The sequence below is a fragment of the Enterobacter sp. JS8-1 genome (genome assembly GCF_049187015.1).
GTDB lineage: Bacteria > Pseudomonadota > Gammaproteobacteria > Enterobacterales > Enterobacteriaceae > Enterobacter > Enterobacter mori.
On sequence record NZ_CP185805.1, the window covers coordinates 1,032,849 to 1,940,337 of the forward strand.

The window sequence follows — 907,489 nt, forward strand, 5'->3', positions numbered from 1 at the left end:
CGGCGGCGAGAAATTATGCCGAAGGGGCGGGCGGCTATTTTAAAGGCATCGATGCGCTGCCTCTGACGGGACAATATACCCATTACTCGCTGGATAAAAAAACCGGTAAACCGGATTACGTCACGGATTCAGCCGCATCAGCAACGGCGTGGGCAACCGGTGTGAAAACCTATAATGGTGCGCTGGGCGTCGATATTCACGAGAAAGATCATCAAACCATTCTGGAAATGGCGAAAGCGGCGGGGCTGGCAACCGGCAACGTCTCTACCGCTGAGCTTCAGGATGCCACCCCGGCCGCGTTGATGTCGCACGTGACCTCGCGTAAATGCTATGGCCCGTCGGTGACCCGCGAAAAATGTCCGACCAATGCGCTGGAAAACGGCGGTAAAGGCTCGATTACAGAACAGATGCTGAACGCGCGCCCTGACGTGACGCTGGGCGGTGGGGCGAAAACCTTTGCCGAAACGGCGACGGCCGGTGAGTGGCAGGGTAAAACGCTGCGCGAGCAGGCGCAGGCGCGCGGCTATCAGCTGGTAAGCGATGCGGCTTCTCTGGCGGTGATTACCGAAGCAAACCAGGACAAACCGCTGCTGGGACTTTTCTCTGACGGCAACATGCCGGTGCGCTGGGAAGGGCCAAAAGCCTCTTACCACGGCAATATCGATAAGCCAGCGGTGACCTGTACGCCAAACCCGAAACGGAATGACAGCGTTCCTACGCTGGCGGCGATGACGGACAAAGCCATCTCTCTTCTGAGCAAGAGCGAAAAAGGCTTCTTCCTGCAGGTAGAAGGGGCGTCAATCGATAAGCAAGACCACGCGGCGAACCCGTGCGGGCAGATTGGCGAAACGGTGGATCTCGACGAAGCGGTGCAAAAAGCGCTCGAGTTTGCGAAGAAAGACGGTAACACGCTGGTGGTGGTCACCGCTGACCACGCGCATTCCAGCCAGATTATCCCTCCCGATACCAAAGCACCGGGTCTGACGCAGGCGCTGACGACCAAAGACGGTGCCGTGATGGTGATGAGCTATGGCAATTCTGAAGAAGAGTCTATGGAACATACCGGCACACAGCTGCGCATCACGGCGTACGGCCCACATGCTGCGAACGTGGTGGGTTTGACTGACCAGACCGATCTGTTCTACACCATGAAGGCCGCTCTGGGGCTGAAATAAGTTCGTCACCCGGCGGAAATCGTGGCTGCCGGGTGGTATTTTCCCCGTCACGAACCAGACTTAGAGTGGAAATTCACATAAAGGATAGTGCAATGAAAACGACAATACTGGTTACCTTACTCTCAGGCGTGTTCTTGATGGCTTCTGCGCATGCGGAAGAAAAGACTTTAACGCCCCAACAGCAGCGTATGACAACCTGTAATCAACAGGCGACCTCGCAATCTCTGAAGGGAGATGCCCGTAAGACCTACATGAGCGACTGCCTTAAAAACGGTGCCTCGAAACCGGATGAAAAAAGCCTGACGCCGCAGCAGCAAAAAATGCGCGAGTGTAATGCGAAGGCAACCGAGCAGTCCCTGAAAGGGGATGACCGCAGTAAGTTCATGAGCGCCTGTCTGAAGAAAAAAGTGTAGTTCTAACGGGTGAGTTGCCGTCGCGGCTCACCCGAAATTTCATACTTTCCCCGAAATCCCCCTCTCTATAATTTGGGAAAATGTTTCAGAATATTCCCAAAAATGATGAATGATGAAATCTATTACAACAAAGAGAGCATTCAGGAAGAGTGGAATAAACATCTTTCTCAGGATGACTCACACCGCTCCGGGATACGATTCTGCCGGCGGATCCGGCTGGCGCGCGTGGTGGGGCTGGCAGCCATGTTTTTCCCGATTGCGGGTGTGCTGGTTACCCATTTTCTCCCAGGAGGCTGGTGGTTATTGTTGGTGGGGTGGGCCTTCGTCTGGCCACATCTCGCCTGGCAACTTGCCTGCCGCTCATCCAAACCGTTTTGCAGTGAAATCGTTAACCTGAAGGTAGATGCAATCATCGCCGGTGTCTGGATTGGCCTGATGGGCCTGAATGCGCTGCCCACGGCGGCGCTGATCATGATGATCGGCATGAATATGATGGGATCAGGCGGTTTTCGGCTGTTTATTGCCGGTATTATCATTACCTTGTTTTCCGCTATGGTCACGCTGCAGCTGAACGGCAGCATGATTACGCTTTATTCTGAGCCGCTGGAGTGGTGGCTGACGCTACCGGTTCTGATGCTGTACCCGATGCTGTTTGCATGGGTCAGTCATCGGACGGCGGTTCGGCTGGCTGAGCATAAACGGCGGCTTGAGCTAATGAGCACGCGCGACGGGATGACGGGGGTGTTCAATCGCCGCCACTGGGAAACGCTTTTGCGCAATGAATATGAGCAATGCCGTCGCAGCCATCAAACGGCGACAATATTGCTCATCGACATTGATCACTTTAAGAGCATTAACGATACATGGGGCCATGACGTCGGCGATGAAGCGATAGTGGCTATCACCCGCCAGCTGCAGTTGACGCTACGCTCGTGTGATTTTATTGGCCGTTTTGGTGGCGATGAATTTGCCGTGATTATGTCCGGTACGCCTGCGGAAAGTGCTATTGCCGCGATGTCCCGCGTACACGAACGTCTGGTCAACATGCCGCTACCCGGAGCCCCTTCAGAAAGGATCCGTATTAGCGTCGGGGTTGCCCCCTGGGGACCGCAATTCGGACACTACCGCGAATGGTTAAAAGCAGCAGATATTGCCCTCTATAAAGCGAAAAATGCCGGACGAAGCCGCACCGAAGTGGCAGCCTGACGCCCGGCTCTGTTTATCAGGATTTACTCAGCTTCTCTGATTTTTCCATGCATTTTGCCATTGCCTCGATGACGGCAGCACGGAATCCGCGCTCTTCCAGCACGCGCACGGCTTCAATCGTTGTGCCGCCCGGAGAGCAGACCATATCCTTCAGTTCACCCGGATGTTTACCCGTCTCCAGCACCATTTTGGCTGAGCCCATGACGGCCTGCGCGGCAAATTTATACGCCTGCGCGCGCGGCATACCGCCCAGCACCGCAGCATCCGCCATCGCTTCAATAAACATAAAGACATACGCGGGGGCCGAACCGCTTACGCCGACAACCGGATGGATCATCGCTTCAGAAATGACTTCTGCCTCACCGAAGCAGCGGAAAATGTTCAGGACATCCGCCACGTCTTCGGCGGTGACCAGCGCGTTAGGGGTGATAGATGTCATCCCGGCGTTGACCAGAGAAGGGGTATTTGGCATTGCGCGGACGATTTTACGGTCGTGACCGAGCGCGCGAGCCAGCTGGTCGAGCGTCACACCGGCGGCAATGGACACCACCAGCGTCTCTTTATTCAGGCTGGAGGTGATATCGCTCAGCACTTTGATCATGATATTCGGCTTCACGGCACCAAAGACGATATCCGCGACCTGGGCGACGTCCTGTGCGCTTTCGGCGGCGTTGATACCGTACTCATCATGCAACGCCGCGACTTTATCCGGTGATGGGGTATAGACCCAAATCTGTCCCGGCAGTACCTGCCCGCTGGCGATCAGGCCACCCAGGATGGCTTTGCCCATGTTACCGCAGCCGATAAACCCGATTTTCTTGTCCATCACGTCTCTCCGTTATTATGCGTTGTTATCTCTGATTGATAGGCTTATAGCTTAACAACGAAAAGCAGGCGACAATAGCCGTCAATGCGATACAAGGGTGACAATATGGCGATTTGGGTTGATGCGGATGCCTGTCCGAATGTGATTAAAGAGATTTTGTTCCGCGCCGCCGAGCGCGTGCAGATGCCATTAACGTTGGTGGCGAACCAGAATATCCGCGTGCCGCCTTCCCGGTTCATCCGCTCTTTGCGCGTACCGGCCGGGTTCGATGTGGCGGATAACGAGATTGTGCGTCTGTGCAGCGCCGAGGATTTAGTGATCACGGCGGATATCCCCCTGGCCGCAGAAGTGCTGGAGAAAGGGGCGGCAGCGCTGAACCCGCGTGGTGAACGTTATTCGCCGTCGACCATTCGCGAAAAGCTCACCATGCGCGATTTTATGGACACCATGCGCGCCAGCGGCGTGCAGACTGGCGGGCCTGATAGCCTGTCTCAGCGTGACCGTCAGCAGTTTGCTGCCGAGCTGGATAAATGGCTGCTGGAAGTGAAGCGCCGCACGGCGTAATGATAACCATTGTCAAAATGTGGTACAGTGTGGCCTCCACAGGGTTGTCATCCCGTACCGCTTTGCAGTAAAGTAAACGCAACATCTTCTGCAATCATTTCTTTACAGTCTTCAGCCTTCCGGCATCAAGGGGAAACACCTGGTTATGAACCCACCCATCTTTTTAGTTGGCCCTCGTGGCTGTGGGAAAACCACCGTTGGCCTGGAACTGGCGCGCGTGTGCCAGAGTCAATTTGTTGATACCGATCACTGGCTTCAGGAACATGCGGCTCAAACCATCGCAGAGATTGTCGAAAAAGAGGGCTGGGAGAGCTTTCGCGCGCGTGAAACCGCCGCGCTGGAAGCGGTAACGTCACCTGCGACTATCATTGCAACCGGCGGGGGCATTATCCTGGCGGAGTACAACCGGCAGTTTATGCGCGAAAAAGGGATTGTGATTTATCTCTGCGCGGCGGTCTCTACCCTGGTTGGACGTCTTGAAGCGTTTCCGGAAGAGGGGCAGCGTCCTGCGCTGACCGCGAAGCCGCTCAGCGAAGAAGTGAGTGAGGTGCTTGCGGAACGCGATGCGTTATACCGCGAGGCGGCACACCACGTTGTGGATGCCTCGGCTTCACCTGAAGAGGTTGTTATTCAGATTATTACCGCCCTTCGTTTGGCCTGCGCCAGCTAACTGCCGTCTATACTCATAGCTCAGATATAAAAAAAGGATGAGCTATGCCAACCAGACCTCCCTATCCGCGTGAAGCACGCATTGTTACCGTTGAAAAAGGTCATGCCGACCACACCGTAACCTGGTATCAGCTGCGTGCCGATCACCCCAAACCCGATTCGCTGATCAGCGAACATGAAACCGAACAAGAAGCGCTGGATGCGAAACGGCGTTACGAAGATCCCGATAAGTCCTGATTAAATTCCTAAACCACGCAAAACCGTGCCTGAATCACACTTTTAACGCATCGTGAATGTTAAGCACGGGTTAATATTTAGTTATTACAGGGTGATTCGGCATGGGCCTGGGATCTTTACATTTCGGTGCAGAGATCCCCTGCTACGCTTGGTGCTGTTTTGTTGAAAAAACGAACGGTGCAGCGTAGTGAGCCTGTACCTGTGTAACGGTTGTGGTAGTAATGGAAGGCGATCAAAATGAAGGCGACATTGGCGATCCTCACTATTGGTGTGGTCCCTGTAAGCGAAGTATTACCGCTCTTAACCGAGCATGTCTCTGAGCAACAGATCGCTCATCTTAGCCTGTTGGGTAAGATGAGTCGTGAAGAGGTCATGGAAGACTACGCGGTGGATGAAGGGGAAGATCCCCTCGCGACGTTATTAAGTGACGGTAAACTGGCGCATGTGTCACGCCAGAAAATCGAGCGCGCGCTTCAGGGTGTTATTGAAGTGCTCGATAATCAGGGTTATGACGTCATTTTATTAATGAGCACCGCACCGATAACAGGACTGGTTGCGCGTAATGCGATTTTGCTGGAACCGATGAGAATTATTCCGCCGCTGGTGGCCTCGATTGTCGACGGTCATCAGGTGGGAGTCATTGTTCCCATCGAGGAACTGATGGATAACCAGGAGGCAAAATGGCAGGTGCTGGAAAAAGTCCCGCTTTATGCGCTGGCTAATCCGTTCTGGGACAGTGAAGCGGCGCTCATTGCCGCAGGACGGGAGCTGATGGAGAGAGGTGCGGATGTGTTGATTCTGGACTGCCTCGGCTTCCATCAGCACCATCGCGATTTACTGCAAAAAGCACTCGATATACCGGTGCTGTTGTCCAATGTTCTGATGGCGCGTCTGGCGTCTGAATTACTGGTGTAATGATTTTGCGTGACAGGCCATGAGCATGGCCCCTATAGTGGATTTTTATCTATAAATATAAGGGCCAGTTCATGCTTCAAAGTAACGAATACTTTTCCGGTAAAGTGAAATCCATCGGTTTTACCAGCAGCAGCACTGGCCGCGCCAGTGTCGGCGTTATGGCGGAAGGGGAATATACCTTTGGCACTGCGGAAGCAGAAGAGATGACGGTTGTTAGCGGCGCGCTGAACGTCTTACTGCCGGGTGAAACGGAATGGAAAGTTTACGCTGCCGGGCAAGTATTCAACGTCCCTGCCCACAGTGAATTCCATCTGCAGGTTGCTGAGCCTACCTCTTATCTGTGCCGCTATCTGAAATAAAAAATAAGCCGGGTGGCGCTAACGCTTACCCGGCCTACGTTTTGTCTGTTATCTCTGCGCTTCGCCGCCGAGACCTTCCACAAGATTCTGAATCAACGCGGCCAGCTCGCCGGTCATCAGGATGAAGTCCGCGTCAAAACGCTGGGCATAATCTTCCCGGTCGATATCTTCGTTCTGATCGCGCAGCTCGTCGCAGAATTTCAAACGCTTCACCGAGCCGTCATCGCACATCATGAACTGAATGCGCTGCTGCCAGTCGAGTGCCAGCTTGGTCACGACTTTACCCGCTTCAATGTGTACGGCGATCTCGTCGCTCACCAGATCCTGCTTTTTCGCGCGGATCACACCCCCATCTTCCAGCAGGGCTTTCAGCTCTGCTTCATCCAGGATCTGGAAACCTTGCGCGGCAGTCCCGCTGCGTACCCACTCGGTCAGGGTCAGCTCAATCGGCGTTTCCAGCGCCAGCGGAACGACCGGTAAAGAGCCGATGCTTTTGCGCAGCAGGGCCAGCGTGTCTTCTGCTTTCTTGGCGCTGGCGCAGTCCACCATGATCAGCCCGTTTACGGTGTCGATCCACATCATGGTCTGGCTGAAGCGGCTGAACGCGCGAGGCAGCAGGGAGTGCAGCACTTCGTCTTTCAGCGAATCTTTTTCGGTCTTTTTCAGCTTGCGGCCCTGTTCGGCTTCCAGCTTGAAAATTTTCGCTTCGAGCGCCTGCTTGACGACCGGCGTAGGGAGGATTTTTTCCTCTTTACGCGCACAAACGATGATTTGACCGGTGCTGCTGGCGTGGGTCAGGGCATCGCTTTGTGAACCCATTGGCGGAACCCAACCGGTTTTTGCCATATCCTGGCTACCGCAAGGGGAAAAGGTGTAAGCGGCTAACTGTTTTTCCATCTCTTCTGCACGCAGCGAAACGTCGCGGCTGAGACGGTAAACCATCAAATTTTTGAACCACAGCATGATAATTTCCACGGCCTTGTCGTTAAATCAGCGGGCATGATAACGAATTGTCGCATCGCTTGCATTGCTAATCGGGTAGGCGGCTTCTACTCTGTTGATAATCAAAATAATGAGGAGTCTCTTGTGCGTATTGGGATCGATTTAGGCGGCACCAAAACTGAAGTGATTGCGTTGAGCGAGCAGGGGGAACAGCTGTTTCGCCACCGCTTGCCTACGCCGCGTGATGATTATCACCAGACTATCGAGACGATTGCCCGGCTGGTCGAGATGGCCGAGCAGGCAACAGGGCAGACGGGCAGCGTTGGAATGGGGATCCCCGGGTCGATCTCGCCGTACACCGGCGTGGTGAAAAACGCCAACTCTACGTGGCTCAACGGCCAGCCGTTTGATAAAGATTTGAGTGCGCGTCTTAAACGCGATGTGCGTCTGGCTAACGATGCCAACTGTCTGGCGGTATCGGAAGCTATCGACGGTGCAGCTGCAGGCGCCCAGACCGTTTTTGCGGTCATTATCGGTACCGGCTGCGGCGCGGGTGTGGCCTTCGGCGGTCGCGCCCACATTGGTGGCAACGGCACGGCGGGCGAGTGGGGGCATAATCCATTGCCGTGGATGGACGAAGACGAACTTAACTATCGCGCGGAAGTGCCGTGCTACTGCGGAAAGCAGGGCTGTATCGAGACCTTTATTTCCGGTACGGGGTTTGCTACGGACTACCATCGCCTGAGCGGGCAGCCGCTGAAAGGGAATGAGATTATGCGTCTGGTTGAAGAACAGGATCCGATCGCAGAACTGGCGCTTAGCCGGTATGAAATGCGGCTGGCGAAATCGCTGGCGCACGTGGTTAACATTCTCGACCCGGATGTGATCGTGCTTGGCGGTGGGATGAGCAACGTTGACCGGCTGTATGCCACGGTGCCGAACCTGGTCAGGCAATGGGTCTTCGGCGGCGAGTGTGAAACCCCGATCCGCAAAGCGGTGCACGGGGATTCCAGCGGCGTGCGCGGCGCGGCGTGGCTGTGGCCAGAATAAACGTTTTTTCCCTCTCCCCGTGGGAGAGGGCCAGGGTGAGGGCACCAGACCGCACCGCCCCCCATTTATTCCACCGCAAACACCTTATCCAGCCTGCTATACCCCAGCCCGTTTATCTTCTTCACCTTGATCTGCACCGGAATGCGCTCTTTCATCGCTTCAACGTGGCTGATCACGCCGATGGTTTTGCCGGTGGCGTTCAGCGCGTCGAGCGCATCCAGCGCGGTATCCAGCGTTTCGCTGTCCAGCGTGCCGAATCCTTCGTCGAGGAACAGGGAATCGATCCGCGTCTTGTGACTCACTAAATCCGACAGCGCCAGGGCCAGCGCCAGGCTCACCAGGAAGCTTTCGCCGCCCGAAAGCGTACGGGTATCGCGCACCGCGTCCGCCTGCCAGGTATCGACCACTTCCAGCTCCAGCGCATCGCTGACTTTCCGCTGAAGCAGATAGCGTCCGTGCAGGCGATTAAGCTGCTGATTAGCGAGCCAGACCAGATTATCCAGCGTCAGCCCCTGAGCGAATTTACGGAATCGGTCGCCGGTGCTGGAGCCAATCAGGGAATTCAGATAGCCCCAGTCGTCCGCCAGGCGCGCGGCCTCTTCTATTTGCTGCATAAGCGCCTGCTGGTGCAGACGGTTATCGCTGTCCTGCTTGAGCTGCTGGCGGATCTCACCCTGATGCGTGGTGTTCTCACGAAGTTGATGTGCCAGTTGCTGCAATTGCGTTTGTAATGTTTGAACATCGGCGTCCAGCCCTTCCGGGCGCAGCGCCTGATGGTCCTCTCGCTGCCGGGTCGCTTGCGCGGAGAGCGCTGTCGCCTGCTGTACCTGGTTTTCCAGCGTCTGCTTTAGCTGCTCCAGGCGACGAACGGTGTCGGCATCCAGCAGCGCAGAAAGGAACGCGTCTTGATCCTCAAAACAACTTGCCGCCAGTGCCGTGGCGAATTGCGCCTGTGACTGCTGCAAACGTTCGTTCTCCAGCGCCTCCTGCTGTTGCTGCGCGGTAAGCTGACTTTGCAGCGACACGCATTCGTCGTGAGTTTCGCGCCAGTTCGCGGGGATCGCCGTTTCTGCTTCAGTGGCCTCCGTTGCCGGAAGGGTATCGAGCAGCGGCGTCAGGGCGTTAATACGTTCCAGCGTCGCGCCATGCTGGGTCTGTTTCTCCTGCCACTGCGCGTATTCGCTTTCACGTGAGGCGAGCCAGACGGATTCAGTGCCTGCATCCGGAATACCCAGCGACAGCGTATGCAGGGACGTTTCCACTGCCTGACGCGTCGCCGCCAGCTGTTGCTGGTACTGACGTTCCTGTTCTTCCTGCTCGCTAAGCTGGGTTTGTAGGGTCAAACGCTGGCTGAGCTGATAAAGCTGCTGCTCGTAGTGCTCCTGCTCGCTCATCCACGGGGCAATATCCTCCTGAATATTCAGCGTAATATTCAGAGAAGCACACACTTCCAGCCACTCTTTAGTGAGCGCTTGCTCTTCCTGAGAGAGCGCCTGCGCTTCGTCTGTCTCGCGTTGGATCTGCTGTGACAGGGCGTTAACCTGGCCGAGAACTAACAAACCTTCGTCTTTAAGTGCGGCGACCTCTTTAGCTAACTGATCGCGGCGGCGTTGATTTTCACTGAGTTCCAGCGCCTGGTATGCCGTCACGGCCGGATGGGTCGTGGAGCCGCACAGCGGGCAAGGTAGACCGGCCTGGAGTTGAGCACGCTCCGCCTCAAGGCTTTTGATTTTCTCTTCCTGCCTGCAGAGTGTTTCAACGTCCAGATAGTGCTGGTTTTTTTCTTTATACTGCTGGCGGCGCTGTGCCAGCGTTTCATTAAGCGCGACCAGCCCGGTCTGTGCTTTTTGCACGCTTTCGGCGTGCTGGCGCTGACGTTTTTGCAGCGGTTGATAGCGGGCATGGAGAGCGGTCAGGCGCTGGCGCGCAGACCGGGTTTGCGCCCGTTGCTCCATCGCCATTGCGACCTCGTCAGCCGTTAGCGTGAGGGAACTTTCTGGCAGACCCGTCAGCTTATGGCGTAATTCCGTGATGCGCGCAGCAAGCGTAGTGAGCTGATTTTTATCGCGATTTAGCTGAGAGAAGTGAGCCCGCCAGCCTGCAATCTCCTGGCCCCACAGGCGGTACCGATCATGGTCTGTCAGCCACTGTGCCAGTGCCGCCAGTTCTGTCTGTAGCTGTGTATGAGTATGTAAAGCGCCGTTGCGGATCCGCGAGCGCAAGGCAGTTTTTTCCAGTAAGCGAGTATTTACTTCAACAATACGCTGCTTCGTTTGCGCCAGCCGTGATGCCTGTTCTTGCTGATGTTCCCACAGCGGGCGGAGCTGGGACGCGGGTTGCGCGAGCTGGAGCTTTGCCAGATCGGGGGCTGCATCCGTCAGCGCCTGTTGCGTCTGCTGCTGTAAGGTCGTAGTGCGCTGCTGTTCGCGGATAAGCTCCTCGCTGCGCGTAAGCCACTGAAATTCTTTCTGGTGGCTCTGCTGCTGCGCTAGCAGGGTTTTCTCTTCGTCAGTAAGTGCCTGCAAACCTTGTTGCAACTGCTGCTGCTGTTCTTCACTCAACAGGACAACGCCCGCCGCTTGCGCTTCGCACATCTCAAGCGCATTGCGCGCGGCTTTGTGTTTTTCAAACACCATGGCGGAAATCTGGCCGTAGATCTCGGTGCCGGTAAGTTCCTCGAGTAGCTCCGCGCGATCGCTCGGTTTGGCATTCAGGAAGGCGGCAAACTGTCCCTGAGAGAGCAGCATCGAGCGGGTAAAACGGCCGTAGTCCAGCCCGGTAAGTGCTGCCGTTTGTTCCAGTTTATCCGTCACTTTGTCGGCGAGGATTTTTCCGTCCTCGCAGCGTGCCAGCTCCACGCGCGGGGCCTGCAGGTTCCCGTCAGGCTGATTGCGCGCACGGTTCTGGCTCCAGAACGCGCGATAGGCGATGCCCTTTACCTCGAACTCCACTTCAGCCAGGCACTCGGCGGTGTCGCGCGTCATCAGGTCGTTTTGCGCCTGAGAGACCTTTTGCAGTCGTGGCGTTTCGTGGTAAAGCGCCAGACAGATGGCGTCGAGCAGGGTGGTTTTCCCGGCACCGGTGGCACCGGTAATGGCAAATAGCCCGTTGCTGGCAAACGGCTCAGCGGTAAAGTCGATTTTCCACTCGCCCTTGAGCGAGTTCAGGTTTTTCAGGCGCAGGCTGAGAATTTTCATGCGTTTTCTCCCTCATCGCTAAGCGCATGCAGGGTATGCGTGAACAGCTCGTTGAGCCTTACTCGCTTCGCGTCGTCAATCTCTTCCTGAGACAACCGGCGCTCAAACACCTCTTCGACGCGCAGTTCACTGAGCGTTTCACGCTGCGCACCTGACAGAATTTTCTCGCGCTGCTCCCGGCTGCGGCGAACCAGTAAGACCTCGACGGGCAAATCCTCCGTCAGCACCTGAATTTTTCTTTGCATATCATGTAGGTAGTCATCGGTGGTGATTTCGATATCCAGCCAGACGGGCGGAACCTGCTCGACACCACGCCACTGCTCAAGCTGTTCAGTGATGGCCGCCAGATCGCCTTTTAGCACTGCCAGCGGCTGGGTGACGGGTACGTCCAGCGTCTCGACAGCGCTCAGTTTTCCGTCGGTAAAACTGACCAGATGCACGGATTTGGCTTTGCCTGTTTCATCGAAGCTGAGCGAAATGGGCGAGCCGCAATAGCGGATATGCTCGCAGCCGCCGATGATCTGCGCGCGGTGAATGTGTCCGAGCGCGATGTAGTCGGCAGGCGGGAAATTCTGCGCCGGGAAGGCATCCAGCGTGCCGATATAGATGTCACGTACGGCGTCACTTTTACTGGCACCAACGGTGGTGAGATGCCCGGTCGCAATCACCGGGATTGCCGCTTCGCCGCGCAGGGCGCAGGCATCGGTATGCTGCTGGTGATAATAATCAGTGATAGCCTGTAATAAATGCTGTTGCTTTTCGCCGCCGGAAAGTCCCGCCTGGCTTTGTACGATATCGCGCGGGCGCAAAAACGGAATGGGGCACAGCACCGCACCCGGCGTGCCGTCACGTTTTTTCAGGATCTGCGGGGCATGTCCGGCGCTGGCCACCACGGTGGTATTGAGAAACGCCAGAATATCGCGGGATTCATTCAGCGTGGCCACAGAATCGTGGTTTCCGGCGACAATCACCAGATGACAGCCGGTCTGCTGCAGATTCACCACGAAACGGTTATAGAGCTCACGCGCATAGCTCGGTGGGGAACCGGTATCGAAGATGTCACCCGCGACAATAATCGCATCGACGTCATGCGATTGCGCCGTCTCCAGCAGCCAGTTCAGGAAGGCTTCGTGTTCCGCCGCCCGGCTTTTGCTGTAAAAGTTTTGACCCAGATGCCAGTCTGAAGTGTGAAGTATGCGCATAGCTGATCCGTGGCGAAAAGAGTTGATGGCGATTATAAACTCTCAGGGGATGGAAAATAACCGCTGTAATAAAACAACAGTTTGCCATTTATGGTGGTAATGTTTTTCATAAATCTGTCATAAATCTGACGCATAATGACGCCGCATTACAAACTTGTAACTTAAATAAGATAAGACAGGGCAAAGTATGGCGAGACGTATTCTGGTCGTAGAAGATGAAGCTCCAATTCGTGAAATGGTGTGCTTCGTGCTCGAACAAAATGGCTTCCAGCCGGTTGAAGCGGAAGATTATGACAGCGCGGTGAACCAGCTGAATGAACCCTGGCCCGATCTGATTCTGCTTGACTGGATGTTGCCTGGCGGCTCTGGACTGCAGTTTATCAAACATCTTAAACGTGAAGCGATGACCCGCGATATTCCGGTGGTCATGCTGACTGCGCGCGGTGAAGAAGAGGATCGCGTGCGCGGTCTGGAAACCGGCGCGGACGATTACATCACCAAGCCGTTCTCTCCCAAAGAACTGGTTGCTCGTATCAAAGCCGTTATGCGCCGCATTTCGCCGATGGCGGTAGAAGAGGTGATTGAGATGCAGGGCCTGAGCCTTGATCCCACCTCACACCGCGTGATGACGGGCGAAAATCCCCTCGACATGGGGCCTACCGAATTCAAACTCCTGCACTTCTTTATGACCCACCCGGAACGTGTCTACAGCCGCGAGCAGTTGCTGAATAACGTCTGGGGAACTAACGTGTATGTGGAAGACCGGACGGTTGATGTGCATATTCGCCGCCTGCGTAAAGCGCTGGAGCTGAGCGGTCACGATCGCATGGTGCAGACGGTCCGCGGTACGGGTTATCGTTTTTCGACCCGTTTCTGAACAGTGACAGGAGTGTGACGCGTGCTGGAACGTCTGTCATGGAAAAGGCTCGTCTTTGAACTGATCTTATGCTGTATTCCGGCCTTCATTCTGGGGGCCATCGTTGGGCATCTGCCGTGGTTTTTGCTGGCGGCAGTGACCGGGTTACTCGTCTGGCATTTCTGGAACTTACTGCGCCTCTCCTGGTGGCTGTGGGTGGACAGAAGCATGACCCCTCCGCCGGGAAGCGGTAGCTGGGAACCGCTGCTGTATGGCCTGCACCAGATGCAGATGCGTAATAAAAAACGTCGTCGCGAGCTGGGAAGCTTAATCAAACGCTTTCGCAGCGGCGCAGAGTCGCTGCCGGATGCCGTCATTCTGACCACTGAAGAAGGCACAATTTTCTGGTGTAACGGCCTGGCGCAACAGCTGCTGGGCCTGCGCTGGCCGGACGATAATGGGCAAAATATCCTTAACCTGCTGCGTTATCCGGAGTTCACGCTGTATCTGAAAAAGCGTGATTTTACGGGGCCGCACAATCTGAGGCTCAACAACGGGCGTCATCTGGAAATCCGCGTGATGCCATACAGCGATCGGCAGTGGCTGATGGTGGCGCGGGATGTCACCCAGATGCACCAGCTGGAAGGGGCGAGACGCAACTTCTTCGCGAACGTGAGCCACGAATTACGCACCCCGTTGACCGTGCTTCAGGGCTACCTGGAGATGATGCAGGAGCAAACGCTCGAAGGTGCGCCGCGTGAAAAAGCGCTGCACACCATGCGCGAGCAAACGCACCGTATGGAAGGCCTGGTCAAGCAGCTGCTGACGCTCTCGAAGATTGAAGCCGCGCCTTCACTGGCACTGAATGACACCATCGATGTGCCGATGATGCTGCGGGTGGTGGAGCGGGAAGCGCAAACGTTAAGCCATAAAAAACATCACATTAGCTTTGAGGTCGACAGCACCCTGAAGGTGCTCGGCAGTGAAGATGAACTGCGCAGCGCCATCTCCAACCTGGTGTATAACGCGGTGAATCATACGCCGGAAGGGACCCATATCGTGGTGCGCTGGCAGCGTGTTAGCGCGGGCGCTGAGTTTAGCGTTGAGGATAACGGGCCGGGGATTGCCCCTGAGCACATACCGCGTCTGACCGAGCGATTCTACCGTGTGGATAAGGCGCGCTCGCGGCAGACCGGGGGAAGCGGCCTGGGGCTGGCGATTGTGAAACACGCGGTGAATCATCATGAAAGCCGTCTTGATATTCAGAGTAAGCTGGGTAAAGGAACCCGCTTCAGCTTTGTTATTCCGGAACGATTAATTGCCAAAAAGATCGCCTGACGGCAGGCGTGTCATTTTACCTTTCCACGGGCCAGCATTTGCTGGCCCGTTTGCTTTGCAGTCAAGCGAAACGCGTGTGAATATTATACGGTTGATGCTTTTTTGTTCGCATGATTAGCCATGGGTTTTTCTTATAATTAGTGCATTGTGCTGGTCTGTTTTTTCATGCTGGTATATTGTTCTGGTTTTGCGATCCCTCCTTGCCTTTAAACGTTATAAGCGTTTAAATTGCCCCCCAGATACTGTCAGACCGACTGTATTTGCGTGGTAAATCGAAAAACTATTCTTCTCCACGCCAGGACGGGAGCATTTCCCGCTGAAATTGAGCAAATTTTCCGCTGTATCGTCCCGTCAGGGATAGCGAAAATCTCAACGTTTTCAACACCACATCCACAGGCAGTAAGGTTTTATGACCCATCACTTAAAATCGCGTGACATCATCGCGCTGGGCTTTATGACATTTGCGCTGTTCGTTGGCGCAGGTAACATCATTTTCCCTCCAATGGTTGGCTTACAGGCGGGTGAACACGTCTGGACAGCTGCGTTTGGTTTCCTGATTACTGCCGTGGGTCTACCGGTCCTCACCGTTGTCGCGCTGGCGAAAGTCGGTGGCGGCGTGGACAGCCTCAGCACCCCGATTGGCAAAGTGGCTGGCGTTCTGCTGGCGACCGTCTGCTATCTGGCCGTTGGTCCGCTGTTTGCGACCCCGCGTACGGCGACCGTTTCCTTTGAGGTGGGGATTGCTCCGCTGACGGGTGACGGCGCGATGCCGCTGTTTATCTACAGCCTGATCTACTTCGCGATTGTGATTCTGGTTTCCCTCTATCCGGGCAAATTGCTGGATACCGTGGGTAACTTCCTGGCGCCGCTGAAAATTGTGGCCCTGATCGTGCTGGCGGTAGCCGCTATCGTCTGGCCTGCAGGCCCGATTAGCGACGCGATGGACGCCTATAAAAATGCTGCGTTCTCCAACGGCTTTGTGAACGGCTATCTGACGATGGATACGCTGGGCGCGATGGTGTTTGGTATCGTTATCGTCAATGCCGCGCGTTCCCGTGGCGTGACTGAAGCGCGCCTGCTGACTCGCTATACCATCTGGGCTGGCCTGATGGCGGGTGTGGGTCTGACGCTGCTGTATCTGGCACTGTTCCGCCTGGGTTCCGACAGCGCCATGCTGGTCGATCAGAACGCCAACGGTGCAGCTATCCTGCACGCTTACGTTCAGCACACCTTCGGTGGTGCGGGCAGCATGCTGCTGGCGGCGCTGATTTTCCTGGCGTGTCTGGTGACGGCGGTTGGCCTGACCTGTGCCTGCGCAGAGTTCTTTGCACAGTATCTGCCGCTCTCTTACCGCACCCTGGTGTTTATCCTCGGCATCTTCTCTATGGCGGTGTCCAACCTCGGTCTGAGCCACCTGATTCAGGTCTCTATTCCGGTACTGACGGCGATTTATCCGCCGTGTATCGTGCTGGTGGTGCTGAGCTTTACTCGCCCGTGGTGGAACAACTCGTCGCGAATTATCGCGCCAGCCATGTTTATCAGCCTGATTTTTGGTATCCTTGACGGGATTAAAGCATCAGCTTTCGCAGACATTCTGCCAGCGTGGACACAGCGTCTGCCGCTGTCTGAGCAAGGCCTGGCCTGGCTGATGCCTACCGTTGTTGCACTGGTTCTGGCGATTATCTGGGACCGTGCTGCAGGGCGTCAGGTCGCATCGAACGCCCATTAATCAACGGCAACAAACTGTTTAACCACGGGGCTTAAGGCCCCGTGGTTTTTTGTTTTTTTCGTGTTGAATGGCAAGATTTAAATGGAAAGCACTAACAAACTTAAACGTGGATTGAGCACGCGCCACATCCGCTTTATGGCGCTGGGCTCGGCTATCGGCACCGGTCTTTTTTATGGCTCGGCAGATGCCATTAAAATGGCCGGTCCCAGCGTTCTGCTGGCGTACATCATCGGCGGCGTGGCGGCCTATATCATCATGCGCGCGCTGGGTGAGATGTCAGTTCACAACCCCTCTGCCAGCTCCTTCTCGCGCTACGCGCAGGAAAACTTAGGCCCGCTGGCCGGGTTTATCACCGGCTGGACCTACTGCTTTGAAATCCTGATAGTGGCGATTGCCGACGTGACCGCGTTTGGCATTTATATGGGCGTCTGGTTCCCGGCGGTGCCGCACTGGATATGGGTGCTGAGCGTGGTGCTGATCATCTGCGCCGTCAACCTGATGAGCGTGAAGGTGTTTGGTGAGCTGGAGTTCTGGTTCTCCTTCTTTAAAGTCGCGACCATTATCATCATGATCCTTGCCGGTTTCGGCATCATCATCTGGGGTATTGGTAACGGCGGCCAGCCGACCGGTATCCATAACCTGTGGAGCAACGGCGGCTTCTTCAGTAACGGCTGGCTCGGCATGGTGATGTCGCTCCAGATGGTCATGTTTGCCTACGGCGGTATCGAGATTATCGGTATTACCGCTGGTGAAGCGAAAGACCCGGAGAAATCCATTCCGCGCGCCATCAACTCGGTGCCGATGCGTATTCTGGTGTTCTATGTGGGTACGCTGTTCGTGATCATGTCCATCTACCCGTGGAACCAGGTAGGCACCAACGGCAGCCCATTTGTACTGACCTTCCAGCACATGGGCATCGCCTTTGCCGCCAGCATTCTCAACTTTGTAGTGCTGACCGCGTCGCTGTCGGCAATCAACAGTGACGTCTTTGGTGTGGGCCGTATGCTTCACGGCATGGCGGAGCAGGGCAGCGCGCCGAAGGTGTTCGCCAAAACCTCACGCTGCGGCACGCCGTGGGTGACCGTTGTGGTCATGACCGTGGCGCTGCTGTTCTCGGTTTACCTGAACTACATCATGCCGGAAAACGTCTTCCTGGTGATTGCATCGCTGGCGACCTTCGCGACGGTGTGGGTGTGGATCATGATCCTGCTGTCGCAGATTGCGTTCCGCCGCCGTCTGTCACCGGATGAGGCGAAAGCGCTGAAGTTTAAAGTACCGGGCGGCGTCGCAACCACCGTCGTCGGGCTGATCTTCCTGGTGTTCATTATTGCCCTGATTGGCTACCACCCGGATACCCGTATTTCCCTCTACGTGGGCTGTGCGTGGATCGTGCTGCTGCTGGTGGGCTGGATGTTTAAATGCCGCCGTGACCGTCAGCTGGCGGAAGCACAGTAAGGTAAAAATGCCGGGTGGCGCTGCGCTTACCCGGCCTACACTCCCTTTTGCCCCGGAAAAAAAGCTCCTCCTCCTTTCTCCTCCCCCAATAATCCCGATCGTGATGAGCTATCCTTAACCACCCTGTGGCAAGGTGACGTCAATTTCATCAAAGGGGATTCGTGATGTTAAACGCCTGGCACCTACCGGTTGCCCCATTTGTTAAGCAAAACAAAGACAACCTTGTGATTACGCTCTGGCTGGCGGGGGAAAACCAGCCTGAACGCGTGACGCTCCGCGCTGAAATAGATAACGAAGAGACCGGGCTGAAAATGCACAAGCTGCGCAGCCAGCCGCAGCCGGGGATCACGGCGTGGCGGGCGAATATCGACCTGAATACTGGGCAGCCGCGTCGCCGTTACAGCTTCAAGCTGCTGTGGAACAACCGTCAGCTGTGGTTTACCCCGCAGGGGTTTAGCCGTTTCCCGCCCGCACGGCTGGAGCAGTTTGCGGTCGATTATCCGGATAACGGCCCGCAGTGGGTTAACGATCAGGTCTTTTACCAGATTTTCCCGGACCGCTTTGCGCGCAGCGAAAAGCGCACCACACAGCAGGATAAGGTTTATTACCACCACGCGGCGGGTCACGATGTCATTATGAAAGCGTGGGATGACCCGGTGACGGCGCAGGCTGGCGGCTCGACCTTTTACGGCGGCGATCTCGACGGTATCAGCGAAAAACTGCCGTACCTGAAAAAGCTTGGCGTGACGGCGCTCTACCTGAACCCGGTGTTTAAAGCCCCAAGCGTGCACAAATACGATACGCAGGATTATCGCCACGTTGACGAACAGTTTGGCGGTGACGAGGCGCTGCTGCGCCTGCGTAAGAACACCCAAAATGAAGGCATGCGCCTGATCCTGGACGGCGTGTTCAACCACAGCGGAGATTCGCACGCCTGGTTTGACCGCCATAATCAGTCGATGGGCGGGGCATGCCATAACCCGGACTCGCCGCAGCGCGACTGGTACAGCTTTAGCGAAGATGGACGCGCCCTGGACTGGCTGGGTTACGCCAGCCTGCCGAAGCTGGATTTCCAGTCGCCAACTCTCGTGAATGAAATCTACGGCGGTGAAGACAGCATCGTGCGCCACTGGCTGAAAGCGCCGTGGAACATGGACGGCTGGCGTCTGGATGTGGTGCATATGCTCGGTGAAGCGGGCGGGGCACGGAACAACCTTCAGCACGTCGCCGGGATCACGCGCTCGGCAAAAGCGGCCCAGCCTGAAGCGTTTGTCTTCGGCGAGCACTTTGGCGACGCGCGCCAGTGGCTGCAGAACGATGCGGAAGATGCGGCGATGAACTATCGCGGCTTTACCTTCCCGCTGTGGGGATTTCTCGCTAACACCGATATCTCCTACGATCCGAACCATATCGATGCTGAAACCTGCATGGCGTGGATGGAGAACTATCGCGCCGGTCTGTCTCATCAGCAGCAGCTGCGGATGTTTAACCAGCTCGATAGCCACGACACCGCGCGCTTTAAATCCCTGCTCGGCAAGGATGTGGCGCGTCTGCCGCTGGCGGTGACCTGGCTCTTTACCTGGCCGGGTGTACCCTGTATTTATTACGGCGACGAAGTGGGGCTGGACGGCAACAACGATCCGTTCTGCCGCAAAACCTTCCAGTGGGAGCCGGCGAAACAGGACAAGGTGCTGTTCAGCCTGTATCAGCGGCTGGCGAAGCTGCGTAAACAGAATCAGGCTCTGCGCTACGGTGGCTGTCAGGTGGTTTATGCGCACGATAACGTGGTGGTGTTTGCCCGCGTCTATAACCAGCAACGCGTGCTGATCGCCATCAACCGGGGCGAGGCCTGCGAAGTGGTGCTCGATGATTCACCGCTGCTGAAGGTGGCGACGTGGAAAATTAAAGAGGGCAAGGCGACGATACAGGACGGCGTGCTGGCGCTGCCTGCGGTATCCGCGACGATCTGGTTCGGCAGCTAAGAGCTGTTAATGTTTCCACCTTTTAAGATGGCGCAAATGCAACTATTTGTGTCAATCTTAACGGATCGTTTACGGTGAAGGTGGAAACATGGACGAGCTTTACATCCTTGGCTGTTTGTTCCTGGTTTTTGCGCTGGTGGTGGCACCCGTGCTGGCCGTTATAGGCTTTAATCGCAGCACGGCGGCGCGGCAGGAGATCGCCCGGCTACGCCAGCGCATTGAGGCGCTTGAGCAGCGCGGCGTGCCTGAAAGCGCGCCGGAGCCGGTGCAAGCCACCGCACCGGTGGCTGTGACCGCGCCGGTGGTTGAGGACGCGCCCGCGGCTGTCGACCCCTGGCGCCCCGATACTCCCGCTGCCGTGGCAAAACCCGCTCCAGCCCCGGCGCCTGCGGCAAAACAGCCTTCTGCCTTTGGCGGCATACTGACGTCGCTGGTGCGCTGGTTCATGCAGGGTAATCCGCTGGCGAAGCTTGGGATCCTGCTGCTTTTCCTCGGTCTTTCATTCCTGCTGCGCTATACCGTTGAACATTCCCTGTTCCCGCTTGAGCTGCGCCTCGTGGCAACGGCGCTGTTTGCCATCGTTCTGCTGGCGGTTGGGTGGCGGCTGCGGCACAGGCAGCGTGTCTATGCGCTGATCCTCCAGGGCGGGGCAACCGGCGTGCTCTACCTGACGGTGTTTGGCGCATTCCGGCTCTGGCAAATGCTGCCGATGACGCTGGCCTTTGCGCTTCTGGTGGTGATATGCGCCGCGAGCGTCGGGCTGGCGGTGCTGCAGAAGGCGCTGAGCCTCGCCATGCTGGCGAGCCTCGGCGGGTATCTTGCGCCGCTGCTGTTGTCCACCGGGGGCGGCAGCTTTGTCGCGCTGTTCTCTTTCTATCTTCTGCTTTCTATCGGCATTCTCGTTATCAGCATCTGGCAGCACTGGCGCGAGCTGAATCTGCTCGGGCTGCTGTTTACGTTCGGCGTGGGCGGCCTGTGGGGGCTGAATGACTACCAGCCTGAAAACTACTGGGTCTGCCAGCTGTTCCTGATTGCCAATACGCTGATATTCGGCGTCCTGAGCGTGGCGCTGTCGCTGCGGGCGCAGGAGAAAGGGAAGCAAATTATTGACGGCGTGCTGCTGTTTGCCCCGCCGCTGATCGGTTTTGGAATGCAGTACGGCATGACCCGGCACTGGGAATATGGCCCGGCCATGAGCGCGCTGGGATACGGCGCATTTTATCTTACCCTCGCGTTCCTTGCGCTGCGGCGCTATCCCGCCATCGGACGACCGCTGGTGATGGCGGCGCTGGCCATCGGCGGCGGGTTCGCGACGCTCGCGATTCCGCTGGCGCTGTCGGCGCGCTGGACGGCGATGGCCTGGGCGCTGGAAGGGCTGGGTATCCTCTGGCTGGGCGTGCAGCAGCATCAGCGTCGCATGAGCTATAGCGGGACGGCGCTGCTGGTACTGGCGCTCGGCAGCGCGCTGTGGGCGCAAACGGACGGCGTTTCGTCGCTGAGCCTGCTGCTGATCTTCACCATCCTCAGCCTTTGCTGGCTGGCTGCGGCCTGGCTGTGGCGGACTCTCTTTATGCCGGTCAGTTGGGCGCTGCTGGCCGGTGGGCTGCTGTTCTGGCTCGTGGCGCTCCTGGGCGCATCGGGGCTGGTGATGACGCAGGAATTACCGATTCTGGCGGGCGTGCTGGCGCTGACGGCGGCGTCGGTCTGGGGATGGCGGCAGGTGGCTGCGCGTTTAGCGTGGCGGGAGCTGGATGCCAGCAAATGGCTGCTGTGGCCGGTTATGCTGCTGATGGTGGGGTATCAGCTCTGGCACCAGCAGATCGTTGCCGCCGGTTGGTCGAATCTCGCCTGGTGCGTTGCGCTTCCTGCCGCGCTGATGCTGTTGCGGCGCGACGGAGAAAGACTCCTGCCGCGCATCGCGATAGGGCTGCATTTGTCGCTGTTCTGGATGATTTTGCTGGCGCTGGCCGCTGAGCTTTTCTGGTTTGCCCGGTCGTTGCCGTGGGGCATGGCGGCCTGGGGCAGCGGATTAGCGATGGCTGCAGGCGGCGGGGTGATTATGGGGCTCTCTGCAGCCGTAAGGCGTCGCGGGTGGCCGTTCCGGGAGTGGCCTGCACTCTATGCCTGCCTGGCACCGATCCCCGTGGTTGTGGCGCTGCTGGTATTGCTGGTGGTGACCAATTTCCAGGACGGTGTGGTCTATCGTCAAACCTGGCTGCCGCTAGTAAACCCGCTTGAGGAAGGCGCGGCGTTCGCGTTGCTGGGGCTGGTGGTCTTTTATCGGGCTGTGGATCGCTACTACCCGGCGTGGCTCTCGCAGGCCCGCCCGTGGCCCGCCGTCGCGATGATGGCGTTTGGCTTCTGGTGGCTGAACGGTGCGCTGATGCGCGCGCTGGCCTGGTACGGTGATGTGGCCTGGAATATGGCATCGCTGTGGGATTCGCGGCTTATCCAGACCAGTTTTGCCCTGTTCTGGATGCTGAGCGCGCTGGTGGTCATGATCCATGCCACCCGTCGGGCTTCCCGGCAGGAGTGGCTTAGCGGTGCCGCGCTGCTGGGTGTGGTAATGGTTAAACTGATGCTGGTGGACAGCGCGGGCGGAGGCGGTTTGTCGCGTGCGGTGGCGTTTATCGGCGTGGCGATACTGGTTCTGATCGTGGGGTATTTCTCACCGCTACCGCCCAAAACAGGAGATGAAAAATGAAATGGATGAAAGCGGTAGCCTGTACCGCGCTGCTGGCGCTTTCCGGCCCGGCGTTCTGCGACGAAGGACAAACGGAAGCGCCCCGGGACTATGCCTTTGGTCTTTCACTCGATACGTCTGTTCCTTCCCGGTGGTATCGGGTGATGCTGCCGCTGGCCGTCTATGAGCAAAGCACGTCGCCGGATCTGCACGATGTCCGCGTCTTTAATCAGTCGGGCGAGCCGGTTCCCTTCAGCCTGGTCACCGCGACGCGTCCACAGGCGCCTGTGCAATCTACGGCGCTGCGCCTCTTTCCCCTGGACGCCTCGCCGCTTGCGCCTGCGCGAGACGGTAGTGATAGCGATAAGATCCTGCTTCGTTCCGGAAGCGGCGTTGAGATTGTGCTGGAGGGGCAAAAAGCCGCCGCAGCCGGGCAACATTATCTGCTGGCCCTGCCGGAGCAGGCGACGGGGGAGATGGCCCTATCCCAGCTGCAGCTGCTCTGGAATTCCCCTCAGACGCCGTGGCAGGGAACGGCGTCGGTCTATTACAGCGAGGATCTTAAGCGCTGGTATACCCTGCGCGAGGATATGCCCTTGCTGGACGTCGTCAGCGGTCAGGATCGTCTTAAGCTCGATCGGATTGATACCGATACGGTTTTATCTCCCGATGCGAATCGCTATCTCATGGTGGTGCTGAACGCGCAGAGCCAGGGGATAACCCTGACCGGCGTAAACGCAATTAGCGCACCTGCTCAGGCGGTCCCGGAAGCGGTCAATCTTGAGGGGGAAGGGAAGATGCTATCGACAAGTGAAGCGCAGTGGCGCTGGGTGCGCCCGCAGCCCCTGAGTGCTGTCAGCATCTCACTGAATGGCGATGGCGTCCTTCCCGTGGAAATCGCGTGGCGGAGTACGGAAAAAGACACATGGCACCCCCTGAAGAAAGAGGTCCTGTACCGTCTGGAGGGGAAAACGTCGCCACCGGTTTCGCTTCACGGGGGGCTTGTGCAGGCAGTGAAAATCACGACGCTGAACGCGCGTCTGCCAGAATACCTGCCGAGCGTGACGGGACATCGTGACCGCTACGATCTGGTGTTCAACGCGCAGGGGAAAGCGCCGTACGTCCTCGCCTGGGGCAACGGCGCCGCGAAGCCTGCCAGCGTGGAGCCCGGCATGCTGATCCCAGCCGATCTGCGCAAGACCTACGATATGGCGAACCTGCCGCAGGCCGACATTCGTGATGATGTCGCGTTAGGCGGCGAGGGGCGTCTGACCGCCACCTCTGCGGCCGAGCGGGAGAGCAGGATGAACACGCTGCTGGTATGGGGCGTGCTGATTGCGGGGGTGATTCTGCTGGCGGGCATGGCCTGGCGCATCTGGCGAGAGACGCAGCGTAAGGCATAAAAAAGGCCCGCATAAGCGGGCCTTCGTCGTAAACCGTGCCGATTACAGGCTGGATACGTTCTCGGACAGGTATTTAGCCACGCCGTCTGGAGACGCGTTCATGCCTTCTTTACCTTTTTCCCACTGAGCCGGGCACACTTCACCGTGCTCTTCGTGGAACTGCAGCGCGTCAACCATGCGCAGCATTTCGTCGATGTTACGACCCAGCGGCAGATCGTTCACAACCTGGTGACGAACGATGCCGTTTGCGTCGATCAGGAAAGAACCACGCAGGGCAACGCCAGCGTCCGGATGTTCGATACCGTAAGCCTGCTGGATTTCGCGTTTGATGTCCGCAACCATTGCGTATTTCACCGCACCGATGCCGCCATTTTCGACAGGGGTGTTACGCCATGCGTTGTGTACAAATTCAGAGTCGAAGGAGACGCCAACCACTTCCACGCCACGCTTCTGGAATTCTTCATAACGTTTGTCGAACGCGATCAGCTCAGACGGGCAAACGAAAGTGAAGTCCATTGGCCAGAAGAACAGAACGGTCGCTTTACCGTTGGTGTGCTGTTTGAAGTTGAAGTTTTCAACGATTTCACCGTTGCCCAGAACTGCTGCAGCTGTAAAATCCGGAGCCGGACGAGTTACCAGAACCATATGATTCTCCTGTAGATACTAAGGTTATTTGGAACGCAACGCGGGCCAGTATAGAGAGTGTTCGAGAATAAGACAAAGAGGTGGTGACAATCGTTCCGCCAGCTTTTACCTATCAATGTCATTTTTATACACAAAATCATTCAAGTTGTATCAAGGCGGCAAGTCTGGGAATCCCCGGGAGCTTACTGAAGTAAGTGACTGGGGTGAGCAGATGTAGCCAACGCAGAGGTAGCTTGAAGGATGAAGTGTATTTAGAGCTGTTTGTTTTTCGCCTGCGCCATCATGCGCGGGTAAAACTGCCAGAAACGCGTTTCCAGCGCATCGTAATGTTCGTCCAGGTCATACCATGAGTCGCGGAGCGCATCCAGACGCGGGCGGCGGCTCGCCATCCCGTTCAGCACATTCTGGATGAAATCCATCTCGCGATAGCGCTCCAGCCAGCGTTCCGACCACAGATAGTTATTCAGATTCACAAAGCGCGGCGGTGAGTCCGGTAAAATAATCGACACCTGCTGGTGGGCATAGCGCACAAATTCGGGCAGCGGCATCTCCGGCGAAAGCTGTTCCCAGTGGCGCGACAGAAAGTGATCCCACATCACATCAAGCGTGATCGGCGCAACGCGGCGCGTCTCAGGGCGAAACCACGCTTTGGCTTCCGTCACTTCCGGCAGGTTATCGGTCAGTACGTCGATGCGGCGGTGCATAAAAATTCCGTCGACAACCTCAGGGGAATACGCTTCTGCGGGGTTGCCGCGTACAAAATCGGCCAGCAAATTGCCGGAAAGGGAGCTGTCAGCGAGGTGTGCGAGATGCAGGTGAGCGAGAAAATTCATGCGTTTTATTTGTCCGGGGGCGGCTAGTTGTTGCAGCAAAAGGGTGTGAGCACTAGACTATGCCGCCTGTTTTTAAGTCACGAGTATACGTCATGCGCGTCGCCGATTTCTCCTTTGAACTACCTGAATCCCTGATTGCTCACTATCCCATGCCTGAGCGCAGCAGCTGTCGTTTGCTGTCACTGGATGGGCCAACGGGCGAGCTGACGCACGGTACTTTCACCGATTTGCTCGACAAGCTCAACCCTGGCGATCTGCTGGTCTTTAACAATACCCGCGTGATCCCGGCACGCCTGTTTGGCCGTAAAGCCAGCGGCGGCAAGATTGAAGTGCTGGTCGAACGTATGCTCGATGATAAACGTATTCTGGCACATATTCGCGCCTCCAAAGCGCCGAAGCCGGGCGCTGAACTGCTGCTGGGCGATGACGAGAGCATCAAAGCGACCATGACCGCGCGTCACGATGCGTTGTTTGAGGTAGCGTTTGACGACGAGCGCACGGTGCTCGATATCCTGAACGCCATCGGCCATATGCCGCTGCCGCCGTACATTGAGCGTCCGGACGAAGAGGCCGACCGCGAGCTGTATCAGACCGTCTACAGTCAGAAGCCGGGTGCCGTAGCCGCACCAACCGCGGGCCTGCACTTTGATGAGCCGCTGCTGGAGAAACTGCGCGCGAAGGGCGTAGAGATGGCGTTCGTGACGCTGCACGTCGGTGCAGGCACCTTCCAGCCAGTGCGCGTGGACAGCATTGAAGACCACATCATGCACTCTGAATACGCCGAAGTACCGCAAGAGGTTGTGGATGCGGTGCTGGCGGCGAAAGGCCGCGGTAGCCGCGTGATTGCTGTGGGCACAACTTCCGTGCGTTCCCTTGAGAGCGCCGCGCAGGCCGCGAAAAGCGATCTTATCGAGCCGTTCTTTGGCGATACGCAGATCTTTATCTACCCGGGCTATCAGTACAAAGTGATCGATGCGCTGGTGACCAACTTCCATCTGCCTGAATCGACGCTGATTATGCTGGTTTCCGCGTTTGCCGGTTATCAGCATACGATGAACGCCTACAAGTCTGCGGTAGAACAAAAATATCGCTTTTTTAGCTACGGGGACGCGATGTTTATCACGTACAATCCGCTGGCTTTGAATGAGCGTGTCGGGGAATAAGTCCGCGGCACCAGAATAATGTGTTGGACTGTTTTTCTGGCACAGAGGAATAAAAATGAAATTTGAACTCGATACCACCGATGGCCGCGCGCGTCGCGGTCGCCTGGTGTTTGATCGCGGCGTGGTGGAAACCCCCGCGTTTATGCCTGTGGGCACGTACGGCACCGTAAAAGGGATGACGCCGGAAGAAGTTGAAGCCACTGGCGCACAGATTATCCTCGGTAACACCTTCCACCTGTGGCTGCGTCCGGGTCAGGAGATCATGAAGCTGCACGGCGACCTGCATGACTTCATGCAATGGAAAGGCCCAATCCTGACCGACTCCGGCGGCTTCCAGGTATTCAGCCTGGGCGATATCCGCAAGATCACCGAAAAGGGCGTTCACTTCCGTAACCCAATCAACGGCGATCCGATTTTCCTGGATCCCGAAAAATCGATGGAGATTCAGTACGATCTCGGCTCCGACATCGTAATGATCTTCGACGAATGTACGCCGTACCCGGCGGACTGGGACTACGCCAAGCGCTCCATGGAAATGTCTCTGCGCTGGGCGCAGCGCAGCCGCGACCGTTTTGACTCCTTACAGAACAAAAATGCGCTGTTCGGCATCATCCAGGGCAGCGTTTACGAAGATTTACGCGATATCTCCGTTAAAGGTCTGGTAGAGATAGGTTTTGATGGCTACGCTGTCGGCGGTTTGGCTGTGGGTGAGCCGAAGGAAGACATGCACCGCATTCTGGAGCATGTCTGCCCGCAAATCCCGGCGGATAAACCACGATACCTGATGGGTGTGGGTAAACCAGAAGACCTGGTTGAAGGCGTTCGTCGCGGCATTGATATGTTCGACTGCGTCATGCCAACCCGCAACGCGCGTAACGGCCATCTGTTCGTGACCGATGGCGTGGTGAAAATCCGTAACGCGAAGCATAAGAGTGACACCAGCCCGCTCGATTCCGAGTGCGATTGCTATACCTGTCGCAATTATTCTCGCGCGTATCTGCATCATCTCGATCGTTGTAACGAGATTTTGGGCGCGCGTCTCAATACCATTCATAATCTTCGTTATTATCAGCGCTTAATGGCTGGTTTACGTAAGGCTATCGAAGAGGGTAAATTAGAGAGCTTCGTGACCGATTTCTACCAACGTCAGGGCCGGGATGTCCCACCTTTGAACGTTGATTAATTTTAATAATGAGGGAATTTGAATGAGCTTTTTTATTTCTGATGCGGTAGCAGCAACAGGTGCTCCAGCGCAGGGCAGCCCGATGTCTCTGATTCTGATGCTGGTTGTGTTTGGTCTGATCTTCTACTTTATGATCCTGCGTCCACAGCAGAAGCGCACCAAAGAGCACAAAAATCTGATGAACTCCATTGCGAAAGGCGATGAAGTGCTTACCAACGGTGGCCTGGTTGGTCGTGTGACCAAAGTAGCGGAAAGCGGCTACATTGCAATCGCGCTGAACGACACCACTGAAGTGGTTATCAAACGTGACTTCGTAGCTGCCGTTCTGCCGAAAGGCACCATGAAGGCGCTGTAATCCCAACTTTTCCCAAAGGGAACTGCCGTGTTAAACCGTTATCCTTTGTGGAAGTACATCATGCTGGTCGTCGTGATTATCGTCGGCCTGCTGTACGCGCTTCCCAACCTGTATGGTGAGGATCCGGCCGTTCAAATCACTGGCGCGCGCGGTGTCGCCGCCAGTGAGCAAACGCTGATCCAGGTCCAGAAAACGTTACAAGAAGAAAAAATTACCGCTAAGTCTGTGGCACTGGAAGAGGGCGCAATTCTTGCTCGCTTCGACACCACCGACACGCAGCTCCGCGCCCGTGAAGCGCTGATGGGCGTGCTGGGTGATAAGTATGTCGTGGCGCTTAACCTTGCTCCTGCAACCCCGCGTTGGCTGGCTGCGCTGAACGCAGAGCCAATGAAACTCGGTCTTGACCTGCGTGGCGGCGTTCACTTCCTGATGGAAGTGGATATGGATACCGCGCTTGGCAAGCTGCAGGAACAGAACATCGACAGCCTGCGCAGCGATCTGCGTGAGAAAGGCATTGCGTACACTACCGTGCGTAAAGAAGATAACTACGGCATGAGCATCACGTTCCGCGACAGCGCGGCACGCGACCAGGCTGTAACTTACCTGTCTCAACGTCACCGCGATCTGGTCATCACCTCTCAGGGCAGCAACCAGCTGCGTGCGGTAATGACGGATGCGCGTCTGAGCGAAGCGCGTGAATATGCCGTTCAGCAGAACATCAACATTCTGCGTAACCGTGTAAACCAACTGGGCGTGGCCGAGCCGCTGGTACAGCGTCAGGGTGCTGACCGTATCGTGGTGGAACTGCCGGGTATCCAGGATACCGCGCGTGCGAAAGAGATTCTGGGTGCGACTGCAACCCTGGAATTCCGCCTGGTTAACTCCAACGTCGATCAGTCTGCTGCTGCCTCTGGCCGTATCCCTGGCGACTCCGAAGTGAAAGAGACCCGCGAAGGTCAGCCGGTTGTGCTGTACAAACGCGTGATCCTGACCGGTGACCATATCACCGACTCCACTTCAAGCCAGGATGAATACAACCAGCCGCAGGTTAACATCTCGCTGGATAGCGCGGGTGGTAATATCATGTCTAACTTCACCAAGGACAACATCGGTAAACCGATGGCGACCCTGTTCGTGGAGTACAAAGACAGCGGTAAGAAAGACGCCAACGGTCGTGCCGTGCTGGTGAAAGAGGAAGAGGTGATTAACATCGCCAACATCCAGTCTCGCCTGGGTAACAGCTTCCGTATCACCGGTATCAACAACCCGAACGAAGCTCGCCAGCTGTCACTGCTGCTGCGTGCCGGTGCGCTGATTGCGCCAATTCAGATTGTTGAAGAGCGTACCATTGGTCCAACCCTGGGTATGCAGAACATCAAACAGGGTCTGGAAGCGTGTCTGGCCGGTCTGGTGGTCTCTATTCTCTTCATGATCTTCTTCTACAAGAAGTTTGGTCTGATCGCGACGTCCGCGCTGCTGGCAAACCTGGTGATGATCATCGGCATTATGTCTCTGCTCCCTGGGGCAACGCTGACCATGCCGGGTATTGCGGGTATCGTTCTGACTCTTGCGGTGGCGGTCGACGCCAACGTACTGATAAACGAACGTATCAAAGAAGAGTTGAGCAACGGTCGTTCTGTGCAGCAGGCGATTGAAGAAGGCTATAAAGGGGCGTTCAGCTCCATCTTCGATGCGAACGTAACAACACTGATTAAGGTTCTTATCCTGTATGCAGTGGGTACTGGCGCGATCAAAGGCTTTGCAATTACAACCGGTATCGGTGTTGCAACGTCGATGTTTACCGCTATTGTCGGCACCCGTGCCATCGTGAACCTGCTGTACGGCGGCAAGCGCGTCAAAAAGCTGTCTATCTGAGGAGTGCGTTGTGGCACAGGAATATACTGTTGAACAATTGAACCACGGCCGTAAAGTCTGGGACTTTATGCGCTGGGACTACTGGGCCTTCGGCATTTCAGGTTTTCTGCTGATTCTGTCCATCGTCATTATGGGCGTGAAAGGCTTTAACTGGGGTCTCGATTTTACCGGTGGTACGGTAATTGAGATTTCCCTGGAAAAACCGGTCGATATGGACCAGATGCGCGAATCGCTGCAGAAAGCAGGCTTTGAAGAGCCGCTGCTGCAGAACTTCGGCAGCAGCCGCGACATCATGGTGCGTATGCCTCCGGTACACGACGCCAACGGCAGCCAGGAACTGGGTAGCAAGGTTCTGAACGTTATCAACGAATCGACCAGCCAGAATGCGGCGGTGAAGCGTATTGAGTTCGTTGGCCCGAGCGTGGGTGCGGACCTGGCGCAAACCGGCGCGATGGCGCTGATGGTGGCGCTGATTTCCATCCTGATCTACGTTGGCTTCCGCTTCGAGTGGCGACTGGCGGCAGGTGTGGTTATCGCGCTGGCGCACGACGTGGTGATCACCATGGGCGTACTGTCTCTGTTCCATATTGAGATTGACCTGACGATTGTGGCATCCCTGATGTCCGTTATCGGTTACTCACTGAACGACAGTATCGTGGTATCTGACCGTATTCGTGAAAACTTCCGTAAGATCCGTCGCGGTACGCCGTACGAAATCTTCAACGTGTCGTTGACCCAGACGCTGCACCGTACCTTGATCACCTCCGGAACGACCTTAATGGTTATCCTGATGCTGTATCTCTTCGGTGGTCCGGTGCTGGAAGGCTTCTCGCTGACCATGCTGATCGGTGTGTCTATCGGTACGGCGTCGTCTATCTACGTCGCGTCCGCACTGGCACTGAAACTCGGCATGAAGCGCGAGCACCTGCTCCAGCAGAAAGTCGAAAAAGAAGGGGCGGATCAGCCGTCAATTCTGCCGTAAGACAGTGTCTTAGGCGTTATCGAAATCCCGGTCTGTTGGCCGGGATTTTTTTTATCTGCTCCTGACAAACACTCCTGACAGTATGCTGTCAGGAGCCCTGTCGTAGACTCCTTCTGAACCCAACAACAGGCAGGAGGAAGTATGAAAAGTGTGATTAACTGGTTTGAAATTCCGGTCGCCGATATGGATCGCGCCATCAAATTTTATGAACCGGTAATGCAGGTTACGCTGAAGCGCGAGAAAATGGACGTGGCAGAGCTGGCGATTTTCCCGCACGAAGACCCGGCAACCGGCGGCGCGCTGGCGAAATTTGACGGCATTACGCCGTCGCAGCAGGGCGCTATTATTTATCTGCATACTGACAATCTGGCAGCCACGCTCGATCGCATTGCCTCTGCGGGCGGTGCGTGCGTCTTTGGTCCGCTGGAATTGCCGCGAGGCATTGGCACCATTGCCTTGTTCACCGACAGCGAAGGTAATCGCGTCGGCCTTCATCAACCGGCCTGAGAGCAAAAGAGACGATGACCCGACGCGCTGACCGTTTGTTTCAGATTGTGCAGATCCTGCGGGGCAGGCGTCTGACAACGGCAGCGCATCTGGCGGAAAGGCTCGGCGTCTCCGAGCGCACGGTTTATCGCGATATCCGCGACCTGTCGCTCTCTGGCGTGCCGGTAGAGGGAGAGGCGGGAAGCGGATACCGGCTTCTGTCGGGCTTTGACCTGCCTCCGCTGATGCTGACCAATAAAGAGTCCGAGGCGCTGATGGTGGCAATTCGCCTGCTGAAAACCTGGGGCGGAGAGTCGTTGTCTCGCGAGCTGGAGTCGGCTCAGGAGAAGGTGCTGGCGATCCTGCCCGAGGAGAGCCGACGCAAGGCGGAGCAGACGCGTATATATGCGCCGGATATTGCGCTTCAGCCCCATTCCCGCAGCGGATTTGATGTGATTCATCAGGCGATATCTGCGCAGCGCGTGCTGGCGCTGCATTACCGTGATGAGGCCGGGCAGTTAACCTGGCGTGAGGTGCAGCCGCTTGGGCTGTTCTTCTGGGGGGAGCACTGGCTGTTGGCTGCGTGGTGCGAGCGGCGCGATGACTACCGCTGTTTCCGGCTCGACCGATGCCTCAATATTGTGCAGACGGAGAGGCGGTTTAGCGAGAGTGCTGACAGGTCATTGGCGGATTTTTTGCGGAAGGTGAAGCAGTAAAAAGCCAGGTGGCGAGGTAAAAGCAAAACGGCAACGATGTTGCCGTTTTTTGTGTTTGCGCCCTCTCCCGTGGGAGAGGGAAGGGGTGAGGGCACCAGCCCGCACAATCTCGCACAGGTTAGAAGTTGTAACCCACAACCAGGTAACCACCCCAACCGGTAGAACGGACGCTGAAATCGCCGTTACCGAAGTTCAGGCTCGCGTCGTCGTTCCACTGACCACCGTTATGCCAGTAACGCGCAACAACAGAGTAGTGCCAGTGATCGTAGTTCAGCGCCAGGATGTGGCTGGAAGCGATGGAGTCGTTGGTGCGCGCTTTCTTACCGTTCAGATCGCGGAAGTCGTTGTCGCCCAGGTCTGAGCCCCAGTCAAAGTTGGTGAAGCCGATGTAGCTCAGGTTGCCGCCCCACAGCTGGGTGATTGGCACAAAGTATTTCACTTTGAAACGGTAGCCGTCCCACTCGTTTTCGTTCGCGGCGCCGTAGTTCTGCCACTGGTACTTCGCGTACACGTTCATGGACAGGCTCATTGGCAGACCGGTATCGATGTCCGTACCCAGACCCATGTACCAGGTGCTCTGACGACCGGACTTGTTACGGCCCATGTCGTAGATATAGTTGTTTGCGAAGTACCACTCTTTGAACGGGCCAAACGCCAGGCTGGTGCCAGTCAGCTTATCAATAGAGAAGCGTGGTTCGATCTCCATGAACAGCGGGGAACCGTGGTTCCAGATACCTTTCGCGTCGGTGTTACCACCGAAGAAGACCGGTGCATCCATATAACCATAGAAATCAAACCAGTCTTTCTTGGCGAACGCTTCGTATTCCAGGTAGGTATCGTTGCGGATCTGAGGTCCGAAACGGGTGTGGTAGCTGCCAACCACGTTAACGCTCTGGTGCCACCAGTCGGAAAGGTATTGTGGTTTATCGTTTTCCGCTGCGTTAACAGTGAAAGAGGAGGAGAGTGCCAGTACAGCACCGGCTGCGAGTAATGTTTTTTTCATAATCATGCCACTGATTGAAATTCCCTTCCGGGAGTGAAAAATGCGCGATTTGCGTATCAAAATATTTCGTGTTTCTGCGGAGCCTATTATAGGAATCCTTGCTCACAAAAATATGTGTTGTTTCACATATCTCTCACATGCGTAATCGATTGCGTTCACGTTTGCGTACTTTAAACGGCCGGGATTGTAACGGCAAACATTTATGTTGCCAATCCATACGAAATGTAAATGTTAGCGGAGTGACATTTCACTCCGCTAAAAGAGGAGGTTATTGCGCGGCAGGTTGAATGTCGTGAATGCGGATAAAGCCCAGCTGTTCTGGGGTGAGCCCACTCAGCTGTAGCGGGATATCAACATCGCTCGGGGCCAGCGTGCTGGCGGGGGCGGTGAAGAGCTGGTTCTTCACGTTCACTTCCTGGTAGCTTTCCGTGGTGCCCTGAATCTGGCCCCACTCTACGGTGCCGCTGAACGCGGGAAGCGGATCGTTGGATTCACCCTGAATGCGTAATGTTGCGCGAGTACCATCGGCATTCGCTGCAACATTCACCAGAGACATCTTTAACGTGCCAATCTGGCTGTTCAGGCGGGCAGGCGTGTTGGCACCCGGCAGCAGATAAACGCCGCTGCTGGACTTCGCATTCAGCGCATTTTGCTGGGTGATTTTCACGGTCTCTTTGTTCAGCTTGTCCATGGCCGCATTGAGCGTGTTCACGCTTTGTTTCATTTCGCGGACTTCAGTTTGCTGTGCACAGGCGCTAAGGGTAAAGAGGCTCCCCACCAGCAGAATTCTCAGGTAACGTCTTGTCATTGCGTTTATTTCCTTGAAATAACGGATTGCCCTTATGGTAGCCAGCTTCATTGTGTCTGACATAGATCCTTTGTCTCAAAAAGCTCTTCCTTTGTTGTCAGGCCAGATCAGGGTAAAATGAAAATCAGTTAACCGGATTACAGGGATACCGTATGCATTGCCCATTCTGCTCCGCTGTGGATACCAAAGTCATCGACTCTCGCCTGGTGGGCGAAGGGTCTTCCGTACGCCGTCGCCGACAGTGTCTGGTGTGCAACGAGCGTTTCACGACCTTTGAAGTTGCAGAGCTGGTAATGCCGCGCGTGGTGAAAAGTAACGACGTGCGCGAGCCGTTCAATGAAGAAAAGCTGCGCAGCGGAATGCTGAAAGCCCTCGAAAAACGGCCCGTCAGCGCAGACGATGTCGAAATGGCGTTAAACCACATCAAGTCTCATCTTCGTGGCTTAGGTGAGCGCGAGGTGCCGAGCAAAATGATCGGTAACCTGGTGATGGAACAGCTGAAAAAGCTCGATAAAGTCGCCTATATCCGCTTCGCCTCTGTCTACCGCAGTTTCGAAGATATCAAAGAGTTCGGCGAAGAGATCGCCCGCCTACAGGATTAAGCCCATGCAGGACGAGATGTACATGGCACGAGCCATGAAGCTGGCGCAGCGTGGTCGTTTTACTACCCACCCGAACCCGAACGTGGGGTGCGTTATTGTCAAAGAGGGCGAGATCGTGGGCGAAGGCTATCACCTTCGTGCGGGCGAGCCCCACGCCGAGGTGCATGCCTTGCGCATGGCGGGCGAGAAGGCGCGCGGTGCCACGGCCTACGTTACGCTGGAGCCCTGCAGCCATCACGGGCGTACGCCGCCGTGCTGTGAGGCGCTGATTGCAGCGGGTGTGTCGCGCGTTGTTGCATCAATGCAGGATCCGAATCCGCAGGTGGCTGGACGCGGTCTGTATCGACTTCAGCAGGAAGGCATTGACGTCAGCCATGGGCTGATGATGCAGGACGCGGAAGCGATTAACAAAGGCTTCCTGAAGCGTATGCGTACCGGGTTCCCGTACATTCAGCTCAAGCTGGGCGCCTCGCTGGACGGTCGTACGGCGATGGCAAACGGCGAAAGCCAGTGGATCACCTCGCCGCAGGCAAGGCGCGATGTGCAACGTCTGCGTGCGCAAAGCCATGCTATCCTCACCAGCAGTGAAACCGTTTTGGCTGACGATCCGGCCATGACCGTGCGCTGGGACGAACTGAGTGCCGATACCCAGGCGCTTTACCCGCAGGAGAACCTGCGTCAGCCGCTGCGCATTATTATTGATAGCCAGAACCGCGTGACGCCGGATCACCGCATCGTGCAGCAGCCAGGTGAAACCTGGATTGCCCGCACGAAGGAAGATACACGTGAATGGCCAGAAGGCGTGCGCAGCATCATGGTGCCGGAGCATAACGGTCATCTGGATTTAGTCGTGCTGATGATGTTGCTCGGCAAGCAGCAGGTGAACAGTATCTGGGTAGAAGCGGGACCAACGCTTGCCGGTGCGCTCTTACAGGCCGGACTGGTGGATGAATTGATTGTCTACGTTGCGCCTAAACTGTTAGGGCACGACGCGCGCGGCCTGTTTGTGCTGCCTGGCCTTGAAAAACTGGCCGACGCACCACAACTCAGATTCAGCGAGATTCGTCCGGTGGGTCCGGATGTCTGCCTCCATTTAACGACAGCGTAATTGCTCCCGAAATAGGGAAGCAGTGTGCAAAGTATTATGATAAAATCCGCCCCCCTGCGGGGCCAAATGAACCCGTAAAGGAAGAGTATGAACATTATTGAAGCTGCTGTAGCTACCCCGGACGCTCGCGTCGCCATCACCATTGCGCGTTTCAACAACTTCATCAACGACAGCCTGCTGGAAGGTGCGATTGACGCCCTGAAACGTATCGGCCAGGTTAAAGATGACAACATTACCGTTGTTTGGGTTCCAGGCGCTTACGAACTGCCACTGGCGGCGGGCGCGCTGGCGAAAACCGGTAAATACGATGCGGTGATTGCGCTGGGTACTGTTATTCGTGGCGGCACTGCGCACTTCGAATACGTTGCAGGCGGTGCAAGCAATGGTCTGGCTCACGTTGCACAGGATGCTGAAATTCCTGTCGCATTCGGCGTGCTGACTACCGAAAGTATTGAACAAGCCATCGAACGTGCTGGCACCAAAGCCGGTAACAAAGGTGCAGAAGCTGCACTGACCGCGCTTGAAATGATCAATGTATTGAAAGCCATCAAGGCCTGATTTTTTTGTAAGGGGAATTCCGTGAAACCTGCTGCTCGTCGCCGCGCCCGTGAATGTGCCGTTCAGGCGCTTTACTCCTGGCAGTTGTCCCAGAACGACATCGCTGATGTTGAATACCAGTTCCTGTCAGAACAGGACGTGAAAGATGTTGACGTTCTGTACTTCCGTGAACTGCTGTCGGGAGTGGCGACTAATAGCGCGTATCTCGATGGCCTGATGAAGCCATACCTGTCTCGCCTGCTCGAAGAGCTGGGCCAGGTGGAAAAAGCAGTGTTGCGTATCGCGCTGTTTGAGCTGTCTAAACGTGATGATGTGCCGTACAAAGTGGCCATCAACGAAGCGATCGAACTGGCGAAAACCTTCGGCGCTGAAGACAGCCACAAGTTTGTAAACGGCGTACTTGATAAAGCAGCACCTGCGATCCGTCCCCACAAAAAGTGATCCGCAAACCGGAGTTCTGCATTGCCTGACGGGCAGTGCGGCTCCGGTTTTTTCTTTTATTTGCTGAGGCATAACGTATGGCATGCGGCGAATTCTCCCTGATTGCCCGTTATTTCGACCGTGTCAGAACCTCTCGTCTTGATGTTGAAACCGGCATTGGCGATGACTGTGCACTTCTCAATATTCCCGAAAAACAGACGCTGGCAATCAGCACCGACACCCTGGTGTGCGGGCGTCATTTCCTGCCCGATATCGATCCTGCCGATCTGGCGTATAAAGCGCTGGCGGTGAACGTTAGCGATCTGGCGGCAATGGGTGCCGATCCTGCCTGGCTGACGCTGGCTCTGACGCTGCCAGAGGTGGATGAAGCCTGGCTGGAAGCGTTTAGCGACACGCTGTTTGAACAGCTGAATTATTACGATATGCAGTTGATTGGCGGTGATACCACTGCCGGGCCGCTGTCGATGACGCTGGCGATCCACGGCTATGTGCCGCTCGGCCGCGCGCTGAAGCGCTCGGGTGCAAAACCAGGCGACTGGATCTACGTGACCGGTACGCCGGGTGACAGCGCGGCAGGGCTGGCGATCCTTCAGAGCCGTTTAACGGTTGGAGATGCTGATGATGCGGCGTATCTGGTGAAGCGCCATCTGCGGCCAACGCCGCGTATTCTGCACGGCCAGGCGCTGCGCGAGCGGGCAAGCTCGGCTATCGATCTCTCTGACGGGCTGATCTCCGATCTCGGGCATATCCTGAAGGCCAGCGGCGTGGGCGCACGCGTTGACCTGGATCTGTTCCCGCTGTCGGAGCAACTGCTTCGCCATGTCGAACCTGAGCAGGCGCTGCGCTGGGCGCTGTCCGGGGGTGAAGACTACGAGCTGTGCTTCACCGTACCGGAGCTGAACCGCGGAACGCTGGACGTGGCGTTAGCGCATCTCGGCGCGAAATTTACCTGCATCGGGCAGATTATGCCGGAGAGCGAAGGGCTGAAGTTTGTCCGTGAAGGTGCGCCGGTGACGCTAGACTGGAAAGGGTACGATCACTTCGCGTAAGTTTGTGCGCTCTGTATTGTCGGGTGGCGCTGCGCTTACCCGGCCTACAAATAGGGTGCGATCGTAAGCCGGGTAAGGCGAAGCCGCCACCCGGCAAGTGTTTACTTAAACCCCACCACCGGATGCTGCTGATACGGCGTCTCAAGCTCGGCAATCTGCTCCGGCGTCAGCGTAATGTCCACCGCATTCAGCAGCTCATCCAGCTGTTCTTCCCGCGACGTGCCGATAATCGGTGCCGCAACCCCGCGTTTGCTCAGCAGCCAGGCCAGCGCCACCTGGGCGCGGGTTGCACCGGTATCGTCGGCAATGCCTGCCAGACGCTCGGCAATCAGCGCATCGCTGGCTTCTGTACCGCCATAGAGATTTTTTCCCACTTCATCCGATACCAGGCGAGCTGTGGTTTCGCCCCACGGACGGGTCAGTCGACCGCGCGCCAGCGGGCTCCACGGGATCACCGCCACGCCCTCCTGATGGCACAGCGGCAGCATCTCGCGCTCTTCTTCACGATAGATCAGGTTGTAGTGATCCTGCATGGTGACAAAGCGTGCCCAGCCGTGCTGTGCCTGGAGATCCAGCGCCTGGGCAAACTGCGACGCGTGCATAGACGACGCGCCGATGTAGCGTGCTTTACCGGCTTTCACCACGTCGTTCAGCGCTTCAAGGGTTTCTTCAATGGGGGTGTTGTAATCCCAGCGGTGGATCTGCAGCAGGTCGACGTAATCCATGTTCAGGCGTCTGAGACTGTCATCAATGGAGCGAAGGATTTGCGCGCGAGAAAGGCCTTCGGGCAGATCGCCCGTCTGGTGATAAACCTTGGTAGCGACGACGATCTCATCCCGCCGGGAAAAGTCGCGCAGAGCGCGGCCAACGATCTCCTCGCTGCTGCCGTCGGAGTAGCTGTTGGCGGTGTCAAAGAAGTTAATGCCGCCTTCAATGGCGCGTTTGATAATCGGACGACTGCTCTCTTCCGGCAGCGTCCAGGCGTGGTTTCCCCGATCCGGCTCGCCAAAGGTCATGCAGCCCAGGCAAAGTCGGGAAACCTTAAGGTCCGTTTTTCCTAACGTAGTGTATTGCACGGTTCCGCTCCTGCTGTTTTAAACATGAGGTTTAAGCATAGCAGGAGCAGAAAAGGGGAAAGGGTTATGCCAGCCAGCTGCGGATTTTGGCTTCGATACCTGCGGCATCCAGACCAATCGCCGCGCGGGCTTCGTCCTGGGTACCTTGCGGAATGAAATGATCCGGCAGGCCGAGGTTCAGCACCGGAACGGCTTTACGGTTTGCCATCAGCACCTCGTTTACGCCGCTGCCCGCGCCGCCCATGATGGCGTTTTCTTCCAGCGTCACCAGCACGTCGTGGTTTTCCGCCATGCTCAGGATCAGGGACTCATCGAGCGGCTTAACGAAGCGCATATCCACCAGCGTGGCATTCAGCGTTTCGGCTACTTTTGACGCTTCCGGCATCAGTGTGCCGAAGTTCAGGATCGCCACTTTCTCACCGCGACGCTTCACCAGGCCTTTACCGATAGCCAGTTTTTCCAGCGGCTGAAGTTCAACGCCCAGGGCATTGCCGCGCGGGTAGCGAACCGCGCTCGGACCGTCCTGATAGTGGTAACCGGTAAACAGCATCTGGCGACATTCGTTCTCGTCGCTCGGCGTCATGATCACCATGTCCGGGATGCAGCGCAGGAAAGAGAGATCAAATGCGCCCTGGTGCGTCTGACCGTCGGCACCCACGATGCCCGCGCGGTCGATAGCAAACAGCACCGGCAGCTTCTGGATGGCAACGTCGTGAATAACCTGATCGTAGGCGCGTTGCAGGAAGGTGGAGTAAATTGCCACCACCGGCTTGTAGCCACCGATCGCCAGACCCGCCGCAAACGTCACCGCATGTTGCTCGGCGATGGCGACGTCAAAATACTGGTCAGGGTATTTTTTGGAAAACTCGACCATGCCGGAGCCTTCACGCATGGCGGGCGTCACAGCCATCAGCTTGTTGTCTTTGGCCGCGGTTTCACACAGCCAGTCGCCGAAGATTTTCGAATAGCTCGGCATACCGCCGCTGCTTTTTGGCAGACAGCCGCTGGTATGGTCAAACTTCGGCACCGCGTGGAAGGTGATCGGATCTTTTTCCGCCGGTTCGTAGCCACGCCCTTTTTTGGTCATGATGTGCAGGAACTGCGGGCCTTTCAGGTCGCGCATGTTCTTGAGCGTGGTCACCAGCCCCAGTACGTCGTGGCCGTCAACCGGGCCGATGTAGTTAAAGCCCAGCTCTTCGAACAGCGTGCCCGGCACCACCATGCCTTTGATGTGTTCTTCGGTACGCTTGAGCAGCTCTTTAATCGGCGGTACGCCGGAAAAGACTTTTTTGCCGCCTTCGCGCAGCGAGGAGTAAAGCTTGCCGGAAAGCAGCTGTGCCAGATGGTTATTCAGCGCACCCACGTTCTCGGAGATCGACATTTCGTTATCGTTAAGGATAACCAACATGTCCGGCTTGATATCACCCGCGTGGTTCATTGCCTCGAAGGCCATACCCGCAGTGATCGCCCCGTCGCCAATCACGCAGACGGTACGGCGCTGTTTGTTCTCTTTTTCTGCGGCAACGGCAATACCGATACCCGCTGAAATGGAGGTAGAGGAGTGACCGACGCTCAGCACGTCATACTCGCTCTCGCCGCGCCACGGGAACGGGTGCAGGCCGCCTTTCTGGCGAATAGTGCCAATTTTATCACGACGACCGGTCAGAATTTTGTGCGGATAGGCCTGGTGGCCTACATCCCAGATGAGCTGATCGAACGGCGTGTTATAGACGTAATGCAGCGCCACGGTCAGCTCAACCGTGCCAAGCCCGGAGGCGAAATGGCCGCTGGAGCGGCTAACGCTGTCGAGCAGGTAGCGACGCAGTTCGTCGCACAGCTTCGGCAGGCTCTCTTTCGGCAACAGGCGTAACTCCTGGGTGGAGTCAACTAACGCCAGTGTCGGGTATTTGGCAATATCAAAACTCATCAAAGGCTCATCGAGATAGGTTGTTTATTTATCACGCTGGATTATGTAGTCCGCTAGCGCTTCCAGTGCCGAGGTATCCAGCGATTGCGCGGCCAGCTGATTCAGCGACTGGCGGGCATCCTCTATCAGGTCCCGGGCTTTACGTTGGGCTTGCTCAAGACCCAGCAGGGCGGGGTAGGTACTTTTGCCAAGCTGCTGGTCCGCACCCTGACGTTTACCCAATGTTGCAGTATCGCCCACCACATCCAGAATGTCATCCTGAACCTGGAATGCCAGACCGATACTTTCTGCGTATCTGTCCAGAATCGGCAGGGCTTTGCGCCCGTGTTCACCCGCGCTCAGCGCGCCCAGGCGAACGGCTGCACGAATGAGCGCACCCGTCTTATGGCGATGAATGCGCTCCAGCTGTTCCAGATTAACCTGACGACCTTCCGCCTCTAAATCCAGTGCCTGACCGCCGCACATCCCGGCGACGCCGCTGGCCATTGCCAGTTCGGAGACCATCGCCAGACGGTCGCGATCGGCCACTTCCGCCATCGGTGCATCGCTTAAAATCGAGAATGCCAGCGTTTGAAGAGCATCCCCCGCCAGAATGGCATTCGCCTCGCCAAACTTAATGTGGCAGGTTGGCTGACCGCGACGCAGATCGTCGTCGTCCATGGCCGGGAGATCGTCGTGGATCAGCGAATAGGCGTGGATGCACTCCACGGCGGCTGCCGGGGCGTCCAGCGTGTTATCGCTGATACCGAACATATTCCCCGTGGCGTACACCAGGAACGGGCGCAGGCGCTTTCCACCCAAGAGTGCGCCATAGTGCATGGCTTCAACCAGTGGAGTGTTCTGAAAAGGCTGCGGTTCAATGAAACGGCGCAGGGCATCATTGGCGCGAACAACGCGCGCCTGAAGCGCGTTAGCAAAATCCATTTACTCGGCGTCCGGTGTGAAAGGCGTGGTTTTCGCGTCTTCGCTGTCGGAAAGCAGGATCTGCACGCGCTGCTCGGCCTGCTGCAGTTTAACCTGCCCCTGGCGCGCCAGCTGCACGCCACGTTCGAATTCGTTGAGCGCGTCTTCCAGCGGGAGATCGCCGCTCTCAAGACGGGTAACTATCTGCTCCAGCTCACTCAGCGCAGTTTCAAAACTGGCCGGTGCGTCGTTCTTCTTCGGCATAGTGAATTGACTCTTATATTCTTCGCCCCATCATGGTAACGGACTCGGGGCAATTATCAAATAACGCGAGCGGCGCGATGGTGGTATACTTGCGCGCCTGGATGCAGCCACGGGTGTGGGCTGCTGTATCATTTTCCATTACAAGCCTTAATACGCTTGCCTAAGAAACATTGCCGCCATGAAGTTTATCATTAAATTGTTCCCTGAAATCACCATCAAAAGCCAATCTGTGCGTTTGCGCTTTATTAAAATTCTCACCGGGAACATTCGTAACGTATTAAAGCACTACGACGAAACCCTCGCCGTGGTGCGTCACTGGGACCACGTGGAAGTGCGCGCCAAAGACGAAAACAAACGTCTTGATATCCGCGACGCGCTGACCCGTATTCCGGGTATTCACCATATTCTGGAAGTGGAAGACGTCCCTTTCACCTCTATGCACGACATCTTCGAAAAAGCGCTGGTGCAGTATCGCGATCAGATCGAAGGCAAAACCTTCTGCGTGCGCGTGAAGCGTCGCGGCAAGCACGAGTTTAGCTCTATTGAAGTTGAACGCTACGTGGGCGGCGGTCTGAACCAGCACGTCGAAACGGCGCGCGTGCGTCTGACCAACCCAGACGTGACCGTGAACCTGGAGATCGAAAACGATCGCCTGCTGCTGGTAAAAGGGCGCTATGAAGGCATCGGTGGCTTCCCAATCGGCACTCAGGAAGACGTATTGTCGCTGATCTCCGGCGGCTTCGACTCCGGCGTCTCCAGCTATATGCTGATGCGTCGCGGCTGTCGCGTACACTATTGTTTCTTCAACCTGGGCGGCGCGGCGCACGAAATCGGCGTTCGTCAGGTGGCGCATTACCTGTGGAACCGCTTCGGCAGCTCCCACCGCGTGCGTTTTGTGGCGATCAACTTCGAACCCGTGGTCGGCGAAATCCTCGAAAAAGTGGACGACGGCCAGATGGGCGTGGTGCTGAAGCGCATGATGGTACGTGCGGCGTCTAAAGTGGCTGAACGCTACGGCGTGCAGGCGCTGGTGACCGGTGAAGCGCTGGGCCAGGTTTCCAGCCAGACGCTGACCAACCTGCGCCTGATCGACAACGTGTCTGATACGCTGATCCTGCGTCCGCTGATCTCCCACGACAAAGAGCACATCATCGATCTGGCGCGCGAAATCGGCACCGAAGATTTTGCCCGCACCATGCCGGAATACTGCGGCGTGATCTCAAAAAGCCCAACCGTGAAAGCGGTGAAGGCGAAGATCGAAGCGGAAGAAGAGCACTTCGATTTCGGCATTCTGGAAAAAGTGGTGGCGGAAGCGTCCAACATTGATATCCGCGAGATTGCCCAGCAGACCGAGCAGGAAGTGGTTGAAGTTGAAACCGTGAGCGGTTTCGGTGCTAACGATGCGATTCTGGATATCCGCTCTATCGACGAGCAGGATGACAAGCCGCTGAAAGTTGAAGGCGTGGACGTGGTTTCTCTGCCGTTCTACAAGCTGAGCACCAAGTTTGGCGATCTCGACCAGAGCAAAACGTATCTGCTGTGGTGTGAGCGCGGGGTGATGAGCCGCCTGCAGGCGCTGTATCTGCGCGAGCAGGGCTTTGCCAATGTGAAGGTGTATCGCCCGTAGTTTCTCGCCGGGGAGTGCGGCCTGATGCCCTCACCCCGACCCTCTCCCACAGGGAGAGGGAGAACACCTATTCGTAATAATTATAAATCCCCGCCGGCATCACCAGCGACGATGCCACTTCGTACGCTTTCTCGCGTCCGACAAGCAGGTCAATAATCTTCAGCGCAAAATCAATCGCGGTGCCTGGCCCCTGGCTGGTGAGCAGGTTGACGCGCGGATCCCAGACCACGCGTTTATCCACCCAATGCTCTTCCGGGATCGTATCCTTAAGCCCCGGGAAGCCGGTCATGTTGCCGATGGGAAAGATATCGTGCGGCACCAGAACCGTTCCTGCTGCGGCACAGATAGCCGCGACGATGCGGCCGGATAAATGAAACTGACGCACGGTTTCAACCAGCAGCGGGCTGTCGCGAAAACATTCCGCGCCTTTCAGGCCGCCGGGCAGGACGATGATGTCGTACTCTCCGTCAGCCACCTGTACCAGCGGTGCATCCGCCAGGATTTTCACCCCGCGTGAACAGGTGATTGCCAGATTACCGTCGCTGGCGACACTGGCGGTGGTGACCTTAATGCCGCCACGCACCATCAAATCGATAGTGGTGACGGCTTCCATCTCTTCGCTACCAGGGGCGAGGCAAATCAGTGCCGACGCGCTCATATTCACTCTCCTTACGTTTAACCAGGTCATACAGTCGGGCGTTTTCCGGCACGGCGATGCCGTGCGCGCGGGCGCGTTTTAGCAGATAGCCAGTGATGTAGTCGATCTCCGTGTGGCGTAACGCCCGAACGTCCTGCAGCATCGAGGAGATATTTTCTGCCGTACTATCAATAACCTGCTCGACATAATAGCGTAAATCATCCGCCGAGGTATGCAGGCCTTCACGTTCAATCACCGAGGCGACTTCTTCACACAGCGCGGCAATCTCCTGAGGATGGTTTTTCAGCTCACCGTTCGGGCAGTCCCACAGCGCCGTCAGCGGGTTGATCACGCAATTCACCGCCAGTTTGCGCCACAGCTGAGGGCGGATGTTGTTGTGCCAGGCGACGTCTGGCAGCACTTTCTGTAACACGTCCGCCAGATAACTGTAGTCGCCGTCCTGCTCGCGGGCCGGACCGATATGGGTCACGCCGCTCGCAACATGCACGATGATATTGCCATCGCGCCGCGCCGCCTGAGTCGTGGTGGCCATTAGCAGCGGCTGCGTGATGCTCATGAGTTCATCAATGGTTCCCATGCCATTATGCAGCAGCAAAATGGGTGCTGTGGGGGGGAGCTGCGCGGCCAGCGCTTTTACCGCATCGGAAACCTGCCACGCCTTGAGCGTCACCAGCAGCAGGTCGCTTTGCGCAAGGAAATCAGGATCATTGGCGGTAAGGGATTCGTTAAAGATACTTCCGTCTTCATCAATCAGGTTTACACTGCAATAGGGCTGAGGTACGCGCAGCCAGCCCTGTACCTCATGTCCGTGCTTACATAGCGCGGTCAGCCATAGCTGACCCAGGGCTCCGCAACCGAGCACTGTAATTTTCATTGTTCCTCCTCACCTGCAACTGCGCCAGGTGCTACGGCCTAAGTATAGCGCCGTCGACTATGCTTTTGAGTTATGCCTTGTTGCGGGTATTATGCAACGCAACAAAAATGAAGGGAGAAGAAAAGATGCCATCTTTCGATATTGTTTCCGAAGTTGATATCCAGGAAGTGCGTAACGGCGTGGATAACGCAAGCCGTGAAGTTGAGTCACGTTTCGATTTCCGTGGCGTTGAGGCGACGTTTGAACTGAACGACGCAAATAAGACCATTAAGGTGCTGAGCGAGTCTGATTTCCAGGTCAATCAGCTGCTCGACATTCTGCGCGCCAAGCTGTTAAAGCGCGGCATTGAAGGTACCTCGCTGGACGTGCCGGAAGAGTTTGTCCACAGCGGCAAAACCTGGTTCGTGGAAGCGAAGCTGAAGCAGGGCATTGAGAGCGCGGTGCAGAAGAAGATCGTGAAGCTCATCAAAGACAGCAAGCTGAAGGTGCAGGCGCAAATCCAGGGCGAAGAGATTCGCGTGACCGGGAAATCTCGCGACGACCTGCAGGGCGTGATGGCGCTGATCCGCGGCGGCGATCTGGGACAGCCGTTCCAGTTCAAAAACTTCCGCGATTAAGACAAAAATGCCCGGTTCAACCGGGCATTTTTTTAAGCTTTCAGGGCCTGCTCCACCTCGAAGCGGTTGGTCACCTTGCTGTCTATTTTAACGTAAGCGCTACGTTCCTCCGGAACTATCAGCACTTCAGTCACGCCTTCTTTTGCTTCCAGACGCTGTTTGAGCGCATCACCGACGTCGACCTCTTCCGGAATTTCCACGCGCAGGCTGCTCACGTAGCGCGGCTCTTTCATGGTACTGGCAACCAGCAGCCAGACCATCGCCAGCAGCGCACCGGCGAGAAACACGGTTTGCGAATCAAACAGGCCGTCCACCCAGCCGCCGAGCGAGCCGCCAATGGCCACCCCGAGGAACTGGCTGGTGGAGTAAATGCCCATTGCCGTACCCTTATAGCCCGCCGGAGATTCTTTACTGATAAGCGACGGCAGCAGCGCTTCCATCAGGTTAAACGCCAGGAAGAACAGCTGTACGCCAGCAACCAGTTCCCAGAAGTGCGGGCCGGAGCCCCAGAGCACGATCTCGGCAATCAGCAGCAACGCCACGCAGCCCACGAAAACGCGCTTCATCTTGCGCTTCACTTCGGCGTAGATGATAAACGGCACCACGGAGACAAATGAGATCAGCATCGTCACCAGATAGATTTTCCAGTGCTCGGCGGCAGGGAAGCCCGCAGCGGCAAGCTGGCCGGGCAGGGCGACGAAGGTGGACATCAGCAGAATGTGCAGGCACATAATACCGAAGTTCAGCTTGAGCAGGCGCGGCTCGACAATCACCTTGCTGAAGCAGCCTTTCACCATTCCGGATTCACGGTTCAGAACGTGGTTTTTGCTGTCCGGCACCACCCACAGGGTAAGCGCGATCCCGATGGTCGCCAGCACGGCAATCATCCAGAACAGGGCGTGCAGCCCCAGTTTGTGGGTGATGACAGGGCCGAGCACCATCGCAATCGCAAACGTCACGCCAAAGCTGACGCCGATAAAGGCCATTGCCTTGGTGCGGTTCTGCTCGCGGGTGAGATCTGACAGCAGCGCCATCACGGCGGCGGCAATCGCGCCGGAGCCCTGCAGGGCGCGGCCAAGAATAATTCCCCAGATAGAGTGGGAGAGGGCGGCAATTACGCTACCGAGTACAAAGACTAGCAGACCGCCGACAATCAGTGGTTTACGACCCACCCGGTCAGAGAGCAGGCCAAAGGGGATCTGGAATACCGCCTGCGCCAGTCCGTAGATGCCAATGGCCAGACCAATCAGCGCTTCGCTGGCTCCCTGTAGCGCCATGCCGTACGTGGTCAGAACAGGCAGGACCATAAACATGCCAAGCATCCGTAGCGAGAAAACAGTCCCTAAACCCCAGGTCGCGCGTAGCTCGCCCGGCGTCATTTTATAATCGTTCATTGCCACCTCAATTCAAAAGCAGGCACTAGTTTAGGCGGGGTGTTAATTGCGGTAAATAGGTGTTTGTTTAAGAGATATTACCATCGTGCAAAACCGCGTCAGGTGGCGGCGATGCCTTACCCGACCTACCGATCCCGTAGGCCCGTGCAAGCGTAGCGCCGCCGGGCAAAAAAAAAAGCCAGGTGATTAACCTGGCTTTTTCAATTCAGCACACTTACCAGACGTAAGTGAGCAGGTTGTGTGAATCCGGCACCATAAAATCTACGGACATCATCACGGACAGCGAGGTGATGGCGACAATCGAGAACACAAACAGCTTGCGCGCCCAGACTTTGTCATCTTCCACTTTGTAACCGCGCAGCGCCATGCCGAGCCACCAGACGCTCACTGCAGCCGCCACCACCAGATATTTATACCCGGCGTAGCCGCCCAGAGAGAGCATCAGCGTTGCCACAGCAAAGGCGATGATGTAGAGCGTGATGTGGTTCTTGGCAACGGAAATGCCCTTCACGACCGGCAGAACCGGAATGTTCGCTGCCTGATAATCCTTAAAGCGGAAAATCGCGATGGCATAGGAGTGCGGCATCTGCCACAGGCTAAAGATAGCCAGCAGGATCAGCGCACCGCTGTCGAACTCGTTCGTGACTGCGCAGTAGCCAATCACCGGCGGCGCAGCGCCGGAGAGAGAACCAATCAGCGTGCCGTAGACGGAGTGACGCTTCATATACAGGCTGTAGACGCCCACATAGACCACGAACCCCATCACCCCCAGCCAGCAGGCCAGCGGGTTAGCACCAAACCACAGCAGCATAAAGCCAGCAATACCCAGCAAGGTGGCGTACACCAGCGAGACGGAAGGGGCGATCAGGCCTTTCACCAGCACCCGATTTTTGGTCCTTTCCATCTTCTTGTCGATATCCATGTCGATGTAGTTGTTAAATACACAACCGGACGCAACAACCAGTGACACACCGACCAGCGTGTAGATAAAGAGGGTGTAATCAATGCTGCCCTTAGAGGCCAGCAGGAACCCTCCGATCACGGAGATCAGGTTGCCAAAGATGATGCCTGGTTTCGTTACTTGCAGGTATTGCTTAAACATACTCGCCGCTCTTAGTGAACCATCATGTTGTAGTTAAGGTTCCACATAATCCAGATGGAACCGACTACCAGGATAGCGATGATAATCACGGTAAAGATAAAGGCCGTCATATTCCAGCCTTCATCGGACTTGGTGTTCATGTGCAGGAAGCAAACCAGATGCACCAGAATCTGAATCACAGCGGTTACCAGGATTGCGCCCAGGATAACCGGCTTAGACGCAGAACCGTTCATCACCATCCAGAACGGGATCACCGTCAGGATGATCGACAGGATGAAACCTGTCATGTAGGTTTTTACGCTGCCGTGGGAAGCGCCATGATCGTTTGAATGACTCATTACATCGCCCCCATCAGATAGACAACAGAGAACACACAGATCCATACCACGTCCAGGAAGTGCCAGAACAGGCTCAGGCACATGATACGGGTACGGTTAGTGCTGGTCAGGCCGCGACGGGATACCTGGAACATCAGTACCGCCATCCAGATCAGACCAGAGGTTACGTGCAGACCATGAGTACCGACCAGCGCGAAGAACGCGGACAGGAAGCCACTGCGATCCGGACCGAAACCTTCCATGATCAGGTGATGGAATTCATAGATTTCCATCCCGATAAATCCAGCACCAAACAACCAGGTCAACGCCAGCCAGGAGACAACCTGGCTCTTGTTGTTTTTGTACATGGCGATAGCCGCCATGCCGTAGGTGATGGAGCTGAATAACAGCAGTGCGGTTTCAACCAGAACGAACGGCAGTTCAAAGATGTCCTTACCGGTCGGGCCGCCCGCTGTGCCGTTCACCAGAACGGCATAGGTTGCGAACAGACAGCAGAACAGAATGCAGTCGCTCATCAGGTAGATCCAGAAACCGAAGACTTTCATCGGTCCTGTATCGTGGTGCGCATGTTCATGCGCGTGGGCAGTTGAGTGCGCCAGAGTATCAGTTGCCATTTTTCAGCCCCGCTTTAGAAATCTCGTCGAAATGCTGATTTTCCAGCTTTTCAACTTCACGGACTGGTACGTAGTAGTCCACGTCCTCGTCAAAGCTCTTCACAATCCAGCTGATTACGATGCCGGCGAAGCCAACAATCGCCATCCACCAGATGTGCCAGATCATTGCGAAACCAAATACCGTTGCGAATGCGGCAATCACGATGCCCGCGCCGCTGTTTTTCGGCATGTGGATCTCTTCGTAATGAGCAGGTTGCTTGTACGCTTCACCTTTTTCTTTCATTTCCCAGAATGCGTCGCGTTCATGGATCTGCGGCACAACGGCAAAGTTATAGAACGGCGGTGGAGAAGAGGTCGCCCACTCCAGCGTACGGCCACCCCATGGGTCACCGGTCAGGTCACGGTTCTGGTCGCGGTCGCGAATAGACACGTAGAACTGAATCAGCTGAGACGCGATACCACAGGCAATCAGCACTGCGCCGCCCGCTGCAACCATCAGCATTGGGTGGAACTGCGGATCGATCTGCTGGCTCAGACGACGGGTCATACCCATGAAGCCCAGCACGTACAGCGGCATAAATGCTACGAAGAAGCCGATGATCCAGAACCAGAACGCGCGTTTACCCCATTTTTCGTTCAGCGTGAAGCCGAACGCTTTTGGCCACCAGTAGGTTACGCCAGCGAAGCAGCCGAAGACCACGCCACCGATGATAACGTTATGGAAGTGCGCAATCAGGAACAGACTGTTGTGCAGCACGAAGTCAGCACCCGGTACCGCCAGCAGTACGCCGGTCATCCCACCTACGGAGAAGGTCACGATGAAGCCGATGGTCCACAGCATTGCTGAGTGGAACACGATACGGCCCTGGTACATGGTGAACAGCCAGTTGAAGATCTTCACCCCGGTAGGGATGGCGATAATCATGGTCGTAATACCGAAGAAGGCGTTTACGTTCGCGCCCGCACCCATGGTGAAGAAGTGGTGCAGCCAAACGATGAACGACAGAACGGTAATACAGACGGTTGCCCACACCAGAGAGGTGTAACCAAACAGACGTTTACGCGAGAAGGTTGCAGCGATTTCGGAGAACACACCGAAGACCGGCAGAACCAGGATGTACACTTCCGGGTGACCCCAGGCCCAAATCAGGTTGATGTACATCATCATGTTGCCACCCATATCATTCGTGAAGAAATGGGTGCCCAGGTAGCGGTCCAGGGTCAGCAGCGCGATGGTGACGGTCAGGATTGGGAAGGACGCAATAATCAGGATGTTGGCGCACAGAGATGCCCAGGTAAATACCGGCATCTTGAACATGGTCATGCCAGGGGCACGCATCTTGATAATGGTCACGAAGAAGTTGATACCGGTCAGGGTCGTACCGACACCGGAGAGCTGAAGCGCCCAAATCCAGTAGTCGACGCCAACGCCCGGACTGTACTCAATTCCCGACAGCGGCGGGTACGCCAGCCAGCCGGTCTGAGCAAATTCGCCCACACCCAGTGACAGGTTAACCAGGATAACGCCGACAACCGTGAACCAGAAGCTCAGGTTGTTCAGGAACGGGAACGCCACGTCGCGCGCGCCGATTTGCAGCGGAACGACAACGTTCATCAGACCGATAACCAGCGGCATCGCCACGAAGAAGATCATGATAACGCCGTGGGCGGTAAAGATCTGATCGTAGTGGTGCGGCGGCAGGAAGCCGGCTTCACCCGCCGAGGCGAGTGCCTGCTGGCTACGCATCATGATCGCATCCGCAAAGCCACGAATTAACATGACGATACCGACGATGCAGTACATGATGCCGAGTTTTTTGTGGTCAACCGAAGTCAGCCACTCATTCCACAGGTAGCTCCACTTACCGAAGTAAGTGATCAAGCCCAGTAAGGCTGCGCCACCGATGATAATTGCAGCCACCGTAACCACGATAATGGGTTCGTGGTAGGGCACTGCATCCAGTGTCAATTTTCCGAACATTTTCTTCCTCGGCCCCTTAGTGAGCGGTTTCCGCGTGGCTCATGTCCATGCCTTCCATACCTTCGTGCGCGCTGTGCTCGCCTTCAGGCTGGGTCATGTCCATGCTCTTGCCGTGATCCATAAATTTGCCAATGACGTCTTTAAACAAATCAGGTTTCACGTTAGAGAAGTACTCCACCTTGTTGTATTCGCTAGGCGTAGCCACTTTTTCGAACGCCGCCATGTCAGACATGGTGTTAGTAGACTGCTTCGCTTTTTCAACCCACTGGTCGAAAGCGGCACGGTCTGGCGTTGCGATAGCTTTGAACTTCATACCTGAGAAGCCCGGGCCGCTATAGCTGGCGGAGATACCATCATAGGTGCCTGCTTCATTCGCGATCAGGTGCAGGTTAGTCTGCATACCGGCCATCGCGTAAATCTGGCTACCCAGACGCGGGATGAAGAAGGAGTTCATTACGGAGTTGGAGGTCACTTTGAACTGAACCGGAGTGTTCGCCGGGAAGGCGATTTCATTCACGGTAGCAATGCCCTGCTCTGGATAGATGAAGAACCATTTCCAGTCCATGGAGACCACTTCAATGGTAATAGGTTTCTCATCGTGAACCAGCGGTTTGCTTGGCTCAAGTGCGTGAGTGGTTTTCCAGGTCAGAACGGCAAGGAACAGGATGATCAGAATAGGTACCGTCCAGACCACAGCTTCCACTTTATTGGAGTGTGACCAGTTAGGGCTATACTTCGCATCTTTATTGCTCGCACGATACTTCCAGGCGAAACCAACTGCCATCAAAATGGCTGGAATAACCACAATCATCATCAGGCCAAATGCCGTCAGAATCAGTGAACGTTGTTCCAGTCCAATCTGTCCTTTGGGGTCTAGTAGTGCAGAATCGCAGCCACTGAGTAATACAGTGCCCGCGAATAATGACAACCATCCCAAACTTTTATTGTATTTCCCGAGTCTCATTTAACGACCTCAATTCCACGGAGTCTGGTGGCGTTTAAAGTGTGGGGGCATTTTACGGGAAGGTTACATTACTGTAAACATCATTAGGCCTGTGTCAGGAAGGTGTTACTGGGTTCTGCCGCACATGTCACAAGTGTTGCAAATTATGTCGCTTTTTAAGACATAAGCCGCATGGCGCGGGCTTTATAACGAAAGGACCCCCAAGCATACCCTAAAAGGGGCAATTGGTATAACCATTGTTAAAAATACACAAAAAATTAACAATTAATTATCAATAAAAAGACAACTAAAAAACGAAAATTCAATGTTTCAAATGCTGAATCGTTTAATGAGAAAATAGAGTTTGGAATTGACTCCAATAATTTCCAGAAGCTATCCCGCACAAAACAACAAATATTTTTTTTCGCGATTGTCGGTTATTTCACCGTTATAATTTCACTTCGTGATTACAACGGGAAATAACCTTTCGTTTTTTTCTTCAGCTCATCTGCGTTTTGCGCAATGCCAGAAAATCGAGAAGTCCCCCGATCAGGATCCCGGCGATGGCGAGCAGGGCACCCACGTCCAGCAGGAGCGTTTCGAGCGGGAGCGTCAGAGAGGTGGTTGCATTAATGATGAGTACGACAAGCCACAATCCCAGCGCAAGGCACCCCACCGTTAACAACCGTAAGGCAAAACGGTAGGCGCGGTGATACTCGGTACGCGGCATAAAGTGTTCAGTACGCTGGGTATATTCCAGCGTCTGACGACACACCAGCAGCAATAAAATCCCCGGCACGGCGGCAACCACCGAGAAGAGATAAAATGTCGGCCAGCCGTGGGCTTCAACGAACCAGCCTGCAATGGGGCCGACGTATACGCGGCCCACGGCGGAAAGTGCTGAAAGCAGGGCAAACTGCGTGGCGGAAAATGATTTGTTGCACAGGGTCATCAGCAGGGCGACAAAGGCTGCCGTCCCCATTCCGCCGCAGAGGTTTTCAAAGAACACGGCTGCCGCCATGCTGATCATATGCTTATCGGTAATCGACAGCAGCCAGTAGCCCGCGTTCGATGCCCCTTGCAGGATGCCGAAGATCAGCAGGGCGCGAAACAGCGTCAGCCGCTGCATCAACACGCCGCCGTACAAGGCGCCGACGATAGTTGCAAACAGTCCCAGCGTTTTATTCACCACGCCAACTTCCCCGGCATCAAAACCGACGCCGCGTATGAGGAAGGTCGTGGTCAGACTCATAGCAAAGGCGTCGCCGAGCTTATACAGGACAATCAGCAGCAAAATCAGCCAGGCATTGTTGCGGCCAAAAAAATCACGCAATGGTTCAGCGACGGCCTGCTCCAGCGAGCGTGGAACCGGGATCACATCGCTCGGTTCAGGCGCGAACAAGGTGGCAATAATGCAGGGGATCAGCAGTGCGGCCATCAGCCAGTACATGCCCTGCCAGCCGAGATAGCGGTCAGCAAGCCACAGTGCGAGTCCACCGGAAACCAGCATGCCCAGTCGATAGCCCAGCACGCTGATGGCGGCACCCGCACCACGCTCTTCCGCTGGCAACACGTCCGTTTTCCAGGCATCGAACACGATATCCTGCGACGCGGAACAGAAGGCAATCACCACCGCAAGCGCCGCCATCCAGCGCAATTGCGTGGAAGGTTCGAGGAAGCCCATGGCGGCAATGGCCAGCAGTAACAACACCTGCGTCATGACCAGCCAACCGCGACGCCGCCCGAGGAACGGCGGCGTATAACGGTCCATCACCGGAGACCAGAGGAACTTAAAGACGTAAGCCTGGCCGACAAGCGAGAAGAAGCCGATGGTTTTGAGATCGATATTCTCGACGGTCATCCACGCCTGTAAGGTGCCGGAGGTGAGCGCGAGGGGTAAACCGGAGGCGAAACCGAGGATCAGCAGAATGGCTGATTTCGGTTTCTGGAAAATGCGTAAGTAGTGACTGGACATGTTTTTATTGAAACTGACCCGGCTAAGCGCCGGGTCAGTGCGCAGAATTAACGAGCGTTCTGCTTGATGAAGTCATGAATGCTGGTGTCCTGCGCCATATCGGCGATGGTATCAGTCAGCACGCTGTTTACCGCGTTAGCAATGTTCTGGTTGGATGCCTGGAACGCACCTTCAACAGAGTAGCTGGCGCGGTAATTTTTGGTCATCTTGTTGCCGTTTTTCGCGGTAGCAATGATGGCGATATCCGCTTTGGTCGCGATGTTGTAGCGCACGTTACCCTGGGAGACGTCAGCGTACAGGTTGTTCACGATGATCTGCAGATCAACCGCGCCGCTTGGCCCAATCATATAACCGCGAGAGGTCATCTGCTTCTCGAGCACTTCCTGCAGCAGGAAGCGCAGGTCGCGGGAGGCGGTCAGCGTAACCTGCTGGTTATCGCGGGTCACTTTTGCCAGCGCCTGGTCCTGACGCTGATCGGCACCGTTAATGCTCACGGTCACACCCATCAGGCTTGGATCCTGCTGAGGCAGGGTAATTTTTGGTGACACATCAATAGTCGTTGGCGGGGTTGCGCAGCCTGCCAGCATAAAAAGTGCTACCAACGGAAAGAAGAGTTTTTTTAACATTTTCAGGTTCTCAACGAATCGTAAGCATATAAAGAGAAAAATTGTCGCCATCATAACATCGCTAACGGCGAGGGGAAGTGGTCAACGCATGTAAATTCATCGCCTTGTCCGAAAACTGACCAGTTCACCGTTTTTCTCAATCCGTGTATGACAAAACGTATGAGCCTCACAGTGAACTTCATTCGTTTGAATGAGAAAATCAGACGAAAGCTAAATATTTGTTGTCAAGGTGTAATGGAAACGGTAAAAGCGGCTAACATTTAAAGGGATGGGTGACATCCTGGCGTTGTCGGAGGAGTAATTTCATGATGATACGTGAGCAGATAGAAGATAAATTAAGGGCAGCTTTTAACCCTGTGTTTCTCGAAGTTGTCGACGAAAGCTATCGTCATAACGTACCGGCGGGTTCTGAAAGCCACTTTAAAGTGGTTCTGGTCAGCGATCGTTTCCTGGGAGAGCGTTTCCTGAACCGACATCGCTTGATCTACAGTACCCTGACGGAAGAACTCTCCACAACCGTACATGCGCTGGCGCTGCATACCTACACCATTAAGGAATGGGAAGGCTTGCAGGATACGGTATTCGCATCACCGCCTTGTCGCGGCGCAGGCACCATAGCCTGATAAATCGGATTTGCAACCGCTGGAGCTTTTCCAGTATGTTGCTTGCAGATTTCCTCAAAACGGCCTCCGGGCCGTTTTGTTTTGTCTGAGTTTTGAGCGGATGGTGCGATTTTAAGGCTAAAAATAGCCTTAAAGTGTGAAAAAAGCCGCAGCAACATGCCCCAACCGTTCTCGACTCACCTAAGTGATGCCGCTATAATGCCGCGTCTTATTGAATGTCTTCGGGATGATTCTGGCGACAGGGAATGTGAATCTGCACTAAGAGAGCATCCCGGTAAAACAGACAGATTCAGAGTTGACCGAGCACTGTGATTTTTTTGAGGTAACAAGATGCAAGTTTCAGTTGAAACCACTCAAGGCCTTGGCCGCCGTGTAACGATTACTATCGCTGCTGACAGCATCGAAACTGCTGTGAAAAGCGAGCTGGTCAACGTAGCAAAAAAAGTACGTATTGACGGCTTCCGCAAGGGCAAAGTACCAATGAATGTTGTTGCTCAGCGTTATGGCGCTTCCGTGCGTCAGGATGTGCTGGGTGAACTGATGAGCCGTAACTTTATTGATGCGATCATCAAAGAAAAAATCAATCCAGCCGGCGCGCCGAACTACGTTCCAGGCGAATACAAACAGGGCGAAGACTTCACCTACTCCATAGAGTTCGAAGTGTACCCAGAAGTTGAGCTGAAAGGTCTGGAGTCTATCGAAGTTGAGAAACCTGTTGTTTCCGTGACTGACGAAGACGTTGACGGCATGCTGGACACCCTGCGCAAGCAGCAGGCGAACTGGAAAGAGAAAGAAGGCGCTGTTGACGCTGAAGACCGCGTTACCATCGACTTCACCGGTTCTGTAGACGGCGAAGAGTTCGAAGGCGGCAAAGCGTCTGACTTCGTACTGGCAATGGGCCAGGGCCGTATGATCCCAGGCTTCGAAGACGGTATCAAAGGCCACAAGGCTGGCGAAGAGTTCACTATCGACGTGACCTTCCCGGAAGAATACCACGCTGAAAACCTGAAAGGTAAAGCAGCGAAGTTCGTCATCAACCTGAAGAAAGTGGAAGAGCGCGAACTGCCAGAACTGACTGAAGAATTCATCAAGCGTTTCGGCGTGGAAGATGGTTCTGTTGCTGGCCTGCGTACCGAAGTGCGTAAGAACATGGAGCGCGAGCTGAACGGCGCTGTGCGTAACCGTGTGAAATCTCAGGCGATTGACGGTCTGGTGAAAGCGAACGACATCGACGTTCCTGCTGCCCTGATCGACAGCGAAATCGACGTACTGCGCCGTCAGGCTGCACAGCGTTTCGGTGGCAACCAGCAGCAAGCGATGGAACTGCCACGCGAGCTGTTCGAAGAGCAAGCGAAACGTCGCGTTGTTGTTGGCCTGCTGCTGGGCGAAGTCATTCGTACCCACGAGCTGAAAGCTGACGAAGAGCGTGTGAAAGGCCTGATCGAAGAGATGGCTTCTGCATACGAAGATCCATCAGAAGTGATCGAGTTCTACGGTAAGAACAAAGAGCTGATGGACAACATGCGCAACGTCGCACTGGAAGAACAGGCTGTTGAAGCGGTACTGGCGAAAGCTAAAGTGTCCGAAAAAGCGACCTCTTTCAACGAACTGATGAACCAGCAGGCGTAATTTCGCCCCAACGGTTTAAAGTTTGAACAAAAACCCGTTGCCTTTTGGCGACGGGTTTTTTTTATCACACCAATAGCCCAGGAAGAGTGCTAAAACGCCCTTTCAGTGTTAGCGTAACAACAAAAGGTTGTTATGCTTGAAATAGGGCAATGTGAACCCCATAAGTATGGAATCACGATGAATGAGACTGGCTGATAATCCGTCCATAAGGTTACAATCAGTACAGCAGGTGTTTTCAATTTAGATCCAGGAGACGGAAATGTCATACAGTGGCGAACGAGATAACTTTGCACCCCATATGGCTCTGGTGCCAATGGTTATTGAACAGACCTCACGTGGTGAGCGTTCTTTTGATATCTATTCCCGTCTGCTCAAGGAACGCGTTATCTTTCTGACCGGCCAGGTGGAAGACCACATGGCTAACCTGATCGTGGCGCAGATGCTGTTTCTGGAAGCGGAAAACCCGGAAAAAGACATTTACCTTTACATTAACTCCCCTGGTGGCGTGATTACCGCAGGTATGTCCATTTATGACACCATGCAATTCATCAAGCCTGATGTAAGCACTATCTGTATGGGTCAGGCTGCATCTATGGGCGCGTTCCTGTTAACTGCAGGGGCGAAGGGTAAGCGTTTCTGCCTGCCTAATTCCCGCGTGATGATTCACCAGCCGCTGGGGGGTTACCAGGGCCAGGCGACGGATATCGAAATCCACGCCCGAGAAATTCTGAAAGTTAAAGCGCGCATGAATGAACTTATGGCGCAGCATACGGGTCAACCCCTCGAGCAGATCGAGCGCGATACCGAGCGCGATCGCTTCCTCTCTGCTCCAGAGGCAGTTGAGTACGGCTTAGTCGACTCCGTGTTAACCCATCGTAATTGATGCCCGCGACGCGAGTGTGCCGCTATACTAAAGTAGGGCGGCACGCTGCTTTAAGCAGCTTGCGTCTGAGATTGGCATTTGCGTCGTCATGTGCGGCACAAAGAACTTAAAAAGAGGTTTGGACTCATGACAGATAAACGCAAAGATGGTTCGGGCAAACTGCTGTACTGCTCTTTTTGCGGCAAAAGCCAGCATGAAGTGCGTAAACTGATTGCCGGGCCGTCCGTGTATATCTGCGATGAATGTGTCGACTTATGTAACGACATCATTCGCGAAGAGATTAAAGAAGTTGCGCCACACCGTGAGCGTAGCGCGTTGCCAACGCCGCATGAAATTCGTCATCACCTTGACGACTACGTCATCGGGCAGGAGCAGGCCAAGAAAGTGCTGGCAGTGGCGGTATACAACCACTACAAACGTCTGCGTAACGGCGATACCAGTAACGGTGTGGAACTGGGCAAAAGTAACATTCTGCTGATTGGCCCAACCGGCTCCGGTAAAACGCTGCTGGCCGAAACGCTGGCGCGTCTGCTGGATGTTCCGTTTACCATGGCCGATGCCACCACCCTGACCGAAGCCGGTTATGTGGGTGAAGACGTTGAAAACATCATCCAGAAACTGCTGCAGAAGTGCGACTACGACGTACAGAAAGCGCAGCGCGGGATTGTCTACATCGATGAGATTGACAAGATCTCCCGTAAGTCTGACAACCCGTCCATCACCCGTGACGTATCGGGCGAAGGCGTGCAGCAGGCGCTGTTGAAATTGATCGAAGGTACGGTTGCCGCCGTTCCACCGCAGGGCGGTCGTAAACATCCGCAGCAGGAGTTCCTGCAGGTTGATACCTCCAAAATCCTGTTTATCTGCGGCGGTGCGTTTGCAGGCCTTGATAAAGTGATCTCTCACCGTGTTGAAACCGGCTCCGGCATTGGTTTTGGCGCGACGGTGAAATCCACCTCCGAAAAACCAAACGAAGGTGAGCTGCTGTCACAGGTTGAGCCGGAAGATCTGATCAAATTTGGTCTGATCCCTGAGTTCATTGGTCGTCTGCCGGTTGTGGCAACGCTGAATGAACTGAGCGAAGACGCGCTGATCCAGATCCTGAAAGAGCCGAAAAACGCGCTGACCAAGCAGTATCAGGCGCTGTTCAATCTGGAAGGCGTTGAGCTGGAATTCCGTGACGAAGCGCTGGACGCGATCGCCAAGAAAGCAATGGTCCGTAAAACCGGCGCGCGTGGCCTGCGTTCTATCGTTGAAGCAGCACTGCTCGACACCATGTACGATCTGCCGTCCATGGAAGATGTCGAAAAAGTGGTTATCGACGAGTCCGTTATCGGCGGGCAGACCAAGCCGCTGCTGATTTACGGCAAACCGGAAGCTCAGCAGGCATCTGGCGAATAATTCACCAAATCATACAAGCAGTTATTCAAAAAGGGGGGATTTTATCTCCCCTTTACTTTTTCCGTATTCATGGCGTTGAATGTGTGGGAAACATCCCCATATACTGGTTACATGTTAATGGTTGTGTGAAGCACAGTGACATAACCAGTTTACCTGGCGGACACTAAACTAAGAGAGAGCTCTATGAATCCTGAGCGTTCTGAACGCATTGAAATCCCCGTATTGCCGTTGCGCGATGTGGTGGTTTATCCGCACATGGTCATACCCTTATTTGTAGGGCGGGAAAAATCTATCCGTTGCCTCGAAGCCGCCATGGATCATGATAAAAAAATCATGCTGGTGGCGCAGAAAGAAGCATCAACGGATGAGCCGGGTGTAAACGATCTTTTCACCGTCGGGACCGTGGCCTCTATTTTGCAGATGCTGAAGCTGCCTGACGGCACCGTGAAGGTGCTGGTAGAAGGCCTGCAGCGTGCGCGTATTACCACTTTGTCAGACGATGGCGAACATTTCTCTGCCAAGGCAGAGTACCTTGATTCGCCTGAGCTTGATGAGCGCGAGCAGGAAGTGCTGGTGCGCACCGCGATAAGCCAGTTTGAAGGCTATATCAAGCTGAACAAGAAAATCCCACCAGAAGTGCTAACGTCGCTGAACAGCATCGACGATCCTGCGCGTCTGGCGGATACCATCGCTGCACACATGCCGCTGAAGCTGGCTGACAAACAGTCCGTGCTGGAAATGTCCGACGTTAATGAACGTCTGGAATACCTGATGGCGATGATGGAATCTGAAATCGATCTGCTGCAGGTTGAGAAGCGTATTCGCAACCGCGTGAAAAAGCAGATGGAAAAATCTCAGCGTGAGTACTATCTGAATGAGCAAATGAAGGCCATTCAGAAAGAGCTGGGCGAGATGGACGACGCGCCGGACGAAAACGAAGCGCTGAAGCGTAAGATCGACGCGGCGAAGATGCCGAAAGAGGCGAAAGAGAAAGCGGAAGCCGAGCTGCAGAAGCTGAAAATGATGTCTCCAATGTCGGCTGAAGCGACCGTCGTGCGCGGCTACATTGAGTGGATGGTGCAGGTTCCGTGGAACGCCCGCAGCAAGGTCAAAAAAGATCTGCGTCAGGCGCAGGAGATCCTGGATACCGACCACTACGGCCTGGAGCGCGTGAAAGACCGCATTCTTGAGTACCTCGCGGTACAAAGCCGTGTGAACAAAATCAAAGGCCCAATCCTGTGTCTGGTAGGGCCGCCAGGGGTAGGTAAAACCTCTCTGGGTCAGTCCATCGCCAAAGCGACCGGACGTAAGTATATCCGCATGGCGCTGGGTGGCGTACGCGATGAAGCGGAAATCCGCGGTCACCGCCGTACCTACATCGGTTCAATGCCGGGTAAACTGATCCAGAAGATGGCGAAAGTGGGCGTTAAAAACCCGCTGTTCCTGCTCGATGAGATCGACAAAATGTCGTCAGACATGCGTGGCGATCCGGCGTCTGCGCTGCTGGAAGTGCTTGATCCAGAACAGAACGTGGCGTTCAGCGATCACTACCTGGAAGTGGACTACGATTTGAGCGATGTGATGTTCGTGGCGACGTCCAACTCCATGAACATTCCGGCCCCGCTGCTGGACCGTATGGAAGTGATCCGTCTCTCCGGCTATACCGAAGACGAGAAGCTGAACATTGCGAAACAGCACCTGTTGCCGAAGCAGATTGAGCGTAACGCGCTGAAAGCGAACGAGCTGACCGTTGAGGACAGCGCGATTGTTGGCATCATCCGCTACTACACCCGTGAAGCGGGCGTGCGTAGCCTTGAGCGTGAAATTTCTAAACTGTGCCGTAAGGCGGTGAAACAGCTGCTGCTGGATAAGAGCCTGAAACACATCGTGATTAACGGCGACAATCTGCACGCCTACCTGGGCGTACAGCGCTTTGATTACGGTCGCGCAGACAACGAAAACCGCGTTGGTCAGGTGACCGGTCTGGCATGGACGGAAGTGGGTGGTGATCTGCTGACCATCGAAACCGCCTGCGTACCGGGCAAAGGCAAGCTGACCTACACTGGCTCGCTGGGTGAAGTGATGCAGGAGTCCATTCAGGCGGCATTGACCGTGGTGCGCGCGCGCGCGGAAAAACTGGGCATCAACGCGGATTTCTACGAAAAACGCGACATTCACGTTCACGTTCCGGAAGGGGCGACGCCGAAAGATGGCCCAAGTGCGGGTATTGCTATGTGTACCGCACTGGTTTCCTGTCTGACAGGCAACCCGGTGCGTGCCGACGTGGCGATGACCGGTGAAATTACCCTACGTGGTCAGGTACTGCCAATCGGTGGACTGAAAGAAAAACTGCTGGCGGCACATCGTGGTGGGATCAAAACCGTATTGATTCCTTACGAAAATAAACGCGATCTGGAAGAGATTCCGGACAACGTGATTGCCGATCTGCAGATCCATCCGGTGAAACGCATTGAGGAAGTTCTTAGTCTCGCACTGCAGAATGAACCCTCCGGAATGCAGGTTGTAACCGCAAAATAGTGACCTCGCGCAAAGAGCGTCAATAAAAACAAGGCTGGTAAGTCATTTCGCACTTGCCAGCCTTTTTTTGTATAGCTAATTTAGATTGCTGATTGGGTTAGCCATCAACAACGGGTGTTGTAAGGTCATGGCAGGCCTGATATAACTGCTGCGCGGTCGCGCTGTGAAGGATTCAGGTGCGATATAAATTATAAAAGAGAGGAAGAGAACAGTGAATAAATCTCAACTGATTGACAAAATTGCTGCTGGTGCTGATATTTCTAAAGCTGCAGCTGGGCGTGCGTTAGATGCATTAATTGCTTCTGTTACTGAATCTCTGCAGTCTGGGGACGACGTTGCGCTGGTAGGCTTCGGTACTTTTGCTGTTAAAGAGCGTGCTGCCCGTACTGGCCGCAACCCTCAAACCGGTAAAGAGATCACCATTGCTGCCGCTAAAGTGCCGGGTTTCCGTGCAGGTAAAGCGCTGAAAGACGCAGTAAACTGATTGCTTTCCCGCTTCAGGGAAGCCGAAAAGTACAAGGGCGCATCATTTGATGTGCCTTTTTTGTTTGTCCAGACCTGATTTGTGCGAGTTTATGCGAGTTGTGGGCTGACAATCGCACCGTTTTCTTGTCACAATACGCCTTTACGCGCGACGGTAAGGATTTTCCGTCAGCGTCAGGTAACCAGTCACCTACAGCGGAGTGTTGTTACACCATGATGGACAGCTTACGCACGGCTGCTAACAGTCTCGTGCTCAAGATTATTTTCGGTATCATTATCGTGTCGTTCATTTTGACCGGCGTGAGCAGTTACCTTATCGGCGGTGGCGCGAACTATGCCGCAAAAGTGAACGGCCAGGAGATCAGCCGTGGGCAGTTCGAGAACGCTTTCGCCGGTGAACGTAACCGTATGCAGCAACAGCTGGGCGATCAATTCTCTGAACTGGCAGCGAACGAAGGCTATATGAAAACCTTGCGTCAGCAGACGCTTAATCGCCTTATCGATGAAGCGTTGCTGGACCAGTATGCGAAGGGACTGGGTCTGGGCATTAGCGATGAGCAGGTCAAAAAAGCCATCTTCTCAACCCCGGCGTTCCAGTCTAACGGCAAATTCGACAACGCCCGTTACAACAGCATCGTAAACCAGATGGGCATGACTGCCGATCAGTACGCGCAGGCGCTGCGTAACCAGCTGACCACTCAGCAACTCATCAATGCCGTTGTAGGCACCGATTTCATGCTCAAAGGTGAAACTGACGAACTGGCTGCGCTGGTGGCTCAGCAGCGTGTCGTGCGTGAAGCGACAATTGATGTGAATGCACTGGCGGCAAAGCAGCAGGTGAGCGACGCAGAAGTTAACGCTTACTACGAGCAGAACAAGAACACTTTCGTTGCGCCTGAGCAGTTCCGCGTGAGCTACATCAAACTGGATGCGGCTGCGCTGCAGGAAACCGCGTCTGACGCGGAAATCCAGTCTTACTACGACCAGCATCAGGATCAGTTCACTCAGCCGCAGCGTAACCGCTACAGCGTGATTCAGACTAAGACCGAGGCAGATGCCAAAGCCGTGCTGGACGAGCTGAACAAAGGCGCTGATTTCGCGACCGTCGCGAAAGCAAAATCCACCGACATTATCTCTGCGAAAAACGGCGGTGATATGGGCTGGCTGGAAGATGCGACCACGCCGGACGAGCTGAAAAATGCCGGTCTGAAAGAGAAAGGCCAGCTGTCAGGCGTCGTTAAGTCTTCCGTTGGTTTCCTGGTCGTGCGTCTGGACGACATCACCGCGGCAAAAACCAAGCCGCTGGCTGACGTTCGCGATGATATCGCGGCGAAAGTGAAACAGGAAAAAGCGCTGGATGCTTATTACGCACTGCAGCAGAAAGTGAGCGATGCGGCGAGCAACGACAATGAATCTCTGGCGGGTGCAGAGCAGGCGGCGGGTGTCAAAGCGGTTGAAACAGGCTGGTTTGGACGCGACAACCTGCCGGAAGAGCTGAACTTCAAGCCGGTTTCTGACGCCATCTTCAACGGTGGTCTGGTGGGCGAGAACGGCACGCCGGGCAGCAACTCTGACATCATTACCGTTGACGGTGACCGTGCATTCGTTCTGCGTGTCAGTGAGCACAAAGCGGAAGCTGTTAAGCCGCTGGCGGAAGTGAAAGATCAGGTTGTTGCGCAGGTTAAGCACAACAAAGCTGAGCAGCAGGCAAAACTGGATGCTGAGAAGATCCTGGTTGACCTGAAAGCAGGTAAAGAGGACGCGCTGAAAGCCGCTGGCCTGAGCTTCGGTGAGGCAAAAACGCTGAGCCGTACCGGTCAGGACCCAATCAGCCAGGCCGCGTTTGGTCTGACGCTGCCAGCGAAGGATAAACCAAGCTTTGGCACCACAACCGATATGCAGGGTAACGTCGTTCTGCTGGCGCTGGATGAAGTGAAAGCGGGCACGCTGCCAGAAGCACAGAAGAAAGCGATGGTTCAGGGGATTACCCAGAACAATGCCCAGATTGCCTTCGAAGCCATGATGAGCAACCTGCGTAAAGAAGCAAAAATCAAGCTGGGTGATGTGATGACTCAGCAGCAGTAATTACGAGTCTGCTCGCAGATTTTCGTAACGCTCTGCAAAAACTAAAGGCCGCTTTCGCGGCCTTTTCCATTTCTGCAATCTGCTGTTTGTGCCCGTTTTACCCGGCGGCTATCGTGGCGTGGCTGTCAACAAACAAGGAGATAACAGCATGAAACGTGGAATCAAAGCACTGTTAATTACGCTGGCTATTGCCACCACCGGGATGAGTGCGGGTGCGCTGGCGGTAACGCCCGCCGCTAAACCACAGGCTACGCAGAGCAAGTCTGACGCGGCAGCGCCGGTGCAGGGGCAAACCAAAGCGACTGACGTCGGTAAAAATACCGATGATGACGGTACGCGGGTCAGCATCAATTCGGCCTCTGCGGAAGATCTCGCCCGCATCATGAATGGCGTCGGCCTGAAAAAAGCGCAGGCTATCGTCAGCTACCGCGAAGAATATGGTCCTTTCAAAACGGTCGACGATCTCAAACAGGTACCGGGAATGGGGAGCGCACTGGTTGAGCGCAACCTCTCACACCTGACGTTGTAATTACGCAATTTCTTGCACTGCGGCCAAATTTTGCCAGGATAAAGAGGTCATACCAGTTATGACCTCTCATCCTACAATAACAGTAAAGGCTATTGCGCTATGCAGACAAAAATCAAAGTACGCGGTTTCCATCTCGACGTTTACCAGCACGTGAACAACGCCCGCTATCTTGAGTTTCTTGAAGAGGCGCGCTGGGACGGGCTGGAAAACAGCGAAAGCTTTCAGTGGCTGACCGCGCACAACATCGCGTTCGTGGTCGTCAATATCAACATCAACTACCGCCGTCCGGCTGTGCTGGGGGATGTGCTGACCGTCACCAGTCAGGTTCAGCAGCTAAACGGTAAAAGCGGGGTGTTGAGCCAGGTGGTGACGCTGGATCCTGAAGGGCAGGTAGTGGCTGATGCGCTGATCACCTTTGTCTGTATCGATCTGAAAACGCAGAAAGCGCTGCCGCTGGAAGGGGAGTTGCGAGAAAAGCTGGAGCTGATGATCGCGTAGAAAGTTTGTCTTTTATAAAAGACAAAAGGAATTTTCAGGGATAGAATAATGGACAGGGACTACGTTGTTGAACGTTACCGGACCCGTGACGGAAAAGTGCCGTTTGAGGAGTGGGTCGCGAAGATGAAGCGAAAGGATCCGGAGTTAGCGTTTCGGATCCTTCTGCGAATTGACCGTGCTGAGAAAGGGAATTTCGGCGATTACCGATATCTCAGAGAGGGGATCTGGGAACTGAAAATTGATTGTGGTCCCGGCTATCGAATCTATTTTGCGGTACAACATCGGAAGATCCTGTTGTTGCTGATCGGCGGTGACAAAAAGAGTCAAAAGACTGATGTGAAACTGGCAATAGATTACTGGAAAGAACACCAAAAGGATAAACCGGATGAGCAAGAGCCAACGAAAATTTTCTAGTTCCGTCAGTCACGATGAAGCCGTCGTAAAAATGCTTCGTGAAAACCCTTCCTACGCTCAGCTATATCTGCAGGTTGCATTGGATGAGATTTATGAAGACCAGGGGATCCCAGCATACTTAATCGCGTTAAGACGTGTTATCGAATCCCGCGGCGGCATAGGTGAAATCGCTGCCAAAGCAGGTCTGTCCCGTCAGCAGCTATACCGAACCCTGTCAGACAACGGCAACCCAACGCTGACAACGCTGATGAAGGTTACCCGTGCTGCCGGTGTGAAACTGTTCGACAGCACGGTCAAGTAGGCCTATTTAAGCCCGGTTTTTTTCTGCATCGCGGTCATCACGCCGACTTTATCGGCAAGATAATGGTTCAGCCCATTCGCACGCAGATTACAGGCCGCGCACTGGCCACAACCGTCGCCTTTGATGCCGTTATAGCAGGTGAGCGTCTCGCTGCGAACCAGGTCCAGCTTGCCCCAGTAGTCGGCTAGCGCCCAGGTTTCGGCCTTATCCAGCCACATCAGCGGAGTTTCAAAGCGCGTCTCTTTTGCCATGCCAAGATTGACGGCGTGGTTGAGCGCTTTCACGAACTCATCACGACAGTCCGGGTAGCCGGAGAAATCGGTCTCGCACACGCCCGTGATCACCGCTTCGGCTTGCACCTGATAGGCGTAGATTGCGGTCAGCGTCAGGAACAGAATATTGCGGCCCGGCACAAAGGTATTCGGAATACCGCTGGCATCGGGTTCGTAGTCAGGTACCGGGATACTGTCCCGGGTGAGGCTACTGACGGCCAGTTCGTTTAACAGCGTAACGTCCAGCACCTTATGCGCGCGTGCGCCCAGTTTCAAAGCCAGTTCACGGGCCACGTCGATTTCAGCGCGGTGGCGCTGACCATAATCGAACGTCACGCAGTGAACTTCATCGTACTGATGAAGAGCCTGAACCAGGCAGGTAGTGGAATCTTGTCCTCCGCTGAACACGACGACGGCACGTTTCATAAATCATCTCGACAGTTACGGTAAAAACAGTATGTTAACGCCTGACTTCAGCGCCGACCAGCTTCTTCACGATTTGGGGGCAGGAAGCCAGGCTTCGGTGAAATCAAACCAGCCACGGGTATTAAGCCGGATACCGTTAACGCCCGGTGGGGCGCTGATTTGATACTGGTAGTTAAATAGCGGTGTAATCACCGCATTTTCCATAAGCTGGCTAAAAATGGCTTTCAGGCCAGCATGCCGCGCAAGTTCGTCGGCCTGGGTCTGAACCGCATCCAGCGTGGCTTGTAGATGAGCAAACTGCGGCGCGCTTAACAGGTGCGGCCAAAGCGCATCACAGCGTAGCCACTGCTCAAGCGTATACTCTGGCGCTTCCCCAATCAGCCTGTCACCCATCATGATATCCGCCTCTGCCAGTCGCTGGCATCCGTCCCATGTTTTGGCATCGTGAAAAATGACCCTAAGCTCACAGCCTTGTTGGGCAAGGTACTGTTTCAGCTGGTTTGCCATGGTGTGGAGTTCAACCGGCAGATGATAAATCAGCGTCAATGTTTCAGGCAGACGAACATCCGTTAAATCAGGCCACTGCGGTATATCCCAGCCGGGCAGGAGTTCTTCCGTTGGCGTGATTAAACCCTCATTCAACGGCAGCGTGTGCAGCAGCGTTGAGAGATGGATGATATTGATCAGCCGTTGTGCCTGCATTTTGTTCAGGCGTGGGCTGTGCTTCAGCGTGAGATAACAAAACCCCAGGCTGGTACTGCTGCTCACCAGCCGCAGGTTTTCCAGTTCATCAAGCTCGCCAATGGCGATTTGTACCGGATGACGACAGCTGGTGCCAAGCCCGTAGTCAAACAGCGTCGGCGTGATCCAGTATTCAATCGCTTTCAGTAGCGGGTGGCTAAGATGGTACTGCTCGTGGCTTTCCAGACGAACCAATTCAGGATCGAACACGCTCAGTTTGAAAGGACCGCTGCCCGTCATGGGCTGGTCGGGATGGGCGAGGCGACTGCAGTATGTCGCCAGGCGGTGCGCAAGCCAGTGATCCGGCTGATGGAGGGTAAATGTCAGACACTGCGGGTGGGTGACGTCAATGCGTAATACGCTCTGAAACAGCTTACGCAGGGCTGGCTGCGCCAGCAGCGCCGTCAGGCTTCGCTGAAGCTGTGCCGTCTCGATTTTATCGCCGTTATGCCAGTGCAGGGTGGAACGGATGTAAAAGTGCCACCGCAGGCCGTCCGCCGAGACCTCCCAGTGGTGCGCCAGATCCCCCGTCGGTTCGCTGCCGCTGCCGTGAAAGCGCGTCAGCCCGGAGAAAACGTGCCCGGCCAGATGTTGCTCCGCCCGACCGGGCAAAAATCCGGGATGAAGGGGATCCAGCGAGCGGTAGTAGGGGATACGCAGCGTCGGCGTATCGTTTTGCCAGTGGCCGCCCAGAAATGGATGCAGCAGCGCACGTAAATCCTCAGGCGCAAGCTGTGCCAGTTCGAGGGCGTTATGTTGCTGCCCGCTTTTCAGCGCCTCTTCCATCATCACATTGCGCAGCGATTCCGGGGTGACGTGAAACGTCAGCTCACCCCGCTTTCCGCGACCAGACTGCGCTCGCCAGCTGAGCCACCCTGCCTCCTGAGCCTGACGCAGCAGCGTTCGGACATGCCGCTCGCTACAAAAACAGCGGGCGGCCAACTCGCTGATAGTGACCTGTTGCGTTGCACCCTCGGAAGGTTGCCACAGTCGCTGATACTGATTAAGACGATTAAGCTGGCGCATAAGAAACCCGGAACAATAATTATCATCTATTCACTATTACTTCCGTATATCTCACACGATACTGATACACAAGTTAATCGCATCACATTTTCAGGAGTAATCATGGCCCGGCTCGCTGCATTTGATATGGACGGCACGCTGTTAATGCCGGATCACCGTCTGGGGGAGAAAACCCTGAGTACCCTGAAGCGCTTGCGCGAGCGTGATGTCACCCTGACGTTTGCCACCGGTCGTCATGTGCTGGAAATGCGCCATTTGCTGGGCGCGTTTTCCCTCGACGCCTTTCTGATCACCGGCAACGGGACGCGAATTCACTCTGTGGAAGGCGATGTGCTGCACCGACAGGATCTCAACCCTGAAGTGGCGGATATCGTGTTGCACAGCACCTGGGATACGCAGGCCAGCATCCACGTCTTTAACGATGGGGGCTGGTTTACCGGCAGCGAAATCCCGGAATTATTGCACGCGCATGTTTACAGCGGCTTTAAATATCAGCTGATCGATCTGCGACGGATCCCCGCCCATGCGGTCACCAAGATCTGCTTTTGCGGCGATCATGACGATCTCTGTCGCTTACGGATTCAGCTGAATGAGGCGCTGGGCGACCGGGCACACCTGACCTTCTCGGCGGTGGATTGTCTGGAAGTGCTGCCGGTGGGCTGTAACAAAGGTTCAGCCCTGGCGGTTCTGAGCGACCACCTGGGCTTAACGATGCAGGATTGTATGGCGTTTGGCGACGCCATGAACGACCGTGAGATGCTGGGCAGCGTCGGTCGCGGTCTGATTATGGGGAACGCAATGGCGCAGCTAAAAGCGGAACTTCCCCATCTGCCGGTTATCGGACACTGCGGCAATGAAGCGGTGTCTCATTTTTTGACGCATTGGCTGGACAACAACAACCTCCCGTATTCCCCCGAATAGTGAGACCCTTCCAGCAAGCCAGACTTCGGTCTGGCTTTTTTTATTTCACCAGCTCTGCAATCTGCGCTTTCCACGGGGCGATATCGCCGATGTTGGTCTGCACCCACTCCGCGTTGTAGTAGGTCTCGAGATAACGCTCGCCGCTGTCGCAGAGCAGCGTGACGATGGAGCCGGTGCGGCCCTCTTCGCGCATGCGTGCGGCAAGCTGCAGTGCGCCCCACATGTTAGTGCCCGTTGAGGCGCCCACTTTGCGGCCAAGCTGCGTCTCCAGCCAGTGCGCCGTTGCCACGCTTGCGGCATCCGGCACGCGCATCATCTCATCCACGACGTCGGGAATGAAAGAGGGCTCCACGCGCGGGCGACCAATCCCTTCAATTTTACTGCCTACCGGGCTACGCAGTTCCGCGTTACGGTTTTGCCAGTAGTCGAGGAACACGGAGTTCTGGGGGTCAACCACCATCAGCTGGGTATCGTAGCCCTGACTCCGGATGTAGCGGCCGATAGTGGCAGACGTGCCGCCCGTACCGGCGCTCATTACAATGTACGACGGAACCGGGTGCGGCTCGTGGGTCATCTGGCGGAAAATACTGTCGGCAATGTTGTTATTGCCGCGCCAGTCGGTGGCTCGCTCGGCGAAGGTGAACTGGTCCATATAGTGGCCGTTCAGCTCGCGCGCCAGCATTTCAGAGGCGGCGTAGATTTCGCAGGCGCTTTCCACAAAGTGGCAGCGTCCGCCGTAAAATTCGATCTGTTCGATTTTGCGTTTTGCAGTGCAGGACGGCATGACGGCGATAAACGGCAGGCCCAGCAGTCTGGCGAAATAGGCTTCGGACACTGCTGTGGAACCGGACGAGGATTCAATAATCGTCGTGCCTTCTTTAATCCAGCCGTTACATAAACCGTATAAGAACAGGGAACGTGCCAGACGATGCTTCAGGCTACCGGTAGGATGAGTGCTTTCGTCTTTCAGATAGAGCTGAATTCCGTTAAATCCCGGCAGGGAAAGGCGAATCAGGTGCGTATCCGCCGAGCGCTGATAGTCGGCATTGATTTCGCTGATCGCATGTTTAACCCAGGTGCTATTCATCGTAGTTATCCGTTTGTCATTTTGTGCCTAGCATAGCGAAAAGCACAGAAAAAATTGTTGCTATCTGGCCTTTAAAATAGAATGTAGGGAGAAAAATTTTCTCTGCGAGGTGGGTATGCTAGATAAAATTGACCGCAAGCTGCTTTCATTGTTGCAAACGGACTGCACCCTCTCTTTGCAGGCGTTAGCAGATGCCGTTAATCTGACCACCACACCGTGCTGGAAACGCCTCAAGAAGCTTGAAGATGACGGCGTGCTGCTGGGCCGTGTGGCGTTATTAGATCCCGAAAAACTGGGGCTTGGACTGACGGCCTTTGTCCTGATAAAAACGCAGCACCACAGCAGCGAATGGTATTGCCGCTTTGTCACTCAGGTTTCTGAGATGCCCGAGGTGCTCGGCTTCTGGCGAATGGCGGGAGAATACGATTACCTGATGCGCGTCCAGGTGGCCGACATGAAGCGCTATGATGATTTCTACAAGCGGCTGGTCAACAGCGTACCGGGCTTGTCGGATGTCACCTCAAGCTTCGCGATGGAACAGATAAAATACACCACAGCATTACCCATTGAATAACTTCGAAAAATACCTTCAGGAACAAACCGCGTGCGATTATTTGCCCAATTAAGCTGGTACTTTCGTCGGGAGTGGCAACGCTACCTCGGCGCGGTATGCCTGCTTATTATCATTGCTATCCTGCAGCTGATCCCGCCGAAAGTGGTGGGGTACGTCGTGGATGGCGTCACCGAACAGCATTACACCACCGCACGGGTGTTGATGTGGGTCGGCACGCTGGTGCTGACCGCGGTGATTGTATACCTGCTGCGCTACGTCTGGCGCGTGCTCTTATTCGGTGCGTCCTATCAGCTGGCCGTTGAGCTGCGTGAAGATTTTTACCGCCAGCTGAGCCGCCAGCATCCTGAATTTTATCTGCGCCACCGGACCGGTGACCTCATTGCCCGCGCTACCAACGACGTGGACCGGGTGGTCTTTGCCGCCGGGGAAGGGGTGCTGACGCTGGTGGATTCACTGGTCATGGGCTGCGCGGTGTTGATTGTGATGTCGACCCAGATTAGCTGGCAACTGACCCTTCTGGCGCTGCTGCCAATGCCGCTGATGGCGCTGGCGATCAACCGCTACGGTGAAAAGCTCCACGAGCGTTTCAAGCTGGCGCAAGCGGCGTTTTCATCGCTCAACGATCGCACCCAGGAGAGTATGACCAGCATCCGCATGATAAAAGCCTTCGGCCTGGAAGACAGGCAGTCCGCACTGTTTGCCGCCGATGCGGCGGATACCGGCGCGAAAAACATGCGCGTGGCGCGTATTGACGCCCGGTTTGACCCGACAATCTATATCGCCATCGGCATGGCGAATATGCTAGCGATTGGCGGCGGGAGCTGGATGGTGGTGCAGGGTTCCATGACCCTCGGTCAGTTGACCAGTTTTGCCATGTATTTGGGGCTGATGATCTGGCCGATGCTGGCGCTGGCGTGGATGTTTAACATCGTTGAGCGCGGCAGCGCCGCGTACAGCCGTATTCGCGCGATGCTGGCGGAAGCGCCGGTGGTGAAGGACGGCAGCGAAGCCGTTCCCGATGGGCGCGGGACCGTGAAAGCCGATATTCAGTCATTTAGCTATCCACAGACGACGCATCCGGTGCTCGCAAACGTGAACTTCACCCTGCAGCCCGGACAGATGCTGGGAATTTGCGGCCCAACGGGAGCCGGAAAAAGCACCGTTCTCTCTCTGCTGCAGCGCCACTTCGACGTGACGCAGGGCGATATTCGTTTTCATGACATTCCCTTGTCGAACCTGCTGCTGGACGGCTGGCGTAGCCGCCTGGCGGTGGTGAGCCAGACGCCGTTTTTATTCTCCGATACCATCGCGAACAATATCGCCCTCGGTCATCCTTCGGCAACACAGGACGAGATTGAACATGTGGCGCGCTTAGCCAGCGTTCATGACGATATTTTGCGTCTGCCGCAGGGCTATGAAACGGAAGTCGGCGAGCGCGGGGTGATGCTCTCCGGCGGACAAAAGCAGCGAATTTCGATCGCGCGTGCGCTGCTGCTGAATGCTGAAATCCTGATCCTGGACGATGCGCTTTCCGCTGTTGATGGTCGTACTGAGCATCAGATCCTGCACAATCTTCGTCAGTGGGGAGAAGGACGCACGGTGATCATCAGCGCCCACCGCCTGTCGGCGCTGACGGAAGCCAGTGAAATTCTGGTGTTGCAGCACGGGCATATTGCCCAGCGCGGGCAGCACGAGCAGCTGGCGGAACAGCCGGGCTGGTATCGCGACATGTATCGTTATCAGCAGCTGGAAGCGGCGCTGGATGAGGAGGCGACCCATGCGTAAGCTCGGAACAATGTGGCCGACGCTCAAACGCCTTCTGGCCTACGGTTCGCCATGGCGTAAACCGCTTTCGGTTGCCGTGCTTCTGCTGTGGATTGCGGCGATTGCCGAAGTCAGCGGCCCCCTGCTTATCAGCTATTTCATCGACAATATGGTGGCAAAAAGCTATCTGCCGTGGGGGCTGGTCGCAGGCTTAGGCGTGGCCTACGTTGGGCTACAGTTAACGGCGGCAGGGCTGCACTATGCCCAGTCGCTGCTCTTTAACCGGGCAGCCGTGGGCGTGGTACAGCAACTGCGTACGGATGTCATGGATGCCGCGCTGCGCCAGCCGCTGAGCGAGTTTGACACCCAGCCGGTCGGGCAGGTGATTTCGCGCGTGACCAACGATACTGAAGTGATCCGCGATCTCTACGTCACCGTAGTGGCAACCGTGTTGCGCAGCGCCGCGCTGATCGGTGCGATGCTGGTCGCCATGTTCAGCCTCGACTGGCGTATGGCGCTGGTGGCGATCACTATCTTCCCGGCGGTGCTGATCGTGATGGTGATCTACCAGCGCTACAGCACGCCGATTGTTCGCCGGGTGCGCGCTTATCTGGCTGACATCAATGATGGCTTCAATGAAGTGATCAACGGCATGAGCGTCATCCAGCAGTTCCGCCAGCAGGCGCGCTTTGGCGAGCGCATGGGCGAAGCCAGCCGTTCGCACTATATGGCGCGTATGCAGACGTTACGTCTGGACGGCTTCCTGCTGCGTCCATTGCTTAGCCTGTTCTCGGCGCTGGTCCTCTGTGGCCTGCTGATGCTGTTTGGGCTGACAACGCGTGGAACCATTGAGGTTGGGGTGCTATATGCCTTCATCAGCTATCTGGGGCGCCTTAACGAACCCCTGATTGAGCTCACTACCCAGCAATCGATGCTGCAACAGGCGGTGGTCGCCGGTGAACGCGTGTTCGAGCTGATGGACAGACCGCGTCAAACCTATGGCGATGATGAACGTCCTCTGCAAAGCGGTTCGATTGCTTTTGATAAGGTCTCGTTTGCTTACCGCGATAACCAGCTTGTCTTACAGGACATTAATCTTGAGGTACCGTCGCGCGGCTTCGTGGCGCTGGTGGGGCATACCGGCAGCGGCAAGAGTACGCTCGCCAGTCTGTTAATGGGCTACTATCCGTTAACGCAAGGTGAGATCCGCCTCGATGGACGCCCGCTTGCATCACTCAGCCACAATGTGCTGCGTAAGGGCGTCGCCATGGTGCAACAGGACCCGGTCGTACTGGCCGATACCTTCTACGCTAACGTCACGCTGGGTCGGCCTTTTACCCAGGAACAGGTCTGGGAGGTGCTGGAGAAAGTGCAGCTGGCCGATCTGGCGCGCGGGTTCAGTGAGGGTATCAATACGAAACTAGGCGAGCAGGGGAATAACCTCTCCGTAGGGCAGAAACAGCTGCTGGCCCTGGCGCGCGTGCTGATTGAAACGCCGCAGGTGCTGATTCTCGATGAAGCGACGGCCAGCATTGACTCCGGTACCGAGCAGGCCATCCAGCAGGCGCTGGCCGCTGTTCGGGATCACACCACGCTGGTGGTCATCGCGCATCGCCTATCAACCATTGTCGATGCCGATACCATCCTGGTGCTGCATCGTGGACAGGCCGTTGAACGAGGTACGCACAGACAACTGCTGGAAGAGAAAGGACGCTACTGGCAGATGTACCAGCTGCAGCTGGCAGGTGAAGAGCTGGCAGCCAGCGCGCGCGAAGAAGAGTCGCTGAGCGCCTGATGCACCAAAAACAGGCAAGCTGCTAACAGTCATTCCTGTTGGTGCAATACTGAAACGCACTATGCACTGCCATGGTGCGTTTTTTTTCACCCGTTCGGTATTGAACCCCATTCCTGGCTCATCGCCCGCCGTTTTCTCGCTGTTTTCAATTCTGGCACACCCCTTGCAATGTCCCTTACGTGTTAGCTGCGGCCATTACCGAATTCTGACTGGAGGGGATTTATGAAGCTGGTTACGGTTGTAATCAAACCATTCAAACTCGAAGACGTACGTGAAGCGTTGTCTTCAATGGGTATTCAGGGACTGACTGTCACCGAAGTGAAAGGCTTTGGTCGTCAGAAGGGTCATGCCGAGCTTTATCGCGGTGCGGAATACAGCGTGAATTTCCTGCCAAAAGTAAAAATCGATGTCGCGATTGCGGATGACCAGCTTGATGAGGTCATTGATGTCATCAGCAAAGCGGCCTACACCGGCAAAATTGGCGACGGCAAAATTTTCGTTGCCGAACTGCAGCGCGTCATTCGCATTCGTACCGGCGAATCTGACGAAGCGGCTCTGTAAGTAACTCCTGGCACACAGTGATAGGGATCGAGAAAATGAAGATAGCAACACTCAAAACGGCTCTGGGGTCGCTGGCACTGCTGCCGGGCCTGGCTCTGGCTGCGCCTGCCGTGGCAGACAAAGCCGATAACGCCTTTATGATGATTAGCACCGCGCTGGTGCTGTTTATGTCTATTCCGGGCATTGCGCTGTTCTACGGCGGCCTGATCCGCGGCAAGAACGTGCTCTCCATGCTGACGCAGGTTGCGGTAACGTTCGCGCTGGTCTGCGTGCTGTGGGTAGTTTACGGATACTCGCTGGCGTTCGGCACGGGCAATGCGTTCTTTGGTAACTTCGACTGGGTGATGCTGAAAAATATCGAGCTGACCGCGCTGATGGGAAGCTTCTATCAGTACATCCACGTTGCTTTCCAGGGATCGTTTGCCTGCATCACCGTCGGGCTGATTGTGGGTGCGCTTGCTGAGCGTATTCGTTTCTCTGCCGTCCTGATCTTCGTGGTGGTCTGGCTGACGCTCTCTTATGTGCCTATCGCGCATATGGTATGGGGCGGTGGTCTGCTGGCGAGCCATGGTGCGCTGGACTTTGCGGGCGGCACCGTTGTACACATCAACGCCGCAGTCGCGGGCCTGGTGGGTGCCTACCTGATTGGCAAACGTGTGGGCTTCGGGAAAGAAGCGTTCAAGCCGCACAATCTGCCGATGGTGTTTACCGGTACGGCGATTCTCTACTTTGGCTGGTTTGGCTTCAACGCAGGCTCTGCAAGTGCCGCTAACGAAATCGCCGCGCTGGCCTTCGTGAACACCGTTGTCGCAACGGCGGGTGCAATCCTCTCCTGGGTCTTTGGCGAGTGGGCCGTTCGCGGTAAACCGTCTCTGCTGGGTGCCTGTTCGGGTGCTATTGCCGGTCTGGTCGGTATCACACCAGCCTGTGGTTACGTGGGTGTAGGTGGTGCGCTGCTGGTGGGGTTGGTTGCAGGCCTTGCGGGTCTGTGGGGCGTTACCGCTCTGAAACGTGTTCTGCGCGTTGACGACCCTTGCGATGTATTTGGTGTCCACGGCGTCTGCGGCATCGTCGGCTGTATCATGACCGGGATCTTTGCTGCCAAATCACTGGGCGGCGTGGGTTATGCGGAAGGCGTCACCATGGTTCACCAGGTGCTGGTACAGCTGGAAAGTATTGCCATCACCGTTGTTTGGTCTGCTGTAGTGGCCTTTATTGGCTATAAGCTGGCGGACATGACTGTCGGCCTGCGTGTACCGGAAGAGCAGGAACGCGAGGGTCTGGACGTCAACAGCCACGGCGAGAATGCGTATAACGCATAATAAACAGCAAAACGGCAACTTCGGTTGCCGTTTTTAGTATGTATTCCCTCTCCCCGTGGGTCAGGGTGAGGGCATCAGGCCGCACAACATCACCCTCTGTTACGCATCACCCCTTCCTGCACCGTCGAGGCGACCAGCACGCCATCCTGCGTATAAAACTCCCCGCGCACAAACCCGCGCGCGCTTGATGCCGACGTACTTTCCACACTGTAGAGCAACCACTCATTCATGTTGAATGGACGGTGGAACCACATCGAGTGGTCGATGGTGGCGACCTGCATCCCCTTTTCCAGGAACCCCACGCCGTGCGGCTGCAGCGCCACAGGCAGGAAGTTAAAGTCAGATGCATAGCCCAGCAGGTACTGATGAACGCGGAGATCTTCCGGCACTGTACCGTTGGCACGCATCCAGACCTGACGTTTCGGTTCTGCAGTGTGGCCTTTCATCGGGTTATGGAATTCAACGGGGCGGATCTCAAGCGGCTTATCGCAGAGGAACTTCTCCTTTACCTGTGGCGGAAGCAGATGCGCCAGCGCGCGGGCGATATCGGTTTCCGATTTGAGATCGTCAGGCGAAGGGGCTGGCGGCATCACTTTTTGATGCTCATAGCCCGGTTCAGGCGCCTGGAAAGAGGCGGTCATGTAAAAGATCGGTTTGCCATGTTGAATGGCTGCCACGCGGCGAGCACTAAAACTGTTGCCATCTCTCAGCACTTCAACATCATAGACAATGGGTTTTGCGCTATCGCCAGGGCGCAGGAAGTAACTGTGGAAGGAGTGCACCAGACGGTCAGTCGGGACGGTTTCCTTGGCTGCGTACAGCGCTTGTCCCACGACCTGCCCACCGAAGACCTGGCGTAAACCCAAATCTTCGCTCTGTCCGCGAAAGAGTCCTTCCTCAATTTTTTCCAGATTCAGTAATGTCAGCAGATTGTTCAGTGCCTGACTCATAGTCGTCCTCAATAAACGCCGTGGCGAAAGATACGCAGAGTATAACGCAGAAATGAAAGTGGTCCGATGGGTAGATTAGTCTGAATATCGGGGAGAATTCAGGCGTTAATCATTGATTTGTGCCACACTTGAATACGTTATGTGAATGAAACGACATCGGATGGGATCGATCCCGCTGGTGCATTGATGATAAGGAGACTTCAATGAAACTCGTGCCTATGCTAAGTGGTATAGCTATTGCGGTGGCGTTGTCCGCCTGTGCAGGTAAGAGCGCTCAGGTGCCGGTGCCCGCAGCTGACCCGAACGGGATTAATACACTTTCACAGCAGTCAATTCAGCAGCCAAATGTATCCGGTACAATCTGGATCAAGCAAAGAGTGGCTCTGCCGCCGGATGCGGTATTAACGGTAACGCTGTCTGATGCTTCACTGGCTGATGCACCGTCGAAAGTGCTGGCGCAGCGTGCGGTTCGCACCGAGGGCAAACAGGCGCCATTTAGCTTCGTACTGCCTTACAACCCAGCAGATGTGCAGCCAAATGCGCGTATCCTGCTGAGTGCGGCGGTAACGATCAACGATAAACTGGTCTTTATTACCGACACGGTGCACGAAGCGATTAACAACGGTGGAACAAAAGTTGACCTGAATCTGGTCCCGGTGCAGCAAACGGAAGTTCCGCTTGCGCCTCAGACTAACCAGCCGGCCGTCGCAACCCCGCCTACGCAGCTGTAATTCCTGCCTTTACCCTCTCCTGCGGGAGAGGGTTCAGTACACCCAACGGTATTTCTGCAAATCGATCTGTCCCGAACCTGACACCTGCACACCTTCTGACAATAACGCCTGACGCTGGCGCTGCAAATCCGGCCCGGTAAGCGAAATGACACCGTGACGATTCACCACTCGATGCCACGGCAAAGCACTTCCTTCCGGGAGCCGCTTCAGAACGCCACCCACCTGACGCGCCGCGCGCGGAGAGCCTGCAAGACGCGCTACCTCACCGTAGGTGGTGACAACCCCTTCCGGGATGGAGGCCACGATTTGCCACACGCGTTGCGGAAAAGAGTCATGTTCGTCCATTTATCACTCCAGTGGGTCGTAATGAAGTGTGATGGTAAACGAAGATGAAGGCGATTGCCGCTTAAGTTTGCGCAATAAACCAGCATCCAGATGCCCATGGCTTGCAATTGACGGGCGGCATAGGGATAATGCGCCAGCGCGTTGGTTAACAACGCTCTCAATGGGGGCTCTGTTGGTTCTCCCGCAACGCTACTCTGTTCACCAGGTCAGGTCCGGAAGGAAGCAGCCAGGGCAGACGACGTGTGTGCCGGGATGTAGCTGGCAGGGCCCCCACCCATTTCTCCCCCTAAAAAATCTTCTGCTTTAGATACCCTTGCTCTCAGGCTATTAATCCTTATAGATAAAGTGGTCTTTATAAGCCTAGAAATATATCTTTCATTTAACTGAAATAATATTGTCATAAACCTGTAATAATAGACTGTCATTTTATTATCGGGTGTCTTTTTTCCGTCATAAGCAAAAAATATATATCTGGATTAGAAAGTTAACTTCGTGTATTAAATTAAACACGTATTCCGAAGGGAAGTGACAATTATGGCTACTGCGGTTTTAAATGTTAAAATTGATGAAGCGCTAAAAGAAAGACTTCGCCACTATGCCGAAGTTAATAATGAGAATTTAAGCGTGACTACAGAGAAACTGCTGCTGCTGGCGTTTGAAGCAGTAGAAGAGGCGGGAGTATCGGAAGAGGATATTGATAATCAGCATACGGAAGAAGAGAGCGTTTCTCCATTTACTCCTAAAGAAATCAAAGCACTACGTAAACTTCTGAAGAAGAGAAAATGAAACAACAACTGTCGACCGCCCACGACTACAAAGAGGCCTGCGATCTGTTGCGTTCAGGCTATGTTAAACATGTACGTCTTGGCTGGAATGTAGGAAGTGATGAGTTCTTTCGTATTGCGTCTGACTGGTGTGATACCGGCGCAAAAATAAAGAAAGAGGGTGAAGATTTTGTTATTTCACTGAAAGGTTTCCCGATTCCTCCTCAGCACTAATTCCTGATCGGTGAAAACAGCTGACTGCCTCTATGACAGTCAGCTGTTTTTATTATTTACGAAAAAATTTTACACCAGGCTCCGTTTAATCGAGGGCGTGGTGTTGTTCAGGGCGAGCCACAACGGCTTGATTCTCAATAACGCTTGCTCGAGTTCTTCCGGTTCAAGTGAGAAAGGCATACGCAAATAGCGATCAAATGCCCCTGAAAGACCGAATCGCGTGCCGGTCCCCATGTTGATCCCAATCGTCTCAGCCCGTGCGGCGAGCTGCGTTGCCAGCATCCCCGGCAGTTCAATCCAGTACGAAAGCCCGCCTTCGGCTTCACGGAAGGTCCAGTCCGGGAAATGCTCGCGCAGGAGTTCCCCGCACCTGTTCCGTCGTTCCACCAGCATTTTCCGGCGAGCGGGCAAAAATGTGTCGCTGTTTTCGATAAGCCACAGCGTTGCCAGCTGTTCCAGCAGAGGGGAGCCGAGGTCCAGCGTATCGCGCGCCTGAGCGAGCGCTGCGATGGTGCGTGAAGAGGCGCGGATCCAGCCGAGGCGTAGTCCACCCCAGAAGCTTTTCCCGGCAGAGCCCAGCGTTATCACCGCCGCACCAGGATTAAACGATGCCAGAGGGGGAGGCGGCGGCGCATCAAACCAGAGATCGAGCATGGTTTCGTCCACGACCAACGTGGTACGAGTCCGCGCGGCGATGTCGGCTATCGTCTGACGCGTTGCAGCGTCCATACAGCGTCCCGTTGGATTATGAAAATCCGGCATCAGGTAGGCCAGGCGCGGGGCCGTTTGGGCAAGCGTTGCCGCGAAACCGTCGGTATCCCAGCCGCTTTCAGGCAGTGATACGCCTACCGGTCGGCAGAGTGCCCCCTGAATAGCGGCGATCGCCAGCGGGTAGGTTGGATGATCGACGACGATGCGATCGCCTGGCCCGGTCATCATGCGCAATACCAGCGCAAAGCCGCTGACGGCACCATTTACGACCATCACTTCGTCTGCCCGTGTGGGCAGCCCGCGCGCGGTATAGCGTGCGGCAATGGCTTCCCGCAGCGCGGGCAACCCGAGCTGGTCATAGCCCGTCAGCGCAAGGTGCTGGGTAATCGCCGTCAGCGCATGGGTATACGCCTGATGGATTTCGGGCCCGGCGTTGAGTGCGGCGGTGGACAGATCCAGCGCCGCGCTGGCCGCGGAAAGCGTCGGTACCGCGCGGGTATCCGGCAGGATCACGCGTGAGCCGCTGCCGTGGCGACTTTCCAGATAACCCTCTTCCCGCAGATGGGCGAGCGCGCTGCCAACGGTGGTGCGGCTGACGTTTAGCGTACTGGCTAATTCTCTCTCACCCGGTAGCCGCGTATTCAGCGCCAGTCTGCCATCCAGAATAAGCAGACGTAACGCATCGGCCAGCTGACGCCAGAGCGGCGTACGCGACGAGGATTGTTGCCAGTGGCCTAAAAGGCGTGCCAGAGACTGGCTTCCGAAACGACGAGATGACATATGCAGTCCACTATTTAGAAACTGGACATTAATCATAGAGCCATTTTGACCCAATATAAAACTCTGGTTCACTGGAGAAGATAAAAAATGGTACGTCGTCTGCTACAGCTTTATGTCGGTTTAGGGCTTTATGGCCTTTCCACCGCAATGTTTATTCGTGCGGATCTGGGCGTCGATCCGTGGGACGTCTTTCACCTTGGGGTGGCCTTACAAACGGGGATGACCATTGGTACGGTCATCATTGTGACCGGTGCGGCGGTGCTTCTGCTGTGGATCCCGCTGCGTCAGATGCCCGGGCTGGGCACCCTCAGTAACGTTATTTGTATTGGGCTGGCGGCAGATGCTTCAATGGCCTTAATCCCTGAGTTGAGTTCGCTGCCTGTCCGCATCGCGCTGCTGGTGTCCGGGATCGTCGCGAACGCCATAGCAACCGGGATGTACATCGGTGCAGGTTTTGGGTCAGGTCCGCGCGACGGCCTGATGACCGGGATCCACGCCCGGCTAGGCTGGTCAATCCGCAGCGTGCGCACCTCCATTGAAGTCTCCGTCCTGATTATCGGTTGCCTGCTTGGCGGTTCATTTGGTGTGGGGACAGTGATTTACGCCCTGACCATCGGCCCGCTTATCCAGCTCTGTTTGCCGTGGTTCCGTCAAAAGCCGCGTATCGAGACGGTTCCTCAGCCAGAGCGGGTTGTTTAATTTTGCGAAGCGCTCACATGTTTTAATGGCGTCGCTGTGCCAGAATAGCGGCTTGTTATCAAGCGATGCCGGACTGCATGAAAGCGATCACACTCTATGACGTTGCCCTCCTCGCGGGGGTGTCTTACCAGACCGTGTCCCGCGTGATTAATGACGCGGAGCACGTCTCCACCCGTACGCGGGAAAAGGTGCAGCAGGCGATGGCCGAACTGCACTACGTGCCTAATCGGGGCGCACAGCAGCTGGCGGGGAAACGGACCCGCACCTTGGGGCTGATCACCACCGATCTGGCTCTGCATGCGCCCTCGCAAATTGTCTCAGCGGTAAAATCCCGGGCGGCAGAGCAGGGGGCGAGCGTCTTAATTTCAATGGTGGAGCATGCTCAGCAATGCCAGGCTGCGGTGCAGGAACTGCTGGCTCAGCGTGTGGAAGCCTTACTGGTCAATGTCCCGCTGGACGATCCTGACGCAGAGCAGCTTCAGAAAATGGCTTTGCCTGTGCCTGTTCTGTTCCTCGATGTTTCCCCTTCGGCGCAGGTCAACAGTCTGGTATTTAATGCCGGGCAGGGGGCCGCGCTGGGCGCGGAACATCTGATTTCTCTGGGGCATCAGCGCATCGCTCTTCTCAGTGGACCAGAGAGTTCCGTTTCAGCGCGTGCGCGTCTGACGGGATGGAAAACGACCCTGGCACAAGCCGGTCTTGAAGCCGCTGACGAGGTTCATGGCGACTGGAGCGCCGCCTCCGGATATGAAAAAGGCCACCAGCTTTTATCCGGGTCGCAACTACCTGACGCCATTCTGGTCGCGAACGATCAAATGGCACTGGGCGTGATGCGCGCCTGCGTTGAGAAGGGCATTGCTATACCGGGCCAGATATCGATTGTCGGGTTTGATGACACGGCTGACAGCGCCTGGTTTTCACCGCCGCTGACCACCGTTCGGCAGGCTTTTCGTGAGGCGGGCGAGCGCAGCGTGGAATGGCTGCTGACGCCGACGAGAAGTGAAAAATGCTGGCAAGAGCAGCTTCCCGTCACGCTGATCGCGCGTCATTCGAGCGCCCCTCGCGCAGCCGATCGGGTTGATCGGGAAGAGCTTGCCCATCAACTGAGAAATCTGGCATTGCTGGCAGAAAAAATCGCGCGGGGATAAATCTTTTGTGATCCGGCTCGCTACGTGAGGATCGGACACTTTACCCTTCTCTGTTGCCAGGGCATGTTGACTAAAATTGTGAGCGCTTCGCAAAGAGGTTATTATGTCTGACACATCATCGCTGACCCTCAGCGCACTTCTGGCTCGTAGGGACTGGGAAAACCCCGGGGTGACGCAGTGGAATCGCCTGGCGGCCCACGCGCCGTTTCACAGCTGGCGTGACGAAGCCTCTGCCAGAGAAGAGGTGACAACCCCGAACAAACGTTCTCTCAACGGGGTGTGGCAGTTTAGCTTTTTTGCTGCACCAGAACAGGTTACGCAGGCATGGGTAGAAGAGGATTATACTGATGCCGTCGCGATGCCCGTTCCTTCGAACTGGCAGATGCAGGGCTTTGATACGCCGATCTACACCAATGTGACCTATCCGATCCCCGTCAATCCGCCCTGCGTTCCGACAGAGAATCCTGCCGGTTGTTACTCGCTCACATTTGAGATGGATGACGCCTGGCTGCACGGCGGGCAAACCCGCATTATCTTCGACGGGGTAAACTCAGCATTCCATCTCTGGTGCAACGGCCAGTGGATTGGCTATTCCCAGGACAGCCGCCTGCCCGCCGAGTTTGATCTCACGGCAGCGCTGCGTTCAGGCCAGAACCGTCTGGCGGTTATGGTGCTGCGCTGGTGCGACGGGAGCTATCTTGAAGATCAGGATATGTGGCGCATGAGCGGTATTTTCCGTGACGTATCGCTGCTGCATAAGCCTGAGACGCAGATTGCGGATTACCACGTTGTGACCGATCTCAACGCAGAGTGCGACCGCGCAATGCTTAACGTCGACGTCGCGCTGGCCGGCTCCTGCTATTCAGCCTGCGAAGTGGCCATCACCCTGTGGCGAAACGGCGAAAAATGCGCCAGCGTCACGCAACGCCCCGGCTCTGCGGTGGTTGACGAGCGAGGGCGTTGGGCGGAGCGGTTAGCGGTGGCGATCCCCGTCAAAGAGCCCGCACTGTGGAGTGCGGAAACGCCTGAACTTTACCGGCTGACAATTGCGCTTAGGGACGCACAGGGTAATGTGCTGGACGTCGAGGCATGCGACGTCGGCTTTCGCCGGGTTGAAATCAGCAATGGTCTGCTGAAGCTCAACGGTAAACCGCTGCTGATTCGGGGCGTGAACCGCCATGAGCATCATCCGGAAAACGGGCAGGCGATGGATGAAGCGACGATGCGCCGCGATATCGAGCTGATGAAGCAGCACAACTTTAACGCCGTCCGTTGCTCGCATTATCCGAATCATCCGCTGTGGTACAGGCTTTGCGATCGCTACGGTCTGTACGTTGTGGACGAGGCCAATATCGAAACCCACGGCATGGTGCCAATGAGCCGTCTTGCTGACGATCCCCGCTGGCTGCCTGCCATGAGTGAACGCGTGACCCGCATGGTGCAGCGCGATCGTAACCATCCGTCCATTATCATCTGGTCGCTGGGGAATGAGTCCGGACACGGTGCAAACCACGATGCGCTTTACCGCTGGCTGAAAACTACCGATCCAACGCGACCTGTACAGTACGAAGGCGGTGGGGCGAATACGGCGGCGACCGACATTGTCTGTCCGATGTATGCTCGTGTTGATCAGGACCAGCCGTTCCCGGCGGTGCCAAAATGGGCGATCAAAAAATGGATCGGCATGCCGGATGAAACTCGCCCGCTGATCCTCTGTGAATATGCCCACGCAATGGGCAACAGCTTTGGCGGGTTCGCCAGGTACTGGCAGGCATTTCGCAGTCATCCGCGCCTGCAGGGTGGGTTCGTCTGGGACTGGGTCGACCAGGCGCTGACGAAGAAAGATGAAAACGGCAAACCCTTCTGGGCTTACGGCGGTGACTTCGGCGATAAACCGAATGACCGACAGTTCTGCCTGAATGGTCTGGTATTCCCGGATCGCACGCCGCATCCGGCGCTGTATGAAGCGCAGCGCGCGCAGCAGTTTTTCACCTTTACGCGGGTGAGTACCTCTCCGCTGGTGGTTGAGGTGAAAAGTGATTACCTGTTCCGCCATACCGACAACGACGTGGCGAGATGGTCGGTTACCCGCGACGGGGAGGTGCTGGCTCAGGGTGAGGTTGCGCTTTCCATTCCCCCTCAGGGTCAGCAGCGTCTGGAAATCACACTGCCGACGCTGACGGCCGAGCCGGGGGAGGTCTGGCTTAATGTGGAGGTTATCCAGCCGCAGGCAACAGCCTGGTCACCGGCGAATCATCGCTGCGCGTGGGATCAGTGGCTGCTACCGACACCGCTGTACGTTACGCCACCGCGGGCAGTCGGGATCCCGCCGGTATTCACAGAGCAGGATGATGTGCTGGACATTACCCATGGAGAGCAACGCTGGCGGTTCGATCGCGCCTCGGGAAATCTCACGCAGTGGTGGAACAAGGGCGTTGAAACGCTGCGCTCGCCGCTGACGGATAACTTTACCCGTGCGCCACTGGATAATGACATTGGCGTGAGCGAAGCCACGCAAATCGATCCGAATGCCTGGGTTGAACGCTGGAAAGCGGCCGGAATGATTGAGATGTCTGCGCGCCTGCTTATGTGTGAAGCGGAATCGCATGCCAATGACGTGGTCGTGACCACGCGACACGTCTGGGAGTATCGCGGTAAGGCGCTGTTTTTGAGCCATAAGGTCTGGCGGATTGACGATTGCGGCGTGCTGCATGGCGATGTGCAGGTGCAGGTGGCGTCCGATATTCCCGAGCCCGCGCGTATAGGCCTGAGCGTCCAGTTTGCTCAGGTACCGGATACGGTGCGCTGGCTGGGGCTGGGGCCGTTCGAGAACTATCCGGACAGGAAGCTCGCGGCGCAGCAGGGGCGCTGGACTTTGCCGCTCGATGCGATGCAGACCCCCTACATTTTCCCGACAGAAAATGGTCTGCGCTGTGACACCCGAGAGCTTGTCTGCGGGGCGCATGTGCTTCAGGGAAATTTCCATTTCTCCGTCAGCCGCCACAGCCAACAGCAGCTTCGTGAGACAACGCATCAGCACTTACTGTGCGATGAGCCGGGCTGCTGGCTCAACCTGGATGCATTCCATATGGGCGTTGGCGGTGATGATTCCTGGAGCCCAAGCGTTTCACCTGAATTCATCCTGCAACATCGTCAGCTTCGCTACACCTTTAGCTGGCATCAGAACGCACTGTAGCGCGCCAGTTGCGGCCACCGCGGGTGGCCGCGTCGCTCAGGATAAAATTCCGCTCAGCCCGTGAAGACTCATAGCGATCCCGACGAGGGTAATCAGTGCCGCAGATATCCAGGGCGCTTTTCGCGAAAACTCGCTGAAACCCGGCCAGCGCTTCGTCGCGTGCTTAAGGCTTAAGGCGGCAATCGCGCCTGAAGCGACCAGTGTCAGTGCGAGGCCAATACTGAAGCTGAACACCAGCGTTGCGCCGAGTGCGAAGTGTTTGAGCTGCAGGCAAATCAGCAGCACCGTGATGGACGCCGGGCAGGGAATAAGCCCGCCCGTCAGGCCAAACAGGGCGATCTGCCCGGTAGTGACGTTTTGTCCGTTGAAACGACGGTTAATATCCTGGGCATGCGCGCGCTGGTGGGCGTCTTGCCACTCTTCTTCAACCAGTTGATGGCCAGGGTTGTGATGATCATGATGATGGTCGTGGTCGTGGTCGTGGTCGTGGTCGTGAGCATGGTGAGGATGATGCTCGTGCGGCTGGCTCTCTTTCCAGGTGCGCCAGACCATCCAGAGCGCGATCGCAATGATCAACACGCCAGAGATCAGCTGGAACCAGGGCTCAGACGTATGAGCATCCCAGCCCCGACCAAACCATAATCCCGCCATCGCAATGATCCAGACCACCGCCGTGTGCGACAGGGTTGCGGCAAGCCCGAGAAGGATCGCCTGCTTAAGCGTCCCTCGGATCGCCACGATAAAAGCGGCCATCATCGTTTTTGAGTGGCCCGGCTCAAGGCCGTGCAGCGCACCGAGCAAAATAGCGCTGGGCACAAACAGCCAGGCGTTGCCTTGTTGAAGGAGAGAAGCAAAATCGTTCATTGAACATTCCGGGAGAAAAACTGTGCTCTGATACTACTCCCCCCCAGTAGTCTAATACTACCCCCCAGTAGAAAAATACTCAGGTGGAGTAGGGCGTGATATGCTTAAAACGTCAAAATTAGGGGGAAGAGATGTCACATACGGTTCGCGACAAGAAGATGTTATTAACCCGCCTGAAAAAAATTCAGGGGCAGAGCAACGCGCTGGAAAAAATGCTTAATAGCGACCACGAATGCGCCGATGTTCTCCAGCAGCTGGCAGCGATCCGCGGGGCGGTCAACGGCATGATGATGCAGGTGATCGAGGGCCATTTAACCGATCACGTGGTGAAAGAGCCCGAAGAAGAGCAGCGTGAAGCCGATCTTGGCGTGGTTTTAAAGGTGATCAAATCCTACCTTAAGTAGAATGTGTCTTGAGGTTTATTTCCGCCCAGAGAATAAATTCTTCCCTTGGCAGCGCCTTACTGTAGTACCACCCCTGTCCATACTGCACCCCGTGAAGGTGCAGCCAGCGGAGCTGCCCGTCGGTCTCTATACCCTCCGCCACCATGGCCAGATTCAGCGATTTCGCCATTTCAATAATGTGCGGGGTGACGTTTTTATACTCCAGCGCGTCCACAAACGACTTATCAATCTTTAACGTGTCGACGTCCAGATCCTGTAGGTAGCTCAGACTGGAATAACCGGTACCAAAATCATCGATATAGATGGCATGACCCGAACGGCGAAATGCCGCGATGGCCGGTGCGCTAATTTTAGGATCGGCAAAGCCGCGCTCGGTTAACTCAAGGGCGATCTGCCTGGGATGGACTTTCCACTTATTGAGCAACTGGCTCAGCAGAGGCGGCAACTTGCCGGAGAGTAAATCGGCAGGTGCAAGGTTAATGGAAATATGCTGATCGCCATGCAGATGTAGCCAGTGACCCATATCCTCAAACAGTTTTTCGATGACTAGCTGCGTCAGTTGCGAAATAAGGCCCGTCTGTTCCGCTAGCGGAACGAAAATTTCCGGTGAGAGATAGCTCCCGTCAGGCTGAGGCCAGCGGGCAAGCGCCTCTGCACCGACAATTTTCCCACTGCAGAGCGCCACAATGGGCTGGTAGTTAACCACAAATTCACGGTTATTAATCGCATCAAGCAGCCTGTAGCGTGGGGATTGTATACGCCGCAGAATACGCAGAACAAAAAGCGCGGCAAGTAGGCTTATCAACACGCCAAACGGTAGCCAGAAAAGAAGTTGCCGATGCCAGGTTTCAGCCAGCGGTTTTAACGCCGCCCAGGCGACGATATTAAACCCCAGTTCAGGAACAGGCTTAATAATATACATTGACCCGTTGTACTGAACGCGGGTCATTTCCCGATCGACAATCATGTTGCGGATATGAGGAGCAAGCGCGTTGCTGCTGGCAAAAACGAGGTGTGTTGAGCTGCCTACCAGCGCGGCATCAATTGCGATCTCACCGAAAGGGATCACATCCACCAACGAGGCTGGATCGATCAGCACAAGGTAATGGCCTTTGCCCAGCGCGGCCATATAGCGGTTAAAACCAAGATCGTTTTGCGTGGTCAGCCAGGCACTGTAACCATCTGCAGTAATACGCATCGGGGGCGGGAAAGCGGCTGCGTCGCTGTCTTGTTCCAGCGAGGAGCAGAGGGGCTTCAGGCTGTCGATGTAGATCACTTCCTGAACATAACGCCATGAGAAAGCAACCCGACGCATTTCCCGTAAATGCAGATAACTACAGGGAGGCCCCTCAAAGGCCTGAAGCCGGGTCAGCGCTTCTTTTGCCTGATCAACAACCCTGTCTGTACGAAGCAGCACGCGGGAGGCGTAACTATCAAGCATATCGACAAATTTATCCTCCGCCTGGCGATGCGCCAGCCAGATACTCAGGCAAATCGGTACCAGCACAGAAATGATCAGTATGCCTGTGACCAGGCTGACCAGATGTCGGGTTTTCATGCTGCTGTTTCCTTTCTCATATGCCCATTTCCGGGCACAGAGTCGCTTGTCGGAGGCGAAAGATTTTACCGCGAAATGATATAGTTATAGCACGCAGGCGTCATGATTTTCATTTTGTCGCAGACCTTTAAGGAAGTTTTGCGAGGAAGGGTGGGAATTTTCAGGGGTTGTTTTTTCAACTGAGCCTGGATATTATTTTTGTTATGTTATAACAAAACATGAAGAGCGTATGATGAAACCTGATATCCATCCAGCCTATCGCACCGTGGTGTTTCACGACACCAGTGCCAACGAATACTTTAAAGTCGGATCGACCATCAAGACCGACCGTGAAATTGAGCTCGACGGTGAAACGTATCCGTACATCACCATCGAAGTCTCTTCAAAATCACACCCGTTTTATACCGGTAAGCAGAAAACGTTCTCGACGGATGGCAGCGCTGCGCGCTTCCGCAAACGTTTTGGCGGCTTTCTTAATGCGAAGCGGGGTTAACCATGCAGATACTTAACTCGCTGCGCAGTGCGAAACAGCGTCATCCGGATTGCCAGATCGTAAAACGCAAGGGACGCTTGTACGTCATTTGCAAATCGAACCCGCGCTTTAAAGCCGTTCAGGGTCGTAAAAAAAGACGCTAAACGCGCGTTTCACGCCAACTTTCCAGGGATCTGATCTGTTTGCCATCGACGGTAAAATTGTCGGTGGCAAGCCAGTTTTCAAACGCTTTCGCCAGCATCGGCCACTCGCTGTCGATGATTGAGAACCAGTCCGTATCCCGGTTGTGTCCTTTCGTTACCAGAGCCTGACGAAAGCGCCCCTCAAACTGAAATCCCAGACGGAGCGCCGCCTTGCGGGAAGGTTCGTTCAGGCTGTTACATTTCCATTCATAGCGGCGGTATCCCAGCACGTCGAACGCATACTGCATCAGAAGATATTGCGCTTCTGTGGACATCGGCGTGCGGCTAAGAAGGGGGGAGAAATGAACGTGTCCCACCTCCATAACACCGTTTGTCGGATCGATACGCATCAGCGCCAGCGTACCGACCGGTGCCTGAGTCTGATTATCAATGACGGTGAAATGTACCGGATCCGGTAATTCACATACGCTTGCCACCCACGCGGCAAATTCGCCTGCGGTGGCATCAGGTTCACGCAGCAGCCATGTCCAGCTGCGGGTATCTTCTGCCAGAAGATAGGCTGAAAAGAGGGCATCGGCATGTTCCACACGCAGCGGCTCCAGCCGACAGTAGCGGCCATGAGGATGCACGCGGGAGGGAGGCTGGCGGGGTTGCCAGTCGATAAGTTCATCGCCAACAGGTTGTCCAAACTGATTGAATGTGCTCATGTTATTTTCCGCTCTGCTGTAAGTGATCCCAGAGTAAATAAATGCTGGTTCCTTAAAAAGTACCAGTGAGGTATGTTCTGGTGGTACCACGGAGAGGGAAAATGAATATACCTGGCGATGAATTTTATACCCTGATTACTGCTGCGCTGAAAAAGCGCGGTGAAGAGACCTTGCAGCGCACGCTGTATCTTGCCATGCGTGAAGCTGTCCTGCAGGGAAGGCTGCAGGCTGAAAGCCGCTTACCGGGCTCCCGGGTGATTGCGCAGCAGCTTTCCGTGTCCCGTAACACCGTCAATGCGGCGCTTGAGCAACTCTCGCTTGAAGGGTATCTGCTGCGCAGTCGTCAGGGTACACGCGTGGCGCAACTGGCGCAGCGCGGAAATCGACAGGATTTTCCCGAGCCGACCGTCACGCTGGCTAAGCGGGCGACGCAACTGCCAGAGCCGACGCCGCGGGAGACGCCGGTACTCGCTTTTACGCCCGGCACGCCAGCCATCAATTATTTTCCTCTTCCGCTCTGGCGGCGCTTGTACGATCGCGTTTTACGCGAGGAAGGGAGTGCATTGCTTGGCTATGGCGATCCGGCCGGGGAATCCTCATTGCGTGAGGCGATTGCCCGCCATCTTGCCCTGTCGCGGGGGATTGATTGCGATGCCAGCCAGATTGTTATTACCGAGGGGGCTTTGGAAGGGGTGAATCTCTGCACGCAGCTATTGAGCGAGCCGGGAGATATCGCGTGGATTGAAGATCCCGGCTATGCGGGGGCAAAAAGCGCGTTTGCGAAATCGGGATTAACGATGACAGGCATGCCCGTGGACGACGAGGGAATGGACTGGGAAGGGCAAGATGCAGCGCGTCCTACACTTATCTTTACTTCGCCTTCACATCAGTTTCCCTACGGGAGCGTGCTGAGCGCGCGTCGGCGCTTGTCATTGCTGGCTTTGGCGCTCCAGCATAAGGCCTGGATTATCGAGGACGACTACGACAGCGAGTTTCGGTATTCCGGAGAGCCGGTGCCAGCAATGCTGGGAATGGTCAACAACGCGCCCGTGGTTTATTTGGGAACATTCAGTAAAACGCTGTTCCCGTCGCTCAGAATCGGTTTTATGGTCATCCCACCGTCGCTGGCAAACGCGGCGCGTCCGGCCATTGCTGCGTTATTGCGTGGGGGGCATCGTGCGGAACAGCGTACGCTGGCGCTGTTTATTGAAGAGGGCCATTACGCTCGTCATCTTGCCGCCATGCGTCGGCTCTATCGGAAACGCTACCGGCAGCTGCGCGACGTACTCAACGCTGAGCTACATGTCGCGCATCGTGTGCTGGCGGCGGAGGGCGGCATGCACCTGACGGTGGCAATTGACGGGATTAATGACAAGGCGATTGTTCAGCAGGCGAGGGCATTCCAGCTAGCTCCCGCGGCGTTAAGCGGGTACTACCTGACGCCGAAGCAGGGGCAAACCGGTCTGGTACTGGGGTACGGTAATACCTCTGCTTCTCAGTTTGCGTCAGGTATCCGACGCCTACAAACGCTGATTACGCAGCAGCAGGACGGGAAAGCGTAAAGACGTCATAGAAAGAGAGCTGGCCTTTGGTTGAAACCATTTTCTGCAGCTTCTCTTTCTGCCCGGTCTCCACAGCAGGGGAGTGTAAAATGCTGTCGATTAATTCTGTCGGCACAAAGCGCGTGTTGTACCACTCGCCGTTATAGCAGACCCGGAAATCAAGCACGTCGATATCTTCGTAGCGGTAGCGGGGATTAACGTCGAAAAAGAAGAACGCGTTAAATACCACAAACAGCACAACGAGCAGCCAGACGGAGTCCACCAGGGTTTCGGATGTTAGCATCACCACAAGCGTTGCCAGCCAGGCAGCGTACATGGCGACAAACAGTCCCGGATGCTTGCGGATGAAGCTAATGCTAAAACGCGGGCGATTGTCGCGCTTTTCGCGGTGGTTAAGATCGTCGATGGTGGCGGTGAGCAGGCGCTGTATCTCGGTCATTTTCTGCCTTCATGATTGTTGAAAATACAGGGGATCTGCCTATTTTAGGGGAGCCACCAGGCTGAAAAAAGTAACAGTCAGGCGCTAAAAGACCATAACAGTTGGCTCCCCGACATCTTAGAGCATCTTGATGATTTTTGCCGGATTGCCGCCAACGACAGCATTGGCCGGTACATCTTTTGTCACAACCGCGCCGGAAGCCACCACCACATTATCACCCAGCGTGACGCCAGGATTAATGACGGCGCGCCCGCCAATCCAGACGTTATTGCCAATGGTCACGGGCTTGCCAAACTCGACGCCGCTGTTGCGTTCATCGGGATCCAGCGGATGAGTTGCCGTATAGATATGTACACCCGGTGCCAGCATGCAGTTGTCGCCAATATGAATAGGGCAGACATCCAGCATCACGCAATCGAAGTTAGCGTAAAATTCTTTACCCAGGTAAATGTTGTAGCCGTAGTCACACCGGAAACTCGGCTCGATATACGCGCCTGCGCTTTGTCCTAAAAGTTCCGCCAGAATGTTCTGGCGTTCAGTTTTCGCGTCGGGGGCGGTATGGTTATAGCGGTGAATCAGATGGCGGGCTCGCAGTCGATCGCCCCGTAACGTCTCATCACCAGGGCAGTAATGTTCACCTGCAATCATCTTCTGTTTTTCTGTGCTCATTCAGGAACCTCTCTGGATATCATTACTGCAGAGTAATAGGGATAAGCCAGCAAGGGAACGTTCCCGGAAAACCTGTGTGATAAGAGTCACAACAATGTTGCGGATGAGCGCGTTTTACACGGAGACCTGCTTTCGCACAGGGAGCGTAAGTCGAAAGGTGTATACAAACCAGAATGTGACGTAGAACCTCTACAGACACACGTAAAAGATTAACGAACAAACTTCCATACGGACGTTGGGATTTTGTCATACAGCTTATTCATGGTCAGCTCAGCAAGCCGATGGTCAGCGGCTGAATAAAATACAGCCAGTTCATTATCAGACAGCTCGTATTTATTTTTTTCGATGACACGTTCGAGCGTGTCTATTGACTGACAACGTCGCAAGCGCATCAAATAATCGACTTTTGTTAATGGTTTATCAGACATAAATTCACCTTAGTAATTGTAATAATTTTAACAGGAAAGACTAACCGGGTTTGCTCTGCTCACGTTGACGAAGCAGCGGAATAGCCGATTTCCCGATTTACGCCATTTTTGCAAATCCTGGGCGTTAATGCCGTAGCTACTGAACAACATAAAGGTGTCGTCCAGGTATTCGTCAATTTGCTCAATGAGCTTATTATCTTCATTGTACTTAATTTTATAATTAAGTGCGAAGGTTGCAATATGCTCTATCAGCTCGTTCAACTGTAAATTGATCGCAGACGTTGGGTCATTCACCCAGCCATGGTTACTTTCATCAAGATTGGCAAGGCAGTCATGGTACAAGGATTCGCAGAGAAATTTCAACTGCGCGATATCATGCCTTTTTGGCGAGTACTCGTCCATAGCGCATCCCCTTCTGAGTGATTTCTTACTCACCGAACATCATGTCGGGATGGATACAACATACTTAGCCGCACGGGTGCTGTGTTCCTGATAACTCTAACTATAAGCCACTCTGATCGAGATTTCACCGCGCTATTACGAAAAATTACAATTAAAACCTGATACTGCGAGCGTTTACGCAATTGCCCGGCCTGAACAGAACGTTTTTATCCGAATTAACACTGATTTTTTATCGCGTCCTTACGTTTCATTGATTTAGCGTAAACTGTCAGACGAAAACCAGATTCGGACTTTTCTTTGCTGGAGAGTGGTGCTAGGAATATTCCTAATAATTTGCGCGGCGAAATGAAATTAAAAAAATCATGAATTCGCCGATTAAGTTTTCAGTTAATTATGATATGTCTTATTAAGATGACAGAAAATAAATAGCAGCACAATAAGCGTAATTTATGATTTTTTTGAAATGAAAAAGGCCGCAAATGCGGCCTTTTTATCATATGAAACCGGTATCAGTGAGGTTCTACCGAATGACTATGCTCAACGTCTTCATTCTTACGGCTGAAGCGGCGGCGAACCACCACGAAGAACACCGGTACGAAGAAGATCGCAAGAACGGTCGCGGTTACCATCCCACCCATTACGCCGGTACCTACTGCGTTCTGCGCACCGGAGCCCGCACCGGAGCTGATAACCAGCGGCATTACACCGAGGATAAATGCCAGAGACGTCATCAGGATTGGACGCAGACGCATACGAACGGCTTCGAGCGTCGCCTCAATCAGACCTTTGCCTTCTTTCTCCATCAGATCTTTGGCGAATTCCACGATAAGTATCGCGTTCTTCGCCGACAAGCCAATGGTTGTCAGCAGGCCCACCTGGAAGTAAACGTCGTTGGTCAATCCACGGAACGTTGCGGCAAGCAGCGCACCGATAACCCCCAGTGGAACAACCAGCATAACGGAGAACGGAATCGACCAGCTCTCATACAGTGCCGCCAGACACAGGAAGACCACGATCAGTGAAATGGCGTACAGGGCAGGGGCCTGGTTCCCGGACAGACGTTCCTGGTAGGACATACCGGTCCAGTCATAGCCGATACCTGCAGGCAGTTTACTGGCGAGTTCTTCCATCAGGTTCATCGCTTCACCGGTGCTTCGACCCGGCGCAGCCTGACCCAGGATTTCCATCGATGGCAAGCCGTTATAGCGTTCCAGACGCGGTGAACCGTATTCCCAACGCGAGGTTGAGAAGGCGGAGAACGGTACCATCTGTCCATCGCTGCCGCGAACGTACCAGTTGTTGATGTCGTTCGGCAACATACGGTACTGCGCTTCGGACATCACGTACACTTTCTTCACACGACCGCGGTCGATGAAGTCGTTGACGTAGCTACCGCCCCAGGCCGCGCCCAGTGTGGTATTGATGTCGCTGATGGACACACCCAGCGCCTGGGCTTTTTCCTGGTCGATGTCGATTTTATACTGCGGTGTATCTTCCAGACCGTTTGGACGCACGCCGACCAGCAGGTCAGGGTGTTTAGCCACTTCACCAAACAGCTGGTTACGCGCCTGAGTCAGTTTCTCGTGACCCAAACCACCCTGGTCAATCAGCTGGAAGTCGAAACCGGTCGCCGTACCCAGTTCAACAATCGCTGGCAGGTTAAAGGCGAAGACCATCGCATCTTTAATCTGCGAGAAGGTACCCATGGCGCGGCCGGTGATCGCTTCAACTTTGTTCTCTTCGCCCGGACGTTCAGACCAGTCTTTCAGAGAAACGAAGGCGATACCGGTGTTCTGACCACGACCCGCAAAGCCAAAGCCGTTAACCGCAAACACGGATTCAACGTTGTCTTTCTCTTTGGTGAGGTAGTAGTCCGTCACTTCGTCCAGCACTTTCTGGGTACGCTCTTGCGATGCACCCGCCGGGAGCTGTGCCATCGTCAGGAACACGCCCTGATCTTCATCCGGCAGGAACGAGCTTGGCAGACGAACGAACAGGAAAGCCATGCCCACCACGATGATGATATAGAGCAGCAGATAACGACCGGTGCTGCGCAGGATGTTGCCCACGCTGTCGGTGTAATGGTGCGTGCTCTTATCAAACATGCGGTTAAACCAGCCGAAGAACCCTTTGTGCTCGCCGTGACCACCTTTCTGAATCGGCTTCAGCATGGTGGCACACAGGGCAGGCGTCAGGATCAACGCCACCAGCACGGACAGCGCCATCGCGGAAACGATGGTAATAGAGAACTGGCGGTAAATCGCACCGGTTGAACCCCCGAAGAAGGCCATCGGGATAAATACCGCAGACAGCACCATCGCGATACCGACCAGCGCGCCCTGGATTTGCCCCATCGATTTACGGGTTGCTTCCTTCGGCGGCAGGCCTTCCTCCGCCATCACACGCTCGACGTTCTCTACCACAACGATGGCGTCATCCACCAGCAGGCCGATGGCGAGCACCATCCCGAACATTGTCAGGGTGTTTATCGAGTAGCCGAATATCGACAGGATTGCGAAGGTCCCGAGCAGTACGACCGGAACGGCGATGGTTGGGATCAACGTCGCACGGAAGTTTTGCAGGAACAGGTACATGACCAGGAAGACGAGGATGATCGCCTCAACCAGGGTTTTTACCACTTCGTGAATCGAGATTTTAACGAACGGCGTGGTGTCATACGGATATACGATTTTCAGACCTGACGGGAAGAAAGGTTCCATCTTCTTCAGCTCTGCACGGATAGCCGTGGCGGTGTCCAGGGCGTTAGCGCCTGTCGCCAGTTTGATACCCAGACCGGAAGCCGGTTTGCCGTTGAACTTCGCGATGATGTCGTAGTTCTCACCGCCCAGCTCAACTTTCGCCACGTCGCGCAGGCGAACCTGAGAACCGTCCTGATTCACTTTCAGCAGAATTTTGCTGAACTCATCGGCGGAGGTCAGACGCGTCTGTGCGATGATCGAGGCGTTAAGCTGCTGGCCTTTCACCGGCGGCGTACCGCCTAGCTGACCGGCTGCCACCTGGGCGTTCTGCGCTTTGATCGCGCTGATTACGTCAACCGGCGTCAGCTGGAAGTTGTTCAGCTTGTTCGGATCCATCCAGATACGCATTGCGTACTGGGAACCAAACAGCTGAACGTCACCCACACCGGAAGTACGGCTGATGGCGTCCTTCATGTTGGCGCCCACGTAGTCGGAAATATCCTCCTGCGTCATGGTACCGTTGGTGTTGATAACGCCGACAACCATCAGGAAGCTGCTGGACGATTTCTCGACGCTCACACCCTGTTGTTGTACTTCCTGCGGCAGCAGCGGCATCGCCAGCTGCAGTTTGTTCTGCACCTGAACCTGCGCGATGTCAGCATCGGTACCTGACTCGAAGGTCAGGGTGATCTGAACTGTACCGGTTGAGTCACTGTTAGAGGACATGTACATCAGGTTATCGATACCGTTCATGTTCTGTTCGATAACCTGAGTCACGGTGTCCTGCACCGTTTTTGCATCAGCCCCTGGGTAGGTTGCGGAGATCGTCACCGCCGGTGGCGCAATCGTTGGATATTGCGCGACGGGCAGCTTCAGGATCGCAAGTCCCCCAGCTAGCATGATAATTATGGCGATCACCCACGCAAATATGGGGCGATCGATAAAGAAATTAGGCATGTCTTAACGGCTCCTGTTTAAGTTAAGACTTGGTTTGTTCTGACTGACCAGCGGCTGAAGCTTGTTGTTTATCGTCAGACTTCACTTCCTGTGCTTTAACCTGCGCGCCAGGACGAACTTTTTGCAAACCAGTGATAATCACGCGATCGCCATCTTTCAGACCTTCCGTCACCAGCCATTTATCGCCAATCGCCTGCGTAGCAGTGATATTGCGGGTTTCGACTTTGTCATCAGCCCCGACAACCAGTGCGCTCGCATCGCCGCGTGGCGTACGGGTCACACCCTGCTGTGGAACCAGAAGTGCGGTTGGATTCGTCCCTTCTTCCAGACGCGCGCGAACGAACATACCAGGCAACAGCGTGTTGTCCGGGTTCGGGAAAATCGCACGTAAGGTGATGGAACCGGTGGTCTGGTCGACCGTCACATCAGAGAATTCCAGTGTGCCTGACTGTGGGTATTTGATACCGTCATTGGTCACAAGCTCCACTTTGGCTTTGCCGTTTTCCTGTTGCAGCTTGCCGCTTGCGAGCTCTTGCTTCAGACGCAGGAAATCATTGCTGGACTGTGTGACGTCAACGTAGATCGGATCAAGCTGCTGCACGGTGGCCAGCGCCGTGGCCTGACCGTTCTGCACCAGCGCCCCTTCCGTCACGGAAGATTTACCAATACGACCGCTGATAGGGGAGGTCACTTTGGTGTAGGCCAGGTTAATACGCGCGGTTTCGACGGCGGCTTTCGCGGCAACGACGGCAGCGTTGGTCTGCTGTGCATCCGCCAGCGCAGTATCGTAATCCTGTTGACTGATGTACTGCGTACCGAGCAGTTTTTTATAGCGGCTCAGCGTGAGCTGGGAGATTTTGGCTGCAGCTTCAGCTTTCGCCAGATCGCCTTTCGCGCTTTCATAAGACGCCTGATAGGTTGCTGGATCAATCTGATACAGAGACTCACCGGCTTTCACATCACCGCCTTCCGTGAAGTTACGTTTCAGGATAATACCGCTCACCTGAGGACGCACTTCCGCAATGCGGTAAGCACTCGTACGGCCTGGTAATTCTGTGGTGATTTGTAGAGGTTCAGATTTGAGCGTCACAACGCCTACTTCTGGCGCCTGCTGAGCTCCTTGTTGAGCCGGTTTGTCGTCACATCCTGTTAGCGCTAAGCTGCCTGAGAGCATCAGAACGACCGCCAGAGGCGTTAACCCTCTGTTTTTGTTCATATGTAAACCTCGAGTGTCCGATTTCAAATTGATCAAGGGTCCTGAGTCTAAAAACCCATTGCTGCGTTTATATTATCGTCATGCTATGGTACATACATTCACAAATGTATGTAAATCTGACTCCTGTAAATTCACTGACATATGGCACGAAAAACCAAACAACAAGCGCTGGAAACCCGACAACACATTCTGGATGTGGCGATTCGTTTGTTCTCTCAGCAGGGTGTGTCATCAACCTCGCTGGCGCAGATTGCTCAGGCCGCGGGCGTCACGCGGGGAGCGATTTACTGGCATTTTAAAGACAAGTCAGATCTGTTTGGTGAAATCTGGGAGCTTTCAGAATCCAACATTAGCGATCTAGAGACTGAGTATCGGGCAAAATTCCCCGACGATCCACTCTCAGTATTAAGAGAAATTCTAGTATATATCCTTGAAGCAACGGTAGTTGAAGAACGTCGCAGGCTAATGATGGAAATTATTTTTCATAAATGCGAGTTCGTGGGCGAAATGGCGGTCGTCCAGCAGGCGCAGCGTAGCCTGTGTCTGGAGAGTTATGACCGCATCGAACAGACGCTAACGCAATGTATTCAGGCAAAAACGTTACCGGCCAACCTGCTGACGCGCCGCGCCGCCATTCTGTTACGTAGCTATGTCTCCGGGCTGATGGAGAACTGGCTATTTGCGCCACAATCTTTTGATCTTAAAAACGAAGCTCGTAGCTACGTCGCCATTTTGCTGGAGATGTTGCAATTTTGCCCGACGCTGCGTGACGAAACCCACTCCGTTCCTGCCTGACCGTCGCCAGGATTTATCCTGGAGGTTCATGTTCTTGCTATTCTGCTTTCAGCGGGCGTGATATTCTTCACGCCGGACTATTTTCGGTCATTTCTCACATCATACTCACGACTATGCTGCACACCAAACGCTCGCAACATCCTGTTCTTGCATTATTTTTTGCTATGCTGTTTTTCCTGGCTTCCGCGCCGCTTTCGTTTGCTCGCGCAGATAACGCCAGCGATATCCCTTCGCGTGCCGAAGTTCAGGCGCAGCTTGATACGCTGAATAAACAAAAAGAGCTGTCGCCTCAGGAGAAACTCGTCCAACAGGATCTGACGGAAACGCTGGAAACGCTGGATAAAATTGAACGCGTAAAAGCAGAAACGGCTCAGCTTCGCCAGAAGGTCGCGCAGGCCCCGGACAACATGCGCAAGGCGACAGAGGCGCTGAGCGCGCTGAGCGACGTCGATAACGATGACGAAACCCGCAAAACGCTTGCGACGCTCTCGCTACGTCAGCTGGAGTCGCGCGTGGCGCAGTTGCTGGACGATCTCCAGACCGCGCAGTCCGATCTCGCCACCTATAACAGCCAGCTTGTCTCGCTGCAAACGCAGCCTGAGCGCGTGCAAAACGCGATGTACACCGCGTCTCAGCAGCTTCAGCAGATCCGCAACCGCCTGAATGGGACGGCTGTGGGAGATGGCGCGTTACGCGCTACGCAGCAAACGTTGTTGTTGATTCAGCAGACGTTGCTTAATGCGGAAATTGAACAGCAGCGCAAGAGCCTTGAAGGCAATACGGTGCTGCAGGATACGCTGCAAAAACAGCGTGATTACGTCACCGCCAACATTAATCGTCTTGAGCACCAGCTCCAGCTGCTGCAGGAGGCGGTAAACAGTAAACGTCTGACGCTGACGGAAAAAACCGCTCAGGAAGCCGTATCGCCAGACGAAACCGCCCGCATTCAGGCCAACCCGCTGGTGAAGCAGGAGCTTGAGCTTAACCATCAGTTAAGTGAGCGTCTGATTCAGGCCACCGAAAGCGGTAACTCGCTGGTGCAGCAGAATATTAAAGTTAAAAACTGGCTGGATCGCGCGCTGCAGGCGGAACGTAACATTAAAGAGCAGATTGCGGTTCTGAAAGGGAGCCTTCTGCTGTCGCGAATTTTGTACCAGCAGCAGCAGACGCTGCCGTCCGCTGACGAGCTGGAGGACATGACCAACCGCATCGCGGATTTACGTCTGGAGCAGTTTGACGTCAACCAGCAGCGCGATGCGCTTTTCCAGAGCGATAACTTTGTCGCGAAAGTGGAAGAGGGCCATTCCAGCGAGGTGAACCCGGAGGTTCACGACGCGCTGTTGCAGGTCGTCGATATGCGTCGCGAGCTTCTCGACCAGCTCAACAAACAGCTGGGCAATCAGCTGATGATGGCCATTAACCTGCAGATCAACCAGCAGCAGCTGGTGAGCGTCTCGAAAAGCCTGCAGGAGATTTTGACCCAGCAGATTTTCTGGGTGAACAGCAACAAGCCGATGGACTGGGACTGGGTCAAATCCTTCCCTGAGACGCTGAAGTCGCAAATCAAGAGCATGAAAATCACCGTCAACTGGGAGAAGGCCTGGCCTGCGGTGATGATTGCCTTCCTCGCGGGCCTGCCGCTTTTGCTGATTGCGGGTCTGATCCGCTGGCGTTTGAAATGGCTGAAACAGTATCAGGCCAGGCTGGCGTCGGAAGTGGGACAACTGCGTAACGACAGCCAGCTACACACCCCGAAAGCGATCCTGATTGACCTGATCCGCGCGCTGCCGGTCTGCCTGCTGATTCTGGCCGCCGGGCTGATTCTGCTCACGATGCAGCTCAACATCAGCGACCTGCTCTGGGCGTTCAGCAAAAAGCTGGCGCTGTTCTGGCTGGTGTTTGGTCTCTGCTGGAAAGTGCTGGAAAAAGACGGAGTGGCGGTGCGTCACTTCAACATGCCGGAACAACTTACCAGCCACTGGCGTCGCCAGATTGTGCGCATCAGCCTCGCGCTGCTGCCGCTGCACTTCTGGTCTGTCGTGTCTGAACTCTCACCGCTGCATTTGATGGACGACGTGCTGGGGCAGCTGGTTATTCTGCTGAACCTGCTGCTGATTGCCGTTCTGATGTGGCCGATGTGCCGCGACAGCTGGCGTGATAAAGAGTCTCACAACCTTCGTCTGGCGACCGTAACGGTGCTGGCGATCATTCCGCTGGCGCTGATGGTGCTGACGGCAACGGGCTACTTCTATACCACGCTGCGCCTGTCAGGCCGCTGGATCGAAACGGTTTATCTGGTGATTGTCTGGAATCTGCTGTTCCAGACCGTGCTGCGCGGGTTGAGCGTGGCGGCGCGGCGTATCGCCTATCGCCGTGCGATCGCGCGCCGTCAGCATCAGGTGAAAGAGGGGGCAGAAGGCGCGGAGCCGCAGGAAGAGCCGACCATCGCGCTGGAGCAGGTCAACCAGCAAACCATGCGTATCACGATGCTGGTGATGGTGGCGCTGTTTGGGGTGATGTTCTGGGCCATCTGGTCTGATTTAATCACCGTCTTTGCGTACCTCGACAGCGTCAAGCTCTGGCAGTACAGCGGCACCGAGGCGGGTGTGACGGTGATGAAAAGCGTGACCATGGGCAGCCTGCTCTTTGCGCTGGTGTCGCTGGTGGTCGCCTGGGCGCTGATCCGCAACCTGCCGGGCCTGCTGGAAGTGCTGGTGCTGTCCCGCCTGAACCTGCGTCAGGGGGCGTCTTACGCCATCACCACTATCCTGAACTACGTGATCATTATCGCGGGTGCGATGACGGTCTTTGGTTCGCTGGGTGTTTCATGGGACAAACTGCAGTGGCTGGCGGCAGCGCTCTCGGTCGGTCTTGGTTTCGGCCTGCAGGAGATCTTCGGGAACTTCGTCTCCGGCCTGATCATCCTGTTCGAACGTCCGGTGCGTATCGGCGATACCGTCACCATCGGCACCTTCTCCGGCACCGTCAGCAAGATCCGTATTCGTGCGACCACCATTACCGACTTTGACCGTAAAGAGGTGATCATCCCGAACAAAGCGTTCGTGACCGAACGCCTGATCAACTGGTCGCTCTCCGATACGACCACCCGCGTGGTGATCCGCCTCGGCGTCGCCTATGGATCGGATCTGGATAAAGTGAAAGAGGTGCTGTTGAAGGCGGCGTCTGAACATCCGAAAGTCATGCACGATCCGGCTCCTGCGGTGTTCTTCACCACTTTCGGTCCGAGTACGCTGGATCACGAGCTGCGCCTGTACGTGCGTGAGCTGCGCGATCGCAGCTACACCGTCGACGAACTGAACCGCGCGATCGACCGCCTGTGCCGTGAAAATGACATTAACATCGCCTTCAACCAGCTTGAGGTTCACCTGCGTAACGAAAAAGGTGAAGAGCATACGGAAGTGAAGCGCGAGATTAAGGGTGACGACCCGACTCCGGCATAATCTATTTTCCCTCTCCCTGTGGGAGAGGGTTAGGGTGAGGGCAACAGGCCTTCACCTTTCCCTCAAAATCCCGCCGCACAATCTCCAGCGCCTTCAGCACTGTCTCCGCCGGGATCTCATGATTCTCCAGCAGCATAATCAAATCGACGGCCAGCTTGACCTCGTCGGGTGCATTTTCCAGTGACATCTTTGTGGCTCCTGTTAACGGGTCAAACGTTCAATGACGCGCTCGATCTCATCCAGCGCCTGTCGGCAGCGGGCAATACGGCCTTCGAGGGCGCTTATCTCGCGCATTAATAGCTGCTGCTCTTCCAGCGTTTCGCTGTTGTTCAATCGGGCTTCGCGTTCGCGTTTCATCTCAAACAGCCGGCGTTCAAACTCCTGGTTCTCCAGCCGCTTGCGCTGCCATTTACCGAGTCCCGGCGAGGCGCTGTCCCAGGCGCGCAGCGGCCAGGCGGCGATTTCGCGATGTAAAGCAGTAATCTGCTCGGCGAGATGCTCCGCCAGCCAGGCCACCTGTTCCTGCTGTCCGTTCTCAACCGCGTGGCGCAACTCATCAAGATTCGTTTGCGCCTCCGCAAGATAATCCTGAATTAACGTGCTGCGGGTACGAAAAAGCTGTCGGTCAAAGCGCGGCTTCAGCGTGGCGTGTCCCATCAGCGGCGTGGCCTGCGCGCGCAAGGCGATCAGTTGATTTTGTAGCGTCTCAAGAAGCAAGGCTGTTTTCAAAACGCTCTCCAGTGGTAAAGTAGCCGTTCAGTTTGATAACGATTCGCATTATGCAGCGTACTATTTTAATCATCATTGGCTGGCTCGCGGTAGTGCTGGGCACGCTGGGTATTGTTTTACCCCTGTTACCGACCACGCCGTTTATTCTGCTGGCGGCCTGGTGCTTCGCCCGTTCATCGCCGCGCTTTCACCACTGGCTGCTCTACCGCTCATGGTTTGGCGGCTACCTGCGGTACTGGCAAAAACACCGTGCCATGCCGCCCGGCGCGAAGCCGCGCGCGATCGCGGTGATCCTCATCACCTTCGCCATTTCATTATGGCTGGTGAAAATGATGTGGGTACGCATTCTGCTGCTGGCGATCCTGACCTGTCTGCTTATCTTTATGTGGCGGATCCCCGTGGTTGATGAAAAGCAACAAAAGCACTGAAGCCTCATCATGGCTGTTGCAATTATTGCGTACAGCCAGTAAATTCGACCGTTTTCGAGCACAGGTGCGCCTGGTTAAAGGTTAAGCAATTGTTACCTTTACCGACTCGTTGCGCGCCGTGAGTAACACTGTTTCACTTAGGCACAAACCGATGACCGCAACTGCACAGCAGCTTGAATTTCTGAAAAACAGCATCAAAAGCATCCAGGACTATCCGAAGCCTGGCATTCTTTTCCGTGATGTCACCAGCTTGCTGGAAGACCCGAAAGCGTACGCGCTCAGCATTGAACTGCTGGTGGAGCGTTATAAAAACGCCGGGATTACCAAAGTAGTAGGTACCGAAGCCCGTGGCTTCCTGTTTGGCGCACCGGTTGCGCTGGCAATGGGCGTGGGTTTTGTGCCGGTGCGTAAGCCGCGCAAGCTGCCGCGTGAAACCATTGCTGAGAGCTACGAGCTGGAGTACGGCACCGATCAGCTGGAAATCCACGTGGATGCCATCAAGCCAGGCGACAAAGTGCTGGTGGTGGACGATCTACTGGCAACCGGCGGCACCATCGAAGCGACCGTGAAGCTGATCCGCCGTCTGGGTGGGGAAGTGACCGACGCGGCATTCATCATCAACCTGTTCGATCTGGGTGGCGAACAGCGCCTGGAAAAACAGGGTATTACCAGCTACAGCCTGGTGCCATTCCCGGGTCATTAATCCCGTTCCTCACAACCTCGCTCAATGAGTGAGGTTGTGATAGCATTCCCCTCCATAAATTCACCTTCCAGCGTTGCAGAGCCTGCCCATGAGTTATCAGGTGTTAGCCCGTAAATGGCGACCACAAACCTTTGCTGACGTTGTCGGTCAGGAACATGTGCTGACGGCCCTGGCGAACGGCTTGTCGCTAGGTCGTATCCATCACGCCTATCTTTTTTCCGGCACCCGCGGCGTCGGTAAGACCTCCATTGCCCGTCTGCTGGCGAAAGGCCTCAACTGCGAAACCGGGATTACCGCCACCCCGTGCGGCGTGTGCGATAACTGCAGGGAAATCGAGCAGGGGCGTTTTGTCGATCTGATTGAGATCGACGCCGCCTCGCGCACCAAAGTGGAAGACACTCGCGATCTGCTCGATAACGTGCAGTACGCCCCGGCGCGCGGCCGCTTCAAGGTCTACCTGATCGATGAAGTGCACATGTTGTCGCGTCACAGCTTCAACGCCCTGCTGAAAACGCTGGAAGAGCCGCCTGCACACGTGAAGTTCCTGCTGGCGACCACCGATCCGCAAAAGTTGCCGGTTACCATTCTGTCGCGCTGCCTGCAGTTCCACCTGAAGGCGCTGGACGTTGAGCAGATCCGCGCGCAGCTTGAGCACATTCTCGATGAAGAGAAAATTGTCCACGAACCGCGCGCCCTGCAACTGCTGGCCCGCGCGGCGGACGGTAGCCTGCGAGATGCGTTAAGCCTGACCGATCAGGCGATTGCCAGCGGTGACGGCAAGCTCTCGACCGACGCGGTCAGCACCATGCTCGGTACGCTGGATGACGATCAGGCGCTCTCGCTTATCGAAGCGATGATTGCCGCCAACGGCGAACGCGTGATGTCGCTGGTAAACGCGGCTGCCGCCCGAGGCGTGGAGTGGGAGGGGCTGTTGGTTGAAATGCTCAGCCTGCTGCACCGCGTGGCGATGCTGCAGCTTTCTCCATCGGCAATCGGCGCGGATATGGCCGCCATTGAGCAGCGGATGCGTGAACTTGCCCGCACCGTGCCGCCTGCCGACGTACAGCTTTACTACCAGACGCTGCTAATTGGACGCAAAGAGCTGCCGTTCGCGCCGGACCGCCGGATGGGCGTTGAAATGACGCTGCTGCGCGCGCTGGCGTTTCACCCGCGCATGCCGCTGCCCGAACCCGAAGTGCCGCGACAGTCCTTCGCGCCGGTCGCCCCGACCGCGGTGATGTCGCCGCAGCAGGTGCCGCCACAGCCGACACCGCCGCCGCAAAACGTGCCGCTGTCGGATGCCACCAGTTCGGTACTTGCCGCACGCAGTCAGTTGCAGCGTGCGCAGGGAGTAACCAAACCAAAAAAGAGTGAACCGGCAGCGCCAGCAAGAGCGCGGCCGGTGAACAACGCCGCGCTTGAACGACTGGCCTCGGTAACGGAGCGCGTTCAGTCGCGTCCGGCACCGTCCGCGCTCGAGCAGAAAGCCCCGGCGAAAGAAGAGGCTTACCGCTGGAAGGCGACCACCATCACCGAAACGGTGAAGGAAGAGGTCGCCACGCCAAAAGCGCTGAAGAAAGCGCTGGAGCATGAGAAAACCCCGGAGCTTGCCGCGAAGCTCGCCGAAGAGTCAATCGAGCGGGACGCCTGGGCCGCTGAGGTCAGCAAACTGCAGCTGCCGAAGCTGGTAGAGCAGGTCGCGCTCAACGCCTGGAAAGAGCAAGAGGGCAACCAGGTGCGTCTGCATCTGCGTCCGGGCCAGCGACATCTGAATTCCCCTGGTGCGCAAAAGGCGCTGGCGGAGGCGCTCACCGCATTGCAGGGTGCGCCGGTTGAATTGACTATCATTGAAGATGATAATCCCGCAGTGCGAACGCCGCTGGAGTGGCGCCAGGCCATTTATGAAGAGAAGCTCGCGCAGGCGCGCGAGTCAATTATCGCGGATAACAACATTCAGACCCTGCGCCGGTTCTTCGACGCCGATCTGGATGAAGAGAGTATTCGCCCCATTTGATCGTGAGTCTGACTTACGGTTGTAATCCTTAAACGTGAAAGAGAGAGAAGCCTATGTTCGGTGGAAAAGGCGGTCTGGGTGGCCTGATGAAGCAGGCTCAGCAGATGCAGGAAAAAATGCAGAAGATGCAGGAAGAGATCGCTCAGCTGGAAGTCACGGGTGAATCCGGTGCCGGTCTGGTAAAAGTGACCATCAACGGTGCGCACAACTGCCGCCGCGTGGAAATCGACCCAAGCCTGCTCGAAGACGACAAAGATATGCTGGAAGATCTGGTTGCCGCCGCGTTTAACGATGCCGCGCGCCGTATCGACGAAACCCAGAAAGAGAAAATGGCCTCTGTTTCCAGCGGTATGCAACTGCCGCCGGGCTTCAAGATGCCATTCTGATGCAAACCAGTCCGCTGCTCACGCAGTTAATGGAAGCACTGCGCTGCCTGCCGGGCGTTGGCCCGAAGTCGGCGCAGCGCATGGCGTTCACGCTTTTGCAGCGCGACCGCAGCGGCGGGATGCGCCTGGCGCAGGCTCTGACCCGCGCCATGTCAGAAATTGGTCATTGTGCGGATTGCCGCACCTTTACCGAGCAGGACGTATGTAACATCTGTACGAACCCGCGTCGCCAGGAAAACGGTCAGATTTGCGTGGTGGAGAGTCCGGCGGACATCTACGCCATCGAACAAACCGGGCAGTTTTCTGGTCGCTACTTCGTGCTGATGGGGCATCTCTCCCCGCTGGACGGTATTGGCCCGGATGATATCGGTCTCGACCGCCTTGAACAGCGTCTTGAGTCCGAAACCATCAAAGAGGTGATCCTCGCCACCAACCCGACGGTGGAAGGGGAGGCAACCGCTAACTACATCGCCGAACTGTGCTCGCAGTACGGCGTTGACGCCAGCCGCATCGCCCACGGCGTGCCGGTGGGCGGCGAGCTGGAAATGGTCGACGGCACCACGCTGTCGCACTCTCTGGCCGGGCGTCACAAGATTATTTTCTGACCAAACGGAGGCTGCGCGCGTGGCCTCCGCTTGAAATTTTCCTCCCTTATCCCCATCTCTCACTCAACGTTTTACAACCCCATTAAATGGCATTGTTGAGGTCGACTTAGATGAAAGGACAAGAAACCCGTGGTTTCCAGTCAGAAGTAAAACAGCTTCTGCACCTGATGATCCATTCCCTGTATTCCAACAAAGAAATCTTCCTGCGTGAGCTAATTTCCAACGCATCCGATGCGGCGGACAAGCTGCGCTTCCGCGCGCTGTCCAACCCGGACCTGTACGAAGGCGACGGCGAACTGCGCGTGCGCGTCTCTTTCAATAAAGAGAACCGCACCCTGACCATTGCCGATAACGGCATCGGGATGAACCGCGACGAGGTGATCGACCACCTCGGCACCATTGCCAAATCCGGCACCAAAGCGTTCCTCGAGTCCATGGGCTCTGACCAGGCGAAAGACAGCCAGCTGATCGGCCAGTTCGGTGTGGGCTTCTACTCGGCGTTTATCGTTGCCGACAAAGTCACCGTGCGCACCCGCGCGGCAGGCGAAAGCGCAGAAAATGGTGTGTTCTGGGAATCCAAAGGGGAAGGCGAATACACCGTTGATGACATCACCAAAGCGGATCGCGGCACCGAAATCACCCTCCACCTGCGTGAAGGCGAAGACGATTTCCTGAACGACTGGCGTGTACGCTCCATCATCAGCAAATATTCCGACCACATCGCGCTGCCGGTTGAGATTGAGAAACAGGAAGAGCAGGACGGTGAAACCGTTGTCTCCTGGGAGAAGATCAACAAGGCGCAGGCGCTGTGGACGCGCAACAAGTCTGAAATTAAAGACGACGAGTACAACGAGTTCTACAAGCACATCGCTCACGACTTTACCGACCCGCTGACCTGGAGCCACAACCGTGTGGAAGGTAAGCAGGAATACACCAGCCTGCTGTACATTCCGGCGCAGGCACCGTGGGACATGTGGAACCGCGATCACAAGCACGGCCTGAAGCTCTACGTGCAGCGCGTGTTCATCATGGACGACGCCGAGCAGTTCATGCCGAACTACCTGCGCTTTACGCGCGGCCTGATTGACTCCAACGATCTGCCGCTGAACGTCTCCCGTGAAATCCTGCAGGACAGTACCGTCACCCGCAACCTTCGCAACGCGCTGACCAAACGTACGCTGCAGATGCTGGAAAAACTGGCGAAAGACGATGCGGAAAAATATCAGACCTTCTGGAAACAGTTCGGTCTGGTGCTGAAAGAAGGCCCGGCGGAAGACACCGCGAACGTCGAAACGATCGCCAAACTGCTGCGCTTCGCCTCTACGCATACCGACTCCTCCGCACAGACCGTGTCGCTGGAAGAGTACGTCTCCCGCATGAAAGAAGGGCAGGAAAAGATCTACTACATCACCGCCGACAGCTACGCGGCGGCGAAGAGCAGCCCGCACCTGGAGCTGCTGCGCAAGAAAGGCATCGAAGTGCTGCTGCTTTCTGACCGCATCGACGAGTGGATGATGAACTACCTGACCGAGTTCGACGGTAAATCCTTCCAGTCCGTGGCCAAAGCCGACGAGTCCATCGACAAGCTGGCGGATGAAGTGGACGAAAGCGCGAAAGAAGCCGAGAAGGCGCTGGAGCCGTTCGTTGAGCGCGTGAAAACGCTGCTGGGCGATCGCGTGAAAGAGGTGCGCTTCACGCACCGTCTGACCGATACTCCGGCGATTGTCACCACCGATGCCGACGAAATGGGCACCCAGATGGCGAAGCTGTTCGCTGCGGCGGGCCAGGCGATGCCGGAAGTGAAATATATCTTTGAGCTTAATCCGGATCACCCGCTGGTGAAACGTGCGGCAGACACCCAGGACGACGCCCGCTTTGCCGAGTGGGTTGAACTGCTGCTGGATCAGTCCCTGCTGGCCGAACGCGGCACGCTGGAAGATCCTAACCTGTTCATTAAACGTGTGAATGCGCTGCTGCTGGCGTAATTAAACACCTACCCCTCACCCTGCCCTCTCTCCAAAGGGAGAGAGTGAAAGAGTTCCCTCTCCCTGTGGGAGAGGGTTAGGGTGAGGGCACCAGACCGCACTAACCCAAATTATCTCCCCCCATTAACCGTTTCAGCTTCCCCGCCTTCCTTGAGCCACGCCCGTTCTGGTGGTATTGTTTAGCGCTTTTGAAAAATTGAAACGACATTTGAGGGGATTTTCGCAATGCGTATTATTCTGCTTGGCGCTCCGGGCGCGGGTAAAGGAACTCAGGCTCAGTTCATCATGGAGAAATACGGTATTCCGCAAATCTCCACCGGTGACATGCTGCGCGCCGCTGTTAAATCTGGCTCCGAGCTGGGTAAACAAGCGAAAGACATCATGGACGCAGGCAAGCTGGTGACCGACGAGCTGGTTATTGCTCTGGTCAAAGAGCGCATTGCTCAGGAAGACTGCCGTAACGGTTTCTTGCTGGACGGCTTCCCACGCACCATTCCTCAGGCTGACGCCATGAAGGAAGCGGGCATCAATGTGGACTACGTTCTGGAGTTCGACGTACCGGACGAGCTGATCGTTGACCGTATCGTTGGCCGTCGCGTACACGCTGCTTCTGGCCGCGTTTACCACATCAAATTCAACCCACCTAAGGTTGAAGGCAAAGACGACGTGACCGGCGAAGAGCTGACCACCCGTAAAGACGATCAGGAAGAGACCGTGCGTAAACGCCTGGTGGAATACCATCAGATGACTGCACCGCTGATCGGCTACTACACCAAAGAAGCGCAGGCGGGTAACACCCAATACGCCAAAGTCGACGGTACCAAAGCCGTGGCTGACGTACGTGCAGAGCTGGAAAAAATCCTCGGCTAATTGCACGTCTCTCACCCGGGTTCTCCGGGTGAGAAAAATTCTCATCTTACCTATTACAGCAATGGGTTTCGTTTAAACGCATTTCCGCTACAATTGACAACCTATCAAAAGGTTAAGAGGCGTGAATGAGTCAGGCGAAAACCGGCATCCTGCTTGCCAATCTGGGCACCCCAGAAGCACCCACTCCAGTAGCGGTAAAACGCTATCTGCGACAGTTTTTAAGCGACACGCGCGTCGTGGATACCCCAAGATTGCTGTGGTGGCCCCTGCTGCGTGGCGTTATTCTGCCGATTCGTTCTCCGCGCGTGGCAAAGCTTTATCAGTCTGTCTGGATGGAAGAGGGCTCGCCGCTGATGGTGTACAGCCGCCGTCAGGAGAAAGCACTGGCCGCCCGCCTGCCGGATATGCCCGTCGCGCTCGGCATGAGCTATGGAACCCCTTCGCTGGAAAGCGCAGTGGAAAACCTGCTCGCGCAGGGCGTTGACCATATCGTCGTGCTGGCGCTCTATCCACAGTATTCGTGTTCGACGGTAGCTGCCGTCTGGGACGAGCTGGCGCGCATTCTGAAGACGCGTCGTCGCATTCCTGCGGTGACCTTTATTCGTGACTATGCGGATAACGATCTGTACATCAAGGCGCTGGCCAGCAGCGCCCGCGCGTCGTTTGAAAAGCACGGCGAGCCGGATTTGCTGCTGCTTTCCTATCACGGCATTCCGCAGCGTTTCGCCAATGAAGGGGATGATTATCCGCAGCGCTGCCGCGATACCACCCGCGAGCTGGTCTCCGCCCTTGGCCTGCCGCCGGAGAAGGTGATGATGACCTTCCAGTCGCGCTTCGGCCGCGAGCCGTGGTTGACGCCGTACACTGATGAAACCCTCAAAATGCTGGGCGAGAAGGGCGTGAAGCACATTCAGGTGATGTCGCCGGGCTTCTCGGCCGACTGTCTGGAAACGCTGGAGGAGATTGCGGTACAAAACCGGGAATTTTTCCTCGAAGCTGGCGGTGTGAAGTACGAGTACATTCCGGCACTTAACGACTCTCCTGAGCATATCGACATGATGGTCTCGCTGGTGACGAACAGCCGCTGATCGCGCTTGAGGCCGGGTTTGTGCTACCATTCCCGGCTTCTATTCCTTGCACAGTTCAGACCATGAAATTTCCCGGTAAACGTAAATCAAAACACTACTTCCCCGTTAACGCTCGCGATCCGCTCCTGCAGCAAATCCAGCCTGAAAATGAAACCAGCGCCGCATGGGTGGTGGGTATCGATCAGACGCTGGTGGATATTGAAGCCAAAGTGGATGATGCGTTTGTTGCGCGTTACGGTCTGAGCGCCGGCCATTCGCTGGTGATCGAGGACGACGTTGCCGAAGCGTTGTATCAGGAGCTGGTGCGTGAAAATCTGATCACCCATCAGTTTGCCGGCGGCACCATTGGCAACACCATGCACAACTACTCCGTGCTGGCGGACGACCGCTCGGTGCTGCTCGGCGTGATGTGCAGCAATATCGAAATCGGCGGCTACGCCTATCGCTACCTGTGCAACACCTCCAGCCGTACCGACCTGAACTATTTGCAGGGCGTAGACGGCCCGATTGGCCGCTGCTTTACCCTCATTGGTGAGTCCGGCGAGCGTACCTTTGCCATCAGCCCTGGCCACATGAACAAGCTGCGCGCAGAGAGTATTCCAGAAGAGGTTATTGCGGGGGCCTCTGCGCTGGTGCTCACGTCGTATCTGGTGCGCTGCAAGCCGGGCGAGCCGATGCCAGACGCGACCATGAAGGCGATTGAGTACGCGAAGAAGTACGATGTCCCGGTCGTCCTGACGCTGGGGACCAAATTCGTTATCGCCGACAACCCGGAGTGGTGGCAGGCCTTCCTGAAGGAACACGTTTCGATTCTGGCGATGAACGAAGAAGAGGCCGAAGCGCTGACCGGCGAAAGCGATCCGCTGCTGGCGTCTGACAAAGCGCTGGACTGGGTAGATCTGGTGCTCTGCACCGCCGGACCTGTCGGGCTGTACATGGCGGGCTTCACGGAAGAAGAGAGCAAACGCAAAACCCAGCATCCGCTGCTGCCTGGCGCAATTGCCGAATTCAACCAGTTCGAATTCAGCCGCGGTATGCGCCATAAAGACTGCATCAACCCGCTGCGTATCTACTCCCACATCGCGCCGTACATGGGCGGGCCAGAGAAGATCATGAACACCAACGGCGCGGGCGATGGCGCGCTGGCCGCGCTGCTGCACGACATCACCGCTAACGCTTACCACAAAACCAACGTGCCAAACTCCAGCAAGCATAAGTTTAGCTGGCTGACCTATTCATCGCTGGCGCAGGTGTGTAAATACGCGAACCGCGTGAGCTATCAGGTGCTGAATCAGCACTCCCCGCGCTTAACGCGTGGCCTCCCGGAACGGGAAGACAGCCTCGAAGAGGCGTATTGGGACAGGTAAAAGCAAAACGGCAACCAGGTTGCCGTTTTTAGTGTTTATTCCCTCTCCCTGTGGGAGAGGGCCAGGGTGAGGGCATCAGGCCGCACAAGGTAAAAGCAAAACGGCAACCAGGTTGCCGTTTTTAGTGTTTGTTCCCTCTCCCTGTGGGAGAGGGTCAGGGTGAGGGCATCAGGCCGCACAAGCTAGCCCGTCACCCCTTCTTCAACCGGCGCTTTCTCAAGCAGCGTCAGCATCGTGTTCGCAATCTCACGCTCACCCATGACGACCTTATTCGCGCCGCGCTCGGTGATGTATTCCACCTCATCGTCATAATGTGCGCGGGCAATAATCTCGATAGTCGGACACTTCGCGCGCGCGGACGCGACAATCTCACCTGCCTCGTAGCCGTTCGGAATGGTCAGCAGCAGCCAGCGGGCGCAGTCCAGATGCGCCAGATTCATGATCTCTTCGTTTGCCGCATTACCCAGCACCGCGCGAATGCCGCGCTCGCGCAGTTCGTCAACGCGTGTGCGTGAGGTTTCAATCACCACCAGCGGAATGCCCTGCGCCATCAGCTTCTCACCGAGCAGGCTGCCCACGCGACCAAAGCCAACCAGCAGCGCGTGATTGCAGATATCCACCGGGATCTGCTTCTCTTCTTCGATAGCCTCTTCCAGCGTCTGCTCTTCCAGGGTTTCCGTTTTATCGAGGTATTTTTCCAGCAGGGCAAACAGCACCGGGTTCAGCATGATGGAGAGGATCGCCCCCGCCAGCACCAGATTCTGACCGGCCTGCGGGAGAAGATTAAGCGCCATGCCGAGACCGGCCAGAATAAACGCGAACTCACCAATCTGCGCCAGGCTGGCGGCAATGGTCAGCGCCGTACGCGGCGAGTGGCCAAACATCCGCACCAGGAAGAAGGCGGCAACGGACTTACCAAAGATAATGATCGCCAGCGTGCCCAGCACTGCCAGCGGCTGCTGGATCAGAACCAGCGGATCAAAAAGCATCCCGACGGAGACGAAGAACAGCACGGCGAAAGCATCACGCAGCGGCAGCGTGTCGTGCGCCGCGCGGTGGCTTAATTCAGATTCGTTCAGCACCATCCCGGCGAAGAACGCGCCCAGCGCAAACGAGACGTCGAACAGCTCAACGGCACCAAAGGCGATACCCAGCGCCAGAGCGAGTACCGAAAGAGTGAACAGCTCGCGGGAACCTGTCGCCGCAGTGCGGGACATGATCCACGGTACCAGACGGCGGCCCACCAGCATCATGATGGCGATAAAGGCCACAACCTTACCGATGGTGATACTCATATCCAACGCCAGCGAGGCGAAGCCGACGTTGTCTTTTTCCATCATCCCGGCGACGGCGGGCAGCAGCACCAGCGTTAACACCATCACCAGATCTTCAACGATCAGCCAGCCTATTGCGATTTGCCCGCGCTGGCTGTCTATCAGCTGTCTCTCTTCAAGCGCGCGCAGCAGCACCACGGTACTGGCGGTTGAAAGACACAGCCCAAACACGATGCCGGTCATCAGCGACCAGCCTAGTACCGCTGAAAGCGCCATTCCCAGCAGCGTCGCCACCCCTATCTGGGCGATCGCTCCCGGTATGGCGATAGACTTTACCGCCATCAGGTCCTTCAGTGAAAAATGCAGACCGACGCCAAACATCAGCAGAATCACGCCTAATTCCGCCAGTTCTGGAGCCAGTTTGGTATCCGCCACGAAACCCGGCGTAAAAGGACCCGCCAGTACACCCGCTAACAGATAGCCGACAAGAGGAGAAATACGCAGTTTATTGGCAATCATGCCAAGGATAAAAGCGAGCACAAGTCCACCAACAATGGTGGTGATAAGCGGTGTGGCGTGGTGCATTCCGTCTCCTTTCGTGGTGAGTGTTCCATTTTTGGCATAAATACCAAAAGACCAGGTAATAGTTTATGACAATTTTTACCCTTATGTTTATGAATAATTGTTGAAGTTTGAATAAAAGAGCAATAAGCGTGAAAAAAAGCCCTTTTGGACAAGTTTGATGGGGAAGGTGAGAAGAAACCCTTATGGCATAAGGGGGCAAGGTCGCCAGAGTTTAACTTTGGCGACCCCTAAATTACGCTTTATGACGATTATCAGGCAGGAATATGGTCAATATCCCCAGAAGTGGCAGGAAAGCACAGATTTTGTAGACCAGGAAGATGCTGGTGTGATCTGCAACCATGCCCAACACCGCCGCACCAAGGCCGCCCATGCCGAAGGCAAATCCGAAAAAGAGCCCGGAAACCATACCGATACGCCCCGGTAACAGCTCCTGTGCGTAAACCAGAATGGCCGAGAAGGCAGAGGCCAGAATAAAACCAATAATGACGGTCAAAATCCCCGTCCACTCCAGGCTTGCGTAGGGCAAAATAAGCGTGAAGGGTGCAACACCGAGGATTGAGCCCCAAATCACATATTTACGCCCGATTTTGTCACCTACAGGCCCGCCAATCAACGTTCCTGCTGCCACCGCAAACAGGAAGGCAAACAGGTGGAACTGCGCGTTTTGTACCGATAATCCGAATTTTTGCATCAGATAAAAGGTGTAATAGCTGCTGATGCTCGCCATATAGAAGTATTTCGAGAAAATCAGCACCAGCAGCACGCTTACGGCCAGGATAACCTTGTTACGGGGAAGGGGATTGATAACCTTTGCTACAGGTTTGCCCTTGTTCACGCGATGCTGCGCGGCATACCAGCGGCTGATTTGCGCCAGTACCACAATCGCCAGCAGCGCGGCCAGCACAAACCACGCCACGTTGCCTTTGCCGTATGGGGCGATGATCACCGCGGCCAGCAGTGGGCCGAGGGAACTGCCAAAGTTACCGCCTACCTGGAACAGGGACTGCGCCAGCCCGTGACGACCACCGGAGGCCATACGCGCCACGCGGGAGGATTCCGGATGGAAGACGGACGAGCCTGTCCCCACCAGCGCGGCGGCGATAAGCACCGCTTCAAAGCTGCCCGCCATTGCCAGCAGCACCAGCCCGCTCAAGGTGAAGCACATGCCAATGGGGAGCGACCACGGCATTGGGTATTTATCCGTCCAGTAACCGACCACCGGCTGCAGCAGCGAGGAGGCCATCTGGAAGGTGAGGGTGATCATCCCGATCTGTACGAAGGTTAACGAAAACTCGGACTGCAGCAGCGGGTAGATTGCCAGTATCAGCGACTGGATCATGTCGTTGAGCAGGTGCGAGAGACTGATTGCGCCTAAAACTTTAAAGGAAGTGCGCGATTTTGGCGGCGACGCCGGAGCGCCCGGGACGGGCTGGGTTGATTCACTGATTGCCATAAATACCACGTCGATTTGTTATGAGAAATGCAGGGTGTAATTATTATCCGACTAACATACCCGTCCGTGACATTTGAAGAAAGTCGCAATTCTGAAAACTTATTTGTCTATTCTTGTGAGTCACTGTAATTTTTGCGTTTGTCTATTGGTCAGGGAGAGAGATGATGAAGTTAATGAAGCGTGGCGTCGCGCTGGCGTTGATAGCGGCCTGGGGGCTGACAAGCCTGCCCGCGCAGGCATATGAAAAAGACAAAACCTATAAAATTACCATTTTGCATACCAACGATCACCACGGTCATTTCTGGCGCAGTGAATACGGGGAATATGGCCTGTCGGCGCAAAAAACGCTGGTTGACGGTATTCGCAAAGAGGTCGCCGCAGAAGGCGGTAGCGTGCTGCTGCTCTCGGGCGGGGATATCAATACCGGCGTGCCGGAATCTGATTTACAGGATGCCGAGCCTGACTTTCGCGGCATGAATCTGATTGGCTACGACGCGATGGCCGTGGGTAACCATGAATTCGATAACCCGCTGAGCGTGCTGCGCCAGCAGGAGAAGTGGTCTAAATTCCCGTTCCTCTCTGCCAATATTTACCAGAAAAGCACCGGCGAACGCCTGTTTAAACCCTGGGCGCTGTTTAAGCGTCAGGACTTAAAAATTGCGGTCATTGGCCTCACTACCGACGACACGGCCAAAATTGGTAACCCTGAGTTCTTCACTGATATCGAATTCCGTAAACCGGCAGACGAAGCGAAGCTGGTGATTCAGGAATTGCAGCAGAACGAAAAACCGGACGTGATTATCGCCACCACCCACATGGGGCACTACGACAACGGCGCGCACGGCTCCAATGCGCCGGGCGACGTCGAGATGGCGCGCAGCCTGCCTGCGGGCTCTCTGGCAATGATTGTGGGCGGTCACTCACAGGATCCGGTGTGTATGGCGTCCGAGAATAAAAAGCAGGTGGACTACGTACCGGGCACGCCGTGCGCGCCGGACCGTCAGAACGGTATCTGGATCGTACAGGCGCACGAGTGGGGGAAATACGTGGGTCGTGCAGATTTTGAGTTCCGTAACGGCGAGATGAAGCTGGTCCACTATCAGCTCATTCCGGTCAACCTGAAGAAGAAGGTGACCTATCCGGACGGGAAAAGTGAGCGCGTACTTTACACGCCTGAGATTGCAGAGAACCAGCAGATGCTCTCCCTGCTGACGCCGTTCCAGAACAAAGGCAAGGCGCAGCTGGACGTGAAAATTGGTACGCTCAATGGCCGCCTGGAAGGGGACCGCAGCAAAGTCCGCTTCGTGCAGACCAACATGGGCCATCTGGTGCTGGCGGCGCAAATAGCGCGCACTGGCGCTGACTTTGGCGTAATGAGCGGCGGCGGCATTCGTGATTCCATCGAAGGTGGAAACATCACCTATAAAGACGTGCTGAAGGTACAGCCGTTCGGCAACGTGGTGGTGTATGCGGATATGAGCGGGAAAGAGGTGGTTGACTACCTCACCGCCGTGGCGCAGATGAAGCCGGACTCGGGCGCCTACCCGCAGTTTGCTAACGTGAGTTTCGTCGCGAAAGACGGCAAGCTTAACGATCTGAAGATCAAGGGCGAACCGGTTGACCCGGCCAAAACGTACCGTCTGGCAACGTTAAGCTTTAACGCCACGGGTGGCGACGGCTATCCGCATATTGATAATAAACCGGGCTATGTGAATACCGGCTTTATCGACGCGGAAGTGCTGAAGCAGTTCATCGAGCAGAATTCACCGATTGACGTGAATGCGTATGAGCCGAAAGGTGAGGTGAGCTGGCAGTAGTCCCGTTGTGTTGCCCGGTGGCGCTGCGCTTACCGGGCCTACGGGTGCAAAATGTAGGCCGGGTAAGGCGTAGCCGCCACCCGGCTTTTTTTTACTCCCGGCGCGCAATATCCGCAAACTTCGCGTCCAGCATTTTCGCCAGATCGCCCGCGGCCAGTTCGATATCCAGCCCGCGCTTGCCGCCCGAAATATAGATCGTCTCAAATTCCTGCGAAGGTGCATCGATCAGCGTCGGCAGCCGTTTTTTCTGCCCGAGCGGGCTGATCCCGCCCACCAGATATCCGGTAGTGCGTTGCGCAACCATCGGATCCGCCATATCGACCTTTTTTGCCCCCAGCGCTTTGGCGACCTTTTTCAGATCCAGCTGCCCGGCGACGGGCGTTACCGCCACGGCGAGATGTTTCATATCACCGTTCACCGCGACCAGCAGCGTTTTATAGACCTGGTCAGCGTTCAGCCCCAGCTTGCGCACCACTTCATCACCAAAATTGGTTTCATTCGGATCGTGATCGTAAGTATGGATCCGGAAAGAGATTTTGTTTTTTTCGAGTAATTTAACGGCGGGAGTCATAGCTATCCTTCTTACGACAGACATTTTATACCAACAGCATACGCCTGACGTTTGTCTAAAAAATAGCACCATCTTGCGCAATAGTATTGGCAGTGATGGTCACTTTGAGCGACAATCGGCTCAGCCGAAGGTCTCCTTCGGTATAATAAAAACGATGAAATTCCTCTTTGACGGGCCAATAGAAATATTGGCCATTTTTTTATTTCAGCAGCGACGGCAGATTCCCTTCCCCATACAAATGCAGCGCGCCGACCGCGACGACATACCGCCCGGCAGGCAGGGCATGCAGCGTTTCTCGCCACGCCTGATTGCGCGCGTTCATCAGCACATCATACAGCGATTCACTGAACGTAGACGGCAGCACAAGCTTACTGTCCGTCGGCGGAGTATCCAGCCACCAGCCAATCATGGTTTGCAGCAGACGGGCATTGGTGTGCCAGTGGGTCAGGGTGTCATCCAGTAGCATCAGGCCGTCATCGGGAAGCTGCCGCAGCAGACCGATCTGGCTGTCCGTGCCTTCCAGTTCGATGATCGGGAGATTGCGCGCTCTTGCCGTATTCAGCAGCTGATAATCAATGCCGTAATCACCGCGCAAGCCCAGACGCTGTGCCTGCGTCGCCTGCAACACCATGGCAATTTGCCAGAGCGGAAGGGTGTCTAGCATGGCGAGCGATACACCGGTTTCATCCGCGAGCCGCGTCAGTTCGGTAAGCTGGGCTTCGCTGAGACGCTCCGCAAGAGGACGATCGCTCTCCAGACCCGCAAAGGGGGATTCATGGCCCGAAATATCCGCCTCGACGACCAGCGCGTCGGCATTCTTCAGCAGTTTTATCAGGCCAGCGGGCAGCGGGGACATATCCTGCGTGCCCATATGGATGCTTCCTACAAGGTGCAGGTGTTGCCCGCCCGGAAGTGAGATATCCATACCGGGCCAGGCATAACGTCGTGGAAAGAGGGCGCGAAACGATGCTTTTATACGATTAAACAGACTCATACGCGCTCCATGACCGAAAGGATCATGCTAGCGCGTACGAGAACAAGGTTCAATCTTTCGGTTTAAACCGCAGGAGACGGTTGGCGTTGCTCACCACGGTAATGGAGGAGAGCGCCATTGCCGCCCCGGCAACCACCGGGTTTAGCAGCGCGCCCGTCAGCGGCCATAAAATCCCGGCGGCAATCGGAATGCCGAAGACGTTATAAATAAATGCCCCGAGCAGGTTCTGCTTCATGTTGCGCAACGTGGCTTTCGAAATCGCCAGCGCATCCGCAACGCCCATCAGGCTGTGACGCATCAGGGTAATGGCCGCCGTTTCAATCGCGACATCGCTCCCGCCGCCCATGGCAATACCCACTTCTGCCTGCGCCAGCGCCGGTGCGTCGTTAATACCGTCACCGATCATGGCCACCTGACGGCCCTGACTTTGCAGGTTCTTGATGGCATCCGCTTTGCCATCCGGCAGTACGCCCGCAATGACGTCATCAATACCCGCCTCTTTGGCGATAGCGTTGGCCGTTGTTGGGTTATCCCCGGTCAGCATCACCAGACGATAGCCCGCACGGTGCAGACGTTTTAATGCATCCACGCTGTCCTGGCGCAGGGGATCGCGCACCGATAACATGGCGACGGCTTTACCGTCTACAGCGAGCAGTACGGGCGTTGCGCCCTGTGATGCCTGAGCAATCAGTTCGCCTTCCAGCGATGAAGTATCAATTCCGTTTTCATTGAGCAGCGCCTGATTCCCCAGCAGCAGCGTGTGGCCGTCGGCTTCGCCGCTCACCCCGAGTCCGCGCAGGGTGCGGAAGTTACTGACCTGCGGCAGGGTAGCGTCACTGGCTTTATCGAGAATGGCGCGGGCCAGCGGGTGGCTGGACCCTTGCTCCAGCGCGGCGGCGAGACGCAGCGCGTCAGCCTCTGAGAAGCCAAGAGTATGCACCGCCACGACCTGCGGTTTCCCTTCGGTCAGCGTACCGGTTTTGTCAAAGACCAGCGTGTCCAGGGTGCTTGCACGCTGCAGGGCATCGGCATCACGCACCAGCACGCCAAACTCGGCGGCACGTCCGACACCGGAGATGATCGACATCGGCGTCGCCAGGCCAAGGGCACACGGACAGGCGATGATCAGCACCGTGGTGGCAATCACCAGGGTATAGACGATTTGCGGTGCTGGCCCAAAGAAATACCAGATTGCCGCGCTCAGCAGGGCAATACAGACCACCACCGGAACAAAAACGGCGGAGATTTTATCGGCAAGTTTGCCGATTTCGGGCTTACTGCTCTGTGCCTGGCGCACCATGCGGATAATACGCGACAGCGTGGTGTGGCTGCCGACCGCGCTGGCGCGGAACAGCACGCTGCCGTCCTGAACGACCGTGCCTGCGTGCACGTTATCGTCCTGGGATTTTTGCTGCGGGATCGGTTCCCCGGTCAGCATGGCTTCATCGAACCAGGCTTCGCCCTGGAGAATTGCGCCGTCAACCGGAACGCGATCGCCCGTCGTCAGGCGCAGCGTCATGCCGGGCTGCACGTCAGCCAGCGGGACGCTTTTTTCACCCTCGTCGGTCACCACGCGTGCCGTCGGCGGGGTTAAATCAAGCAATCTTTCCAGCGCCTTCGAGGAGCGCTGACGGGCGCGGGCTTCGAGCATGTGGCCTAAGTTAATCAGGCCGATAATCATCGCGCTCGCTTCATAATAGAGATGCCGCGCTTCCATCGGGAACCACTGCGGCCAGACGTTCACGCTCATGGAATAGAGCCACGCTGCGCCGGTCCCGAGCGCTACCAGCGTATCCATCGTCGCGGTGCGGTTTTTCAGGCTCTTCCAGGCGCTGGTATAGAAATGTCCGCCTGCAAAGACCATCACGGCGAGCGTGATCGCACCAATCCCCAGCCACAGCGTGCGGTTGTCGTCGGTGACCATCATGTTGTCACCGATCATGCCCCACACCATCACCGGGATACCCACCAGCAGCGCAACGATGGCCTGCCAGCGGAAGCGTTTCATGGTGGCGACAGCCGTTTCCTGCTGGCGCTCGCGGCGTTTGATGTCATCTTCAATCGCTTCCGCGCCGTAGCCCGCTTTCTCTACGGCCTGGACTAAATCTGCGGCGGAGGCGCTGCCCATCACCAGCGCAGTGCGCTCCGCGAGGTTTACCCGTGCCTGTGCGACGCCCGGTACGGCCTGCAATGCATTTTGTACCCGGGAGACGCAGCTGGCGCAGCTCATGCCGTTGATCAGCAGCTGTTGGCTGTCATCAATATCATCCGCTACCGGAAGCTCAGGAGTGGCCGCTGTCAGTGCTTCCGACGGGGATGATGACTCTGCCAGCGGTTTAGCCTTTGGGTGGCTTAACTCCGCCCCGTACCCGGCCTGCTTGATGGTATCGATCAGCGCATCCGCGCTGGCGCTGCCGATCACGGCGGCATGATCGATAGTCACGTCAGCGCTTTCAACGTCAGGACGCTGTTCCAGGCTTTCTTTAACGCGTTTGACACAGTGGCCGCAGGAGAGGCCGTCCAGTGTCAGGTCGATAGTGTGAGACATAACAAAACTCCCGTATAATGTTCTGGTCAATTGTTGACCTTCACTCTGCTTTTCGCTAACTGTTATCAAGGTTAAACCTTCCATCAAGGGGAAGGTCAAGCTTTTAAATTGCTGATTGAAAGGGATTTTTAAAATCAGTGTCCACATAGCGTCCACACTTCGTAAAAAGTGTCCACATAACAAAGAGTAGGCCCGCCCAGTGCGGGCCTTTCTTTTGATACAAAAAAACCAGCCTGTTGGCTGGTCTTTGTGGGTATCTCTTATTCCCTGCGCTCTCGTACTGACCTGATAAACCCATAGTGGCATTTGTCGCACCGTTCGTCATCCAGCGGGAATAACCTTTCCAGAAGTGAACGCCGGACCTTGCAGTCCTGGCAAAATTTCAAACCCAATACTTTCATGATGTTGGCCCGTCGTTATTTTTACGGTAACCCTATTGCCTGTGGTGTTGTTCGTCCAATCGCTTTCATAGATCAATTATCTGTAATTGATCGTCGCCACCGATCAAGCGAAGCGACGGAAAGGCCAGCACATGCCCCCCGTTTTGAGAGACGCACACCCGGCAACCATCGCAGATCCTTTTCTCAAAATTGCGTAACGTTTTGCAAAATGAAAGCGGGGCCTAGATTCTCCCAAAGCCTTGCGCCTCAAGGCTTCGAGGCCATCCTGAAAAAATTCTCCTGAACGCTGGCGCTCATATTTGATCGTGGCGGAAAGTAAAACGATCCTTTTAAAAACATCATGTTAACCAATCGGTTAGGTGATATCGGTGCGGCAACTTTTGCAAAGTGCTGCAAATCCTTGCGCGGTGTGCAAACGCCAGCAGACCGCAGAAGCCCAGCGGCGGCGCGGGCTGGCGGGTTGCTTTGCGCAAAAATTCTTTTGCAAAATTTTTACGATCCAAATACCGCAGGCGGGTGCGGTGTAGCGCCGTTTCCGTCTCGGATCGGCTTCCGTCTGCATTCTGTCGCTGCGTCTCTGGGGCGTGATTCAACGAACGCAAAAAAGGCCGAACGGTGTCGGCCTTATGTTTCTGCGCTTGCTGTGGGGCGTTCTGTGGCGTCTGGTGACGTGATGGTTTTCGACTGCTTTTTGTCAGGCAATCAGTGGGCTGTATTTTGCTTTTAAAACGTTTGTTTTTTCAGCAGTTCCGGTGAACTGTGATGCCTGCCCGCTGGTCCCGGTGTTGGGGTGTGTGTGGCTGGCGCATATCTGCGCCAGTTCGCGCACTACGTCCAGCGTGTCGGTCAGCAACGTCAGGACGTTTATTTCCTCACTGCCCAGCTTAACGGATGCTCCGACTAACTCCTGCGCGGCGGCAACACTTTTACGTATGCCGTTAATTTTCTCTGTTAGCGCTCCGGCCACGGTGAGATCAACATTACCTTTGATATTGTCTTCCAGCCTGCCGCCGACGTCGCGTTTTACGTTCTGGCCAACACTGACAGAATTGTCCTTGCTGCAGGTTACCGTCAGGTTGCCGGACGTGCCGATGCTGTAATCTCCCTCGCTTACATGCACAACCGCACCGGCCAGAAGTGTTGCCGTCCCCAACACGGTTGTTTTATCCGTTGCCTGGACTGTCGTTTCACGGGCAACCAGTTTTCGCTTTTCATCATCTGCGGTCACTTCCCGCGTCATGGATGTTTCGCTAATTGTCTGGTCAGTCTGGCGCACCCAGTCACCGGCCACAGTCACGCGCTGTGATACGCCATCGCGCTGTTGCTGTAATTGTTCGCCAGGCTTCACCGCTGGCAGGCTATGCCCCTGCGGCATGATCTGGCGAATAAACGGTTTATCCTGTCGCCCCTCCACAAAACCAACTTCAACCAGCGTGCCAGGGGGTGGAAACTGAAACATTCCCGATTCACTACCGGCCATTGGAACCGGCAACGGTACAGCAGAGTAAACCGGCGTATTTGCCGCCGCGTTACCGTTCTCATCCAGTAGTTGCAGATCCACAGCGTAGCGCGGGCGAAATGGGTCTGCGATGTTTCCCCCAGATACATCCTCGCTTGGGGCTTCAACCCTGGCGAGTTTTGGCAAATGCAGCCCCGAAGCCAGCTCTGGGTACACGCTTTCTATCTGGCGCTGAATCGGTGATTTCTGCAAAGGCTTCCCGGTTACCTTATTCCGGGGCAACCATGTGATAGTCATATCGTCGTTATTAAGCTGAACCTGGCTTAGTCGCTGGCCGTTAACCTCAACTCCGGGGCGCAGGCTCTGGATCATTGGCACAACCATTGAATTACCGGCTGCGGATGCCTGGCTAAATTCATGCGGGATCTCCACTGGCTTTCCGGCAAAAAGGCTATGCTCCGCAGCGCCCGTAAAGACAGCCCCGTCCGGCAACTGATACCAGACATAATCTGTTATTGAGAATGCGCGGCCCAGGCTTGCCAGTAGCTGGTAACCGGTGCCGCTGTGGGTGAAGTGGGGGATCGGCTTATCAGCATAGGCCGCACCGGCAGGCGGCGCGATAGTTAATCCGCTTTGTTCGGTCATCCAGTCCGTGATCTGACGCAATGTGGGATGCTGGAACGAACACGGCCACAGCTTATCGAACACGCCGACAAGCTCACGGACGAACAAACGGCATGTGCCATTATCGGCAGGCTGCGAGCGCTCAACGTACCCGGTGAACCAGCGAAGGACCAGACCGTCATAACCCACATCGACCCGAACCACTTTGCCGGTGTAATCCGTTTCAGTGCTGGCCGTAATGAAGCCGCGCCCGCATGCGTTCAATTCCAGCACGATATTACAATCCACCATGTGGATCGGGTCGCTGGAAAGAAAAAGGCGTTTGATTGGTTTCATGATTTACCCCAGCGCATCGTTAACAGGTTTCAGGACCTTTTCTTCAAACCAACTCATTTTGTCCGCTGGTTCGTCGGCCGCAGTAGCGCCACCTTTGCCCGCTGTACCGGTTTGTTTAGTGCTGGTGGTTGCATTTCCCTTTCTGGCCTGACGCTTTTCCGGCACGCTGTTTTTTTCGCGCAGCGTAAAACTAACCTGCCAGGCGAGGCGGTCCTCCTGGGGAACGGCATCAATCTGACCGGTGAATGTGGCTTCGCGGAAGTTGATTGCGGTCGCCGTTGCGTTGGCTACGCGATACGTTTTCAAGGCTCCGCTGGCCTCGGTAGCAGATGCCAACTGGAAAAGACGCTGCAAAACCGCTTCATCGTCAAATGTCACCAGACCCGACACGCGCAATTCTTTGGCTTTGATGCCCTGTTCGGAATTGGTCGTGCTCGATGTCTGCCCGGACTGGTCTTTTTCCTGAAATTGCATCGAAGGTGAAACCAGCATGTTTTGCATGGTAATCCCTTCGCCGTTAAGCGCCAGTAGCGCGGTCTGGCTCATGGATCATTTTTCCTAAGTCTGTAAGTGAATCGCCGATAAATAACATTGCCGCTGTATGTACAGCGGTAGTGCGCGGGATGTCTTTAAGTAGCTCCACGGCGGCACCGCGATGGGGGCCGCTGTAAGAGAAAGACAAGATCTCAGCGCTGGCCCCTTTCAGGTCTTCAAGTGACTCGCTGACCGATTCCAGCAGGCTTGCCCGGTCACGAACAAAACCGGAAATCTGGTTTTGTAGCTCTGTAACACTGGTTGGCAAGGCGGCTGCAAGCTGCGCGGCGGCAATCCGCTGGGCATTGACGGCTAAACGATTAGTCGATACGGACAACGGGGCCGCAGCCGGTAGCAAACTGGCTTTTGAAGGTAACTGCATTTTAACCGTAGCCAGTTCCGCAGCAGCGGCGGCCATGCGTCCAACCTGTGTAAATACGGGGGCCGGAAATACCGTCGCAAGATTGTTCAGGGATTTCATAAACGCGGCGTGGGTATTTTCTGCAACCATCATGATGATCACGTCTCCGCTTCCACTACTGGATGTCAGCCTGCCCGCAAGATATCGAAGCGCGTTGGCTGGGCTGAGGTATCCGCCAGAATCGGCAGACTGACCCAGCCCATAGACCCACGGATGCGCCGGAATGATTGAGCAACTCAACGACGCCATATCATCGGCAATCTTAATAACCGATTCCTGCCACATTATTGCGGCACCTCCGGCCAGTTAACGGGTAATACCGTGGTATCCAGACTTTCCAGTGCGTCGATATAATCCAGCCAGCTATTTAGCGTATTTAATTGCTCATCCGTCAGCGTGCGTCCAGTCAGTAATTTAGTCTGAGGAACAATAATATGCTCCCTGGCTTCACGCAGCAGCCGATCACGATTTTCCTCAGCCTGTAGCTGTAATTCTTCCTGGCTATAAACAAAAGGAACGATTTTTTTACCATCAAACATCCAGCGCGTGCCGGGTTCAAAAAATGCTTCCGGTACACTGGCTTTCCGAACTTCGGCCACAGATAAATTTTCCGGTGCCAGCATGGAAACGTCCCATGATGCGGCAACAATATTCCCTTTTTCGTCAAACATGAATTTCAGACTGGTAGACGAAAATTTACCCTGTGATTTATACCAGTCGTTACCGTCCTCATCGGTAAAGACCATGACCGGAATATCATCAATCTGTTTTGTTGTAGTAGTAAAATTTTTCATTAACATCATGTGAATTATCCTTATGTGTAGGCCGCAGTAACCCAGGAACCGCCATTAATCTGGTATTGAAGCGGACGAAGACGGATCCAGTAATTAGAACTCCCCCGGTCAGCAAAAGACGTCATCGCACCACCGGTCATGCGTTCACTGTTTCCTCGCTCCTGATATTCAGCCGATGCCCCAAAACGAATACCAGTTATATAGCTCCCCTTGGCCTGATAACGGGCATCACTTTCAGCTTTGGTGTAAGCCTGCCCTGCTGGTGTGTAACTTCCCTTAGGCTGGAAGCGTGCGTCACTCTGCGCTTGGGTGTAATAGCGGCCATCGAAATTTGCGTAATTTGACGGAATGACCTGACCTGAAATATTGACATTTTTCCCGTTTGTGGCGGTGATGTTTATTGTGCCGTCGCTCTTCAGATTAATACTGTTATTTCCGGCCTTGTAATTATTGAAAACGACATCAGCATTATTTGTAGAGCCTGCACCTATATACCAGTGATTTACATTACCCGAATCAACGGAAATTATATAACTAGCATAACCCGCAGTTTTTGGTTGTATCCTGATAGCCTCACCATCAAAGTTCACGGTTAGCCTGCCCGTCATCGTGTCGCCCGTTTTGGCAACCGCCCCTACATCCCCGGCAGAGGGTTTATATCCTGTATTATAAAATCTAAACCATGCTGCCGTTTTGTTAGCTGTGTTTACATTACCTACATAATATTCCCTGTTGCTTACAAGCGTAATCCAGTACTGATTTGCATATACATTAGCGGCAAAAACCGCATACCGTGTATTACCTGAATCATCAGGCATTCCTTCTGCCGGATTAGCAGCCCCTTTTCCCAGCGCATTATAAACACCGCTGCACTTAATATCATAAATGCTGGTAAGCGACATCGTTGTACCGTTGCCTACGCCCCAGCCATAGTCACCTACCTGCAAAACCCGCCCCGACGTTGCATCGTATCTGCTGGCAGTAACATCGCGAGATGCAGAGGAACCGAGGCTTTCTTTAACAGCTTTCAAATCATCGTTGACCGCTTTAACTGCTTTTGGCGTTGCTGCAAGAGATTCGGAAGCGCTATCTACCGCGCTACTTAGCTTTGTGAACCCTTTTTCGGTGGTGGTAGCGTCAGGGTGATTGCGTGATTTTTCATGTGCTTTTAATGCCTGGTCGGCCAATCCACCGGCAGGACGCAGATCGGTAATATTGCCATTAGCGTCAATGCTCGCCAGCGCAAACACATAATGCTGGACTCCACCTTCCACATAATTGGAAAGGTTCGCGGCCACAGTGATTTTGCTCTTGACTGTCCATACACTTGTTAACGTTCCAGTCCATGAAACATCCAGCCAGACTTTTACCGGCTTCGTTGATACAGCAATGTTCTGGTTTGCGAGTAGCTCAGTGCGTAACCCGGCAACGTAGCCCGCACCTTTCGTCACAAAATACTGGGTGTTGTTTTTACCAACCAGGTAGCCGGTATCAAAAAACGCGGCTGCACCATACAGATCAATATTCTCCAGACGCTGGCGCTCATCCATTGAGGCCAGGCGGGCCGTAAAATCAATCTGCCAGGTCTCTGCTGGCGTGGTGATGTTGGTTGCCGCTTCTGCGCCGCTGTACTCCATCAGCATGGAACGCACCAGGACGTTGCCTTGCTGGCCGCTGGCATTTTTGATTTTTCGTTGCGTTGGTGCGTGGATAATCATTGCCAGCGTGCCGGTCGCTTTATTTGCAAGCCCGATCCAGTTGAAGTCAAAATCCCCGACATCAGCGCCCAGCGTCACGGAATAGACAACGGAATCACGGTTAATCACGCCGGATTTACTGACCGCCTGGCGGTGGACAATCTTATCCGCGGGTGGCGTGGTTTCGGTGTCATCAATCGGTTTTTCGATATCCAGATCAGGGATAAAGGCGAAAATAAATTCATCCAGCGTGACAGGCTTGTTATCTACAGCCTGCTGCGCTTTCCATTCCACAAATGCTTTTGTAATTACGGCCTGTGACATAATTTTTATTCCTACAGCAAACTGGCGCTATATGTCGCGCTTGATTCGTTTGTTACATCGCCCAGCGTGGCGGGCCAGCAAACATAGTCACCCTGATACCAACCAATATTGATATGCACCGGCAGGGTGGTGATCACTTCGAAGCGATACCGGCGACACGTCCGGCCATACTTGCGAATAATTTCTAACAGGAGATCGCTGTTATCTGAGATCTGACTGTCTGTAACCCTGACCGTGATGACATCCCAGTCCATGCCCTCCTGACGTTCCTGGATCTCGACATACCCGATCCCCAGCCGCTCAAATATGGCAATAAATCCAGCCACCTCTCCGGCCTGCTGCGCGTTGATGAATGCATAACTTACGCGCTTGCGATACAGGTCGAGAGGCTCGCCCCTGAAACGGGTAATATCCCGCTCCCAGGCGATAAGATTTAACAGTGGTTCCGTACAGGTCAGCGGATCAAACTGTTTAAGCGGCCAGGTGATCCAGTCGTAGACCAGTGACCAGAATTTCACACAGGCTCGCAGCAGCCTGGCGGGGTCGCCCCGGTCCATCCACGTGGGGAGTTTCAGACCGGCCAGCTTTCGGGAAAACTCAGTCATTCACGATCTCCACGGTAAGTCCGGCCAGACGTGGCACAGACAGTTCACTGACAATATCGGTCAGGGAAAAACTCAGCGAATCGACCACCGGAAACGCCTTATGGATTTCGCGCCCAAGGTTTGAAAAAGAGAAGCGCCCATAAGGCCACGTTTTTTTAACGTCATAGTCGGCATTCTCACGAAACGCGCAGCGGATCAGGTTCGTTATGTTGCTCTTTAATGCGCTCAGGGCTTCCGGCTCCATGTTCTCAATGCTTTCCACATACACCGTGACCGCCAGCGTGTGGCTGGTTTCCGGCATGGCGAAACACTGCATGTCATCACCATGCCCGTGGTGACCCTGGCTATTCACATAATCGTTAACCGCATCAATAAAGGGCTGCGAAGCTTCACCGCTATCCAGTAATAAATAGGCGTTTGCTGTACCGGGTCCGCGTGGGGCGTCGTGCAAAAAGAAGATGCGATCCACGCTCAGGCCCACCACACCCGCAATCATGCTGCGGTAGATGGCGTCCGTGTGATAACTGCCAACCAGGTTAAACTGATTGCGGGCGCGGTCGCGTAGCTCGTCGTCGGACTCCTCATTTGCACCGGGCGTAACTAACCAGTCTTCCTCATTCACTGCGCTGGCAATTCCCGCGACGGCGACCGGCAGAATACGGTAGTAACCTGGTGCAAGGTTATAACCGCTGCCGCTGCCTGTTGCCGCGACCGGCACCAGACCACTTTCAACACCTTCCGGTAACGTCGTGTCTTCTGTGACGGCCAGCGAATACACCACCCCGTTGATGCGTTCGGTTTGAACTATCGTTCCGGCAGGTACGACAGTCTCATTATCTGCGTTCTCTTTATAGAATCGCAGCACCCCAGCGGCAGGACTGGCGGGCTTTGCTTCTATATTCACAGCCCAGGCCAGGAGGCGAAGCATTGGCCCTGTAGCTGTTGCAACGAACATATTTTGCAATACCACGTTGATTAACGCGTCGCGCAGCCACATCACCGGGGTAGTGACAATTTTCGAAATCAGACGCCAGAAAGGTGACATTCTCGACGTATTGGTGACGAACCCTTCCGCCTCAACGGTTTTCTTGAAAATCGCCGTAGCTTCGGCCTCTGTTGACGGCATGCCGCTGTCATTCAGTACCTGCTCAAAATCGACGTTTGGTTTCTCAGTCATAATTAACCTCAGTTCCCACACTGCCGAACTCATAGGTTTCTGCTGTGACATACAACCTGGTGAGACTTTCTTCGGTGATCACCACCGTGCCAGGGATCAGACGTTCATCGCTTTCCACCAGAAGGGAAAGCTGGGTCAGCACATCACCGCGCATCGTTGGACTACGTTCGCCTATCAGGCGGGTGGTAACACCACTTTCCAGAATGCTGTGAATGATGTCCTGGGCGATGCTGTCACGGTTGTTACAACGTTGCGGCTCGTTGCCGCTGTCCAGCGTGAAATCGCCGTCTGTGATCAGCAGATCGATGTAAAGCGGTTCGGTACTCATCCGGCGTTAAGCTCCTGCCATTCGGCCAACTGGGCCGGGGTGATTCCGTTCGGGGCGTTGATATAGGTGTCGCCCCATGTTTTACGGCTATCCACAACGGTTTTACTGTCAGATTTAACCTGGCTCATCAGGCCACCGCGTGGGATATCCGCATTGATTTTGTTGCCCGCCAGCAAAGACGGCGCGTTCAGCGCTGGCGGACCTGCAGCACCATCAGAAATAACAGTGGGTGCCGGAATCGCCGACCCGGCAGACGGTGAAACGGTCTTGAGATCGATATTGACGCCGGGGATTTTGTTAAGCTTCTCGGCGATCCAGTTATAGGTAGACGCAAAAGTATTTTTGAGAACATCAAAAAGCTTACGGAATACACCGCCGATGGTATCCGCGAACCCTTCAAAGGCGGCAAGCGGTGACAGACCAGAGAAGAATTCAACCACGGCGGCCCAGCCATCAGTGATGGATTGCCAGACGCTGGCAAACACCTGGCCGACCTGCGCGGCTACACTCATCACCCATGCAAAGGCCTCGGTGTTCATCACTGCCGCTTTCAGTTCTTCCCAGTGGTTGACGACATACCAGACACCCAGCCCCAGCAATGCCAGGGCGGCAATAATCAGGGTGATCGGGCTGGTCAGCAGTTGCATGGCCGCACCGGCAAACATGGTTGCCACGCCATACACACGCATGGCAACGGCTCCGGCTTTTAACACGACATTCCAGGCAACCAGCGCGACACGGCAAACACCGGTCCACAGGGCTAACAGCTTCGACTGGATCCACAGTGCAGCCAGACCAATGCGGGTTGTCAGCAGCGACGGACGCAACAAGTTAAGCGTCCATACCAGGGCTTTCCAGGCTCCGCCCAGCACTTTTGCGATTGCACTCAGGCCCACCATAGTGAATCCAAAAATGCCCATCACGATATTCGTTGCCGCACCGGCCAGCCCGAAGGACAGCACGCCCAGGGTGATATAACCCAGCCAGCGGGCAATGTTGGGGAACATTTCCAGCCAGCGGGCGAATTTCGCCCCTACATCGGCAACGCGGTTCATCATCGGTGTAAGGATAGGGATCAGCGTATTGCCCAGCGCGACACGCATCGCGTAAAACGTCGCGACGATCCGTTCCCACGGCTTCGCCATACGTTCGGCCATTTCCTGAGCGCGCTTCATGCCATCATTGCGCCCCAGTTCTGTGATATTGCGGTTTAAAATTGCCTGCTGGCCGTACAACTTTTTGATGACATCAGCACCGCCACCGAAAGCGGCGTCCAGCGCCTGCTGGGCTTTGACGTTCCCTTCAATGCTGGCTCCGTATTTATCTTGCAGCTTTTGCAGGATGTCGCCCATTGGCAGCATTTTGCCGGTAGCATCAACGAAGCTCATTCCCAGTTTTTCAGCCGCAGCCGGTGCGCTTCGCAAAAACTGCTCGTAGATGCCGCTTGACTCAGTGCCCAGGGTGCGCGAGAGGGTGCCCAGCACCGCGAACTGTTCATCCATGCTGACGCCGAAGTCAGCCCCGGCATTTTTGGTGCCCTCGATAAGCTCCTGCATGGTCTGCATTTTCACGCCGAAGTTTTGCACCATGTAGGCCGTTTTTCCGGCCAGTTCTTCGGCAAACCTGACATGACCCAGGCTGGACAGTTCCGAATTGAAGCGGGAAGCCATCGCGCCGATATATTCGCCCGCTTCCTCGCTTGTGGCTTTTACGCCTGCCGCCAGAGTGTTGGCCGCCACTGTCACACGTGGCAGATCGGCATCAGAAAGACCAGCCATTGCGCCTTTCATTGCATAACTGGAATTCACCACATCAACAGCGCTTTTACCGTAGCGAATGCTGAATTTAAGCGCTTCGCTGGACAGCCTTTTGAGGGTTTCTTCGGCCACGCCTTTGGCACCCACTTCCGAAAGTGCTGCATTCATTTCATACGCAGGGCCAACCACCCCCGCGATGGACTGGGCAACACCCCAGACCGCCGCCGCTCCGATACCGATTTTTGTAAAAGACGCCTGCGATTTTTCGGCAAAGCCAGTCAGCGAAGACTGGGCCGTTTTTAATGGCCGTGTCAGCTTGTCAATCAGGCTCAGCGTAAAATCCAGGTGACTCATATCATCTTCCGTTCAGTGCAATGGCGATGCCTTCCGCCGTTTTGTTCGCCCTGGTTCTGGCGAAATACTCATCCAGCCAGATAGCGCGGGCGATGCTCTCTTCGTCGTCAGGTTCGTGCGGGAGGTAGTAGCGGCGAAGGGCAAGGTATTGCTCCAGTCTGTTCGTGCGAATGGCCGCCACCCGCGCCGCTAGTTTTTTACTTCGATCTCAAGCTTCGGCGAATAAATTTCATTAACCTTTTCGACGATCTGCATTTCGCAGCCTGGGTAATCTTCCATCAGCTTGTTTAAAGCGTCTTTTGACTCAGGATCAACAATGCGGCCCAGATAGGTAGCCATCGGTGCAACCTTGTTGGTCATGGTCATTTCGTTAATCAGGTTGTTATAGGCGGTTTTGTTCGGCTCAAAGCTCAGGCTGACACCGTCTACGGTCATGACAATTTTTTTTGACTTGCTCATTTGGTTACTTCCTTTCGTTGTCGAATGATGCCCACCAGGGCGTTATGTCGCACGGCGCAATCGGCATACATCAGCCGATAGGCAGTTAATGCCGCGTCAAAGTCGTTACCGGTTGGCCCCGCCAGTCTGGGCAGGCTTACCGGGCAAAGGGTTAACTGGTTTTCCTGATAAGGTTCGCTCGGTGCTGGCCGCCATTTCGTTGAACAACCGGACGTAATCATCAGAAGCACACACATTGTTAAAAACCGGTTTAATGGTTTCGGTACGGATAATCCGTTCGGTGTGGATCTCATTGGCTTTTAACTCCGTGAGTTTCTTTTCCAGCGCTTCGCCTGACTGCCGCGTGACCTCCACGACAATCTGGCGGGTTTGCTCTGCCGATTCATTGGCGGCCAGCTTTAACTTTGCGTCATGCCAGTCGTGTGCCTGCCATCCCGCTGACATGGCAGCAATCAGAATTAGCAGTAACCCCAGCAAGTTACGCATCAGCGGACCCCGTTATGCTCAAGGGAAAAGTGATTGCCGTCCGGCCTGCTGAACCGGCCACCCCATGCCCCGCCAATGGACTCCCAGTATTCGCCCAGCGGGCGATAGGCTTCGCTGTCGGTCTGATATTCCCCGTTGATAAACAGGTTGAAATCCACGGCCAGGCGCTGGGTGTGCAGGCTGTTTGCAATCCCACTGCCTTTTTTGGCATTCAGCGCGGCCTGCTCTGGCGTGCGGTACGCCTCGCCAAATGTCAGGCGGTAGCCTTTTTCCTCAGCAAAGTGGATCAGATTTGCGATCATCACGGTGAAAAGCTGTTGTTTCTCACTCAGTTTCATGACGTTTGCTTCCCCATCGTTTAAGCCAGTATTCCGCGAGGCGCTTTAAACCGGCCTCGATAAAGGCGCTCCCCAGGATGCCCAGGGCGCAGGCAATACCCACGACAACCAGTTCCGGCATATCGGGAAATTTCAGCAGCGGGATTGCGGCGAGCGGGGCCACCGCAGCCCCCAGAATCATCCGCCCGACCAGCAGGCGGGTTGTGATCTGCTCACTGCTGACCATCAGTTGCCCCAGACCAATCACGGCCCCAATCAGCAGCAACTTTGCCAGCAGTGACGTTTCTCCATTTGGCATCGTGTTAACCTTTCAGATCGCGAGTGTCGCGGGCTGAAAGGTAAGGCACGCCGTCAATCGCTACAAAATCGGGGCTGGTCACCATGAATTTAATTTTCTTCGTGGTCTTGCTGGCCTCGTTGGGGTTGATGTTCACGATGTCAGACAGCGCAGGCACGCAGCCGAACACCTCGATTTTTTCTTCGTCGTCTCCGGCGTTGGCGTAGAACAAAAAGTCCTTTGCCGGGATGCCGCGCCACGAACCGGCAGATCGGGCCACAGCGGTAAACTTTTTAAAGTTCTGGGAATCGACTTCGATTTCCACATCCGCCGACACCGACCCCTTTGTGTGGCCGTTCGGAACGCCACGCGTTTGCGCCACTGCGCTGTTATCCGTAATGGTGACGGTTGCGTTTTCGACGTGAATCATGACGCCGTCATAGTTCACATCGAACGATCCGCCGCTAATGCGTTCTCCGCTCATGCCTGATTCTCCAGTGATGTATCCAGTTCGATGCTGACGCCGATTTCTTTCGCGCTCTCATACGGCCGAACAACAATAAAAATTTGCACCGCAACGCTACTGGTCCAGGTGATAGTGATGTCGCCCTCTTTTGGCGGTTTCACTTCTCCGGGGAATTCGACCCCGTTGATCTGCGTGGCAATCGACATTTCACGCAGCGGCTTGCCGAAATAGGTTTCATGCGCCGCAATACTGCCCGGCGTGCTGTTCAGCGAGCGATCCGCAATCTTTGGAATGGCCCGCAAACGGATTCGTCGGGAAGCCTTATCCACGACGCGGACGTTTTCGATTACCTGATAATCGCCGCCCTCAACATCCAGCGTGCGACCGTCTGACCAGTAAATGCCGTCATAATCGTGATACCACATCGGCACGCTGTACCGGCTGACCTGAAGTGATTGCAGGACGGCCAGATCCAGCACTGCGCCGGTGCCATCTTTCGGCAATTCATCACTCCCCAGGGCAGTGACCGCCCCCGTTGCCACACGGGCCGGACTATCGGCCACCGTCACCGAACGGTTGCACAGGCGACCCGCCAGGACGCCGGGTTCGTTACCCCACAGACGCGGTGTAAGCTGTACGCCCGGTGATGCAATCCCATCCTGTAGTGTCGTCAGACGGCTTACATAATCCGCCCATGTCTCTGTCTCAGCCACTGCTGGCCCACCTACAGACAGGACAAACCAGACGAAACGACCAAATTTTGCCTGTAGCGTTGAACGCATTTCTGTTGCGCGGTTAATGGTGGCTTTTGATGGGGCATCAAATGCCAGGACCACCCCTTCCGTTGATGCCACGTTCTGGGCAGCCGTGACAGCGTTCATCCAGTCCACATCCGGCTCGTAGTCTGGGGCCTCCGTATCCGGCTCCGGCAGCACATGGACATAGGCAAACCAGTTCTGACCGGCGTTGTTGGCAGCAGCGGCCACAATCCGTTTTAACAGGCTGTCGCCGTCGCCCAGCGCCTTATCCAGATCGGTTCCGGTGTTGACCGGCTGGGTTTTGCCGGTGTTGGTGTCGCCATAACCCACAAACAGAACAACGCGTTCGATATCGTTCGTTGTGCCGTTGTAGCGGTTTTTCTGACTAACTGTGACTGTCGGCCAGGTCATTTTTACCCCCTGATATCCTGCGCGTTGACATCCCAGCCGAAGCCGATTGCCTGCATTTGCCGCGCAATGATTTGGTTAAATTCATCGTTACTGACTCCCAGAAAGACGCGCCCCGGAATGTCTATGGTCCATGTGCCCTTGGCTGGCGTGCCTTTAAGCTTTCGGATTAATAGCCCCGCCTGCGCCATGCTCATGGTTTCCATGATTTGTTTGCTGGACGGCTTCACCCAGCGTTTGCCCTTGCGGACTTTGTACCCCAGCGCCCGCAGACGCTTTGCCTGACGCGGTAATGCGGGCTGGTTTGCCTGCGGTTTGCGCGGGGCGGTGCTGGCTTTCATCTGGATCCGCGCACCGTCCTGCTGGACGGCACCGACCAGACCCGCCGCGACGGGCTTGTTTCCGTTGCGGTAGTTTCCGCCCTTGAGATAAACCCTGACGCCCTGAATTTCGGGCATTTCCCGCACGGCCAGCAGTCTGGGCAGACCCTTAAGCATTTTCCCTTTGCCGCGCTTACGCGGTGCCCACGGCGTGCCATCCGGGGCCGCCTGCTGGCGCTGGTGACGTTTGGCCGCTGTGATAATGCCCAGCTTTGCCACGCGCCATAAAAGACGCTGCCGCTTGCGCGGGGGAAGATCGGCCTGTGCCAGCTTTTCACGCATCAGCTTTAGCTGTTGCTGATTTAGCTCTCCACGGATCACGATGCATCACCGATATGGACAATGACTTCGGCTTCCTCTGCGACCCAGATTTCCGGGTTGACGATATCCCACGTTTTATCCCTGAACGGGATCGGGCCGTCTGCCACTTCACGGATGACCACCGGGTCAGCCAGTCCGACGACTACATCAAGGATGCACGTTCCCTCGTCGTCGAACTCCGGGTCCACGGTCGGATCGGCTAATTTCAGTTCGTCGCGCAGCTCGTTGGCATGCTCATCCACCCAGGCAAGCACCAGGGCATAAATCAGGCCAGGCGAATACTTGCGAAACGGAAAGTTGTCCCATGACAAGCGGGCGCTGTACGTCAGCACGCCGATCCGCCGCTGGCCGTTCCCCAGCGCTTTTGCACTGCGGACCAGTTCGCAATCATCCATTGAACTGGAAAACATCTGCATGGCATCGTGTGGCAGGTTTGCCGTGATAAACGCCGTCAGGCTTTCTAGTTGACTCATATCAAATGCACCCCTACGCGTGGCTGTTGCAGCATGTTGCGCATCACGTTGGCCGCTTCGGCCAGCAGGTTGGCGCGGGTGTCCAGGCTTTCCTGTCCCGGGTGTGACTCACGTCGTCCGATGGTGGCGAACTCGCCCAGCAAATCGGCTTTGGCGCGGGCGTATACCGCTTTTTTGTACTGGGCTGTTAACTGGGTTTCGCCTCCCAGCTTTGCGCCCGGCACGTCGGCTGCCCGTTCGCATCCTTTCCCGTTCCAGTAGGCCACCACGTCGGCCAGCGTCGTGTTGACCTCTGCAATTGCCGCCAGCAGGGCAACGCCTGCGGTATCTGGCGGCAGGTCAGCGGGCAGGGTGCGCGATACCTGAAATTCAGCCAGATCCAAATCAGGCCAGAATGTCACGCCGTTGGTGATAACGGTCGGCGTGACCGTTAACGGTTTGCCGCTGATACTGAAACTTGGGCCACTCATCGTTTACACCTTGTCTGCAAAAGAAACGGGCTAACGGGATCCATAGCCAACAACCCATAGGGTTGATGCCTCCCCCGCGCCCGTCCCGGCTCTGCGGGAGTCGTTATTGCTTGTTCAGGCTGTTAATACGGGCGCGGATCTTGTCGCGCATGGTCCTGACACCGGCGTTTTTGTTGTACGCGTGCGCCTGGGCCAGCAGGGCATCAGCCCGTTCAAGCGTTTCGACGTCATCCACGGCAGTGGCACGCGGCTGGCCTTTCTCGTCACGCAGCATGTAAAGCCCTGCGAACTTGAACCATTTTGCGTTTATGTCTTCGTGAAGACGCCACTTTTCACGGATGCTTTCGAAAGTGCGGCTGAAATATGGCTCAACGCTGTGACCGGCTTCCGCCTGGGTCTCTGCCCATTCCAGCACCGTATCAGCCACGAATGCGGGCATGGTGCTTTTGAAGTTCTCCGGCATCGACTGGTTTTCAGTGATAGCCACGTCGGCCCAGTCCAGCGCCTTACCCATTTCCCCCGTGTCGAACAACCAGATCACGCAGTAAACCAGGGCCGGATTTGCGAAGCGGGTCTCACCGGCAAGATAGGTCTCAACGGTCGGCATCCAGCGCGGCAACAACACATCGCGTTTAAACTCGATGCGATCTTCGGTACGCGGCAGGCTGCGGAGTTGCTCCACATCTTTTTCCAGTTCCAGCTTTTGCAGGTGGAAGCTAACCGGCGAGGACGCCAGGGCTTCGCGGTTATCCAGCGCCTTTGCAGTTTTGACGCGTGCGCGGTGTCGCTGACACGGGGACATAGCCATCTTTATTCACCCTCGCCCGGTGCTGGTTCTGGCGCTGGCTCATCTGTAGCCAGGGTGATTTTGTCGAACGCTGCATAAAGCTCGTCATGCTCGACAGCGTACCCTTCCATACGCAGATAGCTGTTTTCGAACTGTTTGCGGTCGTCGCTCCAGTCTGCCTTACGCTTGCGGGTTCCTGCCTGGGTGTAAATATGCAGGTTGCTCAGCGTGGTAATAATCAGGCGACCTTCCGGCATGAACGGCGGGGTATAAACCTGTTTACCGGCAATCTGACGATTCATCAGTTGCGCGGCAACTTTCTCAGTAGGGCGATCAACCATGTTCATCATGGTGGTGGCATCCTTACCGATCAGGTCACCCGAAATGAGGACGCACAGATTTGGATCGTTGCGATAATGCTCCAGGATGCACGTATGAAGCAGGTCGGTAACTGCCGCATCCAGCGAAACATAATCCGCACCGGCCCCGCCCAGCGTGACTTCATCGGTGATGATCTGACCCGGCGAGCGCGTTTTAACAATCTGGTGCCAGCCGATGTTGACGTCTTCACCGTTCGGGTTGGCTTCCGGGTCGGTGTTTTCTGCGGCGCTGATACCGTTGAACGCAACGCGCAGCATATCGAGTGCAAATTGCTCATTGCTGAACGCCTGGATCAACTGGAAGAATTCATCTTCACTGCCGGAATTCGCCCAGTTAGTCAGGGTGTTGTAATCCAGATAAGAGCCGGAATCAGTTTCGGCCAGCGCATAGGTATTGCCATCCACACCCAGAGGACGCTGGAAGCGACCGCCTTTTTTACGACCGGTATAAATACCTGGCTTACCGGTGCTGACCACCTGGCCGGTGGTTTGCTGCACGTCTCGCACGTTCACCAGGCGAAGGAATTCGGAGGATTCCAGAAGCGCCTGACGCAGCAGGGTTTCCTTCGGTGGGGTGATCGCAAAGAATTTCGATGTATCACGTACACCATAAGATTTCGCCAGTTCCGTCGTGAACTTATGCAAAAGTCCTTCGGCCTGGGGTGACAACTGTTGCGCGTTTTGCATGTACTTTTCCTTTCAAAGAGCGCTTTAAACTAATTCGCGTTTTTTCTGTTCGCCTGCGGGTGCACGGCTTGGGCGGCGGGTATTACCATCCTCACTCGCGGAAAGCTTCGTCAGCACCGTGGACAGTTGCGCAGAAAGATCAGACAACTGGTTATCAGCAGGCTGGCGACGTGCAGAGAATTCGCGGCGACGGCTGCGGCGCGGGCGTTTCGACGGGGTCACGTTGAACGCTTTCATTGCTTTTACCAGGTTGGCTTTTGCAACACTGAATTCCTCCGCTTTGACTTCGTCTTCCGGGTTCTCTGCCACTTCCTCTGCAAGGTCGGCCACTTCGGCCGCAGCGTCGGCAATGTCACCCGCAATCTCTGCCACTTCGTCGGCGGCCTGCTCTGGCGTGTCAACGTCGGTGGCATCACCGCTGGCAGCGTCTTTTCCGCTTTTAACTAAATCCAGCAATTGCTGAATGAGGGCTTTTAATTCTTCCATCTTTTGTTCCTCGCCCTCGTTGGGCTTGTCGGTGTTAGGTTCTGGTGTTGGCGTTAATTCTTTGCTGGCCGAAAATAACCGCGTCCAGAAAGAATCTTTTTTATCCGGCTTGCTCGTCTGCAATTTACCCAGACTGAACGTTTCCAGGCTTCCGCGTTCGCCGTCCTTTTCTTCTCCAGCGAGAATAAACTTAAGTCGCTCAGTCCCAAGGCTTGCCGGAATATCTGTTACCGCCAGTCCGAAAAGATAATCCCGTCCGCTACCGCCGAAGTCAGGAATAAACTCAGCAGACGTAAATAACTTTTGCTCCATTCGGTTGGCATCAATAAGAAACTGATTAGGGATTAACTGGGCATATAATTTAGTGACATCACCTTCCGTCTCCACTTTCAGTGCATCCACAGTACCCAGATTGCATGTAAATTCACGCTCCCCGATATCGTGCTGAGGATGATGCGGCCAAATCATGGCTGTGTAGGTTTTGGGGGTGTATGTTTCTGCCGCGTCAATTAACCATTGTGGCTCAATGATGCGTCCGTCCACGGCCTTGCCGGATGTGGCAATACATAGCCAATCAGTTCGGTAACTGGGTTGTGGCATAACTGACCTTCGATAATAGGTTAATTAAATGATTCTTCTGTGGTGGTCAGTATTGCCAATTAAATAAAACAGCGCGACCGCTTTATTTCTTATGCATTCGGTTATGAAAGGTTAACCACCTTCTGCCGATATTTAATTATCAATCTGGTCAAATAATCCCGTCATAATAGCCTCATGGCTAAATATTCCGATGAATTAAAAGAAGCGGCCCGCACGCTATACATTAAAAGCTGGTCGCCGAAAGATATTGCGCAGGAATTGAATATTCCACCACGCACCATTTACCACTGGGCTGAAGTCGGCGAGTGGGCATCACTGCTGCCCGTCGAATCAGTGGAAAACGTCATCGCCCGCCGCATCGACCAGCTTTCCCGCCGTGAGAAAAAAACGGCGCTGGAACTGGAAGAACTCCGCGATCTGATTGCCCATCACGTCAAGCTCATGGCGCAGCGCAACAAGCACGCCGAAAAACTGGCCGAAATTCAGGCCAAAAAAGCATCCTATGACGGGGAGGGCTATTGTCTCAGCAGCGCAGGAGGGGAACCAGGGGAACGGGAAGGAAAGCGGCGGTATAAGAAAAACGACGTTTCCGGGCTGACGCCTGAAATGCTCGACACCTGGGCGCAGGAACATCTTTTCGAATATCAGCTACATTGCCGCGAGCACAAAGGCGAAGACTGGCGCTTTATCCTTAAAAGCCGCCAGGTCGGCATGACCTACTATTTTGCATGGGAAGCCTTTGAAGACGCTGTCATCAGCGGTGATAACCAGGTGTTTTTCTCCGCATCACGTGCTCAGTCGGAAATCTTCCGCGAATACATTGTCCAGATTGCGCAGAACCATTTCGGCATCACGCTGACCGGCAAAAATATCCGCCTCAGTAACGGCGCAATCCTGCGCTTTCTGTCCACGAACGCCAGCACCGCGCAGGGCTTTAACGGCCACCTGTACGGTGATGAAGTCTTCTGGATCCCGAAATTCACGCGCCTGCATGAAGTTGCCAGCGCAATGGCAACGCACAACAAATTCAGGACGACCTACTTTTCTACGCCCAGTGCCAAAACGCACCAGGCGTACCCGGTATGGACCGGCGACGAGTGGCGCGGTGATGATGCGAAGCGCAAAGGGATTGAGTTTCCCAAGGAAAGCACCATGCGCCAGGGCATCATCTGCCCGGATGGGATCTGGCGTTACATCATCACAATGGAAGACGCGATCAAAGGCGGCCTGGGTGCGCTCGTCAATATTGAACGCCTGCGCAATAAATACAACCCGACTGCGTTCGCCATGCTTTACATGTGCCAGTTCGTTGACAGTAAAGACGCGGTCTTCAAATTCTCGGCGCTGGTTGGCTGCGAAGTGGACCGCGCAACATGGGGGGATTATGACCCGACCGCCGCACGGCCCTTTGGTAACCGCGAAGTGTGGGCAGGTTTTGACCCGTCGCGCTCCGGTGACAACTCCACCTTTGTGATTGTCGCGCCCCCTATCCACGATGGCGAACGCTTCCGCGTCCTGGCCTGCTGGCAATGGCAGGGCTTCAACTTTAGCTGGCAGGCGGACCAGATACGGCAGCTTATGCGCCGTTTTAATATTACCTACATCGGGATCGACACAACCGGCATCGGGAAAGGGGTGTATGACCTGGTCAGCAAGTTTGCCCCACGCGAGGCGAACGCCATTCTTTACAGCGTCGAAAGTAAAAACCGCCTGGTAATGAAGATGATCGACGTCGTGGAACGTAAGCGCATTGAATGGGCGAAAGACGCCATAGACGAAACCAACAAAGAGCGCGTAGAAATCCCGGCGTCATTTATGGCTATCCGTCGCACCACGACTAACAGCGGCAACGCGCTGACGTTCGTCGCGGAACGCTCAGACGCAACCGGCCACGCGGACGTTTTCTTCGCTATCTCGCACGCCGTAATTAACGAACCTATCGATCACGAATTTGACCGCCCATCGACCTGGGCTTTTGGGAAAGCAGCATGACGACTAAAAAACAGCGGAAAGCGAAAAAATTCAGGGCTGCAACCGGCAGCAACGTTGAAACATTCACGCCCGGACGCGGCAGCGTAATAACCTTTGGTGAACCTGAACCCATACTCACAACCGGTACCGACTATCACAATATCTGGTATGACAATGAATATGACCACTGGCGACTCCCGATTGACCGTCTGGCGCTGGCTCAGTTGCCAAACCTCAACGGCCAGCATGGTGGCGTTTTGTATGCACGGCGCAACATGGTTGCCGGTGGCTATATCGGGGGCGGCCTGACGCCTGACCAGGTCGAACAAATGGTTTTTGATTATCTGCTGTTTGGCGACGTCGCTATCCTGAAAATTCGTAACGTTTTCGGGGAGGTGATCGACCTGCTGCCGCTGCCGTCGCTTTATCTCCGCTGCCGGAAAGACGGGACATTCGCCATTCTCCAGGAGGGGCCGGCGCTGATTTATGACCCGCAGGACATTGTCTTCTTTAAAATGTATGACCCGCGTCAGCAGGTCTATGGCCTGCCGGATTATATCGGCGGGATCCATTCCGTTTTACTTAACAGCGAAGCGACCATCTTCCGCCGCCGCTACTACAACAACGGTGCACACATGGGCTTTATTCTGTATACCAGCGACCCAAATTTAACGCTGGAAATGGAAAATGAAATCAAAGACAAAATTGCGCAGTCGAAAGGGCTGGGCAACTTCCGCAACATGTTTATCAACATCCCGAAAGGAGACCCGGACGGGGTTAAAATCCTGCCGGTGGGGGAAGTCAGCGCAAAGGATGAATTCCAGAACATCAAAGGGATCACCGCGCAGGATATCTTTACCGCTCACCGCTTCCCCGCAGGGCTGGCGGGCATCATCCCGACGAACGGCGCGGTAATGGGCAACCCTGAAACCGCCCGCACAACCTACCGGAAAGACGAAGTTATCCCGTTACAGCGTAAATTTATGAACGGGGTGAACAATGACCCGGAGATCCCGCCACGCTTACACCTGAATTTTGATGTTGAATTGCCGGTAATTACCACCGATAAGGGCGAAAAATGAGCATAATTAGTTTAAAATCATCCCCATTGTTAGCAATGGCGTGCGGGGTGGTGAACATGCGAGTTTTTAAGATTAAATGTCCTGAATGCGGCCAACCGGCCATCATTCGTAAATCAGACTGGAAAGATAAAAAACTGGCGGATTTATACTGCGCGTGCACCGAAGTTGAATGCGGCCACACGTTTGTTTTTAACGCCACGTTTTCTCACACGCTCAGCCCCAGCGGGCTGACCGGTAACAAGCTGGTCAAATTCCTGATTGACCGGCTCAAGCCAGAAGAACGCCAGTTCGCGCTGGACCTGCTCAACGGCCAGACCGCATAAAAGAAGCCCGCAATCATGCGGGCTTTTTTTATTCTACTTCACACAGAGCCGTCATGATCGCCAGTCTTTCAGCAGGTGGCAGGGCGGCAAACTTATCCCGCCAGCGGGCAACCTTTCGCTTTATCCTGGCTCTGTCGTTGTAATCTTTACCGGCAAAGGCGTGGGTGTATGCTTTACCCTCCGCAAAATTCATCCAGATTTTCTCTGTTCGAACCCCGCCGCGAGTCATTGCCTGAAACTCCCGGCTGCGCCAGTCCGGCAACATGCTGTCATACAGTTCTGAGGGGTAACCCGATAAAATAACGTTTACGTTTTCCGGCAACGTCTTAAGGCATTTCAGCAACCGGACATGGTCATCGACGGTATATTCGAACCTGTAACGGGCACGGCTGGTTCTGGTCGCTGGCAGGTATGGCGGATCGCAATAGATAAGCACGCGCCCCAGCTTTTCGAAGCCGTTCGAACCATTAAGGGCACCGGGACGCACCAGGCTTTCAAGAAAATGCACAGCATCACCGTGGAAGAAATCTAGGCGCGGTGGTGTCATGCCTTTATCTACCCAGCGCTGCAAGGTTTTCACCCTCGCCAGTTCGTCAAGATCGGCACCATAATTGCGCATGGCTGGCGGCTTGAAAAACATAACCGCGCCGCTGCCCAAGTGCGTTTCAATGTAAGTATCATGCGGCGGCATTTCCGCAATGATTTTTTGGTAGACGCCGCTGGCGGCCTTGCTTCCCAGATATGACATTTTAATCTCCTGGCAACACTGTCATTTTCAACCTGCAGCACTGTCATAAATGGCTCTGCCGTCCGGATCCGGACAGTCATCTATGGCAGTGCGGTACCCGCGGGCTCTTTGCCGCCCGCACCCGCAGAATCCCGCCGACCACCTCAACCAGTTGCGGCGGCCTGCGGGATTTACTTATCGTTTTGGTGGTTCACTCTCAGCGGCGGCCACCATCTTTCTGTATTCGCCGACTGGATCGAACCGCAACCGCGACACATCAACGCCGTGGTTATCCCTCAGCCGTTCCCACAATTTATTTACTGTGTCGGATTCGTCGTATTGCTGACGTGTGAGTATCTCGCCGTCCAAACTGGCGCGATAAACCTTCCCGTTTATTGCCAGTCTGCTGCCTTTCAGCAGTGAAATTGCCTGCGCTTCGGAAATATCCAGCGCATAAAGCGAGGCATCAGCCAGCAATCTGGCAACCGCTGGCGCAAGTGCGGCCCGTCTGGCGTTTTCTTCCGCTGATTTTGATTCGATTTTTTCCACCGCAGCACGCCAGGCAACATCAAGATCACTGCCTGGGTCATACGGTGACCCCGTTTTCACTCTCCTGACGGGCATTTCCCGTAACCGGCGAACCAGCTTGCGCCGCGTGGCTGCATCCATGTTTTCAAAATCGACCATTTCTTCCCCTGAATCGTCTGTCATTCCCTCCACGTCAGCTGGCACAGTCATTTCTGACCCTGCTGAATCACCGCCCAGGGGGGAAACATCGGTGTTTTTTTCGTCTTCCGTAGAGTTATTGACAGAACTCCAAGCGTCGCCGGTTGGCGACGGCAAAAGGTCAACCCCCAAACCGGGGCCACTTTTGGCCTCGGTGGCGGCTTTAGATTTGGCGCGGATTGTCCACTTAACCAGACGCGTGCAAATGCGGGAGGCATCGCCCAGGCGCGGCGACCAGACCCCGAAGACCTTTTCCGGGATCTCACAGTAAGCATTCATTTCATCGGCTGGCTGATAGGCGAGGCGGACGACATAGTTTTCACGCGGGATCAACACACCGCCCTGGCGCAATATGTATGTGGCGAAGCAACCCACATCGGCGGCGGCGCAGACCGCATCCATTGCGGGATCGGCCAGCATTGCCGCGCCACGTTTGAAGGTATTCGCAATTTTGCGCTGGCTGGTTAGCTGGTTGCTCAGTTTGCGCAGTTCGCGATAAACGGACACAGGCGGCTGGCCCAGCGGCTGAAACTGACGGATGCGGTGAAGCGATGCCCACGCCATTGCATATTTGGCCGTTTCATTCAGCGGCTTGCCTGTCTCGTCGTCCAGCTCACCGGCCAGCGCGTGGCCGTCGATATTTTTGGAAATATATTTCGCGATATAGGCCGTTGCTGACCCTTTGCGCGGGTCCATTTTTTTGGACTTGAAGCGAGCGCCGGTATTGCGGCCCAGTTCGGCGCGGTCTTCTTTGGTGAAGTATTCGCGCAATATTGCGACCGTGGCTTTTACTTCCGCCTGCGGCATGAATAACAGGGCGTGCCAGTGTGGCGTCCCGTCGTGGTGTGGCTCTGCGACACGGAAGCCATAGGGGCGTAAATCTTCACGCTTCAGTTTGGCGGTTGCGCGGTTCCAGACGCGGCATAAATACCGCTGCGCCTGGGCAACGGTGGTGTGATTCCACTTGCTGTTATGGTGACCGGATTCGACATTGCTGTGATATTTGGACGGGCAAGTGATGGTCAGGAAGATGCCCACATCGCCGCGCTGTTGTGCGACAAGCTCCACGCCAGCCATACGCGCCATTAGCTCATGGCGTCGGATCGCCGGATTGGATGTGGACTTGTTAATCATATCTTCAAGCGATGAAACGTTGCCGTCTTCGTCGACAAGCTCATGGCTTTTGAAAAATTCGCGGCTCTTACGGCGCTGTTCCTGCCATTCAATCAGACTTGAGGTGCTTACATAGGCGTGGGCCTTGCGGTGAACCGCGCCGATTGCACGCAACTGGTTTTCGCGCCAGTCGCAGCGAAGACGCCAGATTTTGCGCCCCCACCAGTCAGGCGAGCACATTTTTAGAATGGCAGTAAAGATCCGCTCACGTTCCCACGGCGCAGTCCAGGCAGGAGGCACAACGCGAAGGGCCAGCATTTCGCGGCCCAGGTGGCAATAAATCCAGTCCAGTTCCTCAACGCTCATGCCCTCGGCGGTCAGGCCCAAAGCGGCGCATTCGGTTTCAAGCATTTCCGCCAGGCGGTTGGCAATCTCATGCGCGGCGCTTAACGCTTCCCGTTTGGTGAAATCTGCCAGGCGTTGCCAGCGGCCATGCCAGTAGGCGGCCAGTTCGCTGTTGACGTCTGTCGCAACGCCTTGTTTGCTGCGCACGACATCAAGACGCAGTAATGATTTTTTCACGGTCCCCATAAGAAAATCATTAATGTGTCGGGCTTCACGGTTGGCGCGTAACCAGTCGATTTTTTTGCGCCAGACTTCGCGGATAAAAAACGGCTCAGACAACAAACGGGCCTCCACACCTTCCGGCGTGCTGGCCCATGCGGCTGCGGCGGCCTTTGCGGCGGCCATATCTTTTCTGACCATTTCTTGATGTACGGCAAACGGCAGGCCGTGCGGCTCGTATTTGTCCAGCGCATGGATCAGCGCTCCACGATTGCGAACCTCAGCCGGGTTATAACCGGCGCGTTTGATAAGCCGGTCGATATGCTTTTCAACGGCAGGGTGATGCGCCACCGCCCCGGCGAGCGGGGCGAGCTTTGCAGATTCAAAGGTAAACGCCCCGATAGCGGGGCGGGGCTTGTTCCAATCCCATGCGAAGACGTCAGACATCGGACGCCCCCATCATGTAAGCTTTTACGAACGCCGTTGCCGCTTCAGCGTTGACGGCGTTTCCGTAGGCGCGGATTTTTCCCACTCTTGCGGAATCCCCATCAACCAGCGGGATAAGTTCGGGTTCAACTGGCCGCCACTTTTCATCCCTGCAAAACAGCCAGTCAGCAGATCCCCAGAAGCCGTTAACCGGGCCGCATCCGCTATCTGGGCTACCACGTCCAGTGTGTCCGTGGATAATTTCCCGTTGCGCATCCTCCCGCCCTGATAACCCCCCTTGTGATCTCTTGCCGCTGGTGTCGGCCACCCCGCCAGACAGGCGAAGTCCTGCAAGTTCGACTGGCGACCAGCAAGTTTTCGTGCAATCACTTTCTCCGCGTCCTGGTAGGCATTTTTCGTATTGCTTGCGGTCGGCGTCGGCCACCCAGTAAGCCCTGTCCCGGATATGCGGTGCGCCGACGCTCGCAGACGGAAACGCGCACGCCCCGAAGGCATAACCCATTCCTTCCATGTCAGTTTGTACAAGGTCGATCCAGTCGTTTGCGTCAGCGCTCGCAGATTGCTCGCCAAAGATAACGAGAGGACGGCACTGCCCAGCCAGCCAATGCATGGCGGGCCATAAGTGCCGCTCGTCAGCAAACCCTTTTCCTTTGCCTGCCGCGCTGAAAGGCTGGCATGGGCAAGACCCCGTCCATACGGGGCGAGAGTCCGGCCAGCCAGCGCGGCGTAGGGCATAAGACCAAACACCAATCCCTGCGAAGAAATGGACTTGAGTAAATCCGCGTAAGTCGTTTGGTGTGACATCTTCAATGCTCCTTTCGTCAACAATGCCGGGGGCGATAAGACCGGCAGCAATAAGGTTGCGTAGCCATTGGGCCGCAAATGGATCTATTTCGTTGTAATAGGCCGCCATCAAAATGGCTCCACGTCGTAAGCCGCGGCCATATCATTCATTAGTTTTGCGGTGGCCGCGCCGCAGCATGGGCCGCAGTCTGGGCAGCGACCGCCACCGGCACGCCCGCAGCCGTCGCACACTTTGAGGACGCCGATCACCTCGCTGGCGGCCCCCCTGGTAATGGCGCTCGCGCTCACTGAACGGTTGACGCTGATTTCCTGGAAATTAAAAGCGCTGTAGATCTCACGGGTGACTGGGGTATCACTGTTTGACAGGATCACCGGCGAACCAGTCAGGCGGTTGGCAGCCAGCAGGGCCGCAGCTAACTGGCGGTGTTGTTTCTCACCAAACGGGGCGGTGTGGTACTGGGTAAAATTGGCTGTTTCGCTCGCTGGCAGGTACGGCGGATCGCAGTAGATAACGGCATCACTGCCAATCATGATTTTTAATGTGCTCTGGTAGTCGCAACAAACGAAAACGGCTTTCGTGTCGTTGGCCTTTTCAGAGAACAAGCGGATCTGTTCTTCGGGGAAGTAAGGCGGGGTTTTATGCTTACCAAAGGGAACGTTATATCCGCCCTGGCGGTTGTAGCGCACAACGCCGTTATAGCCGTGGCGATTCAGATAAAGGAATTGCGCAGCGCGAAGGATCTTGCCCGCGTCCGGGCCGTTTTCGAAAACTTCACGCGAAGAAAGATCATCTCTGGCACGGGCGTTGAAATCATCCCGGACCCACTGATAACCGTCTTTATCGCCATACACCTTAAACAACGGGCGGGCGGCGTTAATCACCGCATCCGGCCAGCGCGTTATCTGGCGGTAAAGGTTAATCAGGTCGGGATTGATATCACCCAGGATATAACGGCGATATTCAGTATTGAGGAAAACAGAAGCACCGCCGACGAACGGTTCAACCAGGCAATCCGCTTTAGGCAGAACGGGAAGCAGATCGGGAATTACGCGGCTTTTACCACCAGGCCATTTCACAAGCGAACGAATCATTTTACTTTCTCCAGGGTGCAAGAAGCCCGACGCGTTAGCGCCTGTTTCTTTTTTGTGGTCAGTTATTTGTTAATTGGTTGGTTTGTCTGGCTCTGGCGGCTTGTCACGTAAAGCCTGCATTTCAGCGCGGGGCGCGGCGTAGTCCTCAAATTCCCACGGCATCGACGCGGCGAACTCTGAAAGGCGCTTAATCCCCATCATCAGGCAGGTTTGTTCCGCTTCGGTCAGATCAGCAAAAGCTAAATTCAGGTGGCGGCGGGTCAGTTGTGGTAAACCGGCCACGCGGCTGGCCGCATCATTCGCCAGGATGAAAACCACTTTCTTGCGAGTTTCATCCAGGCGATTGAAGCGGGTTGCCGTATCGTTCACGCGGTTGGCGTTCAAACTGGCTTGCAGTCGGGCGCGTTGTTCCAGAAAACTGCGGCGTCCCGGTTGCTGTCCTGTTTTATCCATGAACATATCCACCTCACCAGAACTAAGCGAAGATGCCCATCAAGCGGGCGAACCAGCGGCGCTTATTGCGCGGGCGAGACATAAACGGCAAACGTGACTGTTTGATGAACTGCACGTCGGTTGCCTTTGGCTGGAAGAAGCGACCGTCCGGGGTTTCAATCCAGCCACGGGTGTGGGCGCGGTGTGTTACCTGCTGGCCTTTGGTTAACAGACTGGCGAATGAAGGGCATTGCGTCATATCCATGATGAACCTCGTTACCGTCAGCAGGCGCGTTGAAGTGAAAAAGAATTGCGGCGGGTGCGCTTAGGTGTTTGAAGCGTTTTCCCAGTTATCTGGCGATAGGTTTTCTTGTCGCGCATCAACCGATCAATGAAGTGCCTTTCTTCTGGTGTGATGAGGGCGCGGCAATGCGCAACAGCGGCCCAATACTCTTGCAGCATGATGAAACGCTTAGGACGTTTCGAACCTGGCATCCCTTCGCGATGAACTGGCAATTGTGCGCGGTCCATCAGGTTGCGAACGCTCTTTAACGTACGGCCAGTCAGATAAGCAAACTCGACCGGCGTAACGAAAATCTGTTTTTGCAGTTCTTCGGTATTCATATCCCGGATGCTTTCAGCCTGCGCGGTGGTCATTTTGCATGTGCGAGCAACGCGAGCGTTGTCTAGCGGGAATTGGCGTAAATGTTGAGATCCCGCCGTTAAATCAATTTCTCGTAATTGTGTCATTTGTTAGACTCCATATGTTGAGGTCATTTGAGGCTTAATGAGCACTTATCGGCTTCTGGTGGCACAGTGGGCAAATGTTGCCTGTGTGCTTAATTTTTATGATTGTGATGAGATCTTACCATTATGTCAATGACGCAAGGTGAAAAACTGGCGCTTATTCGCGACTCTGAACGGTTAACTAAAAGGCAAATGTCTGAATTAACAGGATTAAATTATTCAAGTTATGGGGGGTATGAACGGGATAGGACGAAAATGACGCTTGAAGCAGCAGTGAGTATCTTTGGACATCCCCGTTTTCATAAGTACCAAGACTGGTTTATGTATGATCGGATCGACCCAAACCGGGGCCAGATCGCACCGGCTCTCGCACACTATGGGCAAGAAATAACGCAATCAGACCCCTCCGGGAAACAGACTGGCTAACGATATATAAACATTACATTTTCACTATTTGTTACCAGGATAGTGAACTGACGATCGGAGGGTCTTCTTATGTCCGTTAAGAAACTCGAAGATGGTCGCTATGAAGTGGATGTAAGGCCGCGCGGGCGCGATGGAAAACGCATTCGGCGGAAGTTTGACAGAAAGGCAGATGCGCACGCATTTGAACGCAGTATCATCGCCAAATTTCAGAATCATGATTATCTGAATAAACCGGCAGATAAACGAAAACTAAGTGAATTTATCGCGCTTTGGTGGCAACTGATCGGGCGAAACAAAAACTATGCGAACCGCAGATTAAGTGCGGTTAACTGTATTTGCCAGGATATGGGCGACCCTATGCTGTACCAGCTTGATGCGCGATGCATTATTGATTACCGGGCATACCGGCTGGAGCAGGGGATCAAGGCTTCAACGATAAATCATGACCTTTTCGCCTTGAGTGGGGTTTTCAAGTCAATGGCGGAGATCGACGAGTTCCACGGAGAAAACCCCGTGACGTCGGTTGCAGCGTTGAAAGAACCCAAAACCGAAATGTCATACCTGACCCAGACAGAAGTTGATCGGCTCTTGTCGCTATGTTCCGGTGATTACTACCGCATTGCGATTTTACTGCTGGCTACCGGTGCGAGGTGGGGAGAGGCATACAATCTGAAAGCGGAAAATATTGTCGGTAACAGAGTTATGTTTACCCTGACAAAGAACGGTGAAAGGCGCGTTGTCCCGATATCGGATGATATCGCCAGGATTATCAAACACAGGGAATCAGGGCGACTTTTCCGGGTAAGTTACAAAACGTTCCGCTTGAGGATGAAAGAGGCAAAACCTAATTTGCCGGATGGACAGGCGGCCCATGCTTTGCGGCACACATTCGCGACGCACTTCATGATGAAGGGGGGCAACATCATTGCCTTACAGCGGATCTTAGGTCATGCGGATATTTCTCAAACGATGGTTTATGCGCACTTCGCACCAGATTATTTACTGGACGCTGTGAGCTATAATCCCCTCAGCGGAATGTCCACATTGTGTCCACACTCTGGAGGCAAAGCGGGGGATTTGAGGGTCAGTTAAGCATGTAAAATACTGATTCGGCGCAGTACCTTACAGGGCTGCGCCATTCAGAATCCCACCATCAAGGGGAAGGTCAAGGGGGAAATGTGAATATCAGTGACGTTGCGAAAAAAACCGGCTTAACCAGCAAAGCGATTCGCTTTTACGAAGAGAAAGGGCTGGTCACGCCGCCGCTGCGCAGTGAAAATGGCTACCGCAGCTACACGCAGCTGCATCTTGATGAACTGACGCTGCTGCGCCAGGCAAGACAGGTGGGGTTTAATCTGGAAGAGTGCGGCGAGCTGGTTAACCTGTTTAACGATCCGAAGCGCCACAGCGCCGATGTGAAAAAGCGCACGCTGGAAAAAGTGGCGGAGATTGAACGCCACATTGTAGAACTGCAGGCGATGCGCGAACAGCTTCTGGGGCTGGCGGACTCATGCCCGGGCGATGACAGCGCCGATTGCCCGATTATCGACAACCTTGCTGGCTGCTGTCACCGTAAGGCGCATGCTTAACAGGCTTTCACCCGCAGGGTAATGCCTTCCACCGCAATGACCTCGACCTGGGTACCGGCGCTGAGGTCATCGTCGGCCACCACCGGCCACGAGCTGTCGCCCACCCGCATGTGCCCGCGCCCGTTCACCAGTGCGCTGTCGAGCGTAAAACGCTTGCCGACAATCTGCTGCCCGCGCTGATTAAGGTGGGCGTCTGCCGGTTTCTGATCTTTCACCTGTCGGTTCAGCCAGCGCCACCACAGCCACGCGGCCACCAGCGTGAGCACTGCAAACAGTGCACCCTGCCACTCCCAGCCGACAGGCAGCAGCCAGACGACCAGCCCGGTAATGACTGCGGCAACGCCGCTCCAGAGCAGGTAGCCGTTGCCGCCCAGCATCTCCGCCGCCAGCAGTAAGCCACCGAGGCTTAGCCAGAAAGCATGAGGATGTGCAACGATCAGCTCAATCATTTTTTACGCTCGTTTCCACTGTCTTTGATCAGCTCGGCAATACCGGCAATCGACCCCATCAGGCTGCTGGCATCCAGCGGCATCATCACCACTTTACTGTTGTTCGCGGAGCCGATCTCTTTCAGCGCATCGGTATATTTTTGCGCGACGAAGTAGTTCACGGCCTGGATATCACCGGCGGCAATCGCCTCGGATACCATCTGCGTCGCACGGGCTTCCGCTTCTGCCGAACGTTCGCGCGCTTCCGCCTGTAAAAATGCGGACTGACGATCGCCCTCGGCTTTCAGGATCTGCGACTGTTTTTCCCCTTCCGCTTTGAGGATCTCGGCCTGACGCACCCCTTCGGCTTCCAGAATGTAGGCTCGCTTGGTTCGTTCGGCTTTCATCTGGGCGTTCATGGAGGCGATCAGTTCAGCCGGTGGGCGCACGTCGCGGATCTCAATACGGGTGACTTTGATCCCCCACGGATTCGTCGCTTCATCGACAATGTGCAGCAGGCGGGTATTGATGCTGTCGCGCTGGGAGAGCATTTCGTCCAGCTCCATGGAGCCGAGCACGGTACGGATGTTGGTCATCGTCAGGTTGACGATCGCCAGCTCCAGGTTGCTCACTTCATAGGCCGCTTTAGGCGCGTCAATCACCTGAATAAAGCAGACGGCATCAATGGTGACGTTGGCGTTGTCTTTAGAGATGATCTCCTGAGAAGGAATATCCAGCACCTGCTCCATCATGTTGATCTTACGACCAATGCGGTCCATGAAGGGAACAATCAGGCTTAGGCCCGGCTGCAGCGTGTTGGTATAGCGGCCGAAGCGCTCTACGGTCCACTGATAACCCTGAGGAACAATTTTGACGCCTGCGCCCACAATGACCAGCGCAACAAAAATAAGGACGGGAACAACGATGAGCATAAAACCTCCTGTTTTGAATGCTGTGATGAATAAACTGCGTGTTTATTGTTCGTAAGTATAGGTAAAGTCAGAAATGAAGCCATCACCCGCAGCGGCAATCGCTTTGGATAATCCCTGGTAGTAATTCGCCAGCCCAACCGTCTCTATCTGCTGAATGTGTTCGCGGATCGGGGCGCAGAATAAAACCGCATTTCCCGCTTCAACACGCTTGTTGTTTGGCGGGAGATCCCCGGTAATTGCTTTAAACCAGGTTCGGATACCTTGCTTTAAGTTATGTGGCGCTTTTGCCATGTTATCCATTCCGGTCAGAACCTGCAGGGTTGGGAACTCATCGGCCAGTACGGCGGTTTTCATCCGCGCAAAGAACTGGCTAAACAATTCAAACGATCCCAGGTCGGTCACGCGCGGTTTGGTGGTTTTGCCGTTTTTATTGCCAATTTTACCCGCCTTTGACGCTGCTGCCGTAACCGCATTCACTTTTTCCAGTTCCAGCCCGAATAACAAATTACAGTGTGCGCGGCGCTCTTTCAGCGGGTAGGACATCAGCACGTCAATAAACTGGGTTGCCTTTACATCAGCAAGATCGTGGTTAATAAGCCACTGGGTACGAGAAAATTCAGCGGGAGAGACGAACCAGCTCGGCACGTCGTTGAAGCGTTTCGACTTTCCCTTGCCATCAAATTCAAGGAAGTGGGTGCCATTGTCGAAGGCGAAATAGCAATTTTTGAAACTGCCTATCGTGGTATTCACGATGAGAGCCTTTTTAACAAAATCGACAACCTCTGCACCGATGACAAAACTTGTGAGTTCCGAAGATTTGATGACTTCCATTAATGTTTCGACATCGGGAACACCAGGCTTCAGGGAAGGGAACTCATAAAAGATATGTGTCATGCTGCTTACTTCCTGTAGTGATGGGGTGACAATTAGCGTGCGAAAAGTTTAACACTCGCCATAGATTAAGGCTATTCGCACTGTGCAGGTGAAAGGATTATGCTACAGGCAGTGATGACAAAAATCTGTTAACGGAAGCGAAATGAACGATCAAAAAAAACTTTTGCATATCAGGGATGTTGGGTTCGGCGTGGGGGGAAATACGATCCTTCGACATGTCGATTTTTGTCTTTCACCAGGCGAATTCAAACTGATCGCCGGTCCGTCAGGCTGTGGTAAAAGTACGTTGCTGAAAATAGTGGCTTCGCTGTTGAGCCCAACGGAGGGAGCAATACTTTTTGAAGGGAAGGATATTGCCACACTTTTACCAGAACGCTATCGCCAGCAAGTCTCTTATTGCGTGCAAACGCCAACGCTGTTTGGCGATACGGTTTACGATAACCTGATTTTCCCGTGGCAAATCCGCAGCAAAACCCCAGAGCCTGAAAAATTTATCGCCGATTTGGCGCAATTTGGGCTGCCGCAGGACACCCTGACGAAATCCATTAACACCTTGTCCGGCGGGGAAAAGCAGCGCGTGTCGCTGATCCGCAACCTGCAGTTTTTACCGAAAGTGTTATTGCTGGATGAAATTACCAGCGCGCTGGATGACGCGAACAAACGCAACGTCAACGACATTATTCATCGCTACGCCCGCGAGCAGAATATTGCCGTGCTGTGGGTAACGCATGATTCAAACGAAATAAGCCATGCGGATGATGTGATTACCCTTCAACCACAGGGCGGAAAAATGCAGGAGGCAGACCGTGGGTGAACATAATATTACCAATGAATCCCTGGCGTTCTCGATGGTGCTGGTATTGATTGCGATTGTGGTCAGTTACCGGGAAAAGCTAGGGCTGGAAAAAGACATTCTGTGGAGTATCTGCCGCGCGGTGATTCAGCTCATCATCGTTGGCTATGTGCTGAAGTACATTTTCAACGTCAACCATGCGGTACTGACCCTGCTGATGGTGCTGTTTATCTGCTTCAATGCCGCGTGGAATGCGCAAAAGCGCAGCAAGTATATCGATAAAGCGTTCGTCTCTTCGTTTATCGCCATCACGACCGGTACGGCGCTCACGCTGGCGGTTTTGGTGCTGTCGGGTTCCATTGAATTCACACCAATGCAGGTTATCCCGATTTCCGGGATGATCGCGGGGAACGCCATGGTCGCCGTGGGGCTGTGTTACAACAACCTCGGACAGCGTTTCAGCAGTGAACAGCAGCAGTTACAGGAGAAATTAAGCCTGGGGGCGACGCCTAAAGTAGCCTCGGCGCGGCTGATTCGTGAGAGCATTCGCTCATCGCTGATCCCAACGGTAGATTCAGCCAAAACCGTGGGGCTGGTGAGTCTGCCGGGGATGATGTCGGGGCTGATATTTGCGGGGATCGATCCGGTAAAAGCGATTAAGTATCAGATTATGGTGACCTTTATGCTGCTCTCTACGGCAAGCCTGTCGACCATTATTGCCTGCTATTTAACCTACCGGAAGTTTTACAACTCGCGTCACCAGCTGGTGGTGACGCAGTTGAAAAGGTCGGAATAAACCGTCTTTTAGTAGGCCCGGTAAGCGTTAGCGCCACCGGGCATTTTTTTGTTAGTAGAGCAACGCGTACAGCTGACGACGATACTTCGACGCCAGTGCGTCACCGGTGCCGAGCGCGGCCAGGATCTCCTGGAACATCTTACGCGCCTGACCGTCTGCGGCGGCCAGATCTTTTTGCAGATGGCTGAACAGCAGCTCCAGCGCCTCTTCGTTACGCCCCACCTGGTGCAGCTGCAGCGCCAGTTGGCTTGCCAGCGCGGCATCGGCCGGGTTGTCGGCAACCTGCTGCTGCAGCTGCTGAATTTCCGGGGTGTCCGCTGCCTGTTTCAGCAGTTCAATCTGCGCAACCAGTCCCTGATAGCGGGTGTCCTGATCCTGCATCGGGATAGTCTTCAGCACGGTTTCCGCGTCTTCTGAACGGTGCAGGGCAATCTGCGTTTCCGCCAGCAGCAGGCCGATCTGGCTGTTCTGATTCGACAGCTGCCACGCGTCTTTTAGCAGCGGCAGCGCCTCGTCGTATTTGCCTTCCTGCATCAGCGCCATGCCTTCCTGCGCTTTCAGCTCTTCTTCGCGCGGCAGCACTTTATCCAGCAGGGCGCGGATCGCCTCTTCCGGCTGCGGCCCCTGGAAGCCATCAACAGGCTGTCCATTCTGGAACAGATAGACGGTTGGAATGGCGCGCAGGCCAAACTGAGATGCCACCATCGGCTCGGCGTCACAGTCCAGCTTAGCGAGAATGAACTGACCATTGTATTGCGCGGCAAGGCTCTCCAGTACCGGCGTCAGCTGCAGACAGTGTTGGCTGCGTTCAGACCAGAAGTAGAACAGCACCGGTTTGGTCATCGACTGTTCCAGCGTCTGTTGCAGGTTTGCTTCAGTAATATTGACGATATTCTGTACGGACATGCGGCTTTCTCTTTTGTCGGTTTGTTCTTTACATGGGGATGAGCGGCGACGCTTCAACTCAGCCGTGTAAAATTTTGTCCATCATCCGGCCCGGCAGAAGGCGTTTTAGCCAGCCAACGGCATGGGTCACCAGCGTGACCGGATAACGCAGTTTGGGGTTATCGCTCTCAAAAGCATGGCGCACTTTGGCGACAACCGCTTCAGGACCTAACGTAAAGCGTGCGGCAATGCCGGGGTTTTCGACCGGTTTGTCCGACTGGGTCTGGTTGACGTTTTCGGTGAAGCGGGTGCGGATCGGGCCGGGTTCAATCAGGCTGACCTTGATGCCGCTGTGGCGCAGCTCCATGCGCAGGGCATCGGACCAGGCCTCCAGCGCATATTTGCTGGCAGCGTAGGCACCGCGGCCCGGGGTGGAAATCAGCCCCATTACCGAGGAGGTCATGACGATGCGTCCTTCACCGTGCGGCAGCATGGCGGGAAGCAGGCGCATGGTGAGCTGATGTACGCCGAAAAAGTTCGCGGAAAACTGTTGTTCAAGCTGTTCGCGCGTGATGGTCTCCAGCGGGCCGTACACGCCGAATCCAGCATTATTGAACAGGCCGAAAAGACGGTTATCGGTCAGGGCGATGACCTCATCCGCCGCGCGTTCAACGCTTTCCGGTGAGTCCAGATCCAGCAACACGCCGGTGAAGCCCATGCCGTTCATGCGTTCAACATCTTCAGGTTCGCGGCAGGCCGCCAGCACCCGAAATCCCTGACGCTTCAACTCGAGCGCGCTTTCGAAGCCAATTCCGCTGGAACATCCTGTTATTAAGACCGATTTTTGCATAACTTTACCTGTCAGGAACTCCGCTGAATTACGAGTCATGTTTAACTAAAGGAGCCAGCCGGGTTGCCATCCAGTCGGCAATAAACGGCTGTGCATCGCGATTGGGATGAATACCGTCGTCTTGCATCCATTGGGGTTTCAGATAGACCTCTTCCATGAAAAATGGCAGCAGGGGAATATCAAACTCTTTGGCAAGCTTAGGGTAGATCGCGCTAAAGACTTCATTATACCGACGGCCGTAGTTAGCCGGCAGGCGAATTTGCATCAGCAGCGGCTGAGCGTTCGCCGTTTTGATCTCCTGCAAAATGGTACGCAGGGTTTGCTCGGTTTGCTGAGGCTGGAAGCCGCGCAGTCCATCATTACCCCCCAGTTCGACCAGCACCCAGCGCGGCTGATGCTGTTTGAGCAGTGCGGGAAGGCGCGAAAGCCCCTGCTGCGAGGTATCGCCGCTGATGCTGCCGTTGACGACGGACGTTTGGGTCTGCCATTTGTCATTGAGTAATGCAGGCCAGGCCGCGCTGGCCGCCATGCGATAGCCTGCGCTCAGGCTGTCGCCCAGAATCAGTAACGTGTCCGCAGCCGCCGCGCGGAAGGTCATCAGAATCAAAAAAAGGAAGGGCAAATGCCAGCGGAAAACAGTGTTGAAGTTCATCGTCTTAAGAAGTCCGTCGGTCAGGGAGAACACGAGCTGTCCATCCTCACCGGAGTTGAACTCGTTGTCAAACGCGCCGAAACCATCGCGCTGATCGGTGAATCCGGCTCCGGAAAGTCCACGCTGCTGGCGATTCTGGCCGGGCTGGACGACGGCAGCAGTGGGGAGGTCCACCTGGTCGGGCAGCCGCTGCACCAGCTGGATGAAGAGGCGCGCGCCGCGCTGCGCGCTCGCCATATCGGCTTTGTCTTCCAGTCCTTCATGCTGATCCCGACGCTGAACGCGCTGGAAAACGTGGAACTGCCGGGGCTGCTGCGCGGTGAAAATACCCGTGAAAGTCGCGAACACGCCAAAGCCCTGCTGGAACAGCTGGGGCTGGGTAAACGCCTTGACCACCTTCCGGCGCAGCTTTCGGGCGGCGAGCAGCAGCGCGTGGCGCTGGCGCGCGCGTTTAACGGTCGCCCGGAAGTGCTGTTTGCCGATGAACCCACCGGTAACCTTGACCGTAAAACCGGAGACAAGATTGCCGATCTGCTGTTTTCGCTCAACCGCGAGCACGGCACCACGCTGATTCTGGTGACGCACGATCCGCAGCTGGCCGCCCGCTGCGACCGCCGCCTGCGCCTGGTGAACGGTGTTCTTCAGGAGGAAGCATGATTGCCCGCTGGTTCTGGCGCGAGTGGCGCTCACCCTCGCTGCTGATTGTCTGGCTGGCGTTAAGCCTGGCGGTGGCCTGCGTGCTGGCGCTCGGCAGCGTCAGTGACCGGATGGAAAAAGGGCTCAGCCAGCAAAGCAGGGAATTTATGGCGGGGGACAGGGCGTTGCAAAGTTCGCGCGCCGTTCCGCCTGGCTGGATTGAGGAAGCACGCAAGACCGGGCTGAAGGTGGGCGAGCAGATAAGCTTCCAGACCATGACCTTCGCAGGCGACACGCCGCAGCTGGCCAGCGTTAAAGCCGTCGATGATATCTACCCGATGTACGGTGAACTGGAGACCCGCCCGGCGGGATTAAAACCCGCGCCTGGCACGGTCCTGCTGGCACCGCGTCTGATGGCGCTGCTAAACCTGAAAACGGGTGACAGCATCGACGTCGGCGACGCGACGTTCAGGATTGCGGGAGAAGTGGTGCAGGAGCCGGACTCCGGCTTTAACCCGTTCCAGCTTGCGCCACGTTTGATGATGAATACCGCTGACGTGGCGAAAACCAACGCCGTGCAGCCGGGCAGCCGCGTCACCTGGCGCTACAAGTTTGGCGGCACGCCTGCGCAGCTTGATGCGTATGAAAAATGGCTCCTGCCGAAGCTCAAGCCGGAGCATCGCTGGTACGGGCTGGAGCAGGACGAAGGGGCGCTCGGCAAATCTCTTGAACGTTCTCAACAGTTCCTGTTGCTCTCGGCGCTGTTAACCCTGCTGCTGGCCATTGCGGCGGTTGCCGTGGCGATGGGGCACTACTGCCGCAGCCGCTACGACCTGGTGGCTATCCTCAAAACCCTCGGCGCAGGTCGGGCGCAGCTGCGCAAGCTGATTGTCGGCCAGTGGCTGATGGTGCTGGCGCTGTCGGCCATTACCGGCGGGGCCATCGGGCTGCTGTTTGAGAAGCTGCTGATGGTGCTGCTAAAGCCGGTACTCCCAGCCGCGCTGCCGCCCGCCAGCCTCTGGCCGTGGCTATGGGCAATCGGCGCGATGACGGTGATTTCGCTGCTGGTAGGGCTACGCCCGTACCGGCTGCTGCTCGCGACGCAGCCGCTGCGGGTGCTGCGTCAGGACGTGGTTGCCAACGTCTGGCCGCTGAAGTTTTATCTGCCGATCATTTTTGCCGTGGCGGTTGGGCTGCTGGCCTGGCTGATGGGGGGCAGCACGCTGCTGTGGGCCGTACTGGCGGGGGCCGTGGTGCTGGCGCTGCTGTGCGGCGTGCTCGGCTGGCTGTTGCTCAACGTGCTGAGAAAGCTGACGGTGAAATCGCTGCCCGTGCGGCTGGCGGTCAACCGTCTGCTGCATCAGCCGTGGTCCACGCTCAGCCAGCTGTCGGCGTTTTCGCTGTCGTTTATGCTGCTGGCGCTGCTTTTGGTGCTGCGTGGCGATTTGCTGGATCGCTGGCAGCAGCAGCTTCCGCCGGAAAGCCCGAACTATTTCCTGATCAACATTGCCCCGGAACAGGTGACGCCGCTGAAGGGCTTCCTGTCGGAGCACCACATTATCCCTGAGTCGTTCTATCCCATCGTTCGCGCGCGCCTGACGCAGATCAACGGCCAGCCGACGGAGGGAAATAAAGATGAGTCGCTTAACCGCGAGCTGAACCTGACCTGGCAGGATAAACGTCCTGACCATAACCCGATTACCGCCGGAACATGGCCGCCAAAAGCGGGGGAGGTATCGATGGAAGAGGGGCTGGCGACGCGCCTGAACGTGAAGCTCGGGGACAGCGTGACGTTTACCGGCGATACGCAGGACTTCAGCGCCAAAGTCACCAGCCTGCGCAAGGTGGACTGGGAGAGCCTGCGGCCAAACTTCTTCTTCATCTTCCCGGCAGGTGCGCTGGACGGCCAGCCGCAGAGCTGGCTCACCAGCTTCCGCTGGGAAAACGGCAACGGCATGCTGACCCAGCTTAACCGGGAGTTTCCGACGGTGAGCCTGCTGGACATCGGCGCGATCCTGAAGCAGGTGGGGCAGGTGCTGGAGCAGGTGAGCCGCGCGCTGGAAGTCATGGTGGTGCTGGTGACGATCTGCGGTGTGCTGCTGTTGCTGGCGCAGGTGCAGGTGGGCATGCGTCAGCGTCATCAGGAACTGGTGGTTTACCGCACGCTGGGGGCAAGCAAGCGGCTGCTGCGCGCCACGCTCTGGAGTGAATTTGCTCTGCTGGGGCTGGTGGCCGGTCTGGTGGCGGCGATAGGCGCGGAGACCGCGCTGGCGGTGCTCCAGACAAAGGTGTTCGACTTCCCGTGGGAGCCTGACTGGCGGCTGTGGTTGACGCTCCCCCTCTGCGGCGCAGTGCTGCTTTCACTCTGTGGCGGCTGGCTTGGCACGCGGTTATTAAAAGGCAAGGCGCTGTTCCGCCAGTTTGCCAGTTAGTTCACATCCGTGATGATTGCGCACCGGTTTATATGCTGGTGCGTAAACACTTAATAGCACAAAGCGATAATAAGCACCTGTTTAGTAGCACAAAACATTAAAAACCCGCCGACACAGCCCGTTTATTTCCAGTTAATATTCATCCGCTAAATATTTAGCAGCGTGTCTATTAAGGAAAAATAATGACTATAAAAAAATCAGCGCTGGCGGCAACGATCGGCGCGGCAGTGGCATTGACTACCTTCGCTTCTCAGGCGGAAATCACCGTTCTTAAGCAAGACCCACAGGCAGGTAACCCGCTGAGCCGTCTGAACTTCACCGTTGGCGGCAGTATTCGTCCTCAGTTCCAGAACATGACCGGCGACGACGGTAAAAACAGCTATAAGCGTAACGGCTTCGACGGCGGCACCCGTTTCCGTTTCGCAGCAGATTACTATCTGTTTGATGACATCAGCTGGATCAGCTACTACGAGCTGGGTGTGAACATTCCAGCGCAGTTCAACTGGGATAACCACTACGCCGATGGTGCGCACGACACGTCCCGTCGTATGCTCTATACCGGTCTGAAGAGCGACACCTGGGGTACGCTGACCTTCGGTCAACAGAACAGCGTTTACTATGATGTGGTTGGCGCGAAAACCGATATCTGGGACTACGACATGATCGGCCAGGCTCCGGGTAACGGTATCAACGGCGATTACGACGGTTCTTATCGTTCACGCCAGATGCTGAAATATAAGAAAACCGTGGGCGATGCTGACATCTATGCATCTTACCTGTTTGAAGACAGCGAATACCTGCCGGGCAACGGCCTGCGCTACAAGCGTAAAGGCGGCGGTTCACTGGGTCTGGATTATCACCTGACCACCGATCTGACCTGGGGCGCCGCGTGGAACTACACCCGTGCGGACATGCGTAACCCGGACAACGGCGACAGCAAAACCTATGACCAGAATATTCTCGGTACCGCGCTGAGCTGGACGCCGGACAACTGGACCTTCTCCGCGGGCGGCGGCTGGTACCAGAACTTCCTGACCACCAAAAAAGTGTCGGTTAACGACTACTTCGCCGGTGATGCATGGGGTATTGAATACTTTGCGGGCTACAAGTTCCCAATCGGTCAGTATGCGGTTAAATCCATCCAGCCTTACTTCATGGGCGACCGCATTGAGTACGTGAACGGTCGTAACTACCAGCGCATCGATAACGGCGTGGGTATCAGCTTCCAGCTGGACTACGGTTTCCGCGTGGATTACGAACACGTGTTCACCTCCAGCACCGACAACCTGGGCGACATGAACCTGGTGCGTCTGCGTTACGACTTCTAAGTCGTCTGCTCCCCGGTGGCGCTGCGCTTACCGGGGCTACAAAAGCACACGTAGGCCGGGTAAGGCGTAGCCGCCACCCGGCTTTGTTTTTCAGCGATCAAGCCACTCGGCAACGTTTTCAAACGTCCCGCGATACACAATCTTCTCCGCTTTCTTCTCCAGCTGATAGCCGTACATCGGGTCGTAATAGTCCTTCAGCAGCGGCGCAAGCCAGCTGAAGTGCGCGTTCGTGCTGCCAGAGCGTTGCTGTTCCAACAGCGCGGAATCTAACAGCGCGGTGAATTCTTCATACCGCTGCAGCCCCAGACGGCGGCGAATGGCGAACAGGCCGTGGTGCAGATACTCGCTGTACTCCTTCCAGCCCGCTTCTTCGCCGTAGGCAGCAGAAAAATCCGCCCACATATGGTCGAAATACTCTTCGCGCAGACGTTCAAGACGAATTTCAAACGGGTCTTCGACGACAACGATAGGGGCTTCAACCATGCGGTCGCGCAGGCACTCTGGCAGGTGGTTGGAGCCAATCATCCGGCCCTCGTCTTCCAGCACCCAGCGAGAGGCGTCTTTTTTCAACAGCTCAACCGCAAGGTGGTTTTCAAAGCTGGCCTGGGAAAGCTGCGGCGTGAGCGTGCGGCCAAACGACGAACCGCGGTGGTGCGCCAGCCCTTCCAGATCGATACCCTGTGCGTGCTGCTTCACCAGCAGGGTTTTACCGTTTCCGGTGCAGCCGCCGATAAGCACCATCGGCTTTTGCGACTGCTCGATGGTCACCTGAATCGCCGTCTGACGCAGGGCCTTATAGCCGCCGCGGATCAGCGGGTAGTCGACTCCCGCCTCTTTCAGCCAGGCCTGTGAGATATGCGAGCGCTGGCCGCCGCGCGCGCAGCAGAGATAGCCCTCAGGATGGGCAAGGCTGGCCTCGCGCCAGGCGTTGATACGCGCGTCACGCGTTTCGCCGTTCACCAGGCTATGGCCGAGCGCCAGTGCGGCGTCCGGTCCCTGACGTTTATAGCAGGTGCCGACGGCGGCGCGCTCGTCATCGTTCATTAAAGGCAGGTTAAACGCCGCAGGCATCGCGCCCTGGGCGAATTCGATCGGCGCGCGAACGTCGATTAAAGGGGTATCAGACGCGAGGATCGCGCGATAGTCCGTTCCATCGTTCATGGTTATTCCAGAAGAAAACTCAGCAGCAATGGGCGGGGATTGTACGCCGGGGAAGGGGAAGGTCAACTCCCCGGCGTAGATGTCTTACTTGAGCTTTGACTGTGCCCAGACAATTCCGCTCGCGTATTCCGGCGGCAGGAGAGGGATCATCGCTTCCAGCGTGGCGCTCAGGCGATCGGTATCACTGTCGTTCAGGTTCAGGTGACCGACCTTACGGCCTGCGCGAACCTCTTTGTCATACCAGTGCAGATGCACCAGCGGCAGCTTCAGCCAGTCGTAGTTCAGATCGGTGCCGATCAGGTTGATCATCACCGACGGGCTGTTCACCACCGGCTGCGGCAGCGGCAGGTCGGTGATCGCGCGCAGGTGCAGCTCGAACTGGCTGATGGACGCGCCGTTTTGCGTCCAGTGGCCGCTGTTGTGCACGCGCGGTGCCAGCTCGTTAATCAGCAGGCCGGACGGGGTGATAAAGCACTCCATCGCCATCACGCCGACATAGCCCAGTTCGTGCATGATGGCTGAGAGCATATCTTCCGCCTGCGCCTGCTGGTCAGCATTGGCGTGCGGGAAGGCGACGCTGGTGCGCAGGATACCGTCCTGATGCAGGTTATGCGTCAGAGGGTAAAACACCGTGCGGCCATCGTGCCCGCGCGCGCCAACCAGCGACACTTCACCGCTGAAGTTAATGCCCTGCTCAACGATGCACTCGCCGTAGCAGTCATCCGGCAGCTCGGCGGTGTCGTTCGCGCGCAGACGCCACTGGCCGCGGCCGTCGTAACCGCCCACGCGGCGCTTCACGATCGCCAGCTCGCCCAGCATCGCGAAGACGTCATTCCACTCGCTTTTATCGGACAGGAGCTGCCACGGTGCGGTTGCCAGGCCGAGCTTGTCGAACAGCTGCTTTTGCGTCAGACGGTCGGCGATGACAGGGAACACGTCGCGGTTAACAAAGGCGTTATGACGCGCCAGCTCGCGGGTCAGCGCGGTTTCCGGCCAGCGTTCGATCTCGGCGGTGATCACGCTCTGGTGGAACGGTACGGCTTCAGGTTCAGCATCCAGCCCGACGGGCCAGACGGCAATACCCAGCGGCTCACCGGCCTGACGCAGCATGCGGCCTAACTGGCCGTTGCCGAGGACGCAAACCTGCTTCATGCCGCACCCCGCGGGTCCGGGTTATCCAGCACCTCGTCGGTCTGGGCTTTACGCCATTCGGCCAGACGCTGGTGCAGGTCTTTATCGTGAGTCGCCAGGATTTGGGCTGCAAGCAGGGCTGCGTTTGCCGCACCCGCTTTGCCAATTGCCAGCGTGCCGACCGGAATACCGCGCGGCATTTGAACGATGGAGTAGAGGCTATCCACGCCGCTTAACGCGGCGCTTTGTACCGGGACGCCCAGAACCGGCACCAGGGTTTTGGCGGCAATCATGCCCGGCAGATGTGCTGCGCCGCCCGCACCGGCAATGATCACCTCATAACCGTTCTCTTCGGCGCTTTCGGCGAAGCTGAACAGTTTATCCGGGGTACGGTGCGCGGAGACCACTTCAACGTGGTGCGGAACATTCAGGATGTCAAAGATTTCGGCGGCGAACTGCATGGTAGCCCAGTCGCTTTTGGACCCCATCACGATGGCGACACGCGCCGGATTATTGCGGGAAGACATGCGTCTTAAAACTCCTGTGGTGCGAAACACACTGCTTTCGAGGGCACAGAGAATAGCATGTTATACGGGCAAGGAAAACGGTTGCGCGGTTAAATCTTGAGCCGTTGTTGCCATCAATTCATAACAAAACAGACCGCGTTCTGGCGGTCTGTTTTCATCAATCGGCAATGATTATTTAGTCAGTTGTGCGGTCATGTAAACGCGGTTGTCGACCTTCGCGCTCGTAATTTTATATGAGGCACCCTGTTCGGCGGCCTGCGCGGCAATTTTCGCTTCTGCGCGGTCAAGGGTAGAGGCGGTTGCGCTCACGCTCTGCGCGAAAGAACCGAAAGAAACCAGAGAGAGGGCAGCAACTGCAACGAAAGTTTTGATGGATTTCATGGTCGTATTCCTTAAGTAATTTATCTGTGATAGGGCGTTTTGCCCTGATGTGATAAATAATAGGCCGACCACGGGCTGATTAAAATCGAAACAATTTGCCGATATTGTTCAAAAAAATAGAATGAATTGTGAGAAGGGATTAAAACGGAAACGCGATCAGCTCTACGCCCTCAGGCGTGACTTTGACCATGGAGCCTTCGGCGTGCCAGGCACCTAATACCACGCGATGGGCAGGTTCGCCGTTGGCGACCAGCGTGTGGACATCAGGGCGATGGGTATGGCCGTGGATAAGCCACTGGACGTGATGCTTGTCCATCACGTTCACGACCGCCTGCGGGTTCACGTCCATGATGGTCATGGATTTGCTGCTGTTGGCGGCCTTGCTGCCCGCGCGCATTCTTGCGGCGATGCGGTTGCGGATAAACAGCGGCAGGGCGAGGAATAGCGTCTGGATCCACGGTGTATGAACCTTAGCGCGAAACGCCAGGTAGCCGGTATCGTCAGTGCAGAGCGTGTCGCCGTGCATGATCAGGACGTTGCGGCCATACAAGTCGAGCACCTGCTCTTCCGGCAGCAGCGTCATGCCACTTTCGCGTGCGTAGCGCTGGCCTATCAGGAAATCACGGTTGCCGTGAATGAAGTAGCAGGGGACGCCGGAATCCACCAGCGTTTTAATGGCCGAGGCCATTTCACGATGCAGCGGGTTAGGATCGTCGTCGCCAATCCAGGCTTCAAACAGATCGCCCAGGATGTACAGTGCGTCGGCGCTTTTGGCTTCACCGCGTAAAAAACGCAGAAAACCGGCGGTAATCGCCGGTTCTTCCGTTTGCAGATGCAGATCCGCAATAAAGAGTGTCGCCACGAATTACTCGCTGACGGTCACGCTTGTAATCACAACGTCTTCTTTAGGAACGTCCTGGTGCATACCGCTGCGGCCAGTAGAGACGGCTTTGATCTTGTCAACCACGTCCATACCTTCAACCACTTCTGCGAAGACGCAGTAGCCCCAACCCTGCAGGCTTTCGCCGGAGAAGTTCAGGAAGTCGTTGTCAGCCACGTTGATGAAGAACTGCGCGGTTGCAGAGTGTGGTGCCTGAGTACGAGCCATCGCCAGCGTACCGCGGGTGTTTTTCAGACCGTTGTTCGCTTCGTTTTTGATCGCTTCTTTGGTCTCTTTCTGGTTCATGCCAGGTTCAAAACCGCCGCCCTGGATCATAAAGCCGTTGATCACGCGGTGGAAAATGGTGTTGTTGTAGAAACCTTCGCGGCAGTAGTCCAGGAAGTTTTTAACTGTTTCAGGCGCTTTGTCATCAAAGGTCTTGATTACGATATCGCCATGATTAGTGTGGAAAGTAACCATTTTTGCATCCTGTTCCGTTATTGTGGTACGTCGACCCGCGTTCGGGTCATCTATAGGGGCTTGTTATAGCATAACCACAGGATGCGATCACCTTGCATTGTGTGCTGCTTCGGGTTTGAATTACGGGTAGAATACCCGGTTTTCGTCCACACACGTGTTTACATGGAATCTTCGATGTTAAAAATCTTTAATACAATGACGCGCCAAAAAGAGGAATTTAAACCTATCCATGCCGGGGAAGTCGGCATGTACGTGTGTGGTATTACGGTTTACGATCTCTGTCACATCGGCCATGGTCGTACCTTTGTCTCTTTCGACGTGGTTTCGCGCTACCTGCGCTTTCTGGGTTATACCCTGAAGTACGTGCGTAACATCACCGATATCGACGACAAAATCATCAAGCGCGCTAATGAAAACGGCGAAAGCTTTGTGGCGCTGGTGGACCGTATGATCGTTGAAATGCACAAAGATTTCGACGCCTTAAACATTCTGCGTCCGGACAGCGAGCCGCGTGCGACCCACCATATTCATGAAATTATCGACATCACCGAGAAGCTGATCGCGCGCGGTCACGCCTATGTGGCAGAAAACGGCGACGTGATGTTCTCCGTGCCGACGGACCCAACCTACGGCGCGCTTTCCCGTCAGGATCTGGACCAGCTCCAGGCCGGCGCGCGCGTTGACGTGGTTGACGTGAAGCGTAACCCGATGGACTTCGTGCTGTGGAAAATGTCCAAAGAGGGTGAACCAAGCTGGCCATCCCCGTGGGGCGAAGGCCGTCCGGGCTGGCACATTGAATGTTCGGCAATGAACTGCAAACAGCTGGGCAAACATTTCGACATTCACGGCGGCGGTTCAGACCTGATGTTCCCGCACCACGAAAACGAAATCGCGCAGTCCACCTGCGCCCATGGCGGCGAGTACGTTAACTACTGGATGCACTCCGGGATGGTAATGGTTGACCGCGAGAAGATGTCGAAATCGCTGGGCAACTTCTTCACCGTGCGCGATGTGCTGAAGTACTACGACGCGGAAACCGTGCGCTACTTCCTGATGTCCGGCCACTATCGCAGCCAGCTGAACTACAGCGAAGAGAACCTGAAACAGGCGCGCTCGGCGCTGGAGCGTCTGTACACCGCGCTGCGCGGTACCGACAGGTCTGTTCCAGCGGCAGGCGGTGAGGCGTTCGAAGCGCGCTTCGTGGAGGTGATGAACGACGACTTCAACACCCCGGAAGCCTACTCCGTGCTGTTCGACATGGCGCGCGAAGTGAACCGCCTGAAGTCAGAAGATATGGCCGCGGCGAATGCGCTGGCGTCCCATCTGCGTAAGCTCTCTTCCGTGCTCGGCCTGCTGGAGCAGGAGCCGGACGCGTTCCTGCAGAGCGGCGCGCAGGCGGACGACGGCGAAGTGGCGGAGATTGAAGCGTTAATCAAAGCGCGTCTGGAAGCGCGTCAGGCGAAAGACTGGGCGGCGGCGGATGCGGCGCGTAACCGTCTGACCGAGATGGGCATCATTCTGGAAGACGGCCCGCAGGGGACGACCTGGCGCCGTAAGTAATTTTCCCCTCACCCTAACCCTCTCCCACAGGGAGAGGGAATTGTTAGGTTTTCTCCCTCTCCCCGAGGGAGAGGGCCGGGGTGAGGGCATCAGCGCGCACGCTTTCTCCACCACAGCAACCCCATCAGCACTGCCCCCGGCAGCCACACCCACAGCAGTTCCGAGATAATGACCTGATGCCCGTACGGCGTGGTGTAGCGCGACAGCGCAAACGGCGCGACCTTGATCACCTGCCACGGCGCAAAGAAACGTTCATCCGACCACGGCCAAAGCCAGCCGACGCCTTTCCCGCCGGTGGTGATCGAATCCAGCAGGCTGTGCGACAGCAATGACACTGTTAAAAACAGCCAGCAGCGCGTCAGGCTGGCCCGGAACCATCGTCGGCCAATCAGCACGCACAGTATTGGCACCACAAAGGCGAACAGCAGGGAGTGGGTAAAGCCGCGATGGCCAAGAATATTCCCGTAGGCGACGCCGAATTTAAACGCCAGCACGTCAGCGTCGGGCAGCATGGCGAGCACGATACCGGCAAACAGCAGGCGGGGAGGGATGACTTTAGTTCCCAGACCTAAGCCCAGGCAAAGCGGAACAGCGGCGTGCGTAATAACGGTAGGCATTGCGATTATCCATGGTAAATCATGGAAATATAGCAGCGAATTCGTTTTTGCAAACCTGTGCTAAATTCTGATTTTACGCCGATTCGCGCGCGATAAGCTGCCCGGAGAGGGTAATGCGCTGGGTTTGTAAGTCCGGCTCTTTCAGCTTGCGGATTATCAACCCCGCGGCCTGACGCCCGGTTTCGTCACTGGCCGAGGAGACGTAGGTGAATGACGGTGATGTGAGGTTAACGTGAAGCATATCTTCAAAACCGATCAGCGCCACCTGCTGAGTTAAGAACACATCTTTCCCCACGGTGCGACCCACCTGATGAATGCCGGAGATAGAGCCGATCATGGCATCCGGCGAATGGCAGAGCAGGGCGGTGATGGCGTTATTTTTTTCCAGCAGCTGGCGAGTCGCCATCGCGGCGGCCTGCGTGTCGTCGCTGCAGGCCGGTGAATAGTCATCGCGCCAGACCAGTCCGCTTTGCGTCATCGCGCTGCGAAAACCGAGCAGGCGCTGCTCGCGGATAAGGCAGCCCTCGCGTCCGCCAATATAGGCGATCGTGCGGTGTCCGCGCTCGATAAGATAGCGCGCAGCCAGGTTCGCGGCCTGGCGGTTGTCGCGCATCACCAGATTGCATTTTTCATCGAGCAGGGACTGCGAGACCACTACCAGCGGCAGCGGACACTGGCGGATCTGCTCCGGCAGAGCAGAGGTGCGGGTGTCAGACGCAAGATAAATGACGCCTGCGACACCCTGCTGCTTAAACGACAGCAGGGTCCGTTCCAGATGTTCCCGGTCGTTCAGCGGCTGGCCGAGAAAAACCATGTATCCCTGCTTCTCCAGTTCCTGAACAATGCTTGCCATCACCTTGATGGAAAAGCTGTCGCTGAAGTCGCGCAGGATCAGGCCGATAAGATTTGAGGTGTTGGCGCGAAGGTTGGCAGCGGCGACGTTATGAACATAGCCGAGCGTCGTGATGGCGGCATTGACCTTCCCGATCGTCGCCTCTGAGATTTTCCCTTTCTGGCGTAGCACCAGCGAGACGGTAGAGACCGACACGCCCGCGTGCTTTGCGACATCAATGATGCTGACTTTCTTCAAAACCGCTCCCTGAAATTTACCGATAATCAGCCAGATAAGACACGTCTTCCAGCGTACAGGAGACGTGTCTTCCAGGCATCTTATTATTTGCCGATCATGGTGGACATGGTCTGGGCGATAAACTGTGCTCTGGCACCGAAAATCACCTGTATACCGTTGTCGCCGACGAAGACCACGCCGCGCGCACCGAGACCGTTAAGACCGTCTTTATCTACCACGTCGCTTTTTGCCACTTCCAGACGCAGGCGGGTGATACAGGAGCCAACCGAATCGATATTCTGCGCGCCTCCCAGCAGGCTGATAATTTCGGTGGCAAGTTCGGAATCGGACTTGTCATTCGCACTGGCGGTCACTTCGGTACGGCCCGGCGTTTTCACGTCGAAACGGCGGATCACGAAGCGGAAGGTAAAGTAGTAAATCAGCCCCATCGGGATACCGATGATAACGGCGCTCAGGAAGTTGGTCTGGTAGCCGTTAAACGACGGCAGGATCCCGAAAGACAGGTAGTCGATAAAGCCTGCCGAGAACGACTTGGCGATGTGCGCATGCAGCAGGTACATGGTCATGTACGCCAGGCCCGCCATGATGGCGTTGAAGACGTACAGGATCGGCGCCACGAAGATAAAAGTGAACTCAACCGGTTCCGTAATACCCGTCAGGAAGCAGGTCAGCGCCGCAGAGAACAGAATACCGGCCGCGATTTTCTTATTCTTCGTGTGCGCTTCGTGGTACATCGCCAGGCACGCCGCGGGCAGCGCAAACAGCATCAGCGGGAACTCGCCCTGCATGAACTTGCCTGCGTTCTGGTAGGTGTCGCTGCTGAAGGATTTCACCCCTTCTTCCAGCATCTTGAACCAGATGGTCTGGTCGCCGTGGATCACCTGGCCCGCCTGGGTGGTGTAATCCCCGAACGAATACCAGAAGGACGGATACCAGATGTGGTGCAGGCCGAGCGGGATCAGCGCGCGCTCCACCAGACCGAAGATAAAGGTCGAGGCCGCCTGGTTGTCGCCGTTCACCACCACGGAGAGGGCGTCGATACCGGCCTGGATATGCTGCCACACGTACGGCAGCAGCAGACCGAGCAGGAACGACAGTAACGCCGTCGCAATCGCCACAAAACGTTTACCGGAGAAGAAGCCGAGGAACTCCGGCAGCTGCATGGTGTGGAAGCGGTTATAGCACCAGGCCGCGAGAATACCGCAGATCAGGCCACCGAAGACGCCCATCTGCAGCGTCGGGATACCGACCACCATGGCGTATTTCCCGCCCTGAGAGGCCATTTCCGGCGTGATGCTCAGCACGGTGCTGATGGTGATATTGGTGACAAACACCGACACTGCCGCAGAGAGCGCCGCAATGCCGGACTCCGACGCCAGACCCACGGCAGAGCCGATGGCAAACAGCATCGGCAGGTTATCAAAGATAACCCCGCCCGCGTTCATCATCAGCGGCAGGTGGAACTTATCGCCGAAGGCCAGCAGCAGGCCCGCAGCGGGAAGCAGTGAAATTGGCAGCATTAAGGCGCGACCAATCATCGATAACTTAGACAGCGATTTAACAAACCCTGATATCAGACTCATGCTGATTTCCCCCGAGTAGCGCTTTTTTGGCGCTGTTATTGTAAGTAGAACGTTTTAGTAGAACGTTCTACTTATCGTGGGGAAAGAGTGAAAAACGTGCAACTGAAATCTCACCTTTCAACAGATGAAATAGTGATTATTTGAAGTTGATCGATAATTAACCGTGATGGATGTGGGGGATTGTGAGAGAAATTGCCGGGTGGCGGCTTCGCCTTACCCGGCCTACAAACGGAGACAGTACGTAGGCCCGGTAAGCGCAGCGCCACCGGGCATCAAACGGCTCAGGCCGTAACGGTTACGCTCTGTCCTTCAAAGCTTACGGTCTGACCCGCGATAATCTTGCAGCGCTTGCGGGTTTCCACCGCACCGTCGACTTTCACTCGCCCGTCGGCGATAACGATTTTGGCCTGCGCACCGCTTTCGCTCCAGCCTTCCAGCTTGAGCAGATCGCACAGCTCTACGTGCGGGTGTTTGCCTAATGAAAATGTGGCCATCTTATGCTTCCTCTACGTCGTGGTACTCTTCGCATGCCTGCAAAGTATTCTGAATCAGTGTTGCAACGGTCATCGGGCCCACGCCGCCCGGGACCGGCGTAATGTATGAGGCACGCGCCGCGGCATCTTCGTACACCACGTCGCCGACCACTTTGCCGCTTTCCAGACGGTTGATGCCCACGTCCACAACAATCGCGCCCTCTTTAATCCACTCGCCCGGAATAAAGCCCGGCTTGCCGACCGCGACGATCAGCAGATCGGCATTTTCAACGTGGTGGCGCAGGTTTTTGGTGAAGCGGTGGGTCACGGTGGTGGTGCAGCCCGCCAGCAGCAGCTCCATGCTCATCGGACGGCCCACGATGTTAGAGGCGCCAATCACCACGGCGTTCAGGCCGTAGGTGTCGATGTTATAGCGCTCCAGCAGCGTCACAATGCCGCGTGGCGTGCACGGGCGCAGACGCGGCGCGCGCTGGCACAGGCGGCCCACGTTGTATGGATGGAAACCGTCCACGTCTTTGTCCGGTGCGATACGTTCCAGCACCTTCACGTTGTCGATGCCCGCAGGCAGCGGCAGCTGTACCAGAATGCCGTCGATCTCGTTATCGGCATTCAGGGTGTCAATAAGTTCCAGCAGTTCCGCTTCGCTGGTGGTCTCAGGCAAATCGTAAGAGCGGGAGACGAACCCCACCTCTTCACACGCTTTGCGTTTGCTGCCGACATAAATCTGCGATGCCGGGTTGCTGCCAACCAGCACAACGGCCAGCCCGGGGGCGCGTTTTCCGGCGGCTTTACGCGCCTTCACTTTTTCAGCGACCTCAGAGCGCACCTGCTGCGCAATCGTTTTACCGTCAATAATCTTTGCTGCCATCAGAGAGAAGATTCCGTCTGTAACGTTTGAAAGGGGGGATTGCCTATATTTTGTCAGAAGCGAGCGCCGCTGTCAGTCACCCTTTGCGAGATTTCATCACGGGGCCGCAAAACCTTGTGGAAGGTATGGTCAATTTCCTAGGCGGGAATAGGATGTGACCTGGTAAAATGGCAGTGTTTTGACATATTTTAAAATAGTTTCCTGAGCTACTTTGTCTCCTCCGAAATAAGCTTTCAATTAATCAATTGAACGTATTTCTTATTCCCGATTATCCGCGGGAAGGGTTATTTACATTTTAAAGGAATAGACATGAAACTCAGCAACATTGCTTCTACTGTTATTGCAACTTTGGCCCTGGTCGCGGGTGCCGCTCATGCAGAAGATACCACAACGCCTGTTTCCGTTAATGGCGGTACCGTGCATTTCAAAGGTGAATTAGTGAATGCTGCGTGTTCAGTAAATACTGATTCTTCCGAGCAGACGGTTAATCTCGGTCAGTACCGTACCGCGAAATTCACCAAAGTGGGTGACACCACCTCCAATATTCCGTTCACCATCGAACTGAACGATTGCGATCCGCTGGTAGCGAAAACCGCTGCGGTGGCATTCACCGGTCAGATCGACGCGACGGATAAAACCCTGCTGGCGGTCACCTCTGGCAATAACGACAACACCGCGAAAGGCGTGGGTATCGAGATCCTCGACAGTAAATCCAGCGTCCTGACCCCAGACGGTGCCACCTTCTCTGCCGCGCAGAACCTGATTGAAGGTACTAACACCCTGAACTTCACCGCGCGCTATAAAGCCACTGCTGCGACCACCGAGCCAGGCCAGGCGAACGCTGACGCTACCTTCGTGATGAAATACGAGTAATGCCTGAGTACAGGGATGTGGTCGACCTCAGGGAGGAGGTCTTTTAATCGCTAATGCCGGGAACGAAGGATGACAAGGACTGGGATACTGTTTTTTGCCCTTGCGATTGCCTCAGCGGTAAACGCACATACCGTGGTAATCGACGGCGGCAAGGTTCACCTGAGAGGGGAACTGGTCAACGGCGGCTGCGCCGTGGCGCCTGATAGCCAGAATATGCGCGTGGATATGGGTCAGTACCGCACCAACTCATTTTCCGGCGTCGGCAGTTTTTCCACGGTAAACGTGCCTTTCACCGTACGGCTGCTCGACTGCAGCGTGGACGTTTCTCGTACCGTGGGGATCCAGTTTCAGGGCGCAACCCCTGCAGAAGATCCGCAGGTTTTCCTGGCGACATCGCGGCCAGGTGAAGCCCCTGTCAGCAGCGGCGTTGGGCTGGCGCTTTTCGACGAACAACAACGTCAGATTATCCCGAACGCCACGGCGGTCAGCTGGCTGCCCATTGATACCCGCGAGCTGGCGTTTCATTTCAGCGCTCGCTACCGGGCGATTTCCGAACACCTCGTGCCAGGCAATATTCAGTCGGATGTCTGGTTTACGTTGATTTATCCCTGACGCCTGCGAACACATTATTAAAGGTACGGTTGTGATGAACACCCTGATTAAACCCGGACTGTTTTTATCTTTTATTTTGATGATGGTTTCTGCCTGTGCAAATGCATCCGGTGGAATTGCGCTGGGCGCGACGCGCGTGATTTATCCGGCAGATGCAAAACAGACATCGCTGGCGATCACCAACAGTAACAAGCAAGAGCGTTATTTAATTAACGCGTGGATTGAAAACGCCAGCGGGCAAAAAGAAAAAACCTTTGCCGTCACGCCGCCGCTGTTTGTGAGCGAGCCGGACAGCGAAAACACGCTGCGCATTATTTATGCCGGGCCGACCCTGCCCGCCGATCGCGAATCGCTTTTTTACATGAACGTGAAGGCAATTCCGTCAGTGAGTAAGGCGAAAACAGAGAACAATAACGTGCTGCAGCTGGCCATTCTGTCACGCATCAAGCTGTTTGTGCGCCCGGCTAACCTGTCGATGCCGCCGGAAGAGGCGCTCTCCCAGCTACGCTTTGAGCGCGTCGGGAACCACCTGAAGGTGAGCAATGCTTCGCCCTACTACGTCACGCTGGTCAACCTGAAGCTTGGCGGTCAGGCGCTGGAAAACCTGATGGTCGCGCCGAAAAACTCCGCACAGCAGGTGCTGCCAACCGCAGCCAGTGGCACGCTCTCCTGGCAGAGCGTCAATGATTACGGCGCTATTACTCCGGCGCGTAGCGTCAATCTGTGAGCAGAGTCAGGGCGATGAACACTCAATGGCGTTACTGCCCGGTTGCACTGGCATTGATGACAACGCTCTGGCCGCACACCGGCTGGAGCGAAAGCTACTTCAACCCGGCTTTTTTGTCCGACGACGCCGCCAGCGTGGCGGATTTGTCGCGTTTTGAACAAGGACACCAGCAGGCGCCGGGCGTCTATCGCGTGGACATCTGGCGCAACGATGAGTTTATCGGCACGCAGGACGTGCGTTTTGAACAAGCCGAAAACACGCCACCCGTCGCGGGCGGGTTAGCGCCGTGCATTACGCGCGCGATGCTCGACCGTTTCGGCGTCAACATCGCGGCGTTCCCGGAACTGGCAAACGTGCAGGGGGAAACCTGCGTTCCGATGACGACGGCTATTCCCGGCAGCGAAACGGCCTTCAACTTTGCGTCACTGCGCCTGAACGTGAGCCTGCCGCAGGTGGCCATGCAAAACAGCGCCCGGGGCTACATTCCGCCTGAACAGTGGGATGAAGGCATTCCCGCCGCCCTGTTGAATTACAGCTTTACCGGCAACCGCGGCAGCGATGACGACAGCTATTACCTGAACCTGCAGAGCGGGCTGAACTATGGTGCCTGGCGATTACGCAATAACGGCGCGTGGCGTTACACCCAAAGTAACGGTCAGCGTCACAGCAACTGGCAGAATATTGGCACCTGGGCTCAGCGCACCGTCATTCCGCTGAAAAGCGAGCTGGTGCTGGGCGACAGCAATACCGGTAACGATGTTTTCGACAGCGTCGGCTTTCGGGGCGGGCGGCTCTATTCCTCAGACAGCATGTACCCGGACAGCATGCAGGGCTACGCGCCAACCGTGCGCGGTATTGCCCGCACGCCAGCCAAGGTAGCGATCCGCCAGAACGGTTATGTCATTTACCAGAGCTATGTCCAGCCTGGGGCGTTTGCCATTACCGACCTCAACCCGACCTCATCAAGCGGCGATCTTGAGGTAACGGTAGAAGAGAAGGACGGTAGCCAGCAGCGTTACACCGTGCCTTACTCCACCGTGCCGTTGCTGCAGCGTGAAGGTCGCTGGAAATATGACCTGGTGGCGGGGGATTACCGCAGCGGCAACAGCGAGCAGGACACGCCGTTCTTCGCTCAGGGAACGCTCATTACCGGCCTGGCCGACGGCTATACGCTGTACGGCGGCACGCAGCTGGCGTCACGCTATACCGCGATTGCCCTCGGGGCCGGGAAAAACCTCGGGGACTGGGGGGCGGTCTCGCTCGATCTCACCCATGCCCGCAGCCAGCTCGCGGATGACAGCCGCCATGAAGGGCAGTCCCTGCGCTTCCTTTACGCAAAATCCCTTAACGGCTTCGGCACCAACTTCCAGCTGCTGGGCTATCGCTACTCTACCAAAGGGTTCTACACACTGGACGATGTGGCGTGGCGCTCAATGGAAGGCTACCAGTATGGCGAAGGTCAGGACGATGACGGCGTGCCGGACGTGCAGAGTTATCACAACCTGACGTGGAACAAAAAGGGGCGCTTCCAGCTCAACATTTCCCAGTCGCTGGGGGACTACGGCTCGGTTTACCTCTCCGGTAGCCAGCAGAGCTATTGGGGCACCAGCGAATCTAACGTCTGGTATCAGCTGGGCTATGCGGGCGGCGTGAAGGGGATCAACTACTCCGTGTCCTGGTCGTGGAACAAGGCCGTTGGGATCGACGGTACGGACCGAATTGCGTCGTTTAACGTCTCCGTGCCGTTCAGCCTGTTTACCCGTCACGGCTATCGCCGCGATAGCGCCATCGACAGAGCCTACGCTACCGCTTCTGCCAGCCGCAACAGCGACGGCGATACCAGCTGGCAGACCGGTGTGAGCGGAACACTGCTCGAAGACCGCAACCTGAACTACAGCGTCACGCAGGGGCACGCCAGCAATAACGGTGCAAGCGGCAGCGCCAGCGCCAACTGGCAGGCGACCTACGGCACGCTGGGCGTGGGCTACAACTACGCCCGCGACCAGCACGATCTCAACTGGCAGCTTTCTGGCGGCGTGGTGGGGCATTCAGACGGGGTGACCTTCAGCCAGCCGCTGGGCGACACCAACGTGCTGATCAAAGCGCCGGGCGCCTCCGGAGTGAGCGTGGAAAACCAGACCGGGGTGAAAACCGACTGGCGAGGCTATGCGGTGATGCCGTATGCCACCGTCTACCGCTACAACCGCGTGGCGTTGGACACCAATACCATGAGCAACAACACCGACATCGAAAATAACGTGAGCAGCGTGGTGCCGACCAAAGGGGCGCTGGTGCGCGCCAGCTTCGATACCCGTATTGGCGTGCGCGCTCTGCTGACCGTCAAGCGCGGCGACCAGCCCGTGCCGTTTGGCGCGGTGGTACGTGAAACGCAAAGCGGCGTCACCAGCATGGTGGGGGATGACGGGCAGATTTACCTCGGCGGGCTGCCGCTGGAAGGTGAGCTGCTTATCCAGTGGGGCGACGGAAAACAGTCCCAGTGCCGTGCAAGCTATCACTTACCACCGGAAAGCCTGAACCAGGCCATTACGCTGGCGGGGGCACGCTGTGAACGCTAACAGGAACCCAATCATGACCATTATCCGTAGCATATTTGGCGCGGCAGTGTTGTGCAGCGCACTGCCCACATGGGCCACGGTGTGCCAGAACTCCACCGGCGTGGCGAAGGATATTTCCTACGATCTCTCCAACGTGTTTAACAGCTCTAACAACAGGCCGGGGGAGATTGTCACCCTGGCGCAAAAATCTGGACTGGTGGGGGTGAATGCCATTTGTCCCCGCGGGACAACCGGTAAATCCACCATGCGCAGCTATGTCACCGACTTGCCCATTACCACGGTGATCGACAGCTATAAATATGTGAAGCTGAATGAGTACCTTGACGGCGCCATGCAGATCCACGATGACTTTGCGGGCACGTTCTACCCTCCCGCGAATTATATCCAGATGGGGCAGCACCCCAACGTACCGAATAACAAGGCTTTCCCGGTGACCGATTCCAAACTGGTTTTCCGTCTGAGGGTAACGCGGCGCTTTATCAATATGGTGGTGATCCCGCAGCAGACCATGTTCAGGGTCTATGTCACGACGACAACCGCCGATCCGCTTAATACGCCGGTCTATACCATCAGCTACAGCGGAACGATTCAGGTACCGCAAAGCTGTGCGATCAACGCAGGCCAGGTCGTGGAGTTTGATTTTGGCGATATTGGTGCGTCGTTGTTTAGCCAGGCTGGTGCCGGAAATCGGCCGCAGAAGGTTACGCCTCAAAGCAAAACCATTGCCATTAAATGCACAAACGTTGAAGCCAATGCGTATCTGACGATGCGTATCGAAGCGGAGAAAGTGTCTGGTAACGCGCTGGTTTCTAATAATCCCGATCTGGGGTTTGTGGTCGCTAACGAAAGCGGCACGCCGCTGACGCCTAACACGCTCACCAGCAAAATTCCGTTCCGCCTGGATGACAGCGCTCAGGCACAGGTCGGCATTCGGGTCTGGCCTGTGAGCGTGACGGGCAACAAGCCTGCCGAGGGCCGTTTCACCTCGCGCGGCTATCTTCGCGTGGATTACGATTAAGGAGGAGCAATGGGACACTGGAGCAGGTACATTGCTGCGGGAGTACTGATGATGCTTCACGCTGGCGCTCAGGCGGCCACGGCGCTGGGGGAAATCAATATTGAGATGTCCGGCAACATCGTCGATTTCACCTGCGTGGCCGAAGGCAATGACAGCGATAAGGTCGTCACGCTCGGCACCTGGCCGACCAAACAGCTAAGAACCACGGGGAGCCGCACGCAGCCCATGCCGTTTACGCTGAAGCTGACCGGCTGTCCTCCTGGCGCCGCCTCCATTACGTTTTCGGGAAAAGCAGACGGCAGCGACAGCGGTTTGCTGGCGCTCAATGATGGCAGTACGGCGGGTCAGGTTGCCGTGGAGATCCGCGATGCGGATAAAACACGGCTGGATCTTCAGCAGGCCAGCCAGCCGGTAACGGTTGATGCAGAAGGTAATGCGGTACTGTCGTTTTATGCCAATTATATTGCCACAGCGGATAACCCTCAGCCGGGACGGGCTGATGCGGATGCCACGTTTATGATCAATTATAATTAGCGCTGACCGCACTCCCTGCAACTCGCTTAAGTTGCGGGGAGTGAATTCAGTTTATAGCAGTTCGTGTGCTTTCGCGTAATCTATTAATTCCACAATGCTCTGTACGCCGAGCTTGGAATAAATATTGGATTTGTGCGCGCTAATGGTTTTGTTGCTTAATAGCAACTGCTCCGCAATCTCCTTATTGGATAATCCATTCGCCAGATAGCGTAACACCGTGACTTCGCGATTCGATAATGGCATATCCGGCGTGATACCTTTCCCGGAGCCCAGATGATTTATAAAGTTCAGCGTTTCTGACGGGAAAAAAGAATAGCCCATCAGTATCATTTCCACCGCGTTGTAGATCTCACCCAAATCTTTTCGCTTGCTGACAAAGCCATTGGCCCCTGCGCGAATGGCGCGTCCCGCGTAAAACGACTCTGATTTTGACGAGAGGAACAGAACCTTGATGTCTTTGTTTAGGTTTCTGATTCTCTTAAGTAATGAAAACCCATCGGTTCCCGTCAGTTCGATGTCCAGGATAACCAGATCGATGGGGTGGTTGCGAATACAATCAAGCACTTCATGGCTATCGCCAGACTTGAGTTTGACTATGATATTTTTATTTTTCTGTAGCAGGACTTCTATCGACATTCTGACAATAGGGTGTTCGTCCATAATGATAACGGATGCCGGTTTCATTTTTAATGCCTCAGATTGTTAAAAGCGTTATGCGGAGTTTTGTTCAAACTCTCGAAATGCCGGAAGGATATAGATGGTGATCCTTATACGGTAGTAATTCCCTGGAAAGAGCGAAAGCATCCTTGTTAACGTAGCGAGTAAATTAATGCCTCAGCGCGGTTATCTCATTTGGCTGGTGTGGCAAAAAGGTTTTTCTTATTCATATTTGCAACGCATCTTATTATACCGTGTAAGTTTTCTCCGAAAACCCTGTAAATTAATCCTGGTCCATTGCTTTGTATTATCTTCTGGATCTGAATCGCTATTATTTTAAATTTAGCGCAAATGTCCTGCTATTCCATTTACCACATTTTTTCATCTTTATGTAATAACAAAAAATGACATATATCACTTTGTGTTAATTGATTGTTAACAAAACGAGGTGGGGAAAGTGGTGCGGTACTTTCACGGCAAGCGCAAAAAAACGGCACAACAGGGGGTAAAACCTTCAACTGAAAGCGCGTGGCGACCGGCGGAAAAAAGCGAAACTGAGCAGCAGGATATGCTGCAGTATCCTGCACTCGCGCCTGGCCGGTACAGATAAACTGCTTGTTTTTACATCATTATCATATTTTTAACGGACTCCTGGAGAGCTTAACGGATGGAGGAAAGTGCTGCTATTACCGTTTTCTGTAATATTTCACTTGGTTTAAGTGGTTGAATTAGGAATAGTTGTAATTTTGAATGAAATGTTAATTTGAAACAAAAATTTAACACAAATAGTAGGTTATTTCTTAAAGGTCTTTAGGAATGAACGGGTTAATGCCTAAGTCAAAACGTGCAGTCTGAGAGATTATTAAGAAGGTGCAGTAATTCCTGGCGGTGGTTTAACCCCAGCTTGGTCAAAATGCAGCCGAGACGATAGATAATGCGGCTATAGGGGTGGTTTTGAATCAGGGCAATCTGACGCAGCGTTTTGCCGCGAGAAAGTTCCTGCAGTATGGGCCATTCGTTGCGCGTGAACCACTCTTTCACCGAGCCTTGCGGCGGCTTTGTTTCCAGCAGGTACTGCTGCAGTGCCGCAGCGGGCAACTGACGTTCAAGTACATGAAAGGGCCCCGCCGCTTTGCAGAACAGGCGAGTATCGTAATCATCTGCCCTGACAAGTAGATGGGGGGTAAGAAAAGGCGGGTAGAGGCTATATCGTCTTAGCTGATCCAGTTTGTCGATCAGAGCCGTGGCGCGGCTGTCGATATCGACCACCAGACGCGCGGAGGGCCACTGATTCAACGCACTTAAGGCATCTTCCAGCACCGGATAGTCAGAGCAACAGCTTAGCGGGAAATTCCCGTTCAGCATTCCGGTGCGCAGGTAATGATCTTCCGTGACCAGAATGATAAACGGGGCGTCAGTTTTATGGGTCAGGCTGGTGGACTGGCTCAAAAATTCGAGTCGGTCAAAGAAGGGGGGAGCAAAAGGCGAGCGTGTAAATCCCAGTGCGTCACTTCCTGTACGACGCCGACGGTAACGGCGCACTGTCATTCCCATGGCCTCCCTCCTGGAGATGGCTGTTTAATCCTCCGGCCATGTCCAGGATGGCCAGTAATACCCCTGGCCGAGTTGTGCCCCTGCCTGGCGTGCGCAGGAACGATCCCGTTCAGTCTCAATACCTTCGATAAGCACCTTCCCGGCGAGCCGAAAACAGCGGGAAACCAGTTCCCCCAGCGCAGGGGTGGCGCGCATACGCCAGAAGGTTTCTTTGTCGATTTTTATGCCGCTGAGTGGCAGTGGCCAGGATAAGAAGGGCTGGACAACGCTGTCATCAACGTCATCCAGCCAGATGCGGTGACCCTTTATGGTCAGCTGCTTCAGGCGCTGGGCCAAGACTTGCCGCTGTGTATCGGAGAGTGCGAAAAAGTCGACAGGGTCGACAATCTCTATATTCAGCGGCGGGCTTCGCAGTTGCAGCAGACGCTGAAAAAGTTCTGGCACCATGAGTACGGTTATCGGCAGATTGATGAAAATATTGTTACAGGCGACCGCGTTTTTTAGCACACGAAGCTGCACTTCCAGCAGCATAAGCGACTGTTCTGCCGATTGTTCGCGGAAAAAATCTTCACTTTGCAGCGTGGGTGACAGAACGCTGAGCACCTCAACGCCGATCCTGTGCGAAGAGGCGAGGGCAACGATGGGCTCAAGTTTGATACCGGTGATATCATGAGAAATGTGCTTTAGCCGGGGAGGCGTATAGGTCAGGTTTTGCGCTGTCACTCCATTGTCCTGTTGTCTGTCAGCCTCCAGGCGGCCGGGATACCTTGCACCAGTGTGACGAGGTGGCCTACAGGAAAACAGCAGGCGTTACTTAAAAGCAGCTAAGCCTTTTCGCAGCGGTAAATTCTACGTGGGATGTAGTGAAAATGTTGAAAAAACAGCCGTATTTACAATCAGCTAGCCGTTATCGATACAGATCGGGGAAAAGGCATTGACTCACCTGCCATTGACCGTATAATTCCACGCGTTTCACCACCGCGAAGTTCACGCTTCTCTGTGCGCCCTTAGCTCAGTTGGATAGAGCAACGGCCTTCTAAGCCGTAGGTCGTAGGTTCGAATCCTACAGGGCGTGCCATTTAATTTCAGATAGTTACGTCTCCCTCGCTTTCTCCAGATTTCCGCTGTGGGACATCTTGGGGACATCACCCCCGAAAAATGAGTGAATTTGCTCAGCATGCTCTGTTAAATGGTTAGGTGCTGAGTGGGCATATTTACTTATGCTGCCATCACCGGCAGGGCCGAGTACAATCCGGTCACTGATTTGGCAGGGCTCTGAAATCCCCCAAATAGCAAAATTTCCCTCATCTTTCACCAGCTCAACTTGGCCCCTTCAAACAAGCTTTCGACGCATATAGCGGTAGTAAAATTACCCGTATCGCGACACTGCTTCTTATATAACTCAGTGTCCGAACCATCGAACTTCGTGCTGCTGAGTGGCATGAATTTGATCTGAGCAAAATCCTGTTAATGAGCTTATGAGAATCAGGGCGCTTGCACTCGCTGCCGGCTATTTATTCACTACCGGGAAAGAGGCGACTCTGTTGTATGAACTTGTATATTTAATGGGGGGAAATCGCTCGCAAGGCACTCGAGCATGAAGGTGTATTATCTAGTTCGTTACTATGGGTGGCTTACGCCACCCATATTTCATCCATCCACCTTCATGTCAGCCGATCTTTCAACGTTATCCCAAACATCATAGGCGTTAACCATATTTCCCAGCCTTGAGAAACAGGCATTCATGCAGCGCAGTCCACGCTGTATAAGCGATGGCACCGTTCTCCTGTCTATGAAATCCGAGTTTTATCGGTTCATATAGCGGATCGGACCCGAGTCGTCTGATTGCGAACGGCGTGGACAGAAAGCAGGTAGCGATTATTTATGACGTGGCTGTGCGCACTTTGTATAAAAATTTCCCGCTCTTACTGCCGCAATTACTGATACGTAAAGGGCTATTGATTGTTGTCTGAACGAATGTATTATTGAACAGTATTTGTGACATGGAGGTCAAATGTATAACCATAATCGTGACAAAAGTCAGTTTGAACATAAAGCGCGAGAAATTGAGCAACTTACAGAGCAAATTTCCGCTAAGCATTTACTTTATGGCACTTCTGGTATGTTTTTTGAAGCTCAGCAGCTCGTAGGTCGTTTGAAAAGAGAGATCGAATCCCACTGCCTAACCTTTCTCGGGGGGACTCAAATCCTTGGCGAACAGATACGACATCTCCATGAACAGGATGATTTGCTTACCTTTAACCGAGCAAAAATATTTATAGTTGTTGAAAAAAACCAGACAACAACGACTATTGCTCTCAAGCAGATTGGTTTCGTCGCAGGCGGAGCACAAGTTTATGGTGGGGCTAGTTTATGCGTAGGATCGCTGGGGCTAGCATGTGCTGCATATGGAGCTCCGATGATTGCTCATGGGTTAAATAATATATACGAAAACGGGTATTATCTTCTTTTCCGTGAAGAACAATCAGGAACCCTGAGAGATGCGTACAGATTAGCTGCAAAAAAGCTGGGTTATGGTAATAAGCAGGCAGATTTAATTTACGGTGTAATTGATCTCTCTTTATCAGCATACGGTGCAGGAAGAAAAGTTCTGGAGCCCAGAGAGAAGTCATGGAGTTTGTTTCACAATATCCAATCTGATTATATCAGAGGCTGGCAAGAGGCATCTAAAACCGCAATTATACTTGACGCGACCAGTAGTAGTATCACGGGTTGGCAGATGTACAAAATAGCTAAAGAGAACTGATTATGTCACAAGATTTAGAATTTTCGCTTTATCCATCTATCTGGCCTGCCGTAGTGTATTTTATAGTGTCAATAGTGGTTTTTTTCTTGCTTTATCTGGGGAAGTTGATAGTTAACAGGCTTCATAAATATCCATTGTTTATTGCTTATATGGTATTTGTAATCGCTATTGCATCCATTCAGATAAACATCTTTGCAAATGGATACGATTTTGTAAGCGGCTTTTTGCATATTGATTTTGATCCCTATCGATATGATTCGGTATATTGGGGATCCTTGTTTTTCTCCATGCTTTACTTGATGGCGACGCCCAAGAACAATTTTTAGCATTCTCACTTTAATAGTGACGCGGTAGTTCAATGTGTCGGCTTGGGTGGCCGAGAAATCTGTTATAAGCAATAGTGGGCTGCCCAGTATGGTTAAGGCCGCAACCAGTGATCCTGAACTTGACGTTCTATGGCGAACATTTTCAGTATCTCCCCGAACGTAAATTTTTTAGCTTGATCGCACGACATCACCACTTAGTCAGAACGGATCACATGTTCCAGGCATGAATCGGGGTTGATAACCACTTTGCCAGGTATAAGAGGATGGCACACCACGGGCTGGTCGTTTTCGAAGTAGGTAATTACTGAGTCTGGGGGAAAGACAACCGCTGCCTATCTTTATCGGCTTTGGGAACGTTCGTTTCCGCATCCATGCGTAAATTGTTGGTTTTCTGAAGCCAATTGCAAAGCAAACCTGTTCAATCCTCATCAAAGTAGTGTTCAACACGTATTTCCTAATTTTGTGGGTACGTTAATGGAAAAAATCACTCTAACCAGAAAGGAAGCCGCTGAACTACTTGGTATCTCAACGACTACAGTGACACACTGGATTCTTGAAGGGCGGCTCAAGGCTTAGCGGGTTAGCGACAGGCCTTAATCACCGTATCTGATTACGCGTGACCTACCCACCCCTGCCGATCCTTCACTCTGCGCCTGATTTTACCCGTTGAATTTGCATGGTTAATTCCAGGTGTGTATCATTTTGCTCCCGGCCCTATAGCCTGTCGGTGAGAACGTTTGTTCCGCCATCGACCGGTCATTGGTATCGTTCCAGCCAGGGCCACCACACCGCCACTAGCTCATCGGGAAGAGCGACAACCAGGATGTTGTAGTACGGGGTTCGAGGCTCCGGTGGCGGACCAACGCCGACTTAGCTCAGTAGGTAGAGCAACTGACTTGTAATCAGTAGGTCACCAGTTCGATTCCGGTAGTCGGCACCATATTTATGACTTCCCCGCGGGATGCCTGCGGCACGACATTCCTTTTCACTGTTGTACATGCCTGTCATGAAGGACAAATATGTGGTATCTACTCGCAACATCGCTTGCCGCGCTTTCCCTTAATAAAAGTCTGGCTTACCTGATGCTGGGGTTAACGGCATTTTTCGGCTGGAAAGAGAGCATTCTGGACGCCCCGGCACTGCTGGTGATTGCATCAATCGTTATTGGTTGGTCTGTTGTTGAATGGCTACGTAATAACAATAATAAATATACTTATCTGCTCGAAGGCCTGTGCGTGGTCGTCGCCGTTGCCCTGTTCTTGCATGCGATCCCGGGCTTCCATAACCCCAAAGTGCTGGATGCAGTCGTCGTTGGCCCGCAAAGCATACCGTTCACTATGTACTTTAATATGGACAAGGCGGTGGTGCCGTTCATTCTAATGACGTGCATGCCAACGTTATTCGTAGCAAAACCACTCTATAACGCTGGCAAGGCTGGCTGGGGAATATTGGTTCTTGCGATACCCGTGCTGTTACTTCTTGCTGTTGCATTGGGCGGGCTGAGAATTGAGCCACATGCGCCAGAATGGTTCGCTCAATTTGCCCTTGCGAATATTTTCTTCGTCTCTTTGGCTGAGGAAGCCTTGTTCAGAGGCTACCTGCAGCAACGCTTGTCCAGGATTCTTCATCCTGTTGTCGCGCTGTTGATTGCTTCAGTCATCTTTGGGCTGATGCATTATCGCGGCGGTTTACTACTGATTATTTTTGCCAGCCTCTCCGGTATTATTTACGGCCTGGCGTGGATGTGGAGCGGCAGGCTCTGGGTTGCAACGTTATTTCATTTTGGGCTGAACTGCGTGCATTTATTGTTCTTCACCTATCCGATGTATGCCCCTCACGCGGCGATGTGATGCTTTTTATAACGGCCAGTTCTTATTTGGATTTAAGTCAAATTTTTATATTGACTGGGCTGATAGGCTTACCCCTCTTCATTAGAGGGATAAATATATGTTTTTGACAACACACACATTAAATAATGAGATAGCCTTAACCTTACGTCAGCCGGACAGGGATGAAAAAGCTCCGGTTGTCGTGCTTTGCCACGGGTTTTGCGGGATACAGGACATTTTACTGCCGCGCTATGCTGAAGCATTTACTCACGCTGGCTTTGCGACTATCACATTTGATTACCGTGGTTTCGGCGAAAGCGGTGGGGAGCGAGGAAGGCTGGTTCCATCAATGCAAATTGACGATATCTGTACCGTTATTGACTGGGCGGAGAAGCATCCCGGGCTGGAAGGGCAGCGTATCGCGCTATGGGGGACGTCGCTAGGTGCCTGCCATGTGTTTGCCGCTGCCGTCGAGCGCCCGCAGGTGAAATGCATCATAAGCCAGATGGGGTTTGCGGACGGTGAAGTGATTGTCACCGGCAATATGGATGATAACGACAAGCAGGGGTTCGTCGCCACGCTTGAAAAGATGGTCGAAAAACGCGAGCGCCAGGGTAAGGAGATGTTCGTCGCCATCACGAAGGTACTGGGAGACGAAGAGTCGAAAGCCTTCTTTGAGGCAAATAAAGCGCACTATCCTGCGATGGATATCAAAATACCTTTCCTTACCGTTTATGAAACGCTTCGCTACAAACCTTACCAGTACGCGGAGAAGGTCAGCTGCCCGACGCTCGTGGTGGTGGCCGGAGACGATACGGTTAATGATCCTCAGCAGGGTATTGCGCTATACGAATCCGTCAGCGCCCAGGACAAGCGGCTCTATACCGAGCTGGGCGCAAAACATTATGATTTATATGATGGTAAGCATTTCGATAACGTCATTACCCAGCAGCTGGAATGGTTAACAAAGCGCTTATAAGCGCTGACTGTTTCCATTTCCACTTCACCCCCGCACTGGCGGGGTTTTTTATACGCGCGGCACGCGCAGAGAAAAATGTTCACCGGTGCGCCAGAATAAATAGAAGGCTAATTAATTTTATTATTTACGGGCTTAAGGTTTTCTTAATCTTTAATTAACTCTCCTTTTTAAACTGGATTTTTATCACATGTCATTCCCCTATAAAAAAATTTTCCACTTTTACGTCTAAACTGGATTGATAGTAATTATCATTAGCGTTGTTGTATGATTTAATCCTGTCCCACAAAGCTATGAGTGATTACTCCCGTTGGTCTATTAAGGATATGTTCATGAATTCTCGCCTGCTGTCATGCTTCTCGCTTGCCTTGTTGTCTTCATCACTTTTCCTTTCTACACAATCAGTTGCTGCTGATAATAATCAGGGTATCGTTGTGTATAACGCACAGCATGAAAACCTGGTGCAGTCATGGGTTGATGGCTTTACGAAAGAAACGGGAATTAACGTCACTCTGCGAAACGGCGGTGACAGCGAGCTGGGCAACCAACTGGTTCAGGAAGGCAGCGCATCGCCTGCGGACGTATTTCTGACGGAAAACTCGCCGTCCATGGTATTGGTTGATAACGCTAAATTATTTGCGCCTTTAGAGGCCGATACGTTAAAGCAGGTACCCGCGGAATTTCGTCCAGCGCACGGTCGCTGGATAGGCATCGCCGCGCGTAGCACCGTGTTTGTCTATAATCCGCAAAAATTAAATGAGACACAGCTGCCAGCATCGCTGATGGATCTGGCGAAACCTGAGTGGAAGGGCCGCTGGGCCGCGTCTCCGTCAGGCGCGGATTTCCAGGCGATCGTTAGCGCAATGCTGGCGCTGAAGGGCGAGCAGGCCACGCTGGACTGGCTCAAGGCGATGAAAACCAATTTCGTTGCTTACAAAGGTAACAGCACCGTGATGAAAGCGGTCAACGCGGGCCAGATTGATGGCGGCGTGATCTATCACTACTACCGTTTTGTCGATCAGTCCAAAACGGGTGAAAACAGCAAAAATACCCAGCTCTACTATTTCAAACACCAGGATCCGGGCGCTTTTGTCAGCCTCTCTGGCGGTGGCGTGCTGGCATCCAGCAAGCATAAAGCGCAGGCGCAGGCCTTCATCAAATACATCACCGGCAAAGAAGGTCAGGAAAGCCTGCGTACCAACAACGCCTTTGAATATGCCGTCGGCGTGAATGCCGCGTCCAACCCGAAACTGGTTCCGCTGAAGGATCTGGATGCGCCAAAAGTGGAACCTTCCACGCTCAACAGTAAGAAAGTTATCGAGCTGATGACGCAAGCTGGCCTGCTGTGATCCTGAACACAAAGTGAATGTCTTATGTCTGGTTTGAGTCTCGACATCGGTAAAAACCGCGTGCGGAAGCCTGTTCGCAGGCGTCCCGCGCTGCCGATGGTTGCGTTAGCTGTCTTGTTTTCATTACTAGCGCTTCTGCCTTTGGGCTTTATCATTGCCATCGGCATTGAGACCGGCTGGGAAACGATTAAGGCGCTGGTGTTCCGCCCGCGGGTGGCTGAGCTCCTCAGCAACACGCTGTGGCTCATGGCGTTAGCGGTTCCGCTGTGCATTGTGTTGGGCGTGGCGATAGCCTGGCTGACGGAGCGCACAATGCTTGCGGGACGAGGCGTATGGTCGGCGCTGGCGGTGGCACCGCTGGCGATCCCCGCGTTTGTGCAAAGCTATGCCTGGGTAAGCGTGGTACCGGGCATGCATGGCCTTTCTGCGGGGGTGTTCCTCTCTGTTCTGGCCTACTATCCGTTTATCTACATGCCGGTTGCGGCGGTGCTGCGCCGTCTCGATCCCACGCTTGAAGATGTCGCCGCTTCGCTCGGATCGCCTCCCTGGCGGGTCTTTTTCCGCGTGGTGCTGCCTCAGCTTAAACTGGCGATCTGCGGCGGCGCGCTGCTGGTGGCGCTGCACCTGCTGGCGGAGTATGGCCTGTACGTCATGATCCGCTTCGACACCTTCACCACGGCCATTTATGACCAGTTCCAGTCCACGTTCAGCGGCCCGGCCGCGAACATGCTGGCGGGCGTACTGGCCTTATGTTGTCTGGCTATCCTGATGCTTGAAGGCGTCACGCGCGGAAAAACACGCTATGCGCGGATTGGTGCAGGCGCCGCGCGCGAGCAGAAGCGCTGGCCGCTTGAGCCTGCTATGGCGTGGCTGGGACAGCTGCTTTTTCTGACGCTGGTGCTGCTGGCGCTGGGCGTACCCTTAATCGTGTTGTGTCGCTGGATCTGGCTGGGCGGCGTGGAAAACTGGATGAGCGCGGATCTCTGGCACTCGCTGCACCAGACGCTGATGCTCGGCGTGGGCGGCGCGCTGCTGACGACGGCGTGCGTGATCCCCATCGCGTGGCTCGGGATCCGTTATCCACACCGTATTTTCCGTATGCTGGAAGGGTGCATTTATATCACCAGCTCGCTGCCGGGTATTGTGACCGCGCTGGCGCTGGTCACGGTGACTATCCACTATGCCCGTCCGATTTATCAGACGGAAGTGACGCTGTTCCTCGCCTACCTGCTGCTGTTTATGCCCCGCGCGCTCATTAACCTCCGGGCTGGCATTGCGCAGGCGCCGGTTGAGCTGGAAAACGTGGCGCGCAGCCTTGGCAGCACGCCCGCTGAAGCCTTATGGCGCGTCACCCTGCGGCTGGCCGCTCCGGGCGCCGCGGCGGGCGCGGCGCTGGTTTTCCTCGGCGTCAGCAATGAACTGACCGCAACGCTGCTGCTGTCTCCATTGGGAACGCGTACGCTCTCCACCGGCTTCTGGGCTCTCACCAGCGAGATCGATTATGTGGCTGCGGCCCCTTACGCCATGCTAATGATCCTTATCTCACTGCCGCTAACCGCCATTCTTTATATGCAGTCTAAAAAAATTGCAGGGCTATGACATGCTTGAATTAACGTCCATTTCGAAATCGTTTTCCGATGCGCGGGTGCTTGATAATGTGAATCTGAGCGTTTCACCGGGGAGCCGAACGGCGATTGTCGGGCCGTCAGGGTCGGGAAAAACCACGCTGCTGCGTATTCTTGCCGGATTCGAAACCCCTGACAGCGGGCGCATTGTCATGCAGGGACGCACGCTGTTTGATGAACACAATTTTGTGCCCGCCCATCTGCGTGGGATCGGTTTTGTCCCGCAGGAAGGGGCGCTGTTCCCGCACCTTAATGTGGCTGACAACATCGCCTGGGGGCTGGACGGCACGCGGGATGAAAAACGTCAGCGGGTGGACGCGCTGATGGAGAAAGTCTCTCTGGACAGGCAGCTGGCAACGCACTGGCCGCATGAGATTTCCGGTGGACAGCAGCAGCGCGTTGCGCTGGCCCGCGCGCTGGCCCAGCGTCCGTCAGTCATGCTGCTCGACGAACCCTTTTCTGCGCTGGATACCGGGCTGCGCGCCATGACGCGCAAAGCGACCGCCGATCTGCTGGCGGAAGCTGGCGTGGCCTCGATTCTGGTGACGCACGACCAAAACGAAGCCTTGTCCTTTGCCACCCAGGTTGCAGTGATGCGCGGCGGGCGCTTCAGTCAGGTGGGTACGCCTTACGAGGTATACTCCCGGCCCGTTGATGAAGAGACCGCGCTGTTTCTTGGCGATGCGGTGATCCTGCCTGCTCAGCTCTCCAGCGGGTACGCGATGTGCGCGCTGGGTGAAGTGCCCACGGACAATGCCCGTGCGACAGGAGAGGGCAGAGTGATGATGCGCCCGGAACAGCTGCGCGTAACGGCATGCGCCCCGCATGAAAGCCCGGTCTCGATTATTGAGGTCGATTTCACGGGCCATTTGTCCACGCTCACCCTTGCCTTAGGCGGGCAACAGGAGCCTGTTGTTCTGAAAACGGTCAGTCAGGCCGCCTGGAACCCCGGCACGGCGGTGCGCATTGATATCGCGGGTGTCGCACGCGTTTTTGAATATTCTTAATATTCGTTAGTTATTTCATGCAATGGGTTGTTATAGAAGAATTTTCCTGAACGTGTGGAATTTCCTGAGATTCTCTACCATGCTCAATACACCTCATCATCGTGTGTGAGGCTTTTCGTAGTTGCTGATTAATCTCAAGGAAAAAAGGTTATGAAAAAAACGACTGCTATTTTGTTGGGAACCGCGTTTCTGTTTACCACTAATGCCTTTGCTGCAGAACTGCTGACGAAAAATGAATTTGAGAAAGTAGAATCACAGTATGAAAAAATCGGTACTGTTAATACTTCAAATGAAGTATCGATTGATGATGCGAAAAAAGAGCTGATTGAGAAAGCAGACAAACAAGGCGCTGATGTGCTGGTACTGACTTCCGGTAATACCAACAACAAAATTCACGGCACCGCCGATATCTACAAGAAAAAATAATGTTATTGCGGCCACCCCCATAATGCGGGGTGGCTGTTCTCGTCCTGCTCCTCGTCATCATCCCTCCATTCTGATTAACCTCTTTTCGCGACCAGAAATGCGCGGTTACACTTGATAACGCATGGATAATGCGTATAGTTCTCATTTGCATTGCATTTACACCATTCTAAGGCCCGACCACGGGTCATTTTTGCGCGCACATTTAAACGAGTTAATTATGAACAACACCACAATGCATAAAACGCTGCTGGCGCTTGCCATTGGCGCAGTGACGCATTCCGCTCTGGCAGCGGATGAGAAAAAAGAGGACACCCTCGTCGTGCAGGCTGCGGCGGAGAGTGATTTCACACCCGGCGGTGACCAGCTGGTACCCGCCTTCCTCGACGGACAGGTGGCAAATGGCGGTCGCATGGGGATGCTCGGTCAGCAGAACGCCATGGACGTGCCGTTCAATATCATCAGCTATACCTCGAAGCTGGTGGAAGATCAGCAGGCGAAAACCATTGCCGATGTCGTCGCTAACGACGCGGGCGTGCAGTATGTGCAGGGTTACGGCAACAGCGCTGAAACCTTCCGTATTCGTGGCCTGAAGTTCGACGGCGATGACATGACCTTTGGCGGCTTGTCCGGCGTGCTGCCGCGTCAGGTGGTGGATGCCCAGATGGTCGACCGCATTGAGATCTTCAAAGGGGCCAACTCGCTGATGAACGGTGCGGCAAGCTCCGGCGTGGGCGGGATGATCAACCTTGAGCCGAAACATGCGGGCGAAACACCGCAGGCAAAAGTGGGCGTCGACTACACCTCGGATTCCCAGATTGGCACCACGCTGGACGCGGGCCGTCGCTTTGGTGATAACGACCAGTTTGGCGCGCGAGTGAACCTCGTCCATCGGGAAGGGGAAACCGGCGTACCGAATGACCGCCGCCGCACCACGCTGCTTTCCACCGGCCTGGACTACAAAGGCGACCGCTTCCGCACCTCGCTTGACATGGGCTATCAGAAGAAAACCTTCCACGGCAGCCCTACCAGCGTCAATATTTCAGCGGTGGATTTCGTCCCTGAGCCGCCGAAAAATGACCGCAATTTCTCGCAGAAGTGGGCCTACAGCAATATCGAAAACGAATTCGGGATGTGGCGCAGCGAGTACGACATCACCGATGGCTGGACCGCCTATACCGGTCTGGGCGCGCAGCACGCGCATGAGGAAGGGATCTACAGCGCGCCGAAGCTGGTGGACAAGAGCGGCAAGGCCACTGTCAGCCGCCTCGACACCAACCGCATCAGCGATTCCGTCAGCGGGATGGCGGGCATTCGCGGTAACTTTGACACCGGTTTTGTCTCGCACAAGGTCAACGTCGGGTATTCAGCGATGACCAAAAACGAAAAAATCGCGTGGAAAATGTCGGCGGCGGCGGATAACCCGACCACCAACATCTACCACAACACCGGCGTCGATATGCCGGACAGCACTAACTTCAACGGCTCTGGCGGGAAATACAGCGATCCGCTGACCAGCGGGCGCACCCGTACTCAGGGCTGGCTGCTGAGCGATACCCTGGGCGTACTGGACGATAAGCTGCTGTTCACCGCCGGGGCGCGCCATCAGAAGGTGGTCATCCGCGGCTACAACAAAATCACTGGTGCGGAAAACGCGGCGGATGGTTTCGACGGCAGCCGCTGGATGCCGACCTACGGCGTGGTCTACAAGCCGTGGGAGGAAATATCCCTCTACGCCAACCACACCGAAGCGCTCCAGCCGGGCGAAACCGCACCCAACACCGCCACCAACTACGGCCAGAGCACCGGTATCATTCACTCTAAACAGAACGAAGTGGGCGTGAAGGCGGACTTCGGCCGCGTGGGCGGATCGCTTGCGCTGTTCGAAATCAAAATGCCGTCGGCAATCCTCGATGACAGCGGCCACTACGGCCTGGACGCCGAGCAGCGTAACCGTGGCGTTGAGCTGAACGTCTTCGGCGAGCCGATGCTGGGTATGCGTCTGAACGCCAGCGCCACCTGGCTGCAGGCCGAGCTGACCAAAACCAAAAACGGCGTCAATCAGGGTAACGACGCGATCGGTATTCCGAATTTCTACGCCGTGCTGGGCGCGGAATACGACATCAAGCCCGTTGACGGTTTGACGGCGACCGCCCGCGTGAACCACTCCGGCACGCAGTACGCTGACCTGGCAAACACCAAAAAGCTGGACAGCTACACCACGCTGGATCTGGGCATGCGCTATCGCTTCGCGGTGAACCACAATGCAAACCAGATGACCGTGCGCGCAGGCATCGACAACGTGACCAACGAGAACTACTGGGCCAGCGTAGACGATTCCGGCACCTACATCACTCAGGGCGAACCGCGGACCTTTAAGGTCTCGGTTGGCTACGAGTTCTAAGCGTTCCACCTCGTTATCGGGGGCATGGATGCCCCATCCTTCCGTTATAGTGTTATAAAATTGTAACAAAAGCTTCTTACACTGGTCGCCACATCTTACCTCTTGGCCAATGACAGGAAGCCGCTATGGGCAGACCCCTCAAATCCGTTTTCAAAAAAGAACATCGCGACGAGATCGCTAACCGCAGCGCCAACCCGGTTTTCTCCGAGGTTGCCGAGGTGTTCCTTTCCCGCCGCCGTTTTCTGCAGATGGGCGCCGTTGCGGGGGCTGCCGTTTCATTCCCCTTTCTGATCAAACCCGAAAGCGCCATTGCCGCGGTATCGAAGCCTTCCACGCTGGCGAAAGCGGTGTCGCTTGGGTTTAGCAGCATCCCCGTTTCCACGGAAGATACGGTAAGGGTGCCGGAAGGCTATATTGCTCGCCCGTTTTATCGCTGGGGTGACCCGACGGGAATTAAAAACAACATGCCAGCCTTTAAGCCGGACGCCAGCAACACCACGGACGAGCAGGCGGTACAGGCGGGCATGCACCACGACGGGATGGCGTGGTTTAGCCTGCCGCAGGGAGCGCAAAACCCGGAGCATGGCCTGCTGGCGCTGAACCATGAATACATCGACAACGGAATGCTGTTTACGGACGGCACCGCGAACTGGAGCCTCGACAAAGTCCGCAAGGGGCAGAACGCGATGGGCGTATCGGTGGTGGAAGTGAAAAAAACGGGCAGTGAGTGGCAGGTGGTTCGCCCGTCCTCTCTCGCCCGCCGTATAACCGTCAATACGCCGATGCAGCTTACGGGCCCGGCGCGGCATCAGCCCTTAGTCAAAACCGCCGCCGACCCGCAGGGGGAGCGCGTGTTGGGCACCATGCAAAACTGCGCTAACGGCCATACGCCGTGGGGCACCTATCTCACCTGCGAGGAGAACTGGTCGGATATTTTTGTCAAAAAAGCCGATCTTAACCCGCTGGAAAAACGCTACGGCATCAGCGACAGCGACGAGTCTTACCGCTGGAACGAAGTGGATGAGCGGTTCAGCGTCGATAAAACCCCTAACGAACCTAACCGTTTTGGCTGGGTCGTGGAGATTGATCCCTACGACCCGACCTCCACGCCACGCAAACACACCGCTCTTGGCCGCTTCAAGCATGAGGGGGCGGCCGTCACGCTCGCCGCCGATAAGCGCGTGGTGGTGTATATGGGGGACGATCAGAAGTTTGAGTACATCTACAAATTTGTCTCGCACAACAAATACGATCCTGCGAACCGTGAAGCCAATATGCAGCTGCTGACGTCCGGCACGCTGTACGTCGCCAGGTTCAACGAGGAGGGGAGCGGCGACTGGCTGCCGTTGATCTTCGGGCAAAACGGCCTGGATAAAAGCAACGGATTTGAAAGCCAGGGCGACCTGCTGATTAAAACCCGCCTGGCGGCTGATGTGGTGGGAGCGACGAAAATGGATCGCCCCGAGTGGATAGCCGTCGATCCGCACGCCAGCGGCAGCGTCTACTGTACGCTTACCAACAACAGCGATCGCGGCAAGGAGGGCAAGGCGCCGGTCGATGCTGCCAACCCGCGTGCCAACAACGTATTTGGTCATATTATGCACTGGCATGAAGACGGGGCCGATCCTGCCGCCGCACGCTTTAAATGGGATATTCTGGTCATGGCCGGGCGTACCGACGGCGACGATCCTAAGGCCAAAGGCTCCATGCAGGGTGCGGAATTCGGCAGCCCGGATGGTCTGTCGTTCGATCACCAGGGCGTACTGTGGATCCAAACCGACGTCTCTTCCAGCACCATCAATAAGAAAGCGTACGAGGGGATGGGCAATAACCAGATGGTCGCCACCATTCCGGGCACCAATGAATACCGCCGTTTTCTGACCGGACCGCGCGGGTGTGAAATCACCGGCATTGCGTTTACGCCGGACAACCGAACGCTGTTTATCAATATCCAGCATCCGGGGGAGGGCGGGGATGATATTACCGATCCGGCCAATCCGCGCGCCGTCTCCAACTGGCCAGACGCCAGCCCGAACGGACGTCCGCGATCGTCAACGGTGGTGATCGTCAAAGCAGACGGTGGGATCATCGGGTCGTGACCTTTATCTGCCGGGTGCATGCAGTGGCCCGGCGTTAAACTTGCTACCTCCAGCATGAAGTGTTAAAACGTGCCCCTTCTAAAAAAGAGACAGGGGTAGGGCGTGAAAGACGCGTCATCCGCTTCAGGCCATGGTAGCGCTGAAGCTTCGTCGGATCAGAATCCGACGCTGCAACGTGGTTTGCAAAATCGACATATTCAGTTAATTGCCCTTGGCGGCGCGATCGGTACCGGGCTGTTTCTCGGCATCGGCCCCGCCATTCAGATGGCTGGCCCGGCGGTTCTGCTGGGTTACGCTATCGCCGGGATTATCGCCTTCCTGATCATGCGCCAGCTTGGCGAGATGGTCGTTGAAGAGCCGGTTTCAGGCTCCTTCGCGCACTTTGCTTATAAATACTGGGGCCCGTTTGCAGGCTTCCTGTCCGGCTGGAACTACTGGGTCATGTTCGTGCTGGTCGGGATGGCAGAGCTGACCGCCGCGGGCATCTACATGCAGTACTGGCTGCCGGACGTGCCGACGTGGATCTGGGCAGCAGCCTTCTTCATCATTATCAACGCCGTTAACCTCGTCAACGTGCGCCTGTATGGCGAAACCGAGTTCTGGTTTGCGCTCATCAAGGTGCTGGCGATTATCGGCATGATCGGCTTTGGCCTGTGGCTGCTGTTCTCCGGTCACGGCGGCGAGCGGGCCACAATCGACAACCTGTGGCAGCACGGCGGCTTCCTGGCAACCGGCTGGAAAGGGCTGATCCTCTCGCTGGCGGTGATCATGTTCTCCTTCGGCGGGCTGGAGCTGATTGGCATTACCGCGGCTGAAGCGCGCGACCCGCAAAAAAGCATTCCGAAAGCGGTCAACCAGGTGGTGTACCGTATTCTCCTGTTCTATATCGGTTCGCTGGTGGTGTTGCTGGCGCTCTATCCGTGGGTGGAGGTGAAATCCGATAGCAGTCCGTTCGTGATGATTTTCCACGATCTGAACAGCAACGTGGTAGCCTCGGCGCTGAACTTCGTCATTCTCGTGGCGTCGCTGTCGGTCTATAACAGCGGCGTTTACTCCAACAGCCGTATGCTGTTTGGCCTCTCGGTGCAGGGCAACGCGCCGAAATTCCTCACCCGCGTCAGCCGTCGCGGCGTGCCGGTCAACTCGCTGTTCCTTTCCGGCGCGATTACCTCTCTGGTGGTGCTGATCAACTACCTGTTGCCGAAACAGGCCTTTGGCCTGCTGATGGCGCTGGTGGTCGCGACTCTGCTGCTGAACTGGATCATGATCTGCCTGGCGCACCTGCGCTTCCGCGCGGCGATGCGCCGCAAGGGACGCGAGACGCAGTTTAAAGCGCTGCTCTACCCGGCGGGGAACTACATCTGCATCGCGTTTTTGGGGCTGATTCTGGTGCTGATGTGCACCATGGATGAGATGCGCCTGTCCGCGATGCTGCTGCCGGTGTGGGTGGTGTTCCTGTTTATTGCATTTAAGCTCTCGCGCAAAAAGTAGCGCGGTTTTCTCCCTCTCCCTGTGGGAGAGGGCCGGGGTGAGGGCACCAGACCGCACCTGCCTTCACGCCCGGTCAGGCGAAGCCGCCACCCGGCTTTGAACATGCAATATTAAATCTCAAACGCTATCCGTTTCCCATTCGGTAACGTCACATCAATGCTCATTTCACCGCCGAGCGCACTAACGTAGCGTTTGAGCGTTGAAAGCCGGGGATCGTTTCCCGGCTGTTCGATTTTCGCTACAGTGGGTTGTTTTACCCCCATTGCCTCGGCCAGTTCTGTCTGAGAAACCTTGAGCTCTTCCCGCAGTTGGTTCAGGGCCACAATTCTGCGCATCACGTCAACTTTAGCCGCAATACGCTCCTGACTTTCCGCACTTTGTTGTGCCATGAGTTCTTTTAGCGTTGCCATATGGCCTCCTTATCCGCCAGATGTCTGCTGTACTCAACGTCAGCCAGCGTAATCATTTCTTTATAAAACCGTTTTTGATTGCAACCGGTTTTGTCTCCAGCACAGAGCACAATAGCTTTACGGTCAGGATCAAAAGCAAAAAAGGCTCTGATGGGATTTCCCGCATGCTGAATACGTAACTCTTTCATGTTCGCATAGGCTGAAGCCTTCACGGTGTCTACGAATGGCCGCCCAAGCGTTGGGCCAAACTCGGCAAGGATATGCATGGCCGACAGCACATCTTCTTTCAATGCCGTTGTTTGTTGAAAGAACCATTTGTCAAATTTGTCCGTTGTCTCGACGTTCCACATCGTTTCTCCTGTCGCTTCCTCGCTGTTTTAATTTATAGCCTATTGGCTATAATGACAATCAGAACACCTCGTTTTGTCATCCAGCGATCTTTATCGTGACCCCCCTCCCAATTCCGTTTCGATCCACAGGATCTTTATTTTGTAATCGATTACTTTTTATTTGAACTGTTTTGTAATCGATTACTTTTTCTGGGTGAGGCTCATCATGGTGTCAACAACTGAAAGTAGTGGAAAGGCGATAGTGCAGTACCGGCTGCTGGTGCCTCGGCTGTCGCTGATGATGTTTCTGCAGTTTTTTATCTGGGGTAGCTGGTCGGTCACGCTCGGCCTGGTGATGACCCAGCACAACATGTCGCTGCTGATTGGCGATGCCTTCTCCGCCGGGCCAATTGCGTCTATTCTCTCGCCGTTCGTGCTCGGGATGCTGGTGGACCGCTTCTTCGCCTCGCAGAAGGTGATGGCGGTGATGCATCTGGCGGGCGCAGCGATCCTCTGGTTCGTGCCGGGGGCGCTGATTGCCGAGAACGGCGCACTGCTGATCGGCCTGCTGTTTGGCTACACGCTCTGCTACATGCCGACGCTGGCGTTGACCAACAACATCGCGTTTCACAGCCTGGCGAACGTGGATAAAACCTTCCCGGTGGTGCGCGTGTTCGGCACCATCGGCTGGATCGTCGCGGGCATTTTCATCGGCGTGACCGGCGTGGCGTCCAGCGTGACCATCTTCCAGGTGGCGGCGGCCAGTTCCGTGCTGCTGGCGCTTTACAGCCTGACGCTGCCGCACACGCCAGCCCCGGCGAAAGGCCTGCCGGTTAAGGTGCGCGATCTCTTCTGTGCGGATGCCTTTGCGCTGCTCAAAACCCGCCACTTCTTCGTCTTCTCCGTCTGCGCGATGCTGATCTCCGTCCCGTTGGGCACCTACTACGCCTATACCGCCTCATACCTGGCGGATGCCGGGATTGCCGACGTCAGCACCGCCATGTCCTTCGGGCAGATGTCGGAAATCTTCTTCATGCTGGTGATCCCGCTGCTGTTCCGCCGCCTGGGCGTGAAATATATGCTGCTGATCGGCATGCTGGCGTGGTTTGTGCGTTACACCATGTTCGCGCTGGGCGTAAGCGAGGAGGGGCGCTTCCTGCTCTATATCGGCATCCTGCTGCACGGCGTGTGCTATGACTTCTTCTTTGTGGTGGGCTTTATCTATACCGACCGCGTGGCTGGCGAGAAGGTGAAAGGCCAGGCGCAGAGCATGATCGTGATGTTCACCTACGGCATCGGCATGCTGCTCGGCTCGCAGATTTCCGGCGCGCTCTATAACCGTCTGGTGGCGGGGCAAACCGTGCCGCAGGCGTGGGTAACATTCTGGTGGATCCCGGCGGTGGCAGCCGCGGCTATCGCGCTGATTTTCCTTCTCACGTTCAAGTATGACGATGACAAGGCGTAACGTTCAGGAGGGGAGTATGAGGACGATGAAAGGACCCGGCATTTTTCTGTCGCAGTTTATTGGCGGGGAAGCGCCGTTCAACTCGCTCGACGGGCTGGCCGGGTGGGCAGCCGGGAAGGGCTATAAAGCGGTGCAGATCCCCTGCAATCATCCACACATTTTTGATGTCGAAAAAGCGGCCGAGAGCCAGACCTACTGCGATGACATTACCGGCAAGCTGGCCGCGCACGGGCTGGTCATCAGCGAGCTGTCGACCCATCTGGAGGGGCAGCTTGTGGCGGTAAACCCGGTCTACAGCGACGCATTTGACCACTTCGCGCCCGCCGCCGTGCGCGGCAACGATGCGGCGCGACGGGCGTGGGCGACGGAGAAGCTGAAGCAGGCGGCGGTTGCCTCGGCCAGGTTAGGCCTGAAAGCGCACGCGACCTTCTCAGGCTCGCTGGCATGGCCGTTTTTCTACCCGTGGCCGCCGCATAACGAGCAGCGTTTTCAGGATGCATTCGAGGCGCTGGCAAACCGCTGGCGGCCGATTCTGGATGCGTTCGACGAGCAGGGCGTGGACGTTTGCTTTGAGCTGCATCCGGGGGAAGATCTGCACGACGGCGTGACCTTCGAGCGTTTTCTGGCGCGGGTAGATAACCATCCTCGCTGTAACATCCTTTTTGACCCAAGCCACATGCTGCTGCAGCAGATGGATTACCTGACCTTTATCGACATCTACCACTCGCGCATCAAGGCGTTTCACGTGAAGGATGCCGAGTTCCGCCCCAGCGGACGCAGCGGTGTCTACGGCGGCTACCAGCCGTGGATCAACCGCGCCGGACGCTTCCGCTCGCTCGGTGACGGGCAGATCGACTTTAAGGGCATTTTCAGCAAGCTGACCCAGTACGACTATGACGGCTGGGCGGTGCTGGAATGGGAATGCTGCCTGAAGGACGGCGAAACCGGCGCGAGGGAAGGCAGCGAGTTTATCCGCCGCCATATCATCCCGGTCTCCGGGCGCGCGTTTGACGACTTCGCGGCAGGAGGCAAGCATGATTAACGTCGGGATTATCGGCAGCGGGTTTATCGGCCCGGCGCATATCGAGGCGCTTAGACGCCTCGGTTTTGTGCAGGTGGTTGCCCTGTGCGACGGCACGCCTGCGCAGGCGCAGGAAAAGGCGCGAGCCTTGAATGTGCCGCATGCCTACGGCAGCGTTGAGGAACTGCTCGCGCACCCCGATCTGCACGTGGTGCATAACTGCACGCCGAACCACCTGCACGCGGAGATTAACCGCCAGATCCTGCGGGCGGGCAAGCACGTGTTTTCAGAAAAGCCGCTGTGCATGACCCCGGACGAGGCGCGCGAGCTGGTGGCGCTGGCGGAGCAGGCGGGCGTGGTGCACGGCGTGAGTTTTGTCTATCGCCAGTTTGCAATGGTGCGTCAGGCGGCGAGCATGATGCGCGCGGGCGATATCGGACGGCTGTTCGCCTCGCACGGCAGCTATCTTCAGGACTGGATGCTGCTGGAAACCGACTACAACTGGCGGGTGGATGCCGCGCTCGGCGGCGCATCGCGCGCGGTGGCGGACATCGGCTCCCACTGGTGCGACACGGTGCAGTTCGTCACCGGGCGACGCATCACCGAGGTGATGGCCGATCTCACCATCGTCTGGCCGACGCGCAAGGCTAACGTGGCCGGAAATCAGACATTCGTGCATGACGAGCACTCCCGCTATGAAGACAAACCGGTCACCACGGAAGACTTCGGCTCGGTGCTGTTCCGCTTTGACGACGGCAGCAAGGGCAGCTTCAGCGTCTCGCAGGTAAGCGCGGGGCGAAAAAATCGCCTGACGTTTGAGATCAACGGCAGCGAGCGGTCGGTGGCGTGGGATCAGGAGATCCCGCAGCGGCTGTGGGTCGGCCATCGCGCGCAGGCTAACCAGACGCTCACCGACGATCCGGGTCTGATGAACCCTGATGTGGCCGACAGCGCTCACTTCCCCGGCGGGCATATCGAAGGTTGGCCGGACGCCTTCAAAAACATGATGGCGCAGTTCTACCGCGCCGTGCAGGCGGGCGCGATGCCGGAAAACCCGCCGTTTGCAACTTTCTACGACGGCGCAAACGTGATGTATATCATTGATGCGATAGTGAAAAGCCATCAGCAGCAGCGCTGGGTGCGCGTGGCGTATTGACGCGTTGCCCGGTTCGCCGGGCAACCGTTTTATGGTAGCCTGCACAAAACGCTAACCGCAGGATGTGTCGTCGCTATGTCAATTCAGAAAATCGCTCAGCTCGCCGGGGTCTCCGTGGCGACGGTCTCCCGCGTGCTCAACAACAGCGACACCGTGAAGGCGAAAAACCGCGAGCGCGTTCTGCAGGCGATCCAGGAGAGCAACTACCAGCCGAACCTGCTGGCGCGCCAGCTGCGCACCGCCCGCAGCTGTATGATCCTGGTGATGGTCTCCAACATCGCCAACCCGTTCTGCGCCGAGGTGGTGAAGGGCATTGAAGAAGAGGCGGAGAAAAACGGCTACCGCATTCTGCTGTGCAACTCCGGCTCGGATATCGAGCGTTCCCGCTCGGGCTTAAGCCTGCTCTCCGGCAAAATTGTCGACGGCATTATCACCATGGACGCCTTCTCGAAGCTACCGGAACTTGCCGCGCTGATTGGTGCCGCGCCGTGGGTGCAGTGCGCCGAATATGCCGATGCGGGCGCGGTCTCCTGCGTGGGGATTAACGACGTCGATGCCTCCCAGCATGCCGTCAGCCAGCTGGCCGAGAGCGGCCGTACGCGTATCGCGATGATCAATCACGACCTCAGCTATAAATATGCCCGCCTGCGCGAGCGCGGCTACAAGAGCGTGATCCACCTGAAGGATCTGGACTATCAGGCGGTGGAATACGCCAGCGATCTCAGCTCGCGCGCCGGGATGGCGGCGATGCAAAATCTGCTGAAGGAAAACCCGCCGGACGCGGTGTTTGCGGTATCGGACACCCTGGCCGCAGGCGCGCTGCGCGCGATTCAGCAGGCAGGGCTGCGGGTGCCGGAGGATATCGCGGTCGTGGGGTTTGACGGCACGGAGCTGGCGGACATGATTTCGCTCACCACCATCGAGCAGCCGTCGCGGGATATCGGGCGCAAGGCGGTCGATCTGTTACTGAACAAAATCGACAACCCGGATGCGCCCACGGAAAGGGTGATGATGGACTGGCGCTTTATTTCCCGCGCCAGTACCTGATTATTTTGCGATAACGCCCGCCAGGGAGCGAATATCGTTCCCGGTTGGCGACTGGTGAATACGCAGACCAAATTCATCCACCACCGCAAAAATATGGTCGAAGATGTCGGCCTGAATTTCCTCATATTCTGCCCAGATCACCGTGTTGGTGAAGGCGTATATTTCAATCGGCAGGCCGTTGGCATCCGGCGCGAGCTGGCGCACCATTAGCGTCATATCTTTGCGAATGCGCGGGTGGTTGCGCAGATATTCATTCAGGTAGGCGCGGAAGGTGCCGATATTGGTCATCTTGCGCAGGTTTAATATCGATTCCCCTTCACCGTTCTGCTGATTCCACAGGTTAATCTCCTCATGACGCGCGGCCAGATAAGGCTTCAGCAGCTTCGCCTGAATCAGCTTCTGCTGCTCCTGCTCGTCGAGGAAATGAATGCTGGTGGTATAGATATTCAGGCTGCGCTTAATGCGTCGACCGCCGGACGCCGACATGCCGCTCCAGTTGATAAAGGCGTCGGAGACCAGCGCCCACGTCGGAATGGTGGTGATGGTGTTATCAAAATTGCGCACTTTTACGGTGGTCAGGCCGATGTCCGTCACCGTGCCGTTGGCACCGTATTTCGGCATTTCCAGCCAGTCGCCGAGCTTCAGCATGTCGTTGGCGGAGAGCTGAATGCCCGCCACCAGCCCGAGTATCGGGTCTTTAAACACCAGCATCAGAACGGCGGCCATGGCACCCAGACCGCTGATCAGAATCGCCGGGGACTGGCCGATCAGCAGGGAGATAATCAAAATCCCCACCAGGATGGCGCTCACCAGCTTGATGCCCTGGAAAATCCCTTTCAGCGGCAGCTGAGACGCGGTAGCCATTTTTTGGGACAGATTGAAAATCACGTCCAGCAGCGAGAAGAAGGAGAGCAGGGCATACACCATCACCCACAGCTTCGCGCAGGTGGTGAGCATTTCCGCCGCTTCGCTGCCTTTTTGCAGCCACAGTACCGCCTGAACGTTGACGATTATCCCCTGTAGGGTAAAGGCCAGACGGTGAAATAACTTATTCTGGGTAATGATCTGCAGCCACAAATGGCTGCTGGCCTGCGCGCGTTTTTCGAAAGCGCGGAGCACCAGCTTGTGCAGAATAAAATGAACCACGATGGCGGTAAGAAAAATAATACCAAAGATAATCACTAACGAGGTGGTGTGATTAATTTCAATCCCTAACTCTTCAACCTGAGCAATTAATTCCTGCATAACGTCTCCTGTATTGATGCAGCCCCATAATGGCGGCTGCGGATCTATTATGCAAATTCACAGGCTTATTTGGCGGCCTGACAGACCTTCACCACAGGTAAACAGAGGCGATGGCGCATGCGCAGCGTCGCCAGCGCCAGCACCACCATCATCACCGTTTCCACCGTCAGGAAGACGTTAACCGCCTGAGTGTAGTCCCCGTGATGGTTTTGCAGCGCATGCAGCAAGATTGCGCCAAAAATGGCCGGACCCAGCCCCAGCGCGGCCTGCTGCAGCGTACTGAGAATGGCGCTCGCGGCACCTGCGTCATCGGGCTGAATATCGCGCATCCCGATGCGATAGAAGCTGTTCACGATCAGCGCCTGCCCGTAGCCGACCAGCCCGGTCGCAGGTGCCAGCGTCAGGGCGGTGTTATCCATTCCCCACACCCGGAACGTAACAATCAGCGCCAGCAGACCGGTAATCTGGATCGCCAGACCTGTCAGCAGAATGGTGCTGGTGCTGTAGCGGGCGATCAGCCGAGGGGCAAACCACGCCGAGATAAAGTAGGTCACGCCCAGCGCGATAAAACTGTTCCCGGACTGCCACGGCGCCATGCCAAGGCCGGTCTGCATGGTCAGTGCCATGCAGAACATAAACCCGGACCAGACGCTGAAAAAGAGCATCGCGATCAGCACGCCAAAACGGATGCTGCTGAGCTGCATCAGACGCGGCGGGATCAGCGGGTGCGCATCCTCACGCTCTTTTTTACGCGCGTTCAGCACCATTAAATAGGCCAGTGGAATAATGGCCAGCAGCGCAGCCTTCAGCGGCCACGACCAGTGCCACTGCGGGCCGAGCGCCATCGGGAACAGGAGGCAGCAGAGGATCATCGCCAGCAGCACGGTGCCGGTCCAGTCAATGCGTGACGGGGTATCGCGACGGGTTTCCGGCACGTAGCGGCGGCTCAGTGCCAGCACCACCAGACAAATCGGCACGTTGATGAAGAAAGCGTTCCGCCAGCCCAGCCCGGCAATATCCGCCGACACCAGCCAGCCGCCGCCCATCTGGCCGACGATAAACGCAATTCCGCCGATGCCGCCGAACAGGCTAATCGCTTTCGCGTGGGCGGTGCCTTTTAGCGTGACGTGCAGCGTCGCAAGAATTTGCGGCATGATCAGCGCCGCGCCTGCGCCCTGAACGATGCGCGCGGCCAGCAGCTGTTCAATGTTTCCCGCCATGCCGCACAGCAGCGAGGCCAGGCCAAAGCTCGCCACGCCCCACATAAACAGGCGACGGCGGCCAACGTTATCCCCCAGCTTGCTGCCGAGTGCCAGGCAGACGGCGAAGGCCACGCCGTAGAGCGCGACGATCAGCTCCAGTTCTGTAGCGGTGGCGTGCAGTGAGTGGGTGATGGAGTCCAGCGCGACGTTGGTGATTGAGGTATCAATCAGCGGCAGCATCTGGCCGGTTAACAGCAATATCAGGCCTGCGCGGCCCGGTGAAACAACTGACGTATTCATGGGATCTCCATTGCGTCATTCATCAGATGGTCGTAGCATCAACCATCTAATAAACGGGTACCAGTTCTTGCTTATACTGGTACTGGCACTACCATGCAGGGGGATTTATGGCCTTGATGTCTGAACCCGTCGTCTCACTTCAGGATGACACCCGAAAACAGCTGGGTGCTTTTTTACGCGCACGACGCGAAAGCCTCGATCCGCAGCGTCTCGGCTTGCCGCGCAGCGGTCGCCGCCGCACGCCGGGTCTGCGCCGTGAAGAGGTGGCGATGCTGGCAGACGTGGGCGTGACCTGGTACACCTGGCTTGAGCAGGGCAGGGACGTCAACCCGTCGAGCGCGGTGATGGCGGCCGTGGCGAAAGCCTTGCAATGCACCCCAACCGAGGCCCGACACCTGTTTGTTTTAGCCGGTTTGCCGCCGGGTGAAGCCCCGCAGGCGGTATGCTGCGAGGGCATCAGCGAAGGCACGCGCCGCCTGCTTGATACCCTGCTGCCAAAACCTGCCAGCATACAGAAACCCAATTTCGATATCGTGGCGTGGAACGACAGTTTTGGTCATCTGATGGGCGTCGATTTTAATGAAATCCCGCCGGAAGACCGCAACTGTATTTACCTGTTCCTCACCCACCCGGCGTGGCGCGCGCGGCTCGGCAGACGCGATGACGTGCTGCCGATATTTGTCTCCTATTTCCGCGCGGCGATGGCCGAACACCGGGGCGACCCGCTGTGGGAGGCGAAGCTGGCACGCTTCTTTGCGGTGTCTGAAGAGTTCAAAACCCTGTGGCACCAGCGCAACGACGTGCGCGGCGTGGAGAACCAGCTCAAGCTGTTTACCCATCCCGAGCTGGGAGATTTCACGCTGCAGCAGATGTACTGGTACTCCGCGCCACGAAACGGCTCGCGGCTGCTGGTCTATTTACCGGTGGATGAGGCGGGGGAGCGGGCGATGGCGTGGCTGGCGGAGCAGGGGAAATAAGTTTTTTGCGAGGGGCTTTCAGGGAATCATTGCCGATTCTGCTAAGTCGATGAGACAGGTATAAGGTGAGGTTTACATTAAACCAACCGACTGAATCGACATCATTTCGATGAGATGTTAAGTCGTTTATACTCACGGAATGAGAAACCACCTATGTCGCCACTGATGATTGATTCCGCAGATTTCAGCCAAAAGCTCGGCCTTATCTCCCGAAACGTTGAACATACTGAAGCGTTTCTTGCGCGAGGCACGGTGGATTTCCATCTGCCGGGTTTTCTGCTGCCTGTCGGATATCGGCTCTTAAAATCACGTTTTTGCGATGAATACCGTCTCGTGACCACCGACGACGGCAAACCTTATACGGCCTATGCCGTTAAGCTGACGTTTCATAAAGAAATTACCTTTCCCCACGGTGCTGCCACGCAGGTGATGGTCTGGCGTACGCCACGCGCCGTACACCAGCGCGTGATAAGCGGATTACCGCAACTCTTTTTTCAATGGCTGTTAAGTGAATATGACATCGTTGTTTCGGACAGCGAGCAAACGGGAGACGGACAGCGGTTCTGGCTGCGGATGATCGACTGGGCGTTTACCATGAACTATCGCATAAGCGTGGCAGACGGTACGGTGGGAGAAGCGTGGACGTTAACGCCCGTAAACTCTTACGCTGAGCTGGAGGAGCGCTGGATTGCGTTTGCCTGGGGATACGATCGTGACGTGCATCCACATCGCAGGTTAGTCATCAGTAAAACGTAACGGGCCGCACAGAGCGGCCCGTTTGAATTAGCACTCGGTTACAATCGTGCTCAGCGGCAGGCGGGACTTCGGCAGCGTGGCGTTGAAATCTTCCACGCTGTGATGCCCAACCGGCACCACCACCAGGCTGGTGAAGCCTTTTTCTTTCAGACCAAACTCTTCGTCGAGGATCGCCGCGTCAAAGCCTTCAATCGGCACCGCGTCCAGACCCAGCGCGCCCACGCCCAGCAGGAAGTTACCGACGTTCAGGTAAACCTGTTTCGCCATCCACTGGTCGTCATCTTTCAGATCCACGCGGTGCATGTCGGCGAAGTAGTGACGGCCTTTATTGTTGGCCGCTTTGGCTTCCGGCGTGTTGAAACGGCCATCGGCCTCTTCCTGATCGACAACGCGCTCAAGCCAGGCATCGTCCATCGCGGTTTTCGCGCAGAACACCACTACGTGAGAAGCATCCAGCATTTTGCGTTCGTTGAACACATAGGTGCCCGCAGCGGATTTCGCCACGCGCGCTTTACCTTCCTCGGTGCTGGCAACAATAAAGTGCCACGGCTGGGAGTTGGTGCTGGACGGGCTGTACTGCAGCAGGGTTTTGATTTTTTCCGCTTCTTCAGCGGTCAGTTTTTTGCCTGGGTCGAACGCCTTGGTAGAGTGGCGTTTCAGGGCGACAGAAATGATATCCATAACAACTCCTGGTGATGAAATTCGCCCGCTCGCGGGCGCGAAAGGAAAGCAGAGTACCGCGCGAAGCGGGAAAAGATAAGGGCGATTCGAGCGCTTAATCTGTTCGGCTCAGCCGAACAATCAGGCCGGGCGTATCCATTTCTGATCTTTTTTCGGCAGCTTATCGACCACCAGATTCCACGAGTCGTTGATGAAATCAGCGACCACCTCAGGCGTGATGTCATCGGTGCCGTAGAGTGAGATCCAGTGCTTTTTATTCAGGTGATAGCCAGGTTCAACGCCGCGATAAATCTGCTGATTCAACAGCGATTTTTCCGGATCGGATTTCAGGCTGACGTGAGGGCGTCCGCGTACAACCGCCATCAGCATAAAAATCTTTCCACCTACTTTAAACACGTCGTACTCGGGGCCGAACGGCCAGCAGTGTTCGGTGAAAGGCATCTCCAGCGCCACGCGTTTCGCGTGCTCCTGCAAGGACTTACCGTCCATCGCTATCCTCCTGAGCCAGCCCGCGCCACATGGCCTCAAAACCAAGCGCTTTAAAATCGGCAGCGCGGGACGGATCGCGGGTAGCAAATTCCATGGTGGTTTCGGCCAACGACAGGAACATCGCATCGCCGAACGTTTTAAATTCATCCGACATAAACACCTGACGAACCGAACGGCGGCAGAGTTCATGCAGCTCGGGGAACATCTCTTTCACGGCCTGCTCGGTCTCGGCGTTGATCTTCTCACTGACGCCAAGCTGGCGAATCGCGGCGTGCGAGAGAGGGTTTTTGATCCCCCAGTCGACATAGCTGTTCCAGATGTTTCGCGTATGCTCTTTCGGCGTGGTCAGGCTGCGATCCAGGTTGGACAACATCGCCTGGCAGAGATCCTGCTTCAGGTGCAGGTAGAGGGCATTCAGCAGATCGTCTTTCGTAGCAAAGTAGCGAAACAGAGTCCCTTCGGCGACGCCCGCGTTACGGGCGATTAACGCCGTTGAGGCGGCAATACCTGACTGTGCAAATGCCACCGTTGCGGCTTCCAGTAAGGCCTGTTTTTTATCTTCACTCTTCGGACGTGCCACTCAATTCTCCCCTTTGTCAAATGTAAAAAAACGTATTGAAGCATGCGGTTCATACCGCTGCAACGCGGAATGTCAAAGATCGAAAACGTCTTGACGATATATTCATCATATCTAATAATGAGTGCTTACTCACTCATAATCAAGCTTAACCCGCGTAACCCATCGGATGGGGCGCGTATTCGGGTCAGGAAATGAAAAAGCCTCTATTCATCTGCGTGGTGTTTGTCATGATTGTTGCTTCAGCTGCGAGTTTACCTTTTGTTCTGAACGCCGGATTCGGCCAGCCACCGCAGGGTGAGCAGCTCTCCGAAGTGGAAGCCTCCCCGCAGTATCGCGAGGGGAAATTCCACAATACGCTGCCGACGCCGGGTTATAACGGCGACAAAAACATGCTGGTCGCGACGTGGGAATTTCTGACCAAAAAAACCGAAAACGCACGACCGGCGCAGCCGCTGCCGCTGGTGAAAACCGATCTTGCGAGCCTGCCGCTGGAGCAGGACACCCTGGTGTGGCTCGGTCACTCCTCGTGGTACCTGCAGCTCGCGGGTAAACGCATTCTGATTGACCCGGTGCTCAGCAACTACGCCGCGCCATTCTCGTTCCTCAATAAGGCCTTTGCCGGTGAGTATCCGTGGCGCGCTGAAAGCATGCCGGAGATCGACCTGCTGATTATCTCGCACGATCACTACGATCATCTGGATTACGCCACCATCAGGGCGCTACTGCCAAAGGTGAAGCGTGTGGTGACGCCGCTGGGCGTGGGCTCCCACCTGCGCTACTGGGGAATGAAGCCTGAGATTATTGACGAGCGCGACTGGAACCAGTCGGTGCGCATCAGCGATGAATTGACGGTGCATGTTCTTCCGGCGCGTCACTTCTCCGGGCGCGGCATCAAGCGCGACCAGACCTTGTGGGGCAGCTTTATGTTCGTCACGCCAGAGCAGAAGGTTTATTACAGCGGGGATTCCGGCTACGGCCCGCACTTTAAGGCCATCGGCGAGCAGTTTGGCGAGGTGGATTTAGCCATTATGGAAAACGGCCAGTACGACCAGGACTGGAAGTACATCCACATGCTGCCGGATGAAACGGCGCAGGCCTCGGCGGATCTCAACGCCAAAGCGGTGGTGCCGGGGCATAACGGACGCTTCGTGCTGGCGAAACACACGTGGAACGATCCGCTGATCCAGCTGGCGCGCGCCAGCAAGGACAAAAATTATCGGCTGCTGACGCCGGAACTGGGTGAGCCCGTGCGGGTGAGTGATACCACTCAGGCATTTCGCGAGTGGTGGGAATAATGTTTAAGCGAGAAGCAGATGGGGAGAGCAGCATGACGATTTCCGCTCAGGTCATTGATACGATTGTTGAATGGATCGATGACAACCTACACCAGCCGTTACGTATCGAAGAGATCGCCCGCCACGCGGGGTATTCGAAGTGGCACCTGCAGCGGCTGTTTATGCAGTACAAAGGGGAGAGCCTCGGGCGCTATATTCGCGAGCGCAAGCTGCTGCTGGCGGCGCGCGACCTGCGTGAGTCCGACGCTCGCGTGTACGATATCTGCTTGCGCTACGGGTTTGACTCGCAGCAGACGTTTACCCGCATATTTACCCGCACCTTCAACCAGCCGCCGGGTGCGTACCGTAAAGAGAACCATAGCCAGACACATTAACTTGTCGCATGTAGGCCGGGTAAGGCGTAGCCGCCACCCGGCTTTTTTTTTGCGCCTGGTGCCCGTAATTGCCCGGTGGCGCTGCGCTTACCGGGCCTAAAAATCACTCACCACCGATAATTCACCGTCGCCGTCACCGTTCGGCCAATCCCGTAGAAGCACGCCGTATCGCTTGCGCACGACGCAACATATTTCGTGTCCGCCACGTTATTGACGTTGAACTGCACGCTCGCTCCTTTCAGGCTGTGGTTCAACTCGCCCAGATCGTAGCTCAGCATCGCGTCATACAGATCCACCGAGGGCACCTTGAAGGTATTCTTCGCATCGCCGTAGCTGGTACCGATGTAGCGCATCCCCACGCCAGCGGTCAGGCTCTTCAGCGCGCCGCCCGGAACGGTATAGCTGGCAAACGCCGATGCCATATGCGCCGGAATACGCGCAGGCGTTTTGCCTTCTGTTCCCGCCACCGTCGTGCTTTTGGTTTTCGCATCGGTGTAGGTGTATGAGCCAATCAGGTTGATGTTGTCCATCAGTGTGGAGTGGATTTCCGCCTCAACGCCTTTCGAACGCACTTTACCCGCGTTCTCGAACCAGCCTTCGGCGCTGTTGTAGGTTGCCACGTTGTCCTGGGTTAAATCGTACAGCGCGAGGGTCATCAGCGTACTGTCGACCGGCTGATACTTCAGGCCAATCTCGGTCTGCTCCCCGGTGGTTGGCTTGAAGGGGGCAACGCCCGGCGCGCGGTTGGTTTGCAGGTTCGGTTCAAACGAGGTGCTGTAGCTGACGTACGGCGACAGGCCAGAATCGAACGCGTACAGCAGGCCGGTTCGCCAGGTGAACTTGCTGTCATTCTGCTGGGTTAAGCTGCCGTCGGTGAAGTCGTGAGTTCGCACTTCGCTCCAGTCGTAGCGCCCGGAGACCAGCCATTCCCAGCTGTTCCAGCTCATTTGATCCTGCAAATACAGTCCCATCTGGTCGAGATTTTGCTGCTCGTCGGTGGCCGTTTTGAAGGTGCTTTCATCCACGTTCACGCCGTACACCGGGTTCGTCCAGTCGAGGTCATACTGTGAACCGCTCCCGCGTTCCAGCAGCTGTTTATCTTTGCTGGTCTTGTAGTCGAATCCGCCGAGCAGGGTGTGGCTGACGCTGCCGGTCTCCATCAGATACTCAAGCTGGTTATCCAGGCCAAATTCGTTGGTGGTGCGCTCTTCATGCTGCGCGCGTCGCGTCAATACCGTGCTGTTGGCCGCGCTGCTGGCGTAAACGAGGTAACGGTATTTTTGTTTGATGCTGGCGTAACGCGCGTTCTGGCGGAAGGTGAGGTCGTCGGCGAACTGATGTTCCAGCTCGTAGCCGATCGTCGTCTGCTCGCGCCAGGACTGGTTGTAATTCGGATCGCTGACGTTAAAGTCGCGCGGGATGTATTTCCCGTCGACGCTTTTGACCGTGCCGTAGGCGGGCAGGAAGTTGCGGTAGCCCGCATCCGGATCCTTCTGGTAGCTGGTCAGCAGCGTAAAGCGGGTCTGATCGTTCGGGTACCAGGTGATAGCAGGCGCGATCGCCATTCGCGTCTCTTTATAATCATCCACCTGATTATGCTGGGTACGGGCGATACCGTTGACGCGATACAGCACGCGGCCGTCGTCGCTCAGCTTGCCGCCGAAATCAAACGCGCCTTCTGCCAGATCGTTATTGCCGGTGCGGAACTGCACGTTATGGATGGATTCCGCGGTCGGCCGTTTGCTGGTCATGCTGATTAACCCGCCAGGGTTGACCTGACCAAACAGCACCGACGCCGGGCCACGCACCAGCTCCACGCGCTCCAGTAACCACGGGTCAATCGTACCCGTCTGGGACGAGGCTGTCGCGCCGAAGCTCAGGCCGTCGAGGAATTTCGGTACATAGCTAAAGCCGCGCACGAATACCTCGTCGTTACGGTTCGACGAGCCGCGGTACTCGGTAAACACGCCCGCCGAGTAGCGCAGCGCCTGCGATACGGATGTCACGTCCTGCATGTTCATCTGATCGCGGGTGATCACCGATACCGACTGCGGCGTTTTCACGATCTCCGCGCGGGTCTTGGTTGCGGAGAGCGTTTGGGTTGCCACAATCCCTTTTACCGGGGCGGTGGGTTCTTCACTCACGCCCTGCGTCACCGTTATGGTTTCTTCTCTATTTTCAGCCTGAGCCGCCACGCTGGTCGTCGCCAGACTCAGCAGCCACAGTTGCATTATCTTATTATTCTTAAACATTTTTTCTACTCATCCTTGGTTGCTATCGCCATAGAAACACCGTTAAAACGCGTTAGATGATATTGCAAATTATTACCATTTGCATTAGCGTTGATAACAAATTTCGTCAGGGAACAAGCGGTAATGAAGAGGGTATGGAGCGGATTATTACTCGGGATAGGTGTGCTGCCTGCGGTGGCGGCAACCTGCGAACACTCTTCCCGGCAGGGAGACATCCAGGGGAAGTTTGATGCCAGCGGTGAAGTCTGTTTTATGCTGCCAGAGCTTGCTGAAAATTATGTCTCCGCCACGCTGCATGGCGTAACGGATGCTCGCCTGCTGGACGGGCAAAACCGCCGCATTCGTACGTTGGTTGAAAATGGGCCCGCCGATGGCGAACACACGCTGCTTTTTGCCCTGCCGGAAAAGCAGAGCACCTCGCTGGTCCTGCACGGCGAAGCGGGTAAACCCTGGCGTTTTCAGTGGCGGATGAAAGAGACATCTGCGCTACCGCGCGTACAGATGCTTGCACCTGAAAGCCCGACGCTTCAGGCGCTGGCAAAAGAGATTGCTGCCGGAGGGAGTACCGACGCGTTCTGGCAGACGCAGATTCGGCAGGGAACGCCGATGGTGGAGCCAGTAGACGCAGAACATAAGCGCGTCACCTTCCTGTGGCGCGGCGCGCGGGATAACGTCTTTATTCTCGGCTCACCGGCGGGGGATCACGACCCGCTGTTCCGCCTGGGCAACAGCGACGTCTGGTTCCGCAGCTATGTGGTGCCCGCTGACACGGTGATGCAGTACAAGCTCGCGCCCGATGTGCCGATCGTCGAGGGTTCCTCACGCGATCAACGTCGCGCGATCCTGGTGAGCGCCCAGGCCGATCCGCTCAACCCGAATACATTTGGTGAACAAAAGACGGATCGCTGGAACCGCTATTCGCTGCTCGATCTCAGCCCGGCACGCTATTGCTCCGTGCAGGCCACGGCCCAGCCGCTGGTCCACGGGTCATTAAGCCGCCAGAGCATCACGAGCAATATCCTCGGTAATTCCCGCGAGGTGATGATCTATAAACCGCGCGGCGCACAGCCTGCACGCTGGACGCTCATCCTCTTCGACGGGCAGATTTATCAGGACGAGTACCATTTCGCTAACGTGCTGGACGGTCTGATCGCCCGCCATCATCTTCCGCCGATTAACGTGGTGTTTATCGACAGCCTCGATCACGCCCGACGCGGCAACGAGCTACCGCCGAACCCGGACTTCGCCAACTTTATGGCGCATGAACTGCTGCCGTGGTTGCGCGGGCAGGGCATCGCGATGCAGCGGCAGAAAACGGTGCTGGCGGGGTCGAGCTACGGGGGAATCGCGTCGTCATGGGTCGCGCTGCGCTATCCGCGCCTGTTTGGTAATGTGCTGAGTCTTTCAGGTTCGTACTGGTGGGCACCGAAAGGGGAGGCTCCCGGCTGGCTGACGCGGCAATATCAGCAGTCGCCGCCATATCCGGTGCGCTTCTGGCTGCAGGCCGGAAAGTTTGAAACCACGGGGCCGGGCGGGGGCATTTATCGCACTACGCAGGATTTCGAACAGGCGTTGAGGGAGAAAGGGTATCGCGTCAGCTTCCATCCCTCATCCAGCGGTCACGACTACGCGGCCTGGTGTGAAGCGCTGATCCACGGCATGCGAGACTTCACCGGCCTACAACGCCAGTGAAAACCAGCGGCGCCAGACGAAACGCAGGATAAAGAATTCGATGGCGCCGAGTGCCAAAAACCACAGGCAGAACAGAATGGTGTAGAGCTGGTTCAGATCGACCATATGGAAGGTCGTCATCAGCTTCTGCGCCAGCACCAGACCCAGCGACGGCGCGGGTAACAGCAGGCAAGAGATCAGGGCCAGCAATAAAATGCCCCCTGCCGTAAGCAGCGATTCTAACGGGTGTTTCATCGTAATGTTAATCGTCAGTTAAAAATGTCATTGTCCGGCATTCTGTAACGTAAAGCAATATCGGCCCCGCTGGCCTTTTTGAATAAAACAAAGACATTATTACTGCGAATAAATAACACTATACGACCCGGTGTTCATATTAATATCGCGTTATGTAAATAAATGTCCGTATCAGGAAAATAATTTTACAAATGTATAGGTGCTATAACCAATTAACGTGGCAATAACAATGGCTGCGACAATGTATAACGCCAGGCGTCGTCCGCGATAAATACCAAACATGGTTCCCCCTCGTTTAGTGTTGGTTTAGAAATATTTTGTAAAAATCAGGTCATCGAAATAGTTTTAATCAGTTTTGAATAACCGAGAAGTCATTATATTGCGGTAGATCAATTTTACCCGCAAGACTTAAAAATGAATTTATTTAAGCCAGAAAGGAATTCAGGCTTCTGTTCACCGGATATTGAAGGAAAAATACGATGACCGAAAAAAAATTATCCCCAAACATGCCGCCTTCCGGCGGGCTGGCATACCAGCAGACCGCAGAGCAGGTGCTTGCGCACCTGCAGAGTCAGGCCAGCGGTCTGGATCGTGCAGAGGCGCAGGCGCGTCTGCAAAAATCAGGTCCGAACGCGCTGCCGGAGAAAAAAGGTAAACCCGCCTGGCTGCGTTTTTTGGCCCATTTTAATGATGTGCTGATTTATGTCCTGCTGGCCGCCGCCGTATTAACGGCAGTTATGGGCCACTGGGTTGATACGCTGGTTATTCTGGGCGTCGCGGTAATCAATGCCTTAATTGGCCATATTCAGGAAAGCAACGCGGAAAAATCCCTGAAGAGTATTCGCAATATGCTCTCCAGCGAGGCGCGCGTTATTCGTAACGACAGCCACGAAACGATACCCACAACTGAAATAGTTCCGGGCGATATTATTGTATTACGCGCGGGGGATCGTATTCCGGCTGATATGCGTTTAATCGAAGCGCATAATTTACGCGTGGAAGAGGCGATTCTGACCGGTGAATCCACCGTGGTGGATAAGCACACGAATCCGCTGAGCGGCGAACTGCCGCTGGGCGACCGCACCAATATGGTCTTCTCCGGGACGACCGTAAGCGCGGGCGGCGGCGTCGGCCTGGTCACCGCGACCGGCAAGGATACCGAACTCGGCCACATCAACCAGATGATGGCGGGCATTGAAAAACACCGCACGCCGCTGCTGGTGCAGATGGACAAGCTGGGTAAAGCGATCTTCGCCATTATCCTGGCGATGATGGCGGCGCTGTTTGTCTTCAGCCTGGTGTTCCGTGAGATCCCGATGGGCGAGCTGCTGCTCTCCCTGATTAGCCTGGCGGTGGCCTCCGTGCCGGAAGGTCTGCCAGCGATTATCTCCATCATCCTCTCGCTGGGCGTGCAGGCGATGGCGCGCAAGCGTGCGATTATCCGCAAGCTGCCGACGGTCGAAACCCTGGGCGCGATGACCGTGGTTTGCTCGGATAAAACCGGCACCCTGACCATGAACGAAATGACGGTCAAAGCCATCATCACCGCCGACGCCTGCTACCGCGTGGACGGCAACAGCTACGAGCCGGTGGGCAACATTTACCTGGAAGGCAGCGACGAGCCGGTCCACATCCAGCCGGGCACCGTGCTGGAGCAGTACCTGCGCACCATCGACCTGTGTAACGACAGCCAGATGATTCAGGACGAGCGCGGCCTGTGGGGCATTACCGGTGGGCCGACCGAGGGCGCGCTGAAGGTGCTGGCAGCGAAGGCCAGCCTTGAGCCGGTTATGACCACGCTGGTTAACAAGATCCCGTTCGACTCGCAGTACAAGTACATGAGCACCCACTACCAGATTGGCGGTGAGGAGCAGATCCTGATCACCGGTGCGCCGGACGTGATTTTCGCCCTGTGCGCCGAGCAGCAGACCCGTAACGGTGCGGAAGCCTTCAACCGCGCGTACTGGGAAACCGAAATGGAGCGCTATGCGCGTCAGGGGCTGCGGATGGTTGCCGCGGCGTTTAAGCCAGCGAACGGCGAGCAGGAGTTGACGCACGACGACCTGAGCCACGGTCTGATCTTCCTCGGCATCGCCGGGATGATGGATCCGCCGCGTCCGGAAGCGATTGCTGCGATTAACGCCTGCCAGCAGGCGGGGATCCGCGTGAAGATGATCACCGGGGATCACCCGCAGACGGCGATGAGCATCGGCCAGATGCTGGGGATCACCAACAGCGAGCAGGCGGTGACCGGCTACCAGCTGGAGAAAATGGACGACACCGAGCTGGCGGATGCGGCGGTGAAGTATGACATCTTCGCCCGCACCAGCCCGGAGCATAAGCTGCGCCTGGTGAAAGCGCTGCAGGATAAAGGTGAGATCGTCGGCATGACCGGTGACGGCGTGAACGATGCCCCGGCGCTGCGTCAGGCTGACGTGGGCATCGCGATGGGCATCAAAGGCACGGAAGTGACCAAAGAGGCGGCGGACATGGTCCTGACGGACGATAACTTCGCGACCATCGCCAGCGCGGTGAAAGAGGGGCGTCGCGTTTATGACAACCTGAAGAAGACTATCCTCTTTATCATGCCGACCAACCTCGCGCAGGGGCTGCTGATTGTGATTGCGCTGCTGGCGGGGAATATCATTCCGCTGACGCCGGTACTGATTTTGTGGATGAACATGGCGACCTCCGCCACGCTCTCCTTCGGCCTGGCCTTTGAAGCCGCCGAGCGCAACATCATGCGCCGTCCGCCGCGTCAGACCGGGCAGCACGTGATGGACGCCTACGCCGTCTGGCGCGTGGCCTTCGTCGGCACCATGATTGCCATCGCCGCCTTTGCGCTGGAAGCCTGGCTGGCCCCGCGCGGCCACAGCGCGGAGTTCATCCGCACCGTGCTGCTGCAGATGCTGGTCTGCGCCCAGTGGGTGTACATGATTAACTGCCGCAACACCGAAGGGTTCTCCCTGAACCGCGGCCTGCTGGCAAACAAAGGTATCTGGCTGGTGACGGGCGTGCTGTTCCTGCTCCAGGCGGCGATTATCTACCTGCCGTTTATGCAGATGCTGTTCGGCACTGAAGCGCTGCCTCTGCGCTACTGGTTCGTGACTCTGGCGGTGGCGGGCGTGATGTTCTTCGTCGTCGAAATCGAGAAGCGACTGACCCGCAGGTTCCGTAAGGCTGCATAACTTTTTGCCCTCACCCTAACCCTCTCCCACAGGGAGAGGGAACTCTGACCTCCCTCTCCCTGTGGGAGAGGGCCGGGGTGAGGGAAAACAACGCCGAGGTACTCCCATGAAACTCCCACTCCTGTTCGCGCTCCTCGCCTGCACCCTGCAACCCGCATTCGCTGCCGCCATTCCCGTTCGCGTCGCCGCCGTGGAGCAGACCGCCCACGCCGCCGAGCGTCAGATCCCGGGCCGAATCGAAGCTATCCACACCGTTGAGCTGCGCGCCCGCACGGAAGGCGTGATTACCAAAATCCACTTCCGCGACGGGCAGTACGTGAAAAAGGGCGACATGCTGTTCGAGCTGGACGACGCCGAGCCGCGCGCCGCCCTGCGCCTGGCGCAGGCCGAGGTGAGAAGCGCCGAAGCCACGCTGCGTCAGGCGCAGCAGCAGCTTTCCCGCTTTGAAAGCCTGGGCAGCAGCAACGCCATCAGCCGTCACGACGTGGATAATGCCCGCATGCAGCGGGACGTCGCCAGCGCCGCGCTGGAGCAGGCGAAAGCCCGTCTCGACACCCGCAGCGTCACCCTGAGCTACACCCGCATCGCCTCGCCGATTGACGGACGCGTGGGGCACAGCCAGTTCCACGTCGGCAGCCTGGTCAACCCTGCCAGCGGCGTGCTGGTGGAGGTCGTGCAGCTCGATCCCATCCGCATCGCCTTTGCGCTGGAAGAGGGGGCGTTTGCCACCAAAGCCGGACAGCATGCGGATATCAGCGCCATGAAGCAGGCCTGGCAGGCGTTAATCGACAGCAACGGTCAGCGTATCCCCGGTGAACTGACGTCCGTGGATAACCGAATCGACCCGCGCACCGCCAGCGTGATGCTACGTGCCGAGTTTGCCAACCCGCGCCATCAGCTCCTGCCCGGCGGCAACGTGAACGTGACCCTGCGCCCGGCAAGCGAGCAGCCGGTTCTGACCCTGCCCGCCGCCGCGGTACAGCAGAACGGCGACGGGTTCTTTGCCTGGGTGGTTAACGCCGACGGCAAAGCCGAAATGCGCTCGCTGAAGGTCGCCGGACAGATTGGCCAGCAGTTCCAGGTTACCTCCGGCGTGAAGCCCGGTGAGCGAGCAATCACTGACGGCGCGCAGCGCGTGCAGCACGGCGCTACCGTCCAGATACTGAATTAAGGAGCCATCATGCTGACGTTTTTCATCAAACGCCCGCGCTTTGCGATGGTGATTGCGCTGGTCATCACCCTGCTCGGAGCCATCGCGCTGAGGATTATTCCGGTAGAGCAGTACCCGCAGATCACGCCGCCGGTCGTGAATGTGTCAGCCTCATGGCCGGGTGCCAGCTCGGCCGACGTGGCGGAGGCTATCGCCACGCCACTGGAGACCCAGCTAAACGGCGTGGACCACATGCTCTACATGGAGTCCACCAGTTCGGACGAAGGCACCTACAGCCTGAACATTACCTTTGCGGCGGGCTCCGACCCGGACCTTGCCGCCATCGACGTGCAGAACCGCGTGGCGCAGGCCGTGGCGCAGCTGCCGACCGAGGCGCAGCAAAACGGCGTGCAGGTGCGCAAGCGCGCCACCAACCTGATGATGGGGGTAAGTCTTTACTCACCGAATAACACCCACACGCCGCTGTTTGTCAGCAACTACGCCAGCACCCAGGTGCGCGAGGCGCTGTCTCGCCTGCCGGGCGTCGGGCAGGTGCAGATGTTTGGCGCGCGCGACTACAGCATGCGCATCTGGCTGCGTCCGGACCGCATGAACGCTCTGAACGTGACCACCGACGACGTGGCGCAGGCGCTGCGCGAGCAAAACGTGCAGGGTGCGGCAGGCCAGGTCGGCACGCCGCCGGTGTTTAACGGCCAGCAGCAGACCCTGACCATCAACGGGCTGGGACGTTTAAACCAGGCCGACGACTTTGCCAACATCATTATTCGCGCCGGGGAGATGGGCCAACTGGTGCGCCTGAAGGACGTCGCCACCATCGAGCTCGGCTCGCGCAGCTACAGCTCCGGCGCGCAGCTCAACGGGCACGACTCCGCCTACCTCGGCATCTATCCGACCCCATCCGCCAACGCCCTGCGCGTGGCCGACGCGGTACGCGCGGAGCTGGAACGCCTTTCGACGCGCTTCCCGGACGACCTGGTCTATGAGGTGAAATTCGACACCACCTCCTTTGTTGCCGCCACCATTAAAGAGATTGGCGTCTCCCTGGCGCTGACCATGCTGGCGGTTGTGGTGGTCGTTTCCCTGTTCCTGCAAAGCTGGCGCGCGACGCTGATTGTCGCGCTTGCCATTCCGGTGTCGCTGGTGGGCACCTTTGCGGTGCTCTACACGCTCGGCTACTCCGCCAATACCCTCAGCCTGTTCGCCATTATTCTGGCGCTGACCATGGTGGTGGATGACGCCATCGTGGTGGTGGAGAGCGTGGAAACGCTGATGGCGGAAGGGCAGAGCCGCACGGCGGCGACCGCGCTGGCGCTGCGCCAGATCGCCGGGCCAGTGATTGCCACGACGCTGGTGCTGCTGGCGGTGTTTGTGCCGGTGGCGCTGCTGCCGGGGATTGTCGGCGAGCTTTATCGCCAGTTCGCGGTGACGCTCTCCACCGCCGTGACGCTTTCAAGCCTGGTGGCACTGACCCTGACGCCTGCGCTGTGCGCGATGCTGCTGCGTCCGCGCCCGAAGAAACCTGCGGCACTCTATCGCGCCTTTAACCGCGGGCTGGACGCCACGCGCGGTTTCTACAACCGCATCGTGAACGTTTTAAACCTTCGTCCGTGGCTGGCGCTGCTGGCCACCGCAGGCGCGGCGGCCGTGGTGGCGTTCAGCTTTATGTCGATGCCTAAAGGCTTCCTGCCGCAGGAGGATCAGGGCTACTTCTTCGCCAGCGTCCAGCTGCCGGAAGCGGCCTCGCTGGAGCGCACCGAGGCGGTGATGGCCACGGCGCGCGAATTAATCGCCAAAAACCCGGCGGTGGAGGACGTGATTCAGGTCTCCGGGTTTAACATTCTCAACGGCACCAGCGCCTCCAACGGCGGGTTTATCTCCATCATGCTCAAAGACTGGAGCGAGCGGCCGCCGCTGGATGAGGTGATGGGCACCCTGCAGCGCCAGCTGCTGGCCCTGCCGGAAGCGACCATTATGACCTTCGCGCCCCCGACGCTGCCGGGGCTGGGTAACGCCTCCGGCTTCGACCTGCGCATTCAGGCGCAGGCGGGGCAGAGTCCGGCGGAGCTGGAGCGCGTGACGCGTGAGGTGCTGGCGAAAGCCAACCAGCACCCGCAGCTGAACCGCGTGTTCACCACCTGGAGCAGCAACGTGCCGCAGCTGACGCTGACCGTTGACCGCGAGCGGGCTGCCCGTCTTGACGTGCCGGTGTCTCGCATCTTCAGCAGCCTGCAAACGGCCTTTGGCGGCACGCGCGCCGGGGATTTCAGCGTGAATAACCGCGTTTACCACGTCGTCATGCAGAACGAGATGCAGTGGCGCGAGCGCGCCGGGCAGATTAGCGAACTGTTCGTGCGCAGCAACAGCGGTGAGCGGGTGCGCCTGAGCAACCTGGTCACCATTACGCCGACCGTCGGCGCGCCGTTCCTGCAGCAGTACAACCAGTTTCCGTCGGTGTCGGTGAGCGGCTCCGCGGCGGAAGGGGTGAGCAGCAGCACCGCGATGGCTGCGATGGGCGAGATTCTGGCGGAAAACCTGCCAGCCGGGTACGACTATGCCTGGAGCGGCATGTCGTATCAGGAGCAGCAGACCGGCAACCAGGCGATGTGGATCGTGCTGGCGGCGGTGGTCATGGCGTGGCTGTTCCTCGTCGCCCAGTACGAGAGCTGGACGCTCCCGGCGAGCGTGATGCTCTCGGTGCTGTTCGCCATCGGCGGGGCGCTGGTCTGGCTGTGGTTGGCGGGATACGCCAACGACGTGTACGTGCAGATAGGTCTGGTGCTATTGATAGCCCTTGCCGCCAAGAACGCGATCCTGATCGTGGAGTTTGCCCGCGCGCGGCGCATGGACGGGATGGCGATTGTCGATGCCGCGCGTGAAGGGGCCTCGCGCCGCTTCCGCGCGGTGATGATGACCGCCGTGTCGTTCATTATCGGCGTATTGCCGATGATGCTGGCGACCGGGGCGGGAGCCCAGAGCCGCCGCATCATCGGCACCACGGTGTTCAGCGGCATGCTGGTGGCGACCGTGGTAGGGATCCTTTTTATCCCGGCGCTGTTCGTGCTGTTCCAGCGCCTGCGCGAGTGGGGCCACGGCCTTACGGACTCGTCGCCCACAGCTCGCAGTGTTTCTGAACCAGAGAAATAAGCGAGCCGCCGTCGGCGATAAACTCCCGCATGCGCTGCGCCTCGCTCTTGCCCTGCTTTAACAGCAGGGTAATTTCATTAATTGCGCTCGTCGCGCCGAGCTTTTCGGCCGACGGCGCGACCTGCTCAAGCAGCCAGGCGATATCCTCCGCCACGGTCTTGTGCTCGCCGGTATGCACGTCCGTCAGGATCCCCTCCAGCCCGTAACGACAGGCCTGAAAACGGTTAAAGCGATACAGCAGAAAATCCTTCTCCTGATGCTTATACGGCCGCGCGGTCAGCAGCCAGTGGGATGTCGCCTGAATCAGTCCGGCGATGTTAATCGCGTGGCCGAGCGTCAGCGGCGTATCCATCACCCGCACCTCCACGGTACCGAAGTGCGGGCTGGGGCGGATGTCCCAGTGCAGATCTTTAATGCTGTCGATCATGCTGGTCGAACTCAGGCGGCGGAACAGCCCCTCGAACTCCTGCCAGCTGTTGACCCACGGCATCTGGCCGTTATCCGGGAACCCTGAAAAAATGTTAAGCCGCGACGAGGAGAACTTCGTGTCCGTGCCCTGCATGTACGGCGAGGCCGCCGCCAGGGCGATAAAGTGCGGGACAAAGCGCGACAGGCCGTGCAGCAGGTAGATGGCGTCATCCCCGGTCCGACAGCCGACGTGCACGTGTTGGCCGAACACCGTTGCCTGCAAAATCAGGTAGCCAAAGCGCTCCAGTGTGACGTTATAGCGCTCGTCGTCGCACACCTCCTGACGCTGCCACTTCTGGAACGGGTGCGTCCCGCCGCCGCAGATCTGGATATGCTGCTCCGCCGCCGCGCGCAGGATGCTCTGCTGCATCACCGAGAACTGCGCGGCCGCCTGGTCGATGTTCTGGCACACGCCGGTGGCGATTTCGAGCATGCTTTCGGTGATGTCGTGTTTGACCTCGCCGCCTTTGATGTCGTCTTTGACGGCGGCGATAAGCGCGGAGGAGTCCTGGCTGAGATCGTACCCCGGCGGGTTAACCACCTGCAGCTCAAGCTCGATACCGAGGGTAAAAGGTTCAGAGGATTTGAAATCAGATAAAGGCATGGCGCACTCCGTTGTCTGTTGTGTGTTGAGTATAGACAACGACGTGGCGCTCACTTTACAGGGTGGTATAACTGTTAGCAGGCTTAGCGAAAAGGGGAGTTAACCATGTCTGACAATCCAGTGATTGCGCTGATTGGGCCTGGCGCAATTGGTACCACCATTGCCGCGGTGCTGCACGACGCGGGCCGCACGCCGCTGCTGTGCGGACGCACCGCGCATCCTGAACTGCGTTTGCGCGACGACGAGGGGGAAACGGTGGTGCCGGGTCCGGTATTAACCGATCCGTCCGTCATCACGCGCCCTGTCGATCTGGTATTTGTGGCGGTAAAAACGACGCAAAATGCCGACAGTGCCGGGTGGCTGCGCGCGCTGTGCGATGAAAACACGGTGGTCTGCGCCCTGCAAAACGGCGTGGAGCAGAAAGCCCAGCTGGAGCCGTGGGTCAACGGCGCGACGGTGCTGCCGTCGGTGGTCTGGTTCCCGGCGCAGCGCGAGCCGGATGCCTCCGTGTGGCTGCGCGCCAAACCGCGCCTGACGCTGCCGGACGTGCCGCAGGCGCAGCGGGTAGTGGAGGCGCTTCGCGATACGCGCTGCGCGGTTGAGCTCTCGGCAGACTTCACGAGTGTCGCCTGGCGCAAGCTGCTGCAAAACGCGGTGGCCGGGCTGATGGTGCTGGCCAACCGCCGCGCAGGGATGTTCAGGCGCGAGGATATCAGCGAGCTTGCGCTGGCCTATCTGCGCGAGGGGCTTGCCGTCGCCCGCGCCGAAGGGGCGAAGCTGGACGATGCTGTGGCTCAGGAGATTCTGGCGAACTTCCAGCGCGCGCCTGAGGACCTGGGCACATCGATCCTTGCCGACCGTCAGGCCGATCGCCCGATGGAGTGGGATATCCGCAACGGCGTGATCCAGCGCTACGGCCGCAAACACGGCATTGCGGTACCCATCAGCGACGTGGTGGTACCGCTGCTGGCGGCGGGGAGCGAAGGGCCGGGCTAACGGCCGCTGTTTTTCCGTTCGGCAAAGTAATGCGCGGGCGTGCTGCCCATCGCTTTTCTGAACATGGTGATAAACGCATTCACGGATTCGTACCCGAGCGTTGTCGCCACGTTCTGGACGGGCACGCCGCTTGCCAGCTCCCGCAGGGCAATAATCAAATGCAGCTGCTGACGCCATCGCCCGAAGCTCAGCCCGGTCTCGCGCTGCATCAGGCGGGCAAACGAGCGTTCGCTGAGGGCCAGCCGTTTCGCCCACTCCTTCAGGGTGCTTCTGTCCTCCGGGCGGCTGACCAGCGCGTCGGCCATGGCGCGAATTTTCGGGTCGGATGAGACCGGCAGGCTCAGCTTCTGCTGCGGCATGCTGGCGAGCTCGTCCAGCGTCACCCGGGTCAGCCTGGCGACATGGCCATCGGGCGGATAATTAACGTCCTCGTGCGTAAGACGATCCACTAATTCCTTAATCAACGGCGAGATTGCCAGCGTGCAACACTTCTCCGGCAGCGCCGCCGCGCCGGGCTCAATAAACAGATAGTTCAGGTGCGCGTTCCATGTCGCTTTCGCGCTGTGCGGGATCCCGCCCGGGATCCAGACGGCGCAGTCCGGCGGCACGATCCAGATGTCATTCTCCGCATAACAGCTGACCGCGCCGTAGCGAGCAATAATCAGCTGCCCCTTGCGGTGGGTGTGTACCGGCACTTCTGCAGCGTAATCCACGAAGTCCAGATGACGCGCCACGGCAGGGGAGGCGCTAGAGTCAGGGTCGTACAGCGTATGAGCGAGTTGAGGCTTCACGATTCTGGCAACTTTTAGGTATTTTTTGACAGAATAGAGTATTTAAGCGGGTCTGCAAGCCGGTAATAATCCCGGCATGAAAAACATTTTCTCTCATCCCGCGCTGCGAAACGACGCGGGGGCGCTGATCTACGCCGCAAAGAGTTTTGCCGCGGCGATGCTCGCGTATTACCTCGCCCTGTCTATCGGCCTCGAGCGTCCCTCATGGGCGATTATTACGGTTTACATCGTGTCGCAGACGTCGGTGGGGGCATCGCTCAGCAGAAGCCTCTACCGGCTGGCCGGTACGGTTGTCGGGGCCTGCGCGACCGTTCTGATTGTGCCCACCTTAGCCAATACGCCGATCCTGTGCAGCGTTGTACTCACGGGCTGGATCGCGTTCTGCCTGTGGCTCTCTCTGCTGGAACGCACGCCCCGGGCGTACGCCTTCGTGCTGGCGGGCTACACCGCGAGCCTGATTGGCTTTCCGGCGGTGTCCGATCCCGGCGGCATCTTCAACGTCGCCATTGTTCGCGTGCAGGAGATCGCGATTGGGATTTTCTGCGCGGCGCTGATTCACCGCTACGTGCTGCCCGCGCGGGTATCGGGTCAGTTCAACGCTAAGCTATCCCAGACGTTACAGGCCGCGCGCGGTCGGGTGGCGGATACCTTAGCGGGCAAACCCGACGCGGCTTCCGGCCCGCTGCATCTGGCCCTGGCGCTGCAGTTCCTGCAGGGCATCAGCCACCATATTCCGTACGATTTTGCCCTCTCAGCCCCGGTGCGGCAGGCCAGAAAAGCGATTCACGATCGGCTGGCGCGGCTGGTTATCGTCAACTGTGAATTACACGACCGCCTGCCGGCGATCGGAACCCTGCCCGCCGAGGTGCAGGTATTGCTGGAGGACGTTCAGGCCTGGCTTGCCGCTGAAGGCGCTGGTGCCAGCAGCACGGCAGAGGCGCTGCGGCTCCGCTGTGTGCTTCTCATCGAGCGGTATGCCGCGCAGGCGCAGACGTTTGAAGACGCGCTGCGGGTCAGTTTTATCCGCTACCTCTCGGAGGTCATCGCTCTTCTGCAGCAGTGCGTGCGCCTTTCCGAGGCCATTCGCCACGCGAAACCGGCCTTCGGGGAGGTACCAACTCGCGCGGCAAAAGGCTACGTTTTCCACCGCGACCCCCTTACCGCAGCCCGCACGGCGCTGGGGGCTTTCGCCATTATCCTGAGCGGCTGCCTGGTCTGGATCTTCTCAGCATGGCCGGACGGCGGAACGGCGGTGTCGATACTCGGCGTCTGCTGCACGCTGTTTGGCAGCTTCGACACCCCGGCGCCGCACATCGTGAAGTACATCATTGGCTCGTTCTGGGGCGTGGTGATTAGCCTGTTCTACAGCTTTGCGCTGCTGCCGCTGGTGAGCGATTTCCCGGTGCTGGTGGCGGTGCTTGCCCCGGCGTATCTGCTGGCCGGGTCGCTTCAGGCCCGCCCGCCCACCACGTTTATGGCGATGGGGATCACACTGACGCTGCCCATTCTGTGCGAGCTGGGCGCGCGCTACAGCGGAGACTTCGCTGTAGCCGCCAACACCGCCATTGCGCTCTTTGCCGCGACCGGTTTTGCCGTCGTCACTATGAGCCTGCTGCAAACCGTGCAGGCGGATGCCGCCATCGCGCGTCTGCTGAGCCTGTGCCAGCGCGACATTCGCCGCAGCGTGAAGGGCACGCTGCGGGTTGATGAAACGCACTGGATCAACCTGATGATGGACCGCACCGCCCTGTTGCTGCCGCGCCTGCAGCGCAGTGAACATGCGCCAGAGCTGGCGCTCGATCGGCTGCTGCACGCGCTGCGTCTGGGGCTTTCGGTGATGCATTTACGCCGCGGTGATATACCGCCTGGCGGCGAAATGGACGGGCTTTTTCATCAGATCAATACCGCAGACCGCAGTCGCTTACGCGAACGCATCGCCGACATTATTGAGTGCCACCTGCCTGCGGCAGATGAACGCGCGCGCGAGTTTGTCGGCAGGCTGGTGGATCTGCACTGTGCATTAGAGGTGCCAGAACGTGGTGAATGATTTCAATATTGGGGGGGTATTTATCCCCGGACTGCTGACGGTCGCCCTCGCGGCGCTGGTCTGCACGCTGGGCCTCGTGGCGCTTTTCTCTCTCAGCAGGGTTTACCGGCGCTTGCCGTATCGCCCGCTGCTGGACGTTTCCACCTGGATTGTCACCTTTTTCCTGCTGATGCAGGGCCTGACCGCGTTGGGGTTATTGTCATGAAATCACTGCTCTCTTTACTGGCTCGCTATGCGTTGACGTTAAGCGCGGCCGCAGCTGCCACGCTACTGGCCTTTATGATGTGGAAACACTATGCCCAAACGCCCTGGACCCGCGACGGCCGCGTGCGGGCGGACGTGGTGCAGATTGCGCCGGATGTCTCCGGGCCGGTCATCAGCGTGGCCGTGCGGGACAACCAGTGGGTGAACCGGGGCGATGTGCTCTACGCCATCGATCCGCGCTGGCTCAAGCTGGCGGTGGCCAGCGCGCAGGCTGACGTGGAGTCAAAACGCCATGAGATGCTGATGCGCCAGGATGCGGCCCGGCGACGCACGCTGATTAAAAACGCCATCTCCAGCGAAGATCTGCAGCAAACCGGCAGCGCGGCGAACGTCGCGGCGGCCAATTATCACGGTGCACTGGCCGCGCTGGCGCTGGCCGAGCTTAATCTGGCGCACGCCACCGTTCGCTCGCCGGTCTCGGGGTACGTCACGCATCTGCGGCTTCGCCCCGGAGACTATGCGACGGCGGGGGAGACAAAGGTCGCCATCGTTGATGCCCACAGCTTCTGGGTGGTGGGGTACTTTGAGGAGACCAAGCTGCGCCATATTCGCGTTGGGGATCGCGCGCGGGTCGCGCTGATGGGCTTCGGGCCGGTGATTACCGGGCACGTGGAGAGCATCGGTCACGGGATCGGGGACAGCAACGATGAGACGGGCGGGCTGGGGCTGCCCGACGTCGAGCCTACCTTCAACTGGGTGCGGCTGGCGCAGCGCGTGCCGGTGCGCATTCATATCGACACACTGCCGCAGGGGATTGAGCTGGTAGCGGGCCTGTCGGCGAGCGTGGCGGTGGGGCATTAATCTGGGGATAGTCAGCCTTAAACACATATGCGAAACTTACCGCTTCTGAAAATATGTGGTGGGACCCGCTCAATGTCAGAATCATCTTCGCAGTGCCTGTTCAATGAAGGACTGATCAATTTTCCTGAGGGCTATCAGGATCGTACCGTCAACGTTTTCGCGCCGCCCGCGGCGGATGCGCCAGCGTTCAACATCTCTCGCGACGCCCTCAACTCCGGCGAAGCGCTTGCCGCGTATATTGATCGCCAGCTCGCCCTGATGGAAAAACACATCAAGGGCTGGAAGCAGGGTGAGCGAAGCGCCGCTACGCTGGGCGACGGCCTTTTACAGGGTGAAACCGTCCATGCCAGCTACCTGCGCGACGGGAAACGCATCTGGCAGCAGCAGGCCGTGTTTAACGTCGACGGCGATAACATTCTGGTGTTCACTATGACCTGCACCCGCGCGCTGGGCGATGCCGACGGCGCGCTGTTTGGCGATCTTCTCAGGAGCTTCCGCTTCCACCATTAACTTCAGGGACCGTTGTTATGTTTGAAGCAGCACGCGTTGGTGATGATATCGGCCACTCCGGTGCGCTGGCCGGGATGATTGCCGGAACGATTGTCGGTGGCCTGATTGCCGCCGCCGGGGGCATTCTGGCGGGGGCCATGTTTATTGCCGGTCTCGGCGCATCCTGCCTTGGCGTGGGCGTCCTGCTCGTCGGCGCCAGCCTGGCCGTGGGGTATTACACCGGGGAGCTGGCAACCGCCGCCCGGGACAGCATCGCGGACGCCGGGGCATCCAGCATGACGAAGAAAGGCGTCATCACCTCCGGCTCGCCCAACGTGTTTATCAACGGCAAACCCGCCGCGCTTGCCACCGATAGCACCGTCGACTGTTCTGACGACGGCTCGCAGCAGATGGCCGAAGGTTCTAAGCGTGTCTCCATTAACAGCCAGCCTGCGGCCCGCATCGGGGATCGCACCACCTGCGACGCGAAAGTGATGACCGGTTCGGACAACGTCATTATCGGCGGCGACCCGCAGCAAACCCTGCCCATTCAGTCTGAAGTGCCCGAGTGGCTCTACAAAGTCTCCGATCTTACCCTGCTGTTTGCCGGTCTGCTCGGCGGGTGGGGCGGTGCCGCTGGCAAAGTCGGGGCGCTCTCTAAACTGCTTGGCAAAATCCCTGGGATCAACAAGCTGGCCCGTATCGCCTGCCGCGCCGGCACGCTGATGACCGGCGTGGCGGCAGCGGGGATCATCGCCCGCCCGGTGGATATCGTCAGCGGACAGAAGTTTCTCAGCGGGGATGATGAACTCGATTTCGTCCTGCCTTCCCGTCTTCCGGTGCGCTGGCAGCGCTACTGGCGCAGCGGCAACCCCGGCGAGAGCGTGCTGGGCCGCGGCTGGAGCCTGTTCTGGGAAAGCCGCCTGGAGCCGTATCAGGACGGTCTGGTGTGGCGCGCACCGTCCGGCGATTACGTCGCCTTCCCCAAGGTCCCGAAAGGGCTGCGCACCTACTGCGAAAGCGAAAAAAACTGGCTTGAACATCACCAGGACGACAGCTGGTCGGTGTATGACGTCAGCGGCGAGCGCTGGCACTATGCGCCGCTTAAGGATGATGCCCCGTCGCTGCTCCAGCGCATCTCTGAACCGTGCGGCAACGATATCCTCTTCGAGTGGAATGCGGATAATAACCTGCATGCCCTGACCGACAGCGCGGGCCAGCGCGTAGTCTGCCGCTACGACCGTGACAGGCTCATCGGCGCATGGCTGGATGACGAGATCTGCCTGGTCAGTTACGCTTATGATGAACAGCGCCAGCTGGTCTCCGTGACCGGCCGGGGCGGTAGCGTGCGCCGACGCTTCAGCTGGCAGGACGGGCTGATGAGCGCCCACGAGGACGCCAACGGCCTGCTGAGCGAATACCGCTGGCGGGAGATTGACGGCCTGCCGCGCGTGGTCGGCTTCCGCCACAGCGGCGGCGAACAGCTGACGTTCGAATACGATTTTGATAACGGCACCCGCCGCGCGACCCGCGAAGACGGCGCGCAGGCGCACTGGCTGGTGGATGACGACGACAACGTCGCGCGCTTCACGGATTACGACGGTCGCCAGACGACGTTTGTTTACCGCGACGGCGAGCTCTGCGACGTCATCCTGCCCGGTGGCGCAATGCGCCGCAGCACGTGGGACAAATACGGCCGCATGACCAGCGAGACGGACCCGGCGGGCCGCCGCACGGAGTATCACTGGCATCGCCTGACCGACCGCATCACCCGCACGGTTTACCCGGACGGTACCTCATCGCAGGCCATGTACGACCTTCGCGGTCGCCTGCTGTCGGAAACGGATCCAGCCGGTAGCACTACCGCGTATCGCTATCCCGACGATGAAGAAAACCTGCCGGAGAGCATTACCGACGCCATTGGCGGCGTGGTGCGCCTGGTCTGGAACCACCAGGGGCTGCTGACGCAGCGCACCGACTGCTCCGGCAGCGTCACCCGCTTCACCTACGACCGCTTCGGGCAGCTGATTGCCAGCGAGGATGCGGAAGGGAATATCACGCGGCGGGAGTGGAGCCGTGCCGGGCTGCTGAGCGTCGTGATCCATCCGGACGGCAGCCGCGAGTCGCTGGTGTGGAACGAACGCGGCCAGCTCACGGGCTGGCGCGACCCGCTGGAAAGCGAGGTGAGCTGGGCCTATAACGCGCTCGGCCTCCCGGTCAGCCTTACCGACCGTATTGGCCGCGTGCGCCAGTGGCGCTACGACCCGCGCGGTAACCTGCTGCGACTCGATAACGGCAACGGGGCGGAATACCGCTTCACCTACGACGCCGTGGGTCGACCGCTCAGCGAAACGCGCCCGGACGAGACCGTGCGCCATATGGAATGGGACGCGCGAGGGTTCCTCTGCGCGCTCGAAGAAAACGGCCGGCCTGCCGCCGACGGCGGCATCGCCCGTCGCGTCCAGCAGTTCAGCTATGACGACAGCGGGCTGCTGATCGGGCGCACTCAGCGCCACGCGGAGTACCGCTACTTCCGCGACCTGAGCGGCCAGATTACCCGCATCCGCCGCACCCCGACGGCCGAAGGCGTTGCTCTGGGTATCGAAAGCGATGAGATCGCTTACCGCCACGACGCCGCCGGGCGCGTGCTGAGCGAGTCCGGCATTAACGGCGCTGTGGGATACGAATGGGATGCCCTGAGCAACCTGACCGGCCTGACCCTGCCCGGCGAGCAAAAGCTGGCCTGGCTGCACTACGGCTCCGGCCACGTCAGCGCCATCCGCTTCGGGCAGCAGCTGGTGACCGAGTTCACCCGCGACCGCCTGCACCGCGAGGTGCGCCGCACCCAGGGCGAGCGCGAGCAGTTCCGCCAGTATGACAGCCTCGGCAGACGCACCCTGCAGCGCAGCGAGCTGAGTACGGACGTGACCCTGCCGGAGCAGGCGCTACTGGAACGCCTGTATCGCTACACCGCGCGCGGTGAGCTTTCCGGTGTCAGCGACAGCCTGCGCGGTGAGGTGGATTACGGCTACGACGCCGAAGGGCGTCTGCTGAAGCACTACGAGGCCCGACAGGGGCACAGCCGCGCGCAGTTCAGCTACGACGCAGCGGATAACCTCGCCGCCAATGACGATCCTGTACCGGTCACGGATAACCGCCTGCAGCACTGGCAGGCGCTGTTTATGAAATACGACCACTGGGGCAACCTGGTCAGCCGCCGGAACGGGCTGTATGAGCAGCATTATGCGTATGACGCCGAGAACCGTCTGGTGTCCGCTCGGGGAACCGGGCCGGAAGGGCGGTTTGAGGCGCGCTATCACTACGACGCGCTGGGCCGCCGCACGCGCAAAATCGTCACCACGACGCACGGCACCACCGATACCCGCTTCCTGTGGCAGGGCTACCGGCTGCTGCAGGAGCAGCAGGAGAGCGGGCTGTGCAGCACGTATATTTACGACCCGAATGAAGCCTGGAGCCCGCTGGCGCGTGTGGATCACCTTCGTGACCAGAGCAGCGGTGAGATTTACTGGTTCAATACCGATCTGAACGGTGCTCCGCTGGAGGTCACAGACGAGCGCGGCGCGGTGCGCTGGAGCGGACAGTACGGCAGCTTTGGCGAGGTACGCCACCAGAGCGAAGGGTTCTCACGGCTTGTGAATCGCACGGCGATGGCGCACCAGCCGCTTCGCTATGCCGGGCAGTACGCTGATGGTGAAACGGGGCTGCACTATAATCTGTTCCGCTACTACGACCCGCAGGTCGGGCGGTTTATTGTGCAGGATCCGATTGGGCTGAACGGCGGGTGGAACCTTTATCAGTATGCTCCGAACCCGTTGGGGTGGATTGATCCGCTGGGTCTTGCCGTTGACCCAATCGCCAAGCTCAGCGAGCGTGGATACAGTGGTGTTGTTCAAACCCCAACAGGCGGGCTGGATTATTCTGGAAGTAATGCCTTGTATAATAAAGCTGGCATTAATCCTGTTGTCTCTATTGAATATACCGGAGATTATTTGCAAGATTTCCATGCAGCAAATATAGAGGCCGGATTGAATCAAAAAACGACACCAAGTGGCTATGTCTGGCACCATCTTGATGATTATAATCCTGAAACTAACAAAGGGACTATGCAATTGGTTAAACAAAGTGCTCATCAGGGAATTTCGCATACTGGTGGCGTTAGTCAGTACAAGGCTGCCACTGGAAATGCCTATACTCATCCAGCTAGAAACCGTGCCCGCAGATCCGTTGGAGGAAAATGCTAATGTATCTTACTGATTCAGAAAATAAACTGACTGTAGACGAAATAAACGCGTTCAATGCGTACTTTGATCATCATCTTCCCAAATCATTTCTTGATTTTTATCTTAAAAATAATGGTGGGTATCCTCATGATAATGAAGATGGTAATCCTTTTATGCTTGGCGGTTTTAACCCTATAAAATATGGTGACCTGCCGATTGAGCAACTCTATCGTGACCTTATTGAGTCGTTTGGCGAGTTAAGGAATATGGTTCCTTTTGCTTATGATGACGGGGGGAACACTTTTCTACTATCTCTCAAATCTGATGATTCATTAGGGAAGATATTTATTTTTCTGATGGATGATAAAGAGGTTGAATGGGTTGCTGATTCGTTCTCGGAGTTTTTAGAAGAATTGTTTGCTTGAAAGTAAAGAGGCTGTTTCTAAAATTCTCGGCAGTGAGGGGGCTGTTATCGAAAACTCAAAATCAGAGTCTGTATAAAATATTTAAGTTCAGTCATTAACTTAATGAGTTTATAGATTTATAACCCGGCTTATGCCGGGTTATAAATATTGAACGGTGACTATTGAAATTTTTCAGATCCGATACGCGCTTTGTCTCCAGGAACTGATGCACAACCTTATATTATTTATGGTGATGCTGAGCCATTTCGAGCAGATGGCAAAATTGTTGAGCCAACTTCAACGGCGAACAGAATAGCTGCGTCACTTTTTTCTTAACACCTAATTGAATTCCATCCTAATCAATTCCCCACAAATGCCCCTACCGGCACGCCAAAACGCTTCGCCAGCGCGCGCATATGATCCAGCGTTAACGTGCGCTGTCCGTTGAGGATTCGACTCACCAAAGATTTCTTGCCTATCTCATTCTCAAAATCGCTCTGTGTGAGTTGGTACTGATCCATCAGCGTTCGCAATAACGCAACGCCTGACGGAATGCTGGCTACACGCGCGTTAAATTCTGCAAACTCCGGAGACTCGTTTTCGTATTTATCGATCTTCGTAGTGAGCATCTCTACCAGCGGGCTATCGGGGTCATGCTCAATCAGATATTCCACCAATCCCAGAGCATCCTCGTAATCTTGACGCGACGGTCTTGAACCCAGGAAAGGAAGCTCGCTTGTCAGATCGTTTGCCGCTTTGATGGCTGCCGCATAGTTCATTCTTTCTTTCTCCGGTAGAGGTCCGTGAGCTTGTCATACTCTGCGTGAGTGCTGATGTGTTTGATGAAGATCTTTCCCCGCTCAAAATCAGCAAAAAACATCACTCTTAAATGCTCGCCACCTACATCAATGACCCACCATTTTTCCCGGTATTTCATCCGATTCAGGCTGGGAAAGCGCTTTCGCATGTCGTCTGGTGATGGATAGTGTTTCTTTTTTAGTACCCTTTAGAGATCGTCCAAGGCGCGTGCTTGATTAGGAAATTGTCTGGTGGCCGCGTCGAAAGGTGCTGTTGAGACTACGTGCATCTTTGCCCCTTGTTTCCAGACTGGAAACATTATAGGTGATGGTTGGCGGGTTGACAATGTGGAAACTTTGATGGAATGCAGTTTTCATATGCTCGTGATGACGTCGTTCATTTAATGAGTGTGAACACTGTATGAGGTGACTGTGAAAGAAATATCCGCTTTGTGCCAGAAACGGACCTAAAGGCAATTATTGCGAAGCTGATCATAAATATCTGTAGTTTGTATTGACATATATAGTTTTGGCGAGGACTTTAAGTAAAAAAAATGCATGAATTCTTTGATGAATGATACTCATATCTAAGTATTCTAGGGTAAAACAGGGAGGTTATAATGGCATTACCGATTGAATTCAGGAATGAAAGATCAGAATATTTAGAGAAAGAAGCAACTAAATATCAAGCACATGAGTTTTGGAATCTAACAAACGATGATTTTATGCTCTTGGGTAAATATATACAAATGTATTGTTTTATAGAGCTAAATATACATAGATTGTTTAATAAACTTGTATCAGAGGGGGTTATTACAATAAAAACAAATAAAAAGTGAGTGTTCCATATATTTTAGATAAATTAATCGACTTAGTGAATTTAAATCTTGTTGAGTCTTCTAGAGTTGATGATGTTATCGCTAAGCTGAAAGAAATAAAATATCGTAGAGATTATAGAAATATTTTTGCACATTGGGCTGCAAAAAAAATCCCTAATGAAGATGGAATTATTTTTTTTACAGGGGACGCTCTAGATTATAAAAAGGTTCTCAATAAAAAAATCGATCCACAAACTGTTGCTTATACTATTTTTGATGTGGCTGATATTCGTGGGTTAGTTAATCATATCAATGATTACGAAGAATGGCTAGCTCATTTCTATGCTGAGATTTACGAACGGTATAAAAAAACAAGCTGACAACTGAATTAAATCAATATCAATGCTATTATTAGTTGTATTAACTCAGGCTTTATTTGGCACTGTTACGCCATAGAGTTAAATCTAATCTGACGGGCAGTCCTGTGCCAGAAGCGGACGTTATGGCACGATTGGTAGGATATCTAAATATGCTTGGCTTGCTCGGACAAGATACTTAGAGTTTGTCTGAAGGCATTTTTTTCCGTTATACATCAAGTTGTTGAAGCGATTAGTGGAATGGTAACGGTTGACGACATGGTAATATGGGAGCCCGAGGGGCCGCATTTTCCCTCTCGAATAGTGGGCTCGTGATGAAACTGGGTCAACATAATCAGAGTAATATGCTGATTTAATATAGCATCTAAAGATATTTCTTTAACGGAGGGGTTGTTGTGTTTAAAGTCTGGAATGTTTATCTATGTTTTTTCATGGCATGGTTGTTGGTGATTATGCTCACTTTAATAACAAGATCCACCCTATTGTCTATAATTTCAATTTTCTACACAGGCTTAATTCCTTTTATTTTTGCAATCCTTTTTATATCAAGGACAATCATTGAAAAAAAACTAGAGAGCATAAAGAAGAAATGGCACTTTGCTGTATATCTTTCATGGGTTATATTTATATATTCTATTTTTGCTCAAAGATGGGCTTCAGAGACCTTGAATAATATATTTCAGATTAATGCAGGTTACCTTAGCATTACTTACAAACTACTCGCATTCCTTTTTGCTCCGTTCGGCATCGTTTATCAAGCATATATACTATCTAGAGTTTGGTTATTATTCATACTCATTAGTCTCACCTTATCCACTATCCTGCCATTATTTCTAATATTTAACATTCGTTTTAAAATTATTGGGAAAGCACTTGGCGTATTTTTCCTGATTTTTATATTCATATCATTCTCAGTTCCAATGCTATCAACTATGATGTTGCATCAAGAGCAATTGATAATCAAATTTGCACTTTGGGCTGATTTTAACAGTAAAAACTTATGTACTGATTCTTGGGTTAATAATACAGAAAGTATCCTTTTCTTGGATGGAAACAAAGTACTAGCCTACCACCCTAATAATCCTGAGGGCTATCGTTTCACAGTTGAAACATGCAATTACAATAAAACTTTTTAGTTAAATGGGTGGAGCAATACTAAGCCCTCTTACCCAAATAATAATACTGAACGCAGTTGCACGATAACGCCGCTGGGGCATTTCCATGTTCGCATGACCAGTGTTAGGCCAACATTGGTTTCATCGCATGAGCTGCAGCGTTTACTGCCGGGTTCCTGTTAATTTTCACACGCAAATGGTAGTCATCCGTCCCGGCTGTAATGAAAAATGCGAACTTCCGCTTCTCGCTCTTATCAGACATTCAACAAACAACGCTGTACTTTGCATAAGGCCGAAATTCTGCTTCTAACCTAGCAGAACCCCGGCCTCCCATCACCCGCCTCAATGTGCCGAAATATACGGCTCCTTCACAAACTCAGCCAGCAGCCAGACCATATCATGCAGTAGCCCAGTGAGTTCTTTCGCCACGCTCGCAGGCAGTGTCCCGCCCATCACCGCCAGCGTTAACGCCACAGCATAATCCACCTGCAACGCCGTTTCCTGCCAGCAGTCCGGCACGCAGGAAACGATCTTCTCCCCCGCGATGAGCCGTTCAACCAGATGCAGGGGAAGTTCCGTATCGCAATGTTCACGGAGGCGTTTAAGCAGTTCCAGCAAGCGCTCGCAAAGTATGGAAAACGTCACGGGATCGTCAGTTTCAACCAGCACGCTCACACAGGCGGCGCAGGTGTCAGCCAGTTCGAAGAGATCTGCGGAATCGCAAAGCTGAAGATTGATGAGATGATTAACAGCGCTTTCTTCAGAGAGCGCATAAGAAAAGTTAGGTGTAGTAGCCATTTAGCATCCTCGTTGTGCAAAAAAGTGTCATGTTATGCTAACGGGTTCCTACGCCCGGTTACGGATGTGCCGCAACGCAGGCACTTTACGACCGTGAAGAAAGGATGAAAAGGGATACCCCTGAATTACATAAGGTTGTTTGCAGGTTTGCGAGGCGGCTTCCAGAAGGGCATTGCCGGGTGGCGGCGACGCCTTACCCGGCCTACAACAACCACCAACCAAACCGGCCGCTACCCCTCGCTCATCATCGCCAGAAACCGCTTCACCGTCCGCGAGCGTTCAAAGCGCCGCCAGCAGAGCGCGATATCGGTATAAAGCTCCGGCGAGCTCAGCGCGTGGTAGGTGACATTCGGCGGTGAAATGGCCGCCATTGATTTCGGCACCAGCGCGAAGCCGCCGCCCGCGGAAACCATACTGAGGGAGGATGAAAGCTGTGATGACTGCAGCGCGTGCTGTACGTCAATCCCGGCCCGTTCGCAGCAGCCGTAAACCCGGTCGTACAGGCCGGGCGCGACCTCCTGCGGGAACAGCACCACCGGCGTATCACGCAGCTGGTCCAGCGCCAGATCGCCGCTTGCTGCCAGCGGATGGTCGCGATGCAGCGCCACCACCATCGGCTCCCGGTCGAGGATTGTTAACTCGAACGCCTTGCTGCTCTCGCACGGCAGGCGCACGAAGGCGATATCCAGTTCACCCTCCGCCAGCTTCGTCGTCAGCGAAGACATATTGGCTTCCACCTGGTGAACCTGCACCGCCATGTTCTGCACCTGAAACTGACGGATCAGCGCGAAAATTTTGGGATGAAAAGCGTCGGAGCTGGTGATGCCAATCGACAGGCTGCCGTTCAGCCCGCGCGCGATGCCGCGGGCTTTCTCCAGCGCGGCGTCGCTCAGCGCCAGGATCTTGCAGGCGTCCTCGTAGAAGGCTTCTCCCGCTTCGGTCAGCTCGACGCCCCGCGTCAGGCGTCTGAACAGCGGCGTGCCCACTTCCTCTTCGAGCCGTTTGATCTGCTGACTCAGAGGAGGCTGTGAAATACCCAGCGCTTCGGCCGCCCTGGTGAAGTGTCGCTCGCGTGCAACCGCGACAAAATACCGCAGATAACGAAGTTCCATATCAAAAACGTCTCAAACCACCATGGTTTCTATATTGGAACTCTCTGCTGAATCGGGTCAACATTTATTTAACCTTTCTAAATAAAGTTGAAGAGGACGAGCACGATGATGCATTCATCTGCCTGCGACTGTGAGGCCAGCTTGTGCGAGACCCTGCGCGGGTTCTCCGCCCAGCATCCTGACAGCGTGATCTATCAGACATCGCTAATGAGCGCCCTGCTAAGCGGCGTGTACGAGGGGGAAACCACCATCGCCGATCTGCTGGCACACGGTGATTTTGGTCTGGGCACCTTCAACGAGCTGGACGGCGAAATGATTGCCTTCAGCAGCAAAGTGTACCAGCTGCGCGCCGACGGCAGCGCCCGGGCCGCGAAGCCAGAGCAGAAAACGCCGTTCGCGGTGATGACCTGGTTCCAGCCGCAGTACCGGATAACCTTCAATGGCCCGGTCAGCCGTCAGCAGATCCACGACGCGATCGACCAGCAAATTCCCTCCGACAACCTGTTCTGCGCGCTGCGCATCGACGGCAACTTCCGCCATGCCCACACCCGCACCGTACCGCGCCAGACGCCGCCGTACCGCGCGATGACCGACGTGCTGGACGACCAGCCGGTGTTCCGCTTTAACCAGCGCGAAGGGGTGCTGGTCGGGTTCCGCACGCCGCAGCATATGCAGGGCATCAACGTGGCGGGCTATCACGAACATTTCATCACCGATGACCGTCAGGGCGGGGGACATCTGCTCGACTACCAGCTGGAGAGCGGCGTGCTCACCTTCGGTGAAATTCACAAGCTCATGATTGATCTGCCCGCTGACAGCGCGTTTTTACAGGCAAACCTTCACCCCAGCAATCTTGATGCAGCGATCCGTTCCGTCGAAAACTAACAGGAGAACTACCGTGAACAGTGAGAAACAGTCACGTCAGTGGGCGCACGGCGCCGATATGGTTGTCGGCCAGCTGGAAGCGCAGGGCGTGAAGCAGGTGTTCGGCATTCCGGGTGCGAAAATCGACAAGGTCTTTGACTCCCTGCTGGACTCCTCCATCGAGATCATTCCCGTCCGCCACGAGGCGAACGCGGCGTTTATGGCGGCGGCGGTAGGGCGGTTAACCGGCAAGGCCGGGGTCGCGCTGGTCACCTCCGGACCGGGCTGTTCGAACCTGATCACCGGCATCGCCACCGCCAACAGCGAAGGCGACCCGGTGGTTGCGCTGGGCGGGGCGGTGAAGCGGGCGGATAAAGCCAAGCAGGTGCACCAGAGCATGGACACCGTCGCCATGTTCAGCCCGGTCACCAAATACGCTGTAGAAGTCAGTTCACCGGACGCGATTGCCGAGGTGGTATCGAACGCGTTTCGCGCGGCCGAGCACGGCAGACCGGGGGGCGCGTTCGTCAGCCTGCCGCAGGATATTGTCGACCAGCCCGCCACGGGCGCAATTTTACCTGCCAGCGGCCCTGCGCTGATGGGCCCGGCGCCGGAATCCGCCATTAACGACGTGGCGAAGCTTATCGAAAACGCCAAAAATCCGGTCATTTTGCTGGGCCTGATGGCCAGCCAGCCCGCGAACAGCGCCGCGCTGCGCACGCTGCTGGAGAAAAGCCGCATTCCGGTCACCAGCACCTATCAGGCCGCCGGGGCGGTGAACCAGGAGCACTTCACCCGCTTCGCCGGACGCGTCGGCCTCTTTAACAACCAGGCGGGCGACCGGCTGCTGCATCTGGCGGACCTGATTATCTGCATCGGCTACAGCCCGGTGGAGTACGAGCCGTCCATGTGGAACAGCGGCGACGCCACGCTGGTGCACATTGACGTGCTGCCCGCCTATGAAGAACGTAACTACGTGCCGGATCTGGAGCTGGTGGGGGACATCGCCGAAACCCTGAACCTGCTCGCTAACCGCATCGAGCATAAGCTGGAGCTGAGCCAGCGGGCATCAGAGATTCTGGTCGATCGCCAGCATCAGCGCGATCTGCTCGATCGCCGCGGCGCCTCGCTCAACCAGTTTGCGCTGCATCCGCTGCGCATCGTCCGGGCCATGCAGGACATCGTGAATAACGACGTAACGCTCACCGTGGATATGGGCAGCTTCCACATCTGGATCGCCCGCTACCTCTACAGCTTCCGGGCGCGTCAGGTGATGATCTCCAACGGTCAGCAGACCATGGGCGTCGCGCTGCCGTGGGCGATTGGCGCGTGGCTGGTCAACCCGGGGCGCAAGGTGGTGTCGGTGTCCGGCGACGGCGGCTTCCTGCAGTCAAGCATGGAGCTGGAAACCGCGGTGCGCCTCAACGCCAACGTGCTGCACATCATCTGGGTGGATAACGGCTACAACATGGTGGCCATCCAGGAAGAGAAAAAATACCAGCGTCTTTCCGGCGTCGAATTCGGGCCGGTCGATTTCAAAGTGTATGCCGACGCCTTCGGCGCGAAAGGCTTTGCCGTGGAGAGCGCCGAGGCGCTCGAGCCGACGCTGCGCGCGGCGATGGACGTCAACGGCCCGGCCGTGGTGGCCATTCCCGTCGACTACAGCGATAACCCGCTGCTGATGGGCCAGCTCCATCTCAGCCAGATTTTGTGACTCAATATAAGGACAGAGAAATGCAAAAAGTTGCTCTCGTAACAGGCTCAGGCCAGGGGATTGGTAAAGCGATCGCGCTTCGCCTGGTGAAAGATGGTTTTGCCGTCGCCATCGCGGATTACAACGAGGAGACGGCGAAAGCGGTCGCCAATGAAATCACCCGCAACGGCGGAAAAGCCGTCGCCGTGAAGGTGGATGTCTCTGACCGCGAGCAGGTATTTGCGGCGGTGGAGAAAGCCCGCACCGCGCTGGGCGGCTTCGACGTGATCGTGAATAACGCCGGGGTTGCGCCGTCCACGCCAATCGAATCCATCACCCCGGAGATTGTCGACAAGGTCTACAACATCAACGTGAAAGGGGTGATCTGGGGCATTCAGGCCGCGATCGACGCGTTTCGCAAAGAGGGGCACGGCGGCAAGATCATCAACGCCTGCTCCCAGGCGGGCCACACCGGTAACCCGGAGCTGGCCGTCTACAGTTCCAGCAAGTTCGCGGTGCGCGGCTTAACCCAGACCGCCGCACGGGATCTCGCGCCGCTGGGGATCACCGTTAACGCCTACTGCCCGGGCATCGTGAAAACGCCGATGTGGGCGGAGATCGACCGTCAGGTGTCCGAGGCGGCGGGTAAACCGCTCGGCTACGGGACCGAAACCTTTGCCAAACGCATTACGCTTGGCCGCCTGTCCGAGCCGGAAGATGTCGCCGCCTGCGTTTCATACCTCGCCGGGCCAGACTCTGACTATATGACCGGCCAGTCCTTATTGATCGACGGTGGAATGGTGTTCAACTAAATACTAATAAGCTCTGACATGAGTTTTCCCCTGCCCCCGTGCAGGGGCTTTTTTTTGTCTCCTCCGCCATTGTGCATTACACTGCGCGCTGCAAAACTTTAGTCATTACGATCTGACAGGCGGTAACAGCGATGAACGGTACAATCACAACGTGGTTTAAAGATAAAGGCTTTGGATTTATCAAAGATGAAAACGGCGACAACCGCTATTTTCATGTGATTAAGGTCGCGAACCCCGATCTGATTAAAAAAGATGCCGCGGTGACCTTCGAGCCAACCACCAACAATAAAGGCCTCTCCGCCTACGCGGTGAAGGTGATCCCCGAAAGTAAGCACCTCTATATTGCGGGCGAGCGCGTGAAGCTCACCTCGATCAAATCCTTCGTGGTGTTCAGCGAAGAAGAGCCGGTTGATGCCAAAATCGATAAAGAGAACGCGGTGCTGTCGGTAGGGCTGCTGATGAACAGCATCAAGCCGAAGTCCGATAAAAAGCCGGGCGAAACGCGTTCGGTGAAGAAGCTGGCGATCACCACCTTCCAGAATACGACGATGATCTTCACCGAAGATGAAATCGACATTGATGCCACGGTGAAGCTGCTGAAGTGATTTGTTGCCGGGTGGCGGCTACGCCTTACCCGGCCTACGAAACCCGTGCGGCGCTCGCCGCCGCACGGTTTACCCCATTCTGTGCTCGCCCCTCAACATTGCCTCACGGTCAAACACCCGCTGGATCTCCCCGTGCGCCATAAACGCCGCCCGGTCTGACATATGCGCAACCACGTCCGCGTCGTGGCTCACCAGCAGATAGGTCATGCCGTGCTCGGCCTTCAGGCGGTTGAGCAGGTTCAGGATTTCCGCCTGCACCGACATATCCAGCGCCGAGGTCGGCTCGTCCAGCAGCAGAACCTGCGGGCGCAGCAGCAGCGCGCGGGCAATGGCAACGCGCTGGCGCTGGCCGCCGGAAAGCTGATGCGGATAACGTTTACCCGCGTCGGCGGAAAGCCCCACCTGCTGTAGCGCATCCGCCATCTTTTCGGCAACCTGAGTTTCACCGTGGATGTTTAACGGCTCTGACAGGGTACGCGCAACGGTGTGGTTCGGGTGCAAAGAGGCCCACGGATCCTGAAACACCATCTGCACGTTGCGGCGAAGCTCGCCTTCAAAACGTCGTCCTGGCCGTAACGCTTCTCCCAGGATCGAAATGCGGCCGTTCCACTCGCGCTGCAGCCCCGCCAGCACGCGCAGAATAGTCGATTTCCCGCAGCCGGATTCACCGATCAGGCTGAAGGTCTCGCCTTTCTCAATAGCAAAGCTGGCGGCGGAGACCGCCGTTTTCTCCCCGAAGCTCACCTGGAGCCGGTTTACGTCAACGAGAGCCATTGTTCACCTCCTTCCACGGCTGCGAGCGGTCCAGTGTCGGCAGCATCTGTCCATAGCTACCGGCGTTCGGACGGCAGGTCCACAGGGTGCGCGTGTACGGATGCGTCGCCTGCGGGAGCTGGCTTGCCGCCATCTCATCGACCTTTTCGCCCTGATACATCACCAGCACGCGGTTGCAGTGCTCTGCCACCAGCGGCAGATCGTGGCTGATGAGCAGCATCGCCATCTGACGCTCTTCGCACTGCTGCACCAGCAGTTCGAGGATCTGGTTGCGCAGGCGGGCGTCCAGCGCCGACGTCGGTTCGTCGGCAATCAGCACCTGCGGGTTGTTGATCAGCGCCATCGCAATCATCACCCGCTGGCCCATGCCGCCCGAGAGTTCGCCGGGGTAGCGCTGGAGGACATGTTCGTTAAGTCCGACGGCGCGGATGATGTCGTGAATGCGCGCCAGGCGTTCAGCGCGGGGCAGGCGCTGATGCAGGGTCAGCGCCTCATCAAGCTGGGCGGCGACGTTTTTCGCCGGATTCAGCGCGTAGCGCGGGTCCTGCAGGACCATCGCAATCCCGTTACCGCGCAGCGCCTGCCAGCGGCGGGTGCTCAGGGTCAGCAGATCGTTGCCAAGCACGTTAAGCCGGTTAGCGCTCACGATGCCGGGTTTACGCACCAGCCCCATCAGGGCGCGGGCAGACATCGACTTGCCCGAGCCGGATTCCCCCACCAGCGCCAGCCGCTCGTTGCCTAACGTAAAGCTCAGGTTGCTAACCACGCGCGCGGCGGGGTAGTCGATATTCAGCGCATCGACGATGACGCGTTGTTCAGTCATGCTGTGGCTCCAGTACGTCGCGCAGGCCATCGCCTAAAAGGTTAAAGGCCAGGCTGGCAAACAGAATGGCTCCGCCCGGAATGGCGGCAATCCACCACTGGTCGAAAATCACCTGCATGCCGTCGGCAATCATCGCCCCCCATTCGGCCATAGGCGGACGTGCGCCAAGGCCGAGGAAGCCGAGACCGGCGGCGGCCAGAATAATGCCTGCCAGATCCAGCGCCAGCCGCACAATCGCGGACGGTAGACACAGGGGCAGAATATGGCCGACCAGCAGGCGCAGGTCGCGAATGCCCATCATCTCGGCGGCGGCCAGGTAATCGCTGTGGCGCAGGCGCTGAATTTCACTCCGGGCCTGACGCGCGTAGGCGGGCCAGGTGGTTAAGGCCAGCGCCAGCGCGCCGTTGACCAGCCCCGGGCCAAGCATTGCGACAAACGCGAAAGCGAGGATCAGGCGCGGCATCGACATCACCACGTCGGTAAAGCGCATCAGGATGCGCTCCATCCAGCCGCCGTAGTAGCCGGACAAAATCCCCACCAGCAGCCCGGCGGGCAGGGTGATAACGGTAACTAATGCCACCAGCCCGAGCGCCGGTCGCGTGCCGTAAATCAGGCGCGAAAGCAGGTCGCGCCCGTAGCTGTCGGTGCCCAGCCAGTGCTGGTCGTTCGGTGCCTGCAGGCGCGCGGCCGCGTCCTGCCAGTTCGGATCAAGCGGTGCGAGCCAGGTTGCGAACACGGCGATAAACACCAGCAGCGCGATGGCGATCAATCCGCAAAAGGCGGCAGGGGAGCGGCGCAGGCGGCGTAAGAAAATATAAAACGGCATCAGCGTACCCTGGGATCGGTTGCCCGCACGAGCAGGTCGGTAAGGTTATTGATCAGCACAAAGCTCACGCCAATCAGCAGCGTGCCGCCCATGATGGCGGTGGTGTCTCCGGCGAACAGGGCGGTAGTGAGGTAACGCCCGATGCCCGGCCACGAGAAGACGGTTTCGGTCAGTACCGCACCTTCCAGCATGCTGGTGTAAGCCAGTGCAATCACCGTCAGCAGGGTGCCGCGAATGTTCGGCAGCACGTGGCGCAGCAGGATGGTCATCTCCCCGGCACCCTTGGCGCGGGCGAGCAGAATGTACTCTTTGTTCATCTCGCTCAGGCAGGCGGAGCGCGTCAGGCGGGTGATGCTCGCCAGCGAGTAATAGGCCAGCAGCAGTACCGGCAGCACCAGGTGGCTGATGGCGTTGCGGAACGCCTCCCGGTCGCCGGAAAGCCAGGTATCAATCAGCGCAAAACCGGTGCGCGGCTCGACGGTGAACTGCCAGATATCGTCCAGCCTGCCGGGGCCCGCGCTCCACTGCAGCTTCGCGTAGAACAGGGCCAGCATCAGCAGGCCGAGCCAGAAGATCGGCACCGAGTTGCCGAGCAGGGTGAGGGTTCTGATGGCGAGATCGAGCGGCGAACCGGCGTAGCGGGCGCACAGCACTCCGGCAATTACGCCGAGCACGGACCCGATGATTAACGCCAACGTCGCCAGCTCCAGCGTGGCGGGGAAGGCGTGCAGCAGATCCTGCAGCACCGGCTGTCCGGTGGCGCTGGCGGTGCCTAAATCACCGTGGGCGAGGTTTTGCAGATAATGCCAGAACTGCACGGGCAGGGGCCGATCCAGCCCGAGCTGGTGGCGAACCTGATCGTAGGTGGACTGGCTGGCGTGATCGCCGACGATCTGCAGCACGCGATCGACAGGTGAAAACGCCGAAAGCGCAAACGTGACGAGCAGCAGCCCGAAAAGCGTGAGCAGCAGTGTCAGCAGACCCTGGAGCACGCGGGTGGAAAGATGTGGCATGGGAAATCTCTTCATGCCGGGTGGCGGCTCCGCCTTACCCGGCCTACAAAAACCGAGAACGTAGGCCGGGTAAGCGCAGCGCCACCCGGCGAAAAAAGGGCTACTTCGTGACGCGATCGTACCAGACCATATCCGCGTTCAGCCCCTGCTGATACCCCTTCACGTTATCGCGCACCACGATCTGGGTTTTACCCTGGTCGACGAACACGTACGGCGAATTCTGCTGCAGCTGTTCCTGCATCTTCTTGTAGAGATCCAGACGCTTCGCCGGATCCGGCTCGGCTACCGCCGCCAGCGTGGCTTTGTTCAGCTCTGGAATTTTCCAGCCGTTAAGCCCCGCCACGGTGCTGGATTTGCCGTCGTTCCACGCGAAGGCGCTGGCGTTCGAATGCGCATCGAAGTAGTCCGGGATCCACAGACGGATCGCCGCCTGATGCTGCTTCGCGCGCACGCGGGCGTACACCTGGCTACCGGCAGCGGGCAGCAGATCCACCTTCACGCCGCCCTGTGCAAAGCTCGCCTGCATCGACTGGGCGATGGTGATAAACGGCGGCTTGTTCTCCACGTCCAGCGTGAAGTGCGCGTCTTTAATGCCCGCTTTGGCGAGGATCGCTTTCGCCTTCGCCGGGTCAAATTTAAACGGATTGTCTTCCAGCGCGCCCGGCAGGCCGACCGGCAGGAAGCTCTGATGAACAAAATACTGGCCTTTCAGCAGGTTTTTGGTGATGCCGTCATAGTCGACCAGCCAGCGCGAAGCCTCCCAGAAGGCTGGGTTATTCAGCAGCGGGTTGGCGCTGTTGCCGGTGTTAAACACCAGGTAATTTTGCTCGGCGGACGGGATGCTCAGTACCTTCACGCCGGGCTTTCTGTCCAGGGCGCTAATCTGATCTGCCCCCAGATCGCGCGCAACGTCCGCGTCACCCTGCTGGATCAGCAGGCGGCGGGAGGCCGGATCGGGGACGTTTTTAATGATGATGCTTTTCAGCTTTGGTGCACCGCCGGGGGCGGAGTCGTTGGCTTCCAGCACGATGGCCTGATGCGGCTGATAGACGCGCATTTTGAACGCGCCGCTGCCCGCCGAGTGCATTTTCAGCCACGCGTTGCCGAAGTCGTTATCCTTCACGTTCGCCGCAACCTGCTTTTCATCCACGATGGAGGCAATCGGCGTGGAGAGAATATTCAGCGCCACCGCCGGGCTGACGTCCGCCGTCCAGTGAAGCTGGAGGGTATGGTCATCCACCTTTTTCAGCTGGCTGGCGATGTTGCTGGCGTCCCAGCCCAGCACGTTCAGGATAAAGGCCGGGGATTTGTTCAGCGTCACGGCGCGGGTGTATGAGAAGATCACGTCTTCCGGGCGCAGCGGGTTGCCGGAGGCGAATTTTGCATCGGGCTTGAGCTTGATGGTCAGGGTTTTTGCTGCCGCGTCGGCGTCCCAGCTTTCTGCCAGAATCGGGGTGATTTTTTCCGGGTTATCGCGGTCCGGTTGCACCAGGCGCTGATACAGGCTCGGCACGGTCTGGATGCTGGAAAGCTCGTTGGCTTCGGCCGGGTCGAGGCTCACGATGTCATCAAGCCCCTGCGCGACAACCAGCGTGTTGGGCGGAGTAGCGGCGTGGGCAACGCTTGAGAGCGCAGCCAGCACCAGTAACGGCAGCAATTTTTTAGTCATAGCGATCCCTGAAGAAAATATATTGTGATTGTTTTATGCTCCGCTACGTTAGGTGGTCTCTGAAATTACGCAAAGTCGAAATTCAGCTTTCCTTATGCCTTCCGGGAATAATGCATGCGCTCGGGCTATTAAAATACGCTGCTTCTCGCCCGCTTTTTAACCTGCTATAACAAACTCCTTACCTTTCAGGGAGTCAACGCCGTGCCCGAAATCAATCAACATGGTCAAACCGTTAACGATATCGTCCCGGACTGGAAATGCGCCCGCGTGTTAACCCGCACGCCGCTTACCGGCCAGTACTGCCGTCTTGAGCCGCTGGATGCGGAGCATCACTCTTCAGATTTGTTCGAAGCCTATGCTCTGGGCGACGACAGCGACTGGACGTGGCTTGCCAGCACGCAGCCGGAAAGCGTGGAAGCGACCGCGCACTGGGTGCTGGGAAAGGTGCTGGACGATGACCTGGTGCCCTTTGCCGTGATCGATTTACGTACCGAAAAAGCGGTAGGGCTGGTGAGCTATATGGCGATCGAGCGGTTTCTCGGCTCGGTGGAAATCGGCCACGTCACCTGGTCGCGCAAGATGAAAGGCACCCGCATCGGCACCGAAGCGGTGTGGCTGCTGCTGAAAAACGCCTTCGAACATAAGTACCGTCGGCTGGAGTGGAAGTGTGATTCGATGAATATCGCCTCGCGCAACGCGGCAGAGAGGCTGGGGTTTGTCTGGGAGGGACGGCTGCGCCAGAAGCTGGTGCGCAAAGGTCGCAACCGCGACAGCGATATGCTCTCTATTATTGACGGCGAGTGGCCGGAAAGGGACGCGGCGCTGCGCGCCTGGCTGGCGGCAGAGAATTTTGACGGGGAAGGGCGGCAGATTAAGCGGTTAGAGGAATTTCGGCAGTAATTTTCCCTCACCCTAACCCTCTCCCACAGGGAGAGGGAATAGGTTGTCACCCTCTCCCTGTGGGAGAGGGCCGGGGTGAGGGCATCAGGCAACTCAACGGCGAACCGGCGCCCCGTTTGCCACATAATACGCCGCCGTACTCTTCGCCAGTGGCTCGCGCCCGCGAATGGCGTCGGCTATCTTCTCGCCAATCATGATGGTGGTGGCGTTCAGGTTGCCGGTGATGATTTGCGGCATGATCGACGCATCCACCACGCGCAGCCCTTCCAGCCCGTGAACGCGGCCTTCGCCGTCGACCACCGCCATCTCGTCGTAACCCATTTTGCAGGTGCCGCACGGGTGGAAAGCGGTTTCGGCGTGATTGCGCACAAACTCGTCCAGCTGCTCGTCGGTCTGGCACTCGACGCCCGGGCTGATTTCGCGACCGCGGTACTTGTCCAGCGCGGGCTGGTGCATGATCTCGCGGGTGATGCGGATCGCGTCGCGGAACTCCTGCCAGTCCTGCTCGTGGGACATATAGTTGAACAGAATTGCCGGATGCTGGTGCGGATCGCGGGATTTAATCCGCACGTGGCCGCGGCTCGGGGAACGCATGGAGCCGACGTGGCACTGGAAGCCGTGCTCTTTTACCGCGTTCGAGCCGTTGTAGTTAATCGCCACCGGCAGGAAGTGGTACTGGATGTTCGGCCACTCGAATTCTTCGCGGCTGCGGATAAACCCGCCCGCTTCGAAGTGGTTGCTCGCCCCCACGCCGGTGCCGCCAAACAGCCACTCGGCGCCAATCTTCGGCTGGTTCCACCACTGCAGGGCAGGGTAGAGGGAGACCGGCTCTTTGCACTCGTACTGGAGGTACATCTCCAGGTGATCCTGCAGGTTTTCGCCCACGCCGGGCAGGTCGTGTACCAGCGGAATATCGAACTGCTTCAGCAACTCGGCATTGCCCACGCCGGAGCGCTGCAGGATCTGCGGGGAGGCAATGGCCCCTGCGCACAGCAGAACCTCTTTGTTCGCCGTCGCTTTGGATGGGATAGTGCTTTCGCCTTCCAGCCACTCGACGCCCACGGCGCGTTTGCCGTCAAAGACAATATGATCGGTCATGGCGTGTGTGCGGATGGTCAGGTTCGGACGCGGCTTCGCCTGGTCCAGATAGCCGCGCGCGGTGCTGGCGCGTCGGCCCTGCGGCGTCACCGTGCGGTCCATTGGCCCGAAGCCTTCCTGCTGATAGCCGTTGAGATCCTCAGTGCGCGGATAGCCCGCCTGCACGCCGGCTTCGACCATCGCTTCAAACAGCGGGTTCACGCCCGGTTTCGAGGTGGTGACGCTCACCGGGCCGTCGCCGCCGTGGTAGTCGTTCGGGCCCACGTCGCGCGTTTCCGCCTTGCGGTAGTAGGGCAGGCAGTTGAGGTAGCTCCAGTGTTCAAGGCCCGTTTCTTTGGCCCAGTTGTCCAGATCCATCGCGTTACCGCGGATGTAGCACATGCCGTTTATCAGCGACGAGCCGCCCAGCCCTTTGCCGCGTCCGCACTCCATGCGGCGGTTGTTCATATACGGCTCTGGCTCGGTTTCATATGCCCAGTTGTAACGCTTGCCCTGCAGCGGAAACGCCAGCGCGGCGGGCATCTGGGTGCGGAAGTCAAAGCGGTAATCCGGCCCGCCCGCCTCAAGCAGCAGGACGGTGGTATTCGGATCTTCAGTCAGTCGCGTTGCCAGTACGTTGCCGGCAGAGCCGGCCCCGATAATGATGTAGTCAAATTGCAAATAAACCTCCCGGTTAAAATATGGACTGGAATTTACCCATCTCAACCTGGATGGACTTCACCTGGGTGTAGCTCTGGAGCGTCATCACCCCGTTCTCGCGGCCAATGCCGGAGTGCTTGTAGCCGCCCACCGGCATTTCTGCGGCGGATTCACCCCAGGTGTTGATCCAGCAGATGCCCGCTTCAAGCTGATGAATGGCGCTATGCGCGCGGTTCAGGTCGGCAGTGACGATGCCCGCCGCCAGTCCGTAGTCGGTGTCGTTGGCGCGGCAGATCGCTTCTTCATCGGATTCATAGGAGAGGATGGACATCACCGGGCCGAAGATCTCTTCGCGCACGATGGTCATCTCGTCGGTGCAGTCGGTGAACACGGTCGGGGCGACCCACGCGCCATTGTCAAAGCCTTCGCCCTTCAGCGCGTCGCCGCCGCACAGCACGCGCGCGCCTTCCTCTTTACCTTTGGCGATGTAGCGCAGCACGCTGTCGCGGTGCGGGAAGCTGACCATTGGGCCAAAGTTGGTGCGTTCATCGAACAGATCGCCCGCGCGAATACGGCCCACGCGCTCAACGATTTTCTGCTCAAACGCGGCTTTGAACGTCGCGGGCACGAACACGCGGGTGCCGTTGGTGCACACCTGGCCGGAGCTGAAGAAGTTCGCCATCATGGCGATGTCCGCCGCGAGATCCAGATCCGCATCGTCAAAAATAATGAGCGGGGATTTGCCGCCCAACTCCATCGTCACCTCTTTCAGGGACGAGGCCGCCGAGTTGGCCATCACTTTCTTGCCGCTGGCGACGCCGCCGGTGAAGGAGACTTTCGCAATGCCCGGATGCTCGGTCAGGTACTGTCCGGTCTCCGCGCCCACGCCTGGCAGGACGTTAAACACGCCGTCCGGAACGCCCGCTTCGGTGTAGATCTCGGCAAGCTTCAGGGCAGTGAGCGGGGTCACTTCGCTCGGCTTGAAGATCATCGCGTTGCCCGCCGCCAGCGCCGGGGCGGATTTCCACAGGGCGATCTGGATCGGGTAGTTCCACGCCCCGATGCCCGCCACCACGCCCAGCGGTTCGCGGCGGGTGTAGACGAATGAGGTCTCACGCAGCGGGATCTGGCTGCCTTCCAGCGCCGGGATCAGCCCCGCGTAGTATTCCAGCACGTCCGCGCCGGTGACGATGTCGACGGTTGAGGTTTCGGAATACGCTTTACCGGTGTCGAGGGTTTCCAACTTCGCCAGTTCGTCGTTGCGCTCGCGCAGGATATCAACGGCGCGACGCAGAATGCGCGAGCGCTCCATGGCGGTCATCGCCGCCCAGATTTTTTGCCCGCGCTGTGCGCTTTCCACGGCGCGATTGACGTCTTCTCTTCCGGCAGCCTGTACGGTCGCCAGAACTTCACCGTTGGCCGGGTTGATGGTCTCGAAGGTGCGACCGCTGGTGGCGGATGTATAACCACCATTGATATAAAGCTGCTGTTCTGCCATTCGGGACATAAATCCTCCTCGGTTATTCGGTCGGTAAATGCTGGCTGATAAAGTGGCTGGTAAGCGACTGGGCCAGCGTCTTATCCAGCGGTTTGCCGCTCAGGGCTGCGCGCAGCCATAGGCCGTCAATCAGCGCCGCCAGCCCGTAGCCCGCCTCCTGCGCCTGTTCGCGCGGCAGCTCGCGGCGGAACTCGTACACCAGGTTCGACAGAAGACGGCGGCTGCTCACCTGCTGCAGTCGGTAGAGCATCGGCTGGTGCATGCTGCTCGCCCAGAAGGCCAGCCAGGCCTTCATCGCCGCGCCGCTGGTCTGGGTTTCATCAAAGTTGCCGCCGACAATGGCCTGCAATCGCTGCTCCGCGCTGGCGTCCGGCAGGGCGTGCAGACGACTCAATACCGCGTCGCGAAGCTGGCCGGTGATGTCGCGCATGGTCGCTTCCAGCAGACCGTTTTTGTCTTTGAAGTAATGGCTGATGATCCCCGTGGAAACGCCCGCCCGGCGGGCGATCTGCGCGATCGTCGCGTCATGCATACCCACTTCATTTATTGCTTCCAGCGTGGCGTCAATAAGCTGCCTGCGCCGGATCGGCTGCATCCCCACTTTGGGCATTTTTGCCACTCCATTCATCAGCGTTGGTTAACCATTAAAGCGGTTTTTGATTGGACGTTCAATATAAAATGTGTCTTAATTGTTGCGGATTTGGATTTTAATAGTTACAAAAACAGTGGGGATACTGGATGACAGACCTTTCACAAGACAGAGAAAAAGACAAAATCAACCCGGTCGTTTTTTATACTTCCGCCGGGCTGATTTTGTTGTTTTCCCTGACGACGATCTTCTTTCGTGATTTTTCTGCCGAGTGGATTGGGCGCACCCTGAACTGGGTGTCGAAGACCTTCGGCTGGTACTATCTGCTGGCGGCGACGCTCTATATAGTCTTCGTGGTCTGCATTGCCTGCTCGCGCTTCGGGTCGGTGAAGCTCGGGCCAGAGCAGTCCAAGCCCGAGTTCAGCCTGCTGAGCTGGGCCGCGATGCTGTTTGCCGCCGGCATCGGCATCGACCTGATGTTCTTCTCCGTGGCGGAACCGGTCACGCAGTATATGCAGCCGCCGGAAGGGGCAGGGCAGACGATGGAGGCCGCGCGCCAGGCGATGGTCTGGACGCTTTTCCACTACGGCCTGACCGGCTGGTCGATGTACGCCCTGATGGGCATGGCGCTCGGATACTTTAGCTATCGTTATAATTTGCCACTCACCATCCGCTCTGCGCTGTATCCGATTTTCGGGAAAAAAATTAACGGCCCGATTGGCCACAGCGTCGACATTGCGGCGGTGATCGGCACCATCTTCGGTATCGCGACGACGCTCGGGATTGGTGTGGTGCAGCTCAACTACGGGCTGAGCGTGCTGTTTGATATCCCGGATTCGATGGCCGCCAAAGCGGCGCTGATTGCGCTCTCCGTCATTATCGCCACCATTTCGGTGACGTCTGGCGTTGATAAGGGCATCCGCGTGCTGTCCGAGCTGAACGTGGCGCTGGCGCTGGGACTGATCCTGTTCGTGCTGTTTATGGGCGACACTTCGTTCCTGCTCAATGCCTTAGTGCTGAACGTGGGCGACTACGTGAACCGCTTTATGGGCATGACGCTAAACAGCTTCGCCTTCGACCGCCCGGTAGAGTGGATGAACAACTGGACGCTGTTCTTCTGGGCGTGGTGGGTCGCGTGGTCGCCGTTTGTCGGCCTGTTCCTCGCGCGCATTTCGCGTGGCCGCACCATTCGTCAGTTCGTGATGGGTACGCTGATTATCCCGTTCACCTTTACCCTGCTGTGGCTGTCGATTTTCGGCAACAGCGCGCTGCACGAAATTATCCACGGCAATGCAACCTTTGCGCAGGAAGCGATGGCGCACCCGGAGCGCGGCTTCTATAGCCTGCTGGCGCAGTATCCGGCGTTTACTTTTAGCGCCTCGGTGGCGACCATCACTGGCCTGCTGTTTTACGTCACCTCGGCGGATTCCGGCGCGCTGGTGCTGGGCAACTTCACCTCGAAGCTGAAGGACATCAACAGCGACGCGCCGAACTGGCTGCGCATCTTTTGGTCCGTCGCCATCGGACTGCTGACGCTCGGCATGCTGATGACCAACGGTATCTCTGCGCTGCAGAACACCACGGTGATCATGGGTCTGCCGTTCAGCTTCGTGATCTTCTTCGTGATGGCCGGGCTGTATAAATCGCTCAAGGTGGAAGATTACCGCCGCGAAAGCGCCAACCGCGACACCGCGCCGCGACCGCTGGGGGCGCAGGATCGCCTGAGCTGGAAGAAACGCCTCTCACGCCTGATGAACTACCCCGGCACGCGCTATACCCGACAGATGATGGAGACGGTGTGTTACCCGGCAATGCAAGAGGTGGCGCAGGAGCTGAAGCTGCGCGGTGCCTACGTAGAGCTGAAAAACCTGCCGCCGGACGAGGGCGAGAACCTGGGACACCTGGATCTGCTGGTGCACATGGGCGACGAGCAGAACTTTGTCTATCAGATCTGGCCACAGCAGTATTCGGTTCCCGGCTTTACCTACCGGGCGCGCAGCGGGAAGTCGACCTACTACCGGCTGGAGACCTTCCTGCTGGAAGGGAGCCAGGGGAATGATTTGATGGATTACAGCAAGGAGCAGGTGATTACGGACATTCTGGATCAGTATGAACGGCACCTGAACTTTATCCATCTGCACAGGGAAGCGCCGGGGAATAGCGTGATGTTCCCGGATGTTTGAGGCTTGATCTGAAGAACCTACAAAGGCAGCGCCGTTGCCCTCATGCCGGGTGGCGGCGATGCCTTACCCGGCCTACAAAACCGGTTTATTGTAGGCCTGATAAGCGAAGCGCCATCAGGCGTTTAATGAGCATTGGATCTGAAGGGCAATATTTCCTTTCTTTATATTCACCATTTTATTTTCTTTATTTATTCGAGCAGCCTCGCATTTCCCTAATATTCGACCCCTGTACATTTATCCATGGCAGTATAATAGCGGCAGTTAAGCCAGCACTGAGATCTTGAAAGAATATGTAAAAAGGTAAGAAAAGGAATCGCGGTACAAAGGTGTGTCACCACCCCCATACCGCTAACCACAAACAACTAAAAGGGAGTTGATTATGGCTGCGAAGAATTCTATGCCAGAGCGGGCTATTGCCCAAACACAAAATGCAGATTTAGAGATTCAGCAAGAAAATCGCGAGAAGCTACGCAAAAAACGCATCCGGGCGTTGCATGACGAGCCAGTGCACTCCGCGTATCTTCATGAAAGAGGAGAGGTGGGTTCCGCCTGTGTAGAACTTTATACTCGAATGGAGCGCAACTATCTGCCGTTAACCGGCGCGTGGTTAACCCGCGCAGGGTTTAAAGCAGGAATAGCCGTGAAGATCCGCGTGATGCCGGATTGTATTGTGATCACGCCGCAAAATTCCCGTGAGCTGTGGGGCTGTCTGGAAGGCGTCAGCGCAACGTATACCAATAAGCTGAAGGTGATGAAGTGGCTGGAGACGTTTCCGGGAGCATTGATTGATACGGGGGATTTGCCCGTGAACGAAAGTAGAAAATAGTAGCGGTAAAAATTAACGAGGCGATCCAGGGAATGCCAGGATCGCCGTTTCTGAGCGGCAGCATGCATTGATCTTTATGAGCCAGGTAAATTATGCGTTACTCTTCTCTTTCTGAGCGGGTTTCATCCATGCATCGCCATAAAGAATATTACCTTTCACATAATTCCACTGAATGCCCCGGAATCGAAGCCCAACAACTTCAAGCATATTCGGGGCTGAGCTGCCTGGGTAATAAACGTGCGTGAAATCCAGAGATGAGATCACTACGCTATCAAGCGTAATGGTGTAGATCTCCCTTTCTGCTCCCGCTTCAATAATTTCATAATATTTGATAATGGCTTTTTGCAGCCGTCTGCCCTCGCAGGCGGCAACAGCAAGATAAGGGCTCACTTTATCCAATTGCTTATGCAGAGTAACAGGGCCATGCTGTCGAGTTCCGGTCATATTTCCGGTATGACTGTCCACTGCCTGCTTTATACCGTAACTGCTGTTCATGATTTCGATAGCACCTACCCGGCCAGGCATCATACAGTCGCCCTGAAGCTGCATTCCGTGCTCATCGTAGAGAAATAAGTAAGCGGGTAATGACATTATAACTCTCCTAAGTTGATTTCTTTTCCGTTATTATCGACATCAAATTGGTGTACATATTTTTTATTGTTTAATCCGTAATGAATAACGTAAGTACGTCCATTTTCCAATTTTATATTTAAACATGTGCCCGGGTAGGAGATGTTTAAATTTTTATATTCCGAACCTGTTATGATAGTAATTTTGTGATCTTTGCTTGAATAAATAGTGTAAAAGTTCAGGACATCATTTTTATCGATACTAAAACATAGGCGGTTACCATTAATAAATGTAAATCTATTTTGGGGGGCGCGATTACCTCCTGGGCATCCAGTGATTAAAATGCAGAGGATAAAGATGACAAATATGTTTTTCATCCTGGAAATCCCTTTAAGACATTTTTGTATTTCTGCAGAAGGAAATACAAGGTTTCCCTAAGTTTTAAGTCTCTGTATTGTAATAATTCTTCATTCCTCTCCAAACCAAAGTATTTCAATAGCCAGTAATCACTTACAATAGATGCCTGCTGTTCTAACCCATAGTGCTGTAAATCTGCTTTATCTAAACTATACGTATAGTCAGCAATGCCTGAGAATAAGCCTCTTGTTCTGACAAACATCCCTTTTTGAGTTTGCCAGACATGCATCATCTCATGCATGAATCGATGTTTTTTAACAATGTCATCTTCTAGCGAAAAATCCGGCGAATACGTTTCCTCTCTGTACCACATCTCCCCATTGGGACTCATCGCCACATCAACGGGTTGCAGATTAAAAGGAAGATAGCTTTCCCTGTGTACCCACACCAGATGATAACGGATGCTGTAACCGTAAAGCGTCTTCGCCAGGGCGATTTCACCAATTGTGAGCTGTCGGATCCCGCCCGGATTAATCGGGGTTCCTGAAGTGGGATGAATTCTTTCATTAACCGGCATGTCAATTCCCTTATGTTAGCATGGGTATTGGCCGTAAATAATACTCCTGACCGTGAGAGAAAAAAGAAAGCACATTTCCTAAAAATTCCGCCTGACAGTCCAGGTTGACACAACTTTAATGATAACCATTTTCATTTAAATATAGCCTGTGCTATACCTTATAGCACGGGCTAATTTTGCTTTGAATTTAATCACCTCAGGAGACTTCTGCGATGCACCCACGGCAAGGATTGAAGCGTCTGTTGCTCGGCGCGCTGCTCATGACTGCGACCACGACCGGCGCGCTGGCGGCTGAAAAGTTTCAGGTTATCACCACCTTTACCGTTATCGCTGATATGGCGAAAAACGTGGCGGGTGACGCCGCAGACGTGACGTCCATCACTAAGCCGGGCGCTGAAATTCACGAGTACCAGCCTACCCCGGGCGATATAAAACGCGCACAGAAGGCGCAGCTGATTCTGGCGAACGGCATGAATCTGGAGCTCTGGTTCCAGCGCTTTTATCAGCACCTGAGCGGCGTGCCGGAAGTGATTGTCACTAACGGCATTACGCCGATGGGGATCGGCGAGGGGCCGTATAACGGCAAGCCCAACCCGCACGCGTGGATGTCGCCGGATAACGCCCTGATTTACGTCGATAACATCCGCGATGCGCTGGTGAAGTACGATCCGGCCAACGCACAGACCTATCAGCGCAACGCTGAAGCCTATAAGCAGAAGATCACCGCCACTCTCGAACCGCTGCGTAAGCAGGTGGCGGAGATCCCGGAAGACAAGCGCTGGATGGTAACCAGCGAAGGTGCCTTCTCCTATCTGGCGCGGGATCTGGGGATGAAAGAGCTTTACCTGTGGCCGATCAACGCCGATCAGCAGGGCACGCCCCAGCAGGTGCGCAAGGTGATCGACCAGGTGAAAAAACATCATATCCCGGCGGTGTTCAGCGAAAGCACGGTCTCCGATAAGCCCGCGCGTCAGGTGGCGCGGGAAACCGACACCCACTACGGCGGCGTGCTGTACGTCGACTCACTGAGCGCGGAAAACGGCCCGGTGCCGACCTATATCGATCTGCTGAACGTCACCACCCGCACGCTGGTGCAGGGCATCCGTGACGGCATGAAGGAGTAACCATGCACGAGGGGATTGTTGTCTCAGACGTCACAGTGACCTACCGCAACGGCCACACGGCGCTGCGCGACGCGTCGTTCAGCGTGCCGGGCGGATCGATTGCCGCCCTGGTTGGCGTGAACGGTTCCGGCAAATCCACGCTGTTTAAGGCGGTGATGGGCTTTGTGCGGGCGGCGAGCGGCACTATTACTATTCTGGGGCTGCCGCCTCACCGGGCGCTGCGCCAGAACCTGGTCGCCTACGTGCCGCAGTCGGAAGAGGTTGACTGGTCGTTTCCGGTGCTGGTCGAAGATGTGGTGATGATGGGCCGCTACGGGCACATGGGGTTTCTGCGTCGGCCCAAAGATCGCGACAGACAAATCGTGACCGACGCCCTGAAGCGCGTGGATATGCTCGAGCTGCGCCATCGGCAGATTGGCGAGCTGTCCGGCGGGCAGAAGAAGCGCGTGTTTCTGGCCCGTGCGATTGCCCAGCAGGGCGAGGTGATCCTGCTCGACGAGCCGTTTACCGGCGTGGACGTCAAAACCGAAGCCAGGATCATCAGCCTGCTGCGCGAGCTTCGCGACGAGGGCAAAACGATGCTGGTCTCAACCCATAACCTGGGCTCGGTCTCGGAGTTTTGTGATTACACGGTGATGGTCAAGGGCACCGTTCTGGCGAGCGGCCCGACGGAAACCACCTTTACCGCCGAAAATCTCGAGCGCGCCTTTAGTGGCGTGCTGCGCCATGTGGTGCTCAGCGGCTCGGAAGATCGCATTATTACCGACGATGAACGCCCCTTCGTGACGCACCGACAGGAGGCAAAATGAACGCGCTTCTCGAACCCTTCGGCTACGAGTACATGCTCAACGCGATGTGGGTCTCGGCGATGGTGGGCGGGCTGTGCGCGTTTCTCTCCTGCTATCTGATGCTTAAAGGCTGGTCGCTGATCGGCGATGCGCTGTCGCACTCCATCGTGCCCGGCGTGGCGGGAGCCTACATGCTCGGGCTGCCGTTCTCGCTGGGGGCGTTCCTGTCGGGCGGGCTGGCGGCGGGCAGCATGCTGTTTCTCAACCAGCGCAGCCGCCTGAAGGAGGATGCCATCATCGGGCTGATCTTCTCCTCCTTTTTCGGGCTCGGGCTGTTTATGGTCTCGCTCAACCCGACCTCGGTGAACATTCAGACCATCGTGCTCGGCAATATTCTGGCTATCGCCCCGGAGGATATCGTTCAGCTGGCGATTATCGGCGTGGTGTCGATGGTTATCCTGCTGTTCAAATGGAAAGATCTGATGGTGACCTTTTTTGATGAGAACCACGCCCGCGCCATCGGCCTGCGTCCTGAACGCCTGAAAATCCTCTTCTTTACCCTGCTGGCGGTCTCTACCGTGGCGGCGCTGCAAACCGTCGGCGCGTTTCTGGTGATCTGTCTGGTGGTCACCCCCGGCGCGACCGCGTGGCTGCTGACCGACCGCTTCCCGCGCCTGCTGATGATTGCGGTCGCCATTGGCAGCATCACCAGCTTCCTCGGCGCGTGGGCCAGCTACTATCTGGACGGCGCGACCGGCGGCATTATCGTGGTCGCCCAGACGCTGCTGTTCCTGCTGGCGTTCGTCTTTGCGCCGAAGCACGGGCTGCTCGCCAGCCGCCGTCGCGCACGTCGCGGACAGGAGGCACACCCATGATGGCGCTGCTCCTTGAACCCTTCCAGTTTGCGTTTATGAACAACGCGCTGCTGATTTCACTCCTGGTGGCCGTGCCCTGCGCGCTGCTGTCGGTTTTTCTGGTGCTGAAAGGCTGGGCGCTGATGGGCGACGCCATGAGCCACGCGGTGTTTCCCGGCGTGGTGCTGGCGTGGATGATGGGCCTGCCGCTGGCGCTGGGGGCGTTTGTGGCCGGGTTGTTCTGCGCGGTCGCCACCGGATACCTGAAGGATAACAGCCGAATCAAGCAGGATACGGTCATGGGGATCGTGTTTTCCGGCATGTTCGGCGCGGGCCTTATCCTCTATATCGCCGTCACACCCGAGGTGCATCTCGACCACATTCTGTTCGGCGATATGCTGGGCATTAACGGGATGGACATTCTGCAAAGCGGGATCGTGGCGGGGCTGATCGCGCTGATGATTGGCCTGAAGTGGCGCGACTTTCTGCTGTTCTGCTTTGATTACCAGCAGGCGCAGGTGAGCGGGCTGCGCACCCGCTGGCTGCACTACGGCTTACTGTGCATGGTCTCGCTAACCATCGTGGCGACGCTGAAGGCGGTGGGGATTATTCTGTCAATTTCGCTGCTGATTGCCCCCGGCGCGGTGGCGGTGCTGATCACCCGACGCTTCCACATGGCGCTGCTGGTCGCGGTCGCCGTTTCAGCCCTCGTGTCGGTAAGCGGTGTATATGCGTCGTTTTATCTCGACAGCGCGCCTGCGTCGACCATCGTAGTGCTGTTCGCAATGGTGTTTATCGTGACGTTCGGGGTCACCAGCGTGAAGGCCCGTCGGCAGGAGAGCGTGACAGCAGGGTGATCGCCTGTTCACCCTGCTGTTGCCAGTGAAGGGTGAAGGCTGCGCCTTCGTTAAAGCCTGCCAGTTGACGAGTCAACGCCAGCGTAAGCGTCTTATCGTCAAGCTTTGTCACCCGGGCGCTGTCAAACCCCATATAAGCCTGCACCCGTGGAAAGAGGGCTTTAAACAGGCTCTCTTTGGCGCTAAACACCAGCGTCAGTGCAAGGGCGAACGGGTATCCCGAGCGGGAAAGCACAGGCTCTTCCTGCACATCGATGATCCCATCCTTTATTTCTCTGGCTTCGTTTTCGGGAAGTATCGCTTCGCAATCGATGCCGATAAGCGCCTGTCGCTCACGGACCACGACCGCCATGGCCTGCGTGCTGCTGTGGGTGATGCTGCCGGAAATACCGTCCGGCCAGAGCGGTTCGCCGCTGGTGCCAATGCCGGGAATGGGGTGATCCGGTAAGGCGTGCGCGGCGGCGATGCGTCCGGCAAGATGGTCGGCTTTGCGTTTGCGTCCGGCATCAGCGAGCTGCGCGTGATGCGGAAGCCAGAGGAGATCGGCGTCGGTGAAGGTGGTGGGGTCGAAGGTAATGCGGTGGACGGTGAGGTTGGCGAGAGCAAACGTGCGGTGGGTAGTGTGCATGGGATTTCCTTTAACAACGAATAGTGCGGCCTGATGCCCTCACCCCGACCCTCTTCCACAGGGAGAGGGAGCAAACACTAAAAACGGCAACGGGGTTGCCGTTTTGCTTTCACCTAGAAATGCGTATTCACGCTCATATACCAGGTCCGGCCCGGCTCATTATACGTATACGCACCCGCACCGTACATATACGCACCGGTCGTGGTGTTCCCGGTGGTCTGGGCATTACCCGCACGCCACTGGCGCTTGTCGAAGACGTTGTCCACGCCGCCGGTCAGGCTGACGTTTTTGGTCACGTCCCAGGTCGCGCTCAGGCCCACGATGCTGTACGGGCTGACTTCGTCTTTCTCAGACCCGGTCACCGGCTGACCTTTGTAGTTGTACTTCTTCGGCTGCTGCTTGCCGTACCAGGTGAAGGTCGACTGGAGCGACACGTCCTGATGCACCTGCCAGCTCAGGGTTGAGTTCAGCGTGTACTCAGGAATGATCGACAGACGGTCGCCGGTCTCCTTGTTTTTGCTCTGCAGCATGTAGGTGATGTTGTTGGTCCAGTTGATGGTGTCGCTGACCGGCACGTTCAGGGAGCCTTCCAGACCTTCGACCACCGCCTTCGGCACGTTTTCCCACTGGTAAATATCGGTGGTGACTTTGCTGGTGGACGTCTGGCCAATCGGCGCGTAGCCTGCTTCAATCTTGTCGCGATAGTCGTTACGGAACCAGGTGACACCCGCCTGCCAGCCGTCGCGTTTCCACTCCAGGCCGATCTCTTTGTTAATGCTGGTTTCAGCTTTCAGGTCGTCGTTACCCATCATGTAGCAGCCCACGCCGTCGGAGCTTGCGTAGCAGCCCTGACCTTTGCTGTAGAGCAGGTAGTTCGGGTTAGTCTGGTACAGGCTCGGTGCTTTGTAGGCGCGCGCGATCCCCATCTTCAGCGTGAATTCATCGCCAAGGCCCTGCGAGAGGTTGAGCGACGGGCTCCAGTTGTTGCCGACGATGGTGTGGTGATCGAAGCGCAGGGCAGGGGTCAGCATGGTGCTGTCGGTCAACTCCATGTTGTTTTCGGCGAACAGCGAGAAAATCTCTGCCGAGGAGTATGGGCTGCGGTCGTCGCTCATGCCCGGAATGGTGCCGCCCTGCTGGGCCTGGGTGTTAGAGGTGGAATCCTTCATGCGCTGCTGGTTCCACTCGGTGCCCAGCGTCAGGTTCTGGTTGACGATGAAATCAATCGGCAGGTTGATTTCGCTGTGCAGCATCACGTCGGCCAGGTCGGTGTCGGTGAATTTATTGCTGTTGAACAAGCCTTCCGTTCCGCCCGCCAGCCCTTCGCCCAGACGGGAGTTGCGGGTGTGTTCGTACTGCGCCCAGTTGCTGGTCGTAATGCCGTTATCCCAGCCGCCGTTCCAGGTCACCGCAAAGTTCTGGCGGTAGATACGGTTAGTCTCTTTACCGTAGTTTTTCTTCACCAGCGCGTTGTCGTTGTTGGTGTTCTGGGTATCGCCCGCGTACAGGTTGTTCTGGCGGCTGTAGCCGGCTTCAAACTCCAGAGACTGCATTGGCGCGAAGTCCCAGCGCACCACGCCGTTGATGTCTTTGTTTTCCACACCTTCACGGCCTGCGGGCAGCGTGTCGGCGTAAGCACCGGTACGGTCAGACTGGTGGCCCTGGTTGATGTCCCACGCGTCGGCCTGGGTTTTGTCCAGGTTGCCGAACATGCGGAAGCTGAAATCGCCGCCCAGCGGACCGCTGAGGCTGAAGTTGGTGCGCTTGGTGGAACCTTCGTCCTTGTGTTCTGGCGCATTCAGGTAGGTATTCCAGGAGCCGTGCCACTGGTTGTCGAATTTTTTGGTGATGATGTTCACCACGCCGCCAGCCGCGCCGTTACCGTAGCGCGCGGCGGCCGGGCCGCGGATCACTTCGATGCGTTCGATCATCTCTGGTGGCACCCAGCCGGTATCGCCGCGGGTATCACGCTCGCCGCGCCAGCCCAGGCGGATGGAGTTACGGCTGGTGACCGGCTTACCGTCGATCAGGATCAGGGTGTTTTCCGGGCCCATGCCGCGAATGTCAATCTGACGGTTGTTCCCGCGCTGGCCGCTGGTGGAGTTCCCGGTCAGGTTGACGCCCGGCATGGTGCGGATGATTTCAGCCACGTCCCGCGCGGGCGGGTTTTTGCGGATTTCATCGGCGGTGATGGTCGACACGCCCGGCGCCTGCAGGTTCTGCTCGGCGGCGGTGATCACCATCGTGTCTTCGTGCTGCGCGGTGGCGGTGTTGTCGTCTGCCATGGCGGGCAGCGCGACACCATAAATCCCTAAATTGACCAGCAAGGCCAGAGAGTGAATCTTCTTATTCATTGTACGTCCCGCTTTTATGGTTATTTAATGAGCGCGCTTCCCACAGCGCGGGCATTACGCTATTGCAAATGCAAATAGTTATCAATAATATTATCAATAAAATTTGTCCTGAAACAAAAAAGACTGTTAAACATGAGGTTATAAGGGTGACGGCGTTAACAACGGGAAGTGAAGCCTGGTGGCAGTCCAAAAACGGGCCAGAATGGGAACGTCTGAAGGCGAATTATCGCGTCACCTTCTGGTGGCGTGACCCGGCAGGAACGCAGAAAACGTCAACGGTTAAACGCGTCTGGCTCTACATCACCGGCGTGACCGATCATCATCAAAATGCCCGCCCGCAATCTCTTGAGCGCATCCCGGATACCGACGTCTGGCAGTGGCAGGGCGAGTTCAGCCCCGAATGGCGCGGCAGCTACTGTTTTATCCCCTCCGATAACGAAAACGATTTTGCCTGCGCAGTATTTGAAGGCGAGCAGCCGGACCGCATGGCGCTGCGCGAAGGCTGGCGCAAACTGTTGCCGCACGCGGTCTCCGACCCGCTGAATCCGCAGAGTTGGCGCGGCGGGCGCGGTCACGCCGTCTCGGCGCTGGAGATGCCGGATGCCCCCGTTCAGCCCGGCTGGGATCGTTCCGATACGCCGTATCAGCCACCTGTCTGCATTGAGTGGAACAGTGCACGTCTCAACAACCGTCGCCGCGTGTGGATTTTTACCACCGGAGATGACAGCTCCGGGCGCCCGCTGGCGGTGCTGCTCGACGGGCAGTTCTGGGCCGAAAGCATGCCCGTCTGGCCTGCGCTGGCGTCGCTGACCCGCGACGGCAAACTGCCGCCTGCGGTCTACGTCTTAATTGATGCGATCGATACAGAACATCGCAGCCGGGAACTGCCCTGTAATCCCGATTTCTGGCTGGCGGTGCAGGAGGAACTCCTTCCCCTTGTGAAAACAACCGCCTCGTTCAGCGACCGTGCCGATCGGACCATCGTGGCAGGCCAGAGCTTTGGTGGCCTCTCTTCGCTTTATGCTGGCCTCAACTGGCCGCAGCGTTTTGGCTGCATCCTCAGCCAGTCCGGATCCTACTGGTGGCCGCACCGCGGCGCGCAGCAGGACGGGCTGCTCATCGAACAACTTAAAGCGGGTGAAAAAACCGCACGCGGGCTGCGCATTGTCCTCGAGGCCGGGCGCAACGAGCCGCTTATCTTCCGCGCGAATCAGGCGATTTTCGCCGAACTACACACGCAGCAGCCGATTTTCTGGCGTCAGGTTGACGGCGGGCACGATGCGCTTTGCTGGCGCGGTGGGCTGACACAGGGGCTGATGACCCTCTGGCAGCCGCTTATTCACTAACGGAGTCTGTATGGAATTCAGCAATCCTTTCGATAATCCGCAGGGACAGTTCGCCATTCTGCAAAACGACCAGGGGCAGTACAGCCTGTGGCCGCAGCAGTGCGAACTGCCCGCAGGCTGGCGCGTTGTCTGCGAGCCGCAGTCCCAGGAGGCGTGCCAGCAGTGGCTTGCCGGGCATTGGCAAACGCTTGTCCCGTCCCATTTTGCGGAGGGGAGCGCATGAACCGTCTTCCTCTCGTTGCCGCCCAGCCGGGTATCTGGATGGCGGAGCAGCTTTCCTCCCTGCCAAACGCCTGGAGCGTGGCGCACTACACCGAACTGAAAGGCGACATTGACGCGCCATTGCTGGCAAAAGCGATTGCGGAAGGCATGATGCAGGCCGATACCCTGCGGATGCGTTTTGCCGAGGATAACGGCGAGGTGTGGCAGTGGGTGGATGACACCTTCATTCTGCGGGAGCCGTCCATCGTTCGCGCTACCTCTCACGACGACGCCGTGGCGCTGATGGAGGCCGATCTTAACCAGAACCTGCGCGTTGACAGCGGGCAGCCGCTGGCGTTTCACCAGTTGATTCAGGTGGGGAACAGCCACTGGTACTGGTATCAGCGCTATCACCATCTGGTGGTGGATGGCTTCAGCTTCCCGGCCATTACCCGCCAGATCGCCGCGATGTATACCGCCTGGAAAAAGGGTGAACCGACGCCTGCATCCCCGTTTACACCGTTTGCCGAGGTGGTGGACGAGTATCAGCGCTATCGCGACAGCGAGGCATATGCGCGCGACGGTGCCTTCTGGGCAGAGCAGCGCAAGCAGCTCCCTTCTCCGGTCTCGCTCTCTTCCGCGCCGCTGCCGGGACGCGCCGCCACTACCGACATTCTGCGCCTGAAAATTGCAATGGACGGCCGCGCCTTTAGCCAGCTTGCACAGGCGGCAGGGCAGGCGCAGCGCACCGATCTGGCGCTTGCGCTGGTGGCGCTGTGGCTGGGCCGCCTCACCGGACGGCTGGACTACGCCGCCGGGTTTATCTTTATGCGCCGCATGGGCTCCTCGGCGCTCACCGCGACCGGGCCGGTGCTGAACGTGCTGCCGCTGGCGGTCAATATCGACGCGCAGGAGAGCCTGCCCGCGCTGGCGCTGCGACTGGCTAACCAGCTGAAAAAAATGCGCCGCCATCAGCGCTACGACGCCGAGCAGATCGTGCGCGACAGCGGGCGTGCCGCGGGCGACGAAGCGCTGTTTGGCCCGGTGCTGAACGTTAAGGTTTTCGATTATCAGCTGAATATCGACGGCGTGGAGGCCATCACCCACACGCTGGCAACCGGCCCGGTGAACGATCTCGAGCTGGCGCTGTTCCCGGACGAGCAGGGCGATCTCCGCATTGAGATCCTCGCCAATAAACAGCGTTACGATGAGGCGACGCTTACCCGTCACGTGGCGCGCCTGAACGCGATGCTGCTGCAGTTTTCGGCTAATCCGGACCTGCGCTGCGGCGAAGTGGAAACCGTTTCAGAGCAGGAATACGCGAAGCTCGCCCGCATCAACGATACCGGGCTGGCGCTGCCGTCTACCACGCTGGCGGATCTGGTGGCGGAGCAGGCGAGCAAAACGCCGGACGCCCCTGCGCTGGCGGATGCGCACATCGAGCTGAACTATCGCCAGATGCGCGAGCAGGTCGTCGCGCTGGCAAACCTGTTGCGCGAGCGCGGTGTGAAGCCGGGCGACAGCGTGGCGGTGGCACTCCCGCGCTCGGTGTTCCTGACGCTGGCGCTGCACGGCATCGTCGAGGCCGGTGCCGCGTGGCTGCCGCTGGATACCGGCTACCCGGACGACCGCCTGCGGATGATGCTGGAGGACGCGAAGCCGTCCCTGCTCATTACCACCGACGAGCAGCTCCCGCGCTTTAGCGATCTGCCTATTACGACGTTTAGTTACAACACACTGTTACCGGCTGAGAATGCGGAACCGCTGCGCCTGGCGACGCCGGAGCAGACGGCGTACATCATCTTTACCTCCGGTTCGACGGGACGCCCGAAAGGGGTCATGGTCGGCCATACTGCTATCGTTAACCGCCTGAAGTGGATGCAGGACCATTACCCTCTGACGGCGTTTGACGTGGTGGCGCAGAAAACGCCGTGCAGCTTTGACGTGTCGGTGTGGGAGTTCTGGTGGCCGTTTATCGCCGGGGCGAAGCTGGTGATGGCCGAGCCGGACGCGCACCGCGATCCGCAGGCAATGCAGAGTTTCTTCGCGCAGTACGGCGTGACCACCACCCACTTCGTGCCGTCGATGCTGGCGGCCTTTGTCGCCTCGCTGACCCCGGAAAACGCTGCGTGCTGCAAAACCCTTAAGCAGGTGTTCTGCAGCGGCGAAGCGCTGCCGACCGGGCTGTGCCGGGAGTGGGAACAGCTCACCCGTGCGCCGCTGCACAACCTCTATGGTCCAACGGAAGCGGCGGTGGATGTGAGCTGGTATCCGGCGTTTGGCCCCGAGCTGGCGGCGGTGGAGGGCAACAGCGTGCCAATTGGCTTCCCGGTGTGGAACACGGGGCTACGCATCCTTGACGCGATGATGCGCCCGGTGCCGTTCGGCGTTGCGGGCGACCTTTATCTCACCGGCATTCAGCTGGCGCAGGGGTATCTGGGCCGTCCGGACCTCACCGCCAGCCGCTTTATCGCCGACCCGTTTGCCCCCGGCGAGCGGATGTACCGCACCGGCGACGTTGCCCGCTGGCTGGACAACGGCGCGGTGGAATATCTGGGCCGCAGCGACGATCAGCTGAAAATTCGCGGCCAGCGTATCGAGCTGGGCGAGATCGACCGGGCGATGCTGTCGCTGCCGGACATCGCCCAGGCCGTCGCCCACGCCTGCGTGTTCAACCAGGCGGTGGCAACCGGCGGCGATGCCCGTCAGCTGGTAGGGTATATCGTCTCTGAATCCGGCTTACCGCTGGATCGCGACGCGCTGCTGGCGTCGCTCAAAGCCCAGCTGCCGCCGCACATGGTGCCGGTGGTGCTGCTGCAAATCAGCGCGCTGCCGCTCAGTGCGAACGGCAAGCTTGACCGCAAGGCGCTGCCGCTGCCGGAGCTGACGAGTAAATCCTCCGGCCGTGCGCCGGAGACGGAAACCGAAGTCGCCGTCGCGCAGGCGTTTTCCGCGCTGCTGGGCTGCGAGGTGAGCGACATTGAAGCCGACTTCTTTGCCCTCGGCGGCCACTCGCTGCTGGCGATGCGCCTGGCGGCACAGCTTAGCCGCGCGTTCGAGCGCAGGGTGACGCCGGGGCAGATTATGGTCGCCTCCACGGTGAGCAAGCTCAGCGCGCTGCTGGACTCGCAGATGAGCGACGAGCAGGCGCAGCGTCTGGGGTATGAAACCCTTCTGCCGCTGCGCGAAGGTAATGGCCCGACGCTGTTTTGCTTCCATCCGGCGTCCGGCTTTGCCTGGCAGTTTAGCGTGCTGGCGCGCTACCTCAGCCCGCGCTGGTCCATCATGGGCATTCAGTCACCGCGCCCGGAAGGGCCGATGCAGCAATGTGCGGATCTGGATGGAGTAATCGAACATCACCTGAATACGTTGCGTAAGCAGCAGCCGCAGGGGCCGTATTACCTGTTCGGCTATTCCCTCGGCGGCACGCTGGCGCAGGGCATTGCGGCGCGTCTGCGCGCGCAGGGTGAAGAGGTGGCCTTCCTCGGCCTGCTGGATACCTGGCCGCCCGAAACCCAGAACTGGGCGGAGAAAGAGGCCAACGGTCTCGACCCGGAGGTGCTGGCGGAAATCGAGCGCGAGCGCCAGGCGTTTATCGCCGCGCAGCAGGGGCAGGGCTCCAGCGAACTGTTTAGCGCCATTGAGGGCAACTACGCTGATGCGGTGCGGTTGCTGACTACGGCGCACAGCGCGCGGTTTGAGGGTAAAGCGACGCTGTTTGTTGCCGAGCGCATGCGAACGATGGACCCGCAGCTGGCCTGGTCGCCGTGGGTGGCGGAGCTTGAGGTGTATAGCCAGGATTGCGCCCACGTGGATATTATTTCACCGCAGGCATTTGAGAAGATTGGGCCGGTACTGAAGGAAATTTTAGTATAGTGCAAATGCCCGGTGGCGCTGCGCTTACCGGGCCTACGGGAGCCGAGTGTAGGCCGGGTAAGGCGCAGCCGCCACCCGGCAATTACCGCCGACCTAACGGCACCACCAGCGGCGTGCCCGCCACCGGATCGTCAATAATCATGCAGCGCATGCCGTAGATCCGCTCGATCAGTTCCGGTGTCACAATCTCTTTCGGCGCGCCCTGCGCCACAATCTCGCCGTCGCGTAGCGCAATCAAATGCGTGGCGTAGCGGCACGCCTGGTTTAAATCGTGCAGCACCGCTGCCAGGGTATAGCCCTGCGTGCGGTTCAGCTCGCTCAGCAGCTCCAGCAGGTCAATCTGATGGCTGATGTCGAGCCAGGTCGTCGGCTCGTCCAGCAGCATGATGGAGGTCTCCTGCGCCAGCACCATCGCGATCCACGCCCGCTGACGCTGCCCGCCGGAAAGGGTGTCCACGCTCTGCTGGGCCAGATCGGTAATCCCCGTCGCCTGCATCGCGCGGCTGACCGCCTCGTCATCCTCTTTACGCCAGCGGGTAAACAGCGGCTGGTGCGGGTAGCGCCCGCGCGAGACCAGTTCCTGTACCGTGATGTCTCCTGGTGTGGTGGCGTTTTGCGCCAGCAGCCCGATGCGCCGCGCCACCTCTTTGCTGGCGAAGCGCTGGATCTGCTCTCCGTCGAGGAACACGCTGCCTTCAGCCGGCGTCATCAGGCGGCTCAGCGTGCGCAGCAGGGTCGATTTGCCGCAGCCGTTCGGCCCGATGATTGCCGTAAAATGACCGTCCGGAATGGCGACGGATAAGTCACGGGCAATGATTTTTTTGCCGTAGCCGAGGGTAAGATTTTCGCCGCGCAAGCGGGTGGTTGTGTCTGTCATTTCTTGCGTGACTCCTGAACGAGCAAGACGATGAGGTAAATTCCGCCGAGGCTGACGGTCACCACGCCCACCTGCAGTTGATAAGGCATAAACAGCCGCTGGGCGCAGAGATCGGCGGCCAGCAGCAACAATGCGCCGCAGAACGCCGCCTGGGTTAATCCCCAGCGTGCGGTCCCGCTAAGGCGGCGGGCGATGTGCGGTGCCACGAGGGCGATAAACGAGATCGGCCCGGCGATAGCGGTAGAGGCGGCGGTCAGCAGTACGGCGACCAGCATCAGCATCAGGCGCGAGCGCTCTACGCCCACCCCCAGCGCGCAGGCGCTGTCGTCGCCCATCTCCAGCAGGCGCATGCGTCGCACCAGCAGTAGTGCGCCGATAAACATCAGCAAAATCAGCGGCGCGGCGGGCCAGGTTTTACCCCACGTCAGGCCGTTGAGGGAACCGGCATACCACAGCCCGGCGGAGAGCGCGGTTTCCAGCGAGGCCTGCAGTAAAAGCCAGGTGTTAAAGGCCATCAGCATGGCGCGTATGCCGATCCCGATGATGATCAGACGGAAGGTGTCGATACCGTTGCGCCAGGCCAGCGCCCAGATCAGTAATGACGTCAGAATGCCGCCCGCCATCGCCGTAAAGGTAATCGCCGTCAGGTGCTGACCAAACAGCACCATCGCCACCAGCACGCCGCTCCAGGCCCCGGTGTTGAGGCCCATCACGTCCGGGCTGCCGAGCGGGTTGCGCATCAGCGACTGGAAGATTGCACCGCTCACGCCGAGCGCCGCGCCGACCAGAATTGCCATCGCCACGCGCGGCAGTCGCCACTCCGTCACCACCATAGTGATGTTGCGCGGCGCGCTGCCGAGCAGGGCGTTAAAGACCTGCGCAAAATCGAGCGTGACCGCGCCGCTGCGCAGGCTCCAGACTGCCAGCAGCAGAATGGCGATGAGCAGCAGCGAGACGCTGGTGAGTAAACGACGGGACGGGGCCATCATGCGCCACCTCCGCGTTTACGGCGTACCAGGAAGATCAGCACTGGCGCGCCGATAAAGGCGCTGACCACTGAGACGCGCAGTTCGCCGGGCCCCAGCAGGCGGCCCAGCACGTCGGCAAACAGCAGCAGGGCAGGGGTGGCCAGCAGCGTCACCGGCAGCGACCAGCGGTGATCCGCCCCCACCAGCCAGCGCGCCATGTGCGGCATCATCAGGCCAATAAAGGCGATCGGGCCGACCACCGCCGTCGCGCTGCCGCACAGCACGGTGATGGCGAGCAGACCAATCAGCTGCGTGCGCGCCACGCGGTTGCCGAGGGCGGTCGCGGTGTCGCTGCCGAGGCTCAGGCTGTTGAGCGCGCGGCTTAAAAACAGCGCCACGGCGGCAGCGATAATGACCGGGATCGCCACCACTTTTAACGTTTCAAGGGTGCGGATATCCAGCGAACCGGCCTGCCAGAAGCGCAGCTGGTCGTAAACGTCCGGGTTGAGCAGGGCGATGCCGTTGGATAAGCCTTCCAGCACCGCCGCGAGCGCCACGCCCGCCAGCGTCAGGCGGACCGGACTCAGCTGGCCGCCGCCCTGGCTGCCGGTAAAGGCGACGACCAGCGAGGCGGCCAGCGCGCCGCAAAAGGCCATGACCAACTGCTCGGACGGAGAGGTCAACCCGAACAGCGCCGCGCCGAGCACGATGGCAAAGCTGGCGCCGGAGTTAACGCCGAGAATGCCGGGGTCCGCCAGCGGGTTACGGGTAAGGGTTTGCATCAGGGCACCGGCAAGGCCGAGCGCGCCACCCGCCAGCAGTCCGGCAAGCGTGCGGGGGAGTCGGGCGTCGAGCACGATAATGCAGTCAGCGCTCTGGCAGGTGCCGGAGAGCGCATCAACGATAACGGACGCGGGCAGCGGCTTCGCGCCGACCAGCAGGCTGAGTGCAACCGCAAGGCTCAGGAGCAGCAGTAAAACGGGCACGGCAACGGCGCGCACCGCAGAAGAGGAAAACGACATAGCAACATCCATGATTTGATAATGATAGTGATTATCGTTATCTATCTTATTTGGCTATGTTAGCATGTGCGCCCATGGAAAGGGTAGAAATAGACTCAAGGCTTTGTCATGAATCAAAAATCCTGGCTGCTCAACCTCAGCCTGCTGAAAACGCACCCGGCGTATCGCGCCGTATTTATCGCTCGCTTTATCTCCATTTTATCCCTCGGGCTGCTCGGCGTGGCCGTGCCGGTACAGATCCAGACCCTGACGCACTCCAGCTGGCTGGTGGGGTTATCCGTCACCTTAACCGGCGGGGCGATGTTCATCGGCCTGATGGTCGGCGGCGTGCTGGCGGACCGCTACGAGCGTAAAAAGCTGATCCTGCTGGCGCGCGGCACTTGCGGCGTGGGCTTTATCGGGCTGTGTCTGAACGCCATGCTGCCGGAGCCGTCGCTGATCGCCATTTACGCGCTGGGGCTGTGGGACGGTTTCTTCGCCTCGCTGGGCGTGACGGCGCTGCTGGCGGCAACGCCCGCGCTGGTCGGGCGCGAGAACCTGATGCAGGCGGGGGCGATCACCATGCTCACCGTGCGCCTCGGCTCGGTGATTTCGCCGATGGTGGGTGGGCTGCTGCTGGCGACCGGCAACGTGGCGTGGAACTACGGGCTGGCGGCGGCGGGGACCTTTATCACCACCCTGACCCTGCTGCGCCTGCCGCTGCTGCCGCCTCCGCCGCAGCCGCGCGAGCATCCGCTGAAATCACTGATGGCCGCTATTCGTTTCCTGTTCAGCAACCCGCTGATTGGCGGGATTGCGCTGCTCGGTGGCCTGCTGACGATGGCGAGCGCCGTGCGCGTGCTCTACCCGGCGCTGGCGGGAGAGTGGCAGATGAGCGCCTCGGAGATTGGCGTGCTGTACGCCGCCATTCCGCTCGGCGCGGCATGCGGAGCGCTGACCAGCGGCAACCTGGCGCAAAGCGCGCGTCCGGGGTTGATTATGCTGCTTGCCACGCTGGCGTCGTTTATCGCCATTGGCTTCTTTAGCCTGATGCCGGTGTGGGCGCTGGGCGTGCTGTGTCTGGTGATCTTCGGCTGGCTGAGCGCCATCAGCTCACTTTTGCAATACACCCTGATCCAGACCCAGACGCCGGAAGGGATGCTTGGGCGCATTAACGGCCTGTGGACGGCGCAGAACGTGACGGGGGATGCGATTGGCGCGGCGATCCTCGGCGGGCTGGGGGCGATGATGACCCCGGTGGCCTCGGCGAGCAGCTGCGGGTTTGCGTTAGCGATGGTTGGCGTGATGTTGTTAGTGGCGCTGGTGGAATTGCGGCGGTTCAGGCAGGAGGTTGTGATTAACAACGGTGCGGCCTGATGCCCTCACCCCGGCCCTCTCCCACAGGGAGAGGGAGAAAACACCCGTAGGCCCGGTAAGCGAAGCGCCACCGGGCGCAGGCATTACCCGAAAATTGCCTCTAAACGCTGCAACACCAACATCGCGCTGTAATAATCCAGGCGGAACGTCTCGGTTCCCAATGCCCAAACCCGTTTGTTTTTCACCGACGGCAGATGCGCCAGCAGCGGGTTGGCGTAAATCGCGTCGACGTCTTTCTCATCGCCCGCAAACACAAACAGCCCTTCACCGTTCAGCCCCGTCGCCAGGTTTTCTCCACCCAACTGAATAATGTCGTGGCGTTTGCCCTGGCTTTTGGAGGTCTGCAGCCCGGCGGGCAGCTCCGCCAGCGTAAAGCCCAACTGGTGCAGCAGCTTGCCCTGCGCGGATTCAGCGGTCCACAGGTTGGCGCTGTGCGCGGCGGCGGTGTAGACGATGGCGTTCACCGGCTGCGGCGGCAGCTTCATCTGCTCTTTTACCTGCGCGAGCTGTTTATCAAAGGCGGCAATGCGCCCGGCGGCCTGTTTTTCCTGACCGGTGAGGGTGCCCAACTGGGTCAGCAGTTCCTGCCAGCTCTTGTCGTCGTAGTTGATGATAAGCGTCGGGGCGATGGCGGAGAGCTGGTCGTACAGCGCCAGCGCGGAATCCCCGCCGGTAGCGCTGATCAAAATCAGGTCCGGCATCTGCGCCGCGACCGCTTCGGCACTCGGCTCGCCGATGTACAGCCGCGCAACCTTGCGCTGTTTCGCAATATCCCCCCACTGGCGCAGGAAACCCTGCCCATCCGCCACGCGGTTGTTCGGCGTGGTGGCGCCGCTGGCGACGACCGGGGCGTCAATCGCCAGCAGGGAGCCGGTTAAGGTCACGCTGGTGGAGACAATGCGCGTCGGTTTGCTCTCAAGGGTATGCACGCCGCGGCTGTCGGTCACCTGGCGCGGCCAGTCGGCGGCGGTCGCTGAGGTTAGTCCTAAAACAAAAAGACCTGTCAGAAGAAAGGCATTACGGCAAAGGGCAGGGAATTTCACTGAGCGGCATCCTGTTATCGTTGAAGTTAATGCTTCTCATTTTCATGATTGCCGGGAAGGGATGCAAGCGTTTGTCGCACAAGTTGTTTGACCGACGGTTGACAGCGGGGCGCTGTGGGATTAGGTTAGCCGACGAAAATATAAATGATAATCATTATTGCTTCTTTTATCATTTTGAGGAGGATGATATGGATACGTCCCTGGCTGAGGAAGTTCAGCACACCGCAACCACGCTGCAATCAGACAGCTTTTTCTTTATGTCGCCTTACCGCAGTTTTACCACGTCCGGCTGCGTTGCCCGCTTTTCTGAGTCCGCCGTTGGCGGCGACGATCCGGCAGGCCGCTTCCAGCAGAAATTAGCCCAGGCTTTTCAGAACGCGAAGGCCAGCGGCATCGCCCATCCGGTCATGGTAGGGGCAATCCCATTCGATACCCGCAAGCCGTCGTCGCTGTTTATTCCCGAACGCTGGCAGACGTTTTCTCGCCCGGCGCGTCAGCAGTCTTCACGCTATTTCTCCGGTGCGCAGTCACTGAATATTGAAAAACGTACCGAGATCCCCCCGCAGCCTGTGTTTGAAGAGATGGTCGCCCGCGCCGCGGCGCTGACCGCCACGCCGCAGGTGAACAAGGTCGTGCTGTCGCGCCTGATTGATATTGCGACCGATAACAACATTGATAGCGGTGCGTTGATGGAGCGTCTTATCGCTCAGAACCCGGCGAGCTTTAATTTCCACGTGCCGCTGGAAGACGGCGGCGTGCTGCTGGGGGCAAGCCCCGAACTGCTGCTGCGCAAAGAGGGCGCGCACTTTAGCTCGCTGCCGCTGGCAGGCTCGGCGCGTCGTCAGCCGGACGACGTATTAGATCGCGAAGCGGGCAATAAGCTGCTGGCCTCCGAAAAAGACCGTCACGAGCACGACCTGGTGACCCAGGCGATGAAGGCCATTCTGGCACCGCGCAGCCACCATCTCAGCATGCCGGATTCTCCTCAGTTGATTACCACGCCGACGCTGTGGCATCTGGCAACGCCGGTAGAAGGCGAGGCGCGTGAAAATGAAAACGCCCTGACGCTGGCCTGCCTGCTGCACCCGACGCCGGCACTGAGCGGTTTCCCGCATCAGGCGGCAAAACAGCTGATTGCCGAGCTTGAGCCGTTCGACCGCGAGCTGTTCGGCGGCATCGTCGGCTGGTGCGACAGCGAAGGCAACGGCGAGTGGGTGGTGACCATCCGCTGCGCGCGTCTGCATAAAAATAGCGTTCGCCTGTTTGCCGGTGCGGGCATTGTTCCCGCCTCCTCGCCGGTGGGCGAGTGGCGCGAAACCGGTGTGAAGCTCTCCACCATGCTCAACGTTTTTGGTTTGCACTAAGGAATACTCATGACCATCCCTTTTACCCGCTGGCCTGAGGAATTTGCCCGCCGCTACCGCGAAAAAGGCTACTGGCAGGATCTGCCGTTGACCCACATCCTGACGGATCGTGCGGACAGCGATGCGGTAGCGATAATCGACGGCGAGCGGCACATCACCTACCGCGCGTTTAATCAGGCGGTCAACAACCTGGCGTCCGCCCTTGAGGCGCAGGGGCTACACCGCGGCGAGACCGCGCTGGTGCAGCTCGGCAACGTGGCCGAGTTCTACATTACCTTCTTCGCGCTGCTGCAAATCGGCGTCGCGCCGGTGAACGCGCTCTTTAGCCATCAGCGCAGCGAGCTGAACGCCTACGCGGAGCAGATCAAACCCGCCGTGCTGATTGCCGATCGCGACCACGCGCTGTTTGTGGGCGATGACTTTCTGAATACCTTTGTGGATGCGCATCGCTCGGTACGCGCCGTGCTGCTGCGCAGGGATAAGGGCGAACACGCGCTGGAAGCGGCGATTGCGCGCCCGGCGGACAATTTTATCCCGAACCCGACGCCCGCCGACGAGGTGGCGTTTTTCCAGCTCTCCGGCGGCAGCACCGGCACGCCGAAGCTGATCCCGCGCACGCATAACGATTACGACTACAGCATTCGCCGCAGCAATGAGATTTGCGGCATCACCGCCGAAACGCGTTACCTGAACGCGCTGCCCGCGGCGCATAACTACGCCATGAGCTCGCCGGGGTCGCTAGGCGTTTTCACCGCGGGCGGCTGCGTGGTGCTGGCAAACGATCCGAGCGCGACGCTCTGCTTCCCGCTGATTGAACGGCATCAGATCAACGTCACCTCGCTGGTGCCCCCGGCGGTGAGCCTGTGGCTGCAGGCGATTGCCGACGGCGCGGGGAACGCGCAGCTGAGATCTCTGAAGCTGCTTCAGGTGGGCGGTGCGCGCCTCTCCGCCACGCTCGCGGCGCGCATTCCGGCGGAAATCGGCTGCCAGCTTCAGCAGGTGTTCGGCATGGCGGAAGGGCTGGTGAACTACACCGGGCTCGACGACGCGCCGGAACGCATCATCAACACCCAGGGCCGTCCGATGTGCCCGGACGACGAAGTGTGGGTGGCGGACGAGCACGGTAACCCGCTGCCGCGCGGCGAAGTCGGACGTCTGATGACGCGCGGGCCGTACACCTTCCGCGGCTATTTCAACAGCCCGGAACACAACGCCAGCGCCTTCGATGCGAACGGTTTCTACTGCTCAGGGGATCTGATTGCCATCGACGAACAGGGCTACATCACCGTGCAGGGGCGCGAGAAAGATCAGATCAACCGCGGCGGGGAGAAGATCGCCGCCGAAGAGATTGAAAACCTGCTGCTGCGCCATGAGGCGGTGATCCACGCCGCGCTGGTGAGCATGGAGGACAGCCTGCTGGGCGAAAAAAGCTGCGCGTATCTGGTGGTGAAACAGCCCCTGCGCGCGGTCGAGGTGCGCCGCTTCCTGCGCGAGCAGGGCGTTGCCGAATTTAAGCTGCCGGACCGCGTGGAGAGCGTGGATGCGCTCCCGCTCACGCCGGTCGGCAAAGTCGATAAGAAACAGTTGCGCCTGTGGCTTGCAGAACGCGCCCGGGGCTGAGGAACAGAATATGGCCATTCCAAAATTAACCGCTTACGCGCTGCCGACCGCCGCAGAGCTGCCGACTAACAAGGTGAACTGGAGCTTTGAGCCGGAGCGCGCCGCGCTGTTGATCCACGATATGCAGGAGTATTTCCTGAACTTCTGGGGTGAAAATAGCGCGATGATGCAGCAGGTGGTAGCGAACATCGCCAGACTGCGCGCCTGGTGTAAAGCGCACAATATTCCGGTGTACTATACGGCTCAGCCGAAAGAGCAGAGCGACGAAGACCGCGCCCTGCTGAACGACATGTGGGGGCCGGGCCTGACCCGCTCCCCGGAGCAGCAGCGCATCGTCTCTGAACTCACGCCGGACGAAGCCGACACGGTGCTGGTCAAGTGGCGCTACAGCGCGTTTCACCGCTCGCCGCTGGAGCAGATGTTGAAAGAGACGGGCCGCAACCAGCTGTTGATTACCGGCGTGTACGCCCATATCGGCTGCATGACCACCGCCACCGATGCCTTTATGCGCGACATCAAACCGTTCTTTATTGCCGACGCGCTGGCGGATTTCACCCGCGACGAGCACCTGATGTCGCTGAATTACGTAGCAGGGCGCTCGGGCCGCGTGGTGATGACCGACGAGCTGCTGCCGTCCGTCCCGGCGACCAAAGCCGCGCTGCGCGAGCTGATCCTGCCGCTGCTGGACGAGTCCGACGAGCCGATGGATGACGAAAACCTGATCGACTATGGCCTGGACTCGGTGCGCATGATGGCGCTGGCCGCGCGCTGGCGCAAAGTGCACGGCGATATCGACTTCGTGATGCTGGCAAAAAATCCAACAATCGACGCCTGGTGGGCGCTGCTCTCCCGCGAGGTGAAGTAATGGGATTTGATTTCACCGGTAAAACCGTCTGGGTGACGGGCGCGGGGAAAGGGATTGGCTACGCGACGGCGCTGGCGTTTGCCGAAGCAGGCGCGCAGGTGACCGGGTTCGATCTGGCCTTCCCGCAGGAAGATTATCCGTTTGCCATCGAAACGCTGGACGTGGCAGATTTTGCCCAGGTCAGCGATGTGTGTGGCCGTTTGCTTAATACCCTTGAGCGTCTGGACGTGCTGGTCAACGCGGCGGGTATTCTGCGCATGGGGGCGACGGACCAGCTCTCGCTGGAGGACTGGCAGCAGACCTTCGCGGTCAATGTCGGCGGCGCGTTCAACCTGTTCCAGCAGACGATGGGCCAGTTCCGCCGTCAGCAGGGTGGGGCGATAGTCACCGTGGCGTCCGACGCGGCGCACACGCCGCGCATCGGCATGAGTGCCTACGGTGCGTCGAAAGCGGCGCTGAAAAGCCTGGCCCTGACCGTCGGGCTGGAGCTGGCGAGCTGCGGCGTGCGCTGTAACCTGGTGTCGCCAGGCTCAACGGACACCGACATGCAGCGCACCCTGTGGACCAGCGACGACGCGGAGCAGCAGCGTATTCGCGGCTTTGGCGAGCAGTTCAAGCTCGGCATTCCGCTGGGTAAAATCGCCCGCCCGCAGGAGATTGCCAGCACGGTGCTGTTCCTGGCATCCGATGTCGCCAGCCATATCGCCCTGCAGGATATCGTGGTGGACGGCGGCTCCACGCTGGGGGCGTGATGATCTGGAAACGTCATTTATCGCTCGAGGAGCTGAACGCCACCAGCATGAACACCCTGGTGGCGCATCTTGGCATCGTCTATACCCGTATCGGTGACGACACGCTGGAAGCGGAGATGCCGGTGGATGCGCGCACCCATCAGCCGTTTGGCCTGCTGCACGGCGGCGCGTCGGCGGCGCTGGCGGAAACACTGGGGTCGATGGCCGGTTTTCTGATGACCCGCGACGGACAGAACGTGGTGGGGACGGAGCTTAACGCCACGCACCACCGGGCGGTGTCGCAGGGGAGAGTGCGCGGAGTGTGCCAGCCGCTGCATCTGGGGCGTTCGAGCCAGAGCTGGGAGATCGTGGTCTTCGACGAGCAGGGGCGGCGGTGCTGTACCTGCCGGTTGAGTACGATGGTGTTGGGTTGATTTTGTGCGGTCTGTTGCCCTCACCCTAACCCTCTCCCACAGGGAGAGGGGACGGTTTACTGCAAAATTAGAGCATAGAGACTACACGTCTGAGTAATCGAATTCTCGGCTCAATCGACGCTTTATCCAGCCACTCCGCCGGGCTGTGGAACCCGGCGCCAATCGGCCCCAGGCCGTCGAGCGTCGGGATGCCGAGCGCGGCGGTGTGGTTGGCGTCGCTGCCGCCGCCGACCGCCTGCCAGGTAATGGCGATACCCTCCGCTTTTCCTGCAGCTTCAACCTGCTGCATCAGGGCCTGAGTCGCAACGCTTGTTGCCATCGCCGGTTTGTGATTCACCCGCGCAAGCGTAGTGGTCACGCCGTCTAAAAAGCCTTTTTCACATAACGCCTCCAGCGCCTGATTCACCCGGTCGTACTCGTCGTTTTCCCAGAAGCGCACGTCGAGTTCGGCTACGGCGTTATCCGCCACCACGTTGGCCGCGCTGCCGCCGTGAATCACCCCGATGTTGAGCGTGGTGCCGCGATCCCAGTCGGTTAGCGCATTAATGGCGATGACGCTGTTTGCCAGCGCGGTAATTGCCGAGCGACCTTTCTCCGGGTCGTTGCCCGCGTGTGCCGCCACGCCGCTGAAGGTGAGGTGATAGCCCGCCATCCCTTTACGCGCTTTCACCAGTGAACCGTCGGCGCGGGCGGCTTCGCAGACCAGCACGCAGCGGGAACGCTTAGCCAGCTCGCCAATCCATTCGTGGGAATGGACAGAGCCGGTCTCTTCGTCCGGGTTCATCGCGACGGCAATCGCGAGACGATCGTTGTCTGCGGCGTCGAGCCCGCGCATTGCCCACAAAATATTCAGAAGTCCGCTCTTCATATCCGAGACGCCGGGGCCGTACAGGCGGGTATCGTCCTCGCTCATCGGGCGCTCGGCGACGGTGCCGGGGGCAAAAACGGTATCCAGGTGCCCGACCAGCAGCACGTCAAAGCGTTCGGCCTGCGGTTTATTGCTGACGAACACGCCGGGGCCCACTTTATCGCCCAGATTAACCTGCTCGGTGTGCCAGCCTTCGCGCTGCCAGAGCTGCTGTATGATGCCTGCCACGGCAGCAACGCCCGCAATGGTCTGGGTGCCGCAGTCCACGTTCACCAGGGTTTTCAGCTCTTCAATGTAATGGTCAAGATTCATGTTCACGTCCTGTTCAGAGAATAATGCGCATCAGCAGCATGGCTAAAAACGCGTTGACTACCGAGATGGCGATCATCAGCGGGATACGTTTGGCGCGGGTGCCGATCACGCCCAGAATGCGGCCCAGATACTGAACCTGTGAGCCCATCAGGTAGATGGCGGGTGCCAGGATCGCCAGATGCTCGCCAGTGATAATGCCTTTATCAAACAGGCCAATGGCGACGCCTATCCCGCCGCCCATCGACATCCAGCCGCCAATCAGTACCGCGGCGGCCTCACCTGGCAGGCCGAACAGGCCCATTAACGGGGCGAAGATCATGCCCAGCCCTTTCAGGGCACCGGTAATTTCCAGCGCTTTGATGATGATAAACGCCATCACCACGTTGGGCAGGGTGCTGCTGGTGGCAATGCTCCAGCCTTTGCGCGCACCTTCGACGAAGACATCGGTAATGACGGGGTTAGACTGTGGGGCAGTCATGCGGCGTCTCCTTTACGGGTGAAGGACAGGATCAATCTCAGCAGATTTGCCCCCACGATTTTCATGATGAACATGACGGCGATACAGGCTCCGATGGACGTGGGAACTGCCGCCGTGCCGTCAACGGCGACCAGCGTGAAGAGGATCGCCCCGGAAGAGAAAAAGTTGGTGATCATCGCCCCGGCGGAGAACTGGAACATGGCGAAAACGTCTTTCTCTTTTTCGCTGATTTGCCCTTCGTCTGACAGATTGCGGGTAAGCGACGCGCCCACGTCGGTGCTTTGCAGGCTGCCAATCAGCGCCAGCCCGGTGGTGCCGGGAATGCCCAGCAGCGGGCGCAGCAGAGGGGTTAAGAGTTTGCGGGCGGCACGCAGCGCGCCATAGTGTTCCAGCACGTTGATCATCCCCAGCGCGAACATCACGGCGGGAATTAAACCGAGCGCGAAGAGAAACCCGTCCATCGCGCCGCTGCCGCCGGTGCCGCGAAAGGCGCTGCTGGCTGTGGTTAACGTACCGTCATCCAGACTGGCTTTACTGACCACTTTGCCAAACGCGCCGTTGAGGGTGGTGAAATCAAAGACGCCGTACCACTCTTTTCCGCCTAACAGGCCGGAGAAGAAAACGGCTGCAAACGCCAGGGCGAAGTACGCGCCCGGCCCGACCTTACTATCCTGAGGTACAGAACTGTTCATATCCTTTTCCTTGTATGTACGCGATTGCGCAGGATCATTCTGGCGAGGTTATGAGCAAAAAAAATGATACAAATCATTCCGTAAGGCGGCGCATGGATGAAAAAGGCAAAAGTGTGACCGAGGACGTCACGAAAGTGATCGGCTTAACAATGTGGTGTAAATGTCTGGTTTGACCACGCATTATTGCGTTTCAAAGTTGTTAAATTTTTCCGGTTGTTCTAGAAACAAAATGTAACATCTCACTGTTTCACAACAACGGATAACCACTATGAACAACTCAGGGAAATACCTTATATGGGCAGGGCTCTCCGTTGTGGGAGCCTTTGCCCTGGGCTATATCGCCCTCAACCGGGGGGAACAGATCAATGCGCTCTGGATCGTCGTCGCCTCCGTCTGCATTTATCTGATCGCGTACCGTTTTTATGGCCGCTATATCGCGAAGAACGTATTAGGGGTTGATGCGACGCGCATGACGCCTGCCGTCCGCCATAACGACGGGCTGGACTACGTGCCGACCGACAAAAAGGTGCTGTTCGGCCACCACTTCGCGGCGATTGCCGGCGCGGGCCCGCTGGTGGGGCCGGTGCTGGCGGCACAGATGGGCTACCTGCCGGGGATGATCTGGATCCTCGCGGGCGTGGTGCTGGCGGGGGCGGTGCAGGACTTTATGGTACTGTTCGTCTCCACCCGCCGCGACGGGCGTTCGCTGGGTGAGCTGGTGAAAGAGGAGATGGGGGCAACCGCCGGGGTGATTGCGCTGGTGGCGACCTTTATGATCATGGTGATCATCCTCGCGGTGCTGGCGATGATCGTGGTGAAAGCGCTGACCCACAGCCCGTGGGGAACCTATACCGTTGCCTTCACCATTCCGCTGGCGCTGTTTATGGGGATCTACATTCGCTATCTGCGTCCGGGGCGCATTGGTGAAGTGTCGGTGATTGGTCTGGTGTTCCTGGTGTTCGCCATTATCTCCGGCGGCTGGGTGGCGGAAAGCCCAACCTGGGCACCGTTCTTCGACTTTACCGGCGTGCAGCTGACCTGGATGCTGGTGGGCTACGGCTTTGTGGCGGCGGTGCTGCCGGTGTGGCTCCTGCTGGCTCCGCGTGATTACCTTTCCACCTTCCTGAAAATCGGCACCATCGTCGGGCTGGCCATCGGCATTTTGATTATGCGTCCGACCCTGACCATGCCTGCGCTGACCAAATTTATTGACGGCACCGGCCCGGTCTGGACCGGTAACCTGTTCCCGTTCCTGTTTATCACTATCGCCTGCGGTGCGGTGTCTGGCTTCCACGCGCTGATTGCCTCCGGCACCACGCCGAAGATGCTGGCGAATGAAAATCAGGCCTGCCTGATTGGCTACGGCGGCATGTTGATGGAGTCCTTTGTCGCCATCATGGCGCTGGTTTCGGCCTGCATTATCGACCCGGGCGTGTACTTCGCGATGAACAGCCCGATGGCGGTGCTGGCACCTGCCGGAACCGTTGACGTGGTGGCATCCGCTGCACAGGTGGTGAGCGGCTGGGGCTTTGCCATTACCCCTGAAACGCTAACGCACATTGCTAATGAGGTGGGCGAGCAGTCGATCATCTCCCGTGCGGGTGGTGCGCCGACGCTGGCGGTGGGGATGGCCTACATCCTGCACGGCGCGCTGGGCGGGCTGATGGACGTCTCCTTCTGGTATCACTTCGCCATCCTGTTCGAGGCGCTGTTTATCCTGACGGCGGTGGACGCAGGCACCCGTGCGGCGCGCTTTATGCTCCAGGACCTGCTGGGCGTGATCTCCCCGAACCTGAAGCGTACCGATTCGCTCCCGGCTAACCTGCTGGCGACGGCGCTGTGCGTGCTGGCGTGGGGCTACTTCCTGCACCAGGGCGTGGTCGACCCGCTGGGTGGGATTAACACCCTGTGGCCGCTGTTTGGTATCGCCAACCAGATGCTGGCGGGCATGGCGCTGATGCTCTGCGCGGTGGTGCTGTTTAAGATGAAGCGCCAGCGTTATGCGTGGGTGGCGTTAGTGCCAACCGCATGGCTGCTGATTTGTACCCTGACGGCAGGCTGGCAGAAAGCCTTCAGCCCGGACAACAAGGTGGGCTTCCTGGCAATCGCCAACAAGTTCCAGGCGATGATCGACAGCGGTAAGATCCCGGCGCAGTACACCGAGTCGCAGCTGTCGCAGCTGGTGTTTAACAACCGTCTGGACGCCGGGCTGACTATCTTCTTTATGGTGGTGGTCGTGGTGCTGGCGTTGTATTCTCTCAAAACCGCGCTGGCGGCGTTGAAAGTCGACAAGCCAACGGCAAAAGAGACACCTTACGAGCCAATGCCTGAAAACCTGGAAGAGATTGTCACCCAGGCCAAAGGGGCGCATTAACCTGTGTGCCGGGTGGCGCTAGCGCTTACCCGGCCTACATTTCTTATCCTCCCTCTCCTTTTGGGAGAGGGCCGGGGTGAGGGAAACAAACGAGAAATGACCTATGTTCGACACCCTCTCTAAAGCAGGTAAGTACCTGGGCCAGGCCGCCAAAATGATGATTGGCGTGCCGGACTACGACAACTACGTCGAGCATATGCGCGTCAACCATCCGGACCAGACGCCCATGACCTACGAAGAATTTTTCCGCGACCGCCAGGACGCCCGCTACGGCGGCAAGGGCGGGGCGAAGTGCTGTTAACCCTCTTTCGGTAAACAGAGGCCGATCTGTTCCTGCCTGCAGCCGTAGACTTCCGCCACCGTCGAGGGTGCTCGAAAATGCCTCTGCCAGGCGACAGAGGCTTACAGAAAATCTGCGATCAGGCGTTCAAACCGCCGTCTACGTCCAGACCGGTACCGGAGATCTGCCCGGCGGCCGGGCTGGCGAGGAAGGTGACCGCCGCCGCGATGTCTTCCGGCTGGCCATAGTGACCGACCGCAATCATCTGGCGCTGGGCTTCTGCCTGTTCCCCGTCTTCCGGGTTCATATCGCTGTTGGTGGGGCCGGGGTGCACCAGATTAACGGTAATGCCGCGCGGCCCTAAATCACGGGCCAGCCCGCGGGTGAGGGAGTTGAGGGCCGATTTGGTCATCGAGTAGACGGCAATACCCGGCTGCGCCACGCGGTTTGCCAGACAGCTGCCGATGTTAATGATGCGCCCGCCGTCGGACATATGCACCAGCGCTTCCTGAATGGCGATCACCACGCCGCGGATGTTGACGTTTATAAGGGCGTCAATATCCGCCAGCGTCATGGACTCCAGCGGGCCGCCGCGCGCGATCCCTGCGTTGTTGACCAGAATGTCCAGCCCGCCGAGGGAACGCGCCGCATGGGTGACGGCATCCTGAATCGCCTGCGCGCTGGCGCTGTCGGCCTGCACCGCTTCACCGTGCCGCCCCAGCGCCTTTATTTCATCGGCAACCGCCTGGGCTTTGTCGGCTGATTTTTCATACGTAATGACCACGTCGGCACCGGCGCGCGCCAGTGAGAGTGCAATTGCCCGACCCAACCCGCGGCTGGCGCCGGTAACCAGCGCCTTTTTACCTGTTAAATCGATCTGCATGATGACCTCGTTGCAAGAGAAGAAAGAATCATCATTAGGTATAGCCTGTCGGCGCGATTAACGGCTGAAGGATTCCACTTTCTCAAACGCGGCGCGCAGAACGTCAGGCGTTAGCGCAACCGGCAGATAGTGAATCGACTCCACCGGGCGCAGGGTGTGGGCAATGACCTTATCCAGCGCTTCCCGGTTATTGATGTCGACGTCCAGCGCGCGAAGCGTGGTCGGTAGGTTAAAACGCCGGTACGCCGTCACCAGCTGCGCCAGCACATCGTCCTGACCGAGCAGGGCGCTCTGCACCAGAATCCCGTAGGCTACCTTGGTGCCGTGCAGGTATTTTTCCGTCTGCGGCAGCACGGTTAAGCCGTTGTGTACCGCATGCGCCGCCGCCACGCGGGTATAGCGTTCGCCCAGACCGCCGACCATCCCGCCACCGGCAATAATCGCATCCACCACGTCCCGGAACGCCTGCGTCTGGTCACCGCGCTGCTGGTCGGCCAGCGCCTCTTCGCTGCGCGTCAGCAGCACGTCGCGGATCGCCAGCGCGCCGTTGATGCCGAGCCGCACGGTCAGCGGCAGGTTCTCCGGCTCAGGTGCCAGCACCACCGCTTCGTACCACTTCGCCAGCGTATCGCCGATGCCTGCCAGCAGATATTCCGCAGGGGCGTTAAGGACGATCTGCGGTTCCACCAGCACCAGGAAGTTGGCGTCGTCGAAGATCTCAAAATGCAGCGCCTGACCGGCATCGTTGTACCAGACGGAGAGCGGGGTCCACGCCGCGCAGGTGGCGGCAATGGTGGGGATGCCCACGAACGGAACGCCTAAACGACGCGCCACGGCTTTCACCGTATCCATCACCGCACCGCCGCCGACGCCAATGACCACGCTCGCACCGCTGCCGGCGTCGTTCACCAGGTGGGTGACGTCGCGCTCGCTGCAGTGGCCCTTAAACAGCAGGTGCTTCGCCCCCGGCGCGTTAAAGCTCTCCGGCAAGAAAGGGCGCGCGCCTTCGATAGCGCGCTCGCCGTAGATCCACACCGCGCGGGAAAGCTGTTCCGGGGTAAAGAAGGTATCCAGCTGCGCAAGGCTTCCGGGGTGAGAGAAGTAGTTCGCCGGGCCAGGCACGACGCGGATATCGGTGTTGCTCATGGTGTTGTCCTTTTTTAGCAAGCGCTAACCCGATGTTATGTCTGGACATCCGGATGGCTAATAATATTTCGCTTTATCTTATGCCTTTTCCGTCGTTGTCAGTCAACCGGAGCTGTGAAAAATTCGATAAATCAGAAGAGTAATGAAGGATTTACGCGGATGGTTTCCAGTCGCCTTGAGATGCGCGGTATCAGCTTGGCCTTTTCCGGCTTTCAGGCGCTGTCGCGCGTGAATTTCACCTTAACCGGCGGATCCGTACATGCGCTAACCGGTGCCAACGGCGCGGGGAAATCGACCCTGATGGCGGTGCTGTGCGGCACGCACAACCACTATGAGGGTGAAATCTGCATTAACAACCAGCCGGTGAGCATTCGTGAACCGCTGGACGCCAAACGGCTGGGGATCCACCTTGTGCAGCAGGAAGTGGACGTAGCGCTGATCCCGGGGTTGAGCATCGCCGAGAACATCATGCTCGACCAGCTGGCGCAGCCGGGGCATCGCTTCAACTGGCGCGCGACCCGCCAGCAGGCGAGACAGGCGCTGGCGCAACTGGATGTCTCTCTGGACGTACGCCGTTCCATCGACAGCTGTTCGCTGGCCGAAAAGCAGCAGATTTTGCTGGCACGCGCCTTGTCCCACCACTGCCGTTTTTTGATTCTTGATGAACCCACCGCGCCGCTGGATGCGCACGAGAGCGAGCGTCTGTTTGCGGTGGTGAGACGTTTAAAGCAGCAGGGCATCGGCGTGGTGTTTATCTCCCATCGCATTCACGAGCTGAAGGCCATCTGCGACACCCTGACGGTGCTGCGCGACGGCAAGCTGATTGAGTCCGGCCCGATGGCGGACCTCAGCGGCGAAGAGATTGTTGAGAAGATGCTCGGACACGTGCTGAGCGATATCTATCCGCCCGCACGACCGCCGCACGGCAACGAAACGCTGCTGCGGGTGGAAGGACTGCACGACGATGCGCTGCTGAAAGATATCTCCCTGCACCTGCGCAAAGGCGAAATTCTCGGCATCGCCGGGCTGGCGGGCGCAGGGAAAACCGAACTCTGCAAGGCGCTGTTTGGTGCCAGCAAAAGCCGCGTGGCAAATGGCGAGTTGAATCATCAATCCTGGCAGCCGCGCGACCCGGCGGATTCCGTGCTGCGCGGGCTGGCGCTGGTACCTGAGGAGCGGCGGAAAGAGGGCATTTTTATCGACGAGCCGGTGAGCATGAATCTTGCCGTGTGCGCCGATAACAGCTTTTCGCGCTGGAGCCTGTTTGGCCATCGTCAGGCGTGGCGCTGGGCGGAAGAGGTGATAGCCCGCGTCGGCGTTCGGGCGCGCGGGCCGGGGCAGGTGCTGCGCCGTCTGTCCGGGGGTAACCAGCAGAAGGTCGCCATCGGCAAATGGCTGCGCAATGACGCCAGCGTGCTGATATTCGACGAGCCGACCAAGGGCGTGGACGTGAAGGCCAAAACCGACCTGTTCCAGCTGATCGACGGCCTGGCGCGCGAGGGCAAAGGGGTCATTTACGCCTCCGGCGAGTTTGCCGAGCTGGTCGGGCTATGCGACCGCATCTGCGTGCTGTGGGACGGGCGCATCGTGGCGGAAATCGCCGGGGCCGAGGCCCGTGAAGAGACACTACTTTATTATTCAACCGGAGGAACGGCGTCGTGAGCAAGGCCCTTTCAGTGAACGCGGCGGCGTCTGGCCGCCAGCAGATTTTCGATTTTCTCTACAAGTGGGGCATGCTGTTAACCGTCGTCGCGCTGGTGGCCGTCTTTGGCCTGGCGTCGGACAGCTTCCTCGATCCGAACAACATCATCAATATTCTGCGCTCGATTGCCATCGTGACGGTGATTGCCATTGGCGTGTCGATTTCATTGACCATCGGCGGGTTCGATCTCTCCGTTGGATCCACCGCCTCGCTGGCGAACGCGCTGGTGATTTCGCTTTTCGTCTGGCACGGCTTTGGTACCACCGAGTCGATTCTTATCACCCTTGCGCTCTGCACGCTGGTGGGGCTGTTTAACGCTTTTCTGATCGTCATCCTGCGTATTCCGGACATGCTCGCGACCCTTGCCAGCCTGTTTGTGATCCAGGGCGTGGCGATGACCTACAGCTACGGCGGGTCGATTACCGAGAACATGGTGCTGCCGAGCGGCGACATGGCGGAAGGCACCATTCCGGCGGCGTTCAGCCTGCTGGGGCAGGTGCCGACCATTGTGATCGTCATGCTGGTGGTGACCGTGCTGGCGCAGCTGGGGTTGTCTTTGACCACTCACGGACGCCGGATGTACGCCATCGGCGGCAACCCCGAAGCCGCGCGTCTCTCCGGCATTCGCACTACGCGCTACAAGGTGGCGGCCTACGTGATCGCCTCGCTTCTGGCGGGCCTGGGCGGGATTTTGCTGGCTTCGCGCATCGGTTCGTCACAGGTGAATGCGGGCGGCGGATACCTGATGGACGCGGTGGCGGCGGCGTGGATCGGCTTCTCGCTGGCCGGATCCGGCAAGCCTAACGCGCTGGGCACGCTGGTCGGGGCGGTCATTCTTGGCGTGCTGTCGAACGGGCTGGTGATGCTCTCCGTCCCGTATTACGCCATGGACATTATAAAAGGGCTGGTGCTCGCGGTAGCGCTGGCGATTACCTACATACAAAAACGCTGACAACACAACGGGATAAAAAAATGAAAAAGATTGCACTCTCTTTGGTGGCACTTGGGTTGCTCACGGCTCTGCCAGGCTTCGCGGCTACGCCCGCGCCGCTTCCGGCTGCCATTGCGAACCATGACGGCCCGATCCGCATCGCGGTGATCCGCAACCTTGGCTCAGACGACAACACCACGCAGTTTATTGCCGGGGCAATTCAGGAAGGGAAGAAGCTCGGCTTTAAGGTCAGCACCTTTTTAAGCAACGGGGACGATGCCAAATTCCAGGACTTCGTGAACCAGGCGATCAGCCAGAAATATGACGGGATTATCCTGTCTCAGGGGCGCGATCCGTACTCCACCGCGCTGGTGAAGAAAGCGGTGGATGCCGGGATCAAAGTCTCGGTGTTTGATACCGCCGTGAACGGTGAGATCCCGGGCGTGACCGTGACCCAGCAGGACGATGCCTCGCTGACCAACCTCTCCTTCGGCCAGCTGGCGAAAGATTTCAACGGCAAGGCCAATATCGTCAAGCTGTGGGTGGCGGGCTTCCCGCCGATGGAGCGTCGTCAGGCGGCGTATAAAGTGCTGCAAAAGCAGTATCCGGACATCAAAGAGCTGGAGTCTATCGGTGCCGTCTCCTCTGACGTACAGGGCGACACTGCCAACAAGGTGGGTGCGATCCTGGCGAAATACCCGAAAGGCAAAATCGACGCCATCTGGGGCACGTGGGACGCCTTCAGCCAGGGCGCGTATAAGGCGCTGAAAGAGAACGGCCGCACCGAGATCAAGCTCTACAGCATCGATATCTCCAACCAGGATCTGCAGCTGATGCGCGAACCGGGCAGCTCGTGGAAGGTGAGCGTGGCGGTGGATCCGAAGCTGATTGGCGCGACGAACGTGCGTCTGGTGGCGAACAAGATTGCCGGGGAAGCGACGCCTGCGACCTACGATTTCAAAGCGGCAGCTATTCCACAGGCGCTGCTGACCGCCCAGCCGGGCGCGGTGAACGTGGCGTCTCTGGGGAAAATTATTCCGGGCTGGGGCCAGACGGAAGATTTTATCGCGCCGTGGTTTGCGACGCTGGAAGCGAAAAACAAATAAATTCAAGCCGGGTGGCGGCTGCGCCTTACCCGGCCTACATTTCGCACCTGTAGGCCCGGTAAGCGCAGCGCCACCGGGCGAAAGGAGTATAAGGTGTCTCAGTTACCCACCCCTGAATACAGCCGCAATATGCGGCTGATTGGCCATAGCGACCAGGGCGGTCGTCCGGACGGCGTGCAGCTGATGGTGCATCGCGGTTTCGCCTATATCGGCCATATGGTGTCGCAGGGCTTTTCGATTGTCGACGTGCGAGACCCGAAGAATCCGAAAGCGGCGGGCTACGTGCCCGCGCCACCCGGCACCTGGAACGTGCACCTGCAGGCGCATGACGACCTGCTGCTGGTAATCAACGCCAGGGATCTGTTTGCCGATGCCCGCTTTGCCGACGAGAAGGTCTACTACACCCGCCAGGTGGGGGAGACCGTCAGCGACGTGCAGGACAAAGGCTGGAGCGCCGGGCTGCGCGTCTTTGATATCTCCACGCCGGACAGGCCGCGCGAAATCGGTTTTCTGTCGCTGAGCGGCATTGGCATTCACCGCATCTGGTACGTCGGTGGCCGCTGGGCGTACGTCTCGGCACTGATCGACGGTTTTACCGATTATATCTTCCTGACCATCGATCTTGCGGACCCGCGTAAGCCAGAAGTGGCGGGGCGCTGGTGGTTGCCGGGCATGAACCAGGCCGAAGGCGAGCAGCCCAACTGGCCGGAAGGGAAACGCTACGCGCTGCATCACGCGATTATCGCCGGGGATACCGCCTACGGGAGCTGGCGCGACGGCGGGCTGACGCTGCTGGACGTGAAAGACCGTACGCAGCCGACGCTGATTAGCCATCGCAACTGGAGCCCGCCGTTTGGCGGCGGGACGCACACCGCGCTGCCGCTGCCTGACCGCTCCCTGCTGGTAGTGCTCGACGAAGCGGTGCTCGACAATCAGGAAGACGGTGAAAAGCTGATCTGGCTGTTTGATATCCGCGAGCCGTCGAACCCGGTCAGCATCTCGACCTTCCCGCAGCCGGATGAAACCGACTACGTGGCGAAAGGGGCGCATTTCGGGCCGCACAACCTGCACGAGAACCGGCCGGGGAGCTTTGTCAGCTCAACGCTGATTTTTGCCACGTACCAGAACGCGGGCGTGCGCGCGTATGACATTTCCAATCCGTATCGCCCGGTGGAAACGGGGGCGCTGGTGCCCGCCGCGCCGGAGAGAATGATGGACACGCGGCCGAATCGTCCGCAGGTGATCCAGTCGTGCGACGTGTTTGTGGATGCGCAGGGGATTATTTACAGCACGGACTATAACGGCGGGTTGTCGGTGATTGAATATTTGGGGTGAGTGCGGTTTGATGCCCTCACCCCGGCCCTCTCCCACAGGGAGAGGGAGAAAATCAGGAGCGTAGGCCGGGTAAGGCGAAGCCGCCACCCGGCAAAAGCACTCAGCTGTACTGACGCACTCTTGCCACCAGCTCTTCCGCGCTGTCGATTCGGTCGGCAATGACAATCAGCGCCTTGCCGAGCGTAATCGCGTGGCGCAGGCATTCGTGGCGCATGGCGTCGTCCTGAATGGTGTCGATATCCGCCACGTGAGAAAGCCCCACGCTTCGGCGAATCAACTCGGTGCCGCAGAAGCCAATGGCATCATGCCAGACCTTTTTCAGAAACGCGGAGGCGTAGCCCGGTGCGCTCAGCGCCGCATCGCGCGTTTTCTCGTTTGCCAGCGCCTGGAAGCGTTCCGCGAAGGTGTTCCAGAGCTCCTGAATATCGGTCAGGCGCTGCTCGCGTGCGGCGGCAGCATCGCGAATGCCCAGATGCCCCGGCAGGCCACAGAAATTGAGCAACAGGTTGCCGATGGCGGTGCCCAGGTCAAAGCCAATCGGGCCGAAGTAGCCAAACTCGGCGTCGATGGCCTTCAGGCTGCCGTCCGCCACGAAGATCGACCCGCTGTGAATATCGCCGTGCAGGAGCGCTTCGGCGTGCGAGAAGAAGCGATGCTTCAGGGAGGCCACGGCAATCTTCAGCTGGGCGTCGTCGCGCAGGGCGGCAACATCGTTTTCCAGCTCGGCCGGGTAGCTGTTGCGCTCGTGGATCTGGTACGGATCGTTAAAGAACAGATCTTCGGTGATCTCGCACATCTCCGGATTAATGAATTTTGCCACCTGCGCTTTTTTCTCGTGCGGGTGCAGGTAGAAATCGCTGGTGTGGAACAGCGCGTGCGCGAGGTATTCGCCCAGCTGCCGCGCCGCCTGCGGGTAGTAAATGTTGTTGATCAGTTCGCCGCGCCAGATGCGATGGCTGGAGAGGTCTTCCATCACCATCACCGCCAGTTCCGGGTCATAGTGGTGGATTTTCACGGTGTGCTGCGGGCTGTGCCGGTAGTGCTCGACCAGCGTTTGCGCCTCAAGACGGGCGCGGTCCAGCGTCAGCGGCCAGGACTCCCCGACGCAGCGCACGTAGGGCAGCGCCTGCTTGACGATGATGCGGCTCACGCCCGCGCTGTCGAAAATTTTGAACACCAGATTGAGGTTGCCGTCGCCTACCTCCTGCGCCTCCACCAGCGATGAAGGGTCATCAAGACCGCCAAACTGCCTGGCATACTCCACGGCGTCCTGGGCGGTAAAGGTACGGTATTGCGACATGGCCTGTTCCTCACGGGTTTGCTAATAAAGACATGTAGACGTCTATACATCTGGATTTCATCCTGACACAATGTGATACAACAACGCAACAGGGAATTAACGACATGCAGACAATACAGACGACCAGCCTGCGGGTGACGGATAATCAGCTCTTTATTCTCGACCAGCAGGCGCTTCCGCAGGAGAAACGCTGGCTGGATGCCTCGACCGTAGAGGCGCTGGTGGGGCATATTCACGCCCTGCGGGTGCGCGGCGCGCCGCTGATTGGTCTTTCTGCAAGCCTGCTGCTGGCGCTGCTGGCAGAAAGCGGTAAAAGCCGCGACGAGCTGGCCGTGGCGCTGGACACCGTGCGCGCCTCTCGCCCGACAGCCGTGAACCTGATGAACAACCTCGACCGCATGAAGCTGGCGCTGTGGCAGGAGGATTTCGTTCCGGCGCTGACTGCGGAAGCGCTGCGTCTGATTGACGAAGACAAACGGCTATGCGACGCGATTGCGAAAGCCGGTAGCGCGCTGGTGAAACCCGGTAGCCGCCTGCTGACCCACTGCAACACCGGTGGGCTGGCAACGGCGGGCGTCGGCACCGCGCTGGGCGTTATTGCTCGTGCGCATAAGGAAGGAAACGTCAGCAACGTCTGGGTGGATGAAACCCGTCCTCTGCTGCAGGGAGGCAGGCTGACCGCATGGGAACTTGGCGAACTGGGCGTGCCGTATCAGCTCATCACCGATTCCATGGCTGCCAGCCTGATGGCGAAAGGGGAAGTAGACGCCGTGTGGGTGGGTGCAGACCGTATTGCCGCCAACGGCGACGTGGCGAATAAGATCGGCACCTATTCCCTGGCGGTGCTGGCGAAATTCCACGGCATTCCGTTCTACGTCGCCGCGCCGCATACCACGCTCGACCCGGCCTGCCCGAACGGGGACGCGATCCCCATCGAGCAGCGTGCCGCCAGCGAAGTCACGGGCGTGGCAGGGAGCTTTGGCGCGGTGCAATGGGCACCGGAAAATGCACGGGTCTATAACCCGGCGTTTGACGTTACGCCTGCCTCGCTGATTAGCGGCTGGGTACTGGATACGGGCGTGGTCACGCCGCAAGAGGTGGCAAACGGGAAATTCGCCTGAGTCCGGCTATCCTTTAAGGGGTTCCCTTAAGAGGACAATATCGTGACGCTCGATCCTGAAACTGACTTAAAACTGGAGCGCGTGGTGGATGCCCCGCGCGACCTGCTGTGGCTGTGCTGGACCACGCCGGAACATATCAAAAACTTCTTCATTCCTGCTCCCCATAAGGTCACCGAGTGCGATCTCGATCTCCGCGTGGGCGGGCGGTTCAACACCGTGTTTGAGGTGGACGGTCAGCGTATGGATAACCGCGGTGTCTTCCTGGAAATCGATCCCGGTAAAAAGCTGGTCTTTACCGACGGTTATACCGAAGGCTGGAAACCGGCCGAAAAGCCGTTTATGACGGCGATTTTATTGCTGGAAGACGTTGGGGAGGGAAAAACCCGCTATACGGCGATAGCGCGCCATCCGACGAAGGACATCCGCGAGCAGCATGAGCAGATGGGCTTCCACGAAGGGTGGGGGATAGTTCTGGACCAGCTGGTGGGGTATGTGAAGGGGCTTAACGCGTAGTGCGCGCTGGTGCCCTCACCCCGGCCCTCTCCCACGGGGAGAGGGAGAAAAGATTATGCCAGGCGTGGATACGCATCCGCGATCGCATCGCCCGTAAACTGCGCCACCCAGCCTTCCGGGTTATCGAAAATACGAATCGCCGTAAAGTTCGGCTCTGAACCCATATCGAACCAGTGCGGCGTACCCGCGGGCACGGAAATCAGGTCGTTTTTCTCGCAGAGCACCTGATACACCTCATCGCCAATATGCAGGCAGAACAGCCCCGCGCCTTCTACGAAGAAGCGCACTTCGTCTTCGCCGTGGGTGTGTTCGTTCAGGAACTTCGCGCGCAGCGCCTCTTTCTGCGGGTTGTCGGCGCGCAGGCTGATCACGTCCCAACTCTTATAGCCTTTCTCCGCTACCAGCCTGTCGATCGCATGCTGATACGCCTCGATCACGGCTTCGGGCGCAGGATCCTGGCCTAAATCACGGTCAGCCGCCCAACGTTCAAACCGCACCCCTTTAGCGTTGAGCTGCTGGGCGATCTCGGCGGCATCGGTGCTGTGCCACTGGTGTTGGCTGGCGTCTTTATCAGAATAAATGGTCAGTGCGCTCATGAAGGGATTTGCTCCGGATTAATCTCGTCAAACTGGTGGACCTGATGGTGATGGCTTGCGCCGTCATCATCGCCGCGAATCAGCTGCAGGGTGCGAAAACCTGCCTGTTCAGCCGCGTCCAGCTCCTGATGGATATCGGACAGGAACAGGATCTGCGACGGGGCGATGCCCGTTTGTGCAGCAATGTTTTGATAAGACTGCACCTCGCGCTTGGCGCCGATGTGGGTATCAAAATAGCCGCTGAACAGATGAGTAATATCACCTTCGTCGCTGTAGCCAAATAACAGTTTCTGCGCGGCGACGGAGCCAGAGGAATAAACATAGAGATCAATGCCTTGCGCTTTCCATTTTTCCAGCGCAGGCAGCACGTCCGGGTAGAGGTGGCCGGTAAAGTCGCCGTTAACGTAGCCATCGTGCCAGATGATCCCCTGCAGGGCTTTGAGCGCCGTGGATTTGCGGTCTTCGTCCATAAAGGCAAACAGGGCATCGATAAGCTCGCTGACGCTGGCGTGCGGGCTACCGATTTCATCACGCAGGTTGTCCAGAATGGATGTGACCGGCTCGGCGTACTGCTGCGTGGTGACGAAGGCCGCCAGCCGCTCACGCGCATAGGGGAACAAAACATCATGGACAAAACGGATATCGCTGGTGGTGCCTTCAATATCCGTCACAATTGCGCGAATCATACTCTCTCCAGTTGTCGTAAACGCATTTCACATTCAAACAGGAATTCCAGTCCTTCCAGATGACGGCGGGCTTCGGCCACGTCGCTTCCCCAGCAGGTTAAGCCATGACCGCGCAGAAGAAAACCATAATTAAGCGGGCGTTCCTGCGCGTAATGGGCGATGCGCGAGGCGAGGGCATCGATGTCCTGGTCGTTATCAAATACCGGGATGGAAACCGTATCCAGATGCGTGGTCTGTCCGCTGAGCGATTTTTGCATCTCGAAGCCGCTGATGTTCAGTTCAGCCTCTTTTACCAGACGTGACAGCACCGTGGCGTTGACCGTGTGCACGTGCAGAACAGCGTTGGCCTCCGGGAACAGGCGATAAATAAGGGTATGTAGCCCCGTTTCGGCTGATGGCTTACGACCAGACGGCGCGCGGTTGGTGGCGATTTCAACCTGCAGAAAATCCTCCGTTGTCAGGCTGCCTTTGTCTTTACCGGATTCGCTGAGCCAGCAGAGGCGTTCGTCATGCCGCACCGACATGTTGCCGCCGGTGGCGGGAGCCCAGCCTTTGGCACCAATCCAGCGGCATGCGTCGACCAAATGTGTGAGTTGCAGGTTGTCTGTCATTTCCTTTTACCCTCTCGGTCAGGAATATTTATAGCATATAGACGTCTAAGCGTCTTGATTGCCAAAGACTATCATCGTGTTATAGTGGCAGCAACATAAGTATTACAAGCAGGCACAGCACAATGAGCAATAACGCATTGATTCCGAAGAGTAAACTCCCCAATCTCGGCACCACTATCTTTACGCAGATGAGCGCCCTGGCGCAGCAGCACAACGCCATTAACCTCTCGCAGGGGTTCCCTGATTTTGACGGCCCGCGCTATCTGCAGGAGCGTCTGGCGTACCACGTGGCACAGGGGGCGAATCAGTATGCGCCGATGACCGGCGTGCAGGCGCTGCGGGATGCCATTGCGGATAAAACGGCTGAGCTGTATGGCTATAAGCCCGATGCGAACAGCGAGATCACGGTGACGGCAGGGGCGACCGAAGCGCTGTATGCGGCGATTACCGCGCTGGTGCGTGCGGGCGATGAAGTCATTTGTTTTGATCCGAGCTACGACAGCTACGCGCCAGCCATCGAGCTTTCCGGTGGCGTGGTGAAACGCGTGGCGCTCCAGCCACCGCATTTCCGCCCTGACTGGCAGGCGTTTGCCGCGCTGCTGAGCGATAAAACCCGCCTGGTGATCCTGAATACGCCGCACAACCCGTCAGCGACGGTGTGGCAAAAGGTCGATTTCGCCGCGCTGTGGCAGGCCATTGCCGAACGTGAGATTTATGTTCTGAGCGACGAAGTGTACGAGCACATCTGCTTTGCAGAGGAAGGGCACGCCAGCGTGCTGGCCCATCCGCAGCTTCGCGAGCGCGCCGTCGCCGTCTCGTCGTTCGGTAAGACCTATCATATGACCGGCTGGAAAGTGGGCTATAGCGTGGCACCGGCCGCCATTAGCGCCGAGCTGCGCAAAGTGCACCAGTATCTGACCTTTGCGGTGAACACGCCTGCCCAGCTGGCGCTGGCGGATATGCTCCGCGCCGAGCCGGAGCACTATCGCGATCTGCCGGACTTCTATCGAAAACGCCGGGATCTGTTTGTGAACGCGCTGAGCAAAAGCCGTCTGGAGATTTTACCCTGCGAAGGGACCTACTTCCTGCTGGCCGACTACAGCGCCATTTCCGATCTGGATGACGTCAGCTTCTGCCAGTGGTTGACGAAAGAGGTGGGTGTTGCGGCGATCCCGCTCTCTGTTTTTTGCGCCGATCCCTTCCCGCATAGGCTGATTCGCCTTTGCTTTGCGAAACAGGAATCGACGCTGCTGGCGGCGGCAGAACGCCTTAACGCGCTCTGATTATTTTACCGTCCAGGCTTCTGAGTATCGACGGTCTGCAAAGAGTTCCAGCAGACCGTTGATCTGCTTGAGGCGCAGGACCTCGTCGCTGTCCATCCCCAGTTCCTGACCGATTTTCGCATCATCCCAGCCAAGCTGAACCAGTTCGCGAACGATATCGGACATCGCATGGATCTGGTGACGGCCGCGCGCCCGGTTATGACGGATGGTCGCCGCCATCCGCTCGCCTTTTTTCTGCCGCGCTTTACGCAGACAGGTGACCGGCAGATAGCCTTTAAGCTGGCGCTTTAATATCGCCCGGTTCGACCCCATTTCGTGGCGATGAAAGCCGTCGACGATTTCATAATGCTGAGCGTCGCTTTCCGTTACCACAATGGGCTGGGTGAAGCCGTCCATCTCCAGCGATTTGCAGAGCAACCGTTTTTCCGGCGGTGCGACGTTATTGGGGTTGTAATCGTTCGCAGTAATCTCGCCCTGTTTGATCCACAGCACGCAGTCGACAGGCTGCTCGCGAAAAGGGCTGTGTTCATGGATGGCCTGGCGAAAGGCGTTGATGGCTTCAATGCGTTGGTCTTCGGGAAGAGACTGAAGATAGCGCGCCATGTCGTTAATCAATCGTTGCTGCATAAGATCCCCCATTCCTTGCGTTTTGACTTTATCCGTTCGCTGTAACGCTGATAGTGCTTTGGTTTGTTAGGACTGAATGAAAGGGCACGACACCAGTAGTCATTGTTGAGTAATACCTTGCACACGCGTCGCCATGACGGAATATCCTTCGCCCCGATATCGCCCTCCTGGGTGTCGGGAATATCGGCCATGCCTCGCTTCTGATACCAGTGCAAATAGATCGCGATTTTATTGCGGTAATGTTCCGCTGTGGTGTGCGGCATGCTGTCGAGCAGCAGCATGGCGTACTCGCGCCAGCTGAGCGCGTCAGGTTTAAGAATTTTACGGTGGCCATAAAAATGATTGTCCTGGCCTGCGTAGATCCCCCCGCTGTGTACGCCGCTCACCCGCTCGCACATGGCCGCCCAGCGTTCGGGCTCAACAACATGATAGAGCCACAGTCCCTGGCGCTGTTCCGGGCCAAAAGGCTCACAGATGCGCATGTAGCGAGGCGGGACGCCTGCCTGAAACATCAGGTCGTAAAGGGGGTTGTAACATCCGCCCGTTTTAGCAAACCATGTCCAGATATCGGCGGTTTTCCAGTCGTAGAGCGGATAGATGTACCAGGCGTGACCGCCCGGGGCGATGGTGGTCCAGGGTTTGTCATCGGCAAAGCGGCGCTTGCGCGCGTTCGCGATAGTCAAAAAACGATTGTAGGATTCATCGGCGCGAATACCGACCATCATGGCTGCCGGACGGCTTTTGGCAAACCAGTCTGAAAATGCGCGGACAAAGGCTTCAAACGTCATGCCGGGCTGGTAGAAATCGAAGTAATCCAGATCGGTAATCGCGTCTGCGGGAGGCTGACGCACCCATCGCTTTCCTGGCTCCCAGCATTGCCATTCAGGGTAAAACTGCGTAAGCGCATTTTGCGTGGTGAGTGGCAGCGCCACCCACCAGCATTGCTCAATGACATCGGCGTATTGCGCAATCATATTATTTACGTGCTGAATGGTATAAGTGAACTGCGCTTCCCAGTCGATAAAGAGCAGGTGGATTTTCTTTCCCATTTTTCGGGCCTCTCGGGCCGTCAAATGCAGCATAATGGTAGAATCCTTCCCCCCTGAAAATGAAACACAAACCCTGGGTAGATTCTCAAGTGTCCATGCAATGCGCTCTTTCGCGGCCTCAAGCACATTTTGATTAAGCGGATACTTATACATTGACATAGCCAAACTCCTCCCTGGATATAAATACCGGATGGGTGTCAATAATGGAGAGAGAATAATAGTAGTGAAAAATAAGAGCAGGTAAATGAAAAAGAGAAATGTTTTTATTATCTATAAATGAGAGTTATCTTTTAACAAAAAAGGAGGCTGTGGGGAACACAGCCTTTTATCTTTATTTTTCTGCAATTTGTTCAATAAAGGTCGAGAAAACCGAACTGTTAAGCGCTGAGCGGTTATAAATCATGTATACCTCAAAAGGCGGAAGCGTAAAAGGCGCCTCTAATTTTTTTAATCTCAGAATGTCTTTGTATTTTTTAAACAGGACTTCTGGCACATAGCCGATTAAATGTGAGGCGCTGATCATAGCGAGAAGGGTGAATATGGAGTCACAGCGAAAACCGATGTTTTTTTCTGCGTGCACTTTTTCCGCCATCGACTGGTAGTGTTTCACACCGGGCTCATCACTGAGGAAAACCGTAAACTTCTCCTCCTGAAGCTCCTCCATCGTGACAACGTCGTTCATGCGAGGATGATCCTGACTGCATACCAGCAGCATGGAATAGGTTGCATAAGGGACGCACACCATTGAACGGTTGTTAACCGGCGCCATAGAGAAAATCAGGTCCGCTTTACGGTACGCCAGTAGGTCTTCTGCGGAATCCGCCGTCAGCAGCATATCGTGAAGTTCTATCTCGTAATTATGATTTCTCATCAACAATTTAAGCGGAGTGAGCAGGTTTTCCGTCGTCAGGATTTGCGGACTGTAGACGACAAAGTTCTTTTTAAGCGCAGACGCATTCATAATGTTGATTGTCTGCTCAAGCTGATTGAGGTTTTGCTCAAGATGATGGTGAAGATTGACACCCACCGTGGTGGGGGTAATCCCTTTCCCCGAACGGATAAACAGGGGGTCACTGAGCTGGTTGCGCAGCCGCTGCAGCGATTGACTGACCGCCGACGGTGTAATGTAGAGCGTTTCTGCTGCCTTACTAATGCTCAGGTGCTGGTAGATACATTCGAAAATGACCAGCAGGTTGAGGTCGAATTTTTTGAGGTCGTAAAGATTTGCCATGTTTCATCCTGAGTGCGCTGCGGTGCGTTATCACATCACTGATAACTATAGAACTAAGTTAACTATTTACCATCCATGATAGTTAACTAACTTAATTGTTATTGAAAACCAACTTAATATATCACGAACGTAGATTAATGAAATAGAACTTCAATGTTCATTAAGATATTTTTATCTTTAAAGGAGAAAATAAAATTGAATAAAAATAGTGTGATTTATATATCGACAAGTAATTATCACGCATTTTTATTTTTTACGCCCGGTTGCGATGACGCGACAGCACCGTTTGGTAAAACCTATCGCAGCCATAGATACGATTGCCCCTTACGTCCATTGCCCTGTGTCAGTACGGGTGGTGTAATCAGGGGGCTGTTACGACCTTGATACCAGGGTAAGTAGAGCGCAACGCAACGCCGGTAGTTTTACCGGCACTGAAAGTTCCTGTGGAAAGTTCAGGTATCAGGGCCGCCCACCAGGGCGGCCTTTTTACTTTCGGGCTTTAGTTTGTTTCACAAGGTTGTCTTGTTCGGGTTGTAAGGTTTGGCTGATTGATTTGATAAAGCATACGCATTAGCCCCGATGAAGAAAGTTGGTTACCTTACCTCTCAACGAAAACACGGAGGAAGTACAGATGTCTTTGATTAACACTAAAATTAAACCTTTCAAAAACCAGGCGTTCAAAAACGGTGAATTCATCGAAGTTACCGAGAAAGATACCGAAGGCCGCTGGAGCGTCTTCTTCTTCTATCCGGCTGACTTCACCTTCGTTTGCCCGACCGAACTGGGTGACGTGGCTGACCATTACGACGAACTGCAGAAGCTGGGCGTAGACGTTTACTCTGTGTCTACCGATACCCACTTCACCCACAAAGCATGGCACGGCAGCTCTGAAACCATCGCGAAAATCAAATACGCGATGATCGGTGACCCGACTGGCGCCCTGACCCGTAACTTCGAAAATATGCGTGAAGATGAAGGCCTGGCAGACCGTGCGACCTTCGTTGTTGACCCGCAGGGCATTATCCAGGCTATCGAAGTTACCGCTGAAGGTATCGGCCGTGACGCATCTGACCTGCTGCGTAAAGTGAAAGCCGCTCAGTACGTGGCTTCTCACCCAGGCGAAGTGTGCCCGGCGAAATGGAAAGAAGGCGAAGCGACTCTCGCTCCATCCTTAGACCTGGTCGGCAAGATCTAAGTCTGTAAAGCCTGGCGGCGCTGCGCTTGCACAGGCCTACAGTATCGTAGGCCGGGTAAACGAAGTGCCACCCGGCAATCAATGGGCGCACCCGCGCCCATTTCATTCCAGCACCATGATGCAAGTTGCATTCAGGCCGCCCGTTAAAGGCAGCTTGCATGATGACGTTTTAAGAGAGGGAAGAACAATGCTCGACACAAACATGAAAACCCAGCTCAAGGCCTACCTTGAGAAACTGACCAAACCCGTTGAGTTGATTGCCACGCTGGACGACAGCGCGAAATCGGCAGAGATCAAGGAACTGCTGGCGGAGATCGCCGAACTGTCGCCGAAAGTGACGTTCAAGGAAGATAACGCGCTGGCTGTTCGTAAGCCTTCTTTCCTGATTACTAACCCAGGCTCCGACCAGGGGCCGCGATTTGCCGGTTCTCCGCTGGGGCATGAATTTACCTCGCTGGTGCTGGCGCTGCTGTGGACCGGCGGTCATCCCTCGAAAGAGGCCCAGGCGCTGCTGGAGCAGATCCGCGATATCGACGGTGATTTTGAGTTTGAAACCTATTATTCACTCTCCTGCCACAACTGCCCGGACGTGGTGCAGGCGCTGAACCTGATGTCGGTCCTGAACCCGCGCATCAAACACACGGCAATTGACGGTGGAACCTTCCAGAATGAAATCACCGATCGCAACGTGATGGGCGTTCCGGCGGTCTACATGAACGGTCAGGAGTTTGGCCAGGGCCGTATGACCCTGACGGAAATCGTGGCCAAGGTGGATACCGGTGCTGAAAAACGTGCGGCAGAAGAGCTGAACAAACGCGATGCGTATGACGTGCTGATCGTCGGTTCTGGCCCGGCGGGCGCAGCGGCGGCGGTCTACTCCGCACGTAAAGGGATCCGCACCGGCCTGATGGGCGAACGTTTTGGTGGTCAGGTACTCGATACCGTGGATATCGAAAACTACATTTCCGTGCCAAAAACGGAAGGTCAGAAACTGGCTGGCGCACTGAAAGCGCACGTCAGCGACTACGACGTGGACGTGATCGATAGCCAGAGTGCCAGCAAGCTGGTTCCGGCAGCGGTTGAAGGCGGTTTACACCAGATTGAAACCGCCTCCGGCGCGGTGCTGAAAGCGCGCAGCATTATCATTGCCACTGGCGCGAAATGGCGCAACATGAACGTGCCGGGTGAAGATCAGTATCGCACCAAAGGCGTGACCTACTGCCCGCACTGCGATGGCCCGCTGTTCAAAGGCAAGCGCGTGGCGGTGATCGGCGGCGGTAACTCCGGCGTGGAAGCGGCTATTGACCTGGCGGGTATCGTTGAACACGTGACCCTGCTGGAATTTGCGCCAGAGATGAAGGCCGATCAGGTGCTGCAGGATAAAGTGCGCAGCCTGAAAAACGTCAACATCGTGCTGAACGCGCAGACCACGGAAGTGAAGGGCGACGGCAGCAAAGTGACCGGTCTGGAATACCGCGACCGCGTGAGCGGCGACGTGCACAGCGTTCAGCTTTCGGGGATCTTCGTGCAGATTGGTCTGCTGCCAAACACCACCTGGCTGGAAGGCGCGATTGAGCGCAACCGCATGGGCGAGATCATCATCGATGCGAAATGCGAAACCAGCGTGAAGGGCGTGTTTGCGGCGGGCGACTGTACTACCGTGCCGTACAAACAGATCATCATTGCCACTGGCGAAGGTGCGAAGGCGTCTCTGAGTTCGTTTGACTACCTGATTCGCACCAAAACCGCATAATAAAAGAAAGTAAGACGACACCTGCAATAGCAAGAGGCCACCGAAAGGTGGCCTCTGTTTTTTTACCGAACGACCATCACCGGAATGTGGGTGTGGCGGATCACGCTGGAGGCATTCGATCCCAGCAGGTGAGTGGTGATCGACGGATTACGTGAGCCAATCACCACCACGTCGGCTTTTAACTCACCCGCCAGTTCGTTTACGGCATCACGCACGCTGCCAAAACGCACGTGGGTTTTGATGCGCGATGGGTCAATGCTGAAGTGCTCAACCATGGTTTGCAGTCGGGTTTCGGCTTCGTGCTGAAGGTGCTCTTCGAAGCGGCGCACGTCGGCGGCAAAACGATGCAGGCTCAAGCTGGCCGAACCCGGTAATACATGAAGAAGATGAATAATGCCGTCCTGCTGCGCAAGGAACTCCGCGTGGCGAACGGCCTTGTCGCTCAACTCCATCTCAAAAACATCAACCGGCATAATGATTGTCTGATACATACCCGTTTCTCCTTGTTTATAAACGCTGAAATCATTCAACCACAAAATAATAGAGGTTTCCGGTATCTGTCTGGCACTTTTAATGTTTTTACGTTTAAGGGCGGTCGAGGAAGCGGGCTACCAATGGCGCTCAAGATACAGCACGGCCATGACGATAATCGCCATAAAAATGAGAAAAATAAGTGTGATAGCCAGTATCTCACTCATGACCGTCCCCGCGGCAACAAAACAGATTAAGCGTGGATTAAGGTGTTTTTGAGCGCTATAGGACAATCGGGTGAAATGACGAAAAGAGGATGCAAGTGCATCCTCTTTGCAGGGCAGGAAGCGCGGGATTAACGAAGGTAATCGCCTGCGGCTTCTGGCTGGTAGAGCAGCTCAAGCACTTCCAGATGCGTCGACGCGCCACCCGGTAGTTCCCAGTGAATGGTATCACCTGTGCGCAACCCAAGCAGGGCCGCACCCACAGGTGCCAGTACGGAAAGCTGTGTGCTGCTGTCGGTCATTTGCGTCGGATAGACCAGCGTGCGGGTCAACTCTTCGCCCGTCGTCAGGTTACGAAATTTCACCTGGCTGTTCATGGTAACCACATCCTGAGGCATGGTCTCAGGCGTGCACATCTGCGCCCGGTCAAGCTCCTCGTTCAGTGCATCGGCTACCGGGAGAGAAGCGAATTCGGGTTTCTCCAGAAGACGGTCAATACGTTCTGCGTCGAGCTCATTAATGATAATTGTGGGTCTGGACATTTTTTACTCCATGTCGTTAATACTGCGTGTAACGCAGAAACCAATCCAAAAGAAAACCCTCGCCGTCTTGCAGCGAGGGTTTAACTCTCCCGATGATACTGGCTGAGCGTGCAAGTTTGAAGTGATGAAGGTCACATTCATGGTCCATATGAATTTTCGCTGAAATTTATTCAGTCTTCATTCCGGGCGGAATACGTTACGCTGAGTCTTTTGAACCTGGGCGTTGCGCGCCCCAACGAGAGAGAACTATGTACTTCTACCAACCGTCTAAGGGTCACGGCCTGCCGCACGATCCGCTGAATGCCATTATTGGCCCGCGCCCGATTGGCTGGATCTCGTCCTGCGACACGAACGGCCTGCTTAACCTCGCGCCGTATAGCTTCTTTAACTGTTTCAACTATCGGCCACCGATCATTGGTTTTTCCAGCAACGGCTGGAAAGACAGCGTGCGCAATATTCACGAAACGGGCGAGTTTGTCTGGAACCTGGCCACGCGCGATCTGGCTGCTGCGATGAACAAAACCTCGGCCATGCTCCCCCATGATGAAGACGAGTTTACCTTTGCCGGACTCACGCCCGTCGCCAGCCAGTTGGTGAAAGCGCCGCGCGTGGCAGAAAGCCCGGTGAATTTTGAGTGCCGCCTGTCGCAGTGCATCCAGCTGACCGGCGCAGACGGTACGCCAGTGGACACCTGGCTGGTATTGGGAGAAGTGGTCGGTATTCATATTGCTGACAAGCTGCTGGAAGAGGGGATTTATCAGACCGCAAAAGCGCAGCCCATCCTGCGTGCGGGTGGGCCGACGGCGTATTACGGCATCAGCGATGAACACCGGTTCGATATGGTGCGTCCAGGCGCGGGTCAGTAACCGGCTTTATCAATAACGAACTGTTTGCCGCAGTTGCCTGGATGCGGTTGCGGCGCAAAAGAGGCCGACGAGAGAGGGGCATTAATGGTGTCGGCTTTCAGGGAGATCTGCATCTCGGTCAGATAAGCCGGATTGCCGTTACAGGTAAGCTTAATGGCTTTGACGTTCTGTTTGCCCCAGCTTTTCGCGACGGCACTATCAAAGTCACGGCGGCTGACGGTCTTGCCGTAGTTATCCGCCAGAAATTTACCGACTGCGCTGGTTTTAACATCCTGATTTAAACGCACCATGGTGCCGAAGTAAGCGTCGGGATCAAAACCAAAGCAGACGCCATGTTTGGCATATTCGTAACGTTCCAGGCAGGAGTTCCCGCCCGCGCCGGGCATCACGCTGTTAAGCTTTGCGGCGCCTGAAAGTGGCAGCCCGGTTTCTGCGGCAGAACATTTACGGCTTGCTTTTGCTTCAGGCATGTTCGGGACGGGGCGGGTGGCGCAGCCAAAGCGCATCCAGCGGCGTTCATCTACCCCGCGTGACGCGATGGATTTTGGCAGGCCAGGCCATAAGCCGTGCACGGTCAGGAAATCAGTTTTGCTGGCGCTCTCTTTTTGCAGGCGACATTCATCGGGTTCATTGCGATTGCGTTCGACCATGCTCTGACAGAATCCGGTTTGCCAGGAAAGCGCCAGAACGTAGCGATCGAAATCGCCATATTGCGTTGCCTTGAGGGGTTCTGCTTGTGCGGAGAAGACACAAAGGGCAAGCGCCATAGCGCCAGATGGGATTGCGATATCCTTACTGAACATTTGATTTCCTGATCGATTGAGTGCAATTAATTTCTGGAAATGATTAAAGCACAAAAAGCGCCCGCAGGCGCTTTTGGGTTATCAGGAATTTCGCTTAGGCGGCGCCGGGAACCAGCACTTCAGTGGCGATGATCACGATGATCAGGCCAACCAGCACGGGCACTGACGTCCGTTTCACTACCTCAAATGGCGAGATTTTTGCCATACCGGCGACGGCAACCACCACACCCGATACCGGAGAGATGGTACGGCCCAGGTTTGAGGCCTGAAGCATCGGGATAGAAAGGTAAGCCGGGTTAATGCCAGAGGAGTGAGCCAGTTTCGGGATCATCTCAACGAAGGCATAAAACGGTGCGTTACCGGAACCCGTGGTCATTGCCGCCAACATGGTGAGGATCACCAGGACCAGCATCAGGATAATGCTGGCAGAGCCGAACGAGGTGGCGATGGAGATCAGGCTCTGAATAAAGCCGATGGTGCTGAGACCCTGGGCAAACACGCCCGCGGCAACCAGCAGCATCACGACGCCAGCAAACGCATCCGCCATCCCGCGATAGGCCACTTCCAGTCCTGAGAACACCTTCTGAGTGTTGAAGCCACGCACAAATTCCAGCAAGGCTGCCAGCAGCATACAGATCACCAGAATGGTGATGATGTGCAGCTGTGGACCCCATTTGCCGTCAAAAATCAGTACCCCGATAATCGGGGTGAACGGCAGAATGGCGTAAAACGCGGGCGCAGTGGTGGTGATTTCACTCACGTCCAGCATTTCATGGCTGATGTTCTCTTTCTTATCGAGATAGCGCTGCCAGAAGAAGTGGGCGATGCCCATACCCACGATGGCAACAATGGAGATGGGCAGCGTGGTCTTAAAGGCGAAATCGATGAGTGACATCTCCGCCGCCTTTGCCGCCAGCACAACGTCGCCGGAGGTTGGGGAGAGAATAATGGCTGCCGGAGAGGCACAAATTGCCGCGGCCGCGCCACGGCTGATACCGACGTTGACCATAACCGGGAACAGCGTTGCCATTAACAGTACGCCAAGTCCGGTTGCTGACGACACCGCAAGGGACATCAGGCAGGCGAGGAAATAGGCCGCGACCATGAGCAAATAGGGGGAGTTGATGTACTGCAGTGGTTTCGACGCCAGTTTGACCACCATATCGTTTGCGCCGATATGGGTCATATAGGCGGCAAAACCGCACAGCATCATAATCATCATGCCCAGGTCGCCACCGCGGCTCATGAGCAGAATTTTTATATATTCAACAATGTCGGTGGCCGTGTAGCCGGTGCTGGCTGCGCTGGCAGGTAACACCTGATGACCCATTAGCGCGCTAACAATCAGCAGGGTTAAGCCGCCGACAAATAACACGCCTGTGGCTGAGTACCCTTTAATGATGTAGCGGGCTACACCGACAATGACGACGACTCCGATAAGGAGTTCGATAAACGTAAGCATGATTTCCCCTGTCTCCTTGCTACCCGAGAGCACAAATAATCAATAAAAAAGAAGGATGAGAATGTGCCGAATTATTGCTCAGTCCTTGCTGATTAAAATCAATAAAAAGACTACTAAAGAAGGCATTGACGCTATTTTTGCCATCACTCCGGCATTTATGTCATATGGGTATTGACCGCCGGATACACCATTATATGTCATTTAGCGCACGGCAGGTCGGGAACGTGCGGGGCGCTGAAGCCTGTCTCTTCTGTGCACCTGTCAGCCTTTTGCTATAAGCCATATGATGCGTGTGGCTCAAAATCCTTTTTTCTTCACCGGGGATAGTATTATTTTGACGCCACGTATAAATATTTATTACATGACAAATAAATTGAAAAAGAATTTATGGGTTCTTCTTGGGTGTGTTTTATTATGCAGAATGATTTTTTTAATATATCGCCATTGGCCTTCAGGTTCTGTGGCTGAATATAGTAGTGATAAAGTAGAAGTGATATGAATATGTACCAAGGTGAGAACGGATGGCGGGCTTACTGACGTATGCTGAGGGCGGCGGCAGAGCCCGGCAGGGCTGGCGTGCATCTTCTCATCCATTTTATAAGAATATTCTTGGATTTAGGGCCATTAATTAGGAATAACGCTGATGTTGTTAAGGATTCATTCAACTATTCTATGGTAAACTTTGCCTTGAATACTAAGAATGGTAATTGCATTGTGATGGTACGTAATAAATTTTTCCTGATTTTATTGTTTATTTTTGGGCAGTTAACTTTCTCTTCTGTCGCCAGGGCAGAGGATAACGCGGCGGATAAAGGTTGGTTCTCAACGTTTACGGATAACGTCGCGCAAACCTGGAAGGAGCCAGAACATTACGATCTCTATATTCCGGCGATAACGTGGCATGCACGTTTTGCCTATGACAAAGAAAAAACGGACCGCTACAACGAACGTCCCTGGGGAGCGGGTTTTGGTCAGTCCCGTTGGGACGACAAAGGAAACTGGCACGGACTGTACCTGATGGCGTTTAAGGACTCCTACAACAAGTGGGAGCCGATTGGCGGTTACGGCTGGGAGAAAACGTGGCGTCCATTAGCGGATGAGAACTTCCATCTTGGCCTGGGCTACACGGCAGGCTTTACGGCGCGTGATAACTGGAAGTACATTCCGGTCCCAGTCTTGCTGCCGTTGGCATCCATTGGCTATGGTCCCGCGACGTTCCAGATGACCTACATCCCGGGAACCTATAACAACGGAAACGTTTACTTTGCCTGGATGCGTTTTCAGTTTTAACTGACAAAACGTTACAAACTGGCGAAAAAGTGCACTCTCGTTGAATCGTAAAGGATAAAAATCCGTCAACGAAAATTAACGCGACTTTTGTCACTTTTTAGCAAAGATCCGCTGGACAAAAGGTTCCACAATTGATGTACTGATACCCGACACAGCATTTGTGTCGTTTTTTAATGTAAAGGTAATTTTGATGTCTAAGATTAAAGGTAACGTTAAGTGGTTTAATGAGTCCAAAGGATTCGGTTTCATTACTCCTGAAGATGGCAGCAAAGATGTGTTCGTACACTTCTCTGCAATCCAGTCTAATGGTTTCAAAACCCTGGCTGAAGGTCAGCGTGTTGAGTTTGAAATCACTAACGGTGCCAAAGGCCCTTCTGCTGCTAACGTAATCGCTCTGTAATTCAGACGCGTCAGCAAGAATTTCAAAACCCGCTATTTGAGCGGGTTTTTTTCGTTCTGAATCAACCAATCAGATACATTTTCAGGAAGCTGGCGACGATTGCCACGCTCAGCAAAACCATTCCTGCGCTCATCAACTGTTCTTTCATACTGTCACCCTCGCTCCGTATTACGTCCAGAGTGACAGAGAAAAATTAAGCCAACATTAACGTCGGGCGATTAATGCGCGCTGGCGGAAGAAAAGAGCCAAAATGCGATCCCGGTCATCGCAAATGAACCGAGCATATTGATGGCGATGTTCGTTAATGCCCAGCCAATGCGACCTTCCTGAAACAGGAACACCACTTCAGCAGAGAAGGTGGAGAACGTCGTTAAACCGCCACAGAAGCCGGTGGTAATCAATACCTTCCACACCGGGTCGATATGTGTCATGCGGTTAAACCAGGCTAGCCCCATGCCGATAATAAAGGCACCAATCAGGTTTGCTGCCAGGGTTCCCATGGGAATGGCCTGATGAAGAGGGTTAAACCGCATACTCAAAAACCACCGCGCAACGCTACCCGTGCCTCCGCCAATAAAAACGGCTATAAGTAGTTGTAACACTGTCAATACCTGCTATTGGATGTGTAAGTACGTCGAGTGTAACGCTGTTTTTGACCGGGGGACAAATATGTATGTTGCGGTAGGGCAGTTTGCGGTAACGCCGGACTGGAATGAGAATGCGGGAACATGCGTCTCCCTGATGGCCCAGGCGCGACAGAAGGGGGCATCCTTGCTGGTGCTTCCCGAAGCGCTGCTGGCACGGGATGATAACGATCCTGATATGTCGGTTAAGTCGGCGCAGTCGCTGGATGGGGCGTTTTTGCAGCAGCTGCTGACAGAGAGCGCTGGCAATCTCATGACGACCATTTTTACGGTGCATGTTCCTTCTGCGCCGGGCCGGGCAGTGAATACGCTTGTGGCTATCCGTGGCGGCGAGATTATTGCACGCTACGCTAAGCTTCATCTCTATGATGCGTTCAACATTCAGGAGTCGCGTCTTGTCGATCCCGGCGACAGCGTTTCACCCCTGCTGGAGGTCGATGGATTTAACGTGGGATTAATGACCTGCTACGATCTGCGTTTTCCAGAAATGGCACTGAATCTGGCTTTACAGGGTGCCGACGTCCTCGTATTGCCAGCGGCCTGGGTTAAAGGGCCCTTAAAAGAGCACCACTGGGCGACGCTGTTGGCCGCAAGGGCGCTTGATACCACCTGCTACGTGGTCGCCTCAGGAGAGTGTGGGAATAAGAATATTGGACAGAGCAGGGTTATCGATCCGTTGGGCGTGACCATCGCCTCAGCAGCCGAAGCGCCAGCGCTTTTAATGACCGAGATACTATCAGAGCGAATTGCGCTTGCACGTCGGCAGTTACCCGTTCTTCGCAATCGACGGTTTGCGCCACCGCAATTATTGTGATGTTTTTTTCAACAATGCTTGATTCACCTTGTTACAGATTGCTATTGTGTGCGCGCGTCAAATGTCCGTTAATACGATCGGGTTTTTGGCGCTTAATGCAGCCTGTTTTATGTAAAGAAGGTATCTATGGGTGAGATTAGTATTACCAAACTGCTGGTGGTTGCCGCACTGGTCGTCCTGCTGTTTGGTACCAAGAAGTTACGCACGTTGGGTGGAGACCTGGGTGCTGCCATTAAAGGCTTTAAGAAAGCGATGAATGACGATGACGCGGCCGCGAAGAAAAGCGCCGAAGATAGTGTTCCTGCAGAGAAGCTTTCGCACAAAGAGTAATGGCAATCCTGCAAGGCTTGCATAAAAAAACCGGCTCATGAGGCCGGTTTTTTTGTGTTTCTGTAAAAAGATATTACAGGTTTATTTTACTTCTTCGCCTTTCGCCTGCATATCGGCGTGGTAGGAAGAGCGAACAAACGGGCCACACGCTGCATGGGTAAAGCCCATCGCCATGGCTTCGGCTTTCATCTCGTCGAACTCATCAGGGCTAACATAGCGCTGTACCGGCAGATGGTGACGGCTTGGCTGCAGATACTGCCCCAGCGTCAGCATAGTGACACCGTGGCGGCGCAGATCGCGCATCACTTCGATGATTTCGGCATTGGTTTCACCGAGACCCACCATCAGACCGGACTTGGTCGGAATATGCGGATGCGCTTCTTTGAAACGCTCCAGCAACTTCAGAGACCAGTTGTAGTCTGCGCCTGGACGCACCTGACGGTAAATACGCGGCACGTTTTCCAGGTTGTGGTTGAATACGTCTGGTGGGGTAGCGGTCAGGATATCCAGCGCGCGGTCCATACGTCCACGGAAATCGGGAACCAGCGTCTCAATCTTGATGTTTGGGCTTTTCTCACGGATGGCAGTAATGCAGTCTGCAAAGTGCTGTGCACCACCATCACGCAGGTCATCACGGTCAACCGAGGTGATAACGACATAACGCAATGCCATGTCGGCAATGGTTTGCGCCAGTTTCTGCGGCTCGTTCACATCTGGCGCAACAGGGCGGCCATGAGCAACGTCGCAGAACGGGCAGCGGCGGGTACAGATAGCACCCAAAATCATAAATGTCGCGGTACCGTGATTGAAACATTCAGCAAGGTTAGGGCAGGAGGCTTCTTCACACACGGAGTGAAGGCCATTTTTGCGCATCGCCGCTTTGATCCCCTGGATACGCGAAGAGTCCGCCGGCAGTTTGATTTTCATCCACTCCGGTTTTCTTAACAGCGCTTCGCGCTCTGTAGCCACGTTTTTAACCGGGATAAGGGCCATTTTATCGGCATCGCGGTATTTAACACCGCGTTCCATCACAATGGGTTTACTCATAGCGTGCGTGTTCCAGTTGCGAATATCGAAGGAAAGCGTTTCAATTCAAGGGAATGTTGTATTTATCAACTATTTTTGAACGAACGACAGGCAGTATATCATTGAAACGGTCGGTAAAGCAGCCTGCCAGGTCGCCAATTTGTAAAATAGTTGTTGTTTTGTGCGTTTTGCCCCGCATACAGCAGGGGCTTGTGCTGCCAGGCGAGTTCAGAAGGCCTGGCGGATAACGTTGATGACGTTTTCCAGTACCGGATCGCGCAGGCTTAGCTTGTTGTAATGCAGCGAAATTTCAAGCGTTTCGTCATTTAACTGATCGAGCGGAATGCTCTCCAGCGGCCAGCATTTGCGCAGCAGGTTAAAGAGGCGCAGAGGCATTACGCACAGCATGTCGCTACTGCCAATCAGGGATGCAACGGTAAACATATTGTAACTGCTGAAGCTCACCTGGCGCTCCGGGAAGAGTTCATCAATGCGCTGCCGTAGCGGGTTGGATCCCTGGCCTTCTGCCATAAAAGAGGAATGCTCGTAGGCACGCAGGTTTTCTAGCGTCAAAGGCGCATTGAACGCGGGATGATGCTGACGGCATACCAGGATCAGGCTGTCGGCGTACAGGACATGCTGGCCTAAAGCCCTTGCACTGAAATTATTGCTGTCAATGATCAGGTCGGTCTGGAACTGCGCCAGTTGGGTTTCAGGATCATTCACGGTGACGTTGCGGATCAACAGCTGCGGCGCATGTTGCTTTATTGTCTTGTAGATAGCAGGCATCACCAGCACGCCCAATGATGGAGAGGTGCCAATAGTGATGGTTCTGTGTTTATCGTAGCTGCCCGTGAGGTCCAGCGCGCCGAGAATCGATTCCAGTCCCTGGCTAATGTATTCATGCAGATGTGTGGCATAAGCCGTAGGGGTTACGCCCTGGCCCTTACGTATAAATAACGGATCCGGGAAAATAGCGCGCAGCTTTTGAATTGACTGGCTAATTGCTGAGGGGGTCAGATTGAGAATTTTCGCAGCGTTAACGATACCCTTATGGACATAAACTGCCTCAAAAATAGTCAACAGGTTGAGATCAATATTACGTAAAGTCCGAAAAATTTGTGGCTTATCTTCACCGCCGGGTTCATTCAGGCGTTTGGCTGGTAAATTAGTAGACTCCACGCTTTCACTCCGTATCCATTCACAATATGAATGATAGTTGAATTTATTTATTATGCTTGCAGAGATTCGTAAAGTGTTTCACATGTTCAACGAAAACAGACAGTTGGGTGATTGTCACGCAAGTAATATGGGATCCGCAGGCGGCACTATCAAATTGATGAATAATATGTATCGCTAATATGCGGGCGCTTCGAAAATATAGAATCTGCTGATTGTTGTAAAGCGTAAATGCGGGAAATAGCTGTGGCCCGTCAAATAATCGAGCCACTAGCAAGCATATATTAAGCAGGGATATATTCGTGAGAAGGATTGTTAAGCAGTGCTAAAAAGTTCTTCAAAAGGACAGGACGAATTATTTCCGGGGTGGCGGTGGCTACCCACTGGCACATTTGCGTCATCTCCATACCCGCATAGCCGCACGGATTGATGCGCAGGAAGGGGGCGAGATCCATATTGATATTGAGCGCCAGCCCATGGAAGGAACAGCCTTTACGAATGCGCAGACCCAGCGAACAGATCTTCATCTCTCCCACATATACGCCCGGCGCATCCGCACGCGGATGGGCATCAATGCCGTATTCTGCGAGGGTGTTTACGACGGTTTGCTCCAGCAGGGTGACAAGTTCACGGACACCCAACTTTCTGCGCTTCAGGTTGAGCAACACGTACATCACCTGCTGACCCGGACCATGATAGGTCACCTGCCCGCCACGATCGCTTTGTATCACCGGGATATCGCCCGTCATCAACAGATGTTCGGCTTTTCCTGCCTGCCCCTGGGTAAACACAGGAAGGTGTTCTACTAACCAGATTTCATCGGGTGTGGTTTCATCGCGTGAATCAGTGAAGTCATGCATAGCCTGGGAGACAGGCTCGTAAGGTTGAAGCCCGAGATGGCGGACAAGAATGTTATCCTGGTACAAAACGACGTCTCCGAAGACGGGGAGAAAAGGGTGCGGAAAGTATATCACAGCAGGGAGAGGGGTTACCCGGCAAACCGGGTAACCGCAGAGGGACTACAGCACCATACGAACGATTTCGATATTGCCGAGTTCTTCGTACAGCGTCTCAACCTGCTCAATGTGTGTCGCAGTGATGGTAATAGAAACCGAGTGGTAGTTGCCCTTGCTGCTTGGTTTTACTGACGGAGAGTAGTCACCCGGCGCATGGCGCTGTACCACTTCAACCACCTGATCAACCAGCTCAGGCTTCGCCAGACCCATTACTTTGTAAGTAAATGAGGTAGGGAATTCAAGCAGTTCGTTAAGTTTGGTTTTCATGTCAGCTCCGGCGTAACGTCAAAAAATAATAACTCCCACGTCGGGTGGGAGTTATCAGGATACTTAGTATATGGGGATCAAAATCACACTTTCAAGTGTTCAGTTTTTAGCCAAACCAGTGGTGGAACATCAATTTAATGTAATCAATGATTTTGCTGAAGAAATTGCCTTCAGGAATTTCATCCAGCACCACGAGCGGACGCTGATCGATGGTTTTGCCGTCAAGCTGGAAGTTGATGGTACCCACAACCTGGTTCTTCTGCAGCGGGGCGTGCAGTTCGGTGGTGTTGAGCACGTAGCTCGCTTTCAGATCTTTCATGCGGCCACGAGGAATGGTCAGATACAGATCTTTATCCACACCCAGGGAAGCACGGTCATTATCACCGAACCAGACTGGCTCTGAGGCGAACTCTTTACCCGCTTTCAGCGGATTGACGGTTTCGAAGAAACGGAAGCCCCAGGTCAGCAGTTTTTTGCTTTCGGTTTCACGGCCTTTGAAGGTGCGACCGCCCATCACGGCGGAAATCAGGCGCATCTGGCCTTCAGTCGCAGAGGCCACCAGGTTGTAACCCGCTTTATCGGTATGGCCAGTCTTGATGCCGTCAACGTTCAGGCTGTTATCCCACAGCAGGCCGTTACGGTTGGTCTGACGGATCCCGTTGAAGGTGAACTCTTTTTCTTTATAGATGGTGTATTCGTTCGGGACATCACGGATCAGCGCCTGGCCAATCAGGGCCATGTCACGTGCAGAGCTGTACTGACCGTCTGCGTCCAGGCCGTGTACGGTCTGGAAGTGACTGTTTTTCAGACCCAGTGCGGAAACATAGCTGTTCATCAGGCCAACAAACGCGTCCTGGCTGCCTGCTGCGAAATCTGCCATGGCGACGCAGGCGTCGTTACCAGACTGCAGGTTGATACCGCGGATCAGCTGGGAGACGGGAACCTGCATGCCAGGTTTCAGGAACATCAACGATGATCCTTTGAACACCGGGTTACCGGTCGCCCAGGCATCGTTACCGATGGTGACCAGGTCGGTTTCTTTGAATTTACCTGCCTTCATGGCCTGGCCGATAACGTAGCTGGTCATCATTTTAGTCAGGCTGGCCGGATCGCGACGGGCATCGGCATTCTGTTCTGCCAGAACTTTGCCAGAGTTGTAATCGATCAGGATGTAGGATTCCGCGTCGATTTGCGGAACGCCAGGGATCATGGTCTTGATGTTCAGGTCATCCGCGTGAGCTGCAGAGAGAGCAGCTGCGCAAAGGGCCGCGGTCAGCGCCATGCGCTGCACAAAACGAGCAGAAAAAGTGGTCTTCATGGTCAGAACTACGACATCCGTGATGGAATTAAAAAAAGTGCCTTACTATAGCAAATGCTATACAGGCAGGCATCCGACTTTCATCATGAGATTGTGAATGTGTTTTACACAAATTGACATTTCGGATACCGCCGATTCATTACTTCGCAACAGTGATAAATGACTGGAGCTGCGCTTCACTTTGCAAACGCTGTTGCAGGGAAGCTGCCTGAGATTTGCTGGCAAACGGCCCCATCTGAATACGCCAGACTGCACCGTTTTGCTCAACGCGGCCCGGCACGCTGAACTGCTGGCTTAAGCGCTGCTGATACTGCTGTGCACGTGCCCGATCGCTGACGGCGCCGACCTGAACCACGTAACTGCCGCTTGCGGCCGCAGGGGCGGGAGTACTTTGCGTGGTCGCTGGTGCGGTCACGGGAGCAGGTTGCGTGACTGGGGCTGCGGCAACCGGGGCTGGCGTGGGTTCACTGCCTTCAAGGACGCCAGAGGATAAAGTTGTCGGCGCACCGAGGAAACCGCTGCTTTTCACCGGGGCACCGGTACTGTCATCGCTTTGTAACGTATCGTTACTGATGGCGCGGACTTCGCCCTGTGGTTGAGCTGGCTCTGCAGGGGTAGACGCGCCTCCCATTCCACCACTCAGGTCAGGACGAGCCGGCAGGGCATAGGTTTGTTTCGCGACAGTCGTACAGGCGGTGCCTGGACCTGAAAGGGTACCATCCTGCGCGACGATAATCGGATCGATACGCACTTTGGTGTTGTTCGAGGTGTTCAGACGGTCAGCCGCTGCGCGGGACAGCGAGATCACGCGGTCATTCCCGTATGGGCCACGGTCGTTGATACGCACGACGATCATACGGCCGTTCGCCAGGTTGGTGACGCGAGCATAGCTTGGGATCGGCAGCGTAGGATGCGCCGCCGTGATTTGCATCGGATCGAAGGTTTCGCCTGATGCGGTCAGGTTACTACCCGGCTCGGCATCATAAATGGCGGCAAAGCCAGCCTGGCTGAAACGGGAAGGATCCTGAACAATTTTGAAGCTTTTGCCGTCGCGCTGATAATCCTGATTCGCCGTTGCGTTCAGCGGTTCATAGATCGGATCGGCACCGCTAATTTCAACAATCGGGCCGTTACAGACCGCAGGCTGCGGCGGCGCGACGGTTGCCTGTTGCTGACCATCATCACTCGTGCAGGCTGCAAGTAAACTTGCTGCGATGCAGATCCCCAGCCACTGCTTACGCATTGCGATCCCCTTATTTTTATACGCTTTTGGACAACATTTTTCTGTGGGTATGGATCGACATGACGATACCAAACCCGGCCATCAACACGATCAGTGCCGAGCCCCCGTAACTCACCAGCGGCAGCGGTACGCCTACAACCGGCAGAATACCACTTACCATACCAATATTTACGAAGACATAAACGAATAAAATCAACATCAATCCGCCTGCCATCACGCGACCAAAGGTGGTTTGCGCTCGTGCGGCAATCCACAAACCTCGCATGATCAGCAGCACGTAGAGCGCCAGCAGAATTAAGATGCCAACCAGCCCTAACTCTTCCGCCAGCACGGCAAAGATAAAGTCGGTGTGGCGTTCCGGTAAGAATTCCAGCTGCGACTGTGTACCGTGCAGCCAGCCTTTCCCGCGCAGGCCACCGGAGCCAATCGCAATCTTCGACTGAATAATATGATAGCCCGCACCCAGCGGATCGGTTTCCGGATCGAGGAGCATCATCACGCGCTGGCGCTGGTAATCATGCATCAGGAAGAACCAGAGGATGGGGATAAAGGCGGCAACCAGCACCACCGCGATACCGATCAGACGCCAGCTTAAGCCTGACAGGAACAGGACAAACAGGCCGGACAGTGCGATAAGAATCGAGGTGCCGAGGTCAGGCTGTGCTGCAACCAGCAAGGTCGGCAGGAAAATCAGCACCAGCGCGATCGCGGTATTTTTTAGCGAAGGCGGGCAGACATCGCGGTTAATAAAGCGCGCGACCATCAGCGGTACGGCGATTTTCGCGATTTCCGACGGCTGGAAGCGGACGATCCCCAGATCCAGCCAGCGCTGTGCGCCCTTGGATATCGCACCAAAGGCATCAACCGCAACAAGCAGGATGATACAGAAAATATAGAGGTAGGGCGCCCAGCCTTCGTACACGCGGGGTGGAATCTGCGCCATCACCACCATGATGACCAGGCCCATCGCGATTTGGCCAATTTTGCGCTCCATCATGCCGATGTCCTGACCGCTGGCGCTCCAGATAACCAGGGCGCTGTATACCAGTAAAGCCAGCAGAATCAATAGCATGGCAGGGTCAATATGGATCTTGTCCCACAGCGATTTTTTATTCGGATTATCCGTCATGATTATTGGTCCTCCGCCGCAGCGGCTGCCGGGTTTTCTGCCGGCAGTTCGGTGTTGTTATCACCCAGCATAATGTGGTCGAGGATTTGACGCATGATGGTACCTACAGCCGGACCTGCACCGCCGTTTTCGAGAATCATCGCCACTGCAACCTGCGGGTTATCATAAGGGGCAAACGCCGTCATGAGCTTGTGGTCACGCAGACGTTCAGCAATTTTGTGCGCGTTATAGGTTTCGTTTGCCTTCAGGCCGAAGACCTGCGCGGTACCCGATTTAGCGGCCACTTTGTAGGGTGCGCCAGCGAAGTACTTATGCGCCGTCCCGTTTGGGCGGTTTGCCACGCCGTACATACCGTCTTTGGCAATTTCCCAGAAACCGGAATGGATGTCGCCCACCGGTGCCTCATGCGGCTGGATCCACGGGACTTTCTTGCCATTCTCAACCGTACTTTGCAGCAGATGCGGAACCTTCACCACGCCGTCGTTGATGAGGATCATCATCGCTTTGTTCATCTGCAGCGGGGTGGCTGTCCAGTAACCCTGGCCAATCCCGACCGGAATGGTATCACCCTGGTACCACGGCTTCTTAAAGCGCTTCAGTTTCCATTCGCGGGTGGGCATATTGCCAGAACGTTCTTCCGCAAGATCGATGCCGGTGTAGTGTCCGTAGCCGAATTTACTCATCCACGTCGACAGACGATCAATACCCATGTCATAGGCGACCTGGTAGAAGAAGGTATCCGCAGACTCTTCCAGTGATTTGGTCACGTTCAGATGACCGTGACCCCATTTCTTCCAGTCGCGGTAACGTTTTTCAGAGCCTGGCAGCTGCCACCAGCCGGGGTCAAACAGGCTGGTATTGCGATTGATCACGCCCGCACTCAGTGCAGAAACCGCAACGTAAGGTTTTACCGTTGACGCAGGCGGGTAAACACCCTGTGTCGCACGGTTCACCAGCGGGGTGTTCGGATCGTTAAGCAGACCGGAATAATCTTTGCTGGAGATACCGTCCACGAAGAGGTTAGGGTCGTAGCTCGGCATGGAAACCATAGCCAGAATCCCACCGGTGCGCGGGTCGGTGACGATAACGGCGGCACGGCTGCCAGCCAGCAGGGTTTCGATATACTGCTGCAGCTTAAGGTCGAGTGTCAGATACACATCATGACCCGCCTGCGGCGGTACCTCTTTCAGCTGGCGGATTACGCGGCCACGGTTGTTAACTTCAACCTCTTCATAACCGGTTTCGCCGTGCAGCACATCTTCATAATAACGCTCAATCCCCAGCTTACCGATATCATGCGTTGCGGCGTAGTTGGCCAGCTTGCCGTCTTTATCAAGGCGGTCAACGTCTTTATCGTTAATCTTGGAAACGTAGCCAATCACGTGCGTCAGCGCAGAGCCGTAAGGATAGAAGCGGCGCTTATAGCCTTTCACTTCCACGCCGGGGAATCGATACTGGTTCACGGCAAAACGGGCCACCTGCACTTCTGTCAGGTTGGTTTTGACTGGAATAGACGTGAAGCGGTGAGAACGGGAACGCTCTTTTTTAAAGGCGGCGATATCGTCATCGTTGAGATCGACCACGCTTCTCAGCGCGTTCAGCGTATCCTGCACGTTGTCGACCTTTTCCGGCATCATCTCGATTTGATAGATGGTGCGGTTTAAGGCCAGCGGCGTGCCGTTACGGTCGTAGATAATGCCGCGGCTTGGCGCGATCGGTACCAGCTTGATGCGGTTCTCGTTTGAACGCGTCTGGTAGTCGGTAAAGCGGACAATTTGCAGATTATAGAGGTTGGCGATCAGCACGCCGGTCAGCAGCAAAATCCCCGTAAAGGCGACCAGCGCCCGGCGCACAAACAGCGCGGACTCAGCCGTATAGTCGCGAAAAGAATTCTGTAGTTTCATCCGCTGCTTAATCTACCCTGGTCAGTCATTACTCGCGGTGGTAGGGGTGGTTGGTAGTAATGCTCCACGCGCGGTACAGGCTTTCTGCCACCAGCACCCTAACAAGCGGGTGGGGGAGCGTCAGCGCGGAGAGAGACCAACTTTGTTCTGCTGCCGCTTTGCAGGCGGGGGACAACCCTTCAGGTCCGCCAATCAACAGACTGACATCACGACCATCCTGCTTCCAGCGCTCCAGTTCGTGCGCCAGCTGCGGCGTATCCCAGGGTTTACCTGGAATATCGAGGGTAACGATGCGGTTTTTTCCTGCGGCGGCCAGCATCAGTTCGCCCTCTTTATCGAGAATACGTTTGATATCCGCGTTCTTGCCGCGCTTACCGGCAGGAATTTCCACCAGTTCGAACGGCATATCTTTTGGAAAACGACGCAGATACTCAGTAAAACCGGTTTGTACCCAGTCCGGCATTTTGGTGCCGACAGCGACCAGCTGCAACTTCACGCATTAACCCCAGAGTTTTTCCAGCTCATACAGGCGACGACTCTCTTCCTGCATGACATGGACAATCACATCGCCGAGATCGACAACCACCCAGTCGGCGGTCGCTTCACCTTCAACGCCAAGCGGTAACAGCCCTGCTGCACGTGATTCCTGAACGACGTGATCGGCAATCGAAACCACATGGCGAGTAGATGTACCGGTGCAGATAATCATGCAGTCGGTGATGCTGGATTTACCTTTTACGTCGATAGCGATGATGTCCTGACCTTTCAGGTCATCAATTTTGTCGATAACAAAATCCTGGAGTGCTTTACCCTGCAAGTTTTCCCCCTGGGTGAATGAGATTGTGTAACTATAAATTCGTAGCCAGACAGTATACCTGAACTGACGCCAGTGTCGGGACAAATGTCACCGGCCGGGCTTTTGAAGGCGGGTATCATCCCACCCTCCGCCGGAGATTGCATCGCCATTTTTGTAAAACAATTTCTGTAAAGCAATGATCGGCGGGAAAGTCTGGCAGCGGAGGATAACAGTATGGCTTACCCTGTCAAGGCAGGATAATCAATCAGCCGCTTTTTCTTGCCTCAGGCTATGCGTCTGCGCTTTTCTGATACAACCCGCGCTGATTGATATACGCCAGCACTGACGAAGGCAGCATATCGTCACAGGCTAAACCCTGCTGCAGGCGCTCGCGAATGAGCGTCGCAGAAATATCAAACCACGGTGTTTCTGCCAGATAAATCTTCCCGGCTGGCTGATTATGTAGATCTTCCACGTTGTCGGTAAGATGAGCTTCAAGCCATTGCTGGTACTGTGGTTCGCGCATGGTCAGCGGATACCCGGGGCGTCGGCATACGAGAAGGTGACTGTTCTCCAGTATGGTTTCATACTGATGCCAGGTAGGAAAGTTGAGCAGGGAATCCTGACCGATAATAAAGGCCAGCGGTTTATCCGGCCCTTGTTCAGCTCGCCACTCCTGCAGCGTCTGGGACGTCCAGGACGGGGTGTTGCGACGTAACTCCCGTTCGTCAAGACGGAAAAGGGGTTTATCCGCAATCGCCAGCGCGAGCATCTCTTTTCGCTGTTCACTGGTGGCCTCTGGCTGAGGACGGTGCGGCGGAACGTTATTGGGCATAATGATTACGCGCTGCAGGCCGATCAGATTCGCCAGAATTTCAACCGGCTTAAGATGCCCGTAATGCACCGGGTCGAAGGTTCCGCCGTACAGCGCTTGTAGAGAATGCATGCTATCCATCGATAAATACGTCTGCCAGCGCCTTGTGGCAGAGCAGCAGTGAAAGGCTTTCCAGCTCCGACCAGACCGACTGACCGTAATCTTGTTTCAACGTGAGCTCGGCGCGCATCAAAAGCTGTACAGCCTGGCGCAGCTGTTCATGACTCAGGCGGTTGATGGCCTCGGTGGTCATCGCCCTGCGGTTTTGCCATACACGGTGTTTATCAAACAGTGAACGCAATGGCGTATGGGCAGACTGACGCTTTAGCGTATTCAGTAACAACAGCTCTCGCTGGAGCGTGCGCAGCAAAATGACAGGTTCACTGCCTTCAAGGCGCAGCTGCTGCAATATGTGTAGCGCGCGTTTGCTCTTTGCTGACAGCAGCGCGTCAACCCAGTGAAACGGCGTAAAGTGGGCGGCATCGTTTACCGCCTGCTCAACACGCGGTAACGTCAGTTTACCGTCAGGCCAAAGCAGAGAAAGCCTGTCGAGTGCCTGCGCCAGCGCCAGCAGGTTGCCTTCATAGCAGTAGCAAAGCAGCTGGTTTGCCGCCTCATCCAACTGAAGATTGTGCTGTTTTGCTCGCGCGGCTACCCATTTAGGCAGATGTGCCTGTTCAGGTGTCTGGCAGGTGACCTGCACAGCGTTGGTCGCAAGTTGAGTAAACCACGCTGCGTTTTCCTGCGCCTTGGTGAGCTTGTTGCCGCGCACAATCAGCAGCAGATCGCTGTGTAACAGGCTGACCAGGGTAGCGAGTTGCTCATTCATGGCCGCGTTAGGGCCATTTTCCGGCAGCAGGATCTGGATTGTCTGGCGCGATGCAAACAGGCTCATTGCCTGGCAAAGTGAAAAGAGGGCGTTCCAGTCGGTGTTGTTGTCCAGCTGGACGGTGTGGTGTTCATCAAAGCCCTGAGCGACCGCCGCGTGACGAACGGCATCCAGACTTTCCTGAAGTAATAGCGGATCGTTTCCGAGCAGCAGATACGCCGCGCGCAGCCCTTCATTGAGCTGCGCGCGGAGTTGTTCAGGATACAACCTGATCATCAGTTACCCATCGACGTTGACATGGTCGGCGCGTTAGCGTCCGGTGTGTCGATAATGTCAGAGCCTTGTTTCGTCGACGCAGCAATGCTTGGCAGTTTACGGATCAGCTGTTCCGCTGCCTTATCATACATTTCGTTGATGATAATCTGCTGCTCGGCATCTTTTGCCAGCGCCGTTTGCGGGTTATCGAAGAACGAACGGTAGACTTTCGTACTGATTGGATAAATATCTTTACCCGGGATCAATACGGCCGCTTTCACGTTAAGCACCATCTGATATTCCGCAGTACGGCCATCCTGGAAGATGGACGCGGTATCTTTAGACAACGTCGAGGTCAGGATGCGGAATGATGGAACATCCTGGCGCAAAGTGCCTTTCTCGATCAACTCAACATCGTTCAAACGGAGCTGGTTACGAACAGCCCGGCTGAGTGGGCCATTCGGATCCGAAGAGTCGAAGATCAACGTTTTCATCTGAGGCGGCACTGCCGTGGTATTGCGCAGATGCCACCCGCAACCTGCGGTGACAAGCACCGCCAGGGATAAGAGTATTGTTGCCAGTTGTCGCACGTTTCCTCCCGCGCTTAGCCAACGACCAGATTAAGCAGTTTACCTGGTACGTAGATCACTTTACGTACGGTAACGCCCTCAAGATATTTTGCAACCAGCGGTTCCTGACCTGCGCGTTCGCGAACCTGCTCTTCGGTTGCATCAACAGCCACGGTGATTTTACCACGCACTTTGCCGTTGACTTGCACCACAACCAGGGTCGTGTTTTCCACCATCGCTGATTCGTCTGCCACAGGCCACGGCGCGTTGTCGATATCGCCTTCGCCTTTCAGCTCCTGCCACAGGGTGAAGCTGGCGTGTGGCGTGAACGGGTTAAGCATGCGAACAACGGCCAGCAGCGCTTCACGCATGATGGCACGATCCTGCTCGCCATCCTGCGGGGCTTTCGCCAGCTTATTCATCAGTTCCATAATAGCCGCAATTGCGGTATTGAAGGTCTGACGACGACCAATATCATCGGTTACTTTCGCAATTGTTTTATGAACATCGCGACGCAGCGCCTGCTGATCTTCAGTCAGTGCCGCAGCGTTCAGTGCTGGCGCATCACCCTGTGAGGTGTGCTCGTAAACCAGTTTCCAGACGCGTTTCAGGAAGCGGTTAGCGCCTTCAGCGCCGGATTCCTGCCATTCGAGGGTCATGTCGGCCGGTGAGGCAAACATCATGAACAGACGCACGGTGTCAGCGCCGTAACGCTCAACCATGACCTGCGGGTCGATACCGTTGTTTTTGGACTTGGACATCTTGCTCATGCCGGTGTAAACCAGTTCATGACCTTCAGCGTCTTTCGCCTTAACGATACGGCCTTTTTCGTCGCGCTCAACGATCGCATCAACCGGCGAAATCCAGTTACGTTCGCCGTTCGCGCCCACGTAATAGAACGCATCTGCCAGCACCATGCCCTGACACAGCAGCTGTTTCGCGGGTTCGTCAGAGTTCACCATGCCCGCATCGCGCATCAGTTTATGGAAGAAGCGGAAGTAGAGCAGGTGCATGATGGCGTGTTCGATACCACCGATGTAGATGTCTACCGGCAGCCAGTAGTTTGCCGCATCGGAATCCAGCATACCGTCCTGATACTGCGGGCAGGTGTAGCGCGCGTAGTACCAGGAGGATTCCATGAAAGTATCGAAGGTGTCGGTTTCACGCAGCGCAGGCTGACCGTTGACGGTGGTTTTTGCCCACTCAGGATCGGCTTTGATCGGGCTGGTGATGCCGTCCATGACCACGTCTTCCGGCAGGATCACCGGCAGCTGATCTTCAGGCGTTGGCATGACGGTGCCGTCTTCCAGCGTCACCATTGGAATTGGCGCACCCCAGTAACGCTGACGGGAAACCCCCCAGTCGCGCAGACGGAAGTTCACTTTACGCTCGCCTACGCCCAGCGAAGCCAGCTTGTCGGCAATGGCGTTGAAGCCGTCTTCAAAGCTCAGGCCGCTGAATTCGCCGGAGTTGAAGAGGGTGCCTTTTTCGGTCAGCGCTTGCTCGGACAGGTCGGGTTCAGAACCATCGGCGGCCAGAATAACCGGTTTGATGGTCAGACCGTATTTGGTGGCAAATTCGTAGTCGCGCTGGTCGTGACCCGGAACGGCCATTACGGCGCCCGTGCCGTACTCCATCAGAACGAAGTTCGCGGCCCAGACAGGGATGGCTTCGCCAGTCAGTGGGTGAATGGCTTTAAAGCCAGTATCAACGCCTTTTTTCTCCATCGTCGCCATGTCGGCTTCGGCCACTTTGGTGTTGCGGCACTCGTCGATGAAGGTAGCCAACTCCGGATTGTTCTCTGCCGCTTTCTGCGCCAGCGGGTGACCTGCGGCTACGGCCAGGTAGGTCGCGCCCATGAAGGTATCCGGACGGGTGGTGTAGACGGTCAGGGTCTGGTCGTAGTTCTCAACGTTGAAGGTAATCTCCACGCCTTCAGAACGGCCGATCCAGTTGCGCTGCATGGTCTTAACGGTATCTGGCCAGTGATCCAGTTTATCCAGATCGTTCAGCAGTTCGTCGGCGTAAGCGGTGATTTTGATAAACCACTGTGGGATCTCTTTACGCTCAACTTTAGTGTCACAGCGCCAGCAGCAGCCGTCGATAACCTGTTCGTTTGCCAGAACGGTCTGGTCATTCGGACACCAGTTAACGGCGGAGGTCTTCTTATACACCAGGCCTTTTTTATACAGCTCGGTGAAGAATTTCTGCTCCCAACGGTAATATTCCGGGGTACAGGTTGCCAGCTCGCGGCTCCAGTCATAGCCAAAGCCCAGCATTTTGAGCTGGTTTTTCATGTACGCGATGTTGTCGTACGTCCACGGCGCCGGTGCGGTGTTGTTTTTAACCGCCGCACCTTCAGCAGGCAGACCGAATGCATCCCAGCCGATTGGCTGCAGGACGTTTTTGCCCAGCATGCGCTGGTAGCGTGCAATCACATCACCGATGGTGTAGTTACGCACGTGGCCCATGTGTAGTCGACCAGAAGGATAGGGAAGCATCGACAGGCAGTAATACTTCTCTTTGCTCTCGTCTTCGGTTACTTCAAAGGTGCGCTTCTCGTCCCAATGTTGCTGGACTTTTGATTCTATCTCTTCCGGGCGGTATTGCTCTTGCATGGCAGCCAGTGGTCCTGTTTTCAATACAGCTACTAAATGTAGCCAATGGATGTGGTATCTCAGATCCGCATAGCATAGCCCAAACGCCCGCGTCAAAACAGCCTTTCGCACAAATGCACTTTGCAGGAATTTACCGGGTCTGTGCTTCACCTGACAAAGCGGCGGCGAAATAAGGTCTATTATTAGAAATAGTTACTTACCCGGGAGGCAAAATGATGAACAAGGTTGCTCAATTTTACCGCGAACTGGTAGCGACACTGACGGAACGGCTGCGCAACGGCGAGCGCGATATCGACGCGCTGGTCGAACAGGCTCGCTCACGGGTGACGCAAACGGGTGAGTTAACGCGAACCGAAGTGGAAGAAGTGACGCGCGCCGTGCGGCGTGATCTGGAAGAGTTCGCGCGCAGTTACGAGGAGAGCCAGGACGAGGTCGCGGACAGCGTCTTTATGCGGGTGATTAAAGAGAGTCTGTGGCAGGAGCTGGCGGATATCACCGACAAAACGCAGCTGGAGTGGCGCGAGGTGTTTCAGGATTTGAACCACCACGGCGTCTACCAGAGCGGTGAAGTGGTGGGGCTGGGGAACCTGGTCTGCGAGAAGTGTCATCACCATATTGCGGTGTACACGCCGGACGTGCTGCCGCTGTGTCCGAAGTGCGGGCACGATCAGTTCCAGCGTCGGCCATTTGAGCCATGAATAAAAGCAAAACGGCAACTCCGTTGCCGTTTTTAGTGTTTGCACCCTCTCCCTGTGGGAGAGGGCCGGGGTGAGGGCATCAGGCCGCAGAATAGTAAGCCAGTCTCTCCGCCAGCAAATCCACAAACGCCTCCCGGTCGATGTTCACCATCACCGTAGTATTCGGTTTATTCCCCGTCAGCGAGTAATAATCCACTACCGTCATGCCCTGGGTGTATTTTCCCTGCGTCTCAACGCCAACCCATCTGTCCACCGTGGTAAACATCTCAGGTTTTAACAGCCAGGCAATGGTGCACGGGTCGTGCAGCGGTGCGCCTTGGAAGCCCCACTTCTCGGTTTTGTGATACTCCATAAAGAAGTCGAGCAGTTCGGCCACGGTTGTCGCAACCGGGTTGCCCACCGAGCGGAAGCGCTCAATATCGTCCACCATAATCTGCGCGCGGTGGGTAACATCCAGCCCCGCCATCACAATCGGTAATCCTGACTGGAAGACAATCTCCGCCGCTTCCGGGTCGACAAAGATGTTGAACTCCGCCGCCGGCGTCCAGTTCCCCAGCCCCATTGCGCCCCCCATCATCACGATCCGGGCGATTTTACCGTGCAGTTCCGGATGACTGTTCAGCAGCAGCGCAACGTTGGTTTGTGGTCCGGTTGCCACTAGCGTTACGGGCTCTGCGCTTTCGCGCAGCACCTTTGCCATCAGCTCGATGGCGGTACAGTTTTGCGGTGCAAACACCGGCTCCGGCAGCGTAGGGCCGTCCAGCCCGCTTTCACCGTGGACGTTATTCGCGATGATAAGCTCGCGCATTAGCGGCTTCACGGCCCCACCCGCAACCGGAATATCGGTGCGTTTAAGCAGCGTGAGCATGCGCAGCACGTTGCGCAGGGTTTTGTCAGGCGTCTGGTTTCCGGCGGATGAGGTGACGGCTTTTACGTCGAGTTCAGGGGAGGCAAGTGCAAGGACGAGTGCGATCGCGTCATCATGACCTGGATCGCAATCGAGAATAATCGGCTGTGCCATAGGGTTCTCCATTCTTAGCGTTATTTTGTGACAAGGTTAACGCTGCAATGTGACGCCGACGAGAAGCAGAGTGTGAAAGCGTGAAGCAGTGCGCAATCCGCAGATCGCGCACCGGGAAGATTAATGCAGGATTTTGGCGAGGAAGTCTTTGGCGCGGTCGGATTTCGGGTTGGCAAAGAACTCTTCTTTCGGAGAGTCTTCCACAATTTTCCCTTCGTCCATAAAGATCACGCGGTTGGCCACTTTACGGGCGAAGCCCATTTCGTGGGTCACGACCATCATGGTCATCCCTTCGTGCGCCAGCTCGACCATTACGTCCAGCACTTCGTTGATCATCTCAGGATCGAGCGCCGACGTTGGCTCATCAAACAGCATCGCCACCGGATCCATACACAGCGCGCGGGCGATCGCCACGCGCTGCTGTTGGCCGCCAGAAAGCTGTGCCGGGAACTTATCGGCATGTGCCGAGAGCCCCACGCGTTCCAGGAGCTTCAGCCCTTTCTCGCGCGACGCCTTTTTATCACGTTTAAGCACTTTAACCTGTGCCAGCGTCAGGTTCTCGATGATAGAGAGGTGAGGGAACAGCTCAAAATGCTGGAACACCATGCCGACGTGTGAGCGAAGCTGAGCAAGATTGGTTTTCTTGTCGTTCACTTTGGTACCGTTGACGACAATTTCACCCTGCTGCACCGGCTCCAGGCCGTTAACGGTTTTGATCAGCGTCGACTTACCAGAGCCGGACGGTCCACACACCACCACGACGTCGCCTTTTTTCACTTCGGTGGAGCAGTCGGTCAGCACCTGAAAGTGCCCATACCATTTCGAAACATTTTTCAGGGAAATCATTATACAGTCCTTTTCTTCAGCCAGCTGACCAACAGCGACGCGCTTAAACTAATCACAAAATAGACCCCACCCGCGAAGAGGACCATCTCAACCTGCGTACCATCACGCTCGCCGATGGTGGACGCGGTACGGAAGAAGTCTGCCAGGCTCAGGACGTAGACCAGAGAGGTATCCTGGAACAGCACGATGCCCTGTGTCAGCAGGAGCGGAACCATGGCGCGGAACGCCTGCGGCAGAATAATGAGCTGCATGGATTGCCAGTGGGTCATCCCCAAAGCCAGTGCGGCGCTGGACTGCCCGCGGGAGATACTCTGAATGCCCGCACGGATAATCTCGGAGTAGTAAGCAGCCTCAAACATCGAGAATGCCACCATGGCGGAGATCAGGCGGATATCGGTTTTCGGCGACAGTCCCAGTACGTTCTGCAGGAAGCCGGGAACAATCAGGTAAAACCACAGCAGCACCATCACCAGCGGAATGGAGCGGAAGACGTTAACGTAGGCAGTCGCAAACCAGGCGAGGGGTTTAAAGCTCGACAGGCGCATCACCGCCAACAGGGTGCCCCAGACGATACCGATGATGATGGCGATCACGGTGATCTTTAAGGTGATCACCAGGCCATCCAGCAGGTAAGGCATGGATGGAACGATAGAACTCCAGTCAAATTCGTACATTATTTGCCCCCCAGATTGCCCGGCAGGCGAATTTTGCGTTCAACCAGGTTCATCACCAGCATGATGAAAGCGTTAATCAGAACGTAAGCGAGGGTAATCGCGGTGAAGGATTCCCACGCGTGGGCGGAGTAGTCCAGCAGCTTACCCGCCTGCGCCGCCATATCCACCAGACCAATAGTCGAGGCGATGGCCGAGTTTTTCACCAGGTTCATCATCTCTGACGTCATCGGTGGAACGATAACGCGATAGGCGTTAGGCAGCAGAACGTAACGGTAGGCTTGCGGCAGCGTCAGGCCCATCGCCAGAGCCGCGTTCTTTTGCCCGCGCGGCAGTGACTGGATGGCAGCACGCACCTGTTCGCAAACGCGCGCGGCGGTGAACAGCCCCAGGCACAGCATGGAAGAGACAAAGAACTGAACGTTAGGATCCAGTTCCGCCTTGAACCACATGCCGATATTTTCCGGCAGCAGTTCCGGAACGACCAGATACCAGGTAAAGAACTGCACGATCAGCGGAACGTTGCGGAACAGTTCCACGTACAAGGTGCCGAGTGTTGAAAGAAAGCGATTGGGAACGGTGCGCAGAATACCGAACAGCGAACCGACAAGAAACGCGATAATCCACGCCGTTATCGATAGCGCAACGGTGACCTGAAAGCCGCTCCACAGCCAGCCAAGATAGGTGGTGTTGCCGAACGGGGCTTGTTGCAGAAAGATGCCCCAGTTCCAGTCAATTGACATAATAAACTCCAGAAAAAAAAGGGTAGCAGCGCTACCCTCGAAGATTGGTGAGAAGCTCATTTTCACGCTGAGTGGGGAACGACCACTCAACGTATAGTCTGTCCATGCTTCCCGACAATCGAGAGGGCAGGAGATCCCGCCCCTGTCGTTCTAATTAGTTAAGCGCTTTATCGTTTGGTGATTTGAACAGTGCTTTCATGTCGTCAGACAGTTCAAAGTTCATGTTGAGGTTCTTTGGTGGAATCGGGTTCTTGAACCATTTGTCGAACCATTTTTCCGCGTCGCCGGATGTCTGTGCCTGCGCGATGGTGTCATCAATCAGCTTTTTGAAGTCAGCATCGTCTTTACGCAGCATACAACCGTAGGCTTCTTTCGACTGCGCGGTGCCCACGATTTCCCAGTTGTCTGGTTTCTTCGCTTTCGCCCGTTCGCCCGCCAGCAGGGCGTCATCCATCATAAACGCGACGGCACGACCGCTTTCCAGAGTACGGAAGGAGTCGCCATGGTCTTTCGCGCTGATGATGCGCATATCCATTTTCTTCTCGTCGTTCAGCTTGTGCAGCAGCACTTCGGAAGTCGTACCGGAGGTCACAACGACCGCTTTGCCTTTCAGGTCAGCAAAATCTTTGATTGCGCCGCCTTTCTTGGTCAGAAGACGGGTGCCCACGACAAAGATAGTGTCGGAGAAGGCGGCCTGTTTCTGACGCTCAAGGTTGTTGGTGGTGGAGCCACACTCGAAATCAAAGGTGCCGTTTTGCAGCAGTGGAATACGGTTCTGTGAAGTGATTGGGATCAGCTTCACCTGCAGGTCAGGTTTGTTCAGCTTTTTCTTCACAGCTTCAACGATGGCGTTGGAGTAATCCTGTGAATAGCCTACGACTTTTTGCGTGTTGTCGTAGTAAGAGAACGGGACAGAAGATTCACGGTGGCCGACCACGATGACGCCGTTTTTGGCAATCTTGTCGAGAGTGCTGCCTGCTGCCGGAGCATCTTCAGCGTGAACGACGCCAGCAGACATTCCCATAACCAGCATTGCTGTGGCCAGTTTACGTAATTGCATACCCAACTCCTTTCTTATCAGCGCCAGTGACGCATTGATACCCATTGTGATGTTGTTATATCTCGCGCTATGCGAGTGCAGTGTTATGCAAGCTTGTTAACATTTAGTCTGGCTTAATGTAAAGATTTTGCTGCGTTATTGTTTATTTTTGCGAAGCGCGCCGCACCATTCAGAGGCAATAATCTTTCGTTGCACCGTTTCGGTGCTGCCGATGATCTACGCTGGTGCGACAAGGTTGCACGTTAAGCCAAACTGCGTTTGCGCGAATAAACAAAGCAATAGGCGTGCCAGAATGGGAGTTTGGAGGGTATTGTCGGGTGGTGGCTACGCCTTACCCGACCTACGAAGCGAAATGTAGGCCGGGTAAGGCGTAGCCGCCACCCGGCAACAGAAGGTAAAATTATTTACGACGCTGACGCAGACTCATCAGCACGGCGGCAAAGCCGAACAGCGTGGTCAAAATCCACAGCGGCCAGTTGCCGGTACGCGCGTACGGCGTCAGCCCGGTGGTTGGGGTGACTGTAGTGGTCAGCACCTCGCGGGTGAACTGCGGGATCATCGCCTGAATGTCACCCTGCGGACCAATCACAGCGGTGATGCCGTTATTGGTGCTGCGCAGCAGCGGACGCGCCAGCTCCAGGGAGCGCATGCGCGCCATCTGGAAGTGCTGCCACGGGCCGATAGACTTACCAAACCACGCATCGTTGGAGATGGTCAGCAGATAGTCAGTATCCGGGCGGAAGTTATCGCGCACCTGTTCCCCGAGAATAATTTCGTAGCAGATAGCCGCCGTCAGGGCGAGACCGTGCGCGTGCAGCTGAGGCTGAACGTACGGACCGCGGCTGAAAGAGGACATCGGCAGGTCAAAGAACGGGGCCAGCGGGCGCAGAATCGACTCCAGCGGGACAAACTCACCAAACGGTACCAGGTGATTCTTATTGTACCGGTCGGTGGAGTTGTAGCTGTATTCGCTGTCTTTGCCGAGCGTAATGATGGTGTTGTAGGTGTCGTAGCGGTTTTGCTGATTCAGGCGTGCATCAACGATGCCGGTAATCAGCGTGCTGCCGCGCGCCACAAGCAGATCGTTCATCATGTTGAGGAACGGCTGCTGGTTAATTTCCAGATCGGGAATGGCGGACTCCGGCCAGATAATCAGCTGGGATTTACCCATCACCTCTTCGGTGGCGTTGGCGTAGATCTTCAGCGTATTCAGCAGCTCTTTTTCGTCCCACTTCATGGACTGCGGGATATTCCCCTGCACCATGGAGACCTGCATGGCGCGCTCGGGTTCAGGCGTGAACCACTGGATATAGCGCAGCGGGAAGGGCAGAGCGAACAGCACCAGCGCCACAGCCAGCGGTTTCCAGCAGCGCGTGACCAGCGCCAGCACCAGCAGGCCGCTGACCACCATCAACAAGAAGTTAATTGCTTCAACGCCCATCACCGGTGCCAGCCCTTTCAGCGGGCCGTCAATCTGACTGTAGCCGAACTGCAGCCACGGGAAGCCGGTAAGCACCCATCCGCGCAGGAACTCGGTAATTTGCCAGACAACCGGCGCGGCAATCGCGACGCGCAGCCAGGTGGTTTTAGGCCACAGACGCGAGAGGACCCCTGCGAACAGTCCGGTATAGAGCGAGAGATAGGCGGCGAGCAGCACAACGAGGAAGACGTTAACCGGCCCCGGCATGCCGCCAAACTGCGCGATGCTGACGTAGACCCAGTTGATACCTGAGCCAAACAGCCCCAGCCCCCAGAAGTAACCGATGGCGGCAGCCTGTACCGGACGCCGATTCAGGGTTAAACCCTGAAGCCCCATCAGGGAGAGAAGGGCCGCGGGCCAGATGTCGTAAGGAGAAAAAGCCAGCGTACCGCTGGCTCCGAGCAACAGCGCCAGCAGCAAACGGACGCGCTGGCGTTCAAGTAATGGGGCAAATGCCATTTACATTAATCTTCCAGTTTTGGCACCGGTGAGTCGTCCGGCGTTCTGACGTGAACCTGAATAATACGTCGGCTGTCGGCCATGGCGACTTTGAATTGGTAACCGTCGATGTCAACGGTCTCTCCGCGCGCCGGAAGATGACCAAAGGCCTGCATCACCAGTCCGCCTATGGTATCGACCTCTTCATCGCTGAAGTGAGTGCCGAAGGCGTCGTTGAAGTCCTCAATCGAGGCCAGCGCGCGCACGGTCCATGTGTGGCGGCTAAGCTGACGGAAGTCGATATCTTCTTCTTCGTCATACTCGTCTTCGATTTCGCCTACGATCAGCTCAAGAATATCTTCGATCGTGACCAGACCTGAGACGCCGCCGAATTCATCAATAACAATCGCCATGTGGTAACGCTGGGAGCGAAACTCTTTCAGCATCCGATCCACACGTTTACTTTCCGGCACAACCACGGCCTGGCGTAACACTTTTTCCATGCTGAAGGCTTCGGCATCGCTGCGCATAAACGGCAGCAGATCTTTGGCCATCAAAATCCCTTCGATGTGATCTTTGTCTTCGCTGATGACCGGGAAACGCGAGTGGGCGGATTCGATGATCACATCGAGGCACTCGTCCAGCGTCTGGTTACGTTTCAGGGTGATCATCTGCGAGCGGGGGATCATGATGTCGCGGACGCGCTGGTCGGCGATGTCCATGACCCCTTCGAGCATTTCGCGCGTATCTTCGTCGATAAGGTCGTTCTGCCCGGAATCACGAATCAGCTCCAGCAGTTCATCACGGTTTTTCGGTTCGCCGTGGAAAAGCTGGTTCAGAATGAGGGAGAAAAATCCCTTTTTACTGTTTGTCGTGTCGCTACTGTGTGAATTGTCGTCGCTCATGGCGTTTGTTAAGGGTTCTCTTGTGAGTTCAATGTTTACCGCCGCGCTATGTCCTTACGCGGCGGCATGTTAGTCAGGCGTTAGACCGACTATTCTTTCTCGGCAATGTACGGATCCTCATAGCCCAGAGCAAGCATTATCTCTGTCTCGAGGGACTCCATCTCTTCCGCTTCGTCATCTTCAATGTGATCGTAGCCCAGCAGGTGCAGGCAGCCGTGTACCACCATATGCGCCCAGTGGGCGTCGAGCGGCTTTTGCTGCTCTTTGGCTTCCTGTTCAACCACCTGACGGCAGATAATCAGATCGCCAAGCAGCGGCATCTCGATGCCAGGTGGCGCTTCGAACGGGAAAGAGAGCACGTTGGTCGGCTTATCTTTCCCGCGGTAGGTCAGGTTAAGCTCATGGCTTTCTGCTTCATCCACCAGGCGAATCGTGACTTCTGATTCTTCCTGAAACTGGGGGATAACCGCATCCAGCCATTTCTGAAACTGTGCCTCATCTGGCATGCCGGAATTGTCTTCACAGGCCAGCTGTAAATCGAGGATCACCTGACTCATTTCTGTTCTTGCTCCTGCGCTTCGCGCTTACGTTCCGCGGCCTGTTCAGCCCTGCGTTTTTGATCTGCCTCTTCCCAGGCTTCATAGGCGTTAACGATACGTGCGACCACCGGGTGGCGAACGACGTCTTCACTGTGGAAGAAGTTGAAGCTGATTTCATCGACCTCGGCCAGGACCTCAATGGCATGGCGCAGGCCAGATTTGGTGCTGCGCGGCAGGTCGATCTGGGTGACATCACCGGTGATAACCGCTTTCGAGTTAAAGCCAATACGCGTCAGGAACATCTTCATCTGTTCGATGGTGGTGTTCTGGCTCTCATCGAGAATGATGAACGCGTCGTTGAGTGTACGGCCACGCATGTAGGCCAGCGGCGCAACTTCAATCACGTTACGCTCAATCAGCTTTTCAACTTTCTCAAAGCCTAACATCTCGAACAGCGCGTCATAAAGCGGACGCAGGTAAGGGTCCACTTTCTGACTTAAATCGCCCGGCAGAAAGCCCAGTTTTTCGCCCGCTTCAACGGCAGGACGGGTCAACAGGATACGACGAATATCCTGACGCTCCAGCGCATCCACCGCAGCGGCAACGGCGAGATAGGTTTTACCCGTACCTGCCGGGCCCACGCCAAAGGTGATGTCGTGGTCGAGGATATTGGCGATGTATTGCGCCTGGTTCGGCGTACGTGGCTTGATGACGCCGCGTTTAGTCTTGATGTTGATCGCCTTGCCGTAGTCCGGCACGCTTTCCGCGCTTTGCTCAAGCACGCGTGCCTCTTTAATGGCGAGGTGAATTTGTTCCGGTTCGATGTCCTGAATCTCGCCACGCATTGGGGCGGTATCGACATACAGGCTGCGCAGAATATCCGCAGCCGCGTTGACGCAGATAGGGCGTCCGGTGAGTTTGAAATGGTTATCGCGACGATTGATTTCGATACCCAGACGTCGTTCCAGTTGTTTGATGTTGTCATCAAACGGCCCGCACAGGCTCAGCAGGCGAGCGTTGTCTGCGGGCTCAAGGCTAATTTCACGCGTGTCTATATTCAAACCGTTCCTCTTTGAGTGTTTTGTAGGCCTGGCGACATAAAACTGTCATTACCGAAAGTATTCACGCCTTAGATTAAAGGCGCAAGCATTGCTATGCATATTGGGACGACGAGAGGAAATACAAGGCCTGCCGGAAAGGCAGGCCAGAAGGATTACGGCTGGTAAATGCCCACGCCTGAATCGTTGACTTTGCGAGTGCGAGAGATAACGGATTCCGGAGATTCAGCAATTCGCAGGCCCATTTCGTCTTCGGTGCGTACCAGCTTCGCGCGCAGCGAGTTGGTCAGCACGTCGACAATCTCGACGTCCACGAATTTACCGATCATGTCCGGGGTGCCTTCAAAGTTCACCACGCGGTTGTTTTCGGTACGACCGGACAGTTCCATAATGCTCTTGCGCGAGGTGCCTTCCACCAGAATGCGCTGAACGGTGCCGAGCATACGGCGGCTCCACGCGTTGGCCTGCTGGTTAATACGCTCCTGCAGAATATACAGACGCTGCTTTTTCTCTTCTTCCGGCACATCGTCAACCATATCGGCCGCAGGTGTTCCAGGACGCGCAGAGAAGATGAAGCTGTAGCTGACGTCAAAATTCACTTCACCAATGAGCTTCATGGTGCGCTCGAAGTCATCGGTGGTTTCGCCAGGGAAGCCAACGATAAAGTCGGAGCTGATCTGGATATCCGGACGCGCGGCAAGCAGCTTACGAATGGTGGATTTATACTCAAGCACCGTATGTGGACGGCCCATCAGGTTCAGCACGCGGTCAGAGCCACACTGAATCGGCAGGTGCAGGAAGCTCACCAGCTCAGGCGTATCGCGATACACCTCAATAATGTCGTCGGTAAATTCCATCGGATGGCTGGTGGTAAAGCGAATGCGGTCAATGCCGTCAATCGCAGCCACCAGGCGCAGCAGTTCAGCAAAGCTGCCGGTGGTGCCGTCGTAGTTCTCACCGCGCCAGGCGTTAACGTTCTGGCCCAGCAGGTTCACTTCGCGAACGCCCTGTGCGGCAAGCTGCGCGATTTCAAACAGAATGTCATCCGCCGGTCGGCTGACCTCTTCACCGCGGGTGTAAGGCACCACGCAGTAAGTACAATATTTGTTGCAGCCTTCCATGATGGAGACGAAAGCAGTCGGGCCATCAGCGCGCGGCTCTGGCAGACGGTCAAATTTTTCGATCTCCGGGAAGCTGACGTCAACGACCGGGCTGCGATTGCCGCGCACCTTATTGATCATCTCTGGCAGGCGGTGCAGGGTCTGTGGGCCAAAGACAATATCCACATACGGCGCTCTCTGGCGGATCAGCTTACCTTCCTGCGATGCGACGCAGCCGCCCACGCCGATGATCAGGTCCGGATTTTTACGCTTAAGAAGCTTCCAGCGGCCTAATACGTGAAAGACTTTCTCCTGCGCTTTTTCACGAATCGAACAGGTGTTCAGCAGCAGCACGTCCGCTTCTTTCACGTTTTCTGTCAGCTGGTATCCGTGGGTTGAATCCAGCAGATCGGCCATCTTAGATGAATCGTATTCGTTCATCTGACAGCCCCAGGTTTTTATATGGAGTTTTTTAGTCATCGACTTGCTCAGCTCAGGATTGCAAGCCGCGTATTGTAATGCTTTGGTGGGGTTGTGACCAGTATGAAGGTTATGGGCCTCAAGACCACAAAAATCCGGTAAACTTAAGGGATTCTCCAATAAGGAAAATTGACCATGACACTCCTACACACCGAAGTTGCCATTGTCGGCGGCGGTATGGTCGGCGGCGCGCTGGCGCTGGGGCTGGCGCAACAGGGATTTGAAGTAACGGTAATTGAACAGGCTGCTCCGCCAGCCTTCGATCCCGCCAGCAAACCGGATGTGCGCATTTCCGCGATCAGCGCGGCGTCTGTCGATCTGCTGCGCGGGCTGGGCGTCTGGGAGGCGGTGCTGGCGATGCGCGCGCATCCGTACAGCCGTCTCGAAACCTGGGAGTGGGAAAATGCCCATGTCGCGTTTGATGCCGCCGAGCTGAAGCTGCCGCGTCTTGGATATATGGTAGAGAACAACGTGCTCCAGCTCGCGCTCTGGCAGGCGCTGGAGGCGCACCCGAACGTCACGCTGCGTGTTCCTGACTCCCTCAAGGCGTTGCATCATCAACCGGGTGGATATGTGCTGACGCTGGATAACGGCGATGAGCTGGCCGTGAAGCTGGTGGTGGGGGCGGATGGTGCCAATTCGCAGGTCAGACAGATGGCAGGCATTGGCGTTCATGCCTGGCAATATCAGCAATCCTGCATGCTGATCACCGTTCAGTGTGAAAATGCGCCCGGTGAGAGCACCTGGCAGCACTTTACCCCGAACGGCCCGCACGCCTTTTTACCGCTGTTTGATAACTGGGCCTCGCTGGTGTGGTACGACAAACCGGCGCGCATTCGCCAGTTGCAGGGGCTGAGTATGGAACAGCTGCAGCGTGAAATTCTGCTGCACTTCCCGAGCCGCGTAGGTCACGTCACGCCGGTTGCGGCTGGCGCATTCCCGCTCACGCGCCGTCACGCTTTACAGTATGCCCGTGAAGGGCTGGCGCTGGTGGGCGATGCGGCGCACACCATTCATCCGCTGGCCGGGCAGGGGGTGAATCTGGGATATCGTGACGTCGACGCGTTACTGGACGTGTTAGGTAATGCGCGCACTCATGCTGAAGCCTGGGCCAGCCATCAGATTCTGAAACGCTACCAGACGCGACGTATGGCGGATAACTTCATCATGCAGTCGGGGATGGATCTGTTCTACGCGGGGTTCAGGAACGACCTGGGTCCGGTGCGCATTTTGCGTAACATTGGATTGATGGCGGCAGAGCGTGCCGGTGGTTTGAAGCGCCAGGCGCTGAAATACGCTCTCGGACTCTAATCCTTTTACCCTCTCCCCGTGGGTGTACGGTCCGGGGACATGGTAGACAGGTGTTCGGGGACATGGTGAACACTTTTTAACATCCTTTACCCATGGTGATCGACTTTTTCTTCAGGTCGATCACCCCCACTTTCGTGCTGTACCACCACACCTCGTAGCTGCCGTCTTCCTGCGTCTCCTTCAGCCCGACCCGTTCTCCCCTGAACGCCTTGCCTGCGCTCAGACTTACCCCTTTCACGCTCAGCTTTCCGCTGATATCCACTTTCCTGACCATCACGCCCTCGTCGTATTCCGGGGGCGTGGTGTTGCCGCTGTATTGTCGTGCAGACGGCTTATACCGCGAGCCCGGTACCGCCATATCCAGCGCCTCATGCGGGCGTTCAAGGTTGTACACCGTCCGCCAGTGGTCGAAGGCGCGCTGCAGTTCACCCTCGCTCGCGAACCACTTGCCCTGCAGCACTTCCGCCTTCAGGCTGCGGTGAAAACGCTCCAGCTTGCCCTGCGTCTGCGGATGATAAGGCCGGGAATGCCCCACCCGGATACCGTGGCGCATCAGCCACAGCTCCAGCGCCGTCCAGGTGCCGGTGGTGTCTCCCCACGGTGAGCCGTTGTCCATCGTCATCCGGTCCGGCAGGCCGTAACGTTCAAACACGCTGACCAGTTGCTGCTGCACGGTCTCGCGCCGTTCATCGGTACAGTGCGCCAGGCACAGGGAAAAACGGGAATGGTCGTCCAGGAGGGTGAGCGGATGGCAGCGGCCACCGCCAAAGGGAAAGTGGCCCTTAAAGTCCATCTGCCAGAGGCGGTTCGGCGCGTCGTGTTCGAAGCGTCCCGTGGCGGGAATGCCCGGTGAAGTGCCCGGCAGCAGGCCGTGACGGGCCATCAGGTTATGGACGGTGCTGAAGGCGGGCATGGTGTGCCCCTGGTCTTCGAGCCAGCGCTTTATCTTGCGTGCGCCCCAGCGTTGATGGCGGTCATGGGCCATACGCAGCAGGGCAGTGATGTCGTCAGATGAGCGGTTAGGGGAATGGTGCGGTATGCGCGGGAGGTCCTGAAGGCCGGCGGCCCCTTCCTCCGCCCAGCGGCGAAGCCACTTGTAGCCGGTGGCCGGTGAAATGCCGAAGCGACGGCAGAGGGAACGGATGTTCGCCCCGTCCTGCGAGGCGAACAAAACAAACTCGGTACGTAATGACATGGTATCTCTCGCATCCCAGGGCATAAGCGACTCCATAAACGGGTTCTTATGCCTTAGTTGTAAGTGTCTACCATGTCCCCGAACAAGTGTTCACTATGTCCCCGGACCGTACAGTGGGAGAGGGGCAGGGTGAGTCTGTACAAAAACAAAAAAAGCCCGCAGAGCGGGCTTTTTTGTTACTTAAGTGGCTGGGGTGCAGGGATTCGAACCCCGGAATGCTGGTATCAGAAACCAGAGCCTTACCGCTTGGCGACACCCCAATTGCGTTAAACAGACTGCTTAACGACTTTTTTAAATTGGCTGGGGTACGAGGATTCGAACCTCGGAATGCTGGTATCAGAAACCAGAGCCTTACCGCTTGGCGATACCCCAACAATTTTTTCTAGTCTATCGAATAACTCGACAGATTACTAATTTGGTGGCTACGACGGGATTCGAACCTGTGACCCCATCATTATGAGTGATGTGCTCTAACCAACTGAGCTACGTAGCCAGTACTGCAATCTTCGATGGCTGGGGTACCTGGATTCGAACCAGGGAATGCCGGTATCAAAAACCGGTGCCTTACCGCTTGGCGATACCCCAATACCGCGGAGAACCGCAAAATCGAAGAAATATGGCTGGGGTACCTGGATTCGAACCAGGGAATGCCGGTATCAAAAACCGGTGCCTTACCGCTTGGCGATACCCCATCCGTGCAACGCTATCCTGGAAATGGTGCGGGAGGCGAGACTTGAACTCGCACACCTTGCGGCGCCAGAACCTAAATCTGGTGCGTCTACCAATTTCGCCACTCCCGCAAAAAAGATGGTGGCTACGACGGGATTCGAACCTGTGACCCCATCATTATGAGTGATGTGCTCTAACCAACTGAGCTACGTAGCCATCTTTTTTCGCGTTACCTTATCGGCGTTGCGGGGCGCATTATGCGTATAGACCCTTGCAGCGTCAACACCTTTTTCAACGAAAATAGCCGGAATGTGACTGTTTGGTTAGGTTGCGAACAGCGTGGCCGAATATTCGGCAATTATTGGTTATTAATCGGTTTTAGCGGGTGAAAAGTGGGGAAAAAAATCAGGCCCCGGAGGGCCTGACGTCTTCATATTGATTATTTGTAGGCAGACTGGTGAACGCCGACCGCACGTCCTGACGGATCGTTCATGGATTTGAACGATTCATCCCATTCAATCGCTTTGGCAGACGAGCAGGCAACGGAAGGACCACCCGGTACACATTCGGCAGCGCTCGGTACCGGGAACAACTCTTCGAAAATTTCACGGTACAGATACGCCTCTTTCGAGCCAGGCGTGTTGTACGGGAAGCGGAAGCTTGCGGTTTCCAGCTGTTGGTCAGAAACCTGTTTCGCCGCCACCTCTTTCAGGGTATCGATCCAGCTGTAACCGACGCCATCAGAGAACTGCTCTTTCTGACGCCATGCAACGCTCGCCGGCAGGTAGGATTCAAAACATTCACGCAGGATATGTTTTTCCATTTTGCCGTTGCCGCACATTTTGTCCTGCGGGTTGATGCGCATCGCCACGTCGAGGAATTTCTTATCCAGGAACGGCACGCGCGCTTCCACGCCCCAGGCGGACATCGCTTTGTTGGCGCGCGCGCAGTCAAACATATGCAGCGCCTGCAGCTTACGCACCGTCTCTTCGTGCAGTTCTTTGGCGTTCGGCGCTTTGTGGAAGTACAGGTAGCCGCCAAATACTTCGTCAGAACCTTCACCGGAGAGCACCATTTTGATGCCCATCGCTTTGATCTTACGCGACATCAGGTACATCGGCGTTGAGGCGCGGATGGTGGTCACGTCATAGGTTTCAATGTGATAGATTACATCGCGGATCGCATCCAGACCTTCCTGCACGGTGAAGTGAATTTCATGGTGCACGGTGCCGAGGTGGTTCGCGACTTCCTGCGCGGCTTTCAGGTCAGGAGCCCCTTCCAGGCCTACAGCGAAGGAGTGCAGCTGCGGCCACCAGGCCTCAGAGCGCTCCTGATCTTCCACGCGGCGTGCCGCGAATTTTTTGGTGATCGCGGAGATCACGGAAGAGTCCAGGCCGCCGGAGAGCAGTACGCCGTAAGGCACGTCTGACATCAGGTGGCTTTTTACGGAATCTTCCAGCGCCTGACGCAGCTCGGCTTTGTCAGTCACGTTGTCTTTTACCGCGTCGTAGTCGAACCAGTCGCGCTGGTAGTACTGGCGGATCTCTCCGTCTTTGCTCCACAGGTAGCTGCCTGCCGGGAACTCTTTAATGGTGCGGCACACCGGGACCAGGGCCTTCATTTCAGACGCAACGTAGAAGTTGCCGTGCTCATCGTGGCCCATGTACAGCGGGATAATACCGATGTGGTCGCGGCCAATCAACCAGGCGTCTTTTTCACTGTCGTACAGCGCGAAGGCAAACATGCCCTGCAGGTCGTCCAGGAACTCCGGACCTTTTTCCTGATACAGTGCCAGGATCACTTCACAGTCGGAACCGGTCTGGAACGCGTAGCGATCGCCGTATTCGGCGCGCAGCGCCTGATGGTTGTAGATTTCACCGTTTACCGCCAGCGCGTGCGTTTTTTTCTCGTTATACAGCGGCTGTGCACCGGCGTTGACGTCAACAATGGACAGACGTTCGTGAGCCAGAATCGCTTTATCGCTGGCGTAGACGCCTGACCAGTCCGGGCCGCGATGGCGCATCAGGCGGGACAGTTCGAGTGCTTTTTTACGCAGTTCGCCTGCGTCAGTTTTAATATCCAGTACGCCAAAAATTGAACACATAACCTTCTCCGTTAACCCTGTTGCTTTGTAATGTTGCTTGCTTATGAAAATGCCGCAAAGGGTAGAGGCGCGCAAGCGTTTTACCGGGGAAAACGCAAATAGCGCAATGGTGATTGCAGAATGTTGAAAAAAGCGTACGCCTGACGCACTTTTATTGAGGATTATTTAATAGAAGGCGTTTTTTATTAGATGGTGCTTCGGTTTTGCGAGCCAGAAATGAAAAACCACGCCCTGAGGCGTGGTTGGGTGTCAGATAATGTCGATTTCATCGACGGAGGGGTAAATCCAGCTTGGCCGGAATGGCATCGCGTCAATGTCATCAAGTTGAGAGACGCCAGAAAGCACCAGGATGGTCTCAAGACCCGCCTGGAAACCGGCCAGAATATCGGTGCGCAGGTTATCGCCGACAATCACGGTTTCTTCGGAGTGTGCCTGCATCTTGTTCAGCGCGGCACGAATGATCCACGGGCTCGGTTTACCGACCACAAACGGCTGACGACCGGAGATTTTCTCAATACCGGCGCACAGCGCGCCGCAGGCCGGATAAAAACCACGGCCGTGCGTATCCGGGTTGGTGGCGATAAAGCGCGCGCCGCTGGCGACAAAATACGCAGCTTTATGCATCATCTCCCAGTTAAAGGAGCGCGTTTCGCCGACAATCACAAAGTCCGGGTTCACATCGGTAATGGTAAAGCCTGCTTTATACAGCTCGTGGATCAGCGCGCCTTCACCGACGACATAGGCCTTTTTTCCTTCCTGACGCTTCAGAAAATCAGCGGTTGCCATCGCGGAGGTATAAAACACGCTGTCCGGCACGTTGACGCCCGCCGTGGCAAAGCGGTTTGCCAGATCCTGACCGGTTTGGGAAGGGTAGTTCGTGAGAAGAACCAGAGGCATTCCTTTGTCGATGATGCGGTGAAGAAACTCCGCAGCACCCGGCACGGCAACGTTGTCGTGCATCAGCACGCCGTCGATATCACAAATTACATTCTTAATGGTCATGGACAATCCGGCATCAAAAAAAGAAGGCGTTACTATAAGTCCCGATCAACTTTCCAGCAAATGCTGGAGCAGGATCCCGTTGAGCATGGCGCGTTTTACCAGGGCAAACGCACCAATTGCGGAGCGGTGATCCAATGTAGATCGCACTACCGGTAAATTCTGACGAAACGCTTTCAGCGCCTGGGTATTGATGCAACCTTCAATGGCGGGCAGTAAGACTTTTTCGGCTTCGACGATTTCCCCGGCAATCACGACTTTTTGCGGGTTAAACAGGTTGATAGCAATGGCGATGGTTTTGCCAAGATGGCGTCCAACCTGCTCGATCACTTCGCAGGCCAGCGCATCGCCTTTATTAGCGGCTTTGCAGATGGCACCGATCTTACAGTCGTTCAGCGTAACACGGCTTTGATAGCCCTGTTCCAGCAGATGGCGAACGCGGTGCTCGATGGCGGCGTTGGCGGCAACCGTTTCAAGGCAGCCGAAGTTGCCGCAGTGGCAGCGCTCGCCGAGCGGTTCAACCTGAATGTGACCAATCTCGCCGACGTTGCCGTTGCGACCGATAAAAATACGGCCATTCGAGATAATGCCCGCGCCCGTCCCCCGGTGTACGCGCACCAGAATAGAGTCTTCGCAGTCCTGGCTCGCACCAAAGTAGTGCTCAGCCAGCGCCAGCGAGCGAATATCATGACCCACAAAGCAGGTGACTTTAAAGCGCTTTTCCAGTGCGTCGACCAGCCCCCAGTTCTCGACCTGGATATGCGGCATGTAACGAATCACGCCGCTTTCCGGGTCGACAAGGCCGGGCAGGATCACTGAGATAGCGATAAGTTCGCGGATCTTACGCTGACAGCTCTCAATAAAGTGCGCGATGGTGTTCAGCAGCGCGTGTTCCAGCGTCTCCTGGGTGCGCTCCGGAAGCGGATAGTGCTCTTCAGCGATGGCTTTACTGCTCAGATCATAAAGCGTAAGGGTGGTGTCGTGACGCCCAAGACGGACGCCAATCGCCTGGAAATTGCGGGTTTCGGTAATGATGGAGATGGCGCGGCGGCCCCCGGTGGAGGCCTGCTGATCGACTTCTTTGATCAGACCGCGCTCAATAAGCTGACGCGTAATTTTTGTTACGCTGGCGGGAGCAAGCTGGCTTTGTTCGGCTATCTGAATTCGAGAGATTGGCCCGTGTGAGTCAATCAGGCGATAAACCGCCGCGCTGTTAAGTTGTTTAACGAGATCGACATTACCGATTTGAGCTTGTCCGCCTGGTGTCATACTTTTACTTACTCAGTGACGACCTCGTTACCATTAACGATGGTCTTAATAATTTTATAATCGTGTGTGAACGCCGTCAGGTTTGCAACCATACCCGGTGCAATTCCGCCAAGCTGTTTATCCACGCCCATTGCGCGAGCCGGATAAAGCGTCGCCATACGCAGCACTTCATCAAGCGCAATGCCGCAATGCTCAACCAGGTTACGTACCCCTTCAATCATGGTCAGGGCAGAACCGCTCAGCGTGCCGTTTTCGTCCACACAGAGTCCATTGCGGTAGTATATTGTTTTACCAGCAAAAATGAACTGCTCAATATTTGCCCCTGCTGGCGCTGTGGCATCTGTCACCAGACACAGCTTGTCGCCTTTCAGGCGTTTTGCGTTGCGAATGTTGGTGAAATCGACGTGCAAGCCGTCTGCGATAATGCCGCAGTAAACGTCTGGCTCATCCAGAATTGCGCCAACCAGCCCCGGCTCGCGACCGGTAATATACGGCATTGCGTTGTACAGATGCGTCGCAAAAGTAACACCTGCGCGGAAACCGGCTTTCGCTTCTTTCTGCGTGGCGTTTGAGTGACCCGCTGACACCACGATCCCGGCGGCAGCCAATTTGCTGATAACGTCAGTACCGGTCATTTCAGGTGCCAGCGTCACTTTGGTGATGACATCGGCGTTAGCACACATGTAGTCGACCAGCTCAGCGTCCGGTTTGCGGACGTAGTCAGGGTTATGCGTACCTTTCTTAACCATGTTCAGCCACGGCCCTTCAAGGTGCAGACCCAGCGCCTGATTAGGGTGTTTGGCCAGGTATTCACGCATCACGCGGATACCCTGCTTCATGAGGTCATCACTGCTGGTGATGAGCGTTGGCAAATAGCTGGTGCAGCCCGATTTCTCGTTGGCTTTCTGCATGATCTCCAGCGTTTCGACCGTCACGGCATCCGCGGAGTCATTGAACTGCACACCGCCGCAGCCGTTAAGCTGTACGTCGATGAAACCGGGGGAGATTACTGCTCCATTGAGTGAGCGCTGTTCAATCTCCGGCGGCAGTTCTGCCAGCGGACAAACACGTTCAATCAGGCCATTCGCGATAACAATCGCGTGGTCATCCAGAATTTCATGGCCGGTATAAATCCGACCGTGGGTTAAAGCGTACATAACGACCCCCGGTTTAAAAAAAAGCGACCGCCCCTGCGTACAGAGACGGTTATTCAATTACAGACCTTTGATGTTCTCTGCTTCTAACTCGTTGAAGTATTTCAGCGTTTTCACTTTCAGCTCCATCGTGGACGGTTCGTCACACACGACGACGGCTTTAGGATGCAGCTGCAGGCAGCTGATGGTCCACATGTGGTTAACGTTGCCTTCAACGGCAGCCTGAAGTGCCTGCGCTTTCACGCCGCCCAGTACCAGGATCATCACTTCTTCGGCATCCAGCAGGGTGCCTACGCCAACGGTCAGGGCGTATTTTGGAACCTGGTTCACGTCGCCGTCAAAGAAACGGGAGTTTGCCACGCGGGTGTCATGGGTCAGCGTCTTGATACGGGTACGGGAAGCCAGAGAAGATGCTGGTTCGTTGAACGCGATATGACCATCGTTGCCCACGCCACCCATGAACAGGTGGATTTTACCGTAAGAACGGATTTTTTCTTCGTACTGACGGCATTCTGCGTCAATATCAGGCGCGTTTCCATTCAGCAGGTTAATATTTTCAGCTGGGATATCAACGTGATCAAAGAAATTACGGTGCATGAAGCTATGGTAGCTTTCCGGATGTTCCTTTGGCAGGCCAACATATTCGTCCATGTTGAAGGTTACAACATGCTTAAAGCTAACCTGGCCCGCTTTGTGCATTTCAACCAGAGCTTTATACGCGGTCAGCGGGGTACCACCGGTTGGAAGGCCAAGAACGAAAGGACGATCGGCGGTAGGTTTGAACGCATTAATGCGGTTAACGATATGACGCGCAGCCCATTTACCGACTTGTTCAGCTGTTGCCAGGGGGATCAGTCTCATTGTTCACCTCTAAAGTTTAATTAAAAAAGTGGGCGGATGATTAGTGCAACCTGATACGTAAGCGTAACCTGGAACCTTTCAGGCCGGATCAATCCGTCTTGATTTTTTGAATGATAAAATAAGTTTTCGCTGTTAGCCAGTGAAAGGGAGGGGTGATTACGATATTTGGTGACAAAAATCACAAAAAACGGGTGTTTAATTTGCGATACGAATTAATTTTTCACACACTCACAATGCCAGTGAATCATCAACTGTATCTATTAGTTAATGACACAATAAAAACACAGCAGAGAACGTGCCTGAAACGGGGTCTCATAGGGGGAAGAAAGTGAGTATTCTAGGTTATTTACAAAAGGTTGGCCGCGCGCTTATGGTGCCGGTTGCCACGCTGCCAGCGGCAGCGATATTAATGGGTGTCGGTTACTGGATTGACCCGGTTGGCTGGGGTGGAGACAACGCGCTAGCGGCGTTCTTCATTAAGTCTGGTTCTGCCATCATCGACAACATGTCCGTGCTGTTCGCCATTGGTGTGGCTTACGGTATGTCCAAAGATAAAGACGGTGCTGCGGCATTGACCGGTTTCGTGGGCTTCCTGGTGCTGACCACGCTCTGTTCTCCGGCTGCGGTTTCCATGATCCAGAAGATCCCGGCGGACCAGGTTCCTGCCGCGTTCGGTAAGATCAGCAACCAGTTCGTGGGTATCCTCGTCGGTATTATCTCTGCGGAACTGTACAACCGCTTCAGCAGCGTTGAGCTGCCGAAAGCGCTGTCGTTCTTCAGCGGCCGTCGTCTGGTGCCAATCCTCACCTCCTTCGTGATGATCTTCGTTGCGTTCATCCTGATGTACATCTGGCCGGTGATCTTCGACGGTCTGGTGAACTTCGGTGAACACATCCAGAAGCTGGGTTCCGTCGGTGCGGGCGTGTACGCGTTCTTCAACCGTCTGTTGATCCCTGTTGGTCTGCACCACGCGCTGAACTCCGTATTCTGGTTCGACGTTGCCGGTATTAACGATATTCCTAACTTCCTGGGTGGCGCACAGTCCATCGAAGCAGGTAAAGCGGTTGTGGGTATCACCGGTCGTTACCAGGCAGGCTTCTTCCCAATCATGATGTTCGGCCTGCCGGGTGCAGCGCTGGCTATCTACCACTGCGCGCGTCCCGAGAACAAAGCGAAAGTGTTGGGTATCATGATGGCAGGTGCGTTCGCGGCCTTCTTCACTGGTATCACCGAGCCGCTGGAATTCTCCTTCATGTTCGTTGCGCCGGTTCTGTATGTGATCCACGCCGTGCTGACCGGTATCTCCGTGTTCATCGCTGCAAGCATGCAGTGGATTGCCGGTTTCGGCTTCAGCGCCGGTCTGGTGGATATGGTGCTGTCGTCCCGTAACCCGCTGGCGACCCACTGGTGGATGCTGATCCCTCAGGGTCTGGTGTTCTTCGTTATCTACTATGTGGTATTCCGCTTCACCATCACCAAATTCAACCTGATGACCCCGGGTCGCGAGCTGGCTGTTGCCGGTAGCGAAGCGGATGGTCAGGATGTGAACGTGAGCGGCGGTCAGGAGCAGGATGTTTCTGGTCTGGCGCGTCAGTACATTGCCGCTGTCGGCGGTTCTGACAACCTGACCGGTATTGATGCCTGTATCACTCGTCTGCGTCTGAACGTTAAAGACTCTTCTCTGGTGAACGAAGCGCTGGCAAAACGTCTGGGTGCGTCCGGCGTTATCCGCCTGAACAAAACCAGCGTGCAGATTATCGTCGGCTTCGTGGCAGAGAAAATTGCTAACGCGATGAAAACGACGGGTCCGGTAGCCGCAGCTGAAGCCACTGCAGCGCCTGCTGCCCCCGCTGCTGCTAAACCACAGGCTGTGCCAAATGCGGTGACCATCGCCGCGCTGGTGTCCCCGGTTACGGGTGACGTGGTTGCCATTGAGCAGGTACCTGACGAAGCGTTCGCCAGCAAAGCGGTCGGTGACGGCGTGGCCGTGAAGCCAACGGACAAAACCGTTGTGTCTCCTGCTGCCGGTACCATCGTGAAAATCTTCAACACTAACCACGCGTTCTGCCTCGAAACGGAAAAAGGCGCGGAGATCGTTGTCCACATGGGTATCGATACCGTTGCGCTGAACGGCCAGGGCTTTACTCGCCTGGTGGAAGAGGGGGCAGAAGTCGTGGCAGGCCAGCCGATTCTTGAAATGGATCTGGACTTCCTGAACGCTAACGCGCGCTCGATGATCAGCCCGGTCGTGTGCAGCAACATCGACGACTTCAGCGGTCTGGTTATCCAGGCGAAAGGTCAGGTGGTTGCGGGCCAAACGCCACTGTATGAGATTAAAGGCAAGTAATCGCTCCTGAGTAGAGTCATGCCTTAAGCGGCGGGGGATATCCTCCGCCGCTTTTTTTTGCAGCAAACGCCCCCATTATTTTCATCTGATACGTATTTTCCGTAACTAAGGGTTGTCACTACGTCCGGCTTATAAGATCATATGCCGTTATACGTTGTTTACGCTTTGAGGAATCCACGATGAGTGAGGCAGAAGCCCGCCCGAGTAACTTTATTCGTCAGATCATCGATGAAGATCTGGCCAGTGGTAAGCACACCACAATTCATACCCGCTTCCCGCCGGAGCCGAACGGCTACCTGCATATTGGGCATGCAAAATCTATCTGCCTGAACTTTGGTATTGCGCAAGACTATCAGGGCCAGTGCAACCTGCGTTTCGATGACACCAACCCAGTAAAAGAAGACATCGAATACGTTGAGTCCATCAAGAACGACGTGCAATGGCTGGGCTTCAGCTGGTCTGGCGATATTTGCTACTCCTCTGACTATTTCGATCAGCTGTACGCCTACGCTGTAGAGCTTATCAACAAAGGTCTGGCGTATGTCGACGAACTCTCTGCTGACGAAATCCGTGAATACCGCGGCTCGCTGACCGCACCGGGCAAAAACAGCCCATACCGCGATCGCAGCGTAGAAGAGAACCTGGCGCTGTTTGAAAAAATGCGTGCCGGTGGCTTCGAAGAAGGCAAAGCGTGTCTGCGTGCCAAAATCGACATGGCCTCTCCGTTCATCGTGATGCGCGATCCGGTGTTGTACCGCATTAAGTTTGCGGAACACCACCAGACCGGTAACAAGTGGTGCATCTACCCGATGTACGACTTCACCCACTGCATCAGCGATGCGCTGGAAGGCATTACGCACTCTCTGTGTACGCTGGAGTTCCAGGACAACCGCCGTCTGTACGACTGGGTGCTGGATAACATCACCATTCCTGTGCATCCACGTCAGTACGAGTTCTCTCGTCTGAACCTGGAATACACCGTGATGTCCAAGCGTAAGCTGAACCTGCTGGTCACTGACAAGCACGTTGAAGGCTGGGATGACCCGCGTATGCCGACCATCTCCGGTCTGCGTCGTCGTGGCTACACCTCCGCGTCTATCCGCGAGTTCTGCAAACGTATCGGCGTCACCAAACAGGACAACACCATTGAAATCGCTTCTCTGGAGTCCTGCATCCGTGAAGACCTGAACGAAAACGCCCCGCGCGCGATGGCGGTGATCGACCCGGTTAAACTGGTTATCGAAAACTACCCGCAGGGCGAGAGCGAGCTGGTGTCTATGCCTAACCATCCGAGCAAGCCGGAGATGGGTACCCGCGACGTGCCGTTCAGCGGCGAGATCTGGATCGATCGTGCTGACTTCCGCGAAGAAGCGAACAAGCAGTACAAGCGTCTGGTGCTGGGCAAAGAAGTCCGTCTGCGTAATGCATACGTGATTAAAGCTGAGCGCGTTGAGAAAGATGCAGAAGGTAACATCACCACCATTTTCTGTTCTTACGATGCAGAAACGCTGAGTAAAGACCCTGCTGATGGCCGTAAGGTGAAGGGCGTTATTCACTGGGTGAGCGCTTCCCATGCGCTGCCGGTTGAGATCCGTCTGTATGACCGTCTGTTCAGCGTGCCTAACCCAGGCGCGGCTGACGATTTCCTGGCGACCATTAATCCTGAATCACTCGTTATCAGGCAGGGTTACGCTGAGCCGTCCCTGAAAGCGGCTGAAGCGGGTAAAGCGTTCCAGTTCGAGCGTGAAGGTTACTTCTGCCTGGACAGCCGTTACAGCACCGCAGAAAAACCGGTATTTAACCGTACCGTCGGCCTGCGTGACACCTGGGCTAAGATCGGCGAATAATATTGCTGCTCTGGTCAAGGAGAAACAAACGCCGCTTATTGCGGCGTTTTTTTTATTTAATGATCATGGTATTAAGCCAGGGCTTAAAGATAAGCCGCTAAAATATCAGGTCAATGAGGTGCTACTTATTTTTCTAAAAAAAAGTTTGTATTTTTACGAAATACAAAAAGGATGAAAAATAAACAGCAAATACCTGCGCTACCCGCTGAAATTTCTGATATTTCCCCGCCAATCCTCGCTCTCCTCTAAATGTTACAAAGCACTACGAATTATGTGCACTTCGTCATAATCCTGACTTTTGCCCACGGAAAAGCATTGATAATTCGCGTCGCGAAAAATAACCTAAAGGCGGTAGTTAATTCGAGGGTATTTCTAACTACCCCTGACCTTTTGGTCTTTTATATTTTCGCCGTTAAGGCGTTTTAATTCGTCAAAGAGGAATAATCTATGCGTACGTTCAGTGGCAAACGTAGTGCGCTGGCGCTGGCTATCGTCGGTGTGACAGCAATGTCGAGCCTGGCGATCACCCCAGAAGCTAAGGCAGAAGGTTTCATCGATGATTCTACCCTCACGGGCGGTATTTATTACTGGCAGCGTGAGCGTGACCGTAAAGACGTCACTGAAGACAAATACAAAACCAACCTTTCGCACTCCACCTGGAACGCCAACCTGGACTTCCAGTCAGGCTATGCCGCGGATATGTTCGGTCTGGATATTGCTGCCTTCACCGCCATTGAAATGGCTGAAAACGGCGACAGCGCACACCCGAACGAAATCGCCTTCTCCTCCAGTAACAAAGCGTATAAAGAAGACTGGTCTGGCGATAAAAGCGGTGTCAGCCTGTACAAGGCAGCAGCGAAATTCAAATACGGCCCGGTGTGGGCACGTGGGGGCTATATTCAGCCAACCGGTCAAACGCTGTTAGCGCCGCACTGGAGCTTTATGCCGGGTACCTACCAGGGTGCGGAAGCCGGGGCTAACTTTGACTACGGCGATGCGGGCGCGCTGAGCTTCTCCTATATGTGGACCAACGAGTACAAAGCACCGTGGCACATTGAGATGGACAAGTTCTACCAGAACGATAAGAAAACCAAAGTCGATTACCTCCACTCGCTGGGCGCAAAATACGACTTCAAAAACGACCTGGTCCTGGAAGCTGCATTTGGTCAGGCGGAAGGTTATATCGATCAGTATTTTGCTAAAGCCAGCTACAAATTTGATGTCGTGGGCAGCCCGCTGAGCACCAGCTACCAGTTTTACGGCACGCGCGATAAAGCCAGCAATGGCACCGTTAACGATATCTATGACGGCACTGCATGGCTGCAGGCACTGACCTTCGGCTACAAAGTGGGCCAGGTCGATTTACGTCTGGAAGGAACATGGGTGAAGGCAGAAGGGCAGCAGGGCTATTTCCTGCAGCGTATGACGCCAACCTACGCGTCCTCTAACGGTCGTCTCGATATCTGGTGGGATAACCGCTCTGACTTCAACGCCGACGGCGAAAAAGCGGTGTTCTTCGGCGCAATGTATGACCTGAAAAACTGGAACCTGCCTGGCTGGGCGGTGGGTGCATCTTACGCTTACGCCTGGGGCGCAAAACCTGCGGATATGGCGACACCGGACGCGTACTACGATCCAAACTATCGTCTGAAAGAGTCTTCTTACAGCCTGGATGCAATCTACACCCTGCAGGATGGCCGTGCAAAAGGCACGATGTTCAAACTGCACTTCACGCAGTATGACAACCACTCCGATATCCCGAGTTACGCGGGCGGTTACGGCAACATCTTCCAGGATGAACGTGACGTGAAATTCATGGTCATTGCGCCATTCACTATCTTCTGATGAACACACCGGCGGGCAATGTCCCGCCGGTATGGAGACTGCACATGATGAAAAAAATCGTAATCGTCGCGTTGCTGGTATCAGGGCTGGTGGCGTGTGCTCAGACTGAGGCACCAAAAGAAGATTCCCGCCTGAAGGAGGCCTATAGCGCCTGTATCAATACGGCGGAAGGGTCGCCCGAGAAAATCGAAGCCTGTCAGAGCGTGCTGAACGTGCTGAAGAAAGAGAAAGCGCATGAGCAGTTTGCGACGCAGGAAAACGTCCGCGTGATGGATTACCAGGCCTGCATTCAGGCGCGTAAAACCGGTAACGATCAGGAAGTGGCGAAGCGTTGCGATAAGATCTGGAGCGATATTCGCAGTAACAATAAATAAGTTGCTTTATGCCCGGTGGCGCTGCGTCACCGGGCTTTTTTTTGCCCAAAAACAGGCAAAAAAAAAGCCAACCTTACGGCTGGCTCAGAGTATAAACACGATATTATTTTGCGTCGTGCGCGTGGTCGTCTTCACGGCAATCGCCTTCAGCACAGTGACCATACAGGTACAGGCTGTGGTTGGTCAGGCGAATACCGTGACGTGCGGCGATTTCACGCTGGCGTGATTCGATGGAATCATCGCTGAATTCAATAACCTTGCCACAATCGAGGCAGATCAGGTGATCGTGATGGTGCTGCTGGGTCAGCTCGAAAACGGATTTGCCGCCTTCGAAGTTATGACGGGTAACAATGCCCGCGTCATCGAACTGGTTCAGCACACGATACACGGTTGCCAGCCCAATCTCTTCACCCATGTCGATAAGACGTTTGTAGAGGTCTTCCGCACTGACATGGTGATTGTCTGGCCCCTGAAGCACTTCAAGGATTTTTAACCGAGGAAGCGTTACTTTCAGGCCAGCCTTCTTTAATGCGGTATTGTTGTCAGTCATGCGGAATCTGTCCTGTTGCTAAACGATTCACTTCTAATGAAGAAGTGACAGAAAATGCACTTGGGATAATGCGTCTCATTATAGAACTGCCATGGCTAAATGAAAACTGCAAGTCTCAAGCAAAGTATGCTTATAAAAACGTGGTATCACCAACAAACTTGTTCGATGGCATCCACTTTTTACCAGGGGGATATTGTACAGGTCTGAACGAAAAAGTTAAAAGTTTGTAGCAATTAATTTAATCGGTTTTACCTGGTAAGCGGGCGCAACCGGAGTTGCGCCACCGGGAAATCAGGCGTTAAGAATGTCGTCGAGGTTCAGTTCTTCGCGAACCTGCTTAACCCATTTCTCAACGCGTTCAGCGGTCAGTTCCGGCTGACGGTCTTCGTCAATGGCCAGGCCGACAAAGTGGTCGTCGTCTGCCAGGCCTTTAGAGGCTTCAAAGTGGTAACCCGCCGTTGGCCAGTGGCCCACAATAGCAGCACCGCGCGGTTCAATGATGTCGCGGATGGTGCCCAGTGCGTCACAGAAGTATTCTGCGTAGTCTTCCTGGTCGCCACAACCGAACAGCGCGACCAGCTTACCGTTGAAGTCAACTTCTTCCAGGGTTGGGAAGAAATCGTCCCAGTCACACTGCGCTTCGCCGTAGTACCAGGTCGGGATACCCAGCAGCAGGATGTCATAGCCTTCGAGATCTTCTTTGCTGCTCTTGGCGATGTCGTGCACATCGGCAACGTCTTTACCGAGCTGTTTTTGAATGTTTTTTGCGATATTTTCGGTATTGCCGGTATCACTGCCAAAGAAAATGCCGATGATTGCCATGAGTAAAATAACCTCTTGAAACTTAATGGTATGGTGGCGCAATTTGTCCACGGATAAGGGCAATAATAGCAGAACAGGCAACCCTGCGGAAACAGCTATCGCGCAGGACTGCACTCTGTGCTACATGAAAAGGGTCATAAAGGGGATTTTCAGACTTATGCCTTGCTGCGCAATGTCTCAAGTTGGGTGATTAACATCTCTTCAATCAGTTCGCTGCGGCTGATGTTACGCGCCTCGGCCAGCTCATTTAGTGCATCGACAGCATCGGCGTTCAGCTTCAGTTCGACACGCTTAAGCCCACGATTTTTATCGCGTTTAAGCTGGTTGCGTTTATTGATACGCAGCTGTTCATCGCGCGAGAGCGGATTCGTTTTCGGTCGTCCCGGTCGACGCTCATTCGCGAACAGATCTAGTGTCGTACGGTCCGTTTGTTCTTTGGCCATGATTCTGAGACTTCGGGGGAAATACGCCGCCCTGCTAATGCCCGGGCGATAAGCGCGCCATCATACATCACCGAAAACGGCACGCCAACGACTGGAAGCCCACAACCTTCCAGTCGCTCTCTTTTTAATCAATTTGCAGTATCAGAGAGATAGCGACGAATGGCGCGCAGCACGGCGTCCGGTTTTTCGGCGTGAACCCAGTGCCCGGCACCGGCGATCACATGGGCGCGAGCCTGCGGGAATTGGGCCAGCAGCGTGTCGCGGTAGGCATCGGTAACGTAAGGCGAGTTTCCGCCGCGAATAAAGAGGGTAGGGTGTGGCCACGCGGGGACGTTTTCCCAGCCCACGATGTTGTTGTATTGCTCCCAGAGCACCGGCACGTTAAAACGCCATTGCCCGTCGACAAACGACTTCAGCAGGAACTGCACGACGCCTTCTTCATCCAGATGCTCACGCATTACGGCGGCGGCCTGTTGGCGTGTTGCGACGCCCGCTTCTGTGACCGCATTAATAGCGGCGAAAATCTCATCGTGACGGCGGACGTTGTAATCCACAGGCGCGACGTCAATGACAACCAGCCCGTTGATACGCTCTGGCGCAAGCGCCGTCAGGGCCATCACCGCTTTGCCACCCATGGAATGCCCGATCAGCGTTACCTTCTGCAGGTTATGTGCATCCAGCGTATCCAGCAGATCCTGCGCCATCGCCGCGTAGGTCATCTCGTCGGAACGCCCGGAAAGACCGTGATTGCGCATATCAACCTGTAAAATATCGTGGTCGGAAACCAGATCGCGCGCCAGCACGCCCAGGTTATCGAGGCTACCAAACAGCCCGTGAACCAGTACGATGGGAGAATTATTGTTCGGCGATTGTGCAGATTGCGCTCGGGTATTCAATTTCATGGCAAAGTTCTTTTTTTACGTATGTCAGGTTAGGGTATCATGTTGACCATTCTGCCGCCCGGCTGCAAGGATCCAGTTTAATCTGACTTTTGCCGCCTGCCGGGTTTGACGCTATCCGCTGTTGGGATTTGACCTTATAATCCCAACGACTTGTATTCAGATAAGATATCGCACTGGATTAAGATGAAAACAATCGAAGTTGATGACGAACTCTATCAGTTTATTGCCAGCCAGACGCGGCATATCGGGGAGAGCGCGTCCGACATTTTACGGCGTATGCTTAAAATTTCCGCCGCCTCACAGCCTGCTACCCCTGTCACAAAAGATGTCGTGTCTCAGCCGAGCGTTGTTGCACAAGCAAAACCTGCCGTGATACCGGCAAAAGATAAAGTGCGCGCAGTACGTGAACTGCTGCTGTCTGATGAATACGCAGAGCAGAAAAAGGCGGTTAACCGCTTTATGCTGGTGCTGTCTACACTTCATTCACTGGATAACAAAGCGTTTGCTGAAGCGACCGAGTCGCTCCACGGTCGCACCCGTGTCTATTTCGCGGGCGACGAACAGACGCTGTTACAAAATGGCAATCAAACCAAACCTAAACATGTCCCTGGCACACCGTACTGGGTCATCACCAATACCAATACGGGCCGCAAGTGCAGCATGGTTGAACACATCATGCAGTCCATGCAGTTCCCGGCGGAATTGATTGAAAAGGTTTGCGGTACAATTTAACCCTTGCATCAAAAGGACCAGGCAATGGCAAATCACAGCCGTGCAGGCCAACCTGCACAACAAAGCGATTTGATTAACGTCGCTCAACTGACCGCGCAGTATTACGTGCTGAAGCCGGTCGTGGGCAACGCAGAACACGCAGTGAAGTTCGGCACATCTGGTCACCGCGGTAGTGCGGCGCGCCATAGCTTTAACGAACCGCACATTCTGGCCATTGCCCAGGCCATCGCGGAAGAGCGCGCCAAAAATGGTGTTACCGGTCCATGCTACGTGGGGAAAGATACTCATGCCCTGTCTGAACCGGCGTTTATTTCCGTACTGGAAGTGCTGGCAGCGAACGGTGTGGATGTGATTGTTCAGGAGAACAACGGTTTCACGCCAACGCCTGCGGTCTCTAACGCAATCCTCGTACACAACAAAAAAGGTGGCGCACAGGCTGACGGTATCGTCATTACGCCATCTCATAACCCGCCAGACGACGGTGGCATTAAATACAACCCGCCTAACGGTGGCCCGGCAGACACCAACGTCACCAAAGTGGTGGAAGACCGTGCGAATGCCCTGTTAGCCGACGATCTGAAAGGCGTTAAACGTATCACTCTGGATGCCGCCATGGCGTCCGGTCATGTGAAAGAGCAGGATCTGGTTCAGCCATTCGTGGAAGGGCTGGCGGATATCGTCGATATGGCGGCCATCCAGAAAGCCGGTCTGAAGCTGGGCGTGGATCCGCTGGGCGGCTCCGGTATTGAATACTGGAAGCGCATTGCAGAGCATTACAAGCTGGATCTGACCATCGTGAACGATCATGTCGATCAGACCTTCCGCTTTATGCACCTCGATAAAGACGGCGCGATCCGCATGGACTGCTCCTCCGAGTGCGCGATGGCGGGCCTGCTGGCGCTGCGTGATAAATTCGACCTGGCGTTTGCTAACGACCCGGACTATGACCGTCACGGTATCGTCACCCCTGCCGGGCTGATGAACCCAAACCACTATCTGGCCGTTGCAATTAACTACCTGTTCCAGCATCGCCCGCAGTGGGGCAAAGAGGTGGCTGTTGGTAAAACGCTGGTCTCCTCTGCGATGATCGACCGCGTGGTCGAGGCGCTGGGCCGCAGGCTGGTGGAAGTGCCGGTGGGCTTCAAGTGGTTCGTTGACGGTCTGCACGACGGCAGCTTCGGCTTCGGCGGTGAAGAGAGCGCGGGCGCGTCCTTCCTGCGCTTCGACGGCACGCCGTGGTCAACTGACAAAGACGGCATCATCATGTGCCTGCTGGCGGCGGAAATCACCGCGGTCACCGGTAAGAACCCGCAGGAACATTACAACGCGCTGGCGGAACGTTTTGGTGCGCCAAGCTATAACCGCATTCAGGCTGGCGCGACCTCTGCTCAGAAAGCCGCTCTGTCCAAACTCTCTCCGGAGATGGTCAGCGCAAGCACCCTGGCGGGCGATCCGATCACCGCGCGTCTGACGGCGGCGCCGGGCAACGGTGCGTCTATTGGTGGTCTGAAAGTGATGACCGAAAACGGCTGGTTCGCTGCGCGTCCATCCGGTACGGAAGATGCGTACAAAATCTATTGCGAAAGCTTCCTCGGCGCTGAGCACCGTCAGCAGATTGAGAAAGAAGCGGTAGAGATTGTCAGCGAAGTGCTGAAAAACGCGTAAGTGCGGTTTGTGTGCCGGGCGGCACTGCGTTTGCCCGGCCTGCAACAGCGATCGTAGGCCCGGTAAGCGCTAGCGCCACCGGGCTTTTTTTAACTATGCTTATTCTTCAATTCAAACCGCGGTGACACCAAACCGTACAGCGTCCAGCCCATAAAGGTCACCATCGCGCCATACAGCATCGCTTCCTGGCCGGATGAGTAGAGCGCATAGAAGCTGTAGATTGCCCCAATCAGCGCCACGATATTGGCCGCTCGCGCCTTGCGTGGATCCACCTTCGCGACTTTCTGAATAATCACCAGCGCCGCCATCGACAGAATGTACGGAATGATATTTGTCACAACCGCCAGGTTGACCAGTACGTTGAACTGGCTGTTCAGCGATGGGCTAATGGTCATCAGCGACAATCCGCTCTGGAAGATGACAATCGCCAGCATGCCCTGCACTGGCGCATCGGCCTTGCTTACGCGGGAGAAGATTTTCGGGAAGTAACCTTCATCTGCGGAGGATTTAAACACCTGCGCAATGGTGAACTGCCAGCCGAGAAGGGAACCGCAGCAGGACATCACCATCAGACCCATAATCACTTTCCCGACTTCCGGCGTGAACATCTGCGCGAAAGCCAGCCCGAACGGCGCCGTGGAGTTTGCCAGATCCATATTCGGTACGATGCCCGCAATCACGTTAGTCGAGACGATATAGATCACCGCCGCGCCCAGCGTGCCGCCGAGGACCGCAATCGGCACGTTCTTTTCCGGATCCTCTACCACTTCCGCGTTCGCGCAGGCGGATTCCAGACCGAGGAAGGCCCACAGCGTCATGGCGATGGATGACCCAACAGCGGTAAAGAACGGCACGTGGTGCGGGTTCCAGGAGTTGGCGTACAGCGTCGGGCTAAACCAGAACCAGCCGATGATGCACAGACCGACTACCGGGATAATCACGCCCCAGACGGTGATGCTGCTGAGCTGTCCGGTGATGCGCGCGCCGCCAAAGTTGGCGACGGTGCAGATCCACAAAACTCCGATGGTCGCCAGCCCTATTTGTACGGGGCTGAGCGTCGCGCCAAACAGCTCCGTACCGTAACCCACCGCGGAGATGGCAATCGCCACGTTGGCGATCAGCAGCGACACCCCGTAGGTATAGTTGGCCATAAAGTTGCCCGACTTGCCAAAGGCGTATTCGGCATAGCCGCCCATGCCACCAGACTTACGGCTGAACATCCCGCACTTGGCAAACGCCCACGCCAGCGCCATTGAGCCGACTGCCGTTACCAGCCAGGAGATAATCGAAATGGTCCCCACTTCTGCGAGCTTGGTGGGCAACATGATAATCCCGGATCCCATCATGTTGACCATGGTGAGTATGGTGAGTTGCACCACGCCCATCTTATTGGACTTGCTCATAATTTTTCTCCTTTCAGCAGAGATGGCTGAGCGGCGGATTGTTTAATGACATAGCAGCGAACCTGTTTTCGACCGTCACACTCCTCGACGTACACGCCCTGCAGCTCCGGCGCGAAGCCCGGCAGAAGGTTGATGCCTTCTTCCAGCGCGGCAAAATAGCGCAGTACGGAACCGCCCCAGACTTCACCCGGCACAACGCACAGCACCCCCGGTGGATAAGGAAGTGCACCTTCAGCGGCGATACGGCCTTCTGCGTCACGCAGTGAAACCAGCTCCACCTCTCCGCGCAGATAGGCATAGTTCGCCTCTTGCGGGTTCATCATGACGCGCGGGAAGTGAGACTTGCGGAACATCTCTTTCTGCAGCTGTTTCACGTTGTGGCGGGCGTACAGGTCATGCATTTCCTGACAGATCTGGCGCAGGGTGTAACCGGCGTAACGCTCCGGATGTTGTTTGTAGAGAGAAGGCAGGACCTCTTTTAGCGGAACATCACTCTCGAGCAGTTTTTCGAAGCGAACCAGTTGAGCAACCAGCTGCTGCAGTTTGCCCATGTCCTCCGCAGGCGTGAGCAGGAACAGGATCGAGTTGAGATCGCATTTCTCCGGCACGATGCCGTTTTCACGCAGGAAGTTGGCGAGGATAGTGGCGGGCACGCCGAAGTCCTCATATTCCCCGGTGCGGGCGTTGATGCCCGGCGTGGTCAGCAGCAGCTTGCACGGGTCGATAAAATACTGGTGCTCAGCGTAGTCCTCAAAGGCGTGCCAGCGTTCACCCGGCACGAAGTGGAAGAAGCGCAGATCGGTCGCAATGTCCGCCGTGTCCCAGCTTTCCCAGGGACGGCCATCCACCGTCTCCGGCACGAACGGGCGCAGATACTGACAGTTCTCCAGGATCAGCTTGCGTGCCTCGATACCGTTCACCACGCAGTCCATCCACATGTTGCGGCCGCTCTGGCCTTCATGCATACGGGCGTTGATGTCCAGTGCGGCAAACAGCGGATAGAACGGGCTGGTGGAAGCGTGCATCATAAAGGCATTATTCAGCCGCTTATGCGGGACATAGCGTTGTTGCCCTTTGATATGGCTGTCTTTCTTGTGGATTTGCGAAGTCTGCGAGAAGCCTGCCTGCTGTTTGTGCACGGACTGAGTGACCAGGATCCCCGGATCGTTTTCGTTCAGCTCCAGCAGCAGCGGAGAGCAGTCGGCCATCATCGGAATAAACTGCTCGTAGCCCACCCAGGCAGAGTCAAACAGGATGTAATCACACAGGTGCCCAATCTTATCCACCACCTGACGGGCGTTATAGATGGTGCCATCGTAGGTACCCAGCTGGATCACCGCCAGACGGAACGGACGCGCATCGCGTGCACGGCCAGGCGCCACCTCTGCCACCAGCTCACGTAGATAATTTTCTTCAAAGCAGTGGGCGTCAATGCCGCCAATAAAGCCGTACGGGTTGCGTGCGGTTTCCAGATAGACCGGCGTTGCGCCAGCCTGGAGGAGGGCTCCGTGATGGTTAGATTTGTGGTTGTTACGGTCGAACAGCACCAGGTCGCCCGGCGTGAGCAGGGCGTTTAGCACCACTTTGTTGGATGACGACGTGCCATTCAGCACGAAGTAGGTCTTATCGGCATTAAAGACTTTTGCCGCATGCTGTTGGGCGATGCACGGCGCACCTTCATGAATGAGCAGATCGCCCATTGCGACGTCAGCGTTACACAGATCGGAGCGGAAAAGCGTCTCACCAAAGAAGTCGACAAACTGATTACCGGCTGGATGACGGCGGAAGAACTGTCCTCCCTGATGCCCTGGGCAGTCGAACGCGCTGTTGCCCTGTTTAACGTAATCGACCAGGGCGCGGAAGAACGGTGGACGAAGCTGGGTTTCGTACTTCAGTGCAGCCGCTTCCAGCTGGCGTCCATAAAAATCGTTGCTGGTGTCTGAATACTCAAATAAGCCATGAATGCGCGATAAATAGTCTGCCGGGATGAATTCTTCTTTGTGCGTCGCGACAAAAACAGGAATGCCAAAACCGGTGGCTTCTATTTCGTCCAGAATACCGCTGGCAATATCCGTGACTGCCAGAACAATGGCGGCAACATCAATATAATCAGAAGCGCGGACATCCACCAGTTCACGCTGGGTAGTAAAGCAATCCGGACATGCACGGCTGGCTGCGATTTTTAAACTTTTCATCTTTCTCTCTTTATTTTAGGTAATAAGCGTCCCTCGATTTCTTGCAAGAAAGAAATCGATATTTTTCCGGAAAAAAAGCAAAGGGTGACCGCTGATTAAAATCAGTAAATTGCTTTTTTGATGATTGAAATTCAGTCCGCCCGGTGCGGATGAGTCTGAATCAAGATGAATGAGCGCACGAGATCACAGGCAGTGGCCTGTAAAATAAGGTGTTTCAGGATGACCTGTAAGCGAGTGCGCCAGAAGTCGAAGGACTACCGGGCATTAAAGAGATGAAAGTCAAAGCAGTTTCGGTGGGCAAACATCATGATATGTGTTGTCCGCCTTATATGGGGCATTAAACGATTGTTGTTTTCCATGTTTCATTTTCCTTTCAGTAATTGAAAGCATGGTCATTTTATCCAGGAAATGGCGTTTAACTGTGAAGGAGATCACCGTTGACCGATCATTTCACAAATAATTAGTCGTTTTTGATGAATAACGCAGATCAAAATGCTGTTTTGTTGATGATGTGTTAATGTTGTGTTTGCTTGGTGTTTTTATTGCGCGGAAATAATCCGTAAAACAACGACTGGATTATTTTTATGTCTATTTTGGAAGGTGGTTTTCTTTATTTGAAATTAATTTGAATAGTTATTCAAATCATAAACCGATAACCGATACCGGTTTCAGTTAATAAATGGCGAGGGCGCGCGGGGTCAACTTCGAGTTTTTGACGAAGGTGTCCCATATAAATGCGTAAATAGTGACTATGCTCGACGGCATTGGGTCCCCAGACCTGGCTTAACAGCTGGCGCTGAGTCAGCACCTTGCCATGATTGTTGAGCAAAACGGCAAGCAGACGAAACTCGATAGGCGTGAGGTGGATCTCTTCTTCTGCCCGGGTGATGCGCCGGGCGGCAAGATCGACCTGAATGTCACCGAAGGTATACACCGGGTCGGAAGGCGTCGTTGCACTATGACGACGCAATGCGACGCGAAGCCGGGCCTGCAACTCACCAATACCAAAGGGCTTGATAAGATAGTCGTCTGCACCTGCATCCAGCGCGGCGATTTTATCCGCTTCTTCCGTTCGCGCAGAAAGCACCAGAATCGGCATTTGGCTCCACTGACGAACCTCACGGATAAAATCGATGCCATCCCCATCCGGTAGCCCCAAATCGAGGATCGCCAGGTCAGGTTTGCGCGTTGCGGCCTCAATTAACCCCCGTTGAAGCGTACCGGCCTCATGAACGCGCAGGCCGTCGGCTTCCAGCGCGGTGCGCAGAAAACGGCTTATGGCGAGCTCATCTTCAACAATCAGGACGTTAATCACAAATCCTCTGGTAATTCATCAAGTTCTGGTGGGGTATCAAGTGGAAGTGTAACACAAAAATGTGCGCCGCCTTCCGGACGGTGCTCTGCCGAAATGGTGCCGCCATGCACGTCAATAATCGCTTCGCAAATAGCGAGACCCAGCCCAACGCCGGGGATCGCAGATTCCTTATTACCGCGCGAAAATTTTTCGAAAATGGCCTTTTCCTGCCCGACCGGAATACCCGGCCCGGTATCCCAGACTTCCAGCTGCAGCGTTTGTGCGTTCACCGTGGCATTAATGCCAATCTGTGCTTTCGCCCCCGCATATTTAGCGGCATTTTCGAGCAGGTTAATCAACACACGCTCGAACAGGGGGCCATCAACGTGAATTAGCGTCAGGGGTTCAGGCATGTTCAATGCGATATGGCGACCGCCCAAGCCGGGCTCCAGCATTTTCAGCGAGCTCCCGACGACCTCTTCCAGCGTGAGCCACTCTTTTTTGAGGTTAAACCCGCCAGACTGGATGCGCGCCATATCCAGCAGGTTATTCACCAGCCGCGTAGTATTCAGCACATGCTGACGGATTTCGCTGGCCTGCATCGCATGTTTTGAACCTTCTGCAGCCAGGTCCAGTGTCAGGATCTCCGACTGACCAAACAGCACGGTGAGTGGAGTGCGTAGATCGTGAGAGAGCGCCGCCAGTAATGAATTTCGGATGCTTTCGCGCTCGCTTGCCAGCCGCGCCTGCTCTTCGCTGGCGGTGAGTGCCAGCCGTTCGAGCGCGCTGGCGACCAGTAGGGTGAAGGTTTCCAGTAAACGTTGCTGTTCGGGGATCATCAGCTGGCGCAGGTTGGTTGGCTCAACGATAACCAGCCCCTGATTTTTATCCGCACTGCGTAGCGGCAGGATCTGATAAGGCACGCCTGGCAAAGTGTCCGTTCCTGCGCCTGCGGGCAGCCCTTTATCAAAACTCCAGCGCGCGATGGCTTCATCCCAGGGCGTCATGCCGGAGGCGGAGGTGAGCGGACGAAGGGTGCCATGCTCGTCCGGGAGCAAGATAAGATTACTGGCGTTAAACGTAGAACGAATAAATTGCTCGCTGGTCTGGACAATATCCAGCGGCGTGCGGCCGACTGCCAGCGATTTGGACATCTCATAGAGATGGCGCGTACGCTGCTCGCGATAGCGTGCAATACGCGCCTGATAGCGAACGCCCGCCGTCAGGTTACCAATAACCAGCCCGACGGTGAGCATCACGCCAAAGGTGAGAATGTACTGCACGTCGGACACGGCAAGCGTTCCGCGCGGGGCAATGAAGAAAAGATCGAAGCTGACAACGTTGATGACCGTCGCCAGCACGGACGGCCAGCGTCCGTAGAAGAGCGCCACCACCACCACGCCAAGCAGGTAAATCATCACCAGGTTGGCGGCGTCAAAGGCGATCAGCCACTGGCTGGCAATCACGGTAATCAGGGCGCAGAGCACGACGGCGACAAGGCAGCCGCGGATCTGGATCCGCCATTTATCACCAAAGGCGCGGGCATCCGGCGCACGGTTGGGCAGGGGCGTGGGCTTGTCATCCAGCGCCACGATCACCAGATCCAGGTCCGGCGCGCGGCGGGCCAGCTTATCGGCGAAGGATTCACGGCTGAACCAGCGGCGGTGCTGGCGACGACCAATGACAATTTTTCCCAGGTTATGCTCGCGCGCGTAGCGCAGGATGGCTTTATCTTCCTGAGGATCGGAAAGGGTGGCGGTTTCGGCACCCAGCTCCTGCGCCAGCCGTAGCGAGCTGAGGATGGCGCGACGCTGATGTTCCGGCAGAGCATGCAGCTGTGGCGTTTCGACATACACCGCATGCCAGACGCTGCCAAATTTCGCCGCAAGCCGCGCGGCGGTGCGGATCAGTTTCTCATTGCCGCTACCGTGCCCGATGCACAGCAGAATGGCGTCGCGGGTGTGCCAGACGCGTTCTTGCCCCTGCAGGTCGCGCCAGGCGCGCATCTGGTCATCAACGCGGTCGGCGGTACGGCGCAGGGCCAGCTCGCGCAGGGCAATCAGGTTGCCTTTGCGAAAGAAATGTTCGATGGCGCGTTCGGCCTGACCGGCAATGTAGACTTTGCCCTCGTGCAGGCGCTGGCGCAGGTCGTCCGGCGGCAGATCGACCAGCACCACCTCATCGGCGGAGTCAAAGAAGGGATCGGGCACTGTCTCTCGCACCTGAATGCCGGTAACGCCGCTCACCACGTCGTTCAGGCTCTCCAGATGCTGGACGTTAACGGTGGTGAACACGTCGATGCCAGCTTCCAGCAGCTCTTCCACGTCCTGCCAGCGTTTCGGATGACGCGAGCCTGGCGCATTGCTGTGTGCCAGTTCGTCCATCAGGATAAGTGCAGGGCGGCGGGCGAGGGCGGCATCGAGATCGAACTCCGTGACCAGCCGTCCACGATGGCTAATACGTCGTGGCGGCTGTGTGGCAAGTCCTTTTAACAGCGCCGCTGTCTCTTTACGGCCATGGGTTTCCACCACGCCGATGAGAATATCGAGCCCCTGCGCCCGAAGCCGCTGAGCTTCCGTCAGCATGGCAAAGGTTTTCCCGACGCCTGCGCAGGCGCCAAAGAAAATTTTCAATTTGCCGCGATGGGCTTCAGCCGTCTGTTCTAGCAGCCTGTCCGGATCCGGGCGCATGGGCTCGTCGGTCATTTAGTTTTTCCTTAGCGCATCCAGCGCCAGATTCAGCTCAACAATATTCACTACCGGCATGCCGATGAAGCTGACCAGCGGCTTTTGCGTATGCTCAGCGACCAGCTGGCTCACCTGTTCAATGGTCAACTGACGGGCCGCAGCGACGCGCGGAATTTGCCATGCCACCGCCTGTGGCGTCAGGCTGTAGTCCAGCCCGCTGGCTGAGGTGGTGACCAGCTCTACGGGAACGTCACGGCTGGCCTGCGGGTTGGCGGCGCGCAGGGCGGCAACGCGTTCTGCAACGGCTTTATCCAGCTCCGGGTTGCTGCCCGCCAGGTTACTGCCTCCGGATGCCATCGGATTATACGGGCTTTCCGCGGTGGCGGAAGGGCGGCCCTGGAAGTAACGGGCATCCGTAAAGTTCTGACCAATCAGCCGTGAACCGCGGGATTCTCCGTTCTGGATAATCTGTGAGCCGTTAGCCTGCTCGGCAAACCACCACTGACCCAGCGCGGTGGTCACCAGCGGGTAAAGCCCGCCGGTAATAAGAGACAGCAGAATAAATAACAGTATAGCGGGACGTAACATCGTCATTTGATTCACCTTTTAGACCAGCCCGAACAGCGTCAGGAGCACGTCGATAACCTTAATACCAATAAAGGGCACAACCAGCCCGCCCAGACCATAAATCCACAGGTTGCGGCGCAGCATGGCGGCCGCCGTCAGCGGCTTATAGCTCACCCCTTTCAACGCCAGCGGAATAAGAAAGACAATGATCAGGGCGTTAAAGATAACCGCACTGAGAATGGCCGATGCCGGGGAGTGCAGGTGCATCACGTTCAGCGCATTCAACTGTGGATAGGTTGCCGCAAACGCCGCCGGAATGATGGCGAAATACTTCGCCACGTCGTTGGCGATGCTGAACGTGGTCAGTGAACCCCGCGTCATCAGCATCTGTTTCCCGATGTGCACTACCTCAATCAGCTTGGTTGGGTTAGAGTCGAGGTCAACCATGTTGCCCGCCTCTTTTGCCGCCTGCGTGCCGGAATTCATTGCCACCGCCACGTCGGCCTGCGCCAGGGCAGGGGCATCGTTGGTGCCGTCCCCGGTCATCGCGACCAGACGGCCTTCCGCCTGATACTGGCGGATCAGCGCCAGCTTCGCTTCCGGCGTCGCTTCAGAAAGAAAATCATCCACGCCCGCTTCGGCGGCAATGGCGGCAGCGGTCAGGCGGTTATCCCCGGTGATCATCACCGTTTTGATGCCCATTTTGCGCAGTTGAGCAAAACGCTCCTTGATGCCGCCCTTAACGATATCCTTCAGGGCAATCACACCCAGCACGTTCGCGCCTTCCGCCACCACCAGCGGCGTGGCTCCCTGTCGGGCGACGCTTTCGACCAGTTTGTCTACTTCAGGCGGGAAGTGACCGTTGTTGGCTTCGATATGGCGACGGATGGCGTCAACGGAGCCTTTACGTATCATTCGGTCCTGAATGTTAATCCCACTCATGCGGGTCTGCGCGGTGAAGGGGACGAAAGTGGCATGCAGGCTTTGCACGTCACGCTGGCGCAGGTTGAAACGCTGCTTAGCCAGAATCACGATGCTGCGACCTTCCGGCGTTTCATCGGCCAGAGAGGAGAGCTGTGCGGCATCCGCGAGCGTTTTTTCATCCACGCCCGGTGCGGGCAGGAAATCAGAGGCCTGGCGGTTGCCGAGGGTGATGGTCCCGGTTTTATCCAGCAGCAGTACGTCGACGTCACCGGCGGCTTCAACGGCGCGTCCGCTGGTGGCGATGACGTTCGCGCCCAGCATACGGCTCATCCCGGCGACACCGATAGCGGACAGCAATCCGCCAATGGTGGTTGGGATCAGACATACCAGCAGCGCCACCAGTACGGTGATGCTGACCGCCGTGCCGCCATAGGCGGAGAACGGCCACAGCGTCGCGGTTGCCAGCAGGAAAACGATAGTCAGGGCGACCAGCAGAATGGTCAGGGCAATCTCGTTCGGCGTTTTGCGACGCTGCGCGCCCTCCACCATGGCGATCATCCGGTCAAGGAATGTTTCGCCCGGGTTAACGCTGCACTGGATCACCAGCCAGTCGGAGAGAATGCGCGTCCCGCCCGTCACGGAGGCGAAGTCACCGCCAGACTCACGAATAACCGGCGCGGATTCCCCGGTAATGGCGCTTTCGTCCACCGATGCGCCGCCTTCAATGACTTCCCCGTCGCACGGGATGATGTCACCGGCCTCGACCAGTACCACGTCGCCTTTACGCAGTTCATCTGCCGGAACGTGGTCCATCTGCGCGCCGTGTTTAGGTTCACGTAATTTGCGCGCGAAGGCGGTTTTTTTGACCCCTTTCAGGCTGTTAGCCTGTGCTTTACTGCGCCCTTCCGCCAGCGCTTCTGCGAAGTTGGCAAACAGCACGGTAAACCACAGCCACAGGCTGATGGCACCGGTAAAGGCTGCATTACCCGGAAGATGCCCCGTACCCATCGCAACTGCCAGCGCGGTGGTGAGTAAACTCCCTATCCAGACGATAAACATCACCGGGTTGTGCCACTGCACGCGTGGGCTCAGTTTTTTCACCGCATCCATGAGGGCCTGACGAACTAACGTCGGTTCGAGCAGGGCCAGTTGTTTACGACTCATGACAAATTCTCCGCAAAATCAGCGTAAAGAGAGGGTTTCCGCGACCGGGCCTAACGCGAGGGCGGGGATAAAGGTCAGGGCACCGACCAGCAGCACGGTGCCAATCAGCAGGCCGATAAACAGCGCGCCGTGTGTCGGTAGCGTACCGGTGGTGGTCGGTTGGATTTTTTTGCTCACCAGCGCTCCCGCGATCGCCATTACTGGCACAATCACGCCGAAACGCCCCACGAACATGCAAAACGCCAGCAGACAGTTCCAGAACGGTGAGTTAGCGCTTAAGCCTGCAAAGGCGCTACCGTTGTTGTTGGCGGCAGACGAGACGGCGTAAAGCACTTCGCTAAAACCGTGAATGCCTGGGTTAAAGATGCCGCTGCGTCCGGCGTCGGTCATCAGCGCCAGCGCGGTGCCGATCAGAACGAGGGCAGGGGTGACCAGAATCGCCAGGGCGGTTAATTTCATCTCGCGGACGTCGATTTTTTTGCCCAGATATTCCGGAGTACGGCCAATCATCAAACCGGCGATGAATACGGCGAGCAGAACGAACAGCAGCATGCCGTACAGCCCAGAGCCGACGCCGCCAAAGACCACTTCGCCAATTTGCATAAGCCACATTGGGATCATGCCGCCGAGTGCGGTAAAGGAGTCGTGCATGGCGTTAACCGCCCCGCACGACGCCGCCGTGGTGACCACCGCATACAGGCTGCTGGCGAGAATGCCAAAGCGGCTCTCTTTGCCTTCCATATTGATGTTGCTGTTGGCACCCAACTGCATGAAGTGGCTGTTACCGTTCCATTCGGCCCACATCACCAGCGCCACGCAAACCACGAAGATTAGCGACATTGCCCACAGCAGGGTGCGCCCCTGGCGGCGATCGTTAACCACATCACCAAAGGCAAAACACAGCGCGGCGGGGATCAGGAAGATCGCCAGCATTTGCACCATGTTGGTCAGCGCCGTTGGGTTTTCAAAGGGATGCGATGAGTTGGCATTGAAGAACCCGCCGCCGTTAGTGCCAAGCATTTTAATTGCTTCCTGCGAGGCCACTGGCCCCATCGGCAGGAGTTCTTTTGCGCCTTCCAGTGAGGTGTAAGGGGCATAAGGCAGCACGTTTTGCAGGGATCCTTGCTGGATAAAGAACAGGGCAATCAACAGTGCCACAGGCACCAGCACCCACAGGGTTATGCGCGTCAGATCGACCCAGGCATTGCCCAACGTGCCAATGTTCTGACGGGCAAATGCACGCGTCAGGGCGAAGATCACCGCTATCCCGCTTGCCGCAGAGAGGAAGTTTTGCACGGTTAAGCCAGCCATCTGACTGAAATAGCTGAGCGTGGTTTCACCGGCATAGGATTGCCAGTTCGTGTTGGTCACAAAGCTCACTGCTGTGTTCAGCGCCAGATGCCAGGACAGGCCCGGCAGCTGCTGCGGGTTAAGCGGCAGGCTCCCCTGCAGCATCAGCATGGCGAAGAGAACAACCAGCCCGACGATGTTTAGCAGCAAAATGGCCATCAGATACTGACGCCAGTTCATCTCCCGATCGTCTATTCCCAGTACCCGCCAGATCCCTTTTTCAATGCTTCCCGTGCCCGGTAAGGCTACGTTGTTGATCAGCCTTGCCAGTCCTGTTCCCAATGGCCTGGCCAGTACGAACAACACCAGTAAAAAGCTGGCGATAAGCAAAAACGCCTGAGCAGCCATCAGAATGCCTCCGCATTAATCAGGGCGTAGACCAGATAACCCAATAACAGGAACACCAGCACAATGCCGGCAATCAAACCTGCACTCACAATCCACCTCCGGGTGACATTTGTATTTGTGCTAAAGGTAGGATTTACGGCGCAAAGATTTCGCAAAAATCAGGCGGGAGGGTGTAAAAAAAGTATAAAAATGGAGATACCCACAATTTAACCATTGATAAGTAAATCGTTAACTTTTTTGTAACTTAATTACGGCGTGAATGTAAATATTCACTAAATGGATAAAAATAAGTGGTCGGATGAGTAGTAAAATTACAAACAAAGCGATATTATTTTAGCCAGGTCACAGATTTTGAATTTTCCGGATGACGTTTCCGGCCAACTATAGGGGAGAAAAATATGGATCTTTATAAAGAGTTTCCGGCTCATATCATTTTCATGCGTCGCACTTTCGCCGTAGTGGCTGGCGTGCTGGCACTGCCGGTAATGCTGTTCTGGAAAGATCGTGCACGTTTTTATAGCTATCTGCACCGCGTCTGGGCGAAAACCAGCGAGAAGCCGGTGTGGATGGATCAGGCCGAGAAAGCGACCTGCGATTTCTACTGATACGAAGACTACACACAGCAATAAAAAAACCGCCTACAGCAATGTGGCGGTTTTTTTGTCCCTCGGGATTCGCGGTCCGTTGGGTGGTCTTGCAGCCCCTACCCGGGATTTTTATCATACCCTCCTGCAAGCAGATGGCAATCCCTCAAAGCCTTTATAAAATCCTAATTTTATTTGAGTATCTTACCTTTGCCGCGGATGTTAATTATGATGCTGCGTCCCTTTCCGCCATCTCGCAAATGGGCATCGGTCCTGGGAAAGGTGTATTCACAACCGTAAAGCAGCCCGCCTACCCGGGCTTGTGTCCACCGACTTATCACCGGTGGTGAACGGTGGAGCGGTTAGCTGCAGGGACCGCATAATGAAACGCTATTTTTGCATCGCGTTCATTGTCGCCAGCGCACTCGTTGTGAAAAGTGATGAACCGACCGTGTTTATTGCATTTACCACGATAGCGCAGGACAAGTAGCGTTAAGGCCGCCTCGGGCGGCCTTTTTTATTTCATCCCGTCTACACTTCATGGCAAAGTAGTTCAATGCATGCTTTTTCCTTTTACGGCATGCCCTTACGGACATAATGGACAATTGCCTGGAGTTTTATGCCCACCCATCTGGTTTGGTTTCGCGCGGACCTGCGCGTACATGACAATATCGCCCTTGCGGCAGCCTGCCGCGCCAAAGACGCTAACGTACTGGCACTGTTTATGGCTACGCCCGAGCAGTGGCGGCAGCACGATATGGCCCCCCGACAGGCGGCCTTGCTCCGGGCGTATCTGAACGATCTGCAGCACTCGCTTGCCGGAAAAGGCATACCGCTTCTCTATAAAGATGTGAGTGATTTTGCCGCGCAGCTCCAGACGCTGCAGGAGATCTGTGAGCAACATGACGTCAGGCATCTTTTTTATAACTACCAGTATGAATTCAACGAGCAGCAGCGGGATCGTCAGTTGGAGAACGTGCTGGAAGGGGTCGTCTGTGAAGGGTTTGACGACAGCGTGATGCTGGCACCGGGCAGCGTGATGACCGGCAACCACGAGATGTATAAAGTTTTTACGCCGTTTAAAAACGCCTTTATCAAACGCCTGAAGGAGGCGTTGCCGGAGTGCGTTGCTGCGCCTGCCGCGCGGGGCGAGCCCGTGACGGATTTGCCAAAGCTGACGTTTGATTACCCTCAGCAGGCGTTTGATGAAACGCTGTTTCCCGCCGATGAGAAAGCGGCTATTGCCCAACTCCGGCAGTTCTGTAAACAGAATGCGGCTGATTACGAAGCGCGTCGGGATTTCCCCGCCGTTGAAGGTACCAGCCGTCTGTCGGCCTGTCTCGCGCTGGGTGCGATCTCTCCCCGCCAGTGTTTGCATCGCCTGCTGGCAGAACAGCCGCAGGCGCTGGACGGTGGCGCAGGGGCTGTCTGGCTCAATGAACTTATCTGGCGCGAGTTCTATCGCCACCTGATGACGTATCACCCTGATTTATGTAAACATCGCCCATTCATTAAATGGACTGATAATGTAAGGTGGCAGTCGAATGATAAGCAGCTCAGAGCCTGGCAATGCGGACAGACGGGCTTCCCCATTGTCGATGCCGCCATGCGTCAGCTCAATGCAACCGGATGGATGCACAACCGCCTGCGGATGATTACCGCCAGCTTTCTGGTGAAAGATCTGCTTATCGACTGGCGTATCGGAGAGCGCTATTTTATTTCTCAGCTGATCGATGGCGATCTCGCGGCGAATAACGGTGGCTGGCAGTGGGCGGCCTCCACCGGCACCGATGCGGCTCCCTATTTTCGGATTTTTAATCCGACGACGCAGGGACAAAAATTTGATGCGGACGGCGAGTTTATCCGCCAGTGGGTACCTGAACTTAACGTTGTCCCCGCGAAAGCGATCCACGACCCATGGGCATGGGCGGATAAACAGGGCGTAAAGCTCGATTATCCCCGTCCGGTTGTCGACCACAAACAGGCACGCGTCGCCACGCTGGCGGCGTACGAAGCCGCGCGCAAAGTATGAGAGAGTGATGATGAAAAACAGCGAACTGGAAAGCCTGATTAACGAAAAACTGAACAGCACCTCCTTCAGCGACTACGGCCCGAACGGCCTGCAGGTGGAAGGGCGTGAAACGGTGCAGAAAATTATCACCGGCGTGACGGCAAGCCAGGCGCTGCTGGATGAAGCCGTGCGTCAGGAAGCCGATGCGGTCATCGTTCACCACGGTTATTTCTGGAAGAACGAATCCCCCATTATTCGCGGTATGAAGCGCAACCGCCTGAAAACATTGCTGGCAAATGACATCAACCTGTACGGTTATCACCTGCCGCTGGATGCGCACCCGGAACTGGGTAACAACGTGCAGTTAGCGCAATTGCTGGGTATTACCGTGATGGGGGAAATCGAACCGCTGGTGCCGTGGGGCGAACTGGCGATGCCGGTTCCGGGTCTCGAGCTGGCGTCGTGGATCGAAGCGCGCCTCGGACGTCGTCCGCTGTGGTGTGGCGACACGGGACCCGATACCGTGAAGCGTGTGGCCTGGTGCACCGGGGGCGGGCAGGGCTTTATCGATAGCGCCGCGCGTTTCGGCGTTGATGCCTTTATCACGGGGGAAGTGTCTGAGCAGACGGTTCACTCCGCCCGCGAGCAAGGGCTCCATTTTTACGCGGCAGGTCACCATGCAACGGAACGAGGCGGCATTCGCGCCCTCAGCGAGTGGCTGACGGAAAATACCGATCTGGATGTGACCTTTATTGATATTCCCAATCCGGCCTGATGAGAGGTGCCCGAGTGCAGAGAGCGCGTTGTTATCTTTTGGGTGAAACCGCCGTCGTACTGGAGCTTGAACCCCCGGTCACGCTTGCCACGCAAAAGCGTATCTGGCGGCTGACGCAGCGTCTGGCCGATATACCTGAAGTGGTTGAAACCATTCCGGGCATGAACAATATCACCGTCGTGCTGCGCAACCCGCACACGAAAGCCCTGGATGCCATCGAACGCCTGCAGCGCTGGTGGGAAGAGAGTGAAGCGCTGGAGCCGGAATCACGTGCCATTGAGATCCCGGTCGTCTATGGCGGCACGGGGGGGCCGGATCTTGGCGTTGTGGCAGCGCACTGCGGGTTAACAGAAAAGCAGGTGGTTGAGTTGCACAGTTCAATTAACTACGTGGTCTGGTTCCTGGGGTTTCAACCCGGCTTCCCGTATCTGGGCGGATTGCCTCCCCAACTGCATACGCCGCGTCGTGCCGAACCGCGTCTGAGCGTACCGGCGGGGACGGTGGCTATCGGCGGCGAGCAAACTGGCGTTTATCCGCTGGCATCGCCCGGCGGCTGGCAGCTTATTGGGCACACGGCTACGCCGTTATTTGAACCCGGACGGGAGACGCCAATACTCCTGCGTCCCGGCGATACCCTTCGCTTTATCCCGCAAAAGGAGGGGGTATGTTAACGCTTATTCGCGCAGGGCTTTACACCTCTGTGCAGGATGCAGGCCGTTTTGGCCTGCGTCAGTCCGGCGTGAGCTATTGTGGTGCGCTGGACAGGCCTGCGCTGGAGATTGCTAACGTGCTGGTGGGCAACCCCGGCAGTACGGCCGCGCTCGAAATTACGCTCGGCCAGTGTGTGATTGAGTTTGGCCAGGAGACCTGGTTTGCCTTAACCGGCGCAGGCTGTGAGGCCACGCTGGATGGTAAAGCGGTGTGGACCGGCTGGCGGCTGCGGGCGAAAGCCGGACAGCGTCTGACGCTCAAGCGTCCGCTACACGGTGTGCGTAGCTATCTCGCGGTGGCTGGCGGCATTGACGTGCCGGAGGTGCTGGGCTCATCCAGTACCGATCAGAAGGCGGGCATCGGCGGGCATGAAGGGCGTCTGCTGCGCGACGGCGATCGGCTGGCAATCAAACCCTCCGCGCGCCATTTCTCGACCACGCAGGGCGTGAAGCAGCTGCTGTGGGGAAACCAGATCCGCGCCTTACCGGGGCCGGAATATCATGAGTTTGACGAGGCTTCCAAAGAGTCCTTCTGGCGCTCGCCGTGGAAGCTCAGTCCGCAGAGTAACCGTATGGGCTACCGCCTGCAGGGGCAGCCGCTGACCCGCACGACGGACCGGGAACTGCTCTCCCATGGGTTATTGCCGGGGGTCATTCAGGTGCCGGGCAACGGTCAGCCCATCGTGTTAATGAACGATGCGCAAACCACGGGCGGATACCCGCGAATTGCCTGCATAATCGAAGCCGATCGCTACCATCTGGCGCAAATTCCTCTCGGGCAGCCGATTCACTTCGTGCAGTGTTCGCTGGAGGAGGCGCTTAAGGCGCGGCAGGATCAGCAGCGTTATCTCGAGCAGCTGGCGTGGAGGCTTGATGGTAAAGATTGATTTAAATGCCGATCTGGGCGAGGGCGGAAGCGCAGATGCTCAACTGATGATGCTGGTCTCCTCAGTCAATATCGCCTGCGGATTTCACGCGGGGGATGCGCAAACCATGCTGGAGAGCGTGCGTAATGCCATCAAAAACGGCGTCGCGATTGGCGCTCATCCCAGCTTCCCGGATCGGGAGAACTTTGGCCGCACGGCGATGGATCTGCCGCCGGAGACGGTCTACGCTCAGGTGCTCTACCAGATTGGTGCGCTGGAGGCGATGGTGCGCGCTGAGAACGGTGTTATGCGCCACGTGAAGCCGCACGGCATGCTCTACAACCAGGCGGCGAAAGCCCCGGCGCTGGCGGACGCTATTGCCCGCGCGGTGCGGGACAGTAATCCGCAGCTTATCCTTGTAGGTTTGGCTGGTAGCGAGCTGATTCGCGCCGGGAAGCGGCTGGGGCTGACTACGCGTCAGGAAGTCTTTGCCGACCGCGGCTATCAGCCCGATGGCAGTCTGGTCCCTCGCACGCAGGCTGGGGCGCTGATAACCGATGAAGGTAAAGCGCTGGCGCAGACGCTGGAGATGGTGTGTGCCGGGCGGGTGACCGCCGTGGACGGAACACTGGCAAACGTTCAGGCCGATACGGTGTGTTTACACGGCGACGGCGAGCATGCGCTTCAGTTCGCGCGCCGCTTACGGGCGGCGTTCTCTGAAGAGGGCATTCTGGTCAGCGCAGAATAATCAGGAAAGGACAATAACATGCCAGAAGGTCCGGAGATCCGCCGCGCGGCGGATAGCCTGGAGGCGGCGATAAAGGGCAAACCGTTGACGAATGTGTGGTTTGCTTTTCCTCAGCTAAAACCGTTTGAATCACAGCTGGTGGGGCAGACGGTGACCCATATTGAAACGCGCGGCAAGGCCTTACTTACGCACTTTTCCCATAACCTGACGTTATATAGCCATAACCAGCTGTACGGCGTCTGGCGAGTGGTGGAGGCGGACGAGCAGCCGCAAACCACCCGCGTACTGCGCGTCAGGCTGCAAACGGCGGATAAAGCAATCCTGCTTTACAGCGCGTCGGATATTGAAATGTTAACGCCGGAGCAACTGCTCACTCACCCGTTCTTACAGCGGGTCGGGCCGGACGTGCTGGACATGCGCCTGACGGCAAACGATGTTAAAGCCCGCTTGTTATCCCCCAAGTTCCGCAACCGGCAATTTTCCGGGTTATTGCTCGATCAGGCGTTCCTGGCAGGGTTAGGTAACTATCTGCGGGTGGAAATTCTGTGGGAAGTGGGGCTGGCGGCGCAGCATAAAGCGTCTCAGCTGAATGATGAACAGCTGGAGGCGTTATCCCACGCGCTGCTGGATATTCCGCGGCTGTCGTACAACACGCGTGGCGTGGTGGATGAGAACACGCATCACGGGGCGCTGTTCCGGTTCAAGGTGTTTCATCGGGCGGGAAAGAAATGCGAAAGGTGTGGTGGCATTATTGAGAGAACCACACTCTCTTCACGACCGTTTTACTGGTGTCCCGGGTGCCAGATGTAAAAGTAAAACGGTAACCCTTAGGTTACCGTTTTTAGTGTTTTCACCCTCTCCCTGTGGGAGAGGGCCGGGGTGAGGGCATCAGGCCGCACCCAACGTCTTTTAGCGCTTAATATCAGACTTAAAATCACGCTGCTCGTAGCCGGTATACAGCTGACGAGGACGGGCGATTTTCATGCCTTCGCTGTGCATTTCGTTCCAGTGCGCAATCCAGCCTACGGTACGGGCCATGGCGAAGATCACGGTGAACATGGAAGACGGAATGCCCATTGCTTTCAGAATAATGCCAGAGTAGAAATCGACGTTCGGGTAGAGTTTCTTCTCGATGAAGTACGGGTCGTTCAGCGCGATGTGTTCCAGCTCCATCGCCACTTCCAGCAGGTCATCTTTGGTACCCAGCTCTTTCAGCACTTCATGGCAGGTCTCACGCATGACGGTCGCGCGTGGGTCGTAGTTTTTGTAAACACGGTGACCGAAGCCCATCAGGCGGAAGGAGTCATTCTTGTCTTTCGCGCGACGCACGAACTCAGGAATGTGCTCAACGGTGCTGATCTCTTCCAGCATCTTCAGTGCCGCTTCGTTCGCGCCGCCGTGCGCCGGTCCCCACAGGGAGGCGATGCCCGCAGCGATACAGGCGAACGGGTTCGCGCCTGAAGAGCCTGCGGTACGGACGGTGGAGGTCGAAGCGTTTTGTTCGTGGTCAGCGTGCAGGATCAGAATACGGTCCATCGCACGTTCCAGTACCGGGTTCACTTCGTACTCTTCGCACGGCGTGGAGAACATCATGCGCAGGAAGTTACCCGCGTAGGAGAGGTCGTTACGTGGATACACAAACGGTTGGCCGATGGAGTATTTGTAGCACATCGCCGCCATGGTAGGCATTTTGGACAGCAGGCGGAACGCCGCGATATCGCGGTGACGTGGGTTATTCACGTCAAGGGAGTCGTGGTAGAACGCCGCCAGCGCACCGGTAATCCCACACATCACCGCCATCGGGTGAGAGTCACGACGGAACGCATGGAACAGACGGGTAATCTGCTCATGGATCATAGTGTGACGGGTCACGGTGGTTTTGAATTCATCGTACTGCGCCTGCGTTGGTTTTTCGCCGTTCAGCAGGATGTAGCACACTTCCAGATAGTTGGATTCGGTGGCTAACTGATCGATGGGGAAGCCGCGATGGAGCAGGATACCTTCGTCACCGTCAATGTAGGTGATTTTGGATTCGCAAGATGCGGTAGAGGTAAATCCAGGGTCAAAGGTGAAAACTCCTTTGGAACCCAGCGTACGGATATCAATAACATCCTGACCGAGCGTGCCTTTTAGCACATCCAGTTCAATAGCAGTGTCACCACCCAGGGTGAGCTTTGCCTTTGTATCAGCCATTTACGGTCTCCTTAGCGCCTTATGCTTAAGACTGCGCTTTACCGGATTTGCTTTCAGCTGTTAATCACCGTTACCAGATTGTTATTTGGCTTACCGCTCAGCTCACGAGGACAAACCAGGGTACAGAGCTATGGCGCCTTGCAGGTAAACGAATGAAATATCAGTGAAACAACAGCAAATCAGCGTTTTTGCAGTCCGAATTATTCAAACCTGTATATCACTAATAACTGTCCTGATAACTTCGGTCAATACCATCACACTGTTACATAACTATTTGTCAGGTGAAAGTGAGACCTCATAACTTTTGCGCATTATATGCCTTTTCTGCTGACGTTTGTAACAATATTGTTTAACATTTGTCAAATCAGATGATTAAAAATTAAAAAGATGTTGTTATCGTGACCCTGATCACTGTTCCAGAGAAAACCCGACAAACTGTATGTAGGTTAATTGTAATGATTTTGTGAACGGCCTATACTGCCGCCAGGTCTCCGGAACACCCTGCAATCCCGAGCCACCCAGCGTTGTAACGTGTCGTTTTAGCATTTGGAAGCAATGTTTTGCATGACGCGCAGTTATAGAAAAGGAACGCTGCTTGACCCGCATCGCAGTCCGGAGGAAGGAAACAATAAGAACAGCATGTGGGCGTTATTCATGATAAGAAATGTGAAAAAACAAAGACCTGTCAATCTGGATCTCAAAACGATCCGGTTCCCTGTAACAGCAATAGCGTCCATTCTGCACCGTGTATCCGGTGTGATTACGTTTGTGGCGGTCGGTATTCTGCTGTGGTTACTGGGCACCAGCCTCTCTTCTCCTGAAGGATTCCTCCAGGCCTCTGCCATCATGAACAGCTTCTTCGTGAAATTCATCATGTGGGGCATTCTGACCGCGCTGGCGTACCACGTTGTGGTGGGTGTTCGCCATATGCTGATGGACTTCGGCTACCTGGAAGAGACATTCGAAGCCGGGAAACGCTCCGCTAACATTTCATTTGTGATCACTGTCGTGCTTTCACTTCTCGCAGGAGTTCTCGTATGGTAAGCAACGCCTCCGCATTAGGACGCAACGGCGTACATGACTTCATCCTGGTCCGTGCTACCGCCATCGTTCTCACCCTTTACATCATCTATATGATCGGTTTCTTCGCGACCAGCGGCACGCTGACGTGGGAAATCTGGAGCGGGTTCTTCGGATCTGCCTTCACCAAAGTGTTCACCCTGCTGGCGCTGTTCTCCATCCTTATTCATGCCTGGATTGGCATGTGGCAGGTGTTGACCGATTACGTTAAACCACTGGCGATTCGCCTTCCTCTGCAGCTGGTTATTGTTGTTGCCCTGGTGGTTTACGTTATTTATGGATTCGTTGTGGTGTGGGGTGTGTAATGAAACTGCCAGTCAGAGAATTTGATGCTGTAGTGATTGGTGCGGGTGGCGCAGGTATGCGTGCCGCACTGCAAATTTCCCAGAGCGGCCAAACCTGTGCGCTGCTCTCTAAAGTGTTCCCAACCCGTTCGCACACCGTGTCTGCTCAGGGCGGTATCACCGTTGCGCTGGGTAATACCCATGAAGATAACTGGGAATGGCACATGTACGACACGGTAAAAGGTTCCGATTACATCGGTGACCAGGACGCCATCGAATATATGTGTAAAACCGGCCCGGAAGCGATTCTGGAGCTGGACCACATGGGTCTGCCGTTCTCCCGTCTGGAAAATGGCACCATCTATCAACGTCCGTTTGGCGGCCAGTCGAAAGATTTCGGTGGCGAACAGGCGGCACGTACTGCGGCAGCGGCTGACCGTACCGGTCACGCGCTGCTGCACACGCTCTATCAGCAAAACCTCAAAAACCACACCACCATCTTCTCCGAGTGGTATGCGCTGGATCTGGTGAAAAACGCCGATGGCGCAATCGTCGGTTGTACCGCGCTGTGCATCGAAACCGGTGAAGTGGTTTACTTCAAAGCCCGCGCTACCGTGCTGGCGACCGGCGGCGCAGGCCGTATTTATCAGTCCACCACCAACGCCCACATCAACACCGGTGACGGTGTCGGTATGGCTATCCGCGCTGGCGTGCCGGTGCAGGATATGGAAATGTGGCAGTTCCACCCAACCGGTATCGCCGGTGCAGGCGTTCTGGTAACAGAAGGCTGCCGCGGTGAAGGCGGTTACCTGCTGAACAAGCACGGCGAGCGCTTCATGGAGCGTTATGCCCCGAATGCGAAAGACCTGGCGGGTCGTGATGTGGTGGCGCGTTCCATCATGATCGAAATCCGTGAAGGCCGCGGCTGTGACGGCCCATGGGGTCCACACGCGAAGCTGAAACTCGACCACCTGGGTAAAGAGGTTCTGGAATCCCGTCTGCCGGGTATCCTGGAACTGTCCCGCACCTTCGCACACGTCGACCCGGTGAAAGAGCCGATTCCGGTTATCCCAACCTGCCACTACATGATGGGCGGTATTCCGACCAAAGTGACCGGACAGGCGCTGACCGTGAACGAGCAGGGCGAAGACGTGGTTATTCCTGGCCTGTTCGCGGTAGGCGAAATTGCCTGCGTATCCGTACACGGCGCAAACCGTCTGGGCGGCAACTCCCTGCTGGACCTGGTGGTGTTTGGTCGTGCAGTGGGTCTGCATCTGCAGGAATCCATTGCCGAGCAAGGCGCACTGCGCGATGCAACCGATGACGAAATTGATGCCTCTCTCGCGCGCCTCAACCGCTGGAACGGTAACCGTAACGGCGAAGATCCGGTGGAAATCCGTAAAGCGCTGCAGGAATGCATGCAGCATAACTTCTCGGTATTCCGCGAAGGTGACGCGATGGCCAAAGGCCTTGAACAGCTGAAAGCGATCCGCGAGCGTCTGAAAAATGCCCGTCTGGACGATACCTCAAGCGAGTTCAACACCCAGCGCGTAGAGTGCCTGGAGCTGGATAACCTGATGGAAACCGCTTACGCCACTGCGGTGTCGGCAAACTTCCGTACCGAAAGCCGTGGCGCGCATAGCCGCTTCGACTTCCCGGATCGTGATGACGAAAACTGGCTGTGCCATTCCCTGTATCTGCCAGAGTCGGAATCCATGACGCGTCGTAGCGTCAACATGGAACCGAAACTGCGTCCGGCGTTCCCGCCGAAGATTCGTACTTACTAATGCGGAGACAGGATAATGAAACTCGAATTCTCAGTTTATCGTTATAACCCGGATGTAGACGACGCTCCGCGTATGCAGGATTACACCCTGGAAGCGGAAGAAGGTCGCGACATGATGCTGCTGGATGCCTTAATGCAGCTGAAAGAAAAAGATCCAACGCTGTCGTTCCGCCGCTCCTGCCGTGAAGGGGTCTGTGGCTCTGACGGCGTGAACATGAACGGCAAAAATGGTCTGGCCTGCATCACGCCAATTTCAGCGTTGCAGCGTCCTGGTCAGAAAATTGTTATCCGTCCTCTGCCAGGCCTGCCGGTCGTGCGTGATTTGGTGGTAGACATGGGGCAATTCTATGCACAATATGAGAAGATTAAGCCTTACTTATTGAATAATGGGCAAAATCCACCCGCTCGTGAGCACCTGCAGTCTCCTGAGCAGCGTGAAAAACTCGATGGGTTGTACGAGTGTATTCTCTGCGCATGTTGTTCTACGTCCTGCCCGTCGTTCTGGTGGAACCCGGACAAGTTTATCGGCCCGGCCGGTCTGCTGGCTGCCTATCGCTTCCTGATCGATAGCCGCGACACCGAAACCGATAACCGTCTGGAAGGACTGAGTGACGCTTTCAGCGTATTCCGCTGCCATAGCATCATGAACTGCGTCAGTGTGTGTCCTAAGGGGCTAAACCCGACGCGCGCCATCGGCCATATTAAGTCGATGCTGCTGCAGCGCAGTGCGTAAGTAGTGAGAGGGGAGCGCTGTTCCCCTCACCCTAACCCTCTCCCAAAGGGAGAGGGGATAGATTGCAGAAACCTTTAAAAACTGCCCTGAAGTTTAGACAGTTTCTAAAGGTTCCTTCGCGGGCCAAATGAAAAGAGCTCGCAGGTGAACCCCGGCACGTACACGTGGTGTGCGTGGTAGTTTCTACGGCGAAAGTAAGCATAAAAATGCTTAAGGGATCACGATGCAGAACGGCGCAATGAAAGCCTGGCTGGACTCTTCTTTCCTTTCTGGTGCGAACCAGAGCTGGATTGAACAGCTCTATGAAGACTTCTTAACCGATCCTGACTCAGTGGACGCAAACTGGCGTTCCATGTTCCAGGAGTTGCCTGGCACGGGAGTCAAACCGGATCAATTCCACTCCAAAACACGTGATTATTTCCGCCGTCTGGCGAAGGATGCCTCACGTTACTCTTCTGCGATTTCCGACCCTGACACCAATGCGAAGCAGGTTAAAGTCCTGCAGCTCATCAACGCTTATCGCTTCCGCGGTCACCAGCATGCGAATCTCGATCCGCTGGGACTGTGGCAGCAGGAACGTGTGGCCGATCTCGATCCGGCGTATCACGATCTGACCGAGGCCGATTTCCAGGAAAGCTTTAACGTAGGTTCCTTTGCCATCGGCAAAGACACGATGAAGCTGGGCGAACTGATTAACGCGCTCAAGCAAACCTACTGCGGCTCCATCGGCGCGGAATACATGCACATCACCTCTACAGAAGAGAAACGCTGGATCCAGCAGCGTATCGAATCCGTGGCGGGCCACGCGACCTTCTCGGCTGACGAGAAAAAACGTTTCCTCAGCGAACTGACTGCAGCAGAAGGGCTTGAGCGCTATCTGGGCGCGAAATTCCCGGGTGCAAAACGCTTCTCGCTGGAAGGCGGTGACGCGTTAGTGCCAATGCTGAAAGAGCTGATTCGCCACGCGGGCAACAGCGGTACCCGTGAAGTGGTACTGGGCATGGCGCACCGCGGTCGTCTGAACGTGCTGGTCAACGTGCTGGGTAAAAAGCCGCAGGACCTGTTCGACGAATTCGCGGGCAAACACAAAGAACACCTCGGCACCGGCGACGTGAAGTACCACATGGGCTTCTCGTCTGATATCGAAACCGAAGGCGGTCTGGTACACTTGGCGCTGGCGTTTAACCCGTCGCACCTTGAAATCGTTAGCCCGGTGGTGATCGGTTCCGTGCGTGCGCGTCTGGATCGTCTGGACGAGCCGAGCAGCAACAAAGTTCTGCCAATCACCATTCACGGTGATGCGGCGATCACCGGTCAGGGCGTGGTTCAGGAAACCCTGAACATGTCGAAAGCGCGTGGTTATGAAGTGGGCGGTACCGTTCGCATTGTGATCAACAACCAGGTGGGCTTCACAACCTCTAACCCGCTGGACGCGCGTTCTACCCCATACTGCACCGACATCGGTAAGATGGTGCAGGCGCCAATCTTCCACGTGAATGCGGATGACCCGGAAGCGGTCGCTTTCGTCACCCGTCTGGCGCTCGACTTCCGTAACACCTTTAAACGCGACGTGCTGATCGACCTGTTCTGCTACCGCCGTCACGGCCACAACGAAGCTGACGAGCCAAGTGCAACCCAGCCGTTGATGTACCAGAAAATCAAAAAACACCCGACGCCGCGCAAAATCTATGCAGACAAGCTGGAAGCGGACAAAGTGGCGACGCTGGAAGATGCGACCGAGCTGGTCAATCTTTACCGCGACGCGCTGGATGCGGGTGAATGCGTAGTGAAAGAGCTGCGCCCAATGAACATGCACTCCTTTACCTGGTCGCCGTACCTCAACCACGAGTGGGATGAGAGCTACCCGAACAAGGTTGAGATGAAGCGCCTGCAGGAGCTGGCTAAACGCATCAGCACCGTACCGGACGCTATCGAAATGCAGTCTCGCGTAGCGAAAATCTACGGTGACCGTCAGGCCATGGCGGCAGGCGAGAAGCTGTTCGACTGGGGCGGTGCAGAAACCCTGGCCTATGCGACCCTGGTTGACGAAGGTATTCCTGTTCGTCTGTCCGGTGAAGATGCGGGCCGTGGTACCTTCTTCCACCGTCACGCTGTTGTTCACAACCAGTCCAACGGTTCAACTTACACCCCGCTGCAGCACGTGCACAACGGTCAGGGCCAGTTCAAGGTCTGGGACTCCGTGCTGTCTGAAGAAGCGGTATTGGCCTTTGAATACGGCTACGCCACCGCAGAACCCCGCACTCTGACCATCTGGGAAGCGCAGTTCGGTGACTTCGCCAACGGTGCGCAGGTGGTTATTGACCAGTTCATCTCCTCCGGCGAGCAGAAGTGGGGCCGCATGTGTGGTCTGGTGATGCTGCTGCCGCACGGTTATGAAGGACAGGGTCCGGAGCACTCCTCCGCGCGTCTGGAACGTTATCTGCAACTCTGCGCCGAGCAGAACATGCAGGTCTGCGTGCCGTCTACCCCGGCTCAGGTGTACCACATGCTGCGTCGTCAGGCGCTGCGCGGTATGCGCCGTCCGCTGGTGGTGATGTCACCAAAATCTCTGCTGCGTCATCCGCTGGCTGTTTCAAGCCTGGATGAACTGGCCAACGGCACCTTCCTGCCAGCCATCGGCGAGATTGACGAACTGGATCCGAAGGGCGTGAAGCGTGTCGTGATGTGTTCTGGTAAGGTTTATTACGACCTGCTGGAACAGCGCCGCAAGAACGATCAGAAAGATGTCGCCATCGTGCGTATCGAGCAGCTTTATCCGTTCCCGCATCAGGCGATGCAGGACGTGCTGAAACAGTACGCTCACGTACATGATTTTGTCTGGTGCCAGGAAGAGCCGCTTAACCAGGGCGCATGGTACTGCAGCCAGCATCATTTCCGTGAAGTGATTCCATTTGGGTCTGCTCTGCGTTATGCAGGTCGCCCGGCCTCCGCCTCTCCGGCGGTAGGGTATATGTCCGTTCACCAGAAGCAGCAACAAGATCTGGTCAATGACGCGCTGAACGTCGATTAATTAAAGGATACATAATGAGTAGCGTAGATATTCTTGTTCCCGACCTGCCTGAATCCGTAGCAGATGCGACCGTCGCCACCTGGCACAAAAAACCGGGCGATGCCGTTAAGCGCGATGAAGTGCTGGTAGAAATCGAAACTGACAAAGTGGTACTGGAAGTACCGGCTTCGGCGGATGGCGTTCTGGACGCGGTGCTGGAAGATGAAGGTACCACTGTCACCTCTCGTCAGATCCTGGGTCGCTTGCGTGAAGGCAACAGTGCGGGCAAAGAGTCCAGCGCCAAGTCTGATGAGAAAGCCTCTACCCCAGCGCAGCGCCAGCAGGCGTCTCTGGAAGAGCAAACCAACGACGCACTGAGCCCGGCGATCCGTCGTCTGCTGGCTGAGCACAACCTGGACGCGGCAGCCATTAAAGGCACCGGTGTGGGTGGACGTCTGACGCGCGAAGATATCGAAAAGCATCTGGCGAAAGCGCCTGCGAAAGCAGAAGCCAAAGCCCCTGCGGCAGCACCGGCAGCGCAGCCTGCTCTGGGCGCACGCAGCGAAAAACGCGTGCCGATGACTCGCCTGCGTAAGCGTGTGGCCGAGCGTCTGCTGGAAGCGAAAAACTCCACCGCGATGCTGACCACCTTCAACGAAGTGAACATGAAGCCAATCATGGACCTGCGTAAGCAGTACGGCGACGCGTTTGAAAAACGTCACGGTATCCGTCTGGGCTTTATGTCCTTCTACGTGAAGGCAGTGGTTGAAGCGCTGAAACGCTACCCGGAAGTGAACGCCTCTATCGACGGCGATGACGTGGTTTACCACAACTATTTCGACGTCAGTATGGCGGTTTCTACCCCGCGTGGCCTGGTAACCCCGGTTCTGCGTGACGTAGATACCCTGGGCATGGCTGATATCGAGAAAAACATCAAAGAGCTGGCTGTGAAAGGCCGCGACGGCAAGCTGACCGTAGACGACCTGACCGGCGGTAACTTCACCATTACCAACGGCGGCGTATTCGGTTCACTGATGTCTACCCCGATCATTAACCCGCCGCAGAGCGCGATCCTGGGTATGCATGCCATTAAAGATCGCCCTATGGCGGTTGACGGTAAAGTTGAGATCCTGCCAATGATGTACCTGGCGCTCTCTTACGACCACCGCCTGATTGACGGTCGCGAGTCCGTGGGCTTCCTGGTAGCCATTAAAGAGCTGCTGGAAGATCCAACGCGTCTGCTGCTGGACGTCTAGTCACGTTTTAGCGTCACCTGCCCTGTAGGCCGGATAAGCGTAGCGCCATCCGGCACACACACCGCGCCGGTCTACAGGTTTGAAGATAACGATTACCCTGAAGGATGGATAGAACACATGAACTTACATGAATATCAGGCCAAACAGCTGTTTGCCCGGTATGGCTTACCGGCTCCGGTGGGTTATGCCTGTACTACCCCGCGTGAAGCAGAAGAAGCCGCATCTAAAATCGGTGCCGGCCCGTGGGTAGTTAAATGTCAGGTTCACGCTGGTGGCCGTGGTAAAGCGGGCGGTGTGAAGGTTGTTAAGAGCAAAGAAGAAATTCGTGCGTTTGCTGAACATTGGCTCGGCAAACGTCTGGTGACGTACCAGACAGATGCAAACGGCCAGCCGGTTAACCAGATCCTGGTTGAAGCGGCGACCGACATCGCGAAAGAGCTGTACCTGGGCGCGGTTGTTGACCGTAGCTCCCGTCGCGTAGTGTTCATGGCGTCTACCGAAGGCGGCGTGGAAATCGAAAAAGTGGCGGAAGAAACCCCGCACCTGATCCACAAAGTGGCTATCGATCCGCTGGCGGGCCCAATGCCTTACCAGGGTCGCGAGCTGGCGTTCAAACTGGGCCTGGAAGGCAAGCTGGTTCAGCAGTTCACCAAGATCTTCATGGGTCTGGCGAACATCTTCCTGGAGCGCGATCTGGCGCTGATCGAGATCAACCCGCTGGTGATCACCACCCAGGGCGACCTGATCTGCCTCGACGGCAAGCTGGGCGCTGACGGCAACGCGCTGTTCCGCCAGTCCGATCTGCGTGAAATGCGCGATCAGTCTCAGGAAGATCCGCGTGAAGCACAGGCTGCACAGTGGGAGCTGAACTACGTCGCGCTGGATGGCAACATCGGCTGCATGGTTAACGGTGCGGGCCTGGCAATGGGCACCATGGACATCGTTAAGCTGCACGGCGGTGAGCCAGCAAACTTCCTCGACGTAGGCGGTGGCGCAACCAAAGAGCGCGTAACCGAAGCGTTCAAAATCATCCTCTCTGACGATAACGTGAAGGCGGTTCTGGTTAACATCTTCGGCGGCATCGTGCGTTGCGACCTGATTGCCGACGGCATCATCGGTGCGGTAGAAGAAGTGGGTGTTAACGTACCGGTTGTTGTGCGTCTGGAAGGTAACAACGCTGAACTCGGCGCGAAAAAACTGGCTGACAGCGGCCTGAATATTATTGCAGCGAAAAGTCTGACGGATGCAGCTCAGCAGGTTGTTGCCGCAGTGGAGGGGAAATAATGTCAGTTTTAATTAATAAAGATACCAAGGTTATCTGCCAGGGCTTCACCGGTAGCCAGGGGACATTCCACTCCGAACAGGCGATTGCCTACGGTACGCAGATGGTTGGCGGCGTAACGCCAGGCAAAGGCGGCACCACGCACCTGGGCCTGCCGGTGTTCAACACCGTGCGTGAAGCGGTAGAAGCGACGGGCGCAACCGCGACCGTGATCTACGTTCCAGCGCCGTTCTGCAAAGACTCCATTCTGGAAGCGATCGACGCAGGCATCAAACTGATCATCACCATCACCGAAGGTATCCCGACGCTGGATATGCTGACCGTGAAGGTGAAGCTGGATGAAGCAGGCGTGCGCATGATCGGCCCGAACTGCCCAGGCGTTATCACCCCGGGCGAATGCAAAATCGGCATCATGCCGGGTCACATTCATAAGCCGGGCAAAGTGGGCATCGTTTCCCGTTCCGGTACGCTGACTTATGAAGCGGTTAAGCAGACTACCGATTACGGCTTCGGCCAGTCCACCTGTGTGGGAATCGGCGGTGACCCAATCCCTGGCTCTAACTTCATCGACATCCTGAAGCTGTTCCAGGAAGATCCGCAGACCGAAGCGATCGTAATGATCGGTGAGATCGGCGGTAGCGCAGAAGAAGAAGCCGCCGCTTACATCAAAGAGCACGTGACCAAGCCTGTTGTCGGTTACATCGCGGGTGTGACTGCACCGAAAGGCAAGCGTATGGGTCACGCAGGCGCAATCATCGCCGGCGGTAAAGGTACGGCTGATGAGAAATTCGCAGCGCTGGAAGCCGCAGGCGTGAAGACCGTTCGTAGCCTTGCGGATATCGGCGAAGCACTGAAATCCATCATTAAGTAAGTCCTCTCTGCGCCCTGAATGGGGCGCGTTGAAATAAAAAAAATGTCCGTTTCGACATGGTTGGCCGCTGTAAAGCGGCCTTTTTTATTGCCTGCGTTTGGCGACAAGCGTGAACTTGTAATCGTCGGTATTGAACACGTTGCGGCTGTATTCAAATACCCGTCCGTCCTTCAGAAACCCGCGCGAGACTTTTTCCAGGATCGGTTTCGCCGGATCGAGCGACAGCGCGGCAATCGCCTCTTCTGACGGCATGATCGGCACCAGTTCCTGCTCGCTGCGATCGATAACCAGCTTTTTGAGCTGCTCAACGTAGTGGTATTTCGAATTCTCCATCACTTCCCAGGTGAGGTCGGGAAACATCGCCAGCGGCATCCACGTTTCTTCCAGATTCACCGGTTTTTGTTTGATAAAACGGACGCGTTTGACGTGCCAGACTTTATCGTCCGGGTTGATCGCCAGCCTTGCTGCGAGTCTCTCATCGGCTTTCACCACTTCGAAGACGCTGACGTCGCTGTGCGTATCGACGTTTCGGTCCGCCAGCTTTTCGTAAAAGCCGGTGAGCTGGTAAATGTCGTAGTTAACGCGCTCTTCTTTTACGTAGGTGCCGCTGCCCTGAATGCTCTCGACGATCTGCTCTTCCGTAAGCAGTTTCAGCGCCTGTCTCACCGTTACACGGCTCACGTTGAACGCCTCCTGAAGGCTGGATTCCGTCGGTAACGCATCGCCAGGTTTTAACTCACCCGTATTGATTTTCTCGCGAAGCGCATCGGCTATCTGCCGGTACATCGGTTTGTTACCCATAGAATCTGCCTTTCTAATACCTTTTCACGGAATTATGCCTTCAGCGTAAAATTTGTAAATAATACAATTTAAATACAAATTTGCATTGTTAGTGAAAGTGATCACATAAATGTATTGCATTGCCTGCCACAATTGCCGCCAGACAATAACAAGTTACGTGTGAGGATCTTATGAACCTGACGACTCTGACCCACTCCAGCGCTGTCTGCGTGCAGGCGCACTATGCCAGCCGTGATGAGGCAATTCGCCAGCTTACGATGCGGCTGGTGGCGCTGGGCAAAATTACCGATGGCGATGCGTTTCTGGCGGAGGTTTACCGTCGTGAATCACAGGGACCGACCGCACTGGGGGAAGGGCTGGCTGTCCCGCATGGTAAATCGAGCGGGGTGAACGAAGCAGCTTTTGCGGTTGCTACGCTGAGCGAACCGCTGGAGTGGGAGGGGGTGGACGGCCCTGAAAACGTTGAGCTGATCGTCCTGCTTGCCATCCCGCCTGCTGAAGCCGGATCCACGCATATCCAGGTACTGACGGCGCTGACGTCTCGCCTGGCAGATGATGCACTCCGGGAACGCGTTATGGCTGCAGCGACGGCGGAGGATCTGCTTGATGCGCTGAACGGTGGCTCGCAGGAAGACGAGGTTGCCACATTGTTGAATGCACCAACCGTCATCTGCGTCACCGCCTGTCCGGCCGGGATTGCCCATACCTATATGGCAGCCGAGTACCTGGAAAAAGCGGGACGTAAGCTGGGCGTCAACGTTGTGGTCGAAAAGCAGGGGGCGAATGGCATTGAGGGGCGCATCACCGCGCAGCAGTTGCAGGAGGCCAAAGCGTGTATCTTTGCCGCAGAAGTGGCGATCAAAGAGAGTGAGCGTTTTCAGGGGATCCCCGCCATTTCCGTGCCCGTCGCGGAACCCCTGCGCCATGCTGAAGCGCTCATTGAGCGCGCGCTGGCATTACCGTCTTCGTCTGAAGCACTTCCCGGACAGGCAGAAAAAAAGAGCGTTAAGACGGAGCTCAAGCAGGCGCTCCTTAGCGGTATCTCCTTTGCGGTGCCGCTGATCGTCGCCGGCGGGACGGTGCTCGCCGTGTCGGTACTGCTGGCACAAATCCTTGGCCTGCAGCACCTGTTCGACCAGGAAAACTCATGGCTGTGGATGTACCGCAAGCTTGGCGGCGGCATGCTCGGCATTTTGATGGTCCCTGTTCTGGCAGCCTATACCGCTTACTCGCTGGCGGATAAACCCGCGCTGACGCCGGGCTTTGCGGCCGGTCTTGCGGCCAATATGATCGGCTCCGGTTTTCTGGGGGCTATCATCGGCGGGCTGATTGCGGGTTACCTGATGCGCTGGGTGAAAAATCACATTCGCCTGAGTAGCCGCTTCAACGGTTTTTTAACCTTTTATCTCTATCCGGTTATTGGCGTACTGGGGGCGGGCAGCCTGATGCTGTTTGTGATCGGTGAGCCGGTGGCCTGGCTTAATACTACGCTCACCGCCTGGCTTAACGGTTTGTCCGGCGCGAATGCGCTGCTCCTGGGGGCGATCCTCGGGTTTATGTGCTCATTCGATTTGGGTGGCCCGGTCAACAAAGCCTCTTACGCGTTCTGCCTGGGCGCGATGGCTAACGGGGTATACGGTCCCTATGCCATCTTTGCCTCCGTCAAAATGGTGTCGGCCTTCACCGTCACGGCGTCAACATTGCTGGCACCGAAACTGTTTAAACCGTTTGAAATTGAAACCGGTAAATCCACCTGGCTGCTTGGACTCGCGGGCATCACCGAAGGGGCGATTCCGATGGCGATTGAAGATCCGCTTCGCGTCATTGGTTCATTTGTGCTCGGCTCCATGGTAACAGGCGCGATTGTCGGCGCGATGGGGATCGGGTTGTCCACGCCGGGGGCCGGTATTTTCTCTCTCTTTTTACTTCACGATGCCGGGTTGAGCGGTGTGGTTGCGGCGGCGGGCTGGTTTGGCGCGGCGCTGGTGGGTACCGCAATCTCCACCTTTATTCTGCTGCTCTGGCGACGCCAGGCGGTGAAAAAGGGCAACTACGTCACTGAAGACGCCATACCGTAACAACGCACAAACAGGAAACGAAGATGAAAGCTGTATCTCGCGTTCATATCACGCCGCATATGCACTGGGACCGTGAGTGGTACTTCACCACCGAAGAGTCGCGTATTCTTCTGGTCAATAATATGGAAGAGATCCTGACCCGTCTGGAGCAGGATGACGAGTATAAATATTATGTCCTCGATGGACAGACGGCGGTGCTGGAGGATTATTTTGCCGTCGTGCCTGAAAACCGCTTGCGAGTGAAAGCGCTTGTGGAGCGCGGAAAGTTGATTATCGGCCCCTGGTATACCCAGACCGATACCACGATTGTCAGCGGTGAGTCGATTGTCCGCAATCTTATGTACGGCATGCGCGACTGTATGGCGTTCGGCGAGCTGATGAGGATCGGCTATCTGCCGGATTCGTTTGGTATGTCCGGCCAGCTACCGCATATCTATAACGGGTTTGGCATTACCCGCACGATGTTCTGGCGAGGCTGCTCCGAACGTCACGGTACCGATAAAACCGAGTTTCTCTGGCAGAGCCAGGACGGCAGTGAAGTGACTGCGCAGGTACTGCCGCTGGGCTACGCGATTGGTAAGTACTTACCGGAGGACGAAGCAGGGCTGAGAAAACGGCTCGACAGCTATTTCGAGGTACTGGAAAACGCCTCCGTTACCAAAGAGATTTTACTGCCCAACGGTCACGACCAGATGCCGCTGCAGCAGAATATTTTCGCGGTGATGGATAAGCTTCGTGAAATCTATCCCCAGCGTCAGTTCGTGATGAGTCGGTTTGAAGAGGTGTTTGATTATATCGACGCGCACCGCGACGAACTGGCGACGCTGAAAGGCGAGTTTATCGACGGGAAATACATGCGTGTGCACCGCACCATCGGCTCCACGCGCATGGACATTAAAATCGCCCATGCGCGTATCGAGAACAAAATCGTCAATATCCTCGAGCCGCTGGCGGCGCTTGCCTGGACGCTGGGCTTCGACTACCACCACGGCCTGCTGGAGAAGATGTGGAAAGAGATCCTCAAAAACCACGCTCACGACAGCATCGGCTGCTGCTGCAGCGATAAGGTGCACCGCGAGATTGTTTCCCGCTTTGAGCTGGCTGAGGACATGGCGGACAACCTGGTGCGCTTCTATATGCGCAAGATTGTCGACAACATGCCGCAAAGCGATGCCGATAAGCTGGTGATGTTCAACCTGATGCCCTGGCCGCGTGAAGAGGTGATGAACACCACGATTCGGCTGCGGGCCAGCCAGTTCAGACTGCGGGATGAAAAAGGCAACGAGATCCCCTATTTCATTCGCAGCGCGCGCGAACTCGACCCTGGCCTCATTGACCGGCAGATTGTCCATTACGGCAATTACGAACCCTTTATGGAGTTTGATATTCAGCTCAGTCAGATACTGCCATCGATGGGCTACCGTACGCTGTATATCGAGCCGGACGTGGCCGGGAAGGTGCTCCCGGCGGTGAAAAATGCCGAATCCTTGCTTGAAAATGCCTTCTGGCAGATTGATTTAAATGGCGACGGCACGCTGCGCCTGCGCGATAAAGAAAGCGGGCTTATTTATGACCGCGTACTGGAAATCGAAGAGAGTTCGGACGATGGCGATGAGTACGACTACTCGCCTTCCCGGGAAGAGTGGAGGCTCACGTCAGCGCAGGGCGAGCATGAGGTTAAGGTCACGCACGAAGGCTGGCAGAGCAGGGCGGCTATCCGCCATCGGATCGCCGTTCCGGCAAATCTGGCTGAACGCGCGGCGCGCCAGCGAAACGGCTCACTCAATGTAGAGTTTGACGTCACGCTTAGCCATAACAGCAGGCGTATCGATGTGGCCGTGCGTCTGGAAAACCAGGCTAACGACCACCGCGTTCGCGTACTGATCCCAACGCCGTTTATGACAGAGGACGTGTTAGCGGATACGCAGTTTGGCTCGCTCATTCGGCCGGTGCAGGACGCGGCGATGGCAACCTGGCATGAGGAGGGCTGGAAAGAAGCGCCGGTACCCGTCTGGAATTTACTCAACTATGCCGTCCTGCAGGAAAAACGCAACGGGCTGGCGCTCTTCACCGAGGGACTGCGCGAGTTTGAAGTGGTGGGCGATGACAAAAAAGCATTCGCCTTAACCTTGTTGCGCGGCGTGGGGTTGCTCGGGAAAGAAGATTTGCTGTTGCGTCCAGGCAGACCTTCAGGGATCAAAATGCCTGTTCCTGACTCTCAGGTACGCGGGCCGTTAACCTGTCGCTTTAGCCTCTTCAGCTTTAGCGGTACGCCAGAAAACGCGGGCGTCGCACAGCAGGCTAAATCGTGGTTAACACCGGTGCAGTGCTATAACAAAATTCCCTGGGATGCGATGAAACTGAATCGCGCGTCGTTTATCACGCCGGAAAGTTACAGTCTGTTAGCGCTTTCGCCAACTGGATGCATGCTCAGTACGCTCAAAAAGGCTGAAGATCGTGATGAGCTCATTCTCCGCCTGTTCAACCCTTCGGCGTCCAGCGCATGCGACACGACGTTATCCATGAATCCAACGGTGAAACGGTGGCGCGAAACGGACATGAACGAACGGATAATGGATCGGTGTGAAGAAGAGGGTATTGTCGGGGGATTCAGGCCGGGGCAGTCGCGAACCTTTAGTATTCTATTCGCCTGAACCAGCGATACAAAAAGGCTGCAGAGAAGGCGGCCTTTTTTCATTAAATAGTCACACAGTGGTGTTAACTTATGGAGTGTCAAAAGTAAATTAAATGTAATTTCGGAGGGTTGCATAAATGCAATGGAAAAATAACCTGGCCCGACTACGCTTTATTGTTTGTCCCCCGTTGAAATGTTGCTTACTTTCGCGTTAATTAAAATCACTTCTGTTTATATTTTTTCCCGTCTTCGATAACCAATCTCATCTTTGCATGCACATATCATTAACATGGTTTTTACCATTCTCACCATGATTAAACATGGTTAACATCAATGGTTGTTTTTGATTTAAATCAAAGTTTAATCCTTGGAAAAACCCATCAAAAGGCGCTAAATTGTCCCGGATCAAAATGGCCGAAAAGTGGTAATTTTGCTATAAATTGATCGTCGTCGAAAAACGTAAATGTGATTCAATAAAAACCTGTTTATTGTAAGGGTTTTGCAGCGTATTATATTTGCGGGATCAATTTGAGTTTTTTATTAACCTATTTGTAACCTGACGTCATCGTTTTTATCCTTCTCCAGGGTAATAACGACGACAAGGATGCGAATAATTTGTATTGGGGCATGCGTGTGGATCTCTCTTTGACGGGGTTCACTCTCGGAGTCTTCATGCGATGAGCAAGGAGTCATAATGTTAGACGTAGTCGAACTGTCGCGCTTACAGTTTGCCTTGACCGCGATGTACCACTTCCTGTTTGTGCCACTGACGCTCGGTATGGCGTTCCTGCTGGCCATCATGGAAACGGTTTACGTCCTCTCCGGCAAACAGATTTATAAAGATATGACCAAGTTCTGGGGCAAGTTGTTTGGTATCAACTTTGCACTGGGCGTGGCAACCGGTCTGACCATGGAGTTCCAGTTCGGGACTAACTGGTCTTACTATTCCCACTATGTAGGGGATATCTTCGGTGCGCCGCTGGCCATTGAAGGTCTGATGGCCTTCTTCCTCGAATCCACCTTTGTAGGTCTGTTCTTCTTCGGTTGGGACCGTCTGGGTAAAGTCCAGCATATGGCGGTAACCTGGCTGGTGGCATTAGGCTCTAACCTGTCCGCACTGTGGATCCTGGTGGCGAACGGCTGGATGCAGAACCCAATCGCATCCGATTTCAACTTCGAAACCATGCGCATGGAGATGGTCAGCTTTGCTGAGCTGGTCCTGAACCCGGTTGCTCAGGTTAAATTCGTTCACACCGTGGCTTCTGGCTATGTGTGCGGTGCGATGTTCGTACTGGGCATCAGCTCTTACTACATGCTGCGCGGTCGCGACTTCGCTTTCGCAAAACGCTCCTTTGCTATCGCAGCAAGCTTCGGTATGGCGGCAATTCTGTCTGTTATTGTTCTGGGTGATGAATCCGGTTACGAAATGGGCGACGTGCAGAAAACCAAACTGGCCGCTATTGAAGCAGAATGGGAAACCCAACCTGCTCCGGCGGCATTTACCCTGTTCGGTATTCCCGATCAGGAAGCGCAGGAAAACCGCTTCGCCATTCAGATTCCTTATGCGTTGGGCATCATCGCCACTCGCTCCGTCGACAAACAGGTGACTGGCCTGAAAGATCTGATGGTGCAGCACGAAGAGCGTATCCGTAACGGGATGAAAGCCTACTCGCTGCTGGAACAGCTGCGCGCCGGTTCAACCGATCAGGCCGTTCGCGATCAGTTTAACGACGTGAAGAAAGACCTGGGTTACGGCCTGCTGCTGAAACGCTATACCCCGAACGTCTCCGACGCAACGGAAGCGCAAATCCAGATGGCAACCAAAGACTCGATTCCACGTGTTGCACCGCTGTACTTCGCGTTCCGTATCATGGTGGGCTGCGGCATCATCATGCTGCTGATTATCGCGGCATCCTTCTGGTCCGTGATTCGCAACCGTATCGGTGAGAAAAAATGGCTGCTGCGCACCGCGCTGTACGGTATTCCTCTGCCATGGATCGCTATCGAATCCGGTTGGTTTGTTGCGGAGTATGGCCGTCAGCCATGGGCAATCGGTGAGGTGCTGCCAACGGCAGTAGCGAACTCGTCCCTGACTGCGGGTGACCTGATCTTCTCCATGCTGCTGATTTGCGGTCTGTACACCCTGTTCCTGGTAGCTGAACTGTTCCTGATGTTCAAGTTCGCGCGCCTTGGCCCAAGCAGCCTGAAAACCGGTCGCTATCACTACGAGCAGTCCACCGCGACTACTCAGCCGGCACGCTAAGACAGGAGTCATCAAATGATCGATTATGAAGTATTGCGTTTTATCTGGTGGCTGTTGATTGGCGTTCTGCTGATCGGTTTTGCGGTCACTGATGGTTTCGACATGGGGGTAGGGATGCTTACCCGTTTCCTCGGTCGTAATGACACCGAGCGTCGAATTATGATCAACTCCATCGCCCCTCACTGGGACGGTAACCAGGTGTGGCTGATCACCGCGGGTGGCGCGCTATTCGCTGCCTGGCCGATGGTCTACGCGGCTGCGTTCTCCGGCTTCTACGTGGCGATGATTCTGGTGCTGGCGTCTTTATTCTTCCGTCCGGTAGGCTTCGATTACCGTTCCAAGATTGAAGATACCCGCTGGCGTAACATGTGGGACTGGGGCATCTTCATCGGTAGCTTTGTTCCGCCGCTGGTGATTGGCGTGGCATTCGGTAACCTGCTGCAGGGCGTACCGTTCCACATCGATGAATATATGCGTCTTTACTACACCGGTAACTTCTTCCAGCTGCTGAATCCGTTTGGTCTGCTGGCAGGTGTTGTTAGCGTGGCGATGATCATTACTCAGGGCGCGACCTATCTGCAGATGCGTACTGTGGGTGAACTGCACCTGCGTTCCCGTGCAACGGCTCAGGTTGCGGCGCTGGTCACTCTGGTTTGCTTCGCTCTGGCCGGTGTGTGGGTGGTGTACGGTATCGATGGTTACGTGGTGACGTCTGCGATCAACCATGTTGCGCCGTCTAACCCGCTGACTAAAGAAGTTGCGCGTCAGGCGGGTGCCTGGATGGTGAACTTCAACAATACCCCTGCTCTGTGGGCTATCCCGGCGCTGGGCGTACTGTTGCCACTGTTGACCGTGCTGACCTCTCGTCTGGAAAAAGGCGCTCTGGCGTTCGTGTTCTCTTCACTGACACTGGCGTGCATCATCCTGACGGCAGGTATTGCGATGTTCCCGTTCGTCATGCCATCCAGCACTATGATGAATGCTAGCCTGACCATGTGGGATGCAACCTCCAGCCAGCTGACGCTGAACCTGATGACCTATGTTGCCTGCGTGTTCGTACCGATTATTCTGCTCTACACCGCCTGGTGTTACTGGAAAATGTTCGGTCGTATCACCAAAGAACATATCGAAAGCAACACCCACTCTATGTACTAAGTAAGGAGCTGAATATGTGGTATTTCGCATGGATTTTAGGGACGCTTCTTGCCTGCGCATTTGGTGTCATCACTGCCCTGGCGCTTGAGCACGTCGAAGCGACCAAAGCGGGTGAAGAAAAACACTAATGAATATTATCGCAACGTTATATGCGGTAATGGACAAGCGCCCGTTACGGGCGCTTTCTTTAGTGATGGCATTACTGCTGGCGGGCTGCATCTTCTGGGACCCGTCGCGCTTCGCGGCAAAGACCAGCGAACTTGAGATCTGGCACGGCTTCCTCATCATGTGGGCGGTGTGCGCAGGGGTCATTCACGGCGTGGGCTTTCGTCCGAAAGCCATTCACTGGCAGGGAATTTTCTGCCCGCTGATTGCCGATTTGGTTCTCCTTGCTGGTCTGATTTTCTTCTTCTTCTGAATAAGAAATGTCCTATAACGATATGGGCTTACCCGAGCCCATAAAAATTTACTCTCCGTTTACTTTCTCCCATTCCAAACCATCATTCCCGCGCGTATAGTAGCGAAGTTTAAAAGCTCTAACTTTTGTTGCATTACTGGGATGTAAAGTGAATACAACGCTGTTTCGATGGCCGGTTCGTGTCTACTACGAAGATACCGATGCCGGTGGTGTGGTCTACCACGCCAGCTACGTTGCTTTTTATGAACGGGCACGCACAGAGATGCTGCGCCATCATCACTTTAGTCAACAGGTGCTGTTGGCTGAGCGAGTTGCCTTCGTGGTACGCAAGATGACGCTTGAGTATTTTGCGCCTGCCAGACTCGACGATATGCTCGAAGTCCAAACTGAAATTACATCAATGCGCGGAACCTCACTGGTTTTCACGCAGCGGATAGTCAATGCAGAGAACACCGTACTGAACTCAGCTGAAGTACTGATTGTTTGTGTTGATCCAACCATAATGAAGCCTCGTGCGCTTCCTAAGTCTATTGTCGCGGAGTTTAAGCAGTGACTGACATGAATATCCTTGATTTGTTCCTGAAGGCTAGCCTTCTGGTTAAACTTATCATGTTGATTTTGATTGGTTTTTCAATCGCATCCTGGGCCATCATTATCCAGAGAACGCGTATTCTTAATGCCGCTGGCCGTGAAGCCGAAGCGTTTGAAGACAAGTTCTGGTCGGGTATCGAACTTTCTCGTCTGTACCAGGAAAGCCAGGGGCGCCGTGATAATCTTTCAGGCTCCGAACAAATTTTCTATAGCGGATTCAAAGAGTTTGCCCGCTTACATCGCGCGAATAACCACGCGCCGGAAGCGGTAGTAGAAGGTGCGTCGCGTGCGATGCGCATTTCCATGAACCGCGAACTGGAAACCCTTGAGACGCACATTCCGTTCCTCGGCACAGTGGGTTCCATCAGCCCGTATATCGGTCTGTTTGGTACCGTGTGGGGGATCATGCACGCCTTTATCGCGTTAGGCGCGGTGAAGCAGGCGACGTTGCAGATGGTTGCGCCGGGTATCGCTGAAGCACTGATTGCGACCGCTATCGGTCTGTTTGCGGCAATCCCGGCGGTTATGGCTTACAACCGTCTGAACCAGCGCGTGAACAAACTGGAACTGAACTACGACAACTTTATGGAAGAGTTCACCGCGATTCTGCACCGTCAGGCGTTTACCAGTACCGAGAGCAACAAGGGGTAAACCATGGCCAGATCGCGTGGACGAGGTCGTCGCGAGCTCAAGTCCGAAATCAATATCGTTCCACTGCTGGACGTACTGCTGGTACTGCTGCTGATCTTTATGGCGACAGCGCCCATCATTACCCAGAGCGTGGAAGTTGATCTGCCGGATGCGACAGAATCACAGGCGGTAAGCACCAATGACGATCCTCCGGTCATCATTGAGGTTTCCGGTGTAGGGCAGTACAGCGTAGTGGTCGAGAAAGATCGTATGGATCAACTGCCGCCCGAGCAGGTTATTGCTGAAGCGCAACGACGCCTGGAGTCAAATCCGAAAACGGTCTTCTTAATCGGTGGCGCAAAAGACGTGCCTTACGATGAAATTATTAAAGCGCTGAACTTGCTACATAGTGCGGGCGTTAAGTCTGTTGGCTTAATGACTCAGCCTATTTGATCATCTGCGTAGTTTTTGGGAACCGATAGTGTCAAAGGCAACCGAACAGAACGACAAGCTTAAGCGAGCGATAATCGTCTCCGCAGTACTGCACGTTATTCTTTTTGCAGCGCTGATCTGGAGTTCGTTCGACGAGCACATTGATGCATCAGCTGGCGGCGGTGGGGGGTCTTCCATCGATGCCGTCATGGTGGATCCCGGTGCGGTAGTGCAGAACTATAATCGTCAGCAGCAGCAGCAGGCGAGCGCAAAACGTGCTGAAGAGCAGCGTGAAAAACAGGCGCAACAGCAAGCGGAAGAACTGCGTGAAAAGCAGGCCGCGGAGCAGGAGCGTCTGAAGCAGCTTGAGAAAGAGCGTTTGCAGGCGCAGGACGCGGCGAAAGAGCAGGCTGAGCAGCAGAAACAGGCTGAAGCCGCAGCGAAGAAAGCGCAAGAACAGCAGAAACAGGCGGAGGAGGCTGCGGCCAAAGCCGCTGCGGATGCGAAAGCACAGGCAGATGCGCAGGCTAAATTAGCCGCAGACGCTGCGAAGAAAGCCGCTGCTGACGCTCAGAAGAAAGCTGAAGCGGAAGCCGCGAAGAAAGCCGCTGCCGATGCTCAGAAGAAAGCTGAAGCGGAAGCCGCGAAGAAAGCCGCTGCTGATGCTCAGAAGAAAGCCGAAGCGGAAGCCGCGAAGAAAGCCGCTCAGGAAGCAGAGAAGAAAGCTGCTGCCGAGGCGGCGAAGAAAGCGGCTGCTGCCGAGAAAGCCGCAGCTGAAAAAGCGGCCGCCGCAGAAAAAGCCGCAGCCGATAAAAAAGCTGCAGCCGCGAAGGCCGCTGCCGATAAGAAAGCAGCCGCCGAAAAAGCCGCTGCGAAAAAGGCTGCTGCCGCTGAAAAAGCTGCCGCTGCTGCAGGCGTTGACGATCTGCTGGGCGATCTCAGTTCAGGTAAGAATGCACCGAAAACGGGTGGCGGAGCGAAAGGAAACAACGCAGCGCCGTCTGGAAGTGGTAACACTAAGAGTAACGGTGCATCAGGCGCTGAAATCAACGGTTATGCCGCGCAGATTAAATCCGCTATCGAAAGCCGATTTTATGATGCGTCTTCCTACACCGGTAAAACGTGTACGCTGCGTATAAAACTGGCGCCGGATGGGATGCTGCTCGATATTCAGTCTGAAGGTGGCGATCCAGCCTTATGTACTGCTGCACTGGCTGCAGCGCGTCAGGCGAAGATGCCAAAACCGCCTTCTCAGGCCGTGTATGAAGTCTTTAAAAATGCGCCACTGGACTTCAAACCTTAAGTTACATTTTCCCCGTGCAAACGGGGGAAAATAGACCAGGTTTAGTCACAGGGTTCAGGTAGTTTTGTCTATTTGAGTTTGTTAACATTCTGCTAAATTATCGTGGGTAAGGTTACCCAGATAAGGGAGATATGATGAAGCAGGCATTACGTGTAGCATTTAGTTTTTTAATGCTGTGGGCAGCTGTGCTGCATGCAGAAGTACGTATCGAGATCACCCAGGGGGTGGACTCGGCGCGCCCAATCGGCGTTGTTCCGTTCCAGTGGGCTGGCCCGGGTGCGGCGCCTGAAGACATCGGCGGCATTGTAGCCGCTGACCTGCGTAACAGCGGCAAATTCAACCCATTAGATCGTTCTCGCCTGCCACAGCAGCCGGGCACTGCGCAGGAAGTACAGCCTGCGGCGTGGTCTGCGCTGGGTATTGATGCGGTCGTGGTCGGTCAGGTAACGCCTGCCCCAGACGGTGGCTACAACGTGGCTTATCAGCTGGTCGATACCGGCGGTGCGCCAGGTACCGTTCTGGCTCAGAACACTTATAAAGTGAACAAGCAGTGGCTGCGCTATGCGGGCCACACCGCAAGTGACGAAGTGTTTGAGAAGCTGACCGGTATTAAAGGTGCATTCCGTACTCGTATCGCTTACGTCGTTCAGACCAACGGCGGTCAGTTCCCATATGAGCTGCGCGTTTCTGACTACGATGGCTACAACCAGTTCACCGTTCACCGTTCTCCACAGCCGCTGATGTCTCCGGCGTGGTCTCCTGACGGTTCCAAACTGGCCTACGTAACCTTCGAAAGCGGTCGTTCTGCGCTGGTGATCCAGACGCTGTCTAACGGTGCCGTGCGTCAGGTTGCGTCGTTCCCACGTCACAACGGTGCGCCTGCGTTCTCTCCGGATGGCTCAAAACTGGCCTTTGCCCTGTCTAAAACCGGTAGCCTGAACCTGTACGTGATGGACATCGGTTCTGGTCAGATTCGTCAGGTGACGGATGGCCGTAGCAACAACACCGAACCAACCTGGTTCCCGGACAGCCAGAACCTGGCCTTCACGTCCGACCAGGCCGGTCGTCCACAAGTTTATAAAGTGAATATCAACGGCGGAGCGCCGCAGCGTATTACCTGGGAAGGTTCTCAGAACCAGGATGCTGACGTCAGTGCCGATGGTAAAACGATGGTAATGGTCAGTTCTGCGGGTGGTCAGCAGCACATTGCCAAACAAGATCTGGTAACGGGTGGCGTGCAAGTTCTCTCGTCAACGTTCCTGGATGAAACGCCAAGTCTGGCACCTAACGGCACGATGGTAATCTACAGCTCTTCTCAGGGGATGGGATCTGTGCTGAATCTGGTTTCTACAGATGGGCGTTTCAAAGCGCGTATTCCGGCAACTGATGGACAGGTAAAATCACCTGCCTGGTCGCCGTATCTGTAAATAATAATTAATTGATTACTAAAGGAATCTTAGAAATGCAACTGAACAAAGTGCTGAAGGGGCTGATGATCGCTCTGCCTGTAATGGCAATCGCAGCGTGTTCTTCTAACAAGAACGCAAGCAATGACCAGAGCGGTGAAGGCATGATGGGTGCCGGCACCGGTATGGACGCTAACGGCAATGGCAACATGTCTTCTGAAGAGCAAGCGCGTCTTCAGATGCAGCAGCTGCAGCAGAACAACATCGTTTACTTCGATCTGGATAAATACGACATCCGTTCTGATTTCGCTGCGATGCTGGATGCTCACGCTAACTTCCTGCGTAGCAACCCGTCTTACAAAGTCACCGTAGAAGGTCACGCGGACGAACGTGGTACTCCAGAGTACAACATCTCCCTGGGTGAACGTCGTGCTAACGCTGTTAAAATGTACCTGCAGGGTAAAGGCGTTTCTGCTGACCAGATCTCCATCGTTTCTTACGGTAAAGAAAAACCTGCAGTACTGGGTCACGACGAAGCGGCTTACTCCAAAAACCGTCGTGCCGTACTGGTTTACTAAGAGAATGGCATGAGCAGTAACTTCAGACATCATCTCATGAGTCTGTCGTTACTGGTTGGAATAGCGGCCCCCTGGGCCGCTTTTGCTCAGGCACCAATCAGTAGTGTCGGCTCAGGCTCGGTAGAAGACCGGGTCACTCAACTCGAGCGTATTTCTAACGCTCACAGTCAGCTTTTAACCCAACTCCAGCAGCAGCTTTCCGATAACCAAAATGATATTGACTCCCTTCGCGGCCAGATCCAGGAAAGCCAGTATCAGTTGAACCAGGTTGTGGAACGCCAGAAGCAGATCTTACTGCAGATGGATAGCCTGAGTAGCGGTGGTGCAGCAGCACAGCCTGCAGCGGGCGACCAAAGCGGTGCAGCAACAGCGACACCTGCTCCGACAGGAGATGCGTCAGCCTCTTCAGGCGCGCCTGTACAGAGCGGTGACGCGAATACTGACTACAACGCGGCTATCGCCCTGGTACAGGACAAATCTCGCCAGGACGACGCTATCGTTGCGTTTCAGAACTTCGTGAAAAAGTACCCTGATTCCACTTACCAGCCAAATGCGAACTACTGGCTCGGTCAGCTGAATTACAACAAGGGTAAAAAGGACGATGCGGCGTTTTATTTTGCCTCAGTGGTGAAAAATTACCCGAAATCGCCAAAAGCGCCGGATGCGATGTATAAGGTCGGCGTGATCATGCAGGACAAAGGTGACACTGCGAAGGCCAAAGCAGTGTATCAGCAGGTTGTCACAAAATTCCCGGGTACCGAAGGTGCCAAACAGGCGCAAAAACGTCTGAGTTCGATGGGATGATTATCGCATGACCAGAAATCGTGTTATTTCTGGTCGTGCCGCATGATTCGTAAGCAGTTAAGTGATCTTCATCGAAATTTTTGTTGCGCAGAATTCTTAAATCAGTAATATATGCCGCCGTTGCCACGGGATATCAAACAACGTGAAAACAGCGTAAAAGTGGGTCGTTAGCTCAGTTGGTAGAGCAGTTGACTTTTAATCAATTGGTCGCAGGTTCGAATCCTGCACGACCCACCACTTAACGCAAACCAGTAGTACAGAGTGGGTGATTAGCTCAGTTGGTAGAGCATCTCCTTTACACGGAGGGGGTCGGCGGTTCGAGCCCGTCATCACCCACCACTCGGGTCGTTAGCTCAGTTGGTAGAGCAGTTGACTTTTAATCAATTGGTCGCAGGTTCGAATCCTGCACGACCCACCAATTTTAATATCTTACTGAGATATTAAACGTGAAGGATAACGTTGCTTTAGCAACGGCCCGTAGGGCGAGGCGAAGCCGAGTCATCCTGCACGACCCACCACTTTCCGGTGGTACCGAGTAAAAATCTTCGAAGTCAGCACCCGAATGGGTCGTTAGCTCAGTTGGTAGAGCAGTTGACTTTTAATCAATTGGTCGCAGGTTCGAATCCTGCACGACCCACCACTTCGAAGAAAAAATCCCGCAAGGGGTCGTTAGCTCAGTTGGTAGAGCAGTTGACTTTTAATCAATTGGTCGCAGGTTCGAATCCTGCACGACCCACCAGTGTAGAAAGGCGCCCTAAAGGCGCCTTTTTGCTATCTGCAGATCCTGAGCCTAAAACACACTGCCTGATGGCGCTGCGCTTATCAGGCCTACGAACAAAGTAGGTCGGGTAAGGCGAAGCCGCCACCCGACAAATGCTATGTGTAGCTATAGCCGGTGACTTTTCGTCTCAAATTCGCTATCTTGTTTAGTATATAAAACACAATTGCCTACCGTTTTGCTATGTTGCGCAAAATAAAGGCAATATTGTTAAGCCAGTAAAACGAGAAGCCATAATGAGTGTGATGTTTGATCCCGAAGCCGCAATCTATCCGTTTCCGCCAAAGCCTGTCCCGCTGAGCCAGGATGAAAAGCAATTCTACCGCGAGAAGATCAAGCGTCTTCTCAAAGAACGAGATGCGGTGATGGTGGCCCATTACTACACCGACCCGGAAATCCAGCAGCTGGCGGAAGAGACCGGCGGGTGTATTTCTGATTCACTGGAGATGGCACGTTTCGGTGCAAAACATCCCGCTTCCACGTTGCTGGTCGCTGGCGTGCGCTTTATGGGTGAAACGGCAAAAATTCTCAGCCCGGAAAAAACTATTCTGATGCCGACGCTCAACGCAGAGTGTTCTCTCGATCTCGGCTGCCCTGTTGAGGAATTCACTGCGTTCTGCGATGCCCATCCTGACCGCACCGTGGTGGTCTATGCCAATACGTCTGCGGCGGTAAAAGCCCGCGCAGACTGGGTGGTGACCTCCAGCATCGCCGTTGAACTGATTGAACATCTGGATAGCCTGGGCGAGAAAATTATCTGGGCGCCTGACCGCCATCTCGGTAATTACGTTCAGAAGCAAACCGGCGCAGATGTTCTCTGCTGGCAGGGCGCATGTATCGTTCACGACGAATTTAAGACTCAGGCGCTGACGCGTATGAAGGCGCTGTACCCGGAAGCGGCCATTCTGGTGCATCCAGAGTCGCCTCAGTCGATTGTCGATATGGCCGATGCGGTTGGCTCAACCAGCCAGCTTATCAACGCGGCCAGGACGCTGCCTCACAAGCAGCTTATCGTGGCTACCGATCGCGGTATCTTTTACAAAATGCAGCAGGCGGTGCCGGAAAAAGAGCTACTCGAAGCGCCAACCGCAGGCGAGGGGGCAACGTGCCGCAGCTGTGCGCACTGCCCGTGGATGGCGATGAACGGCCTGAAAGCGATTGCCGAAGGGCTCGAGACGGGCGGGGCAGCGCATGAAATTCATGTTGATGCGGCGTTGCGTGAGGGTGCGTTAATTCCGCTTAACCGCATGCTGGATTTTGCGGCTACACTACGTACTTAACTTATTCAGAACCGAGGAAAAGATGGATTTTTTTAGCACGCAAAACATTTTGGTTCATATACCGATTGGTGCGGGTGGCTATGACCTGTCATGGATTGAAGCCGTTGGCACGCTGGCGGGGTTACTCTGTATTTGGCTGGCGAGCCTGGAGAAGATCAGCAATTACGCGTTCGGGCTGATTAACGTCACGCTGTTTGCGATTATCTTCTTCCAGATCCAGCTCTACGCCAGCCTGCTATTGCAGCTGTTTTTCTTTGCCGCCAATATTTACGGCTGGTACGCGTGGTCGCGTCAAAACAGCCAGCAGGAAGCCGAGCTGCAGATCCGCTGGCTGCCGCTGCCGAAAGCCATCGCCTGGCTTGTCGCCTGCGTGGCGGCCATTGGTTTGATGACCGTTTATATCAACCCGGTGTTTGCGTTTCTGACGCGCGTTGCCGTTTCGGTCATGTCCGGACTCGGTTTGAGTGTCACGATGCCTGAACTCCAGCCGGATGCCTTTCCGTTCTGGGATTCCTGCATGATGGTGCTGTCGATTGCGGCGATGATCCTGATGACCCGAAAATATGTCGAGAACTGGCTGCTGTGGGTCATCATCAACGTCATTAGCGTGGTGATTTTCGCGCTGCAGGGCGTCTATGCCATGTCGCTGGAATATCTGCTGCTAACCTTCATTGCCCTGAACGGCAGCCGTATGTGGATTAACAGCGCGCGTGAGCGAGGCTCTCGCGCGCTTTCCCACTAATGGTGATGATGTGAATGGCCGGACTGCGCCTCGTTCAGGTGGCAGTCTGGCCCGCTACAGGGCTGATACTCCATCTGGATCGTCGAATGGGCAATCTCATAGTGATGTTCCAGAAAATGCTGGATACGTTCGAGCAGCGCGTCGTGATCGTGGGGTGGGATCACCTGAACGTGCAGCGTCATCACCGGCTTTTCGCCGACCAGCCACACGTGAACGTGGTGGACATTTCGCACCTCCGGAATCGAGCGGCTCAGATTTCGTCTCAGCTCACCAATGTCAATTGACGTGGGGGCACCTTCCAGCAACTCATTGACGCTCTCTTTCAACAGCCGCCAGGCGCTGCGTAGCACCAGACAGGAGACGAGCACCGAAAGAATCGGGTCGATGGGTGTCCATCCCGTCCCGAGAATAATCAGCGCAGCCACAATCGCCCCAACGGAGCCGAGCAGATCCCCCAGAACATGTAATGCCGCGGCACGCACATTGAGATTCTTTTCCCCGCTGCCGCGATGCAAAATCCAGAACGCCAGAATATTGGCAATCAGGCCCGCTATTGCGATGACCATCATGGTGGTTCCGGCGACGGGCTGCGGGTGTCTGAAGCGCTGAACGGCTTCCCAGACGATAAGGATGGTTATCACCACTAGCGCAATCGCGTTAACGAAAGCGGCAAGCGTAGTGAGCCTGAGCCAGCCAAACGTGTGGCGAGCATTGGGTGGACGGCGTGAGAACTGGACGGCGAGCAGAGCAAACAGCAGGGCAGCCGCATCGGTAAGCATGTGTCCTGCATCTGCCAGCAGGGCCAGAGAACCTGAGATTATCCCCCCAATGACCTCGATAACCATAAATGTTGCCGTGACGCCAAACGCCAACAGCAGCCGTTTGGCATTCTCATCGCCGGAGGTGGGGGAAGGGGAGTGTGTGTGTGCCATGTCATCTTTCCTGATTTGTTATTATTTTTAGTGTAGCGTTTTTAAGAGCTTAAATAAAAAAGGAGAGCACGCGCTCTCCTTTATTCAGATTACTCAGCGTTACTGCGTGGTACCGTCAGTTTTGGTATCCGCATCACTGCCGACTTTATCATTTGGATCCGGACAGCGGCCGTCTTTACACATGGAGTTTTTGTGCACTTCATCTTTGGTCATGCCGTCGTGATTCATCGTGCCGGAATCCGTACCATTGGGATGTAGCATGGTGCCGCCGGTTTGGGTATTTCCGGAATTGATTTGGCTGTTATCGACATTATTTGGTGCGATGTTTTGTTTAGCATCAGGGGCGACCTGGCCAGCAGCGGCGGCTGCATTGGCATCGCCGTTGCTGTCTGATGAGCCCGTGTCAGCGGCCAGGACGCTACCGCTTGCCAGGGTGAGTGTGGCGGTCAGAAAGAGAGTTGCCAGTTTCGTCATTTTCATCATGCTGCTCCTGTTCTTGTCGTTACGCTGGATAACATTCTCCAACAGTGCATCTTGTTCAAAGGCGAAAGATACCAGCATACGGACTTACGTCAGTATGGAATCGTGTTTAATCACACAAAAATGGTTGTTACAGTTAAAAAGCTTAGGTTAGATCTCATTTTTCGCTATTTTGTGGCGATTTTTAGGCGAATTCCAGGAATTATCTGCGTGAAGTGTAAAAGCCCGTTTACACTTCCTGGCCGACAAGTTAGATTGAAAGCATTGCTTTCACTACTAAAGATATGGCAGAGCCGGAAAGAAGATGAATTATCAGAACGACGATTTACGCATTAAAGAGATCAATGAGTTATTACCTCCTGTAGCACTCCTTGAAAAATTCCCCGCCACTGAAAATGCTGCAAATACGGTGTCTCATGCCCGCAAAGCGATCCACAAGATCCTGAAAGGCAGTGACGATCGTCTTCTGGTGGTGATTGGCCCATGCTCTATTCACGACCCTGCGGCCGCGAAAGAGTATGCTGCCCGCTTGCTCACCCTGCGTGAAGAGCTGAAAGGCGAGCTGGAAATCGTGATGCGCGTCTATTTTGAAAAACCGCGCACCACCGTGGGCTGGAAAGGGCTGATTAACGATCCGCATATGGATAACAGCTTCCAGATCAACGACGGTCTGCGCATTGCCCGCAAGCTGCTGCTGGAAATCAACGACAGCGGCCTGCCTGCCGCGGGTGAGTTCCTGGACATGATTACGCCACAATACCTGGCAGACCTGATGAGCTGGGGCGCAATTGGTGCCCGCACCACGGAATCTCAGGTTCACCGCGAGCTGGCGTCCGGCCTCTCTTGTCCGGTTGGCTTTAAAAACGGCACTGACGGCACCATTAAGGTGGCTATCGACGCCATCAACGCAGCGGGCGCGCCACACTGCTTCCTCTCCGTGACCAAATGGGGTCATTCCGCCATCGTGAATACCAGCGGTAACGGCGACTGCCATATCATTCTGCGCGGCGGCAAAGAGCCAAACTACAGCGCAAAACATGTCGCGGAAGTGAAAGTCGGGCTGGAAAAAGCCGGACTGTCGCCGCAGGTGATGATCGACTTCAGCCACGCCAACTCCAGCAAGCAGTTTAAAAAGCAGATGGAAGTGGGGGCAGATGTTTGCCAGCAGATCGCCAGCGGTGAGAAAGCGGTGATCGGGGTGATGATTGAAAGCCATCTGGTTGAAGGTAACCAGAATCTGGAAGGCAGTGAACCGCTGGTTTACGGTAAGAGCGTCACTGATGCCTGTATTGGCTGGGACGATACCGATGCCATCCTGCGTCAGCTGGCGAATGCGGTAAAAGCGCGTCGCGGCTGAGTCCTCAGGCACAAATAAAAAAGCGCGGTAGGCTCCGCGCTTTTTTTATGCCTTGCGAAAATTACTTCGCTTTACCCTGATTCGCGACAGCCGCTGCTTTCGCTGCGATCTCATCCGCGTTACCCAGATAGTAATGTTTGATTGGTTTGAAGTTTTCGTCGAACTCATACACCAGCGGTACGCCAGTTGGGATGTTCAGCTCGAGGATTTCGTCTTCACCCATGTTGTCCAGGTATTTCACCAGCGCACGCAGGGAGTTACCGTGAGCGGCGATAATCACGCGCTCACCGCTTTTCAGGCGTGGCAGAATGGTTTCATTCCAGTAAGGCACAACGCGGTCGATGGTCAGCGCCAGGCTTTCAGTTTGTGGCAGTTCTGCGTCGGTCAGTTTTGCGTAACGTGGGTCGTGACCCGGGTAGCGCTCGTCATCTTTGGTCAGCTCAGGCGGGGTTACCGCGAAGCCGCGACGCCACTGTTTAACCTGCTCGTCGCCATATTTCTCAGCGGTTTCCGCTTTGTTCAGACCCTGCAGCGCACCGTAGTGACGCTCGTTCAGTTTCCAGGATTTCTCAACCGGCAGCCAGGCCTGATCCAGTTCGTCCAGCACGTTCCACAGGGTGTGGATGGCACGTTTCAGCACAGAGGTGTAAGCAAAATCAAAGGTGAAGCCTTCATCCTTCAGCAGTTTACCTGCCGCTTTGGCTTCGCTTACGCCTTTCTCAGACAGATCAACGTCGTACCAACCGGTGAAGCGGTTTTCGTTGTTCCACTGGCTTTCGCCGTGGCGCACCAGAACCAGCTTAGTTACAGCCATATCGTACTCCTCATAAGCTTTATTGAATGATAACAATTCTCATTATATTGCCGTGGACGTGCCAGCAGCAACGCTTAACCCTAACCATAGCGAAAATAGTCTCTGAGTGTAAGATGCTTGTGAATCCAGGGTTATGATTTTGTCTGCGATCGGCGGTATTTTCAGCAAGACGAGCAGAAAAAAGCCCTCGCTGTGAGGGCTGGCGTTTTTTGCCGGATGGCGCTTCGCTTATCCGGCCTACCCGTAGGCCTGTGCAAGCGTAGCGCCGCCGGGCATTAAGCGCGCGGAATGAAATGATACTCTGTGACGCTCACGTACTCTTCTCCGGGGCGCAGCACGCAGTCCGGCTGCGGCCATTCCGGATGATTCGGGCTGTCGGGCAAGAACTCGCTTTCCAGCGCCAGCCCTTGCCAGTCGCTGTACTCCTCGTGCTCGCGCGCCGTCGTGCCGCCGAGGTAGTTGCCTGAGTAGAACTGCAGGGCAGGGGCGGTGGTATAGACCGTCATCTGCAGTTTCTCATCCGCAGACCAGACCTGTGCGGCAGGTTGTTTCACATCACCTTTGGCCTGCAGCAGGAAAGCGTGGTCGTAACCTTTCACCTTGCGCTGATCGTCATCGCTCAGGAAATCCTGGGCGATCGTTTTCGCGCTGCGGAAGTCAAAGCTGGTCCCGCTCACGTCTTTGAGACCCTGATACGGAATGCCCATTTCTTCAACCGGCAGATATTCATTCGCCAGGATCTGTAGCCTGTGGTGACGCACGTCGCACTGGTTACCGTCCAGGTTGAAGTACGCATGGTTGGTCAGGTTGACCGGACACGGTTTGTCGACCGTTGCACGGTATTCAATGGCGATACGGTTGTCGTCGGTTAGCGTAAAGCGCGCGGAGGCGATAAGGTTCCCCGGGAAGCCCTGATCGCCATCAGGTGAATCCAGCGAGAACAGCACTTCCCCGTCGTTTTGCCGAACAATTTTCCAGCGGCGTTTATCAAACCCGTCCGGTCCGCCGTGCAGCTGGTTCTCACCCTGGCTTGGCAGCAGGGTGTACTGCACGCCGTCGAGTTCAAAACGGCTCTTCGCGATACGGTTAGCATAGCGCCCAACGGACGCGCCAAGATAGGCGGACTGATTAATATACTGCTCAGGCGAGGCGCAGCCGAGCAGAGTCTCGCGTACGCTGCCGTCCGGCATCGGTACGCGGGCAGAAAGAAGGGTGGCACCCCAGTCCATCAGCGTAACGACCATCCCCGTGCTGTTGCGCAGGGTTAACAGGCGATACGGCAGACCATCCGGTGCAAGGGTAGGTGTTTCGTTTAGCACTGTCCGGCTCCTTGTGATGCTTTACAAACATAGAAGGTTTCTTTGATACCCGTTTTTGCTTCGTACTGCTTCGCCACGGCGTCCTGTACGGCAGGGACCAGCTCTTCAGGCACCAGCGCAACGATGCAGCCGCCAAAACCGCCGCCCGTCATGCGCACGCCGCCTTTGTCGCCAATGGTGGCTTTGACGATGTCCACCAGGGTGTCGATCTGCGAAACGGTGATTTCAAAATCATCGCGCATGGAGGCGTGAGATTCCGCCATCAGCTCACCCATGCGTTTCAGATCGCCTTTCGCCAGTGCGGACGCGGCTTCAACGGTACGGGCATTTTCGGTCAGTACGTGACGAACGCGTTTGGCGACAACCGGATCCAGCTCGTGCGCCACTTTGTTAAATTCATTGAGCGTGACGTCGCGCAGGGCAGGCTGCTGGAAGAAGCGGGCGCCGGTTTCGCACTGTTCGCGGCGGGTGTTGTACTCGCTGCCCACCAGCGTGCGTTTGAAGTTGCTGTTGATAATCACCACGGCCGCGCCTTTTGGCAGGGGAACGGCTTTGGTGCCAAGCGTACGGCAGTCGATCAGCAGAGCGTGCTCTTTTTTGCCCAGCGCGGAGATCAACTGGTCCATGATGCCGCAGTTACAGCCCACGAACTGGTTTTCTGCTTCCTGACCGTTCAGGGCGATTTGCGCGCCATCCAGCGGCAGATGATAAAGCTGCTGGAACACGGTTCCCACGGCGACTTCCAGAGATGCAGAGGAGCTTAAGCCCGCACCCTGCGGCACGTTGCCGCTGATCACTAAATCCGCACCGCCAACGTTCTTGTTACGCTTCTGCAGATGCTTCACCACGCCGCGCACGTAATTAGACCATTGCTGGCTGTCGTGCGTCACAATCGGGGCATCGAGGGAAAATTCGTCCGTCTCATTACCGTAATCTGCCGCAATCACGCGGACTTTACGGTCGTCGCGCTTCGCGCAGCTGATGACGGTCTGGTAATCGATGGCGCACGGCAGCACGAAACCGTCGTTATAGTCGGTGTGTTCACCGATCAGGTTAACGCGGCCAGGCGCCTGGATAACGTGGGTGGCAGGGTAGCCAAATTTCTCAGCAAACAGGGATTGTGTTTTATCTTTCAGACTCATTTTTTAGACTCCTGATTCGCGATAATGGACGTCGCTAACGGCACGCAGACGTTCTGCCGCCTGTTCCGCCGTCAGGTCACGCTGGGTTTCCGCCAGCATTTCATAGCCCACCATAAATTTACGCACCGTCGCAGAGCGCAGCAGCGGCGGATAGAAATGGGCGTGCAGCTGCCAGTGTTGATTCTCTTCGCCGTTAAACGGGGCGCCGTGCCAGCCCATGGAGTACGGGAAGGAGCACTGGAAGAGGTTGTCGTAACGGCTGGTCAGTTTTTTCAGCGCCAGGGCAAGGTCGTCACGCTGCGCCTCGCTGAGATCGGTAATGCGCTTCACGTGCGCTTTCGGCAGCAGCAGCGTTTCAAACGGCCAGGCGGCCCAGTAAGGGACGACGGCCAGCCAGTGTTCGGTTTCCACCACGGTGCGGCTGCCGTCGGCCAGCTCGCGCTGCGTGTAATCCACCAGCATCGGGGAACCGTTTTCCGCGTAATACGCTTTCTGCAGACGGTCTTCACGCTCGGCTTCGTTGGGCAGGAAGCTGTTCGCCCAGATCTGGCCGTGCGGGTGCGGGTTAGAGCAGCCCATCGCCGCGCCTTTGTTTTCAAACACCTGCACCCACGGATAGCTCTGCCCCAGCTCTGCGGTTTGCGCCTGCCAGGTGCTGACCACCTCTTTCAGCGCGTCCACGCTCAGCTCCGGCAGCGTTTTGCTGTGATCGGGCGAGAAGCAGATCACGCGGCTGGTCCCGCGCGCGCTTTCGCAGCGCATCAGCGAATCGTGGCTTTCCGGCGCGTCCGGGGTATCGGTCATCAGGGCGGCAAAATCGTTGGTGAACACGAAGGTGCCTTTGTAGTTCGGGTTTTTATCCCCGGTGACGCGCGTGTTGCCCGGACAGAGGAAGCAGTCCGGGTCGTGCCGTGGCAGCGTCTGTTTTGCAGGCGTCTCCTGCGCCCCCTGCCAGGGGCGCTTGGCTCGATGCGGAGAGACCAAAATCCACTGCCCGCTTAGCGGGTTAAAACGACGATGCGGGTGATCGACGGGATTAAATTGCGTCATGACGGATCCTTAGTCCGGATAGCCCTGCGGATGGCGTGACTGCCAGTGCCAGGTATCCTGTGCCATTTCATCAAGCGTGCGGGTAACACGCCAGTTAAGCTCTTTATCGGCTTTGGTGGCATCGGCCCAGTAAGCAGGCAGGTCGCCATCACGACGCGGGGCGAAGTGGTAGCTCACCGGCTTACCGCAGGCTTTGCTGAAGGCGTTAACCACGTCCAGCACGCTGCTGCCGACTCCGGCGCCGAGGTTGTAAATATGCACGCCCGGTTTGTCAGCCAGCTGCTGCATCGCCGCCACGTGGCCGTCTGCCAGATCCATCACGTGGATGTAGTCACGCACGCCGGTGCCGTCTTCGGTAGGGTAGTCATTGCCAAAAATCGCCAGCGAGTCGCGGCGGCCTACGGCGACCTGGGCGATGTACGGCATCAGGTTATTCGGGATGCCCTGCGGATCTTCACCCATATCTCCCGACGGATGCGCGCCGACCGGGTTGAAGTAACGCAGCAGCGCGATGCTCCACTCCGGCTGTGCTTTTTGCAGGTCGGTCAGGATCTGCTCCACCATCAGCTTGCTTTTGCCGTACGGGCTTTGCGGGGTGCCGGTCGGGAAGCTTTCAACGTAAGGGATTTTGGGCTGATCGCCGTAGACGGTGGCGGAGGAGCTAAAGATAAAGTTTTTGACGTTCGCTGCGCGCATGGCAGAAATGAGACGCAGAGTACCGTTGACGTTGTTATCGTAATACTCGAGTGGTTTCGCAACGGATTCACCGACGGCTTTCAGACCCGCGAAGTGGATCACTGCTTCGATGGCGTGGTCGTGAAGGATCTCGGTCATCAGCGCTTCGTTGCGGATGTCGCCTTCCACGAAGGTCGGCTGTTTTCCACCAAGACGTTCAATCACCGGCAGCACGCTGCGCTTACTATTGCACAGGTTATCGAGGACGATCACATCGTGACCATTTTGCAGCAGCTGCACACAGGTATGACTTCCGATGTAACCGCTACCACCTGTTACCAGAACTCGCATAATTCGCTCCATTGGGCTTATGGTATGTAATAACCATAGCATAACAGAGACGCGAAAAGTGTGACATGGGATAAAATAGTGGAATCGTTTACACTCGGTTTTACACTCGCTTTTTCAATGACTGACGACATTCTAGATCAAAGGGATAGCGATGTATTGATGCAAGTTATCTGAAAAAGCAGAGGGCAGTGCCCTCCACAATTAATCGATTTTGCTGAGAAGGTAGCGATAGCGCTCTCCGTCGGGGACAAACTCAAGGCGATGCGTGATACAGGAGGGCGCATCTTCGGCATGGTGTGAAACGAACAGCAATTGCGTTTCGCCCTCACTAATGAGGATATCGACAAAGCGACGGACCAGCTGGCGGTTTAGCGGATCCAGCCCCTGAAGCGGTTCGTCGAGAATCAACAGCGTCGGGTGTTTTACCAGCGCGCGAACAATGAGTGCCAGGCGCTGCTGTCCCCACGACAGGCTATGGAACGGCGCGTCAGCAACCCGGCTGTCCATGCCCAGAATATCCAGCCACTGCTGAACCAGCTTGTGCTGTCTGTCCGACACCGCCTGATAAATGCCGATGGAGTCGAAATACCCGGAGAGGATCGCGTTGCGCACCGTGGTACTGACGCGGTAATCCAGATGCAGGCTGCTGCTGACGTAGCCAATGTGCTTTTTGATATCCCAGATGGTTTCACCGCTGCCGCGACGTCGGCCAAACAGCGTCAGATCGTTGCTGTAGCCCTGCGGGTGATCGCCGGTTACCAGGCTCAGCAGCGTCGATTTCCCCGCGCCGTTAGGGCCGACAATCTGCCAGTGTTCGGCGGGATTAACCGTCCAGCTAAGGTGGTTCAGGATCGGTCGATCGTCATAGGAGACCACGCCGTCGCGCAGAACGATAAGGGGCTGGTGGGGATCGAGGCCGTGGCGTGCCGCCGGGGCGTCGGGCTCCGGAAGCGCGATACCGTCCAGTTTTTCGCTGTGCGCTAGCTGAGCAATCAGCGCCTGCCTGAGCAATGCGGATTTTTCCCCGGTTTCGGCCAGATTGCAGTCTGCCAGTACGCCCGCGTTCTGCACGAAATCCGGAATTTCATCAAAGCGGTTAAGCACCAGTACGATGGTGTAACCATCCTGATTAAGCGTTCCTAACAGGGCGGCCAGCTGGGCACGGGAGTGCACATCCAGCCCGTCGAACGGCTCATCCAGAATCAGCAGTTCCGGCTGGCTCATCAATGCCTGGCACAGCAGCGTTTTGCGCGTCTCGCCGGTGGAAAGGTATTTGAAGCGCCGGTTCAGCAGGGCGGAGATGCCAAACTGCTCCGCCAGTTGTTGGCAGCGGGCTGGGTTTTTGACCTCGTCCTGAATAATTTCTGCTGTGGTGCGACCGGTATCATCTTCACCAGGGCTGAGCAGGTCGGTGTTGTTGCGCTGCCACTCATCGCTCACCAGCTTCTGGAGCTGTTCAAACGACAGGCGCGTCAGGCGAGTGAAGGTGTTCTGGCGTTCGCCTTTAAGCTGGGTTAGCTCTCCGGCCAGAGCTCGCGCCAGCGCTGATTTGCCGCTGCCGTTGGTTCCCACAAACGCCCAGCTTTCGCCTGCGCGCAGCGTTAAATCAGGAAGGGTCAGCGTTCGGGTATCGCTAAGACGAAACGTGCCTTGCGAAATATGCAATGATGACATGATGTATCCCATTTTTTGCAGCGATAGATGTCAGGGATACTGGCTGTCGGCGCGATTGTCAATGCACTCAGCACAATGTGGCGATAATCACCCGGTCAGCGTTGAAATATGCGGTAACGACAGCACCTTCTTCTAAACCGTTCGCCTCCTCAGCGGGGAGCGTCGCGCAGAGAGGTTGCCCATCCGGCAGCGTCATCAGCACTTCGCACTGTTCTTCGCCGCGTTCGATATGGCTGATGGTGCCCTGCAGCTGGTTATCTGCACCACTGGCCTGCTCCGGGTTGCGCGTAATGCTGACCCACGGCGCTTTGAGCAGCACCAGTACCTCTTTGCCTTCGTCCAGACCAAGGCGCTGCCCGCTCTGCGCGGTGATCGCGGCTTTCAGACGAGTAGTACCATCCGCAAGCAGGATGTCGATATGCTGTTGCACCAGGGCGTCGTCACGAGCCGTGACCTTGCCAAACCACTGATTGCGGGCGCTGGTCTGCAGTGAAAAACGTGAAATGGCGGCCAGCAGACTGTCCAGCGGGACGTTGTCATCATCGCTCAGTACATCGAAGGCTTTTTGCTGGATCTGCGCCAGCAGATCGTAGAGCTGGATCAGACGCTGACCGTAACGCGTCAGGACGGCTCCACCGCCGCCTTTGCCGCCTGTTGCACGGTCAACCAGCGTTTGCTCGCTCAGGGTGTTCATCTCATTGATGGCATCCCAGGCGCTTTTGTAGCTGATGCCCGCGTTTTTAGCACCCTGGCTAATCGAGCCTGTTTGTTCTATTTGTTTAAGCAGGGCGATACGTCGCGGGTCGGCAAAAAGCTTTTGCTGAAGTCGTAAGGTGAGGAGAATTTCGGCCTGCATAACAGTGTCCTGGCAAAAAGTGTATTGTGACCCAAATGGCGCAGGGCGCAAAGTGCACCGCACAAAAGGGGATGTTTTTCTCACTTGAAAGGGTAGAATAAGCCGTTCACAATAACTGGAGAAAACCATGTTAGAGTTGTTGAAAAGTCTGGTATTCGCGGTAATCATGGTACCAGTAGTGATGGCCATCATCCTCGGTGCCATCTACGGCCTGGGTGAAGTGTTCAACGTCTTTTCGAACATTGGTCACCGAGACCAGGCTAAAAAGCAGCATTGATTCCCTCCAAAACGCCCGGTTAACCCGGGCGTTTTGCTCTCAAGTATTTCTTTCCATCGCCGATATCTTTCTTAGCAACAGGCCGTTTACTCATTAATCGGTACCATTTAACGCTGGGATCTCCCTGACTATACCGTTATATTAATATGTATATAACGATGATGACAGGAGCTACAAATGGCACGTACATGGGTACGCCTTTTCGCAGGGGCAACGCTGACGCTTTCACTTACCGGACACGCGCTGGCGGACGACGGTAAAATTACGGTCTTTGCGGCGGCGTCGTTGACCAATGCAATGCAGGATATTGCGGCGGCGTATAAAAAAGAGAAAAACGTTGATGTGGTCTCGTCGTTTGCTTCCTCTTCGACGCTGGCGCGCCAGATAGAAGCGGGTGCACCGGCCGATCTGTTCATCTCTGCCGACCAGAAGTGGATGGACTACGCGGCTGAGAAAAAATCGATTGATGCCGCAACCCGCGAAACGCTGCTGGGGAATAGCCTGGTGGTCGTGGCACCGAAAGCCAGCGATCAGGGCGATCTCACCATCAACAAGGCGACCGACTGGACCCGCTTGCTGAACGGGGGGCGTCTGGCGGTGGGCGATCCGGAACATGTGCCTGCCGGGATTTACGCCAAAGAAGCGCTGCAAAAGCTGGGCGCGTGGGAAAGCCTGTCTCCGAAACTGGCCCCGGCGGAGGACGTTCGCGGCGCGCTGGCGCTGGTAGAGCGTAACGAGGCCCCGCTGGGGATTGTTTATGGCTCTGATGCCGTTGCCAGCAAAGGGGTGAAAGTGGTTGGTACGTTCCCGGAAGACTCGCACAAGAAAGTGGAATATCCTGTTGCGATTGTTGATGGACATAAAAATGCGACCGTGACGGCCTTCTATGACTATCTGAAGGGGCCAGACGCGTCTGCGATCTTTAAACGTTATGGATTTACGACTCACTGATGATATTGACCGATCCTGAATGGCAGGCTGTGCTGCTGAGCCTTAAAGTCTCTTCCCTCGCGGTTGCGCTGAGTTTGCCCTTTGGGATCTTCTTTGCCTGGTTACTGGTTCGCACCCGGTTTCCGGGCAAAGCCCTGCTTGATAGCGTTCTTCATCTTCCCCTTGTGTTACCGCCCGTGGTGGTCGGTTATCTTCTGCTCGTCTCGATGGGGCGACGCGGTTTTATCGGCGAGAAGCTCTACGACTGGTTTGGGCTGACGTTTGCTTTTAGCTGGCGCGGCGCGGTGCTGGCGGCGGCGGTGATGTCATTCCCGCTGATGGTGAGGGCTATCCGCCTCGCGCTTGAAGGCGTGGACATGAAGCTCGAACAGGCGGCACGCACGCTGGGAGCCGGACGTTTACGCGTCTTCTTTACCATCACGCTTCCGCTCACGCTGCCGGGAATTATTGTCGGAACGGTGCTCGCGTTTGCCCGTTCGCTCGGCGAGTTCGGCGCGACCATCACCTTTGTCTCGAACATTCCCGGCGAAACGCGAACCATCCCGTCCGCAATGTATACCCTGATTCAAACCCCTGGCGGTGAGGGAGCGGCGGCGCGTTTGTGCATCATCTCGATAGTTCTGGCGCTGGCTTCTCTACTGGTATCTGAATGGCTGGCCCGGCTTAGCCGCGAGCGAATGGGGAAATAAGCATGCTTGAACTCAATTTCACCCAGACGCTGGGAAACCATACCCTGACGCTTAACGAGACGCTACCGGCTAGCGGCATTACTGCCATATTTGGCGTTTCCGGTGCGGGGAAAACGTCGCTGATTAATGCCATCAGCGGCCTGACGCGCCCGCAGTCCGGGCGTATTGTCCTGAATAACCGCGTTCTAAATGACGTAGAAAGTAAGGTCTACCTCTCTCCGGACAAACGCCGCATTGGTTACGTTTTTCAGGATGCGCGACTATTCCCGCACTACAGCGTGCGCGGCAACTTGCGCTACGGCATGGCGAAAAGCATGGCTACGCAGTTTGATAAGCTGGTGGCTCTGTTAGGCATTGAACCGCTGCTGGACAGGCTACCTTCCTCGCTCTCGGGCGGAGAGAAGCAGCGCGTGGCGATAGGGCGTGCCATTTTGACCGCGCCGGAGCTGCTGCTGCTGGACGAACCGCTGGCTTCGCTGGATATCCCACGCAAGCGTGAGCTGCTGCCGTATCTGCAACGTCTGGCGCGGGAAATCAATATTCCGATGCTCTACGTGAGCCATTCCCTGGATGAGATTTTGCATCTGGCAGACAAGGTGCTGGTGCTGGAAGAGGGCAGCGTGAAGGCCTTCGGCAGCCTGGAAGAGGTGTGGGGTAGCAGCGTGATGCACCCGTGGCTCCCGAAAGAGCAGCAGAGCAGTATCCTGAAAGTGAGCGTACTGGAACACCATCCGCACTACGCGATGACCGCGCTGGCGCTGGGCGATCAGCATCTTTGGGTCAATAAGATCGACAAACCGTTACAGTCCGCGCTGAGAATTCGCATCCAGGCGTCGGACGTCTCGCTGGTGCTGCAGCCGCCGCTGCAAACCAGTATCCGAAATATTCTGCGCGCCAAAGTGGCCGAGTGTTTTGACGATAACGGGCAGGTGGAAGTGAAGCTTGAGGTTGGCAGCAGGACGCTCTGGGCGCGCATCAGCCCGTGGGCCAGGGATGAGTTAGGCATCAAGCCCGGCCTGTGGCTTTACGCGCAAATCAAAAGCGTCTCGATCACCGCCTGATTACAGCAGGTGGGTATAAATGTACTGCGCGATGCTGTCGGTGGTGTTATCGCCGATCACCACGTTAGCGCGCGCTTTGACCGCGTCGTCGGCATTGCCCATCGCCACGCCCGTTCCTGCGGCTTCCAGCATGCTGATGTCGTTGTAGTTATCGCCAAAGGCGATCACATCCTGCATCGACCAGCCCTGAGATTCCACATACTGCGTCAGGCGTTTGCCTTTGCTGTTACCTTTGCGGGCAATATCCACCTGATCGTGCCAGGACCATTCGCACTCCAGACCCAGCGTCTCCTCGACGTGCTTCGCGAACGCATTCAGTTTGGTGGTGTCTTCATCCGTCAGGGCGAATTTCCAGATAGCCTCAACGTCCTGTGCCGCCTGACGCAGAGAGGAAACCTGCGTAAAGACGGGGCGCTGCGCTTCCGGCAGGGAAAGCGCCCAGTTGCTGGTGCGTACCACATGGCCGGTCGGGCGCTCGTACATCATCGCGTTATCCACGTACATCAGGCCGTGAATGGCGTGCTCATCCAGCAGATCAATTAATTGCAGCGCCTGAGGAACCGGCAGCGGATCGGATGCCAAAACCTTTTTTGCATGATAATCATACAAATAGGTGCCGTTACAACAAATTGCAGGTGTATCTAACGCCAGTGCCTGATAAAAAGGATGAATGGCAACGTGATGTCGACCCGTTACGATAAGGAGTTGATATCCCACTTCCTGCACGCGCTTAAGCGCTTCAAGAGAAGAGGGGAGCAGGGTTTTCTGAGGGGTAAGTAATGTTCCGTCTAAATCCAGTGCAATCACACGCGAGGTCATTTGTTCTTCCGGGTTAATGTTGAATTTTAGGTCTCAGGGGATGTTACACCGAGAGTAAATCGCTGCAAAATTCCTGGCTAAAATTCAGCATTCACCGTTAAAAATAATCACTTTCACGTGCAGTGAGGAAAGGAGTATTCATGAAACAAACCGTTTATACCGCCAGTCCTGAAAGTCAGCAGATCCACGTCTGGCGTTTGAATGCAGAAGGTTCGCTCACGCTGGTTCAGGTTGTTGATGTTCCGGGGCAAGTACAGCCAATGGTCGTCAGCCCGGATAAACGTTTTCTCTACGTTGGCGTGCGCCCCGAGTTCCGCGTGCTGGCGTACCGTATCTCTCCCGATGATGGCGCACTGACCTACACCGCCGAAGCACCGCTGCCGGGTAGTCCTACCCATATCTCTACCGATCGCAAAGGGCGCTTCATCTTCAGCGGTTCCTATAATGCGGGCTGTGTCAGCGTGACCCGTCTTGAGGAGGGTATTCCGGTGGATACTGTCGAGGTGGTGGAAGGGCTGGAAGGTTGCCACTCTGCGAATATCTCCCCGGACAACCGTACGCTGTGGGTGCCTGCCCTGAAGCAGGATCGCATCTGCCTGTTTACCATGAGCGATGACGGGCATCTGGTGGCACAAAACCCTGCCGAAGTGACGACAGTAGAAGGCGCGGGTCCGCGCCATATGGTCTTCCACCCGAATCAGCAATATGCGTATGTGGTTAACGAACTGAACAGCTCAGTAGACGTGTGGGAATTGAAAGATCCAAACGGTCAGATTGAGTGCGTGCAAACGCTGGATATGATGCCGTCTGACTTCTCCGACACCCGCTGGGCGGCCGATATCCACATTACGCCGGATGGTCGTCATCTGTATGCGTGCGATCGTACCTCCAGTCTGATTACCGTCTTTAGCGTCTCTGAAGATGGCAGCGTGTTGGCGATTGAGGGCTTCCAGCCAACGGAAACCCAGCCGCGCGGCTTTAATATCGATCACAGCGGCAAATACCTGATTGCGGCGGGGCAGAAATCCCACCATATCGCGCTGTATGAAATCAAAGGCGAGCAGGGGCTGCTGGAAGAGAAAGGGCGTTATGCCGTCGGCCAAGGGCCAATGTGGGTAGTGGTAAACGCTCACTAAGCGGCTAAAAACAAAAAAAACCTCGCGAATGCGAGGTTTTTTATCTCTGTAGGCCGGGTAAGGCGAAGCCGCCACCCGGCAAAACATCTTACTGCTTCGGCTCAGCAACCACTTTGCTACCCACACCGCGGTTGTTGTATTCCCACATGCGGTTGAAGCTAGCGTCGTTCAGATTGCGCTGCACGATGCCTTTATCGTCCACCGTCCCGGTGGTGCCGGAGAACGGACGTTTGGAGATGGCCGCGTCCGCCCACGGTTTGGCGATATTGAAGCCTTCGTTGATCACGCTGTCACGGATAACAACCTGGCCGTTAGTGGCAGAGTCCACATCCAGAGAGCGACCCAACTGTGCAACGTTGTCACCTGCAGCAGTGAAACGGCTGTTCACCGCCAGGAAGCCGTAGAAGAGGTTTGACTGTGTCGCTGGCGCAAACACATAACCTTCCTGCTGCGTACGCGAGTTCACCACGCGGAAGTCGGTGTTATCAAACACCACTGCGCCACGACCAGAGACCAGATCCACGTCGCCTTCAACGTAGCTGTTGGTCACCAGGGTACGGGTCAGGCGGTTATTTTGCAGGGTGTTCTGCACACCGCTATTGGTCACGAAGAAGGTGTTCTGGCGACCCAGAATATTCACGTTGTTAATCTGTACCTTGTCGCCATCGCTGCGCAGCGCCACGGCCTGATGATTACCCGCGTCCACGCTGTCACCCAGGGTATTTTGAATGGTCAGGTTCTGCAATTGCAGACCGTTATTCTGCGACCAGACTACCGCTGAGCACATCACGCCAATGGTGGCGGCGCGCTTGCTCTGGCAGTTATCAAACATATACCACGCAGGTTTACCCGGCATGTATTTACCGGCCGGGTTCACAAGGTGACGCCAGGTGGTGGTGTCGATTTCGGAATCAATCGCCAGGCCAATTTTCACGTCGAGCGCTTTTTCGCCCAGACCATAAATCGTAATGCTGCCCGGCGCCGCTGGTACGTAAACGGTACCTTCATATTCACCTGGCAGGATCGCGATGTACTGACGCGATGCGCTGTGTTTAGTGATAGCCGCGTCAACTGCCGCCTGGATAGAGGTATGGGTTACGCCCTGCGCCCCAGCCGGACCCACAACGAAGTTTGGCTGTTTTGGCAGGGTAATAGAAGACGGCGTCCACGGTGCAGCATTGGGATCCATCGCCGTGAAGTAACGCGCCTGGGTGAAGTTTTTCGCTTCATCGGCGGACAGGATCGGGCGAGATGAGGTCCCCGGCGCAACCTGCTCAGAAGGTCGCTGATCCGGCGGGGTTGAGCTGCAAGCGGATAAAGTCACGCCAAAGGCAAGTGCTAACGCCAGACGGGAAATCCTGGAAATGTTCAAGGTGAAGCTCCTGGGTATGCAAGTCTTAACGGGATAGACGAAATAGCCTGCTTTTTTATACTAAGTTGAGCGAAACGGGAAGATAAAAAGGGTAAAAGTTGCGTTTTTGCCCTCAGGGGGCGGGGAAGTCATCACAAATAAATAACATTTTCCATGAATGCGGTTGACACCAGACAGCAGATGAAAATAAATGTCTATACAACCCATGACAAGTGGAATCCCCATGCAGCAGCTTCATCCCGACGATGTGATATGGCGAAATGCGCGGCTGGCAACAATGGTTGCTGGCGAGCCGGAACCTTATGGCCTGAAAGAACAACACGCTCTGGTGGTCAGGGGCCAAACCCTTCTGGCCGTTGTTCCCGAGTCTGAACTGCCTTCCGGACACCCTCACAGCGTCGATCTTCAGGGACGTCTGGTCACGCCAGGCCTGATTGACTGCCATACCCATCTGGTGTTTGGCGGCGACCGCGCGGCGGAGTGGGAGCAGCGTCTGAACGGTGTGTCTTACCAGGCCATCAGCGCGCAGGGGGGCGGGATTAACGCCACCGTGACGGCGACGCGCAGCAGCTCGCCGGAAACCCTGCTAGAACTGGCGCAACAACGGCTCCAGCGTCTGATGAATGAAGGTGTGACGACGGTTGAAATCAAATCGGGATACGGGCTAAACGCCGAAGCCGAAGAGAAGATGCTGCAGGTCGCTCGCCAGCTGAGCCTCAATAATCCTATTGATATCAGCCCAACGCTGCTGGCGGCCCATGCGGTTCCGGCGGAATACCGGCAGGATCCGGATGCGTATCTCACGCTGGTCTGCGAGCAGATCCTGCCCACGCTGTGGCAAAAAGAGTTATATGAAGCAGTCGATGTGTTTTGTGAAAACGTCGGCTTTACCCCGTCGCAAACCGAGCGCCTCTTCCAGGCTGCTACCGCGCTCGGTATCCCGGTGAAAGGGCACGTCGAGCAGCTGTCGAATCAGGGCGGCGCGGCGCTGGTCAGCCGATACAAGGGACTTTCTGCCGATCACATTGAGTATCTCGATGACGCAGGTGTACAGGCGATGGCGGAAAGCGGCACGGTTGCCGTCCTGTTGCCGGGGGCGTTCTATTTCCTTCAGGAGCGTCAGCGTCCGCCGGTTGAACAGCTCAGAAAACAGGGAGTCCCGATGGCCGTCGCCACCGACTACAACCCCGGCACCAGCCCGTTTGCCAGCCTGCACCTGGCGATGAACATGGCCTGCGTCCAGTTCGGCCTCACGCCGGAAGAGGCCTGGGTTGGCGTAACGCGACACGCGGCGCAGGCGCTGGGGCGCGGCGCCACGCACGGGCAATTAAAGGCCGGATACGTGGCGGATTTTATCGTCTGGGATGCAAAAAATCCGGTAGAAATGGTTTATGAACCGGGACGTAATCCTTTGTATCAACGCATCTTCCGGGGGAAAACACGATGACACTGTGGCGGTTCACATCACCGCAGATCTGGCAGGGGCGCGATGACAGCGCTGAAGCCACTCATGCAAAACGCATTTTCCAGACTATTCAGCAACGTGAAGCGTTTTCACCTGCACCTTCAGGCATTGGCCTTATAGGTTTTGAATGTGATGAAGGGGTGAAGCGCAATCACGGCAGACCCGGCGCGGTGCAGGCACCCGATACACTTCGCCGGGCGCTCGCGAACATGGCAAGCCATCAGGGACATGAGCGGCTTGTGGATATGGGCTCAATTTATCTCGAGGGCACAGATCTTGAAGCCGCGCAGCGGGCATTAAGCGATGCGGTGGTGCAATGCCAGCAGTCCGGGATGCGCACGCTGGTGTTCGGTGGCGGGCATGAAACCGCGTGGGCGCACGGCCGCGGCGTGCTGGACGCTTTCCCGAACGCGCGGGTTGCCATTATCAACCTTGATGCCCATCTCGATCTGCGCAAAGCCGATCAGGCCACGTCAGGCACGCCGTTTCGCCAGCTGGCGAATTACTGCGATGAGCGCGGGCGGGAATTTCAGTACGCCTGCTTTGGCGTGAGCCGGGCGGCGAACACGCTGGCGCTGTGGGATGAGGCGGAACGTCTTAACGTCACGCTGGTGGAGGATCTGCATTTCAGGCGTGATGCGCTCTCCATACTGGAAAAGGTGCTGGCGCAGGCCGATCGCGTTTATCTCACGATTGACCTGGACGTTCTCCCTGCTGGAGAAATGCCCGCCGTCTCGGCCCCTGCTGCACTGGGCATACCGGCGCTGGATCTTATGCCGGTCATCGAACGCATCTGCCGCAGTGGAAAACTGCAGGCCGCCGATCTGGTAGAATTTAACCCGCAGTACGACCGCGATGGGCAGGGCGCAAAGCTTGCCGCCCGTCTGGCCTGGCAAATTGCTCACTGGTGGGCATAACACTATTCAAGGAGTCACGATGTTTTCACGCTCACCTCTGCCGCCCTCGAGCCCTCCCGCGCCTTTCTACGAAAAGGTGAAGCAGGCCATTAGCGAAAAAATTGCCACCGGCGTCTGGCGGCCGCATGACCGCATTCCCTCGGAGGCCGATCTGGTGGCGCAGTTTGGTTTTAGCCGCATGACCGTCAACCGGGCGCTGCGTGAACTGACCGACGAAGGGCTTCTGGTACGCCTTCAGGGCGTGGGGACGTTTGTGGCGGAACCAAAAGGGCAGTCAGCCCTGTTTGAGATCCGCAGTATTGCCGATGAGATAACCTCGCGAAATCACCAGCACCGCTGTGAGGTGCTGGTGCTCGAAGAGACCCAGGCCAGCGCCGAGCAGGCCGTAGAGCTGAATGTGAAAGAGGGAAGCCGCATTTTCCATTCGGTGATGGTGCATTTTGAGAACGACATTCCGGTGCAGATTGAAGATCGCTGCGTGAACGCTGAACGGATCCCGGACTATCTGAACCAGGATTACACCCACACCACGCCGCATGCGTATCTCTCGCTCGTCGCCCCGCTGACGGAAGGGGAGCACATTGTGGAGGCGGTTCGCGCCACGCCGCAGGAGTGTGAGTTGTTGCGCATCAAAGAGCACGATCCTTGCCTGCTTATTCGCCGCCGCACCTGGTCATCCTCGCAGATTGTGTCGCATGCCAGACTGCTGTTTCCCGGTAACCGTTACCGGCTGCAGGGCCACTTTATGTCATAAGTTTTATAAGCGTGATCGCTAACGCAATATAACAAAATTGTATCTTTTTTGTTAAATTCGACCTTGTGTGTGCTTGTCTATACAAGTATATCTTAATGCATCATCTGTCCCGTATGAGGAGCACACAATGTCGTCAGGTAAATACCGCCAGCAGGACGTTCGCGCGCCGCGCGGCACCACGCTTACCGCCAAAAGCTGGCTCACCGAAGCACCGCTGCGCATGTTAATGAACAACCTTGATCCTGAGGTAGCGGAAAATCCCCACGAGCTGGTGGTCTACGGCGGCATTGGCCGCGCCGCGCGCAACTGGGAGTGCTATGACGCCATTGTCGAGTCCCTCACCAACCTTGAAACTGACGAAACTCTGCTGGTGCAGTCCGGCAAGCCGGTTGGCGTATTTAAAACCCACAAAAACGCGCCGCGCGTGCTGATTGCCAACTCTAACCTGGTGCCGCACTGGGCCACCTGGGAACACTTCAACGAGCTTGATGCGAAAGGGCTGGCGATGTATGGCCAGATGACCGCCGGGAGCTGGATCTACATCGGCAGCCAGGGGATTGTGCAGGGCACATACGAAACCTTCGTGGAATCCGGTCGCCAGCACTATAACGGCTCGCTGAAAGGCCGCTGGGTATTGACCGCCGGTCTCGGCGGCATGGGCGGCGCGCAGCCGCTGGCTGCCACGCTTGCCGGTGCGTGCTCGCTGAACATTGAGTGCCAGCAGAGCCGCATTGATTTCCGTCTGCGTACCCGTTACGTCGATGAACAGGCAACCGATCTGGACGACGCGCTGGCACGCATCAAAAAATACACTTCCGAAGGCAAAGCGGTGTCGATTGCCCTGTGCGGCAACGCGGCGGATATTCTCCCGCAGCTCGTCGCCCGCGGCGTGCGCCCGGATCTGGTCACCGACCAGACCAGCGCCCATGACCCGCTGCACGGTTACCTGCCAAAAGGCTGGACGTGGGAAGAATATCAGCAAAAAGCGGAAACCGACCCGGAAGGCACCGTGCTTGCCGCAAAACGCGCCATGGCGGAACACGTTTCCGCGATGCTGGCCTTTAGCCAGATGGGCATTCCGACCTTTGATTACGGCAACAACATCCGCCAGATGGCGAAAGAGATGGGCGTAAGCAACGCCTTCGACTTCCCGGGATTCGTTCCGGCCTATATCCGCCCGCTGTTTTGCCGCGGCATCGGTCCGTTCCGCTGGGTTGCCCTGTCCGGCGACCCGGAGGACATCTACAAAACTGACGCCAAAGTGAAGGAGATCGTCGCCGACGACGAACACCTGCATCGCTGGCTGGACATGGCTCGCGAGCGCATTAACTTCCAGGGCCTGCCGGCGCGTATCTGCTGGGTAGGGCTGGAGTGGCGGCAAAAACTCGGCCTCGCCTTTAACGAAATGGTGCGCAGCGGTGAAGTCTCCGCGCCGATTGTCATTGGCCGCGACCATCTGGACTCCGGCTCCGTCGCCAGCCCGAACCGCGAAACCGAAGCCATGCGCGACGGTTCGGATGCGGTCTCCGACTGGCCATTGCTGAACGCCCTGCTGAATACCGCCAGCGGCGCGACCTGGGTATCGCTGCACCACGGCGGCGGCGTAGGGATGGGCTTCTCCCAGCATTCCGGGATGGTCATCGTCTGTGACGGAACCGACGAAGCCGCCGCGCGTATCGCTCGCGTGCTGCACAACGACCCGGCCACCGGCGTGATGCGTCACGCGGATGCGGGTTATGAGATTGCCATTGACTGTGCCAAAGAGCAGGGGCTGAACCTGCCGATGATCCCTGCCACACAAGGAAAGCAATAATGAATGCATTAACACTCACTCCCGGCTCGCTGACGCTCAAACAGCTGCGTAGCGTCTGGCGCCAGCCGGTTACGCTCTCGCTGGATGACAGCGCGCACGCCGCCATTAACGACAGCGTGGCCTGCGTGGAGGCGATTGTTGCCGAAGGGCGCACCGCCTACGGGATTAACACCGGCTTTGGGCTGCTGGCGCAGACCCGCATCGCGACACACGATCTGGAAAACTTACAGCGTTCGCTGGTGCTGTCACACGCGGCGGGCGTCGGCCAGCCGCTGGATGATGAGATTGTGCGTCTGATGATGGTGCTCAAAATCAACAGCCTGGCGCGCGGTTTCTCCGGCATTCGCCTGAGCGTCATTCAGGCGCTGATGGCGCTGGTCAATGCGGAAGTCTATCCGTGGATCCCGGCGAAAGGCTCAGTTGGGGCATCTGGCGATCTCGCGCCGCTGGCGCACATGTCGCTGCTGCTGCTGGGTGAAGGCAAAGCGCGCTGGCAGGGCGAGTGGCTTCCTGCGAAAGAGGCGCTGAAAAAAGCCGGATTAACGCCCATTACGCTGGCGGCGAAAGAGGGGCTGGCGCTGCTGAACGGCACCCAGGCATCGACCGCTTTCGCGCTGCGCGGCCTGTTTGAAGCGGAAGATCTGTTTGCCTCGGCGGTGGTGTGCGGTGCGCTGACCACCGAAGCCGTGCTGGGCTCGCGTCGTCCGTTCGATGCCCGCATCCACGAGGTGCGCGGTCAGCGCGGGCAGATTGATGCCGCCGCGATGTACCGTCACGTGCTTACAGATACCAGTGAGATCGCGGATTCACACCATAACTGCGAAAAGGTGCAGGATCCGTATTCCCTGCGCTGCCAGCCGCAGGTGATGGGCGCGTGCCTGACGCAGCTGCGCCAGGCGGCAGAGGTGCTGCTGGTCGAAGCCAACGCGGTGTCCGATAACCCGCTGGTGTTCGCCGGGGAAAACGAGGTTATTTCCGGAGGCAACTTCCACGCCGAGCCGGTGGCGATGGCGGCGGATAATATCGCCCTTGCGATTGCCGAAGTCGGCGCGTTGTCAGAGCGCCGCATTGCGCTGATGATGGATAAACATATGTCCCAGCTGCCACCGTTCCTGGTGCGTAACGGCGGGGTCAACTCGGGCTTTATGATTGCCCAGGTGACGGCCGCAGCGCTGGCAAGCGAGAACAAAGCGCTGTCGCACCCGCACAGCGTGGACAGCCTGCCAACGTCAGCGAACCAGGAAGATCATGTCTCGATGGCACCGGCTGCCGGGCGTCGTCTCTGGGAAATGGCCTCCAACACCCGCGGCGTGCTGGCGGTAGAATGGCTGGCAGCAAGTCAGGGTATCGATCTGCGAGAAGGTCTAAAATCCAGCCCGCTGCTGGAGCAGGCGCGTCATGCGCTGCGCGAGCACGTTACGCATTACGATGACGACCGCTTCTTTGCGCCGGATATTGATAAGGCGATGCAGCTTCTGGAAGAGGGAAGGCTTGTAGGTCTGCTACCTTCGGTGCTGTGATTTTCCCCTCACCCTAACCCTCTCCCACAGGGAGAGGGAATAGTCAGGTTTTCTCCCTCTCCCTGTGGGAGAGGGCCGGGGTGAGGGCATCAGCTCGCACGATTATGAATACATCGCCGTAATCGACGCGCTCCCAAGCGAATGGAAATGCACGTTAAACCCTACCATCGCGCCGCTCGCGCCTTCATCGACCTCAATCTTCTCCACATCCAGCGCGTGTACCGTGAAGATATAGCGGTGAGTTTCTCCTTTTGGCGGCGCCGCACCGCCGTAGCCCGCTTTACCAAAATCGGTGCGCGTCTGAATGGCACCTTCAGGCAGGGCAACCAGGTCAGAGCCGGAACCCTGCGGCAGCACGCGCGTGTCGGCAGGCAGGTTCGCCACGATCCAGTGCCACCAGCCGGAGCCGGTTGGCGCGTCCGGGTCGTAGCAGGTCACGACAAAGCTTTTGATTCCGGCCGGAACCTCGTCCCACGCCAGGTGCGGGGAGATATTGTCTCCCTGATACCCCATGCCGTTGAATACGTGGCGTTCCGGGAGCTTTTCGCCGTCGCGCAGATCTTTACTGATGATTTTCATACGGTTTACCCTCGTTGATCGCTCGTTCAGGAAGTGTAACGCATGGGGTCAAATCTTGAAATGCGCGGGAATGTTAACGGCTGTAACGACCGCGTCGGTTAATTTACGCAGCTGCTCTGGCGTGATGCTGTATGGCGGCATCAGATAGATAAGCTTGCCGAACGGACGCACCCAGACGCCCTGCTCAACGAAGAAGCGCTGCAGCGCCGCCATATTTACCGGATGGGTGGTTTCAATCACCCCGATGGCACCCAGTACGCGAACGTCCGCCACAAAATTCGCACCCGAGACGGCGCTCAGCTCCTCTTTCAGCTGCGCTTCAATCGCCGCCACCTGCGTCTGCCATTCACCGCTTTCCAGAATGGCCAGGCTTTCGCTAGCGACGGCGCAGGCGAGAGGATTACCCATAAACGTCGGGCCGTGCATAAAGCAGCCCGCCTCGCCGTCGCTGATGGTGTCGGCAACGTGACGGGTGGTTAGCGTGGCGGAGAGCGTCATGGTGCCGCCGGTCAGCGCTTTACCCAGGCACAGAATATCCGGGGCGATACCCGCATGCTCGCAGGCAAACAGCTTGCCGGTGCGGCCAAAGCCGGTGGCGATCTCATCGGCAATCAGCAGAATGCCCTCGCGGTCGCACATCTTGCGAATACGCTTCAGCCACTCCGGATGGTACATCCGCATTCCGCCTGCGCCCTGCACAATCGGCTCCAGGATCACGGCGGCGATGTCATGACGATGCGCCGCCATCAGCCGCGCGAAGCCGACCATGTCCATCTCGTTCCACTCGCCGTCGAAGCGGCTCTGCGGGGCCGGGGCAAACAGGTTTTCCGGCAGATAGCCTTTCCACAGGCTGTGCATGGAGTTGTCCGGATCGCACACCGACATCGCCCCGAAGGTATCCCCGTGATAGCCGTTGCGGAAGGTGAGGAACCGCTGGCGCGTTTCGCCCAACGCATGCCAGTACTGCAGCGCCATTTTCATCGCCACTTCAACCGCCACGGAGCCGGAATCGGCCAGGAACACGCACTCCAGCGATTCAGGCGTCATCGCCACCAGGCGACGGCATAAATCCACCGCGGGCTGATGGGTGATCCCGCCAAACATCACGTGCGACATCTGGTCAATCTGCGCCTTCATCGCTGCATTCAGGCGCGGGTGATTGTACCCGTGAATGGCCGCCCACCAGGAAGACATGCCGTCAACGAGCCGCTCGCCGCTGGCGAGATGCAGCTCGCAGCCGTGGGCCGAGGCCACCGGATAGACGGGAAGGGGGCGGGTGGTGGAGGTGTAAGGGTGCCAGATATGCTGCTTGTCGAAGGCGAGATCGTCCTGGGTCATAATCGACTTGTAAACCATTTTGAAAAGTTTTAGGTTTACGAGTATAAACCGAACCGAAAATTAACAAAACCCTTTGGAGAAGCCCAATGGCTCACCACGCACGCTGGACGATGTCGCAAGTTACTGAATTATTCAACAAACCTTTCCTTGAGCTGATGTTCGAAGCGCAGCAGGTGCATCGTCAGCACTTCGATCCACGCCATGTTCAGGTCAGCACGCTGCTATCGATCAAGACCGGTGCCTGTCCTGAAGACTGCAAATATTGCCCGCAGAGCGCGCGCTACAAAACTGGCCTGGAATCCGAACGGCTGATGGAAGTTGAGCAGGTGCTCGACTCGGCGCGCAAGGCGAAAAACGCCGGTTCAACCCGCTTCTGCATGGGCGCGGCGTGGAAGAATCCGCACGATCGCGACATGCCTTATCTGGAGCAGATGGTAAAGGGCGTGAAGGAGATGGGCCTCGAAGCCTGTATGACGCTCGGCACGCTGAACGACGAGCAGGCGCAGCGCCTCTCCGCGGCGGGGCTGGACTATTACAACCACAACCTCGACACCTCGCCGGAGTTTTACGGCAACGTCATCACCACCCGTACCTATCAGGAGCGTCTGGATACGCTGGATAAAGTGCGTGACGCGGGGATCAAGGTCTGCTCCGGCGGTATCGTGGGCTTAGGCGAAACGGTGAAAGACCGCGCGGGCCTGCTGCTGCAGCTGGCGAACCTGCCGACGCCGCCGGAAAGCGTGCCGATCAACATGCTGGTGAAGGTTAAAGGCACGCCGATGGCGGACAACGACGACGTGGATGCGTTTGATTTTATCCGCACCATCGCGGTGGCGCGCATCATGATGCCGACCTCTTTCGTGCGCCTCTCTGCGGGCCGTGAACAGATGAGCGAGCAAACTCAGGCGATGTGCTTTATGGCCGGGGCCAACTCCATCTTCTACGGCTGCAAGCTGCTGACCACGCCGAACCCGGAAGAGGACAAAGACGTTCAGCTGTTCCGCAAGCTGGGGCTGAACCCGCACCAGACCGAGGTGCTGACGGGCGATAACGAGCAACAGCAGCAGCTGGAGCAGCAGATTTTCAACGCCGACACCGACCAGTTCTACAACGCGGCAGCCGTATGACCTGGCAGGCACGAATACATACCGCGCTGGACGAACGCCGGGCGGCAGAGGCGTTTCGCGTTCGCAGGGTGGTGGAAAACGGCGCGGGCCGTTTTCTTACCCGCGAGGGGCGGCAGTTTTGTAATTTCTCCAGCAACGATTATCTCGGGCTGAGCCAGCATCCGGCCATCATCCGCGCCTGGCAGCAGGGTGCGGAGCGGTTTGGCGTGGGCAGCGGCGGCTCGGGACACGTCAGCGGCTACACCACGGCGCATCAGGCGCTGGAAGAGGCGCTTGCCGACTGGCTCGGCTATCCGCGCGCGCTGCTGTTTATCTCCGGCTTTGCCGCGAATCAGGCGGTTATTACCGCGCTGATGGAAAAAGAGGACCGCATTGTCGCTGACCGCCTGAGCCACGCCTCGCTGCTGGAGGCGGCAAATTTAAGCCCGGCACAGCTGCGCCGCTTTGCTCATAACGATGCGGGGCAGCTCGCCGCGCTGCTGAATAAACCCTGCGACGGACAGCAGCTGGCGGTCACGGAAGGGGTGTTCAGCATGGATGGCGACAGCGCGCCGCTTGCCGCGCTGCACGAGGCCGCTAAACGGCAAAACGCCTGGCTGCTGGTGGACGATGCCCACGGTATTGGCGTGATGGGCAACGAAGGGCGCGGCAGCGCGCATCAGCAAAACGTGAAGCCGGAACTGCTGATTGTCACCTTCGGCAAAGGCTTCGGCGTGAGCGGGGCCGCCGTGCTGTGCAGCGATTCGGTCGCCGACTATCTGCTGCAGTTTGCCCGACACCTGATCTACAGCACCAGCATGCCTCCGGCGCAGGCCGTGGCGCTGTCTGCGTCGCTGGCGGTGATCCGCAGCGCAGAAGGGGATGAACGTCGCCAGCGGCTGGCAGAGTATATCTCCCGCTTCCGCCAGGGGCTAGCGGCGCTGCCCTTCCACAGTCCCGATTCGCAGAGCGCTATCCAGCCGGTGATTGTCGGCGAAAACGGCCGCGCGCTGGCGCTGGCACAGGCGCTACGCGAGCGCGGCATGTGGGTGACCGCCATCCGCCCGCCAACCGTTCCGCCGGGTACCGCGCGGCTGCGCTTAACCCTGACGGCGGCACATGAGGCACGGGATATCCAGACGCTGCTGGAGGCGCTCCATGATGCCGGTGAATAAACAGGCCGTTGCGGCGGCATTTGGTCGGGCCGCGCAGAGCTATTCGCAGCACGATGAACTGCAGCGTCAGAGCGCGGAGGGGCTTCTGGCCGCGCTTGGCGAGAATCGTTTTCCGAAGGTGCTGGACGCGGGCTGTGGTCCCGGCAGCAACAGCCGCTACTGGCGCGGGACGGGAAGCCAGGTCACGGCTATCGACCTCTCAGACCAGATGCTCGACGAGGCGCGTCAGAGGCAGGCAGCGGATTGCTATCTGCTGGCCGATATCGAGGCTATCCCGCTGGCGGATGCGCAGTTCGATCTGGTCTGGAGTCATCTGGCGGTCCAGTGGTGCAGCAGCCTGCCACAGGCCTTACGCGAGCTTTATCGCATGGCGCGACCGGGCGGGAAGGTGGCCTTTACCACCTTGCTGGAAAGTTCGCTACCTGAGCTGAATCAGGCGTGGAAAGCGGTGGATGAGCAGCCGCACGCTAACCGCTTTTTATCGCATGAACAGGTGACGCAGGCGCTGGCAGGCTGGCGCTATCGCAGCACGGTACAGACCATCACCCTCAATTTTAGCGATGCGTTCAGCGCCATGCGCTCGCTGAAGGGCATCGGGGCCACGCACCTGCATGCCGGGCGGGAGAGAAAACTGCTCACCCGGGGACAGCTGCAGCGTCTGGAGCTGGCCTGGCCGCAGCAGCGGGGTCATTTCCCGCTCTCTTATCAACTTTTTCATGGGGTTATCGAACGTGACTGAACGTTATTTTGTTACCGGCACGGACACGGAAGTGGGCAAAACGGTTGCCAGCTCGGCGCTGCTGCAGGCGGCGCAAAAGCTTGGGAAAAACACCGCCGGCTATAAGCCTGTTGCTTCCGGCAGCGAGATGACGGCGGAAGGGTTACGCAACACCGACGCGCTGGCGCTCCAGCGCAATAGCACGGTTGAACTTGCCTATTCAGCGGTGAATCCGTACACCTTTGCCGAGCCGACCTCGCCGCACATCATCAGCGCCGATGAAGGCCGTCCGATTGATTTCGCCGTGCTGTCTGCCGGATTACGGACGCTGGAAAGCCAGGCCGACTGGGTGCTGGTGGAGGGGGCTGGCGGCTGGTTTACGCCGCTTTCCGAAGAAAACACCTTTGCTGACTGGGTGCAGGCCGAGCAGCTTCCGGTCATTCTGGTCGTCGGCGTCAAGCTGGGCTGCATCAATCACGCCATGTTGACGGCGCAGGCCGTACAGCAGGCCGGGCTGCGTCTGGCGGGCTGGATAGCCAACGACGTGGTAGCGCCAGGGAAACGACACCAGGAGTATCTGGCGACCCTCAAACGCGTGCTCCCCGCGCCGTGCCTCGGGGAAATCCCCTGGCTTGCTGACGGCGCGGAAAATGCCGAAACCGGGTGTTATCTCGACCTCAGCGTCTTGCTTCCCGCGACATCCAGTGGGCGATAAGCTCGTCATCCAGTTCGTTAACGTGGCCCTGCGCCACGTTACGCCCGCGATAGAGCATGCAGAAACGGTCCGCAACCCGGCGGATAAACGACAGCTGTTGCTCCGCTAATAACACCGTCATACCCAGCTCCCGATTTAAGCGCACCAGCAGTTGCCCCAGCTTCTGGGCGAAGCTGTGTCCTGCGCCGTGCAGGGGTTCATCGAGGATCAGCAGGCGCGGGCGGTTCACCAGCGCGTTGGCCAGCGCCAGCTGATACTGGTCATCCGGAGAGAGCGTGTTGGCACGGGCCTGCCGCAGCGCATAGAGTGCCGGAAACAGGTCGTAAACGTCTCTTTTCGCCTCAGGATCGGGTTTCCCCACGGCCTGCATCGCAATATGCAAATTCTCATCGATGGTCAGCTGGGAAAAGATCCGTCTGTCCTGCGGCACATAGCCTATGCCCGGCATGGAACGGTGCTCTGACGCCTGGTTGAGCAAATCGCGCGGCGGCGCACCGGCTTCATGCCAGATAATGGTGCCGCTTTCGACGGGCACTTTTCCGGTAATGCAGTTCATCAGGGTCGTTTTGCCCATTCCCGGCAGGCCAACGACGCCTGTACACATGCCTTGCGGAAAATCTAAATCCAGGTTCCATAGCGTATGTTGGCTTCCGTAAAACTGATTCACAGCACGCAGACTCAACATCTTTCTCTCCTTAAAAATGTTTATGGATGACGCTTGTAGTCGACTGTGCAAAACGCCTGCCAGAAACCATAAAGTGATTAAAAAAGGGGCTTTTTTAGGAATAAGTCTCTGCGGATCGTCGTGCGGATCCTTGAATTGCACATCAACGGTGCCGGAAGCGGTGAATTATGGTGCAGGGCGTGAAATGGCGGATTTGTGAGCAAGATCGCATGAGTTGGTTATGAATGACTCAACTGTTTATCATCAAAAAATAGCTATAAAAATTTTTTGTTGCCGCCTCGTGGGAAAAACCGGGAATTTGCCGAGTGGCGGTCTGTACGGGCTGGAAGCAGTTATCCACTATTCCTGTGGATAACCATGTGCATTAGAGTTAGAAAACACGCGATAAGCGAGAGAATACGCGGGTTACGCCCGAATTGATGCGAAACACGGCTTTAGAAAATATCGCTTAGTAATTAACTGGTTAGATAAAATCAATTGCCGTCATGAAACTGTCACCCGTTGCCACAAAACTATCATTACCTGGCTTGACAAATGTTAAAAAAGGAAAAGTTCTGGGGATAACCGAGTCAGGCTGGTGTTTTATTTTGTCACAGTCTACATTTCAACCGGGATCGCGCTCATTCCCCAGGCGCTACTCTAAATATCCTGCCACGCTACTGGTTTTTCATCCAGTGTTTTTTACTGGCATTCCTGGCAACAACGAGTAAAATTACTCACCTGCCGCTTATAACGTCATCAGGTTGTCGCCCATGAGTAAACCGTTCAAATTGAATTCTGCTTTCCGTCCTTCGGGGGATCAGCCCGAGGCCATCCGCCGTCTGGAAGAGGGGCTGGAAGATGGGCTGGCGCATCAGACGCTATTAGGTGTGACGGGGTCAGGTAAAACCTTCACCGTCGCCAACGTGATTGCGGATCTCCAGCGCCCAACGATGGTGCTGGCACCCAATAAAACTCTGGCGGCGCAGCTTTATGGTGAGATGAAAGAGTTCTTCCCGGACAACGCGGTGGAGTATTTCGTCTCCTACTACGATTACTACCAGCCAGAAGCCTATGTGCCGAGCTCTGACACCTTCATCGAGAAGGATGCCTCAGTGAACGAACACATTGAGCAGATGCGTCTGTCGGCCACTAAGGCGCTTCTGGAGCGTCGCGATGTTGTGGTTGTCGCATCGGTTTCCGCGATCTACGGCCTGGGCGATCCGGATCTCTATCTCAAGATGATGCTGCACCTGACGCAGGGGATGATCATCGACCAGCGTGCCATCGTCCGTCGTCTGGCGGAGCTGCAGTATGCCCGTAACGATCAGGCCTTTCAGCGCGGGACGTTCCGCGTACGCGGTGAGGTGATCGACATCTTCCCGGCGGAATCGGACGATATGGCGCTGCGCGTCGAGCTGTTTGACGAAGAGGTTGAACGCCTGTCGCTCTTCGATCCGCTGACCGGACACATTGAATCGGTGATCCAGCGCTTCACCATCTACCCGAAAACGCACTACGTGACGCCGCGCGAGCGTATTGTGCAGGCGATGGAAGAGATCAAAGTGGAGCTGGCCGAGCGCCGTAAGGTGCTGCTGGCCAACAACAAGCTGCTGGAAGAGCAGCGCCTGAGCCAGCGTACCCAGTTTGACCTTGAGATGATGAACGAGCTGGGCTACTGCTCCGGTATTGAAAACTACTCGCGCTTCCTCTCCGGGCGCGGGCCGGGCGAGCCGCCGCCGACGCTGTTTGACTACCTTCCGGCAGACGGTTTGCTGGTGATCGACGAATCTCACGTTACGATCCCGCAGATCGGCGGGATGTACCGCGGTGACCGCGCGCGTAAAGAGACGCTGGTGGAATACGGCTTCCGCCTGCCGTCGGCGCTGGATAACCGTCCGATGAAGTTTGAAGAGTTTGAGGCGCTCGCGCCGCAAACCATCTACGTCTCGGCCACGCCGGGCAACTACGAGCTGGAGAAATCCGGTGAAGACGTTGTCGATCAGGTTGTGCGTCCAACGGGTCTGCTCGACCCGATTATTGAAGTTCGTCCGGTGGCGACTCAGGTGGACGATCTGCTCTCGGAAATTCGCGCTCGTTCCGCCATCAACGAGCGCGTGCTGGTGACCACGCTCACCAAGCGCATGGCGGAAGACCTGACCGAGTATCTGGAAGAGCACGGCGAGAAGGTGCGTTATCTGCACTCGGATATCGACACCGTCGAGCGCATGGAAATTATTCGCGATCTGCGTCTGGGCGAGTTTGACGTGCTGGTGGGGATCAACCTGCTGCGAGAAGGTCTGGATATGCCGGAAGTATCGCTGGTGGCGATTCTGGATGCGGATAAAGAGGGTTTCCTGCGTTCCGAGCGTTCGCTGATCCAGACCATTGGCCGCGCCGCGCGTAACGTTAACGGTAAAGCGATTCTGTACGGTGACAAAATCACCCCATCGATGGCGAAAGCGATTGGTGAAACGGAGCGCCGCCGCGAGAAACAGCAGCGCTACAACGAAGAGCACGGCATTACGCCGCAGGGTCTGAACAAGAAGGTGGTGGATATCCTGGCGCTGGGCCAGAACATTGCCAAAACCAAAGCGAAAGGTCGCGGCAAGGCGCGCTCAGTGGTGGAAGAAGATACCGTCGTGCTGACGCCGAAAGCGCTGCAGCAGAAAATCCACGAGCTGGAAGGACAGATGATGCAGCACGCGCAGAACCTGGAGTTCGAAGAAGCGGCGCAGATCCGCGACCAGCTTCATCAGCTGCGGGATCTTTTCATCGCGGCATCGTGAGTAAAGCGTTGTTTTCTCCCTCTCCCTATGGGAGAGGGCCGGGGTGAGGGCATCAGGCCGGACAAAACGAACCTAACCCAGCGCCTGAATCGCCTTCTCCAGCGCCTCGCGCAGCAGGTGACGGTCATGGCGATATTTAATATCACTCGCCTCTAGCGGCTCCTGCACCACCACGCGGTTGCCAATACCCGATACGTCCACCTTCGGCCCCACCACGACACCGTCGATAATTTTTTTACCGACGTACTGCTCCATTAAATCAAGCTTGTCCGCCAGCGACAGGCTCGCCGCCGCCGGGCTCAGTTCACGTCCCAGGTTACCGATGTAGACCATCGGGGCGGGGGTGCGGCGCAGCGCCTGCGCCAGCTCTTTCACCAGCAGAATCGGCATCAGGCTGGTGTAAAAACTACCAGGGCCAATCAGGATCAGATCCGCTTCACCGATGGCTTCTACCGCTTCGCGCGTGGCGGGGACGCTTGGATAGGTCATTAGCTCCGTTGGCGGCAGGATCAGCTGATCAATATTCACCTCACCGTAAACTTCATGCCCTTCAGCGTCGATAGCCATTAAATCGACCGGTTGTTCCGACATGGGGATCAGAAATGCATCCACTTTAAGCAGATTACGGATCAGGTTGATGGCTTCGAGAGGCCGCACACTCAGGTGATCTAAGGCCTTTAACATCAGATTTCCGAGGTTATGCCCGGAAAGTTCGCCATTACCGCCAAAACGGTACTCAAACATCGCCGATGCGACGCTCGGTTCGGTAATTAACTGGTTCAGACAGTTGCGCATATCTCCCCAGGCAATCCCGCCTTCGGCACGTCGGATCCGCCCCGTTGAGCCGCCGTTATCGGTGGTGGTCACTATCCCTGTCAGCCTTGACCCGAGTGACGACAATGAGGACATGACGCGGCCCAGACCGTGGCCTCCGCCAAGAGCGACCACTCGGTCAAGATCCGCAAAAGTGCGATTGCGCATAGGTATTCCTTATCACGTACGATCGCGTAACAGTAACCTAACTACCCCTAAAAGACGATGCCTCAGCCGATGCAAAATGACGTATATCAATGTGAAAGTGTGGTTTTTGGGTATCCTGTAGCGAAAATGCACGATTAAGTCGCTATATATATAATTATATAGCGAAATGCGAGAATGGCGAAGTGATGATTTCCGCGTTACTATCGCTATAACCACGTTTTCATTTTTGAAAACATACACTCTAGCCCTGGCGCCTGTGTCGAACGATATGGCGCCCTGGCCGTGGCGAATTAGCCACCAGGGTACAGAAAGAAATGACTGTGCCTCCCGATCTGGAAAGGTGTACATGGCTTCACAACTTACTGATGCTTTCGCGCGTAAGTTTTATTACTTACGTCTGTCGATTACCGATGTGTGTAACTTCCGTTGCACCTACTGCCTGCCCGATGGCTACAAGCCGGGTAAGGTCACCAATAACGGCTTTCTCTCCGTGGATGAAGTGCGCCGCGTTACGCGCGCCTTCTCTGAGCTCGGCACGGAAAAGGTGCGTCTGACCGGAGGCGAACCCTCTTTACGTCGTGATTTTCCCGACATCATTGCCGCCGTACGTGAAAACGAACGTATCCGCCAGATTGCGGTGACCACTAACGGTTACCGCATGGCGCGCGACGTGGCGAACTGGCGCGATGCGGGCCTGACGGCGATCAACGTCAGCGTAGATAGCCTCGATGCCCGTCAGTTCCACGCCATTACCGGACAGAACAAATTCCATCAGGTGATGGAAGGCATCGACGCCGCATTCACTGCGGGGTTCGACAAAGTCAAAGTGAATACCGTGCTGATGCGTGATGTAAACCATCATCAGCTGGACACCTTCCTGGCGTGGATCAAACCACGCCGCATTCAACTGCGTTTTATTGAGCTGATGGAAACCGGCGAGGGCAGCGAGCTGTTCCGTCGCCATCACATCTCCGGCATGGTGCTGCGCGACGCGCTGCTGAGACGCGGCTGGATCCACCAGATCCGCCAGCGCAGCGACGGCCCGGCGCAGGTCTTCTGTCACCCGGATTACGAAGGTGAGATAGGCCTTATCATGCCCTATGAGAAAGACTTCTGCGCCAGCTGCAACCGCCTGCGCGTCTCCTCCGTTGGCAAGCTTCATCTCTGCCTGTTCGGCGACGGCGGCGTAGATCTTCGCGATTTGCTGGAAGACGATGCGCAGCAGGACGCGCTTGAAGCACGCATTTCTGAAGCGCTGACGCATAAAAAACAGACCCACTTCCTGCATCAGGGCAACACCGGCATTACTCAGAACCTGTCTTACATCGGCGGGTAATCAGTCTTAAGAAGGAATCAGAAGATGAGTCAGGTAAGCGCAGAATTTATCCCGACACGCATTGCTATCCTTACCGTTTCCGACCGCCGTGGCGAAGAGGATGATACCTCCGGTCACTGGCTGCGTGATGAGGCGCATGACGCGGGGCATCACATCGTCGATAAAGCGATCGTAAAAGAGAACCGCTACGCCATTCGCGCTCAGGTCTCTCAGTGGATAGCCAGCGATGAGGTGCAGGTGGTGTTGATTACCGGCGGCACCGGCTTTACCGCAGGCGATCAGACTCCCGAAGCGCTGATCCCGCTGTTTGACCGCGAAGTGGAAGGCTTCGGCGAAGTGTTCCGCATGCTCTCCTTTGAAGAGATTGGTACCTCCACGCTCCAGTCACGCGCCGTGGCGGGCGTGGCGAACAACACGCTGATTTTCGCTATGCCGGGCTCGACCAAAGCCTGCCGTACCGCGTGGGAAAACATCATCGCCCCGCAGCTGGATGCCCGTACCCGCCCGTGTAATTTCCACCCCCATTTAAAGAAATAAGCTATGTCACAACTGACCCACATTAACGCCGCCGGTGAAGCGCATATGGTGGATGTTTCCGCCAAAGCGGAAACGGTGCGCGAGGCGCGCGCGGAAGCGTTCGTCACTATGCTGCCAGAAACCCTGGCGATGATTCTCGACGGCAGCCACCACAAAGGTGATGTCTTTGCGACCGCGCGCATCGCTGGTATTCAGGCCGCGAAACGCACCTGGGACTTAATTCCGCTGTGCCATCCGCTGATGCTGAGCAAGGTGGAAGTGAACCTGCAGGCGCAGCCTGAGCACAGCCGCGTACGCATTGAGTCACTCTGCCGCTTAACCGGGAAGACCGGCGTTGAGATGGAAGCGCTGACGGCGGCCTCCGTCGCCGCGCTGACCATCTACGATATGTGCAAAGCAGTGCAGAAAGATATGGTCATTGGCCCGGTGCGCCTGCTGGCGAAAAGCGGCGGCAAATCCGGTGATTTTAAGGTGGACAGCCATGATTAAGGTGCTCTTTTTTGCCCAGGTGCGCGAGCTGGTCAATACCGACAGCCTGACGCTGGATGCGTCCTTCGAAAACGTCGCTGCCCTGCGCGCGCATCTGGCGGCACAAAGTGACCGCTGGGCGCTGGCGCTCGAGGAAGGCAAGCTGCTGGCCGCCGTGAATCAGACGCTGGTTGAATTCACCCATCCGCTGAACGCAGGGGATGAGGTGGCCTTCTTCCCGCCGGTGACAGGGGGCTAAGATGGCTGAAACCCGAATTCTGGTCGGTCACGAGCGCTTTAATGTTGGTACAGAATATGACTGGTTGGCCGAGCGCGATGAAGATGGTGCGGTCGTCACCTTTACCGGTAAAGTGCGCAACCACAACCTCGGCGACAGCGTGAAGGCGTTGACGCTGGAGCACTATCCGGGGATGACCGAGAAATCGCTGGCGGCGATTGTCGACGAGGCGAGGGGCCGCTGGCCGCTTGGCCGCATCACGGTGATTCACCGCATCGGCGAGATGTGGCCTGGCGAGGAGATTGTCTTCGTCGGGGTGACCAGCGCGCACCGCGGCAGTGCGTTTGCGGCAGGGGAGTTCATTATGGACTATCTCAAAACCAAGGCCCCGTTCTGGAAGCGTGAAGCCACGCCGGAAGGTGACCGCTGGGTGGAATCGCGCGACAGCGATAAACAAGCCGCCAGCCGTTGGTAGTCGGTTTACGTGGATGTGTTAATCTTAACGTGTGTGTCTACTTAATCTTAATCAGGAGTGAATCATGGACCGATTTCCGCGTTCCGATTCAATAGTACAGCAGACCCGTAGCGGACTGCAGACGTATATGGCTCAGGTGTACGGCTGGATGACGGTCGGCCTGCTGCTTACCGCGTTTATCGCGTGGTATGCGGCGAATACGCCTGAACTGATGATGTTTATCTTCTCCAGCAAAATCACCTTCTTTGGGCTGATTATTGCGCAGCTGGCGCTAGTGTTTGTGCTTTCTGGCCTGGTGCAAAAGCTGAGTGCCGGAATGGCGACCACGCTGTTTATGCTCTATTCGGCGCTAACCGGACTGACGCTTTCCAGTATTTTCATCGTTTACACCTACTCCTCCATCGCCAGCACCTTTGTGGTCACCGGCGGGATGTTCGGCGTGATGAGCCTGTACGGCTACACCACCAAACGTGACCTGAGCGGCTTAGGCAACATGCTGTTTATGGGGCTGATTGGGATCGTGCTGGCGTCGCTGGTGAACCTGTGGCTGAAGAGTGACGCGCTGATGTGGGCGGTGACCTACATCGGGGTGGTGGTCTTCGTTGGCTTGACGGCCTACGACACCCAGAAGCTGAAAAACATCGGCGAGCAGATTGACGTGCGCGACAGTTCTAACCTGCGCAAATACTCGATTCTGGGGGCGTTGACGCTGTACCTGGACTTCATCAACCTGTTCCTGATGCTGCTGCGTATTTTCGGCAACCGTCGCTAGTTATTTCCCCCTCACCCTAACCCTCTCCCTCAGGGAGAGGGGATTGCACGGTGCGGGCTTTTCTCCCTCTCCCAGTGGGAGAGGGCCGGGGTGAGGGCATCAGACCGCAGCACTACCCGACACAACTCACTTCGCCAACATCCTCTCATTCTTCGCCCGCAGCTTCTTCGCCCGACTCTCCAGCACCAGATAACAGACCGTTGCCAGCGCCAGCGGCAGGAAGTAATAGATCATGCGGTACGCCAGCAGGGCGGCGATAATCGTTCCCTGAGAGACATGCTCCCCCGCAAGCAACGCGATAAACACCGCCTCCAGCACGCCGATCCCCGCCGGGATATGCACAATCACGCCTGCAATACTGCTCACCAGCAGCACGCCCAGCACGAAGAAGTAATTTACGTCCTCGCCAATCAACAGCCAGATAATCGCCCCCATCGCCATCCAGTTGGCACTGGAGACCACCATTTGCAGCACTGCGAACTTCCATGAGGGCAACACCAGCTTTTGCCCCTTGATGGTCATATGGCGGCGTTTAGCAAAGGCGCAGGCCCACAGATACACGGCGATGATCAGCAGCAGCACGATGCCCAGAATGCGCAGCGTGGCCTCGTCGATATACCAGTGCGCGGGCAACTGCACCACGCCGAGGGTGAAGATCACCCCGCCGAGCAGAATATAGCCCAGCCAGTTCGTGGTGATGCTTAACGAGAAAATGCGCGTGATAGTCCCGCCCGGCAGGCCAAGGCGCGAGTAAAGGCGATAGCGCATGCCAATGCCGCCGACCCAGGTGCTCAGCGTCAGGTTAAAGGCGTAGCAGATAAACGACACCAGCATCACCTGGCGCTTTGCCAGCTTGTGTCCGCAGTAGGCGCGGCCCAGCAGGTCGTAGCAGCCGTATATCAGGTAGCTGACGATGACCAGCCCAACGGCGCTCAGGAGCACCATCCGGTTATAGTTGCGGATGACCTTCCACACCTCTTCCCAGTCGACTTTTTGCGCGTACACCACCAGCAGTACCGCGACGGCGATGAAGAACAGCCAGGTGAGGATTTTTTTTGCCAGCTTCCAGCGAGGATGCGATTTCGACATCAGGTTTTCCCTCCGTCTTCCGCTTCAATGCGGTCCTGAGTTTCCATTTCGGGTTGAACCGGCGGGTCCACCTGAGCAAGCTTTGGCGTATGTGCGGGCAGCCAGCCGACCATCGCCGGGAAATGACGCAGGAAATGGAACACCACCACGCCAATGCCAAGGTTCCACCAGGTGCGTTTCGGCACCATGGACTCATCCACGCGCACGCAGTCATTGACGATCAGCCCCTGAAGGTTATCCCGCAGGGTTTGATTAAACTGCCGATCGTGAATGATCAGATTCGCTTCCAGATTCAGCGACAGGCTCAGCGGATCGAGATTGCTGGAGCCGACGGTTGCCCAGTGATCGTCCATCAGCGCCACTTTGCCGTGCAGCGGTCGGCGGCGATATTCGTAGATCTGCACGCCGCCTTTCACCAGATAGTTATAGAGCAAGCGTGCGCCCACTTTGACAATCGGCATATCCGGCTCACCCTGCACAATCAGCTTCACGCGCACGCCGCGTCGGGCCGCATTGCGCATGGCATGCAGAATACGGTAGCCGGGGAAAAAGTAAGCGTTGGCGATAATCACCTCGCGCTTCGCGTTTGCCAGCATCTTCAGGTAATGACGTTCAATGTCATCCCGGTGCTCGCCGTTGTCGCGCCAGACGAAAAGCGCCTGCGCTTCGCCAGGCTGTCGGTTCTCCTCCGGGCGATGGCGACGTCGCCACCAGTGGCGAACGGCCTCTTTACCCGGCAGGTTCTCCAGTTCAAACAGTAAAATATCCTGAACCACCGGGCCTTCAATGCGGATCGCGTAGTCCTGCTTGGCTTCCGGGCCATAGTCGGACATATGTTCAGCGGAGTAGTTAATGCCGCCGACGAACGCCACCGTCTCATCCACCACCACAATTTTACGGTGCATCCGACGAAAAAGGTTCGTGCGCATGCCAAATAAGCGGGGACCGGGATCGTAGTAGCGGAAGACCACGCCTGCGGCGGTCAGTTCGTTGACGAACTCATCGCTCAGGTCCGGTGAGCCATAGCCGTCGAGCAGCGCTTCAATTTTGACCCCGCGCCGGGCAGCACGCAGCAGCACGCTGTGCAGCTGCTTGCCAACCTCATCTTCGAACCAGATAAAGGTTTCGAGGATCACTTTCTGCTGTGCGTTATCAATCGCTTTAAACACGGCCGGATAATATTGATCGCCATTTTCCAGCAGCGTAATGCGGTTTCCTTCCTGCCATGTACATTTCATAAGTGGATCTCCGCGCTGAGCGGGGCATGGTCTGATAAATGTCGCCAGTTGAGTAACGCCAGCGCGGTAGGGCTGCTGGCATGGGCGTTCTTCACGTAGATGCGGTCAAGGCGCAGCAGGGGAAAGCGTACCGGAAACGTGCGTGCGGGGCGTCCATTGGCGCGGGTGAAAATTTCCTCCAGCCCGGCGTTCACCTTAAGCGGATGGTTGGCGCGCTGCCGCCAGTCGTTGAAATCACCGGCGATGACCACGGGCTCGCCTTCCGGCAGCGCATTACTCCATTCGGCGAGCATCTGCAGCTGAGCCTGACGGTGGGCTTCACGCAGGCCAAGATGCACGCAGCCTACGTGAACGGGAAATGCCAGCTCGGGTGGCGCGATACGACAATAAAGCAGGCCGCGTTTTTCACTTTCGCCCACCGACACGTCGCGGTTCTCATAGTGTTCAATCGGAAAACGCGACAGCACCGCATTACCGTGGTGCCCTTCGGGGTAAACCGCGTTGCGCCCGTAAGCGTAGTCGCTCCACATGGTATCGGCCAGAAACTCGTAGTGGGGGGTATCCGGCCAGTTTTCGACATGCATTGGATGCACTTCGTGCGCGCCCATCACTTCCTGCAGGCAAACAATGTCCGCGCTGACGGTGCGAACGGCGTCGCGCAGCTCCGGTAAAATGAAGCGGCGGTTAAATGCTGTGAAGCCCTTATGAATGTTTATCGTCAGCACCTTAAGCGAGAAATGCTGCGTTTTAATGGTCATAAACACCTTCCTGGGTGACTATCCCGATGAAAATAAAGTGTAGTCGGCGTCACAAAAAGATGCGGCGTTACGGAATTTTCCGTAAAGTGCGGTAGTCTGAACTAGCAGAGAAAAATCCTTCAGGAGAGAAGCCATGAAGTGGCAACAACGTGTTCGTGTCGCAACGGGTTTGAGTTGCTGGCAGATAATGTTGCATTTACTGGTCGTGGCCGTACTGGTGATGGGCTGGATGAGCGGCACGCTGGTGCATGTTGGTCTGGGGCTATGCGTGCTTTACGGCGTCACCGTGCTGTCGATGCTGTTTTTACAGCGTCACCACGAGGCGCGCTGGCGTGAAGTGGGTGATGTGCTCGAAGAGCTCACCACCACCTGGTATTTTGGTGCCGCGATGATTGTGCTCTGGTTGCTGTCGCGCGTGCTGCAAAACAACCTGCTGCTGGCCCTGGCGGGTCTGGCAATCCTCGCAGGGCCTGCGGTTGTCTCTTTACTCACCAAAGAGAAAAAGCTACGCAATGTTGCGTCTAAACATCGCGTACGCCACTGATCCGGTCGTGGCCGCGATAACCAGTAGCGGCCACAAACTTCCCCAGACAATGTCCAGACTCGCATCCTTCAGATAGATTTGCTTGGTGATATCCGTAAAGTGTCGAATCGGGTTTACCCACGTCAGATCCTGTAGCCACACCGGCATATTCTCGACGGGGGAAACATAACCCGAGAGCAAAATTGCGGGCATCATAAAGACGAATACCCCGATAAACGCCTGCTGCTGCGTTGAGCAGAGCGCCGAGATCAGCAGTCCAAACCCCACCAGCGACAGCCCGTAAATCACCATCGTGAAGTAAAACAGCGCCAGCGAACCGGCGAACGGGATCTGGTAGGCCCAAATACCTACTCCCAGCACGATGGTGGCCTGGAAGGTCGCGACAATCAGCGCCGGAACCGCTTTGCCGACGAAAATCTGCCAGGTGGCGAGCGGGGAGACCAGCAGCTGGTCCAGCGTGCCCTGTTCACGCTCGCGGGCGACGGACAGGGAGGTCACGATCATCACCCCGATGGTCGTGATCATGGCGATCAGCGACGGCACCACGAACCACTTATAGTCCAGATTCGGGTTGTACCAGTTGCGCACCACCAGCTCGCTGTTATTGGGCTTCGGTTTGCCCTCCATCAGCTCCTGCTGGTAATCCTTCACCACCTGCTGCAGATAGTTCGCTGCGATCTGGGCGCTGTTGGAGTTACGCCCGTCGAGGATCAGCTGCATCGGCGCGGTCTGGAAGGTATCCAGATTGCGGGAGAAATCCGCCGGGAACCGCACCAGCAGCAGCGCTTTTTGCGTGTCGATGGTGGGCTGGATTTCCTGCGGGCTTTTCAGCAGCAGGATGTGAGTAAAGGCCTTCGCGCGGGCAAAGCGCTGCGTTAGCTCGACGGAATGTTTGCCGTTGTCTTCGTTGTAAATGGCAATGGTGGCGTTGGTCACCTCAAGGGTGGCGGCAAACGGGAACAGTAAAACCTGGATCAGCACCGGCAAAACCAGAATGGCGCGGGTTTGCGGCTCGCGCAGCAGGGATTGCAGCTCTTTGCGTATTAACGTCCATAAACGGTGAAACATTGCATCGTCCTCCTGTCGGGTGGCGCTTGCGCTTACCCGACCTACAAATTCCGTTGGCTAATCTAATCTTCTTTTCGTTTTCATCCACGTCAACCCGATAAACATCACCGCCGACGCCATCAAAAACAGGGTGTTGATAATCAGCACCACCGGAATATTCCCCGCCAGGAACAGGCTTTGCAGCGTGCTCACAAAGTAGCGAGCCGGAATAACATAGGTCACGGCGCGGATCACCGCAGGCATACTGTCTATCTGAAAGATAAACCCGGACAGCATAATCGACGGTAAAAAGGCGGCGTTGAGGGCCACCTGCGCGGCGTTAAACTGGTTACGGGTGATGGTGGAGATGAGCAGCCCCATGCCCAGCGTGCTGAGTAAAAACAGGCTGGTGATAAAGAACAGCACGACAAGCGAGCCGCGATACGGCACGCCGAGGATAAAGACGGCGACAAGCATACAGAGCAGCATCGCCAGCATGCCGAGGAAGTAGTAGGGGATGAGCTTGCACAGTAGCAGCTCGACGCGCGTGACTTCGGTAGAGAGCAGCGCCTCCATGGTGCCGCGCTCCCACTCGCGGGCGATCACCAGCGAGGTCAGTATCGCGCCGATTACCGTCATGATGATGGTCACCGCGCCCGGAATAATAAAGTGCTGGCTGATGGCGGCGGGGTTAAACCAGTAGCGCGTCTGCACATCGATCAGCGGCTCAAACTCCTCACCCCGGTCTTCGGCGCGCTGCATCTGCCAGAGCTGCCAGATCCCCTCCGCGTAGCCCTGCACGAAGTTCGCGGTGTTCGGCTCGCTGCCGTCGGTGATCACCTGAATCGGCGCATCGGTTTCAGCGCGCGCCATATTGGCGGCGAAATCCACCGGAATGACGATCAGACCGCGAATTTTCCCGGCCTGCATTTTCTGGATCAATTCCTGCCGGTTGTCGCTGATGGTGGCGTCAATGTAGGGCGAACCGGTCATGGCGTGAGTGAAGTCCAGCGCCTCTTCGCTCTGCTGCTCCAGCAGAATCCCGACCCGCAGCTTGCTGGAGTCCAGGTTAATGCCGTAGCCAAAGATAAACAGCAGCAGCAGGGGGATCACCACCGCAATCAGCCAGCTGCTGGGGTCACGCACGATCTGCCGCGTCTCTTTAATGCATAGCGCGCGCACCCTGCGCCACGAAATCGCATTACTGTGCATGGGCATTCTCCTTATCCCAGTCGTGGATGAGGGTGATAAACGCCTGCTCCATGGTCGGGTCTGGCTGTGCGTCGTCGGCGGCCTGGTTTTTCAGGTCGTCCGGCGTGCCGTGGGCAATCAGCTTGCCGCGATACACCAGCCCGATGCGGTCGCAGTACTCTGCCTCGTCCATGAAGTGGGTGGTCACCATCACGGTCACCCCTTTTTCCACCATGCTGTTGATGTGCAACCAGAACTCGCGGCGGGTAATGGGATCCACGCCGGAGGTCGGTTCATCCAGAAACAGAATATCCGGCTCGTGCATCAGCGAGCAGGCCAGCGCCAGCCGCTGCTTAAAGCCGAGCGGCAGCTCGTCGGTGGCGTGGGACGCAATGTTGGTTAACGCGAAGGCGTCGCTCATGCGGCGGATTTTTTCGTTCTGCGCCCGCCCGCGCAGGCCGTACACGCCGGAGAAAAAGCGCAGATTCTGCTCGACCGTCAGGTTGCCATACAGCGAAAACTTCTGCGCCATATACCCGAGATGCTGGCGCGCCTTGCCGGAGCTGACTTTCAGATCCATATCCAGCACCAGCGCCTTGCCGGATGTCGGCACCAGCAGGCCGCACATCATCTTAAAGGTTGTCGATTTTCCCGCGCCGTTTGGTCCAAGTAGGCCAAAAATCTCGCCGCGTTTAACCGCGAAATTGACGTTATCGGTGGCGGCGAAATCCCCGAACTTTTTGGTGAGCGATTTGGCTTCGATCACCGTTTCGCCCGGCGTGCCTTCCACCGTATGCAGAATGGCGGCAAGTGGCGACTCTGACGTACCCGCGCCGCCCAGCAGGTCGATAAACGCGTCCTCAAAGCGCGGCGCGGTCTCTTCTATCTCGATCTCAGGCATGCCTTGCGCCTGGCGAATGTCGTCGGCTGTGGCCTCTTTTTTTAGAATAATGCGCACCGAGCGGCCCTGGATCATACCGTCGCTCACCTGTGGCAGCCTGAGCACCCGCTGCAGCAGCCTGCGGTTGGACTCCTGCGGGCTATGCAGCAGGAAGCTGCGCCCGGCCATGCTCTGCGTCAGCGTCGTCGGCTCGCCCTGATAAAGGAGTTCGCCTTCGTTCATCAGCAGCACATCCCGGCACTGTTCCGCTTCGTCGAGGTAGGAGGTGCTCCAGAGGATCAGCATCCCGTCGCCCGCCAGTTCGTGCACCATCTGCCACAATTCACGGCGAGAAATCGGGTCAACGCCCACGCCGGGCTCATCCAGCAGCAGCACCTTTGGCTCGCCGACCAGCGTACAGGCCAGCCCCAGCTTCTGCTTCATTCCGCCGGAGAGCTTGCCCGCCAACCGGTCGGTGAACGGGCCGAGGGAGGTGAACTCCAGCAGGCGGGCGAAGGTTTTCTGCCGCGTTTCGCCGGTGACGCTGCGCAGATCGGCGTACAGGTTCAGGTTTTCCATCACCGTCAGGTCTTCATACAGGCCAAACTTCTGCGGCATATAGCCGAGCATGGCGTGGAGCGCACCGTCGTCTTTTATCGGGTCAAGACCGAGCACGCTGGCCGAGCCTTCATCCGGCTTGAGCAACCCCGCCAGCATCCGCATCAGCGTAGTTTTCCCCGCGCCGTCCGGACCGACCAGCCCGGTCACGTAGCCTTTCTGGATGGTGCAGTTCAGCGGCGCGACGGCCGGTTTGTCCATTCCCTTAAAGCGTTTGACCAGATTGGTGAGCTGGATAACCGCGTCATTCATGTCGTTCCCCGTCGCTGACTGTTACGGTTACGGGCATACCCTGACGCAGCGCGTCGTCCGCATCGGTAACGATGATGCGCAGGCGATACACCAGGTCGGTTCGCAGGTCCGGTGTTTCAACCGTTTTCGGGGTGAATTCGGCGGTAGGGGAGACAAAGCCCACTTTGCCGTGATACGGCTTGTCCGGGCGACCATCGGTATAGAGCAGCAATTCGCGGCCCGGCTGCATCTGCCCGAGGTTCGGCTCGTCAATGTAAGCGCGTACCCACACCGGGCGGGTCAGGGAGAGCGTTAAGACGGTGCTGCCCGCGCTGAGCATGCTGCCCGGCTCCACGGCGCGGGTCATCAGCGTGCCATCGGACGGGGCGATTAACGTGGTGTCGCGCAGGTCCAGCTCCGCCTGGGCCAGCTGCGCCTGTGCCTGTTCAAGGCTGGCTTTCGCCTGGGCAATATCCTGCGCGCGGTTACCGGTGCGGTACTGGCTTAATTTATCCTGTGCGGATTTCAGCGTCGCCTGTGCCTGGTCGCGGGACGAGCGCGCATTCTCCAGGTCGTTAGCGGAAATGGTGCGGCTTTTCCACAGCCCCTGCTGGCGCGCGTAGAACTTCTGCGCGTAGTCATAGGCGGCTTTCGCCTGCTTAACGGCGGCGGCAGCCTGGGCGATCTCTTCATCGCGATAGCCTGCCAGCATCAGGTCATACTGCGCCTGAGCCACGGATACGCCCGCTTTGGCCTGCATCAGCGCGTTCTCGTAGGGCGCTTTATCCAGCATCCCCAGCGTCTGCCCGCTTTTGATGGCATCGCCTTCGTCAACGCTCAGCGAGGCGAGACGTCCGCCGACGCGGAAGCTCATGTTCACCGTGCGAATATCCACGTTACCGTACAGCGTCAGGCCTTTATCCTGCTGGCTCTGATACCACAGCCAGCCACCTATTCCAGCAGCAAGCAACACAACAACCACCAGAACGATGGCGACAGGTTTTTTCATGACTTCAGGCTCCTTTGCGTTAAGCCTTGCAGGATCAGATCGACGTGACAGGCGATCACCTTGCTAATCTGCTCGGCTTTATCCTCATCAAATTGTGTCCAGCCCGTGCGTAACAGGATGGTCTCCCGCCCCAGACGGAAGGCGAGCACTTCGCCCAGCAGGGCATGGGTATGCAAAATCATTTCGGTATCGCTTGCATCGCGTCCGGTATAGGCCGCGATAAGCCGGGTCAGGTGCGAGTGCATCGGCGCGATCACCCGATCGTGTACCCGCTGGTAGGCAGCCGTAGGGGAGAGCTGCTCGCGGGAAATAAACTTGCTCAGGTTCAGCGTATCGTCGTGCGTCAGCAGGCGGATCATATTATGACAGGCGTTGAGAATAAGCTGGCGAACGGCGGCGCGATCGGGCGACGGCTGGCCGAGCAGCGCGGTGGCTTCTTCCACGTGCGGGTGAAACTGCGTGCCGATAAAATCGGCGATCCACTCGGCACAGGCGAGATATAAATCCTCTTTTGAGCCAAAATAGTAGGTGATGGCCGCAATGTTCTGCCCGGCCTGCGCCGCGATATCCCGCGTGGTCGCGTGCAGCCCGTACTCACCAAACTGCGCCAGCGCGGCGGCGATAAGCTGGCTTTTGGCCTGTTCACCTTTGGTTGTTGTGGGTGTCGTATTCATGTCGGCATTAAAAATTAATCAATCGATTGATTAATATTATGTCTGATTCACTCTCCCGTCGAGGGAATGTTGAGGGATATTTTATGCGCCACGTCACAAAAGCTGCTACACTCCGCCCCTTCGCGACATTGTGGTTTTTGTCCTCCCCTATTCGTTATATCTCCCTGAAAACTACACCTGTGATGGTCGGGGCGGTTCGGAGTTTTTATGTCTTTTGATTCCCTTGGCCTGAACCCGGAAATTCTGCGCGCGATCGCAGAACAGGGCTACGTTGAGCCAACCCCAATCCAGCAGCAGGCGATCCCCGCCGTGCTTCAGGGTCGTGACCTGATGGCTAGCGCCCAGACCGGCACCGGTAAAACCGCGGGCTTTACTCTGCCGCTGCTGGAACTGCTGGTAAAAAACCAGCCGCACGCCAAAAGCCGTCGTCCGGTTCGTGCCCTGATCCTGACACCTACTCGTGAGCTGGCCGCGCAGATTGGTGAGAACGTGCGTGACTACAGCCGCTATCTCAACATTCGCTCGCTGGTGGTTTTCGGTGGCGTCAGCATCAACCCACAGATGATGAAGCTGCGCGGCGGCGTGGACGTGCTGGTGGCAACGCCGGGCCGTCTGCTGGATCTGGAACACCAGAACGCGGTTAAGCTGGATCAGGTTGAAATTCTGGTGCTGGATGAAGCCGACCGCATGCTCGACATGGGCTTTATTCACGACATCCGCCGCGTGCTGGCTAAACTGCCTGCGCGTCGTCAGAACCTGCTCTTCTCCGCGACCTTCTCCGACGAGATCAAGGCGCTAGCGGAAAAACTGCTGCATAACCCACTGGAAGTGGAAGTGGCGCGTCGCAACACCGCCTCTGAGCAGGTGACGCAGCACGTTCACTTTGTTGATAAAAAGCGCAAGCGGGAACTGCTCTCCCAGATGATCGGTCAGGGCAACTGGCAGCAGGTGCTGGTCTTTACCCGCACCAAACATGGTGCCAACCACCTGGCGGAACAGCTGAATAAAGATGGTATCCGCAGCGCGGCGATCCACGGTAACAAGAGCCAGGGCGCGCGTACCCGTGCGCTGGCGGACTTCAAATCCGGTGACATCCGCGTGCTGGTGGCGACCGATATTGCCGCCCGTGGCCTGGATATTGAAGAGCTGCCGCACGTGGTGAACTACGAGCTGCCAAACGTGCCGGAAGACTACGTTCACCGTATCGGTCGTACCGGCCGCGCGGCGGCAACCGGTGAAGCGCTTTCTCTGGTCTGCGTGGATGAACACAAGCTGCTGCGCGACATCGAACGTCTGCTGAAGAAAGAGATCCCGCGCATCGAAACCCCGGGCTACGAAGTGGACCCGTCGATCAAAGCCGAGCCGATTCAGAACGGTCGTCAGGGCGGCGGTGGACGTGGTCAGGGTGGCGGCGGTCGCGGTCAGCAGCCGCGTCGTAACCACGACAGCAAACCGGCGGGTGAAAACCCGTGGCGCAGCGGCGAAGGGAAACCGGCAGGGGAAGGGCAGCGTCGACGCCGCCCGCGTAAACCTGCTAACCCGCAGTAATCTGGAAGCCCGGTCGTAAAGCCGGGCTTTTCTTTTTGCGGCAGCGAAGAGAAAGTGCCACAATAGTGGCTGTTTATACAGTATTTCAGGTTTTCCGATGGCTTTAACCGCTGCGCTCAAGGCGCAAATTGGCGCATGGTATAAGGCGCTACAACAGCAGATCCCCGACTTTATCCCCCGAGCGCCGCAGCGGCAGATGATTGCTGACGTGGCCAAAACGCTCGCCGGGGACGACGGGCGACATCTGGCGATTGAAGCCCCAACCGGCGTCGGGAAAACCCTCTCGTATCTCATTCCCGGCATCGCGATTGCGCGGGAAGAGGACAAAACGCTGGTGGTCAGCACCGCCAACGTGGCGCTGCAGGATCAGATCTTCAGCAAAGATTTACCGCTACTGCGCAAAATCATCCCCGACCTGCGGTTTACGGCGGCCTTTGGGCGCGGGCGTTACGTGTGCCCGCGTAACCTGGCGGGGCTGGCCAGCAGCGAGGCGACGCAGCAGGATCTGCTGGCCTTCCTCGACGACGATCTCACGCCGAACAATAAAGCCGAGCAGGAACTCTGCGCCACGCTCAAGATCGATCTTGACGGCTATAAGTGGGATGGCCTGCGCGATCATACTGATAAGGCCATCAGCGACGATTTATGGCGCAGGCTCAGCACCGACAAAGCGAGCTGCCTGAACCGCAACTGCCACTACTACCGCGAGTGCCCGTTCTTCGTCGCCCGACGCGAAATTCAGGAGGCGGAAGTGGTGGTGGCTAACCACGCGCTGGTGATGGCCGCGCTGGAGAGCGAAGCGGTGCTGCCGGAACCCAAAAACCTGCTGCTGGTGCTCGATGAAGGCCACCATCTGCCGGACGTAGCGCGGGACGCGCTGGAGATGAGCGCCGAAATTACCGCCCCCTGGTTCCGTCTTCAGCTCGATCTCTTCTGCAAGCTGATTGCCACCTGCATGGAGCAGTTCCGCCCGAAAACCACGCCGCCGCTGGCGGTGCCGGAGCGGCTGAGCGACCACTGTGAAGAGGTCTATAGCCTCATTTCGTCTCTCAATAACATCCTGAATCTTTATCTGCCGGCCACCCAGGAAGCGGAACACCGCTTTGCGATGGGCGAGCTACCGGAAGAGGTGATGGAGATTTGCCAGCAGCTGGCGAAGCATCTGGAAAAACTGCGCGGGCTGGCGGAGATGTTCCTGAACGATCTTAGCGAGAAAACCGGCACCCACGACGTGGTGCGACTGCACCGCATTCTGCTGCAGATGAACCGCGCGCTGGGGATGTTTGAAGCGCAGAGCAAGCTCTGGCGGCTGGCCTCGATGGCGCAGGCGTCCGGCGCGCCGGTCACCAAATGGGCCACCCGCGAAGAGCGGGACGGGCAGGTGCACCTCTTTTTCCACTGCGTGGGCATCCGCGTGGCAGATCAGCTGGAAAAGCTGATCTGGCGCAGCGTTCCGCACGTGGTAGTCACCTCTGCCACGCTGCGCTCCCTGAACAGTTTTTCTCGTTTGCAGGAGATGAGCGGGCTAAAAGAGAAAGCGGGCGACCGTTTTGTGGCGCTGGACTCGCCGTTTAACCACTGCGAGCAGGGCAAGCTGGTGATCCCGCGGATGAAGTATGAGCCGCTGATGGAAAACGAAGAGCAGCACATTGCGGAAATGGCGGCCTACTTCCGCGAACAGGTCGAGAGCAAACAATACCCCGGCATGCTGGTGCTGTTTGCCAGCGGGCGGGCGATGCAGCGCTTCCTGGAGCACTTCACCGATCTGCGTTTACTCCTGCTGGTGCAGGGCGATCAGCCGCGCTACCGGCTGGTGGAAACGCACCGCAAGCGCATTGATAACGGCGAGCGCAGCGTGCTGGTGGGGTTGCAGTCGTTTGCCGAAGGTCTGGATCTGAAGGGCGACTACCTGACGCAGGTGCACATCCATAAAATCGCCTTTCCGCCCATCGACAGCCCGGTGGTGATCACCGAGGGCGAGTGGCTAAAGAGCCTCAACCGCTATCCGTTTGAGGTGCAGAGTTTACCTGCGGCGTCGTTTAACCTGATTCAGCAGGTCGGGCGTCTGATTCGCAGCCACGGCTGCTGGGGCGAGATTGTGATTTACGACAAGCGTCTGCTGACGAAGAACTACGGTCAGCGGCTGCTGAATGCGTTACCGGTGTTCCCGATTGAACAGCCCGAGGTGCCGGAAGTGAAAAAACGCCCGGCAAAACCGGCCGCCGGGCGTAAGAAAAGCATCCGTGCTAAGGGACGCGGTCCTACTGGTAAGTAAAGGTGACCTGCACAACGCTGCTGAACGTGCCGGCAGTCACGGGCATGGCGGTAGCGTAGTAGCGTGCGGCTATTGGGAAATCGGCAGTATGCGTTGTGGCGTCTATCACGGCATTGAAACTCGATTGAGGGGCTAACGTAATAAAATCTGTTCTGTCAGCTAATTCAAGAGCAACCCCGGTAGCCGTACCCGTGTTGGCGAATTTATTAGGATGCTGCCCATCGGGTTGACCATTCACGGTAATCGTGGCCAGCATCAGACTCGGCGGGCACTTTGACAGGGTCAGGTCAACGTTTATCCATTCCCCCGTATCACCGACATCCTTGAAATCACTGGCGACGGCCTGCCCAAGATCCACCACCATATTCTGACTGGCACTGTCTACCTGACAGGTGGTGTCGTAAATATTTCCCTGGATATTGACCGTCACGTCGGTCGCGCCCGCAGAGAGGCACGTCAGCGCGAGTAAAAAAAGTAACTTGTTCATCATCGCTCCGTTACTGATATTCCATATCGATGGTGGCAATCGTATTAGCTTTTCCCGCCGTGACGGTGGCATCCGTCTGGTAATACTGTACGGCGAAGGGGATAACATCCGGCACGTTGGGTTCAGTGCTTCCGCCAACCGGGATCGGGTAGTTGTATTTAAGATCAACGCCATCGAGCAACATCCTTACCCCCACGCCCGTGGCGCTGTCGCTCCCCGGCGTCAGGGTCAGAACATCATCAAACTGGCTGTTAAGACCATTGGCGCTGGTCACCGAGGCCGTGAGGTTTACCGCTTCCGTACAGGTGGCTGTGATGTTGAAATACTTCCAGGCCGTGTAGCTGCCTACATGGGTAAATTGCGAGACCGGGAAATCGCCGAGTGTGACCGTCAGATTGAGCGGATCGATGGAGCAGGTGGCCGTTCTTTCCGCGATAGTCGCGGAGTAATAGCTTTTATTATTCGTCGTGGAACCAATTCCGGCAGAGGTATAGACCCCAAACCCGTATCGCCCCAGAAACGTGGTAAGGGTACCGGTGCCGATATGCTGCGCCGTTTTAATTAGTCTTTCTGTGTAACTAAAAGAAAATGTCTGGTCGCTGTTGACCGTGCCGATGGGGGTCGCTGTTGAATTACATTCTGTACCCGCGCCGCGTACTATCTGCCCGCTGCTGTTAAGGAGTTCAATGCCTACACCTTCAACATCCGTTGAGTAAACGCCCGGCATTCCTTCGACTTCCGTTCCAGAACCGTAATAGCACGACACGATGGTGCGATTAGGGAGGGTGCCAGTACAGCTACCGTTGACGGTATGGGTTTTCGTAGAGCCGGGGATCACGCCGCCAATACTCAGGGTCGTGGGAACAGACAACGTGCCAGGATTAAAGGTATAGGGTAGATCGGTGCTATCACAGGTTGTCGCCGCATCGGCATGCGGCATCAGGCACGCGCTAGTAAGGAACACAATCAGCGCAAAGGCATATTTAAACATGTTCATTTTTTCCTCGGAAAGGGTCATACGCACTGCGCCGTGATGTTAAGCACTGCACCATCGTCTTTTGCTGGCAGGTGGTAGGCTGCGGTGCAGTGGCTGTCGGCGGTCTTCCCCCAGATGACGTCAACCGTGCCTTTCTCGTGCATGCCGGTCAGATAAACTTGACCACCGTCACCCACGATAAACTCGCCGTCCTGATGGGGCTGAGATGCCGTCGCGCCGAAGGGGATCGCACGTCCATCGGCGCGTTTCAGGGTCATTAATACCCGGCTGCCAACGTGCGTTTCGTAATGGGCGCGCACGATGGCGCCGCGCGTTGGCGTCACGGTTATGGCTGCCCGATCGACGTCCGCATTTCCCGGCAGCGTCTCCGTGTTGAGCGCAAGGGTGTTATGACGGTACGGCGACACGAAAGGCACAATGGCATAGCCGCGGAAGTCGGTATTCACGCCGGTCTGATTGCTGATGTTCGTGTCGTCCGCACCCGGCGCTTCGACCAGCGCGACCGTCTCGCCCATTGGCTGACCCAGCGTGACGCCGTGCGCATGGGCGATCATGCTCCCCTGAAGGCCGACGTTGAGCTGCTGCTGCTGGTTATCCTGTGAATAGCCCGCGTTCACTTCACCGTAGGTACCTTTGTAATCGGCATTCAGGCTAGTGCTGTCGCCGCTGCTCTGACTGTGGCCCTGCTGAACGCCCCAGCTGAGGTTATTGCCAGCAAGCGCGGTGCCGTTCAGGCCCACGCTTTGGGTGGTATCGTGTTTCGTGCTGTTCAGGTTGTAGTTCACCCAGGTGTTGCTGAGCCAGCGATCGAGCGGTACAGAGACGTTGAAGGCGATGGTTTGCTCGCTGGTTTTTTCGTTGTTGTCGTCGCTGCCGTCACGGGTGTTTTTATCCAGCCCGTAGCTCAGGCCGTAGCTGATGCCGTGCCACGAGTTGTTGTAACCCAGGTTCATTGAGGTCATGCCCTGGCTTGAGTTCCAGTAGTTCTCTTTGACCAGGCTTAAGGTCAGCGAACCGAACGAACCGCCCAGAGACTGATCGACAGTGGCCTCTTTGCGGCTGCGTCGGGTGTCCGGCGTTTGCCAGTCGTCATTGCGGGTATGGGAATCCAGGGTGTCCTGCAGGGTGTAAAATCCCTTGCTGTTATAGCGATAGCCAGCCATGGAAAAATGGGTGCCGGTGGTAGCAAAATCTTTGCTGTAGCGGATGCGCCAGGAGCGGCCGTGAGTTGGATCCTGTTCCTGCATCTCTGACCTGGCGTCAGTAAGGTCCACCGAAAACGCGCCGAAATCCCCGATGTTTTTACCGAACCCCAGCGCCAGCGCATCGTAGTACTGACTGGCCTGCACGCCGCCGTAGGCCGTAAAGCCGTAAGGCAACCCGTAGATTGCCGTGCCCTGCATGAAAGGCGTTTTCTCAACGTCGCTGTCGTAGCTGCGATAGCGACCTGCGGTGAGGCTGTATTTAAAGCGGCCTTCACGCTGCAAGACCGGCACCGACGCGTAGGGCACCACAAAATGTTGTTCGCTGCCGTCCGTCTCTTTAACGGTGACGTTCAAATCGCCGCTGCCGCCGGTGGGGTAGAGATCGTTAATCTCAAACGCGCCGGGGGCGACATAGTTCTGATAAATGACGTAACCGTTCTGGCGGACGATGACCTGGGCGTTGCTGTGCGCTGTTCCGCGGATCACCGGTGCAAAGCCTTTCATGCTGTCCGGGAGCATGTCGTCGTTCGACGCTATCTGCGCCCCGGTGTATGAGATGCTGTCGAATACATCGGAGGGGGACGAGCTTTGTCCGAATTTGACGTTGCTGCCAAGGGCGATAATATCGCGCTGGGCATAGGTGTAGACCGACGAAAACTCACTTTCTGTATCACCGTCACCGCTGGTTTTGCTCCAGGTGGAGTAGTTACGCAAGCGCCACGCCCCAAGGTTAAGACCCGGTCGCAGGTTAAGAAACTCGCTGCGCTGGTCGGTACCGTTTTCGCCCTTGCCGTGGTTGTCCCCGGCGGTGAAGCTGTAGTTCAGCAGCAGGGCATTTATCCCTTCGTCGTACTCCTGCGGGTCGACGTAATCGCGCGGCACCTGGGTGATGGCGGTCTGAGGCATGCTTAACAGCAGCTGCTGCGGATTAACGTGAAACGTCGCGCTGGCGGAAGGGATAACGCTCAGGTCAATGCACTGGGCCTTTTCATCCTGCACGAATTTATCTATGTTAACGCCGAAGCTTTTTAGCTGGGCCGCGCTCAGGCACGGCTGCAGGATCGATTTTCCGCTGGCATCTTTTTTCAGCGTAAACGTAATTTCTTTGCTTGCCACTTTATTATTGTTCACGAAGATGTCGACGTGATATTTGCCCGGCGCCTGGCCGGGGCCGATCTCATAAATACTGAGATCCGTCTTCCCCTGACTGGGGTTGTCGATATCCAACAGCGCCGGATTGAAATAATCTTCGGCCAGAACTTTTTGCACGCAAACGCCCAGCAGGGTACACCCCAGTGCAATAAGCATTGAGCGTCCATGTTGTTTGGGCGGTTTGGTGGTGTATTCCCAGCTCATAATTATTTCCAGCTATCCCTGGATGATTATTTAATTTGCGCGGTATATGACTGGCTGATGCCGCCGTAGTCATTAATGATTTTCCAGCTTACCGAGTGCGCGGTGATATTTCCCGGCGTGGTGAAATGCGTTTCACTCTTAGGTGCGGCATAGGTGGCTTTGTCTACTGTTTTACCGTCCAGCTTTATTTCCTGGAAGTTCATGTAAAAAGGTGTGGGGTTTTCGACAATAAGCTGGTTACCCTGCGCGTGCCAGGATAATTGCGTGGTGGCATCTTCCGGTTTCCCGGTAATACTCGTCGGGCGATAGATGAGCTTAATTCGGGTTTTAATCGCGATCTGCAACGTGTTGGTGTTTTCATTGCGCGTGGAAGAGGGAATAGATTTAATATTCAACCAGAACAGCGATTCACGATCAGCAGGTAAATTCCCCCCGGTTCTGATGATGCGCAGAACGTTGTCCTGCTTTGCATCAAGGCGGAACAGAGGCGGTGTAATCAGGAACGGTGCTTTTTCGCGTGCTTTATCTTCCGTTTCGACCCATGACTGAACCAGATAATCGAGATTGTCCGGATTTTCGATCCCAATGGAGGATTCTTTTTTATTTTCCGGGTAAACCACGCGCGTGCCGCCGATGGTAATACCCGCATGAGCGACAGAAGCGATGAATAAAAAGGAGGAGGCCAGAAGATATTTTCGCATAGTGAAACCATAATAAAAATAACAGATATTAACTACCGGGGTAGCTAATATCTGTTTTATTAGTTGTAAACAATGGTGAAGGTTGATGCGGCATTCGCCAGTCCGGCAGAAATAGTCTGTCCGGTCTGGATATAGCGTGCACCAAACTGCAGATCGTTCGTTGTTGTCCCTGAAGTGAGGGTATATGCGGCGGAAGCCGTATATAAACTCAGTGGGTTTTCTGTTTTATCCAGCAACTGAATACCCACACCCGATGCAGCACCGGTACCGGACGTCACAGCAAGGACATCCTTATTGCCACTATCCGGCGTCCCACCGAACGTCACTGAAGCGCTGGTAACGGTTTCGGGACAATCTTTAAGCTGAATACTAAAACGGGTTGTCGACGTCGTCGAACCACTCCCGGTAAATGCAGATTTAGCCACCTTACCTAATGAAACATCAAGTGGGTTACTTAAACCATTTACGACCGTGCATGCAGAGTCAATAATTTCACCTGTGAAATTAATTTGCCCTTCACCACTGGATGCGAATGCAGAAACCGAAGCACACGCCATCCCGGCAGCGATGCCCGCAATAATAAATTTTTTCATTTTAATCCTCTGAATGAAAGTGTGACACCTCTGACATTAATCATCACGTGGCTGATTAATTCGGTGTGAACTATCGCTGAGAATTATTTTTCGCTCAATTTATCTTCAGACCACTTTTATCCTCAAAGCATTTTCGCAGGCTTGCGGGAGAGGAAAATGATTACCCGGCAGACATTTATCAGGGCTATAGTAACTGCAAAGAGTCGCAAGGAGAGATGTCGTGGATTATCGCAAAATTATCAAAGAGGTAGGGCGAGGGAAAAATCACGCCCGTGACCTGGATCAGGAAACGGCCCGTGCGCTGTACACCCATATGCTCAACGGTGATGTTCCCGAGCTGGAGATGGGCGGTATCCTGATTGCCCTGCGTATTAAAGGTGAAGGTGAAGCGGAGATGCGCGGCTTCTATGAAGCCATGCAGGAGCAAATGCTGCGCTTAACGCCACCGGTGGCAAAGCCGATGCCGATCGTTATCCCTAGCTATAACGGCGCGCGTAAGCAGGCTAACCTCACGCCGCTGCTGGCGATTTTGCTGCATAAGCTTGGATTCCCGGTCGTGGTGCACGGCGTGAGTGAAGATCCCACTCGGGTGCTGACGGAAACGATCTTTGAACTGCTGGGTATCGAACCGACCCTGCATGCGGGTCAGGCGCAGGCAAAGCTGGACGGGCATCAGCCAGTCTATATTCCGGTACGCGCGCTCTGCCCGCCGCTGGAAAAACAGCTTGAAATGCGCTGGCGTATGGGGGTGCGTAACAGTGCCCACACGCTGGCTAAACTGGCCACGCCGTTTAATGAAGACGCGGCCCTGCGTCTTTCCAGCGTGTCGCACCCGGAGTACGTGACGCGTGTTGGCAAGTTCTTTGAGGACATTGGCGGACGGGCGTTATTGATGCACGGAACGGAAGGAGAGGTGTATGCCAACCCACTGCGCTGCCCGCAAATCATGTTGATTGATTCTGCTGGCTCGCGTGCAGTGCTTGAACGAGGGGAAGAGAACAGGGATGTGGCCCTGCCACAGGCAAAAGATCCGCACACCACCGCGCACTGGATCGTTGAGTGTCTGGCGGGCAATGCCCCCGTTCCGCACTCCATCAGGTTGCAAATGGCCTGCTGTTTACTGGCTACGGGCGAGGTAGAAACCGTCGAAGCCGGGCTGCAGCGCGTGGCGCAGTCGTTTTAAGCAAAAAAAAAGCCCGTCCAGTGGCGGACGGGCAAACAAAGGGTAACAACAGGGTCAATGAGGGTGGAGCATCTCACCAGAGGGTACGGTGAGGGTGGAGCATAATTCGTTCGATTATTTGTAGATAACCGCAGTGCCGCTCAGTTTGTTATTGCCGTTAGCGGAGGTGATGGTGTATCCGCTTGCGCCTGCAGCAGCAGCTTTCTCAGCCAGTTTGGCTTCAAGACCGTCCAGTGTGGTCGCGCCTTCAGCACTTACCACACCCACTTTATTCATGTTCTGTGCCTGAGTAGAAGACACTGGCTCTACAGCGAAAGCGCCGAAAGACAGAGCAGACAGGGCAACAGCAGCTACAGCATATTTGATGGTTTTCATAATTAATCTCTCGCAGGTTATTCTGATAAAGGGACGATGTTCCGTCGATGTGATAAGTATCACGGTTTTTCTTAAGAGATAAAATCGAAGAGAATTGACGTGGTCAATCAAAAAAATTGAATGACAAATAAGTTATTGAATATTAATAAATTCAGAAGGGCGCTTTACAGTTCTTATCGATGCGCTTTACAGAGAGAAGATGAAGGGCACATTTTGCTACGCGACGTACGAAAATTCGTGAGCGTAAACGTATTCGCTTGCTCCGTTGACTTAGGTAAAGGAAAGTCAACGTAACTGGCTATCTTTCGATCCTCTGCGATTATATCCCGAATGTGAAGTATTTTTTGAATCTTTCTCCTGCTGGCAGGTGATGCATAACCTTACCCCAGGGATGGCTTTTTGCCGCGCCTCGGGAATGGGGTCGCCACACTCCTCACATTCCTGCAGGCTTTCACCGCGCGGTAATTCACCGCGAGCGCGGGCTACAGCATCTTCAATCGTACTGTTGATCTGTTCGTTTACGGCGTCGTCATTTGCCCAACCGGAAGCCATGGCGTTCTCCTGTTTGGTTTTATAAAACACATAACGCTAATGTGGGGTTAAAAATTGTACGGTCAAGACGGGAATAAAGAAACTGCATCTGTTGGGGCAGATGCAGTCGGGAGGAAGGTCGAACGGTTATTTGTAGATGGTTGCTGTGCCATACATGTGGTTATCGCCGCCAGCGGAATTCACCACGAAACCTTTGGCACCTTCCTGACGTGCTTTTTCAGCCAGCTTATCCTGGAGATCGTCAAGGTTACTCGCGCGACTGACGGAGACGGTACCGGCAGCACGCAGCTGGCTGGTGTCTGTGTTTTCATTCAGTGACTGAACGGACCAGGCAGAGAAAGATGCGGCTGCCAGTGCACCCGCGACAACAAGGGTCATATATCTTTTCATAATCACATCCTCAGGGGGAAACAACAGGTGATTCCCTTTAAGTTTAGAAGCCCGACGAGTGTGATTTAGCGCAAAAATTTGATGATGATCTGCTTATTTTTTGAACGATGTAAATTGACAATTTGCTGACAGATCATAGACATAAAGGTGACTGATTTCCGGTGTGTTTTTGCGTTGGGCAGACAGTTATTTACCGTTGGGTCCGCAAAGGGTATCTTACGCCGCTGTTGAAAGGAGAATGCCATGACTGCCCAAAAGCCGGGATTGCACCCGCGTAACCGCCATAACAGCCGCTATGACATGAAAGCGCTGTGCCTGAGCTGCCCTCAGTTGCAGGACTTTATTGTACAGACGCCAGCGGGTGAACCCTCGGTCAATTTTGCCGATCCTCTGGCGGTCAAAACGCTGAACAAAGCGCTGCTGGCCCATTTTTATGGCGTGACGCACTGGGATATCCCCGAAGGCTTTCTTTGCCCACCCGTGCCTGGCCGCGCAGATTACGTCCATCACCTCGCCGATCTTCTTGCGGAAGGGAATGATGGCGTCGTTCCACAGCAGGCGACAATCCTGGATATTGGCACCGGGGCAAACCTGATTTACCCGCTCATTGGCGCGCATGAATATCAATGGCGTTTTACCGGCAGTGAAACTGGCACTGAGGCATTCGCCAGTGCGCAGGCGATTATTAACGCGAATCCAGGTTTAACCCGGGCGATCCGTTTACGTCGTCAGAAAGATGACAAATCCATCTTCAACGGCATTATTCATAAGAACGAACAGTACGATGCCACGATGTGTAATCCCCCGTTCCATGATTCTGCTGCCACAGCACGCGCAGGCAGCGAGCGTAAGCGCCGTAACCTGGGGCAGGCGGAAGATGCCGCACTGAACTTTGGCGGCCAGCAGCAGGAGCTCTGGTGTGAAGGGGGTGAAGTTGCGTTTATCCTGCGCATGATTGCAGAAAGTAAACAGTTCGGCCGTCAGGTGAAGTGGTTTACCTCGCTGGTGTCGCGCGGCGATAACCTGCCGCCGCTCTACCGTGCCTTGACCGAAGCCGGTGCGGTGAAAGTGGTGAAGAAAGAGATGTCGCAAGGCCAGAAACAGAGCCGCTTTATTGCCTGGACGTTTATGGACAATAACAAACGTCGCAAATAGTACCCCGTCGTAGGCCGGGTAAGGCGAAGCCGCCACCCGGCCCGGTTACAGCGTCGGCTCCTGCGGTGGCAGCGGCGATGCGGGCGGCGGCAATACCTGATACGTCTGCACCGGCATCCGCACGTTCGCCAGATCAAAGTGCTTTTTCACCATGCTGTCGAGCGCAAAACGCACCGTCCACTGCTTCAGCGGTTGGGTGGTGAACGACACGCGCAGGGTGAATGCGGTATTCGTCAGCCCGACAATCCCGGCAAACGACGGCTCACCGATCACCAGCCCGCGAATATCGTCCATCTGCATCAACTCTTCTACCGCATCCCGCAGCGCCTGCTTCGCTTTGTCCGCATCCTCGTGGCGATCCACATCGTAGTTCGCCACAACGGAACCAATCCCGCGCACGAAGTTGGCAAAGGTGGTAATCGATGACCACGGAATAATGTGATACGCACCGGTGTCCTGACGCACGCCGACGGAGCGGATGGACATTCGCTCAACGGTGCCGGTCAGCGGCCCGATGGTCACCAGGTCGCCCGTGTTCATCCCGTTCTCAAACTGAATAAAGATACCGGTAATAATATCCTTCACCAGCGTTTGTGAGCCGAAGGAGATCGCCAGCCCCAGCGCCCCGGCACCCGCCAGCAGCGGGGCGATATTCACGCCGATCTCCGAGAGCACAATCATGATGGTGATGGTGCTGATGATCACCGCCAGCGCGTTGCGGAATAACGTTAACAGCGTTCTTGCCCGCGCGCTGGGCAGGGGCCTGCCGTGAATATCGGACACCAGACGGTTTTCGATAAGGCTCGCCAGCAGCGTCCAGCCGACGGCGGAAAAGAACAGGATCAACGCGATACGAATCAGAATATCGACCGTTTTTTCACCCGCGCCGTTGTGCAGCCAGTTCCAGAAATCAAACAGTCCCCAGGCGTTCAGCAGCAGCATAATCGCCACGCAGACGGTCAAAATCCGCGCCACCTTAAGTGATACCGACATCCAGCCGTTCATGCGCTTTTGCAGTTCAGGGTAGCTACGCTGTACCTGCGGTGAGAGGGTGATGGTTTTCGAGATCCAGCGGGACAGCAGGCCAGACACAAAAGCCGCAACGCCGATAATCGCCAGGCTTTTGAACGTCGCCCCCATCATAAATTTCAGGCTATTTCCCGGGTCAAACAGCGAGAAGAAGCAGAGCACAATAAAGTAGGCGCTCGCCAGCCAGTGCCACACCAACGCGAAGGCGCGGATAAACAGGCTGAAGAAGGAGAGGGAACGGTCGGCCAAATGCAGCAGGCTTTCGGTGATCGCCTTTTTATTGTGAAAGATAAGGTACAGCGACCAGACGGTAATACAGAGCATAATCAGCACGTTTGCCAGTGCGCCAAACTGCACATTGACCTGGTTGGAGATGATTGGCACGGCCACCAGCAGGCCGTAGCCAATCAGGCCGCTGAGCACGCTTAACCGCACGGCCCAGTATTTCGCGCTCTCATCCTTAATATTAAAAGGGCGAAGTTCAGGCACGCGCGGGCAAAAGATGACGCGCAGTACCGCTTTAAAAAATTCGATGAGCGCAAATGCATTGAGGAAGAGCGCCTGCTGAAAGGCAATGGTTTTGTTGCCCGTATTGAGGCGATCGGCCAGGATCTGACCGACAAACAGCGTCAGTGCCAGCAGCAGTAAATCGATGATAAAGGCTCCGGCAACCATCGCCGGGAGGTGCAGCCAGCTGCTTTTATGCTGGTTTTTTTTCCGTCCCCAGATACCCATTTTGCGGTACAGCGGCCAGGCACACAGGCGCACCAGCCAGTAAAAAATAAACACGCCGGCGGCCAGCATTAAAAACTGCGTGACGGCAGTGGAAAAGGTCTGGGGATTAAAGGCCTTATGCGGAGAGCCAATCAGATTTCGGTAAAGCTGCGCAAAACGAGAGGAGAGGGCATCCCCATAGTGGCGGCTCACGTCAGTGACGTTTTCCAGCACTGTTTTTTGTTCCTCCACCTGGGGCGGCGTGATGGCCGGAACGGCCTCCTGGGATGGCGTGGCGGCGACTTTACGAAGCTCACCGATTAACTCTTGCCGGGCGGCGTCGTTTTCCAGCACGTCGGCAAGGGCGCCGTAGGCGGCTTTTTTCTTTTCGACATCGGGCTCCGGTGGCGGCGTACTCTCCTTCGTCGCGGTGGTTCCGGTGGTGACGCCGGGGATTGCGACGGCGAACGATGGCGCACTAAACAGGCTAATCAACAGCAACAGGATCCACGGCACGGCGCCCTCCGGTGAAAATGTCGAACAAAATGATAAGTATAGAAGTCGAGGCGCGGAGGGGAATTTTTGGGAACAATCTGGCGTAAAAAAGCCGGGCAGGGCCCGGCTCGGTGTGACGCGACGGATCAGGATACGTGCTGGAGGAACTCCTGCAAACGCTGCCCTGGCGGGTTAGCAATAAGCTCTTGCGGGTTACCGTCCTGAGCAATACGGCCTTTATCAATAAAGATCAGGCGGGACGCTACTTTCTCAGCAAAGCCGATTTCGTGGGTCACGATCACCATCGTCATCCCTTCTTCGGCCAGATCCTGCATGACTTTCAGCACCTCGTGGCGCAGCTCCGGGTCGAGCGCGGAAGTCGGCTCATCAAACAGCATCATCTTCGGTTTCACCGCCAGCGCGCGGGCAATCGCTACGCGCTGCTGCTGGCCGCCGGACAGCTCGGAAGGGTAGTGGTGCGCACGTTCGGCCAGGCCGACCTTGGCCAGCAGATCTTTTGCCTGCGCTTCCGCCGCCGCTTTGCTCGCCCCGCGCACGCGCAGCGGGCCAAACATCACGTTTTCCAGCGCCGTGAGGTGCGGGAACAGGTAGAACTGCTGGAACACCATGCCCGCTTCCTGACGAATCAGACGCTCATCCACTTTCGGGTCATTGACCTTCAGGCCGTCGACGATCAAATCGCCGCTGGTGATCTCTTCCAGCTTGTTGATGCAGCGCAGCAGGGTGGATTTACCGGAGCCGGACGGCCCGATAATCACCACCACTTCGCCCTGTTTGATGCTCAAATCGATATTGTGCAGCACCTGGGTTGGGCCAAAGTGCTTGGAAACGTTTTTAAATTCAATCACAGGATTTTCATCCTTCTTTCAAGACGACGCAGAACGAAGCTCAGAACCAGAGTGATGATCAGATAGACAACGGCTACCGCACTCCAGATTTCCAGCGCGCGGAAGTTGCCCGCAATGATCTCCTGCCCCTGACGGGTCAGTTCAGCCACGCCGATAACAATAAACAGCGACGTGTCTTTAATGCTGATAATCCACTGGTTACCCAGTGGCGGCAGCATACGGCGCAGCGCCAGCGGCAGAATCACGTGGCGGATCGTTTCGCGACGGGAAAGCCCCAGTGCCAGACCCGCTTCACTGAAACCTTTATGAATCGACAGCACCGCACCGCGGGTGATTTCCGCGATGTAAGCGCCTGAGTTGATCATAATGGTCACGACGGCGGCGCTGAACGGGTCAATGCGCAGATCGTTGAAAGCCATTGGCAGGGCGAAGTAGATAAACATGACCTGCACGACAATCGGGGTGCCGCGGATCACTTCGATGAAAACCAGTGCGATGTGGTTTGCAATCCAGCCGCCGTAGGTGCGGGCGAAACCGGCGACAAGACCGATAATCAACCCGCCAACCAGACCCAGGACCGAAATCCACAGGGTCATTTTAGCGCCTTCAAGCAAGAGAGGAATGGCAGGCCAGATGGCGCTCCAGTCAAACTGCATGATGTATTCCTGTATACCGTGGTAAAAAACGAAAAACGTAGGCCCGGCAAGCGTGAGCGCCACCGGGCGTTACAAACCTGAATTCAGGTAAATTATTTAGGCTCGGTACCGAACCATTTTTTGTAGATTTCGTTATAGGTGCCGTTCTCTTTCAGGGTTTTCAGCGCGCCGTTAACTTTCGTGCGCAGGTCGTCGCTGCCTTTCGGGAACGCGATACCGTACTGCTGTGCTTCCAGAGAATCACCGACCGCTTTGAACTTGCCGTTGCCCGCGGTTTTGATGAAGTACAGGATGTTCGGCGTATCGTGCAGAACGGCGTCAGCACGGTTGGTACCCAGTTCCATGTAGGCATTGTCGATGTTCGGGAACTGGCGCAGATCTTTGGTTTTGATATTCGCTTTCGCGTAATCAACGGAACCCGTACCGCTCTTCACTGCCACCACTTTACCGTCGAGATCTTTTACGCTTTTTACGTCGTTATTGTCGGCTTTCACCATCACCAGCAGGCCGCTTTTGTAGTAGCCGTCGGAGAAGTCGATCGCTTTTTTACGCTCTTCGGTAATCGTGATACCCGCCAGTGCCAGGTCAACGTTTTTGGTCTGCAGCGCAGGGATGATGCCGCTGAAGTCCATCGGTTTCAGGGTGTAGTCCAGTTTGAGTTCTTTTGCGACCGCAGCCCACAGATCCACGTCAAAACCAACGTATTTGTCACCCTGTTTGAATTCAAACGGAACGAACGCCGTGTCGGTCGCCACAACGAGTTTGTCGGCAGCCTGAGAGGACACTGCAAATGCCAGGGTAAGTGCAGCCAGTGAAACTTTTAATACAGACTTCATAGCATTTCCTTTTATAACCACGGGGCGATCCCCTGCGAGAACGACAGGCACCATGAAAAAATCGTGCCAACTTTACAAGCTGTTGTTTTACAAAGGGGATGATGTCACGCATTGCACAAAAAATGGAGCAATGATGTCGTGTTGCACCAGTGTGAGGCACCATTTTGGTGCGACTCATTTGGCGTATCTGACGAGGTGATATTTAGCGCAGATTCTGACGGAAAAACAATCTTCCGTTAACGGTTGTGTGAGGTGATTATTACATTTCGTTCACTTTTGCAGGTGTGCAGTGCAAAAGTGTGCACCATAAATGTGCAAAGCCCCCGCCAGAGGCGAGGGTGTCATTGGTAATTCGTATGGCTTATTCGATGTTAGATTCGATAAACCACAGGAACTGATCCAGGTCGCGAGAGGCGGCGGTGAAGATATCAGCCGTGTCTTCGTCTTTCGCTTCGCCGATGGCTTTACGCACGTCGTTCGCGACGATGGCATAACGGTCCGCCAGCTCTTTCAGGTGATCCTGAACGGTATGGATATCCAGCGGATAGCTTTTCAGTGGCGTTTTGCTGTTAATCACCTGCGTGGTCCCCAGCGCCACACCGCCTAACTGAACGGCACGTTCGGCCATCGTATCGAGGTGGGTAACCAGTGCTGTGCGGAAGCCATCCAGCATTTCATGAACGGCAATAAAGTTTGCACCGCGCATATTCCAGTGGGCCTGTTTGGTGATCAGCGAAAGATCGATGAACTGGATCACCTGGCGATTCAGCAACTCAATGGTCGCCTTTTTGTCGCTATCCGATACATCGTTACGGGTATAAAGCAGATTAGACGCTTTCGTTTTCACCAGTTTAGCGGTACTCATAATCTCATATCCTCTTGATGTTTGTGTCCCAGGTAATTACGAAACTAAGTATAGCACCGGATTTTTTGCCTGCGGTTTGGCTCTGCCTATCGGTTTAATAGCAAGAAGGATGTTGAGTTTATATCATGATGAAAATTATAGGTTTTTATGAAATTGATACAGATCAATCTTAATTCTGAACGTACGGTTCGTAGCCCTGTGGATTATTTCGTGACGATGACAGTTTGTGTAACGAAATATGATAAGCGTGGAAGGCGCCTATATTCTGCATGGCGAGAAAGCCATGCAGAATATAGAGCATTAATTGATGTCAACTTTCTTCACTTTGGGTTCAGGGCGCATTGTCAGCGTTGATCCCATAGAGGCCGCGATAATAGAGCACAGTGCCAGCGTCTGGGTAAACGTCAGCGTTTCGCCGAGGAAGACCATCCCAGAGATAGCCGCCAGCGCAGGCTCCATGCTCATTAACGTACCGAAAATGCGTGTCGGCAAACGCGTCAGGGCTATCATCTCCAGAGAATAGGGGAGTGCCGTAGAAAGAATAGCGACCGCCAGCCCCACGGGCAGAATGGACCATTGCCAGATGGATTCGGTGGCCTGCGCCATACCGAGGGGGACAAAGATGATGGCGGCAATCAGCGAGCCCAGCGCAACCGTGGCCGGACCGTGCTCCTCCCCGGCGCGTTGGCCGGTGAGGATATAGACAGCCCAGCAGGCACCCGCGCCCAGTGCCAGCGCGGCACCCGTCAGATCAATCTGCGCGACGCTCTGACCCAGCGGCAGCAGGAACCAGAGCCCCAGAACGGCTAACACGACCCAGATGAAATCCACCGGACGACGTGAAGAGAAGAGGGCAACCGCCAGCGGCCCCGTAAATTCAAGCGCGACGGCAATCCCCAGTGGAATGGTCTGAATAGAGAGGTAGAACATGTAGTTCATCGCGCCCAGCGCCAGCCCGTATAAAAGAAGCGGCAGTCGCTGCTCTTTTTTGAAACGCAGACGCCAGGGTTTAAAGATAACCACGAGGATCAGAGTCCCTAATGCAATACGCAGGGCCGTAACGCCCGGCGCGCCCACCAGAGGAAAGAGTGATTTTGCAAGCGACGCGCCACTCTGAATCGACAACATGGCGATCAGTATTACAGCGACCGGCATCCAGACCGATGACGTGCGGGATAACCCTGGCATCCTTTCTCCTGTCAATTTATGTCAAATAGGGTAAAAGCCGCAGTGTAATGGAAATATGCGCTCACGGTTGAGCTACTGTTGAAAAAAAACCAGGGAAAATCCGTAAAATAGATAAGCGTTGCTGGTTTTATCGCCTGTCAGATTAGGAATAATCTGGATGAATGTAACGGCGATGGCGCGCACTATGACTATTTTGCGGCGAAAATTTAACGTAATTTGAATGAGATAGCTGATTCTGGAAACGTTCTGTTACAGGAAAGACCTCGTTAGACATTACGAATCACAAAGAGTTTCGCAAAATTTTTTGATATATTTAAAACTTACGGACTTACTTGAACACATTTGAGGTGGTTATGAAAAAAATTGCATGTCTTTCAGCACTGGCCGCAGTTCTGGCTGTTTCCGCAGGTACTGCTGTAGCTGCTACTTCTACCGTTACCGGTGGTTACGCTCAGAGCGATATGCAGGGCGTGATGAACAAAACTAACGGTTTCAACCTGAAGTATCGTTACGAGCAAGACAACAACCCGCTGGGCGTGATCGGTTCTTTCACTTACACCGAGAAAGATCGCACTGAAAACGGCACCTATAACAAAGGTCAGTACTACGGTATCACCGCTGGTCCTGCTTACCGCCTGAACGACTGGGCTAGCATCTACGGTGTTGTAGGTGTTGGTTACGGTAAATTCCAGCAGACTGAAAACGAAGGTCTGAACCGTACTGCAAGCAACAGCGACTACGGCTTCTCCTATGGCGCGGGTCTGCAGTTCAACCCAATCGAAAACGTTGCTCTGGACTTCTCCTATGAGCAGAGCCGTATCCGCAACGTTGACGTTGGCACCTGGATCGCAGGCGTAGGTTACCGCTTCTAATCACTTCGGTGAGCCAGTAAAAAATCCGCCCATTGTGGCGGATTTTTTTTTGGGGTTTGTTCCCTCTCCCTGTGGGAGAGGGTCAGGGTGAGGGCATCAGACCGCACGAGACGGTAGAGATCACTTACTCTTAATATCAAAAATGTCCGTACCCAGATGGTTATAGTCAACTTTCTGTAACTTGAAGTTGGTAACGTAAACTGGGGGGCCCTTCTTGTTTGAGACAAACGGGTAAGAAATTTTTATCTGCTCTGCAGCAATCCCCGTCCATTGTGAAAAGAAAGCCAGGAAATCATTCGCCGAACGACGCGCTTTGATGATGCGATGCTTTTTGTCGTCACTCGACAGCACCATAAAGGGCACCTGGAAGTTCTGCTGAAATGCATCGTCGTGCGCCAGGTACTGCACCTCTTTACCGCGCTCTTTAAACGCCAGCCCGTGATCGGAGAAATAGACCATCGAGAAACTGTCGCCCGTATTGCGCAGCTGGGCATAGAGCTTGCTGAGCAGGTCGTCGGTTTGCGTCATGGTGTAGAGATAACATGATGTCTCTTTGGACTGCACAAACTCTGTGTACTTTCCGTTTGTACGATCGCACGCCTGAGGATGTGACCCCATCAGGTGCAGAACAATCAGCTGTGGCTGGGTGCGCTGAGTGGCAAAGACCTGCGCGGTCATTTTCAGCAATGCTTCATCTTTCGTGTTTTTGTCGGCTTCAAAATCACCGCTTTTCAGGAACTGAACCTCATCGGCACGCTTCGCAATACTGGCGATGGCGGTATCGTATTCGCCAATTTGCCCCTGGTTGGAGAACCACCATGTCTGGAACCCCGCGCGGTTTGCCAGCGTGACAAAGTTATCCTGATACTGCGGTTTGCCGTCGACCACACGGTTCAGGGTCAGGCCGAGTGATTTCTGCGTCGAGCCGCTGGCCGCGACGTAATCGGTAAACAGGGCACCGTTAACCGAACTGGCAAACGGCGTGTTATCCCAGTGACCGCCAAAAGCACCGAGCGCATCGCGGCGCGCACTTTCGCCAATCACCACCACGTAGGTATGGTACTTAGGCTTCACGGCCAGCACGTTCCAGGTGTCTTTCATGGTGGAGAGTTCAGCCATACGCGCCTGCTCGTCGAGAACCTCTTTATTATTAACCACGACGTCTTTCACGAAGCGGAAAACCGGATAGCCGATATTGATGAGCCGTAGCTTACCATCCCAGGGAATATTCTGGATGGGGGCGACAAACGCCACGGCAATGCTGAACACCAGACAGAGTATGTCGATCTTACCCCAGGATTTTTTCTCACCTGACTGACGGCGGATGGCGATAACGCCCAAAGCGAAGATAAAGAGCCCGACCACGTAGCTGTACCACGGGAAGATCGTCAGGATCTCCGTCGACTCTTCCATATTGGTCGAATGCAGAGCCAGCAGGGTATTGAAGTTTGGCGCGCCGTAGGCCTGGCCAAACGGGAAATACATCGCAGCAACCAGCGAACAGACCCCGACCAATGCTTTCTGCACGCGCGGGGCACTCCGCCACAGCACGTGGAGCACGCAGGTAAATGCCACGGCGTAGAGCAGGCTAAACGGGTAGCCAAGCGCAAAGTTAATCAGCAGCGATTGCAGAAAGTAGAATCCCGTCCACGGGCTTAAGGCCCGGCTGCGGGTAACAAGTGTTTCTTTCAGGGTTAAGTTCATAGATCACTATCATGAAAACGCCATGTGCTCACCCTGGCGCCAAGGGTCAAAGCCTGCCTGACAGTGCGTGGAGAGGGAATGAGGGTCCGCTTCAGCGAGCCGCAAATGGTGCAGGGCTGCAAGAAGATAGTGCGAGCGTGAAATAAGGTCAACAGTTGCTAAACAGATGTTTTGCGAGGGAGACTGCAAATCCGTAAAAAAGATCGGGATTAAGGCGGCCAGAGGCCAGTTTACATGGGGTTTGTGACGGAAAAATGAAGCGGCGTACCGCGACGCCGCTTAGTGAGAAGATTTGTCATCCTGCTGCGGTTTGTTGTTAAACATATCGCACAGCATGTTCAACAGCATTAAGCGCACTTTAAAAGGAGAGTGGGTAAACACGTTCATACACCTCTTGAATTCATTCATGTGACCTCCTGATTTCTGATCCCTTCGATCCGTGAAGGGTGACTGCATTACATACAGATATAGCACAGGCTATATTGTATAGCTATGGCTAATTCGTTAATTTTTTGTGCTTGTAGAGCTATGGTTTACAATGTGCGCTCCGTTACAGGACGCTGGAAGCGTCACCCCCATTGAGGAAGCACAATGAACCGTCGCGCAGGTAAGCCAACTACAAAAAAAACGACGCAACTGGTGAATGTTGAAGAGCACGTAGAAGGGTTCCGTCAGGTGCGTGAAGCGCATCGCCGGGAGCTGATTGATGACTATGTGGAACTGATCTCCGATTTGATTCGTGAGGTTGGCGAAGCACGTCAGGTCGATATGGCCGCGCGGCTGGGCGTTTCCCAGCCAACGGTAGCCAAAATGTTAAAACGTCTGGCGTCAGTGGGTTTGATCGAGATGATCCCGTGGCGCGGCGTGTTTCTGACGGCAGAAGGCGAAAAGCTGGCGCAGGAGAGCCGCGAGCGTCATCAGATCGTGGAGAACTTTTTACTGGTACTGGGCGTCAGCCCGGAAATTGCCCGCCGGGATGCGGAAGGGATGGAGCACCACGTCAGTGAAGAAACGCTGGTGAAGTTCCGTGAATTTACACTCAAATATGGTTCTTCTGCTGAATGAACATCCCCGGCCTGCAAGCCCTGAAGCGTGACCGTTTCTTTCATCTCTTACTGATTATTGGTGCAGGCTTAAGCCTCTTTGTTCCCTTTACCCCTCACGCCTGGCCTGCGGCTATTGACTGGCGCACGATTATTACCCTGAGCGGCTTAATGATGCTCACCAAAGGGGTAGAGCTAAGTGGCTACTTTGATGTTCTGGGACGCAAAATGGTGCGCCGTTTTGCCACCGAGCGCCGGCTGTCTCTGTTCATGGTCTTTTCCGCAGCGGTGCTGTCGACGTTTCTGACCAACGATGTCGCACTGTTTATCATCGTGCCGCTCACGCTCACGCTGCGTAAGCTCTGTGAAATTCCGGTCAGCCGTCTGATTATCTTTGAAGCACTGGCCGTGAATGCTGGCTCGCTATTAACGCCCATCGGGAACCCACAAAATATCCTGCTCTGGGGCCGTTCGGGCCTGTCGTTTGCCGCCTTTACCTGGCAGATGGCCCCGCTGGCGCTGGTGATGATGCTTTCCCTGCTGGCGGTCTGCTGGTTTGCCTTCCCGGATAAAAAACTGCAGTACCACAGCGGGACGACGGGCCCGCAGTGGCAGCCGCGGCTGGTCTGGAGCTGTCTGGCGTTGTATATCGTCTTTTTGGTCGCGCTAGAGATGAAGGTTGAGCTGGCGGGCGTGCTGCTGGTTGCCGCCGGGTTTTTAGTGCTGTCGCGGCGGGTGCTGGTGAGCGTTGACTGGACGCTGCTGCTAGTCTTCATGGCGATGTTTATCGATGTCTATCTGCTCATCCAGCTGCCTGCACTGCAAAATGTGCTTCACGGCGTCAGCGGTCTGTCGCAGCCGGGACTGTGGCTGACGGCGATTGGCCTGTCGCAGTTTATCAGCAACGTGCCGTCGACCATTCTGCTGCTCAACTATGTTCCGCCTGACACCCTTCTGGCCTGGGCGGTAAACATCGGGGGGTTTGGGCTATTGCCCGGTTCCCTTGCCAACCTGATTGCCCTGCGCATGGCCAACGACCGCCGCATCTGGTGGCGCTTCCATTTATGGTCGGTCCCGATGCTGATGTGGGCAGCCGCGATCGGTTTCGGACTATTCCTTCTCATATAGTGCGCTATTTGTCAGTTTATCCTGGCAAATGTATAGCAACGTCCTAGCTTTAGTGAACGGCATAGTGTGATGCCGCTCACTGACAGGACCGTTGCTGACCTATGGCTGAAGATCAAAACCCGCCTGCTGACGAGCAGGAAAACAACAATAATGCGCGCAAGCGCCCGGGCAAAAAACCGTTAATTATCCTCGGCGTTGTCGTGGTGGTAATGGTCGTCGTGGCGCTGGTCTGGTGGTTTTTAACCCGTAACGAAGAGACGACCGACGACGCCTTTACCGACGGTGACGTGGTGACCATTGCCCCCAAAACGGCGGGATACGTCACCGAGCTTCGCGTGCGTGATAACCAGCGCGTGAAGAAAGGGGATCTGCTGGTGGTTATCGATCCTCGCGATACGACGGCCCAGCGCGATCAGGCTCAGGCGCAGCTTGGGCTGGCGCTTGCTCAGCTCCACCAGGCGCAGGCACAGCTGGCGCTCTCGAAGGTGCAATATCCTGCCCAGCGTGACGAAGCCAAAGCGCAGGTGCTAAAAGCGCAGGCCGATATGGCGAACGCCCAGGCGGAGTACCGCCGTCAGCGCGGCGTTGACCCGCGTGCGACCACGCAGCAAAGTATCGATTCTGCGAATGCCCAATTGCGCAGTGCGCAGGCCGGACTGGCCAGCGCCCAGGCGCAGCTGGAAGTGGCGGAGCAGGTACAGCTACAAATCCGTCAGCAGGAAACCAACGTTGAAGCCCGCGAACGTCAGGTCGATCAGGCCAAAGCGCAGCTGGAAAACGCGAACCTGAATCTCTCTTATACCGAAGTCCGCGCCCCGTTCGACGGCTTCGTCACCAAACGCAACGTACAGCCCGGCACGCTAGTGCAGGCGGGTACGGCGCTGTTCTCACTGGTCTCCCCGAACGTGTGGGTGGTGGCGAACTTCAAAGAGTCGCAGCTGGAGCGCATGAAGCCCGGTGACAAGGTCAGCGTCTCCGTGGATGCCTGGCCGGATATGGAACTTGAAGGCCACATTGACAGTATCCAGCAGGGCAGCGGTTCGCGCTTCTCCGCGTTCCCGTCGGAAAACGCCACCGGTAACTTTGTCAAAATCGTCCAGCGCGTGCCGGTGAAAATCGTGATTGATAAGGGGCTGGATCCGAACAGGCCGCTGCCGCTGGGGCTGTCGGTTGAACCGAAGGTGACGGTGGAATGACGGACCACAGCCACGATAGCTGGAAGCCCGCCAGCAACCCGTGGGCGGTGGCAATTGTCGTCACCCTCGCGGTGTTTATGGAAATTCTGGATACCACCATCGTCAACGTGGCGCTGCCGCACGTGGCCGGGTCGCTCTCGGCCAGCTATGACGAATCCACCTGGGTACTGACCAGCTACCTGGTGGCGAACGGCATCGTGCTGCCCATCTCTGCCTTCCTCAGTCGCCTGTTTGGCCGCAAGCAGTTCTTCTTAATCTGCATCGTGATGTTCACCATCTGCTCGTTTCTGTGCGGCATCGCGACTGAGCTGTGGCAGATCATCCTGTTCCGCGTGATGCAGGGCTTCTTTGGCGGCGGGCTGCAGCCCACGCAGCAGTCGGTGCTGCTCGACTACTTCAAGCCGGAGGACAGGGGCAAGGCCTTTGGTCTGTCGTCCATTGCCATCATCGTTGCGCCGGTGCTTGGCCCGACGCTGGGCGGCTGGATCACCGATAACTACTCCTGGCGCTGGGTGTTCTTCATCAACATTCCGGTGGGGATTGTGACGGTACTGGCGATCTACCAGCTGCTGGAAGATCCGCCGTGGGAGAGCAAGTCAAAAGAGAAGCTGACCGTCGACTGGACGGGGATCGGCCTGATCGTCCTCGGCCTGGGCTGCCTGCAGGTGATGCTTGACCGGGGTGAAGATGACGACTGGTTCTACTCGAACTTTATCCGCACCTTCGCGGTGCTGACGCTCATCGGCATTATCGGCGCGATTTACTGGCTACTGTATGCCAAAAAACCGGTGGTGGATCTGCACTGCATGAAGGACCGCAACTTCGCCATTTCCAGCCTGTTAATGGCAGGGATGGCGATGATCCTGTATGGCAGCTCGGTGGTGATCCCGCAGCTGGCGCAGCAGGACCTGGGCTATACCGCCACCTGGTCAGGGCTGGTGCTGTCACCCGGCGCGGTGTTGATTGTGTTAACCATCCCGCTGGTGCTGAAGCTGATGCCGGTGGTGCAGACGCGCTGGATTATTGCATTTGGTTTTACCTGTCTGGCGGTGTCGTTCTTCTGGTCGCGCACGTTGACGCCGGATATCGACTTTGAAACGCTGGTGCTGTTCCGCAGCGCGCAGTCGATTGGGCTGGGGTTCCTGTTTGTGCCTCTGACCACCATTGCCTTTATCTCGATACCGAGGCGGCTCAACGCCGACGCGGCGGCGCTGTTTACCATGTTCCGCAACGTGGCCGGTTCGATTGGCATATCGCTCTCGACGGCGGCGATAACCGAACGCGCGCAGGCGCACAGCGCCCATCTGGCGTATCACGCTTCGCCGTTTAACGAACAGTTTCAGCTGGCGATTCGCGAAAGCGCTCAGGCGATTCAAAACTTCACCACCCAGGTGGGCGACCCTACGGGAATTGCCACCGGGCGCATGTACCAGACCATGATCGAGCAGTCGCGCTTCCTGGCCTACATCGACGTTTTCACCCTCCTGAGCGCGGTGGCCTTTTTACTGATCCCATTTTGTTTGTTGCTCTCGCCGGTTAAGAGCGAGGGGAGTGCAGGAGCACATTGATGATACACAGACGTTTACACCCCCTGATGATAATGATGCTGCTGGTGGGCTGTGCCGTCGGGCCTGACTACCAGCAGCCCGCACCGCCCGCCGTCACGCACTGGAACGATAAGGGCGACGGCGGGGTGAAATCGCAAACTATCTCCGCCGCGACCAACCCGCGCTGGTGGAAGACCTTCGGCTCGGCGCAGCTCGACAGCCTGGTTGAACGCGCCATCGCGGGAAACCTGACGCTGCAGCAAACGGTGCTGCGCATCGCCGGGGCGCGTGAACAGATTAACCAGGCGGGCGGCGCGTTTTATCCGTCGGTCAACGGTAACCTGCAGGCGACGCGCCAGCAGCTTGGGTTGGAAGGAGAGCTGAAATCCCACGGTGTGTACGACCAGGTGGATAGTATCGATCCCGATCTGAAAGGCGCGCTGGGGCCGCTGACGCAGCCGGTTAACCTCTACCAGGGCAGCTTCGACGCCCAGTGGGAAATCGACCTGTGGGGCAAGGTGCGCCGTCAGGTGGAGGCCGCCGAAGCGCAGCAGAAAGCGGCGATAGAGCAGCGTAACGACGCGCTGGTGTCGCTGGAGGCCGAAGTGGCCCGCGCGTGGCTCCAGCTGCGCGGGGCGCAGAGCATTATCGCCACGCTGAACACACAGATTGAGAGCGCCCGGCAGACGCTGGATCTGACCGAAAGCCGCCAGCGCGGCGGGCTGTCTCCGCAGATGGATGTGGAAAACGCCCGGGCGCAGCTGGGGAATCTTGAAGCGCAGCTGCCGCAGTACCAGGCGCAGGAGCGGCAGGCGATGAACGGCCTGGCGATCCTGCTCGGCAAGCCGCCGGGCGCGCTGGATGCGGAACTGCAAAGCGTGCAGCCGATGCCTGCCCTGCCGGATATTGTGCAAACGGGCATTCCGTCGACGCTGGCGCGCCGTCGTCCGGACGTGCGCGAAGCGGAGGCGAACCTTCATGCCGCCACGGCGCAAATCGGCGTCTCGGTGGCGGAGCTGTTCCCGAGCTTTACGCTCTCCGGGCAGTTTGGCCTGCGCAACAGCGAAACTAACTGGCTGACCGACTGGAGCAGCCACTTCTACAGCTTCGGTCCGCAGGTCTCCATTCCCATCTTCCAGGGCGGACGGCTGGTTTCCAGCGTCAAGGTGGCGCGTGCGCAGCAGGGCGCAGCGGTGCTGGACTATCGCCAGACGGTGCTCACCGCGCTCGGGGATGTGGAAAATGCGCTGGTGAGCTATCGCACCGACCAGCAGCGTGAAGCGGGCCTCGCGAAGACCATCGACGCGCTGCAAAACGCGTTCGACCTGGCAAGCGACAGCTACCGACAGGGGATCGCCAGCTTTATCGACGTGCTGGACGCCCAGCGTCAGCTTGCGCAGGCCCAGCAGCAGCGCGCACAGGCGCAGGTGCAGAGCGCGCTCGATCTGGTGGCGCTCTACAAAGCTCTGGGCGGCGGCTGGGAGCCTTATCAGCAGGTGCAATTACCGGACTACACCGTCTTTGGCGACGCCCCGCGCGGATAAATTCAGAGGATTGGGCAAGAAACGGACAGGAACGCCACATTCGCGATGGTTGAGGGGCGGGTATAACTATCGGGTACCCAATCGACATGCGAGGAATCACTTATGCGTTATCAAAAACTGGGCAACACCGGACTGTTTGTTTCTGAACTGTGCCTCGGCACCATGACCTTCGGCGGTGAAGACGGCATGTGGGGCAAGATTGGCCAGCTTAAGCAAAACGAAGCCGAGCAGCTGGTGGGCCGCGCGCTGGACGCGGGCATCAACTTCATCGATACCGCCGACGTCTATTCGGAAGGGCGCTCGGAGACGATACTCGGGCAGGCGCTGAAAAACCTGAACGTCCCGCGCGAAAATGTGGTGGTGGCCACCAAGGTGTTTGGCGAAACGGGCACCGCCGGGGTGAACTCGCGCGGCAGCTCGCGCTATCACATCATCAGCAGCGTGAAGGAGAGCCTGCGCCGCCTGCAGCTCGATCATATCGATCTCTACCAGCTTCACGGCTTTGACCCCGCAACACCGATTGAAGAGACGCTCTACGCGCTGGATAACCTGGTGCAGCATGGCCACGTGCGCTACATCGGCGTTTCTAACTGGGCGGCGTGGCAGATAGCCAAAGCGTTGGGCATTTCGGCGCGTCTGGGACTGGCGCGTTTTGCGTCATTGCAGGCGTACTACACCATCGCCGGGCGCGATCTGGAGCGTGAACTGGTGCCGATGATGCAGAGCGAAGGCGTTGGGCTGATGGTCTGGAGTCCGCTGGCGGGCGGCCTGCTGAGCGGAAAATATGGCCGCGACGGGACGAGCGAAACCGGCGGCCGCCGTCTGGAGTTCGACTTCCCGCCGGTGAATAAAGATCGCGCCTTCGACTGCGTGGACGTGATGCGCACTATCGCCGAAAGCAAGGGTGTCTCCGTCGCGCAAATCGCGCTGGCGTGGCTGCTGCACCAGAAAGCGGTAACCAGCGTGATTATTGGCGCGAAACGCGTCGATCAGCTGGACGACAACATTGCCGCAACAGGGATCCGCTTAAGCGAAGACGAGCTTAAGCAGCTGGATGCGGTGAGCGCGCTGCCGCGCGAGTATCCGGGCTGGATGCTGGAGCGCCAGGGAGAATATCGTCGTAACCAGCTCGCACAACAGTAACCTTCCTTTTCCCCGGCGGCGCTTTGCTTACCGGGGCTTTTTTCCCGCACTGCTCACAAAAAACGATCCTCCTCTTTGATCCAAATTTAATCTTCGCCTATATGACTAGTCATGAAATTTTAAATGACTAGTCATATAGGAAGAGACCATGAACAATTCACTGCCAGCCAACTTTTTATGGGGTAACTCGGTGTCCAGCATGCAGACGGAAGGGGCCTGGAACGAGGGTGGGAAAGGAATGTCGGTGTATGACATTCGCGAAGCCGGGGAAAACATCTCCGACTGGAAAGTGGCGACCGACTCCTACCATCGCTATCGGGAAGATTTCGATCTGATGCAGGATCTGGGCATGAACTGCTACCGCTTTCAGATTTCATGGAGCCGCGTCTGCCCGCAGGGCGACGGCGATTTTAACGACGAGGGCATCGCGTTTTACGACCGTTTTATCGACGATCTCATCGCACGCGGCATCGAGCCAATGGTTTGTCTCTACCACTTCGATATGCCGCTGGCGCTGGCGCAGGAGTACAACGGCTTCAATGACCGCCGCGTAATGGACGCCTTTATCCGCTACGGTAAAAAGATGATCGACTGCTATGGCGACCGTGTGAAGTACTGGCTGACCTTCAACGAGCAGAACATCTTCCATATGCCGGAAGCGTTTCGTATTTCGGGCTATATGAAAGGCGAGCAAACCCTGCGCGAGCTGTACGAGCTGCAGCACCATACGATGGTGGCGCACATGGCGCTGACCGAGTATCTGCACCAGACCAAACCGGGCCAGCTGATGGGCGGCATGCTGGCACACCAGCTCATCTACCCGGCCACCTGCAAACCGCGCGATATCTTCTGCGCCCAGCAGTATGACGAATTCCTCAACCAGAACTTGCTGCGCGTCTTCGCCGGGCAGGGCTACAGTCCGGCGGTGATGGCGGTGGTAGAACAAGAGGGCTTTGGTGATATCTACCGCGCCGAGGATTTAGCGCTGCTGGCGCGCACCAGAAATGACTATATGGCCTTCAGCTACTACGCCAGCAAAACGCTGGACAGCGATGCGATCCCGGAAGGCACGCCGGTGAACTATTACCTGCTTCACTGCGAGAAAAATAACCCGTACCTGAAGGCCACCGAGTGGAACTGGCAGATCGATCCGCTGGGCTTTCGCACCATCATCACCCGCTACGCCAACGACTGGCGGATGCCGGTCTTCCCGATTGAGAACGGCATTGGGGTGATTGAATCCTGGGACGGCGTGAACCCGATTGATGACACCTACCGCATTGACTACCACCGGGCGCATATCGATGCCATGAAGGAGGCGATGTTCGAGGACGGGGCGGAGGTCATTGGCTACCTTGGCTGGGGCTTAATCGACATTCTGAGTTCCCAGGGCGACATGCGTAAACGCTATGGCGTGGTCTATGTCAACCGGGAAAACCACGACCTGAAAGACCTGAAGCGCGTGCCGAAGAAAAGCTACGCGTGGTTAAAACAGGTTATCCATACCAACGGACGCGAGATGTAAGCCGTACGCTGCCGGGCCGTTTTTGTGACTGATTGATGGGAACTATCCGCTATGTCTGAAACAAAAATAACACCGCACATGCAGTCTTTTGTCGATAAATTTGTTGAGTTCTCGGCGCGCCTGGCAAACCAGGTGCATCTGCGCTCCCTGCGCGACGCCTTCGCCACGGTGATGCCGATTTTCATCCTCGCCGGTCTGGCGGTGCTGGTGAACAACGTGGTGTTTCCGTGGATTTTTCACGGTGACACGCTGGCACACTTCAAAGTGTGGGGCGAGGCGATTATCAACGGCACGCTGAACATCGCCGCGCTGCTGCTGGCCCCGATGATTGCCTGGTCGCTGGCGCGCAACAAAGATTTCGACAATCCGGTCTCGGCAGTGGTTATCGCCGTCAGCAGCTTCATCATCATGATGCCGATGCGCCTGCAGATTACGCCCGTCGGCAGCGATGCCGCGGTGAACGTCACCCAGGTGCTGACGTTCGCCAATATTGGCTCAACCGGGATTTTCGCCGGGGTGCTGATCGGGCTGCTTTCAACAGAAGTGTTTATCGCCATCTCGCGGCTGAAGGCGCTGCACATTTCCCTCGGGGAAAACGTGCCGCCGGCGGTGAGCAAATCCTTTACCGCGCTGATCCCAACTATCCTCACGCTCTCCCTGTTCGCAGTGCTGGCGGCCATACTGGCAAACGTGCTGCACACGGACCTGATCCATCTTATTACGACCTTTATCCAGAAGCCCCTGCGGCTGATCAACACCAGCCTGCCGGGGACAATTTTCATCTACAGCTTTGGTAACTTTCTGTTCACGCTGGGTATTCACCAGTCGGTGGTGAACAGCGTGGTGCTGGAGCCGTTCCTGCTGATTAACACCAACGAGAACATGCTGGCCTTCGCCAACGGTCAGCCCATCCCGCATATCATCAATAACATCTTCGTGCCGACGTTTGGCATGGTGGGCGGCACGGGCAGCACGATATCGCTGCTGATCGCCATCTTTATCTTCTCCCGACAAAAATCGGCGAAGCAGGTGGCGCGTCTGTCGCTGGCGCCCGGCTTATTCAACATCAACGAGCCGGTGATCTTCGGCCTGCCGATTGTCTTTAACCTGCCGCTGATGATCCCGTTTGTGCTGCTGCCCGCCATTGGTATTTACTTCGCCTGGCTCTGTACTACGATGGGGCTAATGTCGCGCTGCGTGGTGATGATCCCGTGGACCACGCCGCCAATTCTGAGCGCCTGGCTGGCAACGGCGGGGGACTGGCGGGCGGTGGTGGTGCAGTTGGCAATCATTGTATTTGGTGTATTCTTCTACCTGCCTTTCCTCAAGATTGCCGAGCGAGTGGCGTTGAAAAACAGCGGGATAGAAAACTAACAGAAAGGAAGGACGATGGCGGCGAAGTACATCACCATAGCGCGGGAAATTAAGAAACGCATTATCAGCCAGCAGTACGCCGCCAATGAACCGCTGCCGGACCAGTTTGCGCTGGCGGCGGAGTTCAGCACCAGCCGAATGACCATTCAGCAGGCCATGCGCCAGCTGATTGTCGAAGGGCTGGTCTACACCCGTCAGGGGCAGGGAACGTTCATCCGAAAAAATTTCCTCCAGCTCTCGCAGTGGGATCTCTCCGGCAGCGACTACTTTGGCGCCACCAAAACCTGGGAGCATCTTGGAACGGTGACCAGCCAGGTGGTGCATTTCGAACTGCGCTTCCCGAACGAGAAAGAGCAGGCGTCGCTGATGATTAACGCCGATGCGCCGATCTATGACTTTATTCGTCTGCGTTTGCTGAACGGCGAGCCGATGTCGCTGGATTCCACGGTGATGCCGCTGAATCTGGTGCCCGGCCTGAACAAAAGCCATCTTGAAAGCTCGGTGTTCCGTTACGTGCAGGAGACTCTGGGGCTGAAAATAATGGGCTCGTATCGCGTCGTGCGCGCGTTAAAACCAAATGCGCTGGATATGCAGCACTTAATCTGTGAACAGACGGACCCGGTGCTGGAGGTGGAGCAGGTGATCTATCTTGAAGATGGCACGCCGCTGGAGTATGCCCACTGTCACTATCGCTACGACCACGGCGGGATTGTCATCGTGAACAACGGATAAAAAAAAGCGGGCAACGAGGCCCGCTTTTTTATTCGCTTTGTTATCAGTTCAGACGCACTGGCATACCAGAACGGTTCTGGATCGCCTGGTCAACCACGGTCGTTTCCACGTCAGCCTGAGAGGTCACGGACTGCACCGCGCTGGTCAGGTTGATTGGCACGATTTCGTTGTTGTTGATCTGATCTTCGCTGGTGGACAGCGGGTTGTGCACTTCGATGTAACGGCTGCCATCTGGCTCAGAGGTCGCTTTCACCGGTTCGTTGATGAACTGCACGCGGGTACCGACCGGCACGTTTTCGAACAGGAACTTGATGTCGTCGTTACGCAGACGCACGCAGCCGTGGCTTACGCGCAGGCCGATACCGAAGTTGGCGTTAGTGCCGTGGATAGCGTACAGGCGGCCAATGTACAGCGCGTACAGACCCATTGGGTTATCCGGGCCTGCCGGAACTACGGCTGGCAGCGGTTCGCCCGCAGCAATGTATTCCGCGTGCATTTTCGCGGTTGGGGTCCAGGTTGGGCCCGCTTTCTTACGCTCAACTTTAGTGGTCCAGTTCAGCGGGGTATCTTTACCCAGCTGGCCGATACCGATTGGCAGCACGATAACGGTGTTAGTGCCTTTCGGGTAGTAATACAGACGCATTTCGGCGCTGTTGATTACGATACCTTCATGAACAGTATCCGGCAGGATCAGCTGCTGAGGGATGTTCAGCACGGTACCTGCTTTTGGCAGATACGGGTCAACGCCCGGGTTTGCTTCGAGCATGTTAGACAGACCGAGCTGGTATTCAGCGGCAAAATATTCCAGCGGCTGAGCGTTGCCTTCCGGCACAATCACCACCTGGTTTTGCCCAACCAGACGGCTACCGTCTGTCGGCAGGGGATACGTCACCGCAGAAGCGGTCTTGCAAAAACCTACTACGGCTAACGCTGCCGCAAAAAGCGTTGTCAATTTCATGTTCATGTTGTGCGAGGTATCTAAGCCATTCAGGCGATGAGTTGATAAGTCTGAATCTGTGATGGGAGCGCATTATATGTGCATTCCCGCTAACAGGGAATTCAGATGTGTACGAAATCACATTTTTTTCGATTTTGTTAAAGTTTAGTGGATTGCCGCAACACGGGATCTCAATTCGGAATTGTGGCATAATGCCGTGTTTATCACACTTTTCGCAGGAATCTCCCCGTGTTAGTTACCAGCAACGTCACTATGCAGTTTGGCAGTAAGCCGCTGTTCGAAAACATTTCCGTCAAATTTGGCGGCGGCAACCGTTACGGCCTGATTGGTGCCAACGGTAGCGGAAAATCCACCTTTATGAAAATCCTCGGCGGTGACTTAGAACCGACGCTCGGCAATGTGTCGCTCGACCCTAACGAGCGTATCGGTAAGCTGCGTCAGGATCAGTTCGCCTTCGAAGAGTTCACCGTGCTCGACACCGTGATCATGGGGCACGCGGAGCTGTGGGAAGTGAAGCAGGAGCGCGATCGCATTTATGCGCTGGCCGAAATGAGCGAAGAAGACGGCTATAAAGTGGCCGATCTGGAAACGCAGTACGGCGAGATGGACGGGTACTCTGCGGAAGCGCGCGCGGGCGAGCTGCTGCTGGGCGTAGGCATTCCCGTTGAACAGCATTACGGCCCGATGAGCGAAGTTGCGCCAGGCTGGAAGCTGCGTGTGCTGCTGGCACAGGCGCTGTTCTCTAACCCGGACATCCTGCTGCTCGACGAACCGACGAACAACCTGGACATCGACACCATCCGCTGGCTGGAGCAGACGCTGAACGACCGCGACAGCACCATGATCATCATCTCGCACGACCGTCACTTCCTGAACATGGTCTGTACGCACATGGCGGATCTGGACTACGGCGAGCTGCGCGTCTACCCGGGCAACTACGACGAATACATGACGGCGGCCACCCAGGCGCGTGAACGTCTGCTGGCGGATAACGCCAAGAAGAAAGCGCAGATTGCTGACCTGCAGTCCTTCGTCAGCCGCTTTAGCGCCAACGCCTCTAAGTCGCGTCAGGCGACCTCGCGTGCGCGTCAGATCGACAAAATCAAGCTGGACGAAGTCAAAGCCTCCAGCCGTCAGAACCCGTTCATCCGCTTCGAGCAGGACAAGAAGCTGTTCCGTAACGCGCTGGAAGTGGAAGCCCTGGCAAAAGGCTTTGAGAACGGCCCGCTGTTTAAAAAATTCAACCTGCTGCTGGAAGTGGGTGAGAAGATTGCCATTCTGGGCGCCAACGGCGTGGGTAAATCCACCATGCTGAAAACCCTGGTGGGTGAACTGCAGCCGGACAACGGCACCGTGAAGTGGTCCGAAAACGCGCAGATTGGCTACTACGCGCAGGACCATGAATACGAGTTCGAAAACGACCTCACCGTCTTCGACTGGATGAGCCAGTGGAAGCAGGAAGGCGACGACGAGCAGGCGGTGCGCAGCATCCTGGGCCGTCTGCTGTTCAGCCAGGACGACATCAAAAAGCCGGCTAAAGTACTTTCCGGTGGTGAAAAAGGCCGCATGCTGTTCGGCAAGCTGATGATGGAAAAACCAAACATCCTGGTGATGGACGAACCGACCAACCACCTGGATATGGAATCCATTGAATCGCTGAACATGGCGCTGGAGATGTACCAGGGCACTCTGATCTTCGTCTCTCACGACCGTGAGTTCGTCAGCTCGCTGGCGACCCGCGTGATTGAAATTACGCCAGAGCGCGTGGTGGACTTCACCGGAAACTACGAAGACTACCTGCGCAGTAAAGGTATCGACGGCTAAAAAAAAGCCCGGTGGCGCTTAGCTTACCGGGCCTACGTTCTATTCCCTCTCCCCGTGGGAGAGGGTTAGGGTGAGGGCATCAGGCCGCACTACATCACCCACTCACTCACTTCAATCCCGTTCACCAGCAGCTTACGTTTTTCCCCCGCCGGTAACGACACCTTCAGCGCTTTCCACGCCGGACGGTAATCCCCGCGCGCGTTCACCTTCAGGTTGATGGCTGCGCCGTCGCACACCATTTCCCATTCCACCCACAGCGCATTGCCGTTCTGATATCCCCAGCTTTCGCCGTCGTCTTCAAATAGCATCCCGGTGGTTGTCCCGACGCCCTTCAGTGGGAACAGTTTCAGCTCGCGGGTATCGTCTTTTTCTGCGGATACGTGGGTGATACGCTCGCTGAGCGGCAGGCCGGCACCGGCGCGTACCAGCAGCGGCAGTTTTTCCAGCGGCGCATCGAGAACAATCGACTGGCCGCCCGCATACCACGCGTGGGTGTAAAAATCGTACCAGCCGGTGGCGTTATCCGGCAGCCAGACGCGGCGCTCGCGCTGCCCGGCTTCGACGACGCTGGCCACCAGCAGGTCTCGGCCCAGCAGGAAGTCATCGCACTCCTCAAACGTCTGCGCATCGTGCTCGTGATCGAGGAAGGTCGGGCGCAGCATCGGCTCGTCGTCGGCGTGCGCCTGCCAGAGCAGGGTGTAGAGGTACGGCAGCAGGCGGTAGCGCAGCTCCACCGCGCCGCGAATGGCTGGCGTGACGCCCGGGTACATCCACGGTTCGTTCACGGTGTGGTCATCGTTCCACGAGTGAATGGTAAAGCGCGGATGCATCACGCCGTTCTGCACCCAGCGCACGAACAGCTCGGCGTCCGGCTTATCGCCGGAGAAACCACCGACGTCGTGACCGACGTTGAACAGCCCGGACAGGCTCATGCCCAGCCCCATGCGGATGTTATAGCGCAGGGTGTCCCAGCTGGTGCGGTTGTCGCCGCTCCAGGTCTGAACGTAGCGCTGCATCCCGGCGCAGCCGGAGCGGGAAATCAGGTACGGACGCTTTTCCGGCGCGAAACGCTGCTGCGCTTCAAGCGAGGCGCGCATCATCAGCAGCGGCATCACCGGGCGAATGTGCTTGATGGCGATCTCCTTGCCGAAGCCAAAGCAGCGCGCTTCCCCGTCCCACACTTCGTATTCGTTGTTGTCGTTCCAGGTGGAATCGATACCCATCTCCAGCAGCTGCGTGGTGACGCCGTTCTGCCACCACTGCACCGTCTTAGGGTTGGTAAAATCGAGGTGAGAGCCTTCGTCATCCCAGAAGCTGGAACGTTCCGGCGCATCGGTTTCTGAATCGCGAATGAACAGGCCGCTTTCCGCCACTTCGTTATAGCGCGGATGATCCTGCAGCAGGCACGGCTTGATGTTGGCCGCAAGCTTCAGCCCCGCGTCGTGGAATGCCTGGCTCATCACCTTCGGCTGCGGCACCTTGTCATGGTTCCAGTTAAAGACGTAGCGCTTGCCGTTGATGGAGGTATAACCGGAGGAGAGCTGGAACGAGTCGCACGGAATGGCGTGCTCTTCGCACAGGCGGATGAAGTTCATCAGCTGGTTTTGCGCGTCCGGCGCGTCGGTGTAGTGCATGGTCGAGCCGCTGTAGCCCAGGCTCCACTTCGGTCCGAACAGCGTTTTTCCGGTCAGGCGCACGAAGGCTTTGGTGACGTCCAGCACGCGTTTGCCGGTAAAGATGTAGTAATCGATATCGCCCGCTTCCGCCTGCCAGCGGCGGTAGGCGGTGTGGTAGTTGTCGATCTCGTTACCCAGATCCAGCCAGCAGCTGCTCAGGTTGTCGTAGAACAGGCCGTAGCTGACGTCATCGCGGCGGGTGAGGGTGAACGGAATGTGCTTGTAGAGCGGGTCGGTGCTGGCCGCGTTGTACCCCATTGCGTCGAGGTTGCGCATCTCGTAGCGTTTGCCGTTGCGCTGCAGATCGCCTGCTTTCTCGCCCAGGCCATAAAAACGCTCGTCCTTACGACGGCTCAGGTAATGCGCAACGCCGTCGCCGTGGGCGTTCAGCAGGTAGGCGCTGGTTGGACGGTCGTTGACCAGTGGCAGCCACTCGCCCGCCTCATTGCGGTAGTGCCACTCCAGCCACAGCGGCTGGTGGACGGTCACGCGCAGCCGTTCGGTTGCCACGGTTAGCGCCTCACCCTGCTGCGTTAGCGTCCAGGCCGGGCAGGTGAAACCGCTTAAATCGTCGCGGCGGCGACCTTCCCACGGCACGTCTTTTTCCGGCGCGATGCTCCAGGTGCGGTCCAGCGCCAGCTCGCCTTTGCGTTTGATCAGCACGCGGAACAGGTTCTCTTCCAGCACGTACAGGCACAGGCGGTGCTGGTTATCGACCAGCAGTTCCAGATGGTTTGCTGACTGCTTATCTACGGTCCAGTTTTTCAGGGTTTTCATATGCAATACATCCACTATCAGGCGCGCTTGGCGCGACGTTCAGCAATAAATGCTACCAGGAAGACAGCGCCAATCAGGTCAAAGAAGCCCATGGCAATAAAGAGCGGGTTAAAGCCGATTTTGTCGGCGGTCACACCGATTAACAGCGAGAACAGGAAGCTGGCGATCCACGCCGCCGAGCCGCGCATGCCGTTGACGGTCGCCATCTGGCCTTTGTCGAACGACTCCACGACCAGGGCGCTCAGCATGCAGGAGATGATCTGGTGCCCGAAGCCGCCGATGGAGATCAGCACGATGGTGATATATGGGTCGCGGGTGATGGCCACGATGCCCAGAGAGATCATCAGGAATGCGCCCGTCACGGAGCTGGCAACGACCGAGTTAACGCGGGAGCAGCCGAACAGACGGGTGTACAGACGCGTCAGGTAGCCACTCGCCACGCTGCCGAGATCGGCGGCGAGGAACGGCAGCCAGGCAAACATCGCAATCTGCTTCAGATCCATGCCGTGCTCTTTGGCGAGGTACAGTGGCACCCAGAAGCTCAGCACCGCCCAGGCCGGTTCCGCCATAAAGGCCGGGATGGCGATACCGTAGAAGCGTTTGTTTTTCGAAACGGTTTTCAGCGCGGTCAGGAAGGGCAGTCTCACCGCAGGCGGTTCGTTATCCTGCTTGATAAACGCCAGCTCGTCCTTGCTCAGGTTCGGGTGCTGCTCCGGGTTGTGGTAGAACGCCCACCAGAGTATCACCCACAGCAGCGCCAGCACGCCGGTAAACATAAACGCGCCCTGCCAACCGAACGAGGCGTGAGCAAAGTAGATGATAGGCGGGGCCAGCATCGCGCCGATGGAGAAGCCCACGCCCGCCCAGCCGGCGGCAACGGGACGTTCTGATTTCGGGAACCATTCGCCGATGGTTTTGGCGTTCGCCGGGGTAGCGGCGGCCTCAGAGGCACCCATAAAGAAGCGCAGAATCGCCAGGTGCAGCCAGCTTCCGGCGCCCGCATGGAAAATACACATCAACGCCCAGATCCCGGCGCAGACCATAAAGCCAATCTTCAGGCCGATAACGTCAATCAGCCAGCCGCACAGGGGCTGGAAAATGGTGTAGGCGATCTGGAACGCGCCGACGATCCAGGAGTATTGCTCGGTGGTGATGCCGAGGCTCTCTTTCAGTTCCGGGGCGAGGATCCCGAGCGAGTTTCGGGTGATGTAGTTAACGGTGACGCCAAGTAAGAACAGCACCAGCACGTACCAGCGCAGGTTCTTGATGACGCGACGGGTTTTGCTTGTCGCAACGGTGTTATTGATGTCCTGACTCATTTTACTCTCCACAAGACGGACGGTAAGGGGACGGAGGTTCAGGTGTCACACGGATTGTTATGGCTTTGATTTCTATCCGTTTAAACTGCTTAAGTTGGTATACAACTAGTATGGAAGTTGTGTGACAAGTTCACCTTAAGGGAGAAAATGAGCAGGCAATAGTGGATTTTGTGCAAAATTTCTCATAACTGACGAAATGCCTCTGGCATGATGGTGTTTATGTCAGTTATTGCCTGACCAATACGCTATGAAAAATTTTTCATTTCGCAAATGGAGCCAGATCACAAAATGGACAAAAGGCTAAAAATCACCGAAATCGCCGCCCGTACACAGCTCTCCATCAGCACCGTGTCGCGGGTGCTGGCGGGGAAAGCGAATACCAGTGAAAAGGCGCGCGCAAAGGTGCTGGCATGCGCCCGAGAGCTGGGCGTGATGGAAGGTATGGCGGCGGGGCGGTTGCTGCTCAATAGCCTGGTGGTTTTTGCCCCCCAACGCGCCTTCGACGAGCGGTCCGACATCTTTTACTACCGTGTGATCCAGAGCGTGAGTAAAGGCCTGGCGTCCCACGATGTGCGACTTCGCTACTGCGCGCTGGAAGAGAACGATAGCGACGCGCAGCTGTTTCTGGCGCGCATGAATGAAGCGGACACCCAGGCGGCGATTCTGCTCGGTATTGACGATCCGCACATTCACGATCTGGCGGTGGACGTGGGGAAACCCTGCATGCTGATTAACTGCCGGGACCGCCACATGCGTTTGCCTGCCGTTGCGCCGGATCATCGCGCCATTGGCGAGCGGGCGGCGGAGTACCTGTTCGAGATGGGGCACCGTGAGGTGATGAACGTGCTGTGCCTGCGTCGCTACACCATGGAGCTGCGCCTGTCGGGGATCCGCGATGCGTGGCAGAGCCATAACCTCAAGTTCAACGATAAACGCGATCTGCTGGTGGTGCCCAGCTTCAGCTCGCGTGAAACGGAACAGATGGTCAGCGAGTGGCTTAACCAGCAGAAGGGAAAAGACCTGCCGACGGCGTTTCTGGTCGGCGGCGACTTTATGGCGGCGGGCACCATTAGCGCATTACAAAACCACGGCCTGCGCGTGCCGCAGGACGTGTCGGTGATGAGCATTGACGGGTTTAACCTGGCGGCGATTCAGGATGTGCCATTAACGGCGGTGCATGTTCCCCGCGATGAGCTGGGAACCGAAGCGGTGCATATGCTCCAGCAGCGGCTGATGCGCCCGGACGCGCCGGTGGGGACGTTACTGCTTAACGGTACGTTGACCGTTCGGGATTCGGTACGGCGGATACGTCAGGGGAAACGACGCACCGCCGTGGAGCGGGAAGGGCTGTACGACAGTTAGACCATGCCCAGCGCGCGCTTGCCGTGGATATTGAGATCGTTCACGGTAAAGCGGTCCTGCCAGCTCTTTTCATAATCCTCGCGCGGGAAATCTCCCGGCGACGCACCGGTTTCCAGCGCTTCCTTGACCTTTTTCGCGTAGGCGAGATTTTTCTCGCACATCGGCGCGGCAGGGATGTACATCACGTTGCCCCAGCCCTGCTGATTCTCCACCGGCGCGACGGAGTGGATCACATCGCAGTGCCACCACACGGAATCGCCCGCTTCGAGTGCCGGAATGCTGGTCAGCGCCTCGATGAGCAGCGGGTGCCACTTCTCGGAAATCGGCAGCACGCGTCCCGGCGCCACGCCGCACAGCTCGTCCTCCGGCACGTCGTCCAGCAGCGGACGCAGCAGAATATAGGCCATCGCTTCCGGGATCGGCACTACGTGCAGCAGCCCCTGACCGGGGATCATGTCCGACAGCGCCGTCCAGCCCTGGAAGGTGCGGAACACCGAGCATTTGGTGGTGTTATCGACGGTGTACTCTTCCACTTCGGTACGGTGCGCGGCGTTCCACGGATCGTACTTATCGACGTTGCCGTCAAACACGCGGGCGAACACCTGTTGATAAGCCGGAAGCAGCCAGCGCTCCAGCGCGCCGGAGTCGGTATGCGCGCCCAGTCCTTTCGAGGTGGTTCCCGGCGGACGGCGGCGGATACGGTCCGGGTAAATCACGCTTACGTCCGGGTCGAACCACTGCTTGCCGTTGCTCTCGAATGTCCATAAACGGTTCAGGAACGACTGCACCTGCGCCATCTCTTCGCTCTGGCGCGCCTGCATTTGCGCCTGAGACCAGTAAATCGGGTAAATCTCCGGACGAGAGGCCGTTAAGGTGCCGAAGAAGTTATCGCCTGGTCCTTTGTACACGTCGTCAAACGTGTTGAGATCGAGGTAGTCGAGCATCGACTGATCCCATGCCAGCGCCTGCTCGCGCGGGAAATGACCTTTAATCACCGCGCAGCCACGGCGTTTAACGGCCTCGCGCTGAGCGTCGGTGAGGGTGCCGTTTTTCACATCCGCGAACGGGATCACCGGCCAGACGGTTTCGCCTTTGTTCTTAAGGGCGTTGATTTCCGCCACGCGGGTGGCAATTTTATCGCTGAGCTTATTAAACACCGCCTGCACGTCGCCGATCTGCGCGCGTAACTCACGTTTTAACTGACGGATTGCCGCTTTGTGATCCGCTGGCAAAGTTTCACTGGTAAAGGTCATAACTGCCTCGCATCTTTCATTCGAAAGTGAAAATGTCTACAAGTGATACTTTAAGTTAAAATTAAGTTAATGCAAGTTTAAAAACTTGACGCAAGCCACAGGACGGAAAAAGAGTGAGAGGCCGGAGCAAGGCTCCGGCGAGGAGAGGATCAGGCGTCGAACGGGGAGTGGTTGTCGAGCACGGCCTGAATGACGTTCAGCGCGCCCTGATGGTTGTTGTCGTCGGTGCTGTAGCGGCTGATTTCTTTGATGCTTTCTGCCGCGTTGCCCATTGCAAAGGAATATTTCACCAGCTTTAGCATCTCGGCATCGTTGCCGCTGTCGCCAATGCCCACGCACTCCTGCGGTGAGATTTTCCAGCGTTTCAGCAGGCGGCTGATGCCGTTGGCTTTGTGCAGGCCGGGGATAATTAAATCCACAAAGCCAAAGCCGCTGGTGACCGGCTTCATGATGCCGTCCAGGGAGACGTGAAGTTTATCCACCAGACTAGGAATATCGCTGTCCGGCAGGTTCAGGGAGAACTTAAACAGCACGTCGTCAATTTCGCGGTAATCGCTGATGCGCTTTAAGCGGTGATAGTGCTTTGACATCAGCGCCACGAACGCTTCAGGAGCCTGGTCGCTGACGTAGGCACTCTCCAGCCCGCAGGCCACGAAGTTCAACCCTTTGTCTTTCAGCAGTTCGCCAATGACGATTTGTGATTCATGACGCGTCAGTTCGCCGTGGAAAATCTGTTCCCCGTGATCGAACACCAGCGCGCCGTTTTCCGCCACGAAGGAGATCCGATCTTTCAGCTCCGGGAAGAAGGAGATGAGCTGGTAATACTGGTTGCCGCTGGCGACAACGAATTCAATGTCGCGGGTGTTAAGCTGTTCAAACTGTGCCTGGAAGCGGTCACGATCGTACTGCTTGGCATCATCAAGGAAAGTTCCGTCCATATCGGTGACGATAACTTTAACGGTCATACTGTGCTCCTGGGTCACTGCGTTTTGAAACATTCTAATAACAAGGTGACGGGGAGCACAAATTTAATTTCATTCGAAAGTCAAAGCAAAGCGGCAACCGAAGTTGCCGCTTTTAGTGTTTTCTCCCTCTCCCCGTGGGAGAGGGGATGCACCGTTACAGCGTATGCTCAGTACGGGCAATAATATCGTCCTGCGCATCCGGCGACAGGGCGGTGAAGAACGCCGAGTAGCCCGCCACGCGCACCACCAGATCACGATACTGGTCAGGATGTTTCTTCGCTTCCAGCAGCGTATCGCGGGAAACAATGTTGTACTGAATATGCCAGCCTTTGTGCACCTCGAAGAAGGTGCGCAGCAGCACCATCAGCTTCTGTCGATCGCTGTCGTTTTCCAGCGTCGACGGGTTCAGCTTCTGGTTAAGCAGCACGCCGCCGAGAATCGCCTCGGTAGGCAGTTTACCGACTGAGCCAATCACCGCCGTCGGGCCGAGGTGGTCCGTACCGGAGGCCGGGCTTGCCCCTTCCGCCAGCGGGGTGTGCGCTTTGCGTCCGTCCGGCGTCGCCATCGTCGCTGCACCAAACGGCACGTTTGCGGAGATAGAAGAGGTGCCCGCGTAGTAGTTACCGCCAATCGGGCCACGGCCGTAGCGCGGGTTGTGGTACTGCTTCAGCTCTTCAATGTAGGTCTGATAGGCACGCGTCAGCAGCATATCCACGCTGTCGTCGTCGTTGCCGTACTTCGGCGCGCCGTTGATCAGACGCTGGCGCAGCTGCTCGTGAGTCAGCCCCTCGAAGTCATCCGCCAGCGCGGCCGCCAGCTGCTGTTGACCGATAGTGCCCTGCTCGAATACCAGCTTTTTCACCGCCGCCAGGCTGTTGCCGAGGTTGGCGATGCCCACCTGCAGGCCGGAGACCCAGTCATACTTCGCGCCGCCCTGCTTGATGCTTTTCGCACGCTCGATGCAGTCGTCCACCAGCGCCGAGCAGAGAATATCGTGGACGTTCTCTTCCAGCATGGTGTCCACCACGTACTCAATCTCGATGGATTTACGGGTGAAGTAGCGGATCTGGCTGTCCCACGCCGCCATCACCTCCTCGAAGTTGTCGAAGTTACCGGCAGAGAGGGCTTTCTCCTGCGGGAGGAACACCTTGCCGCTGGTGGCATCGCGCCCGCCTTCCATCGCCGCCAGCATCACGCGTGCGAAGTTGATAAAGCTCATGCCGGTGCAGCGGTAGCCCCATTTGCCGCCGACTGCGGTTTCGATGCAGCCGATGGCCGCGTAGTCGTAGGCGTCGTCTCGTTCAACGCCGAGCTTGATGAATTCCGGAATGACGATTTCATCGTTGTTAAAGGCCGGCATGCCGAAGCCGCAGCGGATCACCTGCACGCAGGCGTCGAGGAAGTCGTTGCTCATGCCCGCGTGGTAACGCACGCTCAGGTTTGGCTGGGTGGAGCGCAGGCGACCGCAGGATTCCAGAATCGCGTAGGAGAGCGGGTTGACCGCGTCCATCGGCTCGCCGTTGACCAGCTTCTGGCCACCGATGGTGACGTTCTGGTACAGCGGGCTGCCGGCGGAGGCTTTAGAGTGCGAGCCGGAGCGGATCTTGTTCACTTCCAGCAGCTTCAGCCAGCAGCTGTGCAGCAGCTCAATGGCGTGCTCGCGGTCGAGGCTCTGGTCAAGCTCCACGTCGCGACGGTAGTACGGATAAAGATACTGGTCCATACGCGCGAAGGAGACGGAGTGGCCGTTGGACTCAATCTGCAGGATCAGCTGAATGAAGTAGCACAGCTGCAGCGCCTGCCAGAAGGTTTTTGGCGGCTCGTGGGCGATTACGTCACAGTTTTCCGCCATTGCCAGCAGCTCGTCGCGGCGGCTTACGCGGGTTTCGGTAGCGGCCATTTCACGCGCCAGTTCGGCAAAGCGTTTGATGTGCAGGCTCACCGCCTCCAGCACGATATCAACCGCTTTCAGGAACTGGTCGCCGTGCAGGTCTTCCAGCACCGTCAGGTTGATGCGTGAGCGGCGCTCGGCCACTTTGGCGCGCAGGCCGTCGAGACCTTTCTCCAGCACCAGTGGGAAGTTCACCGCCAGGTGCGCGTCGCCGGAGGTCATGTTGCCTTCGGCTTTGATAATGCCGGTTTCCAGCAGGCCTTTCTGTTCGTCGGTGAACATGCCGTAGCAGCGATCCTGCACCGTCTGGCCGCGCCACCACGGGCAGATGTCATGCAGGACGCGCTTGTTCTCTTCGCTCACCGCAAAGCCAGCGCCCGGGCGATCCGCCAGATCGTCGATCTCTTTCTCAATCCAGGAGACGGTGTATTCCGGGAAGATCGGCGCGGCGCGCACTTCGCTTGCCTGGTTACCGATGATCAGCTCGTCGTGCTTGATCCAGATGGTGCGCTCGGCCAGGTGATGCGCCAGCGCCAGGGCGCGACGCACCGGGATCGGCTTGTCCATATGCTGCTGATACATTTCAGTGTAATGCTGCGCGCGCTCGGTACAGACCGGCGGCTTGACGATATGCACCAGCGCCATTTTGTGCGCCTTGATGCGTTCGCTGAGGGTGTTGAGATTCAGGGTCGTCATAGGTTTATCCTCGTAAGGTCGCGGTTAACCCTTTCTGGCAGGCGTACTGCTGCGCGAAGTCCAGCAGGGCAGGGTTATCCAGCGGTTTGTCAGGGGCAGAGTAGGGTTGGCCGAGCAGGGTGTATTTGTTCATGCCCAGCGTGTGGTACGGCAGAAAATGAATATCCTCGACGCCGAGCTCGTCGGCAGCGAAATTGGTAATGGCGGTAACAGACGCTTCATCGGCGTTAAAGCCCTGGATCAGCGGCACGCGGATGGTGATTTTTTTCCCGGCCGCGGCAAGGCGTTTCAGGTTGTCCAGGATCCGCTTAGCCGAACCGTCCGTCCACTGCTTGAACACCTCACCGTCGACGTGCTTCAGGTCGGCGAGGAACAGATCGACGTAGGGTAAAGAGGGCTCGATATAGTGCCACGGTACGTGAAGACAGGTTTCGACGGCGGTATGGATCCCCTGGAGGTGGCTGGCTTTAAACAGCGCGTGCGCCAGCTCCGGGTTCATAAACGGCTCACCGCCGGAGAGGGTGATGCCGCCGCCGCTGCGGTCGTAAAAAGGCTTATCGCGCAGTACGGTCGCCATGATCTCCTCGACCTGCTGTTCTTCACCACAGACGGTCAGCGCCTGCGTCGGGCAGCAGTCGGTGAGGGCATTAAGCGTCTCGTCGTCAAGCTTCTCACGATGGATGACCATCCCGTTCAGCGCACGTTCGATACAGCCCGGAGCCACCTGCTGGCACAGGTCGCAGCCGTCCAGGCACAGGCGCGCATCAAACAGCACGTCCCGGCTGCGGGAGCGGCTTTCCGGGTTCTGGCACCAGCGACAGCCCAGCGAGCAGCCTTTCAGGAACACCACGGTTCGAATGCCGGGGCCATCGTGGGTAGAGTAACGCTGAATATTGAAGATCATGATTTCACCTCTCATCTTGCATATGAAGATTAAATTACTTTCGAATGAAAGTTATCTTGATGCAGGTCAACTCTTGAGCAGGTTTTGTCGTGATAGGGTAAGTGCAGGCTAATTTTGAGGGTGACATCATGGAACTTTATCTCGACACATCTGACGTTGCGGCAGTCAAAAAGCTGGCGCGTATCTTCCCGCTGGCGGGCGTGACCACCAACCCAAGCATTGTGGCAGCCGGTAAAACGCCGCTCGATGTGCTGCTGCCTGAACTGCACGACGCGCTGGGCGGTAAAGGCCGTCTGTTCGCGCAGGTGATGGCGACTACCGCTGAAGGGATGGTGGAGGACGCGCGCAAGCTCCGCGCCATCATTAATGACCTTGTGGTGAAAGTGCCGGTGACCGCAGAAGGGCTGGCGGCAATCAAGATGCTGAAAGCGGAAGGGATCCCGACGCTGGGTACGGCGGTTTACGGCGCCGCGCAGGGAATGCTCTCCGCGCTGGCGGGGGCAGACTATGTCGCACCTTACGTTAACCGCGTGGACGCGCAGGGCGGGGACGGGATCCAGACCGTAGTGGAATTACAGCAACTGTTGACGCTGCACGCCCCGCAGTCAAAAGTGCTTGCCGCGAGCTTCAAAACGCCGCGTCAGGCGCTGGACTGCCTGCTGGCAGGCTGCGAGTCCATCACGCTGCCGCTGGACGTGGCGCAGCAGTTTATTACTTCTCCGGCCGTTGATGCGGCGATTGTGAAGTTTGAGCAGGACTGGCAGGGGGCGTTTGGACGGACGTCTATCTGACGGGTTTGCCGGGTGGCGCTGGCGCTTACCCGGCCTACGTTCGGGCCGCTGTAGGTCGGGTAAGGCGAAGCCGCCACCCGACTTTTTTACTGGCTACAAACCTCACACCCCGGGTTACGCATCAGCTTCATCTCGCGGAACTGGCAGGTCATCGCGTCATACATGACGATTTTCCCCGCGGCAGGCGTGCCGTAGTGTGCCAGCACTTTGATCGCTTCCATCGCCTGCAGTGAGCCAATCACGCCGACGAGCGGCGCCATCACGCCCGCCTCAACGCAGGTCAGCGCATTCTCGCCGAACAGGCGGCTCAGGCAGCGGTAGCAGGGTTCACCTTCCGCGTACGTGAAGACGCTGATTTGCCCCTCCATGCGGATCGCCGCACCGGAGACCAGCGGAGTTTTGTGGGCAAAACAGCCTGCGTTTAGCTGGTTACGGACGGCGACGTTGTCGGTGCAGTCCAGTACCAGGTCATGCTGTGCAATCTGCGCGGACAGCGCCTCGTCATCCAGCATCGCGTCAATGAGGGTAAACTGAACGTTGGGGTTGATGCGGGCCAGCGCAACCCCGGCGGATCCCACCTTCGGCTGGCCAATGGTCGCGTCGCTGTGCAGCGTCTGGCGCTGCAGGTTGGACACCGATACGGTATCGAAATCCAGCAGTGTCATCCTGCCCACGCCTGCCGCCGCAAGGTACTGCGCGGCCGCGCAGCCCAGACCGCCCAGGCCGACCACCAGCACGCTGGCCGCCTTGAGCGCTTCCTGGCCCTCGAAATCAAACCCGCGCAGGATAATCTGGCGGTTATAGCGCAGCATCTCCGGGTCGCTCAGCTCCACCGTCATGTCAGCCTCCGAACAGGTGGTTAAAGCGCTCGATCTCAACCCATTCGCCTGCTTCCACATTGCCGCGCTCGCGCTCCAGCACGATAAAGCAGTTGCCCTGGCTGAAGGAGCTGAAAATGTGCGAGCCCTGGTGCCCGGTGGTGCTCACTTCGAGCTCACCGTCCGCGTTGCGCGCCAGAATGCCACGCTGGAAATCGAGACGGCCCGGTGTTTTTTTCAGGCGCGTGGCGGCACGCACGCGCAGGCGTTCCGGCAGTGGATTAGCCTTGTTGCCGGAAAGCTTCGCCAGCAGCGGGATCACCAGCTGGTAGAAGGTGAGTGCCGCAGAGACCGGGTTACCCGGCAGGCCGCAGAACCAGCTATGCGCGAGCTTGCCAAAGGCGAACGGTTTGCCCGGCTTGATAGCCAGCTTCCAGAAGGCGATTTCGCCCAGCTCTTCAAGGATGGTTTTGGTGTAATCCGCTTCACCCACAGAGACGCCGCCAGAGCTGATGACCACGTCGGCTGCGTTATCCGCCTCGATAAACGCGGCGCGCAGTTTTTCCGGATCGTCAGGAATGATGCCGAGATTAATTACGTCGCAGCCCAGCTGCTCCAGCATCAGGTGTACCGCCAGGCGGTTGGTGTCGTAAATCTGGCCGTCCTGCAGCGGCTGGCCCGGAAGCTGCAGCTCGTCGCCAGTGGAGAAAACGGCAACGCGCACTTTACGGATAACGTCGATTTCAGCAACGCCGAGCGACGCCAGCACCGGCAGCTCACCTACCGTTAGCTTCTGTCCGGCAGAAAAGACCGTTGCGCCAAGGGTGATATCTTCGCCCGTGCGGCGAATGTTCTGGCCCGCTTTAACGTTCGCGGTAAAACGCACGCCGTCGTCGGTCTGTTCGGTCTCTTCCTGCATCACCACGGCGTCGCAGCCAGCCGGAACGGGCGCACCGGTCATGATGCGCACGCAGGTACCCGCAGGCCATTCACCGCTAAACGGCTGACCCGCAAAGGCTTTACCCGCCACCGGCAGGGCGTTACCCGTCTGGAGATCCGCCAGGCGCACCGCGTAACCGTCCATCGCGGAGTTATCAAACCCCGGCACGTTAAGCGGAGAGACAATATCGCGCGCGGCAATACGGCCAAAACAGCGCACAAGCGGCAGCGTTTCAACCTCATGCAGTGGGGTAATGCGGCCAAGCATCTGCGTGAGTGCCGTCTCAAGCGGCATCAGTCCGGCGGTAAAATCCATGGTGGGCTCCTGCGGAGTAACAACGAAAACGCCCATTATGGCAGAAAAGTGCGGCTAACTGTATGACCCGATGGGTGTACGCTTTACATCACAGTTGCGTCTTTCTATATTCAAAAATCATCTGAAGTTTCATCGACGATAATGATATTTATAGAAAAAGCCGCAAATCAGGCTAACGGGTGATGCGAAATGGTTAATGCGGTAATCGCAATTCATGGTGGCGCCGGGGCAATCACCCGTGCACAGCTCAGTCCCGAGCAGGAAAAGCGCTATATTGACGCGCTATACGCCATTGTGGAAACAGGCCAGCGGATGCTGGAGGCGGGCGAGAGCGCGCTGGATGTGGTCACCGAGGCGGTGCGCCTGCTGGAAGAGTGCCCGTTGTTTAACGCGGGGATCGGTTCGGTCTTTACCCGGGATGAAACGCACGAGCTGGATGCCTGCGTGATGGACGGTATTACCCTGAAAGCGGGTGCCGTGGCAGGCGTCAGTCGTCTGCGCAACCCGGTGCTGGCGGCGCGTCTGGTGATGGAAGCGAGTCCGCACGTCCTGTTGACGGGCGAAGGGGCGGAGACGTTTGCCTTCGAACACGGAATGGAGTCGGTATCGCCCGATCTTTTTTCCACGGAGGAGCGCTATCAGCAGCTGCTGGACGCGCGTACGGCAGGCAAGACGCAGCTTGACCATGCTGCGCCGCTGGATGAAACCACCAAAATGGGCACGGTCGGCGCAGTCGCGCTCGATAAAGCCGGAAACCTCGCGGCGGCAACGTCAACGGGCGGGATGACCAACAAGCTGCCGGGGCGCGTCGGCGACAGCCCGCTGCCCGGCGCAGGGTGCTATGCCAACAACGCCACGGCCGCCGTGTCCTGTACCGGAACCGGCGAAGTGTTTATTCGTGCTCTCGCGGCCTATGACATCACCGCGCTGATGGATTATGGCGGATTAAGCCTGAGCGAGGCCTGCGAGCGCGTGGTAATGGAAAAACTGCCCGCGCTTGGCGGCGTCGGCGGGTTGATTGCGGTGGATCATGAGGGCAACGTGGCCCTGCCGTTTAACAGCGAAGGGATGTACCGCGCCTGGGGCTACGCCGGTGATGAGCCCAGTACGGGGATCTATCGTGAATAAGGGGGCAAAACGTGCCGCACAGTGAAGAGCTGGACAACCGCCAGGTATTGGCTGTCCATCAGCTGAATATTGCGTTTCAGGAGGAGCGGCAGTTCATCCCCGCAGTACAGAATTTATCGTTTTCGCTGCAACGCGGCGAAACGCTGGCCATTGTCGGTGAGTCTGGTTCCGGTAAATCGGTTACCGCACTGGCATTGTTGCGCCTGCTGGAGCAAACGGGCGGGCAGATCGGCAGCGAGAAAATGCTCCTGCGCCGCCGTAACCGTCAGGTCATTGATTTAAATGAACTGAGTGGTTCGCAGATGCAGGGCGTGCGTGGGGCGGATATCGCCATGATTTTCCAGGAGCCGATGACCTCGCTGAACCCGGTTTTTCCGGTGGGCGAGCAGATTGCCGAGTCCATCCGCCTGCATCAGGGGTTAAGCGGCGATGAAGCGCTCCTCGAAGCGAAGCGGATGCTGGAGAGGGTGCGCATTCCTGAAGCGCAGGCCATTCTGGGGCGCTATCCGCATCAGCTTTCCGGGGGGATGCGCCAGCGCGTCATGATTGCGATGGCGCTCTCGTGCCGTCCGGCGGTGCTGATCGCCGACGAGCCGACAACGGCGCTGGATGTGACGATTCAGGCGCAGATCCTGCAGCTGATCAAAGTGCTGCAGCAGGAGATGGAGATGGGGGTGATTTTTATCACCCACGACATGGGCGTGGTGGCGGATATCGCCGACCGCGTACTGGTGATGCACCAGGGGCACGCCGTGGAGACGGGCACGGTTGAGCAAATTTTTCATGCGCCTGTTCATCCTTACACCAAAGCGCTGCTGGCGGCGGTGCCGCGTCTTGGGGCGATGAACGGCAGCGATTTACCGCGCCGTTTTCCGTTGATGGCTCAGGGCGAGGCGGGCATGCAGACGGCCGAAATCGAGCAAGATACGGTGGTGCCGGGCAGGCCCATTCTGGAAGTCCGCGATCTGGTCACGCGTTTTCCGCTGCGCAGCGGGGTGTTCAATCGCGTGAAGCGCGAAGTCCATGCGGTGGAAAACGTCAGTTTTGATCTCTGGCCGGGCGAAACGCTGGCGCTGGTGGGGGAGTCGGGCTGCGGAAAATCCACGACCGGACGCGCGCTGCTCAGGCTGGTGGAGACCCAGGCCGGGACCATTACCTTTAACGGCGAACGTATCGACACCCTGCCAGACAGCAAGCTGCAGGCCGTGCGCCGGGATATTCAGTTTATTTTCCAGGATCCGTATGCTTCTCTCGATCCGCGTCATACGGTGGGGTATTCGATCATGGAGCCGCTGCGGGTGCATAACCTGCTCGACGGGGACGCGGCGCAGCGTCGCGTGGCCTGGCTGCTGGAGCGCGTCGGGCTGAAGCCTGAACATGCCTGGCGTTATCCCCACGAGTTTTCCGGCGGACAGCGACAGCGCATTTGCATTGCGCGGGCGCTGGCGCTGAATCCAAAAGTGGTGATTGCGGATGAGTCCGTTTCGGCACTGGATGTCTCTATCCGCGCGCAAATCATCAATTTATTGCTCGATTTACAGCGGGATATGGGCATTGCCTTCCTGTTTATCTCGCATGATATGGCGGTGGTGGAGCGTATCAGCCACCGTGTTGCGGTGATGTACATGGGGCAAATTGTTGAGATTGGCCCGCGGCGGGCGGTATTTGAAAACCCGCAGCATCCTTACACCCGCAAGCTGATGGCCGCTGTGCCGGTTGCCGATCCTGCGCATCACCACGCCCAGCGCGTGCTGCTGCAGGATGAAATGCCGAGCAATATTCGTAAACGGGGCGAAACCCTGGAGCGCGTTATGCTTCGGGAAGTCGGTCCCGGTCATTTTGTCGCACCACCGCGTCAGGACAATGCATTCTCGCGGTTATAACGTACACCAGGCAGGAGAACACAATGGTTAAATTTGTTGCTCGTACATGGCTGTTAGCCGCGAGCGTGACGGCGGCGCTGGCCGTCGCCCCCGCGTTCGCTGCCAAAGACGTGGTCGTGGCGGTCGGCTCTAATTTTACGACGCTCGATCCGTATGATGCTAACGACACGCTGTCGCAGGCGGTGGCGAAATCGTTCTACCAGGGGCTGTTTGGCCTGGATAAAGAGATGAAGCTCAAAAACGTGCTGGCGGAGAGCTATACCGTTTCGGACGACGGGCTGGTGTATACCATCAAGCTGCGTTCCGGCGTGAAGTTCCAGGACGGCACGGATTTCAATGCTGAAGCGGTGAAGGTTAACCTCGACCGCGCCAGCAATCCGGAAAATAGCCTGAAGCGCTACAACCTGTATAAAAATATCGCCAGTACCGAGGCGGTCGACCCGGCAACCGTGAAGATCACCCTCAAAGAGCCGTTCTCCGCGTTTATCAATATCCTTGCGCATCCGGCAACGGCAATGATTTCGCCAGCGGCGCTGAAGAAATACGGCAAAGAGATCGGCTTCCACCCGGTAGGCACCGGCCCGTACGAGCTGCTTACCTGGAATCAAACCGATTTTGTGAAGGTGAAGAAATTCGCCGGATACTGGCAGCAGGGCTTGCCGAAGCTCGACACCATTACCTGGCGCCCGGTGGTGGATAACAACACCCGCGCGGCGATGCTGCAAACCGGTGAAGCGCAGTTTGCCTTCCCGATCCCCTACGAGCAGGCAGCGCTGCTGGCGAAAAACAGCAAGCTGGAGCTGGTTGCCAGCCCGTCAATCATGCAGCGCTACATCAGCATGAACGTCACGCAAAAACCGTTCGATAACCCGAAGGTGCGTGAAGCCATCAACTACGCCATTAACCGCCAGGCGCTGGTGAAAGTGGCCTTTGCGGGCTATGCCACTCCGGCGACCGGCGTGGTGCCGCCGGCTATCGCCTATGCGCAAAGCTACCAGCCGTGGCCTTACGATCCGGCCAAAGCGCGCGAGCTGCTGAAAGAAGCGGGATTCCCGAACGGCTTCAGCACCACGCTGTGGTCGTCGCATAACCACAGTACCGCCCAGAAGGTGCTGCAGTTTACCCAGCAGCAGCTGGCGCAGGTCGGCATCAAGGCGCAGGTGACCGCGATGGATGCCGGACAGCGTGCGGCAGAAGTGGAGGGCAAAGGGCAGAAAGAGAGCGGCGTGAGGATGTTCTACACCGGCTGGACCGCCTCCACCGGTGAAGCCGACTGGGCGCTGTCACCGCTGTTTGCCTCACAGAACTGGCCGCCAACGCTGTTTAATACCGCGTTCTACAGCAACCCGCAGGTGGATAAAGCCCTGTCTGACGCGCTGAAAACCACCAAATCGGAAGAGAAAGCGCGCCTCTACAAAGACGCGCAAGATATTATCTGGAAAGAGTCGCCGTGGGTGCCGCTGGTGGTGGAAAAACTGGTCTCCGCCCATAACAAAGCGCTGACCGGGTTCTATATCATGCCGGATACGGGCTTTAGCTTTGACGACGCGGATTTAAAATAACACTCATGCTGAATTATGTTTGTAAACGCCTGCTGGGGCTTATCCCGACGCTGTTGATTGTGGCGGTGCTGGTGTTTCTGTTTGTCCATATGCTGCCGGGGGATCCGGCGCGGCTGATTGCCGGGCCCGAGGCGGATGCGACCGTTATTGAACTGGTGCGCAAGCAGTTGGGTCTCGACAGGCCGTTGTATATGCAGTTCCTGCACTATATAGGCAACGTGCTGCAGGGCGATTTTGGCACCTCGATGGTGTCGCGTCGCCCGGTGTCGGAAGAGATTGCCAGCCGCTTTATGCCGACCTTTTGGTTAACCCTTGCCAGCATGGGCTGGGCGGTGGTGTTTGGTCTCGGTGCGGGAATTGTCGCCGCCGTCTGGCGCAACCGCTGGCCGGATAAACTGGGTATGGCGCTGGCGGTGACCGGCATCTCCTTCCCGGCATTCGCCCTCGGGATGCTGCTGATGCAGATCTTCTCCGTGGAGCTGGGCTGGCTGCCGACCGTGGGCGCGGATACCTGGAAGCACTACATTCTCCCATCGATGACCCTTGGCGCAGCCGTGGCGGCTGTGATGGCGCGTTTTACCCGCGCCTCGTTTGTCGACGTGCTGAGCGAAGACTACATCCGCACCGCGCGGGCGAAAGGGGTCAGCGAGAAGTGGGTCATCCTCAAGCACGGTTTCCGTAACGCGATGATCCCGGTAGTAACGATGATGGGGCTGCAGTTTGGCTTCCTGCTGGGCGGCTCTATTGTGGTGGAGAAGGTCTTCAACTGGCCGGGGCTGGGGCGTCTGCTGGTCGATTCAGTCGACATGCGTGATTATCCGGTGATTCAGGCGGAAGTCCTGCTGTTCTCGCTGGAGTTTATTCTTATCAACTTAGTGGTGGACGTGCTTTACGCCGCCATTAACCCGGCCATCAGGTACAAGTAAGATGCGATTGTTGAACTGGCGTCGTCAGGCCGTATTAAATGCTATGCCGGGGCTAAAGCCGGAGCACATCCGCACTCCGTGGTCTGAATTCTGGCGGCGTTTTCGCCGTCAGCCTGTCGCGATGACGGCGGGGCTGTTTGTTTTGCTGCTGATTGTGGTGGCGATCGTTGCGCCGTGGGTCGCGCCGTTTGATGCGGAAAACTATTTTGACTATGACCGTCTGAACGACGGGCCGTCGATGATGCACTGGTTCGGCGTGGATTCGCTCGGGCGGGATATCTTCAGCCGCGTGCTGGTGGGGGCGCAAATCTCGCTGGCCGCCGGGGTCTTTGCGGTGCTGATCGGCGCGGCGATAGGCACGGTTTTGGGTCTCGTCGCCGGGTATTACGAAGGCTGGTGGGACCGCATCATCATGCGCATCTGCGACGTGCTGTTTGCCTTCCCCGGCATTCTGCTGGCGATTGCCGTGGTGGCGATCATGGGCAGCGGCATGGCGAACGTCATCATTGCGGTCGCGGTCTTTTCGATACCGGCCTTCGCCCGCCTGGTGCGCGGCAACACGCTGGTGCTGAAACAGCAGACCTTTATCGAATCCGCCCGCAGTATGGGGGCCAGCGACGCCACGATCCTGTTCAGCCATATTCTGCCGGGTACGGTGTCGTCCATCGTGGTCTATTTCACCATGCGCATCGGCGTGTCGATTATCTCGGCGGCCAGCCTGTCGTTTCTGGGGTTAGGGGCGCAGCCTCCCACGCCGGAGTGGGGCGCGATGCTGAACGAGGCGAGAGCAGATATGGTGATTGCACCGCACGTGGCGATCTTCCCGAGTCTGGCGATTTTCCTGACCGTGCTGGCGTTTAACCTGCTGGGGGACGGACTGCGCGACGCGCTGGATCCACGGATTAAGGGGTAGGACAGTGGAATGTGCCGGGTGGCGGCTACGCCTTACCCGGCCTACAAAAGGGAAGCGGGGTGTTTAAACCCGGCTACCCCACAGGTCATACTCGTCCGCGTTTTCAACCTTCACGCAAATAATATCACCCGGCTTAACGCTGGTTTCGCCGTTCAGGTACACCGCGCCGTCGATCTCAGGGGCATCTGCCATGCTGCGGCCAATCGCGCCTTCTTCGTCCACTTCGTCAACGATGACCATGATCTCGCGGCCCACTTTTTCCTGCAGACGCTCAGCAGAGATCTGCTGCTGCAGCTGCATGAAGCGGTTCCAGCGCTCTTCTTTCACCTCTTCCGGTACCTGGTCCGCCAGCTCGTTGGCGGTTGCGCCCTCTACCGGGCTGTACTTGAAGCACCCAACGCGGTCCAGACGGGCTTCTTTCAGGAAGTCGAGCAGCATCTGGAAATCTTCTTCGGTTTCACCCGGGAAGCCGACGATGAAGGTGGAGCGCAGGGTCAGATCCGGACAGATTTCACGCCACTGCTTGATGCGCGCCAGCTGGCGGTCAACGGAGCCAGGACGCTTCATCAGCTTCAGAATACGCGGGCTGGCGTGCTGCAGCGGGATATCCAGGTACGGCAGAATTTTGCCTTCCGCCATCAGCGGGATCACATCGTCAACGTGCGGGTACGGGTAGACGTAGTGCAGACGCGTCCAGATACCGAGCTTCGCAAGCTGCTCGCACAGGCCGACCATGCTGGTTTTCACCGGCTCGCCGTTGTGGAAACCGGAGCGGTGTTTCACGTCTACGCCGTAGGCCGAGGTGTCCTGGGAGATGACCAGCAGCTCCTTCACGCCCGCGTCGGCCAGACGTTTAGCTTCCGCCAGCACTTCACCGATTGGACGGCTCACCAGATCGCCACGCATGGACGGGATGATGCAGAAGGTGCAGCGATGGTTGCAGCCTTCGGAAATTTTCAGGTACGCGTAGTGGCGCGGCGTCAGCTTCACGCCTTGTTCCGGCACCAGGCTCAGGAACGGGTTGTGCTTTGGTTTTGGCACGTAGTGATGAACATGTTCCAGCACCTGCTCGTAGCTGTGCGGGCCGGTGATCTCCAGCACCTTCGGATGCACTTCACGGATCTGATCCACTTTCGCGCCCAGGCAGCCGGTGACAATCACTTTGCCGTTTTCGGTCAGGGCTTCACCGATGGCTTCCAGAGACTCCTGAACCGCACTGTCGATAAAGCCGCAGGTGTTGACGATCACCATGTCGGCATTGTCGTAGCTTGGCACCACGTCATAGCCTTCGGTACGAAGTTCGGTCAGGATGCGTTCGGAATCCACCAGGTTTTTCGGGCAGCCGAGGGAGACGAAGCCGATTTTCGGCTGGTGCGTAACATTGCTCATAGGTTAAAAATTCATCAATTATGGAGTTATCAGGGCGGGATTTTACAGCGTATCGCGGGGGATTTATACATTCTTTGCATGGCGGATGCGGTGAGTAAAGGTTGTAACATTGTAAAGAATGTTAATCAGTTAAGAATTATTGATCTCAGGCATTAAATTGTACAAAAAATGAACTTATTCTGAATGTGCAACATGACTGACAGAGGAGGAAATAGCATGTCCGTTGACAGACTGAAACGCGATCTGCTTAACAAGCTGATCAACGCCCGAATCGACCTGGCCGCGTATCTGCAGCTCAGGAAGGCAAAAGGCTATATGTCAGTCAGCGAAAGCGAACATCTGCGTGATAATCTGTTTGAACTTTGCAATTTCATGCGTGAAAAAGCACCGACCCTGAAAGCGGAATACGACGAAAGCGAGCTGATGGCGCTGCGCCGCGCCGCTGAGGTGCTCTCCATTGCAGGGGTATGTTTGATGAACGGACGCCACGACTGCCCTAATTTTATCGCTGTTAACGCGGAGAAGCTTGAAAACTGCCTGACAACGCTCTCTCTTTGCATCATGTGTCTGAACGAGCACGCGAAGCTTGCCCAGCACTGAGCCCGGGGGAGGCGACTCCCCCTTCTGATTAAGCTTTTGTAAAAGTGGTAACGCGACCGAACGTTGTGGCTAATCTTTATGCCATATGCCGATAAAGGAGCGCGTTATGCATCGATCCTCGCTGATTTTACTGCCTGCGTTATTTTTCCCTTTTTCTCTCCTCGCTGCCCCTGACGCGGTAAAGGTCGAGGTGTTGCAGAACCGACTCGATCACCCCTGGTCACTGGCCTTTTTGCCGGATAATAAAGGCGTGCTCATCACGCTCAGAGGCGGCCAGCTGAAACACTGGCAGACCGGGAAAGGGTTGTCTGACCCGATTGTCGGCGTGCCCAAGGTGTGGGCAAACGGCCAGGGCGGTTTGCTGGACGTGGTGCTAGCACCTGATTTTGAACAATCGCGACGCATCTGGCTGAGCTATGCCGAAGTGGGCAATGACGGGAAAGCGGGCACGGCGGTGGGCTACGGTCGGCTGAGCGACGATCTGTCGCGCATTGAAGCCTTCCAGGTGGTGTTCCGCCAGATGCCGAAACTCTCCACCGGGAACCATTTTGGCGGTCGGCTGGTGTTCGACGGTAAAGGCTATCTGTTTATTGCCCTTGGCGAGAATAACCAGCGCCCAACGGCGCAGGATCTGGACAAACTTCAGGGCAAAGTGGTGCGCCTGACGGAGGACGGGAAGGTGCCGCCGGATAACCCGTTTGTGAATACCTCCGGCGCGCGGCCTGAAATCTGGTCCTACGGCATTCGTAACCCGCAGGGGATGGCAATGAACCCGTGGAGCGACACGCTATGGCTTAACGAGCACGGCCCGCGCGGCGGGGATGAAATCAACATCCCGGAAAAAGGGAAGAATTACGGCTGGCCGCTGGCGACCCACGGCATCAACTACAGCGGCCTGAAAATTCCGGAAGCCAAAGGCGAGCACGCGGAGGGAACGGAAAAACCGTTGTTTGTCTGGAAGGTTTCCCCTGCGGTGAGCGGCATGGCGTTTTACAACAGCGACGTCTTCCCGCAGTGGAAAAACAAACTGTTTATCGGCGCGCTGAAGGAGAAAGACGTCATCGTGCTGAGCGTCGACGGCAATAAGGTGACGGAAGACGGGCGTATTCTGGGTGATAAAGATAGGCGTATTCGCGATGTGCGGGTTGGGCCGGACGGCTATTTATATGTCCTGACCGACGAGACGGACGGGCAGCTGTTGAAAGTCAGCCCGTCCGGTACGTAATCAGGTAACCGGGATCATCACCGCGTTACGGTACGCCGGGCGCTCGCTAAGCTGCTGAAGCCAGCGGTCGAGGTGAGGGCGCGGCGTCCATTTCAGACCCATGTTGGTCAGATTCCAGACGAATGGTGCAACCGCAATATCGCCCACGCCGAACGCGTCGCCTGAGAACCATTTGTGCTTCGTCAGCTCGTCGTCCATCATCGCAAACAGGGTCTCACAGGTGTCCTGGGCTGCATGAATGGCGGGATAGTCACGTTCGGCTTCCGGCGTGCGGATAAGCCCCATCAGGATCACGCGGTGAGTGGGAGAGAGCGTCTGGTTTGCCCAGTCCATCCATTTTTCACCCTGAGCACGCTGGGCCGGGCTCTCCACCCACAGACGGCCCTGACCGTACTGCGCGGCAAGGTAACGGACAATGGTGTTGGACTCCCACAGCGTGGCATCGGTCTCATCGTCGCGCAGCAGCGGCACCAGCCCGTTCGGGTTCATCGCCAGGTAGTCAGCCTCTTTGTTCACGCCGAACGACATGCCGGCCATGATTTGATTAAACGGTAAATCCAGTTCCTCCAGCGTCCAGAGCACTTTCTTCACGTTGGTTGAGTTGTTCCTGCCCCACAGCGTAATCATATTTACTCCCGATGAGATGTGAATCCGAGTCAGCTTTTCGCCATGGTGAGATAAACCTAACAATTACGCAACAGAAGACAAAAAAATCGCCTGAATCAAAGCGTAAATGAATGTTATTGCATAAACTTTAATAACTTTACCCTGGTTGGGTTTCTTTAACCGTTTTAGTGCGCTATTACTCATCGCTTCTTGCGACACGGTGATGTGACGTAATTTTTTGAATGGACACTCGGGTGGCATTTATGACGCGAAAACTGACTTCTCTGCGCAGCCTGGCGGCAGGCTCTGCGCTCCTCTTCCTTTTTGCCCCAACGCTCTACGCGGCGGAACAGGCGGCGCCCGAAGCGCCACCGGTGGATGCCCGCGCCTGGATCTTAATGGACTACGCCAGCGGTAAAGTGCTGGCGGAAGGGAATGCCGACGAGAAACTCGACCCGGCAAGCCTGACCAAAATCATGACCAGCTACGTGGTGGGTCAGGCGCTGAAAGCAGGCAAAATTAAGCTTGATGATATGGTCACCGTCGGGAAAGACGCCTGGGCGACCGGTAACCCGGCGCTGCGGGGCTCGTCGGTGATGTTCCTGAAGCCCGGGGATCAGGTCTCCGTTTCCGATCTGAATAAAGGTGTGATCATTCAGTCGGGAAATGATGCGTGTATCGCGCTGGCCGATTACGTCGCGGGCAGCCAGGATTCGTTCATTGGTTTGATGAATGGCTATGCGCAAAAACTGGGCCTGACCAACACCACCTTTAAAACGGTCCACGGTCTCGATGCGCCGGGGCAGTTCAGTACCGCGCGTGACATGGCGCTGCTGGGGAAAGCGCTGATCCACGACGTACCGGACGAATACGCGATCCACAAAGAGAAAGAGTTTACCTTCAATAAGATCCGTCAGCAGAACCGCAACCGTCTGTTGTGGAGCAGCAACGTCAACGTAGACGGGATGAAGACCGGCACCACGGCGGGTGCGGGTTACAATCTGGTCGCGTCCGCAACCCAGGGCGATATGCGCCTGATTTCGGTGGTGCTGGGCACCAAAACCGATCGAATTCGCTTTAATGAATCAGAAAAACTGCTGACGTGGGGCTTCCGCTTCTTTGAAACCGTGACGCCGATTAAGCCGGATGCCACGTTCGTCAGCCAGCGCGTCTGGTTTGGCGATAAGAGCGAGGTGAATCTGGGCGCGGGTGAGGCCGGTTCAGTGACCATTCCGCGCGGTCAGCTGAAAAACCTGAAAGCCAGCTTCACCCTGACCGACCCGCAGCTTACGGCTCCGCTGAAAAAAGGCCAGGTCGTCGGGACGATTGATTTCCAGCTTAACGGCAAGTCGATTGAACAGCGTCCGCTGATTGTGATGGAAGCAGTAGAAGAGGGCGGATTCTTCAGCCGGATGTGGGATTTCGTACTGATGAAATTCCACGGGTGGTTTGGCAGCTGGTTTAGATAAACCTTATGGGTTTTCTCCCTCTCCCTGTGGGAGAGGGCCGGGGTGAGGGCATCAGGCCGCACCCCTCTCAATACATCAACTTCACCTGCTGCGCCTTCGCATGGGCCACAATCTCGTCGTCCGGGCGGCAATCGCTCACAATAGCGTCAAACTGCGCCAGCTCGCCCATTCTTGCCGGACGCACCTTGCCAAACTTGCTGTGGTCCACCACCAGCACATGATACTGCGCGGCATTTAACGCCCAGTGCTTCACGGGTAACTCTTCCAGGTTAAAGCAAGTCGCGCCCTGACGCACGTTCACGCCCGCCGCAGAATAAAACGCGATATCCGGGCATAAGTTACTCAACGTGTCCTGCAGGTTCAGCGGCTTAAAGATGGCATTACTGGCGTGGAACTCACCGCCGCATAGGATCACCCGACATTCGGGTTTCTCCTGCAGCGCCAGAAAGGTGTTCAATGAGTAACAGACGGCGGTAAACGGGAGGCTGCTGTCAATGGCTTCGATGATCCACGGCGTGGTGGTCCCGCAGTCAAAAAACAGGGTTTGATGCGGCTGCACCAGGGAGGCCGCGAGCCGTGCCGCCTTGCGCTTCTCTTCCACCAGACGCGTTTTTTGATCGCTGATCAGATAGTGGCTGGCGCTACGCGGCTCGAGGACGATGTATCCGCCTAGCAGCACAACGGGGGCGCTGTCGCTGTTAAGATCCCGACGAATGGTCATCTCAGAGACGCCGAGCAGCGTGGCAGCTTCCTTGAGGTGCAGTTTATCACTACGCTTCAGCGCCTGGAGCAGCTGAGCAATGCGGTCATCGCGTCGTGTTTCCATAGATCCTCAGGATGAAAAAGTGAACCCCCGCAGGGCGGGGGCTCAAGTGTAACCTGTCGGAACGGGATTAGTCACGTATCCAGCCTTTGCGGATCGGGAGGGCAAACAGCACGCGATACAGCTGAGACAGCCCGCGGTAAAGCGCCGGGCCAAAGAGGCTCCACAGGATCGCCGCGCTCACGCAGCCGATCAGCCCCACCAGGAACCCACCCACCATATCCAGCGGCCAGTGAACGCCAAGATAAACGCGGGACCAGGCGATGGCCAGCGCGATACCCATCAGCACTGCGCCAGACCACAGGCGATGCCAGAACAGGAACGCCAGAGCGAAGGTGAAAATCACGGTGCCATGATCGCTTGGGAAGGAGTCATCAGGCGCATGGTGCAGGAAATTATACCCAACGTGATCGACGAACGGACGGTCGTGGGGGAAGGCATGTCCCAGCAGATAGCTGGTCACTACGCTGACACCGATGGCCATCGCCACTTTGATCACCAGCTGGCGCTGTGCAGTGACCTCTTTACGCGGACCCCACAGCCAGAGAACAACGGCAAGTACAGGCACAATCGAGATCAAATCTCTGGCAACAAAGGTGGCGAAATCAATCATCCATTCCGGCGAGGCTGGCGTGGCGTTGATGAAATAAAACAGTCCGTAGTTCAGATTCTCTAACATAATGTCGTCACTCTTTCGCAAACCAGGCGGAAACAAGGCCATAGACCACCACCTGGGAAAACCAGACCCACCACCCAGCCCACAGGTTGTGAGAGAAAAAATGCGCCCCGCGCATGACCTGACCGTAGCCCATGGCCAGACCCAATACCGCACCCAGCACGACGAAACTCCAGGCCAGACGTGGACGTTCGCGCCAGAAGGCAAAAAACAGCCCCATCACCATAAAGCCGCTTGATGAGTGGCCGCCCGGGAAGCAACGGCCCGGTCCGCTGTCTGCCGGTACCGCGCTAAACAGGGGGTAAGAAACCGCCTTTCCGCCATACTCCACCAGATCCCACGGACAGCTATGGTGACTAATGCTTTTCAGCACGCCGACAACCAGTGCACCCAGCCCCATCAGAAGCGCAGCCGTGAGGAGTCGGGCATTGCGCTTGACGACACCGTAAATCAGCGCAACCGCAGCCAGGGCGATAGAGACATACTTCGCCAGCCGATGGTTGAGCAGGTCCAGCATCGGGTTTTGCTGCAACGGAAAATGGCGCGTCGCTGCGTCATACCAGAAACCGGAGATCCATCTGTCGAGCGTTTCGTCGCGTGAAAGCCAGGTAAACAGGACGGCGAGGACAATCAGCACGAAAAGCTGATAACCATAAAAGCGCAGGGGCAAACGGTAAAGGTCTTTTGTCTTATTTGTCGGCAAGTTAGACAATTCTGAAGGGCTGAAGGTGTAGGCCATAATTAGGGTCAGTGACGTGAAAATAGGGCTATCATAAAACTGTCAACTTAAGGAAACCTTAAACGACGACGATAAGTGCTTTATTTCTGTTTACTATCGATAATTTGCTATCTCGGGCTGCGGCAATTCATTACACTCATCGCGATTTTTTCATCATAAAGAGATTGCATGTTAAACCGTTCTTCTTCCGGTAATCGTCTGGGACGTCAGGCGTTACTTTTCCCTCTGTGTCTGGTGCTCTACGAATTCTCTACCTATATCGGCAACGATATGATCCAGCCCGGTATGCTGGCCGTGGTAGAACAGTACAACGCGGGTATCGAGTGGGTGCCGACCTCCATGACCGCCTATCTGGCGGGCGGCATGTTTTTACAGTGGCTGTTAGGGCCGCTGTCGGACCGTATTGGTCGTCGTCCGGTGATGCTGACCGGCGTGGTGTGGTTTATCGTCACCTGTCTTGCCACGCTGCTGGCGCAAAACATTGAACAATTTACCCTGCTGCGTTTCCTGCAGGGGGTGAGCCTGTGCTTCATCGGTGCCGTGGGGTATGCCGCTATTCAGGAGTCGTTTGAAGAGGCGGTGTGTATCAAAATCACCGCGCTGATGGCGAACGTGGCGCTGATTGCGCCGCTGCTGGGACCGCTGGTGGGCGCAGCCTGGGTGCACGTTGCGCCGTGGGAGGGGATGTTCATACTCTTCGCCGCCCTTGCTGCCATCTCCTTCTTTGGTCTGCACCGCGCGATGCCGGAAACGGCTACGCGTCTGGGTGAAAAACTCTCCCTGAAAGAGCTGGGACGCGACTACAAAGAGGTGTTGAAAAATGGCCGCTTTGTCGCGGGTGCGCTGGCGACGGGCTTTGTCAGCCTGCCGTTGCTGGCGTGGATTGCGCAGTCGCCCGTCATTATCATCAGCGGTGAGAAGCTCAGCAGTTACGAGTACGGTTTGCTGCAGGTGCCGATCTTTGGCGCGCTGATCGCCGGTAACCTCGTGCTGGCACGTCTGACGTCGCGCCGCACCGTTCGCTCGCTGATTATTATGGGCGGCTGGCCGATTGCGGCAGGGTTGGTCATGGCTGCGGTCGCTACGGTGGCCTCTTCCCACGCCTACCTGTGGATGACCGCGGGGCTGAGCGTCTATGCCTTTGGTATTGGCGTGGCGAATGCGGGACTGGTGCGCCTGACGCTGTTTGCCAGCGAAATGAGTAAAGGCACGGTGTCCGCCGCGATGGGCATGCTGCAGATGTTGATTTTTACCGTCGGAATTGAGGTGAGCAAGCACGCTTACGCGTTTGGCGGCAACGGGCTGTTCAGCCTGTTCAACCTTGCCAACGGCGTGCTGTGGGTGGGATTAATGGTGGTGTTCCTGAAAGACAAACGCATCGGCAGCGCCCTGCAACCTTGATCTGTTTATGCCCTCTCCCCTTTGGGGAGAGGGCCAGGGTGAGGGGTGAGGGTACCAGACCGCACGCGATCAATTAAACGGTGCCTCCCCGTTCAACACCTTCTCAATCACGTTTAAAACGCCTTCATCGTTATTATGCTGCGCTTCAAACCGGGCGACCGCCTTAATATGCGGTTTGGCATTGGCCATCGCAAAGCTAAACCCTGATTGGCGCAACATTTCTACATCGTTGCCGCTGTCGCCAAAAGCCACCACGTCGCTGTTCTCTATGCCCCATCGCGCCTGCAAAATGCGCAAGCCGTTAGCTTTGTGCACGCCGGGGATAATGAGGTCGATACTGCCGTGACCGGTGGTGACGGGCACCATAATATCGCCCAGTCTTTCATGCAGCAGCGCCTGAATACGCGGAATTTCATCATCGGAAACGTTAAGCCCAAACTTGAAGAAAATATCGTTCAGGTTATCGAAATCACTGACCCTTTCGAGGCGGTGATAATATTTTGAGGCCATATCGATGAAGGCATCGTCATAGGCTTTGAGGGTGTAGGCGCTGCCTTTGCCGCAGGCAATTATCTCAATGCCCGGAACGTCATTTAACACGTTCGCGACGGTCTCGAAATGGGCTTTCGACAGTTCACCGTTAAAGACATCTTCACCTTCGCTCACGACCCAGCCGCCGTTTTCGGCAACAAACGCAATTTCATGCGCGATCTCCGGGAAAAAGGAGATCAACTGGTAGTATTGGTTGCCGCTGGCAACCACAAAACGAATGCCTTGCGCCTTCATGCGCGCGTACTGCGCCAGAAAACGCGCGCGGTTGTACGTCTTCGCATCACTCAGGAAGGTGCCATCCATGTCGACTGCAATCAGTTTAACGCTCATATCCCTTCTCCAGTGTCGTTTGTTCTGTTTCCGGCTTTGCCACAGCGCGCGCCACCAGCGCCGCGATAATGACTAACCCTAATACCACCAGCATGGCGCTGCGCAGGCCGTAGTGCTCCCCGAGGAAACCGAGCAGCGGCGGTCCCACCAGGAAGGCGAGGTAACCGGTGGTCGCCACTACGCTGACGCGCGTTGGCGCATCCGGGCCGGTGTCGCTGGCGGCGGAAATGGTCAGCGGGAAGCCAAGTGATGCTCCCAGTCCCCACAGGATCACGGAAACGCCTGCAATCCAGTCCACGTCCACAAAGATGATCATCGCGATGCCTAACCCGCCGAGAAGGGCACTGGCGCGCACCACCGCTACGCGACTGTAGCGGTCGATAAACCAGCCGCCGGTGAAGCGCCCGACGGTCATCCCCAGCGTAAATCCGGCGTAAATCAGCGAGCCGGAGGTCGGGCTGAAGCCGTGACCGTCCACCATCAGCAGCGGTAGCCAGTCGTTGGCGGAACCTTCCGCGAACGCCATTGCCAGCACCACCACGCCGATCAGCATCAGCTGGAAGTCGCGGTAGAAGGGCAGCCCTTTTTCGGCCGAGTGCTGTTCGCCAGCGGAATTCTTACCGGTGCCGTCCGGGATCGCCCGGATGCCCGTCAGGATCGGAATAATACACACCAGCGCCGCCAGTAAAATATGCAGATTGGCCGCCACGCCAAACGCCGTCAGCGCCATCCCCACGCCCGCACCCGCCAGCGTGCCGAGGCTGTAAAAGCCGTGCATCATCGGCAGCACGGTTTTGTTCATCTCACGCTCGACAGATGCCCCTTCGACGTTAATCGCCACTTCCGCCGCGCCGAAGCTGCCGCCAAAGACCGTCAGCCCCAGGGCAAACAGGACCGGCGAGGCAAACCACAGCGCCGCGCTCAGCACCATCATCCCGAACACCGCGCAGCACATAGTGGTGCGGATCACCGCCCGCGTGCCAAAGCGTTTAACCAGCCACGCGGAGCAGAGAATGCCGCTCATGGAGCCTATCGACAGGCCGAACAGCACGATGCCCATCTCGGCGGTAGAGACGGACAAAATATCGCGAATAGCCGGGGTGCGCGTGGCCCAGGAGGCCATCAGCAGCCCGGGAATAAAGAAGAACATAAACAGCGCCCACATGCGTAATTGCAGGGCCTTACGGGGAGAGGTCAGCGTCATTGGGGTAGCACCAGAAGTACAACAATAGCGACAACACTAGCAAGTTTGTGTACATTTGTACATAAACCGGATGAGGAATTTATGAGCAGACCACCCAACGATCCGCACCGCCGGGAAAAAATACTCCAGGCGACGCTGGACACCATCGCTGAGCACGGTATTCACGCCGTCACGCACCGTAAAATCGCCTCCTGCGCGGGCGTGCCGCTGGGGTCGATGACCTACTATTTTGACGGTATGGAATCGCTGCTGGAAGAGGCCTTTACGTGGTTTACCCGGCAGATGTCGCAGCAGTACCGGGATTTCTTTGCGGGCGTCACAGGACCGGAAATGGCGTGTGAGTCCATCACCACGCTGATCCATAGCTCGCAGGTGACCACGCCGCACAACATGGCGCTGATGTACCAATTGTACGCTTTTATGCACCGCAGCGCGGCCCTTAAAACGGTGATGCAGGACTGGATGAAGATGAGCCAGGACACGCTGGAGCAGTGGTTCGACCCGGTCACTACCCGCGCGCTGGATGCGTTTATTGAAGGGATGACGCTGCATTTTGTCACCGACCGCAAGCCGTTAAGCCGGGAGGAGATCCGCGCGATGGTGGGCAGGATTGCGGGCGAGGGCGGCTGCTAGGTTGCGCCCGCGGTCATATTGACGGTGGTTCCCGTCATGGCGCCTGCCGCATCTGAGACCAGAAACGTAATCGTGTCTGCCACCTGTGCCAGCGTCGGCAGGCGATGCGTCAGGGTACTTTGCGCGGCACCGCTGAGAAACTGCTCAACCGTTATCCCCATCGCCTGCGCCTTGGCGGCGAAAATGGCACCTACATACGAACCCGCCTGCACCGCGTCGGCTATCGCGTGCGAACGCACGCAGAGTACCCGAATATTTTGTGCCCCTAGCTCAGCCGCAAGCGCCCGGGTCAAGGCTTCCGTTCCCGCGCAGCCAACGATATGCCCGAGGTGGCCCGCCATCGTCATGTTTGAGGCGGGGGCGACGACGGTAATTATGGTTCCGGCATGCTCGCCGCCCATGCGGGGCGATACGGCTTTCGCAATGTTGAAATATGCGGCCAGGAAGGGATCGAAACCCTGTCTGAACTCGTCGAGCGTTAACGCCTGCAGGCGTTTTCCCTGATCGTGCATAAAGCCCGTGGCGTTGACGACGATATCAATGTGGGCAAGGTCGGGGAGCTGCGCGGAGGCATCAAGCGCATCGAAAACAAACGTGCTGGCAGACCCGCCGTCGGCGCGAATGCTGTCGGCGACCTGCTCCAGCCTGGCGTGGCTGCGCGCGGCAAGGTAGACATCCGCTCCCTCGCGCGCCAGCGCGTGCGCCGCTGCGCTGCCGATAGCGCCGCTGCCGCCGAAGATGACGGCGGTTTTGTTTTTAAGTCCCATACCTGCATCCCCTCACCAGACCTAACCCTCAACAGTATGTGCTGGGTTTCGGCTGATGCAACCCAGCCGGTAGGCGGGATACGCCGCGGGCAAGCCTTACTGTGCCATTATCAATAGCTTACTTTTGCGAGATTTTTTTCCCGCTGGCGTCCACCACGGCTTCGCCATCCTCTTTGGTAAACGCCCCTTTTTGCGCGTCCGGCAGGATATCGAGGACGACTTCAGACGGACGGCACAGGCGCGTGCCCAGCGGCGTTACCACGATCGGACGGTTAATCAGGATCGGGTGTTGCAGCATAAAACCGATAAGCTGGTCGTCGGTGAAGTTAGCTTCGGCAAGGCCAAGCTGCTCATAGGGATCCACGTTTTTACGCAGCAGGTCCCGCACTGAAATGCCCATATCGGCAATCAGTGTGGTCAGCTTATCGCGCGACGGTGGAGTTTCCAGATAGAGGATAATCTCTGGCTCCGTGCCGCTGTTGCGGATCATCTCCAGCGTGTTGCGCGAGGTGCCGCAGGCGGGGTTGTGGTAGATAGTTATGTGGCTCATATCAGTGGCTCATTACAGTGTGAAGGAGAGACGTAGCGCCAGCGCGGCCAGCGTCACAAACAGGACGGGCAGCGTCATAACGATGCCCGTCCGGAAATAGTAGCCCCAGGTAATCGTCATGTTTTTCTGCGCCAGCACGTGAAGCCAGAGCAGGGTGGCGAGGCTACCGATAGGCGTGATTTTCGGCCCCAAATCGCAGCCAATCACGTTGGCATAAATCATCGCGTCCTTGATCAGTCCCGTTGCCGTACTGCCTTCAATGGAGAGCGCGCCAATCAGCACCGTGGGCATATTGTTCATTATGGATGACAGGAACGCGGTGATGAACCCGGTTCCCAGCGTGGTGGCCCACAGCCCGTGTCCGGCCAGGCTATTCAGTACGCCTGTGAGAGAGTCCGTCAGCCCGGCATTGCGCAGGCCATACACCACCAGATACATCCCCAGCGAAAAGATAACGATCTGCCACGGTGCGCCGCGCAGCACTTTCCCTGTGTTTATCGCATGTCCGCGCTTTGCGACAGCGAACAAAATCAGCGCGCCGACGGTCGCAATGGCGCTGACCGGAATGCCGAGAGGCTCAAGTACGAAGAAACCGACGAGAAGCAGCAGTAGGACGATCCAGCCCGTTCTGAACGTCGGGAGGTCGTGAATGGCGCGTGCGGGCTCGCGGAGTTTTGCCAGGTCATATTCCGGGGGAATTTCCTTACGGAAGAAGAGGTGCAGCATCACCAGCGTTGCGGCAATCGCGGCGATATCCACCGGGATCATCACTGAGGCGTATTCGCTGAACCCCAGCTTAAAGAAGTCAGCCGACACGATGTTGACCAGGTTGGACACAATCAGCGGCAGGCTGGCGGTATCGGCGATAAAACCTGCTGCCATCACAAACGCCAGCGTCGCCTGCTTGCTGAACCCCAGCGCCAGCAGCATGGCGATAACGATAGGGGTCAGGATCAGCGCTGCACCGTCATTGGCAAACAGCGCCGCCACGGCTGCACCCAGCAGCACGATATACGTAAACAGCAATCGCCCGCGACCGTTTCCCCAGCGGGCAACGTGCAGCGCCGCCCACTCGAAAAAGCCGGACTCATCCAGCAGCAGGCTGATGATGATGACGGCGATAAACGTTGCCGTGGCGTTCCAGACGATATTCCACACCACCGGAATATCGTTAATGTGAATCACGCCGCTGGCCAGCGCCAGTACGGCGCCGATGGTGGCGCTCCAGCCGATACTGAGCCCTTTGGGCTGCCAAATGACCAGTACCAGCGTAAACAGAAAAATAGCCCCTGCCAGAAACATCGTTTACTCCGTTATATCTGTTTTGGTGAATGTATTGCGATCAGCATGCGCCCGGTAGTCGGTTTTTCAGCTTCATGCGCGTCTCTTCCCGCAGGCAGTTCCAGCTGTTATCGATAATGGTTGCCGCCCACGCAGGCATGTTGGGAGAGAGACGGTAATGGACCCATTTCCCCTCGCGACGGTCGATAACCAGCCCTGACTCGCGCAGCAAGGCCATGTGGCGGGAGACCTTCGGCTGCGACTCGGTGGTTGCGGAGCAGAGATCGCAGACGCACAGCTCGCCCGCTTCGCGGAGCAGCATGACGATGGCGAGCCGCGTTTCGTCGGAGAGGGTTTTGAAGAGCTGGAGCGGGTGGAGCATGGGAATTCCTGCAGGTGTAATAATATATATATGGATAATCATATATGTTTTGATTGCAGGAGAGAAGCAGAGATGAGAGGTACGGGAATTTCAGGCAACAAAAAACCCATCAACCTTGAACCAAAACGGCGGGGTTGATGGGCTCCACAAATTGGGGACATCAAAGAAAAGCAGTGGCACTAGTTATGACTGCCCCCTGATAAAAAAGTTCTGCGCGTAACGAAAATAATTTTCACCACGCGCAAACTTGAGACTTATCCGAGTCCTGGCCAGATGATGATGATCAGCGTACCCGCCAGCGTGAGCAGTACGTTAGCGATAGCATAGGTGCCTGCATACCCCAGGGCCGGGATATTGCTGCGCGCGGTATCGCTGATAATTTCCATGGCAGGCGCACAGGTACGTGCGCCCATCATTGCCCCGAAGAGCAGGGCGCGGTTCATGCGCAGCACGTAGGCGCCGAACAAGAAGCAAATAACCACCGGCACCAGGCTGACGATAAGTCCGGAAACCAACATCTGCCAGCCGACGGCACCCAGGCTGTGGCCGATGCCGCTCCCGGCGCTCAAGCCGACGCCTGCCATAAACACCATCAGACCAAACTCTTTCACCATGTTCAGTGCGCCCTGCGGAATGTAGCCGAAGGTTGGGTGGTTGGCTCGCAGGAAGCCCAGCATGATCCCGGCGAACAGCAGCCCGGCGGCGTTACCGATGCCGAAGCTAAAGTTGCTGAACTGGAAGGTGATCATCCCGATCATCAGGCCGACGATAAAGAACGCGCAGAAGGCCAGCAGGTCGGTGACCTGGCTGTGGATGGAGATAAAGCCGATGCGGTCAGCAACGGTTTTCACGCGTCGTGCGTCGCCGCTCACCTGCAAAACGTCACCTTTGTTGAGCACGACGTTGTCGTCGATGGGCATCTCAATCTGGCTGCGGATCACGCGGTTGAGGAAGCAGCCGTGGTCGGTTAGCTTCAGCTGCGCCAGACGGCGGCCAACGGCGTTATGGTTTTTCACCACGATCTCTTCGGTGACGATACGCATGTCGAGCAGGTCGCGGTCGAACACCTCTTTACCGTTGCGGAAGCTCGGATCGAGACGGGCATGAGCGTCCGGGTAACCCACCAGCGCGATGTCATCGCCCATCTGCAGCACCGCGTCGCCGTCCGGGTTTGCCAGAATGCCGTTGCGTCGAATACGTTCGATGTAACAGCCCGTCTGGCGGTAAATGCCCAGCTCGCGCAGGTTTTTGCCGTCGGTCCAGGCCACCAGCTCCGGCCCGACGCGATAGGCGCGGATCACAGGTAGATAGACTTTACGCTTGGTGTCCGTGTCCAGGCCGCGCTCGCGAGCAATTGTCTGTGCGCTGGTCTGCAGATCCTGGTGCTGCAATTTTGGCAGGTAGCGCGCACCGACAATCAGGCTCACCAGACCAATAAGGTAAGTCAATGCATAGCCCAGACTCAGGTGGTCGAGCGCGGTGGAAAGCTGTGCGCCTTGCATGCCGGAATGACGCAGGGTATCACCCGCACCCACCAGCACCGGGGTGGATGTCATGGAGCCTGCCAGCATACCGGCAGTTAACCCGATATCCCAGCCAAACAGTTTGCCCAGTCCTAACGCAATCAGCAGCGCGCTGCCGACCATCACCAGCGCCAGCATCAGGTAATTTTTGCCGTCGCGGAAGAAAATTGAAAAAAAGTTCGGCCCCGCTTCCACGCCAACACAAAAAATAAACAGCATGAAGCCTAAATTGAGCGCATCCGTGTTAATACTGAAATGCTGCTGACCTAATAATAAAGAGACGACTAAAACGCCAATGGAATTACCCAGTTGAACTGAACCCAGGCGCAATTTACCCAGGCAAAGGCCCAACGCCAGTACCACAAATAATAACAGGATGTAATTCCCATTTAACAAGTCTGCGACGTTTATATTCACGGAGGCTAACTTCTTGTTTACCAGTAAGTTGTTGAATGAAAGGACTATTTGGGCTACTGTTTTTAGGGCCAGGGAAAGACTTCACGACTCCCTGCTTCCTAATAAATTCCCTAAAACATGCGCTGGCGGTTAGTTTAATCGTATTAGCTACCGACAGCCACCTATTATCGCATCAGCCTGTGCGTGCTTTGGCAAGGATTGCCGTACTGCTTTATCTGACTGGGCGTCCACTGGACGAAGTTGTATTTGATAGAGATAAGTCAGGAGGATAGTTTGAACATTAAACGAAACTGGGCGGGCGTGGTCAGCTGCTTTTTGCTGTTTACGGTCGTTTGCATGTCGCTCGCTTTTAATGTGAAGGGGGCATTCAGGGCGTCCGGTCATCCGGAACTGGGCTTGCTCTTTTTCATCCTGCCGGGCGCCGCAGCCAGTTTTCTCTCGCGTAAAGGAGAGGTAATCAAGCCTCTGCTCGGGGCCATGCTGGCAGCACCGCTGTGCCTGCTGATGATGCGTCTGATGTATGTCCCGACAAGAAGTTTGTGGCAGGAGCTGGCGTGGTTACTGAGCGGGGTGTTCTGGTGTGCGCTGGGGGCGCTTTGCTATCTGTTTGTGCGCAGCCTGCTGCACCGGCGCAAACATCCGCAATAAAAACGCCCTCGCGGTGAGGGCATCTTCGCATTACTGAGCAGCAAACAGGCCCAGGTTTTCTTTGGCGTAGGCTTCAAAGTCAGTGCAGCCGCCGATGTGTTTCTGATCGAGGAAGATCTGCGGTACGGTTTCAACCGGCTTGCCGACGGTTTTTTCGAGATCCGCTTTGGTGATGCCTTCCGCGTGGATATCCACGTAGCGGAAGTTGAAGTCATCGCGCTCTTCGGTCAGTTTCTCAGCCAGCTCTTTCGCGCGAACACAGTAAGGGCACCCTGGACGACCAAAAATTACTGCAAACATTTCTCTCTCCTCAAAAAACAAGCCTGACGGCGAATGACACGTATAGTGCCCCATAACCCGCCGTCATTAAAGAAGGTTTCGCCTGTCGTTATAATATCTATGAGCTATGTTTCGCCAATTACACCGCGCACATCATTGCCTATACTGGCTGCCATAAGGTTTTAGCAAGATAAAGAGAGAGAAGATGACGCCAACCATAGACCTGCTCCAGTCCCACCGTTCCATTCGCCACTTCACCGATGAGCCAATTACCGAGGCGCAGCGTGCCGCGATTATTGACAGCGCCAGGGCGACCTCCAGCTCCAGCTTCCTGCAGTGCAGTTCGATTATCCGCATCACCGACCCGGCCATGCGCGAGCAGCTGGTCACGCTGACCGGCGGGCAGAAGCATGTGGCGCAGGCGGCAGAGTTCTGGGTGTTCTGCGCCGACTTTAACCGCCATCTGCAAATCTGCCCTGAAGCCGAACTGGGGCTGGCCGAACAGCTGCTGCTGGGCGTGGTGGATACTGCGTTGATGGCGCAAAACGCCTTTACGGCGGCGGAATCGCTGGGGTTAGGCGGCGTCTACATCGGCGGCCTGCGCAATAACATCGAAAGTGTGACCGAGCTGCTGAAGCTGCCAAAACATGTGCTGCCGCTGTTCGGCCTGTGCCTCGGCTGGCCTGCGGATAACCCGGATCTGAAACCGCGTATTCCTGCGGCGATGCTGGTGCATGAAAACCACTACCAGCCGGTCAATCAGGACGTCCTGAATCAGTATGATGAAGAGCTGGCGAACTACTACATGACGCGCGGCAGCAATAACCGTCGCGATACCTGGACTGACCATATTCGTCGCACCATCATTAAAGAAAATCGCCCGTTTATTCTCGATTATCTTCATAAACAGGGCTGGGCGACGCGGTAGTCCATTCCTCCTGCGCCTCGTGTATGATAGGCAGGCTTTATCCATGTCTTCAGAGAGGTGCAGGGTGAAAATTGCCATATTGTCCCGGGATGGAACGCTCTATTCATGTAAACGCCTGCGCGAGGCGGCGGCAAAACGCGGGCATCAGGTTGAGATCCTCGATCCGATGTCCTGCTATATGAACATCGACCCTGCTGCGTCGTCGATTCACTACAAAGGCCGCAAGCTGCCGCATTTCGATGCGGTGATCCCCCGCATCGGCTCTCAGATCACCTATTACGGCACCGCCGCGCTGCGCCAGTTCGAGATGCTGGGCAGCTATCCGCTCAATGAATCTGTCGCCATTTCCCGCGCCCGCGATAAACTGCGTTCGCTACAGCTGCTCGCCCGTCAGGGGATTGATCTTCCCGTCACCGGAATTGCCCATTCACCGGATGACACCAGCGATCTGATCGACATGGTGGGCGGTGCGCCGCTGGTCATCAAACTGGTGGAAGGCACGCAGGGTATTGGCGTGGTGCTGGCAGAAACGCGGCAGGCAGCGGAAAGCGTGATTGACGCCTTTCGCGGCCTGAATGCGCATATTCTGGTGCAGGAGTATATCGAAGAGGCCAAAGGTCGCGATATTCGCTGCTTCGTGGTCGGAAATGAGGTGGTTGCCGCCATCGAGCGTCAGGCGAAAGAGGGCGATTTCCGTTCAAATCTCCATCGCGGGGGCGTGGCGCGGGTTGCAGAGATCAGCGAGCGTGAACGAGAGATTGCCGTAAAGGCGGCGCAAACGCTGGGGCTGGACGTGGCCGGAGTCGATCTTCTGCGGGCGACACGCGGGCCGCTGGTAATGGAGGTCAATGCCTCGCCGGGGCTGGAAGGCGTGGAAAAAACCACAGGTGTCGATATTGCGGGTAAAATGATCGCCTGGATCGAGCGTCATGCCACGCCGGGTTACTGTCTGAAAACGGGCGGTTAAATGGTATTGAGCACGCTTTTTGCGTAATCTATGCAAAGTTTTTATATAAGAGGCTGCACAGCGATGGATTTACAGGTCGTTCCAACACTGGATACGTTACGTCAATGGCTTGATGATGCCGGTATCACCTTCTTTGAATGCGATTCCTGCCAGGCGCTGCATCTGCCTCATATGCAGAATTTCGACGCCATTTTAGATGCTAAAGTCGATCTGATTAACGACGTGATCCTTTTCTCCGCGCTGGCCGAAGTGAAGCCGTCCGCGCTGCTGGCGCTGGCTTCCGATCTCTCGGCCATCAACGCCAGTTCCTTGACGGTGAAAGCATTTCTCGACATACAGGATGATAATCTGCCAAAACTGGTCGTTTGCCAGTCTTTATTCTCCGGTGCTGGCTTATCCTTTAAGCAGTTCGCCTGGTTTATGCGCTTGAGTGAAGAGCAAATTTCGATGGTCATGATGGAAGCCAATGCACATCATCTGCTGTATAGCGCGGAAGATGACGCAGAGAATAATGATGCATCTCCCAATTTTCTCCACTAAGCCTATCTGACTTTTGCGCAGTCGCTGCCAGAGCGGCTGCATAACGCCATTTTTTCTGCTGCTTTTAACCTTTCCTTAAAGAATTTTTCACCTCCCTGAAGGCCCTTTCGGCTTATCACGTAGACATAACCTGCATAAAAAATTGATAAAAGGCGTTTTTTCGTCTGGGCTATAGCCGGAGACACGGGCTACAGTTATTCTTGCGATGCTTACAAAAAAGCGAGCGGAACCTGCCAGGAAAGGGGTTTATTTTTATTTCGGGCAGAACGACAAACTATGCATGATTTTTGCATATATCCAGATTGCACAGTTTTGGTTCGTTTGTTAACGAGCTTTCAGAAGGAATAACACTATGATCGCCTTGAATAAAAAATGGTTATCGGGTCTGGTTGCGGGTGCTCTGATGGCCGTCTCTGCCGGCACGCTCGCTGCGGAACAAAAAACGCTGCACGTTTATAACTGGTCTGACTATATCGCGCCGGATACGGTCGCTAATTTTGAAAAAGAGACCGGCATTAAAGTGGTCTATGACGTTTTCGATTCCAACGAAGTGCTGGAAGGAAAACTGATGGCGGGCAGCACCGGTTTTGACCTGGTGGTGCCCTCTGCGAGCTTCCTTGAGCGTCAGCTGACCGCAGGCGTTTTCCAGCCGCTGGATAAGAGCAAATTATCGAACTGGAAAAACCTCGACCCGGAAGTGCTGAAGCTGGTGGCGAAGCACGACCCGGACAACAAATACGCGATGCCTTATCTGTGGGCGACCACCGGTATCGGCTACAACGTCGATAAAGTGAAAGCGGCGCTCGGCCCGGACGTCAAGCTGGACAGCTGGGATGTGGTGCTGAAGCCGGAAAACCTTGAGAAACTGAAAAGCTGCGGCGTCTCCTTCCTTGATGCGCCGGAAGAGATTTTCGCCACCGTGCTGAATTACCTGGGTAAAGACCCGAACAGCAACAAAGCCAATGACTACACCGGCCCGGCGACCGATCTGCTGCTGAAGCTGCGTCCAAATATTCGCTACTTCCACTCTTCCCAGTACATCAACGACCTGGCAAACGGCGACATCTGCGTCGCAATCGGCTGGGCAGGTGACGTGTGGCAGGCGGCTAACCGCGCGAAAGAGGCGAAAAACGGCGTGAACGTCTCTTACTTCATTCCAAAAGAGGGGGCGCTGGCGTTCTTCGACGTCTTCGCGATGCCTGCTGATGCGAAGAACAAAGACGAAGCCTATCAGTTCCTCAACTATCTGATGCGCCCGGACGTGATTGCCCACATCAGCGACCATGTTTACTACGCGAACGGTAACAAGGCCTCGGTGCCGCTGGTAAGCGAAGAGATCCGCAATAACCCGGCGATTTATCCACCGGCAGACGTGTTTGCCAAGCTGTTCACCCTGAAAGTTCAGGATCCCAAAATTGACCGCGTGCGTACCCGCGCGTGGACCAAGGTGAAGAGCGGTAAATAACTTACCGTGAGTCGTAGGCCGGGCAAGCGTTAGCGACCCCGGCAACAGGCGCACCGTTCTGGTGCGCCTGCACCAGTTTTGATCTCTACCGGAGAACACCCCGTGAATGACGCGATCCCCCGCCCGCAGGCGAAAGTCCGTAAAGCGCTGACCCCGCTGCTTGAAATTCGTAACCTCACCAAATCTTTCGACGGCCAGCATGCCGTGGACGACGTCAGCCTGACGATCTACAAAGGCGAAATCTTCGCGCTGCTGGGCGCATCCGGCTGTGGAAAATCGACCCTGCTGCGTATGCTGGCGGGTTTTGAACAGCCTACCGCCGGGCAAATCGTGCTGGACGGCGTAGACCTGTCCAGCGTGCCGCCGTATCAGCGTCCGATTAATATGATGTTTCAGTCCTACGCGCTGTTTCCGCACATGACGGTGGAGCAAAACATCGCCTTTGGCCTGAAGCAGGACAAACTGCCGAAGGCTGAAATTACCGCGCGCGTGGCCGAGATGCTGAGCCTGGTGCACATGCAGGAGTTCGCGAAGCGTAAACCGCACCAGCTCTCCGGCGGCCAGCGCCAGCGCGTGGCGCTGGCCCGCAGTCTGGCAAAACGTCCGAAATTATTGCTGCTCGACGAACCGATGGGCGCGCTGGATAAAAAGCTGCGTGACCGCATGCAGCTCGAAGTGGTGGACATTCTCGAGCGCGTGGGCGTGACCTGCGTGATGGTTACCCACGACCAGGAAGAGGCGATGACCATGGCCGGACGTATCGCGATCATGAACCGCGGTAAGTTCGTGCAGATCGGCGAGCCGGAAGAGATTTACGAGCATCCGACTACGCGCTACAGCGCGGAGTTTATCGGCTCGGTGAACGTCTTCGAAGGGCTGTTGAAAGATCGTCAGGAAGACGGGCTGGTCATCGAATCGCCGGGGCTGCAGCATCCGCTTAAGGTCGACTCTGATAACTCGGTATTAGATAACGTGCCGGTCTACGTTGCTCTGCGTCCAGAGAAGATCATGCTCTGTGAGGATCCGCCTGCCGATGGCTATAACTTTGCCGTCGGGGAAGTGGTGCACATTGCCTATCTGGGCGACCTGTCTATTTACCATGTGCGTCTGAAAAGCGGACAAATGCTCAGCGCCCAGTTGCAGAACGAACATCGCTATCGCAAGGGACAGCCGACCTGGGGCGACGAAGTACGCCTGTGCTGGGATGCAGACAGCTGCGTCGTACTGACGGTATAAGGAGCGATCATGAGTACACTTGAACCTCCAGCCCGCGTCAAAAAACCGGGCGGTTTTGCCCACTGGCTGGCGCGCATGCAGATGAACCACGGCCGCAAGCTGGTGATCGCCATGCCGTATATCTGGCTGATCCTGCTGTTCCTGCTGCCGTTCCTGATTGTTTTCAAGATCAGCCTGGCAGAAATGGCGCGGGCGATCCCGCCGTATACCAACCTGCTGGACTGGGCCGACGGGCAGCTGACGCTGACCTTAAACTTGGGCAATTTCCTGCAGCTCACCGACGACCCGCTCTATTTCGAAGCCTATTTGCAGTCGCTGCAGGTGGCGGCGATCTCGACGATCTGCTGCCTTCTCATGGGCTATCCGCTGGCCTGGGCGGTCGCGCACAGCAAGCCGTCGACGCGGAATATTTTGCTGCTGCTGGTGATTTTGCCGTCGTGGACCTCGTTCCTGATCCGCGTTTACGCGTGGATGGGGATCCTGAAAAACAACGGCATACTGAATAACTTTCTGATGTGGCTCGGGGTAATCGACCAGCCGTTGACCATCCTGCATACCAACCTTGCGGTCTATATCGGGATTGTTTACGCCTATCTACCGTTTATGGTGCTGCCGATATACACGGCCCTGACGCGCATTGATTACTCGCTGGTGGAAGCGTCGCTCGATCTCGGCGCGCGCCCGTTGAAAACGTTCTTCAGCGTCATTGTCCCGCTGACCAAAGGCGGCATTATCGCCGGGTCAATGCTGGTCTTTATCCCGGCGGTAGGGGAGTTTGTGATCCCTGAACTGCTCGGCGGCCCGGACAGCATCATGATTGGCCGCGTGCTGTGGCAGGAGTTCTTCAATAACCGCGACTGGCCGGTGGCCTCGGCGGTGGCGATCGTGATGCTGTTGCTGCTGATCGTGCCGATCATGTGGTTCCACAAGCATCAGCAGAAACAGATGGGAGACCACGGATGAACAACTTACCGGTAGTGCGCTCCCCGTGGCGAATTGCGATCCTGGTGATTGGCTTTACCTTCCTGTATGCACCGATGCTGATGCTGGTGATCTACTCCTTCAACAGCTCTAAGCTGGTAACGGTCTGGGCGGGCTGGTCGACGCGCTGGTACAGCGAGCTGTTCCACGACGATGCGATGATGAGCGCGGTGGGGCTGAGCCTGACCATTGCCGCCCTGGCGGCCACGATGGCCTGTGTTCTGGGCACCATCGCCGCGCTGGTGATGGTGCGCTTCGGGCGTTTTCGCGGTTCGAACGGCTTTGCCTTTATGATCACCGCGCCGCTGGTGATGCCGGATGTGATCACCGGCCTGTCGCTGCTGCTGCTGTTCGTTGCCCTGGCGCACGCCATCGGCTGGCCGGCGGATCGCGGCATGCTCACCATCTGGCTGGCCCACGTCACCTTCTGTACCGCCTACGTGGCGGTGGTGATCTCGTCACGTATGCGCGAGCTGGATCGCTCTATTGAGGAGGCTGCGATGGATCTCGGCGCCACGCCGCTGAAGGTCTTCTTCATCATCACGCTGCCGATGATTATGCCTGCGGTGATCTCCGGCTGGCTGCTGGCGTTTACGCTCTCGCTCGACGATCTGGTTATCGCCAGTTTCGTTTCCGGGCCGGGCGCGACGACGCTGCCAATGCTGGTCTTCTCCAGCGTGCGTATGGGGGTGAATCCGGAGATCAACGCCCTGGCGTCAATTATCCTCGGCGTAGTCGGAATTGTCGGATTTATCGCCTGGTATTTGATGGCGCGCGCGGAAAAGCAGCGGGTGCGTGATATCCAGCGTGCAAGACGCGGCTGAAGCATTTAAAATTTCCAGTGAAGTGCCGCGCATGACGCGGCACTGTTTTTCAGGGAAGTAAAACATTGGGATTCTTTCAAAAAACACGTCATACGCATGCTCGTCCGAACGTTCCTGCGCTGGTGCAGGTGGCGGCGCTCGCCATTATTATGATCCGCTGTCTGGACGTGCTGATGATTCTGAACACCTTAGGCGCCCGCGGCATCGGTGAATTCATTCACCGCAGCGTACAGACGTGGAATCTGACGCTGGTTTTTTTGAGCAGCCTGGTGCTGGTGTTTATTGAAATCTACTGTGCATTCTCGCTGGTCAAAGGGCGCAACTGGGCGCGCTGGGTCTATCTGCTGACGCAAATCATTGCTGCGGGTTATTTGTGGGCGGCTTCGCTGGGCTACGGATATCCTGAACTGTTTAGCATTCCCGGTGGTTCCCGGCGGGAAATTTTCCAGTCGCTGGTGATGCAAAAGCTTCCGGACATGCTGGTGCTCTGCCTGCTTTATATCCCGGCTTCCAGTCGGAGATTCTTCCGCCTGCAATAATGTGTATACACGTCATCCTTCAAGCCGTCTCTGCGTTGGCCGCGTCTGTTCACCCCAGTCACTTACTTGAGTAAGCTCCTGGGGATTCTCAGACTTGCCGCCTTGATACAACTTGAATGATTTTGTGTATATAATCGCAGCCCTCGTGATTCTTAAGGTTTTCATATGCAGTGCGCACTCTTTGACGCCGGACGCTGCCGCTCCTGTCAGTGGATAGAACAGCCGGTCTCTCAACAACTCACCGCCAAAATGGCCAACCTGCAACAGCTGCTGGCAGCACACGCGGTGGGCGAGTGGTGCGCACCCGTCAGCGGCCCGGAGCAGGGCTTTCGCAACAAAGCCAAAATGGTGGTCAGCGGCAGCGTTGAAAAACCGCTGCTGGGAATGTTACACCGCGACGGCACGCCGGAAGACTTAACCGACTGTCCGCTTTACCCCGCCTCGTTTGAGCCCGTCTTTGCCGCACTGAAACCTTTTATCGCGCGTGCGGGCTTAACGCCTTACAACGTCGCCCGCAAGCGCGGCGAGCTGAAATACCTTCTGCTGACCGAAAGCCAGAAAGACGGCGGCTTGATGCTGCGCTTCGTGCTGCGCTCCGAATCCAAGCTGGAGCAGTTGCGCGCGGCGATACCGTGGCTGCAGGAACAGCTTGTGCAGCTTAAGGTCATTACCGCAAATATTCAGCCGGTGCATATGGCGATCATGGAGGGGGAGAAAGAGATTTTCTTCACCGAACAGCACGCGCTGGCCGAGAATTTCAACGATGTGCCACTGTGGATCCGCCCGCAAAGCTTCTTCCAGACTAACCCGGCCGTGGCAAGCAGTCTGTACGCCACCGCCCGCGACTGGGTGCGTGCGTTAAACATCCAGCATATGTGGGATCTGTTCTGCGGCGTGGGCGGCTTTGGCCTGCACTGCGCGACGCCAGAGATGCAGCTCACCGGAATTGAGATCTCCGCCGAAGCGATTGCCTGCGCGAAACAGTCCGCCGCCGAACTGGGGTTAACGAATCTGCGCTTCCAGGCGCTGGACTCCACCCAGTTTGCGACCGGCCAGGGCAACGTGCCGGAACTGGTGCTGGTGAACCCGCCGCGCCGTGGCATCGGAAAGGCGCTGTGCGACTATCTGAGCCAGATGGCACCGGAATACATCGTTTACTCCAGCTGTAACGCGCAGACCATGGCGAAAGACATCGCTAACCTGCCGGGCTACCGCATTGAACGCGTGCAGCTTTTCGATATGTTCCCGCATACCGCGCATTATGAAGTGTTGACGTTGTTAATCCGTAGGCCGGGTAAGGCGTAGCCGCCACCCGGCATGAACCCCGCACAATGTTCAACAAAATGTGAACTCTTCATCCCTGCGAAATCAGGTAAGCTTACGTCATAAGAAATGATTGAAGGCTTACCCATGAAGCAGATCCTGCTGGTGGAAGACGACCACGATATCGCGGCGCTTCTGCGACTCAATTTAGAAGATGAAGGCTACGGCATCACCCACGAGCCCGACGGGGGCAACGCCCTGCAGCGTCTTGAAAAACAGCCGTGGGATGCGGTGATCCTCGACCTGATGCTGCCCAACGTTGACGGGCTCGAGATTTGCCGCCGCATCCGTCAGATGACGCGCTACCTGCCGGTGATCATCATCAGCGCCCGCAGCAGCGAAACCGACCGCATCACCGGGCTGGAAACCGGTGCCGATGATTATCTGGCTAAGCCGTTCTCGGTGCAGGAGCTGATTGCGCGCATCAAAGCGCTGTTCCGCCGCCAGCAGGCGATGGGGCAGGCGCAAACCGACGGTCAAATTCAGGCACACGGGCTGACTATCGATCCGCTGGCGCGCAGCGTGCTGCTTCACGGCCAGGTGGTGGATCTCACGCCGCGTGAATTCGAGTTGCTGTACTTCTTTGCCCGTCATCCCGGCGAGGTGTTTTCCCGGTTAGCGCTGCTGGAGCAGGTCTGGGGCTATCAGCACGAAGGCTATGAGCACACCGTTAACACCCATATCAACCGCCTGCGCATCAAGATTGAGAAGGACGCCGCCGAGCCGGAGATTATTCGCACCGTCTGGGGCAAGGGCTATAAATTTGCGGAGCCAAATCATGATGCGCCGCTTTAGCCTGAGCCAGCGCCTGACGCTGCTGTTCATCCTGCTGATGATGCTCTGCGCCACCGTCGCCTGCGCGGTACAGCTCTATAGCAGTACGCAGTACGGTAATGCGATGGTGCAGCGGCTGTCGGGCGGGCTGGCGCAGCAGATAGTCCAGCGCGAACCGATTCTGGACGCGCGGGGCAGGGTCGACCGAACGTCACTCAAGCCGCTGTTTGACCGGCTGATGACCTTTAATCCGAGCGTTGAGCTGTACGTCGTCTCCCCGGACGGCGATATCCTGGCCGATGCCGCACCGCCGGGCCACATTCAGCGGCAAAAAATCGACCTGGCGCCGGTTCAGACCTTCCTGAGCGGTACCGCTATTCCGGTATTGGGTGACGATCCGCGCAGCCAGAATAAAAAAGTCTTTAGCGCCACGCCGCTGCGGCAGGACGGTGAGCTAAAAGGCTATCTGTACATTATTTTGCAGGGCGAGGAGTCGAACGCGCTGGCGGAGATGGCCTGGCATAAGGCGCTGTGGAGCACGGTGCTGTGGTCACTGCTGTGGGTGGCGCTGTTTGGGCTGCTGGCAGGCTTGCTGGTCTGGTACTGGGTCACGCGCCCGGTAAAAGAGCTGACGGTCGAGGTCGCCGGGCTGGATCAGGACAGCATAAGCGCAATCAGACAACTGGCGCTAGAGACGCCGGACGCGACGGCAAAGGATGAAGTGGCGATCCTGCGCAACAGCTTTATCGAGCTGGCACGCAAAATTACCCAACAGTGGGACCAGTTGGCCGACAGCGATCGCCAGCGCCGGGAGTTTATCGCCAACATTTCGCACGACCTTCGCACGCCGCTCACCTCGCTGCTGGGCTACCTGGAAACCCTGTCGCTAAAATCCGCGACCCTGACACCGCAGGAGCACCAGCAGTATCTCGCTACCGCGCTCCGACAGGGGCAAAAGGTACGCCATCTTTCACAGCAGCTGTTTGAGCTGGCGCGCCTGGAGCACGGCGGCATAAAGCCGCAGCGCGAGCGGTTCGCGATGGCGGAGCTGATTTCCGACGTGGCGCAGAAATTTGAGCTCACCGCCCGCACGCGCGAGGTGAATCTGCATATTGACGTGCCGGGACCGCTGCCGCAGGTGTTTGCCGATGTGTCGATGATCGAGCGTGTGGTGACCAACCTGCTCGATAACGCGATGCGCCATACGCCGACCGGCGGGGAAATTCGTCTGGCGGTCTGGCTGGAGAATCAACAGCTTCAGGTCGAAGTGGCAGACAGCGGAACGGGCGTCGATGCCGCGCTGCGAGACGATCTGTTCCAGCGGCCGTCGGCATTGACGACCCAGGCGTCGCGTGAGAATCGCGGCGGGTTGGGGCTGTTAATCGTTAAGCGGATGCTGGAGTTGCACGGGGGTGGGATCAGGTTGATGGAGTCGATGAGCGGGGCGCGGTTCAGGTTCTTCGTGCCGTTGTGAGAGAGTGCCGGGTGGCGCTGCGCTTACCCGGCCTACAACTCCCCCCGTAGGCCGGGTAAGGCGCAGCCGTCACCCGGCAAAAACCATTACTGTGGGAACCACTGCTCGCTGATTTTCTGATACGTACCGTCCGCTTTAATCGCTTTCAGCGCGCCGTTCAGTTTTTCCAGCAGGGCCTTGTTATCAGGGCGTACCGCGATACCCAGGCCTGTACCAAAGTACTGCGGATCGGTCACTTTCTCGGTTGCCGTTCCCAGCTGCGGATTGGTTTTCAGCCATTCGTTCACCACGGCGGTGTCACCGAATACACCGTCGATACGGCCATTTTTCAGGTCGATAATCGCGTTCTGGTAGCTGTCATAGGCCACGGTTTTCACTTCAGGATGTTTGTCCTGCAGGTATTTCTGGTGCGTGGTGCCGTTTTCCATCCCGATGCGTTTGCCTTTCAGCTGATCGAAAGAGGTATAAGCGCCTTTCTTCGCAATCACCACCGCCGAGTTGGCGTAGTACGGGTCGGTGAACGCAACCTGCTTGCTGCGCTCAGGCGTGATATCCATCCCGGAGATCACCGCATCGTATTTTTTGAATTTCAGCGACGGGATCAGGCTGTCGAAGGCATGGTTGGTAAAGGTGCAGTCGGCCTGCATCTGTTTGCACAGCGCTTTCGCCAGGTCGATGTCGAAACCGACGATCTGGTTGCTGGCATCCAGCGATTCAAACGGCGGATAGGTGGCGGAAACGCCAAAATTGATTTTATCCGCAGCGGATGCGCCAGCGGCGAAGGTTGCCAGTAATGCGGCCAGAACTAACTTTTTCATTGTAATGCTCCCGTCTGTCTATCTTGTCATTATGCGCCGTGTCTGCGGCATGGATGTACAATGCCAGTTAATGAATTTATATGCAATAAATATGATTAAATATTGTATATCACACAAAAAAAAGCGGATAACCCATCAGGTTACCCGCCTTTGATATACAGATTTATGCATTTGGCAGGTTAATTTCTGCGCTCAAACGCCAACGCTTTACGCTCGATCAGGCGCATCATCAGCGTCAACAGACCGTTGACCACCAGATACACCAGCCCCGCCGCCCCAAACACCATGACGTCGTAGGTGCGTCCGTACAGCAGCTGTCCGTGGCCCATCACTTCCATCAGCGTGATGGTGTAGGCCAGAGACGTACTCTTGAACACCAGCACCACTTCGTTGGAATAGGAGGAGAGCGCGCGCTTGAAGGCATACGGCAGCAGGATCGCCAGCGTGTCTTTCTTGCTCATGCCCAGTGCCCCGCAGGACTGCCACTGTCCTTCAGGAATGGCGCGGATCGCCCCGTAGAACAGCTGGGTGGTATAGGCCGCACTGTTCAATGAGAGCGCAATCAGGGCACACAGCCACGGCTCAGAGAGCAGATGCCAGATAACCGGATACTCCTGCAGCGACGGGAACTGGCCCGGGCCATAGTAAATCAGGAAGATCTGCACCAGCAGCGGCGTGCCGGTAAACAGGGTGATGTAGGCACGCACGATCCACACCAGCACCGGCGTTTTCAGCGTCAGGATGATGGTGAAGATCAGCGCCAGGATCAGCGCCACGACGATGGACGCCACGGTCAGCGTCAGGCTGGTGTGCAGCCCCTTCATCAGCTCGGGTAAGTAGTCAAGCATCAGCCCGGTCTCCGTTCAAAACGCGTTGCACGCAGGTCGATGCGTTTGAGGATGTACTGACTCAGCAACGTGATCACCAGGTAGATCGCCGCCGCCACGATGTACCAGGTAAACGGCTCCTGGGTACGGGTGGCGATACTTTTGGTCTGCAGCATTAAATCGTTCACGCTGATGAGGCTCACCAGCGCGGTATCTTTCAGCAACACCAGCCACTGGTTACCCAGTCCTGGCAGGGCATGACGCCACATCTGCGGCATCACCAGGCGGAAAAAGATCGCCGCTTTCGACATGCCGAGCGCCTGGCCGGATTCCCACTGTCCTTGCGGAACCGCCTTCAGCGCCCCGCGCAGCGTTTGTGACGCGTAGGCAGAATAAAGCAGGGAGAGGGCAATCACGCCGCACAGGAACGGGCTGACGTCGAAGTTTTCAATCTGCATCTGCACTGGGATTTGTGCAAAGCCGAGATTGATCGTGAAGCCGTCCGACAGCGTCAGCAGCAGCTGTGAGGAACCGAAATAGATAAACAGGACCACCAGAATTTCCGGCAGCCCACGCAGCACGGTCACCAGTGCGGAACCTGTCCAGGCGATGGGGAACCATTTTGCTGATTCCCACACCGCAAAGAACATCGCCAGCACAAGGCCGATAATCAGTGCGCAAACGGCAAGGCCGACGGTCATCCCGGCGGCGCTTGCTAATGGAAGAATTTCATTCATCAGGAATTACTTCTGGAACCATTTTTGGTAGATGGTTTCGTAGGTGCCGTCTTTCTTCACTTTTTCCAGCGCAGCGTTGAATTTCTGCTGCAGCTCAGTGTTGCCCTGACGCACGGCGATGCCCAGACCGGTACCGAAATAGGCTTTATCGGTCACTTTGTCGCCCACTGGCGCCAGCTTGTCGTTAGCTTTCAGCCATTCAGTCACCACCGCGGTATCACCAAACACGCCGTCGATACGGCCGTTCTGCAGATCCAGCTTCGCGTTCTGGTAGCTGTCATACGGAACGGTGGTGATTTCCGGATGTTTATCCATGATGAATTTCTGATGCGTGGTGCCGTTCTGCACACCCACTTTCTTGCCTTTCAGCTGGTCGATGGACGTGAACTTGCCTTTCTGCCCGATGAACAGGGCGGAGTTATCGTAGTAAGGGGTAGAGAACAGCACCTGCTTTTCACGCTCAGGGGTGATGTCCATACCGGCCATTACGGCGTCGATGCGGCGGAACTTCAGGCTCGGGATCAGGCTGTCGAACGCCTGGTTGCTGAAGGTACAGGTCGCGTCGATCTCTTTACACAGGGCGTTAGCCAGGTCTACGTCGAAGCCCACAATTTTATTGTTCGCATCGATAGACTCAAACGGAGGATAAGACGCTTCGGTGGCGAAACGAATGGTCTGGGCTGCGGTAGCGGAAAGGGTAACGCCAGCAAGCAGCACGGCAAGTAATACTTTTTTCATTATATTTCCCCTGACACAATCAATGAGATAAATAGTTTTTAAAGGCATCGGTTTGCGGGTTAGCGAAGCAGCCCGCATCACCTTGCTCAACGATATACCCGTTTTCCATATACACCACGCGGCTGGCGGTTTTACGCGCCACTTCCACCTCGTGGGTCACGATCACCTGCGTAATATTGGTTTCCGCCAGCTCGCGAATAATGCTCACGATCTGGGCGGTGATTTCAGGGTCCAGCGCCGCGGTAGGTTCATCAAACAGCAGAACCGCAGGCTCCATCATCAGCGCGCGGGCAATCGCCACACGCTGCTGCTGACCGCCGGAGAGGTGCAGAGGATAGCGATCGCTGTACGGCTTAAGACGCAGACGTTCCAGCAGCTTTTCGGCACGCGCCATCGCCTGGTCCTTGCTTAAACCGAGCACGCGGCACGGGGCTTCAATCAGGTTTTGCTGAACGGTCAGGTGCGGCCAGAGATTGTATTGCTGAAAGACCATGCCCACGTTTTGACGCAGTTCACGAATCGCTTTATCAGACGGCGTTTTCGCAAAATCAAAATGGTTACCGGCAATCGCCAGCGTACCCGAGCGGGGCATTTCAAGCAGATTGAGGACACGCAGAAGGGAACTTTTGCCTGCGCCGCTTGGGCCGAGCAAAACCAGCGTTTCGCCCTCCGGGCAGTTCAGCGTGATGTCGAACAGCGCCTGGTGTGCGCCGTAGAAGCAGTTAATGCCGTTTAGTTTAATACTCATCGGGGCAGTCTTTACTCATCCAGGCAATCTATAGCAATTGAGGCCGCAGATAGTACCGTTGACAGAATAGTTATGCAATATTTCTGCGTTAAAAGTTAAATATAACCCGTATTTCCTCTTAAACATAGCACAAAATAGCGAAGGGCAAGGGGGGCGAGTATAAATGTCGGCATTCCGCGAGAAATGCCGGACATTTTACGGGGTTAACAATTATTTAACTGATGCTTTAGCGGTTCTCAATCGACTGTCGCAGCGTGCCTGCCGGGGCATGAACGCTGCCGCCGATGTAGCGTACATCGTCGACGGCCCAGCACTGGCCTTCGCGGATCATCAGCACTTCATCCTGCCAGGACTGGGTGCCCTGGGTCAGCTTCACGCGCAGCGGGATATTGCGCGCATCGGTGTTTGGGATGGTGGAAGCACTCGCGACTTCGGCGCTGTCGGGCAGCGTTGCGCGGCTGGAGAACGGGTCCGACTGAAGCAGCGCGTTATGCTGCGGATCGCGGGTCGCATCGTTCAGCAGTTTGGCCAGACCATCGCTCAAATACGGACGAAGGGCAGTAAGATCGTTACCGCGATGCTGAATACGATAATCATAGAACTGTTGCGCCACGGTATCCGGGCCACCGTCAATGCAGGGGCCGCTGCGGGTACCGATATCCTTAAAGGCTGGCGTGACCGGGGTGGTGCACGCGCTGAGCACCAGCGCGCAAGGCACTAAAAGCGTTAAAGCAGAGTAGCGCATGTTGATTTCCTTATTTATTAACTATCCTTTCAATCATAGCGTAACGAACCGATAATGCTGGTGGTAAGGCATTGAACGCTAAAGAAGGAGAGAAAGTATGCAGTTTTCCACCACCCCAACCCTGGAAGGGCAGCCAATTACCGAGTATTGCGGCGTCGTGACGGGCGAAGCGATTCTGGGCGCCAACATCTTCCGCGACTTTTTTGCCGGTATTCGCGACATCGTCGGCGGACGCTCGGGTGCTTACGAGAAAGAGCTGCGCAAGGCCCGCGAAATTGCCTTTAAAGAGCTGGGCGAGCAGGCAAAAGCGCTGGGCGCCGATGCCGTTGTCGGCATTGATATTGACTACGAAACGGTCGGTAAAGACGCCAGTATGCTGATGGTGAGCGTAAGCGGCACGGCGGTGAAAACCCGTCGATGAAGCGTTCGCTTTCAACACTCCTGCTGGCGCTGCTGCTGGCAGGGTGCGCCACGGAAAAAGGCGTTATTGATAAAGGTGCCTACGAGCTGGATACCCGCCACCAGGCGCAGGCGGCCTACCCGCGTATTAAGGTGCTGGTTATCCACTATACCGCGGATGATTTTGACAGCTCGCTGGCGACCTTAACGGACAAAAATGTCAGCTCCCACTATCTCATTCCGGCAATTCCTCCTGCTCCTGATGGCAAACCGCGTATCTGGCAGCTGGTGCCTGAAAGCGAACTGGCGTGGCATGCCGGGATCAGCTTCTGGCGCGGCACCAACCGTATCAACGATACGTCGGTGGGGATTGAGCTGGAGAACCGTGGCTGGCAAAAAACGTCTGGCGTTAAGCACTTTACCCCTTTTGAGCCTGCGCAAATTGCGGCGCTGGTGCCGCTCGCCAAAGACATTATCGCCCGCTACAACATCAAACCTGAGAACGTGGTAGCCCATTCGGACATCGCCCCGCAGCGCAAAGACGATCCCGGTCCGCTCTTCCCCTGGCGCGAGCTGGCGCAGCAGGGAATTGGCGCCTGGCCTGACGCCGGACGCGTCGCGTTCTATATGAACGGGCGACCGCCGTATCAGGTGGTGGACACCGCAGCGCTGATGGATTTACTCGCGCGCTATGGCTACGAGGTGCCAGACAACAGCACGCCTGCCCAGCAGAAGCGCATCATCATGGTGTTCCAGATGCACTTCAGGCCGCAGCTGTGGAACGGCGTCGCTGATGTGGAAACGATGGCCATCGCTGAAGCTCTTTTAGAGAAGTACGGGCAGGGATAATCCTTCAGGAATACCCTGAACAAATAGATTAGCTTTGAATGCTCTTCAGATTAATCTTAAGTACATTCTCAATTCATTTTAAGTTAATTGATTTAAAATCGCCCTCAATTAAGATGGACTCATCGATTCAAGACATGAATCAATTTTAAAAACCAGCGCTGGTTCGGTTTTTTTAATTTTAAAAGAATACAAAATTAACTTTACGGCAACATCAATATTTGCCGAAAGCTTTCTCCTTTAAACATCTTAATTAGGTATATCAATGTTAACTATTTTTGGTAAAAGCACGCGTCCCCATAATGAAATGGCAGCCATTATTGAAGCAACCTCAGACTATGAGGAGAAAACATTAAGAAAATGGCAAAAGATATCAACGGAAAAATCAGATGATATTCATATCATTGTCAGTGGCGAAGTTGAGTTTCGCCGTTCCTCTGATGATTTATGTATTTTCACCCTACAGGGGCAGTGTATCTTTGGTCTCTCCGCCATTTTTTATAACTCTACACATATGCACGGCGTGGTTCGCAGCAATGCGGTTGTCCGTTCAATAAATAAAGAAGAATTCCACCGTTTAATGACCCAGCACGATCTGTGGCCAGATTTAACCAAAGTGCTGGCATGGTATATCTGTATGCTCAGCAAACGTGATGACGTTTTAGTTGCCCGCAGTGCCTATTCCGTAGTGCGTGAATTCCTGATTGAAATTAACGAGCTGATTGTACAGCATCAGCGAGATATTAATATTTATGATTACATTCAGGAATACACTAACCTGGCGCGCAGTACCATTATTAAAATCCTCTCAGACCTGAAAAAAGGTCAATATATTGTGGTGGAAAAAGGGCGACTACTCAGCCTGTCCGCCTTACCTGAAAAATATTAATCCCCTCCGGCGTCTCCTTTTATGACAGAAGGAGACGCGCTCTGCGTTTCATCAACCGGTGGCGCGGGCATTTTCCCCTTCGACATATCATCCTGCTGCTGTTTTAACGCCTGCATAAACAACTCTTTTAACGCGCTGTCGTCATCCGATTTCATTGCCTGTTCGTGTGCCTCGGTGCCCGGCAAGGTATCGCGCGAGGTGTCATGCGTGGCCGGGCTATCCGGTAACGCGCCATCGGGGGCCTGCTGCCAGTCATTTTCGTCGCTATTAATGGGCATACTGTTCATCGGCGGCAAATTTTCCTGCATTTTTAACGGCTGGGGTTTTGGATGTGGATGCGGGAACGGCTTCGTCACGTATACGTAATGCATATCAGACAGCGTAGTTTCCGGTTTCGCCACGCTCACCTTTTTTATCACAGGTGCCGGGTGGCGCAAATTCCAGTAAACGTGCGCATAAAGGCCGGCCGCGATCAGCGCACACAGCCCAAGACACCACAGCGCGGTCACGCTGAGGATTTTACTGAACGACGGTAAACGCCATGAGAACCAGACCGGCTCCCCGGTGGTATAGCTACGCTGGGCAGCAAGGCAGATGGTAGACATTATGCGTGTTTCTCTTGCGTAGTCGGGTTGGCCTGGGTTGTCTGGATCAATACGCTCGGCGTGGTATGGGTTTCGCGCATCAGTTGCATCAGCGTGTCTTCGCCCGGAATACCGTCAACGCGAAGGTGCATTTTCTGCTGGAATTCGCGGGGGCGTTTCATCAGCTCCGCCGTCCAGTTTTTATCGTGCGTTTCGCTTTCGCCCAGCGCCACGCTCAGCTGCTGATCCAGCCATTCGAGATCTTTGCTACCGCTGGCGGCGGTGATTTCGTCTTTGCCTTCCGGCGTCAGGCGATGCAGGACGGTGTAATTCCCCGTCGCGTGCTGGTTATACCAGGTGCGGCTCACCTGCCAGGTGCGATTATTCATCAGCAGGTCGAGGGACTCTTTCCCCGCGCGCGCCACCACGGCGTAGTTAATATGATCGCCCGTTTTCATTTCGCTGACCCACGGATAACCTTCATTCGCCAGCGAGTCCAGGGTGGCATTTCCCTGTTTACACATCAAATTCACTTTACCGGCATTCTGACACAGCGCGTCGTCGGCTGACGCGTCATACCCCCACATGGCGTAAAGCTGATGCATGGCATCAGGCTGGTTTACCACTTCATGTTCGATGACCGGCAACACCGGCGCGTCTGGCGTTTTAACCGGCTGTTTCCAGCTGGCCGGTACCGGCAGCGCGACCGGCAGTTTTGCCGTGATGGAAGAGGTCATCATCCAGCCGCAGGCGGCGAACAGCACGGAGGCGAACAGCCCGATGGAGGCTAGCGCTTTACCGCGTTTCGGTGCCGGAAGCACTTCGCCACACGCCAGACGCAAATGGCGCGGTCCGACGTTTGGCGCGCGTTCGGTCCACGCGGCCAGCATGGAAAGGTGCGCCAGCTCGTTCAGCTTGCTGATGTTGCCTTTGGTCAGGGCGTGGATCTTTTTCACGCGAGCGGGCGTCAGCGGGGAGACGTCCGCGCCATGCTCCTGGCACTGGGCGTCAACATAGCTCAGAAATTCTCGGCAGGTCAGGTTGCGCAGGGTGTGGCTGGTCAGAACAAATTCCTGCAGCGCGGAGTCTGTCAGCATCGTCTCCCGATCTTCACTGCCCATCAGGATGACCGACAAACGCACGTCCAGCTCCTGGGCACGCGTCAGCAGCATGGCCAGCACATCATAGCTGTTGTTTTTCATCGCTTCAGCGTGCGTGATGACCAGCACCTTTTGCGTTGCACGGGTATCTCGCCACTGGCGCAGCACGGCATCCACGGCCTGCAGTTTATTTTTGCTCTCTTTCGCCGACGGGTTGAGCTTATACAGCAGGCTGCTGGCGCTCAGCTTTGGAAACGCGTTAATTGAGACGACGGCGCTGCTGCTCTTCAGCGCATCGCTGAACTGCCCCAGCAGTTCACTGTCGTGGTAAAAGAGCCCGGTGATCCCTGCCTGCTGGCTTTTCTCTTTCAGAAGATTGAACACATCCTGATGATACGGCACCAGAAAATCGCCCGATTTACGGGTGATTGTTCTGAACGGAGGGGTACTGAATTTAAAATGGCTCTGATACATAGCGACTGACCGTCTCTTCTCTTTAATAGCAATGGGCGAAAAGTACGGGATGCACCAGTCCTGGTCAATTTAACACCAGAGTAAAAATAACCTGCCGTCGGTCTCTAACATTCCCCTTTTTTCCGGTCAATACATTTCTTCATGAAAGTTAATAGCAAAGCAGATGGTCGGCATTCAGGGTGCTGATTATTATTAACTCACTAAGTGATGCAGCACGTCGCTGCGAATGACTGCTTTGCTAAAAGGCCGGATAAATAATGAGGAACGCACTCCTTTCCCGTGTAATGACACCCTGCATTATGCTTGTCATGCTGATATTTTGCAGCCAGCAGGGTTATGTCGTTTATAAAGATTATAAGAAAGTTACGAATAAGTTAGCGAATGCGGATAAGCCGGCGCTAAAAAACCGTGACGCTGAAAAAAACTTTGGCCTTTTCACCGCCGCAGTGCGTCAAAGCGACGCGCCCGCTGCGGTAAAAGCGCCGTTATCCGCAGAAATCGAAGGCATTATTCGCAGCGATGAATCCTGGCTGTCGTTTGCCGTGATCAAGACGCCCGCCGGGCAGCAGAGCTACCGGGAAGGAGAGCCGCTTGTCGGCTTCGATGACGCCTATGTGGATGAAATTAATAAAGATAACGTCGTTGTGCAGTACGAGGGGGCGAAACAGACGCTGGCCCTCAATAAACCGGCGTATTTTAAGGGCGGCGTTGACAGCGGCCCGGTCACCAAATCGAAAAAAGATGCAGGCGCCGACAGCCTGCATCTCGATGATTATCTGGTGTTAAAACCGTTAATCGATAAGGGCCAACTGGAAGGCTTTAATATTAATCCACGGAATGCGTCTCCTTTTTACAGCGATACAGGGCTGGAAAAAGGGGATGTGGTAGTGAAAGTCAACGACGTCGATATGACGAAAGAAGCGCAGGCGAAAAATATCATCGCCAACTGGTCGAAAATGAAAGAGGCGGAGGTCGTCGTCAGGCGGCACGCTCACCTTGAAAATATTCGGGTTAATGTTTTAAACAATTAACAAGTGTACATCATGAAGAAATTTCCGTGGGCGTGCGTGGCGCTGACCGCATTGTCGTTATATTCCAGTTCGCTGCTTGCAGCCAACTTTAGCGCCAGCTTTAAAAATACCGATATTCGCGAATTTATCGATACGGTAAGTCGCAATCTGAATAAAACCATTCTCGTCGACCCGTCCGTTCAGGGCACCGTGTCGGTGAGAACCTATAACGTGCTGTCAGAAGATGAATATTATCAGTTCTTCCTGAGCGTGCTGGATCTCTACGGCCTGTCCGTTATTCCGATGGATAACGGCATGGTCAAAGTGGTGCGCTCAAGCGTGGCGCGTACCGCCGGTGTTCCGGTGGCCGACAGCAAAAACCCGGGCAAAGGGGATGAGATCATCACCCGCGTGGTGCGCATGGAAAACGTGCCGGTGCGCGAGCTGGCCCCGCTGCTGCGTCAGCTGAATGACGCCTCCGGTATCGGGAACGTGGTGCACTTTGAACCCTCGAACGTGCTGCTGTTAACCGGTAAAGCCTCGGTGGTGAACCGCCTGGTGGACCTGGTTGAGCGCGTGGATCGTTCCGGCATGCAGCGTCGTGAAATTGTGCCACTGCGCTATGCGTCCGCCAAAGAGCTCTCCGATATGTTGAACAACCTCAACAACGAAGAGCAGAAAGGGCAGAACGCGCCGCAGCTGGCGACCAAAGTGGTGGCCGATGACGAAACCAACAGCCTGGTGATCAGCGGCACCGAAGATGCGCGTGCGCGTACCCGCTCGCTGATTGGCCAGCTCGATCGCGAGCAGAATAACGAGGGCAACACCCGGGTCTTCTACCTGAAATACGCCAACGCCTCGAAAGTGGTGCCGGTGCTCACCGGCATTGGCGAACAGCTGAAAGACAAAGCCGGTGCGGCGAAGAGCAAAACCACCTCAACGTCATCAAGCGACCTGAATATCACGGCCGATGAGTCCACCAACTCACTGGTGATCACCGCCCAGCCAAACGTCATGAACTCGCTGGAGAAGGTGATCGACAAGCTGGACATTCGCCGTCCGCAGGTGCTGGTGGAAGCCATCATTGCTGAAGTGCAGGACGGTAACGGCATGGATCTCGGTGTGCAGTGGACCGGCAAGCACGGCGGCGTGCAGTTCGGTTCGACCGGTCTGCCAATCAGCCAGATCAAAAACGGCACGATCAAAGGCGCTTCCTTTACGGGCCTGGCGACCGGCTTCTTTAACGGCGACTTCGGTGCGCTGATGACCGCGCTGTCAACCACTGGCAAGAACGACATTCTTTCCACCCCAAGCGTAGTAACGCTGGATAACAAAGAAGCCTCGTTCAACGTCGGTCAGGATGTGCCGGTGCTGTCCGGCTCCCAGACCACCAGCGGCGACAACGTGTTTAACTCGGTTGAGCGTAAAACCGTCGGTACCAAGCTGAAGATTGTTCCGCAGATCAACGACGGGGACATGATCCACCTGAAGATTGAGCAGGAAGTCTCCAGCGTGGACGCCAGCGCCACCGAAGACGCCAGCCTTGGCCCAACCTTCAACACCCGTACCATCAATAACGAAGTGATGGTTCACAGTGGCCAGACGGTCGTGCTGGGCGGGCTGATGGAGAACGTTAATAAGCAGAACGTCTCGAAAGTGCCGCTGCTGGGCGACCTGCCGCTGGTGGGCCAGCTGTTCCGCTACACCTCGCAGGACACCTCAAAACGTAACCTGATGGTGTTTATCCACACCACCGTGCTGCGCGATGACGACAACTACAGCGCGGCGACGAAAGAGAAATACGATCAGATCCGCGCGCGTCAGCAGCAGCGTATGGAAGAGCAAAAACTCGGCATTCTCGAAAACAGCGATAGCCCGGTGCTGCCGGCCTATCCGAAGCAGAGTCACGCGACGCCCGCAGGCGTAACCGCGACGTCAGCGTCCCGCAACCCGTTCAAAGAATAAGCGGAGGTGACGCGTGGATGAACTGACGAAACAGCTTTGCACCAGCAGCTTCGCGAAAGACAACGGCATCCTGTACTGGAACGACGCGGTCTACATTCGTGAAGACGTGCCCGCGTTCGCGCTGCTTGAGATGCGCCGGGTGCTGGGGCGCGCCTTTGTGCCCGAGACGCTGAGCGCTGAAGCGTTCGATGAAATGCTGGCCAAAATCTGGCAGCAGAACAGCGGCGTCTCGCAGCAGCTGGTGGACGACATGGATGCGGATATCGATCTGATGGCGTTAACCGAGGAGATCCCGGACAACGAAGATCTGCTGGATAACGACGAAAACTCGCCGGTGATCCGCCTGATCAACGCCATTCTCGGCGAGGCGGTGAAGGACGGCGCATCGGATATCCATATCGAAACCTTTGAGCGCACGCTGAGCATCCGTTTTCGCGTTGACGGCGTGCTGCGCCCGGTGCTGCAGCCTGCGCGCAAGCTCGCGCCGCTGCTGGTGTCGCGTATTAAAGTCATGTCGAAGCTCGACATCGCCGAAAAGCGTCTGCCGCAGGATGGTCGTATTTCGCTGCGCATTGGCCGTAAAGCGATCGATGTGCGCGTGTCGACCATTCCCTCGCAGTACGGCGAGCGCGTGGTCATGCGTCTGCTCGATAAGAGCAACCTGAAGCCGGACATCAACAAGCTCGGACTCATCGATGAAGAGCTGGAAAAACTGAAAGGGCTGATTGGCCGCCCCCACGGCATTATCCTGGTCACCGGGCCGACAGGCTCGGGTAAAAGTACCACCCTGTACGCCATTCTGTCGGCGCTGAACGGGCATGAACGCAACATTCTGACCGTCGAAGATCCGATTGAATACGAGCTGGAAGGGGTGGGACAGACGCAGGTCAACCCGCGCGTGGACATGACCTTTGCCCGCGGCCTGCGCGCGATTTTGCGTCAGGATCCGGACGTGGTGATGATCGGGGAAATTCGTGACGGCGAAACCGCGCAAATTGCGGTGCAGGCGTCGCTCACCGGTCACCTGGTCATGTCTACGCTGCACACCAACAGTGCGGCGGGGGCCATCACCCGTCTGCGGGATATGGGCCTCGAGTCCTTTTTGATCGGTTCGTCGCTACTTGGCGTCATTGCCCAGCGTCTGGTGCGTCGGCTGTGTCCGCACTGCCGTACCACTAGTCCGCTGGATGACAATGAAAAAGCGCTGTTTAGCTTTATGGATAAGCCGCCGAAGGCCATCTATCGCGCCGTCGGCTGCGAGCACTGCCGCCAGAGCGGGTATCAGGGACGCGCGGGCATTCATGAGTTTCTGGTGGTCGACAGCACCATGCGCCGCGCCATTCATGAAGACAAAGATGAAATGTCCATTGAGACCGAGCTTTTCAAACAGGCCTACAGCCTGCGCGAAAACGGCCTGATGAAGGTCATCAGCGGCGTCACCTCGCTGGAAGAGGTGATGCGCGTAACCGCCGAGCGTGGAGGCGATGAATAATGGCTTTCTACGCGTGGACCGCCACCGATGCCGCCGGGAAAACCCAGCGCGGCACGCTGCAGGCGGAAGGGCCAAAGCAGGTACGTCAGTCGCTGCGCGAGCAGAAGCTGATGCCGCTCACCATCACCGAAACCCATGAAAATGCGGCCAGCGCAAAAGCCAAAACCGGGGCCAAACTCTCTGTGCCGGTGCTGTCGATGTTTACCCGTCAGTTGTCGACGCTGGTTAACGCGTCGCTGCCGCTGGAAAGCGCCCTGAAGGCGATTTCGAAGCAGACGGAAGACAAAAAGCTGGCGGCGATGGTGGTCGAAATCCGCGAGAAAGTGGTGGAAGGCCATACCCTCTTTGACGCCTTCAGCCAGTTCCCGCGCACCTTCGACAAGCTCTACTGCACGCTGGTGATGGCCGGGGAAAAAACCGGCCATCTGGGCGATGTGCTGGAGAAGCTGGCGGAGTACAACGAGCAGCGTCAGAAGATGAAAAGCAAGCTGACGCAGGCGATGGTCTACCCGATTACCCTGACGGTGGTCGCCGTGGCGGTCATCAGCATCCTGCTGGTGGCGGTGGTGCCGCAGGTGATCGAGCAGTTTGTGCATATGAAGCAGCAGCTGCCGATCACCACCCGCACGCTGATCGCGGTGAGCGATTTCCTGCAGGCGTACGGGATCTATATTGCCGGAGGCCTGTTCGGCGCGGCTGTCGGCTTTAAGGCCTGGGTGAAGAAAAAGGCCAACCGTTTTCGCTGGAACAGCTGGCTGGTGAACGGCTCGCCGATCAAAAAGCTGGTCTGCGCCATCAACAGCGCGCGCTATATCCGCACGCTCAGCATCCTGCAGGCCAGTAGCGTGCCGCTGCTGGAGGGGATGTATATCGCGATGGACGGAATCGAAAACCTCTATGCCCGGCAGGTGCTGGAGCAGGCGGCAGATACCGTGCGTCAGGGGGCGTCCCTGTATAACGCGCTGGACCAGGCGAAGCTCTTTCCGCCAACCATGCTTTACATGATTGCCTCCGGCGAAGAGAGCGGGGAATTAGGTTCATTAATGGATCGCGCCGCGGAAAACCAGGAATCGGCATTACAGCATCGCATTACGTTAACACTGTCGGTCTTTGAACCGGCACTGGTGGTGACAATGGCGACAGTGGTTTTATTTATCGTGCTGTCAATATTACAACCGCTTCTTCAGCTCAATAATATGGTGGGTTAAATATGTCCTTAAAAAGAAATAGCCTGAAACGTCAGGCCGGGTTTACGTTGCTCGAATTAATGGTGGTCATCGTTATTCTTGGCGTCCTCGCCAGTATGGTGGTGCCCAATTTAATGGGAAATAAAGAAAAGGCTGATGCCCAGAAAGCCACCAGCGATATCGTGGCGCTGGAAGGTTCGCTGGATATGTACAAGCTGGATAACCACCGTTATCCCACAACAGAGCAGGGGCTGCAGGCGCTGGTGACCAAACCTGAAATCGCGCCGATCCCGAAAAACTATCGTGACGATGGCTATATTCGCCGCCTGCCGGAAGATCCGTGGGGCAATGATTATATTCTGGTCAGCCCGGGTGAACATGGCGCGGTAGATGTTTTCTCTGCGGGTCCGGATGCCGAAGCCAATACGGCTGATGATATTACCAACTGGTCTTTAGATAAAAAAGAGAAGTAATGAATAAGCAACGTGGATTTACTTTGCTGGAAATTATTCTGGCGCTGGTGATATTTGCCAGCTGCGCCATGATGGTGGTGTCGACTATTCCCTCGCGCAGCGGTGCGGATATTTTCGGTCAGCAGTTAAAAGCCCTCGTTGAATATGGTTCAGACCGTGCGGTGATGGACGGCAATATCGTCGGGCTGGTGGTCACCACGTCTGAATATCAGCTGGTGACCTGGGCCAAAAAAGACGGCGAACGTCACTGGGAGCCGTTGACCGCCGGGCGCATCGTCACCCACGGCCAGTTCCCGGAAGAGATGCACGTCTCGCTGTCGCCTCAGCGCATTGCCGCCACGACTGACACCGCGCCGCAGATTGTCTTTTTGCCGGACGGCGAAATCAGTCGTTTCACGCTTTCACTGCAGAGTTTCGACAAAAAGCAGCGCTTTAGCGTGGTGTCGCAGGGGGCATCACCGGTATCGGTAGAGAACGATGACTAAACGTAAAGAACAGGGGATGACCCTGCTGGAAGTGATGGTCGCGCTGGTCATCTTCTCCACCGCCGCGCTGGCGCTGATGAACTCCGTCTCGCTGAACGTGCGCTTCACCCATGGCCTGGGCGATTCGCTGCAGGCGAGCTGGGTGGCGGAAAACCAGCTGGCGGAGGCAAAACTGAATAACGCGCCGTTCCCCGATGCCCTGCAGACGGGCACGGAAACGATGGGCGGACGAAACTGGACCTGGCGCAAGCAGCGGGTAAAAACCGCGGAAAACCGCTTTGCCGATGAGGTGCAGGTATACGCCGAGGGCGATGAAGATAAGCCGGTGATTACCTTGCAGGTGATGGAACCCGGAGAGTCAAAATGAGTAAGCACGCTCAGCGTCAGCAGGGCTTTACGCTGCTGGAGATCATGATTGCGCTGACCATCTTTGCGGTCATCAGCTTGCTTGCCTGGCAAATCCTGGACGGGGCGATGCGTACGTCGAACGCCACCGACGTGGCGGCCACCCGCTTAAACCAGCTTCAGCGCGCCTATAACCTGCTGGAGCGGGATTTCTTCCAGCTTCAGGCGCGCGCCCCGCGCAACGAGCCTGACGTATTTGTCCAGAGCAAAGACGGCCTGGCGCTGACCACACTGAACGGCGTGAGCGGTCAGGTTCAGCTGGAGCGCGTGCGCTGGCGGTTAAAAGATAAAAAGCTGTGGCGGGATATCTGGCCGGTCATCGACGGTCCGGCGGATGCGGAGCCGGAAGAGGTGCCGATCCTCAGCGATGTTAAAGAGATGTCGTGGCGCTTCTGGAAAGCGAGCTGGCTGGACAAATGGACCGACACGGCGCACCAGCCGGACGGCGTAGAGCTGCTGCTGACCATGGAGAACGGCGATACCTGGCGCTGGGTGTTTACCACGCCGGGGGACCTGCCGATTGCTCCAGCGGCACCCGCAGAACAAACGCCAGCGGCGCCGACCGATGCGGCGACGCCTGCGCAACCGCAGCCGACACCCGCCCCGTCAGGAGAAAACAAATGAGCGGAAAATCGGTTCGGAAACAGCGCGGTGTCGCGCTGCTGGTGGTGTTAATTTTGCTGGTCATGATGTCGGCCCTGGCAGCCAAAATCAGCCAGCAGTTCTGCCGCAATCTGCAGAAAACACGCTATCAGGTGAGCCAGCAGCAGCTGCGCTGGTCCATTCAGAGCCAGCAAAAAACCATTGAAGATCTCCTCCAGACCTACGCCAGCGGCGAAAGCAAAGGCCTGTCGCCGAAGGGGGAATGGTCGGAGCCGGTAGAGACCGAGGGCGAACACTACACCGTGGTGAGCCAGGTGGAGGATGCCCAGACCTGCTTTAACGTCAATAACCTGCTGGCGGCGGATCAAACGCCCGCTGTACAGACCGCAGGCGCGCTGCCGGAAAAGCCGGTGAAAGAGCGCATCGTCGAGCAGCTTCTGACCGACAGCGGCATTTCTGCGGGGGACGCTGAAGAGATTTACCAGCAGCTGCTGGACTATCTCGACGGCGATACCACCACGGCAAAAGAGGGGCTGGAGACGGATGCCTGGGCGGGCGTGGAGCCCGCGCGCCAGCCCGCGAATCAGATGATGCGCACCCCGAGCGAGCTCAAGCTGCTGCCCGCGTTTCCGGCGGCGGCCTACGACAAGGTCAGCAACGTGCTGTGCGCCTTGCCCGACAGCGCCAGCAAGGTGGATGTGAATACGTTGACCGGGGAACAGGCGCCGCTGCTGGCCGCGCTGTTTATCGGTTCGCTGAGTGAGGACGAGGCCGCCCGTCTGATCGCCTCCCGCCCCGAAGAGGGCTGGGCGTCGATGGAGGCGTTCCTGAAAGAGCTTGAGACAAATTATCCGCAGACCAAAGACGCCCTCAAGCAGGTTCAGGCGTTGCTTGCGGTGAACAGTAACTATTTCCGGGTCAACAGCACCGGCAATACCGATGATTTAACGCTGCGCGTTGTGAGCCAGCTTCATGTTGATAATGAAGCCGGGAAGGTGATTACCTGGCAACGTCGCTACCGAATGGTTGAATAACACAAGACGAACTCTATGAAACAGGTGCTTTTTATTCGTCCCGACACGCACGAGGACGGGAACATAATGTGGTGCGAGTCCGGTAGCGACCAGGTTGGACAACGCCAGGGACTGGCGTCACTGGCGGAACTCGCCGGTCATGCGTTAGCGGCCAGGGTCTGTCTGTTACTGCCCGCCAGCGAGATGATATTCCGTCATTTCACGTTGCCCAAAAAAGGGAATGTTGAATTCTCGTGGCTGGCAGAAGAAACGCTGATTGGCGACGTGGACAACCTCCACTGGACGGTGCTGAACAAGAAAGGACGTGACGTCGACGCCGTGGCGATCGATACCGACCGCCTCCGCTACTGGCTCAACCGCTGTACCGAGGCCGGGCTAACGGTGGTTCAGGTCTTACCGGACGCGATCCTCCTGCCGGTGAACGACGGAGGAAACACGCTGGTCTCTGTGGATGACGGCTACTGGATGCGCTACTCGCCGTTTGGCGCCTGTGAAACCGACGCCGCGCTGCTGCCGCTGTTGCTGGGCCAGCAGTGCACGGGTGACATCGTCTGCTATGGCGATGCGCCAGCGGGCGTGCAGGTGGATGAGCAGCTGGCCTGGCAGCATCCGCTGGTGCTGATTCAGCCGCAGTGGAAAAGCGGCAAAGCCAGCCTGCTGCACGGCGAATTTTCAGCCAAAGGCGAGAGCGCCGGTTTCCGCTATGCGAAATCAACTATTGCCGCCGTGACGGTGCTGAGCCTGGGGCTGCTGATTGGCCCCCGCGTCGGCATGGCCTGGATGCTGAGCAGCCAGGAAAATCTGGCCCAGCAGCAGATGGTCGAGCTGGCCCAGCACTACTTCCCGACGCTGCGCCAGACCACCAACCTGAAATACCACTTCGGGCAGAACATCAAAAAAGAGAAGAAAGGATTCTTTCTTCAGCTGGAGGCGCTGGAGCAGATAAAGCAATCGCTCCCTTCCGTCGAGCTGAGCGAAGTGGGATACGACGACGCGCAGGATCAGCTCACGCTGAACATCAGCGCGATGGATCCTACCGCGCTGCAGGCGTTCGTCAATAAGGCGACTGACACCTTCGACTTTACGCTGCAGCCGGTCTCCAGTGAGGCGCCTTATACCGCTATCATCACAGGGAAATATAAATGAAAGAGAAAATTGGACAATTAAAATCTCGCTACCTGAGCTACAGCCCGCGCGAGCGTAATCTGTTTAAACTGTGCGGCGCGGCGCTCTGCTGCGCCATTATCTGGTACGGGGTCATGACGCCTCTGGATAATATTATTAAGAATGAGCAAAGCACGCTGCAGAAACAAAAACAGACCCTGAACTGGATGCGCGCAGAAATTAATAAAAATCATCTTCAGGCCAAAGTAGTAAAAACCAGTAATCCACGAAGCGTGGTGGAAGAGAGTGCCAAAGAGATCCACGTTGCGCTGAGTAATATTCAGCAGGACGGTCAAACCCTGTCCTTTAATATCGACCGGGTAAACGTCTATGAACTGAAGAGCTGGCTCAGAGAGGTGAATTTAACCGCCGGCGTGCGTCTTGAAAAAATGGATCTTACCCCGGTGGATCACCTCAGCGACGTGAAGGCGCAGATTAAACTCTCCTGGGCGAAAGCGGCATGAACCCGCTGACGCTGCTTCAGGGCAGCCAGATGCCCGCCCTGTGCCTGATGAGCGGTGCGCTGGGGGGCATTATCGGCAGTTTTTTAGGGGTGGTGGCAGAGCGCATTCCGCCGCTGGTAAAAGAAGAGGAGGGGGCGGGTAATTTGCTGTTTCCGGCTTCTCACTGTCCTGTCTGTTCTCATCGCCTCTCCTGGTGGGAGAACATTCCTGTTCTCAGCTGGTGCGCCCTGCGTGGCCGCTGCCGCTGCTGTAACGCAGCGATACCGGCGCGGCTGTTATTCCTTGAACTGTCGAGCGCGTTCTTTTTTGCTCTGACGGCAGCGTTTGCACCCTCGCTGGCGGGCTTGCTGGCGCTGTGGGTGCTGTGGTGCGGCCTGCTGCCCCTTGCCACTATCGATGCGAAACATATGCTCCTGCCGGACTGCCTGACCCAGCCGTTGCTCTGGGCGGGTCTGCTGTATCACGCGTTCAGTCATACCTTACCGCTGTCGGATGCCCTGTATGGTGCGGCGGCTGGGTACCTGTCGCTGTGGCTGATCTTCTGGGCGTTTCGCCTGACCACCGGCCGTGAGGGATTAGGCTACGGTGATTTCAAGCTGCTGGCCGCGCTGGGGGCGTGGTGCGGCTGGCAGGCATTACCATCTTTATTACTGGCGGCTGCATTAAGCGGCATCGCATTGTATTTTCTTTTTTATAAAGCTGTTAAAGAAAATAGCGTTATTCCGTTTGGTCCGATGTTGTCACTGGCTGGATTGACTATTTTTATTCTCCAGACGCTGTAATTCACATTCTGATTTGTGCGGTCAAGTTTTTTTTGAAATTTTTTCGATAAGGGAATGGAAGGACTTAATTTAATTCCCGGCGTATTGTAAGGAACATAAGCTGTAAGGATTATCGCTCATGTCTTTTTATGGAGGATATTTTAGCGTATTACCTGTTTTGCACAATTATGTATTGTCCGCAGTTTTATTGAACTGGCTTATTCACGACTCGCCCATGCTATATGGAATGCATGGTTATTTTAATTTTCACAAATAATGTTATCAGGAATTAATAATGAAATTTATGAAGCCTAAATATCTGGCCCTTTTTGTTGCGGCTGTCTCCGGCACCGCATTCGCCGCCGCGCCAGGTACGCCTTCAATCAGCAGTGGTAATGATAAATTTGCCCTCGTTGAAATCGACCAGGCCGCACAGGATTACGGTACGCTCGTTAAAGTGCACAACGATGGCGTGGACGTGAAAGTGGAGTGGAACGTCTGGAGCGGCGATGCGCCAACTTCCGGTAAAGTTCTGCTCGACGGTCAGACCGTGTGGTCAGGCGCTGCCGGTGCGTCCGGCTCCGCGACCTTCAAGGTCAAAAAAGGTGGCCGCTATCAGGAACAGGTTGAACTCTGTAACACCAGCGGTTGCTCCAAAAGTGCAAGCAAGCTGGTTATCGTAGCGGATACCGACGGTAGCCACCTGCTGCCACTGAACGGCGCAATGAAGGAAAATAACAAAACCTTCTCCCAGCACACCGATAAAGTGGTTGGCGCTTACTTCCCGGAGTGGGGCGTATACGGTCGTAACTTCCCGGTTGATAAAATCCCTGCTGCTAACCTGAACCACATCCTGTATGGCTTCATTCCAATCTGTGGCGGCGACGGTATTAACGACGGTCTGAAAACCGTTGAAAACGGCAACAGCTTCGCCGCGCTTCAGCGCGCGTGTGCTGGCCGCCAGGACTTCACCGTGGCGATCCACGACCCGTGGGCGGCGCTGCAGAAACCGCAGTCCGGCGTCTCTAACTGGGACGACCCGTACAAAGGTAACTTCGGCCAGCTGATGGCGCTGAAAAAAGCGCATCCAGACCTGAAAGTGCTGCCATCTATCGGCGGCTGGACCATGTCCGATCCGTTCTTCAAAATGAACGATCCGGCTATCCGTGCGCGCTTTGTCTCCTCAGTGAAAGACTTCCTGACAACCTGGAAATTCTTCGACGGCGTGGATATCGACTGGGAATTCCCTGGCGGCGGCGGTGTGAACGAAGCGCTGGGCAACGCACAGCAGGACAAAGCGACCTATACCGTACTGATGCACGATCTGCGTGCCATGCTGAACGAACTGTCAACACAAACCGGTCGTACCTATGAGCTGACTACCGCAATTGGTTCCGGTAAAGATAAGATTGAAGACGTGGATTACACCACGGCGCAGCAGTACCTCGACCATATCTTCCTGATGAGCTATGACTTCTACGGCTCATGGAGCAACACCGAACTGGGTCACCAGGCTGCGCTGCACGCACCAGCGTGGCGTCCGGATACCAACTACACCACCTCTAACGGCGTTGACGCGCTGCTGGAGCAGGGCGTACAGCCAGGCAAAATCGTTGTCGGTGCGGGCATGTATGGCCGCGGCTGGACAGGCGTTCACGGCTACACCGGCAACAACCCGTTCACCGGCACCGCGACTGGCGCAGTGAAAGGGACCTGGGAACCAGGCGTGGTTGACTATCGTCAAATTGTGAACGAGTACAAAGGCAAGCCAGGCTGGGAATACGGTTATGACGCGGATGCGGAAGCACCGTACGTCTTTAACAAATCCACCGGCGACCTGATCTCCTATGAAGATGCCCGTTCAACCACCGCGAAAGGTAAGTACGTGCTGGCGAAAAACCTGGGGGGGCTGTTCTCCTGGTCTATCGATTCCGATAACGGCGACATCCTGAACGCGATGAACGAAAGCCTGCTGGGCAGCTCAACGCCGGTTGATCCGGTAGTGACCAACCACGCGCCAGTTGCGGCTGCAGCGGATCAGTCCGTGACCGGTCCGGCAAGCGTTACCCTGGATGGTTCAGCGTCTACCGATCCTGATGGTGATGCAATCACCTACAAATGGACCCAGATCTCTGGTCCATCCGTCACGCTCACCAACAGCAACAAAGCGAAAGCGACCTTCTCCGTTGGCGCGGTCACCAGCAATCAGACGCTGGCATTCCGTCTGACCGTAACCGATGCGAAAGGGCTGAGCAGCACCGCTGACGTGCAGGTTCTGAACAAAGCACCTAAGGCTAACCAGGCACCGGTTGTGAACCAGATGCAGGCCGTGACCCTGGAAGCTGGCCAGTCTTATGCGCTGAACGTGCAGGCTGCGGATCCAGACGGTGATGCGCTGACCTATACCTGGAGCATTCCATCCGATATGCACGCCACCGGTACCAATACCTCAAGCGTACAGATCACTGCACCAGAGGTTACCACTGACTCAAGCTATACCCTGAGCGTGGTGGTGAGCGACGGTAAAACCAGCGTACAGTCCAACGTACAGATTACCGTGACGCCGAAAGCGACCCCGGTTGTGCCTGATGAAGAGACTCCTCCGGCTGACGAAGGTACCAACCCATCTGATGAAGGCACCAATCCATCTGACGAAGGGACTGCCACAGGCAGCTGCGACAACCCGGTTGATGCCAACGCCAGCAAATATGCTGCGTGGGAATCCAGCAAAGTCTACAACAATGGCGATCTGGTAAGCGCTGATAACCTGGTCTGGAAAGCGAAGTACTGGACTCAGGGCAACAAGCCAGGCTTTGGTGCAGATGCATGGGAACTGGTCAGCCAGGTGAAAATGAACTGGCGCGCTGACACGGTCTACAACGGCGGCGACAAGACGACCTACCAGGGCTTCGAGTACCGTGCGAAATGGTGGACCCAGGGTGATAAACCAGGTAACAGCGATGTATGGGTGAAAGAAGGCGCGTCAGCTGACTGCAAATAATCTTCTGAGCCTGAAATTGTGGGTGTGATATCCGCCCACAATCACAGACCACACCCCGCTTCGGGTGTGGTCTGTAACTAAAATATTTAACAGGACGTGTTTGAGGAGAAATAAAACGTACCACCGCAGGTGAATGATGAAGCGATTACTGTTGCTGTTATTGATATTAAGCCAAAGCGCATTGGCGAATTGCTGGGATAAGGCGGCGCATTATTATCATGTTGACCCTTATTTACTTTATGCCATTGCGAATGTGGAATCAGGAATGAATCCCTACGCTGTCGGGAAAAATCATGATGGCACAATTGACGTAGGATTAATGCAAATTAACAGCTCGCACTTTTCGGAGCTTGAACGACGCGGTATCAGCGAACGTAGACTTATAACAGAACCTTGTACTTCTATTATGGTGGGCGCATCGATTCTGTCAGGCATGATTAAAGTCTACGGATATAACTGGGAAGCCGTCGGTGCTTATAACGCTGGGATTAAAAAAGAAAATTATCCAAAGCGTATGGTGTATGCCCATAAAGTCTGGGCGAAGTATCAGCAATTAAAATCTGTTGCACGCGAAAGAAATGACTGGTGAGTTTTTTCTTTTTTGAAGCGTACCGTTAAGTATGCTTCAGAAAGTGAAAAACAGCTGTCTGGAGTTTATTTATTAACGGATTAATAAATAAGCTGGGATTTTATTTTAAACCATCGAATTAACAGGAATAACCGAAATGAATAAAAGGACATTACTGAGCGTGTTGATTGCGGGTGCTTGCATTGCACCTGTTATGGCTCAGGCCACCATGTTGAAGGCAGAGAGCAGCGAGCCTTACACCATGAAAGCCAGCGATCTGGCGAAAAAGGAGAAAGAACTCACTAACTTCCCTCTGATGCAGTCCGTGAAGGATACCATCCGTACGCTGGACAACGCTTCAGTTGAGCAGATTGAGCCAGGCCGTGCGTCAAACCCGGTTAACGTAAAACGCGTTGAAGGGATCCTGAAAGAGAGCGACTGGGAATACCTGTTCCCACTGCGTGCAAAGGATTACAGCTACAGCAACTTCCTGAAAGCGGTGGGTAAATTCCCGGCGCTGTGCGACACCTACAAAGACGGCCGCGACAGCGACGCCATCTGCCGTAAAGAGCTGGCAACCATGTTTGCCCACTTTGCGCAGGAAACCGGCGGTCACGAAAGCTGGCGTCCGGAAGCCGAATGGCGTCAGGCGCTGGTTTACGTGCGCGAAATGGGCTGGAGCGAAGGCCAGAAGAGCGGCTATAACGGCGAATGTAATACCGACGTCTGGCAGGGGCAGACCTGGCCGTGCGGTAAAGACAAAGACGGCGATTTCCTGAGCTACTTCGGTCGCGGTGCGAAGCAGCTGTCTTACAACTATAACTACGGTCCGTTCTCCGAAGCGATGTACGGCGACGTTAAAGTTCTGCTGGAAAAACCAGAACTGGTAGCGGACACCTGGCTGAACCTGGCGAGTGCGATCTTCTTCTTCGCCTATCCGCAGCCGCCAAAACCAAGCATGCTGCAGGTTATCGACGGCACCTGGCAGCCGAACGATCACGACAAGGCCAACGGCCTGGTCCCTGGCTTCGGCGTGACCACCCAGATCATCAACGGCGGCGTTGAGTGCGGTGGCCCGACTGAAATTGCGCAGTCTCAGAACCGCATCAAGTACTACAAAGAGTTTGCTAACTACCTGAAAGTGCCTGTACCGGCTGACGAAGTGCTTGGCTGTGCGAACATGAAGCAGTTCGACGAAGGCGGCGCGGGCGCACTGAAGATCTACTGGGAGCAGGATTGGGGATGGAGCGCGGATACGCCTGATGGCAAAACCTACTCTTGCCAGCTGGTGGGCTACCAGACGCCATTCAGCGCGTTTAAAGACGGCGACTACACCAAGTGTGTACAGAAATTCTTTAACGTGAACATCGTGAATGACGACGGTTCAGCGACCAAGCCGGATGAGACTCCAGTTACGCCGACGCCAGATGAAACCCCGGTTACACCAGTGCCAGATGAAACTCCGGTTACGCCAGTACCAGATGAAACCCCGGCAGCGGTAAACCATGCGCCAGTGGCGCAGATTGCGGGTCCAATCGGTGCAGTTGAAGCGGGTGCGCAGGTTTCTCTGAGCGCTGAAGGTTCTACCGACGAAGACGGTAACAAACTGACCTACACCTGGCGTTCCCAGGATGGCCAGACCGTCACCGGCGATGACAAAGCGGTTGTGACCTTTACTGCGCCAGAAGCGGCGACAGCGCAGCAGTACGAAGTGAGCCTGACCGTTAGCGATGGCGAGCTGAGCAACAGCACCACCTACCTGCTGAACGTAAAAGCCAAAGCAGCCACCCCGTCTCAGGATGAGGGTACTTCCGGCGATTACGCAGCATGGAGCGCGAACAGCAAGTACAAGGCAGGCGATATCGTGAACAACCACGGTAAACTGTTCCAGTGCAAACCGTTCCCGTACAGCGGCTGGTGTAACAACGCCCCGGCATACTATGAACCAGGCGCAGGTCTGGCATGGTCTGAAGCCTGGACGGCTCTGTAAAAGCAAAACGGCAACCTTCGGGTTGCCGTTTTCGTGTTTTCTCCCTCTCCCCGTGGGAGAGGGCCGGGGTGAGGGCATCAGGCCGCACCAGACTGACTACCGATGCAATTTCCCATGATCCCGCAGCCACGCCGCCGTGCGCACAATCCCGTCATCCAGCGTCACAATCGGCTTATACCCCAGCTCATTCTCCGCGCGTGAAATATCCAGCGTGAAATCAAAATTAAGCTTTGATACCCCATAGTGCGTCAGTGCAGGCTCTTTGGCGGATTTACTGCCAAAACGCTCCATGCTGCGGGCGATCATATCCAGCATCGGATAAGGCACCGAACGAATACGGCAGTCGATCTGCAGCTCGTCGATCAGGCGCTGCACAATGCTGCGAAGCGTGCAGGGCTCGCCGTTAGTGATGTTGTAGGCGCGACCGGAGATCAGCTTATCGCAGTCCGGCTGGCTCGCCAGCCACATGGCGTGAACGGCATTTTCGTAATAGGTCATATCCACCAGCGCATCGCCGCCGCGTGGCAGCAGCACGCTGCCGTAGTGGTGCATCATCTGCCCCAGACGGGGAATAAACACTTTGTCGTGCGGCCCGAACAGGCTCTGCGGACGCAGTACCGTAAAACGGGTATGCGGATTCGACTGCGCCAGCAGGTCAATCACCTCTTCGCTGGCTGCCTTGCTGCGGGCAAACTCACACGCAAAGCGGGCCGGACGGAAATCTTCCTGCACGTCACGATGGTGGTGATAGTCGAAATAGAGTGACGGGGACGAGATATGAATAAAGTTACGCACGCCCCAGGCGACGGCCCATTCGCCCAGACGGCGGGTTGCCCGCACGTTGGCGAGATCAAAGGCTTCCTGGGTACCCCACGGGGAGGTGAAACTGGAGCAGTGCCACAGCGTATCGATACCGGCGAGCATCACTTTTGCCTGAGAGGAGACCAGCTCCGTCAGGTCGGCATGGACGAACTCTGCGCCCATTTTTTGCAGCAGTTTTCCCATCGCTTCGTTGCGACCGGTAGCCCTGACGCTGATGCCCTTGTTGCGCAGAAATTCGACCGCATTTCGGCCTAAGCCGCTGGTCGCCCCGGTAACCAGTACCTTCATATCAATCCACTGTGTTGAAAAGAATTTCGTGCGCATTCTTTCGTGAATTACGGCGCTATGCAATGGGAAAGGTGAAAGAAAGAGAGTTTTATTTAGATCTTTTCCGTCTTTTGTTCTGCCCGTTGCGCAATCCGCTTTGCCATCCCGCGGAAGATAAACAGGTGCGCAGGGATCATGAACAACCAGTAGAACAGACCGGGCATTCCGTGCGGATGCCACCAGGCGCGGACGTCCAGTTCACGATGGTCACCTTTGTCTTTCAGGGTAAAGCAAAGCCGGCCCAGCCCGGGCGCTTTCATGCCGAACAGCAGCGCCAGCTGTTTTTCCGGTTCGACGATGATGACCTTCCAGCTGTCGACCGAATCGCCCACCTCAAGATACGGGCGAGCAGGGCGGCCTTTTGCCAGCCGGTGGCCCACCAGCAGATCCATCGCACCGCGCGTTTTCCAGAGTACATTGCCGAAGAAATAGCCCTCTTTGCCGCCGATCTGGTTTACCACCTCCCACAGCGCGGCCAGGCTGGCCGTGGTTTTCACCGTGCAGCCCGCCTGTTTCGGGAAATAGCCGTACTCCGGCCGCCAGCGGGCAAAGGCCTGCGCGTCGTAGCCCCAGTCGCTGGAGTTCACCAGCTTCTCTTCTTCTTTCAGGGTATTGCGCACCGCGTCATCAAAGCGGATCAAATCCTGGGGAATGAGCGCCCGCAGCTCGCGATCGTCCGCCAGCAGATCGTGTTTTAGCCCCTGAATCAGCGCTTTTGCCGTGGTTGGCTGCACCGACGTAATGACGTTCAAAAACCACACCGAAATCCAGCGGGTTGGGAAGGGAATCGGCAGCAGCCAGCGTCGGCGGCCGCTCACGCGCATGAAATGCTCAAACTGCTCCTGGTAGCTCAGCACTTCAGGACCGGTGGCCTCCAGCACGCGGTGTTGCTCCGCCGGATGATCCAGCAATGCCACCAGATAATGCAGGAGATTTTCCAGCGCAATCGGCGTGGTCCGCGAGCGGACCCAGCGCGGCGGCGTGAGCACCGGCAGGTTGTAGACCATATCGCGCATCACTTCGAAGGCGGCGGAACCGGCGCCGACGATAATGCCGGCGCGCAGTTCGGTGACGGGAATATTCGCACCGCGCAGGGTGTCAGCCGTCAGCTGGCGCGCGCGCAGATGATCGGACTGCTCGTTTTCGGGTGCCTGTAGCGAGCTTAAGAAAATCACCTGCTTAACCGGCATTTGCAGCAGAGCATCGCGGACGTTCATCGCCACCTGACGCTCGTGGGCGATAAAATCGCCACCTTCACCCATGCTGTGGACAAGGTAGTAAAGCGTATCGACCCCGTCCAGCAGAGCAGGCAGCGCGACAGGCCAGTTGAGATCGACGTTGTGGCAGGTCACGCCGGGCAGGTTTTGCTTTTGCAGGCGCTCGGTGTTGCGTGCCGCTGCCCGCACCTGGTGTCCCTGCTGACTTAACGCCGTGGTCAGGTGCTGACCGATATATCCGCTGGCGCCAAGCACCAGAATACGCTGCGGCACGTGATGCTCCTTAACGCTGTAAAAAGGCCTGCCAGTGTTTCACCACGTCCGCCAGCTGTTCGCGGCTCACGTCGAGATGCATCACCAGACGCACGACAGGTGACGCGTTGATCAGCACGCCACGCGCTTTCATAAATTCGCCAAGCGCAGCGGCGTGGTCATCGCCCACGCGAACGAACAGCATGTTGGTGTCGTGGCGCATCACGTCGGCACCCACTTCGCGCAGCTGCGCCGCCATCCACGCGGCGTTGTCGTGATCGTCTTTCAGACGCGTGACGTTGTTTTTCAGAGCATACAGCCCGGCAGCCGCCAGAATGCCCGCCTGACGCATGCCGCCGCCGGTCATTTTGCGCCAGCGGTTAGCGCGCTTGATGTAGTCCGCATTGCCCACCAGCAGGGAACCTACAGGCGTGCCCAGCCCTTTCGAGAGGCAGATGGTGAACGAGTCGCAGTATTGCGCGATCTCTTTCAGCTCGCAGCCGTATTCCACCACGGCGTTGAAGATGCGCGCGCCGTCCACGTGCAGCCCGAGCCTGCGCTCGCGGGTGAATTCCCACGCTGCTTTCAGATACTCGCGCGGCAGGACTTTGCCGTTATGGGTGTTTTCGAGGCTGAGCAGTCTGGTGCGGGCGAAATGGATATCGTCGGCTTTGATCTTTGCGGCAACCTTGTCGAGCGGGAGCGAGCCGTCCGGCGCGGCGTCGATTGGCTGCGGCTGAATGCTGCCGAGCACTGCGGCACCGCCCGCTTCGTACAGGTAGTTATGTGCGCCCTGGCCGACGATATACTCTTCGCCGCGCTCGCAGTGGCTGAGCAGCGCGACGAGGTTAGCCTGCGTGCCGGTGGGCAGGAACAGGGCCGCTTCCTTGCCGCTCAGTTCAGCCGCGTAGCGCTGCAGCTCGTTGACCGTCGGATCGTCACCGTAGACGTCGTCCCCGACCGGGGCGGCCATCATCTCTTCGAGCATGGCGCGGCTCGGGCGGGTAACAGTATCACTGCGTAAATCGATCATGGCAAGTCCTTATTATTTAAAAGGCGATGCCAGATGTTTTACCTGAGCCAGTTGGTTTTTGCCAGTTCGATCACCTCGTCACCGCGCCCGCTGATGATGGCGCGCAGCATATACAGGCTAAAGCCTTTGGCCTGCTCCAGCTTGATCTGCGGCGGGATGGCCAGCTCCTCTTTGGCGACGACCACATCCACCAGCACCGGACCGTCGATGGAAAAGGCGCGCTGCAGGGCTTCATCCACCTCAGAGGCTTTCTCCACGCGAATACCGGTAATGCCACAGGCCTCGGCAATGCGCGCGAAGTTGGTGTCGTGCAGCTCTGTGCCGTCCGTCAGGTAACCCCCGGCCTTCATCTCCATCGCCACAAAGCCCAGCACGCTGTTGTTGAAGACCACGATTTTCAGCGGCAGCTTCATCTGCACCACCGACAGGAAATCCCCCATCAGCATGCTGAACCCGCCGTCGCCGCACATTGCCACTACCTGACGCTCCGGCGCTGTCGCTTTTGCGCCAAGCGCCTGCGGCATGGCGTTGGCCATCGAGCCGTGGTTGAACGAGCCGAGCAGGCGGCGTTTGCCGTTCATCTTGAGATAGCGGGCCGCCCAGACGGTTGGCGTGCCCACGTCGCAGGTAAAGATGGCGTCGTCGTCAGCGAAATGACTGATCTGCTGCGCCAGATACTGCGGGTGAATGGCTTTGTCGCTCGGTTTGGCGAGGTCGTCGAGCCCCTTACGGGCATCGCGATAGTCGCTCAGGGCTTTATCAAGGAACTTACGGTCCGTTTTTTCTTCCAGCAGCGGCAGCAGGGCGGTCAGCGTGGATTTGATGTCGCCCACCAGCGCCATATCGACCTTGCTGTGCGCGCCGATGCTGGCCGGGTTGATATCAATCTGAATGATTTTCGCATCCGCCGGGTAGAACGGGCGGTACGGGAACTGGGTACCGAGCAGGACCAGCGTGTCGGCGTTCATCATGGTGTGGAAACCGGACGAAAAACCGATCAGCCCGGTCATGCCCACGTCGTAAGGGTTGTCGTACTCGACGTGCTCTTTGCCGCGCAGGGCGTGGACAATCGGCGCTTTCAGCTTCCCGGCAAATTCGAGCAGCTCTTTATGCGCGCCCGCGCAGCCGCTGCCGCACATCAGGGCGATATTGCTGGAGTAACGCAGCAACTGAGCCAGCTTTTTCAGCTCCTCTTCAGCAGGCGTTACCACGGGCTGCGGGGCGTGATACCAGTGGGTACTGGCCCCTTCTGGCGCAGCCTTGAGCGCCACATCGCCCGGGATGACGACCACAGAAACGCCGCGGTTCAGCACGGCTTTACGCATGGCAATCGCCAGCACCTGCGGGATCTGCTCCGGGGATGAAACCAGCTCGCAATAGTGGCTGCATTCACGGAACAGCTCCTGCGGATGTGTTTCCTGAAAATAGCCACTGCCAATTTCGGAAGAGGGGATATGGGCGGCAATCGCCAGCACCGGCACGTGGTTACGGTGACAGTCGAACAGGCCGTTAATCAGATGCAGGTTGCCCGGCCCGCAGGATCCGGCGCAGACGGCCAGTTCGCCCGTGAGCTGTGCTTCAGCACCTGCGGCGAAGGCGGCAACCTCTTCATGGCGGGTGGGCATCCATTCAATGGTTTTCATCTTGTTGAGGCTGTCGCTGAGTCCGTTCAGGGAATCGCCGGTCACGCCCCAGATACGTTTTACGCCAGCCTGTTCAAGGGTCTTCGCTATGTATGCAGCCACGGTTTGTTTCATGGTTGTCCATCTCCTTTTTGTGATATCGCTTACAAGCTTAGAAGAAAGTCACTGTCTTGCCTGTTTTACCCCCTCATTAAAAGGTGGTTTTCAAATGTCACTCTTCGGCATAATCTGGCTGTACATTGGGTAAAAACAGGAATAATTTCAAATGGTTAAATCATTGTTAACTGCTGTTAATGAAAAGCTATCATGCGACGATCTTGGCAAACTCTTGTTACGACTTGCCGTCGGTGGACTGATGCTGTTTCACGGGTTGCATAAGCTTTTTGGTGGCGTGGGGTTCATCAGCGGCATGCTGGTGGAAAAGGGGTTGCCGGGGTTTATCGCCTACGGCGTGTTGATTGGCGAAGTGGTGGCACCGATCCTGATTATTGTCGGGCTCTTCACGCGTCCGGCGGCGCTGGTGCTGGCGTTTACGATGATCGTGGCGTGGCTGATGGTGGGCACGGGCAAAACCTTAGCGCTGGATGCGGTAGGCGCATGGGCGATTGAAAGTCTGGTCTACTTCTTTATCGGTTCGCTGGCGGTGGCGTTTTTAGGGGCAGGGCGGTACGCGGTAGGGAAAGCGCCCGCGTGGCGGTAGGGCAAAAAAAAGCCCGGTGGCGCTAGCGCTTACCGGGCCTACGAAGAGCCAACATGTATAAAGTAGGCCGGGTAAACGCAGTGCCACCCGGCAAATAATGGGGGCACTGCGCCAGATTATGCCAGCACCAGGTCACCCTGCGGATGACATGAGCACGCCAGCACGTAACCCTCGGCAATTTCGGCGTCGGACAGCGTCATAGTGCTGGTGACGCTGTACTCCCCGGAAACCACCTTTGTTTTACAGCAGCCGCACACGCCCGCACGGCAGGCAGCCACTACCGGCACCTTGTTGCTTTCCAGCGCCTCCAGCAGCGTGGTGCCCACGCGGCCAAAGAAGGTTTGCGCTGGCTGAAGTTTGGTGAACTTAACGCCGCTGGTTGCCGCTTCCGCCACCGGGGTGAAGAACTGCTCTTTGAAGAAGCGGGTCACGCCAAGCGCTTTCACCTCTTTCTCGACGATATCCATGTACGGCGCCGGGCCGCAGGTCATCACGGTGCGGTTCGCCATATCCGGCACGCTTTGCAGCAGCTCGCGGCTCAGGCGACCGGGCACAAAACCGTGGGTCGCGTTGTGCTCCGCCACCAGCGTCACCGGATAATCACGCCACTCCTCGGCAAAAATGACATCTTCCGGTGAACGCACGCTGAAGATCACCTGCACGTCAGCCTGCGGGCGATTTTTCGCCAGCCAGCGGCGCATCGACATAATCGGCGTTACGCCACAGCCCGCCGCCAGCAGCAGGAATTTATCGTCTGCTTTGTCGTCACAGGTGAAATCCCCCAGCGCGTCGGACAGCCAGATATAATCCCCGCGCTTCACGTCACGCGTCAGCCACTGGGAGCCTGCGCCGTCGTCAATGCGTCGGACGGTGAGCGTAATGTACTCGCTCACGCCCGGCGTTGAGGAGATCGTGTAGGCGCGCAGGGTGTCCGCCGAGTTGCGAACGCTAACCAGCGCATATTGGCCTGCACGGTACGGATAGTAGTCATGGCACAGCAGCGACAGCGTCCACACATCCGGCGTCTCCTGATGGATGTGATGAACCTGCATCCGCCACGGACATTGTGAGGTTGGCATGGTCATGAGTTACTCCTTACGCGCTCAGCAGCTGCTTCATGTCATCTTCAACGTTGGTCACGGAACGCAGACCGAATTTCTCGTTCAGCACCGCCAGCAGGTCCGGCGTCAGGAAGCCTGGCGCGGTCGGGCCGGTCACGATGTTGGTTACGCCGAGAGAGAGCAGGGTCAGCAGGATGACAATCGCTTTCTGCTCAAACCATGACAGCACCAGCGACAGCGGCAGGTCGTTCACGCCGCAGCCCAGTTTCTCCGCCAGCGTGACCGCCAGAATGATGGCCGAGTAAGCATCGTTACACTGGCCCGCATCGATCAGGCGCGGCAGACCTTCGATGTCGCCGAAGTCCAGCTTGTTGAAACGGTATTTACCGCACGCCAGCGTCAGGATCAGGCAGTCTTCCGGCACGCGGGTGGCGAAGTCAGTGAAGTAGTTACGCTCGCCGCGCGCGCCGTCGCAGCCGCCGACGAGGAAGATGTGGCGCAGCTTTTCACGGCTGACGAGGTCAATCAGCGAATCAGCGGCACCCAGCAGGGTTTCACGACCGAAGCCGACGGTGATCAGGTGCGGGATCTCGCTGTACGGGAAGCCCGCCATCTGCTGCGCCTGGGCGATAACGGGACCGAAATCGTCGCCTTCAAGATGGCTCACGCCCGGCCAGCCGACGATGCTGCGGGTCCAGATGCGGTCGTCATACGCGCCGACGGTAGGGTCGATGATGCAGTTAGAGGTCATCACGATAGGGCCAGGGAAGCGGGCGAACTCAACCTGCTGGTTCTGCCAGCCGCTGCCGTAGTTACCGATCAGATGCTTAAACTTGCGCAGCTCCGGGTAGCCGTGCGCGGGCAGCATTTCACCGTGGGTGTAGACGTTAACGCCGGTGCCTTCGGTCTGTTTCAGCAGGTTGTAGAGATCTTTCAGGTCGTGACCGGAAATCAGGATGCACTTGCCTTCGGTCGCCTTGACGTTGACCTGCGTTGGCGTCGGGTGGCCGTAGGTGCTGGTTTCACCGGCATCCAGAATGCTCATTACCTTGAAGTTCATCTGGCCGATTTCCATCGAGCACGCCAGCAGCGCGTTCATATCGGCAGGCCAGGTGCCCAGCCACGCCATGATTTTGTGGTATTGGGCGTAGATGTCGTTATCGTACTGGCCGAGCACGTGCGCGTGTTCCATATAGGCCGCAGCGCCCTTCAGGCCGTACAGGCACAGCAGACGCAGGCCGAGAATGTTCTCGCCAATCGCCGCTTTGTCTTTATTCGGGGTGAATTCTGCCGCCTGACGCTGCAGGTCGCCCAGATCGTCGCTCACCAGCTGCAGTTCGGACATCGGGTTTTCCACGCGGGCGCTGGCATCGGCCTTCAGACACTGCGCTTTCAGCGCTTCACGCAGGGCAATCGCTTCGCGGGCATAGCCGACAATGCGCGGAGAATCGAAGTTTACGTTGGTCAGCGTGGAGAAAAATGCGCGAGGGGCGAAGTTGTCGACATAGTGGTCGACAATGCCGTATTCACGGGCTTTAAAGGCCCAGGCGGAAAGGCCTTGCAGGGCTGCAATCAGCAGATCCTGCAGGTCAGATGTTTCTGCGGTTTTGCCGCACATACCCTGTGCGTAGGAGCAGCCATTGCCTGCCGGGGTACGGATGGTTTGTTCACATTGCACACAAAACATAATCACACCTGTTAAAGTTATATTTGATATACATGTTTAAGGTTATGCCTGTGCCAGAACGGTGAAAAGGGCTTTCTGCTACAAAATAGAGGGAGATTGATTTAGCGCAATTTTGGCGGCAGGTTCGCTACCGCCAAAGAAGTATCAGGCCGAGAAGAAGGCCATCAGAACGGGAACCAGCAGGCTTAAAATAAAGCCGTGTACGATGGCGGCAGGGACCAGCTCCAGCCCCCCTGAGCGTTGTAATACCGGCAGGGTAAAGTCCATTGAGGTCGCGCCACACAGCCCCAACGCGGTAGAGCGGCTGCGGCGTACCAGTCCCGGGATCAGCATGATGGCAATCAATTCGCGCGCAAGGTCATTGAAGAAAGCGGCGCTGCCAATGACCGGACCGAACGATTCGGTCAGAAGAATACCGGAGAGGGAGTACCAGCCAAAACCCGACGCCATCGCCAGGCCGGTTTTCAGCGGCAGGTCGAGAATAACGGCATTAATCACGCCTGCGACCATTGAACTGGCGACGACGACAATGGCGACTATCATTCCCCGGCGGTTGAGGACAATCTGTTTCAGCGTCATGCCATTATTTCGCAGCTGAATACCAATCAGGAACAGCAGGAAGATCAGGGTATATTCGCTGGCCTCCGTGGCGTGCTGTAAAAATGGCCATCCGGTCAGACCAAGAAGAAAACCGAGCACCACGACGCCGCAGAGTTTTAATGATTCCAGCGCCATCGCAATACGGGAAGGGAGTTTTTCCTGCTGATGGTTATTTTTCCAGGGAATAGTGCGTTCCAGCCAGAACAGTGCGGCAATATTGCACAGCAAAATAACCACCACAGTGACGACGGAATAATGGAGGATGGAGAGTAAATTCGCTGACAGGTTATCCAGGAAGGCCAGGCTTATCCCCATAAAGAAAAGAATAACGTAGACAATCCAGCTCAGGAATCGATTAATAAGCCTTAATGCGGATTCACGATGCAGCGGAATAAGGTAGCCCACAATCAGGGGCAGCAGAATGATGAGGAGTCCTGAAAACATGAACAGCCGGTCCTTTTGAGTATCTGTTAAGCGCCAGAGACACTACCCAATAAAGACTGTTCAGTAAAGCGGCAAAACAAAGCCGGGTGGCGGTTACGCCTTACCCGGCCTACAAGTGCACTCTCACGTAGGTCGGGTAAGCGTTAGCGCCACCCGACACCGAGCGCAATTAATCGCGTTTTTCCAGCAGGGTGCGGTACAGCACGCCACCCAGAATACCGCCGATAATTGGCATCACCCAGAACAGCCATAGCTGCTCAAGCGCCCAACCGCCCTGGAAGATAGCAACCGCGGTGCTGCGCGCCGGGTTCACGGAGGTGTTGGTCACCGGGATTGAGATCAGGTGAATCAGCGTCAGCGCCAGACCAATGGCGATTGGCGCGAAGCCTGCAGGTGCGTATTTGTCCGTTGCGCCGTGAATAACCAGCAGGAAGCCTGCGGTCAGTACGATTTCAATCACGATGGCAGACAGCATTGAGTAGCCGCCCGGTGAGTGTTCACCGAAACCGTTAGAGGCGAAACCGCTGGCTGCGGCGTCAAAGCCTGCTTTGCCGCTGGCAATCACGTACAGGACTGCGGCTGCAATAATACCGCCGATGACCTGGGCAATAATATAGCCTAATACGTCTTTCACCGGGAAACGACCGCCCGCCCATAAACCCAGCGTCACAGCAGGGTTAAAATGACCGCCGGAAATATGCCCTACCGCGAATGCCATGGTTAATACCGTTAAGCCGAATGCCAGTGCGACACCGACAAAACCAATTCCTAATTCCGGAAAGGCCGCTGCCAGCACTGCACTACCGCAGCCGCCAAACACCAGCCAGAATGTACCAAAACATTCTGCCGCTAATTTTCTGAACATAACCACCTCAATAATAAATTTCCGCACGCTATCCTGCGCACGGGTTATATCGCCATAAAGGGATGACGACTCAAAGAGCCTTTATTTTAGAAAGCAACAACACCCCTTCGCCACTTAAATAAATTCGGTTAATTTGATTTAAGGCAATGTGATGTCAATCCTTGTTCAAACTGGAGGTAAATAGAGCATAGTCCAATTTTCAAACGGGAGTATCTTGTTCTGGAAGCACCTTTTCAAATGAAACTTGATGGGTAAATTCTGAATTTTTCGTGCTTGATCGGAATAACGAAGGTGTCTGGCAGTGTCCACTCGGCGCTGCTGCCGCTATACTGCTGATAACTTGAAGGAAAAAGTGGTTATTACGCGGGGGATTTATGCTTCTCGAACGTGTGGAAATTGTCGGGTTTCGCGGTATTAACCGCCTGTCGCTCCAGTTGGAGCAGAATAACGTCCTGATCGGTGAAAACGCCTGGGGTAAATCCAGCCTGCTGGATGCGCTGACCCTGCTGCTTTCCCCTGAAGACGACTTGTACCACTTCGTTCACGATGACTTCTGGTTTCCGCCGGGGGATGTCGCGGGGCGCGAGAAGCATCTGCATATCATCCTGACGTTCCGCGAGTCCGAGCCGGGGCGGCATCGCGTGCGTCGTTTCCGCCCGATGTCGCCATGCTGGGTGCCATGCGATGATGACTATCACCGTATTTTCTACCGTCTTGAAGGTGAAATGGCGGAAAATGACGGGGTGTTGACCCTGCGTGAGTTCCTTGATGAAAAAGGCAACCCCATCCCGCTGGAGAATATTGACGACCTGGCGCGCCACCTGATTCGCCTGTCGCCGGTGCTGCGCCTGCGCGATGCACGCTTTATGCGCCGGATCCGCAACGGTTCCGTACCCAATATGCCGGAGGTGGAAGTCACCGCCCGCGAGCTGGATTTCCTGGCGCGTGAGCTGGTCTCTCGCCCGCAGAACCTCACCGACGGTCAAATACGCCAGGGGCTTTCGGCCATGGTGCAGCTGCTGGAGCACTATTTTTCCGAGCAGGGGACGTCACAGTCACGCCATCGCCTGATGCGTCGCCGTTCGCACGATGAACAACGCAGCTGGCGTTATCTTGATATTATTAACCGAATGATAGACCGGCCCGGTGGACGTACCCATCGGGTGATCCTGCTGGGGTTATTCTCGACACTTTTGCAGGCGAAAGGCACCGTCCGGTTAGACCGGGACGCCCGCCCGCTGCTGCTGGTGGAAGACCCCGAGACGCGTCTTCATCCGATCATGCTCTCCGTTGCGTGGCACCTGTTGAACCTGCTGCCGCTGCAGCGCGTGACCACCACCAACTCCGGCGAGTTGCTCTCGCTAACGCCCGTGGAATACGTCTGCCGCCTGGTGCGTGAATCCTCACGCGTATCCGCATACCGGCTGGGGCCGGGTGGCCTGAATGCGGAAGACGGTCGCCGCATTGCATTTCATATTCGCTTTAATCGTGCTTCATCGCTGTTTGCCCGCTGCTGGCTGTTGGTTGAGGGTGAAACCGAGACCTGGGTTATCAACGAACTGGCGCGTCAGTGCGGTCATCACTTCGATGCGGAAGGTATTAAGGTCATAGAGTTTGCCCAGTCGGGATTAAAACCGCTGATCAAGTTTGCCCGCAGGATGGGGATTGAATGGCATGTTCTGGTCGATGGCGATGAAGCCGGTAAAAAGTATGCCGCAACCGTGCGCGGTTTGCTGAATAACGATCGCGAAGAAGAGCGTGACCATCTGACTATGCTCCCCGCGATGGACATGGAACACTTTATGTATCGACAGGGATTTGACGATGTTTTTCACCGCGTGGCGATGATCCCGGTGGATGTGCCGATGAACATGCGGCGGGTGATCGCCAAAGCGATTCATCGTTCGTCGAAGCCGGACCTGGCCATCGAAGTGGCGACGGAGGCGGGAAGGCGAGGCGTGGAGTCCGTGCCCACGCTGCTGCGTAAAATGTTCTCCCGTGTGCTTTGGCTGGCACGCGGGAGAGCGGATTAACGTTGGGTCGCCTGCGTCATTTGTTGGATCAGGCTATCCAGCAGTTCGTAGCGGCGGCGGTATTCAGCACGTTTCTTACTCGCAATATCTTCCATCGGTTTGCGCGGCATGGTTAACGGCAGCGCGAAATGACCGCTCTCCTGGCGTTCGCCACCCAGGGAGCGCCAGAAACTGTCGTAATCCGCCAGCAGTTTCCCCTCTTTTTTCTTGCGGTAACGCCAGCTACGGTAAATGTGAGTGGCGTTACTCACGGCGAGGATCTGTTCAACCGGGAACGCGGTGCCCAGCGTCATCACCGCTTCAACCAGCAGACGTTTCGGGAACAGGCCGTGGCACGCTTTGGTTGCGCCCTGAATCAACTCATGCGGAACGTGCGCTTTTGCGCCCTGTAACCCGCCGATGAACAGCGTGGATTTTCCTTCAAACGGGCACAGCGTAAAGGTCATTTCGGCCAGCACGGTGTTCTGATGGTTGCAGAAGGTAAGGGTCGCTTCACCCTCTTTATCCATAAAGGCATCGGCACACAGGCGAATCGTGAATTGCTGCTCGTCCTTTCCGGTTAGCGTCAGCAGCGTCATCCCCTGACCTGAAAGATAGCCCTTGAGCAGCGCCGCGGGGAGGTGTTGGCTCATCGTCTGATAGTGCCCGTTTAGCGCCTCCAGCGCGTTCCGGCGGTTCATACTGACCGTCAGCCACGGACGATGCAGTCGGCACGGCAACCCTGGCTGGACCTGCAAGATTTGCATCAGACGCGGTTGCTTTGCCAGGCTTGCCAGCAGGCGAGCGGTGCTGAAAGGGGAAGCCAGGGAACGTAACATAAATTTGCGTCGATATGAGGGGTTCTGCCACGCCAGACCGGGCGTGATGGCACCGGTTGCCAGACTTTTAAAAAGCGCCCAGCCGGACGTAGGCTGCGGCAGATTGGAATAAGGTGTATCGACTATGGAAGACATGTTAGATCCTGCTTCTGGGGGAAGAACGCTATTTCAGCAGGCGTTTTGTCAACGTCATGTAAACAAATGCGGCCATTTCCAGAAAACAGGGGTTTCGTTGAGGAGTGGTTTAGATAGAATCAACGGTGATGTTAGCCAGAATAATTATTTGGAATATTTATGAACCTTAAGGGAAAACGCAGAAAACTGTTTCTGCTGCTGGCGGTCGTGCTGGTGGTCGGTGGATTCTGGCTTTGGCAGGTCCTCAATGCGCCCGTGCCACAGTATCAAACGCTGATCGTTCGCCCCGGCGAGCTGCAGCAAAACGTGCTGGCGACCGGCAAACTGGATGCCCTGCGTAAAGTCGATGTTGGCGCGCAGGTGAGCGGCCAGTTGAAAACGCTGTCCGTCGAGATTGGCGACAAGGTCAAAAAAGGCCAGCTGCTTGGCGTTATCGATCCTGAACAGGCCGAAAACCAGATCCGCGAAGTGGAAGCGACGCTGATGGAGCTGCGCGCGCAGCGTGCGCAGGCCCTGGCGGAGCGTAACCTTGCGCAGGTGACGTTGACGCGCCAGCAGGCACTGGCGAAAACCCAGGCCATTTCGAAGCAGGATCTCGATACCGCCACCACGGAGCTGGCGGTAAAACAGGCGCAGATCGGCACCATCGACGCGCAGATTAAACGCAATCAGGCTTCGCTGGATACGGCGAAAACCAACCTGGATTACACCAAAATCGTCGCGCCGATGGCCGGAGAAGTGACGCAAATCACCACGCTGCAGGGACAGACGGTGATTGCCGCGCAGCAGGCGCCAAACATCCTGACGCTGGCGGACATGGGCACCATGCTGGTCAAAGCCCAGGTTTCCGAGGCGGATGTGATCCATCTTAAGCCGGGGCAGAACGCCTGGTTTACGGTGCTGGGCGACCCGCAGACCCGCTACGAAGGCGTGCTGAAAGACATTCTGCCGACGCCGGAAAAAGTGAACGACGCCATCTTCTACTATGCCCGCTTTGAGGTACCAAACCCGCAGGGCGTGCTGCGTCTGGACATGACCGCCCAGGTGCATATCCAGCTGACCGGCGTGAAAAACGTGCTGACCGTTCCGCTCTCCGCGCTGGGTGAATCCGCCGGGGATAGCCGCTACAAGGTGAAGGTGCTGCGCAATGGCGAAACGCGCGAGCGCGAAGTGGTGATTGGCGCGCGCAACGACACCGACGTGGTGGTGGTGAAAGGGCTGGAAGAGGGTGAGGAGGTTGTCACCAGCGAAAGCCTGCCCGGAGCCGCTAAATGACCGCGCTGCTTGATCTGAAGGATATCCGCCGCAGCTATCCGTCCGGCGACGGCCCGGTAGAGGTGCTGAAAGGCATCTCGCTGCGCGTGGAAGCGGGGGAGATGGTGGCGATTGTTGGCGCGTCCGGTTCGGGTAAATCGACGCTGATGAACATTCTCGGCTGTCTGGATAAACCCACCAGCGGTACGTACCGGGTGGACGGAACGGATGTCTCCACGCTCGACGGCGACGCGCTGGCGAAGCTGCGCCGGGAACACTTCGGCTTTATCTTCCAGCGTTACCACCTGCTTTCTCACCTGAGCGCGGCGCAGAACGTGGAGGTTCCCGCGGTTTATGCGGGTGTCGAGCGGAAGAAACGGCTTGAGCGCGCGAAGGCGCTGTTAACGCGTCTGGGGCTGGCGGAACGCGTGGAGTATCAGCCGTCGCAGCTTTCCGGCGGTCAGCAGCAGCGCGTGAGTATCGCGCGCGCCCTGATGAACGGCGGGCAGGTGATCCTCGCGGATGAACCGACGGGCGCGCTCGATAGCCACTCCGGCGAAGAGGTGATGGCAATCCTGCACCAGCTGCGCGATCAGGGCCACACGGTGATTATCGTCACCCACGACCCGCAGGTGGCGGCGCAGGCCGAACGCATTATTGAGATCCACGACGGCGAGCTGGTGAGCAACCCGCCGCCGCGCGAGTCCCGGGCGGCGGCACCGAAAGAGGCGCTGCCGGCCGCAACCGGCTGGGGACAGTTCTCCAGCGGCTTTCGTGAAGCGCTGACCATGGCCTGGCTGGCGATGGCGGCCAATAAAATGCGCACCCTGCTGACGATGCTCGGCATCATCATCGGTATTGCCTCGGTGGTGTCGATTGTGGTGGTGGGCGACGCGGCAAAACAGCTTGTGCTGGCGGATATCCGCGCTATCGGCACCAATACCATCGACGTCTATCCCGGCAAAGACTTCGGCGACGACGAGCCGCAGTATCAGCAGGCGCTGAAGTATGACGATCTGGCGGCTATTCAGAAGCAGCCGTGGGTCAATTCGGCTACGCCTGCGGTCTCGCAGAACCTGCGTCTGCGCTACGGCAACATCGACGTTGCGGCCAGCGCCAACGGTGTCAGCGGCGACTACTTCAACGTCTACGGCATGACCTTCAGCGAAGGGGCGACCTTCAACGCCGAGCAGCTGGCGGGCAGGGCGCAGGTGGTGGTGTTAGACGCCAACTCCCGCAGGCAGCTGTTCCCGAATAAAACCAACGTGGTGGGGGAAGTGATCCTGGTGGGCAATATGCCTGCCACGGTGATCGGCGTGGCGGAAGAGAAGCAGTCGATGTTCGGCAGCAGCAAAATCCTGCGCGTCTGGCTACCGTACACCACGATTTCCGGGCGCATTATGGGCCAGTCCTGGCTCAACTCCATTACCGTTCGCGTGAAGGAGGGCTACGACAGCGCCATGGCCGAACAGCAGCTTGAGCGGCTGCTCACCCTGCGCCACGGGAAGAAAGATTTCTTCACCTGGAACATGGATGGTCTCTTGAAAACGGCGGAAAAGACCACACGTACTCTTCAGATGTTCCTGACGCTGGTGGCGGTGATTTCGCTGGTCGTCGGCGGTATCGGGGTGATGAATATCATGCTGGTGTCGGTCACGGAGCGCACGCGGGAGATTGGCATCCGCATGGCGGTCGGGGCCAGAGCCAGCGACGTGCTGCAGCAGTTTTTGATTGAAGCGGTGCTGGTGTGTCTGGTCGGCGGGGCAATGGGCATTGCGCTTTCGATGATGATCGCGTTTGCGCTCCAGCTCTTTTTACCGGGTTGGGAGATTGGCTTTTCCCCCGTGGCGATCCTCACGGCGTTCTTATGCTCGACCTTCACGGGTATTTTGTTTGGCTGGTTACCGGCACGCAACGCGGCGCGGCTGGATCCGGTGGACGCACTGGCGCGGGAATAACCCGAAAATAAAAATGCCAGCCGATCGGGCTGGCATTTTGCCTGCGGGGTGTACACAATGAATCAGGGAGCTATGCAACCGCTTCTGCTTCAACGGGGACGATCAGACTGGCGTGATTGCCTTTAGGCCCCTGGTGTACATCGAACCGAACGGACTGCCCGGCTTTGAGCGTCCTGTAACCATCCATCTGAATGGTGGAATAGTGAGCGAAGATATCCTCGCCGCCGCCTTCAGGGCAGATGAAACCAAACCCTTTGGCGTTGTTGAACCACTTAACAGTACCCATTTCCATGCTTCGACATCCTTCGTAAATCTTATAAATTAAGATGGAATGAACCGGTGGTGGAGTGGGGGCTGTTCAAAACCTCGCCATCTCACGCTTGTACAATTTAGATAAACGGAAGAAGCCGTCAAGCGTTTGGCGCTGGAGTTGGGACAATAATCAACCAAAATTTGAGGCAGTTAACGCTATTGCAACAGTTTGTGACAGACATCGCGGATGACAGTAATAGATGATTGTTATCTAACATCTGAGGTAGATTCAAAGTGGTTATGCATAATGGGTAAGACCAACGATTGGCTGGATTTTGACCAGCTGGCGGAAGATAAAGTGCGCGACGCGCTAAAACCGCCATCTATGTATAAAGTTATGTTAATGAACGATGATTACACGCCGATGGAATTTGTTATTGACGTGCTACAAAAGTTCTTTTCTTATGATGTAGAACGTGCAACGCAACTGATGCTTACCGTTCATTATCGAGGCAAAGCGATCTGCGGCATCTTTACTGCCGAAGTCGCGGAAACCAAAGTGGCGATGGTGAACGACTATGCGAGGGAGAACGAGCATCCGTTGCTGTGTACGCTGGAAAAGGCCTGATAAGGCATAAAATTGGGGGAGGTGCCTATGCTCAATCAAGAACTGGAACTCAGTTTAAACATGGCTTTCGCCAGAGCGCGTGAGCACCGACATGAGTTTATGACCGTCGAGCATTTACTGCTCGCACTGCTTAGCAACCCATCTGCCCGCGAAGCGCTGGAAGCCTGCTCCGTGGATCTGGTGGCGCTACGTCAGGAACTCGAAGCCTTCATCGAACAAACCACGCCGGTGCTGCCAGCCAGTGAAGAAGAGCGCGACACGCAGCCGACGCTCAGCTTCCAGCGCGTGCTGCAGCGCGCGGTATTCCACGTCCAGTCTTCCGGACGTAGCGAAGTGACTGGCGCAAACGTCTTAGTCGCCATCTTCAGCGAGCAGGAGTCACAGGCTGCCTACCTGCTGCGCAAACACGAAGTCAGCCGCCTCGACGTGGTTAACTTTATTTCTCACGGAACGCGCAAAGACGAGCCTAACCAGGCATCGGATTCCAGCAATCAGGTCAATAACAATGAAGAGCAAGCAGGCGGGGAGGATCGTATGGAAAACTTCACCACCAATCTTAACCAGCTTGCTCGCGTTGGCGGTATCGACCCGCTGATTGGTCGCGATAAAGAGCTGGAGCGCGCGATCCAGGTGCTGTGCCGTCGCCGCAAGAACAACCCTCTGCTGGTGGGTGAGTCAGGCGTGGGTAAAACCGCGATTGCCGAAGGGCTTGCCTGGCGCATTGTGCAGGGCGACGTGCCGGAAGTGATTGCCGACTGCACCATCTACTCGCTGGATATCGGCTCGCTGCTGGCGGGCACGAAATACCGCGGTGATTTTGAAAAACGCTTCAAGGCGCTGTTAAAACAGCTGGAGCAGGACACCAACAGCATTCTGTTTATCGATGAGATCCACACCATCATCGGCGCAGGTGCGGCTTCCGGCGGCCAGGTGGATGCGGCTAACCTGATCAAACCGCTGCTCTCCAGCGGCAAGATCCGCGTGATGGGCTCCACGACGTACCAGGAGTTCAGCAACATCTTTGAGAAAGACCGCGCGCTGGCGCGTCGCTTCCAGAAAATCGACGTCACCGAACCGTCCGTCGAGGAAACGGTGCAGATCATCAACGGCCTGAAAACCAAGTACGAAGCGCACCACGACGTGCGTTATACCGCGAAAGCGGTACGTGCGGCGGTGGAACTGGCGGTGAAATACATCAACGATCGTCATCTGCCGGATAAGGCGATTGACGTGATTGATGAGGCAGGGGCGCGTGCGCGCCTGATGCCAGCCAGCAAGCGTAAGAAAACCGTTAATGTGGCGGATATTGAGTCCGTGGTGGCCCGCATCGCGCGTATCCCTGAGAAGAGCGTTTCTCAGAGCGACCGCGACACGCTGCGCACTCTCGGCAATCGCCTGAAAATGCTGGTCTTTGGTCAGGATAAAGCCATTGAGGCCTTAACCGAAGCGATCAAGATGGCCCGTGCCGGACTGGGGCATGACCACAAGCCTGTCGGTTCCTTCCTGTTCGCTGGCCCGACCGGCGTGGGGAAAACCGAGGTGACGGTTCAGCTCTCGAAAGCGCTGGGCATTGAGCTGCTGCGCTTTGATATGTCCGAGTATATGGAGCGTCACACCGTCAGCCGTTTGATTGGTGCGCCTCCGGGATATGTGGGCTTTGACCAGGGCGGCCTGCTCACCGACGCGGTGATCAAGCATCCTCACGCGGTACTGCTGCTTGATGAAATCGAGAAAGCGCACCCGGACGTGTTCAACATCCTGCTGCAGGTGATGGATAACGGGACGCTGACCGACAACAACGGGCGCAAGGCGGACTTCCGCAACGTGGTGCTGGTGATGACCACCAACGCCGGGGTACGTGAAACCGAGCGTAAATCTATCGGCCTGATCCACCAGGATAACAGCACCGATGCGATGGAGGAGATCAAGAAGATCTTCACGCCGGAGTTCCGTAACCGTCTGGACAACATTATCTGGTTCGATCACCTGTCTACCGAGGTGATCCATCAGGTGGTGGATAAGTTCATCGTCGAGCTGCAGGTTCAGCTGGATCAGAAAGGCGTGTCGCTGGAAGTGAGCCAGGAGGCCCGCAACTGGCTGGCCGAGAAAGGCTACGACCGTGCGATGGGTGCCCGTCCGATGGCGCGCGTGATTCAGGACAACCTGAAGAAACCGCTGGCGAACGAGCTGCTGTTTGGCTCGCTGGTGGACGGCGGCCAGGTGACCGTGGCGCTGGACCAGGCGAAGAACGAACTGACGTACGATTTCCAGAGCGCGGCGAAGCACAAGCCGGAAGCGGCTCACTGAGTGAGTTGAACGTTAATGTTAATGTTAAAAACCGGGCTTTTGCCCGGTTTTTTTATGCTTGCTTTTCTCCCTCTCCCTGTGGGAGAGGGCCGGGGTGAGGGCATCAGGCCACAGAAGAATTTTGCGAGGCGCTTTCCAGTTTCCTTCGAAGTCAGTTGCTGGATAAATCCACAGTAATAAAATGGCGGCGCACCTGCAAAATCAGGTGCCGGGATTGGCGTCCTGATTACACACGAGAAATGATGTTGATGCGTCAACTATCATCAGGTTCGTTCACACTTTTGAAAGCTAGCGATATAATCCGCAGACTCAATTATGGTGGGCTGAACCGGGGCTTCTATTGAAGCGCCGATTTTCCCGTGTGGGTCGGTACGCCAAACCGGTTCAGTCTGCCACCTGAGTTGGCGTTTGGGTGGAGATCTCATCATTTCACACGGAGTCATAACCAAATGGAACATAACAATTTTTCACAACTCTACACCGAACTCTCCCTCAACCCCGATCTCCCAACCCTCGCTGAGCGCTGCAAACTGCTCACCGAAATCCTCCTCGACTGCAAATCACTCCCGCAAACGCAACCCGTTTGCCGCTGTCTCGGAGCATATCTGGAAGAGGTGAAAGCTGGCCTCACAGAATCCATGCGTGATTTTCAGGTGGTGGAAATTGAGGGCGAAACGGAACAACCGCGACAAAAAGAGTGGTTGCTGGAAGATACAGAAACGAAATGCGACAACTGCCGTGCGTTAAACCACGTGCTGCTGGTGTCGCATTTTGACCGCGATATGTTGCCGCATCTCACGGGATTACTTCACAACATGGCTCATTCTATGGCAGGGGATTTAATCGCTCCTGCACAACCGTGGATGACAATACATCTTCCGACGCAGCAACACTAAAGCCATAAATAAAAAAGGCCGGGGTTATCCCGACCTTTTAAATATTCATCTGCCATTACAGGCGAAAACAATTAGCGACTACGGAAGACAATGCGGCCTTTGCTCAGGTCGTACGGGGTCAGTTCAACAGTCACTTTGTCGCCCGTTAAAATGCGGATGTAGTTTTTGCGCATTTTACCGGAGATGTGCGCAGTTACCACGTGACCGTTTTCCAGCTCTACGCGAAACATGGTATTAGGCAACGTATCAAGTACGGTACCCTGCATTTCAATATTGTCTTCTTTGGCCATCTAATCCTCTGGGGTATCACTACCAAGTTTTGAACCGGCAAGATAATGCCGAAATTCATCAATTAAGTAAAGAATTGCGCGTTTAAAACGCAGCAAAACAGTTTCAGCGCATTGCCCAAGCGTCACGGTACAACCGAACGGAAAGCGCATTCGTAAAGGGGAAACAACAGGATAAACGTCAGGACGTTATCTGAAGCGAGGGTCCCAAACGGCGGCGGGGCAACAGGCAGAAGCTACTCTGCGGCATAATTATAACACCCTCATAAAAAATATGCGGAAAACATTTAGGCATTGGGCAGAAAGAGTGTACGCGGTATCCAGAAGTCGCGCGGGAGCTTCTCCAGACGACAATTATCAAGATGTTCAATGTAGTGGCGGCGGGAGATTTCGACGGCGCCGAGCGAGGCGGTGTGCTCGTTAAGCACCTGGCAATCCATCAGTCGTCCGCCACGTTGGGCAAATTCCTCGCAGAACACCAGCAGTGCCGTTTTTGAGGCATTAACCGCACGCGAGAACATCGACTCCCCACAAAACAGCGTTCCCTGAGCCACGCCGTACATGCCGCCCATCAACTCACCCCCATCCCATACCTCAATAGAATGCGCGTAACCCAGCTCATGCAACTGATGATAGGCGGTGATGATATCGCGAGTGATCCATGTGCCTTCGTGCCGATCTTCAGCACAGCCTTCAATGACCTGACCAAAAGCGTGATTCAGGGTTACGCGATACGGCGACTTCGCGTGAAAGCGCTTCATGCTGCGGCTAATGTGAAACTGCGCTGGCCACAATACGGCTCGTGGATCGGGTGACCACCATAAAATCGGGTCGCCTGGAGAAAACCACGGAAAAATCCCGCGCTGATAAGCCATCAACAGACGAGCAGGGCTGAGATCGCCGCCCAGTGCCAGCAACCCGTTAGGTTCACGTAGCGCCCCCTCCGGTGAAGGGAACGCAATATTATGACGAGACAGCTGGACCAGGCGCATGACAGCAGAACTCCAATACGCGAGTGAGGATCGGTACAAATATAGTCTACAGACGTTGTTTAAACTGGTAGTAGCGACCCTGTTTTGCCAACAGTTCTGCGTGACTACCTTGCTCAATAATGTGTCCGTTGTCCATCACAATTATCCGATCGAAACTCGCCAGTCCGCGCAGGCGATGCGTCACCATCAGCACCGTTTTACCGGCCATAACATTCGCCAGTAAATCAAGAATTTGGCTTTCGGTGGTGGCGTCCAGCCCTTCGGTGGGCTCGTCGAGCAGCATCAGCGGCGCATCGTGCAGCAGCGCACGGGCAATCGCCAGACGACGCAGTTCGCCACCGGAGAGTAGACGACCCCCTTCACCCAGCCAGCTATTTAGACCTTCGTCCTCAAGCAGCTTATGCAGCCCGACCTGTTCTAGCGTGGTACGAAGTGCATCGTCAGATGCGTCCGGCGCTGCCAGCAGCAGGTTGTCGCGCAGCGTGGCGCTAAACAGATGCACGCGCTGTGGGACAACGCTGACGGTCTTGCGTAAGATCTGCTCGCTGAAATCAACCAGCGGCACTTCGTTAAAGAGAATCTGACCGTGCTGTGGATCCCAGGCGCGCGTCAACAGCTGCAAAAGCGTTGACTTACCGCATCCGGTCCGCCCAAGGATTGCAATGCGCTGGCCCGGGTTAACAGAGAGATTGATATCTTCAAGTGCATTCTGCGTCTGTGTGTTATAGGCGAAGGTGACGTTATTCAGCGTCAGCGCAACCTGCGCAGGAACCGCACTCTGTTCAGCAGTGAATTTCACCTCTGGTTCCTGCTCGGCAATCTCGGTGATGCGCAGGGCAGAGGCGATAACCTGTCCAAGATGCTGGAAGGCCCCCGTCACTGGTGCCAGCGCTTCGAAGGCTGCCAGTGCACAGAAAACAAAGAGTGCAATCAGCGGGCCTGGCTGCAGATTTCCACCCACGCCGCCGGAGGCCATCCACAGCATCGCGATAACAGCCACGCCGCCGATGAGCATCATCAGCGCCTGGGAGAAGGCCGTGAGTTCAGACTGTCGACGCTGGGCTTCATGCCAGTTCAACTCCGTACTTTCCATACGCGCGCGGTAACGCTTGCTGGCACCGAAAATGGTCAGTTCTGCCTGTCCCTGCAGCCAGGAGGTCAGCTGCTGACGATATTCTCCCCGCAGGCGCGTCAGGCTTTCGCCGGTGGATTTACCGGCGCGATAGAACAGCGGCGGCAGGATAATCAACGTCAGCAGCATAATGCCGCCGAGCGTCAGCGCGATAGGGACGTCCAGAACACACAGACCCAGCGTGACGACAACAATCACCACAAACGCGCCGACTATCGGTGAAATTACGCGCAGATAGAGGTGATCCAGCGTATCGACATCCGCAACCACGCGGTTGAGCAATTCGCCCTGACGAAAACGCGCCAGCCCGGCAGGGGAGAGCGGGAGCAGCTTGCTGAACGTGTAAATGCGCAGGTGCTGGAGCACGCGGAATGTGGCGTCATGGCTGACCAGACGCTCGAAGTAACGCCCGGCGGTACGGGTAATGGCGGTGCCACGTACGCCTGCTGCCGGGAGCATGTAGTTAAAGCTGTAGAGCCCGGCGAAACCTGCAACGGCAGAGGCAGACAGGAACCAGCCAGAAAGGGTGAGCAGGCCGATGCTGGCGAGCAGGGTAATAATCGCCAGCACGATCCCCAACGTCAGCATCCATTTGTGGCGCTTATACAGGGCAAGATAAGGGAGCAGGGCACGCATCAGATGTCCTCCTGACGATTCGCGAGAAGGGCCGCAAAAGGCCCCTGCGCGGCAACGAGTGAGGCATAATCGCCTTGCTCAACGAGTTGACCGTTTTCCATCACCCAAATCTGGTCCCAGTCGGCGATGCCTTCAAGCTGGTGGGTGACCATCAGCGTGGTTTGCTGCTGTGATGCGGCATTAAGCGCTTCCATCACGCGTTGTTCGCTGTGCGCGTCCAGGCTGGCGGCAGGCTCATCCAGCAACATCAGTTGGCAAGGATTCAACAACGCGCGGGCAACAGCCACACGCTGCGCTTGCCCTACGGACAGCCCGGCAGACTGGTCGCCAACGACCGTATCCACGCCCTGCGGGAGCAGCGGCAGAAACTCGCTAACCCAGGCGCGATCGAGGACCGATTGCAACTCGTCTTCCCGCGCGTCCGGGCGAGCCAGAAGCACGTTTTCGCGTAGCGTGGAAGCCGGAAGCTGCGGGTTTTGTCCTACCCAGCTCAGCTGTTTGCGCCAGGCATCAGGCTCCAAATCGCACAACTCAGTTTTATTAATGCACAGCGAACCGGTGTAAGCCATAAAGCCGGAGAGTGCATTTAACAGCGAGCTTTTCCCTGAGCCACTGGTTCCGACCAGTACCACGCGCTGCCCGGCAGGCAGGGTAAAGTTGAGCGGACCTGCCAGCACTTTGCCTTCAGGTGACAGAACAGAAAAATCCTTCGCCTCAATCGTCACGGGCTCTTTGGCATTCAGAACGATGTCACCACGCTCGGGATGCGCCAGCGGTGTTTCAAGGAAGGTTTTCAGGCTGTCGGCCGCGCCAACCGCCTGTGCTTTGGCATGGTAAAAGGTGCCAAGATCTCGCAGCGGCTGGAAAAACTCCGGAGCCAGGATCAATGCCAGGAAACCTGCTGAAAGCGTTACGGCTGTGCCGTAGTGGCCGAAATCCAGCGCGCCGAGGTAAGAAAACCCGAAGTAGACCGCCACAAGGGCAATCGACAGCGAAGTGAAGAATTCAAGCACGCCAGAGGAGAGGAATGCGAGACGCAGCACCTCCATGGTGCGCTGACGGAAATCCTGAGACGCCAGGCGAATATTTTCCGTTTCCGCTTCACCCCGGCCAAAAATACGCAGGGTTTCCATTCCGCGCAGCCGGTCAAGGAAATGACCGCTCAGGCGGCCCAGCGCGAGGAAGTTACGACGGTTAGCATCCGCCGCACCCATCCCGACCATCGCCATAAACAGCGGGATAAGCGGGGCGGTACCCAGCAGGATCAGCGCCGCTACCCAGTTGGTCGGGAAAATCGCAATCAGTATCAGCAGCGGTACGCAAACGGCCAGCGCCATCTGCGGCAGGTAGCGGGCGTAGTAGTCGTGCATATCGTCGATCTGTTCAAGGATCAGCGTCGCCCAGCTCCCCGCAGGTTTACCCTGGATCCAGGCAGGCCCGGCCTCCTGAAGACGATCCAGGACCTTACGGCGGATCTCGTAGCGGATATGCTGTCCGGCATGAAAACCAACGCGTTCACGCAGCCAGACTACCCACGCACGAAGGATAAAAACCAGAATCAGGACAATAAAGGGCAACAGGAGCGCTTCACGCGGAATGTTCTCCATGATCATATGATTAAGAATGCGGGCCAGCAGCCATGCCTGGGCAACAATCAACAAACCACTGACGAGTCCCAGAAGACGGGAAATCATGAGCCAGCGGCGGGAAAGAACGCTTTGCTGTTTAAGCCAGCGTGTTAACTCTTGTTGACGGGTTTTTTCCATTGCGTACTTTGCAGGTGACGTTATAAGAAATTAGACCACTGCATGTTACACGTGGGGAAAAATAAAGGCGACCTGTGGCCGCCTTTATTTACGTTTGTTACTGACTTGTAAAGATTATTTACCTTGTTCAGCCAGTCCGTCGAGGTAGCGTTCAGCGTCCAGCGCGGCCATACAGCCGGTGCCCGCAGAGGTAATCGCCTGACGATAAATATGGTCCATCACGTCGCCAGCCGCGAACACGCCCGGGATGCTGGTCTGGGTCGCGTTACCGTGAATGCCGGACTGCACTTTGATGTAGCCGTTTTCCAGCTCCAACTGACCGTCGAAGATCGCGGTGTTCGGGCTGTGACCGATCGCCACAAACAGACCCGCCACTTCCAGCGACTCGATGTTATCGGTGTTCTGGGTATCGCGCAGACGCAGACCGGCAACGCCCATCTGGTCGCCCGTGACCTCTTCCAGGGTACGGTGGGTGTGAAGCACGATGTTGCCGCTTGCCACTTTATCCATCAGGCGTTTGATCAGGATCTTCTCCGCGCGGAAGGTGTCGCGACGGTGGATCAGGTGCACTTCAGAGGCGATGTTTGCCAGGTAGAGCGCTTCTTCCACTGCGGTGTTACCGCCGCCGATCACGGCGACTTTCTGATTGCGATAGAAGAAACCGTCGCAGGTAGCGCAGGCAGATACGCCGCGGCCCTTGAACGCTTCTTCAGACGGCAGACCAAGGTAACGGGCAGAGGCGCCGGTGGCGATGATCAGCGCGTCACAGGTGTATTCGCCGCTGTCGCCCGTCAGGCGGAACGGACGGTTCTGCAGATCGACCTTATTGATGTGGTCGAACAGAATTTCAGTTTCGAATTTGGCGGCATGCTCGTGCATACGTTCCATCAGCAGCGGCCCGGTCAGGTCGTTCGGGTCCCCTGGCCAGTTTTCCACTTCGGTGGTGGTGGTCAGCTGACCGCCTTTTTCCATACCGGTGATGAGTACCGGGTGCAGGTTAGCGCGTGCAGCATAGACCGCTGCGGTATATCCCGCAGGTCCAGAACCAAGGATTAGCAGCTTACTGTGTTTGGCCGTGCCCATGAGATCCCCATTGTTGTTGGCAGACATTTGGCTGGATTGTAGGGAATTTGTTGTCGTAAAAAAAGAGCGCAGCAATTTTGATATCAATCTGTGTAATAGCCACGGACGATGAATGAGGCGCTATAACATCACTATTTCGCCTGAAATCCGGTCGTTTATAAGGCAATAAAATGACGATTAATACCCTGCCGTAATGAATATCCGGCATGTTGTACTAAAAATCGATGTTTTGCTTTGACAATCACCTGCGCTTTTGCGAAAACATTCAAGGAAGAAAAAAAACCGCGTTAACCGTGTGCCGCATAGGCATGCACGTAAATGCCATTTTTACCGTGTCAGTGAAATCTACGCATGGCGTGGACAGACGCCATACGTGATGTCGGTGACTGCCTTCGGGCAACGGTCTTCTTACCAACAGAACCCGAATCCGCATCGCGTCTATAGCCTAATAATTCGAGTTGCATGAAGGCGGCGACGCAGCGAATCCCCGGGAGCGTACATCAGTACGTGACTGGGGTGAGCGAGGAAAGCCAACGCACAGGCAACTTGAAGTATGACGGATATAATACATAACCAGGCGATGTGATGACTAACGGGTACAGGCTCTGAACAGTGATGTGCGCAGGGTCCAGGCAGGAGTAGGGAAGGAATACAGAGAGACAATAATAATGGTAGATAGCAAGAAGCGCCCTGGCAAAGATCTCGACCGTATCGATCGTAACATTCTTAATGAATTGCAAAAGGATGGGCGTATTTCCAACGTCGAGCTTTCAAAACGTGTGGGACTTTCCCCGACGCCGTGCCTTGAGCGTGTGCGCCGACTGGAAAGACAGGGTTTTATTCAGGGCTATACGGCTCTGCTTAACCCGCATTATCTGGATGCCTCACTTCTGGTATTTGTTGAGATTACTCTGAATCGTGGTGCGCCGGATGTGTTTGAACAATTCAACTCCGCTGTACAAAAACTTGAAGAAATTCAAGAGTGTCATCTGGTTTCCGGTGATTTCGACTATCTGTTGAAAACCCGCGTGCCTGATATGTCCGCCTACCGTAAGCTGCTGGGTGAAACCTTGCTGCGTCTGCCGGGCGTGAACGACACCCGTACGTATGTGGTGATGGAAGAGGTTAAACAGAGCAATCGTCTGGTAATTAAGACGCGCTAACACGGAACAGGTGCAAAATCAGCGTAGTTTGATTACACTCCTGTTAATCCATACAGCAACAGTGCCGGGGAGTCCCCGGCGCTGTTGTCCGTTTTAGCAAACAGGCAGGATATGCCTGATACCTGGAGAGCCTTTCTTGAGCCAGGAATACACTGAAGACAAAGAAGTCACACTATCGAAGCTAAGCAGCGGACGTCGTCTCCTCGAGGCTTTGCTGTTAGTTATTGCCCTTTTCGCCGTCTGGCTGATGGCAGCCTTACTCAGTTTCAACCCCTCCGATCCCAGCTGGTCGCAAACCGCATGGCATGAGCCTATCCATAATTTAGGCGGTGTACCGGGTGCCTGGCTTGCGGACACGCTCTTTTTCATTTTCGGTGTGATGGCCTATACCATTCCCGTCATTATCATTGGTGGATGCTGGTTTGCCTGGCGTCATCGGCAGAATGACGACTACATCGATTACTTCGCGGTATCGCTGCGCCTGATTGGCGCGCTGGCATTGATCCTCACCTCGTGCGGGCTGGCGGCTATAAACGCCGATGATATCTGGTACTTCGCCTCCGGTGGCGTCATCGGCAGCCTGCTGAGTTCCGCCCTGCAGCCGATGCTTCACAGCAGCGGAGGTACCCTGACGCTGCTTTGCATCTGGGCCGCAGGGTTGACCCTGTTTACTGGCTGGTCGTGGGTGAGCATCGCCGAGAAGATCGGCAGCTTTATTCTCACTATCCTCACTTTCGCCAGTAACCGTACCCGTCGTGACGATACATGGGTCGATGAAGACGAATATGAAGATGAGTACGAAGAGGAAGACGAGGCGCCGGTACAGCGCCGTGAATCTCGTCGGGCCCGTATTCTTCGTGGCGCGCTCGCGCGTCGTCAGCGCGTCGCTGAAAAATTTGCCAATCCGCTTGGGCGTAAAACAGATGCGGCGCTCTTCTCCGGCAAACGCATGGATGAAGACGAGCAGGTGGAGTACCGTGCGGCGGGTGCCGCCGTCGATCCTGATGATGTTCTGTTATCCGGCAACCGTGCGATGCCGGGCGATTTTGACGAATACGATCCGCTGCTGAATGGTCATTCAGTGACAGAGCCGGTCGCAGCCGCTGCCGCCGCAACCACGGCAGCGCAGGCTTTTGCTGCGCCATCGGAAGCCGTAATGCCATCCGCGCCCGTTCCTGCACCGGAGTCGGTTATCCAGCAACCTCAGGTTGACTGGCAGACTGCGCCAGGTGTTCACACCCCGGAACCTGTTATTGCGCCTGAACCAGAAAGCTATGTTCCTGTGCAGCAGGAGCAATGGCAGCAACCTTATCAGCCGGAGCCTGTGTATGAACCACAGGGGTACCCGGAATATGAGCAGCCGGTCGCACAGCCGTATGTACCGGAACCGGTTGAACCTGCGCAGCCATACGCACAACCTGAACCTGACGTGGCGGAAGAGGCGAAACCGTCTCGTCCACCACTGTACTACTTTGAAGAAGTGGAAGAGCGCCGCGCCCGTGAGCGCGAGCAGCTGGCAGCCTGGTATCAACCTGTGCCGGAGCCGGTGCAAGAGTCTGTCACAAAAGCGCCTTCCGTTTCCGTACCGCCAGTAGATCCCACGCCTGTGGCAGAGAGCGTGAAGCAAGCCTCTGTCGCTGCCGCCGCTGCGGCACCAGTCTTTAGCCTGGCGACTGGCGGCGCGCCTCGTCCTCAGGTGAAAGAGGGCATTGGCCCGCAATTGCCTCGTCCTAATCGCGTACGTGTGCCCACGCGCCGCGAGCTGGCTTCCTACGGTATCAAGCTGCCTTCCCAGCGTATGGCTGAGGAAAAAGCGCGTGAATCGGACTATGAAGACGACGCCGATGAACTTCATCAGGATGAGCTGGCGCGTCAGTTCGCCGCGCAGCAAAATCAGCGTTACGGTGAAGAATATCAGCACGACGAGCAAATCCAGGAAGATGAAGACGATGCGGCAGAAGCGGAATTAGCCCGCCAGTTCGCCGCTACGCAGCAGCAGCGTTATTCTGGTGAACAGCCTTCGGGCGCGAACCCGTTCTCGCTGACGGATTTTGAATTCTCACCGATGAAAGATCTGGTGGATGATGGCCCAAGCGAACCGTTGTTTACGCCGAGCGTAATGCCGGACGCTGAACCCGTGCGCCAGCAGCCTGCACCTCAGGCCTACACGCAGCAGCCACAGCAGCCTGCGCCACAGCCGCCGCAGTTCCAGCAGCCTGCGCCTCAGCCGCAGGAAAGCCTTATTCACCCGCTGCTGATGCGAAACGGCGATAGCCGTCCGCTGCAGCGTCCAAGCACGCCGCTGCCGTCGCTGGATCTGTTAACGCCGCCACCGTCAGAAGTGGAGCCGGTTGATACCTTTGCGCTCGAACAAATGGCGCGTCTGGTCGAAGCCCGTCTGGCTGATTTCCGCATCAAGGCGGATGTGGTGAACTACTCACCGGGTCCGGTGATCACGCGATTCGAACTGAATCTGGCGCCAGGCGTAAAAGCAGCGCGTATTTCTAACCTGTCACGAGACCTGGCACGTTCCCTGTCGACCGTTGCGGTACGTGTGGTGGAAGTGATCCCAGGCAAGCCGTACGTTGGCCTTGAGCTGCCGAACAAGAAACGTCAGACCGTTTACCTGCGAGAAGTGCTGGATAACACCAAGTTCCGCGATAACCCGTCCCCGCTGACCGTGGTGCTGGGTAAAGATATCGCAGGCGATCCGGTGGTGGCGGATCTCGCGAAAATGCCTCACCTGCTGGTTGCCGGTACCACCGGTTCCGGTAAGTCAGTCGGCGTGAACGCCATGATCCTCAGCATGCTGTACAAAGCGCAGCCGGAAGATGTGCGTTTCATCATGATCGACCCGAAAATGCTCGAACTGTCGGTCTACGAAGGCATTCCGCATCTGCTCACGGAAGTGGTGACGGACATGAAAGACGCCGCCAACGCCCTGCGCTGGAGCGTCAATGAGATGGAACGCCGCTACAAGCTAATGTCTGCGCTGGGCGTGCGTAACCTGGCCGGTTATAACGAGAAAATCGCCCAGGCGGTGCGCATGGGACGTCCTATTCCGGATCCTTACTGGAAGCCGGGTGACAGCATGGATGCCCAGCATCCGGTGCTGGAAAAACTGCCTTATATCGTCGTGCTGGTTGATGAGTTCGCTGACCTGATGATGACCGTCGGTAAGAAAGTGGAAGAGCTGATTGCTCGTCTGGCGCAGAAAGCGCGTGCGGCGGGTATTCACCTTGTGCTGGCGACGCAGCGTCCTTCCGTGGACGTTATTACTGGGCTTATCAAAGCGAACATTCCGACGCGTATTGCGTTTACCGTATCAAGTAAAATTGACTCCCGTACCATTCTTGACCAGGGCGGCGCTGAGTCGCTGCTGGGTATGGGGGATATGCTTTACTCAGGTCCGAACTCCACCTCGCCGGTGCGTGTCCACGGTGCGTTTGTCCGCGATGAGGAAGTTCACGCTGTCGTGCAGGACTGGAAAGCGCGCGGTCGTCCACAATACGTGGACGGGATCACCTCTGACAGCGAGAGCGAAGGCGGCGGCGGTGGCTTTGACGGCGGTGAAGAGCTGGATCCGTTATTCGATCAGGCGGTTAACTTCGTGACCGAAAAACGCAAAGCGTCCATCTCTGGCGTGCAGCGTCAGTTCCGCATCGGCTACAACCGCGCGGCGCGTATCATCGAGCAGATGGAAGCGCAGGGGATTGTGAGCGAGCAGGGGCATAACGGTAACCGCGAGGTGCTGGCTCCGCCGCCGTTTGATTAACCTTCAGCGATTGCAAAGAAGGGTAAATCAGCCAAAATTAAGCATTTTCTTCTGTCGCCTGCCTTCGGGCAGGGCCAGAATAGAAGACGGAAACCCCATATCGGGAAGACGTATTTTAAGGAATAACAATGAAAAAAATCGCTTTCGCCTGTGCTTTACTCACCAGTTTTGTTGCCAGCAGCGTCTGGGCTGATGCAGCCAGCGACCTTAAAAGCCGACTGGATAAAGTAAGCAGCTTCCACGCCAGCTTCACGCAAAAAGTGACTGACGGCAGCGGCAACGCGGTGCAGGAAGGCCAGGGAGATTTGTGGGTAAAACGCCCAAATCTGTTCAACTGGCACATGACCCAGCCGGATGAGAGTATCCTGGTGTCTGACGGTAAAACCCTATGGTTCTTCAACCCGTTTGTTGAACAAGCCACGGCGACCTGGCTGAAAGATGCGACCAGCAATACGCCGTTTATGCTGATTGCACGCAACCAGTCGAGCGACTGGCAGCAGTACGACATCAAACAAAACGGTGATGAGTTCGTCCTGACGCCGAAAGGCAGCAACGGCAATCTGAAGCAGTTCACCATTAACGTGAGCAGCAACGGCACGATCAATCAGTTCGGTGCGGTTGAGCAAGATGACCAGCGCAGCAGCTACCAGCTGAAAACGCAGCAAAACGGCGCTGTTGATGCATCGAAATTCACCTTTACCCCGCCGCAGGGCGTAACGGTGGATGACCAACGCAATAAGTAAGAGGCATGAGTGGGCAATCTGTCGCTCGATTTTTCAGATAATGCGTTTCAACCTCTGGCCGCTCGTATGCGGCCAGAAAATTTAGCGCAGTACATCGGCCAGCAGCATCTGCTGGCTGCCGGGAAACCGTTGCCACGCGCCATTGAGGCCGGGCATCTGCACTCGATGATCCTCTGGGGGCCACCAGGCACCGGTAAAACGACCCTCGCTGAAGTGATCGCCCTATATGCAAACGCGGACGTTGAGCGGATTTCTGCCGTGACCTCCGGCGTGAAGGAGATCCGCGAAGCGATCGAGCGTGCGCGGCAGAACCGCAATGCAGGACGTCGGACTATCCTCTTCGTGGACGAAGTTCACCGCTTCAACAAGAGCCAGCAGGATGCCTTCCTGCCGCATATTGAAGACGGCACGATCTTCTTCATCGGTGCCACCACGGAAAACCCATCGTTTGAACTCAACTCTGCACTTCTGTCCCGTGCGCGCGTTTACCTGCTCAAATCGCTGACTACCGACGATATCGAAAAGGTGCTCACCCAGGCGATGGATGACAAAGCGCGGGGTTACGGCGGACAAGACGTCGTTCTACCGGATGAGACGCGCCTCGCGATTGCTCAGCTGGTTAACGGTGATGCGCGTCGGGCATTGAACACGCTGGAAATGATGGCCGATATGGCCGAAATGGATGATTCCGGCAAGCGGGTGCTGAAGCCTGAATTGCTCACTGAAATAGCCGGTGAGCGCAGCGCGCGTTTTGATAATAAAGGCGATCGTTTTTACGACCTGATCTCGGCGCTGCATAAGTCTGTGCGCGGTAGTGCCCCCGATGCGGCGCTCTACTGGTACGCGCGCATTATTACCGCAGGTGGCGATCCGCTGTATGTCGCACGTCGCTGTCTGGCGATTGCATCAGAAGATGTCGGTAATGCCGACCCGCGCGCCATGCAGGTGGCTATCTCCGCCTGGGATTGTTTTACCCGCGTCGGGCCTGCCGAAGGCGAGCGTGCGATTGCGCAGGCGATTGTCTATCTGGCCTGCGCGCCGAAAAGTAATGCGGTTTATACCGCCTTCAAAGCAGCAATGTCTGATGCGCGCGAGCGGCCGGACTATGATGTGCCGGTTCATCTGCGTAACGCACCAACAAAGTTGATGAAAGAGATGGGGTACGGGCAGGAGTATCGTTACGCCCACGACGAACCCAATGCCTATGCCGCGGGAGAGGACTATTTCCCGCAGGAGATGGCGCAAACCCGCTATTATCACCCCACAAACAGAGGTCTTGAGGGTAAGATTGGCGAAAAGCTCGCCTGGCTTGCCGGACAGGATCAAAATAGCCCTATAAAACGCTACCGTTAGCGCTATCGTTGCGGTAATGTTGGCGTTGTATCCCTGTGACCGCAGGCTGTGGTCACTTTTCCTATTTTAATTCGATAAGCACAGGATAAGCATGCTCGATCCCAATCTGCTGCGTAATGAGCCAGACGCAGTCGCTGAAAAACTGGCACGCCGGGGCTTTAAGCTGGATGTAGATAAGCTGCGCGCTCTTGAAGAGCGTCGTAAAGTTCTGCAGGTACAAACTGAAAATCTGCAGGCAGAGCGTAATTCTCGATCGAAATCCATCGGCCAGGCGAAAGCGCGCGGGGAAGATATTGAGCCATTACGCCTGGAAGTGAACAAACTGGGTGAAGAGCTGGATCAGGCGAAAGCTGAACTGGACGTTCTTCAGACCGAAATTCGTGATATCGCCCTGGCTATCCCGAACATTCCTGACGACAGCGTGCCTGTCGGCAAAGATGAAAACGACAACGTTGAAGTGAAACGCTGGGGCACGCCTCGCGAGTTCGACTTCGAGGTTCGCGATCACGTGACCCTGGGCGAAATGCACGCGGGCCTGGACTTTGCGGCGGCAGTTAAGCTGACCGGTTCACGCTTCGTGGTCATGAAAGGCCAAATTGCTCATCTGCACCGTGCGCTGGCACAGTTCATGCTGGATCTGCACACTGAACAGCATGGTTACAGCGAAACCTACGTACCGTATCTGGTTAACCACGATACGCTGTACGGTACGGGTCAGCTGCCGAAATTTGCCGGCGATCTGTTCCACACCCGTCCGCTGGACGAGGAAGCAGACAGCAGCAACTATGCGCTGATCCCAACCGCGGAAGTGCCGCTGACTAACCTCGTGCGTGATGAGATCATCGACGAAGACGACCTGCCAATCAAACTGACTGCACACTCTCCGTGCTTCCGTTCTGAAGCAGGATCTTACGGTCGCGACACGCGCGGTCTGATCCGTATGCACCAGTTCGACAAAGTTGAGATGGTGCAGATCGTCCGTCCGGAAGAGTCTATGGACGCGCTGGAAGAGATGACCGGCCACGCTGAGAAAGTGCTGGAGCTGCTGGGTCTGCCGTACCGCCGTATGGCGCTGTGCACCGGCGACATGGGCTTTGGTGCCTGCAAAACCTTCGACCTGGAAGTTTGGGTACCTGCGCAGAACACCTACCGTGAAATCTCCTCTTGCTCTAACGTCTGGGATTTCCAGGCGCGCCGCATGCAGGCTCGCTGCCGCAGCAAGTCCGACAAGAAAACCCGTCTGGTGCACACCCTGAACGGTTCTGGTCTGGCTGTGGGTCGTACGCTGGTTGCTGTGCTGGAAAACTATCAGCAGGCAGACGGACGTATTGAGATCCCGGAAGTGCTGCGTCCCTACATGAAGGGCCAGCAGTTCATCGGCTAATAATATGTCTTAAAACAAGAAAGCGCCTCAGGGCGCTTTTTTTATGCCTGCTAATTGATACGACTCAATAACCTCTCCCTCTAAAGTAGTAATACTCCTCCGAATGAAAGTCAGCATAAAAAGCTGATAACGAAGAAATTCGTTATATATAAAACCATATAGCGGTCTGTGCCGCCTCTCTTTTCTTTGTGAGCAACCAAAGTGAGTCTTTATGAAAATCAAAGCGCCTGAAGCGTTAATGGCTGCCGAGGTCACTCGCCGTGGGTTGATGAAAACCACGGCAATTGGCGGCCTGGCTGTAGCCAGCAGCGCCTTCACGCTCCCTTTTACCCGACTAGCATCGGCGGCGGATGCATTATCCCCAGCCTCAGCCCCGGAAAAAGTGGTGTGGAGTGCATGTACCGTTAACTGCGGTAGCCGTTGTCCACTGCGCATGCATGTGGTGGAGGGTGAAATTAAATATGTCGAAACCGATAACACCGGGGACGATAACTATGAAGGGTTACATCAGGTTCGCGCCTGCCTGCGCGGGCGCTCCATGCGTCGCCGCGTCTATAACCCGGATCGTCTAAAATATCCGATGAAGCGTGTCGGTAAGCGTGGGGAAGGGAAGTTCGAGCGTATTAGCTGGGACGAAGCCTACGATATTATCGCGAGCAACATGCAGCGTCTGATCAAAGAGTATGGCAACGAGTCTATCTACCTGAACTACGGCACCGGGACGCTCGGCGGCACGCTGACTCGCTCCTGGCCGCCGGGAAAAACGCTGGTAGCACGCTTGATGAACTGCTGCGGCGGTTATCTCAACCACTACGGCGACTACTCTTCCGCGCAGATTGCGGCAGGTCTCAACTACACCTACGGTGGATGGGCCGACGGTAACAGCCCGTCTGATATCGAAAACAGTAAGCTGGTTGTACTCTTCGGTAACAACCCGGGTGAAACGCGCATGAGCGGCGGCGGGGTGACCTACTACCTCGAACAGGCCCGCGCCAAATCCAATGCCCGCATGATCATCATCGATCCGCGCTACACCGACACCGGTGCCGGACGTGAAGACGAGTGGATCCCAATCCGTCCGGGTACCGATGCGGCGCTGGTCTCAGCGCTGGCATGGGTGATGATCACCGAAAACCTCGTCGATCAGCCTTTCCTGGATAAATACTGCGTCGGCTATGACGAGAAAACACTGCCCGCCAGCGCGCCTGCCAATGGCCACTATAAGGCGTATATTCTCGGACAGGGCAGCGACGGCGTAGCGAAAACGCCAGAGTGGGCGTCCACCATCACCGGGATACCGGTTGAGCGTATTGTTCAGCTGGCGCGTGAGATTGGCTCAGCCAAACCGGCCTACATCAGCCAGGGCTGGGGGCCGCAGCGTCACGCCAATGGCGAAATCGCGACCCGTGCCATCTCCATGCTCTCCATTTTGACCGGCAACGTCGGTGTTCACGGCGGGAATACCGGCGCCCGTGAAGGCTCGTATTCGCTGCCGTTTGAACGCATGCCGACGCTGGACAACCCCGTGCAGACCAGCATCTCCATGTTTATGTGGACGGATGCAATCGAACGTGGTCCTGAGATGACCGCGCTGCGCGACGGGGTGCGTGGCAAAGACAAGCTGGATGTGCCGATCAAGATGATCTGGAACTATGCCGGCAACTGTCTTATCAACCAGCACTCCGAAATCAACCGTACCCATGAAATCCTGCAGGATGACAAGAAGTGCGAAATGATTGTGGTGATTGACTGCCACATGACATCGTCGGCGAAATATGCCGATATCCTGCTGCCGGACTGTACCGCGTCAGAGCAGATGGATTTCGCCCTGGATGCTTCCTGCGGCAACATGTCCTACGTGATCTTTACCGACCAGGCCATTAAACCACGCTTCGAGTGCAAAACCATCTATGAGATGACCTCTGAGCTGGCGAAACGTCTTGGCGTTGAGCAGCAATTTACCGAAGGGCGTACTCAGGAAGGGTGGATGCGCCATCTGCACGAGCTCTCTCGTAACGCTATCCCTGACCTGCCGGACTTCGATACCTTCCGCAAGCAGGGGATGTATAAACAGCGCGATCCGGAAGGGCATCACGTGGCGTACAAAGCCTTCCGCGAAGACCCGCAGGCTAACCCGCTGACCACACCGTCGGGCAAAATCGAAATTTACTCCGAAGAGCTGGCAAAAATTGCCTCCACCTGGGAGCTGCCGGAAGGGGATGTTATCGATCCACTGCCAATCTACACGCCGGGTTTCGAAAACTACAACGATCCGCTTACCGCGAAATTCCCGCTGCAGTTGACCGGTTTCCATTACAAGGCTCGCGTCCACTCAACCTACGGTAACGTTGACGTACTGAAAGCCGCGTGCCGCCAGGAGATGTGGATCAACCCGATGGATGCCAAAGCACGTGGAATCAACAATGGTGACCGCGTACGCATCTTCAATGGTCGTGGTGAGGTACATATCGAAGCCAAAGTCACTCCGCGCATGATGCCTGGCGTTGTCGCGCTGGGGGAAGGGGCCTGGTATAACCCGGATGCAAACCGCATTGACCAGGCGGGCAGTATTAACGTACTGACCACACAGCGGCCGTCGCCACTGGCGAAGGGCAACCCGTCCCACACGAACCTTGTTCAGGTTGAAAAGGTGTAAGGAGTAACCGATGACAACCCAGTATGGATTTTTTATTGATTCCAGCCGCTGCACAGGGTGTAAAACCTGCGAGCTGGCCTGCAAAGATTACAAAGACCTGACGCCGGACGTGAGCTTCCGCCGTATTTACGAATACGCCGGTGGCGACTGGCAGGAAGATAACGGCGTCTGGCATCAGAACGTCTTTGCCTACTACCTGTCAATTGCGTGCAACCACTGCGAAGATCCGGCTTGTACCAAAGTCTGTCCGAGCGGTGCGATGCACAAGCGTGAAGACGGCTTTGTGGTGGTGGACGAAGATGTCTGCATCGGCTGCCGCTATTGCCACATGGCGTGTCCGTACGGTGCGCCGCAGTATAACGAAGCAAAAGGCCATATGACCAAGTGCGACGGCTGCCACTCCCGCGTGGCCGACGGTAAAAAACCGATCTGCGTGGAATCCTGCCCGCTGCGCGCGCTGGACTTTGGCCCGATTGAAGAGCTGCGTAAAAAACATGGCCAGCTTGCTGCCGTTGCGCCGCTGCCGTCCGCGCACTTCACGAAGCCGAGCATTGTGATTAAACCTAACGCCAACAGCCGTCCTACAGGTGATACCACCGGCTATCTGGCAAACCCGAAGGAGGTGTGAGATGGGAAGTGGATGGCATGAATGGCCGCTGATGATCTTCACGGTCTTTGGGCAGTGTGTTGCGGGTGGCTTTATTGTGCTCGCGCTGGCGCTGTTGAAGGGTAATCTCAACGCTGAAAAGCAGCAGCGTCTGGTGCTGAGCATGTTTGGCCTGTGGGTACTGATGGGGCTTGGCTTTATTGCTTCTACGCTGCACCTCGGTTCACCAATGCGCGCGTTCAACTCTCTGAACCGCGTGGGCGCATCGTCCCTCAGTAACGAGATTGCCAGTGGGGCGATTTTCTTTGCTGTTGGCGGGCTGGGCTGGCTGCTGGCCGCGCTGAATAAATTGCCTGCGGCGCTGCGCAGCCTGTGGCTGATTGTGACGATGGTGCTGGGCGTGGTGTTCGTGTGGATGATGGTGCGTGTCTATAACACCATTGATACTGTCCCAACCTGGTACAGCATCTGGACACCGATGAGCTTCTTCCTGACGATGTTTATTGGCGGGCCGCTGCTGGGCTACCTGCTGCTGCGCGTGGCGGGTGTGGATGGCTGGGCAATGCGTTTGCTGCCTGCCGTTTCGCTACTGGCTTTGGTCGTGAGCGCTGTGGTTGCTCTGATGCAAGGGGCGGAGCTGGCAACGATTCACAGTTCGATTCAGCAGGCCTCTGCTCTGGTCCCGGATTACGGTTCTCTGATGGCCTGGCGCATCGTTCTGCTGGTCGCGGCGCTGGTATTCTGGATCGCCCCTCAGCTTAAAGGTTATCAGCCCGCGCTGCCGCTGCTGTCACTGGCCTTTGTGCTGGTCCTGGCGGGTGAACTGATTGGCCGCGGTGTGTTCTACGGGTTGCATATGACCGTTGGTATGGCTATCGCCAGTTAGCGTTGTATTTAGTTCTATCAAGCCGGGCCCGAGCGCCCGGCTTTTCTTTTTTCAATCATGAAATTTTTCGACTGTCGTTTTGTTTTAATTTCGGGCATTAATAAATAAAAACAGAGACATAATTAATATCTATAGCAGGCGTGGCATTAGCAGGATAAGTTTTTTAAATCGACAGGGATCATATTGTGCGTGGCGCTTAAATCAGTGGATTGACTTTGTTTTTGCCAGTGGCATGATGCGCACGAAATCTGAACTTCCTCACGGTTTTTAATCCATGACCACCTATACCCGGCCAGTGCTTCTGTTGCTCTGTGGCCTGCTTCTGTTGACCCTGGCGATCGCAGTGTTAAATACGCTCGTCCCGCTGTGGCTCGCCCATGAAAACTTACCGACCTGGCAGGTGGGCATGGTCAGCTCGTCCTTTTTTACCGGGAACCTGCTGGGCACATTATTAACCGGTAGCCTGATTAAGCGTTTTGGCTTTAATCGCAGCTATTATCTGGCTTCGCTGATTTTTGCCGCCGGATGTGCCGGGCTGGGACTGATGGTTGGTTTCTGGAGCTGGATGGCATGGCGCTTTATCGCTGGCGTAGGCTGCGCGATGATTTGGGTGGTGGTTGAAAGTGCGCTGATGTGCAGCGGCACATCACGTAACCGCGGACGTCTGCTTGCCGCCTATATGATGGTTTACTACGTCGGCACCGTGCTGGGGCAACTGATGGTCAGCAAGCTGCCAACCGACCTGATAAGCGTTCTGCCGTGGGTTACGGGCATGGTGCTCGCCGCAATCCTGCCGCTGCTGTTTACACGCATTGTGAACCAGAACAGCGAGCATCAGGAAGCGACCCACATCTGGCCGATGCTGAGGCTGCGCCATGCGCGCCTGGGGATTAACGGCTGTATTATTTCCGGGATTGTGCTGGGTTCACTCTATGGCCTGATGCCGCTCTACCTGAATCATCAGGGCGTGAGCGATTCCGGAATAGGGTTCTGGATGGCGGTGATGGTCAGCGCCGGGATTGTAGGGCAGTGGCCTGTCGGTCGTTTGGCTGACCGCTTTGGTCGCCTGCTGGTGCTGCGCGTTCAGGTCTTCGTGGTGATCATGGGATGCCTTGCGATGCTCAGCAATGCCGCCATGGCACCGGCCCTGTTTATACTTGGGGCTGCGGGCTTTACGCTCTATCCTGTTGCGATGGCCTGGGCCTGTGAGAAAGTTGAACATCACCAGCTGGTGGCGATGAATCAGGCGCTGTTACTGAGCTATACCATCGGCAGTTTATTAGGGCCGACGTTTACCGCGATGCTGATGCAGAATTATTCCGATAACCTGCTGTTTATCATGATCGCCAGCGTATCGTTTATTTATCTCTTAATGCTACTGCGCAAAGCGGGCGAGCACCCAACGCCAGTGGCACATGCCTGATTAAATAAAAGCCTGTCGATGACAGGCTTTTTTGTCCCCATCACAACTAAGAGTTTTACTTATTGTGTGTTTATCTCACCAGGCGATAATTCACAGGAGTCCTACCACAATAAGGCAGTCATCATGTCTATTCGTCGTTTTTCCACTACTGCGCTTGCCGTAGTGTTGTCTTTAACGTTTGCAACCGCTCCGGTCATGGCTAATCCTGGAAATGGGAATGGCGGTGGTCACGGAAACGGTGGTGGACAAGGTAATAGCGGCAATCATGGCAACGGGAATTCTGGTGACCATGGTAATAAGCAAAATAACGGTAAGGACAATCCGGGAAAATCGAATAAGAGCTTCAAAAACAGCAAAGATGTCAGTAATGATGTCGACGTTCGCGTGAGCTTCGATCATGCCCGCCATCTGGCACTGAATTACGGCTTAACGGGCTATGATTCTCTGCCTCCGGGGATCGCAAAAAACCTGGCGCGCGGTAAACCGCTGCCTCCGGGCATTGCGAAGAAAACTGTGCCAGCGTCTATGCTGGGCCAACTTCCGTCTTATCCGGGCTATGAATGGCGGGTGGTGGGGGATGACCTGGTCTTAATCGCATTGAGTACCGCGATTGTGACCTCCGTTATTAACGGCGTCTTCAAATAGAATATAGAAAAGGCCCGGTTTTCACCGGGCCTTTTCTTTAATACATCACCTTGTGGCCGTACTGTTCAAGAATACCTTTGACGCGTTCCATCGTCTCTTTTTTCGGCGGCTTCACGCCATCAAGCTTATATTCTTCACCCATCGCCACCCATTTGTGTTTACCGAGTTCGTGATAGGGCAGAAGCTCAATTTTCTCCACGTTGCCCATATCACGGGTAAATTCGCCCAGACGGTGCGCGGAATCATCATCATCTGACCAGCCCGGCACGACCACATAGCGGATCCAGGTTTTGATGCCTTTGTCGGCAATGTATTTGGCAAATTCCAGCGTGCGATGGTTGGAGACGCCAACCAGGTTCTGGTGGATCTCATCATTCATCTGTTTGAGATCGAGCATGACCAGATCGGTCACTTCGAGCAGTTCATCAATAACCGGATCGTAGCGGCGTACAAAGCCATTGGTGTCGAGACAGGTATGGATGCCTTCCTTGCGGCAGGCACGGAACCAGTCGCGGACAAATTCAGCCTGCAGGATGGCCTCGCCGCCGGACGCGGTGACACCGCCGCCGGACGCGTTCATAAAGTGGCGGTAGGTCACTACCTCTTTCATCAGATCTTCAACGGTTACTTCTTTACCGCCATGCGTATCCCAGGTGTCACGGTTATGGCAGTACAGGCAGCGCATCAGGCAGCCCTGGAAAAAGGTGATAAAGCGGATGCCCGGGCCATCGACGGTGCCACAGGATTCAAAGGAGTGAATGCGACCAATAATTGACATTGCGGTGATATCTCCAGCATCGGCCCGTCCGGGGCCTGTGTATGCACAGCTCAAAACCGGCTGTGTTAAGTCTGTTTTGGCTGTTATCCATTAAGTATAGATAGCGGACAAAAGAGACTGAGATGGAGAGGGTGCTAAAAAGGCCCCACTGACGTGGAGCCTTTATTGTACGCTTTTTAACGCGTGATTTCAGTCAATTCCAGTTAGATGGACTGAGTGAAAGTACGGGTGATAACGTCCTGCTGCTGTTCTTTAGTCAGGGAGTTAAAACGTACTGCGTAGCCAGATACGCGGATGGTCAGCTGAGGATATTTCTCAGGGTGTTCCATCGCGTCGAGCAGCATTTCACGGTTCATTACGTTCACGTTCAGGTGCTGACCACCTTCGATGGACGCTTCGTGGTGGAAGTAACCATCCATCAGACCCGCGAGGTTAGTTTTACGCACTTCGTCGTCTTTACCCAGCGCGTTTGGCACGATAGAGAAGGTATAAGAGATACCATCTTTCGCGTAAGCAAACGGCAGTTTAGCAACGGAGGTCAGAGAGGCAACTGCACCTTTCTGGTCACGACCGTGCATTGGGTTAGCACCTGGGCCGAATGGCGCGCCAGCACGACGACCGTCTGGGGTGTTACCGGTTTTCTTACCATACACAACGTTAGAGGTGATGGTCAGAACAGACTGAGTCGGGATAGCGTTACGGTAAGTCGTCAGTTTCTGAATTTTCTTCATGAAACGTTCTACCAGGTCAACCGCCATGTCATCAACGCGAGAGTCGTTGTTACCAAACTGCGGGTATTCACCTTCGATTTCGAAGTCTACAGCCAGGCCGTCTTCGTCACGAATTGGTTTAACTTTCGCATATTTGATTGCAGACAGGGAGTCAGCGGCAACGGACAGACCCGCGATACCACATGCCATGGTGCGAACCACGTCACGGTCGTGCAGTGCCATCAGAGAGGCTTCGTAGCTGTACTTGTCGTGCATGTAGTGGATAACGTTCAGCGCAGTGACGTACTGTTTAGCCAGCCAGTCCATGAAGTGATCCATACGATCCATCACTTCGTCGAAGTTCAGAACGTCGCCTTTGATCGGCTCAGACTTAGGACCAACCTGCATTTTCAGTTTTTCATCAACGCCGCCGTTGATTGCGTACAGCATGGTTTTCGCCAGGTTTGCACGCGCACCGAAGAACTGCATTTGTTTACCAACAACCATTGGGCTTACGCAGCAAGCGATAGCGTAATCATCGTTGTTGAAGTCCGGACGCATCAGGTCATCGTTCTCGTACTGCAGAGAAGAGGTATCGATAGACACTTTAGCGGCGAATTTCTTGAAGTTCAGAGGCAGTTTTTCAGACCACAGAACGGTGATGTTCGGCTCCGGAGAAGGACCCATGGTGTACAGGGTATTCAGGAAGCGGAAGCTGTTTTTGGTTACCAGAGTACGGCCGTCAACGCCCATACCACCGATTGATTCTGTTGCCCAGATTGGGTCACCAGAGAACAGCTCATCGTATTCAGGGGTACGCAGGAAGCGAACCATACGCAGTTTCATGACCAGGTGGTCAATCATTTCCTGAGCGTCTTGCTCGGTGATTTTGCCTGCTTTGATATCACGTTCGATGTACGCATCCAGGAAGGTGGATACGCGACCGAAGGACATTGCTGCACCATTCTGAGACTTAACCGCGGCCAGGTAGCCGAAGTAGGTCCACTGGATAGCTTCCTGAGCGTTGGTAGCAGGACCAGAGATATCGCAGCCATATTTAGCAGCCATCTCTTTGATCTGACCCAGTGCGCGGTGCTGTTCAGCGATTTCTTCACGCAGACGGATAGTCGCTTCCAGATTTACGCCGTTTTCCAGGTCAGACTGCAGGGAAACGAACTGCGCGTATTTGTCTTTCAGCAGGAAGTCGATACCGTACAGCGCAACGCGACGGTAGTCACCGATGATACGGCCACGGCCATACGCATCTGGCAGACCGGTCAGAACGCCAGATTTACGGCAGTTCAGAATGTCTTTGGTGTAAACATCGAATACACCCTGGTTGTGGGTTTTGCGGTATTCGGTGAAGATTTTTTTCAGCATTGGGTCCAGCTCGCGGTTATACGCTTTGCAGGAACCTTCAACCATTTTGATGCCACCGAACGGGATGATTGCGCGTTTCAGTGGTGCTTCAGTCTGCAGACCAACGATTTTCTCAAGGGCTTTGTTGATGTAGCCAGCATCGTGAGAAGTGATGGTTGATGCAACGGAGGTGTCAAAATCAACTGGCGCGTGAGTACGGTTTTCCAGTTTAACGCCTTCCATTACGCTGTCCCACAGCTTGGTGGTCGCGTCAGTTGCGCCAGCCAGGAAGGATTCGTCACCTTCATACGGGGTATAGTTTTTCTGAATGAAGTCACGTACGTTTACTTCATTCTGCCAGTCACCTTTCGCAAAACCTTCCCAGGCTGTGGCTAACTTTTCATTAAGCTCGGACATGTAACACCTACCTTCTTAAGTGGATTTTTTATTTACTGCCTGAGACAACCATTAATGATGGTCGTCGCCACGCAGGTAAATGACCCAGTATGTCAACCCAACTAACAGACCCCCACCGATAATGTTCCCGATAGTGACAGGGATCAGGTTATCAGTAATGAAGTTCATGATTGTCAGGTGAGAGAAACTTTCCGGATTTGAACCAACTGCGGTCCAGAACTCCGGGCTCGCAAAGTTGCGGATAACAATCCCCATTGGGATCATAAACATATTCGCAATACTGTGCTCGAAGCCGCTCGCAACAAACATCGCAACCGGTAGAACCATAATCATGGCTTTGTCCATCAGGCTACGACCCGAGTAGCTCATCCAGACGGCCAGGCAGACCATCAGGTTTGCGAGGATGCCGAGAGCAACAGCTTCGATAAATGTATGGTGCATTTTGTGGTCAGCGGTTTGCAGGACGTTAAGCCCCCAGCCACCGTTGGCGGTCATATACTCGCCAGAGAGCCACATCAACAGAACAAAGAGCAGACAGCCAATCAGGTTACCAACATAGACGTTTAGCCAGTTGCGAGCCAGTTGACCCCAGGTAATTCTTCCGCTGGCTTTCGCCACAACAATCAGCACCGTAGAGGTGAAAAGGTCGGCGCCGCAGATGACGCAAAGAATCAGACCCAGTGAGAAGCAAATGCCGCCAATCAGTTTGGCCATGCCGAAAGGCATCCCGGCAGTACCGGTGGTGGCAGTGATGTAGAAGACGAAAGCGATTGAGATGAACACACCGGCCGTGATCGCCAGATAGAACGTCTTCATCGGGTGTTTCGTTGCTTTATAGACACCCGCTTCTTCGGCAACTTTGGCCATTGCAGCTGGGAGTAAAAGATCAAAAGGGTTGTCAGCTTTCACACTAACTCTCTCTTTATTAAGTCGGCGACGAGATACTAACAAAGCATTATAGAAGAGAAATTGATATAGATCATATCTCGCCTGGCTTATAGGCCCGCAATGTGTATGGATTTACAGCGAATGCGGAGTAAGTATTTGATTATCCGTATAAAAATAAATTTTAAAAGTTGTGAAAAGAGTTGAATTTTTTCGTTAGGCCTCCCGTAAAACAGTTAATTAAAATGGAGTATTTACCACAAAAAGTAACAGTCCAGCCCGGGTAAGTATTATTATATTTACCCGTAATTAACTTAATTATTACAATCAAACGTCATTACCGAAAAAATAAAAAAAAGGGGCAATGAAATTGCCCCGTAATATAGCCCAGACGATTGGATACGCCTACATCTGGTAATGTTATGTGCGCTTATTTTGACCAGTAAGCGGCTTTTGCCTTCTGTAATTTTTCATACGCTTTCAGCAGCGACTGATGTGCCGGGAAGGCTTTCAGATCGCTATCAACAGCCTGCAGGCCATAGAACGGCTCTTCGCCGCTCAGCGCCGCGCTGGCTGCTTCGACGGCATCTGCACCGTACATACGAACAAAGGCATTCAAGTACTGCAGAGGTTCACGGTCCTCTTCCTGAGCGAGCAGCAACAGCGTCTGAAGACAGCGGTAGTAATTGGTGCGCTCGGCTGAGAAGACGGACTGGTTGAATTCCATGGTCCACTCGGTCCAGGCCAGGGCCTGATCCAGATCGCCACCCGCAAGAGCCAGCATCGCTTTCAGCTCACCAATACGCAGGGTGTACCAGCCGTTGTCTTTACCGGTCGCCAGACCCAGCAGTTCACGCACGCGGGTGAAGTCATCGTGGCCTTCTTCGTCCAGTTGGGCGATCAGGTTCAGATAATCTTCTTTCTCCCACTCGCTGCCCGGCAGGGCCAGCAGCGTTTCGCGCAGGTGCGCGCCCATGCTGTTATTCGCCAGCCACAGATCTTCAGCCGGGTAGATGTCGGACATGCCAGGAACGATAATGCGGCACGCGTAGACGCCAAGGTGTTCGTAGTCAGCAATATAGACGTCCTGGTCTTCCGCTTTGAAGATTGCCATCAGCGTGGCGAACTCTTCTTCCGTGGTACCGGCAAAACTCCAGTCCACGAACGGATAGTCTGCATCCTGCTTAAACATGTCCCAGGAGATCAAACCGCTGGAGTCGATGAAGTGGGTTTCGAGGTTGGTATGCTCGGCCACTTCTTCATCGTCAAAGGTTGGCGGGGTGAACACGTCGAGATCTTTCAGGCTACGGCCCTGCAGCAGCTCGGTGACGGTACGCTCCAGCGCCACGCCGAAGTCCGGGTGCGCGCCGAAGGAGGCGAAGCAGGTGCCGTTGGTCGGGTTAAACAGCACGACGCAGATAACGGGATATTTGCCGCCCAGCGAGCCGTCATAGGCAAAGATTGGGAAACCTTCTGCTTCCAGCTTAGCGATGGATTCCACCACGCCCGGATAGCGCGCCAGCACGTCTGCCGGAATTTCTGGCAAGCTAATGGATTCGGCGATGATGCGGTTTTTAATGTGACGTTCGAAGACTTCAGACAGACCCTGCACGCGCGCTTCATTGCGGGTGTTACCAGCGGACATACCGTTAGATACATACAGGTTACCGACGATGTTCATCGGGATGTAAACGGTCTTTTCGTCAGACTGGCGGGTAAACGGCAGGGCGCAGATACCGCGATCCTCGTTACCGGACTGCAGATCGATCAGCATGCTGGCAGTCAGTTCGTTATCTGGATCGTAGAACGCACGCAGGCGCGCGTCGAGAATGCCTTCCGGCAGTTCGTCGTCTTCGGTCAGCGGGAACCATTTTTCGTTCGGATAGTGAACGAACGGGCCGTTAGCGATGGTTTCGCCCAGCCAGAAGTCAGCGAAGAAATAGTTGGTGGACAGACGCTCAAAATACTCACCCAGCGCAGAGGCCAGTGCCGCTTTTTTTGTCGCGCCTTTACCGTTGGTAAAGCACAGGGCACAGTCTTTATCGCGAATATGCACGGACCAGACATGCGGCACCGGATTGAGCCAGGAGGCTTCTTCGATGTTAAAACCCAGGTCGGTCAGTTTCTGCTGGAAGCGAGCGATGGAATCTTCCAGAGCGGCGTCTTTGCCGGGGATAAACGTTTGAGTCATGGCGTTCACTTTTATCGTACGTAAAGCGCGCAATGATACGGGTTTTGCGTGACGGGTGCTATCTTCGGCGAAAATAAAAGGCTGGGCTATGCTTAGTGGCAGTAACTGACTGTTAAGGCATAGAAAAATGAAAGCATTTGATCTCCAGCGGATGGCGTTTGATAAAGTTCCTCCTGAGTTTCTGGGCGAAGTGGCGCTGCGCAGCCTGTATACCTTCGTACTCGTCTTCCTGTTTCTTAAAATCACTGGCCGTCGCGGCGTGCGGCAGATGTCGCTCTTTGAAGTGTTGATCATCCTGACGCTGGGGTCAGCGGCGGGGGACGTCGCCTTTTATGACGATGTGCCGATGGTGCCGGTGTTTATCGTTTTTGTCTCACTGGCGCTACTTTACCGTCTTGTCATGTGGCTGATGTCGAAAAGTGAAAAGCTGGAAGATCTGCTTGAAGGGAAGCCGGTCGTTATCGTCGAGGACGGACAGCTGGCCTGGGAAAACGTGCAAAGCGCCAATATGACCGAGTTTGAGTTCTTTATGGAGCTACGCCTGAACAGCGTTGAACAGCTCGGGCAGGTGCGGCTGGCGATCATGGAAACCAACGGGCAGATCAGCGTCTATTACTATTCTGACGACGAGGTGAAGCCGGGACTGTGTATCCTGCCGGATATGCTGATTGAGCGTTTCAGAACGGTACCTGAAGCGGGCGAATATGCCTGCGTGAGATGCAGCCACGTAGTTGCGATGCTGCCGGGGGATCGTCAACTATGCCCTCGCTGTGCAAATCCGGAATGGACGAAGGTTAGCCGGGCTAAACGCATCACCTGACAGCCATTTTGTCGGTTTTGTCTTAGCGAGGCGGCAGATTGTTTTGTGTGACGCAGGACACATTTCACGGGTCATAAGTTTTAGACATTGCGGCGCGTGTCACTGAATGATAAAACCGATATCCACAGTTATAACTTATGGCTTTTAGCGTGGTGAGGGGAAATGGCTCAAGTCTTTAATTTCAGTTCAGGTCCGGCGATGTTACCGGCAGACGTACTTAAACAGGCTCAACAGGAACTTTGTGACTGGAATGGTCTCGGTACGTCGGTGATGGAAATCAGCCACCGGGGTAAAGAGTTTATTCAGGTGGCGGAAGAGGCAGAAAAGGATTTTCGCGATCTGCTGAACATTCCCTCGAACTACAAAGTATTGTTCTGCCACGGCGGTGGGCGCGGTCAGTTTGCCGGTATCCCGCTCAACCTGCTGGGAGACAAAACTTCCGCTGATTATGTGGACGCGGGCTACTGGGCGGCCAGCGCTGTCAAAGAAGCGCATAAGTACTGCACACCGAATGTTATCGACGCCAAAGTGACCGTTGACGGCCTGCGCGGCGTTAAGCCGATGAGCGAGTGGCAAGTTTCTGATAACGCAGCCTATCTCCACTACTGTCCGAATGAAACCATTGACGGTATCGCCATCCATGAAGAGCCAAACTTTGGTGAAAACGTGGTTGTTACCGCGGACTTCTCTTCGACCATTCTTTCCACGCCGCTGGACGTTAGCCGTTACGGTGTGATCTACGCTGGCGCACAGAAAAATATCGGCCCTGCTGGGCTGACTATTGTGATTGTGCGTGAAGACCTGCTGGGCAAAGCAAACAAATCCTGCCCGTCGATTCTCGATTACACCGTGTTGAACGATAACGATTCTATGTTCAACACGCCACCAACGTTTGCCTGGTACCTTTCCGGCCTGGTCTTCAAATGGCTGAAGCAAAACGGCGGCGTGGCGCAGATGGATAAGGTTAACCAGCAGAAGGCTGAACTGCTGTATGGCGTGATCGACAAGAGCGATTTCTACCGTAACGATGTGGCCATCGCTAACCGTTCCCGCATGAACGTGCCGTTCCAGCTGGCCGACAGCAACCTGGATAAAGCCTTCCTGGATGAGTCCTTCGCTGCGGGTCTGCACGCGCTGAAAGGCCACCGTGTGGTGGGCGGCATGCGTGCCTCCATCTACAACGCTATGCCGCTTGAAGGCGTCAAAGCGCTGACCGATTTCATGATCGACTTCGAACGTCGTCACGGTTAATTTGCTGTTATTCACCCCCGCAGCATCCCTGCGGGGTTTTTATTATGTTGAGTTGAGAGTTTAGTTTCATGGAATCCCTGACGTTACAACCTATCGCGCGGGTAGATGGCACCATCAATCTGCCTGGTTCAAAAAGTGTCTCGAACCGCGCTCTGCTGCTGGCAGCTCTGGCAAACGGCACCACCGTCCTCACAAATCTGCTGGACAGCGATGACGTGCGCCATATGCTCAATGCACTGAAAGCGTTGGGCGTTCATTACACTCTCTCTGACGATCGTACCCGTTGTGAAGTAACCGGCAACGGCGGCGCATTACGTTCCGCTGAAGAGCTTGAGCTGTTTCTGGGTAACGCGGGTACTGCAATGCGTCCGCTGGCGGCAGCCCTGTGTCTGGGTAGCAACAATATTGTGCTGACCGGCGAACCGCGTATGAAAGAGCGTCCGATTGGCCATCTGGTCGATGCCTTACGCCAGGGCGGCGCGCAGATTGACTATCTGGAGCAGGAAAACTATCCACCACTGCGTCTGCGCGGTGGTTTTACAGGCGGTAACGTTGAGGTGGACGGCAGCGTTTCCAGTCAGTTCCTGACGGCACTGCTGATGACCGCGCCGCTGGCACCGCAGGATACGGTGATCGCGATTAAAGGCGATCTGGTTTCTAAACCGTACATTGATATCACGCTGCACCTGATGAAAACCTTCGGCGTTGAGGTGGAAAACCAGTCTTATGAGCGCTTCGTGGTGCGCGGGGCACAGCAGTACCAGTCTCCGGGCAACTACCTGGTTGAAGGGGATGCGTCATCCGCGTCCTACTTCCTGGCCGCGGGTGCGATTAAAGGCGGCACGGTAAAAGTGACCGGTATTGGCCGTAACAGCGTGCAGGGCGATATCCGTTTTGCGGACGTGCTGGAAAAAATGGGCGCGGTTGTTACCTGGGGCGATGACTTTATCTCCTGTACCCACGGCGAGCTGAATGCCATCGACATGGACATGAACCATATCCCGGATGCGGCGATGACCATCGCCACGGCGGCGCTGTTTGCCAAAGGCACTACCACGCTGCGTAATATCTACAACTGGCGCGTAAAAGAGACGGACCGCCTGTTCGCGATGGCGACCGAGCTGCGTAAGGTCGGCGCAGAGGTGGAAGAGGGCGAAGACTACATTCGCGTGACCCCGCCGGCAAAACTGCAGTTTGCGGAAATCGGCACCTATAACGATCACCGTATGGCGATGTGCTTCTCGCTGGTGGCGTTGTCAGACACGCCTGTGACCATTCTTGATCCGAAATGTACGGCGAAAACGTTCCCGGACTACTTCGAGCAGCTGGCGCGCATTAGTACGCTGGCCTGATACCCTCATGCCGCATCATCCGATGCGGCATTTCCTTACGCTTCCTGACGAACACTCCCGCTCATTTCTTCTACACTCTGCTTCTATCATTCTGTAATTTGCACGCAAAGGTAACAGTTGCGCACGTTGGCGCGTATAATGCGCGGCGTTCATGTAAACGGTATGCCTTATTTAAGGAGAAAAAGATGACGGCACTTGCCCCGGTAATCACCATTGATGGGCCTAGTGGCGCAGGGAAAGGTACTCTGTGCAAAGCGATGGCAGAAGCATTGCAATGGCATCTTTTAGATTCGGGAGCAATCTATCGCGTGCTGGCTCTGGCTGCGCTGCATCACCATGTGGATGTCGCCTCTGAAGAAGCGCTGGTACCGCTGGCTGCGCATCTGGATGTGCGTTTTGTTTCGACTGATGGCAACCTTGAAGTAATCCTGGAAGGAGAGGACGTCAGCGGGGAAATTCGTACTCAGGAAGTCGCTAACGCGGCCTCCCAGGTCGCGGCCTTCCCGCGCGTTCGCGAAGCCTTGCTGCGCCGCCAGCGTGGTTTCCGTGAAGCCCCAGGTCTGATCGCTGACGGACGCGATATGGGAACGGTGGTATTCCCTGATGCGCCAGTGAAAATTTTCCTCGACGCCTCTTCGGAAGAACGTGCGCAACGCCGCATGCTTCAGTTGCAGGAAAAGGGGTTTAGTGTTAACTTTGATCGCCTTTTATCCGAGATAAAAGAGCGCGATGACCGCGATCGTAACCGCGCCGTCGCCCCACTTGTTCCTGCAGAAGATGCATTAGTGCTGGATTCAACCAGTTTAACTATTGAGCAAGTGATTGAAAAAGCGCTACAATATGCGCGCCAGAAATTGGCACTCGCGTAATCGCGACCGATTTAGTAGTACCCCCGCTGCAATGGATTGACGGCGGGTATGTGAAACAACCCCATCCGGCATGGAGCCAGGTGGACGTTATCTTAACCTGAAGATTAAACATGACTGAATCTTTTGCTCAACTATTTGAAGAATCCTTAAAAACAATCGAAACCCGTCCGGGTTCCATCGTTCGTGGTGTTGTTGTTGCTATCGACAAAGACGTAGTACTGGTTGACGCCGGTCTGAAATCTGAGTCCGCCATTCCGGCAGAGCAGTTCAAAAACGCCCAGGGCGAGCTGGAAATCCAGGTTGGTGACGAAGTTGACGTTGCTCTGGATGCAGTGGAAGACGGCTTCGGTGAAACCCTGCTGTCCCGTGAGAAAGCTAAGCGTCACGAAGCTTGGATCACGCTGGAAAAAGCTTACGAAGAAGCTGAAACTGTGGTCGGTGTTATCAACGGCAAAGTTAAAGGCGGCTTCACTGTTGAGCTGAATGGTATTCGTGCGTTCCTGCCAGGTTCACTGGTAGACGTTCGTCCAGTCCGTGACACCCTGCACCTCGAAGGCAAAGAGCTTGAGTTCAAAGTAATCAAGCTGGACCAGAAGCGTAACAACGTTGTTGTATCCCGTCGTGCCGTTATCGAATCCGAAAACAGCGCAGAACGCGATCAGCTGCTGGAAAACCTGCAGGAAGGCATGGAAGTCAAAGGTATCGTTAAGAACCTCACTGACTACGGCGCATTCGTTGACCTGGGCGGCGTTGATGGCCTGCTGCACATCACCGACATGGCGTGGAAACGCGTTAAGCACCCAAGCGAAATCGTGAACGTTGGCGACGAAATCACTGTTAAAGTGCTGAAGTTTGACCGCGAACGTACTCGTGTATCCCTCGGCCTGAAACAGCTGGGCGAAGATCCATGGGTAGCTATCGCTAAGCGTTACCCAGAAGGTACTAAACTGACTGGTCGCGTTACCAACCTGACTGACTACGGCTGCTTCGTTGAAATCGAAGAAGGCGTTGAAGGCCTGGTGCACGTTTCCGAAATGGACTGGACCAACAAAAACATCCACCCATCCAAAGTTGTTAACGTTGGTGATGTAGTGGAAGTGATGGTTCTGGATATCGACGAAGAACGTCGTCGTATCTCCCTGGGCCTGAAACAGTGCAAAAACAACCCATGGCAGCAGTTCGCGGAAACCCACAACAAGGGTGACCGTGTTGAAGGTAAAATCAAGTCTATCACTGACTTCGGTATCTTCATCGGCCTGGACGGCGGCATCGATGGCCTGGTTCACCTGTCTGACATCTCCTGGAACGTTGCAGGCGAAGAAGCAGTACGTGAATACAAAAAAGGCGACGAAATCGCTGCAGTTGTTCTGCAGGTTGACGCAGAGCGTGAGCGTATCTCCCTGGGCGTTAAACAGCTCGCAGAAGATCCGTTCAACAACTGGGTTGCACTGAACAAGAAAGGCGCAATCGTAAACGGTAAAGTGACTGCAGTTGACGCTAAAGGCGCAACCGTAGAACTGGCTGACGGCGTTGAAGGTTACCTGCGCGCTTCCGAAGCTTCACGTGACCGCGTTGAAGATGCCACTCTGGTTCTGAGCGTTGGCGACGACGTTGAAGCTAAGTTCACCGGTGTTGACCGTAAGAACCGCGCAATCAGCCTGTCTGTTCGTGCTAAAGACGAAGCTGATGAGAAAGATGCAATCGCAACTGTTAACAAACAGGAAGATGCAAACTTCTCTAACAACGCAATGGCTGAAGCTTTCAAAGCAGCTAAAGGCGAGTAATATCAAGTTCTCACCATCATTTTAGCTGTAACGCATTTACAGCGAGAAGGGTGAGGAGCAGACTTGACAGATTGCAGGATTCGTCCTGTAATCAATAACAAAGGGCGGCTACGGCCGCCCTTGTTTAATGAGCTGTCCAGCTAATTGGTTTGAAAGGAACCGGAGGAATCATGACCAAGTCAGAATTGATTGAAAGACTTGCCAGTCAGCAACCGCACATCCCTGCAAAGGCTGTGGAAGATGCTGTTAAAGAGATGCTGGAGCATATGGCCACCACTCTTGCCCAGGGCGAGCGCATTGAAATCCGCGGTTTCGGTAGTTTTTCTCTGCACTATCGTGCTCCACGTACCGGGCGTAACCCGAAGACTGGCGATAAAGTTGAGCTGGAAGGCAAGTACGTTCCGCACTTTAAGCCGGGTAAAGAACTGCGCGATCGCGCCAATATTTACGGCAACTGAGTTTTGGCCATAATGGCTAAACTGGGTTTAAAAGAAAGCACCTGCGGGTGCTTTTTTTGTGCCTCTCGTCTGCATTTCTGAATACGTCACGTATTTCCATTCTGACTTTTCTGCAAACCGCTAAAAACGTTGCAGCGCCCGCCGTAACGCCCCTTTTTCCTGTCTGACGACACGCTATTCTCACGGCATACTGCCCGAAACAGGGAGGTATAAATGGGGATCCACATTGTCAGTGCTTGCGCCATTCTGGCCATTATTCCGCTCTATTGGTTACCTGTTGTACCGGAGCCAGAGAGCGTCTGGATGATGATTGCAGCAGGTATCGCGTTAGCCGCGCAGCAAAGACGATGGCTAACGTTCTCAGGCATCGGGTTGCTCTTTTTTTGCTGGGGCGTATTAGCGGCGCAGGAGAGCGTTTGGCCCTTGAATCATCTCACGACAGGACCGCAGCAAGCGGAGGTGGCCATTACAGCAACCGACGGCGCAACAATGCATCAGGGAAACATTGTCAGCCTCAACGGAAAACGCTGGTGGGGCGTCACTGGGGTGACGCTGTTTGGCAATTACCTGCCCCAAAAAGCGTGTGCTGGTCAACGCTGGGCCATGGTGCTGCGTCTTAGAGCGGTACATGGTGAATTAAACGATGGTGGCTACGATTCGCAGAAAAATGCTTTTGCCCGACATCAAACGCTGAGCGGGCGTTTTACGCATGCTGAGCTTGTTGACGCACGCTGTAGCCTGCGTTCACGGTACCTGGGCTCACTGCAAAACGTACTCACAGCATATCAGTGGGGGTCGGTGATCCTTGGGCTGGGGATGGGGGAGCGCCTGAATGTACCGCGTGAGATAAAAAATCTCATGCGCGAGACAGGAACAATACACCTGATGGCGATTTCGGGTCTGCACATCGCGCTGGCTGCGTCCATCATCTGGTTACTGGCAAGAGGGTTGCAATATTTCCTGCCGAGCCACGCTATCCATTGGCAATTTCCCATGCTTGCAGGTCTGTGCTTTGCAGCTTTTTATGCATGGTTAACGGGGATGCAGCCGCCCGCAATGCGCACGGTGGTCTCTCTCTCAGTGGTGGCTGTGCTGCGGATTAGCGGCCGTCAATGGTCTCCCTGGCAGATCTGGTTAGCCTGCGTGGCGGCAATTCTGATTTTTGACCCTGTGGCTGTTCTGTCGCAAAGCTTTGCGCTGTCGGCGTTTGCGGTTGCGGCATTAATTTTTTGGTACCAGTGGCTACCGCTTCCGAACGGGCTCTGGATCCGCCGAATAAAACCTCTGGCAAATCTCATACATCTGCAGACAGGGATGCTGTGCCTGCTGCTTCCGCTGCAGGTGCTGATATTTCATGGTTTCAGCCTGTCTTCATTCCTCGCGAATCTGTTTGCTGTTCCGCTGGTCACGTTTATTTCCGTGCCGCTGATCCTTCTCGGTATGCTGCTCCATCTTTTTCCGCTGGCGTTACTGGAGAACGCTGTCTGGTATGCGGCCGATAAGTCTCTGGCAGGGTTATTCGGGTTGCTGACTCGTTTGCCAGACGGCTGGTTAGATGTTGATGAACGTTGGCAATACCTGACGCTGCTACCCTGGCTTGCCATTATCGGCTGGCGTTTTCGAAGCTGGAAAGTTCTACCGGCTGTATGTCTGGCAGCAAGTATTATGCTCGCACTTCCTTTGTGGCGAACGGATAAAACTGACGGCTGGACGCTGCACATGCTGGATGTCGGGCAGGGGCTGGCAATGGTAATTGAACGTCAGGGGAGGGCTATTTTATACGATACCGGGCTGGCCTGGCCGGGGGGCGATAGCGGGCAGCAGTTGATCATTCCATGGTTACGCTGGCATCACCTGAAGCCAGAAGGGGTGATCCTGAGTCATGAGCATCTCGACCACGCGGGAGGACTGGCATCGCTGCAAAAAGCCTGGCCCGAAATGTGGGTGAGGAGTCCGCTGCACCAGGATGGACATCTTCCTTGTTTTCGAGGGCAGCGGTGGCAGTGGCAAGGGCTAACGTTCAGCGCTCACTGGCCGCCTGAAGAAGAGCACGCCAAAGGTAACAACCGCTCCTGCGTGGTTAAGATCGACGATGGTGAGCAGAGCATCCTGCTGACCGGGGATATTGAAGCACAGGCTGAAATGGCAATGCTGAGCCACCGCTGGCGCAATCTTGCGTCTACACTCATTCAGGTACCTCACCACGGCAGCAACACCTCGTCTTCTATGCCGTTGGTGCAGCGTGCAGAAGGGAAAATAGCGCTGGCCTCTGCAGCCCGCTATAACGCGTGGCATTTTCCATCCGCGAAAGTGGTGCGGCGCTACGGGAAAGAGGGATATACCTGGCTAGACACCCCTCATTCTGGACAAATATCGGTGACATTTTCGCAACATAACAGGCAAATCCGACGCCTGCGTGAGCACAATTTACCGCGTTGGTATCATCAGTGGTTTGGCGCGCCCGTAGATAACGGGTAGAATATGCGGCTATTTCAACAAATGCTGGTTTTTTGAATGCATAACGACAAAGATCTCTCCACGTGGCAAACGTTCCGCCGACTCTGGCCGATGATTGCCCCTTTCAAAGCAGGCTTGATCGTGGCGGGCGTAGCGTTAATCCTCAACGCAGCCAGCGATACTTTTATGCTATCGCTCCTCAAACCGTTACTGGATGACGGTTTTGGTAAAACGGATCGCTCAGTGCTGCTATGGATGCCGCTGGTGGTTATTGGGCTGATGATCTTACGCGGTATTTCCAGCTATATCTCCAGCTACTGTATCTCCTGGGTATCAGGAAAAGTGGTAATGTCCATGCGTCGCCGACTCTTCGGTCACATGATGGGCATGCCGGTCTCATTCTTTGATAAACAGTCTACGGGCACGCTGCTGTCACGTATTACCTACGATTCAGAGCAGGTGGCATCATCATCCTCCAGCGCGCTGATTACCGTGGTCCGTGAAGGCGCATCGATCATCGGCCTGTTTATCATGATGTTCTATTACAGCTGGCAGCTGTCGCTCATCCTGATCGTGCTGGCACCGATTGTCTCCATTGCTATCCGCGTCGTCTCAAAGCGTTTCCGCAATATCAGTAAGAATATGCAGAATACAATGGGGCAGGTCACGACCAGCGCTGAACAGATGCTGAAAGGCCACAAAGAAGTGTTGATCTTTGGTGGTCAGGAAGTCGAAACCAAGCGCTTTGATAAGGTCAGCAATAAAATGCGCCTGCAGGGAATGAAAATGGTGTCGGCTTCCTCTATCTCCGATCCTATCATTCAGCTGATTGCCTCGCTGGCACTGGCATTTGTTCTGTATGCAGCGAGCTTCCCGAGCGTAATGGAGACCCTGACTGCAGGGACCATCACCGTAGTGTTCTCGTCCATGATTGCGCTGATGCGTCCGCTGAAATCCCTGACCAACGTGAACGCGCAGTTCCAGCGCGGGATGGCAGCATGCCAGACGTTGTTCAGCATTCTGGATTCCGAGCAGGAAAAAGATGAAGGTACGCGCGTGATTGAGCGTGCAAATGGAGACGTTGAATTCCGCAATGTGACCTTTACCTATCCAGGCCGCGAAGTGGCTGCACTGCGTAATATCAACCTGACGATTCCAGCAGGTAAAACCGTTGCACTGGTGGGCCGTTCCGGCTCGGGTAAATCAACCATTGCCAGCCTGATTACGCGCTTCTACGACATCGATGAAGGCGAAATCCTGTTAGATGGCCATGACCTGCGGGAGTATACCTTGCAGTCGCTGCGTAACCAGGTTGCACTGGTTTCTCAGAACGTGCATCTGTTCAACGACACGGTTGCCAACAACATCGCCTATGCGCGTACTGAAGAGTACAGCCGCGAGCAGATCGAGAATGCCGCACGCATGGCGTATGCGATGGACTTCATCAACAAGATGGATAACGGTCTGGATACCATCATTGGTGAAAACGGCGTGCTCCTTTCCGGTGGTCAGCGTCAGCGTATCGCCATTGCGCGTGCGCTGCTGCGCGACAGCCCAATCCTGATTCTGGATGAAGCGACGTCCGCGCTGGATACTGAATCTGAACGCGCTATTCAGTCAGCGCTGGACGAACTGCAGAAGAACCGTACCTCTCTGGTGATTGCGCACCGTCTGTCGACTATCGAACAGGCTGATGAAATTGTGGTTGTTGAAGATGGCGTGATTGTCGAGCGGGGTAGCCATGCCGATCTGCTCGCCCACCGTGGCGTCTACGCTCAGCTTCATAAGATGCAGTTCGGTCAACAATGATTGCACGCATCTGGTCCGGTGAATCACCGCTGTGGCGACTGCTTCTGCCGCTCTCCTGGCTCTATGGCCTGGTGAGCGGTGCCATTCGTCTGATGTACCGCCTGGGGCTGAAGCGCGCCTGGCGCGCACCGGTTCCGGTTGTGGTGGTCGGTAACCTGACCGCTGGTGGGAACGGCAAAACGCCGGTGGTGATCTGGCTGGTGGAGCAGTTGCAAAAACGCGGTATTCGCCCAGGGGTTGTATCGCGCGGCTACGGTGGTAAAGCGACGCACTATCCGCTTCTGCTTACGGCTGATACAACAACGGCCGAAGCGGGTGATGAACCTGTCCTGATCTATCAGCGGACAGGTGTACCGGTTGCGGTCTCACCGGTGCGCAGCGACGCCGTTCAGGCGCTTCTTGCCGGGCACGCTGTGGACATCATTATCACCGACGATGGCCTTCAGCATTACGCGCTGGCGCGTGATAAAGAGATTGTGGTTATCGACGGCGTGCGCCGTTTTGGCAACGGCTGGTGGCTGCCTGCCGGCCCGATGCGTGAACGCGCGTCGCGTCTCCAGTCCGTTGATGCGGTCATTGTTAACGGTGGCCAGGCTAAGCCAGGGGAAATCCCTATGCATCTTCAGCCTGGCATGGCGGTTAACCTGTTAACGGGCGAGCGTAAGGCGGTTGAACAACTGCCTGCACTGGTGGCGATGGCGGGTATTGGTCACCCTCCGCGCTTCTTCGCGACGCTGGAGCAGTGTGGTGCCCGGCCAGAAAAACGCGTTCCGCTGGCCGACCACCAGGCGCTGGAGGAAGGTCAGGTAGATGCCCTGACCGTACCCGGACAGTCGCTGATCATGACCGAAAAAGATGCGGTGAAATGCCGTGCCTTTGCGAAAGAAAACTGGTGGTATCTGCCGGTTGACGCTGAACTCAGCGGCGAGCAGCCGGAACACTTGCTCAAGGAACTGATTGCGTTGGTGCGATAAACGCTTACGCGGTTCTGGTGGCGCTTTGACTGACAGGAAAACGCATGTCTTTACCGCAACTCTCGCTTTCAGCCGCACGTCATTTACACCTTGCTGCCCAGGGGCTGCTTAAAAAGCCTCGCCGTCGCGCACAACCCTCTGACATTCTCTCCACCGTACAGCGCATGTCGTTGCTGCAAATCGATACCATCAACATCGTGGCGCGAAGCCCTTACCTGGTGCTCTTCAGCCGCCTGGGAAATTATCAGCCGCAGTGGCTAGACAATGCGCTTAGTCAGGGTGAGCTAATGGAATACTGGGCACATGAAGCCTGTTTCCTGCCCCGCAGTGATTTCGCGCTGATTCGTCACCGCATGCTCTCTCCGAATAAGATGGGCTGGAAATATCGTCAGGAGTGGATGCATGAACACGCCGCTGAAATTGAGCAGCTTATCGCGCATATTCAGGAAAACGGTCCGGTGCGTTCGGCTGATTTTGAGCATCCGCGAAAAGGGGCGAGCGGATGGTGGGAGTGGAAGCCGCATAAACGTCATCTGGAGGGGCTGTTTACATCCGGTAAAGTGATGGTTGTGGAACGACGTAACTTTCAGCGCGTATACGACCTGACGCACCGCGTGATGCCGCACTGGGACGACGAGCGTGACCTGCTTACGCAGGAAGCGGCCGAAGCCATCATGCTGGAGAACAGCGCCCGCAGTCTGGGGATTTTTCGTCCGCAATGGCTGGCAGACTACTACCGACTCCGTCAGCCCGCGCTAAAACCGTTGCTGGAGGTGTGGCAGCGCGAGCAGCGCGTCATACCTGTCGCTGTCGAAACGCTGGGCGAGATGTGGCTGCATGCCGATTTGCTCCCGCTTTTACCACAGGCGCTGGAAGGTAAGCTCCAGGCCACGCACAGCGCGGTACTGTCACCTTTCGACCCGGTCGTCTGGGACAGAAAACGGGCCGAGCAGCTGTTTAATTTCAGCTACCGGCTTGAGTGTTACACCCCCGCGCCAAAACGCCAGTACGGTTACTTCGTTTTGCCTCTGCTGCATAAAGGGCAACTGGTGGGACGCATGGATGCCAAAATGCACCGCAAAACCGGGACGCTTGAAATCATCGCGCTGTATCTTGAAGACGGGGTTAAGGCGACGGCTACCCTGGAGAAAGGATTATCATCCGCCATTAGCGATTTTGCGCGCTGGCAAGGGGCGACCAGCGTGACGCTGGGCCGTATGCCGGACGGGCTGTTTACAACCTGCCGAAGTGGTTGGGAAACAGACACTCCCTGAAAAGGGAATGTGTTAAGCTTTAGCGATAACCCATACGGAGGAACTATGGATCACCGTTTACTTGAAATTATTGCCTGCCCGGTGTGCAACGGCAAACTGTACTACAGCCAGGATAAACAAGAGCTGATTTGCAAGCTGGACAGTCTGGCTTTCCCGCTGCGGGACGGTATTCCGGTTCTGCTGGAAAATGAAGCCCGTTCCCTGGTGGCAGAAGAGAGCAAGCCATGAGTTTCGTTGTCATTATTCCGGCTCGCTATGCATCAACGCGTCTGCCGGGTAAACCGTTGGTAGATATCAACGGTAAGCCAATGATTGTGCATGTCCTGGAGCGTGCGCGCGAATCGGGTGCAGACCGCGTCATCGTGGCAACCGATCACCCGGACGTGGCGCAAGCAGTTGAAGCGGCGGGGGGGGAAGTGTGCATGACTCGCGCCGATCACCAGTCCGGCACTGAGCGTCTGGCGGAAGTGGTTGAGAAATGCGGTTTCAGCGATGATACGGTCATCGTCAACGTGCAGGGCGATGAGCCGATGATCCCGGCGGTTATTATTCGCCAGGTAGCGGAAAATCTGGCGCAGCGACAGGTTGGCATGGCCACCCTCGCGGTACCCATTCATCATGCTGAAGAAGCATTCAACCCGAATGCGGTTAAAGTGGTTATGGATGCCGAGGGCTATGCGCTCTATTTCTCTCGCGCGACGATCCCCTGGGATCGCGATCGCTTTGCGGTATCGAAAGAGACCATCGGTGATTCATTCCTGCGCCACATTGGGATCTACGGCTATCGTGCGGGCTTCATTCGCCGCTATGTCAACTGGGCACCAAGCCCGCTGGAACATATTGAAATGCTGGAGCAGCTCCGCGTGCTCTGGTATGGCGAAAAAATCCACGTAGCCGTTGCCAAAGAAGTTCCCGGAACGGGCGTTGATACGCCGGAAGATCTTGAGCGCGTTCGCGCCGAACTGCATTAATTTTGCCTCCATCCCTCCTTTCGGGGGGATGTTCTCACCCCACAATTTTTCCTTTCTTACTCTTAATTGATCTCTTCCGGGTGACATCCTTTGCTCTCGCGCTCATTATAAAAGCAGTAGCCTTAATGGGGGTAATCTCATATGGAACAGCTGCGTGCCGAACTGAGCCATCTGCTTGGCGAGACGTTGAGCCGGGTCGAGTGTGTGAATGAAAAGGCGGATACCGCACTTTGGGCGCTGTATGACAGTCATGGAAACCCAATGCCTCTCATGGCCAGAAGCTTTACCTCACCCGGCGTCGCCAGACAGCTGGCATGGAAAATGTCGATGCTGGCAAGGGAAGGTACGGTGCGAATGCCGACGGTTTACGGTGTCATGACGCATGAGGAACACCCCGGCCCGGATATCCTGCTTATTGAGCGCCTGCGTGGCGTCTCTGTTGAAGCCCCGACGCGCACGCCGGACCGCTGGGAACAGCTGAAAGATCAGATCGTCGAGGCGTTGCTGGCCTGGCACCGGCAGGATAGCCGCGGGCTCGTCGGTCCCGTCGACAGCACTCAGGAGAACCTGTGGCCGCTCTGGTATCGTCAGCGAGTGGAAGTGCTGTGGGGAACGCTTAACCAGTTCAACAACACCGGTTTAACCATGCAGGACAAACGCATTCTGTTTCGCACCCGCGAGTGCTTGCCTGCGCTGTTTGACGGCTTTAATGACAACTGCGTGCTGATACACGGCAATTTTACCCTGCGCAGTATGCTGAAAGATCCCCGCAGCGACCAGCTGTTGGCGATGGTTGGGCCGGGCATTATGCTCTGGGCACCGCGCGAGTACGAACTGTTCAGACTATGCGACAGCGCCTCTGCGGAAGGTTTGCTCTGGCATTATCTGCAACGGGCACCTGTCGCGGAGGCGTTTCTCTGGCGGCGCTGGCTCTATTTGCTCTGGGATGAAGTGGCGCAACTGGTGAATACCGGACGGTTCAATCGCGCCAACTTCGACCTGGCGACAAAATCACTCTTGCCCTGGCTCGCCTGACGCGCCTTTCAGCCATTGCCAGAGGCGTCCAAGCGTCTCGTAACCGACACGATCGCTGTGCATCAACCAGACCGGGGACGGGATTGCTCGTTCCCACGGGTTAAGCGGCGCGTTGATCGCTATCTGGTTAGCCGGTGCGGGTAGGGGGTGTAATCCCTGTTTCTCGAAGAAAATCATCGCTCTCGGTAAATGCGACGCCGATGTTACGAGCAGGAACGGCACGTCGCCGATGGCCTGCTTCACCGCGGCAGCTTCCTCTTCGGTGTCTTTTGGGCTGTCCAGGGTGATGATAGATGAACGCGGCACGCCCAGTGATTCAGCGACGCGTGCGCCAGCCTCCGCCGTACTCACCGGGTTTGTTTTGGCTGCGGCTCCGGTGAAGATCATTTTCGAACCCGGATTAGCAAGCCACAGGCGGATACCTTCGTTCAGGCGCGGCAGGCTGTTGTTGATCAGATTAGAGCTGGGTGCCCAGCTCGGATCCCAGGTATATCCGCCACCCAATACCACGATGTACTCCACTTTCTGATTTTCCTGCCAGGTCGGGTACTTATTTTCGATGGGGCGTAACAGACCATCCGCGACCGGCTGCAGGCTCAGCAGCAGCAGCATCAGCCAGCCGAGGGTGATAAGCGTTTTGCCACTTTTCTGAAAGCGGCTGAACCACACCAGTGCCAGCCCCAATGCGATGAGAAGCAGCAGCAGGGGAAGGGGAAGCATCATGCCTCCGATGTATTTTTTTAGGGTAAAAAGCATCCTTTTTGGTTCCTTTTTTAACCATACAGCAGGCGATTACCCGTGATATTACACCAGAGTGGTTCATTCTCCGCGCGGGTGTGACAAAATAGCGGTTTTGCAGTTAGCGAGTGGAACCTTCCCAATGCGGGATCGCAATTTTGATGACATCGCGGAAAAGTTTTCGCGCAACATTTATGGCACCACCAAAGGTCAGCTTCGGCAGACGATCCTCTGGCAGGATCTGGACAAGCTGTTGGCGGAATTGGGTGACCGACGGTTGCGCGTGCTTGATGCCGGTGGCGGGGAAGGTCAGACTGCAATTCTGATGGCGCAGCGGGGGCACCACGTCACGCTTTGCGATCTTTCTGCTGAGATGGTTACTCGCGCCGAACGCGCGGCAGAAGAGAAAGGTGTGAGCGACAACATGCATTTTATACATTGCGCCGCTCAGGACATTCCCCAGCATTTGGAAACGCAGGTTGATCTGATATTGTTTCATGCTGTGCTCGAATGGGTCGCCGAACCGCAAGCCATGTTAAAAACGCTGTGGTCGATGTTGCGTCCGGGCGGTGCGTTATCGCTGATGTTCTACAATGCAAACGGTCTGCTGATGCGAAACGTGCTGGTGGGCAATTTTGGCTACGTGCAGCAGGGTATGTATAAAAAGAAACGGCGCACGCTATCGCCGGATTTCCCACGTGAACCGCAGCAGGTCTATGGCTGGCTGGAGGAGATAGGTTGGGAGATCACCGGTAAAACAGGCGTGAGGGTGTTTCATGATTATCTGCGTGATAAACAAAAACAGCATGACTGTTTAGACGCCTTAACAGAAATAGAAACGCGGTATTGCCGCCAGGAGCCTTATCTGAGCCTTGGCCGCTATATACACGTCACCGCGCGCAAGCCGCAGAAGCAAGGATAATCTATGAGTGAATTTTCCCAGACAGTCCCCGAACTGGTTGCCTGGGCCAGGAAAAACGATTTCTCCATCACGCTGCCGGTAGACAGACTCTCCTTCCTGCTGGCGGTTGCCACGCTGAACGGCGAACGGCTGGATGGTGAAATGAGCGAGGGTGAACTGGTGGATGCGTTCCGCCATGTCAGTGATGCGTTTGAGCAAACCAGCGAAACCATTAGCGTGCGTGCCAACAACGCAATCAACGATATGGTGCGTCAACGTCTGCTGAACCGCTTTACCAGCGAGCAGGCGGAAGGAAACGCCATTTATCGTCTGACGCCTCTGGGGATCGGCATTACCGATTACTACATTCGCCAGCGCGAGTTTTCGACGCTGCGTCTCTCCATGCAGCTCTCGATCGTGGCGGGCGAGCTTAAGCGCGCCGCCGACGCGGCAGATGAAAACGGTGACGAATTTCACTGGCACCGTAACGTCTACGCGCCGCTGAAGTACTCGGTGGCAGAGATTTTCGACAGCATCGATCTGACCCAGCGTCTGATGGATGAACAGCAGCAGCAGGTGAAAGACGATATCGCTCAATTGCTGAATAAAGACTGGCGTGCAGCCATCTCCAGCTGTGAACTTTTATTGTCAGAAACCTCCGGTACGCTGCGTGAACTGCAGGATACGCTGGAAGCCGCAGGCGACAAGCTGCAGGCCAATCTGCTCCGCATCCAGGATGCGACCATGGCGCACGACGACCTCCACTTTGTCGACCGTCTGGTCTTCGATCTGCAAAGCAAACTCGACCGTATTATTAGCTGGGGCCAGCAGTCGATCGACCTGTGGATCGGCTACGACCGACACGTGCATAAATTTATCCGTACCGCGATCGATATGGATAAAAACCGCGTCTTCGCTCAGCGTCTGCGTCAGTCGGTACAAACCTATTTCGATGCCCCATGGGCGCTGACCTACGCGAATGCCGACCGTCTGCTGGATATGCGCGACGAAGAGATGGCGCTGCGTGATGAAGAGGTGACCGGTGAATTGCCACCGGATCTGGAATACGAAGAATTTAACGAAATTCGCGAACAACTTGCGGCGATGATCGAAGAACAGCTCGCTGTCTACAAAACCAGACAAGCACCGCTGGATCTTGGTCTCGTGGTGCGCGACTATCTGGCGCAATATCCTCGCGCGCGGCACTTTGACGTTGCCCGCATCGTGGTAGATCAGGCGGTACGCCTGGGCGTCGCGCAAGCAGATTTCACCGGACTGCCGCCGAAGTGGCAGCCGATCAACGATTACGGAGCCAAGGTACAGGCGCATGTCATTGACAAATATTGAACAAGTGATGCCAGTGAAGCTGGCACAGGCGCTGGCGAATCCGTTATTTCCGGCGCTGGACAGCCAGCTGCGTGCCGGTCGTCACATTGGTCTTGACGAGCTGGATAATCACGCTTTTTTGATGGATTTCCAGGAATACCTGGAAGAGTTCTACGCGCGCTACAACGTGGAGCTGATTCGCGCGCCGGAAGGGTTTTTCTACCTGCGTCCGCGCTCAACCACGCTGATTCCGCGTTCCGTACTCTCCGAGCTGGATATGATGGTCGGCAAAATCCTCTGCTACCTCTACCTCAGCCCGGAACGTCTGGCGAACGAAGGGATTTTCACTCAGCAGGAACTCTACGACGAACTGCTGTCTCTGGCAGATGAAAGCAAACTGCTGAAGCTGGTGAACAACCGTTCGACAGGTTCCGATCTTGACCGTCAGAAATTACAGGAAAAAGTTCGCTCTTCCCTGAACCGTCTGCGTCGTTTGGGCATGGTCTGGTTTATGGGCCATGACAGCAGCAAATTCCGCATTACGGAATCCGTCTTCCGCTTTGGCGCTGACGTGCGCGCGGGTGACGACGCCCGTGAAGCGCAACTGCGCATGATCCGCGACGGTGAAGCGATGCCGGTGGAAAACCATTTGCAGCTCAATGATGAGCATGAAGAGAATCAGCCGGATAGCGGGGAGGAAGAGTAATGATTGAACGCGGTAAATTTCGCTCACTAACGCTGATTAACTGGAACGGCTTCTTCGCCCGAACCTTCGATCTGGATGAGCTGGTTACGACGCTCTCCGGCGGTAACGGTGCGGGTAAATCCACCACCATGGCGGCATTTGTGACGGCGCTGATCCCCGATCTCACGCTGCTGCACTTCCGTAACACCACCGAAGCGGGCGCGACAAGCGGCTCTCGTGATAAGGGTCTGCACGGTAAGCTGAAGGCCGGTGTCTGTTATTCGGTGCTGGACGTGATCAACTCTCGTCACCAGCGCGTGGTGGTGGGCGTGCGTCTGCAGCAGGTTGCCGGTCGCGACCGTAAAGTGGATATCAAACCGTTCGCCATCCAGGGGCTGCCAACATCCGTGCAGCCGACGGCGCTGCTGACGGAAACGCTGAACGAACGTCAGGCGCGCGTGCTGACGCTGCAGGAGCTGAAAGACAAACTCGAAACTATCGAAGGCGTGCAGTTCAAGCAGTTCAACTCCATTACCGACTACCACTCCCTGATGTTCGATCTGGGCGTGGTGGCGCGTCGTCTGCGCACGGCATCAGACCGTAGCAAATACTACCGTCTGATCGAAGCGTCACTGTACGGCGGTATCTCCAGCGCCATTACCCGCTCCCTTCGAGACTACCTGCTGCCGGAAAACAGCGGCGTGCGTAAAGCCTTCCAGGATATGGAAGCCGCGCTGCGTGAAAACCGCATGACGCTGGAAGCCATTCGCGTGACCCAGTCTGACCGCGACCTGTTTAAACACCTTATCAGCGAAGCCACCAACTATGTGGCCGCAGACTATATGCGTCACGCCAACGAGCGCCGCATTCATCTCGATCAGGCATTAGAGTACCGCCGCGAGCTGTTTACCTCGCGTAAGCAGTTGGTGGCCGAGCAGTATAAGCACGTCGAAATGGCGCGCGAGCTGGGTGAGCACAACGGTGCCGAAGGTGACCTGGAAGCGGATTATCAGGCCGCCAGCGATCACCTCAACCTGGTGCAGACCGCGCTGCGTCAGCAGGAAAAAATCGAGCGTTATGAAGCGGACCTCGATGAGCTGCAAATTCGCCTCGAAGAGCAAAACGAAGTGGTGGCCGAAGCCGCCGACATGCAGGAAGAGAACGAAGCCCGCGCCGAAGCCGCCGAGCTGGAAGTGGATGAGCTGAAAAGCCAGCTCGCCGATTACCAGCAGGCGCTGGACGTGCAGCAGACGCGTGCTATTCAGTACACTCAGGCCCTGCAGGCGTTACAGCGTGCCAAAGAGCTGTGTCATCTGCCTGACCTGACGCCCGAAAGCGCCGACGAATGGCTGGATACCTTCCAGGCCAAAGAGCAGGAAGCCACTGAGAAACTCCTGTCACTCGATCAGAAAATGAGCGTCGCGCAAACGGCGCACAGCCAGTTTGAGCAGGCTTACCAGCTGGTCGTGGCGATTAACGGCCCGCTGGCGCGTAATGAAGCCTGGGACGTCGCCCGTGAACTGCTGCGTGACGGGGTGAACCAGCGCCATCTGGCCGAGCAGGTTCAGCCGCTGCGTATGCGTCTCAACGAGCTGGAACAGCGTCTGCGCGAGCAGCAGGAAGCCGAGCGTCTGCTGGCGGAATTCTGCAAGCGTCAGGGGAAAAATTACGATTTCGACGAGCTTGAGGCTCTGCATCAGGAGCTTGAAGCGCGTATTGCGGCACTTTCAGACAGTGTCTCTAACGCCAGCGAACAGCGTATGACGCTGCGCCAGGAGATGGAGCAGCTTCAGTCCCGCTCGCAAAAACTGTTGCAGCGTGCGCCGGTCTGGCTGGCAGCTCAAAGCAGCCTGAGCCAGCTCAGCGAACAGTGCGGCGAGCAGTTTGAATCCAGTCAGGAAGTGACCGAATACCTGCAGCAGCTGCTGGAGCGCGAGCGCGAAGCGATTGTTGAGCGTGATGAAGTCGGCGCCCGCAAGCGTGAAGTCGACGACGAAATTGAACGCTTAAGCCAGCCGGGCGGTGCCGAAGATCCGCGTCTCAATACGCTGGCAGAGCGGTTTGGCGGCGTACTGCTGTCCGAAATTTACGACGATGTTGGTCTGGACGATGCGCCGTATTTCTCCGCGCTTTATGGTCCGTCGCGTAATGCAATTGTCGTCCCGGATCTGTCGCTGATTTCTGAGCAACTGGCAGGACTGGAAGATTGTCCGGAAGATCTCTATCTGATCGAAGGGGATCCGCAGTCGTTCGATGACAGCGTATTCAGTGTCGACGAGCTGGAAAAAGCGGTGGTGGTGAAAATCGCTGACCGCCAGTGGCGCTATTCTCGCTTCCCGGAACTGCCGCTGTTTGGTCGTGCCGCGCGTGAAAACCGTATTGAAAGCCTGCACGCCGAGCGTGAAACGCTCTCCGAACGCTTTGCGACGCTGTCGTTTGACGTTCAGAAAACCCAGCGTTTGCACCAGGCATTCAGCCGCTTTATCGGTAGCCATCTTGCCGTGGCCTTTGACGCGGATCCGGAAGCAGAGATTCGCAAGCTCAATACCCGCCGTGGTGAACTTGAGCGCGCGATTGCCAATCATGAAAGTGACAACCAGCAGAGCCGCGTCCAGTTTGAACAGGCGAAAGAGGGCGTCGCCGCCCTTAACCGCATCCTGCCGCGCCTGAATCTGCTGGCTGATGACACGCTGGCTGACCGCGTAGATGAAATCCAGGAACGCCTGGATGAAGCGCAGGAAGCCGCGCGTTTTGTGCAGCAGCACGGTAATCAGCTGGCGAAGCTGGAGCCGGTCATCTCCGTTCTTCAAAGCGACCCGGAGCAGTTCGAGCAGTTAAAAGAGGATTACGCCTGGTCACAGCAGGTGCAGCGCGAAGCGCGTCAGCAGGCGTTTGCCCTGACGGAAGTCGTACAGCGTCGCGCCCACTTCGGCTACTCCGATTCAGCAGAAATGCTGAGCGGAAACAGCGATCTGAATGAAAAGCTGCGTCAGCGCCTGGAGCAGGCTGAAGCCGAGCGTACCCGCGCTCGTGAAGCCATGCGTACGCATGCCGCACAGCTGAGCCAGTACAGTCAGGTCATGGCCTCGCTGAAAAGCTCCTTCGATACCAAGAAAGAGCTGTTGAACGATCTGCACAAAGAGCTGCAGGATATCGGCGTGCGTGCCGACAGCGGTGCGGAAGAACGTGCGCGCATTCGTCGCGATGAACTGCACAGCCAGCTCAGCAACAACCGCGCGCGCCGCAATCAGCTGGAAAAAGCGCTGACCTTCTGCGAAGCGGAAATGGACAACCTGACGCGTCGCCTGCGCAAGCTGGAGCGCGACTATCACGAAATGCGCGAGCAGGTCGTGACCGCGAAGGCGGGCTGGTGCGCGGTGATGCGCATGGTGAAAGACAATAACGTTGAGCGTCGTCTACACCGTCGCGAGCTGGCCTATCTTTCCGGGGACGAATTGCGTTCCATGTCGGATAAAGCGTTGGGTGCGCTGCGTCTGGCGGTGGCGGATAACGAACACCTGCGTGATGTGTTGCGCATGTCGGAAGATCCGAAGCGTCCAGAGCGCAAAATCCAGTTCTTCGTGGCCGTTTATCAGCACCTGCGCGAACGTATTCGTCAGGACATCATCCGTACCGACGATCCGGTCGAAGCCATCGAACAGATGGAAATCGAGCTGGGTCGCCTGACGGAAGAGTTGACCTCCCGCGAGCAGAAGCTGGCTATCAGCTCCCGCAGCGTGGCGAACATCATCCGTAAGACCATTCAGCGTGAGCAGAACCGTATCCGCCAGCTCAACCAGGGCCTGCAGAGCGTGTCGTTTGGCCAGGTTAACAGCGTACGTCTGAACGTGAACGTGCGTGAGGCTCACTCTACGCTGCTGGACGTGCTGTCTGAACAACACGAACAGCACCAGGATCTGTTTAACAGCAACCGTCTGACCTTCTCTGAAGCGCTGGCGAAGCTGTATCAGCGCCTGAACCCGCAGATCGATATGGGCCAGCGTACGCCGCAAACCATTGGTGAAGAGCTGCTGGATTACCGTAACTATCTGGAGATGGAAGTTGAGGTTAACCGTGGCTCCGACGGCTGGCTGCGTGCGGAGTCTGGTGCGCTGTCGACGGGTGAGGCTATCGGTACCGGTATGTCGATTCTGGTGATGGTTGTCCAGAGTTGGGAAGATGAAGCGCGTCGTCTGCGCGGTAAAGACATCTCGCCATGTCGTCTGCTGTTCCTTGATGAAGCGGCGCGTCTTGATGCCCGTTCCATCGCCACGCTGTTTGAGCTTTGCGATCGCCTCGATATGCAGCTCATCATCGCGGCACCGGAGAACATCAGCCCGGAAAAAGGGACGACGTACAAACTGGTACGTAAAGTGTTCCAGAACAGCGAACACGTACACGTTGTCGGATTACGCGGTTTTGCACCGCAACCACCTGAGTCCTTACCGGGTACGGCAGACGCCTCCTGAGGTGTTTTGTTACAAAGCGCGGCGCAGTAGCGCCGCTTTTTTTTTACTCTTAGCTTGTGCTTACGGCTGCGTTATCTTTAAACTTCTTTACATAAGGTAAGCCAACAGCAATTGTGCCTACCTATAATGAAAGAAAGCCCCAATGTGATGGGCGTGTCGTGAAAACAGGGGGCAAGGGATGTTGCTAAAGAAAAATCGTGGTCGTCAGCTGTCAGTGCTGAGTTTGTGTCTGGCAGTGATGTTTGCTCCACTGTTCACCGCGCAGGCTGATGAGCCTGAGGTTGTACCGACTGACAGCTCTGCAACGATGGGCGCTCAGCCGACATCGTTGTCGCAGCCGCTGGAGCAGTCGTCAGCAACGGCCATTATGGCCGGTATTACGCCGTTACCTGAAGGTATCGACACAGAGTCTGTTCGTCAGCAGCTGCAGTCCGGGCTGCCATCAGGATATACGCCTGCTTATCTCAATCAGCTCACGCTGCTCTATGCCGCGCGTGATATGAAACCGATGTGGGATAATCGTGATGCGGTGCGTGCTTTCCAGCAGCAGCTGGCAGAAGTGGCCATCGCGGGCATTCAGCCGCAGTTTACGACCTGGGTTGAGCTGTTGACCGATCCAGCCGTGACGGGGAAGGCGCGTGACGTGGTTCTCTCGGATGCCATGATGGGGTATCTCCAGTTTGTAGCGGGTATTCCGGTGAATGGCAATCGTTGGTTATACAGCGAAAAACCGTACAAACTGGCGACGCCAGCCCTGTCGGTCATAAACCAATGGCAACTGTCACTGGATAATGGCGAGCTGCCGCGCTTTATCGCAAGCCTTGCGCCTGCACATCCGCAATACGCCACAATGCATCAGTCGCTGCTTGAGCTGGTTACGGATTCGCGCCCGTGGCCGCAACTCCGAGCGGCGGCCACGCTGCGTCCGGGGCAGTGGAGCAGTGATGTTCCCGCACTGCGCGAAATTCTCAAACGTTCCGGCATTCTGGATAATGGGCCAAAAATTGCGCTTCCAGGCGATGACGGCCAAAGCGTGGCGGTGAGCCCGTCGGCACCGGTAAAAGAGACCAGCGCAGCTCCGCTAAGCTCGAAGCCAGCCGCGTATGATCGCGAGCTGGTTGCAGCAGTTAAGCAGTTCCAGGCTATTCAGGGGCTGGGTGCCGATGGCGTAATTGGTCCGTCAACGCGCGACTGGCTGAATGTTTCTCCGGCACAACGGGCGGGTGTACTGGCGCTGAATATCCAGCGTTTGCGCTTGCTGCCAGGCACGCTGTCTACCGGCATCATGGTAAATATACCGGCGTATTCGCTGGTCTATTACCAGAACGGGAGTGAAGTGCTGGCTTCGCGTGTGATTGTCGGGCGTCCCGATCGTAAAACGCCAATGATGAGCAGCGCGCTGAATAACGTGGTGGTTAACCCGCCGTGGAACGTCCCGCCGACGCTGGCTCGTAAGGATATCCTGCCTAAGGTCTGGAACGATCCAGGATATCTGGAGCGCCACGGGTATACCGTGATGCGCGGATGGAACAGTAAAGAGGCGATAGATCCCTGGATGGTTGACTGGTCAACGATAACGGCGTCGAATTTACCGTTCCGCTTCCAGCAGGCTCCGGGCGCCCGTAACTCGCTGGGGCGCTATAAATTCAACATGCCAAGTTCAGATGCAATCTATCTGCATGATACGCCGAACCACAACCTGTTCCAGAAGGATACGCGCGCGCTCAGTTCGGGTTGCGTCCGTGTGAATAAGGCCTCCGAGCTGGCAAATATGCTGCTGCAGGATGCGGGCTGGAACGATACGCGGATTTCAGATGCGTTGAAACAAGGTGATACCCGTTACGTTAATATTCGACACAACATTCCGGTCAATCTTTACTATCTGACGGCGTTTGTCGGCGAGGACGGGCGCACCCAGTACCGTACAGATATTTACAATTATGATCTCACTGCGCGATCCGGCGCACAAATTTTGCCAAAAGCTGAACAATTAATCAGGTAAATGAAGTAGTTCGGGCAAATTGATTGTCGTAAGTTATGGTGAATACGGGGCGATCTGGCTGTAAGCCGCGTATTCACTGGGGTTGGGCGCCTTGACGTAAGCTGTTTTGACAGTTAAGGTGCCCTTCGTGCGCTAAGCATATTTACGATTTCATTGACCTGTAGACCTGATTATCATGGACAAATTTGACGCTAATCGCCGCAAATTGCTGGCGTTAGGTGGTGTTGCGCTCGGCGCTGCGGCCATCCTTCCGACGCCAGCATTTGCCACCCTCTCGACACCACGTCCGCGTATTTTAACGCTCAACAATCTTCATACCGGTGAGTCGCTTAAAGCGGAGTTTTTCGATGGCAGAGGCTATATTCAGGATGAATTAGCAAGACTTAACCATTTTTTCCGTGATTTCCGCGCGAATAAAATAAAAGCCATCGATCCAGGACTGTTTGATCAGATTTTCCGCCTTCAGGGCCTGCTGGGAACCAGCAAGCCGGTGCAGCTCATTTCAGGATACCGTTCACTCGATACCAACAATGAACTGCGTGCCCACAGCCGTGGGGTAGCGAAAAAAAGCTATCACACCAAAGGGCAGGCAATGGATTTCCACATTGAAGGCGTTTCGTTAGCCAATATTCGCAAAGCCGCGTTATCTATGCGCGCAGGTGGTGTAGGATACTACCCACGTAGCAACTTTGTGCATATTGATACCGGGCCGGTTCGGCACTGGTAATAACGAAACACAGGAGCAGTATGAACTATCGTATTATTCCGGTTACCGCGTTCTCCCAGAACTGTTCATTGATCTGGTGCGAGCAAACTAAACTGGCCGCGCTTGTCGATCCCGGCGGTGACGCTGAGAAAATCAAGCAGGAAGTCGCAGCAAGCGGCGTTACGCTGATGCAGATTTTGCTCACTCATGGTCATCTTGACCATGTGGGTGCTGCGGCTGAACTGGCTGAACACTACGGTGTGCCGGTGATCGGCCCGGAAAAAGAAGATGAGTTCTGGCTGCAGGGGTTACCCGCCCAAAGCCGCATGTTTGGCCTTGATGAGTGTCTGCCATTGACGCCCGATCGTTGGTTAAACGAAGGAGATCGCGTTACCGTAGGGAATGTGACTTTACAGGTGTTGCATTGTCCTGGGCATACGCCAGGCCATATCGTCTTCTTTGATGACCAGTCACGTCTGCTGATTTCCGGCGATGTTATTTTCAAAGGTGGCGTAGGACGCAGCGATTTCCCGCGCGGCGATCACGGTCAGCTGATTCAGTCGATTAAACAAAAGTTATTGCCGCTGGGTGATGACGTCACGTTTATCGCAGGACACGGTCCGATGTCGACGCTGGGCTATGAACGGCTCCATAACCCGTTCCTTCAGGACGAAATGCCTGTCTGGTAACCCGAATAAAAAAAAGCCTGCATAATGCAGGCTTTTTTATGGGCGCAACTTACAGTACGGCGACAATCGCTTCGCACAGTGGCGCCATGTTGTCAGGCGTCATGCCTGCAACGTTCACGCGGCCAGACGCTACGGCGTACACGCCAAACTCTTCACGCAAACGCAGAACCTGCTCTTTGGTCAGGCCGCTGAAAGAGAACATGCCGTTCTGTTTGATGATAAAGCTGAAGTCGCGGTCAGCGCCTTTCTCAGCCAGCGTGTTCACGAACAGCAGGCGCATACGCTGAATGCGCTGGCGCATATCGTTCAGCTCTTGTTCCCAGATCGCGCGCAGGGCATCGTTGCTCAGGATGGTGGCAACAACAGACGCACCGTGTGCCGGTGGGTTAGAGTAATTAGCGCGGATCACGGACTTCATCTGGCTGAACGCACGATCGACGGTCTCTTCGTTTGCCGCGACCAGCGTACAGGCACCTACGCGCTCATTGTACAGGCCGAAATTCTTGGAATAGGAACTCGCCACAATCAGTTCCTGATGCACGGCTGCGAATGCGCGCAGGCCTTCCGCATCTTCTTCCAGACCACGGGCAAAGCCCTGATAGGCGAAGTCAAACAGCGGCAGCCAGCCTTTCTCCACGGACAACTTAGCCAGCTGTTCCCACTGCTCCAGCGTCGGGTCAATACCGGTTGGGTTATGGCAGCAACCGTGGAACAGCACCACGTCACCTGCCTGCGCTTCGCTCAGGCTTGCCAGCAGGCCGTCAAAGTCGAGAGAGTGATTTGCCGCGTCGTAGTAAGCATATTCACGTACTTCCAGACCCGCAGAGTTGAAGACGCTCTTGTGGTTTGGCCAGCTTGGGTTGCTCACCCATACGCGCTTAACAGAGGTGTTTTTCGCCAGGAAATCCGCCGCAACGCGCAGCGCGCCGGTACCGCCAGGGGTTTGTGCTGTGCGAGCGCGTTTGCTGCTCACAATTTCGCTGCCTTTACCGAACAGCAGCTCCTGGGTGCAGCGACCAAATTCAGGGATACCATCAATACCAAGGTAGTTTTTGGTGGTTTCGTTTTCCAGCAGATACTGTTCAGCTTTTTTAACGCTGGTCAGGACCGGGGTTTTGCCGGTTTCATCTTTATATACACCAATACCCAGGTTGATTTTGCCAGGGCGGTCGTCGGCACGAAACAGATCGGCCAGGCCCAGAATAGGGTCGGCAGGAGCGGCGGTAATGTTCTCAAACATGACGAAGTTCCATTGTGATTACAGAAGTGAAATCCGCTATCAGGTTAACGGTAGATTTACAAAATGCCAACCGTTTGCGACGAAAAGCGTGCGGCTTTTCAAAAGTCGCCATTATTTTCTGTCGGGCATAAAAAAACAGGGCCGAAGCCCTGTTCATTAAGCATATAACAACGTGGTGTACTGATTAGAACTGGTAAACCAGACCTACAGCAACGGTATCATCGTTATTGATGCCCAGTTTGTTGTCGTCTTTCAGCTGGTTGATCTGGTAGTCAACATAGGTGGACATGTTTTTGTTGAAGTAGTAAGTCGCACCGATGTCGATGTAGTTGATGTAATCTTCATCACCCACGCCTTCTACGTCTTTCGCTTTAGATTTGTAGTAAGCGATGGATGGACGCAGACCGAAATCGAACTGGTACTGTGCAACAACAGAGAAGTCCTGAGTTTTGTTAGCGAAGCCGTTGCTGCCCAGACGAGCCGCGTTACGCATTTCACCGTACAGCGCTGCCAGGTAGATGTTGTTCGCATCGTATTTCAGACCGGTTGCCCACTGCTCAGCTTTATCGCCTTTACCCCACTGCAGAGTCTGCTGGTTGTTGGTACGGTCAGCTGCGCCGTAAGCACCTACAACACCGAAGCCGTCGAAATCGTAGCTAACAGAAGTTGCCCAGCCGTCGCCGTTGGAACGTACTGCATCAGTACGCTCGTTTTTGCCCAGGTACTGAACGCCAAAGTTCAGACCGTCAACCAGGCCGAAGAAGCCGCTGTTACGGTAAGTCGCCAGGCCACCGGTACGGCCTGAGAAGAAGTTGTCGCTCACGCCGGTGTCGCCGCCGAATTCTGGCAGCATATCGGTGATGCCGATGGCGTCATAGACCAGACCGTAGTTACGACCGTAGTCGAAGGAGCCTGCGTCACCGAATTTCAGACCTGCGAATGCCAGACGGGTTTTGTTACCGGTCTGTGCATCGGAGCCTTCAGAGTTGTTACCCTGGAAGTTGTATTCCCACTGACCGTAACCGGCCAGCTGGTCGTTGATCTGGGTTTCGCCTTTGAAGCCCAGACGCGCGTAAGTCATGTCGCCATCGTTGCCGTCATTATCAGAGAAGTAATGCAGACCAACAGCTTTCCCGTAAAGATCTAATTTGTTGCCGTCTTTGTTATAGATTTCTGCAGCGTTTGCTGCACCGGCTACCAGCAGGGCAGGGATAACCACTGCCAGGATATTGCGCTTCATCATTATTTATTACCCTCATTGGTTTTTTTATGACACTCGCCACTGCCGTCAATAAATTCTGTCAATAAATATTTCCGGAACTATTGATGAGAGTTAGGTGTCTTTATGTATCTGACAGGCATCTTTCCATTCATAGAACCGTTTCGCTAGCCTGAAAGTGCTACAATTCTCAAGATTGGGTAACAAAAAGAAATAATGTGTAACTGGATATGTATTTTTGGGAACTTTGTGAACCATCTCAAATTTCAGAGAGAGTTGGTTAATTAAGCGGCGGTTTCATTCCTATATATATGAATTGCTTATGTTTAATTTGGCTAAAGGCAATTCATATAAACAGCGGTTAAACGGCTCATCTTTTCTTGTGACCGCGAAAGGCCTTCTGGATGGCTGTGGAATTGAATAAAAAATATGCTATTGCTTGAGAATTAAATAAGCACAATAAGAATGCGGGATATTTTTTATTCACAGATATTTCATGGAAACAAAACGTAACAGCTAGTGCTTTTGACGGGGTTGTCTTTTAAAGAGGCTGACTTTGCACTGACATAAACTGACATTGCAGAATAAAATAATGGCCAGCATTTGCTGGCCATTATCATTGAGGCGGGTTAGAAGCTTGCGTTACGCGGCGTACGTGGGAACGGAATCACATCACGGACGTTCTGAACACCGGTTACGTAGGCAATCAGACGCTCGAAGCCCAGGCCGAAGCCTGAATGCGGAACAGTACCGTAACGGCGCAGGTCGCGATACCAGCTGTAGTCAGCCGGATTCAGACCCATCTCTTCCATACGGGCATCCAGGACGTCCAGACGCTCTTCACGCTGAGAACCCCCGATGATTTCACCGATGCCAGGTGCCAGGACATCCATTGCGGCAACGGTTTTACCGTCTTCGTTAAGGCGCATATAGAAGGCCTTAATGTCTTTCGGGTAGTTTTTCACGACAACCGGTGCTTTGAAGTGTTTCTCTGCCAGATAGCGTTCGTGCTCAGAAGAGAGATCCACGCCCCAGTAAACCGGGTTCTCGAACTTCTCACCGCACGTCTCGAGGATGGCAACCGCATCGGTGTAATCCACCTGCGCGAAGTCAGCGGATACAAAGCGCTCCAGACGGGCAATCGCGTCGTTATCCACGCGCTCAGCGAAGAATTTCATATCGTCTGCACGTTCTTCCAGAACGGCTTTAAACACGTATTTCAGCATGGCTTCCGCCAGGCCTGCCACATCATTGAGATCGGCAAAGGCCACTTCTGGCTCCAGCATCCAGAATTCCGCCAGGTGGCGGCTGGTGTTGGAGTTTTCTGCGCGGAAGGTTGGACCAAACGTGTAGATCTTAGACAGCGCACAGGCATAGGTTTCACCGTTGAGCTGGCCGGATACCGTCAGGAAGGCTTCTTTACCAAAGAAGTCTTTGTCGTAATCCACTTTACCTTCCGGCGTACGCGGCAGGTTTTCCATATCCAGCGTGGAAACGCGGAACATCTCACCCGCACCTTCAGTGTCGGACGCGGTGATTAGCGGCGTGGATACCCAGAAGTAACCCTGCTCATCGAAGAAACGATGCAGCGCCTGCGCCAGCGTGTGACGCACGCGGGCCACTGCACCGATCAGGTTGGTGCGTGGACGCAGGTGAGCCACTTCGCGAAGATACTCAATGCTGTGGCGTTTTGCCGCCATCGGGTAGGTATCTGGATCTTCCACCCAGCCGGTGACTTCAATCGCCGAAGCCTGAATTTCGAAGCTCTGGCCCTGACCAGGCGATGTGACAACCACGCCGGTAACAATGACGGAGCAACCTGTGGTCAGGCGCAGAACGTCATCATTGTAATTGGGCAGAGAATTATTAATGACGGCCTGTACAGGATCAAAGCAGGAACCGTCATAGACGGCGAGGAAGGAGATGCCAGCTTTAGAATCTCGGCGGGTACGCACCCATCCGCGCACGGTGACTTCTTGGTCAACGGCGACACGGCCCTGGAGTACGTCGGCTACAGGCACAACGCTCATAATATTCTCTCTGTTAATTGTCGGAAATGATAAACACTTGTCCGCCCTTATGGGGGGATATCTATGTTACCTGGCATCCGCCATCAGACAAGCAGATTTCGCAGTCTTAAGAGAAGAAATAAGAAATAAATAAGAAGTGGGGAGCCTATACGGCTCCCGAATGCGGTTAACTGGCTTTTTTAACCTGCGGCAGATCGAAGGCTTTGCGCAATGCGCGGACAAAAGCTTTGTCATGACAGATGGTTTTACCCGGACTATCAGAGAGTTTCGCCACCGGCTTGCCGTTACATTCCACCAGCTTTATGACGATGTTCAGAGGTTTTACCTGAGGAATATCGCAGGTCAAACGGGTGCCAATACCAAAGCTCAGATTCACTCTGGAGGAGAAGTGGCGGTAAAGATCCACCGCTTTGGCTAAATCAAGGTTATCAGAGAAGACCAGGACTTTCGTCATCGGATCAATGCCCAGCTTCTCGTAATGGGCAATGGCCTTTTCACCCCATTCCACCGGGTCTCCGGAGTCATGGCGTAAACCCTGATAACGCTCAGCAAATTCAGGACCGAAGTCGCGCAGGAAGGCATCCATTGTGATGCAGTCGGTGAGGGCGATCCCCAGTTGATTCGGATACTCATCAAGCCATGCGGCCAGAGCCGCGCGCTGGCTATTGGCCAGGTCAGGGCTGATCTGCTGATGCGCCTGGAACCACTCGTGCGCCTGGGTGCCCATTGGCGTCAGGTCCAGACGACGCGCAAGGTCGTAATTACTGGTGCCCACAAACCACGGCTCTTGCTGAAGACGTTTAACGATAGCCTGCTGTACTTCGCGAGAGAAACGGCGGCGGGTGCCAAAGTCCATCAGGCGGAAGCGGGACATATCCAGCCCTTCGGTCAGGTGGGAAAATTCAACCAGCTTATGCTCCAGTGAGGCAACTGCCTGCTCAACGCCGGTTTCCGGCGAACGGTAGCGGTGGGCCAACTCGCTGATCACCGCCAGAAGCGGCACTTCCCACATGATCACTTCACGCCACGGACCGGCAAGGCGGATATCCAGCTTGCCATTATCGTTAGTCACCGTGACCTGCTCTGGCTTGTAGCGGAAGTCGCGCAGCCAGGTAAGGTAGTCAGCTTTAAAGAAGGGCAGGCCGGAAAGCCAGTGATATTCGTCGTCCTGCAGCGCCAGATGCTGCATGGCATCGACCTGTTCACGAATGGAATCCGCGTAGATACCCAGCAAGTCGTCGCCCCGGCAGCGAAACTCCGCCGCAACATGAACGTCATGGTAATGGTGGAAAACGGCTTGCTGCATATGCAGTTTATACGCGTCGGTATCCAGCAATGTATGCAGAACAGGAGAAGCGAATTGAGTCATAGGTGCGCAGTAGCATCCTCTCACGGGAGCGTTTAGTACAATAAACAACTCCGGAGTATACCTGTTTTAGTGATTTATTGAACCCCGATCACAACATAAGCGCTCTTTATGGTCGAGGGCATTTTGTGCCTCGTGTTATACAAATGTAGCGAAAAAGGTGTTTGTACCTGAAAAGATGAACATTCTGCATAGCGCGTTTTAGACAACAGGAATATATTGAAACGTTACTCGACAAACGATGCATAAGGTTTTCTATGACACAACAGCCACAAGCCAAATACCGCCACGACTACCGTGCGCCGGATTACCTGATTAGCGATATCGATCTGACTTTTGACCTGGATGCCACTAAAACCGTCGTGACAGCGGTGAGCCAGGTTACGCGCCAGAGCGCGACGGCTGTACCGCTGCGTCTTGATGGTGAAGACCTGACGCTGGTTTCCCTGCATATTAATGATGAAGCGTGGGCTGATTATAAAGAAGAAGGCAACCAACTGGTTATCGACAACCTGCCGGAACGCTTTACGCTGCGCATCGTCAACGAAATCAGCCCGGCCGCGAATACCGCGCTGGAAGGGCTCTACCAGTCAGGCGTGGCGCTGTGTACCCAGTGTGAAGCAGAAGGCTTCCGCCACATTACCTGGTATCTGGATCGCCCCGATGTACTGGCGCGCTTTACCACCAAAATCATTGCCGATAAAACCCTCTATCCGTTCCTGCTCTCGAACGGCAACCGCGTGGGCGAAGGCGAGCTGGAGAACGGTCGTCACTGGGTACAGTGGCAGGATCCGTTCCCGAAACCGTGCTATCTGTTTGCGCTGGTGGCGGGTGATTTCGATGTCCTGCGCGACACCTACAAAACCCGCTCTGGCCGCGACGTGGCGCTGGAACTGTTTGTTGACCGCGGCAACCTTGACCGCGCGCCGTGGGCGATGACCTCGCTCATCAACTCCATGAAGTGGGACGAAGAGCGCTTCGGCCTCGAATACGATCTCGACATTTATATGATCGTCGCCGTCGACTTCTTCAACATGGGCGCGATGGAGAACAAAGGTCTTAACGTCTTTAACTCCAAATACGTGCTGGCGCGTACCGATACCGCCACCGATAAAGACTATCTCGATATCGAACGCGTCATCGGGCACGAATATTTCCATAACTGGACCGGTAACCGCGTCACCTGCCGGGACTGGTTCCAGCTGAGCCTGAAAGAGGGCTTAACCGTCTTCCGCGACCAGGAGTTCAGCTCCGATCTGGGCTCCCGCGCCGTGAACCGCATCAACAACGTGCGGACCATGCGCGGCCTGCAGTTTGCGGAAGATGCCAGCCCAATGGCGCACCCGATTCGTCCGGATAAAGTCATCGAGATGAACAACTTCTACACCCTGACGGTGTACGAAAAGGGCGCTGAAATCATCCGCATGATCCACACCCTGCTGGGCGAAGAGAATTTCCAGAAAGGGATGCAGCTCTACTTCGAGCGTCACGACGGCAGCGCCGCCACCTGCGACGACTTCGTCCAGGCGATGGAAGACGCGTCCAACGTGGATCTGTCCCATTTCCGCCTCTGGTACAGCCAGGCCGGTACACCTGTCGTGACCGTTAAAGACGACTACAATCCGGAGACCGAGCAGTACACCCTGACCATCAGCCAGCGCACGCCGCCAACGGCCGAGCAGGCGGAGAAACAGCCGCTGCACATTCCGTTCAGCATTGAGCTGTACGATAACGAAGGCAAAGTGATCCCCCTGAAGAAAGGCGGTCACCCGGTACACAGCGTGCTAAATGTCACCCAGGCGGAGCAGACGTTTATTTTCGATAATGTTTACTTCCAGCCGGTACCTGCGCTGCTGTGCGAATTCTCTGCGCCGGTAAAACTGGAGTACAAGTGGAGCGATCAGCAACTGACGTTCCTGATGCGTCACGCGCGCAATGACTTCTCTCGCTGGGATGCAGCGCAGAGCCTGCTGGCAACCTACATCAAGCTGAACGTGAACCGCTATCAGCAGGGCCAGCCGCTGACGCTGCCGGTTCATGTTGCGGATGCCTTCCGCGCGATCCTGCTGGACGAGAACATTGACCCGGCACTGGCGGCTGAAATTCTGACCTTACCGTCCGCGACTGAAATCGCCGAGCTGTTCGAGATTATCGACCCGATTGCGATTGTCGCAGTGCGTGAAGCGCTAACCCGCACGCTGGCTGCCGAACTGGCGGATGAGTTCCTGGCCATTTACAACGCCAACAAGCTGGATGCGTACCGTGTTGAGCATGCCGATATCGGCAAACGTTCCCTGCGCAATACCTGTCTGCGCTATCTGGCCTTTGGTGAGGTGGAACTGGCGAACACGCTGGTCAGCAAGCAGTATCACGAAGCCGATAACATGACCGACGCGCTGGCTGCGCTCGCCGCAAGCGTTGCCGCCGAGCTGCCGTGTCGTGATGCGCTAATGCAGGAGTACGATGACAAATGGCATCAGGATGGTCTGGTGATGGACAAATGGTTCATTCTGCAGTCCACCAGCCCGTCCGCCGATGTGCTGAGCACCGTACGTCGTCTGCTGAAGCACCGCTCGTTCACCATGAGCAACCCGAACCGCGTTCGCTCGCTGATTGGCGCGTTTGCCAGCAGCAACCCGGCTGCCTTCCACGCGGAAGACGGCAGCGGCTATCAGTTTATGGTGGAAATGCTGACCGAGCTGAACAGCCGTAACCCGCAGGTGGCGTCGCGACTGATTGAGCCGCTGATCCGCCTGAAACGCTACGATGCGAAGCGTCAGGCGAAGATGCGCGCCGCGCTTGAGCAGCTGAAAGGGCTGGAGAACCTGTCTGGCGATCTGTACGAGAAGATTACTAAGGCGCTGGCCTGATAGAAAGCTTAACCCTCCCTCTCCCTGTGGGAGAGGGCCGGGGTGAGGGCATCAGGCATTAGCCGTAATCAACGCGCGCTCATTCACCCCGCGCTTCATCACCCGATCCAACACTTCCGCCTCCAGCTCCGCCAGTTTTGCCGAGCCCACGCGGCGAGGGCGCGGGATATCCACCGTCAAATCCAGACCAATCTTCCCGTCTTCTATCAGCAGCACCCGGTCCGCCATCGCGACGGCCTCGCTTACGTCATGCGTCACCAGCAGTACCGTAAAGCCATGCTCCTGCCACAGGGACTCAATCAAATCCTGCATTTCAATCCGCGTCAGCGCATCAAGCGCGCCGAGCGGTTCATCAAGCAACAGCAGGCCGGGACGGTGAATCAACGCGCGCGCCAGCGCCACGCGCTGTTTCTGTCCCCCTGACAGCGCAGCAGGCCACTCCCCTGCGCGGTTTTCCAGCCCGACGGCGGCCAGCGCCTGACGCGCGTTATCCCGCCAGTTGCCCTTCAGACCGAGACCGACGTTGTCGATAACCGTTTTCCACGGCAGCAGGCGTGCGTCCTGAAACATCATGCGCGTATCGTCCTGAATATTGGCCAGCGGCGTTGAGCCTGCCAGGATTTCACCGCCGTTGGGGGCTTCCAGCCCGGCCAGAAGGCGTAGTAGCGTACTCTTGCCGCCGCCGCTGCGTCCGACAACGGCCACAAATTGTCCGGCGGGAATATGCAGATCCAGCTCGTTGAGAATAGTATTTTCGCCGTAGCGTTTGGTGACGCCGTTAAGCAGTAACGGCGTCCCCTGGTTCAGTCGTGCAGTATTCATGCTTTTGCCTCCTGAAGGGTATAGGCCGGGTTCCAGCGCAGCCAGCTGCGCTCCAGCCACTGGGCGCTGACGTCGGCGAGTTTGCCGAGCAGGGCGTAAAGGATGATGGCTACCACCACTACATCGGTTTGCAGGAATTCACGGGCGTTCATCGCCAGATAGCCAATGCCGGAGTTAGCCGAAATGGTTTCCGCCACAATCAGCGTCAGCCACATCAGGCCGAGCGCAAAACGTACCCCAACCATAATCGAGGGCAGGGCGCCCGGCAGGATCACGTGTATAAAGAGAGAAAAACCGGACAAGCCATAGCTCCGCGCCATTTCGACCAGACCGCGATCGATATTGCGGATGCCGTGCCAGGTGTTGATGTAAATCGGGAACAGCGTGCCCAGCGCCACGAGGAAGATCTTGGCGCTCTCATCAATACCAAACCACAGGATAACCAGTGGGATCAGCGCCAGATGCGGCACGTTGCGCAGCATCTGTATAGACGTATCCAGCAGCCGCTCACCCCAGCGCGAAAGGCCGCTGATCAGACCCAGAACCAGACCGATACTGCCGCCAATGGAAAACCCAATCACGGCGCGCCATGAGCTGATCGCCAGATGCTGCCACAGCTCTCCGCTCACGCTCAGCGACCAGAACGCTTCAACAACGCCCTCCGGAGAGGGCAGAATGCGGCTCGACAGCCAGCCAGTGGACGACGCGAGCTGCCAGAGGGCCACGATGCCGACGGGTAAAAACCACGGCGCGGCGCGCAGCAGCCATTTTTGTGAGGTGGCAGACATGGTCACTCCTTAGCTCTGCGCGGCTTTTCGTGGAATAAATTCGTTCGCCACGGCTTCGCCCTGAAGCTGGAGTTGCTGCGGCTGCGGAATTTCCGGGATGGCGACATCCAGGTGCGGGAATAACAATTCGCCCACCTTGTAGGCCTCTTCCAGATGCGGATAGCCGGAGAGGATAAAGCTGTCGATGCCCAGGTCTGCGTATTCATTAATCCGCGCGGCCACCGTTGGACCATCGCCGACCAGCGCTGTACCTGCGCCGCCGCGTACCAGACCGACACCCGCCCACAGGTTCGGGCTGATCTCCAGGTTCTCGCGCTTGCCGTTATGCAGGGACGCCATACGGTGCTGCCCGACGGAGTCGGTTTTAGCAAACGCGGCCTGCGCCTTCGCGATGGTCTCATCGTCCAGATGCGAGATCAGCCGGTCGGCGGCCTGCCAGGCTTCTTCATTGGTTTCGCGCACAATCACGTGCAGGCGAATGCCGAAGCGCACCTTGCGGCCATGGGCGGCCGCCTTAGCGCGGACCTGGGCAATTTTTTCTTTCACCAGCTCAGGCGGTTCGCCCCAGGTCAGGTAGAGATCGACCTGCTCGGCGGCCAGATCCTGGGCCACATCCGACGATCCGCCAAAATAGAGGGGAGGGCGCGGTTGCTGCACCGGCGGGAAGTAGAGTTTCGCGTCGCGAACGTGAATATGTTTGCCTTCGAAGGTGACGGTTTCACCTTCCAGCAGGCGTCGCCAGACGCGGGTGAATTCGGCGGAGGCCTCGTAGCGCTCCGTGTGATCGAGGAACACGCCATCGCCCGCCAGCTCCTGCGGATCGCTACCCGTGACAAGGTTAAACAGGGCGCGGCCGTTGGACAGTCTGTCCAGCGTTGCCGCCTGACGCGCCGCCACGGTGGGGGAAACCACGCTTGGACGTAACGCGACCAGGAACTTCAGACGCTGAGTGACAGGGATCATCGACGCGGCAACCAGCCACGCATCCTCGCACGAACGTCCGGTTGGGATCAGCACGCCGGTGAAACCGATTCGGTCCGCCGCCTGCGCAATCTGCTGCAGATAGCCATGGTCAACCGGGCGTGAACCCTCTTCTGTACCAAGATAGTGTCCATCACCGTGGGTGGGTAAAAACCAGAAAAGATTCAGACTCATGATTTAGCTCCTTCTTTGCCTGCGGGTTGCCAGATGCGTTCGCGAATATTGACCTGTTTAGGCACAAGGCGGTTTTGATAGAAAAGGTCAGCGGTTTGCTGCTGAAGGGCGGCGACCTGCGCGTTGACAGGCGCAATGGTGGTCGGCGGACGGTGGCTGAGATAGCTCGCGATCACCGGTTCAGGTAAGCCCATGGTTTTTGCCAGCAGGGTAATGCTTTCCTGACGCTGGCTCTGGGTCAGGGCATCGGCCTGGGTAAAGGTATCCAGTACGCCCTGAATGAATGCGCCGTTTTTCTCCGCGTAAGGACGTGCAGCGAGATAGAACGAGCCGGTTTGTTTCAGCGTGGTGCCATCTTTCAGCACCCGCACGCCACCCTGCAGTAAGGCTGCGGAGTAGTACGGATCCCAGATGGCCCAGGCATCCACGTTCTTCTGCTGGAACGCGGCGCGCGCGTCGGCAGGCGTCAGGTAAACGGGCTGAATATCGGTGAACTTAAGCCCGGCCTCTTGTAGGGCGCGCAGCAGCAGGTTGTGTGAGCTGGAACCTTTCTGGAAAGCCACTTTATGGCCTTTAAGATCGGCAACGCTTTTAATCTCGCTATTTTCAGGGACCAGAATCACCTCGGCTTTCGGTTTAGCGGGTTCAACGCCCACATAGACCAGATCGGCCCCGGCAGCCTGAGCAAAGATAGGCGGAATATCGCCCGTGCTGCCCAAATCGATACTGCCGACGTTCAGGGCCTCCAGCATCTGTGGGCCTGCAGGGAACTCCACCCAGGAGAATTTGGTGTCCGGGAAGCGTTTTTCCAGAAGCTGATGGCTTTTCGCCAGCACCATGCTGACGCTGCCTTTCTGATAGCCGATGCGCAGGCTTTCCGGCGCGGTTTCCGCCGCATGAGCCAGCGACGACAGAGCCATCAGCCCTGCCAGTCCGATACGTGTCAGTGTTTTAAACATGAGCGACTCCTTGCGGCGGATTAAAAGCGGGAACCTCGATATCCCGGCGATGCAGCGCATGCCAGAACGTTTCCAGTGCGGCATCAAGGCGGGTTTGCAGATTCGGCGTAAAGTGGGGTTTGTGTTGATAGTCGATGACCTGTGAATCATCTGCGAAAACGCCATGCAGGATCTCCTGTGCTTTCAGGGCGTTCAGCACCGGTTTCAGGGCGTAATCCACTGCCAGTAAATGGGCAACCGTACCGCCCGTAGCCAGCGGCAGCACCACTTTGCCATCCAGCGCGCGCTCCGGAAGCAGGTCAAGCAGGGTTTTCAGTGCGCCAGAAAAAGAGGCTTTATAAATGGGAGTCGCCACAATTAAGCCATCTGCCCCCTTGAGCTGCTCGATCAGGGTTTTCAGCGCGGGGCTGTCGAAACGGGCATAGAGCAAATCTTCAGGTTCGAAGTTATGCAGATTCCAGTGGCACACTTCCACATCCAGAGCAGTGAGCTTTTCACGGGCATATTCCAGCAGGGCGCTGGAACGCGAGGGGAACCGTGGACTACCGGCCAGGGTGATGACGCGCATGTTTGCTCCTTATAACTAATTGTTTGCTTTTATCTAACATTCATAACAATTTTAAGGAGTGTGACATCGCTGGGTTATTCCACTAAATGATTTATCTGCAATTTAAATGCGAAAAAGTGCATAAGAAATAGCCATGCAGGTAAACGTTTGCGTTTTGCGCGATTTTTTTGCCGCAGGTCAATTCCCTTTCCGTGCGGGATCGCACATAATCCCCTCCCGGTTTGCACACCGGGAATCCAGGAGAGTTCATGTACTACCCCTTCGTTCGTAAAGCCCTTTTCCAGCTCGATCCTGAGCGCGCTCATGAATTTACATTCCAGCAATTACGTCGTATTACAGGCACGCCGCTGGCTGCGCTGGTGCGTCAAAATGTGCCGGAAAAACCTGTCCAATGCATGGGCCTGACTTTTAAGAATCCGCTGGGCCTGGCGGCCGGTCTGGATAAAAATGGCGAATGTATTGATGCCCTGGGCGCGATGGGGTTTGGCTCCATCGAAATCGGTACCGTTACGCCGCGTCCGCAGCCGGGTAACGACAAGCCGCGTCTGTTCCGCCTGGTCGAAGCTGAGGGGTTGATCAACCGCATGGGCTTCAACAACCTCGGTGTCGATCATCTGGTTGAGAACGTTAAAAAATCCCATTTTGATGGCGTATTAGGCATCAATATTGGTAAAAATAAAGACACGCCGGTGGAGCAGGGTAAAGATGACTATCTGATTTGTATGGAAAAAGTCTATGCCTATGCCGGTTATATTGCGGTGAATATTTCTTCACCCAATACCCCGGGCCTGCGCTCATTACAATATGGCGATGCGCTGGACGATCTTCTGAGTGCCATTAAAAATAAACAAAACGAGCTCCAGGCGATCCACCATAAATATGTTCCGGTCGCGGTTAAGATCGCGCCGGATCTTTCTATTGAAGAATTGATCCAGGTTGCCGACAGTTTAGTGCGTCATAATATTGATGGTGTGATAGCAACCAATACAACGCTCGATCGTTCTCTCGTTCAGGGAATGAAAAACTGTGACGAAGCGGGTGGGTTAAGTGGCCGTCCGGTACAATTAAAAAGTACGGAAATTATTCGCGCACTCTCTGCTGAATTACAGGGACGTCTGCCCATTATTGGTGTGGGCGGTATAGACTCTGTTATTGCTGCCCGCGAGAAGATGGCTGCCGGGGCATCACTGGTGCAAATTTATTCCGGCTTTATTTTTAAAGGCCCGCCATTGATTAAAGAAATCGTTACTCATATCTAATCTTTTCTCCTAATCAGACAACCAGGGCTTTATTTCCGGCCCTGGTTGTTTTATATTCCGTCACTGTTGCTTATTTAGTCATTATAGTCTTTTATTAATGGTGTTATAAACGAGGCGGCAAACAGGACATTTTTAGTACAGGACGTTTGGGGACGGGAGAGACACATGCGAATTAAACCTGACGATAACTGGCGCTGGTATTTTTGCGACGAGCACGATCGAATGATGCTCGATTTAGCCAATGGCATGTTGTTTCGTTCACGTTTTCCGCGTCGAATGTTAACCCCGGACGCTTTCTCGCCGTCAGGCTTTTGTGTGGACGATGCTGCGCTTTATTTTTCCTTCGAAGAAAAATGCCGCGACCTGATGCTCTCCAAAGAACAGCGCGCTGAGCTGGTCCTGAATGCGCTGGTGGCTATCCGTTTCTTGAAACCGCAAATGCCAAAAAGCTGGCATTTTCTTGCACATGGCATGAGCTGGACCCCGGCAACGGGCGATGCGGCAAGCGTCAATCTGAGTGATACTGCAGAAGAGGTGAATTTGCTGGTCGTTGAACCCGGTGAAAACGCCGCGCTCTGTTTGTTAGCGCAGCCCGGCGTGACCATTGCCGGGCGAGTTATGCAGTTAGGTGATGCGATTAAAGTCATGAATGACAGGCTGAAGCCACAGCTGCGCGTTGATTCGTTCAGCCTTGAACAGGCCGTTTAAGCTTCCAGCTGGACGGACGTTTTCGGCACACAGCTGCAGCATAAAATCGTACCGTCATCACCTACCGCCGATTTCTTCAGCGCAGTGACTTCTCCCTCGACCAGTTTGATTCGACAGCATCCGCAAATACCTGCACGACAGGAGTAGGGTACGCGGATCCCTGCCTGTTCCAGTTGCTCAAGTAATACCTGCTGATTGTTGCCACGGATAACTTTACCCTGCCAGTGAATATCGACCCCTGACGAGGGCGCGGACTCGATATCAACAAACTCCTCTTCCTGGCTGGAACCATAAATCCTGGCGGGACCACGGGTGAGGATTTCTACTTCGTCACCGACGCGGATCACGCCGCTTGAGCGTGGAATGAGATTCTGACCGAAATCCACATCACCGTTGTCCTGGGCGGTACGGAATGACTGCAACGTTTTCAACGGTTCGCCGGAAGGGTGTTTTTGGCCTTTTTCTGGGCTGACAGTGGTGAATATGCAGCGACTACAGGGCTTCACCACGTCGAAAATCACGCTGCCGATGCGGATCACCTTCCAGGTATCTTCGTCCCAGGCGTCGGCACCGGTGACCACCAGGTTAGGGCGGAACTGTTCCATCTGAACGCTGGCTTTGCAGCGGCGCTGTAAATCACGCAGCGAGGCTTCGTTGGTCAGCAGGAACGGGAAGCCATCGGCGAAGGAGAGGGGAACTGCGTCATGGCGCTTCACGCGACGCGTCAGTTCAGAACCAACCCAGCGCAGCTGCACGTCGCGGGAGAAGAACCCGCTCAGCCAGCGGTTAATTTCATCCGGGGCGATGCGCGCGGTAAAATGATTGCCCCACACTTCCGTTGGCGCGTCGACAGGGGCAAAATCAGCAAAGCGAATCACTACGCTGGAACCGTCCGGCGCGGTCAGGTGCAAACCGTCATGAAGTGGAGAAGGGGTAAAGCGAACCATCTGCGGGAACTGGCGTGCGGTAATGAACGTACCGTCAGGCTCGGTGACCATAAAAATGCGATCGAAGGCGAATCCGCTCATGTCGGCCAGTGCGTGAGAGACGCCGATGCCGCGCATGGATTTCACCGGATGAATAAAAAGCCTGGATAACGTCGCCACTGCACACTCCCACAAATGAAAATAAGCCTTCAACTTTATGACATACACGCCATATTAGCTATAATGCGCGACAATTTTCTAAGAGTAAAAGTGACGATATGAATTCTCTGTTTGCCAGTACGGCCCGTGGGCTGGAAGAGCTGTTAAAAACTGAACTGGAAAGCCTGGGCGCGCAAGAGTGTCAGGTGGTTCAGGGTGGTGTCCATTTTGAGGGCGACACGCGGCTTATTTACCAGAGCCTGATGTGGAGCCGTCTGGCGTCGCGCATCATGCTGCCGATGAAGGAGTGCAAGGTCTATAGCGACCTGGACCTCTATACCGGCGTACAGATGATCGACTGGACAGAGATCTTCACGCCAAATGCCACCTTTGCGGTGCATTTCAACGGCGTGAACGACGAGATCCGCAACAGCCAGTACGGTGCCCTGCGCGTAAAAGACGCCATTGTGGACTGCTTCACGCGTAAAAATAAGGAACGTCCAAACGTCGATCGCGAAAATCCCGATCTGCGTATTAACGTCTGGCTGAACGGCGACACGGCGAGTATCTCTCTCGATCTGAGCGGCGCGGGTCTGCACCTGCGCGGCTACCGCGATCGCACCGGTATGGCGCCGATCAAAGAAACGCTGGCCGCCGCCATCGTAATGCGCTCCGGCTGGCAGCCGGGCATGCCGCTGCTCGACCCAATGTGTGGTTCTGGTACGCTGCTGATAGAAGCAGCCATGCTGGCAACTGACCGCGCGCCGGGGCTGCATCGCGGTCACTGGGGCTTTAAAGGCTGGGCACAGCACGATGAAGCACTCTGGAAAGAGGTCAAAGACGATGCGCAGACCCGCGCGCGTAAAGGCCTGGCGGAGTACACCTCCCACTTCTACGGTTCGGACAGCGACCCGCGCGTCATTGAGCGCGCGCGCAGCAACGCCCGTCGCGCCGGTATCGGCGAGCTGGTCACCTTCGACGTGAAAGACGTGGCTAACCTGACCAACCCGCTGCCAAAAGGCCCGTACGGCACCGTAATCAGTAACCCGCCATACGGCGAGCGTCTGGACAGCGAGCCGGCGCTGATTGCCCTGCACAGCCTGCTGGGCCGCAATATGAAGGACTACTTCGGTGGCTGGAATCTCTCCCTGTTTAGCGCCTCACCGGAGCTGCTGAGCTGCCTGCAGCTGCGTGCCGATCGCCAGTTTAAGGCGAAAAACGGCCCGCTGGACTGTGTGCAGAAAAACTACCATCTGGCAGAGAAAGCGGCGGACAGCAAGCCGTCCGGCGTGGCGGAAGATTACGCCAACCGCCTGCGCAAGAACCTGAAGAAATATGAGAAATGGGCAAAGCAGGAAGGGATTGAATGCTACCGCCTGTACGACGCCGACCTGCCGGAGTACAACGTGGCGGTTGACCGCTACGCGGACTGGGTGGTGATTCAGGAATATGCGCCACCGAAAACCATCGATGCGCAAAAAGCGCGTCAGCGCATGCTGGATGTGATTGCGGCCACCATCGCCGTGCTCGGCATTACGCCGAACAAGCTGGTGCTGAAAACCCGCGAGCGCCAGAAGGGCAAAAACCAGTATCAGAAGATGGGCGAGAAGGGTGACTTTATCGAAGTGGGCGAGTATAACGCGCGCCTGTGGGTAAACCTGACCGACTATCTGGATACCGGCCTGTTCCTTGACCACCGTATCGCGCGCCGCATGCTGGGCCAGATGAGCAAGGGCAAAGACTTCCTCAACCTGTTCTCCTATACCGGCAGCGCGAGCGTGCATGCAGGTCTGGGCGGGGCGCGCAGCACCACCACGGTGGATATGTCTCGCACCTATCTGGAGTGGGCGGAACGTAACCTGCGTCTGAACGGCCTGACCGGACGTCAGCATCGCCTGATGCAGGCCGACGTGCTGGGCTGGCTGCGTGATACCGACGAGCAGTTCGATCTGATCTTTATCGATCCGCCGACCTTCTCCAACTCCAAGCGTATGGAGGATAGCTTTGATGTTCAACGCGATCACCTGCGCCTGATGACCGACCTGAAACGCCTGCTGCGTAAAGGCGGCACCATTATGTTCTCGAACAACAAACGCGGCTTCCGCATGGATCATGAAGGCTTAGCCACGCTGGGACTGAAAGCGCAAGAAATCAGCCAGAAAACGCTGTCTCAGGACTTTGCCCGTAACCGTCAGATCCATAACTGCTGGTTAATCTCAGCGGTCTGAAAGGAAATATAAATGTCACTAATTAGCATGCACGGCGCCTGGCTGTCTTTCAGCGATGCGCCCCTTCTCGACGATACTGAACTGCACATTGAAGATAACGAACGTGTTTGTCTGGTAGGCCGTAACGGCGCGGGTAAATCCACGCTGATGAAGATCCTTAACCGTGAGCAGGGTCTGGATGACGGCCGTATCGTTTACGAACAAGATCTGATTGTTTCTCGACTGCAGCAGGATCCACCGCGTAACGTGGCGGGCACCGTCTACGACTTCGTTGCGGAGGGGATCTCTGAACAAGCCGAATACCTGAAGGGCTATCATGAAATTTCGCATCTGGTGATGACCGACCCGAGCGAAAAAAATCTTAATGAAATGGCGCGGCTGCAGGAACTGCTGGATCATCATGGCCTGTGGCAGCTTGAAAGCCGTATTACTGAAGTGCTGGACCAGTTAGGTCTGGATGCGGATATGGAGCTGGCATCACTTTCCGGCGGCTGGCTGCGTAAAGCGGCACTGGGACGCGCGCTGGTCAGCGGCCCGAAAGTGCTGCTGCTTGACGAACCGACCAACCACCTGGACATTGAAGCCATCGACTGGCTGGAAGGGTTCCTGAAGACCTTCAACGGCACCATCATCTTCATTTCGCACGACCGTTCGTTTATCCGCAACATGGCGACCCGCATTGTCGATCTCGATCGCGGCAAACTGGTGACCTATCCTGGCGATTACGACACCTATCTGCTGGAAAAAGAAGAAAACCTGCGCGTAGAAGAGCTGCAAAACGCTGAGTTTGACCGCAAGCTGGCGCAAGAAGAGGTCTGGATCCGCCAGGGTATCAAAGCCCGCCGTACCCGTAACGAAGGCCGCGTGCGTGCGTTAAAAGCGATGCGTAACGAGCGTAGCGCCCGCCGCGAGGTGATGGGTAGCGCGAAGATGCAGGTGGAAGAGGCATCCCGCTCGGGCAAAATCGTCTTTGAGATGGAAGACGTGAATTACCAGGTTGACGGCAAAGTGCTGGTGAAAGACTTTTCCGCTCAGGTTCAGCGTGGCGACAAAATTGCCCTTATTGGCCCGAACGGCTGTGGTAAAACCACGCTGCTCAAGCTGATGTTAGGCCAGCTGAAGGCTGATAGCGGCCGCGTTCACTGTGGTACGAAGCTGGAAGTGGCCTACTTTGACCAGCACCGCGCTGAGCTTGACCCGGACAGAACGGTGATGGATAACCTCGCTGAAGGTAAGCAAGAAGTGATGGTTAACGGTAAGCCGCGCCACGTGCTGGGTTATTTGCAGGACTTCCTGTTCCATCCGAAACGTGCAATGACACCGGTACGCGCGCTGTCTGGCGGCGAGCGAAATCGTCTGCTGCTGGCACGTCTGTTCCTGAAGCCAAGTAACTTGTTGATTCTCGATGAACCAACCAACGATCTGGATGTCGAAACGCTGGAATTACTGGAGGAGTTAATCGACGGTTATCAGGGAACCGTGATGCTGGTGAGCCACGATCGTCAGTTCGTTGATAACACCGTGACCGAGTGCTGGATTTTTGAAGGTGAAGGCCGGATTGGTCAATACGTGGGCGGTTATCATGACGCGCGTGGACAACAAACCCAGTCGCTGCTGCAAAAACAGGCAAAATCCAAAAGTGCACCGGAACCGGTTATAGCAAAAGCAGAAACTGTCAAAAAATCTCCTGCTAAAATGAGCTATAACCTGCAGCGCGAACTGGAAGGCTTACCTCAGCGTCTTGAAGAACTGGAAGCTGCTCTTGAAACGCTGCAAATTCAGGTTGCTGATGCGTCATTCTTTACGCAGCCGCACGACTATACTCAGAAAATATTGGCTGAACTGTCCGCGGCTGAAAAAGCCCTGGAAGAAGCATTTGAGCGCTGGGAGTACCTCGAGTCTCTGAAAAACGGCGCATAAACAGGGATTAACTATGTGTGACCAGCACCACGCCGACAGGCATATATTATGCTCGCAATGCGATATGCTCGTGGCGTTGCCAGAGCTTGGTCACGGACATAAAGCCCTGTGTCCACGTTGCGGCGCAACGTTGACGACGGAGTGGGACGCGCCAAGGCAGCGTCCCACTGCTTATGCCCTTGCTGCATTGTTCATGCTGCTGCTTTCCAACCTCTTCCCTTTCATTTATATGAAAGTGGGCGGCATGACCAGCGAGGTCGATCTGCTTGAAATTCCTGGCGTGATGTTCTCGGAAGATTACGCCAGCCTCGGCACCTTTTTCCTCCTCTTTGTCCAAATCGTTCCGGCATTCTGTCTGGTGGTGATCCTGTTGCTGGTAAATCGCGTCAGGATGCCCGCATCCCTTAAAATTAAACTCGCGCGTATCCTGTTCCAGCTGAAAAGTTGGGGGATGGCCGAGATCTTTCTGGCGGGGATTCTGGTCAGTTTCGTCAAGCTGATGGCCTATGGTGATGTGGGAATTGGCAGTAGCTTTATTCCCTGGTGCCTTTACTGTGTATTACAGCTGCGCGCCTTCCAGTGCGTAGACAGGCGCTGGGCGTGGGATGACATCGCGCCAGCACCGACGCTTGCGCAGACGGTTAAGGTCGGTGTGCCGGGTATCCGTCAGGGGCTGCGCTCTTGCTCATGCTGTACCGCCGTTCTGCCCGCGGATCTCGATGTGTGTCCTCGCTGCGAAACGAAAGGCCATGTACGTCGTAAAAATAGCCTGCAGTGGACGATGGCGTTGCTGGTCACGTCAATCATGCTCTATCTGCCAGCCAATATTCTGCCCATTATGATCACCGATTTACTCGGCGACAAAATGCCCTCAACCATCCTTGCTGGGGTCGTTTTGCTGTGGGGCGAAGGATCCTATCCGGTGGCTGGCGTGATCTTTATCGCCAGTATTATGGTGCCAACCTTAAAAATGATCGCCATTGCCTGGCTCTGCTGGGACGCGAAAGGTCACGGTAAACGCGACAGCGAACGCATGCACCTGATCTACGAAGTTGTTGAATTTGTTGGCCGCTGGTCAATGATTGATGTGTTTGTCATTGCCGTTCTCTCTGCGCTGGTGCGCATGGGAGGACTGATGAGTATTTATCCCGCAATGGGAGCGCTAATGTTTGCGTTGGTCGTCATTATGACCATGTTTGCGGCCATGACCTTCGACCCTCGTTTATCGTGGGATCGTGAGCCCGAGTCAAGCCATGAGGAAGAGTAAGAGCATGGAAAATAAGAGTGGAGAGGCGAAAGTGCAGAAGGTCAAGAACTGGTCTCCGGTGTGGATTTTCCCCATCGTAACCGCGCTGATCGGTGCATGGATCCTGTTTTATCATTACAGCCATCAGGGACCGGAAGTCACGCTTATCACCACCAATGCAGAAGGTATTGAGGGGGGCAAAACCACCATCAAAAGCCGCAGTGTGGATGTGGGCGTGGTTGAAAGTGCAACCCTGACGGATGATTTGACGCACGTTGAAATAAAGGCGCGTTTAAATTCCGGTATGGAAAAATTGCTGCATGGCGACTCGGTTTTCTGGGTGGTTAAACCGCAGGTAGGACGTGAGGGGATCAGCGGGTTGGGGACGCTGCTGTCCGGCGCCTATATTGAGCTGCAGCCAGGTAAGAAAGGGAGCCAGCCGGGACAATACGAGCTGCTGGACTCTCCGCCGCTTGCGCCACCGGATGCAAAAGGCATTCGCGTGATCCTGGACAGTAAAAAAGCGGGACAGCTCTCGCCTGGCGATCCCGTGCTGTTCCGCGGCTATCGCGTGGGTTCAGTTGAAACCAGTACGTTTGACGCGCAAAAACGCACCATTAGCTATCAGCTCTTCATCAATGCGCCAAACGATCGTCTGGTCACCAGCAACGTCCGCTTCTGGAAAGACAGTGGGATCGCGGTAGATCTGACCTCGGCGGGTATGCGTGTCGAAATGGGCTCCCTGACCACGCTGTTTGGCGGTGGCGTCAGTTTTGACGTGCCGGAAGGGCAGGATTTGGGCCAGCCGGTTGCAGAGAAAACGGCGTTCAGACTCTTTGACGATCAAAAAAGTATCCAGGATGCGCTCTATACCGATCACGTTGACTTCCTGATGTTCTTTAAGGACTCGGTCCGTGGCCTTCAGCCGGGTGCACCGGTCGAATTCCGCGGCATTCGACTCGGGACGGTTGGACAGGTTCCGTTCTTCGTGCCGGGTCTTCAGCAGATGCTGGATGACGATTACCGTATTCCGGTGCTGATCCGCATTGAGCCGGAGCGTCTGCTTAACCAGATTGGCGAAAATCAGGATATTGCCACCCATATCAGCCAGCTGATGGAGCGCGGTCTGCGAGGCTCGCTGAAAACCGGAAACCTGGTCACCGGTGCGCTGTATGTGGATATGGACTTCTATCCTAAAGCGCCAGCGATTACCGGTATTCGTGAATTCGGGGGCTATAAAATTATCCCAACGGTCAGCAGCGGTCTGGCGCAAATCCAGCAGCGTCTGATGGATACGCTCGATAAGATTAACAATCTGCCGCTTAATCCGATGCTGGAAGCCGCGACCGGTTCGTTACATCAAAGTCAGGCGACGATGCAACGTCTGCAAACGACGCTGGATAATATTAATAAGATCACGGCAAGCCAGTCCATGCAGCAGCTGCCGCAGGATATGCAGAAAACGTTGCGTGAACTCAATCGTAGCATGCAGGGCTTCCAGCCGGGTTCAGCGGCGTACAACAAGATGGTGGCCGATATGCAACGTCTTGATCAGGTCTTACGTGAACTGCAGCCTGTGCTGAAAACGCTCAATGAGAAGAGCAACGCACTGGTGTTCGAAGCGAAAGATAAAAAGGATCCTGAGCCGAAGAGGGCTAAACAATGAAAAAATGGCTAGCGATTGCAGGAGCGATGGTATTAACGGCCTGTAGCTCGGGTAGTGATAACAAAAGCTACTATCAATTACCGCTGACGACCCAGGCGAGCGCACAAAGCACCGCCTCGCAGGGCAACCGTCTGTTATGGGTGGAGCAGGTTGCGGTGCCGGATTATCTGGCTGGCAACGGCGTGGTGTATCAAACCAGCGACGTTCAGTACGTTATTGCCAGCAATAACCTGTGGGCCAGCCCGCTGGACCAGCAGTTGCGCAATACGCTGGTGGCGAATCTCAGCAGCCAGCTTCCTGGCTGGGTTGTTGCGTCACAGCCGCTGGGAAGCGACCAGGACACGCTTAACGTCACCGTGACGGGCTTCCACGGCCGCTATGATGGCGTCGTTGTGGTGAGTGGAGAATGGCTGCTGAATCATCAGGGGCAGCTGATTAAGCGTCCTTTCCATCTGGAAATGAAGCAGCAAAAAGATGGATATGATGAGATGGTGAAAGTGCTGGCCCAGGGTTGGGCGCAGGAGTCTGCGAGTATCGCCAGAGAGATTTCCAGACTGCCATAAGTAAAATTCATCGACAAAAGCCGCTATCAGATTCTCGCTGATTGCGGCTTTTTTTTCATTTTGGCTTCAGGTTGTTACTTGTGCTGCATCACATTTTTTGTACAAATGATCTTCTGCTTAGCTCACAAATATGACACCCGTATGAATTTTGAACGTTGACGCTGAGGCTAATTCGGGTTATTCGTTATCTGTGCTTGCACACTTTGCAATCACTGTTTTCTTTCCACCAGACAAAAGAATGAGGGAAACGAGGCATGAAGAGACAGAAACGAGATCGCCTGGAAAGGGCTCATCAACGTGGTTATCAGGCTGGCATCGCCGGACGTTCTAAAGAAATGTGTCCCTATCAGACTTTGAACCAAAGGTCTCAATGGTTAGGGGGCTGGCGAGAAGCCATCGGAGACAGGGCAGTACTTGCTTGATAGCGTCTCTTTAAAAAAGAAACCTCCGCAGAGCGGAGGTTTCGCCTTTCTGAAGCAGCTAAAAGCCGGGCTTAGAAAGCAGAGGTATCCTGGAACAGACCCACTTTCAGATCGTTCGCGGTATAAATCAGACGACCATCTACCAGCACTTCACCATCCGCTAGGCCCATGATCAGACGACGGTTAACGATGCGCTTGAAGTGGATACGGTAGGTGACTTTCTTCGCGGTAGGCAGTACCTGACCGGTGAATTTCACTTCACCCACGCCCAGCGCGCGGCCTTTGCCTTCGCCACCGAGCCAGCCCAGATAGAAGCCAACCAGCTGCCACATCGCATCGAGGCCCAGGCAGCCAGGCATTACCGGATCGCCAATAAAGTGGCAACCGAAGAACCACAGGTCCGGGTTGATATCGAGTTCTGCTTCTACGTAACCCTTATCGAAGTTACCGCCGGTTTCGGTCATTTTCACGACACGGTCCATCATCAGCATGCTTGGGGCCGGTAACTGTGGGCCTTTAGCGCCAAACAGTTCACCACGACCAGAGGCAAGAAGGTCTTCTTTTGTATAGGATTCGCGTTTATCTACCATGTTCTCAGTAAGCCTTATTTTAGTGAAGGACGCAGGATAGCTAACACGTGTACGCTGAACAAGTCCGATCAGTTTGAACTAAACCAACTTAACCAACGTAACGGCCAGGGATAACGATGACGAGCATCCGGCTGTGTTGCCTGAGCAATGCGCTCCTGAATGGTCTGCATCAGCGTGGTTTGACCCTCGCCATCCCATACCAGGTTTGTCAGTAAGGGTAGTGCATCCTCAATGCCTTCGATGGCCCACAGGGTGAATTGTTCCTGTTCCACCGCATCAAGCAGTTCCTGGCTCAGGCTCAAATGGCGCGCGTTTGGCGCAGGGATAATAACGCCCTGTTTGCCGTTTAACCCACGCTGCTGACAAATGGAGAAGAAGCCTTCGATTTTCTCGTTCAGACCACCGACCGGCTGGGCACGGCCAAACTGATCCACGGAACCCGTAATGGCGATGTTCTGATTAATCGGGACTTCTGCCAGGGCGCTGATCAAGGCGCACAGCTCGGCCATTGAGGCGCTATCGCCATCGACTTCACTGTAGGACTGCTCAAACGTCAGGGACGCAGAGAAGGGGATCTGCTGCTCAAGCTGCAGCTCGGACATCAGGAAAGCCTGCATGATCATCATGCCTTTAGCATGAATGTTTCCACCCAGCTCCGCTTTCCGCTCAATATCCGTAAATTCACCGTCGCCAATGTGAACAACACAGCTGATACGGGAAGGCTCGCCGAATGCACGGGGGTGCCCAGGGAACTCAATTACGGACAAGGCGTTAATCTGACCGATTCGTTCACCTTCGGTCTCGACCAGAATCTGTTCCAGCAGGATTTCATCCTGCATGCGGTCCGCAAGATAGCCTTCACGCCACTCACGCTGGGCAAGCATCTGGGTCAATTGTTCGCCTGTGAAAGCGCCTTCGCCGCTGATCACACCCACTTCACGCAGCTGTTTGCCGATCCAGAGTGGGCAAAGCGGCAGGGTTTCCTGATCGCCGGTGTAGCGTACCGCTTCGCGGATTAAGCCCGGCCAAGCGTCAGCCGCAGGGGTTGGCAGCGCAAAACGTTCAGCAACGGCCATCACCCACTGGCACCACTGCGCCATATCATCCGCATCGGCAATTTGAATGTTGTCTTCGTATTCGCTGTAAACCGCCTGATCCGCCAGCTCTGGCTCCATTTCCTGGAAGTCGGCCAGAGACTCACGATCCCCCGTCAGCACGACGGTTAGAGAGAGCGGCATTGACGGGATGGATACAGGCAGAGGGCGAGACTCGTCATAGCCTACCCAGTCGAAGCGCTGCTGGCTCACGATCGTTTTCAGACGCATCCACAGCAGCGGCTGCGACATCAGGGTGCGCAGGGAAATAATAAGTACGCCGCCGTTTGCGCGATGCACCAGCCCTGGCTGCAGTGAGAGCTCACCGTTAAACTGACGAAGACAACCAAAGAGTTGTTCTGCTTCGACCCAGTTAGCGGTAACGACTTCGCCCTGCGCTGCAAAACGGTCATCAGCCTGCGTAGCGGGGGCGAAAGTGACATTATGCCCTGTGATACGATACTCGCCGCCGAAAACAGCATTCGCTTCCGGTTTCAGCTCGCGCATGGCATCACCCAGAAGCGTCAAATACTCGGCTTCTTCCGGGGCTTTGAGCAGCATGAAGGGAGATGTTGCCCATGGGCTTAACACCTGCTCCAGCGCGTAATGCAAACGCGGTTGTGTATCGCTAAGTATGAATTCGTGTTCTTGTGCGAGGTCTGGCTGTGCAAACAGTTCCTGATAGCTCTCGGTATCCGGAACCAGGTCACGCCATGCTAGTTTCGTAATGGTCAAAGTTGATGTTTTTTAGTCAGATGTAAAACCGTGGAGTATACCGTAAGCGGGGGGCTCTTCCCAAGCAGGATTCGGGATTTCAATGAGTGAATCTCAAGCGATGTTTCACAGGATATGATTTCTTTTCAGCAGATTGCTAAAAAACTGATATTCTGAACAGAGTTACGTGGTAACACTGAGATCGCAATGAAATATCAACAACTGGAAAATCTCGAAAGCGGCTGGAAATGGAAGTACCTGGTCAAAAAGCACCGTGAAGGGGAGCTGATCACCTGCTACATCGAAGCCAGCGCTGCGCAAGAGGCCGTGGATATTTTGCTGACCCTCGAAAATGAACCGGTACAGGTGAATAGCTGGATTGAGAAGCATATTAATCCCGCCCTGTTAAACCGGATGAAGCAAACTATCCGTGCGCGGCGAAAACGGCATTTTAATGCTGAGCATCAGCACACCCGTAAAAAATCAATCGACCTGGAGTTTATGGTCTGGCAGCGTCTGGCGGGGCTAGCGCAACGTCGAGGAAAAACGCTGTCAGAGACCGTAGTACAACTGATTGAAGATGCCGAGCATAAAGAGAAGTATGCCAGCCAGATGTCGACGCTGAAGAACGATCTTCAGGCTCTGCTGGGTAAAAAGTAGTTTCTTACTTTTCTTCAGACAATAAAAAACCCCGCATGGCGGGGTTTTTTTATAAGACGATAACTTATGCCGCAGGCTGAGTTACAACGTCTTTGATACCTTTAACTTCGATCTCAACGCGACGATCTGGTGCCAGGCAGTCGATCAGTGCAGCGCGAGCTTTCACGTTGTCACAGGTAGAACCGGTCACTGGGTTAGATTCGCCCATACCACGTGGGGAGATCTTGTTAGCTGGGATACCTTTAGATACCAGGTAATCAACTACAGACTGAGCACGTTTCTCAGACAGTTTCTGGTTGTAAGCGTCAGAACCGATACGGTCGGTGAAGCCCAGAACCACTACAGAACCATCTTTAGGATCCAGGTTGCTCAGCTGGGTGTACAGCTGATCCAGTGCCTGCTGACCTTCTGGTTTCAGGGTAGCTTTGTTGAAGTTGAACAGAACGTCAGACTTCAGAGTGAAGTGCTTGGTCTGTACTTCTGGAGCTGGAGCCGGAGCTGGAGCTACGATTGGTGCAGCATCTTCCTGCTGACCGAAACGGTAAGAAACACCAACGCTCAGCATGCCGTTGTCTGGACGAACGCCAACGGTAGCACCGTCACCAATGTTGTTAACCCACTGGTATTCCAGACGGGTAGCGATGTCACGGGTCATAGCCCACTCAACGCCACCAGCGAATACTGGGGAAACACCGGTGTCATGGTCGTCGCCAGCGATGCTGTTGCTGGAGTCTGCACGCCATACCATGCCGCCCAGACGGGTGTACACGTCCAGATCGTCAGTTACTGGGTAACCCAGTTTAGCGGTCAGCTGAACGCCTTGAGCTTTGAAAGCGCCATTGACGTTGTCGCCTTTGTATGGCATACGACCTAACCAGTCGTAACCCATTTCAAAACCAACATACGGGTTAACCTGATAGCCACCGAACGCGCCTGCACCCAGCTGGCTCTCGTGAGTCGGGCCATCGTTGTTCAGGCTGCTGTTGTACCAGCCGGTGTCATGGAACTGAGACCAGCCCAGTTTACCACCTGCATACCAGGTATTATCTTTCGGAGCGGCCTGCGCTACGGTAGCGAAGCCAGCCAGTGCCACTGCAATCGCGATAGCTGTCTTTTTCATTTTTTGCGCCTCGTTATCATCCAAAATTTGCCATGAAGATCTCTGCAGAGAAATCACGGTTAAATCCTTCACCGGGGGGCGTGGTCAAATATAAATCTACCGATATCTTCGGCTTAGGCCGAGCACCCCTGGCGATGTAAAGTCTACAACGTAGATGAAAACTTACAAGTGTGAAGTCTGTCAGGCATATGAAAAAAAAAGTTCCGTATACCTAATATTTAACATTTCTTGAACGAAAATTGTGCAGCAAAATTAACGAGAACCGCTCCAGACAAGCCTTGCCGAAGATTTGACGCGTTGAACTATTTCTGCATCTTATGGTCGAAAAAAATTCCAGGAAAACTCCTAATTTCACTCAATGATACAAATTTGAGTGAATTTTTAACCCGGAATGTTGTCCTCTGCGATAAGAATCTGCACGAACCGGTCGCATAATAAACCCCATTGCGTGACCTTCTTCCGCTGCTTCCGTCAGTCTCAGGTGTTCCTCTTCCGACAGTTCATCAGGCAGCCATCCGATCACCACACTGTAATTCCCTGTGCGTAAGGCCCGAATCATTGAATCTACCGTATCGCAGGGTGAGAGTTGGTTAATCTGCATCACTTTTGCCAGCGGCAGGCCCGCAGACAGAACCCACTCGCGGCTCAATTTTTGTTGTGGCGTTAGCCAAAGCTGCCAGCGTGATTGCTGACCAAGCTGTTGCAACAGCGGCAGTAATAAGAGTTGCGTTAACAGAGGCTGGTCTTCACGGTAAACCACTTCACTGATAAGCCCTGTAGAATCACGCCCGACGGATTTCTGCGCGACATTGCCAGCGGTAGAAGAGAGAGATGTTGAGCGATTTGCATAGCCTGAAGTGTACATATTCATTCCAGCCCTGTAGTTACTGTATGGATATACAGTAATCCCTGTATGCATAAAGATCAACCTCATTTTCGGAAAGAGACTCGCAAATTTCACCCATTCTTGGTGCGCCATAAAAAATCATCTTGCCCTCCAGCAATAAGTTGCCTATTTTCCTGCTAACGGATCCGTTAGTGAGAAATATCGTTGTTAATAATTGATTTTTAATGGAATTATCATGAAAAAGATATCTTATGAGCGGATTTATAAATCGCAGGAATACCTCTCACCGTTAGGCGAAATTCATCATCGGGCGCTATTCGGTGGGTACACCCTGGCGGTGGATAATGCGGTGTTCGCGATGGTGTCGGAGGGGGAACTCTACCTCCGGGCCTGTGAAGAAAGTGCCAGGTATTGTGTCAAAAACGCCTCTTCGTTTCTGACGCTGATGAAACGGGGCCGACCCGTCCTGCTTAATTACTATCGGGTGGACGACGGGCTGTGGCAGGACAGGGACAAATTGCTCCAGCTTTCCTCCTTTGCTCTCGACGCGGCAAGGAAGGAGCGCTGCCAGCGCCATCAGCGCAACCGGCTAAAAGATCTTCCGAACCTGACCTTTCAACTTGAGGTGCTGCTTTTAGAAGCAGGCATCGCTAATGAGGAAACCTTACGGGAACTGGGCGCCAGGAAATGCTGGTTAAAGATGAGGTCCAAAAACAAGGCCTTAAGTATTAAGGTGCTGTTCGCGCTGGAAGGTGCCATCGAAGGGCTACATGAAGCGGCGCTCCCGGCCGACATTCGCCGGGAGCTGACAGAGTGGTTTAATGCGCTGCCCGAGAGTCAGGAGCATCATTCTTCAAGGTAGCGATCTGCTGCTGCAGCCGGCAGATTTCCGGCAGCAGGGCAATCAGCAGGCCGATTTGCTGCAGGACCAGCGGTGCTTTGTTGTCGGCGCCCGGGTCAAGGTGGGCAATGCGTTGGGCCAGTTTATCCAGCGATTGTTGAACGCGCGGCTCATCGGCTGGCCGATGATGAAGTGCATCATCGACGTAGCAGACAGCATCATCCAGTAAGGCGAGAATACCCGGGTTGGTCAGTTTCTCACGGTGTGCGCCCAACGTAGAAATATAGCTAGTGAACGTATGATTCAGACACAGCAGACGAAAAGCAGTTTCCCGAATTTCCGCGGTGGCGCGCGGTTCCGTGGACATGTTCGAAACCACCGACGCCAGTTCCGCATCGCTGTTATGCGCATCGCGTCGGGCAATGCGATAAGCAAGGCGGTTATCGCGCCCCTGGTGGTATTGCTCAAGGATCGCATCAAGGTACCGGCAGTTTGCATTCATCGCCCTGTCTAACACACGCGGTAAATTACGAAAACGCCAGTCGGGCCAGATGAAACTCACCGCCGCCCAGGCGATAGCGCAGCCAATGAGCGTGTCGATCACGCGGGGCAGGGCAACTTCAAACCCTTCTCCCAGCAGGTTAAAGCACAGTAAAACCAGCAGCGTGATGAACATCGTCGCGTGGGCGTATTGCACATTACGGAAGGCGAAGAACAGTACGCCGGTAATGACGATCAGAACCAGTTGGCCTTCGATGGACGGCACGAAATAGAGCACCGGCAGACCAATGGCGACGCCTACCAGCGTTCCAATAATACGTAACGCCAGGCGGTGGCGGGTGGCGTTATAGTTCGGCTGGCAGACAAACAGGCTGGTGAGCAGGATCCAGTAGCCGTGGTGTAAACCGGTTATTTGAATTAACGCGTAACCCACGCACAGCACCAGTGACATTCTCACCGCGTGACGAAACAGGGCAGATTCCGGCGTAAAATTGCGGCTCAGCCGCAGCCACATGTCGCTAACGCTATGCACGCTGTCATCAGCAAGCTGATTATCGGCATCATTGCCCGGCATGGCCATCGCCTGCTCGGATTCAATCGTCGCGAGCTGAGCATCGATTGCCCGCAGGTTATTAAGCAAAAACCCCAGCGCTTTTATATGTTCCGGTGCGGTTCCACTGGCCTGCACGCGGTCGATTGCCGCATCAAGATGGCTAAACGCGCGCTCAAACCGCGGGTCATGCTGATAGGGCGTTCGCAGTAAAATTGAACGCGCTAGCTGCTGGCACGCCTGAGACTGCATGGAAAGTAACCGCTGGAAGCGGAACATCACGTCGCTGTAGCGGAACGTTTCACGCAGGGCTGCATACTGAACGTGCGAAGAGCTGGCGCGCTCATGGATGTCCTGAGCGGCAAAGTAGTAGTGAAGTGTTCTTCGCGTCCCGCGTTGGCCGCGGTCTCCGCGCAGTCGGGTCAGCAGGGAGGCTTTGGTCTGGTTCAGCATAGCGACCAGCTGGCCGTTTGCCAGCGCCAGATCGTAAAGAGGGGCCTGACTTTCCTCTTCGATATCCGGGTCAAACAGCCGGGATTTCAGCTCCAGATAATGAGCCAGCTGCTCATAGCTGCGAGCAAGATTATCCTGCAGAGGGCGCACCGGGAAGATGAGGTGCCCTGTTAACGTCAGTAGGTTATACCAGATGGCCCCCAGCAATAGCAGCACGGGTTGCTGGTACCACTGATCGTACAGCGACACGCCCAGCATGGTGTAAATAGCAATCAGCAGCGCGCCAAATGCGATGGTGGCATAACGCTGTCCAAGCCCGCCGAGCAGAATAAAGCCGCTGGTGGAGAGCGTAAGGCCTAAGGCAAATAGCCAGGGCCACGGGAAGAGCAGCTCGACAGACGCGGACGCAATAAAGAAACAGATAAGAGTGATAACCAGGTTGCGCAGACGCCCTGCCAGACGGTCATCGAGGTCCGCAAGCGCCCCCGCAACCACCCCTAACGTGAGCGGAATCGTGAGCTTAACGTCATTCAGCCACCACGGCAGGGCAACGGTGCCACAAAGCGCGATAAAAATTCTGACGTTATAAAGCCAGATGCTGTTCCAGGTATAACGGCGAAGCAGTGGGCTTAGCATGAGCGCGGCCAGTCCTTATTACTGAAAACGACGGCGAGCATTGGCCTCACGCGCGGCTTGCGCCACCTCAACCGGGACGACCCTGCGTCCAACCGGCCACAGGGCAATGACGGCAATTTTAAAGTTCGCGATCCCAACAGGAATGCCAATAATCGTCACGCACTGGGCGATACCGGCAAAAATGTGCATCAGGCACAGCCACCAGCCAAAGAAAATCAGCCACAGAATATTCAGTACGGTGCCGCCGGTATTCATCAGCGCGTTTTTACCTTCCGGGTTCAGCTCATCAACGTGGACAGCCTCATTACCGTAGGGAATAAAGGAGAGTTTGGTGATTTCCCAGCAGGAGCGCGTCAGCGGCAGGGTAAAGATAAGCACGATGCTGACCAGAGTGGCAAAAAGCCAGGAAAGGGTGGTGGCAAAACCGCCCAGCACAAAATTCAACACATTCAGAACGGTACGCATAAACCCTCACTTCCTTTCGATAAAATTAACGCCCACTGATTGTAACGTTTTTTTAGGCTGGAGCACCTTAAAACTGGCAGTTAAACTATCAGGCAAATTATCTCTTCGTGGATCCGGCTGGATATGGAACTGAAAGCAACGTCAATGGGCAAACGCCTGGCTCAACACCCTTACGACAAGGTTGTGCTCCTTAACGCGGGAGTGAAAGTCTCCGGGGAACGCCACGAATATCTCATTCCCTTCAATCAAATGTTGGCGATCCACTGTAAACGTGGGCTGGTGTGGGGCGAGCTGGAGTTCGTTTTGCCTGCCGATAAAGTGGTGCGCCTTCACGGCACCGAGTGGGGGGAAACCCAGCGTTTTCATTACCATCTGAACACACTCTGGCAGCAGTGGAGCCAGGATATGAGCGTGATTGCCGCCCAGGTTTTGCGACAGGTACTGGATGAAATCGCGCAGAGCGATGCCCAACACAAATGGCTCACGCGCCAGCAAACTGCGGGACTGCAGCAAAAAATAAAACAGGCGCTGACTGCGTTGCCGTTCCCCGTAGCGCGTCTCAATGAGTTTGAAAATTGCCGCGATGCATGGCGGAAGTGCCAGGCATGGCTGAGCGATATTGATAAAAGTCGCCTGGCGCATAACCAGGCCTGGACCGATGCCATGCTCACCCAATATGCTGATTTCTTCAGCACGGTCGAGTCATCGCCGCTTAACCCTGCGCAGTCGCGTGCGGTGGTCAACGGTGAACAGTCGCTGCTGGTACTTGCGGGCGCCGGGAGCGGTAAAACCTCGGTGCTGGTGGCTCGCGCAGGCTGGCTTCTGACCACTGGCGAGGCCGTTGCAGACCAGATTCTGCTGCTGGCATTTGGTCGCAAAGCCGCACAGGAGATGGACGAACGTATCCAGGCGAGACTGCATACCAAGGATATCTCGGCCAGAACGTTTCATGCGCTTGCGCTGCATATCATTCAGCAGGGCAGCAAGAAAGTCCCGTCCATCAGTAAGCTGGAAAACGACACGCAGGCGCGCCAGGCGCTGTTCATTAAAACGTGGCGGCAACAGTGCAGTGAGAAAAAAGTACAGGCAAAAGGCTGGCGTCAGTGGCTGGAGGAAGAGCTGAACTGGGCGGTGCCGGAAGGCAGTTTCTGGCAGGATGACAAGCTGGCACGTCGGCTCGGCTCGCGTCTCGATCGTTGGGTCAGCCTGATGCGCATGCACGGCGGTTCGCAGGCCGAGATGATTGAAAGTGCCCCGGAGGCGATCCGCGCGGTGTTTTCAAAGCGCGTGAAGCTGATGGCTCCGATGCTAAAAGCCTGGAAAACGGCACTGAAAGAGGAGAATGCCGTCGATTTCTCCGGGCTTATCCATCAGGCCATTATCATTTTAGAGAAAGGACGTTTCGTCAGCCCGTGGAAGCACATACTGGTGGATGAGTTTCAGGATATCTCTCCGCAGCGTGCCGCTCTGCTCTCGGCGCTGCGGGCGCAGAACAAACATACGTCGCTGTTTGCGGTGGGGGATGACTGGCAGGCCATCTATCGCTTTAGCGGGGCGCAGCTTTCACTGACGACAGCGTTTCACCACTATTTTGGCGAAGGCGATCGCAGCGATCTGGACACCACCTACCGCTTCAATGCGCGCATAGGCGAAATAGCCAACCGCTTTATTCAGCAGAACCCGCACCAGCTGACCAAACCGCTCAACAGCCTGACGCCGGGGGATAAAAAAGCGGTCACCCTGTTAGCAGAAGATCAGCTTGAGCCGCTACTGGATAAACTGAGCGGCTACGCGAAACCCGACGAACGCATTCTGGTGCTGGCGCGCTATCATCACCTCAAACCGGCCGCGCTGGAAAAGGCCGCTACACGCTGGCCGAAACTGCAGCTTGAATTTATGACAATTCACGCCAGCAAAGGGCAGCAGGCTGATTATGTCATTGTGGTGGGGCTTAAAGAGGGCAGCGACGGTTTCCCGGCCCCGGCCCGCGAGTCGGTGATGGAAGAGGCCCTGCTGCCGGTGCCGGAAGATTTCCCGGATGCAGAAGAGCGACGTCTGCTGTATGTGGCGATAACCCGCGCGCGTCATCGCGTATGGCTGTTGTTCAATAAAGAGGAGCCATCCGTGTTTGTTGATATTCTGAAGAGTATTGATGTGCCGGTGGCGCGTAAACCATAGCGATGCCAGGCAAGATTTTGTAGGCCGGGTAAGGCGCAGCCGCCACCCGGCAAAAAAGCTACTTCAGTCTCTCGGAAAGATAGCGCTGATAGTCCGGAATAAGGATATCAACCGGCGAATTAAACTGCGGCGATTCAATGATGAAATCCGCCGTCGACAGGTTTGTTGCCACCGGAATATTCCACACCGTCGCCAGGCGCAGCAGCGCTTTAACATCCGGATCGTGCGGAACCGCGTTCAGCGGATCCCAGAAGAAAATCAGCACATCAATTTTCCCTTCCGAAATCTGTGCGCCTACCTGCTGATCGCCGCCCATCGGGCCGCTCAGCATGGCGTTCACTTCGAGACCCGTTTCGCGCTGGATCAGATTGCCGGTTGTACCGGTCGCTGAGAGGGCGTGCTTTTCCAGCAATGACTGATGGCGGCGAACCCAGTTAAGCAGCATTTGTTTACAGTGATCGTGCGCAACCAGAGCAATGTGTTTGCGTTCCGGGAGCGTGCGTGTTGTCAGTTCCATAATCATATCCATCAGGTTAACTGACTACACGATGACGGGAACCGCCTGATGCTGCAAGAGAAAGGCGTAAAAAATGTGGCTTACGACGAAGGTTGTTGTTTTGCCCACTGCAAAAAGCGGGCGCGCGTATCGGGATCGGCCTGCTGGAACCAGAATTTCAGGCGTTGCTCCGTCAGCGTCTGGGACTGAGGCGGTATAACATCCAGCTCTGAAACACCGGATAACAGCGTACTGTCGTCGGCCATCATGGTGGCAAACTGCGGAAGAGAGGCGCGCTTACCCGCTTTGTTATAAGACTCGGTTGCGGCCTCGTAGTCCGTGCCTTTTGGCGAGGTGGTTAGCGCCAGAATATCAAGCTTCACCGGGATCGGCATCGAATCCCCATCCAGCAGCTCAACGCGCGGCGCGGCGTCGAAAGCGACGGACTCTTTTTCGCTCTCAAGCCGCGGCAGGGTAATGTTTACCTGACTGACCCGCTGGGTATTAAAGCTGACAATCAGTGGGGGAGAGATGTACATCCGTTGTTCATGGTTCGCAAGACCGATCGTTTTTTCTACCCGAAACACCAGCTGATGCGGCCCGTTATCCAGTTCGATGCTCTCTGCGCCGCGCAATAATGAACTGGAGACTTTTTTTCCGTCCAGCACCAGCAGGTCAATATCAGTAGAGAGCCGAAGCGTGGTTGCAAAAACGCAAACCGGCATCACTAACGCAATCACAGCAGAGACAATGCCGGTTTTCATAGGTGACTCCAGATGAAAATATACCCGCAAGAATGTATCAAAATTTTTCGATAATCACGTTTACTAACATATAGACATAAATCACCGTTTTGCCCTCATACATCTGTATGGGATGGATGGTTGAGATGTGCGCTTTGGCGTACACTTTGAAAAAAGCCAGGAGAAAAACCATGAGAGAGAATGATATTGCCAAGATTTTGACATCCACGCGCACGATTGCGCTGGTGGGCGCCAGCGATAAACCGGATCGTCCAAGTTATCGCGTGATGAAATACCTTCTCGATCAGGGCTATCACGTGATCCCCGTTTCGCCGAAAGTGGCGGGAAAAACGTTATTAGGCCAGCAGGGCTACGCCACGCTTAACGATGTACCGGAAAAAGTGGACATGGTAGATGTGTTCCGTAATTCCGAGGCGGCATGGGGTGTCGCGCAGGAAGCGATTGCCATTGGGGCGAAAACGCTGTGGATGCAGTTGGGCGTCATCAACGAACAGGCTGCCGTACTGGCGCGTGAGGCGGGTCTACAGGTGGTTATGGACAGATGCCCTGCGATTGAAATCCCCCGGCTGGGGTTGGCTAAGTAAAAAAAGGCCCGATTATCGGGCTTTTTTTACACGCTCAGTTGCGCAGGCGCGGCGCCTGCAACTGCTTGCGGATAGTCTGCGCTAATTCATCCATCGTGGGTTGCTCAGGATGTTCATCCTGCAGCTCACTGCTTAACTGCGCCTCAGCGAGGTAGGTGTGAACGGGTTGCCCGTCGTCACCTTCCATCACCACGTGGTACCAGGGCGCGGCACGAAGCTCTGCATCAACCGCCAGCTCGTCGGCTGACGGTTCGTCAAGGGAATACTCCGGGTCGATATCCACGACCACACCCAAATACCCAAGCAAGGTGTGGCGGACCTGCTGGCCGATACCGAATTTGCTGGCAATCATAGTCACCTCCCGGGAAACATTACTTACACAGGATGTGAGGGCAATATTTCTCTTTTCAAGTTACATGACGCGACAGGCAAACCCTTTCAGATACAGCCCTTCCGGGTAGGTAGCGATCACCGGATGATCGGCCGCCTGACGGAACTGCTCTATAAATTGTACATCACGACCAGCATCTATTGCGGCATCGGCGATGATTTTCTGAAATAAATCTGTGGTCATCAGACCGGAGCAGGAGAACGTGAGCAGAACCCCGCCCGGGTTCAGCAGCTGGATAGCCAGCATGTTGATATCTTTATACCCGCGGCATGCACCCATCAGCTGGCTTTTGTTTTCCACAAACTTAGGCGGATCCATGACGATAACGTCGAACTTCTCGCCCTGGTCGCGATATTTACGCAGCAGCTTGAAGACGTCATCACGTACAAACTCGGCTTTGCTCAGGTCCAGTTTGTTTAGCTCAACGTTCTGTTTCGCCACGTCCAGCGCTTCCTGTGACGTATCCACGCTAACGACCTGGGCACAGCCGCCCATCAGCGCAGACACCGCAAAACCGCCCGTGTAGGAGAAGCAGTTCAGCACGCGCTTGTTCGCCACGTACTGACGGGTTGCCAGACGGCTGTCACGCTGGTCGAGGTAGTAACCGGTTTTATGGCCGCCCTGAATATCCACCAGCAGCTTCATGCCGTGTTCTTCGATAGGCAGCAGGGCAGGCGGTAATTCACCGGTAACAGGCCCTTGCGTCAGCTCCATGCCCTCTTTTTTACGCACCGCCACATCGCTGCGGTCATAAATGGCGCATTTAGGGAACAGAGACTGAAGGGCGCTGATCAGGGCAGCACGCTGATATTCCGCACCTGCGCTTAACAACTGCAGCACCATAAAGTTGCCGAAGCGATCGATGGTCACGCCCGGCAGACCGTCGGACTCACCGGCGATCAGCCGATAGCTGTCCAGCCCGTCACGTTTTGCCAGCCACTCACGCCACTGCTGAGCCTGCTGCAGGCGGCGGACGAAGAAATCGATATCGATGGTTTCATCTTTATCGAACGTCCAGACGCGAGCGCGGATCTGCGATGCTGGCGAGTATGCGCCGCGCGCTAACCATTTCCCCTGATGGTCAACGATATCGATGGTTTCACCGAGGTTGGCTTTACCTTCCATACGCGCAACCGCGCCGGAAAAGACCCAGGGATGGCGGCGCAGCAATGACTTCTCGCGCCCTTTGGCTAACACTAAACGTACACTCATAATTTCTATTCTGTCGATTGCATGGAAATGGCGCGTAGAGTAGCACAGAAGGCCAGTGGCAATCATCTGCGGACACTCTGCGCGCCCTTAACTAAAAATCTTCCGGGAAATAGGCAAAGTAGTCAAAATCGGCCGGGATATGTTCGCCCGTGAAATCCTGACAGCACATCCCGACAAAGGCACCGGTGAAGCGCTCTATGCCACGTTCCTTAAAATATTCATCGGACAGTTTGCTGTATTCAACATAACCCCCAATCGGGATCCATTTTTTTTCATCGAGTGAATAGTAAAAAAGAGCGCCATCATCTTTGACGCAGACTCTGAGGTAAACCAGACCTTCTGCCGCAATTTTTACCCCTTCTCCTGTCGGTAAGGAGAATTGGTTCAGGTCATTAACCATCAAATTGACCGTCCGTTCTCCCGCGTCGTTACAGGATATGTTCAGATAAACGTAGTTGGTGGTGTCGTAAAAGCAGACCAGCCCGGCCATCTGCTGGAAAGAGTGAGGCTTAAAATCTACGCATGTCTGAGCGGTAAATATAAAATCGGTTTGTCTTCTTGCCAGCAGGCTTTGATAGTGCTGTGAACTCAGGGATTCATAACCCCGCAACCGTAACCATCCGCGCCTTTCCGTAAGCGTGCACATTTCCTCGCTTAAGGGGATGCGTAACGACTGGTAGTGAAGGGGTAGCTCCGGCGCATCGAACTCATCCCGGGCTGGCGGCGTTGGCCACGGACGTTCTTTCAGGCGCGTCTGCACCGTTAATTCTGGCGTAATGCTGTTATTTGTTAAGCGCAGCCAGCCATCCTCCGTCCAGTAAACCTGCTGAATAGCGGTTTCTCGACCCATCGGGCTGCGTCCTTTTGAGGGCAACGGTCGCCCGCATAAATGCACAATAAACCATTCGCCCAGACCGTTATCAAAAAGATCCGCATGGCCGACGCGCTGTAAAGGTAAACGACAATCAAAGCGAGATGTCATCATTTGCCCGATGGGATCGGTTTCGTAGGGGCCAAACAGATGTCGGGAGCGCGCCAGCGTGACGCCATGATTATAAAATGTTCCGCCTTCGGCCACTAACAAATAGAACCAGCCGTTCAACTCATAAATATGTGGCCCTTCGGTGATGCCCAAATCGGTACCGGCGAAAATTTTACGGCACTCGCCGGTTAAACGATTATTCTGCTCATCGTATTGCTGGATGATTATGCCATTCCATTTCGGGAATCCTGCCTCCCCGCCGTCCCTGTAGCTCATCTCCATGCTCACAAGCCATTTCGTACCGTCACTGTGGTGGAACAGCGAGGGATCAATGCCTCTGCTATTGAGATACGTTGGCTCAGACCATTCACCTTCGATATCGTCCGTGGTCACGATAAAGTTATTCGGGTCCCAGAAACGTCCGGTCACGTTTTTGACATCGGTATAAATGAGATAAAATTTTCCGGCATCGTAGGTCAGGCATGGCGCATAGATTCCGCCGGAATTCGGATTCCCGCGCATGTTCAACTGACTTTTTCGCTTCAGGGGATGAGAAATCAGCCGCCAGTTTTTGAGATCGTATGATTTATACAAACAAATCCCAGGAAACCATTCAAATGTCGATGTTGCTAAGTAATACGCCTCACCCACTCTTATAATAGAGGGGTCCGGATTAAAGCCTGGGATAATGGGGTTGGTTATTATGGTCATCTTTGATTCCTGTTATGAAAATAGCGTTGGTAACGTCAGGCTTGTAAATCATTGTGGGTCCGGTATTGCCTCATGATGAGATACATCATGAAGACAAAAGCAGCGGGAATAAGTGTAAAGATAAGCCGCACAATCAGAATGGCGAGGTCGGTTTGGCTCGCAGCACTGCCCACATAGCCGCCAACGGTGAGCAGCCAGCCAATGATGGCACCGCCAACCGCAATGCCAATTTTTATAGCGAAAAGGTTGGTTGAGAAAACTAAGCCACTCAGCGAAATGTTTGACCGTTTTTCAACGTTATCAATGATGTCGCTGAGCAGGCTCCATTGCAGGGGGGCAGAACTGGCGTCGATGAAATGGATCAGACAGATCACCAGGCAAACCGGCAGGACGTATTCTGCAGGAATGGCGAAAAGAATAATTAAGATAATGGCTTGTATAATTAACGAAACTTTATATGACAATACCCGGTCATAATTTTTATATAATAGCGTTGTCGACAATGCGCCTACAAATCGGGTGCAGAGAATAATAATCAGCACCAGCCCCACTAAATCGGTTCTTTTCAGATAGTAGCTAACGAAGTAAATGGCTCCGCCCGTTTTCAGGATGCCAGCGATAAGGCTTGCAATATTGAGGCTGAAAATACAGCGCCAGTTATGATCTTTCACCACGACAGTCAGATCATCATAGATACCACGAAAGTTACGTTTTTTATCCACCGCTTTCGTGTAATGTTCCCTGGTCATGGCAAAGCAACAGTAAAACATGATAGTGCTTATCGCCCCCATAATCACCATCGCCAGAAAATAGCCTTTCTGTAGATCGTCTTCACCCAAAATTTTGGTTAATGGTAGCGCCACGACGGAAACAATAATCCCTCCTAAAGCAGCGAAGGCAAAACGATAAGACTGCATTGAAACCCGTTCTTTTGCATCACTGGAAATGTTATTAATCAGCGCGCAGTAAGGAACGTTAACGAGGGAATAAAAAAGCGAGAGGGCAGTATAAGACACATACGCATAGACAATTTTGGCCGTCTCGCCAAAATCGGGCGTATAAAACGTCAGGGCACCAAAAATACCGAAGGGCAGCGAGAACCAGAGGAGATAAGGTCTGAACTGACCGTACCGGGTCTGAGTATGGTCGGCCAGATAGCCAATGTACACGTCGGCAATGGCATCAAACGCTCTGACGACCAGGAACATGGTCCCCATATGAAAAGCGCTTAGCCCGTAAATATCTGTATAAAAGTAGGCCATGAAAAGCATTATCGTTTGCCAGATAATATTGGACGCACCATCACCTAACCCATAACCAATCTTTTCTTTGAATCCTATTTTTCTCATAATAAATACCTTTTAATCAGGATGAGTACGAATCCGAAATGAGTGGCCAGTCTCAGGTTAAAAGATAAATATTAAGAGCATAAAAAAATGTATGAGAAAGGTGCTTTTATATAATTTTTTTGCGCAGGTAGATTTGTGCCGATCACAGTTTTATCAACGACGCGGTTTTACGCTTAAAGCTACACGTTATGACCGGTTTTTAACTGTTCTGATGTCAGATTGCTGTTCCTGAACTTTTTAGGCGTAACGCCGATAACCCTTCTGAACTGGAAGCAATAATACGCAGCATCTGTAAACTCACATTTGTAAGCAATGTCGGTGATGCTAAGTTCTGTATTACGCAATAGCTGTATTGACAGGGCGATTTTCTTTCGCAGAAGATATTCCTTAAAACTCACCTGCATGATTTTTTTAAACGTTCTGGAAAAATGACTGGGTGAGAGTCCGACCGATTCAGCGGCTTCGTTCAAACTCATCGTAAATGAGGTTTGCATTTCCAGGTTGATCACAAAAGAGATAATAACCGCAAAGATGGATTGATGATCCGTCTCTGTGGCGATTTTGGTTGCGTTTTCGGCATGCTGCAGAACGGTGCTGAGTAACAAAATCATTAACGGCTTAATTTCTTTTTCAGAATAGGCCGTCTCATTGACTTCTGAGAACCATTTGAAAATAAATTGTAATCTTTCTGCATCTTTTTCCTCCAGGCAGGAAACGACACCCGTATGTGATTCCAGGGCGGGTACTGGATATTTCAGATTGCTGAGCGCAGTATGATCATATTGTAAGATAAAACGTTCATGGTCTGCCGTAAAATCCAGTTCCATATCATGCAGCGTGAGGGGGCTGACATAGACAAGCGTATTATTCTGGAGAGCGAATTTTTCACGGCCAATACTATAGCTGCCTCTGGCTTTGTAAAACCACATTATTTCATGTTCAAGATGCATATGTGGCTTGATGTACATTCCACCTTCAGGCACTTTTTCCTGTGCGCGTAATATGTAATTTAACCCGGCTTTCGTTTCCAGTTTTTCGAAGAAATAATCTGATGGTGGCATAGGTTTTTCCTAAAATTCATCTGTTTATCCTGTTATTTTGATACCATATTTTGAGACGATTTAAAAACCGGCATAATTTGCTATTCTTTGAATTCGAGTAGAAAGAGGGGCGGGCAGCGCTCCGGACCGATAAGGAGAATAACGATGTCAAACGTGTGCACCATCGCCTGGGTTTACGGCGTCGTTCAGGGTGTCGGCTTCCGCTACAGTACCCAGCGCGAAGCCGTACAGCTAGGGTTAACGGGATATGCACGTAACATGGACGACGGCAGCGTAGAGGTACTGGCCTGTGGTGAAGAAGAACAGGTTGAGAAGCTGGTGGCGTGGCTGAAAGCGGGCGGGCCGCGAAGTGCGCGGGTTGATAAGGTTTTAACGGAACCGCATCAACCCGGTCGGGAGTACGTTAACTTCGGTATTCGCTATTAAATGCACTTCACCGGCTTAGGCAGGCCGGCAATCTTTGTTGCCTGTTTTGCCGGGCCCTTTGGAAACAGGCGATACAGATAACGGCTGTTACCTTTCTCTTCGCCGAATTTATTGGCCATGGCTTTGACCAGCATACGGATAGCCGGAGAGGTGTTGAATTCGAGATAGAACTCGCGCACAAAACGCACCACTTCCCAGTGTTCGGGGGAGAGGACGATACCCTCTTTCTCCGCAATCACCGCTGCCAGCGCTTCGCTCCACTGGCCACTCTCTTTGAGATAACCGTCGTTATCGGTCTCGATCTCTTTGCCTTCAAAACTCAACATAATCATTCACGCATCAGTCAAAAACCGCAGCAGTGTATCAAAAAACAAAGCCCCGCATAAGCGGGGCCAGGTTTACATAACTCTGTGGCTTTAATCGCGGCTGGCGAAGCCCAGAATGCTCAGCAGGCTGACGAAGATATTGTACAGCGACACATACAGGCTCACGGTAGCGCGGATATAGTTCGTCTCACCGCCGCGAATGATGTTGCTGGTTTCAAACAGGATGGCACCTGAAGAAATCAGAATAAACACGGCGCTAATTGCCAGGTGCAGGGCAGGTAGCTGCAGGAAGATGTTTGCCACCATACCCACCAGCACGACCACGATGCCCGCCATCAGCATACCGCCGAGGAAGGACATGTCCTTACGGGTAGTCAGCACGTAGGCCGAGCAGCAGAAGAACACCAGCGCGGTACCGCCCAGCGCCATACCGATAAGGTCGCCCATCCCGGCAGACAGATACGCATTCAGCATCGGCCCCAGGATGTAGCCCAGGAAACCAGTGAAGGCAAACGCAGACAGAATACCAACCGGTTTGTCAGCAGTTTTGTAGGTCAGGAACATCAGGCCATACATCCCCACCAGCGTCAGGATCAGCCCCGGAGACGGCAGCATCAGCACGGTGCTGGCGGTGGCAGTGATCGCCGAAAATGCCAGCGTCAGGCTAAGCATGAAATAGGTATTGCGCAGCACCTTGTGGGTACTGAGTAGCGATGTGCGGTCGCGTGAAGAAGTAATTATACGATCCATGAGTCACTCTCTTATGACAGATGTAATTAACGGCAAGAATAGGAAACGGCGCGCCAGTCTCAAAGTGGTTTTACCCATCTTTACTCAGCACGTTAGCGCTGATGCTGGTTATTTCTTCTGCGAAAATCATTTCCCACAGGATGAACAGCGGATTACGAATTTTATTCAGATCAACCTCTTATAGGTTACTGAAAAATATTGCCTTATTTCAATCCGGGCGCTAAGAGTTATTCCCGGATCGTCATAAAACAGACAATAAGGCGAAGGACATGAAACCACAAACACGCACTAACTTTACACTCTCTTTGTTAACCGCGGCCATACTGTGCACCAGCACGGCAAGCTGGGCGGCTAACGTGCCGGCAGGAACGCAACTGGCAGAGAAGCAGGAACTGGTCAGGAACAACGGCAGTGAACCCTCATCGCTTGACCCCCATAAAGTCGAAAGCGATGTCGAATTCAATATTATCAGCGATTTATTCGAAGGGCTGGTTAGCGTTTCTCCGAACGGTGATATCCAGCCGCGGCTGGCGGAGAAATGGGAGAACAAAGACAACACCGTCTGGACGTTCCATCTTCGTCCTGGCATCACCTGGAGCGACGGCACCGCCATTACTGCAGAAGATGTGGTCTGGAGCTGGCAGCGTCTGGTCGACCCTAAAACCGCTTCGCCGTACGCCAGCTATCCGGGCAACATGCACATCATCAACGCCGCAGAGATTGCGCAGGGTAAACAAGCGCCCGATAAACTGGGCGTGAAAGCCATCAACGACACTACGCTTGAAGTCACGCTCACCCAGCCAAATGCCGCTTTCCTGGCGATGCTGGCGCACCCTTCGCTGGTGCCGGTGGATAAAGTGCTGATTGGGCGTTTCGGTGATAAATGGACCAAACCCGAGCATTTCGTCAGCAGCGGTGCTTATAAACTGTCGCAGTGGGTGGTCAACGAGCGCATTGTGGCCGAACGCAACCCGCGCTACTGGGATAACCCGCATACCGTTATCAATAAGGTGACGTACCTGCCCATCACCTCTGAAGCCTCGGATGTGAACCGCTATAAGGCCGGTGAAATCGACATCGTTTATACGGTGCCGATCAATCAGTTTGCGCAGCTCAAGAAAACGCTGGGCAGCGAACTGGATGTTTCTCCACAACTTGCCACGTACTGGTATGAGTTCAACACCACCCGTCCACCCTTTAATGATGCCCGCGTGCGCAGGGCGCTAAACATGGCGCTGGATAAAGACATTATCGCGGAGAAAGTGTTAGGGCAGGGGCAGCGCCCGGCGTGGCTTGTCAGCCAGCCGGATATCGGCGGTATCACGCTAAAAAAACCGGATTACGCCAGCTGGCCGATCGAAAAACGCATTGCCGAAGCCAAAAAACTGCTGGACGAAGCCGGTTTTAACGCCAGCCACCCGCTGCGCTTTAATCTGCTCTACAACACGTCTGAATCGCACCAGCGCATTGCCATTGCGGCCAGTTCAATGTGGAAGAAAAATCTCGGCGTGGAGGCGAAGCTGCAAAATCAGGAGTGGAAAACCATGCTGGATACCATGCACACCCACAACTTTGACGTGGTGCGCTACGCCTGGATTGCAGATTACGATGATGCGGCGACGTTCCTCAACAACTACCGTACCGGAGACAGTGAAAACACCAGCCAGTACAGCAACCCGGAGTATGACCAGGCGTTAGTCAACGCGGCGAAAGCGAAAACGCCGGAAGAGCGCGGCAAATTCTACCAGCAGGCAGAGGATCTTTTAGGGCGCGACGTGCCTGCGATCCCGGTCTATCACTACGTGCGTACACACCTGGTGAAACCGTGGGTGGGCGGATTCACGCCGGATAAACTGGGGTACTACTACACCAAAGATATGTACATCAAGAAGCACTAAGCCTGAACGCTGCATGTTGTGCTGAGAAAATGGCCAATACGTTGTCAATTCAACCGATTAAACGCCTATTGGCTATTTTTAAAGCGAACGAATGCCGTGGCTCTTTACAGCACGCAGAGAGGTGTTTATAGTTCGCCTCACTTAGGAAGCGTGGCCGAGCGGTTGAAGGCACCGGTCTTGAAAACCGGCGACCCGAAAGGGTTCTAGAGTTCGAATCTCTACGCTTCCGCCAAATATAAACCCCAGGTTGCTCGTCAATCTGGGGTTTTTTCTTTTGGATTGGCCGATCCGGCTCACATTTTTAAAAAACCGCTATTCCCCTATATAAAACAGGCGTTATCATTCACGCCGTAAATATCTTGCTATCTCTCACCGAGGCTTTGATGCTGGAGAATGTTTTCATCAGATAATCAGTTTCCCGCTCTTTTCAGGACGGACTGGTTATCGCTGCGCTTAAACCTTACGCACGCACCTGCGGGTGTGGGCTCGTTTTTACGCATGATGATTACACAGGTTTTCCAGTATGAATTTATCCCGTCAGGAACAACGAACCTTACATGTTCTCGCCAAAGGTGGACGTATTGTGCACGTCCGCGACAGTTCTGGCCGCGTCACGTCCGTTGAGTGCTACACCCGTGAAGGGCTGGTGCTGAGCGACTGCACGCTTAACGTCTTTAAAAAACTCCGCACTAAAAAGCTGATCCGATCCGTGAACGGGCAGCCTTATCGCATCAATACCACCGGGCTGAACAACGTTCGCGCCGAGCTGGATAATCGTTAAACGGAATAAACAACGCCACCCTTGGGTGGCGTTGGCCGACGGTGGATCGTGCGAAATGTAGGCCGGGAAAGCGCAGCGCCACCCGGCAAGAAACAAGAAAGGTAACGTCTAAGAACGGATAAAGGCCAGAATGTCCGCGTTGATAGTATCCGCATGGGTGGTATGCATCCCGTGTGGGAAGCCCGGATAAACTTTCAGTACGCTGTTCGCCAGCAGCTTGTCCTGCAGTAGAGAGGCATTTTTATACGGCACGACCTGATCGTCGTCGCCCTGCAGCACCAGTACGGGAACCGTGATGGCTTTTAAATCCTCCGTCTGGTCGGTCTCTGAAAACGCCTTAATTCCCTCATAGTGAGCCTTGGCACTTCCGATCATTCCCTGGCGCCACCAGTTCTGAATGGTGCCCTGCGAAACGTCGGCCCCGTCCCGATTAAAGCCGTAGAAAGGACCGCTGGCGACGTCGAGGTAAAACTGGGCGCGGTTAGCCGCCAGCGCTTTGCGAAAGCCGTCGAAAACCTCGATGGGCGTCCCACCGGGGTTAGCGTCCGTTTTTACCATCAGAGGCGGGACGGCGCTGACGAGCACCGCTTTGGCGACACGCCCCTGCGGTTGTCCGTACTGTGCAACATAGCGAGCGACCTGGCCGCCGCCGGTGGAGTGGCCCACGTGCACCGCGTTGCGCAGGTCCAGGCTTTCAACCACGGCCGACGCATCGGAGGCATAATGATCCATATCGTGGCCTTCACTCACCTGGTCCGAACGCCCATGACCACGACGGTCGATAGCGATAACGCGATAGCCTTCCGCAAGGAAGAAGAGCATCTGGTTATCCCAGTCATCGGCACTTAAAGGCCAGCCGTGGTGGAAAACAATGGGTTGCGCCTCTTTTGAACCCCAGTCTTTGTAGAAAATGTTGACGCCGTCTTTCGTTGTTACGAATGCCATACCGCAAACTCCTCAGTTAAAGGCAACTTGATCGCAGGCTGCAAGGCTCGAATCCTCATCGCCCTAATCGATCCGGCTTTTTGACGTTCACCGTACCGGTAGAACCTTTAAAGTGTAGGAGAAATACTGGAAGTAGAAGGTTTCATTACCGTTAAAGGCAGCCATACACGCGCTGGCTGCGGTTTATTGATCGCGAGAAAATGCGCGTCCTTTTCCGGACTTTGTTGCAGAAGCGAAAGGCTGGTCTATGCTCAAAACACTAACTCGCCTTTCGCTGGTTGTCTGAAAATAAAAGAATTTTTGCCTGTGGGGTCGTGGTGATGAAAAGGATCCAACTTGCGTTTCTAACCTGTTTTGCCGCCTTGATCGCTTTCTCATCCTTTGCTGCCGAGCCCCGTCAGGAGCCTACGGAGCAGGAGCGCGCGCGCACGGTCTATATCTTCCATCAACCGATTGTCATGCTGCAGGCAAAATTTGGCCTTACCACGCCCGAAGAGCGCGTGTTACGCATCCGCAATACCCTGCGTAATTTTACCCAGGCGGACGTCAGCGAGCCGCTAAAAATTGTCCCCGTGACCCGCTACAACCAGCAGGGGCGGTTGATTGTGATGAACAGTAAGCCGGTGATGCTGCTGACCGAGGCTGATTTAGACGAAGGGGACGATCTCACCCTCGACCAGGCCGCAAATAGAGTGTTAACGCGAATGGAAGCGCAGAGAGCAGCGCTACGCGATCAATACAATACCGGCTGGCTGACACTCTCGGGCGTAAAAACGATAGCGGGGCTTCTGGCACTGGTGCTGCTGTGTTATGGCGCCTGGCGATCCTGGCGCTGGTTCAGACGCGTATACCGCAGGCGTATTCTGGAGAATCGCAGTTGGGTGCCGCAAAGCTGGCGGCGTTATATCGGTGCCATTGAAATCCGACTCTACGCGCTACTGATGATTGTGTTGGGGCTTATCGGATTCTATGTCTGGCTTAGCTGGGCATTCAGTTTCTTTCCCTGGACGCGCGTGTGGGGCACATCGTTGGGGGACTGGTCGATTCGCGTCGCGCGAGAAATTGCGTTATCCATTGTGTCTGCTTTACCGGGGTTGATGATTGTCCTGATTATTTTCCTCATTACCGCGTTTATTCTTAAGCTACTCAAACTGGTGCTCAATCAGGTGGAAGCAGGGCGTTTACAACTCCCCGGCATTCACCCGGAAACCGTGGGCGCGACCCGTAAGTTAATTTCCGTTGCCGTCTGGCTCTTTGCGCTCTCAGCCGCGTACCCGTTTTTACCCGGTGCGAATTCGCTGGCCTTTAAAGGCATCAGCGTCTTCTTTGGCCTGATGCTCACGCTGGGATCGGCGGGGGTGATGAACCATGCGATGAGCGGTCTGGTGCTGATTTACTCCCGCGCCCTGCGAAAAGGCGATGTCATTCGCGTGTCCGAAAACGAGGGAAAGGTCAGTGAAATTGGCATGCTCGCCACCAAAATCATCACCCGCGAGAACTATGTGGTGACCGTGCCTAATGCGGTGATGGTGAGCGGCAAGATCACCAATCTTAGCGCGCAGCAGTCGGATGGCAGCGTTAACCTGACGGTGGGCGTGACCATCGGTTACGACACCCCGTGGCGTCAGGTGCATGCCATGCTGGAGCTGGCGGCCAAACGGGCAAAAGGGATTGATCTCTCCGAGCCGCCGCTGGTGCGCCAGCTTGGTTTAATGGACTGGTATATCGCTTACGAACTGCAGGTTCGGCTGCAGCCCGAACTGTCTCTTGCTGTTGCCCGTAACGAGCTGCACAGCCATATTCAGGACGTCTTCAACGAGTTCAACGTACAGATTATGTCACCGAACTTTGTGATGCAGCCGGAGGGCAGTGTGATGGTTGCCAAAGAAAACTGGTACCCGGCACCTGCGGCCCCTCCGCAGGGAGAAAAATAATGTACCTGTTCTGAAGTGAGGTGGCCGCCAGGGAAGGCGGTATCGTAGGATTATAGCTTCTGGTCAACGATCGCCGATTTCATTCGGGTCAGGGCAAGAATGTTTTTTGACCGCATGTTTAATTTTTCCTGGATCCTCACCCTGTAGGTGCTGGTCGTTTTTTGCGACAATTTCAGCTTTTTTGCTATCTGGTGATTTTCCATATGGAAAAGGTTCAGCACGTCGTACTCGCGGCGCGTAAACGAGTGTCTCCTGAGCGCCCGGTAGAAACGCATCAGCTGTTTAAAAGGGTGCGCGCTAAAGTACATAGACGAGTAGATAATATTATCAATTCTGACTGCGCTATTCGCTTCAATCTCGTGCATCAGCACTATATAGTCTTGCTTTATTTTTTTTACCTGCTTAATAGTATTGTTGCGTAATTTATCTTGTTCAATCGCGATGATAAATTCCAAATCGGTGTCAACCTGATACAGGCTGAGAATATCGTCGTCATCACGAATTAATCGGGTCGTGGCATGAGCGCTGGAGATGCCCGTACAAAGATAATAATTATCGCTGATAAAGAGAAAGTTCATAATAGTTTATTTATGGATAGATAGAATTCATTAAAAATCGAAGTGGCGTAATCTCAAGGATTTTATGCCATATTGTCGTGTGGATCGTTTTTTGGGGTGCCATCTTGTTCCAGCCACGGTAAGAGATTACGCCAGAGAGAAAGTTTACATTTACTGAAATTGATTATATTCATGGAAAATCGCTTATCGCAGTGAATAGTCTCTGCGGAAATTTATAAAGGTGGAATTGTTGTCTGCGTACAAACCTTGATATGAAAAAGAGTCTATATCAGAAACTACTGAAAAAATAAGATTCACTTATCTAAAAATAAACGTTTACATTTTAGCCGCTGACTGGATAAACAATAGGCACATTGAGAAGGGATAGCAACCGACACCTAAATTATTCAATTTCCTGCTTTACATCGCGCCCGGAGATGTTTATAGTGCGCCTCACTTTGGAAGCGTGGCCGAGCGGTTGAAGGCACCGGTCTTGAAAACCGGCGACCCGAAAGGGTTCTAGAGTTCGAATCTCTACGCTTCCGCCAAATTCGAAAACCCTGCGATAGCAATATCGCAGGGTTTTTTCGTTTTACAGCGCAATCACCAGTTCCCCGGAATGGCTTCGGGAACAGCACAGCGCCACCTGCTGGTCCGGCGCGCCTTTTTCCGCCTCCGACTGCACGCTATCCCGGTGATCCACCACGCCGTCAATCACCGGCGTCAGGCACGCGCCGCAAATCCCCATTTCACACGACAGCGGCACGTCTACACCGTTTTCCTGCAATACCTGGGCGATGGTTTTATCCGCAGGTACCGGCCAGCGCTCGCCGGTGGAGGCCAGTTTAACCGTAAAGATCTCGCCCGCAACGCCGCTTGTGGCAGGGGGCGCGGGCTGAAACGCCTCGCTGTGAAGATGGGCGTCATCCCATCCCTTCGCTGTGGCCACCTCACGCACTTTTTCCATAAAACCCGCTGGTCCACACACCCAGGCATGAAATCCCACCTCCGGCACCGGAAGATGCTCACCCAGCGCTGTGCGCGGGCTGGCGGTATGAATGATGCACTCACCGCACTGCGAGAGTTCGCGCGCAAACGCCGCGCTTTCGCGGTTTCTGACGTAATAGTGCAGGGTAAATGGCGTTCCGGCCGCCTTCAGCTGCAGGGCCATCGCATACAGCGGCGTAATGCCAATTCCTGCCGCCAGCAGCAAAACCCGCTCTGCCTGACCAAGCGGAAACAGATTGCGCGGGGCGGAAATCATCAGCTTCTGCCCGGGACGCAGCGTCTCGTGAACGTAGCGCGACCCGCCGCGCGAGGCGGTTTCCCGCCCCACGCAGATAAGATAGCTCTCTTCCTCACAGGCCCCGGTCAGTGAATACTGGCGCACCACGCCGCAGGGCAGATGCACATCAATGTGCGCGCCGGGCTGCCACGTCGGCAGTGCTTTACCGTCTTCAGACACCAGCCTGACGGCGAGGCTTTTGTCGCCCTCGCGCCACAGCCCGTCAACAATCACGCTCAGCATATCGGCCTCCGTCATACCAGGAAAAACTCGCCAAAGCCCATTTTTTTCAGTCCCCGACGGTAGGCTATTGAGCTTTTGTCAGCGGGAATATGGGCTTCCAGCGTCAGGTCCAGCGGCAGGCTTTCCGGACGCTGGGTTTCCACCATCAGGCGATCCTCTTCGAAGATGCGCAGGTTAAAGGCATGTACGTCTTCCACCGGAATATGCAGGTCAAGGTTGCGCGCAATAGGGGCGAACATGCGGGTCACGCGCGATGACACGGGCGACGCGGCGTTCATGATCACCAGTCTCGCCTCTCCCGGAAAATGAATCGTCAGAGTGGCGGTAAACGGCAGATGCATTTCAAAATGACGCAGCCACTGGAACCCTTCTGGCACCTGTACGGGTGAACCGGTGGGATAGTTGCTCACGGAGCTCCAGTAATCCGCCACGAAGCCGAACGGCGTCTCCTGTGGCTGATAGGCGGGCACAAGCTGATTATTGGGATCGGCAAAGGTATCAGTGTGGATCCACGCAAAGTGCGCCACGTCCAGAAACCCCTCTACCTGTCGCCCGGCGAAGCCATTCACCTCAAACGCCGGGCAGTTGATCTGCTGAAAGCCTGCGTCATCCCAGTGCGGCATGGTGGGCAGCGGCGCAGGATTGTCCGGGTCAAACGCCAGGCAGGTCCAGATCAGGCCGAAGCGCTCCTCCACGGCGTAGTTGATCAGGTTCAGCTTCGCCGGAACGGGCTGGTCGGGGCTGGACGGAATACGGTTGCAGCGCCCGTCCTCCCCGAAGCGTAAGCCGTGATAGGGGCAGATAACCCCGTGTTCGTCGTGAAAACCGAGCGTCAGCGGCACGCCGCGGTGCGGGCAGACGTCCCGGGCGACCACGACCTGGTCGTGGATCCGGTAAATCACCAGCTGTTCATCCAGCAGGGTCGCCTTGACCGGCGCCGGGCCGACGTCGCAGGCGCGCGCGACCGGATGCCAGCATTTCGCCAGGCGCAGCCAGTCCTCTGGCTCAAACGTGCAGTGGGCGGGTGGAGTCGGTTCTCTTTTCATCGTTATCCCTCTTACGTTCAGCCTAACGGGCCGCCCTGAATGGTCTCGCACAGACCGTTAATGATGCGCTCGCCGGTCTCCTCTTTGAGCTCCTGATACCAGGCCTGCGTCAACGCCATGTCTTTCCCGTGGGTGACGTCGCAGCGTTTACGCGCCTTCAGCACCAGGTCGCGCACCCGGTCACAGCGCAGCGCTTCGTACTGCCGCAGCGCCAGCGTAATGCTGTGGTTTTCACGCAGGCATTCCCCCAGCACCACGGCATCTTCCATCGCCGCACAGCCGCCCTGGCCGATATCCGGCGTGGTGCTGTGCGCGGCATCGCCGAGCAGCGCGACGTTGCCGCGCACCAGGCTGTCGAACGGCTCAATGTCGTGGATTTCAATGCGGTTGGTGGTCTCGGGATCCAGCGCCGCGATAAGCGTCTGCACCGGCGGTGCCCAGCCGCGGAAGTAGCCCGTGAGATCGGCGCGCAGGGTGGTGCGATCCTCTGCCAGGCCCGCGGGCAGCGGCACGTCAAAAAAGAAGTAGAAACGACCGCCGGAGACGGGCATCAGCGACACGCGTTTGCCTTCGCCAACGAAGGTGGTCCACTGGTGCGCCGGGGCAATCTCTTCATCAATCTTCACCAGCCCGTTCCAGTTCACGTACCCGGCGTAGCGGCGCTCCGGGGTGTATCCCAGCACGTACGGACGAACCGCTGAGTGGCTGCCGTCGGCGGCAATCAGAAAATCGCCTGTTGCCGTGGTGCCATCGGTAAAGGTCACGCTCACGCCCGCGTCGTCTTCATGAACGTGTTCCACACGCTTGCCGAACTGCACCCTGTCGCGACCCCAGAAGTCCAGCATTTCGCGCTGGAGTTCAGCGCGCGAGACGGGGCAGGGACGCCCTCCGGTACGCTCAACCAGCGGGGCAAGGCTAAAGCGGGTCAGGGTCTCGCCGCGCCGGTAATCTTTGTAGGCCATAAAACGCATCGGACCGCCGTAAGTCTCGATGATGTCGCCCATGCCGAGGTGCTGCATGCATTTCACGCCGTTAGGCCAGATGGAGATGGCCGCCCCGACGGGCCTGATCTCTCTTACGGCTTCAAACACGGTACAGTCGATGCCCGCTTTCTTCAGCGCGACGGCGGCGCTCAGGCCACCAATTCCCGCACCAATAACGATTGCTTTCATGCTTCTCTCCTTTTGCAGGGTGTAAAAACATTCAGCAATTTGCGTACCAGGCTGCAGAGTGGCGAAAACGGCGTTGTGAGCGATGAGTTTGCACTGCTAAGGTGCGCAAACGCGGTGAAGGTGCCTTTTTATGAATCAATAATTTCCTGTTGAGCTATACGGAATCGACTGTTTCACACCTGCGCTCAGAATGGCGTGGTTTGTGCAAGAGCCCGGAGGATGACAATAAAGGAGACGCTATGATCGCACTGCACGAGTTCAATCATCTTCCCCACGAAAAGGCGTTAGCGCTGATTCACCCCTGCGTGGCGCTCCCCGGCTGGGCCGACGCGCTGGCTCTGGGGCGGCCCTACGCCAACCGGGACGAATTGTTCAGTACGGCGAAAGCGCTGACGCAAGCCTGGGACGACGCGGCGCTAGCGCAGGCCCTGAGCGCCCATCCACGCATCGGGGAAAAGCCAGCGGGCTCACAGGCGGAGGCGGCGCTGTCGCGCCAGGAGCAGGGCGCGTTGAATGAAGGCGATGCTGACCTTGCTCAGGCGCTGCGCGAGGGGAATGCCCGCTACGAAGCTCGCTTCGGGCGCGTCTTTCTCATCCGCGCGAAGGGCCGCAGCGGCGAAGACATTTTACAGGCGCTGCACGCGCGGCTTGAAAACAGCGATGCGCAGGAAGTTCGGGCTGCACTGGAACAGCTGCGGGAAATTACGTTACTACGTCTGGAAGGAGTCATTAGCGAATGAGCACACTCAGCACCCATATTCTGGATATCTCGACGGGCCAACCTGCAGAGGGCGTGACGGTTTATCTCGAACGGGAGGGGGAAATCATGGCGACGGGCGTGACCAACGTAAAGGGTCGCATCACCGAATTTGTCCCTTTCCTGCCAAAAGGCCGCTATCGGCTGGTGGCGGAGATCGGCGCGTGGTTTAGCGAAACCGGTCGCGACACGCTCTACCCCTGCGCGCAAATTGATTTTGTGACGGGAGAAACGGCAGGCGAGCACTTCCACCTGCCGTTTGTGATTGCGCCCGGCGGGTGGTCAACCTACCGGGGCAGTTGACCATACCCGCTCGCCGTTGACCCAGGTCTCGCTGATGTTGCGCTCGTCGCCCAGGGTCATCAGCACAAAAAGCTGCTCGTAAATATCCTGACAGCGGCGATTACGCAGGCGCTGCAGCGGCGTCACGTCAGGATCGATAACCACGAAATCCGCCTCTTTGCCGGGTGCGAAGTTGCCAATCTTATCGTCGAGCCTGAGGGCGTGCGCGCCGCCCAGGGTGGCGTGGTAAAACGCCTCGCTGGCGCGCAGGCGGTAGCTCTGAAGCTGGCCGACCTTGTAGGCTTCCCCCAGGGTGCGCAGCATGCTGAAGGTGGTGCCCGCGCCGACGTCGGTGCCGATGCCCATCCGCACCTTGTGCTGCCAGCAGGCGGGCAGGCGAAACAGCCCGCTGCCGAGAAACAGGTTAGAGGTGGGGCAAAACGCCACCGCCGAACCGGTGTCATGCAGGCACTGCCACTCGCTGTGGTGAAGATGGATCGCGTGGGCAAACACGCTGCGCTCGCCGGTCAGGCCGTAGTGGTGATACACGTCCAGATAGCGCTCATGTTCCGGCCAGAGGTCGCTTACCCAGGCCACTTCGTTGGGGTTTTCGCTCAGGTGGGTCTGCAGCCAGGTATCCGGGAACTCCTCTCTGAGCAGGCTGACCGCGGCAAGCAGCTCGGGTGATGAGGTCGGGGCAAAGCGCGGCGTAATGGCATAGCCCAGCCGCCCCCGGTGGTGCCAGCGCTGAATCAGCTCCCGCGTCTGCCGGTAGCTCTGCTTCGCGTCTTCGCTCAGGTAGTCCGGCGCGTGTCTGTCCATCATTACCTTTCCGGCGATAAGGCGCATATTGAGGCGCAGGGCTTCGGTAAACAGCGCCTCGACCGATTCCGGATGCAGCGTGCAAAACACCAGCGCGGTGGTGGTGCCGTTGCTCACCAGTTGCTGAATGAAAAATTCGGCGATCTCTTTCGCGTAGGCTTCATCGGCAAACTGGCTCTCCACCGGGAAAGTGTAGGTGGTCAGCCACTCCAGCAGCTGTTCGCCAAAGGCGCCGATCATCTCCGTTTGCGGGTAATGGACGTGGGTGTCGACAAAACCGGGCAGCAGCAGCCTGCCGCGCAGGTCGGTGTAGCCCTTATGGGGGTCAAGATACTGCTCGCCCTCCTGCCACGGCATCTGCGCCAGGATTTTCCCGCTCTGTATAAACAGCAGCCCGTCCTCAAGGTAGCGCGCGTGTTGGGCAATCGCGTCTGCGCTGTGGCTGACCTGGGCAATATCAAAAAATGCACCGCGGATCGCTGTCTGGTAATCCATCATGGTTCCTGCCTTCGTGTTTGCGTAGCGGGGTGATAAGGCGCAGCAAGAACGGTGCCAGAATGAACGGGCCGCAGATAAGCTGCGGCCAGAGGGAAGGGTTACTCTTTTTGCGTCGCCACGCGGGAGCTGAACGACGTCGCGCCTGCCGTCTCGCGATCTTCCCGCGCCAGCCAGCGATAGGTCACGCCGCCGAGGAAGACGCCGATGAACCAGCTGAAGTTCGCCACCTCATGCAGGGCCGGAATAAAGCTAATCACCAGTCCCACGGCAACGGATGGGATCAGCGCGCCAATGGCTTTCGGATTAAAGCCGTTACGGTACCAGTATTTGCCCTTTGGCGTGTCGTCGAACAGATCGTCGACCGACACCTTACCGCGTTTAATCAGGTAGAAGTCGGCAATCAGAATGCCGAACAGCGGGCCGATGAACGCCCCGAGCACATCCAGGGTGTAGTGGATAAGCTCCGGCGAGTTGAACAGGTTCCACGGGGTGAGCAGGATCGAGCCGACGGCGGCAATCATTCCCCCGGTGCGGAAGCTGATTTTCTGCGGCGAACAGTTAGAGAAATCAAACGCCGGGGAGACGAAGTTCGCGACGATGTTGATCCCGATGGTGGCGGTGATCATCGTCAGCAGGCCAATCGCCACCGCCAGATCGTTACCCACGCGGCTGACGGTTTCAATCGGGTCGGTGATCATGCGGCCAAACAGCGACTGGGTGCCGGAGACAATCACCACGGTGACGATGGAGAACAGCAGGAAGTTAAACGGCAGGCCCCAGCGGTTACCGCGGCGGATTTCCCCCATGCTTTTCCCGTAGCGGGAGAAGTCACCAAAGTTGAGCAGCGGGCCGGAGAAGTACGAAACCACCAGCGCGGTCGCGGTGATCATCTGCCAGGTCTGCTCGCCCGCGCTCAGGGATTTGCTGGCGAGGGTGAAGGAAATGCCGTCAAAACCGGTCTTGTATACAATCCAGCCTGCAAGGGCCAGCATCACCACGTAGACCGCCGGACCGGCGATATCAATAAAGCGCTTGATGGCGCTCATGCCGTGCCAGAAGACCATCGCCTGCAGGACCCACATGATGGCAAAGCAGATCCAGCCCAGGTGCGACAGGCCCAGGAACGCGCCGGTAGTGAGCGAAGAGAGCGACGGCCAGAACTTCAGCGCCACCAGCATCAGGGCGTTGGCGGCCAGATAGGTCTGAATCCCGTACCACGCGAAGGCAATCAGCCCGCGGATCACCGCCGGAATATTGGCCCCGAAGACGCCAAACGCCTGACGGCTTATCACCGCATAGGGCACGCCCGCCATCTGGCTCGGTTTGGCCACCAGGTTGGCGCACAGCTGCACGATGCAAATCCCCACCAGCAGGCAGAGCAACACCTGCCAGCTTGCCAGCCCGAGCGTAAAGAAGCTCGCGGCGACAACATAACCCCCCATGCTGTGGACGTCCGACATCCAGAACGAAAAGATGTTGTACCAGCTCCAGTTCTGGTCACGCGTCGGTGCCAGATCCTCATTGCAAAGACGTGGGCTGTAAACCGCACCGGAATCAGCGGCCGTACCCTGCTGCGCGTTTTGACTGTTTGGCATGAAACCTGCTCCTGTGAATGAAAACCCGTTGAGTGGGAGTGCAGACGGTGTTGCAGGATCCAGGCCAAAATAATAAATGTTGTATGCAATTTTTTATTTTTATGTATACGATTCGATAACGAAAAGTAAAAGACGGAGTGGTGAATGAACAACATAAACGCCCTGCAGACCGCGCCAGACCTGCATGACAAAGATGAATCGATCTTTCAGGCGCTGATGACCGCGATTGTCGAACATCAGCTGCTGCCGGGGAGCAAACTGCCGGAAGAGGCGCTGGCCGAGGTGTTTGGCGTAAGTCGCACGGGCATCCGAAAGGTGCTGCAGCGACTCGCGGCTGTGCAAATGGTCACTTTAACGCCCAAACGTGGTGCACACGTTGCCAGCCCGACGGTGGAAGAGGCGCAGCATATCTTCCGCACCCGCGCCCTGCTGGAGGTGGCCAACCTGCCGGACGTGCTGGCCCGCTGTCAGCCGCCGCACCTTGCCGCGCTGGAGGCCATTATTCGTCAGGAGCAGCAGGCGCACGAGGCGTACGACGGCCCGGCGGCGATCCGCCACTCTGCCAATTTCCACATTCAGCTGCAGGCGATCTCCGGCAACCAGGTGCTGACGGAGATGGTGACCGGCCTGAGCCAGCGCTCCTCGCTGGTGATTGCCACCTGGGGCGCGCCGTGGCGGCAGGGCTGTCGCTGCAACGATCACGAACAGCTTGTGGATCTGCTGCGCCAGAAGGCGCTACAGCCGCTCAGCGATGCCTTAATGCACCATTTTGAACATATCGTCGCCAGCCTCTGCTTCGAGCGGGCGGGCGAGTGCCTGCCTGATTTTGCCCGGCTGTTTGCCGGCCACAAGGAGTCGTAATGTCCTCTGTCTGTATACAAGTGATCAACCCCAACACCAGCCTCGCGATGACGGAAACCATCGGCGCGGCGGCCCGCGCGGTGGCGGCACCGGGGACGGAGATCCTTGCGGTCTGCCCGAGCGCGGGCGTGCCGTCTATAGAGGGTCACTTTGATGAAGCCATCGCCGCCGTGGGCGTTCTCGAACAGGTCAAGCTCGGCAGAGAGCAGGGCGTGGATGGTCACGTCATCGCCTGCTTTGGCGATCCGGGCCTGCTGGCGGCGCGCGAGCTGGCGCAGGGGCCGGTGGTAGGGATTGCGGAAGCCGCCATGCATATGGCGACGCTGGTGGCGACGCGCTTCTCGGTAGTCACCACGCTGCCGCGCACGCTGATTATTGCCCGCCATCTTCTGCACCAGTATGGCTTTCAGGATCGCTGCGCGGCGCTGCACGCTATCGATCTCCCGGTGCTGGCGCTGGAGGACGGCTCTGGTCTGGCGCAGGAGAAAGTGCGCGCGCGCTGTATACAGGCGCTGAAAGAGGATGGCTGTGGCGCCATCGTGCTGGGCTGCGGCGGCATGGCGACGCTGGCGCAGGAGCTGACCCGAGAGCTGCGCGTGCCGGTTATAGACGGCGTCAGCGCGGCGGTGAAGATGGTGGAATCGCTGGTGGCGCTGGGGCTGTCGACCAGCAAGCACGGGGACCTGGCCTTCCCGGAGAAAAAAGCGTTAAGCGGACAGTTTCAGGCATTGAATCCATTTTGAAGGTGAGGGGAGACGTAATGGCGCTTTTTGAACAGAATTACCCGCGGGATCTGCGCGGTTACGCAGGCAACCCGCCGCACGCGCGGTGGCCGAATCAGGCGCGCATCGCCGTGCAGTTTGTGCTCAATTATGAGGAAGGGGCGGAAAACCACGTTCTGCACGGCGATGCCGGTTCCGAGCAATTCCTGTCGGACATCATCGGCGCGGCCAGCTACCCGGATAAACACATGTCGATGGACTCCCTCTACGAATACGGCAGCCGCGCCGGGTTCTGGCGGATCCACAATGAATTTCAAAAGCGCGGCCTGCCGCTGACGGTCTTTGGCGTGGCGATGGCGCTGGCGCGTCACCCGGAGATCGTGGAGGCAATCAAGGGTGCGGATTACGACCTGGTGAGCCACGGCTGGCGCTGGATACACTATCAGCACATGGATATCCAACAGGAGCGCGAACACCTGCACAAAGCGGTGCAGGTGTTGACCGACCTCTTCGGCAAGCCGCCAACCGGCTGGTACACCGGGCGCGACAGCCCCAACACGCGTCAGCTGGTGGTGGAGCATGGCGGCTTCGACTACGACAGCGACTACTACGGCGACGACTTACCCTTCTGGACGGAAGTGGCCTGTAGCGACGGCACCCGCAAACCGCACCTGATTGTGCCCTACACGCTGGATGCAAACGACATGCGCTTCGCCACCGCTCAGGGGTTTAATACCGCCGAGCAGTTTTATACGTATCTGAAGGACAGTTTTGACGTGCTGTACGAAGAGGGCGAAAGCGCGCCGAAGATGATGTCCATCGGCATGCACTGCCGCCTGCTCGGGCGTCCGGGGCGTTTTCGCGCGCTGCAGCGGTTCCTGGATTATGTGCAGCAGCATGAGCGGGTGTGGGTCTGTACCCGCCAGCAGATTGCCGACCACTGGCGGGAAGTGCATCCGTTTCAGAAATAATTGTGCCGTGTTTTACCGGGTGGCGGCTGCGCCTTACCCGGCCTACGACTATGCCATCAAACTCACCTGCGCCGCCACGATGCGCCACCCGTAGGCAAACCGCACCCACGTCTGCTGCTGACGGCCAATGCGTTCCGTGCCCTCCCGGGTAAACTCGGTGCTGCACACGGCATAATCCTCGCCGAAGGTGGTGATGACGGTGTGGCGCAACGTCCGCTGCAGCCCGGCGGACGGGCGCGCCGCGCGAAAGGCGCGGATTTCATCAATCCCGTACAGGTTTTCACCCGCCCCCAGACGCACCGTGTTTTTGTCGTGCCAGAACAGCTCGTCCAGCACCGCAACGTTGTTGCTGACCAGCGCGTCTTCATAGCGGTAAAACGTGGCGGTCACCTCGGCAACCACCCACGGCAGGTTAATATCATCGTGATTCATCATGCTGCCACCTCCGCCGGGCGGGCATCGGCGATCCCACTCTCTTCCAGCACGCGCGCGACGCGCAGGCACGCCTGCTCGTTAAACGGCGCGGCAATCAGCTGCAGGCCAATCGGCGCACCCCGGGCGGTGCGCAGCGGAACGGTGGTCACGGGCAGGCCCAAAAAGGATATCGGCTGGGTCAGCATCCCCATGCTGGCGCGAATGGGGAGCGGCTGGCCGTTAATCTCCATGGTTTGCTCACCCGCGAGCGTCGCACTGCGCGGCGTTGCCGGGGCGATCAGCACGTCGGCCTGCGCGAAAAGGGTTTTAAATGCCTGCCGGGCGTGTGCGCGAAACCGCTGGGCCTGAATATACCAGGCGGAGGGAATCATCGCCCCGGCCAGCAGCCGTTCGCGAGAGTGTAGTTCAAAACGCTCGGGCTCGCGGCGAAGCGCAGGCAGGTACTGGTTTCCCCCTTCGGAGGCGCTGATGATAAACGCTGCGGAGCGCGCCAGCTCGGCGTCCGGAAACTGCAGCTCATCCTGCACGTCGAGCGCCTTCGCCACCCGCGCCACGGCGTCTCGGGCATCCGCGTCGCACCAGGTGGTGAAGTAGCCGCCGAGCACCGCGCAGCGCAGGCCGTCAAGCCCGCGCTCAAGCAGGGGGCGCGTCTGCTCGCGCGAGCTCTCTGCCTGAAAACCGTCGCTGCTGTCCCGCCCCTGCAGTGCGTCATACACGGACGCCAGGTCGCACACACGGCGGGCAAAGGGACCGATATGATCCAGGCTCGCGACAAACGGATGGCTGCCGGATCGCGACAGGCGGCCAAAGGTGGGCTTAAGGCCATAGATGCCGCACAGGGAGGCCGGAACGCGAATCGAGCCGTTGGTGTCGGTGCCGAGCGAAAAGTGCACCAGCCCGGCGGCCACGGCGGCGGCTGAACCACCGGACGACCCGCCCGCAATGCGCGCCAGATCGTGCGGGTTACGCGTCGTGCCGTAGTGGCTGTTTTCGGTAGTGAAGCCGTAGGCGTAGGCGTCCATATTCACCATCCCGGTCAGCAGCCCGCCCGCGCTGCGCAGCTGGCGCACTGCGAAGCTGTCAGCGGCCGCGGCGGGGCGCTGGCTGAACAGCTCTGCCCCGGCGAGGGTGGTGTGGCCGGCAACGTCGAACAGATTTTTTACCGCGTAGGGCACGGCCGCCAGCGGTGGCAGGGGGCGCTTCTCGCGGCGCAGGGTGTCGATGCTCTCGGCTTCGGCGAGCATGCGTTCTTCCGTCACGGCGGTCCAGGCGTTGATCTGCGGGTTAACGCGCGCAATTGCCTCCAGCGTCTGGCGAGCAATCTCGCGAGCGCTCAGCTCGCCCGCGCTCAGCGCATGCTGGATCGCGCTGATACTCATCTCGTGTAGCCTCATGCTTTGTATACTCCTGCGATCTCCAGACGGTCATCGAGCGGCAGCGCCATCAGCGGCGCGGCCAGGGCGGCAATGCGGTTGAACTGCAACTGCAGCTCGGCGCGGCGGGCATCGTCCAGCGTCACGCCGAGCACGGACTCCATTTGCGCAAGATACGCATGCCAGTCGGGCTGTTGTGTGGTCATTTTTTTCTCCTCAGAATCCGGCGGCCGCGCCGTTGCTGCGCGGGTCAAATGCCCCTTCGAACAGCCCGTTGGGGTGGCGGACAATCGCGCCCGCGTGGCCCATCGCTTCACTGAAGTCCGGGAACATTTCTACCTCATGTCCCCGCGCGCGGAGCTGCGAGACCGTCTCAGCGCTAAAGCGCCCTTCAAGTTTTAACGTGTCCGAGGTTTGTCCCCAGGTGCGACCCAGCAGCCAGCGCGGGCGGGAAATGCTTTCCTGTAAAGGCACGCCCTGAATCGCGTAGCGGGTAAAGAGCGCAGCCTGGGTTTGCGGCTGTCCGTCACCGCCCATCGAGCCGTAGACCATCACGCGTCCGTCATTAAGACGTGCCGCCGCCGGGTTCAGGGTATGGAAGGGCTGCTTGCCCGGGGCGAGGGCCAGTAGATGATTGGGATCGAGACTGAAAGACGCGCCCCGGTTCTGCCAGACGATGCCGGTGTCGGGCAGCACCACGCCGCTGCCGAACTCGTGATAGATACTCTGGATAAACGATACGGCGAGCCCGCTGTTATCCATCACCCCCATCCACACCGTATCGCCGGGGCCTTTTCCGGTGCCCCACGGCGCGGCGCGGCTATCGTCAACCCTGTCGACAAGCGCCTGCAGAGCAGCGGGATCCAGCAGTTTCTGAACATCGGTTTTCAGCTCGCGCGGGTCGGTGATGTGGGCATCGCGCAGGCCAAAGGCCAGCTTGGTGGCTTCAACGATGCGGTGAATGGTGTCGGCATCGTCGGCCTCCGCCATGTTCAGACGATCGGTGATGCCGAGTATGGCCAGCGAGACCAGCCCCTGCGTCGGCGGGGCGTGGTTAAAGATCTCCCCCTGCTGGTGCTGCAGCCTCAGCGGCGCGGTGCGCCGGGCAGAATGCGCGTGTAAATCGGCCAGCGTCACGGGCAGGCCCAGCGTCTCCATGCCGTGCGCCAGTACGTTCGCCAGCGGGCCGCGATAAAAGCTGTCCAGACCGTCTTCCACCAAACGCGTCAACGTCGTGGCCATGGCGGGCTGGTAAAAACGGCTCCCGACCTGCGGCGGCTTACCGTCCACCAGCCAGGTTTCCGCGAAGCCGGGGATGGCCTTCAGTTCGTCGAATTTACTGGCCGTGGCATGGGCCTGAGAGGCCGTGACCGGGGTGCCGTTCTGCGCATAGTCAATGGCGTCGGCCAGCAGGCGAGCTAGCGGCAGCGCCTTGCCGGTCATCTCGCGGGAAAGCTTCAGCGCCTCGTCCCAGCCGCTCACCGTACCGGCGACGGTCAGCGCCGCACGGGGCCCACGATGGGGGATATGCGCCAGCCCGTCGTAGGCGGCGAGCGTTGCCAGCGATCCCGCCGCGCCGCTGGCATCAATGGCGACAGGTTCGCCTTCCGGCGGCACGATGAGCCAGAAGCCATCGCCGCCCAGCCCGTTCATGTGCGGATAAACCACGGCAATGGTGGCCGCCGCGGCGACCATTGCCTCTATCGCGCTGCCGCCTTCGCGCAGCACCGCCAGCGCGCTCTGGCTGGCGAGATGGTGGGGCGCAACGGCCATGCCGTGCGTGGAGACATTACTTTGCATGAAGCGTCCTCGTAACCCTGAAAGTCACAAGGTGCTGCAAAAGCTGTTCCAGTTCTGAAAGAAAAGTTTCAGTAAACTGGCACGTATAATGAATACGCAGAATAAAAGGTACAATGTAATGAAACAAAAGTTACAGAGGCGCTATGGAACAGTTAGATGAACGTCTGAAAGCACAGTACCCGTCGCTGTCGCCGCAGGAGCAGCGGGTGGCGGATTTTATTTTCGACCATTTTGACGATCTCATTAGCTACAACAGCGCCGAGCTGGCGCAGCTGAGCGGAGTGTCGAAAGCCACGGTCAGCCGTCTGTTTAAGCGTCTGGGCTATGAGAAATATAAGGACATGCGCGACGAGCTGCGCACCCTGCGCCAGAGCGGGATGCCGCTCACCGATAACCGCGACGCGGTGCAGGGCAATACGCTACTGGCGCGCCACTACAAGCAAGAGATGGTGAACCTGACCCAGTGGGTCAATGCCCTCGATGCGCAGCAGTTTGCCGACGCTATGGCCTGCATGGTGAAGGCACGGCGCATCGTCATTATCGGCATGCGTAACGCCTATCCGGCGGCGCTGCACCTGCGCCAGCAGCTGCTGCAGGCGCGCGGTCAGGTGCTGGTGCTGCCGCAGCCGGGGCAGAGCCTGAGCGAAGAGCTGGTGGATTTAACGCCGGACGATCTGGTGGTCATGATGGCCTTTCGCCGCCGCCCGCGCATTATCCGCCCGCTGATGCAGCAGCTTCAGAGCAGCGGCATTCCGGTGCTGCTGATGTGCGAGCCGCAGGCGCACAGCCTGTTCCCGCTGGCGAGCTGGCAGCTCTGCGCCCCTCTGGACAGCGTCTCGGCCTATGACAGCTACTCCTCGGTCAACAGTCTGATCAATCTGCTGGCGAATGCTTTCCTGCATGAAATTCTTGATAAAGGCCGTCCGCGCATTCACGACATTGCTTCCCTCTACCAGCAGCTGGACGAACTCGAACAGCGATAATGGGGCATCAGACTGGTGCTTTGCATTAAAATGGTGCAGATGTCGGGTCGGGAAAACGCACGTTTTTTCGACCCGTCCGCGTTTTATCAGGCTTTACAAGAATATTCCCCGCTTCGCTTTATCTGGCACATTAGTTGCAAAATCACATTCAAAGAATCTTTTGTTTCATGTTAACGTTACGGGGAAGCACCATGAAAAAATTGTTGATTGCACTGGCCGGGGCCGCATGCCTCTTCACACAGCTGCCGGCAAAGGCTGACCAGCTTCAGGATATTGAGAAGCGCGGCACTATCCGCATTGCCGTTCCGCAGGACTTCCCGCCGTTTGGCTCGGTGGGGACCGATCTGCAGCCGCAGGGCTATGACATCGACATGGCGCGCTATCTGGCCAAACAGATGAAGCTCAAGCTGCAGCTGGTGCCGGTGACCAGCGCCAACCGCGTGCCGTACCTGCAAACCGATAAGGTGGATCTGGTCATTTCAAGCCTCGGTAAAAACCCGGAGCGCGAGAAGGTGATCGACTTCAGCCGCGCCTACGCGCCGTTCTTCCTCGGCGTGTTTGGCCCGAAAGGTGCCGAGCTGAAAGACGCAGCCGCGCTGAGCGGAAAAACCATCGGCGTGACGCGCGGGGCGGTGGAGGACATGGTGCTGACCGGCCTGGCGCCGAAAGACGCGGACGTGAAGCGCTACGAAGACAACAACACCACGCTCTCCGCCTACCTCTCCGGCCAGGTGCAGTACGTGGCAACCGGCAACCTCGTGGTGGCGGCCATTTCGCGCCAGAACGCGGATAAAGCCCCGGTGCCGAGTTTTATGCTGAAAGATTCGCCGTGCTTTATTGGCCTGAAGAAAAACGAACCGGCCCTGAAGGCAAAAGTGGATGCGCTGATTGAGCAGGGCATTAAGGACGGCACGCTGAACGGCCTGTCCGAGCAATGGCTGAAGGCCCCGCTACCGGCAAGCCTCGGCGTTTAAGTCTATGGCTGAGCAACTCGATTTTTCAGCGCTCTGGCCGTACTGGCCGGAGCTGCTGGCGGGGCTGTGGGTCACCGTTCAGCTGACGGTGATGGCAACCGTCGGCGGGCTGGCAACAGGGATTTTCGGGGCGGCGATCCGCAGCGGACGCACCACCTGGTTCAGCCGGCTCTGGGGCGGCTACGTGGAAATCATCCGCAACACGCCGTTTGTGGTACAGCTGTTTTTCATCGTCTTCGGCCTGCCGAATCTGGGGCTGAAGATGACGGCGGGGGAAGCGGCGCTGCTGGCCATGGTGGTGAACCTCGGCGCGTACAGCACCGAGATTATCCGCGCGGGCATTCAGGTCACGCCGAAAGGGCAGTGGGAAGCCGGACGCGTGCTGGGGCTGACCCGCCTGCAGACCTTTATTCGCGTGGTGCTGCCGCCCGCGCTGCAGCGCATTTACCCGGCGCTGGTGAGCCAGTGCATCATCGTGATGCTCGGCTCGTCGGTGGTGTCGCAGGTCTCGTATGAAGAGCTGACCTTCGCCGCCAACCTGATCCAGTCCAGAACGTTTCTGAGCTTTGAGGTTTATCTGGTGACAACCGGCATTTACTTAGCGCTGTCGATTACTCTGCGCCAGCTGATGATGGCGGCAGGACGCAAATGGCTGGGGGTGCAGGCATGATGACCACCTTTACCGACTGGGACATTATTCGCAACCTGCTGCTGGCCGGGCGCTGGACGGTGCTGCTGTCGCTGGTGGCGTTCGTCGGCGGCGCGGCGGTGACGCTGCCGCTCCTGCTGCTGCGCCTGACGGGCGGGCGCGCGGTGAGGCGCATTATCCGCGGCTATATCGAGCTGTTTCAGGGCACGCCGCTGCTGATGCAGCTGTTCCTGGCCTTCTTTGGCGTGGCGCTGTTCGGCATCGACGTTTCGCCGTGGACCGCCGCCTCGCTGGCGTTAACCTTCTACACCAGCGCGTTTCTGCTCGACATCTGGTTTGGCAGTATTCGCGCCTTGCCAAAAGGGCAGTGGGAAGCGTCGCGCTGTCTGGGGCTGACCTTTGGCCAGACCCTGTTTCGCGTGGTCGCCCCGCAGGCGCTGCGCATCGGCATCGCCCCGACGGTCGGTTTTGCCGTGCAGGTGATCAAAGGCACCGCGCTGGCGTCGATCATCGGCTTTATCGAGCTGACCAAGGCCGGGACGATGCTGACCAACGTGACGTATCAGCCGTTTAAGGTCTTTGCGCTGGTGGCGCTCGGCTACTTTATTCTGTGTTATCCGCTGTCGCGCTACAGCCGCTATCTGGAGACGAAATTCAATGCCTCTCATCACCATTAATCAGGTGCAGAAGTACTACGGCGATAACCACGTGCTCAAGGGCGTCGATCTGGATATCAACATGGGCCAGGTGATCTCCATTATCGGGCGCAGCGGGTCGGGCAAAAGCACGCTGCTGCGCTGCATCAACGGGCTGGAAGGGTATCAGGACGGCAGCATCAAGCTCGGCGGCATGACCATTACCGACCGGGATTCTCAGGCGCGTGAAATCAGCCGCTCGGTCGGGATGGTGTTCCAGAGCTTCAACCTGTTCCCGCACATGACGGCGCTGGAAAACGTGATGCTGGCCCCGCGTCGGGTGCTGAAGAAAAGCGCCGCCGAATGCCGTGAGCTGGCGCAGCGCATGCTGGAAAAAGTCGGCCTCGGTGACCGTCTGGATTACTACCCGTCGAGCCTCTCCGGCGGCCAGCAGCAGCGCGTGGCGATTGCCCGGGCGCTGGCCATGTCGCCGAAAGTTTTACTCTGTGATGAGATCACCTCCGCGCTTGACCCGGAGCTGGTGGGCGAAGTGCTCAAGGTGCTGGAGCAGCTGGCCGCCGAGGGGATGACGCTGATACTTGTTACCCATGAAATGAATTTTGCCCGCGAAGTGGGCGACCGCGTGGTGTTTATGCACCAGGGGAAAGTCTGGGAGCAGGGCGACAGCAAAACGCTGTTCGCCAACCCGCAGACCACGGAACTGAAGCAGTTCATCTCCTCCGTGCGCGGCCTCAACTGATAAGGACTTAACAATGGATATCGCACAATTTCCGCAAATCAATCCGCCCCAGCGCCTGCTGATGGGGCCGGGCCCGATCAACGCCGACCCGCGCGTGCTGCGCGCCATGTCGAGCCAGCTGATCGGACAGTACGATCCGGCCATGACCCACTACATGAACGAGGTGATGGCGCTCTATCGCGGGGTGTTCCGCACCGAGAACCGCTGGACGATGCTGGTGGATGGCACCTCCCGCGCGGGAATTGAAGCCGTCCTGGTCTCCGCCATTCGCCCGGGAGATAAGGTGCTGGTGCCGGTCTTTGGCCGCTTTGGTCACCTGCTGTGCGAAATTGCCCGCCGCTGCCGCGCGGAGGTGCATACCATTGAGGTGCAGTGGGGCGAGGTGTTCACGCCGGACCAGGTGGAGGATGCGATTAAGCGTATTCGCCCGCGCCTGCTGCTGACCGTGCAGGGCGACACCTCCACCACTATGCTGCAGCCGCTCGCCGAGCTCGGTGCCATCTGCCGCCGCTACGACGTGCTGTTCTACACCGACGCCACCGCGTCGCTCGGCGGCAACGCGCTGGAGACCGACGCCTGGGGGCTGGACGCCGTCTCGGCCGGGATGCAGAAGTGCCTTGGCGGCCCGTCGGGCACGTCGCCGATCACCCTGAGCGCGCGCATGGAGGAGGCGATCCGCCGCCGCAAATGCGTTGAGGAAGGCATTCGCACCGACGCCCACCGCGACGGCGACGAGGAGATGATCTACTCCAACTATTTCGATCTCGGCATGGTGATGGACTACTGGGGGCCGGAGCGGCTGAACCACCACACCGAAGCGACCACCGCGCTGTTTGGCGCCCGCGAATGCGCGCGGCTGATCCTGCAGGAAGGGCTGGATAACGGCATCGCGCGTCACAAGCTGCACGGCGATGCGCTGCTGAAGGGCATTCAGGCGATGGGGCTGGAGACCTTCGGCGATCTGAAGCACAAGATGAACAACGTGCTGGGCGTGGTGATACCGCAGGGCGTCAACGGCGACCAGGTGCGCAAGCTGATGCTGGAGGATTTCGGGATTGAAATCGGCACCTCGTTTGGCCCGCTGCACGGCAAAGTGTGGCGCATTGGCACCATGGGTTACAACGCGCGCAAAGACTGTGTGATGACTACCCTGAGCGCGCTGGAGTCGGTGCTGAACTACCTGAAGTTCACCACCACGCAGGGTGCCGCCATGCAGGCCGCGTGGGATCACTATCGCCGCGAGACGCCGCAATGAGCCCGGCAGCAGAACGGGTGATGGCGCGTGCCGATGCGCTGGCCGCTATCAGCGAAACCCCGGATGCGCTGACAAGGGTGTACCTCTCGGCGCAGCATCTGCAGGCCAACCAACTGGTCGGCGAGTGGATGCGCCAGGCGGGGATGACCGTCTGGCAGGACAGCGTGGGCAATATCTGTGGACGCTATGAGGGCGCGCAGGAAGGGGCGCAGGCAGTGCTGCTCGGCTCGCATCTGGATACCGTGCGCAACGCCGGGCGCTACGACGGTATGCTCGGCGTGCTCACCGCCATTGAGGTGGTGGACAGCCTGCACCAGCAGGGGCGGCATCTGGCCCAGGCGATCGAGATTGTCGGGTTTGGCGACGAAGAGGGCACCCGTTTTGGGATCACCCTGCTAGGCAGCCGGGGCATTACGGGCTCCTGGCCGCAGGGCTGGCTGGAGACGTGTGATGCCGGCGGCATCAGCGTGGCGCAGGCGATGGTGCAGGCGGGACTCGATCCCGCCCGCGTGGCGCTGGCGGCACGCCATCAGGACGATTTCAGCGCCTGTCTGGAACTGCATATCGAACAGGGGCCGTGTCTGGAGCAGGAAGGTCTGGCGCTGGGCGTGGTGGAAGCCATCAACGGCGCGCGTCGCCTCAACTGCCGCTTCACCGGCGAGGCCGGGCATGCGGGCACCGTGCCGATGAACCATCGTACGGATGCCCTGGCCGCCGCCGCCGAATGGATGGTGTTCATTGAACACGCGACCCTGCAGCAGGGCGGCAATCTGGTGGCGACGGTCGGTGAACTGCGCTGCCTGCCCGGCGCGGTCAACGTGATCCCCGGTGAGGTGGCGCTCTCGCTGGATATTCGCGGCCCGCAGGATGCCCCGCTGGACGCGCTCCTCGCGGAACTGCTGGCGCAGGCGCAAACCATTGCCGCTCGTCGCGGGCTGAGCTTCAGCGCCGAGGAGTTTTACCGTATCGCCGCCACGCCGTGCGATGCGCGTTTGCAGGATCTGCTGGGACAGGCCGTTGAGTCGGTGCAGGGGCGCTCATTATCGCTGCCCAGCGGCGCCGGGCACGACACCATCGCGCTGGCAGAGCGCTGGCCGGTCGGGATGTTGTTTGTGCGCTGCAGGGGAGGCGTCAGCCACCATCCGGCGGAATCGGTGATGGCTGAGGATGTTGCCCTGGCGATTGAGGCGTTTGGGCGGGCGGTGAGAAAGCTGGCTGACGGTGGCGCGCGTTAAGCCACCGAACGCACCGCATCGTCGATATCCGCGCTCACCCGGACATCCTGCTCGTCAAAGACCATGCAGTGGCGATCGTCGAAGGCCACGTCTATCTTCTGCCACGGGGCGAATTTAACGTCCCCCGGCAGCAAGATTTTGACGTTGTCGTGGCCGTAACACTGGCCAAACAGATACGTGTTGTTCCCGAGTCGTTCAACCACTTCGCAGTGAAACTCCAGCGGTGTGCCCAGGCGAAGGTCAGTGGTTAAATGTTCCGGACGGATGCCCAGCGTAACCTGGCTGCCCGGCTGCAGCGGCGTGGTGGTCACGGCGAGCGTCAGTGACTTCTGCTGCGACAATCTCACCGTCAGCGCGCCCGGCTGCCATGCTTCAACCGTGGCCGGCATGAAGTTCATCTTCGGCGAGCCGATAAAACCGGCCACGAACTTGTTCACCGGCTTGTAATAGAGATCCATCGGGGCGCCCATCTGCTCCACTTTGCCGTAGTTCATCACCACAATTTTATCGGCCAGCGTCATGGCCTCAATCTGATCGTGGGTGACATACACCATGGTGGTTTTCAGCTCCTGGTGCAGGCGAGCGAGGTGCAGGCGCATCTCCACGCGCAGTTCGGCATCCAGGTTGGAAAGCGGCTCATCGAACATAAAGACGCGCGGGTTCCGCACGATAGCGCGGCCAATCGCGACGCGCTGGCGCTGGCCGCCGGAGAGCTGTTTAGGCTTACGGTCCAGCAGGTGGGAGAGCTGCAGCGTTTTGGCGACCATCTCGACCTGATGGCGGATCTGATCTTTCGGCACTTTATTCACCTTCAGCCCGTAGCCCATGTTTTCGGCCACCGTCATATGCGGATAGAGCGCGTAGGACTGAAAGACCATCGCCACACCCCGATGGGAAGGGGCGATGTCGTTCATCACCTCGTTACCGATCAGCACTTCACCCTCGCTTATCTCCTCCAGCCCGGCAATCATGCGCAGCATAGTGGATTTTCCACAGCCGGAAGGCCCGACGAATACGGCAAACTCACCGTCCTCAATATCAAGATTAACGTTGTGGAGCGTGACGGTGTCGCCAAAGCGCTTGGTGACATTCCTCAATTGTATGTTCGACATCAGTGTTCCCCAGGTAAACCGCCGAGCATGTTTTACGTATAACAATTGTGTTCAACGTGGTCGGACGGTGCAATTTGTCTGCCTTGACTATAACTTCCAGCATTCATGCGCCCTATATAGATATTCCATTAATGTTATGACGATCACACAACTTACAGTTTTATGTAGAGTTATCATGATGTGAAGGGTAGCGTATAACAAACCAAAGGCATTTGGTGTCAGACGTACAACGCCAGTTTTATCAGGATATATAGCGGGGTTTGTAGGGCGTCAGATGCAATAACAACCATAAAATTGTTATACCTTCACATGGGGTTGATAATGAAAAAGAACATACTCGCTGCTCTGATCCTCTCTACGCTCGCGGTACAGGCTCACGCCACCGCGCAGCTTAACGTCTGGGAAGACATCAAGAAGTCGTCCGGTATTAAAGATGCGGTCGCGGACTTTGAAAAACAGTACGACGTTAAGGTCAACGTGCAGGAAACCCCTTACGCACAGCAGCTGGAAAAACTGCGCCTGGACGGCCCGGCAGGCATTGGCCCGGACGTGCTGGTCATTCCTAACGATCAGCTGGGCGGCGCCGTCGTGCAAGGGTTATTGACCCCCCTGAATCTGGAGGCTAAGCAGACCGAACAGTACACCCCGGCCTCGATTAACGCCTTCAAAATGGATAACGCCCTCTACGGCGTGCCGAAAGCGGTTGAGACGCTGGTGCTGATCTACAACAAAGATCTCATCGACAAGCCGCTCAACTCGCTGCAGGACTGGTACGACTTTTCAAAACAGCAGCGCGCAAAAAACCAGTACGGTCTGCTCGCCAAGTTCGATCAGATTTACTACAGCTGGGGCGCGATCTCCCCGATGGGCGGCTACATCTTCGGTCAAAACGGCAAAGGCGGCTATAACGCCAGCGACGTCGGCCTGAACAAGCCGGGTGCGGTAGAAGCCGTGACGTACCTGAAAAAATTCTACGCTGACGATATTTTCCCGGCCGGGATAGTCGGTGACAACGGCCTGAACGCTATCGACTCCCTGTTTACTGAGAAGAAAGCGGCAGCCGTCATCAACGGCCCGTGGGCGTTCCAGCCGTATGAAGCGGCAGGCATCAATTACGGCGTGGTGCCGCTGCCCACGCTGCCGGACGGCAAGCCAATGAGCTCCTTCCTCGGCGTGAAAGGCTACGTCGTTTCCACCTGGAGCAAGGACAAAGCGCTGGCGCAGAAATTTATCGAATTCATCAACCAGCCGCAGTACGTGAAAACCCGCTACGTGGCCACGCGGGAGATCCCGCCGCTGACCGCAATGATCGACGACCCGGTAATCAAGAACGACGAGAAGGCGAGCGCCGTTGCGGTGCAGGCCGCGCGAGCCACCGCCATGCCGGGTATCCCTGAAATGGGCGAAGTCTGGGGGCCGGCCAACGCCGCGCTGGAGCTGAGCCTGACCGGCAAACAGGATCCCAAAGCCGCGCTGGACAGCGCAGAGAAACAGGTCCAGATGCAAATCGAAGCCATGCAGGCCAGCAACCAGTAATTTTCTGACGTCGCAGAACGGGAGGCTGCTCTCCCGTTTTATTGAAAGGAGTTGTCTGTGAGTATCATCCCGGAAAATTTTGCCAGACCGCACGGGGCTGGGCGTCACGCCTGGACCGGCCTGCTGCTGGCGGTCATCCCCGGCTTCGGCCAGTTCTATCACCGCCAGTGGCTGAAGGGCGTTATCTTCCTGGTGCTGCTGGCCAGTTTTATCGGCGTTTTTGCCGATTTCCTGCGCGAAGGGCTGTGGGGGCTGGTGACGCTGGGGGAGGAAGTGCCGCGGGATAACTCCATCTTCCTGCTGGCAGAAGGGATCATTAGCGTACTGATCGCCGCATTTGGCGTGATGGTGTATTACCTGTCGATGCGCGATGCCTGGGTCAACGGTCGAAAACGCGATGAAGGGCTGGGGCTAAACAGCGTGCGTAAGCAGTATCAGATGCTGCTGAGCGACGGCTTTCCGTATCTGATGATCACGCCGGGCTTTATTCTGCTGGTGTTTGTGGTGGTTTTCCCGATCCTCTTCGGTTTTGCCATCGCCTTTACTAACTACAATCTTTACCACACGCCGCCGGCTAAGCTGGTGGACTGGGTTGGGTTTAAGAACTTCATCAATATTTTCACGCTCTCCATCTGGCGCTCAACCTTCTTTGACGTCCTGCAGTGGACGGTGGTCTGGACGCTGCTCGCCACCACGCTTCAATGTACCGTGGGCGTACTGCTGGCTATTCTGGTGAACCAGAAAGACCTGCGCTTTAAGCCGCTTATCCGCACCATCTTCATTCTGCCGTGGGCGGTGCCGGGCTTTGTCACCATTCTGGTGTTTGCCGGAATGTTCAACGACTCTTTCGGTGTGATAAACAACGCCATTCTGGCCTTCTTCGGCATTGCGCCGAAAGCCTGGATGACCGATCCGTTCTGGACCAAAACGGCGCTGATCCTGATGCAGACCTGGCTCGGTTTCCCGTTTGTTTTCGCCATGACCACCGGCGTGCTGCAGGCGATCCCTGACGATCTGTACGAAGCCGCCACCATGGACGGGGCCAGCAGCGCGACCAAGCTGCGCACCATCACGCTGCCGCTGGTGCTTTATTCCATTGCGCCAATACTGATTACCCAATACACCTTCAACTTCAATAACTTCAACATCATCTACCTGTTCAACAACGGCGGGCCGGCGGTGGTGGGGTCCAATGCGGGTGGGACAGATATCCTGGTGTCGTGGATCTACAAGCTCACCATGTCGTCGTCGCAGTACGCGATTGCGGCGACCATCACTATCCTGCTGTCGATCTTTGTCGTCGGCCTGGCGCTGTGGCAGTTCCGCGCCACCAAATCTTTCAAAAATGACGACATGGCGTAAGGGACGTAACAATGGCTCAATCACAAAGTATTAAACGTGAGAAGTGGGTACGCCTCTCGCTCTCCTGGTTGGTTATCGTGCTGGTGTCGACGATTATCATCTACCCGCTGGTGTGGACGGTCGGCGCGTCGTTTAACGCGGGTAATAGCCTGCTCAGCTCCTCAATTATCCCTGAGAACTTTTCGGTGCAGCACTACGCCGACCTGTTTAACGGCCAGGTGAACTACATGACCTGGTACTGGAACTCGATGAAAATCAGCTTCCTGACCATGGTGCTGACCTTAATCAGCGTCAGCTTTACCGCCTATGCCTTTTCGCGCTTTCGCTTTAAGGGACGCCAGAACGGGCTGATGCTGTTCCTGCTCCTGCAGATGATCCCCCAGTTCTCGGCGCTGATTGCCATCTTCGTGCTGTCGCAGCTTTTGGGCCTCATCAACAGCCATCTGGCGCTGGTGCTGATCTACGTGGGCGGCATGATCCCGATGAATACCTACCTGATGAAAGGCTACCTCGACGCCATCCCGAAAGATCTGGATGAATCCGCGCGCATGGACGGGGCCAGTAATTTCCGGATTTTCATCGAAATTATCATGCCGCTATCGAAGCCGATTGTGGCGGTGGTGGCGCTGTTCTCCTTCACCGGGCCGCTGGGGGATTTCATCCTCTCCAGCACGATTCTGCGCACCCCGGACAAATACACCTTACCCATCGGGCTCTATAACCTGGTGGCGCAAAAAATGGGTGCCAGCTACACCACCTACGCGGCAGGCGCGGTGTTGATTGCGGTGCCGGTAGCGATCCTCTATCTGGCATTACAAAAATACTTCGTCTCCGGCCTGACCTCCGGGAGTACCAAAGGATAATCATGAAAAGACTCAGACCTGCTTTACTTGCCGTTTGCCTCTCATGTGGCCTGGCCGCGAGCGTGTTTGCTGCGGACGGGGTGCAAACGCGTCCTTTTAACGCCATGCCCGCGGACTTTATCAAGGGGGCGGATATTTCGACGCTGCTGGAAGCGGAACAACACGGCGCCAAATTTTATAACCAGAGCGGCCAGCAGCAGGACGCGCTTGCCATCCTCAAAGCTAACGGCGTGAACACCGTGCGCCTGCGCCTGTGGGTTGATCCGCAGGATGCCGACGGCAATACCTACGGCGGCGGCAGTAATAATCTCGAAAACACCCTCGCGCTGGCGAAGCGCATAAAGGCGCAGGGCCTGAGGCTGCTGCTCGATTTCCACTACAGCGATTTCTGGACCGATCCGGGAAAACAGTTCAAGCCAAAAGCCTGGGAGAAGATGGACTATCCGCAGCTGAAAACGGCTATTCATGACTATACCCGCGACACGATCGCCCGCTTTAAGAAAGAGGGCGTATTGCCGGACATGGTGCAGATAGGAAACGAAATTAACGGCGGCATGCTGTGGCCGGAAGGGAAAAGCTGGGGGCAGGGCGGCGGCGAATTTGACCGCCTGGCCGGGCTGCTCAACGCCGCGATTGGTGGGCTAAAGGAGAACCTGACCGATGGCGAGCAGGTGAAAATCATGCTCCATCTGGCCGAAGGCACCAAAAATGACACCTTCCGCTGGTGGTTTGATGAAATCACGAAGCGCGACGTGCCGTTCGATATCATCGGCCTGTCGATGTACACCTACTGGAACGGCCCGATTAGCGCGCTGAAGGCCAACATGGATGACATCAGCAGGCGCTATAACAAAGACGTGATTGTGGTGGAAGCGGCCTACGGCTATACGCTGGAGAACTGCGATAACGCCGAGAACAGCTTCCAGGCCAAAGAAGAAAAGGACGGCGGCTATCCCGGCACCGTTCAGGGTCAGTACGACTATATGCACGATTTAATGCAGTCCGTTATTGATGTGCCTGACCGTCGCGGCAAGGGCATCTTTTACTGGGAACCGACCTGGATAGCCGTTCCGGGCACCACGTGGGCCACCAAAACTGGCATGAAATATATCCATGACGAATGGAAAGAGGGTAATGCCCGCGAGAATCAGGCGTTATTTGATTGCCAGGGTAAAGTGCTGCCGTCAATAACGGTATTTAACTAGTTTTTATCTCCATTCAGGACGTTTTAAATATGAATAAATTTGCGCCTTTAAGTCCAAAGGTCGCGGCGTTATTGCATGGCGCCGACTATAACCCGGAGCAATGGGAGAATTACCCCGGTATTATTGAAAAAGATATCGCCATGATGCAGCAGGCGAAATGTAATGTCATGTCGGTGGGGATATTTAGCTGGGCGAAACTGGAGCCGCAGGAAGGGGAATATGATTTTGCCTGGCTGGACAGCATTATTGAAAAACTCTATGCGGCGGGCATTCATATATTTCTCGCTACGCCGAGCGGCGCGCGTCCGGCATGGATGTCGAAAAAATATCCGGAAGTGCTGCGCGTCGGGCGCAACCGCGTCCCCGCGCTGCACGGCGGGCGTCATAACCACTGCATGTCGTCTCCGGTCTACCGCGAAAAGACGATGAAAATTAACAGCCTGCTGGCGGCGCGTTATTCGCATCATCCGGCGGTGCTGGGCTGGCATATCTCCAATGAGTACGGCGGCGAATGCCACTGTAGCCTGTGCCAGGAACGCTTCCGCGACTGGCTAAAGGCGCGTTACAAAACCCTCGACGCGCTGAACCATGCGTGGTGGAGCACCTTCTGGAGCCATACCTACACCGACTGGTCGCAGATTGAGTCCCCCGCGCCGCAGGGGGAAGTGTCGATTCACGGCCTGAATCTCGACTGGCGCCGCTTCAATACCGCGCAGGTCACCGATTTTTGCCAGCATGAGGTGGCGCCGCTGAAGGCCGCCAATGCCGAACTGCCGGTGACAACCAACTTTATGGAGTATTTCTACGATTACGACTACTGGCAGCTGGCGAAAGCGATCGACTTCATCTCCTGGGACAGCTACCCGATGTGGCACAAGGAGAAAGACGAAACGCAGCTGGCCTGCTATACCGCCATGTACCACGACATGATGCGCAGCCTGAAGGGCGGTAAACCCTTTGTGTTAATGGAGTCCACGCCAAGCATCACCAACTGGCAGCCGACCAGCAAGCTGAAAAAGCCGGGGATGCATATTCTCTCCTCTATTCAGGCGGTAGCGCACGGGGCGGATTCTGTGCAGTACTTCCAGTGGCGTAAGAGCCGCGGGTCGGTGGAGAAATTCCACGGTGCGATTATCGATCACGTGGGGCATCTTGATACCCGCGTCGGGCGCGAAGTAACGCGTCTGGGGGAGATGCTGGCGCGTCTGCCTGAGGTGGTGGGGTGCCGCACCGACGCACGCGTGGCCATTATCTTTGACCAGCAAAACCGCTGGGCGCTGGACGATGCCGAAGGCCCGCGCAATATGGGGCTGGAGTACGAAAAAACCGTCAACGAACACTATCGTCCGTTCTGGGAAAAGGGCATCGCGGTCGACGTCATCGACGCTGACGGCGATCTGAGCCGCTACGCGCTGGTGATTGCCCCCATGCTCTACATGGTGCGCGAAGGTTTCGCCGAGCGGGCGGAAGCCTTTGTGGCCGCGGGCGGGCATCTGGTGACGACCTACTGGAGTGGGGTTGTGGATGAGACCGATCTCTGCCACCTCGGCGGTTTCCCGGGCCCGCTGCGCAAGCTCCTCGGCATCTGGGCGGAAGAGATTGACTGCCTGGGTGAGGGGGAGCGAAACCTGGTTCAGGGGCTGGCGGGCAATGCGGCGGGCCTGCAGGGGCCGTATCAGGTCAGGCATCTGTGCGAGCTGATCCATACTGAATCCGCGCAGGCACTGGCGACCTACCGGGATGATTTCTACGCCGGTCGCCCGGCGGTGACGGTCAACCGCTTCGGCAAAGGCAAGGCGTGGCACGTGGCGTCGCGCAACGACCTGCCGTTCCAGCGCGATTTCTTCGCCGGGATTATCGACGAGCTGGCGCTACCGCGCGCAGTCGAAGGGGATTTCCCTCCGGGCGTGGTCGCCACGGCGCGCACGGATGGCGAAACCGCCTGGGTGTTTGTGCAGAACTACACGGCCCAGCAGCAGCTCATCACGCTGCCGCAGGGGTATACCGACTGCATGACCGACGCCGCCGCTGCGGGCGATACCGTGCTGCTGGCGTGGGACTGTCGGGTGCTTAAGCGCAAAGCGTAGTTGATTTTCTCCCTCTCCCTGTGGGAGAGGGTTGGGGTGAGGGCATCAGACTGCACCACCCGGGCAAAAAAGGCACAAAATGCCTGCTCCCCGAGCAGGCATTTTTTTATCTGCATAACAGAGAGGCGTATTATGGACAGTCAAATTACTCAGCGTTTAATTCCTGCATTTGGCGGCGACGATAATATCGAGCACGTCGAAGCCTGTATTACCCGCCTGCGCGTGACGGTAAAAGATTTAAATAAGGTCGATTCACAGGCGTTACAGAATGAGGGGGCGCTGGGGGTGATTATTATCGGTCAGCAGGTGCACGCTATATTCGGTAGGCAGTCTGATACATTACGGAAATTATTAGACGAACATTTTAATCAGTAAATATAAAAAAGGGATAGCCAAAGTAATGGCTATCCCAAAGCAGTAAAATAGACTGCAGGTTGCTGGAGATACGATAACGATTAACGCAAATTATGAATTAAGACTTACCACCAGGCCTCGACCTGCACACCAAAGTTCCAGGTATTGTTGGCCGTGCCATCCTCGAAGGATTGCCCTTTTTCGGAGTCATTCAGATAGGAGGCGAACACGCGCAGTTCAGGACGAGACATAAACTCAGGACCGTCTGCCAGGCCCAGCGCGAGGGTGTACTTCTCGCCGCTCTGCTTGTACTTAGTGCCGTCGGTGTAAGTATCTTCCTGGTAGAATCCGCCCACTTCGCCAATCAGACGCACGTACTCGGTGAACTGATACTGTGCGCGCCCCACCAGCGATACCAGGCGTGATTTGTCCGTATACTGCGTGGTGTCGTCTGCCGAGCCCCATGTCAGGACGTGGTTAAAGGAGAACTTGTCGGTAATCGGAATTAAGCCGGTGTTAATCACGCGGTAGCCGGTGGCGTCGTTCACGTAGTTCCACATGTCGTACCAGCCCCCACCCTGTGACACCATGTTCTGGGCCAGACCTTTATTGGCGTACTGCAGCACCAGCTTGTTATAGCCGCCAAACATATCCTGGCTGATCTCACCGGTGACCATCACGCCGTTATCGGCCTCGTACAGCCCGCCGTACTCTTTCTGCTTGTTGGTCGGGTTTGGCATGGCGTAATCAATACCCACTTCCGTCCACGCGCCCGCCCACGGCTTCCAGCCCGCATAGCGAAGGTCGATGTAGTTGATGTTAACGTCGCTGTCGCCATCCACGCGGTAGTCCACGTCGTTAGCATCGCCGCGGATCCACGCAACGGAGACTGCGCCCGGGCCAAGCGTGTAGTTCTCGATACCCGCACCGGAGCCGGAAATATTCCAGTATTTGGTATCAATGATGTGCAGGTCATGGCGCTGGTAGTAGCGCTTACCGCCCCAAATTACCGCATTGGGATCTCCGGGGATCAGCCCCTTGATCTGCAGGTTAAGCTGGCGCAGGCCGAACTGGGCATCGTCATCTAAGGTGGTTTCATTGTCGTTGGAGCCGTCTGATACCATGCTCACCATGCTGTCGAGATAGAAACTGACGTCGTTCTTTTTGTATACCTCGGAGCCTAGCTCCAGTTCGCCGTAGGTGTCGGCCTCGTTACCCAGACGGCCAATTTTGTTTTTTTGCCACTCCTCCATCCCACCATCCCGTGAGACGCCCACGCCGGAGCGAAGATATCCATGAAAATCAATCGGTACTGAAGACGCTGCAAACAGCGAAGGCGATGCCAGCGCGGCAGCCAACGCAACAGATACAGAGCGGATCGTCGTGTTCATTGTAACCCTCTTATTGTTTTGTAATACGTTCACAAATCCGCTGTCATAAAATGCCTAAACCCGTTGGCTGGCAATTGCACGATCTGAAATGTGTGATTAACTGCAAATAAAATAGACAATTTTGTTACGAGTAATGAGATTAAACACAAATTATGGCATTGTGAGCGTAATACTTTTTGATGGTGTTATGCCCGCAGCGAGAGGGTGGTAAGCGTTTTTTTTCAGCACCCCTGTTACAATCAGCGCATAACAACATAAGGAACCGGACCATGAAGTCGAAAAGCGCAACGTTAGAGGACGTGGCACGCCATGCGGGCGTCTCCTATCAGACCGTGTCCAGGGTACTGAATAAGTCTGCCAATGTATCCGACGCCACGCGCAGCAAGGTGGAGAAATCCATAGAGTTATTGCGGTATGTACCCAACCGACTGGCTCAGCAGCTGGTGGGCAAGCAGAGCCAGACCGTTGGGCTGGTGACCATTTCGCTGGCGCTGCACGCGCCTTCGCAGGTTGCGGCGGCGGTGAAACGCTATGCCAATGTGGAAGGCTACCAGGTACTGATCTCAATGATTGATGAGAACGTCAACCACAGCATCCAGGATTCCATCAACGAGCTGAAATCCCAGCTGGTGAGCAAAGTGATCATCAACGTGCCGCTGGAGGCTGAAGCGGCGCAGAAAATCGCCACCGACAACGATGACATTGTCTGCCTGTTCCTCGACGTGGACCCGTACAGTTCCGTGTTTAACGTTTCGTTTAACCCGGCGGACGGCACCCGCGCCAGCGTCAAATATCTTTACGAACTGGGGCATCGCGACATTGCCCTGCTGGCGGGGCCGACGTCTTCCGTCTCGGCGCAGTTGAGGCTGAAAAGCTGGATCGAGACCCTGAAGGGCTACGGCCTGGAGCCAGCATCGGTCATTCGCGGCAACTGGGATGCGCAAAGCGGTTATTCGGGAGCGTTGCAAATGCTGCGGGAGACGGCGCAGTTTACCGCCGTGCTGGTGGCTAACGATCAGATGGCGCTCGGCGTGCTGAGCGCGTTCCATCAGCAGCAGATTTCAATTCCGGGCGAGAAGTCGGTGATTGGCTACGATGACACCTATGAAAGCTCGTTCTTCTACCCGGCACTGACGACGGTATCGCTGGATTTAGATCTGCAGGGTAAAGAGGCGGTGCGCCGTATTCTCGACAGCGGTGAAGAGAATGCCCAGCGCATGTCCTCGATTTTACCTGCCCGTCTGGTGGTGCGTCAGTCCACCGGGCCAAAAGGGGAGAAGGGGAAAAACCTGCAGGCGCTTGCCCAGCAGTTGCGTGAGATCGCGCATCAGCTCGGCGATGCGTAGCGAAGTGAGCACCTCAATCACGTGAATGAGGTGCTCGCAAGCTTACTCTAGCCCCAGCGTGTACTGGGCAATTTTGAAGTAGATAATCAGCCCGGTCCCGTCAATCAGCGTGGCGATAAACGGCGCGGACACCACGGCAGGGTCGATCCGGCAGCGCTTGAGCACCATCGGGATCACGGACGACACAATCGCGCTCCAGAGCGTGATACACACCAGCGTCAGGCTGACAATAAGCGTGATCTCCAGGCCGATACCCATCATCCAGGCGCGGATACACCCGGCGATACCGAGTGTGGCGGCAATCATCAGCGAGGTGGTCATCTCTTTGCGCAGCACGCGCCCGACGTCGCGAAGGTGGACTTCTCCCAGCGCCATCGCGCGCACCAGCGTGGAGGTGATCTGCGTCCCGCTGTTGCCGCCCGTGCCAATCAGCAGCGGAATAAAGAACGCCAGCGCAATGGCGGACTCCAGCGCCTCTTCGAAGTGCTGGATCACCGAGCTGGTATACGCTTCCGCGACAAACAGCAGCAGCAGCCAGACGGAGCGTTTTTTCCACAGGCTAAAGGCGCTGGTTTCCAGATACGGCTTTTCCAGCGGCAGCGTTGCACCCTGAAGCTGAGCATCTTCGGTGACGTCATCTTCCAGCAGATGGGCGATCTCGCGCTCGGTCAGGCAGCCGACGAGCTTGCCGTGGGTGACCACGGGCACCACATCCGCCCCGGCGTGGGCCAGCACGCCTGCCACGTCCGCACGTTCATCTTCGGGTTTAACCTGAATAAATTCCGAAATCATCAGCGCCTTAACGGACTGCAGCGTATCGGTAGTCTGCAAGAGTTTGCGCACGGCAATCATGCCCGCGAGGCGACCGTTATCTTCAATAAAAATATGCGACGGAATATCGTCGTCTTTTAATTTTTCGAAGAATTGCTCGCGCGCCAGTGCCACGCATAATGAAATATCAAGGACGATGAAGTCAGTATTCATATATTGCGCGATCGCGCTGTCATTGAATGCCAGATTTTGGTTGTGAATAGCGTAAGACATAGTGAATTCCCTTTGAATAATAACATCTCTCAGGGGCGAGCAAGACAGGGCATGTCGAAGAGGAGATCCCCACGTCCTGGGTTCAGCACTGTACACCGTATCCCGTAAGGGAAGTTATACTGACAAAGCCTTGATTCGACAGTGCCTGTTTTACCCTGTGCCGGTTCTCTCGAACCCACCAGAGCGATAACGTGTATTTGTACAGGAGCCTCGCCATAACGAGATCGTTGTAAAACGAGAGGGATAATACGCTTATTTCATTTTGCCGCTCAGAAAATTAAATAATGTTTAAGAATGGTTTAGGAGAGTTTTATTAATTAAACGTTGAGGGTTTATTTAAGTTTATTCATTTTAAATGGAGGATGACATAATTCGTGGGGGAAGGGTAAATGGCGTGGTTTGATACGTTGTTGGATCATTTTGCGCTCTACCCGGCACATCTGTTCGCGCTGTTATTCGTGATGGCGTTGAGTAAATCCACGGTGCTGGTCTCCTCCGTGCTGCCGCCCGCCTCGGTGATGCTGCTGGCGGGCATCAGCGTCGGTCAGGGGAGCATGCATCCTGCGCTGGCGTGGCTTGCCGTGGTGATGGGGGCAACGGCGGGGTCGGTGCTGAACTACCATATCGGCCAGCTGATGGGGCATACCCGGCTGGTCACGCGTTTCACGTCGAAGCACGCCGATAAGTTCTTGCGGGTACAGCATCAGCTGCAAAAGAACGGTGTCATCGTGCTGTTTACGTCGCGCTTTCTGGCGGTCCTGCGCTACATCGTGCCGCTGGCGGCTGGGATGCTCAGGCTGAATGCAGCCAAGGTCTACGCCGTCAGCCTGCTTTCCGCCTGCGCGTGGGCGGCGCTGTACGTCGGCGCGGTCACCGGTATCAGCGCCTTTTGAGTTACAAACTTCCCATTCCGCCGTCTACCAGCAGCTCCGTTCCTACCGTATAGCTCGACTCGTCGGACGCCAGATAGAGCGCGGCTTTTGCCAGCTCCGTCGTCGAGCCCATTCTGCCGAGCGGGACCAGCTTGATGACCTCTGCCATCATCGCGTTAAGCGCCTCATCGCTTAGGCCCGTCTTCGTAAACGCCGGGGTTTCCACCGGACCGGGGCTCAGACCGTTGACGCGGATCCCGCGCGGCAGCAGCTCAGCCGACAGCGTACGCGCCAGAGACAGCAGGGCGGCCTTGCTCGCGGCATACACGCTGCTGGTGGGCAGGCCGATGCGCGCGCTCACGGAGCCGCAGAGGATAACCGACGATGGGTTATTCAGCAGCGGCAGCAGCGCCTGAATTAAAAAGAACGGTCCCTTCAGGTTGATGCCCATCAGGCGGTCCCAGACATCCTCCTGCCAGGCTTCCAGCGGCGCGTGCGTCACGTCGCCAGCGTTGAGAAACACCGCGTCGAGGCGCGGCCAGCGAGCGGCGAGGGTTTCCGCCAGCGCTTTTTGCGACGCGATATCGCCCGCATCGGTTGGGATCACCCAGGCCTTATCGCCAAGAATACGTTCTGCTTCGGCGAGGGTGTCCGGGTTGCGTCCGGTCACGGCGACGCGCGCGCCTTCGGCGATAAACGCCTGCGCGGTGGCAAGACCGATGCCGCTGGTGCCGCCGGTAATCAGCGTATATTTATCTGTTAAACGACCCATGTTCTTCTCCTGAAATGTCACTGGAGAAAGCACTATAGAAACGTTAGTATCGAAAGGAAACCAGGTACCAAATGGATACTAACGCGGCAAGAGGTGTGCTATGGCAGAAATGCAGGACGTGTCATGCGAAAAAAAATCTGAGGTTTACACCTGCCCAATGACGCAGTTTGTGAACCTGATTTCCGGTAAATGGGCGATCCCGATCCTCTATCGCCTGATTATCCTCAATACGCCCGTGCGGTTTGGCGAACTGCTGAGGGCGGCCGCGCCCATCACCCAAAAAGAGCTGACCAAACAGCTCCGCCTGTTTGAACAGCGCGGGCTGGTGACGCGGACGGTCTATCCGGAGATCCCGCCGCGCGTGGAGTATCAGATAACCGACCTGGGGCTAACCCTTCAGGGTGCGCTTTCTCCGCTGGCCGCCTGGGTGAGCGAATACGGCGACCAGCTGGAGCGTTAGGCTAGCGTTTCACGTAGCGCGGTGCCGGAATGCCGGTGCGCGCGCTGTTGAACAGCTCAAGGCGCGCCGCTTCGTAGCGCTCCCACAGGCCTGCGTCATGCATCGGCGGGATGGTGATCGGTTCGCCCTGATCCAGACCTGCCAGCGACGCATCGACCATATCGTCGGTGGTCATCACCGATCCTTCCGGCAGATCGTTCACCGTGACGCCCGAATGGCTCCAGATTTCTGTCGCCGTGGCGGCGGGCAGCACGGCCTGGATGCGCACATTGCTCTCGGCAAACTCTTCCTGTAGCCCACGGGTAAAGCTCAGTACCCACGCCTTGGTGGCGCTGTAGAGCGCGCTGCCCGCCCGCACGTGCAGGGCCAGCACCGACGCGATATTGATCAGCGTGCCGCGATTGTTCTGCGCCAGTCGGGGCAGGATGGCGTAGGTCAGACGCATCAGCGCCGTGGTATTCAGGGTGTTAATGGCCTGATGCTGCGCCACGTCACCTGCGAGGAACGGCGCCATCTGGGCGGTGCCCGCGTTGTTAATAAGCGTGTCAATGGCGGTATTGCTGCGCAGCTCCTCTTCCACGGCGCGGATCCCGGTCTCGTCGGTGAGATCGGCCACCAGAATATCGACGCCCACGCCATAGCGTGCGCGCAGGTCGGCAGCGAGGGTTTTCAGGCGATCCTCGCGGCGGGCAACCAGCACCAGGTTAGCACCGCGCGCGGCAAGACGGTCAGCATAGACGGCACCAATCCCGGAAGAGGCGCCCGTAATCAGGGCGGTGGTGATTTGCGTAGTCATCGTGTGTTACCTCAAGGCAAAGTGGGTTATTTGGTTTCAAGATGAAACTGAATTTACTCTCTGTTATTTGGTTTTATAATGCAACCATTTTGGTGGGCATTTTGTGCTTTTGTCGTCGGGAACGATCAGGAGGGGAGTTTAGCCACGATCTCTTCTGGCGTCAGTTCGCGCCCATCGTCGGCAATAAGCGCCAGCCTGCGCAGGGGTTTGCGCTGTTCGCTATCGACCAGCACAGTGCCGCATTCGTTTTCAGCAAACAAAAATTCATTCCCCCACTGGGACAGAGCAACCAGCACCGTTTGCAGGGCGCGACCTTTATCGGTCAGGACATACTCCTGCCAGGCGCTGCCGTCGGACGCGGGCTGAAGCGTAAGAATGCCTTCGTCGACCAGCAGCTTCAGTCGCGTGGTCAGCATGTTTTTTGCGATACCGAGGCTTTTCTGAAACTCGCCGAAGCGTTTAATCCCGCGCAGCGCGTCGCGCACGATCAGCAGCGACCACCAGTCGCCGATGATATCCAGCGAACGGGCGACGGGGCAGGTGCTCTCTTCAAGGCGGGTACGTTTCACGGTCAATTCTCCGGTAGGGTGTGGTTTTATTATAAAACTAATTGGCACACACCGTAAGCACGTTAATCATCACTTTGAGAAATGCTTCCCGAAAAAGCTGTCACGAATGTGTCACACTCGCCGCAACAATAAAACGCGTGAGGAATAAGGGATGAGAAAAGCACTACTCGCAGTTGCAGTCGCAGGTACCCTTTCAGTGACCTTTGGCGCACAGGCGCAGGAGACGCCAGACGGATATCAGCTGGAGCAAGTTTTAATCATGAGCCGTCACAACCTGCGCGCGCCGCTCGCCAATAACGGCAGCGTGCTGGAGCAGTCCACGCCGAAGCAGTGGCCGGAGTGGGAAGTGCCGGGCGGTCAGCTCACCACCAAGGGGGGCGTGCTGGAAGTCTATATGGGCCATTACATGCGCGAGTGGCTGGCGCAGCAGGGAATGGTAACCACCGGAGAATGCCCTCCAGCGGATAGCGTTTATGCCTATGCCAACAGCCTGCAGCGCACCGTCGCCACCGCGCAATTCTTTATCACCGGCGCGTTCCCGGGCTGCGACGTTCCCGTGCACCATCAGGAAAAAATGGGCACCATGGATCCGACCTTTAACCCGGTGATTACCGATAACTCGCCGGAATTCCGTGAAAAAGCGCTGAAGGCGATGGTGACGGAACGGCAGAAAATGCAGCTTGGCGAAAGCTATAAGCTGCTGGAGCAGATGACGAACTACGCGGATTCTCCGTCCTGCAAAGAGAAAAAGGTCTGCTCGCTGGCAGACGCGAAAGACACCTTCAGCGCCGACTATGAAAAAGAGCCTGACGTATCCGGGCCGCTGAAGGTGGGTAACTCGCTGGTGGATGCGTTTACGCTGCAGTATTACGAAGGCTTCCCGGCCGACCAGGTGGCCTGGGGCGAAATCAAGACCGACCAGCAGTGGCGCGTGCTGTCGAAGCTGAAGAACGGCTATCAGGACTCGCTGTTTACCTCCACCGAGGTGGCGCAAAACGTGGCGAAGCCGCTGGTGAAGTACATTGATAAAACCCTGGTCACCGAGCAGGCGAAAGCGCCTAAGATCACACTGCTGGTGGGGCATGATTCGAACATTGCTTCCCTGCTCACCGCCCTGGATTTCAAACCGTATCAGCTGCATGACCAGCAGGAGCGCACCCCGATTGGCGGCAAGATTGTCTTCCAGCGCTGGCATGACAAAAATGCCAACCGCGAGCTGATGAAAATTGAGTATGTCTACCAGAGCTCAGAGCAGCTGCGTAACGCCAGCGTGCTGTCGCTGCAGTCGCCTGCGCAGCGCGTGACGCTGGAGCTGAAAGACTGTCCGGTGGATGCGAACGGCTTCTGCCCTGTCGATAAATTCAATGCGGTCATGAATAACGCGGCGAAGTAAAAGAGAACCCCCCGCTGCGGCGGGGGGAATGCTTAGACGTTTTTACGTTCGATGGTTTGCTCACCCCAGAAGAGCGAGTCTTTATCCGTTTTTTTGAAGGCGCGCACCAGCACCTCATCGTTACCTTCCTCCCAAATCTGCTCGGCCAGCTTTTCATCGTATTTCGCGACTTCAAAGATAGCTTCGGCAATCTCCGGAGAGGTATTGCGTAAACTTGCCCATTCGCCCACGTGATGAGCTTTGGATTCTTGAGTTGGCATGCTTGTCCTCCTGTTGGGTGTTAGCCGTTCAGTTTTTTGGCCAGACCCGCGACGTGTTCACCCTGATAGCGGGCGATAGCCAGTTCTTCATTGCTTGGCTGGCGTGAACCGTCCCCACCGGCAATGGTGGTTGCACCGTAAGGCGTACCGCCGCGCACCTGGGAAACGTCAAACAGCTCCTGCGCGCCGTAGCCAATCGGCACAATCACCATCCCATGATGAGCAAGGGTAGTCCAGGTTGAGGTAATCGTCTGCTCCTGACCGCCGCCGGTGCCGGTAGAGCTGAATACGCTGGCGAGTTTGCCGTAGAGCGCCCCGGATGCCCAAAGTCCGCCGGTTTGATCGAGGAAGGTGCGCATCTGACCCGACATATTGCCGAAGCGGGTTGGGGTGCCGAAGATAATGGCATCATAATCTGCCAGCTCCTGCGGGGTGGCGACCGGGGCGTTTTGCGTTTTCCCCCCGGCTTTCGCGAAGGCTTCCGCCTGCATGGTTTCCGGTACGCGTTTCACCACAACCTCCACGCCATCAACCCTGTTTGCACCTTCTGCTACCGCGTGAGCCATGGTTTCAATGTGTCCATACATGGAATAATAGAGCACCAGAACTTTTGCCATTTTGCATCACTCCTCGTTTGTTTTTTCTGACAGCGGATCGCTGCGTTCTTTTAAAGATATGCCATCACAGCCAGACTGCAAAAATGAACGGCATTTCTTTGATTTATAACAATATGATTACAAAAATGGCTTTGTAGCAAAATGAAACAACTTTCTCTCAGTCGAATTTTGAAATGATAAGAAAGGTTTATGAGTCACCGTCGCGTCGTCTCACCCAAAAGACTGAGATCATGTTGCAGAATATTACCTATGGCTTGCTGGATAGCCGCATTCCACTAAGCTTAGTTTCACGCGGCACAGATAAAGGCACTGTCCTTGAGTCGCGCGGTGAAAGAATCCTCTTTTACTGAATGCAATATGATGTCTAATGTTTCACACTCTGGAGGTTAGAGATGGCAAACCATCGTGGTGGTTCAGGTAATTTCGCTGAAGACCGTGAAAGAGCATCAGAAGCAGGTCGTAAAGGTGGCCAGTCCAGCGGGGGTAACTTCAAAAATGACCCTCAGCGCGCATCAGAGGCTGGTAAAAAAGGGGGTAAAAACAGCCACGGCAGCAATAAGTAACACGCCGGGTTGAACCCCTGCCGCCGGGATTTCCCGGCGGTTTTTTTATTTCTGCAACATTGAACTGTAACCAAAGGCAACGCACACTAGAGAATTGATTTTAATTGCGAGTGCCGCATGTCTGTCTCACGCTTCAAATTCTCCATAAAACCGCAGGAAGCCATCCTCATTCTCATCACCATGTTCTGGGGCGGGACGTTCCTGGCCGTCCAGTACGCGGTGACCCTCAGCGATCCGTTCTTTTTTGTTGGCCTGCGCTTTGCGACGGCGGCGCTTGCCGTAGGGCTGATTTCGCTTAAAACGCTGCGGGGGCTGACGCTTAAAGAGCTTAAGGCCGGCGTGGCGATTGGTGTGGCGATAGCGATGGGCTACAGCCTGCAGACGTGGGGTTTACAGACAATCTCCAGCAGCAAATCCGCGTTTATTACCGCCATGTATGTGCCGCTGGTGCCGCTATTGCAGTGGCTCTGTCTCGGCAGAATTCCGGGCCTGATGTCCTGTATTGGCATCGTGCTGGCGTTTATCGGTCTGATCTTACTGGCCGGGCCGGAAAACAACCTGCTGGCGCTGGGGCCGGGCGAAATCATCACCCTGATTGGGGCGATTGCCATTGCGGCGGAAATTATTCTGATTAGCGCCTGGGCGGGTGAAGTCGACGTCAAACGGGTGACGGTGGTGCAGCTCGCCACGGCGTCGCTGGTGGCCTTTGCGACGATGGTTCCGGCAGGGGAGTCCGTACCGCCGATGTCCACCGGGCTGGTTGTGGTCGCACTGGGGCTGGGTATCTTCAGCGCCATTATTCAGGTCACCATGAACTGGGCGCAGCGCAGCGTATCGCCAACCCGTGCGACGGTGATTTATACCGGAGAACCGGTCTGGGCGGGCATTTTCGGACGGCTGGCCGGGGAGCGTCTGCCGCTGCTGGCCCTAATGGGCGCGGCATTTATTGTCGCCGGGGTGCTGGTGAGCGAGTTAAAGTTAAAAAAACGACGTAAGTCGATTGCCGGGTTGGGCACTGAACAAGGGGCTGATAGCTAACAATGCGCACGCTGCCCGTTTTGCCCGGCGGCGCTTCGCTTGCACGGGCCTGCAATTGCCATGTAGGCCGGGTAAGCGTAGCGTCACCCGGCTATTTCAGGTTCAGGGGGTGATGGCTTCCGCTTGCGCTTCATCCCCTTTGCGGCGGCTCAGCAGGGCGTTCAGCAGGATTGCCCCAAAGGTCGCCGTACCAATCCCGCCAATCGTGAATCCGCCCAGCGTCAGGGCGAAGTCGCCTGCGCCCAGCACCAGCGTGACCGCCACCATAATCAGGTTGCTGTTCTGGCTGAGATCGACGCGGTGCTGCACCCAGATGCGCGCCCCGGCCACGGCGATCAGCCCAAACACCACAATCGATGCCCCGCCGATGACCGGTGATGGAATAGTGTGGATCAGCGCGCCGAACTTCGGTGAGAAACCGAGCAGTATCGCCATCACCGCCGCTGCGACGAAGACCAGCGTGGAGTAGACTTTGGTGACCGCCATCACGCCGATGTTTTCGGCATAGGTGGTAACGCCGCTACCGCCCACGGAACCGGAGAGCATGGTCGCCAGCCCGTCACCGACGAATGCGCGCCCCATGTACGGATCCATACTGCGCCCGGTCATTCCGGCGACCGCTTTCAGGTGACCTAAGTTCTCCGCCACCAGGATCACCGCCACCGGTGCGATAAGCATCATCGCCTGAGCGTTAAAGGTGGGTGAGGTCACCTGTGGCAGGCCGAACCAGGCAGCCTGGTGCAGCAGCGTAAAATCAACCGGTTTGCCCAGGCCAAAAACGTTCGCCAGCAGGGCGTAGACCAGGCAGGCGACAATCAGCCCAACCAGGATAAGCAGACGCTGGATCATGCCCCGCGTAAACACCGCCACCACGCCGATGCACAGCACCGTGATCACCGCCATCCAGCTTTCAAACGGCGAGGCGGAGACGCTTCTGACCGCAATCGGTGCGAGGTTCAGACCAATCGCCATCACCACGGCGCCCGTCACGACGGGGGGCATCATTCGCTCTATCCAGCGCGTGCCGATTTTCATCACCACCAGACCAATCAGGGTATACACCAGGCCGCAGGCGATGATGCCGCCGAGGGCCACGCTCAGGTTGGGGTTGATCCCCTGGCCGTTAAACCCGGTGGTGGCGATAACCACCCCGACAAAGGCGGCGCTGGAGCCGAGATAGCTGGGCACGCGCCCGCCGGTAACAAAAAAGAACAGCAGGGTACCGATACCCGACATCAAAATAGAGAGGTTGGGATCGAGTCCCATCAGCATCGGCATCAGCACCGTCGCGCCAAACATGGCAACCGCGTGCTGCACGCCCATCACCATCGTCTGCCCGAGCGGGAGGCGTTCATCCGGCGCGACCACGCCTGCTTCTGTGGAGGTCGATTTCAACTGCCAGTGGGGAAATCCGAACATGGTCTGTCTCCTTAAGGCGGGTTAACAGGCGGGTCGCATAAGCGCGTGGTAGCCGCGGTCAAACCACACCAGCCCTTGCGGCGCGGGGTGGCGAATAATCGAAACAATGTCGCAAAACAGAATGTCGTGCGTACCGACGCTGACCACCTGGCTGATGCGGCAGTCAAACGAGGCCAGCGCATCCTCCAGCCGCGGGCAGCCCGTGTCGCCTGTCTGCCAGCGGGCGGCGGCAAAGCGTTCCTCCATCGGCGTTTTCCCGCCAAACAGATTGGACAACGGCTCCTGTCCGGCGCTCAGGGTATTCACGCAAAGGGTGCGGTTTTCGCTAAACGTTGGCCAGACGGACGCCCCGCGGTTCAGGCACACCAGCAGGGTGGGCGGTGAATCCGTGACGCTGCACACCGCGCTGGCGGTGAAGCCTGCCATCCCTGCCGGGCCGTCGGTGGTGATGATATTGACCGCCGCGCCGACGCAGGCCATGGCGTCGCGAAAGGTTTGTTTATCCGGTGTCATGACGATCGCTCCTTTACGCCAGCCCGCAGGCATCGTCGAAGGTCAGACGCGGCAGGCGCCCGTAAAGTTTGCTGGTATCGCCATAGCCAATGTTGATCAGCAGATTGCTTTTAAGCGTGGTGCCGGTGAAGAAGGTCTCGTCGACCTTTTGCCGGTCAAATCCCGACATCGGGCCAGTGTCCAGCCCCAGGGCGCGACAGGCGAAAATCAGGTAAGCAGCCTGCAATGAGCTGTTGCGAAAGGCGGTCTCTTCCGCATGCGCGGGGCTGGAGGTAAACCAACTCTTTGCATCGCCGTGCGGGAACAGCTCGGGCAGGCGCTCGTAGAATTCACCGTCCCAGGCGACAATGGCTGTGACTGGGGCGGTGAGCGTTTTCTCGAGGTTGCCGCTGGAGAGCGTCGGGCGCAGCTTCTCTTTTCCCTCTGCGCTTCGCACAAACACAATTCGCGCCGGGGAGCAGTTCGCGGACGTTGGCCCCCATTTCATCAGGTCGTAGATTTCGTGCAGCGTTTCGTCGCTGACAGGCATATCCAGCCAGCCGTTATGGGTGCGGGCGCCGGTGAACAGCGTTTCCAGCGCGGCGGGCGTAATGGCTTCGCTCATTAAAGCTCCTTATAAAACGGGTTCAGGACTGTGCAGCAGGCTGGCAAGCCCGTTCAGCAGCAGGGTGTTAAAGGTGTCCGGCTCGGTGACGTTGCAGGCATGTCCGCCCTGGCGCATCACCACGCTGTGGCTGTGTGGGATCGCCGCCTGCAGCTCGGACGAGCAAACAGCGGGCACCAGCATGTCGTCGGCGGAACAGATAATGTGTACCGGGCAGCGAATGCGCGCGGTATGACGTCGGAAGTCGGCTTTTTTCAGTGCGCTTAGTCTGCGCAGCAGGTTGGTTTTACCCTGGAAATGGGCCAGCGCCAGCGCTTCTTCTGCCTCCAGGCGAGGCGCGCGGGCGGCCATCCAGTCTGCCGGGTAGAGAAACAGCGGCTGCGCCTCGACCCAGGCCTGCGCGCCGCCGGAATGCAGCAGACGTTCGCGAACGTCAAAACAGCGGCGGGTATGGGCATTGAGGGTGAGCCAACCGTTAATACACACCAGCGCAGAAACCGCGTCGGGTTTATCGATCGCAAGCTGCAGGCCGACCAGTGCGCCCAGCGCGTGGCCCACGACGGTGTAGCGTAAGATCCCGGCATCCGTAAGCGCCTGAGCCAGTTCATCGGCCATCTGCGCCAGGCTATAGCCTTCAGGAAGGGTATCCGGGTTATTACCCGTCCCTCGCTGGTCATAGCACACCACCTGATACTCCTTTTCCAGCGCGGCGAACTGGGGCAGCCAGTAGCTGCCGCTGCCCCCAAGTCCGGCAATCAGGACGACCACGGGCGCGCCCTCGAACGGGGGCGGCGAGAGAGAAAGTTTCATGGCAGCCTCACTTCGCGATGTGCGCAACGGTGGCGATTTCAACCAGCGCCTCTGGCTTCACCAGCCCGCACTGAATGCAGAACCGCGCCGGTTTATCGCCGGGGAAGAACTCGGCGTAGATCTCGTTAATCGCGGCGTAGTTTTTCCAGTCGGTGATAAAGATGCTGTTGAAGGTCACATCCTCCATCGTGCCACCCGCCGTTTCGATCACGGTTTTGATCGTCTCCAGCACGTGGCGAGTTTGCGCCTTTGGGTCGTTGATAAACACCACGTTGTTGTCTTTATCAAACGGCAGCGTGCCGGAGACATATACCACGCCGTCGGCGAGGGTGCCGGGAACAAACGGGGCAATGGGCGTGCTGGTGCCCGGCGGAATGATTACGGATTTTGGCATCAGGTGTCTCCTCAGGCGATACGGGCGAGCGGGGGAGTCAGGGCGTCGCAGAAATCATTGACGTTACTGACCCAGCCAAAAAAGGTTTCGATATTGAACAGGGCGGCTTTCTGGGCGAATTCCGGCCCGGCCTGGTGGGTTGCGTCTTCCAGCACCACGCCAAAATACTCGAGGAAAAAGCCGTCGCGCAGGGTCGACTCCACACAGACGTTGGTGGCGATCCCGGTGAACACCAGATGGCGAATGCCCCGGCTGCGCAGCAGGCTGTCGAGCGGGGTGTTGAAAAAGCCGCTGTAGCGCGGTTTCGGCAGAACGATATCGCCCGCCTGCGGTACCAGCTCATCCACCAACTGATAGTCCCAGCCGCCTTTCGCCAGCAGCTTGCCCTGCAGTTCGGGCCGTTTACGCATGGTTTTCAGGGCGTTCGACTTGTGGAAGTTGGGGGAGCCGGGGCCGCCTGCCTCGACGTACTGGTCATCCCAGCCGTTCTGGAACCAGATGATGAGCATCCCCGCGGCGCGCGCGGCGGCGACGGCGGTTTTGATGTTCGCGATCACCGGCTGCGTGGCGGAGACGTCGAACCCCGCCAGGTCCAGATAGCCGCCCTGGCTGGCATAGGCGTTTTGCATGTCCACCACGATCAGCGCGCTCTGCTCCGGCGCAAAGGTGATGGCTTCCGGGCGTGCGTTAAGGGTCGTCATTACGCCACCTCCTTCGTGACGGCAGGGATGTGGGCGCGGCACTGCATCAGCGGCTGGATGCGCTCGCCGAAGGTCTCCACGCCGGTCAGGAAATCGTCGAAGGTCAGCAGGACGCCTTCCGCCCCAGGTACGGCCGCCACTTCGTCAAGCATTCTGGCCACGCTGGCATAAGAGCCGACCAGCGTGCCCATGTTGATATTGACCGCAGAGGTGGGGTCGGCCATCTGGCGCACGTTGGTATCCGCCCCGGAGCGGGTATCCTTCTGGCTCTGCTCGGTGAGCCAGCTCAGGGCCTCCTCGTCGGCACCGTCCTTATAGCGCTCCCATTTCGCGCGCGCGGCGTCGTCGGTTTCGTCGGCGATCACCATAAACAGCACGTAGGAGCCCACGTCGCGTCCGGTCTTGTCGGCCGCCTCTTTCATGCGCGCGGCAGTCGGGGCGAAGGCGGCAGGCGTGTTCACGCCTTTACCGAAGCAGAAGTTGAAGTCGGCGTATTTGGCGGAGAATTCCATCCCCGCGTCGCTCTGCCCGGCGCAAATCACCTTCATCGGCACCGACGGCTGCGGGCTGACGCGGCAGTCGTTCATGGTAAAGAAGTCACCCTTGAAATCGCTTTTGCCTGTACCCCACAGATCGCGCAGCACCTGCACGTATTCGGTCAGGTAGTCGTAGCGACGCGAGAAGTAGTCGTCACCCGGCCAGAGCCCCATCTGCTCGTATTCGGGTTTTTGCCAGCCGGTGACCAGGTTGACGCCAAAGCGCCCGCCGGAGATGGAGTCGATGGTGGAGGCCATGCGCGCCACGATCGCTGGCGGTAAGGTGAGGGTGGCGGCGGTGGCGTAGATTTGGATCCGCGAGGTGACCGCGGCCAGCCCGGCCATCAGGGTAAAGGACTCCAGGTTGTGATCCCAGAATTCGGTTTTGCCGCCAAAGCCGCGCAGCTTGATCATCGAAAGCGCAAAGTCGAAATGGTAGTGCTCCGCTTTCTGCACGATGGCTTTATTCAGCTCAAAGGTCGGCATGTATTGCGGTGCGGTGGTCGAGATAAGCCAGCCGTTGTTGCCGATGGGTACAAATACGCCAATTTTCATCACGAACCTCTCTTCATTACGTCGCAGGTGTAAGGATGTTTTGCAAAGGGAATGCCAGTTTTGAAAATGACAGTGTTATTAATGTGTTAACCAGAAGTTGGTGGATTGATGCGTCTAAATGTGGACTAAATGGTCAAAAACATTGCACAGAAAACAGGCATTCATGCGCGATCGGAGTGCAGGATATCGTGGCGAGACGGGGGTTTTGCTATGCTGAGGGCAACGCAGAATAAGGAGAGCGGGAATGACACAAGGCGCAGTGAAAACACCGGGTAAACGTTCGCAGGCAGTGAGTGCGAAAAAGCAGGCTATTCTGAGCGCGGCGCTGGATACGTTTTCGCAATTTGGCATCCACGGCACGCGCCTGGAGCAGGTGGCGGAGCAGTCCGGGGTATCCAAAACCAATCTGCTCTACTACTACCCGTCGAAAGAGGCGCTCTATATTGCGGTGATGCAGCAGATCCTCGATATCTGGCTGGCGCCGCTGAAAGCGTTCCGCGCAGAGCTGGCCCCGCTGGTGGCGATCAAGGAGTATATTCGCCTGAAGCTGGAGGTGTCGCGCGATTACCCGCAGGCATCAAGGCTATTCTGTCTTGAGATGCTGCAGGGCGCGCCGCTGTTGCAGGCGGAGCTCACCGGAGATTTAAAGCAGCTGGTGGACGATAAATCGGCCATTATCGCCGGATGGGTCGCCAGCGGAAAGCTGGCCCCGGTCGATCCGCATCATCTGATCTTTATGATTTGGGCCTCCACCCAGCATTACGCTGATTTTGCGGCCCAGGTTGAAGCGGTGACCGGTAAAACGCTCCAGGACGAGGCGTTTTTCCAGAGTACGCTGGATAACGTGCAGCGGATGATTATCGAAGGGATCCGTGTGCGCTAATTTCCCTCACCCTAACCCTCTCCCACAGGGAGAGGGAATAGTTCCGTGCCTCGTCAGCCCGGAGGGAGAGGGCAGCTTAAGTCGCCCTCTTCACACTGCATCAGCGAGGCCAGAAACGCTTCGCGCTCGACCGTTTTCTCCGCCAGGCACTGGTTAACAATCATTGGCTGGACGCTTCCGCCTTCCGTACCCGAGCCGATAAACGCGCAGTCCGCATCGCGCAGGGTAATCCACGCCTGTTGCGCTTTTTTCAGCAGGTCGCGCTGGGGGGCTGCCGCGCGTTTGATGGCAGCCTGATACGTCTGGTTGAGCTTTTTATCGGCAGCCTGGTACTGCTGCGCGCTACAGGTATTCAGCTCAAGCTGGGTGGTCGCTTTGTCGCACTCGTCGGCCAGCGCGCTGGCGCTCAGCAGCAGTGCTGCGCCTGCGATAAGATATCGTTTCATACACTCCCCAATAAAATAAGGCTCCGTCTCCGGAGCCTTATTAGCACAGCGTTAGCCGATTGTCATCAGGCTGGCGTTACCCCCCGCCGCCGCGGTGTTGACGCTGAGCGAGCGCTCAACGTACAGACGCTCCAGCAGCAGGTTGGTTTCCCCGCGTGCAAAGCCCTGCACGGAAACGATGGCACCGCTGCGGGCCGCAACCTGCTCGCACAGTTCGCGCAGCTGGTCGGAATCACCGTGGTAGATCACCGCATCAAACGGCTGCGTCAGCAGCGCATCGGCCTTCGCAAAGCGAATGCGGGCCGAGACCGCTTTTGGCAGCTGTTTGGCGAGATCGCGATGCAACGCATCTTCCGGCCACAGCACTTCACAACCGGTTGCCATTGCGGCAGCCAGCTGCACCAGCGCGTCCTGCTCGTTATCGGCCACGCACAGTACGCGCTCGCGCGGCATCAGCGTCCAGGTGTTGCGCTCGCCGGTTGGACCCGGCAGCAGACGCTGGGTGCCCGCCTGCGCCAGTTCGCCGTACTGCCGTGCGACGGCACGCAGTTCAGGACGTTTTTCTGCCCAGGCGATCAGCGCCTCCAGCGGCTGGGTCAGCACGGTTTTCACCTGCGTATCCACCGGATAGTGTGCGTCCTGACGCGCCAGGGTCACGCCCAGGGCGTTTTCCGGACGGTTAGCGAGCAGACGGTACAGGTAGAGCGGGCCACCCGCTTTCGGACCGGTGCCGGAGAGACCTTCACCGCCGAACGGCTGCACGCCCACGACCGCGCCAACCATGTTGCGGTTGACGTACAGGTTGCCGACTTTGGCATTGCCGGTGACCTGCGCAATGGTTTCGTCAATACGGGTATGCACGCCGAGCGTCAGGCCGTAGCCGGAGGCGTTGATCTGCTCAACCAGCTCGTTCAGGTTGTTACGGTTGTAGCGCACCACGTGCAGTACCGGACCGAAGACCTCTTTTTTCAGCTCGTCGAAGCTTGCCAGCTCAATCAGCGTTGGCGGCACGAAGGTGCCGGTCCGCCATTCGCGGGCATCTTCGCTGTTCTCGCGCACCGCCTGGAACACCGGACGGCCTTTCGCGCGCATGGTCTGAATGTGGTTTTCGATATTGGCTTTGGCTTCCGCGTCGATCACCGGCCCGATGTCGGTGGTGAGACGGCCCGGGTTGCCCATGCGGCATTCGGCCATCGCGCCGCGCAGCATTTTCAGCGTGTGATCCGCGACGTCGTCCTGCAGGCACAGCACGCGCAATGCGGAGCAGCGCTGACCGGCGCTGTCGAACGCAGAGGCCAGCACGTCGACCACCACCTGCTCGGTGAGCGCCGAGGAGTCAACGATCATGGCGTTCATCCCGCCGGTTTCCGCGACGAGCGGAGTAGGACGACCCTGCGCATCCAGACGGGTAGCAATGTTGCGCTGCAGCAGGGAGGCTACTTCGGTCGAACCGGTAAACATCACGCCGCGCACGCGGTTATCGGAGGTCAGTTTGGCGCCGACGGTTTCACCGCGGCCCGGCAGCAGCTGAACCACGCCCGCAGGCACGCCGGCTTCCAGAAGAATGTTGATACCCTGTGCGGCAATCAGCGGGGTCTGCTCTGCCGGTTTTGCCAGCACGCTGTTGCCTGCGGCAAGCGCGGCGGCTATCTGGCCGGTGAAGATCGCCAGCGGGAAGTTCCACGGGCTGATACATATGACCGGACCCAGCGGACGGTGGGTTTCGTTATCGAAATCATCGCGTACCTGACCGGCGTAGTAGTGCAGGAAATCGACGGCCTCGCGCACTTCGGCGATGGCGTTGCTGAAGGTTTTACCCGCTTCGCGCACCAGAATGCCGATGAGCGACTGCATCTGATCTTCCATCAGCACCGCGGCGCGTTCCAGAATGGCGGCACGCTCCTGCGGCGGCGTGGCGAACCAGATTGGCGCGTTGTTCACCGCGCTTTCCAGCGCCTGGTCAACTTCCGCTTCGGTGGCTTCACGCACGTAGCCGACGATATCTTTTGGCTCTGCCGGGTTAATGACCGGCTGCATTTCGCCGTCAGCAACGGACTGTTCCAGGATCGGCTTCGCCTGCCATTTCTGCAATGCACTGTTGAGCAGGGCAGAGGAGAGCGACGCCAGACGATGTTCGTTGGCGAGATCCAGACCCGCCGAGTTGACGCGGCCTGCGCCATACAGCTCGCGCGGCAGGGCAATCTTCGGATGCGGCAGGCCAATCTGGCCTTCCTGCGCCGCCATCTTCTCTACGGCCTGCACCGGATCGGCAACCAGCTCGTCCAGCGGCAGGGTGGTGTCGGCGATGCGGTTAACGAAGGAGGTGTTCGCGCCGTTTTCCAGCAGACGACGCACCAGGTATGCCAGCAGGGTTTCGTGGGTTCCCACTGGGGCATAGATGCGGCACGGGCGGTTCAGCTTGCCGTCTGCCACTTTACCGGTGACCTGCTCGTACAGCGGTTCACCCATGCCGTGCAGGCACTGGAACTCGTACTGGCCCGGATAGTAGTTCTGTCCCGCCAGGCTGTAGATTGCCGCCAGGGTGTGGGCGTTATGGGTAGCGAACTGCGGATAGATCAGGTTCGGCACGCCGAGCAGTTTTTTCGCACAGGCGAGGTAAGAGACGTCGGTGTAAACCTTGCGGGTATAGACCGGATAGCCTTCCAGACCTTCCATCTGGGCGCGTTTGATTTCGCTGTCCCAGTAGGCGCCTTTCACCAGACGGATCATCAGGCGACGGCGGCTGCGGCTTGCCAGGTCAATCAGGTAATCAATGACGAACGGACAGCGCTTCTGGTAAGCCTGGATCACGAAGCCGATGCCGTTCCAGCCTGCAAGCTCCGGCTCGAAGCACAGTTTTTCCAGCAGATCGAGGGAGATCTCCAGACGGTCGGCCTCTTCGGCGTCGATATTAATGCCGATGTCATACTGGCGCGCCAGCAGGGTCAGGGACTTCAGGCGCGGGTAGAGCTCTTCCATCACCCGGTCGTACTGCGCGCGGCTGTAGCGCGGGTGAAGAGCGGAAAGCTTAATGGAGATGCCCGGGCCTTCGTAAATACCGCGACCGTTGGACGCTTTACCGATGGCGTGAATCGCCTGCTGGTAAGAGACCATGTAGGCCTGCGCGTCGGCGGCGGTCAGCGCCGCTTCGCCCAGCATGTCGTAGGAGTAACGGAAACCTTTATCTTCCAGCTTGCGGGCGTTCGCCAGCGCTTCGGCAATGGTTTCCCCGGTGACGAACTGCTCGCCCATCAGGCGCATCGCCATGTCCACGCCTTTGCGGATCAGCGGCTCGCCGCTCTTACCGATAATGCGGTTCAGGGAGCGGGAGAGGTTGGCTTCGTTATGGGTGGAGACCAGTTTGCCGGTAAACAGCAGGCCCCATGTCGCGGCGTTGACGAACAGCGACGGGCTGCGGCCAATGTGGGAATGCCAGTTGCCGTTGCTGATCTTGTCGCGGATCAGCGCGTCGCGGGTGGCTTTATCCGGAATACGCAGCAGCGCTTCCGCCAGGCACATCAGCGCCACGCCTTCCTGTGAAGAGAGGGAAAACTCCTGCAGCAGACCCTGAACCATCCCGGCGCGGCCGGTGGCGGTTTTCTGGTTGCGCAGCTTGTCGGCTAACTGATACGCCAGGCTGTGCGCCTGCGCGGAAATGGCTTCCGGCAGACGAGCCTGCTCCAGCAGCATTGGCACGGCGTCGGTTTCGGCGCGGCGGTAGGCGCCGGTAATGGCGGCACGGCTGACGGACTGCGGCAGGATCTGCTCGGCGAATTCGAGGAACGGCTGATGGTTCTCGTCGCCAGCGGCTGGCGCTTCCTCGCTTTCGTTCGCTGCACCGGCCAGCAGGGCAGGCAGTTCCGGCAGACCTTCATCGCTCTCGAGTCTTTCGAGATAGTTAAAAATCGCCTGCTTAATTAACCAGTGCGGCGTGCGGTCAATGCGGGTTGCTGCGGTCTTAATCCGTTCGCGGGTGGCGTCATCCAGCTTAACTCCCATGGTGGTCATACCCATGCCAAAGCTCCTGTTGTTCTTTCATCGTGTTTGGTCGTTAGCGTGAAATATCCCCCATGTTGCAACTTTGTGCAACCGTGTTAAATGTGACCTGGTTTGCAACCCGGAAAATGAATGGATTGTTAACGAATGGTTAGCTGGAAAAACGCACTGGCTTTTGGGCGGGAAGCCTGTTTTTATGCGGGAGTTAACACTTTTAAAAGGTGCAACCCGTAAAAGCGTGAGCGAGTGCAACCTATAGGAAACTCGTATCAAACCAGGGATGAAATTGATGTAAATGCAGTGTTAAATCGTTTGTCAGCGGGATGCGCATACGGCAGGATAGCGCGCCCAACAGAAACACAAGATACATTCACCTCGTTCCGGTGATCATATAACAAGGCAGCCCGGATGGTTGTCGCTCGACATTTTGGAGAATTTGAATGGCTATTAGCACACCGATGCTGGTGACATTTCTCGTTTATATATTTGGCATGATCCTGATAGGGTTTTTGGCATGGCGTTCAACAAAGAACTTTGACGACTACATTCTGGGCGGACGCAGTTTAGGCCCGATGGTGACCGCGCTCTCTGCGGGCGCTTCCGACATGAGCGGCTGGCTGTTGATGGGCCTGCCGGGCGCGATTTTCATCTCCGGTATCTCTGAAAGCTGGATCGCCATCGGTCTGACCGTCGGCGCGTGGATCAACTGGAAGCTGGTGGCAGGCCGTCTGCGCGTGCATACCGAGGCCAACAATAACGCCCTGACGCTGCCGGATTACTTCACCGGACGCTTTGAAGATAACAGCCGCGTTCTGCGCATTATCTCCGCGGTGGTTATTCTGCTGTTCTTCACCATCTACTGTGCCTCCGGCATCGTGGCCGGCGCGCGCCTGTTCGAAAGCACCTTCGGCATGAGCTATGAAACCGCGCTGTGGGCCGGTGCTGCGGCGACCATCCTCTATACCTTTGTGGGCGGTTTCCTGGCGGTAAGCTGGACCGACACCGTGCAGGCGAGCCTGATGATCTTCGCCCTGATCCTGACCCCGGTGATTGTGATTTTCACCGTTGGCGGCTTTGGCGATTCGCTGGAAGTGATCAAGCAGAAGAGCATTGAAAACGTCGACATGCTGAAAGGGCTGAACTTCGTTGCCATCGTCTCCCTGATGGGCTGGGGCCTGGGCTATTTCGGTCAGCCGCACATTCTGGCGCGCTTTATGGCGGCGGATTCTCACCACACCATCGTTCATGCCCGTCGCATCAGCATGACGTGGATGATCCTCTGTCTGGCAGGGGCGTGTGCGGTCGGCTTCTTCGGTATCGCGTACTTCAACAACAACCCGGCGCAGGCGGGCGCGGTGAACCAGAACGCCGAGCGCGTGTTCATCGAGCTGGCGCAGATTCTGTTTAACCCGTGGATTGCCGGTATTCTCCTCTCCGCCATTCTCGCGGCGGTGATGTCCACCCTGAGCTGCCAGCTGCTGGTCTGCTCCAGTGCGATCACCGAAGACCTCTACAAAGCCTTCCTGCGTAAAAACGCGAGCCAGAAAGAGCTGGTCTGGGTAGGGCGCTTTATGGTGCTGCTGGTGGCGCTGGTTGCCATCGCGCTGGCGGCTAACCCGAATAACCGCGTGCTGGGGCTTGTGAGCTACGCGTGGGCGGGCTTTGGTGCGGCATTTGGTCCGGTCGTTCTGTTCTCCGTCATGTGGTCACGTATGACCCGTAACGGCGCGCTGGCGGGGATGATCATCGGTGCGGTTACCGTTATCGTCTGGAAACAGTTCGCGTGGCTGGGCCTGTACGAAATCATTCCGGGCTTCATCTTCGGCAGTATCGGTATCGTGGTGTTCAGCCTGCTGGGTAAAGCACCGTCTGCTTCTATGCAGAAACGCTTTGCTGAAGCCGACGCGCATTACCACACTGCGCCACCGTCTAAGCTTCAGGCAGAATAATTTTCCCACGTAACACCGTAGGCCGGGTAAGCGCAAGCGCACCCGGCTTTTTTCTTGCCAAAATCCGTATTTTCCTGTGATATCCATATGCTTATAACAATGAGGATAGCTAAGCATGACCATCAAAACAGGGGTAATGGCAGCGGCATTATTGATGCTGGCGGGCTGCAACGCGCCATCGCAACATGCGGCGGTAGAGACCTGCAAAGCAGAAAACCAGATGCAGCAAACCACGCTTTATTTCGGCTTAAATCGTCCTGCCGGGGCGCAGATTACCGGCAACGAATGGCAGCAGTTTGTTGACCAGGACGTGACGCCGCGTTTTCGCGATGGCTTAACGGTATTTGATGCGCGCGGGCAGTGGCTCGGGAACGACGGGAAAGTGGCGCGTGAACCCAGCAAGGCATTGATGCTGATCCACGGTAAAGATGCGCAGAGCGAGAAGAACATCGAAGCGTTACGCGGGATTTATAAATCACGCTTCGCGCAGGAGTCGGTGATGCGGGTCGACCAGCCGGTGTGCGTGCAGTTTTAATGAAAACGGCGGGATAACCCGCCGTTGTTGTATCGTAGACCTGCGCAAGCGAAGCGCCGCCGGGCACAAACGGCACAAAACTTACAGCACCAACCCCGCAAAACTCGCCGACAGCAGGCTCACCAGCGTCGCGCCGTAAACCAGACGCAGACCAAACCGCGATACCACGTTGCCCTGCTGCTCGTTCAGGCCCTTAATCGCCCCGGCGACGATTCCGATTGAGGCAAAGTTAGCAAACGACACCAGGAAGACGGACAAAATGCCCAGCCCGCGAGGGGACATCTGATGGGCGATTTTTTGCAGCTCGATCATCGCCACAAATTCATTCGCCACCAGCTTGGTTGCCATAATACTGCCCGCGTTTAAGGCATCGCTCAGCGGGATCCCCACCAGCCAGGCCAGGGGATAAAACACATAGCCCAGGATCTGCTGGAAGCTCATGCCAAATACGCTGGAGAAGAGGGCGTTAACGGCGCTAATAAGCGCGATAAAGCCAATCAGCATCGCCAGAATAATCATCGCCACCTTAAAACCGGCCAGAATATACTCGCCGAGCATTTCGAAGAAGCTCTGCGATTCATGCAGCTTTTCGAGCTTGATATCCGGCTCCGCTTCCGGGCGAGCCGGGTTGATGACGGAGAGAATAATAAAGGTGCTGAACATATTCAGAATAAGCGCCGCGACGACAAATTTGGCGTCCAGCATCGTCATATAGGCACCGACAATCGACAGGGAGACCGTCGACATGGCCGTGGCCGCCATGGTGAATAGACGACGAGAGGAGAGATCGCCCAGCACGCCTTTGTAGGCAATGAAGTTTTCCGACTGACCGAGGATCAGCGAACTTACCGCGTTAAAGGATTCCAGCTTGCCCATACCGTTCAGTTTTGACAGCACTGTCCCGATGACGCGAATAAAAATTGGCAGGATCCGCCAATGCTGAAGAATACCAATCAGTGCGGAAATAAAAATAATCGGACACAGCACGCCGAGGAAAATGAATGCCAGCCCTTTTTCACCCATTCCGCCAAAGACGAAATTCGTCCCTTCGGCCGCAAATTTAAGCAGCGATTCAAAGAAACCGGAGACATATTTAATAATAAACAGACCGCTTTCTGCGTGCAGGAAAAAGAATGCCAGCGCGATTTCAATAACAATCAGCTGTACAACAAAGCGAATGCGAATTTTTCGGCGGTCGAAACTCACCAGCCAGGCAAGCGCAAGAATAATCACCAGCGCCAGCAGGAAATGGATAATCTTAAACATGGTTTATTTTCAGTTAGTTTTCGAGGTGGATATTTAGCCACAGCGCTGATTAACCGTAAATGGGCATTTTCGTTATAACTTATAAACGCAATCGTAACGGATGGAATTATTATCCTGCGATGCGGTTACAACTCGTCATCAAAAGGCCACATATTTCGCTTGTTTTTCTTCTTGCCGTAATGATAATCACTATCACAAGAATTTACCTTTCTTTGCATCAGTTGACCGCGATAAACATTTAAGGTGTCGGCATGTTTGTTCCATTTCTCATTATGTTACGTGAAGGCCTTGAAGCGGCCCTGATTGTCAGCCTTATCGCCAGCTATCTGAAGCGAACCCAGCGCGGGCGCTGGATTGGCGTCATGTGGGTTGGCGTCTTCCTTGCCGCGGCGCTCTGCCTGGGCCTGGGTATCCTCATCAATGAAACCACCGGCGAATTCCCGCAGAAAGAACAAGAGCTTTTCGAAGGGATCGTCGCCGTGATTGCGGTGGTGATCCTCACCTGGATGGTGTTCTGGATGCGTAAAGTCTCCCGCAACGTGAAGGTGCAGCTGGAGCAGGCGGTAGACAATGCCCTGCAGAAGGGGAACAACCACGGCTGGGCGCTGATCCTGATGGTCTTTTTTGCCGTTGCGCGTGAGGGGCTGGAATCGGTCTTCTTCCTGCTGGCGGCCTTTCAACAGGATGTCGGTATCTGGCCGCCGGTTGGCGCGATGCTCGGGCTGGCAACCGCGGTTGTGCTGGGCTTTCTGCTCTACTGGGGCGGCATTCGTCTCAATCTGGGCGCCTTCTTCAAGTGGACCAGCCTGTTTATTCTGCTGGTGGCGGCAGGGCTGGCGGCAGGGGCGATACGCGCCTTCCACGAGGCGGGCCTGTGGAACCACTTCCAGGACGTGGCGTTCGATCTCAGCAACATTCTCTCCACCCATTCACTGACCGGCACCCTGCTTGAAGGTATCTTCGGCTATCAGGAAACGCCGAGCGTCAGCGAAGTGGCGATGTACTTTATCTATCTGGTTCCGGCGCTGGTGCTGTTCGCTATGCCGCCGCGTACCGGCACCCAGGCGTCGCGCGTTGCGCCGTAATGTGTAATTTAGTTACAACATACTTTTAAAGGGAAGAGTCATGGCAATTCAGTTCCGTCGTAGTGCGTTATGCGCAGGCATTGCCGCGCTGTTCGCTTCTTCATTCTCTGCCTGGGGCGCTGATGTTCCTCAGGTCAAAGTGACCGTCAATGATAAACAGTGCGAGCCGATGACCATGACGGTCAACAGCGGCAAAACCCAGTTTATCATCCAGAACCACAGCCAGAAGGCGCTGGAGTGGGAGATCCTCAAAGGCGTAATGGTGGTGGAAGAGCGTGAGAACATCGCCCCAGGCTTCAGCCAGAAGATGACCGCCAACCTGCAGCCGGGTGAATACGACATGACCTGCGGCCTGCTGACCAATCCGAAAGGCAAGCTGATCGTCAAGGGCAACGCCACGAAGGATGCTGCGAAGGGCGAAGCGCTGCTGAGCCTGGGCGAGGCCATCACCGCCTATAAAGCCTACGTCACCAAAGAGACGGCGGACCTGGTTGCGGGTACCAAAGCCTTCACCGATGCGGTGAAAGCCGGGGATATCGAAAAAGCGAAATCCCTGTACGCGCCAACCCGTCAGCACTACGAGCGCATCGAGCCGATTGCCGAGCTGTTCTCTGACCTCGATGGTAGCATCGATGCCCGTGAGGACGATTACGAGCAGAAGGCCGCCGATCCGAAATTTACCGGCTTCCACCGACTGGAAAAAGCCCTGTTTGGCGACAACTCCACCAAAGGGATGGAGAAATACGCCGGGCAGCTGAACGGCGACGTGCTGGAGCTGCAAAAGCGCATCAGCGAGCTGGCCTTCCCACCGTCGAAAGTGGTTGGCGGCGCGGCCGGTCTGATTGAAGAAGTGGCTGCAAGCAAAATCAGCGGTGAAGAAGATCGCTACAGCCACACCGACCTGTGGGACTTCCAGGCCAACGTCGACGGCGCGCAGAAAATTGTCGATCTGCTGCGTCCTCAACTGCAAAAAGAGAACAGCGAACTGCTGGCCAAAGTGGATGCCAACTTCAAAAAAGTCGACACCATCCTGGCGAAGTACCGCACCAAAAACGGGTTCGAAACCTATGACAAACTGACCGACGCTGACCGTAACGCGCTGAAAGGCCCGATTACTACCCTGGCGGAAGATCTCTCCCTGCTGCGCGGCGTTCTGGGTCTGGACTAAGCACGATGAACAAGCATGACGAGCACGACGTGGCGGAACCTTCCCGACGTCGTTTGTTAAAAGGGGTAGGGGCGCTGGGCGGCGCGCTAGCCCTGGCAGGCGGCTGCCCGGTGGCGCATGCGGCTAAACCGCAGAGTGCCCCCGGCACGCTGTCGCCGGATGCGCGCATGGAAACGCAGCCGTTTTATGGCGAGCACCAGGCGGGCATTCTGACGCCGCAGCAGGCCTCCATGATGCTGGTGGCGTTTGATTCGCTGGCCAGCGATAAAGCCGATCTGGTGCGTCTGTTCCGCCTGCTGACAACGCGTATTGCGTTTCTCACCGCGGGCGGTCCGGCACCGGAAACGCCAAATCCGCGTTTGCCGCCGATGGACTCCGGTATTCTCGGGGCGTTTATCGCCCCGGATAACCTGACCATTACCGTGTCGGTGGGCGAGTCGTTGTTTGATGAGCGCTACGGCCTGGCAAAACAGAAGCCGAAAGCGCTGCAAAAAATGACGCGCTTTCCAAATGATTCCCTCGACGCGGCGCTGTGCCACGGCGATCTGCTCCTGCAGATTTGCGCCAATACCCAGGATACGGTGATCCACGCCCTGCGCGATATCATCAAGCACACGCCGGATCTGCTGAGCGTGCGCTGGAAGCGGGAAGGGTTTATCTCTGACCACGCTGCCCGCAGTAAAGGCAAAGAGACGCCGGTGAACCTGCTGGGCTTTAAGGACGGCACGGCCAACCCCAACAGCAGCGATGCGGCGCTGATGAAAGATGTAGTGTGGGTGACGGCGGATCAGGGTGAACCGGCATGGGCGGTGGGCGGCAGCTACCAGGCGGTGCGCATTATCCAGTTCCACGTGGAGTTCTGGGACCGCACGCCGCTGAAAGAGCAGCAGACCATATTCGGCCGCGACAAGCAGAGCGGGGCGCCGCTGGGCATGAAGCACGAGCACGATGTGCCGGACTACGCGAGCGATCCCGACGGGAATACCATCGCGCTCGACAGCCATATTCGCCTTGCGAACCCGCGCACCAAAGAGACGCAGTCGAGCCTGATGATGCGTCGTGGCTACAGCTATTCGTTAGGCGTCACCAACTCTGGTCAGCTTGATATGGGGCTGCTGTTTGTCTGCTATCAGCACGATCTGGAGAAAGGGTTCCTCACCGTACAGAAGCGGTTAAACGGTGAAGCGCTGGAAGAGTATATTAAGCCCATCGGCGGCGGTTATTTCTTTGCCCTGCCTGGCCCGCGCGACCGGAACGCGTACCTCGCTCAAGGGCTGATCGAAGCCTGATAATCGTCCCTGCGATAGTTCGCGGGGACATTATTTTTTCATATGACTATCTTGTTGTTATATTTCTGTAATATTTCTATATAAGACTGAATCCACTGCAGGTGCAGTCTTAAAAGTTGCATTCAGGTAAAATAAATGTTGCATTTATGATAACTCCTGATGTACTTAAGATAAGACAGCGGTAGTTCCCGGCAGTGATGCTGAATCACTATGGAGATCGCGAATGGTTGGGTCCTGTACTGGACAAGGTAAACATAACAACCGCAGCACCCGGCGCGGAGGCTCAGACTCCGGCAGCGATTTCCTCACCACTAAATTCTCCCCTTCACCTCAAGAATCTGATTCCACCGACGTGCAGACTGGTGCGCGTAGCTATTCTGTATCGTCATCCGGTAAAGCAAGCAATGGCTTACAAGGAAGCCAACCCTCTGATGTTCGTGCGCATAATCGTGCCGAAGCTGGCGCGTGTGATGAATACCAACAACTCAAGGTGCTATCCATGGGAAGACAAAAAGCAGTGATCAAAGCTCGTCGCGAAGCAAAACGTGTGCTGAGACGGGATTCACGTAGCCATAAACAGCGTGAAGAAGAATCGGTCACCTCGCTTGTGCAGATGAGTGGCGTAGAAGCAATTGGCATGGCCCGAGACAGCCGTGATAATTCTCCAATTGTTGCGCGCAATGAGGCTCAGGCGCACTACCTGAATGCTATCGAGAGTAAACAGCTCATCTTTGCAACCGGTGAAGCCGGATGCGGGAAAACCTGGATTAGTGCAGCCAAAGCGGCGGAAGCGCTGATCCATAAGGACGTGGAGCGCATTATTGTTACCCGTCCGGTACTGCAAGCTGATGAAGATCTCGGCTTCTTGCCCGGAGATATTTCGGAGAAGTTTGCCCCGTACTTCAGGCCCGTTTATGACGTGCTGGTGAAGCGACTGGGTGCATCCTTTATGCAGTACTGCCTGCGACCAGAGATTGGCAAGGTGGAAATCGCGCCGTTCGCCTATATGCGCGGACGTACATTTGAAAATGCGGTCGTTATTCTTGACGAGGCTCAGAACGTGACCGCAGCGCAAATGAAAATGTTCTTAACGCGCCTCGGGGAGAACGTGACGGTAATCGTTAACGGCGATATTACCCAGTGTGACCTGCCGTCCGGCGTGAAATCCGGATTAAGCGACGCCATGTCACGTTTTGAGGAAGATGAGATGATTGGGGTGGTACGTTTCACCAAAGATGACTGCGTGCGCTCGGCGCTCTGCCAGCGCACGCTGCAAGCGTATTATTGAGTTTGCTGTTGTGTTCAAGGCCCGGGAAACCGGGCTTTGTTTTTTGTGCATTTTATACCCTCTCCCTTGGGGAGAGGGTTAGGGTGAGGGGCTCAGGCCGCATCGAGCTGCATATAGCACCGGGGGGGGATTGACTCGCTTCGCTCGCGGTTACTCGGCCCATCCATGGGCCTCGCCCCTTTGGGGCCAACGCAGGCGTTGTTCAAAAACGCTCCCGGCGTTTTTGTGCGGGCAGCCTGTTCGCTACGCTCTCAGTCTGTCCAACTGGCTGTCGCCAGTTGTCGAACCCCGGTCGGGGATTCTCATCCCCCCGCAGGCGTGCAACATGCGAAAAAAAAGCCCGCATTTTCATGCGAGCTCTTCTTCAAATATGGCGGTGAGGGGGGGATTCGAACCCCCGATACGTTGCCGTATACACACTTTCCAGGCGTGCTCCTTCAGCCACTCGGACACCTCACCATATTGTTTTGCTGCCTGACCGCTTGGGGGGCAACGGGGCGCTACTATAGGGAGTTGCGCTAAAACGGTCAAGCAGATTTTCTGTATTCGTGTGCGTTCGGTTAAGCCTTAATCAGCTCTTGTCGCAGCACGGGTTATTAACGCTGTGAATCGAGCACTTCGCTGTTTTTAACCACTTCCTGTGCTTTGCCGTAGCTTTCGATCAACAGCTGATAAGCAGGGAAGATGTGGGTGTATACCTCAGCCCACTCAGCCGCGTCTTCACGATTCCATGTCCGCTGGATCTCAGAGGCCACAGCCGCAGTATCCATTGGCACCACGCCAGCCTGCACAACACGCGCCAGGGTGATCTCCTGGGCCATCTTGCTGTAGGTGCCGGAGGCATCAATCACCGCAAACACTTTATACCCATCTGCAACCGCGCTGATTGACGGGAAGGCCATGCAGACGCTGGTGATAGTGCCCGCGATGATCAACGTCTTGCGTCCGGTCGCTTTCACCGCCGCAACAAACTCCGGGTTGTCCCAGGCGTTGATTTCACCTTTACGGGCAACATATTGTGCATGCGGCGCGTTAGCGTGGATCTCCGGGATCAGCGGTCCGTTCGGCCCCTGTGGTACGGACGCCGTAGTGATAACCGGGATCTTCGCCAGGGTAGCGATTTTCGCTAACGCCGCGGCACGAGCACGCAGCTCTGGCATTGGCATGTCACCAACGGTCTGGAACAGACCGCTCTGGTGATCGATAAGCAACATCACCGCATCGTTAACATCAATGACCGGACGTGCTCCATTAAAATTGGCAGGTGTAGACATGTTCTTCTCCTTTATTACGATTACGATCAGATCTGGCCGAAGCGGCCGGAGTTGAAATCACGAATAGCTTCCGCGATCTCGGTTTTAGTGGTCATCACAAACGGGCCATAGCCGACGATGGGTTCATTGAGCGGCGCGCCGGCCATCAGCAGCACTTTGGCATCGCTGCTTGCCTCAAGGTGCAGTTTGTCGCCTTCCTGACTCAGCACCACCAACTGGGCTTCTCCCGCCTGAGCAGTGCCGTTCACCGTAACGTGACCTTCCAGCACCACCACCGCCGTGCTCCAGCCCTCCGGCTGAGCGAGCGTAAGATGGCTTCCCTGATTAAGGGCAAGATCCCAGACGTTCAGCGGCGAAAAGGTGTGCGCAGGGCCGGTAATATCGTCGTAGCGTCCGGCGATAACCCGCACCGTTCCGCTGTTGTCCGGTAACGCCACAACCGGGATGTCGCTTTTGGTGATGCTCTGGTAGCCCGGCGTCGCCATTTTGTCTTTGGCTGGCAGGTTGACCCAAAGCTGCATCATTTTCAGTTCCCCGCCTTTTTGCGAGAACGCGCTGGAGTGGAACTCCTCGTGCAGGATGCCTGCACCTGCCGTCATCCACTGCACGTCGCCGGGGCCAATGACACCACCTTTACCTGTGGAGTCGCGATGCTCCACTTCACCGGAATAGACGATGGTGACCGTTTCAAAACCCCGGTGAGGATGTTGGCCTACGCCGCGTTTCGCCCCATCTGCCGGAAAGGTGTACGGACCTGCGTAGTCCAGCAGCAAAAACGGACTCAGCGGCTCGCCGTGGGTTTGATAAGAAAACATCGAACGAACCGGGAAACCATCGCCAACCCAGTGCTGGCGGGGATCGGTATAAACGCCTGTTACGTTTTTCATGATTAACTCCTGATGTTCTGTTGATGTAATTAGCTTATATTCAGAGTTAATATCCCGGTAGATAGTGAAAATGGCATTCACTGTTCCGAAAATAGAACGATGGGGTTTTATGCAGGATCTCAATGACTTTGTCTGGTTTGTGAAGGTGGTCGAGCATGGTGGGTTTGCGGCGGCGGGAAGGGCGCTAGACCAACCTAAGTCCAAACTGAGCCGCAGGATTGCGCTGCTGGAAGAGCGGCTTGGCGTGCGGTTGATACAGCGCACTACGCGGCAGTTTACGGTGACGGAAGTGGGGCAGACCTTCTATCAGCACTGTAAGGCAATGCTGATAGAAGCAGAAGCAGCAGAGGAGGCCGTTGCTGCGCTGCAGGCTGAGCCGCGCGGCGTCGTCAGGATCACCTGTCCCGTCACGTTACTGCACGTTCACGTAGGACCGATGCTTGCGCGGTTTATGGCGCGCTACCCGGGGATTAATCTCCAGCTTGAGGCCACCAATCGGCGGGTCGATCTTGTGGGCGAAGGCATTGATGTGGCGATCCGCGTGCGTCCGCGTCCGTTTGATGACAGCGATCTGGTCTTAAGGGTGCTGGCTGACAGGGGGCATTGCCTGGTGGCGAGTCAGCAGTTGATTGAACGTATGGGTAAACCTCGAATGCCTTCTGAGCTCAGTGAATGGCCTGGTTTAAGTATGGGGGCCGGTAAACAGGTGCATAAATGGGATCTCAGTGGTCCAGAGGGAGCGAAAGCGGAGATCCACTACGCACCGCGCTTTATTACCACCGACATGCTGGCACTGCGGGAAGCGGCGATGGCGGGCGTGGGCGTTGTACAGTTGCCGATATTGATGGTGAAGGATCAGCTTGCGTCAGGGGAACTGGTACGGGTGCTGGACGCGTGGGAACCCCGACGGGAAGTGATTCACGCGGTTTATCCTTCGCGGCGCGGCATGCTGCCGTCGGTCAGGACGCTGGTAGATTTTCTGACCGAGGAGTATGCGCGGATGGTGGAAGAGTAGTACTTCCCTCTCCCCTGGGGTGTACGGTCCGGGGACATGGTAGACAGGTGTTCGGGGACATGGTGAACACTTTTTAACATCCTTTACCCATGGTGATCGACTTTTTCTTCAGGTCGATCACCCCCACTTTCGTGCTGTACCACCACACCTCGTAGCTGCCGTCTTCCTGCGTCTCCTTCAGCCCGACCCGTTCTCCCCTGAACGCCTTGCCTGCGCTCAGACTTACCCCTTTCACGCTCAGCTTTCCGCTGATATCCACTTTCCTGACCATCACGCCCTCGTCGTATTCCGGGGGCGTGGTGTTGCCGCTGTATTGTCGTGCAGACGGCTTATACCGCGAGCCCGGTACCGCCATATCCAGCGCCTCATGCGGGCGTTCAAGGTTGTACACCGTCCGCCAGTGGTCGAAGGCGCGCTGCAGTTCACCCTCGCTCGCGAACCACTTGCCCTGCAGCACTTCCGCCTTCAGGCTGCGGTGAAAACGCTCCAGCTTGCCCTGCGTCTGCGGATGATAAGGCCGGGAATGCCCCACCCGGATACCGTGGCGCATCAGCCACAGCTCCAGCGCCGTCCAGGTGCCGGTGGTGTCTCCCCACGGTGAGCCGTTGTCCATCGTCATCCGGTCCGGCAGGCCGTAACGTTCAAACACGCTGACCAGTTGCTGCTGCACGGTCTCGCGCCGTTCATCGGTACAGTGCGCCAGGCACAGGGAAAAACGGGAATGGTCGTCCAGGAGGGTGAGCGGATGGCAGCGGCCACCGCCAAAGGGAAAGTGGCCCTTAAAGTCCATCTGCCAGAGGCGGTTCGGCGCGTCGTGTTCGAAGCGTCCCGTGGCGGGAATGCCCGGTGAAGTGCCCGGCAGCAGGCCGTGACGGGCCATCAGGTTATGGACGGTGCTGAAGGCGGGCATGGTGTGCCCCTGGTCTTCGAGCCAGCGCTTTATCTTGCGTGCGCCCCAGCGTTGATGGCGGTCATGGGCCATACGCAGCAGGGCAGTGATGTCGTCAGATGAGCGGTTAGGGGAATGGTGCGGTATGCGCGGGCGGTCCTGAAGGCCGGCAGCCCCTTCCTCCGCCCAGCGGCGAAGCCACTTGTAGCCGGTGGCCGGTGAAATGCCGAAGCGACGGCAGAGGGAACGGATGTTCGCCCCGTCCTGCGAGGCGAACAAAACAAACTCGGTACGTAATGACATGGTATCTCTCGCATCCCAGGGCATAAGCGACTCCATAAACGGGTTCTTATGCCTTAGTTGTAAGTGTCTACCATGTCCCCGAACAAGTGTTCACTATGTCCCCGGACCGTACAGGGGAGAGGGGCAGGGTGAGGGGCTCAGGCCGCGCCGAGCTGCAGATACCACCGGGGGGATTCTCATCCCCCCGGTGGTGGGCAACATGCGAAAAAAAAAGCCCGCATTTTCATGCGAGCTCTTCTTTAAATATGGCGGTGAGGGGGGATTGACTCGCTTCGCTCGCCCTGCGGGCAGCCTGTTCGCTGCGCTCTCAGTCTGTCCAACTGGCTGTCGCCAGTTGTCGAACCCCGGTCGGGGATTCTCATCCCCCCTTTCGGAGAATATAAAAGAAAAAAGCCCGTACTTTCGTACGAGCTCTCATCTTAAATATGGCGGTGAGGGGGGGATTCGAACCCCCGATACGTTGCCGTATACACACTTTCCAGGCGTGCTCCTTCAGCCACTCGGACACCTCACCATATTGTCATCCCGTTGTTGCCGGGACGGGCGCTAATGTAAGGAAAAGCCGAACTGGCGTCAACTCACTTTTTCAGTAATTTAGCGTATTTAGACAAACTTCAAGCAACCTGATTCCTAAATGTGCATAAAGCGCCTCTTTTATCAGCAACGCGGTTTCCTGATAAATTTGTTATGCTGGCAATCCACTTGAAAATGAAAACAAAACAGCGCACTAAAAGGCAGGAATGACCATGGATATTCTCTTCTATCACCCTACATTTGATACCGCTTACTGGATTGACGCACTTTCTGCGGCGCTGCCCGGCGCACGCGTACGCGAGTGGAAGCGTGGCGATAATGAACATGCCGACTATGCGCTGGTCTGGCACCCGCCGGTTGAGATGCTGCAGGGCCGCAAGCTGAAGGCGGTTTTCGCCCTGGGCGCGGGCGTTGATTCGATCCTCAGTAAACTGAAAGCGCATCCAGAAATGCTGCCTGACAATATTCCGCTGTTCCGTCTTGAAGATACGGGAATGGGCCAGCAGATGCAGGAGTATGCCGTGAGCCAGGTGCTGCACTGGTTCCGCCGCTTTGACGATTATCAGGCCTTTAAACAGCAATCCCACTGGGAGCCGCTGCCGGATTATCGACATGAAGATTTTACCGTTGGGATCCTCGGCGCGGGTGTGCTCGGCTCAAAAGTGGCAGAAGCACTCGCTCCGTGGGGCTTCCCGCTACGTTGCTGGAGCCGCAGCCGTAAGGATTATCCTGGCGTCGAGAGTTTTGCCGGAACGGATGAGCTTCCTGCGTTCCTGAAAGGGACTCGCGTGCTTATCAACCTGCTGCCGAATACTGCCGAAACGGTGGGCATTATCAATAGCACTCTCCTGAACCAGTTAGCCGAGCAGAGCTATTTGATGAACCTCGCGCGCGGGGTCCATGTCGTGGAGGGCGATCTGCTGAACGCGCTGGAAAGCGGAAAGCTCAAAGGTGCCATGCTGGACGTTTACAGCCGTGAGCCACTGCCAGCGGAAAGCCCGCTGTGGGCGCACCCGCGCGTCGCGATGACGCCACACGTGGCTGCCGTGACGCGTCCGGCAGAAGCGGTGGCGTATATATCCCATACCATCAGCGAAATGGAAAAGGGTAACGCGGTCACCGGGCAGGTCGACAGACAGCGCGGCTACTAACGGAAACCCGGCGTTCGCCGGGTTTTTGCTAATATTCGCCGCTGATAACTGCTATCCTTTGGAAAAACCGCAGAGGAGAGAAAGATGTATCCCGTAGACCTGCATATGCACACCGTCGCCAGCACCCACGCGTATAGTAACCTCCATGATTATATCGCCCAGGCAAAGCTCAAGGGCATCAAGCTTTTTGCGATTACCGATCACGGCCCGGATATGGCGGATGCGCCGCACTACTGGCATTTTGTGAATATGCGGATTTGGCCACGTCTGGTGGACGGTATCGGGATACTGCGCGGCATTGAGGCGAACATCAAAAATACCGACGGTGAGATCGACTGCACCGGCCCGATGCTGACCTCTCTTGACCTTATCCTTGCCGGTTTCCATGAGCCGGTCTTTGCGCCTCAGGATAAAGACACCAACACCGCGGCGATGATTGCCACCATTGCCAGCGGCAATGTGCACATTATCAGCCATCCCGGTAACCCGAAGTATCCGATTGATATTCAGGCTGTCGCGCAGGCGGCAGCGAAACACCGCGTGGCGCTGGAGATTAATAACTCCTCCTTTGTTCACTCGCGTAAGGGCAGTGAAGCCAACTGTCGCGAAGTGGCTGCCGCCGTGCGTGATGCGGGGGGAATGGTGGCGCTGGGGTCCGATTCTCATACCGCGTTTACGCTGGGTGATTTCAGTGAGTGTATGAAAGTATTAAATGACGTTGGTTTCCCGGAAGCGCAAATCCTGAACGTGATGCCACGCCGCATGCTCGATTTCCTCGAGTCGCGCGGAATGGAGCCGATTGCCGAATTTGCCGATCTTTAATTGTGTAATGGAATAAAAAATGAACGAGTTCTCCATCCTTTGCCGCGTGCTGGGTACGCTCTATTATCGCCAGCCGCAAGACCCGCTGTTGGTTCCGCTTTTCACGCTGATCCGTGAAGGCAAGCTGGCGCAGAACTGGCCGCTGGAACAGGATGATTTGCTGGAACGTCTGCAAAAAAGCTGCGACATGCAGCAGATTTCAACGGATTACAATGCGCTGTTCGTCGGTGACGAGTGCCGTGTTTCGCCGTACCGTTCAGCCTGGCAGGAAGGGGCGACGGAAGCAGAAGTGCGTGCGTTTCTCTCCGAGCGCGGGATGCCGTTGAGCGATACGCCAGCCGATCACATCGGTACGCTGCTGCTTGCGGCCTCCTGGCTCGAAGACAACGCCGGTGATGACGAAAATGAAGCCATCGAAACCCTGTTCGAAACGTACCTGCTGCCGTGGGTTGGGACGTTCCTGGGTAAAGTCGAAGCCCATGCCACCTCACCATTCTGGAGAACCCTGGCACCGCTGACGCGTGATGCGATTGCTGCGATGTGGGATGAGCTCGAAGAAGAGAATGAAGAGTGATTTAGATCGCAAAAATCCTGCAACGATACATTTCAACTTGCACATAGTGTGCTTCTGATCGCATTTCTATGGCGCGCTTCTGCTAAGATGCGCGCCATGAACATATTACTTTGTATTGCACTGACAACAGGCATTCTCTCCGGTATCTGGGGATGGGTGGCCGTGTCTCTCGGATTGCTCAGCTGGGCCGGGTTCCTCGGCTGCACCGCCTATTTCGCCTGCCCGCAGGGTGGCGTCAAAGGGCTATTCATCTCCGGAAGTACCCTGATGAGCGGTGTGATTTGGGCGCTGGTGATCATGAAGGGCAGCGCGCTGGCGCCTCACCTGGAGATCCTGGGCTATGTCATGACGGGCGTGGTCGCATTTTTAATGTGCGTTCAGGCAAAGCATTTGCTGTTGTCGTTCGTACCGGGCACGTTCATGGGGGCCTGCGCGACCTTTGCAGGGCAGGGGGACTGGAAGCTGGTCGTTCCCTCGCTGGCGCTGGGACTTCTCTTCGGCTATGCCATGAAAAACAGCGGCCTGTGGCTGGCAGCGCGGCGAGAAAAAGCGCAAAACATCACTGCGGTGAGTGAATAAAAAAAGGCGAGACAGGGATCTCGCCTTTTTTATGCGCTTTCGATCAGGATTCCGGCGGCACCGACATATCGCGGTATTTTACCAGTACCGGGTTTTGCGCTTCTGATTTGTTCTGCAGATCCCACAGCCCGCGATCGATACCATCGTTAATCAGGAAGATAACCCCGGTTTCGATAGCCGACATCAGACACAGCATCACCGGTTCATTAGAGGTATACCCAATTTCACCCTCCAGCAAACGCTGGTAGTCGATAAAGCGGAATACCCCGGCCTGAACTTCATACGAGAGAATGGTTTTGCTGGTGTTCACGGAGGATAAGATCTCACCCGTGCTCACGTTAACCACGCGCAGGTTGACGGCAATCTGGTCGAGTTGATACTGGGTGTCAGCACCGATACCGAAGTAACGCGCACCTGCTCCCCCCGATTTCACGTTACTTTCGTAACCGATAATCGAGCCTTCCACCATGATATTGGCCGCGGTAAGCGACTGAAGTGGCATTCGATTATTCACGCCAACAGTTCCGTTTTCCTGTGCGGCGCGGATGATTTTTCGTTCATTCAGCAGGTTTTGCAATCCCTGGCGTTCCAGAGGAATAAACCAGCGTGAATCCTTCAGGGCAGTGACCAGCATGGCGGTTGCACTCTGCGGCACGGCCGTAGAGAAGTTACTTGCCGGATACGGTTTAAACTGTCCTGTTTCATCCTGAATGTTATATACCGAGACAAATATCTTACCGGTTGGTGTCGGCAGATGGGTTAAATCGCGGTAGCTTTGTGCCCGAGGCATTAATGTTGGCTTAGCGGCTTCTTTGGGTGGAGCAGTTAAACAACCGCTCAATAAGCACACTGCAACAATGATCAAAAAGCGCTGCATGATAATTGTCCTTATTTTGGGGTTTTTTAAAAATCAGTCGAACTGGTTTGCAAACCCGACACCTGGATTGTCGATGTTTTTCCGGTTTTGCGATCCGTTACGTTCAACTGAAGCTGCCCATCTTTGTTGGCGATATCGACGATAAAGTCGTTAGTCACCATGCGGCCGGGTTTACCGGTATTAATATTGGTTAATAAGCCACCTAATATTTGCGACTGGATGGCCTGGGTGAAGTTATCCAGCGCTGACGGGGTTTCGATACCGAAATCGTCGTCAAAGCTTGGGTCTTTGTAAGAGTTTTGAGCCTGGGCTTCGTTAAGCATGAATGCCCCGTTGTTCGGGTTGCCGCCAAAATTAGGGTTGCGGAACTGGAAGGTCATATTCCCGGCCCAGCTTAGCGGTGCAATGAGCATTAACGAAATCACTGTGTGTGCGAGACGCATTACAGCCTCCGAAATAAGTATCGTTGCTAGAACTCATCTTTTGCTAAATCGCCTGTACCCAGCAGGGCTTTATCTAACTGCAGACGATTAATAGCTTCTTCTGTTTGTGCCAGGGCAAAAGCGACGTTCTGATCGAAGTCTCTTTTGGTGGGGAACAGGAAGGTTTGGTAAATAACATCCTGATTGGCTGTTATTGTGATCCAGCTTCCCCACCGTGCACTGGGCCGTTCGTTGATTGTTAAGTTACCGGGGTAGTCACTTTCCCATTTATCGCTGAAGGCGCGGTAGAAATCGTGCCCGATAGATGTGACGGTGTGGTCGGTTAACAATCCGGGAACCTCAACTTCCACTGCCTGGAGATTCCCGGCCGCAAGCAGGAAACCTGCTGCAGCAATCCAACTCAACGTGCGTTTCATGCTATTAACGCCTGAGGTTATCGTTTGCCCATGAAACTGCCTGAGTCCGGTTTTTAACAGCTATCTTCTTGAAAAGATTATAAAGGTGCGTCTTGACCGTATTTTCGCTGATAAATAACGAACGGGCGATTTCAATGTTTGAAGCACCAATGCGCAACTTGTTCAGGATCTCTTTCTCACGATGCGTCAGCAGTGCAGACTCTGTACTGTTGTAGCGATAATTTCCGGAGTGTGTAATGAGGTAGCTGGCAAGCTTTTGCGAGAAATAGCATTCGCCTCGCAAGATGCCCTGCAAGCCTTCCACAACACGATTCTCTTCTTCAGTGACGTAGAACACGCCATTGATATGCGGCCAGCTTTCTATGTCTCTAAAAGGATACTCATCAGGGGTATTCAATAATAACACGCGGATATTATTGTTTTTCCTGCTTAAGTTATCTTGCCAGTAATGGATTAGCTTTTTATCCGCTTCCATCATATCGAGAAGAATGATACTGCCAGGTGCAATGTCATCAAAAGAACGTTGAATGTTATGCAATTTCCCGTTCAATGAAAGAGATTGCTTTAAATGCTGCAATAATGCTGTCGCTTGTAAAGAAGGTTTGGTGATCAACAATAATGTATGACCATGTAAACTATGGACTTCATTAAACATGATGAAACCCCACTTTATTTATGACACCTGGCAGCTATCCCTTGTTAATAGATAAGGAATACCAGAAGTACTGACAGATGTGGCACTGCTGTGTGTAGAATCAAACCATTCCTCCAGAGGAGGACGGAAATAAAAATAAAATGACTTACTACTGTTTTCAATCTAGCTATTACAAACGTTAAAGCAAGTGTTAATCATGTAACTAAATGTAAAATTCAATATTAAATTGTGTATTTAGGGTAATAAATTAGTTTTTGTTTAAGAGAAAAGTTGTACATGAGAATAACACTGCACACATTTTAAAAATCATACAAATAATTATAACTACATGAAAAAATGGTGGATTTATAATTCTTACCCCACCGGTAAAAGGTATGAGATACATAAGAAAACTAAGCCTTCCCTCATCAGGCCATTCCTTCTTAAGAAAACTCACCCTGTGTGACAAAGTTTTCAAATTGTCTCGCGTGGGTGTGGTGAAGCCAGGCTACGTAAGGCTGGACAAGAAACCTGCCATTGTACAGGATCTGAGAGAGACGATTTTTTTCTGGCGCTAAATCTAATGTCTGCCAGCGTATTTTTACCGGAATTAATACTTTGAGGTGAAGTCATTAATTAAAATAAGCCGCGCGGGTGAGATATTTAAATTGTTTCGGCAGACATACTCTTTTTCGTAACGCGACGTTAACAAAAAAACGATTCGCGTTTATGCATGAAGAAACGTTATTTTGTGTATAGCCAGGTCCAGGGTGACAACATGAAAAACAGAACGTTATTTATGATGTTTACATTGCTGGGTGCGCCTGGATTTGTAACCGCAGGCGGTTCGGACTTAGCCGGTTCTGAATATAACTTTGCGGTTAATGAATTAAGTAAGTCCTCCTATAATCAGGCAGCCATTATTGGTCAACAAGGTTCAGGTAATTCTACTGATATTCGTCAGGACGGTTCCAAATTAATGTCCGTTGTCTCTCAGGAGGGTGGAGGCAACCGAGCGAAGGTTGATCAATCAGGAACTTATAACCTTGCTTATATCGATCAAGATGGAAATGGTAATGACGCGAGTATTAAGCAGGACGCTTTTGGTAATACCGCAATGATTATCCAAAAAGGGTCGGCTAACAGAGCGAGTATTACGCAGTATGGTACGCAGAAAACAGCAGTTGTAGTGCAGAGACAGTCACAAATGGCCATCCGCGTTATTCAACGTTAGGGCGTTGTGGCGACTTAATCAATCCGATGGGGGTTTACCATGAAACTTTTTAAAGTGGCAGCAATTGCAGCAATCATCGTTTCTGGCAGTGCTTTCGCAGGTGCGGTACCTCAATTTGGCGGCCACGGTCATGGCCACGGCGGTGGTGGTAATAGCGGTCCTGACTCAACCCTGAGCATTTACCAGTTTGGTGGCGGCAACTCTGCTCTTGCCTTGCAAACGGATGCAAGAGATTCAGAACTGACAATTACCCAGCATGGCGGCGGTAATGGTGCTGATGTTGGACAAGGATCTGATGACAGCACCATCGATCTGCTGCAGAAAGGCTTTGGTAACAGCGCAACCATTGACCAGTGGAACAGCAAAAACTCCGTCATCGATGTTAAACAGTATGGCGGCGGCAACGGTGCGGCAGTGGACCAGACAGCATCTGGATCAACTGTTACCGTGCATCAGGTTGGCTTTGGCAACAATGCGACCGCACATCAATACTGATTTCAAATCTGTGCTACAAAAAAACAGGGCATTTGCCCTGTTTTTTTTCGGGAGTTCATCATGAATACGTTAATTCTCCTTGCCGCGCTTTCCAGCCAAATAACCTTTAAAACATCTCAGCAGGGAAATATGACCACCATTATTCCGCAGGTCACCCTGACACACGCGTGCGATTGTCAGGTTCAAATTTTGTCCGTTCGCCAGGGGGAGGGAGGACAAAGTACCTCACGTCAGCAAAATACCTTTTCTATACCCGCTAATCAGACGATTGATTTGATGAGACTGAGTTTAAATATTGGCACAGGGGATACGGTGAACATTACGGTCACCGTCTCTGACGGAAAATCGCTGCATTTATCACAACAATGGTCGCCTGCAGAACGCTCGCTTTAATCATTCACAAAATCAATGATTTGGGAATGTGGCGGGAGTTGAAAGGTGTAACTATCCTGTTATCAGGAGCTGAACACGTTTCGCTGTTCAATTACCGGCTACCGCGTTGTCATACTGGAGCGCTTTTACCCCTCAAGGATGATTTATTTTGAGGAGTACAACTTGTGACCAAATCTACCGCTCTGCTCATCTCAGGTTTTAGCCTGATCGTCTCGGCTTATATGACACCCGCATTTTCAGCAACGATTGTTGAAGGCGGTGTTATCCATTTCCGTGGTGCCATTGTTGCCGATCCCTGTGAGATTACCCCTCAGCATCGTCAGTTTGCGATGTCCTGCCCGGAAAATAACCGTATCCAGACCCGAATGATCAGCTATGAGGATGCACAGAATGGGCGCTCAGCCTATCCAGGACTGGCATCCGTGAGTATGCAGTATCTCAATCCTGAAAAAACGCTGGCCGTTGTTAAGGTGGAATATCGCTAGCCGTTTTAAACGATAGTTTTTTCTGACCCTCCCCTCTGCGATACACTTAAGAAAAAGGCGGGTAGCAGGGGGAATGTATGAGACCGCAAATCGAGATTATTCACGGCGATATCACAACGTTACATGTTGATGTGATCGTCAATGCAGCGAATTCCTCGTTGCTGGGGGGAGGCGGCGTGGATGGCGCTATTCATCGCGCTGCCGGGCCGCAATTGCTTGAAGCTTGCAAGGCCGTGCGTCAACAACAGGGGGAATGTCCGCCGGGGCATGCCGTGATTACGCTGGCAGGGGATCTGCCCGCCAAAGCCGTTATTCACGCTGTGGGACCGGTGTGGCAGGGGGGCGAGCACCACGAGGCATGGATCCTTGAGGATGCTTACCGTAACTGCCTGCGTCTCGCTGCGGACAATGGCTATAAAACCCTGGCGTTTCCTGCCATCAGCACCGGTGTTTATGGCTATCCTAAAGCGGCTGCCGCGACCATTGCGGTGAATACCGTGTACCACTACCTTTCCCTGAAGCCCATGCCGGAAAAGGTCATCTTTGTCTGTTTCGACGAAGAAACGACGCATCTCTACCAGAGGCTTTTGACCCAGCGTGGAGAAGAACTGGACGGCTGATACAAAAGCGGCGCCGTATCGGCGCCGCTTTTTCGATCAGGCTTTAACCTGAGGTTTCCCGGAGAAGAGGAACCGCAGGAGCGGGATACGCAGGTGGATCTCGTACAGCACGATGGCAATCCCAATCACGAAGACCAGCCCGGTGAAGAAGCCCAGCGTGTTGGAAGCAATATGCGGAGTGATGTAAGCACCGAAGAACAGTGTCAACGGGTGATGCACCAGATAAATGAACAGTGATGCATTGACGAAATAGGTAACGCGGCTGGATTTAAAGTTCAGCAGGCGATGACCGAGGGCAAACACCACGTTCACCATCCACAAGCCCAGCAGCATGGTAATGACACTCTCCGTTTCGTACATCCACGCGTCACCGCTGCCGTAGCGCTGATTGAGAAGATAGGCTGCGAAGGCAAGGGCTGCGCCGACGGCACACCAGGGCGACGGTTGGGTAAACAACGCTTTTAACTGCGGATAGACAAACGCCAGCGCTCCCACCAGGAAGAAAGGAATGTAGAACAGCGACTGCATCACCACGAAATTAAACAGCCCATCGCTCAGGATAGGTGGATAAACAATGAACAGCGTGCGTCTGATGGCCGCGTAGACAATCCCCAGCACCAAAAAGAGCAGGGACAGTTTACCGAGCGTTATGTTGGCAAAGAAAGTGTCTGACGTAGCGCTTAAATGACGGCGCAGACGGCTGAAGATGACAAGACTGACAGTGGTAAGAACCACCAGAACCAGCAGGAACCAAAGGTGTGAAACCAGCTCCCAGACCAGCGTATTGTACTTTTCATACAGCGACAGGTTAGGCCAGTTTTCCGCTTTGCCTTTCACATACTGCAGCATAATGAATTGCGGCAGCGTCAACAGCGGGATGGCGGTGAGCATCGGTATGCCGACGCGCTCTACGCGCACCTTCCACCATCGCTTAAGCGGGTAGCGCAAAAACAGCATATACGAGAAGTAGCCGGATATGACAAAAAACACCTGCATACGGAAGGCGTGAATGAAGTCATTAAACAGCGTCAGCCACCAGGAGGGCATTTGGCTGTTCACGTGCCAGGTGTGGCTGGAATAAATCAATGAAATGTGAAACGGGATCCCCAATAGCATCAGCCATGCCCGGATCGAGTCGAGGAAATATTCACGTTGTACGGGTGTTGTGCTCATATAACTCAGTACATTCTCAGACTAATCGCCTTATCCCTAAGACGCATAATGGTTACATTCGAAGCCAACCCTACACCAAGACCGACACCCTGTCTCCAGGATAAGCACGCAAAGTGAAAAGCGGGTTCTTTCATTTGCTTAATCCCTGAGCCAGCGAGCTGAACAAAGCAGTGATAATGTTGTCGGATTGCCTGAGTTTCCATTAAAATGGATCGGATCGAATTAAGCACACAAAGGGGGAAGTGCTTACTTATTATGAAACATAAATCACAAATGATGAAAATGCGTTGGTTGGGTGCGGCAGTGTTGTTGTCCCTGTATACCTCATCGGCCTGGTCCTTTACCATCGATGACGTTGCTAAACAGGCCAAGTCTATGGCTGGCAAGAGCTACGAAGCGCCAAAAAGTAACCTGCCCTCCGTTTTCCGTGACATGAAATACGCGGACTATCAGCAGATCCAGTTCAATCACGACAAAGCATACTGGAACAACGTTAAAACCCCGTTCAAGCTTGAATTTTATCATCAGGGTATGTATTTCGACACGCCTGTTGCTATCAATGAAGTGACGGCAACCGCGGTACGTAAAATCAAGTACAGCCCGGATTATTTCAATTTCGGCGATGTGCAGCACGACAAAGACACGGTTAAGGACCTGGGCTTCGCCGGCTTCAAAGTGCTTTACCCAATTAACAGCAAAGATAAAAACGACGAAATCGTCAGCATGCTCGGTGCCAGCTACTTCCGCGTGATTGGCGCAGGGCAGGTATACGGGCTTTCCGCACGTGGTCTGGCTATTGATACCGCGCTGCCATCAGGTGAAGAATTCCCACGTTTCCGCGAGTTCTGGATCGAGCGTCCTAAACCAACGGATAAACGTCTGACAATCTATGCGCTGCTGGACTCCCCTCGTGCAACAGGCGCATATCGCTTCGTGATAATGCCGGGACGCGACACCGTCGTTGACGTGCAGTCCAAAGTTTACCTGCGCGATAAAGTGGGCAAGCTGGGCGTTGCACCGCTGACCAGTATGTTCCTGTTCGGGCCGAACCAGCCGTCTCCGGCGACCAACTTCCGCCCGGAGCTGCATGACTCTAACGGTCTCTCTATCCATGCCGGTAACGGCGAGTGGATCTGGCGTCCGCTGAATAACCCGAAACACCTCGCGGTGAGCAGCTTCGCGATGGAAAATCCGCAGGGCTTTGGTCTGCTGCAGCGTGGCCGTCAGTTCTCTCGCTTTGAAGACCTGGATGACCGTTACGATCAGCGTCCAAGCGCCTGGGTAACCCCGAAAGGTGACTGGGGTAAAGGGAAAGTCGAGCTGGTTGAAATTCCAACTAACGACGAAACCAACGATAACATCGTCGCTTACTGGACCCCGGACCAGCTTCCGGAAGCCGGTAAAGAGATGAACTTCAAATACGCCATCACCTTTAGCCGTGACGAAGACAAACTGCATGCGCCGGATAACGCGTATGTGATGCAGACTCGCCGTTCAACGGGTGATGTGAAGCAGTCAAACCTGATCCGTCAGCCTGACGGTACCGTAGCTTTCATCGTGGACTTCGCGGGCCAGGACATGAAAAAACTGTCCCCGGATACCGCCGTGACTGCGCAGGCGAGCATCGGTGATAACGGTGAGATCGTTGAAAATGCCGTGCGTTACAACCCGGTAACGAAAGGGTGGCGTTTGACCCTGCGCGTGAAAGTGAAAGATCCGAAACAGACCACTGAAATGCGCGCCGCGCTGGTCAGCAACGATCAGCCGCTGAGTGAAACCTGGAGCTATCAGCTACCTGCCAATGAATAATACATCTGAATATATTGATGCCATGCCGCTGACGGACATTGAAAAAGCGGCACTGCCTAAAAGCGACATCCGTGCGGTACACACCGCGCTGGATGGCGATCATCGTCAGTTTACACGTGATGATGATACGCCGATGGGGTCAGTAAAGGCGCGTCTGGAGCAGGCCTGGCCAGACTCGCTGGCAGAAGGACAGCTGATTAAAGACGACGAAGGGCGTGACCAGCTTCAGGCGATGCCGAAAGCCACGCGTTCTTCTATGTTCCCCGATCCATGGCGCACCAACCCGGTGGGTCGCTTCTGGGATCGCCTGCGCGGACGTGACGTCACGCCGCGCTATCTGTCGCGTCTGACCAAAGAAGAGCAGGCCTCAGAGCAGAAGTGGCGTACTGTCGGAACGATCCGTCGCTACACGCTGTTACTGCTGACGCTGGCGCAGACGGTGGTGGCAACCTGGTACATGAAGACCATTCTGCCGTATCAGGGCTGGGCGCTGATCAACCCGGCTGACATGGTAGGCCAGGATATCTGGGTCTCCTTCATGCAACTGCTGCCGTACATTCTGCAAAGCGGCATTCTGCTGTTGTTTGCCGTTCTCTTCTGCTGGGTCTCGGCGGGGTTCTGGACCGCGCTGATGGGCTTCCTGCAACTGCTGATGGGGCGTGATAAATACAGTATTTCAGCGTCAACGGTCGGGGATGAGCCCCTCAATCCTGAGCACCGTACTGCGCTGATTATGCCTATCTGTAACGAAGACGTTGACCGCGTGTTTGCGGGGCTGCGCGCAACCTGGGAGTCTGTTAAGGCGACCGGTAACGCCGAGCATTTTGACGTTTACATCCTGAGCGACAGCTACAACCCGGATATCTGCGTAGCAGAACAAAAAGCCTGGATGGAGTTGATTGCGGAAGTGCAGGGCGAAGGCCAGATCTTCTACCGTCGCCGCCGCCGTCGTGTGAAGCGTAAAAGCGGTAACATCGATGACTTCTGCCGTCGCTGGGGTAATCAGTACAGCTACATGGTGGTCCTGGATGCCGACTCCGTGATGAGCGGTGACTGTCTGAGCGGTCTGGTCCGCCTGATGGAAGCCAACCCGAACGCCGGTATCATTCAGTCCTCGCCGAAAGCGTCCGGAATGGACACGCTTTACGCACGTTGCCAGCAGTTCGCGACCCGTGTGTATGGCCCGCTGTTTACGGCTGGTCTGCACTTCTGGCAGTTGGGTGAATCCCACTACTGGGGCCACAATGCGATTATCCGCGTGAAGCCGTTCATTGAGCACTGTGCGCTTGCGCCGCTGCCGGGTGAAGGGTCTTTTGCCGGGTCGATTCTGTCGCATGACTTCGTGGAAGCAGCGCTGATGCGCCGCGCAGGGTGGGGCGTCTGGATTGCTTACGACCTGCCAGGCTCATACGAAGAACTGCCGCCGAACCTGCTGGATGAGCTCAAGCGTGACCGTCGCTGGTGCCACGGTAACCTGATGAACTTCCGCCTGTTCCTGGTGAAAGGGATGCACCCGGTTCACCGTGCGGTATTCCTGACCGGCGTGATGTCCTATCTCTCTGCTCCGCTGTGGTTTATGTTCCTGGCGCTGTCGACTGCCTTACAGGTGGTTCATGCCCTGACGGAGCCGCAATACTTCCTGCAACCGCGCCAGCTGTTCCCGGTGTGGCCGCAGTGGCGTCCGGAGCTGGCGATAGCGCTGTTTGCGTCGACAATGGTGCTGCTGTTCCTGCCTAAGCTGCTCAGTATCATCCTGATCTGGTGCAAAGGCTCGAAAGAGTATGGCGGTTTCTGCCGCGTGACGCTCTCGCTGCTGCTGGAAGTGCTGTTCTCCGTGCTGCTGGCGCCGGTGCGCATGCTGTTCCATACCGTGTTTGTGGTCAGCGCGTTCCTGGGCTGGGAAGTGGTCTGGAATTCACCGCAGCGTGATGACGACTCCACCCCGTGGAGCGAAGCCTTCATGCGTCACGGTTCGCAGCTGCTGCTCGGTCTGGTGTGGGCTGCGGGGATGGCGTGGCTGGATCTGCGCTTCCTGTTCTGGCTGGCGCCGATTGTCTTCTCGCTGATCCTGTCGCCGTTTGTGTCCGTGATCTCCAGCCGTTCAACGGTGGGGCTGCGTACCAAACGCTGGAAGCTGTTCCTGATCCCGGAAGAGTATTCCCCGCCGCAGGTGCTGGTGGATACCGACAAGTACCTGGAGCAGAACCGCAGCCGTTCGCTGGATGATGGCTTTATGCACGCGGTGTTTAACCCGTCATTCAACGCCCTGGCGATGGCAATGGCGACCGCGCGTCACCGCGCCAGCCAGGTGCTGGAGATCGCCCGCGATCGCCACGTTGAGCAGGCGCTGAACGAGACGCCGGAAAAACTCAATCGCGACCGCCGTTTGGTGCTGCTGAGCGACCCGGTCACCATGGCGAGGCTTCACTATCGCGTGTGGTCTGCTCCGGAGAAATACTCTTCGTGGGTGGGCTACTACAAAGAGCTGAAGCTGAATCCGCTGGCGCTGAAGGCGAAGTAAGCTGCTAAGTAGGGCGGGTAAGCGAAGCGCACCCGCCAGATAAAATACCGGCTGCGAGGCCGGTATTTTTTTAGAGGTAATGAATGAAAATAATTGTCGTGGTGTTGATGACATGCCTGCTCAGCGGTTGCGGCAGCATTATCAGCCGCACTATTCCGGGACAAGGTCACGGGAATCAGTATTATCCCGGCGTCAAATGGGACGTACGAGATTCCGCCTGGCGCTACCTGACCGTGCTCGATCTGCCGTTTTCGCTGATCTTCGACACGCTTTTGCTGCCCATCGACGCCAGCCATGGGCCTTACGAGTAATGAGCGCTTAACGTTCGTCCCACTCATCGGCTGCGGTCTGGCCCTCTTCGGTATCCAGCGGCGGTTCGAGTTGAAATTCGCCCTCATCCCATTCATGCAGGGTATTTTCTTCAAGCCATTCCTGACGTAATTCAATTTCGTCGTAATCGCCGTCAAAGACGGCCTGAGCACCTTCACCGCTCAATATCGGCAAACATTCTCCCTCTTCACCGTCATCGGCAAAAAATTCGGCCTGCCACATAATATCGCCGTCCTGCAGGACATACTTTTGGATATTGAGTTGTTGCACGTCAGCATCTTCTTCCTCAATGCCGGGATTATCGGCGAGGAATTCTTCACGAGCGGCATCAATAGCTTCTTCCAGCGTGGCGTACATGGTCATCGGTGTCTCCCTGTTTTTCATGAAGGTATTCAGGGAAAGAATAGCTGATTCTCTGATTTTGCAAGTATGAATGCGAAAATAAGCCGTCAGGCATTTGTCTTATTCAGTTCAGAACGCATCGTCCGGGATAAACTGAACCAGGAGTAAATGGCGTTAAACAGCACGACACCGGCCGTGACGATAAAAACGGCGCGAAAGCCAAAGCTGGCGGAAATGCCCGCCCCGACAAGCGGCCCGGTGACGTTGCCGATATCACGAAACGACTGGTTATAGCTAAAAATACGTCCGGCTATCTGGTTCGTTGAGTTGTAGACCAGCAGGGTCTGTACGGCAGGTAATAGCGCACCGTCTGCCGCGCCGAGCAAAAAGCGCAGCAGGCCGAGTTGCCAGGGAGACTGCACCATCGCCATCGGGATGAGTAACAGAACGGAAATCACCAGGGCACAAATCAGGATCTTTTCGGGCCCAACACAGTCGCCGAGTTTTCCCAGCCTTGGCGCGCTGAGCAGTGCCGCCACGCCAGGTACTGATGCGATCAGCCCGCTGATAAAGGCAATGTTGCTGACGTTGCCCGCCAGATCGCGCACGTACAGCGTTAAAATCGGGGCGATCGACCCGGTCGCCACCTGAATAATCATGGTCGTCACGAACAGGCTCAACACCAGCTTGGGGTTTTTCAGCGAGGTAAGAACATCCCGGGCATGAAGCATCTCTTTTTTGGTGACCGGCGTGAATTTTTCACGGATACAGAGCAAGGTGACGACAAAGCAGAGGAACAGCACGCTGGCGGTGATGAAAAAGACGGGCCGCAGGCCGTAGCTATCCGCCAGTAAGCCACCTGCCAGAGGTCCCAGCAGCGCACCGCTGACGCCACCCGTTGAGAGCGTACCGAGAGCCCAGCCGCTTTTATGGCGTGGAATTTGTGTGGCAATCAGGGCGTTGGCATTGGGGATGAATCCGCCCAGCAGGCCAAGCAGAGCGCGCAGCACCAGGAACTGCCAGACGTTTTGCGCCACGCCCATCAGCGCCATAATAATAGCCATCCCCAGCGCTGAACGTAGCAGCATAATTTTTCGCCCCTTGCGGTCGGCGAGGCCGCCCCAGAATGGCGAAGCGATAGCGGAAAACAGAAAGGTGATGCTAAACACCAGACCTGACCACATATTGAGCGCGCTGTGGCCCGTAACGCCAAGCTGTTCAACGTAGAGAGGCAGGAAAGGCATGACCAGGCTGAACGCCGCGCCCGTCAGAAAGCAGCCGAGCCAGGCAACCGCGAGGTTACGTTTCCAGTTTATGGGAGCATCTGAGGGTGACATAACTCTCCGCAAATTAAGATACAGTGCGCCGGGAAGGGGAAGTAATAAGCGTGCTAATTATGCGCCTGGGTCAGGATTGCTGCAATGTGGGGGAGCTTTTAAAGCTAAAACAGCATGCGGCCCGGAGGCCGCATGACAATCAGTATCGGGAGGGAACGCCTTGCGGGCGCGTTTTAAAGCGGCGATGGAGCCACATGTACTGCTCTGGTGCCATCATGATGCATTTCTCCACAATATCGTTCATCCAGCGCGCGGTGGTTTCTGCGTCGTCCAGAGGAGGCGTGAGTTCTGGCTCAAGCATGATGAGCTGATAGCCTGAACCATCCGGCTTGCGGCGTGGGACAAAGGGAACAATGGCCGCTTTCGACATTCGGGCGAGCATCCAGGTCCCTGTGGTGGTCGCTGCTTCTTCGACGGCAAAAAACGGAACAAACACGCTGGATTGCGGGCCGTAATCGTGATCGGGGGCGTACCAGACCACCTCACCGGATTTGAGGGCGCGGATCATGCCCTTCAGATCCTTACGGTCAATCATGCTTTTGTTAGAGCGCATGCGGCCATTAGTCTGGATGAGATCGATGACCGGATTGTCATTCGGCCGATATACGCCAATACCAGGCGCCTGCATGCCAAACATACGCGCGCCGATTTCAAGCGTCAGGAAATGGACGCCAATCAACAGTACGCCGGTCTGATTAGCCTGCAATGTGTGCACGGGCTCCATACCTGTTCCGGCAACCTCCGTCCAGCGGGCCATTCTTTTGTCCGACCAGAACCATGCAATGCCTGTTTCCATCAGACCCATGCCAACGGATTCGAAATTTTTAACCACCATATCGTTACGCTCTGTCTCACTCATCTGCGGAAAACAGAGTTCGAGGTTGCGGTGAGCAATCCTGACGCGGCGTTTCATGAATTTCCGGGCAACGTGGCCGATCCCTTTACCGAGGCGGAAAATAACCGGGTAAGGAAGTTGTACGATAAGCCACAACAAGCCAATGCCAATCCAGGTCAACCAATAGCGGGGATGCAAAAGGGCGGCAGTAAATTTCGGTAACTGGGTCATGTCTGTCCTGTGTTCTTACGTCCTGAATGGCTATTCTCGCATTTTTTAGTACGTAGCCAAAATGTCTGTCATCGAAACGTGCACGAATCCAGCAATTGTTAATCCTGGTAAATCAGGTAGGCTGAAATGTAGCGTAAATTGTGTGGATGTAAATTAGCTTTGTTTGCTATATGATGCCGACCGATTTTAATTCTCTAACGAATGCAGGACTTGTACACCATGCCAGTGTTACACAACCGCGTATCGAATGAGATGTTGAAGGCGCGTATGTTGGCTGAAACCGAACCGCGCACGACCATCTCATTCTACAAATACTTCACTATCAACGATCCACAAGCGACCCGCGATGAACTCTATCAGGCATTGACTGCGCTCAATGTCTTCGGGCGCGTCTATCTGGCGCGTGAGGGCATCAATGCGCAGATCAGCGTGCCGGAAAGTCAGGTGAACGCCTTCCGTGATTTTCTTTACGGCTTCGATCCGGCGCTTAATGGCTTACGCCTGAACATTGCGCTGGATGATGACGGGAAATCGTTCTGGGTTCTGCGCATGAAAGTGCGTGAGCGTATCGTGGCTGACGGTATTGACGATCCCAGCTTTAATGCGGGTGACGTCGGGGAATACCTGAAGGCCGCTGAAGTGAACGCCATGCTTGACGATCCTGATGCGGTTTTTATCGATATGCGCAACCACTATGAGTATGAAGTGGGCCATTTCGAGAACGCGATGGAAATTCCGGCTGATACCTTCCGCGAGCAACTGCCAAAAGCGGTTGAGATGATGCAGGAACATAAAGACAAAAAGATCGTGATGTACTGCACCGGCGGGATCCGCTGTGAGAAAGCCAGTGCGTGGATGAAGCACAACGGTTTCAACAAGGTCTGGCACATCGAAGGCGGCATCATTGAGTATGCTCGCCGCGCGCGTGAGCAGGGTCTGCCGGTGCGCTTTATCGGCAAAAACTTTGTCTTTGACGAGCGCATGGGGGAGCGTATTTCTGACGACGTGATCGCCCACTGCCACCAGTGCGGAACGCCTTGCGATACGCACACCAACTGCAAAAACGACGGTTGCCACCTGCTGTTTATTCAGTGTCCAACCTGCGCTGAGAAATTTAACGGCTGCTGTAGTGAGCTGTGCAGCGAAGAGAGCGTGTTGCCGGAAGAAGAGCAGCGTCGCCGTCGCGCAGGTCGTGAAAACGGGAACAAGATTTTTAATAAATCCCGCGGACGTCTGAATACCAAACTGGGTATTCCCGACCCTGAGTAATGTTTTTGCCCGACGGAAAATACCGCCGGGCATTTTTTTATCCCTTCTGCTGAACGCCTTCCACGGAAATAATCAGTTCAACATCCTGAGATGCCGGGCCTAAATCCGTGGTGATGTTAAAGTCTTTCAGATGAATTTTACCTGCAGCTTCAAAGCCTGCACGTTTCCCGCCCCACGGATCATCACCCTGACCAAGCAATTTGGCATTGAGAGTGACGGGTTTCGTTACGCCATTAAGCGTCAGGTTGCCGGTAATATCCAGCTTATCACCGTCCTTTTTCACGCCGGTAGAGGCGAATGTCGCCTGCGGGAATTTCGATACGTTCAGAAATTCTGCACTGCGTAAATGTTTATCACGCTCGGCGTGGTTAGTATCCACGCTATTGGTATTAATGGTGACATTGACTTTATCCGCTGCCGGATTTTTCTCGTCAAAAGTAAAGGTGCCATCAAAATCGTTAAAGGTGCCATATAGCCAGCTATAGCCAAGATGCTGAATACGGAAATTGACGAAGGCATGTTGGCCCTCTTTATCAATTTTATAATCAGCCGCAACAGCAGAACCGGTGGTGAATAACAGTGAACCTAAGGCGATGCCCAGCAGGTGTTTTTTCATTTTATGCTCCAGAGTCAGAAGACGAACGGCCAAGCATGCGCTTCAGCGTGTCGTCTTTATCGATAACGTGATGTTTGAGGGCCGCGAGCCCGTGAAGGACAGAAAGAATAACCACGCTCCAGGCCAGCCACAGATGGACAACGCCTGCGGTATCCGCCTGGACGCCAGCATCGCTGAGCGTGGCGGGAACGTCAAAAAGACCAAAGACGCTGATCGGCTTGCCATCCGCTGTTGAAATAAGGTATCCGCTAATCAGAATGGCAAAAAGCAGGGCGTAGAGAGCAATATGGGCCGCGACAGCGCTCACGCGCGTGAATTTACCGTGGGTTTTCGGCGCGGTTGGCGGCGGGGAAATATGTCGCCAGACTACGCGAACAACCAGACCCATCATCAACAGGACACCTATGCTTTTATGCAGTTCCGGTGCCTGGTGATACCAGCCGTCATAATAGCTTAACGTGACCATCCAGAGTCCAAGCCCGAACATAGCATACACCGCAAGCGCGAATATCCAGTGCAAGCCTATGGATATTATTCCGTAGCGATGGGGGGTATTACGCAATTGCATAGGAGATACCACTCAAAATCATTCGAGCAATAAAAATGAACGGGAATAGAGGATATTGCAACTGAAATAAGTAGATAACGTTTTTAATTTAATTTATTTCAGCGTATTTGAAGGTGTTGCGTGGATGTATTTCAAAAGCTTCGAGCAATATATCTCAGGCGGAATCAGTGGATGCGTTAAAAAATAATTAACCTCAAGAAATGTCAATAAACGTAAGCGTTTCTTTTCAATAAAATACAATGTAAATAACATCAATGATTGCCAGCAGCGCCCACAACAACAGATAGAGCATAAAATGCTCGCGAATATTATTGACGAGTAAATCGACGATCCTGCGCATCATTTTTCCTCAGATAAAAGAGGCTCCGGAGACCGGAGCCTGGCGGGTATTATCCGTTAAAACGTGAGAGCGAGAAGGGCTGCAGATCAAATGGCGGCGTAATACCCTGCGCAAACTGCGCGGCAATTTCGCCAAGCACGGAGGCGAACTTGAAACCGTGGCCGCTGAGCCCGGTAATGATCAGCGTGTTGTCATGCCCCGGCAGGGTATCAATGATGAAATCTTCATCAGGCGTATTGTCATAGGTGCAGGCCGCGCCGTAGAGCAAGCCGCCAACGCCCGGCAGGATAGTGCGCAGGAACATGAACGCTTCTGAACCATCCTGAGGGTATGCGCCATAGGGTTTGCGCTCCTCAGGCGTGGAGATAATTTGTCCGCCGTTGTGTTTGCCAATCTTAAGCGCGTCTTTCTCTGACGGGAAGCCGTAGAACTGATCGCCGTTTGGTAACTCGCCGGTGAATGCCGGGAATTTATTCTGCGTGCTGTAACGCCCGTCTGACTGGAACCAGGAGAAGACTTTGCGCACGGGCTGAATGGGCAGATCCGGGAGCAGTTTTGTTACCCAGGTTCCGGCGCTAATTAGCAGCCGAGACGCAGAATAGTCACCGTCAGCGGTGGTGACGGTGACACCGTCAGCATGATGGGTAATGCCGCTTACGGGACAGTTGAACAATTGGGCACAGCCGGCTTTTGCCGCCAAATCAATCCAGGTCTTAATGGCCGCTTCACAATGCAGTACGCCCGAGTTGGCTTCAAACAGCCCGATGTAATCATCCGGAACGGCGATCTCCGGCCAGCGTTGCATAATGCCGCTCGCATCCAGACGTTCAACATCAAGATTAAATTCCTTCGCGCTCTGTTCCACGTTCGCAAGAAAGGCAGAACTGGCCGGGCCAAGGTTGATAATCCCCGTGCGGTCAAAAATGCGTTCTTCGGTCAGCGTTGCCAGTTCATCCCACAGTATCTGGGCACGTAAGACCAGCGGGACATAACGCTCTCCTTCACCATAGGCGTGGCGAATAAGACGGGTATCACCGTGATGGCTACCTTCCGCGTGCGGAGGAAGATGGGCATCAATCATCAGAACCTTCAGACCGGCCTGCGTTGCGTAATAACCGGCAGCAGAACCTACGGAACCGCTGCCAATAATGATTAAGTCGTATCTCATATGCATCTCGTTAACTCACGCTTTGTTAGCAGAGTAATTAACTATGCGGGCTGACACAAGGGAGAAATAAATAAGGCACCACGTGGGTGCCTGTTGAGTGAAAAATGGGCATTGTACTAATGCCGTTTATACTCATTTTCCTGATAGTCGCCAGATTCTATTTTTGCGATACCTGCTTCTAAAATAGAAATAAACTGACGGGCGACGTCTGTTGTAAGCCACAGCGTCTGTCCAACTTCCGCTTCGTCACGGTTGAGTTGATTTGGGGTCTGGTAGTGCAAACGCAGCATCAGCGCATCGTAGCTATCTACGGTACTGATATCCCAGCCGACAAGCGGGTGGGTCTGGATGACTTCACTATTCTTTTCCATTATAACCCCCTAAATGCGTGTTAGAAGACAACGGCTTTGAGGTTCAATGCATGTTTTTCTGAAAGCATCTTCAGTATACAAGTAATAAGGGTTCCGAAGAGAAAAATAAACAGCTGGCAACACATTTTTCTGCGTTTTAGGATTCTTCGAACAATAAAACACCGTCTTGTTCACGAATTTCTAAGAAGATGCTGAAATAATTTGAACTTATCCAGGATAAAAAAACAAAAAAAAGCCGGGGCGACCCGGCAAAACAAAACAATGAGGGAGCAAGGTTAATCTGTTATGAACCAGTCGTCGGCGCTTTCCCACGTTTCCTGCAGGATTTCGCGGATACGATCCTTGTCTTCTTTTGCACCGCCGATGACGGAGAGGTTGTTTGCGGCCGCGTAACGTACCGTTACGGCGCCATCATTTTCAGGAAAGGTGCTGTGAATACGACGGGATAACTCGCCCGCCAGCGCATCAAGTGCGCCAGCAGGCAGAACGGTTGTTTTGGCAATGGTGACTTCAATACGCATAAATGCCCCCTGTGTAATATACTGTTTATATATACAGGTATATTATGAGTTTGACAACAGGAGGCGTTGATTTTTTAACGTTTTACCGTCCAGTGTACAGTTTCACCGGCCAGGAACGGGATCAGCGTGTCATCCGTCAACGGAATCGCGTCGTCCACCTGGCTGGCTTTACGCTCCAGCTCGATGAAGCTCTCATTGACCGGCAGACCATAGAAGCGTGGGCCGTTGAGGGAGCAGAACGCTTCAAAATGTTCCAGCGCATTCATCTCTTCAAACACGGTTGCATAGCTCGCCAGCGCAGTCGGAGCGTTGAAGCAACCCGCGCAGCCGCAGCTGGCCTCTTTACGATGACGCGCGTGCGGGGCGGAGTCGGTACCCAGGAACGCGCGGGAGAAACCGCTCGCAACCAGTTCGCGCAGGGCTTGCTGGTGGATATTGCGTTTGAGGATCGGCAGGCAATAGAGGTGAGGGCGCACGCCGCCAACCAGCATGTGGTTACGGTTAAACATCAGGTGCTGAGGCGTGATGGTGGCGGCGATAAGATCGTTGCCATCGCGAACATATTCCGCGGCGTCTTTGGTGGTGATGTGTTCAAACACCACTTTGAGGGCAGGCAGACGCTGGCGCAGCGGTTCCATTACCGTTTCGATAAACCGGGCTTCACGGTCGAAGATATCAATCTCGGCGTGCGTCACTTCCCCGTGTACCAACAGCGGCATGCCCAGTTTTTGCATCCGTTCCAGAACGGGCATGATGGCATCAATGCTGGTCACACCGTGGCTGGAGTTGGTGGTGGCATTGGCCGGGTAGAGTTTCGCCGCGGTGAAGACGCCTTCGTTAAACCCACGTTCCACTTCGTTCGGGTCGAGTGAATCTGTCAGGTAACAGGTCATCAGCGGGGTGAAATCATGCCCCGCCGGAACGGCGTCAAGAATACGCTGGCGGTAAGCCATTGCGGCATCGACGGTCGTGACTGGCGGAACCAGGTTAGGCATAACAATCGCGCGGCCATAAATTTCGCTGGTGTATGGCACGACGGTTTTCAGCATATCGCCATCGCGCAGATGGATATGCCAGTCGTCAGGGCGGCGGATTTTTAGAACCTGGGGTTGTGCAGTCATGGAAGCTCCGGCTTGTCAGGAATCAGTCATAAGGATGGCTGTTTTTGCCGGACACAAATCATAAGCGGAAACGTTTTCGTTTGCACACTTTTCTGCGAAAAAAAAGGGCGCTTCCGCGCCCTTCAGGTTAATCGGTGAAAGGAATAATGATTTCTCCCGGTTTCACCTCTATCCCTTTTGCATACTTTTTCGCGAGCGCTTCACCCTTGCTCTTGTCTTCGCTCAAGACATAGGCGGGTTGCTGGTTGAAGTAATTACGCAGCGACTGATTCAGATAAGGCATCAGAGTTTGCAGTACCGGCTTCATTTTGTCCGGCGTGACGACCGCATCGACGATCTCCATTTCCTGCAGGAAAATGGCCCCTTTCTCTTTGTTGAAGACCGGCAGCGCCTTGAGCTTCAGCTTAATATCGGCTTTCTGGTTGCCGAATAATGAGGTCATATCCAGCGTGGCGTCACCGGAAAGGGTGACTTTGTTCGGCTCTTCACGACCAATCTGGCTGGCGAGATTGCTGAGGACGATATGGGCATCGGCAAGGCCCGGGACGCCGATGTCTTTGGCAAAGTTATTATGTTTTTCCAGCGCCTGATTAATTTCCTGCTCACTGACGGTGTACTGCGTAAGCTGGTTACAGCCTGCCAGCAGGCCACTCACAATTAACGCAGCGGCAATGACAATCTTCTTCATAGTGTTCCTCAACGAAAAATCGGCGCATCTGTCCTGATACGCCAGTATGTCAGTGTGAATAAGGAGAAACCAGCAGAAAAAACTGAGAATTGAGGCGGGATAGGATGCCCGCCAGAAAGAAGAACTAGGCGCCGGGTTCGAGCATGCCGCTCGCGCTGCGCTTCTGGCTGAATTGCCACCACAGGGCCAGCAGGGTCATAAAGCCTACCACGCCGAGCATCATCCACGGCAGTTCCGGCTGGTTCAGCGCTTTACCCGCGTCGAACAGCCAGCCGCCTCCGGCATAGCCCAGCGCGCCGCCAAGGGCGAGCCCAAGTCGACTGAACCCCATATAGCTGCCACGCGCGCGTGCATCGGCCAGTGAGGCACTCAGCGTCTCACGCGCGGGTTCGGCAATGATCGAGCCGATGTAGAAGGTGCAAATCAGCATGAACAGCTGCTGCAGTGAATTCACGAGCCCGATGGGCATCATGCTCAGCGTCATCAGCAGAAGCCCTGCCATCAGGCGATGCTCCAGACGAAAGCGGCGCTCGCTCCAGCGGGCTATCGGGTAGAGGAGCGTCAGTGACAGGCAGGCCTCAATGGCATACATCCACTTCACGGCGGCAGGGGTTCCTGCAATGTCGTTAACCATGATCGGCAGCATCAGCATGACCTGCACCGTCAGCATGTAGTACCCCGTCAGGGTGAGCACATAGGTGACAAAGCGTTTGTCGCGCAAAACGCGGCCCAGGCCTTCTCGCACCGGTGCTTTCACCGTCGACAGTTTCCACGCGGGCAGGAACAGGCCATTGAACAAGGCGCAGAGAATAAACAGCACCGCACCAGTCGCACAGACCAGACGGAAATCATACTGCAGGAGCCAGCTGCCCAGCAGTGCGCCAATCACCGCGCCAGCGCTATCCTGCATCATCAGAATCGAGAAGAAGCGTCCACGGTGCTGCGGGCGGATCAGCTTCACCACCAGCGCGGTACGCGGCGGATCGAACAGGGTGCCGCCAATCCCGGAGAGGAAGCAGGAGAACCACAGCAGCCAGGGCTCGTGGGCGATTGCCATCGTGGCAAAGCCTGCCGCGCGTAACAGCATGCCGGTAACGATCATCGGTTTAGCGCCGAAGCGGTCAGCAATGGCCCCACCAAAGACGCCCAGACCCTGCTGGACAAACTGGCGCAACCCCAGTGCAATGCCAACCATTAATGCCGCCCAGCCCATCTGATCGACAAAGCGGATCGAAATAAGCGGAAAAACGACAAAAAAGCCGAGCACGACCAGCATGTTATCGACGAGCAGGAAATATTTACCCAGGCTCCTGGCCTGTGATACGCGGGACATTTTCCCTCCAGGGAAAATAAGAAGGTGAGCACGCTAACATTCTGCGGTGTCGCCGCGTTTTTTCCCACCCCCGGGCGTGACAATATTTTTTTATCAAAAGGGTGCTTTGATAGAGAGTTCTCATCGAAAAATGTGAAAAGAGGTCAAAATGGTATGTCACTGTTTTCACAGACGGCGCAGGCGCAGGTATAGTAAAGCTAATCGGTAGAACAGAAGTGACGGGAAGGAGTGGTATCGATGTTTGGCTATCGCAGCAATGTGCCAAAAGTGCGTCTGACAACGGACAGGCTCGTCGTTCGTCTGGTGCATGAGCGTGATGCCTGGCGTCTGGCGGATTATTACGCCGAGAATCGCCAGTTTTTAAAGCCCTGGGAACCCGTTCGGGATGAGAGCCATTGTTACCCCTCCGGCTGGCAGGCGCGTCTCAGTATGATCGCGGAATTTCACAAACAGGGCAGCGCATTTTATTTCGCGCTGCTGGATCCGGAAGAAAAAGAGATTATCGGCATCGCCAATTTTTCTAACGTGGTGCGCGGATCGTTCCATGCCTGTTATCTCGGCTACTCCATCGGTCAGAAATGGCAGGGGCAGGGGCTGATGTTTGAGGCGTTAACGGCGGCGATCCGCTACATGCAACGCACGCAACATATCCACCGTATTATGGCGAACTACATGCCGCATAATCAGCGCAGCGGGGATTTGCTGGCGCGCTTAGGCTTTGAGAAAGAGGGCTACGCCAAAGACTATCTGCTTATCGATGGCGAATGGCGCGATCATGTCCTCACCGCATTAACCACCCCGGACTGGACTGCAGGTCGTTAAGGAGAAAAGATGAAATATCAGTTAAGCGGTGCAGAAGCGCGCGTTGTCGGCAGCCTGCTGGAAAAACAGGTCACCACGCCGGAACAGTATCCGCTTTCGGTCAACGCCGTGACGATGGCCTGCAACCAAAAAACCAACCGTGAGCCGGTGATGAACCTCAGCGAGCATGATGTTCAGGACGTGCTGGATGCGCTGGTCAAACGCCACTACCTGCGCACCGTCAGCGGCTTCGGTAACCGCGTCACGAAGTATGAACAGCGCTTTTGTAACTCCGAATTTGGCGACCTGAAGCTGAGCAGCGCGGAAGTGGCGGTCATCACCACGCTGTTGCTGCGGGGGGCACAGACGCCAGGGGAACTGCGGACGCGCGCTTCCCGTATGCATGAGTTCAACGATATGCAGGAGGTCGAACAGACGCTTGAAGGTCTGGCGGCTCGTGAGGATGGCCCTTACGTGGTGTGTCTGGCGCGCGAGCCGGGAAAACGCGAAAGCCGCTATATGCATCTGTTCAGTGGTGATGTTGACGCCGCAAGCGCGGCGGCTGAATCGGATCGCCCTGAAAACAATGACAGCCTTGCCGCGCGCGTAGAGGCCCTGGAAGAAGAGGTCGCCGGGCTAAAACAGCGTCTGGATGCGTTGCTGGCACATCTGGGAGACTAACAGTGAAAAAATTACGCATTGGCGTGGTCGGTCTGGGCGGTATCGCGCAGAAAGCCTGGCTACCGGTTTTGGGCGCAGCATCTGACTGGACGCTGCAGGGGGCCTGGTCGCCCACGCGCGAGAAGGCCGAACGCATCTGTGAAACCTGGCGCATTCCGTATGCCAGCTCGCTTCAGGCATTAGCCCGCGAGTGCGATGCGGTATTTGTGCATACCTCAACGGCAACGCACTATCAGGTGGTGAGCGAACTGCTCAACGCGGGTGTCCACGTCTGCGTGGATAAGCCACTGGCAGAAAATGTTCAGGATGCCGAACGGCTGATTGAGCTTGCCGCGCGCAAAAAGCTGACGCTGATGGTGGGCTTCAACCGCCGCTTCGCACCGCTTTATCAGCAGCTTAAGGCGCAGTCGGGCACGCTTGCCTCGCTGCGGATGGATAAGCACCGCACCGACAGCGTCGGGCCGAACGATCTGCGCTTCACCCTGCTGGATGATTATCTTCACGTTGTGGATACGGCGTTATGGCTGACGGACGGCAATGCACAGCTGAAAAGCGGCACTCTGCTGACAAACGATCAGGGGCAGATGGTCTATGCGGAACACCACTTTGCCGTTGAGCATCTTCAGGTGACCACCAGCATGCACCGTCGGGCCGGTAGCCAGCGTGAATCCGTGCAGGCGGTGACCGACGGCGCGCTGGTCGACATTACGGACATGCGTGAGTGGCGAGAAGAGAAGGGCAACGGCGTGGTGACGCTGCCCGTTCCCGGCTGGCAGAGCACGCTGGAGCAGCGCGGTTTTGTCGGGTGTGCTCGTCACTTTATCACCTGCGTACAAAATCAGACGGTTCCTGAAACCTCCGGCGAGCAGGCGATTCTGGCGCAGCGCATTGTAGAAAGGCTCTGGCGCGACGCCATGAGTGAATAACTCGCTGTAACATCTGCGGATAGTAATTCGTTGAAATCCGGTTAGACTAAGCGCCGCTTGTTGGCTTTGCCGGGTGGCGCTTACGCTTACCCGGTCTACAAATCCGTATGGTTCTGGAAATTCACGTTAATGAACTTATTAAAATCGCTGGCGGCCGTCAGCTCGATGACCATGTTTTCCCGCGTGCTCGGCTTTGCGCGCGACGCCATTGTGGCAAGGGTATTTGGTGCAGGGATGGCCACGGACGCCTTTTTCGTCGCGTTCAAATTGCCGAACTTATTACGCCGTATTTTTGCGGAAGGCGCATTTTCCCAGGCCTTCGTGCCGATTCTCGCAGAATATAAAAGCAAGCAGGGCGAGGACGCGACCCGCGTTTTTGTCTCTTACGTTTCAGGGCTACTGACCCTGGCACTGGCGGTGGTGACCGTCATCGGGATGCTGGCCGCGCCCTGGGTGATTATGGTGACGGCACCGGGCTTTGCGGATACGGCGGATAAATTTGCCCTGACCTCGCAGCTTCTGCGCATTACCTTCCCCTATATTCTGCTGATCTCGCTGGCCTCGCTGGTGGGGGCGATACTCAATACCTGGAACCGCTTCTCCGTCCCGGCGTTTGCGCCGACGTTTCTTAACGTCAGCATGATCGGCTTTGCGCTGTTTGCCGCGCCGCATTTCAATCCGCCGGTGCTGGCGCTGGCCTGGGCCGTGACCGTGGGCGGCGTGCTGCAGCTTGCTTACCAGCTGCCGCACCTGAAGAAGATCGGCATGCTGGTCCTGCCGCGTATCAACCTTAAAGATGCCGGTGCGATGCGGGTTATTAAGCAGATGGGGCCCGCGATCCTCGGGGTTTCCGTCAGCCAGATCTCACTCATCATCAACACCATTTTTGCCTCTTTCCTGGTGTCTGGTTCGGTCTCATGGATGTACTACGCTGACCGTCTGATGGAGTTTCCATCCGGCGTGCTGGGCGTGGCGCTGGGGACCATCCTGCTGCCGTCGCTCTCCAAAAGCTTTGCCAGCGGCAACCACGATGAGTATTGCCGCCTGATGGACTGGGGGCTGCGTCTCTGCTTTCTGCTGGCGCTGCCTAGCGCGGTGGCGCTGGGGATTCTGGCGAAACCGCTGACGGTGTCGCTGTTCCAGTACGGTAAATTTACCGCCCATGACGCCGCCATGACCCAGCAGGCGCTTATTGCCTATTCGGTAGGGTTGATGGGGCTAATTGTCGTGAAGGTGCTGGCACCGGGGTTCTATTCACGCCAGGACATCAAAACGCCGGTGAAAATCGCCATTGTGACGCTGATTATGACCCAGCTGATGAACCTGGCGTTTATTGGTCCGCTGAGACACGCCGGGCTGGCGCTGTCGATTGGTCTGGCGGCCTGCCTGAATGCCGGGCTACTGTACTGGCAGCTGCGTAAGCAGGATATTTTCACGCCGCAGCCGGGCTGGTCGCGTTTTCTTGTGCGTCTGGTGATCGCGGTGCTGGTGATGTCGGCGGCATTGCTGGGCATGCTGTATGTCATGCCGGACTGGTCAGCGGGCACCATGCCATTCCGCCTGATGCGCCTGATGGCCGTTGTGGTGGTCGGCGTGGTGGCATACTTCGCCACGCTCGCGGTGTTGGGATTCAAGGTGAAAGAGTTCACCCGCCGTACGGCATAAACGCCAAAAGGGGAGTTCACCTTATGGTGCTCCCCACAGCCTGATTTGCCGCTAAGGCGTCAAATCGAAATCTTTTTCCCGCCCGTAATGCGTGCCGTGGCCGTCTGACCATCCGCACCATATAGCCCCGGCTCTTTATGGGGCTTTAATACTTCCAGAGCCTGCTGATTACGCACCATCTGTCCCTCAAGTAACCAACCGTTATGCTGGTTGAGATCGCGCAGATGCTGGGTTTTTTCCGTAATCGTTTGCCAACGTTCGACAATTTCATCGTTGGCGCTGCGCTTCTGATCCTGTTCAGCGCGTCGCTGCTGCTCAAGGTAATCCAGCGTCGCCAGAAGCGAACTTTTGTCTTCAGTAATGCGTTGCAACGCGCTGCCGTTGATTTGACCCGAAGACAGGTGTTGTTGTTCAGCATCCATTACCGTTTTCAGGTCGTTCAGGACAACCGTCATCTGATCCAGTATTTCTGACAGTCGACTCATACGGTTATTTACTCTGTAAGAAACTCTGCGCTTCCTCGATCAGCGCGTCAGCGATTTTGCTGGTATCCATTTTCAGCTCGCCGTTACGAATGGCCGTTTTCAGCGCTTCAACACGTTCCATGTTGATATCGCTGCTGCCCGGCTGCATCAGTTTGGACTGCGCGTCGCTCAGGGTCACGCTGGTGCTGTTAGCCGTAGACGGTTTTTCCAGACGCGTTTTCTGCGCGGGAGCGTCATTCGTTTCGCGAGGTTGTACAGTGCTAACCGGCTTCAGGGCTGATGTACGATCAATGCTCATAGTGTTGTCCTCATCGAGGGTTCGCGGCGTTTGCGCCTGACATCATCATTAGTTGAATATTTATCGGCAGGCACCGCGAAATCTTTAAAAAGATTATAGGTTAATCAGAATATTCCCATCAGAATCGACGGTTCCGCTAACCACCTGGCCTGAAGACATTCTGACCCGGGCATTTTGCGCCACGGCGGCATTGTTTAATGCCTTACCTTCACTGTTGATACTAAAGCCGTCTCCGTTGGCGACCACCATCACCTGCTGACCCGCTTTCACCCGCCACGCTTTACGCAGCATGGAGAGCTGAATGGCCTGGCCTGGTGCCATATCGCGCAGGCTGACCGCGTCCTGTGCCTGGTTTATGTCCAGCATCGTTCGCGGCGGAAGCTGATCCAGTCGACCGCGTTTAAGCGTCACGCTGCTGGCCTGCAGTACGCTGCCGCGGGCAATGGGCGCGGCGGCAACAACATAATTGCCCGTCGCCTGAACCGCAACCTGTAAATAGCGTTTTTCGTTGGCGCAGCGCGCCAGCACGTTCACGTTACCCCACAGCTTTGTCGTGCCGGTCACGGTGAATGAGGGCTGTTCGCAGGTGGGATAGAGATTAGGCGGCGTGCGAACGGTGACGCTGACTTCATCACTAAAGCCCGCCAGCTGCTGTGCAAAAAAAGTCGTCAACTGAGCCTGTAAGTTTTCAGCCTGTGCCAGAGGGCTTAAAAGCAATAAGGTTGCCGCCAGGCCTCGTTTTATCGTCCGCATTGCACATCCCACCGTTTCCAGAATTGAGAGGATTCTACCCGCAGTGGTTTTACATCAACGCAATAAATAGCGACGCATTTTGCGCTTATTCCGTCGATAGGGGAGACGGGGTGAGATTTAAGCTGTGAACTGAAATTTTGCCATCAGCGGAGGAGACATGCTCGATAAACTCGACGCCGCGTTACGTTTTCAGCAGGAAGCGCTCAATTTACGCGCCCAGCGGCAGGAGATTTTAGCCGCCAATATTGCCAACGCCGATACCCCGGGGTATCAGGCGCGCGATATTGATTTTTCCAGTGAACTTAAAAAAGTGATGGAGCGTGGACGTGCCGAAGGAACGGGTGTCGCACTTGCACTGACATCCTCACGCCATATTCCTGCTCAGGCGATGACCGCGCCCACGACCGATTTACTTTATCGCATTCCCGACCAGCCATCGCTTGACGGCAACACCGTCGACATGGACCGGGAGCGTACGCAGTTTGCCGATAACAGCCTGCAGTACCAGACGGGTCTGACCCTACTCGGCGGACAAATTAAAGGCATGATGACCGTCCTGCAAGGGGGCAACTAATCCATGGCTTTGCTGAATATTTTTGATATCGCCGGTTCGGCGTTAACGGCACAGTCCAAGCGTCTGAACGTTGCCGCCAGTAACCTCGCTAACGCCGACAGCGTAACCGGTCCTGACGGACAGCCCTATAAAGCAAAACAGGTGGTCTTTCAGGTCGATGCTGCACCGGGTGCGGCAACAGGCGGCGTGAAAGTCTCTGACGTGGTGGAGAGCCAGGCACCTGACAAGCTGGTGTATGAACCGGGCAACCCGCTCGCCGATGCCAGTGGTTACGTGAAGATGCCTAACGTGGATGTGGTCGGTGAGATGGTGAACTCGATGTCCGCCTCGCGCAGCTATCAGGCAAACGTCGAAGTGCTCAACACCGTGAAGAGCATGATGCTCAAAACACTCACGCTCGGCCAGTAAAGGAGACACGCATGTCCATTGCCGTCAGTATGAATGACCCAACGAATACGGGGGTCAGCAGTGCCAGCACGACCTCCGGTTCCAGCTCCCTGACCGGAAGCAGTGCTAACGATCTGCAAAGCAGCTTCTTAACGCTGCTGGTGGCGCAGCTGAAGAACCAGGATCCTACCAACCCGATGCAGAACAATGAACTGACCACGCAGCTTGCGCAGATCAGTACAGTGAGCGGCATTGAGAAACTGAATACCACGCTCGGCTCCGTCTCCGGTCAAATCGACAACAGCCAGTCTTTGCAGGCAGCCAACCTGATTGGTCATGGGGTGATGATCCCGGGGACCACCATTCTGGCGGGCACCAGCACCACCGATGGCACCTCAACCACCACCACCACGCCGTTTGGCGTTGAGCTGCAGCAGGCGGCTGACAAAGTGACCGCGACGATCACCGACTCGACCGGTGCCGTGGTACGCACCATCGACATCGGTGAGTTGAAAGCAGGTGTGCATACCTTCACCTGGGATGGCAGCCTGACCGACGGCACCAAAGCACCAAACGGTTCCTATAAGGTGGCGATCAGCGCCAGCAGCGGAACCACCCAGCTGGTTGCGCAGCCGCTGCAGTTTGCACTGGTTCAGGGCGTCATCAAAAGTAGCGATGGCAACAAACTGGATTTGGGTACCTCTGGTACCACCACACTCGACGAAGTTCGGCAGATTATCTAAGCCTTTACACTTATCAGGAGTAAGTCATGGCCTTTTCTCAAGCGGTCAGCGGCCTGAATGCTGCGGCCACCAACCTGGACGTCATTGGCAACAACATCGCCAACTCCGCGACCTATGGTTTTAAATCCGGTTCGGCCTCGTTTGCCGATATGTTTGCAGGCTCTAAAGTCGGCCTGGGCGTTAAAGTCGCGGGTATCACTCAGGACTTTACCGACGGTACAACCACCAATACCGGTCGTGGTCTGGACGTTGCTATCAGCCAGAACGGTTTCTTCCGTATGGTGGATTCCAACGGCTCTGTGTTCTACAGCCGTAACGGCCAGTTTAAGCTCGACGAAAACCGTACCCTGGTCAACATGCAGGGGATGCAGTTGACCGGCTATCCGGTTGCAGGTACGCCACCAACGGTGCAGACCGGTGCGAACCCACAGGCTATTACCATCCCTAACACCCTGATGGCCGCGAAGGCGACCACAACGGCAACCCAGCAGATCAACCTGAACTCCACGGATGATGCGCAGACTGCCGCGTTCGATGCGACTAACCCGGATACCTACAACAAAAAAGGGACCGTGACCGTATTCGATACCCAGGGTAACGCCCACAACATGTATGTCTACTACGTCAAAACAGCAGACAACAAATGGGATCTGTACACCCAGGACGGTAGCGTTGCCGGCTCTCCAGCAACCAAAGCCGCTCAAATGAGTTTCGACAGCAACGGTAACCTGGCGGGCGTGTACAACTACAACGCGGCTGGCGTGCTGAGCGCGACGCCAAACGCCACGCCATCAATAGAAATTACCACCGGTTCTATCAGCGGGGCAGATGCAGCGCAGTTCAACCTGAACTTCCAGAACTCCATGCAGCAGAATACCGGTGCCAACAACGTTGTCGGGACTACCCAGAACGGCTACAAGCCGGGCGATCTGGTGAGCTATCAGATTAACGACGACGGTACCGTTGTGGGTAACTACTCCAACGAACAGACGCAGGTTCTGGGGCAGATCGTGCTGGCAAACTTCGCTAACAACGAAGGCCTGAAATCTGAAGGCGACAACGTATGGTCTGCAAGCCAGTCCTCCGGCGTTGCGCTGCTCGGCACGGCGGGTACCGGTAACTTTGGTACGCTGACCAACGGCGCGCTGGAAGCCTCTAACGTGGACCTGAGTAAAGAGCTGGTGAACATGATTGTCGCGCAACGTAACTACCAGTCGAATGCGCAGACCATCAAAACGCAGGATCAGATCCTCAACACGCTGGTTAACCTGCGTTAAGCGGCTAACAGGAACGCGCAATGGATCACGCAATATATACAGCGATGGGCGCGGCAAGCCAGACGCTCAATCAGCAGGCCGTTACCGCCAGCAACCTGGCAAACGCCTCCACGCCGGGCTTTCGCGCGCAGCTTAATGCGCTGCGTGCGGTGCCGGTCGAAGGGCTTTCATTACCCACGCGTACGCTGGTGACGGCATCCACTCCCGGTGCCGATATGACGCCGGGCCAGATGGATTACACCTCGCGTCCGCTGGACGTTGCCCTTCAGCAGGACGGCTGGCTGGCGGTGCAAACGGCAGACGGCGGCGAAGGCTATACCCGTAACGGTAATATCCAGGTGAGCGCAACCGGGCAGTTGACCATTCAGGGTCATCCGGTGATGGGCGAAGCCGGTCCGCTCACGGTACCGGAAGGCTCAGAGCTGACCATCGCGGCAGATGGCACCATCTCGGCGTTAAACCCGGGCGATCCCGCCAATACCGTTGCGCCCGTCGGGCGTCTGAAGCTGGTTAAAGCGGAAGGCAAAGAGGTGCAGCGCGGCGATGACGGCATGTTCCGTCTGACCCAAGTGGCACAGGCCACCCGTGGCGCTACGCTCCAGGCTGACCCGAGCATTCGCGTGATGTCCGGCGTGCTGGAAGGCAGTAACGTCAAGCCGGTTGAAGCCATGACCGACATGATCGCCAGCGCCCGCCGTTTTGAAATGCAGATGAAAATTATCAGCAGCGTGGATGAAAACGCGAGCAAGGCTAACCAACTTCTGGCTATGAGTTAACAGGACTCCTTATGATCAGTTCTTTATGGATCGCGAAAACAGGCCTGGACGCGCAGCAAACCAACATGGATGTGATTGCCAACAACCTGGCAAACGTCAGCACCAATGGTTTCAAGCGTCAGCGTGCGGTTTTCGAAGATTTGCTTTATCAAACCATTCGCCAGCCGGGTGCTCAGTCTTCTGAGCAAACGACGCTGCCGTCCGGTCTGCAGATTGGTACCGGCGTGCGTCCGGTAGCGACCGAGCGTCTGCACAGCCAGGGCAACCTGTCTCAGACCAACAACAGTAAAGATGTCGCCATCAAAGGGCAGGGTTTCTTCCAGGTGCAGCTGCCTGACGGTACCTCAGCCTACACCCGTGACGGCTCATTCCAGGTGGATCAAAACGGCCAACTGGTGACGGCGGGCGGTTTCCAGGTTCAGCCTGCAATCACCATTCCGGCGAATGCCCTGAGCATCACCATCGGGCGCGACGGTATCGTGAGCGTCACCCAGCAGGGTCAGGCCGCGCCCGTTCAGGTTGGACAGCTCAACCTGACCACCTTCATGAACGATACCGGTCTGGAAAGCATTGGTGAGAACCTCTACACCGAAACCCAGTCCTCCGGTACGCCAAATGAGAGCACGCCGGGGCTGAACGGCGCGGGTCTGCTGTATCAGGGTTATGTTGAAACCTCGAACGTTAACGTGGCGGAAGAACTGGTGAATATGATCCAGGTTCAGCGCGCGTATGAAATTAACAGTAAAGCAGTGTCGACGACCGACCAGATGCTGCAGAAACTGACGCAACTCTAAGGTGCAGTCCGGTGCGGTCAACGCCGCACCGGCTCCCTGTTTTCGAAGATGAAGGCAATGCAAAAAAACGCGGCGTTTCGTTATCCGATACTGACTGTTCTGGCCGTCACCCTCAGCGGGTGTGCCTGGATCCCGTCTAAACCATTGGTCGAGGGTGCGACTACCGCCCAGCCCGTTCCCGGCCCCGCGCCCGTGGTGAACGGCTCCATTTTCCAGACCGCACAGCCAATTAACTACGGCTATCAGCCGCTGTTTGAAGATCGTCGCCCGCGTAACATCGGCGATACGCTGACCATTGTGCTGCAGGAAAACGTCAGTGCGAGCAAGAGCTCGTCGGCGAACGCCAGCCGCGATGGCAAAACCAATTTTGGCTTCGACACCGTTCCACGCTATCTGCAGGGCCTGTTCGGCAATGCGCGTGCGGATGTTGAGGCGTCTGGCGGCAATACCTTTAACGGTAAAGGTGGTGCGAACGCCAGCAACACCTTCAGCGGTACGCTGACGGTGACGGTTGACCAGGTGCTGGTTAACGGCAATTTACACGTTGTGGGTGAAAAACAGATCGCCATTAACCAGGGCACTGAGTTCATTCGCTTCTCCGGTGTGGTTAACCCTCGCACCATCAGCGGCACCAACACCGTACCGTCCACCCAGGTGGCGGATGCGCGCATTGAATACGTCGGTAACGGCTATATCAATGAAGCGCAAAATATGGGCTGGCTGCAGCGTTTCTTCCTTAACTTATCGCCGATGTAAGCGAGGTGACCCATGTTTAAAACGATCTTCGCCGTGGCGCTGGCGCTGGTGGCAACCTTCGCTCAGGCTGACCGTATTCGCGACCTGACCAGCGTTCAGGGCGTGCGCGAGAACTCGCTGATTGGCTATGGCCTGGTGGTGGGGCTGGACGGTACGGGTGACCAGACCACCCAAACGCCATTCACCACCCAGACCCTGAATAACATGCTTTCGCAGCTTGGTATTACCGTCCCTGCGGGGACCAACATGCAGCTGAAAAACGTGGCGGCGGTGATGGTGACCGCGTCCTATCCGGCGTTTGCGCGTCAGGGGCAGACCATCGACGTAGTGGTCTCCTCCATGGGTAACGCCAAAAGCCTGCGCGGCGGCACGCTGTTGATGACGCCGCTTAAGGGCGTCGACAGCCAGGTCTATGCCCTGGCGCAGGGTAACATTCTGGTTGGCGGTGCGGGTGCCTCTGCGGGCGGGAGCAGCGTGCAGGTGAACCAGCTGAACGGTGGGCGTATCACTAACGGGGCCATCATCGAGCGCGAGCTGCCGACCCAGTTTGGCGCAGGAAATACCATCAACCTGCAGCTTAATAATGAAGACTTCACGATGGCGCAGCAAATTGCCGACACCATCAACCGCAGCCGCGGCTACGGGAGCGCCACGGCGCTGGACGCGCGTACCGTGCAGATCCGGACCTCTTCGGGTAACAGTAACCAAGTGCGTATGCTGGCGGATATCCAGAATATGGAAGTGAACGTGCCGGTGCAGGATGCCAAAGTCATCATCAACTCACGCACCGGGTCAGTGGTGATGAACCGCGAGGTGTCGCTGGACAGCTGTGCCGTGGCGCAGGGTAACCTCTCCGTGACGGTGAACCGCTCTGCCAACGTCAGCCAGCCGGACACGCCATTTGGTGGCGGTCAGACGGTGGTGACACCGCAAACGCAGATTGATTTGCGCCAGAGCGGCGGCTCGCTGCAAAGCGTGCGTTCCAGCGCGAACCTGAACAGCGTGGTGCGTGCCCTGAATGCGCTGGGCGCGACGCCGATGGATCTGATGTCGATTCTGCAATCGATGCAAAGTGCAGGCTGCCTGCGCGCCAAACTGGAAATCATCTAATGCTGACCGATAGCAAACTGCTGACCGGTGCCGCCTGGGATGCCCAGTCGCTGAACGAACTCAAAACCAAAGCAGGCAAAGACCCGGCGGCGAATATCCGCCCGGTCGCCCGCCAGGTGGAAGGGATGTTCGTGCAGATGATGTTGAAAAGCATGCGTGAGACCCTGCCGAAAGACGGGATGTTCAGCAGCGATTCCACGCGGCTTTACACCAGCATGTATGACCAGCAGATTGCACAGCAGATGACCGCCGGGAAAGGACTCGGACTGGCTGACATGATTGTCAAACAGACCGCTGCCGCACAGGGTATTCAGCCTGAGGATCAGCCGCAGCAGGTGCCGATGAAGTTCGACATCGAAACGGTGACCAGTTATCAGAACCAGGCGCTGACGCAGATGGTGCGTAAGGCCATGCCGAAGCCCGCAGAGACGCGCGACGAGCCGCTCTCCGGCGACAGTAAGGACTTCCTGGCGCAGCTTTCTCTGCCTGCGCGACTGGCCAGCGAGCAGAGCGGGGTACCGCATCACCTGATCCTGGCCCAGGCGGCGCTGGAGTCGGGCTGGGGCCAGCGTCAAATCCGTAAGGAAAACGGCGATCCGAGCTTCAACATCTTTGGCGTGAAAGCCACCTCCAGCTGGAAGGGGCCGACAACCGAGATCACCACCACCGAATACGAAAACGGCGCGGCAGTGAAGGTTAAAGCCAAATTCCGCGTTTACAGCTCCTACCTTGAAGCATTGTCAGATTACGTCGGCCTGTTAAGCCGAAACCCGCGTTATACCGCCGTGACGCAGGCATCGACGCCGGAGCAGGGCGCGCAGGCATTGCAGAATGCGGGATACGCTACCGATCCGAACTATGCGCGCAAGCTCACCAGCATGATCCAGCAGCTGAAATCGATGGGTGAGAAGGTGAGTAAAGCCTATAGCACCGATATTGAAAATCTGTTCTGAAAGTTCTCAAGTCCCGGTGGAGGCTGCCGATAACCTTCATCAGGACTCGTGTCTGAAAGTATAAAAGGAACCCCCATGTCCAGTTTGATTAACAGCGCCATGAGTGGCCTCAGTGCGGCACAGGCGGCACTTAATACCGTAAGTAATAATATTTCAAGCTATAACGTGGCAGGTTACACCCGCCAGAACACCATTCTGGGCGCGGCTAACAGCACGCTGACCGGCGGTGGCTGGGTGGGGAACGGGGTTTATGTCTCCGGCGTGCAGCGTGAGTATGACGCCTTCATTACCAACCAGCTGCGCGCCGCACAGACGCAGAGCAGCGGGCTGACAACGCGCTATCAGCAGATGTCAAAGATTGACGACGTGCTCTCCGATACCACCAACTCGCTTTCGACCACGCTGCAGGATTTCTTCAAGAGCCTGCAAACGCTGGTGAGTAACGCCGAAGACCCGGCTGCGCGCCAGACGGTGATCGGCAAAGCGGATGGCCTGGTAAACCAGTTTAAAACCAACGATCAGTATCTTCGCGATCAGGATGCGCAGGTTAACACCGCGATCACCACCAGCGTGGATCAGATCAATAACTACGCGAAGCAGATAGCCAACCTTAACGATCAGATTTCCCGTCTGACCGGCGTAGGCGCGGGCGCATCGCCGAACGAACTGCTCGATCAGCGCGATCAGCTGGTGAGCGAACTGAATAAGATTGTGGGTGTGGACGTGACCGTGCAGGACAGCGGTACGTACAATATCTCCATCGCGAACGGTTACACCCTGGTGCAGGGCAGTACTGCCAGCCAGCTGGCTGCGGTGAAATCCAGTGCTGACCCGTCGCGCACCACGATTGCCTACGTGGATGCAGCGTCTGGAAACGTTGAGATCCCGGAAAAGCAGATCACCACAGGGTCACTGGGTGGGCTGTTGACCTTCCGTTCTGAAGATCTGGATAAGGCGCGTAACACCCTTAACCAGATGGCGCTGGCGTTTGCCGACGCGATGAACACACAGCATGAAGCCGGGTTCGACGCAAATGGCGACGCAGGCGGCAAGCTGTTCGACTTCGGTTCACCTTCCGTACTGAGTAACAGCAAAAACACCGGCAGCGCGTCGGTCACGGCGAGCGTAACGGACAGCTCTGCGGTGCAGGCGACGAACTATAAAGTTGAGTACAACGGGACCAACTGGACGGTCACGCGTCTGTCTGACAAAACCAGCTTTACGGCCACGCCGGACGGCAGCGGTAACCTGTCGTTTGATGGTCTGAACGTGAACATCACCGGTGCGGCCAACCAGAAAGACAGCTTCATCGTGAAACCGGTGAATGACGTCATTATGAATATGGACGTCGCGATTAGCGATGAATCCAAACTGGCGATGGCCTCCGCCAGCGACAGCGGCGATAGCGACAATACCAACGGCCAAAAACTGTTGGATCTGCAGAGCGCGAAGCTGGTGGGGAATAACAAAACCTTCAACGATGCCTATGCTTCACTGGTCAGTACGGTGGGGAGCACCACGGCATCGCTGAAAACCAGCAGCGCCACGAAAGACAACGTGGTAACGCAGCTGACCAAACAGCAGCAGTCGATTTCCGGGGTTAACCTGGATGAAGAATACGGCAACCTGCAGCGCTATCAGCAGTACTACCTGGCGAATGCGCAGGTTCTGCAAACGGCGAGCACGCTGTTTGATGCGTTGATCAACATTCGCTAAGGCCGGGGTTAAAAAATGCGTATTAGTACTCAAATGATGTATGAGCAGAGCATGCGCGGAGTGACGAACTCCCAGAGTCTCTGGCTGGGCTATGGCGAGCAGATGTCAACCGGCAAGCGCGTAAACCGTCCTTCCGATGACCCGATTGCGGCTTCTCAGGCCGTTGTGCTCTCCCAGGCGCAGACGCAGAACAGCCAGTATGCGCTGGCGCGTTCTTTCGCCACGACCAAGGTGTCGCTGGAAGAGAACGTGCTGAAAGAGGTGACGAATGCGATTATCACCGCGCAGGAAAAAGTGGTTAACGCCGGTAACGGAACCCTCAGCGATGATGACCGACAGTCGCTTGCCACCAACCTGCAGGGGATCCGCGATCAGCTGATGAACCTGGCAAACAGCACCGACGGTAATGGACGCTATATTTTTGCGGGTTACAAAACGGAAGCGGCGGCCTTCGACGAGACGACCGGCACCTATAACGGCGGCTCTACGCCAATCAGCCAGCAGGTTGACGCCGCGCGTACCATGCAAATCAGCCACACGGGCAGTGAAGTTTTCGATACCTTCACCAGTAACGCCAAACCGGAGCCGGACGGCAGCGCGCCGGAAACCAACCTGTTTAAGATCCTGGATACCGCTATCGCTGCGCTGAATACGCCGGTTGAAGGCGACCAGACTAAAGCTGATGCGTTTACGGCGGCGATGGATAAAACCAACCGCGGCCTGAGCAACTCGCTGAACAACGTGCTGACCGTGCGTGCAGACCTGGGGATCAAACTGGACGAGCTGGGCAAACTGGATTCGCTGGGCGATGACCGTGCTTTGGGCCAAACGCAGCAGATGAGCGACCTGGTCGATGTGGACTGGAACTCGGTGATCTCTTCTTACTCCATGCAGCAAGCGGCTCTGCAGGCCTCCTATAAGGCGTTTAGCGATATGCAGGGGATGTCCCTGTTCCAGATGAATAAATAACGTCTTGACCTCTTAGAACATGTCTTGAAACTGGGCATGTTTTGACTGCCCAGTCCGTATGGACCGGGCATTTTTTTTACACGGTTTCAGCCTGAGCGGATGTTACCCGGGCGTTTTCAATCAGTCTGATGACCAGGGCAATAATGCCGCACAGGGTTGCCAGCGCCACCACGCCAGACCAGCCGGCCATCGTATAAATCTTACTGCCCAGTGCCGAGCCTAACGCCATTCCGATAAACACCACCGTAAAGAGCAGGGCATTCAGGCGACCGCGTGCCTGCGGTTCAAGGCTGTAGACCAGATTCTGGTGAGCCACCAGGCTTGACTGCAGGCCAAGGTCAAAACCGACGGCCGAGACGGCAATCAGGATCAACTGTCCATGGACGCCGAGGGCGGGCATCAGGAACATTAGCGCAAACGAGACGGTGACGAGCGCGGCACCCAGTTGCGTCACTTTTCCTGCACCCAGTTTATCCGCCAGCCCGCCTGCCAGCGGCGCGGCTAATGCACCGGCGGCACCTGCGATACCAAACCCGCCCGCCACGGCGCTGCCGAGGTGGTAGCGTTCCAGCAGCATCACGGCCAGCGTTGACCAGAATGCGCTAAAGGCAATCGACAGAAAACCCTGAGCCAGCGCCGCGCGACGCAGTGCCGGGTAACGACGCCACAGGTGTTCCATGGAACGCATCAGCGCGGGATAGCTCAGCGTGGAGTGAATAGCAAAACGTGGGAGTACGGTCCACATCACCGCGCCGACAAAGGCAATGCTTGCAGCAGCCAACTGATACATCACCCGCCAGCCAAAGGCTTCACCGACCACGCCGCTGACGGTTCTCGACAACAATATGCCCAGCAGCAGACCTGTCATGACGGTGCCCACGGTTTTCCCCTGCTTGCCTTCAGGGGCGAGGATAGCAGCAGCGGGAACGATATCCTGTGCCATGGTGGCGGCCATGCCAATCAGCAGGCTTGCCAGCAGCAGCGAAGGGAGTTGCCCGGTGAGACTACAGCCCAGAAGAAACAGCGCCAGGGCGGCACTTTTAATCAGAATCAGCGTCCTGCGGTCATGACGATCGCCAAGCGGCAGCAGGAAGAGGATGCCAAGCGCGTAGCCAGCCTGGGTCAGCGTCGGAACCAGGCCCATTCCTTCAATGCTCAAATGAAGGTCAGCACCCATCAGCGGCAGCAAAGGCTGTGCGTAGTAAATGGATGCCACGCTGAAACCAGCACCCAGAGCCAGCATTAATATCACCCAGCGGCTCACGGCATGGGAGGCAGTTGTTGTGTTCATAAGACGTTCCTCAGTCATAGTGTGAGGCTATTTTTTATCACTACGCCTTGCGGCGGTAGAGGGGCCGATGGTAAAACGCTTATACGTTAAGCGTATGACAGAGGAAAGTATGAAGCGAGTTGAACGTATAGACAGGGTAGAACTGATGCGAACTTTTGTTCGCATCGTGGAAACCGGCTCGCTCTCGGCAGCGGCAAGGCAGCTTTCGACGACTCAGGCCACGGTAAGCCGACGTTTGCAGTCTCTGGAAACCTTGCTGGGGGCTCGCCTGCTGCTGCGAACCACCCATGCCACCAGGCTCACTGACGACGGTGAACGCTGCTATCAGCATGCCCGGCGGGTGATTGATAGCTGGCTGGCGCTGGAAGATGAAGTCGGGCAGGCGGAGGATGAACCGGTTGGGGTATTGCGGGTGCGGGCACCGCACGCCTTTGGTCAGGAACAGCTCCTGAAACCGTTGACGGAATTTTTGCAGCGTTATCCTCAGCTTTCCGTTGAGTGGATGTTGAACGATAAGTCGGTGGATTTCCTCAGCGACAATATTGATTGTGCGATCCGCGTGGGTGCCGAGGTCGATCCCGCCACGGTTTCCGTACAGCTGGCAGAGGTACCGCGCTCCATCGTCGCCTCTCCTGCGCTGCTGGCACGCTTCCCAAAGGTTAGCAAGCCAGAGGATTTGCAGGCGCTGCCCTGGATTGCCATCAGCACCTTCTACCAGCGACACGTTGAATTGTTTGATGGTGCAGCGCAGCCGACACGCATTGCCATTACGCCGCGTCTGAGCACGGACAGCCTGTACGTGGCGCGAAATACGGCCCTGACCGGGCTGGGGGTGGCGCTGGTATCAAGCTGGACGGTGAAAGAGGATATTCAGGAAGGGCGCTTAATCCCTCTTCTGCCCGAGTGGCAACCCACGGCGCTGCCCGTCCATCTGGTTTATCCGTGGTCGCGATACTATCCGGCGCGCTTGCGACGTTTTCTTGAGATGATGAAGCAGGTGATGCCGGGTATAGCCGGAATGAGAAAGCCAGCAAATGCGCAATAAAAAAGCCGACCCTGAGGTCGGCTTTTCGTCCTAACGCGTATTACTCAACAGACTGGGGGCGGGTTGCCGGTGCAGTCGCCTGGTGCGTTGCGCTGTGACCACCTGCGGAACCTTTGCCGTCAAAGTTGAACTCCGGGCGAACCCAGTCGCTTTGACGCGGTGCTTCCGGCACATACTCAGGCGCAGGTGCGCGAGTCATAGGTGCCGTTGCAACGTGTGCTGCCACTGGCGCAGTAACCACTGGCGCTGGTTTCACCTCAGGCGCTGGAGCTTCTTCGGCTTCACGAACCGGTTCAACGTCAAGTTCAACCTCCTGAACCACTTCTTCTGTCACCGTTTCGATAACCGCGTCAGCGGTGTCTTCAACCGGCGCGGCGGCTTCAACTTCTTCAGCAACCTCTTCGGCCACGACCGTGTCTTCTTCGGCGATGAACTGCGGTGCGGCATCAACCGGGGCAGCAATCACTTCAGGATGGGTGGTTTCCACTTCAACCGCTTGTGGGGCTTCGGCTTCCACAGCCTGCGGCTCAACCACCGTCGCTGCTGCAGCCACAACCTCTTCAGCTGCAACGACAGGTGCAATCACCTCTTCGGTGACAGACTGTTCTTCAACAATCTGCTCCGGGCGAGCAACCGGGTAGCGGATCCAGACTTTACCGGATGCCATTTCAGGTGACGCACACGCGATGGCTAACGGCATTGGAGACTGAGTCGGGTAACGCTCGTCACGATAACGGCGACGACGCTGACCGCTCACGCGCAGGTGACGAGGAGAACGACGTGAACGACGCGGCATGCCTGCGTTATCACGACCTTCGCCATTATCGTCCTGCTCGGCATTGTTCTCTACCACTGCTGGCAGATCAACTTTCGCCAGTTGGGTCTGCGGCGCGCTTTCGGCGACGGTTTCCGTAACAACAGTTGTCTCTTCGGTCGTTTCAGAAGCAAAACGGACCTTCTGATTCAGCTGGCGCTGCTTACGACGCGGCATAACCTGAGTACGTTCTTCCTGCTCAGCGTCTTGCTGTTCAACAGGCTCTTCGCGGTTCAGGTTTTTAACTTCCTGCTGCGCCTGACGCTTCTCGTCGTTGCGACGACGATTGCGCTCACGGCGAGGCTGCTGCTCGTCGCGCTGTTTGCTCTTCTCGGATTCATCGCCCGCCGGTTGGCGAATTTCGCGATCTTCAACATTCTGCTGCTGTTTCTCGCGACGGTTGCGACGGTTATCTTCGCGTTGCTCACGGCCTTCGTTGTTGTCAGAACGGTTGTCGCGACGCTCGTTACGGTCGTTGCGGTCGCTGCGGTCATTACGATCGCGGCGGTTGTTCTGGCGCTTACGACGATCCTGCTGACGCTCAGGCTTCGCTTCTTTCGGTGCTTCTTTTGGCTGCTCCGGCTGAACTTCTTCGCCAGCAAACATCTTCTTCAGCGCGCCGAAGATGCGGCTCAGAAGACCTGGTTGCTCTGGCTGGGCTTTCGCCACGTCTGGCGCAGGTTTTTGCGCAGCAGGTTTAGCCGCTGGTTTTTCCAGCACGGCTTCCGGCGGCGCTTCCGGCATAATGAAGGTGGCTAATGCAGGCTGCTCAGGCAGTTTACGCTCGGCAGGCTCTTCATCGGATGGCAGAGCCATCTCTTCTTCATGCAGCTTCGGCAGCAGGTAGCTGAGGGTGGTCGTCTCTTCGCCCTTACGCACACGCAGCACGTGATAGTGCGGGGTCTGCATCTGGTCGTTTGGCACGATGATGCAGCGAACGCCGCCCTGACGTGCTTCGATTGCGCTTACCGCTGCACGTTTTTCGTTAAGCAGGTAAGAGGCAACGGGCACCGGCACAATGGCGTGAACTTCTTTGGTGTTCTCTTTCAGCGCTTCTTCTTCAATCAGACGCAGAATAGAGAGGGACAGCGATTCGTTATCACGCACGGTACCGGTACCGGAACAGCGCGGGCAAACGTGATGGCTGGACTCACCCAGTGATGGGCTCAGACGCTGACGGGACATCTCCAGCAGGCCAAAACGAGAAATATGGCTGATCTGGATACGAGCACGGTCCTGGCGCACCGCTTCGCGCAGACGGTTTTCAACCGCACGCTGGTGACGAACAGGGGTCATGTCGATGAAGTCGATAACGATCAGACCACCCAGGTCGCGCAGGCGGAGCTGGCGGGCGATTTCATCAGCGGCTTCAAGGTTGGTGTTGAAGGCGGTCTCTTCGATATCACCGCCGCGGGTTGCACGCGCGGAGTTGATGTCGATAGCGGTCAGCGCTTCGGTCGTATCGATAACGATAGAACCACCGGATGGCAGACGCACTTCACGCTGGAAGGCGGATTCAATCTGGGATTCAATCTGATAGTGGCTGAACAGCGGGATTTCACCAGTGTACAGTTTGATTTTGCTGGTGAAATCCGGACGACCCAGCGCGGCGATGTGCTGGCGAGCCAGCTCAAGCACTTTCGGGTTATCAATCAGAATTTCGCCGATGTCCTGACGCAGGTAATCACGGAAGGCACGCACGATAACGTTGCTTTCCTGGTGGATCAGGAACGGAGCAGGGCGGCTTTCTGCTGCTTTCTGGATAGCTTCCCAGTGCTTCAGACGGAAGCTTAAGTCCCACTGCAGCGCTTCGGCAGATTTGCCTACGCCTGCGGTACGCACGATAAGCCCCATGCCGTCCGGCAGTTCAAGACTTGCCAGCGCTTCTTTCAGCTCGGTACGGTCATCACCTTCGATACGGCGAGAGATACCACCCGCACGCGGGTTGTTTGGCATCAGAACCAGATAGCTCCCCGCCAGGCTGATAAAGGTCGTCAGTGCGGCACCTTTGTTGCCACGCTCTTCTTTATCAATCTGGACGATAACTTCCTGACCTTCACGCAGAACATCTTTGATGTTTGGGCGGCCATGGGCGTTGTAGTTTGCAGGGAAATATTCGCGGGCGATTTCTTTAAGAGGGAGGAAACCGTGACGCTCAGCACCGTAATCGACAAATGCAGCTTCAAGGCTTGGTTCAATGCGGGTGATTTTACCTTTGTAAATGTTCGCTTTTTTCTGTTCGTGTCCAGGACTTTCGATATCCAGATCGTACAGGCGCTGCCCATCCACAAGGGCGACACGCAACTCTTCTTGCTGAGTTGCGTTGATTAACATTCTTTTCATCGTAACTTACTCGTTATTCTTACATTGACGACAAAGCTGCGGGCAAGGTGACGCTTTCCGGGGTATGAACCGATGGCCTCGTGTCTGTTCACGTCGCCAACCTCACGGTTGTCGCTCGCTTAAGAGGCGCAGAGTGTCGGTTGCCTGTATTTCATACGGAAACACAGCGCAATTATCAGGGGAATTGCCTGGGTAGAACTCTCCAGAAAACAATCCTTATACCGGGAAGTACTGCAACCCGCAGCCCGCTAACTGCCTGAAAGATCAATACGTCTTACGCCATTGCTGCGTGGATGATCGGTCAGACAAAATTGGTCATTCCGTCGACATCCTTACTTAACCTGGATTTAACACGGAAAACAGCCTCATTATTCCACTGCTCGCCGGGTTATAGCAAGATGACTTTTACCAATTATCACCCGGTTACTCACAGTTTCTTCACTTCGAGGTGGTGATTGGTTTAATAACCACCAAATCGATTGCGCGAAACGGGGCGCAGGCCGGATAAAAGTAAATATAAGCATAGAAAAATGAGTGGCGCTAATGGCTGACGATATTTAGAATCGCCAACCATGAAAACAGAGACTCCAGCCGTAAAAATTGTTGCTATCGCGGATGACTATGCGGGGCAACGCATCGATAACTTTTTACGCACCCAGTTGAAAGGCGTGCCAAAAAGTATGATTTACCGCATCCTGCGCAAGGGCGAGGTGCGGGTTAACAAAAAACGCGTGAAGCCTGAGTATAAGCTCGAAGCCGGTGATGAAGTGCGTATCCCGCCGGTGCGCGTGGCTGAACGTGAAGAAGAGGCGGTTTCGCCTAAGCTGCAAAAAGTGGCTGCGCTGAGTGACGTCATCCTTTATGAGGATGACTATATCCTTGTGCTGAACAAACCGTCAGGTACAGCCGTACACGGCGGCAGTGGCCTGAGCTTTGGCGTGATTGAAGGACTGCGCGCGCTTCGACCGGAAGCCCGTTTCCTGGAGCTGGTGCATCGCCTGGATCGTGATACCTCCGGCGTGCTGCTGGTGGCGAAAAAGCGTTCTGCGCTGCGTTCTTTGCATGAGCAGCTTCGTGAAAAAGGGATGCAGAAAGACTACCTGGCGCTGGTTCGTGGGCAGTGGCAGTCCCATGTAAAAGTGGTGCAGGCACCGCTGTTGAAAAATATTCTGCAGAGCGGCGAGCGCATTGTGCGTGTGAATCAGGAAGGGAAACCGTCCGAGACGCGCTTTAAAGTTGAAGAGCGCTATGAATTTGCCACGCTGGTGCGCTGCAGCCCGGTGACGGGGCGTACCCATCAGATTCGCGTGCATACCCAGTTTGCCGGGCATCCTATTGCGTTTGATGACCGCTATGGCGACCGCGAGTTTGATAAACAACTGGCGGGCACGGGGCTGTCGCGTCTGTTCCTGCATGCGGCTGCGCTGAAGTTTACCCATCCAAACACCGGTGAAATCATCCGTATTGAAGCACCGCTGGATGAGCAACTGAAACGTTGCCTGAAGGTTCTGCGCGGCTGATTTTGCTTTCCTCCCTCTCCCTGTGGGAGAGGGCCGGGGTGAGGGCATCAGGCCGCAATGGTCCAGTCACATCGTCAGCGGATTAAACGCTTCTCGCCTTAACATCTGGCACAGTGCAATCAACGGCAATCCGACCAGCGTATTCGGGTCACGACCGTCCAGCTTGTCGAACAGCGCAATCCCCAATCCTTCACTTTTAAAACTTCCTGCACAGTTGAGCGGACGTTCCCGGCGGACATAATCTGTTATTTCCTGCTCGCTGAGATGGCGAAAGTGCACGTCGAACGGCTCGCATTCCGTTTGCAGGTGGCCTGAGGCGGAGTTATAAAGTGCCAGCCCTGTATAAAAGGTCACGATAGTGCCACGTGCACGCAGAAGCTGCTGGCAGGCGTTCTCTTCCGTATGCGGCTTGCCGGTGATCTCTCCGTCCAGTACACAAACCTGATCGGAGCCTATAATCAAATGGGCGGGATAACGTGCGGCCAGCGATTGCGCTTTCTCTTGTGCGAGACGCGTCACCAGATGACGCGGGGATTCGCCCGGGTGTGGCGTTTCGTCAACGTCGGGGGCAGCGCATTCAAACGGGATCCCGAGCTTTTCCAGCAGCATTCGACGGTAGGGTGAAGTGGAGGCGAGAACGAGATTTGGCATATTTTTATCACCAGATATAGCGTATCGATGCCAGCCATTTTAAACTACAGGCCGCAATGTGTGCGAATAATTGGCAAAAGGCAGCTCTGGTTGCCTTTTTCTTTGACTCTATGACGTTACAAAGTTAATATGCGCGCCCTATGCAAAAGGTAAAATTACCCCTGACTCTTGATCCGGTTCGTACGGCTCAAAAACGCCTTGATTACGAAGGAATCTATTCTTCCGATCAGGCTGAGCGTATTGCCGAATCCGTAGTCAGTGTGGACAGTGATGTAGAATGCTCCATGTCGTTCGCTATCGACAACCAGCGTCTCGCCGTTTTAACCGGTGATGCAAAGGTGACGGTAACCCTCGAATGTCAGCGTTGCGGGAAACCGTTTGTACAGCATGTTCACACAACGTATTGTTTCAGTCCCGTTCGTTCTGACGAGCAGGCTGAAGCACTCCCGGAAGCGTATGAGCCGATTGAGGTTAACGAATTCGGTGAAATCGATCTTCTGGCTCTGGTTGAAGATGAAATCATCCTCACCTTGCCAGTGGTTCCGGTGCATGATTCTGAACACTGTGAAGTGTCCGAGGCGGACATGGTCTTTGGGGAACTGCCTGATGAAGCGCAAAAACCAAACCCATTTGCCGTATTAGCCAGCTTAAAGCGTAAGTAATTAAGGAGTAAGGTCCATGGCCGTACAACAGAATAAACCAACCCGTTCCAAACGTGGCATGCGTCGTTCCCATGACGCGCTGACTGCAGTTACCAGCCTGTCTGTAGACAAGACTTCTGGTGAGAAACACCTGCGTCACCACATCACCGCTGACGGTTTCTACCGCGGCCGCAAGGTTATCACTAAGTAATCACGCGTTAGCGTGATTAAGCTTAGTGAGGATTTCCCCGTGCAAACGGGGAAGTTACCGAACCAGGCTGCGACGATACCTTGACACGTCTAACCCTGGCGTTAGATGTCATGGGGGGAGATTTTGGCCCTTCCGTGACAGTGCCTGCAGCATTGCAGGCACTGAATTCTAATTCGCAACTCACACTTCTTTTAGTCGGCAATCCCGACACAATCACGCCATTACTTGCAAAAGCTGACTTCGAACAACGTTCACGTCTGCAGATTATTCCTGCACAGTCAGTTATTGCCAGTGATGCCCGGCCATCGCAGGCTATTCGCAATAGCCGTGGCAGCTCTATGCGCATTGCACTGGAGCTGGTGAAAGAAGGGCGAGCGCAGGCTTGCGTCAGTGCGGGAAATACCGGTGCACTGATGGGGCTGTCGAAATTATTGCTCAAGCCCATTGAGGGCATTGAGCGCCCGGCGCTGGTGACGGTGTTGCCGCATCAACAAAAGGGCAAAACGGTGGTGCTGGATCTCGGTGCTAACGTTGATTGTGATAGTACAATGCTGGCTCAGTTTGCTGTGATGGGGTCCGTGCTGGCTGAAGACGTAGTGGGAATTCACAATCCCCGCGTTGCGTTACTGAATATTGGTGAAGAAGAGACCAAAGGCCTGGACAGCATTCGTGACGCTGCCGAATTGCTCAAGCAGGTTCCCTCCATCAACTATATTGGTTATCTCGAAGCCAATGAGTTGCTGACGGGTAAGACAGATGTATTAGTGTGTGATGGCTTCACCGGAAACGTAACGTTGAAGACTATGGAAGGGGTGGTGCGAATGTTCCTTTCTCTGCTGAAATCGCAGGGGGAAGGTAAAAAAAGCGCCTGGTGGCTGATTTTATTAAAGCGTTGGTTACAAAAAAGCCTGACGCGGCGATTCAGTCACCTCAACCCCGACCAGTATAATGGCGCCTGTCTGTTAGGATTGCGCGGCATCGTGATTAAGAGTCACGGTGCGGCCAATCAGCGAGCCTTTTCCGTCGCGATAGAACAGGCAGTGCAGGCGGTGCAGCGACAAGTTCCTCAACGGATTGCCGCTCGCCTGGAATCTGTATTAGCTAAAAGTGACTGAGCGTACATGTATACGAAGATTTTAGGTACCGGCAGCTACCTGCCAACACAAGTGCGTACCAACGCCGATCTTGAAAAAATGGTAGATACGTCTGACGAGTGGATTGTCACGCGCACAGGTATCCGTGAACGTCGTATCGCCGCGCCAGACGAAACCGTGTCCACCATGGGTTACGAAGCCGCACAGCGCGCTATCGAGATGGCTGGCATCGATAAAGAACAGATTGGCTTGATCGTGGTCGCCACCACGTCGGCCACGCATGCCTTCCCAAGCGCAGCGTGCCAGGTGCAGAACCTGCTCGGCATTAAAGGCTGCCCGGCATTTGACGTTGCTGCCGCGTGCGCAGGCTTCACCTACGCGCTGAGCGTTGCCGATCAGTATGTTAAATCTGGCGCCGTGAAGTACGCGCTGGTGATCGGCGCTGACGTGCTGGCGCGTACCTGTGATCCAACCGATCGCGGGACGATCATTATTTTTGGTGATGGTGCGGGTGCCGTACTGCTGGGCCAGTCTGAAGAGCCGGGCATCATCTCCACGCATCTGCATGCTGACGGTAGCTACGGCGAACTGTTGACGCTGCCTAATGTCGACCGTGTGAATCCGGACAACTCTATCTACCTGACAATGGCTGGTAACGAGGTGTTTAAGGTGGCGGTGACTGAGCTTGCGCACATTGTTGATGAAACGCTGGAAGCGAACAACCTTGAACGCTCTGCGCTCGACTGGCTGGTGCCGCATCAGGCGAACCTGCGTATTATCAGCGCAACCGCGAAAAAGCTGGGCATGTCGATGGATAATGTTGTGGTGACGCTTGATCGCCATGGCAACACCTCTGCGGCGTCGGTACCGTGCGCATTTGATGAAGCGGTACGCGATGGACGAATCAAACGGGGCCAGTTGGTCTTGCTTGAAGCCTTCGGTGGCGGGTTCACCTGGGGTTCCGCGCTGGTTCGTTTCTAGGATAAGGATTAAAAAATGACGCAATTTGCTTTTGTGTTCCCGGGGCAGGGCTCTCAAACCGTTGGGATGTTGTCTGAAATGGCAGCACACTATCCGGTAATTGAAGAGACTTTCCGTGAAGCTTCTGATGCACTGGGTTATGATCTGTGGGCGTTGACTCAGCAGGGTCCAGCCGAAGAACTGAACAAAACCTGGCAGACTCAGCCAGCACTGCTGACCGCATCCGTTGCGCTGTGGCGCGTATGGCAGCAGCAGGGCGGCAAAGCGCCTGCACTGCTCGCGGGCCACAGCCTCGGTGAATACTCTGCACTGGTGTGTGCGGGTGTGATCGCCTTTGCTGACGCGGTACGTCTGGTAGAACTGCGCGGTAAATTCATGCAGGAAGCGGTGCCGGAAGGCACGGGTGGCATGTCTGCTATCATCGGACTGGATGATGCTTCGATTGCAAAAGCGTGTGAAGAATCTGCTGAAGGTCAGGTGGTTTCACCGGTAAACTTCAACTCGCCGGGCCAGGTCGTTATCGCCGGTCATAAAGAAGCGGTTGAACGTGCTGGTGCTGCCTGTAAAGCTGCTGGCGCGAAACGTGCGCTACCACTGCCGGTCAGCGTTCCGTCACACTGCGCGCTGATGAAGCCAGCCGCCGACAAACTGGCGGTTGAACTGGAAAAAATTACGTTTAACGCACCGACGATTTCCGTTGTAAACAACGTCGATGTGAAATGCGAAACCGCGCCGGAGGCAATCCGTAACGCACTGGTTCGCCAGCTTTACAGCCCGGTACAGTGGACCAAAACCGTTGAGTTTATGGCGTCACAGGGCGTTGAGCATCTGTATGAAGTCGGTCCAGGTAAAGTCCTCACCGGCCTGACAAAACGTATTGTTGATACCCTGACTGCCTCGGCCATTAACGAGCCGGAAGCACTGTCAGCGGCACTCGCGCAATAAAAGAGGAATACCATGAGTTTTGAAGGAAAAATCGCACTGGTTACCGGCGCAAGCCGCGGTATCGGGCGTGCAATTGCTGAAACACTGGTTGCGCGCGGCGCGAAAGTGATTGGTACAGCAACCAGCGAGAATGGCGCTCAGGCCATCAGCGAATATCTGGGTGCGAACGGGAAAGGTCTGGTACTGAATGTGACCGAACCTGCATCTATCGAATCTGTTCTGGAAAATATTCGCGCAGAGTTTGGTGAAGTGGATATTCTGGTAAACAATGCCGGGATCACTCGTGATAACCTGTTAATGCGAATGAAAGACGACGAGTGGAACGATATCATCGAAACCAACCTGTCATCTGTATTCCGTCTGTCAAAAGCGGTAATGCGCGCTATGATGAAAAAGCGTCATGGTCGTATTATCACTGTTGGTTCTGTGGTTGGTACCATGGGAAATGCTGGTCAGGCTAACTACGCTGCGGCGAAAGCAGGTCTGATTGGCTTCAGTAAGTCGCTGGCACGTGAAGTCGCGTCCCGCGGTATTACTGTAAACGTTGTTGCTCCGGGCTTTATTGAAACGGACATGACGCGTGCGCTGACTGATGATCAGCGTGCGGGTACGCTGGCGGCAGTTCCGGCGGGTCGTCTTGGCGACCCTAAAGAAATCGCCAGCGCGGTTGCATTTTTAGCCTCTGACGAAGCGGGTTACATCACTGGTGAAACCCTTCACGTCAATGGCGGGATGTATATGGTTTAATCACGATGAAAAATATTTGCGTTATTGTAGGGGTTGGCCTCAAAATAACGTAAAATCGTGGTAAGACCTGCCGGGATTTAGTTGCAAATTTTTCAACATTTTATACACTACGAAAACCATCGCGAAAGCGAGTTTTGATAGGAAATTTAAGAGTATGAGCACTATCGAAGAACGCGTTAAGAAAATTATCGGCGAACAGCTGGGCGTTAAGCAGGAAGAAGTTGTGAACTCCGCTTCCTTCGTTGAAGACCTGGGCGCAGATTCTCTTGACACCGTTGAGCTGGTAATGGCTCTGGAAGAAGAGTTTGATACTGAGATTCCGGACGAAGAAGCTGAGAAAATCACCACCGTTCAGGCTGCCATTGATTACATCAACGGTCACCAGGCGTAAGTGAACATCTCCAGGCGGTCATTCGACCGCCTGAGTTTTATCTTTTTTAGTCCCACGAATCTCTTTTATTTTTCCCTCCCTGGAGGACAAACGTGTCTAAGCGTCGTGTAGTTGTGACCGGACTTGGCATGTTGTCTCCTGTCGGCAATACCGTAGAGTCCACCTGGAAAGCTCTCCTTGCCGGTCAGAGCGGCATCAGCCTAATCGACCATTTCGATACTAGCGCCTATGCAACGAAATTTGCTGGCTTAGTAAAGGATTTTAACTGTGAAGAATTTATCTCGCGCAAAGAACAGCGCAAGATGGATGCCTTCATTCAATATGGAATTGTCGCTGGCATTCAGGCCATGCAGGATTCTGGCCTTGAGATTACGGAAAAGAACGCAACCCGTATTGGCGCCGCAATTGGCTCCGGTATTGGCGGTCTTGGCCTGATCGAGGAAAACCATACATCTCTGATGAATGGCGGACCGCGTAAGATCAGCCCGTTCTTCGTTCCGTCCACGATTGTTAACATGGTGGCAGGTCACCTGACCATTATGTTCGGTCTGCGTGGGCCAAGCATTTCCATCGCTACCGCATGTACGTCCGGCGTACATAACATCGGCCAGGCCGCGCGTATCATTGCGTACGGCGATGCAGATGCTATGGTTGCAGGCGGTGCTGAAAAAGCCAGTACCCCACTGGGTGTAGGCGGTTTTGGTGCGGCGCGTGCGCTGTCTACCCGTAATGATAACCCGCAGGCGGCGAGCCGTCCGTGGGATAAAGACCGTGACGGCTTCGTGCTGGGCGACGGTGCGGGTATGATCGTACTGGAAGAGTACGAACACGCGAAAAAACGCGGTGCGAAAATTTATGCTGAAATCGTTGGTTTCGGCATGAGCAGCGATGCTTACCACATGACGTCTCCTCCGGAGAACGGTGCGGGTGCTGCGCTGGCGATGGAAAATGCGATTCGTGATGCGGGTATTACCCCAGCACAGATTGGCTACGTTAACGCGCACGGTACTTCTACGCCTGCAGGCGATAAAGCTGAAGCACAGGCGGTTAAGTCTATCTTCGGTGAATCTGCCAGCCGCGTAATGGTGAGCTCTACGAAATCCATGACCGGTCACCTGTTGGGTGCGGCGGGTGCAGTAGAGTCAATCTACTCCATCCTTGCGCTGCGCGATCAGGCTGTTCCGCCAACCATCAACCTGGATAACCCGGATGAAGGTTGCGATCTGGACTTCGTTCCTCACGAAGCGCGTCAGGTTAGCGGTATGGAGTACACCCTGTGTAACTCCTTCGGCTTCGGTGGTACTAACGGCTCTCTGATCTTCAAAAAAGTCTGAGCCTGACTGCACGATGGCTATTAAAAAAGGTCCGCTTGTCGGGCCTTTTTTATTAAGCGTAATCCCCTTGTCCGGTTAAAGACATCCTGCCAGACTGAACCCCCACGCATCAGGAGACATCATGTTTTTGATCAATGGCCTCGAGCAGGAGAATCTGCCTGCCAGCGACAGAGCAACGCAGTTTGGTGATGGCTGCTTTACGACGGCGCGAATTATTGACGGGCAAGTATGCCTGCTCGACGCGCATATCCGCCGTCTGCAAACGGCCTGCGAAACCCTAATGATCCCCTTTCAGCACTGGGACACGCTGCGACGTGAGATGAGCCAGCTGGTGTCAGAGAAGAGCAGTGGTGTGCTCAAAGTCATCATCAGTCGCGGCAGCGGAGGGCGAGGTTATAGCGGGGCCAGCTGTGAGAACCCCACGCGCATACTCTCCGTATCCGCTTATCCCGCACATTATGAAAGCTGGCGCAAAGACGGTGTCACGCTGACGCTGAGCCCGATACGACTGGGCCGCAACCCCATGCTGGCCGGAATTAAACACCTCAATCGCCTTGAACAGGTGCTGATTCGTACTCATCTTGAACAGACGGACGCTGATGAGGCGCTGGTTCTTGACAGCGAAGGGTTCATTACGGAATGCTGTGCGGCTAATTTACTCTGGCGGAAGGGCCGTGATGTCTTCACACCTTCACTGGAGCAGGCTGGGGTGAAGGGCATTATGCGTCAGTTTTGTTTGCAACAGTTGGCACACTCGGGTTTTCGCGTTGTCGAAGTTAACGAAAGGGAAGAGGCGCTACTGACCGCTGATGAAGTTATTGTTTGTAACGCGTTGATGCCTGTTTTACCCGTCCGCGCCTATGGCCAGCAGGTCTGGTCATCGCGCGAACTGTTTCAGTTTTTAGCCCCGTTATGTGAGCAAACCAGATAGTCATGAAGAAAATGTTGCGCTTTGTTCTCCTCCTCATCGTTGTGCTGGGTATTGCTGGCGGCGCGGGAGTGTGGAAAGTCCGTCAGCTGGCGGACAGTAAAATCCTGATTAAAGACGAGACGATTTTTACCCTTAAAGCCGGTACCGGGCGCATTGCGCTGGGTGAGCAGCTTTACGGGGATAAGGTCATTAACCGCCCGCGCGTCTTCCAGTGGTTACTGCGCCTTGAGCCTGAACTGTCTCACTTCAAAGCCGGTACGTACCGCTTTACCCCTGGTATGACCGTCAGGCAGATGCTGCAGGTGCTGGAGAGCGGCAAAGAGGCCCAGTTCCCGCTGCGGTTTGTTGAGGGGATGCGCTTAAGCGATTACCTCAAACAGCTGCGTGACGCACCCTATATCAAACACACGTTAAAAGACGACAGCTATCAGACGGTCGCTGAGGTGCTGAAATTCGAGCATCCTGAGTGGGTGGAAGGCTGGTTCTGGCCGGATACCTGGATGTACACGGCGGGCACAACTGACGTTGCTATTCTGAAACGCGCACATAAAAAAATGGTCGCGGCGGTGGAGTCAGCGTGGGAAGGGCGTGTAGATGGCCTGCCCTATAAAGATCAAAACCAGTTTGTCACCATGGCCTCGATCATTGAAAAAGAGACTGCCGTTGCGGCAGAGCGCGATCAGGTCGCTTCCGTATTTATCAACCGTCTGCGCATCGGCATGCGTCTGCAAACCGATCCCACCGTCATCTACGGTATGGGCGAGAGTTATAGCGGCAAGATATCCAGAAAAGATCTGGAGACGCCAACAGCGTATAATACCTACGTGATCGCAGGCCTGCCGCCAGGCCCGATTGCGACGCCGAGTGAAGCCTCATTACGAGCCGCGGCGCACCCGGCCAAAACACCGTATCTCTATTTTGTGGCTGACGGAAAAGGGGGGCATACCTTTAATACCAACCTTGCCAGCCATAATCGCTCTGTTCAGGACTATCTGAAGGCACTTAAGGAAAAAAATGCGCAGTAAATACATTGTCATTGAGGGACTCGAAGGGGCGGGTAAAACCACCGCCCGCAACGTGGTGGTTGATACGCTGAAAGCGCTTGGCGTTGCGGACATGGTATTTACCCGTGAACCAGGCGGTACGCAACTGGCTGAAAAGCTGCGTAGCCTCGTGCTGGATATCAAATCCGTTGGCGACGAGGTCATCACTGACAAAGCCGAAGTGTTGATGTTCTATGCGGCGCGCGTGCAGTTGGTAGAAACGGTGATCAAACCTGCACTGGCAGAAGGGAAGTGGGTGATTGGCGATCGTCATGACCTGTCTACCCAGGCGTATCAGGGCGGTGGTCGGGGGATTGACCAGACGATGTTAGCAACGCTGCGCGACGCAGTGCTCGGTGATTTCCGTCCCGACCTGACGCTCTATCTGGACGTGACGCCCGAAGTCGGCCTGAAGCGTGCCCGCGCGCGCGGTGAACTGGACCGCATCGAGCAAGAGTCTTTTGACTTCTTCAACCGTACCCGCGCGCGCTACCTTGAGCTGGCGGGGCAGGATGCTTCCATTCGTACTATTGATGCAACACAGTCTCTGGACGAGGTGACGCGCGCTATTCAGAATACGGTCGCGCAATGGCACCAGGAGCAACAGGCATGAAATGGTATCCATGGTTGCGCCCGCACTTTGAGCAGTTGATCAACAGCTATCAGGCGGGGCGGGGCCATCATGCGTTACTGATTCAGGCATTGCCAGGAATGGGCGATGATGCGCTCATTTACGCTATCACCCGTTTCCTGATGTGTCAGCAGCCGGAAGGGCATAAAAGCTGCGGTAAATGCCGTGGTTGCCAGCTGATGCAGGCGGGCACACATCCGGACTATTACACGCTGGAGCCTGAAAAGGGCAAAAGCACGCTCGGGATTGACGCCGTGCGTGAAGTCAGTGAAAAACTGTATGAACACGCGCGGCTTAACGGGGCCAAAGTGGTCTGGCTGAAAGATGCCGCGCAGCTTACCGAGGCGGCGGCGAACGCGTTGCTCAAAACCCTGGAAGAGCCACCGGAGAAAACCTGGTTCTTCCTGTCATGTCGTGAACCGGGGCGATTACTGGCGACACTGCGCAGTCGCTGCCGTCTTCATCACCTCGCAGTACCTCAGGAAGCATGGGCGCTCACCTGGATTGAACGCGAAGTGACGGTCTCACAAGACGCGGCCCTGACTGCGCTGCGGCTGTGCAGCGGCGCGCCAGCGGCGGCTCTGGCGTTGCTTCAGGCGGATGTCTGGTCGCAGCGTGAAACGCTGTGTCGTGCCGTCGAATCCGCGCTGGATAGCGGTGACTGGTTGAGTTTGCTGCCTGCCCTGAACAGCGATCAGGCGACCGAGCGCCTGCACTGGCTGGCCGCTTTACTGCTGGATGCGCTCAAACTTCAACAGGGGGCAACGCTTCTGACCAACCTCGACGTCTGGTCGCTGGTGAACACCCTGGCGAATAGCCTGTCGGGCGTCTCGTTGCGCGCTATCCTTCATGATGTTTGCCTGAGTCGCGAACAACTTTTGACAGTAACCGGTCTTAATCGCGAGCTTTTACTGACAGACCAGTTACTGCGTATCGAACACTACCTGCAACCGGGCGTAATACCGCCTGTTTCCCATCTCTGAGAGAGACATTATGTTTTTAGTCGACTCACACTGCCATCTTGATGGTCTGGATTATCAATCTCTGCATAAAAACGTCGATGATGTGCTGGAAAAAGCCGCCGCCCGCGATGTCAAATTCTGTCTGGCCGTGGCAACCACGCTGCCGGGCTACCGCTCCATGCGCGAACTGGTTGGCGTTCGCGATAACGTCGTCTTCTCCTGCGGCGTTCATCCACTGAACCAGGATGACGCGTATGACGTGGAAGATTTACGTCGTCTGGCGGCAGAAGAGGGCGTGGTGGCGATGGGTGAGACCGGGCTTGACTATTTTTACACGCCGGAAACTAAACCACGCCAGCAGGCGTCCTTCCGTCACCATATCCGCATTGGCCGCGAGCTGAACAAACCCGTCATTGTGCATACCCGCGATGCGCGCGCCGATACGCTGGAGATCCTGCGGGAAGAAAAGGTGACGGATTGCGGTGGCGTACTACACTGTTTCACAGAAGACAGAGAAACGGCGGGCAAGCTGCTTGATTTGGGGTTTTATATCTCGTTTTCGGGGATCGTAACGTTCCGTAATGCTGAGCAGCTGCGTGATGCTGCGCGTTATGTTCCGCTCGATCGCATTCTGGTGGAAACAGACTCGCCGTATCTGGCACCGGTGCCGCATCGCGGCAAAGAGAACCAGCCAGCGATGACGAGAGACGTGGCTGAGTATATGGCCGTTCTGAAGGGCGTCAGCATTGAAGAGCTGGCTCGTGCGACGACGGAAAATTTCTCCACGCTGTTCCACATCGACCCCGCCCGCCTGCAATCTGTCTGATACACCTGTTTTTTTTAGGCTCGTAATTAATAAATAAAGCGAGTAAAGTTCACCGCCTCATTTGGGGCGGTGATGGTGTTTTTAGACACATCCAGACATGCTTTTTGTAAATATCTGAAAGTTTTTTGGCCGTCTTGAACTGAAACGTGATAGCCGTCAAACAAACCCAGAGGGAATTATTTTACTCTGTGTAATAAATAAAGGGCGCTTAGATGTCCTGTCCACGGCACGGTACTCCCCCCGGGCCAATGCGTGAAAGCGTAAAAAAAGCACAAATACTCAGGAGCACTCTCAATTATGTTTAAGAATGCATTTGCTAACCTGCAAAAGGTCGGTAAATCGCTGATGCTGCCAGTATCCGTACTGCCTATCGCAGGTATCCTGCTGGGCGTCGGTTCTGCTAACTTCAGCTGGCTGCCAGCCGTAGTTTCCCACGTGATGGCCGAAGCAGGCGGTTCTGTTTTTGCTAACATGCCGCTGATCTTCGCGATCGGTGTTGCTCTGGGCTTCACCAATAACGACGGTGTATCTGCACTGGCTGCAGTGGTTGCCTACGGCATCATGGTGAAAACCATGGCGGTGGTTGCGCCGCTGGTTCTGCATTTACCGGCTGAAGAGATCGCCGCGAAACACCTGGCGGACACCGGTGTTCTGGGCGGTATCATCTCCGGTGCGATTGCAGCGTATATGTTTAACCGCTTCTATCGCATCAAGCTGCCTGAGTATCTCGGCTTCTTCGCGGGCAAGCGTTTCGTTCCGATCATCTCTGGTCTGGCAGCGATTTTCACTGGTGTGATCCTGTCCTTCATCTGGCCACCAATCGGTTCCGCTATTCAGACCTTCTCTCAGTGGGCTGCTTACCAGAACCCGGTTGTGGCGTTCGGTATCTACGGCTTCATCGAGCGCTGCCTGGTACCATTTGGTCTGCACCACATCTGGAACGTTCCATTCCAGATGCAGATTGGTGAATTCACCAACGCAGCAGGTCAGGTATTCCACGGCGATATCCCACGCTACATGGCAGGCGACCCAACTGCAGGCAAACTGTCTGGTGGCTTCCTGTTCAAAATGTACGGTCTGCCGGCTGCTGCGATTGCAATCTGGCACTCTGCTAAACCAGAGAACCGTGCAAAAGTGGGCGGTATCATGATCTCCGCAGCGCTGACCTCGTTCCTGACCGGTATCACCGAGCCGATCGAGTTCTCCTTCATGTTCGTTGCGCCGATCCTGTACATCATCCACGCTGTACTGGCTGGCCTGGCGTTCCCAATCTGTATCCTGCTGGGTATGCGTGACGGTACGTCCTTCTCTCACGGTCTGATCGACTTCATCGTTCTGTCCGGTAACAGCAGCAAGCTGTGGCTGTTCCCAATCGTGGGTGCGTGCTATGCCGTTGCTTACTACACCATCTTCCGCGTGCTGATCAAAGCACTGGACCTGAAAACTCCGGGTCGTGAAGATGCAACTGAAGACAGCAAAGCAGGCGTGACCAGCGAAATGGCTCCAGCACTGGTAGCCGCGTTCGGTGGTAAAGAGAACATCACTAACCTGGACGCGTGTATCACTCGTCTACGTGTGAGCGTTGCCGATGTCGCAAAAGTTGACCAGCCGGGCCTGAAAAAATTGGGCGCAGCAGGTGTTGTTGTTGCAGGTTCTGGTGTTCAGGCAATCTTCGGTACCAAATCCGATAACCTGAAAACCGAAATGGATGAGTACATCCGCAACAACTAAGTTGTGATGTGGGGAGACTGAGGCAGCCGAATGGCTGCCTTTTTTATTTGTGCGGCCTGTTCAGCCCGGTGGCGGCTACGCCTTACCGGGCCTACGTGAAACGAATCGTCACCCGGCGAGAAGCGCGAACAAAAAAAGGGAGCCATTCGGCTCCCTATTAATACGTCTGAGGGATCAGAACTGATAGCTTGCGGTCACGCTCACGTTGCGCGGCTCACCGTAGACCAGTGAGCCCTGAACGTTGGTATCGTAAGTCTTGTCGAACAGGTTGTTCAGATTCCCCTGCAGAGAAAAGTTCTTCGTGACCTGATAGCGGGTGAAGAGATCAACCAGCGCATAGCTGCCTTGTTCCGCACGCCATGTACCGTAAGGTGTGGCAACGTCGCTGTAAACGCGGTTTTGCCAGTTAACACCGCCACCCACGGTCAGCGCAGGCATCGCTGGCAGACGGTAACTGGTGAACAGTTTAACCGTCGTGCGCGGTAGGTAAGGGTTAACGTCTTTACCGTCGCTGTCTTCAGCCAGGTAGCGCGTCGCGCCAAAGGTCATTTGCCAGTTGTCCGTCAGCGCGCCGTTAATTTCAAATTCAACGCCTTTACTTACTGTGCCGTCTACGCCTTCATAAGCGGTATCGGTTGACCCCTGAATCACGCGCCCCGTACTCTGCGCCACGTTATCCTGCTCGATGCGGAAGACAGAGAGCGTTGTGGTCAGTCGGCTGTTCATCCAGTCCGACTTCAGGCCCACTTCATAATTGTTGCCGGTGATTGGGTCGAGATACCTGCCGGTGCTGTCACGGTAGTTCTGTGGCTGGAAGATGGATGTATAGCTGGCATAGGCAGACCAGTTATCATCAATGTCATAGACAAGACCCGCATACGGCGTGGTATGGTTTTTTTCCATACCATAAGTCATCGTGTCGACGCTCCAGTTCGTATAGCGGGCACCGAGAATCAAATGCAGAGGATCGGCCAACGAAATGCGCGTCGCGGCGTAGAGCGATTTCATATTCGTTTTGTCGTCCTGGGCCAGCGCCTGCGATCCCCAGTTTGTTTCCGGGAAATGGCCATCATAGTCGTAGAAATTACCGAGTTCGTCCGGATATACGTTCGCCCACGCGTTGGTGTAACGGTTCGTTTGACGACTGAAGCTGCCGCCGAACATCACGGTATGCTGGCGGCCAAACAGGTCATAGCCACCATCGGCAAACAAATCGACAGCATCGACCTTACGCTTCCCGCTGTTCCAGCCCGTCCCGCCGATATAGCCGTAGTCCGGTCCATAATTCGAATAAGGCCCAACCAGCATGCCGGTTGATTTGTCCACATAAGCGTCAAGGTACAGGGCTTTACTGTCGAATTTGGCCTCGGTATGGGTGGCATTCAGCGTGGCCTGCCAGGTGTCGGCAAAGCGTTGTTTGAAGGTGGCGAAAACTTTGTTGAACTCTTTGTCGTTATAGGCCCAGTCAGGCGCGGTGCTGTGGGCGCGATCGTAATGCCTTACGCTACCGTCCGTGTTCCAGCGCGGTAAGCCGCCCCAGGTCTGGTTGTTCACGTCAATGCGCTGATATTCGTAACCAGCCGAAAATGAGGTGGTATCGCCCAGGTCCGCATCAAGAATGCCGGAGAAGAAGGTTTTCTTTTGATTGTAGTTATCGAGCCAGGAGTCATTATCCTGATAGCCAGCCACGATCCGACCGCGTACATTCCCGTCATCCGTTAACGGGCTTTGCAGATCCATGACGTAACGCTGCTTGTTCCAACTGCCGTATTCCGCAGACAGATTGCCTTTGAACTCGCGGCTGGTGGCATGTTTACGCACCATGTTGATCGCTGCCGACGGGTTACCCGTGCCCGTCATCAAGCCGGTCGCCCCACGCACCACTTCCACGCGCTCAAACAGGGCGGTATCCGAGAGGGCATCCCCGAGGTTCCAGCGAGATTCGAAATAGGTGGGGATACCATCAATCATGTAGTTGTCGATCTCGAAACCACGTGAGTAATAGCTGCTGCGATCGGAGTCTGCGGTGTTTTTGCTGATCCCCATCGTGTTATCCATCACATCTCCCAGCGTTTGCAGCTGCTGATCTTCCATACGTTGTTCACTGACAATGGAGACTGACTGGGGGATATCGCGCTGGACCATCTGCATTTTGGTGCCGATGGTGGTGGTTTTGACGCTGTAGTCCTGCTCTTCGCTGGACGCGTCTGGCTGGGAAGTACCGTCAACGACGAGTGTTTCCTCGTTTGGGGCGGCGAAACTTACGGTTGGCATCAGTGCCATAGCAACGCAGGCTGCCAGCAACGAAGGCGTTGCAACAGGCTGACGTTGCCCATCCCTGGTATGATTAATGAAAGACATCATCAAACCCTTAGTGAATGGTGAAGGTTGTTTGCGTCAGTCCCTTAACCGGGCTGGCGTCGTATTCTTTGTCAAAAACGCGCATGAAAATGCAAATGCGAAATATACGCATTGTTATTAGCACTGTAAACAGATGTTTCGGACGAAACTGAAATAATGTTTCAGAGGAAAAATGTCGTCTGGCGGTCACTCTCCCGCCAGCTGGCGAGGGATCGGGAAAGAAATCGAGGGAGAAGGTTGAAAGGACAGGAGAAACTCGCTCATACTCTTGCGTTGTATCACACTGTCGTAAAGACTGTATGTGTGAATAGCGGACGCATCACGCCAGATTAATCAAAAAAGGAAAAGGTCATGGCCGAAGAAACGATTTTCAGTAAAATTATCCGCCGTGAAATCCCGTCGGATATCGTCTTTCAGGATGAGCTGGTGACGGCTTTTCGGGACATTTCACCTCAGGCGCCGACGCATATCCTTATCATTCCAAATATTCTGATTCCTACCGTCAATGATGTGAAAACCGAGCATGAAGTGGCGTTAGGCCGTATGCTAACGGTAGCCGCGAAAATTGCTGAGCAGGAAGGCATCGCTGAAGACGGCTATCGTTTGATCATGAACTGCAATCGCCACGGCGGTCAGGAAGTTTATCATATCCATATGCATCTTCTGGGTGGGCGACCACTGGGACCGATGCTGGCACATAAAGGTCTTTGACATGTTAAGAGGGCGTATTGCAGCGCTGATGATAACGCTGGTGATAGCAGGGTGCAGTGCGCGTCCTGCGATCCCCGTCAGCGACGAACAGACGCTGGTGATGGAGTCCTCAGTCCTTGCTGCAGGCATTACGGCAGAGCAGCCTTCGCTGACCATTAGCGAAATCCAACCTTCTGCTTCCTCTACGCTCTATAACGAAAGACATGAGCCAGTGACGGTACATTACCGCTTCTACTGGTATGACGTAAGAGGTCTTGAAATGCATCCGCTTGAGGCGCCGCGTAGCGTGACTATTCCGGCAAGATCGTCGGTGACGCTCTATGGCAGCGCTAACTATTTGGGTGCACATAAGGTGAGACTTTATCTTTATCTGTAAGGGGTGATCCTTGATTAAAAATATGAGCCGTTATGTGCTCTTAAGTGCGTTTGCACTTTTCCTCGCAGGGTGTGTGACGCGTACAGAACAGCCTGCGCCAGTGGATGAGGCGAAACCGGGTACGGAACAGCCGACACAGCCAACGCAGCCGGTGCCAACGGTGCCTTCTGTCCCGACCATTCCGGCGCAGCCTGGCCCAATTGAGCACCCGGACCAAACGTCACAGCCTGCGCCGCGCGTGCGTCACTATGACTGGAATGGCGCAATGCAGCCTATGGTGGGCAAAATGTTGCAGGCTCAGGGCGTGACGCCGGGAAGCGTACTGTTGGTGGATAGCGTAAATAACCGCACCAATGGTTCACTCAACGCGGGCGAAGCGACGGAAACGCTGCGTAATGCGTTAGCAAACAACGGCAAATTTACCCTGGTCTCGACACAGCAGTTGGCAGTAGCCAAACAGCAGTTGGGCTTGTCGCCGCAGGATAGCCTGGGCTCGCGCAGCAAAGCGATAGGCATTGCGCGCAACGTTGGCGCTCAGTATGTCCTCTATTCTAACGCCACCGGTAATGTGAACACGCCTTCGCTGCAGATGCAGCTGATGCTGGTTCAGACGGGTGAAATAATCTGGTCAGGTAAAGGTGCCGTTACGCAACAATAGCTGCACGCGTGACGAGATTCTGACGCGTTATTTTCCTCAGTATCGCCTTATCGCGCCGCAGGCCCACTCCGGGCTTGGCGGCGCGAGCTGCATCATTGAGCAGGGCGAACATCGGCTGGTGCTGCGACAGCATCACGATCTCTCTGCCCCTGCCTCCCACTTTCGCCGACAGTTTCGTACGCTGAGGCGCTTGCCTGCGGATCTCGTGCCGAAGCCCTGTTTTTTTACGCAGGGCTGGATGGCGGTAGAGTATCTTGCGGGGGAGATCAAAAGCACGCTTCCGCATACTCCCGCGCTCGCCGCGATGCTGTATCATCTTCACCGCCAGCCTTGCCTGGGATGGCAGGTTACGCTGTTACCGCTGCTGGAAAAATACTGGCAGCAGGCCTCGCCCGACAGACGAACGCCATTCTGGCTTGCGCAGCTTAAACGGATGCGAAAGCGAGGGGAACCGCAACCCTTACGGCTTTCGCCGTTGCATATGGACGTCCACGCCGGGAATATTGTACACACGCCCGCGGGAGCCAGGCTCATCGACTGGGAGTATGCCGGAGATGGCGACGTGGCGCTGGAGCTGGCGGCGGTCTGGATGCCGGAAGATGCCTCTCGTGAGCAGCTTATAATGGCCTATGCCCGTGAAGCGCAGATGGATGCGTTGATGCTGATGCGGCAGGTCAGGCGGTGGCGACCCTGGGTATTCATGCTGATGGTGGGCTGGTTTGAAATGCGCTATCAGCAATCAAACGACAAACACTTTATTACGCTGGCAGATGACGTCTGGCGTCAGTTACAAACTAAAGGATAAGAGAGGTTCGTGTGGGTCCAGTCATGTTGGATGTCGAAGGGTTTGAGCTGGATGCGGAGGAGCGCGACATTCTGGCGCATCCGCTGGTAGGGGGGCTGATTCTGTTTACCCGCAACTACCACGATCCGGCGCAATTGCGCGAACTGGTTCGTCAGATCCGCGCGGCGTCCCGTAACCATCTGGTGGTCGCGGTGGATCAGGAAGGCGGGCGCGTGCAGCGCTTCCGCGAGGGGTTCACCCGCTTGCCTGCCGCACAATCTTTTGCTGCGCTGCTGGGTACAGAAGAGGGCGGTAAACTGGCGCAGGATGCTGGCTGGCTGATGGCGAGCGAAATGATTGCGATGGATATCGACATCAGCTTTGCTCCCGTTCTGGATGTGGGCCATATCAGCGCGGCGATTGGCGAGCGTTCATACCATGAAGATCCGCGCATTGCGCTGGCAATAGCCACCCGTTTTATCGACGGCATGCACGCAGCAGGCATGAAAACCACCGGCAAACACTTCCCGGGACATGGCGCAGTGACGGCAGATTCTCACAAAGAGACGCCGCGCGATCCGCGTCCGGAAGCGGAAATTCGTGCCAAAGATATGTCGGTGTTCCGTTCGCTTATCACCGATAACAAGCTTGATGCCATCATGCCTGCACACGTGATTTACAGCGATGTCGATCCGCGCCCGGCCAGCGGTTCACCGCACTGGCTGAAAACGGTGCTGCGTCAGGAGTTCGGTTTTAACGGCGTGATTTTCTCCGACGATCTGTCGATGGAAGGGGCGGCAATTATGGGCAGCTACGCGGAGCGCGGGCAGGCATCCCTGGACGCAGGTTGCGATATGATCCTCGTCTGCAATAATCGTAAAGGGGCCGTCAGCGTGTTGGATAACCTGTCGCCGATCAAAGCAGAGCGTGTTACACAATTGTATCATAAAGGTTCATTTAGCCGTCAGGAGCTGATGGATTCGGCGCGCTGGAAGACGGTCAACGCCCAGCTTGAAGCACTGAATGAGCGCTGGCAGGCACATAAAGCCAGCCTGTAAACCCTCCCGGAAGGCGTAGCGTGGTGAGAAGACAATGATCATCTATTTACACGGTTTTGACTCAAACAGTCCTGGTAATCATGAGAAGGTGCTGCAGCTGCAGTTTATCGACCCGGATGTACGGCTGATCAGTTACAGCACGCGTCATCCGAAGCATGATATGCAGCATCTGCTCAAGGAAGTGGACAAGATGTTACAGCTCAATGTCGATGAACGTCCGCTGATCTGCGGCGTGGGGCTGGGGGGCTACTGGGCCGAACGCATTGGCTTCCTGTGCGACATCCGCCAGGTCGTTTTCAATCCCAACCTGTTCCCGAACGAGAACATGGAAGGCAAAATTGACCGCCCGGAAGAGTATGTCGACATTGCCACCAAGTGCGTGAGTAACTTCCGTGAGAAAAACCGCGATCGCTGTTTAGTGATCCTCTCGCGCCAGGATGAGGCACTGAACAGCAGCAGGGCGGCAGAACTGCTGCATCATTACTATGAAATTGTCTGGGACGAGGAACAGACCCACAAATTCAAGAATATCTCCCCGCATCTGCAGCGCATCAAAGCCTTCAAAACGCTGGGCTAAGCCACAGCCTGTCACCCGAAACCCGGTACGCCTTTGCGACCGGGTTTCTTTTTGTCCAGAATTGTCTACTTTTAAGCCATCAAAACTTGATGCATATCAATTTTGGTATGACCAATGCGCCTGACGTGTTATTCTCAATTCACCTGAATGGTTTCAGTGCTGTAACCTGTTGTTAATTAAGGGTTATTTTTATAACTTTTACTTAACAATTGGTTAATAATTTGAGGGGGTCACGTTGACTACGCCATTGAAAAAGATAGTGATTGTAGGCGGTGGTGCTGGCGGGCTGGAGCTGGCCACACAGCTGGGTAAAAAGCTGGGTCGCGGCAAAAAAGCCAAAATTACGCTGGTGGATCGCAACCATAGCCACCTGTGGAAACCGCTGCTGCACGAAGTGGCGACCGGTTCGCTGGATGAGGGCGTCGATGCGCTGAGCTATCTGGCGCATGCGCGCAATCACCATTTCCAGTTCCAGCTGGGATCCGTGGTGGATATCAACCGTGAAAGCAAAACCATTACACTGGCCGAACTGCGTGATGAAAAAGGCGAACTGCTGGTTCCTGAACGCAAGCTGGCGTATGACACGCTGGTCATGGCGCTGGGCAGTACCTCTAACGACTTCAATACGCCGGGCGTGAAAGAGCACTGTATCTTCCTCGATAACCCGCACCAGGCGCGTCGTTTCCATCAGGAAATGCTAAACCTGTTCCTGAAGTACACCAGCAATATGGGTGCCAATGGCAAGGTGAACATTGCTATTGTCGGCGGCGGCGCGACGGGCGTTGAGCTGTCTGCAGAGCTGCACAACGCGGTGAAACAGCTGCACAGCTACGGTTATAAAGGGCTGACTAACGAAGCGCTGAACGTGACGCTGGTTGAAGCCGGTGAACGCATTCTGCCTGCGCTGCCGCCACGTATTTCCGGTGCGGCGCACAATGAACTCACCAAACTGGGCGTGCGGGTGCTGACGCAGACCATGGTGACCAGCGCTGACGAAGGCGGCCTGCATACTAAGGACGGCGAGTATATCCAGGCGGATCTGATGGTCTGGGCGGCGGGTATCAAAGCGCCTGATTTCATGAAAGAGATCGGCGGGCTGGAAACCAACCGCATTAACCAGCTGGTGACAGAGCCGACGCTGCAAACCACGCGCGACCCGGAAATCTTCGCTATTGGAGACTGTGCATCCTGTGCGCGCCCTGAAGGTGGGTTCGTGCCGCCGCGCGCTCAGGCCGCTCACCAGATGGCGAGTCTGGTGCTGCACAACATCCTGGCGCAGTACAAAGGGAAGCCGATGAAGTCGTATGTCTATAAAGACCACGGTTCGCTGGTGTCACTGTCTAACTTCTCTACCGTGGGTAGCCTGATGGGTAACCTGATGCGCGGCTCGATGATGGTAGAAGGGCGCATTGCACGCTTCGTGTATATCTCCCTTTACCGTATGCATCAGATTGCACTGCACGGCTACTTCAAAACCGGTCTGATGATGCTGGTCGGCCGAATCAACCGCGTGATCCGTCCTCGACTGAAGCTGCACTGATATTTCTCTCCCTCCGGGCCATCCGGAGGGGTTTTTTAGCATTTCATGCTGTACATCACACTTTGCGTGCTTAAGAGTTCTCTCAAACACGATATATCTCCCCCAGACGCCCATTTTTTAATCCTTTGTCTTATTGGCGAGGACTGACCCCTGTTGCAAAATAGTTTCCAATAGCAACAAAGGAGGAAGTCCCGTGAATAAATCAATGTTGGCGGGTATAGGGATTGGCGTCGCTGCTGCGCTAGGTGTGGCTGCCGTAGCCGGTCTCAACGTACTTGATCGTGGCCCGCAGTATGCGCAGGTCGTTTCCGCTACCCCGATTAAAGAAACCGTGAAAACCCCTCGTCAGGAGTGCCGCAACGTCTCTGTGACTCACCGTCGTCCGGTGCAGGATGAAAACCGCATTGCCGGTTCAGTTCTCGGTGCCGTAGCCGGCGGCGTGATTGGTCATCAGTTTGGTGGCGGACGAGGCAAAGATGTGGCGACGGTCGTGGGTGCGCTGGGTGGCGGCTATGCCGGTAATCAGGTGCAGGGCGCAATGCAGGACAACGATACGTACACCACCACACAGCAGCGCTGCAAAACCGTTTATGACAAGTCCGAAAAAATGCTGGGCTATGACGTAACCTACAAAATTGGCGACCAGCAGGGCAAAATCCGCATGGATAAAGACCCTGGCACCCAGATCCCTCTGGACAACAATGGTCAGCTGGTACTGAACAACAAAGTGTAAAAAAGATGTTCTCTGAACTTAGCTCCTCATGCGCTCAGGCTGAGGAGCTTTTTTTTGCCTTAAAGTTTAAGCAGTTCAGGCCACAGACGCAGTGTGGTTTGCGTAATACTCTGCAGTTTTTCAAGCGTAGCCCCTTCACGGGCGCTGATGGACATACCCTGTAAAATACAGCTCAGGTATTGCGCCAGCTCCTGCGGGCGGCAGTGCGCCGGGATTTCACCGCGCTGCTGCCGCTGGGCCAGAAACGTACTTAACGTCTCCTCCTGCATGGCATGGCGTGATTTCACCGTATTGGCAATCTCTTTAGATGAAGCAGCAAGCGTGGCGGAGGTGTTGATCATAAAGCAGCCCGCGGGTGTGTCTTTGCTGGTAAAGCAGGTCGCGACGGCGCAGAAATAGTCCTGCAACGCCTGTTCAACGCTTTTCTCTTCGCAAAAAAGCTGCGCTTCGTGTTTTGCCGCAAAGCGCGAGATGTATCTGTCCAGCACTGCCCTGAACAGCCCCTCTTTATTGGTAAATTCCGCATACAGCGTGGGTGCCTTAGCGCCGGTCGCTTCTACCAGATCGGAAAGCGAGGTCGCTTCGTACCCATGCTGCCAGAAGAGTGTCATGGCCTTATCGAGCGCCGCATCCCTGTCGAACACTTTTGGTCGGCCACGGCTTTTCTTTGCGCAACTCGTGACTTCGGTTGTCATTTGCCGTTGGTCCTCAGTTGGTTTGTTGAATGACCATTATAAAAATAAACCCATCCCGCGACCAGCGTAGTTTGCTTAAAAATAAATTAATCATATGGGTATGAAAATTAACGAAAATAAAATTAATTTAACGGTCGTTATAAAAACATGTTGACGTGTGAGCTGGATCACATCTATCATTTATCTATCGATCGTTAAGTAAATAACTTACGACGCCCAATTCATCTGCCTAAAGGTAAAAATCATGAAAAACGTAAAAACCCTGATCGCTGCTGCTGTACTTAGCTCACTCTCTTTCGCAAGCTTCGCCGCTGTAGAAGTACAATCTACTCCTGCTGACCAACAAAAAGTGGGTACCATCTCTGCAAACGCGGGGACAAACCTGGGCTCTCTGGAAGATCAACTGGCGCAGAAAGCGGATGAGATGGGTGCGAAATCGTTCCGTATCACCTCAGTGACCGGCCCTAACACCCTGCACGGTACTGCTGTTATCTATAAATAAGCCTGGCTAAACCCTCATTTATGCCACTGCTATAAAAAACGCCCTGCATTTGCAGGGCGTTTTTTTTGGTACTTACATTGACTGCGGAGTGACATTTCCATGTCGCGTGACGTCAATTGGCATTCCTGACCGGGCTTCCATCGCGCGCTCCATCACCACGCTATCGGTGTTCGTATTCGATTTAAAGCTCACCATCGCGGCATTCAGTGGAATAGGCAGCGTCTGCGGATCGTCACCGAGGTGTTTTGATAATGGCTGGTGAATTTCGACCAACCGTACGCCACCGGGCTCTTCCGAGGCCTTAATCGGAGTATTGATAATATTCACTTTTGTGCCCGGCGTAATCACGCTATAGAGCGTCTTGATGTCGTCATCGCGCAGACGAATACAGCCGGAGCTGACGCGCATACCGATGCCGAAATCCGCATTCGTTCCATGCAGCAGATAAACCCCACCATATGCCGCGAGGCGGATCGCGTGATGACCCATTGGGTTGTCCGGTCCCGCCGGCACGACGGTGGGCAGATCGATACCCTGAGCTTTATAGCGTGCGCGAATATTTGCCGTGGGTGTCCAGGTTGGGTTAGCACGTTTATCCGACACGGTAGTGACCATGGTTGGCGTCAGTGTGTCCCCGCCCAGCTGGCCGATACCGATTGGATAAACGGTCACTTCTTTTTTACCCGGCGGATAATAGTACAGTCGAAGCTCGGCAAGGTTAATCACGATCCCCTGTCGTGGTGCATCAGGAAGAATGGTCTGAAGCGGGATCGTCAGCACGCTGCCAGCGCGCGGCACGTAAGGATCGACACCGGGGTTGGCCTGCAGCAAGGCCAGAAAGCCGACGTTATATTTTTTGGCAATGGCCTCCAGCGAACCCCCGTTATCTTCAACAACATGAAAACGGTTTTGCCCGACAACGTTGCTGCCAGGGGGGGGAAGGGGCCAGGTGTTTGCGCGTGCAGGCAGCGCAACGGCTACCGTAGCGGCAAGCGCAAGCAGGGTGATCCAGCGAGTTAAACGCGAAGCGGTCATTATCATAATCCCTATAAATGATAAGGTTATTGTTTTATAAAGGGTTAATGATAATTATGGCGAAGAGGTGTGTCGGGAAGATCGGGTGAAGTGCAAAGAGTTTGTAAATTCTCCCCCGTCAGCCAGGCGCTAACGGGGGAAAAGATTACGCGATAGCGTTCTCTTCAAGCTGGCGCATAAAGTTGCGCACCCAGTCCATGCGGGTTTTGCGTTCTGTCAGTTCCTGAGTAAAACGCAGACGCGTCGGGCCGTCCAGGCGGAAGTGCTGCGGCTGTTTTTGCAGCAAACCAATCAACCACATCGGATCGACATGGTTTTTTTCCGCGAACTCAATCACGCCGCCTTTTTCATTCCCTTCGAGCTTACGAATGCCCAGCTTTTGCGCCTGCTGACGGAGTCGCGCGATATCCAGCAGATTTCGCGCGGCATCCGGCAGCAGCCCGAAGCGGTCGATCAGCTCCACCTTAATCTCTTCCAGCTCGTTTTCTTTTTTCGCGCTGGCGATACGTTTGTAGAATGACAGACGGGTATTCACATCAGGAATGAAATCATCCGGCAGCAGGGAAGGCATACGCAATTCCACCTCGGTCTGCTGGCTGGTCAAATCTTCCAGCGACGGCTCGCGTCCGGCCTTCAGCGCATCGACGGCATTTTCCAGCAGTTCCATATAGAGCGAGAAGCCGATGGTCTCCATCGAGCCGCTCTGGTCTTCACCCAGCAGTTCACCGGCACCGCGGATCTCGAGATCGTGTGTCGCCAGCGCAAAGCCTGCGCCAAGGTCTTCCAGTGACGCGATGGCTTCCAGACGCTTTTGCGCGTCGGTGGTCATCGCTTTCGGATGCGGCGTCAGCAGCCAGGCGTAGGCCTGATGGTGCGAACGCCCGACGCGACCGCGCAGCTGGTGCAGCTGCGCCAGACCAAAGTGATCCGCGCGTTCGATAATGATCGTGTTCGCGGTCGGGATATCAATACCGGTTTCAATGATGGTGGTACACACCAGCACGTTGAAGCGCTGGTGGTGGAAATCATTCATCACCCGCTCCAGCTCGCGCTCGCGCATCTGTCCGTGACCGATAGCGATACGCGCTTCCGGCACCAGCTCCGCCAGCCTGTCCGCCGCTTTTTGAATGTTCTCCACGTCGTTGTAGAGGTAGTACACCTGGCCGCCGCGCAGCACTTCACGCAGGATCGCTTCGCGCACCACCAGATTGTCATACTCGCGGACAAAGGTTTTTACCGCCAGACGGCGCGCCGGTGGCGTGGCGATAATCGACAGATCGCGCATGCCGCTCATCGCCATGTTCAGCGTACGCGGGATAGGCGTTGCGGTCAGGGTCAGAATGTCGACGTCGGCACGCATCGCTTTGATGCGCTCCTTATGGCGCACCCCGAAGCGGTGCTCTTCGTCGACGATCAGCAGCCCCAGATCTTTCCACTTCACGTCGCTTTGTAGCAGCTTGTGGGTGCCGATCAGAATATCGATTTTACCTTCACTTGCCTGTTCAAGAATTTGCGTCTGCTCTTTAGCGCTGCGAAAACGCGACAGCATCTCGATACGCACTGGCCAGTTGGCAAAGCGGTCGCGGAAGTTGTCGAAGTGCTGCTGGGCAAGCAGGGTAGTAGGCACCAGCACTGCCACCTGCTTGTTGTTCTCCACGGCCAGGAAGGCGGCGCGCATGGCGACTTCAGTTTTACCGAAGCCCACATCACCGCACACTAAGCGGTCCATCGCCAGCGGCTGGCACATGTCGCTCAGCACCGCGTTAATGGCCTGGGCCTGATCCGGCGTGGTTTCAAACGGAAAACTGTCGCAGAACAGCTGATACTGCTCTTTGTCATGCTTAAACGCATAACCTTCTTTGGCCGCGCGCTGGGCGTAGATGTCCAGCAGCTCGGCCGCCACGTCGCGCACTTTTTCCGCCGCCTTCTGGCGCGCGCGCGCCCAGGCATCGCCGCCCAGCTTGTGCAGCGGTGCATTATCTTCGGCACCGCCTGCATAGCGGCTGATCAGGTGCAGGGACGAGACCGGCACATAGAGTTTGGCGTCGTTGGCGTAGGTCAGCATCAGGTATTCGCCTTTGATGCCGCCCGCTTCAAGGGTGGTCATCCCCTGGTAGCGTCCGACGCCGTGCTCGAGGTGAACAATCGGCTGGCCCGGATGCAGTTCGGCCAGGTTACGGATCAGCGTGTCCGGGTTGATGGTGCGACGGCTATCCTGACGGCGGCGCGCCACGCGCTCGCCGAGAAGGTCGCTTTCGCAAATTAGCGCCAGGTTATTGAGCGTGTCGATAAACCCATGCTCAGCGGCACCGATCATCAGATAGCGGCCCGTTCCGGTGGCATCGTCCAGCCGCAAAATGCGCTTTGGTGCGATCTTGATGCGGCCAAGCAGTTCGCCTAACGCTTCGCGACGACCTTCGCTCTCAACGGAGAACACCACCGGCCCGGCAAAGGATTCCAGGAACTTGCGCAGATTATCCAGCGGGGATTTTTGCTGCGCCTGAACGGAGAGGTCCGGCAGCGTTTGGAACGCCAGGTTGGTATTGGCCGCTTTATCCGCGAGCGAGTCGGTTCTGAGCTGCATGCGCGGCCAGCGCTTCAGTTCGGCGTTGAGCTCGTCGGTGCGCAGCCAAAGCGTTTCCGGCGGCAGCAGCGGACGCATCGGATCCACGCCACGGTTTTCGAAGCGAGCGCGGGTTTCACTTTCAAAGCGGCTGGCGCTGGCCTCGATATCCCCGGTGTTTACAATCAGCGTGTTCGCCGGGAAATAGCTGAACAGCGCGGGTAGCGGCTCGTTGAAGAACAGGGGCTGCCAGTATTCGATCCCGGCAGGCAGCGTGCCTTTGCTGACCTGCTGATAAATGTGCTCGGCATCGCGCTTCACGTCGAACCTGTCGCGCCACTGGCTGCGGAACAGCTCGATAGCGGTTTTGTCCGTCGGGAATTCATGTGCGGGCAGCAGGTTGATGGATTCCACTTCTTCCAGCGTTCGCTGCGTGTCGGCGTCGAACACGCGCAGGCTGTCGATTTCATCATCAAAGAAATCCAGGCGGTACGGCTGGTCGCTGCCCATTGGGTAAAGATCGAGCAGCGCGCCGCGGGTGGCGTATTCCCCGTGCTCCATCACCTGATCGACATGGCGATAACCGGCACCGTCAAGCTGCGCGCGCAGGGCATCCCGCGACAGGCGCTGGCCTTTTTTCATCACCAGCGCGTGGCCGTGAAGAAAGCTGTGCGGGCAGACGCGCTGCATCAGCGTATTGACCGGCACAATTAACACGCCCCGCTGCATGGTCGGAAGCTGATACAGCGTTGACAGGCGTGAAGAGATGATCTCCTGATGCGGGGAGAAGCTGTCATACGGCAGCGTTTCCCAGTCGGCCAGGCTGGACACCAGGCTATCGGTAAATTGACGGATTTCGTCATGCAGGCGCAGGGCATTTTGCATATCCGGGGCAACCAGCACCACCGGGCCGGGATGGCGCTCAGCGATTTCTGCCACCAGCGTGGCGCACGCCGCGCCCGTGAGTTCGCCCAGATGGCGTTGGTCGCCTGCTTTAACAGGCAAGGTAAAGCGATAGTGTTCAGGCATGGCTATGTCAGAGTCTCTTATGGATATACCAACAGTATTGGGGCATATCACTGATACGCAATGTCTTTATTATCCTCGATCGTTTTGCATTAGCAAATCGTAAGCGTATGGGCGGCAATTCGCCCCCGAAAAGGGGGCGGAGAGGGCATCAACGGGTAGCGGTTGATGGGGAGAGCGTAGCGGGTGGGGAGAAAAAGAGATCGCCAAAGAGAGAGGTGGAAATCTTGCGTATGCCAAGCCCTACAAGGGTGCAGACCAGCAGGCTGGCGAACGGATAGACCAGAATCAGCGTTAACTCGGCCCACACCGGCCAGTACGCGGCATTCATTTCACCAATCAGGCACAGGCTAAAAGCCTCTATCAAAATGCGATGCGTGGTGTAAATCGCAATGGTATTCGAACCCACCACATTCAGCAGGTTTCCTGGATGGACGGCATAACGTTGCTCAACGCTGTAGAAAAGCTTCATGATCAGCACAATCGACAGCAGTGAGAGCGGGAGAGGAACGTTTGCAAACCACAGCACCACGGATACCGCCCCGAACGCGACCAGCGCCAGCCAGACGCGACCTATTTCCAGCCCCTTCATCCAGGCCATAAGCTGTGCACCGTACCACGCGCCCAGGCTGTAGTAGATCATATTACGCACGACGCTGTTCATTCCCCACCACGGCAGCGGCAGGAAGTTAATGGCAATGCTCGCCAGCGCCAGCAGGCCCAGAACTGGCAGCTTCCAGCGGCTCAGCAGTTTGCACAGGGTGAAATAGACCACCAGGGCATACAGATACCACAGGCTGGTGCTGGCAGTGAGCATACCCAGAATAAAGCCCGAGACAGAGTCGGCGTAGGCCGCATTCGAGGACGTTGCCAGTTCACGTTCCGGTGCGAGCCAGGCATTGAGGTGGGTCAGCGCCTGCCACTGAAGTATTCCCCATAGCGCCAGCACCCAGACGATGCTCCAGATGCGCTTGTCGAGGCTGGTGCGCCAGTCTACTTCATCAATGTATCGGCGGATCAGAAAGCCGGAGATAAAGAAGAACACCGGCATGCGGAAGGGTGCGAGATACAGGTTAAAATAGACCCAGCATTTGGCGAGAAGCCCTGACAGCGGATGCTGCAGCCCGCTGAGATGAGGATAAAAGGTGATGACCGAGTGGTAAATCACCACCAGGCAGATGCACAGCCCCTTTATCTGATTAATCCATAATGCTTTTTGTTTCATCGGTAACCAATACCTGTTTTGCCATAAACGAACGGGCAATTGTTCTAAAACGACAGCGAGATGTAACGGGTAACTGTCTGTATCGGGACGTTTTTCGGAAAAGGTGGAGGGTGTGCAGAGAAGAAACCGAAAGTACCACCCTGATTTATCTGAGTTTTTCCGAAAAATGATTACCAAAGCTTACGGTTTCAGTCATTTACGCTTAACGGATTCGCTTATATACTCGTGGGTCTGCTATCAGCAAACAGACGGATTTCATGTATCAACCTGTCGCACTCTTCATAGGCTTACGTTACATGCGTGGGCGCGCCGCGGACCGCTTCGGTCGTTTTGTCTCCTGGCTTTCGACTATTGGCATTACGCTTGGCGTGATGGCACTGGTGACGGTGCTTTCCGTCATGAATGGCTTTGAGCGTGAGCTGCAAAACAATATACTGGGGCTGATGCCGCAGGCCGTTCTCTCCTCAACCAACGGTTCCGTGAACCCGCAACAGCTGCCGGAAAGCGCAGCGAAGTTACAGGGTGTCACGCGCGTTGCGCCATTAACCACCGGCGATGTCGTGTTGCAAAGCGCCCGCAGCGTGGCGGTCGGCGTCATGCTGGGGATTGATCCTGCCCAAAACGATCCGTTGACGCCGTATCTGGTTAACGTAAAGCAATCCGATCTGCAGCCCGGTAAATACAATGTCATCCTCGGCGAACAGCTTGCCGGACAACTCGGCGTCAACCGTGGTGATCAGCTGCGCGTGATGGTACCTTCTGCCAGCCAGTTTACGCCGATGGGGCGCCTGCCAAGCCAGCGCCTGTTCAACGTGATAGGTACCTTTGCCGCCAACAGCGAAGTCGACGGCTATCAGATGCTGGTTAACATCCAGGATGCGTCGCGCCTGATGCGCTACCCGGCGGGAAACATTACCGGCTGGCGCCTGTGGCTCGATCAGCCGCTCAAGGTCGATACCCTCAGCCAGCAAACGCTGCCGGAAGGTACCAAATGGCAGGACTGGCGTGACCGTAAAGGCGAACTGTTCCAGGCCGTTCGCATGGAAAAAAACATGATGGGGCTGCTGCTGAGCCTGATCGTCGCTGTGGCGGCATTTAACATCATCACCTCGCTGGGCCTGATGGTGATGGAGAAGCAGGGCGAAGTCGCCATTCTGCAAACCCAGGGGCTCACGCCGCGCCAGATCATGGCGGTCTTTATGGTTCAGGGGGCAAGCGCAGGCATCATCGGCGCGCTGCTCGGTGCCGTGCTGGGTGCGCTGCTTGCCAGCCAACTGAATAACTTAATGCCGATCATCGGCGCGCTGCTTGATGGTGCGGCGCTGCCGGTGGCTATCGAGCCGCTGCAGGTGGTCGGTATTGCGCTGGCCGCGATGGCCATTGCGCTGCTTTCTACGCTTTATCCTTCCTGGCGCGCTGCCGCCACTCAACCCGCTGAGGCTTTACGTTATGAATAAGATCCTGTTGCAATGCGACAACCTGTCCAAACGCTATCAGGAAGGCACTGTGCAGACCGACGTGCTGCACAATGTGAGCTTTAGCGTGGGTGAAGGCGAGATGATGGCGATTGTCGGCAGCTCCGGTTCAGGCAAAAGTACGCTGCTGCATCTGCTGGGCGGGCTGGATACGCCAACTGAAGGTGACGTGATCTTCTCCGGCCAGCCGATGAGCAAGATGTCCTCCGCGGCGAAGGCCGAGCTGCGTAACCGCGAGCTGGGCTTTATCTACCAGTTCCACCACCTGCTGCCGGACTTCACGGCGCTGGAAAACGTGGCAATGCCGCTGCTGATTGGCAAAAAGAAACCGGCAGAAATTAACGCCCGCGCCAGCGACATGCTGAAAGCGGTAGGGCTGGGCCATCGCGGAAACCACCGTCCCTCAGAGCTTTCCGGAGGCGAGCGCCAGCGCGTGGCGATTGCCCGTGCGCTGGTGAACAATCCGCGTCTGGTGCTGGCGGATGAACCTACCGGTAACCTGGATGCGCGCAATGCGGACAGTATTTTCCAGCTTCTGGGCGAGCTGAACGCATCGCAGGGCACCGCGTTTCTGGTGGTGACCCACGATCTGCAGCTGGCAAAACGCATGGGTCGCCAGCTTGAGATGCGCGACGGCCATCTGAACGCGGAACTGACCCTGATGGGAGCAGAGTAATGGCGTCACCGTTATCGCTACTCATCGGTTTACGTTTTAGTCGTGGTCGCCGTCGCGGCGGCATGGTGTCGCTCATCTCCGTGATCTCCACCGTGGGTATCGCGCTCGGTGTGGCGGTATTGATCGTGGGCTTAAGTGCCATGAACGGCTTTGAGCGCGAGCTAAACAACCGCATTCTTGCGGTGGTGCCGCACGGGGAGATCGAGCCGGTTAACCAGCCGTGGACGAACTGGAGCGATGCGCTCACAAAAGTCGAAAATGTGCCGGGCATTGCCGCGGCCGCGCCCTACATCAACTTTACCGGGCTGGTGGAGAGCGGGGTAAACCTGCGCGCCATTCAGGTGAAAGGTGTCAACCCCGCCCAGGAGGAGCGTCTCAGCGCGCTGCCGCAATTTGTGCAGAACGGCGCGTGGGCCAACTTTAAGGCTGGCGAGCAGCAGATCATCATGGGCAAAGGTGTTGCCGATGCTCTGAAGGTGAAGCAGGGGGACTGGGTCTCGATCATGATCCCGAACGCCAGCGCCGACCACAAACTGCAGCAGCCTAAGCGCGTGCGCCTGCACGTTGCCGGCATTCTTCAGCTGAGCGGGCAGCTCGATCACAGCTTCGCCATGGTGCCGATGGAAGACGCGCGCCAGTATCTCGACATGGGCGACAGCGTGACGGGCATTGCCATTAAGGTGAACGACGTCTTTAACGCCAACAAACTTGTGCGTGATGCGGGCAGCGTGACCAATAACTATGTCTACATCAAAAGCTGGATCGGCACTTACGGGTATATGTACCGTGATATCCAGATGATCCGCGCCATTATGTATCTGGCGATGGTGCTGGTGATTGGTGTAGCGTGCTTTAATATCGTCTCGACGCTGGTGATGGCGGTCAAGGATAAGAGCGGAGACATCGCCGTGCTTCGTACCCTCGGGGCGAAAGACGGCCTTATTCGCGCCATCTTCGTCTGGTACGGTTTACTGGCGGGCCTGTTCGGCAGCCTGTGCGGCGTGGTGATTGGCGTGGTGGTTTCCCTGCAGCTGACGCCGATTATCAACGGCATTGAAAAGCTGATTGGCCACCAGTTCCTGTCGGGTGATATCTATTTTATTGACTTCCTGCCGTCTGAACTGCACTGGCTGGATGTTTTTTATGTGCTGGTTACAGCACTTTTACTGAGTCTGCTGGCAAGCTGGTATCCGGCGCGTCGCGCAAGCCGAATTGATCCGGCGAGGGTACTAAGTGGCCAGTAATTTCGTCATGGTTTAGCGGTCTTTAGGCCGCTGGATCAAGCAGAGGAATGCATCATGTATTACGGATTTGATATTGGCGGCACCAAGATTGCGCTCGGCGTGTTTGATAAAGACCTCAAACTGCAGTGGGAAACCCGCGTTCCCACGCCGCGCGAAAGCTACGACGAATTTTTAACCGCCATTGCCGCACTGGTGGCGCAAGCCGATGAACGCTTTGGCGTGAAAGGCAGCGTCGGCATCGGCATTCCGGGCATGCCCGAAACCGACGATGGTTCGCTGTATGCCGCCAACGTGCCTGCCGCCAGCGGCAAACCGCTGCGCGCCGATCTCTCTGCCCTCCTTGAACGCGATGTGCGTTTAGATAACGATGCCAACTGTTTTGCCCTCTCCGAAGCCTGGGATGATGAGTTCCGTCAGTACCCACTGGTGATGGGGCTGATCCTCGGTACCGGCGTCGGCGGGGGAATTGTGATCAACGGTAAGCCGATTACCGGGCGCAGCTACATCACCGGCGAGTTTGGTCACATCCGTCTGCCGGTGGACGCGCTGGAGGTCGTTGGGCGTGATTTTCCGCTCACCCGCTGCGGCTGCGGCCAGCACGGCTGTATTGAGAACACACTCTCCGGCCGCGGGTTTGCATGGCTTTACGAACACTTCTATCATCAGAAACTTGAAGCCCCCCAAATCATTACCCTGTGGGAGCAAGGGGATGCGCAGGCGCGTGAGCACGTCGAGCGTTATCTTGATCTGCTGGCGGTGTGTCTGGGAAATATTCTCACCATCGTCGATCCGGATCTGCTGGTGATTGGGGGAGGCCTATCAAACTTTACTGCGATTACGGAACAGCTGTCCGGGCGTTTGCCCCGACATTTATTGCCGGTCGCCCGCGTGCCGCGTATTGAACGCGCGCGACACGGGGACGCGGGAGGCATGCGCGGAGCCGCATTCCTTCATCTCACCGATTAGTCTACGAGGTTTCTATGCTGTCGCGTCGCCAGGGTCGACTCAGCCGTTTTCGCAAAAACAAACGCCGCTTGCGTGAGCGCTTGCGCCAGCGGATCTTTTTCAGAGACAGAATGATGCCAGAAGCGATGGATAAACCCAGAGTGGTGGTGCTGACCGGCGCGGGGATCTCCGCCGAGTCAGGAATTCGAACCTTCCGCGCGGCGGACGGGCTGTGGGAAGAGCACCGTGTCGAGGACGTGGCGACGCCGGAAGGTTTCGCCCGCGATCCGGACCTGGTGCAGGCGTTTTATAACGCCCGCCGTCGTCAGCTTCAGCAGCCTGAGATTGCGCCGAATGCGGCGCATCTGGCGCTGGCTAAGCTGGAAGAGACGCTGGGGGATCGTTTTCTGCTGGTGACGCAGAATATCGATAACCTGCACGAGCGGGCGGGTAACAAGAATATCATCCACATGCACGGCGAGCTGCTCAAGGTTCGCTGCGCCTGGAGCGGTCAGGTGCTGGACTGGAAAGAGGACGTGCTGCCGGAAGACAAATGCCATTGCTGTCAGTTTCCTGCGCGTTTACGCCCGCACGTGGTGTGGTTCGGCGAAATGCCGCTGGGCATGGATGAGATCTATAGCGCGCTGGCGATGGCGGACGTGTTCATTGCCATCGGCACGTCCGGGCACGTCTATCCGGCGGCGGGATTTGTTCACGAGGCTAAACTCCAGGGCGCGCATACGGTAGAGCTTAATCTGGAGCCGAGCCAGGTGGGCAGTGAGTTTGAAGAAAAACACTATGGCCTGGCAAGTGAAGTGGTGCCAGCTTTTGTGGATAAACTCCTGAAGGGGCTGTAGTTGTGACGGGCGACATCGCGTCGCCCGTCACATCTCAACGACCTGCTTTTAACTTCTGATAATACTCTTCATAAAGACGGCTCGCGTCACCCACGTCGTTCTGCCATTCGCCTTTGCTGACGGTGTCAGCATCAGGGTACAGCGATTTATCATTCGCGACTTCAGGGCTTAACAGCTTGCGTGCAGCCAGATTTGGCGTCGGGTAGCCGATGGTTTCAGCCACCTGCTTCGCCACGTCGGGGCGCAGCAGGAAGTTAATCAGCTTCAGCGCGCCGTCCACGTTTTTCGCGTTGGCCGGAATCGAAAGGCTATCCATCCAGAAGATCCCGCCTTCTTTCGGCCAGACGACCTCCAGCGGCGTACCGGCCTGGCGGGCAACATACGCGGAGCCGTTCCACACCATCCCCAGATTCACTTCGCCTTCCATATACGGGTTTGCCGGGTTATCAGAGTTGAATGCCGCCACGTTAGGCATCAGCTTTTTCAGTTCGTTATAGGCCGCTTCGATCTCTTTCGGATCGGTGGTGTTACCGGAATAGCCGAGTTTACGCAGCGCTATCTGGAACACCTCACGCGCATCGTCGGTTAACAGCAGGCTACCTTTGTATTCCGGTTTCCACAGATCGGCCCAGCCTGTAACCGTTTTCGGATCGATGGCATCGCTGTTCACGCCAATCGCTGTCGCACCCCAGATGTAAGGAATGGAGTAGTCGTTATTGGGATCGAACGGTTTGTTAAGCATCTCCGGATCGAGGTTTGAAAAATGGGTTAGCTTCGTTTTATCGATCTTCTGGATCATCCCCTCTTTGCGCATTTTGTCGACAAAGTAGGTGGAAGGCACGACCAGATCGTACGCACCATCTTTGTAGGTTTTCAGCTTGGCGTACATGGTTTCATTCGACTCATAGGTCGAGTAGATCACCTTGATGCCCGTCTCTTTGGTGAACTGTTCCAGTAGCCCTGGCGGCACATATTCGGTCCAGTTGTAGAAGTAGAGCGTTTTGCTGTCATCAGCGTGCGCGGCACCCATGCCAAGCACCAGCGCCGCAGCGGCGAGCATTTTTTTCATTTCATTGTCCCCTGAGATTTTGTTTTATCACGAGCAATAACCTGGCTGGCAATCACCAGAACCAGCGACAACACCAGCAGAATGGTCGCCAGCGCGTTCACCTCCGGTGAGACGCCGACTTTCACCATTGAATAGATCTTCAACGGCAGAATTTCATAGCTCGGCCCGGTCACGAAGGAGGAGACCACCACGTCATCCATCGACAGAGTAAAGCTGAGCAGCCATCCGGCCGCCACGGCAGGCATTGCCAGCGGCAGGATGATTTTACGCAGGATGGTCATCTCGCTGGCGCCCAGATCTTTCGCCGCCTCCAGCATACGCACGTCGAACCCTTTAAGACGCGCAAAGACGGTCACCACCACAAACGGCAGGCAGAAGGTGATATGCGAGAACAGCAGCGACCAGAAGCCAAGCTGTACGCCCAGCAGCATAAACAGCACCAGCAGCGAAATGGCCATGACGATATCCGGTGACATCATCACTACAAACAACATGCCGCTGACGAACGGTTTGCCGCGAAAGCGGTAGCGGTACAGCGCGACGGCGGTGAGGGAGCCAATCAGCGTCGCGAAGGTGGCGGAGACGATCGCCATCGTCAGCGAGTGCTGAGCGGCCTGCAGCAGGCTGTCGTTGTTCATCAGCAGGCTGTACCAGTTGGTCGTAAAACCCTGCCAGTTAATCCCGAATCGCGAGCTATTGAATGAGTTCACGATCAAAATTACGATCGGGATATAGAGCCAGGCATAAATGGCGGTCATGAAACCGCCGCGAAGCAGTCGACCGATCATTCGAGCTCCACCTTTTTATTCAGCAGGCGTGAGGCGCGCCAGTAGACCAGCAGCATCAGGCCCATCACCACCGTCAGCGTAATGCTGGTGGCCGAGCCGAACGGCCAGTCGCGGATGTTCAGAAACTGGCTCTTAATCACGTTACCAATCAGCAGGTTTTTCGCACCGCCCATCAGATCCGACACATAGAACAAGCCCATCGCCGGGAGCATCACAAGCAGACAGCCTGCAATAATACCGGGCATCGTCAGCGGAATAATGATGCGGATAAAGGTCTGCAGCTTACTGGCCCCCAGATCTCTTGCCGCTTCCAGCAGCGGTTTATCCAGCTTCTCAATGCTGGAGTAGAGCGGCATCACCATAAACGGCAACAGGATATAAACCAGGCCGACAATCACCGCGCTCGGCGTGAACATAATACGGATTGGCGTATCAATCACCCCCAGCCACAGCAGAAACTCGTTGAGATAGCCTTTAGTGCTCAGGAAGATTTTCAGCCCGTAGATGCGGATTAACGAGTTGGTCCAGAAGGGAACAATCAGTAAAAACAGCAGCAGGGGGCGTACCTTTTGCGGCAGGCCCGCGAGGAACCATGCAAAAGGATAACCCAGCGCCAGACAGGCGAGGGTGGCAATCAGCGCCATATTGAGCGAGTGCAGCAGCACGTCAAAATAGAGCGGATCGAGCAGGCGCGTGTAGTTGTCCAGCGTAAAGACCAGCGAAACGAAGTTAGCGTCGTCGCGGGTCAGGAAGCTGGTAGCAACGATCATCAGGTTGGGTAAAAAGACAAACAGCACAAGCCAACCGACGATCGTGGCGATCACCACATTCTGGAATTTACTTGTGTTCTTCATCAGCCAGCACAACCTCCCAGCTTTCTACCCAGTTGATAACCATTTTCTGGTCGAGAGAGTGGTCGAAGTCAGGGTCATCCTCGTTAAAGAACTCGCTGACCATCACCATCTTGCCGTTTTCCAGCTCAACAACGGACTCCAGCGTCATCCCTTTGTAGTTGCGCTCGCGGATATAGCCGATTAACCCTTCGGCCTCGGTATTGCCATGAATTTCCTCGACGCGCAGATCTTCCGGGCGCAGCAGCACGTTAAGCTTTTGTCCCTTTTCAACGGGGAAATTCACCGCGATAGTGCACTCACGGCCTTCAACGCTGGCGCGCACACGCTGGTCGTCCAGGCGTTCAATCACAGTGGCATCGAAGATATTGATCTCACCGATGAAGCTGGCGACAAACAGATTCTTCGGCTCTTCGTAGATTTCGCGCGGCGTGCCGTCCTGCTCGATTTTTCCGTCACGCATCACCACGATGCGGTCGGACATGGTCAGGGCTTCTTCCTGGTCGTGGGTCACAAAAACAAAGGTAATGCCCAGCTTACGCTGTAAGGCTTTCAATTCGTTCTGCATCTGCTTGCGCAGCTTGTAATCCAGCGCGGAGAGGGATTCATCCAGCAGGAGCAGACGCGGCTTGTTGACCACGGCGCGAGCGATGGCGACGCGCTGCTGCTGGCCGCCGGAAAGCTGATGGGGTTTACGCTGGGCAAACTCTTCCAGTTGCACCATCCGCAGGGCTTCGGTGACGCGCGGTGGGATCTCGGCGGCAGGTGTTTTTTGCATCCGCAGACCAAACGCGACGTTCTCAAACACGGTCATGTGCGGGAACAGGGCGTAGCTCTGAAAGACGGTATTGACGTGTCTGTCTTCTGCGGGAACCTGGGTAATATCCTGGTTCTCAAGATGGATATGGCCGTTATCAACGCTTTCAAGCCCGGCGATAAGGCGCAGTACGGTGGTTTTGCCGCAGCCAGAGGGGCCAAGCAGCGTCAGAAACTCACCGTCGTTGATGGTGAGAGTGAGGTCGGAAATAACGTCTTTACCATCAAAGTTTTTACGAATTCGTTCCAGTTGCACCAGCGGTGAACGTGAACGGGATTGTGTATTCAATTTTTGCGCTGTCCCATATAGACGCCTCAGGCAGCAGACCGAAGCGGGGTTTGTGTGTAACCACCTTGGTGACTCGTAATGAGGGCGGACATTCTACGGCAATCCCCTGCAATCGCCAATCCTTGTCACTGATTCATAAGCTACATTTATAAACACTGCATGACATAAACGAAAAAAGTTCTCGTTTGCGGGATAAAAGTGACCTGACGCAATATTTGCGTTTTGATGCTTATTGATAATGTTGTCACAAAAAGTGAGGGTGACTGCATGGATAAATTACTTGAGCGTTTTTTACAGTACGTTTCGCTGGATACCCAATCTAAACCGGGTGTTCGCCAGGTGCCGAGCACCGAAGGCCAGTGGAAGTTATTAAACCTGCTTAAAGAGCAGCTTGACGCCATGGGGTTGGTCAACGTCACGTTAAGCGAGAAAGGCACTGTGATGGGAACGCTGCCTGCCAATGTCGACGGGGATATCCCGGCGATTGGCTTTATCTCCCATGTCGACACCTCTCCGGATTTTAGCGGTAAACATGTGAACCCGCAGATTGTTGAAAACTACCGCGGCGGCGATATCGCGCTGGGTATTGGCGATGAAGTGCTCTCGCCGGTGATGTTCCCGGTATTGCATCAACTGCTGGGCCAGACGCTGATCACCACTGACGGCAAAACGCTGCTGGGGGCGGATGACAAGGCGGGCATTGCGGAGATCATGACGGCGCTGGCGGTGCTGAAAGGCAAAAATATCCCGCACGGTGATATCCGCGTGGCCTTTACGCCGGATGAAGAGGTGGGCAAGGGCGCAAAACATTTCGACGTTGAGGCCTTCAATGCGAAGTGGGCCTATACCGTTGACGGCGGCGGTGTCGGTGAACTCGAGTATGAGAACTTCAACGCTGCGTCGGTGACGATCAAGATTGTGGGGAACAACGTTCACCCAGGCTCCGCGAAAGGTGTGATGGTAAATGCGCTGTCGCTGGCGTCGCGTATTCATGCTGAGGTTCCGGCGGAAGAGAGCCCTGAAATGACGGAAGGGTATGAAGGTTTCTATCACCTGACCAGCATCAAAGGCACCGTGGACAGCGCGCAGATGCACTACATCGTTCGCGATTTCGACCGCAAGGCCTTTGAGGCGCGCAAGCGTAAGATGATGGAGATCGCCAAGAAGGTGGGGAAAGGGTTACACCCTGATTGCTATATTGAGCTGATCATAGAAGACAGCTATTACAATATGCGTGAGAAGGTGATGGAGCATCCTCATATTCTCGACATCGCTCAGCAGGCCATGCGCGACTGTGACATTGAACCGCAGCTGAAGCCGATTCGCGGTGGTACTGATGGCTCGCAATTGTCGTTTATGGGATTACCTTGCCCGAACCTGTTTACCGGCGGGTATAACTACCACGGCAAGCATGAGTTTGTGACGCTGGAAGGAATGGAAAAAGCGGTGAAGGTGATTGTGCGGATAGCTGAACTGACGGCAAAACGCTGAGAAAACGCCCGGTGGCGCTTCGCTTACCGGGCCTACGGGATCACGCTTTTGTAGGCAGGGTAAGGCGTAGCCGCCACCCGGCTTTTAGGCAAGGAACGCCAATGTCAAACTATCGTCGTCATTACGTCCCTGGCGGTACCTGGTTTTTCACCGTCAACCTGCAAAACCGCCAGAGCGATTCGCTTATACGTCATATCGACAGCCTGCGTGCTGCCACCTCTATGGTTAAACGCGCGAAGCCCTTTACCATAAACGCCTGGGTTATCCTTCCCGAACATATGCACTGTATCTGGACCTTACCGGAAGGCGACAGCGACTTTTCGGCCCGCTGGCGGGATATTAAAAAAACGTTTAGCCGCAACATCGACATGCGCCACATATGGCAGCCGCGTTTCTGGGAGCACACCATTCGCAATGAACAGGATTACCGGCGGCATGTGGATTATGTCTAAATCAATCCGCTGAAGCATGGCTACGTCAGTAAGGTTCGCGACTGGCCGTATTCAACGTTTCATCGGGACGTACGGGAAGGGTTATATCCAGAGGATTGGGCCGGAGAGATCGAGGATTTTGCGGCAGGTGAGCGCAGATAAAAACGCCCGGTGGCGCTACGCTTACCGGGCCTACGGGATCGTGCTTTTGTAGGCCGGGTAAGGCGCAGCCGCCACCCGGCAAATATCACCGATCAGTCCTCAAAAAACCAATACCCGCTGTTCACCAGCGCGGCCAGCATCGCAAGGAATGACGGGTCTTCCAGCGCGTCGCCAAACGTTTCGGCGTGCAACACCTGATGGCTGGCGATGGCTTCCAGCGCCGGACGGCGCGGAGAGTCCAGCTTTTCGCCGTTCACGAAGACATCTTCACCAATGCGCAGCACGCGTAACCCGCCGAGGCGAACCAGCTTGTCACCCTGTTGCAGGGCATCATAAATCTCATCGGCCTGATACGGTGGCTCCGGCGGCGCAACGTCCAGCTCGTGGCGTGACTGGCTGACAAACTCACCAAACCACTGTTTGAAATGTTCCGGCTCGTTGATCAAATCCAGCATCATGCCGCGAAGCTTATCAAGCTCTTCCGGCAGGATGTCAGCAGGGTGTTCACGCGATGGCACGTCCGGGTCGCTGTAGCGGTAGCTGCCCAGCTCGCGCTGCAGAACATAGTCAGCGAAGCCGCTGATCATTTCGCGACCGCTTGGCGCGCGGAACCCCACGGAGTAGTTGAGCGAGTTTTCCAGGGAGTAACCTTCGTGCGGGAATCCCGGCGGAATGTAGAGAATATCTCCCGGCTCCAGCTCTTCGTCGATGATCCCTTCAAACGGGTCAACCTGAAGCAGGTCCGGATGCGGGCAGTGCTGTTTCATCGGCACTTTGTCACCCACGCGCCAGCGACGGCGGCCGGTACCCTGAATGATAAACACGTCGTACTGATCCAGATGCGGGCCAACGCCGCCACCGGGAACGGAGAAGGAGATCATCAGATCGTCCATTCGCCAGTCGGGCAGGGCGCGGAACGGGCGCATTAAGGCGGCGGTAGGCTCATGCCAGTTGTTGACCGCCTGCACCAGTAAAGACCAGTTATTTTCGCCCAGGTGATCGTAGCTTTCGAAAGGACCGTGGCTGACCTGCCATTTTCCGTCCTGGTGGCTCACCAGGCGGCTGTCGACTTCATTTTCCATGGCCAGGCCGGCCAGCTCGTCAGGGGAGATAGGGTCGACAAAATTGCTGAACCCGCGTTTGAGAACCACCGGGCGTTTTTGCCAGTAGCGCTCGATAAACTCGGGCCAGTTAAGTGCTAAGTGATATTCCATATTTTTTTATTCCGCAGGCTCTTATTGAGTCGGATTATAACGGAAGCTCAGGAGCCTGAGTGCGAGATCCGCGCATTTTTCACATAACGGGTCAAGTATCGTTCGATGTGGGATGCTGGCGGCCAAAAATAGCCTCCATTCGCGCACCGCCCAGCAGGCTTTCACCCGTTTCAATTTTGCCATCGTACTGATCGACAATCTCCCGGGCGACGGCTAACCCCACTCCCTGACCCGGACGTAGCGTATCGGCGCGTTGACCACGATCAAACACCACTTCACGTTTATTGCGGGGAATGCCGGGCCCGTCGTCTTCAACGATGATGTGCAGCTCGTTATCCGTCTGACGTGCGGACACTTCCACAAATTCCAGACAATATTTACAGGCGTTATCGAGCAGGTTACCCATCACTTCCATGAAATCATTTTTCTCGCCCACGAAGCTGATTTCCGGCGAGATATCGAGGCTGATGTTCACCCCTTTACGCTGATACACCTTGTTCAGCGCGGAAGTGAGGTTGTCCAGTAAAGGCGCCACCGGATGCAGCTCGCGGCTCAATAACGCACTTCCTGAACGCATGCTGGCGCGATGGAGATAATAGCCAATTTGCTGCGAGATGCGACTGATCTGCTCAAGCATCACAGGCTCTGCATCATCAACGCTGAGCGTTGAGCTACGCATGGAACGCAGCGTGCTCTGCATGACCGCCAGCGGCGTCTTAAGGCTGTGCGTCAGGTCGGTGAGCGTGGTGCGGTATTTATCATAGCGTTCGCGCTCGCTTTTCAGCAGGCGGTTAAGATTACGCACCAGGCTGGTGAGTTCGCGCGTGGTTTCCGGGTTGAGCTTTTCACGATGATGTTCTTCCAGCTCGCGAACCTCTTTGGCCAGTGATTCTATCGGACGCAAACTCCACCATGCTGCGACCCAGAGCAGAGGGATAACCAGCAGTAGATTGGCGGCCAGAACATACACGAACCAACTCCAGACCATGTAAGAACGTTTAAGCTCAACCGGAATGGTGTCGATCACCACGATCGTCAGTTGCGGCATGTTCATGGTAGCGGGATAGAGATTAATGGCGACGGAGTGGGTCATCTCCGTGTCGTCGTCATCCTCGCGTATCTCATTCAGCTTTTGCTGAAGGGCGCGATCGTCATGCAGCAATGCGCTGGTTGAATTGAGATCGGCCTCAATCTCATGAAAACCATTCGTCCTGAGCCATTCCGGGCGAATGCGTTTTTTTAACCAGGGGACGTCGCGCTGAGCCCACAGCAGTTTGCCTTTTTCATCATAAATTAACGCCAGCGTTGGGCTTTGCTGATTGAGGTGCTCAGGCATATCCACGGTAATGTGGTTATCTTCCCACTTCGCCAGGGTATAAAACAGGTTACTTTCGCCGCGTAACAGACGGAAGGTTGTTTTATCGAAGCTCACGCTATACCCGACCAGCGCCACTATCCCATAGGAAAGAGAAAGCACCAGCACCACGGCAGCGGTTGCCAGCAGAAAGCGAACCCGCAGCGAAAGGGGCAGAAAGTGTCGTGAAATCCCTTTCATTAGCGTAATTCGAACAGGTAACCCTGACCACGGACCGTGGTGATCACGTCCTGCGGGTATTGCGCCTGAATTTTTTTGCGCAAACGTCCCATCAGCACGTCAATGGTGTGGCTCTCCCGTAGCTCGGCATCCGGGTAAAGCTGGAGCATTAAGGAATCCTTGCTCACCACTTTGCCGTTATTACGGATAAGCGTCTCCATGATGGTGTACTCGAATGCCGTCAGCTTGACCACTTCATTGTTGATGGAAAATTCGCGGCGGGAAAGATCAACCTGGAATGGCGGAAGGGAGATAACCTGCGAAGCATGACCGCTGTTGCGACGTAACAGCGCCTGCATGCGCGCAGCGACTTCTTCGATATGAAACGGCTTCGTCACGTAGTCGTCCGCACCCGCGCTGAGCACTTCCACTTTATCCTGCCAGCCTTCACGGGCGGTCAGGACCAGCACCGGCAGAGAGACGTCATGGCTGCGCCAGCGACGGATCAGCGAGAGACCGTCTTCATCCGGCAAGCCTAAATCGACAATGGCGATATCCGGCAGGTGTTCATTGAGATAATAATCGGCTTCTTTTGCATCTTCAGCATCGTCCACCTGATGTCCCATCTCCTGAAGCTGAACTTTCAGGTGATGACGTAGCAATGCGTTATCCTCAACAACCAGTACGCGCATCATCTCTTCTCCCTAAATAATTGGTATGAATAGTTTAACGCTGATTATGTTGTTGTGGTGATAAACATTGACTAAACCGGGGAAAAGCATCCCCCTTTTCGGGCGAAAAGGGGGAGAGGAGAGTTACTTCAGCTCGTCAACCATAGTGACGGCGCGACCAATGTAGTTCGCCGGGGTCATCGCCTTGAGACGCGTTTTCTCGTCCTCCGGCAGTTCCAGACCGTCGATAAACTGCTTCATGCCTTCAGCGTCCACGCGTTTGCCACGGGTCAGCTCTTTCAACTTTTCGTACGGTTTTTCAATGCCGTAGCGGCGCATCACGGTCTGGATTGGCTCCGCCAGCACTTCCCAGTTGTGATCCAGTTCGTCCAGCAGACGATCGCGGTTCACTTCCAGTTTGCTCACGCCTTTCAGGGTGGACTGATAGGCGATCAGCGCGTAGCCAATGCCTACGCCGAGGTTACGCAGTACGGTGGAGTCAGTCAGGTCACGCTGCCAGCGGGAAACCGGCAGTTTGCTCGCCATATGCTGCAGCATGGCGTTCGCCAGGCCCAGGTTGCCTTCGGAGTTTTCGAAGTCAATCGGGTTCACTTTGTGCGGCATGGTGGACGAACCGATTTCACCGGCGATGGTTTTCTGTTTGAAGTGGTTCAGCGCGATGTAGCCCCACACGTCACGATCGAAGTCGATCAGGATGGTGTTGAAGCGGGCGATGCAGTCAAACAGTTCCGCGATGTAGTCGTGCGGCTCGATCTGGGTGGTGTATGGGTTCCACTGAATGCCCAGAGAGGTCACGAACTCTTCGCTGAACTGGTGCCAGTCCACTTCCGGATAGGCGGCGATGTGGGCGTTATAGTTGCCAACGGCACCGTTGATTTTGCCGAGGATCTCAACCTGTTCCAGCTGACGATACTGACGCTCCATACGGTATGCCACGTTCGCCATCTCTTTACCCATGGTAGATGGGGTAGCTGGCTGGCCGTGGGTACGGGAAAGCAGCGGAATGTCGCGATATTCCACAGATAGCGCTTTCACCGCGTCGATGATTTTACGCCAGTATGGCAGCACGACTTCTTTGCGCGCGGTGGAGAGCATCAGCGCGTGAGACAGGTTATTGATGTCTTCAGAGGTACAGGCAAAGTGAATGAATTCAGACACGGCGTGCAGGGCAGGAACGCTTTCCACTTTCTCTTTCAGGAAATACTCAACCGCCTTCACATCGTGGTTGGTGGTACGTTCAATGGTCTTAATGCGCGCAGCATCTTCTTCATTGAAGTCAGCAACGATTTTATCAAGGTAATCGTTTGCCTTTTCGTCAAAAGCAGGAACTTCCTTGATTGCTGCCTGGGCGGCCAGCTTCTGCAGCCAGCGCACTTCAACCTGAACACGGAACTTCAGCAAACCATATTCGCTGAAGATCCCGCGCAGCGCGCTGACTTTATCGCCGTAGCGTCCATCGACAGGGGATACGGCGGTCAGTGAGGATAATTCCATAATTCGCAACTCCGGGAGGTTAACAATGAGCAAGAATTTGTTTTGCCTGAGTGGTCAGGCGATTACGAGAAAACATTAACTGCAGGCGGCCGCCGCCGACCTGATGCCACAGCACGGCGGCGCGGATGCCTGCCAGCAGCGAGGCGCGAACCTTCGCCTGAACCTGTGGGCTTTGCAGTACCGCAGGAGAGCCGGTGACCTGAATGCGCGGGCCTAGCGGGCTGATGACGTCGACATAAATCCCCGCCATCGCGCTCAACAACGTTTCCGACTGCAGGTCAAAATGATCGAGCTGACGCTGCAGCCCGGCAATGCGATCGCCCAGCGTATTCATTGCGCCTTTTGCGGCGTTCAGCTTACGTTCCAGTACCATCAGGCTTAACGTGTAGCGGGTTAATTCCGCGTTTAACCCCTGACGGTTGCTGGCATTGAGCACGCCGAGCAGGGTTTCAAGACCGAGACGAAGATTGGCTTCACTGCCGCCGAAAACACCCAGCGTAGAGCCCGGGTTGAGATCGATAACGCTGTTAAGTGAAACGTGCAGGGCATCGGCGTCGCAGTGACCCTGATGCGCCAGCTGTTGCACCAGACGGGCTGACTGGCAAATTCCCGCCAGCGCCAGGGTGATGTCATAGTAGTTCTTCGCCACACGGTCTCCTTTATGTGTGCAATCGTATTAAACAGCAGGCAGCGGCAGGCGCTGTTCAATGATCCCGCCGCCCAGGCAGATCTCACCGCTGTAGAAGACAGCGGACTGACCCGGGGTGACGGCTGAGACCGGCTCGTCGAAACGCACGTCAATGCGATCGTCATCAAGCGCGGTAATGGTGCAGGGAATGTCGGTCTGACGGTAGCGTGTTTTCACCGTGCAGCGGAGCGTGCCTTTCAGCGGCTCGCGATCGACCCAGTGCAGCTGCTGCGCGATAAGCCCAACGGACATAAGACGCGGATGATCGTGGCCCTGGGCGACAACCAGAATGTTGTTTTCAACATCTTTGTCGACGACGTACCACGGATCTTCACTACCTTCTTTGGTCCCGCCGATACCCAGACCTTTACGCTGGCCGAGCGTGTGGTACATCAGACCCTGATGCTGGCCAATCTCTTCACCGTCGACGGTGACAATTTTACCCGGCTGTGCAGGCAGGTAACGTCCCAGGAAATCGCGGAATTTGCGCTCGCCGATGAAGCAGATGCCGGTGGAGTCTTTTTTCCTGGCGGTGATAAGATCCAGCTCTTCGGCGATTTTACGCACTTCCGGTTTTTCCAGTTCGCCGACCGGGAAAAGGCTCTGGGCAATCTGTTCGTGGCTCAGCGTGTAAAGGAAGTAGCTCTGATCTTTATTGCCGTCCAGACCGCGCAGGAGCTGGCTTTTGCCATTCACATCTGCGCGACGCACGTAGTGACCGGTCGCAATGTAGTCTGCGCCCAAATCTTCTGCGGCGAATTCCAGGAATGCTTTGAATTTGATCTCTTTGTTGCAGAGAATATCGGGGTTCGGCGTGCGGCCCGCTTTGTACTCTTCCAGGAACAGTTCGAAGACGTTGTCCCAGTATTCCGCCGCAAAGTTTACGGTGTGCAGTTCAATGCCAAGCTTGTCGCACACGGCCTGCGCATCGGCGAGATCCGCAGCGGCAGTGCAATATTCCTCACCATCATCTTCCTCCCAGTTCTTCATGAACAGGCCCTCCACCTTATAGCCCTGTTGCTGTAACAGGTAGGCGGAAACGGAGGAATCGACACCGCCGGACATGCCGACGATCACTTTTTTCTGGCTATTATCTGACATGGAATACTCACGACATTGAACTTCAAGGCGGCGTATTCTATCACGCCCCCCCACCGTTGACACCCTCTGTAAACGGCCAGTTAAATTCTCCGATGACATCCAGCGGCAGGCGAACCGCAGACTGCCAGCAGCGGATGCTTTCCGCAACCAGCGGCGAGCGCAGGTTTGGCGCGTTCAGGATCTCGTCGGCGGTCACCCACAAGCAGCGATCGATATCGTCATCGTGCGGTTCAGTGGCGCACGTTTCGCTAAGCTCAACGGTGAATAAAAAACGCAGGAAGGGGGTGCTATCGGGCGCGATCCACTGGTGCATGCGGATGAAATGCTGAGGCTCAGCGTGAATGCCGGTCTCTTCCCACAGCTCGCGCTTCGCTGCCTGGAGTAGGGTTTCATTGGCTTCAAGATGCCCGGCAGGCTGGTTCCACAGCGCTTTGCCGTTGATGCTCTCTTCAACAACAAGGAATTTGCCCTGGGCGTGAACCACACAGGCGACCGTAACATGAGGTTTGAACATCGTTTCTCCTTAAGGGACAGCGTCCCGCCATTCGCCGTTCGCCAGTGAATCCAGCGTGTAGCTGCCCATGGCGTAGCGAATCAGACGCAGGGTAGGGAAGCCAACGTGTGCCGTCATCCGACGAACCTGACGGTTGCGGCCTTCGTAAAGGGTGATTTTAAGCCAGCTTGTCGGAATGGATTTACGTTCACGAATCGGCGGGTTGCGCGGCCATAGCCATTCCGGCTCATTCACGCGCTCAATACCCGCGGGCAGGGTGGGACCGTCATTTAACGTCACGCCGCTGCGCAACGTCGCCAGCGTCGCGTCATCCGGTTCGCCTTCAACCTGCACAAAGTAAATTTTCCCGGTACGTTTACCCGGTTGCGTGAGCTTCGCCTGCAAGGCGCCGTCGTTGGTTAAGACCAGTAGCCCTTCGCTGTCGCGGTCCAGTCGTCCGGCGGCGTAGACGCCCTGCACGGGGATGTAGTCCTTCAGCGTGCTGCGCCCGGCCTCGTCGGTGAACTGCGGCAAAACATCGTAGGGTTTATTGAACAGAATCACCCGCGTCGGCTGGGTTTCTTGCGGTCTTCTGGTGGCTTGTCGCGAGCTGAATCGCTCAACCCGGTGTTTTGTAAAAGAAGTTTTCTTCATGGTATTTTCAGGCGTTATCAATTGCCGCATTATAGCCTAATAACGAAGACCTTTCATGGCGTCGGACATTCAGGTACTATCGAAGGGCTCATTACAATTTATTAACATAAGATCAGTAACAACCAGAAGCGCTCGAAGGAGAGGTTAATGGAAAGCAAAGTAGTTATTCCGGCGGAAGGTAAAAAGATCACCCTGCAAAACGGCAAGATTAACGTTCCTCACAATCCGATTATCCCGTTCATTGAAGGCGACGGTATCGGTGTAGACGTTACCCCGGCAATGCTGAAAGTGGTTGATGCCGCTGTTGAGAAAGCCTACAAAGGCGAGCGTAAAATTTCCTGGATGGAAATTTACACCGGTGAGAAATCGACTCAAGTTTATGGCCAGGACGTCTGGCTGCCAGCAGAAACGCTGGACCTGATCCGCGACTACCGCGTTGCAATTAAAGGCCCTCTGACGACGCCAGTTGGCGGCGGTATCCGCTCCCTGAACGTGGCACTGCGTCAGGAGCTGGACCTGTACGTGTGTCTGCGTCCGGTTCGTTACTATCAGGGCACCCCAAGCCCGGTTAAGCACCCTGAACTGACCGACATGGTTATCTTCCGCGAAAACTCAGAAGACATCTACGCGGGTATCGAATGGAAAGCTGACTCTGCTGACGCAGAAAAAGTGATTAAATTCCTGCGCGAAGAGATGGGCGTGAAGAAAATTCGCTTCCCTGAGCATTGCGGTATTGGCATCAAGCCGTGCTCTGAAGACGGTACCAAGCGTCTGGTGCGTGCGGCCATCGAATACGCGATCACCAACGACCGTGACTCTGTGACCCTGGTTCACAAAGGCAACATCATGAAGTTCACCGAAGGCGCGTTCAAAGACTGGGGCTACCAGTTGGCGACCGAAGAGTTCGGCGGTGAGCTGATCGACGGCGGCCCGTGGCAGAAGATCAAGAACCCGAACACCGGCAAAGAGATCATCATTAAAGATGTGATCGCCGATGCGTTCCTGCAGCAGATCCTGCTGCGTCCTGCTGAATACGACGTGATCGCCTGTATGAACCTGAACGGTGACTACATCTCTGACGCCCTGGCAGCGCAGGTTGGTGGTATCGGTATCGCCCCTGGCGCGAACATCGGCGACGAGTGCGCCCTGTTTGAAGCGACCCACGGTACTGCGCCTAAATACGCAGGCCAGGACAAAGTGAACCCAGGCTCTATCATTCTGTCCGCAGAAATGATGCTGCGTCATATGGAATGGTTCGAAGCCGCAGACCTGATCGTTAAAGGTATGGAAGGCGCAATTAACGCGAAAACCGTAACTTACGATTTCGAACGTCTGATGGAAGGCGCTAAGCTGCTGAAATGTTCAGAGTTTGGCGACGCGATTATCGCGAATATGTAATCTACTCGCTGGATTAAATATCAACGGGAGCCCAAGGGCTCCCGTTTTTTTTAACCCGATAAGAGTTATAATCACGCTTGTTGTTGAAAATATAAAACCGAGTCAACTTAACCTGAAAATTTAGCCTTTCCCTTGATTAATTACTTTACTGAAAAGGGGAAGTATCGCTCCTCTGAATTTGTGCTTGATTTTAGTCTTAAAGGTTCTGCCTGCCATGAGCTCATTCCATATTTTCTTCTTTTTTATATGGATTTCGTGCGCATCCTGGGGAACATTAATCGTAGAGTTCTTGGCTTCATCAGAAAGATGCACAGGGTGAGGTACAACAGAATATACCTCAACCAATGACATATCTTCAAACAGCCCCCATTTATCAGACACAATCCAGACAGGGTAAAGTCCTTTTAGTAACGATCTTGCGGCTTCACTGTTTATGATATAACTATGTGCCGTCGTGGCAAGTAAGGTTTTATGTAAAGAATAATTGCCAGAAATAGCTTTTAATGGTTTTTTAAAATACTTGTTTGTGCGGCTTAGCAAGATAACCGAAGGACGCTCTGAAGGAACGGTGATGTTTTGGAGTACGTTTTGAAAATCTTCGGTCAAAACAACGTCATCTTCTAGGATCAAAGCATTATTGATATTTTCATCAATTATTTTTTTGTAGATTTGCTGATGGCTTAGTGCGCAGCCGATCTCACCGGGAAGAAAAGCGTAATTTACTTGAGCGGTGACACTTTGCCTCTCTTTCTCTGACAACTCTCTGCCATCTACGGCCTCTACAAACTCAGCAGAAAGCCCCAGAGCAACAAGCTGGGCCTCAATTTTCTGCCTTCTTTCTACGGACTGTTTAAGATTTACAATAAAAATCTTCATAAAAAACCTATTATTAAAAGCCTTTTTGTGGTCACGAGTCGAACTCTGTAGCTGAGCAGCAAAAAAGATGCATGGCATGAATATGTCTGTCTATCAAGCTCAACCCGTAACTACATCCCACTGCGGTATTATGCTTGTCGCTGTTACTGCTGCAATAGCAATCTTCATTCTTAAGCGAGAAATGTATCTATGGATGGCTAAAACGGGTCGAAAGGGCTTTAATCGCCTGTTGAAGCAATCAATCAACTGACTGAGCCTTCCCTGGGCTTTTGTCGACGAGCGTCGTCAGATATAATCGTGATATTGCCCTTTAATTGTCAGACTTGAGACAGGTATGAACAACGATATCCCACTTAAATTTTATGACATCGTCGATGAGTACTCGACGGAAGCTGCTGAAATGGTGAGCGAAGCAGAGCGAGATCAGCTGGCACACTATTTCCAATTGTTGATCACCCGTTTGTCGAATAATGAAGAGATCAGCGAGGAAGCCCAGCAAGAGATGGCCAGCACAGCAGGGATCCGCACGATGCGGGTTGATGACGTTGCGAATTTCCTGAATCAGTGGGGCAACGAGTAACACGTTGATGGCATAGGGCGTCGGGTCAACGTGTAGACATCCCAGCTCACCGTCCTTCAGTAATTTGAGTTATACTCTATCCGATTGAGTGAATCAGGATAACGTTTGGCAATCAGCTATATTTTGTTTCACTTTCTTCCCCTTCAAAAACGTGCTCGCAGAAATCAGGTTGAGACAAATTACGCAACCAACCAATACTGATGGTTTCATTTGCATAGCTTAAGTACAATTTATTTTCCTCTTATACTGACCTTTGCTACAGTGACAAGAGTTGTCAGCCAGGGATATCAGGCGTGATAAGGTGGATTAGCTCGTGCATGTGAAAAACGCGTTTAACACAACAACCATTACCGTCATCATCGTCTCACTGATTATTTCGCTGTCGCTTGTCGTTCAGATCGCCACGTCCAGACAGCAATCAATTCAACAAATTAATACCAGCGTTGCCAACCTGAGCCATACCCTTGATGTGTACACTGAGGGGATTATGCGCCAAAGTGAAATGTTGATTACCACTGTCTCTGACATGATTGAAATTTATGGCATGACGCCGCAGCAGGCTGTGAATATTCAGCGGATAATAACAAATCAGGATGATTTACTTTCTCAGATAAATAATGTTGTCGTCTACGATGCGAAAGGGGATATCTTCACGGCATTGCATGAGGGGTTTTCCGGTTCCCGTAAAGGGGCAGACAGGCCATTTTTCGTCTATCACAAAGAAAATAAAAATTCGCAGATTTTTATTGGTCAACCTGTGGTGAGCAGAACAAACGGTAAATGGGTGATTACCATCAGTCGACGCCTGGAAACGCACTCGGGGGCCTTTAACGGGGTTGTCGTGGTTACGTTGGGTATCGAAAACTTTCTTGCGCTGTATGGGCAGATTGACATTGGTCATTCCGGGGTTATTGGTTTAACGACGCAAACAGGCGTATTACTGGTTCGGCACCCTTTTAAAAATAACTATATTGGCGCGATTGTTTCTGACTCACCCCTCTTTAAGGAGTATCTCAAGGTACAGAATGCCGGGATAGCCAGTTCCGTCTCGCGGTTTGATAAAATCGAACGCATCTACGCGTTTGAGAAAAACAAACGCTATGGTTTGGTGACGACCGTGGCAGTCAGCAAGGAGGAGGCGCTGTCTCCCTGGCGCAAGCAGGCCATTCAGCTCGCCGTCGTTATTCTTATTTTAACCGCCGTGCTCATCGTGGCTTCCTACTTTTTGTATGTAGACTTATCCAGAAAAAACCGGGTTAACAAAGAGCTTCAGATCATTGCCTCTGAAGATGCATTGACCGGGCTTTTCAATCGCCGTGCATTTGATGAAAAGATCCTGTCTGAAATTGCGCGCTGTGCGGCTGACAATTCCCCGATTTCGGTGCTGATCGTGGATGCGGATTTCTTCAAAAAATATAATGATAACTACGGGCACCCGGAAGGGGATCGGTGTCTTAGCCTACTGGGAGAGTGTCTCAGGAAAAGCCTTACGCGGAACAACCAAATTGTGGCGAGATACGGCGGTGAGGAATTTGCGCTCATCTTGCCTGACACCGATATCGAGGAGGCGTGTCGCCTTGGCAAATCGATTATTCGCAATGTCTGTTCCCTGAATATTGAACACGATTTCAGCCCCTTTGGGCGGGTAACGGTAAGCGTAGGGGTCTCAACCGCGCGTGCCGTGGAGATTGCAGGCAGCCAGCAGGACATTATTATTGCTGCCGATCGTGCGCTCTATCAGGCAAAACGGGCCGGACGAAACCAGCACGCTTTTATTGCGGTATGACGGGTCTGTCTTGCAGGCAAAAAAAGCCCACTCAAGAGTGGGCAAGAAATACTGGAAGCAATGTGAGCAATGTCGTACTGAATACCTGAGCATTTCACTCAACTATTCAATGTTGAGAAAGATAATCTTTCTCAACAAAAGATGCAACCCCACACTTCATGTGGAACGGAATTTTTTATAGCTCAGATTTTACTCAATCAAACCCTGTGATGCTTATCACAAATTTCCTTTCTTAAATCCTGTGCTATCCTTTTCTGTGTCGTTGATTTAATGACAAAAACCATACAGAGAGGAAAGCTATGGGAATTTTATCCTGGATTATCTTTGGGCTGATTGCGGGGATCCTGGCGAAGTGGATTATGCCGGGCAAAGATGGTGGTGGGTTCTTCGTAACCGTCATACTGGGGATCGTGGGTGCAGTCGTTGGCGGCTGGATCAGCACCCTGTTCGGGTTTGGCAAAGTAGATGGCTTCAATTTTGGCAGCTTTGCCGTCGCGGTGATTGGCGCCCTGGTGGTTCTGTTTATCTACAGAAAAATCAAAAGCTAAATCTGTTATTTGCTGAAAAAGGCTGCCAGATGGCGGCCTTTTTACATTGGAGGTTTACCACCAGCCGAACTGTGAACCTGCGACAGCCACGATTGCCACGATCAACATAATGATGGTTGTTTTTCTCATTTATGCCCCCGGCGCAGCGTAACCGCCAATGAAAAACCAGGCTAAAAAAATCACCGCCGTTATAAAAATAACAACCGGGAAGAGGATCCCTATTCGCATGCCATCACCTTTATCGTTTTACGTAACGCCGTAAAGTGTACGGCGTTAATCCATCGTGAGAAAGCGTGTTTTGCTTTTTCCTTTTTTGTCTTGATACATCGCCATATCTGCCGCCTGTAACGCGCTGTCCGCATCGGTGCTCGCGGGATCAACTTCGACGATACCCAGACTCGCACCCGGATACACAATATGAACCTGACCGAGCCAGTATTCACCCGCAATGCGGGCGCTAAGTCGGGTTTTCAGCAGATTAACCTGCGTCCTTTCGGCTTCCTCTGTGCTTTGACTCAGACAGGCGACCAGAAACTCATCGCCGCCTAATCTTCCGACGATCTCGTCCTCGGTCTGTTCGTCAGTGAGTCGTTTGCCCACTTCGATCAGGAATCGATCGCCCGTCTCATGCCCGAAGCGATCGTTAATCAGTTTGAAATCATCCAGATCGATAAACGCAATAATGGCGTTGCGTTTAAGGTGTTTAGCTAAGGAAAACAGGGTGGTGAGATTCTCGAAAATCGCCCGACGGTTGGGCAACCCCGTGAGGGCATCGGTATAAGAGTGGGCGATGAGCGCTGCATTGGCTTCGCGAAGCTGGGCCACCAGGGACTCTTTCTGAATGTACTGTGCAATTAAACCGGCAAACAGCTTCAGCACGTGTTCACCGCGCTCGCTAAGCTGCTTCTTCTCCGTGCTGGTCGCGCACAGGGTCCCGTAAATCGAACCATCAGCCAGGTGAATAGGGATACTCATGTAGGTTGTAATCCCTAGCGCTTTTGCGGCTTCGCAATCAGGCCAGCGACCCGCCACGTCGTTGCTGAACAGAGTATCGCTGTCTATCGCACGCTTGCACAGGGTATCCCCCCACGGAACGCTCAGCCCTTCAGGGATCTGCATCTGCTTACTGTTGCGGGCATAAAGAATGTGCTGCAACCGGGCGTTGATATCCACCTTTGTCAGGTAGGTGGATTCCATTTCGGTCACAATTTCCAGCATCTCCAGCAGCTGGCGTACAAGACTTTCTAAGGATTGCTCGGTGGCGAGTGTTTCAGAAACACGGGCAAGGATGATATCCGACATGACGTGGGTTGACTCCCATACAGAAGACGTCTGCATCTGCATGTTATGCTGAAATTTTCCAATTTCGACATAGTAAAACATGAATATAACAAATTTTATACATTCTCCGGGGCGATTCAGGAGACAAAAAGGCCCCGGTACAGAGACCGGGGCAAAGACATCTTGATTACGGAATGATGTTCTCTGGTCATATCGAGAACACGCTGCACTGTAAGGGGCAAAAGTGCAGTAACGATGGAGAAATCATGGAGAAAACCCTCCTGACCCGTTACCCTGACGTTTTCAGGACGCTTTAAGGATCGCGATGATGAAATATCTGTTACTGGCACTGGCGTTACCGCTCGCAGCATGCACAACAAAAGCTACTCAACCTGACGCCCCTATGCCGCCGCATGCGGTAGGGATGGCGAACCCGGCCTCCGTGTACTGCCTGGAGAAAGGTGGCGAACAGATCCCGGTGCAAAGTCCGCAGGGTGTGCGTACCGAGTGCAAACTGCCTGGCGGTGAAGTGATTGATGAGTGGGATCTCTACCGTCGCGATCATCCGCAACCTGCCAGGTGACAGCGGGATACTCTCTGCGATACACTTCTCTTTAGGATTATTCTTAGCCAGTTTCTGGCGATATTGACCGCGAGAGAAGTATGTTTCAGTTAAAGCCGGGCAGCCTGGCGATAATCATTGGCGCGCGTACGCCAGCTGGCCGCCGCAACGTTGGAAAATCAGTGGAGCTGTTTGGTCTTTGCCTGCCAGGTCAGCGTTTTGTTAATCCAGTAAACGGCGTGATGACGCAGTTGCCTGCAACGGCGGACCGTGCGCTGTGGCTGGTGACGGGAGATGTCTATGCGTTTGATAATCAGCATGGCTTTGCGTTTGTCCGCCCGGAACATCTGCTGCCGCTGACGCCGGACGAAACATCGCAGACCTGTGATGAACTGACGATCGGTTGATTACAGATGGCGCAGCCAGTCAGCCAAAACCAGGGCATGATTTTGCGCCTCGTCTTTAGCGCCGTAGAGCAGGGTTAAGGTCTGCCTGTTTGCCAGAGCTGCCAGGCGCTGGCCTTCGTTCTTATGCTGCGCCAGTTCTTCCCGATACGCCTTACTGAAGGCAGTGAAATCAATCGTTTCGCTATGAAATGCTTTGCGCAAATCAGTTGAAGGCGCGAGCGTTTTACACCATTCATCATACGTGAGGTCTGTTTTTTTCACCCCGCGTGGCCACAACCTGTCCACCAGAACCCGATAACCGTCGTCCTGACTGGCCCGATCGTACAGGCGCTTGCACTCAATCATATTTCACCCCTCCCAATTTAAGGTATTGTGATAATTGCAGAAGATCGGTAGTCTGAGGTTCCTTATGTTATCTGATAATTCTTTGGCATAAGGACTCCCTCATGGAACACCGCCCGGTTAAAACGACGCTGCGCATTGCCCTTGTTGGCGATTATAACGCTAATGTGGTTGCGCATCAGGCGATCCCACTGGCAATTGACGATGCCGCTGCTGTACTGGATCTCACCGCCGATTATGACTGGCTTGCAACAACGGAGCTGACCAGTCCGGAAGACCTGGTAGGCTATGATGCCATCTGGCTGGTGCCTGCAAGTCCCTATAAGAACACCGAGGCGGCCTTCATCGCCGCACGCTACGCCCGTGAAAACAGTATTCCCTTCCTCGGGACCTGCGGTGGATTCCAGCATGCATTGATTGAGTACGCGCGCAATGTGCTGGGCTGGAGCGATGCGGCTCACGCCGAAACGGATACCGAAGGGACGATGGTGATTGCGCCGCTGACCTGCTCGCTGGTGGAAAAAACCGATGCCATTGAACTGCGCAACAATACGCTGATCGCGAAAGCCTACGGAAAGCCGGAAATTGTAGAGGGTTATCACTGCAACTATGGCGTGTCGCCAGAATTTGCGCAGGAGCTGGAAAGCGGTGATATGCGCGTGACGGGCTGGGACGAGCAGGGCGACATTCGCGCAGCCGAACTGGTTACGCATCCGTTCTTTGTGATCACCTTATTCCAGCATGAACGCGCAGCGCTTGAAGGGCGCCCGGTGGTGCTGGTGCAGGCGATGCTGCGCGCGGCACGCGGATAAAATAAGGGCAGACTATCGGGTCTGCCCTTGTCATTAGCGGGGGGTGATCTCCCGGTCACGCCCGGCAAGCACGCCGCAAACCGCCATCACCGCGGCGGCCAGCGCGCAGGCCAGCAGTGGAATACGCCAGTCCCCGGATGTGTCGTGAATTTTCCCCATCAGCGGTGGCCCGCAGGCGGCCAGAAGATAACCAATCGACTGCGCCATACCGGATAACGCCGCCGCCTGATGTGCAGAGCTGGCGCGCAGACCGATGAAGGTCAGGCCGAGGATCATGGTCGCACCCGAGCCAAAGCCAAACACCAGCGTCCATATTACCGCCATGTCAGGCGCAAACCAGAACCCCGCCGCGCTCACCGCGCACATCAGTGCCACGATACCGGCGATCCCGCGCTGATCCTTCAGGCGATGGAGGAGCAGTGGGACAGCAAGACCCGGAACGGCCGTGGCCAGCTGTAGCAGGCCGTGCATCGAACCTGCCTGTGTTTCACTGTAGCCGTGGCTGAGTAAAATCGCCGGTAGCCAGCCGATGATCACGTAGTAAATCAGCGAGTTGATTCCCAGAAACAGAGTCACCTGCCAGGCAAGGGCAGAGCGCCAAATGGCGCGATTGTGCAACGCGCCTGCGCCGGTCACGGTGGCAGCAGGAGTCTGACGCCACTGCGGCAGCCACAGCAGCAGGGCGACCAGCGGGAAGATCATCAGCATCAGCAGCGCGCCGTGCCAGCCCGCATCACCCAGCGCCAGGGGAACAATCAGCGCAGAGCCTAACGCAGCAGACGCCCCCATTGTCAGGGAATACGCCCCGGTGAGCTTAGCCACCTGTCCCGGGAAGTCGCGCTTGATTAACCCCGGTAACAGCACATTGCCCAGTGCGATACCACAGCCGATGACCGCCGTACCGATAAACAGCAGAGAGGCCGAAGGCAGGGAACGCACGCCAATTCCGGCGCAAATCAGCAGCAGGGCGAGAAACAGGCTGCGCTCCATGCCGATACGGCGGGCGACACCTGCGGCGAGGGGAGAGATTAACGCGAATGCCAGCAGAGGCAGCGTGGTGAGCAAACCCGTTTGCGCGGTGGTTAAGCCGTAGTCCTGACGGATGGTGTCAAGCAGCGGCGCCGCCCCGGTAAAGGTGACGCGAAGCGTGGTGGCAATCATCAGGATGCCTGCAATCAGCAGCGCGCCGTGTTTTCCTGACGTTCGAATAGCTGTAGTCATTATGTTCTCATACGTTCAAGCGAGCGCACACAATACCGATTTTCAGCCTGGTTGAAATCAAGCTAAAATGACAGTTTATCGCTAATATCGGACAACTTTATGATCGGTCTTGGGTTGGATGGCTACGATCCGGATAGCCAGCATGACGCTGCGGTGGCGTTTCGCATCCGCGTGGTGGCTGAAGAACAGCATATTCCGCTGCATCATCACCGTAAAGGTCAGCTGATTCTGGCGCTGGGGGGCGCGATCACCTGCGAGGTGGAAAACGCCATGCTGATGGTGCCGCCGCAGTATGCGGTATGGGTTCCGGGGGAGATGCCGCACAGCAATAAGGCCACGCCAGGCGCACAGCTGTGTTTCTTATTTATTGAACCCGGCGCCGTCAGTTTGCCCGATCGCTGTTGCACCCTGAAAATCTCCCCGCTGGTGCGGGAACTTATTTTGTCGCTGGCGGATAAATCGCGTGAAGAGCTGCGCCTTGCGGCCACCTCGCGCCTTGTGGATGTCCTGTTTGACGAGTTACCGCTCCAGCGTCAGGAGCATCTGCAGTTGCCCGTGTCACCCCATCCTAAAATTCGGCTGATGAGCGAGAAGATGGCAGAAGAGCCTGCCGCCTGGCAAACGCTGGCGCAATGGGCGAGTCACTTTGCCATGAGCGAGCGCAACCTGGCGCGGCTGGTCGTAAAAGAGACGGGGTTAAGCTTCAGGCGCTGGCGACACCAGCTGCAGTTGATTGTCGCCTTGCAGTTGTTGATTGGCGGGAACTCCGTGCAGCAGGTGGCACAGTCACTGGGGTATGACTCTACCACCGCCTTTATTACCATGTTCAAGAAAGGGTTGGGGCAAACGCCTGCTCGCTATATTGCCAGCCTGACTACGACTTCCCAATAAACAGCGAAACCAGCCCGGCGGCAATCAGCGGCCCCACCGGCACGCCGCGGAACAGCGCTACGCCGAGCACGGTGCCTACCAGCAGGCCCGCCACCAGCGAGGGCTGGCTGCTCATCAGCGTCACACCGCGTCCACCCAGCCACGAGACAAAAACACCCACCGCGATCGCCACCAGCGATTTCCAGTTCATGAACGAATGCAGCAGTGTCGAGGCGGGAAGCGTGCCGCTGGCGATCGGAGCCATCACGCCGATGGTCAAAATGATAATCCCGATGGTGAGGCCTTGTTTTTCTATCCACGGGAAAAAGGTATTGAGCGGGGTCACGCGCACAATAATTAGCACCAGAATCGAGATGGCGACCGTGGTGTTATGGCTGACAAAGCCGAGCGCGGCGAGTGCCAGAAGAATGAGCAGAGTAGGGTCAAACATAGGGAATCCTTGCCAAAATAATTAACCTGCTTACTGTACGCGCAAACGCGACGCAGGACAGTTTTAAAAAGATTTTGTTGTTGTCATAACCTTGTCATTTACACGGATTAAAACGGAGGCAGATATCGCAAAAGGGGTCGCCATCATGAACGATCACATGTTTGTTGAAACGCTGATTATCTCCTCATCGTTTTTCGCTATTGCCGTGATTCTCGTCGCCTCCGTACTGTTTCTGGAAAGAAAAGGCTGACGGGGGCGTCAGCCTTAGCGGTTACGCTTTATGGAAGGTCACCAGCTCAGGACGGGCGATGCGCAGGTAATCCTGGGTATCCATAATGACGGATTTCTCCAGCAGGCCAGCGTTAAACGCGATTTCGTCGAAGCGCTCGAACAGCAGCGGGTCGGCCACCAGCACCAGGTCAGGATGGAAGCTAAAGGGCGGGATAGCGCCGAAAACGCAGGCGGTCAGGGTATCGACTTCCGCCGGGCTGGCGAGCGAGGCCTTAAGCCCGCCAAAATGGCTGGCAAGCTTGCTCAGGTCGGCCTGCAGGTCGGCGGCCAGGATCGCCAGAACGTGTTTTTTTACGCCGTTGCCTTTCACTTTGCACACCAGCGCTTTCGCGCCTTGTCTCAGATCGGTCCCGCGAATTTCACTTACCGCTTCACATTTCCCCACCGCTTCGTGCTCCATCACCCGAAACCGCGCGCCCTGCCCGGTAAGTAAGGTAATCAGTTGCTGGTGAGTTGCCGTCCCAATAACATCTTCAGACATAACGATTTTCCCGGTAATAAACCCATTTTCAGCTTGCTACATTATCACGGGATGAACGGGGTCGAAAGAAAACAGCCAGCGGATTCGCTGGCTGCTGGGTTATGCATTGCTGGTGGCAGACTGCTTGTGGAACAGCTCCCGGAATACCGGGTAGATATCATCCTGATCGCGGATATGCTGCATGGCAAAGTTATCGAACATCGACTGCAGATGTTCATACTCCCGCCACAGAGTCTGGTGCGCGCGGCGGGTGATTTCGATATAGCTGTAGTAACGCACGACGGGCAGAATTTTCTTCGCCAGAATTTCATGACACAGCGGCGAGTCGTCTGCCCAGTTATCGCCATCCGACGCCTGCGCGGCATAGATGTTCCACTGCGCCGGGTCATAACGCTCTTTCACCACTTCATCCATCAGCTTCAGGGCGCTCGATACAATGGTCCCACCGGTCTCCTGTGAGTAGAAGAACTCGTGTTCATCCACCTCTTTCGCCTGAGTGTGGTGGCGGATATAGACCACCTCCACGTTCTTATAGGTTCTGCTCAGGAACAGGTAGAGCAGAATATAAAAACGCTTCGCCATATCTTTGGTGGCCTGGTCCATTGAACCGGAAACGTCCATCAGACAGAACATCACCGCCTGGCTGGATGGCTCTGGACGTTTTTCGTAGTTCTTGTAACGCAGGTCAAAAGTGTCAATAAACGGCACGCGGTCGATTTTTGCCCGTAGCTCGGCAATCTCTTTGCGCAGGCGCTCCTCTTCCAGCAGTTGCGCCGGTTCCGTGTTTTCCACGACCTTCAGGCTGGTTTCCAGCTCGCGCAGTTCACGTCGTTTACCTGCCGTCATCGCCGTCCGTCGCGCCAGTGAGTTCTGCAGCGAACGCACGACGCTGATATTGGCGGGCACGCCGTTTGCGGTATAACCCGCGCGATGGGTTTTGTATTCGTTAAGCTGGCGGTGCTGGTTCTTTTTCAGATTAGGCAGCGCCAAATCCTCAAACAGCAGGTCGAGATATTCATCTTTCGAGATCTGGAAGACAAATTCATCCTGACCTTCACCGTCCTGGCTGGCTTGTCCCTGACCGCTTCCAGAACCGCCGCCACCACCTTGTGGACGCTCGATTCGGTCATTCTGAACAAAGTGATCGTTACCTGGGTGGACGCGATGGCGCAGACCGCCTCGCCCCTGATGAAACATCGGTTCGCTGATGTCATCAGTGGGGATGGAGACAGACTCGCCGCTGTCTACGTCAGTCACCGAGCGTTTGTTGATGGCCTCGGAGATCGACTGTTTAATTTGCGCTTTATAACGACGCAAGAAGCGCTGGCGGTTCACCGTGCTCTTATTTTTGCCGTTAAGACGCCGGTCAATAAACCAGGTCATATACCCCCCGTACTGCATTTGCCAACTTGCATTTTGTAGGCCCGGTAAGCGTGAACGCTACCGGGCACTTGTTTTAAGACGATTTGCGCACGCGCAGGTACCATTCGCAGAGCAGGCGGACCTGTTTGCGGGTATAGCCTTTCTCCATCATACGGTCGACAAAATCGTCGTGCTTTTTCTGCTCGTCGGTTGAGGTTTTGGCGTTAAACGAAATAACCGGCAACAGCTCTTCGGTATTGGAGAACATTTTTTTCTCAATGACCGTGCGCAGTTTTTCGTAGCTGGTCCAGTTCGGGTTACGCCCGTTGTTATGCGCTCTGGCGCGCAGGACGAAGTTGACAATCTCATTACGGAAGTCTTTCGGGTTACTGATACCGGCAGGCTTCTCAATTTTTTCCAGTTCCGCGTTCAGGGATTCACGGTCAAACAGCTGGCCGGTATCCGGGTCGCGGTACTCCTGATCCTGGATCCAGAAGTCAGCATAGGTGACATAACGGTCGAAAATGTTCTGCCCGTATTCTGAATAGGATTCCAGGTAGGCGGTCTGGATCTCTTTGCCAATGAACTCGGCGTATTTCGGGATTAGGTAGCCTTTCAGGAACTCAAGGTAGCGTTCAGCCTGCTCCTGCGGGAACTGCTCGCGCTCGATTTGCTGCTCCAGGACATAGAACAGATGCACCGGGTTGGCCGCCACTTCCGCATGGTCAAAGTTAAAGACGCGGGAGAGGATCTTAAACGCGAAACGCGTGGACAGACCGTTCATCCCCTCGTCGACGCCAGCGTAATCGCGGTACTCCTGATAGGACTTCGCTTTCGGGTCGGTGTCCTTCAGGCTTTCACCATCATAGACGCGCATTTTCGAGTAGATGCTGGAGTTTTCTGGCTCTTTCAGGCGCGACAGAATGGAGAAGCGAGACAGCGTTTCCAGCGTTCCCGGTGCGCAAGGTGCGTGCACCAGCTCACTGTGGTTAAGCAGTTTCTCGTAAATTTTGATCTCTTCCGAGATCCGCAGGCAATAAGGCACTTTGACAATGTAAACACGGTCGAGAAACGCCTCATTGTTTTTATTATTACGGAAGGTGACCCACTCAGATTCGTTGGAGTGCGCCAGAATGATGCCGTTAAACGGCAGGGCGGAAATACCTTCCGTACCGTTGTAGTTCCCTTCCTGAGTGGCGGTCAGCAGCGGATGCAGCACTTTAATCGGTGCTTTAAACATCTCGACGAACTCCATAATCCCCTGGTTTGCACGGCACAGGGCGCCGGAGTAGCCATAGGCATCCGGGTCGTTTTGCGCGTGATGTTCCAGCTTACGGATATCGACTTTACCGACCAGGGCCGAAATATCCTGGTTGTTTTCGTCGCCGGGCTCCGTTTTGGCGATGGCAATCTGTTCCAGAATTGACGGCCAGACTTTGACGACGCGGAATTTGGTAATATCGCCACCAAACTCGTGCAGGCGTTTTGCCGCCCACGGTGACATAATCGTGCCGAGATAGCGGTGCGGGATGCCAAACTCTTTATCCAGGATCTGCGCATCTTCCTGCGGATTAAACAGGCACAGCGGATGGTCATTGACCGGGCTGCGTTCCCCGTTGGCACTCAGCACGTAAATCGGCACGCGTTGCATCAGCGCTTTAAGGCGCTCGGCAAGCGACGATTTACCGCCACCCACAGGACCCAGTAAATAGAGGATCTGCTTCTTCTCTTCCAGACCCTGAGCAGCATGCTTCAGGTAGGAGACGATCTGCTCGATGGCATCTTCCATGCCATAGAACTCTTCAAACGCCGGATATCGGGCGACGACCCGATTCGAAAAGAGACGGGAAAGCCGTGGCTCCAGGGCAGTATCAACCATGTTAGGCTCACCAATAGCCATCAATAGCCGTTCTGCCGCATTGGCATAGGCACTGCGATCTTGCCGACAAATGGTAAGAAACTCCTGCAGTGTGAACTCTTCGTCCTTGGCAGCTTCGTAGCGCTGGCGATAGTGATCGAATATATTCATGGCATGCCGTCCTTTCGTTTTTTAGCACAGGATAAGAGCCGTTCGTATGAGTAGTGGAGGCTCCCGGAAGAGAATTTCTCGCACCTCACTGCCAGAGCAGCAACCTGTGTGCCAGGTCAGACGCTAAGAAGTGCGGGGGTGTGCAGCAAAATCTCTTCTTAAATTAAAGCGTAGATGGCATTTGCAAAACTTGCATGCTGAGAAAATCTAATTTCAATGACATATCAATAACTCATCCAAAAATTCCCACGTGCGTAATAAGGCGAAGCCGCGTTTTTCATTCAGGGTTCACATAAATGAAAGCAGCCTGTCATCTGAAAAGTAAAAAATAACGGGTTAATCAGACTCATTAGTCAGCAAAAAATTTTGGGATGAACGGGAATGGCGGTTACACTTCACCCGCTGATTATTTGACTACAGGAAAGAATGGATTGTGACCAAACTCAAACTTCTGGCATTGGGCATCCTTGCCGCTACCGCAGTGAACACCGCACAGGCAGAAAGTCAGTGGACTGTTGGCGCGGGCGCGGGTGTCATTAACAGCCCGTACAAACAGTATGACCGCGACGTGTATCCCGTTCCCGTTGTCACCTATGAAGGCGATAACTTCTGGTTCCGTGGCCTGGGCGGCGGCTACTATCTGTGGAACGATACGGCTGACAAGCTGTCGATCATGGCGTATTACGACCCGACGCACTTCAAGCCAGGCGACAGCGACAGCAACGCGCTTCGCCAGCTGGACAAGCGCAGAAGCTCGCTGATGGCGGGTCTTTCTTACGTACATAATACCCAGTACGGCTTCCTGCGTACTGCGCTGGCGGCGGATACGCTCGACAACAGCAACGGCTTTATCTGGGATCTGGCGTGGCTTTATCGCTACACCAACGGCGCGCTGACGCTGACGCCCGGCATTGGTGTGCAGTACAGCAGCGAGAACTACAACGACTACTATTACGGCGTCTCTAAAGCTGAATCTCGTCGTAGCGGTTTGAAAAGCTACAGCGCGGATGATGGCTGGGATCCGTACCTGGAGCTGACCGCGAGCTATAACTTCCTGGGTGACTGGAACGTTTACGGTACTGGCCGTTACTCCCGCCTGAGTGATGAAATCAAAGATAGCCCGATGGTCGACAAATCCTGGTCAGGGCTCTTCTCTGTGGGTGTGACCTACAAGTTCTGAGTGTGCATCATTAGCGTGCATTCTGTGCATCAAAATGGGGCGCTATGCGCCCCGTTTGTTTTGTTTTGGTGCAACAGAACAGTGTTAACGCTTCACAATCTTAATTGTCTGTCCTAAACGAGATGGTTTTTCTTCGCTTGCTTTCTGCGGCGTGCTCACGCAGGCGGTTTCTACGCAAACAAAGGTTTTATAACCGTCATCTGTTACGTCCGCCATGCTGACAGAAAGCGCCGGGCCTGGGTTCCAGCCGACTACGTCGCTGTGATGGTGATGAACCACTTCAATACCGCGATTCAGGGCACCGTCATGGATCACGCTGCATGCTTCCGGGTGCAGGTAAACGCGGTCGGTACGGTCAGGGAACGTTTGCACCCCGTCGCTCAGCTTGCCTTCCTTCGCGTTATCCACCTTGTCGATAAAGGTATCACCAAGACCGCTCACTTTTACCGCGCTAATATCACCCACGTTGAAATAGGTGTGCAGGGCTGACGTGGTTTCAAACTCGCCATGGGCTTCCAGCTCAATTTCGCAGGTTTTCGCCAGCTTGAAGCGGGCATAAAGGGTGAAATCGTGCGACCACAGGTCGCGAGTTTCATCGTTTGCCTGCAGTTCAAAGGTCAGCACCGCGCCGTTATCATCTTCGTTGTGTGCTTTCAGCGTCCATTGTTGATTACGAGCAAAACCGTGAGACGGCAAACCCGGTTGTGCGGAAGGGCCAAACCACGGCCAGCAGATCGGTACGCCGCCACGGATAGCCGCTCCTTTTTTGAATGAGGTCGCATCGCTCAGCCATAAGCCTTCCACTTCTCCTTCCGGTTTCCAGGAGAGCAGGTGAGCGCCGTTCAGCGCCACGGATGCTTTTACGCGCGGATGGTCTACAACGATAATATCAGCACCGTCGATCTGACGGCGGGAGAGCACAGGGGTAAGTTGTTCGACTACCGGAAGTGCAAAAATTTTATTAATCATTAAGCAATCCTCTGTCTTAAAACAATAAAAAAGGCGACCGAAGTCGCCTTTTTGGATCAAACACTCATCTCAACTTATTTGGAGATGTGAGCGATCAGGTCCAGTACTTTGTTAGAGTAGCCGGTTTCGTTGTCGTACCAGGAAACCAGTTTAACGAAGTTGTCGTTCAGTGCGATACCAGCTTTAGCATCGAACACGGAAGTGCACACTTCGCCGTTGAAATCGGTAGATACAACGTCGTCTTCGGTGTAGCCCAGAACGCCTTTCATTGCGCCTTCGGAAGCAGCTTTAATTGCTTTCTTAATTTCTTCATAAGAAGCAGCTTTTTCCAGACGAACGGTCAGGTCAACAACGGACACGTTAGGAGTTGGAACGCGGAACGCCATACCCGTCAGTTTGCCGTTCAGCTCTGGCAGTACAACGCCTACAGCTTTAGCAGCACCGGTAGAAGATGGGATGATGTTCTGAGCTGCGCCACGGCCGCCGCGCCAGTCTTTGTGAGACGGGCCATCAACAGTTTTCTGAGTAGCGGTAGTTGCGTGAACGGTGGTCATCAGGCCTTCAACGATACCGAAGTTGTCGTTGATAACTTTAGCCAGTGGAGCCAGGCAGTTGGTGGTGCAGGATGCGTTGGAAACGATGTCCTGGCCAGCGTATTTTTCGAAGTTAGCACCACGAACGAACATTGGGGTGTTGTCTTTGGAAGGACCAGTCAGAACAACTTTCTTCGCACCAGCGGTGATGTGTTTACGTGCGGTTTCGTCGGTCAGGAAGATACCGGTAGCTTCAGCTACAACGTCAACACCAATTTCGTTCCATTTCAGGTTAGCTGGGTCTTTCTCAGCAGTAACGCGGATGGTTTTACCGTTAACAACCAGGTGGCCGTCTTTCACTTCAACGGTGCCGTCGAAACGACCGTGAGTTGAGTCGTACTTCAGCATGTACGCCATGTATTCAGCGTCCAGGAGATCGTTGATACCAACGATTTCGATGTCAGAACGTTTCTGAGCAGCACGGAAAACAATACGGCCGATACGGCCAAAACCGTTGATACCTACTTTGATAGTCATATATTCCACCAGCTATTTGTTAGTGAATAAAAGGTTGCCTGTAAAATTACAAAAACCTTACGCAGCGTCAAGCGGAATCGTGTCAATCATTGCGACAAATCAATCCTGTGACTAACGTTTGTGCGACTGACTCGCCTCACTTTCCCTTTGAGCTAGCAACCACATGGGGGCTGCGGCCGGGATTTTAAAGGCCTCGCAGGATAAAAATGTGAAACAGATCACAATTGCCTGACCGCCTTTTCGCGACACATAAGTTTAGAACAAAAGTGCACGCAAGGGTGTTAATGTTTTGTTAGAATTCGGGTCAGAAGATGTCTGTTTCTACAGCGAGATGTAAGCATATGTCGAACCAACGTAACCCCGACGATTTGAAAAAAAACCTCACAGAAATGCAGTTTTACGTGACGCAGAACCACGGAACGGAACCGCCATTCACCGGGCGTTTACTGCACAACAAACGAGACGGCGTCTACCACTGTCTGGTGTGCGATGCGCCGCTGTTTAATTCGCAAACAAAATATGATTCAGGCTGTGGCTGGCCGAGCTTTTACGAGCCGGTGAGCGATGACGCGATCCGCTATCTGACGGACTCCTCGCACGGCATGGTACGCACTGAAATTCGTTGCGGAAACTGTGATGCGCACCTCGGGCATGTCTTCCCCGATGGGCCTCAGCCAACGGGTGAGCGTTTTTGCGTGAATTCAGCTTCGTTAAGCTTCACTGATGACGAAAATGGCGATCACACTAAAGGTTGAAAAATCGATTCAGCAAATTATTCCTTTAAAAGGGAGACATCATGAATATTGATGACATGATTAGCGGTATGACACCGGAGGTTTATCAGCGTCTGGTGACGGCCGTTGAACTGGGAAAATGGCCTGATGGTGTGGCGCTCACCCCGGAGCAAAAAGAGAACAGTCTGCAGCTGGTGATGTTATGGCAGGCGCGCAACAACACTGACGCGCAGCACATGACTATCGATACCAAAGGCCAGATGGTGATGAAAAGCAAGCGCGAGCTGAAAGAAGACTTCGGCATCACGCCGAAGCCGATTGCGACGATGAAAATGCAATAACGGTGCGGGTTGATGCCCTTACCCAACCCTCTCCCCGTGGGAGAGGGCTTGATTGTCTTACTGCTTATGCGGGATCCCGAGCGACTCCGCCAGCTGCTTCGCTAACTGGTTGTTGTCGTCCGCGCCGTACTCCCAGAACATCGCCCCTGCCAGACCTTTCTCTTTGATGTAGTCCGCTTTGATCGCCACAGAACGTGGGTTCTCATAGGAAATCGCAAACAGCGCCTTCCCGTCGGCAGAATTCACCGACAGCCACGGCACCTTCGCCTGGTCATCCCAGTGCTCGGTAAAGCGCTTCTGCGGATCGTTCAACAGCTTCTTCACGATATCGTTGTACTTCACGTAGGTATCTTTGGTCAGGTCATAGCCGAGTGACTTGAACAACCCGATCTCCTGAGATCCGAAGTAGGGTTGGGTCACCGGATTTTTTTGCGCATCCGGTTTCGTCCAGTCGATCCCCGGCTCGACGGCGCGTTTCGGCACGCGGCCATAGAAACCGATCCCGAGGTTCATCTGCTGTGGCTTCAGCCCGGCGGCCAAATAATTGTTCACCACAAAATCGACGCTGTATTGATCGGCCGCGGCAACCGTCGGCCAGGCGCTGGAGTCATACAGGTTCGCGTTGAAATACTGCGTCCCGTACGCCATGTCGTAGGTCATCAGGTTGATATAATCGAGCAGCGGGGCGATGGCTTTGACATCCACCCAGCTTTTCGGACTTTCCGCATTCGCGCCTACCGCGATGGTAACCAGTTTTTTCTGCCCGAACGCCTCACGCATCTCTTTCAGCAGGGCGGTGAAGTTATCCCGGTCGGCAGGCGTGCTGGCAACCAGCCCCCACGCGCCGTTGACCGGATACTCCCAGTCGAGATCGATCCCGTCCAGGCCGTATTTATCGACGATCTCCTGCGCGGAGCGGATAAACACCGCGCGCGACTCTTTAGTTGCCGCTGCGCCAGAGAAGCCACGCGCCCCCCAGCCGCCAACAGAAAGCAGCACTTTGAGGTTCGGGTTTTGTTTACGCAGGGTCGGGATCAGTGCCAGGTCGGAGGCGACTTTTGGCGACAGCCAAATCTGATGCAGCTTTGCCGGATCTTTTAGGGCGGCGTTGGTTTCGTCTTTCTCACTGTTGTAAACAAGACCAAACGAGTAGTTCAGGTGAGTGATCTGGCGGACGTCCAGTGTATTGATATCGCCACCCGGTCCGGCGGTGACATCGCCACCCCCGTTAAAGTAGCCCACGGACATCAGGGTACTGGCGGAGGCAACTGACGCGCAAAGCAAGGGTAATGCTGCCAGCAAGGGCAAACGTTTCATACAAGTTCCTCTTTGACTTATCAAAAAAACCACGCCACAGAAAAAGCGTGGCGGAAAAATAACCTGATGAGAATAGCATTGCCGCTTCGCTGAGGATGCGAGGGAGTTCACTTTATGGGGATTGGGGAAGAAATGCCGGGTGGCGGCTTCGCCTTACCCGGCCTACTTTCTGTGGTTTTGTAGGCCGGGTAAGCGCAGCGCCACCCGGCTTAAAAGACTACGCCTGCGTTTCCAGCCAGTCTTCCAGCGTATACAGCGTCGCGCCTTCGGCGGCCATATCCATAAACGCCTGGGCGCTGTCCTGCGGGTTAATGTTCACCCCGCGGCAGCCGTCGGTGATGACGCTGACGGTATACCCCAACTGGAGCGCGTCCAGCACGGTAAACTTCACGCAGTAATCCGTCGCCAGGCCCAGCACAATCAGCTCCGTGATTTCGTGGTGACGTAACCATGCGTCCAGCGCCGTTTTCTGGCGATGCCCGTTATCAAAAAACGCGCTATAGCTGTCGATAGTCGGGTTTTCCCCTTTATGGAACACCGCGTCGATGGCCTTATGATTCAGGAGCGGATGCAGCTCCGCGCCTTCCGTCTGCTGTACACAGTGATCCGGCCAGAAGGTTTGCGCCAGCCCGTCGAGTTCACCCTGGGTGAAGGGCGCAACGTCGTGCTGGCTGGCAAAACTGCCGTGGTTCGCCGGGTGCCAGTCCTGGCTTGCGACAACCGCCTCGCCGCGGGCTTTGCACCAGTCAATCAGCGTATTCGCCACATCAACGGTGCTGTCACCTTCGGCGACGGCCAGCGCGCCGCCCGCGCAGAAATCATTTTGCAAATCGACCAGTAGCAGGGCGCGTTGCTTCATGTGGCCTCCTTATTCGTCCGGGGTCAGTTCGCCGCGCAGGTTTTGCATCATCGCGCTACGAATGGACTGGATGTCCAGATCCTGGCTCAGTAAATAGTGAAGTTTAGTCAGCGTTGCCTCAACGGTCATATCGAAGCCGCTGATGACTCCGGCATGTGCGAGCGCGTTGCCGGTGGCGTAGCCGCCCATGTTCACCTTGCCGGACATACACTGGGTCAGGTTCACCACCACGATCCCGCGCTCGCTGGCTTCCTGAAGCTCTTTCAGGAATTCGCCGTTCTGCGGGGCGTTGCCGACGCCGTAAGAGCGCAAAATCAGCGCTTTCACCGGCTGACGCAGGAAGTTACGTACCACGTCCGCAGAGATCCCAGGGTAAATCGTCACCACGCCAATCGGTTGTGGGGTAATCGGGTGCACAATCAACTCACCGGCGGTGTTTGGCGCAGGCGGCGTGCCCAGACGACGGATATGAATACCCGCTTCCAGCAGCGGCTGCAGGTTAGGTGAGGCGAAGGCGTCGAAGCCGTCGGCATGTGCTTTGGTGGTGCGGTTGCCGCGGTAAAGACGGTTGTTGAAGAACAACGACACTTCGTTGATCGGGTAATTGGCCGCCACGTAAAGGGAATTCAGCAGGTTGATCTGCCCGTCCGATCGCAGCTCCGCCAGCGGGATTTGCGAGCCGGTGACGATAACCGGCTTGCCCAGATTCTCCAGCATGAAGGAGAGCGCGGAAGCGGTAAACGCCATGGTGTCGGTGCCGTGCAGGATCACAAAGCCGTCGTACTGGTCGTAATGGGCTTTAATATCATCCGCGATGTGCTGCCAGTCTTCCGGCGTCATGTCGGAGGAGTCCATCAGCGGCTCGTATTCGTGGATGGTAAAGTCAGGCATTTCCGGGCGGTGGAATTCAGGCATCAGTGCAAGCTGACGCTGCAGGTGGCCGGAGACAGGAATATAGCCGTTTTCAGAGCGCTGCATCCCGATGGTACCGCCAGTGTAGGCTACATAAATCGATTTCTTCTGCATGGGTGTGAGTTCTTGTTCTTCAAAAGAAAAAATCCCCTCTTCGCGGGAAGAGGGGACGGTTTTTAACGGACGTTCGCGCAGGTCAGGCAAAACGCGTAACGACTCTGTGGATCATTAAAGGCCGCGAGTTTATCGCTTTCGGCCTTCATCGCTTTCGCCGCCGTGGCAACAGGCGCAGGCAGGTAAGCCTGCAGCGCCTCCGGCAGCATGGCGCGAACGGAAACGGACATGCTGTCCATCACCATATCGAAGAACGACGGCTCGTCCTGATAATACTCAACGTGCCACTGCTTAAGCTTCGCCAGTTCGGCCGCTTTCTTAACGGCGTCGTCAAAGTCACCCAGGCTGTCTACCAGTCCGTTGTTCTTCGCGTCCTGTCCGGTCCAGACGTGGCCCTGCGCAATCTGGTCAATCTGTTCTGGCGTCTTTTTACGCGAGTCGGCAACCAGCGTGATAAAGCGCTTGTACCCGTTTTCAATGCTGAGCTGCATCATCTCAGAGACTTCAGGCGGCAGAGATTTCGTCACCGACACATCCGCCAGCGGAGAAGTAGAAACGCCATCGGTATGCACGCCCAGATAGTCCAGACTGTTTTCCACGGTGTTGATCACCCCGAAGATGCCGATAGAGCCGGTCAATGTGCTTGGGTTGGCGACAATGTAGTTCGCTGGCGTCGAGATCCAATACCCGCCCGATGCGGCCATTCCGCCCATGGAGACGACAACAGGCTTGCCGGCAGCGCGTGCCGCGGCCAGTTCGGCGCGGATCACCTCTGAAGCGCTCACGCTGCCGCCAGGGCTGTTTACGCGCAGAACAATCGCTTTCACTTTCGGGTCAAGGCGCGCATCGCGGATTTGCGACGCGGTGGTGTCCCCGCCAACGTTCCCCGGGGTCTCCTGTCCGTCCATAATAGCGCCGTTAGCGAAGACCACGGCAACGCTGTCCCCGGTCTCATCCGGTTTTTTCGCTGCGTAGTCATACATGCTGATGGCGCTGAAGTTTTTATCCTCTTTGCTCCAGCCAAACTGTTTGGTCAGCGCTTTTTCGACCTCCGCGCTGGAGCCCAGCGCGTCAACCAGCTTGTTGTCGAGCGCATATTTCGCGGTATCGCCGTCAACCTTACGCAGCCCGTCCAGCATGCCGCGCGCGCCAGGGAAGACCTGTTCAGCGGTAATCTGACGGTTGGCGGCAATGGTGCCGAGATAGTTCTGCCACAGTTCGCCAATCCAGCGGCTGTCCGCTTCACGGGCAGCAGGGGACATATCGTCGCGGATAAACGGCTCAACCGCAGACTTATATGTACCGACGCGGAAGACGTGGGTGGTGACTTTCAGCTTGTCGAGCAGCGACTTGTAATACAACCCGTTGGTGGCAAAACCATGAAGGTCGACCGTACCCTGCGGCGAGAGCCAGATTTTATTGGCAAAGCTCGCCAGATAATATTGCCCCTGGCTGTAGCTGTCGCCCACGGCAATCACCGGTTTGCCGCTGTCGCGGAACTCGCGCAGCGCTTTACCGATGTACTGCATGGAAGGCTGATCGCCTCCGGCAAAATCTTTCAGATCCAGCACGATCCCGGTGATGTTGCGGTCGTCTTTGGCCTGACGAATCGTATCGACGATATCGAACAGGGAGTTTTCCTGCAGACGGTCGGATGTTGCGCCAAACAGCTGGCGGCCAATCACGCCCAGACGGTTGCTGGTTGATGGTTTATCAACGATGACGCCGGTGATGTCGAGTAACAGTGCCCCGCGGGTCGAATGTTGAGCCTGGTTGGCGTTGCTGATGTGTATCCAGACGCCTACGCAAACCAGCACCAGGAAGATGAAAAAGATGTTCATCACCAGGTTGCGGACGAAGTTGAGCAGTCGCCACGTCCATTTAAAGAAACCGGCAAAGATTCGCCAAAGGGTTCGCATGTATTCTCCCTAACCAGAAAATGACTGTTTCCGTCGCCACGTGACGGTAATGTTGGGCTATCGTAATGACCCAACCGCCACTTGTCAGCAGGAATCGCCTGACACGCTGTAACAAAATCTGCCGCCGTGTTAATTTTGTGAGTAAATTTCAAGAAAGGAGTTAACCAATGGATGCACTTGAACTGCTTGTTAACCGCCGTAGCGCGTCGCGTCTGGCCGAGCCTGCTCCAGCGGGCGAGCAGCTGGAAAACATTCTGCGTGCGGGCCTGCGCGCGCCGGATCATGGCACGCTCCAGCCCTGGCACTTCTTTGTGATTGAAGCCGAAGGCCGCGACCGCTTCAGTGCGTTACTGGAAAAAGGCGCGGTTGCTGCTGGTCAGGATGAGAAAGGGATTGATAAAGCCCGCAGTGCGCCGTTCCGCGCGCCGATGATCATCGCTGTCGTGGCGAAATGTCAGGCCGACCATAAGGTGCCGGTCTGGGAGCAGGAAATGTCCGCAGGCTGCGCGGTGATGGCGATGCAAATGGCCGCCGTCGCGCAGGGCTTCAATGGCATCTGGCGCACCGGGCCGCTGACCGAAAGTTCGGTCGTGCGTGAGGGCTTTGCCTGTGGCGAGCACGATAAAATTGTCGGCTTCCTCTATCTCGGCACCCCGCAGCTTAAAGCCTCCAGCACCATCAGCGTGCCGGACACCACGCCTTTCGTCAGCCGTTTCTGATAACCCGCGCTAAACTGTCTGGATTCTGAGCATCCGCCGCAGAATTCAGACAGTCATACTTACCTCTTTATGGAATGAGCGCTACCATAGCGCGATTGAGATGACAGGAGACGTCCATGAGCGAGCAAACCATTCGTTTAACGCAATACAGCCACGGAGCCGGTTGCGGTTGTAAAATTTCCCCGAAAGTGCTGGAGACCATCCTGCACAGTGAACAGGCGAAGTTTGTCGACCCGAACCTGCTTGTCGGTAACGAAACGCGTGACGATGCAGCGGTTTATGACTTGGGTAACGGCACCAGCATTATCAGCACCACTGACTTCTTTATGCCGATTGTCGACAACCCGTTCGATTTCGGGCGCATTGCGGCGACTAACGCCATCAGCGATATCTTCGCGATGGGCGGTAAGCCGATCATGGCGATTGCCATTCTGGGCTGGCCGATTAACACCATTCCACCTGAGGTTGCCCGCGATGTGATTGAGGGCGGGCGCTTTGCCTGTCAGCAGGCGGGGATTGCCCTGGCCGGTGGTCACTCTATCGATGCGCCGGAGCCGATCTTCGGCCTGGCCGTTACGGGTGTGGTACCGACCGAGCGCGTGAAGCGCAACAGCACCGCGCAGGCGGGCTGCAAGCTGTTCCTCACCAAGCCGCTGGGCATTGGCGTACTCACCACCGCCGAGAAAAAATCCCTGCTGAAGCCCGAGCATGTTGGTCTGGCAACGGAAGTGATGTGCCAGATGAACCTCGCGGGTGCGGCTTTCGCCAACATCGACGGCGTGAAGGCGATGACCGACGTGACCGGTTTTGGTCTGCTGGGACACCTGAGTGAAGTCTGCCAGGGCGCTGGCGTTCAGGCGCAGGTCTGGTATCAGGACGTGCCGAAGCTGCCGGGCGTGGAAGAGTATATTGCTCAGGGCGCGGTGCCGGGCGGTACCCAGCGCAACTTCGCCAGCTACGGTCACCTGATGGGCGAGATGCCTGAAGCGTGGCGCAACCTGCTGTGCGATCCGCAAACCTCCGGCGGCCTGCTGCTGGCGGTTACGCCGGGATCCGAAGCCGACGTTCAGGCGACCGCCGCTGAGTTTGGCATCACCCTGACGGCGATCGGCGAGCTGGTGACCGCGCGCGGCGGCCGACCGATGATTGAGATCCGTTAATTCGATGCGGTTGTTTATTGCCGAAAAGCCGAGCCTGGCCCGCGCCATTGCCGATGTGCTGCCTAAACCGCATCGCAAAGGCGACGGCTTCATCGAATGCGGTAACGGGCAGGTGGTCACCTGGTGTATTGGTCACCTGCTTGAGCAGGCGCAGCCGGATGTCTACGACAGCCGCTATGCCCGCTGGAACCTGAACGATCTGCCCATCGTGCCGGAAAAATGGCGCCTGCAGCCCCGGCCTTCGGTCACCAAACAGCTCAACGTGATCAAGCGCTTCCTGCATGAAGCGGCTGAAATCGTGCATGCGGGTGACCCGGACAGGGAAGGGCAGCTCCTGGTCGATGAAGTGCTGGACTACCTGGAGCTGGCGCCGGAAAAGCGCCAGCAGGTGCAGCGCTGTTTAATTAACGACCTCAACCCGCAGGCCGTCGAGCGGGCAATCTCGCGCCTGCGCGCCAACAGCGAGTTTATTCCACTGTGCGTCTCGGCTTTAGCCCGCGCCCGCGCCGACTGGCTGTACGGTATCAATATGACTCGCGCCTACACCATCCTCGGGCGCAACGCGGGCTATCAGGGCGTGCTCTCCGTGGGCCGCGTGCAGACGCCGGTGCTGGGGCTGGTGGTTCGCCGTGATGAAGAGATTGAAAACTTCGTCGCCAAAGATTTCTTTGAAGTGAAAGCGCATATCGTCACCCCAAAAGACGAGCGCTTTACCGCCGTCTGGCAGCCGAGCGACGCCTGCGAGTCATACCAGGATGAAGAGGGGCGTCTGCTCCATCGTCCGCTGGCCGATCACGTGGTTAACCGCATTACCGGGCAGCCCGCTATCGTCACCAGCTATAACGATAAACGGGAATCAGAACCCGCGCCGCTGCCATTTTCGCTCTCTGCACTTCAGATTGAGGCGGCCAAAAAGTTTGGCCTGAGCGCGCAGAACGTACTGGATATCTGCCAAAAGCTCTACGAAACCCATAAGCTCATCACCTATCCGCGTTCGGACAGCCGCTATCTGCCGGAAGAACACTTTGCCGGACGCCACTCGGTGATGAACGCCATCGGCGTGCATGCGCCGGATCTGCTCCCGCAGCCGGCGGTCAACCCGGACACCCATAACCGCTGCTGGGATGATAAAAAGGTGGATGCCCACCATGCGATTATCCCGACGGCGCGTGCCAGCAGCGTCAATCTGACCGAGAACGAAGCGAAGGTGTACAACCTGGTCGCCCGTCAGTACCTGATGCAGTTCTGCCCGGACGCGGTGTTCCGTAAATGCGTCATTGAGCTTGAGATTGCCAAAGGCAAGTTTGTCGCCAAAGCGCGTTTCCTTGCGGAAGCGGGCTGGCGCACGCTGCTCGGTAACAAAGAGCGCGACGAGGAGAACGACGGCACGCCGCTGCCGGTGGTCGCTAAAGATGACGAGCTGCTGTGCGAGAAGGGCGAAGTGGTTGAGCGTCAGACCCAACCGCCACGCCATTTCACCGACGCGACGCTGCTTTCCGCCATGACCGGGATCGCCCGTTTTGTGCAGGATAAAGATCTGAAGAAGATCCTCCGTGCCACCGACGGTTTGGGTACGGAAGCAACCCGCGCGGGGATTATCGAGCTGCTGTTTAAGCGTGGTTTTCTCGAGAAAAAAGGGCGCTATATCCATTCGACAGAGCCGGGCCGGGCACTGATTCACTCCTTGCCAGAGCTGGCCGCGAGGCCGGACATGACGGCGCACTGGGAATCGGTGCTGACGCAGATCAGCGAAAAGCAGTGCCGCTATCAGGACTTTATGCAGCCGCTGGTCGGGACGCTTTACCAGCTGATCGATCAGGCGCGCAGCACGCCGGTGAAAACGTTCAGAGGGATGGTTGCACCCGGTGGTGGCGCGAAGAAACCGTTTAAAAAGAAAAAGAGCGCGGCAGCCTCTTAAACCGTAGGCCGGGTAAGGCGCAGCCGCCACCCAGCGAAAAGCAGCTCTGCGGCCTGAAAAAAGCCCGGTGGCGCTAACGCTTACCGGGCCTACAAGAGCGAGAATGCAGCGAAAGCTTAAATCACGCCCTGCCCAATCATCGCATCCGCCACCTTCACGAACCCGGCAATATTCGCCCCGCGCACGTAGTTGGTTTGCGATGCTTCACCGCCGTACTCCACGCAGGCGTGGTGAATATCCAGCATGATGTGGTGCAGGCGCGCATCCACTTTCTCCGCTTTCCAGCCGAGGCGCGCGGCGTTTTGCGCCATCTCGAGGCCGGAGGTCGCCACGCCGCCCGCGTTAGCGGCCTTGCCCGGCGCAAACAGCACGCCCGCTTCCAGGAACAGGTCCGTCGCGTCGATGGTGGTCGGCATATTCGCCCCTTCCGCTACCGCTTTCACGCCGTTGCTAATCAATGTACGCGCGGCTTCAACATCCAGCTCGTTCTGCGTTGCGCACGGCAGAGCGATATCCACCGGCACGCCCCACGGCTGTTTCCCTTCCAGGTAGGTCAGGCCAAACTCTCGGGCATAATCCGCCACGCGACCGTCGCGGCTGGCTTTGATTTCACACAGGCGCGCCAGTTTCTCCGCCGTGAAGCCCGCTTCATCCACCACCGTGCCGCTGGAGTCAGAGGCGGTTACCACGCGAGCGCCAAACTGCATCGCTTTCTCAATAGCGTACTGCGCCACGTTACCGGAGCCGGACACCGCGACGCGCATCCCTTCAAAACCTAAGCCGTGACGCTTGAGCATGGCTTCGGTGAAGTAAACCAGGCCGTATCCGGTCGCTTCCGGGCGGATCAGACTCCCGCCAAACGACAGCCCCTTGCCGGTAAAGACGCAGGCGCTGTTATTGGAGAGTTTTTTCATCATCCCGGCCATAAAGCCCACTTCACGTCCACCGACGCCGATATCACCGGCAGGAACGTCGGTGTCAGGACCAAGATGACGATACAGTTCGGTCATTAGCGCCTGGCAGAAGCGCATCACTTCACCTTCGCTTTTGCCTTTCGGATCGAAATCGCTGCCGCCTTTCCCGCCGCCCATCGGGAGCGTGGTGAGGGCGTTTTTAAAGGTCTGCTCGAAGCCGAGGAACTTCAGAATCGACAGGTTTACGGACGGGTGGAAGCGCATGCCGCCCTTAAACGGGCCAATGGCGGAGTTAAACTGTACGCGCCACGCACGATTGACCTGCACCTGATTGCGATCGTCAACCCATGTCACGCGGAACTGGATCACGCGTTCTGGCTCAACAAGGCGTTCAAGCAGAGACATCTGACGGTAGCGCGGATTTTGTTCAAGGAAGGGCCACAGCGTGGTCATTACTTCACGAACGGCCTGCGCGAACTCGCTTTGGTGCGGGTCGCGCTGCTGAACATGGGCAAGGAAACTTTCCAGAGTGCGTGTCTGATCCATAGATATAAGAACCTCTTATAGTAATTTATGTGTGTTGCTTATGCGATTTGTGTTGTTTTTTTGACTATACCACCCGTACCGCTTTGTGAGGCAAGCAGAAATGTGTGCCGAAAGGGAAATTCATGAGAGAGGGCGGGTCATAACCAAAAGCGATGACGAGATAAATTAAAGGTTCTGCTCAGGTTTACCGTTATAGTCAATATCAGGACACAACAGGAAGACAAGTCGATGAACCGTTATGTGATGACCGCGTTATGTTTGATGTTTACCGCTGGCGCTCAGGCTGACCGCATTCGCCCGGATGTGGAAGTGAACGTGCCGCCAGAGGTTTTTAGCTCCAGCGGCCAGCGCGCGCAGCCGTGCAATCAGTGCTGCATCTATCAGGATCAAAACTATTCTGAAGGGGCGGTGGTTAAAGCGGACGGTGTTTTACTGCAGTGCCAGCGTGATGAACGCACCATTAGCACGAATCCGCTGGTCTGGCGTCGCGTAAAAGAATAAAGGCCTCCAGCAGCGGAATATCCGCCGGGGCTAAGTCGTAGGCGAACGCCTCTTCCGGCGTACACCACACCAGCGCGCTGTGGTAGTGCGCCGTGAGCTCTCCACTGAAGACGGGAACATGCCAGGCGTGCAGGTTGATTAACCGCTGCGACACTTCGCGCTCGTGGCTTGCCACGTAGCGCGCAGGCTGAGCCTCAATGCCCAACTCTTCACGCAGTTCGCGGATCAGCGCCTCGGGCTGGGTTTCACCGGCTTCGACTTTCCCGCCTGCAAATTCCCACATTCCCGGCTGGTCGGCGTGGGCAGGGCGCTGTGCCAGTAAAATGTTATCGTCTTTTTCGATGATGGCGGCAACGACATCGAGTGTTTTCAGCATGGTCGTCAATAATTGTTAGCAAAAAAAGACATATTATCGTGCCCTTTCTCAGAGTCCAGCTATCAGGAGAATCAGGTGAAAAAGACCACCACCTGGGTTGCCCCCATCGAATCCCTTCCCGCCAGCCTTAAGCCGATTGCCGCCATACAGAAAAAACATTTTGGCGCGGTGCTTAATCCCACTCGCTGGTGGGGACGGATGCCGCGTCTGTTCTGGCTGGTGGCGCTGTTCGTCGGTTATCTGGAGCGCCGCAAGGCACCTCTTTCCCCGGTGCTGCGTTCACTGCTGATGACACGCGTGTCGCAGCTGTGTCACTGCGCATTTTGTATTGATGCCAACAGCCTGCGGCTTGCCGAGCGGGCGGGCGCGCTGGATAAAGTTCAGGCGGTGAGCCACTGGCGTGAAAGCGATGTATTCAGCGACGAGGAGTGCGCTGCGCTGGCGTACGCCGAAGCCGTCAGCGCCACGCCGCCACAGGTGGATGACGTGGTCAAAGCGCAGTTGAAGCGCCACTTTACAGACGACGCGATTACCGAAATGACGGCGTTGATTGCGTTTCAAAACCTCTCGGCACGTTTCAATGCCGCGCTCGACATTCCTGCTCAGGGGCTGTGCGCTACCTTTAAAGAGAAACCCCATGCTTGATAAACACCTGCATCCTCGCCTGAAACCTCTCCTTAACCAGCTCGTGGCCGTGCTGGATAAATCCTTCATTACCCCTGATGGCCTGACGTTAACGGGATTTGCCGTCGGCGTGCTGGCGCTGCCGTTTCTGGCGCTCGGCTGGTATTTTGCTGCGCTGGTCGCCATCGTATTCAACCGCCTGCTGGATGGTCTGGACGGTGCGCTGGCGCGCCGCAGGGGATTAACCGATGCGGGAGGGTTTCTGGATATCGCGCTCGATTTTCTGTTTTACGCGCTGGTCCCGTTTGGCTTTGCCCTGGCTGCGCCCGCCGAGAATGCGCTGGCCGCCGCCTGGCTGTTGTTCGCGTTTATCGGCACCGGCAGCAGTTTTCTGGCGTTTGCGGCGCTGGCGGCGAAACACGATATCGACAACTCCGGCTATGCGCACAAGTCGTTTTATTACATCGGTGGGCTAACGGAAGGGACGGAAACCATCGCGCTGTTCGTACTGTGCTGCCTGTTTCCGGCGCACTTTACGCTGTTTGCGTGGATATTCGGCGCGTTGTGCTGGCTGACCACCACAACGCGCATCTGGAGCGGCTATGTGACGCTGAAGTCACTCAACGCTTAGAGGGTACTCTCAGGCCCGCGTTTGCCGGTAGAGACCGGATTTTGCGGATGACTGCTCCATTCGTACCAGCCGCCGTCATAGACGGCGACGTTCTTCCAGCCCATCGCGCGGGCGTACATAAAGCTTTCTGACGCCCGCCAGCCGGTGCCGCAGTAAAACGCGACGTGCTGCTCAGGCTGGATGTGCCAGGTCTTCCACATGGCGGCTATATCATCGGCGCTGCGCATGGTGCCATCCGGGTTATGGAAATCTTCCATGTGGGTCGAGTCGCTACCCGCGTGACCCCAGCGCGCCCCGGCAATTTCACCTTTGGGCTTGATGTAGCTGTAGCCGCTGGTGTCACCGATAAACTCCGGCCACGAACGAATGCTGACCAGCGAGGCATCCTGACGGTGTAGCATGCCGCGCGCCTGTTCCATATCCACCATTAGCTGCGGCTGGCCGGGGATCGGTGCACCGAAATCCGGGGCGGGCTTCACGTTTGCGGGCATACCGCGCTCAACCGGCAGGTTGGCCTCTGACCATGCTTTCCAGCCGCCGTCGAGAATGCGAACATCCTTCACGCCCGCATACAGCATGATTTGCGCCACGCGCGCGGCGGCGTAAACGTCACGGCCATACAGAATGACAGTGGTATCGTGACGGATCCCGTGCTTCGCCAGCATCGCTTTCAGCGCGTCGTCAGAAACCTTATTCCACAGCGGCTCGCTTTCCACCTCGTTAGTGTCGATGTAACCCGCGCCGGGGATATGGTTCAGCAGGTAAAACTTCGGTGCGCCCCAGGCGGCTTCAATCACTTTCCAGTCGCCAGCCGGGGCGGCGGTGACCGGTTTGCCTTGTTGCAGCTGGTGGATCCACTGCGGGTAGACAAGTTGTTCAAAGTGCGGCAGGCGCTGCAGGCGGTCGGGCGTTTGCAGGGCATCGCTGAGAAGCGACACATGCGCGTATCCGGCCTTCTCCAGGCGGGCTTTAACGGCCTGGTTTTCGGCATCGCGGCCGTAAAGGGCAATGGGCGTGGAGGGGGTAAGCTGATGCTGCTTTATCCACGCGCTAATCTGCTCGTCGCTCATGGCACTAAGCCAGGAGGCCGCCAGGTTGAGCGCGGCGGGTTCATGCCCGGAGGGGCCGCTGAGCGTTTGCGGCCAGCCGTTGTAAAACGCGCTGGGGCGGGTGTCGATGGCTTTGCCCTGTTGTGCCTGCAGTTCGGCCAGCGTAAGCGAAGAGGACATATCAGCCGCCACGGCGGAGAGTGAGGCGAGGCCGCAGAGCAGGGCCAGCGCGGTCAGTTGAGAAACACGTTTCATCGAATAACCTGACGTCAGTAAAAGAGGGGGGCATTGTCGTCTCTCCCGGATCTGAAAACATTGCGTTAGCACATTATTGCCAGCGAGAAATCTCGATCACCTTGCCACCGGGCGGAATGTCTTCCTCATCATGGGTGACCAGCACCGCTGGAATATTACGCGCACGAACGGCGTCAAACACCCAGGTTCGAAACGTCGTTCGTAACGCTTTATCGAGGCGGCTGAAAGGTTCATCCAGCAATAATGCCTGCGGCTCCGCAAGCAGGGCGCGCAGCAGGCTGACCCGGGCGCGTTCTCCGCCGGAAAGCGTAGCAGGGTCGCTGGCAGAGTAATTTGCCAGCCCGGCAGAACGTAGCGCCTGCTCAACGCGTTCCCGACGCGCCTCGCCTTTAATGCGGGAAGGCAGGGCGAGCATCAGGTTTTGCCCGACGCTGAAGTGGTCAAACAGCAGGGCGTCCTGAAAGAGGATCCCTAAACCACGCGTTTCCACGGGCAAGGTGTCACAGCGGCGTTCATCAAGCCACAGTTCTCCCTGCGCCTTAAAATCAGAAGATAACGCCCCCACCATCCAGGAGAAAAGTGTCGACTTCCCGCTACCGGACGGCCCCATCAGGGTCACTATCTCCCCGCGCGGTACACAAAAATTGACCTGCCGGAAAAGCGGTTCAATGGTCAGATTTTGCACCTTTAACATTAACGTAATCCTCGACGGTAGCGGCCTGCCAGTCTGGATAAGAGGGCGGCGATACCAAAAACAATGCCTGTTACCAGCAGTAATCCCAGCGCGCGAGTAGCCAGGATCGGAAGACTTCCCCCGCTGCTGAGCGCCACGGTTTCAGTGGTCAGCGTGGCAAAACGTCCGGCACCCAGCCACAGTGTGGGCATGTATTGCGCCATGCTCACCGAAAACCCGGTGGCAAAAGCCAGTAACGCCGGGCGTACCAGCAGCGGGCATTTTAGCATCCAGAATATTTTCATCCGTCCCCAGCCAAGCGTTCTGGCGGAGAGGAACAGTCGGGGATCCAGCTTTTGCCAGGCAGGTTGCAGCACCAGCAGCGTCCAGGGCAACACCCACAGCAGATGCCCCCAGAGCACGGCAGCGAACTGCCCGTCGATGCCCAGCGTGAGCGCAACGGCATATTGACCGGAGACAAGAGGTAGCGCGGGCAACGCGAGCGGCAGCCAGATCCACAGCGCGCCTCTTCTGGGCCCCCATTCGAGCCAGAGAAAACTCAGCCCAAGCGCCAGCACGCCAGAGAGCGTCCCCAGCGTAAGGCTGGTGGTTAACGGGGACAGCGCGGCCTCTTCGGGACGCGCTAAACCGAGCAGCACGATGGCGCAGAGGATCCCACATCCCGGTAGCCACCAGGCGAGCGACTTTTCCGGTACCGGCAGGGACGCGCGGCGCCTGACGCCGGAGAGGTTTGGCAAGGTGCGTCGCCAGACTTTCCAGATGCCGAATCCCACGCCGGCCAGCAGCGCCAGAGTCAGGAGTAAGAGAAGGCAAACGAGCGTTCCCTGCGCCTGCTGCTGCGCATCGCCCTGGCTGAGCCACTGCCAGGCCAGCACCGCCAGCGTGGGGGGATTACCTGGCCCCAGAATAATGGCAACATCCACCACAGACAGCGACCAGGCCAGAACGGCCAGCATCACGGCCCCCAGCGCGGGGGCAATGGTCGGCAGGACCAGCCAGCACAGGCGCTGAAGGCGTCCGTAACCGAGGGTACGCAAAACCACATTCTTCTGCGCCAACTGCGCTTCAGGTAGCGCGGCATAGAGTGCCCACAGGACAAACGCGCTCTCTTTGACCGCGAGCGTCAGCCCCAGCCCGATGCCATAACGATCGAGTTGCGGTGAGCAGAAAGTGCAGACCTGATAAAACAGCCCTCCCTCGGCAAACAGGAGTAACGCGCTGGTCGCGAAAGCGACGTGGGGCACCGCCAGCATCCAGGGTAACTGCGTGCACAAGCGACGCCAGCGTTCGCCGGGCCACAGCAGCGTGATGAACCCCAGTGCAATCACCAGCGAACCCAGCGTTGCTAACAGCATCGAGACCAGCGTGGCGGCAAATGCCTGCGGCAACTGGGGATCGTCAGCCAGCGCCTGCCAGCTATCGAGCGACAGCGCCGGAGTAAACAGCATAGCGACGGCAGGAAGCAGCGGGAGATAAATCACCGCCATTACCAGCCAGATCGCCGCGCTTAGCGGGTGCCGTAACGGCGAAGCCATTCCTGCTCCAGCGCGTTAACCCAGGCGGCGTGCGGTTCAGGAAGAACTGCCGGTAACGCTTCTGGCGTGTGGCTGCGAAGTCGCTTCGCCTCATCGGCGGGTAGCGTTCCCGCGTCCAGCACGCTCGGGTCACCCCACACGGCCGGGTCGGCTTTGCGAATCTGCGCCTGCGGTGAAAGCAGGAAGTTTGCCACCACTTTTGCCCCCGCACTGGCGCTGGCATTCGCCGGAATGGCGACAAAATGGACGTTACCGATTGTGCCGTTCTTAAACCCGAAGCTGTAGCTGTCGGCAGGCAGTTCACCGCTGGCGACCTTTTGCCGGGTATGCGCCGGGTTAAAGGTCATCGACAGAGCCAGGTTGCCGCTGGCGAGCAGGGCATCCATGCGCGCGGGCGAGGGAGGAAAATCTTGCCCTTTACGCCACAGCAGTGGATGCAGCGTGTCGAGGTAGCGCCACAGCGGCGCGGTAACCTGCTGGAAGGTATCATCCGGCGCTTTTTTTAGCGCGTCAGGCTGTGTGGTGAGCGTCAGAAGCAGCTGTTCCAGGAACGCCGTGCCGGTAAAGTCAGGCGGGCGCGGATAAGTGACCTTGCCCGGATGCTGCTGCGCCCAGGCAAGCAATGCCTGGGGGGTATCTGGCGGCGCAGACATGCTTGCTTTACGGGCGATAAAGGTCAGCTGCGCGCCGCCCCACGGCGATTCTGCTCCCTCGGTTGGGATGGCAAAATCCTCCGTAACCGGTTTACGCGTATCAACGTATCGCCAGTTCGGCAGTTGCTGTGCCCATTCGGTTTGCAGCAAACCCGCCTCTTTTAGGGTGCGGAAATTTTCTCCGTTAACCCAGAGTAAATCGATCGAGCCGTTGTGGTTTCGCCCTGCGGCATGTTCCGTCTGGATGCGTTTTACCGCATCGGCGGCATCCGCCAGACGAACAATCCTGAGGTCAATCGCATAGTGCATTTTCATTTCGCCGCTAACCCAGTCCAGGTAGCGGTTTACCGCCGGATCGCCACCCCAGGCATTAAACCAGACGGTCTGGCCTTTTGCCTGTTGTTGAAGGGATTGCCAGCTGTCTGCAGAAAAGGCTGGCGCCGCCAGCAGCAGGCTTGTCAGAAACGCGCAAAAACGCACACGGCGCATAATGCCTCACTTTTTGAACGAAGAGGTGTAACGGGAAAAGAGCCAGCGGGTGGCCAGCGGGAATAACCCCAGTAGTGTAAAGGCGAACAGCACACCCGGCGACAAAATATCGCGCAGTGATGTCACTCTTCCTAGCTCGCGCCCGGCGTTGAGAAAGACAACCGTTGCAGGCAGCATGGCGGCCTGACTTACCCACCAGTAGCGACGCACCGTGATGCGGGTCAGCCCCATCAGCAAATTCACCAGGAAAAACGGAAACAGCGGCATCAGGCGAAGGGCAAAAAGGTACCCCGCGCCGTCACGCGCCATCCCGGCATTGACCGTTTTCATCTGTAGCGTAAAACGCCGTTGCACCCCGTCGCGAAGCAGATAACGGCTGGCGAGCATCGCCAGCGTGGCGCCGAGCGTGGACGCAAACGACACCAGCAGTACGCCTTCCCACAAGCTGAAAAGTGCACCACCCAGCAGCGTCAGGATGGCTGCGCCAGGGATCGACAGGGCGCTTACCACGACATAGATAACAAAATAGGTGAGCGCACTTCGCAGGGGGGCATGTTCGACCTGCGTGAGCAACGCCTGCTGGTGCGTTTTTATCACGTCGAGGGAGAGCGTACCCGGTGGCAGGAGGATGAACGCCAGCGCAAAGGCGCCCAGAAGGGCGCACAGGGAAAGTGTTTTTTGAATGTTCAAACCGGGTTACAGCTTGAATTTCGCCCACACCGGCGCGTGGTCAGACGGTTTTTCCATGCTACGGATATCGTAGTCAATACCGGTTTCGATGCAGCGTTCTGCCAGTGGGGAGCTGGCCAACAGCAGGTCGATGCGCAGGCCACGGTTGTCATCAAAGCCTTTTGAGCGATAGTCAAACCACGAGAAGCGATCCTGCGTCTCCGGGTTGGCGGTACGGAAGGTATCCACCAGGCCCCAGTCCAGCAGGCGCTGCATCCACTCGCGCTCTTCCGGCAGGAAGGAACATTTGCCGGTACGCAGCCAGCGTTTGCGGCTGTCTTCACCGATGCCAATATCCTGGTCGGTCGGGCTGATGTTCACATCACCCATAATCAGCACCGGGTTGTCTTTGTTCAGTTCGGTGGTCAGATAGTCCTGCAGATCCTGATAAAACTTGGCTTTGGCCGGGAATTTGGTCGGATGGTCGCGGCTTTCGCCCTGGGGAAAGTAACCATTGATCACGGTGATGTTCCCCAGCGGGGAAGGCAGCTCCGCCATGATGATGCGGCGCTGTGCTTCTTCGTCATCGCCGGGAAAACCACGGCGCACAGAAACGGGCGTCTCTTTGGTCAACAGCGCAACGCCGTAATGGCCTTTCTGCCCATGATAAAAGACGTTGTAACCGAGTTTCGCCACCTCTTCGAGGGGGAACATGTCGTCGTGAACCTTGGTCTCCTGCAGGCCGATCACATCTGGTTGATGTTGCTCAACAATGGCTTCAAGCTGATGAGGACGGGCGCGCAGGCCGTTGATATTAAAAGAGACAAATTTCATAGTCGCTGCCAGTGCAAGGTGAATAGTGCATGGATGGTAGCAGAAATTGTGTCGTCTGTTATCCGCTTCGCCCAATTACTGCGACAGATAATGCCAACGGTGCAATTTTTGCACCATTCTGACGCGTCTTGCCCCCAAACAGAGCGTAAAGGGTCAATAAATTTCGCGAGCGATCACAATTCCAGAATTATATTTGGCCTGTGCATACTCTTTCTGATTTTCATGCGGCAAAGCGCCGCTTGTCGTAAAAATATTCACTTTTTATGCATTAACAGTGAATAACTCCATATCGTAACCTGTTGATATTCTGTCTTGCTATCCCATTTATGCATTTTTATCGCTGGCTGGCACGAAGCGTGCAATCTACATTCACAGTGCAAACACCTAATTATTTAACATTCAAATAACTTTTTATTTACCGGATGAGGTCGCTATGTCTCTGTCAATTACGCGTGAAAATTTCGATGAATGGATGATGCCGGTTTACGCTCCGGCGGCTTTTATTCCGGTACGTGGGGAAGGCTCGCGCCTGTGGGATCAGCAGGGCAAAGAGTACATCGACTTTGCGGGGGGGATTGCGGTGAATGCGCTGGGCCATGCGCACCCGGCGCTGCGTCAGGCGCTGAACGACCAGGCGGCGAAGTTCTGGCATACCGGTAACGGCTTTACCAACGAGCCTGCGCTGCGCCTGGCAAAAAAACTGATCGACGCGACCTTTGCCGAAAAAGTGTTTTTCTGTAACTCGGGGGCGGAAGCCAACGAAGCGGCGCTGAAGCTGGCGCGTAAATATGCCCACGACAAGTTTGGCACGCACAAGAGCGGGATTGTGGCGTTTAAGAATGCCTTCCACGGCCGCACGCTGTTTACCGTCAGCGCAGGCGGTCAGCCTTCTTACTCTCAGGACTTTGCGCCGCTGCCACCGGATATCCGTCACGCCATCTATAACGATCTGCAGTCCGCCAGCGAGTTGATTGACGACACAACCTGTGCGGTGATCGTCGAGCCGATGCAGGGCGAGGGTGGCGTACTTCCGGCGCAAAAAGCCTTCCTGCAGGGGCTGCGCGAGCTGTGCGATCGTCACAATGCGGTGCTGATTTTCGACGAAGTGCAGACCGGCGTGGGCCGCACCGGTGAGTTGTATGCCTATATGCACTATGGCGTTACCCCGGACGTGCTCTCAACCGCCAAAGCGCTGGGCGGCGGCTTCCCGATTGGGGCTATGCTGACCACCGATAAATTTGCCGGCGTGATGACCGTGGGCACCCATGGCACCACCTACGGCGGTAACCCGCTGGCTACCGCCGTCGCCGGGCAGGTGCTCGACATCATTAACACCCCTGAGGTGCTGAAAGGCGTTAAGCAGCGTCACGACTGGTTTGTTGAGCGCCTGAATGCCATTAACAGCAAAATGGGGCTGTTTAAAGAAATTCGCGGTCTGGGGCTGTTAATCGGCTGCGAACTCACGTCGGAGTTTGCCGGAAAAGCTAAACTTATTTCACAGGAAGCGGCAAAAGTGGGCGTGATGGTGCTGATTGCCGGTGCCAACGTGGTGCGGTTTGCCCCTGCGCTGATCGTCAGCGAAGAAGAGGTGAGAACTGGCTTAGACCGTTTTGCTCTGGCCTGTGAACAGGTGAAATCCGGGGTGTCATCATGATGGTCATCCGTCCCGTTGAGCGCGGCGATCTCGCCGGGCTTATGCAGCTTGCCGGTAAGACGGGAGGCGGGCTGACCTCGCTTCCCGCCGATGAAAAAACGCTGTCGGCGCGCATTGAGCGCGCCCTGCACACCTGGCAGGGGACGTTGCCAAAAAGCGAACAGGGCTATGTGTTCGTGCTGGAAGAGACCGACACGGGCACCGTGGCCGGGATCTGCGCCATTGAAGTGGCCGTCGGGCTTAACGATCCGTGGTACAACTACCGCGTCGGTACCATGGTTCACGCCTCGAAAGAGCTGAACGTCTATAACGCGCTGCCCACGCTGTTTCTATGTAATGACCACACGGGTGCCAGCGAGCTGTGCACGCTGTTCCTCGATCCGGCGTGGCGCAAAGAGGGCAACGGCTATCTGCTCTCCAAATCGCGCTTTATGTTTATGGCCGCCTTTCGCGATCGCTTTAACGAAAAAGTGGTTGCCGAGATGCGCGGCGTGATTGATGAGACAGGCTACTCGCCGTTCTGGGAGAGCCTGGGCGAGCGCTTCTTCTCGATGGAGTTCAGCCGGGCAGACTATCTCTGCGGCACGGGCCAGAAAGCCTTTATTGCCGAACTGATGCCGAAACATCCTATTTATACCCATTTCCTCACCCCGGAAGCGCAGGCAGTGATCGGCGAAGTGCATCCGCAGACCGCGCCCGCCCGCGCGGTGCTGGAGAAAGAGGGGTTCCGCTACCGTAACTATGTCGACATCTTCGACGGTGGCCCAACGCTTGAGTGTGACATCGACCGCGTGCGTGCCATTCGTAAAAGCCGTCTGGTGACGGTCTCCGAAGGACAGCCCGCGCCGGGCGAATGGCCAGCCTGTCTGGTCTCCAACGAAAATTACAACAATTTCCGCGCCATGCTGGTACGTACTGACCCTAAATGTGAGCGTCTGGTACTGACGGCGGCGCAGCTGGATGCATTGAAATGTAACGCGGGCGACTCGGTTCGCCTGGTGCGTCTCTGCCCTGAGGAGAAAACAGCATGACTTTATGGATTAACGGTGACTGGGTAACGGGTGAAGGCGACCTGCGGGTAAAAACCAATCCGGTCGGCCAGGCGGTGCTCTGGAAAGGAAATGATGCCAGTGCCGGGCAGGTAGAACAGGCGGGCCAGGCTGCTCGCCGCGCGTTTCCGGCATGGGCAAAACAGCCCTTCTCCGTGCGCCAGGCGATTGTGGAAAAATTTGCCGGGCTGCTGGAGGCGAATAAGGCCGAACTGACGCGCATCATTGCGTCCGAAACCAGTAAACCGCGCTGGGAAGCGACCACCGAAGTGACGGCGATGATCAACAAAATCGCCATTTCGATCAAGGCGTACCACACCCGCACCGGCGAACAGCATACCGAGATGCCGGACGGCGCGGCCACGCTGCGCCACCGTCCACATGGCGTGCTGGCGGTATTTGGCCCGTACAACTTCCCGGGGCATCTGCCGAACGGCCACATTGTGCCCGCGCTGCTGGCGGGCAATACCGTTATTTTCAAACCGAGCGAGCTCACGCCATTAACCGGCGAGGCGGTGGTGAAGCTGTGGGAACAGGCCGGTCTGCCGCCGGGCGTGCTGAACCTGGTGCAGGGCGGGCGCGAAACCGGTCAGGCGCTGAGTGCGCTGAGCGATATCGATGGCCTGCTGTTTACCGGCAGCGCCGGAACGGGCTATCAGCTGCATCGCCAGCTGGCAGGTCAGCCGGAGAAAATTCTGGCACTGGAAATGGGCGGCAACAACCCGCTGATTGTCGAAGATCCTGATGATATCGACGCCGCGGTGCACCTGACGATTCAGTCCGCCTTTATTACCGCCGGACAGCGCTGTACCTGTGCCCGCCGCCTGTTGGTCAAGCATGGCGCGCAGGGGGATGCCTTCCTGAAGCGTCTGGTAGAGGTGAGCGCGCGTCTGGTGCCTGCCGCGTGGGATGCCGACCCGCAGCCGTTTATTGGCGGGCTTATTTCCGAACAGGCCGCGCTGAACGTGCTGAAAGCCTGGCAGGACCACGTCGCGCACGGCGCGAAAACCCTGCTGGAGCCGAAGCTGGTTCAGCCTGGTACCTCGCTGCTGACGCCGGGCATTATTGAGATGAGCGGCGCAAGCAACGTGCCGGATGAAGAGGTCTTTGGCCCGCTGCTGTGCGTCTGGCGCTATGACGATTTTGATGCGGCCATCGCGATGGCGAATAACACCCGCTACGGCCTGTCGAGCGGGCTGATTTCACCGCATCGCGAGAAGTTTGATCAGCTGCTGCTTGAAGCGCGCGCCGGGATTGTGAACTGGAACAAACCGCTGACCGGGGCGGCAAGTACCGCCCCGTTCGGCGGCGTGGGCGCGTCGGGCAACCATCGCGCCAGCGCGTGGTATGCCGCCGATTACTGCGCGTGGCCGATGGCGAGTCTGGAAACTCCAGCGCTGACGCTGCCGGAGACGCTCAATCCGGGGCTGGATTTTACCGGAGGGGATCGCCATGAAAGCGCGTGAGGTTAACTTTGACGGGCTGGTGGGGCTGACGCACCACTATGCCGGTCTCTCATTCGGGAATGAAGCCTCGACGAAGCACCGTTTTCAGGTCTCCAACCCGAAGCTAGCGGCGAAGCAGGGGCTGCTAAAAATGAAGGCGCTGGCGGATGCCGGTTTCCCGCAGGCGGTCATCCCGCCGCAGGAGCGCCCGAACGTGGCCGTCCTTCGCCAGCTCGGCTTTAGCGGTACTGATGAGCAGGTGGTAGAAAAAGCGGGGATGCAAACGCCGCACCTGCTCTCTGCTGCAAGCTCCGCGTCGTCAATGTGGGTGGCAAACGCGGCGACCGTCGCGCCGTCAGCCGACACGCTGGATGGCAAAGTCCATCTGACCGTGGCGAACCTGAATAACAAATTCCACCGCGCCACCGAAGCGGAAACCACCGAGCGCGTGCTGCGCGCCATATTCCAGAATGACGCCCGTTTCGAGGTGCATCAGGCCCTGCCGCAGGTGGCGATGTTTGGCGACGAAGGGGCAGCCAACCACAACCGGCTGGGCGGTGATTATGGCGATCCTGCCGTGCAGCTGTTTATCTACGGGCGGGAAGAGGGCGGTCACAACGCGCCCACGCGCTATCCTGCACGCCAGACGCTGGCGGCGAGCCAGGCGGTTGCCCGGCTGAACCAGGTCAATCCGTCACAGGCGATCTTTGCCCAGCAAAACCCGCAGGTGATCGACCAGGGCGTATTCCATAACGACGTGATTGCTGTCTCCAACCGTCAGGTGCTGTTCTGCCATGAACAGGCGTTTGCGCATCAGGAGAGGTTGCTTGCCACGCTGCATGAGCATGTACCCGGTTTTACGCCTATTCAGGTACCCACCCAGGCGGTGAGCGTGCAGGATGCGGTAGAAACCTACCTCTTCAACAGCCAACTGCTGAGCCGTGACGATGGCAGCATGATGCTGGTGCTGCCGCAGGAGTCCCGTAGTCATCAGGGCGTGTGGCGTTATTTGAGCGAACTGGTGAAAGCCGATAATCCGATTGATGAACTGCGCGTCTTTGATCTGCGTGAAAGCATGGCCAACGGCGGCGGGCCAGCCTGTTTACGTCTGCGCGTGGTGTTGACGCAGGACGAAATGCAGGCGGTAAACCCGGCGGTCATGATGAACGATACGCTCTTTGCGCGGCTGAACGACTGGGTCGATCGTTACTATCGGGATCGCTTAACCCAGGCCGATCTGGTTGACCCGCAGCTTCTGCGTGAAGGGCGCGAGGCGCTGGATGCGTTATCGACAATCCTGCAGCTGGGATCGGTTTATCCGTTCCAGCGCTAAGGGGCTGATATGGAAAATTTACTGGCGCTGACGCTGGCAGACGAAACGCCCGAACAGACTGAGGGCGATGGCCCCTCATTCCACTGGCGCTGGCTGGGACGGGGCGTACTTGAACTGACGCCGTTTGCGCAGAGCGACGTATCGCTTCTGCTGTCGAGCGGTATTCACGGCAACGAAACCGCACCCGTTGAGATTGTCGACCTGCTGTTGCGCGCGTTGTACCGTGGAGAGATTATGCTCGCGTGTCGCGTGCTGGTGGTGTTTGGCAATCCGCCAGCGCTGGCGCAAAACAAACGTTACCTGGTGAGTGATATCAACAGGATGTTTGGGGGCCGCTGGTCGCAGTTCCCCCAAAGCGATGAAACGGCGCGCGCGCAGTGGCTGGAGAGCGTAGTAACGACGTTTTTTGTCACCGCGGGGGGAACGCGCTGGCACCTCGACCTGCATACGGCTATCCGTGCCTCTTATCATGTGCGTTTTGGCGTCCTGCCGCAGCGCAGTCAGCCCTGGGATGAAACCTTTCTGAGCTGGCTGGGGGATGCGGGGCTGGAAGCCCTGGTCTTCCATCAGTCGCCGGGCGGTACGTTCACCCATTTTACGTGTGAAAACTTCAGCGCGCTGGCCTGCACGCTGGAGCTGGGAAAAGCGCTGCCTTTCGGGGAGAACGATCTGACGCGTTTTGCTCCGACGCACTCTGCGCTTCGGGCGCTGCTCGGCGGCACCGCGCCGGAACATGCGCAGGAGCCTGTCGTGCGTTATCGGGTCGTGCAGCAGATCACCCGTCGCAGCGATGCCTTCCTTCTCCATATGGCGGCCCACACGCTGAACTTCACGCCGTTCCGTCAAGGGGTACTCCTGGCAGAAGACGGTGACGAGCGATACGAGGTGCAGAAAGCCACAGAGTATGTTTTATTCCCCAATCCGTCGGTGGCGTTTGGTCTGCGAGCCGGACTGATGCTGGAAAAATTAGCCTGATAATTTCCCCTCTTGAAGTAAGAGGGGAAATTATTTTCTTAGCAATGAAGGCGGTTATATCTCTTTTGCGGAATATTCCTGGATAATTGCTTTATTAATAAACGACACTTCGTTATACTCCTACATAATCTCTTTAAAATCAGCGTATTGAATATTTATGTTTCACCTCTCCATGTTTTATCCTTAATTCCTCCACATTTGGCGAAAAATTGTTTTTTACACTTTCATTGTTTTACCGTTGCTCTGATTAATTGACGATAAACCCCGTAAAGTGAATATCGTCAACACGGCATAGCGCCGAAGAATAACTGAAAGTAAGGAAATACATTATGCGTAAGTTAACTGCACTGTTTGTTGCCTCTACCCTGGCTCTGGGCGCTACCAGCATGGCGTTCGCCGCAGATACCGCCACCACGACCGCCGCGCCAACTGAAGGCAAAATGATGATGCATCATAAAGGCAAGCCGGGTATGCACCATGAGATGATGATGTTTAAAGACCTGAATCTGACCGACGCGCAGAAACAGCAGGTTCGCGACATCATGAAAAGCCAGCGTGACCAGATGAAACGTCCTCCGCTGGAAGAGCGCCGCGCGATGCATGACATCATTGCCAGCGACAGCTTCGATAAAGCGAAAGCGGAAGCGCAGATCGACAAAATGGCAGAGCAGCATAAAGCCCGCATGCTTGCCCACATGGAAACCCAGAATAAGATCTACAACATTCTGACCCCGGAACAGAAAAAACAGTTTAATGCCAATTTTGAGAAGCGTCTGACAGAACGTCCGGCGCCGGAAGGTAAAATGCCAGCACCAGCCGAATAATCGGTTCACCCTCTTAAGACCGCCGGGATCCTGTTCACATAAGCAAAAACGCTGTGGACAGGACCGGCGGTTTTTTCTTTCTGCCCACCTCTTGCCTGCCGCCGCCAGCGCGGTATTCTCCTGTAGTCGCGTCAGAGATTTACTAAGGTTTGCCCACTCTGCTGCCGATAATACGTCTGTAGATTTCCAACGATAATAAACAAGACAGCAATGACAGCGATGTCTTTGCCCTGGCGCAGGTTGCGCCCCTCAGGAGTGGTGATGGAGTTCTTTGATATCCGTAAGATGCCGGTCAGTCTCTGGCGTAATGGCGCTGGCGAAACACGCGAAATATGTTGTTTTCCTCCCGCTACGCGTGATTTTTACTGGCGCGCCAGCATTGCCTCTATTGCCAGCAATGGCGAGTTCTCGTCGTTTCCCGGCGTCGATCGGGTGATCACCCTGCTGGAAGGGGGAGAGGTCACGCTGGATGCCGGTCAGGCATTTTTCCATACGCTGAAACATCACCAGCCCTACAGTTTTGCCGGCGATCTGCCGGTGAAAGCGCTGCTGACGGATGGGCAGATGTCGATGGATTTCAATATTATGACCCGGCGGGATTGCTGCCAGGCGAAGGTTCGCGTCGCGGATCGGACCTTCACCACCTATGGCTCCCGCGGTGGCGTGATATTTGTGTTAAGCGGGGCATGGCAGCTTGGCGAAAAATTGCTGACGGCGGATCAAGGGGCCAGCTGGGAGGAGGGCACGCATACCCTCCGGCTGCTGGAATCTACAGGAACGCTGTTGTTCAGTGAAATTACGTGGCTGCCAGGTCATTAAGCGAGATGATCTCGTACTTGCCGGTTAACACGGGTTTACAGAGTATTTTGTAGCCGTCGTGGTCGAATCCGGCGGGGGTACGCAGCAGGGTTGCGGCGTCTTGCAACGTATCAACGGCGCCCAGCCAAAGCCAGTTGTGGACGATGTGATACTGCGTCATCAATTCACCCACTTCCTTCAGGGCAACGGCACCCTCCCATGGCCAGCATTTGACGCTGATGGCCGCCAGCCCGGCGAGCAGTCGGGCATTATGTTCCTCGACGCTCTCTTTCCCACAACAGGCACCCGCGCAGCGTTTCAGCGCCGAGCGGAAACAGGCGCGACCGCGCGTGGTGCCTTCTAATCCTAAAAGGCTGTAGCAAAGCTGTAAATCGTCGGCGAGCGCCTGCAAAGCCTGCAGTGCCGCGCGTTTATTGGCGAACAGGCCATAGAGGTTCGGCTCATGGGAAAAATCAACCTCACGGGCGTACACAACCTGTGGTTTGCCGTTGCTGATCTGCAAGGAACAGAGCTGGCGATTGCGCCGAAGTCGCTTATTGAACAGCGGCTGCTGCTCTTTTATCAATCGGGCTTCCAGCAATAGCGCGCCCATTTCACCCGCAGTCGGAAACCAGGTGATGCGTCTCGACTGGCGGAGCATCGCGGCTTCGTCCGGCGTGCGCAAATGGGATAATACCCGGCTGCGAATATTCACGCTTTTACCGATATAGAGCGGAAGGGTGTCGCTTTCGCCGTGAAAGATGTACACACCCGGCTGTTTAGGCAACGCTTCAAGCCAGGGGCGAAGATGTTCGGGATATTCATAAATAGCCGCCGCTTCAAACTCAAGACGCGGGGCAGATTGACGCCTGCTCACATACTGCTCCATATACTGTTCAGGTATACAGTGTAGCAGGTGTGTTGTGGTTAAAAAAGAGCCGGGTGGCCTGATGTCCTCACCCCAACCAGGACGTGCGGACTGATGCCCTCACCCCAACCCTCTCCCACAGGAGAGGGCGCAAACACTAGGTTACCGTTCTGCTTTATTTTTTCCAGAAGTCGTCAAACACCGTAATCGGCGTGTGACGCTTGTGTTCGGTTTTCAGGTACCAGCCTTCAATAATCTTCGCGGTACCTTCATCCAGCTGTTTGCCTTCCAGATAGTCGTCAATATTGTCATAGGTCACGCCCAGTGCGGCTTCATCCGGCAGGGAAGGGCGATCGTCTTCCAGATCGGCGGTTGGCGCCTTCTTGTATAAATGCTCCGGGCAGCCAAGTGCGGCGAGAAGCTGTTTACCCTGACGCTTGTTGAGGCGGAAGATCGGATTAATGTCGGTGCCGCCGTCGCCGTATTTGGTAAAGAAACCGGTGACCGCTTCCGCTGCGTGATCGGTGCCGACAACAACACCTTTGGTCATGCCCGCAATGCTGTACTGCGCTTTCATACGCTCACGCGCTTTTTCGTTGCCGCGTACGAAATCGCTCAGCTCGATACCGGCTTCGCGCAGCGCCTGCTCGCTCGCCAGCACGGAACCTTTAATGTTCACGGTCAGAACACGGTCGGGCTGAATGAAGGTAATCGCGTCCTGGCAATCTTGTTCGTCGGCCTGCACACCATAAGGAAGGCGCACGGCGATAAACTGCAGCGCATTATCACCCGTTTCTTCACGCAGCTCTGAAATGGCCATCTGGCACAGTTTGCCGGTCAGCGTAGAGTCCTGGCCGCCGCTGATGCCCAGCACCAGTGACTTCAGGAAAGCGTTTGTTTTTAGGTAGGACTTCAAAAAATCAACGCTTCGGCGGATCTCTTCATTTGCATCTACTGCAGGTTTCGCGCCCAGCGCCTGGATAATCTGTTGTTGCAGAGCCATTACGCCCTCCCTATGCAGAACGAGACAGAAAAATGTTATCTGTTAAAACTAACCCTTTGGGCGGAAAACGACAAGGATCACAGTTTCGAGTGCGCTAAATTGCGCCGCTTTAGCAGCTTATCGTTGTTTTATTAGAATTTTCCGAAATTCGTGTGGCGTAACTCGCAAAGTTGAACAATAGTATTTTTTATCCCATGCTTAGTTAACACGCTGATAAACAAGAGGACGGAATATGAACAAGAACGTAGCAGGAATTTTAAGCGCAGCGGCGGTACTGACTATGCTGGCAGGGTGTACGGCTTACGATCGCACCAAAGATCAGTTTACTCAGCCAGTTGTAAAAGACGTCAAAAAAGGGATGACACGTTCGCAGGTTGCTGCAATTGCAGGTAAACCTTCTTCTGAAGTCACCATGATTCATGCTAAGGGAACCTGTCAGACCTACATACTGGGTCAACGTGATGGTAAGGCAGAGACCTACTTTGTCGCGCTGGATGATACCGGTCATGTGATTAACTCCGGCTATCAGACCTGTGCAGAATACGACACCGATCCACAGGCCCCTAAGGCGCAGTAACCGCGCTTGCCTGAGGATCTTAACTAACCGGCCTGGTGGCCGGTTTTTTTATGCATACGTAAATCTTATTTCTTTGCGCGAATTATTTGCCCGAAATGTGAAGAGAGTCAACAAGCCAGGTCAATGAGAGACAATTTGACCCTATCCAGAATTATCCCCTCCTTGTACCATTGCGTATACTCGTTTCAACGACAAACAACAGTAAGCAACCTACCCGTCAGCCGGGATAGCAAGTCGAGTGATAGCGCGACGGCGGGGGGCACACAAGAGGGAAGTTATTATGGAAAAGAAACATATCTATCTGTTCTGTTCTGCGGGCATGTCAACCTCACTTCTGGTTTCCAAGATGCGTGCGCAGGCCGAAAAGTATGAAGTTCCTGTGGTGATCGAGGCGTTTCCAGAGACGCTGGCGGGCGAAAAGGGCCAGTCAGCAGATGTTATTTTACTGGGGCCGCAAATCGCTTATATGTTGCCAGAAATTCAGCGTTTGCTGCCTCATAAACCGGTCGAAGTCATCGACTCGGGGCTGTACGGTAAGATTGATGGTTTAGGTGTATTAAAAGCTGCTGTTGCAGCCATTAAAAAAGCTGCTAATTAATTATTTATTTTTCCCGTCAAAGAGTTATTTCACACACAATACGCCGTAACATGCGTTACGGCATTTAAGGGTATTTTCCTATGAGTAAAGTCATCGCTTCACTTGAAAAGGTACTCCTTCCTTTTGCTGTTAAAATAGGAAAGCAGCCTCACGTTAATGCCATCAAAAACGGCTTTATTAAATTAATGCCGTTGACGCTGGCCGGGGCAATGTTCGTTTTAATTAACAACGTTTTTCTGAGCTTTGGTGAAGGTTCCTTCTTTTATTCATTAGGAATTCGGTTAGACGCTTCCACTATTGAAACCCTTAATGGTCTTAAAGCCATCGGCGGCAACGTATACAACGGCACGTTGGGTATTATGTCGCTGATGGCGCCTTTCTTTATCGGGATGGCGCTGGCTGAAGAGCGTAAAGTGGATCCTCTGGCCGCAGGTTTACTCTCTGTCGCAGCATTTATGACGGTTACCCCATACAGCGTCGGCGAGGCTTATGCTGTCGGTGCTAACTGGCTGGGTGGCGCTAATATTATTTCGGGTATTGTTATCGGTCTGGTCGTTGCGGAAATGTTCACGTTTATTATTCGCCGCAACTGGGTTATCCGTCTGCCGGATAGCGTACCGGCATCGGTATCTCGTTCATTTTCCGCGTTGATTCCAGGCTTCATTATTCTCTCCATTATGGGGATTATCGCCTGGGCGCTCTCTCACTGGGGTACAAACTTCCACCAGATCATTATGGACTCTATCTCTACGCCGCTGGCGTCAATGGGTGGAGTGGTGGGTTGGGCGTATGTCATCTTTACCTCCCTGCTGTGGTTCTTCGGCGTGCATGGTTCACTGGCACTGGCGGCGCTGGACAGCGGTATCATGACCCCTTGGGCACTGGAAAACGTTGCGCTTTATCAGCAGTACGGCTCCGTTGATGCGGCGCTGGCAGCCGGTAAAACCTTCCATGTGTGGGCGAAGCCGATGCTTGACTCCTATATCTTCCTGGGGGGTACCGGGGCGACGTTAGGTCTGATCATCGCGGTCTTTATTGTCTCTCGTCGTGCCGATCATCGTCAGGTGGCGAAGCTGGCGCTGCCGTCAGGCATCTTCCAGATTAACGAACCGATTCTGTTTGGTCTGCCAATCATCATGAACCCAGTGATGTTCATTCCATTCATCCTGGTGCAACCGCTGCTGGCGGCAATCACCCTGACCGCGTACTACCTGGGCATTATCCCACCGGTGACCAACATTGCACCGTGGACCATGCCAGCCGGTCTGGGCGCGTTCTTTAACACCAACGGTAGCGTCGCGGCCTTCCTGCTGGCGATATTCAACCTCGGGATTGCAACCCTGCTTTACATGCCATTCGTGGCAATAGCGAACAAAGCGGCAACCGTTATCGATGAAGAAGAGAGCGAAGAGGATATCGCCCTCGCACTGAAATTCTAAAATTGCACGGCGCGGGGCAACCCGCGCCAGCTAAAAGGAGCTTAACGATGTTAGATTTGGATAGTATTGTCGCAGACGAAACCGTAGAGAACGATCTGGAAGAAGTGGTGATGGGGCTTATCATCAACTCTGGACAGGCACGCAGCCTGGCATATGCCGCGCTGAAGCAGGCCAAGCAGGGTGATTTCGCCGCAGCAAAAACCATGATGGACCAGTCCCGTCTTGCACTGAATGAAGCGCATCTGGTGCAGACGAAGCTCATCGAAGGCGACCAGGGCGAAGGGAAAATGAAGGTGAGCCTGGTGCTGGTACATGCCCAGGATCATCTGATGACCTCCATGCTGGCGCGCGAGCTAGTGGCAGAGTTAATCGAGCTTCACGAGAAGATGCAGTAAGTCAGGTCAGGCAGCAGGAGGTCAGCACGATGGAAATTAAAACCGCACTTGAGCAGCAGCTGTTTAATGGCAAGAATTTTCACGTGGTTATTTACAACAAGACGGAGAGCGCCAGTGGACTGCACCAGCATGACTACTACGAGTTCACGATTGTTCTGACCGGCCGCTACTACCAGGAGATCAACGGTAAGCGCGTGTTACTGGAGCGCGGAGATTTTGTCTTCCTGCCGATGGGGTCCTATCATCAGAGCTTTTACGAGTTTGGTGCCACACGCATTCTGAATGTGGGCGTCAGCCGACGCTTCTTTGAGAAACATTATCTGCCGCTGGTACCGTTCTGCTTCGTGGCGTCACAGGTCTATCGCGTCAAAAACGAGTTCATGACCTGGATCGAAACGGTTATTGCCTCACTCAACTTCCGCGACAATGAGTTCGACGAGTTTATTGAAACCGTGACGTTTTATGTGATGAACCGCCTTCGCCATCATCGCGAAGAACAGCAGGTCATTGATGATATCCCACAGTGGCTTCGCAGTACCGTTGAGCTCATGCACGACAAAGGGCAATTCAGCGACAATGCCCTGGAAAATATGGTTTCGTTGTCGGGCAAGTCGCAGGAGTATTTAACCCGCGCGACGCAGCGTTATTATCGTAAAACGCCTGTGCAAATCATTAATGAAATCCGCATTAACTTTGCCAAGAAACAGCTGGAAATTACCAATTACTCTGTCACCGATATTGCTTATGAGTCAGGTTACAGTAGCCCCAGCCTGTTTATTAAAACGTTTAAGAAGTTTACTTCGTTCACACCAAACAGTTACCGCAAAAATCTGACGGTAATTAATTAATACCCGGCGATTTTATTCGCCACGAATATTGACGTAATTGCTTGCCCAAATAGCGGGAAGAGAACGCTATACCTTGCAGGCGGTTAACCTGATACGCTAAGGGAGATATTATGCAACAGAAATTAAAAGTCGTAACCATTGGTGGCGGCAGCAGCTATACCCCGGAATTACTGGAAGGTTTCCTGAAACGTTATCATGAATTACCGGTCAGCGAATTATGGCTGGTGGATGTAGAAGAAGGTCAGGAAAAGCTGAATATTATTTTCGACCTGTGTAAACGTATGGTTGAGAAAGCCGGTGTGCCATTGACCGTACATAAAACGCTGGATCGCCGTCTGGCGCTGAAAGATGCTGATTTCGTCACCACCCAGCTGCGCGTCGGCCAGCTGAAAGCACGCGAGCTGGATGAGCGTATTCCGCTGAGCCACGGCTATCTGGGACAGGAAACCAACGGTGCGGGCGGTCTGTTTAAAGGTCTGCGTACCATACCGGTGATTTTCGACATCATCAAAGACGTGGAAGAGATTTGCCCGAATGCGTGGGTGATTAACTTCACCAACCCGGCGGGAATGGTGACTGAGGCAGTCTATCGCCACACCGGTTTCAAACGCTTTATCGGCGTCTGTAATATCCCGATTGGCATGAAGATGTTTATCCGCGACGTGCTGGCGCTGACCGACAACGACGAGCTCTCCATCGATCTGTTCGGCCTGAACCACATGGTGTTTATCAAAGACGTGATCGTTAACGGCACGTCGCGCTTTGCCGAACTGCTCGACGGTGTTGCTTCAGGTCGACTGACCGCCGCATCCGTGAAGAACATTTTCGATCTGCCATTCAGTGAAGGGCTGATCCGCTCCCTGAACCTGCTGCCGTGCTCGTACCTGCTCTACTATTTCAAGCAGAAAGAGATGCTGGCTATCGAAATGGGCGAGTACTATAAAGGCGGCGCGCGTGCCCAGGTGGTACAAAAAGTTGAGAAGCAGCTGTTTGATTTGTATAAAGATCCAAATCTTAATGTTAAACCGAAAGAGCTGGAGCAGCGCGGCGGGGCATACTATTCCGATGCGGCCTGCGAAGTGATTAACGCCATTTACAACGACAAGCAGGCTGAGCACTACGTCAACGTGCCGCATCATGGCCACATTGATAATATCCCGGCTGACTGGGCCGTTGAGATGACCTGCATTCTGGGGCGCGATGGCGCGAAACCGCACCCGCGCATTACCCACTTTGACGACAAAGTGATGGGCCTGATCCACACCATTAAAGGCTTTGAGGTGGCAGCAAGCAATGCGGCGTTGAGCGGTGAACTGAATGATGTGCTTCTGGCCCTGAACCTCAGTCCGCTGGTGCACTCCGACCGTGATGCGGAGCAACTGGCGAGTGAGATGATCCTGGCGCATGAAAAATGGCTGCCAAACTTTGCTGCAACGGTTGAGAAACTGAAGTTCACCCACCGTTAAGAGGATGTACGATGGAAAACCTGCTGATCGTAAACGCCGATGATTTTGGCCTGTCGAAAGGGCAGAACTACGGCATCATTGAAGCCTGTCGTCGGGGTGTGGTGAGTTCAACCACGGCGTTGATTAACGGCGAGGCGGTTGAACATGCGGCTCAGCTAAGTCGGGACGTGCCCGAGCTGGGCGTGGGCATGCATTTTGTTCTGACGCTGGGTATGCCGCTTTCACCGATGCCGGGCCTGACGCGTGACGGACAGTTAGGGAAATGGATTTGGGAAATGGCAGAGCAGGACGCTCTGCCGCTCGAAGAGATTACCCGTGAACTGGATTGCCAGTTTAACCGCTTTGTTGATGTGTTTGGCAAGGAGCCGACGCACATCGACAGCCATCACCACGTGCACATGATCCCGGCGATTTTCCCGATTGTCGCGGAGTTTGCACAGCGTAAAGGCGTCGCGATCCGCGTGGATCGTGAGGTGCCCGGCGTGCCGGACTGCGCTGTGAAATCAACAGATGGATTCAGCAGTGCATTTTACGGCGACGAGATCGACGAAGCGCTGTTTCTGAAGGTGCTGGATGAGTCCGCCGCTCGCGGTGAAAAGTCCGTAGAGGTGATGGCGCACCCGGCATTTGTCGATAATACCGTGCGGAAAAGTGCCTACTGCTGGCCGCGTCTGGTGGAACTGGATGTGCTGACGTCGGCGTCGCTGAAGTATGCGATTGCCGAGCGCGGGTATCGGTTGGGGACGTTCAGAGATTTGTGAGTAAAAAAAGCCGGGTGGCGAGGTAAAAGCAAAACGGTAACCTCGGTTACCGTTTTTTGTGTTTTCTCCCTCTCCCGTGGGTGTACGGTCCGGGGACATGGTAGACAGGTGTTCGGGGACATGGTGAACACTTTTTAACATCCTTTACCCATGGTGATCGACTTTTTCTTCAGGTCGATCACCCCCACTTTCGTGCTGTACCACCACACCTCGTAGCTGCCGTCTTCCTGCGTCTCCTTCAGCCCGACCCGTTCTCCCCTGAACGCCTTGCCTGCGCTCAGACTTACCCCTTTCACGCTCAGCTTTCCGCTGATATCCACTTTCCTGACCATCACGCCCTCGTCGTATTCCGGGGGCGTGGTGTTGCCGCTGTATTGTCGTGCAGACGGCTTATACCGCGAGCCCGGTACCGCCATATCCAGCGCCTCATGCGGGCGTTCAAGGTTGTACACCGTCCGCCAGTGGTCGAAGGCGCGCTGCAGTTCACCCTCGCTCGCGAACCACTTGCCCTGCAGCACTTCCGCCTTCAGGCTGCGGTGAAAACGCTCCAGCTTGCCCTGCGTCTGCGGATGATAAGGCCGGGAATGCCCCACCCGGATACCGTGGCGCATCAGCCACAGCTCCAGCGCCGTCCAGGTGCCGGTGGTGTCTCCCCACGGTGAGCCGTTGTCCATCGTCATCCGGTCCGGCAGGCCGTAACGTTCAAACACGCTGACCAGTTGCTGCTGCACGGTCTCGCGCCGTTCATCGGTACAGTGCGCCAGGCACAGGGAAAAACGGGAATGGTCGTCCAGGAGGGTGAGCGGATGGCAGCGGCCACCGCCAAAGGGAAAGTGGCCCTTAAAGTCCATCTGCCAGAGGCGGTTCGGCGCGTCGTGTTCGAAGCGTCCCGTGGCGGGAATGCCCGGTGAAGTGCCCGGCAGCAGGCCGTGACGGGCCATCAGGTTATGGACGGTGCTGAAGGCGGGCATGGTGTGCCCCTGGTCTTCGAGCCAGCGCTTTATCTTGCGTGCGCCCCAGCGTTGATGGCGGTCATGGGCCATACGCAGCAGGGCAGTGATGTCGTCAGATGAGCGGTTAGGGGAATGGTGCGGTATGCGCGGGCGGTCCTGAAGGCCGGCAGCCCCTTCCTCCGCCCAGCGGCGAAGCCACTTGTAGCCGGTGGCCGGTGAAATGCCGAAGCGACGGCAGAGGGAACGGATGTTCGCCCCGTCCTGCGAGGCGAACAAAACAAACTCGGTACGTAATGACATGGTATCTCTCGCATCCCAGGGCATAAGCGACTCCATAAACGGGTTCTTATGCCTTAGTTGTAAGTGTCTACCATGTCCCCGAACAAGTGTTCACTATGTCCCCGGACCGTACAGTGGGAGAGGGACGGGGTGAGGGCATCAGGCCGCACAATCGAGTACGGCTTTTTTCACGCCGGAATCTGATCGATCTTACTGCTGCGCGACCAGACGCGGTGCGCAGCGAGTAAATCAAACAGCTTCGTCATAAAGGCATCGTCAACGTTATCTCCCTCGACAATGCCGTCCTCACCCTGATCGGCCACCTTCAGCTGCGCCTTAAACTGTCGCGCATCGCCTGCCAGGGCGATCGGTTTCAGGTGCTTATAGGCTTCCAGCAGATAATACACGGCGTCACCGTTGGTCAGCAGGCTGTCAATGTCCCCGCACGGCACAATCACCGCATCGACGGTCAGCGAAGGCGCCCCGGCAAAGGTCGCCGCCACCGGCAGCACGGAGCCATCATCGGCGGTCACTTCGCCCATACGGGAATAAAGCAGTTTCGCATGCACGCCCTGGGTTTTCAGCGCCTGCATAATCCCCTGCACGTCGCTGGCGCGGGTTTTATCGTTCAGCAGAATAGCGACCACGCGGCCCTTAATCGATCCGCCCGGTACGGCGTACAGGCTCAGAGACGGATCCTTTTTCAGCCCGTTAACGTCTTTCGGTGGAGCTGCGTTACGTTGCTCATCGGTCAGGGTAATACCAAGGTTATCGGCGACGCTCTGCGCCAGCTGGATATCGATTCGCGCCAGCTGATCGACCACGCGCTCGCGGATGTAAGTACGCACCACCTTGCTCAGCTCAAAGCTGAAGCCGCCGATGATATGCTGCTGCTCAATCGGGGTCTGGCTGTTCCAGAACAGGCGAGGATGGGCGTAATACTCACCGAAGGATGGGCTGCGTTCGCGAATTTTGGTCCCCTCGACGCGTTCCTGATACGACTCAAACCCGCCACGTTTCGGGCCCGGTGGTGTTTCACGCGGCCAGTTATCGTTGATCGAGTTCGGTTCGTAGTTCGCCGGGTTGGTGTCGATATCCTGGCGATGCATCCCATCGCGCTGGAAATTGTGATACGGGCAGGTAGGGCGGTTAATGGGGATTTCGTGGAAGTTCGGTCCGCCGAGACGGCTAATCTGCGTGTCGGTGTAGGAGAACAGACGACCCTGTAACAGCGGGTCGTTGGTGAAATCCAGCCCCGGCACGATATGCCCCGGGTGGAACGCGGCCTGTTCATTCTCGGCAAAGAAATTATCCGGATTACGGTTGAGCACCATTTTCCCTACCAGCTGAACCGGCACCAGTTCCTCAGGAATGAGTTTAGTCGGATCAAGCAGGTCGAAATCAAATTTGAACTCGTCCTCTTCCGGAATCAACTGTAACCCCAGTTCGTATTCCGGGAAGTCTCCGGCTTCAATGGATTCCCACAGCTCGCGGCGGTGGAAATCGGGATCGCGGCCAGTCAGCTTCTGCGCTTCATCCCACACCAGTGACGCTTTACCCGCCACAGGTTTCCAGTGGAAGCGCACGAAAGTGGCTTTGCCTTCCGCGTTAATCAGGCGGAAGGTGTGGATGCCAAACCCTTCCATGGTGCGATAGCTGCGCGGAATGCCGCGGTCTGACATTGCCCACATCACGTTGTGCAATGTTTCTGGCTGTAGCGAGACGTAGTCCCAGAAGGTGTCGTGCGCACTTTGTCCCTGCGGTATGGCCCAGTGGGGCTCCGGTTTTACCGCATGGACAAAGTCAGGAAATTTATGCGCATCCTGAATGAAAAACACCGGGGTATTGTTGCCGACCAGGTCGAAAATACCTTCTTCGGTATAAAATTTGGTGGCAAAGCCGCGGATATCGCGCACAGTGTCGGCCGAGCCTGCGCCACCCTGCACGGTAGAAAAGCGCACAAACACCGGGGTGATTTTATCCGGGTCGGAGAGGAAATCCGCTTTGGTAATGTCTTTCAGACTTTTATAGGGCTGGAAGTATCCGTGCGCAGCCGAGCCGCGCGCGTGAACGATGCGTTCCGGTATGCGCTCGTGGTCAAAATGGGTAATCTTTTCCCGCAGGATAAAGTCTTCCAGCAGCGTGGGGCCGCGATTACCGGCGCGCAGCGAGTTTTGATCGTCGGCGATGCGTACACCCTGATTGGTGGTCAGCGCATGGCCTTCGCCACCTTTACGGTGCCGGTCAAGAGATTTTAGCTTTTCGTTTTCCGCATCGGGTGATTTAACGCTCCCCGGTGCG

General features: G+C 56.0%; 851 protein-coding genes, 18 tRNA genes, 2 other RNA genes, 5 pseudogenes, 2 riboswitches and 1 other annotated feature (2 of these 879 only partly in view). Of the genes and pseudogenes, 463 read left to right on the forward strand and 413 right to left on the reverse strand.

All coding sequences use genetic code 11. From position 1 onward, the window contains the following. The 3 genes from phoA to adrA form a co-directional block, all read left to right on the forward strand. A protein-coding gene (phoA, locus tag ACOQH0_RS04795) for an alkaline phosphatase (RefSeq protein ID WP_421511651.1) crosses the window boundary here: on the forward strand, positions 1 to 1,175 show its 3' portion. Its footprint begins 241 nt before the window's first position; the window shows 1,175 of its 1,416 coding nt (coding positions 242-1,416); the start codon falls outside the window, past its left edge; its stop codon occupies positions 1,173 to 1,175. A gap of 92 nt (positions 1,176 to 1,267) precedes the next feature. Further along, a complete protein-coding gene (gene psiF / locus ACOQH0_RS04800) occupies positions 1,268 to 1,588 on the forward strand; it encodes a phosphate starvation-inducible protein PsiF (RefSeq protein ID WP_126817385.1) in 321 nt (106 codons plus the stop codon). A gap of 102 nt (positions 1,589 to 1,690) precedes the next feature. After that, positions 1,691 to 2,794 carry a diguanylate cyclase AdrA gene (adrA, locus tag ACOQH0_RS04805; protein WP_407586191.1) on the forward strand — a complete coding sequence of 368 codons (1,104 nt, stop codon included), beginning with the start codon at positions 1,691 to 1,693 and terminating at the stop codon, positions 2,792 to 2,794. A 16-nt stretch (positions 2,795 to 2,810) separates the two neighbouring features. On the opposite strand, the gene proC is transcribed toward adrA, so the two are convergent. After that, positions 2,811 to 3,620 carry a pyrroline-5-carboxylate reductase gene (gene proC, locus ACOQH0_RS04810; RefSeq protein WP_089599254.1) on the reverse strand — a complete coding sequence of 270 codons (810 nt, stop codon included), beginning with the start codon at positions 3,618 to 3,620 and terminating at the stop codon, positions 2,811 to 2,813. A 105-nt stretch (positions 3,621 to 3,725) separates the two neighbouring features. On the opposite strand from proC, the gene ACOQH0_RS04815 reads away from it, so the two are divergent. From ACOQH0_RS04815 to ppnP, 5 genes are all read left to right on the forward strand, one after another. Further along, positions 3,726 to 4,184, forward strand: coding sequence for a YaiI/YqxD family protein (locus ACOQH0_RS04815; RefSeq protein ID WP_010428006.1), 459 nt, complete (start codon positions 3,726 to 3,728; stop codon positions 4,182 to 4,184). Between the two features lie 145 nt (positions 4,185 to 4,329). Beyond that, on the forward strand, positions 4,330 to 4,854 hold the full coding sequence (gene aroL, locus ACOQH0_RS04820; protein WP_010428008.1) for a shikimate kinase AroL: 525 nt from the start codon (positions 4,330 to 4,332) through the stop codon (positions 4,852 to 4,854). Between the two features lie 44 nt (positions 4,855 to 4,898). Further along, complete coding sequence (yaiA, locus tag ACOQH0_RS04825) at positions 4,899 to 5,090, forward strand: protein YaiA (protein ID WP_010428011.1); 192 nt, start codon at positions 4,899 to 4,901, stop codon at positions 5,088 to 5,090. A 237-nt stretch (positions 5,091 to 5,327) separates the two neighbouring features. Then, positions 5,328 to 6,005 carry an AroM family protein gene (locus ACOQH0_RS04830; RefSeq protein ID WP_172701348.1) on the forward strand — a complete coding sequence of 226 codons (678 nt, stop codon included), beginning with the start codon at positions 5,328 to 5,330 and terminating at the stop codon, positions 6,003 to 6,005. 71 nt (positions 6,006 to 6,076) lie between these two features. After that, positions 6,077 to 6,364 (forward strand): pyrimidine/purine nucleoside phosphorylase, encoded by a 288-nt coding sequence (gene ppnP, locus ACOQH0_RS04835; RefSeq protein WP_042716688.1) that lies wholly within the window; start codon positions 6,077 to 6,079, stop codon positions 6,362 to 6,364. 48 nt (positions 6,365 to 6,412) lie between these two features. Here ppnP and rdgC read toward each other — a convergent pair whose 3' ends face one another. Further along, positions 6,413 to 7,327: a recombination-associated protein RdgC gene (rdgC, locus tag ACOQH0_RS04840; RefSeq protein ID WP_010428018.1), complete on the reverse strand. Its 915-nt coding sequence runs from the start codon at positions 7,325 to 7,327 to the stop codon at positions 6,413 to 6,415. 123 nt (positions 7,328 to 7,450) lie between these two features. On the opposite strand from rdgC, the gene mak reads away from it, so the two are divergent. Beyond that, positions 7,451 to 8,356 carry a fructokinase gene (gene mak / locus ACOQH0_RS04845; RefSeq protein WP_421511653.1) on the forward strand — a complete coding sequence of 302 codons (906 nt, stop codon included), beginning with the start codon at positions 7,451 to 7,453 and terminating at the stop codon, positions 8,354 to 8,356. A gap of 65 nt (positions 8,357 to 8,421) precedes the next feature. Here mak and sbcC read toward each other — a convergent pair whose 3' ends face one another. Both sbcC and sbcD read right to left on the reverse strand, forming a co-directional pair. Next, positions 8,422 to 11,553, reverse strand: a complete 3,132-nt coding sequence (sbcC, locus tag ACOQH0_RS04850; protein WP_421511655.1) for an exonuclease subunit SbcC — start codon at positions 11,551 to 11,553, stop codon at positions 8,422 to 8,424. Further along, positions 11,550 to 12,755: an exonuclease subunit SbcD gene (gene sbcD, locus ACOQH0_RS04855; protein WP_421511656.1), complete on the reverse strand. Its 1,206-nt coding sequence runs from the start codon at positions 12,753 to 12,755 to the stop codon at positions 11,550 to 11,552. Before sbcD ends, sbcC begins: the two co-directional genes overlap by 4 nt. Before the next feature lie 187 nt (positions 12,756 to 12,942). Here sbcD and phoB point away from each other — a divergent pair, with 187 nt between their 5' ends. From phoB to ACOQH0_RS04890, 7 genes are all read left to right on the forward strand, one after another. Then, positions 12,943 to 13,632: a phosphate response regulator transcription factor PhoB gene (gene phoB / locus ACOQH0_RS04860; RefSeq protein ID WP_010428026.1), complete on the forward strand. Its 690-nt coding sequence runs from the start codon at positions 12,943 to 12,945 to the stop codon at positions 13,630 to 13,632. Positions 13,633 to 13,653: 21 nt separating this feature from the next. Further along, complete coding sequence (gene phoR, locus ACOQH0_RS04865) at positions 13,654 to 14,949, forward strand: phosphate regulon sensor histidine kinase PhoR (protein ID WP_421511657.1); 1,296 nt, start codon at positions 13,654 to 13,656, stop codon at positions 14,947 to 14,949. Positions 14,950 to 15,358: 409 nt separating this feature from the next. After that, positions 15,359 to 16,678, forward strand: coding sequence for a branched-chain amino acid transporter carrier protein BrnQ (brnQ, locus tag ACOQH0_RS04870; RefSeq protein ID WP_010428030.1), 1,320 nt, complete (start codon positions 15,359 to 15,361; stop codon positions 16,676 to 16,678). Positions 16,679 to 16,759: 81 nt separating this feature from the next. Beyond that, positions 16,760 to 18,133 (forward strand): proline-specific permease ProY, encoded by a 1,374-nt coding sequence (gene proY / locus ACOQH0_RS04875; protein ID WP_421511658.1) that lies wholly within the window; start codon positions 16,760 to 16,762, stop codon positions 18,131 to 18,133. A 164-nt stretch (positions 18,134 to 18,297) separates the two neighbouring features. After that, entirely contained in the window at positions 18,298 to 20,115 is a 1,818-nt protein-coding gene (gene malZ / locus ACOQH0_RS04880; protein WP_421511659.1) for a maltodextrin glucosidase, read from the forward strand. A gap of 88 nt (positions 20,116 to 20,203) precedes the next feature. Next, a complete protein-coding gene (locus tag ACOQH0_RS04885) occupies positions 20,204 to 22,819 on the forward strand; it encodes a DUF2339 domain-containing protein (protein ID WP_421511660.1) in 2,616 nt (871 codons plus the stop codon). Next, positions 22,816 to 24,201 (forward strand): DUF3999 family protein, encoded by a 1,386-nt coding sequence (locus ACOQH0_RS04890; RefSeq protein WP_421511662.1) that lies wholly within the window; start codon positions 22,816 to 22,818, stop codon positions 24,199 to 24,201. The genes ACOQH0_RS04885 and ACOQH0_RS04890 overlap by 4 nt, the downstream gene beginning before the upstream one ends. Before the next feature lie 42 nt (positions 24,202 to 24,243). Here ACOQH0_RS04890 and ACOQH0_RS04895 read toward each other — a convergent pair whose 3' ends face one another. Next, on the reverse strand, positions 24,244 to 24,846 hold the full coding sequence (locus ACOQH0_RS04895; protein ID WP_010428037.1) for a peroxiredoxin C: 603 nt from the start codon (positions 24,844 to 24,846) through the stop codon (positions 24,244 to 24,246). Positions 24,847 to 25,097: 251 nt separating this feature from the next. Further along, positions 25,098 to 25,679, reverse strand: a complete 582-nt coding sequence (gene acpH / locus ACOQH0_RS04900; protein ID WP_337280090.1) for an ACP phosphodiesterase — start codon at positions 25,677 to 25,679, stop codon at positions 25,098 to 25,100. Between the two features lie 92 nt (positions 25,680 to 25,771). On the opposite strand from acpH, the gene queA reads away from it, so the two are divergent. From queA to ACOQH0_RS04935, 7 genes are all read left to right on the forward strand, one after another. Next, positions 25,772 to 26,842, forward strand: a complete 1,071-nt coding sequence (gene queA / locus ACOQH0_RS04905; RefSeq protein ID WP_089599265.1) for a tRNA preQ1(34) S-adenosylmethionine ribosyltransferase-isomerase QueA — start codon at positions 25,772 to 25,774, stop codon at positions 26,840 to 26,842. A gap of 55 nt (positions 26,843 to 26,897) precedes the next feature. After that, entirely contained in the window at positions 26,898 to 28,025 is a 1,128-nt protein-coding gene (tgt, locus tag ACOQH0_RS04910) for a tRNA guanosine(34) transglycosylase Tgt (protein WP_089599266.1), read from the forward strand. Between the two features lie 22 nt (positions 28,026 to 28,047). Continuing rightward, positions 28,048 to 28,380, forward strand: coding sequence for a preprotein translocase subunit YajC (gene yajC / locus ACOQH0_RS04915; protein WP_003021544.1), 333 nt, complete (start codon positions 28,048 to 28,050; stop codon positions 28,378 to 28,380). A 27-nt stretch (positions 28,381 to 28,407) separates the two neighbouring features. Further along, positions 28,408 to 30,255, forward strand: coding sequence for a protein translocase subunit SecD (gene secD, locus ACOQH0_RS04920; protein WP_126816837.1), 1,848 nt, complete (start codon positions 28,408 to 28,410; stop codon positions 30,253 to 30,255). Between the two features lie 10 nt (positions 30,256 to 30,265). Further along, complete coding sequence (gene secF / locus ACOQH0_RS04925; protein ID WP_042713670.1) at positions 30,266 to 31,237, forward strand: protein translocase subunit SecF; 972 nt, start codon at positions 30,266 to 30,268, stop codon at positions 31,235 to 31,237. Between the two features lie 141 nt (positions 31,238 to 31,378). Continuing rightward, positions 31,379 to 31,744, forward strand: coding sequence for a VOC family protein (locus ACOQH0_RS04930; RefSeq protein ID WP_010428062.1), 366 nt, complete (start codon positions 31,379 to 31,381; stop codon positions 31,742 to 31,744). A gap of 14 nt (positions 31,745 to 31,758) precedes the next feature. Continuing rightward, entirely contained in the window at positions 31,759 to 32,439 is a 681-nt protein-coding gene (locus ACOQH0_RS04935) for a helix-turn-helix transcriptional regulator (RefSeq protein ID WP_089599270.1), read from the forward strand. Positions 32,440 to 32,557: 118 nt separating this feature from the next. Here the strand turns inward: ACOQH0_RS04935 and ACOQH0_RS04940 are convergent, their stop codons facing one another. After that, positions 32,558 to 33,442: a nucleoside-specific channel-forming protein Tsx gene (locus tag ACOQH0_RS04940; protein WP_010428066.1), complete on the reverse strand. Its 885-nt coding sequence runs from the start codon at positions 33,440 to 33,442 to the stop codon at positions 32,558 to 32,560. Between the two features lie 268 nt (positions 33,443 to 33,710). Continuing rightward, positions 33,711 to 34,250 (reverse strand): DUF3251 domain-containing protein, encoded by a 540-nt coding sequence (locus ACOQH0_RS04945; protein ID WP_010428067.1) that lies wholly within the window; start codon positions 34,248 to 34,250, stop codon positions 33,711 to 33,713. Positions 34,251 to 34,402: 152 nt separating this feature from the next. Here ACOQH0_RS04945 and nrdR point away from each other — a divergent pair, with 152 nt between their 5' ends. The 5 genes from nrdR (at position 34,403) to thiL (ending at position 38,008) form a co-directional block, all read left to right on the forward strand. Further along, complete coding sequence (gene nrdR, locus ACOQH0_RS04950) at positions 34,403 to 34,852, forward strand: transcriptional regulator NrdR (RefSeq protein WP_006176872.1); 450 nt, start codon at positions 34,403 to 34,405, stop codon at positions 34,850 to 34,852. A gap of 4 nt (positions 34,853 to 34,856) precedes the next feature. Continuing rightward, a complete protein-coding gene (gene ribD, locus ACOQH0_RS04955) occupies positions 34,857 to 35,960 on the forward strand; it encodes a bifunctional diaminohydroxyphosphoribosylaminopyrimidine deaminase/5-amino-6-(5-phosphoribosylamino)uracil reductase RibD (RefSeq protein WP_120159549.1) in 1,104 nt (367 codons plus the stop codon). An 87-nt stretch (positions 35,961 to 36,047) separates the two neighbouring features. Then, positions 36,048 to 36,518 carry a 6,7-dimethyl-8-ribityllumazine synthase gene (gene ribE, locus ACOQH0_RS04960; protein ID WP_006176874.1) on the forward strand — a complete coding sequence of 157 codons (471 nt, stop codon included), beginning with the start codon at positions 36,048 to 36,050 and terminating at the stop codon, positions 36,516 to 36,518. A 21-nt stretch (positions 36,519 to 36,539) separates the two neighbouring features. Further along, positions 36,540 to 36,959 carry a transcription antitermination factor NusB gene (gene nusB, locus ACOQH0_RS04965; protein ID WP_006809908.1) on the forward strand — a complete coding sequence of 140 codons (420 nt, stop codon included), beginning with the start codon at positions 36,540 to 36,542 and terminating at the stop codon, positions 36,957 to 36,959. A 77-nt stretch (positions 36,960 to 37,036) separates the two neighbouring features. Then, entirely contained in the window at positions 37,037 to 38,008 is a 972-nt protein-coding gene (gene thiL / locus ACOQH0_RS04970; protein ID WP_256460026.1) for a thiamine-phosphate kinase, read from the forward strand. Positions 38,009 to 38,109: 101 nt separating this feature from the next. On the opposite strand, the gene ACOQH0_RS04975 is transcribed toward thiL, so the two are convergent. The 4 genes from ACOQH0_RS04975 to xseB form a co-directional block, all read right to left on the reverse strand. Then, positions 38,110 to 39,084: an aldo/keto reductase gene (locus ACOQH0_RS04975; protein WP_089600900.1), complete on the reverse strand. Its 975-nt coding sequence runs from the start codon at positions 39,082 to 39,084 to the stop codon at positions 38,110 to 38,112. Between the two features lie 64 nt (positions 39,085 to 39,148). Further along, on the reverse strand, positions 39,149 to 41,011 hold the full coding sequence (gene dxs / locus ACOQH0_RS04980) for a 1-deoxy-D-xylulose-5-phosphate synthase (protein ID WP_421511664.1): 1,863 nt from the start codon (positions 41,009 to 41,011) through the stop codon (positions 39,149 to 39,151). A 24-nt stretch (positions 41,012 to 41,035) separates the two neighbouring features. Continuing rightward, a complete protein-coding gene (gene ispA, locus ACOQH0_RS04985) occupies positions 41,036 to 41,935 on the reverse strand; it encodes a (2E,6E)-farnesyl diphosphate synthase (protein WP_010428080.1) in 900 nt (299 codons plus the stop codon). Beyond that, on the reverse strand, positions 41,936 to 42,178 hold the full coding sequence (gene xseB, locus ACOQH0_RS04990; protein ID WP_003859094.1) for an exodeoxyribonuclease VII small subunit: 243 nt from the start codon (positions 42,176 to 42,178) through the stop codon (positions 41,936 to 41,938). 178 nt (positions 42,179 to 42,356) lie between these two features. Between xseB and thiI the strand changes: the two genes are divergently transcribed. Next, positions 42,357 to 43,805 (forward strand): tRNA uracil 4-sulfurtransferase ThiI, encoded by a 1,449-nt coding sequence (thiI, locus tag ACOQH0_RS04995; protein ID WP_126816831.1) that lies wholly within the window; start codon positions 42,357 to 42,359, stop codon positions 43,803 to 43,805. A 67-nt stretch (positions 43,806 to 43,872) separates the two neighbouring features. Here the strand turns inward: thiI and yajL are convergent, their stop codons facing one another. Both yajL and panE read right to left on the reverse strand, forming a co-directional pair. Continuing rightward, on the reverse strand, positions 43,873 to 44,463 hold the full coding sequence (gene yajL, locus ACOQH0_RS05000) for a protein deglycase YajL (RefSeq protein WP_010428087.1): 591 nt from the start codon (positions 44,461 to 44,463) through the stop codon (positions 43,873 to 43,875). Next, a complete protein-coding gene (gene panE / locus ACOQH0_RS05005) occupies positions 44,426 to 45,337 on the reverse strand; it encodes a 2-dehydropantoate 2-reductase (RefSeq protein WP_421511665.1) in 912 nt (303 codons plus the stop codon). Before panE ends, yajL begins: the two co-directional genes overlap by 38 nt. 125 nt (positions 45,338 to 45,462) lie before the next feature. Between panE and ACOQH0_RS05010 the strand changes: the two genes are divergently transcribed. Beyond that, positions 45,463 to 45,954, forward strand: coding sequence for a YajQ family cyclic di-GMP-binding protein (locus ACOQH0_RS05010; RefSeq protein ID WP_042320808.1), 492 nt, complete (start codon positions 45,463 to 45,465; stop codon positions 45,952 to 45,954). Positions 45,955 to 45,986: 32 nt separating this feature from the next. On the opposite strand, the gene ACOQH0_RS05015 is transcribed toward ACOQH0_RS05010, so the two are convergent. From ACOQH0_RS05015 to ACOQH0_RS05050, 8 genes are all read right to left on the reverse strand, one after another. Next, entirely contained in the window at positions 45,987 to 47,348 is a 1,362-nt protein-coding gene (locus tag ACOQH0_RS05015; RefSeq protein ID WP_421511666.1) for an MFS transporter, read from the reverse strand. A 214-nt stretch (positions 47,349 to 47,562) separates the two neighbouring features. Next, on the reverse strand, positions 47,563 to 48,450 hold the full coding sequence (gene cyoE / locus ACOQH0_RS05020; protein ID WP_010428092.1) for a heme o synthase: 888 nt from the start codon (positions 48,448 to 48,450) through the stop codon (positions 47,563 to 47,565). A gap of 11 nt (positions 48,451 to 48,461) precedes the next feature. Further along, positions 48,462 to 48,788, reverse strand: a complete 327-nt coding sequence (locus ACOQH0_RS05025) for a cytochrome o ubiquinol oxidase subunit IV (protein WP_006809888.1) — start codon at positions 48,786 to 48,788, stop codon at positions 48,462 to 48,464. After that, positions 48,788 to 49,402 carry a cytochrome o ubiquinol oxidase subunit III gene (locus tag ACOQH0_RS05030; RefSeq protein ID WP_006176900.1) on the reverse strand — a complete coding sequence of 205 codons (615 nt, stop codon included), beginning with the start codon at positions 49,400 to 49,402 and terminating at the stop codon, positions 48,788 to 48,790. The genes ACOQH0_RS05025 and ACOQH0_RS05030 overlap by 1 nt, the downstream gene beginning before the upstream one ends. Next, positions 49,392 to 51,383, reverse strand: coding sequence for a cytochrome o ubiquinol oxidase subunit I (gene cyoB, locus ACOQH0_RS05035; protein ID WP_089600909.1), 1,992 nt, complete (start codon positions 51,381 to 51,383; stop codon positions 49,392 to 49,394). The genes ACOQH0_RS05030 and cyoB overlap by 11 nt, the downstream gene beginning before the upstream one ends. Positions 51,384 to 51,399: 16 nt before the next feature. Next, positions 51,400 to 52,347: a cytochrome o ubiquinol oxidase subunit II gene (gene cyoA / locus ACOQH0_RS05040; protein WP_089600911.1), complete on the reverse strand. Its 948-nt coding sequence runs from the start codon at positions 52,345 to 52,347 to the stop codon at positions 51,400 to 51,402. Positions 52,348 to 52,825: 478 nt separating this feature from the next. Beyond that, positions 52,826 to 54,301, reverse strand: a complete 1,476-nt coding sequence (ampG, locus tag ACOQH0_RS05045; RefSeq protein ID WP_421511667.1) for a muropeptide MFS transporter AmpG — start codon at positions 54,299 to 54,301, stop codon at positions 52,826 to 52,828. Positions 54,302 to 54,348: 47 nt separating this feature from the next. Continuing rightward, entirely contained in the window at positions 54,349 to 54,927 is a 579-nt protein-coding gene (locus ACOQH0_RS05050) for a lipoprotein (RefSeq protein WP_010428101.1), read from the reverse strand. A 305-nt stretch (positions 54,928 to 55,232) separates the two neighbouring features. Here ACOQH0_RS05050 and bolA point away from each other — a divergent pair, with 305 nt between their 5' ends. From bolA to ACOQH0_RS05105, 11 genes are all read left to right on the forward strand, one after another. Beyond that, positions 55,233 to 55,550: a transcriptional regulator BolA gene (gene bolA, locus ACOQH0_RS05055; RefSeq protein WP_010428102.1), complete on the forward strand. Its 318-nt coding sequence runs from the start codon at positions 55,233 to 55,235 to the stop codon at positions 55,548 to 55,550. 330 nt (positions 55,551 to 55,880) lie between these two features. Then, on the forward strand, positions 55,881 to 57,179 hold the full coding sequence (gene tig, locus ACOQH0_RS05060) for a trigger factor (protein ID WP_421511668.1): 1,299 nt from the start codon (positions 55,881 to 55,883) through the stop codon (positions 57,177 to 57,179). Between the two features lie 259 nt (positions 57,180 to 57,438). Continuing rightward, positions 57,439 to 58,062: an ATP-dependent Clp endopeptidase proteolytic subunit ClpP gene (gene clpP / locus ACOQH0_RS05065; RefSeq protein ID WP_010428105.1), complete on the forward strand. Its 624-nt coding sequence runs from the start codon at positions 57,439 to 57,441 to the stop codon at positions 58,060 to 58,062. 126 nt (positions 58,063 to 58,188) lie between these two features. Beyond that, complete coding sequence (gene clpX / locus ACOQH0_RS05070; protein ID WP_010428107.1) at positions 58,189 to 59,463, forward strand: ATP-dependent protease ATP-binding subunit ClpX; 1,275 nt, start codon at positions 58,189 to 58,191, stop codon at positions 59,461 to 59,463. 183 nt (positions 59,464 to 59,646) lie between these two features. Next, on the forward strand, positions 59,647 to 62,001 hold the full coding sequence (gene lon, locus ACOQH0_RS05075; RefSeq protein WP_089599338.1) for an endopeptidase La: 2,355 nt from the start codon (positions 59,647 to 59,649) through the stop codon (positions 61,999 to 62,001). Between the two features lie 211 nt (positions 62,002 to 62,212). Continuing rightward, on the forward strand, positions 62,213 to 62,485 hold the full coding sequence (gene hupB, locus ACOQH0_RS05080) for a nucleoid-associated protein HU-beta (protein ID WP_010428111.1): 273 nt from the start codon (positions 62,213 to 62,215) through the stop codon (positions 62,483 to 62,485). A gap of 212 nt (positions 62,486 to 62,697) precedes the next feature. Then, a complete protein-coding gene (ppiD, locus tag ACOQH0_RS05085; protein WP_172701363.1) occupies positions 62,698 to 64,569 on the forward strand; it encodes a peptidylprolyl isomerase in 1,872 nt (623 codons plus the stop codon). A 148-nt stretch (positions 64,570 to 64,717) separates the two neighbouring features. Continuing rightward, positions 64,718 to 65,098, forward strand: a complete 381-nt coding sequence (locus tag ACOQH0_RS05090) for a helix-hairpin-helix domain-containing protein (RefSeq protein WP_089599336.1) — start codon at positions 64,718 to 64,720, stop codon at positions 65,096 to 65,098. Positions 65,099 to 65,197: 99 nt separating this feature from the next. Continuing rightward, positions 65,198 to 65,596: a YbgC/FadM family acyl-CoA thioesterase gene (locus ACOQH0_RS05095; protein WP_025756175.1), complete on the forward strand. Its 399-nt coding sequence runs from the start codon at positions 65,198 to 65,200 to the stop codon at positions 65,594 to 65,596. A gap of 48 nt (positions 65,597 to 65,644) precedes the next feature. Then, the gene (locus ACOQH0_RS05100) at positions 65,645 to 66,010 is read left to right on the forward strand and encodes a type II toxin-antitoxin system RelE/ParE family toxin (protein WP_100167117.1); all 366 of its coding nucleotides are present in this window, start codon (positions 65,645 to 65,647) and stop codon (positions 66,008 to 66,010) included. Further along, positions 65,982 to 66,311 carry an addiction module antidote protein gene (locus tag ACOQH0_RS05105; RefSeq protein WP_063144765.1) on the forward strand — a complete coding sequence of 110 codons (330 nt, stop codon included), beginning with the start codon at positions 65,982 to 65,984 and terminating at the stop codon, positions 66,309 to 66,311. Before ACOQH0_RS05100 ends, ACOQH0_RS05105 begins: the two co-directional genes overlap by 29 nt. 2 nt (positions 66,312 to 66,313) lie before the next feature. Here ACOQH0_RS05105 and queC read toward each other — a convergent pair whose 3' ends face one another. Further along, positions 66,314 to 67,009 carry a 7-cyano-7-deazaguanine synthase QueC gene (gene queC / locus ACOQH0_RS05110; RefSeq protein ID WP_089599334.1) on the reverse strand — a complete coding sequence of 232 codons (696 nt, stop codon included), beginning with the start codon at positions 67,007 to 67,009 and terminating at the stop codon, positions 66,314 to 66,316. A 66-nt stretch (positions 67,010 to 67,075) separates the two neighbouring features. Continuing rightward, positions 67,076 to 68,776 (reverse strand): SgrR family transcriptional regulator, encoded by a 1,701-nt coding sequence (locus ACOQH0_RS05115; RefSeq protein WP_421511669.1) that lies wholly within the window; start codon positions 68,774 to 68,776, stop codon positions 67,076 to 67,078. Positions 68,777 to 68,878: 102 nt separating this feature from the next. Here ACOQH0_RS05115 and cof point away from each other — a divergent pair, with 102 nt between their 5' ends. Then, complete coding sequence (gene cof, locus ACOQH0_RS05120) at positions 68,879 to 69,697, forward strand: HMP-PP phosphatase (RefSeq protein ID WP_010428126.1); 819 nt, start codon at positions 68,879 to 68,881, stop codon at positions 69,695 to 69,697. 40 nt (positions 69,698 to 69,737) lie between these two features. Here the strand turns inward: cof and ACOQH0_RS05125 are convergent, their stop codons facing one another. Next, complete coding sequence (locus ACOQH0_RS05125) at positions 69,738 to 70,784, reverse strand: PLP-dependent cysteine synthase family protein (RefSeq protein WP_421511670.1); 1,047 nt, start codon at positions 70,782 to 70,784, stop codon at positions 69,738 to 69,740. A gap of 115 nt (positions 70,785 to 70,899) precedes the next feature. On the opposite strand from ACOQH0_RS05125, the gene ACOQH0_RS05130 reads away from it, so the two are divergent. From ACOQH0_RS05130 to amtB, 5 genes are all read left to right on the forward strand, one after another. Then, entirely contained in the window at positions 70,900 to 71,358 is a 459-nt protein-coding gene (locus tag ACOQH0_RS05130; protein ID WP_010428130.1) for an Lrp/AsnC family transcriptional regulator, read from the forward strand. 30 nt (positions 71,359 to 71,388) lie between these two features. After that, the gene (locus ACOQH0_RS05135) at positions 71,389 to 73,143 is read left to right on the forward strand and encodes a SmdA family multidrug ABC transporter permease/ATP-binding protein (protein WP_421511671.1); all 1,755 of its coding nucleotides are present in this window, start codon (positions 71,389 to 71,391) and stop codon (positions 73,141 to 73,143) included. After that, the gene (locus ACOQH0_RS05140) at positions 73,136 to 74,917 is read left to right on the forward strand and encodes a SmdB family multidrug efflux ABC transporter permease/ATP-binding protein (RefSeq protein WP_421511672.1); all 1,782 of its coding nucleotides are present in this window, start codon (positions 73,136 to 73,138) and stop codon (positions 74,915 to 74,917) included. The genes ACOQH0_RS05135 and ACOQH0_RS05140 overlap by 8 nt, the downstream gene beginning before the upstream one ends. Before the next feature lie 222 nt (positions 74,918 to 75,139). Next, positions 75,140 to 75,478: a P-II family nitrogen regulator gene (glnK, locus tag ACOQH0_RS05145; RefSeq protein WP_008503304.1), complete on the forward strand. Its 339-nt coding sequence runs from the start codon at positions 75,140 to 75,142 to the stop codon at positions 75,476 to 75,478. A 35-nt stretch (positions 75,479 to 75,513) separates the two neighbouring features. Continuing rightward, on the forward strand, positions 75,514 to 76,800 hold the full coding sequence (gene amtB / locus ACOQH0_RS05150; RefSeq protein ID WP_042714776.1) for an ammonium transporter AmtB: 1,287 nt from the start codon (positions 75,514 to 75,516) through the stop codon (positions 76,798 to 76,800). An 89-nt stretch (positions 76,801 to 76,889) separates the two neighbouring features. On the opposite strand, the gene tesB is transcribed toward amtB, so the two are convergent. Then, positions 76,890 to 77,750: an acyl-CoA thioesterase II gene (tesB, locus tag ACOQH0_RS05155; RefSeq protein WP_089599328.1), complete on the reverse strand. Its 861-nt coding sequence runs from the start codon at positions 77,748 to 77,750 to the stop codon at positions 76,890 to 76,892. Positions 77,751 to 77,953: 203 nt separating this feature from the next. Between tesB and ACOQH0_RS05160 the strand changes: the two genes are divergently transcribed. Next, entirely contained in the window at positions 77,954 to 78,481 is a 528-nt protein-coding gene (locus ACOQH0_RS05160) for a YbaY family lipoprotein (RefSeq protein WP_010428141.1), read from the forward strand. 33 nt (positions 78,482 to 78,514) lie between these two features. On the opposite strand, the gene ACOQH0_RS05165 is transcribed toward ACOQH0_RS05160, so the two are convergent. Beyond that, positions 78,515 to 78,826, reverse strand: coding sequence for an MGMT family protein (locus tag ACOQH0_RS05165; protein ID WP_421511673.1), 312 nt, complete (start codon positions 78,824 to 78,826; stop codon positions 78,515 to 78,517). 170 nt (positions 78,827 to 78,996) lie between these two features. Here ACOQH0_RS05165 and ffs point away from each other — a divergent pair. From ffs to ACOQH0_RS05180, 3 genes are all read left to right on the forward strand, one after another. Then, positions 78,997 to 79,093: signal recognition particle sRNA small type (ffs, locus tag ACOQH0_RS05170), an RNA gene on the forward strand. A gap of 267 nt (positions 79,094 to 79,360) precedes the next feature. After that, positions 79,361 to 79,612: a hypothetical protein gene (locus tag ACOQH0_RS05175; RefSeq protein WP_006176926.1), complete on the forward strand. Its 252-nt coding sequence runs from the start codon at positions 79,361 to 79,363 to the stop codon at positions 79,610 to 79,612. After that, the gene (locus ACOQH0_RS05180) at positions 79,609 to 79,824 is read left to right on the forward strand and encodes a hypothetical protein (RefSeq protein ID WP_010428144.1); all 216 of its coding nucleotides are present in this window, start codon (positions 79,609 to 79,611) and stop codon (positions 79,822 to 79,824) included. Before ACOQH0_RS05175 ends, ACOQH0_RS05180 begins: the two co-directional genes overlap by 4 nt. A gap of 69 nt (positions 79,825 to 79,893) precedes the next feature. Here ACOQH0_RS05180 and ACOQH0_RS05185 read toward each other — a convergent pair whose 3' ends face one another. After that, on the reverse strand, positions 79,894 to 81,315 hold the full coding sequence (locus ACOQH0_RS05185; protein ID WP_421511674.1) for a PLP-dependent aminotransferase family protein: 1,422 nt from the start codon (positions 81,313 to 81,315) through the stop codon (positions 79,894 to 79,896). An 87-nt stretch (positions 81,316 to 81,402) separates the two neighbouring features. Here ACOQH0_RS05185 and ACOQH0_RS05190 point away from each other — a divergent pair, with 87 nt between their 5' ends. From ACOQH0_RS05190 to ACOQH0_RS05200, 3 genes are all read left to right on the forward strand, one after another. Further along, the gene (locus ACOQH0_RS05190; protein WP_010428145.1) at positions 81,403 to 82,014 is read left to right on the forward strand and encodes a YczE/YyaS/YitT family protein; all 612 of its coding nucleotides are present in this window, start codon (positions 81,403 to 81,405) and stop codon (positions 82,012 to 82,014) included. Positions 82,015 to 82,091: 77 nt separating this feature from the next. Then, positions 82,092 to 83,162, forward strand: coding sequence for a LacI family DNA-binding transcriptional regulator (locus ACOQH0_RS05195; protein WP_421511675.1), 1,071 nt, complete (start codon positions 82,092 to 82,094; stop codon positions 83,160 to 83,162). 103 nt (positions 83,163 to 83,265) lie between these two features. Then, positions 83,266 to 86,358 (forward strand): beta-galactosidase, encoded by a 3,093-nt coding sequence (locus tag ACOQH0_RS05200; protein ID WP_421511676.1) that lies wholly within the window; start codon positions 83,266 to 83,268, stop codon positions 86,356 to 86,358. 36 nt (positions 86,359 to 86,394) lie between these two features. Here ACOQH0_RS05200 and ACOQH0_RS05205 read toward each other — a convergent pair whose 3' ends face one another. After that, a complete protein-coding gene (locus ACOQH0_RS05205; RefSeq protein ID WP_421511677.1) occupies positions 86,395 to 87,222 on the reverse strand; it encodes a nickel/cobalt efflux protein RcnA in 828 nt (275 codons plus the stop codon). Positions 87,223 to 87,353: 131 nt separating this feature from the next. Here ACOQH0_RS05205 and ACOQH0_RS05210 point away from each other — a divergent pair, with 131 nt between their 5' ends. Continuing rightward, entirely contained in the window at positions 87,354 to 87,626 is a 273-nt protein-coding gene (locus ACOQH0_RS05210) for a metal/formaldehyde-sensitive transcriptional repressor (RefSeq protein ID WP_010428149.1), read from the forward strand. Here the strand turns inward: ACOQH0_RS05210 and ACOQH0_RS05215 are convergent. Next, entirely contained in the window at positions 87,619 to 89,184 is a 1,566-nt protein-coding gene (locus tag ACOQH0_RS05215) for an EAL domain-containing protein (protein ID WP_421511678.1), read from the reverse strand. The genes ACOQH0_RS05210 and ACOQH0_RS05215 overlap by 8 nt on opposite strands. Positions 89,185 to 89,416: 232 nt before the next feature. Between ACOQH0_RS05215 and ACOQH0_RS05220 the strand changes: the two genes are divergently transcribed. Both ACOQH0_RS05220 and ykgO read left to right on the forward strand, forming a co-directional pair. After that, complete coding sequence (locus ACOQH0_RS05220) at positions 89,417 to 89,677, forward strand: type B 50S ribosomal protein L31 (protein WP_010428154.1); 261 nt, start codon at positions 89,417 to 89,419, stop codon at positions 89,675 to 89,677. Between the two features lie 2 nt (positions 89,678 to 89,679). Beyond that, entirely contained in the window at positions 89,680 to 89,820 is a 141-nt protein-coding gene (gene ykgO, locus ACOQH0_RS05225; RefSeq protein WP_421511680.1) for a type B 50S ribosomal protein L36, read from the forward strand. Here the strand turns inward: ykgO and ACOQH0_RS05230 are convergent. Further along, positions 89,817 to 90,527 carry a GNAT family N-acetyltransferase gene (locus tag ACOQH0_RS05230; RefSeq protein WP_421511681.1) on the reverse strand — a complete coding sequence of 237 codons (711 nt, stop codon included), beginning with the start codon at positions 90,525 to 90,527 and terminating at the stop codon, positions 89,817 to 89,819. The two genes, ykgO and ACOQH0_RS05230, sit on opposite strands and share 4 nt — an antisense overlap. 101 nt (positions 90,528 to 90,628) lie before the next feature. On the opposite strand from ACOQH0_RS05230, the gene ACOQH0_RS05235 reads away from it, so the two are divergent. After that, entirely contained in the window at positions 90,629 to 92,089 is a 1,461-nt protein-coding gene (locus ACOQH0_RS05235) for a PLP-dependent aminotransferase family protein (RefSeq protein WP_421511683.1), read from the forward strand. Here ACOQH0_RS05235 and ACOQH0_RS05240 read toward each other — a convergent pair. From ACOQH0_RS05240 to acrA, 6 genes are all read right to left on the reverse strand, one after another. Next, on the reverse strand, positions 92,061 to 92,528 hold the full coding sequence (locus ACOQH0_RS05240; RefSeq protein ID WP_042714806.1) for a YlaC family protein: 468 nt from the start codon (positions 92,526 to 92,528) through the stop codon (positions 92,061 to 92,063). The two genes, ACOQH0_RS05235 and ACOQH0_RS05240, sit on opposite strands and share 29 nt — an antisense overlap. Before the next feature lie 117 nt (positions 92,529 to 92,645). Then, positions 92,646 to 93,197, reverse strand: coding sequence for a maltose O-acetyltransferase (gene maa / locus ACOQH0_RS05245; protein WP_010428173.1), 552 nt, complete (start codon positions 93,195 to 93,197; stop codon positions 92,646 to 92,648). 209 nt (positions 93,198 to 93,406) lie between these two features. Further along, on the reverse strand, positions 93,407 to 93,625 hold the full coding sequence (locus ACOQH0_RS05250) for an HHA domain-containing protein (protein ID WP_010428174.1): 219 nt from the start codon (positions 93,623 to 93,625) through the stop codon (positions 93,407 to 93,409). A gap of 27 nt (positions 93,626 to 93,652) precedes the next feature. Continuing rightward, entirely contained in the window at positions 93,653 to 94,027 is a 375-nt protein-coding gene (gene tomB, locus ACOQH0_RS05255) for an Hha toxicity modulator TomB (protein WP_008499288.1), read from the reverse strand. A gap of 509 nt (positions 94,028 to 94,536) precedes the next feature. After that, on the reverse strand, positions 94,537 to 97,683 hold the full coding sequence (gene acrB, locus ACOQH0_RS05260) for a multidrug efflux RND transporter permease subunit AcrB (RefSeq protein WP_172701375.1): 3,147 nt from the start codon (positions 97,681 to 97,683) through the stop codon (positions 94,537 to 94,539). A gap of 22 nt (positions 97,684 to 97,705) precedes the next feature. Beyond that, the gene (gene acrA, locus ACOQH0_RS05265; protein WP_042716154.1) at positions 97,706 to 98,899 is read right to left on the reverse strand and encodes a multidrug efflux RND transporter periplasmic adaptor subunit AcrA; all 1,194 of its coding nucleotides are present in this window, start codon (positions 98,897 to 98,899) and stop codon (positions 97,706 to 97,708) included. Positions 98,900 to 99,040: 141 nt separating this feature from the next. On the opposite strand from acrA, the gene acrR reads away from it, so the two are divergent. Continuing rightward, positions 99,041 to 99,694 (forward strand): multidrug efflux transporter transcriptional repressor AcrR, encoded by a 654-nt coding sequence (gene acrR / locus ACOQH0_RS05270; RefSeq protein ID WP_010428179.1) that lies wholly within the window; start codon positions 99,041 to 99,043, stop codon positions 99,692 to 99,694. Between the two features lie 113 nt (positions 99,695 to 99,807). Continuing rightward, positions 99,808 to 103,155, forward strand: coding sequence for a mechanosensitive channel MscK (gene mscK, locus ACOQH0_RS05275; RefSeq protein ID WP_421511684.1), 3,348 nt, complete (start codon positions 99,808 to 99,810; stop codon positions 103,153 to 103,155). A 1-nt stretch (position 103,156) separates the two neighbouring features. Here the strand turns inward: mscK and rsmS are convergent, their stop codons facing one another. Together rsmS and priC are read right to left on the reverse strand one after the other, a co-directional pair. Beyond that, the gene (gene rsmS, locus ACOQH0_RS05280) at positions 103,157 to 103,342 is read right to left on the reverse strand and encodes a pleiotropic regulatory protein RsmS (RefSeq protein WP_058841189.1); all 186 of its coding nucleotides are present in this window, start codon (positions 103,340 to 103,342) and stop codon (positions 103,157 to 103,159) included. A gap of 14 nt (positions 103,343 to 103,356) precedes the next feature. Continuing rightward, the gene (gene priC / locus ACOQH0_RS05285; RefSeq protein ID WP_089598004.1) at positions 103,357 to 103,884 is read right to left on the reverse strand and encodes a primosomal replication protein N''; all 528 of its coding nucleotides are present in this window, start codon (positions 103,882 to 103,884) and stop codon (positions 103,357 to 103,359) included. Between the two features lie 50 nt (positions 103,885 to 103,934). Between priC and ACOQH0_RS05290 the strand changes: the two genes are divergently transcribed. From ACOQH0_RS05290 to ACOQH0_RS05330, 9 genes are all read left to right on the forward strand, one after another. Beyond that, on the forward strand, positions 103,935 to 104,312 hold the full coding sequence (locus ACOQH0_RS05290) for a DUF454 family protein (RefSeq protein WP_421511685.1): 378 nt from the start codon (positions 103,935 to 103,937) through the stop codon (positions 104,310 to 104,312). A 151-nt stretch (positions 104,313 to 104,463) separates the two neighbouring features. Next, positions 104,464 to 105,015, forward strand: coding sequence for an adenine phosphoribosyltransferase (gene apt / locus ACOQH0_RS05295; RefSeq protein ID WP_010428187.1), 552 nt, complete (start codon positions 104,464 to 104,466; stop codon positions 105,013 to 105,015). 88 nt (positions 105,016 to 105,103) lie between these two features. Next, positions 105,104 to 107,029, forward strand: a complete 1,926-nt coding sequence (dnaX, locus tag ACOQH0_RS05300; RefSeq protein WP_109492431.1) for a DNA polymerase III subunit gamma/tau — start codon at positions 105,104 to 105,106, stop codon at positions 107,027 to 107,029. Beyond that, positions 106,359 to 106,423, forward strand: a sequence feature (DnaX frameshifting element). It overlaps the preceding gene by 65 nt. Before the next feature lie 53 nt (positions 107,030 to 107,082). Further along, entirely contained in the window at positions 107,083 to 107,415 is a 333-nt protein-coding gene (locus ACOQH0_RS05305) for a YbaB/EbfC family nucleoid-associated protein (protein WP_010428194.1), read from the forward strand. After that, positions 107,415 to 108,020, forward strand: a complete 606-nt coding sequence (gene recR, locus ACOQH0_RS05310) for a recombination mediator RecR (RefSeq protein WP_008499298.1) — start codon at positions 107,415 to 107,417, stop codon at positions 108,018 to 108,020. The genes ACOQH0_RS05305 and recR overlap by 1 nt, the downstream gene beginning before the upstream one ends. A 110-nt stretch (positions 108,021 to 108,130) precedes the next feature. Continuing rightward, positions 108,131 to 110,005, forward strand: coding sequence for a molecular chaperone HtpG (gene htpG / locus ACOQH0_RS05315; protein ID WP_010428198.1), 1,875 nt, complete (start codon positions 108,131 to 108,133; stop codon positions 110,003 to 110,005). Between the two features lie 225 nt (positions 110,006 to 110,230). Beyond that, positions 110,231 to 110,875, forward strand: a complete 645-nt coding sequence (adk, locus tag ACOQH0_RS05320) for an adenylate kinase (protein ID WP_010428200.1) — start codon at positions 110,231 to 110,233, stop codon at positions 110,873 to 110,875. Between the two features lie 125 nt (positions 110,876 to 111,000). Continuing rightward, positions 111,001 to 111,963, forward strand: coding sequence for a ferrochelatase (gene hemH, locus ACOQH0_RS05325; RefSeq protein ID WP_421511686.1), 963 nt, complete (start codon positions 111,001 to 111,003; stop codon positions 111,961 to 111,963). Positions 111,964 to 112,025: 62 nt separating this feature from the next. After that, positions 112,026 to 113,330 (forward strand): inosine/guanosine kinase, encoded by a 1,305-nt coding sequence (locus tag ACOQH0_RS05330; protein WP_421511687.1) that lies wholly within the window; start codon positions 112,026 to 112,028, stop codon positions 113,328 to 113,330. A gap of 182 nt (positions 113,331 to 113,512) precedes the next feature. On the opposite strand, the gene ybaL is transcribed toward ACOQH0_RS05330, so the two are convergent. Both ybaL and ACOQH0_RS05340 read right to left on the reverse strand, forming a co-directional pair. Beyond that, entirely contained in the window at positions 113,513 to 115,189 is a 1,677-nt protein-coding gene (gene ybaL / locus ACOQH0_RS05335; protein WP_172701380.1) for a YbaL family putative K(+) efflux transporter, read from the reverse strand. 232 nt (positions 115,190 to 115,421) lie between these two features. Further along, positions 115,422 to 116,642, reverse strand: a complete 1,221-nt coding sequence (locus tag ACOQH0_RS05340) for an MFS transporter (RefSeq protein WP_325826576.1) — start codon at positions 116,640 to 116,642, stop codon at positions 115,422 to 115,424. 164 nt (positions 116,643 to 116,806) lie between these two features. Between ACOQH0_RS05340 and ushA the strand changes: the two genes are divergently transcribed. Next, complete coding sequence (gene ushA / locus ACOQH0_RS05345; RefSeq protein ID WP_421512327.1) at positions 116,807 to 118,459, forward strand: bifunctional UDP-sugar hydrolase/5'-nucleotidase UshA; 1,653 nt, start codon at positions 116,807 to 116,809, stop codon at positions 118,457 to 118,459. Between the two features lie 91 nt (positions 118,460 to 118,550). Here the strand turns inward: ushA and ybaK are convergent, their stop codons facing one another. The 25 genes from ybaK to ACOQH0_RS05470 all read right to left on the reverse strand — a co-directional run bounded on the left by ybaK (position 118,551) and on the right by ACOQH0_RS05470 (position 141,159). After that, positions 118,551 to 119,030, reverse strand: a complete 480-nt coding sequence (ybaK, locus tag ACOQH0_RS05350) for a Cys-tRNA(Pro)/Cys-tRNA(Cys) deacylase YbaK (RefSeq protein WP_006809837.1) — start codon at positions 119,028 to 119,030, stop codon at positions 118,551 to 118,553. A 199-nt stretch (positions 119,031 to 119,229) separates the two neighbouring features. Beyond that, positions 119,230 to 120,024, reverse strand: coding sequence for a TraB/GumN family protein (locus tag ACOQH0_RS05355; protein ID WP_421511688.1), 795 nt, complete (start codon positions 120,022 to 120,024; stop codon positions 119,230 to 119,232). A 49-nt stretch (positions 120,025 to 120,073) separates the two neighbouring features. Further along, positions 120,074 to 122,572 (reverse strand): copper-exporting P-type ATPase CopA, encoded by a 2,499-nt coding sequence (copA, locus tag ACOQH0_RS05360; protein ID WP_316384002.1) that lies wholly within the window; start codon positions 122,570 to 122,572, stop codon positions 120,074 to 120,076. 1,095 nt (positions 122,573 to 123,667) lie between these two features. Continuing rightward, complete coding sequence (locus ACOQH0_RS05365; RefSeq protein ID WP_421511689.1) at positions 123,668 to 125,392, reverse strand: hypothetical protein; 1,725 nt, start codon at positions 125,390 to 125,392, stop codon at positions 123,668 to 123,670. Positions 125,393 to 125,395: 3 nt separating this feature from the next. Next, entirely contained in the window at positions 125,396 to 125,938 is a 543-nt protein-coding gene (locus ACOQH0_RS05370; RefSeq protein ID WP_421511690.1) for a hypothetical protein, read from the reverse strand. Continuing rightward, positions 125,910 to 126,632, reverse strand: coding sequence for a hypothetical protein (locus tag ACOQH0_RS05375; RefSeq protein ID WP_421511691.1), 723 nt, complete (start codon positions 126,630 to 126,632; stop codon positions 125,910 to 125,912). Before ACOQH0_RS05375 ends, ACOQH0_RS05370 begins: the two co-directional genes overlap by 29 nt. Further along, positions 126,632 to 127,150 (reverse strand): tail fiber assembly protein, encoded by a 519-nt coding sequence (locus ACOQH0_RS05380; protein WP_421511692.1) that lies wholly within the window; start codon positions 127,148 to 127,150, stop codon positions 126,632 to 126,634. The genes ACOQH0_RS05375 and ACOQH0_RS05380 overlap by 1 nt, the downstream gene beginning before the upstream one ends. 11 nt (positions 127,151 to 127,161) lie before the next feature. After that, the gene (locus ACOQH0_RS05385) at positions 127,162 to 129,162 is read right to left on the reverse strand and encodes a phage tail protein (RefSeq protein WP_421511693.1); all 2,001 of its coding nucleotides are present in this window, start codon (positions 129,160 to 129,162) and stop codon (positions 127,162 to 127,164) included. Between the two features lie 11 nt (positions 129,163 to 129,173). Then, entirely contained in the window at positions 129,174 to 129,767 is a 594-nt protein-coding gene (locus tag ACOQH0_RS05390; RefSeq protein ID WP_421511694.1) for a phage tail protein, read from the reverse strand. Beyond that, positions 129,760 to 130,944 carry a baseplate J/gp47 family protein gene (locus ACOQH0_RS05395; RefSeq protein WP_421511695.1) on the reverse strand — a complete coding sequence of 395 codons (1,185 nt, stop codon included), beginning with the start codon at positions 130,942 to 130,944 and terminating at the stop codon, positions 129,760 to 129,762. The genes ACOQH0_RS05390 and ACOQH0_RS05395 overlap by 8 nt, the downstream gene beginning before the upstream one ends. Next, positions 130,937 to 131,272 carry a DUF2590 family protein gene (locus tag ACOQH0_RS05400; RefSeq protein ID WP_284963005.1) on the reverse strand — a complete coding sequence of 112 codons (336 nt, stop codon included), beginning with the start codon at positions 131,270 to 131,272 and terminating at the stop codon, positions 130,937 to 130,939. Before ACOQH0_RS05400 ends, ACOQH0_RS05395 begins: the two co-directional genes overlap by 8 nt. After that, the gene (locus ACOQH0_RS05405) at positions 131,269 to 133,383 is read right to left on the reverse strand and encodes a phage tail tape measure protein (protein ID WP_421511696.1); all 2,115 of its coding nucleotides are present in this window, start codon (positions 133,381 to 133,383) and stop codon (positions 131,269 to 131,271) included. Before ACOQH0_RS05405 ends, ACOQH0_RS05400 begins: the two co-directional genes overlap by 4 nt. A 1-nt stretch (position 133,384) precedes the next feature. Continuing rightward, positions 133,385 to 133,564, reverse strand: coding sequence for a DUF6890 family protein (locus tag ACOQH0_RS05410; RefSeq protein WP_421511698.1), 180 nt, complete (start codon positions 133,562 to 133,564; stop codon positions 133,385 to 133,387). 8 nt (positions 133,565 to 133,572) lie between these two features. Continuing rightward, positions 133,573 to 133,842 carry a putative phage tail assembly chaperone gene (locus ACOQH0_RS05415; protein ID WP_323283424.1) on the reverse strand — a complete coding sequence of 90 codons (270 nt, stop codon included), beginning with the start codon at positions 133,840 to 133,842 and terminating at the stop codon, positions 133,573 to 133,575. A 105-nt stretch (positions 133,843 to 133,947) separates the two neighbouring features. Next, positions 133,948 to 134,328 carry a hypothetical protein gene (locus ACOQH0_RS05420; RefSeq protein WP_421511699.1) on the reverse strand — a complete coding sequence of 127 codons (381 nt, stop codon included), beginning with the start codon at positions 134,326 to 134,328 and terminating at the stop codon, positions 133,948 to 133,950. Then, positions 134,328 to 134,666, reverse strand: a complete 339-nt coding sequence (locus ACOQH0_RS05425) for a M15 family metallopeptidase (RefSeq protein WP_284962999.1) — start codon at positions 134,664 to 134,666, stop codon at positions 134,328 to 134,330. The genes ACOQH0_RS05420 and ACOQH0_RS05425 overlap by 1 nt, the downstream gene beginning before the upstream one ends. Then, positions 134,653 to 134,964, reverse strand: a complete 312-nt coding sequence (locus tag ACOQH0_RS05430; RefSeq protein ID WP_421511700.1) for a holin — start codon at positions 134,962 to 134,964, stop codon at positions 134,653 to 134,655. Before ACOQH0_RS05430 ends, ACOQH0_RS05425 begins: the two co-directional genes overlap by 14 nt. 4 nt (positions 134,965 to 134,968) lie before the next feature. Further along, the gene (locus tag ACOQH0_RS05435) at positions 134,969 to 135,427 is read right to left on the reverse strand and encodes a phage protein (protein WP_095907443.1); all 459 of its coding nucleotides are present in this window, start codon (positions 135,425 to 135,427) and stop codon (positions 134,969 to 134,971) included. Beyond that, positions 135,424 to 136,578 (reverse strand): DUF2586 domain-containing protein, encoded by a 1,155-nt coding sequence (locus ACOQH0_RS05440; RefSeq protein WP_421511701.1) that lies wholly within the window; start codon positions 136,576 to 136,578, stop codon positions 135,424 to 135,426. The genes ACOQH0_RS05435 and ACOQH0_RS05440 overlap by 4 nt, the downstream gene beginning before the upstream one ends. A gap of 2 nt (positions 136,579 to 136,580) precedes the next feature. Then, on the reverse strand, positions 136,581 to 137,279 hold the full coding sequence (locus ACOQH0_RS05445; protein WP_147720029.1) for a hypothetical protein: 699 nt from the start codon (positions 137,277 to 137,279) through the stop codon (positions 136,581 to 136,583). Next, entirely contained in the window at positions 137,273 to 137,749 is a 477-nt protein-coding gene (locus ACOQH0_RS05450; RefSeq protein WP_421511702.1) for a phage tail protein, read from the reverse strand. Before ACOQH0_RS05450 ends, ACOQH0_RS05445 begins: the two co-directional genes overlap by 7 nt. After that, on the reverse strand, positions 137,746 to 138,219 hold the full coding sequence (locus ACOQH0_RS05455; protein ID WP_421511703.1) for a head completion/stabilization protein: 474 nt from the start codon (positions 138,217 to 138,219) through the stop codon (positions 137,746 to 137,748). The genes ACOQH0_RS05450 and ACOQH0_RS05455 overlap by 4 nt, the downstream gene beginning before the upstream one ends. Positions 138,220 to 138,322: 103 nt before the next feature. After that, positions 138,323 to 139,027 (reverse strand): phage terminase small subunit, encoded by a 705-nt coding sequence (gene gpM / locus ACOQH0_RS05460; RefSeq protein WP_421511704.1) that lies wholly within the window; start codon positions 139,025 to 139,027, stop codon positions 138,323 to 138,325. Between the two features lie 2 nt (positions 139,028 to 139,029). Continuing rightward, positions 139,030 to 140,073 carry a phage major capsid protein, P2 family gene (locus ACOQH0_RS05465; RefSeq protein WP_368279506.1) on the reverse strand — a complete coding sequence of 348 codons (1,044 nt, stop codon included), beginning with the start codon at positions 140,071 to 140,073 and terminating at the stop codon, positions 139,030 to 139,032. Between the two features lie 24 nt (positions 140,074 to 140,097). After that, a complete protein-coding gene (locus tag ACOQH0_RS05470) occupies positions 140,098 to 141,159 on the reverse strand; it encodes a GPO family capsid scaffolding protein (RefSeq protein ID WP_421511705.1) in 1,062 nt (353 codons plus the stop codon). 174 nt (positions 141,160 to 141,333) lie between these two features. On the opposite strand from ACOQH0_RS05470, the gene ACOQH0_RS05475 reads away from it, so the two are divergent. The 3 genes from ACOQH0_RS05475 to ACOQH0_RS05485 are packed head-to-tail and all read left to right on the forward strand — an operon-like array spanning position 141,334 to position 144,535. Further along, positions 141,334 to 143,151, forward strand: coding sequence for a terminase large subunit domain-containing protein (locus ACOQH0_RS05475; protein ID WP_421511706.1), 1,818 nt, complete (start codon positions 141,334 to 141,336; stop codon positions 143,149 to 143,151). After that, positions 143,148 to 144,212 carry a phage portal protein gene (locus ACOQH0_RS05480; protein ID WP_421511707.1) on the forward strand — a complete coding sequence of 355 codons (1,065 nt, stop codon included), beginning with the start codon at positions 143,148 to 143,150 and terminating at the stop codon, positions 144,210 to 144,212. Before ACOQH0_RS05475 ends, ACOQH0_RS05480 begins: the two co-directional genes overlap by 4 nt. 56 nt (positions 144,213 to 144,268) lie before the next feature. Continuing rightward, positions 144,269 to 144,535 carry an ogr/Delta-like zinc finger family protein gene (locus tag ACOQH0_RS05485; RefSeq protein ID WP_421511708.1) on the forward strand — a complete coding sequence of 89 codons (267 nt, stop codon included), beginning with the start codon at positions 144,269 to 144,271 and terminating at the stop codon, positions 144,533 to 144,535. Between the two features lie 28 nt (positions 144,536 to 144,563). Here the strand turns inward: ACOQH0_RS05485 and ACOQH0_RS05490 are convergent, their stop codons facing one another. The 7 genes from ACOQH0_RS05490 to ACOQH0_RS05520 form a co-directional block, all read right to left on the reverse strand. Then, positions 144,564 to 145,283 carry a DNA adenine methylase gene (locus tag ACOQH0_RS05490; RefSeq protein ID WP_421511709.1) on the reverse strand — a complete coding sequence of 240 codons (720 nt, stop codon included), beginning with the start codon at positions 145,281 to 145,283 and terminating at the stop codon, positions 144,564 to 144,566. 174 nt (positions 145,284 to 145,457) lie between these two features. Beyond that, on the reverse strand, positions 145,458 to 148,112 hold the full coding sequence (locus ACOQH0_RS05495; protein ID WP_421511710.1) for a replication endonuclease: 2,655 nt from the start codon (positions 148,110 to 148,112) through the stop codon (positions 145,458 to 145,460). Beyond that, entirely contained in the window at positions 148,105 to 149,025 is a 921-nt protein-coding gene (locus tag ACOQH0_RS05500; RefSeq protein ID WP_421511711.1) for a DNA cytosine methyltransferase, read from the reverse strand. The genes ACOQH0_RS05495 and ACOQH0_RS05500 overlap by 8 nt, the downstream gene beginning before the upstream one ends. Then, a complete protein-coding gene (locus tag ACOQH0_RS05505; protein WP_421511712.1) occupies positions 149,025 to 150,008 on the reverse strand; it encodes a DNA adenine methylase in 984 nt (327 codons plus the stop codon). The genes ACOQH0_RS05500 and ACOQH0_RS05505 overlap by 1 nt, the downstream gene beginning before the upstream one ends. Positions 150,009 to 150,077: 69 nt before the next feature. Beyond that, positions 150,078 to 150,461 (reverse strand): hypothetical protein, encoded by a 384-nt coding sequence (locus tag ACOQH0_RS05510; RefSeq protein WP_176686562.1) that lies wholly within the window; start codon positions 150,459 to 150,461, stop codon positions 150,078 to 150,080. 22 nt (positions 150,462 to 150,483) lie between these two features. Then, entirely contained in the window at positions 150,484 to 150,705 is a 222-nt protein-coding gene (locus ACOQH0_RS05515; protein WP_058672424.1) for a phage filamentation protein Fil family protein, read from the reverse strand. A gap of 17 nt (positions 150,706 to 150,722) precedes the next feature. Then, positions 150,723 to 151,190, reverse strand: coding sequence for a hypothetical protein (locus ACOQH0_RS05520; protein WP_243452368.1), 468 nt, complete (start codon positions 151,188 to 151,190; stop codon positions 150,723 to 150,725). A gap of 123 nt (positions 151,191 to 151,313) precedes the next feature. On the opposite strand from ACOQH0_RS05520, the gene ACOQH0_RS05525 reads away from it, so the two are divergent. The 3 genes from ACOQH0_RS05525 (at position 151,314) to cueR (ending at position 153,202) form a co-directional block, all read left to right on the forward strand. Then, complete coding sequence (locus tag ACOQH0_RS05525) at positions 151,314 to 151,613, forward strand: helix-turn-helix transcriptional regulator (protein ID WP_095907468.1); 300 nt, start codon at positions 151,314 to 151,316, stop codon at positions 151,611 to 151,613. Between the two features lie 69 nt (positions 151,614 to 151,682). Next, entirely contained in the window at positions 151,683 to 152,705 is a 1,023-nt protein-coding gene (locus ACOQH0_RS05530) for a phage integrase (protein WP_095907469.1), read from the forward strand. A gap of 86 nt (positions 152,706 to 152,791) precedes the next feature. Next, positions 152,792 to 153,202 carry a Cu(I)-responsive transcriptional regulator gene (gene cueR / locus ACOQH0_RS05535; RefSeq protein WP_010428217.1) on the forward strand — a complete coding sequence of 137 codons (411 nt, stop codon included), beginning with the start codon at positions 152,792 to 152,794 and terminating at the stop codon, positions 153,200 to 153,202. On the opposite strand, the gene ACOQH0_RS05540 is transcribed toward cueR, so the two are convergent. Genes ACOQH0_RS05540 through ACOQH0_RS05550 form a run of 3 tightly spaced genes read right to left on the reverse strand, consistent with a single transcriptional unit; the run spans position 153,199 to position 155,456 of the window. Next, complete coding sequence (locus tag ACOQH0_RS05540; protein WP_042715721.1) at positions 153,199 to 153,651, reverse strand: NfeD family protein; 453 nt, start codon at positions 153,649 to 153,651, stop codon at positions 153,199 to 153,201. The two genes, cueR and ACOQH0_RS05540, sit on opposite strands and share 4 nt — an antisense overlap. Then, positions 153,648 to 154,562 (reverse strand): SPFH domain-containing protein, encoded by a 915-nt coding sequence (locus ACOQH0_RS05545; RefSeq protein WP_042715719.1) that lies wholly within the window; start codon positions 154,560 to 154,562, stop codon positions 153,648 to 153,650. Before ACOQH0_RS05545 ends, ACOQH0_RS05540 begins: the two co-directional genes overlap by 4 nt. Positions 154,563 to 154,604: 42 nt before the next feature. After that, positions 154,605 to 155,456: a hypothetical protein gene (locus ACOQH0_RS05550; RefSeq protein ID WP_421511713.1), complete on the reverse strand. Its 852-nt coding sequence runs from the start codon at positions 155,454 to 155,456 to the stop codon at positions 154,605 to 154,607. Positions 155,457 to 155,598: 142 nt separating this feature from the next. Between ACOQH0_RS05550 and fetA the strand changes: the two genes are divergently transcribed. Together fetA and fetB are read left to right on the forward strand one after the other, a co-directional pair. Then, positions 155,599 to 156,270 (forward strand): iron efflux ABC transporter ATP-binding subunit FetA, encoded by a 672-nt coding sequence (gene fetA / locus ACOQH0_RS05555; protein WP_421511714.1) that lies wholly within the window; start codon positions 155,599 to 155,601, stop codon positions 156,268 to 156,270. Then, a complete protein-coding gene (gene fetB, locus ACOQH0_RS05560) occupies positions 156,263 to 157,045 on the forward strand; it encodes an iron efflux ABC transporter permease subunit FetB (RefSeq protein WP_010428226.1) in 783 nt (260 codons plus the stop codon). Before fetA ends, fetB begins: the two co-directional genes overlap by 8 nt. Positions 157,046 to 157,096: 51 nt before the next feature. Here the strand turns inward: fetB and ACOQH0_RS05565 are convergent, their stop codons facing one another. The 3 genes from ACOQH0_RS05565 to tesA are packed head-to-tail and all read right to left on the reverse strand — an operon-like array spanning position 157,097 to position 159,432. Beyond that, positions 157,097 to 157,951, reverse strand: a complete 855-nt coding sequence (locus ACOQH0_RS05565; RefSeq protein WP_010428228.1) for a co-chaperone YbbN — start codon at positions 157,949 to 157,951, stop codon at positions 157,097 to 157,099. A 58-nt stretch (positions 157,952 to 158,009) separates the two neighbouring features. Further along, positions 158,010 to 158,819, reverse strand: coding sequence for an SDR family oxidoreductase (locus ACOQH0_RS05570; RefSeq protein ID WP_421511715.1), 810 nt, complete (start codon positions 158,817 to 158,819; stop codon positions 158,010 to 158,012). Then, entirely contained in the window at positions 158,809 to 159,432 is a 624-nt protein-coding gene (gene tesA, locus ACOQH0_RS05575; protein ID WP_421511716.1) for a multifunctional acyl-CoA thioesterase I/protease I/lysophospholipase L1, read from the reverse strand. The genes ACOQH0_RS05570 and tesA overlap by 11 nt, the downstream gene beginning before the upstream one ends. Between tesA and ybbA the strand changes: the two genes are divergently transcribed. The 3 genes from ybbA to ACOQH0_RS05590 all read left to right on the forward strand — a co-directional run bounded on the left by ybbA (position 159,403) and on the right by ACOQH0_RS05590 (position 163,828). Beyond that, the gene (gene ybbA, locus ACOQH0_RS05580; RefSeq protein WP_421511717.1) at positions 159,403 to 160,089 is read left to right on the forward strand and encodes a putative ABC transporter ATP-binding protein YbbA; all 687 of its coding nucleotides are present in this window, start codon (positions 159,403 to 159,405) and stop codon (positions 160,087 to 160,089) included. The two genes, tesA and ybbA, sit on opposite strands and share 30 nt — an antisense overlap. After that, a complete protein-coding gene (ybbP, locus tag ACOQH0_RS05585) occupies positions 160,086 to 162,500 on the forward strand; it encodes a putative ABC transporter permease subunit YbbP (RefSeq protein ID WP_421511719.1) in 2,415 nt (804 codons plus the stop codon). The genes ybbA and ybbP overlap by 4 nt, the downstream gene beginning before the upstream one ends. Before the next feature lie 182 nt (positions 162,501 to 162,682). Then, positions 162,683 to 163,828 carry a porin gene (locus ACOQH0_RS05590; RefSeq protein ID WP_216357289.1) on the forward strand — a complete coding sequence of 382 codons (1,146 nt, stop codon included), beginning with the start codon at positions 162,683 to 162,685 and terminating at the stop codon, positions 163,826 to 163,828. A 90-nt stretch (positions 163,829 to 163,918) separates the two neighbouring features. On the opposite strand, the gene mnmH is transcribed toward ACOQH0_RS05590, so the two are convergent. The 6 genes from mnmH to ppiB form a co-directional block, all read right to left on the reverse strand. Then, positions 163,919 to 164,989 carry a tRNA 2-selenouridine(34) synthase MnmH gene (mnmH, locus tag ACOQH0_RS05595; RefSeq protein ID WP_421511720.1) on the reverse strand — a complete coding sequence of 357 codons (1,071 nt, stop codon included), beginning with the start codon at positions 164,987 to 164,989 and terminating at the stop codon, positions 163,919 to 163,921. A gap of 84 nt (positions 164,990 to 165,073) precedes the next feature. Further along, positions 165,074 to 166,141: a 5-(carboxyamino)imidazole ribonucleotide synthase gene (purK, locus tag ACOQH0_RS05600; RefSeq protein ID WP_421511721.1), complete on the reverse strand. Its 1,068-nt coding sequence runs from the start codon at positions 166,139 to 166,141 to the stop codon at positions 165,074 to 165,076. Continuing rightward, positions 166,138 to 166,647, reverse strand: coding sequence for a 5-(carboxyamino)imidazole ribonucleotide mutase (gene purE, locus ACOQH0_RS05605; RefSeq protein ID WP_010428244.1), 510 nt, complete (start codon positions 166,645 to 166,647; stop codon positions 166,138 to 166,140). The genes purK and purE overlap by 4 nt, the downstream gene beginning before the upstream one ends. A 171-nt stretch (positions 166,648 to 166,818) precedes the next feature. Next, the gene (locus ACOQH0_RS05610; protein WP_010428245.1) at positions 166,819 to 167,028 is read right to left on the reverse strand and encodes a YdgH/BhsA/McbA-like domain containing protein; all 210 of its coding nucleotides are present in this window, start codon (positions 167,026 to 167,028) and stop codon (positions 166,819 to 166,821) included. Positions 167,029 to 167,167: 139 nt separating this feature from the next. Continuing rightward, positions 167,168 to 167,890: a UDP-2,3-diacylglucosamine diphosphatase gene (gene lpxH / locus ACOQH0_RS05615; RefSeq protein ID WP_421511722.1), complete on the reverse strand. Its 723-nt coding sequence runs from the start codon at positions 167,888 to 167,890 to the stop codon at positions 167,168 to 167,170. A gap of 3 nt (positions 167,891 to 167,893) precedes the next feature. Further along, on the reverse strand, positions 167,894 to 168,388 hold the full coding sequence (gene ppiB, locus ACOQH0_RS05620) for a peptidylprolyl isomerase B (RefSeq protein ID WP_010428247.1): 495 nt from the start codon (positions 168,386 to 168,388) through the stop codon (positions 167,894 to 167,896). 174 nt (positions 168,389 to 168,562) lie between these two features. On the opposite strand from ppiB, the gene cysS reads away from it, so the two are divergent. Further along, positions 168,563 to 169,948, forward strand: a complete 1,386-nt coding sequence (gene cysS, locus ACOQH0_RS05625; RefSeq protein WP_010428248.1) for a cysteine--tRNA ligase — start codon at positions 168,563 to 168,565, stop codon at positions 169,946 to 169,948. A gap of 89 nt (positions 169,949 to 170,037) precedes the next feature. Here the strand turns inward: cysS and ACOQH0_RS05630 are convergent, their stop codons facing one another. From ACOQH0_RS05630 to folD, 5 genes are all read right to left on the reverse strand, one after another. Next, the gene (locus tag ACOQH0_RS05630) at positions 170,038 to 170,565 is read right to left on the reverse strand and encodes a metal-dependent hydrolase (protein WP_421511723.1); all 528 of its coding nucleotides are present in this window, start codon (positions 170,563 to 170,565) and stop codon (positions 170,038 to 170,040) included. Between the two features lie 73 nt (positions 170,566 to 170,638). Beyond that, a complete protein-coding gene (gene malI / locus ACOQH0_RS05635) occupies positions 170,639 to 171,655 on the reverse strand; it encodes a Mal regulon transcriptional regulator MalI (protein WP_010428250.1) in 1,017 nt (338 codons plus the stop codon). An 83-nt stretch (positions 171,656 to 171,738) separates the two neighbouring features. Continuing rightward, positions 171,739 to 173,238 (reverse strand): PTS transporter subunit EIIC, encoded by a 1,500-nt coding sequence (locus tag ACOQH0_RS05640; protein ID WP_172701391.1) that lies wholly within the window; start codon positions 173,236 to 173,238, stop codon positions 171,739 to 171,741. A gap of 281 nt (positions 173,239 to 173,519) precedes the next feature. Beyond that, positions 173,520 to 173,732, reverse strand: a complete 213-nt coding sequence (gene ybcJ, locus ACOQH0_RS05645) for a ribosome-associated protein YbcJ (RefSeq protein WP_089599405.1) — start codon at positions 173,730 to 173,732, stop codon at positions 173,520 to 173,522. A 1-nt stretch (position 173,733) separates the two neighbouring features. Next, the gene (gene folD, locus ACOQH0_RS05650) at positions 173,734 to 174,600 is read right to left on the reverse strand and encodes a bifunctional methylenetetrahydrofolate dehydrogenase/methenyltetrahydrofolate cyclohydrolase FolD (protein WP_010428257.1); all 867 of its coding nucleotides are present in this window, start codon (positions 174,598 to 174,600) and stop codon (positions 173,734 to 173,736) included. Between the two features lie 309 nt (positions 174,601 to 174,909). Here folD and fimA point away from each other — a divergent pair, with 309 nt between their 5' ends. The 6 genes from fimA (at position 174,910) to sfmF (ending at position 180,940) form a co-directional block, all read left to right on the forward strand. After that, a complete protein-coding gene (fimA, locus tag ACOQH0_RS05655) occupies positions 174,910 to 175,473 on the forward strand; it encodes a type 1 fimbrial major subunit FimA (protein WP_089599404.1) in 564 nt (187 codons plus the stop codon). Between the two features lie 69 nt (positions 175,474 to 175,542). After that, a complete protein-coding gene (gene fimI, locus ACOQH0_RS05660; RefSeq protein WP_010428261.1) occupies positions 175,543 to 176,085 on the forward strand; it encodes a type 1 fimbrial protein subunit FimI in 543 nt (180 codons plus the stop codon). A 34-nt stretch (positions 176,086 to 176,119) separates the two neighbouring features. Further along, a complete protein-coding gene (gene fimC, locus ACOQH0_RS05665) occupies positions 176,120 to 176,812 on the forward strand; it encodes a type 1 fimbria chaperone FimC (RefSeq protein ID WP_256460000.1) in 693 nt (230 codons plus the stop codon). 14 nt (positions 176,813 to 176,826) lie between these two features. Continuing rightward, positions 176,827 to 179,388, forward strand: coding sequence for a fimbrial biogenesis usher protein (locus ACOQH0_RS05670; RefSeq protein WP_421511724.1), 2,562 nt, complete (start codon positions 176,827 to 176,829; stop codon positions 179,386 to 179,388). 13 nt (positions 179,389 to 179,401) lie between these two features. Continuing rightward, a complete protein-coding gene (gene fimH / locus ACOQH0_RS05675; protein ID WP_010428267.1) occupies positions 179,402 to 180,406 on the forward strand; it encodes a type 1 fimbria D-mannose specific adhesin FimH in 1,005 nt (334 codons plus the stop codon). A gap of 9 nt (positions 180,407 to 180,415) precedes the next feature. Beyond that, positions 180,416 to 180,940, forward strand: a complete 525-nt coding sequence (sfmF, locus tag ACOQH0_RS05680) for a fimbria assembly protein (RefSeq protein ID WP_010428269.1) — start codon at positions 180,416 to 180,418, stop codon at positions 180,938 to 180,940. Between the two features lie 51 nt (positions 180,941 to 180,991). On the opposite strand, the gene fimZ is transcribed toward sfmF, so the two are convergent. From fimZ to ACOQH0_RS05695, 3 genes are all read right to left on the reverse strand, one after another. After that, the gene (gene fimZ / locus ACOQH0_RS05685) at positions 180,992 to 181,624 is read right to left on the reverse strand and encodes a fimbria biosynthesis transcriptional regulator FimZ (RefSeq protein ID WP_010428271.1); all 633 of its coding nucleotides are present in this window, start codon (positions 181,622 to 181,624) and stop codon (positions 180,992 to 180,994) included. 810 nt (positions 181,625 to 182,434) lie between these two features. Continuing rightward, positions 182,435 to 183,151 carry a helix-turn-helix transcriptional regulator gene (locus ACOQH0_RS05690; RefSeq protein WP_421511726.1) on the reverse strand — a complete coding sequence of 239 codons (717 nt, stop codon included), beginning with the start codon at positions 183,149 to 183,151 and terminating at the stop codon, positions 182,435 to 182,437. Positions 183,152 to 183,175: 24 nt separating this feature from the next. Then, positions 183,176 to 183,874, reverse strand: a complete 699-nt coding sequence (locus ACOQH0_RS05695; RefSeq protein ID WP_256459996.1) for an EAL domain-containing protein — start codon at positions 183,872 to 183,874, stop codon at positions 183,176 to 183,178. A gap of 278 nt (positions 183,875 to 184,152) precedes the next feature. Here ACOQH0_RS05695 and ACOQH0_RS05700 point away from each other — a divergent pair. The 4 genes and pseudogenes from ACOQH0_RS05700 (at position 184,153) to ACOQH0_RS05715 (ending at position 185,918) form a co-directional block, all read left to right on the forward strand. After that, a tRNA-Arg gene (locus ACOQH0_RS05700) sits at positions 184,153 to 184,229 on the forward strand. Between the two features lie 132 nt (positions 184,230 to 184,361). After that, a pseudogene (locus ACOQH0_RS05705) lies at positions 184,362 to 184,612 on the forward strand (tyrosine-type recombinase/integrase); the annotation flags it as partial. Positions 184,613 to 184,989: 377 nt separating this feature from the next. Further along, positions 184,990 to 185,124 (forward strand): annotated as a pseudogene (locus tag ACOQH0_RS05710) (helix-turn-helix domain-containing protein); the annotation flags it as partial. A gap of 41 nt (positions 185,125 to 185,165) precedes the next feature. Then, complete coding sequence (locus tag ACOQH0_RS05715; protein ID WP_421511727.1) at positions 185,166 to 185,918, forward strand: DUF4225 domain-containing protein; 753 nt, start codon at positions 185,166 to 185,168, stop codon at positions 185,916 to 185,918. Between the two features lie 524 nt (positions 185,919 to 186,442). Here the strand turns inward: ACOQH0_RS05715 and ACOQH0_RS05720 are convergent. Continuing rightward, complete coding sequence (locus ACOQH0_RS05720; protein WP_410975298.1) at positions 186,443 to 186,673, reverse strand: helix-turn-helix transcriptional regulator; 231 nt, start codon at positions 186,671 to 186,673, stop codon at positions 186,443 to 186,445. Between the two features lie 435 nt (positions 186,674 to 187,108). Here ACOQH0_RS05720 and ACOQH0_RS05725 point away from each other — a divergent pair. From ACOQH0_RS05725 to pheP, 10 genes are all read left to right on the forward strand, one after another. Then, a tRNA-Thr gene (locus tag ACOQH0_RS05725) sits at positions 187,109 to 187,184 on the forward strand. A gap of 79 nt (positions 187,185 to 187,263) precedes the next feature. Next, positions 187,264 to 188,094: a CPBP family intramembrane glutamic endopeptidase gene (locus ACOQH0_RS05730; RefSeq protein ID WP_421511728.1), complete on the forward strand. Its 831-nt coding sequence runs from the start codon at positions 187,264 to 187,266 to the stop codon at positions 188,092 to 188,094. A 97-nt stretch (positions 188,095 to 188,191) separates the two neighbouring features. Next, positions 188,192 to 189,052, forward strand: coding sequence for a UilS family quorum-quenching N-acyl-homoserine lactonase (uilS, locus tag ACOQH0_RS05735; RefSeq protein WP_421511729.1), 861 nt, complete (start codon positions 188,192 to 188,194; stop codon positions 189,050 to 189,052). Between the two features lie 329 nt (positions 189,053 to 189,381). Continuing rightward, positions 189,382 to 190,398 (forward strand): iron ABC transporter substrate-binding protein, encoded by a 1,017-nt coding sequence (locus tag ACOQH0_RS05740; protein WP_089599399.1) that lies wholly within the window; start codon positions 189,382 to 189,384, stop codon positions 190,396 to 190,398. Positions 190,399 to 190,422: 24 nt separating this feature from the next. After that, entirely contained in the window at positions 190,423 to 191,997 is a 1,575-nt protein-coding gene (locus tag ACOQH0_RS05745) for an ABC transporter permease (RefSeq protein WP_421511730.1), read from the forward strand. 1 nt (position 191,998) lies between these two features. Continuing rightward, positions 191,999 to 193,030, forward strand: coding sequence for an ABC transporter ATP-binding protein (locus ACOQH0_RS05750; RefSeq protein ID WP_421511731.1), 1,032 nt, complete (start codon positions 191,999 to 192,001; stop codon positions 193,028 to 193,030). Between the two features lie 150 nt (positions 193,031 to 193,180). Continuing rightward, a complete protein-coding gene (yahO, locus tag ACOQH0_RS05755) occupies positions 193,181 to 193,456 on the forward strand; it encodes a DUF1471 family periplasmic protein YahO (RefSeq protein WP_010428286.1) in 276 nt (91 codons plus the stop codon). 217 nt (positions 193,457 to 193,673) lie between these two features. Next, positions 193,674 to 195,857, forward strand: a complete 2,184-nt coding sequence (locus tag ACOQH0_RS05760) for a TonB-dependent receptor (RefSeq protein WP_421511733.1) — start codon at positions 193,674 to 193,676, stop codon at positions 195,855 to 195,857. Positions 195,858 to 195,982: 125 nt separating this feature from the next. Continuing rightward, on the forward strand, positions 195,983 to 197,956 hold the full coding sequence (locus tag ACOQH0_RS05765) for a PhoX family protein (protein ID WP_421511734.1): 1,974 nt from the start codon (positions 195,983 to 195,985) through the stop codon (positions 197,954 to 197,956). Between the two features lie 102 nt (positions 197,957 to 198,058). After that, positions 198,059 to 199,447 carry a phenylalanine transporter gene (gene pheP / locus ACOQH0_RS05770; protein ID WP_089599394.1) on the forward strand — a complete coding sequence of 463 codons (1,389 nt, stop codon included), beginning with the start codon at positions 198,059 to 198,061 and terminating at the stop codon, positions 199,445 to 199,447. 110 nt (positions 199,448 to 199,557) lie between these two features. Here pheP and ACOQH0_RS05775 read toward each other — a convergent pair whose 3' ends face one another. Together ACOQH0_RS05775 and ACOQH0_RS05780 are read right to left on the reverse strand one after the other, a co-directional pair. Continuing rightward, positions 199,558 to 199,857 carry a helix-turn-helix domain-containing protein gene (locus ACOQH0_RS05775; protein WP_010428293.1) on the reverse strand — a complete coding sequence of 100 codons (300 nt, stop codon included), beginning with the start codon at positions 199,855 to 199,857 and terminating at the stop codon, positions 199,558 to 199,560. After that, complete coding sequence (locus tag ACOQH0_RS05780; RefSeq protein ID WP_256459991.1) at positions 199,845 to 200,207, reverse strand: type II toxin-antitoxin system RelE/ParE family toxin; 363 nt, start codon at positions 200,205 to 200,207, stop codon at positions 199,845 to 199,847. Before ACOQH0_RS05780 ends, ACOQH0_RS05775 begins: the two co-directional genes overlap by 13 nt. A 205-nt stretch (positions 200,208 to 200,412) precedes the next feature. Between ACOQH0_RS05780 and ACOQH0_RS05785 the strand changes: the two genes are divergently transcribed. From ACOQH0_RS05785 to ACOQH0_RS05800, 4 genes are all read left to right on the forward strand, one after another. Further along, the gene (locus ACOQH0_RS05785) at positions 200,413 to 201,651 is read left to right on the forward strand and encodes an MFS transporter (protein ID WP_421511736.1); all 1,239 of its coding nucleotides are present in this window, start codon (positions 200,413 to 200,415) and stop codon (positions 201,649 to 201,651) included. Between the two features lie 16 nt (positions 201,652 to 201,667). After that, positions 201,668 to 202,693: a sugar phosphate isomerase/epimerase family protein gene (locus tag ACOQH0_RS05790; RefSeq protein ID WP_421511738.1), complete on the forward strand. Its 1,026-nt coding sequence runs from the start codon at positions 201,668 to 201,670 to the stop codon at positions 202,691 to 202,693. After that, complete coding sequence (locus tag ACOQH0_RS05795) at positions 202,686 to 203,828, forward strand: Gfo/Idh/MocA family protein (RefSeq protein WP_421511739.1); 1,143 nt, start codon at positions 202,686 to 202,688, stop codon at positions 203,826 to 203,828. The genes ACOQH0_RS05790 and ACOQH0_RS05795 overlap by 8 nt, the downstream gene beginning before the upstream one ends. 75 nt (positions 203,829 to 203,903) lie before the next feature. Next, the gene (locus tag ACOQH0_RS05800; RefSeq protein WP_421511740.1) at positions 203,904 to 204,875 is read left to right on the forward strand and encodes a LacI family DNA-binding transcriptional regulator; all 972 of its coding nucleotides are present in this window, start codon (positions 203,904 to 203,906) and stop codon (positions 204,873 to 204,875) included. On the opposite strand, the gene ACOQH0_RS05805 is transcribed toward ACOQH0_RS05800, so the two are convergent. After that, positions 204,876 to 206,120, reverse strand: coding sequence for a mechanosensitive ion channel family protein (locus ACOQH0_RS05805; RefSeq protein WP_421511741.1), 1,245 nt, complete (start codon positions 206,118 to 206,120; stop codon positions 204,876 to 204,878). Positions 206,121 to 206,185: 65 nt separating this feature from the next. Then, complete coding sequence (locus tag ACOQH0_RS05810) at positions 206,186 to 207,622, reverse strand: MFS transporter (RefSeq protein ID WP_218308990.1); 1,437 nt, start codon at positions 207,620 to 207,622, stop codon at positions 206,186 to 206,188. Between the two features lie 107 nt (positions 207,623 to 207,729). On the opposite strand from ACOQH0_RS05810, the gene ACOQH0_RS05815 reads away from it, so the two are divergent. Both ACOQH0_RS05815 and ACOQH0_RS05820 read left to right on the forward strand, forming a co-directional pair. Further along, positions 207,730 to 208,599 (forward strand): helix-turn-helix transcriptional regulator, encoded by an 870-nt coding sequence (locus ACOQH0_RS05815; RefSeq protein ID WP_148400345.1) that lies wholly within the window; start codon positions 207,730 to 207,732, stop codon positions 208,597 to 208,599. A 153-nt stretch (positions 208,600 to 208,752) separates the two neighbouring features. Continuing rightward, positions 208,753 to 209,355, forward strand: a complete 603-nt coding sequence (locus ACOQH0_RS05820; protein ID WP_421511743.1) for a hypothetical protein — start codon at positions 208,753 to 208,755, stop codon at positions 209,353 to 209,355. Positions 209,356 to 209,382: 27 nt separating this feature from the next. Here the strand turns inward: ACOQH0_RS05820 and nfsB are convergent, their stop codons facing one another. The 3 genes from nfsB to ACOQH0_RS05835 form a co-directional block, all read right to left on the reverse strand. After that, on the reverse strand, positions 209,383 to 210,036 hold the full coding sequence (gene nfsB / locus ACOQH0_RS05825; RefSeq protein WP_089599385.1) for an oxygen-insensitive NAD(P)H nitroreductase: 654 nt from the start codon (positions 210,034 to 210,036) through the stop codon (positions 209,383 to 209,385). Positions 210,037 to 210,156: 120 nt separating this feature from the next. Next, positions 210,157 to 210,525: an MmcQ/YjbR family DNA-binding protein gene (locus ACOQH0_RS05830; protein ID WP_010428314.1), complete on the reverse strand. Its 369-nt coding sequence runs from the start codon at positions 210,523 to 210,525 to the stop codon at positions 210,157 to 210,159. Next, positions 210,515 to 211,105 (reverse strand): TetR/AcrR family transcriptional regulator, encoded by a 591-nt coding sequence (locus tag ACOQH0_RS05835; protein ID WP_421511744.1) that lies wholly within the window; start codon positions 211,103 to 211,105, stop codon positions 210,515 to 210,517. Before ACOQH0_RS05835 ends, ACOQH0_RS05830 begins: the two co-directional genes overlap by 11 nt. 191 nt (positions 211,106 to 211,296) lie before the next feature. On the opposite strand from ACOQH0_RS05835, the gene ACOQH0_RS05840 reads away from it, so the two are divergent. Both ACOQH0_RS05840 and ACOQH0_RS05845 read left to right on the forward strand, forming a co-directional pair. Further along, positions 211,297 to 212,400, forward strand: coding sequence for a RomA family MBL fold metallo-hydrolase (locus ACOQH0_RS05840; RefSeq protein WP_010428316.1), 1,104 nt, complete (start codon positions 211,297 to 211,299; stop codon positions 212,398 to 212,400). A 32-nt stretch (positions 212,401 to 212,432) separates the two neighbouring features. Continuing rightward, positions 212,433 to 212,774, forward strand: coding sequence for a RamA family antibiotic efflux transcriptional regulator (locus ACOQH0_RS05845; RefSeq protein WP_010428317.1), 342 nt, complete (start codon positions 212,433 to 212,435; stop codon positions 212,772 to 212,774). Between the two features lie 107 nt (positions 212,775 to 212,881). Here the strand turns inward: ACOQH0_RS05845 and ACOQH0_RS05850 are convergent, their stop codons facing one another. Beyond that, a complete protein-coding gene (locus ACOQH0_RS05850) occupies positions 212,882 to 215,026 on the reverse strand; it encodes a TonB-dependent siderophore receptor (protein ID WP_421511745.1) in 2,145 nt (714 codons plus the stop codon). A 123-nt stretch (positions 215,027 to 215,149) separates the two neighbouring features. On the opposite strand from ACOQH0_RS05850, the gene ACOQH0_RS05855 reads away from it, so the two are divergent. Then, positions 215,150 to 216,718, forward strand: coding sequence for an alpha/beta hydrolase-fold protein (locus ACOQH0_RS05855; protein ID WP_421511746.1), 1,569 nt, complete (start codon positions 215,150 to 215,152; stop codon positions 216,716 to 216,718). Here the strand turns inward: ACOQH0_RS05855 and ACOQH0_RS05860 are convergent. Next, on the reverse strand, positions 216,704 to 216,952 hold the full coding sequence (locus tag ACOQH0_RS05860) for a DUF1158 domain-containing protein (protein ID WP_421511747.1): 249 nt from the start codon (positions 216,950 to 216,952) through the stop codon (positions 216,704 to 216,706). The two genes, ACOQH0_RS05855 and ACOQH0_RS05860, sit on opposite strands and share 15 nt — an antisense overlap. A gap of 479 nt (positions 216,953 to 217,431) precedes the next feature. Between ACOQH0_RS05860 and ACOQH0_RS05865 the strand changes: the two genes are divergently transcribed. The 3 genes from ACOQH0_RS05865 (at position 217,432) to ACOQH0_RS05875 (ending at position 224,455) form a co-directional block, all read left to right on the forward strand. Further along, positions 217,432 to 220,140, forward strand: coding sequence for a cation-transporting P-type ATPase (locus ACOQH0_RS05865; RefSeq protein ID WP_421511748.1), 2,709 nt, complete (start codon positions 217,432 to 217,434; stop codon positions 220,138 to 220,140). A 106-nt stretch (positions 220,141 to 220,246) separates the two neighbouring features. Beyond that, a complete protein-coding gene (locus tag ACOQH0_RS05870; RefSeq protein WP_421511749.1) occupies positions 220,247 to 221,311 on the forward strand; it encodes an efflux RND transporter periplasmic adaptor subunit in 1,065 nt (354 codons plus the stop codon). Between the two features lie 9 nt (positions 221,312 to 221,320). Then, the gene (locus ACOQH0_RS05875) at positions 221,321 to 224,455 is read left to right on the forward strand and encodes an efflux RND transporter permease subunit (RefSeq protein WP_421511750.1); all 3,135 of its coding nucleotides are present in this window, start codon (positions 221,321 to 221,323) and stop codon (positions 224,453 to 224,455) included. Here the strand turns inward: ACOQH0_RS05875 and ACOQH0_RS05880 are convergent. Next, positions 224,406 to 225,527 (reverse strand): YbdK family carboxylate-amine ligase, encoded by a 1,122-nt coding sequence (locus ACOQH0_RS05880; protein ID WP_421511751.1) that lies wholly within the window; start codon positions 225,525 to 225,527, stop codon positions 224,406 to 224,408. The two genes, ACOQH0_RS05875 and ACOQH0_RS05880, sit on opposite strands and share 50 nt — an antisense overlap. A 105-nt stretch (positions 225,528 to 225,632) precedes the next feature. Here ACOQH0_RS05880 and ACOQH0_RS05885 point away from each other — a divergent pair, with 105 nt between their 5' ends. Then, a complete protein-coding gene (locus ACOQH0_RS05885; protein ID WP_421511752.1) occupies positions 225,633 to 226,523 on the forward strand; it encodes an oxidoreductase in 891 nt (296 codons plus the stop codon). On the opposite strand, the gene ACOQH0_RS05890 is transcribed toward ACOQH0_RS05885, so the two are convergent. Beyond that, a complete protein-coding gene (locus tag ACOQH0_RS05890) occupies positions 226,520 to 227,314 on the reverse strand; it encodes an AraC family transcriptional regulator (protein ID WP_421511753.1) in 795 nt (264 codons plus the stop codon). The two genes, ACOQH0_RS05885 and ACOQH0_RS05890, sit on opposite strands and share 4 nt — an antisense overlap. A gap of 76 nt (positions 227,315 to 227,390) precedes the next feature. Between ACOQH0_RS05890 and ACOQH0_RS05895 the strand changes: the two genes are divergently transcribed. The 6 genes from ACOQH0_RS05895 to ACOQH0_RS05920 all read left to right on the forward strand — a co-directional run bounded on the left by ACOQH0_RS05895 (position 227,391) and on the right by ACOQH0_RS05920 (position 235,581). Beyond that, positions 227,391 to 229,361 (forward strand): FUSC family protein, encoded by a 1,971-nt coding sequence (locus ACOQH0_RS05895; protein WP_421511754.1) that lies wholly within the window; start codon positions 227,391 to 227,393, stop codon positions 229,359 to 229,361. Beyond that, positions 229,351 to 229,566 carry a DUF1656 domain-containing protein gene (locus ACOQH0_RS05900; protein WP_134348530.1) on the forward strand — a complete coding sequence of 72 codons (216 nt, stop codon included), beginning with the start codon at positions 229,351 to 229,353 and terminating at the stop codon, positions 229,564 to 229,566. The genes ACOQH0_RS05895 and ACOQH0_RS05900 overlap by 11 nt, the downstream gene beginning before the upstream one ends. Next, positions 229,563 to 230,426: an efflux RND transporter periplasmic adaptor subunit gene (locus ACOQH0_RS05905; RefSeq protein WP_421511755.1), complete on the forward strand. Its 864-nt coding sequence runs from the start codon at positions 229,563 to 229,565 to the stop codon at positions 230,424 to 230,426. The genes ACOQH0_RS05900 and ACOQH0_RS05905 overlap by 4 nt, the downstream gene beginning before the upstream one ends. A 72-nt stretch (positions 230,427 to 230,498) precedes the next feature. Beyond that, positions 230,499 to 230,936 (forward strand): DcrB-related protein, encoded by a 438-nt coding sequence (locus tag ACOQH0_RS05910; protein ID WP_421511756.1) that lies wholly within the window; start codon positions 230,499 to 230,501, stop codon positions 230,934 to 230,936. Positions 230,937 to 230,953: 17 nt separating this feature from the next. Further along, positions 230,954 to 235,177 carry an RHS repeat-associated core domain-containing protein gene (locus ACOQH0_RS05915; RefSeq protein WP_421511757.1) on the forward strand — a complete coding sequence of 1,408 codons (4,224 nt, stop codon included), beginning with the start codon at positions 230,954 to 230,956 and terminating at the stop codon, positions 235,175 to 235,177. Beyond that, entirely contained in the window at positions 235,177 to 235,581 is a 405-nt protein-coding gene (locus ACOQH0_RS05920; RefSeq protein ID WP_421511758.1) for an SMI1/KNR4 family protein, read from the forward strand. Before ACOQH0_RS05915 ends, ACOQH0_RS05920 begins: the two co-directional genes overlap by 1 nt. Positions 235,582 to 235,919: 338 nt before the next feature. On the opposite strand, the gene ACOQH0_RS05925 is transcribed toward ACOQH0_RS05920, so the two are convergent. Together ACOQH0_RS05925 and ACOQH0_RS05930 are read right to left on the reverse strand one after the other, a co-directional pair. Then, positions 235,920 to 236,339 carry a helix-turn-helix domain-containing protein gene (locus ACOQH0_RS05925; RefSeq protein WP_333064863.1) on the reverse strand — a complete coding sequence of 140 codons (420 nt, stop codon included), beginning with the start codon at positions 236,337 to 236,339 and terminating at the stop codon, positions 235,920 to 235,922. Next, a pseudogene (locus ACOQH0_RS05930) lies at positions 236,336 to 236,647 on the reverse strand (type II toxin-antitoxin system HigB family toxin). Before ACOQH0_RS05930 ends, ACOQH0_RS05925 begins: the two are co-directional and overlap by 4 nt. A 330-nt stretch (positions 236,648 to 236,977) precedes the next feature. On the opposite strand from ACOQH0_RS05930, the gene ACOQH0_RS05935 reads away from it, so the two are divergent. From ACOQH0_RS05935 to ACOQH0_RS05945, 3 genes are all read left to right on the forward strand, one after another. Continuing rightward, positions 236,978 to 237,196, forward strand: coding sequence for a hypothetical protein (locus ACOQH0_RS05935; protein ID WP_421511759.1), 219 nt, complete (start codon positions 236,978 to 236,980; stop codon positions 237,194 to 237,196). Continuing rightward, positions 237,193 to 237,555: a hypothetical protein gene (locus ACOQH0_RS05940; RefSeq protein ID WP_421511760.1), complete on the forward strand. Its 363-nt coding sequence runs from the start codon at positions 237,193 to 237,195 to the stop codon at positions 237,553 to 237,555. The genes ACOQH0_RS05935 and ACOQH0_RS05940 overlap by 4 nt, the downstream gene beginning before the upstream one ends. A gap of 392 nt (positions 237,556 to 237,947) precedes the next feature. Continuing rightward, positions 237,948 to 238,688: a hypothetical protein gene (locus ACOQH0_RS05945; RefSeq protein ID WP_421511761.1), complete on the forward strand. Its 741-nt coding sequence runs from the start codon at positions 237,948 to 237,950 to the stop codon at positions 238,686 to 238,688. A gap of 321 nt (positions 238,689 to 239,009) precedes the next feature. Here the strand turns inward: ACOQH0_RS05945 and ACOQH0_RS05950 are convergent, their stop codons facing one another. Further along, complete coding sequence (locus ACOQH0_RS05950) at positions 239,010 to 239,465, reverse strand: hypothetical protein (RefSeq protein WP_316467108.1); 456 nt, start codon at positions 239,463 to 239,465, stop codon at positions 239,010 to 239,012. A 230-nt stretch (positions 239,466 to 239,695) separates the two neighbouring features. After that, the gene (locus tag ACOQH0_RS05955; RefSeq protein ID WP_010428349.1) at positions 239,696 to 240,577 is read right to left on the reverse strand and encodes a LysR family transcriptional regulator; all 882 of its coding nucleotides are present in this window, start codon (positions 240,575 to 240,577) and stop codon (positions 239,696 to 239,698) included. 105 nt (positions 240,578 to 240,682) lie between these two features. Here ACOQH0_RS05955 and budA point away from each other — a divergent pair, with 105 nt between their 5' ends. The 4 genes from budA (at position 240,683) to ACOQH0_RS05975 (ending at position 244,551) form a co-directional block, all read left to right on the forward strand. Then, on the forward strand, positions 240,683 to 241,462 hold the full coding sequence (gene budA, locus ACOQH0_RS05960) for an acetolactate decarboxylase (protein ID WP_010428351.1): 780 nt from the start codon (positions 240,683 to 240,685) through the stop codon (positions 241,460 to 241,462). Positions 241,463 to 241,520: 58 nt separating this feature from the next. Then, positions 241,521 to 243,155, forward strand: a complete 1,635-nt coding sequence (alsS, locus tag ACOQH0_RS05965) for an acetolactate synthase AlsS (protein ID WP_421512328.1) — start codon at positions 241,521 to 241,523, stop codon at positions 243,153 to 243,155. Positions 243,156 to 243,175: 20 nt separating this feature from the next. After that, positions 243,176 to 243,946: a (S)-acetoin forming diacetyl reductase gene (locus ACOQH0_RS05970; protein ID WP_212474160.1), complete on the forward strand. Its 771-nt coding sequence runs from the start codon at positions 243,176 to 243,178 to the stop codon at positions 243,944 to 243,946. A 131-nt stretch (positions 243,947 to 244,077) separates the two neighbouring features. Further along, on the forward strand, positions 244,078 to 244,551 hold the full coding sequence (locus tag ACOQH0_RS05975) for a cold-shock protein (protein WP_010428355.1): 474 nt from the start codon (positions 244,078 to 244,080) through the stop codon (positions 244,549 to 244,551). Between the two features lie 69 nt (positions 244,552 to 244,620). On the opposite strand, the gene ACOQH0_RS05980 is transcribed toward ACOQH0_RS05975, so the two are convergent. From ACOQH0_RS05980 to ACOQH0_RS06000, 5 genes are all read right to left on the reverse strand, one after another. Next, a complete protein-coding gene (locus ACOQH0_RS05980) occupies positions 244,621 to 245,325 on the reverse strand; it encodes an ABC transporter ATP-binding protein (RefSeq protein ID WP_348578005.1) in 705 nt (234 codons plus the stop codon). Further along, a complete protein-coding gene (locus ACOQH0_RS05985; RefSeq protein WP_421511762.1) occupies positions 245,312 to 246,148 on the reverse strand; it encodes an ABC transporter ATP-binding protein in 837 nt (278 codons plus the stop codon). Before ACOQH0_RS05985 ends, ACOQH0_RS05980 begins: the two co-directional genes overlap by 14 nt. Then, complete coding sequence (locus ACOQH0_RS05990; RefSeq protein WP_421511763.1) at positions 246,141 to 246,974, reverse strand: ABC transporter permease; 834 nt, start codon at positions 246,972 to 246,974, stop codon at positions 246,141 to 246,143. Before ACOQH0_RS05990 ends, ACOQH0_RS05985 begins: the two co-directional genes overlap by 8 nt. Beyond that, the gene (locus ACOQH0_RS05995) at positions 246,974 to 247,987 is read right to left on the reverse strand and encodes an ABC transporter permease (RefSeq protein ID WP_420984913.1); all 1,014 of its coding nucleotides are present in this window, start codon (positions 247,985 to 247,987) and stop codon (positions 246,974 to 246,976) included. The genes ACOQH0_RS05990 and ACOQH0_RS05995 overlap by 1 nt, the downstream gene beginning before the upstream one ends. A gap of 100 nt (positions 247,988 to 248,087) precedes the next feature. Further along, complete coding sequence (locus ACOQH0_RS06000) at positions 248,088 to 249,656, reverse strand: ABC transporter substrate-binding protein (protein ID WP_421511764.1); 1,569 nt, start codon at positions 249,654 to 249,656, stop codon at positions 248,088 to 248,090. Positions 249,657 to 249,857: 201 nt separating this feature from the next. Here ACOQH0_RS06000 and ACOQH0_RS06005 point away from each other — a divergent pair, with 201 nt between their 5' ends. After that, positions 249,858 to 250,556, forward strand: a complete 699-nt coding sequence (locus ACOQH0_RS06005) for a GNAT family N-acetyltransferase (protein WP_421511765.1) — start codon at positions 249,858 to 249,860, stop codon at positions 250,554 to 250,556. A 93-nt stretch (positions 250,557 to 250,649) separates the two neighbouring features. Here the strand turns inward: ACOQH0_RS06005 and betA are convergent, their stop codons facing one another. From betA to betI, 3 genes are read right to left on the reverse strand one after another with little or no spacing between them, the layout of a single operon-like run. Then, a complete protein-coding gene (betA, locus tag ACOQH0_RS06010; RefSeq protein ID WP_212474161.1) occupies positions 250,650 to 252,314 on the reverse strand; it encodes a choline dehydrogenase in 1,665 nt (554 codons plus the stop codon). A 13-nt stretch (positions 252,315 to 252,327) separates the two neighbouring features. Beyond that, the gene (gene betB / locus ACOQH0_RS06015; RefSeq protein ID WP_421511766.1) at positions 252,328 to 253,800 is read right to left on the reverse strand and encodes a betaine-aldehyde dehydrogenase; all 1,473 of its coding nucleotides are present in this window, start codon (positions 253,798 to 253,800) and stop codon (positions 252,328 to 252,330) included. A 13-nt stretch (positions 253,801 to 253,813) separates the two neighbouring features. After that, positions 253,814 to 254,401, reverse strand: a complete 588-nt coding sequence (gene betI, locus ACOQH0_RS06020; RefSeq protein WP_211446267.1) for a transcriptional regulator BetI — start codon at positions 254,399 to 254,401, stop codon at positions 253,814 to 253,816. Between the two features lie 128 nt (positions 254,402 to 254,529). Between betI and betT the strand changes: the two genes are divergently transcribed. Both betT and ACOQH0_RS06030 read left to right on the forward strand, forming a co-directional pair. Then, positions 254,530 to 256,563 carry a choline BCCT transporter BetT gene (betT, locus tag ACOQH0_RS06025; RefSeq protein ID WP_089599352.1) on the forward strand — a complete coding sequence of 678 codons (2,034 nt, stop codon included), beginning with the start codon at positions 254,530 to 254,532 and terminating at the stop codon, positions 256,561 to 256,563. A 379-nt stretch (positions 256,564 to 256,942) separates the two neighbouring features. Beyond that, positions 256,943 to 257,389, forward strand: coding sequence for a SymE family type I addiction module toxin (locus tag ACOQH0_RS06030; protein WP_256459958.1), 447 nt, complete (start codon positions 256,943 to 256,945; stop codon positions 257,387 to 257,389). 90 nt (positions 257,390 to 257,479) lie between these two features. Here ACOQH0_RS06030 and ACOQH0_RS06035 read toward each other — a convergent pair whose 3' ends face one another. The 3 genes from ACOQH0_RS06035 to ACOQH0_RS06045 are packed head-to-tail and all read right to left on the reverse strand — an operon-like array spanning position 257,480 to position 258,893. Next, complete coding sequence (locus ACOQH0_RS06035) at positions 257,480 to 257,980, reverse strand: Hcp family type VI secretion system effector (RefSeq protein ID WP_421511767.1); 501 nt, start codon at positions 257,978 to 257,980, stop codon at positions 257,480 to 257,482. Further along, the gene (locus ACOQH0_RS06040) at positions 257,980 to 258,336 is read right to left on the reverse strand and encodes a putative T6SS immunity periplasmic lipoprotein (protein WP_421511768.1); all 357 of its coding nucleotides are present in this window, start codon (positions 258,334 to 258,336) and stop codon (positions 257,980 to 257,982) included. The genes ACOQH0_RS06035 and ACOQH0_RS06040 overlap by 1 nt, the downstream gene beginning before the upstream one ends. Next, positions 258,333 to 258,893, reverse strand: a complete 561-nt coding sequence (locus tag ACOQH0_RS06045; RefSeq protein ID WP_348578029.1) for a type IV secretion protein Rhs — start codon at positions 258,891 to 258,893, stop codon at positions 258,333 to 258,335. The genes ACOQH0_RS06040 and ACOQH0_RS06045 overlap by 4 nt, the downstream gene beginning before the upstream one ends. 212 nt (positions 258,894 to 259,105) lie before the next feature. Here ACOQH0_RS06045 and ACOQH0_RS06050 point away from each other — a divergent pair, with 212 nt between their 5' ends. The 4 genes from ACOQH0_RS06050 to ACOQH0_RS06065 are packed head-to-tail and all read left to right on the forward strand — an operon-like array spanning position 259,106 to position 262,516. Continuing rightward, entirely contained in the window at positions 259,106 to 260,017 is a 912-nt protein-coding gene (locus ACOQH0_RS06050; protein ID WP_421511769.1) for a metal ABC transporter substrate-binding protein, read from the forward strand. A 2-nt stretch (positions 260,018 to 260,019) separates the two neighbouring features. Continuing rightward, complete coding sequence (gene sitB, locus ACOQH0_RS06055) at positions 260,020 to 260,826, forward strand: iron/manganese ABC transporter ATP-binding protein SitB (protein WP_010428383.1); 807 nt, start codon at positions 260,020 to 260,022, stop codon at positions 260,824 to 260,826. After that, positions 260,823 to 261,680: an iron/manganese ABC transporter permease subunit SitC gene (gene sitC, locus ACOQH0_RS06060; protein ID WP_303570017.1), complete on the forward strand. Its 858-nt coding sequence runs from the start codon at positions 260,823 to 260,825 to the stop codon at positions 261,678 to 261,680. The genes sitB and sitC overlap by 4 nt, the downstream gene beginning before the upstream one ends. After that, on the forward strand, positions 261,677 to 262,516 hold the full coding sequence (locus ACOQH0_RS06065; RefSeq protein WP_421511771.1) for a metal ABC transporter permease: 840 nt from the start codon (positions 261,677 to 261,679) through the stop codon (positions 262,514 to 262,516). The genes sitC and ACOQH0_RS06065 overlap by 4 nt, the downstream gene beginning before the upstream one ends. On the opposite strand, the gene entD is transcribed toward ACOQH0_RS06065, so the two are convergent. Continuing rightward, positions 262,470 to 263,144, reverse strand: a complete 675-nt coding sequence (gene entD, locus ACOQH0_RS06070) for an enterobactin synthase subunit EntD (RefSeq protein ID WP_421511772.1) — start codon at positions 263,142 to 263,144, stop codon at positions 262,470 to 262,472. The two genes, ACOQH0_RS06065 and entD, sit on opposite strands and share 47 nt — an antisense overlap. A 113-nt stretch (positions 263,145 to 263,257) precedes the next feature. Further along, a complete protein-coding gene (locus ACOQH0_RS06075) occupies positions 263,258 to 265,498 on the reverse strand; it encodes a TonB-dependent siderophore receptor (protein ID WP_421511773.1) in 2,241 nt (746 codons plus the stop codon). Positions 265,499 to 265,644: 146 nt separating this feature from the next. Here ACOQH0_RS06075 and fes point away from each other — a divergent pair, with 146 nt between their 5' ends. The 3 genes from fes to entF are packed head-to-tail and all read left to right on the forward strand — an operon-like array spanning position 265,645 to position 270,921. Next, positions 265,645 to 266,844 (forward strand): enterochelin esterase, encoded by a 1,200-nt coding sequence (fes, locus tag ACOQH0_RS06080; protein WP_421511775.1) that lies wholly within the window; start codon positions 265,645 to 265,647, stop codon positions 266,842 to 266,844. A 10-nt stretch (positions 266,845 to 266,854) separates the two neighbouring features. Further along, positions 266,855 to 267,067 (forward strand): MbtH family protein, encoded by a 213-nt coding sequence (locus tag ACOQH0_RS06085; protein WP_221550594.1) that lies wholly within the window; start codon positions 266,855 to 266,857, stop codon positions 267,065 to 267,067. After that, positions 267,064 to 270,921, forward strand: a complete 3,858-nt coding sequence (gene entF, locus ACOQH0_RS06090; protein ID WP_421511776.1) for an enterobactin non-ribosomal peptide synthetase EntF — start codon at positions 267,064 to 267,066, stop codon at positions 270,919 to 270,921. The genes ACOQH0_RS06085 and entF overlap by 4 nt, the downstream gene beginning before the upstream one ends. A gap of 82 nt (positions 270,922 to 271,003) precedes the next feature. Here entF and fepC read toward each other — a convergent pair whose 3' ends face one another. Genes fepC through fepD form a run of 3 tightly spaced genes read right to left on the reverse strand, consistent with a single transcriptional unit; the run spans position 271,004 to position 273,788 of the window. Then, positions 271,004 to 271,798 (reverse strand): iron-enterobactin ABC transporter ATP-binding protein, encoded by a 795-nt coding sequence (gene fepC / locus ACOQH0_RS06095; protein ID WP_421511777.1) that lies wholly within the window; start codon positions 271,796 to 271,798, stop codon positions 271,004 to 271,006. After that, positions 271,795 to 272,784, reverse strand: coding sequence for an iron-enterobactin ABC transporter permease (gene fepG, locus ACOQH0_RS06100; RefSeq protein ID WP_421512329.1), 990 nt, complete (start codon positions 272,782 to 272,784; stop codon positions 271,795 to 271,797). The genes fepC and fepG overlap by 4 nt, the downstream gene beginning before the upstream one ends. Then, entirely contained in the window at positions 272,784 to 273,788 is a 1,005-nt protein-coding gene (gene fepD, locus ACOQH0_RS06105; protein WP_421511778.1) for a Fe(3+)-siderophore ABC transporter permease, read from the reverse strand. The genes fepG and fepD overlap by 1 nt, the downstream gene beginning before the upstream one ends. A 108-nt stretch (positions 273,789 to 273,896) precedes the next feature. Between fepD and entS the strand changes: the two genes are divergently transcribed. Continuing rightward, positions 273,897 to 275,144: an enterobactin transporter EntS gene (gene entS / locus ACOQH0_RS06110; RefSeq protein ID WP_420984900.1), complete on the forward strand. Its 1,248-nt coding sequence runs from the start codon at positions 273,897 to 273,899 to the stop codon at positions 275,142 to 275,144. 83 nt (positions 275,145 to 275,227) lie between these two features. On the opposite strand, the gene fepB is transcribed toward entS, so the two are convergent. Continuing rightward, a complete protein-coding gene (gene fepB, locus ACOQH0_RS06115) occupies positions 275,228 to 276,187 on the reverse strand; it encodes a Fe2+-enterobactin ABC transporter substrate-binding protein (protein ID WP_421511779.1) in 960 nt (319 codons plus the stop codon). Positions 276,188 to 276,375: 188 nt separating this feature from the next. Between fepB and entC the strand changes: the two genes are divergently transcribed. Genes entC through entH form a run of 5 tightly spaced genes read left to right on the forward strand, consistent with a single transcriptional unit; the run spans position 276,376 to position 281,201 of the window. Further along, complete coding sequence (gene entC / locus ACOQH0_RS06120; RefSeq protein WP_218307850.1) at positions 276,376 to 277,551, forward strand: isochorismate synthase EntC; 1,176 nt, start codon at positions 276,376 to 276,378, stop codon at positions 277,549 to 277,551. A 9-nt stretch (positions 277,552 to 277,560) separates the two neighbouring features. Further along, on the forward strand, positions 277,561 to 279,171 hold the full coding sequence (entE, locus tag ACOQH0_RS06125; RefSeq protein ID WP_421511780.1) for a (2,3-dihydroxybenzoyl)adenylate synthase EntE: 1,611 nt from the start codon (positions 277,561 to 277,563) through the stop codon (positions 279,169 to 279,171). Between the two features lie 10 nt (positions 279,172 to 279,181). Further along, on the forward strand, positions 279,182 to 280,036 hold the full coding sequence (locus tag ACOQH0_RS06130) for an isochorismatase family protein (RefSeq protein WP_421511781.1): 855 nt from the start codon (positions 279,182 to 279,184) through the stop codon (positions 280,034 to 280,036). Next, on the forward strand, positions 280,036 to 280,788 hold the full coding sequence (entA, locus tag ACOQH0_RS06135; RefSeq protein WP_420984895.1) for a 2,3-dihydro-2,3-dihydroxybenzoate dehydrogenase EntA: 753 nt from the start codon (positions 280,036 to 280,038) through the stop codon (positions 280,786 to 280,788). Before ACOQH0_RS06130 ends, entA begins: the two co-directional genes overlap by 1 nt. Beyond that, positions 280,788 to 281,201, forward strand: a complete 414-nt coding sequence (gene entH, locus ACOQH0_RS06140; RefSeq protein WP_420984894.1) for a proofreading thioesterase EntH — start codon at positions 280,788 to 280,790, stop codon at positions 281,199 to 281,201. The genes entA and entH overlap by 1 nt, the downstream gene beginning before the upstream one ends. 67 nt (positions 281,202 to 281,268) lie before the next feature. Here entH and ACOQH0_RS06145 read toward each other — a convergent pair whose 3' ends face one another. The 3 genes from ACOQH0_RS06145 to ACOQH0_RS06155 are packed head-to-tail and all read right to left on the reverse strand — an operon-like array spanning position 281,269 to position 283,551. Continuing rightward, the gene (locus ACOQH0_RS06145; protein WP_421511782.1) at positions 281,269 to 282,381 is read right to left on the reverse strand and encodes a M20 family metallopeptidase; all 1,113 of its coding nucleotides are present in this window, start codon (positions 282,379 to 282,381) and stop codon (positions 281,269 to 281,271) included. 13 nt (positions 282,382 to 282,394) lie between these two features. After that, on the reverse strand, positions 282,395 to 282,859 hold the full coding sequence (locus ACOQH0_RS06150; protein WP_174340530.1) for a YjiG family protein: 465 nt from the start codon (positions 282,857 to 282,859) through the stop codon (positions 282,395 to 282,397). Further along, positions 282,856 to 283,551 (reverse strand): nucleoside recognition domain-containing protein, encoded by a 696-nt coding sequence (locus tag ACOQH0_RS06155; protein WP_042718938.1) that lies wholly within the window; start codon positions 283,549 to 283,551, stop codon positions 282,856 to 282,858. The genes ACOQH0_RS06150 and ACOQH0_RS06155 overlap by 4 nt, the downstream gene beginning before the upstream one ends. Positions 283,552 to 283,819: 268 nt before the next feature. Between ACOQH0_RS06155 and cstA the strand changes: the two genes are divergently transcribed. Next, entirely contained in the window at positions 283,820 to 285,925 is a 2,106-nt protein-coding gene (cstA, locus tag ACOQH0_RS06160; RefSeq protein WP_421511783.1) for a pyruvate/proton symporter CstA, read from the forward strand. A gap of 103 nt (positions 285,926 to 286,028) precedes the next feature. Beyond that, the gene (locus ACOQH0_RS06165; protein WP_006809671.1) at positions 286,029 to 286,226 is read left to right on the forward strand and encodes a YbdD/YjiX family protein; all 198 of its coding nucleotides are present in this window, start codon (positions 286,029 to 286,031) and stop codon (positions 286,224 to 286,226) included. Positions 286,227 to 286,344: 118 nt separating this feature from the next. Here the strand turns inward: ACOQH0_RS06165 and ACOQH0_RS06170 are convergent, their stop codons facing one another. Both ACOQH0_RS06170 and ACOQH0_RS06175 read right to left on the reverse strand, forming a co-directional pair. Next, complete coding sequence (locus ACOQH0_RS06170) at positions 286,345 to 287,088, reverse strand: SDR family NAD(P)-dependent oxidoreductase (protein ID WP_421511784.1); 744 nt, start codon at positions 287,086 to 287,088, stop codon at positions 286,345 to 286,347. Positions 287,089 to 287,145: 57 nt separating this feature from the next. Continuing rightward, positions 287,146 to 288,234, reverse strand: coding sequence for an oxidoreductase (locus ACOQH0_RS06175; RefSeq protein WP_218307857.1), 1,089 nt, complete (start codon positions 288,232 to 288,234; stop codon positions 287,146 to 287,148). 159 nt (positions 288,235 to 288,393) lie between these two features. Between ACOQH0_RS06175 and ACOQH0_RS06180 the strand changes: the two genes are divergently transcribed. From ACOQH0_RS06180 to ACOQH0_RS06195, 4 genes are all read left to right on the forward strand, one after another. After that, the gene (locus ACOQH0_RS06180) at positions 288,394 to 289,896 is read left to right on the forward strand and encodes a sugar ABC transporter ATP-binding protein (protein WP_421511785.1); all 1,503 of its coding nucleotides are present in this window, start codon (positions 288,394 to 288,396) and stop codon (positions 289,894 to 289,896) included. After that, positions 289,893 to 290,888 carry an ABC transporter permease gene (locus ACOQH0_RS06185; RefSeq protein WP_039024441.1) on the forward strand — a complete coding sequence of 332 codons (996 nt, stop codon included), beginning with the start codon at positions 289,893 to 289,895 and terminating at the stop codon, positions 290,886 to 290,888. The genes ACOQH0_RS06180 and ACOQH0_RS06185 overlap by 4 nt, the downstream gene beginning before the upstream one ends. Positions 290,889 to 290,908: 20 nt before the next feature. Beyond that, entirely contained in the window at positions 290,909 to 291,973 is a 1,065-nt protein-coding gene (locus ACOQH0_RS06190; protein WP_089598864.1) for a sugar ABC transporter substrate-binding protein, read from the forward strand. 93 nt (positions 291,974 to 292,066) lie between these two features. Beyond that, the gene (locus tag ACOQH0_RS06195) at positions 292,067 to 293,308 is read left to right on the forward strand and encodes an LVIVD repeat-containing protein (protein WP_421511786.1); all 1,242 of its coding nucleotides are present in this window, start codon (positions 292,067 to 292,069) and stop codon (positions 293,306 to 293,308) included. Between the two features lie 100 nt (positions 293,309 to 293,408). Here ACOQH0_RS06195 and mtnK read toward each other — a convergent pair whose 3' ends face one another. After that, on the reverse strand, positions 293,409 to 294,608 hold the full coding sequence (gene mtnK / locus ACOQH0_RS06200) for an S-methyl-5-thioribose kinase (RefSeq protein WP_421511787.1): 1,200 nt from the start codon (positions 294,606 to 294,608) through the stop codon (positions 293,409 to 293,411). A 104-nt stretch (positions 294,609 to 294,712) separates the two neighbouring features. On the opposite strand from mtnK, the gene mtnA reads away from it, so the two are divergent. Both mtnA and ACOQH0_RS06210 read left to right on the forward strand, forming a co-directional pair. Next, positions 294,713 to 295,729 carry an S-methyl-5-thioribose-1-phosphate isomerase gene (mtnA, locus tag ACOQH0_RS06205; RefSeq protein ID WP_421511788.1) on the forward strand — a complete coding sequence of 339 codons (1,017 nt, stop codon included), beginning with the start codon at positions 294,713 to 294,715 and terminating at the stop codon, positions 295,727 to 295,729. Positions 295,730 to 295,771: 42 nt separating this feature from the next. Continuing rightward, positions 295,772 to 296,242: an SRPBCC family protein gene (locus ACOQH0_RS06210; protein ID WP_211447258.1), complete on the forward strand. Its 471-nt coding sequence runs from the start codon at positions 295,772 to 295,774 to the stop codon at positions 296,240 to 296,242. A 53-nt stretch (positions 296,243 to 296,295) separates the two neighbouring features. Here the strand turns inward: ACOQH0_RS06210 and ACOQH0_RS06215 are convergent, their stop codons facing one another. From ACOQH0_RS06215 to ACOQH0_RS06225, 3 genes are read right to left on the reverse strand one after another with little or no spacing between them, the layout of a single operon-like run. Continuing rightward, positions 296,296 to 296,838 carry a 1,2-dihydroxy-3-keto-5-methylthiopentene dioxygenase gene (locus tag ACOQH0_RS06215; RefSeq protein WP_303570048.1) on the reverse strand — a complete coding sequence of 181 codons (543 nt, stop codon included), beginning with the start codon at positions 296,836 to 296,838 and terminating at the stop codon, positions 296,296 to 296,298. Continuing rightward, a complete protein-coding gene (gene mtnC, locus ACOQH0_RS06220) occupies positions 296,835 to 297,524 on the reverse strand; it encodes an acireductone synthase (protein ID WP_010428478.1) in 690 nt (229 codons plus the stop codon). Before mtnC ends, ACOQH0_RS06215 begins: the two co-directional genes overlap by 4 nt. Continuing rightward, on the reverse strand, positions 297,521 to 298,135 hold the full coding sequence (locus tag ACOQH0_RS06225) for a methylthioribulose 1-phosphate dehydratase (RefSeq protein WP_421511789.1): 615 nt from the start codon (positions 298,133 to 298,135) through the stop codon (positions 297,521 to 297,523). The genes mtnC and ACOQH0_RS06225 overlap by 4 nt, the downstream gene beginning before the upstream one ends. 122 nt (positions 298,136 to 298,257) lie before the next feature. Here ACOQH0_RS06225 and ACOQH0_RS06230 point away from each other — a divergent pair, with 122 nt between their 5' ends. Continuing rightward, positions 298,258 to 299,418, forward strand: coding sequence for a pyridoxal phosphate-dependent aminotransferase (locus tag ACOQH0_RS06230; RefSeq protein WP_421511790.1), 1,161 nt, complete (start codon positions 298,258 to 298,260; stop codon positions 299,416 to 299,418). Here ACOQH0_RS06230 and ACOQH0_RS06235 read toward each other — a convergent pair whose 3' ends face one another. From ACOQH0_RS06235 to citR, 3 genes are all read right to left on the reverse strand, one after another. Continuing rightward, positions 299,419 to 300,045, reverse strand: a complete 627-nt coding sequence (locus tag ACOQH0_RS06235) for an IbrB-like domain-containing protein (protein ID WP_421511791.1) — start codon at positions 300,043 to 300,045, stop codon at positions 299,419 to 299,421. It lies immediately after the preceding gene. Next, entirely contained in the window at positions 300,030 to 301,253 is a 1,224-nt protein-coding gene (locus tag ACOQH0_RS06240) for a phosphoadenosine phosphosulfate reductase (RefSeq protein ID WP_421511792.1), read from the reverse strand. Before ACOQH0_RS06240 ends, ACOQH0_RS06235 begins: the two co-directional genes overlap by 16 nt. Before the next feature lie 172 nt (positions 301,254 to 301,425). Continuing rightward, positions 301,426 to 302,325, reverse strand: a complete 900-nt coding sequence (citR, locus tag ACOQH0_RS06245; RefSeq protein ID WP_421511793.1) for a DNA-binding transcriptional repressor CitR — start codon at positions 302,323 to 302,325, stop codon at positions 301,426 to 301,428. 631 nt (positions 302,326 to 302,956) lie between these two features. Between citR and ahpC the strand changes: the two genes are divergently transcribed. Both ahpC and ahpF read left to right on the forward strand, forming a co-directional pair. Beyond that, complete coding sequence (ahpC, locus tag ACOQH0_RS06250) at positions 302,957 to 303,520, forward strand: alkyl hydroperoxide reductase subunit C (protein WP_010428492.1); 564 nt, start codon at positions 302,957 to 302,959, stop codon at positions 303,518 to 303,520. 187 nt (positions 303,521 to 303,707) lie between these two features. Next, the gene (ahpF, locus tag ACOQH0_RS06255) at positions 303,708 to 305,273 is read left to right on the forward strand and encodes an alkyl hydroperoxide reductase subunit F (protein WP_421511794.1); all 1,566 of its coding nucleotides are present in this window, start codon (positions 303,708 to 303,710) and stop codon (positions 305,271 to 305,273) included. A gap of 62 nt (positions 305,274 to 305,335) precedes the next feature. Here the strand turns inward: ahpF and uspG are convergent, their stop codons facing one another. The 3 genes from uspG to rnk all read right to left on the reverse strand — a co-directional run bounded on the left by uspG (position 305,336) and on the right by rnk (position 306,510). Then, positions 305,336 to 305,764: a universal stress protein UspG gene (gene uspG / locus ACOQH0_RS06260; RefSeq protein ID WP_042715222.1), complete on the reverse strand. Its 429-nt coding sequence runs from the start codon at positions 305,762 to 305,764 to the stop codon at positions 305,336 to 305,338. 117 nt (positions 305,765 to 305,881) lie between these two features. Further along, positions 305,882 to 305,971 carry a small membrane protein YldA gene (gene yldA / locus ACOQH0_RS06265; protein ID WP_272941838.1) on the reverse strand — a complete coding sequence of 30 codons (90 nt, stop codon included), beginning with the start codon at positions 305,969 to 305,971 and terminating at the stop codon, positions 305,882 to 305,884. Positions 305,972 to 306,099: 128 nt separating this feature from the next. Continuing rightward, on the reverse strand, positions 306,100 to 306,510 hold the full coding sequence (gene rnk / locus ACOQH0_RS06270) for a nucleoside diphosphate kinase regulator (RefSeq protein ID WP_010428502.1): 411 nt from the start codon (positions 306,508 to 306,510) through the stop codon (positions 306,100 to 306,102). Positions 306,511 to 306,758: 248 nt separating this feature from the next. Here rnk and ACOQH0_RS06275 point away from each other — a divergent pair, with 248 nt between their 5' ends. Then, positions 306,759 to 307,376, forward strand: a complete 618-nt coding sequence (locus tag ACOQH0_RS06275) for a flavin reductase family protein (protein ID WP_421511795.1) — start codon at positions 306,759 to 306,761, stop codon at positions 307,374 to 307,376. On the opposite strand, the gene rna is transcribed toward ACOQH0_RS06275, so the two are convergent. Both rna and dcuC read right to left on the reverse strand, forming a co-directional pair. Further along, positions 307,370 to 308,143 carry a ribonuclease I gene (rna, locus tag ACOQH0_RS06280; RefSeq protein ID WP_421512330.1) on the reverse strand — a complete coding sequence of 258 codons (774 nt, stop codon included), beginning with the start codon at positions 308,141 to 308,143 and terminating at the stop codon, positions 307,370 to 307,372. The two genes, ACOQH0_RS06275 and rna, sit on opposite strands and share 7 nt — an antisense overlap. Before the next feature lie 130 nt (positions 308,144 to 308,273). Then, positions 308,274 to 309,641, reverse strand: coding sequence for an anaerobic C4-dicarboxylate transporter DcuC (gene dcuC / locus ACOQH0_RS06285; RefSeq protein WP_089598881.1), 1,368 nt, complete (start codon positions 309,639 to 309,641; stop codon positions 308,274 to 308,276). A 672-nt stretch (positions 309,642 to 310,313) separates the two neighbouring features. Between dcuC and pagP the strand changes: the two genes are divergently transcribed. Both pagP and cspE read left to right on the forward strand, forming a co-directional pair. Continuing rightward, a complete protein-coding gene (gene pagP, locus ACOQH0_RS06290; RefSeq protein ID WP_010428517.1) occupies positions 310,314 to 310,931 on the forward strand; it encodes a lipid IV(A) palmitoyltransferase PagP in 618 nt (205 codons plus the stop codon). A 190-nt stretch (positions 310,932 to 311,121) separates the two neighbouring features. Next, on the forward strand, positions 311,122 to 311,331 hold the full coding sequence (cspE, locus tag ACOQH0_RS06295; protein ID WP_002439184.1) for a transcription antiterminator/RNA stability regulator CspE: 210 nt from the start codon (positions 311,122 to 311,124) through the stop codon (positions 311,329 to 311,331). 218 nt (positions 311,332 to 311,549) lie between these two features. On the opposite strand, the gene crcB is transcribed toward cspE, so the two are convergent. Further along, positions 311,550 to 311,933, reverse strand: a complete 384-nt coding sequence (gene crcB, locus ACOQH0_RS06300; RefSeq protein WP_100165302.1) for a fluoride efflux transporter CrcB — start codon at positions 311,931 to 311,933, stop codon at positions 311,550 to 311,552. 67 nt (positions 311,934 to 312,000) lie between these two features. On the opposite strand from crcB, the gene ACOQH0_RS06305 reads away from it, so the two are divergent. Both ACOQH0_RS06305 and tatE read left to right on the forward strand, forming a co-directional pair. After that, the gene (locus tag ACOQH0_RS06305) at positions 312,001 to 312,789 is read left to right on the forward strand and encodes a deaminated glutathione amidase (RefSeq protein WP_421511798.1); all 789 of its coding nucleotides are present in this window, start codon (positions 312,001 to 312,003) and stop codon (positions 312,787 to 312,789) included. A 126-nt stretch (positions 312,790 to 312,915) separates the two neighbouring features. Next, entirely contained in the window at positions 312,916 to 313,119 is a 204-nt protein-coding gene (gene tatE / locus ACOQH0_RS06310; RefSeq protein WP_010428567.1) for a twin-arginine translocase subunit TatE, read from the forward strand. A gap of 81 nt (positions 313,120 to 313,200) precedes the next feature. On the opposite strand, the gene lipA is transcribed toward tatE, so the two are convergent. The 14 genes from lipA to leuS form a co-directional block, all read right to left on the reverse strand. Next, a complete protein-coding gene (gene lipA / locus ACOQH0_RS06315; RefSeq protein WP_100165300.1) occupies positions 313,201 to 314,166 on the reverse strand; it encodes a lipoyl synthase in 966 nt (321 codons plus the stop codon). 207 nt (positions 314,167 to 314,373) lie between these two features. Then, positions 314,374 to 315,327, reverse strand: coding sequence for a YbeF family transcriptional regulator (locus tag ACOQH0_RS06320; RefSeq protein WP_010428572.1), 954 nt, complete (start codon positions 315,325 to 315,327; stop codon positions 314,374 to 314,376). Between the two features lie 281 nt (positions 315,328 to 315,608). Next, positions 315,609 to 316,250, reverse strand: coding sequence for a lipoyl(octanoyl) transferase LipB (gene lipB / locus ACOQH0_RS06325; protein WP_421511799.1), 642 nt, complete (start codon positions 316,248 to 316,250; stop codon positions 315,609 to 315,611). A 93-nt stretch (positions 316,251 to 316,343) separates the two neighbouring features. Next, complete coding sequence (gene ybeD, locus ACOQH0_RS06330) at positions 316,344 to 316,607, reverse strand: DUF493 family protein YbeD (protein ID WP_006177135.1); 264 nt, start codon at positions 316,605 to 316,607, stop codon at positions 316,344 to 316,346. Between the two features lie 106 nt (positions 316,608 to 316,713). Continuing rightward, positions 316,714 to 317,925, reverse strand: a complete 1,212-nt coding sequence (gene dacA, locus ACOQH0_RS06335) for a D-alanyl-D-alanine carboxypeptidase DacA (protein ID WP_042715190.1) — start codon at positions 317,923 to 317,925, stop codon at positions 316,714 to 316,716. Positions 317,926 to 318,064: 139 nt separating this feature from the next. Further along, the gene (gene rlpA, locus ACOQH0_RS06340) at positions 318,065 to 319,168 is read right to left on the reverse strand and encodes an endolytic peptidoglycan transglycosylase RlpA (RefSeq protein ID WP_421511800.1); all 1,104 of its coding nucleotides are present in this window, start codon (positions 319,166 to 319,168) and stop codon (positions 318,065 to 318,067) included. A gap of 16 nt (positions 319,169 to 319,184) precedes the next feature. After that, on the reverse strand, positions 319,185 to 320,297 hold the full coding sequence (mrdB, locus tag ACOQH0_RS06345) for a peptidoglycan glycosyltransferase MrdB (protein ID WP_042715186.1): 1,113 nt from the start codon (positions 320,295 to 320,297) through the stop codon (positions 319,185 to 319,187). A 2-nt stretch (positions 320,298 to 320,299) separates the two neighbouring features. Then, positions 320,300 to 322,201 (reverse strand): peptidoglycan DD-transpeptidase MrdA, encoded by a 1,902-nt coding sequence (gene mrdA, locus ACOQH0_RS06350; RefSeq protein ID WP_089598886.1) that lies wholly within the window; start codon positions 322,199 to 322,201, stop codon positions 320,300 to 320,302. Between the two features lie 28 nt (positions 322,202 to 322,229). Next, on the reverse strand, positions 322,230 to 322,697 hold the full coding sequence (gene rlmH / locus ACOQH0_RS06355) for a 23S rRNA (pseudouridine(1915)-N(3))-methyltransferase RlmH (protein WP_003858701.1): 468 nt from the start codon (positions 322,695 to 322,697) through the stop codon (positions 322,230 to 322,232). Positions 322,698 to 322,700: 3 nt separating this feature from the next. Then, a complete protein-coding gene (gene rsfS / locus ACOQH0_RS06360) occupies positions 322,701 to 323,018 on the reverse strand; it encodes a ribosome silencing factor (RefSeq protein WP_003858696.1) in 318 nt (105 codons plus the stop codon). Between the two features lie 268 nt (positions 323,019 to 323,286). Beyond that, the gene (nadD, locus tag ACOQH0_RS06365) at positions 323,287 to 323,952 is read right to left on the reverse strand and encodes a nicotinate-nucleotide adenylyltransferase (RefSeq protein ID WP_421511802.1); all 666 of its coding nucleotides are present in this window, start codon (positions 323,950 to 323,952) and stop codon (positions 323,287 to 323,289) included. Beyond that, positions 323,945 to 324,976, reverse strand: a complete 1,032-nt coding sequence (gene holA, locus ACOQH0_RS06370; RefSeq protein WP_182946536.1) for a DNA polymerase III subunit delta — start codon at positions 324,974 to 324,976, stop codon at positions 323,945 to 323,947. The genes nadD and holA overlap by 8 nt, the downstream gene beginning before the upstream one ends. After that, entirely contained in the window at positions 324,976 to 325,545 is a 570-nt protein-coding gene (gene lptE, locus ACOQH0_RS06375; protein ID WP_041951371.1) for an LPS assembly lipoprotein LptE, read from the reverse strand. The genes holA and lptE overlap by 1 nt, the downstream gene beginning before the upstream one ends. Positions 325,546 to 325,559: 14 nt before the next feature. After that, positions 325,560 to 328,142 carry a leucine--tRNA ligase gene (gene leuS, locus ACOQH0_RS06380; protein WP_421511803.1) on the reverse strand — a complete coding sequence of 861 codons (2,583 nt, stop codon included), beginning with the start codon at positions 328,140 to 328,142 and terminating at the stop codon, positions 325,560 to 325,562. 215 nt (positions 328,143 to 328,357) lie between these two features. Between leuS and ACOQH0_RS06385 the strand changes: the two genes are divergently transcribed. Continuing rightward, positions 328,358 to 328,840 carry a zinc ribbon-containing protein gene (locus ACOQH0_RS06385; protein ID WP_218308218.1) on the forward strand — a complete coding sequence of 161 codons (483 nt, stop codon included), beginning with the start codon at positions 328,358 to 328,360 and terminating at the stop codon, positions 328,838 to 328,840. Between the two features lie 79 nt (positions 328,841 to 328,919). Here ACOQH0_RS06385 and rihA read toward each other — a convergent pair whose 3' ends face one another. From rihA to miaB, 10 genes are all read right to left on the reverse strand, one after another. After that, positions 328,920 to 329,861, reverse strand: a complete 942-nt coding sequence (rihA, locus tag ACOQH0_RS06390) for a pyrimidine-specific ribonucleoside hydrolase RihA (RefSeq protein WP_421511804.1) — start codon at positions 329,859 to 329,861, stop codon at positions 328,920 to 328,922. Between the two features lie 120 nt (positions 329,862 to 329,981). Then, positions 329,982 to 330,707, reverse strand: a complete 726-nt coding sequence (locus ACOQH0_RS06395; RefSeq protein WP_010428605.1) for an amino acid ABC transporter ATP-binding protein — start codon at positions 330,705 to 330,707, stop codon at positions 329,982 to 329,984. Next, complete coding sequence (gene gltK, locus ACOQH0_RS06400; protein WP_042718003.1) at positions 330,707 to 331,381, reverse strand: glutamate/aspartate ABC transporter permease GltK; 675 nt, start codon at positions 331,379 to 331,381, stop codon at positions 330,707 to 330,709. Before gltK ends, ACOQH0_RS06395 begins: the two co-directional genes overlap by 1 nt. Further along, positions 331,381 to 332,121 (reverse strand): glutamate/aspartate ABC transporter permease GltJ, encoded by a 741-nt coding sequence (gltJ, locus tag ACOQH0_RS06405; RefSeq protein WP_218307873.1) that lies wholly within the window; start codon positions 332,119 to 332,121, stop codon positions 331,381 to 331,383. Before gltJ ends, gltK begins: the two co-directional genes overlap by 1 nt. 154 nt (positions 332,122 to 332,275) lie before the next feature. Next, positions 332,276 to 333,181 (reverse strand): amino acid ABC transporter substrate-binding protein, encoded by a 906-nt coding sequence (locus ACOQH0_RS06410; RefSeq protein ID WP_010428610.1) that lies wholly within the window; start codon positions 333,179 to 333,181, stop codon positions 332,276 to 332,278. Between the two features lie 400 nt (positions 333,182 to 333,581). Then, a complete protein-coding gene (gene lnt / locus ACOQH0_RS06415) occupies positions 333,582 to 335,120 on the reverse strand; it encodes an apolipoprotein N-acyltransferase (protein WP_421511806.1) in 1,539 nt (512 codons plus the stop codon). A 5-nt stretch (positions 335,121 to 335,125) separates the two neighbouring features. Further along, entirely contained in the window at positions 335,126 to 336,004 is an 879-nt protein-coding gene (gene corC / locus ACOQH0_RS06420; protein WP_010428614.1) for a CNNM family magnesium/cobalt transport protein CorC, read from the reverse strand. An 89-nt stretch (positions 336,005 to 336,093) separates the two neighbouring features. Next, positions 336,094 to 336,561, reverse strand: coding sequence for an rRNA maturation RNase YbeY (gene ybeY, locus ACOQH0_RS06425; protein WP_421511808.1), 468 nt, complete (start codon positions 336,559 to 336,561; stop codon positions 336,094 to 336,096). Beyond that, the gene (locus tag ACOQH0_RS06430) at positions 336,558 to 337,604 is read right to left on the reverse strand and encodes a PhoH family protein (protein ID WP_010428617.1); all 1,047 of its coding nucleotides are present in this window, start codon (positions 337,602 to 337,604) and stop codon (positions 336,558 to 336,560) included. Before ACOQH0_RS06430 ends, ybeY begins: the two co-directional genes overlap by 4 nt. Before the next feature lie 152 nt (positions 337,605 to 337,756). Further along, the gene (miaB, locus tag ACOQH0_RS06435; RefSeq protein WP_010428619.1) at positions 337,757 to 339,181 is read right to left on the reverse strand and encodes a tRNA (N6-isopentenyl adenosine(37)-C2)-methylthiotransferase MiaB; all 1,425 of its coding nucleotides are present in this window, start codon (positions 339,179 to 339,181) and stop codon (positions 337,757 to 337,759) included. 135 nt (positions 339,182 to 339,316) lie between these two features. Between miaB and ubiF the strand changes: the two genes are divergently transcribed. Then, a complete protein-coding gene (ubiF, locus tag ACOQH0_RS06440) occupies positions 339,317 to 340,492 on the forward strand; it encodes a 3-demethoxyubiquinol 3-hydroxylase (RefSeq protein ID WP_421511809.1) in 1,176 nt (391 codons plus the stop codon). Positions 340,493 to 340,568: 76 nt separating this feature from the next. On the opposite strand, the gene ACOQH0_RS06445 is transcribed toward ubiF, so the two are convergent. The 13 genes from ACOQH0_RS06445 to nagB form a co-directional block, all read right to left on the reverse strand. Continuing rightward, the gene (locus tag ACOQH0_RS06445) at positions 340,569 to 341,711 is read right to left on the reverse strand and encodes an IS481 family transposase (protein WP_421511810.1); all 1,143 of its coding nucleotides are present in this window, start codon (positions 341,709 to 341,711) and stop codon (positions 340,569 to 340,571) included. 161 nt (positions 341,712 to 341,872) lie between these two features. After that, positions 341,873 to 341,947 (reverse strand) — tRNA-Gln (locus tag ACOQH0_RS06450). A 37-nt stretch (positions 341,948 to 341,984) separates the two neighbouring features. Further along, positions 341,985 to 342,059: transfer RNA gene (locus tag ACOQH0_RS06455), tRNA-Gln, on the reverse strand. 44 nt (positions 342,060 to 342,103) lie between these two features. Then, positions 342,104 to 342,180, reverse strand: a tRNA-Met gene (locus ACOQH0_RS06460). A gap of 17 nt (positions 342,181 to 342,197) precedes the next feature. Next, positions 342,198 to 342,272, reverse strand: a tRNA-Gln gene (locus ACOQH0_RS06465). A gap of 32 nt (positions 342,273 to 342,304) precedes the next feature. Further along, a tRNA-Gln gene (locus tag ACOQH0_RS06470) sits at positions 342,305 to 342,379 on the reverse strand. 23 nt (positions 342,380 to 342,402) lie between these two features. Next, positions 342,403 to 342,487, reverse strand: a tRNA-Leu gene (locus ACOQH0_RS06475). Positions 342,488 to 342,495: 8 nt separating this feature from the next. Further along, positions 342,496 to 342,572: transfer RNA gene (locus ACOQH0_RS06480), tRNA-Met, on the reverse strand. Positions 342,573 to 342,795: 223 nt separating this feature from the next. Further along, complete coding sequence (asnB, locus tag ACOQH0_RS06485; RefSeq protein WP_237846326.1) at positions 342,796 to 344,460, reverse strand: asparagine synthase B; 1,665 nt, start codon at positions 344,458 to 344,460, stop codon at positions 342,796 to 342,798. A gap of 249 nt (positions 344,461 to 344,709) precedes the next feature. Beyond that, on the reverse strand, positions 344,710 to 345,462 hold the full coding sequence (nagD, locus tag ACOQH0_RS06490) for a ribonucleotide monophosphatase NagD (protein ID WP_010428628.1): 753 nt from the start codon (positions 345,460 to 345,462) through the stop codon (positions 344,710 to 344,712). Positions 345,463 to 345,507: 45 nt separating this feature from the next. Then, positions 345,508 to 346,728: a DNA-binding transcriptional regulator NagC gene (gene nagC, locus ACOQH0_RS06495; protein WP_010428629.1), complete on the reverse strand. Its 1,221-nt coding sequence runs from the start codon at positions 346,726 to 346,728 to the stop codon at positions 345,508 to 345,510. Between the two features lie 8 nt (positions 346,729 to 346,736). Beyond that, positions 346,737 to 347,885 (reverse strand): N-acetylglucosamine-6-phosphate deacetylase, encoded by a 1,149-nt coding sequence (gene nagA, locus ACOQH0_RS06500; RefSeq protein ID WP_421511811.1) that lies wholly within the window; start codon positions 347,883 to 347,885, stop codon positions 346,737 to 346,739. Between the two features lie 57 nt (positions 347,886 to 347,942). Beyond that, positions 347,943 to 348,743: a glucosamine-6-phosphate deaminase gene (gene nagB, locus ACOQH0_RS06505; RefSeq protein ID WP_010428635.1), complete on the reverse strand. Its 801-nt coding sequence runs from the start codon at positions 348,741 to 348,743 to the stop codon at positions 347,943 to 347,945. A gap of 328 nt (positions 348,744 to 349,071) precedes the next feature. Here nagB and nagE point away from each other — a divergent pair, with 328 nt between their 5' ends. The 4 genes from nagE (at position 349,072) to chiQ (ending at position 355,156) form a co-directional block, all read left to right on the forward strand. Continuing rightward, on the forward strand, positions 349,072 to 351,090 hold the full coding sequence (gene nagE / locus ACOQH0_RS06510; RefSeq protein WP_100165289.1) for an N-acetylglucosamine-specific PTS transporter subunit IIBC: 2,019 nt from the start codon (positions 349,072 to 349,074) through the stop codon (positions 351,088 to 351,090). 179 nt (positions 351,091 to 351,269) lie between these two features. Then, positions 351,270 to 352,937, forward strand: coding sequence for a glutamine--tRNA ligase (gene glnS, locus ACOQH0_RS06515; protein WP_010428641.1), 1,668 nt, complete (start codon positions 351,270 to 351,272; stop codon positions 352,935 to 352,937). 447 nt (positions 352,938 to 353,384) lie between these two features. Then, a complete protein-coding gene (gene chiP, locus ACOQH0_RS06520; RefSeq protein ID WP_421511812.1) occupies positions 353,385 to 354,782 on the forward strand; it encodes a chitoporin ChiP in 1,398 nt (465 codons plus the stop codon). Between the two features lie 47 nt (positions 354,783 to 354,829). Next, positions 354,830 to 355,156, forward strand: coding sequence for a ChiQ/YbfN family lipoprotein (gene chiQ, locus ACOQH0_RS06525; RefSeq protein WP_407585608.1), 327 nt, complete (start codon positions 354,830 to 354,832; stop codon positions 355,154 to 355,156). Positions 355,157 to 355,259: 103 nt separating this feature from the next. Here the strand turns inward: chiQ and fur are convergent, their stop codons facing one another. The 4 genes from fur to ybfF form a co-directional block, all read right to left on the reverse strand. Next, positions 355,260 to 355,706 carry a ferric iron uptake transcriptional regulator gene (gene fur / locus ACOQH0_RS06530; RefSeq protein ID WP_010428651.1) on the reverse strand — a complete coding sequence of 149 codons (447 nt, stop codon included), beginning with the start codon at positions 355,704 to 355,706 and terminating at the stop codon, positions 355,260 to 355,262. Between the two features lie 291 nt (positions 355,707 to 355,997). Continuing rightward, positions 355,998 to 356,528 (reverse strand): flavodoxin FldA, encoded by a 531-nt coding sequence (gene fldA / locus ACOQH0_RS06535; RefSeq protein ID WP_003858653.1) that lies wholly within the window; start codon positions 356,526 to 356,528, stop codon positions 355,998 to 356,000. A 155-nt stretch (positions 356,529 to 356,683) separates the two neighbouring features. Next, on the reverse strand, positions 356,684 to 356,971 hold the full coding sequence (ybfE, locus tag ACOQH0_RS06540; RefSeq protein WP_010428654.1) for a LexA regulated protein: 288 nt from the start codon (positions 356,969 to 356,971) through the stop codon (positions 356,684 to 356,686). A 128-nt stretch (positions 356,972 to 357,099) separates the two neighbouring features. Further along, entirely contained in the window at positions 357,100 to 357,873 is a 774-nt protein-coding gene (gene ybfF, locus ACOQH0_RS06545) for an esterase (protein WP_100165283.1), read from the reverse strand. Between the two features lie 183 nt (positions 357,874 to 358,056). Between ybfF and seqA the strand changes: the two genes are divergently transcribed. Both seqA and pgm read left to right on the forward strand, forming a co-directional pair. Continuing rightward, a complete protein-coding gene (seqA, locus tag ACOQH0_RS06550; protein ID WP_010428659.1) occupies positions 358,057 to 358,605 on the forward strand; it encodes a replication initiation negative regulator SeqA in 549 nt (182 codons plus the stop codon). Positions 358,606 to 358,629: 24 nt separating this feature from the next. Beyond that, the gene (pgm, locus tag ACOQH0_RS06555; RefSeq protein ID WP_421511816.1) at positions 358,630 to 360,270 is read left to right on the forward strand and encodes a phosphoglucomutase (alpha-D-glucose-1,6-bisphosphate-dependent); all 1,641 of its coding nucleotides are present in this window, start codon (positions 358,630 to 358,632) and stop codon (positions 360,268 to 360,270) included. 89 nt (positions 360,271 to 360,359) lie between these two features. Here the strand turns inward: pgm and potE are convergent, their stop codons facing one another. From potE to kdpF, 9 genes are all read right to left on the reverse strand, one after another. Continuing rightward, positions 360,360 to 361,673 (reverse strand): putrescine-ornithine antiporter, encoded by a 1,314-nt coding sequence (gene potE / locus ACOQH0_RS06560; RefSeq protein WP_256459920.1) that lies wholly within the window; start codon positions 361,671 to 361,673, stop codon positions 360,360 to 360,362. Then, positions 361,670 to 363,868 carry an ornithine decarboxylase SpeF gene (speF, locus tag ACOQH0_RS06565; protein WP_421511817.1) on the reverse strand — a complete coding sequence of 733 codons (2,199 nt, stop codon included), beginning with the start codon at positions 363,866 to 363,868 and terminating at the stop codon, positions 361,670 to 361,672. The genes potE and speF overlap by 4 nt, the downstream gene beginning before the upstream one ends. Positions 363,869 to 364,122: 254 nt before the next feature. Next, complete coding sequence (gene speFL / locus ACOQH0_RS06570) at positions 364,123 to 364,227, reverse strand: leader peptide SpeFL (RefSeq protein ID WP_003858645.1); 105 nt, start codon at positions 364,225 to 364,227, stop codon at positions 364,123 to 364,125. A 278-nt stretch (positions 364,228 to 364,505) separates the two neighbouring features. Next, positions 364,506 to 365,183 (reverse strand): two-component system response regulator KdpE, encoded by a 678-nt coding sequence (gene kdpE / locus ACOQH0_RS06575; RefSeq protein ID WP_218307881.1) that lies wholly within the window; start codon positions 365,181 to 365,183, stop codon positions 364,506 to 364,508. Further along, positions 365,180 to 367,867 (reverse strand): two-component system sensor histidine kinase KdpD, encoded by a 2,688-nt coding sequence (gene kdpD / locus ACOQH0_RS06580; RefSeq protein WP_348556282.1) that lies wholly within the window; start codon positions 367,865 to 367,867, stop codon positions 365,180 to 365,182. Before kdpD ends, kdpE begins: the two co-directional genes overlap by 4 nt. Then, positions 367,868 to 368,443, reverse strand: coding sequence for a potassium-transporting ATPase subunit KdpC (kdpC, locus tag ACOQH0_RS06585; protein WP_100165279.1), 576 nt, complete (start codon positions 368,441 to 368,443; stop codon positions 367,868 to 367,870). It abuts the gene before it with no gap. 12 nt (positions 368,444 to 368,455) lie between these two features. After that, the gene (kdpB, locus tag ACOQH0_RS06590) at positions 368,456 to 370,504 is read right to left on the reverse strand and encodes a potassium-transporting ATPase subunit KdpB (RefSeq protein WP_420984867.1); all 2,049 of its coding nucleotides are present in this window, start codon (positions 370,502 to 370,504) and stop codon (positions 368,456 to 368,458) included. Between the two features lie 18 nt (positions 370,505 to 370,522). After that, positions 370,523 to 372,202: a potassium-transporting ATPase subunit KdpA gene (kdpA, locus tag ACOQH0_RS06595; protein ID WP_212474200.1), complete on the reverse strand. Its 1,680-nt coding sequence runs from the start codon at positions 372,200 to 372,202 to the stop codon at positions 370,523 to 370,525. After that, a complete protein-coding gene (kdpF, locus tag ACOQH0_RS06600) occupies positions 372,202 to 372,291 on the reverse strand; it encodes a K(+)-transporting ATPase subunit F (protein WP_014069365.1) in 90 nt (29 codons plus the stop codon). The genes kdpA and kdpF overlap by 1 nt, the downstream gene beginning before the upstream one ends. A gap of 309 nt (positions 372,292 to 372,600) precedes the next feature. Between kdpF and ACOQH0_RS06605 the strand changes: the two genes are divergently transcribed. The 7 genes from ACOQH0_RS06605 to nei all read left to right on the forward strand — a co-directional run bounded on the left by ACOQH0_RS06605 (position 372,601) and on the right by nei (position 378,706). Beyond that, positions 372,601 to 372,807, forward strand: a complete 207-nt coding sequence (locus ACOQH0_RS06605) for a YbfA family protein (protein WP_003858637.1) — start codon at positions 372,601 to 372,603, stop codon at positions 372,805 to 372,807. Between the two features lie 598 nt (positions 372,808 to 373,405). Beyond that, positions 373,406 to 374,818, forward strand: coding sequence for a deoxyribodipyrimidine photo-lyase (phrB, locus tag ACOQH0_RS06610; RefSeq protein WP_421511818.1), 1,413 nt, complete (start codon positions 373,406 to 373,408; stop codon positions 374,816 to 374,818). 10 nt (positions 374,819 to 374,828) lie between these two features. After that, a complete protein-coding gene (locus ACOQH0_RS06615; RefSeq protein WP_010428682.1) occupies positions 374,829 to 375,572 on the forward strand; it encodes a type 2 GTP cyclohydrolase I in 744 nt (247 codons plus the stop codon). Positions 375,573 to 375,586: 14 nt separating this feature from the next. Beyond that, positions 375,587 to 376,243 (forward strand): 5-oxoprolinase subunit PxpB, encoded by a 657-nt coding sequence (gene pxpB, locus ACOQH0_RS06620; RefSeq protein WP_421511819.1) that lies wholly within the window; start codon positions 375,587 to 375,589, stop codon positions 376,241 to 376,243. Beyond that, positions 376,237 to 377,169: a 5-oxoprolinase subunit PxpC gene (pxpC, locus tag ACOQH0_RS06625; protein WP_108415868.1), complete on the forward strand. Its 933-nt coding sequence runs from the start codon at positions 376,237 to 376,239 to the stop codon at positions 377,167 to 377,169. Before pxpB ends, pxpC begins: the two co-directional genes overlap by 7 nt. Then, entirely contained in the window at positions 377,156 to 377,896 is a 741-nt protein-coding gene (gene pxpA / locus ACOQH0_RS06630; protein ID WP_010428694.1) for a 5-oxoprolinase subunit PxpA, read from the forward strand. Before pxpC ends, pxpA begins: the two co-directional genes overlap by 14 nt. An 18-nt stretch (positions 377,897 to 377,914) precedes the next feature. Then, a complete protein-coding gene (gene nei, locus ACOQH0_RS06635) occupies positions 377,915 to 378,706 on the forward strand; it encodes an endonuclease VIII (RefSeq protein WP_010428696.1) in 792 nt (263 codons plus the stop codon). 99 nt (positions 378,707 to 378,805) lie between these two features. Here nei and ACOQH0_RS06640 read toward each other — a convergent pair whose 3' ends face one another. After that, positions 378,806 to 380,089 carry a citrate synthase gene (locus tag ACOQH0_RS06640; protein ID WP_010428698.1) on the reverse strand — a complete coding sequence of 428 codons (1,284 nt, stop codon included), beginning with the start codon at positions 380,087 to 380,089 and terminating at the stop codon, positions 378,806 to 378,808. Between the two features lie 639 nt (positions 380,090 to 380,728). Between ACOQH0_RS06640 and sdhC the strand changes: the two genes are divergently transcribed. The 8 genes from sdhC to sucD all read left to right on the forward strand — a co-directional run bounded on the left by sdhC (position 380,729) and on the right by sucD (position 390,391). After that, positions 380,729 to 381,133: a succinate dehydrogenase cytochrome b556 subunit gene (sdhC, locus tag ACOQH0_RS06645; RefSeq protein ID WP_020684965.1), complete on the forward strand. Its 405-nt coding sequence runs from the start codon at positions 380,729 to 380,731 to the stop codon at positions 381,131 to 381,133. Further along, positions 381,127 to 381,474, forward strand: a complete 348-nt coding sequence (gene sdhD, locus ACOQH0_RS06650) for a succinate dehydrogenase membrane anchor subunit (protein WP_010428702.1) — start codon at positions 381,127 to 381,129, stop codon at positions 381,472 to 381,474. The genes sdhC and sdhD overlap by 7 nt, the downstream gene beginning before the upstream one ends. Then, positions 381,474 to 383,240, forward strand: a complete 1,767-nt coding sequence (gene sdhA / locus ACOQH0_RS06655) for a succinate dehydrogenase flavoprotein subunit (RefSeq protein WP_089598911.1) — start codon at positions 381,474 to 381,476, stop codon at positions 383,238 to 383,240. The genes sdhD and sdhA overlap by 1 nt, the downstream gene beginning before the upstream one ends. Before the next feature lie 15 nt (positions 383,241 to 383,255). After that, the gene (gene sdhB / locus ACOQH0_RS06660) at positions 383,256 to 383,972 is read left to right on the forward strand and encodes a succinate dehydrogenase iron-sulfur subunit SdhB (RefSeq protein WP_010428707.1); all 717 of its coding nucleotides are present in this window, start codon (positions 383,256 to 383,258) and stop codon (positions 383,970 to 383,972) included. Positions 383,973 to 384,195: 223 nt separating this feature from the next. Beyond that, entirely contained in the window at positions 384,196 to 387,003 is a 2,808-nt protein-coding gene (gene sucA / locus ACOQH0_RS06665) for a 2-oxoglutarate dehydrogenase E1 component (protein ID WP_089598912.1), read from the forward strand. A gap of 14 nt (positions 387,004 to 387,017) precedes the next feature. Continuing rightward, the gene (gene odhB, locus ACOQH0_RS06670) at positions 387,018 to 388,238 is read left to right on the forward strand and encodes a 2-oxoglutarate dehydrogenase complex dihydrolipoyllysine-residue succinyltransferase (protein WP_089598913.1); all 1,221 of its coding nucleotides are present in this window, start codon (positions 387,018 to 387,020) and stop codon (positions 388,236 to 388,238) included. A gap of 117 nt (positions 388,239 to 388,355) precedes the next feature. Continuing rightward, positions 388,356 to 389,522, forward strand: coding sequence for an ADP-forming succinate--CoA ligase subunit beta (sucC, locus tag ACOQH0_RS06675; RefSeq protein ID WP_047347067.1), 1,167 nt, complete (start codon positions 388,356 to 388,358; stop codon positions 389,520 to 389,522). Continuing rightward, positions 389,522 to 390,391: a succinate--CoA ligase subunit alpha gene (gene sucD / locus ACOQH0_RS06680; protein WP_008501094.1), complete on the forward strand. Its 870-nt coding sequence runs from the start codon at positions 389,522 to 389,524 to the stop codon at positions 390,389 to 390,391. The genes sucC and sucD overlap by 1 nt, the downstream gene beginning before the upstream one ends. 84 nt (positions 390,392 to 390,475) lie before the next feature. On the opposite strand, the gene ACOQH0_RS06685 is transcribed toward sucD, so the two are convergent. Beyond that, positions 390,476 to 391,192, reverse strand: coding sequence for a GntR family transcriptional regulator (locus tag ACOQH0_RS06685; RefSeq protein WP_010428722.1), 717 nt, complete (start codon positions 391,190 to 391,192; stop codon positions 390,476 to 390,478). Positions 391,193 to 391,362: 170 nt separating this feature from the next. Between ACOQH0_RS06685 and mngA the strand changes: the two genes are divergently transcribed. The 20 genes from mngA (at position 391,363) to pnuC (ending at position 408,285) form a co-directional block, all read left to right on the forward strand. Next, positions 391,363 to 393,270 (forward strand): PTS 2-O-a-mannosyl-D-glycerate transporter subunit IIABC, encoded by a 1,908-nt coding sequence (mngA, locus tag ACOQH0_RS06690; RefSeq protein WP_421511820.1) that lies wholly within the window; start codon positions 391,363 to 391,365, stop codon positions 393,268 to 393,270. Positions 393,271 to 393,293: 23 nt separating this feature from the next. Then, positions 393,294 to 395,924, forward strand: coding sequence for a mannosylglycerate hydrolase (mngB, locus tag ACOQH0_RS06695; RefSeq protein ID WP_421511821.1), 2,631 nt, complete (start codon positions 393,294 to 393,296; stop codon positions 395,922 to 395,924). A gap of 675 nt (positions 395,925 to 396,599) precedes the next feature. Next, entirely contained in the window at positions 396,600 to 398,168 is a 1,569-nt protein-coding gene (cydA, locus tag ACOQH0_RS06700) for a cytochrome ubiquinol oxidase subunit I (RefSeq protein ID WP_089598917.1), read from the forward strand. 15 nt (positions 398,169 to 398,183) lie between these two features. Continuing rightward, positions 398,184 to 399,323: a cytochrome d ubiquinol oxidase subunit II gene (gene cydB / locus ACOQH0_RS06705; RefSeq protein ID WP_010428732.1), complete on the forward strand. Its 1,140-nt coding sequence runs from the start codon at positions 398,184 to 398,186 to the stop codon at positions 399,321 to 399,323. A gap of 14 nt (positions 399,324 to 399,337) precedes the next feature. Next, positions 399,338 to 399,451: a cytochrome bd-I oxidase subunit CydX gene (cydX, locus tag ACOQH0_RS06710; RefSeq protein WP_003858598.1), complete on the forward strand. Its 114-nt coding sequence runs from the start codon at positions 399,338 to 399,340 to the stop codon at positions 399,449 to 399,451. Continuing rightward, a complete protein-coding gene (ybgE, locus tag ACOQH0_RS06715; protein ID WP_014831116.1) occupies positions 399,451 to 399,741 on the forward strand; it encodes a cyd operon protein YbgE in 291 nt (96 codons plus the stop codon). The genes cydX and ybgE overlap by 1 nt, the downstream gene beginning before the upstream one ends. Before the next feature lie 148 nt (positions 399,742 to 399,889). Beyond that, entirely contained in the window at positions 399,890 to 400,294 is a 405-nt protein-coding gene (ybgC, locus tag ACOQH0_RS06720; protein ID WP_003858593.1) for a tol-pal system-associated acyl-CoA thioesterase, read from the forward strand. Continuing rightward, on the forward strand, positions 400,291 to 400,983 hold the full coding sequence (tolQ, locus tag ACOQH0_RS06725) for a Tol-Pal system protein TolQ (RefSeq protein ID WP_089598919.1): 693 nt from the start codon (positions 400,291 to 400,293) through the stop codon (positions 400,981 to 400,983). Before ybgC ends, tolQ begins: the two co-directional genes overlap by 4 nt. 3 nt (positions 400,984 to 400,986) lie before the next feature. Beyond that, positions 400,987 to 401,415, forward strand: coding sequence for a colicin uptake protein TolR (tolR, locus tag ACOQH0_RS06730; RefSeq protein WP_003858589.1), 429 nt, complete (start codon positions 400,987 to 400,989; stop codon positions 401,413 to 401,415). A 28-nt stretch (positions 401,416 to 401,443) separates the two neighbouring features. Further along, a complete protein-coding gene (gene tolA, locus ACOQH0_RS06735; protein WP_100165268.1) occupies positions 401,444 to 402,697 on the forward strand; it encodes a cell envelope integrity protein TolA in 1,254 nt (417 codons plus the stop codon). A 134-nt stretch (positions 402,698 to 402,831) separates the two neighbouring features. Next, positions 402,832 to 404,124, forward strand: a complete 1,293-nt coding sequence (gene tolB, locus ACOQH0_RS06740) for a Tol-Pal system beta propeller repeat protein TolB (RefSeq protein WP_089598921.1) — start codon at positions 402,832 to 402,834, stop codon at positions 404,122 to 404,124. Between the two features lie 35 nt (positions 404,125 to 404,159). Further along, complete coding sequence (gene pal, locus ACOQH0_RS06745; protein WP_003858578.1) at positions 404,160 to 404,681, forward strand: peptidoglycan-associated lipoprotein Pal; 522 nt, start codon at positions 404,160 to 404,162, stop codon at positions 404,679 to 404,681. Positions 404,682 to 404,690: 9 nt separating this feature from the next. Then, a complete protein-coding gene (gene cpoB, locus ACOQH0_RS06750) occupies positions 404,691 to 405,485 on the forward strand; it encodes a cell division protein CpoB (RefSeq protein ID WP_010428743.1) in 795 nt (264 codons plus the stop codon). Between the two features lie 161 nt (positions 405,486 to 405,646). Beyond that, positions 405,647 to 405,722, forward strand: a tRNA-Lys gene (locus tag ACOQH0_RS06755). Positions 405,723 to 405,748: 26 nt separating this feature from the next. Further along, positions 405,749 to 405,824, forward strand: a tRNA-Val gene (locus tag ACOQH0_RS06760). Positions 405,825 to 405,827: 3 nt separating this feature from the next. Continuing rightward, a tRNA-Lys gene (locus tag ACOQH0_RS06765) sits at positions 405,828 to 405,903 on the forward strand. A 146-nt stretch (positions 405,904 to 406,049) separates the two neighbouring features. Then, positions 406,050 to 406,125: transfer RNA gene (locus tag ACOQH0_RS06770), tRNA-Lys, on the forward strand. A 23-nt stretch (positions 406,126 to 406,148) separates the two neighbouring features. Continuing rightward, positions 406,149 to 406,224: transfer RNA gene (locus tag ACOQH0_RS06775), tRNA-Lys, on the forward strand. Between the two features lie 275 nt (positions 406,225 to 406,499). Further along, positions 406,500 to 407,543, forward strand: coding sequence for a quinolinate synthase NadA (gene nadA, locus ACOQH0_RS06780; protein WP_109081185.1), 1,044 nt, complete (start codon positions 406,500 to 406,502; stop codon positions 407,541 to 407,543). A 22-nt stretch (positions 407,544 to 407,565) separates the two neighbouring features. Further along, positions 407,566 to 408,285, forward strand: coding sequence for a nicotinamide riboside transporter PnuC (gene pnuC / locus ACOQH0_RS06785; RefSeq protein ID WP_010428749.1), 720 nt, complete (start codon positions 407,566 to 407,568; stop codon positions 408,283 to 408,285). Here the strand turns inward: pnuC and zitB are convergent. Together zitB and ACOQH0_RS06795 are read right to left on the reverse strand one after the other, a co-directional pair. Next, positions 408,282 to 409,217 carry a CDF family zinc transporter ZitB gene (gene zitB / locus ACOQH0_RS06790; RefSeq protein ID WP_100165265.1) on the reverse strand — a complete coding sequence of 312 codons (936 nt, stop codon included), beginning with the start codon at positions 409,215 to 409,217 and terminating at the stop codon, positions 408,282 to 408,284. The genes pnuC and zitB overlap by 4 nt on opposite strands. Positions 409,218 to 409,316: 99 nt before the next feature. After that, entirely contained in the window at positions 409,317 to 409,697 is a 381-nt protein-coding gene (locus ACOQH0_RS06795; RefSeq protein ID WP_029485008.1) for a YbgS-like family protein, read from the reverse strand. A 304-nt stretch (positions 409,698 to 410,001) separates the two neighbouring features. Here ACOQH0_RS06795 and aroG point away from each other — a divergent pair, with 304 nt between their 5' ends. Then, entirely contained in the window at positions 410,002 to 411,054 is a 1,053-nt protein-coding gene (gene aroG, locus ACOQH0_RS06800) for a 3-deoxy-7-phosphoheptulonate synthase AroG (protein ID WP_010428756.1), read from the forward strand. A 61-nt stretch (positions 411,055 to 411,115) separates the two neighbouring features. Here the strand turns inward: aroG and gpmA are convergent, their stop codons facing one another. The 7 genes from gpmA to modE all read right to left on the reverse strand — a co-directional run bounded on the left by gpmA (position 411,116) and on the right by modE (position 418,935). Continuing rightward, complete coding sequence (gpmA, locus tag ACOQH0_RS06805; protein WP_089598926.1) at positions 411,116 to 411,868, reverse strand: 2,3-diphosphoglycerate-dependent phosphoglycerate mutase; 753 nt, start codon at positions 411,866 to 411,868, stop codon at positions 411,116 to 411,118. Positions 411,869 to 412,143: 275 nt separating this feature from the next. After that, positions 412,144 to 413,187: a galactose-1-epimerase gene (galM, locus tag ACOQH0_RS06810; protein WP_421511823.1), complete on the reverse strand. Its 1,044-nt coding sequence runs from the start codon at positions 413,185 to 413,187 to the stop codon at positions 412,144 to 412,146. Further along, positions 413,181 to 414,329 (reverse strand): galactokinase, encoded by a 1,149-nt coding sequence (galK, locus tag ACOQH0_RS06815; protein WP_421511824.1) that lies wholly within the window; start codon positions 414,327 to 414,329, stop codon positions 413,181 to 413,183. The genes galM and galK overlap by 7 nt, the downstream gene beginning before the upstream one ends. 3 nt (positions 414,330 to 414,332) lie before the next feature. Continuing rightward, a complete protein-coding gene (galT, locus tag ACOQH0_RS06820) occupies positions 414,333 to 415,379 on the reverse strand; it encodes a galactose-1-phosphate uridylyltransferase (RefSeq protein WP_421511825.1) in 1,047 nt (348 codons plus the stop codon). 9 nt (positions 415,380 to 415,388) lie between these two features. Then, positions 415,389 to 416,405 carry a UDP-glucose 4-epimerase GalE gene (gene galE / locus ACOQH0_RS06825; protein ID WP_042719422.1) on the reverse strand — a complete coding sequence of 339 codons (1,017 nt, stop codon included), beginning with the start codon at positions 416,403 to 416,405 and terminating at the stop codon, positions 415,389 to 415,391. A 201-nt stretch (positions 416,406 to 416,606) separates the two neighbouring features. Then, positions 416,607 to 418,079 carry a molybdate ABC transporter ATP-binding protein ModF gene (gene modF, locus ACOQH0_RS06830; RefSeq protein WP_089598929.1) on the reverse strand — a complete coding sequence of 491 codons (1,473 nt, stop codon included), beginning with the start codon at positions 418,077 to 418,079 and terminating at the stop codon, positions 416,607 to 416,609. Positions 418,080 to 418,146: 67 nt separating this feature from the next. Further along, on the reverse strand, positions 418,147 to 418,935 hold the full coding sequence (modE, locus tag ACOQH0_RS06835) for a molybdenum-dependent transcriptional regulator (protein WP_421511826.1): 789 nt from the start codon (positions 418,933 to 418,935) through the stop codon (positions 418,147 to 418,149). A 127-nt stretch (positions 418,936 to 419,062) separates the two neighbouring features. Between modE and ACOQH0_RS06840 the strand changes: the two genes are divergently transcribed. The 4 genes from ACOQH0_RS06840 to modC all read left to right on the forward strand — a co-directional run bounded on the left by ACOQH0_RS06840 (position 419,063) and on the right by modC (position 421,913). Continuing rightward, positions 419,063 to 419,212, forward strand: coding sequence for an AcrZ family multidrug efflux pump-associated protein (locus tag ACOQH0_RS06840; protein ID WP_008501118.1), 150 nt, complete (start codon positions 419,063 to 419,065; stop codon positions 419,210 to 419,212). Positions 419,213 to 419,389: 177 nt separating this feature from the next. Then, positions 419,390 to 420,163: a molybdate ABC transporter substrate-binding protein gene (gene modA / locus ACOQH0_RS06845; protein WP_421511827.1), complete on the forward strand. Its 774-nt coding sequence runs from the start codon at positions 419,390 to 419,392 to the stop codon at positions 420,161 to 420,163. Beyond that, a complete protein-coding gene (gene modB / locus ACOQH0_RS06850; RefSeq protein WP_010428783.1) occupies positions 420,163 to 420,852 on the forward strand; it encodes a molybdate ABC transporter permease subunit in 690 nt (229 codons plus the stop codon). The genes modA and modB overlap by 1 nt, the downstream gene beginning before the upstream one ends. 2 nt (positions 420,853 to 420,854) lie before the next feature. Beyond that, positions 420,855 to 421,913: a molybdenum ABC transporter ATP-binding protein ModC gene (modC, locus tag ACOQH0_RS06855; protein ID WP_216357192.1), complete on the forward strand. Its 1,059-nt coding sequence runs from the start codon at positions 420,855 to 420,857 to the stop codon at positions 421,911 to 421,913. Here the strand turns inward: modC and ACOQH0_RS06860 are convergent, their stop codons facing one another. After that, a complete protein-coding gene (locus tag ACOQH0_RS06860; RefSeq protein WP_421511829.1) occupies positions 421,914 to 422,732 on the reverse strand; it encodes a pyridoxal phosphatase in 819 nt (272 codons plus the stop codon). It abuts the gene before it with no gap. Positions 422,733 to 422,872: 140 nt separating this feature from the next. Between ACOQH0_RS06860 and pgl the strand changes: the two genes are divergently transcribed. Further along, positions 422,873 to 423,868, forward strand: coding sequence for a 6-phosphogluconolactonase (gene pgl, locus ACOQH0_RS06865; RefSeq protein ID WP_421511830.1), 996 nt, complete (start codon positions 422,873 to 422,875; stop codon positions 423,866 to 423,868). 88 nt (positions 423,869 to 423,956) lie between these two features. On the opposite strand, the gene ACOQH0_RS06870 is transcribed toward pgl, so the two are convergent. Beyond that, positions 423,957 to 425,240, reverse strand: coding sequence for a putative acyl-CoA thioester hydrolase (locus ACOQH0_RS06870; RefSeq protein ID WP_421511832.1), 1,284 nt, complete (start codon positions 425,238 to 425,240; stop codon positions 423,957 to 423,959). Between the two features lie 223 nt (positions 425,241 to 425,463). Between ACOQH0_RS06870 and hutI the strand changes: the two genes are divergently transcribed. The 5 genes from hutI (at position 425,464) to hutH (ending at position 431,709) form a co-directional block, all read left to right on the forward strand. Next, complete coding sequence (gene hutI, locus ACOQH0_RS06875; RefSeq protein WP_421511833.1) at positions 425,464 to 426,687, forward strand: imidazolonepropionase; 1,224 nt, start codon at positions 425,464 to 425,466, stop codon at positions 426,685 to 426,687. After that, positions 426,684 to 427,622: a formimidoylglutamase gene (gene hutG / locus ACOQH0_RS06880; protein ID WP_421511834.1), complete on the forward strand. Its 939-nt coding sequence runs from the start codon at positions 426,684 to 426,686 to the stop codon at positions 427,620 to 427,622. The genes hutI and hutG overlap by 4 nt, the downstream gene beginning before the upstream one ends. Before the next feature lie 19 nt (positions 427,623 to 427,641). Then, positions 427,642 to 428,376: a histidine utilization repressor gene (locus tag ACOQH0_RS06885; protein ID WP_029485009.1), complete on the forward strand. Its 735-nt coding sequence runs from the start codon at positions 427,642 to 427,644 to the stop codon at positions 428,374 to 428,376. A 127-nt stretch (positions 428,377 to 428,503) separates the two neighbouring features. After that, the gene (gene hutU / locus ACOQH0_RS06890) at positions 428,504 to 430,189 is read left to right on the forward strand and encodes a urocanate hydratase (protein WP_421511835.1); all 1,686 of its coding nucleotides are present in this window, start codon (positions 428,504 to 428,506) and stop codon (positions 430,187 to 430,189) included. Further along, entirely contained in the window at positions 430,189 to 431,709 is a 1,521-nt protein-coding gene (hutH, locus tag ACOQH0_RS06895) for a histidine ammonia-lyase (protein WP_010428807.1), read from the forward strand. The genes hutU and hutH overlap by 1 nt, the downstream gene beginning before the upstream one ends. A gap of 102 nt (positions 431,710 to 431,811) precedes the next feature. Here hutH and ACOQH0_RS06900 read toward each other — a convergent pair whose 3' ends face one another. Both ACOQH0_RS06900 and bioA read right to left on the reverse strand, forming a co-directional pair. Beyond that, positions 431,812 to 432,288, reverse strand: a complete 477-nt coding sequence (locus ACOQH0_RS06900) for a kinase inhibitor (RefSeq protein ID WP_421511837.1) — start codon at positions 432,286 to 432,288, stop codon at positions 431,812 to 431,814. A gap of 48 nt (positions 432,289 to 432,336) precedes the next feature. After that, entirely contained in the window at positions 432,337 to 433,626 is a 1,290-nt protein-coding gene (gene bioA / locus ACOQH0_RS06905) for an adenosylmethionine--8-amino-7-oxononanoate transaminase (RefSeq protein ID WP_421511839.1), read from the reverse strand. Positions 433,627 to 433,712: 86 nt separating this feature from the next. Between bioA and bioB the strand changes: the two genes are divergently transcribed. The 4 genes from bioB to bioD are packed head-to-tail and all read left to right on the forward strand — an operon-like array spanning position 433,713 to position 437,340. Then, positions 433,713 to 434,753, forward strand: a complete 1,041-nt coding sequence (bioB, locus tag ACOQH0_RS06910; RefSeq protein WP_080327842.1) for a biotin synthase BioB — start codon at positions 433,713 to 433,715, stop codon at positions 434,751 to 434,753. Further along, positions 434,750 to 435,907: an 8-amino-7-oxononanoate synthase gene (gene bioF / locus ACOQH0_RS06915; protein WP_421511840.1), complete on the forward strand. Its 1,158-nt coding sequence runs from the start codon at positions 434,750 to 434,752 to the stop codon at positions 435,905 to 435,907. Before bioB ends, bioF begins: the two co-directional genes overlap by 4 nt. Further along, positions 435,891 to 436,646 (forward strand): malonyl-ACP O-methyltransferase BioC, encoded by a 756-nt coding sequence (gene bioC, locus ACOQH0_RS06920; protein ID WP_421511841.1) that lies wholly within the window; start codon positions 435,891 to 435,893, stop codon positions 436,644 to 436,646. The genes bioF and bioC overlap by 17 nt, the downstream gene beginning before the upstream one ends. Then, positions 436,639 to 437,340, forward strand: a complete 702-nt coding sequence (bioD, locus tag ACOQH0_RS06925) for a dethiobiotin synthase (RefSeq protein ID WP_421511842.1) — start codon at positions 436,639 to 436,641, stop codon at positions 437,338 to 437,340. Before bioC ends, bioD begins: the two co-directional genes overlap by 8 nt. Here the strand turns inward: bioD and ACOQH0_RS06930 are convergent. Then, on the reverse strand, positions 437,303 to 438,025 hold the full coding sequence (locus ACOQH0_RS06930) for an ABC transporter ATP-binding protein (RefSeq protein WP_421511843.1): 723 nt from the start codon (positions 438,023 to 438,025) through the stop codon (positions 437,303 to 437,305). The two genes, bioD and ACOQH0_RS06930, sit on opposite strands and share 38 nt — an antisense overlap. Before the next feature lie 752 nt (positions 438,026 to 438,777). Here ACOQH0_RS06930 and uvrB point away from each other — a divergent pair. Beyond that, a complete protein-coding gene (gene uvrB, locus ACOQH0_RS06935; RefSeq protein WP_120158384.1) occupies positions 438,778 to 440,793 on the forward strand; it encodes an excinuclease ABC subunit UvrB in 2,016 nt (671 codons plus the stop codon). A 72-nt stretch (positions 440,794 to 440,865) separates the two neighbouring features. On the opposite strand, the gene yvcK is transcribed toward uvrB, so the two are convergent. Further along, positions 440,866 to 441,774, reverse strand: a complete 909-nt coding sequence (gene yvcK, locus ACOQH0_RS06940; RefSeq protein ID WP_421511845.1) for a uridine diphosphate-N-acetylglucosamine-binding protein YvcK — start codon at positions 441,772 to 441,774, stop codon at positions 440,866 to 440,868. Positions 441,775 to 441,999: 225 nt separating this feature from the next. Continuing rightward, a riboswitch (molybdenum cofactor riboswitch) is annotated at positions 442,000 to 442,133 on the forward strand. Here yvcK and moaA point away from each other — a divergent pair. The 6 genes from moaA to ACOQH0_RS06970 all read left to right on the forward strand — a co-directional run bounded on the left by moaA (position 442,121) and on the right by ACOQH0_RS06970 (position 445,600). Then, entirely contained in the window at positions 442,121 to 443,110 is a 990-nt protein-coding gene (gene moaA, locus ACOQH0_RS06945) for a GTP 3',8-cyclase MoaA (RefSeq protein WP_421511846.1), read from the forward strand. Its footprint overlaps the riboswitch before it by 13 nt. A 24-nt stretch (positions 443,111 to 443,134) precedes the next feature. Beyond that, complete coding sequence (gene moaB, locus ACOQH0_RS06950) at positions 443,135 to 443,647, forward strand: molybdenum cofactor biosynthesis protein B (RefSeq protein ID WP_010428839.1); 513 nt, start codon at positions 443,135 to 443,137, stop codon at positions 443,645 to 443,647. Positions 443,648 to 443,650: 3 nt separating this feature from the next. After that, positions 443,651 to 444,136, forward strand: a complete 486-nt coding sequence (gene moaC, locus ACOQH0_RS06955; protein ID WP_089598948.1) for a cyclic pyranopterin monophosphate synthase MoaC — start codon at positions 443,651 to 443,653, stop codon at positions 444,134 to 444,136. Continuing rightward, positions 444,129 to 444,374: a molybdopterin synthase sulfur carrier subunit gene (gene moaD / locus ACOQH0_RS06960; protein WP_042719364.1), complete on the forward strand. Its 246-nt coding sequence runs from the start codon at positions 444,129 to 444,131 to the stop codon at positions 444,372 to 444,374. Before moaC ends, moaD begins: the two co-directional genes overlap by 8 nt. A 1-nt stretch (position 444,375) precedes the next feature. Further along, positions 444,376 to 444,828 carry a molybdopterin synthase catalytic subunit MoaE gene (gene moaE, locus ACOQH0_RS06965; RefSeq protein ID WP_010428844.1) on the forward strand — a complete coding sequence of 151 codons (453 nt, stop codon included), beginning with the start codon at positions 444,376 to 444,378 and terminating at the stop codon, positions 444,826 to 444,828. Positions 444,829 to 444,892: 64 nt separating this feature from the next. Continuing rightward, positions 444,893 to 445,600, forward strand: a complete 708-nt coding sequence (locus ACOQH0_RS06970; protein ID WP_010428846.1) for a Bax inhibitor-1/YccA family protein — start codon at positions 444,893 to 444,895, stop codon at positions 445,598 to 445,600. Positions 445,601 to 445,726: 126 nt separating this feature from the next. Here ACOQH0_RS06970 and ACOQH0_RS06975 read toward each other — a convergent pair whose 3' ends face one another. Genes ACOQH0_RS06975 through ACOQH0_RS06985 form a run of 3 tightly spaced genes read right to left on the reverse strand, consistent with a single transcriptional unit; the run spans position 445,727 to position 448,685 of the window. Next, positions 445,727 to 446,689 (reverse strand): lysylphosphatidylglycerol synthase domain-containing protein, encoded by a 963-nt coding sequence (locus ACOQH0_RS06975; RefSeq protein WP_421511847.1) that lies wholly within the window; start codon positions 446,687 to 446,689, stop codon positions 445,727 to 445,729. Next, positions 446,689 to 447,927 (reverse strand): cardiolipin synthase ClsB, encoded by a 1,239-nt coding sequence (gene clsB, locus ACOQH0_RS06980; protein ID WP_010428848.1) that lies wholly within the window; start codon positions 447,925 to 447,927, stop codon positions 446,689 to 446,691. The genes ACOQH0_RS06975 and clsB overlap by 1 nt, the downstream gene beginning before the upstream one ends. Beyond that, positions 447,924 to 448,685, reverse strand: a complete 762-nt coding sequence (locus ACOQH0_RS06985) for an endonuclease/exonuclease/phosphatase family protein (RefSeq protein ID WP_421511848.1) — start codon at positions 448,683 to 448,685, stop codon at positions 447,924 to 447,926. Before ACOQH0_RS06985 ends, clsB begins: the two co-directional genes overlap by 4 nt. Before the next feature lie 133 nt (positions 448,686 to 448,818). On the opposite strand from ACOQH0_RS06985, the gene ACOQH0_RS06990 reads away from it, so the two are divergent. Next, positions 448,819 to 449,229 carry a YbhQ family protein gene (locus ACOQH0_RS06990; protein ID WP_089598953.1) on the forward strand — a complete coding sequence of 137 codons (411 nt, stop codon included), beginning with the start codon at positions 448,819 to 448,821 and terminating at the stop codon, positions 449,227 to 449,229. On the opposite strand, the gene ACOQH0_RS06995 is transcribed toward ACOQH0_RS06990, so the two are convergent. The 5 genes from ACOQH0_RS06995 to cecR are packed head-to-tail and all read right to left on the reverse strand — an operon-like array spanning position 449,191 to position 454,879. Then, positions 449,191 to 450,297: an ABC transporter permease gene (locus tag ACOQH0_RS06995; protein ID WP_023310860.1), complete on the reverse strand. Its 1,107-nt coding sequence runs from the start codon at positions 450,295 to 450,297 to the stop codon at positions 449,191 to 449,193. The genes ACOQH0_RS06990 and ACOQH0_RS06995 overlap by 39 nt on opposite strands. A 57-nt stretch (positions 450,298 to 450,354) precedes the next feature. Next, entirely contained in the window at positions 450,355 to 451,488 is a 1,134-nt protein-coding gene (locus ACOQH0_RS07000; protein ID WP_089598954.1) for an ABC transporter permease, read from the reverse strand. Further along, on the reverse strand, positions 451,478 to 453,217 hold the full coding sequence (locus tag ACOQH0_RS07005; RefSeq protein WP_421511849.1) for an ATP-binding cassette domain-containing protein: 1,740 nt from the start codon (positions 453,215 to 453,217) through the stop codon (positions 451,478 to 451,480). The genes ACOQH0_RS07000 and ACOQH0_RS07005 overlap by 11 nt, the downstream gene beginning before the upstream one ends. Further along, positions 453,210 to 454,205, reverse strand: coding sequence for a secretion protein HlyD (gene hlyD, locus ACOQH0_RS07010; protein WP_421511850.1), 996 nt, complete (start codon positions 454,203 to 454,205; stop codon positions 453,210 to 453,212). The genes ACOQH0_RS07005 and hlyD overlap by 8 nt, the downstream gene beginning before the upstream one ends. Beyond that, positions 454,202 to 454,879: a transcriptional regulator CecR gene (gene cecR / locus ACOQH0_RS07015; protein WP_421511851.1), complete on the reverse strand. Its 678-nt coding sequence runs from the start codon at positions 454,877 to 454,879 to the stop codon at positions 454,202 to 454,204. Before cecR ends, hlyD begins: the two co-directional genes overlap by 4 nt. A gap of 207 nt (positions 454,880 to 455,086) precedes the next feature. On the opposite strand from cecR, the gene rhlE reads away from it, so the two are divergent. Then, on the forward strand, positions 455,087 to 456,427 hold the full coding sequence (rhlE, locus tag ACOQH0_RS07020) for an ATP-dependent RNA helicase RhlE (RefSeq protein WP_421511852.1): 1,341 nt from the start codon (positions 455,087 to 455,089) through the stop codon (positions 456,425 to 456,427). Between the two features lie 97 nt (positions 456,428 to 456,524). Then, on the forward strand, positions 456,525 to 458,702 hold the full coding sequence (gene dinG, locus ACOQH0_RS07025; protein ID WP_421511853.1) for an ATP-dependent DNA helicase DinG: 2,178 nt from the start codon (positions 456,525 to 456,527) through the stop codon (positions 458,700 to 458,702). Here dinG and ACOQH0_RS07030 read toward each other — a convergent pair. Genes ACOQH0_RS07030 through ACOQH0_RS07050 form a run of 5 tightly spaced genes read right to left on the reverse strand, consistent with a single transcriptional unit; the run spans position 458,689 to position 464,041 of the window. Next, entirely contained in the window at positions 458,689 to 459,189 is a 501-nt protein-coding gene (locus ACOQH0_RS07030) for a fimbrial protein (protein ID WP_421512331.1), read from the reverse strand. The genes dinG and ACOQH0_RS07030 overlap by 14 nt on opposite strands. A gap of 10 nt (positions 459,190 to 459,199) precedes the next feature. Continuing rightward, the gene (locus ACOQH0_RS07035; protein WP_421511854.1) at positions 459,200 to 460,186 is read right to left on the reverse strand and encodes a fimbrial protein; all 987 of its coding nucleotides are present in this window, start codon (positions 460,184 to 460,186) and stop codon (positions 459,200 to 459,202) included. 17 nt (positions 460,187 to 460,203) lie between these two features. Then, the gene (locus tag ACOQH0_RS07040) at positions 460,204 to 462,747 is read right to left on the reverse strand and encodes a fimbria/pilus outer membrane usher protein (RefSeq protein ID WP_421511855.1); all 2,544 of its coding nucleotides are present in this window, start codon (positions 462,745 to 462,747) and stop codon (positions 460,204 to 460,206) included. 26 nt (positions 462,748 to 462,773) lie between these two features. Continuing rightward, positions 462,774 to 463,448 (reverse strand): molecular chaperone, encoded by a 675-nt coding sequence (locus ACOQH0_RS07045; protein WP_421511856.1) that lies wholly within the window; start codon positions 463,446 to 463,448, stop codon positions 462,774 to 462,776. 59 nt (positions 463,449 to 463,507) lie between these two features. Then, the gene (locus tag ACOQH0_RS07050) at positions 463,508 to 464,041 is read right to left on the reverse strand and encodes a fimbrial protein (protein ID WP_010428892.1); all 534 of its coding nucleotides are present in this window, start codon (positions 464,039 to 464,041) and stop codon (positions 463,508 to 463,510) included. Between the two features lie 220 nt (positions 464,042 to 464,261). On the opposite strand from ACOQH0_RS07050, the gene ybiB reads away from it, so the two are divergent. Next, entirely contained in the window at positions 464,262 to 465,224 is a 963-nt protein-coding gene (gene ybiB, locus ACOQH0_RS07055) for a DNA-binding protein YbiB (RefSeq protein WP_348578126.1), read from the forward strand. A gap of 114 nt (positions 465,225 to 465,338) precedes the next feature. Here ybiB and ybiJ read toward each other — a convergent pair whose 3' ends face one another. The 3 genes from ybiJ to mcbA form a co-directional block, all read right to left on the reverse strand. Next, complete coding sequence (gene ybiJ / locus ACOQH0_RS07060; protein ID WP_029485014.1) at positions 465,339 to 465,599, reverse strand: DUF1471 family protein YbiJ; 261 nt, start codon at positions 465,597 to 465,599, stop codon at positions 465,339 to 465,341. A gap of 285 nt (positions 465,600 to 465,884) precedes the next feature. After that, entirely contained in the window at positions 465,885 to 466,151 is a 267-nt protein-coding gene (locus ACOQH0_RS07065) for a DksA/TraR family C4-type zinc finger protein (protein ID WP_010428900.1), read from the reverse strand. A gap of 126 nt (positions 466,152 to 466,277) precedes the next feature. Then, entirely contained in the window at positions 466,278 to 466,541 is a 264-nt protein-coding gene (gene mcbA / locus ACOQH0_RS07070; protein WP_042716255.1) for a DUF1471 family periplasmic protein McbA, read from the reverse strand. A 243-nt stretch (positions 466,542 to 466,784) separates the two neighbouring features. Here mcbA and rlmF point away from each other — a divergent pair, with 243 nt between their 5' ends. Next, complete coding sequence (rlmF, locus tag ACOQH0_RS07075; protein ID WP_421511858.1) at positions 466,785 to 467,696, forward strand: 23S rRNA (adenine(1618)-N(6))-methyltransferase RlmF; 912 nt, start codon at positions 466,785 to 466,787, stop codon at positions 467,694 to 467,696. Between the two features lie 45 nt (positions 467,697 to 467,741). Here the strand turns inward: rlmF and ybiO are convergent, their stop codons facing one another. The 6 genes from ybiO to rhtA form a co-directional block, all read right to left on the reverse strand. Beyond that, entirely contained in the window at positions 467,742 to 469,955 is a 2,214-nt protein-coding gene (gene ybiO / locus ACOQH0_RS07080) for a mechanosensitive channel protein (protein WP_421511859.1), read from the reverse strand. A 125-nt stretch (positions 469,956 to 470,080) separates the two neighbouring features. Continuing rightward, complete coding sequence (gene glnQ, locus ACOQH0_RS07085; RefSeq protein WP_089598967.1) at positions 470,081 to 470,803, reverse strand: glutamine ABC transporter ATP-binding protein GlnQ; 723 nt, start codon at positions 470,801 to 470,803, stop codon at positions 470,081 to 470,083. Then, positions 470,800 to 471,459: a glutamine ABC transporter permease GlnP gene (glnP, locus tag ACOQH0_RS07090; RefSeq protein ID WP_010428919.1), complete on the reverse strand. Its 660-nt coding sequence runs from the start codon at positions 471,457 to 471,459 to the stop codon at positions 470,800 to 470,802. The genes glnQ and glnP overlap by 4 nt, the downstream gene beginning before the upstream one ends. Before the next feature lie 92 nt (positions 471,460 to 471,551). Next, a complete protein-coding gene (gene glnH / locus ACOQH0_RS07095) occupies positions 471,552 to 472,295 on the reverse strand; it encodes a glutamine ABC transporter substrate-binding protein GlnH (protein ID WP_010428921.1) in 744 nt (247 codons plus the stop codon). Positions 472,296 to 472,656: 361 nt separating this feature from the next. Further along, positions 472,657 to 473,160 carry a DNA starvation/stationary phase protection protein Dps gene (gene dps, locus ACOQH0_RS07100; protein ID WP_010428924.1) on the reverse strand — a complete coding sequence of 168 codons (504 nt, stop codon included), beginning with the start codon at positions 473,158 to 473,160 and terminating at the stop codon, positions 472,657 to 472,659. Between the two features lie 300 nt (positions 473,161 to 473,460). After that, a complete protein-coding gene (gene rhtA, locus ACOQH0_RS07105; RefSeq protein WP_010428927.1) occupies positions 473,461 to 474,348 on the reverse strand; it encodes a threonine/homoserine exporter RhtA in 888 nt (295 codons plus the stop codon). 353 nt (positions 474,349 to 474,701) lie between these two features. Here rhtA and ompX point away from each other — a divergent pair, with 353 nt between their 5' ends. Then, the gene (gene ompX / locus ACOQH0_RS07110) at positions 474,702 to 475,220 is read left to right on the forward strand and encodes an outer membrane protein OmpX (RefSeq protein WP_010428930.1); all 519 of its coding nucleotides are present in this window, start codon (positions 474,702 to 474,704) and stop codon (positions 475,218 to 475,220) included. Between the two features lie 120 nt (positions 475,221 to 475,340). On the opposite strand, the gene ACOQH0_RS07115 is transcribed toward ompX, so the two are convergent. Then, a complete protein-coding gene (locus ACOQH0_RS07115) occupies positions 475,341 to 476,924 on the reverse strand; it encodes a phosphoethanolamine transferase (RefSeq protein ID WP_420985591.1) in 1,584 nt (527 codons plus the stop codon). Between the two features lie 279 nt (positions 476,925 to 477,203). Continuing rightward, a complete protein-coding gene (mntS, locus tag ACOQH0_RS07120; RefSeq protein WP_042718971.1) occupies positions 477,204 to 477,332 on the reverse strand; it encodes a manganase accumulation protein MntS in 129 nt (42 codons plus the stop codon). A 183-nt stretch (positions 477,333 to 477,515) separates the two neighbouring features. Between mntS and mntR the strand changes: the two genes are divergently transcribed. The 9 genes from mntR (at position 477,516) to ACOQH0_RS07165 (ending at position 488,156) form a co-directional block, all read left to right on the forward strand. Continuing rightward, positions 477,516 to 477,989 (forward strand): manganese-binding transcriptional regulator MntR, encoded by a 474-nt coding sequence (mntR, locus tag ACOQH0_RS07125; RefSeq protein ID WP_010428939.1) that lies wholly within the window; start codon positions 477,516 to 477,518, stop codon positions 477,987 to 477,989. Next, positions 477,986 to 479,095, forward strand: coding sequence for an anion transporter (locus tag ACOQH0_RS07130; RefSeq protein WP_421511860.1), 1,110 nt, complete (start codon positions 477,986 to 477,988; stop codon positions 479,093 to 479,095). Before mntR ends, ACOQH0_RS07130 begins: the two co-directional genes overlap by 4 nt. 101 nt (positions 479,096 to 479,196) lie before the next feature. Next, positions 479,197 to 480,291, forward strand: a complete 1,095-nt coding sequence (locus ACOQH0_RS07135) for an HlyD family secretion protein (protein WP_010428945.1) — start codon at positions 479,197 to 479,199, stop codon at positions 480,289 to 480,291. Next, positions 480,288 to 481,859: a DHA2 family efflux MFS transporter permease subunit gene (locus ACOQH0_RS07140; RefSeq protein WP_421511861.1), complete on the forward strand. Its 1,572-nt coding sequence runs from the start codon at positions 480,288 to 480,290 to the stop codon at positions 481,857 to 481,859. Before ACOQH0_RS07135 ends, ACOQH0_RS07140 begins: the two co-directional genes overlap by 4 nt. Further along, the gene (locus tag ACOQH0_RS07145) at positions 481,859 to 483,382 is read left to right on the forward strand and encodes an efflux transporter outer membrane subunit (protein ID WP_421511862.1); all 1,524 of its coding nucleotides are present in this window, start codon (positions 481,859 to 481,861) and stop codon (positions 483,380 to 483,382) included. The genes ACOQH0_RS07140 and ACOQH0_RS07145 overlap by 1 nt, the downstream gene beginning before the upstream one ends. Before the next feature lie 102 nt (positions 483,383 to 483,484). Then, positions 483,485 to 484,525 carry an aldo/keto reductase gene (locus ACOQH0_RS07150; protein WP_214594333.1) on the forward strand — a complete coding sequence of 347 codons (1,041 nt, stop codon included), beginning with the start codon at positions 483,485 to 483,487 and terminating at the stop codon, positions 484,523 to 484,525. Positions 484,526 to 484,673: 148 nt separating this feature from the next. Continuing rightward, positions 484,674 to 486,050 carry a glycoside hydrolase family 1 protein gene (locus ACOQH0_RS07155; RefSeq protein WP_420985594.1) on the forward strand — a complete coding sequence of 459 codons (1,377 nt, stop codon included), beginning with the start codon at positions 484,674 to 484,676 and terminating at the stop codon, positions 486,048 to 486,050. 51 nt (positions 486,051 to 486,101) lie between these two features. Continuing rightward, positions 486,102 to 487,424 (forward strand): PTS sugar transporter subunit IIC, encoded by a 1,323-nt coding sequence (locus ACOQH0_RS07160; protein WP_421511863.1) that lies wholly within the window; start codon positions 486,102 to 486,104, stop codon positions 487,422 to 487,424. A gap of 15 nt (positions 487,425 to 487,439) precedes the next feature. After that, positions 487,440 to 488,156 carry a GntR family transcriptional regulator gene (locus ACOQH0_RS07165; RefSeq protein ID WP_010428962.1) on the forward strand — a complete coding sequence of 239 codons (717 nt, stop codon included), beginning with the start codon at positions 487,440 to 487,442 and terminating at the stop codon, positions 488,154 to 488,156. 43 nt (positions 488,157 to 488,199) lie between these two features. On the opposite strand, the gene ldtB is transcribed toward ACOQH0_RS07165, so the two are convergent. Beyond that, positions 488,200 to 489,120: a L,D-transpeptidase gene (gene ldtB, locus ACOQH0_RS07170; protein ID WP_010428965.1), complete on the reverse strand. Its 921-nt coding sequence runs from the start codon at positions 489,118 to 489,120 to the stop codon at positions 488,200 to 488,202. 222 nt (positions 489,121 to 489,342) lie between these two features. Here ldtB and ACOQH0_RS07175 point away from each other — a divergent pair, with 222 nt between their 5' ends. After that, on the forward strand, positions 489,343 to 490,938 hold the full coding sequence (locus tag ACOQH0_RS07175; RefSeq protein WP_010428967.1) for an ABC-F family ATPase: 1,596 nt from the start codon (positions 489,343 to 489,345) through the stop codon (positions 490,936 to 490,938). An 89-nt stretch (positions 490,939 to 491,027) separates the two neighbouring features. Here ACOQH0_RS07175 and ACOQH0_RS07180 read toward each other — a convergent pair whose 3' ends face one another. Together ACOQH0_RS07180 and ACOQH0_RS07185 are read right to left on the reverse strand one after the other, a co-directional pair. Continuing rightward, positions 491,028 to 493,391, reverse strand: a complete 2,364-nt coding sequence (locus ACOQH0_RS07180; RefSeq protein WP_421511864.1) for a TIM-barrel domain-containing protein — start codon at positions 493,389 to 493,391, stop codon at positions 491,028 to 491,030. 17 nt (positions 493,392 to 493,408) lie between these two features. Next, positions 493,409 to 494,710, reverse strand: coding sequence for an MFS transporter (locus tag ACOQH0_RS07185; protein WP_023335029.1), 1,302 nt, complete (start codon positions 494,708 to 494,710; stop codon positions 493,409 to 493,411). Between the two features lie 288 nt (positions 494,711 to 494,998). Between ACOQH0_RS07185 and ACOQH0_RS07190 the strand changes: the two genes are divergently transcribed. Then, positions 494,999 to 496,072, forward strand: coding sequence for a LacI family DNA-binding transcriptional regulator (locus ACOQH0_RS07190; protein WP_421511865.1), 1,074 nt, complete (start codon positions 494,999 to 495,001; stop codon positions 496,070 to 496,072). Here the strand turns inward: ACOQH0_RS07190 and ACOQH0_RS07195 are convergent. From ACOQH0_RS07195 to ACOQH0_RS07210, 4 genes are all read right to left on the reverse strand, one after another. Continuing rightward, on the reverse strand, positions 496,069 to 497,325 hold the full coding sequence (locus ACOQH0_RS07195; protein WP_214605468.1) for a DUF1479 domain-containing protein: 1,257 nt from the start codon (positions 497,323 to 497,325) through the stop codon (positions 496,069 to 496,071). The two genes, ACOQH0_RS07190 and ACOQH0_RS07195, sit on opposite strands and share 4 nt — an antisense overlap. Before the next feature lie 149 nt (positions 497,326 to 497,474). Further along, a complete protein-coding gene (locus ACOQH0_RS07200) occupies positions 497,475 to 498,290 on the reverse strand; it encodes a Cof-type HAD-IIB family hydrolase (protein ID WP_421511866.1) in 816 nt (271 codons plus the stop codon). 154 nt (positions 498,291 to 498,444) lie between these two features. Further along, positions 498,445 to 500,877: a formate C-acetyltransferase/glycerol dehydratase family glycyl radical enzyme gene (locus tag ACOQH0_RS07205; protein ID WP_421511867.1), complete on the reverse strand. Its 2,433-nt coding sequence runs from the start codon at positions 500,875 to 500,877 to the stop codon at positions 498,445 to 498,447. 4 nt (positions 500,878 to 500,881) lie between these two features. Continuing rightward, positions 500,882 to 501,781, reverse strand: coding sequence for a glycyl-radical enzyme activating protein (locus tag ACOQH0_RS07210; RefSeq protein ID WP_421511868.1), 900 nt, complete (start codon positions 501,779 to 501,781; stop codon positions 500,882 to 500,884). A 128-nt stretch (positions 501,782 to 501,909) separates the two neighbouring features. Here ACOQH0_RS07210 and fsa point away from each other — a divergent pair, with 128 nt between their 5' ends. Beyond that, complete coding sequence (fsa, locus tag ACOQH0_RS07215; RefSeq protein WP_215230814.1) at positions 501,910 to 502,572, forward strand: fructose-6-phosphate aldolase; 663 nt, start codon at positions 501,910 to 501,912, stop codon at positions 502,570 to 502,572. 86 nt (positions 502,573 to 502,658) lie between these two features. On the opposite strand, the gene moeB is transcribed toward fsa, so the two are convergent. Then, positions 502,659 to 503,411: a molybdopterin-synthase adenylyltransferase MoeB gene (gene moeB / locus ACOQH0_RS07220; RefSeq protein ID WP_421511869.1), complete on the reverse strand. Its 753-nt coding sequence runs from the start codon at positions 503,409 to 503,411 to the stop codon at positions 502,659 to 502,661. 1 nt (position 503,412) lies between these two features. Further along, complete coding sequence (gene moeA / locus ACOQH0_RS07225; RefSeq protein ID WP_420986090.1) at positions 503,413 to 504,645, reverse strand: molybdopterin molybdotransferase MoeA; 1,233 nt, start codon at positions 504,643 to 504,645, stop codon at positions 503,413 to 503,415. 189 nt (positions 504,646 to 504,834) lie between these two features. On the opposite strand from moeA, the gene iaaA reads away from it, so the two are divergent. The 5 genes from iaaA to gsiD are packed head-to-tail and all read left to right on the forward strand — an operon-like array spanning position 504,835 to position 511,057. After that, complete coding sequence (iaaA, locus tag ACOQH0_RS07230) at positions 504,835 to 505,773, forward strand: beta-aspartyl-peptidase (RefSeq protein WP_421511870.1); 939 nt, start codon at positions 504,835 to 504,837, stop codon at positions 505,771 to 505,773. 11 nt (positions 505,774 to 505,784) lie between these two features. Further along, a complete protein-coding gene (gene gsiA, locus ACOQH0_RS07235) occupies positions 505,785 to 507,656 on the forward strand; it encodes a glutathione ABC transporter ATP-binding protein GsiA (protein WP_421511871.1) in 1,872 nt (623 codons plus the stop codon). A 23-nt stretch (positions 507,657 to 507,679) separates the two neighbouring features. Next, positions 507,680 to 509,218 carry a glutathione ABC transporter substrate-binding protein GsiB gene (gsiB, locus tag ACOQH0_RS07240; protein ID WP_421511872.1) on the forward strand — a complete coding sequence of 513 codons (1,539 nt, stop codon included), beginning with the start codon at positions 507,680 to 507,682 and terminating at the stop codon, positions 509,216 to 509,218. 5 nt (positions 509,219 to 509,223) lie between these two features. Further along, complete coding sequence (gsiC, locus tag ACOQH0_RS07245; protein ID WP_089598983.1) at positions 509,224 to 510,144, forward strand: glutathione ABC transporter permease GsiC; 921 nt, start codon at positions 509,224 to 509,226, stop codon at positions 510,142 to 510,144. A 1-nt stretch (position 510,145) separates the two neighbouring features. Beyond that, complete coding sequence (gene gsiD / locus ACOQH0_RS07250) at positions 510,146 to 511,057, forward strand: glutathione ABC transporter permease GsiD (RefSeq protein WP_010429000.1); 912 nt, start codon at positions 510,146 to 510,148, stop codon at positions 511,055 to 511,057. A gap of 63 nt (positions 511,058 to 511,120) precedes the next feature. Here gsiD and rimO read toward each other — a convergent pair whose 3' ends face one another. Continuing rightward, a complete protein-coding gene (gene rimO / locus ACOQH0_RS07255; RefSeq protein ID WP_421511873.1) occupies positions 511,121 to 512,446 on the reverse strand; it encodes a 30S ribosomal protein S12 methylthiotransferase RimO in 1,326 nt (441 codons plus the stop codon). Between the two features lie 216 nt (positions 512,447 to 512,662). Between rimO and bssR the strand changes: the two genes are divergently transcribed. Together bssR and ACOQH0_RS07265 are read left to right on the forward strand one after the other, a co-directional pair. Further along, positions 512,663 to 513,046, forward strand: coding sequence for a biofilm formation regulator BssR (gene bssR / locus ACOQH0_RS07260; RefSeq protein ID WP_108415945.1), 384 nt, complete (start codon positions 512,663 to 512,665; stop codon positions 513,044 to 513,046). 106 nt (positions 513,047 to 513,152) lie between these two features. Then, a complete protein-coding gene (locus ACOQH0_RS07265) occupies positions 513,153 to 514,271 on the forward strand; it encodes a PQQ-dependent sugar dehydrogenase (protein WP_421511874.1) in 1,119 nt (372 codons plus the stop codon). Here the strand turns inward: ACOQH0_RS07265 and ACOQH0_RS07270 are convergent, their stop codons facing one another. Then, positions 514,272 to 514,898 (reverse strand): glutathione S-transferase family protein, encoded by a 627-nt coding sequence (locus ACOQH0_RS07270; protein WP_421511875.1) that lies wholly within the window; start codon positions 514,896 to 514,898, stop codon positions 514,272 to 514,274. A 242-nt stretch (positions 514,899 to 515,140) separates the two neighbouring features. On the opposite strand from ACOQH0_RS07270, the gene dacC reads away from it, so the two are divergent. After that, entirely contained in the window at positions 515,141 to 516,346 is a 1,206-nt protein-coding gene (gene dacC, locus ACOQH0_RS07275) for a serine-type D-Ala-D-Ala carboxypeptidase (RefSeq protein WP_421511876.1), read from the forward strand. Positions 516,347 to 516,413: 67 nt separating this feature from the next. On the opposite strand, the gene deoR is transcribed toward dacC, so the two are convergent. From deoR to ACOQH0_RS07290, 3 genes are all read right to left on the reverse strand, one after another. Then, complete coding sequence (gene deoR, locus ACOQH0_RS07280) at positions 516,414 to 517,172, reverse strand: DNA-binding transcriptional repressor DeoR (protein ID WP_010429018.1); 759 nt, start codon at positions 517,170 to 517,172, stop codon at positions 516,414 to 516,416. A 67-nt stretch (positions 517,173 to 517,239) separates the two neighbouring features. Further along, positions 517,240 to 517,848 carry an undecaprenyl-diphosphate phosphatase gene (gene ybjG, locus ACOQH0_RS07285; RefSeq protein WP_010429020.1) on the reverse strand — a complete coding sequence of 203 codons (609 nt, stop codon included), beginning with the start codon at positions 517,846 to 517,848 and terminating at the stop codon, positions 517,240 to 517,242. Positions 517,849 to 517,855: 7 nt separating this feature from the next. Further along, on the reverse strand, positions 517,856 to 518,584 hold the full coding sequence (locus tag ACOQH0_RS07290) for a phosphatase PAP2 family protein (RefSeq protein ID WP_421511877.1): 729 nt from the start codon (positions 518,582 to 518,584) through the stop codon (positions 517,856 to 517,858). Positions 518,585 to 518,752: 168 nt separating this feature from the next. Between ACOQH0_RS07290 and ACOQH0_RS07295 the strand changes: the two genes are divergently transcribed. Further along, positions 518,753 to 519,985, forward strand: a complete 1,233-nt coding sequence (locus ACOQH0_RS07295; RefSeq protein WP_010429024.1) for an MFS transporter — start codon at positions 518,753 to 518,755, stop codon at positions 519,983 to 519,985. Between the two features lie 69 nt (positions 519,986 to 520,054). Here the strand turns inward: ACOQH0_RS07295 and ACOQH0_RS07300 are convergent, their stop codons facing one another. Then, positions 520,055 to 520,867: a Cof-type HAD-IIB family hydrolase gene (locus ACOQH0_RS07300; RefSeq protein WP_042713522.1), complete on the reverse strand. Its 813-nt coding sequence runs from the start codon at positions 520,865 to 520,867 to the stop codon at positions 520,055 to 520,057. After that, positions 520,857 to 522,071, reverse strand: coding sequence for an MFS transporter (locus tag ACOQH0_RS07305; protein WP_421511878.1), 1,215 nt, complete (start codon positions 522,069 to 522,071; stop codon positions 520,857 to 520,859). Before ACOQH0_RS07305 ends, ACOQH0_RS07300 begins: the two co-directional genes overlap by 11 nt. Positions 522,072 to 522,152: 81 nt before the next feature. On the opposite strand from ACOQH0_RS07305, the gene ACOQH0_RS07310 reads away from it, so the two are divergent. Beyond that, positions 522,153 to 522,704: a TetR/AcrR family transcriptional regulator gene (locus tag ACOQH0_RS07310; protein WP_303570195.1), complete on the forward strand. Its 552-nt coding sequence runs from the start codon at positions 522,153 to 522,155 to the stop codon at positions 522,702 to 522,704. On the opposite strand, the gene ACOQH0_RS07315 is transcribed toward ACOQH0_RS07310, so the two are convergent. From ACOQH0_RS07315 to ACOQH0_RS07335, 5 genes are all read right to left on the reverse strand, one after another. Further along, complete coding sequence (locus tag ACOQH0_RS07315) at positions 522,701 to 523,471, reverse strand: SDR family NAD(P)-dependent oxidoreductase (RefSeq protein WP_421511879.1); 771 nt, start codon at positions 523,469 to 523,471, stop codon at positions 522,701 to 522,703. The genes ACOQH0_RS07310 and ACOQH0_RS07315 overlap by 4 nt on opposite strands. Before the next feature lie 118 nt (positions 523,472 to 523,589). After that, a complete protein-coding gene (gene arsC, locus ACOQH0_RS07320; RefSeq protein ID WP_325826808.1) occupies positions 523,590 to 524,021 on the reverse strand; it encodes a glutaredoxin-dependent arsenate reductase in 432 nt (143 codons plus the stop codon). Positions 524,022 to 524,033: 12 nt separating this feature from the next. Next, positions 524,034 to 525,323 carry an arsenic transporter gene (locus ACOQH0_RS07325; protein ID WP_325826809.1) on the reverse strand — a complete coding sequence of 430 codons (1,290 nt, stop codon included), beginning with the start codon at positions 525,321 to 525,323 and terminating at the stop codon, positions 524,034 to 524,036. A gap of 40 nt (positions 525,324 to 525,363) precedes the next feature. Next, entirely contained in the window at positions 525,364 to 525,684 is a 321-nt protein-coding gene (locus ACOQH0_RS07330) for a metalloregulator ArsR/SmtB family transcription factor (RefSeq protein WP_421511880.1), read from the reverse strand. Positions 525,685 to 525,938: 254 nt separating this feature from the next. After that, entirely contained in the window at positions 525,939 to 527,624 is a 1,686-nt protein-coding gene (locus ACOQH0_RS07335) for an aspartate:alanine antiporter (RefSeq protein WP_089598996.1), read from the reverse strand. A gap of 273 nt (positions 527,625 to 527,897) precedes the next feature. On the opposite strand from ACOQH0_RS07335, the gene ACOQH0_RS07340 reads away from it, so the two are divergent. Further along, positions 527,898 to 528,272 carry an inner membrane protein YbjM gene (locus tag ACOQH0_RS07340; RefSeq protein WP_042716356.1) on the forward strand — a complete coding sequence of 125 codons (375 nt, stop codon included), beginning with the start codon at positions 527,898 to 527,900 and terminating at the stop codon, positions 528,270 to 528,272. A gap of 30 nt (positions 528,273 to 528,302) precedes the next feature. On the opposite strand, the gene ACOQH0_RS07345 is transcribed toward ACOQH0_RS07340, so the two are convergent. After that, complete coding sequence (locus tag ACOQH0_RS07345; protein WP_010429050.1) at positions 528,303 to 528,572, reverse strand: GrxA family glutaredoxin; 270 nt, start codon at positions 528,570 to 528,572, stop codon at positions 528,303 to 528,305. A gap of 184 nt (positions 528,573 to 528,756) precedes the next feature. Here ACOQH0_RS07345 and nfsA point away from each other — a divergent pair, with 184 nt between their 5' ends. The 11 genes from nfsA to ACOQH0_RS07400 all read left to right on the forward strand — a co-directional run bounded on the left by nfsA (position 528,757) and on the right by ACOQH0_RS07400 (position 539,602). Further along, positions 528,757 to 529,479: a nitroreductase NfsA gene (nfsA, locus tag ACOQH0_RS07350; RefSeq protein WP_126543537.1), complete on the forward strand. Its 723-nt coding sequence runs from the start codon at positions 528,757 to 528,759 to the stop codon at positions 529,477 to 529,479. Between the two features lie 64 nt (positions 529,480 to 529,543). Beyond that, positions 529,544 to 530,446, forward strand: a complete 903-nt coding sequence (rimK, locus tag ACOQH0_RS07355) for a 30S ribosomal protein S6--L-glutamate ligase (RefSeq protein WP_010429057.1) — start codon at positions 529,544 to 529,546, stop codon at positions 530,444 to 530,446. A 63-nt stretch (positions 530,447 to 530,509) separates the two neighbouring features. Continuing rightward, positions 530,510 to 530,986 carry a YbjN domain-containing protein gene (locus ACOQH0_RS07360; RefSeq protein ID WP_421511881.1) on the forward strand — a complete coding sequence of 159 codons (477 nt, stop codon included), beginning with the start codon at positions 530,510 to 530,512 and terminating at the stop codon, positions 530,984 to 530,986. A 352-nt stretch (positions 530,987 to 531,338) separates the two neighbouring features. Then, positions 531,339 to 532,451, forward strand: a complete 1,113-nt coding sequence (potF, locus tag ACOQH0_RS07365; RefSeq protein ID WP_010429062.1) for a spermidine/putrescine ABC transporter substrate-binding protein PotF — start codon at positions 531,339 to 531,341, stop codon at positions 532,449 to 532,451. Positions 532,452 to 532,553: 102 nt separating this feature from the next. Continuing rightward, a complete protein-coding gene (gene potG / locus ACOQH0_RS07370; protein ID WP_042716353.1) occupies positions 532,554 to 533,687 on the forward strand; it encodes a putrescine ABC transporter ATP-binding subunit PotG in 1,134 nt (377 codons plus the stop codon). A gap of 9 nt (positions 533,688 to 533,696) precedes the next feature. Then, positions 533,697 to 534,650, forward strand: a complete 954-nt coding sequence (potH, locus tag ACOQH0_RS07375; protein WP_042716351.1) for a putrescine ABC transporter permease PotH — start codon at positions 533,697 to 533,699, stop codon at positions 534,648 to 534,650. Then, a complete protein-coding gene (gene potI, locus ACOQH0_RS07380; protein WP_218307940.1) occupies positions 534,647 to 535,492 on the forward strand; it encodes a putrescine ABC transporter permease PotI in 846 nt (281 codons plus the stop codon). Before potH ends, potI begins: the two co-directional genes overlap by 4 nt. Positions 535,493 to 535,557: 65 nt before the next feature. Next, complete coding sequence (locus ACOQH0_RS07385; RefSeq protein WP_042716348.1) at positions 535,558 to 536,031, forward strand: YbjO family protein; 474 nt, start codon at positions 535,558 to 535,560, stop codon at positions 536,029 to 536,031. A 165-nt stretch (positions 536,032 to 536,196) separates the two neighbouring features. Next, the gene (gene rlmC / locus ACOQH0_RS07390) at positions 536,197 to 537,336 is read left to right on the forward strand and encodes a 23S rRNA (uracil(747)-C(5))-methyltransferase RlmC (RefSeq protein ID WP_421511882.1); all 1,140 of its coding nucleotides are present in this window, start codon (positions 536,197 to 536,199) and stop codon (positions 537,334 to 537,336) included. Positions 537,337 to 537,441: 105 nt separating this feature from the next. After that, the gene (locus ACOQH0_RS07395; protein ID WP_421511883.1) at positions 537,442 to 538,149 is read left to right on the forward strand and encodes a response regulator transcription factor; all 708 of its coding nucleotides are present in this window, start codon (positions 537,442 to 537,444) and stop codon (positions 538,147 to 538,149) included. Beyond that, positions 538,133 to 539,602: a sensor histidine kinase gene (locus ACOQH0_RS07400; RefSeq protein WP_421511884.1), complete on the forward strand. Its 1,470-nt coding sequence runs from the start codon at positions 538,133 to 538,135 to the stop codon at positions 539,600 to 539,602. The genes ACOQH0_RS07395 and ACOQH0_RS07400 overlap by 17 nt, the downstream gene beginning before the upstream one ends. Positions 539,603 to 539,688: 86 nt before the next feature. Here ACOQH0_RS07400 and artJ read toward each other — a convergent pair whose 3' ends face one another. From artJ to ACOQH0_RS07430, 6 genes are all read right to left on the reverse strand, one after another. Further along, positions 539,689 to 540,420 carry an arginine ABC transporter substrate-binding protein ArtJ gene (gene artJ, locus ACOQH0_RS07405; protein ID WP_021240923.1) on the reverse strand — a complete coding sequence of 244 codons (732 nt, stop codon included), beginning with the start codon at positions 540,418 to 540,420 and terminating at the stop codon, positions 539,689 to 539,691. A 179-nt stretch (positions 540,421 to 540,599) separates the two neighbouring features. Beyond that, on the reverse strand, positions 540,600 to 541,268 hold the full coding sequence (gene artM, locus ACOQH0_RS07410; RefSeq protein WP_010429086.1) for an arginine ABC transporter permease ArtM: 669 nt from the start codon (positions 541,266 to 541,268) through the stop codon (positions 540,600 to 540,602). Further along, positions 541,268 to 541,984, reverse strand: a complete 717-nt coding sequence (gene artQ, locus ACOQH0_RS07415; RefSeq protein WP_421511885.1) for an arginine ABC transporter permease ArtQ — start codon at positions 541,982 to 541,984, stop codon at positions 541,268 to 541,270. The genes artM and artQ overlap by 1 nt, the downstream gene beginning before the upstream one ends. A gap of 6 nt (positions 541,985 to 541,990) precedes the next feature. Next, on the reverse strand, positions 541,991 to 542,722 hold the full coding sequence (gene artI, locus ACOQH0_RS07420) for an arginine ABC transporter substrate-binding protein ArtI (protein ID WP_010429090.1): 732 nt from the start codon (positions 542,720 to 542,722) through the stop codon (positions 541,991 to 541,993). Positions 542,723 to 542,741: 19 nt separating this feature from the next. After that, positions 542,742 to 543,470, reverse strand: a complete 729-nt coding sequence (gene artP, locus ACOQH0_RS07425) for an arginine ABC transporter ATP-binding protein ArtP (protein WP_010429094.1) — start codon at positions 543,468 to 543,470, stop codon at positions 542,742 to 542,744. Between the two features lie 226 nt (positions 543,471 to 543,696). After that, entirely contained in the window at positions 543,697 to 544,215 is a 519-nt protein-coding gene (locus ACOQH0_RS07430) for a lipoprotein (protein ID WP_010429096.1), read from the reverse strand. 97 nt (positions 544,216 to 544,312) lie between these two features. Here ACOQH0_RS07430 and ACOQH0_RS07435 point away from each other — a divergent pair, with 97 nt between their 5' ends. From ACOQH0_RS07435 to ACOQH0_RS07445, 3 genes are all read left to right on the forward strand, one after another. Next, positions 544,313 to 544,636: a heavy metal-binding domain-containing protein gene (locus ACOQH0_RS07435; RefSeq protein WP_006174327.1), complete on the forward strand. Its 324-nt coding sequence runs from the start codon at positions 544,313 to 544,315 to the stop codon at positions 544,634 to 544,636. Further along, positions 544,633 to 545,463, forward strand: coding sequence for an N-acetylmuramoyl-L-alanine amidase (locus tag ACOQH0_RS07440; RefSeq protein WP_421511886.1), 831 nt, complete (start codon positions 544,633 to 544,635; stop codon positions 545,461 to 545,463). The genes ACOQH0_RS07435 and ACOQH0_RS07440 overlap by 4 nt, the downstream gene beginning before the upstream one ends. Positions 545,464 to 545,725: 262 nt before the next feature. After that, a complete protein-coding gene (locus ACOQH0_RS07445) occupies positions 545,726 to 546,349 on the forward strand; it encodes a helix-turn-helix domain-containing protein (RefSeq protein ID WP_237846611.1) in 624 nt (207 codons plus the stop codon). Here the strand turns inward: ACOQH0_RS07445 and ACOQH0_RS07450 are convergent. Further along, positions 546,346 to 546,954 carry a hypothetical protein gene (locus ACOQH0_RS07450; RefSeq protein ID WP_421511887.1) on the reverse strand — a complete coding sequence of 203 codons (609 nt, stop codon included), beginning with the start codon at positions 546,952 to 546,954 and terminating at the stop codon, positions 546,346 to 546,348. The genes ACOQH0_RS07445 and ACOQH0_RS07450 overlap by 4 nt on opposite strands. Then, positions 546,954 to 548,507 carry a peptidoglycan-binding protein gene (locus ACOQH0_RS07455; protein WP_421511888.1) on the reverse strand — a complete coding sequence of 518 codons (1,554 nt, stop codon included), beginning with the start codon at positions 548,505 to 548,507 and terminating at the stop codon, positions 546,954 to 546,956. Before ACOQH0_RS07455 ends, ACOQH0_RS07450 begins: the two co-directional genes overlap by 1 nt. Positions 548,508 to 548,806: 299 nt before the next feature. Here ACOQH0_RS07455 and gspC point away from each other — a divergent pair, with 299 nt between their 5' ends. From gspC to ACOQH0_RS07530, 15 genes are all read left to right on the forward strand, one after another. Beyond that, complete coding sequence (gspC, locus tag ACOQH0_RS07460) at positions 548,807 to 549,538, forward strand: type II secretion system protein GspC (RefSeq protein WP_421512332.1); 732 nt, start codon at positions 548,807 to 548,809, stop codon at positions 549,536 to 549,538. A 12-nt stretch (positions 549,539 to 549,550) separates the two neighbouring features. After that, entirely contained in the window at positions 549,551 to 551,482 is a 1,932-nt protein-coding gene (gene gspD / locus ACOQH0_RS07465; protein WP_421511889.1) for a type II secretion system secretin GspD, read from the forward strand. A gap of 13 nt (positions 551,483 to 551,495) precedes the next feature. Next, positions 551,496 to 552,974, forward strand: coding sequence for a type II secretion system ATPase GspE (gene gspE, locus ACOQH0_RS07470; RefSeq protein ID WP_421511890.1), 1,479 nt, complete (start codon positions 551,496 to 551,498; stop codon positions 552,972 to 552,974). After that, a complete protein-coding gene (gene gspF / locus ACOQH0_RS07475) occupies positions 552,974 to 554,182 on the forward strand; it encodes a type II secretion system inner membrane protein GspF (protein ID WP_421511891.1) in 1,209 nt (402 codons plus the stop codon). The genes gspE and gspF overlap by 1 nt, the downstream gene beginning before the upstream one ends. A gap of 2 nt (positions 554,183 to 554,184) precedes the next feature. Then, the gene (gene gspG, locus ACOQH0_RS07480) at positions 554,185 to 554,634 is read left to right on the forward strand and encodes a type II secretion system major pseudopilin GspG (RefSeq protein WP_059310662.1); all 450 of its coding nucleotides are present in this window, start codon (positions 554,185 to 554,187) and stop codon (positions 554,632 to 554,634) included. Then, the gene (gene gspH / locus ACOQH0_RS07485; RefSeq protein ID WP_089599014.1) at positions 554,634 to 555,119 is read left to right on the forward strand and encodes a type II secretion system minor pseudopilin GspH; all 486 of its coding nucleotides are present in this window, start codon (positions 554,634 to 554,636) and stop codon (positions 555,117 to 555,119) included. The genes gspG and gspH overlap by 1 nt, the downstream gene beginning before the upstream one ends. Continuing rightward, positions 555,112 to 555,486, forward strand: coding sequence for a type II secretion system minor pseudopilin GspI (gene gspI, locus ACOQH0_RS07490; RefSeq protein ID WP_421511892.1), 375 nt, complete (start codon positions 555,112 to 555,114; stop codon positions 555,484 to 555,486). Before gspH ends, gspI begins: the two co-directional genes overlap by 8 nt. Further along, a complete protein-coding gene (gene gspJ, locus ACOQH0_RS07495; RefSeq protein ID WP_411777939.1) occupies positions 555,483 to 556,148 on the forward strand; it encodes a type II secretion system minor pseudopilin GspJ in 666 nt (221 codons plus the stop codon). Before gspI ends, gspJ begins: the two co-directional genes overlap by 4 nt. Next, on the forward strand, positions 556,145 to 557,161 hold the full coding sequence (gspK, locus tag ACOQH0_RS07500) for a type II secretion system minor pseudopilin GspK (RefSeq protein WP_421511893.1): 1,017 nt from the start codon (positions 556,145 to 556,147) through the stop codon (positions 557,159 to 557,161). The genes gspJ and gspK overlap by 4 nt, the downstream gene beginning before the upstream one ends. 15 nt (positions 557,162 to 557,176) lie before the next feature. Continuing rightward, positions 557,177 to 558,307 (forward strand): type II secretion system protein GspL, encoded by a 1,131-nt coding sequence (gspL, locus tag ACOQH0_RS07505; RefSeq protein ID WP_421511894.1) that lies wholly within the window; start codon positions 557,177 to 557,179, stop codon positions 558,305 to 558,307. Then, positions 558,304 to 558,789 (forward strand): type II secretion system protein GspM, encoded by a 486-nt coding sequence (gene gspM, locus ACOQH0_RS07510; protein WP_421511895.1) that lies wholly within the window; start codon positions 558,304 to 558,306, stop codon positions 558,787 to 558,789. The genes gspL and gspM overlap by 4 nt, the downstream gene beginning before the upstream one ends. Beyond that, positions 558,786 to 559,571, forward strand: coding sequence for a prepilin peptidase (locus ACOQH0_RS07515; protein ID WP_421511896.1), 786 nt, complete (start codon positions 558,786 to 558,788; stop codon positions 559,569 to 559,571). The genes gspM and ACOQH0_RS07515 overlap by 4 nt, the downstream gene beginning before the upstream one ends. Positions 559,572 to 559,845: 274 nt before the next feature. Continuing rightward, on the forward strand, positions 559,846 to 562,551 hold the full coding sequence (locus ACOQH0_RS07520; protein ID WP_421511897.1) for a glycosyl hydrolase family 18 protein: 2,706 nt from the start codon (positions 559,846 to 559,848) through the stop codon (positions 562,549 to 562,551). 136 nt (positions 562,552 to 562,687) lie between these two features. Next, on the forward strand, positions 562,688 to 563,140 hold the full coding sequence (gene iagB / locus ACOQH0_RS07525) for a type III secretion system invasion protein IagB (RefSeq protein ID WP_134349395.1): 453 nt from the start codon (positions 562,688 to 562,690) through the stop codon (positions 563,138 to 563,140). Between the two features lie 136 nt (positions 563,141 to 563,276). Beyond that, positions 563,277 to 565,109: a glycoside hydrolase family 19 protein gene (locus ACOQH0_RS07530; RefSeq protein WP_421511898.1), complete on the forward strand. Its 1,833-nt coding sequence runs from the start codon at positions 563,277 to 563,279 to the stop codon at positions 565,107 to 565,109. A 96-nt stretch (positions 565,110 to 565,205) separates the two neighbouring features. Here ACOQH0_RS07530 and ACOQH0_RS07535 read toward each other — a convergent pair whose 3' ends face one another. The 4 genes from ACOQH0_RS07535 to poxB all read right to left on the reverse strand — a co-directional run bounded on the left by ACOQH0_RS07535 (position 565,206) and on the right by poxB (position 570,517). Next, complete coding sequence (locus tag ACOQH0_RS07535; protein ID WP_421511899.1) at positions 565,206 to 566,219, reverse strand: NAD-dependent epimerase/dehydratase family protein; 1,014 nt, start codon at positions 566,217 to 566,219, stop codon at positions 565,206 to 565,208. A 92-nt stretch (positions 566,220 to 566,311) separates the two neighbouring features. Beyond that, entirely contained in the window at positions 566,312 to 567,748 is a 1,437-nt protein-coding gene (locus ACOQH0_RS07540) for a DUF2867 domain-containing protein (protein ID WP_421511900.1), read from the reverse strand. Positions 567,749 to 567,758: 10 nt separating this feature from the next. Then, positions 567,759 to 568,760 carry a low-specificity L-threonine aldolase gene (gene ltaE / locus ACOQH0_RS07545; protein WP_134349263.1) on the reverse strand — a complete coding sequence of 334 codons (1,002 nt, stop codon included), beginning with the start codon at positions 568,758 to 568,760 and terminating at the stop codon, positions 567,759 to 567,761. A gap of 38 nt (positions 568,761 to 568,798) precedes the next feature. Further along, positions 568,799 to 570,517 (reverse strand): ubiquinone-dependent pyruvate dehydrogenase, encoded by a 1,719-nt coding sequence (gene poxB, locus ACOQH0_RS07550; protein WP_421511901.1) that lies wholly within the window; start codon positions 570,515 to 570,517, stop codon positions 568,799 to 568,801. Positions 570,518 to 570,668: 151 nt separating this feature from the next. Here poxB and ACOQH0_RS07555 point away from each other — a divergent pair, with 151 nt between their 5' ends. Then, complete coding sequence (locus ACOQH0_RS07555; RefSeq protein WP_421511902.1) at positions 570,669 to 571,103, forward strand: DoxX family protein; 435 nt, start codon at positions 570,669 to 570,671, stop codon at positions 571,101 to 571,103. A gap of 116 nt (positions 571,104 to 571,219) precedes the next feature. Here the strand turns inward: ACOQH0_RS07555 and hcr are convergent, their stop codons facing one another. The 4 genes from hcr to aqpZ form a co-directional block, all read right to left on the reverse strand. Continuing rightward, positions 571,220 to 572,188 carry an NADH oxidoreductase gene (gene hcr / locus ACOQH0_RS07560; protein ID WP_421511903.1) on the reverse strand — a complete coding sequence of 323 codons (969 nt, stop codon included), beginning with the start codon at positions 572,186 to 572,188 and terminating at the stop codon, positions 571,220 to 571,222. Between the two features lie 10 nt (positions 572,189 to 572,198). Further along, positions 572,199 to 573,851 (reverse strand): hydroxylamine reductase, encoded by a 1,653-nt coding sequence (hcp, locus tag ACOQH0_RS07565; RefSeq protein ID WP_089597780.1) that lies wholly within the window; start codon positions 573,849 to 573,851, stop codon positions 572,199 to 572,201. Positions 573,852 to 573,995: 144 nt separating this feature from the next. After that, entirely contained in the window at positions 573,996 to 574,895 is a 900-nt protein-coding gene (locus ACOQH0_RS07570; protein WP_421511904.1) for a lysine exporter LysO family protein, read from the reverse strand. A gap of 169 nt (positions 574,896 to 575,064) precedes the next feature. After that, positions 575,065 to 575,760: an aquaporin Z gene (gene aqpZ, locus ACOQH0_RS07575; protein WP_010429151.1), complete on the reverse strand. Its 696-nt coding sequence runs from the start codon at positions 575,758 to 575,760 to the stop codon at positions 575,065 to 575,067. Positions 575,761 to 576,134: 374 nt separating this feature from the next. Between aqpZ and ACOQH0_RS07580 the strand changes: the two genes are divergently transcribed. Further along, complete coding sequence (locus tag ACOQH0_RS07580; protein WP_042717575.1) at positions 576,135 to 577,793, forward strand: ATP-dependent endonuclease; 1,659 nt, start codon at positions 576,135 to 576,137, stop codon at positions 577,791 to 577,793. Here the strand turns inward: ACOQH0_RS07580 and ACOQH0_RS07585 are convergent. Further along, positions 577,790 to 578,746, reverse strand: a complete 957-nt coding sequence (locus ACOQH0_RS07585) for a VirK/YbjX family protein (protein ID WP_421511906.1) — start codon at positions 578,744 to 578,746, stop codon at positions 577,790 to 577,792. The two genes, ACOQH0_RS07580 and ACOQH0_RS07585, sit on opposite strands and share 4 nt — an antisense overlap. A 159-nt stretch (positions 578,747 to 578,905) precedes the next feature. On the opposite strand from ACOQH0_RS07585, the gene macA reads away from it, so the two are divergent. Further along, positions 578,906 to 580,021, forward strand: a complete 1,116-nt coding sequence (macA, locus tag ACOQH0_RS07590; protein WP_010429157.1) for a macrolide transporter subunit MacA — start codon at positions 578,906 to 578,908, stop codon at positions 580,019 to 580,021. Beyond that, positions 580,018 to 581,958: a macrolide ABC transporter ATP-binding protein/permease MacB gene (gene macB, locus ACOQH0_RS07595; RefSeq protein WP_421511907.1), complete on the forward strand. Its 1,941-nt coding sequence runs from the start codon at positions 580,018 to 580,020 to the stop codon at positions 581,956 to 581,958. The genes macA and macB overlap by 4 nt, the downstream gene beginning before the upstream one ends. Positions 581,959 to 582,028: 70 nt before the next feature. Here the strand turns inward: macB and cspD are convergent, their stop codons facing one another. Continuing rightward, positions 582,029 to 582,250 carry a cold shock-like protein CspD gene (gene cspD, locus ACOQH0_RS07600; protein ID WP_006174390.1) on the reverse strand — a complete coding sequence of 74 codons (222 nt, stop codon included), beginning with the start codon at positions 582,248 to 582,250 and terminating at the stop codon, positions 582,029 to 582,031. Positions 582,251 to 582,517: 267 nt separating this feature from the next. Between cspD and clpS the strand changes: the two genes are divergently transcribed. From clpS to ACOQH0_RS07615, 3 genes are all read left to right on the forward strand, one after another. Next, entirely contained in the window at positions 582,518 to 582,838 is a 321-nt protein-coding gene (clpS, locus tag ACOQH0_RS07605) for an ATP-dependent Clp protease adapter ClpS (RefSeq protein WP_006174393.1), read from the forward strand. Positions 582,839 to 582,865: 27 nt separating this feature from the next. Next, positions 582,866 to 585,145 (forward strand): ATP-dependent Clp protease ATP-binding subunit ClpA, encoded by a 2,280-nt coding sequence (gene clpA / locus ACOQH0_RS07610; protein ID WP_089597777.1) that lies wholly within the window; start codon positions 582,866 to 582,868, stop codon positions 585,143 to 585,145. Between the two features lie 449 nt (positions 585,146 to 585,594). Beyond that, the gene (locus ACOQH0_RS07615) at positions 585,595 to 586,041 is read left to right on the forward strand and encodes a hypothetical protein (RefSeq protein ID WP_421511910.1); all 447 of its coding nucleotides are present in this window, start codon (positions 585,595 to 585,597) and stop codon (positions 586,039 to 586,041) included. A 71-nt stretch (positions 586,042 to 586,112) separates the two neighbouring features. Here ACOQH0_RS07615 and infA read toward each other — a convergent pair whose 3' ends face one another. The 5 genes from infA to trxB form a co-directional block, all read right to left on the reverse strand. Further along, positions 586,113 to 586,331 carry a translation initiation factor IF-1 gene (infA, locus tag ACOQH0_RS07620; RefSeq protein WP_002211347.1) on the reverse strand — a complete coding sequence of 73 codons (219 nt, stop codon included), beginning with the start codon at positions 586,329 to 586,331 and terminating at the stop codon, positions 586,113 to 586,115. 284 nt (positions 586,332 to 586,615) lie between these two features. Continuing rightward, complete coding sequence (gene aat / locus ACOQH0_RS07625) at positions 586,616 to 587,320, reverse strand: leucyl/phenylalanyl-tRNA--protein transferase (protein WP_421511911.1); 705 nt, start codon at positions 587,318 to 587,320, stop codon at positions 586,616 to 586,618. 46 nt (positions 587,321 to 587,366) lie between these two features. Then, complete coding sequence (gene cydC, locus ACOQH0_RS07630; protein ID WP_421511912.1) at positions 587,367 to 589,088, reverse strand: heme ABC transporter ATP-binding protein/permease CydC; 1,722 nt, start codon at positions 589,086 to 589,088, stop codon at positions 587,367 to 587,369. Beyond that, positions 589,088 to 590,854: a heme ABC transporter permease/ATP-binding protein CydD gene (gene cydD, locus ACOQH0_RS07635; protein WP_148399736.1), complete on the reverse strand. Its 1,767-nt coding sequence runs from the start codon at positions 590,852 to 590,854 to the stop codon at positions 589,088 to 589,090. Before cydD ends, cydC begins: the two co-directional genes overlap by 1 nt. 114 nt (positions 590,855 to 590,968) lie before the next feature. Then, positions 590,969 to 591,937, reverse strand: coding sequence for a thioredoxin-disulfide reductase (gene trxB / locus ACOQH0_RS07640; RefSeq protein ID WP_010429185.1), 969 nt, complete (start codon positions 591,935 to 591,937; stop codon positions 590,969 to 590,971). 668 nt (positions 591,938 to 592,605) lie between these two features. Here trxB and lrp point away from each other — a divergent pair. From lrp to ACOQH0_RS07690, 10 genes are all read left to right on the forward strand, one after another. After that, entirely contained in the window at positions 592,606 to 593,100 is a 495-nt protein-coding gene (gene lrp, locus ACOQH0_RS07645) for a leucine-responsive transcriptional regulator Lrp (RefSeq protein ID WP_002439523.1), read from the forward strand. A gap of 136 nt (positions 593,101 to 593,236) precedes the next feature. Next, positions 593,237 to 596,875, forward strand: coding sequence for a DNA translocase FtsK 4TM domain-containing protein (locus ACOQH0_RS07650; RefSeq protein ID WP_421511913.1), 3,639 nt, complete (start codon positions 593,237 to 593,239; stop codon positions 596,873 to 596,875). A 128-nt stretch (positions 596,876 to 597,003) separates the two neighbouring features. Further along, positions 597,004 to 597,618 carry an outer membrane lipoprotein chaperone LolA gene (gene lolA, locus ACOQH0_RS07655; protein WP_421511914.1) on the forward strand — a complete coding sequence of 205 codons (615 nt, stop codon included), beginning with the start codon at positions 597,004 to 597,006 and terminating at the stop codon, positions 597,616 to 597,618. Between the two features lie 9 nt (positions 597,619 to 597,627). Then, a complete protein-coding gene (rarA, locus tag ACOQH0_RS07660) occupies positions 597,628 to 598,971 on the forward strand; it encodes a replication-associated recombination protein RarA (protein ID WP_421511915.1) in 1,344 nt (447 codons plus the stop codon). A gap of 91 nt (positions 598,972 to 599,062) precedes the next feature. Beyond that, positions 599,063 to 600,355, forward strand: coding sequence for a serine--tRNA ligase (gene serS / locus ACOQH0_RS07665; RefSeq protein WP_010429208.1), 1,293 nt, complete (start codon positions 599,063 to 599,065; stop codon positions 600,353 to 600,355). Positions 600,356 to 600,566: 211 nt separating this feature from the next. Next, complete coding sequence (gene dmsA, locus ACOQH0_RS07670) at positions 600,567 to 603,011, forward strand: dimethylsulfoxide reductase subunit A (protein ID WP_421511916.1); 2,445 nt, start codon at positions 600,567 to 600,569, stop codon at positions 603,009 to 603,011. Between the two features lie 10 nt (positions 603,012 to 603,021). After that, positions 603,022 to 603,639 carry a dimethylsulfoxide reductase iron-sulfur subunit DmsB gene (dmsB, locus tag ACOQH0_RS07675; protein ID WP_089597769.1) on the forward strand — a complete coding sequence of 206 codons (618 nt, stop codon included), beginning with the start codon at positions 603,022 to 603,024 and terminating at the stop codon, positions 603,637 to 603,639. Between the two features lies 1 nt (position 603,640). After that, positions 603,641 to 604,504: a dimethyl sulfoxide reductase anchor subunit family protein gene (locus tag ACOQH0_RS07680; protein ID WP_421511917.1), complete on the forward strand. Its 864-nt coding sequence runs from the start codon at positions 603,641 to 603,643 to the stop codon at positions 604,502 to 604,504. 274 nt (positions 604,505 to 604,778) lie between these two features. Beyond that, positions 604,779 to 605,927, forward strand: a complete 1,149-nt coding sequence (locus ACOQH0_RS07685; RefSeq protein WP_421511918.1) for an MFS transporter — start codon at positions 604,779 to 604,781, stop codon at positions 605,925 to 605,927. A 123-nt stretch (positions 605,928 to 606,050) separates the two neighbouring features. Continuing rightward, complete coding sequence (locus ACOQH0_RS07690) at positions 606,051 to 606,572, forward strand: anti-virulence regulator CigR family protein (RefSeq protein ID WP_421511920.1); 522 nt, start codon at positions 606,051 to 606,053, stop codon at positions 606,570 to 606,572. Between the two features lie 37 nt (positions 606,573 to 606,609). On the opposite strand, the gene pflA is transcribed toward ACOQH0_RS07690, so the two are convergent. The 4 genes from pflA to ycaO all read right to left on the reverse strand — a co-directional run bounded on the left by pflA (position 606,610) and on the right by ycaO (position 612,912). Beyond that, positions 606,610 to 607,350 (reverse strand): pyruvate formate lyase 1-activating protein, encoded by a 741-nt coding sequence (pflA, locus tag ACOQH0_RS07695; protein ID WP_010429226.1) that lies wholly within the window; start codon positions 607,348 to 607,350, stop codon positions 606,610 to 606,612. Between the two features lie 203 nt (positions 607,351 to 607,553). Next, entirely contained in the window at positions 607,554 to 609,836 is a 2,283-nt protein-coding gene (pflB, locus tag ACOQH0_RS07700) for a formate C-acetyltransferase (protein WP_089597765.1), read from the reverse strand. Between the two features lie 51 nt (positions 609,837 to 609,887). Beyond that, on the reverse strand, positions 609,888 to 610,745 hold the full coding sequence (focA, locus tag ACOQH0_RS07705; RefSeq protein WP_126543592.1) for a formate transporter FocA: 858 nt from the start codon (positions 610,743 to 610,745) through the stop codon (positions 609,888 to 609,890). Between the two features lie 406 nt (positions 610,746 to 611,151). Further along, entirely contained in the window at positions 611,152 to 612,912 is a 1,761-nt protein-coding gene (gene ycaO / locus ACOQH0_RS07710) for a 30S ribosomal protein S12 methylthiotransferase accessory factor YcaO (RefSeq protein WP_010429234.1), read from the reverse strand. Positions 612,913 to 613,039: 127 nt separating this feature from the next. Between ycaO and ACOQH0_RS07715 the strand changes: the two genes are divergently transcribed. The 13 genes from ACOQH0_RS07715 to ACOQH0_RS07775 all read left to right on the forward strand — a co-directional run bounded on the left by ACOQH0_RS07715 (position 613,040) and on the right by ACOQH0_RS07775 (position 627,966). Further along, a complete protein-coding gene (locus ACOQH0_RS07715; protein WP_421511921.1) occupies positions 613,040 to 613,732 on the forward strand; it encodes a DUF421 domain-containing protein in 693 nt (230 codons plus the stop codon). Positions 613,733 to 613,894: 162 nt separating this feature from the next. Further along, complete coding sequence (gene serC, locus ACOQH0_RS07720) at positions 613,895 to 614,983, forward strand: 3-phosphoserine/phosphohydroxythreonine transaminase (RefSeq protein ID WP_421511923.1); 1,089 nt, start codon at positions 613,895 to 613,897, stop codon at positions 614,981 to 614,983. Between the two features lie 68 nt (positions 614,984 to 615,051). Continuing rightward, on the forward strand, positions 615,052 to 616,335 hold the full coding sequence (gene aroA, locus ACOQH0_RS07725) for a 3-phosphoshikimate 1-carboxyvinyltransferase (protein ID WP_421511924.1): 1,284 nt from the start codon (positions 615,052 to 615,054) through the stop codon (positions 616,333 to 616,335). Positions 616,336 to 616,520: 185 nt separating this feature from the next. Next, positions 616,521 to 617,204 carry a (d)CMP kinase gene (cmk, locus tag ACOQH0_RS07730; protein ID WP_010429248.1) on the forward strand — a complete coding sequence of 228 codons (684 nt, stop codon included), beginning with the start codon at positions 616,521 to 616,523 and terminating at the stop codon, positions 617,202 to 617,204. Between the two features lie 110 nt (positions 617,205 to 617,314). Further along, positions 617,315 to 618,988 (forward strand): 30S ribosomal protein S1, encoded by a 1,674-nt coding sequence (rpsA, locus tag ACOQH0_RS07735; RefSeq protein WP_010429251.1) that lies wholly within the window; start codon positions 617,315 to 617,317, stop codon positions 618,986 to 618,988. 170 nt (positions 618,989 to 619,158) lie between these two features. After that, the gene (ihfB, locus tag ACOQH0_RS07740; protein ID WP_003858233.1) at positions 619,159 to 619,446 is read left to right on the forward strand and encodes an integration host factor subunit beta; all 288 of its coding nucleotides are present in this window, start codon (positions 619,159 to 619,161) and stop codon (positions 619,444 to 619,446) included. A 213-nt stretch (positions 619,447 to 619,659) separates the two neighbouring features. Next, positions 619,660 to 621,924 carry a ComEC family protein gene (locus tag ACOQH0_RS07745; RefSeq protein WP_421511925.1) on the forward strand — a complete coding sequence of 755 codons (2,265 nt, stop codon included), beginning with the start codon at positions 619,660 to 619,662 and terminating at the stop codon, positions 621,922 to 621,924. Positions 621,925 to 621,960: 36 nt separating this feature from the next. Beyond that, positions 621,961 to 623,712, forward strand: coding sequence for a lipid A ABC transporter ATP-binding protein/permease MsbA (msbA, locus tag ACOQH0_RS07750; protein WP_420984973.1), 1,752 nt, complete (start codon positions 621,961 to 621,963; stop codon positions 623,710 to 623,712). Then, positions 623,709 to 624,686, forward strand: a complete 978-nt coding sequence (lpxK, locus tag ACOQH0_RS07755; protein ID WP_421511926.1) for a tetraacyldisaccharide 4'-kinase — start codon at positions 623,709 to 623,711, stop codon at positions 624,684 to 624,686. The genes msbA and lpxK overlap by 4 nt, the downstream gene beginning before the upstream one ends. Positions 624,687 to 624,730: 44 nt before the next feature. Beyond that, positions 624,731 to 625,960 (forward strand): winged helix-turn-helix domain-containing protein, encoded by a 1,230-nt coding sequence (locus ACOQH0_RS07760; RefSeq protein ID WP_325826866.1) that lies wholly within the window; start codon positions 624,731 to 624,733, stop codon positions 625,958 to 625,960. A gap of 45 nt (positions 625,961 to 626,005) precedes the next feature. Then, a complete protein-coding gene (gene ycaR, locus ACOQH0_RS07765; protein ID WP_006174474.1) occupies positions 626,006 to 626,188 on the forward strand; it encodes a protein YcaR in 183 nt (60 codons plus the stop codon). Continuing rightward, a complete protein-coding gene (gene kdsB / locus ACOQH0_RS07770) occupies positions 626,185 to 626,931 on the forward strand; it encodes a 3-deoxy-manno-octulosonate cytidylyltransferase (protein ID WP_182402769.1) in 747 nt (248 codons plus the stop codon). Before ycaR ends, kdsB begins: the two co-directional genes overlap by 4 nt. A 141-nt stretch (positions 626,932 to 627,072) precedes the next feature. Beyond that, positions 627,073 to 627,966 carry a YcbJ family phosphotransferase gene (locus ACOQH0_RS07775; protein WP_421511929.1) on the forward strand — a complete coding sequence of 298 codons (894 nt, stop codon included), beginning with the start codon at positions 627,073 to 627,075 and terminating at the stop codon, positions 627,964 to 627,966. On the opposite strand, the gene elyC is transcribed toward ACOQH0_RS07775, so the two are convergent. Beyond that, on the reverse strand, positions 627,943 to 628,722 hold the full coding sequence (gene elyC, locus ACOQH0_RS07780) for an envelope biogenesis factor ElyC (RefSeq protein ID WP_421511930.1): 780 nt from the start codon (positions 628,720 to 628,722) through the stop codon (positions 627,943 to 627,945). The genes ACOQH0_RS07775 and elyC overlap by 24 nt on opposite strands. Before the next feature lie 124 nt (positions 628,723 to 628,846). Between elyC and cmoM the strand changes: the two genes are divergently transcribed. The 7 genes from cmoM to ACOQH0_RS07815 all read left to right on the forward strand — a co-directional run bounded on the left by cmoM (position 628,847) and on the right by ACOQH0_RS07815 (position 639,482). Beyond that, entirely contained in the window at positions 628,847 to 629,626 is a 780-nt protein-coding gene (gene cmoM / locus ACOQH0_RS07785) for a tRNA uridine 5-oxyacetic acid(34) methyltransferase CmoM (protein ID WP_010429276.1), read from the forward strand. 3 nt (positions 629,627 to 629,629) lie between these two features. Further along, a complete protein-coding gene (mukF, locus tag ACOQH0_RS07790) occupies positions 629,630 to 630,952 on the forward strand; it encodes a chromosome partition protein MukF (protein ID WP_010429279.1) in 1,323 nt (440 codons plus the stop codon). Then, complete coding sequence (mukE, locus tag ACOQH0_RS07795; RefSeq protein WP_003858208.1) at positions 630,933 to 631,637, forward strand: chromosome partition protein MukE; 705 nt, start codon at positions 630,933 to 630,935, stop codon at positions 631,635 to 631,637. Before mukF ends, mukE begins: the two co-directional genes overlap by 20 nt. Beyond that, on the forward strand, positions 631,637 to 636,085 hold the full coding sequence (mukB, locus tag ACOQH0_RS07800) for a chromosome partition protein MukB (RefSeq protein ID WP_089598362.1): 4,449 nt from the start codon (positions 631,637 to 631,639) through the stop codon (positions 636,083 to 636,085). Before mukE ends, mukB begins: the two co-directional genes overlap by 1 nt. Positions 636,086 to 636,263: 178 nt before the next feature. Continuing rightward, the gene (ldtD, locus tag ACOQH0_RS07805) at positions 636,264 to 638,087 is read left to right on the forward strand and encodes a L,D-transpeptidase (RefSeq protein WP_421511931.1); all 1,824 of its coding nucleotides are present in this window, start codon (positions 636,264 to 636,266) and stop codon (positions 638,085 to 638,087) included. A gap of 175 nt (positions 638,088 to 638,262) precedes the next feature. Beyond that, entirely contained in the window at positions 638,263 to 638,814 is a 552-nt protein-coding gene (locus tag ACOQH0_RS07810; RefSeq protein ID WP_010429293.1) for a YcbK family protein, read from the forward strand. 20 nt (positions 638,815 to 638,834) lie between these two features. Then, positions 638,835 to 639,482, forward strand: a complete 648-nt coding sequence (locus tag ACOQH0_RS07815) for an MBL fold metallo-hydrolase (RefSeq protein WP_089598364.1) — start codon at positions 638,835 to 638,837, stop codon at positions 639,480 to 639,482. Positions 639,483 to 639,531: 49 nt separating this feature from the next. Here ACOQH0_RS07815 and ACOQH0_RS07820 read toward each other — a convergent pair whose 3' ends face one another. From ACOQH0_RS07820 to pncB, 4 genes are all read right to left on the reverse strand, one after another. Further along, the gene (locus ACOQH0_RS07820) at positions 639,532 to 640,722 is read right to left on the reverse strand and encodes an amino acid aminotransferase (RefSeq protein WP_131635544.1); all 1,191 of its coding nucleotides are present in this window, start codon (positions 640,720 to 640,722) and stop codon (positions 639,532 to 639,534) included. 184 nt (positions 640,723 to 640,906) lie between these two features. After that, positions 640,907 to 641,965 carry a porin OmpF gene (gene ompF, locus ACOQH0_RS07825; protein ID WP_305729964.1) on the reverse strand — a complete coding sequence of 353 codons (1,059 nt, stop codon included), beginning with the start codon at positions 641,963 to 641,965 and terminating at the stop codon, positions 640,907 to 640,909. 605 nt (positions 641,966 to 642,570) lie between these two features. Then, a complete protein-coding gene (asnS, locus tag ACOQH0_RS07830; RefSeq protein WP_421511932.1) occupies positions 642,571 to 643,971 on the reverse strand; it encodes an asparagine--tRNA ligase in 1,401 nt (466 codons plus the stop codon). A gap of 166 nt (positions 643,972 to 644,137) precedes the next feature. Further along, on the reverse strand, positions 644,138 to 645,340 hold the full coding sequence (pncB, locus tag ACOQH0_RS07835) for a nicotinate phosphoribosyltransferase (RefSeq protein WP_421511933.1): 1,203 nt from the start codon (positions 645,338 to 645,340) through the stop codon (positions 644,138 to 644,140). Between the two features lie 254 nt (positions 645,341 to 645,594). Between pncB and pepN the strand changes: the two genes are divergently transcribed. After that, positions 645,595 to 648,207: an aminopeptidase N gene (gene pepN, locus ACOQH0_RS07840; protein WP_420984979.1), complete on the forward strand. Its 2,613-nt coding sequence runs from the start codon at positions 645,595 to 645,597 to the stop codon at positions 648,205 to 648,207. A 51-nt stretch (positions 648,208 to 648,258) separates the two neighbouring features. On the opposite strand, the gene ssuB is transcribed toward pepN, so the two are convergent. From ssuB to ssuE, 5 genes are read right to left on the reverse strand one after another with little or no spacing between them, the layout of a single operon-like run. Next, on the reverse strand, positions 648,259 to 649,029 hold the full coding sequence (gene ssuB / locus ACOQH0_RS07845; RefSeq protein WP_421511934.1) for an aliphatic sulfonates ABC transporter ATP-binding protein: 771 nt from the start codon (positions 649,027 to 649,029) through the stop codon (positions 648,259 to 648,261). Then, entirely contained in the window at positions 649,026 to 649,817 is a 792-nt protein-coding gene (ssuC, locus tag ACOQH0_RS07850; RefSeq protein ID WP_023311016.1) for an aliphatic sulfonate ABC transporter permease SsuC, read from the reverse strand. Before ssuC ends, ssuB begins: the two co-directional genes overlap by 4 nt. A gap of 9 nt (positions 649,818 to 649,826) precedes the next feature. Further along, entirely contained in the window at positions 649,827 to 650,972 is a 1,146-nt protein-coding gene (gene ssuD, locus ACOQH0_RS07855; RefSeq protein ID WP_010429320.1) for an FMNH2-dependent alkanesulfonate monooxygenase, read from the reverse strand. After that, entirely contained in the window at positions 650,969 to 651,931 is a 963-nt protein-coding gene (locus tag ACOQH0_RS07860; RefSeq protein ID WP_089598368.1) for a sulfonate ABC transporter substrate-binding protein, read from the reverse strand. Before ACOQH0_RS07860 ends, ssuD begins: the two co-directional genes overlap by 4 nt. Beyond that, positions 651,924 to 652,499, reverse strand: a complete 576-nt coding sequence (gene ssuE / locus ACOQH0_RS07865) for an NADPH-dependent FMN reductase (RefSeq protein ID WP_421511935.1) — start codon at positions 652,497 to 652,499, stop codon at positions 651,924 to 651,926. The genes ACOQH0_RS07860 and ssuE overlap by 8 nt, the downstream gene beginning before the upstream one ends. Positions 652,500 to 652,747: 248 nt before the next feature. Here ssuE and pyrD point away from each other — a divergent pair, with 248 nt between their 5' ends. Together pyrD and zapC are read left to right on the forward strand one after the other, a co-directional pair. Further along, complete coding sequence (gene pyrD, locus ACOQH0_RS07870; protein WP_010429325.1) at positions 652,748 to 653,758, forward strand: quinone-dependent dihydroorotate dehydrogenase; 1,011 nt, start codon at positions 652,748 to 652,750, stop codon at positions 653,756 to 653,758. A 165-nt stretch (positions 653,759 to 653,923) separates the two neighbouring features. Then, the gene (gene zapC / locus ACOQH0_RS07875) at positions 653,924 to 654,466 is read left to right on the forward strand and encodes a cell division protein ZapC (RefSeq protein WP_042716264.1); all 543 of its coding nucleotides are present in this window, start codon (positions 653,924 to 653,926) and stop codon (positions 654,464 to 654,466) included. Here zapC and ACOQH0_RS07880 read toward each other — a convergent pair. Next, positions 654,463 to 655,572 (reverse strand): YcbX family protein, encoded by a 1,110-nt coding sequence (locus ACOQH0_RS07880; protein WP_421511936.1) that lies wholly within the window; start codon positions 655,570 to 655,572, stop codon positions 654,463 to 654,465. The genes zapC and ACOQH0_RS07880 overlap by 4 nt on opposite strands. A gap of 98 nt (positions 655,573 to 655,670) precedes the next feature. Here ACOQH0_RS07880 and rlmKL point away from each other — a divergent pair, with 98 nt between their 5' ends. From rlmKL to rmf, 6 genes are all read left to right on the forward strand, one after another. Then, positions 655,671 to 657,779 carry a bifunctional 23S rRNA (guanine(2069)-N(7))-methyltransferase RlmK/23S rRNA (guanine(2445)-N(2))-methyltransferase RlmL gene (gene rlmKL / locus ACOQH0_RS07885; RefSeq protein ID WP_421511937.1) on the forward strand — a complete coding sequence of 703 codons (2,109 nt, stop codon included), beginning with the start codon at positions 655,671 to 655,673 and terminating at the stop codon, positions 657,777 to 657,779. A gap of 12 nt (positions 657,780 to 657,791) precedes the next feature. Continuing rightward, complete coding sequence (locus ACOQH0_RS07890) at positions 657,792 to 659,699, forward strand: ABC transporter ATP-binding protein (protein ID WP_421511939.1); 1,908 nt, start codon at positions 657,792 to 657,794, stop codon at positions 659,697 to 659,699. A 13-nt stretch (positions 659,700 to 659,712) separates the two neighbouring features. After that, the gene (gene pqiA, locus ACOQH0_RS07895; protein ID WP_174339303.1) at positions 659,713 to 660,966 is read left to right on the forward strand and encodes a membrane integrity-associated transporter subunit PqiA; all 1,254 of its coding nucleotides are present in this window, start codon (positions 659,713 to 659,715) and stop codon (positions 660,964 to 660,966) included. A 4-nt stretch (positions 660,967 to 660,970) separates the two neighbouring features. Then, positions 660,971 to 662,611: an intermembrane transport protein PqiB gene (gene pqiB / locus ACOQH0_RS07900; RefSeq protein WP_089598371.1), complete on the forward strand. Its 1,641-nt coding sequence runs from the start codon at positions 660,971 to 660,973 to the stop codon at positions 662,609 to 662,611. Continuing rightward, a complete protein-coding gene (gene pqiC, locus ACOQH0_RS07905) occupies positions 662,608 to 663,174 on the forward strand; it encodes a membrane integrity-associated transporter subunit PqiC (protein ID WP_420984986.1) in 567 nt (188 codons plus the stop codon). Before pqiB ends, pqiC begins: the two co-directional genes overlap by 4 nt. 254 nt (positions 663,175 to 663,428) lie before the next feature. Further along, a complete protein-coding gene (gene rmf / locus ACOQH0_RS07910; RefSeq protein ID WP_010429337.1) occupies positions 663,429 to 663,596 on the forward strand; it encodes a ribosome modulation factor in 168 nt (55 codons plus the stop codon). A gap of 71 nt (positions 663,597 to 663,667) precedes the next feature. Here rmf and fabA read toward each other — a convergent pair whose 3' ends face one another. Together fabA and ACOQH0_RS07920 are read right to left on the reverse strand one after the other, a co-directional pair. Beyond that, entirely contained in the window at positions 663,668 to 664,186 is a 519-nt protein-coding gene (fabA, locus tag ACOQH0_RS07915; protein ID WP_010429339.1) for a bifunctional 3-hydroxydecanoyl-ACP dehydratase/trans-2-decenoyl-ACP isomerase, read from the reverse strand. A 68-nt stretch (positions 664,187 to 664,254) separates the two neighbouring features. Next, positions 664,255 to 666,015 (reverse strand): AAA family ATPase, encoded by a 1,761-nt coding sequence (locus ACOQH0_RS07920; protein ID WP_010429343.1) that lies wholly within the window; start codon positions 666,013 to 666,015, stop codon positions 664,255 to 664,257. A 186-nt stretch (positions 666,016 to 666,201) separates the two neighbouring features. On the opposite strand from ACOQH0_RS07920, the gene matP reads away from it, so the two are divergent. Beyond that, positions 666,202 to 666,654, forward strand: coding sequence for a macrodomain Ter protein MatP (gene matP, locus ACOQH0_RS07925; protein ID WP_010429344.1), 453 nt, complete (start codon positions 666,202 to 666,204; stop codon positions 666,652 to 666,654). A gap of 64 nt (positions 666,655 to 666,718) precedes the next feature. Here matP and ompA read toward each other — a convergent pair whose 3' ends face one another. After that, positions 666,719 to 667,774 (reverse strand): porin OmpA, encoded by a 1,056-nt coding sequence (gene ompA / locus ACOQH0_RS07930; protein WP_010429345.1) that lies wholly within the window; start codon positions 667,772 to 667,774, stop codon positions 666,719 to 666,721. A gap of 355 nt (positions 667,775 to 668,129) precedes the next feature. Beyond that, positions 668,130 to 668,639, reverse strand: coding sequence for an SOS-induced cell division inhibitor SulA (gene sulA / locus ACOQH0_RS07935; RefSeq protein WP_089598374.1), 510 nt, complete (start codon positions 668,637 to 668,639; stop codon positions 668,130 to 668,132). 217 nt (positions 668,640 to 668,856) lie between these two features. Between sulA and ACOQH0_RS07940 the strand changes: the two genes are divergently transcribed. Further along, positions 668,857 to 669,483, forward strand: coding sequence for a TfoX/Sxy family DNA transformation protein (locus tag ACOQH0_RS07940; RefSeq protein ID WP_421511941.1), 627 nt, complete (start codon positions 668,857 to 668,859; stop codon positions 669,481 to 669,483). On the opposite strand, the gene yccS is transcribed toward ACOQH0_RS07940, so the two are convergent. Next, on the reverse strand, positions 669,440 to 671,602 hold the full coding sequence (gene yccS / locus ACOQH0_RS07945) for a YccS family putative transporter (protein ID WP_421511942.1): 2,163 nt from the start codon (positions 671,600 to 671,602) through the stop codon (positions 669,440 to 669,442). The genes ACOQH0_RS07940 and yccS overlap by 44 nt on opposite strands. An 18-nt stretch (positions 671,603 to 671,620) precedes the next feature. Continuing rightward, positions 671,621 to 672,067 carry a YccF domain-containing protein gene (locus tag ACOQH0_RS07950; RefSeq protein WP_100165146.1) on the reverse strand — a complete coding sequence of 149 codons (447 nt, stop codon included), beginning with the start codon at positions 672,065 to 672,067 and terminating at the stop codon, positions 671,621 to 671,623. Between the two features lie 123 nt (positions 672,068 to 672,190). On the opposite strand from ACOQH0_RS07950, the gene helD reads away from it, so the two are divergent. Then, a complete protein-coding gene (helD, locus tag ACOQH0_RS07955) occupies positions 672,191 to 674,245 on the forward strand; it encodes a DNA helicase IV (RefSeq protein WP_421511943.1) in 2,055 nt (684 codons plus the stop codon). Positions 674,246 to 674,303: 58 nt separating this feature from the next. Here helD and mgsA read toward each other — a convergent pair whose 3' ends face one another. Both mgsA and csgI read right to left on the reverse strand, forming a co-directional pair. Next, entirely contained in the window at positions 674,304 to 674,762 is a 459-nt protein-coding gene (gene mgsA, locus ACOQH0_RS07960) for a methylglyoxal synthase (RefSeq protein ID WP_008499922.1), read from the reverse strand. An 80-nt stretch (positions 674,763 to 674,842) separates the two neighbouring features. Continuing rightward, positions 674,843 to 675,505 (reverse strand): curli synthesis inhibitor, encoded by a 663-nt coding sequence (gene csgI / locus ACOQH0_RS07965; protein WP_174339306.1) that lies wholly within the window; start codon positions 675,503 to 675,505, stop codon positions 674,843 to 674,845. A gap of 170 nt (positions 675,506 to 675,675) precedes the next feature. Between csgI and ACOQH0_RS07970 the strand changes: the two genes are divergently transcribed. Beyond that, positions 675,676 to 676,089 (forward strand): CoA-binding protein, encoded by a 414-nt coding sequence (locus tag ACOQH0_RS07970; protein WP_421511945.1) that lies wholly within the window; start codon positions 675,676 to 675,678, stop codon positions 676,087 to 676,089. 34 nt (positions 676,090 to 676,123) lie between these two features. Here the strand turns inward: ACOQH0_RS07970 and hspQ are convergent, their stop codons facing one another. The 5 genes from hspQ to ACOQH0_RS07995 form a co-directional block, all read right to left on the reverse strand. Beyond that, positions 676,124 to 676,441: a heat shock protein HspQ gene (gene hspQ, locus ACOQH0_RS07975; RefSeq protein WP_010429359.1), complete on the reverse strand. Its 318-nt coding sequence runs from the start codon at positions 676,439 to 676,441 to the stop codon at positions 676,124 to 676,126. Positions 676,442 to 676,501: 60 nt separating this feature from the next. Further along, complete coding sequence (gene rlmI, locus ACOQH0_RS07980) at positions 676,502 to 677,692, reverse strand: 23S rRNA (cytosine(1962)-C(5))-methyltransferase RlmI (protein ID WP_421511946.1); 1,191 nt, start codon at positions 677,690 to 677,692, stop codon at positions 676,502 to 676,504. A 91-nt stretch (positions 677,693 to 677,783) separates the two neighbouring features. After that, positions 677,784 to 679,385, reverse strand: coding sequence for a glycoside hydrolase family 43 protein (locus ACOQH0_RS07985; RefSeq protein WP_421511947.1), 1,602 nt, complete (start codon positions 679,383 to 679,385; stop codon positions 677,784 to 677,786). Positions 679,386 to 679,420: 35 nt separating this feature from the next. Next, entirely contained in the window at positions 679,421 to 680,734 is a 1,314-nt protein-coding gene (locus ACOQH0_RS07990) for a glycoside-pentoside-hexuronide (GPH):cation symporter (protein WP_421511948.1), read from the reverse strand. A gap of 179 nt (positions 680,735 to 680,913) precedes the next feature. Then, positions 680,914 to 681,795: a helix-turn-helix domain-containing protein gene (locus ACOQH0_RS07995; RefSeq protein ID WP_421511949.1), complete on the reverse strand. Its 882-nt coding sequence runs from the start codon at positions 681,793 to 681,795 to the stop codon at positions 680,914 to 680,916. Positions 681,796 to 681,939: 144 nt separating this feature from the next. On the opposite strand from ACOQH0_RS07995, the gene yccX reads away from it, so the two are divergent. Further along, positions 681,940 to 682,221 (forward strand): acylphosphatase, encoded by a 282-nt coding sequence (yccX, locus tag ACOQH0_RS08000; RefSeq protein WP_108416033.1) that lies wholly within the window; start codon positions 681,940 to 681,942, stop codon positions 682,219 to 682,221. On the opposite strand, the gene tusE is transcribed toward yccX, so the two are convergent. Both tusE and yccA read right to left on the reverse strand, forming a co-directional pair. After that, entirely contained in the window at positions 682,218 to 682,547 is a 330-nt protein-coding gene (tusE, locus tag ACOQH0_RS08005; protein WP_010429378.1) for a sulfurtransferase TusE, read from the reverse strand. The two genes, yccX and tusE, sit on opposite strands and share 4 nt — an antisense overlap. A 90-nt stretch (positions 682,548 to 682,637) precedes the next feature. Continuing rightward, positions 682,638 to 683,297 (reverse strand): FtsH protease modulator YccA, encoded by a 660-nt coding sequence (yccA, locus tag ACOQH0_RS08010; protein ID WP_108416034.1) that lies wholly within the window; start codon positions 683,295 to 683,297, stop codon positions 682,638 to 682,640. 269 nt (positions 683,298 to 683,566) lie between these two features. On the opposite strand from yccA, the gene ACOQH0_RS08015 reads away from it, so the two are divergent. From ACOQH0_RS08015 to ACOQH0_RS08025, 3 genes are all read left to right on the forward strand, one after another. Continuing rightward, entirely contained in the window at positions 683,567 to 685,195 is a 1,629-nt protein-coding gene (locus tag ACOQH0_RS08015; RefSeq protein WP_421511950.1) for an ABC transporter substrate-binding protein, read from the forward strand. Positions 685,196 to 685,339: 144 nt separating this feature from the next. Further along, positions 685,340 to 685,427 (forward strand) — tRNA-Ser (locus tag ACOQH0_RS08020). 291 nt (positions 685,428 to 685,718) lie between these two features. Further along, positions 685,719 to 685,976, forward strand: a complete 258-nt coding sequence (locus ACOQH0_RS08025) for a YjhX family toxin (RefSeq protein WP_028019199.1) — start codon at positions 685,719 to 685,721, stop codon at positions 685,974 to 685,976. A 108-nt stretch (positions 685,977 to 686,084) separates the two neighbouring features. Here ACOQH0_RS08025 and ACOQH0_RS08030 read toward each other — a convergent pair whose 3' ends face one another. Continuing rightward, entirely contained in the window at positions 686,085 to 686,921 is an 837-nt protein-coding gene (locus ACOQH0_RS08030; protein ID WP_010429396.1) for an alpha/beta fold hydrolase, read from the reverse strand. A gap of 320 nt (positions 686,922 to 687,241) precedes the next feature. Between ACOQH0_RS08030 and ACOQH0_RS08035 the strand changes: the two genes are divergently transcribed. Continuing rightward, positions 687,242 to 688,855 carry a mechanosensitive ion channel family protein gene (locus ACOQH0_RS08035; RefSeq protein WP_421511951.1) on the forward strand — a complete coding sequence of 538 codons (1,614 nt, stop codon included), beginning with the start codon at positions 687,242 to 687,244 and terminating at the stop codon, positions 688,853 to 688,855. 50 nt (positions 688,856 to 688,905) lie between these two features. Here ACOQH0_RS08035 and ACOQH0_RS08040 read toward each other — a convergent pair whose 3' ends face one another. After that, on the reverse strand, positions 688,906 to 689,433 hold the full coding sequence (locus ACOQH0_RS08040; RefSeq protein WP_421511952.1) for a LuxR C-terminal-related transcriptional regulator: 528 nt from the start codon (positions 689,431 to 689,433) through the stop codon (positions 688,906 to 688,908). Positions 689,434 to 689,872: 439 nt separating this feature from the next. On the opposite strand from ACOQH0_RS08040, the gene ACOQH0_RS08045 reads away from it, so the two are divergent. Then, positions 689,873 to 689,960: transfer RNA gene (locus tag ACOQH0_RS08045), tRNA-Ser, on the forward strand. Positions 689,961 to 690,004: 44 nt separating this feature from the next. Here the strand turns inward: ACOQH0_RS08045 and ACOQH0_RS08050 are convergent. From ACOQH0_RS08050 to hpxO, 3 genes are read right to left on the reverse strand one after another with little or no spacing between them, the layout of a single operon-like run. Then, the gene (locus ACOQH0_RS08050) at positions 690,005 to 690,940 is read right to left on the reverse strand and encodes a PDR/VanB family oxidoreductase (RefSeq protein WP_421511953.1); all 936 of its coding nucleotides are present in this window, start codon (positions 690,938 to 690,940) and stop codon (positions 690,005 to 690,007) included. 11 nt (positions 690,941 to 690,951) lie between these two features. Continuing rightward, the gene (hpxD, locus tag ACOQH0_RS08055) at positions 690,952 to 691,986 is read right to left on the reverse strand and encodes a molybdenum cofactor-independent xanthine hydroxylase subunit HpxD (protein WP_421511954.1); all 1,035 of its coding nucleotides are present in this window, start codon (positions 691,984 to 691,986) and stop codon (positions 690,952 to 690,954) included. A 17-nt stretch (positions 691,987 to 692,003) separates the two neighbouring features. Continuing rightward, positions 692,004 to 693,158 carry an FAD-dependent urate hydroxylase HpxO gene (hpxO, locus tag ACOQH0_RS08060; protein WP_010429402.1) on the reverse strand — a complete coding sequence of 385 codons (1,155 nt, stop codon included), beginning with the start codon at positions 693,156 to 693,158 and terminating at the stop codon, positions 692,004 to 692,006. Positions 693,159 to 693,397: 239 nt separating this feature from the next. Between hpxO and uraD the strand changes: the two genes are divergently transcribed. After that, positions 693,398 to 693,898, forward strand: a complete 501-nt coding sequence (gene uraD, locus ACOQH0_RS08065) for a 2-oxo-4-hydroxy-4-carboxy-5-ureidoimidazoline decarboxylase (RefSeq protein ID WP_421511955.1) — start codon at positions 693,398 to 693,400, stop codon at positions 693,896 to 693,898. After that, positions 693,895 to 694,218, forward strand: coding sequence for a hydroxyisourate hydrolase (locus ACOQH0_RS08070; RefSeq protein ID WP_256459809.1), 324 nt, complete (start codon positions 693,895 to 693,897; stop codon positions 694,216 to 694,218). The genes uraD and ACOQH0_RS08070 overlap by 4 nt, the downstream gene beginning before the upstream one ends. Here the strand turns inward: ACOQH0_RS08070 and guaD are convergent. Together guaD and ACOQH0_RS08080 are read right to left on the reverse strand one after the other, a co-directional pair. Next, complete coding sequence (gene guaD, locus ACOQH0_RS08075; protein ID WP_278436028.1) at positions 694,198 to 695,514, reverse strand: guanine deaminase; 1,317 nt, start codon at positions 695,512 to 695,514, stop codon at positions 694,198 to 694,200. The two genes, ACOQH0_RS08070 and guaD, sit on opposite strands and share 21 nt — an antisense overlap. Positions 695,515 to 695,615: 101 nt before the next feature. Then, positions 695,616 to 697,112, reverse strand: a complete 1,497-nt coding sequence (locus ACOQH0_RS08080) for an NCS1 family nucleobase:cation symporter-1 (protein ID WP_029741848.1) — start codon at positions 697,110 to 697,112, stop codon at positions 695,616 to 695,618. 144 nt (positions 697,113 to 697,256) lie between these two features. Between ACOQH0_RS08080 and ACOQH0_RS08085 the strand changes: the two genes are divergently transcribed. From ACOQH0_RS08085 to puuE, 3 genes and pseudogenes are all read left to right on the forward strand, one after another. Next, entirely contained in the window at positions 697,257 to 697,973 is a 717-nt protein-coding gene (locus ACOQH0_RS08085; RefSeq protein ID WP_010429412.1) for a GntR family transcriptional regulator, read from the forward strand. Further along, positions 697,973 to 698,849 (forward strand): annotated as a pseudogene (gene hpxA, locus ACOQH0_RS08090) (allantoin racemase). Before ACOQH0_RS08085 ends, hpxA begins: the two are co-directional and overlap by 1 nt. Next, complete coding sequence (gene puuE, locus ACOQH0_RS08095) at positions 698,767 to 699,666, forward strand: allantoinase PuuE (protein ID WP_421512333.1); 900 nt, start codon at positions 698,767 to 698,769, stop codon at positions 699,664 to 699,666. Before hpxA ends, puuE begins: the two are co-directional and overlap by 83 nt. 48 nt (positions 699,667 to 699,714) lie before the next feature. Here puuE and hpxZ read toward each other — a convergent pair whose 3' ends face one another. The 4 genes from hpxZ to hpxW are packed head-to-tail and all read right to left on the reverse strand — an operon-like array spanning position 699,715 to position 703,274. Next, the gene (gene hpxZ, locus ACOQH0_RS08100) at positions 699,715 to 700,101 is read right to left on the reverse strand and encodes an oxalurate catabolism protein HpxZ (protein ID WP_421511957.1); all 387 of its coding nucleotides are present in this window, start codon (positions 700,099 to 700,101) and stop codon (positions 699,715 to 699,717) included. Next, positions 700,098 to 701,495 carry an AtzE family amidohydrolase gene (locus tag ACOQH0_RS08105; RefSeq protein WP_421511958.1) on the reverse strand — a complete coding sequence of 466 codons (1,398 nt, stop codon included), beginning with the start codon at positions 701,493 to 701,495 and terminating at the stop codon, positions 700,098 to 700,100. The genes hpxZ and ACOQH0_RS08105 overlap by 4 nt, the downstream gene beginning before the upstream one ends. After that, positions 701,492 to 701,680, reverse strand: coding sequence for an oxalurate catabolism protein HpxX (gene hpxX, locus ACOQH0_RS08110; protein WP_010429424.1), 189 nt, complete (start codon positions 701,678 to 701,680; stop codon positions 701,492 to 701,494). Before hpxX ends, ACOQH0_RS08105 begins: the two co-directional genes overlap by 4 nt. A gap of 10 nt (positions 701,681 to 701,690) precedes the next feature. Then, complete coding sequence (hpxW, locus tag ACOQH0_RS08115) at positions 701,691 to 703,274, reverse strand: oxamate amidohydrolase (RefSeq protein WP_421511959.1); 1,584 nt, start codon at positions 703,272 to 703,274, stop codon at positions 701,691 to 701,693. A gap of 143 nt (positions 703,275 to 703,417) precedes the next feature. Between hpxW and hpxU the strand changes: the two genes are divergently transcribed. The 7 genes from hpxU to hpxK all read left to right on the forward strand — a co-directional run bounded on the left by hpxU (position 703,418) and on the right by hpxK (position 709,765). After that, the gene (gene hpxU / locus ACOQH0_RS08120; RefSeq protein ID WP_421511960.1) at positions 703,418 to 704,257 is read left to right on the forward strand and encodes a MurR/RpiR family transcriptional regulator HpxU; all 840 of its coding nucleotides are present in this window, start codon (positions 703,418 to 703,420) and stop codon (positions 704,255 to 704,257) included. 191 nt (positions 704,258 to 704,448) lie between these two features. Continuing rightward, positions 704,449 to 705,231 carry a transporter substrate-binding domain-containing protein gene (locus tag ACOQH0_RS08125; protein ID WP_010429429.1) on the forward strand — a complete coding sequence of 261 codons (783 nt, stop codon included), beginning with the start codon at positions 704,449 to 704,451 and terminating at the stop codon, positions 705,229 to 705,231. A gap of 4 nt (positions 705,232 to 705,235) precedes the next feature. Continuing rightward, positions 705,236 to 705,901 (forward strand): amino acid ABC transporter permease, encoded by a 666-nt coding sequence (locus ACOQH0_RS08130; protein WP_182402822.1) that lies wholly within the window; start codon positions 705,236 to 705,238, stop codon positions 705,899 to 705,901. Continuing rightward, on the forward strand, positions 705,901 to 706,557 hold the full coding sequence (locus ACOQH0_RS08135) for an amino acid ABC transporter permease (RefSeq protein WP_071787484.1): 657 nt from the start codon (positions 705,901 to 705,903) through the stop codon (positions 706,555 to 706,557). Before ACOQH0_RS08130 ends, ACOQH0_RS08135 begins: the two co-directional genes overlap by 1 nt. Further along, on the forward strand, positions 706,538 to 707,275 hold the full coding sequence (locus ACOQH0_RS08140; protein ID WP_421511961.1) for an amino acid ABC transporter ATP-binding protein: 738 nt from the start codon (positions 706,538 to 706,540) through the stop codon (positions 707,273 to 707,275). Before ACOQH0_RS08135 ends, ACOQH0_RS08140 begins: the two co-directional genes overlap by 20 nt. A gap of 13 nt (positions 707,276 to 707,288) precedes the next feature. Then, positions 707,289 to 708,530: a pyridoxal-phosphate-dependent aminotransferase family protein gene (locus tag ACOQH0_RS08145; RefSeq protein WP_421511962.1), complete on the forward strand. Its 1,242-nt coding sequence runs from the start codon at positions 707,289 to 707,291 to the stop codon at positions 708,528 to 708,530. Beyond that, positions 708,527 to 709,765 carry an allantoate amidohydrolase gene (gene hpxK / locus ACOQH0_RS08150; RefSeq protein WP_421511963.1) on the forward strand — a complete coding sequence of 413 codons (1,239 nt, stop codon included), beginning with the start codon at positions 708,527 to 708,529 and terminating at the stop codon, positions 709,763 to 709,765. Before ACOQH0_RS08145 ends, hpxK begins: the two co-directional genes overlap by 4 nt. Here hpxK and ACOQH0_RS08155 read toward each other — a convergent pair. Continuing rightward, the gene (locus tag ACOQH0_RS08155) at positions 709,762 to 710,877 is read right to left on the reverse strand and encodes an ABC transporter ATP-binding protein (RefSeq protein WP_421511964.1); all 1,116 of its coding nucleotides are present in this window, start codon (positions 710,875 to 710,877) and stop codon (positions 709,762 to 709,764) included. The genes hpxK and ACOQH0_RS08155 overlap by 4 nt on opposite strands. Before the next feature lie 321 nt (positions 710,878 to 711,198). Between ACOQH0_RS08155 and ACOQH0_RS08160 the strand changes: the two genes are divergently transcribed. The 6 genes from ACOQH0_RS08160 to ACOQH0_RS08185 all read left to right on the forward strand — a co-directional run bounded on the left by ACOQH0_RS08160 (position 711,199) and on the right by ACOQH0_RS08185 (position 718,305). After that, positions 711,199 to 712,413: an extracellular solute-binding protein gene (locus ACOQH0_RS08160; RefSeq protein WP_264439115.1), complete on the forward strand. Its 1,215-nt coding sequence runs from the start codon at positions 711,199 to 711,201 to the stop codon at positions 712,411 to 712,413. A gap of 57 nt (positions 712,414 to 712,470) precedes the next feature. Beyond that, the gene (locus tag ACOQH0_RS08165) at positions 712,471 to 713,775 is read left to right on the forward strand and encodes a carbohydrate ABC transporter permease (RefSeq protein ID WP_024909615.1); all 1,305 of its coding nucleotides are present in this window, start codon (positions 712,471 to 712,473) and stop codon (positions 713,773 to 713,775) included. 11 nt (positions 713,776 to 713,786) lie between these two features. Further along, positions 713,787 to 714,638 carry a sugar ABC transporter permease gene (locus ACOQH0_RS08170; RefSeq protein ID WP_042715482.1) on the forward strand — a complete coding sequence of 284 codons (852 nt, stop codon included), beginning with the start codon at positions 713,787 to 713,789 and terminating at the stop codon, positions 714,636 to 714,638. Between the two features lie 2 nt (positions 714,639 to 714,640). After that, complete coding sequence (locus ACOQH0_RS08175) at positions 714,641 to 715,843, forward strand: glycoside hydrolase family 53 protein (protein WP_421511965.1); 1,203 nt, start codon at positions 714,641 to 714,643, stop codon at positions 715,841 to 715,843. Between the two features lie 29 nt (positions 715,844 to 715,872). Then, positions 715,873 to 717,930: a beta-galactosidase gene (locus tag ACOQH0_RS08180; RefSeq protein ID WP_421511966.1), complete on the forward strand. Its 2,058-nt coding sequence runs from the start codon at positions 715,873 to 715,875 to the stop codon at positions 717,928 to 717,930. A 132-nt stretch (positions 717,931 to 718,062) separates the two neighbouring features. Next, a complete protein-coding gene (locus ACOQH0_RS08185; protein WP_072250618.1) occupies positions 718,063 to 718,305 on the forward strand; it encodes a glucose PTS transporter subunit EIIB in 243 nt (80 codons plus the stop codon). A 104-nt stretch (positions 718,306 to 718,409) separates the two neighbouring features. Here ACOQH0_RS08185 and ACOQH0_RS08190 read toward each other — a convergent pair whose 3' ends face one another. Further along, complete coding sequence (locus ACOQH0_RS08190; RefSeq protein ID WP_010429455.1) at positions 718,410 to 719,675, reverse strand: maltoporin; 1,266 nt, start codon at positions 719,673 to 719,675, stop codon at positions 718,410 to 718,412. Between the two features lie 269 nt (positions 719,676 to 719,944). Between ACOQH0_RS08190 and ACOQH0_RS08195 the strand changes: the two genes are divergently transcribed. Beyond that, entirely contained in the window at positions 719,945 to 721,021 is a 1,077-nt protein-coding gene (locus ACOQH0_RS08195) for a LacI family DNA-binding transcriptional regulator (protein ID WP_010429458.1), read from the forward strand. 42 nt (positions 721,022 to 721,063) lie between these two features. Here ACOQH0_RS08195 and ACOQH0_RS08200 read toward each other — a convergent pair whose 3' ends face one another. Beyond that, entirely contained in the window at positions 721,064 to 722,065 is a 1,002-nt protein-coding gene (locus tag ACOQH0_RS08200) for a magnesium transporter (RefSeq protein WP_089598404.1), read from the reverse strand. A gap of 60 nt (positions 722,066 to 722,125) precedes the next feature. Next, positions 722,126 to 722,295: riboswitch (M-box (ykoK) riboswitch) on the reverse strand. A 159-nt stretch (positions 722,296 to 722,454) separates the two neighbouring features. On the opposite strand from ACOQH0_RS08200, the gene ACOQH0_RS08205 reads away from it, so the two are divergent. Further along, entirely contained in the window at positions 722,455 to 722,958 is a 504-nt protein-coding gene (locus ACOQH0_RS08205; protein ID WP_042718863.1) for a DedA family protein, read from the forward strand. A 1-nt stretch (position 722,959) separates the two neighbouring features. Here the strand turns inward: ACOQH0_RS08205 and ACOQH0_RS08210 are convergent, their stop codons facing one another. Continuing rightward, on the reverse strand, positions 722,960 to 723,709 hold the full coding sequence (locus ACOQH0_RS08210; protein WP_421511968.1) for an SDR family oxidoreductase: 750 nt from the start codon (positions 723,707 to 723,709) through the stop codon (positions 722,960 to 722,962). 100 nt (positions 723,710 to 723,809) lie between these two features. Between ACOQH0_RS08210 and ACOQH0_RS08215 the strand changes: the two genes are divergently transcribed. After that, positions 723,810 to 724,169, forward strand: coding sequence for a winged helix-turn-helix transcriptional regulator (locus ACOQH0_RS08215; protein ID WP_010429470.1), 360 nt, complete (start codon positions 723,810 to 723,812; stop codon positions 724,167 to 724,169). Position 724,170: 1 nt separating this feature from the next. Here ACOQH0_RS08215 and ACOQH0_RS08220 read toward each other — a convergent pair whose 3' ends face one another. Both ACOQH0_RS08220 and ACOQH0_RS08225 read right to left on the reverse strand, forming a co-directional pair. Then, positions 724,171 to 724,965 (reverse strand): SDR family NAD(P)-dependent oxidoreductase, encoded by a 795-nt coding sequence (locus ACOQH0_RS08220; protein WP_089598407.1) that lies wholly within the window; start codon positions 724,963 to 724,965, stop codon positions 724,171 to 724,173. Between the two features lie 125 nt (positions 724,966 to 725,090). After that, positions 725,091 to 725,534, reverse strand: a complete 444-nt coding sequence (locus ACOQH0_RS08225) for a winged helix-turn-helix transcriptional regulator (protein ID WP_089598408.1) — start codon at positions 725,532 to 725,534, stop codon at positions 725,091 to 725,093. Positions 725,535 to 725,685: 151 nt separating this feature from the next. On the opposite strand from ACOQH0_RS08225, the gene agp reads away from it, so the two are divergent. Beyond that, a complete protein-coding gene (gene agp, locus ACOQH0_RS08230; protein ID WP_421511969.1) occupies positions 725,686 to 726,927 on the forward strand; it encodes a bifunctional glucose-1-phosphatase/inositol phosphatase in 1,242 nt (413 codons plus the stop codon). A 32-nt stretch (positions 726,928 to 726,959) separates the two neighbouring features. Here the strand turns inward: agp and ACOQH0_RS08235 are convergent, their stop codons facing one another. Together ACOQH0_RS08235 and wrbA are read right to left on the reverse strand one after the other, a co-directional pair. Then, entirely contained in the window at positions 726,960 to 727,187 is a 228-nt protein-coding gene (locus tag ACOQH0_RS08235; RefSeq protein ID WP_155022706.1) for a YccJ family protein, read from the reverse strand. Positions 727,188 to 727,207: 20 nt separating this feature from the next. Further along, on the reverse strand, positions 727,208 to 727,804 hold the full coding sequence (wrbA, locus tag ACOQH0_RS08240) for an NAD(P)H:quinone oxidoreductase (protein ID WP_010429487.1): 597 nt from the start codon (positions 727,802 to 727,804) through the stop codon (positions 727,208 to 727,210). Between the two features lie 392 nt (positions 727,805 to 728,196). Here wrbA and ACOQH0_RS08245 point away from each other — a divergent pair, with 392 nt between their 5' ends. Continuing rightward, positions 728,197 to 728,367, forward strand: a complete 171-nt coding sequence (locus ACOQH0_RS08245; protein WP_001273664.1) for a general stress protein — start codon at positions 728,197 to 728,199, stop codon at positions 728,365 to 728,367. A 117-nt stretch (positions 728,368 to 728,484) separates the two neighbouring features. Next, on the forward strand, positions 728,485 to 729,405 hold the full coding sequence (locus tag ACOQH0_RS08250) for a DMT family transporter (protein WP_421511971.1): 921 nt from the start codon (positions 728,485 to 728,487) through the stop codon (positions 729,403 to 729,405). A gap of 102 nt (positions 729,406 to 729,507) precedes the next feature. On the opposite strand, the gene rutG is transcribed toward ACOQH0_RS08250, so the two are convergent. From rutG to rutA, 7 genes are read right to left on the reverse strand one after another with little or no spacing between them, the layout of a single operon-like run. Further along, positions 729,508 to 730,824, reverse strand: a complete 1,317-nt coding sequence (rutG, locus tag ACOQH0_RS08255) for a pyrimidine utilization transport protein G (RefSeq protein WP_010429495.1) — start codon at positions 730,822 to 730,824, stop codon at positions 729,508 to 729,510. Between the two features lie 21 nt (positions 730,825 to 730,845). Beyond that, the gene (rutF, locus tag ACOQH0_RS08260; RefSeq protein ID WP_029485030.1) at positions 730,846 to 731,337 is read right to left on the reverse strand and encodes an NADH-dependent FMN reductase RutF; all 492 of its coding nucleotides are present in this window, start codon (positions 731,335 to 731,337) and stop codon (positions 730,846 to 730,848) included. Between the two features lie 13 nt (positions 731,338 to 731,350). Next, positions 731,351 to 731,941, reverse strand: coding sequence for a malonic semialdehyde reductase (locus ACOQH0_RS08265; RefSeq protein ID WP_421511973.1), 591 nt, complete (start codon positions 731,939 to 731,941; stop codon positions 731,351 to 731,353). Positions 731,942 to 731,950: 9 nt separating this feature from the next. After that, the gene (gene rutD, locus ACOQH0_RS08270; RefSeq protein ID WP_100167077.1) at positions 731,951 to 732,751 is read right to left on the reverse strand and encodes a pyrimidine utilization protein D; all 801 of its coding nucleotides are present in this window, start codon (positions 732,749 to 732,751) and stop codon (positions 731,951 to 731,953) included. Between the two features lie 7 nt (positions 732,752 to 732,758). Next, a complete protein-coding gene (rutC, locus tag ACOQH0_RS08275; protein ID WP_010429508.1) occupies positions 732,759 to 733,145 on the reverse strand; it encodes a pyrimidine utilization protein C in 387 nt (128 codons plus the stop codon). Between the two features lie 11 nt (positions 733,146 to 733,156). Then, positions 733,157 to 733,846 (reverse strand): pyrimidine utilization protein B, encoded by a 690-nt coding sequence (gene rutB, locus ACOQH0_RS08280; protein WP_089601315.1) that lies wholly within the window; start codon positions 733,844 to 733,846, stop codon positions 733,157 to 733,159. Then, positions 733,846 to 734,937, reverse strand: coding sequence for a pyrimidine utilization protein A (gene rutA, locus ACOQH0_RS08285; RefSeq protein ID WP_023617762.1), 1,092 nt, complete (start codon positions 734,935 to 734,937; stop codon positions 733,846 to 733,848). Before rutA ends, rutB begins: the two co-directional genes overlap by 1 nt. A 244-nt stretch (positions 734,938 to 735,181) precedes the next feature. Here rutA and rutR point away from each other — a divergent pair, with 244 nt between their 5' ends. Continuing rightward, complete coding sequence (gene rutR, locus ACOQH0_RS08290; protein ID WP_010429525.1) at positions 735,182 to 735,820, forward strand: HTH-type transcriptional regulator RutR; 639 nt, start codon at positions 735,182 to 735,184, stop codon at positions 735,818 to 735,820. 53 nt (positions 735,821 to 735,873) lie between these two features. Here rutR and ACOQH0_RS08295 read toward each other — a convergent pair whose 3' ends face one another. Beyond that, entirely contained in the window at positions 735,874 to 736,266 is a 393-nt protein-coding gene (locus tag ACOQH0_RS08295) for a lysozyme inhibitor LprI family protein (RefSeq protein ID WP_100167073.1), read from the reverse strand. A gap of 51 nt (positions 736,267 to 736,317) precedes the next feature. Then, positions 736,318 to 740,280: a trifunctional transcriptional regulator/proline dehydrogenase/L-glutamate gamma-semialdehyde dehydrogenase gene (gene putA, locus ACOQH0_RS08300; RefSeq protein WP_421511974.1), complete on the reverse strand. Its 3,963-nt coding sequence runs from the start codon at positions 740,278 to 740,280 to the stop codon at positions 736,318 to 736,320. 422 nt (positions 740,281 to 740,702) lie between these two features. Here putA and putP point away from each other — a divergent pair, with 422 nt between their 5' ends. Both putP and ACOQH0_RS08310 read left to right on the forward strand, forming a co-directional pair. Then, positions 740,703 to 742,211 (forward strand): sodium/proline symporter PutP, encoded by a 1,509-nt coding sequence (gene putP, locus ACOQH0_RS08305; RefSeq protein ID WP_421511975.1) that lies wholly within the window; start codon positions 740,703 to 740,705, stop codon positions 742,209 to 742,211. Between the two features lie 115 nt (positions 742,212 to 742,326). After that, positions 742,327 to 742,746: a DUF3574 domain-containing protein gene (locus ACOQH0_RS08310; RefSeq protein WP_421511976.1), complete on the forward strand. Its 420-nt coding sequence runs from the start codon at positions 742,327 to 742,329 to the stop codon at positions 742,744 to 742,746. 81 nt (positions 742,747 to 742,827) lie between these two features. Here ACOQH0_RS08310 and ACOQH0_RS08315 read toward each other — a convergent pair whose 3' ends face one another. Then, entirely contained in the window at positions 742,828 to 744,012 is a 1,185-nt protein-coding gene (locus tag ACOQH0_RS08315) for a NupC/NupG family nucleoside CNT transporter (RefSeq protein ID WP_211446557.1), read from the reverse strand. Positions 744,013 to 744,263: 251 nt separating this feature from the next. Between ACOQH0_RS08315 and efeU the strand changes: the two genes are divergently transcribed. The 4 genes from efeU to phoH all read left to right on the forward strand — a co-directional run bounded on the left by efeU (position 744,264) and on the right by phoH (position 748,842). Further along, positions 744,264 to 745,097 carry an iron uptake transporter permease EfeU gene (gene efeU, locus ACOQH0_RS08320; RefSeq protein WP_089600228.1) on the forward strand — a complete coding sequence of 278 codons (834 nt, stop codon included), beginning with the start codon at positions 744,264 to 744,266 and terminating at the stop codon, positions 745,095 to 745,097. Positions 745,098 to 745,137: 40 nt separating this feature from the next. After that, positions 745,138 to 746,265, forward strand: a complete 1,128-nt coding sequence (gene efeO, locus ACOQH0_RS08325; protein ID WP_421511979.1) for an iron uptake system protein EfeO — start codon at positions 745,138 to 745,140, stop codon at positions 746,263 to 746,265. Between the two features lie 5 nt (positions 746,266 to 746,270). Further along, the gene (efeB, locus tag ACOQH0_RS08330) at positions 746,271 to 747,554 is read left to right on the forward strand and encodes an iron uptake transporter deferrochelatase/peroxidase subunit (RefSeq protein WP_218308020.1); all 1,284 of its coding nucleotides are present in this window, start codon (positions 746,271 to 746,273) and stop codon (positions 747,552 to 747,554) included. Between the two features lie 499 nt (positions 747,555 to 748,053). Then, a complete protein-coding gene (phoH, locus tag ACOQH0_RS08335; protein WP_008503509.1) occupies positions 748,054 to 748,842 on the forward strand; it encodes a phosphate starvation-inducible protein PhoH in 789 nt (262 codons plus the stop codon). A gap of 371 nt (positions 748,843 to 749,213) precedes the next feature. On the opposite strand, the gene ACOQH0_RS08340 is transcribed toward phoH, so the two are convergent. From ACOQH0_RS08340 to ACOQH0_RS08350, 3 genes are all read right to left on the reverse strand, one after another. After that, a tRNA-Ser gene (locus tag ACOQH0_RS08340) sits at positions 749,214 to 749,301 on the reverse strand. A 137-nt stretch (positions 749,302 to 749,438) separates the two neighbouring features. Further along, positions 749,439 to 750,116 carry an isochorismatase family protein gene (locus ACOQH0_RS08345; protein WP_025755865.1) on the reverse strand — a complete coding sequence of 226 codons (678 nt, stop codon included), beginning with the start codon at positions 750,114 to 750,116 and terminating at the stop codon, positions 749,439 to 749,441. A 26-nt stretch (positions 750,117 to 750,142) separates the two neighbouring features. Continuing rightward, positions 750,143 to 751,003 (reverse strand): pirin family protein, encoded by an 861-nt coding sequence (locus ACOQH0_RS08350; protein WP_421511982.1) that lies wholly within the window; start codon positions 751,001 to 751,003, stop codon positions 750,143 to 750,145. A gap of 109 nt (positions 751,004 to 751,112) precedes the next feature. On the opposite strand from ACOQH0_RS08350, the gene ACOQH0_RS08355 reads away from it, so the two are divergent. After that, positions 751,113 to 752,018: a LysR family transcriptional regulator gene (locus ACOQH0_RS08355; protein ID WP_421511984.1), complete on the forward strand. Its 906-nt coding sequence runs from the start codon at positions 751,113 to 751,115 to the stop codon at positions 752,016 to 752,018. A 73-nt stretch (positions 752,019 to 752,091) separates the two neighbouring features. Here the strand turns inward: ACOQH0_RS08355 and ACOQH0_RS08360 are convergent, their stop codons facing one another. From ACOQH0_RS08360 to ACOQH0_RS08370, 3 genes are all read right to left on the reverse strand, one after another. Then, on the reverse strand, positions 752,092 to 753,234 hold the full coding sequence (locus ACOQH0_RS08360) for an IS481 family transposase (RefSeq protein ID WP_421510610.1): 1,143 nt from the start codon (positions 753,232 to 753,234) through the stop codon (positions 752,092 to 752,094). 222 nt (positions 753,235 to 753,456) lie between these two features. Beyond that, a non-coding RNA gene (locus ACOQH0_RS08365) (RtT sRNA) lies at positions 753,457 to 753,592 on the reverse strand. 44 nt (positions 753,593 to 753,636) lie between these two features. Further along, positions 753,637 to 753,724, reverse strand: a tRNA-Ser gene (locus ACOQH0_RS08370). A 232-nt stretch (positions 753,725 to 753,956) separates the two neighbouring features. Between ACOQH0_RS08370 and ghrA the strand changes: the two genes are divergently transcribed. From ghrA to ACOQH0_RS08390, 4 genes are all read left to right on the forward strand, one after another. After that, positions 753,957 to 754,895 carry a glyoxylate/hydroxypyruvate reductase GhrA gene (gene ghrA, locus ACOQH0_RS08375; RefSeq protein ID WP_320744212.1) on the forward strand — a complete coding sequence of 313 codons (939 nt, stop codon included), beginning with the start codon at positions 753,957 to 753,959 and terminating at the stop codon, positions 754,893 to 754,895. Between the two features lie 84 nt (positions 754,896 to 754,979). Further along, the gene (locus ACOQH0_RS08380) at positions 754,980 to 755,717 is read left to right on the forward strand and encodes a phosphatase (RefSeq protein WP_421511986.1); all 738 of its coding nucleotides are present in this window, start codon (positions 754,980 to 754,982) and stop codon (positions 755,715 to 755,717) included. Between the two features lie 19 nt (positions 755,718 to 755,736). Then, a complete protein-coding gene (locus ACOQH0_RS08385) occupies positions 755,737 to 756,291 on the forward strand; it encodes a TorD/DmsD family molecular chaperone (protein ID WP_042719419.1) in 555 nt (184 codons plus the stop codon). A 96-nt stretch (positions 756,292 to 756,387) separates the two neighbouring features. Then, a complete protein-coding gene (locus ACOQH0_RS08390; protein WP_421511989.1) occupies positions 756,388 to 756,870 on the forward strand; it encodes a DUF1097 domain-containing protein in 483 nt (160 codons plus the stop codon). 43 nt (positions 756,871 to 756,913) lie between these two features. Here the strand turns inward: ACOQH0_RS08390 and csgG are convergent, their stop codons facing one another. The 4 genes from csgG to csgD are packed head-to-tail and all read right to left on the reverse strand — an operon-like array spanning position 756,914 to position 759,261. Then, positions 756,914 to 757,747, reverse strand: a complete 834-nt coding sequence (csgG, locus tag ACOQH0_RS08395; protein WP_010429561.1) for a curli production assembly/transport protein CsgG — start codon at positions 757,745 to 757,747, stop codon at positions 756,914 to 756,916. Between the two features lie 26 nt (positions 757,748 to 757,773). Next, positions 757,774 to 758,190, reverse strand: coding sequence for a curli production assembly/transport protein CsgF (csgF, locus tag ACOQH0_RS08400; protein WP_010429564.1), 417 nt, complete (start codon positions 758,188 to 758,190; stop codon positions 757,774 to 757,776). Positions 758,191 to 758,216: 26 nt separating this feature from the next. Continuing rightward, positions 758,217 to 758,606, reverse strand: coding sequence for a curli production assembly/transport protein CsgE (gene csgE / locus ACOQH0_RS08405; RefSeq protein WP_421511992.1), 390 nt, complete (start codon positions 758,604 to 758,606; stop codon positions 758,217 to 758,219). Between the two features lie 4 nt (positions 758,607 to 758,610). Continuing rightward, entirely contained in the window at positions 758,611 to 759,261 is a 651-nt protein-coding gene (csgD, locus tag ACOQH0_RS08410) for a biofilm master transcriptional regulator CsgD (protein ID WP_010429571.1), read from the reverse strand. A gap of 757 nt (positions 759,262 to 760,018) precedes the next feature. On the opposite strand from csgD, the gene csgB reads away from it, so the two are divergent. The 5 genes from csgB to ymdB all read left to right on the forward strand — a co-directional run bounded on the left by csgB (position 760,019) and on the right by ymdB (position 762,467). Beyond that, a complete protein-coding gene (gene csgB / locus ACOQH0_RS08415) occupies positions 760,019 to 760,474 on the forward strand; it encodes a curli minor subunit CsgB (protein WP_108418057.1) in 456 nt (151 codons plus the stop codon). 39 nt (positions 760,475 to 760,513) lie between these two features. After that, on the forward strand, positions 760,514 to 760,969 hold the full coding sequence (csgA, locus tag ACOQH0_RS08420; RefSeq protein ID WP_010429577.1) for a curli major subunit CsgA: 456 nt from the start codon (positions 760,514 to 760,516) through the stop codon (positions 760,967 to 760,969). 60 nt (positions 760,970 to 761,029) lie between these two features. Beyond that, positions 761,030 to 761,362, forward strand: coding sequence for a curli assembly chaperone CsgC (csgC, locus tag ACOQH0_RS08425; protein ID WP_010429579.1), 333 nt, complete (start codon positions 761,030 to 761,032; stop codon positions 761,360 to 761,362). A gap of 164 nt (positions 761,363 to 761,526) precedes the next feature. After that, positions 761,527 to 761,847: a type 1 fimbrial protein gene (locus ACOQH0_RS08430; protein WP_089597828.1), complete on the forward strand. Its 321-nt coding sequence runs from the start codon at positions 761,527 to 761,529 to the stop codon at positions 761,845 to 761,847. Positions 761,848 to 761,924: 77 nt separating this feature from the next. Continuing rightward, positions 761,925 to 762,467 carry an O-acetyl-ADP-ribose deacetylase gene (gene ymdB, locus ACOQH0_RS08435; RefSeq protein ID WP_421511994.1) on the forward strand — a complete coding sequence of 181 codons (543 nt, stop codon included), beginning with the start codon at positions 761,925 to 761,927 and terminating at the stop codon, positions 762,465 to 762,467. Between the two features lie 36 nt (positions 762,468 to 762,503). Here ymdB and mdoC read toward each other — a convergent pair whose 3' ends face one another. Then, complete coding sequence (gene mdoC / locus ACOQH0_RS08440; RefSeq protein ID WP_042716369.1) at positions 762,504 to 763,640, reverse strand: glucans biosynthesis protein MdoC; 1,137 nt, start codon at positions 763,638 to 763,640, stop codon at positions 762,504 to 762,506. A 273-nt stretch (positions 763,641 to 763,913) separates the two neighbouring features. Here mdoC and mdoG point away from each other — a divergent pair, with 273 nt between their 5' ends. The 3 genes from mdoG (at position 763,914) to ACOQH0_RS08455 (ending at position 768,281) form a co-directional block, all read left to right on the forward strand. Further along, entirely contained in the window at positions 763,914 to 765,449 is a 1,536-nt protein-coding gene (gene mdoG, locus ACOQH0_RS08445) for a glucans biosynthesis protein MdoG (protein WP_010429591.1), read from the forward strand. Then, the gene (gene mdoH, locus ACOQH0_RS08450; protein ID WP_341494949.1) at positions 765,442 to 767,970 is read left to right on the forward strand and encodes a glucans biosynthesis glucosyltransferase MdoH; all 2,529 of its coding nucleotides are present in this window, start codon (positions 765,442 to 765,444) and stop codon (positions 767,968 to 767,970) included. Before mdoG ends, mdoH begins: the two co-directional genes overlap by 8 nt. Before the next feature lie 83 nt (positions 767,971 to 768,053). After that, a complete protein-coding gene (locus ACOQH0_RS08455; protein ID WP_010429597.1) occupies positions 768,054 to 768,281 on the forward strand; it encodes a YceK/YidQ family lipoprotein in 228 nt (75 codons plus the stop codon). Between the two features lie 7 nt (positions 768,282 to 768,288). Here ACOQH0_RS08455 and ACOQH0_RS08460 read toward each other — a convergent pair whose 3' ends face one another. The 3 genes from ACOQH0_RS08460 to ACOQH0_RS08470 all read right to left on the reverse strand — a co-directional run bounded on the left by ACOQH0_RS08460 (position 768,289) and on the right by ACOQH0_RS08470 (position 771,045). Beyond that, positions 768,289 to 768,663 carry a MysB family protein gene (locus ACOQH0_RS08460; protein WP_100167059.1) on the reverse strand — a complete coding sequence of 125 codons (375 nt, stop codon included), beginning with the start codon at positions 768,661 to 768,663 and terminating at the stop codon, positions 768,289 to 768,291. 86 nt (positions 768,664 to 768,749) lie between these two features. Beyond that, on the reverse strand, positions 768,750 to 769,979 hold the full coding sequence (mdtG, locus tag ACOQH0_RS08465) for a multidrug efflux MFS transporter MdtG (protein WP_421511995.1): 1,230 nt from the start codon (positions 769,977 to 769,979) through the stop codon (positions 768,750 to 768,752). Between the two features lie 139 nt (positions 769,980 to 770,118). Beyond that, positions 770,119 to 771,045, reverse strand: a complete 927-nt coding sequence (locus tag ACOQH0_RS08470) for a Kdo(2)-lipid IV(A) acyltransferase (protein ID WP_218308031.1) — start codon at positions 771,043 to 771,045, stop codon at positions 770,119 to 770,121. A 219-nt stretch (positions 771,046 to 771,264) separates the two neighbouring features. Here ACOQH0_RS08470 and ACOQH0_RS08475 point away from each other — a divergent pair, with 219 nt between their 5' ends. Next, on the forward strand, positions 771,265 to 772,314 hold the full coding sequence (locus ACOQH0_RS08475) for a rhodanese-related sulfurtransferase (RefSeq protein ID WP_108418052.1): 1,050 nt from the start codon (positions 771,265 to 771,267) through the stop codon (positions 772,312 to 772,314). A 37-nt stretch (positions 772,315 to 772,351) separates the two neighbouring features. On the opposite strand, the gene ACOQH0_RS08480 is transcribed toward ACOQH0_RS08475, so the two are convergent. The 9 genes from ACOQH0_RS08480 to mdtH all read right to left on the reverse strand — a co-directional run bounded on the left by ACOQH0_RS08480 (position 772,352) and on the right by mdtH (position 779,040). Beyond that, positions 772,352 to 772,930 carry a YceI family protein gene (locus tag ACOQH0_RS08480; RefSeq protein ID WP_010429605.1) on the reverse strand — a complete coding sequence of 193 codons (579 nt, stop codon included), beginning with the start codon at positions 772,928 to 772,930 and terminating at the stop codon, positions 772,352 to 772,354. 1 nt (position 772,931) lies between these two features. After that, complete coding sequence (locus ACOQH0_RS08485; protein WP_421511996.1) at positions 772,932 to 773,498, reverse strand: cytochrome b; 567 nt, start codon at positions 773,496 to 773,498, stop codon at positions 772,932 to 772,934. Between the two features lie 226 nt (positions 773,499 to 773,724). Further along, positions 773,725 to 773,838 carry a DUF2770 family protein gene (locus ACOQH0_RS08490; protein ID WP_010429609.1) on the reverse strand — a complete coding sequence of 38 codons (114 nt, stop codon included), beginning with the start codon at positions 773,836 to 773,838 and terminating at the stop codon, positions 773,725 to 773,727. A 49-nt stretch (positions 773,839 to 773,887) separates the two neighbouring features. Then, a complete protein-coding gene (gene solA / locus ACOQH0_RS08495) occupies positions 773,888 to 775,006 on the reverse strand; it encodes an N-methyl-L-tryptophan oxidase (RefSeq protein WP_421511998.1) in 1,119 nt (372 codons plus the stop codon). Positions 775,007 to 775,122: 116 nt separating this feature from the next. After that, entirely contained in the window at positions 775,123 to 775,377 is a 255-nt protein-coding gene (bssS, locus tag ACOQH0_RS08500) for a biofilm formation regulator BssS (protein ID WP_003858012.1), read from the reverse strand. A gap of 275 nt (positions 775,378 to 775,652) precedes the next feature. After that, entirely contained in the window at positions 775,653 to 775,898 is a 246-nt protein-coding gene (dinI, locus tag ACOQH0_RS08505; RefSeq protein ID WP_010429615.1) for a DNA damage-inducible protein I, read from the reverse strand. 74 nt (positions 775,899 to 775,972) lie between these two features. Beyond that, the gene (pyrC, locus tag ACOQH0_RS08510) at positions 775,973 to 777,019 is read right to left on the reverse strand and encodes a dihydroorotase (RefSeq protein WP_042718793.1); all 1,047 of its coding nucleotides are present in this window, start codon (positions 777,017 to 777,019) and stop codon (positions 775,973 to 775,975) included. A 127-nt stretch (positions 777,020 to 777,146) separates the two neighbouring features. Then, positions 777,147 to 777,707 carry a lipoprotein gene (locus ACOQH0_RS08515; RefSeq protein ID WP_420985162.1) on the reverse strand — a complete coding sequence of 187 codons (561 nt, stop codon included), beginning with the start codon at positions 777,705 to 777,707 and terminating at the stop codon, positions 777,147 to 777,149. A 124-nt stretch (positions 777,708 to 777,831) separates the two neighbouring features. Beyond that, positions 777,832 to 779,040: a multidrug efflux MFS transporter MdtH gene (gene mdtH, locus ACOQH0_RS08520; RefSeq protein WP_421511999.1), complete on the reverse strand. Its 1,209-nt coding sequence runs from the start codon at positions 779,038 to 779,040 to the stop codon at positions 777,832 to 777,834. Positions 779,041 to 779,277: 237 nt separating this feature from the next. Between mdtH and rimJ the strand changes: the two genes are divergently transcribed. The 4 genes from rimJ (at position 779,278) to murJ (ending at position 783,113) form a co-directional block, all read left to right on the forward strand. Next, entirely contained in the window at positions 779,278 to 779,862 is a 585-nt protein-coding gene (gene rimJ, locus ACOQH0_RS08525) for a ribosomal protein S5-alanine N-acetyltransferase (RefSeq protein ID WP_010429626.1), read from the forward strand. A gap of 9 nt (positions 779,863 to 779,871) precedes the next feature. After that, complete coding sequence (locus tag ACOQH0_RS08530) at positions 779,872 to 780,522, forward strand: YceH family protein (protein ID WP_421512001.1); 651 nt, start codon at positions 779,872 to 779,874, stop codon at positions 780,520 to 780,522. A 2-nt stretch (positions 780,523 to 780,524) separates the two neighbouring features. Next, a complete protein-coding gene (locus ACOQH0_RS08535; RefSeq protein WP_174339342.1) occupies positions 780,525 to 781,448 on the forward strand; it encodes a Gfo/Idh/MocA family protein in 924 nt (307 codons plus the stop codon). A gap of 129 nt (positions 781,449 to 781,577) precedes the next feature. Continuing rightward, a complete protein-coding gene (murJ, locus tag ACOQH0_RS08540) occupies positions 781,578 to 783,113 on the forward strand; it encodes a murein biosynthesis integral membrane protein MurJ (RefSeq protein WP_089599868.1) in 1,536 nt (511 codons plus the stop codon). 59 nt (positions 783,114 to 783,172) lie between these two features. On the opposite strand, the gene flgN is transcribed toward murJ, so the two are convergent. From flgN to flgA, 3 genes are all read right to left on the reverse strand, one after another. Further along, positions 783,173 to 783,598, reverse strand: coding sequence for a flagella biosynthesis chaperone FlgN (gene flgN, locus ACOQH0_RS08545; RefSeq protein ID WP_108418043.1), 426 nt, complete (start codon positions 783,596 to 783,598; stop codon positions 783,173 to 783,175). Between the two features lie 4 nt (positions 783,599 to 783,602). Further along, a complete protein-coding gene (flgM, locus tag ACOQH0_RS08550; RefSeq protein ID WP_010429637.1) occupies positions 783,603 to 783,896 on the reverse strand; it encodes a flagellar biosynthesis anti-sigma factor FlgM in 294 nt (97 codons plus the stop codon). A 93-nt stretch (positions 783,897 to 783,989) separates the two neighbouring features. After that, a complete protein-coding gene (flgA, locus tag ACOQH0_RS08555) occupies positions 783,990 to 784,649 on the reverse strand; it encodes a flagellar basal body P-ring formation chaperone FlgA (protein WP_108418042.1) in 660 nt (219 codons plus the stop codon). 157 nt (positions 784,650 to 784,806) lie between these two features. Between flgA and flgB the strand changes: the two genes are divergently transcribed. From flgB to flgL, 11 genes are all read left to right on the forward strand, one after another. Further along, positions 784,807 to 785,223, forward strand: a complete 417-nt coding sequence (gene flgB, locus ACOQH0_RS08560; protein WP_010429643.1) for a flagellar basal body rod protein FlgB — start codon at positions 784,807 to 784,809, stop codon at positions 785,221 to 785,223. 3 nt (positions 785,224 to 785,226) lie between these two features. Next, positions 785,227 to 785,631, forward strand: a complete 405-nt coding sequence (gene flgC, locus ACOQH0_RS08565) for a flagellar basal body rod protein FlgC (RefSeq protein ID WP_010429647.1) — start codon at positions 785,227 to 785,229, stop codon at positions 785,629 to 785,631. An 11-nt stretch (positions 785,632 to 785,642) separates the two neighbouring features. Beyond that, entirely contained in the window at positions 785,643 to 786,353 is a 711-nt protein-coding gene (gene flgD / locus ACOQH0_RS08570) for a flagellar hook assembly protein FlgD (protein ID WP_100167049.1), read from the forward strand. A 26-nt stretch (positions 786,354 to 786,379) separates the two neighbouring features. After that, entirely contained in the window at positions 786,380 to 787,630 is a 1,251-nt protein-coding gene (gene flgE / locus ACOQH0_RS08575) for a flagellar hook protein FlgE (protein WP_420985168.1), read from the forward strand. Between the two features lie 20 nt (positions 787,631 to 787,650). After that, positions 787,651 to 788,406, forward strand: a complete 756-nt coding sequence (locus tag ACOQH0_RS08580; RefSeq protein WP_421512003.1) for a flagellar basal body rod protein FlgF — start codon at positions 787,651 to 787,653, stop codon at positions 788,404 to 788,406. Between the two features lie 11 nt (positions 788,407 to 788,417). Then, positions 788,418 to 789,200: a flagellar basal-body rod protein FlgG gene (gene flgG / locus ACOQH0_RS08585; RefSeq protein ID WP_000625853.1), complete on the forward strand. Its 783-nt coding sequence runs from the start codon at positions 788,418 to 788,420 to the stop codon at positions 789,198 to 789,200. Positions 789,201 to 789,257: 57 nt separating this feature from the next. Next, complete coding sequence (flgH, locus tag ACOQH0_RS08590; RefSeq protein ID WP_089599873.1) at positions 789,258 to 789,956, forward strand: flagellar basal body L-ring protein FlgH; 699 nt, start codon at positions 789,258 to 789,260, stop codon at positions 789,954 to 789,956. A 12-nt stretch (positions 789,957 to 789,968) separates the two neighbouring features. Next, complete coding sequence (locus ACOQH0_RS08595) at positions 789,969 to 791,066, forward strand: flagellar basal body P-ring protein FlgI (protein ID WP_010429662.1); 1,098 nt, start codon at positions 789,969 to 789,971, stop codon at positions 791,064 to 791,066. Further along, positions 791,066 to 792,019, forward strand: a complete 954-nt coding sequence (flgJ, locus tag ACOQH0_RS08600; RefSeq protein ID WP_010429665.1) for a flagellar assembly peptidoglycan hydrolase FlgJ — start codon at positions 791,066 to 791,068, stop codon at positions 792,017 to 792,019. The genes ACOQH0_RS08595 and flgJ overlap by 1 nt, the downstream gene beginning before the upstream one ends. A gap of 75 nt (positions 792,020 to 792,094) precedes the next feature. Further along, positions 792,095 to 793,735 (forward strand): flagellar hook-associated protein FlgK, encoded by a 1,641-nt coding sequence (gene flgK / locus ACOQH0_RS08605; RefSeq protein WP_010429667.1) that lies wholly within the window; start codon positions 792,095 to 792,097, stop codon positions 793,733 to 793,735. A 15-nt stretch (positions 793,736 to 793,750) separates the two neighbouring features. Then, the gene (gene flgL, locus ACOQH0_RS08610) at positions 793,751 to 794,704 is read left to right on the forward strand and encodes a flagellar hook-associated protein FlgL (protein ID WP_010429668.1); all 954 of its coding nucleotides are present in this window, start codon (positions 793,751 to 793,753) and stop codon (positions 794,702 to 794,704) included. Between the two features lie 76 nt (positions 794,705 to 794,780). On the opposite strand, the gene ACOQH0_RS08615 is transcribed toward flgL, so the two are convergent. Further along, positions 794,781 to 795,995 (reverse strand): MFS transporter, encoded by a 1,215-nt coding sequence (locus tag ACOQH0_RS08615; RefSeq protein ID WP_421512004.1) that lies wholly within the window; start codon positions 795,993 to 795,995, stop codon positions 794,781 to 794,783. 67 nt (positions 795,996 to 796,062) lie between these two features. Here ACOQH0_RS08615 and ACOQH0_RS08620 point away from each other — a divergent pair, with 67 nt between their 5' ends. Next, the gene (locus ACOQH0_RS08620; RefSeq protein WP_120158553.1) at positions 796,063 to 797,040 is read left to right on the forward strand and encodes a LysR family transcriptional regulator; all 978 of its coding nucleotides are present in this window, start codon (positions 796,063 to 796,065) and stop codon (positions 797,038 to 797,040) included. A gap of 40 nt (positions 797,041 to 797,080) precedes the next feature. Here the strand turns inward: ACOQH0_RS08620 and rne are convergent, their stop codons facing one another. Then, positions 797,081 to 800,197, reverse strand: a complete 3,117-nt coding sequence (gene rne / locus ACOQH0_RS08625; protein ID WP_421512005.1) for a ribonuclease E — start codon at positions 800,195 to 800,197, stop codon at positions 797,081 to 797,083. A 572-nt stretch (positions 800,198 to 800,769) separates the two neighbouring features. Between rne and rluC the strand changes: the two genes are divergently transcribed. Beyond that, complete coding sequence (rluC, locus tag ACOQH0_RS08630; protein ID WP_148399581.1) at positions 800,770 to 801,717, forward strand: 23S rRNA pseudouridine(955/2504/2580) synthase RluC; 948 nt, start codon at positions 800,770 to 800,772, stop codon at positions 801,715 to 801,717. Positions 801,718 to 801,783: 66 nt separating this feature from the next. On the opposite strand, the gene ACOQH0_RS08635 is transcribed toward rluC, so the two are convergent. After that, positions 801,784 to 802,368 (reverse strand): Maf family protein, encoded by a 585-nt coding sequence (locus ACOQH0_RS08635; RefSeq protein ID WP_421512006.1) that lies wholly within the window; start codon positions 802,366 to 802,368, stop codon positions 801,784 to 801,786. Between the two features lie 140 nt (positions 802,369 to 802,508). Here ACOQH0_RS08635 and yceD point away from each other — a divergent pair, with 140 nt between their 5' ends. The 14 genes from yceD (at position 802,509) to ptsG (ending at position 814,836) form a co-directional block, all read left to right on the forward strand. Beyond that, positions 802,509 to 803,030 (forward strand): 23S rRNA accumulation protein YceD, encoded by a 522-nt coding sequence (gene yceD / locus ACOQH0_RS08640; RefSeq protein WP_006174678.1) that lies wholly within the window; start codon positions 802,509 to 802,511, stop codon positions 803,028 to 803,030. 16 nt (positions 803,031 to 803,046) lie between these two features. Next, complete coding sequence (rpmF, locus tag ACOQH0_RS08645) at positions 803,047 to 803,220, forward strand: 50S ribosomal protein L32 (protein WP_003857964.1); 174 nt, start codon at positions 803,047 to 803,049, stop codon at positions 803,218 to 803,220. Positions 803,221 to 803,300: 80 nt separating this feature from the next. Next, positions 803,301 to 804,335 carry a phosphate acyltransferase PlsX gene (gene plsX / locus ACOQH0_RS08650; RefSeq protein WP_010429690.1) on the forward strand — a complete coding sequence of 345 codons (1,035 nt, stop codon included), beginning with the start codon at positions 803,301 to 803,303 and terminating at the stop codon, positions 804,333 to 804,335. Positions 804,336 to 804,341: 6 nt separating this feature from the next. Next, complete coding sequence (locus tag ACOQH0_RS08655; RefSeq protein ID WP_421512007.1) at positions 804,342 to 805,295, forward strand: beta-ketoacyl-ACP synthase III; 954 nt, start codon at positions 804,342 to 804,344, stop codon at positions 805,293 to 805,295. Between the two features lie 15 nt (positions 805,296 to 805,310). Then, a complete protein-coding gene (gene fabD, locus ACOQH0_RS08660) occupies positions 805,311 to 806,240 on the forward strand; it encodes an ACP S-malonyltransferase (protein WP_032647992.1) in 930 nt (309 codons plus the stop codon). Positions 806,241 to 806,252: 12 nt separating this feature from the next. Next, positions 806,253 to 806,987, forward strand: coding sequence for a 3-oxoacyl-ACP reductase FabG (gene fabG / locus ACOQH0_RS08665; RefSeq protein WP_010429699.1), 735 nt, complete (start codon positions 806,253 to 806,255; stop codon positions 806,985 to 806,987). Between the two features lie 154 nt (positions 806,988 to 807,141). After that, positions 807,142 to 807,378 carry an acyl carrier protein gene (acpP, locus tag ACOQH0_RS08670; protein WP_003857954.1) on the forward strand — a complete coding sequence of 79 codons (237 nt, stop codon included), beginning with the start codon at positions 807,142 to 807,144 and terminating at the stop codon, positions 807,376 to 807,378. Positions 807,379 to 807,470: 92 nt separating this feature from the next. Next, a complete protein-coding gene (fabF, locus tag ACOQH0_RS08675; protein ID WP_421512009.1) occupies positions 807,471 to 808,712 on the forward strand; it encodes a beta-ketoacyl-ACP synthase II in 1,242 nt (413 codons plus the stop codon). 121 nt (positions 808,713 to 808,833) lie between these two features. Beyond that, positions 808,834 to 809,643 (forward strand): aminodeoxychorismate lyase, encoded by an 810-nt coding sequence (pabC, locus tag ACOQH0_RS08680; protein WP_010429710.1) that lies wholly within the window; start codon positions 808,834 to 808,836, stop codon positions 809,641 to 809,643. 2 nt (positions 809,644 to 809,645) lie between these two features. After that, positions 809,646 to 810,668, forward strand: a complete 1,023-nt coding sequence (gene yceG / locus ACOQH0_RS08685; protein WP_109081047.1) for a cell division protein YceG — start codon at positions 809,646 to 809,648, stop codon at positions 810,666 to 810,668. After that, the gene (gene tmk / locus ACOQH0_RS08690) at positions 810,658 to 811,299 is read left to right on the forward strand and encodes a dTMP kinase (protein ID WP_218401646.1); all 642 of its coding nucleotides are present in this window, start codon (positions 810,658 to 810,660) and stop codon (positions 811,297 to 811,299) included. Before yceG ends, tmk begins: the two co-directional genes overlap by 11 nt. Continuing rightward, positions 811,296 to 812,300: a DNA polymerase III subunit delta' gene (gene holB, locus ACOQH0_RS08695; RefSeq protein WP_421512010.1), complete on the forward strand. Its 1,005-nt coding sequence runs from the start codon at positions 811,296 to 811,298 to the stop codon at positions 812,298 to 812,300. Before tmk ends, holB begins: the two co-directional genes overlap by 4 nt. A 10-nt stretch (positions 812,301 to 812,310) precedes the next feature. Then, the gene (locus tag ACOQH0_RS08700; protein ID WP_421512011.1) at positions 812,311 to 813,105 is read left to right on the forward strand and encodes a metal-dependent hydrolase; all 795 of its coding nucleotides are present in this window, start codon (positions 812,311 to 812,313) and stop codon (positions 813,103 to 813,105) included. Positions 813,106 to 813,402: 297 nt separating this feature from the next. Beyond that, positions 813,403 to 814,836 carry a PTS glucose transporter subunit IIBC gene (ptsG, locus tag ACOQH0_RS08705; protein ID WP_010429721.1) on the forward strand — a complete coding sequence of 478 codons (1,434 nt, stop codon included), beginning with the start codon at positions 813,403 to 813,405 and terminating at the stop codon, positions 814,834 to 814,836. A 174-nt stretch (positions 814,837 to 815,010) separates the two neighbouring features. Here ptsG and fhuE read toward each other — a convergent pair whose 3' ends face one another. Further along, positions 815,011 to 817,197 carry a ferric-rhodotorulic acid/ferric-coprogen receptor FhuE gene (gene fhuE, locus ACOQH0_RS08710; RefSeq protein WP_421512334.1) on the reverse strand — a complete coding sequence of 729 codons (2,187 nt, stop codon included), beginning with the start codon at positions 817,195 to 817,197 and terminating at the stop codon, positions 815,011 to 815,013. A 351-nt stretch (positions 817,198 to 817,548) separates the two neighbouring features. On the opposite strand from fhuE, the gene hinT reads away from it, so the two are divergent. From hinT to ACOQH0_RS08750, 8 genes are all read left to right on the forward strand, one after another. Beyond that, entirely contained in the window at positions 817,549 to 817,908 is a 360-nt protein-coding gene (gene hinT / locus ACOQH0_RS08715) for a purine nucleoside phosphoramidase (RefSeq protein WP_010429724.1), read from the forward strand. A gap of 1 nt (position 817,909) precedes the next feature. Continuing rightward, entirely contained in the window at positions 817,910 to 818,284 is a 375-nt protein-coding gene (locus ACOQH0_RS08720) for a YcfL family protein (protein WP_010429726.1), read from the forward strand. 10 nt (positions 818,285 to 818,294) lie between these two features. After that, positions 818,295 to 818,942 carry a penicillin-binding protein activator LpoB gene (gene lpoB, locus ACOQH0_RS08725; RefSeq protein ID WP_089599887.1) on the forward strand — a complete coding sequence of 216 codons (648 nt, stop codon included), beginning with the start codon at positions 818,295 to 818,297 and terminating at the stop codon, positions 818,940 to 818,942. Continuing rightward, the gene (thiK, locus tag ACOQH0_RS08730; protein ID WP_421512013.1) at positions 818,923 to 819,747 is read left to right on the forward strand and encodes a thiamine kinase; all 825 of its coding nucleotides are present in this window, start codon (positions 818,923 to 818,925) and stop codon (positions 819,745 to 819,747) included. The genes lpoB and thiK overlap by 20 nt, the downstream gene beginning before the upstream one ends. Before the next feature lie 11 nt (positions 819,748 to 819,758). Further along, the gene (gene nagZ, locus ACOQH0_RS08735) at positions 819,759 to 820,784 is read left to right on the forward strand and encodes a beta-N-acetylhexosaminidase (protein ID WP_421512015.1); all 1,026 of its coding nucleotides are present in this window, start codon (positions 819,759 to 819,761) and stop codon (positions 820,782 to 820,784) included. Positions 820,785 to 820,818: 34 nt separating this feature from the next. Continuing rightward, entirely contained in the window at positions 820,819 to 821,361 is a 543-nt protein-coding gene (gene ycfP, locus ACOQH0_RS08740; protein WP_089599890.1) for an alpha/beta hydrolase YcfP, read from the forward strand. Between the two features lie 235 nt (positions 821,362 to 821,596). Next, the gene (locus ACOQH0_RS08745) at positions 821,597 to 822,901 is read left to right on the forward strand and encodes an NAD(P)/FAD-dependent oxidoreductase (protein WP_420985176.1); all 1,305 of its coding nucleotides are present in this window, start codon (positions 821,597 to 821,599) and stop codon (positions 822,899 to 822,901) included. Positions 822,902 to 823,094: 193 nt separating this feature from the next. Then, the gene (locus ACOQH0_RS08750; RefSeq protein WP_029485037.1) at positions 823,095 to 823,634 is read left to right on the forward strand and encodes a glycine zipper 2TM domain-containing protein; all 540 of its coding nucleotides are present in this window, start codon (positions 823,095 to 823,097) and stop codon (positions 823,632 to 823,634) included. A gap of 59 nt (positions 823,635 to 823,693) precedes the next feature. On the opposite strand, the gene comR is transcribed toward ACOQH0_RS08750, so the two are convergent. Further along, positions 823,694 to 824,329, reverse strand: a complete 636-nt coding sequence (gene comR / locus ACOQH0_RS08755) for a TetR family copper-responsive transcriptional repressor ComR (RefSeq protein WP_010429744.1) — start codon at positions 824,327 to 824,329, stop codon at positions 823,694 to 823,696. A gap of 244 nt (positions 824,330 to 824,573) precedes the next feature. Between comR and bhsA the strand changes: the two genes are divergently transcribed. Further along, positions 824,574 to 824,831 (forward strand): multiple stress resistance protein BhsA, encoded by a 258-nt coding sequence (gene bhsA, locus ACOQH0_RS08760; RefSeq protein WP_006174713.1) that lies wholly within the window; start codon positions 824,574 to 824,576, stop codon positions 824,829 to 824,831. A gap of 72 nt (positions 824,832 to 824,903) precedes the next feature. On the opposite strand, the gene ldtC is transcribed toward bhsA, so the two are convergent. The 3 genes from ldtC to ACOQH0_RS08775 form a co-directional block, all read right to left on the reverse strand. Further along, positions 824,904 to 825,869: a L,D-transpeptidase LdtC gene (ldtC, locus tag ACOQH0_RS08765; protein ID WP_029485038.1), complete on the reverse strand. Its 966-nt coding sequence runs from the start codon at positions 825,867 to 825,869 to the stop codon at positions 824,904 to 824,906. 142 nt (positions 825,870 to 826,011) lie between these two features. Further along, positions 826,012 to 829,458: a transcription-repair coupling factor gene (gene mfd, locus ACOQH0_RS08770; protein ID WP_421512018.1), complete on the reverse strand. Its 3,447-nt coding sequence runs from the start codon at positions 829,456 to 829,458 to the stop codon at positions 826,012 to 826,014. Between the two features lie 148 nt (positions 829,459 to 829,606). After that, on the reverse strand, positions 829,607 to 830,680 hold the full coding sequence (locus ACOQH0_RS08775; RefSeq protein ID WP_100167028.1) for an acyltransferase family protein: 1,074 nt from the start codon (positions 830,678 to 830,680) through the stop codon (positions 829,607 to 829,609). Between the two features lie 257 nt (positions 830,681 to 830,937). On the opposite strand from ACOQH0_RS08775, the gene lolC reads away from it, so the two are divergent. From lolC to cobB, 5 genes are read left to right on the forward strand one after another with little or no spacing between them, the layout of a single operon-like run. After that, positions 830,938 to 832,137, forward strand: a complete 1,200-nt coding sequence (lolC, locus tag ACOQH0_RS08780) for a lipoprotein-releasing ABC transporter permease subunit LolC (RefSeq protein WP_089599895.1) — start codon at positions 830,938 to 830,940, stop codon at positions 832,135 to 832,137. Continuing rightward, the gene (lolD, locus tag ACOQH0_RS08785; protein WP_010429765.1) at positions 832,130 to 832,831 is read left to right on the forward strand and encodes a lipoprotein-releasing ABC transporter ATP-binding protein LolD; all 702 of its coding nucleotides are present in this window, start codon (positions 832,130 to 832,132) and stop codon (positions 832,829 to 832,831) included. Before lolC ends, lolD begins: the two co-directional genes overlap by 8 nt. After that, positions 832,831 to 834,075 (forward strand): lipoprotein-releasing ABC transporter permease subunit LolE, encoded by a 1,245-nt coding sequence (gene lolE, locus ACOQH0_RS08790; RefSeq protein WP_100167026.1) that lies wholly within the window; start codon positions 832,831 to 832,833, stop codon positions 834,073 to 834,075. Before lolD ends, lolE begins: the two co-directional genes overlap by 1 nt. Positions 834,076 to 834,129: 54 nt before the next feature. Beyond that, entirely contained in the window at positions 834,130 to 835,041 is a 912-nt protein-coding gene (nagK, locus tag ACOQH0_RS08795) for an N-acetylglucosamine kinase (protein WP_421512019.1), read from the forward strand. 14 nt (positions 835,042 to 835,055) lie between these two features. Beyond that, a complete protein-coding gene (cobB, locus tag ACOQH0_RS08800) occupies positions 835,056 to 835,877 on the forward strand; it encodes a Sir2 family NAD+-dependent deacetylase (protein WP_421512021.1) in 822 nt (273 codons plus the stop codon). A gap of 34 nt (positions 835,878 to 835,911) precedes the next feature. Here cobB and potD read toward each other — a convergent pair whose 3' ends face one another. From potD to potA, 4 genes are read right to left on the reverse strand one after another with little or no spacing between them, the layout of a single operon-like run. Beyond that, positions 835,912 to 836,946 (reverse strand): spermidine/putrescine ABC transporter substrate-binding protein PotD, encoded by a 1,035-nt coding sequence (gene potD, locus ACOQH0_RS08805; protein WP_100167025.1) that lies wholly within the window; start codon positions 836,944 to 836,946, stop codon positions 835,912 to 835,914. After that, complete coding sequence (gene potC / locus ACOQH0_RS08810) at positions 836,943 to 837,734, reverse strand: spermidine/putrescine ABC transporter permease PotC (protein ID WP_042718888.1); 792 nt, start codon at positions 837,732 to 837,734, stop codon at positions 836,943 to 836,945. Before potC ends, potD begins: the two co-directional genes overlap by 4 nt. Next, entirely contained in the window at positions 837,731 to 838,588 is an 858-nt protein-coding gene (gene potB, locus ACOQH0_RS08815) for a spermidine/putrescine ABC transporter permease PotB (protein ID WP_256459767.1), read from the reverse strand. Before potB ends, potC begins: the two co-directional genes overlap by 4 nt. Beyond that, positions 838,572 to 839,720, reverse strand: coding sequence for a spermidine/putrescine ABC transporter ATP-binding protein PotA (gene potA, locus ACOQH0_RS08820; RefSeq protein ID WP_182403477.1), 1,149 nt, complete (start codon positions 839,718 to 839,720; stop codon positions 838,572 to 838,574). Before potA ends, potB begins: the two co-directional genes overlap by 17 nt. A gap of 237 nt (positions 839,721 to 839,957) precedes the next feature. On the opposite strand from potA, the gene pepT reads away from it, so the two are divergent. Then, on the forward strand, positions 839,958 to 841,181 hold the full coding sequence (gene pepT / locus ACOQH0_RS08825; protein WP_010429790.1) for a peptidase T: 1,224 nt from the start codon (positions 839,958 to 839,960) through the stop codon (positions 841,179 to 841,181). A gap of 101 nt (positions 841,182 to 841,282) precedes the next feature. Beyond that, positions 841,283 to 841,774, forward strand: a pseudogene (locus ACOQH0_RS08830) (REP-associated tyrosine transposase). 92 nt (positions 841,775 to 841,866) lie between these two features. Here ACOQH0_RS08830 and ACOQH0_RS08835 read toward each other — a convergent pair. The 8 genes from ACOQH0_RS08835 to rluE form a co-directional block, all read right to left on the reverse strand. Then, entirely contained in the window at positions 841,867 to 842,988 is a 1,122-nt protein-coding gene (locus tag ACOQH0_RS08835; protein WP_421512023.1) for a JmjC domain-containing protein, read from the reverse strand. Positions 842,989 to 843,079: 91 nt separating this feature from the next. After that, entirely contained in the window at positions 843,080 to 844,543 is a 1,464-nt protein-coding gene (phoQ, locus tag ACOQH0_RS08840) for a two-component system sensor histidine kinase PhoQ (RefSeq protein ID WP_211445989.1), read from the reverse strand. Next, entirely contained in the window at positions 844,543 to 845,214 is a 672-nt protein-coding gene (phoP, locus tag ACOQH0_RS08845; RefSeq protein WP_010429800.1) for a two-component system response regulator PhoP, read from the reverse strand. Before phoP ends, phoQ begins: the two co-directional genes overlap by 1 nt. 123 nt (positions 845,215 to 845,337) lie before the next feature. Then, positions 845,338 to 846,708, reverse strand: a complete 1,371-nt coding sequence (gene purB, locus ACOQH0_RS08850; protein ID WP_120158893.1) for an adenylosuccinate lyase — start codon at positions 846,706 to 846,708, stop codon at positions 845,338 to 845,340. Positions 846,709 to 846,727: 19 nt separating this feature from the next. Continuing rightward, positions 846,728 to 847,357: a high frequency lysogenization protein HflD gene (gene hflD / locus ACOQH0_RS08855; RefSeq protein WP_010430005.1), complete on the reverse strand. Its 630-nt coding sequence runs from the start codon at positions 847,355 to 847,357 to the stop codon at positions 846,728 to 846,730. A gap of 27 nt (positions 847,358 to 847,384) precedes the next feature. Further along, positions 847,385 to 848,497: a tRNA 2-thiouridine(34) synthase MnmA gene (gene mnmA / locus ACOQH0_RS08860; RefSeq protein ID WP_421512025.1), complete on the reverse strand. Its 1,113-nt coding sequence runs from the start codon at positions 848,495 to 848,497 to the stop codon at positions 847,385 to 847,387. Between the two features lie 40 nt (positions 848,498 to 848,537). Then, positions 848,538 to 849,011, reverse strand: a complete 474-nt coding sequence (locus ACOQH0_RS08865; protein ID WP_089599908.1) for an NUDIX hydrolase — start codon at positions 849,009 to 849,011, stop codon at positions 848,538 to 848,540. A 9-nt stretch (positions 849,012 to 849,020) separates the two neighbouring features. Beyond that, the gene (gene rluE / locus ACOQH0_RS08870) at positions 849,021 to 849,674 is read right to left on the reverse strand and encodes a 23S rRNA pseudouridine(2457) synthase RluE (RefSeq protein ID WP_010430011.1); all 654 of its coding nucleotides are present in this window, start codon (positions 849,672 to 849,674) and stop codon (positions 849,021 to 849,023) included. Positions 849,675 to 849,791: 117 nt separating this feature from the next. Between rluE and icd the strand changes: the two genes are divergently transcribed. Then, on the forward strand, positions 849,792 to 851,042 hold the full coding sequence (icd, locus tag ACOQH0_RS08875) for an NADP-dependent isocitrate dehydrogenase (RefSeq protein ID WP_421512026.1): 1,251 nt from the start codon (positions 849,792 to 849,794) through the stop codon (positions 851,040 to 851,042). Positions 851,043 to 851,162: 120 nt separating this feature from the next. Here icd and ACOQH0_RS08880 read toward each other — a convergent pair whose 3' ends face one another. Continuing rightward, complete coding sequence (locus ACOQH0_RS08880; RefSeq protein ID WP_421512027.1) at positions 851,163 to 851,918, reverse strand: glycosyltransferase family 25 protein; 756 nt, start codon at positions 851,916 to 851,918, stop codon at positions 851,163 to 851,165. Between the two features lie 334 nt (positions 851,919 to 852,252). Between ACOQH0_RS08880 and ACOQH0_RS08885 the strand changes: the two genes are divergently transcribed. The 3 genes from ACOQH0_RS08885 (at position 852,253) to ACOQH0_RS08895 (ending at position 854,832) form a co-directional block, all read left to right on the forward strand. After that, positions 852,253 to 852,498 (forward strand): DUF2543 family protein, encoded by a 246-nt coding sequence (locus tag ACOQH0_RS08885; protein WP_089599066.1) that lies wholly within the window; start codon positions 852,253 to 852,255, stop codon positions 852,496 to 852,498. Positions 852,499 to 852,811: 313 nt separating this feature from the next. After that, complete coding sequence (locus ACOQH0_RS08890) at positions 852,812 to 854,284, forward strand: sensor domain-containing diguanylate cyclase (RefSeq protein WP_421512028.1); 1,473 nt, start codon at positions 852,812 to 852,814, stop codon at positions 854,282 to 854,284. A gap of 299 nt (positions 854,285 to 854,583) precedes the next feature. Next, a complete protein-coding gene (locus ACOQH0_RS08895; RefSeq protein ID WP_010430025.1) occupies positions 854,584 to 854,832 on the forward strand; it encodes a GlsB/YeaQ/YmgE family stress response membrane protein in 249 nt (82 codons plus the stop codon). A 54-nt stretch (positions 854,833 to 854,886) separates the two neighbouring features. Here ACOQH0_RS08895 and yoaJ read toward each other — a convergent pair whose 3' ends face one another. From yoaJ to ACOQH0_RS08910, 3 genes are read right to left on the reverse strand one after another with little or no spacing between them, the layout of a single operon-like run. Further along, positions 854,887 to 854,961 (reverse strand): protein YoaJ, encoded by a 75-nt coding sequence (gene yoaJ, locus ACOQH0_RS08900; protein WP_071985424.1) that lies wholly within the window; start codon positions 854,959 to 854,961, stop codon positions 854,887 to 854,889. Next, a complete protein-coding gene (locus ACOQH0_RS08905; RefSeq protein ID WP_010430030.1) occupies positions 854,962 to 855,060 on the reverse strand; it encodes a YoaK family small membrane protein in 99 nt (32 codons plus the stop codon). A gap of 45 nt (positions 855,061 to 855,105) precedes the next feature. Next, positions 855,106 to 856,134 (reverse strand): sensor domain-containing diguanylate cyclase, encoded by a 1,029-nt coding sequence (locus tag ACOQH0_RS08910; RefSeq protein WP_421512335.1) that lies wholly within the window; start codon positions 856,132 to 856,134, stop codon positions 855,106 to 855,108. A gap of 307 nt (positions 856,135 to 856,441) precedes the next feature. On the opposite strand from ACOQH0_RS08910, the gene ACOQH0_RS08915 reads away from it, so the two are divergent. Continuing rightward, positions 856,442 to 856,696: a DUF333 domain-containing protein gene (locus ACOQH0_RS08915; RefSeq protein ID WP_089599068.1), complete on the forward strand. Its 255-nt coding sequence runs from the start codon at positions 856,442 to 856,444 to the stop codon at positions 856,694 to 856,696. An 80-nt stretch (positions 856,697 to 856,776) separates the two neighbouring features. Continuing rightward, entirely contained in the window at positions 856,777 to 857,082 is a 306-nt protein-coding gene (locus ACOQH0_RS08920; RefSeq protein ID WP_420985182.1) for a hypothetical protein, read from the forward strand. Here ACOQH0_RS08920 and ACOQH0_RS08925 read toward each other — a convergent pair whose 3' ends face one another. Then, positions 857,083 to 857,427, reverse strand: coding sequence for a DUF488 domain-containing protein (locus tag ACOQH0_RS08925; protein ID WP_420985183.1), 345 nt, complete (start codon positions 857,425 to 857,427; stop codon positions 857,083 to 857,085). Positions 857,428 to 857,528: 101 nt separating this feature from the next. On the opposite strand from ACOQH0_RS08925, the gene ACOQH0_RS08930 reads away from it, so the two are divergent. Beyond that, entirely contained in the window at positions 857,529 to 858,236 is a 708-nt protein-coding gene (locus ACOQH0_RS08930; protein ID WP_421512030.1) for a CTP synthase C-terminal region-related (seleno)protein, read from the forward strand. A gap of 33 nt (positions 858,237 to 858,269) precedes the next feature. On the opposite strand, the gene ACOQH0_RS08935 is transcribed toward ACOQH0_RS08930, so the two are convergent. Further along, positions 858,270 to 859,457, reverse strand: a complete 1,188-nt coding sequence (locus tag ACOQH0_RS08935) for a CynX/NimT family MFS transporter (protein WP_215230926.1) — start codon at positions 859,455 to 859,457, stop codon at positions 858,270 to 858,272. 99 nt (positions 859,458 to 859,556) lie between these two features. On the opposite strand from ACOQH0_RS08935, the gene ACOQH0_RS08940 reads away from it, so the two are divergent. Beyond that, a complete protein-coding gene (locus ACOQH0_RS08940) occupies positions 859,557 to 860,348 on the forward strand; it encodes an AraC family transcriptional regulator (protein WP_421512032.1) in 792 nt (263 codons plus the stop codon). Here the strand turns inward: ACOQH0_RS08940 and ACOQH0_RS08945 are convergent. Next, positions 860,332 to 860,778, reverse strand: coding sequence for a DUF441 domain-containing protein (locus ACOQH0_RS08945; protein ID WP_010430052.1), 447 nt, complete (start codon positions 860,776 to 860,778; stop codon positions 860,332 to 860,334). The two genes, ACOQH0_RS08940 and ACOQH0_RS08945, sit on opposite strands and share 17 nt — an antisense overlap. A 145-nt stretch (positions 860,779 to 860,923) precedes the next feature. Here ACOQH0_RS08945 and yoaI point away from each other — a divergent pair, with 145 nt between their 5' ends. After that, a complete protein-coding gene (gene yoaI / locus ACOQH0_RS08950; protein WP_010430055.1) occupies positions 860,924 to 861,028 on the forward strand; it encodes a small membrane protein YoaI in 105 nt (34 codons plus the stop codon). 21 nt (positions 861,029 to 861,049) lie between these two features. On the opposite strand, the gene ACOQH0_RS08955 is transcribed toward yoaI, so the two are convergent. From ACOQH0_RS08955 to yeaG, 3 genes are all read right to left on the reverse strand, one after another. Beyond that, entirely contained in the window at positions 861,050 to 861,550 is a 501-nt protein-coding gene (locus ACOQH0_RS08955) for a YbaK/prolyl-tRNA synthetase associated domain-containing protein (protein WP_421512034.1), read from the reverse strand. Between the two features lie 99 nt (positions 861,551 to 861,649). After that, positions 861,650 to 862,933, reverse strand: a complete 1,284-nt coding sequence (locus tag ACOQH0_RS08960; RefSeq protein WP_010430062.1) for a YeaH/YhbH family protein — start codon at positions 862,931 to 862,933, stop codon at positions 861,650 to 861,652. 73 nt (positions 862,934 to 863,006) lie between these two features. Beyond that, complete coding sequence (yeaG, locus tag ACOQH0_RS08965; protein WP_042717518.1) at positions 863,007 to 864,941, reverse strand: protein kinase YeaG; 1,935 nt, start codon at positions 864,939 to 864,941, stop codon at positions 863,007 to 863,009. A gap of 433 nt (positions 864,942 to 865,374) precedes the next feature. Here yeaG and ACOQH0_RS08970 point away from each other — a divergent pair, with 433 nt between their 5' ends. Beyond that, positions 865,375 to 866,121 carry a MipA/OmpV family protein gene (locus tag ACOQH0_RS08970; RefSeq protein WP_010430068.1) on the forward strand — a complete coding sequence of 249 codons (747 nt, stop codon included), beginning with the start codon at positions 865,375 to 865,377 and terminating at the stop codon, positions 866,119 to 866,121. A gap of 84 nt (positions 866,122 to 866,205) precedes the next feature. Here ACOQH0_RS08970 and ACOQH0_RS08975 read toward each other — a convergent pair whose 3' ends face one another. Beyond that, the gene (locus ACOQH0_RS08975) at positions 866,206 to 867,090 is read right to left on the reverse strand and encodes a D-hexose-6-phosphate mutarotase (RefSeq protein WP_421512036.1); all 885 of its coding nucleotides are present in this window, start codon (positions 867,088 to 867,090) and stop codon (positions 866,206 to 866,208) included. A 74-nt stretch (positions 867,091 to 867,164) separates the two neighbouring features. Then, positions 867,165 to 868,160 carry a glyceraldehyde-3-phosphate dehydrogenase gene (gene gapA / locus ACOQH0_RS08980; protein ID WP_010430074.1) on the reverse strand — a complete coding sequence of 332 codons (996 nt, stop codon included), beginning with the start codon at positions 868,158 to 868,160 and terminating at the stop codon, positions 867,165 to 867,167. 341 nt (positions 868,161 to 868,501) lie between these two features. Here gapA and msrB point away from each other — a divergent pair, with 341 nt between their 5' ends. Then, positions 868,502 to 868,915: a peptide-methionine (R)-S-oxide reductase MsrB gene (gene msrB / locus ACOQH0_RS08985; RefSeq protein ID WP_010430078.1), complete on the forward strand. Its 414-nt coding sequence runs from the start codon at positions 868,502 to 868,504 to the stop codon at positions 868,913 to 868,915. Between the two features lie 41 nt (positions 868,916 to 868,956). Continuing rightward, positions 868,957 to 869,235: a YeaC family protein gene (locus tag ACOQH0_RS08990; RefSeq protein ID WP_010430080.1), complete on the forward strand. Its 279-nt coding sequence runs from the start codon at positions 868,957 to 868,959 to the stop codon at positions 869,233 to 869,235. Positions 869,236 to 869,292: 57 nt separating this feature from the next. On the opposite strand, the gene ACOQH0_RS08995 is transcribed toward ACOQH0_RS08990, so the two are convergent. The 4 genes from ACOQH0_RS08995 to sppA all read right to left on the reverse strand — a co-directional run bounded on the left by ACOQH0_RS08995 (position 869,293) and on the right by sppA (position 874,356). Further along, positions 869,293 to 870,552: a glycoside hydrolase family 18 protein gene (locus tag ACOQH0_RS08995; protein ID WP_421512037.1), complete on the reverse strand. Its 1,260-nt coding sequence runs from the start codon at positions 870,550 to 870,552 to the stop codon at positions 869,293 to 869,295. A 217-nt stretch (positions 870,553 to 870,769) separates the two neighbouring features. Beyond that, positions 870,770 to 871,411, reverse strand: coding sequence for a bifunctional nicotinamidase/pyrazinamidase (pncA, locus tag ACOQH0_RS09000; protein ID WP_089599077.1), 642 nt, complete (start codon positions 871,409 to 871,411; stop codon positions 870,770 to 870,772). Positions 871,412 to 871,420: 9 nt separating this feature from the next. Then, the gene (gene ansA, locus ACOQH0_RS09005) at positions 871,421 to 872,437 is read right to left on the reverse strand and encodes an asparaginase (protein ID WP_010430087.1); all 1,017 of its coding nucleotides are present in this window, start codon (positions 872,435 to 872,437) and stop codon (positions 871,421 to 871,423) included. A gap of 62 nt (positions 872,438 to 872,499) precedes the next feature. Continuing rightward, a complete protein-coding gene (gene sppA / locus ACOQH0_RS09010; protein ID WP_421512038.1) occupies positions 872,500 to 874,356 on the reverse strand; it encodes a signal peptide peptidase SppA in 1,857 nt (618 codons plus the stop codon). Positions 874,357 to 874,523: 167 nt separating this feature from the next. Here sppA and ACOQH0_RS09015 point away from each other — a divergent pair, with 167 nt between their 5' ends. The 3 genes from ACOQH0_RS09015 (at position 874,524) to ACOQH0_RS09025 (ending at position 878,153) form a co-directional block, all read left to right on the forward strand. Continuing rightward, positions 874,524 to 875,075: an NAD(P)H nitroreductase gene (locus tag ACOQH0_RS09015; protein WP_100166983.1), complete on the forward strand. Its 552-nt coding sequence runs from the start codon at positions 874,524 to 874,526 to the stop codon at positions 875,073 to 875,075. 116 nt (positions 875,076 to 875,191) lie between these two features. Next, positions 875,192 to 876,235, forward strand: a complete 1,044-nt coding sequence (gene selD / locus ACOQH0_RS09020) for a selenide, water dikinase SelD (protein ID WP_421512039.1) — start codon at positions 875,192 to 875,194, stop codon at positions 876,233 to 876,235. 4 nt (positions 876,236 to 876,239) lie between these two features. Then, entirely contained in the window at positions 876,240 to 878,153 is a 1,914-nt protein-coding gene (locus tag ACOQH0_RS09025) for a DNA topoisomerase III (protein ID WP_323343443.1), read from the forward strand. A 116-nt stretch (positions 878,154 to 878,269) separates the two neighbouring features. Here the strand turns inward: ACOQH0_RS09025 and gdhA are convergent, their stop codons facing one another. Next, a complete protein-coding gene (gdhA, locus tag ACOQH0_RS09030; protein ID WP_182402504.1) occupies positions 878,270 to 879,613 on the reverse strand; it encodes an NADP-specific glutamate dehydrogenase in 1,344 nt (447 codons plus the stop codon). Positions 879,614 to 879,841: 228 nt separating this feature from the next. On the opposite strand from gdhA, the gene ACOQH0_RS09035 reads away from it, so the two are divergent. Beyond that, positions 879,842 to 880,114, forward strand: coding sequence for a YnjH family protein (locus tag ACOQH0_RS09035; RefSeq protein ID WP_089599082.1), 273 nt, complete (start codon positions 879,842 to 879,844; stop codon positions 880,112 to 880,114). On the opposite strand, the gene ACOQH0_RS09040 is transcribed toward ACOQH0_RS09035, so the two are convergent. After that, a complete protein-coding gene (locus ACOQH0_RS09040; protein ID WP_348552428.1) occupies positions 880,074 to 880,490 on the reverse strand; it encodes a pyrimidine (deoxy)nucleoside triphosphate diphosphatase in 417 nt (138 codons plus the stop codon). The two genes, ACOQH0_RS09035 and ACOQH0_RS09040, sit on opposite strands and share 41 nt — an antisense overlap. 75 nt (positions 880,491 to 880,565) lie before the next feature. Here ACOQH0_RS09040 and ACOQH0_RS09045 point away from each other — a divergent pair, with 75 nt between their 5' ends. Both ACOQH0_RS09045 and ACOQH0_RS09050 read left to right on the forward strand, forming a co-directional pair. After that, the gene (locus tag ACOQH0_RS09045; RefSeq protein ID WP_421512042.1) at positions 880,566 to 881,135 is read left to right on the forward strand and encodes a carboxymuconolactone decarboxylase family protein; all 570 of its coding nucleotides are present in this window, start codon (positions 880,566 to 880,568) and stop codon (positions 881,133 to 881,135) included. Beyond that, on the forward strand, positions 881,128 to 881,745 hold the full coding sequence (locus tag ACOQH0_RS09050; protein WP_421512044.1) for a CDP-alcohol phosphatidyltransferase family protein: 618 nt from the start codon (positions 881,128 to 881,130) through the stop codon (positions 881,743 to 881,745). The genes ACOQH0_RS09045 and ACOQH0_RS09050 overlap by 8 nt, the downstream gene beginning before the upstream one ends. On the opposite strand, the gene ACOQH0_RS09055 is transcribed toward ACOQH0_RS09050, so the two are convergent. The 6 genes from ACOQH0_RS09055 to xthA form a co-directional block, all read right to left on the reverse strand. Then, a complete protein-coding gene (locus ACOQH0_RS09055) occupies positions 881,742 to 883,049 on the reverse strand; it encodes a rhodanese-like domain-containing protein (RefSeq protein WP_421512046.1) in 1,308 nt (435 codons plus the stop codon). The genes ACOQH0_RS09050 and ACOQH0_RS09055 overlap by 4 nt on opposite strands. 73 nt (positions 883,050 to 883,122) lie before the next feature. Beyond that, the gene (locus tag ACOQH0_RS09060) at positions 883,123 to 883,743 is read right to left on the reverse strand and encodes an ATP-binding cassette domain-containing protein (protein ID WP_421512048.1); all 621 of its coding nucleotides are present in this window, start codon (positions 883,741 to 883,743) and stop codon (positions 883,123 to 883,125) included. Next, positions 883,743 to 885,278, reverse strand: a complete 1,536-nt coding sequence (locus ACOQH0_RS09065; RefSeq protein ID WP_421512050.1) for a thiamine ABC transporter permease — start codon at positions 885,276 to 885,278, stop codon at positions 883,743 to 883,745. The genes ACOQH0_RS09060 and ACOQH0_RS09065 overlap by 1 nt, the downstream gene beginning before the upstream one ends. Then, positions 885,251 to 886,411 (reverse strand): ABC transporter substrate-binding protein, encoded by a 1,161-nt coding sequence (locus ACOQH0_RS09070; protein ID WP_421512336.1) that lies wholly within the window; start codon positions 886,409 to 886,411, stop codon positions 885,251 to 885,253. The genes ACOQH0_RS09065 and ACOQH0_RS09070 overlap by 28 nt, the downstream gene beginning before the upstream one ends. A 15-nt stretch (positions 886,412 to 886,426) precedes the next feature. Continuing rightward, entirely contained in the window at positions 886,427 to 887,110 is a 684-nt protein-coding gene (locus ACOQH0_RS09075) for a TVP38/TMEM64 family protein (protein ID WP_421512052.1), read from the reverse strand. A gap of 6 nt (positions 887,111 to 887,116) precedes the next feature. Beyond that, the gene (xthA, locus tag ACOQH0_RS09080; RefSeq protein WP_421512054.1) at positions 887,117 to 887,923 is read right to left on the reverse strand and encodes an exodeoxyribonuclease III; all 807 of its coding nucleotides are present in this window, start codon (positions 887,921 to 887,923) and stop codon (positions 887,117 to 887,119) included. 433 nt (positions 887,924 to 888,356) lie between these two features. On the opposite strand from xthA, the gene astC reads away from it, so the two are divergent. From astC to ves, 7 genes are all read left to right on the forward strand, one after another. Continuing rightward, positions 888,357 to 889,577, forward strand: a complete 1,221-nt coding sequence (gene astC, locus ACOQH0_RS09085) for a succinylornithine/acetylornithine transaminase (RefSeq protein ID WP_421512056.1) — start codon at positions 888,357 to 888,359, stop codon at positions 889,575 to 889,577. Then, a complete protein-coding gene (astA, locus tag ACOQH0_RS09090) occupies positions 889,574 to 890,608 on the forward strand; it encodes an arginine N-succinyltransferase (RefSeq protein WP_010430122.1) in 1,035 nt (344 codons plus the stop codon). The genes astC and astA overlap by 4 nt, the downstream gene beginning before the upstream one ends. After that, complete coding sequence (gene astD, locus ACOQH0_RS09095) at positions 890,605 to 892,092, forward strand: succinylglutamate-semialdehyde dehydrogenase (RefSeq protein ID WP_421512058.1); 1,488 nt, start codon at positions 890,605 to 890,607, stop codon at positions 892,090 to 892,092. Before astA ends, astD begins: the two co-directional genes overlap by 4 nt. Further along, on the forward strand, positions 892,079 to 893,404 hold the full coding sequence (gene astB, locus ACOQH0_RS09100) for an N-succinylarginine dihydrolase (protein ID WP_421512059.1): 1,326 nt from the start codon (positions 892,079 to 892,081) through the stop codon (positions 893,402 to 893,404). Before astD ends, astB begins: the two co-directional genes overlap by 14 nt. A 9-nt stretch (positions 893,405 to 893,413) precedes the next feature. Further along, positions 893,414 to 894,379 carry a succinylglutamate desuccinylase gene (gene astE / locus ACOQH0_RS09105; RefSeq protein WP_421512060.1) on the forward strand — a complete coding sequence of 322 codons (966 nt, stop codon included), beginning with the start codon at positions 893,414 to 893,416 and terminating at the stop codon, positions 894,377 to 894,379. Positions 894,380 to 894,708: 329 nt separating this feature from the next. Then, positions 894,709 to 895,203: an ATP-independent periplasmic protein-refolding chaperone Spy gene (gene spy, locus ACOQH0_RS09110; protein WP_100166970.1), complete on the forward strand. Its 495-nt coding sequence runs from the start codon at positions 894,709 to 894,711 to the stop codon at positions 895,201 to 895,203. A gap of 261 nt (positions 895,204 to 895,464) precedes the next feature. Then, the gene (gene ves, locus ACOQH0_RS09115; RefSeq protein ID WP_108416801.1) at positions 895,465 to 896,022 is read left to right on the forward strand and encodes an environmental stress-induced protein Ves; all 558 of its coding nucleotides are present in this window, start codon (positions 895,465 to 895,467) and stop codon (positions 896,020 to 896,022) included. On the opposite strand, the gene cho is transcribed toward ves, so the two are convergent. Then, on the reverse strand, positions 896,000 to 896,878 hold the full coding sequence (gene cho / locus ACOQH0_RS09120; RefSeq protein ID WP_089599112.1) for an excinuclease Cho: 879 nt from the start codon (positions 896,876 to 896,878) through the stop codon (positions 896,000 to 896,002). The genes ves and cho overlap by 23 nt on opposite strands. Positions 896,879 to 897,044: 166 nt before the next feature. Further along, on the reverse strand, positions 897,045 to 897,872 hold the full coding sequence (gene nadE, locus ACOQH0_RS09125) for an ammonia-dependent NAD(+) synthetase (protein WP_089599097.1): 828 nt from the start codon (positions 897,870 to 897,872) through the stop codon (positions 897,045 to 897,047). Positions 897,873 to 898,104: 232 nt separating this feature from the next. Here nadE and osmE point away from each other — a divergent pair, with 232 nt between their 5' ends. From osmE to chbG, 7 genes are all read left to right on the forward strand, one after another. Further along, entirely contained in the window at positions 898,105 to 898,449 is a 345-nt protein-coding gene (gene osmE, locus ACOQH0_RS09130) for an osmotically-inducible lipoprotein OsmE (RefSeq protein WP_010430142.1), read from the forward strand. Between the two features lie 280 nt (positions 898,450 to 898,729). Continuing rightward, positions 898,730 to 899,047: a PTS N,N'-diacetylchitobiose transporter subunit IIB gene (gene chbB, locus ACOQH0_RS09135; protein ID WP_421512063.1), complete on the forward strand. Its 318-nt coding sequence runs from the start codon at positions 898,730 to 898,732 to the stop codon at positions 899,045 to 899,047. 80 nt (positions 899,048 to 899,127) lie between these two features. After that, positions 899,128 to 900,486, forward strand: a complete 1,359-nt coding sequence (gene chbC / locus ACOQH0_RS09140) for a PTS N,N'-diacetylchitobiose transporter subunit IIC (RefSeq protein WP_010430146.1) — start codon at positions 899,128 to 899,130, stop codon at positions 900,484 to 900,486. Between the two features lie 47 nt (positions 900,487 to 900,533). Continuing rightward, positions 900,534 to 900,881, forward strand: a complete 348-nt coding sequence (chbA, locus tag ACOQH0_RS09145; protein WP_010430147.1) for a PTS N,N'-diacetylchitobiose transporter subunit IIA — start codon at positions 900,534 to 900,536, stop codon at positions 900,879 to 900,881. 29 nt (positions 900,882 to 900,910) lie between these two features. Beyond that, entirely contained in the window at positions 900,911 to 901,729 is an 819-nt protein-coding gene (gene chbR, locus ACOQH0_RS09150) for a transcriptional regulator ChbR (protein WP_089599099.1), read from the forward strand. A gap of 110 nt (positions 901,730 to 901,839) precedes the next feature. Continuing rightward, a complete protein-coding gene (locus ACOQH0_RS09155; protein ID WP_089599100.1) occupies positions 901,840 to 903,195 on the forward strand; it encodes a 6-phospho-beta-glucosidase in 1,356 nt (451 codons plus the stop codon). Between the two features lie 11 nt (positions 903,196 to 903,206). Continuing rightward, positions 903,207 to 903,956, forward strand: coding sequence for a chitin disaccharide deacetylase (chbG, locus tag ACOQH0_RS09160; protein ID WP_109081003.1), 750 nt, complete (start codon positions 903,207 to 903,209; stop codon positions 903,954 to 903,956). A gap of 134 nt (positions 903,957 to 904,090) precedes the next feature. Here the strand turns inward: chbG and ACOQH0_RS09165 are convergent, their stop codons facing one another. Both ACOQH0_RS09165 and katE read right to left on the reverse strand, forming a co-directional pair. Then, positions 904,091 to 905,233, reverse strand: coding sequence for an IS481 family transposase (locus ACOQH0_RS09165; RefSeq protein WP_421510610.1), 1,143 nt, complete (start codon positions 905,231 to 905,233; stop codon positions 904,091 to 904,093). 143 nt (positions 905,234 to 905,376) lie between these two features. Continuing rightward, a protein-coding gene (gene katE / locus ACOQH0_RS09170; protein ID WP_421512064.1) for a catalase HPII crosses the window boundary here: on the reverse strand, positions 905,377 to 907,489 show its 3' portion. The gene runs 137 nt beyond the window's last position; the window shows 2,113 of its 2,250 coding nt (coding positions 138-2,250); its start codon lies off the right edge, out of view — the gene reads right to left on this strand; the stop codon is at positions 905,377 to 905,379.

What these genes read in the sequence shown, in the direction of transcription:
- psiF (WP_126817385.1), top strand. Translation starts at nt 1,268, where the DNA reads ATGAAAACGACAATACTGGTTACCTTACTCTCAGGCGTGTTCTTGATG.
- adrA (WP_407586191.1), top strand. Translation starts at nt 1,691, where the DNA reads ATGATGAATGATGAAATCTATTACAACAAAGAGAGCATTCAGGAAGAG.
- proC (WP_089599254.1), bottom strand. Translation starts at nt 3,620, where the DNA reads ATGGACAAGAAAATCGGGTTTATCGGCTGCGGTAACATGGGCAAAGCC.
- ACOQH0_RS04815 (WP_010428006.1), top strand. Translation starts at nt 3,726, where the DNA reads ATGGCGATTTGGGTTGATGCGGATGCCTGTCCGAATGTGATTAAAGAG.
- aroL (WP_010428008.1), top strand. Translation starts at nt 4,330, where the DNA reads ATGAACCCACCCATCTTTTTAGTTGGCCCTCGTGGCTGTGGGAAAACC.
- yaiA (WP_010428011.1), top strand. Translation starts at nt 4,899, where the DNA reads ATGCCAACCAGACCTCCCTATCCGCGTGAAGCACGCATTGTTACCGTT.
- ACOQH0_RS04830 (WP_172701348.1), top strand. Translation starts at nt 5,328, where the DNA reads ATGAAGGCGACATTGGCGATCCTCACTATTGGTGTGGTCCCTGTAAGC.
- ppnP (WP_042716688.1), top strand. Translation starts at nt 6,077, where the DNA reads ATGCTTCAAAGTAACGAATACTTTTCCGGTAAAGTGAAATCCATCGGT.
- rdgC (WP_010428018.1), bottom strand. Translation starts at nt 7,327, where the DNA reads ATGCTGTGGTTCAAAAATTTGATGGTTTACCGTCTCAGCCGCGACGTT.
- sbcC (WP_421511655.1), bottom strand. Translation starts at nt 11,553, where the DNA reads ATGAAAATTCTCAGCCTGCGCCTGAAAAACCTGAACTCGCTCAAGGGC.
- sbcD (WP_421511656.1), bottom strand. Translation starts at nt 12,755, where the DNA reads ATGCGCATACTTCACACTTCAGACTGGCATCTGGGTCAAAACTTTTAC.
- phoB (WP_010428026.1), top strand. Translation starts at nt 12,943, where the DNA reads ATGGCGAGACGTATTCTGGTCGTAGAAGATGAAGCTCCAATTCGTGAA.
- brnQ (WP_010428030.1), top strand. Translation starts at nt 15,359, where the DNA reads ATGACCCATCACTTAAAATCGCGTGACATCATCGCGCTGGGCTTTATG.
- proY (WP_421511658.1), top strand. Translation starts at nt 16,760, where the DNA reads ATGGAAAGCACTAACAAACTTAAACGTGGATTGAGCACGCGCCACATC.
- malZ (WP_421511659.1), top strand. Translation starts at nt 18,298, where the DNA reads ATGTTAAACGCCTGGCACCTACCGGTTGCCCCATTTGTTAAGCAAAAC.
- ACOQH0_RS04885 (WP_421511660.1), top strand. Translation starts at nt 20,204, where the DNA reads ATGGACGAGCTTTACATCCTTGGCTGTTTGTTCCTGGTTTTTGCGCTG.
- ACOQH0_RS04890 (WP_421511662.1), top strand. Translation starts at nt 22,816, where the DNA reads ATGAAATGGATGAAAGCGGTAGCCTGTACCGCGCTGCTGGCGCTTTCC.
- ACOQH0_RS04895 (WP_010428037.1), bottom strand. Translation starts at nt 24,846, where the DNA reads ATGGTTCTGGTAACTCGTCCGGCTCCGGATTTTACAGCTGCAGCAGTT.
- acpH (WP_337280090.1), bottom strand. Translation starts at nt 25,679, where the DNA reads ATGAATTTTCTCGCTCACCTGCATCTCGCACACCTCGCTGACAGCTCC.
- queA (WP_089599265.1), top strand. Translation starts at nt 25,772, where the DNA reads ATGCGCGTCGCCGATTTCTCCTTTGAACTACCTGAATCCCTGATTGCT.
- tgt (WP_089599266.1), top strand. Translation starts at nt 26,898, where the DNA reads ATGAAATTTGAACTCGATACCACCGATGGCCGCGCGCGTCGCGGTCGC.
- yajC (WP_003021544.1), top strand. Translation starts at nt 28,048, where the DNA reads ATGAGCTTTTTTATTTCTGATGCGGTAGCAGCAACAGGTGCTCCAGCG.
- ACOQH0_RS04930 (WP_010428062.1), top strand. Translation starts at nt 31,379, where the DNA reads ATGAAAAGTGTGATTAACTGGTTTGAAATTCCGGTCGCCGATATGGAT.
- ACOQH0_RS04935 (WP_089599270.1), top strand. Translation starts at nt 31,759, where the DNA reads ATGACCCGACGCGCTGACCGTTTGTTTCAGATTGTGCAGATCCTGCGG.
- ACOQH0_RS04940 (WP_010428066.1), bottom strand. Translation starts at nt 33,442, where the DNA reads ATGAAAAAAACATTACTCGCAGCCGGTGCTGTACTGGCACTCTCCTCC.
- ACOQH0_RS04945 (WP_010428067.1), bottom strand. Translation starts at nt 34,250, where the DNA reads ATGACAAGACGTTACCTGAGAATTCTGCTGGTGGGGAGCCTCTTTACC.
- nrdR (WP_006176872.1), top strand. Translation starts at nt 34,403, where the DNA reads ATGCATTGCCCATTCTGCTCCGCTGTGGATACCAAAGTCATCGACTCT.
- ribD (WP_120159549.1), top strand. Translation starts at nt 34,857, where the DNA reads ATGCAGGACGAGATGTACATGGCACGAGCCATGAAGCTGGCGCAGCGT.
- ribE (WP_006176874.1), top strand. Translation starts at nt 36,048, where the DNA reads ATGAACATTATTGAAGCTGCTGTAGCTACCCCGGACGCTCGCGTCGCC.
- thiL (WP_256460026.1), top strand. Translation starts at nt 37,037, where the DNA reads ATGGCATGCGGCGAATTCTCCCTGATTGCCCGTTATTTCGACCGTGTC.
- dxs (WP_421511664.1), bottom strand. Translation starts at nt 41,011, where the DNA reads ATGAGTTTTGATATTGCCAAATACCCGACACTGGCGTTAGTTGACTCC.
- ispA (WP_010428080.1), bottom strand. Translation starts at nt 41,935, where the DNA reads ATGGATTTTGCTAACGCGCTTCAGGCGCGCGTTGTTCGCGCCAATGAT.
- xseB (WP_003859094.1), bottom strand. Translation starts at nt 42,178, where the DNA reads ATGCCGAAGAAGAACGACGCACCGGCCAGTTTTGAAACTGCGCTGAGT.
- thiI (WP_126816831.1), top strand. Translation starts at nt 42,357, where the DNA reads ATGAAGTTTATCATTAAATTGTTCCCTGAAATCACCATCAAAAGCCAA.
- yajL (WP_010428087.1), bottom strand. Translation starts at nt 44,463, where the DNA reads ATGAGCGCGTCGGCACTGATTTGCCTCGCCCCTGGTAGCGAAGAGATG.
- panE (WP_421511665.1), bottom strand. Translation starts at nt 45,337, where the DNA reads ATGAAAATTACAGTGCTCGGTTGCGGAGCCCTGGGTCAGCTATGGCTG.
- ACOQH0_RS05010 (WP_042320808.1), top strand. Translation starts at nt 45,463, where the DNA reads ATGCCATCTTTCGATATTGTTTCCGAAGTTGATATCCAGGAAGTGCGT.
- ACOQH0_RS05015 (WP_421511666.1), bottom strand. Translation starts at nt 47,348, where the DNA reads ATGAACGATTATAAAATGACGCCGGGCGAGCTACGCGCGACCTGGGGT.
- cyoE (WP_010428092.1), bottom strand. Translation starts at nt 48,450, where the DNA reads ATGTTTAAGCAATACCTGCAAGTAACGAAACCAGGCATCATCTTTGGC.
- ACOQH0_RS05025 (WP_006809888.1), bottom strand. Translation starts at nt 48,788, where the DNA reads ATGAGTCATTCAAACGATCATGGCGCTTCCCACGGCAGCGTAAAAACC.
- ACOQH0_RS05030 (WP_006176900.1), bottom strand. Translation starts at nt 49,402, where the DNA reads ATGGCAACTGATACTCTGGCGCACTCAACTGCCCACGCGCATGAACAT.
- cyoB (WP_089600909.1), bottom strand. Translation starts at nt 51,383, where the DNA reads ATGTTCGGAAAATTGACACTGGATGCAGTGCCCTACCACGAACCCATT.
- cyoA (WP_089600911.1), bottom strand. Translation starts at nt 52,347, where the DNA reads ATGAGACTCGGGAAATACAATAAAAGTTTGGGATGGTTGTCATTATTC.
- ampG (WP_421511667.1), bottom strand. Translation starts at nt 54,301, where the DNA reads ATGTCCAGTCACTACTTACGCATTTTCCAGAAACCGAAATCAGCCATT.
- ACOQH0_RS05050 (WP_010428101.1), bottom strand. Translation starts at nt 54,927, where the DNA reads ATGTTAAAAAAACTCTTCTTTCCGTTGGTAGCACTTTTTATGCTGGCA.
- bolA (WP_010428102.1), top strand. Translation starts at nt 55,233, where the DNA reads ATGATGATACGTGAGCAGATAGAAGATAAATTAAGGGCAGCTTTTAAC.
- tig (WP_421511668.1), top strand. Translation starts at nt 55,881, where the DNA reads ATGCAAGTTTCAGTTGAAACCACTCAAGGCCTTGGCCGCCGTGTAACG.
- clpP (WP_010428105.1), top strand. Translation starts at nt 57,439, where the DNA reads ATGTCATACAGTGGCGAACGAGATAACTTTGCACCCCATATGGCTCTG.
- clpX (WP_010428107.1), top strand. Translation starts at nt 58,189, where the DNA reads ATGACAGATAAACGCAAAGATGGTTCGGGCAAACTGCTGTACTGCTCT.
- lon (WP_089599338.1), top strand. Translation starts at nt 59,647, where the DNA reads ATGAATCCTGAGCGTTCTGAACGCATTGAAATCCCCGTATTGCCGTTG.
- ppiD (WP_172701363.1), top strand. Translation starts at nt 62,698, where the DNA reads ATGATGGACAGCTTACGCACGGCTGCTAACAGTCTCGTGCTCAAGATT.
- ACOQH0_RS05090 (WP_089599336.1), top strand. Translation starts at nt 64,718, where the DNA reads ATGAAACGTGGAATCAAAGCACTGTTAATTACGCTGGCTATTGCCACC.
- ACOQH0_RS05095 (WP_025756175.1), top strand. Translation starts at nt 65,198, where the DNA reads ATGCAGACAAAAATCAAAGTACGCGGTTTCCATCTCGACGTTTACCAG.
- ACOQH0_RS05100 (WP_100167117.1), top strand. Translation starts at nt 65,645, where the DNA reads ATGGACAGGGACTACGTTGTTGAACGTTACCGGACCCGTGACGGAAAA.
- ACOQH0_RS05105 (WP_063144765.1), top strand. Translation starts at nt 65,982, where the DNA reads ATGAGCAAGAGCCAACGAAAATTTTCTAGTTCCGTCAGTCACGATGAA.
- queC (WP_089599334.1), bottom strand. Translation starts at nt 67,009, where the DNA reads ATGAAACGTGCCGTCGTCGTGTTCAGCGGAGGACAAGATTCCACTACC.
- ACOQH0_RS05115 (WP_421511669.1), bottom strand. Translation starts at nt 68,776, where the DNA reads ATGCGCCAGCTTAATCGTCTTAATCAGTATCAGCGACTGTGGCAACCT.
- cof (WP_010428126.1), top strand. Translation starts at nt 68,879, where the DNA reads ATGGCCCGGCTCGCTGCATTTGATATGGACGGCACGCTGTTAATGCCG.
- ACOQH0_RS05125 (WP_421511670.1), bottom strand. Translation starts at nt 70,784, where the DNA reads ATGAATAGCACCTGGGTTAAACATGCGATCAGCGAAATCAATGCCGAC.
- ACOQH0_RS05130 (WP_010428130.1), top strand. Translation starts at nt 70,900, where the DNA reads ATGCTAGATAAAATTGACCGCAAGCTGCTTTCATTGTTGCAAACGGAC.
- ACOQH0_RS05140 (WP_421511672.1), top strand. Translation starts at nt 73,136, where the DNA reads ATGCGTAAGCTCGGAACAATGTGGCCGACGCTCAAACGCCTTCTGGCC.
- glnK (WP_008503304.1), top strand. Translation starts at nt 75,140, where the DNA reads ATGAAGCTGGTTACGGTTGTAATCAAACCATTCAAACTCGAAGACGTA.
- amtB (WP_042714776.1), top strand. Translation starts at nt 75,514, where the DNA reads ATGAAGATAGCAACACTCAAAACGGCTCTGGGGTCGCTGGCACTGCTG.
- tesB (WP_089599328.1), bottom strand. Translation starts at nt 77,750, where the DNA reads ATGAGTCAGGCACTGAACAATCTGCTGACATTACTGAATCTGGAAAAA.
- ACOQH0_RS05160 (WP_010428141.1), top strand. Translation starts at nt 77,954, where the DNA reads ATGAAACTCGTGCCTATGCTAAGTGGTATAGCTATTGCGGTGGCGTTG.
- ACOQH0_RS05165 (WP_421511673.1), bottom strand. Translation starts at nt 78,826, where the DNA reads ATGGACGAACATGACTCTTTTCCGCAACGCGTGTGGCAAATCGTGGCC.
- ACOQH0_RS05175 (WP_006176926.1), top strand. Translation starts at nt 79,361, where the DNA reads ATGGCTACTGCGGTTTTAAATGTTAAAATTGATGAAGCGCTAAAAGAA.
- ACOQH0_RS05180 (WP_010428144.1), top strand. Translation starts at nt 79,609, where the DNA reads ATGAAACAACAACTGTCGACCGCCCACGACTACAAAGAGGCCTGCGAT.
- ACOQH0_RS05185 (WP_421511674.1), bottom strand. Translation starts at nt 81,315, where the DNA reads ATGTCATCTCGTCGTTTCGGAAGCCAGTCTCTGGCACGCCTTTTAGGC.
- ACOQH0_RS05190 (WP_010428145.1), top strand. Translation starts at nt 81,403, where the DNA reads ATGGTACGTCGTCTGCTACAGCTTTATGTCGGTTTAGGGCTTTATGGC.
- ACOQH0_RS05195 (WP_421511675.1), top strand. Translation starts at nt 82,092, where the DNA reads ATGAAAGCGATCACACTCTATGACGTTGCCCTCCTCGCGGGGGTGTCT.
- ACOQH0_RS05200 (WP_421511676.1), top strand. Translation starts at nt 83,266, where the DNA reads ATGTCTGACACATCATCGCTGACCCTCAGCGCACTTCTGGCTCGTAGG.
- ACOQH0_RS05205 (WP_421511677.1), bottom strand. Translation starts at nt 87,222, where the DNA reads ATGAACGATTTTGCTTCTCTCCTTCAACAAGGCAACGCCTGGCTGTTT.
- ACOQH0_RS05210 (WP_010428149.1), top strand. Translation starts at nt 87,354, where the DNA reads ATGTCACATACGGTTCGCGACAAGAAGATGTTATTAACCCGCCTGAAA.
- ACOQH0_RS05215 (WP_421511678.1), bottom strand. Translation starts at nt 89,184, where the DNA reads ATGAAAACCCGACATCTGGTCAGCCTGGTCACAGGCATACTGATCATT.
- ACOQH0_RS05220 (WP_010428154.1), top strand. Translation starts at nt 89,417, where the DNA reads ATGAAACCTGATATCCATCCAGCCTATCGCACCGTGGTGTTTCACGAC.
- ykgO (WP_421511680.1), top strand. Translation starts at nt 89,680, where the DNA reads ATGCAGATACTTAACTCGCTGCGCAGTGCGAAACAGCGTCATCCGGAT.
- ACOQH0_RS05230 (WP_421511681.1), bottom strand. Translation starts at nt 90,527, where the DNA reads ATGAGCACATTCAATCAGTTTGGACAACCTGTTGGCGATGAACTTATC.
- ACOQH0_RS05235 (WP_421511683.1), top strand. Translation starts at nt 90,629, where the DNA reads ATGAATATACCTGGCGATGAATTTTATACCCTGATTACTGCTGCGCTG.
- ACOQH0_RS05240 (WP_042714806.1), bottom strand. Translation starts at nt 92,528, where the DNA reads ATGACCGAGATACAGCGCCTGCTCACCGCCACCATCGACGATCTTAAC.
- maa (WP_010428173.1), bottom strand. Translation starts at nt 93,197, where the DNA reads ATGAGCACAGAAAAACAGAAGATGATTGCAGGTGAACATTACTGCCCT.
- ACOQH0_RS05250 (WP_010428174.1), bottom strand. Translation starts at nt 93,625, where the DNA reads ATGTCTGATAAACCATTAACAAAAGTCGATTATTTGATGCGCTTGCGA.
- tomB (WP_008499288.1), bottom strand. Translation starts at nt 94,027, where the DNA reads ATGGACGAGTACTCGCCAAAAAGGCATGATATCGCGCAGTTGAAATTT.
- acrB (WP_172701375.1), bottom strand. Translation starts at nt 97,683, where the DNA reads ATGCCTAATTTCTTTATCGATCGCCCCATATTTGCGTGGGTGATCGCC.
- acrA (WP_042716154.1), bottom strand. Translation starts at nt 98,899, where the DNA reads ATGAACAAAAACAGAGGGTTAACGCCTCTGGCGGTCGTTCTGATGCTC.
- acrR (WP_010428179.1), top strand. Translation starts at nt 99,041, where the DNA reads ATGGCACGAAAAACCAAACAACAAGCGCTGGAAACCCGACAACACATT.
- mscK (WP_421511684.1), top strand. Translation starts at nt 99,808, where the DNA reads ATGCTGCACACCAAACGCTCGCAACATCCTGTTCTTGCATTATTTTTT.
- rsmS (WP_058841189.1), bottom strand. Translation starts at nt 103,342, where the DNA reads ATGTCACTGGAAAATGCACCCGACGAGGTCAAGCTGGCCGTCGATTTG.
- ACOQH0_RS05290 (WP_421511685.1), top strand. Translation starts at nt 103,935, where the DNA reads ATGCAGCGTACTATTTTAATCATCATTGGCTGGCTCGCGGTAGTGCTG.
- apt (WP_010428187.1), top strand. Translation starts at nt 104,464, where the DNA reads ATGACCGCAACTGCACAGCAGCTTGAATTTCTGAAAAACAGCATCAAA.
- dnaX (WP_109492431.1), top strand. Translation starts at nt 105,104, where the DNA reads ATGAGTTATCAGGTGTTAGCCCGTAAATGGCGACCACAAACCTTTGCT.
- ACOQH0_RS05305 (WP_010428194.1), top strand. Translation starts at nt 107,083, where the DNA reads ATGTTCGGTGGAAAAGGCGGTCTGGGTGGCCTGATGAAGCAGGCTCAG.
- recR (WP_008499298.1), top strand. Translation starts at nt 107,415, where the DNA reads ATGCAAACCAGTCCGCTGCTCACGCAGTTAATGGAAGCACTGCGCTGC.
- htpG (WP_010428198.1), top strand. Translation starts at nt 108,131, where the DNA reads ATGAAAGGACAAGAAACCCGTGGTTTCCAGTCAGAAGTAAAACAGCTT.
- adk (WP_010428200.1), top strand. Translation starts at nt 110,231, where the DNA reads ATGCGTATTATTCTGCTTGGCGCTCCGGGCGCGGGTAAAGGAACTCAG.
- hemH (WP_421511686.1), top strand. Translation starts at nt 111,001, where the DNA reads ATGAGTCAGGCGAAAACCGGCATCCTGCTTGCCAATCTGGGCACCCCA.
- ACOQH0_RS05330 (WP_421511687.1), top strand. Translation starts at nt 112,026, where the DNA reads ATGAAATTTCCCGGTAAACGTAAATCAAAACACTACTTCCCCGTTAAC.
- ybaL (WP_172701380.1), bottom strand. Translation starts at nt 115,189, where the DNA reads ATGCACCACGCCACACCGCTTATCACCACCATTGTTGGTGGACTTGTG.
- ACOQH0_RS05340 (WP_325826576.1), bottom strand. Translation starts at nt 116,642, where the DNA reads ATGGCAATCAGTGAATCAACCCAGCCCGTCCCGGGCGCTCCGGCGTCG.
- ushA (WP_421512327.1), top strand. Translation starts at nt 116,807, where the DNA reads ATGAAGTTAATGAAGCGTGGCGTCGCGCTGGCGTTGATAGCGGCCTGG.
- ybaK (WP_006809837.1), bottom strand. Translation starts at nt 119,030, where the DNA reads ATGACTCCCGCCGTTAAATTACTCGAAAAAAACAAAATCTCTTTCCGG.
- ACOQH0_RS05355 (WP_421511688.1), bottom strand. Translation starts at nt 120,024, where the DNA reads ATGAGTCTGTTTAATCGTATAAAAGCATCGTTTCGCGCCCTCTTTCCA.
- copA (WP_316384002.1), bottom strand. Translation starts at nt 122,572, where the DNA reads ATGTCTCACACTATCGACCTGACACTGGACGGCCTCTCCTGCGGCCAC.
- ACOQH0_RS05365 (WP_421511689.1), bottom strand. Translation starts at nt 125,392, where the DNA reads ATGAAACCAATCAAACGCCTTTTTCTTTCCAGCGACCCGATCCACATG.
- ACOQH0_RS05370 (WP_421511690.1), bottom strand. Translation starts at nt 125,938, where the DNA reads ATGAGCCAGACCGCGCTACTGGCGCTTAACGGCGAAGGGATTACCATG.
- ACOQH0_RS05375 (WP_421511691.1), bottom strand. Translation starts at nt 126,632, where the DNA reads ATGTGGCAGGAATCGGTTATTAAGATTGCCGATGATATGGCGTCGTTG.
- ACOQH0_RS05380 (WP_421511692.1), bottom strand. Translation starts at nt 127,150, where the DNA reads ATGATGTTAATGAAAAATTTTACTACTACAACAAAACAGATTGATGAT.
- ACOQH0_RS05385 (WP_421511693.1), bottom strand. Translation starts at nt 129,162, where the DNA reads ATGTCACAGGCCGTAATTACAAAAGCATTTGTGGAATGGAAAGCGCAG.
- ACOQH0_RS05390 (WP_421511694.1), bottom strand. Translation starts at nt 129,767, where the DNA reads ATGACTGAGTTTTCCCGAAAGCTGGCCGGTCTGAAACTCCCCACGTGG.
- ACOQH0_RS05395 (WP_421511695.1), bottom strand. Translation starts at nt 130,944, where the DNA reads ATGACTGAGAAACCAAACGTCGATTTTGAGCAGGTACTGAATGACAGC.
- ACOQH0_RS05400 (WP_284963005.1), bottom strand. Translation starts at nt 131,272, where the DNA reads ATGAGTACCGAACCGCTTTACATCGATCTGCTGATCACAGACGGCGAT.
- ACOQH0_RS05405 (WP_421511696.1), bottom strand. Translation starts at nt 133,383, where the DNA reads ATGAGTCACCTGGATTTTACGCTGAGCCTGATTGACAAGCTGACACGG.
- ACOQH0_RS05415 (WP_323283424.1), bottom strand. Translation starts at nt 133,842, where the DNA reads ATGAGCAAGTCAAAAAAAATTGTCATGACCGTAGACGGTGTCAGCCTG.
- ACOQH0_RS05420 (WP_421511699.1), bottom strand. Translation starts at nt 134,328, where the DNA reads ATGCGTAACTTGCTGGGGTTACTGCTAATTCTGATTGCTGCCATGTCA.
- ACOQH0_RS05425 (WP_284962999.1), bottom strand. Translation starts at nt 134,666, where the DNA reads ATGAAACTGAGTGAGAAACAACAGCTTTTCACCGTGATGATCGCAAAT.
- ACOQH0_RS05430 (WP_421511700.1), bottom strand. Translation starts at nt 134,964, where the DNA reads ATGCCAAATGGAGAAACGTCACTGCTGGCAAAGTTGCTGCTGATTGGG.
- ACOQH0_RS05435 (WP_095907443.1), bottom strand. Translation starts at nt 135,427, where the DNA reads ATGAGCGGAGAACGCATTAGCGGCGGATCGTTCGATGTGAACTATGAC.
- ACOQH0_RS05440 (WP_421511701.1), bottom strand. Translation starts at nt 136,578, where the DNA reads ATGACCTGGCCGACAGTCACAGTTAGTCAGAAAAACCGCTACAACGGC.
- ACOQH0_RS05450 (WP_421511702.1), bottom strand. Translation starts at nt 137,749, where the DNA reads ATGAGTCAACTAGAAAGCCTGACGGCGTTTATCACGGCAAACCTGCCA.
- ACOQH0_RS05455 (WP_421511703.1), bottom strand. Translation starts at nt 138,219, where the DNA reads ATGAGTGGCCCAAGTTTCAGTATCAGCGGCAAACCGTTAACGGTCACG.
- gpM (WP_421511704.1), bottom strand. Translation starts at nt 139,027, where the DNA reads ATGGCTATGTCCCCGTGTCAGCGACACCGCGCACGCGTCAAAACTGCA.
- ACOQH0_RS05465 (WP_368279506.1), bottom strand. Translation starts at nt 140,073, where the DNA reads ATGCAAAACGCGCAACAGTTGTCACCCCAGGCCGAAGGACTTTTGCAT.
- ACOQH0_RS05470 (WP_421511705.1), bottom strand. Translation starts at nt 141,159, where the DNA reads ATGCCACAACCCAGTTACCGAACTGATTGGCTATGTATTGCCACATCC.
- ACOQH0_RS05475 (WP_421511706.1), top strand. Translation starts at nt 141,334, where the DNA reads ATGGCTAAATATTCCGATGAATTAAAAGAAGCGGCCCGCACGCTATAC.
- ACOQH0_RS05480 (WP_421511707.1), top strand. Translation starts at nt 143,148, where the DNA reads ATGACGACTAAAAAACAGCGGAAAGCGAAAAAATTCAGGGCTGCAACC.
- ACOQH0_RS05485 (WP_421511708.1), top strand. Translation starts at nt 144,269, where the DNA reads ATGCGAGTTTTTAAGATTAAATGTCCTGAATGCGGCCAACCGGCCATC.
- ACOQH0_RS05490 (WP_421511709.1), bottom strand. Translation starts at nt 145,283, where the DNA reads ATGTCATATCTGGGAAGCAAGGCCGCCAGCGGCGTCTACCAAAAAATC.
- ACOQH0_RS05495 (WP_421511710.1), bottom strand. Translation starts at nt 148,112, where the DNA reads ATGTCTGACGTCTTCGCATGGGATTGGAACAAGCCCCGCCCCGCTATC.
- ACOQH0_RS05500 (WP_421511711.1), bottom strand. Translation starts at nt 149,025, where the DNA reads ATGGCGGCCTATTACAACGAAATAGATCCATTTGCGGCCCAATGGCTA.
- ACOQH0_RS05505 (WP_421511712.1), bottom strand. Translation starts at nt 150,008, where the DNA reads ATGATTCGTTCGCTTGTGAAATGGCCTGGTGGTAAAAGCCGCGTAATT.
- ACOQH0_RS05510 (WP_176686562.1), bottom strand. Translation starts at nt 150,461, where the DNA reads ATGGATAAAACAGGACAGCAACCGGGACGCCGCAGTTTTCTGGAACAA.
- ACOQH0_RS05515 (WP_058672424.1), bottom strand. Translation starts at nt 150,705, where the DNA reads ATGGATATGACGCAATGCCCTTCATTCGCCAGTCTGTTAACCAAAGGC.
- ACOQH0_RS05520 (WP_243452368.1), bottom strand. Translation starts at nt 151,190, where the DNA reads ATGACACAATTACGAGAAATTGATTTAACGGCGGGATCTCAACATTTA.
- ACOQH0_RS05525 (WP_095907468.1), top strand. Translation starts at nt 151,314, where the DNA reads ATGTCAATGACGCAAGGTGAAAAACTGGCGCTTATTCGCGACTCTGAA.
- ACOQH0_RS05530 (WP_095907469.1), top strand. Translation starts at nt 151,683, where the DNA reads ATGTCCGTTAAGAAACTCGAAGATGGTCGCTATGAAGTGGATGTAAGG.
- ACOQH0_RS05540 (WP_042715721.1), bottom strand. Translation starts at nt 153,651, where the DNA reads ATGATTGAGCTGATCGTTGCACATCCTCATGCTTTCTGGCTAAGCCTC.
- ACOQH0_RS05545 (WP_042715719.1), bottom strand. Translation starts at nt 154,562, where the DNA reads ATGCTCATCGTTGTTCCCGTCCTTATTTTTGTTGCGCTGGTCATTGTG.
- ACOQH0_RS05550 (WP_421511713.1), bottom strand. Translation starts at nt 155,456, where the DNA reads ATGACACATATCTTTTATGAGTTCCCTTCCCTGAAGCCTGGTGTTCCC.
- fetA (WP_421511714.1), top strand. Translation starts at nt 155,599, where the DNA reads ATGAACGATCAAAAAAAACTTTTGCATATCAGGGATGTTGGGTTCGGC.
- ACOQH0_RS05565 (WP_010428228.1), bottom strand. Translation starts at nt 157,951, where the DNA reads ATGTCCGTACAGAATATCGTCAATATTACTGAAGCAAACCTGCAACAG.
- ACOQH0_RS05570 (WP_421511715.1), bottom strand. Translation starts at nt 158,819, where the DNA reads ATGACTCGTAATTCAGCGGAGTTCCTGACAGGTAAAGTTATGCAAAAA.
- ybbA (WP_421511717.1), top strand. Translation starts at nt 159,403, where the DNA reads ATGCCAGCGGAAAACAGTGTTGAAGTTCATCGTCTTAAGAAGTCCGTC.
- tesA (WP_421511716.1), bottom strand. Translation starts at nt 159,432, where the DNA reads ATGAACTTCAACACTGTTTTCCGCTGGCATTTGCCCTTCCTTTTTTTG.
- ybbP (WP_421511719.1), top strand. Translation starts at nt 160,086, where the DNA reads ATGATTGCCCGCTGGTTCTGGCGCGAGTGGCGCTCACCCTCGCTGCTG.
- ACOQH0_RS05590 (WP_216357289.1), top strand. Translation starts at nt 162,683, where the DNA reads ATGACTATAAAAAAATCAGCGCTGGCGGCAACGATCGGCGCGGCAGTG.
- mnmH (WP_421511720.1), bottom strand. Translation starts at nt 164,989, where the DNA reads ATGAACGATGGAACGGACTATCGCGCGATCCTCGCGTCTGATACCCCT.
- purK (WP_421511721.1), bottom strand. Translation starts at nt 166,141, where the DNA reads ATGAAGCAGGTTTGCGTCCTCGGCAACGGCCAGTTAGGCCGCATGCTG.
- purE (WP_010428244.1), bottom strand. Translation starts at nt 166,647, where the DNA reads ATGTCTTCCCGCAATAATCCGGCGCGTGTCGCCATCGTGATGGGGTCC.
- ACOQH0_RS05610 (WP_010428245.1), bottom strand. Translation starts at nt 167,028, where the DNA reads ATGAAATCCATCAAAACTTTCGTTGCAGTTGCTGCCCTCTCTCTGGTT.
- ppiB (WP_010428247.1), bottom strand. Translation starts at nt 168,388, where the DNA reads ATGGTTACTTTCCACACTAATCATGGCGATATCGTAATCAAGACCTTT.
- cysS (WP_010428248.1), top strand. Translation starts at nt 168,563, where the DNA reads ATGTTAAAAATCTTTAATACAATGACGCGCCAAAAAGAGGAATTTAAA.
- ACOQH0_RS05630 (WP_421511723.1), bottom strand. Translation starts at nt 170,565, where the DNA reads ATGCCTACCGTTATTACGCACGCCGCTGTTCCGCTTTGCCTGGGCTTA.
- ACOQH0_RS05640 (WP_172701391.1), bottom strand. Translation starts at nt 173,238, where the DNA reads ATGAGTCTGATATCAGGGTTTGTTAAATCGCTGTCTAAGTTATCGATG.
- ybcJ (WP_089599405.1), bottom strand. Translation starts at nt 173,732, where the DNA reads ATGGCCACATTTTCATTAGGCAAACACCCGCACGTAGAGCTGTGCGAT.
- folD (WP_010428257.1), bottom strand. Translation starts at nt 174,600, where the DNA reads ATGGCAGCAAAGATTATTGACGGTAAAACGATTGCGCAGCAGGTGCGC.
- fimA (WP_089599404.1), top strand. Translation starts at nt 174,910, where the DNA reads ATGAAACTCAGCAACATTGCTTCTACTGTTATTGCAACTTTGGCCCTG.
- fimI (WP_010428261.1), top strand. Translation starts at nt 175,543, where the DNA reads ATGACAAGGACTGGGATACTGTTTTTTGCCCTTGCGATTGCCTCAGCG.
- fimC (WP_256460000.1), top strand. Translation starts at nt 176,120, where the DNA reads ATGAACACCCTGATTAAACCCGGACTGTTTTTATCTTTTATTTTGATG.
- ACOQH0_RS05670 (WP_421511724.1), top strand. Translation starts at nt 176,827, where the DNA reads ATGAACACTCAATGGCGTTACTGCCCGGTTGCACTGGCATTGATGACA.
- fimH (WP_010428267.1), top strand. Translation starts at nt 179,402, where the DNA reads ATGACCATTATCCGTAGCATATTTGGCGCGGCAGTGTTGTGCAGCGCA.
- sfmF (WP_010428269.1), top strand. Translation starts at nt 180,416, where the DNA reads ATGGGACACTGGAGCAGGTACATTGCTGCGGGAGTACTGATGATGCTT.
- fimZ (WP_010428271.1), bottom strand. Translation starts at nt 181,624, where the DNA reads ATGAAACCGGCATCCGTTATCATTATGGACGAACACCCTATTGTCAGA.
- ACOQH0_RS05690 (WP_421511726.1), bottom strand. Translation starts at nt 183,151, where the DNA reads ATGGGAATGACAGTGCGCCGTTACCGTCGGCGTCGTACAGGAAGTGAC.
- ACOQH0_RS05715 (WP_421511727.1), top strand. Translation starts at nt 185,166, where the DNA reads ATGTATAACCATAATCGTGACAAAAGTCAGTTTGAACATAAAGCGCGA.
- ACOQH0_RS05720 (WP_410975298.1), bottom strand. Translation starts at nt 186,673, where the DNA reads ATGAGGATTGAACAGGTTTGCTTTGCAATTGGCTTCAGAAAACCAACA.
- ACOQH0_RS05730 (WP_421511728.1), top strand. Translation starts at nt 187,264, where the DNA reads ATGTGGTATCTACTCGCAACATCGCTTGCCGCGCTTTCCCTTAATAAA.
- uilS (WP_421511729.1), top strand. Translation starts at nt 188,192, where the DNA reads ATGTTTTTGACAACACACACATTAAATAATGAGATAGCCTTAACCTTA.
- ACOQH0_RS05740 (WP_089599399.1), top strand. Translation starts at nt 189,382, where the DNA reads ATGAATTCTCGCCTGCTGTCATGCTTCTCGCTTGCCTTGTTGTCTTCA.
- ACOQH0_RS05745 (WP_421511730.1), top strand. Translation starts at nt 190,423, where the DNA reads ATGTCTGGTTTGAGTCTCGACATCGGTAAAAACCGCGTGCGGAAGCCT.
- ACOQH0_RS05750 (WP_421511731.1), top strand. Translation starts at nt 191,999, where the DNA reads ATGCTTGAATTAACGTCCATTTCGAAATCGTTTTCCGATGCGCGGGTG.
- yahO (WP_010428286.1), top strand. Translation starts at nt 193,181, where the DNA reads ATGAAAAAAACGACTGCTATTTTGTTGGGAACCGCGTTTCTGTTTACC.
- ACOQH0_RS05760 (WP_421511733.1), top strand. Translation starts at nt 193,674, where the DNA reads ATGAACAACACCACAATGCATAAAACGCTGCTGGCGCTTGCCATTGGC.
- ACOQH0_RS05765 (WP_421511734.1), top strand. Translation starts at nt 195,983, where the DNA reads ATGGGCAGACCCCTCAAATCCGTTTTCAAAAAAGAACATCGCGACGAG.
- ACOQH0_RS05775 (WP_010428293.1), bottom strand. Translation starts at nt 199,857, where the DNA reads ATGGCAACGCTAAAAGAACTCATGGCACAACAAAGTGCGGAAAGTCAG.
- ACOQH0_RS05780 (WP_256459991.1), bottom strand. Translation starts at nt 200,207, where the DNA reads ATGTGGAACGTCGAGACAACGGACAAATTTGACAAATGGTTCTTTCAA.
- ACOQH0_RS05785 (WP_421511736.1), top strand. Translation starts at nt 200,413, where the DNA reads ATGGTGTCAACAACTGAAAGTAGTGGAAAGGCGATAGTGCAGTACCGG.
- ACOQH0_RS05790 (WP_421511738.1), top strand. Translation starts at nt 201,668, where the DNA reads ATGAGGACGATGAAAGGACCCGGCATTTTTCTGTCGCAGTTTATTGGC.
- ACOQH0_RS05795 (WP_421511739.1), top strand. Translation starts at nt 202,686, where the DNA reads ATGATTAACGTCGGGATTATCGGCAGCGGGTTTATCGGCCCGGCGCAT.
- ACOQH0_RS05800 (WP_421511740.1), top strand. Translation starts at nt 203,904, where the DNA reads ATGTCAATTCAGAAAATCGCTCAGCTCGCCGGGGTCTCCGTGGCGACG.
- ACOQH0_RS05805 (WP_421511741.1), bottom strand. Translation starts at nt 206,120, where the DNA reads ATGCAGGAATTAATTGCTCAGGTTGAAGAGTTAGGGATTGAAATTAAT.
- ACOQH0_RS05810 (WP_218308990.1), bottom strand. Translation starts at nt 207,622, where the DNA reads ATGAATACGTCAGTTGTTTCACCGGGCCGCGCAGGCCTGATATTGCTG.
- ACOQH0_RS05815 (WP_148400345.1), top strand. Translation starts at nt 207,730, where the DNA reads ATGGCCTTGATGTCTGAACCCGTCGTCTCACTTCAGGATGACACCCGA.
- ACOQH0_RS05820 (WP_421511743.1), top strand. Translation starts at nt 208,753, where the DNA reads ATGTCGCCACTGATGATTGATTCCGCAGATTTCAGCCAAAAGCTCGGC.
- nfsB (WP_089599385.1), bottom strand. Translation starts at nt 210,036, where the DNA reads ATGGATATCATTTCTGTCGCCCTGAAACGCCACTCTACCAAGGCGTTC.
- ACOQH0_RS05830 (WP_010428314.1), bottom strand. Translation starts at nt 210,525, where the DNA reads ATGGACGGTAAGTCCTTGCAGGAGCACGCGAAACGCGTGGCGCTGGAG.
- ACOQH0_RS05840 (WP_010428316.1), top strand. Translation starts at nt 211,297, where the DNA reads ATGAAAAAGCCTCTATTCATCTGCGTGGTGTTTGTCATGATTGTTGCT.
- ACOQH0_RS05845 (WP_010428317.1), top strand. Translation starts at nt 212,433, where the DNA reads ATGACGATTTCCGCTCAGGTCATTGATACGATTGTTGAATGGATCGAT.
- ACOQH0_RS05850 (WP_421511745.1), bottom strand. Translation starts at nt 215,026, where the DNA reads ATGTTTAAGAATAATAAGATAATGCAACTGTGGCTGCTGAGTCTGGCG.
- ACOQH0_RS05855 (WP_421511746.1), top strand. Translation starts at nt 215,150, where the DNA reads ATGAAGAGGGTATGGAGCGGATTATTACTCGGGATAGGTGTGCTGCCT.
- ACOQH0_RS05860 (WP_421511747.1), bottom strand. Translation starts at nt 216,952, where the DNA reads ATGAAACACCCGTTAGAATCGCTGCTTACGGCAGGGGGCATTTTATTG.
- ACOQH0_RS05865 (WP_421511748.1), top strand. Translation starts at nt 217,432, where the DNA reads ATGACCGAAAAAAAATTATCCCCAAACATGCCGCCTTCCGGCGGGCTG.
- ACOQH0_RS05870 (WP_421511749.1), top strand. Translation starts at nt 220,247, where the DNA reads ATGAAACTCCCACTCCTGTTCGCGCTCCTCGCCTGCACCCTGCAACCC.
- ACOQH0_RS05875 (WP_421511750.1), top strand. Translation starts at nt 221,321, where the DNA reads ATGCTGACGTTTTTCATCAAACGCCCGCGCTTTGCGATGGTGATTGCG.
- ACOQH0_RS05880 (WP_421511751.1), bottom strand. Translation starts at nt 225,527, where the DNA reads ATGCCTTTATCTGATTTCAAATCCTCTGAACCTTTTACCCTCGGTATC.
- ACOQH0_RS05885 (WP_421511752.1), top strand. Translation starts at nt 225,633, where the DNA reads ATGTCTGACAATCCAGTGATTGCGCTGATTGGGCCTGGCGCAATTGGT.
- ACOQH0_RS05895 (WP_421511754.1), top strand. Translation starts at nt 227,391, where the DNA reads ATGAAAAACATTTTCTCTCATCCCGCGCTGCGAAACGACGCGGGGGCG.
- ACOQH0_RS05905 (WP_421511755.1), top strand. Translation starts at nt 229,563, where the DNA reads ATGAAATCACTGCTCTCTTTACTGGCTCGCTATGCGTTGACGTTAAGC.
- ACOQH0_RS05910 (WP_421511756.1), top strand. Translation starts at nt 230,499, where the DNA reads ATGTCAGAATCATCTTCGCAGTGCCTGTTCAATGAAGGACTGATCAAT.
- ACOQH0_RS05915 (WP_421511757.1), top strand. Translation starts at nt 230,954, where the DNA reads ATGTTTGAAGCAGCACGCGTTGGTGATGATATCGGCCACTCCGGTGCG.
- ACOQH0_RS05920 (WP_421511758.1), top strand. Translation starts at nt 235,177, where the DNA reads ATGTATCTTACTGATTCAGAAAATAAACTGACTGTAGACGAAATAAAC.
- ACOQH0_RS05925 (WP_333064863.1), bottom strand. Translation starts at nt 236,339, where the DNA reads ATGAACTATGCGGCAGCCATCAAAGCGGCAAACGATCTGACAAGCGAG.
- ACOQH0_RS05935 (WP_421511759.1), top strand. Translation starts at nt 236,978, where the DNA reads ATGGCATTACCGATTGAATTCAGGAATGAAAGATCAGAATATTTAGAG.
- ACOQH0_RS05950 (WP_316467108.1), bottom strand. Translation starts at nt 239,465, where the DNA reads ATGGCTACTACACCTAACTTTTCTTATGCGCTCTCTGAAGAAAGCGCT.
- ACOQH0_RS05955 (WP_010428349.1), bottom strand. Translation starts at nt 240,577, where the DNA reads ATGGAACTTCGTTATCTGCGGTATTTTGTCGCGGTTGCACGCGAGCGA.
- budA (WP_010428351.1), top strand. Translation starts at nt 240,683, where the DNA reads ATGATGCATTCATCTGCCTGCGACTGTGAGGCCAGCTTGTGCGAGACC.
- alsS (WP_421512328.1), top strand. Translation starts at nt 241,521, where the DNA reads ATGGTTGTCGGCCAGCTGGAAGCGCAGGGCGTGAAGCAGGTGTTCGGC.
- ACOQH0_RS05970 (WP_212474160.1), top strand. Translation starts at nt 243,176, where the DNA reads ATGCAAAAAGTTGCTCTCGTAACAGGCTCAGGCCAGGGGATTGGTAAA.
- ACOQH0_RS05975 (WP_010428355.1), top strand. Translation starts at nt 244,078, where the DNA reads ATGAACGGTACAATCACAACGTGGTTTAAAGATAAAGGCTTTGGATTT.
- ACOQH0_RS05980 (WP_348578005.1), bottom strand. Translation starts at nt 245,325, where the DNA reads ATGGCTCTCGTTGACGTAAACCGGCTCCAGGTGAGCTTCGGGGAGAAA.
- ACOQH0_RS05985 (WP_421511762.1), bottom strand. Translation starts at nt 246,148, where the DNA reads ATGACTGAACAACGCGTCATCGTCGATGCGCTGAATATCGACTACCCC.
- ACOQH0_RS05990 (WP_421511763.1), bottom strand. Translation starts at nt 246,974, where the DNA reads ATGCCGTTTTATATTTTCTTACGCCGCCTGCGCCGCTCCCCTGCCGCC.
- ACOQH0_RS05995 (WP_420984913.1), bottom strand. Translation starts at nt 247,987, where the DNA reads ATGCCACATCTTTCCACCCGCGTGCTCCAGGGTCTGCTGACACTGCTG.
- ACOQH0_RS06000 (WP_421511764.1), bottom strand. Translation starts at nt 249,656, where the DNA reads ATGACTAAAAAATTGCTGCCGTTACTGGTGCTGGCTGCGCTCTCAAGC.
- betB (WP_421511766.1), bottom strand. Translation starts at nt 253,800, where the DNA reads ATGTCCCGAATGGCAGAACAGCAGCTTTATATCAATGGTGGTTATACA.
- betI (WP_211446267.1), bottom strand. Translation starts at nt 254,401, where the DNA reads ATGCCCAAAGTGGGGATGCAGCCGATCCGGCGCAGGCAGCTTATTGAC.
- betT (WP_089599352.1), top strand. Translation starts at nt 254,530, where the DNA reads ATGACAGACCTTTCACAAGACAGAGAAAAAGACAAAATCAACCCGGTC.
- ACOQH0_RS06030 (WP_256459958.1), top strand. Translation starts at nt 256,943, where the DNA reads ATGGCTGCGAAGAATTCTATGCCAGAGCGGGCTATTGCCCAAACACAA.
- ACOQH0_RS06035 (WP_421511767.1), bottom strand. Translation starts at nt 257,980, where the DNA reads ATGTCATTACCCGCTTACTTATTTCTCTACGATGAGCACGGAATGCAG.
- ACOQH0_RS06040 (WP_421511768.1), bottom strand. Translation starts at nt 258,336, where the DNA reads ATGAAAAACATATTTGTCATCTTTATCCTCTGCATTTTAATCACTGGA.
- ACOQH0_RS06045 (WP_348578029.1), bottom strand. Translation starts at nt 258,893, where the DNA reads ATGCCGGTTAATGAAAGAATTCATCCCACTTCAGGAACCCCGATTAAT.
- ACOQH0_RS06050 (WP_421511769.1), top strand. Translation starts at nt 259,106, where the DNA reads ATGCACCCACGGCAAGGATTGAAGCGTCTGTTGCTCGGCGCGCTGCTC.
- sitB (WP_010428383.1), top strand. Translation starts at nt 260,020, where the DNA reads ATGCACGAGGGGATTGTTGTCTCAGACGTCACAGTGACCTACCGCAAC.
- sitC (WP_303570017.1), top strand. Translation starts at nt 260,823, where the DNA reads ATGAACGCGCTTCTCGAACCCTTCGGCTACGAGTACATGCTCAACGCG.
- ACOQH0_RS06065 (WP_421511771.1), top strand. Translation starts at nt 261,677, where the DNA reads ATGATGGCGCTGCTCCTTGAACCCTTCCAGTTTGCGTTTATGAACAAC.
- entD (WP_421511772.1), bottom strand. Translation starts at nt 263,144, where the DNA reads ATGCACACTACCCACCGCACGTTTGCTCTCGCCAACCTCACCGTCCAC.
- ACOQH0_RS06075 (WP_421511773.1), bottom strand. Translation starts at nt 265,498, where the DNA reads ATGAATAAGAAGATTCACTCTCTGGCCTTGCTGGTCAATTTAGGGATT.
- ACOQH0_RS06085 (WP_221550594.1), top strand. Translation starts at nt 266,855, where the DNA reads ATGGAATTCAGCAATCCTTTCGATAATCCGCAGGGACAGTTCGCCATT.
- entF (WP_421511776.1), top strand. Translation starts at nt 267,064, where the DNA reads ATGAACCGTCTTCCTCTCGTTGCCGCCCAGCCGGGTATCTGGATGGCG.
- fepC (WP_421511777.1), bottom strand. Translation starts at nt 271,798, where the DNA reads ATGACAGACACAACCACCCGCTTGCGCGGCGAAAATCTTACCCTCGGC.
- fepG (WP_421512329.1), bottom strand. Translation starts at nt 272,784, where the DNA reads ATGGCCCCGTCCCGTCGTTTACTCACCAGCGTCTCGCTGCTGCTCATC.
- fepD (WP_421511778.1), bottom strand. Translation starts at nt 273,788, where the DNA reads ATGTCGTTTTCCTCTTCTGCGGTGCGCGCCGTTGCCGTGCCCGTTTTA.
- entS (WP_420984900.1), top strand. Translation starts at nt 273,897, where the DNA reads ATGAATCAAAAATCCTGGCTGCTCAACCTCAGCCTGCTGAAAACGCAC.
- entC (WP_218307850.1), top strand. Translation starts at nt 276,376, where the DNA reads ATGGATACGTCCCTGGCTGAGGAAGTTCAGCACACCGCAACCACGCTG.
- entE (WP_421511780.1), top strand. Translation starts at nt 277,561, where the DNA reads ATGACCATCCCTTTTACCCGCTGGCCTGAGGAATTTGCCCGCCGCTAC.
- ACOQH0_RS06130 (WP_421511781.1), top strand. Translation starts at nt 279,182, where the DNA reads ATGGCCATTCCAAAATTAACCGCTTACGCGCTGCCGACCGCCGCAGAG.
- entA (WP_420984895.1), top strand. Translation starts at nt 280,036, where the DNA reads ATGGGATTTGATTTCACCGGTAAAACCGTCTGGGTGACGGGCGCGGGG.
- entH (WP_420984894.1), top strand. Translation starts at nt 280,788, where the DNA reads ATGATCTGGAAACGTCATTTATCGCTCGAGGAGCTGAACGCCACCAGC.
- ACOQH0_RS06145 (WP_421511782.1), bottom strand. Translation starts at nt 282,381, where the DNA reads ATGAATCTTGACCATTACATTGAAGAGCTGAAAACCCTGGTGAACGTG.
- ACOQH0_RS06150 (WP_174340530.1), bottom strand. Translation starts at nt 282,859, where the DNA reads ATGACTGCCCCACAGTCTAACCCCGTCATTACCGATGTCTTCGTCGAA.
- ACOQH0_RS06155 (WP_042718938.1), bottom strand. Translation starts at nt 283,551, where the DNA reads ATGAACAGTTCTGTACCTCAGGATAGTAAGGTCGGGCCGGGCGCGTAC.
- cstA (WP_421511783.1), top strand. Translation starts at nt 283,820, where the DNA reads ATGAACAACTCAGGGAAATACCTTATATGGGCAGGGCTCTCCGTTGTG.
- ACOQH0_RS06165 (WP_006809671.1), top strand. Translation starts at nt 286,029, where the DNA reads ATGTTCGACACCCTCTCTAAAGCAGGTAAGTACCTGGGCCAGGCCGCC.
- ACOQH0_RS06170 (WP_421511784.1), bottom strand. Translation starts at nt 287,088, where the DNA reads ATGCAGATCGATTTAACAGGTAAAAAGGCGCTGGTTACCGGCGCCAGC.
- ACOQH0_RS06175 (WP_218307857.1), bottom strand. Translation starts at nt 288,234, where the DNA reads ATGAGCAACACCGATATCCGCGTCGTGCCTGGCCCGGCGAACTACTTC.
- ACOQH0_RS06180 (WP_421511785.1), top strand. Translation starts at nt 288,394, where the DNA reads ATGGTTTCCAGTCGCCTTGAGATGCGCGGTATCAGCTTGGCCTTTTCC.
- ACOQH0_RS06190 (WP_089598864.1), top strand. Translation starts at nt 290,909, where the DNA reads ATGAAAAAGATTGCACTCTCTTTGGTGGCACTTGGGTTGCTCACGGCT.
- mtnK (WP_421511787.1), bottom strand. Translation starts at nt 294,608, where the DNA reads ATGTCGCAATACCGTACCTTTACCGCCCAGGACGCCGTGGAGTATGCC.
- mtnA (WP_421511788.1), top strand. Translation starts at nt 294,713, where the DNA reads ATGCAGACAATACAGACGACCAGCCTGCGGGTGACGGATAATCAGCTC.
- ACOQH0_RS06215 (WP_303570048.1), bottom strand. Translation starts at nt 296,838, where the DNA reads ATGAGCGCACTGACCATTTATTCTGATAAAGACGCCAGCCAACACCAG.
- mtnC (WP_010428478.1), bottom strand. Translation starts at nt 297,524, where the DNA reads ATGATTCGCGCAATTGTGACGGATATTGAAGGCACCACCAGCGATATC.
- ACOQH0_RS06225 (WP_421511789.1), bottom strand. Translation starts at nt 298,135, where the DNA reads ATGACAGACAACCTGCAACTCACACATTTGGTCGACGCATGCCGCTGG.
- ACOQH0_RS06230 (WP_421511790.1), top strand. Translation starts at nt 298,258, where the DNA reads ATGAGCAATAACGCATTGATTCCGAAGAGTAAACTCCCCAATCTCGGC.
- ACOQH0_RS06235 (WP_421511791.1), bottom strand. Translation starts at nt 300,045, where the DNA reads ATGCAGCAACGATTGATTAACGACATGGCGCGCTATCTTCAGTCTCTT.
- ACOQH0_RS06240 (WP_421511792.1), bottom strand. Translation starts at nt 301,253, where the DNA reads ATGTCAATGTATAAGTATCCGCTTAATCAAAATGTGCTTGAGGCCGCG.
- citR (WP_421511793.1), bottom strand. Translation starts at nt 302,325, where the DNA reads ATGGCAAATCTTTACGACCTCAAAAAATTCGACCTCAACCTGCTGGTC.
- ahpC (WP_010428492.1), top strand. Translation starts at nt 302,957, where the DNA reads ATGTCTTTGATTAACACTAAAATTAAACCTTTCAAAAACCAGGCGTTC.
- ahpF (WP_421511794.1), top strand. Translation starts at nt 303,708, where the DNA reads ATGCTCGACACAAACATGAAAACCCAGCTCAAGGCCTACCTTGAGAAA.
- uspG (WP_042715222.1), bottom strand. Translation starts at nt 305,764, where the DNA reads ATGTATCAGACAATCATTATGCCGGTTGATGTTTTTGAGATGGAGTTG.
- yldA (WP_272941838.1), bottom strand. Translation starts at nt 305,971, where the DNA reads ATGAGTGAGATACTGGCTATCACACTTATTTTTCTCATTTTTATGGCG.
- rnk (WP_010428502.1), bottom strand. Translation starts at nt 306,510, where the DNA reads ATGTCCAGACCCACAATTATCATTAATGAGCTCGACGCAGAACGTATT.
- ACOQH0_RS06275 (WP_421511795.1), top strand. Translation starts at nt 306,759, where the DNA reads ATGTACTTCTACCAACCGTCTAAGGGTCACGGCCTGCCGCACGATCCG.
- rna (WP_421512330.1), bottom strand. Translation starts at nt 308,143, where the DNA reads ATGGCGCTTGCCCTTTGTGTCTTCTCCGCACAAGCAGAACCCCTCAAG.
- dcuC (WP_089598881.1), bottom strand. Translation starts at nt 309,641, where the DNA reads ATGCTTACGTTTATCGAACTCCTTATCGGAGTCGTCGTCATTGTCGGT.
- pagP (WP_010428517.1), top strand. Translation starts at nt 310,314, where the DNA reads ATGGTAAACTTTGCCTTGAATACTAAGAATGGTAATTGCATTGTGATG.
- cspE (WP_002439184.1), top strand. Translation starts at nt 311,122, where the DNA reads ATGTCTAAGATTAAAGGTAACGTTAAGTGGTTTAATGAGTCCAAAGGA.
- ACOQH0_RS06305 (WP_421511798.1), top strand. Translation starts at nt 312,001, where the DNA reads ATGTATGTTGCGGTAGGGCAGTTTGCGGTAACGCCGGACTGGAATGAG.
- tatE (WP_010428567.1), top strand. Translation starts at nt 312,916, where the DNA reads ATGGGTGAGATTAGTATTACCAAACTGCTGGTGGTTGCCGCACTGGTC.
- lipA (WP_100165300.1), bottom strand. Translation starts at nt 314,166, where the DNA reads ATGAGTAAACCCATTGTGATGGAACGCGGTGTTAAATACCGCGATGCC.
- ybeD (WP_006177135.1), bottom strand. Translation starts at nt 316,607, where the DNA reads ATGAAAACCAAACTTAACGAACTGCTTGAATTCCCTACCTCATTTACT.
- dacA (WP_042715190.1), bottom strand. Translation starts at nt 317,925, where the DNA reads ATGAAGACCACTTTTTCTGCTCGTTTTGTGCAGCGCATGGCGCTGACC.
- rlpA (WP_421511800.1), bottom strand. Translation starts at nt 319,168, where the DNA reads ATGCGTAAGCAGTGGCTGGGGATCTGCATCGCAGCAAGTTTACTTGCA.
- mrdB (WP_042715186.1), bottom strand. Translation starts at nt 320,297, where the DNA reads ATGACGGATAATCCGAATAAAAAATCGCTGTGGGACAAGATCCATATT.
- mrdA (WP_089598886.1), bottom strand. Translation starts at nt 322,201, where the DNA reads ATGAAACTACAGAATTCTTTTCGCGACTATACGGCTGAGTCCGCGCTG.
- nadD (WP_421511802.1), bottom strand. Translation starts at nt 323,952, where the DNA reads ATGGATAGCATGCATTCTCTACAAGCGCTGTACGGCGGAACCTTCGAC.
- holA (WP_182946536.1), bottom strand. Translation starts at nt 324,976, where the DNA reads ATGATCAGGTTGTATCCTGAACAACTCCGCGCGCAGCTCAATGAAGGG.
- leuS (WP_421511803.1), bottom strand. Translation starts at nt 328,142, where the DNA reads ATGCAAGAGCAATACCGCCCGGAAGAGATAGAATCAAAAGTCCAGCAA.
- ACOQH0_RS06385 (WP_218308218.1), top strand. Translation starts at nt 328,358, where the DNA reads ATGAACAAGGTTGCTCAATTTTACCGCGAACTGGTAGCGACACTGACG.
- rihA (WP_421511804.1), bottom strand. Translation starts at nt 329,861, where the DNA reads ATGGCACAGCCGATTATTCTCGATTGCGATCCAGGTCATGATGACGCG.
- ACOQH0_RS06395 (WP_010428605.1), bottom strand. Translation starts at nt 330,707, where the DNA reads ATGATTTCCCTGAAAAATGTTTCGAAATGGTATGGGCACTTTCAGGTG.
- gltK (WP_042718003.1), bottom strand. Translation starts at nt 331,381, where the DNA reads ATGTACGAATTTGACTGGAGTTCTATCGTTCCATCCATGCCTTACCTG.
- gltJ (WP_218307873.1), bottom strand. Translation starts at nt 332,121, where the DNA reads ATGTCAATTGACTGGAACTGGGGCATCTTTCTGCAACAAGCCCCGTTC.
- ACOQH0_RS06410 (WP_010428610.1), bottom strand. Translation starts at nt 333,181, where the DNA reads ATGCAATTACGTAAACTGGCCACAGCAATGCTGGTTATGGGAATGTCT.
- lnt (WP_421511806.1), bottom strand. Translation starts at nt 335,120, where the DNA reads ATGGCATTTGCCCCATTACTTGAACGCCAGCGCGTCCGTTTGCTGCTG.
- corC (WP_010428614.1), bottom strand. Translation starts at nt 336,004, where the DNA reads ATGAGCGACGACAATTCACACAGTAGCGACACGACAAACAGTAAAAAG.
- ybeY (WP_421511808.1), bottom strand. Translation starts at nt 336,561, where the DNA reads ATGAGTCAGGTGATCCTCGATTTACAGCTGGCCTGTGAAGACAATTCC.
- miaB (WP_010428619.1), bottom strand. Translation starts at nt 339,181, where the DNA reads ATGACTAAAAAACTCCATATAAAAACCTGGGGCTGTCAGATGAACGAA.
- ubiF (WP_421511809.1), top strand. Translation starts at nt 339,317, where the DNA reads ATGACACTCCTACACACCGAAGTTGCCATTGTCGGCGGCGGTATGGTC.
- ACOQH0_RS06445 (WP_421511810.1), bottom strand. Translation starts at nt 341,711, where the DNA reads ATGCCCTGGGATGCGAGAGATACCATGTCATTACGTACCGAGTTTGTT.
- asnB (WP_237846326.1), bottom strand. Translation starts at nt 344,460, where the DNA reads ATGTGTTCAATTTTTGGCGTACTGGATATTAAAACTGACGCAGGCGAA.
- nagD (WP_010428628.1), bottom strand. Translation starts at nt 345,462, where the DNA reads ATGACCATTAAGAATGTAATTTGTGATATCGACGGCGTGCTGATGCAC.
- nagC (WP_010428629.1), bottom strand. Translation starts at nt 346,728, where the DNA reads ATGACACCAGGCGGACAAGCTCAAATCGGTAATGTCGATCTCGTTAAA.
- nagA (WP_421511811.1), bottom strand. Translation starts at nt 347,885, where the DNA reads ATGTACGCTTTAACCCACGGTCGGATTTATACCGGCCATGAAATTCTG.
- nagB (WP_010428635.1), bottom strand. Translation starts at nt 348,743, where the DNA reads ATGAGACTGATCCCCCTGGCAACAGCTGAACAAGTCGGTAAATGGGCT.
- glnS (WP_010428641.1), top strand. Translation starts at nt 351,270, where the DNA reads ATGAGTGAGGCAGAAGCCCGCCCGAGTAACTTTATTCGTCAGATCATC.
- chiP (WP_421511812.1), top strand. Translation starts at nt 353,385, where the DNA reads ATGCGTACGTTCAGTGGCAAACGTAGTGCGCTGGCGCTGGCTATCGTC.
- chiQ (WP_407585608.1), top strand. Translation starts at nt 354,830, where the DNA reads ATGAAAAAAATCGTAATCGTCGCGTTGCTGGTATCAGGGCTGGTGGCG.
- fur (WP_010428651.1), bottom strand. Translation starts at nt 355,706, where the DNA reads ATGACTGACAACAATACCGCATTAAAGAAGGCTGGCCTGAAAGTAACG.
- fldA (WP_003858653.1), bottom strand. Translation starts at nt 356,528, where the DNA reads ATGGCAATCATCGGCATTTTCTTTGGCAGTGATACCGGCAATACCGAA.
- ybfE (WP_010428654.1), bottom strand. Translation starts at nt 356,971, where the DNA reads ATGGCCAAAGAACAAACGGACCGTACGACACTAGATCTGTTCGCGAAT.
- ybfF (WP_100165283.1), bottom strand. Translation starts at nt 357,873, where the DNA reads ATGAAATTGAATACCCGAGCGCAATCTGCACAATCGCCGAACAATAAT.
- seqA (WP_010428659.1), top strand. Translation starts at nt 358,057, where the DNA reads ATGAAAACAATCGAAGTTGATGACGAACTCTATCAGTTTATTGCCAGC.
- pgm (WP_421511816.1), top strand. Translation starts at nt 358,630, where the DNA reads ATGGCAAATCACAGCCGTGCAGGCCAACCTGCACAACAAAGCGATTTG.
- potE (WP_256459920.1), bottom strand. Translation starts at nt 361,673, where the DNA reads ATGAGCAAGTCCAATAAGATGGGCGTGGTGCAACTCACCATACTCACC.
- speF (WP_421511817.1), bottom strand. Translation starts at nt 363,868, where the DNA reads ATGAAAAGTTTAAAAATCGCAGCCAGCCGTGCATGTCCGGATTGCTTT.
- speFL (WP_003858645.1), bottom strand. Translation starts at nt 364,227, where the DNA reads ATGGAAAACAACAATCGTTTAATGCCCCATATAAGGCGGACAACACAT.
- kdpD (WP_348556282.1), bottom strand. Translation starts at nt 367,867, where the DNA reads ATGACCGACGAGCCCATGCGCCCGGATCCGGACAGGCTGCTAGAACAG.
- kdpC (WP_100165279.1), bottom strand. Translation starts at nt 368,443, where the DNA reads ATGACGATGTTACGTCCCGCTATACTGTTATTTATTCTGCTGTCTCTT.
- kdpB (WP_420984867.1), bottom strand. Translation starts at nt 370,504, where the DNA reads ATGAGTCGTAAACAACTGGCCCTGCTCGAACCGACGTTAGTTCGTCAG.
- kdpA (WP_212474200.1), bottom strand. Translation starts at nt 372,202, where the DNA reads ATGGCTGCTCAGGCGTTTTTGCTTATCGCCAGCTTTTTACTGGTGTTG.
- ACOQH0_RS06605 (WP_003858637.1), top strand. Translation starts at nt 372,601, where the DNA reads ATGGATCTTTATAAAGAGTTTCCGGCTCATATCATTTTCATGCGTCGC.
- phrB (WP_421511818.1), top strand. Translation starts at nt 373,406, where the DNA reads ATGCCCACCCATCTGGTTTGGTTTCGCGCGGACCTGCGCGTACATGAC.
- ACOQH0_RS06615 (WP_010428682.1), top strand. Translation starts at nt 374,829, where the DNA reads ATGAAAAACAGCGAACTGGAAAGCCTGATTAACGAAAAACTGAACAGC.
- pxpC (WP_108415868.1), top strand. Translation starts at nt 376,237, where the DNA reads ATGTTAACGCTTATTCGCGCAGGGCTTTACACCTCTGTGCAGGATGCA.
- pxpA (WP_010428694.1), top strand. Translation starts at nt 377,156, where the DNA reads ATGGTAAAGATTGATTTAAATGCCGATCTGGGCGAGGGCGGAAGCGCA.
- nei (WP_010428696.1), top strand. Translation starts at nt 377,915, where the DNA reads ATGCCAGAAGGTCCGGAGATCCGCCGCGCGGCGGATAGCCTGGAGGCG.
- ACOQH0_RS06640 (WP_010428698.1), bottom strand. Translation starts at nt 380,089, where the DNA reads ATGGCTGATACAAAGGCAAAGCTCACCCTGGGTGGTGACACTGCTATT.
- sdhC (WP_020684965.1), top strand. Translation starts at nt 380,729, where the DNA reads ATGTGGGCGTTATTCATGATAAGAAATGTGAAAAAACAAAGACCTGTC.
- sdhD (WP_010428702.1), top strand. Translation starts at nt 381,127, where the DNA reads ATGGTAAGCAACGCCTCCGCATTAGGACGCAACGGCGTACATGACTTC.
- sdhA (WP_089598911.1), top strand. Translation starts at nt 381,474, where the DNA reads ATGAAACTGCCAGTCAGAGAATTTGATGCTGTAGTGATTGGTGCGGGT.
- sdhB (WP_010428707.1), top strand. Translation starts at nt 383,256, where the DNA reads ATGAAACTCGAATTCTCAGTTTATCGTTATAACCCGGATGTAGACGAC.
- sucA (WP_089598912.1), top strand. Translation starts at nt 384,196, where the DNA reads ATGCAGAACGGCGCAATGAAAGCCTGGCTGGACTCTTCTTTCCTTTCT.
- odhB (WP_089598913.1), top strand. Translation starts at nt 387,018, where the DNA reads ATGAGTAGCGTAGATATTCTTGTTCCCGACCTGCCTGAATCCGTAGCA.
- sucC (WP_047347067.1), top strand. Translation starts at nt 388,356, where the DNA reads ATGAACTTACATGAATATCAGGCCAAACAGCTGTTTGCCCGGTATGGC.
- sucD (WP_008501094.1), top strand. Translation starts at nt 389,522, where the DNA reads ATGTCAGTTTTAATTAATAAAGATACCAAGGTTATCTGCCAGGGCTTC.
- ACOQH0_RS06685 (WP_010428722.1), bottom strand. Translation starts at nt 391,192, where the DNA reads ATGGGTAACAAACCGATGTACCGGCAGATAGCCGATGCGCTTCGCGAG.
- mngA (WP_421511820.1), top strand. Translation starts at nt 391,363, where the DNA reads ATGAACCTGACGACTCTGACCCACTCCAGCGCTGTCTGCGTGCAGGCG.
- mngB (WP_421511821.1), top strand. Translation starts at nt 393,294, where the DNA reads ATGAAAGCTGTATCTCGCGTTCATATCACGCCGCATATGCACTGGGAC.
- cydA (WP_089598917.1), top strand. Translation starts at nt 396,600, where the DNA reads ATGTTAGACGTAGTCGAACTGTCGCGCTTACAGTTTGCCTTGACCGCG.
- cydB (WP_010428732.1), top strand. Translation starts at nt 398,184, where the DNA reads ATGATCGATTATGAAGTATTGCGTTTTATCTGGTGGCTGTTGATTGGC.
- cydX (WP_003858598.1), top strand. Translation starts at nt 399,338, where the DNA reads ATGTGGTATTTCGCATGGATTTTAGGGACGCTTCTTGCCTGCGCATTT.
- ybgE (WP_014831116.1), top strand. Translation starts at nt 399,451, where the DNA reads ATGAATATTATCGCAACGTTATATGCGGTAATGGACAAGCGCCCGTTA.
- tolR (WP_003858589.1), top strand. Translation starts at nt 400,987, where the DNA reads ATGGCCAGATCGCGTGGACGAGGTCGTCGCGAGCTCAAGTCCGAAATC.
- tolB (WP_089598921.1), top strand. Translation starts at nt 402,832, where the DNA reads ATGAAGCAGGCATTACGTGTAGCATTTAGTTTTTTAATGCTGTGGGCA.
- pal (WP_003858578.1), top strand. Translation starts at nt 404,160, where the DNA reads ATGCAACTGAACAAAGTGCTGAAGGGGCTGATGATCGCTCTGCCTGTA.
- cpoB (WP_010428743.1), top strand. Translation starts at nt 404,691, where the DNA reads ATGAGCAGTAACTTCAGACATCATCTCATGAGTCTGTCGTTACTGGTT.
- nadA (WP_109081185.1), top strand. Translation starts at nt 406,500, where the DNA reads ATGAGTGTGATGTTTGATCCCGAAGCCGCAATCTATCCGTTTCCGCCA.
- pnuC (WP_010428749.1), top strand. Translation starts at nt 407,566, where the DNA reads ATGGATTTTTTTAGCACGCAAAACATTTTGGTTCATATACCGATTGGT.
- zitB (WP_100165265.1), bottom strand. Translation starts at nt 409,217, where the DNA reads ATGGCACACACACACTCCCCTTCCCCCACCTCCGGCGATGAGAATGCC.
- ACOQH0_RS06795 (WP_029485008.1), bottom strand. Translation starts at nt 409,697, where the DNA reads ATGAAAATGACGAAACTGGCAACTCTCTTTCTGACCGCCACACTCACC.
- aroG (WP_010428756.1), top strand. Translation starts at nt 410,002, where the DNA reads ATGAATTATCAGAACGACGATTTACGCATTAAAGAGATCAATGAGTTA.
- gpmA (WP_089598926.1), bottom strand. Translation starts at nt 411,868, where the DNA reads ATGGCTGTAACTAAGCTGGTTCTGGTGCGCCACGGCGAAAGCCAGTGG.
- galK (WP_421511824.1), bottom strand. Translation starts at nt 414,329, where the DNA reads ATGAGTCTGAAAGATAAAACACAATCCCTGTTTGCTGAGAAATTTGGC.
- galT (WP_421511825.1), bottom strand. Translation starts at nt 415,379, where the DNA reads ATGACGCAATTTAATCCCGTCGATCACCCGCATCGTCGTTTTAACCCG.
- galE (WP_042719422.1), bottom strand. Translation starts at nt 416,405, where the DNA reads ATGCGAGTTCTGGTAACAGGTGGTAGCGGTTACATCGGAAGTCATACC.
- modF (WP_089598929.1), bottom strand. Translation starts at nt 418,079, where the DNA reads ATGTCATCATTGCATATTTCGCAAGGCACGTTTCGTCTTAGCGATACC.
- modE (WP_421511826.1), bottom strand. Translation starts at nt 418,935, where the DNA reads ATGCAGGCCGAAATTCTCCTCACCTTACGACTTCAGCAAAAGCTTTTT.
- ACOQH0_RS06840 (WP_008501118.1), top strand. Translation starts at nt 419,063, where the DNA reads ATGTTAGAGTTGTTGAAAAGTCTGGTATTCGCGGTAATCATGGTACCA.
- modA (WP_421511827.1), top strand. Translation starts at nt 419,390, where the DNA reads ATGGCACGTACATGGGTACGCCTTTTCGCAGGGGCAACGCTGACGCTT.
- modB (WP_010428783.1), top strand. Translation starts at nt 420,163, where the DNA reads ATGATATTGACCGATCCTGAATGGCAGGCTGTGCTGCTGAGCCTTAAA.
- modC (WP_216357192.1), top strand. Translation starts at nt 420,855, where the DNA reads ATGCTTGAACTCAATTTCACCCAGACGCTGGGAAACCATACCCTGACG.
- ACOQH0_RS06860 (WP_421511829.1), bottom strand. Translation starts at nt 422,732, where the DNA reads ATGACCTCGCGTGTGATTGCACTGGATTTAGACGGAACATTACTTACC.
- pgl (WP_421511830.1), top strand. Translation starts at nt 422,873, where the DNA reads ATGAAACAAACCGTTTATACCGCCAGTCCTGAAAGTCAGCAGATCCAC.
- hutI (WP_421511833.1), top strand. Translation starts at nt 425,464, where the DNA reads ATGCAGCAGCTTCATCCCGACGATGTGATATGGCGAAATGCGCGGCTG.
- hutG (WP_421511834.1), top strand. Translation starts at nt 426,684, where the DNA reads ATGACACTGTGGCGGTTCACATCACCGCAGATCTGGCAGGGGCGCGAT.
- ACOQH0_RS06885 (WP_029485009.1), top strand. Translation starts at nt 427,642, where the DNA reads ATGTTTTCACGCTCACCTCTGCCGCCCTCGAGCCCTCCCGCGCCTTTC.
- hutU (WP_421511835.1), top strand. Translation starts at nt 428,504, where the DNA reads ATGTCGTCAGGTAAATACCGCCAGCAGGACGTTCGCGCGCCGCGCGGC.
- hutH (WP_010428807.1), top strand. Translation starts at nt 430,189, where the DNA reads ATGAATGCATTAACACTCACTCCCGGCTCGCTGACGCTCAAACAGCTG.
- ACOQH0_RS06900 (WP_421511837.1), bottom strand. Translation starts at nt 432,288, where the DNA reads ATGAAAATCATCAGTAAAGATCTGCGCGACGGCGAAAAGCTCCCGGAA.
- bioA (WP_421511839.1), bottom strand. Translation starts at nt 433,626, where the DNA reads ATGACCCAGGACGATCTCGCCTTCGACAAGCAGCATATCTGGCACCCT.
- bioB (WP_080327842.1), top strand. Translation starts at nt 433,713, where the DNA reads ATGGCTCACCACGCACGCTGGACGATGTCGCAAGTTACTGAATTATTC.
- bioF (WP_421511840.1), top strand. Translation starts at nt 434,750, where the DNA reads ATGACCTGGCAGGCACGAATACATACCGCGCTGGACGAACGCCGGGCG.
- bioC (WP_421511841.1), top strand. Translation starts at nt 435,891, where the DNA reads ATGATGCCGGTGAATAAACAGGCCGTTGCGGCGGCATTTGGTCGGGCC.
- ACOQH0_RS06930 (WP_421511843.1), bottom strand. Translation starts at nt 438,025, where the DNA reads ATGTTGAGTCTGCGTGCTGTGAATCAGTTTTACGGAAGCCAACATACG.
- uvrB (WP_120158384.1), top strand. Translation starts at nt 438,778, where the DNA reads ATGAGTAAACCGTTCAAATTGAATTCTGCTTTCCGTCCTTCGGGGGAT.
- yvcK (WP_421511845.1), bottom strand. Translation starts at nt 441,774, where the DNA reads ATGCGCAATCGCACTTTTGCGGATCTTGACCGAGTGGTCGCTCTTGGC.
- moaA (WP_421511846.1), top strand. Translation starts at nt 442,121, where the DNA reads ATGGCTTCACAACTTACTGATGCTTTCGCGCGTAAGTTTTATTACTTA.
- moaB (WP_010428839.1), top strand. Translation starts at nt 443,135, where the DNA reads ATGAGTCAGGTAAGCGCAGAATTTATCCCGACACGCATTGCTATCCTT.
- moaC (WP_089598948.1), top strand. Translation starts at nt 443,651, where the DNA reads ATGTCACAACTGACCCACATTAACGCCGCCGGTGAAGCGCATATGGTG.
- moaD (WP_042719364.1), top strand. Translation starts at nt 444,129, where the DNA reads ATGATTAAGGTGCTCTTTTTTGCCCAGGTGCGCGAGCTGGTCAATACC.
- moaE (WP_010428844.1), top strand. Translation starts at nt 444,376, where the DNA reads ATGGCTGAAACCCGAATTCTGGTCGGTCACGAGCGCTTTAATGTTGGT.
- ACOQH0_RS06970 (WP_010428846.1), top strand. Translation starts at nt 444,893, where the DNA reads ATGGACCGATTTCCGCGTTCCGATTCAATAGTACAGCAGACCCGTAGC.
- ACOQH0_RS06975 (WP_421511847.1), bottom strand. Translation starts at nt 446,689, where the DNA reads ATGTCGAAATCGCATCCTCGCTGGAAGCTGGCAAAAAAAATCCTCACC.
- clsB (WP_010428848.1), bottom strand. Translation starts at nt 447,927, where the DNA reads ATGAAATGTACATGGCAGGAAGGAAACCGCATTACGCTGCTGGAAAAT.
- ACOQH0_RS06985 (WP_421511848.1), bottom strand. Translation starts at nt 448,685, where the DNA reads ATGACCATTAAAACGCAGCATTTCTCGCTTAAGGTGCTGACGATAAAC.
- ACOQH0_RS06990 (WP_089598953.1), top strand. Translation starts at nt 448,819, where the DNA reads ATGAAGTGGCAACAACGTGTTCGTGTCGCAACGGGTTTGAGTTGCTGG.
- ACOQH0_RS06995 (WP_023310860.1), bottom strand. Translation starts at nt 450,297, where the DNA reads ATGTTTCACCGTTTATGGACGTTAATACGCAAAGAGCTGCAATCCCTG.
- ACOQH0_RS07000 (WP_089598954.1), bottom strand. Translation starts at nt 451,488, where the DNA reads ATGCACAGTAATGCGATTTCGTGGCGCAGGGTGCGCGCGCTATGCATT.
- ACOQH0_RS07005 (WP_421511849.1), bottom strand. Translation starts at nt 453,217, where the DNA reads ATGAATGACGCGGTTATCCAGCTCACCAATCTGGTCAAACGCTTTAAG.
- hlyD (WP_421511850.1), bottom strand. Translation starts at nt 454,205, where the DNA reads ATGAAAAAACCTGTCGCCATCGTTCTGGTGGTTGTTGTGTTGCTTGCT.
- cecR (WP_421511851.1), bottom strand. Translation starts at nt 454,879, where the DNA reads ATGAATACGACACCCACAACAACCAAAGGTGAACAGGCCAAAAGCCAG.
- rhlE (WP_421511852.1), top strand. Translation starts at nt 455,087, where the DNA reads ATGTCTTTTGATTCCCTTGGCCTGAACCCGGAAATTCTGCGCGCGATC.
- dinG (WP_421511853.1), top strand. Translation starts at nt 456,525, where the DNA reads ATGGCTTTAACCGCTGCGCTCAAGGCGCAAATTGGCGCATGGTATAAG.
- ACOQH0_RS07030 (WP_421512331.1), bottom strand. Translation starts at nt 459,189, where the DNA reads ATGAACAAGTTACTTTTTTTACTCGCGCTGACGTGCCTCTCTGCGGGC.
- ACOQH0_RS07035 (WP_421511854.1), bottom strand. Translation starts at nt 460,186, where the DNA reads ATGAACATGTTTAAATATGCCTTTGCGCTGATTGTGTTCCTTACTAGC.
- ACOQH0_RS07040 (WP_421511855.1), bottom strand. Translation starts at nt 462,747, where the DNA reads ATGAGCTGGGAATACACCACCAAACCGCCCAAACAACATGGACGCTCA.
- ACOQH0_RS07045 (WP_421511856.1), bottom strand. Translation starts at nt 463,448, where the DNA reads ATGCGAAAATATCTTCTGGCCTCCTCCTTTTTATTCATCGCTTCTGTC.
- ACOQH0_RS07050 (WP_010428892.1), bottom strand. Translation starts at nt 464,041, where the DNA reads ATGAAAAAATTTATTATTGCGGGCATCGCTGCCGGGATGGCGTGTGCT.
- ybiJ (WP_029485014.1), bottom strand. Translation starts at nt 465,599, where the DNA reads ATGAAAACCATCAAATATGCTGTAGCTGCTGTTGCCCTGTCTGCTCTG.
- ACOQH0_RS07065 (WP_010428900.1), bottom strand. Translation starts at nt 466,151, where the DNA reads ATGGCTTCCGGTTGGGCAAATGACGACGCCGTAAACGAACAGATCAAC.
- mcbA (WP_042716255.1), bottom strand. Translation starts at nt 466,541, where the DNA reads ATGAAAAGATATATGACCCTTGTTGTCGCGGGTGCACTGGCAGCCGCA.
- rlmF (WP_421511858.1), top strand. Translation starts at nt 466,785, where the DNA reads ATGACTGCCCAAAAGCCGGGATTGCACCCGCGTAACCGCCATAACAGC.
- glnP (WP_010428919.1), bottom strand. Translation starts at nt 471,459, where the DNA reads ATGCAGTTTGACTGGAGCGCCATCTGGCCTGCCATTCCTCTCTTGCTT.
- glnH (WP_010428921.1), bottom strand. Translation starts at nt 472,295, where the DNA reads ATGAAGTCTGTATTAAAAGTTTCACTGGCTGCACTTACCCTGGCATTT.
- dps (WP_010428924.1), bottom strand. Translation starts at nt 473,160, where the DNA reads ATGAGTACCGCTAAACTGGTGAAAACGAAAGCGTCTAATCTGCTTTAT.
- rhtA (WP_010428927.1), bottom strand. Translation starts at nt 474,348, where the DNA reads ATGCCAGGGTTATCCCGCACGTCATCGGTCTGGATGCCGGTCGCTGTA.
- ompX (WP_010428930.1), top strand. Translation starts at nt 474,702, where the DNA reads ATGAAAAAAATTGCATGTCTTTCAGCACTGGCCGCAGTTCTGGCTGTT.
- ACOQH0_RS07115 (WP_420985591.1), bottom strand. Translation starts at nt 476,924, where the DNA reads ATGAACTTAACCCTGAAAGAAACACTTGTTACCCGCAGCCGGGCCTTA.
- mntS (WP_042718971.1), bottom strand. Translation starts at nt 477,332, where the DNA reads ATGAATGAATTCAAGAGGTGTATGAACGTGTTTACCCACTCTCCTTTT.
- mntR (WP_010428939.1), top strand. Translation starts at nt 477,516, where the DNA reads ATGAACCGTCGCGCAGGTAAGCCAACTACAAAAAAAACGACGCAACTG.
- ACOQH0_RS07130 (WP_421511860.1), top strand. Translation starts at nt 477,986, where the DNA reads ATGAACATCCCCGGCCTGCAAGCCCTGAAGCGTGACCGTTTCTTTCAT.
- ACOQH0_RS07135 (WP_010428945.1), top strand. Translation starts at nt 479,197, where the DNA reads ATGGCTGAAGATCAAAACCCGCCTGCTGACGAGCAGGAAAACAACAAT.
- ACOQH0_RS07140 (WP_421511861.1), top strand. Translation starts at nt 480,288, where the DNA reads ATGACGGACCACAGCCACGATAGCTGGAAGCCCGCCAGCAACCCGTGG.
- ACOQH0_RS07145 (WP_421511862.1), top strand. Translation starts at nt 481,859, where the DNA reads ATGATACACAGACGTTTACACCCCCTGATGATAATGATGCTGCTGGTG.
- ACOQH0_RS07150 (WP_214594333.1), top strand. Translation starts at nt 483,485, where the DNA reads ATGCGTTATCAAAAACTGGGCAACACCGGACTGTTTGTTTCTGAACTG.
- ACOQH0_RS07155 (WP_420985594.1), top strand. Translation starts at nt 484,674, where the DNA reads ATGAACAATTCACTGCCAGCCAACTTTTTATGGGGTAACTCGGTGTCC.
- ACOQH0_RS07160 (WP_421511863.1), top strand. Translation starts at nt 486,102, where the DNA reads ATGTCTGAAACAAAAATAACACCGCACATGCAGTCTTTTGTCGATAAA.
- ACOQH0_RS07165 (WP_010428962.1), top strand. Translation starts at nt 487,440, where the DNA reads ATGGCGGCGAAGTACATCACCATAGCGCGGGAAATTAAGAAACGCATT.
- ldtB (WP_010428965.1), bottom strand. Translation starts at nt 489,120, where the DNA reads ATGAACATGAAATTGACAACGCTTTTTGCGGCAGCGTTAGCCGTAGTA.
- ACOQH0_RS07180 (WP_421511864.1), bottom strand. Translation starts at nt 493,391, where the DNA reads ATGAAAACCCTGAAAAACTGGACCGTAGATAAGCAGTCAGCAAACCAT.
- ACOQH0_RS07185 (WP_023335029.1), bottom strand. Translation starts at nt 494,710, where the DNA reads ATGAGTCAGGACATCAATAACACCGTTGCGACAAGCAAAACCCGTCGC.
- ACOQH0_RS07190 (WP_421511865.1), top strand. Translation starts at nt 494,999, where the DNA reads ATGGACAAAAGGCTAAAAATCACCGAAATCGCCGCCCGTACACAGCTC.
- ACOQH0_RS07195 (WP_214605468.1), bottom strand. Translation starts at nt 497,325, where the DNA reads ATGACCTTTACCAGTGAAACTTTGCCAGCGGATCACAAAGCGGCAATC.
- ACOQH0_RS07200 (WP_421511866.1), bottom strand. Translation starts at nt 498,290, where the DNA reads ATGACCGTTAAAGTTATCGTCACCGATATGGACGGAACTTTCCTTGAT.
- ACOQH0_RS07205 (WP_421511867.1), bottom strand. Translation starts at nt 500,877, where the DNA reads ATGACGACCCTGAATCTCAACACCCTCAGCGAACGCATCAAGGCGCAC.
- ACOQH0_RS07210 (WP_421511868.1), bottom strand. Translation starts at nt 501,781, where the DNA reads ATGATCTTCAATATTCAGCGTTACTCTACCCACGATGGCCCCGGCATT.
- fsa (WP_215230814.1), top strand. Translation starts at nt 501,910, where the DNA reads ATGGAACTTTATCTCGACACATCTGACGTTGCGGCAGTCAAAAAGCTG.
- moeB (WP_421511869.1), bottom strand. Translation starts at nt 503,411, where the DNA reads ATGACGGTGGAGCTGAGCGACCCGGAGATGCTGCGCTATAACCGCCAG.
- moeA (WP_420986090.1), bottom strand. Translation starts at nt 504,645, where the DNA reads ATGGATTTTACCGCCGGACTGATGCCGCTTGAGACGGCACTCACGCAG.
- iaaA (WP_421511870.1), top strand. Translation starts at nt 504,835, where the DNA reads ATGGTTAATGCGGTAATCGCAATTCATGGTGGCGCCGGGGCAATCACC.
- gsiB (WP_421511872.1), top strand. Translation starts at nt 507,680, where the DNA reads ATGGTTAAATTTGTTGCTCGTACATGGCTGTTAGCCGCGAGCGTGACG.
- gsiC (WP_089598983.1), top strand. Translation starts at nt 509,224, where the DNA reads ATGCTGAATTATGTTTGTAAACGCCTGCTGGGGCTTATCCCGACGCTG.
- gsiD (WP_010429000.1), top strand. Translation starts at nt 510,146, where the DNA reads ATGCGATTGTTGAACTGGCGTCGTCAGGCCGTATTAAATGCTATGCCG.
- rimO (WP_421511873.1), bottom strand. Translation starts at nt 512,446, where the DNA reads ATGAGCAATGTTACGCACCAGCCGAAAATCGGCTTCGTCTCCCTCGGC.
- bssR (WP_108415945.1), top strand. Translation starts at nt 512,663, where the DNA reads ATGTCCGTTGACAGACTGAAACGCGATCTGCTTAACAAGCTGATCAAC.
- ACOQH0_RS07265 (WP_421511874.1), top strand. Translation starts at nt 513,153, where the DNA reads ATGCATCGATCCTCGCTGATTTTACTGCCTGCGTTATTTTTCCCTTTT.
- ACOQH0_RS07270 (WP_421511875.1), bottom strand. Translation starts at nt 514,898, where the DNA reads ATGATTACGCTGTGGGGCAGGAACAACTCAACCAACGTGAAGAAAGTG.
- dacC (WP_421511876.1), top strand. Translation starts at nt 515,141, where the DNA reads ATGACGCGAAAACTGACTTCTCTGCGCAGCCTGGCGGCAGGCTCTGCG.
- deoR (WP_010429018.1), bottom strand. Translation starts at nt 517,172, where the DNA reads ATGGAAACACGACGCGATGACCGCATTGCTCAGCTGCTCCAGGCGCTG.
- ybjG (WP_010429020.1), bottom strand. Translation starts at nt 517,848, where the DNA reads ATGTTAGAGAATCTGAACTACGGACTGTTTTATTTCATCAACGCCACG.
- ACOQH0_RS07290 (WP_421511877.1), bottom strand. Translation starts at nt 518,584, where the DNA reads ATGGCCTACACCTTCAGCCCTTCAGAATTGTCTAACTTGCCGACAAAT.
- ACOQH0_RS07295 (WP_010429024.1), top strand. Translation starts at nt 518,753, where the DNA reads ATGTTAAACCGTTCTTCTTCCGGTAATCGTCTGGGACGTCAGGCGTTA.
- ACOQH0_RS07300 (WP_042713522.1), bottom strand. Translation starts at nt 520,867, where the DNA reads ATGAGCGTTAAACTGATTGCAGTCGACATGGATGGCACCTTCCTGAGT.
- ACOQH0_RS07305 (WP_421511878.1), bottom strand. Translation starts at nt 522,071, where the DNA reads ATGACGCTGACCTCTCCCCGTAAGGCCCTGCAATTACGCATGTGGGCG.
- ACOQH0_RS07310 (WP_303570195.1), top strand. Translation starts at nt 522,153, where the DNA reads ATGAGCAGACCACCCAACGATCCGCACCGCCGGGAAAAAATACTCCAG.
- ACOQH0_RS07315 (WP_421511879.1), bottom strand. Translation starts at nt 523,471, where the DNA reads ATGGGACTTAAAAACAAAACCGCCGTCATCTTCGGCGGCAGCGGCGCT.
- arsC (WP_325826808.1), bottom strand. Translation starts at nt 524,021, where the DNA reads ATGAGCCACATAACTATCTACCACAACCCCGCCTGCGGCACCTCGCGC.
- ACOQH0_RS07325 (WP_325826809.1), bottom strand. Translation starts at nt 525,323, where the DNA reads ATGTTTCTGGCAGGGGCTATTTTTCTGTTTACGCTGGTACTGGTCATT.
- ACOQH0_RS07330 (WP_421511880.1), bottom strand. Translation starts at nt 525,684, where the DNA reads ATGCTCCACCCGCTCCAGCTCTTCAAAACCCTCTCCGACGAAACGCGG.
- ACOQH0_RS07345 (WP_010429050.1), bottom strand. Translation starts at nt 528,572, where the DNA reads ATGTTTGCAGTAATTTTTGGTCGTCCAGGGTGCCCTTACTGTGTTCGC.
- nfsA (WP_126543537.1), top strand. Translation starts at nt 528,757, where the DNA reads ATGACGCCAACCATAGACCTGCTCCAGTCCCACCGTTCCATTCGCCAC.
- ACOQH0_RS07360 (WP_421511881.1), top strand. Translation starts at nt 530,510, where the DNA reads ATGGATTTACAGGTCGTTCCAACACTGGATACGTTACGTCAATGGCTT.
- potF (WP_010429062.1), top strand. Translation starts at nt 531,339, where the DNA reads ATGATCGCCTTGAATAAAAAATGGTTATCGGGTCTGGTTGCGGGTGCT.
- potH (WP_042716351.1), top strand. Translation starts at nt 533,697, where the DNA reads ATGAGTACACTTGAACCTCCAGCCCGCGTCAAAAAACCGGGCGGTTTT.
- potI (WP_218307940.1), top strand. Translation starts at nt 534,647, where the DNA reads ATGAACAACTTACCGGTAGTGCGCTCCCCGTGGCGAATTGCGATCCTG.
- rlmC (WP_421511882.1), top strand. Translation starts at nt 536,197, where the DNA reads ATGCAGTGCGCACTCTTTGACGCCGGACGCTGCCGCTCCTGTCAGTGG.
- ACOQH0_RS07395 (WP_421511883.1), top strand. Translation starts at nt 537,442, where the DNA reads ATGAAGCAGATCCTGCTGGTGGAAGACGACCACGATATCGCGGCGCTT.
- ACOQH0_RS07400 (WP_421511884.1), top strand. Translation starts at nt 538,133, where the DNA reads ATGATGCGCCGCTTTAGCCTGAGCCAGCGCCTGACGCTGCTGTTCATC.
- artJ (WP_021240923.1), bottom strand. Translation starts at nt 540,420, where the DNA reads ATGAAAAAGTTAGTTCTGGCCGCATTACTGGCAACCTTCGCCGCTGGC.
- artM (WP_010429086.1), bottom strand. Translation starts at nt 541,268, where the DNA reads ATGCTTGACTACTTACCCGAGCTGATGAAGGGGCTGCACACCAGCCTG.
- artQ (WP_421511885.1), bottom strand. Translation starts at nt 541,984, where the DNA reads ATGAATGAAATTCTTCCATTAGCAAGCGCCGCCGGGATGACCGTCGGC.
- artI (WP_010429090.1), bottom strand. Translation starts at nt 542,722, where the DNA reads ATGAAAAAAGTATTACTTGCCGTGCTGCTTGCTGGCGTTACCCTTTCC.
- artP (WP_010429094.1), bottom strand. Translation starts at nt 543,470, where the DNA reads ATGAGTATTAAACTAAACGGCATTAACTGCTTCTACGGCGCACACCAG.
- ACOQH0_RS07430 (WP_010429096.1), bottom strand. Translation starts at nt 544,215, where the DNA reads ATGCGCTACTCTGCTTTAACGCTTTTAGTGCCTTGCGCGCTGGTGCTC.
- ACOQH0_RS07435 (WP_006174327.1), top strand. Translation starts at nt 544,313, where the DNA reads ATGCAGTTTTCCACCACCCCAACCCTGGAAGGGCAGCCAATTACCGAG.
- ACOQH0_RS07440 (WP_421511886.1), top strand. Translation starts at nt 544,633, where the DNA reads ATGAAGCGTTCGCTTTCAACACTCCTGCTGGCGCTGCTGCTGGCAGGG.
- ACOQH0_RS07445 (WP_237846611.1), top strand. Translation starts at nt 545,726, where the DNA reads ATGTTAACTATTTTTGGTAAAAGCACGCGTCCCCATAATGAAATGGCA.
- ACOQH0_RS07450 (WP_421511887.1), bottom strand. Translation starts at nt 546,954, where the DNA reads ATGTCTACCATCTGCCTTGCTGCCCAGCGTAGCTATACCACCGGGGAG.
- ACOQH0_RS07455 (WP_421511888.1), bottom strand. Translation starts at nt 548,507, where the DNA reads ATGTATCAGAGCCATTTTAAATTCAGTACCCCTCCGTTCAGAACAATC.
- gspC (WP_421512332.1), top strand. Translation starts at nt 548,807, where the DNA reads ATGCTTGTCATGCTGATATTTTGCAGCCAGCAGGGTTATGTCGTTTAT.
- gspD (WP_421511889.1), top strand. Translation starts at nt 549,551, where the DNA reads ATGAAGAAATTTCCGTGGGCGTGCGTGGCGCTGACCGCATTGTCGTTA.
- gspF (WP_421511891.1), top strand. Translation starts at nt 552,974, where the DNA reads ATGGCTTTCTACGCGTGGACCGCCACCGATGCCGCCGGGAAAACCCAG.
- gspG (WP_059310662.1), top strand. Translation starts at nt 554,185, where the DNA reads ATGTCCTTAAAAAGAAATAGCCTGAAACGTCAGGCCGGGTTTACGTTG.
- gspH (WP_089599014.1), top strand. Translation starts at nt 554,634, where the DNA reads ATGAATAAGCAACGTGGATTTACTTTGCTGGAAATTATTCTGGCGCTG.
- gspI (WP_421511892.1), top strand. Translation starts at nt 555,112, where the DNA reads ATGACTAAACGTAAAGAACAGGGGATGACCCTGCTGGAAGTGATGGTC.
- gspJ (WP_411777939.1), top strand. Translation starts at nt 555,483, where the DNA reads ATGAGTAAGCACGCTCAGCGTCAGCAGGGCTTTACGCTGCTGGAGATC.
- gspK (WP_421511893.1), top strand. Translation starts at nt 556,145, where the DNA reads ATGAGCGGAAAATCGGTTCGGAAACAGCGCGGTGTCGCGCTGCTGGTG.
- gspL (WP_421511894.1), top strand. Translation starts at nt 557,177, where the DNA reads ATGAAACAGGTGCTTTTTATTCGTCCCGACACGCACGAGGACGGGAAC.
- gspM (WP_421511895.1), top strand. Translation starts at nt 558,304, where the DNA reads ATGAAAGAGAAAATTGGACAATTAAAATCTCGCTACCTGAGCTACAGC.
- ACOQH0_RS07515 (WP_421511896.1), top strand. Translation starts at nt 558,786, where the DNA reads ATGAACCCGCTGACGCTGCTTCAGGGCAGCCAGATGCCCGCCCTGTGC.
- ACOQH0_RS07520 (WP_421511897.1), top strand. Translation starts at nt 559,846, where the DNA reads ATGAAATTTATGAAGCCTAAATATCTGGCCCTTTTTGTTGCGGCTGTC.
- iagB (WP_134349395.1), top strand. Translation starts at nt 562,688, where the DNA reads ATGAAGCGATTACTGTTGCTGTTATTGATATTAAGCCAAAGCGCATTG.
- ACOQH0_RS07530 (WP_421511898.1), top strand. Translation starts at nt 563,277, where the DNA reads ATGAATAAAAGGACATTACTGAGCGTGTTGATTGCGGGTGCTTGCATT.
- ACOQH0_RS07535 (WP_421511899.1), bottom strand. Translation starts at nt 566,219, where the DNA reads ATGAAGGTACTGGTTACCGGGGCGACCAGCGGCTTAGGCCGAAATGCG.
- ltaE (WP_134349263.1), bottom strand. Translation starts at nt 568,760, where the DNA reads ATGATCGATTTACGCAGTGATACTGTTACCCGCCCGAGCCGCGCCATG.
- poxB (WP_421511901.1), bottom strand. Translation starts at nt 570,517, where the DNA reads ATGAAACAAACCGTGGCTGCATACATAGCGAAGACCCTTGAACAGGCT.
- ACOQH0_RS07555 (WP_421511902.1), top strand. Translation starts at nt 570,669, where the DNA reads ATGGTTAAATCATTGTTAACTGCTGTTAATGAAAAGCTATCATGCGAC.
- hcr (WP_421511903.1), bottom strand. Translation starts at nt 572,188, where the DNA reads ATGACCATGCCAACCTCACAATGTCCGTGGCGGATGCAGGTTCATCAC.
- hcp (WP_089597780.1), bottom strand. Translation starts at nt 573,851, where the DNA reads ATGTTTTGTGTGCAATGTGAACAAACCATCCGTACCCCGGCAGGCAAT.
- ACOQH0_RS07570 (WP_421511904.1), bottom strand. Translation starts at nt 574,895, where the DNA reads ATGTTTTCAGGACTCCTCATCATTCTGCTGCCCCTGATTGTGGGCTAC.
- aqpZ (WP_010429151.1), bottom strand. Translation starts at nt 575,760, where the DNA reads ATGTTCAGAAAATTAGCGGCAGAATGTTTTGGTACATTCTGGCTGGTG.
- ACOQH0_RS07580 (WP_042717575.1), top strand. Translation starts at nt 576,135, where the DNA reads ATGCTTCTCGAACGTGTGGAAATTGTCGGGTTTCGCGGTATTAACCGC.
- ACOQH0_RS07585 (WP_421511906.1), bottom strand. Translation starts at nt 578,746, where the DNA reads ATGTCTTCCATAGTCGATACACCTTATTCCAATCTGCCGCAGCCTACG.
- macA (WP_010429157.1), top strand. Translation starts at nt 578,906, where the DNA reads ATGAACCTTAAGGGAAAACGCAGAAAACTGTTTCTGCTGCTGGCGGTC.
- macB (WP_421511907.1), top strand. Translation starts at nt 580,018, where the DNA reads ATGACCGCGCTGCTTGATCTGAAGGATATCCGCCGCAGCTATCCGTCC.
- cspD (WP_006174390.1), bottom strand. Translation starts at nt 582,250, where the DNA reads ATGGAAATGGGTACTGTTAAGTGGTTCAACAACGCCAAAGGGTTTGGT.
- clpS (WP_006174393.1), top strand. Translation starts at nt 582,518, where the DNA reads ATGGGTAAGACCAACGATTGGCTGGATTTTGACCAGCTGGCGGAAGAT.
- clpA (WP_089597777.1), top strand. Translation starts at nt 582,866, where the DNA reads ATGCTCAATCAAGAACTGGAACTCAGTTTAAACATGGCTTTCGCCAGA.
- ACOQH0_RS07615 (WP_421511910.1), top strand. Translation starts at nt 585,595, where the DNA reads ATGGAACATAACAATTTTTCACAACTCTACACCGAACTCTCCCTCAAC.
- infA (WP_002211347.1), bottom strand. Translation starts at nt 586,331, where the DNA reads ATGGCCAAAGAAGACAATATTGAAATGCAGGGTACCGTACTTGATACG.
- aat (WP_421511911.1), bottom strand. Translation starts at nt 587,320, where the DNA reads ATGCGCCTGGTCCAGCTGTCTCGTCATAATATTGCGTTCCCTTCACCG.
- cydC (WP_421511912.1), bottom strand. Translation starts at nt 589,088, where the DNA reads ATGCGTGCCCTGCTCCCTTATCTTGCCCTGTATAAGCGCCACAAATGG.
- cydD (WP_148399736.1), bottom strand. Translation starts at nt 590,854, where the DNA reads ATGGAAAAAACCCGTCAACAAGAGTTAACACGCTGGCTTAAACAGCAA.
- trxB (WP_010429185.1), bottom strand. Translation starts at nt 591,937, where the DNA reads ATGGGCACGGCCAAACACAGTAAGCTGCTAATCCTTGGTTCTGGACCT.
- lrp (WP_002439523.1), top strand. Translation starts at nt 592,606, where the DNA reads ATGGTAGATAGCAAGAAGCGCCCTGGCAAAGATCTCGACCGTATCGAT.
- lolA (WP_421511914.1), top strand. Translation starts at nt 597,004, where the DNA reads ATGAAAAAAATCGCTTTCGCCTGTGCTTTACTCACCAGTTTTGTTGCC.
- serS (WP_010429208.1), top strand. Translation starts at nt 599,063, where the DNA reads ATGCTCGATCCCAATCTGCTGCGTAATGAGCCAGACGCAGTCGCTGAA.
- dmsA (WP_421511916.1), top strand. Translation starts at nt 600,567, where the DNA reads ATGAAAATCAAAGCGCCTGAAGCGTTAATGGCTGCCGAGGTCACTCGC.
- dmsB (WP_089597769.1), top strand. Translation starts at nt 603,022, where the DNA reads ATGACAACCCAGTATGGATTTTTTATTGATTCCAGCCGCTGCACAGGG.
- ACOQH0_RS07680 (WP_421511917.1), top strand. Translation starts at nt 603,641, where the DNA reads ATGGGAAGTGGATGGCATGAATGGCCGCTGATGATCTTCACGGTCTTT.
- ACOQH0_RS07685 (WP_421511918.1), top strand. Translation starts at nt 604,779, where the DNA reads ATGACCACCTATACCCGGCCAGTGCTTCTGTTGCTCTGTGGCCTGCTT.
- ACOQH0_RS07690 (WP_421511920.1), top strand. Translation starts at nt 606,051, where the DNA reads ATGTCTATTCGTCGTTTTTCCACTACTGCGCTTGCCGTAGTGTTGTCT.
- pflA (WP_010429226.1), bottom strand. Translation starts at nt 607,350, where the DNA reads ATGTCAATTATTGGTCGCATTCACTCCTTTGAATCCTGTGGCACCGTC.
- pflB (WP_089597765.1), bottom strand. Translation starts at nt 609,836, where the DNA reads ATGTCCGAGCTTAATGAAAAGTTAGCCACAGCCTGGGAAGGTTTTGCG.
- ycaO (WP_010429234.1), bottom strand. Translation starts at nt 612,912, where the DNA reads ATGACTCAAACGTTTATCCCCGGCAAAGACGCCGCTCTGGAAGATTCC.
- ACOQH0_RS07715 (WP_421511921.1), top strand. Translation starts at nt 613,040, where the DNA reads ATGAAAGCATTTGATCTCCAGCGGATGGCGTTTGATAAAGTTCCTCCT.
- serC (WP_421511923.1), top strand. Translation starts at nt 613,895, where the DNA reads ATGGCTCAAGTCTTTAATTTCAGTTCAGGTCCGGCGATGTTACCGGCA.
- aroA (WP_421511924.1), top strand. Translation starts at nt 615,052, where the DNA reads ATGGAATCCCTGACGTTACAACCTATCGCGCGGGTAGATGGCACCATC.
- cmk (WP_010429248.1), top strand. Translation starts at nt 616,521, where the DNA reads ATGACGGCACTTGCCCCGGTAATCACCATTGATGGGCCTAGTGGCGCA.
- rpsA (WP_010429251.1), top strand. Translation starts at nt 617,315, where the DNA reads ATGACTGAATCTTTTGCTCAACTATTTGAAGAATCCTTAAAAACAATC.
- ihfB (WP_003858233.1), top strand. Translation starts at nt 619,159, where the DNA reads ATGACCAAGTCAGAATTGATTGAAAGACTTGCCAGTCAGCAACCGCAC.
- ACOQH0_RS07745 (WP_421511925.1), top strand. Translation starts at nt 619,660, where the DNA reads ATGGGGATCCACATTGTCAGTGCTTGCGCCATTCTGGCCATTATTCCG.
- msbA (WP_420984973.1), top strand. Translation starts at nt 621,961, where the DNA reads ATGCATAACGACAAAGATCTCTCCACGTGGCAAACGTTCCGCCGACTC.
- lpxK (WP_421511926.1), top strand. Translation starts at nt 623,709, where the DNA reads ATGATTGCACGCATCTGGTCCGGTGAATCACCGCTGTGGCGACTGCTT.
- ACOQH0_RS07760 (WP_325826866.1), top strand. Translation starts at nt 624,731, where the DNA reads ATGTCTTTACCGCAACTCTCGCTTTCAGCCGCACGTCATTTACACCTT.
- ycaR (WP_006174474.1), top strand. Translation starts at nt 626,006, where the DNA reads ATGGATCACCGTTTACTTGAAATTATTGCCTGCCCGGTGTGCAACGGC.
- kdsB (WP_182402769.1), top strand. Translation starts at nt 626,185, where the DNA reads ATGAGTTTCGTTGTCATTATTCCGGCTCGCTATGCATCAACGCGTCTG.
- ACOQH0_RS07775 (WP_421511929.1), top strand. Translation starts at nt 627,073, where the DNA reads ATGGAACAGCTGCGTGCCGAACTGAGCCATCTGCTTGGCGAGACGTTG.
- elyC (WP_421511930.1), bottom strand. Translation starts at nt 628,722, where the DNA reads ATGCTTTTTACCCTAAAAAAATACATCGGAGGCATGATGCTTCCCCTT.
- cmoM (WP_010429276.1), top strand. Translation starts at nt 628,847, where the DNA reads ATGCGGGATCGCAATTTTGATGACATCGCGGAAAAGTTTTCGCGCAAC.
- mukF (WP_010429279.1), top strand. Translation starts at nt 629,630, where the DNA reads ATGAGTGAATTTTCCCAGACAGTCCCCGAACTGGTTGCCTGGGCCAGG.
- mukE (WP_003858208.1), top strand. Translation starts at nt 630,933, where the DNA reads ATGTCATTGACAAATATTGAACAAGTGATGCCAGTGAAGCTGGCACAG.
- mukB (WP_089598362.1), top strand. Translation starts at nt 631,637, where the DNA reads ATGATTGAACGCGGTAAATTTCGCTCACTAACGCTGATTAACTGGAAC.
- ldtD (WP_421511931.1), top strand. Translation starts at nt 636,264, where the DNA reads ATGTTGCTAAAGAAAAATCGTGGTCGTCAGCTGTCAGTGCTGAGTTTG.
- ACOQH0_RS07810 (WP_010429293.1), top strand. Translation starts at nt 638,263, where the DNA reads ATGGACAAATTTGACGCTAATCGCCGCAAATTGCTGGCGTTAGGTGGT.
- ACOQH0_RS07815 (WP_089598364.1), top strand. Translation starts at nt 638,835, where the DNA reads ATGAACTATCGTATTATTCCGGTTACCGCGTTCTCCCAGAACTGTTCA.
- ACOQH0_RS07820 (WP_131635544.1), bottom strand. Translation starts at nt 640,722, where the DNA reads ATGTTTGAGAACATTACCGCCGCTCCTGCCGACCCTATTCTGGGCCTG.
- ompF (WP_305729964.1), bottom strand. Translation starts at nt 641,965, where the DNA reads ATGATGAAGCGCAATATCCTGGCAGTGGTTATCCCTGCCCTGCTGGTA.
- asnS (WP_421511932.1), bottom strand. Translation starts at nt 643,971, where the DNA reads ATGAGCGTTGTGCCTGTAGCCGACGTACTCCAGGGCCGTGTCGCCGTT.
- pncB (WP_421511933.1), bottom strand. Translation starts at nt 645,340, where the DNA reads ATGACTCAATTCGCTTCTCCTGTTCTGCATACATTGCTGGATACCGAC.
- pepN (WP_420984979.1), top strand. Translation starts at nt 645,595, where the DNA reads ATGACACAACAGCCACAAGCCAAATACCGCCACGACTACCGTGCGCCG.
- ssuB (WP_421511934.1), bottom strand. Translation starts at nt 649,029, where the DNA reads ATGAATACTGCACGACTGAACCAGGGGACGCCGTTACTGCTTAACGGC.
- ssuC (WP_023311016.1), bottom strand. Translation starts at nt 649,817, where the DNA reads ATGTCTGCCACCTCACAAAAATGGCTGCTGCGCGCCGCGCCGTGGTTT.
- ssuD (WP_010429320.1), bottom strand. Translation starts at nt 650,972, where the DNA reads ATGAGTCTGAATCTTTTCTGGTTTTTACCCACCCACGGTGATGGACAC.
- ACOQH0_RS07860 (WP_089598368.1), bottom strand. Translation starts at nt 651,931, where the DNA reads ATGTTTAAAACACTGACACGTATCGGACTGGCAGGGCTGATGGCTCTG.
- ssuE (WP_421511935.1), bottom strand. Translation starts at nt 652,499, where the DNA reads ATGCGCGTCATCACCCTGGCCGGTAGTCCACGGTTCCCCTCGCGTTCC.
- pyrD (WP_010429325.1), top strand. Translation starts at nt 652,748, where the DNA reads ATGTACTACCCCTTCGTTCGTAAAGCCCTTTTCCAGCTCGATCCTGAG.
- zapC (WP_042716264.1), top strand. Translation starts at nt 653,924, where the DNA reads ATGCGAATTAAACCTGACGATAACTGGCGCTGGTATTTTTGCGACGAG.
- rlmKL (WP_421511937.1), top strand. Translation starts at nt 655,671, where the DNA reads ATGAATTCTCTGTTTGCCAGTACGGCCCGTGGGCTGGAAGAGCTGTTA.
- ACOQH0_RS07890 (WP_421511939.1), top strand. Translation starts at nt 657,792, where the DNA reads ATGTCACTAATTAGCATGCACGGCGCCTGGCTGTCTTTCAGCGATGCG.
- pqiA (WP_174339303.1), top strand. Translation starts at nt 659,713, where the DNA reads ATGTGTGACCAGCACCACGCCGACAGGCATATATTATGCTCGCAATGC.
- pqiB (WP_089598371.1), top strand. Translation starts at nt 660,971, where the DNA reads ATGGAAAATAAGAGTGGAGAGGCGAAAGTGCAGAAGGTCAAGAACTGG.
- pqiC (WP_420984986.1), top strand. Translation starts at nt 662,608, where the DNA reads ATGAAAAAATGGCTAGCGATTGCAGGAGCGATGGTATTAACGGCCTGT.
- rmf (WP_010429337.1), top strand. Translation starts at nt 663,429, where the DNA reads ATGAAGAGACAGAAACGAGATCGCCTGGAAAGGGCTCATCAACGTGGT.
- fabA (WP_010429339.1), bottom strand. Translation starts at nt 664,186, where the DNA reads ATGGTAGATAAACGCGAATCCTATACAAAAGAAGACCTTCTTGCCTCT.
- matP (WP_010429344.1), top strand. Translation starts at nt 666,202, where the DNA reads ATGAAATATCAACAACTGGAAAATCTCGAAAGCGGCTGGAAATGGAAG.
- ompA (WP_010429345.1), bottom strand. Translation starts at nt 667,774, where the DNA reads ATGAAAAAGACAGCTATCGCGATTGCAGTGGCACTGGCTGGCTTCGCT.
- sulA (WP_089598374.1), bottom strand. Translation starts at nt 668,639, where the DNA reads ATGTACACTTCAGGCTATGCAAATCGCTCAACATCTCTCTCTTCTACC.
- ACOQH0_RS07940 (WP_421511941.1), top strand. Translation starts at nt 668,857, where the DNA reads ATGAAAAAGATATCTTATGAGCGGATTTATAAATCGCAGGAATACCTC.
- yccS (WP_421511942.1), bottom strand. Translation starts at nt 671,602, where the DNA reads ATGCTAAGCCCACTGCTTCGCCGTTATACCTGGAACAGCATCTGGCTT.
- ACOQH0_RS07950 (WP_100165146.1), bottom strand. Translation starts at nt 672,067, where the DNA reads ATGCGTACCGTTCTGAATGTGTTGAATTTTGTGCTGGGCGGTTTTGCC.
- helD (WP_421511943.1), top strand. Translation starts at nt 672,191, where the DNA reads ATGGAACTGAAAGCAACGTCAATGGGCAAACGCCTGGCTCAACACCCT.
- mgsA (WP_008499922.1), bottom strand. Translation starts at nt 674,762, where the DNA reads ATGGAACTGACAACACGCACGCTCCCGGAACGCAAACACATTGCTCTG.
- csgI (WP_174339306.1), bottom strand. Translation starts at nt 675,505, where the DNA reads ATGAAAACCGGCATTGTCTCTGCTGTGATTGCGTTAGTGATGCCGGTT.
- ACOQH0_RS07970 (WP_421511945.1), top strand. Translation starts at nt 675,676, where the DNA reads ATGAGAGAGAATGATATTGCCAAGATTTTGACATCCACGCGCACGATT.
- hspQ (WP_010429359.1), bottom strand. Translation starts at nt 676,441, where the DNA reads ATGATTGCCAGCAAATTCGGTATCGGCCAGCAGGTCCGCCACACCTTG.
- rlmI (WP_421511946.1), bottom strand. Translation starts at nt 677,692, where the DNA reads ATGAGTGTACGTTTAGTGTTAGCCAAAGGGCGCGAGAAGTCATTGCTG.
- ACOQH0_RS07985 (WP_421511947.1), bottom strand. Translation starts at nt 679,385, where the DNA reads ATGACCATAATAACCAACCCCATTATCCCAGGCTTTAATCCGGACCCC.
- ACOQH0_RS07990 (WP_421511948.1), bottom strand. Translation starts at nt 680,734, where the DNA reads ATGAGAAAAATAGGATTCAAAGAAAAGATTGGTTATGGGTTAGGTGAT.
- ACOQH0_RS07995 (WP_421511949.1), bottom strand. Translation starts at nt 681,795, where the DNA reads ATGCCACCATCAGATTATTTCTTCGAAAAACTGGAAACGAAAGCCGGG.
- yccX (WP_108416033.1), top strand. Translation starts at nt 681,940, where the DNA reads ATGTCAAACGTGTGCACCATCGCCTGGGTTTACGGCGTCGTTCAGGGT.
- tusE (WP_010429378.1), bottom strand. Translation starts at nt 682,547, where the DNA reads ATGTTGAGTTTTGAAGGCAAAGAGATCGAGACCGATAACGACGGTTAT.
- yccA (WP_108416034.1), bottom strand. Translation starts at nt 683,297, where the DNA reads ATGGATCGTATAATTACTTCTTCACGCGACCGCACATCGCTACTCAGT.
- ACOQH0_RS08015 (WP_421511950.1), top strand. Translation starts at nt 683,567, where the DNA reads ATGAAACCACAAACACGCACTAACTTTACACTCTCTTTGTTAACCGCG.
- ACOQH0_RS08025 (WP_028019199.1), top strand. Translation starts at nt 685,719, where the DNA reads ATGAATTTATCCCGTCAGGAACAACGAACCTTACATGTTCTCGCCAAA.
- ACOQH0_RS08030 (WP_010429396.1), bottom strand. Translation starts at nt 686,921, where the DNA reads ATGGCATTCGTAACAACGAAAGACGGCGTCAACATTTTCTACAAAGAC.
- ACOQH0_RS08035 (WP_421511951.1), top strand. Translation starts at nt 687,242, where the DNA reads ATGAAAAGGATCCAACTTGCGTTTCTAACCTGTTTTGCCGCCTTGATC.
- ACOQH0_RS08040 (WP_421511952.1), bottom strand. Translation starts at nt 689,433, where the DNA reads ATGAACTTTCTCTTTATCAGCGATAATTATTATCTTTGTACGGGCATC.
- ACOQH0_RS08050 (WP_421511953.1), bottom strand. Translation starts at nt 690,940, where the DNA reads ATGCTGAGCGTGATTGTTGACGGGCTGTGGCGCGAGGGCGACAAAAGC.
- hpxD (WP_421511954.1), bottom strand. Translation starts at nt 691,986, where the DNA reads ATGAAAAGAGAACCGACTCCACCCGCCCACTGCACGTTTGAGCCAGAG.
- hpxO (WP_010429402.1), bottom strand. Translation starts at nt 693,158, where the DNA reads ATGAAAGCAATCGTTATTGGTGCGGGAATTGGTGGCCTGAGCGCCGCC.
- uraD (WP_421511955.1), top strand. Translation starts at nt 693,398, where the DNA reads ATGATCGCACTGCACGAGTTCAATCATCTTCCCCACGAAAAGGCGTTA.
- ACOQH0_RS08070 (WP_256459809.1), top strand. Translation starts at nt 693,895, where the DNA reads ATGAGCACACTCAGCACCCATATTCTGGATATCTCGACGGGCCAACCT.
- guaD (WP_278436028.1), bottom strand. Translation starts at nt 695,514, where the DNA reads ATGGATTACCAGACAGCGATCCGCGGTGCATTTTTTGATATTGCCCAG.
- ACOQH0_RS08080 (WP_029741848.1), bottom strand. Translation starts at nt 697,112, where the DNA reads ATGCCAAACAGTCAAAACGCGCAGCAGGGTACGGCCGCTGATTCCGGT.
- ACOQH0_RS08085 (WP_010429412.1), top strand. Translation starts at nt 697,257, where the DNA reads ATGAACAACATAAACGCCCTGCAGACCGCGCCAGACCTGCATGACAAA.
- hpxZ (WP_421511957.1), bottom strand. Translation starts at nt 700,101, where the DNA reads ATGATGAATCACGATGATATTAACCTGCCGTGGGTGGTTGCCGAGGTG.
- ACOQH0_RS08105 (WP_421511958.1), bottom strand. Translation starts at nt 701,495, where the DNA reads ATGAGGCTACACGAGATGAGTATCAGCGCGATCCAGCATGCGCTGAGC.
- hpxX (WP_010429424.1), bottom strand. Translation starts at nt 701,680, where the DNA reads ATGACCACACAACAGCCCGACTGGCATGCGTATCTTGCGCAAATGGAG.
- hpxW (WP_421511959.1), bottom strand. Translation starts at nt 703,274, where the DNA reads ATGCAAAGTAATGTCTCCACGCACGGCATGGCCGTTGCGCCCCACCAT.
- hpxU (WP_421511960.1), top strand. Translation starts at nt 703,418, where the DNA reads ATGGAACAGTTAGATGAACGTCTGAAAGCACAGTACCCGTCGCTGTCG.
- ACOQH0_RS08125 (WP_010429429.1), top strand. Translation starts at nt 704,449, where the DNA reads ATGAAAAAATTGTTGATTGCACTGGCCGGGGCCGCATGCCTCTTCACA.
- ACOQH0_RS08130 (WP_182402822.1), top strand. Translation starts at nt 705,236, where the DNA reads ATGGCTGAGCAACTCGATTTTTCAGCGCTCTGGCCGTACTGGCCGGAG.
- ACOQH0_RS08135 (WP_071787484.1), top strand. Translation starts at nt 705,901, where the DNA reads ATGACCACCTTTACCGACTGGGACATTATTCGCAACCTGCTGCTGGCC.
- ACOQH0_RS08140 (WP_421511961.1), top strand. Translation starts at nt 706,538, where the DNA reads ATGCCTCTCATCACCATTAATCAGGTGCAGAAGTACTACGGCGATAAC.
- ACOQH0_RS08145 (WP_421511962.1), top strand. Translation starts at nt 707,289, where the DNA reads ATGGATATCGCACAATTTCCGCAAATCAATCCGCCCCAGCGCCTGCTG.
- hpxK (WP_421511963.1), top strand. Translation starts at nt 708,527, where the DNA reads ATGAGCCCGGCAGCAGAACGGGTGATGGCGCGTGCCGATGCGCTGGCC.
- ACOQH0_RS08155 (WP_421511964.1), bottom strand. Translation starts at nt 710,877, where the DNA reads ATGTCGAACATACAATTGAGGAATGTCACCAAGCGCTTTGGCGACACC.
- ACOQH0_RS08160 (WP_264439115.1), top strand. Translation starts at nt 711,199, where the DNA reads ATGAAAAAGAACATACTCGCTGCTCTGATCCTCTCTACGCTCGCGGTA.
- ACOQH0_RS08170 (WP_042715482.1), top strand. Translation starts at nt 713,787, where the DNA reads ATGGCTCAATCACAAAGTATTAAACGTGAGAAGTGGGTACGCCTCTCG.
- ACOQH0_RS08175 (WP_421511965.1), top strand. Translation starts at nt 714,641, where the DNA reads ATGAAAAGACTCAGACCTGCTTTACTTGCCGTTTGCCTCTCATGTGGC.
- ACOQH0_RS08180 (WP_421511966.1), top strand. Translation starts at nt 715,873, where the DNA reads ATGAATAAATTTGCGCCTTTAAGTCCAAAGGTCGCGGCGTTATTGCAT.
- ACOQH0_RS08185 (WP_072250618.1), top strand. Translation starts at nt 718,063, where the DNA reads ATGGACAGTCAAATTACTCAGCGTTTAATTCCTGCATTTGGCGGCGAC.
- ACOQH0_RS08190 (WP_010429455.1), bottom strand. Translation starts at nt 719,675, where the DNA reads ATGAACACGACGATCCGCTCTGTATCTGTTGCGTTGGCTGCCGCGCTG.
- ACOQH0_RS08195 (WP_010429458.1), top strand. Translation starts at nt 719,945, where the DNA reads ATGAAGTCGAAAAGCGCAACGTTAGAGGACGTGGCACGCCATGCGGGC.
- ACOQH0_RS08200 (WP_089598404.1), bottom strand. Translation starts at nt 722,065, where the DNA reads ATGTCTTACGCTATTCACAACCAAAATCTGGCATTCAATGACAGCGCG.
- ACOQH0_RS08205 (WP_042718863.1), top strand. Translation starts at nt 722,455, where the DNA reads ATGGCGTGGTTTGATACGTTGTTGGATCATTTTGCGCTCTACCCGGCA.
- ACOQH0_RS08210 (WP_421511968.1), bottom strand. Translation starts at nt 723,709, where the DNA reads ATGGGTCGTTTAACAGATAAATATACGCTGATTACCGGCGGCACCAGC.
- ACOQH0_RS08215 (WP_010429470.1), top strand. Translation starts at nt 723,810, where the DNA reads ATGGCAGAAATGCAGGACGTGTCATGCGAAAAAAAATCTGAGGTTTAC.
- ACOQH0_RS08220 (WP_089598407.1), bottom strand. Translation starts at nt 724,965, where the DNA reads ATGACTACGCAAATCACCACCGCCCTGATTACGGGCGCCTCTTCCGGG.
- agp (WP_421511969.1), top strand. Translation starts at nt 725,686, where the DNA reads ATGAGAAAAGCACTACTCGCAGTTGCAGTCGCAGGTACCCTTTCAGTG.
- ACOQH0_RS08235 (WP_155022706.1), bottom strand. Translation starts at nt 727,187, where the DNA reads ATGCCAACTCAAGAATCCAAAGCTCATCACGTGGGCGAATGGGCAAGT.
- wrbA (WP_010429487.1), bottom strand. Translation starts at nt 727,804, where the DNA reads ATGGCAAAAGTTCTGGTGCTCTATTATTCCATGTATGGACACATTGAA.
- ACOQH0_RS08245 (WP_001273664.1), top strand. Translation starts at nt 728,197, where the DNA reads ATGGCAAACCATCGTGGTGGTTCAGGTAATTTCGCTGAAGACCGTGAA.
- ACOQH0_RS08250 (WP_421511971.1), top strand. Translation starts at nt 728,485, where the DNA reads ATGTCTGTCTCACGCTTCAAATTCTCCATAAAACCGCAGGAAGCCATC.
- rutG (WP_010429495.1), bottom strand. Translation starts at nt 730,824, where the DNA reads ATGTTCGGATTTCCCCACTGGCAGTTGAAATCGACCTCCACAGAAGCA.
- rutF (WP_029485030.1), bottom strand. Translation starts at nt 731,337, where the DNA reads ATGACACCGGATAAACAAACCTTTCGCGACGCCATGGCCTGCGTCGGC.
- ACOQH0_RS08265 (WP_421511973.1), bottom strand. Translation starts at nt 731,941, where the DNA reads ATGAGCGAAGCCATTACGCCCGCCGCGCTGGAAACGCTGTTCACCGGC.
- rutD (WP_100167077.1), bottom strand. Translation starts at nt 732,751, where the DNA reads ATGAAACTTTCTCTCTCGCCGCCCCCGTTCGAGGGCGCGCCCGTGGTC.
- rutC (WP_010429508.1), bottom strand. Translation starts at nt 733,145, where the DNA reads ATGCCAAAATCCGTAATCATTCCGCCGGGCACCAGCACGCCCATTGCC.
- rutB (WP_089601315.1), bottom strand. Translation starts at nt 733,846, where the DNA reads ATGACGACCCTTAACGCACGCCCGGAAGCCATCACCTTTGCGCCGGAG.
- rutA (WP_023617762.1), bottom strand. Translation starts at nt 734,937, where the DNA reads ATGAAAATTGGCGTATTTGTACCCATCGGCAACAACGGCTGGCTTATC.
- rutR (WP_010429525.1), top strand. Translation starts at nt 735,182, where the DNA reads ATGACACAAGGCGCAGTGAAAACACCGGGTAAACGTTCGCAGGCAGTG.
- ACOQH0_RS08295 (WP_100167073.1), bottom strand. Translation starts at nt 736,266, where the DNA reads ATGAAACGATATCTTATCGCAGGCGCAGCACTGCTGCTGAGCGCCAGC.
- putA (WP_421511974.1), bottom strand. Translation starts at nt 740,280, where the DNA reads ATGGGTATGACCACCATGGGAGTTAAGCTGGATGACGCCACCCGCGAA.
- putP (WP_421511975.1), top strand. Translation starts at nt 740,703, where the DNA reads ATGGCTATTAGCACACCGATGCTGGTGACATTTCTCGTTTATATATTT.
- ACOQH0_RS08310 (WP_421511976.1), top strand. Translation starts at nt 742,327, where the DNA reads ATGACCATCAAAACAGGGGTAATGGCAGCGGCATTATTGATGCTGGCG.
- ACOQH0_RS08315 (WP_211446557.1), bottom strand. Translation starts at nt 744,012, where the DNA reads ATGTTTAAGATTATCCATTTCCTGCTGGCGCTGGTGATTATTCTTGCG.
- efeU (WP_089600228.1), top strand. Translation starts at nt 744,264, where the DNA reads ATGTTTGTTCCATTTCTCATTATGTTACGTGAAGGCCTTGAAGCGGCC.
- efeO (WP_421511979.1), top strand. Translation starts at nt 745,138, where the DNA reads ATGGCAATTCAGTTCCGTCGTAGTGCGTTATGCGCAGGCATTGCCGCG.
- efeB (WP_218308020.1), top strand. Translation starts at nt 746,271, where the DNA reads ATGAACAAGCATGACGAGCACGACGTGGCGGAACCTTCCCGACGTCGT.
- phoH (WP_008503509.1), top strand. Translation starts at nt 748,054, where the DNA reads ATGGGAAGACAAAAAGCAGTGATCAAAGCTCGTCGCGAAGCAAAACGT.
- ACOQH0_RS08345 (WP_025755865.1), bottom strand. Translation starts at nt 750,116, where the DNA reads ATGTCTACACCTGCCAATTTTAATGGAGCACGTCCGGTCATTGATGTT.
- ACOQH0_RS08350 (WP_421511982.1), bottom strand. Translation starts at nt 751,003, where the DNA reads ATGAAAAACGTAACAGGCGTTTATACCGATCCCCGCCAGCACTGGGTT.
- ACOQH0_RS08355 (WP_421511984.1), top strand. Translation starts at nt 751,113, where the DNA reads ATGCAGGATCTCAATGACTTTGTCTGGTTTGTGAAGGTGGTCGAGCAT.
- ACOQH0_RS08360 (WP_421510610.1), bottom strand. Translation starts at nt 753,234, where the DNA reads ATGCCCTGGGATGCGAGAGATACCATGTCATTACGTACCGAGTTTGTT.
- ghrA (WP_320744212.1), top strand. Translation starts at nt 753,957, where the DNA reads ATGGATATTCTCTTCTATCACCCTACATTTGATACCGCTTACTGGATT.
- ACOQH0_RS08380 (WP_421511986.1), top strand. Translation starts at nt 754,980, where the DNA reads ATGTATCCCGTAGACCTGCATATGCACACCGTCGCCAGCACCCACGCG.
- ACOQH0_RS08385 (WP_042719419.1), top strand. Translation starts at nt 755,737, where the DNA reads ATGAACGAGTTCTCCATCCTTTGCCGCGTGCTGGGTACGCTCTATTAT.
- ACOQH0_RS08390 (WP_421511989.1), top strand. Translation starts at nt 756,388, where the DNA reads ATGAACATATTACTTTGTATTGCACTGACAACAGGCATTCTCTCCGGT.
- csgG (WP_010429561.1), bottom strand. Translation starts at nt 757,747, where the DNA reads ATGCAGCGCTTTTTGATCATTGTTGCAGTGTGCTTATTGAGCGGTTGT.
- csgF (WP_010429564.1), bottom strand. Translation starts at nt 758,190, where the DNA reads ATGCGTCTCGCACACACAGTGATTTCGTTAATGCTCATTGCACCGCTA.
- csgE (WP_421511992.1), bottom strand. Translation starts at nt 758,606, where the DNA reads ATGAAACGCACGTTGAGTTGGATTGCTGCAGCAGGTTTCCTGCTTGCG.
- csgD (WP_010429571.1), bottom strand. Translation starts at nt 759,261, where the DNA reads ATGTTTAATGAAGTCCATAGTTTACATGGTCATACATTATTGTTGATC.
- csgB (WP_108418057.1), top strand. Translation starts at nt 760,019, where the DNA reads ATGAAAAACAGAACGTTATTTATGATGTTTACATTGCTGGGTGCGCCT.
- csgA (WP_010429577.1), top strand. Translation starts at nt 760,514, where the DNA reads ATGAAACTTTTTAAAGTGGCAGCAATTGCAGCAATCATCGTTTCTGGC.
- csgC (WP_010429579.1), top strand. Translation starts at nt 761,030, where the DNA reads ATGAATACGTTAATTCTCCTTGCCGCGCTTTCCAGCCAAATAACCTTT.
- ymdB (WP_421511994.1), top strand. Translation starts at nt 761,925, where the DNA reads ATGAGACCGCAAATCGAGATTATTCACGGCGATATCACAACGTTACAT.
- mdoC (WP_042716369.1), bottom strand. Translation starts at nt 763,640, where the DNA reads ATGAGCACAACACCCGTACAACGTGAATATTTCCTCGACTCGATCCGG.
- mdoG (WP_010429591.1), top strand. Translation starts at nt 763,914, where the DNA reads ATGATGAAAATGCGTTGGTTGGGTGCGGCAGTGTTGTTGTCCCTGTAT.
- mdoH (WP_341494949.1), top strand. Translation starts at nt 765,442, where the DNA reads ATGAATAATACATCTGAATATATTGATGCCATGCCGCTGACGGACATT.
- ACOQH0_RS08455 (WP_010429597.1), top strand. Translation starts at nt 768,054, where the DNA reads ATGAAAATAATTGTCGTGGTGTTGATGACATGCCTGCTCAGCGGTTGC.
- ACOQH0_RS08460 (WP_100167059.1), bottom strand. Translation starts at nt 768,663, where the DNA reads ATGACCATGTACGCCACGCTGGAAGAAGCTATTGATGCCGCTCGTGAA.
- mdtG (WP_421511995.1), bottom strand. Translation starts at nt 769,979, where the DNA reads ATGTCACCCTCAGATGCTCCCATAAACTGGAAACGTAACCTCGCGGTT.
- ACOQH0_RS08470 (WP_218308031.1), bottom strand. Translation starts at nt 771,045, where the DNA reads ATGACCCAGTTACCGAAATTTACTGCCGCCCTTTTGCATCCCCGCTAT.
- ACOQH0_RS08475 (WP_108418052.1), top strand. Translation starts at nt 771,265, where the DNA reads ATGCCAGTGTTACACAACCGCGTATCGAATGAGATGTTGAAGGCGCGT.
- ACOQH0_RS08480 (WP_010429605.1), bottom strand. Translation starts at nt 772,930, where the DNA reads ATGAAAAAACACCTGCTGGGCATCGCCTTAGGTTCACTGTTATTCACC.
- ACOQH0_RS08485 (WP_421511996.1), bottom strand. Translation starts at nt 773,498, where the DNA reads ATGCAATTGCGTAATACCCCCCATCGCTACGGAATAATATCCATAGGC.
- ACOQH0_RS08490 (WP_010429609.1), bottom strand. Translation starts at nt 773,838, where the DNA reads ATGCGCAGGATCGTCGATTTACTCGTCAATAATATTCGCGAGCATTTT.
- solA (WP_421511998.1), bottom strand. Translation starts at nt 775,006, where the DNA reads ATGAGATACGACTTAATCATTATTGGCAGCGGTTCCGTAGGTTCTGCT.
- bssS (WP_003858012.1), bottom strand. Translation starts at nt 775,377, where the DNA reads ATGGAAAAGAATAGTGAAGTCATCCAGACCCACCCGCTTGTCGGCTGG.
- dinI (WP_010429615.1), bottom strand. Translation starts at nt 775,898, where the DNA reads ATGCGTATTGAAGTCACCATTGCCAAAACAACCGTTCTGCCTGCTGGC.
- pyrC (WP_042718793.1), bottom strand. Translation starts at nt 777,019, where the DNA reads ATGACTGCACAACCCCAGGTTCTAAAAATCCGCCGCCCTGACGACTGG.
- ACOQH0_RS08515 (WP_420985162.1), bottom strand. Translation starts at nt 777,707, where the DNA reads ATGAAGAAGATTGTCATTGCCGCTGCGTTAATTGTGAGTGGCCTGCTG.
- mdtH (WP_421511999.1), bottom strand. Translation starts at nt 779,040, where the DNA reads ATGTCCCGCGTATCACAGGCCAGGAGCCTGGGTAAATATTTCCTGCTC.
- rimJ (WP_010429626.1), top strand. Translation starts at nt 779,278, where the DNA reads ATGTTTGGCTATCGCAGCAATGTGCCAAAAGTGCGTCTGACAACGGAC.
- ACOQH0_RS08530 (WP_421512001.1), top strand. Translation starts at nt 779,872, where the DNA reads ATGAAATATCAGTTAAGCGGTGCAGAAGCGCGCGTTGTCGGCAGCCTG.
- murJ (WP_089599868.1), top strand. Translation starts at nt 781,578, where the DNA reads ATGAACTTATTAAAATCGCTGGCGGCCGTCAGCTCGATGACCATGTTT.
- flgN (WP_108418043.1), bottom strand. Translation starts at nt 783,598, where the DNA reads ATGAGTCGACTGTCAGAAATACTGGATCAGATGACGGTTGTCCTGAAC.
- flgM (WP_010429637.1), bottom strand. Translation starts at nt 783,896, where the DNA reads ATGAGCATTGATCGTACATCAGCCCTGAAGCCGGTTAGCACTGTACAA.
- flgA (WP_108418042.1), bottom strand. Translation starts at nt 784,649, where the DNA reads ATGCGGACGATAAAACGAGGCCTGGCGGCAACCTTATTGCTTTTAAGC.
- flgB (WP_010429643.1), top strand. Translation starts at nt 784,807, where the DNA reads ATGCTCGATAAACTCGACGCCGCGTTACGTTTTCAGCAGGAAGCGCTC.
- flgC (WP_010429647.1), top strand. Translation starts at nt 785,227, where the DNA reads ATGGCTTTGCTGAATATTTTTGATATCGCCGGTTCGGCGTTAACGGCA.
- flgD (WP_100167049.1), top strand. Translation starts at nt 785,643, where the DNA reads ATGTCCATTGCCGTCAGTATGAATGACCCAACGAATACGGGGGTCAGC.
- flgE (WP_420985168.1), top strand. Translation starts at nt 786,380, where the DNA reads ATGGCCTTTTCTCAAGCGGTCAGCGGCCTGAATGCTGCGGCCACCAAC.
- ACOQH0_RS08580 (WP_421512003.1), top strand. Translation starts at nt 787,651, where the DNA reads ATGGATCACGCAATATATACAGCGATGGGCGCGGCAAGCCAGACGCTC.
- flgG (WP_000625853.1), top strand. Translation starts at nt 788,418, where the DNA reads ATGATCAGTTCTTTATGGATCGCGAAAACAGGCCTGGACGCGCAGCAA.
- flgH (WP_089599873.1), top strand. Translation starts at nt 789,258, where the DNA reads ATGCAAAAAAACGCGGCGTTTCGTTATCCGATACTGACTGTTCTGGCC.
- ACOQH0_RS08595 (WP_010429662.1), top strand. Translation starts at nt 789,969, where the DNA reads ATGTTTAAAACGATCTTCGCCGTGGCGCTGGCGCTGGTGGCAACCTTC.
- flgJ (WP_010429665.1), top strand. Translation starts at nt 791,066, where the DNA reads ATGCTGACCGATAGCAAACTGCTGACCGGTGCCGCCTGGGATGCCCAG.
- flgK (WP_010429667.1), top strand. Translation starts at nt 792,095, where the DNA reads ATGTCCAGTTTGATTAACAGCGCCATGAGTGGCCTCAGTGCGGCACAG.
- flgL (WP_010429668.1), top strand. Translation starts at nt 793,751, where the DNA reads ATGCGTATTAGTACTCAAATGATGTATGAGCAGAGCATGCGCGGAGTG.
- ACOQH0_RS08615 (WP_421512004.1), bottom strand. Translation starts at nt 795,995, where the DNA reads ATGAACACAACAACTGCCTCCCATGCCGTGAGCCGCTGGGTGATATTA.
- ACOQH0_RS08620 (WP_120158553.1), top strand. Translation starts at nt 796,063, where the DNA reads ATGGTAAAACGCTTATACGTTAAGCGTATGACAGAGGAAAGTATGAAG.
- rne (WP_421512005.1), bottom strand. Translation starts at nt 800,197, where the DNA reads ATGAAAAGAATGTTAATCAACGCAACTCAGCAAGAAGAGTTGCGTGTC.
- rluC (WP_148399581.1), top strand. Translation starts at nt 800,770, where the DNA reads ATGAAAACAGAGACTCCAGCCGTAAAAATTGTTGCTATCGCGGATGAC.
- ACOQH0_RS08635 (WP_421512006.1), bottom strand. Translation starts at nt 802,368, where the DNA reads ATGCCAAATCTCGTTCTCGCCTCCACTTCACCCTACCGTCGAATGCTG.
- yceD (WP_006174678.1), top strand. Translation starts at nt 802,509, where the DNA reads ATGCAAAAGGTAAAATTACCCCTGACTCTTGATCCGGTTCGTACGGCT.
- rpmF (WP_003857964.1), top strand. Translation starts at nt 803,047, where the DNA reads ATGGCCGTACAACAGAATAAACCAACCCGTTCCAAACGTGGCATGCGT.
- ACOQH0_RS08655 (WP_421512007.1), top strand. Translation starts at nt 804,342, where the DNA reads ATGTATACGAAGATTTTAGGTACCGGCAGCTACCTGCCAACACAAGTG.
- fabD (WP_032647992.1), top strand. Translation starts at nt 805,311, where the DNA reads ATGACGCAATTTGCTTTTGTGTTCCCGGGGCAGGGCTCTCAAACCGTT.
- fabG (WP_010429699.1), top strand. Translation starts at nt 806,253, where the DNA reads ATGAGTTTTGAAGGAAAAATCGCACTGGTTACCGGCGCAAGCCGCGGT.
- acpP (WP_003857954.1), top strand. Translation starts at nt 807,142, where the DNA reads ATGAGCACTATCGAAGAACGCGTTAAGAAAATTATCGGCGAACAGCTG.
- pabC (WP_010429710.1), top strand. Translation starts at nt 808,834, where the DNA reads ATGTTTTTGATCAATGGCCTCGAGCAGGAGAATCTGCCTGCCAGCGAC.
- yceG (WP_109081047.1), top strand. Translation starts at nt 809,646, where the DNA reads ATGAAGAAAATGTTGCGCTTTGTTCTCCTCCTCATCGTTGTGCTGGGT.
- tmk (WP_218401646.1), top strand. Translation starts at nt 810,658, where the DNA reads ATGCGCAGTAAATACATTGTCATTGAGGGACTCGAAGGGGCGGGTAAA.
- holB (WP_421512010.1), top strand. Translation starts at nt 811,296, where the DNA reads ATGAAATGGTATCCATGGTTGCGCCCGCACTTTGAGCAGTTGATCAAC.
- ACOQH0_RS08700 (WP_421512011.1), top strand. Translation starts at nt 812,311, where the DNA reads ATGTTTTTAGTCGACTCACACTGCCATCTTGATGGTCTGGATTATCAA.
- ptsG (WP_010429721.1), top strand. Translation starts at nt 813,403, where the DNA reads ATGTTTAAGAATGCATTTGCTAACCTGCAAAAGGTCGGTAAATCGCTG.
- fhuE (WP_421512334.1), bottom strand. Translation starts at nt 817,197, where the DNA reads ATGTCTTTCATTAATCATACCAGGGATGGGCAACGTCAGCCTGTTGCA.
- hinT (WP_010429724.1), top strand. Translation starts at nt 817,549, where the DNA reads ATGGCCGAAGAAACGATTTTCAGTAAAATTATCCGCCGTGAAATCCCG.
- ACOQH0_RS08720 (WP_010429726.1), top strand. Translation starts at nt 817,910, where the DNA reads ATGTTAAGAGGGCGTATTGCAGCGCTGATGATAACGCTGGTGATAGCA.
- ycfP (WP_089599890.1), top strand. Translation starts at nt 820,819, where the DNA reads ATGATCATCTATTTACACGGTTTTGACTCAAACAGTCCTGGTAATCAT.
- comR (WP_010429744.1), bottom strand. Translation starts at nt 824,329, where the DNA reads ATGACAACCGAAGTCACGAGTTGCGCAAAGAAAAGCCGTGGCCGACCA.
- bhsA (WP_006174713.1), top strand. Translation starts at nt 824,574, where the DNA reads ATGAAAAACGTAAAAACCCTGATCGCTGCTGCTGTACTTAGCTCACTC.
- mfd (WP_421512018.1), bottom strand. Translation starts at nt 829,458, where the DNA reads ATGCCTGAACACTATCGCTTTACCTTGCCTGTTAAAGCAGGCGACCAA.
- ACOQH0_RS08775 (WP_100167028.1), bottom strand. Translation starts at nt 830,680, where the DNA reads ATGAAACAAAAAGCATTATGGATTAATCAGATAAAGGGGCTGTGCATC.
- lolC (WP_089599895.1), top strand. Translation starts at nt 830,938, where the DNA reads ATGTATCAACCTGTCGCACTCTTCATAGGCTTACGTTACATGCGTGGG.
- lolD (WP_010429765.1), top strand. Translation starts at nt 832,130, where the DNA reads ATGAATAAGATCCTGTTGCAATGCGACAACCTGTCCAAACGCTATCAG.
- lolE (WP_100167026.1), top strand. Translation starts at nt 832,831, where the DNA reads ATGGCGTCACCGTTATCGCTACTCATCGGTTTACGTTTTAGTCGTGGT.
- nagK (WP_421512019.1), top strand. Translation starts at nt 834,130, where the DNA reads ATGTATTACGGATTTGATATTGGCGGCACCAAGATTGCGCTCGGCGTG.
- cobB (WP_421512021.1), top strand. Translation starts at nt 835,056, where the DNA reads ATGCTGTCGCGTCGCCAGGGTCGACTCAGCCGTTTTCGCAAAAACAAA.
- potD (WP_100167025.1), bottom strand. Translation starts at nt 836,946, where the DNA reads ATGAAAAAAATGCTCGCCGCTGCGGCGCTGGTGCTTGGCATGGGTGCC.
- potC (WP_042718888.1), bottom strand. Translation starts at nt 837,734, where the DNA reads ATGATCGGTCGACTGCTTCGCGGCGGTTTCATGACCGCCATTTATGCC.
- potB (WP_256459767.1), bottom strand. Translation starts at nt 838,588, where the DNA reads ATGAAGAACACAAGTAAATTCCAGAATGTGGTGATCGCCACGATCGTC.
- pepT (WP_010429790.1), top strand. Translation starts at nt 839,958, where the DNA reads ATGGATAAATTACTTGAGCGTTTTTTACAGTACGTTTCGCTGGATACC.
- ACOQH0_RS08835 (WP_421512023.1), bottom strand. Translation starts at nt 842,988, where the DNA reads ATGGAATATCACTTAGCACTTAACTGGCCCGAGTTTATCGAGCGCTAC.
- phoQ (WP_211445989.1), bottom strand. Translation starts at nt 844,543, where the DNA reads ATGAAAGGGATTTCACGACACTTTCTGCCCCTTTCGCTGCGGGTTCGC.
- phoP (WP_010429800.1), bottom strand. Translation starts at nt 845,214, where the DNA reads ATGCGCGTACTGGTTGTTGAGGATAACGCATTGCTACGTCATCACCTG.
- purB (WP_120158893.1), bottom strand. Translation starts at nt 846,708, where the DNA reads ATGGAATTATCCTCACTGACCGCCGTATCCCCTGTCGATGGACGCTAC.
- mnmA (WP_421512025.1), bottom strand. Translation starts at nt 848,497, where the DNA reads ATGTCAGATAATAGCCAGAAAAAAGTGATCGTCGGCATGTCCGGCGGT.
- ACOQH0_RS08865 (WP_089599908.1), bottom strand. Translation starts at nt 849,011, where the DNA reads ATGTTCAAACCTCATGTTACGGTCGCCTGTGTGGTTCACGCCCAGGGC.
- rluE (WP_010430011.1), bottom strand. Translation starts at nt 849,674, where the DNA reads ATGCGGCAATTGATAACGCCTGAAAATACCATGAAGAAAACTTCTTTT.
- icd (WP_421512026.1), top strand. Translation starts at nt 849,792, where the DNA reads ATGGAAAGCAAAGTAGTTATTCCGGCGGAAGGTAAAAAGATCACCCTG.
- ACOQH0_RS08880 (WP_421512027.1), bottom strand. Translation starts at nt 851,918, where the DNA reads ATGAAGATTTTTATTGTAAATCTTAAACAGTCCGTAGAAAGAAGGCAG.
- ACOQH0_RS08885 (WP_089599066.1), top strand. Translation starts at nt 852,253, where the DNA reads ATGAACAACGATATCCCACTTAAATTTTATGACATCGTCGATGAGTAC.
- ACOQH0_RS08895 (WP_010430025.1), top strand. Translation starts at nt 854,584, where the DNA reads ATGGGAATTTTATCCTGGATTATCTTTGGGCTGATTGCGGGGATCCTG.
- ACOQH0_RS08905 (WP_010430030.1), bottom strand. Translation starts at nt 855,060, where the DNA reads ATGCGAATAGGGATCCTCTTCCCGGTTGTTATTTTTATAACGGCGGTG.
- ACOQH0_RS08910 (WP_421512335.1), bottom strand. Translation starts at nt 856,134, where the DNA reads ATGTCGGATATCATCCTTGCCCGTGTTTCTGAAACACTCGCCACCGAG.
- ACOQH0_RS08915 (WP_089599068.1), top strand. Translation starts at nt 856,442, where the DNA reads ATGAAATATCTGTTACTGGCACTGGCGTTACCGCTCGCAGCATGCACA.
- ACOQH0_RS08920 (WP_420985182.1), top strand. Translation starts at nt 856,777, where the DNA reads ATGTTTCAGTTAAAGCCGGGCAGCCTGGCGATAATCATTGGCGCGCGT.
- ACOQH0_RS08925 (WP_420985183.1), bottom strand. Translation starts at nt 857,427, where the DNA reads ATGATTGAGTGCAAGCGCCTGTACGATCGGGCCAGTCAGGACGACGGT.
- ACOQH0_RS08930 (WP_421512030.1), top strand. Translation starts at nt 857,529, where the DNA reads ATGGAACACCGCCCGGTTAAAACGACGCTGCGCATTGCCCTTGTTGGC.
- ACOQH0_RS08935 (WP_215230926.1), bottom strand. Translation starts at nt 859,457, where the DNA reads ATGACTACAGCTATTCGAACGTCAGGAAAACACGGCGCGCTGCTGATT.
- ACOQH0_RS08940 (WP_421512032.1), top strand. Translation starts at nt 859,557, where the DNA reads ATGATCGGTCTTGGGTTGGATGGCTACGATCCGGATAGCCAGCATGAC.
- ACOQH0_RS08945 (WP_010430052.1), bottom strand. Translation starts at nt 860,778, where the DNA reads ATGTTTGACCCTACTCTGCTCATTCTTCTGGCACTCGCCGCGCTCGGC.
- yoaI (WP_010430055.1), top strand. Translation starts at nt 860,924, where the DNA reads ATGAACGATCACATGTTTGTTGAAACGCTGATTATCTCCTCATCGTTT.
- ACOQH0_RS08955 (WP_421512034.1), bottom strand. Translation starts at nt 861,550, where the DNA reads ATGTCTGAAGATGTTATTGGGACGGCAACTCACCAGCAACTGATTACC.
- ACOQH0_RS08960 (WP_010430062.1), bottom strand. Translation starts at nt 862,933, where the DNA reads ATGACCTGGTTTATTGACCGGCGTCTTAACGGCAAAAATAAGAGCACG.
- yeaG (WP_042717518.1), bottom strand. Translation starts at nt 864,941, where the DNA reads ATGAATATATTCGATCACTATCGCCAGCGCTACGAAGCTGCCAAGGAC.
- ACOQH0_RS08975 (WP_421512036.1), bottom strand. Translation starts at nt 867,090, where the DNA reads ATGATTAATAAAATTTTTGCACTTCCGGTAGTCGAACAACTTACCCCT.
- gapA (WP_010430074.1), bottom strand. Translation starts at nt 868,160, where the DNA reads ATGACTATCAAAGTAGGTATCAACGGTTTTGGCCGTATCGGCCGTATT.
- msrB (WP_010430078.1), top strand. Translation starts at nt 868,502, where the DNA reads ATGTCGAACCAACGTAACCCCGACGATTTGAAAAAAAACCTCACAGAA.
- ACOQH0_RS08990 (WP_010430080.1), top strand. Translation starts at nt 868,957, where the DNA reads ATGAATATTGATGACATGATTAGCGGTATGACACCGGAGGTTTATCAG.
- ACOQH0_RS08995 (WP_421512037.1), bottom strand. Translation starts at nt 870,552, where the DNA reads ATGAAACGTTTGCCCTTGCTGGCAGCATTACCCTTGCTTTGCGCGTCA.
- pncA (WP_089599077.1), bottom strand. Translation starts at nt 871,411, where the DNA reads ATGAAGCAACGCGCCCTGCTACTGGTCGATTTGCAAAATGATTTCTGC.
- ansA (WP_010430087.1), bottom strand. Translation starts at nt 872,437, where the DNA reads ATGCAGAAGAAATCGATTTATGTAGCCTACACTGGCGGTACCATCGGG.
- sppA (WP_421512038.1), bottom strand. Translation starts at nt 874,356, where the DNA reads ATGCGAACCCTTTGGCGAATCTTTGCCGGTTTCTTTAAATGGACGTGG.
- ACOQH0_RS09015 (WP_100166983.1), top strand. Translation starts at nt 874,524, where the DNA reads ATGGATGCACTTGAACTGCTTGTTAACCGCCGTAGCGCGTCGCGTCTG.
- selD (WP_421512039.1), top strand. Translation starts at nt 875,192, where the DNA reads ATGAGCGAGCAAACCATTCGTTTAACGCAATACAGCCACGGAGCCGGT.
- ACOQH0_RS09025 (WP_323343443.1), top strand. Translation starts at nt 876,240, where the DNA reads ATGCGGTTGTTTATTGCCGAAAAGCCGAGCCTGGCCCGCGCCATTGCC.
- gdhA (WP_182402504.1), bottom strand. Translation starts at nt 879,613, where the DNA reads ATGGATCAGACACGCACTCTGGAAAGTTTCCTTGCCCATGTTCAGCAG.
- ACOQH0_RS09035 (WP_089599082.1), top strand. Translation starts at nt 879,842, where the DNA reads ATGAACCGTTATGTGATGACCGCGTTATGTTTGATGTTTACCGCTGGC.
- ACOQH0_RS09040 (WP_348552428.1), bottom strand. Translation starts at nt 880,490, where the DNA reads ATGCTGAAAACACTCGATGTCGTTGCCGCCATCATCGAAAAAGACGAT.
- ACOQH0_RS09050 (WP_421512044.1), top strand. Translation starts at nt 881,128, where the DNA reads ATGCTTGATAAACACCTGCATCCTCGCCTGAAACCTCTCCTTAACCAG.
- ACOQH0_RS09055 (WP_421512046.1), bottom strand. Translation starts at nt 883,049, where the DNA reads ATGAAACGTGTTTCTCAACTGACCGCGCTGGCCCTGCTCTGCGGCCTC.
- ACOQH0_RS09060 (WP_421512048.1), bottom strand. Translation starts at nt 883,743, where the DNA reads ATGTTAAAGGTGCAAAATCTGACCATTGAACCGCTTTTCCGGCAGGTC.
- ACOQH0_RS09065 (WP_421512050.1), bottom strand. Translation starts at nt 885,278, where the DNA reads ATGGCTTCGCCGTTACGGCACCCGCTAAGCGCGGCGATCTGGCTGGTA.
- xthA (WP_421512054.1), bottom strand. Translation starts at nt 887,923, where the DNA reads ATGAAATTTGTCTCTTTTAATATCAACGGCCTGCGCGCCCGTCCTCAT.
- astC (WP_421512056.1), top strand. Translation starts at nt 888,357, where the DNA reads ATGTCTCTGTCAATTACGCGTGAAAATTTCGATGAATGGATGATGCCG.
- astA (WP_010430122.1), top strand. Translation starts at nt 889,574, where the DNA reads ATGATGGTCATCCGTCCCGTTGAGCGCGGCGATCTCGCCGGGCTTATG.
- astD (WP_421512058.1), top strand. Translation starts at nt 890,605, where the DNA reads ATGACTTTATGGATTAACGGTGACTGGGTAACGGGTGAAGGCGACCTG.
- astB (WP_421512059.1), top strand. Translation starts at nt 892,079, where the DNA reads ATGAAAGCGCGTGAGGTTAACTTTGACGGGCTGGTGGGGCTGACGCAC.
- astE (WP_421512060.1), top strand. Translation starts at nt 893,414, where the DNA reads ATGGAAAATTTACTGGCGCTGACGCTGGCAGACGAAACGCCCGAACAG.
- spy (WP_100166970.1), top strand. Translation starts at nt 894,709, where the DNA reads ATGCGTAAGTTAACTGCACTGTTTGTTGCCTCTACCCTGGCTCTGGGC.
- ves (WP_108416801.1), top strand. Translation starts at nt 895,465, where the DNA reads ATGGAGTTCTTTGATATCCGTAAGATGCCGGTCAGTCTCTGGCGTAAT.
- nadE (WP_089599097.1), bottom strand. Translation starts at nt 897,872, where the DNA reads ATGGCTCTGCAACAACAGATTATCCAGGCGCTGGGCGCGAAACCTGCA.
- osmE (WP_010430142.1), top strand. Translation starts at nt 898,105, where the DNA reads ATGAACAAGAACGTAGCAGGAATTTTAAGCGCAGCGGCGGTACTGACT.
- chbB (WP_421512063.1), top strand. Translation starts at nt 898,730, where the DNA reads ATGGAAAAGAAACATATCTATCTGTTCTGTTCTGCGGGCATGTCAACC.
- chbC (WP_010430146.1), top strand. Translation starts at nt 899,128, where the DNA reads ATGAGTAAAGTCATCGCTTCACTTGAAAAGGTACTCCTTCCTTTTGCT.
- chbA (WP_010430147.1), top strand. Translation starts at nt 900,534, where the DNA reads ATGTTAGATTTGGATAGTATTGTCGCAGACGAAACCGTAGAGAACGAT.
- chbR (WP_089599099.1), top strand. Translation starts at nt 900,911, where the DNA reads ATGGAAATTAAAACCGCACTTGAGCAGCAGCTGTTTAATGGCAAGAAT.
- ACOQH0_RS09155 (WP_089599100.1), top strand. Translation starts at nt 901,840, where the DNA reads ATGCAACAGAAATTAAAAGTCGTAACCATTGGTGGCGGCAGCAGCTAT.
- chbG (WP_109081003.1), top strand. Translation starts at nt 903,207, where the DNA reads ATGGAAAACCTGCTGATCGTAAACGCCGATGATTTTGGCCTGTCGAAA.
- ACOQH0_RS09165 (WP_421510610.1), bottom strand. Translation starts at nt 905,233, where the DNA reads ATGCCCTGGGATGCGAGAGATACCATGTCATTACGTACCGAGTTTGTT.